Origin of the sequence: Pseudomonas sp. GM17 (assembly GCF_000282175.2) — a bacterium.
Taxonomy (GTDB): Bacteria; Pseudomonadota; Gammaproteobacteria; order Pseudomonadales; family Pseudomonadaceae; genus Aquipseudomonas; species Aquipseudomonas chlororaphis.
Genome location: NZ_CP124732.1, coordinates 1,252,523 through 2,172,465, shown reverse-complemented (window position 1 = coordinate 2,172,465; position 919,943 = coordinate 1,252,523). Strand labels below are relative to the sequence as shown.

805 protein-coding genes, 9 tRNA genes, 3 rRNA genes, 1 other RNA gene, 15 pseudogenes and 1 riboswitch (2 of these 834 running past the window's edge) are annotated in these 919,943 nt (G+C 63.0%); of the genes and pseudogenes, 366 read left to right on the top strand and 467 right to left on the bottom strand.

Going from position 1 to position 919,943, the window contains the following annotated elements:
• Positions 1–975 carry the 3' portion of an NAD(P)/FAD-dependent oxidoreductase gene (locus tag PMI20_RS09775; protein WP_007923351.1) on the top strand. 639 nt of this gene lie to the left of the window's left edge, so only the last 975 of its 1,614 coding nucleotides appear in the window; its start codon lies off the left edge, out of view; it ends in the stop codon at positions 973–975.
• Between the two features lie 141 nt (positions 976–1,116).
• Here PMI20_RS09775 and PMI20_RS09770 read toward each other — a convergent pair whose 3' ends face one another.
• Positions 1,117–2,214, bottom strand: a complete 1,098-nt coding sequence (locus PMI20_RS09770; protein ID WP_177323782.1) for a PLP-dependent cysteine synthase family protein — start codon at positions 2,212–2,214, stop codon at positions 1,117–1,119.
• Positions 2,215–2,535: 321 nt separating this feature from the next.
• On the opposite strand from PMI20_RS09770, the gene nhaA reads away from it, so the two are divergent.
• Positions 2,536–3,723, top strand: coding sequence for a Na+/H+ antiporter NhaA (gene nhaA, locus PMI20_RS09765; protein WP_007923356.1), 1,188 nt, complete (start codon positions 2,536–2,538; stop codon positions 3,721–3,723).
• A gap of 79 nt (positions 3,724–3,802) precedes the next feature.
• On the opposite strand, the gene PMI20_RS09760 is transcribed toward nhaA, so the two are convergent.
• The gene (locus PMI20_RS09760; protein ID WP_007923357.1) at positions 3,803–4,267 is read right to left on the bottom strand and encodes an outer membrane lipoprotein; all 465 of its coding nucleotides are present in this window, start codon (positions 4,265–4,267) and stop codon (positions 3,803–3,805) included.
• 173 nt (positions 4,268–4,440) lie between these two features.
• On the opposite strand from PMI20_RS09760, the gene PMI20_RS09755 reads away from it, so the two are divergent.
• The gene (locus PMI20_RS09755) at positions 4,441–4,677 is read left to right on the top strand and encodes a hypothetical protein (RefSeq protein WP_009047374.1); all 237 of its coding nucleotides are present in this window, start codon (positions 4,441–4,443) and stop codon (positions 4,675–4,677) included.
• A 13-nt stretch (positions 4,678–4,690) separates the two neighbouring features.
• Here PMI20_RS09755 and pdxH read toward each other — a convergent pair whose 3' ends face one another.
• The 5 genes from pdxH to dinG form a co-directional block, all read right to left on the bottom strand.
• Entirely contained in the window at positions 4,691–5,338 is a 648-nt protein-coding gene (gene pdxH, locus PMI20_RS09750) for a pyridoxamine 5'-phosphate oxidase (RefSeq protein ID WP_007923081.1), read from the bottom strand.
• A 31-nt stretch (positions 5,339–5,369) separates the two neighbouring features.
• Positions 5,370–6,542, bottom strand: a complete 1,173-nt coding sequence (locus tag PMI20_RS09745) for an OmpA family protein (RefSeq protein WP_007923079.1) — start codon at positions 6,540–6,542, stop codon at positions 5,370–5,372.
• 140 nt (positions 6,543–6,682) lie between these two features.
• Positions 6,683–7,828 carry an EstA family serine hydrolase gene (locus PMI20_RS09740; protein WP_007923077.1) on the bottom strand — a complete coding sequence of 382 codons (1,146 nt, stop codon included), beginning with the start codon at positions 7,826–7,828 and terminating at the stop codon, positions 6,683–6,685.
• A gap of 220 nt (positions 7,829–8,048) precedes the next feature.
• Positions 8,049–10,472 (bottom strand): beta-galactosidase, encoded by a 2,424-nt coding sequence (locus PMI20_RS09735; protein WP_007923075.1) that lies wholly within the window; start codon positions 10,470–10,472, stop codon positions 8,049–8,051.
• Positions 10,473–10,567: 95 nt separating this feature from the next.
• On the bottom strand, positions 10,568–12,712 hold the full coding sequence (gene dinG / locus PMI20_RS09730; protein ID WP_007923064.1) for an ATP-dependent DNA helicase DinG: 2,145 nt from the start codon (positions 12,710–12,712) through the stop codon (positions 10,568–10,570).
• Between the two features lie 99 nt (positions 12,713–12,811).
• Between dinG and PMI20_RS09725 the strand changes: the two genes are divergently transcribed.
• On the top strand, positions 12,812–13,276 hold the full coding sequence (locus tag PMI20_RS09725; protein WP_007923061.1) for a CopD family protein: 465 nt from the start codon (positions 12,812–12,814) through the stop codon (positions 13,274–13,276).
• Between the two features lie 118 nt (positions 13,277–13,394).
• On the opposite strand, the gene PMI20_RS09720 is transcribed toward PMI20_RS09725, so the two are convergent.
• From PMI20_RS09720 to PMI20_RS09705, 4 genes are all read right to left on the bottom strand, one after another.
• Complete coding sequence (locus PMI20_RS09720) at positions 13,395–14,153, bottom strand: hypothetical protein (RefSeq protein WP_007923059.1); 759 nt, start codon at positions 14,151–14,153, stop codon at positions 13,395–13,397.
• On the bottom strand, positions 14,146–14,424 hold the full coding sequence (locus PMI20_RS09715; RefSeq protein WP_007923058.1) for a DUF1145 domain-containing protein: 279 nt from the start codon (positions 14,422–14,424) through the stop codon (positions 14,146–14,148). Before PMI20_RS09715 ends, PMI20_RS09720 begins: the two co-directional genes overlap by 8 nt.
• Positions 14,425–14,542: 118 nt before the next feature.
• Positions 14,543–15,262: a PA1041 family peptidoglycan-binding anchor lipoprotein gene (locus tag PMI20_RS09710; protein ID WP_037034042.1), complete on the bottom strand. Its 720-nt coding sequence runs from the start codon at positions 15,260–15,262 to the stop codon at positions 14,543–14,545.
• A 102-nt stretch (positions 15,263–15,364) separates the two neighbouring features.
• Entirely contained in the window at positions 15,365–16,057 is a 693-nt protein-coding gene (locus PMI20_RS09705) for a PA1041 family peptidoglycan-binding anchor lipoprotein (protein WP_007923054.1), read from the bottom strand.
• 195 nt (positions 16,058–16,252) lie between these two features.
• On the opposite strand from PMI20_RS09705, the gene PMI20_RS09700 reads away from it, so the two are divergent.
• The 4 genes from PMI20_RS09700 to PMI20_RS09685 all read left to right on the top strand — a co-directional run bounded on the left by PMI20_RS09700 (position 16,253) and on the right by PMI20_RS09685 (position 17,995).
• Entirely contained in the window at positions 16,253–16,750 is a 498-nt protein-coding gene (locus PMI20_RS09700) for a DUF6231 family protein (protein ID WP_007923053.1), read from the top strand.
• Between the two features lie 4 nt (positions 16,751–16,754).
• Positions 16,755–17,231, top strand: coding sequence for a YchJ family protein (locus PMI20_RS09695; RefSeq protein ID WP_007923051.1), 477 nt, complete (start codon positions 16,755–16,757; stop codon positions 17,229–17,231).
• Between the two features lie 72 nt (positions 17,232–17,303).
• Positions 17,304–17,798, top strand: a complete 495-nt coding sequence (locus PMI20_RS09690; protein WP_007923049.1) for an LEA/WHy family protein — start codon at positions 17,304–17,306, stop codon at positions 17,796–17,798.
• The gene (locus PMI20_RS09685) at positions 17,795–17,995 is read left to right on the top strand and encodes an SEC-C metal-binding domain-containing protein (RefSeq protein WP_007923047.1); all 201 of its coding nucleotides are present in this window, start codon (positions 17,795–17,797) and stop codon (positions 17,993–17,995) included. Before PMI20_RS09690 ends, PMI20_RS09685 begins: the two co-directional genes overlap by 4 nt.
• A gap of 107 nt (positions 17,996–18,102) precedes the next feature.
• On the opposite strand, the gene PMI20_RS09680 is transcribed toward PMI20_RS09685, so the two are convergent.
• On the bottom strand, positions 18,103–18,663 hold the full coding sequence (locus PMI20_RS09680) for a cysteine hydrolase family protein (RefSeq protein ID WP_007923043.1): 561 nt from the start codon (positions 18,661–18,663) through the stop codon (positions 18,103–18,105).
• Positions 18,664–18,810: 147 nt separating this feature from the next.
• Here PMI20_RS09680 and PMI20_RS09675 point away from each other — a divergent pair, with 147 nt between their 5' ends.
• From PMI20_RS09675 to PMI20_RS09645, 7 genes are all read left to right on the top strand, one after another.
• Positions 18,811–19,455, top strand: a complete 645-nt coding sequence (locus PMI20_RS09675) for a glutathione binding-like protein (RefSeq protein WP_007923035.1) — start codon at positions 18,811–18,813, stop codon at positions 19,453–19,455.
• Positions 19,456–19,639: 184 nt separating this feature from the next.
• Positions 19,640–22,063: a penicillin acylase family protein gene (locus tag PMI20_RS09670; RefSeq protein WP_284172343.1), complete on the top strand. Its 2,424-nt coding sequence runs from the start codon at positions 19,640–19,642 to the stop codon at positions 22,061–22,063.
• A gap of 319 nt (positions 22,064–22,382) precedes the next feature.
• A complete protein-coding gene (locus tag PMI20_RS09665) occupies positions 22,383–23,165 on the top strand; it encodes a transporter substrate-binding domain-containing protein (protein WP_007923900.1) in 783 nt (260 codons plus the stop codon).
• A 56-nt stretch (positions 23,166–23,221) separates the two neighbouring features.
• Entirely contained in the window at positions 23,222–23,950 is a 729-nt protein-coding gene (locus tag PMI20_RS09660) for an ABC transporter permease (protein WP_007923901.1), read from the top strand.
• Positions 23,947–24,657 (top strand): ABC transporter permease, encoded by a 711-nt coding sequence (locus PMI20_RS09655; RefSeq protein WP_007923902.1) that lies wholly within the window; start codon positions 23,947–23,949, stop codon positions 24,655–24,657. The genes PMI20_RS09660 and PMI20_RS09655 overlap by 4 nt, the downstream gene beginning before the upstream one ends.
• A 20-nt stretch (positions 24,658–24,677) precedes the next feature.
• The gene (locus PMI20_RS09650; protein ID WP_007923903.1) at positions 24,678–25,796 is read left to right on the top strand and encodes a succinylglutamate desuccinylase/aspartoacylase family protein; all 1,119 of its coding nucleotides are present in this window, start codon (positions 24,678–24,680) and stop codon (positions 25,794–25,796) included.
• A gap of 13 nt (positions 25,797–25,809) precedes the next feature.
• Complete coding sequence (locus tag PMI20_RS09645; protein ID WP_007923904.1) at positions 25,810–26,574, top strand: ABC transporter ATP-binding protein; 765 nt, start codon at positions 25,810–25,812, stop codon at positions 26,572–26,574.
• Positions 26,575–26,651: 77 nt separating this feature from the next.
• On the opposite strand, the gene PMI20_RS09640 is transcribed toward PMI20_RS09645, so the two are convergent.
• Complete coding sequence (locus tag PMI20_RS09640) at positions 26,652–26,858, bottom strand: hypothetical protein (protein WP_007923905.1); 207 nt, start codon at positions 26,856–26,858, stop codon at positions 26,652–26,654.
• Positions 26,859–26,963: 105 nt separating this feature from the next.
• A complete protein-coding gene (gene dcd / locus PMI20_RS09635) occupies positions 26,964–27,530 on the bottom strand; it encodes a dCTP deaminase (RefSeq protein WP_007923906.1) in 567 nt (188 codons plus the stop codon).
• A gap of 352 nt (positions 27,531–27,882) precedes the next feature.
• Between dcd and PMI20_RS09630 the strand changes: the two genes are divergently transcribed.
• Positions 27,883–28,092: a cold-shock protein gene (locus PMI20_RS09630; protein WP_002554837.1), complete on the top strand. Its 210-nt coding sequence runs from the start codon at positions 27,883–27,885 to the stop codon at positions 28,090–28,092.
• 161 nt (positions 28,093–28,253) lie between these two features.
• Positions 28,254–29,636, top strand: a complete 1,383-nt coding sequence (locus PMI20_RS09625) for a toxin-antitoxin system YwqK family antitoxin (RefSeq protein WP_238543414.1) — start codon at positions 28,254–28,256, stop codon at positions 29,634–29,636.
• 104 nt (positions 29,637–29,740) lie between these two features.
• Here PMI20_RS09625 and PMI20_RS09620 read toward each other — a convergent pair whose 3' ends face one another.
• Positions 29,741–30,748, bottom strand: a complete 1,008-nt coding sequence (locus tag PMI20_RS09620; protein ID WP_007923908.1) for a DUF481 domain-containing protein — start codon at positions 30,746–30,748, stop codon at positions 29,741–29,743.
• A gap of 164 nt (positions 30,749–30,912) precedes the next feature.
• Between PMI20_RS09620 and PMI20_RS09615 the strand changes: the two genes are divergently transcribed.
• From PMI20_RS09615 to PMI20_RS09600, 4 genes are all read left to right on the top strand, one after another.
• Positions 30,913–31,266, top strand: a complete 354-nt coding sequence (locus PMI20_RS09615; RefSeq protein WP_007923910.1) for an MGMT family protein — start codon at positions 30,913–30,915, stop codon at positions 31,264–31,266.
• A 44-nt stretch (positions 31,267–31,310) separates the two neighbouring features.
• Positions 31,311–32,888 (top strand): AmpG family muropeptide MFS transporter, encoded by a 1,578-nt coding sequence (locus PMI20_RS09610; RefSeq protein WP_007923912.1) that lies wholly within the window; start codon positions 31,311–31,313, stop codon positions 32,886–32,888.
• Positions 32,889–33,017: 129 nt separating this feature from the next.
• Entirely contained in the window at positions 33,018–34,733 is a 1,716-nt protein-coding gene (locus tag PMI20_RS09605; RefSeq protein ID WP_007923915.1) for a proline--tRNA ligase, read from the top strand.
• 17 nt (positions 34,734–34,750) lie between these two features.
• Positions 34,751–35,704, top strand: a complete 954-nt coding sequence (locus PMI20_RS09600) for a hypothetical protein (protein WP_007923917.1) — start codon at positions 34,751–34,753, stop codon at positions 35,702–35,704.
• 65 nt (positions 35,705–35,769) lie between these two features.
• On the opposite strand, the gene dinB is transcribed toward PMI20_RS09600, so the two are convergent.
• Positions 35,770–36,831 carry a DNA polymerase IV gene (gene dinB, locus PMI20_RS09595; protein WP_007923918.1) on the bottom strand — a complete coding sequence of 354 codons (1,062 nt, stop codon included), beginning with the start codon at positions 36,829–36,831 and terminating at the stop codon, positions 35,770–35,772.
• 299 nt (positions 36,832–37,130) lie between these two features.
• Between dinB and PMI20_RS09590 the strand changes: the two genes are divergently transcribed.
• From PMI20_RS09590 to PMI20_RS09575, 4 genes are all read left to right on the top strand, one after another.
• A tRNA-Met gene (locus PMI20_RS09590) sits at positions 37,131–37,207 on the top strand.
• Between the two features lie 187 nt (positions 37,208–37,394).
• Positions 37,395–37,471: transfer RNA gene (locus PMI20_RS09585), tRNA-Met, on the top strand.
• 279 nt (positions 37,472–37,750) lie between these two features.
• Complete coding sequence (gene mprF / locus PMI20_RS09580; RefSeq protein ID WP_007923920.1) at positions 37,751–40,399, top strand: bifunctional lysylphosphatidylglycerol flippase/synthetase MprF; 2,649 nt, start codon at positions 37,751–37,753, stop codon at positions 40,397–40,399.
• Positions 40,399–41,694, top strand: coding sequence for a virulence factor family protein (locus PMI20_RS09575; protein WP_007923922.1), 1,296 nt, complete (start codon positions 40,399–40,401; stop codon positions 41,692–41,694). The genes mprF and PMI20_RS09575 overlap by 1 nt, the downstream gene beginning before the upstream one ends.
• 203 nt (positions 41,695–41,897) lie before the next feature.
• Here the strand turns inward: PMI20_RS09575 and PMI20_RS09570 are convergent, their stop codons facing one another.
• Complete coding sequence (locus tag PMI20_RS09570) at positions 41,898–43,799, bottom strand: potassium transporter Kup (RefSeq protein ID WP_007923923.1); 1,902 nt, start codon at positions 43,797–43,799, stop codon at positions 41,898–41,900.
• Positions 43,800–44,130: 331 nt separating this feature from the next.
• On the opposite strand from PMI20_RS09570, the gene rimO reads away from it, so the two are divergent.
• From rimO to tsaA, 5 genes are all read left to right on the top strand, one after another.
• Positions 44,131–45,468 carry a 30S ribosomal protein S12 methylthiotransferase RimO gene (rimO, locus tag PMI20_RS09565; protein WP_007923924.1) on the top strand — a complete coding sequence of 446 codons (1,338 nt, stop codon included), beginning with the start codon at positions 44,131–44,133 and terminating at the stop codon, positions 45,466–45,468.
• 106 nt (positions 45,469–45,574) lie between these two features.
• Positions 45,575–46,048, top strand: coding sequence for a GNAT family N-acetyltransferase (locus PMI20_RS09560; protein WP_007923925.1), 474 nt, complete (start codon positions 45,575–45,577; stop codon positions 46,046–46,048).
• A gap of 82 nt (positions 46,049–46,130) precedes the next feature.
• Positions 46,131–46,841 (top strand): rRNA pseudouridine synthase, encoded by a 711-nt coding sequence (locus PMI20_RS09555; RefSeq protein ID WP_007923926.1) that lies wholly within the window; start codon positions 46,131–46,133, stop codon positions 46,839–46,841.
• Between the two features lie 66 nt (positions 46,842–46,907).
• Positions 46,908–47,369, top strand: coding sequence for a YehS family protein (locus PMI20_RS09550; protein ID WP_007923927.1), 462 nt, complete (start codon positions 46,908–46,910; stop codon positions 47,367–47,369).
• A gap of 62 nt (positions 47,370–47,431) precedes the next feature.
• A complete protein-coding gene (gene tsaA, locus PMI20_RS09545; protein ID WP_007923928.1) occupies positions 47,432–48,127 on the top strand; it encodes a tRNA (N6-threonylcarbamoyladenosine(37)-N6)-methyltransferase TrmO in 696 nt (231 codons plus the stop codon).
• 72 nt (positions 48,128–48,199) lie between these two features.
• Here tsaA and fpr read toward each other — a convergent pair whose 3' ends face one another.
• Positions 48,200–48,979 carry a ferredoxin-NADP reductase gene (fpr, locus tag PMI20_RS09540; RefSeq protein ID WP_007923929.1) on the bottom strand — a complete coding sequence of 260 codons (780 nt, stop codon included), beginning with the start codon at positions 48,977–48,979 and terminating at the stop codon, positions 48,200–48,202.
• Between the two features lie 135 nt (positions 48,980–49,114).
• Between fpr and PMI20_RS09535 the strand changes: the two genes are divergently transcribed.
• Positions 49,115–50,041 carry a LysR family transcriptional regulator gene (locus PMI20_RS09535; protein WP_007923931.1) on the top strand — a complete coding sequence of 309 codons (927 nt, stop codon included), beginning with the start codon at positions 49,115–49,117 and terminating at the stop codon, positions 50,039–50,041.
• 152 nt (positions 50,042–50,193) lie between these two features.
• Here the strand turns inward: PMI20_RS09535 and PMI20_RS09530 are convergent, their stop codons facing one another.
• The 3 genes from PMI20_RS09530 to PMI20_RS09520 all read right to left on the bottom strand — a co-directional run bounded on the left by PMI20_RS09530 (position 50,194) and on the right by PMI20_RS09520 (position 52,326).
• Entirely contained in the window at positions 50,194–50,556 is a 363-nt protein-coding gene (locus PMI20_RS09530) for a diacylglycerol kinase (RefSeq protein WP_007923932.1), read from the bottom strand.
• A 75-nt stretch (positions 50,557–50,631) separates the two neighbouring features.
• The gene (gene erdR, locus PMI20_RS09525) at positions 50,632–51,282 is read right to left on the bottom strand and encodes a response regulator transcription factor ErdR (protein WP_007923933.1); all 651 of its coding nucleotides are present in this window, start codon (positions 51,280–51,282) and stop codon (positions 50,632–50,634) included.
• A gap of 333 nt (positions 51,283–51,615) precedes the next feature.
• Positions 51,616–52,326 carry a tRNA-uridine aminocarboxypropyltransferase gene (locus PMI20_RS09520; RefSeq protein WP_007923935.1) on the bottom strand — a complete coding sequence of 237 codons (711 nt, stop codon included), beginning with the start codon at positions 52,324–52,326 and terminating at the stop codon, positions 51,616–51,618.
• A 189-nt stretch (positions 52,327–52,515) separates the two neighbouring features.
• Between PMI20_RS09520 and PMI20_RS09515 the strand changes: the two genes are divergently transcribed.
• A complete protein-coding gene (locus tag PMI20_RS09515; RefSeq protein WP_007923938.1) occupies positions 52,516–52,938 on the top strand; it encodes a PA3611 family quorum-sensing-regulated virulence factor in 423 nt (140 codons plus the stop codon).
• A gap of 1 nt (position 52,939) precedes the next feature.
• Here the strand turns inward: PMI20_RS09515 and PMI20_RS09510 are convergent, their stop codons facing one another.
• On the bottom strand, positions 52,940–53,134 hold the full coding sequence (locus PMI20_RS09510; RefSeq protein WP_007923939.1) for a hypothetical protein: 195 nt from the start codon (positions 53,132–53,134) through the stop codon (positions 52,940–52,942).
• 481 nt (positions 53,135–53,615) lie between these two features.
• On the opposite strand from PMI20_RS09510, the gene PMI20_RS09505 reads away from it, so the two are divergent.
• A complete protein-coding gene (locus PMI20_RS09505) occupies positions 53,616–54,731 on the top strand; it encodes an LOG family protein (protein ID WP_007923940.1) in 1,116 nt (371 codons plus the stop codon).
• 45 nt (positions 54,732–54,776) lie between these two features.
• On the opposite strand, the gene recX is transcribed toward PMI20_RS09505, so the two are convergent.
• The 43 genes from recX to PMI20_RS09285 form a co-directional block, all read right to left on the bottom strand.
• Positions 54,777–55,244 carry a recombination regulator RecX gene (recX, locus tag PMI20_RS09500; RefSeq protein WP_007923941.1) on the bottom strand — a complete coding sequence of 156 codons (468 nt, stop codon included), beginning with the start codon at positions 55,242–55,244 and terminating at the stop codon, positions 54,777–54,779.
• A gap of 8 nt (positions 55,245–55,252) precedes the next feature.
• Positions 55,253–56,305 carry a recombinase RecA gene (recA, locus tag PMI20_RS09495; RefSeq protein ID WP_007923942.1) on the bottom strand — a complete coding sequence of 351 codons (1,053 nt, stop codon included), beginning with the start codon at positions 56,303–56,305 and terminating at the stop codon, positions 55,253–55,255.
• An 83-nt stretch (positions 56,306–56,388) separates the two neighbouring features.
• The gene (locus PMI20_RS09490; RefSeq protein ID WP_007923943.1) at positions 56,389–56,889 is read right to left on the bottom strand and encodes a CinA family protein; all 501 of its coding nucleotides are present in this window, start codon (positions 56,887–56,889) and stop codon (positions 56,389–56,391) included.
• Positions 56,890–56,971: 82 nt separating this feature from the next.
• The gene (locus PMI20_RS09485) at positions 56,972–57,508 is read right to left on the bottom strand and encodes a lysis system spanin subunit (RefSeq protein WP_007923944.1); all 537 of its coding nucleotides are present in this window, start codon (positions 57,506–57,508) and stop codon (positions 56,972–56,974) included.
• Entirely contained in the window at positions 57,490–58,053 is a 564-nt protein-coding gene (locus tag PMI20_RS09480) for a glycoside hydrolase family 19 protein (RefSeq protein WP_007923947.1), read from the bottom strand. Before PMI20_RS09480 ends, PMI20_RS09485 begins: the two co-directional genes overlap by 19 nt.
• 45 nt (positions 58,054–58,098) lie before the next feature.
• Positions 58,099–58,749 carry a phage tail assembly chaperone gene (locus tag PMI20_RS30930; protein WP_007923951.1) on the bottom strand — a complete coding sequence of 217 codons (651 nt, stop codon included), beginning with the start codon at positions 58,747–58,749 and terminating at the stop codon, positions 58,099–58,101.
• Between the two features lie 12 nt (positions 58,750–58,761).
• A complete protein-coding gene (locus PMI20_RS09465) occupies positions 58,762–59,973 on the bottom strand; it encodes a hypothetical protein (protein WP_007923953.1) in 1,212 nt (403 codons plus the stop codon).
• A 70-nt stretch (positions 59,974–60,043) separates the two neighbouring features.
• Entirely contained in the window at positions 60,044–60,529 is a 486-nt protein-coding gene (locus PMI20_RS09460) for a tail fiber assembly protein (protein ID WP_157173144.1), read from the bottom strand.
• Positions 60,530–60,531: 2 nt separating this feature from the next.
• Positions 60,532–61,452, bottom strand: coding sequence for a gp53-like domain-containing protein (locus PMI20_RS09455; protein ID WP_007923954.1), 921 nt, complete (start codon positions 61,450–61,452; stop codon positions 60,532–60,534).
• 166 nt (positions 61,453–61,618) lie between these two features.
• On the bottom strand, positions 61,619–62,101 hold the full coding sequence (locus PMI20_RS09450) for a tail fiber assembly protein (protein WP_007923955.1): 483 nt from the start codon (positions 62,099–62,101) through the stop codon (positions 61,619–61,621).
• Positions 62,101–63,021, bottom strand: a complete 921-nt coding sequence (locus PMI20_RS09445; RefSeq protein WP_007923956.1) for a glycine-rich domain-containing protein — start codon at positions 63,019–63,021, stop codon at positions 62,101–62,103. The genes PMI20_RS09450 and PMI20_RS09445 overlap by 1 nt, the downstream gene beginning before the upstream one ends.
• Positions 63,022–63,130: 109 nt before the next feature.
• Positions 63,131–63,772 (bottom strand): hypothetical protein, encoded by a 642-nt coding sequence (locus PMI20_RS09440; protein WP_007923957.1) that lies wholly within the window; start codon positions 63,770–63,772, stop codon positions 63,131–63,133.
• A gap of 4 nt (positions 63,773–63,776) precedes the next feature.
• On the bottom strand, positions 63,777–64,634 hold the full coding sequence (locus tag PMI20_RS09435) for a glycine-rich domain-containing protein (protein ID WP_007923958.1): 858 nt from the start codon (positions 64,632–64,634) through the stop codon (positions 63,777–63,779).
• A gap of 11 nt (positions 64,635–64,645) precedes the next feature.
• Positions 64,646–65,245 carry a YmfQ family protein gene (locus tag PMI20_RS09430; protein ID WP_007923959.1) on the bottom strand — a complete coding sequence of 200 codons (600 nt, stop codon included), beginning with the start codon at positions 65,243–65,245 and terminating at the stop codon, positions 64,646–64,648.
• Positions 65,233–66,273: a baseplate J/gp47 family protein gene (locus PMI20_RS09425; protein ID WP_007923960.1), complete on the bottom strand. Its 1,041-nt coding sequence runs from the start codon at positions 66,271–66,273 to the stop codon at positions 65,233–65,235. Before PMI20_RS09425 ends, PMI20_RS09430 begins: the two co-directional genes overlap by 13 nt.
• A complete protein-coding gene (locus PMI20_RS09420) occupies positions 66,263–66,661 on the bottom strand; it encodes a phage GP46 family protein (RefSeq protein ID WP_007923962.1) in 399 nt (132 codons plus the stop codon). The genes PMI20_RS09425 and PMI20_RS09420 overlap by 11 nt, the downstream gene beginning before the upstream one ends.
• Positions 66,661–67,170 carry a phage baseplate assembly protein V gene (locus tag PMI20_RS09415; protein ID WP_007923965.1) on the bottom strand — a complete coding sequence of 170 codons (510 nt, stop codon included), beginning with the start codon at positions 67,168–67,170 and terminating at the stop codon, positions 66,661–66,663. Before PMI20_RS09415 ends, PMI20_RS09420 begins: the two co-directional genes overlap by 1 nt.
• A gap of 112 nt (positions 67,171–67,282) precedes the next feature.
• Entirely contained in the window at positions 67,283–68,323 is a 1,041-nt protein-coding gene (locus PMI20_RS09410; protein ID WP_007923967.1) for a phage baseplate assembly protein, read from the bottom strand.
• Between the two features lie 3 nt (positions 68,324–68,326).
• Positions 68,327–69,565 (bottom strand): DNA circularization protein, encoded by a 1,239-nt coding sequence (locus tag PMI20_RS09405; RefSeq protein ID WP_007923969.1) that lies wholly within the window; start codon positions 69,563–69,565, stop codon positions 68,327–68,329.
• Positions 69,552–71,504 (bottom strand): phage tail tape measure protein, encoded by a 1,953-nt coding sequence (locus PMI20_RS09400; RefSeq protein ID WP_284172318.1) that lies wholly within the window; start codon positions 71,502–71,504, stop codon positions 69,552–69,554. The genes PMI20_RS09405 and PMI20_RS09400 overlap by 14 nt, the downstream gene beginning before the upstream one ends.
• Positions 71,505–71,634: 130 nt before the next feature.
• The gene (locus PMI20_RS09395; RefSeq protein WP_007923972.1) at positions 71,635–71,931 is read right to left on the bottom strand and encodes a phage tail assembly protein; all 297 of its coding nucleotides are present in this window, start codon (positions 71,929–71,931) and stop codon (positions 71,635–71,637) included.
• Entirely contained in the window at positions 71,928–72,275 is a 348-nt protein-coding gene (locus PMI20_RS09390) for a phage tail tube protein (protein WP_007923973.1), read from the bottom strand. Before PMI20_RS09390 ends, PMI20_RS09395 begins: the two co-directional genes overlap by 4 nt.
• A gap of 66 nt (positions 72,276–72,341) precedes the next feature.
• Positions 72,342–73,838 carry a phage tail sheath subtilisin-like domain-containing protein gene (locus PMI20_RS09385; protein WP_007923974.1) on the bottom strand — a complete coding sequence of 499 codons (1,497 nt, stop codon included), beginning with the start codon at positions 73,836–73,838 and terminating at the stop codon, positions 72,342–72,344.
• Positions 73,838–74,020, bottom strand: a complete 183-nt coding sequence (locus PMI20_RS09380) for a DUF2635 domain-containing protein (protein WP_007923975.1) — start codon at positions 74,018–74,020, stop codon at positions 73,838–73,840. The genes PMI20_RS09385 and PMI20_RS09380 overlap by 1 nt, the downstream gene beginning before the upstream one ends.
• Positions 74,017–74,601, bottom strand: a complete 585-nt coding sequence (locus tag PMI20_RS09375; protein WP_007923983.1) for a phage tail terminator protein — start codon at positions 74,599–74,601, stop codon at positions 74,017–74,019. Before PMI20_RS09375 ends, PMI20_RS09380 begins: the two co-directional genes overlap by 4 nt.
• A gap of 177 nt (positions 74,602–74,778) precedes the next feature.
• On the bottom strand, positions 74,779–75,798 hold the full coding sequence (locus PMI20_RS09370; protein WP_007923985.1) for a contractile injection system protein, VgrG/Pvc8 family: 1,020 nt from the start codon (positions 75,796–75,798) through the stop codon (positions 74,779–74,781).
• Between the two features lie 10 nt (positions 75,799–75,808).
• Positions 75,809–76,021 carry a tail protein X gene (locus tag PMI20_RS09365; protein WP_007923987.1) on the bottom strand — a complete coding sequence of 71 codons (213 nt, stop codon included), beginning with the start codon at positions 76,019–76,021 and terminating at the stop codon, positions 75,809–75,811.
• Positions 76,014–76,397: a phage tail protein gene (locus tag PMI20_RS09360; RefSeq protein WP_007923988.1), complete on the bottom strand. Its 384-nt coding sequence runs from the start codon at positions 76,395–76,397 to the stop codon at positions 76,014–76,016. Before PMI20_RS09360 ends, PMI20_RS09365 begins: the two co-directional genes overlap by 8 nt.
• Entirely contained in the window at positions 76,397–78,667 is a 2,271-nt protein-coding gene (locus PMI20_RS09355; protein ID WP_007923989.1) for a phage tail tape measure protein, read from the bottom strand. Before PMI20_RS09355 ends, PMI20_RS09360 begins: the two co-directional genes overlap by 1 nt.
• A 128-nt stretch (positions 78,668–78,795) precedes the next feature.
• Positions 78,796–79,377 carry a phage tail assembly protein gene (locus PMI20_RS09350; RefSeq protein WP_007924000.1) on the bottom strand — a complete coding sequence of 194 codons (582 nt, stop codon included), beginning with the start codon at positions 79,375–79,377 and terminating at the stop codon, positions 78,796–78,798.
• Between the two features lie 127 nt (positions 79,378–79,504).
• Positions 79,505–80,011 carry a phage major tail tube protein gene (locus tag PMI20_RS09345; protein ID WP_007924002.1) on the bottom strand — a complete coding sequence of 169 codons (507 nt, stop codon included), beginning with the start codon at positions 80,009–80,011 and terminating at the stop codon, positions 79,505–79,507.
• Positions 80,011–81,177, bottom strand: coding sequence for a phage tail sheath protein (locus PMI20_RS09340; RefSeq protein WP_007924004.1), 1,167 nt, complete (start codon positions 81,175–81,177; stop codon positions 80,011–80,013). The genes PMI20_RS09345 and PMI20_RS09340 overlap by 1 nt, the downstream gene beginning before the upstream one ends.
• Positions 81,178–81,179: 2 nt before the next feature.
• Entirely contained in the window at positions 81,180–81,401 is a 222-nt protein-coding gene (locus PMI20_RS09335; RefSeq protein WP_007924006.1) for a hypothetical protein, read from the bottom strand.
• Between the two features lie 100 nt (positions 81,402–81,501).
• Positions 81,502–81,927: a tail fiber assembly protein gene (locus PMI20_RS09330; RefSeq protein WP_081502430.1), complete on the bottom strand. Its 426-nt coding sequence runs from the start codon at positions 81,925–81,927 to the stop codon at positions 81,502–81,504.
• Between the two features lie 10 nt (positions 81,928–81,937).
• A complete protein-coding gene (locus PMI20_RS09325) occupies positions 81,938–83,500 on the bottom strand; it encodes a phage tail protein (protein ID WP_007924008.1) in 1,563 nt (520 codons plus the stop codon).
• The gene (locus tag PMI20_RS09320; RefSeq protein ID WP_007924010.1) at positions 83,501–84,136 is read right to left on the bottom strand and encodes a phage tail protein I; all 636 of its coding nucleotides are present in this window, start codon (positions 84,134–84,136) and stop codon (positions 83,501–83,503) included.
• The gene (locus PMI20_RS09315) at positions 84,133–85,128 is read right to left on the bottom strand and encodes a baseplate J/gp47 family protein (protein ID WP_007924011.1); all 996 of its coding nucleotides are present in this window, start codon (positions 85,126–85,128) and stop codon (positions 84,133–84,135) included. The genes PMI20_RS09320 and PMI20_RS09315 overlap by 4 nt, the downstream gene beginning before the upstream one ends.
• Complete coding sequence (locus tag PMI20_RS09310) at positions 85,125–85,457, bottom strand: phage baseplate protein (protein WP_007924012.1); 333 nt, start codon at positions 85,455–85,457, stop codon at positions 85,125–85,127. The genes PMI20_RS09315 and PMI20_RS09310 overlap by 4 nt, the downstream gene beginning before the upstream one ends.
• Before the next feature lie 14 nt (positions 85,458–85,471).
• A complete protein-coding gene (locus tag PMI20_RS09305) occupies positions 85,472–86,080 on the bottom strand; it encodes a phage baseplate assembly protein V (RefSeq protein ID WP_007924013.1) in 609 nt (202 codons plus the stop codon).
• A 3-nt stretch (positions 86,081–86,083) separates the two neighbouring features.
• Positions 86,084–86,608 carry a hypothetical protein gene (locus PMI20_RS09300; RefSeq protein WP_007924014.1) on the bottom strand — a complete coding sequence of 175 codons (525 nt, stop codon included), beginning with the start codon at positions 86,606–86,608 and terminating at the stop codon, positions 86,084–86,086.
• 234 nt (positions 86,609–86,842) lie between these two features.
• Positions 86,843–87,607, bottom strand: coding sequence for an N-acetylmuramoyl-L-alanine amidase (locus tag PMI20_RS09295; RefSeq protein WP_007924015.1), 765 nt, complete (start codon positions 87,605–87,607; stop codon positions 86,843–86,845).
• 184 nt (positions 87,608–87,791) lie between these two features.
• Positions 87,792–88,139, bottom strand: coding sequence for a phage holin family protein (locus tag PMI20_RS09290; RefSeq protein ID WP_007924020.1), 348 nt, complete (start codon positions 88,137–88,139; stop codon positions 87,792–87,794).
• Positions 88,140–88,690: 551 nt separating this feature from the next.
• A complete protein-coding gene (locus PMI20_RS09285) occupies positions 88,691–89,425 on the bottom strand; it encodes a LexA family transcriptional regulator (protein ID WP_164486162.1) in 735 nt (244 codons plus the stop codon).
• A 187-nt stretch (positions 89,426–89,612) separates the two neighbouring features.
• Between PMI20_RS09285 and mutS the strand changes: the two genes are divergently transcribed.
• Together mutS and fdxA are read left to right on the top strand one after the other, a co-directional pair.
• Entirely contained in the window at positions 89,613–92,192 is a 2,580-nt protein-coding gene (mutS, locus tag PMI20_RS09280) for a DNA mismatch repair protein MutS (protein ID WP_007924024.1), read from the top strand.
• Between the two features lie 142 nt (positions 92,193–92,334).
• Positions 92,335–92,658 carry a ferredoxin FdxA gene (gene fdxA / locus PMI20_RS09275; protein ID WP_007924025.1) on the top strand — a complete coding sequence of 108 codons (324 nt, stop codon included), beginning with the start codon at positions 92,335–92,337 and terminating at the stop codon, positions 92,656–92,658.
• Positions 92,659–93,158: 500 nt separating this feature from the next.
• Here fdxA and rpoS read toward each other — a convergent pair whose 3' ends face one another.
• The 8 genes from rpoS to PMI20_RS09235 all read right to left on the bottom strand — a co-directional run bounded on the left by rpoS (position 93,159) and on the right by PMI20_RS09235 (position 100,355).
• Positions 93,159–94,163, bottom strand: coding sequence for an RNA polymerase sigma factor RpoS (rpoS, locus tag PMI20_RS09270; RefSeq protein ID WP_007924026.1), 1,005 nt, complete (start codon positions 94,161–94,163; stop codon positions 93,159–93,161).
• A 106-nt stretch (positions 94,164–94,269) separates the two neighbouring features.
• A complete protein-coding gene (locus tag PMI20_RS09265) occupies positions 94,270–95,103 on the bottom strand; it encodes a peptidoglycan DD-metalloendopeptidase family protein (RefSeq protein ID WP_007924027.1) in 834 nt (277 codons plus the stop codon).
• 209 nt (positions 95,104–95,312) lie between these two features.
• Positions 95,313–95,948, bottom strand: a complete 636-nt coding sequence (locus tag PMI20_RS09260; protein ID WP_172963011.1) for a protein-L-isoaspartate(D-aspartate) O-methyltransferase — start codon at positions 95,946–95,948, stop codon at positions 95,313–95,315.
• 41 nt (positions 95,949–95,989) lie between these two features.
• Positions 95,990–96,739 (bottom strand): 5'/3'-nucleotidase SurE, encoded by a 750-nt coding sequence (gene surE, locus PMI20_RS09255; RefSeq protein WP_007924030.1) that lies wholly within the window; start codon positions 96,737–96,739, stop codon positions 95,990–95,992.
• Complete coding sequence (gene truD / locus PMI20_RS09250; RefSeq protein ID WP_007924031.1) at positions 96,727–97,785, bottom strand: tRNA pseudouridine(13) synthase TruD; 1,059 nt, start codon at positions 97,783–97,785, stop codon at positions 96,727–96,729. The genes surE and truD overlap by 13 nt, the downstream gene beginning before the upstream one ends.
• The gene (gene ispF / locus PMI20_RS09245; RefSeq protein WP_007924033.1) at positions 97,782–98,255 is read right to left on the bottom strand and encodes a 2-C-methyl-D-erythritol 2,4-cyclodiphosphate synthase; all 474 of its coding nucleotides are present in this window, start codon (positions 98,253–98,255) and stop codon (positions 97,782–97,784) included. Before ispF ends, truD begins: the two co-directional genes overlap by 4 nt.
• A gap of 52 nt (positions 98,256–98,307) precedes the next feature.
• Positions 98,308–99,159 (bottom strand): S-formylglutathione hydrolase, encoded by an 852-nt coding sequence (fghA, locus tag PMI20_RS09240; protein ID WP_162094495.1) that lies wholly within the window; start codon positions 99,157–99,159, stop codon positions 98,308–98,310.
• An 83-nt stretch (positions 99,160–99,242) separates the two neighbouring features.
• Positions 99,243–100,355, bottom strand: a complete 1,113-nt coding sequence (locus tag PMI20_RS09235; RefSeq protein ID WP_007924035.1) for an S-(hydroxymethyl)glutathione dehydrogenase/class III alcohol dehydrogenase — start codon at positions 100,353–100,355, stop codon at positions 99,243–99,245.
• A 106-nt stretch (positions 100,356–100,461) separates the two neighbouring features.
• Here PMI20_RS09235 and PMI20_RS09230 point away from each other — a divergent pair, with 106 nt between their 5' ends.
• On the top strand, positions 100,462–101,358 hold the full coding sequence (locus PMI20_RS09230; RefSeq protein WP_007924036.1) for a LysR substrate-binding domain-containing protein: 897 nt from the start codon (positions 100,462–100,464) through the stop codon (positions 101,356–101,358).
• 162 nt (positions 101,359–101,520) lie between these two features.
• On the opposite strand, the gene ispD is transcribed toward PMI20_RS09230, so the two are convergent.
• The 23 genes from ispD to rpsB form a co-directional block, all read right to left on the bottom strand.
• Positions 101,521–102,228 (bottom strand): 2-C-methyl-D-erythritol 4-phosphate cytidylyltransferase, encoded by a 708-nt coding sequence (gene ispD / locus PMI20_RS09225; RefSeq protein ID WP_007924037.1) that lies wholly within the window; start codon positions 102,226–102,228, stop codon positions 101,521–101,523.
• Complete coding sequence (gene ftsB / locus PMI20_RS09220) at positions 102,225–102,503, bottom strand: cell division protein FtsB (protein ID WP_007924039.1); 279 nt, start codon at positions 102,501–102,503, stop codon at positions 102,225–102,227. Before ftsB ends, ispD begins: the two co-directional genes overlap by 4 nt.
• Positions 102,504–102,675: 172 nt before the next feature.
• Positions 102,676–103,965, bottom strand: a complete 1,290-nt coding sequence (gene eno / locus PMI20_RS09215; RefSeq protein WP_007924041.1) for a phosphopyruvate hydratase — start codon at positions 103,963–103,965, stop codon at positions 102,676–102,678.
• Positions 103,966–104,122: 157 nt separating this feature from the next.
• Positions 104,123–104,968, bottom strand: a complete 846-nt coding sequence (gene kdsA, locus PMI20_RS09210; protein ID WP_007924043.1) for a 3-deoxy-8-phosphooctulonate synthase — start codon at positions 104,966–104,968, stop codon at positions 104,123–104,125.
• A 5-nt stretch (positions 104,969–104,973) separates the two neighbouring features.
• Positions 104,974–106,605: a CTP synthase gene (pyrG, locus tag PMI20_RS09205; RefSeq protein ID WP_007924045.1), complete on the bottom strand. Its 1,632-nt coding sequence runs from the start codon at positions 106,603–106,605 to the stop codon at positions 104,974–104,976.
• Positions 106,606–106,879: 274 nt separating this feature from the next.
• Positions 106,880–108,208 (bottom strand): tRNA lysidine(34) synthetase TilS, encoded by a 1,329-nt coding sequence (tilS, locus tag PMI20_RS09200; RefSeq protein ID WP_007924047.1) that lies wholly within the window; start codon positions 108,206–108,208, stop codon positions 106,880–106,882.
• Positions 108,209–108,327: 119 nt separating this feature from the next.
• On the bottom strand, positions 108,328–109,275 hold the full coding sequence (locus tag PMI20_RS09195; RefSeq protein WP_007924049.1) for an acetyl-CoA carboxylase carboxyltransferase subunit alpha: 948 nt from the start codon (positions 109,273–109,275) through the stop codon (positions 108,328–108,330).
• Positions 109,276–109,415: 140 nt separating this feature from the next.
• Positions 109,416–112,940 (bottom strand): DNA polymerase III subunit alpha, encoded by a 3,525-nt coding sequence (gene dnaE, locus PMI20_RS09190; RefSeq protein WP_007924051.1) that lies wholly within the window; start codon positions 112,938–112,940, stop codon positions 109,416–109,418.
• Positions 112,941–113,009: 69 nt separating this feature from the next.
• Positions 113,010–113,642, bottom strand: coding sequence for a ribonuclease HII (gene rnhB, locus PMI20_RS09185; RefSeq protein ID WP_007924054.1), 633 nt, complete (start codon positions 113,640–113,642; stop codon positions 113,010–113,012).
• 11 nt (positions 113,643–113,653) lie between these two features.
• On the bottom strand, positions 113,654–114,784 hold the full coding sequence (gene lpxB, locus PMI20_RS09180; RefSeq protein WP_007924055.1) for a lipid-A-disaccharide synthase: 1,131 nt from the start codon (positions 114,782–114,784) through the stop codon (positions 113,654–113,656).
• Positions 114,785–114,786: 2 nt separating this feature from the next.
• Positions 114,787–115,563, bottom strand: coding sequence for an acyl-ACP--UDP-N-acetylglucosamine O-acyltransferase (gene lpxA, locus PMI20_RS09175; protein WP_007924057.1), 777 nt, complete (start codon positions 115,561–115,563; stop codon positions 114,787–114,789).
• On the bottom strand, positions 115,560–116,000 hold the full coding sequence (gene fabZ, locus PMI20_RS09170) for a 3-hydroxyacyl-ACP dehydratase FabZ (RefSeq protein ID WP_007924058.1): 441 nt from the start codon (positions 115,998–116,000) through the stop codon (positions 115,560–115,562). Before fabZ ends, lpxA begins: the two co-directional genes overlap by 4 nt.
• A 108-nt stretch (positions 116,001–116,108) precedes the next feature.
• Entirely contained in the window at positions 116,109–117,164 is a 1,056-nt protein-coding gene (gene lpxD, locus PMI20_RS09165; protein WP_007924061.1) for a UDP-3-O-(3-hydroxymyristoyl)glucosamine N-acyltransferase, read from the bottom strand.
• Between the two features lie 3 nt (positions 117,165–117,167).
• Positions 117,168–117,671 carry an OmpH/Skp family outer membrane protein gene (locus tag PMI20_RS09160; RefSeq protein ID WP_007924063.1) on the bottom strand — a complete coding sequence of 168 codons (504 nt, stop codon included), beginning with the start codon at positions 117,669–117,671 and terminating at the stop codon, positions 117,168–117,170.
• A gap of 45 nt (positions 117,672–117,716) precedes the next feature.
• Positions 117,717–120,104, bottom strand: a complete 2,388-nt coding sequence (gene bamA, locus PMI20_RS09155; RefSeq protein ID WP_007924064.1) for an outer membrane protein assembly factor BamA — start codon at positions 120,102–120,104, stop codon at positions 117,717–117,719.
• Between the two features lie 74 nt (positions 120,105–120,178).
• Positions 120,179–121,531 (bottom strand): sigma E protease regulator RseP, encoded by a 1,353-nt coding sequence (gene rseP / locus PMI20_RS09150; protein ID WP_007924067.1) that lies wholly within the window; start codon positions 121,529–121,531, stop codon positions 120,179–120,181.
• A 54-nt stretch (positions 121,532–121,585) separates the two neighbouring features.
• Positions 121,586–122,776, bottom strand: a complete 1,191-nt coding sequence (ispC, locus tag PMI20_RS09145) for a 1-deoxy-D-xylulose-5-phosphate reductoisomerase (RefSeq protein ID WP_007924068.1) — start codon at positions 122,774–122,776, stop codon at positions 121,586–121,588.
• Positions 122,773–123,579: a phosphatidate cytidylyltransferase gene (locus tag PMI20_RS09140; RefSeq protein ID WP_007924070.1), complete on the bottom strand. Its 807-nt coding sequence runs from the start codon at positions 123,577–123,579 to the stop codon at positions 122,773–122,775. Before PMI20_RS09140 ends, ispC begins: the two co-directional genes overlap by 4 nt.
• Positions 123,579–124,334 carry a polyprenyl diphosphate synthase gene (uppS, locus tag PMI20_RS09135; RefSeq protein WP_007924072.1) on the bottom strand — a complete coding sequence of 252 codons (756 nt, stop codon included), beginning with the start codon at positions 124,332–124,334 and terminating at the stop codon, positions 123,579–123,581. Before uppS ends, PMI20_RS09140 begins: the two co-directional genes overlap by 1 nt.
• Positions 124,335–124,348: 14 nt before the next feature.
• Positions 124,349–124,906, bottom strand: a complete 558-nt coding sequence (frr, locus tag PMI20_RS09130) for a ribosome recycling factor (protein ID WP_007924074.1) — start codon at positions 124,904–124,906, stop codon at positions 124,349–124,351.
• Positions 124,903–125,646, bottom strand: a complete 744-nt coding sequence (gene pyrH, locus PMI20_RS09125) for a UMP kinase (RefSeq protein ID WP_007924076.1) — start codon at positions 125,644–125,646, stop codon at positions 124,903–124,905. Before pyrH ends, frr begins: the two co-directional genes overlap by 4 nt.
• Before the next feature lie 208 nt (positions 125,647–125,854).
• Positions 125,855–126,721, bottom strand: coding sequence for a translation elongation factor Ts (gene tsf, locus PMI20_RS09120; RefSeq protein WP_007924077.1), 867 nt, complete (start codon positions 126,719–126,721; stop codon positions 125,855–125,857).
• Between the two features lie 204 nt (positions 126,722–126,925).
• The gene (gene rpsB / locus PMI20_RS09115; protein WP_007924078.1) at positions 126,926–127,666 is read right to left on the bottom strand and encodes a 30S ribosomal protein S2; all 741 of its coding nucleotides are present in this window, start codon (positions 127,664–127,666) and stop codon (positions 126,926–126,928) included.
• 407 nt (positions 127,667–128,073) lie between these two features.
• On the opposite strand from rpsB, the gene map reads away from it, so the two are divergent.
• The 3 genes from map to dapC are packed head-to-tail and all read left to right on the top strand — an operon-like array spanning position 128,074 to position 132,845.
• Positions 128,074–128,856 (top strand): type I methionyl aminopeptidase, encoded by a 783-nt coding sequence (map, locus tag PMI20_RS09110; protein ID WP_007924079.1) that lies wholly within the window; start codon positions 128,074–128,076, stop codon positions 128,854–128,856.
• Positions 128,857–128,903: 47 nt separating this feature from the next.
• Entirely contained in the window at positions 128,904–131,606 is a 2,703-nt protein-coding gene (locus PMI20_RS09105; RefSeq protein WP_007924080.1) for a [protein-PII] uridylyltransferase, read from the top strand.
• A gap of 39 nt (positions 131,607–131,645) precedes the next feature.
• A complete protein-coding gene (dapC, locus tag PMI20_RS09100) occupies positions 131,646–132,845 on the top strand; it encodes a succinyldiaminopimelate transaminase (protein ID WP_007924081.1) in 1,200 nt (399 codons plus the stop codon).
• Positions 132,846–132,956: 111 nt separating this feature from the next.
• On the opposite strand, the gene PMI20_RS09095 is transcribed toward dapC, so the two are convergent.
• Positions 132,957–134,603: a Na+/H+ antiporter gene (locus PMI20_RS09095; protein WP_007924082.1), complete on the bottom strand. Its 1,647-nt coding sequence runs from the start codon at positions 134,601–134,603 to the stop codon at positions 132,957–132,959.
• A 280-nt stretch (positions 134,604–134,883) separates the two neighbouring features.
• On the opposite strand from PMI20_RS09095, the gene PMI20_RS09090 reads away from it, so the two are divergent.
• The 4 genes from PMI20_RS09090 to PMI20_RS09075 all read left to right on the top strand — a co-directional run bounded on the left by PMI20_RS09090 (position 134,884) and on the right by PMI20_RS09075 (position 138,014).
• On the top strand, positions 134,884–135,192 hold the full coding sequence (locus PMI20_RS09090) for an arsenate reductase (protein WP_238437447.1): 309 nt from the start codon (positions 134,884–134,886) through the stop codon (positions 135,190–135,192).
• Positions 135,193–135,226: 34 nt separating this feature from the next.
• Positions 135,227–136,261: a 2,3,4,5-tetrahydropyridine-2,6-dicarboxylate N-succinyltransferase gene (gene dapD / locus PMI20_RS09085; RefSeq protein ID WP_007924084.1), complete on the top strand. Its 1,035-nt coding sequence runs from the start codon at positions 135,227–135,229 to the stop codon at positions 136,259–136,261.
• 140 nt (positions 136,262–136,401) lie between these two features.
• Complete coding sequence (locus PMI20_RS09080; protein WP_007924085.1) at positions 136,402–137,607, top strand: aminotransferase class V-fold PLP-dependent enzyme; 1,206 nt, start codon at positions 136,402–136,404, stop codon at positions 137,605–137,607.
• Positions 137,604–138,014: a SufE family protein gene (locus tag PMI20_RS09075; protein WP_007924086.1), complete on the top strand. Its 411-nt coding sequence runs from the start codon at positions 137,604–137,606 to the stop codon at positions 138,012–138,014. The genes PMI20_RS09080 and PMI20_RS09075 overlap by 4 nt, the downstream gene beginning before the upstream one ends.
• Positions 138,015–138,159: 145 nt before the next feature.
• On the opposite strand, the gene tcdA is transcribed toward PMI20_RS09075, so the two are convergent.
• Positions 138,160–138,969: a tRNA cyclic N6-threonylcarbamoyladenosine(37) synthase TcdA gene (gene tcdA / locus PMI20_RS09070; RefSeq protein WP_009042375.1), complete on the bottom strand. Its 810-nt coding sequence runs from the start codon at positions 138,967–138,969 to the stop codon at positions 138,160–138,162.
• A 263-nt stretch (positions 138,970–139,232) separates the two neighbouring features.
• Between tcdA and PMI20_RS09065 the strand changes: the two genes are divergently transcribed.
• The 4 genes from PMI20_RS09065 to PMI20_RS09050 all read left to right on the top strand — a co-directional run bounded on the left by PMI20_RS09065 (position 139,233) and on the right by PMI20_RS09050 (position 144,448).
• Positions 139,233–141,827, top strand: a complete 2,595-nt coding sequence (locus PMI20_RS09065) for a glycosyltransferase (protein WP_007927916.1) — start codon at positions 139,233–139,235, stop codon at positions 141,825–141,827.
• A 199-nt stretch (positions 141,828–142,026) separates the two neighbouring features.
• Positions 142,027–143,178: a succinyl-diaminopimelate desuccinylase gene (dapE, locus tag PMI20_RS09060; protein ID WP_007927917.1), complete on the top strand. Its 1,152-nt coding sequence runs from the start codon at positions 142,027–142,029 to the stop codon at positions 143,176–143,178.
• Positions 143,178–143,987, top strand: coding sequence for a putative RNA methyltransferase (locus PMI20_RS09055; protein WP_007927919.1), 810 nt, complete (start codon positions 143,178–143,180; stop codon positions 143,985–143,987). Before dapE ends, PMI20_RS09055 begins: the two co-directional genes overlap by 1 nt.
• An 83-nt stretch (positions 143,988–144,070) precedes the next feature.
• Positions 144,071–144,448, top strand: a complete 378-nt coding sequence (locus tag PMI20_RS09050; protein ID WP_007927921.1) for a hypothetical protein — start codon at positions 144,071–144,073, stop codon at positions 144,446–144,448.
• A 77-nt stretch (positions 144,449–144,525) separates the two neighbouring features.
• Here the strand turns inward: PMI20_RS09050 and PMI20_RS09045 are convergent, their stop codons facing one another.
• Complete coding sequence (locus tag PMI20_RS09045; protein WP_007927922.1) at positions 144,526–144,735, bottom strand: cold-shock protein; 210 nt, start codon at positions 144,733–144,735, stop codon at positions 144,526–144,528.
• Between the two features lie 244 nt (positions 144,736–144,979).
• On the opposite strand from PMI20_RS09045, the gene plsB reads away from it, so the two are divergent.
• Genes plsB through PMI20_RS09030 form a run of 3 tightly spaced genes read left to right on the top strand, consistent with a single transcriptional unit; the run spans position 144,980 to position 148,652 of the window.
• A complete protein-coding gene (gene plsB, locus PMI20_RS09040; protein ID WP_007927924.1) occupies positions 144,980–147,484 on the top strand; it encodes a glycerol-3-phosphate 1-O-acyltransferase PlsB in 2,505 nt (834 codons plus the stop codon).
• Positions 147,485–147,536: 52 nt separating this feature from the next.
• Positions 147,537–147,935 carry a YbaY family lipoprotein gene (locus PMI20_RS09035; RefSeq protein WP_007927926.1) on the top strand — a complete coding sequence of 133 codons (399 nt, stop codon included), beginning with the start codon at positions 147,537–147,539 and terminating at the stop codon, positions 147,933–147,935.
• Positions 147,936–147,962: 27 nt separating this feature from the next.
• Positions 147,963–148,652: a DUF4197 domain-containing protein gene (locus PMI20_RS09030; RefSeq protein WP_007927927.1), complete on the top strand. Its 690-nt coding sequence runs from the start codon at positions 147,963–147,965 to the stop codon at positions 148,650–148,652.
• Positions 148,653–148,767: 115 nt separating this feature from the next.
• Here the strand turns inward: PMI20_RS09030 and PMI20_RS09025 are convergent, their stop codons facing one another.
• Entirely contained in the window at positions 148,768–151,833 is a 3,066-nt protein-coding gene (locus PMI20_RS09025; protein WP_007927929.1) for an efflux RND transporter permease subunit, read from the bottom strand.
• 6 nt (positions 151,834–151,839) lie between these two features.
• Positions 151,840–152,940 carry an efflux RND transporter periplasmic adaptor subunit gene (locus PMI20_RS09020; protein WP_007927931.1) on the bottom strand — a complete coding sequence of 367 codons (1,101 nt, stop codon included), beginning with the start codon at positions 152,938–152,940 and terminating at the stop codon, positions 151,840–151,842.
• 93 nt (positions 152,941–153,033) lie between these two features.
• Between PMI20_RS09020 and PMI20_RS09015 the strand changes: the two genes are divergently transcribed.
• The gene (locus PMI20_RS09015) at positions 153,034–153,669 is read left to right on the top strand and encodes a TetR/AcrR family transcriptional regulator (RefSeq protein WP_007927932.1); all 636 of its coding nucleotides are present in this window, start codon (positions 153,034–153,036) and stop codon (positions 153,667–153,669) included.
• A gap of 85 nt (positions 153,670–153,754) precedes the next feature.
• Here the strand turns inward: PMI20_RS09015 and PMI20_RS09010 are convergent, their stop codons facing one another.
• Positions 153,755–154,537, bottom strand: coding sequence for a class I SAM-dependent methyltransferase (locus PMI20_RS09010; RefSeq protein ID WP_007927935.1), 783 nt, complete (start codon positions 154,535–154,537; stop codon positions 153,755–153,757).
• A 94-nt stretch (positions 154,538–154,631) separates the two neighbouring features.
• On the opposite strand from PMI20_RS09010, the gene PMI20_RS09005 reads away from it, so the two are divergent.
• Positions 154,632–155,252 (top strand): hypothetical protein, encoded by a 621-nt coding sequence (locus PMI20_RS09005; RefSeq protein WP_007927936.1) that lies wholly within the window; start codon positions 154,632–154,634, stop codon positions 155,250–155,252.
• 63 nt (positions 155,253–155,315) lie between these two features.
• Here the strand turns inward: PMI20_RS09005 and PMI20_RS09000 are convergent, their stop codons facing one another.
• From PMI20_RS09000 to ppc, 6 genes are all read right to left on the bottom strand, one after another.
• On the bottom strand, positions 155,316–156,143 hold the full coding sequence (locus PMI20_RS09000; protein WP_007927946.1) for an isocitrate lyase/PEP mutase family protein: 828 nt from the start codon (positions 156,141–156,143) through the stop codon (positions 155,316–155,318).
• Positions 156,144–156,175: 32 nt separating this feature from the next.
• Positions 156,176–157,036, bottom strand: a complete 861-nt coding sequence (locus PMI20_RS08995; RefSeq protein ID WP_007927948.1) for a DUF72 domain-containing protein — start codon at positions 157,034–157,036, stop codon at positions 156,176–156,178.
• Positions 157,036–157,338, bottom strand: a complete 303-nt coding sequence (locus PMI20_RS08990; protein WP_007927950.1) for a hypothetical protein — start codon at positions 157,336–157,338, stop codon at positions 157,036–157,038. Before PMI20_RS08990 ends, PMI20_RS08995 begins: the two co-directional genes overlap by 1 nt.
• Before the next feature lie 186 nt (positions 157,339–157,524).
• A complete protein-coding gene (gene tsaB / locus PMI20_RS08985; RefSeq protein WP_007927952.1) occupies positions 157,525–158,199 on the bottom strand; it encodes a tRNA (adenosine(37)-N6)-threonylcarbamoyltransferase complex dimerization subunit type 1 TsaB in 675 nt (224 codons plus the stop codon).
• Positions 158,200–158,297: 98 nt separating this feature from the next.
• Positions 158,298–158,945 carry an adenylate kinase gene (adk, locus tag PMI20_RS08980; protein WP_007927955.1) on the bottom strand — a complete coding sequence of 216 codons (648 nt, stop codon included), beginning with the start codon at positions 158,943–158,945 and terminating at the stop codon, positions 158,298–158,300.
• A 289-nt stretch (positions 158,946–159,234) separates the two neighbouring features.
• The gene (gene ppc / locus PMI20_RS08975; RefSeq protein WP_007927957.1) at positions 159,235–161,865 is read right to left on the bottom strand and encodes a phosphoenolpyruvate carboxylase; all 2,631 of its coding nucleotides are present in this window, start codon (positions 161,863–161,865) and stop codon (positions 159,235–159,237) included.
• Between the two features lie 240 nt (positions 161,866–162,105).
• Between ppc and PMI20_RS08970 the strand changes: the two genes are divergently transcribed.
• The 3 genes from PMI20_RS08970 to lptF (PMI20_RS08960) all read left to right on the top strand — a co-directional run bounded on the left by PMI20_RS08970 (position 162,106) and on the right by lptF (PMI20_RS08960) (position 163,992).
• Positions 162,106–162,450 carry a hypothetical protein gene (locus tag PMI20_RS08970; RefSeq protein ID WP_007927959.1) on the top strand — a complete coding sequence of 115 codons (345 nt, stop codon included), beginning with the start codon at positions 162,106–162,108 and terminating at the stop codon, positions 162,448–162,450.
• 286 nt (positions 162,451–162,736) lie between these two features.
• The gene (locus PMI20_RS08965; RefSeq protein ID WP_007927961.1) at positions 162,737–163,150 is read left to right on the top strand and encodes a DUF4398 domain-containing protein; all 414 of its coding nucleotides are present in this window, start codon (positions 162,737–162,739) and stop codon (positions 163,148–163,150) included.
• A 53-nt stretch (positions 163,151–163,203) separates the two neighbouring features.
• On the top strand, positions 163,204–163,992 hold the full coding sequence (gene lptF, locus PMI20_RS08960; RefSeq protein ID WP_007927963.1) for a lipotoxin F family OmpA-related lipoprotein LptF: 789 nt from the start codon (positions 163,204–163,206) through the stop codon (positions 163,990–163,992).
• A gap of 108 nt (positions 163,993–164,100) precedes the next feature.
• Here lptF (PMI20_RS08960) and PMI20_RS08955 read toward each other — a convergent pair whose 3' ends face one another.
• From PMI20_RS08955 to PMI20_RS08885, 15 genes are all read right to left on the bottom strand, one after another.
• A complete protein-coding gene (locus PMI20_RS08955; RefSeq protein ID WP_007927965.1) occupies positions 164,101–164,427 on the bottom strand; it encodes a PA3694 family proteiin in 327 nt (108 codons plus the stop codon).
• Complete coding sequence (locus PMI20_RS08950) at positions 164,424–165,341, bottom strand: alpha/beta hydrolase (RefSeq protein ID WP_007927967.1); 918 nt, start codon at positions 165,339–165,341, stop codon at positions 164,424–164,426. Before PMI20_RS08950 ends, PMI20_RS08955 begins: the two co-directional genes overlap by 4 nt.
• 118 nt (positions 165,342–165,459) lie before the next feature.
• On the bottom strand, positions 165,460–166,737 hold the full coding sequence (locus PMI20_RS08945; RefSeq protein WP_007927969.1) for a flavohemoglobin expression-modulating QEGLA motif protein: 1,278 nt from the start codon (positions 166,735–166,737) through the stop codon (positions 165,460–165,462).
• Between the two features lie 33 nt (positions 166,738–166,770).
• A complete protein-coding gene (locus PMI20_RS08940) occupies positions 166,771–167,316 on the bottom strand; it encodes a hypothetical protein (protein ID WP_007927972.1) in 546 nt (181 codons plus the stop codon).
• A 63-nt stretch (positions 167,317–167,379) separates the two neighbouring features.
• Positions 167,380–168,096: a TetR/AcrR family transcriptional regulator gene (locus PMI20_RS08935; RefSeq protein ID WP_007927974.1), complete on the bottom strand. Its 717-nt coding sequence runs from the start codon at positions 168,094–168,096 to the stop codon at positions 167,380–167,382.
• Positions 168,097–168,197: 101 nt separating this feature from the next.
• Positions 168,198–169,697, bottom strand: coding sequence for a lysine--tRNA ligase (gene lysS / locus PMI20_RS08930; RefSeq protein WP_007927975.1), 1,500 nt, complete (start codon positions 169,695–169,697; stop codon positions 168,198–168,200).
• 110 nt (positions 169,698–169,807) lie between these two features.
• Positions 169,808–170,903 (bottom strand): peptide chain release factor 2 gene (gene prfB, locus PMI20_RS08925; protein ID WP_097136878.1). Its coding sequence is split into 2 segments (ribosomal slippage): positions 169,808–170,830 and positions 170,832–170,903, totalling 1,095 coding nucleotides; the frame shifts between segments, so codons are not numbered across the junction.
• Between the two features lie 108 nt (positions 170,904–171,011).
• Positions 171,012–172,013, bottom strand: coding sequence for a response regulator (locus tag PMI20_RS08920; RefSeq protein ID WP_007927977.1), 1,002 nt, complete (start codon positions 172,011–172,013; stop codon positions 171,012–171,014).
• A 48-nt stretch (positions 172,014–172,061) separates the two neighbouring features.
• On the bottom strand, positions 172,062–173,075 hold the full coding sequence (locus tag PMI20_RS08915; protein ID WP_007927978.1) for a chemotaxis response regulator protein-glutamate methylesterase: 1,014 nt from the start codon (positions 173,073–173,075) through the stop codon (positions 172,062–172,064).
• Positions 173,072–175,408, bottom strand: coding sequence for a hybrid sensor histidine kinase/response regulator (locus tag PMI20_RS08910; RefSeq protein WP_007927980.1), 2,337 nt, complete (start codon positions 175,406–175,408; stop codon positions 173,072–173,074). Before PMI20_RS08910 ends, PMI20_RS08915 begins: the two co-directional genes overlap by 4 nt.
• Positions 175,405–176,085, bottom strand: coding sequence for a chemotaxis protein CheW (locus PMI20_RS08905; RefSeq protein WP_007927982.1), 681 nt, complete (start codon positions 176,083–176,085; stop codon positions 175,405–175,407). Before PMI20_RS08905 ends, PMI20_RS08910 begins: the two co-directional genes overlap by 4 nt.
• On the bottom strand, positions 176,082–177,353 hold the full coding sequence (locus PMI20_RS08900) for a CheR family methyltransferase (protein WP_007927983.1): 1,272 nt from the start codon (positions 177,351–177,353) through the stop codon (positions 176,082–176,084). The genes PMI20_RS08905 and PMI20_RS08900 overlap by 4 nt, the downstream gene beginning before the upstream one ends.
• Positions 177,350–177,886 (bottom strand): chemotaxis protein CheW, encoded by a 537-nt coding sequence (locus PMI20_RS08895; protein ID WP_007927986.1) that lies wholly within the window; start codon positions 177,884–177,886, stop codon positions 177,350–177,352. Before PMI20_RS08895 ends, PMI20_RS08900 begins: the two co-directional genes overlap by 4 nt.
• On the bottom strand, positions 177,886–179,508 hold the full coding sequence (locus tag PMI20_RS08890) for a methyl-accepting chemotaxis protein (protein ID WP_007927988.1): 1,623 nt from the start codon (positions 179,506–179,508) through the stop codon (positions 177,886–177,888). The genes PMI20_RS08895 and PMI20_RS08890 overlap by 1 nt, the downstream gene beginning before the upstream one ends.
• A gap of 232 nt (positions 179,509–179,740) precedes the next feature.
• Positions 179,741–180,466, bottom strand: coding sequence for a tellurite resistance TerB family protein (locus PMI20_RS08885; RefSeq protein WP_007927990.1), 726 nt, complete (start codon positions 180,464–180,466; stop codon positions 179,741–179,743).
• Between the two features lie 189 nt (positions 180,467–180,655).
• On the opposite strand from PMI20_RS08885, the gene PMI20_RS08880 reads away from it, so the two are divergent.
• From PMI20_RS08880 to PMI20_RS08850, 7 genes are all read left to right on the top strand, one after another.
• Positions 180,656–181,570, top strand: coding sequence for a LysR family transcriptional regulator (locus PMI20_RS08880; protein WP_037035125.1), 915 nt, complete (start codon positions 180,656–180,658; stop codon positions 181,568–181,570).
• A 104-nt stretch (positions 181,571–181,674) separates the two neighbouring features.
• A complete protein-coding gene (locus PMI20_RS08875; RefSeq protein ID WP_007927993.1) occupies positions 181,675–183,165 on the top strand; it encodes a gamma-aminobutyraldehyde dehydrogenase in 1,491 nt (496 codons plus the stop codon).
• An 87-nt stretch (positions 183,166–183,252) separates the two neighbouring features.
• Positions 183,253–184,404: a putative ABC transporter substrate-binding protein YdcS gene (gene ydcS / locus PMI20_RS08870; protein ID WP_007927994.1), complete on the top strand. Its 1,152-nt coding sequence runs from the start codon at positions 183,253–183,255 to the stop codon at positions 184,402–184,404.
• A 161-nt stretch (positions 184,405–184,565) separates the two neighbouring features.
• Positions 184,566–185,603 carry an ABC transporter ATP-binding protein gene (locus PMI20_RS08865; RefSeq protein ID WP_007927995.1) on the top strand — a complete coding sequence of 346 codons (1,038 nt, stop codon included), beginning with the start codon at positions 184,566–184,568 and terminating at the stop codon, positions 185,601–185,603.
• 1 nt (position 185,604) lies between these two features.
• Entirely contained in the window at positions 185,605–186,552 is a 948-nt protein-coding gene (locus PMI20_RS08860; protein WP_007927996.1) for an ABC transporter permease, read from the top strand.
• Positions 186,542–187,369 (top strand): ABC transporter permease, encoded by an 828-nt coding sequence (locus PMI20_RS08855; protein ID WP_007928000.1) that lies wholly within the window; start codon positions 186,542–186,544, stop codon positions 187,367–187,369. The genes PMI20_RS08860 and PMI20_RS08855 overlap by 11 nt, the downstream gene beginning before the upstream one ends.
• Positions 187,370–187,529: 160 nt before the next feature.
• The gene (locus PMI20_RS08850; protein WP_007928002.1) at positions 187,530–188,954 is read left to right on the top strand and encodes a gamma-aminobutyraldehyde dehydrogenase; all 1,425 of its coding nucleotides are present in this window, start codon (positions 187,530–187,532) and stop codon (positions 188,952–188,954) included.
• 116 nt (positions 188,955–189,070) lie between these two features.
• Here the strand turns inward: PMI20_RS08850 and PMI20_RS08845 are convergent, their stop codons facing one another.
• A complete protein-coding gene (locus PMI20_RS08845) occupies positions 189,071–189,499 on the bottom strand; it encodes a hypothetical protein (RefSeq protein ID WP_007928004.1) in 429 nt (142 codons plus the stop codon).
• Positions 189,500–189,665: 166 nt separating this feature from the next.
• Here PMI20_RS08845 and PMI20_RS08840 point away from each other — a divergent pair, with 166 nt between their 5' ends.
• From PMI20_RS08840 to PMI20_RS08830, 3 genes are all read left to right on the top strand, one after another.
• A complete protein-coding gene (locus PMI20_RS08840; protein ID WP_007928006.1) occupies positions 189,666–189,971 on the top strand; it encodes a hypothetical protein in 306 nt (101 codons plus the stop codon).
• A gap of 167 nt (positions 189,972–190,138) precedes the next feature.
• Positions 190,139–190,735: a TetR/AcrR family transcriptional regulator gene (locus PMI20_RS08835; RefSeq protein ID WP_007928007.1), complete on the top strand. Its 597-nt coding sequence runs from the start codon at positions 190,139–190,141 to the stop codon at positions 190,733–190,735.
• Between the two features lie 5 nt (positions 190,736–190,740).
• Positions 190,741–191,946, top strand: a complete 1,206-nt coding sequence (locus PMI20_RS08830) for a DUF418 domain-containing protein (protein ID WP_007928009.1) — start codon at positions 190,741–190,743, stop codon at positions 191,944–191,946.
• Positions 191,947–191,949: 3 nt separating this feature from the next.
• On the opposite strand, the gene PMI20_RS08825 is transcribed toward PMI20_RS08830, so the two are convergent.
• Positions 191,950–192,483: a GNAT family N-acetyltransferase gene (locus tag PMI20_RS08825; RefSeq protein WP_007928012.1), complete on the bottom strand. Its 534-nt coding sequence runs from the start codon at positions 192,481–192,483 to the stop codon at positions 191,950–191,952.
• Positions 192,484–192,674: 191 nt separating this feature from the next.
• Here PMI20_RS08825 and PMI20_RS08820 point away from each other — a divergent pair, with 191 nt between their 5' ends.
• Complete coding sequence (locus tag PMI20_RS08820) at positions 192,675–194,294, top strand: glucan biosynthesis protein D (RefSeq protein WP_007928017.1); 1,620 nt, start codon at positions 192,675–192,677, stop codon at positions 194,292–194,294.
• 193 nt (positions 194,295–194,487) lie between these two features.
• Here PMI20_RS08820 and PMI20_RS08815 read toward each other — a convergent pair whose 3' ends face one another.
• The 3 genes from PMI20_RS08815 to PMI20_RS08805 form a co-directional block, all read right to left on the bottom strand.
• Positions 194,488–195,594: an NADH:flavin oxidoreductase/NADH oxidase gene (locus PMI20_RS08815; RefSeq protein ID WP_007923021.1), complete on the bottom strand. Its 1,107-nt coding sequence runs from the start codon at positions 195,592–195,594 to the stop codon at positions 194,488–194,490.
• Between the two features lie 294 nt (positions 195,595–195,888).
• A complete protein-coding gene (gene recJ, locus PMI20_RS08810) occupies positions 195,889–197,598 on the bottom strand; it encodes a single-stranded-DNA-specific exonuclease RecJ (protein WP_007923022.1) in 1,710 nt (569 codons plus the stop codon).
• 61 nt (positions 197,599–197,659) lie between these two features.
• On the bottom strand, positions 197,660–198,199 hold the full coding sequence (locus PMI20_RS08805) for a YaeQ family protein (RefSeq protein WP_007923023.1): 540 nt from the start codon (positions 198,197–198,199) through the stop codon (positions 197,660–197,662).
• Between the two features lie 149 nt (positions 198,200–198,348).
• On the opposite strand from PMI20_RS08805, the gene PMI20_RS08800 reads away from it, so the two are divergent.
• Together PMI20_RS08800 and PMI20_RS08795 are read left to right on the top strand one after the other, a co-directional pair.
• The gene (locus tag PMI20_RS08800) at positions 198,349–199,548 is read left to right on the top strand and encodes a CaiB/BaiF CoA transferase family protein (protein ID WP_007923024.1); all 1,200 of its coding nucleotides are present in this window, start codon (positions 198,349–198,351) and stop codon (positions 199,546–199,548) included.
• A gap of 66 nt (positions 199,549–199,614) precedes the next feature.
• Positions 199,615–200,484: a TIGR02285 family protein gene (locus PMI20_RS08795; protein WP_502945115.1), complete on the top strand. Its 870-nt coding sequence runs from the start codon at positions 199,615–199,617 to the stop codon at positions 200,482–200,484.
• A 166-nt stretch (positions 200,485–200,650) separates the two neighbouring features.
• On the opposite strand, the gene PMI20_RS08790 is transcribed toward PMI20_RS08795, so the two are convergent.
• Together PMI20_RS08790 and PMI20_RS08785 are read right to left on the bottom strand one after the other, a co-directional pair.
• On the bottom strand, positions 200,651–200,935 hold the full coding sequence (locus PMI20_RS08790; protein ID WP_007923026.1) for a DUF3509 domain-containing protein: 285 nt from the start codon (positions 200,933–200,935) through the stop codon (positions 200,651–200,653).
• Positions 200,936–201,123: 188 nt separating this feature from the next.
• On the bottom strand, positions 201,124–201,306 hold the full coding sequence (locus PMI20_RS08785; protein WP_157173140.1) for a hypothetical protein: 183 nt from the start codon (positions 201,304–201,306) through the stop codon (positions 201,124–201,126).
• A 103-nt stretch (positions 201,307–201,409) separates the two neighbouring features.
• On the opposite strand from PMI20_RS08785, the gene PMI20_RS08780 reads away from it, so the two are divergent.
• On the top strand, positions 201,410–202,072 hold the full coding sequence (locus PMI20_RS08780) for a response regulator (RefSeq protein WP_007923029.1): 663 nt from the start codon (positions 201,410–201,412) through the stop codon (positions 202,070–202,072).
• 8 nt (positions 202,073–202,080) lie between these two features.
• Here the strand turns inward: PMI20_RS08780 and PMI20_RS08775 are convergent, their stop codons facing one another.
• The 6 genes and pseudogenes from PMI20_RS08775 to xerD form a co-directional block, all read right to left on the bottom strand.
• Entirely contained in the window at positions 202,081–203,325 is a 1,245-nt protein-coding gene (locus tag PMI20_RS08775; protein WP_007923030.1) for an EAL domain-containing response regulator, read from the bottom strand.
• 90 nt (positions 203,326–203,415) lie between these two features.
• Positions 203,416–206,990 (bottom strand): annotated as a pseudogene (locus tag PMI20_RS08770) (ATP-binding protein).
• Between the two features lie 167 nt (positions 206,991–207,157).
• Positions 207,158–208,566: pseudogene (gene thrC / locus PMI20_RS08765) on the bottom strand (threonine synthase).
• 62 nt (positions 208,567–208,628) lie between these two features.
• A complete protein-coding gene (locus PMI20_RS08760) occupies positions 208,629–209,933 on the bottom strand; it encodes a homoserine dehydrogenase (protein ID WP_007927672.1) in 1,305 nt (434 codons plus the stop codon).
• A 131-nt stretch (positions 209,934–210,064) separates the two neighbouring features.
• Entirely contained in the window at positions 210,065–210,796 is a 732-nt protein-coding gene (locus PMI20_RS08755; RefSeq protein ID WP_007927673.1) for a thioredoxin fold domain-containing protein, read from the bottom strand.
• Between the two features lie 207 nt (positions 210,797–211,003).
• Complete coding sequence (xerD, locus tag PMI20_RS08750; RefSeq protein ID WP_007927674.1) at positions 211,004–211,900, bottom strand: site-specific tyrosine recombinase XerD; 897 nt, start codon at positions 211,898–211,900, stop codon at positions 211,004–211,006.
• A gap of 107 nt (positions 211,901–212,007) precedes the next feature.
• On the opposite strand from xerD, the gene PMI20_RS08745 reads away from it, so the two are divergent.
• Complete coding sequence (locus PMI20_RS08745) at positions 212,008–213,813, top strand: cation:proton antiporter (RefSeq protein WP_007927675.1); 1,806 nt, start codon at positions 212,008–212,010, stop codon at positions 213,811–213,813.
• Between the two features lie 69 nt (positions 213,814–213,882).
• Here the strand turns inward: PMI20_RS08745 and PMI20_RS08740 are convergent, their stop codons facing one another.
• From PMI20_RS08740 to ffh, 6 genes are all read right to left on the bottom strand, one after another.
• A complete protein-coding gene (locus PMI20_RS08740) occupies positions 213,883–214,296 on the bottom strand; it encodes an acyl-CoA thioesterase (protein WP_007927676.1) in 414 nt (137 codons plus the stop codon).
• Positions 214,297–214,387: 91 nt separating this feature from the next.
• The gene (gene rplS / locus PMI20_RS08735; RefSeq protein WP_007927677.1) at positions 214,388–214,738 is read right to left on the bottom strand and encodes a 50S ribosomal protein L19; all 351 of its coding nucleotides are present in this window, start codon (positions 214,736–214,738) and stop codon (positions 214,388–214,390) included.
• A gap of 45 nt (positions 214,739–214,783) precedes the next feature.
• Complete coding sequence (gene trmD, locus PMI20_RS08730) at positions 214,784–215,536, bottom strand: tRNA (guanosine(37)-N1)-methyltransferase TrmD (RefSeq protein WP_007927678.1); 753 nt, start codon at positions 215,534–215,536, stop codon at positions 214,784–214,786.
• A gap of 2 nt (positions 215,537–215,538) precedes the next feature.
• The gene (gene rimM / locus PMI20_RS08725) at positions 215,539–216,075 is read right to left on the bottom strand and encodes a ribosome maturation factor RimM (RefSeq protein ID WP_007927679.1); all 537 of its coding nucleotides are present in this window, start codon (positions 216,073–216,075) and stop codon (positions 215,539–215,541) included.
• A gap of 5 nt (positions 216,076–216,080) precedes the next feature.
• Positions 216,081–216,332: a 30S ribosomal protein S16 gene (gene rpsP, locus PMI20_RS08720; protein WP_007927680.1), complete on the bottom strand. Its 252-nt coding sequence runs from the start codon at positions 216,330–216,332 to the stop codon at positions 216,081–216,083.
• A 248-nt stretch (positions 216,333–216,580) separates the two neighbouring features.
• Positions 216,581–217,957: a signal recognition particle protein gene (ffh, locus tag PMI20_RS08715; protein WP_007927681.1), complete on the bottom strand. Its 1,377-nt coding sequence runs from the start codon at positions 217,955–217,957 to the stop codon at positions 216,581–216,583.
• Between the two features lie 198 nt (positions 217,958–218,155).
• Here ffh and PMI20_RS08710 point away from each other — a divergent pair, with 198 nt between their 5' ends.
• The 3 genes from PMI20_RS08710 (at position 218,156) to PMI20_RS08700 (ending at position 221,900) form a co-directional block, all read left to right on the top strand.
• Positions 218,156–218,968, top strand: coding sequence for a cytochrome C assembly family protein (locus tag PMI20_RS08710; RefSeq protein WP_007927682.1), 813 nt, complete (start codon positions 218,156–218,158; stop codon positions 218,966–218,968).
• Positions 218,969–218,980: 12 nt separating this feature from the next.
• On the top strand, positions 218,981–220,219 hold the full coding sequence (locus tag PMI20_RS08705; protein WP_007927684.1) for a transporter associated domain-containing protein: 1,239 nt from the start codon (positions 218,981–218,983) through the stop codon (positions 220,217–220,219).
• Positions 220,220–220,592: 373 nt separating this feature from the next.
• Positions 220,593–221,900: an MFS transporter gene (locus PMI20_RS08700; protein ID WP_037035074.1), complete on the top strand. Its 1,308-nt coding sequence runs from the start codon at positions 220,593–220,595 to the stop codon at positions 221,898–221,900.
• Between the two features lie 96 nt (positions 221,901–221,996).
• On the opposite strand, the gene purT is transcribed toward PMI20_RS08700, so the two are convergent.
• The 5 genes from purT to PMI20_RS08675 form a co-directional block, all read right to left on the bottom strand.
• Positions 221,997–223,178, bottom strand: coding sequence for a formate-dependent phosphoribosylglycinamide formyltransferase (gene purT, locus PMI20_RS08695; protein ID WP_007927694.1), 1,182 nt, complete (start codon positions 223,176–223,178; stop codon positions 221,997–221,999).
• Positions 223,179–223,281: 103 nt separating this feature from the next.
• The gene (locus tag PMI20_RS08690) at positions 223,282–223,749 is read right to left on the bottom strand and encodes a VUT family protein (protein ID WP_007927702.1); all 468 of its coding nucleotides are present in this window, start codon (positions 223,747–223,749) and stop codon (positions 223,282–223,284) included.
• An 86-nt stretch (positions 223,750–223,835) separates the two neighbouring features.
• On the bottom strand, positions 223,836–224,048 hold the full coding sequence (locus PMI20_RS08685; RefSeq protein ID WP_007927703.1) for a DUF1289 domain-containing protein: 213 nt from the start codon (positions 224,046–224,048) through the stop codon (positions 223,836–223,838).
• Positions 224,045–224,569 (bottom strand): gamma carbonic anhydrase family protein, encoded by a 525-nt coding sequence (locus tag PMI20_RS08680; protein WP_007927713.1) that lies wholly within the window; start codon positions 224,567–224,569, stop codon positions 224,045–224,047. Before PMI20_RS08680 ends, PMI20_RS08685 begins: the two co-directional genes overlap by 4 nt.
• Positions 224,570–224,635: 66 nt before the next feature.
• Positions 224,636–225,235, bottom strand: a complete 600-nt coding sequence (locus PMI20_RS08675; protein ID WP_007927715.1) for a CoA pyrophosphatase — start codon at positions 225,233–225,235, stop codon at positions 224,636–224,638.
• A gap of 147 nt (positions 225,236–225,382) precedes the next feature.
• Here PMI20_RS08675 and PMI20_RS08670 point away from each other — a divergent pair, with 147 nt between their 5' ends.
• The 7 genes from PMI20_RS08670 to nagE all read left to right on the top strand — a co-directional run bounded on the left by PMI20_RS08670 (position 225,383) and on the right by nagE (position 233,967).
• On the top strand, positions 225,383–225,934 hold the full coding sequence (locus PMI20_RS08670) for an NUDIX hydrolase (RefSeq protein WP_007927716.1): 552 nt from the start codon (positions 225,383–225,385) through the stop codon (positions 225,932–225,934).
• Positions 225,935–225,981: 47 nt separating this feature from the next.
• A complete protein-coding gene (locus tag PMI20_RS08665; RefSeq protein ID WP_007927719.1) occupies positions 225,982–226,485 on the top strand; it encodes a L,D-transpeptidase family protein in 504 nt (167 codons plus the stop codon).
• 295 nt (positions 226,486–226,780) lie between these two features.
• Complete coding sequence (locus PMI20_RS08660) at positions 226,781–227,512, top strand: GntR family transcriptional regulator (RefSeq protein WP_007927721.1); 732 nt, start codon at positions 226,781–226,783, stop codon at positions 227,510–227,512.
• 44 nt (positions 227,513–227,556) lie between these two features.
• Complete coding sequence (nagA, locus tag PMI20_RS08655; RefSeq protein ID WP_007927723.1) at positions 227,557–228,663, top strand: N-acetylglucosamine-6-phosphate deacetylase; 1,107 nt, start codon at positions 227,557–227,559, stop codon at positions 228,661–228,663.
• Complete coding sequence (locus PMI20_RS08650; RefSeq protein WP_007927725.1) at positions 228,644–229,666, top strand: SIS domain-containing protein; 1,023 nt, start codon at positions 228,644–228,646, stop codon at positions 229,664–229,666. Before nagA ends, PMI20_RS08650 begins: the two co-directional genes overlap by 20 nt.
• Positions 229,667–229,696: 30 nt before the next feature.
• Positions 229,697–232,219: a phosphoenolpyruvate--protein phosphotransferase gene (gene ptsP, locus PMI20_RS08645; RefSeq protein ID WP_007927727.1), complete on the top strand. Its 2,523-nt coding sequence runs from the start codon at positions 229,697–229,699 to the stop codon at positions 232,217–232,219.
• A 26-nt stretch (positions 232,220–232,245) separates the two neighbouring features.
• The gene (nagE, locus tag PMI20_RS08640) at positions 232,246–233,967 is read left to right on the top strand and encodes an N-acetylglucosamine-specific PTS transporter subunit IIBC (RefSeq protein ID WP_007927729.1); all 1,722 of its coding nucleotides are present in this window, start codon (positions 232,246–232,248) and stop codon (positions 233,965–233,967) included.
• Between the two features lie 78 nt (positions 233,968–234,045).
• Here the strand turns inward: nagE and PMI20_RS08635 are convergent, their stop codons facing one another.
• Positions 234,046–234,357 (bottom strand): YqfO family protein, encoded by a 312-nt coding sequence (locus PMI20_RS08635; protein ID WP_007927731.1) that lies wholly within the window; start codon positions 234,355–234,357, stop codon positions 234,046–234,048.
• 5 nt (positions 234,358–234,362) lie between these two features.
• Positions 234,363–238,259, bottom strand: a complete 3,897-nt coding sequence (gene purL / locus PMI20_RS08630; protein ID WP_007927733.1) for a phosphoribosylformylglycinamidine synthase — start codon at positions 238,257–238,259, stop codon at positions 234,363–234,365.
• 275 nt (positions 238,260–238,534) lie between these two features.
• Here purL and mltF point away from each other — a divergent pair, with 275 nt between their 5' ends.
• A complete protein-coding gene (gene mltF / locus PMI20_RS08625) occupies positions 238,535–239,995 on the top strand; it encodes a membrane-bound lytic murein transglycosylase MltF (RefSeq protein ID WP_037035078.1) in 1,461 nt (486 codons plus the stop codon).
• 118 nt (positions 239,996–240,113) lie between these two features.
• On the opposite strand, the gene pdxJ is transcribed toward mltF, so the two are convergent.
• From pdxJ to lptF (PMI20_RS08585), 8 genes are all read right to left on the bottom strand, one after another.
• Positions 240,114–240,857, bottom strand: coding sequence for a pyridoxine 5'-phosphate synthase (pdxJ, locus tag PMI20_RS08620; RefSeq protein WP_007932164.1), 744 nt, complete (start codon positions 240,855–240,857; stop codon positions 240,114–240,116).
• Between the two features lie 127 nt (positions 240,858–240,984).
• Complete coding sequence (recO, locus tag PMI20_RS08615) at positions 240,985–241,674, bottom strand: DNA repair protein RecO (protein ID WP_007932161.1); 690 nt, start codon at positions 241,672–241,674, stop codon at positions 240,985–240,987.
• Positions 241,675–241,798: 124 nt separating this feature from the next.
• Positions 241,799–242,701, bottom strand: a complete 903-nt coding sequence (gene era / locus PMI20_RS08610; protein ID WP_007932155.1) for a GTPase Era — start codon at positions 242,699–242,701, stop codon at positions 241,799–241,801.
• Entirely contained in the window at positions 242,694–243,383 is a 690-nt protein-coding gene (rnc, locus tag PMI20_RS08605) for a ribonuclease III (RefSeq protein WP_009042306.1), read from the bottom strand. Before rnc ends, era begins: the two co-directional genes overlap by 8 nt.
• A gap of 213 nt (positions 243,384–243,596) precedes the next feature.
• The gene (lepB, locus tag PMI20_RS08600) at positions 243,597–244,451 is read right to left on the bottom strand and encodes a signal peptidase I (protein WP_007932153.1); all 855 of its coding nucleotides are present in this window, start codon (positions 244,449–244,451) and stop codon (positions 243,597–243,599) included.
• Between the two features lie 5 nt (positions 244,452–244,456).
• Entirely contained in the window at positions 244,457–246,256 is a 1,800-nt protein-coding gene (gene lepA / locus PMI20_RS08595; RefSeq protein WP_007932152.1) for a translation elongation factor 4, read from the bottom strand.
• 168 nt (positions 246,257–246,424) lie between these two features.
• Entirely contained in the window at positions 246,425–247,486 is a 1,062-nt protein-coding gene (lptG, locus tag PMI20_RS08590) for an LPS export ABC transporter permease LptG (RefSeq protein WP_007932151.1), read from the bottom strand.
• A complete protein-coding gene (gene lptF / locus PMI20_RS08585) occupies positions 247,479–248,597 on the bottom strand; it encodes an LPS export ABC transporter permease LptF (protein ID WP_007932149.1) in 1,119 nt (372 codons plus the stop codon). Before lptF (PMI20_RS08585) ends, lptG begins: the two co-directional genes overlap by 8 nt.
• Positions 248,598–248,908: 311 nt before the next feature.
• Between lptF (PMI20_RS08585) and PMI20_RS08580 the strand changes: the two genes are divergently transcribed.
• From PMI20_RS08580 to rlmF, 5 genes are all read left to right on the top strand, one after another.
• Complete coding sequence (locus tag PMI20_RS08580; protein WP_007932148.1) at positions 248,909–250,399, top strand: leucyl aminopeptidase; 1,491 nt, start codon at positions 248,909–248,911, stop codon at positions 250,397–250,399.
• Positions 250,400–250,456: 57 nt separating this feature from the next.
• Positions 250,457–250,885 carry a DNA polymerase III subunit chi gene (locus tag PMI20_RS08575; protein WP_007932146.1) on the top strand — a complete coding sequence of 143 codons (429 nt, stop codon included), beginning with the start codon at positions 250,457–250,459 and terminating at the stop codon, positions 250,883–250,885.
• Between the two features lie 7 nt (positions 250,886–250,892).
• On the top strand, positions 250,893–251,366 hold the full coding sequence (locus tag PMI20_RS08570; RefSeq protein ID WP_007932145.1) for a hypothetical protein: 474 nt from the start codon (positions 250,893–250,895) through the stop codon (positions 251,364–251,366).
• 124 nt (positions 251,367–251,490) lie between these two features.
• A complete protein-coding gene (locus PMI20_RS08565) occupies positions 251,491–254,337 on the top strand; it encodes a valine--tRNA ligase (RefSeq protein WP_007932143.1) in 2,847 nt (948 codons plus the stop codon).
• 216 nt (positions 254,338–254,553) lie between these two features.
• Positions 254,554–255,579 (top strand): 23S rRNA (adenine(1618)-N(6))-methyltransferase RlmF, encoded by a 1,026-nt coding sequence (gene rlmF, locus PMI20_RS08560; protein ID WP_007932141.1) that lies wholly within the window; start codon positions 254,554–254,556, stop codon positions 255,577–255,579.
• A gap of 102 nt (positions 255,580–255,681) precedes the next feature.
• Here the strand turns inward: rlmF and PMI20_RS08555 are convergent, their stop codons facing one another.
• Positions 255,682–255,963, bottom strand: coding sequence for an HU family DNA-binding protein (locus PMI20_RS08555; RefSeq protein WP_007932138.1), 282 nt, complete (start codon positions 255,961–255,963; stop codon positions 255,682–255,684).
• A gap of 395 nt (positions 255,964–256,358) precedes the next feature.
• Here PMI20_RS08555 and yejK point away from each other — a divergent pair, with 395 nt between their 5' ends.
• Together yejK and PMI20_RS08545 are read left to right on the top strand one after the other, a co-directional pair.
• The gene (gene yejK, locus PMI20_RS08550; protein ID WP_007932136.1) at positions 256,359–257,363 is read left to right on the top strand and encodes a nucleoid-associated protein YejK; all 1,005 of its coding nucleotides are present in this window, start codon (positions 256,359–256,361) and stop codon (positions 257,361–257,363) included.
• A complete protein-coding gene (locus PMI20_RS08545) occupies positions 257,363–257,716 on the top strand; it encodes a glutaredoxin family protein (protein ID WP_007932134.1) in 354 nt (117 codons plus the stop codon). The genes yejK and PMI20_RS08545 overlap by 1 nt, the downstream gene beginning before the upstream one ends.
• A gap of 80 nt (positions 257,717–257,796) precedes the next feature.
• Here the strand turns inward: PMI20_RS08545 and PMI20_RS08540 are convergent, their stop codons facing one another.
• The gene (locus PMI20_RS08540; protein WP_007932132.1) at positions 257,797–258,732 is read right to left on the bottom strand and encodes a glutathione S-transferase family protein; all 936 of its coding nucleotides are present in this window, start codon (positions 258,730–258,732) and stop codon (positions 257,797–257,799) included.
• 152 nt (positions 258,733–258,884) lie between these two features.
• Between PMI20_RS08540 and PMI20_RS08535 the strand changes: the two genes are divergently transcribed.
• Positions 258,885–259,769, top strand: coding sequence for a hypothetical protein (locus PMI20_RS08535; protein WP_284172218.1), 885 nt, complete (start codon positions 258,885–258,887; stop codon positions 259,767–259,769).
• Complete coding sequence (locus PMI20_RS08530) at positions 259,766–260,305, top strand: hypothetical protein (protein ID WP_284172216.1); 540 nt, start codon at positions 259,766–259,768, stop codon at positions 260,303–260,305. Before PMI20_RS08535 ends, PMI20_RS08530 begins: the two co-directional genes overlap by 4 nt.
• A 19-nt stretch (positions 260,306–260,324) precedes the next feature.
• On the opposite strand, the gene PMI20_RS08525 is transcribed toward PMI20_RS08530, so the two are convergent.
• The 4 genes from PMI20_RS08525 to PMI20_RS08510 form a co-directional block, all read right to left on the bottom strand.
• Positions 260,325–260,639: a GIY-YIG nuclease family protein gene (locus tag PMI20_RS08525; protein ID WP_007932129.1), complete on the bottom strand. Its 315-nt coding sequence runs from the start codon at positions 260,637–260,639 to the stop codon at positions 260,325–260,327.
• A 51-nt stretch (positions 260,640–260,690) separates the two neighbouring features.
• A complete protein-coding gene (locus PMI20_RS08520; protein WP_007932127.1) occupies positions 260,691–261,161 on the bottom strand; it encodes a nuclear transport factor 2 family protein in 471 nt (156 codons plus the stop codon).
• A gap of 98 nt (positions 261,162–261,259) precedes the next feature.
• A complete protein-coding gene (locus tag PMI20_RS08515; RefSeq protein WP_007932124.1) occupies positions 261,260–262,579 on the bottom strand; it encodes a CynX/NimT family MFS transporter in 1,320 nt (439 codons plus the stop codon).
• A complete protein-coding gene (locus tag PMI20_RS08510) occupies positions 262,569–263,228 on the bottom strand; it encodes a FadR/GntR family transcriptional regulator (protein WP_007932122.1) in 660 nt (219 codons plus the stop codon). The genes PMI20_RS08515 and PMI20_RS08510 overlap by 11 nt, the downstream gene beginning before the upstream one ends.
• Positions 263,229–263,392: 164 nt before the next feature.
• Between PMI20_RS08510 and PMI20_RS08505 the strand changes: the two genes are divergently transcribed.
• Together PMI20_RS08505 and PMI20_RS08500 are read left to right on the top strand one after the other, a co-directional pair.
• Positions 263,393–263,704 (top strand): type II toxin-antitoxin system MqsR family toxin, encoded by a 312-nt coding sequence (locus tag PMI20_RS08505; RefSeq protein ID WP_007932120.1) that lies wholly within the window; start codon positions 263,393–263,395, stop codon positions 263,702–263,704.
• Positions 263,701–264,174: a type II toxin-antitoxin system MqsA family antitoxin gene (locus PMI20_RS08500; RefSeq protein ID WP_007932118.1), complete on the top strand. Its 474-nt coding sequence runs from the start codon at positions 263,701–263,703 to the stop codon at positions 264,172–264,174. Before PMI20_RS08505 ends, PMI20_RS08500 begins: the two co-directional genes overlap by 4 nt.
• Positions 264,175–264,234: 60 nt before the next feature.
• Here PMI20_RS08500 and PMI20_RS08495 read toward each other — a convergent pair whose 3' ends face one another.
• The 4 genes from PMI20_RS08495 to PMI20_RS08480 form a co-directional block, all read right to left on the bottom strand.
• Complete coding sequence (locus PMI20_RS08495; protein WP_007932116.1) at positions 264,235–264,999, bottom strand: amino acid ABC transporter ATP-binding protein; 765 nt, start codon at positions 264,997–264,999, stop codon at positions 264,235–264,237.
• A 10-nt stretch (positions 265,000–265,009) separates the two neighbouring features.
• On the bottom strand, positions 265,010–266,107 hold the full coding sequence (locus PMI20_RS08490) for an amino acid ABC transporter permease (protein ID WP_007932114.1): 1,098 nt from the start codon (positions 266,105–266,107) through the stop codon (positions 265,010–265,012).
• Positions 266,108–266,117: 10 nt separating this feature from the next.
• Complete coding sequence (locus PMI20_RS08485) at positions 266,118–267,299, bottom strand: amino acid ABC transporter permease (protein WP_007932112.1); 1,182 nt, start codon at positions 267,297–267,299, stop codon at positions 266,118–266,120.
• A gap of 66 nt (positions 267,300–267,365) precedes the next feature.
• The gene (locus PMI20_RS08480) at positions 267,366–268,397 is read right to left on the bottom strand and encodes an amino acid ABC transporter substrate-binding protein (RefSeq protein ID WP_007932108.1); all 1,032 of its coding nucleotides are present in this window, start codon (positions 268,395–268,397) and stop codon (positions 267,366–267,368) included.
• A gap of 467 nt (positions 268,398–268,864) precedes the next feature.
• Here PMI20_RS08480 and PMI20_RS08475 point away from each other — a divergent pair, with 467 nt between their 5' ends.
• The 5 genes from PMI20_RS08475 to PMI20_RS08455 all read left to right on the top strand — a co-directional run bounded on the left by PMI20_RS08475 (position 268,865) and on the right by PMI20_RS08455 (position 274,233).
• Entirely contained in the window at positions 268,865–269,521 is a 657-nt protein-coding gene (locus PMI20_RS08475) for an alpha/beta hydrolase (RefSeq protein ID WP_007932106.1), read from the top strand.
• 95 nt (positions 269,522–269,616) lie between these two features.
• Positions 269,617–271,095, top strand: coding sequence for an ATP-dependent RNA helicase RhlB (gene rhlB / locus PMI20_RS08470; RefSeq protein ID WP_007932105.1), 1,479 nt, complete (start codon positions 269,617–269,619; stop codon positions 271,093–271,095).
• Positions 271,096–271,311: 216 nt separating this feature from the next.
• A complete protein-coding gene (locus PMI20_RS08465) occupies positions 271,312–272,265 on the top strand; it encodes an ornithine cyclodeaminase family protein (RefSeq protein ID WP_007932104.1) in 954 nt (317 codons plus the stop codon).
• A gap of 127 nt (positions 272,266–272,392) precedes the next feature.
• Entirely contained in the window at positions 272,393–273,520 is a 1,128-nt protein-coding gene (locus PMI20_RS08460) for an NAD(P)/FAD-dependent oxidoreductase (protein WP_007932102.1), read from the top strand.
• An 86-nt stretch (positions 273,521–273,606) separates the two neighbouring features.
• A complete protein-coding gene (locus tag PMI20_RS08455) occupies positions 273,607–274,233 on the top strand; it encodes a helix-turn-helix transcriptional regulator (protein ID WP_007932101.1) in 627 nt (208 codons plus the stop codon).
• A gap of 94 nt (positions 274,234–274,327) precedes the next feature.
• Here PMI20_RS08455 and aotJ read toward each other — a convergent pair whose 3' ends face one another.
• From aotJ to PMI20_RS08420, 7 genes are all read right to left on the bottom strand, one after another.
• Positions 274,328–275,104: an L-arginine-binding protein AotJ gene (aotJ, locus tag PMI20_RS08450; RefSeq protein ID WP_007932099.1), complete on the bottom strand. Its 777-nt coding sequence runs from the start codon at positions 275,102–275,104 to the stop codon at positions 274,328–274,330.
• 311 nt (positions 275,105–275,415) lie between these two features.
• Positions 275,416–275,868: a molybdopterin synthase catalytic subunit MoaE gene (gene moaE, locus PMI20_RS08445; protein WP_007932098.1), complete on the bottom strand. Its 453-nt coding sequence runs from the start codon at positions 275,866–275,868 to the stop codon at positions 275,416–275,418.
• Position 275,869: 1 nt separating this feature from the next.
• On the bottom strand, positions 275,870–276,112 hold the full coding sequence (moaD, locus tag PMI20_RS08440; protein WP_007932097.1) for a molybdopterin converting factor subunit 1: 243 nt from the start codon (positions 276,110–276,112) through the stop codon (positions 275,870–275,872).
• On the bottom strand, positions 276,109–276,582 hold the full coding sequence (moaC, locus tag PMI20_RS08435; protein WP_007932096.1) for a cyclic pyranopterin monophosphate synthase MoaC: 474 nt from the start codon (positions 276,580–276,582) through the stop codon (positions 276,109–276,111). The genes moaD and moaC overlap by 4 nt, the downstream gene beginning before the upstream one ends.
• A 132-nt stretch (positions 276,583–276,714) precedes the next feature.
• Positions 276,715–277,850, bottom strand: a protein-coding gene (locus tag PMI20_RS08430) for an IS3 family transposase (RefSeq protein ID WP_238543459.1) whose coding sequence is annotated in 2 segments (ribosomal slippage) — positions 276,715–277,601 and positions 277,601–277,850 — 1,137 coding nt in all. Because the reading frame shifts where the segments join, the coding sequence is not laid out codon by codon here.
• Between the two features lie 212 nt (positions 277,851–278,062).
• Complete coding sequence (locus tag PMI20_RS08425; RefSeq protein WP_007929389.1) at positions 278,063–279,457, bottom strand: PhoH family protein; 1,395 nt, start codon at positions 279,455–279,457, stop codon at positions 278,063–278,065.
• Between the two features lie 348 nt (positions 279,458–279,805).
• Positions 279,806–280,930: a polysaccharide deacetylase family protein gene (locus PMI20_RS08420; protein WP_007929390.1), complete on the bottom strand. Its 1,125-nt coding sequence runs from the start codon at positions 280,928–280,930 to the stop codon at positions 279,806–279,808.
• A gap of 226 nt (positions 280,931–281,156) precedes the next feature.
• Here PMI20_RS08420 and yaaA point away from each other — a divergent pair, with 226 nt between their 5' ends.
• The 13 genes from yaaA to PMI20_RS08355 all read left to right on the top strand — a co-directional run bounded on the left by yaaA (position 281,157) and on the right by PMI20_RS08355 (position 299,505).
• A complete protein-coding gene (gene yaaA, locus PMI20_RS08415) occupies positions 281,157–281,936 on the top strand; it encodes a peroxide stress protein YaaA (protein WP_007929391.1) in 780 nt (259 codons plus the stop codon).
• Between the two features lie 813 nt (positions 281,937–282,749).
• Positions 282,750–284,066 (top strand): nucleotide sugar dehydrogenase, encoded by a 1,317-nt coding sequence (locus tag PMI20_RS08410; protein WP_007929392.1) that lies wholly within the window; start codon positions 282,750–282,752, stop codon positions 284,064–284,066.
• 204 nt (positions 284,067–284,270) lie between these two features.
• On the top strand, positions 284,271–285,752 hold the full coding sequence (gene alg8 / locus PMI20_RS08405; RefSeq protein ID WP_009042274.1) for a mannuronan synthase: 1,482 nt from the start codon (positions 284,271–284,273) through the stop codon (positions 285,750–285,752).
• Positions 285,753–285,787: 35 nt separating this feature from the next.
• Complete coding sequence (locus PMI20_RS08400; protein ID WP_007929395.1) at positions 285,788–286,957, top strand: alginate biosynthesis protein Alg44; 1,170 nt, start codon at positions 285,788–285,790, stop codon at positions 286,955–286,957.
• Between the two features lie 26 nt (positions 286,958–286,983).
• Positions 286,984–288,516: an alginate biosynthesis TPR repeat lipoprotein AlgK gene (algK, locus tag PMI20_RS08395; RefSeq protein ID WP_284173361.1), complete on the top strand. Its 1,533-nt coding sequence runs from the start codon at positions 286,984–286,986 to the stop codon at positions 288,514–288,516.
• A complete protein-coding gene (locus PMI20_RS08390) occupies positions 288,513–290,000 on the top strand; it encodes an alginate export family protein (protein WP_007932832.1) in 1,488 nt (495 codons plus the stop codon). The genes algK and PMI20_RS08390 overlap by 4 nt, the downstream gene beginning before the upstream one ends.
• A 26-nt stretch (positions 290,001–290,026) precedes the next feature.
• Entirely contained in the window at positions 290,027–291,631 is a 1,605-nt protein-coding gene (algG, locus tag PMI20_RS08385) for a mannuronan 5-epimerase AlgG (protein WP_007932830.1), read from the top strand.
• Positions 291,632–291,642: 11 nt separating this feature from the next.
• Positions 291,643–293,091 carry an alginate O-acetyltransferase gene (locus tag PMI20_RS08380; protein WP_007932828.1) on the top strand — a complete coding sequence of 483 codons (1,449 nt, stop codon included), beginning with the start codon at positions 291,643–291,645 and terminating at the stop codon, positions 293,089–293,091.
• A gap of 7 nt (positions 293,092–293,098) precedes the next feature.
• Positions 293,099–294,223 (top strand): mannuronate-specific alginate lyase, encoded by a 1,125-nt coding sequence (locus PMI20_RS08375; protein ID WP_007932826.1) that lies wholly within the window; start codon positions 293,099–293,101, stop codon positions 294,221–294,223.
• 212 nt (positions 294,224–294,435) lie between these two features.
• Complete coding sequence (locus PMI20_RS08370; protein ID WP_007930046.1) at positions 294,436–296,001, top strand: MBOAT family O-acyltransferase; 1,566 nt, start codon at positions 294,436–294,438, stop codon at positions 295,999–296,001.
• A gap of 11 nt (positions 296,002–296,012) precedes the next feature.
• A complete protein-coding gene (locus PMI20_RS08365) occupies positions 296,013–297,188 on the top strand; it encodes an alginate O-acetyltransferase (protein WP_007930047.1) in 1,176 nt (391 codons plus the stop codon).
• 14 nt (positions 297,189–297,202) lie between these two features.
• Positions 297,203–297,859 carry an alginate O-acetyltransferase AlgF gene (locus PMI20_RS08360; protein WP_007930048.1) on the top strand — a complete coding sequence of 219 codons (657 nt, stop codon included), beginning with the start codon at positions 297,203–297,205 and terminating at the stop codon, positions 297,857–297,859.
• Between the two features lie 194 nt (positions 297,860–298,053).
• Positions 298,054–299,505 (top strand): mannose-1-phosphate guanylyltransferase/mannose-6-phosphate isomerase, encoded by a 1,452-nt coding sequence (locus PMI20_RS08355; RefSeq protein ID WP_007930049.1) that lies wholly within the window; start codon positions 298,054–298,056, stop codon positions 299,503–299,505.
• A 96-nt stretch (positions 299,506–299,601) separates the two neighbouring features.
• On the opposite strand, the gene PMI20_RS08350 is transcribed toward PMI20_RS08355, so the two are convergent.
• From PMI20_RS08350 to PMI20_RS08330, 5 genes are all read right to left on the bottom strand, one after another.
• A complete protein-coding gene (locus PMI20_RS08350; protein ID WP_007930050.1) occupies positions 299,602–300,315 on the bottom strand; it encodes an Imm52 family immunity protein in 714 nt (237 codons plus the stop codon).
• Positions 300,316–300,329: 14 nt separating this feature from the next.
• Positions 300,330–300,785, bottom strand: coding sequence for a Tox-REase-5 domain-containing protein (locus tag PMI20_RS08345; RefSeq protein WP_007930051.1), 456 nt, complete (start codon positions 300,783–300,785; stop codon positions 300,330–300,332).
• Positions 300,786–301,150: 365 nt separating this feature from the next.
• On the bottom strand, positions 301,151–301,537 hold the full coding sequence (locus PMI20_RS08340; protein WP_007930053.1) for a hypothetical protein: 387 nt from the start codon (positions 301,535–301,537) through the stop codon (positions 301,151–301,153).
• Positions 301,525–302,067, bottom strand: coding sequence for a DUF4123 domain-containing protein (locus PMI20_RS08335; RefSeq protein WP_007930056.1), 543 nt, complete (start codon positions 302,065–302,067; stop codon positions 301,525–301,527). Before PMI20_RS08335 ends, PMI20_RS08340 begins: the two co-directional genes overlap by 13 nt.
• On the bottom strand, positions 302,064–302,471 hold the full coding sequence (locus PMI20_RS08330; RefSeq protein ID WP_081502472.1) for a PAAR domain-containing protein: 408 nt from the start codon (positions 302,469–302,471) through the stop codon (positions 302,064–302,066). Before PMI20_RS08330 ends, PMI20_RS08335 begins: the two co-directional genes overlap by 4 nt.
• 193 nt (positions 302,472–302,664) lie before the next feature.
• Here PMI20_RS08330 and PMI20_RS08325 point away from each other — a divergent pair, with 193 nt between their 5' ends.
• The 4 genes from PMI20_RS08325 (at position 302,665) to PMI20_RS08310 (ending at position 306,544) form a co-directional block, all read left to right on the top strand.
• Positions 302,665–303,129, top strand: coding sequence for a hypothetical protein (locus tag PMI20_RS08325; RefSeq protein WP_007930058.1), 465 nt, complete (start codon positions 302,665–302,667; stop codon positions 303,127–303,129).
• Between the two features lie 36 nt (positions 303,130–303,165).
• On the top strand, positions 303,166–303,990 hold the full coding sequence (locus PMI20_RS08320; protein WP_007930059.1) for an SDR family oxidoreductase: 825 nt from the start codon (positions 303,166–303,168) through the stop codon (positions 303,988–303,990).
• 218 nt (positions 303,991–304,208) lie between these two features.
• Positions 304,209–305,204, top strand: coding sequence for an SEL1-like repeat protein (locus PMI20_RS08315; RefSeq protein ID WP_238543452.1), 996 nt, complete (start codon positions 304,209–304,211; stop codon positions 305,202–305,204).
• Positions 305,205–305,518: 314 nt separating this feature from the next.
• The gene (locus PMI20_RS08310; protein WP_238543453.1) at positions 305,519–306,544 is read left to right on the top strand and encodes an SEL1-like repeat protein; all 1,026 of its coding nucleotides are present in this window, start codon (positions 305,519–305,521) and stop codon (positions 306,542–306,544) included.
• A 108-nt stretch (positions 306,545–306,652) separates the two neighbouring features.
• On the opposite strand, the gene PMI20_RS08305 is transcribed toward PMI20_RS08310, so the two are convergent.
• The 4 genes from PMI20_RS08305 to PMI20_RS08290 are packed head-to-tail and all read right to left on the bottom strand — an operon-like array spanning position 306,653 to position 311,488.
• Positions 306,653–307,519, bottom strand: a complete 867-nt coding sequence (locus tag PMI20_RS08305; protein WP_007930062.1) for an efflux RND transporter periplasmic adaptor subunit — start codon at positions 307,517–307,519, stop codon at positions 306,653–306,655.
• A gap of 10 nt (positions 307,520–307,529) precedes the next feature.
• On the bottom strand, positions 307,530–307,730 hold the full coding sequence (locus PMI20_RS08300) for a DUF1656 domain-containing protein (RefSeq protein WP_007930063.1): 201 nt from the start codon (positions 307,728–307,730) through the stop codon (positions 307,530–307,532).
• Positions 307,720–309,924 carry an FUSC family protein gene (locus tag PMI20_RS08295; RefSeq protein ID WP_007930064.1) on the bottom strand — a complete coding sequence of 735 codons (2,205 nt, stop codon included), beginning with the start codon at positions 309,922–309,924 and terminating at the stop codon, positions 307,720–307,722. Before PMI20_RS08295 ends, PMI20_RS08300 begins: the two co-directional genes overlap by 11 nt.
• Positions 309,925–309,976: 52 nt before the next feature.
• Positions 309,977–311,488 carry an efflux transporter outer membrane subunit gene (locus tag PMI20_RS08290; RefSeq protein WP_037035583.1) on the bottom strand — a complete coding sequence of 504 codons (1,512 nt, stop codon included), beginning with the start codon at positions 311,486–311,488 and terminating at the stop codon, positions 309,977–309,979.
• Between the two features lie 262 nt (positions 311,489–311,750).
• Between PMI20_RS08290 and PMI20_RS08285 the strand changes: the two genes are divergently transcribed.
• Complete coding sequence (locus PMI20_RS08285) at positions 311,751–312,719, top strand: LysR family transcriptional regulator (protein ID WP_007930066.1); 969 nt, start codon at positions 311,751–311,753, stop codon at positions 312,717–312,719.
• A 243-nt stretch (positions 312,720–312,962) separates the two neighbouring features.
• On the top strand, positions 312,963–313,937 hold the full coding sequence (locus tag PMI20_RS08280) for a 2-hydroxyacid dehydrogenase (protein ID WP_007930993.1): 975 nt from the start codon (positions 312,963–312,965) through the stop codon (positions 313,935–313,937).
• A gap of 200 nt (positions 313,938–314,137) precedes the next feature.
• Here PMI20_RS08280 and PMI20_RS08275 read toward each other — a convergent pair whose 3' ends face one another.
• On the bottom strand, positions 314,138–315,109 hold the full coding sequence (locus PMI20_RS08275; RefSeq protein ID WP_284172168.1) for a DMT family transporter: 972 nt from the start codon (positions 315,107–315,109) through the stop codon (positions 314,138–314,140).
• Between the two features lie 258 nt (positions 315,110–315,367).
• Here PMI20_RS08275 and PMI20_RS08270 point away from each other — a divergent pair, with 258 nt between their 5' ends.
• On the top strand, positions 315,368–316,243 hold the full coding sequence (locus tag PMI20_RS08270; RefSeq protein WP_007929376.1) for a helix-turn-helix domain-containing protein: 876 nt from the start codon (positions 315,368–315,370) through the stop codon (positions 316,241–316,243).
• Positions 316,244–316,376: 133 nt separating this feature from the next.
• Here the strand turns inward: PMI20_RS08270 and dacB are convergent, their stop codons facing one another.
• The 4 genes from dacB to PMI20_RS08250 all read right to left on the bottom strand — a co-directional run bounded on the left by dacB (position 316,377) and on the right by PMI20_RS08250 (position 320,163).
• Positions 316,377–317,825 (bottom strand): D-alanyl-D-alanine carboxypeptidase/D-alanyl-D-alanine endopeptidase, encoded by a 1,449-nt coding sequence (dacB, locus tag PMI20_RS08265; protein WP_007929379.1) that lies wholly within the window; start codon positions 317,823–317,825, stop codon positions 316,377–316,379.
• A gap of 140 nt (positions 317,826–317,965) precedes the next feature.
• The gene (locus PMI20_RS08260) at positions 317,966–318,289 is read right to left on the bottom strand and encodes a DUF3325 domain-containing protein (RefSeq protein WP_007929380.1); all 324 of its coding nucleotides are present in this window, start codon (positions 318,287–318,289) and stop codon (positions 317,966–317,968) included.
• Positions 318,290–319,861 carry a PepSY-associated TM helix domain-containing protein gene (locus PMI20_RS08255; RefSeq protein WP_007929382.1) on the bottom strand — a complete coding sequence of 524 codons (1,572 nt, stop codon included), beginning with the start codon at positions 319,859–319,861 and terminating at the stop codon, positions 318,290–318,292.
• A complete protein-coding gene (locus tag PMI20_RS08250; RefSeq protein ID WP_007929383.1) occupies positions 319,858–320,163 on the bottom strand; it encodes a DUF3649 domain-containing protein in 306 nt (101 codons plus the stop codon). Before PMI20_RS08250 ends, PMI20_RS08255 begins: the two co-directional genes overlap by 4 nt.
• A gap of 220 nt (positions 320,164–320,383) precedes the next feature.
• Here PMI20_RS08250 and PMI20_RS08245 point away from each other — a divergent pair, with 220 nt between their 5' ends.
• From PMI20_RS08245 to PMI20_RS08230, 4 genes are all read left to right on the top strand, one after another.
• On the top strand, positions 320,384–320,872 hold the full coding sequence (locus tag PMI20_RS08245) for a sigma-70 family RNA polymerase sigma factor (protein ID WP_007929384.1): 489 nt from the start codon (positions 320,384–320,386) through the stop codon (positions 320,870–320,872).
• On the top strand, positions 320,869–321,834 hold the full coding sequence (locus tag PMI20_RS08240; RefSeq protein WP_007929386.1) for a FecR domain-containing protein: 966 nt from the start codon (positions 320,869–320,871) through the stop codon (positions 321,832–321,834). Before PMI20_RS08245 ends, PMI20_RS08240 begins: the two co-directional genes overlap by 4 nt.
• Positions 321,835–322,067: 233 nt before the next feature.
• On the top strand, positions 322,068–324,428 hold the full coding sequence (gene fecA, locus PMI20_RS08235; protein WP_007932412.1) for a TonB-dependent Fe(3+) dicitrate receptor FecA: 2,361 nt from the start codon (positions 322,068–322,070) through the stop codon (positions 324,426–324,428).
• A gap of 290 nt (positions 324,429–324,718) precedes the next feature.
• Complete coding sequence (locus tag PMI20_RS08230; protein WP_007932410.1) at positions 324,719–326,059, top strand: ATP-binding cassette domain-containing protein; 1,341 nt, start codon at positions 324,719–324,721, stop codon at positions 326,057–326,059.
• A gap of 238 nt (positions 326,060–326,297) precedes the next feature.
• On the opposite strand, the gene PMI20_RS08225 is transcribed toward PMI20_RS08230, so the two are convergent.
• Together PMI20_RS08225 and PMI20_RS08220 are read right to left on the bottom strand one after the other, a co-directional pair.
• Positions 326,298–326,705, bottom strand: a complete 408-nt coding sequence (locus PMI20_RS08225; protein WP_007932409.1) for an HPF/RaiA family ribosome-associated protein — start codon at positions 326,703–326,705, stop codon at positions 326,298–326,300.
• A gap of 212 nt (positions 326,706–326,917) precedes the next feature.
• On the bottom strand, positions 326,918–327,865 hold the full coding sequence (locus tag PMI20_RS08220) for a LysR substrate-binding domain-containing protein (RefSeq protein ID WP_007932401.1): 948 nt from the start codon (positions 327,863–327,865) through the stop codon (positions 326,918–326,920).
• 135 nt (positions 327,866–328,000) lie between these two features.
• On the opposite strand from PMI20_RS08220, the gene PMI20_RS08215 reads away from it, so the two are divergent.
• From PMI20_RS08215 to PMI20_RS08205, 3 genes are all read left to right on the top strand, one after another.
• Complete coding sequence (locus PMI20_RS08215; protein ID WP_007932397.1) at positions 328,001–329,377, top strand: L-serine ammonia-lyase; 1,377 nt, start codon at positions 328,001–328,003, stop codon at positions 329,375–329,377.
• Between the two features lie 201 nt (positions 329,378–329,578).
• Complete coding sequence (locus PMI20_RS08210) at positions 329,579–330,880, top strand: serine/threonine transporter (protein ID WP_007932395.1); 1,302 nt, start codon at positions 329,579–329,581, stop codon at positions 330,878–330,880.
• 219 nt (positions 330,881–331,099) lie between these two features.
• Positions 331,100–331,417: a DUF3509 domain-containing protein gene (locus tag PMI20_RS08205; RefSeq protein ID WP_007932393.1), complete on the top strand. Its 318-nt coding sequence runs from the start codon at positions 331,100–331,102 to the stop codon at positions 331,415–331,417.
• Here the strand turns inward: PMI20_RS08205 and PMI20_RS08200 are convergent.
• Entirely contained in the window at positions 331,414–331,914 is a 501-nt protein-coding gene (locus PMI20_RS08200; protein WP_007932391.1) for a phosphate-starvation-inducible protein PsiE, read from the bottom strand. The genes PMI20_RS08205 and PMI20_RS08200 overlap by 4 nt on opposite strands.
• A 365-nt stretch (positions 331,915–332,279) precedes the next feature.
• Between PMI20_RS08200 and PMI20_RS08195 the strand changes: the two are divergent.
• Positions 332,280–332,537 (top strand): annotated as a pseudogene (locus tag PMI20_RS08195) (YebG family protein); the annotation flags it as partial.
• A 155-nt stretch (positions 332,538–332,692) separates the two neighbouring features.
• Here PMI20_RS08195 and PMI20_RS08190 read toward each other — a convergent pair.
• From PMI20_RS08190 to PMI20_RS08175, 4 genes are all read right to left on the bottom strand, one after another.
• Complete coding sequence (locus PMI20_RS08190; protein WP_007932388.1) at positions 332,693–333,802, bottom strand: dihydrolipoamide acetyltransferase family protein; 1,110 nt, start codon at positions 333,800–333,802, stop codon at positions 332,693–332,695.
• A 10-nt stretch (positions 333,803–333,812) separates the two neighbouring features.
• Positions 333,813–334,799, bottom strand: coding sequence for an alpha-ketoacid dehydrogenase subunit beta (locus tag PMI20_RS08185; RefSeq protein WP_007932386.1), 987 nt, complete (start codon positions 334,797–334,799; stop codon positions 333,813–333,815).
• A complete protein-coding gene (gene pdhA / locus PMI20_RS08180; RefSeq protein WP_007932384.1) occupies positions 334,792–335,886 on the bottom strand; it encodes a pyruvate dehydrogenase (acetyl-transferring) E1 component subunit alpha in 1,095 nt (364 codons plus the stop codon). Before pdhA ends, PMI20_RS08185 begins: the two co-directional genes overlap by 8 nt.
• Before the next feature lie 100 nt (positions 335,887–335,986).
• A complete protein-coding gene (locus PMI20_RS08175; RefSeq protein ID WP_007932382.1) occupies positions 335,987–337,006 on the bottom strand; it encodes a Leu/Phe/Val dehydrogenase in 1,020 nt (339 codons plus the stop codon).
• 183 nt (positions 337,007–337,189) lie between these two features.
• On the opposite strand from PMI20_RS08175, the gene PMI20_RS08170 reads away from it, so the two are divergent.
• From PMI20_RS08170 to PMI20_RS08160, 3 genes are all read left to right on the top strand, one after another.
• Positions 337,190–337,993, top strand: a complete 804-nt coding sequence (locus tag PMI20_RS08170; protein WP_007932379.1) for a SirB1 family protein — start codon at positions 337,190–337,192, stop codon at positions 337,991–337,993.
• Positions 337,994–338,061: 68 nt separating this feature from the next.
• On the top strand, positions 338,062–338,874 hold the full coding sequence (locus tag PMI20_RS08165) for a class I SAM-dependent methyltransferase (protein ID WP_007932377.1): 813 nt from the start codon (positions 338,062–338,064) through the stop codon (positions 338,872–338,874).
• A gap of 56 nt (positions 338,875–338,930) precedes the next feature.
• Positions 338,931–339,398 carry a GNAT family N-acetyltransferase gene (locus PMI20_RS08160; protein ID WP_007932374.1) on the top strand — a complete coding sequence of 156 codons (468 nt, stop codon included), beginning with the start codon at positions 338,931–338,933 and terminating at the stop codon, positions 339,396–339,398.
• 12 nt (positions 339,399–339,410) lie between these two features.
• Here the strand turns inward: PMI20_RS08160 and PMI20_RS08155 are convergent, their stop codons facing one another.
• From PMI20_RS08155 to hmgA, 4 genes are all read right to left on the bottom strand, one after another.
• Positions 339,411–340,781 (bottom strand): MFS transporter, encoded by a 1,371-nt coding sequence (locus tag PMI20_RS08155; RefSeq protein ID WP_007932371.1) that lies wholly within the window; start codon positions 340,779–340,781, stop codon positions 339,411–339,413.
• A 230-nt stretch (positions 340,782–341,011) separates the two neighbouring features.
• Positions 341,012–341,650, bottom strand: a complete 639-nt coding sequence (gene maiA, locus PMI20_RS08150; RefSeq protein ID WP_007930809.1) for a maleylacetoacetate isomerase — start codon at positions 341,648–341,650, stop codon at positions 341,012–341,014.
• A 15-nt stretch (positions 341,651–341,665) separates the two neighbouring features.
• Positions 341,666–342,970 carry a fumarylacetoacetase gene (gene fahA / locus PMI20_RS08145; protein WP_007930808.1) on the bottom strand — a complete coding sequence of 435 codons (1,305 nt, stop codon included), beginning with the start codon at positions 342,968–342,970 and terminating at the stop codon, positions 341,666–341,668.
• 3 nt (positions 342,971–342,973) lie between these two features.
• The gene (hmgA, locus tag PMI20_RS08140) at positions 342,974–344,278 is read right to left on the bottom strand and encodes a homogentisate 1,2-dioxygenase (protein ID WP_007930807.1); all 1,305 of its coding nucleotides are present in this window, start codon (positions 344,276–344,278) and stop codon (positions 342,974–342,976) included.
• Positions 344,279–344,444: 166 nt separating this feature from the next.
• Here hmgA and PMI20_RS08135 point away from each other — a divergent pair, with 166 nt between their 5' ends.
• The gene (locus tag PMI20_RS08135) at positions 344,445–345,236 is read left to right on the top strand and encodes an IclR family transcriptional regulator (protein WP_007930806.1); all 792 of its coding nucleotides are present in this window, start codon (positions 344,445–344,447) and stop codon (positions 345,234–345,236) included.
• 196 nt (positions 345,237–345,432) lie between these two features.
• Here PMI20_RS08135 and PMI20_RS08130 read toward each other — a convergent pair.
• The 8 genes and pseudogenes from PMI20_RS08130 to PMI20_RS08095 form a co-directional block, all read right to left on the bottom strand.
• Positions 345,433–347,975, bottom strand: a pseudogene (locus tag PMI20_RS08130) (LuxR C-terminal-related transcriptional regulator).
• 148 nt (positions 347,976–348,123) lie between these two features.
• Positions 348,124–349,491 (bottom strand): DUF1329 domain-containing protein, encoded by a 1,368-nt coding sequence (locus PMI20_RS08125; protein WP_007929800.1) that lies wholly within the window; start codon positions 349,489–349,491, stop codon positions 348,124–348,126.
• 25 nt (positions 349,492–349,516) lie between these two features.
• Positions 349,517–351,310 carry a DUF1302 domain-containing protein gene (locus PMI20_RS08120; protein WP_007929801.1) on the bottom strand — a complete coding sequence of 598 codons (1,794 nt, stop codon included), beginning with the start codon at positions 351,308–351,310 and terminating at the stop codon, positions 349,517–349,519.
• A gap of 633 nt (positions 351,311–351,943) precedes the next feature.
• Positions 351,944–352,855, bottom strand: coding sequence for an SDR family oxidoreductase (locus tag PMI20_RS08115; protein ID WP_007929802.1), 912 nt, complete (start codon positions 352,853–352,855; stop codon positions 351,944–351,946).
• Positions 352,856–353,069: 214 nt separating this feature from the next.
• The gene (locus PMI20_RS08110) at positions 353,070–353,972 is read right to left on the bottom strand and encodes an alpha/beta fold hydrolase (protein ID WP_007929803.1); all 903 of its coding nucleotides are present in this window, start codon (positions 353,970–353,972) and stop codon (positions 353,070–353,072) included.
• Positions 353,972–354,754, bottom strand: coding sequence for a class II aldolase/adducin family protein (locus tag PMI20_RS08105; protein WP_007929804.1), 783 nt, complete (start codon positions 354,752–354,754; stop codon positions 353,972–353,974). Before PMI20_RS08105 ends, PMI20_RS08110 begins: the two co-directional genes overlap by 1 nt.
• A 154-nt stretch (positions 354,755–354,908) precedes the next feature.
• Positions 354,909–355,595 (bottom strand): LrgB family protein, encoded by a 687-nt coding sequence (locus PMI20_RS08100; RefSeq protein WP_007929805.1) that lies wholly within the window; start codon positions 355,593–355,595, stop codon positions 354,909–354,911.
• The gene (locus tag PMI20_RS08095; RefSeq protein WP_007929806.1) at positions 355,585–355,971 is read right to left on the bottom strand and encodes a CidA/LrgA family protein; all 387 of its coding nucleotides are present in this window, start codon (positions 355,969–355,971) and stop codon (positions 355,585–355,587) included. Before PMI20_RS08095 ends, PMI20_RS08100 begins: the two co-directional genes overlap by 11 nt.
• Before the next feature lie 110 nt (positions 355,972–356,081).
• Between PMI20_RS08095 and PMI20_RS08090 the strand changes: the two genes are divergently transcribed.
• Complete coding sequence (locus PMI20_RS08090) at positions 356,082–356,978, top strand: LysR family transcriptional regulator (protein WP_007929807.1); 897 nt, start codon at positions 356,082–356,084, stop codon at positions 356,976–356,978.
• On the opposite strand, the gene PMI20_RS08085 is transcribed toward PMI20_RS08090, so the two are convergent.
• Complete coding sequence (locus PMI20_RS08085; protein ID WP_007929809.1) at positions 356,959–357,414, bottom strand: flavodoxin; 456 nt, start codon at positions 357,412–357,414, stop codon at positions 356,959–356,961. The genes PMI20_RS08090 and PMI20_RS08085 overlap by 20 nt on opposite strands.
• 156 nt (positions 357,415–357,570) lie before the next feature.
• Here PMI20_RS08085 and PMI20_RS08080 point away from each other — a divergent pair, with 156 nt between their 5' ends.
• Positions 357,571–358,044, top strand: coding sequence for a PAS domain-containing protein (locus tag PMI20_RS08080; RefSeq protein ID WP_007929819.1), 474 nt, complete (start codon positions 357,571–357,573; stop codon positions 358,042–358,044).
• A gap of 55 nt (positions 358,045–358,099) precedes the next feature.
• Complete coding sequence (locus tag PMI20_RS08075) at positions 358,100–358,705, top strand: hypothetical protein (RefSeq protein WP_007929821.1); 606 nt, start codon at positions 358,100–358,102, stop codon at positions 358,703–358,705.
• A 31-nt stretch (positions 358,706–358,736) separates the two neighbouring features.
• Here PMI20_RS08075 and PMI20_RS08070 read toward each other — a convergent pair whose 3' ends face one another.
• Positions 358,737–359,696: a MerR family transcriptional regulator gene (locus tag PMI20_RS08070; protein ID WP_007929823.1), complete on the bottom strand. Its 960-nt coding sequence runs from the start codon at positions 359,694–359,696 to the stop codon at positions 358,737–358,739.
• A 213-nt stretch (positions 359,697–359,909) separates the two neighbouring features.
• Here PMI20_RS08070 and PMI20_RS08065 point away from each other — a divergent pair, with 213 nt between their 5' ends.
• The 6 genes from PMI20_RS08065 to PMI20_RS08040 all read left to right on the top strand — a co-directional run bounded on the left by PMI20_RS08065 (position 359,910) and on the right by PMI20_RS08040 (position 362,976).
• Positions 359,910–360,482, top strand: a complete 573-nt coding sequence (locus PMI20_RS08065) for an antibiotic biosynthesis monooxygenase (protein WP_007929825.1) — start codon at positions 359,910–359,912, stop codon at positions 360,480–360,482.
• Between the two features lie 162 nt (positions 360,483–360,644).
• Positions 360,645–361,355 (top strand): dihydromonapterin reductase, encoded by a 711-nt coding sequence (folM, locus tag PMI20_RS08060; protein WP_007929827.1) that lies wholly within the window; start codon positions 360,645–360,647, stop codon positions 361,353–361,355.
• Between the two features lie 21 nt (positions 361,356–361,376).
• Positions 361,377–361,937: a GTP cyclohydrolase I FolE gene (folE, locus tag PMI20_RS08055; RefSeq protein WP_007929828.1), complete on the top strand. Its 561-nt coding sequence runs from the start codon at positions 361,377–361,379 to the stop codon at positions 361,935–361,937.
• Between the two features lie 2 nt (positions 361,938–361,939).
• A complete protein-coding gene (gene folX / locus PMI20_RS08050) occupies positions 361,940–362,311 on the top strand; it encodes a dihydroneopterin triphosphate 2'-epimerase (protein WP_007929829.1) in 372 nt (123 codons plus the stop codon).
• A gap of 37 nt (positions 362,312–362,348) precedes the next feature.
• Positions 362,349–362,645: a DUF1244 domain-containing protein gene (locus PMI20_RS08045; protein ID WP_007929830.1), complete on the top strand. Its 297-nt coding sequence runs from the start codon at positions 362,349–362,351 to the stop codon at positions 362,643–362,645.
• The gene (locus PMI20_RS08040) at positions 362,638–362,976 is read left to right on the top strand and encodes a HopJ type III effector protein (protein WP_007929831.1); all 339 of its coding nucleotides are present in this window, start codon (positions 362,638–362,640) and stop codon (positions 362,974–362,976) included. The genes PMI20_RS08045 and PMI20_RS08040 overlap by 8 nt, the downstream gene beginning before the upstream one ends.
• A 165-nt stretch (positions 362,977–363,141) precedes the next feature.
• On the opposite strand, the gene trxB is transcribed toward PMI20_RS08040, so the two are convergent.
• Complete coding sequence (gene trxB / locus PMI20_RS08035; RefSeq protein WP_007929833.1) at positions 363,142–364,098, bottom strand: thioredoxin-disulfide reductase; 957 nt, start codon at positions 364,096–364,098, stop codon at positions 363,142–363,144.
• Between the two features lie 312 nt (positions 364,099–364,410).
• Between trxB and cysZ the strand changes: the two genes are divergently transcribed.
• Both cysZ and PMI20_RS08025 read left to right on the top strand, forming a co-directional pair.
• Complete coding sequence (cysZ, locus tag PMI20_RS08030; RefSeq protein ID WP_007929836.1) at positions 364,411–365,166, top strand: sulfate transporter CysZ; 756 nt, start codon at positions 364,411–364,413, stop codon at positions 365,164–365,166.
• A 40-nt stretch (positions 365,167–365,206) separates the two neighbouring features.
• Positions 365,207–366,406, top strand: a complete 1,200-nt coding sequence (locus tag PMI20_RS08025) for a glycosyltransferase family 4 protein (RefSeq protein WP_007929842.1) — start codon at positions 365,207–365,209, stop codon at positions 366,404–366,406.
• A gap of 84 nt (positions 366,407–366,490) precedes the next feature.
• On the opposite strand, the gene PMI20_RS08020 is transcribed toward PMI20_RS08025, so the two are convergent.
• The 3 genes from PMI20_RS08020 to PMI20_RS08010 all read right to left on the bottom strand — a co-directional run bounded on the left by PMI20_RS08020 (position 366,491) and on the right by PMI20_RS08010 (position 368,904).
• On the bottom strand, positions 366,491–367,594 hold the full coding sequence (locus PMI20_RS08020; RefSeq protein WP_007929843.1) for an NADH:flavin oxidoreductase: 1,104 nt from the start codon (positions 367,592–367,594) through the stop codon (positions 366,491–366,493).
• Between the two features lie 206 nt (positions 367,595–367,800).
• On the bottom strand, positions 367,801–368,283 hold the full coding sequence (locus PMI20_RS08015; RefSeq protein ID WP_007929844.1) for a glutathione peroxidase: 483 nt from the start codon (positions 368,281–368,283) through the stop codon (positions 367,801–367,803).
• 135 nt (positions 368,284–368,418) lie between these two features.
• Entirely contained in the window at positions 368,419–368,904 is a 486-nt protein-coding gene (locus PMI20_RS08010) for an FKBP-type peptidyl-prolyl cis-trans isomerase (protein WP_007929845.1), read from the bottom strand.
• Between PMI20_RS08010 and PMI20_RS08005 the strand changes: the two genes are divergently transcribed.
• The 3 genes from PMI20_RS08005 to yihG all read left to right on the top strand — a co-directional run bounded on the left by PMI20_RS08005 (position 368,873) and on the right by yihG (position 372,277).
• Positions 368,873–369,211 carry a DUF3565 domain-containing protein gene (locus tag PMI20_RS08005; protein ID WP_081502469.1) on the top strand — a complete coding sequence of 113 codons (339 nt, stop codon included), beginning with the start codon at positions 368,873–368,875 and terminating at the stop codon, positions 369,209–369,211. The genes PMI20_RS08010 and PMI20_RS08005 overlap by 32 nt on opposite strands.
• Positions 369,212–369,273: 62 nt before the next feature.
• Positions 369,274–371,373: a phosphate acetyltransferase gene (gene pta / locus PMI20_RS08000; RefSeq protein WP_007929846.1), complete on the top strand. Its 2,100-nt coding sequence runs from the start codon at positions 369,274–369,276 to the stop codon at positions 371,371–371,373.
• On the top strand, positions 371,366–372,277 hold the full coding sequence (gene yihG / locus PMI20_RS07995; RefSeq protein ID WP_007929847.1) for a 1-acylglycerol-3-phosphate O-acyltransferase, YihG family: 912 nt from the start codon (positions 371,366–371,368) through the stop codon (positions 372,275–372,277). Before pta ends, yihG begins: the two co-directional genes overlap by 8 nt.
• 164 nt (positions 372,278–372,441) lie before the next feature.
• Here yihG and cysN read toward each other — a convergent pair whose 3' ends face one another.
• The 3 genes from cysN to PMI20_RS07980 all read right to left on the bottom strand — a co-directional run bounded on the left by cysN (position 372,442) and on the right by PMI20_RS07980 (position 376,278).
• Positions 372,442–374,340 carry a sulfate adenylyltransferase subunit CysN gene (gene cysN / locus PMI20_RS07990; protein WP_007929848.1) on the bottom strand — a complete coding sequence of 633 codons (1,899 nt, stop codon included), beginning with the start codon at positions 374,338–374,340 and terminating at the stop codon, positions 372,442–372,444.
• A gap of 12 nt (positions 374,341–374,352) precedes the next feature.
• Positions 374,353–375,270, bottom strand: a complete 918-nt coding sequence (cysD, locus tag PMI20_RS07985; protein WP_007929849.1) for a sulfate adenylyltransferase subunit CysD — start codon at positions 375,268–375,270, stop codon at positions 374,353–374,355.
• Between the two features lie 249 nt (positions 375,271–375,519).
• Entirely contained in the window at positions 375,520–376,278 is a 759-nt protein-coding gene (locus PMI20_RS07980) for a Nif3-like dinuclear metal center hexameric protein (protein ID WP_007929854.1), read from the bottom strand.
• Positions 376,279–376,380: 102 nt separating this feature from the next.
• Here PMI20_RS07980 and algW point away from each other — a divergent pair, with 102 nt between their 5' ends.
• The gene (algW, locus tag PMI20_RS07975) at positions 376,381–377,535 is read left to right on the top strand and encodes a Do family serine endopeptidase AlgW (RefSeq protein ID WP_007929855.1); all 1,155 of its coding nucleotides are present in this window, start codon (positions 376,381–376,383) and stop codon (positions 377,533–377,535) included.
• 53 nt (positions 377,536–377,588) lie between these two features.
• On the opposite strand, the gene hisC is transcribed toward algW, so the two are convergent.
• The 10 genes from hisC to PMI20_RS07925 all read right to left on the bottom strand — a co-directional run bounded on the left by hisC (position 377,589) and on the right by PMI20_RS07925 (position 385,553).
• On the bottom strand, positions 377,589–378,641 hold the full coding sequence (gene hisC / locus PMI20_RS07970) for a histidinol-phosphate transaminase (RefSeq protein WP_007929856.1): 1,053 nt from the start codon (positions 378,639–378,641) through the stop codon (positions 377,589–377,591).
• A gap of 2 nt (positions 378,642–378,643) precedes the next feature.
• The gene (hisD, locus tag PMI20_RS07965; protein WP_007929857.1) at positions 378,644–379,972 is read right to left on the bottom strand and encodes a histidinol dehydrogenase; all 1,329 of its coding nucleotides are present in this window, start codon (positions 379,970–379,972) and stop codon (positions 378,644–378,646) included.
• A gap of 123 nt (positions 379,973–380,095) precedes the next feature.
• Complete coding sequence (hisG, locus tag PMI20_RS07960) at positions 380,096–380,731, bottom strand: ATP phosphoribosyltransferase (RefSeq protein WP_007929858.1); 636 nt, start codon at positions 380,729–380,731, stop codon at positions 380,096–380,098.
• 127 nt (positions 380,732–380,858) lie between these two features.
• The gene (murA, locus tag PMI20_RS07955; RefSeq protein ID WP_007929859.1) at positions 380,859–382,124 is read right to left on the bottom strand and encodes a UDP-N-acetylglucosamine 1-carboxyvinyltransferase; all 1,266 of its coding nucleotides are present in this window, start codon (positions 382,122–382,124) and stop codon (positions 380,859–380,861) included.
• Positions 382,125–382,146: 22 nt separating this feature from the next.
• The gene (locus PMI20_RS07950; RefSeq protein WP_007929860.1) at positions 382,147–382,398 is read right to left on the bottom strand and encodes a BolA family protein; all 252 of its coding nucleotides are present in this window, start codon (positions 382,396–382,398) and stop codon (positions 382,147–382,149) included.
• A gap of 115 nt (positions 382,399–382,513) precedes the next feature.
• On the bottom strand, positions 382,514–382,819 hold the full coding sequence (locus tag PMI20_RS07945; protein WP_007929861.1) for an STAS domain-containing protein: 306 nt from the start codon (positions 382,817–382,819) through the stop codon (positions 382,514–382,516).
• The gene (locus PMI20_RS07940; RefSeq protein ID WP_007929862.1) at positions 382,816–383,469 is read right to left on the bottom strand and encodes an MlaC/ttg2D family ABC transporter substrate-binding protein; all 654 of its coding nucleotides are present in this window, start codon (positions 383,467–383,469) and stop codon (positions 382,816–382,818) included. Before PMI20_RS07940 ends, PMI20_RS07945 begins: the two co-directional genes overlap by 4 nt.
• Positions 383,470–383,479: 10 nt before the next feature.
• The gene (mlaD, locus tag PMI20_RS07935; protein WP_007929863.1) at positions 383,480–383,947 is read right to left on the bottom strand and encodes an outer membrane lipid asymmetry maintenance protein MlaD; all 468 of its coding nucleotides are present in this window, start codon (positions 383,945–383,947) and stop codon (positions 383,480–383,482) included.
• Complete coding sequence (gene mlaE, locus PMI20_RS07930) at positions 383,947–384,744, bottom strand: lipid asymmetry maintenance ABC transporter permease subunit MlaE (RefSeq protein WP_007929864.1); 798 nt, start codon at positions 384,742–384,744, stop codon at positions 383,947–383,949. The genes mlaD and mlaE overlap by 1 nt, the downstream gene beginning before the upstream one ends.
• Positions 384,744–385,553, bottom strand: coding sequence for an ATP-binding cassette domain-containing protein (locus PMI20_RS07925; RefSeq protein ID WP_007929865.1), 810 nt, complete (start codon positions 385,551–385,553; stop codon positions 384,744–384,746). The genes mlaE and PMI20_RS07925 overlap by 1 nt, the downstream gene beginning before the upstream one ends.
• Positions 385,554–385,828: 275 nt before the next feature.
• Here PMI20_RS07925 and PMI20_RS07920 point away from each other — a divergent pair, with 275 nt between their 5' ends.
• The 10 genes from PMI20_RS07920 to PMI20_RS07875 all read left to right on the top strand — a co-directional run bounded on the left by PMI20_RS07920 (position 385,829) and on the right by PMI20_RS07875 (position 392,852).
• Entirely contained in the window at positions 385,829–386,803 is a 975-nt protein-coding gene (locus tag PMI20_RS07920; RefSeq protein ID WP_007929866.1) for a KpsF/GutQ family sugar-phosphate isomerase, read from the top strand.
• Positions 386,803–387,327, top strand: a complete 525-nt coding sequence (locus PMI20_RS07915) for a KdsC family phosphatase (RefSeq protein WP_007929867.1) — start codon at positions 386,803–386,805, stop codon at positions 387,325–387,327. Before PMI20_RS07920 ends, PMI20_RS07915 begins: the two co-directional genes overlap by 1 nt.
• 8 nt (positions 387,328–387,335) lie before the next feature.
• Positions 387,336–387,908 carry an LPS export ABC transporter periplasmic protein LptC gene (gene lptC, locus PMI20_RS07910; RefSeq protein ID WP_007929868.1) on the top strand — a complete coding sequence of 191 codons (573 nt, stop codon included), beginning with the start codon at positions 387,336–387,338 and terminating at the stop codon, positions 387,906–387,908.
• Entirely contained in the window at positions 387,895–388,440 is a 546-nt protein-coding gene (lptA, locus tag PMI20_RS07905) for a lipopolysaccharide transport periplasmic protein LptA (RefSeq protein WP_007929869.1), read from the top strand. The genes lptC and lptA overlap by 14 nt, the downstream gene beginning before the upstream one ends.
• On the top strand, positions 388,440–389,165 hold the full coding sequence (lptB, locus tag PMI20_RS07900; protein WP_007929870.1) for an LPS export ABC transporter ATP-binding protein: 726 nt from the start codon (positions 388,440–388,442) through the stop codon (positions 389,163–389,165). Before lptA ends, lptB begins: the two co-directional genes overlap by 1 nt.
• A 182-nt stretch (positions 389,166–389,347) precedes the next feature.
• On the top strand, positions 389,348–390,841 hold the full coding sequence (locus tag PMI20_RS07895) for an RNA polymerase factor sigma-54 (protein ID WP_009042194.1): 1,494 nt from the start codon (positions 389,348–389,350) through the stop codon (positions 390,839–390,841).
• A gap of 79 nt (positions 390,842–390,920) precedes the next feature.
• Entirely contained in the window at positions 390,921–391,226 is a 306-nt protein-coding gene (gene hpf / locus PMI20_RS07890) for a ribosome hibernation-promoting factor, HPF/YfiA family (RefSeq protein ID WP_007929872.1), read from the top strand.
• A 12-nt stretch (positions 391,227–391,238) separates the two neighbouring features.
• Complete coding sequence (ptsN, locus tag PMI20_RS07885; protein WP_007929873.1) at positions 391,239–391,703, top strand: PTS IIA-like nitrogen regulatory protein PtsN; 465 nt, start codon at positions 391,239–391,241, stop codon at positions 391,701–391,703.
• Positions 391,704–391,705: 2 nt separating this feature from the next.
• A complete protein-coding gene (gene rapZ, locus PMI20_RS07880; RefSeq protein ID WP_007929875.1) occupies positions 391,706–392,563 on the top strand; it encodes an RNase adapter RapZ in 858 nt (285 codons plus the stop codon).
• 16 nt (positions 392,564–392,579) lie between these two features.
• The gene (locus PMI20_RS07875) at positions 392,580–392,852 is read left to right on the top strand and encodes an HPr family phosphocarrier protein (protein WP_007929877.1); all 273 of its coding nucleotides are present in this window, start codon (positions 392,580–392,582) and stop codon (positions 392,850–392,852) included.
• A 31-nt stretch (positions 392,853–392,883) separates the two neighbouring features.
• On the opposite strand, the gene PMI20_RS07870 is transcribed toward PMI20_RS07875, so the two are convergent.
• From PMI20_RS07870 to pmbA, 6 genes are all read right to left on the bottom strand, one after another.
• Positions 392,884–393,777 (bottom strand): ZIP family metal transporter, encoded by an 894-nt coding sequence (locus PMI20_RS07870; protein ID WP_007929884.1) that lies wholly within the window; start codon positions 393,775–393,777, stop codon positions 392,884–392,886.
• Positions 393,778–393,809: 32 nt separating this feature from the next.
• Positions 393,810–394,421: a superoxide dismutase gene (locus PMI20_RS07865; protein ID WP_007929885.1), complete on the bottom strand. Its 612-nt coding sequence runs from the start codon at positions 394,419–394,421 to the stop codon at positions 393,810–393,812.
• Between the two features lies 1 nt (position 394,422).
• Positions 394,423–394,872, bottom strand: coding sequence for a DUF2753 family protein (locus PMI20_RS07860; RefSeq protein ID WP_007929886.1), 450 nt, complete (start codon positions 394,870–394,872; stop codon positions 394,423–394,425).
• Positions 394,873–394,899: 27 nt separating this feature from the next.
• Positions 394,900–396,276 (bottom strand): class II fumarate hydratase, encoded by a 1,377-nt coding sequence (locus tag PMI20_RS07855; protein ID WP_007929894.1) that lies wholly within the window; start codon positions 396,274–396,276, stop codon positions 394,900–394,902.
• On the bottom strand, positions 396,269–396,664 hold the full coding sequence (locus PMI20_RS07850) for a hypothetical protein (protein ID WP_007929895.1): 396 nt from the start codon (positions 396,662–396,664) through the stop codon (positions 396,269–396,271). Before PMI20_RS07850 ends, PMI20_RS07855 begins: the two co-directional genes overlap by 8 nt.
• Positions 396,665–396,911: 247 nt before the next feature.
• Complete coding sequence (gene pmbA / locus PMI20_RS07845) at positions 396,912–398,258, bottom strand: metalloprotease PmbA (RefSeq protein ID WP_007929896.1); 1,347 nt, start codon at positions 398,256–398,258, stop codon at positions 396,912–396,914.
• 108 nt (positions 398,259–398,366) lie between these two features.
• Here pmbA and yjgA point away from each other — a divergent pair, with 108 nt between their 5' ends.
• On the top strand, positions 398,367–398,888 hold the full coding sequence (gene yjgA / locus PMI20_RS07840; RefSeq protein WP_007929901.1) for a ribosome biogenesis factor YjgA: 522 nt from the start codon (positions 398,367–398,369) through the stop codon (positions 398,886–398,888).
• Between the two features lie 48 nt (positions 398,889–398,936).
• Here the strand turns inward: yjgA and tldD are convergent, their stop codons facing one another.
• The 8 genes from tldD to mreB form a co-directional block, all read right to left on the bottom strand.
• Positions 398,937–400,379, bottom strand: coding sequence for a metalloprotease TldD (gene tldD / locus PMI20_RS07835; protein WP_007929903.1), 1,443 nt, complete (start codon positions 400,377–400,379; stop codon positions 398,937–398,939).
• A gap of 27 nt (positions 400,380–400,406) precedes the next feature.
• Positions 400,407–401,246: a carbon-nitrogen hydrolase family protein gene (locus PMI20_RS07830; RefSeq protein WP_007929905.1), complete on the bottom strand. Its 840-nt coding sequence runs from the start codon at positions 401,244–401,246 to the stop codon at positions 400,407–400,409.
• Positions 401,247–401,304: 58 nt separating this feature from the next.
• A complete protein-coding gene (locus PMI20_RS07825) occupies positions 401,305–405,108 on the bottom strand; it encodes a YhdP family protein (RefSeq protein ID WP_037035544.1) in 3,804 nt (1,267 codons plus the stop codon).
• Positions 405,109–405,183: 75 nt separating this feature from the next.
• Positions 405,184–406,641 (bottom strand): ribonuclease G, encoded by a 1,458-nt coding sequence (gene rng, locus PMI20_RS07820; protein ID WP_007929907.1) that lies wholly within the window; start codon positions 406,639–406,641, stop codon positions 405,184–405,186.
• 57 nt (positions 406,642–406,698) lie between these two features.
• Positions 406,699–407,298, bottom strand: a complete 600-nt coding sequence (locus PMI20_RS07815) for a Maf family protein (protein WP_007929908.1) — start codon at positions 407,296–407,298, stop codon at positions 406,699–406,701.
• A 43-nt stretch (positions 407,299–407,341) separates the two neighbouring features.
• Entirely contained in the window at positions 407,342–407,818 is a 477-nt protein-coding gene (gene mreD, locus PMI20_RS07810; RefSeq protein WP_007929909.1) for a rod shape-determining protein MreD, read from the bottom strand.
• Positions 407,818–408,927, bottom strand: coding sequence for a rod shape-determining protein MreC (mreC, locus tag PMI20_RS07805; protein WP_081502468.1), 1,110 nt, complete (start codon positions 408,925–408,927; stop codon positions 407,818–407,820). The genes mreD and mreC overlap by 1 nt, the downstream gene beginning before the upstream one ends.
• A gap of 141 nt (positions 408,928–409,068) precedes the next feature.
• Positions 409,069–410,106: a rod shape-determining protein MreB gene (gene mreB, locus PMI20_RS07800; protein ID WP_002555108.1), complete on the bottom strand. Its 1,038-nt coding sequence runs from the start codon at positions 410,104–410,106 to the stop codon at positions 409,069–409,071.
• Between the two features lie 210 nt (positions 410,107–410,316).
• Here mreB and gatC point away from each other — a divergent pair, with 210 nt between their 5' ends.
• The 6 genes from gatC (at position 410,317) to PMI20_RS07770 (ending at position 415,523) form a co-directional block, all read left to right on the top strand.
• Entirely contained in the window at positions 410,317–410,604 is a 288-nt protein-coding gene (gatC, locus tag PMI20_RS07795; protein ID WP_007929913.1) for an Asp-tRNA(Asn)/Glu-tRNA(Gln) amidotransferase subunit GatC, read from the top strand.
• A 16-nt stretch (positions 410,605–410,620) separates the two neighbouring features.
• Positions 410,621–412,072, top strand: coding sequence for an Asp-tRNA(Asn)/Glu-tRNA(Gln) amidotransferase subunit GatA (gene gatA / locus PMI20_RS07790; protein WP_007929915.1), 1,452 nt, complete (start codon positions 410,621–410,623; stop codon positions 412,070–412,072).
• Between the two features lie 10 nt (positions 412,073–412,082).
• The gene (gene gatB / locus PMI20_RS07785) at positions 412,083–413,528 is read left to right on the top strand and encodes an Asp-tRNA(Asn)/Glu-tRNA(Gln) amidotransferase subunit GatB (RefSeq protein ID WP_007929917.1); all 1,446 of its coding nucleotides are present in this window, start codon (positions 412,083–412,085) and stop codon (positions 413,526–413,528) included.
• A gap of 131 nt (positions 413,529–413,659) precedes the next feature.
• A complete protein-coding gene (locus tag PMI20_RS07780; protein WP_037035547.1) occupies positions 413,660–414,031 on the top strand; it encodes a septal ring lytic transglycosylase RlpA family protein in 372 nt (123 codons plus the stop codon).
• Positions 414,032–414,072: 41 nt separating this feature from the next.
• Positions 414,073–415,146: a calcium/sodium antiporter gene (locus PMI20_RS07775; RefSeq protein ID WP_274517826.1), complete on the top strand. Its 1,074-nt coding sequence runs from the start codon at positions 414,073–414,075 to the stop codon at positions 415,144–415,146.
• Entirely contained in the window at positions 415,143–415,523 is a 381-nt protein-coding gene (locus PMI20_RS07770) for a carboxymuconolactone decarboxylase family protein (protein WP_007929927.1), read from the top strand. Before PMI20_RS07775 ends, PMI20_RS07770 begins: the two co-directional genes overlap by 4 nt.
• 114 nt (positions 415,524–415,637) lie before the next feature.
• Here PMI20_RS07770 and PMI20_RS07765 read toward each other — a convergent pair whose 3' ends face one another.
• From PMI20_RS07765 to kdgD, 5 genes are all read right to left on the bottom strand, one after another.
• Positions 415,638–416,579, bottom strand: a complete 942-nt coding sequence (locus PMI20_RS07765; RefSeq protein WP_007929928.1) for an AEC family transporter — start codon at positions 416,577–416,579, stop codon at positions 415,638–415,640.
• Between the two features lie 170 nt (positions 416,580–416,749).
• A complete protein-coding gene (garD, locus tag PMI20_RS07760) occupies positions 416,750–418,303 on the bottom strand; it encodes a galactarate dehydratase (protein ID WP_007929930.1) in 1,554 nt (517 codons plus the stop codon).
• A gap of 12 nt (positions 418,304–418,315) precedes the next feature.
• The gene (locus PMI20_RS07755) at positions 418,316–419,677 is read right to left on the bottom strand and encodes an MFS transporter (RefSeq protein ID WP_007929934.1); all 1,362 of its coding nucleotides are present in this window, start codon (positions 419,675–419,677) and stop codon (positions 418,316–418,318) included.
• A 97-nt stretch (positions 419,678–419,774) separates the two neighbouring features.
• Entirely contained in the window at positions 419,775–421,220 is a 1,446-nt protein-coding gene (locus PMI20_RS07750) for an aldehyde dehydrogenase family protein (protein ID WP_007929935.1), read from the bottom strand.
• A 67-nt stretch (positions 421,221–421,287) separates the two neighbouring features.
• On the bottom strand, positions 421,288–422,199 hold the full coding sequence (kdgD, locus tag PMI20_RS07745) for a 5-dehydro-4-deoxyglucarate dehydratase (protein ID WP_007929937.1): 912 nt from the start codon (positions 422,197–422,199) through the stop codon (positions 421,288–421,290).
• Between the two features lie 235 nt (positions 422,200–422,434).
• Here kdgD and PMI20_RS07740 point away from each other — a divergent pair, with 235 nt between their 5' ends.
• The 3 genes from PMI20_RS07740 to PMI20_RS07730 all read left to right on the top strand — a co-directional run bounded on the left by PMI20_RS07740 (position 422,435) and on the right by PMI20_RS07730 (position 425,540).
• Positions 422,435–424,069, top strand: coding sequence for a hypothetical protein (locus PMI20_RS07740; protein WP_007929938.1), 1,635 nt, complete (start codon positions 422,435–422,437; stop codon positions 424,067–424,069).
• 13 nt (positions 424,070–424,082) lie between these two features.
• On the top strand, positions 424,083–424,274 hold the full coding sequence (locus PMI20_RS07735; protein WP_007929939.1) for a hypothetical protein: 192 nt from the start codon (positions 424,083–424,085) through the stop codon (positions 424,272–424,274).
• A 130-nt stretch (positions 424,275–424,404) separates the two neighbouring features.
• A protein-coding gene (locus tag PMI20_RS07730) for an IS3 family transposase (RefSeq protein WP_238543459.1) occupies positions 424,405–425,540 on the top strand; the annotation gives its coding sequence in 2 pieces (ribosomal slippage) (positions 424,405–424,654 and positions 424,654–425,540; 1,137 coding nt in all).
• An 87-nt stretch (positions 425,541–425,627) separates the two neighbouring features.
• On the opposite strand, the gene PMI20_RS07725 is transcribed toward PMI20_RS07730, so the two are convergent.
• From PMI20_RS07725 to PMI20_RS07710, 4 genes are all read right to left on the bottom strand, one after another.
• On the bottom strand, positions 425,628–426,377 hold the full coding sequence (locus tag PMI20_RS07725; protein WP_007927044.1) for a FadR/GntR family transcriptional regulator: 750 nt from the start codon (positions 426,375–426,377) through the stop codon (positions 425,628–425,630).
• Positions 426,378–426,444: 67 nt separating this feature from the next.
• A complete protein-coding gene (locus tag PMI20_RS07720; RefSeq protein ID WP_037034922.1) occupies positions 426,445–428,172 on the bottom strand; it encodes an ABC transporter ATP-binding protein/permease in 1,728 nt (575 codons plus the stop codon).
• A gap of 97 nt (positions 428,173–428,269) precedes the next feature.
• Complete coding sequence (locus tag PMI20_RS07715; protein WP_007927041.1) at positions 428,270–428,830, bottom strand: response regulator transcription factor; 561 nt, start codon at positions 428,828–428,830, stop codon at positions 428,270–428,272.
• On the bottom strand, positions 428,823–430,085 hold the full coding sequence (locus PMI20_RS07710) for an ATP-binding protein (protein WP_007927040.1): 1,263 nt from the start codon (positions 430,083–430,085) through the stop codon (positions 428,823–428,825). Before PMI20_RS07710 ends, PMI20_RS07715 begins: the two co-directional genes overlap by 8 nt.
• Positions 430,086–430,462: 377 nt before the next feature.
• On the opposite strand from PMI20_RS07710, the gene PMI20_RS07705 reads away from it, so the two are divergent.
• From PMI20_RS07705 to PMI20_RS07655, 11 genes are all read left to right on the top strand, one after another.
• A complete protein-coding gene (locus PMI20_RS07705; RefSeq protein WP_007927039.1) occupies positions 430,463–431,179 on the top strand; it encodes an SIMPL domain-containing protein in 717 nt (238 codons plus the stop codon).
• 238 nt (positions 431,180–431,417) lie between these two features.
• Entirely contained in the window at positions 431,418–431,981 is a 564-nt protein-coding gene (locus PMI20_RS07700) for a cupin domain-containing protein (RefSeq protein ID WP_007927037.1), read from the top strand.
• A gap of 262 nt (positions 431,982–432,243) precedes the next feature.
• Positions 432,244–432,681 carry a hypothetical protein gene (locus PMI20_RS07695; protein WP_007927036.1) on the top strand — a complete coding sequence of 146 codons (438 nt, stop codon included), beginning with the start codon at positions 432,244–432,246 and terminating at the stop codon, positions 432,679–432,681.
• A gap of 113 nt (positions 432,682–432,794) precedes the next feature.
• A complete protein-coding gene (locus tag PMI20_RS07690; protein WP_007927035.1) occupies positions 432,795–434,420 on the top strand; it encodes an ABC transporter substrate-binding protein in 1,626 nt (541 codons plus the stop codon).
• 305 nt (positions 434,421–434,725) lie between these two features.
• A complete protein-coding gene (locus PMI20_RS07685) occupies positions 434,726–436,327 on the top strand; it encodes an ABC transporter substrate-binding protein (RefSeq protein ID WP_007927033.1) in 1,602 nt (533 codons plus the stop codon).
• Positions 436,328–436,499: 172 nt separating this feature from the next.
• Complete coding sequence (locus tag PMI20_RS07680; protein WP_007927031.1) at positions 436,500–437,900, top strand: OprD family porin; 1,401 nt, start codon at positions 436,500–436,502, stop codon at positions 437,898–437,900.
• Positions 437,901–437,982: 82 nt separating this feature from the next.
• Positions 437,983–439,578 (top strand): ABC transporter substrate-binding protein, encoded by a 1,596-nt coding sequence (locus PMI20_RS07675; protein WP_007927029.1) that lies wholly within the window; start codon positions 437,983–437,985, stop codon positions 439,576–439,578.
• A 73-nt stretch (positions 439,579–439,651) separates the two neighbouring features.
• On the top strand, positions 439,652–440,662 hold the full coding sequence (locus tag PMI20_RS07670; RefSeq protein ID WP_007927028.1) for an ABC transporter permease subunit: 1,011 nt from the start codon (positions 439,652–439,654) through the stop codon (positions 440,660–440,662).
• Between the two features lie 11 nt (positions 440,663–440,673).
• Positions 440,674–441,600 (top strand): ABC transporter permease subunit, encoded by a 927-nt coding sequence (locus tag PMI20_RS07665; RefSeq protein ID WP_007927027.1) that lies wholly within the window; start codon positions 440,674–440,676, stop codon positions 441,598–441,600.
• Positions 441,601–441,610: 10 nt separating this feature from the next.
• A complete protein-coding gene (locus tag PMI20_RS07660) occupies positions 441,611–442,579 on the top strand; it encodes an ABC transporter ATP-binding protein (RefSeq protein WP_007927026.1) in 969 nt (322 codons plus the stop codon).
• A complete protein-coding gene (locus PMI20_RS07655; protein WP_007927025.1) occupies positions 442,579–443,550 on the top strand; it encodes a peptide ABC transporter ATP-binding protein in 972 nt (323 codons plus the stop codon). Before PMI20_RS07660 ends, PMI20_RS07655 begins: the two co-directional genes overlap by 1 nt.
• Positions 443,551–443,667: 117 nt before the next feature.
• Here the strand turns inward: PMI20_RS07655 and PMI20_RS07650 are convergent, their stop codons facing one another.
• The 4 genes from PMI20_RS07650 to PMI20_RS07635 form a co-directional block, all read right to left on the bottom strand.
• Positions 443,668–443,928 (bottom strand): hypothetical protein, encoded by a 261-nt coding sequence (locus PMI20_RS07650; protein ID WP_007927024.1) that lies wholly within the window; start codon positions 443,926–443,928, stop codon positions 443,668–443,670.
• Between the two features lie 438 nt (positions 443,929–444,366).
• The gene (locus tag PMI20_RS07645) at positions 444,367–445,203 is read right to left on the bottom strand and encodes an IS3 family transposase (RefSeq protein ID WP_007927360.1); all 837 of its coding nucleotides are present in this window, start codon (positions 445,201–445,203) and stop codon (positions 444,367–444,369) included.
• Positions 445,200–445,505: an IS3 family transposase gene (locus PMI20_RS07640; protein WP_007927361.1), complete on the bottom strand. Its 306-nt coding sequence runs from the start codon at positions 445,503–445,505 to the stop codon at positions 445,200–445,202. The genes PMI20_RS07645 and PMI20_RS07640 overlap by 4 nt, the downstream gene beginning before the upstream one ends.
• A 155-nt stretch (positions 445,506–445,660) precedes the next feature.
• Entirely contained in the window at positions 445,661–447,244 is a 1,584-nt protein-coding gene (locus PMI20_RS07635) for a peptide chain release factor 3 (RefSeq protein WP_007923830.1), read from the bottom strand.
• Between the two features lie 520 nt (positions 447,245–447,764).
• On the opposite strand from PMI20_RS07635, the gene PMI20_RS07630 reads away from it, so the two are divergent.
• The 5 genes from PMI20_RS07630 (at position 447,765) to PMI20_RS07610 (ending at position 453,092) form a co-directional block, all read left to right on the top strand.
• Entirely contained in the window at positions 447,765–448,481 is a 717-nt protein-coding gene (locus PMI20_RS07630; RefSeq protein ID WP_007923831.1) for an ABC transporter permease, read from the top strand.
• Between the two features lie 20 nt (positions 448,482–448,501).
• A complete protein-coding gene (locus tag PMI20_RS07625; protein WP_007923832.1) occupies positions 448,502–449,395 on the top strand; it encodes a glycine betaine ABC transporter substrate-binding protein in 894 nt (297 codons plus the stop codon).
• A 14-nt stretch (positions 449,396–449,409) separates the two neighbouring features.
• Entirely contained in the window at positions 449,410–450,063 is a 654-nt protein-coding gene (locus tag PMI20_RS07620) for an ABC transporter permease (RefSeq protein ID WP_007923833.1), read from the top strand.
• Entirely contained in the window at positions 450,060–451,217 is a 1,158-nt protein-coding gene (locus PMI20_RS07615) for an osmoprotectant ABC transporter ATP-binding protein OsmV (protein ID WP_007923834.1), read from the top strand. Before PMI20_RS07620 ends, PMI20_RS07615 begins: the two co-directional genes overlap by 4 nt.
• 711 nt (positions 451,218–451,928) lie before the next feature.
• A complete protein-coding gene (locus PMI20_RS07610) occupies positions 451,929–453,092 on the top strand; it encodes a type III PLP-dependent enzyme (RefSeq protein WP_007923836.1) in 1,164 nt (387 codons plus the stop codon).
• 167 nt (positions 453,093–453,259) lie between these two features.
• Here PMI20_RS07610 and PMI20_RS07605 read toward each other — a convergent pair whose 3' ends face one another.
• Both PMI20_RS07605 and PMI20_RS07600 read right to left on the bottom strand, forming a co-directional pair.
• Positions 453,260–454,042, bottom strand: coding sequence for a tetratricopeptide repeat protein (locus PMI20_RS07605; protein ID WP_007923837.1), 783 nt, complete (start codon positions 454,040–454,042; stop codon positions 453,260–453,262).
• 3 nt (positions 454,043–454,045) lie between these two features.
• Complete coding sequence (locus tag PMI20_RS07600; protein ID WP_007923838.1) at positions 454,046–454,726, bottom strand: Fe2+-dependent dioxygenase; 681 nt, start codon at positions 454,724–454,726, stop codon at positions 454,046–454,048.
• 206 nt (positions 454,727–454,932) lie between these two features.
• On the opposite strand from PMI20_RS07600, the gene PMI20_RS07595 reads away from it, so the two are divergent.
• Both PMI20_RS07595 and PMI20_RS07590 read left to right on the top strand, forming a co-directional pair.
• Entirely contained in the window at positions 454,933–457,206 is a 2,274-nt protein-coding gene (locus PMI20_RS07595) for a TonB-dependent receptor (RefSeq protein ID WP_007923840.1), read from the top strand.
• Positions 457,207–457,574: 368 nt separating this feature from the next.
• A complete protein-coding gene (locus tag PMI20_RS07590; protein WP_007923842.1) occupies positions 457,575–460,100 on the top strand; it encodes a PepSY domain-containing protein in 2,526 nt (841 codons plus the stop codon).
• Positions 460,101–460,201: 101 nt separating this feature from the next.
• On the opposite strand, the gene PMI20_RS07585 is transcribed toward PMI20_RS07590, so the two are convergent.
• The 5 genes from PMI20_RS07585 to ptsP (PMI20_RS07565) form a co-directional block, all read right to left on the bottom strand.
• Positions 460,202–461,743 (bottom strand): alkaline phosphatase D family protein, encoded by a 1,542-nt coding sequence (locus PMI20_RS07585; RefSeq protein ID WP_007923844.1) that lies wholly within the window; start codon positions 461,741–461,743, stop codon positions 460,202–460,204.
• A 199-nt stretch (positions 461,744–461,942) separates the two neighbouring features.
• Positions 461,943–462,326, bottom strand: a complete 384-nt coding sequence (locus tag PMI20_RS07580; RefSeq protein ID WP_007923846.1) for a DUF6124 family protein — start codon at positions 462,324–462,326, stop codon at positions 461,943–461,945.
• 879 nt (positions 462,327–463,205) lie between these two features.
• Positions 463,206–464,954 carry a PTS fructose-like transporter subunit IIB gene (locus tag PMI20_RS07575; protein WP_007922292.1) on the bottom strand — a complete coding sequence of 583 codons (1,749 nt, stop codon included), beginning with the start codon at positions 464,952–464,954 and terminating at the stop codon, positions 463,206–463,208.
• An 11-nt stretch (positions 464,955–464,965) separates the two neighbouring features.
• Positions 464,966–465,907: a 1-phosphofructokinase gene (gene pfkB, locus PMI20_RS07570; RefSeq protein WP_007922290.1), complete on the bottom strand. Its 942-nt coding sequence runs from the start codon at positions 465,905–465,907 to the stop codon at positions 464,966–464,968.
• Entirely contained in the window at positions 465,907–468,768 is a 2,862-nt protein-coding gene (ptsP, locus tag PMI20_RS07565; protein ID WP_007922284.1) for a phosphoenolpyruvate--protein phosphotransferase, read from the bottom strand. Before ptsP (PMI20_RS07565) ends, pfkB begins: the two co-directional genes overlap by 1 nt.
• A 296-nt stretch (positions 468,769–469,064) precedes the next feature.
• On the opposite strand from ptsP (PMI20_RS07565), the gene cra reads away from it, so the two are divergent.
• Both cra and PMI20_RS07555 read left to right on the top strand, forming a co-directional pair.
• Positions 469,065–470,060 (top strand): catabolite repressor/activator, encoded by a 996-nt coding sequence (cra, locus tag PMI20_RS07560; protein ID WP_007922282.1) that lies wholly within the window; start codon positions 469,065–469,067, stop codon positions 470,058–470,060.
• Between the two features lie 2 nt (positions 470,061–470,062).
• Positions 470,063–470,851: a TatD family hydrolase gene (locus tag PMI20_RS07555; RefSeq protein ID WP_007922280.1), complete on the top strand. Its 789-nt coding sequence runs from the start codon at positions 470,063–470,065 to the stop codon at positions 470,849–470,851.
• A 1-nt stretch (position 470,852) separates the two neighbouring features.
• Here PMI20_RS07555 and PMI20_RS30925 read toward each other — a convergent pair whose 3' ends face one another.
• The 4 genes from PMI20_RS30925 to PMI20_RS07535 all read right to left on the bottom strand — a co-directional run bounded on the left by PMI20_RS30925 (position 470,853) and on the right by PMI20_RS07535 (position 476,746).
• On the bottom strand, positions 470,853–471,557 hold the full coding sequence (locus PMI20_RS30925; RefSeq protein WP_370686828.1) for a methyl-accepting chemotaxis protein: 705 nt from the start codon (positions 471,555–471,557) through the stop codon (positions 470,853–470,855).
• 1,528 nt (positions 471,558–473,085) lie between these two features.
• Complete coding sequence (gene ampE, locus PMI20_RS07545; RefSeq protein ID WP_007922276.1) at positions 473,086–473,922, bottom strand: regulatory signaling modulator protein AmpE; 837 nt, start codon at positions 473,920–473,922, stop codon at positions 473,086–473,088.
• Positions 473,919–474,479, bottom strand: coding sequence for a 1,6-anhydro-N-acetylmuramyl-L-alanine amidase AmpD (gene ampD / locus PMI20_RS07540; protein ID WP_007922273.1), 561 nt, complete (start codon positions 474,477–474,479; stop codon positions 473,919–473,921). Before ampD ends, ampE begins: the two co-directional genes overlap by 4 nt.
• Before the next feature lie 62 nt (positions 474,480–474,541).
• Positions 474,542–476,746, bottom strand: coding sequence for a DUF1631 domain-containing protein (locus PMI20_RS07535; RefSeq protein WP_007922271.1), 2,205 nt, complete (start codon positions 476,744–476,746; stop codon positions 474,542–474,544).
• Positions 476,747–477,087: 341 nt separating this feature from the next.
• Between PMI20_RS07535 and nadC the strand changes: the two genes are divergently transcribed.
• Positions 477,088–477,936 carry a carboxylating nicotinate-nucleotide diphosphorylase gene (nadC, locus tag PMI20_RS07530; RefSeq protein ID WP_007922269.1) on the top strand — a complete coding sequence of 283 codons (849 nt, stop codon included), beginning with the start codon at positions 477,088–477,090 and terminating at the stop codon, positions 477,934–477,936.
• Positions 477,937–478,002: 66 nt separating this feature from the next.
• Here the strand turns inward: nadC and PMI20_RS07525 are convergent, their stop codons facing one another.
• The gene (locus tag PMI20_RS07525) at positions 478,003–478,299 is read right to left on the bottom strand and encodes a DUF6388 family protein (protein WP_007922267.1); all 297 of its coding nucleotides are present in this window, start codon (positions 478,297–478,299) and stop codon (positions 478,003–478,005) included.
• Between the two features lie 338 nt (positions 478,300–478,637).
• On the opposite strand from PMI20_RS07525, the gene PMI20_RS07520 reads away from it, so the two are divergent.
• A complete protein-coding gene (locus PMI20_RS07520; protein WP_007922265.1) occupies positions 478,638–479,405 on the top strand; it encodes a hypothetical protein in 768 nt (255 codons plus the stop codon).
• 103 nt (positions 479,406–479,508) lie between these two features.
• Here PMI20_RS07520 and PMI20_RS07515 read toward each other — a convergent pair whose 3' ends face one another.
• From PMI20_RS07515 to PMI20_RS07500, 4 genes are all read right to left on the bottom strand, one after another.
• Positions 479,509–480,633, bottom strand: coding sequence for an agmatine deiminase family protein (locus PMI20_RS07515; RefSeq protein ID WP_007922263.1), 1,125 nt, complete (start codon positions 480,631–480,633; stop codon positions 479,509–479,511).
• Between the two features lie 82 nt (positions 480,634–480,715).
• On the bottom strand, positions 480,716–481,819 hold the full coding sequence (locus PMI20_RS07510; protein WP_007922262.1) for an extracellular solute-binding protein: 1,104 nt from the start codon (positions 481,817–481,819) through the stop codon (positions 480,716–480,718).
• Between the two features lie 2 nt (positions 481,820–481,821).
• Complete coding sequence (gene aguB, locus PMI20_RS07505) at positions 481,822–482,730, bottom strand: N-carbamoylputrescine amidase (protein ID WP_007922261.1); 909 nt, start codon at positions 482,728–482,730, stop codon at positions 481,822–481,824.
• Between the two features lie 4 nt (positions 482,731–482,734).
• Positions 482,735–483,784 carry an agmatine deiminase family protein gene (locus PMI20_RS07500; RefSeq protein WP_007922259.1) on the bottom strand — a complete coding sequence of 350 codons (1,050 nt, stop codon included), beginning with the start codon at positions 483,782–483,784 and terminating at the stop codon, positions 482,735–482,737.
• A 133-nt stretch (positions 483,785–483,917) separates the two neighbouring features.
• On the opposite strand from PMI20_RS07500, the gene PMI20_RS07495 reads away from it, so the two are divergent.
• Complete coding sequence (locus PMI20_RS07495; RefSeq protein WP_087091214.1) at positions 483,918–484,778, top strand: LysR substrate-binding domain-containing protein; 861 nt, start codon at positions 483,918–483,920, stop codon at positions 484,776–484,778.
• Positions 484,779–484,914: 136 nt separating this feature from the next.
• On the opposite strand, the gene PMI20_RS07490 is transcribed toward PMI20_RS07495, so the two are convergent.
• From PMI20_RS07490 to rlmE, 16 genes are all read right to left on the bottom strand, one after another.
• Positions 484,915–484,990: transfer RNA gene (locus PMI20_RS07490), tRNA-Thr, on the bottom strand.
• Between the two features lie 137 nt (positions 484,991–485,127).
• Complete coding sequence (pnp, locus tag PMI20_RS07485) at positions 485,128–487,233, bottom strand: polyribonucleotide nucleotidyltransferase (protein ID WP_007920885.1); 2,106 nt, start codon at positions 487,231–487,233, stop codon at positions 485,128–485,130.
• Positions 487,234–487,428: 195 nt separating this feature from the next.
• Positions 487,429–487,698, bottom strand: a complete 270-nt coding sequence (gene rpsO, locus PMI20_RS07480) for a 30S ribosomal protein S15 (protein WP_009042128.1) — start codon at positions 487,696–487,698, stop codon at positions 487,429–487,431.
• 140 nt (positions 487,699–487,838) lie between these two features.
• Positions 487,839–488,756, bottom strand: coding sequence for a tRNA pseudouridine(55) synthase TruB (gene truB / locus PMI20_RS07475; RefSeq protein WP_007920884.1), 918 nt, complete (start codon positions 488,754–488,756; stop codon positions 487,839–487,841).
• A gap of 3 nt (positions 488,757–488,759) precedes the next feature.
• A complete protein-coding gene (gene rbfA, locus PMI20_RS07470; protein ID WP_007920881.1) occupies positions 488,760–489,155 on the bottom strand; it encodes a 30S ribosome-binding factor RbfA in 396 nt (131 codons plus the stop codon).
• Positions 489,156–489,314: 159 nt separating this feature from the next.
• On the bottom strand, positions 489,315–491,828 hold the full coding sequence (gene infB, locus PMI20_RS07465) for a translation initiation factor IF-2 (protein WP_007920879.1): 2,514 nt from the start codon (positions 491,826–491,828) through the stop codon (positions 489,315–489,317).
• A gap of 26 nt (positions 491,829–491,854) precedes the next feature.
• A complete protein-coding gene (nusA, locus tag PMI20_RS07460; RefSeq protein ID WP_007920878.1) occupies positions 491,855–493,336 on the bottom strand; it encodes a transcription termination factor NusA in 1,482 nt (493 codons plus the stop codon).
• A 47-nt stretch (positions 493,337–493,383) separates the two neighbouring features.
• Positions 493,384–493,842, bottom strand: coding sequence for a ribosome maturation factor RimP (rimP, locus tag PMI20_RS07455; protein ID WP_007920877.1), 459 nt, complete (start codon positions 493,840–493,842; stop codon positions 493,384–493,386).
• A 130-nt stretch (positions 493,843–493,972) separates the two neighbouring features.
• Positions 493,973–494,049, bottom strand: a tRNA-Met gene (locus PMI20_RS07450).
• 96 nt (positions 494,050–494,145) lie between these two features.
• Positions 494,146–494,231: transfer RNA gene (locus tag PMI20_RS07445), tRNA-Leu, on the bottom strand.
• 29 nt (positions 494,232–494,260) lie between these two features.
• Positions 494,261–494,644 (bottom strand): preprotein translocase subunit SecG, encoded by a 384-nt coding sequence (gene secG / locus PMI20_RS07440; protein ID WP_009042126.1) that lies wholly within the window; start codon positions 494,642–494,644, stop codon positions 494,261–494,263.
• A 4-nt stretch (positions 494,645–494,648) separates the two neighbouring features.
• Positions 494,649–495,404 carry a triose-phosphate isomerase gene (gene tpiA, locus PMI20_RS07435; protein ID WP_007920876.1) on the bottom strand — a complete coding sequence of 252 codons (756 nt, stop codon included), beginning with the start codon at positions 495,402–495,404 and terminating at the stop codon, positions 494,649–494,651.
• A gap of 66 nt (positions 495,405–495,470) precedes the next feature.
• Positions 495,471–496,808, bottom strand: coding sequence for a phosphoglucosamine mutase (gene glmM / locus PMI20_RS07430; RefSeq protein WP_007920875.1), 1,338 nt, complete (start codon positions 496,806–496,808; stop codon positions 495,471–495,473).
• Between the two features lie 16 nt (positions 496,809–496,824).
• Positions 496,825–497,676 carry a dihydropteroate synthase gene (gene folP, locus PMI20_RS07425; RefSeq protein ID WP_037033625.1) on the bottom strand — a complete coding sequence of 284 codons (852 nt, stop codon included), beginning with the start codon at positions 497,674–497,676 and terminating at the stop codon, positions 496,825–496,827.
• Positions 497,677–497,684: 8 nt separating this feature from the next.
• Positions 497,685–499,589, bottom strand: coding sequence for an ATP-dependent zinc metalloprotease FtsH (ftsH, locus tag PMI20_RS07420; protein ID WP_009046930.1), 1,905 nt, complete (start codon positions 499,587–499,589; stop codon positions 497,685–497,687).
• 201 nt (positions 499,590–499,790) lie between these two features.
• Positions 499,791–500,420 carry a 23S rRNA (uridine(2552)-2'-O)-methyltransferase RlmE gene (gene rlmE, locus PMI20_RS07415; protein ID WP_007920869.1) on the bottom strand — a complete coding sequence of 210 codons (630 nt, stop codon included), beginning with the start codon at positions 500,418–500,420 and terminating at the stop codon, positions 499,791–499,793.
• A 106-nt stretch (positions 500,421–500,526) separates the two neighbouring features.
• Between rlmE and PMI20_RS07410 the strand changes: the two genes are divergently transcribed.
• Positions 500,527–500,835: a YhbY family RNA-binding protein gene (locus PMI20_RS07410; protein ID WP_007920867.1), complete on the top strand. Its 309-nt coding sequence runs from the start codon at positions 500,527–500,529 to the stop codon at positions 500,833–500,835.
• Positions 500,836–500,847: 12 nt separating this feature from the next.
• Here PMI20_RS07410 and PMI20_RS07405 read toward each other — a convergent pair whose 3' ends face one another.
• The 8 genes from PMI20_RS07405 to grpE all read right to left on the bottom strand — a co-directional run bounded on the left by PMI20_RS07405 (position 500,848) and on the right by grpE (position 511,326).
• Positions 500,848–501,252, bottom strand: coding sequence for a hypothetical protein (locus PMI20_RS07405; protein WP_007920864.1), 405 nt, complete (start codon positions 501,250–501,252; stop codon positions 500,848–500,850).
• 28 nt (positions 501,253–501,280) lie between these two features.
• Positions 501,281–501,757: a transcription elongation factor GreA gene (gene greA, locus PMI20_RS07400; protein WP_007920862.1), complete on the bottom strand. Its 477-nt coding sequence runs from the start codon at positions 501,755–501,757 to the stop codon at positions 501,281–501,283.
• Positions 501,754–504,975, bottom strand: coding sequence for a carbamoyl-phosphate synthase large subunit (gene carB / locus PMI20_RS07395; RefSeq protein WP_007920860.1), 3,222 nt, complete (start codon positions 504,973–504,975; stop codon positions 501,754–501,756). Before carB ends, greA begins: the two co-directional genes overlap by 4 nt.
• Before the next feature lie 104 nt (positions 504,976–505,079).
• Positions 505,080–506,216, bottom strand: a complete 1,137-nt coding sequence (gene carA / locus PMI20_RS07390; protein WP_007920857.1) for a glutamine-hydrolyzing carbamoyl-phosphate synthase small subunit — start codon at positions 506,214–506,216, stop codon at positions 505,080–505,082.
• A 258-nt stretch (positions 506,217–506,474) separates the two neighbouring features.
• Positions 506,475–507,281 carry a 4-hydroxy-tetrahydrodipicolinate reductase gene (gene dapB, locus PMI20_RS07385; protein ID WP_007920855.1) on the bottom strand — a complete coding sequence of 269 codons (807 nt, stop codon included), beginning with the start codon at positions 507,279–507,281 and terminating at the stop codon, positions 506,475–506,477.
• Between the two features lie 10 nt (positions 507,282–507,291).
• Positions 507,292–508,416 (bottom strand): molecular chaperone DnaJ, encoded by a 1,125-nt coding sequence (dnaJ, locus tag PMI20_RS07380; protein ID WP_007920853.1) that lies wholly within the window; start codon positions 508,414–508,416, stop codon positions 507,292–507,294.
• A 324-nt stretch (positions 508,417–508,740) separates the two neighbouring features.
• Complete coding sequence (gene dnaK / locus PMI20_RS07375) at positions 508,741–510,657, bottom strand: molecular chaperone DnaK (protein WP_007920851.1); 1,917 nt, start codon at positions 510,655–510,657, stop codon at positions 508,741–508,743.
• 102 nt (positions 510,658–510,759) lie between these two features.
• The gene (grpE, locus tag PMI20_RS07370; RefSeq protein ID WP_007920848.1) at positions 510,760–511,326 is read right to left on the bottom strand and encodes a nucleotide exchange factor GrpE; all 567 of its coding nucleotides are present in this window, start codon (positions 511,324–511,326) and stop codon (positions 510,760–510,762) included.
• A 252-nt stretch (positions 511,327–511,578) separates the two neighbouring features.
• On the opposite strand from grpE, the gene recN reads away from it, so the two are divergent.
• Positions 511,579–513,252 (top strand): DNA repair protein RecN, encoded by a 1,674-nt coding sequence (gene recN / locus PMI20_RS07365; RefSeq protein ID WP_007920841.1) that lies wholly within the window; start codon positions 511,579–511,581, stop codon positions 513,250–513,252.
• Positions 513,253–513,342: 90 nt separating this feature from the next.
• On the opposite strand, the gene fur is transcribed toward recN, so the two are convergent.
• A complete protein-coding gene (gene fur, locus PMI20_RS07360; RefSeq protein WP_007920840.1) occupies positions 513,343–513,747 on the bottom strand; it encodes a ferric iron uptake transcriptional regulator in 405 nt (134 codons plus the stop codon).
• 98 nt (positions 513,748–513,845) lie between these two features.
• Between fur and PMI20_RS07355 the strand changes: the two genes are divergently transcribed.
• The gene (locus PMI20_RS07355) at positions 513,846–514,373 is read left to right on the top strand and encodes an outer membrane protein assembly factor BamE (protein WP_007920839.1); all 528 of its coding nucleotides are present in this window, start codon (positions 513,846–513,848) and stop codon (positions 514,371–514,373) included.
• A 58-nt stretch (positions 514,374–514,431) separates the two neighbouring features.
• Here the strand turns inward: PMI20_RS07355 and PMI20_RS07350 are convergent, their stop codons facing one another.
• From PMI20_RS07350 to PMI20_RS07340, 3 genes are read right to left on the bottom strand one after another with little or no spacing between them, the layout of a single operon-like run.
• Positions 514,432–514,740: an RnfH family protein gene (locus PMI20_RS07350; RefSeq protein WP_037033617.1), complete on the bottom strand. Its 309-nt coding sequence runs from the start codon at positions 514,738–514,740 to the stop codon at positions 514,432–514,434.
• Positions 514,741–514,744: 4 nt separating this feature from the next.
• Complete coding sequence (locus PMI20_RS07345) at positions 514,745–515,179, bottom strand: type II toxin-antitoxin system RatA family toxin (RefSeq protein ID WP_007920838.1); 435 nt, start codon at positions 515,177–515,179, stop codon at positions 514,745–514,747.
• A 7-nt stretch (positions 515,180–515,186) separates the two neighbouring features.
• Positions 515,187–516,590, bottom strand: coding sequence for a sodium-dependent transporter (locus PMI20_RS07340; protein WP_037033615.1), 1,404 nt, complete (start codon positions 516,588–516,590; stop codon positions 515,187–515,189).
• Between the two features lie 117 nt (positions 516,591–516,707).
• Here PMI20_RS07340 and smpB point away from each other — a divergent pair, with 117 nt between their 5' ends.
• A complete protein-coding gene (smpB, locus tag PMI20_RS07335; RefSeq protein WP_009042112.1) occupies positions 516,708–517,190 on the top strand; it encodes an SsrA-binding protein SmpB in 483 nt (160 codons plus the stop codon).
• Positions 517,191–517,263: 73 nt separating this feature from the next.
• Here smpB and PMI20_RS07330 read toward each other — a convergent pair whose 3' ends face one another.
• The gene (locus PMI20_RS07330) at positions 517,264–518,031 is read right to left on the bottom strand and encodes an FCD domain-containing protein (protein WP_007920835.1); all 768 of its coding nucleotides are present in this window, start codon (positions 518,029–518,031) and stop codon (positions 517,264–517,266) included.
• Between the two features lie 261 nt (positions 518,032–518,292).
• Here PMI20_RS07330 and PMI20_RS07325 point away from each other — a divergent pair, with 261 nt between their 5' ends.
• From PMI20_RS07325 to PMI20_RS07285, 9 genes are all read left to right on the top strand, one after another.
• Positions 518,293–519,978, top strand: coding sequence for a lactate permease LctP family transporter (locus PMI20_RS07325; protein ID WP_007920833.1), 1,686 nt, complete (start codon positions 518,293–518,295; stop codon positions 519,976–519,978).
• A gap of 144 nt (positions 519,979–520,122) precedes the next feature.
• Positions 520,123–520,947 carry a (Fe-S)-binding protein gene (locus tag PMI20_RS07320; RefSeq protein ID WP_007920831.1) on the top strand — a complete coding sequence of 275 codons (825 nt, stop codon included), beginning with the start codon at positions 520,123–520,125 and terminating at the stop codon, positions 520,945–520,947.
• Positions 520,944–522,401 carry a LutB/LldF family L-lactate oxidation iron-sulfur protein gene (locus tag PMI20_RS07315; protein WP_007920830.1) on the top strand — a complete coding sequence of 486 codons (1,458 nt, stop codon included), beginning with the start codon at positions 520,944–520,946 and terminating at the stop codon, positions 522,399–522,401. Before PMI20_RS07320 ends, PMI20_RS07315 begins: the two co-directional genes overlap by 4 nt.
• On the top strand, positions 522,398–523,069 hold the full coding sequence (locus PMI20_RS07310; protein WP_007920829.1) for a LutC/YkgG family protein: 672 nt from the start codon (positions 522,398–522,400) through the stop codon (positions 523,067–523,069). Before PMI20_RS07315 ends, PMI20_RS07310 begins: the two co-directional genes overlap by 4 nt.
• Positions 523,066–525,876: an FAD-binding and (Fe-S)-binding domain-containing protein gene (locus PMI20_RS07305; protein WP_007920828.1), complete on the top strand. Its 2,811-nt coding sequence runs from the start codon at positions 523,066–523,068 to the stop codon at positions 525,874–525,876. Before PMI20_RS07310 ends, PMI20_RS07305 begins: the two co-directional genes overlap by 4 nt.
• Before the next feature lie 277 nt (positions 525,877–526,153).
• A complete protein-coding gene (locus PMI20_RS07300; RefSeq protein ID WP_007920821.1) occupies positions 526,154–526,441 on the top strand; it encodes a PA2433 domain-containing protein in 288 nt (95 codons plus the stop codon).
• A gap of 79 nt (positions 526,442–526,520) precedes the next feature.
• Positions 526,521–526,911, top strand: a transfer-messenger RNA (tmRNA) gene (gene ssrA / locus PMI20_RS07295).
• A gap of 886 nt (positions 526,912–527,797) precedes the next feature.
• Complete coding sequence (locus PMI20_RS07290; protein ID WP_007920820.1) at positions 527,798–529,471, top strand: DUF262 domain-containing protein; 1,674 nt, start codon at positions 527,798–527,800, stop codon at positions 529,469–529,471.
• Positions 529,472–529,971: 500 nt separating this feature from the next.
• Positions 529,972–530,358, top strand: a complete 387-nt coding sequence (locus tag PMI20_RS07285) for a DUF6124 family protein (RefSeq protein WP_007920819.1) — start codon at positions 529,972–529,974, stop codon at positions 530,356–530,358.
• 141 nt (positions 530,359–530,499) lie between these two features.
• On the opposite strand, the gene PMI20_RS07280 is transcribed toward PMI20_RS07285, so the two are convergent.
• A complete protein-coding gene (locus PMI20_RS07280; protein WP_007920818.1) occupies positions 530,500–531,738 on the bottom strand; it encodes an SGNH/GDSL hydrolase family protein in 1,239 nt (412 codons plus the stop codon).
• A gap of 109 nt (positions 531,739–531,847) precedes the next feature.
• On the opposite strand from PMI20_RS07280, the gene PMI20_RS07275 reads away from it, so the two are divergent.
• The gene (locus PMI20_RS07275; RefSeq protein WP_007920814.1) at positions 531,848–532,753 is read left to right on the top strand and encodes a LysR family transcriptional regulator; all 906 of its coding nucleotides are present in this window, start codon (positions 531,848–531,850) and stop codon (positions 532,751–532,753) included.
• A gap of 123 nt (positions 532,754–532,876) precedes the next feature.
• Here PMI20_RS07275 and PMI20_RS30920 read toward each other — a convergent pair whose 3' ends face one another.
• Positions 532,877–533,455 carry a methyl-accepting chemotaxis protein gene (locus PMI20_RS30920; protein ID WP_493185556.1) on the bottom strand — a complete coding sequence of 193 codons (579 nt, stop codon included), beginning with the start codon at positions 533,453–533,455 and terminating at the stop codon, positions 532,877–532,879.
• Between the two features lie 1,797 nt (positions 533,456–535,252).
• Between PMI20_RS30920 and PMI20_RS07265 the strand changes: the two genes are divergently transcribed.
• Positions 535,253–536,353, top strand: a complete 1,101-nt coding sequence (locus PMI20_RS07265; protein ID WP_007920812.1) for a polyamine ABC transporter substrate-binding protein — start codon at positions 535,253–535,255, stop codon at positions 536,351–536,353.
• Between the two features lie 39 nt (positions 536,354–536,392).
• Here PMI20_RS07265 and PMI20_RS07260 read toward each other — a convergent pair whose 3' ends face one another.
• The 3 genes from PMI20_RS07260 to PMI20_RS07250 all read right to left on the bottom strand — a co-directional run bounded on the left by PMI20_RS07260 (position 536,393) and on the right by PMI20_RS07250 (position 540,168).
• Positions 536,393–538,030 (bottom strand): ArnT family glycosyltransferase, encoded by a 1,638-nt coding sequence (locus PMI20_RS07260; protein WP_007920811.1) that lies wholly within the window; start codon positions 538,028–538,030, stop codon positions 536,393–536,395.
• Between the two features lie 177 nt (positions 538,031–538,207).
• The gene (locus PMI20_RS07255) at positions 538,208–539,089 is read right to left on the bottom strand and encodes an alpha/beta fold hydrolase (RefSeq protein ID WP_007920810.1); all 882 of its coding nucleotides are present in this window, start codon (positions 539,087–539,089) and stop codon (positions 538,208–538,210) included.
• Positions 539,090–539,091: 2 nt separating this feature from the next.
• Complete coding sequence (locus tag PMI20_RS07250) at positions 539,092–540,168, bottom strand: sugar phosphate isomerase/epimerase family protein (RefSeq protein WP_007920809.1); 1,077 nt, start codon at positions 540,166–540,168, stop codon at positions 539,092–539,094.
• A 130-nt stretch (positions 540,169–540,298) separates the two neighbouring features.
• Here PMI20_RS07250 and PMI20_RS07245 point away from each other — a divergent pair, with 130 nt between their 5' ends.
• The gene (locus PMI20_RS07245; protein ID WP_007920808.1) at positions 540,299–540,904 is read left to right on the top strand and encodes a TetR/AcrR family transcriptional regulator; all 606 of its coding nucleotides are present in this window, start codon (positions 540,299–540,301) and stop codon (positions 540,902–540,904) included.
• A gap of 79 nt (positions 540,905–540,983) precedes the next feature.
• Here the strand turns inward: PMI20_RS07245 and PMI20_RS07240 are convergent, their stop codons facing one another.
• The gene (locus PMI20_RS07240; RefSeq protein WP_009046893.1) at positions 540,984–541,301 is read right to left on the bottom strand and encodes a hypothetical protein; all 318 of its coding nucleotides are present in this window, start codon (positions 541,299–541,301) and stop codon (positions 540,984–540,986) included.
• A gap of 344 nt (positions 541,302–541,645) precedes the next feature.
• Here PMI20_RS07240 and PMI20_RS07235 point away from each other — a divergent pair, with 344 nt between their 5' ends.
• Positions 541,646–542,200: a GNAT family N-acetyltransferase gene (locus tag PMI20_RS07235; protein ID WP_007920800.1), complete on the top strand. Its 555-nt coding sequence runs from the start codon at positions 541,646–541,648 to the stop codon at positions 542,198–542,200.
• Positions 542,201–542,256: 56 nt separating this feature from the next.
• Here PMI20_RS07235 and PMI20_RS07230 read toward each other — a convergent pair whose 3' ends face one another.
• The gene (locus PMI20_RS07230; protein WP_007920799.1) at positions 542,257–544,017 is read right to left on the bottom strand and encodes a putative phage tail protein; all 1,761 of its coding nucleotides are present in this window, start codon (positions 544,015–544,017) and stop codon (positions 542,257–542,259) included.
• Between the two features lie 259 nt (positions 544,018–544,276).
• Here PMI20_RS07230 and PMI20_RS07225 point away from each other — a divergent pair.
• Positions 544,277–544,369, top strand: a pseudogene (locus PMI20_RS07225) (30S ribosomal protein S5 alanine N-acetyltransferase); the annotation flags it as partial.
• Positions 544,370–544,375: 6 nt separating this feature from the next.
• Here PMI20_RS07225 and PMI20_RS07220 read toward each other — a convergent pair.
• Positions 544,376–544,720: a hypothetical protein gene (locus PMI20_RS07220; protein ID WP_007920795.1), complete on the bottom strand. Its 345-nt coding sequence runs from the start codon at positions 544,718–544,720 to the stop codon at positions 544,376–544,378.
• A 270-nt stretch (positions 544,721–544,990) separates the two neighbouring features.
• Here PMI20_RS07220 and PMI20_RS07215 point away from each other — a divergent pair, with 270 nt between their 5' ends.
• Positions 544,991–546,445 carry an ArnT family glycosyltransferase gene (locus tag PMI20_RS07215; RefSeq protein WP_007920793.1) on the top strand — a complete coding sequence of 485 codons (1,455 nt, stop codon included), beginning with the start codon at positions 544,991–544,993 and terminating at the stop codon, positions 546,443–546,445.
• A gap of 89 nt (positions 546,446–546,534) precedes the next feature.
• Here the strand turns inward: PMI20_RS07215 and PMI20_RS07210 are convergent, their stop codons facing one another.
• From PMI20_RS07210 to pmrG, 3 genes are all read right to left on the bottom strand, one after another.
• Positions 546,535–546,870 (bottom strand): hypothetical protein, encoded by a 336-nt coding sequence (locus PMI20_RS07210; RefSeq protein ID WP_007920784.1) that lies wholly within the window; start codon positions 546,868–546,870, stop codon positions 546,535–546,537.
• A gap of 163 nt (positions 546,871–547,033) precedes the next feature.
• Positions 547,034–547,891, bottom strand: coding sequence for a phosphatase PAP2 family protein (locus PMI20_RS07205; RefSeq protein ID WP_007920782.1), 858 nt, complete (start codon positions 547,889–547,891; stop codon positions 547,034–547,036).
• A 25-nt stretch (positions 547,892–547,916) separates the two neighbouring features.
• Positions 547,917–548,573, bottom strand: coding sequence for a lipopolysaccharide core heptose(II)-phosphate phosphatase PmrG (gene pmrG / locus PMI20_RS07200; RefSeq protein WP_007920780.1), 657 nt, complete (start codon positions 548,571–548,573; stop codon positions 547,917–547,919).
• 250 nt (positions 548,574–548,823) lie between these two features.
• On the opposite strand from pmrG, the pseudogene PMI20_RS30915 reads away from it, so the two are divergent.
• Both PMI20_RS30915 and PMI20_RS30910 read left to right on the top strand, forming a co-directional pair.
• Positions 548,824–549,969, top strand: a pseudogene (locus PMI20_RS30915) (methyl-accepting chemotaxis protein); the annotation flags it as partial.
• Between the two features lie 42 nt (positions 549,970–550,011).
• On the top strand, positions 550,012–550,875 hold the full coding sequence (locus PMI20_RS30910; protein ID WP_370686826.1) for a methyl-accepting chemotaxis protein: 864 nt from the start codon (positions 550,012–550,014) through the stop codon (positions 550,873–550,875).
• Positions 550,876–551,117: 242 nt separating this feature from the next.
• Here PMI20_RS30910 and PMI20_RS07190 read toward each other — a convergent pair whose 3' ends face one another.
• The 8 genes from PMI20_RS07190 to PMI20_RS07155 form a co-directional block, all read right to left on the bottom strand.
• On the bottom strand, positions 551,118–551,501 hold the full coding sequence (locus tag PMI20_RS07190) for a hypothetical protein (protein ID WP_007931007.1): 384 nt from the start codon (positions 551,499–551,501) through the stop codon (positions 551,118–551,120).
• 1,170 nt (positions 551,502–552,671) lie between these two features.
• Complete coding sequence (locus PMI20_RS07185) at positions 552,672–553,229, bottom strand: hypothetical protein (protein WP_007932492.1); 558 nt, start codon at positions 553,227–553,229, stop codon at positions 552,672–552,674.
• Positions 553,230–553,374: 145 nt separating this feature from the next.
• Entirely contained in the window at positions 553,375–554,745 is a 1,371-nt protein-coding gene (locus tag PMI20_RS07180) for a DUF1329 domain-containing protein (protein ID WP_007932490.1), read from the bottom strand.
• Between the two features lie 44 nt (positions 554,746–554,789).
• On the bottom strand, positions 554,790–556,775 hold the full coding sequence (locus PMI20_RS07175) for a DUF1302 domain-containing protein (RefSeq protein WP_007932488.1): 1,986 nt from the start codon (positions 556,773–556,775) through the stop codon (positions 554,790–554,792).
• Positions 556,776–556,828: 53 nt separating this feature from the next.
• On the bottom strand, positions 556,829–558,154 hold the full coding sequence (locus tag PMI20_RS07170; RefSeq protein WP_007932486.1) for a phospholipase C/P1 nuclease family protein: 1,326 nt from the start codon (positions 558,152–558,154) through the stop codon (positions 556,829–556,831).
• A gap of 191 nt (positions 558,155–558,345) precedes the next feature.
• Positions 558,346–559,908: an FGGY-family carbohydrate kinase gene (locus PMI20_RS07165; RefSeq protein ID WP_007932474.1), complete on the bottom strand. Its 1,563-nt coding sequence runs from the start codon at positions 559,906–559,908 to the stop codon at positions 558,346–558,348.
• Positions 559,905–561,518, bottom strand: coding sequence for a glycerol-3-phosphate dehydrogenase/oxidase (locus PMI20_RS07160; protein ID WP_007932471.1), 1,614 nt, complete (start codon positions 561,516–561,518; stop codon positions 559,905–559,907). The genes PMI20_RS07165 and PMI20_RS07160 overlap by 4 nt, the downstream gene beginning before the upstream one ends.
• Positions 561,519–561,523: 5 nt before the next feature.
• On the bottom strand, positions 561,524–563,119 hold the full coding sequence (locus PMI20_RS07155) for an FAD-binding oxidoreductase (protein WP_007932470.1): 1,596 nt from the start codon (positions 563,117–563,119) through the stop codon (positions 561,524–561,526).
• A gap of 250 nt (positions 563,120–563,369) precedes the next feature.
• Here PMI20_RS07155 and gliR point away from each other — a divergent pair, with 250 nt between their 5' ends.
• Positions 563,370–564,389 carry an AraC family transcriptional regulator GliR gene (gliR, locus tag PMI20_RS07150; RefSeq protein WP_007932468.1) on the top strand — a complete coding sequence of 340 codons (1,020 nt, stop codon included), beginning with the start codon at positions 563,370–563,372 and terminating at the stop codon, positions 564,387–564,389.
• A 125-nt stretch (positions 564,390–564,514) separates the two neighbouring features.
• On the opposite strand, the gene PMI20_RS07145 is transcribed toward gliR, so the two are convergent.
• The 7 genes from PMI20_RS07145 to mdaB form a co-directional block, all read right to left on the bottom strand.
• Entirely contained in the window at positions 564,515–564,883 is a 369-nt protein-coding gene (locus PMI20_RS07145; protein WP_007932466.1) for a glyoxalase superfamily protein, read from the bottom strand.
• Between the two features lie 131 nt (positions 564,884–565,014).
• On the bottom strand, positions 565,015–566,475 hold the full coding sequence (locus PMI20_RS07140; protein ID WP_007932465.1) for an N-acyl-D-amino-acid deacylase family protein: 1,461 nt from the start codon (positions 566,473–566,475) through the stop codon (positions 565,015–565,017).
• Between the two features lies 1 nt (position 566,476).
• Positions 566,477–567,337, bottom strand: coding sequence for a MurR/RpiR family transcriptional regulator (locus tag PMI20_RS07135; protein ID WP_007932463.1), 861 nt, complete (start codon positions 567,335–567,337; stop codon positions 566,477–566,479).
• Positions 567,338–567,352: 15 nt separating this feature from the next.
• Positions 567,353–568,702, bottom strand: a complete 1,350-nt coding sequence (locus PMI20_RS07130) for a GntT/GntP/DsdX family permease (RefSeq protein WP_007932461.1) — start codon at positions 568,700–568,702, stop codon at positions 567,353–567,355.
• Between the two features lie 314 nt (positions 568,703–569,016).
• Positions 569,017–570,684, bottom strand: a complete 1,668-nt coding sequence (ggt, locus tag PMI20_RS07125; protein WP_007932459.1) for a gamma-glutamyltransferase — start codon at positions 570,682–570,684, stop codon at positions 569,017–569,019.
• Positions 570,685–570,855: 171 nt separating this feature from the next.
• Entirely contained in the window at positions 570,856–571,767 is a 912-nt protein-coding gene (locus PMI20_RS07120; protein WP_007932451.1) for a LysR family transcriptional regulator, read from the bottom strand.
• A gap of 170 nt (positions 571,768–571,937) precedes the next feature.
• On the bottom strand, positions 571,938–572,528 hold the full coding sequence (gene mdaB, locus PMI20_RS07115; RefSeq protein WP_007927414.1) for an NADPH:quinone oxidoreductase MdaB: 591 nt from the start codon (positions 572,526–572,528) through the stop codon (positions 571,938–571,940).
• A gap of 204 nt (positions 572,529–572,732) precedes the next feature.
• On the opposite strand from mdaB, the gene PMI20_RS07110 reads away from it, so the two are divergent.
• Complete coding sequence (locus PMI20_RS07110; RefSeq protein WP_007927412.1) at positions 572,733–573,047, top strand: putative quinol monooxygenase; 315 nt, start codon at positions 572,733–572,735, stop codon at positions 573,045–573,047.
• Here the strand turns inward: PMI20_RS07110 and PMI20_RS07105 are convergent.
• Positions 573,037–573,801, bottom strand: a complete 765-nt coding sequence (locus tag PMI20_RS07105; RefSeq protein ID WP_007927411.1) for a sulfite exporter TauE/SafE family protein — start codon at positions 573,799–573,801, stop codon at positions 573,037–573,039. The two genes, PMI20_RS07110 and PMI20_RS07105, sit on opposite strands and share 11 nt — an antisense overlap.
• A gap of 130 nt (positions 573,802–573,931) precedes the next feature.
• Here PMI20_RS07105 and PMI20_RS07100 point away from each other — a divergent pair, with 130 nt between their 5' ends.
• The gene (locus PMI20_RS07100; RefSeq protein ID WP_007927409.1) at positions 573,932–574,816 is read left to right on the top strand and encodes a LysR family transcriptional regulator; all 885 of its coding nucleotides are present in this window, start codon (positions 573,932–573,934) and stop codon (positions 574,814–574,816) included.
• Positions 574,817–574,909: 93 nt separating this feature from the next.
• Here the strand turns inward: PMI20_RS07100 and PMI20_RS07095 are convergent.
• Positions 574,910–576,333: pseudogene (locus tag PMI20_RS07095) on the bottom strand (amino acid permease).
• Between the two features lie 204 nt (positions 576,334–576,537).
• A complete protein-coding gene (kynU, locus tag PMI20_RS07090) occupies positions 576,538–577,788 on the bottom strand; it encodes a kynureninase (RefSeq protein WP_007927405.1) in 1,251 nt (416 codons plus the stop codon).
• Positions 577,789–577,974: 186 nt separating this feature from the next.
• Between kynU and PMI20_RS07085 the strand changes: the two genes are divergently transcribed.
• The gene (locus PMI20_RS07085; RefSeq protein ID WP_007927404.1) at positions 577,975–578,448 is read left to right on the top strand and encodes an Lrp/AsnC family transcriptional regulator; all 474 of its coding nucleotides are present in this window, start codon (positions 577,975–577,977) and stop codon (positions 578,446–578,448) included.
• A gap of 3 nt (positions 578,449–578,451) precedes the next feature.
• Here PMI20_RS07085 and PMI20_RS07080 read toward each other — a convergent pair whose 3' ends face one another.
• A complete protein-coding gene (locus tag PMI20_RS07080; protein WP_007927400.1) occupies positions 578,452–579,465 on the bottom strand; it encodes an AraC family transcriptional regulator in 1,014 nt (337 codons plus the stop codon).
• A 496-nt stretch (positions 579,466–579,961) separates the two neighbouring features.
• Here PMI20_RS07080 and antA point away from each other — a divergent pair, with 496 nt between their 5' ends.
• The 4 genes from antA to PMI20_RS07060 all read left to right on the top strand — a co-directional run bounded on the left by antA (position 579,962) and on the right by PMI20_RS07060 (position 584,344).
• A complete protein-coding gene (antA, locus tag PMI20_RS07075; protein ID WP_007927397.1) occupies positions 579,962–581,347 on the top strand; it encodes an anthranilate 1,2-dioxygenase large subunit in 1,386 nt (461 codons plus the stop codon).
• A gap of 2 nt (positions 581,348–581,349) precedes the next feature.
• Positions 581,350–581,841, top strand: a complete 492-nt coding sequence (gene antB, locus PMI20_RS07070; protein WP_007927395.1) for an anthranilate 1,2-dioxygenase small subunit — start codon at positions 581,350–581,352, stop codon at positions 581,839–581,841.
• Positions 581,842–581,853: 12 nt separating this feature from the next.
• Entirely contained in the window at positions 581,854–582,873 is a 1,020-nt protein-coding gene (antC, locus tag PMI20_RS07065) for an anthranilate 1,2-dioxygenase electron transfer component AntC (protein ID WP_007927393.1), read from the top strand.
• A gap of 73 nt (positions 582,874–582,946) precedes the next feature.
• A complete protein-coding gene (locus tag PMI20_RS07060; RefSeq protein ID WP_007927390.1) occupies positions 582,947–584,344 on the top strand; it encodes an amino acid permease in 1,398 nt (465 codons plus the stop codon).
• A gap of 185 nt (positions 584,345–584,529) precedes the next feature.
• Here the strand turns inward: PMI20_RS07060 and kynA are convergent, their stop codons facing one another.
• Together kynA and kynB are read right to left on the bottom strand one after the other, a co-directional pair.
• A complete protein-coding gene (kynA, locus tag PMI20_RS07055; RefSeq protein WP_007922167.1) occupies positions 584,530–585,384 on the bottom strand; it encodes a tryptophan 2,3-dioxygenase in 855 nt (284 codons plus the stop codon).
• A gap of 107 nt (positions 585,385–585,491) precedes the next feature.
• The gene (gene kynB / locus PMI20_RS07050; protein WP_037033901.1) at positions 585,492–586,133 is read right to left on the bottom strand and encodes an arylformamidase; all 642 of its coding nucleotides are present in this window, start codon (positions 586,131–586,133) and stop codon (positions 585,492–585,494) included.
• 266 nt (positions 586,134–586,399) lie between these two features.
• Between kynB and PMI20_RS07045 the strand changes: the two genes are divergently transcribed.
• Positions 586,400–586,750: a cupin domain-containing protein gene (locus PMI20_RS07045; RefSeq protein ID WP_007922165.1), complete on the top strand. Its 351-nt coding sequence runs from the start codon at positions 586,400–586,402 to the stop codon at positions 586,748–586,750.
• 256 nt (positions 586,751–587,006) lie between these two features.
• On the opposite strand, the gene mmsB is transcribed toward PMI20_RS07045, so the two are convergent.
• The gene (gene mmsB / locus PMI20_RS07040) at positions 587,007–587,894 is read right to left on the bottom strand and encodes a 3-hydroxyisobutyrate dehydrogenase (protein ID WP_007922164.1); all 888 of its coding nucleotides are present in this window, start codon (positions 587,892–587,894) and stop codon (positions 587,007–587,009) included.
• Between the two features lie 11 nt (positions 587,895–587,905).
• Positions 587,906–589,432, bottom strand: coding sequence for a CoA-acylating methylmalonate-semialdehyde dehydrogenase (locus PMI20_RS07035; RefSeq protein ID WP_007922163.1), 1,527 nt, complete (start codon positions 589,430–589,432; stop codon positions 587,906–587,908).
• Between the two features lie 153 nt (positions 589,433–589,585).
• On the opposite strand from PMI20_RS07035, the gene PMI20_RS07030 reads away from it, so the two are divergent.
• From PMI20_RS07030 to PMI20_RS07020, 3 genes are all read left to right on the top strand, one after another.
• Entirely contained in the window at positions 589,586–590,536 is a 951-nt protein-coding gene (locus PMI20_RS07030) for a LysR family transcriptional regulator (RefSeq protein ID WP_007922162.1), read from the top strand.
• Between the two features lie 181 nt (positions 590,537–590,717).
• The gene (locus PMI20_RS07025; protein ID WP_007922160.1) at positions 590,718–591,869 is read left to right on the top strand and encodes a polymorphic toxin type 44 domain-containing protein; all 1,152 of its coding nucleotides are present in this window, start codon (positions 590,718–590,720) and stop codon (positions 591,867–591,869) included.
• Positions 591,856–592,278, top strand: a complete 423-nt coding sequence (locus PMI20_RS07020) for a hypothetical protein (RefSeq protein WP_037033898.1) — start codon at positions 591,856–591,858, stop codon at positions 592,276–592,278. The genes PMI20_RS07025 and PMI20_RS07020 overlap by 14 nt, the downstream gene beginning before the upstream one ends.
• A 122-nt stretch (positions 592,279–592,400) precedes the next feature.
• Here the strand turns inward: PMI20_RS07020 and yfiB are convergent, their stop codons facing one another.
• From yfiB to yfiR, 3 genes and pseudogenes are all read right to left on the bottom strand, one after another.
• The gene (gene yfiB, locus PMI20_RS30905) at positions 592,401–592,880 is read right to left on the bottom strand and encodes an outer membrane lipoprotein YfiB (protein WP_502945114.1); all 480 of its coding nucleotides are present in this window, start codon (positions 592,878–592,880) and stop codon (positions 592,401–592,403) included.
• Between the two features lie 28 nt (positions 592,881–592,908).
• Positions 592,909–594,176: pseudogene (gene dgcN / locus PMI20_RS07010) on the bottom strand (diguanylate cyclase DgcN/YfiN).
• Positions 594,173–594,751: a regulatory sequestration protein YfiR gene (yfiR, locus tag PMI20_RS07005; RefSeq protein WP_007922153.1), complete on the bottom strand. Its 579-nt coding sequence runs from the start codon at positions 594,749–594,751 to the stop codon at positions 594,173–594,175. Before yfiR ends, dgcN begins: the two are co-directional and overlap by 4 nt.
• 322 nt (positions 594,752–595,073) lie before the next feature.
• Between yfiR and PMI20_RS07000 the strand changes: the two genes are divergently transcribed.
• The 4 genes from PMI20_RS07000 to PMI20_RS06985 all read left to right on the top strand — a co-directional run bounded on the left by PMI20_RS07000 (position 595,074) and on the right by PMI20_RS06985 (position 599,477).
• Positions 595,074–595,925, top strand: coding sequence for a sugar phosphate isomerase/epimerase family protein (locus PMI20_RS07000; protein ID WP_007922151.1), 852 nt, complete (start codon positions 595,074–595,076; stop codon positions 595,923–595,925).
• Positions 595,926–595,937: 12 nt separating this feature from the next.
• Positions 595,938–596,996 (top strand): isopenicillin N synthase family dioxygenase, encoded by a 1,059-nt coding sequence (locus PMI20_RS06995; protein ID WP_007922150.1) that lies wholly within the window; start codon positions 595,938–595,940, stop codon positions 596,994–596,996.
• A gap of 43 nt (positions 596,997–597,039) precedes the next feature.
• On the top strand, positions 597,040–597,837 hold the full coding sequence (locus PMI20_RS06990; protein ID WP_007922149.1) for an ABC transporter substrate-binding protein: 798 nt from the start codon (positions 597,040–597,042) through the stop codon (positions 597,835–597,837).
• A gap of 98 nt (positions 597,838–597,935) precedes the next feature.
• Positions 597,936–599,477 carry an amino acid ABC transporter permease/ATP-binding protein gene (locus PMI20_RS06985; protein WP_007922148.1) on the top strand — a complete coding sequence of 514 codons (1,542 nt, stop codon included), beginning with the start codon at positions 597,936–597,938 and terminating at the stop codon, positions 599,475–599,477.
• A gap of 29 nt (positions 599,478–599,506) precedes the next feature.
• Here the strand turns inward: PMI20_RS06985 and recD are convergent, their stop codons facing one another.
• The 10 genes from recD to aptA all read right to left on the bottom strand — a co-directional run bounded on the left by recD (position 599,507) and on the right by aptA (position 617,657).
• Positions 599,507–601,576 carry an exodeoxyribonuclease V subunit alpha gene (gene recD, locus PMI20_RS06980; RefSeq protein WP_007922147.1) on the bottom strand — a complete coding sequence of 690 codons (2,070 nt, stop codon included), beginning with the start codon at positions 601,574–601,576 and terminating at the stop codon, positions 599,507–599,509.
• Entirely contained in the window at positions 601,573–605,265 is a 3,693-nt protein-coding gene (recB, locus tag PMI20_RS06975) for an exodeoxyribonuclease V subunit beta (protein ID WP_007922146.1), read from the bottom strand. Before recB ends, recD begins: the two co-directional genes overlap by 4 nt.
• Positions 605,262–608,714 (bottom strand): exodeoxyribonuclease V subunit gamma, encoded by a 3,453-nt coding sequence (recC, locus tag PMI20_RS06970; protein WP_007922145.1) that lies wholly within the window; start codon positions 608,712–608,714, stop codon positions 605,262–605,264. Before recC ends, recB begins: the two co-directional genes overlap by 4 nt.
• Positions 608,715–608,877: 163 nt before the next feature.
• Positions 608,878–608,993 (bottom strand): 5S ribosomal RNA (gene rrf, locus PMI20_RS06965).
• Positions 608,994–609,132: 139 nt separating this feature from the next.
• Positions 609,133–612,024: ribosomal RNA gene (locus PMI20_RS06960) — 23S ribosomal RNA — on the bottom strand.
• Positions 612,025–612,263: 239 nt separating this feature from the next.
• Positions 612,264–612,339, bottom strand: a tRNA-Ala gene (locus tag PMI20_RS06955).
• Between the two features lie 26 nt (positions 612,340–612,365).
• Positions 612,366–612,442, bottom strand: a tRNA-Ile gene (locus tag PMI20_RS06950).
• A 65-nt stretch (positions 612,443–612,507) separates the two neighbouring features.
• Positions 612,508–614,044 (bottom strand): 16S ribosomal RNA (locus PMI20_RS06945).
• Together the 16S, 23S and 5S rRNA genes with 2 tRNA genes alongside form the textbook arrangement of a ribosomal RNA operon.
• Positions 614,045–614,673: 629 nt before the next feature.
• A complete protein-coding gene (locus tag PMI20_RS06940; protein ID WP_007930704.1) occupies positions 614,674–616,167 on the bottom strand; it encodes a CoA-acylating methylmalonate-semialdehyde dehydrogenase in 1,494 nt (497 codons plus the stop codon).
• Between the two features lie 140 nt (positions 616,168–616,307).
• Positions 616,308–617,657, bottom strand: coding sequence for an omega-aminotransferase AptA (gene aptA, locus PMI20_RS06935; RefSeq protein WP_007930703.1), 1,350 nt, complete (start codon positions 617,655–617,657; stop codon positions 616,308–616,310).
• Between the two features lie 126 nt (positions 617,658–617,783).
• Here aptA and PMI20_RS06930 point away from each other — a divergent pair, with 126 nt between their 5' ends.
• The 7 genes from PMI20_RS06930 (at position 617,784) to PMI20_RS06900 (ending at position 625,741) form a co-directional block, all read left to right on the top strand.
• Positions 617,784–618,704, top strand: a complete 921-nt coding sequence (locus PMI20_RS06930; protein WP_007930700.1) for a LysR family transcriptional regulator — start codon at positions 617,784–617,786, stop codon at positions 618,702–618,704.
• A 132-nt stretch (positions 618,705–618,836) separates the two neighbouring features.
• Positions 618,837–620,231 carry a uracil-xanthine permease family protein gene (locus PMI20_RS06925; protein ID WP_007930698.1) on the top strand — a complete coding sequence of 465 codons (1,395 nt, stop codon included), beginning with the start codon at positions 618,837–618,839 and terminating at the stop codon, positions 620,229–620,231.
• A gap of 88 nt (positions 620,232–620,319) precedes the next feature.
• Positions 620,320–620,982: a TetR/AcrR family transcriptional regulator gene (locus PMI20_RS06920; protein WP_007930696.1), complete on the top strand. Its 663-nt coding sequence runs from the start codon at positions 620,320–620,322 to the stop codon at positions 620,980–620,982.
• A 12-nt stretch (positions 620,983–620,994) separates the two neighbouring features.
• Positions 620,995–621,576: an IMPACT family protein gene (locus PMI20_RS06915; RefSeq protein ID WP_007930693.1), complete on the top strand. Its 582-nt coding sequence runs from the start codon at positions 620,995–620,997 to the stop codon at positions 621,574–621,576.
• A 551-nt stretch (positions 621,577–622,127) separates the two neighbouring features.
• On the top strand, positions 622,128–623,693 hold the full coding sequence (locus PMI20_RS06910; protein WP_007930691.1) for an ABC transporter ATP-binding protein: 1,566 nt from the start codon (positions 622,128–622,130) through the stop codon (positions 623,691–623,693).
• A gap of 15 nt (positions 623,694–623,708) precedes the next feature.
• On the top strand, positions 623,709–624,815 hold the full coding sequence (locus PMI20_RS06905) for an ABC transporter permease (RefSeq protein WP_007930690.1): 1,107 nt from the start codon (positions 623,709–623,711) through the stop codon (positions 624,813–624,815).
• On the top strand, positions 624,815–625,741 hold the full coding sequence (locus PMI20_RS06900; protein WP_007930689.1) for an ABC transporter permease: 927 nt from the start codon (positions 624,815–624,817) through the stop codon (positions 625,739–625,741). Before PMI20_RS06905 ends, PMI20_RS06900 begins: the two co-directional genes overlap by 1 nt.
• 40 nt (positions 625,742–625,781) lie before the next feature.
• Here the strand turns inward: PMI20_RS06900 and PMI20_RS06895 are convergent, their stop codons facing one another.
• Positions 625,782–626,213, bottom strand: coding sequence for a hypothetical protein (locus PMI20_RS06895; RefSeq protein ID WP_007930687.1), 432 nt, complete (start codon positions 626,211–626,213; stop codon positions 625,782–625,784).
• Positions 626,214–626,296: 83 nt separating this feature from the next.
• Here PMI20_RS06895 and PMI20_RS06890 point away from each other — a divergent pair, with 83 nt between their 5' ends.
• The 3 genes from PMI20_RS06890 to PMI20_RS06880 all read left to right on the top strand — a co-directional run bounded on the left by PMI20_RS06890 (position 626,297) and on the right by PMI20_RS06880 (position 628,958).
• Complete coding sequence (locus tag PMI20_RS06890; RefSeq protein ID WP_007930685.1) at positions 626,297–626,647, top strand: MerR family transcriptional regulator; 351 nt, start codon at positions 626,297–626,299, stop codon at positions 626,645–626,647.
• Between the two features lie 25 nt (positions 626,648–626,672).
• Entirely contained in the window at positions 626,673–627,356 is a 684-nt protein-coding gene (locus tag PMI20_RS06885) for an SDR family oxidoreductase (protein ID WP_007930683.1), read from the top strand.
• 243 nt (positions 627,357–627,599) lie between these two features.
• Positions 627,600–628,958, top strand: a complete 1,359-nt coding sequence (locus PMI20_RS06880; protein ID WP_007930682.1) for an 8-oxoguanine deaminase — start codon at positions 627,600–627,602, stop codon at positions 628,956–628,958.
• Between the two features lie 103 nt (positions 628,959–629,061).
• Here PMI20_RS06880 and PMI20_RS06875 read toward each other — a convergent pair whose 3' ends face one another.
• Complete coding sequence (locus PMI20_RS06875; RefSeq protein WP_007930681.1) at positions 629,062–630,153, bottom strand: calcium:cation antiporter; 1,092 nt, start codon at positions 630,151–630,153, stop codon at positions 629,062–629,064.
• A 349-nt stretch (positions 630,154–630,502) separates the two neighbouring features.
• Here PMI20_RS06875 and PMI20_RS06870 point away from each other — a divergent pair, with 349 nt between their 5' ends.
• From PMI20_RS06870 to PMI20_RS06860, 3 genes are all read left to right on the top strand, one after another.
• Complete coding sequence (locus PMI20_RS06870) at positions 630,503–631,585, top strand: BMP family ABC transporter substrate-binding protein (protein WP_007930680.1); 1,083 nt, start codon at positions 630,503–630,505, stop codon at positions 631,583–631,585.
• A gap of 150 nt (positions 631,586–631,735) precedes the next feature.
• Entirely contained in the window at positions 631,736–632,701 is a 966-nt protein-coding gene (locus tag PMI20_RS06865; RefSeq protein ID WP_007923277.1) for a 2-oxoglutarate and iron-dependent oxygenase domain-containing protein, read from the top strand.
• A 213-nt stretch (positions 632,702–632,914) separates the two neighbouring features.
• Complete coding sequence (locus PMI20_RS06860; RefSeq protein WP_007923280.1) at positions 632,915–633,868, top strand: adenosine deaminase; 954 nt, start codon at positions 632,915–632,917, stop codon at positions 633,866–633,868.
• 137 nt (positions 633,869–634,005) lie between these two features.
• Here the strand turns inward: PMI20_RS06860 and PMI20_RS06855 are convergent, their stop codons facing one another.
• Together PMI20_RS06855 and vimR are read right to left on the bottom strand one after the other, a co-directional pair.
• Entirely contained in the window at positions 634,006–635,382 is a 1,377-nt protein-coding gene (locus PMI20_RS06855; RefSeq protein ID WP_007923281.1) for an MFS transporter, read from the bottom strand.
• A gap of 109 nt (positions 635,383–635,491) precedes the next feature.
• Entirely contained in the window at positions 635,492–636,421 is a 930-nt protein-coding gene (gene vimR / locus PMI20_RS06850) for a transcription regulator VimR (protein WP_007923282.1), read from the bottom strand.
• 134 nt (positions 636,422–636,555) lie between these two features.
• Here vimR and PMI20_RS06845 point away from each other — a divergent pair, with 134 nt between their 5' ends.
• The 3 genes from PMI20_RS06845 (at position 636,556) to PMI20_RS06835 (ending at position 638,216) form a co-directional block, all read left to right on the top strand.
• The gene (locus tag PMI20_RS06845; RefSeq protein WP_007923283.1) at positions 636,556–636,846 is read left to right on the top strand and encodes a putative quinol monooxygenase; all 291 of its coding nucleotides are present in this window, start codon (positions 636,556–636,558) and stop codon (positions 636,844–636,846) included.
• A gap of 32 nt (positions 636,847–636,878) precedes the next feature.
• Positions 636,879–637,892 carry a zinc-binding alcohol dehydrogenase family protein gene (locus PMI20_RS06840; protein WP_007923285.1) on the top strand — a complete coding sequence of 338 codons (1,014 nt, stop codon included), beginning with the start codon at positions 636,879–636,881 and terminating at the stop codon, positions 637,890–637,892.
• Between the two features lie 144 nt (positions 637,893–638,036).
• Positions 638,037–638,216 (top strand): hypothetical protein, encoded by a 180-nt coding sequence (locus PMI20_RS06835; protein WP_007923286.1) that lies wholly within the window; start codon positions 638,037–638,039, stop codon positions 638,214–638,216.
• On the opposite strand, the gene PMI20_RS06830 is transcribed toward PMI20_RS06835, so the two are convergent.
• Both PMI20_RS06830 and PMI20_RS06825 read right to left on the bottom strand, forming a co-directional pair.
• Entirely contained in the window at positions 638,217–639,413 is a 1,197-nt protein-coding gene (locus PMI20_RS06830) for a multidrug effflux MFS transporter (protein WP_007923287.1), read from the bottom strand. It abuts the gene before it with no gap.
• A gap of 107 nt (positions 639,414–639,520) precedes the next feature.
• Positions 639,521–639,718, bottom strand: a complete 198-nt coding sequence (locus tag PMI20_RS06825) for a heavy-metal-associated domain-containing protein (protein ID WP_007923288.1) — start codon at positions 639,716–639,718, stop codon at positions 639,521–639,523.
• 148 nt (positions 639,719–639,866) lie between these two features.
• Here PMI20_RS06825 and PMI20_RS06820 point away from each other — a divergent pair, with 148 nt between their 5' ends.
• From PMI20_RS06820 to cueR, 3 genes are all read left to right on the top strand, one after another.
• Positions 639,867–640,250: a hypothetical protein gene (locus PMI20_RS06820; RefSeq protein WP_007923289.1), complete on the top strand. Its 384-nt coding sequence runs from the start codon at positions 639,867–639,869 to the stop codon at positions 640,248–640,250.
• A gap of 164 nt (positions 640,251–640,414) precedes the next feature.
• Complete coding sequence (locus PMI20_RS06815; protein ID WP_007923290.1) at positions 640,415–642,811, top strand: heavy metal translocating P-type ATPase; 2,397 nt, start codon at positions 640,415–640,417, stop codon at positions 642,809–642,811.
• Entirely contained in the window at positions 642,808–643,215 is a 408-nt protein-coding gene (cueR, locus tag PMI20_RS06810) for a Cu(I)-responsive transcriptional regulator (RefSeq protein WP_053259511.1), read from the top strand. Before PMI20_RS06815 ends, cueR begins: the two co-directional genes overlap by 4 nt.
• Positions 643,216–643,374: 159 nt before the next feature.
• On the opposite strand, the gene PMI20_RS06805 is transcribed toward cueR, so the two are convergent.
• Positions 643,375–644,271: a PA4780 family RIO1-like protein kinase gene (locus PMI20_RS06805; RefSeq protein ID WP_007928734.1), complete on the bottom strand. Its 897-nt coding sequence runs from the start codon at positions 644,269–644,271 to the stop codon at positions 643,375–643,377.
• A gap of 292 nt (positions 644,272–644,563) precedes the next feature.
• Positions 644,564–645,841: an acetyl-CoA C-acetyltransferase gene (locus tag PMI20_RS06800; protein WP_007928733.1), complete on the bottom strand. Its 1,278-nt coding sequence runs from the start codon at positions 645,839–645,841 to the stop codon at positions 644,564–644,566.
• 119 nt (positions 645,842–645,960) lie between these two features.
• Between PMI20_RS06800 and PMI20_RS06795 the strand changes: the two genes are divergently transcribed.
• Together PMI20_RS06795 and PMI20_RS06790 are read left to right on the top strand one after the other, a co-directional pair.
• Complete coding sequence (locus tag PMI20_RS06795) at positions 645,961–647,313, top strand: 3-oxoacyl-ACP reductase (protein ID WP_007928732.1); 1,353 nt, start codon at positions 645,961–645,963, stop codon at positions 647,311–647,313.
• A gap of 2 nt (positions 647,314–647,315) precedes the next feature.
• A complete protein-coding gene (locus PMI20_RS06790; RefSeq protein WP_007928730.1) occupies positions 647,316–648,170 on the top strand; it encodes a MaoC family dehydratase in 855 nt (284 codons plus the stop codon).
• Positions 648,171–648,177: 7 nt separating this feature from the next.
• On the opposite strand, the gene PMI20_RS06785 is transcribed toward PMI20_RS06790, so the two are convergent.
• Entirely contained in the window at positions 648,178–648,627 is a 450-nt protein-coding gene (locus tag PMI20_RS06785) for a DMT family transporter (protein WP_007928728.1), read from the bottom strand.
• A gap of 374 nt (positions 648,628–649,001) precedes the next feature.
• Here PMI20_RS06785 and PMI20_RS06780 point away from each other — a divergent pair, with 374 nt between their 5' ends.
• Positions 649,002–650,612 (top strand): collagen-like triple helix repeat-containing protein, encoded by a 1,611-nt coding sequence (locus PMI20_RS06780; RefSeq protein WP_007928719.1) that lies wholly within the window; start codon positions 649,002–649,004, stop codon positions 650,610–650,612.
• Between the two features lie 198 nt (positions 650,613–650,810).
• A complete protein-coding gene (locus PMI20_RS06775) occupies positions 650,811–652,481 on the top strand; it encodes a ShlB/FhaC/HecB family hemolysin secretion/activation protein (RefSeq protein ID WP_007928718.1) in 1,671 nt (556 codons plus the stop codon).
• A gap of 63 nt (positions 652,482–652,544) precedes the next feature.
• Here PMI20_RS06775 and PMI20_RS06770 read toward each other — a convergent pair whose 3' ends face one another.
• The 3 genes from PMI20_RS06770 to PMI20_RS06760 all read right to left on the bottom strand — a co-directional run bounded on the left by PMI20_RS06770 (position 652,545) and on the right by PMI20_RS06760 (position 655,814).
• The gene (locus tag PMI20_RS06770) at positions 652,545–654,917 is read right to left on the bottom strand and encodes an autotransporter family protein (RefSeq protein ID WP_007928716.1); all 2,373 of its coding nucleotides are present in this window, start codon (positions 654,915–654,917) and stop codon (positions 652,545–652,547) included.
• Positions 654,918–655,108: 191 nt separating this feature from the next.
• Positions 655,109–655,522, bottom strand: coding sequence for a response regulator (locus tag PMI20_RS06765; RefSeq protein ID WP_007928714.1), 414 nt, complete (start codon positions 655,520–655,522; stop codon positions 655,109–655,111).
• Between the two features lie 73 nt (positions 655,523–655,595).
• The gene (locus PMI20_RS06760) at positions 655,596–655,814 is read right to left on the bottom strand and encodes a Flp family type IVb pilin (protein WP_007928712.1); all 219 of its coding nucleotides are present in this window, start codon (positions 655,812–655,814) and stop codon (positions 655,596–655,598) included.
• Positions 655,815–656,137: 323 nt separating this feature from the next.
• On the opposite strand from PMI20_RS06760, the gene cpaB reads away from it, so the two are divergent.
• From cpaB to PMI20_RS06730, 6 genes are read left to right on the top strand one after another with little or no spacing between them, the layout of a single operon-like run.
• Entirely contained in the window at positions 656,138–657,076 is a 939-nt protein-coding gene (cpaB, locus tag PMI20_RS06755) for a Flp pilus assembly protein CpaB (RefSeq protein ID WP_007928707.1), read from the top strand.
• 20 nt (positions 657,077–657,096) lie between these two features.
• Positions 657,097–657,255: a hypothetical protein gene (locus PMI20_RS06750; RefSeq protein ID WP_007928705.1), complete on the top strand. Its 159-nt coding sequence runs from the start codon at positions 657,097–657,099 to the stop codon at positions 657,253–657,255.
• Positions 657,252–658,442 carry a CpaE/TadZ family protein gene (locus tag PMI20_RS06745; protein WP_007928703.1) on the top strand — a complete coding sequence of 397 codons (1,191 nt, stop codon included), beginning with the start codon at positions 657,252–657,254 and terminating at the stop codon, positions 658,440–658,442. The genes PMI20_RS06750 and PMI20_RS06745 overlap by 4 nt, the downstream gene beginning before the upstream one ends.
• Entirely contained in the window at positions 658,439–659,713 is a 1,275-nt protein-coding gene (locus PMI20_RS06740; RefSeq protein ID WP_007928701.1) for a TadA family conjugal transfer-associated ATPase, read from the top strand. The genes PMI20_RS06745 and PMI20_RS06740 overlap by 4 nt, the downstream gene beginning before the upstream one ends.
• A gap of 18 nt (positions 659,714–659,731) precedes the next feature.
• Positions 659,732–660,616, top strand: a complete 885-nt coding sequence (locus PMI20_RS06735; RefSeq protein ID WP_007928699.1) for a type II secretion system F family protein — start codon at positions 659,732–659,734, stop codon at positions 660,614–660,616.
• A gap of 1 nt (position 660,617) precedes the next feature.
• Positions 660,618–661,508: a type II secretion system F family protein gene (locus PMI20_RS06730; RefSeq protein WP_007928696.1), complete on the top strand. Its 891-nt coding sequence runs from the start codon at positions 660,618–660,620 to the stop codon at positions 661,506–661,508.
• A 69-nt stretch (positions 661,509–661,577) separates the two neighbouring features.
• Here PMI20_RS06730 and PMI20_RS06725 read toward each other — a convergent pair whose 3' ends face one another.
• Both PMI20_RS06725 and PMI20_RS06720 read right to left on the bottom strand, forming a co-directional pair.
• Positions 661,578–662,369: a response regulator transcription factor gene (locus tag PMI20_RS06725; protein ID WP_037035308.1), complete on the bottom strand. Its 792-nt coding sequence runs from the start codon at positions 662,367–662,369 to the stop codon at positions 661,578–661,580.
• Between the two features lie 121 nt (positions 662,370–662,490).
• Positions 662,491–662,961, bottom strand: coding sequence for a prepilin peptidase (locus tag PMI20_RS06720; RefSeq protein WP_007928692.1), 471 nt, complete (start codon positions 662,959–662,961; stop codon positions 662,491–662,493).
• Between the two features lie 75 nt (positions 662,962–663,036).
• Here PMI20_RS06720 and PMI20_RS06715 point away from each other — a divergent pair, with 75 nt between their 5' ends.
• Together PMI20_RS06715 and PMI20_RS06710 are read left to right on the top strand one after the other, a co-directional pair.
• Positions 663,037–663,483, top strand: coding sequence for a TadE/TadG family type IV pilus assembly protein (locus PMI20_RS06715; RefSeq protein WP_007928690.1), 447 nt, complete (start codon positions 663,037–663,039; stop codon positions 663,481–663,483).
• The gene (locus tag PMI20_RS06710; RefSeq protein ID WP_007928688.1) at positions 663,480–666,248 is read left to right on the top strand and encodes a PAS domain-containing sensor histidine kinase; all 2,769 of its coding nucleotides are present in this window, start codon (positions 663,480–663,482) and stop codon (positions 666,246–666,248) included. Before PMI20_RS06715 ends, PMI20_RS06710 begins: the two co-directional genes overlap by 4 nt.
• Here the strand turns inward: PMI20_RS06710 and PMI20_RS06705 are convergent.
• From PMI20_RS06705 to pbpC, 6 genes are all read right to left on the bottom strand, one after another.
• Positions 666,233–668,158, bottom strand: a complete 1,926-nt coding sequence (locus PMI20_RS06705) for a TadG family pilus assembly protein (protein ID WP_007928686.1) — start codon at positions 668,156–668,158, stop codon at positions 666,233–666,235. The genes PMI20_RS06710 and PMI20_RS06705 overlap by 16 nt on opposite strands.
• A 157-nt stretch (positions 668,159–668,315) precedes the next feature.
• The gene (locus tag PMI20_RS06700; protein WP_007928685.1) at positions 668,316–668,873 is read right to left on the bottom strand and encodes a DUF4136 domain-containing protein; all 558 of its coding nucleotides are present in this window, start codon (positions 668,871–668,873) and stop codon (positions 668,316–668,318) included.
• Positions 668,874–668,995: 122 nt separating this feature from the next.
• Entirely contained in the window at positions 668,996–669,607 is a 612-nt protein-coding gene (locus PMI20_RS06695) for a DUF4136 domain-containing protein (RefSeq protein WP_007928684.1), read from the bottom strand.
• 12 nt (positions 669,608–669,619) lie between these two features.
• Entirely contained in the window at positions 669,620–670,369 is a 750-nt protein-coding gene (locus PMI20_RS06690; RefSeq protein ID WP_007928683.1) for a methyltransferase, read from the bottom strand.
• The gene (locus PMI20_RS06685; protein WP_007928682.1) at positions 670,369–670,671 is read right to left on the bottom strand and encodes a MazG-like family protein; all 303 of its coding nucleotides are present in this window, start codon (positions 670,669–670,671) and stop codon (positions 670,369–670,371) included. Before PMI20_RS06685 ends, PMI20_RS06690 begins: the two co-directional genes overlap by 1 nt.
• 66 nt (positions 670,672–670,737) lie before the next feature.
• Positions 670,738–673,050, bottom strand: coding sequence for a peptidoglycan glycosyltransferase PbpC (gene pbpC, locus PMI20_RS06680; RefSeq protein ID WP_284173343.1), 2,313 nt, complete (start codon positions 673,048–673,050; stop codon positions 670,738–670,740).
• Positions 673,051–673,267: 217 nt separating this feature from the next.
• Here pbpC and PMI20_RS06675 point away from each other — a divergent pair, with 217 nt between their 5' ends.
• Positions 673,268–673,561 (top strand): hypothetical protein, encoded by a 294-nt coding sequence (locus PMI20_RS06675; protein ID WP_007921634.1) that lies wholly within the window; start codon positions 673,268–673,270, stop codon positions 673,559–673,561.
• Positions 673,562–673,641: 80 nt separating this feature from the next.
• Here PMI20_RS06675 and PMI20_RS06670 read toward each other — a convergent pair whose 3' ends face one another.
• Positions 673,642–678,546: an alpha-2-macroglobulin family protein gene (locus tag PMI20_RS06670; protein WP_007921635.1), complete on the bottom strand. Its 4,905-nt coding sequence runs from the start codon at positions 678,544–678,546 to the stop codon at positions 673,642–673,644.
• Positions 678,547–678,735: 189 nt separating this feature from the next.
• Here PMI20_RS06670 and PMI20_RS06665 point away from each other — a divergent pair, with 189 nt between their 5' ends.
• Complete coding sequence (locus PMI20_RS06665) at positions 678,736–680,082, top strand: MATE family efflux transporter (RefSeq protein WP_007921636.1); 1,347 nt, start codon at positions 678,736–678,738, stop codon at positions 680,080–680,082.
• Between the two features lie 61 nt (positions 680,083–680,143).
• On the opposite strand, the pseudogene speA reads toward PMI20_RS06665, so the two are convergent.
• The 4 genes and pseudogenes from speA to PMI20_RS06645 form a co-directional block, all read right to left on the bottom strand.
• Positions 680,144–682,056, bottom strand: a pseudogene (gene speA / locus PMI20_RS06660) (arginine decarboxylase).
• Positions 682,057–682,279: 223 nt separating this feature from the next.
• A complete protein-coding gene (locus tag PMI20_RS06655; protein WP_007921638.1) occupies positions 682,280–682,651 on the bottom strand; it encodes a translation initiation factor Sui1 in 372 nt (123 codons plus the stop codon).
• Positions 682,652–682,947: 296 nt separating this feature from the next.
• Positions 682,948–683,484, bottom strand: coding sequence for an NUDIX hydrolase (locus tag PMI20_RS06650; RefSeq protein WP_007921639.1), 537 nt, complete (start codon positions 683,482–683,484; stop codon positions 682,948–682,950).
• A 3-nt stretch (positions 683,485–683,487) separates the two neighbouring features.
• A complete protein-coding gene (locus tag PMI20_RS06645) occupies positions 683,488–684,555 on the bottom strand; it encodes a DUF2333 family protein (RefSeq protein ID WP_007921640.1) in 1,068 nt (355 codons plus the stop codon).
• Positions 684,556–684,847: 292 nt separating this feature from the next.
• On the opposite strand from PMI20_RS06645, the gene PMI20_RS06640 reads away from it, so the two are divergent.
• From PMI20_RS06640 to tspR, 14 genes and pseudogenes are all read left to right on the top strand, one after another.
• Positions 684,848–686,512, top strand: coding sequence for a response regulator (locus PMI20_RS06640; protein WP_007921641.1), 1,665 nt, complete (start codon positions 684,848–684,850; stop codon positions 686,510–686,512).
• Positions 686,513–688,022: 1,510 nt separating this feature from the next.
• Positions 688,023–688,529: pseudogene (locus PMI20_RS30900) on the top strand (methyl-accepting chemotaxis protein); the annotation flags it as partial.
• A 177-nt stretch (positions 688,530–688,706) separates the two neighbouring features.
• Complete coding sequence (locus PMI20_RS06630) at positions 688,707–690,500, top strand: protein-disulfide reductase DsbD (protein ID WP_007921643.1); 1,794 nt, start codon at positions 688,707–688,709, stop codon at positions 690,498–690,500.
• Between the two features lie 144 nt (positions 690,501–690,644).
• Complete coding sequence (aroQ, locus tag PMI20_RS06625) at positions 690,645–691,100, top strand: type II 3-dehydroquinate dehydratase (RefSeq protein ID WP_007921644.1); 456 nt, start codon at positions 690,645–690,647, stop codon at positions 691,098–691,100.
• Positions 691,101–691,124: 24 nt separating this feature from the next.
• Positions 691,125–691,586: an acetyl-CoA carboxylase biotin carboxyl carrier protein gene (accB, locus tag PMI20_RS06620; RefSeq protein ID WP_007921645.1), complete on the top strand. Its 462-nt coding sequence runs from the start codon at positions 691,125–691,127 to the stop codon at positions 691,584–691,586.
• Between the two features lie 17 nt (positions 691,587–691,603).
• Positions 691,604–692,959 (top strand): acetyl-CoA carboxylase biotin carboxylase subunit, encoded by a 1,356-nt coding sequence (accC, locus tag PMI20_RS06615; RefSeq protein WP_007921646.1) that lies wholly within the window; start codon positions 691,604–691,606, stop codon positions 692,957–692,959.
• A 286-nt stretch (positions 692,960–693,245) separates the two neighbouring features.
• Positions 693,246–694,124: a 50S ribosomal protein L11 methyltransferase gene (gene prmA / locus PMI20_RS06610; protein WP_007921647.1), complete on the top strand. Its 879-nt coding sequence runs from the start codon at positions 693,246–693,248 to the stop codon at positions 694,122–694,124.
• A 30-nt stretch (positions 694,125–694,154) separates the two neighbouring features.
• On the top strand, positions 694,155–695,393 hold the full coding sequence (locus PMI20_RS06605; protein WP_007921648.1) for a DUF3426 domain-containing protein: 1,239 nt from the start codon (positions 694,155–694,157) through the stop codon (positions 695,391–695,393).
• A gap of 196 nt (positions 695,394–695,589) precedes the next feature.
• A complete protein-coding gene (dusB, locus tag PMI20_RS06600) occupies positions 695,590–696,603 on the top strand; it encodes a tRNA dihydrouridine synthase DusB (RefSeq protein WP_007921649.1) in 1,014 nt (337 codons plus the stop codon).
• Positions 696,600–696,920: a DNA-binding transcriptional regulator Fis gene (fis, locus tag PMI20_RS06595; protein ID WP_007921650.1), complete on the top strand. Its 321-nt coding sequence runs from the start codon at positions 696,600–696,602 to the stop codon at positions 696,918–696,920. Before dusB ends, fis begins: the two co-directional genes overlap by 4 nt.
• An 81-nt stretch (positions 696,921–697,001) precedes the next feature.
• Positions 697,002–698,609 carry a bifunctional phosphoribosylaminoimidazolecarboxamide formyltransferase/IMP cyclohydrolase gene (purH, locus tag PMI20_RS06590; RefSeq protein ID WP_007921651.1) on the top strand — a complete coding sequence of 536 codons (1,608 nt, stop codon included), beginning with the start codon at positions 697,002–697,004 and terminating at the stop codon, positions 698,607–698,609.
• A 177-nt stretch (positions 698,610–698,786) separates the two neighbouring features.
• On the top strand, positions 698,787–700,082 hold the full coding sequence (purD, locus tag PMI20_RS06585; RefSeq protein ID WP_007921652.1) for a phosphoribosylamine--glycine ligase: 1,296 nt from the start codon (positions 698,787–698,789) through the stop codon (positions 700,080–700,082).
• A 99-nt stretch (positions 700,083–700,181) separates the two neighbouring features.
• Complete coding sequence (locus tag PMI20_RS06580) at positions 700,182–702,965, top strand: hybrid sensor histidine kinase/response regulator (protein WP_284172022.1); 2,784 nt, start codon at positions 700,182–700,184, stop codon at positions 702,963–702,965.
• Positions 702,966–703,027: 62 nt separating this feature from the next.
• Positions 703,028–703,621 (top strand): type III secretion system genes modulator TspR, encoded by a 594-nt coding sequence (tspR, locus tag PMI20_RS06575; RefSeq protein ID WP_007923493.1) that lies wholly within the window; start codon positions 703,028–703,030, stop codon positions 703,619–703,621.
• An 81-nt stretch (positions 703,622–703,702) separates the two neighbouring features.
• On the opposite strand, the gene PMI20_RS06570 is transcribed toward tspR, so the two are convergent.
• The 5 genes from PMI20_RS06570 to cobG form a co-directional block, all read right to left on the bottom strand.
• Complete coding sequence (locus PMI20_RS06570) at positions 703,703–703,963, bottom strand: hypothetical protein (RefSeq protein ID WP_007923491.1); 261 nt, start codon at positions 703,961–703,963, stop codon at positions 703,703–703,705.
• 675 nt (positions 703,964–704,638) lie between these two features.
• Positions 704,639–706,360: a precorrin-3B C(17)-methyltransferase gene (gene cobJ / locus PMI20_RS06565; protein WP_007932944.1), complete on the bottom strand. Its 1,722-nt coding sequence runs from the start codon at positions 706,358–706,360 to the stop codon at positions 704,639–704,641.
• Positions 706,360–707,091: a precorrin-2 C(20)-methyltransferase gene (locus PMI20_RS06560; protein ID WP_037036340.1), complete on the bottom strand. Its 732-nt coding sequence runs from the start codon at positions 707,089–707,091 to the stop codon at positions 706,360–706,362. The genes cobJ and PMI20_RS06560 overlap by 1 nt, the downstream gene beginning before the upstream one ends.
• Positions 707,091–707,717, bottom strand: a complete 627-nt coding sequence (locus PMI20_RS06555) for a precorrin-8X methylmutase (RefSeq protein ID WP_007932940.1) — start codon at positions 707,715–707,717, stop codon at positions 707,091–707,093. The genes PMI20_RS06560 and PMI20_RS06555 overlap by 1 nt, the downstream gene beginning before the upstream one ends.
• Positions 707,710–709,023 carry a precorrin-3B synthase gene (gene cobG / locus PMI20_RS06550; protein ID WP_037036337.1) on the bottom strand — a complete coding sequence of 438 codons (1,314 nt, stop codon included), beginning with the start codon at positions 709,021–709,023 and terminating at the stop codon, positions 707,710–707,712. Before cobG ends, PMI20_RS06555 begins: the two co-directional genes overlap by 8 nt.
• Before the next feature lie 138 nt (positions 709,024–709,161).
• Between cobG and cbiE the strand changes: the two genes are divergently transcribed.
• The 26 genes and pseudogenes from cbiE (at position 709,162) to PMI20_RS06415 (ending at position 735,612) form a co-directional block, all read left to right on the top strand.
• Entirely contained in the window at positions 709,162–710,367 is a 1,206-nt protein-coding gene (gene cbiE, locus PMI20_RS06545) for a precorrin-6y C5,15-methyltransferase (decarboxylating) subunit CbiE (RefSeq protein ID WP_284172017.1), read from the top strand.
• Between the two features lie 108 nt (positions 710,368–710,475).
• On the top strand, positions 710,476–711,573 hold the full coding sequence (locus PMI20_RS06540) for a cobalt-precorrin-5B (C(1))-methyltransferase (RefSeq protein WP_007932869.1): 1,098 nt from the start codon (positions 710,476–710,478) through the stop codon (positions 711,571–711,573).
• Positions 711,570–712,283 carry a cobalt-precorrin-6A reductase gene (locus tag PMI20_RS06535; protein WP_007932870.1) on the top strand — a complete coding sequence of 238 codons (714 nt, stop codon included), beginning with the start codon at positions 711,570–711,572 and terminating at the stop codon, positions 712,281–712,283. Before PMI20_RS06540 ends, PMI20_RS06535 begins: the two co-directional genes overlap by 4 nt.
• Before the next feature lie 205 nt (positions 712,284–712,488).
• Positions 712,489–712,823, top strand: a pseudogene (locus PMI20_RS06530) (type II toxin-antitoxin system RelE/ParE family toxin).
• Positions 712,824–712,828: 5 nt separating this feature from the next.
• Positions 712,829–713,152, top strand: coding sequence for a helix-turn-helix domain-containing transcriptional regulator (locus tag PMI20_RS06525; RefSeq protein WP_007932872.1), 324 nt, complete (start codon positions 712,829–712,831; stop codon positions 713,150–713,152).
• 113 nt (positions 713,153–713,265) lie between these two features.
• Positions 713,266–713,664 carry a DUF2946 domain-containing protein gene (locus tag PMI20_RS06520; RefSeq protein WP_007932873.1) on the top strand — a complete coding sequence of 133 codons (399 nt, stop codon included), beginning with the start codon at positions 713,266–713,268 and terminating at the stop codon, positions 713,662–713,664.
• Between the two features lie 48 nt (positions 713,665–713,712).
• Entirely contained in the window at positions 713,713–714,207 is a 495-nt protein-coding gene (locus PMI20_RS06515; RefSeq protein WP_007932875.1) for a copper chaperone PCu(A)C, read from the top strand.
• Positions 714,208–714,312: 105 nt separating this feature from the next.
• Positions 714,313–714,666 carry a DUF2946 domain-containing protein gene (locus tag PMI20_RS06510; protein ID WP_052034508.1) on the top strand — a complete coding sequence of 118 codons (354 nt, stop codon included), beginning with the start codon at positions 714,313–714,315 and terminating at the stop codon, positions 714,664–714,666.
• Between the two features lie 91 nt (positions 714,667–714,757).
• Positions 714,758–716,893: a TonB-dependent copper receptor gene (locus PMI20_RS06505; protein WP_007932880.1), complete on the top strand. Its 2,136-nt coding sequence runs from the start codon at positions 714,758–714,760 to the stop codon at positions 716,891–716,893.
• Between the two features lie 146 nt (positions 716,894–717,039).
• Complete coding sequence (locus tag PMI20_RS06500) at positions 717,040–718,422, top strand: PepSY-associated TM helix domain-containing protein (protein ID WP_007930931.1); 1,383 nt, start codon at positions 717,040–717,042, stop codon at positions 718,420–718,422.
• Between the two features lie 158 nt (positions 718,423–718,580).
• Positions 718,581–720,719, top strand: coding sequence for a TonB-dependent receptor (locus PMI20_RS06495; RefSeq protein WP_007930929.1), 2,139 nt, complete (start codon positions 718,581–718,583; stop codon positions 720,717–720,719).
• Between the two features lie 144 nt (positions 720,720–720,863).
• Positions 720,864–721,652 (top strand): ABC transporter ATP-binding protein, encoded by a 789-nt coding sequence (locus PMI20_RS06490; RefSeq protein ID WP_007930927.1) that lies wholly within the window; start codon positions 720,864–720,866, stop codon positions 721,650–721,652.
• Complete coding sequence (locus tag PMI20_RS06485) at positions 721,649–722,614, top strand: ABC transporter substrate-binding protein (protein WP_007930925.1); 966 nt, start codon at positions 721,649–721,651, stop codon at positions 722,612–722,614. Before PMI20_RS06490 ends, PMI20_RS06485 begins: the two co-directional genes overlap by 4 nt.
• Positions 722,611–723,621: a FecCD family ABC transporter permease gene (locus tag PMI20_RS06480; RefSeq protein ID WP_007930924.1), complete on the top strand. Its 1,011-nt coding sequence runs from the start codon at positions 722,611–722,613 to the stop codon at positions 723,619–723,621. Before PMI20_RS06485 ends, PMI20_RS06480 begins: the two co-directional genes overlap by 4 nt.
• A gap of 343 nt (positions 723,622–723,964) precedes the next feature.
• Positions 723,965–725,230 (top strand): urea ABC transporter substrate-binding protein, encoded by a 1,266-nt coding sequence (urtA, locus tag PMI20_RS06475; RefSeq protein WP_007930955.1) that lies wholly within the window; start codon positions 723,965–723,967, stop codon positions 725,228–725,230.
• Positions 725,231–725,405: 175 nt separating this feature from the next.
• Positions 725,406–726,908, top strand: coding sequence for an urea ABC transporter permease subunit UrtB (gene urtB / locus PMI20_RS06470; protein ID WP_037036347.1), 1,503 nt, complete (start codon positions 725,406–725,408; stop codon positions 726,906–726,908).
• Positions 726,908–727,987 (top strand): urea ABC transporter permease subunit UrtC, encoded by a 1,080-nt coding sequence (gene urtC / locus PMI20_RS06465; RefSeq protein WP_062823804.1) that lies wholly within the window; start codon positions 726,908–726,910, stop codon positions 727,985–727,987. Before urtB ends, urtC begins: the two co-directional genes overlap by 1 nt.
• Complete coding sequence (gene urtD / locus PMI20_RS06460) at positions 727,984–728,844, top strand: urea ABC transporter ATP-binding protein UrtD (protein ID WP_007932912.1); 861 nt, start codon at positions 727,984–727,986, stop codon at positions 728,842–728,844. Before urtC ends, urtD begins: the two co-directional genes overlap by 4 nt.
• 133 nt (positions 728,845–728,977) lie before the next feature.
• Positions 728,978–729,676, top strand: a complete 699-nt coding sequence (gene urtE, locus PMI20_RS06450; protein WP_007932913.1) for an urea ABC transporter ATP-binding subunit UrtE — start codon at positions 728,978–728,980, stop codon at positions 729,674–729,676.
• A 42-nt stretch (positions 729,677–729,718) separates the two neighbouring features.
• Positions 729,719–730,570, top strand: coding sequence for an urease accessory protein UreD (locus PMI20_RS06445; protein WP_007932915.1), 852 nt, complete (start codon positions 729,719–729,721; stop codon positions 730,568–730,570).
• 202 nt (positions 730,571–730,772) lie between these two features.
• The gene (gene ureA, locus PMI20_RS06440; protein ID WP_007927275.1) at positions 730,773–731,075 is read left to right on the top strand and encodes an urease subunit gamma; all 303 of its coding nucleotides are present in this window, start codon (positions 730,773–730,775) and stop codon (positions 731,073–731,075) included.
• Between the two features lie 8 nt (positions 731,076–731,083).
• On the top strand, positions 731,084–731,617 hold the full coding sequence (locus PMI20_RS06435; protein WP_007927274.1) for a GNAT family N-acetyltransferase: 534 nt from the start codon (positions 731,084–731,086) through the stop codon (positions 731,615–731,617).
• A gap of 6 nt (positions 731,618–731,623) precedes the next feature.
• A complete protein-coding gene (locus tag PMI20_RS06430) occupies positions 731,624–732,157 on the top strand; it encodes a GNAT family N-acetyltransferase (protein ID WP_007927271.1) in 534 nt (177 codons plus the stop codon).
• A complete protein-coding gene (locus PMI20_RS06425; protein WP_007927269.1) occupies positions 732,154–732,462 on the top strand; it encodes an urease subunit beta in 309 nt (102 codons plus the stop codon). The genes PMI20_RS06430 and PMI20_RS06425 overlap by 4 nt, the downstream gene beginning before the upstream one ends.
• 141 nt (positions 732,463–732,603) lie before the next feature.
• Entirely contained in the window at positions 732,604–734,304 is a 1,701-nt protein-coding gene (ureC, locus tag PMI20_RS06420; RefSeq protein WP_284172003.1) for an urease subunit alpha, read from the top strand.
• Between the two features lie 171 nt (positions 734,305–734,475).
• On the top strand, positions 734,476–735,612 hold the full coding sequence (locus tag PMI20_RS06415; protein ID WP_007930998.1) for a sensor histidine kinase: 1,137 nt from the start codon (positions 734,476–734,478) through the stop codon (positions 735,610–735,612).
• Positions 735,613–735,793: 181 nt separating this feature from the next.
• On the opposite strand, the gene PMI20_RS06410 is transcribed toward PMI20_RS06415, so the two are convergent.
• On the bottom strand, positions 735,794–736,096 hold the full coding sequence (locus PMI20_RS06410; RefSeq protein ID WP_007923674.1) for a chaperone modulator CbpM: 303 nt from the start codon (positions 736,094–736,096) through the stop codon (positions 735,794–735,796).
• 40 nt (positions 736,097–736,136) lie between these two features.
• Positions 736,137–737,075, bottom strand: a complete 939-nt coding sequence (locus PMI20_RS06405) for a DnaJ C-terminal domain-containing protein (protein ID WP_007923673.1) — start codon at positions 737,073–737,075, stop codon at positions 736,137–736,139.
• A gap of 299 nt (positions 737,076–737,374) precedes the next feature.
• On the opposite strand from PMI20_RS06405, the gene PMI20_RS06400 reads away from it, so the two are divergent.
• On the top strand, positions 737,375–738,640 hold the full coding sequence (locus PMI20_RS06400) for an Hsp70 family protein (protein WP_007923668.1): 1,266 nt from the start codon (positions 737,375–737,377) through the stop codon (positions 738,638–738,640).
• 126 nt (positions 738,641–738,766) lie between these two features.
• Here PMI20_RS06400 and PMI20_RS06395 read toward each other — a convergent pair whose 3' ends face one another.
• The 3 genes from PMI20_RS06395 to PMI20_RS06385 form a co-directional block, all read right to left on the bottom strand.
• Positions 738,767–739,777 carry an AI-2E family transporter gene (locus PMI20_RS06395; protein WP_007932772.1) on the bottom strand — a complete coding sequence of 337 codons (1,011 nt, stop codon included), beginning with the start codon at positions 739,775–739,777 and terminating at the stop codon, positions 738,767–738,769.
• Positions 739,778–739,940: 163 nt separating this feature from the next.
• A complete protein-coding gene (locus PMI20_RS06390) occupies positions 739,941–740,231 on the bottom strand; it encodes a PsiF family protein (protein WP_007932771.1) in 291 nt (96 codons plus the stop codon).
• A 71-nt stretch (positions 740,232–740,302) separates the two neighbouring features.
• Positions 740,303–741,091, bottom strand: coding sequence for an AraC family transcriptional regulator (locus PMI20_RS06385; RefSeq protein ID WP_007932770.1), 789 nt, complete (start codon positions 741,089–741,091; stop codon positions 740,303–740,305).
• A gap of 97 nt (positions 741,092–741,188) precedes the next feature.
• Here PMI20_RS06385 and PMI20_RS06380 point away from each other — a divergent pair, with 97 nt between their 5' ends.
• Positions 741,189–742,076: a DMT family transporter gene (locus PMI20_RS06380; protein ID WP_007932769.1), complete on the top strand. Its 888-nt coding sequence runs from the start codon at positions 741,189–741,191 to the stop codon at positions 742,074–742,076.
• A gap of 103 nt (positions 742,077–742,179) precedes the next feature.
• On the opposite strand, the gene PMI20_RS06375 is transcribed toward PMI20_RS06380, so the two are convergent.
• The 3 genes from PMI20_RS06375 to PMI20_RS06365 all read right to left on the bottom strand — a co-directional run bounded on the left by PMI20_RS06375 (position 742,180) and on the right by PMI20_RS06365 (position 744,332).
• Positions 742,180–743,070 (bottom strand): esterase/lipase family protein, encoded by an 891-nt coding sequence (locus PMI20_RS06375; RefSeq protein WP_007932768.1) that lies wholly within the window; start codon positions 743,068–743,070, stop codon positions 742,180–742,182.
• Between the two features lie 308 nt (positions 743,071–743,378).
• Complete coding sequence (locus tag PMI20_RS06370) at positions 743,379–743,684, bottom strand: DMT family transporter (RefSeq protein ID WP_007932767.1); 306 nt, start codon at positions 743,682–743,684, stop codon at positions 743,379–743,381.
• A gap of 9 nt (positions 743,685–743,693) precedes the next feature.
• On the bottom strand, positions 743,694–744,332 hold the full coding sequence (locus PMI20_RS06365; protein ID WP_007932766.1) for an FMN-dependent NADH-azoreductase: 639 nt from the start codon (positions 744,330–744,332) through the stop codon (positions 743,694–743,696).
• A gap of 142 nt (positions 744,333–744,474) precedes the next feature.
• Here PMI20_RS06365 and PMI20_RS06360 point away from each other — a divergent pair, with 142 nt between their 5' ends.
• Positions 744,475–745,386, top strand: a complete 912-nt coding sequence (locus tag PMI20_RS06360; protein WP_007932758.1) for a LysR substrate-binding domain-containing protein — start codon at positions 744,475–744,477, stop codon at positions 745,384–745,386.
• Positions 745,387–745,507: 121 nt separating this feature from the next.
• Here PMI20_RS06360 and PMI20_RS06355 read toward each other — a convergent pair whose 3' ends face one another.
• Entirely contained in the window at positions 745,508–747,583 is a 2,076-nt protein-coding gene (locus PMI20_RS06355; protein WP_284171993.1) for an AsmA family protein, read from the bottom strand.
• Between the two features lie 390 nt (positions 747,584–747,973).
• On the opposite strand from PMI20_RS06355, the gene PMI20_RS06350 reads away from it, so the two are divergent.
• The 7 genes from PMI20_RS06350 to PMI20_RS06320 all read left to right on the top strand — a co-directional run bounded on the left by PMI20_RS06350 (position 747,974) and on the right by PMI20_RS06320 (position 753,222).
• Positions 747,974–748,312, top strand: a complete 339-nt coding sequence (locus PMI20_RS06350) for a hypothetical protein (RefSeq protein WP_007925241.1) — start codon at positions 747,974–747,976, stop codon at positions 748,310–748,312.
• A gap of 239 nt (positions 748,313–748,551) precedes the next feature.
• A complete protein-coding gene (locus PMI20_RS06345; RefSeq protein WP_007925240.1) occupies positions 748,552–749,184 on the top strand; it encodes a TetR family transcriptional regulator in 633 nt (210 codons plus the stop codon).
• Between the two features lie 268 nt (positions 749,185–749,452).
• A complete protein-coding gene (gene ureE, locus PMI20_RS06340) occupies positions 749,453–749,953 on the top strand; it encodes an urease accessory protein UreE (protein ID WP_007925239.1) in 501 nt (166 codons plus the stop codon).
• Positions 749,950–750,624, top strand: a complete 675-nt coding sequence (locus PMI20_RS06335) for an urease accessory protein UreF (RefSeq protein ID WP_007925237.1) — start codon at positions 749,950–749,952, stop codon at positions 750,622–750,624. Before ureE ends, PMI20_RS06335 begins: the two co-directional genes overlap by 4 nt.
• A gap of 52 nt (positions 750,625–750,676) precedes the next feature.
• Positions 750,677–751,291, top strand: coding sequence for an urease accessory protein UreG (ureG, locus tag PMI20_RS06330; protein WP_007925234.1), 615 nt, complete (start codon positions 750,677–750,679; stop codon positions 751,289–751,291).
• A 38-nt stretch (positions 751,292–751,329) separates the two neighbouring features.
• Positions 751,330–751,902 (top strand): HupE/UreJ family protein, encoded by a 573-nt coding sequence (locus PMI20_RS06325; RefSeq protein WP_007925225.1) that lies wholly within the window; start codon positions 751,330–751,332, stop codon positions 751,900–751,902.
• 186 nt (positions 751,903–752,088) lie between these two features.
• Entirely contained in the window at positions 752,089–753,222 is a 1,134-nt protein-coding gene (locus tag PMI20_RS06320) for an AGE family epimerase/isomerase (RefSeq protein WP_007925224.1), read from the top strand.
• A gap of 105 nt (positions 753,223–753,327) precedes the next feature.
• On the opposite strand, the gene PMI20_RS06315 is transcribed toward PMI20_RS06320, so the two are convergent.
• The 9 genes from PMI20_RS06315 to amaB form a co-directional block, all read right to left on the bottom strand.
• On the bottom strand, positions 753,328–754,233 hold the full coding sequence (locus PMI20_RS06315) for a cation diffusion facilitator family transporter (protein WP_007925223.1): 906 nt from the start codon (positions 754,231–754,233) through the stop codon (positions 753,328–753,330).
• A gap of 246 nt (positions 754,234–754,479) precedes the next feature.
• Complete coding sequence (locus PMI20_RS06310; protein ID WP_007925222.1) at positions 754,480–755,247, bottom strand: SDR family oxidoreductase; 768 nt, start codon at positions 755,245–755,247, stop codon at positions 754,480–754,482.
• Positions 755,248–756,253: 1,006 nt separating this feature from the next.
• Entirely contained in the window at positions 756,254–756,973 is a 720-nt protein-coding gene (locus tag PMI20_RS06305; protein ID WP_007925221.1) for an ABC transporter ATP-binding protein, read from the bottom strand.
• The gene (locus PMI20_RS06300) at positions 756,970–757,845 is read right to left on the bottom strand and encodes an ATP-binding cassette domain-containing protein (protein ID WP_007925220.1); all 876 of its coding nucleotides are present in this window, start codon (positions 757,843–757,845) and stop codon (positions 756,970–756,972) included. The genes PMI20_RS06305 and PMI20_RS06300 overlap by 4 nt, the downstream gene beginning before the upstream one ends.
• Positions 757,842–759,137, bottom strand: coding sequence for a high-affinity branched-chain amino acid ABC transporter permease LivM (gene livM / locus PMI20_RS06295; RefSeq protein ID WP_007925219.1), 1,296 nt, complete (start codon positions 759,135–759,137; stop codon positions 757,842–757,844). The genes PMI20_RS06300 and livM overlap by 4 nt, the downstream gene beginning before the upstream one ends.
• A gap of 2 nt (positions 759,138–759,139) precedes the next feature.
• Positions 759,140–760,054: an ABC transporter permease subunit gene (locus PMI20_RS06290; protein ID WP_007925218.1), complete on the bottom strand. Its 915-nt coding sequence runs from the start codon at positions 760,052–760,054 to the stop codon at positions 759,140–759,142.
• A gap of 179 nt (positions 760,055–760,233) precedes the next feature.
• Entirely contained in the window at positions 760,234–761,370 is a 1,137-nt protein-coding gene (locus tag PMI20_RS06285; RefSeq protein WP_007925216.1) for a branched-chain amino acid ABC transporter substrate-binding protein, read from the bottom strand.
• 362 nt (positions 761,371–761,732) lie between these two features.
• Positions 761,733–763,016 carry an L-pipecolate oxidase gene (gene amaA / locus PMI20_RS06280; protein ID WP_007925214.1) on the bottom strand — a complete coding sequence of 428 codons (1,284 nt, stop codon included), beginning with the start codon at positions 763,014–763,016 and terminating at the stop codon, positions 761,733–761,735.
• A gap of 207 nt (positions 763,017–763,223) precedes the next feature.
• The gene (gene amaB / locus PMI20_RS06275; RefSeq protein ID WP_007925211.1) at positions 763,224–764,714 is read right to left on the bottom strand and encodes an L-piperidine-6-carboxylate dehydrogenase; all 1,491 of its coding nucleotides are present in this window, start codon (positions 764,712–764,714) and stop codon (positions 763,224–763,226) included.
• A 163-nt stretch (positions 764,715–764,877) separates the two neighbouring features.
• Between amaB and PMI20_RS06270 the strand changes: the two genes are divergently transcribed.
• The 3 genes from PMI20_RS06270 to nadE all read left to right on the top strand — a co-directional run bounded on the left by PMI20_RS06270 (position 764,878) and on the right by nadE (position 768,000).
• Positions 764,878–765,783, top strand: a complete 906-nt coding sequence (locus tag PMI20_RS06270; RefSeq protein WP_025808040.1) for a LysR family transcriptional regulator — start codon at positions 764,878–764,880, stop codon at positions 765,781–765,783.
• Between the two features lie 159 nt (positions 765,784–765,942).
• Positions 765,943–767,169, top strand: coding sequence for a nicotinate phosphoribosyltransferase (gene pncB / locus PMI20_RS06265; RefSeq protein ID WP_007925207.1), 1,227 nt, complete (start codon positions 765,943–765,945; stop codon positions 767,167–767,169).
• Positions 767,170–767,172: 3 nt separating this feature from the next.
• A complete protein-coding gene (gene nadE / locus PMI20_RS06260) occupies positions 767,173–768,000 on the top strand; it encodes an NAD(+) synthase (protein ID WP_007925206.1) in 828 nt (275 codons plus the stop codon).
• A 226-nt stretch (positions 768,001–768,226) separates the two neighbouring features.
• Here the strand turns inward: nadE and azu are convergent, their stop codons facing one another.
• Positions 768,227–768,673 carry an azurin gene (gene azu, locus PMI20_RS06255; protein ID WP_007921507.1) on the bottom strand — a complete coding sequence of 149 codons (447 nt, stop codon included), beginning with the start codon at positions 768,671–768,673 and terminating at the stop codon, positions 768,227–768,229.
• 349 nt (positions 768,674–769,022) lie between these two features.
• Between azu and PMI20_RS06250 the strand changes: the two genes are divergently transcribed.
• On the top strand, positions 769,023–769,610 hold the full coding sequence (locus tag PMI20_RS06250) for a cytokinin riboside 5'-monophosphate phosphoribohydrolase (RefSeq protein ID WP_007921505.1): 588 nt from the start codon (positions 769,023–769,025) through the stop codon (positions 769,608–769,610).
• Between the two features lie 69 nt (positions 769,611–769,679).
• A complete protein-coding gene (locus tag PMI20_RS06245; RefSeq protein WP_007921504.1) occupies positions 769,680–769,865 on the top strand; it encodes a hypothetical protein in 186 nt (61 codons plus the stop codon).
• Between the two features lie 24 nt (positions 769,866–769,889).
• On the opposite strand, the gene PMI20_RS06240 is transcribed toward PMI20_RS06245, so the two are convergent.
• The 13 genes from PMI20_RS06240 to rnr all read right to left on the bottom strand — a co-directional run bounded on the left by PMI20_RS06240 (position 769,890) and on the right by rnr (position 787,792).
• The gene (locus tag PMI20_RS06240) at positions 769,890–770,309 is read right to left on the bottom strand and encodes an NUDIX hydrolase (protein WP_007921503.1); all 420 of its coding nucleotides are present in this window, start codon (positions 770,307–770,309) and stop codon (positions 769,890–769,892) included.
• Positions 770,310–770,426: 117 nt separating this feature from the next.
• Positions 770,427–771,332: a transglutaminase family protein gene (locus PMI20_RS06235; protein WP_007921501.1), complete on the bottom strand. Its 906-nt coding sequence runs from the start codon at positions 771,330–771,332 to the stop codon at positions 770,427–770,429.
• Positions 771,332–773,818 (bottom strand): circularly permuted type 2 ATP-grasp protein, encoded by a 2,487-nt coding sequence (locus PMI20_RS06230; RefSeq protein WP_007921497.1) that lies wholly within the window; start codon positions 773,816–773,818, stop codon positions 771,332–771,334. Before PMI20_RS06230 ends, PMI20_RS06235 begins: the two co-directional genes overlap by 1 nt.
• Positions 773,819–773,905: 87 nt before the next feature.
• Complete coding sequence (locus PMI20_RS06225) at positions 773,906–777,181, bottom strand: transglutaminase family protein (protein WP_007921496.1); 3,276 nt, start codon at positions 777,179–777,181, stop codon at positions 773,906–773,908.
• 173 nt (positions 777,182–777,354) lie between these two features.
• The gene (locus tag PMI20_RS06220) at positions 777,355–777,873 is read right to left on the bottom strand and encodes a hypothetical protein (protein ID WP_007921494.1); all 519 of its coding nucleotides are present in this window, start codon (positions 777,871–777,873) and stop codon (positions 777,355–777,357) included.
• Between the two features lie 126 nt (positions 777,874–777,999).
• On the bottom strand, positions 778,000–780,300 hold the full coding sequence (locus PMI20_RS06215; protein WP_007921487.1) for a YgiQ family radical SAM protein: 2,301 nt from the start codon (positions 780,298–780,300) through the stop codon (positions 778,000–778,002).
• Positions 780,301–780,526: 226 nt separating this feature from the next.
• Complete coding sequence (dnaB, locus tag PMI20_RS06210; protein ID WP_007921486.1) at positions 780,527–781,924, bottom strand: replicative DNA helicase; 1,398 nt, start codon at positions 781,922–781,924, stop codon at positions 780,527–780,529.
• A 133-nt stretch (positions 781,925–782,057) separates the two neighbouring features.
• Complete coding sequence (gene rplI, locus PMI20_RS06205) at positions 782,058–782,504, bottom strand: 50S ribosomal protein L9 (protein WP_007921484.1); 447 nt, start codon at positions 782,502–782,504, stop codon at positions 782,058–782,060.
• A gap of 21 nt (positions 782,505–782,525) precedes the next feature.
• Positions 782,526–783,425, bottom strand: a complete 900-nt coding sequence (locus tag PMI20_RS06200; protein WP_007921482.1) for a hypothetical protein — start codon at positions 783,423–783,425, stop codon at positions 782,526–782,528.
• 36 nt (positions 783,426–783,461) lie between these two features.
• Positions 783,462–783,692, bottom strand: a complete 231-nt coding sequence (rpsR, locus tag PMI20_RS06195; RefSeq protein WP_002551829.1) for a 30S ribosomal protein S18 — start codon at positions 783,690–783,692, stop codon at positions 783,462–783,464.
• A gap of 28 nt (positions 783,693–783,720) precedes the next feature.
• Positions 783,721–784,146 (bottom strand): 30S ribosomal protein S6, encoded by a 426-nt coding sequence (gene rpsF, locus PMI20_RS06190; protein WP_007921481.1) that lies wholly within the window; start codon positions 784,144–784,146, stop codon positions 783,721–783,723.
• 275 nt (positions 784,147–784,421) lie between these two features.
• On the bottom strand, positions 784,422–785,189 hold the full coding sequence (gene rlmB, locus PMI20_RS06185; RefSeq protein WP_007921480.1) for a 23S rRNA (guanosine(2251)-2'-O)-methyltransferase RlmB: 768 nt from the start codon (positions 785,187–785,189) through the stop codon (positions 784,422–784,424).
• Positions 785,186–787,792, bottom strand: a complete 2,607-nt coding sequence (gene rnr / locus PMI20_RS06180) for a ribonuclease R (protein WP_007921477.1) — start codon at positions 787,790–787,792, stop codon at positions 785,186–785,188. Before rnr ends, rlmB begins: the two co-directional genes overlap by 4 nt.
• A gap of 224 nt (positions 787,793–788,016) precedes the next feature.
• Here rnr and PMI20_RS06175 point away from each other — a divergent pair.
• From PMI20_RS06175 to PMI20_RS06160, 4 genes are all read left to right on the top strand, one after another.
• Positions 788,017–788,103: transfer RNA gene (locus tag PMI20_RS06175), tRNA-Leu, on the top strand.
• 170 nt (positions 788,104–788,273) lie between these two features.
• Positions 788,274–788,360, top strand: a tRNA-Leu gene (locus tag PMI20_RS06170).
• A gap of 201 nt (positions 788,361–788,561) precedes the next feature.
• Positions 788,562–789,587 (top strand): extracellular solute-binding protein, encoded by a 1,026-nt coding sequence (locus tag PMI20_RS06165; RefSeq protein WP_007921475.1) that lies wholly within the window; start codon positions 788,562–788,564, stop codon positions 789,585–789,587.
• Positions 789,587–791,152 (top strand): ABC transporter permease, encoded by a 1,566-nt coding sequence (locus PMI20_RS06160; RefSeq protein WP_007921471.1) that lies wholly within the window; start codon positions 789,587–789,589, stop codon positions 791,150–791,152. Before PMI20_RS06165 ends, PMI20_RS06160 begins: the two co-directional genes overlap by 1 nt.
• A gap of 63 nt (positions 791,153–791,215) precedes the next feature.
• Here the strand turns inward: PMI20_RS06160 and PMI20_RS06155 are convergent, their stop codons facing one another.
• The 12 genes from PMI20_RS06155 to PMI20_RS06100 all read right to left on the bottom strand — a co-directional run bounded on the left by PMI20_RS06155 (position 791,216) and on the right by PMI20_RS06100 (position 805,569).
• Positions 791,216–793,150, bottom strand: a complete 1,935-nt coding sequence (locus tag PMI20_RS06155; RefSeq protein ID WP_007921469.1) for a methyl-accepting chemotaxis protein — start codon at positions 793,148–793,150, stop codon at positions 791,216–791,218.
• A 138-nt stretch (positions 793,151–793,288) separates the two neighbouring features.
• Entirely contained in the window at positions 793,289–794,581 is a 1,293-nt protein-coding gene (locus PMI20_RS06150) for an adenylosuccinate synthase (RefSeq protein WP_009041907.1), read from the bottom strand.
• Between the two features lie 54 nt (positions 794,582–794,635).
• Positions 794,636–795,823, bottom strand: a complete 1,188-nt coding sequence (locus PMI20_RS06145; RefSeq protein WP_007921364.1) for an ATP phosphoribosyltransferase regulatory subunit — start codon at positions 795,821–795,823, stop codon at positions 794,636–794,638.
• 315 nt (positions 795,824–796,138) lie between these two features.
• The gene (gene hflC / locus PMI20_RS06140; protein ID WP_007921367.1) at positions 796,139–797,008 is read right to left on the bottom strand and encodes a protease modulator HflC; all 870 of its coding nucleotides are present in this window, start codon (positions 797,006–797,008) and stop codon (positions 796,139–796,141) included.
• Positions 797,008–798,177 (bottom strand): FtsH protease activity modulator HflK, encoded by a 1,170-nt coding sequence (gene hflK, locus PMI20_RS06135; protein WP_007921369.1) that lies wholly within the window; start codon positions 798,175–798,177, stop codon positions 797,008–797,010. Before hflK ends, hflC begins: the two co-directional genes overlap by 1 nt.
• Positions 798,178–798,273: 96 nt before the next feature.
• A complete protein-coding gene (gene hflX, locus PMI20_RS06130) occupies positions 798,274–799,575 on the bottom strand; it encodes a ribosome rescue GTPase HflX (protein WP_007921372.1) in 1,302 nt (433 codons plus the stop codon).
• Between the two features lie 12 nt (positions 799,576–799,587).
• Positions 799,588–799,848: an RNA chaperone Hfq gene (gene hfq, locus PMI20_RS06125; RefSeq protein ID WP_007921378.1), complete on the bottom strand. Its 261-nt coding sequence runs from the start codon at positions 799,846–799,848 to the stop codon at positions 799,588–799,590.
• Positions 799,849–799,941: 93 nt separating this feature from the next.
• Positions 799,942–800,913 (bottom strand): tRNA (adenosine(37)-N6)-dimethylallyltransferase MiaA, encoded by a 972-nt coding sequence (gene miaA / locus PMI20_RS06120; protein ID WP_007921382.1) that lies wholly within the window; start codon positions 800,911–800,913, stop codon positions 799,942–799,944.
• Positions 800,913–802,823 carry a DNA mismatch repair endonuclease MutL gene (mutL, locus tag PMI20_RS06115; RefSeq protein ID WP_007921383.1) on the bottom strand — a complete coding sequence of 637 codons (1,911 nt, stop codon included), beginning with the start codon at positions 802,821–802,823 and terminating at the stop codon, positions 800,913–800,915. The genes miaA and mutL overlap by 1 nt, the downstream gene beginning before the upstream one ends.
• Positions 802,820–804,247, bottom strand: a complete 1,428-nt coding sequence (locus PMI20_RS06110; RefSeq protein ID WP_202949036.1) for an N-acetylmuramoyl-L-alanine amidase — start codon at positions 804,245–804,247, stop codon at positions 802,820–802,822. Before PMI20_RS06110 ends, mutL begins: the two co-directional genes overlap by 4 nt.
• A 3-nt stretch (positions 804,248–804,250) precedes the next feature.
• The gene (gene tsaE / locus PMI20_RS06105; protein WP_007921389.1) at positions 804,251–804,721 is read right to left on the bottom strand and encodes a tRNA (adenosine(37)-N6)-threonylcarbamoyltransferase complex ATPase subunit type 1 TsaE; all 471 of its coding nucleotides are present in this window, start codon (positions 804,719–804,721) and stop codon (positions 804,251–804,253) included.
• The gene (locus PMI20_RS06100; protein ID WP_007921393.1) at positions 804,709–805,569 is read right to left on the bottom strand and encodes an NAD(P)H-hydrate dehydratase; all 861 of its coding nucleotides are present in this window, start codon (positions 805,567–805,569) and stop codon (positions 804,709–804,711) included. The genes tsaE and PMI20_RS06100 overlap by 13 nt, the downstream gene beginning before the upstream one ends.
• 63 nt (positions 805,570–805,632) lie before the next feature.
• Here PMI20_RS06100 and queG point away from each other — a divergent pair, with 63 nt between their 5' ends.
• On the top strand, positions 805,633–806,712 hold the full coding sequence (gene queG, locus PMI20_RS06095) for a tRNA epoxyqueuosine(34) reductase QueG (protein WP_007921396.1): 1,080 nt from the start codon (positions 805,633–805,635) through the stop codon (positions 806,710–806,712).
• Here queG and PMI20_RS06090 read toward each other — a convergent pair.
• Positions 806,694–807,308 carry a trimeric intracellular cation channel family protein gene (locus PMI20_RS06090; RefSeq protein ID WP_169915460.1) on the bottom strand — a complete coding sequence of 205 codons (615 nt, stop codon included), beginning with the start codon at positions 807,306–807,308 and terminating at the stop codon, positions 806,694–806,696. The genes queG and PMI20_RS06090 overlap by 19 nt on opposite strands.
• Before the next feature lie 171 nt (positions 807,309–807,479).
• Entirely contained in the window at positions 807,480–808,022 is a 543-nt protein-coding gene (orn, locus tag PMI20_RS06085; RefSeq protein WP_007921399.1) for an oligoribonuclease, read from the bottom strand.
• A 107-nt stretch (positions 808,023–808,129) separates the two neighbouring features.
• On the opposite strand from orn, the gene rsgA reads away from it, so the two are divergent.
• Complete coding sequence (gene rsgA / locus PMI20_RS06080; protein ID WP_007921400.1) at positions 808,130–809,161, top strand: small ribosomal subunit biogenesis GTPase RsgA; 1,032 nt, start codon at positions 808,130–808,132, stop codon at positions 809,159–809,161.
• A gap of 88 nt (positions 809,162–809,249) precedes the next feature.
• Here rsgA and motB read toward each other — a convergent pair whose 3' ends face one another.
• Together motB and motA are read right to left on the bottom strand one after the other, a co-directional pair.
• The gene (gene motB, locus PMI20_RS06075) at positions 809,250–810,290 is read right to left on the bottom strand and encodes a flagellar motor protein MotB (RefSeq protein WP_007921401.1); all 1,041 of its coding nucleotides are present in this window, start codon (positions 810,288–810,290) and stop codon (positions 809,250–809,252) included.
• A gap of 3 nt (positions 810,291–810,293) precedes the next feature.
• Complete coding sequence (motA, locus tag PMI20_RS06070) at positions 810,294–811,145, bottom strand: flagellar motor stator protein MotA (protein ID WP_007921402.1); 852 nt, start codon at positions 811,143–811,145, stop codon at positions 810,294–810,296.
• Between the two features lie 166 nt (positions 811,146–811,311).
• On the opposite strand from motA, the gene PMI20_RS06065 reads away from it, so the two are divergent.
• Genes PMI20_RS06065 through asd form a run of 3 tightly spaced genes read left to right on the top strand, consistent with a single transcriptional unit; the run spans position 811,312 to position 814,587 of the window.
• Entirely contained in the window at positions 811,312–812,850 is a 1,539-nt protein-coding gene (locus PMI20_RS06065) for an HDOD domain-containing protein (protein ID WP_007921403.1), read from the top strand.
• A 43-nt stretch (positions 812,851–812,893) separates the two neighbouring features.
• On the top strand, positions 812,894–813,709 hold the full coding sequence (gene rhdA / locus PMI20_RS06060) for a thiosulfate sulfurtransferase (protein WP_007921404.1): 816 nt from the start codon (positions 812,894–812,896) through the stop codon (positions 813,707–813,709).
• Positions 813,710–813,726: 17 nt separating this feature from the next.
• Complete coding sequence (asd, locus tag PMI20_RS06055) at positions 813,727–814,587, top strand: archaetidylserine decarboxylase (RefSeq protein WP_007921406.1); 861 nt, start codon at positions 813,727–813,729, stop codon at positions 814,585–814,587.
• Positions 814,588–814,737: 150 nt separating this feature from the next.
• On the opposite strand, the gene PMI20_RS06050 is transcribed toward asd, so the two are convergent.
• The gene (locus PMI20_RS06050; RefSeq protein ID WP_007921408.1) at positions 814,738–815,691 is read right to left on the bottom strand and encodes a LysR family transcriptional regulator; all 954 of its coding nucleotides are present in this window, start codon (positions 815,689–815,691) and stop codon (positions 814,738–814,740) included.
• 126 nt (positions 815,692–815,817) lie between these two features.
• On the opposite strand from PMI20_RS06050, the gene PMI20_RS06045 reads away from it, so the two are divergent.
• Complete coding sequence (locus PMI20_RS06045; RefSeq protein WP_007921409.1) at positions 815,818–816,993, top strand: M20 aminoacylase family protein; 1,176 nt, start codon at positions 815,818–815,820, stop codon at positions 816,991–816,993.
• Positions 816,994–817,010: 17 nt separating this feature from the next.
• Positions 817,011–818,321 carry an MFS transporter gene (locus PMI20_RS06040; RefSeq protein WP_007921410.1) on the top strand — a complete coding sequence of 437 codons (1,311 nt, stop codon included), beginning with the start codon at positions 817,011–817,013 and terminating at the stop codon, positions 818,319–818,321.
• Positions 818,322–818,411: 90 nt separating this feature from the next.
• Here the strand turns inward: PMI20_RS06040 and serB are convergent, their stop codons facing one another.
• Entirely contained in the window at positions 818,412–819,626 is a 1,215-nt protein-coding gene (serB, locus tag PMI20_RS06035) for a phosphoserine phosphatase SerB (protein ID WP_007921412.1), read from the bottom strand.
• Positions 819,627–819,760: 134 nt separating this feature from the next.
• On the opposite strand from serB, the gene PMI20_RS06030 reads away from it, so the two are divergent.
• Positions 819,761–821,305, top strand: a complete 1,545-nt coding sequence (locus PMI20_RS06030; protein ID WP_007921413.1) for an AhpA/YtjB family protein — start codon at positions 819,761–819,763, stop codon at positions 821,303–821,305.
• 207 nt (positions 821,306–821,512) lie between these two features.
• Here PMI20_RS06030 and PMI20_RS06025 read toward each other — a convergent pair whose 3' ends face one another.
• From PMI20_RS06025 to PMI20_RS05985, 9 genes and pseudogenes are all read right to left on the bottom strand, one after another.
• The gene (locus PMI20_RS06025; RefSeq protein WP_007921414.1) at positions 821,513–822,226 is read right to left on the bottom strand and encodes a PqiC family protein; all 714 of its coding nucleotides are present in this window, start codon (positions 822,224–822,226) and stop codon (positions 821,513–821,515) included.
• A gap of 179 nt (positions 822,227–822,405) precedes the next feature.
• Positions 822,406–824,664: a DNA topoisomerase IV subunit A gene (gene parC / locus PMI20_RS06020; RefSeq protein ID WP_007921416.1), complete on the bottom strand. Its 2,259-nt coding sequence runs from the start codon at positions 824,662–824,664 to the stop codon at positions 822,406–822,408.
• A 10-nt stretch (positions 824,665–824,674) separates the two neighbouring features.
• Entirely contained in the window at positions 824,675–825,196 is a 522-nt protein-coding gene (locus PMI20_RS06015; RefSeq protein ID WP_007921420.1) for a retropepsin-like aspartic protease family protein, read from the bottom strand.
• The gene (locus tag PMI20_RS06010; protein ID WP_007921421.1) at positions 825,193–826,176 is read right to left on the bottom strand and encodes an esterase-like activity of phytase family protein; all 984 of its coding nucleotides are present in this window, start codon (positions 826,174–826,176) and stop codon (positions 825,193–825,195) included. Before PMI20_RS06010 ends, PMI20_RS06015 begins: the two co-directional genes overlap by 4 nt.
• The gene (gene parE / locus PMI20_RS06005) at positions 826,176–828,083 is read right to left on the bottom strand and encodes a DNA topoisomerase IV subunit B (RefSeq protein WP_007921422.1); all 1,908 of its coding nucleotides are present in this window, start codon (positions 828,081–828,083) and stop codon (positions 826,176–826,178) included. The genes PMI20_RS06010 and parE overlap by 1 nt, the downstream gene beginning before the upstream one ends.
• Positions 828,084–828,125: 42 nt before the next feature.
• A complete protein-coding gene (locus PMI20_RS06000) occupies positions 828,126–828,734 on the bottom strand; it encodes a YqiA/YcfP family alpha/beta fold hydrolase (protein WP_007921424.1) in 609 nt (202 codons plus the stop codon).
• A 116-nt stretch (positions 828,735–828,850) separates the two neighbouring features.
• Positions 828,851–829,666 (bottom strand): 3',5'-cyclic-AMP phosphodiesterase, encoded by an 816-nt coding sequence (gene cpdA / locus PMI20_RS05995; protein WP_007921425.1) that lies wholly within the window; start codon positions 829,664–829,666, stop codon positions 828,851–828,853.
• Between the two features lie 99 nt (positions 829,667–829,765).
• Positions 829,766–830,218 carry a DUF1249 domain-containing protein gene (locus tag PMI20_RS05990; RefSeq protein ID WP_007921426.1) on the bottom strand — a complete coding sequence of 151 codons (453 nt, stop codon included), beginning with the start codon at positions 830,216–830,218 and terminating at the stop codon, positions 829,766–829,768.
• A gap of 1 nt (position 830,219) precedes the next feature.
• Positions 830,220–830,825: pseudogene (locus tag PMI20_RS05985) on the bottom strand (NUDIX domain-containing protein); the annotation flags it as partial.
• A gap of 223 nt (positions 830,826–831,048) precedes the next feature.
• Between PMI20_RS05985 and PMI20_RS05980 the strand changes: the two are divergent.
• Positions 831,049–831,795 (top strand): RsiV family protein, encoded by a 747-nt coding sequence (locus PMI20_RS05980; protein WP_007921428.1) that lies wholly within the window; start codon positions 831,049–831,051, stop codon positions 831,793–831,795.
• On the opposite strand, the gene cytX is transcribed toward PMI20_RS05980, so the two are convergent.
• Both cytX and thiC read right to left on the bottom strand, forming a co-directional pair.
• Positions 831,764–833,053: a putative hydroxymethylpyrimidine transporter CytX gene (gene cytX, locus PMI20_RS05975; RefSeq protein WP_037033752.1), complete on the bottom strand. Its 1,290-nt coding sequence runs from the start codon at positions 833,051–833,053 to the stop codon at positions 831,764–831,766. The genes PMI20_RS05980 and cytX overlap by 32 nt on opposite strands.
• Positions 833,054–833,149: 96 nt before the next feature.
• The gene (thiC, locus tag PMI20_RS05970; protein WP_007921432.1) at positions 833,150–835,039 is read right to left on the bottom strand and encodes a phosphomethylpyrimidine synthase ThiC; all 1,890 of its coding nucleotides are present in this window, start codon (positions 835,037–835,039) and stop codon (positions 833,150–833,152) included.
• A 175-nt stretch (positions 835,040–835,214) separates the two neighbouring features.
• A riboswitch (TPP riboswitch) is annotated at positions 835,215–835,319 on the bottom strand.
• A 196-nt stretch (positions 835,320–835,515) separates the two neighbouring features.
• Between thiC and PMI20_RS05965 the strand changes: the two genes are divergently transcribed.
• Positions 835,516–836,955 (top strand): TolC family outer membrane protein, encoded by a 1,440-nt coding sequence (locus PMI20_RS05965; protein ID WP_007921438.1) that lies wholly within the window; start codon positions 835,516–835,518, stop codon positions 836,953–836,955.
• A gap of 124 nt (positions 836,956–837,079) precedes the next feature.
• Here the strand turns inward: PMI20_RS05965 and waaA are convergent, their stop codons facing one another.
• Positions 837,080–838,351 carry a lipid IV(A) 3-deoxy-D-manno-octulosonic acid transferase gene (gene waaA / locus PMI20_RS05960; protein ID WP_007921440.1) on the bottom strand — a complete coding sequence of 424 codons (1,272 nt, stop codon included), beginning with the start codon at positions 838,349–838,351 and terminating at the stop codon, positions 837,080–837,082.
• A 23-nt stretch (positions 838,352–838,374) separates the two neighbouring features.
• Entirely contained in the window at positions 838,375–839,259 is an 885-nt protein-coding gene (locus PMI20_RS05955) for a LysR family transcriptional regulator (RefSeq protein WP_162136162.1), read from the bottom strand.
• Positions 839,260–839,369: 110 nt separating this feature from the next.
• On the opposite strand from PMI20_RS05955, the gene PMI20_RS05950 reads away from it, so the two are divergent.
• From PMI20_RS05950 to PMI20_RS05935, 4 genes are all read left to right on the top strand, one after another.
• On the top strand, positions 839,370–839,702 hold the full coding sequence (locus PMI20_RS05950) for a DMT family transporter (RefSeq protein WP_007921448.1): 333 nt from the start codon (positions 839,370–839,372) through the stop codon (positions 839,700–839,702).
• A 180-nt stretch (positions 839,703–839,882) separates the two neighbouring features.
• Entirely contained in the window at positions 839,883–841,058 is a 1,176-nt protein-coding gene (locus PMI20_RS05945; RefSeq protein WP_007921450.1) for an NAD(P)/FAD-dependent oxidoreductase, read from the top strand.
• The gene (locus PMI20_RS05940; protein ID WP_007921452.1) at positions 841,055–841,867 is read left to right on the top strand and encodes an aldo/keto reductase; all 813 of its coding nucleotides are present in this window, start codon (positions 841,055–841,057) and stop codon (positions 841,865–841,867) included. The genes PMI20_RS05945 and PMI20_RS05940 overlap by 4 nt, the downstream gene beginning before the upstream one ends.
• Positions 841,868–841,908: 41 nt before the next feature.
• Positions 841,909–842,880 carry a hypothetical protein gene (locus tag PMI20_RS05935; RefSeq protein ID WP_007921453.1) on the top strand — a complete coding sequence of 324 codons (972 nt, stop codon included), beginning with the start codon at positions 841,909–841,911 and terminating at the stop codon, positions 842,878–842,880.
• Between the two features lie 53 nt (positions 842,881–842,933).
• Here the strand turns inward: PMI20_RS05935 and hldE are convergent, their stop codons facing one another.
• From hldE to PMI20_RS05910, 5 genes are all read right to left on the bottom strand, one after another.
• A complete protein-coding gene (gene hldE, locus PMI20_RS05930) occupies positions 842,934–844,358 on the bottom strand; it encodes a bifunctional D-glycero-beta-D-manno-heptose-7-phosphate kinase/D-glycero-beta-D-manno-heptose 1-phosphate adenylyltransferase HldE (protein ID WP_007921454.1) in 1,425 nt (474 codons plus the stop codon).
• Between the two features lie 102 nt (positions 844,359–844,460).
• Positions 844,461–845,072, bottom strand: coding sequence for an adenylyl-sulfate kinase (cysC, locus tag PMI20_RS05925; protein WP_007921456.1), 612 nt, complete (start codon positions 845,070–845,072; stop codon positions 844,461–844,463).
• Positions 845,065–845,769, bottom strand: a complete 705-nt coding sequence (locus PMI20_RS05920) for a sulfotransferase family 2 domain-containing protein (protein ID WP_101336659.1) — start codon at positions 845,767–845,769, stop codon at positions 845,065–845,067. Before PMI20_RS05920 ends, cysC begins: the two co-directional genes overlap by 8 nt.
• 186 nt (positions 845,770–845,955) lie before the next feature.
• Complete coding sequence (gene msbA, locus PMI20_RS05915) at positions 845,956–847,764, bottom strand: lipid A export permease/ATP-binding protein MsbA (protein WP_007922170.1); 1,809 nt, start codon at positions 847,762–847,764, stop codon at positions 845,956–845,958.
• A 15-nt stretch (positions 847,765–847,779) separates the two neighbouring features.
• A complete protein-coding gene (locus tag PMI20_RS05910) occupies positions 847,780–848,952 on the bottom strand; it encodes an O-antigen ligase family protein (RefSeq protein ID WP_007922171.1) in 1,173 nt (390 codons plus the stop codon).
• Between the two features lie 107 nt (positions 848,953–849,059).
• Here PMI20_RS05910 and PMI20_RS05905 point away from each other — a divergent pair, with 107 nt between their 5' ends.
• Positions 849,060–849,665 carry a BUD32 family EKC/KEOPS complex subunit gene (locus PMI20_RS05905; protein WP_007922172.1) on the top strand — a complete coding sequence of 202 codons (606 nt, stop codon included), beginning with the start codon at positions 849,060–849,062 and terminating at the stop codon, positions 849,663–849,665.
• Here the strand turns inward: PMI20_RS05905 and PMI20_RS05900 are convergent.
• The 15 genes and pseudogenes from PMI20_RS05900 to glnE form a co-directional block, all read right to left on the bottom strand.
• Positions 849,651–850,754, bottom strand: coding sequence for a glycosyltransferase (locus tag PMI20_RS05900; RefSeq protein WP_007922173.1), 1,104 nt, complete (start codon positions 850,752–850,754; stop codon positions 849,651–849,653). The two genes, PMI20_RS05905 and PMI20_RS05900, sit on opposite strands and share 15 nt — an antisense overlap.
• Positions 850,755–850,802: 48 nt before the next feature.
• Positions 850,803–851,564 carry a glycosyltransferase family protein gene (locus PMI20_RS05895; RefSeq protein WP_007922174.1) on the bottom strand — a complete coding sequence of 254 codons (762 nt, stop codon included), beginning with the start codon at positions 851,562–851,564 and terminating at the stop codon, positions 850,803–850,805.
• A gap of 54 nt (positions 851,565–851,618) precedes the next feature.
• On the bottom strand, positions 851,619–852,575 hold the full coding sequence (locus tag PMI20_RS05890; RefSeq protein WP_007922175.1) for a glycosyltransferase family protein: 957 nt from the start codon (positions 852,573–852,575) through the stop codon (positions 851,619–851,621).
• Positions 852,576–852,659: 84 nt separating this feature from the next.
• Positions 852,660–854,066, bottom strand: a complete 1,407-nt coding sequence (locus tag PMI20_RS05885) for a PIG-L deacetylase family protein (protein ID WP_284171954.1) — start codon at positions 854,064–854,066, stop codon at positions 852,660–852,662.
• Positions 854,063–854,959, bottom strand: a complete 897-nt coding sequence (locus tag PMI20_RS05880; protein WP_007922188.1) for an antimicrobial resistance protein Mig-14 — start codon at positions 854,957–854,959, stop codon at positions 854,063–854,065. The genes PMI20_RS05885 and PMI20_RS05880 overlap by 4 nt, the downstream gene beginning before the upstream one ends.
• A complete protein-coding gene (locus tag PMI20_RS05875; RefSeq protein WP_007922189.1) occupies positions 854,959–856,089 on the bottom strand; it encodes a glycosyltransferase in 1,131 nt (376 codons plus the stop codon). Before PMI20_RS05875 ends, PMI20_RS05880 begins: the two co-directional genes overlap by 1 nt.
• Positions 856,073–857,830, bottom strand: a complete 1,758-nt coding sequence (locus PMI20_RS05870) for a carbamoyltransferase family protein (RefSeq protein WP_007922192.1) — start codon at positions 857,828–857,830, stop codon at positions 856,073–856,075. The genes PMI20_RS05875 and PMI20_RS05870 overlap by 17 nt, the downstream gene beginning before the upstream one ends.
• Positions 857,831–858,112: 282 nt before the next feature.
• Positions 858,113–859,567, bottom strand: a complete 1,455-nt coding sequence (locus tag PMI20_RS05865) for a lipopolysaccharide kinase InaA family protein (protein WP_007926793.1) — start codon at positions 859,565–859,567, stop codon at positions 858,113–858,115.
• A pseudogene (locus tag PMI20_RS05860) lies at positions 859,567–860,318 on the bottom strand (lipopolysaccharide kinase InaA family protein). Before PMI20_RS05860 ends, PMI20_RS05865 begins: the two are co-directional and overlap by 1 nt.
• Positions 860,315–861,048, bottom strand: a pseudogene (locus tag PMI20_RS05855) (lipopolysaccharide kinase InaA family protein). The pseudogenes PMI20_RS05860 and PMI20_RS05855 overlap by 4 nt, the downstream one beginning before the upstream one ends.
• Positions 861,048–861,854: a lipopolysaccharide core heptose(I) kinase RfaP gene (gene rfaP / locus PMI20_RS05850; protein WP_007926796.1), complete on the bottom strand. Its 807-nt coding sequence runs from the start codon at positions 861,852–861,854 to the stop codon at positions 861,048–861,050. Before rfaP ends, PMI20_RS05855 begins: the two are co-directional and overlap by 1 nt.
• Entirely contained in the window at positions 861,854–862,975 is a 1,122-nt protein-coding gene (locus PMI20_RS05845; protein ID WP_007926797.1) for a glycosyltransferase family 4 protein, read from the bottom strand. The genes rfaP and PMI20_RS05845 overlap by 1 nt, the downstream gene beginning before the upstream one ends.
• Positions 862,975–864,036 (bottom strand): lipopolysaccharide heptosyltransferase I, encoded by a 1,062-nt coding sequence (waaC, locus tag PMI20_RS05840; RefSeq protein WP_007926798.1) that lies wholly within the window; start codon positions 864,034–864,036, stop codon positions 862,975–862,977. Before waaC ends, PMI20_RS05845 begins: the two co-directional genes overlap by 1 nt.
• On the bottom strand, positions 864,037–865,071 hold the full coding sequence (gene waaF / locus PMI20_RS05835; protein ID WP_007926799.1) for a lipopolysaccharide heptosyltransferase II: 1,035 nt from the start codon (positions 865,069–865,071) through the stop codon (positions 864,037–864,039). It lies immediately after the preceding gene.
• 140 nt (positions 865,072–865,211) lie between these two features.
• The gene (gene glnE / locus PMI20_RS05830; RefSeq protein WP_007926800.1) at positions 865,212–868,151 is read right to left on the bottom strand and encodes a bifunctional [glutamate--ammonia ligase]-adenylyl-L-tyrosine phosphorylase/[glutamate--ammonia-ligase] adenylyltransferase; all 2,940 of its coding nucleotides are present in this window, start codon (positions 868,149–868,151) and stop codon (positions 865,212–865,214) included.
• A 381-nt stretch (positions 868,152–868,532) separates the two neighbouring features.
• Between glnE and aceE the strand changes: the two genes are divergently transcribed.
• From aceE to msrA, 4 genes are all read left to right on the top strand, one after another.
• Positions 868,533–871,178: a pyruvate dehydrogenase (acetyl-transferring), homodimeric type gene (gene aceE, locus PMI20_RS05825; protein ID WP_007926801.1), complete on the top strand. Its 2,646-nt coding sequence runs from the start codon at positions 868,533–868,535 to the stop codon at positions 871,176–871,178.
• An 11-nt stretch (positions 871,179–871,189) separates the two neighbouring features.
• The gene (gene aceF / locus PMI20_RS05820; protein ID WP_007926802.1) at positions 871,190–873,127 is read left to right on the top strand and encodes a dihydrolipoyllysine-residue acetyltransferase; all 1,938 of its coding nucleotides are present in this window, start codon (positions 871,190–871,192) and stop codon (positions 873,125–873,127) included.
• A 310-nt stretch (positions 873,128–873,437) separates the two neighbouring features.
• On the top strand, positions 873,438–876,131 hold the full coding sequence (locus tag PMI20_RS05815) for a putative bifunctional diguanylate cyclase/phosphodiesterase (protein WP_007926803.1): 2,694 nt from the start codon (positions 873,438–873,440) through the stop codon (positions 876,129–876,131).
• Between the two features lie 73 nt (positions 876,132–876,204).
• On the top strand, positions 876,205–876,852 hold the full coding sequence (gene msrA / locus PMI20_RS05810; protein WP_007926804.1) for a peptide-methionine (S)-S-oxide reductase MsrA: 648 nt from the start codon (positions 876,205–876,207) through the stop codon (positions 876,850–876,852).
• Between the two features lie 111 nt (positions 876,853–876,963).
• On the opposite strand, the gene PMI20_RS05805 is transcribed toward msrA, so the two are convergent.
• Complete coding sequence (locus tag PMI20_RS05805; protein WP_007926805.1) at positions 876,964–877,800, bottom strand: 23S rRNA (adenine(2030)-N(6))-methyltransferase RlmJ; 837 nt, start codon at positions 877,798–877,800, stop codon at positions 876,964–876,966.
• A gap of 160 nt (positions 877,801–877,960) precedes the next feature.
• Positions 877,961–879,445: a sodium/proline symporter PutP gene (gene putP / locus PMI20_RS05800; RefSeq protein WP_007926806.1), complete on the bottom strand. Its 1,485-nt coding sequence runs from the start codon at positions 879,443–879,445 to the stop codon at positions 877,961–877,963.
• A 461-nt stretch (positions 879,446–879,906) separates the two neighbouring features.
• Here putP and putA point away from each other — a divergent pair, with 461 nt between their 5' ends.
• The gene (gene putA / locus PMI20_RS05795; protein WP_007926807.1) at positions 879,907–883,860 is read left to right on the top strand and encodes a trifunctional transcriptional regulator/proline dehydrogenase/L-glutamate gamma-semialdehyde dehydrogenase; all 3,954 of its coding nucleotides are present in this window, start codon (positions 879,907–879,909) and stop codon (positions 883,858–883,860) included.
• 318 nt (positions 883,861–884,178) lie between these two features.
• On the top strand, positions 884,179–885,981 hold the full coding sequence (locus PMI20_RS05790) for an acyl-CoA dehydrogenase (protein ID WP_007926808.1): 1,803 nt from the start codon (positions 884,179–884,181) through the stop codon (positions 885,979–885,981).
• A gap of 101 nt (positions 885,982–886,082) precedes the next feature.
• On the opposite strand, the gene PMI20_RS05785 is transcribed toward PMI20_RS05790, so the two are convergent.
• Both PMI20_RS05785 and PMI20_RS05780 read right to left on the bottom strand, forming a co-directional pair.
• Positions 886,083–886,385: a cell division protein ZapA gene (locus PMI20_RS05785; protein ID WP_007926809.1), complete on the bottom strand. Its 303-nt coding sequence runs from the start codon at positions 886,383–886,385 to the stop codon at positions 886,083–886,085.
• Positions 886,382–886,612, bottom strand: a complete 231-nt coding sequence (locus tag PMI20_RS05780; protein ID WP_007926810.1) for a hypothetical protein — start codon at positions 886,610–886,612, stop codon at positions 886,382–886,384. Before PMI20_RS05780 ends, PMI20_RS05785 begins: the two co-directional genes overlap by 4 nt.
• Before the next feature lie 280 nt (positions 886,613–886,892).
• On the opposite strand from PMI20_RS05780, the pseudogene PMI20_RS30895 reads away from it, so the two are divergent.
• The 5 genes and pseudogenes from PMI20_RS30895 to selO all read left to right on the top strand — a co-directional run.
• Positions 886,893–887,663 (top strand): annotated as a pseudogene (locus PMI20_RS30895) (MCP four helix bundle domain-containing protein); the annotation flags it as partial.
• A complete protein-coding gene (locus tag PMI20_RS30890; RefSeq protein ID WP_502945118.1) occupies positions 887,646–888,518 on the top strand; it encodes a methyl-accepting chemotaxis protein in 873 nt (290 codons plus the stop codon). The pseudogene PMI20_RS30895 and the gene PMI20_RS30890, both read left to right, overlap by 18 nt.
• A 211-nt stretch (positions 888,519–888,729) precedes the next feature.
• Positions 888,730–890,472, top strand: a complete 1,743-nt coding sequence (locus PMI20_RS05770) for a potassium/proton antiporter (protein ID WP_007926822.1) — start codon at positions 888,730–888,732, stop codon at positions 890,470–890,472.
• A gap of 35 nt (positions 890,473–890,507) precedes the next feature.
• Positions 890,508–893,855 carry a mechanosensitive channel MscK gene (mscK, locus tag PMI20_RS05765; protein WP_007926823.1) on the top strand — a complete coding sequence of 1,116 codons (3,348 nt, stop codon included), beginning with the start codon at positions 890,508–890,510 and terminating at the stop codon, positions 893,853–893,855.
• 48 nt (positions 893,856–893,903) lie between these two features.
• Positions 893,904–895,367, top strand: coding sequence for a protein adenylyltransferase SelO (gene selO, locus PMI20_RS05760; protein ID WP_007926824.1), 1,464 nt, complete (start codon positions 893,904–893,906; stop codon positions 895,365–895,367).
• Positions 895,368–895,371: 4 nt separating this feature from the next.
• On the opposite strand, the gene PMI20_RS05755 is transcribed toward selO, so the two are convergent.
• Together PMI20_RS05755 and PMI20_RS05750 are read right to left on the bottom strand one after the other, a co-directional pair.
• Positions 895,372–895,773: a helix-turn-helix domain-containing protein gene (locus tag PMI20_RS05755; protein ID WP_007926825.1), complete on the bottom strand. Its 402-nt coding sequence runs from the start codon at positions 895,771–895,773 to the stop codon at positions 895,372–895,374.
• Positions 895,770–896,066: a type II toxin-antitoxin system HigB family toxin gene (locus PMI20_RS05750; protein ID WP_007926826.1), complete on the bottom strand. Its 297-nt coding sequence runs from the start codon at positions 896,064–896,066 to the stop codon at positions 895,770–895,772. The genes PMI20_RS05755 and PMI20_RS05750 overlap by 4 nt, the downstream gene beginning before the upstream one ends.
• 225 nt (positions 896,067–896,291) lie before the next feature.
• Here PMI20_RS05750 and trxC point away from each other — a divergent pair, with 225 nt between their 5' ends.
• A complete protein-coding gene (gene trxC / locus PMI20_RS05745; protein WP_007926827.1) occupies positions 896,292–896,726 on the top strand; it encodes a thioredoxin TrxC in 435 nt (144 codons plus the stop codon).
• Positions 896,727–896,849: 123 nt separating this feature from the next.
• Here trxC and PMI20_RS05740 read toward each other — a convergent pair whose 3' ends face one another.
• Positions 896,850–897,620, bottom strand: a complete 771-nt coding sequence (locus PMI20_RS05740) for a ParA family protein (protein ID WP_007926828.1) — start codon at positions 897,618–897,620, stop codon at positions 896,850–896,852.
• A gap of 334 nt (positions 897,621–897,954) precedes the next feature.
• Between PMI20_RS05740 and PMI20_RS05735 the strand changes: the two genes are divergently transcribed.
• The 22 genes from PMI20_RS05735 (at position 897,955) to PMI20_RS05630 (ending at position 917,185) form a co-directional block, all read left to right on the top strand.
• Positions 897,955–898,686 (top strand): beta-ketoacyl synthase chain length factor, encoded by a 732-nt coding sequence (locus PMI20_RS05735; RefSeq protein ID WP_007926830.1) that lies wholly within the window; start codon positions 897,955–897,957, stop codon positions 898,684–898,686.
• Complete coding sequence (locus PMI20_RS05730) at positions 898,662–899,477, top strand: lysophospholipid acyltransferase family protein (protein ID WP_007926832.1); 816 nt, start codon at positions 898,662–898,664, stop codon at positions 899,475–899,477. Before PMI20_RS05735 ends, PMI20_RS05730 begins: the two co-directional genes overlap by 25 nt.
• Positions 899,452–899,712, top strand: coding sequence for a phosphopantetheine-binding protein (locus PMI20_RS05725; RefSeq protein ID WP_007926834.1), 261 nt, complete (start codon positions 899,452–899,454; stop codon positions 899,710–899,712). The genes PMI20_RS05730 and PMI20_RS05725 overlap by 26 nt, the downstream gene beginning before the upstream one ends.
• A gap of 9 nt (positions 899,713–899,721) precedes the next feature.
• Positions 899,722–899,976 (top strand): acyl carrier protein, encoded by a 255-nt coding sequence (locus tag PMI20_RS05720; protein WP_007926835.1) that lies wholly within the window; start codon positions 899,722–899,724, stop codon positions 899,974–899,976.
• Positions 899,973–900,518 (top strand): COG4648 family protein, encoded by a 546-nt coding sequence (locus PMI20_RS05715; protein ID WP_007926837.1) that lies wholly within the window; start codon positions 899,973–899,975, stop codon positions 900,516–900,518. Before PMI20_RS05720 ends, PMI20_RS05715 begins: the two co-directional genes overlap by 4 nt.
• Positions 900,515–902,194 carry an acyl-CoA synthetase family protein gene (locus PMI20_RS05710; protein ID WP_007926839.1) on the top strand — a complete coding sequence of 560 codons (1,680 nt, stop codon included), beginning with the start codon at positions 900,515–900,517 and terminating at the stop codon, positions 902,192–902,194. The genes PMI20_RS05715 and PMI20_RS05710 overlap by 4 nt, the downstream gene beginning before the upstream one ends.
• A 98-nt stretch (positions 902,195–902,292) precedes the next feature.
• Positions 902,293–903,027, top strand: a complete 735-nt coding sequence (locus PMI20_RS05705) for a glycosyltransferase family 2 protein (protein ID WP_007926843.1) — start codon at positions 902,293–902,295, stop codon at positions 903,025–903,027.
• On the top strand, positions 903,024–903,977 hold the full coding sequence (locus PMI20_RS05700) for a lysophospholipid acyltransferase family protein (RefSeq protein WP_007926845.1): 954 nt from the start codon (positions 903,024–903,026) through the stop codon (positions 903,975–903,977). The genes PMI20_RS05705 and PMI20_RS05700 overlap by 4 nt, the downstream gene beginning before the upstream one ends.
• Positions 903,958–905,502: an HAL/PAL/TAL family ammonia-lyase gene (locus PMI20_RS05695; RefSeq protein ID WP_007926847.1), complete on the top strand. Its 1,545-nt coding sequence runs from the start codon at positions 903,958–903,960 to the stop codon at positions 905,500–905,502. The genes PMI20_RS05700 and PMI20_RS05695 overlap by 20 nt, the downstream gene beginning before the upstream one ends.
• Positions 905,495–905,920 carry an acyl-CoA thioesterase gene (locus PMI20_RS05690; protein ID WP_007926848.1) on the top strand — a complete coding sequence of 142 codons (426 nt, stop codon included), beginning with the start codon at positions 905,495–905,497 and terminating at the stop codon, positions 905,918–905,920. Before PMI20_RS05695 ends, PMI20_RS05690 begins: the two co-directional genes overlap by 8 nt.
• Entirely contained in the window at positions 905,917–906,657 is a 741-nt protein-coding gene (locus PMI20_RS05685; protein ID WP_223815812.1) for an outer membrane lipoprotein carrier protein LolA, read from the top strand. Before PMI20_RS05690 ends, PMI20_RS05685 begins: the two co-directional genes overlap by 4 nt.
• The gene (locus tag PMI20_RS05680; protein ID WP_007925811.1) at positions 906,641–908,980 is read left to right on the top strand and encodes an MMPL family transporter; all 2,340 of its coding nucleotides are present in this window, start codon (positions 906,641–906,643) and stop codon (positions 908,978–908,980) included. Before PMI20_RS05685 ends, PMI20_RS05680 begins: the two co-directional genes overlap by 17 nt.
• Positions 908,977–910,152: a cation:proton antiporter gene (locus PMI20_RS05675; protein WP_037034698.1), complete on the top strand. Its 1,176-nt coding sequence runs from the start codon at positions 908,977–908,979 to the stop codon at positions 910,150–910,152. The genes PMI20_RS05680 and PMI20_RS05675 overlap by 4 nt, the downstream gene beginning before the upstream one ends.
• Positions 910,139–911,386: an NAD(P)/FAD-dependent oxidoreductase gene (locus PMI20_RS05670; protein WP_007925815.1), complete on the top strand. Its 1,248-nt coding sequence runs from the start codon at positions 910,139–910,141 to the stop codon at positions 911,384–911,386. The genes PMI20_RS05675 and PMI20_RS05670 overlap by 14 nt, the downstream gene beginning before the upstream one ends.
• The gene (locus tag PMI20_RS05665; protein WP_007925818.1) at positions 911,383–912,129 is read left to right on the top strand and encodes a class I SAM-dependent methyltransferase; all 747 of its coding nucleotides are present in this window, start codon (positions 911,383–911,385) and stop codon (positions 912,127–912,129) included. Before PMI20_RS05670 ends, PMI20_RS05665 begins: the two co-directional genes overlap by 4 nt.
• Positions 912,126–912,611 (top strand): DUF3261 domain-containing protein, encoded by a 486-nt coding sequence (locus PMI20_RS05660; RefSeq protein WP_007925820.1) that lies wholly within the window; start codon positions 912,126–912,128, stop codon positions 912,609–912,611. The genes PMI20_RS05665 and PMI20_RS05660 overlap by 4 nt, the downstream gene beginning before the upstream one ends.
• Entirely contained in the window at positions 912,608–913,804 is a 1,197-nt protein-coding gene (locus PMI20_RS05655; RefSeq protein WP_007925822.1) for a beta-ketoacyl-[acyl-carrier-protein] synthase family protein, read from the top strand. The genes PMI20_RS05660 and PMI20_RS05655 overlap by 4 nt, the downstream gene beginning before the upstream one ends.
• On the top strand, positions 913,801–914,274 hold the full coding sequence (locus PMI20_RS05650; protein WP_007925823.1) for a hotdog family protein: 474 nt from the start codon (positions 913,801–913,803) through the stop codon (positions 914,272–914,274). The genes PMI20_RS05655 and PMI20_RS05650 overlap by 4 nt, the downstream gene beginning before the upstream one ends.
• The gene (gene fabG, locus PMI20_RS05645) at positions 914,271–914,999 is read left to right on the top strand and encodes a 3-oxoacyl-ACP reductase FabG (protein ID WP_007925825.1); all 729 of its coding nucleotides are present in this window, start codon (positions 914,271–914,273) and stop codon (positions 914,997–914,999) included. The genes PMI20_RS05650 and fabG overlap by 4 nt, the downstream gene beginning before the upstream one ends.
• A complete protein-coding gene (locus PMI20_RS05640; protein ID WP_007925827.1) occupies positions 914,999–916,228 on the top strand; it encodes a beta-ketoacyl-ACP synthase in 1,230 nt (409 codons plus the stop codon). The genes fabG and PMI20_RS05640 overlap by 1 nt, the downstream gene beginning before the upstream one ends.
• A 22-nt stretch (positions 916,229–916,250) precedes the next feature.
• Positions 916,251–916,697: a hypothetical protein gene (locus PMI20_RS05635; RefSeq protein ID WP_007925828.1), complete on the top strand. Its 447-nt coding sequence runs from the start codon at positions 916,251–916,253 to the stop codon at positions 916,695–916,697.
• Between the two features lie 41 nt (positions 916,698–916,738).
• Positions 916,739–917,185 carry a hypothetical protein gene (locus PMI20_RS05630; RefSeq protein WP_007925830.1) on the top strand — a complete coding sequence of 149 codons (447 nt, stop codon included), beginning with the start codon at positions 916,739–916,741 and terminating at the stop codon, positions 917,183–917,185.
• A gap of 227 nt (positions 917,186–917,412) precedes the next feature.
• Here PMI20_RS05630 and PMI20_RS05625 read toward each other — a convergent pair whose 3' ends face one another.
• A complete protein-coding gene (locus tag PMI20_RS05625) occupies positions 917,413–917,796 on the bottom strand; it encodes a type II toxin-antitoxin system PemK/MazF family toxin (RefSeq protein ID WP_007925831.1) in 384 nt (127 codons plus the stop codon).
• A gap of 114 nt (positions 917,797–917,910) precedes the next feature.
• The gene (locus tag PMI20_RS05620; protein WP_007925832.1) at positions 917,911–918,804 is read right to left on the bottom strand and encodes a LysR family transcriptional regulator; all 894 of its coding nucleotides are present in this window, start codon (positions 918,802–918,804) and stop codon (positions 917,911–917,913) included.
• Between the two features lie 178 nt (positions 918,805–918,982).
• Between PMI20_RS05620 and PMI20_RS05615 the strand changes: the two genes are divergently transcribed.
• Positions 918,983–919,943: the 5' portion of an MFS transporter gene (locus PMI20_RS05615; RefSeq protein ID WP_492571467.1), read on the top strand. Its footprint extends 251 nt past the window's final position; the window shows 961 of its 1,212 coding nt (coding positions 1–961); it begins with the start codon at positions 918,983–918,985; the stop codon falls past the right edge of the window.

The window sequence follows — 919,943 nt, the reverse complement described above, 5'->3', positions numbered from 1 at the left end:
GAGAACATGCGCCAGCAGATCATCGCCCTGGGCGGTGAAGTGCGCTTCGAGCAACGGGTGACCGACGTGCTGATCGAAGACGGCCAGCTGGTCGGCGTCGAGCTCAACAGCGGCGAACAGATTCACTCGAAACACGTGATCCTGGCCCTCGGCCACAGCGCCCGCGACACCTTCCGCATGCTCCACGGCCGTGGCGTGTACATGGAGGCCAAGCCGTTCTCCGTGGGTTTCCGCATCGAACACCCGCAGTCGTTGATCGACAGCGCACGCCTGGGCAAGTACGCCGGTCACCCGAAGCTCGGCGCCGCCGACTACAAACTGGTGCACCACGCGAAGAACGGCCGTTCGGTCTACAGCTTCTGCATGTGCCCGGGCGGCACCGTGGTGGCGGCGACCTCCGAGCCAAACCGCGTGGTCACCAACGGCATGAGCCAGTACTCGCGCAACGAGCGCAACGCCAACTCCGGCATCGTGGTCGGCATCACCCCGGAAGTGGACTACCCGGGCGGCCCGCTGGCCGGTATCGAGCTGCAGGAACGCCTGGAATCCCACGCCTTCGTGCTCGGTGGCAGCAACTACGAAGCCCCGGCGCAACTGGTCGGCGACTTCATTGCCGGCAAGCCGTCCACCGCCCTGGGCAGCGTCGAGCCGTCCTACAAGCCGGGCGTCGCCCTGGGTGACCTGGCCCTGGCCCTGCCGGACTTCGCCATCGAGGCGATCCGCGAAGCGCTGCCGGCCTTCGAGCGGCAGATCAAGGGTTACTCCCTGCACGACGCGGTGCTGACCGGGATCGAGACCCGCACCTCGTCGCCGCTGCGCATTACCCGCGACGAATCGATGCAGAGCCTGAACGTGAAAGGCCTGTACCCGGCCGGTGAAGGCGCCGGTTATGCCGGCGGCATTCTGTCGGCCGGTGTCGACGGGATCCGCATCGCCGAAGCGGTGGCGCGCAATATCCTCGGGATCGAGGCGTAAAAAAGCCTCCAGGGGTAGCCCCCTTGTAGGAGCGAGCTTGCTCGCGATGGAGGCCAACGATAACGCGGAGCGTCTGAAACACTGCGTTGTCTTGACGTTTTTCGCGAGCAAGCTCGCTCCTGCAAGGGCGGGCTTGCGACCTCAGATGCCGGCGCGCAATACGCTGGCCGGCAACGCCTCGCCACGTTCCACACTCGCCGCCACCGCCTCGATCAAGGCCGCCAGCTGGTAACCCTGAGCGGTTAGCCAGTCCTGATCGTAATAGGTGGTCGCATAACGCTCGCCACCGTCACACAGGATGGCGACGATCGAGCCACTCTCCCCGGCCTGTTTCATCTGCTGCGCCGCCATCAGCGCGCCGATCAGGTTGGTACCGCTGGAACCGCCCACCCGCCGCCCCAGGCGCTGCGCCAGGTAATGCATGGCCGCCAGCGACAGGGCATCCGGCACCTTGACCATCGCATCGATCACCTTGGGCAGGAACGACGCCTCGACCCGTGGCCGGCCGATCCCTTCGATGCGCGAACCGCAATCCAGGCGCAGGCTGGCATCACCGCTCTGGTAGTAATCGAAGAACACCGAACGCTCGGCGTCGGCGCACAGCACCCGGGTGCAATGCTGGCGATACCGCACATAACGCCCCAGGGTGGCGGTGGTGCCGCCGGTGCCTGGGCTGGAGATCAGCCATTTGGGCTCCGGGTAACGCTCGAAGCGCAGCTGCTGGAAGAGCGACTCGGCGATGTTGTTGTTCGCCCGCCAGTCGGTGGCGCGCTCGGCGTAGGTGAACTGGTCCATGAAATGCCCGCCGCCCTCCCGGGCCAGGCGCTCCGACTCGGCGTAGATCTGCGTCGGGTCCTGCACCAGGTGGCTCTTGCCGCCGTAGAAGGCGATCTGCGCGATCTTTTCCTGGGACGTGGTGGCCGGCATCACCGCAATGAACGGCAAGCCCAGCAGGCGCGCGAAATAGGCCTCGGAAATCGCCGTCGAACCACTGGACGCCTCGATCACCGGCGCCCCGGGCTTGAGCCAGCCGTTACACAGCGCATAGAGGAACAACGAACGCGCCAGGCGATGCTTGAGGCTGCCGGTGGGATGGCTGGACTCGTCCTTGAAATACAGCTCGATGCCCGGCAGGCCCGGCAGGGGCAAGGGGATCAGGTGGGTGTCGGCGCTGCGCTGGAAGTCGGCTTCGATGATCCGGATGGCCTCGCGGGCCCACTGACGGTTGTCGCTCATGATGTTTTCTCGTTGGCTCGAACGCCACACAGGACGCAGAAAGATGAAGTGCACCCAGCATAGGCGATCCAGGCACAAGGAAAATCGGGCGCTGCAACAGGCAAAAGTCCCCGGCCCGTCGGGCTGGGGCCGGACATGTTAGGAAACATCCCCGGTCTCTCACAGGTACAGTTTTGAATCAATTGGATACACAACTGCTAGGCTGGTTTTCCAGCAGGCCGCTGCCGCGCTGCATATAACAAAAAAGAATATAACTTTTGTTTTAACAACTAACAGTACGGGTTAGGGTGTGCCACCTTTTTAGTTTTCTGATGGAGAGCGACCTTGCCTCTGCGTAGCACTTTCACGCGTTTCTTTCAGTTGGAAGCTGCCAGCGGTCTGTTATTGATTGCCGCTGCCGTGCTTGCCCTGATCATCAACAACTCACCGCTGTCCTGGCTGTACAACGGCCTGCTGGACACTCCCGTGGTCGCCCAGATCGGCGCCCTGAAAATCGCCAAGCCCTTGCTGCTGTGGATCAACGACGGCCTGATGGCCATGTTCTTCCTGCTGATCGGCCTGGAGGTCAAGCGCGAGCTCCTCGACGGCCACCTGTCCAAGCCTTCGCAGATCGTCCTGCCGGGCGCCGCCGCCATCGGCGGCATGGTGGTGCCGGCGCTGATCTACTGGTTCCTCAACAAGGACAACCCGCCGGCGCTCAGCGGCTGGGCGATCCCCATGGCCACCGACATCGCCTTCGCCCTCGGCGTGCTGGCCCTGCTGGGCAAGCGGGTTCCGGTGTCGCTGAAGCTGTTCCTGATGACGCTGGCGATCATCGACGACCTGGGGGCCATCATCGTCATCGCGATTTTCTACTCCGGCGCCCTGTCGACCCTGTCGCTGGTACTCGCGGCTGCCTGCCTGGTGGCGCTGGTGGCGATGAACCGTCTGGGGGTGGTCAAGCTCGGGCCGTACATGATCATCGGCCTGATCCTCTGGGTCTGCGTGCTCAAGAGTGGCGTCCACGCGACCCTGGCCGGCGTGACCCTGGCGTTCTGCATCCCGCTGCGCACCCGCAATGCCGAGCCTTCGCCGCTGCTGAGCCTGGAACATGCGCTGCATCCGTGGGTCGCCTACGGCATCCTGCCGCTGTTCGCCTTCGCCAATGCCGGCCTGTCGCTGCAGGGCATCACCGTGGAAAGCTTCACCCACTATGTGCCCATGGGCATCGCCATCGGCCTGCTGCTGGGCAAGACCGTCGGCGTGTTCGGCCTGACCTGGCTGGCGGTGAAGATGGGGCTGGCCGCCCTTCCCGGCGGCGCCAACTGGGGCCAGGTGCTGGGCGTGGCGATCCTCTGCGGGATCGGCTTCACCATGAGCCTGTTCGTGGGTTCCCTGGCCTTTGTGCCCGGCAGCAGCGAATACGCCGGCATGGACCGCATGGGCATCCTCACCGGCTCGCTCTTCGCCGCCCTGATCGGCTACGCGGTGACGGCCGCGGCCAGCCGCAAGAACCCACAACTGCCGGCATAACCGCCGGCGTTGCCAGGGCTGAAAACACAAAACCCCGACCAGTTGCCTGGCCGGGGTTTTGTTTTGTCGCGGTTAACGCTTAGTGCGCAACACGGCTGGTGCCGTTGACGCTCATGATGCGTACGCGCTCGCCAACGCGGAACACTTCGTTTTGCTCAACTTGTTGTACATAGGCACGCATGCTGCCGTCGTCTTCACGCACGGTGATTTCCACGCCCTGGGTACGGGTCAGGCCTTCCTCGGTGGCGGAACCGATCAGGCCGCCCGCCACCGCACCGATGACCGCCGCCACGATGCTGCCTTTGCCACCGCCGATGGCGCTGCCGCCAACGCCGCCGACCGCTGCGCCAGCGAGGCCACCGATCGGGGTCTTGGTGCCTTCGATTTTCACCGGGCGCAGGGATTCGATGGTGCCCATGCGAACGGTCTGTACGCGACGCGCCTCGTCACGGGAGTAAGAGTCACCGGACAGATTGGATTGGCAACCGGTGAGCAACATGGCCATCGTGGAAAAGGAAGCAACCAGCAAAACAGACTTACGCATAGGATCAACTCCAAAGGACAGATAATCATTAAACTCCGCAGCTTGACGCCTGTCACGGCGTCGCCCGGATAAAATGTGTTCCATTCAGCAGCAGTACAGACTGCTTGTATATAAAAACTCTTCACACGGTAGCGCTTATTTCCCGAGTTGCGCCACCGGCCAAAGGATTTTCCATGGATTACTTCATCATCGTCGTGACCACCGTTGCCGGTCTGTACTTCCATTGGTGGCTGTATGTACGGATCAAGCGCTGGATGGACCGGGACCTGGCGCTGTCGCTGGCCGGCGGGGACGAGAAGAAGAAATCCTTCATGCTGCAACAGCTGGCGAATGCTCATCGCCAGAAAGTAAAACGCCGGGACCTGCCACAGTGGCTAGAAGCCGCCGCGGCCGGTTATCCCGGCGAATGACCTGATTCCTGGTTCAGGGGGCCAGGCGCTCACGCACCCAGTCGGCACCTTGCAGGCGGTAGTTCAAGCGATCGTGCAAACGGCTCGCGCGCCCTTGCCAGAACTCGATGCGCTCCGGTAACAGGCGATAACCACCCCAGTGCTCGGGGCAATGGGGCTGGGTATCGCTGAAGCGCTCCTCGGTGTTCTTGAGCAAGGCTTCCAGCTCCTGGCGATCGGCGATCACCTGGCTCTGCGGCGATGCCCAGGCGCCCAGGCGGCTGCCCAGCGGGCGGACCTGGAAGTAGGCATCGGACTCCTCGGCGGTGACCTTGACCACCCGCCCTTCGATACGCACCTGACGCTCCAGGGCCGGCCAGAAGAAGGTCATGGCGGCAAAAGGCCGTGCGGCCAGTTGCTGCCCCTTGGCGCTGTCGTAGTTGGTGAAAAAGGTGAACCCCTGCGCATCCAGCCCCTTGAGCAGCAGGATGCGGCAATGGGGGCGCCCCTCTTCGTCAACGGTCGCCAGGGTCATGGCATTGGCCTCGACCGGCGGCTGCTCGGTTTTCACCGCCTCCGCGAACCACCGGTGAAACAGCGTGAAGGGCTCGACCGGAGCCTGGGCTTCGGTCAGTCCGTCACGGGTGTAGTCGCGGCGCATGTCCGCCAGTCCCTGGGTCATTGCAGGTTCCTTTTGCCCGATGCCTGATGAATCAGTTCTTCGCCTGTTCGGTCGCTGCCTTGGCTGGAGCCTTGGCAGTGGTGGTTTTCTTGGCGGTTTCTTTCTTCGCCACAGGCTTCTTGGCTGGGGCTTTTTTCGCCGGAGCGGCTTTCTTCGCGGCGACGGCTTTCTTCGAGGAAGCAGCAGGAACGACTGGTTTAACATCCTGCACGGCAACCAGTTCAGCCTCGGATGGAATCGGCTGGTTGTACTTGCTCAGCAGGGCCAGCATGGTGCTGCGCTGGGTGACGATGATTTCCACCCGACGGTTCAGCGCACGCCCTTCGGCGCTGTCGTTGGCCGCACGAGGCATCACCGAACCCATGCCACGCAGCATCAGGCGATCGCGCTTCAGGCCAGTGAGGCTGAAAATCGCGGCGACGGACTGCGCACGGTCACGGCTCAGCTTCTGGTTGGCCGCCGCGGCACCGGTGGTGTCGGCATGGCCCAGTACCAGCACGGAAGTCTTGGCGTCGGTACCCACGGCCTTGGCCACGCGGGTGAACGGGCTCAGGGTGACCGGCAGCAACATGGCCGGGCGATCCGGGTTGAACGAGCCGTCGACCGGGGCGGTCACCACCAGGGTGTTCTCGCGACGCTCCAGTTGCAGGCGGCTGTCCTTGATGGCTTCACGCAGGCGCGGCTCGTAGTCGTCCAGCCAGGCCTGAGTGATTTTTGGATCCGGCATCGGGATGTCTTTAACATCTGCCTTGGTCGGAGACGTGGGCTGCTGATTGAAAGGCCACCACCAGTTGCCGGTCTCGGTCTTGGCGACCTTCGGAGTCGCGGTCGCGGCGTCCGCCTTGGCCTTGGCGTCGGCTACTGGCTCTTTGACTGCGTCTTTGCTCGTGTCCTTGGAAGGGAACGGCCACCACCAGTTGCTGGTCTCGGCCTTGGCGGCCGGAGCAGCGGCGGAAGCGGTTGCGTTTTCGACCTTGGCCGCTGCAGGAGCGGTCGCGGACTTGGCGGTGGATGTGGCGGCGGACTTGGCCGCGGAAACCTCGTTGGCAGCTGCTTTTGCTACCGGTTGCACCGCTTCCTTGCTGGCGGCCTTATCGGAACCGAAAGACCACCAGTGCCCTCCTTCTGCGTCATTTTGTGGAGTTTGTGCACAACCGGTGACAGTGAGGCAAAGAGCCAAGGCTAAAGACTTGTTCGACGACATGGGATATCCACAAAATGAGATCAAAAATTACGGTCTCTACGAACCGTACAAACAGACGCTTTGAAAGTATAAAAGCCACAGGGTTCCTTTCTGATGCCTTTACTCATGTTTAGGCAAAAAAAATCCTGACAGCAACTTTTTTACAGACAATCCGACAGAACCCTCACCAACTTCTGCGCTCTTGGATCCATCAGCACGTATGGCCCCAGGGTATTGGTGACAAAACCGAAGGCCACATCGTACTCAGGATCGGCAAAACCGATGGAGCCACCCGCTCCCGGATGGCCGAAGGCGCGTGGGCCGAGACCGAAGGTCGCGTTGGCCACCTGCGGCTGGTCAAGCATGCAACCCAGGCCGAAACGGGTCTGGGTCAACAGGGTCTTGTCCATGCCGACGCTGTGTTCGCGCGTCAGCTCTTCGAGCATGTCCGCTTCCAGCAGGCTGCCATCGAGCAGGCCGCTGTAGAACCCGGCCAGGCTGCGGGCATTGCCATGGCCATTGGCCGCTGGCTGTTGCATGCGCCGCCATTCCGGCTTGTTGGTACTGGTCATGATCGACGGCGGGTTGGTGAACGCCCGGGTGGTCATGGCCGTGGGTTCGCGCATGGTCACTTGCAGCAGGCGCTGCGCGGCCGCATCGCCGACATTGCCCTTGCCCCGGGCGATGTGCGCCACGCGGTAAAACTCCTCGTCCGCCAGGCCGACATGGAAGTCCAGCCCCAGCGGCCTGGCGACCCGTGCCACGATGGACTCGCCGGGACCGCGCCCGTCAGCCCGACGCAGCAGCTCACCCACCAGCCAGCCGTAGGTAATGGCCGCATAACCATGACCTTCACCCGGTGTCCACCAAGGAGCCTCCGCCGCGAGGGCATCGACCATGGTTTGCCAGTCGTAGAGCGCCTCCGGCGCCAGCAGCTCACGCAAGGCCGGCAGCCCGGCCTGATGGCAGAGCAACTGCCGCAGGGTGATCGCTTCCTTGCCGGCCGCGGCGAACTCAGGCCAATACCGGGCAACTGGCGCGTCCAGCTGCAACTTGCCTTCGGCCACCAGTTGCAGGGCGGTGACCGCAGTAAAGGTCTTGGTGCAGGAAAACAGGTTGGCGATGGTATCGCTGTGCCAGGCCTCGCTGCCGTCCTTGTCGGCGGTGCCGGCCCAGAGGTCGAGCACGGTTTCCCCGCCGATCTGAATGCACAACGCCGCGCCGCGCTCCTGGGGATCATCGAAGAGTGCCGCGAAGGCTTCGCGCACCGCCTCGAATTTAAGCTCGTAATGACCCTGAATCTGCACCCGTGACTCCCCCAGACCATGCTCTACAAAGTGGTGCGCATTGTTCCAGCCCTTGAGGGTTTTGGGAACAGAAGCGAGCCCGGTGGCGATCCACCGGAAGAATTGTTCAGAAAATCGACGGACATTGAACGCAGCGCGGGCTGGCCAGCCCCTACGGGTGACAGCAGAGGCGGACCGGCCCGCGCGAGGGAAGCCGTACCCTAAAGGCCTGGCTCAGCGATCAATGGCCATTCGCCGAATGACCACCCGCATGGCCGCCGCCCTGCCCTGCGCCCTTGCCATCATGGCCCGGCTTGCCACCATCGGCATGACCAGCGGTCTTGTCGGCCTCTGCCTTGGCCTTCCCGGCTTCCTTGCCCAACTGCTCAAGGGCCTGCAGGTTGCTCTTGCGCACGCTGTCGACAAAACCCTGGAATGGCACATCGGTAATGCCCACCAGGCCGAAATGGCCGTTCTCGCCGTCCAGCAGACGGCCGGTGACCGGTTGATCAAGGTACTGGAACCAGTGCACACCGACAATCGACGGCTCGTTCAGCGCCTGCTTGAGGAATTGGGTATAGGCCGGGCCGCGATCCTCCTCCCGCACCAGCTCGGTCACACCCCCCCAGAATGGGCCGCGATCCCGGGAGCCGAAGTTGAACTCGGTGATCAGGACCGGCTTGTCCAGCGTGTTCAGCCGGGCAAAGTCGTAACCGTCCTGTGGCTTGAGGGTGTACATGTTGAAACTCAACACATCGCAATACTGGGCGCAGGACGCCACAGCCTCGGGGGTGCTGATGGCGAAGCGTCCACCCAGCAACAGGTGGTTCGGCGCGTGCCACTTCAGCGAATCGGAAATGGTCTTGAAGTAGGTGTCGGCAAAGACCTTCTGGAAGTATTTGAAGTCGGCTTCGATCTCCGGATGTTCCGGGCTAGGCAAAGGCGGCTCGAACCCCGGGTCTTCCATCAGCTCCCAGGCGGTCAGGTTGATGCCCCAGGCCTTCGACAGGCCCTCCTGGTTACGGTACTTGTCGCGCAGTTGCTTGAGGAACGCACGCTTGGCCGGCACGTCGGTGGTCATGCGCAACGTGCCGTATGCCAGGGCATAACGCGACTTGGGGTCGTCGCCGGGGCCGGCCCAGGCCAGTTCGTTGTCGGCGAAGTAGCCGATCAGCCAGGGATCGTCGCGGTGATCGCGGGCGGCAATGGCCACGGCGCGCTCGGTGGCCATGGCGAAACGCGGATCGAACGGATCGGGCATGCCGCCCCACCAGTCGGTGCCGGTGCTGATGCTTGCATAGTCGCCGACGATCGACAGCGGCAAGGTGTAGGGCACGCGATCGTTCAGGCCCAGCGCCGGCGCGCTCCAGTTGCCGATGGTGTTGAAACCCCAGGCTTGCAGGCGATCCAGGGTGTGGCTGGCCCAGCGTTTCTGGTCCAGGGCTGCGGCAGGGCAAGCTGGCGCGGCTGGCGGCTCGGTGCCCGGCCCGGCCTGTGCCTCCTGGGCGTCGGCCTTGGCGGCATCTGCCACACCGGCCTTGGTTTCGCTGCCCGGGGTGCAAGGCACACCGTAGGTGCGTTGCAGGTTGGCGCCATAGAAGTCGTACCAGCGACCGGCGTTGTAGGCACGGCCCTGGTCGGCGCCATTGCCGCCGCGGTTGTCGCCTTCGCCGTAATAACCGGCCAGCGGCTCGCCGACGTTGGGCAGTGTCGCGAACATCCACTCACGACCGGCAACGTAGGTCTGGCTATTGTCCGCCGCGACCGCATTGACCCCCAGGGAATAGAACGGATGCCCCTGGGGCGTCACCAGATACCAGCGGCCATCGCGCTTCTCGGTACGGAAGAAACCACTGGCCTTGAAGGCCGGTCCGTTGCTCCAGCCACCGAAGGTGTCCAGGGAGGCGCGCTCACGTTCGGCCAGCCAGGTTTTCAGTTGCTGTTGCTCCTTGCTCGCGGCGGCCTTGAGCTGCTCGTCGCTGGCGATCTTTTCCGGCCACTTGGCCCGGGTCGACTGGCCATAGGCATCCACCAGACCACCGTAGGCCGCCTTGGCCACCGCCTCGCCGTCCTGCACGCCGAAACGTTCGAGCAGGATGCTCTGGGCGACTTTCGGTTGATCCATGGACAAGGTCACCGAGACCACCTGGCTGCGGTCCAGCTCGCCTTCGCTGCTGGCCAGCAGTACGCGCTGGCCTTCGAAGGTCATCGGCATCGGCGGACCGGCCTTCATGCCCTGGCTCAGCGGCGAACTGGCAACCAGCGGCACCAGCAGGGTCTGCGCCGGGCCGGCCGGCAGGTCGATGCGACTGACCAGGGTCTTGCCGTCATTGCTCTGGATCTTCACGTACAGGGTCAGGGCCCAATTCATCGCGCTCTGGATCCGCAGGCTCATGACCCCGGACTGCGACCAGTCCCAGGCACCGGTCTGCGGGGTCAGGCGCAGGCTGGGTTGAATCGCCGGATTGAAGGTCACCCGGCGCAGCACTTCACCCTCGGCTGTCTGCTCCGCGTTGGCTTGCGGCAGGCTGGTATCCACTGTCGCCACCTGCACCACATCGGCAGGCCGGACAAAGTTGAACAGCGTCTGTTGCCCCGCGGGCGCGGCGAGCAGCGGCGTGGCGAACAGCAGAGCAAAGACAGCGGGTAACGAACGGCGAATCATAGGGACCTGGTGCTCCTTAACGGCCGATGAGCGGCCTGTGTGCAATCAGAGGGATATGCAATAGACAACGCGACCGGCCCACAGGCCGGCCGCGCTCAGGAAATTTCCCGGCGGAACGGCGGCAACGCATTGAGAATAGCCTTGCCATAACGCTGGGTGACCAGGCGCCGGTCCAGCAGGGTGATGGTGCCGCGGTCCTGTTCGGTACGCAGCAGGCGACCGCAGGCCTGGACCAGCTTGAGCGAGGCGTCCGGCACCGAGATCTCCATGAACGGATTGCCGCCCCTGGCTTCGATCCACTCGGCCAGCGCGGCCTCCACCGGATCGTCCGGCACCGAGAACGGGATCTTGGCGATCACCACGTGCTCGCAGTAAGCGCCGGGCAGGTCCACACCCTCGGCAAAGCTGGCCAGGCCGAACAGCACGCTGGAATCGCCGCCATCGACCCGCGCCTTGTGCTTGTTCAAAGTTTCCTGTTTCGACAGGTTGCCTTGAATGAACACCTGCTTGCGCCAGTCGCGGTCGAGGCCGTCGAACACGTCTTGCATCTGCTTGCGCGACGAGAACAGCACCAGGGTGCCCCGCGAGCCTTCCACCAGCTCCGGCAGGTCGCGAATGATCGCCGCGGTGTGGGCCGGCGCATCCCGTGGGTCGGCGCGCAGGTCGGGGACGCGCAGCACCCCGGCGTCGGCGTGATGGAACGGGCTGGGCACCACCGCCGTCACGGCCTTTTTCGGCAGCCCGGCACGCATGCGGAAACGATCGAAGGAGCCCAGGGCAGTCAGGGTGGCGGAGGTCACGAGCGCGCCATAGGCCACGTTCCACAGGTTGCGACGGAGCATTTCCGCGGCGAGGATCGGGCTGGCGTTGACCTCGATGTCGAACAGCGAGCCGCTTTCCGCCAGGGTCAGCCAGCGTGCCATCGGCGGATTGTCTTCCGGGTCTTCGGTGGTGAAGGCGGTCCACAGCTCCCAGTTGCCCGAAGCGCGGGACAGCAGGCTGCCGAACAGCGGGTACCACTCTTCGGCCTGGTTGCTGGCGATGCCGATATTGACCTCGCCATCCATGCCTTCCTTGAGCAGGTCGGTCAGGCGGGTGAACAGGTCGGTCAGGCGCGAGAAGCCTTTTTTCAGCTCGATGCCCATTTCGCGCATATGGTCGGGGATCAGCCCGCCGACAAAACGATGGCGCGGCCGCTCGCGGCCTTCCATGTCTTCGCCGGTCTTGAAGTCGGCCAGTTGTTCGCAGGCGGTGAACATGAACTGCTGCTGGGTCTTGATCTCCCGCGCCAGCTCAGGCACCTGTTCGATCAGCTTGCCCAGGTCGCCCGGCAACGGGTGCTGGGCCAGCAGTTTGGTGAGGTTCTTGGCGGTCTGCTCCAGCCAGTCGGCGGTGGAGCGCAGGCGAGTGTAATGGGCGAAGTGGCCAATGGCCTTGTCCGGCAGGTGGTGGCCTTCGTCGAACACATAGAGGGTGTCGCGCGGGTCCGGCAACACCGCGCCGCCGCCCAGGGCCAGGTCGGCCAGGACCATGTCGTGGTTGGTAACGATCACGTCGACCTTGCCCATGCCTTCGCGGGCCTTGTAGAAGGCGCACTGGCCGAAGTTCGGGCAATGGCGGTTGGTGCACTGGCTGTGATCGGTGGTCAGGCGCGCCCAGTCAGAGTCCTCCAGGGCGGTGGGCCAGCTGTCGCGGTCACCGTCCCATTTATTGCCGGCGAGCTTCTCGATCATGCTGGTGAACAGCTTCTGACTGGCCTCGTCGACCTCGATCTTGAAGCCCTCCTCTTCGAACAGCTGGGCGGTGGCGGTTTGCGCGTGGCCTTCCTGCAACAGCATGTCGAGCTTGGACAGGCACATGTAGCGGCCACGGCCCTTGGCCAGGGAGAAGGTGAAGTTCAGCCCGCTGTTGCGCATCAGGTCGGGCAGGTCCTTGTAGACGATCTGCTCCTGCAGGGCGACGGTGGCGGTGGCGATCACCAGGCGCTTGCCGGCGGCCTTGGCGGTCGGGATCGCGGCCAGGCTGTAGGCCACGGTCTTGCCGGTACCGGTGCCGGCTTCCACAGCCACCACGGCCGGGTCGCCGGAGCGCCGGCCTTCGTCATCGGTGTCGACATCGCCCAGGACCTTGGCCACTTCGGCGATCATCAGGCGCTGGCCGTAACGCGGTTTCAGGCTCTTGGCTTCGAGAAAACGCGAGTAGGCGCCCTGGATCGTGGTTTTGAGTTCGTTGCTGATCATGGTTCTTCGGGCGCGAGAAACGCTGGATAAATTTTCAGTGGTTCGGATCGGCCGCTATCATACCCCGCTAATTCATCCCGCGCAGAACGGAGTACCCGAATGACAGCCTTTGCCCTTGCCTACACCCTGCATGTCCTGGCCGCCTTGGTCTGGGTCGGCGGCATGTTTTTCGCCTGGATGGTGCTGCGCCCCGCGGCGGTGGTGGCCCTTGAGGGGCCGGCGCGGTTGAAGCTGTGGGCAGAAGTGTTCCCACGGTTTTTCGTCTGGGTCTGGGTCGCGGTGGTGCTGTTGCCGATCAGCGGCGTCGGCCTGATCCACCTGCGTTTCAGCGGCTTCGAGACCGCACCGCGTTATGTGCAGGTGATGATGGGCCTGTATGTGGTGATGACCGCGCTGTTTATCCGGATCCAGTCGTTGCAGCTGCCAGCGCTGCGTCAGGCGGTGGCGGCCGAGGACTGGCCGACGGGGGCCACGACCTTGGGCAATATTCGGAAATTGGTGGGGATCAATCTGATCATCGGCCTGTTGCTGGTGGCGGTGGCGGCGGCCCGGCCGATGTTCTAAAAGCGGGTACCGGAAAAAGCATCGCGGGCAAGCCTCGCGCCTACAGACAGCACAATCGTGTAGGAGCGAGGCTTGCCCGCGATAGCGTCAGAGTCAGCAGCACCTGTTCGAAGGCCGCCTACAGGCGTTGCACGGTTACCGAACCCGCGGGGCCTGCCGGCCCTGCATGGCCTTCGGCACCAGGACGGCCGCTCTTGCCACCGTCGGCGCGATAGACGAAGCAGCCTTTGGACTTGCCACCGGCCCCGGGTTTGCCGCCCGCACCGGCCACACCGCCGGCCCCACCATCGACTAAGACCTTGATCTGCTCCGCCGGATAATCCCGCGGCAGTTCGACCCGCACCTGGGCACCCCCCGCCCCCGGCTGGCCATCACCGCCGTTGTCACCATCGGCGCCACGCCCGGCCTGACCCCAGGTGCAGCCCGGCTCCTCGCCGTTGGCACCATCGAGGCCGACATAACCCGGCGCGCCGGTGCCACCGCGCGCATCCACCGAAAGCTCCCCGGCCTGCAGCGAGGTAATGCGCAGCGTCAGGTTACGTCCGGGCTTGGCCGCCTTCTCATAGGTCCCCGGAGCCCCGCGGGAGGTGATCTGGCTGCCGGCCTCCAGATCGGCATGGTCGACGTCCAGTTGCAGGCTTTGTTCAGCTGGAACGATAGCGATCCGCGCTTCGCGCCCCAGGCGCAACTCGCCGACCTTGACCTCGGTGACCGTGGACGGAATCAGCAAGGTGCCGTAGTCGGCCACCTCCAGGCGTTCCAGTCGCAGGCTGCTGGTGGTGTTGGGCAGGCGCATCAGGGAGTGGGTCTCGACTGTCACCACCTGGGCCAAAACCTGCGGGCTGCACAGTACCGCGAGCAGGCAGAGCTTACGCATGGCCGGCCTCCGCGGGCTTCGCCGCCTTGAAGGTCTGCAGGTGGAAAATGCCGGTCAGGAGAATCTGCAGGCGATCTCGCCAAGGGTGGGCACGGCCTTTGAGGCTGCCGTTGAACAGCAGCAACTCCATCAGATGAGTCAGCAGCAACAGGCTGCCTGCCAGATTGAGCAACAGATGAATCGGATTGATCAGCGGGCTGACCAGATTAAATAGCACCAGCAACCAGAACAGCAGCGTCAACAGCTTGCCCAGCCCCCAAAACACCTTCATATGCCCCCCTTTGCGAGTTTTTCTTTGCGCGCACAGTAACGACTTCGGCGAGGCATAAGCCAGAGGGCGGCGAAAATTCTCCCGCCGCCGCCTGCCAAGCCGCCCTGGCGCCTGGTGATCAACGCTGAATATGCAGCTCCACCCGACGGTTCTGCGCCCGCCCTTCTTCGGTGGCGTTGTCGGCGACCGGCTCGCTCTCACCCTTGCCCTGGCTGGTCAGTTTGTCCGGTGCCAGGCCCTGGCTCAGGAGGAATGCGACGACGCTGCTGGCGCGGCGTTCGGAGAGTTTCTGGTTGTATTCATCCGTCCCCTGGCTGTCGGTGTGACCGATGACCTTGATGCTCTGCACGTCAGCACCCTGCAGCTTGGCCAGCAGCCCCAGCAGCTGGTTTTGGGCTTCGGGGGTCAGCTGCGCCGAGTCGAAGGCAAACAGCACATCGCCCTGATCGCTGAGGGTGATCACCTCGGATTGCGCCGCCGGCTCGGCTGCCGGTGCGGCCGGGTATTGCGGCAGCGGGCAGCCGCGGTTGTCGACCGGGGTATTGGCCGGGGTATCCGGGCAACGGTCACGGCGGTCGAACACGCCGTCATCGTCCTTGTCACCATCCTGGGCGTAGCAGATCAAGCCGCCGGTCACCAGGCCGAGTGCCGCGCCACCCGCGGCCCAGCCACCGCTTTCAATGGCGCCCAGGCCGCCGCCCACCAGGCCGCCGAGCAGGCTGCAGACCGGCCACGTACGCTGGTTGAGGGGGGCAGTGCCGTCGCTGTGGGTAGCACAGCCTGTGAGCAGGCTGCCGAGCAGTAGAACCGGCAAGGCGGCTCGCGAGAGAAGACTCATCATGAATGCTCCTGTGTCACCGGCCCATACCGGTCACACAGGAGTAAAGACCCGCATGGGCGGCTGCACAAGCCGCCCATGCCAGGCAATCACGCCGGGCAATCAGCGGTTGATTTTGATTTCCGTGCGACGGTTCATCGCCCGGCCATCGGCGGTCTTGTTATCCGCGACCGGTTGGCTTTCTCCAGCACCGACGACCGAAACGAAACTGCTGCGGGGTACGCCCGCGCTGATCAGGTACTCGGTCACCGAGCGCGCGCGCTTTTCCGAGAGGCGCTGGTTGTAGGCATCGCTGCCCACGCTGTCGGTGTGCCCGGTCACCCGCAGTTGCGCACTTGGCGCTTCCTGCTTCAGGCGCGTGGCGATGGTGTCGAGCTTGGCCTTGTCGGCAGCGGTCAGCCTGGCCGAATCGAATTCGAAGTGCACATCACGGATAACAATGGTCTCTTCCTTGACCACCACCGCTTCCTCGACCACCGCCACAGGCTCTGGCGGGCAACCGTTGGCGTCCACCTGCACGCCTTTAGGCGTGCCTGGGCACTTGTCGCGACTGTCCGGCACGCCATCGCCGTCTTCGTCGCCATCACCGTGCACCCAGCAATAACCGGCCGCGACACCGGCCCCCAGCAAGGCGCCGTAGCCTGCCCAGGACGAGCTTTCAATCGCGCCCAACGCGGCCCCACCGACGCCCCCGACAGCGGCGCAGGTCGGCCAATCGGTTTTCTGCAAACCTGCGCAACCAGTCAACACACTGGTTAGCAGAACCAAGGGTAATGCTGTCCGAACTATGCTCATCTAGTTATCTCCTGAGGGAATCGGCTTGGAACCGATTGGGGGAGTAAAGACCTGGCTTTAAATCTCCGCCAGCATCAGGCCGGCGGGCTTTGCCCCTGGATTTGCCCCGGATCGGCTGTCATTTCAGACAAAACGGCTCTAGGCCCGCGGATCCAGGCAGGCTAGTCTTTGCCACTCAAAGAGTGAGGAACTTCGATGACCGCAGGTATTTCTTCGCGCACGCCCCAGCAGGCCCTGGCCGCCCTGCTCGATCGCTACGCCCCGCAACAGCTGCTGCTGATCGGTGCCAGCGGATTTCCGGCCCTGGAGGCGTTTCGCCAGGCACACCCCGAAACCGTCATTGCCCAGACAGCACCCGGCCCCTTGCCGGCGGAACTGGCGGCGCGCCGTTTCGACCTGGCGCTGGCGGTCGATTGCCTGGAGCATCTGCCCAAGCGCGACGGCCTGAACCTGCTCGGCGGGATCCGCAACCTCAACGCCAGCCGCATCGCGGTCTTGGCCGACCTGAACGCCTGCGGCTGGCAGGAGACCGACTTTTTCTCCCTGGCCCTGCAGGCCAGCGAACGTTTCCAGCGCGACGAACAGGTCCTGACCCTGTTCACCTACGATCTGCTTGAATACAAACAAGTGCCCGACTGGCTCAATTCCAGGTTCTGGGCGAATCCGGAAAACTTCGGAAAGTACTGGTGGTAATGCAATGAGTACCTCTATTTGTCCCTGCGGCAGCGGCAACCTGCTGGATGCCTGCTGCGGCCACTACCACGCCGGCCACCCCGCGCCCTGCGCCGAGGCCCTGATGCGCTCGCGCTACAGCGCCTACGTGCTGGGCCTGGTGGATTATCTGGTGGCCACCACGCTGCCGGCGCAACAGGGCGGCCTGGATCGCCAGTCCATCGGCGACTGGAGCGCGCAAAGCACCTGGCTGGGCCTGGAAGTCGAAAGCTCGGAAGTCTTCGGCGGCCAGCCGGAACACGCCTTCGTCACTTTCACCGCGCGCTGGCACGACAGCCACGGCGAACACAGCCATCGCGAACGCTCATCCTTCGTGCAGAACAGCGGGCACTGGTATTTCATCGACCCGACCGTGCAACTCAAGGCCGGCCGCAACGACGCCTGCCCCTGCGCCAGCGGGCAGAAATTCAAGAAGTGCTGCGCCGGCTACTTCACCAGCTGAATACCCGCCCCTGAGCCTGTCCTCGCGTGCGCTCCATGGTTGCTAGACTGGGAGTTCAAACGGAGTAACGCCATGGTCGTTCAGCTGCGCGCACTACGGACCCTCGGACTGCTCACGGTGCTGGTGCTTTCGGGCTGCGCCTCGTGGTTCGTCGACGACACCCTCGACCCGCAGGTGCACCTGGTCAAGGTCGAGGTGATCAAGGCGAATTTGCTGGAGCAGCGCCTGCTCCTGCACTTTCGGGTCGACAACCCCAACGATGCCGACCTGACCGTCCGCGCCCTGGAATACCGGGTTCATCTCGGCGACGTGTTGCTGGCGGAGGGTGAGCATGAACACTGGTTCACCATCGGCCCCAAACACAGCGCCTACTTCCAGGTCCCCGTGCGCACCAACCTGTGGCCGCAGATTCGCCAGGTGGTGAAATGGCTGAAGGAACCGCAGCAACCGATCCCCTATCGTCTGGACGGTTTGCTGGAAACCGGATTATTCATCGGCCATGACGTGCACCTGACGCGCAAAGGCGAGATAATTCCCGCCGATTTTATTCCGGAGCAACCTCGATGACCCAGCAACCCCATGTCCATGGCCCTGACTGCAACCACGATCATGACCACCACGATCACGACCACGGCCATGTTCACGGTCCGCACTGCAACCACGCTCACCAGGAGCCAGTGCGCAACGCCTTGAAAGATGTCGGCCGCAATGACCCTTGCCCATGTGGCAGCAGCAAGAAATTCAAGAAGTGCCACGGCGCCTGATGGCGTAACGCCCGGCCTTTATCTTCGGTAGGAGCGAAGCTTGCTCGCGATGCAGGCGCCTCGGACCTTGCGGTGCCAAGACGTTCTGATCGCGAGCAAGCTCGCTCCTACAAGGGCGAGTGAAGGATCTGCTGGGTCGTGGTCACCGTCGCGTACTCGCCATGCAGATTGCCCAGCGACATGGCATGCACCTCCTCTGCACTGTTGGCCTGGCCGAAAAAGTCGGCCTTGTCGAAGGTGTAGCAGGCGTCTTCCACCACCCAGGTATCGAACCCCAGGTTGCCGGCGGTCCGCGCTGTCGACTCCACCGAGTTGTGGGTCGCCACGCCGACGATCACCAGTTGGCCGATCCCGGCCTTGCGTAAATCGGCCTCCAGGGTCGTGGCGCAGAAGGCATCCGGCACTTGCTTCTGGATCACCGTCTCAGCGCCCAGCGGCATGAACCGCTGCTGAAACTCCACTCCCGACTGCCCCGGCCAGAACACCGACTGCTCGCTGCGGGACAGGTGCTGCACATGGATCAACGGCCGCGCCGTCTGGCGCCAGTAAGCCAGCAACTCGGCGATGCGTTCCTCGGCCTCGGCGTTGTTACGCCGCCCGAGCCGGGGATGCAGGATGCCCTGTTGCTGATCGATCAGGATCAGCGCCGCATTGGTCTGAAGCTCCATGCTGACTTTTCTCACCTTGGGTCATTGAATTCCACGCACTTCAACATCACCTCTTCCGACAGGCAAGCCGTCGAACGTAGACCGGACCACCGAATACCGCTGTTTGCTGTCCGTAGCAGAATGTCCTTCGTTTACCTGGAGAGTTCCATGATCGATCTGTATTACTGGACCACCCCCAACGGCCACAAGATTTCCCTGTTCCTCGAGGAAACCGGTCTGCCCTACAGCGTGCACCCGGTCAACATTGGCCAGGGCGAACAGTTCAAGCCCGAGTTCCTGAAGATCGCGCCGAACAACCGGATCCCCGCCATCGTCGACCATCAGCCGGCCGACGGCGGCGCCCCGCTGTCGCTGTTCGAGTCCGGGGCGATTCTGCTGTACCTGGCGGAAAAGACCGGGCAGTTCCTGCCCAAGGACCTGCGTGGCCGCCAGGAAGCCCTGCAGTGGCTGTTCTGGCAGATGGGCGGCCTGGGGCCGATGGCCGGGCAGAACCACCATTTCAGCCAGTTCGCCCCGGAGAAAATCCCCTACGCGATCAAACGCTACGTCGATGAAACCGCGCGGTTGTACGGGGTGCTGGACCGACGCCTGGCCGACCGGGATTTCGTCGCTGGCAGCGAATACAGCATTGCCGACATGGCGATCTATCCATGGGTCGTTTCCCACAAGTGGCAAAGCCAGAACCTTGAAGACTTCCCCAACCTGCACCGCTGGTTCAACCGCATCCTCGATCGCCCGGCGACCGCGCGCGCCTACGCCATCGCCGCACGGATCAACCCACCCAAATCCTGAGGCCCGATAGTCCATAGCCGGCCCGCCAGCTGCGGTGACTGCTCCGTTTCGAGCAGCCACCGGGCGGGCGGCGCGGGCTATTTATCCGGCAACGCAGAAATACTCTCGGCCCCCGCTTGCGCGGCACTCGCCTGCTCACTAACGTAGCGCCTTTATCGACGCTACCCCCCGCAGGAGCTTTGCCATGGCCTCGCCAGCCCTCTCACATTTTCTTCCCCGGTTCGGCGTTGCCGCGGCAGTGGCCGGCGTTCTCAGCCTGGCCGGTTGCCAGTCATGGAACACCCAGGACAGCCTGCCGCCGACCTCCGGCGTGCAACCGCTCAAGGGCCTGGCCCAGAACGTTTCGGTGCAGCGCAATGCCATGGGCATGCCGCTGATCGAAAGCAACACCTTCCACGATGCGTTGTTCGCCCTGGGTTACGTGCACGCCAGCGACCGGATCAACCAGATGGTGACCCTGCGCCTGCTGGCCCAGGGCCGGCTGGCCGAGATGTCCGGCGCCGATGCTCTGGACGTCGACCGCTACATGCGCGCGGTCAACCTGAAGAACAGTGCCGGCGAGCTGTACAAAGCCTCGTCCCCGCGGATCAAGCGCTTCTTCGAGGTTTACGCCCGCGGGGTCAACGCCTACCTGTTCCGCTATCGCGACAAGCTGCCGCCGGACCTGGCCGCCACCGGCTACAAGCCCGAATACTGGAAGCCGGAAGATTCAGCGCTGATTTTCTGCCTGTTGAACTTCAGCCAGTCGGCCAACCTGCCGGAAGAAATCAACGCCCTGGTGCTGGCGCAGAAAGTCGGTGCCGACAAGCTCGCCTGGCTGACCCCAAGCTACCCGGACGAAGCGCTGCCGCTGGCCGAGAGCGACAAGCTCAAGGGTCTCAACCTGAATGTCCCGGGCCTGAGCGAAATCAGCAGCGCCGCCGGCAAGCTCGGCGAACTCAACCCGCTGAGCGTGGCCGGCGCCAGCAACTGGGCCATCGCGCCACAGCGCAGCCGCAGCGGCAGAAGCCTGCTGGCCGCCGACAGCCACTCGTCGGCGTGGAACCTGGTGCAGATCCGCGCGCCCAAGTACCAGGCCGCAGGCGCTTCGATCGCCGGCCTGCCGATGATCGTCCAGGGCTTCAACGGCCAGGTGGCCTGGAGCATGACCTCGGTCGCCGGCGACAACCAGGACCTGTTCCTGGAGAAACTCAAGCGCCAGGGCAATGCCCTGTATTACGAAGCCAACGGCAAATGGCTGCCGGCCGTGGTGCGCAACGAAACCTACTTCGTCAAAGGCCAGCGGCCGATTCGCGAGGCGGTCTATGAAACCCGTCACGGCGCCCTGCTCAACAGCTCGAGCAACCTCAACGCCGGCTACGGCCTGGCCCTGCAACAGCCGGACCTTGCGGACGACAGGAGCCTGGATGCGTTCTTCGACCTGACGCGGGCGCAAAACGTGGAACGGGCCTCCGACGCCAGCCGCGAGATCCGCGCCATCGGCCTGAATATGCTGTTCGCCGATGCCAGCCATATCGGCTGGCAGGTCACCGGCCGTTTCCCCAATCGCCGTGAAGGCGAAGGCCTGTTGCCATCGCCGGGCTGGGAAGGTCGTTACGACTGGGACGGTTATGCCGACCCGATGCTCCACCCCTATGACCAGGACCCGGCACAAGGCTGGCTGGGCACCGCCAACCAGCGGATCATCCCCCACGGCTACGGCATGCAACTGTCCAACTCCTGGTACTACCCCGAGCGTGGCGAACGCCTGGCCGAGCTGGCCGGCAGCGGCAAGCACGACGGGCGCAGCATGATCGCCATGCAGTACGACCAGACCACCACCTTCGCCGCCAAGCTGAAGAAAATGTTCGAAGCCCCCGGCATGGCGCAGCCCCTGAAGAAAGCCATCGACGCCATGCCCGAAGCAGACCGCAGCAAGGCCCGCGAGGCCTACAGCCGCCTGATGGCGTTCGACGGCAAACTCAGCCCTGTGTCGGCCGATGCGGCGATCTATGAGCTGTTCCTGCAGGAAAGCGCCCGGCAGATCTTCCTCGACAAACTGGGCCCGGAGTCCAGCCCCGCCTGGAAAGCCCTGGTGGCCAACGGCGCGCTGTCCTACTCGGCCCAGGCCGACCACCTGCTGGGCCAGGAAGACAGCCCGTTCTGGGATGACAGCCGCACCCCGCAGAAAGAAGACAAGCCAGCGATCCTCGCCCGCAGCCTGGCCGCCGCCATCAGCGCCGGTGAAAGCCAGCTGGGTGGCGACCGCCGGGCCTGGCAATGGGGCAAGCTACACAGCTACAACTGGAAGAACGCCAGTGGCCAGGTGATTCGCGGGCCGCTGCAGGCCGGTGGCGATCACAGCACCCTGAACAGTTCGCCGTACCGCTGGGGCCAGGACTTCAATGTGACCCAGGCTCCGGCACTACGGCTGGTCGTCGATTTCGGCCAGAGCGAACCGCTGAGCGTGATGAACAGCAGCGGCCAGTCCGGCAACCCGGCCAGCCCGAACTACCTGAACGGCATCGACGCCTGGCTCAAGGGCCAGTACCTGAGCCTGCCGCTGCAACCGCAGAACTTCGACCGCCTCTACGGCAAGACCCGCCTGACCCTGGCGCCAGGCAAGTAACACCGGCCAGCCCGTCCCTCTGCACAAGGGGCGGGCTGGCACCCTGTAACGCTTCAATCCCCTCACCGATCCGGCCCTGCCACGCTCTCGGCAGCCGCGCCCTTTCCTGCGCGAAATCTCCCACGCGCCCTATTGATGCAAGGCCTTGCGCACGCTCTTTTTTGGGGCGCTGCCAACCCACGACAGGCTCTCGCACCACCTTTTAAAACACTTGTTCGGGACTCTGGTTCGGAAATTGCTACTTTCATTAAGTCTGACGCTTTGCAGTAACAGTACTAATGCGCCACAAGCGCTCATATTGGTTTTTAGGGATTTAATAATGAAAAAAGCATTGCTGACCCTTTCTGCACTGGCTCTCTGCATGGCCGCCGGCTCCGCGCTGGCCAAGGAATACAAGGAACTGCGCTTCGGCGTTGACCCGTCCTACGCACCTTTTGAATCCAAGGCCGCCGATGGCAGCCTGGTCGGCTTCGACATCGATCTGGGCAATGCCATCTGTGCCGAACTGAAGGTCAAGTGCAAATGGGTCGAAAGCGACTTCGACGGCATGATCCCGGGCCTTAAAGCCAATAAATTCGACGGCGTGATCTCATCCATGACCGTCACCCCGGCCCGCGAGAAAGTCATCGACTTCTCCAACGAACTGTTCTCCGGCCCGACTTCCTTCGTGTTCAAGAAAGGTTCCGGCCTGACCGAAGACACCGCCTCGCTCAAGGGCAAGACTGTCGGCTACGAGCAGGGCACCATCCAGGAAGCCTACGCCAAGGCCGTGCTGGACAAGGCTGGGGTGAAAACCCAGGCCTACCAGAACCAGGACCAGGTGTATGCCGACCTGATTTCCGGGCGCCTCGATGCCTCGATCCAGGACATGCTGCAAGCCGAGCTGGGCTTCCTGAAGTCGCCACAAGGCGCCGACTACGAGGTGAGCAAGCCAGTGGACAGCCCGCTGCTGCCGGCCAAGACAGCTATCGGTATCTCCAAAGGTAACAAAGAGCTCAAGGCGCTTCTGGATAAAGGTATCAAAGCGTTACACGACGATGGCACCTACGCCACCATTCAGAAAAAGCACTTTGGCGATCTGAATCTCTACAGCGGTAAATAAGGTCCTGGCGCCCATCCTCGATGGGCGCCTTTTTTATCGCCACAGGTCTCTGATTTATGTTCGAAGAACTTCTGCAAACCCTTGGGCTTTCCGCCTTCAGCCTCAAGGGGTTCGGTCCGTTGTTGCTGGAAGGCACCTGGATGACCATCAAACTCTCGGTATTGTCGCTGTTACTCAGTGTCCTGCTCGGTCTGCTCGGCGCCAGCGCCAAACTCTCGCGGCTGGGCCTGCTGCGCCTGCCCGCCCAGCTCTACACCACGCTGATCCGCGGCGTACCGGACCTGGTGCTGATGCTGCTGATTTTCTACAGCCTGCAAACCTGGCTGACCACCTTCACCAACTTCATGGAATGGGAATACATCGAGATCGACCCATTCAGCGCCGGGGTCATCACCCTGGGCTTCATTTATGGAGCGTACTTCACCGAAACCTTCCGTGGCGCCATCCTCGCCGTGCCGCGCGGGCAGATAGAAGCCGCCACCGCCTACGGCCTCAAGCGCGGCCAGCGTTTTCGCTTCGTGGTGTTTCCGCAGATGATGCGTTTTGCCCTGCCAGGTATCGGCAATAACTGGATGGTGATGCTCAAGGCCACCGCGCTGGTGTCGATCATCGGCCTGGCCGACCTGGTCAAGGCGGCCCAGGATGCCGGCAAGAGCACCTATCAGCTGTTCTACTTCCTGGTGCTAGCGGCGTTGATCTACCTGGTCATCACCAGCGCCTCCAACGTCGTCCTGCGCTGGCTCGAACGCCGCTATGCCGCGGGTTCGCGGGAGGCGGTGCGATGATCGAGCTCCTGCAGGAATACTGGAAACCCTTCCTTTACAGCGACGGCTACAACGTCACCGGCCTGGCGATGACGATGTGGCTGCTCAGCGCCTCGATCTTCATCGGTTTCCTGGTGTCGATCCCGCTGTCCATCGCCCGGGTCTCGCCCAAGCTCTACCTACGCTGGCCGGTGCAGTTCTACACCTACCTGTTTCGCGGCACGCCGCTCTATATCCAGCTGTTGATCTGCTACACCGGGATCTACAGCATCGCCGCGATCCGCGCCCAGCCCGTGCTCGACGCGTTCTTTCGCGACGCGATGAACTGCACCATCCTGGCCTTCGCCCTGAACACCTGCGCCTACACCACGGAGATTTTCGCCGGGGCGATCCGCAGCATGGCCCACGGCGAGGTCGAGGCGGCCAAGGCCTACGGCCTCAGCGGCTGGAAGCTGTACGCCTACGTGATCATGCCGTCGGCCCTGCGCCGCTCGCTGCCCTACTACAGCAACGAAGTGATCCTGATGCTGCACTCGACCACCGTGGCCTTCACCGCGACCATCCCGGATGTGCTGAAAGTCGCCCGCGACGCCAACTCGGCCACCTTCATGACCTTCGAGTCCTTCGGCATCGCCGCGCTGATCTACCTCACCGTGACCTTCGCCCTGGTCGGCCTGTTCCGCCTCGCCGAACGCCGCTGGCTGGCCTTCCTCGGGCCGACCCACTAGAACAAGGCAAATCATCATCCATGCGCCAACAGACTCATGATCTGCTCGCCCCGCTACCGGGGACCTCGCGCCAGATCCACAGCTTTCACTTCGGCCCCGAGCGGGCCGAAGGCAAGGTCTACATCCAGTCGTCGCTGCACGCCGATGAACTGCCGGGCATGCTCGTGGCCTGGCACCTCAAGGCACGCCTGGCGGAACTGGAGGCCCAGGGCCGCCTGCGCAGCGAAATCGTCCTGGTGCCGGTGGCCAACCCGGCCGGCCTGGAACAAGTGTTGATGGACGTGCCGCTGGGCCGCTACGAGCTGGAAAGCGGGCAGAACTTCAATCGCTGGTTCCTCGACCTTGGCGAGGAGGTCGGCAACGACATCGAAGGCCAACTGGGCGACGATCCGCGGCATAACCGTGAAATCATCCGCGCCAGCCTGCGCAACGCCCTGGCGCGGCAGACCGCCGGCACCCAGTTGCAGTCCCAGCGCCTGGCCCTGCAGCGCCTGGCCTGCGACGCGGACATGGTGCTGGACCTGCACTGCGATTTCGAAGCCGTGGCCCATCTGTACACCACACCCGAGGCCTGGCCGCAGGTCGAACCGCTGGCCTGTTATATCGGCTCGCAAGCTTGCCTGCTGGCCACCGATTCCGGCGGCCAGTCGTTCGACGAGTGCTTCACCCTGCTCTGGTGGCAATTGCAGCAGCGTTTCGGCGAGCGCTTCGCCATTCCCCACGGCAGCTTCTCGGTCACCGTCGAGCTGCGCGGCCAGGGCGACGTCAACCACGACCTAGCCAGCCGGGATTGCCAAGCCATACTGGATTATCTGAGCCATTTCGGCGCCATCGCCGGCGAGGCTCCGCCCATGCCCGAGTTGCCCTACCCGGCCACCCCGCTGGCCGGTGTGGAACCTGTGGCCACGCCCGTGGGCGGCCTGCTGGTGTTCACCGCGCTGCCGGGGGAGTACCTGGAAGCCGGGCAACAGGTGGCCGAAGTCATCGACCCGATCAACGATCGCGTCACCCCCATTCATTGCAGCTGCGCCGGCCTGCTCTACGCCCGCTCGCTGCGCCGCATGGCCACGGCCGGCATGGTGATCGCCCATGTCGCCGGCCGCGAAGCCTATCGCAGCGGCTACCTACTTTCGCCTTGAGGATGCATGCCCCATGTACAAACTGACCATTGAAGGCCTGCATAAATGCTACGGCGACAATGAAGTGCTCAAAGGTGTTTCGCTCAAGGCGAAGACCGGCGACGTCATCAGCCTGATCGGCGCCAGCGGCTCGGGCAAAAGTACCTTTCTGCGCTGTATCAACTTCCTGGAAATCCCGGACGACGGCGCCATGAGCCTGGACGGCCAGCCGATCCGCATGGTCAAGGACCGCCATGGCATGCACGTGGCCGACGCCGACGAGCTGCAACGGATTCGCACCCGTCTGGCCATGGTGTTCCAGCATTTCAACCTGTGGAGCCACATGACGGTACTGGAGAACATCACCATGGCGCCGCGCCGGGTGCTGGGGATCAGCAAGAAGGACGCCGAAGACCGCGCCCGGCGCTACCTGGACAAGGTCGGCCTGCCTGCCCGCGTGGCTGGCCAGTACCCGGCCTTTCTCTCCGGTGGCCAGCAACAGCGGGTGGCAATTGCCCGGGCGTTGGCGATGGAGCCGGAAGTGATGCTGTTCGACGAACCCACCTCGGCCCTCGACCCGGAGCTGGTGGGCGAAGTGCTCAAGGTGATCCAGGGCCTGGCCGAGGAAGGCCGGACCATGATCATGGTCACCCATGAAATGAGTTTCGCCCGCAAGGTGTCGAGCCAGGTGCTGTTCCTGCACAAGGGCCTGGTGGAAGAGGAAGGCGCGCCGGAAGAGGTGCTGGGCAACCCGAAGAGCGAGCGCTTGCAGCAGTTCCTCAGCGGTAACCTGAAGTAAGCCAGGCGCCGCTATGGACAAAGGCCAGCCCGCCGGTGGAGTCCGGCGGGCTGGCCTTTTTTATGAGTTGGCGTCAATCAGGCGACAGGAGCGGGAGGCGGTTCGTCCGGCAAGGTCGGTTCGCCAGGTTCGGTCGGCTCGGCGGGTTGCGGGGTGTCCGGGTCGGGTTGACCGGGAATGCCGCCTGCCGCGCTGGGGTGCGCCAGCAATGACCAGGCCAGGACGCCGACCTGATTGGGCTCAAGTCTGGCAAGTGTGGCGCTTATAAGCGGATCGATCTTCATGAGGCACTCCTGAGCTAAGCACGGTCCGCTGTGCGCAAACCGGGGCAGTCTCTGGTTAGAGTATCTGCCCGCTGAGGAATTCCCGCTATTTGTCAGATGAACGACTCAGGTACGCGGCAGGGTCACGCCACGCTGGCCCTGGTATTTGCCGCCACGGTCCTTGTAGGACACTTCGCACTCTTCGTCGGACTCCAGGAACAGCATCTGCGCCACGCCTTCGTTGGCGTAGATCTTCGCCGGCAAGGTGGTGGTGTTAGAGAATTCCAGGGTCACGTGACCTTCCCACTCAGGCTCGAGGGGGGTGACGTTGACGATGATGCCGCAACGGGCGTAGGTGCTTTTACCCAGGCAGATGGTCAGCACGTTGCGCGGAATACGGAAGTACTCGACGGTGCGGGCCAGGGCGAAGGAGTTCGGCGGAATGATGCATACGTCGCTCTTGATGTCGACGAAGCTGCCGGCGTCGAAGTTTTTCGGATCGACGGTGGCCGAATTGATATTGGTGAACACCTTGAACTCATCGGCGCAACGCACATCGTAGCCGTAGCTCGACACGCCGAAGGAAATCAGCCGCTCCGCGCCTTCGCCGCGCATCTGGCGCTCCACGAAAGGCTCGATCATGCCGTGCTCTTGCGCCATGCGGCGAATCCACTTGTCCGATTTGATGCTCATGGCGGGTGTCCTGAAATAGCGAGGTGGAAAAATTCTGTCCGGCATCTTACCGGGGTGCGCCTGCGGGTTCAAAGTCTGGGCCGCTTTTCTCGCTGAAAGCCGCAATACTTGCGGGCTGGAAGGTATGTACGGCACCGCCAGTCACTAAAAGCGCGAATCCTTGGCAAAGAACATTGGCAGGTTCCGGAAAAAGGGTTAAGGTGGCGCCACTGTGCTGCTTGTGTCACTGAGAATCTCTACACGATGTTGAATTTCGATCCAACCATCTCCAAGAATTTTTCCTGCTCTTTGCACTCAGTCTCGGCCAGGGCTTTTCCTGAGTCGCAGTTAACTTTGTCCAAGGAGATACACCATGTCTAATCGCCAAACCGGTACCGTTAAGTGGTTCAACGATGAAAAAGGCTTCGGCTTCATCACTCCACAATCCGGTGACGACCTGTTCGTACACTTCAAAGCTATCCAATCCGACGGCTTCAAAAGCCTGAAAGAAGGCCAACAGGTTTCTTTCATCGCTACCCGCGGTCAGAAAGGCATGCAAGCTGAAGAAGTTCAAGTTATCTAACTTGTACTGAAACAGTAAAAAAGCCCCGCCCTCAAAGCGGGGCTTTTTTGTGCCCGGATGTTTTTGCTTAATGGCACCCAGGCTATATGATCCGCCCCCTCGGACAATCATATGGAAACTGCAGGATGCCGTTCAGACACCGGAAGTTGTTGAGCGCAGCGGTGCTCACACTCGCCCTCCCTCTCGCACTCAACGCCACACCTCGCCCCGACCCTCCAACGATCATCGTCGGCATGGACAGCGGCGCCAGCTACATTGCCAAGGACTCGCAACAACAACCCGAGTTGCGACGCGCGGTACTGCTGGAGCTTTCCAGCGCCCATCGTTGCGGCAGCAACGAGGTTTACCTCACCCCTGAATCCTCAGGCATCCCCGCGGAGTCGTTCGGCCAGGCCCTGGAAGAAATCCAGCAACTGATCGATGACCAGACCCCACTCCTGCTGACCCTCTCAGACTGCGACGGAAAACGAGCCTTTTTCGAAAAGGTCCGGCCCTGCACCGCCCAGGAATGCCGCGAACTGACCGCATCCCTGGTCGACGGCAAGCTCTACCTCGACGAGCGTTATGCGCCGACGGGCCAAGGCCAGGCCTCGTACTTCCTGACGATGCCGATGAGCTATGACAAGCGGCAAAAAGCCTGGAACGCGAAAATCTTCTATGTCGAATCAGGCACCCTGCGCCGGGACTGTTTCGTCAGCGCCGAAGACTTCGTTTCGGGCAAGGCCGTTCATGCCTCGAAAACCTACTATCCGGACGGCCAGGTCCGCCACAGCGCTGGCTATGACCTCAATGGCAAACGCCAGGGAGAAGCGCTGACCTACTCCGAGAGCGGTGTCGTGGTTAAACGCTCGAACTATAGGGACGGCCTCCTCGAGGGCTGGCAGAGCACCTACCACGACAATGGAAAAGTCGCCGAGTCCTACAACTGGCGCCAGGGCAAACGCGTCGACGGCGAATACCTGGAATACGACGAGAACGGCAAGCGGGTCGGGCGCATCACCTACCGGGCGAATCTGCCGGACGGCCCGATCACCAGCTATTACCCGGATGGCAAGATCAAAGACAGCGGGCAGTTCGTTGCCGGCAAGAAAGTCGGCCCCAGCCCGTCCTATTACCCTGACGGCACACTGGAAAGCACAGTCGACTTCGTTGACAACCAGCCCGTGGGTTGGCAAATCCAGTACCACCCCAACGGCAAGGTAAAGCAGAAGCAATTCAACGACGAACACGGCACCCAGCGCAGTTATGCCCTCTGGAACGAACAGGGCGTGCAAACCCTCCAGTGGCAATGGGATGAACAGCACCGCGAGCAGGGCGACTTCAAGGCCTGGTACGACAACGGCCAGCTCAAGGAGCACAAGGTCTACAAGGACGCGAAACTCGAAGGCCCCGCCGTCACCTGGTACGACAGCGGTCAGATGGAATCATCTACCGATTACCTGGATGGCAAAGAGCATGACTGGATGCGCCTCTGGAACGAGGACGGCAGCCTGCAGAGCGAATGCCAGTACCAGACGGGCACCCGTCAAGGTGCATGCAGTTGAGGCTGACATAACGCAGCGCTATTGAGACAGCACTCTTGCGCTGCCAAACAAAAAAGTCCCGCGGGTGCAAACCGCGGGACTTTTTCATTTCCAGGCCTGCGAGCTTACCAGGCGACGCCAAACCCCGCGGTGTAGCGGGTCTTGTTGAGATCGCTGTCCTTGGTGCCACTGATGATGTCCCGTTCGGCCTTGAGGTTGAGCGACGCCCATTCCGTGACCTTGTAGCGCAGGCCGATCTCGGCATCCAGGGCGTAATCGGCAATATTGGACAGCGGCCGCCCCACCTCGCCATTGGTAAACAACTCGACCCGCTTGCCAATCAGGTAACGGTTGTAGTCCCACTTCATGGCCAGGGAATAGAAGTTGTCTTTGCCGCCATCCTTGTACTCGTAGTCGGTGCGGTTGAGCAGCGAACCCAGGGAGAACGCACCCAATTCGTTATCCCAGAACTGGTAACCCGGACCGGTACCCACCACGCGCTGGCGCGCCAGCTCCTCGACCTTGTCACGCTTGTAATTCAACCGCCCTTGCCAGAACCATTTATCGGTGAGGAAGCGGTCCAGTGCGTATTCGCCGCGCCAGTTGTCGGTGGTGACCACATCGTTCTGGAATTCGCGGTTGTACTCACCTTCCGCCGTGTGCCGCCATTTGCCGTGGCGCGCCGAGGTCTTGAAGTCGATGTCGTAGTCGTCGGTGTCCTTTTCCGCCCGCTGATAATCCAGCGCCATGTCGACATTGCCCTTCCATACCAGGTCCTCGACCACCGGCTTGGGCTTCATGATCTGCTGGATGCTCGCCAGCTCGACAGTCTTCGGCGCCTCGCCATTGGCCAAGGTGACCTTGCCGTCTTCCGCCGCGTGCAGGGACTTGGCCTTCTCGCCGGTGTAGGCATCCTGCTTGACCAGCAGTTCCTGATCGCTCTCCAGCGTCTTGACCTGCTTCCAGTCGATCGGGATGGCCCCGGCATACTCGGTCTGGATCAATAACTTGCCACCGTCGAACAGCTTGATCTTGCCACTCAGACGGTCACCGTTCTTCAACCAGACGGTATCGGCGAGCAAAGGCGTGGCGGTACTGAAAACGGCAAGGCACAGCAGGGTTCTGGACAACATAAACAGATACAAGGCTCGAGTTCGCGAAAAAAACCGGCATTATCCACATGAATAAAACCTCAGGTAGGGACTGACTCGACTATCTATAGTGAGTTCAATTCTCAACGGTTAATAACCTCTTTGTCCTACAGACGGTTTACAGGCCTGCATCAGGAAACCCGAACGTGATCGAACCGCTCGACGCCGACCAAAGCCCTGCCGAAATCCGACGCACGGCGCTCTACCTGACCCTGGCCCAGGTCCCGGAAGGCAAGGTAATCAGCTATGGGCAACTGGCGGAAATGGCGGGCCTGGGTCGCGCGGCGCGCTGGGTGGGACGCACCCTCAGCCAGTTGCCCACCGACACCACCCTGCCCTGGCACCGCGTACTGGGCGCGGGCGGGCGCATCAGCCTGCCCGTGGGCAGCGCTTCGGGCGACGAACAGCGCGCGCGACTGCGTATGGAAGGTGTCTCGATCCTGAACAATCGTGTGGATATTCGGCGCCATGGCTGGCGTCCGGTAGAGCACAGCGGTTAGAGTGCGCGCTTTGTTTCCGTAATTCTTGAGGCAGACTCCAGCCCATGCCCCGTAAAACCTGGCGCGCCGCGCTCGCCGCCTATGCCAGCCCCTCGACGCTCGTGCTGTTGCTGCTTGGTTTCGCCGCCGGCCTGCCTTACATGCTGGTGTTTTCGACACTTTCAGTCTGGTTGCGCGAAGCCGGTGTGGCTCGCGAAACCATTGGCTACGCCAGCCTGATCGGTCTGGCCTACGCCTTCAAATGGGTCTGGTCGCCCTTGCTCGACCAATGGCGCCTACCCTTGCTGGGCAAACTCGGACGCCGCCGCTCCTGGCTGGTCCTGTCGCAATCGCTGGTGCTGCTCGGGCTGATCGGCATGGGGTTCTGCGATCCGCAAAAGCACCTGTCCTGGCTGATCGCCATTGCGGTTATCGTCGCCTTCGCCTCTGCCACCCAGGACATCGCGGTGGACGCCTACCGCCTGGAAATCGCCGAAGACAGCCGCCAGGCCGCCCTGGCTGCCGCCTATATGTCCGGCTACCGCGTCGCCGCCCTGCTGGCCACCGCTGGCGCCCTGTTCTTCGCCGAAGGTTTCGGCTCCACCGGTTTCAGCTATAAACACGCGGCCTGGACCGGCACCTACGTGCTGTTCGGCGTGCTGATGATCCCGGCCCTGCTGACCACCCTGTTCATGCGCGAACCGCCGGTGCCGCTGCGCACCCAGCTGTCGGCCGGGCGCTACAGTTTCGTGCACCAGCTGGTGTCGGTATTCGTGCTGATCGTGCTGCTGGTGTCCGTGCCGGCGATGTTCACCCAGCTCTACAACACCGACTTCGCCAGCGTGCTGTTCGAAGGCGCCAGCCTGCTGGACCTGCTACTGGAAGACCGAGCGTTCCTGCGCGCCATTCTCTATATCATCCTGACCTCGCTGTGCCTGTCGGCCATGGGTCGCCGCGGCCTGGCTCCGGTGCTGACGCCGGTCAATGACTTCATCCTGCGCTACCGCTGGCAAGCCCTGCTGCTGCTGGGCCTGATCGCCACCTATCGGATGTCGGACACGGTGATGGGCGTGATGGCCAACGTGTTCTACATCGACCAGGGCTTCACCAAGGACCAGATCGCCAGCGTCAGCAAGATTTTCGGCCTGATCATGACCCTGGTCGGCGCCGGCATGGGCGGCCTGCTGATCGTGCGCTTCGGCATCCTGCCGATCCTGTTCATCGGCGGCGCCGCCTCGGCCGCGACCAACCTGCTGTTCCTGATGCTGGCCGACATGGGCCCCAACCTGCAGATGCTGGTGGTGACCATTTCCCTGGACAACTTCAGCTCGGGCCTGGCCACCTCGGCCTTCGTCGCCTACCTGTCGAGCCTGACCAACCTGAAGTTCTCGGCGACCCAGTACGCCCTGCTCAGCTCGATCATGCTGCTGTTGCCGCGCCTGATCGGCGGTTATTCGGGGGTCATGGTGGAGAAGTTCGGCTATCACGACTTCTTCCTGATCACTGCCCTGCTCGGCGTGCCGACCCTGGTCCTGATCGCCCTGCACTGGTTCCAGGAAAACCGTCGCGCCGAACCGCCGCAAGCGCCCGAAGCCACACCGCCGGCCACGCCACCCGCTACAGCTGTCAGCGAAGAACCCTAGGAAACCCCGGGGCATACCGGCATTCATCCGGCGCCCCGACCTCCCCCGGCCGCAATCCTGTACGCCAACGGTTCTCGCCCGTACAATGCTTCGTCATTTCTAGTCTTCAGCAACCGACAACGGCCTACCATGCGCACCAGTCAATTTTTGCTCGCCACACAGAAAGAAACGCCTTCCGATGCGGTCGTGATCAGCCATCAGCTGATGCTGCGCGCCGGCATGATCCGCAAACTGGCCTCGGGCCTGTACACCTGGCTCCCGATGGGCCTGCGGGTGATGCGCAAGGTCGAAGCCATCGTTCGTGAAGAAATGAACGCCGCCGGCTCGCTTGAAGTGTTGATGCCGAGCACGCAGCCGGCTGAACTGTGGCAGGAATCCGGGCGCTGGGAGGAGTACGGCCCTGAACTGCTGCGCTTCAAGGATCGCCACGGTCGCGACTTCTGCGCCGGTCCGACCCACGAAGAAGTGATCACCGATCTGGCCCGCAACGAACTGAGCAGCTACAAGCAGTTGCCGATCAACCTGTACCAGATCCAGACCAAATTCCGCGATGAAATCCGCCCACGCTTCGGCCTGATGCGCGGTCGCGAGTTCATCATGAAGGACGCCTATTCCTTCCACGCCGACCAGGCATCGCTGCAGGTCACCTATGACCGCATGCACCAGGCCTACTGCAACGTGTTCACCCGCCTGGGCCTGAAGTTCCGTCCGGTCGAAGCCGACAACGGCTCCATCGGCGGCGCCGGCTCCCACGAATTCCACGTACTGGCCGAGTCCGGCGAAGACGACATCGTTTTCAGCAACGGCTCCGACTACGCGGCGAACATCGAGAAAGCCGAAGCCGTGCCACGGGAAACCTCGCGCCCGGCGCCGAGCGAAGAACTGCGCCTGGTCGACACCCCTGACGCGAAAACCATCGCGCAACTGGTGGAAGGCTACAACCTGCCGATCGAAAAGACCGTCAAGACCCTGGTGGTGCACGCCGAGGAAGCCGGCAAGCTGATCGCCCTGATCATCCGTGGCGACCACGAGCTGAACGAAATCAAGGCCGCCAACCAGCCTGGCGTCGCCAGCCCGCTGGTGATGGCTTCGGAAACCGAACTGCGTGACGCCATCGGCGCCGGCGCCGGCTCCCTGGGCCCGCTGAACCTGCCGCTGCCAATCATCGTCGACCGCTCGGTGGCCCTGATGAGCGACTTCGGTATCGGCGCGAACGTCGACGACAAGCACTATTTCGGCTTCAACTGGGAACGCGACATGCCGGTCCCGACCGTGGCCGACCTGCGCAATGTCGTCAGCGGTGACCCAAGCCCGGACGGCAAGGGCACCCTGGAAATCAAGCGCGGCATTGAAGTCGGGCACATCTTCCAGCTGGGCAACAAGTACAGCAAGGCGATGAAGTGCGAAGTGCTGGGCGAGAACGGCAAGCCGGTCACCCTGGAAATGGGCTGCTACGGCATCGGCGTGTCCCGCGTGGTGGCCGCGGCCATCGAGCAGAACAACGACGAGAACGGCATCATCTGGAGCGACACCCTGGCCCCGTTCCAGATCGCCCTGGTACCGCTGCGCTATGAAACCGAGCAGGTTCGCGAAGCCACAGACAAGCTGTACGCACAACTCACCGCCGCCGGCTTCGAAGTGCTGCTGGACGACCGCGACAAGAAGACCAGCCCGGGCATCAAGTTCGCGGACATGGAGCTGATCGGCATTCCACACCGGATCGTGGTCAGCGACCGCGGCCTCGCCGAAGGCAACCTGGAATACAAGAGCCGTACCGAAGCCGAGGCGCAAGCGCTGCCGGTGGCTGACGTGCTGTCCTTCCTCCAAGCCCGTATCCGTCGCTGAAACCAGATAGAGAAGTCATGTTCAAGCGAAACACCTTAAGCCTCGGTGGCGCCGCCTTGTGCGGCGCCCTGTTGCTCAGCGGCTGTGCCAACCAGATGTCGCAACGCAGCGAGCACGAGGAACGTGTCGAGCGCAAATTGCTCGATCACAGCCTGCAGATCGATGTCGGTGAGCCTAAGGTGCTTGAGCTGCCGCAACGCCGGGTACGCATCCACGAGCAGAAGACCTTCGAAGTCACCGAGTTCGAAGTCACGCGTCGCTACGATCGCTACACGCCCTATCAACCCTGGCGGGAGCTCTACGAGATCCCACTGGGTGCGGTAGCCGTGGTCGCGGGTGTCGGCGCCAACGTGGTCAATGTGTTTGCCCTGGGCAACCTGCCGGACAGCGTCACCAAGGACTGGATCAGCTACGGCGTGGCCGGGCTCAACCCGTTCATGAACGTGCAGTCCCACGGTCGGGCGCAGCAGAACCTGGCGGGGATCGATGAAGTCCAGCGCGACAAGCGCGTGGAGTATTCGAGCCTGCCCTGGAGCGAGCGCCCGGTGCAGGTCAAGGCCGGCAAGGAAACCCATGAGCTGAGCACCGACCGCAACGGCGTACTGCGCCTGAACCTGTTGGACAGCCCGTTTTCCGAGCAGGACCTGAACCACATCGGCAAGCTGCAGATCAGTGTCGCGGACGCCCAGGACGACGTGCATTCCGACTCGTCGCTGGCCATCAGCAACACCCTGCGCGGCAAGCTGCTGGAAGCGCACAACCTGATCTACGACGACCTCGAAGATGACGAAGTGAGCCAGTGGGTGCACCGGGTCAAGCGTCTCTCCGAACTGGGCCTGGAAGAAGAAGCCAGCGAACTGGAGCAGAGCCTGATCGAGCTGACCCGCAACGATCCGGAGCTGCAAAGCGAATTTCTCAAGTCGCTGACCAAGAACGCCGGCCGCCTGGTCGCCGATCCCGGCGCCCATTGATCAGATAACCATCGCGAGCCAGCCTGTTTCCGCACTGCGGGGGTGGGCTGGCTCGCGATGCTGTTTCAACGGCTGAACAACTCCAGCTGCTCATGCCCGCCACGCAGATCCTGCAAACGCACACCAATCCCCAATAGCCGCACCGGCCTGTCCCCGCGCTTGAACGCCTGGGTCAAAAGCTGCCGGTAACTCTCCAGGTCCCGCCCTGCCCCCGCCTGTTCGAGCGTGGTCTGGGTGAAATCGTGAAACTTCACTTTGACGAATGGCTTGCCCGGACGATAGCTGCTGTCGATGCGCTCGATCCGACCGGCCAGGGTCTGCATCAACTCCGGGAGTTTATCCAGGCAGCTCTGCAGATCGGGCAGATCGACGTCGTAGGTGTTTTCCACGCTGATGGACTGCCGGCGACTGTCGTTCTGCACCGGTCGCTCATCGATGCCCCGGGCGAGGTTCCACAACCGCTCGCCAAAACTGCCGAACTCGCGCACCAGCGCCAGCTTGCTCCATTCGCGCAATGCCTCGCAGCTGACAATGCCCAGGCGTCCCAGCTTGTCGGCCGTGACCTTGCCCACGCCATGCAGCTTGTTGACCGGCAAGGCCGAAACGAAGTCCTCGACCTGGTCCGGGGTGATCACGAACAGGCCATTGGGCTTTTTCCAGTCGCTGGCGATCTTGGCCAGGAACTTGTTTGGCGCCACCCCGGCCGACACCGTGATATGCAGCTGGTTGGAGACCCGGCGACGAATGTCCTGGGCGATGCGCGTGGCGCTGCCGGCGAAGTTGGGGCTGTCGGAAACGTCCAGATAGGCCTCATCCAGGGATAAAGGCTCGATCAGGTCGGTGTAGTCGCGAAAGATCGTATGAATCTCTTTCGACGCTTCCCGGTAGGCTTCCATGCGCGGCTTGACGATCAGCAGGTCGGGGCACAGCGTCAGCGCATGCCGCGAGGACATGGCCGAACGCACGCCAAAAGCGCGGGCCTCATAGTTGCAAGTGGCGATCACCCCGCGTCGCTCCGCCGAGCCGCCCACCGCCATCGGCCTGCCGGCCAATTGCGGGTCGTCGCGCATTTCGATGGCGGCGTAGAAGCAATCGCAGTCGATGTGGATGATTTTGCGCTGCGTCATATAAAGGCAGAGTTCATGGAAGCAAGAGGTCGATCACAAGACAGGGCGACAGTATCTCACCGAGAACTGTATATAGCACCAGTAGTTTGATTTCTCCTGCCTGCCACCAGAAAAATCGGAAGATGAATTTGTTTTCTCAATCGGTCAAAGCCCCTCAATAGAGCTGAAAGCCTTGTGCAGCATGCCCTCAGGGTCGATCCAGGGGCGGTATTTTCAAGCTAAGCAGTTGAACGAGAACAGTTTTTTTCGGCCAATCGGTTGACAGGCCGGCGATCCTCTGTAGAATGCCGCCACACAGACGCGGGATGGAGCAGTCTGGTAGCTCGTCGGGCTCATAACCCGAAGGTCGTCGGTTCAAATCCGGCTCCCGCAACCAAACATCAAAAAAGGCTACTCGAAAGAGTGGCCTTTTTTGTGCGCGCTCGTTTTGTTGTCGCGCAAAACAAAACCCTTTGCAGTACCGGGACTTAGCCCGCCTTGCGAGTCATTCAACACTTATTTGACTCAATGGACCATTAACGGTTGACACTCCGGCGTTCGTCTGTAGAATGCCGCCACACAGACGCGGGATGGAGCAGCCTGGTAGCTCGTCGGGCTCATAACCCGAAGGTCGTCGGTTCAAATCCGGCTCCCGCAACCAAACAACAAAAAAGGCTACTCGAAAGAGTGGCCTTTTTTGTATCTGTCGAAAAAATCTTTTCGCAACAATGACCTGGCAACCTCCTGTGAACCGTCAGTCACCTCCCCCACCCTTTCCAACCCGCTATGCTCATTGCCAGGCAGCCGCTTGAAAACGCTGGCCGTCCGGGCTCGCAGGGCCATGGTGAGACGCGTTAATATTTGAAACTATTTTTTCTGCAGGGATTGGTAACTTGGCTGGATACCCCCATCCTGTCGCGCACAATCCACGAGGTGATTGATGCGCGCCAACTCGTCTGACTCACAAGACACCGATACCGTTACAGCGAACCAACCGGTTGCTGCCACCCGCTTGCGCTGGCTGGAGCTACTGAGCAAATACCGCCAGCCCATCGGCATGGTCGTGACCCTGCTGCTGTTCGGCATCGCCCTGATTGCCTGTCGTCACCTGCTCAGCGAGCTGGATCTGTATGCCCTGCATGATTCGATCCTCGACGTGCCCAAGCCGGCCCTGCTCGGTGCCCTGGCCGCGACCGTGGTCGGTTTCGTCATCCTGCTCGGCTACGAATGGTCCGCCAGCCGCTACGCCGGGGTGAACCTGCCGCCGCGCACCCTGGCCCTCGGGGGCTTCACCGCCTTTGCCATCGGCAACGCCATCGGTCTGTCGCTGCTCTCCGGTGGTTCGGTGCGTTACCGCCTCTATGCCCGGCATGGCGTGGGTGCCGGCGACGTCGCCCATATGACGCTATTCGCCAGCCTGTCCCTGGGTTGCGCCCTGCCACCGCTCGCCGCCCTGGCGACCCTGAGCAACCTGCCCGCCGCCTCCGCCGCCCTGCGCCTCTCCGAAGGCCTGCTGGCCAGCATTGCCGGCGCCGTACTGCTGCTCTGCGCGATTCTGGTCATCGGTATCTACCGGCGCCGCCTGCCTGAACAGCCACTGCCGGACAACCTGTTGGTCAAGGCCGGGCGCCGCACCCTGCGCCTGCCTGGACGCCGCCTGACGCTCCTGCAACTGCTGATCACCGCCCTCGACGTCGCCGCCGCAGCCACTGTGCTCTATCTGCTGCTGCCCGAGGCACCGCCCTTCGGCGCCTTCCTGCTGGTCTACCTGCTGGCCCTGGCGGCCGGCGTGCTCAGCCATGTACCCGGCGGCGTTGGGGTGTTCGAAGCGATTCTGCTGGCCGCCTTCGCCGACAAGCTCGGCGCGGCGCCACTGGCCGCCGCCCTGCTGCTGTACCGGCTGATCTACGTGATCCTGCCGATGCTGGTGGCCTGCGTCCTGCTGCTGATCAATGAGGCCCAGCGCCTGTTCCAGACCCGTCAATCGCTGCGGGTGGCCTCGGGCCTGGCCGCACCGATCCTCGCGGTGCTGGTGTTCCTGTCCGGCGTGGTGCTGCTGTTTTCCGGCGTGACCCCGGAAATCGACACCCGCCTGCAACACATCGGTTTTCTGATCCCGCACCGCCTGGTGGATGCCTCGCACTTCGGCGCCAGCCTGGTCGGGGTGCTTTGCCTGCTGCTGGCCCAGGGCCTGCGCCGGCGCCTGTCCGCGGCCTGGATATTGACCACTATCCTGCTGCTGGTCGGTGCCGTGCTCTCGCTACTCAAGGGTTTCGACTGGGAAGAAGCCAGCCTGATGACCCTGACCGCCAGCCTGCTGGCGGTCTTCCGGCGCTCCTTCTACCGGCCGAGCCGCCTCACCGAACTGCCATTCTCGCCGCTGTACCTGGTGGCCAGCGTCTGTGTGCTGGGCGCATCGATCTGGCTGCTGCTGTTCGCCTATCAGGACGTGCCCTACAGCCATCAGCTGTGGTGGCAGTTCACCCTCGACGCCGATGCCCCACGGGGCCTGCGCTCGCTGCTGGGGGCCGCGGTGCTGCTGGTGGTGGTGTCCCTGACCTGGTTGCTGCGCACCGCGCGCCCGGTGATTCACCTGCCCAATGGCGAGGAGCTGGACCGCGCGGCGAAGATCCTCATGGCCTCTTCACAGCCCGACGGCGGCCTGTCCCTGACCGGTGACAAGGCCCTGCTGTTCCATCCCAACGACGACGCCTTCCTCATGTACGCCCGGCGCGGCCGCAGCCTGGTGGCGCTGTATGACCCGATCGGGCCGACCCAGCAACGGGCCGAGATGATCTGGCAGTTCCGCGACCTGTGCGACGTCCACCATGCGCGTCCGGTGTTCTACCAGGTGCGCGCGGAAAACCTGCCGTACTACATGGACATCGGCCTGACCGCGATCAAGCTTGGCGAAGAAGCCCGGGTCGACCTGAACCGCTTTGACCTCGAAGCCAAGGGCAAGGAGATGAAGGACCTGCGCTACACCTGGAACCGCGGTACCCGCGACGGTCTGTCGCTGGAAATCCATGAGGCCGGGCAGGCGCCGATGGACGAGCTGAAAGTCATTTCCGATGCCTGGCTGACCGGCAAGAATGTCCGCGAGAAAGGTTTCTCCCTCGGACGCTTCAGCGAGGACTACCTCAAGCATTTCCGTATCGCGATCATCCGTTTTGAAGGACGTCCGGTGGCCTTCGCCAACCTGCTCGAGACCTACAGCCATGACCTGGCCAGCCTCGACCTGATGCGCGCCCACCCGGAGGCTCCCAAGCTGACCATGGAATTCATGATGGTCGGCCTGATCCAGCATTATAAAAACCATGGGTATGCCCGCTTCAGTCTGGGCATGGTGCCGTTGTCGGGTCTGCAACCCCGGCGTGGCGCGCCACTGACCCAGCGCCTTGGATCGATGGTTTTCCGTCGGGGTGAGCAGTTGTACAACTTCCAAGGGTTGCGCCGTTTCAAAGACAAATTCCAGCCTGACTGGGAACCTCGTTACATGGCCGTGCCCGCCGGACTGGATCCGCTGGTGGCACTGGCCGATACCGCCGCCCTGATTGCGGGCGGCCTGACTGGATTGGTGAAACGCTGATGATTCAACGCTCCTGGCGGTATGTATTAGCCACTCTGGTGGTGCTTGCCCTGATAGCAGGAGGCGGCTACTGGTACTGGAATCGTCCGGCACCACAACCGACCCTGGAACACCTGGCCCAGACCGATGGCTCGACCCTGACCCGTGTCACCCCGGCCGCCCAGACCAAGGCCCGGGTCGCCGTGGCCGTCCTCGCCGACGAAGCCCTGACCGATACCCAACTCCTGGCCCTGAGCCGCGGCGGCGCGGCGCAGATCGTCCAGGTGATCCTGCCCAAGGACGACTGCAAGCTGCAGGAACAAGCCCTGCAGACCGCCCTTGGCCAACTCGCGGGCCCGGCGACCCTGGTCAGCGGCATCGGCCCTGGTGCCGCCCTGGCCTGGCGCTGGATCGCCACCCAGAACGACGACAAGGCCCAGGCCGTGTCGGTGGGCTTTACCATCAACCCGGCCCCGGGCTGCACCGATCCATTGCCCAAGACCCTGGCCCACGGCCACTGGCTGGTGGCCTGGAACGACAACCCGGATGACGAAAGCGCCGGCTTCGTGCGTGACACCCCAAATGCCAGCACCAGCATCAGCGACTACGACATTCACCTGCCCCAGGTGCTGAACAACGAGCTGCGCAAGCTGCTGGTGGGTTCGGACAACGGCGGCCTGAACATTCCGGTGGTCGAAGTACCGGCCGGCCAGGCCAAGGACACCGTGACCCTGTTCCTCTCCGGTGACGGCGGCTGGCGTGACCTGGACCGTGACGTGGCCGGCGAGATGGCCAAGATCGGCTACCCGGTGGTCGGCATCGACACCCTGCGCTACTACTGGCAGCACAAGACCCCGGAACAGAGCGCCACCGACCTGACCGAACTGATGCAGCACTACCGGCAGAAATGGGGCACCAAGCGCTTCGTGCTGACCGGCTACTCGTTCGGCGCCGACGTGTTGCCAGCCATCTACAACCGCCTGCCGGAAGCTGAGCAGCAGCGAGTCGACGCCATTATCCTGCTGGCCTTCGCCCGCACCGGCAGCTTCGAGATCGAAGTCGAAGGCTGGCTGGGCAACGCCGGCAAGGAAGCCGCCACCGGCCCGGAAATGGCCAAGCTGCCAGCAGCCAAGGTGGTGTGCATCTACGGTGAGGAAGAAGTCGACGAAAGCGGTTGCACCGACAAGACCGCCGTCGGCGAAGCCATGAAACTGCCGGGCGGCCACCACTTCGACGAGAACTACCCGGCCCTGGCCCAGCGCCTGGTCAACGTCATCGAGAAACGCCAGGGCAAGGACAAGGTCGTCGAAGAGTGATCTGAGCGGCCCAGACAAGGCCCCCGCTGCCCACCGGCACCGGGGGCTTTTTCATCCATGAAATCCCCCCCTTTGCGGGAGCGGAGCTAGCTCGCGATCAGCGCGGGCTGTCAGGTAGAGCGCCATCGCGAGCAAGCGCCCTCCTCCAACAAAAAAGCCCCCGTCACCGCTAAGGTGACGAGGGCTTCTGCTGTCGCGCCAGCTTACATCTCGATCTGCGTACCCAGCTCGATCACGCGGTTCACCGGCAGCTTGAAGAAGCGCAGGTTGCCGTTGGCGTTCTTGAGCATGAAGGCGAACAGCGTCTCGCGCCAGCGTGCCATGCCGACGATCTTGGAGGTGATGACCGTCTCGCGGCTGAGGAAGTAGGTAGTGCGCATCGGGCTGAAGTCCAGCTCGTCGAGATGGCACAGTTTCAGCGCTTCAGGCACGTCCGGCTCGTCGGTGAAACCGAAGTGCAGGATCACCCGGAAGAAGCCTTCGCCATAGGAATCCACCTCGAAGCGCCGTTGCGTCGGCACCCGTGGAATATCTTCATAGACCACGGTCAGCAGCACCACTTGCTCGTGCAGCACCTGGTTATGCAGCAGGTTGTGCAACAGCGCATGGGGCACGGCGTCGGAGCGCGCAGTGAGGAACACCGCGGTGCCCTGGACCCGATGCGGTGGCTGCACACGGATGCTGTTGATAAAGATCGGCAGCGGCAACGCGCCCTCGCCGAGGCGGTCCATCAACAGTTCCTTGCCGCGTTTCCAGGTGGTCATCAGGGCGAACAGCACAATCCCCGCCAACACCGGGAAAGCACCGCCCTGGAAGATCTTCGGTACGTTGGCGGCGAAGAACAGCCCGTCCACCAGCAGGAAACCCAGCAGGATCGGCACCGTCAGCACCGGCGACCATTTCCACAGCAACAGCATCACCGCCGACACCAGGATGCTGGTGATCAGCATGGTCCCGGTCACCGCCACGCCGTAGGCCGAAGCCAGTGCGCCGGAAGACTCGAAGCCCAGCACCAGGAGGATCACCCCGACCATCAGCGCCCAGTTCACCGCGCCAATGTAGATCTGCCCCTGCTCCGCGCTGGAGGTGTGCTGGATGTACATGCGCGGGATATAACCCAGCTGGATCGCCTGGCGGGTCAGGGAGAACGCGCCGGAGATCACCGCCTGGGAGGCGATCACGGTAGCCAGGGTCGCCAGGACCACCAGCGGGATCAGGGCCCAGCTCGGCGCCAGCAGATAGAACGGGTTACGTGCCGCTTCCGGGCTCTCCAGGAGCAAGGCGCCCTGGCCGAAATAGTTGAGCACCAGCGCCGGCAGCACCAGGGCGAACCAGGCGCGAGCGATCGGCTTGCGCCCGAAGTGGCCCATGTCGGCGTACAGCGCTTCGGCACCAGTCAATGCCAGCACTACCGCGCCGAGAATGGCCACGCCCATGCCCGGATGCACGATGAAGAACCGCACGCCCCAGACCGGGTTCAGCGCCTGCAGCACTTCCGGATGCTGGGCGATGCCGTAGATCCCCAGCCCGCCCAGGGTCACGAACCACAGGACCATCACCGGCCCGAACAGCTTGCCGATGCGATCGGTACCGTGTTTCTGGATCAGAAACAGCGCCACCAGCACGATCAGCGCCATAGGTACGACCCAGTGCTCGAGCCCGTCGAAGGCAATCTCCAGCCCCTCCACCGCCGACAATACGGAAATCGCCGGGGTGATCATGCTGTCGCCGTAGAACAAGGCCGCGCCGATCAGGCCCAGGATGACCAGGACCACCCGCAGCCTCGGATAGGGCGTCGACGCCCGCCGGGCCAGGGCGGTCAAGGCCATGATGCCGCCCTCGCCCTGGTTGTCGGCCCGCAGGATGAACAACACGTATTTGATCGAGACCACCCAGACCAGCGACCAGAAGATCAATGCAAGAATGCCGAATACACCGTCGTGGTTGACCGGGACCCCGTAATGCCCCGCGAATACCTCCTTCAAGGTATAAAGCGGGCTGGTCCCGATGTCGCCATAAACCACCCCGACCGCCGCCACCAGCATCCCCAGGGGCCTGGCCCTGGAATGCTCGCCGCCTACCGCCTGACTACTTGCCTGACCCATCCACCACTCCTACTACCCAGATCGGGGCTTCTTATAAAAGGCATGACATTCAAGACAACGCCAAGCTTGCAAGACTCTCGTGAATGCCAATGCAGCATGCGCCCTTTTACTTACAGTTACAGACGTTCTGTTGACTATAAGAATTCACCTGGGCGCAACGGCGCGAAGCATAGCGCAGCACTCGTCGTATTTCCCTGCATAAAGCTGGTCAAGTGCGTCGGCCATCGCTAGAATTGCGCACTTTTTGATCAGAGGCGCCCCTAGCGCCCGTTCGTCGCCAGCGGTTTTATCCAGATCGCCGAGCGGCCCGACACCTATACCGAGGTTAGACATGTCCACCCCTACCGCGCCAGCCAACCCCAAGGTCGGCTTCGTTTCCCTGGGTTGCCCGAAAGCGCTGGTCGATTCCGAGCGCATCCTCACGCAACTGCGTATGGAAGGTTATGACGTGGTGTCCACCTACCAGGACGCCGACGTCGTGGTGGTCAACACCTGCGGTTTCATCGACTCGGCCAAGGCCGAATCCCTGGAAGTGATCGGCGAAGCCATCAAGGAAAACGGCAAGGTCATCGTCACCGGCTGCATGGGCGTGGAAGAAGGCAATATCCGCGACGTGCATCCGAGCGTGCTGGCCGTGACCGGCCCGCAGCAGTACGAGCAAGTGGTCAGCGCGGTGCACGAAGTGGTGCCGCCGAAACAGGATCACAACCCGCTGATCGACCTGGTGCCGCCACAAGGCATCAAGCTGACGCCGCGCCACTACGCGTACCTGAAGATTTCCGAAGGCTGCAACCACAGCTGCAGCTTCTGCATCATCCCGTCGATGCGCGGCAAGCTGGTCAGCCGCCCGGTGGGCGATGTGCTGGACGAGGCCCAGCGCCTGGTCAAGTCCGGGGTCAAGGAACTGCTGGTGATCTCGCAGGACACCAGCGCCTACGGCGTCGACGTCAAGTACCGCACCGGTTTCTGGAACGGCGCGCCGGTGAAAACCCGCATGACCGAGCTGTGCGAAGCCCTCAGCACCCTGGGCGTCTGGGTCCGTCTGCACTACGTCTACCCGTACCCGCACGTGGACGAGCTGATCCCGCTGATGGCCGCCGGCAAGATCCTGCCGTACCTGGACATCCCGTTCCAGCACGCCAGCCCGAAAGTGCTCAAGGCCATGAAACGCCCGGCCTTCGAAGACAAGACCCTGGCCCGGATCAAGAACTGGCGCCAGATCTGCCCCGAGCTGATCATCCGCTCGACCTTCATCGTCGGCTTCCCCGGCGAAACCGAAGAAGACTTCCAATACCTGCTCGACTGGCTGACCGAAGCCCAGCTCGACCGCGTCGGCTGCTTCCAGTACTCGCCGGTGGAAGGCGCGCCGGCCAACGACCTGGACCTGGAAGTGGTCCCGGACGAGGTCAAGCAGGACCGTTGGGAGCGCTTCATGGCGCACCAGCAGGCAATCAGCTCGGCGCGCCTGCAACAGCGCATCGGCAAGGAAATCGAAGTGCTGATCGATGAAGTCGACGAACAGGGCGCCGTGGGCCGCTGCTTCTTCGACGCCCCGGAAATCGACGGCAACGTGTTCATCGACGGTGCCGGCGACCTCAAACCAGGCGACAAGGTCTGGTGCCGGGTGACCGACGCCGACGAATACGACCTCTGGGCCGAAGTCCTGTAAGGCGTAAAAAACCGCACAGCCCCGCTCTCTTCGCGAGATGCGGGGCTTTTTTACGTCTATCGTTTGCTCAGGACCACGGATGCGTCACCACAAAGGAGCAGGCGGCATGCGCCATCATTCGGTCATCCACACCCCGAAACACAGCGACTACCCGGAACTGGCCCGGGTCTGGGAAGACTCGGTGCGCGCCACCCACGACTTCCTGCCGGACAGCTACATCGAACTGCTGAGAAACCTGGTGCTGAACCGTTATCTGGATGCGGTGATGCTGATCTGCACCCGGGACCAGCGCCAGCACATCACCGGCTTCGCCGGGGTCGCCGCCGGCAAGATCGAGATGCTCTTCATCGATCCCGCCCATCGCGGCCAGGGCCTGGGCAAGCAATTGCTCAGGTACGCCATCGAACACCTGAACGCCGACGAACTCGACGTCAACGAGCAGAATCCGCAAGCCCTGGGCTTCTACTTCAAGCAGGGCTTCGAGGTCATCGGTCGCTCCGAGCACGACGGCATGGGCCAGCCCTATCCGCTGCTGCACATGCGTTTGAAACAGCCCCAGCAGCAAGCGCTGCGCGGCTAAAAGCCACAGCGGGCAAATGGACCCGCGATTAACCGGCGCCGGGCAGGTACAATGCCTGCCCCCTTTTGCTACGGCCCCTGTCATGACTGACCCGATTCGTCTCTCCAAACGCCTCATCGAACTCGTCGGCTGCTCCCGCCGGGAGGCTGAGCTGTTCATCGAGGGCGGCTGGGTCACCGTGGATGGCGAGGTCATCGACGAGCCGCAGTTCAAGGTCGACACCCAGAAAGTCGAGCTCGACCCGCAGGCCAAGGCCACCGCGCCGGAGCCGGTGACCCTGCTGCTGAACGTACCGGCCGGCCAGGACGTCGACAGCGCCATGCAGTCGCTGAGCGCCGCCAGCCTGTCCGAGGAACACCGCTTCGGCAAACGGCCGCTCAAGGGCCACTTCCTGCGCCTGACCGCCAGCGCCGATCTGCAAGCCAATGCCAGCGGCCTGCTGGTGTTCACCCAGGACTGGAAGATCCTGCGCAAGCTGACCGCCGATGCGGCCAAGATCGAGCAGGAGTACGTGGTCGAGGTGGAAGGCGAGATGGTCGCCCACGGCCTCAATCGCCTGAACCACGGCCTGACTTACAAGGGCCGGGAACTGCCGCCGGTCAAGGCCAGCTGGCAGAACGAAAACCGCCTGCGCTTCGCCATGAAGAACCCGCAACCGGGCGTAATCGCCCAGCTCTGCGAAGCGGTAGGCCTGAAGGTGATCGCCATTCGCCGCATCCGTATCGGTGGGGTTTCCATCGGCAAGGTGCCGGTCGGGCAATGGCGCTACCTGTCCGCCAAAGAGAAATTCTAGGCCGACACCCATTCAGACGCCGCGCGTGCATGCGGCGCTCAACGTGAACAGACCAGGACTGTAGACATGATTCATAACGATGTACTGCGCAGCGTGCGCTACATGCTCGACATCAGCGACAAGAAGGTCGTCGAGATCATCAAGCTCACCGGCTTTGACGTGAGCCTGGACGACATAGTCGGCTACCTGAAAAAGGACGAGGAAGAAGGTTTCGTGCATTGCCCGGACGAGGTCATGGCGCACTTTCTCGACGGCCTGGTGATCTTCAAGCGAGGCAAGGACGAAAGCCGTCCGCCGCTGCCGATCGAACTGCCAGTGACCAACAACATCATCCTGAAGAAGCTGCGGGTCGCCTTCGAGCTGAAGGAAGACGACATGCACGCCATCCTCAAGGCCGCCGATTTCCCGGTGTCCAAGCCCGAGCTGAGCGCGCTGTTCCGCAAGTTCGGCCACACCAACTACCGCCCGTGCGGCGACCAGTTGCTGCGCAACTTCCTCAAGGGCCTGACCCTGCGCGTCAGGGCTTAAGACAGCTACAAGCTGCAAGTTCAAAGCTTGTAGCTCGAAGCTTGCAACTTGAGGCTTGCAAAATGACCTACAGCGTTTCCCCCATCGGCTTCGTGCGCTCCTGCTTCAAGGAAAAGTTCGCCATCCCGCGCCAGCCGCAACTGGCCCCGGCGGCCCGTGGCGTGCTGGAGCTGGTGGCGCCCTTCGACCAGGGCGACGCGGTGCAGGGCCTGGAACAGGTCAGCCACGTCTGGCTGCTGTTCCTGTTTCACCAGGCGCTGGAAGACAAACCGCGGCTCAAGGTCCGCCCGCCGCGCCTGGGTGGCAACAAGTCCATAGGCGTCTTCGCCACCCGCGCCACCCACCGCCCCAATGGCATTGGCCAGTCGGTGGTCAAGCTGGACAAGGTCGAGGCCAATCGCCTGTGGATCTCCGGCATCGACCTGCTGGACGGCACGCCGATTCTCGATATCAAGCCCTACGTGCCTTACGCCGACATCATCGACAGCGCAAGCAACAGCATCGCCAGCGCGGCGCCGCAGCTGATCCCGGTGCAGTGGAGCGACAACGCCCTGCAACAGGCTCATACGCACGCTCAACGCCTGCAGGAGCCGCTGGTGGAGCTGATCGAGCAATGTTTGGCCCAGGACCCACGCCCGGCCTACCAGACGCCCCCCCCGGAACGCGAATACGGCGCGCAGTTCTGGGATCTGGACGTGCGCTGGCACTACCCGCAGCCGGGCCTGATCCAGGTCCTGGAAGTGGTCCCCGCACGCTGACCGGCAACCGGAAACGAAAAAGCCCGCGCTGCCTTCTCAGGCAACGCGGGCTTTTTCTGTGCTGCGAGTCGCTTACTTCTCGACGAAAGCGCGCTCGATCAGGTAGTCACCCGGCTCGCGCATGCGTGGCGAAACGGTCAGGCCGAAGCTGTTGAGCACTTCGCTGGTCTCGTCGAGCATGCTCGGGCTGCCGCACAGCATGGCGCGGTCGTCCTGCGGGTTGATCGGCGGCAGGCCGATGTCGCTGAACAGCTTGCCGCTGCGCATCAGGTCGGTCAGGCGGCCTTCGTTCTCAAATGGCTCACGGGTCACGGTCGGGTAGTAGATCAGTTTTTCACGCAGCGCTTCGCCGAAGAACTCGTTCTGCGGCAGGTGCTCGGTGATGAACTCGCGGTAGGCGACTTCGTTGACGTAACGCACGCCGTGGCACAGGATCACTTTCTCGAAACGCTCGTAGGTTTCCGGATCCTGGATGACGCTCATGAACGGCGCCAGGCCGGTGCCGGTGCTGAGCAGGTACAGGTGCTTGCCAGGCTTCAGGTCGTCCAGTACCAGGGTACCGGTAGGCTTCTTGCTGATGATGATCTCGTCGCCTTCCTTCAAATGCTGCAGCTGGGAAGTCAGCGGGCCATCGGGAACCTTGATGCTGAAGAACTCGAGATGCTCTTCCCAGTTCGGGCTGGCAATCGAGTAAGCGCGCATAAGCGGGCGGCCATTGGGCTGTTGCAGGCCGATCATCACGAACTGACCGTTCTCGAAGCGCAGGCCCGGATCGCGGGTGCACTTGAAGCTGAACAGAGTGTCGTTCCAGTGATGAACACTGAGGACACGCTCGTGGTTCATGTTGCTCATGTACGGGGGACTCCTGGAAAGTTGTCGGCGCCTGCTCTGCGACAAGCGAGCCGAGCGCAATTGCACAGCATTCTAATGGCGGCGACAATATCTGTTAACTGGATTATTAAGATAAGGGTTATCGGTTATATCGATATGCGATTTACTCTCCGTCAACTGCAAGTATTCGTCGCCGTCGCCCAGCAAGAGAGCGTTTCTCGTGCTGCCGGCCTGCTGGCCCTTTCCCAATCCGCAGCAAGCACTTCAATCACCGAACTGGAACGGCAATCCAGTTGCCAGTTGTTCGATCGCGCCGGCAAGCGCCTGAGCCTCAACGCCCTGGGCAAACAGCTGCTGCCCCAGGCAGTGGCGTTGCTGGACCAGGCCAAGGAAATCGAAGACCTGCTCAACGGCAAATCCGGCTTCGGCTCGTTGTCGGTGGGCGCGACCCTGACCATCGGCAACTACCTGGCGACCCTGTTGATCGGCAGCTTCATGCAGGTCCACCCGGAGAGCCAGGTCAAACTGCACGTGCAGAACACTGCGCATATCGTGCAACAGGTCGCCCACTACGAAATTGACCTGGGTCTAATCGAAGGCGACTGCAGCCATCCGGACATCGAAGTACAAACCTGGGTCGAGGATGAGCTGGTGGTGTTCTGCGCCCCGCAGCACCCCTTGGCCAAACGCGGCCATGCGAGCATGGAGGAGCTGACCCACGAAGCCTGGATTCTGCGGGAACAGGGCTCGGGCACGCGCCTGACCTTCGATCAGGCCATGCGTCATCACCGCAGCGCGCTGAATATCCGGCTCGAACTGGAACACACCGAAGCGATCAAGCGCGCGGTGGAGTCGGGGTTGGGGATTGGCTGCATTTCCAGGCTGGCGCTGCGCGACGCCTTCCGGCGTGGCAGCCTGGTGCCGGTAGAGACGCCGGACCTGGACCTGGCCCGGCAGTTCTATTTCATCTGGCATAAACAGAAATATCAGACCTCGGCGATGCGCGAGTTCCTCGAACTCTGCCGCGCCTTTACCGCCGGGGTGCAGCGCAGCGACGAGATCGTGCTGCCGAGCATTCCCTAGGGTCTTGTGCGAAAAGTCGGCGAGCGAAGGTCAGGCAAGGCAAAAACAGGCGAGGAACGGCCAGGGTCGCGTTCGACTTTAGGGGCCTACATGAGCATTGCGAGCCTGTTTTTAACGCAGCATGGCCGAGTGCAGCCACTTTTCGTACAGACCTAGATCAGGATGACTGCCCAGACCACAGTGATCATGCTCAAGGCTACGAGTTGCGCGGCGCTGCCCATGTCCTTGGCATTTTTCGACAGTGGATGGCGATCCAGGGAGATGCGGTCGATCGCCGCCTCGACCGCCGAATTGAGCAGTTCGACAATCAGCGCCAGCAGGCAGACAGCAATCAGCAACGCCCGCTCGACCCGGCTGACATTCAGCAGGAAAGACACCGGGATCAGAATCGCGTTGAGCAGCACCAGCTGACGAAACGCAGCTTCGCCGGTGAAGGCGGCCCGCAGGCCATCGAAGGAGTATCCCGAGGCATTGAGGATGCGTTTAAGACCGGTTTGACCTTTGAAAGGCGACATAAATAGGCAACTAGAACAATAAGGAATGGGCAAGCTAGTTCAACAAAAGTCAAAAAAGCGTGAAGAAAGAGCCAGTTACTGGCTGGAAATTGACTCAAGTTGTTGCAGGAGCAGCGCCGCCTGGGTGCGGGTCCGCACCCCCAGCTTACGGAAGATTGCCGTCACATGGGCCTTGATGGTGGCTTCCGAAACGCTCAGTTCATAAGCGATCTGCTTATTCAGCAAACCCTCGCAGACCATGGTCAGCACACGGAACTGTTGTGGCGTCAGGCTCGCCAGGCCTTCGCTGGCCGCCTTGGCCTCGGCGGAGACGCTGACCTCTTCGAAGGCCTGTGGCGGCCACCAGACATCGCCGTCAAGCACGCTGCGTACGGCCTGTTGAATGACTTCGAGAGAACTGGACTTGGGAATAAAACCGCTGGCGCCAAATTCGCGTGAACGCACCATCACCGATGCTTCTTCCTGTGCTGACACCATCACCACCGGAATCTGCGGGTACTGACCGCGCAACAGCACCAGGCCGGAAAAGCCGTAAGCGCCAGGCATGTTCAGGTCCAGTAGCACCAGGTCCCAATCGGCCTTTTCGGTCAGGCGGGCTTCCAGTTCGGCAATGCTCGCCACTTCCACCAGACGGACATCCGGGCCGAGGCCCAGGGTCACCGCTTGATGCAGTGCGCTACGAAAGAGGGGGTGGTCATCGGCAATCAGGATTTCGTATGTGGCCATTTTTCAAATGATCCTGTTTTTTATGGGAGCACCGATGCATTCGGTCCTCGCCAAGGCAACACAGGTGCCAGCCAGAATGCTGCACCCAAAGAGCACGATCAACGCCAAGAGCCCGGAAATGCAGCGTTTCAAAGATCGGTCGCGCCCTAATCGGCGCCAAGCATGCCCAGCGAAGCCGGGGTGGTCAAGCTTCGGGCTGTGCGGCATCTTAGCTTGCTAACTAATAACAGTGCCATCATGCAAAGCCACGCCCGCGCGGCTGCGCCTCGATGCTGAGCGGGATGCTGGTGGCGCAGCTCTGGCCGAAAAAACTCCAGTCCCTTGCCTCAGGTATTACAGAAAAGGCTTGAGGCGCGTGTGCGTCTCATCATCGGGATCGATCTCAAGCTGGAACTTGGCCGACAGATAATGGGTGCTGAACACATCCAGATAAGCATCCAGCACTTCGCCGGCCTGCCGGTCCGCGGCCAACTCCAGGCACAGCGCCGCAACCTCCGCGGTACAGAAATGGTCATCGCGCTTGGAACGCCGCAGCTTGTAGCGCGACAACTGCTCGGGCTCCAGGCTCAATACCGGCAAGTGTTCAAGATAAGGACTCTTGCGAAACATCTTGCGCGCTTCGCTCCAGGTCGCATCCAGCAGGATAAACAGCGGGCGCTTGCCCGCCTCCAGGCGGACTTCGTTCACCACCCGCTGTGGCGCGACAAACTCTCCGGGGAACACCACATAAGGCTGCCACTGGGGATCGGCCAGCAAGGCCAGCAATTGTGGGTCGACTTCTGTTCGCGACCAGGGGAACGCCATGGTGTCTTCTATGACATCGGCGATCAGCCAGCCGGTATTGCTCGGCTTCATGGGTTCGACGTCATGCATGATCAGGCACATCGCCGACTGCGCGGAAACCTTGGGGCGCCAGGCGCACATGCAGTGGCTGGGAATCACCCGACAGCCCGCACAGCGTTCCGCCCGGGAACCTCGTGCAGCAAAAGGTCTGACGGCACGCGCAAGACGTTGGGCACGCAGCCGGGATACGGCATGACTCATTAGAAGCCGCCCTGGCAGAAAGAAGGAATCGACACGAAAAGAACTCGGAAAGCTGAAAATTCGCACAAGTTTATCAGAGCTCTCTGCTCAAACCTGTACCACCTACCCTCGCTCCCCTATAATTCGCCGCCACTGAACGCACAGTCGCGTGACTGGTCGAAGCATCAGTCACTGAACCAGGAGAGTTTCATGTTGCGCTTTATCGTTCCCACCGCCGCCCTTCTGCTGGCCTTGCCGTTCAGTGCCCAGGCTGCATCGCTGCAAGACTTCGAACTGAACAAGACCCTGCAGAAAACCGCCGAGGAAAGTAACGTCGGCACGCCTCGGGAAGTCAACGAGAACATCCTCGACCAGGGTTATACCGTTGAAGGCAAGGAGCTGATCAACCACCTCAGCGTCCAGGCCGAACACGCCGAAAAAATGCGCGCCAACCCCAAGGCGGTCTACCTGCAACTGGGCGCCAGCGTTTGTCGTGACCCGAACTACCGCAAGCTGATGGCCAAGGGCGCGATCATGCGCTACGAATTCACCGAGAACCGCACCAACCGCCCGGTCGCCTCGGCGCGCTTCCAGGAGTCGGACTGCCCGGCCCCGGCGAAGAAGAAAAAGTAATTCAGTGCCCCGCTGCGTGCCGCTGTTGATCATCGGCCCGCAGCTCCGCCAACAGGGCCTGCAAATAGCTCGAACGGCGTTCCCCACCTTCAAGCCGGCGTCGGCATTCCTCTTCAAGAGTCAGATGATTGGCGTCTGCCGCTGACTTCAGCAGTTGATACAGCTGCGCATCTATTTCCAGTACGACTTTGTGCATGACCAGCCTCCGTGCCCACTCGCCATTACCTGCGCGACAACCCCGACCTGTGCATCCTGCCCTTTGACGCCAAGCTGTCTTGCTAGCGCTGTAACTTAGTAAATCAGAACCTCCACCGGTCGGCATGCGTTCAGACAGGCGGTGAAAACGCTGCACGCCACCGCTAATAAGTGATTGCCAGCCCCGACTTTCAAGGCCCATGATCAAGTCAGCGCGAATCATCATGAAGGTCTAGATTTCAAAGTGTTCATGCTGAATTTTCCTGGGTGGATCCGGAGGCCGCCCAAGCGCGTCTTGCAGTGCACATGCTTTCTAAATCAAGGAATAGCAGAACCTGTATGGATGGCCTGCTGGCCACGTCAGGGTTTTTCCACCCTGGCGAATCAGCCGCCAAAGCCGGGCTGACAGCGACACATGCAGTGTCGTGATACCAACGAATGCTTCGTTCGTGTCAAAGGTTCTGTGCAGAAGGAGAAGTTGAATGCCTTACGAACCGAATGACCTCCTCAGTCGTCATTTTCAGAGCAACGGTATCGACCTCAGCAAGGTCGAAGAACAACTCAACCTGATCGCCCCCAACAGCCCCAACATTCCTCTTTATCGCGACATGATTCTCACCGTCCTGCGCATGGCCCAGGACGATCTCAACCGCTGGAACGCGAAAATCACCCTGCAGGCCCTGCGCGAACTGGAACATGCTTTTCGCGTGCTGGAACAGTTCAAGGGGCGACGCAAGGTGACGGTATTCGGCTCCGCGCGCACGCCGATCGAGCATCCGCTGTATGGCCTGGCGCGAGAACTCGGCGCGGCCCTGGCTCGCTCCGACCTGATGGTCATCACGGGCGCCGGTGGCGGCATCATGGCCGCGGCCCACGAAGGTGCCGGTCGCGATCACAGCCTGGGGTTCAATATCACCCTGCCCTTCGAGCAGCATGCGAACCCAACGGTGGACGGCACCGAGAACCTGCTGTCCTTCCACTTCTTCTTTACCCGCAAGCTGTTCTTCGTCAAGGAAGCCGATGCCCTGGTGTTATGCCCGGGTGGCTTTGGCACGCTTGATGAGGCGCTGGAAGTACTGACCCTGATCCAGACCGGCAAGAGCCCGCTGGTACCGGTGGTGCTGCTGGATGTTCCGGGAGGAACCTTCTGGCAAGGGGCGCTGGACTTTATCCACAACCAGCTCGAGAACAACCGCTACATCCTGCCAACCGACATGAAGCTGATGCGCCTGGCGCATAACACCGAGGAGGCGGTGGAGGAAATCAACCAGTTCTACAGCAACTTCCACTCCAGTCGCTGGCTGAAACATCAGTTTGTCATTCGCATGAATCACAAGCTCAGCGAACCGGCGCTCGAGCAGATGCAGACGGCTTTCGCCGACCTGTGCCTGAGCGATCGCTTCCATCAACATGCTTACAACGTGGAAGAGCACAACGAACCGGAGTTCAGCCATCTGGCACGCCTGTCGTTCACCTTCAACGCCCGCGACAATGGTCGCCTGCGCGAACTGATCGACTTCATCAACCTGCCGGAAAACTGGGCGATGAATCAGGCCAGGACGCCACAACGCAATAGAGAACCGATCAAGGTCACTTGAGCGGAGAAGCAGCGGCCCGCGCATTCGACTCGCGGGCCCTACAGGTCAATCGTCCACCCTTCGGCCGCTCAACAAGCGGCCGATCATGTCCATCGAATATCCCCGATACCCCAGAAAGCGGCCTTGTTTGGCACGCTCCTTGGCATCTATCGGGAAATGCCCGGCAAACTTGCGCCGCCAGACATCCTCCAGTTGTGCTTGCCAGTCGATGCCGCTCTCACGCAAGGCGAGTTCGATATCGGCACGCTGCAAACCGCGCTGGCTGAGTTCTTCGCGAATACGCATGGGGCCGTAGCCGGAACGGGCACGATAAGAAACGAAACTTTCGAGATAGCGGGATTCGGATAGCAGTCCCTCTTCCGTCAAACGGTCAAGGGCTGTTTCGATCATCTCGGGAGAGGCACCGCGCTGACGCAGTTTACGCGTCAGCTCGACTCGACCGTGCTCGCGTCGCGCGAGCAGGTCCATTGCGGTTCGCCGCACCGCGACGAGGGTATCGAGTACGGCGGTCATCGGATCGATCAGATATCCGCGTCGGCCATGTCATCGATGGTCTCGTTGACCGGCGAAGCTTTGACATCTGCGGTCGGAGCCAGCAGCTTGTCGCGAATCTGCTTCTCGAGGGCGTTACCGATTTCCGGGTTGTCCTGCAGGAACTTGGCCGAGTTGGCCTTGCCCTGACCAATCTTGTTGCCCTGGTAGCTGTACCAGGCACCGGACTTCTCGAGGAAACCGTGCAGCACGCCCAGATCGATGATCTCGCCGTTCAGGTAGATACCCTTGCCGTACAGGATCTGGAATTCAGCCTGGCGGAACGGTGGAGCCACCTTGTTCTTGACGATCTTGACCCGGGTTTCGCTACCGACGACTTCGTCACCTTCCTTCACCGCACCAGTACGACGGATATCCAGACGAACCGAAGCGTAGAACTTCAGTGCGTTACCACCGGTGGTGGTTTCCGGGCTGCCGAACATCACGCCGATTTTCATACGGATCTGGTTGATGAAGATCACCAGGCAGTTGGCGTTCTTGATGTTGCCGGTGATCTTGCGCAGCGCCTGGGACATCAGGCGGGCCTGCAGGCCCACGTGCATGTCGCCCATCTCGCCTTCGATCTCGGCCTTGGGCACCAGTGCCGCCACGGAGTCGATCACGATCACGTCGATGGCATTGGAGCGCACCAGCATGTCGGTGATTTCCAGCGCCTGTTCACCGGTATCCGGCTGAGAAACCAGCAGGTCGTCAACGTTGACCCCCAGCTTGCCGGCATATTCCGGGTCCAGTGCGTGCTCGGCGTCGACGAAGGCGCAAGTGGCGCCCATCTTCTGTGCCTGGGCAATCACGGACAGGGTCAGGGTGGTTTTACCGGACGATTCCGGACCGTAGATTTCAACAATACGGCCCTTTGGCAGGCCGCCGATGCCGAGTGCGATGTCCAGACCCAGAGAGCCAGTGGAAATGGCCGGGATCGCCTGGCGGTCGTGATCGCCCATACGCATTACGGCACCCTTGCCGAATTGACGTTCGATCTGACCCAGGGCCGCAGCCAAGGCTTTCTTCTTGTTGTCGTCCATTAAAGTCCTCACGTAATCAATAAGGCCTGACGGCCAACACCTGTATAAGTAGCCAGTATTATTCCACAGCGTTCGTGGATCGCCTACCCCTGTTTTGAGATTTCTGCCGCGGCATGTTGCAGCAAGCCCTCTAGCGCGGCCTTCACCGTTTGTCGGCGGACGTCGTCCCGATTCCCGGCAAAGTGTCGGCACTCGGCCGTTACCGCCTCTCCCACGCCCCAGGCCAGCCATACGGTGCCCACCGGTTTCTGCGGCGAGCCGCCGTCCGGGCCGGCCACGCCGCTGACCGCCACGGCAAAACGCGCCCTGCTTTTGCCCTGCGCACCCCGCACCATCGCCTCGACCACCTCGCGGCTGACCGCGCCGACGGAAGCGAACAGCGCTTCCGGCACCGCCAGCTGTTGGGTCTTCTGCCGATTGGAGTAGGTCACATAACCCGCTTCGAACCAGGCCGAACTCCCGGGAATGCGGGTGATGGCCTCGGCAATCCCGCCCCCGGTACAGGATTCGGCGGTGGTGACGTGGGTATTCAGAATCTGCAGGCGCCTGCCAAGTTCAGCGGCAAGCTGGGTGATTTCGTTCACGGTCCTCTCCTGATCGGGTTGGCGGAGGTCTTACCGTACACGAGCGATACGCGCTTGCAAGGCACGGAGCGGATCAAAATGTTTAGCGGTTCAAAGCCCTGACGTAGGCCTGGCACGCCTGCAGGGCGATCAGTCCCTGGTCGCCGGCATCGGTGATACCGATAATTCGTTGAGCATGCGCCGGGTCAAGTCGGGCTCGCGGGGCTCCATGAACCACGCAGCCGGTGGCGGGGGTGGCAGGCACCGGGCAGCCGTCGGCGCTGTCATCGGCGGCGAGGAGGACTGACAGGCGCAGATCAGCAGTGGCAAGACGGTCGCGCAGGCGACCTTGATCACGTTGTGCATCGTTCAAGGCTCGGTAATGGGTTTGGTCGCTGGCTTGCAACTGTTGCTCCAGGGCCAGGCGTTTGTCCTGCTCGTCCCGCTGCCGGGCAGCGGCCGCCAGGTTCAGCTGACTCAGCGCTTCGCCGTGCAGCCTGGCCTGCTCCGCCAGTTGCCGGCCAAAACGCCACTCCTGAACCTGCCAGGCCAACGCCCCCGCGACGCCGGCCACCACGGCCAGCAGCACGACAACAGCCATTGCCCGGGAAGACAGGGGCATCAGGCCGAAGGCTGGCATAACACCTCCCGCGCCCGCGCCCAGAGCTGCAGACGATCCTCCAGGCCGTTCAAGCCGCCGTTGATACGACGGGTGATGCTGTTGAACTGGTCGCGGTCGGCCAGTTCGTTAAGACCGTTCTGCTGCCAGAACCAGGCGGCCGACTCGGCGGCCCACTGCGGCTGTTCCAACAATTCGGGCAACGCCAGCAAACGCTCGTCACCGAACAGCCCAAGGCTGCATTGCCGGTAGTTGTTGCGACCGGTGACCTGGATCAGACCGCGGCCACGGTATTTCTGGCCGTCGCCATCGGCCTCCGGGGTATTGCCCAGACGGGCCGCCAGGCTGCCGGTGTCGTATTTGCTCAGGTACTGGTCATTACCCAGCTCCCGCACATAACGCAACTGCCCCGACTCATGACCGACCTGCGCGAGGAAGGCGGCCATGCGTTTGGGCGTGTTGATATGGCGGTTCAGCATGGCGGTGTTAAGCGCAGAAACAAAAACGCCCGCTTGGGAGCGGGCGTTGGGCATGATGCGTTGAATCATTTCAAGGGTGACGGGCATTTCACTCCACCTCCTCTGTATCGAAGACGCTCAGAACAGACAGGGTCATTTATGCTCCTGCAGAACAGGTTCAAGCCAACCCGGCTCGATAGGCCGATACTCGGCGTTCGGAAAGTCGGCGGCCGAAGGCCAATCCCGCAATCCCTGTCGATAGGCCAGCAGCTCCTTGAACTGCTCGGCACTCAGCGTCGTACCTTCGCCCATGTCCATTTCTTCGTTATCACGAATAACCAGCCACTGAGTGGACTCCAGCATCTTGCTGCGCCAGGCCCTTTCAATCGCCTCGGCTTTCCGCGCAGAAGCGTCTGCAGTCGATACAGCAAGAGCAGAAATCAAACCGATGCTGAGGGACGGTCTTGCGACAATAGAAGGAAAACTCGAGGACTCCGGCCAGCTACGCAAAGCCCGACGGTAGGCTTGTAAGTTCTCATAGTCAGCAATTGATATCGTTGTATCGATCCCAGCCTCCAGCTCATCGCGATGCCTTGCGACGATGCCATCGGTTTGTAGCAGCTGCGAATCACGCCAGACACGCTCAGCCCCATCCGACTCAGTATTAATCGTGATCGGTTGTGGCTCTCCGCCATAACTCAGCCATTGCAAGTAGGCAGCCCAATCGCGATTGGCCAAGTCTTCTGGAATAAAAACTGAATCGGCAAGGCGATAGACCCCATTAGCGGTCAGTTGATAACTCATATGGTTTCCCCCCTATAGTTCGGCATCAGCCGTTGCGTGGATGTAATAGGTCTGAGGTGCCACTGCCACATCCGAGTTGTACACCCAGGCTCCTCGGGTAGAGACTGAATAGGGACGCGCATTGCCGGACGAAACTGCATCGGTGCCAGAGCGCCACTGACCAACAGTTCCGGTCTGCGAGGTCCTGTACAGGGTAATACTGGGAGTCGTTCTTTTTTCTACCTTGAAAGACCACTGTGCCAAGGGTTGGGAAGCCGAGCCCACCTGTCCCTCGATGACGATTGATATGAGAGCCCCCGTAAGAGAGCTTGATGTATCGCCTGGCTGAATGTCCTGCCTGAGTGTTTTCTCGTAATAACGTTGACACAGTATCAACTCATCGGCGGGAGTTCTAAACTCAAAAGGCGTTGAAACTGCGCCTTCTTCAAGTTGAATTTGCGCCAGGTCGATTGTTTGCAAGACATTCAACGGCAAATCGAAGGCCAACCTAAGAGAGTCGTTCTCCGCGCCACCCAGGACTTTGCCTGCAATCGATGGAATCTTCACAGTCGCTGTATAACGCGCCCATGTACTGGTTAACTTGAACGTCCCCACAGTCGTGACCACAGACTCCGAACCACCGCCAAAAGACTGAGTCACCGTCACCGTTATGTTTCTCTCCGCATCCGCTTTTGCCCAGAAAGTCACAGTTGCCAGCTTTCCGGCCAGGGTTCTAACAGACTCAACATACTGTGAAATCTTATGTGTATTTGCCCCAGCACCGGCTGTGACTTGCTGCCAACGTAGAAAAAATCGTGGCTCATTGGGAACTTCTGTTTGTCCCAAAGTAAAGCTCTGACGCGAAATATTGACTCCAGCATTGCCATTCCAGTCACAACGAAACCGGTCTGCAACATACCCTCCAATATTGGTCCCCTGGTTAGCAGGCCCGCGCTGCCAGATATCGAAGTTCCCATTAATCACATGGTTCTTTCGATAGACCTGAACCGGAAATGCTTGCAACGGATCCAGCTTGGCAAGCTCTTTGATGGCCAGCGTCAGTTGATTGTTCTGATCCTCCACAGGAGAAATTCCTGCCGCATCGATTGCATTAACAATCTCTTGGGTGACCGCATTCCCCCAACTCGCTGGGATTAGAGACCCTGGCGTTCCAGCGATCGGGTTTTCATCGACAAACTTTCCATTTACCAAGCCAGCACTCGGCACACTCTTTGGGTAGTCCACTGTCTAGCCCTCACATATAAAGAATAAAAAACTTCAACATTCAGAAACTGTCCAATACCGAACGACAAGCTCAATCAGAATCGGACACTTTCACCGTTTTTCTGACTCGTGTCCTTTTCGCTGCAACACCCGTAGCACCGGAAGTCATTCTCAGCACTGGTCGATTCGCGGCGGCAGGAAACTTTCGAGACTTTGGCCAACTGCGCAAATCACAGCGATAGGCTTGCAAGGCGTTGTAATCGGCATCGGACAAGGTGGTGGCGGTTTGCGACTCCAGTTCATCGCGGTGCCGGGCGACCAGCCCGTCGCTCTTGAGCAACTCCGAGTCACGCCAGACGCGTTCAATTGAAATCAATTGTTCAGGCGAGGGACCGGCAGGGTCGACAAGAATAGGCGCGCCGTTGTCATTGGCCACAATCCGCTTGCCCACGCCCTGTCCGGCAAAGAGTTCGGCATATTCAGCCTGGCTGATTTCAACCGCACCTTCTGGCGGAACCTCGTTCGCAGAGGTGACAACATCGAAACCGAGGGTTTTCGCAAAGAAATAAATCTTCATGGTTATCGCCCCCACACAACTATGCGCCCGGTTATACCCGCGGCCACTCTAATGGTCCCAACTTCGACCGATCTGACACGGGCAACAGCGGTTGAAGTATTTGATGCACTCAAATCAAACGACCAGACCGTAACGTTCGCACCGCCCCAACCTGCGGGATAGCCTTCGTCAGCAATACCTCCCAATATTGCATTGGGAAACTTTATGGGTAATGACAGGGACATAACGCCATTGGCGTCAGACCCACCTAACACCCACTGTTCAATCAAACCGCTCGGATATTTTTGATAACCCGCTGTCGAAAGCTGAGCCCCATACAGTGCTGAGTATTTAAGACTGGCCGTACCATAAAGGGTCCAAACACCTGATTCCCGAACCAGATTCGCACTTTCACCACTACTCATCACAATGGAGTTCAGAAAATTCCCTTGTGGACTGATTTGCGCCCCACTCTTGCTGGCAATGGTAACCACTGCACTACTACGGCAATGCAAGCTGATTGTCGCACCACTTGGAACAGTCGAAACATCCGGCAGTGTGACGGTATAACCGGTGGTCCCACCCAGGCCGATCGAACAACCGACATCGGCAATGGTCAGTTGCGTGCTTTCCGATATTCCTCGAGCGTTGGAGTAATTACCCAGCGCGCGCTGTACAAACTCTGGAGTAGCAACCGAGCGACTCACGTCAAAACGAGGAGGTGTAGAAAAGAGCGTTGGACTGCGTAATGCACCCAGCAGTTGATCATTCGCCCCCTCGTCCGGCGTCATACCCGCCGCCTGAACTACGCCGAGAATTTCCTGGGTAACGCTATTCCCCCAACTTGCTGGAATAAGCGAACCAGGCGTGCCGGCCAGCGGGTCTTCATCAACAAACCTTCCATTCACCAGCCCTACACTGGGCACACTCTTTGGATAATCCAATGTCGTACTCCTGATAATAAATTCTGTTGGCCCACCTGCGGACCAGAGCCATACAGCGGCCAACTGCGCGCAAAAAAAAACGCCCGCTTGAAGCGGACGTTTTTATTGATGAGCGCGATGCAGATAAATACGGCGCTGATCTATTTGAAATAAACGCAGCACTCGATCAATCAGCTATCTGAAAAAAACTCACTGACCACTCTGGAATCGGCGGACGGGCGGTCATCTCGGGAAAGCTATCGGAGGCGGGCCAATCGCGCAGTGCCTGGCGATACTCGAGCAACTCCAGATACTGGTTCGCCGTCAGCGTCGTGCCCCGTCCCAGCTCCTGTTCATCACGATGGCGGGTTACCAGCCATTGGCTGTCCGTCAACACGGACTGGCGCCATTTGCGCGCCTGGTCCGGAGCATCCTCGTCAGTCGCCTTGCCCCGTACTTCGGAAGCAAACGCCACTGCTGCCACCACGGGGGAAAGCGGCGCAACCTGTTCGGGAAGGTGGATCGGCTTCCCCAGCTCAACCTCGACACCCTCAGGGACAGCGACCATCGAACTGAGAAAATCCGCGGCAAACAGCTGGGAAATCATGAAGCCACCGGTCTCGATCAGCTCGACGACAACGTCGTCTTCAACTCGTGCATAGAGGGCCATTATTCGTACTCCCAGATTTCACAAAAGGCATTGCCGCCAGAGCCGCTCACATACGAAGTAGATGGATTGCTCGAGCAGCTGCCGCTGCCGCCGGAACCTCGCTGTCCCGCATTGCCATTGCCATTCACCCCGTTGAAGGGCCCGCCGCCATCGAATGGACTGGCAGCCCCCCATCCGGAAAGCAGGCCCCAATTGGGATTACTCATCGCATAACCACCCGTTGCACCACGCGCATTGGCAAGGTTGCCACCCGTTACGACTTGGCCACCCATGCCGCCCTGGACAAATCCAGGGGTGTTCGACACGAAGGTCAGAATCTGCCCCCCTCCTCCCCCTGCAGCGCTCATGAGGTTGCCAAACGACGCTGCGCCTCCCGCGGCCCCAGCACTGGTTCGAGCGGCCCCACCAGCGCCCAATGTGACGGGTACACCCGCCAACATTTCCGGAGTCACGTCGTAGAGGCTTTCCGCATAGGCACCAGCCCCTCCGCCACCGCCCAGGCTTTGATAAGTAGCCGCTACCGGCGGACAACCGGCACCTGAGCCTCCCGCGCCGACCAGGCGGACCCGAATCCGCCTGGCCTTGGGGTTGGGGCGATAGACCGTGACGCCAACGGTGTCGAACTGCTTCACCGCCAACAGGCGTCCGCTAGCATCTGTGATGCCATATCCACTCAAGGTGGTTGGAGTGTTCTTCAGTTTGGTGAAGTCGACCAGTGCGGCAATCGCCAGCGCCAACTGATCGTTTTTCGCTTCCTCCGGCGCCAGGCCGGCAGCCTTGATGACATTGAGGATTTCTTGCGTCACCCCGTTGCCCCAGGCAGCGGGAATCAGCGATCCCGGTGTGCCCGACAGAGGATTCTCATCAACAAACCAGCCGTTGACCAAGCCAACGCTGGGTACACTTTTCGGATAATCCATATCATTGCCCTGCGATCTCCCTTGCTCAGGGAGCTCTGTGCGAAAAGCCGCCCACTTTGCAGTGAGCGCCATAGCATGTTCACGAAAGACAGGCCCGACAGAGACCTGATCAGTCGCTGGCAACCTTGCGAATCGCCTCGATCGCTGCCTCACATAGGTCTTTCGCAGCCTCCTGCTTATCCTTGCTGGCCTGAGCCCGGATGCGCTCTTTTGCCTGCAATCGCAGCGTGCGAAGTGCGAGCAGCTTGCTGCTGAGCTCGGCCGCCTTGTCGAGAATCTGGTCGGCCGCTTCCCTGGCGGTACGGCCTTTCACCACCCAGGCGCTTACCGCGAGAGGCACTGCTTTTTTCGGGTAGCCGGCCTCCTTGAACGCCTGGGCGTCGCTGGCGGCCTGGGCATACTCCATGGCACGCAGCGGGTCACCGCCGAGCATCTGCCGGGCAGTGTCAGCCTCTGCGTCCACTCGCCGGCAAAGTTGCTCCGCCTCCTGTTCGGCGATGATCGCGGCCTTCAGGGAGTCCAGCGACCACTGGCTACCGTCCCAGTAATGAGCAGCGGAGGGTGGAGGTCCATCGACCCGAGTCAGTTCGCCATCCAGTACGAAATGCAGTGCCTCCTTCTGCTTCCATTGCTCGGCCGTCACCGGCAGGACGCTGTTGCCCTCGTCTGTCGCCGCGTAGGCCAGTACTTCAGTGTCCTGCCACTCGATGACCACCCCGGACGCAAGGCAGTAAAGAACTTGCTTACTCATATGCTCACCACTCAATGATCATCAGACCAGGAGCACCGCGCCCCCCCGAGACGGCCAAGGCACCAGACACATACCAACCTCCCGCGCCGCTGCCGCCAGCGCCGAAGCCGTAGGCATCCCGTGCCGCGTACCCTCCCGATGTTCCATATCGACAGGCACTGCCACCGCCACCGAATGGCCCGCTTGCGCCAGCCCCCGACAATCCCGCCGTCACCTGGGCCTGAGAGTCAGTAGCATCGCCACCGGCAGGAAATCCCTCTCCCCCTCTTGGACCAGCCACACGGTCCACGGGAAGATTTGCCCCCGAATTGCCTGCGCCTCCGCCACTCAGCACCAGCAAAGCGCCTCCAACCCCCACAAGCGTGTTTCCTCCGCTTGTCGGGTTGCTGACTCCGCTGACGCCACCCACACCCGCCGCTCCAATCGTGATAGGGATCACTTGGCCAGGAGCGACGGTGACGGGTACCTTGATGGCCGGCTGGCCTGCCCCGCCGCCGCTGCCACCGGATGCGGATCCGGTGGTTCCAGCTGGACATGAACCTCCCCCGCCCCCACCCGCACACCCACTCAGCCAGATCTTCGTCACGCCCTCTGGCACGGTGAAGCTGCCATTGGCGGTGAAGCGCTGAATGCCGAGCCCTGCGCTCTTGCGGCTGATGCTGCGGATCGCGCTCAGCAGTTGCGTCAGGTTCGCCTCGCTGGGCGTCAGGTCGGCCGCCGTGATCACGGCCAGCAGTTCCTGGGTCACCCCATTGCCCCAGTCCGCCGGAATCAGCGATCCGGGAGTGCCGGTCAGCGGGTTCTCATCGACGAACCTGCCGTTGACCAACCCGGCACTGGGCACACTCTTCGGATAATCCATCGGTCTATCCCCTAGTCATAATTGATATGCACCCGCGTATGGGCCGGCGCGCTGCGGTGGATCTGGCATTCCAGGGCCGAGCCCGGGTTCATGCCGAAACGTTCGCCCCAGTAACTCGCGCCAAAGCGGCGGCCCAGGAGCAGTCGTCCACCGGTATTGAGCGTCCACATGAATTGCGCCTGCCAGGTGCCGAAATGCGCTTCACCAAACCGCGCGCGGCCCATGCGGGGGGCTTCGTGCTCGGTGATGGTGGCGTTCGGATAACCCTGGCTGCGGGCGATCTCGACGTAGTAGGCGAGCGCCTGGCTGCCGACAGCCAGCAGCCGCCGGCGCACGGCCAGGCGGCGGTCGTCGAACAGTGGGGTCGCACCCAGGCAGGGGTCGGGCAGGTTCATCACCCGCTCCCAATCCGGTACCAGCTCGCTGGCGCCCGCCGGGTCCATTTCGTTGAGCAGGTCGGCGGCGCGGGCGTCGAGGCGGGCCAGTTCCTGGGACACGCCTTCCAGCACCTCCTCAAGCTCCGGCACCCGCTCCGGGTCCCAGGCCGGGCCGCTGGGCAGCAGGCTGCGCAGCTGGCTCTGGTATTGCGCGGCGGTTCTTACTCCAGCCATACGCAACCTCCGAACGTCAGCAACTGGTTACTGGCGGCGGGAACATCCGCGGCCGGCGCGCTGAGCCGGTGATCGTTCTCGCCGGCGGCACTGCTGATGGCCTCGCGGATATGGCTGATCAACAAGGTGTCGCCCAGGCCGGCCTCGCGGTTGTGCAGGTCGCGCAACTGGGCCTCGACCGCCGCGCGCACCGCGCTGGTGTCCGGCGACAAGCGCAGGCTGTAGGTCACGGGCGACTGCTGCGGCGCCAGCACATGCAACTCGGCCGTCACCGGACGCAAGGGTTCGATGTAGGTCTTTACCTCCGCCAGTTGCTCGGCATTCGGGATCGGTTGCGCATCGTCGTCGCGCATCACGAACAGGCCCACGGTGCCTGGCCCCAGGTAGCTGCCACGACACCACGCCCGGGTAATCCCCGGGCACTCCAGCGCCCAGGTCTCATAGTCCTGGGCCGAGCCGCCGTGGGGGATGATGCGGTAGGAGCGGATCACCCGGGCACGCAGCGATTCCAGGCTTTCCGCGGCGACGCCGCCGCTCAGGCCGGGAGCGAGCACGGTGAAGCTGTTGCCGATGCCCTGGATCGGTTGCACCGGGATCAGGTTCAGGCCGGCCTCGGCATTGCCCAGGGTGCCGGCGTCGAGGGCCTGGACGGTAGTGCTGTTGCTGCCGGCGCTGGTGGTGCGGGCGGCGGTGACTTTATAGGTGCGGCCGTCACTGGCCTGCAGCAAGGTATCGACGTCCAGCACCGCGCCTGCCGCCGCCGTGAAGCTCACCGAACCGCTGGCCGCCTGGGCGGCCTTGCGCGGCTGGTTGAGGCGCAGCGCGGCGATGCGTTCCAGGGTCGACTCGTCGGCCTTGTCCGGCAGGATCTGATCGGCGATCCAGTCCAGGTAGCCGTAAAGGCCATAGGCGGCGCCACCGAGGGCGCGGGCCAGCACTTGCGCATCGGACTGGCGCAGCGCATCGCTGGCCAGGTCGCTTTGGGTGCGCTTGATCAGCACCGGCAGCGAAGGGGTATCAAAGGGCATAGGTCACCTGCCAACTGTTATCGGGGTTGATGTCCAGGCGTTCACCGTTGGCCAGGACCAGCGTCGTGCGCAGGTTCAGGCGCTGGTCGTCGAGACGTTCGCTGATGATCTCGACCGCGCTGCAATGGCCATCGTCGATCAGCCATTGCAGGGCTTCGCGGGCATAGAACTCGGCGTCGAGCTGGGTCTGGCGGGTCAGCTTGACCCGCCGCAGCAGCCACAGACGCGAGCCGATGCGGTCGTCGGCCACGGTGGGAAAGCTGTCGCCCCACCAGCCGAAACGCTCCTCGTCGTCCAGCGGGTCGTCGTCCGCCGCGCGACGCCAGGTGAACAGGCTGATCAGCACGGAACGGGTCAGTGCGCGGTGCAGGTCTTGGCTGATAAACATCATTGGCCTCCCGCCGGCGCGCCGGTCTGCCCGCTACCCGACTGCACGCCGCCATGCACGTGCTTGATCTGGCTGATGCCGCCAGCGACCTGGTCGCCCTGGGAGACGATCTTGCCGGTCTGGGTCAGGGTCGGGGTGTCGATATGCACCGCGCTGCTGGCGCGGATATTGAGGGTGGCGGTCTCGATGTCGATGATCCGCCCACGCTTGAAATGAATCTTGTCGCCCTCGTCGGTGTAGATCGCCACTTCGCCGGGGGCCAGGGCCTTGAGGCGAAAACGGCGGTCGGCGACCACCAGCACGATGGCATGGGAGCGATCGCCGCCGAGAAAGGTGGCGATGCCTTCGGCGCCGGCCAGCGGGTTGCTGGTGAAGCCGTAGGGTTCGAAGTGCTCCATGTCGTCGTTCACTTCGCCGGCGGTCAGGCGCATTTGCAGCGATTGCAGTTTGTTGGCCGAGTTGGCGAGCACGACGGTGCCGCGCGCCAACAGGCGTGTCAGTAGGCTCATGGTTTTTTCCTTGCCCCTTGTGCAGGAGCGAGCTTGCTCGCGATAGCGGCCTTACAGGCACACCGTGTCGCCCCCATCGCGAGCAAGCTCGCTCCTACACTACCGGGGGGTTTTAGGCTTTCGGCGGCATCGGACTGGCGTCGAAGGTATGGGGCGGCGCCACCTGCAGGGTGGTGATCGAGCCCTGCTCGGAGAGCGAGTAGGTGACCTTGGAAATCAGCAGGTCCTGGTCGAAACCCAGCACCGGGTCGATCACCCGGACCAGGGTGTTGTGGCGCCACAGCTCGCCGTTGCTCTGGCGCCAGCCCTGCACCTTGTAGGTGCTGGTCAGGGCCTTGCCGGTGCGAATGGCGCTTTCCCAGTCGGCCCTTTGCTGGGCCAGCTCCTGGGTCAGCTGGGCCGGTTCGTTGATCACCGTGACCCGCTTGCGCTTGGCCGTGCCGTCGCTGGCCACGCCCGACACTTCGCTGACCGCGGCGCCGCTTTTCTGGTCGTTGCCCTTGTGCTGGCCGATCACCCGGTACTCGGAAAACACTTGGCTGAAGTCCATCGGCGCGCTGGCCGAGAGAATGTTCTTGCCCAACTCCAGCACATCCACCGCGCGCCCGCCGCTGCCCGGCCGGGCCAACAGCACCCGGCCTTCGGCATCGTCGGTGGAGAACACCCGGAACAAGGTCAGCAGGCGGTCGATGGACTGGAACACGGTTTCCCCAGGCACGATGCTGTGGCTGCTCAGCCGCGTGGTTTCCGCGATCTCGCTGACCACCCCGACGCCGTAGGACGCGGCCAGGGCCTGGACGATTTTCAGCAGGCTCTGCTCGCGCCATTGGCCGGGCTGGTTGATCGCCGCGCAATCCACCAGGTCCTGGGTCAGGGAACTGCCCTCGATGCTCAAGCCGATCTGCCGACCGTCATAGCTGATCGGCGCCTTGAACACATGGCCGCTGAGCAACAGCTCGGCGCCGATCCGCACCTGGCACTTGGCGCCGGGACGGATGCGCTGGTCCAGGGTCTGCCCCGGCCATTGCCAGGTCACGTCGAGCTTGAAGGTGCGAAACTGCCGCTCCAGGTCGGCGCTGATTTCCACGCTTTTCCAGCCGCCGTAATCCTGGCCGTCCACCGTCAACAGCACCCGGTTATCGAAGTTGCCCATGGCTCACTCCCCCGCCACTTTGACGTTGGTCGGCGGCAGGAAGCCGGGATGGGCCACGCCGTTGCGCTGCTGCACTTCGGCCGCCCGGGTGGCATCGCCAAACAGCCGATAGGCAAGCACCACCGTCGGCAGGCTCTGCATCGGGTTCTTGACCACCAGCCGCACGCCGGACGAAGCCACCGCGGTGAGGTGGCCGTAGACCAGCTGGCGCAGGCCGTTGAGCACCTCGTAATGCAGGGCGTCGGCTTTTTCCGCGGCCTGCCAGATCGCCTCGTTGATCGCGTTGCGCAGCGCCAGCACCTCATCGGCCACTGGCACTTCCGCACGGGTCACCGGCTGGATCGCCTGCTTGGCCAAAGGCGGCGTGCCGCTCAGCTTGACCGCCGGGGTTGCCACCGGCAGCGAGGCCACGGCCTGGGCAATCCGCACCAGCACGGCGTCCTGCACCAGGTCCGCCATGGCTTGCGCCGCGGCGGTGGTGTCCTTGCCGGTGGTGAGTTTCGGCGTGTCGATCTTCTTCACCGCCTCGACCTGCTGCGAGACATTGGCCAGCACGCCGCGGTAACCGTTGCGCGCATAGTCCTTGAGGTCCTTGATGTCCCCCAGCAAGCCCTTGAACTCGGCGCTCACTTCCTTGGGCAGGTCCTTGATCGCCCGCACCAGCAGGTTGAGATCGCGGTAGGTGTCGATCAGCGGCTTGAGCTCCTGCTCGATGGTCTGGTAGACCTCCTTGAGGCTGTTGCGCAGGTCGGCGATGCCGATGCGCGCGGCCTTGACCAGGGTCATGGCCTCCTCGAAGCGGCGTACCGCCGAGCCGATAAGGCTGTCGGCCGACACCAGCAACAGCTGGCGGGTGTTGACCGTGGCGCTGGGGAACTGCAACGGCTGGTCGGGGTAGAACTTCAGGGTGAAGGTCACCAGGCCGCCGTCCTGGCGGCTCTGGGTCATCTCGCATTCGCCGACCTTGACCTGCAGGCGCCCCAGCCACGGGTGCACCAGTTCACCGCTGCCCTCCTCCAGCGCCTTGAGCAGCTTGTCGCGCTGCTCCAGGCAATCGGCGCCGACGATGAACGCCGTCAGGTCGTGGGTCCGCGCCTGCTGCCCCAGGCTCTCGTAGAACGGCAAGTCACGCTGCGGGTACTCGTGCAACTGGCCCTTATGGCCGACCGGGGTTTTCGCCTGGTCGACCCAGAACCCGACGCCACGAAACGACGCCGGCAACAAACGATCACGCCAGCTCATTGGAACCTCCTAGCGAAAGTGAGCGGTAGCCGACACGCGACGACAACGCCACGCCGGGTTGGTTGATTTGCGGCGCACTGGTACGCAGGCCCGCCGGGGCGTTTTCGAAGCTCACCGTCAGCCCGCCCTGCAATTGTGTGCGGTTGTTGGCCGCGCTCTGCTGCAGCAGCGAGGTGGAGCTTTGCGGCAGGCCGGCGGAAAGCGCCGAAGAACCCGGCGCCGGCTGGCCGCCACCGAAGAACGTCGGCGCCAGCGCGCCTTTGCCTTCGGCATTGGTTTGCCGCTGCGCCTCGGTGAGGTTTTCCACCTTGCCGGTGACGCGGGCGACGAAACCGGCGAAACCACCGTCGAACAGCTCCCTGATCGGTGCGATCACCGCCTGCAGCCGTTGCCACAGGCCACTGAACCACTCGGTGATCGGCTCCCAGTTCTTGATGATCTGCCCCAGGGGCGACCACTCGAACAGGCCACGCATGAATTCGATGGCCGACGCCGCCAGGGCTTTCAACACCTCCCAGAGGGCCGCGAACACATCGCTGATGGGCTGCCAGTTGGCAATGATCTGCCCCACGGGCGACCACTCGAACAGGCTGACAAAAAAGTCCTTGATGACCTGCGCCGCGCTTTTCAGGGTTGCCCAGATGGCGTCGAAGTAGGTGCCGATCGTGCCCCAGTTATTGATCACCAGCCCCAGTGGCGAGCTGTCGAACAGCCCGATGAAGAAGGCCTTGACCCGCTGCGCCGGACCTTGCAGGCCGGCCCAGAGCGAGGCGAAGAAACCGCTGATTGCTCCCCAGTTGTTGATCACCATCCCCAGCGGCGAGCTGTCGAACAGCCCGATGAAGAAGGCCTTGACCCGCTGCGCCGGACCTTGCAGGCCGGCCCAGAGCGAGGCGAAGAAACCGCTGATTGCTCCCCAGTTGTTGATCACCATCCCCAGCGGCGTCCAGGCGAACAGGCCTTTGAGGAAGTCCATCGCCGGAACGGACAACGCCTTGAGCAACGCCCACAACGCGGAAAACAGGCCGCTCAGGGGCGTCCAGTTTTCAATCACCAGCCCCAGCGGCGTCCAGGAAAACACCTGCTTGAAGAAATCGACCACGGACGCGGCCATCGCCTTGAGCTGTTCCCAGAGGCCGGCAAAAAAGCCGGTGATCGATCCCCAATTGGCGATCACCATCCCCAGCGGGGTCCAGCCGAAGACCGTCTTCAACCCCGCCATCAGTTGCACGGCGGCGTCCTTGATGCCCGCCCAGAGGGTGACAAAAAACGCCGACAGCGGCTCCCAGTTGGCCACGATCAGGCCCGCCGCCACCGCGATCCCCAGGGCGATCAGGCCGATGGGCGAGGCCAGCAGGCCGCTGCTGAACAGGGTCACGGCGGACGAGGCCAGGGTCATGGCGCCGCGGATCGCGGTGAAAGCCAAGGCGCCGGCGGCGAGGCCCTGGACCAGCTGCGGGTTGCTTTCAATGACCTTGGCCACAAAGCCCAGCAGCGGTTGCACGGCGGTCACTACCGAGTTGACCGCCGGCAGCAGCGCGCTGCCGAACTTTTGCGAGATGTCGTCGACGCTGTCGCTGAACGCCTTCAGGTTAGTGCCCGTCTCGCCCAGCACATCCTTGGGCGGTTCGATGCCCTGCGCCACCAGCTTGGCTCGCGCCGCCTGGTTCTCGAATTCGATGGCGGAATTGACCCCCGCCACGAAAGGCGCGGCCAGGCCACCGCCCTTGATCAGGCCGGAAAAATCCAGCCCGCCCAGGCCGCTGTCTTCGATGCTTTTCTTGAAGCGGCTGACTTTCGAACGCACCTCGCCCAGTTCGGCGTCCAGTTTCTGCATGCCTTGCATGACCACCAGCATGTTCACCGTGGTCTGCACATTGGTCACGCTCAGGCGCTGTTTGATGCTCGTCTGATTCAAGCTTTGATTGATGTTCGCCATCACTGCACCTGCTGCATCGCATTGATCCGTTGCGCGTGCTCCAGGGACTCCCGGAGCACATCCAGTGGCCTGGCCATCATCTGTTCGGGGTCAACCTTCCAGAACCAGGCCAGGTCATAGGCAACCGCGATCAGGTCGCTGATGGCTCCGATGCCGCACTCATGAAAAAACTCGCGACCGCCCAGCTCAGGGCGTTGAGGTCGGCCAGGTCGAGCTGGTTGACCGAGGACGGAGGGATGCCGGCACAGACCGCGATGTACTTGGCCGCGACATCCATGTCGAGGCTGACTTCTTCGCTCTTGTCGATCTTGTACGGCAGCGCCTTGATCGCCCGCACTTCCTGCACCGTCGGGCGGCGCAGGGTCAGTTCGGTCAGCGGTTCGCCGTGGGCTTCGATGGCCACACGCAGCTTTACGCTATCGCTCATTGCCAGGTCCCCTTGATGCCTTCGAACTTCAGTTCGATGCTCGCGTCGTCACCCTTGGAGACCGGCTCTTCCACCAGGTAGGCGCCGGCCAGGACATAGACCTTGCCGTTGCTGAACTCGCAAGTGACGGTCATGTCGGAACCGGCCACCAGCTGCTTGAGCGGGAAGTCCGGGGTGTGCAGCGCCGTGACCTTGAAGGACGGGGCAATGTCGGTTTCCTTGTAGAAGCCCGGCACGATGGTTTCCCGTTTCACGGACATCAGCGGCGCTTCGCAGCCGCCGTTGATGGTCAGTTGAGCGCCGTCCACTTTGACGTAGCAGGTGCCCGCAATCAGTTGACCCATGGTGTTTCTCCCAAAAAATGAGCCCGCACTAGGCGGGCTGGAAAAGCGCAGTGAAAGAGGCTCGGCTTAAGCCGCCGCGTCGTACTGCAGACGGAATTGGTTGAGCAGCGCGAACACTCGCAGGCCGTTGATGTAGTCCGGCGGGAACAGCACGTTGACCCGGCTCGGGTCCTGGCTGTCGCGCTCGACGATCAGGTGCTCGGCGAACAGCTCGGCGTTCTCCACGTGGCCTTCCAGTTCGAGCTTGGCGTACTGGGCGATCAGCTCGCCGCGAATGGTGCTCGGGGTCACGATCGGCTGGCCGGCGCCGAAGCGGGTACCGTCGGCGGCCAGTTTGTGGCGCCCGTACTTGCTGGTGATCACGCTTTGCAGGCGGCGCACGATAAAGGCCGACTGGTGCATGGTTTCGCTGTCCAGGTAGGAGTTGTCGGCCTGGCCGTAGGCGTTCTTCTGGTAGGTGGTGATCGAGCGCTGGATGCGTACATAGCCGCCTTCGTAGTAGGCGGTGGCGATGCCGTAGCTGAGCAGCGATTGACGCTCGGTCAGGGTGAAACGCTCGCTGGCCGGCGCCGGATCGACACCCGGCAGGCTGCCGCTCTGGGTCGGACGGCTGGCATCGGCGGAGATGAACACCGAGGTGCGCGCGGCCAGTGCCGCGGCCTGCACCCAGAACGGCTGCGGTACGCCCGGCTCCAGGGCCTGGATGGTGATGTGCTGGTCGTTGCGTGCTTGCCCTGCCGCCACCAGGGTGCCGACGGTGCCGCGCTTGGCGCTGTAGACGTGACCGAACAGTTGCTTGGCCCAGGACCAGCGACCGGTGCTGTCATCCATGACGGCTTGCCAGGCGTTGAGGGTCGCGGTGTCGGTCCACGGCATGCAGATGAACTCGAAAGGTTCATCGCCCAGGGCCGCCAGTGCGGCAACCTGATCCGGCACGCCGGCGCCGCCGGCCATTTTTCCGACCGTCACGCTCAAGCCAGCCGGGGTTTCTTCGCCATTGCTCTTGCCCAGGCGGTTGAGCTGCAGGCTGATGTCGTTCGCGCTGTCGCCAGTCCATTTGGCGGTCAGGGTCAGGGTGCCCTCGACCGCCGCGGCGCTCACCGGCAGGTCGGCGGCGGCATTGATTTTCAGCGCCAGCGCGCTGGCGGCCTGAGCCGCGGTGGCGGCATTGACGATGGCGGCCTGAACCCGCACACCACCGACATACAGGTTGAGCACGCCGCTGGCGCTGGCGGTGCCGGTGAACTTCAGCTCGGCCTTGGCCACGCTGCCTTCGACGTTGTGCAGCGGCAGGCACCAGATCTCACCGACCGGGTCGGTCTTGCGCCAGGTCTCGTACATGGAAGCGAGCATCGAGCCCTGACCGCCGATGCTCTTGGCCAGCGCGGCGCTGGACACCAGCACCAGCTTGCCGGTTTCGGCCGGCGCGACGCTGTCGTTGACCTGGGCCACGATCAGTCGGCGCATCGCCGAAGAAGCGCTATTGGCCGCCGAATTGTCCATCTCGGCGTAGAACAGCGGCACACGAATGTCCGCCGGAATATTGCTGAATCCGATCGCCATTATTTGGCTCCTTGTGGTTTGGCCGCCTTCGCGGCCTTGAGGGTGATATCGCCATCGGCCAGACGCCGGCGCCACCAGGCGTTGTCGTCGACTTCACGGCCTTCCAGCGGCAGCAGGTCGCCGGCTTCGGGGTCCGGCACGGCGCGGCCCGCGGCCGGCAGCACAGTGATGCGTTTGCTCATTGCGTTACGTCTCCAGAGAAAGTCAGTTCCAGGCGCCCGTCGGGCCCCGGGTGTTGCAGGTTGGGGTCCGCCGGATCGATGGCATCGACCCGCACCGTGACCCCGGTAAAGGACGGCAGGCCGTCCAGTTCACGCTCGCGCCAGGTTTCCGCCGGCTGGCTGGCCAGGTTGCGTCCCAGCTGGAACTCGGCGAAAAAGCGCAGCTGATAGAACAACCGCGTGGCGCTGAGCGAAACCAGCTCGCCCCCGTCGTATTCGATCGGGTTGTAGTCCGCACCCGGCTTGAACCCCACCAGCGCCCGCCACAACTCGGCACGCAGGCTTTCGAGTTGCTCCAGGGCCTGCCGGCCGTCGCTGGCGTCCAGCACCAGGGTGATCGCCAAGCGGTCGCGGATGGCCTGGCGGGTAACGTTCTGCCCGGTGCTCGGGCTGGCCAGATCGGCGATCGGCGTCACATGGGCACTGGGGGTGGGCAACGCGGTATTGCTTTGCAGCAGCGCGAGATCGACGCCGACAGCCACCTGATTGGCCAGGCCGGGGCAGTGATCGCGCAGTTGCGTGAGGATCGGAGTGATCTTCATCAAGAAGCTCCAGAATCGAATGAGATAAGAAACCTGGGGGCCACCCGACAGCCATTGGCGGATGCGCAAAAGGCGAACGCTCCCCTCCCCCACATAGGCTTGAGCTTTATCAGGGGCTGACAGAGGGAAAGGTTGCGGACGGCCAGGGAGATCAGGCCGCCGTTGGGCCGGGCATACTCAGTCCGGCTGGGGCTCCAGGCATTTGGCCGAGAGGGTGCAGCGATAGCCCTTGGTGCGGGCGCCGCTGGAGGTCACCTTCTTGATCGACCAGCGTCCCCGCATGAAGCCGGGCCAGGTATCGTCGAGCAGGACCAGCCCCTCGGCCGACAACGCCGGGTTGCCAGGGCATTCGATCTGGATATTGCGCGCCTCACGCTCCTGCCTGCGCATCTCGCTGATGGCCGCGGCCTGGGCTTCCTGCTCGCTGGCCCGACGCTGGCTCAACTTCTTGAAGGGTGCGCTACCAACCTGCACCACTCGCTCCTTGGCGGCGGCGCTGTCCCACCAGGTGCTTTGACAACCCTGGAATTTCGAGCGGCTTTCCTCATCGACCTTGGCCGAGATGAAGGCCGAATCCCCCGGGCGGTTATCCCGGGTCACCGACAAGCGCACATCCGGCAGCGTTTGTCCCGACAGGGACTTGACTTGACCGCTGCGAGCCAGCACATACAGGCCGTTCACCGGCTTGGTCACCGCGCCGTAGGCCCTGGCCAGACGCGTCAGAAAACTCATGTCGGTTTCGTTGGACTGATCGACATGAGCGATTTGTACCCCATCGAGCTCCGGCGCCACCCGCGGCGAAAACCCGTGGCGGGTGACCAGTTGACGAAACAGCGCGCCGAGGGTGATCGGCCCGTAGCTGGCGGATCGGCGGCGCCTGAAACCCGTCTCGTCGCTCTCCTTGAACGGCGCGGCGGTGGCCACCAGCACCAGGCGCATGGGGTACAGGAAGGGGGTGCGCCGGGCAATGATGAATTGCCCCTTGTCCACCATGCCCGACTCCAGGTAACCGACCCGCAAGCCGATGCGGCCGCCCAAGCTGGGCAACCCGTCGAGCCCTTCGGTATCGAGGGTCAGGGTCAGTTGATCGGATTCGATTCCGGCCGCGTCGATGTGCTGCCATTGCACCAGACGCTCATTGAGCAGCGCCGCGTTGGCGCCGTAGATCTCTACCGACGGCGTAAATCCAAGTGCCATGTCGCCCTCCTTAATCCCAGGCCGATACCGGCGTAGCGAGTACCGGCCGGGTCTCCAGCTCGGGTAGTTTCACCCAGAGCCCCGCCGGCAGCACCGGCCCATGCTCGGCCAGCCCTGGGTTGAGACGCCAGAGCGCTTCCTCGGCGGCATCATCGCTGCGTCCGAACTCACGGTAGAGCAACAGGTTCACCGAATCGCCGGCAATGCTTCTGACCTTACGCATTGATGAACTCCGTCAGTTCTATGACCCAGTCGTTGACCATCGCCGTGCCGTCATCGATCACGTAGCTTTGGCTCTCGGACACACTGTCGATTCGCCACAGGCCCCAGTTACGGCCGATGCCATCGACCAGCGGCAGCGGCACCCGCAACGCCTGCAAGGCACGCAACTCATCGAGCCGCGTCATGGCGATCGCACGCATGGACTTGCCACTGATTGTCAGCCCTTGCAGGCCCTGACCGGTCTGGCTGGATTTAGGCTTGCTGGTGAGAATCTCCAGGCTCACCCAACCACCACCCGACTTGCGCACCAGGGAGCTGTAAGCGAACCCCCGCGACTGGCCGAAAATAAAACTGCCCAGCACCATTTGCTGTCGCATCAAACACCTCCATCGCTCAGGGCGGCACCGCGTCTTACCGCGAGTGGGTCGGTCATCATCAAGGGTATGAACTGCGCCCTGAGCTGTTGCAGCACGAGGTCGGCAATATGCTGGGAGCTGGCTTGATCGGGCCCGCTGATCTGAATGACCGGAGCGAAGGTGATCGGCGGGTTGACTGCCTGACCGGCACCCGCCGGGTTCGCCAGCTGGCCGCCCACCAGGTCGTTCTTGACCTGCTCCGGCGAGCTGAGGCGATCGACCAGGGCACCGAGCTTGTCGCCCAGGCTGGCGCCGTAGTCACCGCCATAATAGCCGCCGAACAGTCCACCGACGGCCGCACCGAGAGCCGTTCCGATGATGGGCACGACACTGCCGATCGCCCCGCCGAGGGCAGCCCCTGCGGAAGCCCCCGCCCAGCCGCCACCGGCGGTTCCCAGGCCAGAAGCGAGCATCTGGGTATCGCCGGTCACTAGGCCTTCGGCGACATCCACCGCGGCGCCGAGGTACTTCGCCGGCCCTGGAGCCCTGCGGCTCAAGGAACGAACCGAGGCCTGCGACCCGGACAGACCAAAAGCAAAGGACGAACCTGCACCTGGAACAGCAGCCGTGGCGTTCAGCGCTTTCTGGGCAGCCTTTTTAGCGGCCCTCTTTGCGGCCTTGCCTTTGGAACGTTGTTCCTGGGGAACATCTATGCTCGGACCGCTCGGGGAACTCGGAGCACTGGGACCGCCCGAAGAACCTGGAGCGCCGGGCTGGCGAGCGCCTGCACCGTCAAGGATGCGTTTGGCGCCGCGGTTGAACACCTCGTCCACCACCGCCTTGGCCTGCTTGCCGATCAATGGCGCCAGCGCCGCGCCGAGCAGCACGATGGCGGCTGTGACCTTGGGAAAGGTTTCGGCCAGTTCGCTGAGGCCATCCACCAACTCGCCAAGAGGAGTAAGCGTACTGTCGACTACCGGTGCCAACGCGTTGCCCGCGGCAGTGGACAGTCGCTCGGTGCGTGCCTCGAAGGTGTCCCAGGTGGTTTTCTGGGTCTTTGACTGCGCCAGCGCCGACTCCCGTGCCGAGCCGTGGTAATTCGACTCCGAGGGGACATCTGGATCCGAGCCGGCTACCCGGGAGAAGGTTTGCTTAACGTCATCGAGATTCTGTGCCAGACGCAGCACCGCCTGATCGCCCTCGGCAAACAATGCCGTGGCCAGCGTCGACCGCTTCTCGGCGGGCTGCCTGTTCAGAGCCTGCAGCACCGATGCCACAGTTCCCCCGGCATCCTCGCGCAAGCCCCCGGCCACTTTCGCCGGGTCCAGTCCCAGCGCCTTCCAGGCCGCTTGCTGAGTCGCCGTTGCCTGATCGCCCTTACCCAGGGTCGTGACGATATTCTTGAGCACACCGCCGGCATCGGTCTTGGACGTATCGCTGTTGAGCAATGCCGCCGTGAGCGCCGCGGCCTGCACCGGCGCCAGGCCAACCGAGGTCGCCGCACCACCATGACGCTGGAGGATGGCCCCGATATCAGCCGCCTCGGCGTCACCGGGGGCTTTACCCAGGTGATTGGTCGCATCCGCCAGATCCATGGCCTGGCCGGCGTTGAGCTTCATCGATGTGCGCCAGCCGGCCATCATCTCCCCGGCATCCGTGCCCGATATCTTGAATGCCGTCGCGGTGATTGCGGCAGCATCGGCAAAGGCCAGCAACGCCTTTTGCCTGGCTTCGCCCGAGCCTTGATCGCTACCGATCCCCGCCTTGGCCGCCGTGTATTCGATCCTTACCAGATCGACCGCCTTGGTTCCCCCGGCGGCAATCTGTGGAAGCGCAGCCATCCGCTGGTTTTCCACGGCCATTGTTTCGCGATCGCGCCCCTGGAAATCGACCAGGCGCCCCAGGTCGGCCATCGCCGAGTCCATGCTGATCGCAGGCTTGAGCAGGTCCGGCGGCTCGATGCCGCCGCCTGCCTTGCCCGTACTTTTTTGCTGGCCTGCCTCGCCCTTGGCACCGCCAGCCTGGGTAGCCGTAATCGCCTGCCGCAGACGTTGCGACGACAGCGTCAGGTTCAGGGCGTCGAGGCTAGTCACCAGCAACCCGATATCGGCGCTGAGGGTATCCAGTGCCCGGTCAAGACCGGGTAGCCGATCCTTGGGCTGGGCTGCCAATCCACCCGACGGCGCGATGCTCGCGACGGGCGTGTTCAGGTCGACCGACCTGATGTCACCGAACGTCAACCAGCCTTCCTTGACGGCGGTGTACTTGAGCGAAAACTTATCGTCCGCCATCCCGCTCTACTCCTGTTTCACGCCAAGGCGAGTGATCGCGATGTCGTAGCGGCGCAATGCCTTGCCGGCGTCCCACTCCAGGATTTCCGCTTCACTCACCGAGTAAATGAGCGGCACCACATCGAGTATCACTTCGATGTCGCGCTCCGAAAGAAGGCCGCCGGTTTGTTTAAAAAATCGTCGATGCGTACCTGCAGCTGGGTCCAGTCAGGCACCGTCAGCTGGGCAAGATCGGGAATCATCAGGCCGGTGCAGTGGGCGGTGATGAACTCGGCGCGTTCCTTGGCCGTCTTGAGTTTTTTCATCGCTTTGGTCGCCCGCAGCGCCGGCATTTCCAGGGTCAGCAAGGTCACGTCCTGGCCTGCCACGGCCAGCGGCAACAGCAGTTGCACCTGGTCCGGGTTGTCCTCGTTGATCTCGCCCTCGGCCTGTTTGAGAAAGTGGGCGGTCGGACGGGTCGACATCTCGTGAACGTACTGCGCAATGCTCACGTAATCCGGTCGCTTGAGCTGATCCAACTCTTTCACCGACAGGCCGGTGGCCAGTTTCGCCAGCTCGAAGAACTGATCGTCCTCATCGTCGCCGGCGCGGGCCAGCGCTTCTTTCTGCACGGCGTAGAACAATGGCTTGAGCTGAATCTGCGCGATCTGCGACTCATCGTCGGCGGTGATCGGGCACAGCAGGACATGGATCGGAGGCGTCCAGGACATGAATGAATTCCTATGTGAAAGGTAGGAGCGAGCGGGCTCGCGACAGGAGATGAACAGCGCTTGCGATGCGGGCTGTCAGGCCGTCATCGCGAGCCGGCTCGCGCCTACAAAGGGGAAGTGTCGCGGGTTACGGCATCAACACAGCGCGGCGCGCATCACCGAGGATGTCGACACCATTGAGCATGAACTTCTGGGTACGCACGTCGATATCGATCACCGGCACGCCGTTTTCCAGGCGGTTGTAGGTACGGCAGCTGAGTTCCAGATTGGTCTTGGGCTTTTCACCCATTTTCAGCATCGTCTCTTCCAGGGATTTCAACTTGCCGCCGACCGTGTGGTAGGTGAAGTAAGTATTGCCGTCCTGGTCCTGGCCGGCTTCACGCACATTCAACAGAATGTCGTCGCCCACGCTCACGCCGAGGGCGAGCATGATTTCCGGGCCTACGCCCTGGAGGGTCAGCTTGGCGTTAAGCGCCTTACCGCCCTTGGCCATTTCTTCGCCGATGAAGCGCCCGCCGCGCATCTCTTCCATGTCGAATTCGATCTTCGGCGGGGTGAACTCTTCCACGGTCGCCGACAACGGCAGGCCTTGCAGGGTGGCCGCGATGGCCTGTCTTACGCGGTTGGTAAACATTAGAGAACATCCTCCAGGAACTGCTCGATGATTTCATCGCGGGCGTTGAGCTGATACACCATGTGCTCGTTCGGCGCGTAGCGGCCGTAGTCGATGACCACGTACCAGGTACCGTTCTTGTACTTCTCGACGCTGTTCAGCTCGGGGTGCAGGTACACGCTGCCGCCCGGGATGGTTTCGTCGGCGACCAGGGTCTGCAGCCAGTCGTTGATGCGCTTGACCTCCTGGTCCATGAAGGACTTGGTCAGGTTCTTGGCCATGGCTTTCTGCCCGGCCTTGACCAGCTTGCGGCTGATGGCGTCTTCCAGGCCGACATAGCTGATGAACTTGCCGGTGATGGAGCGGTTACCCAGCAGCGAGAAGCCGCCGAGCACGGTGCGGGCGTAGTAGCTGACGCCGTAGCGGTTGAGCAGGTCGCCCTCGGTCGAGGTGTCGAGGATGTTGTATTCCACGGTCCGCGATACGTCTTCGGCGAAGGTCACCTGGTTGCCCGGGCTCTCCCACTGCTTGACCTTGGCCAGCGCGGCGATGGCCAGGCTCGACGGCGCCAGGAACACGTTTTTCTTCGCCGCCTTGGAGTACACGGCTGGCATGTTGTGCACCACCAGGCAGCGATCGAAACCCAGGTCCGCGCCGCCCAGCTCCTTGCTGTAAGTCACCTGGTCGGCGACCGAGGCGTCCTTGCCGTCGAGCACCACACGGGCCTTGATGCGCTTGCCGAAGGCAGCGAACTCACCGGCCACCGCCTTGGTACCGGTGAAGCCCGGCGCGCCGATGATGGTCAGGTCTTCCGGGACACTGCCCAGGGCAGCCAGGCCGAGCTTGCGGCCGGTGGTGGCATCGACGCCGCCGATCACGTTGTTGACGGTGTCGGCCGGGGTCGCGCCCTCTTCGACGATCACCACATAGACCGGGACCTTGACCACTTTGAGGATCTGGTACACCGCCTGGAACAGGGTGCCCGACTCAGCGCCGGTCGGGTCCAGCAGGGCCTGGGTGGTGAAGCTGTTGATGCGGAACGGCGCATTGCGCGGAATCAGCGGGTCGGCCTTCGGCGCGGTGCCGACCAGACCGATGACGTTGTCACCCAGGCCACCCATGGCCTCGGGGGATTCGGTGGCATTGACGGTAATGCCGTTGTGCTCGAAGTTCAGAACCTCAGCCATGGTTATTCAGCCTTCTTGGCAGCGGCCTTTTTGGCCGCGGTGGATGGGGTGGCCGGTTCGGCCGGTTGGCGCGCCGCGAGGGCGCTGGTCAGTTCCAGGCGACCGGCGGCACGCAAGGCACTGGCCTCGACGTCGAGCAGGTCGAGCTGTTGATCGACCTTCGACCAGTGGCCGCCGCCGGTGGGGAACGGCACGAGGACGGTGTAGGTTTGGCGGTTAGCCATTTCAGTCTCTCCAGATACGAAAAAGCCCCAGGTGGAGTGGGGCTGTTGGGTGTTGTGTGTTGCTTTGCGGATAAGAAAACGCCCCGTCGATGCGGGGCGTTTATTGGAGCTGTTCAGCCAGCCAATCGGGCGCAGCAGGACGTCGATCAATCAGTGGAAACTCATCAGCTTCTGGCCAATTGCGAAGCGCACGGCGGTACGCCTGAAGCTCAGCGTACTGCGCAGGAGTCAAGGTAGTAGGCCCCTCCTCCAGCTCGTCACGGTGACGCGAAATAACACCATCAGTAGCCGTAAGCTGCCCGCCACGCCATGCCCGCTCGACTCCTGCAAAAAACTCAGGAGATTGCGGAGCCGGATCAAGCAGAACCGGATGGCCACCTTCTCCCGATGAAATTTTCTTGCCAGTATTCTGTCCGTCGAGCAACTCCTCATATTGCTTATCCGTTATTTCAATAGAGTCATCCGGAATATGATCACCATGAGTTTCCCGACTATAAAAACCATTATTATTTGCTGAATAAAACATGCCCCCTCCTTTAAAAACCAATAGCCATATAAGTGCAATCCTCTACCGCGTACCCACCTGCCTGCGTAGTTGATCCAGGGAAATTAGAATTATAAGACCTAAGTGCGGAAAACCCTGTTTTTGAAAGATTCGACACAGTTAATGTATACGGAGCATTCTGCTGGCCAACATTAAGAACCGCACTTGAAATAGCAACACATGCGTTAGGAAAGGAAACAGGGAAAGTCATAGCAATCACTTGGGCATTACCACTAACCCTTCCCCATTGAAGAATCATCCCAGTCGGTAACTTTTGGTAGCCGCTTGTCACCAGCGAAGCAGCAAAGAGCGCAGACGTTCGCAGAGTTTCACTGCCGGAGTGGCAGCGCCACACATTCGCCTCTCGTATCGCAATGAAGTCCCCACCAGGCGACAGCGTGTAAGGAACTGTCACAGCCAGGTTGTTCATTGCCAGTTGATCCCCCGCGGCAACAGTCACCCTTGAGCTTGTGGACTGCGGCCCTGCCGATATCAACATAGCAGCCCCATCAGGTACGGACGAAGTTGCAGGCAATGCCACCGTGACACCGGCGGCCAGCTCCAAACGCTTACCGAGATCATCGCCAGTCAATGTCCGGCTTGCTGAAATACCAGTACCGCCTCTGAAGCTTCCGAGCGCACGCGCAACGAATTCCGTAGTGGCGAGTGCCTTTGAATTGTCGAACTGCGGCGCGGTATTCGCCGTTGGGTTGGTCAGCACCGGTGAGTTGAGCGGCGCAAATCCTTTGGTGATGTTCTGGAAGGTCAGGGCCGTGGTGTCCAGAACGATGGAGCCGTCTGTAACCAGTTGCCAGATAGTGTCCGCCAACAAGGTTCCTTCCTCGACGGAAACGATTAGCCCAGACGTAACCTTGACGCTTGCATCAGCGTCCTTCGAACGAGTCCAGGCACCGTTGGCAACAACATAAATGCCATTGTCCTTGGCTAGCGATTGCGCCTTCACCAGCACACGGTCCCCGGCAACCACGGCTACGCCATCGATCGCTTGAGCACCGCTTAACACGATATTGGCCGCAGTAGCTGCCCGCACCGATTGTTTACTGTCGAGCTTGGCCAACTCATCGGCGACATAACCCGCCACCCAGGCGCGCGTGGCTTTTACCACCGTATCGTCGATCAGCAGCGTGACCAACGACGCATTACTGGTCTCGAAAATCGAGCGGATATAGAACTCTTTCCCCGAACCCGAAGTCGCCAGCACCGGTTTGAACGACTCCGGATACTTGACGATGGCGTAAAGGATTCCTGTATCGGTCCACAGCCCGGCCTCGCGTACATACCAGCCGCCGACCTCAGGCGGGATAGTCACTTCGGCCAGCAGCCAGCTGGGGTTTTTCTCGTCCTGGAACAGGGCATTGAGCGGACCGCGCCAGACTTCGCGCTTGAGTGCGGTGGCGGTCGCCGCCGGGTTGTAAACCGCGCCACCGCCGTCACCGACGGAAATCTGCGACAGATTGATCGGTACGCCTGCTGCCTTGCAGGCAGTTTCGTAGGCGATCCCCGCATTGGTAAGCAGGGTGTAATAGTCGGCCATTTAGGACCCCTGAGGATAAATAGTGGATGTTTCGACGCTGTACAGCCCGGCGGCCATAAAGGCCTGGCCCGAGGCTTCGAGCCCCTCGACGACGATCGGATAGATGGTGGTCAACTCGCCGCAGACGGTCGCCGCCGCGATGGAGTGGGAACCGAATGCGCTCAGGCCCACGGATACCGCCAAGGTGTCGCGTTCACTTTTGGCATCCGCCAGGCGCCGATCGAGGCGCGCGTCGATCTCTTCGCTGTAGGGCTGCTCGGTGAAGGCCCTGACCGAAAAGCTGTAAGGCGCCCCCGCTGGGGTCTGCTCATACCAGGCGCGAACCTCGGGTATCAGTTGCAAACCCTTGGCGGCATTTTCCAGCGCCTTGCGTGTACCGGCCTGGCGCGCGGTGGGCCAGGCCAGTTCGACCGTCAAGCGTTTTTCGGCCTCGGGCGCTTCGGAGCGCCACTCGCCGACACCCCGATCAGCCGCGAGATAGGGCAAGAACTCCACCGGCGTTTCGGCGGGACTCATCAGCTCCGGAAACGGCGGCGCGACACGTTCGAGCAAGCGGGCAAACCCGAGGTCGAGCGCTCGCTCCAGAGGCGAGCTGTTGACCGGCAGGAGACTCGGGTGAACGGCTTCGTCCTTCATAGCGTGAGCACCTCAACCTCGACATCCGTGCAGTACGGCGCCTGGAAGGCCGTCGTGACGATCGGCGCCAAGGGTTCGAGAATCTCCAACTGCACCGCACCCGCGGCATGCAGCGTGTAATCGATCCAGCTCGGATCCACCCGCCCTTCCAGGCGATGGCAGCTGTCGGCGTACGCCTGCAATTGCTGCTGCGTGGCGAGCTGGGTCAGTCCGGAATCGGGCCCCGGGTTGATCTTGGCCACCACGCGGATCTTGTAGGGTTTGATCTGTGCCGCCTGCACCGTCACCCGATCCGTTTCCGGCTTCACGTCCGGTCGCGCAAAGTGTTTGCGCACGCCTTCGAGCAGGTCCTCGGACGGGGTGCCGTCGCCTTCCCGCGAGAGCACGGTGACCTGGACTTCGCCCGGTGCGGTACGGCGCCCGTTGCCATCCTTGACCTGAGCGGCGAAACCGTCCGGGTCGAAGGTGTAGGTGACGGTCACCACGCCCGCCTCGGTGGAGTCCACCTTCACTGTCGGCCGCTCGCCGAGGGTGAAGACTTCGCGGCGGTACTGCATGCGCGAACCGGCGGCCGGCGCGTGGGGCGCCAGGTAGTAGCGCAGGCGCGCATCCTGGTCGCTTTCATAGACCGCGGGGACCGGCGGAAAGGCCGCCGGATCGCCCGGGTCGAGCAACTGCCGCTCCAGGCCCATGTCCGCCAGCCGTGCATCGAGATTGCTACCGGTGGCCCACCAGGCCAGCATCTGCTTGATGCGGGCGTTGTACTTACGCTCATGGGTTTGCAGGCGCAGACAGAAGGCCTCCAGTGCCAGGGTCAGCAGCTCGCTTTCGTTGGCCAGGCTGGCCTGCAGTTTCTGCGCATTGGCGGGGGAACGCTGGGCCACGTAATCGACGACGAAGGTCTTGAACTCGGCGAGCAGTGGCTCGAACTCTTCGACTGTGACAATGGCCGGCTCGGCCAACTGGTGTTCACCGGGTATCAGCATGCTCATGTCACGACCTCGAACGTCTGTTGGCGGTTTTTCCAGGTGCCGGCGAAACGCAACAGCAACCCGGCGCCGCGCCGGCTGGCGACTATGACCTGCGGCTCGAAATCGCCGATACCGTTCTGCTCGTTGTAGAACGCCTGCGCCGCATGGCTCTGGGCGAGGATCAGCAAGTCATCGCCGAGGTTCTGGCCCAGCAGGTCGGGAATCAGCGAGCCGTACAACGGGCGCTTCTGCCGCGTGCCCAGCGGCGTGGTCAGGGCGCGGGTCGCGCGCTGCACGAACTGCAGCCAGTCATCGACCGCGGCGCCGGTGTTTCTATCGACTCCAATCATGGGAAGCCTCTTAATCAAGGGCTGATAACGCGGCCCTGGTGTTCCACCAGGGGGCCGCTGAAGTGGATGCCGGCGCTGTCGAGCAAGATGCCGACCGCGCCCAGCCGCAGCTCGATCGCCTCGGGCCTCATCGCCAGCCGGGCGGGCCCGATGCTCAACTCGACCGCCTCGCGGGAAGCGGTGAGCGCGGTCGGGCCATTGCTCCAGCTCAAGACATGGCCGGCATCGTCATAACTGCTTTGGGTGCCATCGGCGTATTGGCGGCGGGTCAGCGCGGCCAGGGTCGACACCGGTGGAAAGCGGTCGCAGTTGAGGCCGAACAGCGCCACCGACTGCGCGCCGCCGTCGCCGCCACCGTAGTTGAACAGCAGGCACTGCTCGCCCACGGAGGGAATGCGCGATTCGCTTTGCGCGCCGGCGCTGGGGTTGAAGAAGCGGATCGCCGGGGTCAGCAGCTCTCCGTGGCTGACCCGGCAGGTGTTGCTGGCCGCATCGACCGCCTGGCACACACCGATACGGCAGTGGTTTTCCGCCCGCCGGTGCAAGTCATCGAGTTCGGTTTCCATCTCGGCCAGCCGCTCGATGATCGGGCCCAGCTGCATGCGCAGCAGCTCGTCAAACATGGCTCAGCCCTCCAGTGCTTGGTATTGGTCGGGGTCGTCGATGTTCGAGACTTCCCAGGTGCGGGCGAACTTCGGTATGCCGGTCGGGTCGTCCAGCAAGGGCTGCCCGAGGTACAGCGTCTGGGTGAACGACAGCGTCCAGGCCGCGTGCTGCTGCTCGCCGCGAATCAGGGTCGAAGGCAGGCCCTCGAGGTTCATCGGCAGGTCGCACTGCGCTGCCGGTAATCCCCAGCGGTTATCCGTGGCCAGATCCTTCAGCGCGCTGGCCAGATCACAGGGCTCGAACCCGGACCGCTCGGCCCCCACGGCCGCCACAACTTGCAGCGAGACTGTCAGGGCATGGGCGATACGCCCTTCCTGGCTGCGCATGCCCGGGGCATCGCGCTCGATCGCAATCAGCACCCAGGCCGGGTCGAGCAGACCATCGAAGTCCTGGTGACTGCCAACCTTGAGGCCAAGGCCCGCCCCTCGCAGGGTCTCGGCAATGGCGAAAAACAGCTGCGACGGCTTGTCGATGACTACAGGCATAGAGAGGCCTTCTGTTCAGATATCAGGGGTTGAAGTTGCGCAGGAGCGCTGCGGATGTCGCGCGAGATAGAGGAACAGCGAATGCCGGTTTGGGCAGGATTCTTGATCGCCAGGTCGACGAGCGACGTCAGGAACGGAATGGGTGATGCAACGGATGGCTCACGAGACTTCGCTGAGGTCCGGCATCACCTTCGATGGAGCCCCCTGCCCTGCGAGCGGTTCACCCTGATCGAATCAGGCGTACTTCTCGTTCAGCGCATACAGGATCGCGCAGGTTTCCACGTCCAGTTTCCCGGTGTAGTTCTTCGGCCTGAAGTGCATCTGGAACGCCCGCACCAGCGACTGGAAGAAGTCGTCCGTTGCCTGAGCCGGCACGCCATAGCCATAGGTGGCGAAGGCCTTGAGCACTTCGGCACGCTCGGGCAGTCCCGCGGCGCGGAATTGCTGGACATATTTCTTCTTGGTCGGCTCGTCGTACCAGGCGCCAATGCCGGCTTTGTAGAGCTCTTTCCAGGGCAGCTTGGGGCCCGGATCGGATTTGCGGCCCACCGCGATATCGGAGTGGCCCACCACGTTTTTCGGCGACAGGTCCGGATAACGCTGGAGAATATTCAGGGCCAGTTGCTTGAGCGCCTCGACCTGGGAGCGTTCGTAATCCGGGAAGGTGAAGACGCCATTGACGTCGGTGGCCTCGTTGACGATCTCGATGCCGATGGAAGTGTCGTTCAAGCCGCTGCGACCGGCCCAGTCACTGACACCGGCATGCCAGGCGCGGTCTTCTTCGGCCACCAGGTTGAAAATTCGTTGCTCCTGGAAACCCGCGGCCTGATACGTCGGATCCTGCAGCGCCGGGATCAGGTAATGGGCACTCGCCGCACCGGTGGTCAACGCCTTGACCGACGCCTCGAAGTTCAGGGCCGTGTAATGCAGCACCAGGAAACGCACCCGCTTGTTGTAGGGCGCGAGGGTGCGGTAGCTGTTGTAGTCGATTGGGATCATGGTTTTGCCTCTCTTTGAAACGGATGGGTGTAAGGCGCTGGACCGTATCGGGCACCTCCCGGCCGGGAGGGTTGATTGAGCGCCGCTCAATACGAGTACGCGTCCTGCGTCAGGCGGGTAGATACCCACGTGGATAAGGTGGCGGGGTCGACTTAATGAATGAACGAATGTTTGCGGCGGTTGTTCAGGCGTCCGAGCGGGGATCCTTGGGCGGCACCTCACACACACCGAGCCGCTTGGCCGCCCAGCGCTCGTAGAGCCCGATGGCCACATCGGCGCCTGCCATGGCGGTCAGGCAACCGAAGGCGCCGGCGGTCCAGATCGATACGCCGGCGGCGTACAGCAGCATGATGGTCGAGACCCCGCAGATCACGCAGGCCCCGGAGCGCAGGGCCAGGCGCCGCAGCAGCAACCAGCCGCGGGCGCCCTCCTTGTCGGCGCGCCACATTTCGCCGGACACCCCACCCACCAGGGCAAGGACGATGACAAGCCAGATGGGCATGTCCAGCAACGCTTGTTGCTCGTTTGTCATGTCACTCCTCCTGAGTGGAAAAGGCCAATGCGCTGGCCCGGTAATCAATTGGCTTGTGTATCAACGGTGCATATCCCGGCATGGCCCACGGTAGGTAGGCATTCCAAAAAGCCCGGTCGCCCGGGCTTTTCAGTAATGCGGTCCTTCGCTTTCCTTTAAGTGGCTAAACGAAAAGGAAACTGACTTTTCGGCGCTACTGGCGCGGTACGAGTCCATTCAAATTGTTCCTCCGACCGCGGTCCCTGCCCGCCGGATAACTGTTCACGGTGCTTTACGCTGCACACCCGGGTCAGTTGCCAACCCTCTGAACCGTCGAGGCCGGTTCATCGCTGCCTTTGCTTTTGCCACTAAAGAGCGGTGTTGCTCACCGCTGTCGGGCGGCTTGGAACGAATAATATGCATGCATGCATATACAGTCAATGCATAAATGCATTTATTTATGCACAACAAATGCACCTACGCATGATCGCCGCATAAATAAAGGCGTGGAGGGTTTTCCTCGGGCACAAAAAAGCCCGCTCGATGGCGGGCTTTGGCGTTATGGGCTGCGGTTAACGGGCGTACATGCCCCACCAGAAGACGTGGCCGAGGATGACGATCTGCTCTTCCTGCATTTCCTGGAAGCTGTAGTCCTCATCCGGGTGTTCGTCGCGGTTGAAGCTACGCAGGCGAATACCGGAAGGCAGGCGATAGAGCTGCTTCACCCGCAGTTGGCCGTTGTGGTTGATGGCATACAGGTCGCCGTCGATGATGTCGCCGATACCGCACTTGCCGGCATTGACCCCCACCGTGGCGCCGTCGCGCAGCACCGGCAGCATGCTGTTGCCGCGGACCGTCACGCATTTGGCCTGGTCGAACTGCACGCCATTGTGCCGCAGGCTGCGCTTGCCGAAGCGCAGGCTGGAGCGCTCGCTTTCCTCAATGACGAATCTTCCTGATCCCGCAGCCAATTCAACCTCGCGAAGAAAGGGGACCGACACCTCGTCGTCATCGACGGGGGTATCGTCGTCCCACAGACTTATGTCCTTGAGTTCCGAATGCGGATCGGCCGACCGGGCAGGAGCGACAGCCGCGCGTCCGCGCAGTTGATCAGTGCTCACCTGGAAGTACTCGGCGATCCGCGAGATGTGTTTGTCCGAAGGATCGACAATCTTGCCGCTGAGGATCCGCGAAAGGGTGGATTGAGGCACACCGGTACGCCGATGGAGTTCCGTGGGGGAAATGCCATCGCGATCGAGCAGCTCTCTTAAGACGGTAGAAACGTTGCGCTTTTGCATAATGCGCATATTGCGGGTTATTTTCGCCGACGGCAAATGCTAAAATGCATATTCATGCATAAAACACCCGAAATCCTGCTGGGTTCATCCCTGCGAAGGTCGGACCGCCCATGGTAACCTTGCGCCCATCGCGAAAAAGCCGGGCCCATGCCCTCTGCTTTTGCCCACCCTTTCAACGAATCAACCTGACGACCCGATGAATAAAGCGCTCACCGATCTGTCCTCCCACACGCCGATGATGCAGCAGTACTGGCGCCTCAAGAACCAGCACCCTGACCAGCTGATGTTCTATCGCATGGGTGACTTCTACGAAATCTTCTATGAAGACGCGAAGAAGGCTGCCAAGTTGCTGGACATCACTCTGACCGCGCGCGGGCAGTCGGCTGGCCAGGCGATTCCGATGTGCGGGATTCCTTATCACGCCGCCGAAGGTTACCTGGCCAAGCTGGTAAAGCTCGGCGAGTCGGTGGTGATCTGCGAACAAGTCGGCGACCCGGCCACCAGCAAGGGCCCGGTGGAGCGCCAGGTGGTGCGGATCATCACCCCGGGGACCGTCAGCGACGAGGCCCTGCTCGACGAACGCCGGGATAACCTGATCGCGGCGGTGCTGGGCGACGAGCGCCTGTTCGGCCTTGCGGTGCTGGACATCACCAGCGGCAATTTCACGGTCCTGGAAATCAAGGGCTGGGAAAACCTGCTGGCCGAGCTGGAACGCATCAACCCGGTGGAACTGCTGATCCCGGACGACTGGCCGCAAGGCCTGCCGGCGGAAAAACGCCGTGGCGTGCGCCGTCGCGCGCCCTGGGACTTCGAACGCGACTCGGCCCACAAGAGCCTGTGCCAGCAGTTCTCCACCCAGGACCTCAAGGGTTTCGGCTGCGAGAACCTGACCCTGGCCATCGGCGCCGCCGGCTGCCTGCTGAGCTATGCCAAGGAAACCCAGCGCACCGCCCTGCCCCACCTGCGCAGCCTGCGTCACGAGCGCCTGGACGACACTGTGGTGCTCGACGGCGCCAGCCGGCGCAACCTGGAGCTGGACACCAACCTCGCCGGCGGCCGCGACAACACCCTGCAATCGGTGGTCGACCGTTGCCAGACCGCCATGGGCAGCCGCCTGCTGACCCGCTGGCTGAACCGCCCGCTGCGTGACTTGAAAGTCTTGCAGGCGCGACAGACTTCGATTGGCTGCCTGCTGGACGGTTACCGTTTCGAAAGGCTGCAACCGCAGCTCAAGGAGATCGGCGACATCGAGCGGATCCTCGCCCGTATCGGCCTGCGCAACGCCCGCCCCCGCGACCTGGCGCGCCTGCGCGATGCCCTGGCGGTGCTGCCGGAACTGCAAGTGGCGATGACCGAACTCGAGGCCGAGCACCTGAGCCAACTGGCTGTGACCACCAGCACTTACCCGGAACTGGCCGCGCTGCTGGAGAAAGCCATCATCGACAACCCGCCGGCGGTGATCCGCGATGGCGGCGTGCTGAAGACCGGTTACGACGCCGAGCTGGACGAGCTGCAATCGCTGAGCGAAAACGCCGGCCAGTTCCTTATCGACCTGGAAGCCCGGGAAAAGGCCCGTACCGGCCTGGCCAACCTGAAAGTCGGCTACAACCGGATTCACGGCTACTTCATCGAATTGCCAAGCAAACAGGCGGAACAGGCCCCGGCGGACTACATCCGGCGCCAGACCCTCAAGGGCGCCGAACGCTTCATCACTCCGGAGCTCAAGGCCTTCGAGGATAAGGCGCTATCCGCCAAGAGCCGCGCCCTGGCCCGCGAGAAGATGCTCTACGAAGCCTTGCTGGAGACCCTGATCGGTCACCTGCCGCCGTTGCAGGACACCGCGGGGGCGCTGGCTGAGCTGGACGTGCTGAGCAACCTGGCCGAGCGAGCGCTGAATCTCGACCTCAATTGCCCGCGCTTCGTCAGCGAGCCGTGCATGCGCATCACCCAGGGTCGCCACCCGGTGGTCGAGCAGGTCCTGACCACGCCGTTCGTGGCCAACGACCTGAGCCTCGACGATCAGACCCGGATGTTGGTGATCACCGGCCCGAACATGGGTGGTAAGTCCACTTATATGCGGCAAACCGCGCTGATCGTGCTGCTGGCCCACATCGGCAGCTTCGTGCCGGCAGCGAGCTGCGAGCTGTCCCTGGTGGACCGGATCTTTACCCGGATCGGCTCCAGCGATGACCTGGCCGGCGGCCGTTCCACCTTCATGGTGGAAATGAGCGAAACCGCCAACATCCTGCATAACGCTACCGAGCGCAGCCTGGTGCTGATGGACGAAGTGGGTCGCGGCACCAGTACCTTCGATGGTCTGTCCCTCGCCTGGGCTGCGGCAGAACGTCTCGCCCAGCTGCGGGCGTACACCCTGTTCGCCACCCACTACTTCGAGCTCACTGTCCTGCCGGAAAATGAACCGCTGGTGGCCAACGTGCACCTCAATGCCACCGAGCACAACGAACGCATCGTGTTCCTGCACCACGTGCTGCCAGGTCCTGCCAGCCAGAGCTATGGCCTGGCCGTGGCCCAGCTGGCGGGGGTTCCGAGCGATGTCATCGTCCGTGCCCGCGAGCACCTGAGTCGCCTGGAGACCACCAGCCTGCCCCATGAAGCGCCGTCTCCGGTAGCGGGCAAGCCTTCAGTCCCGCAGCAAAGCGACATGTTCGCCAGCCTGCCGCACCCGGTACTCGATGACTTGGCCAAGCTCGATCTGGACGACATGACCCCGCGCAAGGCACTGGAAATGCTCTATACATTGAAGACACGCATCTAACGCTGATGCTTTCAAGCTGTTAGAATCTCGCGCGGTTTGGGATGCTGCGGACTATTAGCCTGGTCCGCAGACTATCGCTCCCGAACCTGGCGACCCCGTCCTGAAGGGGCTCCGCTGCCGCCGCCTGAGGAGAGAATTAGAAATGACCTTCGTCGTCACCGACAACTGCATCAAGTGCAAGTACACCGACTGCGTAGAAGTCTGTCCGGTGGACTGCTTTTACGAAGGCCCGAACTTCCTGGTGATTCACCCGGATGAGTGCATTGATTGCGCGCTGTGCGAGCCTGAATGCCCCGCTGTAGCGATCTTCTCCGAGGACGAAGTTCCAGAAGAGATGCAGGAATTCATTCAGTTGAACGTTGAGCTGGCCGAGATCTGGCCCAACATCACTGAAAAGAAAGATTCCCTGCCCGATGCCGAAGAGTGGGATGGCGTCAAAGGCAAGATCAAAGATCTCGAACGCTGATTACCTCGCGTTCCCCAAAAAGGCCCGTTGCGGGCCTTTTTGCTGTTCCGGATTCACTTTTGCGCAGGCAAAAAAAGGGGCGGTATGACCCGCCCACCTTTTTTCCCTAGTCCCTGTGTTCCTTTTCATCGTCCTGATGAATCGCGTCCTGCGATGTCCTGACCATCATCCTTGATGGCTGTGTCTATCCGTCGACACAGGGCTGATATTAGAGAGTTTCCATGACAGAGCAATGGCACTGACAGGTAGAAAACGTGTCGAACACCGCTCTAATAATTAAAATAAATTGTTATTAATCAACAAGATAACTAAAAACCTCAGATCAAACAGACAACTTTCATACCGCATAAAAACCGAACACTTACGAAAGAGTCAGCCTTTACTTACATGCTCGTTCAGCTATTGAACATGCGCCTGCATATTTCATCTGACTCCTATCGATTACCCAATAAAAAGCCCCGAACGTGTCGGGGCTTTTCACGGCAGGATTGCTCGTGCCGTTACTGGAACAGCGACTCGCTGGAGAGGCCGTTCTTCTCGAGGATCTCACGCAGACGCTTGAGACCTTCGACCTGGATCTGGCGTACCCGCTCTCGGGTAAGCCCGATCTCCAGGCCCACATCTTCCAGGGTGCTGCTCTCGTGGCCGCGCAAGCCGAAGCGGCGAACTACCACTTCACGCTGCTTGTCGGTCAATTCGGAAAGCCACTGATCGATGCTTTGCGACAGGTCGTCATCCTGCAGCAGCTCGCACGGATCGGTAGGACGATCGTCGGTGAGGGTGTCCAGCAGGGTTTTATCCGAATCCGGACCCAGCGAGACGTCGACTGAAGAAACCCGCTCGTTCAAGCCCAGCATGCGCTTGACCTCACCTACCGGTTTCTCCAGCAGGTTGGCGATTTCTTCAGGGGAGGGTTCATGGTCGAGTTTCTGTGTCAGCTCCCGTGCTGCCCGCAGGTAGACGTTGAGCTCTTTGACCACATGAATCGGCAGCCGGATAGTCCGGGTCTGGTTCATGATTGCCCGTTCGATGGTTTGACGGATCCACCAGGTGGCATAGGTCGAGAAGCGGAAACCGCGCTCCGGATCGAACTTCTCCACCGCCCGGATCAGACCGAGGTTGCCCTCTTCGATCAGGTCCAGCAGCGAAAGCCCACGATTGACATAACGCCGGGCGATTTTCACCACCAGACGCAGGTTGCTTTCAATCATGCGCTTGCGCCCGGCCGGATCGCCACTTTGCGACAGACGCGCAAAATGAACTTCTTCTTCCGGAGAGAGCAATGGGGAAAAGCCGATTTCATTGAGATACAGCTGCGTCGCGTCGAGCGCTCGCGTGTAATCAATGTATTTGTGTTGTTTCAATGAAGCGGAGTGTTTGGATTTGGCACGAACTGAAGGTACAGCAGATCCCTCATTCGACATCGAATCAGTGGCGATATCCGTCTCCATAAGGAGAACTTCATCGTCGATGTCAAACTCCGGCACTTCTTTACTGAGAGCCATTGTTATAGTCCTTTGGTGAGTTCGACCTCAGGCTCAAGCGACGCCTTTATCCTTGGCAACGCTGGAACCTGTTCCCTCTACGTGACGGAACAGGCTTGGTAACGGATCAACGACGTGGCAGGAATTGCAGCGGATCTACAGGTTTACCTTGTCGGCGAATCTCAAAGTGCAGTTTCACCCGGTCTGTACCAGTTGATCCCATTTCGGCAATTGTCTGTCCGACTTTGACCTGCTGCCCCTCCCGAACCAACAGCCTACGGCTGTGGCCGTAAGCACTGACGTAGGTATCGCTGTGTTTGATGATGACCAGTTCGCCGTAGCCCCTTAAGCCACTCCCGGCGTAAACCACCGTCCCATCAGACGCAGCTAAAACAGGCTGTCCCAAATCCCCGGCGATATCAATGCCTTTATTCAAACTACCGTTTGAAGAGAATTTTCCAATCAGAATACCGTTCGCAGGCCAGCCCCAGCCCTTTGGCGCGGGGCCTGCAGGCGGTAATGGAGCCGGCGCGGGCTGGCTCGCAATCGTTGGCGCGGCCCCTGCCGGACGACGAATTACCGTGGTTTTACTTGAAGAAGATGCACTGGAAGCCGACTTTGTAACCACGGCTGTCGGGGCCGAACCCGAGCGGCCGTCGAAGCGGATGGTCTGCCCCGGGTGAATGGTATACGGCTCGGCAATATTGTTGCGCGCGGCCAGGGCCTTGTAGTCCCAGCCATAACGGAAGGCGATGGAGAACAGGGTGTCGCCGCGACGAACCGTGTATTGCCCCGTGGTCACCGTCGGGCGCTGCGGTACCGCGCTGGTGCGATCGACGACCCGGGCGCTGCTCGACTTATTGCTCGAACAGCCGACCAACAGAGAACTCAAGACAAGGCCAATCACCAGTCGCTGAAAGCTTGTTGTACCCATACGCTGCGCAATGACTGTGAGACTCACCCGCCGCTCCCTTTGTGGTGGTTGAAGATAATTAGTGCCTGGCTCAGGCATGAAGTGTCGCAAGTATAACCGGCCACCCACGCTTTATTCCCGGCAAAGCGAAATCGGCAGGCACCAGCATATCGATCAGGGTTCAAGGTTACTTAACCGATTGATCAAGCTGTAAGACCAAGCCGATCAAGCAGAATTCACCCGTTCCAAACAAATGCTCAGGCCAATGGCCCGTTGAGCAAGGGAACGAAGCGAACCGAGCCGAGAACCTGCCGTGAAAACCCCTGCTCCTCACGAATGACCAGCATCAGTTGCTGCACTTCCCCGGCACCGACTGGAATCACCATCCGGCCACCGGGCGCCAATTGGTCCAGCAGGGCCTGGGGGATGTCGGTGGCGACCGCCGTCACGATGATCCCGTTGTACGGCGCCAGCGCCGGCCAGCCTTCCCAGCCGTCGCCCCAGCGGAATACCACGTTGCGCAGGTTCAGCTCGACCAGACGCTCCTTGGCCCGATCCTGCAACACCTTGATGCGCTCGACCGAGAACACCCGCTCCACCAGTTGCGACAATACCGCTGTCTGGTAACCCGACCCGGTGCCGATCTCCAGCACCTTGTCCAACGGGCCAGCCGCCAGCAGCAGCTCGCTCATGCGCGCCACCATATAAGGCTGCGAGATCGTCTGGTTGTGCCCGATCGGCAGGGCCGTGTCTTCATAGGCGCGATGCGCCAGGGCCTCGTCGACGAACAGATGCCGCGGTGTACGCCGAATGACTTCCAGTACCTGGGCGTTGGACAGGCCTTCATCGTAAAGACGCTGGATCAGGCGTTCGCGGGTACGCTGGGAAGTCATCCCGATACCGCGACGCAACAAATCGTCTTGTTCGCGAGCCATTAGCGCAGCCCCTCCAGCCAGCCATCAAGACTTCTGAAGGCATCATTGAAGGTGCGATCGAGCTGCAACGGCGTGATCGAGACATAGCCCTGCATGATGGCGTGGAAGTCCGTACCCGGGCCACCGTCCTCGGCGTCCCCCGCCGCGGCGATCCAATAACCGGCCTTGCCGCGCGGGTCGACCGTCTTCATCGGCGCCGCCGCCCGGGCGCGATGGCCCAGGCGGGTCAGCTGAATGCCGCGAATATGATCAAGAGGCAGATTGGGAATGTTCACGTTCAGCACGGTACGTGGTGGCAGATCCAGCTGCCCGTGGGCCTCGACCAGTTTGCGGGCGAAATAGGCAGCCGTCGGCAGGTTATCCACCTGACGCGAAACAAACGAAAAGGCAAACGCCGGCAGGTTCAGGAAACGCCCTTCCAGGGCTGCGGCGACGGTGCCGGAATACAGCACGTCGTCACCCAGGTTCGCCCCGAGGTTGATTCCGGACACGACCATGTCCGGATCGCGCTCCAGCAGCCCGTTGAGGCCCAGGTGCACGCAATCGGTGGGGGTGCCATTGATACTGATGAAACCGTTACTCAAGGTGTGCGGGTGCAACGGCCTGTCCAGCGTCAGCGAGCTGCTGGCGCCGCTTTTGTCCTGGTCCGGGGCAATCACCACGCACTCGGCGTAATCCGCCAGCGCAGCATGAAGCGCGGCGAGACCGGGTGCTGTTACACCATCGTCGTTAGAAATCAGAATACGCATGGGCTGTCCGTCTGCCCCACCGGCACCAGATCGACGAGTTCACGCACCAATACGGTGGCGAAGCATCCGGCCGGCAGGACGAATTCCAGTTGCAGAATGTCAGGCTCGGGATAATGCCACGTCAACCCGCCAATGGGCAGCCGCAGGATGCGACGTTCGTGGCTCATTCCGGCTTTAATCAACCAATCGCGCAGATCCGCTTCGTCGGCAGCCACCTGCTGTTCCAGCAGCTGGGTCGCCCCGGCGGCAGGCGATTCGCCTTCGCCCCACTGCGGACCGGTCGGGTGCAAGTCGAGGATGGCCAGGCGCGGATCGCTGCATTCGGCTTCGCCGGCCGGGAAAAAACTGCGGCTGTCGGTGAAGGCCAGCAGGTCGCCGACCTGGGCCCGTTGCCAGCTGCCATCGGCCACGCGCGCCGCCAGCACCCGGTTGAACAGATAGCTGCGCGCGGTGGAAAGCAGCCGCGAACGTACATTGCGCTGCTCCGGCAAGGCCTTGCGGGCGGCCCAATCGCGGGCATCGACCAGGTTACCGCCGTTATGACCAAAACGCTGGGCGCCGAAATAATTGGGGATGCCGTGTTTGACGATCGATTGCAGGCGCTCCTCGATCCCCGCCTTGTCTGCCTTCAATTCGGTCAGGCGCAGGGTAAAGCCGTTGGCCGCATGGGCGCCGCGTTGCAGCTTGCGCTTGTGGCGGGTCAGCTTGAGGATCTTCAGCGTGTCGTTTTCAGCCGCCGACAGATCGGGATCCGCCTTGCCAGGCAGTTGGATGCTGAACCACTGCCGGGTCAGCGCCTGGCGATCCTTCAAGCCGGCATAGCTGACGGTGCGCAACGGCACACCCGCGGCCTTGGCAATCCGCCGCGCCGCTTCTTCGGTGTTCAGGCCGCGCTTTTCCACCCACAACCACAGGTGTTCGCCTTCGCCGGTCAGGGGAATGTCCAGGACTTCGTCGACCTGGAAGTCTTCGGCGGTGGCCTTCAGTACCGCGCTACCCAGGGCTTCGCCATAGGCCCGCGGGCCCAACAGTTGCAGTTCGTTCATGCGCGCAGCAACAAGGCAACGGAATGCACGGCGATGCCTTCTTCGCGCCCGACGAAGCCGAGCTTTTCGGTGGTGGTGGCCTTGACGTTCACTTGATCCAACTCGACTTGCAGATCCGCGGCAATCAGCGCGCGCATCGTTTCAATATGGGGAGCCATCTTCGGCGCCTGGGCCACGATGGTGTTATCGACGTTGCCGACCTTCCAGCCCTTGGCATGGATCAGTGCGACGACATGACGCAACAGCGCACGGCTGTCGGCGCCCTTGAACTGCGGATCGGTGTCCGGGAAATGTTTGCCGATGTCGCCCAGTGCGGCGGCACCCAGCAAGGCATCGCTCAGAGCATGCAACAGCACGTCGCCGTCGGAGTGGGCGAGCAGCCCGAAGCTGTGTGCAATACGCACGCCGCCCAGAGTGATGAAATCGCCTTCAGCGAAACGGTGCACATCGTAGCCGTGGCCAATACGCATAAAAAAACGCCCTGATTGAGTCAGGGCGTGATTCTACCTGCTTTGGCGGACATTAGCCGCTCAGAGCGCGCGCATGATGCTGCAGGTGGTCGCCGATGAAGCTGGCGATGAAGAAATAGCTGTGGTCGTAGCCGGGTTGCAGGCGCAACGTCAGTGGATGACCGGCGGCTTTCGCCGCCTGTTGCAGCACTTCGGGCTTGAGCTGATTGGCCAGGAAATCGTCACGATCGCCCTGGTCCACCAGCAACGGCAGCTTTTCGCTGGCTTCCTGGATCAGCACGCTGGCATCCCATTCGCGCCAACGGGAGCGCTCTTCGCCCAGGTAACGGGAAAAGGCTTTCTGCCCCCATGGGCAATCCATCGGGTTGCTGATCGGTGCGAAGGCCGACACCGACTGGTAGCGCCCCGGATTGCGCAACGCGCAGACCAGAGCACCGTGGCCGCCCATGGAGTGCCCGCTGATGCCGCGCTTGTCCGAGGCCGGGAAATGCGCCTCGACCAATGCCGGCAGCTCCTGCACCACATAGTCATGCATGCGGTAATGCTCGGCCCAGGGCTGCTGGGTGGCATTCAGATAGAATCCGGCCCCCAGGCCGAAGTCCCAGGCGCCATCCGGGTCGCCCGGCACGCCAGGGCCACGCGGGCTGGTATCCGGCGCGACAATGATCAACCCCAGCTCGGCGGCCAGACGCTGGGCACCGGCCTTTTGCATAAAGTTCTCGTCGGTGCAGGTCAGGCCGGACAACCAGTACAGCACCGGCAGCTTGCCGCCCTGCTCCGCCTGCGGCGGCAGGTACACGGCGAACACCATGTCGCAGCCCAGCACCTCGGAATGATGCTTGTAGCGTTTGTGCCAGCCACCGAAGCTTTTCTGGCAGGACAGGTTTTCCAGACTCATGGGCATTTCAGCCGCAGGCTTCAAGCTTCAAGCTGCAAGTTGGCGGTGATCGCTCTTGCAGCTTCCGGCTTGCAGCTTGCCACTGCTCCTTAGAAATGAATGACGGTACGGATGCTCTTGCCTTCATGCATCAGGTCGAAGGCCTTGTTGATGTCCTCCAGCCCCATGGTGTGGGTGATGAAGGTATCCAACGGGATTTCGCCGCTCTGGGCCATTTCCACATAGCTTGGCAACTCGGAGCGGCCACGCACGCCACCGAACGCCGAACCGCGCCAGACGCGACCGGTAACCAGCTGGAACGGACGGGTGGAGATTTCCTGGCCGGCACCGGCCACGCCGATGATCACCGACTCGCCCCAACCCTTATGGCAGCACTCCAGTGCGGCACGCATCAGTTGCACGTTGCCGATGCATTCGAAGGAGAAGTCCACGCCGCCGTCGGTCATGTCGACGATGACCTCCTGGATCGGCCGGTCGAAGTCTTTCGGGTTCACGCAATCGGTGGCGCCCAACTGCTTGGCGATCTCGAACTTGGCCGGGTTGATGTCGATGGCGATGATCCGGCCAGCCTTGGCTTTTACGGCACCGATCACCGCCGACAGGCCGATGCCGCCCAGGCCGAAGATTGCCACGGTGTCGCCGGCCTTGACCTTGGCGGTATTGATCACCGCACCGATCCCGGTGGTGACGCCGCAACCCAGCAGGCAGACTTTTTCCAGAGGCGCTTCTTTAGGGATCTTGGCCACCGAGATTTCCGGCAACACGGTGTACTCGGAAAAGGTCGAGGTGCCCATGTAGTGGAAAATCGGCTGGCCTTTATAGGAGAAACGGGTGGTGCCGTCCGGCATCAGGCCCTTGCCCTGGGTGGCGCGGATCGCCTGGCACAGGTTGGTCTTGCCCGACAGGCAGAATTTGCACTTGCCGCATTCCGGGGTGTACAGCGGGATCACATGATCGCCCACGGCCACCGAGGTCACGCCCTCGCCGATGGCCTCGACCACGGCGCCGCCTTCGTGACCGAGGATCGACGGGAAGATACCTTCCGGGTCGGCCCCGGACAGGGTGTAGGCGTCGGTGTGGCACACGCCGGAAGCGACGACCCGCAACAACACTTCGCCGGCCTTGGGCATGGCGACATCGACTTCAACGATCTCAAGGGGTTTCTTGGCCTCGAAGGCAACGGCAGCGCGCGACTTGATCATCCTGGGTCTCCAGCGAATAAAAACGAGACAGGGAGTGTAAAACAGCGCCTGACGATGAATAATCCGAACAAAAGCAAAACATTATTGCTGTACAGGGATAATCACCATGAACGAGAACCGCTGGGAAGGCATCGACGAATTCGTCGCCGTGGCCGAGTGCAGCCAGTTCACTGCCGCCGCGGAGCGCCTCGGGGTGTCGTCTTCCCATATCAGCCGGCAGATCGTCCGCCTGGAAGAACGGCTGCAGACCCGCCTGCTGTATCGCAGTACCCGCCGAGTGACCCTGACCGAGGCCGGGCAAACTTTCTTACAGCATTGCCAGCGCCTGCAGGACGGGCGCGAAGAGGCATTGCGCGCCGTCGGCGACCTGACCAGCGAACCCAAGGGCATGCTGCGCATGACCTGCGCGGTGGCCTACGGCGAGCGGTTTATCGTGCCGCTGGTCACCAGTTTCATGGGGCTTTATCCGCAACTGCGGGTGGATATCGAACTGAGCAACCGGCCCCTGGACCTGGTGCACGAGGGCCTGGACCTGGCGATTCGCCTCGGTCGCCTGCAGGACTCACGACTGGTGGCGACCCGCCTGGCGCCACGCCGCATGTACCTCTGCGCCTCGCCGTCCTACCTGGAACGCTACGGCCGCCCCCACAGCCTGTCGGAATTGAGTCGCCACAACTGCCTGATCGGCAGCTCGGACATCTGGCAGCTGGAGCAGGACGGCCGCGAGTTCTCCCAGCGGGTGCAAGGCAACTGGCGCTGCAACAGCGGGCAGGCCGTGCTGGATGCAGCGCTACAGGGGGTTGGCCTCTGCCAGCTACCGGATTATTACGTGCTGGAGCATTTGCATCAGGGCAGCCTGATTTCCCTGCTCGAGGCGCATCAGCCGCCGAATACCGCGGTGTGGGCGCTGTATCCGCAACAACGGCATCTGTCGCCCAAGGTGCGCAAGCTGGTGGACTATCTCAAGGAGGGGTTGGCCAAACGGCCGGAGTACAAGGATTGATCCGTAGCCGCTGCGGCAGGCTGCGATCGGCTACGCAATACCCGTCATAGCGGACAACGCGGTCGATCGGCTTGAAGTACATGACGACTACAAAAAACGCGTCCCGTTCCGGGCCGTTCGCAGCCTGCGGCAGCGGCTACAGGGGCCCGCGAAAAGCGACGCTCAGCGGCGATTGGCCCAACGCTGGCGCAGCCACTCCAGGTCTTCCGGACGGGTCACCTTGAGGTTGTCCGAACGCCCTTCGATCAGGCGTGGCGCCTGGCCGGCCCATTCCATCGCCGACGCTTCATCGGTAATCGCCACATCCGCCACCAGGCTGTCGGCCAAGGCGCGATGCAAGGCGCCAAGACGGAACATCTGCGGCGTATAGGCTTGCCAGATCAGGCTGCGGTCCACGGTTTCCTGCACTCGTCCGTGCTTGTCGATCCGCTTCAGGGTGTCACGGGCCGGCACCGCGAGCAGGCCGCCCACCGGGTCATCCGCCAGTTCGCTCAGCAGCTTGTCCAGGTCATCACGGGACAGGTTCGGCCGTGCGGCATCGTGAACCAGCACCCAGTCTTCATCCGCAGCGCCCTGGGCATGCAGATGGAGCAAAGCATTGAGGACCGATCCGGAACGCTCCGCACCACCTTCGACCCGCTGGATCCTTGGGTCGTGGGCACAGGCCAGGGTCGGCCAGTAAGGATCATCAAGCGCCAGGCTGACCACCAGCCCCTTCAGGCAAGGATGGTCGAGGAAACAGCCGAGGCTGTGTTCGAGAATAGTGCGCCCGCCCAGTTGCAAGTATTGCTTGGGACGGTCCGCGGCCATGCGGGCACCGACGCCCGCGGCAGGAATCACGGCCCAGAAGGCCGGTAACGACTGGATCATTGGGCCAACTGGTAGAGGGTTTCGCCCTCCTTGACCATGCCCAGTTCATGACGAGCCCGCTCTTCCACGGTCTCCATGCCTTTCTTCAATTCCATGACTTCCGCGTCGAGTACACGATTGCGCTCCAGCAAGCGCTCGTTTTCAGCGCGCTGATCGGCAATTTGCTGAGTCAGGTCGGTTACCTGCGCCAAGCTGCCATTCCCCACCCAGAGGCGGTACTGCAGGCCAGCCAGCAGCAAGAGCAAGACGAGGAACAACCAATTGGGACTGCGCATCGAATATCGGGTATCCAGTGAAAAAAGACAGCCATGCCAACAACTTCGAACCTACTGACAGCACGAAGCCTGGAAGAACCAGGCTTGTGCTCTTAAGGCATCAGATTAGTGGCAAAAATCTCGCTGATGCGATTTTTCTGACCCAATCCGGTGTCTTTGTACCATCTACCGCTTAACCGCGAAACTCGCTGCGGCCGTTGTACTTGGCTTTGCCATTCAATTGCTCTTCGATACGCAGCAATTGGTTGTACTTGGACACGCGGTCGGAACGGCACAACGAACCGGTCTTGATCTGGCCAGCCGAGGTGCCCACGGCCAGGTCGGCAATGGTCGAGTCTTCGGTTTCGCCGGAACGGTGCGAAATCACTGCGGTGTAACCGGCAGCCTTGGCCATCTGGATGGCTTCCAGGGTTTCGGTCAGGGTGCCGATCTGGTTGAACTTGATCAGGATCGAGTTGGCGATCTTCTTGTCGATGCCTTCTTTCAGGATCTTGGTGTTGGTCACGAACAGGTCGTCGCCCACCAGTTGGGTCTTCTCGCCGATCTTGTCGGTGAGGATCTTCCAGCCAGCCCAGTCGGACTCGTCCAGACCGTCTTCGATGGAGATGATCGGGTAACGCTCGGTCAGGCCTTTCAGGTAGTCGGCGAAACCTTCAGCGGTGAACACCTGGCCTTCGCCGGACAGGTTGTACTTGCCGTCTTCGAAGAACTCGCTGGCTGCGCAGTCCAGAGCCAGGGTCACGTCGGTGCCCAGCTTGTAACCGGCGTTGGCCACGGCTTCGGAGATCACTTTCAGAGCGTCTTCGTTGGAAGCCAGGTTCGGCGCGAAACCACCTTCATCACCCACGGCGGTGCTCAGGCCACGGGCTTTCAGCACAGCCTTGAGGTGATGGAAAATCTCGGTGCCCATGCGCAGGCCTTCGGAGAAGGACTTGGCGCCAACCGGCTGCACCATGAATTCCTGGATGTCGACGTTGTTATCGGCGTGCTCGCCACCGTTGATGATGTTCATCATCGGCACCGGCATCGAGTAGACACCCGGGGTACCGTTCAGGTTGGCGATGTGCGCATACAGCGGCAGGTCCTGGTCCTGTGCTGCTGCCTTGGCCGCGGCCAGGGAAACGGCGAGGATCGCGTTGGCGCCCAGGGTGGCCTTGTTGTCGGTACCGTCCAGCTTGATCATCGCCTGATCGAGGGATTTCTGGTCGCTTGGGTCTTTACCCAGCAGCAGGTCACGGATCGGACCATTGATGTTGGCTACGGCCTTCAGTACGCCCTTGCCCAGGTAACGGCTCTTGTCGCCATCACGCAGCTCCAGCGCTTCACGCGAGCCGGTGGAGGCACCGGACGGCGCGCAGGCGCTGCCGATGATGCCGTTATCGAGAAGCACGTCCGCTTCGACGGTGGGGTTGCCACGGGAGTCGAGAACTTCACGACCTTTGATGTCGACGATTTTTGCCATTGTTGTAAACACTCCAAAGTTGACGAAAACGACGCAGCTGAAGGGAATCTCTTTACCGTCGGCAAGCAGGGAACAGGGGGCAGACTTGCGGACGATAAGGCTCAGGCCCGTGGGCCTGAGCAATTAATCGTGCGGTACTTTACCGGAGAAATCGGTTTTACGCGGTCTCTACCGTCGGAAAACTCTTAACCAGTTCGTCCAGGGCCTTGAGCTGGGCCAGGAAAGGTTCGAGCTTGTCCAGGCGCAGGGCGCATGGACCGTCGCATTTGGCGTTGTCCGGGTCCGGGTGGGCTTCCAGGAACAGGCCGGCCAGGGACTGGCTCATGCCGGCCTTGGCCAGGTCGGTGACCTGGGCGCGGCGGCCGCCAGCCGAGTCGGCACGACCGCCGGGCATTTGCAGCGCGTGGGTCACATCGAAGAACACCGGGTATTCGAACTGCTTCATGATGCCGAAGCCGAGCATGTCCACCACCAGGTTGTTGTAGCCGAAGCTCGAACCACGCTCGCAGAGGATCAACTGATCGTTACCCGCTTCCTCGCATTTGCTCAGGATGTGTTTCATTTCCTGGGGCGCAAGGAACTGGGCTTTCTTGATGTTGATCACCGCACCGGTCTTGGCCATCGCGACCACCAGGTCGGTCTGGCGCGACAGGAAGGCCGGCAGCTGAATGATGTCGCAGACCTCGGCGACGACCGCGGCCTGGTGCGGCTCGTGGACGTCGGTGATGATCGGCACGCCGAAGGCTTGCTTGATGTCCTGGAAGATGCGCATGCCCTCTTCCAGGCCAGGACCACGATAAGAGGTCACAGAAGACCGGTTGGCCTTGTCGAAACTGGCCTTGAACACGTAAGGGATACCGAGCTTTTCGGTGACCTTCACGTACTCTTCGCAGACCTGCATGGCCATGTCACGGCTTTCCAGCACGTTCATGCCGCCGAACAGCACCATGGGCTTGTCGTTGGCAATCTCGATGTCGCCGACGCGGATGATCTTCTGTGCCATCGGGGTTACGCCTTCTTCTGGTGTTGAGCCAAAGCCGCCTTGACGAAGCCACTGAACAGCGGATGGCCGTCACGTGGGGTCGAGGTGAACTCAGGGTGGAACTGGCAGGCGACGAACCATGGATGATCCTGCGCCTCGACCACTTCAACCAGCGCGCCATCGCCGGAACGACCGGAAATCTTCAGACCGGCGTCGATCAGCTGCGGCAGCAGGTTGTTGTTCACTTCGTAGCGATGACGGTGACGCTCGACGATCACGTCCTTGGCGTAGCAATCGTGCACCTTGGAGCCAGCTTCGAGCAGGCATTCCTGAGCGCCGAGACGCATGGTGCCGCCCAGGTCGGAGGCTTCGGTACGGGTTTCGACGGCACCGGTGGCATCAGCCCACTCGGTGATCAGGCCGACGACCGGGTGACCGCTGGCGCGATCGAACTCGGTGGAGTTGGCGTCTTTCCAGCCCATGACATTACGAGCGAACTCGATCACGGCCACTTGCATGCCCAGGCAGATACCCAGGTACGGCACTTTGTTTTCGCGAGCGTACTGGACGGCGGTGATCTTGCCTTCCACGCCACGCAGACCGAAGCCGCCTGGCACCAGGATCGCATCGACGCCTTCAAGCAGCGCGGTGCCCTGGTTCTCGATGTCTTCGGAATCGATATAACGCAGGTTGACCTTGGTGCGGTTGGTGATGCCGGCGTGACTCATCGCTTCGATCAGCGACTTGTAGGCGTCCAGCAGCTCCATGTACTTGCCGACCATGGCGATGGTGACTTCGTGCTCGGGGTTGAGCTTGGCGTCGACCACCTTTTCCCACTCGGACAGATCGGCACCGTTGCATTGCAGGCCGAAACGCTCGACGACGAAATCGTCCAGACCCTGGGCGTGCAGCACAGCCGGGATCTTGTAGATGGTGTCGACGTCTTCCAGGGAGATTACCGCGCGCTCTTCAACGTTGGTGAACAGCGCGATCTTGCGACGCGAGGACACATCCACCGGATGGTCGGAGCGGCAGATCAGCACGTCAGGCTGCAGGCCGATGGAACGCAGCTCTTTCACCGAGTGTTGGGTTGGCTTGGTCTTGGTCTCGCCAGCGGTGGCGATGTACGGAACCAGGGTCAGGTGCATCAGCATCGCGCGCTTGGAACCGACTTCGACACGCAGCTGGCGGATGGCCTCGAGGAACGGTTGCGACTCGATGTCGCCCACGGTGCCGCCGATCTCTACCAGGGCCACGTCGGCATCGCCGGCGCCCTTGATGATGCGGCGCTTGATCTCGTCGGTGATGTGCGGAATCACCTGGATGGTGGCGCCCAGATAGTCACCACGGCGCTCTTTGCGCAGCACGTGCTCGTAGACGCGACCGGTGGTGAAGTTGTTGTTCTGGGTCATGGTCGTGCGGATGAACCGCTCGTAGTGGCCCAGGTCGAGGTCGGTCTCGGCGCCGTCGTGGGTGACGAACACTTCACCGTGCTGGAACGGGCTCATGGTGCCCGGGTCGACGTTGATGTACGGGTCCAGCTTGAGCATGGTGACCTTAAGTCCCCGCGCCTCCAGGATGGCCGCCAATGAAGCCGAGGCAATGCCTTTCCCCAATGAAGAAACAACACCGCCCGTGACGAATATGTAGCGCGTCATGAAAAACCCTAGAAGTCTGCGTTAAAGCGGTCCGAGCCGCCGGGGAAAGCGAAGGAAGGCCGAAGCCCCCGATCACCTGCATTAATCACAGTGCACCTTTCAAAAAAACCGCCGCGTTGGGACAGACCGGAAGAGAAAACACCGGTACGTTGCTCGCTACACATTTTTTGGAATCGCCCAGCAAAGACTGCTTGGTAATCGGCAACTCCTGCAATTCAGGCGAATCCACAGAAGTTGTATCAAGAAGGGAGCGTAGTCTACCGGAAAGGGACTTTCAGCTCAAACCTTGATCGCTCGAAGGCGGTTGCCAATGCAATTGCCAACCTTCATGGGCATTTGCGTCAAGACCTGGCAGGTTCGCCACCGCGAGCAATTCTTCGCCTCGATACAGCAGCGGCAATCTGCCACGGACGAAGGCTGGCAGACCTGCCTCGTTGAGCAGGCGCTTGAGGTCGCGGTGGCCGCGTCCTGGCAATTGCATCACCTCGCCCCCCTGACGGTAACGCACTTGCAAAGGTCCTTGCGGCGCGCCACCGATGAGTTGCAGTTGACCATTACCCGGCAACGACAGAGGCGCAGCGGTATCGACCCAACTCGGTGCAGACAGTACCGGTTGCAGCCAGCTATCCGACAACCACCAGACGCGCCCTGCCGCCCGCTGCAACTCGCCCTGCCCCAGCCGCCATACCGGACGGCTGTCGCCCGCGGCATCGCGCAGCGTCTGCCAGCCCGCCCAGTGATCGCTGTCCGGCAGTGGCGTGAAGCGGCTCAGCCAGTGACTCAGGGCATTGCGTTGACGCGCCTGCGACAAGCCGAGCAAAGGCGCCAGCGCCAGGGACGGCAACCTCAGCCATTCGAACTCAACGCCCTTGACCGCCTCTTGCAGATCGATAATGGCCAGCTCATCCAGCAACTCCCGCGTCTCGCGCAAATGCGCCGCGCTACGTGCCATGCTGCTGGCAGCTTGTGGCCAGCGGGCGGTCAGCAACGGGAATACCTGATGGCGCAGGTAATTGCGGGAGAACTGCCGGTCCTGGTTGGAGGGGTCGTCGATCCAGTGCAACTGGTGATCCCGAGCGTAGCGCTCCAGTTCGTCGCGGGAGACGTCGAGCAAAGGCCGCAGCAAATGCCCCTTCCCCAACGCACGCGACGCCGGCATGGCCGACAGCCCCCTGACTCCGGCCCCACGCAGCAGTCGGAACAACAGGGTTTCCGCCTGATCGTCGCGGTGCTGGGCCGTCAGCAGCAACTCATTGCTGCCGGTTATCTCTTCGAACACGGCATAACGCGCTTCCCGCGCCGCGCGCTCGAGACTGGCTCCTGGTTGCACCTGCACCGCCACTACCTGCAACGGCACAGCCAATGCCTCGCACTGGGCCCGGCAATGCTCCGGCCAGGCGTCAGCCGCAGTCTGGAGGCCGTGATGCACGTGTATGGCGGTCAAAGGGGGAAGACTGTGTCGCTGCCTGAGTTGGGCCAGCAGGTGCAGCAGGACGGTGGAATCGAGGCCACCAGAGAATGCGATGCGCCAGGCCGATCGATCCAGCCAGGGCAGGAGGCGTTGCAACAGTTTTTGCGTGAGGGCTGCATCGAATGGGCTCATGAATGGAGCGGATCCTGAGTAGAGACCGAGCGTGCTCGCAGTGCCTGAAAAGCCTCGACCTGAATGGCCGAGGCGCCCATTTCGCGAGCAAGCCCGCCCCTACAAGGAGCGTCGATCTATCAGAGACCGTAGCTCATCAGGCGATCGTAACGACGCGCCAGCAGGGTGTCGTTATCCATCTTCTTGAGCATCGCCAGCTGGGAAGTCAGCTCGGTGCGGATCAGCGCGGCAGCGGCGGCCGGATCACGGTGCGCGCCACCCAGTGGCTCGCCAATGACCTTGTCGACAATGCCCAGGCCTTTCAGGCGCTCGGCGGTGATGCCCATGGCTTCGGCGGCATCCGGCGCTTTCTCGGCGGTTTTCCACAGGATCGAGGCGCAGCCTTCCGGCGAGATCACCGCGTAAGTGGAGTACTGCAGCATATTCAGCTGATCGCAGACACCAATGGCCAGCGCACCGCCAGAACCACCTTCACCGATCACGGTGGCGATGATGGGGGTTTTCAGGCGCGCCATGACCCGCAGGTTCCAGGCAATGGCCTCGCTCTGGTTGCGCTCTTCGGCGTCGATGCCCGGGTAGGCGCCCGGGGTGTCGATGAAGGTCAGGATCGGCATCTTGAAGCGCTCGGCCATTTCCATCAGGCGGCAGGCCTTGCGATAGCCTTCAGGACGCGGCATACCGAAGTTGCGACGGACCTTCTCGCGCACTTCACGGCCTTTCTGGTGACCGATGATCATGACCGGCTGGTCGTCCAGACGGGCAACGCCGCCGACGATCGCAGCGTCGTCGGAGAAGTGGCGATCGCCATGCAGTTCGTCGAACTCGGTGAAGATGTGCTCGATGTAGTCCAGGGTGTACGGACGACGCGGGTGACGCGCCAGGCGTGCGATCTGCCAGCTGGTCAGCTTGCCGAAGATGTCCTCGGTCAGTGTGCTGCTCTTGTCTTGCAGGCGGGAGATCTCATCGCCGATATTCAGCGAATTGTCATTACCGACCAAGCGCAACTCTTCGATCTTGGCTTGCAGGTCGGCGATCGGCTGTTCGAAATCAAGAAAATTCGGGTTCATAGGCGTCCGTCTTGGGTCGACGTCCAAGAGAGCTTGGGCCGGCCGGTTGTCTATTCGCACCCTACCTTAAGGGAGAGGCGCGTTCAGGTCGAGATTAAAAATTCGGGTCGAGATCGGCGCACTTTTATGGCGCCAGACCGTCAACGGTATTGGAGGAAGACGTTGTCTCGCCCGAACTGGTCACGCAGGGCTTGAATCAAGGCATCCGCCGGATCGATCCGCCAGGCTTCGCCGAACTGCAGCAAGGCCTTGGCGTCCTCCTTGGTGTACTCCATGGAGATCGGGCAAGCGCCGCGATGGCGTTTGCACAACTCCCCCAGCCAGCGTAGCTGATCGCCCTTGAGGGCTTCGGTGTGCACCTTCAGGCGCAGGCTTTCCGCCAAATTGGTGCGCGCATCTTCCATGCTCATCACCCGCTTGACCCGCAGGCGCAGGCCGCCGGAGAAGTCGTCGTTGCTGACCTCGCCCTCGACCACCACCATCGCGTCGGTCTGCAGCAGGGACTGGGCCGAATGGAAGGCCTCGGCGAACAGCGAAGCCTCGATCCGCCCCGAACGATCGTCAAGGGTAATGAACCCCATCTTGTCGCCCTTCTTGTTCTTCATGACCCGCAGGGCAATGATCATGCCCGCGACGGTCTGGGTATCGCGCGCCGGCTTCAGGTCGACGATGCGCTGGCGGGCGAAACGGCGGATCTCACCTTCGTATTCGTCGATCGGGTGCCCGGTCAGGTACAGGCCAAGGGTATCTTTCTCCCCTTTCAGGCGCTCCTTGAGGGTCAGTTCCTTGGCCTTGCGATGATTGGCGTAGACGTCCGCATCTTCTTCGACGAAGACCCCGCCGAACAGGTCGGCGTGGCCACTGTCGGCGGTACGCGCGGTCTGCTCGGCCGCCTTGACTGCTTCCTCCAGGGCCGACAACAGCACCGCGCGGTTGCGGTCGATGTTGGCCTGGTAGGCCTTGATTTCGTCGTGGAAGTAGGGCCCCAGGCGGTCCAGGGCACCACTGCGGATCAACGCATCGAGGGTACGCTTGTTGATGCGCTTGAGGTCGACCCGGCTGCAGAAGTCGAACAGATCCTTGAACGGACCACCTTCGGCACGAGCCTCGACGATCGCCTCCACCGGCCCCTCGCCCACGCCCTTGATCGCTCCCAGGCCATAGACGATGCGGCCGTCGTTATTAACGGTGAACTTGAAGTCGGAACTGTTCACATCCGGAGCATCGAGGCGCAGCTTCATGCTGCGCACTTCTTCGATCAGCACCACCACCTTGTCGGTGTTGTGCATATCCGCGGACAGTACCGCGGCCATGAAAGGCGCCGGGTGATGCGTCTTGAGCCACGCAGTCTGGTAGGACACCAGGCCGTAGGCGGCCGAGTGGGACTTGTTGAAACCGTAGCCGGCGAACTTTTCCACCAGGTCGAAGATGTTGCCCGCCAGGTCGGCATCGATATTGTTGTTGGCGCAACCTTCGATGAAGCCGCCGCGTTGCTTGGCCATCTCCTCGGGTTTTTTCTTACCCATGGCACGACGCAGCATGTCGGCCCCGCCAAGGGTGTAGCCCGCCATCACCTGGGCAATCTGCATCACCTGTTCCTGATACAGGATGATGCCGTAGGTCGGCGCCAGTACCGGCCGCAGGCCCTCGTACTGGTAGTCCGGATGCGGATAGGCCAGTTCGGCGCGACCGTGCTTACGGTTGATGAAGTCGTCCACCATGCCCGATTGCAACGGACCAGGACGGAACAGCGCTACCAGTGCGATCAGGTCTTCCAGACAGTCGGGCTTGAGCTTTTTGATCAGCTCTTTCATGCCTCGGGATTCGAGCTGGAACACCGCAGTGGTCTCGGCCTTCTGCAACAGCTCGTAAGTCTTCTTGTCGTCCAGCGGGATGAAGTCGATGTTGACATCGGGCAGGTTCTTTTTGACCTGCTCGCGGTTGATGGTCTCCATCGCCCACTTGATGATGGTCAGGGTCCGCAGGCCGAGGAAGTCGAACTTCACCAGGCCGGCGGCCTCAACGTCGTCCTTGTCGAACTGGGTTACCAGGCCATCACCGGCTTCGTCGCAGTAGATCGGCGAGAAGTCGGTCAGCTTGGTCGGCGCAATAACCACACCACCGGCGTGCTTGCCGACGTTACGCACCACGCCCTCGAGCTTGCGCGCCATTTCCCAGATTTCCGCCGCTTCTTCATCGACCTTGATGAAGTCACGCAGGATTTCTTCCTGTTCGTAGGCTTTTTCCAGGGTCATGCCGACTTCGAAGGGAATCATCTTCGACAAACGATCAGCCAGGCCGTAAGACTTGCCCTGCACCCGCGCCACGTCCCGCACCACCGCCTTGGCGGCCATGGAACCGAAGGTGATGATCTGGCTTACCGCGTTGCGGCCATATTTCTCGGCCACATAGTCGATGACCCGGTCACGACCGTCCATGCAGAAGTCGACGTCGAAGTCGGGCATGGAAACCCGTTCCGGGTTGAGGAAGCGTTCGAACAGCAGGTCGTAGGCCAGCGGGTCGAGGTCGGTGATCTTCTGCACGTAGGCCACCAGGGAACCGGCACCCGACCCCCGGCCGGGACCTACCGGCACACCGTTGCTCTTGGCCCACTGGATAAAGTCCATAACGATCAGGAAGTAACCGGGGAACCCCATCTGGATGATGATATTCAGCTCGAAATTCAGCCGGTCGACATACACCTGGCGCTTGGCTTCATAGTCTTCGGTGGTGTCCTTGGGCAGCAGCACGCTGAGGCGCTCTTCCAGCCCGTCGAACGACACCTTGCGGAAATACTCATCGATGGTCATGCCATCGGGAATCGGATAGTCAGGCAAGAAGTGCTTGCCCAGCTTCACTTCGATATTGCAGCGCTTGGCGATCTCGACCGTATTTTCCAGGGCCTCGGGCAGGTCGCTGAACAGCTCGGCCATTTCCTCGGCGCTTTTCAGGTACTGTTGGTCGCTGTAGTTCTTCGAACGGCGCGGGTCGTCGAGGGCGCGGCCTTCACCGATGCAGACCCGGGTTTCATGGGCCTCGAAGTCTTCGCGCTTGATGAACCGCACATCGTTGGTTGCCACCAGCGGCGCGCCGATCTTGTCCGCCAGGGCCACCGCCGCGTGCAACTGCTCTTCGTCGTTGGGACGGTTGGTACGCTGCACTTCCAGATAGAAACGATCCGGGAACACCGCCATCCACTCGCGCGCCAGGGTTTGCGCTTCTTGCAGGTCACCAGCGAGCAGGGCAATACCGATCTCACCCTCTTTCGCGGCCGAGAGCATGATCAGACCTTCGGCGGCCTCGGCCACCCACTCGCGCTCGATGATGATCTGGCCATTACGCTGGCCATCGATGAAGCCGCGGGAAATCAGCTCGGTCAGGTTGCGATAGCCCACGGCATTCATCACCAGCAGGCTGATGCGGCTCAGTGGATTCTCGGGATCCTTGTTCGACAGCCACAAGTCGGCGCCACAGATCGGCTTGATCCCGGTGCCCATGGCCGCCTTGTAGAACTTGACCAGGGAACACATGTTGTTCTGGTCGGTAACCGCCACGGCGGGCATGCCCATGCCGGCCAACGTCTTGACCAGCGGTTTGATCCGCACCAGACCGTCAACCAGGGAATATTCAGTGTGCAGGCGTAGATGAACGAATGAAGCCGGCATAGTGATCCTGTAATGAGCGCAAAAACAACAAGGCCCGGATTGTACCGGGCCTTCGCTAAAACATCAGCCTCAGGACTGAATCTCGCCCACGTTCTCACGGGCTTCGTAGGCTTGGCGTACCGGCGCGAACGAGCGCCGGTGAATCGGCGTCGGCCCCAGGCGGGCCAGCGCTTCCAGATGAACGGGCGTCGGATAGCCCTTGTGTCCGCCGATGCCATAACCGGGGTAGATCAGCTCGAACGCCGCCATCTCGCGATCCCGGCTGACCTTGGCCAGAATCGACGCCGCGGCGATCGCAGGCACCTTGCTATCGCCCTGGACCACGGCTTCGGCAGGCATCGACAGTTTCGGGCAACGGTTACCGTCGATCATCGCCAGTTTCGGGGTCACGCTCAGCCCTTCTACCGCGCGCTGCATGGCCAGCATGGTGGCATGCAGGATATTCAACTCGTCGATTTCCTCGACTTCGGCGCGGGCAATGCACCAGCTCAGGGCTTTCTCACAAATTTCGTCGTAAAGCTTTTCGCGACGGGCCTCGGTGAGTTTCTTCGAGTCGTTCAGGCCGAGAATCGGCCGACTCGGATCGAGGATGACCGCAGCCGTGACCACCGCGCCGCACAAGGGGCCGCGCCCTACTTCGTCGACACCGGCCACCAGGTCTTCGGCATCGGCCACCAGCGAGAAATCCAGTCCCATCTGCATCTTTTCGTTACTCATGCCGGTTTGCCAATCAGGTTCAACACCGCGTCAGCCGCCTGGTTGGAGGCATCCCGGCGCAAGGTACGATGGATCTCGTCAAACCCGCGGGTCTGCTCCTGGCCGTCTTCGATCAAGGGCGACAGGGTCTGGGCCAGGGCCTCTGCAGTGGCGTCGTCCTGCAGCAGCTCGGGAACCAGCAGGCGCTGGGCCAGCAGGTTCGGCAGGGAAATATAAGGGCTCTTGACCATACGCTTGAGAATCCAGAAGGTCAGCGGCGCCAGGCGATAGGCAACGACCATCGGGCGCTTGTACAGCAGCGCCTCAAGGGTCGCGGTGCCAGAAGCGATCAATACCGCGTCGCAAGCCGCCAGCGCCTGATGCGACTGGCCGTTGAGCAGGGTCAGCGGCAGGTCGCGACCGGCCAGCAGCTCTTCCAACTGCGTGCGTCGCTCGGGGCTCGCGCAAGGCATGACGAAACGCACCCCAGGACGCAAGGCGCGCAGGCGCTGTGCCGCGTCGAGGAACAAGGCTCCCAGGCGCCCGACTTCGCCGCCACGACTGCCCGGCATCAGGGCCACCAGCGGGCCCTCGGGCAAGCCCAGTTCAGCGCGAGCCGCAGCCCGGTCAGCCTCCAGCGGAATGGCGTCAGCCAGGGAGTGCCCGACGAACCGCACCGGCACGCCCTTCTCTTCATAGAATCTGGCTTCGAACGGGAACAGCGTCAGCATCAGGTCGCAACCTTCGCGGATCTTCAGCACGCGTTTTTGCCGCCAGGCCCAGACCGAGGGGCTGACGTAGTGCACGGTCTTGATGCCGGCCTGACGCAACTGGAGTTCGATGTTGAGGTTGAAGTCGGGGGCATCGATGCCGATAAACACGTCCGGCTTCTCGGCGATCAGGGTCTGAACCAGCTTCTTGCGCCGGGCCAGCAGTTCGCGCAAGCGCCCCAGGACTTCCACCAGCCCCATGACCGCCAGGCGCTCCATCGGGAAGTAAGAGGTCAGCCCTTCGGCCTGCATCAGCGGGCCACCGACACCGATGAATTCAACGGCAGGATGCTGGGCCTTGAGCGCGCGCATCAAACCGGCGCCAAGAATGTCGCCGGAAGCTTCGCCAGCCACCAGCGCAATACGCAGTTTGCTCATGATTAACGGGTGATGCCGCGAGTCGAAGACTGGATCGAGTCACGAAATACCGCGACTTCGGGAAATTGTGCAGCAGCTTCTGCCAACTCGACGAGCGCCTGATCGACAGTCAAGCCCTGGCGATACACCACTTTATAGGCTCGACGCAGGGCGTGAATCGCGTCTTCGCTGAAACCACGACGACGCATGCCCTCGAAGTTCATGCTGCGTGCTTCTGCCGGGTTGCCGAACACTGTGACAAAGGCCGGAACATCCTTGCCGATCGCCGTACCCATGCCGGAAAAGCTGTGGGCGCCGATATGGCAGTATTGGTGAACCAGGGTGAAGCCGGACAGGATCGCCCAGTCGTCCACATGCACATGGCCAGCCAACGCCGTATTGTTGACCAGGATGCAATGGTTGCCGATCACGCTGTCGTGACCGATATGGGCGTACGCCATGACCAGGTTGTGATCGCCGAGAGTAGTCTCGGAACGATCCTGGACAGTGCCGCGATGAATGGTCACGCCTTCACGAATGACGTTGTGGTCACCAATCACCAGGCGGGTTTCCTCGCCTTTGTACTTCAGATCGGGAGTGTCTTCGCCTACCGAGGAGAACTGGTAGATACGATTGTGCTTACCGATCCGGGTCGGGCCTTTGAGAACTACATGAGGCCCGATCACCGTACCCTCGCCGATTTCCACACCGGCGCCAACGATCGACCACGGGCCAACCTCAACGTCGTCGGCCAGAATGGCCGTCGGATCGATGATTGCGCGAGGGTCAATCAAACTCATAGTTTGCGTTCCGCACAGATGATTTCAGCGGAGCAGACTGGCTTGCCGTCGACCGAAGCCTGGCATTCGAATTTCCAGATCTGGCGCTTGCAACTGATGAACTTGGCTTCCAGGATCAACTGGTCACCCGGCAGCACCGGCTGGCGGAAGCGCAGCTTGTCGGAACCGACGAAGTAATAGAGGGTGCCATCGGCCGGCTTCACGTCCAGCATCTTGAAACCAAGAATGCCCGCAGCCTGAGCCATGGCTTCGATGATCAGCACGCCCGGCATGATTGGATGCGCGGGGAAGTGACCATTGAAGAAAGGTTCGTTGATGCTGACATTCTTGTAGGCACGAATGCACTTGCCCTCAACATCCAGATCCACTACCCGGTCCACCAACAGGAACGGGTAACGGTGAGGCAGGTATTCGCGAATCTCGTTGATGTCCATCATTTCGGGGGAAGCCTGTAGTAAAGATTGGGAGCGTGCGACTAACGCACACTCCTCTAGCAAATCAAGGAGGCAGTCTAACGGCTGTGCACACTTGATATGGAAATGGTATCAGCCATCTGATGAAGCTTTACCGTCGGGGGTCACTTCCCCAACGCGCTTTTCCAGTTGCCGCAGGCGTCGCGCGAGATCATCGAGCTGACGGATGCGTGCCGCGCTTTTGCGCCACTCGGCAGCAGGCTGCATGGCTGTACCGGAAGAGTAGGCACCCGGCTCGGTAATCGAGTGGGTCACCATGGTCATCCCGGTCAGGAAAACGTTGTCGCAAATATCGATGTGGCCAACCAGCCCGACACCGCCGGCGAGCATGCAGTGCTTACCGATCCGGGTGCTACCGGAAATACCGACACAGGCTGCCATGGCGGTGTGATCACCGACCTGGACGTTATGGGCGATCTGAATCTGGTTATCCAGCTTCACGCCATTACCAATGACGGTATCGGCCAGCGCTCCGCGATCGATAGCGGTATTCACGCCGATCTCGACATCATCGCCAATGGTGACACCGCCAATCTGCGCGATCTTCTGCCAGATGCCCTTCTCGTTGGCGAAACCGAAACCTTCGCCGCCCAGTACCGCACCAGACTGAATGACCACACGCTTGCCGATACGCACATCGTGATAAAGCGTCACGCGCGGAGCCAGCCAGCCGCCCTCGCCGATCTGGCAACGAGCACCGATAAAACAATGAGCACCGATCGTGACACCCGCAGCGATTTGCGCACCGCTCTCGACGACCGCAAACGCGCCAACACTAGCCGTTGCGTCAACCACAGCATCCTCGGCAATGACCGCAGTCGGATGAATACCGACCGGCGCCTTGGGCTTGGGATCGAACAAGTGGGAAATGCGTGCGTACGACAGGTAGGGATCGGCCACGACCAGGGCATCACCGGCATAACCTTCGGCATCCGCCGCCTTCAGCAGCACGGCGCCCGCCTGGCTGTCAGCCAGATACTTACGGTATTGGGGATTTGCCAAAAAGCTCAACTGAGCTGGGCCAGCCTCCTGCAAGGTGGCTAGCCCAGTGATTTCTTTCTCTGCGGAGCCACGCAGGGTGGCTCCGAGGAACTCGGCCAGCTGGCCGAGCTTTATAGTCGCTGTCATGGGTTACTTCAGCTGATTCATGCGCTCGATAACCTGGCGAGTGATGTCGTACTGAGGTTTGACATCAATCACTGCGCCACGCTCGAACACCAGGTCAAAACCACCTTTCTTGATGACTTCTTCCACGGCGCTGTCGAGTTTCGGCTTCAGTTGCTTGAGCATTTCACGATCGGCAACGGCCTTGGCTTCGTTCAGTTCCTTGGACTGGAACTGGAAGTCACGGGCTTTCTGCTTGAATTCGAGCTCCAGACGCTCACGCTCGCCTTGCTGCATCTTGTCGCCACCGGCAACCAGACGATCCTGAATACCCTTGGCACTGCTTTCCAGGGTTTTCAGCTTGTTCAACTGCGGGCCGAACTTCTTCTCAGCATCCACTGCGTATTTCTTCGCAGCATCGGATTCCAGCAGTGCCATCTGATAGTTCAGCACGGCGATTTTCATGTCGGCGAAGGCCGGGCCTGCTACCAGGACAGTCGCCAGGAGAACCAATTGAGTCAACTTACGCACGATGCACTCCTACAAAATCCATTGTCGTTATCTTGGGTCGGACTCTTAGAAAGTCTGACCGAGGGAGAATTGGAACACCTGGGTTTCAGCGTCGTCAGGTTTCTTGATCGGCATCGCCAGAGCGAAACTCAGCGGGCCCAGAGCGGTTACCCATGTCACGCCGACACCCACGGAACTGGCCAGATTGCTCAGGCTGATGTCGTTACACTGTGTATTGGACGGTGTGCCGTTGGTGTTGGTGGTCTTCTCGCACTTGGAGTCGAATACGTTACCCACATCCCAGAACACGGAAGTCCGCAGCGAACGCTGATCCTTGACGAACGGCATCGGGAACAACACCTCGACACCGCCCTGAATCAGCACGTTGCCACCGAATGGCAGCGGATCCTGATCGGGATCACGCGAAGTACCAGAGTTGCCGGTCTCAAGCGCACCACGACTCGGAGTACTGCGAGGACCCAAGGTGCTGTCCTTGAAACCACGAACCGAGTTGAAACCACCAGCATAGTAGTTTTCATAGAACGGCAAGCCGTCGGTCGAACCATAACCGTCGCCATAACCCAGCTCGGTGTGCAGACGCATGGTGTAGGTGTCGGTCAGCGGCTGGAACAACTGGCCGCGGTAGTCGAGCTTGAAGAACGACAGGTCGCTACCTGGGGTGGTGGCTTCCAGCACCAGGCTTTGGGAATGACCACGGGTCGCCAGGACACCTTTGTTCAGGGTCGATTCGGACCAGCCGGCCGAAGCCTTGAAGTTCAGGTAGTTGTCGCCTTCACGGTTCACGAAGTCGAAGATTTCGTCGACGGTATAGCGACCGGTCTTGATCTTGTCTTGTTGCGCGGTCAGGCCGAAGGTCAGACGCGAAGTCTCGCTGATCGGGTAGCCAACGCTTACGCCGGCCCCCAGGCTGTCTACCGCATAGCTCGCCACGTCGACATCGAGGTCGTCGTAGTCAGTGGTGCGATAGAACGCGTTATAACCCAGGCTCACACCATCGGCAGTCCAGTAGGGGTCGACATAACCGAAGTTGTAACGGCTCTGGTATTCGCTGCGAGTCAGGCCGATGCTGACCTTGTTACCGGTACCCAGGAAGTTGTTCTGGGTGATCGAACCACCGAGGATCAGACCGGCGCTCTGGGCGAAACCGACGCTGGCAGTGATCGAACCGGAAGCCTGCTCTTCTACTGCGTAGTTGACGTCTACCTGGTCGTCGACACCTGGCACGGCCGGGGTTTCGACGTTGACTTCCTTGAAGAAGCCCAGACGCTCCAGACGGGTCTTGGACTGGTCGATCAGGTAAGTCGAAGCCCAGCCACCTTCCATCTGACGCATTTCGCGACGCAGCACTTCGTCCTCGGACTTGGTGTTGCCGCGGAAGTTGATGCGGTTCACATAGGCACGCTTGCCCGGATCGACCACGAACGTGATATCGACCGTGTGATCTTCGTCGTGAGGCTGCGGAACACCGTTGACGTTAGCGAAGGTATAACCCTCGTTGCCCAGGCGGCGGGTGATCAGCTCGGAAGTGGTGGTCATCAACTTGCGCGAGAACACCTGGCCCTTCTCGACCAGCAGCAGCGACTTGACCTGGTCTTCAGGCACTTTCAGGTCACCGCTGAGCTTCACGTCACGAACGCTGTACTTCTCGCCTTCGTTGACGTTCACAGTGATGTAGACATGCTTCTTGTCCGGGGTGATCGAAACCTGGGTCGAAGCGATATCCATGTTGATATAGCCACGATCCAGATAATAGGAACGCAGGCGCTCCAGGTCACCGGAGAGTTTTTCACGCGCATACTTGTCGTCGTTCTTGAAGAACGACAGCCAGTTGGTGGTTTTGAGTTCGAACAGTTCGACCAGGTCTTCGTCCGGGAACACGGTGTTGCCCACGACGTTGATGTGCTGGATGGCAGCGACGGTGCCTTCGTTGATGTTGACCTTCAACGCTACACGGTTGCGCGGCTGCGGAACCACTTCGGTATCTACGGTGGCCGAGTAGCGGCCCTGGGCTACATACTGGCGCTGCAGTTCGTTACGCACACCTTCAAGGGTCGCACGCTGGAAGATTTCTCCTTCCGCGAGACCGGATTGCTTGAGGCCTTTCATCAAGTCTTCAGTGGAAATCGCCTTGTTACCTTCGATTTCGATACTGGCGACGGATGGACGCTCGACTACCGTGATGACCAGGACATTGCCATCGCGGCCCAGCTGGATATCTTGAAAGAAGCCGGTTTTGAACAGCGCACGAGTGGATTCCACCAGACGACGATCGTCCGCCTGCTCACCGACGTTCAGCGGCAAGGCCCCAAAGACGCTACCCGCGGAGACCCGCTGGAGGCCGTTGACGCGGATATCGGAGATAGTGAAGGACTCGGCGTGAACTTCGGCGATCATCAATACGGAGAGAACCGCAGTTAGCAGCAGACGTTTCATGAAGTCCTTTCTTATTCCAACTGGCAATAAAGAAACTGCCGCAAAATGCGGCAGATTCGCAATTCAGCGAAGCGTTACAGACGACCCAGATCGTTGACCAGGGCAAGCAACATCACCCCGACCACCAAGCTGATACCGATCTGTATCCCCCAACCTTGCACCCGATCCGACAAGGGACGACCACGCGCCCACTCGATCAGATAAAACAACAGATGCCCCCCATCCAGTACAGGAATGGGCAGCAAGTTCAGAACCCCTAGGCTAATACTCAGATAAGCAAGGAAATTCAAGAAATCAGCAACGCCCGACTGGGCAGAAGCGCCCGCCACTTTAGCAATGGTTATCGGTCCACTCAAGTTTTTTACCGAGAGCTCGCCGAACAACATTTTCTTCAGTGAGTCGAGGGTCAGCACGCTCATGGTCCAAGTACGCCGGGCACCTTCGCCAATCGCAGCCAGCGGGCCATAACTGACCTCGCGAAGCATTTCCGGCGGCCAATCGACTGCCTTCACCCCAGCACCCAGATAACCACTGGCAACTTTCTCTTTACCGCGCGCGGCCAACGTCACCGGGACGTCGATTTGAGCACCATCACGCTCGACGCGCAGCACAATCTTGGTATCAGGACGTACACGCACCCAGTCGACGACCTGCTGCCAATCGGTCAGCGGCTGACCATCCAGCGCCAGCAAACGATCGCCGGTTTTCAGGCCAGCTGCCTGGGCCGGGCCTTTCGGGTCGAGCTCGGCCAGAACGGGGGCGAGCTCCGGACGCCAGGGGCGAATCCCCAGGGAACGAATAGGATCCGGCTCATCGGTCCCCTTGAGCCAATTGTCGAGCACCAGCTCGCGGGGCGAATCGGCAGTCGAACCCTGCTCGCGAACCAACAACTGCAAGGTGCCGCTTTCGCCCAGACGCCGAACCAGCTGCAAGTTGACCGCCGACCACCCCAAGGTGGGTTCGCCATCGATTGCAACAATTTCCTGACCGGAACTCAGGCCGGCCTTGGCGGCAATGCTTCCAGCCTCGACGCTGCCGATGACCGGACGCACCTGCTCGCTACCGAGCATCGCCAGCCCCCAGAAGAACACCAGCGCCAGCAGGAAGTTGGCGACAGGACCGGCGGCAACGATGGCGATACGCTGGCGCACCGACTTGCGATTGAACGACTGATCAAGCTGATCGACAGGCACTTCACCTTCGCGCTCGTCGAGCATCTTTACGTAGCCGCCCAGCGGGATGGCGGCAATCACGAACTCGGTACCCTGCCGGTCATGCCAACGCAGCAGCGGCATGCCGAAGCCCACGGAGAAACGCAGAACCTTGACGCCGCAACGACGCGCCACCCAGAAGTGACCGAATTCATGGAAGGTGACCAGCACACCCAGGGCGATCAGGGTGCCGACAATCATATAGAGCGCGCTCATCTACTTTCTCCGCAATCCTATCCAGTGCCGATACGCTCAGGCTTGTCGCAATCCTTACCGGCCGTTGCGACCCAGCCACTGCTCAGCCAGGGCACGGGCTTTGGCGTCCGCCGCGAACACGGCGCTCAGTTCATCGACTGCAACAACCGGCTCGAGGCTTAAAACTTCTTCGATGATACTCGCGATCTCGGGGTAGCGGATGCGCCGTTCGAGAAACGCGGCAACAGCCACCTCGTTGGCCGCGTTCAACATGGCCGGAGCGCTGTTGCCAGCTTCCGCGGCCTGGCGCGCCAAACGCAAGCAAGGGAACCGCTGTTCATCAGGTGCCTGGAAATCCAGGCGCGCCACGGCGAACAGATCCAGAGGCGGCACGCCGGAGTCGATCCGCTCCGGCCAAGCCAGGGCGTTGGCGATCGGCGTGCGCATATCCGGGTTGCCCAACTGGGCCAACACCGAACCGTCCACGTAGTCGACCAGCGAATGAATCACGCTTTGTGGATGAATCACCACCTCGACCTGGGCTGGCTTGGCATCAAACAACCAGCACGCCTCGATCAACTCGAGGCCTTTGTTCATCATGCTGGCCGAATCGACGGAAATCTTGCGCCCCATGGACCAGTTAGGGTGGGCACACGCCTGCTCGGGCGTTACCTGCTCCAGTTCGGCCAGCGGAGTTTGGCGGAACGGGCCACCGGATGCGGTCAGCAAAATACGCCGCACCCCCACATTGCTCAACCCACGGGAAAAGTCCGCGGGCATGCACTGGAAGATGGCGTTGTGCTCACTGTCGATAGGCAGCAATACCGAACCGCTCTTGCCCACCGCCTGCATAAACAGCGCGCCGGACATGACCAGTGCTTCTTTATTGGCCAGGAGAATTTTCTTGCCGGCCTCGACGGCAGCCAGGGTCGGACGCAAGCCCGCAGCACCGACGATAGCCGCCATGACCGCGTCGACTTCAGGATCGGACGCCACCTCACACAACCCCTCTTCGCCCACCAGTACATGGGTGCGCGAACCGGCATTGCGCAAGTCCTCCTGCAAGCTGCGCGCGGCAGCGATATGCGGGACGACGGCAAAACGGGGAGCGTGACGGATGCACAGCGCCAGCAACTCAGCCAGACGACTGAAACCGCTCAAGGCGAAGACCTGATAACGCTCGGGATGACGGGCAATGACATCCAGCGTACTGAGGCCGATAGAGCCGGTGGCTCCGAGAACCGTAATCTGCTGTGGGCGACTCACAATGCAGCCATCCACAACAGCACGGCGAATACCGGAATGGCCGCGGTCAGGCTGTCGATACGATCAAGCACGCCGCCATGCCCAGGCAGCAGGTTACTGCTGTCCTTGATCCCGGCCTGGCGCTTGAACATGCTTTCGGTCAGGTCGCCGACCACCGAGATGAACACCACGATAGCCGCTCCGAGCAAGCCTAGAATGATCTGCCCGACGGACCAGTCCGCAACCAGACCGACCACCGCAGTGATCACCAGGCTCAGCAGCAGGCCGCCGTACACCCCCTCCCAGCTCTTGCCCGGGCTGACCTGCGGCGCCAGCTTGCGCTTGCCGAACGCCTTGCCGGAGAAGTAGGCACCGATATCAGCGCCCCAGACCAGCACCATCACCGCCATGATCAACCAGTTGCCCAAAGGCTGCTGCTTGATGAAGACCAGGCCTTGCCAGGCCGGCAGCAGAATCAGCAGACCGATCACCAGCTTGGCCGCGGCACCAGCCCAATGCTCACGGGTACGCGGATAGGTGAGCACCAGGAAAGTCGCCAGCCCCCACCAGAGCACCGCAGCCCCCAGCACCCAAGGCGCGATACCTGGCAACAGCTGCATCAGGAACAACAGCGCAGCGACCACTACTGCATAGGCAATACGGGTCGACTGAGCCTCGAAACCCGCCAGGCGCGCCCACTCCCAAGCCCCGAGGGTCACCACCAGCCCAATAAACAGGGCGAAGGCAGAACCTTCGAGCAAGAAAAAACCGCACAAGGCGATCGGCAGCAGGATCAGCGCAGTAATGATTCGTTGTTTGAGCATTAAACCCGGGCTCCAGCTTCGACCTGCTCGCTCGTTTTACCGAAGCGGCGCTGGCGAGAAGCGTAATCGGCCAGCGCAGCGCGCATGGCATCGTGTTTGAAGTCCGGCCAGAACAGGTCGGAGAAGTACAGCTCGGCATAAGCCAGCTGCCAGAGCAGGAAATTGCTGATGCGGTGCTCGCCCCCCGTACGAATGCACAGGTCCGGCAATGGCAGGTCGCCAGTCGCCAGGCAGGTTTGCAACAACTCAGGGGTAATGTCCTCAGGACGCAGGTGCCCCGCCTGAACTTCCCGCGCCAGGCGCTGAGCGGCCTGGGCGATATCCCACTGACCGCCATAGTTGGCAGCGATCTGCAGAATGAAGCGGTCACTACCCGCAGTCATCGCCTCCGCCTCGCGCATTGCCGCCTGCAACTCAGGATGGAAACGCGAACGATCGCCAATGATGCGCAGGCTGATGTTGTTTTCGTTGAGGCGTTTGGCCTCGCGGCGCAATGCCTTGAAGAACAGATCCATCAAGGCGCTGACTTCATCGGCCGGCCGCTGCCAGTTCTCACTGGAGAAGGCAAACAGGGTCAGCACCTCGACCTTGGCCTCGGCGCACACCTCGATCACCGCGCGAACAGCATCGACACCCGCCTTGTGCCCGGCGACGCCGGGCATGAAGCGTTTTTTTGCCCAGCGATTGTTGCCATCCATGATGATCGCGACATGGCGCGGCACCGAGGACGGCGCACTCTGCTTGGTCTTGTCCATTTAAAGCCCGACCCTTATACGGCCATCAGGTCCTTTTCTTTTTCGTCAGTTGCCTTAGCAATCTGAGCCTCGAACTCTTTGATCAGCTTGTCGATCTCAGCACCGGCGCGACGCTCTTCGTCTTCACTGATTTCCTTGTCCTTGGACAGCTTCTTCAGATCGCCCAAGGCATCGCGACGAATATTGCGCACGGCAACACGGGCATCTTCAGCAGCAGCACGCGCCTGCTTGGTGAAGCCTTTGCGGGTTTCCTCAGTCAGCGGCGCCATTTTGATCAGCAGCAGCTCACCAAGATTGGTCGGATTGAGGTTCAGGCCGGCACTGCCGATGGCCTTGTCGATTGCCCCAAGCATGTTGCGCTCGAATGGCACTACCTGCAGGGTCTGAGAGTCTTTCACAGTAACGTTGGCCACACCGCTCAATGGGGTGTCAGTGCCATAGTAAGGCACCATCACGCTACCCAGGATGCTCGGGTGCGCCTTGCCGGTGCGGATCTGGCCAAACGCGTGAGCCAGCGACTCCAGGGACTTCTTCATGCGCTCTTGAGCGTCTTTCTTGATTTCGTTGATCATTGTTCGCCTTCCTCGATCAGGGTTCCTTCAGCGCCGCCATGCACGATGTTCAGCAGGGCGCCGGGCTTGTTCATGTTGAATACGCGCAATGGCATCTTGTGGTCGCGGCACAGGCAGATCGCCGTCAGATCCATGACACCCAGCTTGCGATCCAGCACTTCATCGTAGGTCAGATGATCGAACTTCTCGGCATGCGGGTCTTTGAATGGGTCTGCGGTGTACACACCGTCAACCTTGGTTGCCTTGAGCACTACGTCGGCATCGATCTCGATCGCCCGCAAGCATGCTGCGGAGTCGGTCGTGAAGAACGGGTTGCCGGTACCGGCAGCGAAGATCACCACTTCCTTGGAGTTCAGATGGCGCATCGCCTTGCGACGGTCATAGTGATCGGTCACACCCACCATGGAAATGGCCGACATGACGATCGCCGAGATATTCGCACGTTCCAGCGCGTCGCGCATGGCCAGGCCGTTCATCACAGTGGCCAGCATGCCCATGTGGTCGCCTGTTACCCGATCCATGCCTGCCGCACTGAGCGCCGCGCCACGGAACAGGTTGCCACCACCGATGACCAGGCCAACCTGAACACCGATGCCCACCAGCTGGCCGACTTCCAGCGCCATGCGATCGAGCACCTTAGGGTCGATCCCGAACTCTTCCGAGCCCATCAGGGCCTCGCCGCTAAGCTTGAGTAGAATGCGTTTATAGCGAGCTTGATAACCACTGCCCTGCTGAGCCATTGCGAATCTCTCCTGCGGCGTATTTTAAAAATTCTCTGCAAGCTGTTTGCAGCCTGCGTTCACTCTAGCTTGACGCTGTCACAGCGCCATCAGAACACGACTTTGTAAACCGGTTCCGAAGGCAACCCAATAAATTGGTTACCCCATTTGAAAAGAGGCTGCGCGCGTGAGCGGGCAGCCTCTTTCGGGCGACAGTTGAAAAACCGTCTTACTGTTGCTTGGCAGCAGCCAGTTGTGCGGCAACTTCTTCAGCGAAGTTGTCTTCTTTCTTCTCGATGCCTTCACCTACCGCGAAGCGGGTGAACGAAACGATTTCTGCGCCGCCTTTCTTGGCCAGGGCACCTACGGTGACTTCTGGATCCTTGACGAAAGCTTGCTCAACCAGGCTGGCTTCGGCCAGGAACTTGCTGATACGGCCACCGATCATTTTTTCAACGATTTCGGCTGGCTTGCCTTTCATCTTGTCTTCGTTCAGCTGCAGGAACACGGCTTTTTCGCGCTCGATGGCTTCAGCGGAAACTTGCGATGGCAGCAGGAACTCAGGGTTGCTTGCAGCCACGTGCATGGCGATGTCCTTGGCCAGTTCCACGGAACCGCCTTTCAGGACAACCGCAACACCGATCTTGTTACCGTGCAGGTAAGTACCGACCACGTCACCTTCAACGCGAGCCAGACGACGGATGTTGACGTTCTCGCCAGTCTTGCCAACCAGGACCAGACGATCGGCTTCTTGAGCTTCGATCAGCGGAGCGGCATCGGTCAGCTTGTCAGCGAAAGCTTTTTCGACGCTGGCAGCAACGAATGCCTTGAAATCGTCCTGCAGAGCCAGGAAGTCGGTCTGCGAGTTGACTTCCAGCAGAACGGCGGCTTTACCGTCGTCCTTGATGGCGATGGCGCCTTCAGCAGCGATGTTGCCTGCTTTCTTGGCAGCCTTGATGGCGCCCGAAGCGCGCATGTCATCAATGGCTTTCTCGATGTCGCCGCCAGCCTTGGTCAAGGCTTTCTTGCAGTCCATCATGCCTTCGCCGGTACGCTCGCGCAGTTCTTTAACCAACGCTGCAGTAATCTCTGCCATTTTCAAATTCCTCTTGGATAGGTTTTCAACCATTCCACCCGACTCAACGGGCGATCAATTCTTGAGCTGCGCTCTCGAAAACCCTTGATAGCCGCCACACATGACAAGAACTGCAGGGGCGCCATCGGTAAATGATTTCCGAGGTGGCAAAAAGGGGGCCTAGCCCCCTTTTTGCGTACTGAGTAAACGCTAAGCGTCAGTTACTCAGGCTTCAGCTGCCGGCGCTGGAGCGTCTTCAGCGAATACTTCGGTGCCGCCAGCAACGTTGTTGCGGCCACGGATCACGGCATCAGCCATCGAACCCATGTACAGCTGGATGGCGCGAATGGCGTCATCGTTGCCTGGGATGATGTAGTCAACGCCTTCCGGGCTGCTGTTGGTATCGACAACGCCGATGACCGGGATGCCCAGCTTGTTGGCTTCGGTGATCGCGATGCGCTCGTGGTCAACGTCGATCACGAACAGTGCGTCAGGCAGACCGCCCATGTCCTTGATACCACCCAGGCTACGATCCAGCTTTTCCAGATCGCGAGTGCGCATCAGCGCCTCTTTCTTGGTCAGCTTGGCAAAGGTGCCGTCTTCCGACTGAACTTCCAGGTCACGCAGACGCTTGATGGAAGCACGGATGGTCTTGTAGTTGGTCAGCATGCCGCCCAACCAGCGGTGATCGACGTACGGCGAACCGCAACGTGCTGCTTCTTCAGCAACGATCTTGCCAGCGGAACGCTTGGTGCCGACGAACAGAATCTTGTTTTTGCCCTGGGCCAGACGCTCTACGAAAGTCAGAGCTTCGTTGAACATTGGCAGGGTTTTTTCAAGGTTGATGATGTGAATCTTGTTACGCGCGCCGAAAATGTACTTGCCCATTTTCGGATTCCAGTAACGGGTTTGGTGACCGAAGTGCACACCGGCCTTCAGCATATCGCGCATGTTGACTTGGGACATGATAGTTCCTTAATAAGTCGGGTTAGGCCTCCACGTATCCCAATGACCAACCAACAGCTTGTGCTGAGGGCACCCAGGTCATCGTGTCGACACGTGTGTGGGTTTAGGCTTTTCAGGGCATCCCCGGAAAGCGGCGCATTTTATACCACAAGAAGGGTAAAAACGGAACCCGGATTCTCATTTCCCCCGGAGGGCTTTTTTGCTCCCCCCTTGGAATCGGGCCAGAATGCTCCACTGTTATAGAAAGAAGCGACGCACAGAGCCTCAGATTTGCCCCGGGGCTCTGTTAGAATCGCACCTTTGAGGCTTTTGAAAGCGCGGCGACCCCACAGCGGGTTCAGCCTTCGATGCACCGTTTTCAAGCCATTCCGTGTTTATCCGCGCCACTGAGCGTCAAGAGAGCCTGTATGACCGTCACCCTCAAAACTCCCGAGGACATCGCAAAAATGCGTGTCGCCGGCAAACTGGCCGCCGAAGTGCTGGAAATGATTGCCGAGCATGTCAAACCCGGCGTGACCACCGAAGAGCTGGACCGCATCTGCCACGACTACATCGTCAATGTGCAGCATGCGATTCCCGCGCCGTTGAATTACAAGGGTTTCCCCAAGTCCATCTGCACCTCGATCAACCACGTGGTGTGCCACGGCATCCCGAACGAGAAGCCGCTGAAGGATGGCGACACCCTGAACATCGATGTCACCGTCATCAAGGATGGCTACCACGGCGATACCAGCCGCATGTTCCACGTCGGCACCGTGCCGGTCTGGGCCGAGCGCCTGTCGCAGATCACCCAGGAATGCATGTACAAGGCCATCGAACTGGTCAGGCCGGGCTGCCGCCTGGGCGACATCGGCGAAGTCATCCAGAAACACGCTGAAAAGAACGGTTTCTCGGTGGTGCGCGAGTTCTGCGGCCACGGTATCGGCAAGGTGTTCCACGAAGAGCCGCAGATCCTGCACTACGGCCGCGCCGGCACCGGCATGGAACTGAAAGCCGGCATGACCTTCACCATCGAGCCGATGATCAACCAGGGCAAGGCCGACACCAAGGTGCTGGGCGACGGCTGGACCGCGATCACCAAGGACCGCAAGCTCTCCGCGCAGTGGGAGCACACCCTGCTGGTGACCGAGACCGGCTACGAGATCTTCACCCTGCGCAGCGATGACACCATCGCGCGCGTCTCGGCCTGATCCACGCAGTCGCGCCCTGACCTATAGATAGAAAGGAAAGCCAATCAATGCCGCAGGTGGATCCCGAATTGTTCGACCGCGGCCAGTTCCAGGCGGAACTGGCCCTGAAGGCAAGCCCTATCGCTGCCTTCAAGAAAGCCATTCGTCAGGCACGTGAAGTGCTCGACGAGCGCTTTCGCAGCGGACGGGATATCCGCCGGCTCATCGAGGACCGCGCCTGGTTCGTCGATAACATCCTGCAAAAGGCCTGGGACCAGTTCGACTGGAGCGACGACGCCGACATCGCCCTGGTGGCGGTCGGCGGCTACGGTCGCGGCGAGCTGCACCCCTACTCCGACATCGACCTGCTGATCCTGCTGGACAGCGCCGACCACGAAATTTTCCGCGACTCCATCGAACGCTTCCTGACCCTGCTCTGGGACATCGGCCTGGAAGTCGGGCAAAGCGTGCGCTCGGTGGAAGAATGCGCCGAAGAGGCCCGCGCCGACCTGACGGTGGTTACCAACCTGATGGAAAGCCGCACCATCTGCGGCCCCGAACGCCTGCGCCAGCGCATGCTCGACGTCACCAGCACGGCGCATATGTGGCCGAGCAAGGACTTCTTCCTGGCCAAGCGCGCCGAACAGAAAGCCCGGCACCACAAGTACAACGACACCGAATACAACCTGGAACCCAACGTCAAAGGCTCGCCCGGCGGCCTGCGGGACATCCAGACCATCCTCTGGGTCGCCCGTCGCCAGTACGGCACGCTGAACCTGCGGGCCCTGGCCGGCGAAGGTTTCCTGGTGGAAAGCGAGAACGCGCTGCTGGCTTCGTCCCAGGAGTTCCTGTGGAAAGTCCGCTACGCCCTGCACATGCTCGCCGGGCGTGCCGAAGACCGCCTGCTGTTCGACCACCAGCGCTCGATCGCCAAGCTGCTGGGGTTCGAGGGCAACGATGCCAAGCAGGCCATCGAAAGCTTCATGCAGCAGTACTACCGGGTGGTGATGAGCATCGCCCAGCTCAGCGACCTGATCATCCAGCATTTCGAGGAAGTCATCCTCGCCCCGGAAGACGAAGCGCCGCCGCAGCCGATCAACTCGCGCTTCCAGCTGCACGACGGCTACATCGAGGCGATCAACGCCAATGTGTTCCGCCGTACGCCGTTCGCCATGCTGGAAATCTTCGTGCTCATGGCCCAGCACCCGGAGATCAAGGGCGTACGTGCCGACACCATTCGCCTGCTGCGCGAAAATCGCCACCTGATCGACGACGATTTCCGCCACGACATTCGCAATACCAGCCTGTTCATCGAGCTGTTCAAGTGCGAGATCGGCATCCACCGCAACCTGCGGCGGATGAATCGCTACGGCATTCTCGGGCGTTATCTGCCGGAGTTCGGCCATATCGTCGGGCAGATGCAGCATGACCTGTTCCACATCTATACGGTCGACGCCCACACCCTGAACCTGATCAAACACCTGCGCAAACTGCAGTACACCCAGGTTTCGGAGAAATTCCCGCTGGCCAGCAAGCTCATGGCCAAGCTGCCCAAGCCCGAACTGATCTACCTCGCCGGGCTCTACCATGACATTGGCAAGGGCCGGCACGGTGACCATTCGGATATCGGCGCCGTGGACGCGGAAGCCTTCTGCATCCGCCACCAGTTGCCACTGTGGGACACGCGCCTGATTGTCTGGCTGGTGCAGAACCATCTGGTGATGTCGACCACCGCCCAGCGCAAGGACCTGTCCGACCCGCAGGTCATCCATGACTTCGCCCAGGTCGTGGTCGACCAGACCCGCCTGGACTATCTCTACGTGCTGACGGTTTCCGACATCAACGCGACCAACCCGACGCTTTGGAACTCATGGCGCGCCAGCCTGTTGCGCCAGCTCTACACCGAGACCAAGCGCGCCCTGCGCCGTGGCCTGGAAAACCCGGTGGACCGCGAAGAGCAGATCCGCCAGACGCAAAGCGCCGCCCTGGACATTCTGGTCCGCGCCGGCACCGACCCGGACGACGTCGAGCAGCTCTGGGCGCAACTGGGTGACGACTACTTCCTGCGCCACACCGCCGGCGATGTGGCCTGGCACAGCGATGCGATCCTCCAGCAGCCGGCCGACGGCGGCCCGCTGGTGCTGATCAAGGAAACCACCCAGCGCGAATTCGAGGGTGGCACGCAGATCTTCATCTACGCCCCGGACCAGCACGATTTCTTCGCCGTGACCGTGGCCGCGATGGACCAGTTGAACCTGAACATCCATGACGCCCGGATCATCACCTCGAGCAGCCAGTTCACCCTCGACACCTATATCGTGCTCGACAATGACGGCGGCTCGATCGGCAACAACCCGCAACGCGTCAAACAGATCCGCGACGGCCTTACCGAGGCCCTGCGCAATCCTGACGACTACCCGACCATCATCCAGCGTCGAGTACCGCGTCAGCTCAAGCACTTCGCCTTCCCGCCGCAAGTGACTATCCACAACGATGCCCAGCGCCCGGTCACCGTGCTCGAACTGAGCGCTCCCGATCGCCCCGGCCTGCTGGCGCGCATCGGCAAGATCTTCCTGGAGTTCGACCTGTCGCTGCAAAACGCTAAGATCGCCACCCTGGGCGAGCGCGTGGAAGACGTGTTCTTCATTACCGACGCGCATAACCAGCAACTGTCCGATCCCCAGCTGTGCAGCCGACTGCAGGACGCCATCGTCGAACAGCTGAGCGTCAGCCAAGAACCGCCTACCGCCTTGACGCGCCTGAGCTTCTGACCACGCGCCACGACCCGCTTTGAGTGAGACACCGCCCCGATGAACAACGCTCTGAACCAGCTGCAGCCCTACCCGTTCGAGAAACTCCGCGCCCTGCTCGGCGGCGTCCAGCCCAACCCCGACAAGCGCCCTATCGCGCTGTCCATCGGCGAACCCAAGCACCGCTCGCCGAGCTTTGTCGCCGAGGCCCTGGCCAATAACCTCGACCAGATGGCCGTGTATCCGACGACCCTGGGTCTTCCAGCCCTGCGCGAAGCCATCGCCAGCTGGTGCGAACGGCGTTTTGGCGTGCCCGACGGCTGGATCGACCCGGCGCGCAATGTGCTGCCGGTCAACGGCACCCGCGAGGCGCTGTTCGCCTTCACCCAGACTGTGGTCAACCGTGGCGACGACGCGCTGGTGGTCAGCCCGAACCCCTTCTATCAGATCTACGAAGGCGCGGCCTTCCTCGCCGGCGCCAAGCCGCACTACCTGCCGTGCCTGGATGAAAACGGCTTCAATCCGGACTTCGACGCGGTACCGGCCGAGATCTGGCAGCGTTGCCAGATCCTGTTCCTGTGCTCGCCGGGCAACCCGACCGGCGCACTGATCCCGATCGAAACCCTGAAGAAACTCATCGCCCTGGCCGACCAGTACGATTTCGTGATCGCCGCCGACGAGTGCTACAGCGAGCTGTACTTCGACGAGCAAACGCCGCCACCCGGCCTGCTCAGCGCCTGCGCCGAGCTGGGACGCCAGGACTTCAAGCGTTGCGTGGTGTTCCACAGCCTGTCCAAGCGCTCCAACCTGCCGGGCCTGCGCTCCGGCTTCGTCGCCGGCGACGCCGAGATCCTCAAGGGCTTTCTGCTGTACCGCACCTACCATGGCTGCGCCATGCCGGTTCAGACCCAGCTGGCCAGCATCGCCGCCTGGAACGACGAAGTGCATGTGCGCGCCAACCGCGCGCTGTATCGCGAGAAGTTCGATGCGGTGCTGGAGATCCTGGCGCCGGTACTCGACGTGCAGCGCCCGGACGGCAGCTTCTACCTGTGGCCGAACGTGGCGGGCGACGACACGGCGTTCTGCCGCGACCTGTACGAACAGGAACATGTGACCGTAGTGCCGGGCTCCTACCTGTCGCGCGACGTCGACGGCAGCAACCCGGGAGCCGGTCGGGTGCGTATGGCCCTGGTGGCGCCATTGGCCGAATGCGTGGAAGCCGCCGAGCGGATCCGCGATTTCGTGTTGCGCCGTCAATAACTCCCCCCCTGTAGGAGCGAGGCTTGCCCGCGATAGAAACGACGCCGTACAACTGATACACCGCGTTATCGTTCATCGCGAGCAAGCTTCGCTCCTACAAGCAGACCGACGTTATTTCACCTGCCCCAGATTGGCCTCGCTGAGGTCCAGCTCGCCCAATACCTCGCGCAATACGTCGTCGCCGATCTGGTGCTGGCGGCTCAACCGATACAACTCCAGCCGCTGCGCCCGCAGCGCCTTCAAACGCAATTTGCGCTCCAGCAAGTCCATCTGAAACGCCAGCGCCTGGGCTTCGGCGGAATCGTTGAACACCTCCAGTTGATGGCGATACTCCGACATCAGCCGCCCCTTGAGTTCGGTGGCCAGCGCCGCCTGGGCCGCATCCGGCGAGCTGGCCCCATCGGCCACTTCCTCGGCCTCCAGGGCATGGATCGCCGCCTCGGCGGTTTTGCGCCAGGCGTCACGCACTTCGGCATGCCGCTTCTCGTCAGGACTCTTCTGGATGCCCCGCAGTAACAGCGGCAAGGCGATACAGGCGGCCACCAGCGACAGCAGGATCACCCCGGCGGCAATGAAGATCAGCAGGTCGCGCTCGGGAAAAGCCTCGCCCGCTCCCAGCAACAGCGGCACCGACATGACGCCCGCCAGGGTCACCGCCCCGCGTACCCCGCCCACCGTCAGCAACCAGCAGGAGCGCGCGGTCGGCACCAGGGTCAGCTCACCCTTGCCGCGCCAGCGGCGCAACAGGCCGGACAGGCGCCAGATGCTTTGCACCCAGATGAACCGCAGCACCAGCAATACCAGGAAGATCGCTCCCACATCCAGGCAGCGATAGAACAGGGTCGGCCACAAGGTGGTTTCGTGGCTGACCACGGCCTTGATGATGTCCGGCAGTTGCAGGCCCAACAGCAGAAAGATCAGGCCGTTGAAGGCGAACTCCAGCAGCGACCAGACGCTGCGGTTGAGCAAGCGCGTGCTGGTCTGCCGGGGCAACAGATCGAGCCAGCTCTGCATCATCCCCGCCGCCACCGCCGAGAGGATGCCCGAGGCTCCCAGGCGCTCGGCCAGCACGTAGGCGGCGAACGGCAGCAACAGCATGAACACCACATGGGTCGCCGGGTCGTCCCAGCCGCGGGCGATCATCCAGGCTCGCAAGCGCCCCACCAGCCAGCTCAGGGCCACGCCAACCGCCAGGCCGCCGACGGCCACCAGGACAAAAGTCAGGCTGGCATTGGCCAGGGAAAACACCCCGGTCACGGCCGCCGCCAGGGCGAACTTGAAGGTCACCAGGCCGGAGGCGTCGTTCATCAGCGCCTCCCCCTGCAGCATGTGCATCAAGGGCGTCGGCAGGCGGTTCTGGGAAATCGCCGAGACCGCCACGGCGTCGGTCGGCGACAAGACAGCCGCGAGGGCGAAGGCGACCGGCAAGGGAATGCTCGGCAGCAACCAGTGAATGAAATAACCGGCCCCCACCACGGTGAACAGCACCAGGCCCACGGCCAGGGTCAGGATCGGCCCGCGCAGGCGCCACAGCTCGCGCTTGGGCATGCGCCAGCCATCGGAGAACAGCAGCGGCGGCAGGAACAGAAACAGAAACAATTCCGGGTCCAGGGCCACGTGCAGCCCCAGGGTGGGCCAGGCCAGCAAAGCCCCGGCGGCGATCTGCAGCAGCGGCAACGGCAACGGAATCACCCGTCCGACCAGCCGCGAGAGACTCACCAGCATCAGCAGGATAAGGACGGTATAAGCGGTTTGCATAAAGCGGTTTTCCCAATCGATCAGCAGCGGACTTCAGGCAACAGGTTACCGTCGAAGTGCCATATTAGCCGCTTAAGCTGGGGCCTCGCCGCTGCACAAAAGTCGCAAGCGGCCCATGCCGCTGTCACACAAAGCTACAAAGCCGGGCCTTCGCCGACGCCGAACCGGCGCGGGCATGGCATAATCCGTGACCTTTAACTCCAGCATCTCAAAAGGGGGCAATTCCTTGACCGCTTCAAGCAAAACGTTGCACCTTTTCGGCATCAAAGCCTGCGACACCATGAAAAAGGCGCGCACCTGGCTCGATGAACACGCTGTCAGCTATGACTTCCATGACTACAAAGCGGCCGGAATCGACCGCGAACACCTGGCCCAGTGGTGCAACGAGCACGGCTGGCAGGTGGTGCTGAACCGTGCGGGCACGACCTTTCGCAAACTCGACGACGAACGCAAAGCCGATCTCGACCAGGCGAAAGCGATCGAACTGATGCTCGCGCAACCCTCGATGATCAAGCGCCCGGTGCTCGATCTCGGCGACCGAACCCTGATTGGCTTCAAGCCCGATATCTACGCGGCAGAAATCAAATAACGCCTGCCCGCTCAATTTTGTAAGAGGTAACAGCATGTCCACTACCCTGTTCAGCCTGGCCTTTGGTGTCGGCACTCAAAACCGTCAAGGCGCGTGGCTGGAAGTGTTTTACGCCGCGCCCCTGCTCAAGCCGTCCGCGGAAATCGTTGCCGCCATCGCCCCGGTGCTGGGTTACAGCGAAGGCAACCAGGCCATCACCTTCACCACCACCCAGGCTGCAGAACTGGCCGACGCCCTGAAAAGCATCGACGCCACCCAGGCCGCGCTGCTGACCCGCCTGGCCGAGAGCCACAAGCCGCTGGTCGCCACCCTGCTGGCCGAAGATGCCCAGTTGACCTCCACCCCGGAGGCCTACCTGAAGCTGCACCTGCTGTCCCACCGCCTGGTCAAGCCGCACGGCCTGAACCTGGCCGGGATCTTCCCTCTGCTGCCGAACGTGGCCTGGACCAACCAGGGCGCGGTGGACCTCGGCGAGCTGGCCGAGCGTCAACTGGAAGCCCGCCTGCGTGGCGAGCTGCTGGAAGTGTTCTCGGTGGACAAGTTCCCGAAAATGACCGACTACGTGGTACCGGCCGGCGTGCGCATCGCTGACGCCGCGCGTATCCGCCTGGGCGCCTACGTGGGCGAAGGCACCACCGTGATGCACGAAGGTTTCGTCAACTTCAACGCCGGTACCGAAGGCCCGGGCATGATCGAAGGCCGGGTGTCCGCTGGTGTATTCGTCGGCAAGGGTTCGGACTTGGGCGGCGGTTGCTCGACCATGGGCACCCTGTCGGGCGGCGGCAATATCGTGATCAAGGTCGGCGAAGGCTGCCTGATCGGCGCCAACGCCGGTATCGGTATCCCGCTGGGCGACCGCAATACCGTGGAATCGGGCCTGTACGTGACCGCCGGGACCAAGGTGGCGCTGCTGGACGAGAACAACCAGCTGGTCAAGGTGGTCAAGGCCCGTGAGCTGGCCGGCCAGCCTGACCTGCTGTTCCGTCGCAATTCGGAGACCGGTGCCGTGGAGTGCAAGACCCACAAATCGGCCATCGAACTGAACGCAGCGCTGCACGCTCACAACTAAGCGTCACGCACCTCTACCTGCAGGAGCGAGGCTGGCCCGCAAAGCTTTGGGCTGCCTCGAGGCCCCCTTGGCGGGCAGCCTCGCTCCTACCGGTTACAGGTCCGGCGTATACCCGCCCATGTTCACCAGGGCCCGATAGCATGATGATTCCTTCTCCCTGGCGTGCCGACTTCCCGGCCATCGCCGCCCTGCAACGGCAGGACCAGACCTACCTGGACAACGCCGCCACCACGCAAAAACCCCAAGCCCTGCTGGACGCCCTGGCGCACTACTACGCCAATGGCGCGGCCAATGTGCATCGCGCGCAGCACCTGCCCGGCGCTCACGCCACCCAGGCGTTCGAGAACAGCCGACACAAAGTGGCGCAGTGGCTGAATGCCGGTGACAGCGGGCAGATCATCTTTACCCACGGCGCGACCTCCGCGCTGAACCTCCTGGCCTATGGCCTGGAACATCAATTCAACCCGGGCGACGAAATCGTCATCAGCGCCCTGGAACATCACGCCAACCTGCTGCCCTGGCAGCAACTGGCGCACCGTCGCGGCCTCAACCTGGTGGTTCTGCCGCTGGACGACGACGGCCTGATCGATCTCGACGCCGCGGCACGCCTGATCGGCCCGCGCACCCGGCTGCTGGCCGTCAGCCAGCTGTCCAACGTGCTCGGTGCCTGGCAGCCCCTGCCGCAGTTGCTGGCCCTGGCCAAGGCGCACGCCGCCCTGACCGTGGTCGACGGCGCCCAGGGCGTGGTCCACGGCCGCCACGATGTGCAGGCGCTGGGCTGCGATTTCTATGTGTTCTCCAGCCACAAGCTCTACGGCCCGGACGGCGTCGGCGTGCTGTACGGGCGCACCGAGGCGCTGCAAGGCCTGCGTCACTGGCAGTTTGGTGGCGAGATGGTCCAGCAGGCCGAATACCAGCACGCCAGCTTCCGCCCCGCCCCGCTGGGTTTCGAAGCCGGTACGCCGCCGATCGCCAGCGTGATCGGCCTGGGCGCGACCCTGGATTACCTCAGCGGTCTCGACCAGGACGCCGTCAGCGCCCATGAAGCCGCGCTGCACGACTACCTGCTGCACGGCCTGCTGGCCCGCAAAGGCCTGCGCCTGCTGGGCAAGCCGCAACTGGCGCTGGTCAGCTTCGTGGTCGATGGCGTGCACAACGCCGACCTGGCTCACCTGCTGACCGAACAGGGCATCGCCGTGCGCGCCGGGCATCACTGCGCCATGCCACTGCTGAAAAGCTTCGGCCTGGCCGGTGCGACCCGCGTATCCCTGGCGCTGTACAACGACTCCGAGGACCTGGAACGCTTCTTCGAGGCCCTCGATCAGGCGCTGGAGCTGTTGCGATGAGCCTGCCCGCCGAGGCCCTGGCCGCCCTCGACAGCTTTCAGGGCGCTCCCGGTTGGGAACAGCGCGCACGCTTGCTGATGCAATGGGGCGAACGCCTGGCACCGCTGAGCGACGCCGACAAGGTCGAGGCCAATCGGGTGCATGGCTGTGAAAGTCAGGTCTGGCTGGTGGGCACCTTGCAGGACGGTCACTGGCAGTTCGCCGCCAGCAGCGATGCACGCCTGATCCGTGGCCTGGTGGCCCTGCTGCTGGCGCGGGTCAACGGCTTGTCCGCCGAGGAACTGCAACGGGTGGACTTGCCGGACTGGTTCAATCAACTGGGCCTGTCGCGCCAGTTGTCGCCGTCGCGCAGCAATGGGCTGAACGCGGTATTGCAGCGGATGCGCGAGCTGGCTGGCAACTACTGATCCAATCGCGATCTACCCGACCCGAATCTCTGTAGCCGCTGCCGCAGGCTGCGATCGGCTCCGCAGGAGACGTGCTCTTGAGGCCCCCGGAAGCCCCTTCGGGCCTTATCGCAGCCTGCGGCAGCGGCTACAGGAATCTATTGCGTCAGATGGGTTTGACTCTGTCCGCCGGGCGCCGCACGCCAGCCACCAGCTTGTCCACCGCCTTGGTCGCCGCGACCATGCCGAAGGTCGCGGTGACCATCATCACCGCGCCAAAACCGCCGGCGCAGTCGAGTTTCACGCCATCGCCGACAAAGCTCTTCTGCAGGCAGATGCTGCCGTCCGGTTTCGGGTAGCGCAGCTGCTCGGTGGAAAACACGCAAGGCACGCTGTAGTGACGGGTCACGGTGCGGGAAAACCCATAGTCGCGCCGCAGGGTCGAACGCACTTTCGAGGCCAGCGGGTCGTTGAAGGTACGGTTCAGGTCGCAGACCTGGATCAGCGTCGGGTCGATCTGCCCGCCCGCGCCGCCGGTGGTGATGATCTGGATCTTGCGCCGTTTGCACCAGGCGATCAGCGCCGCCTTGGCGTTGACGCTGTCGATGCAGTCGATCACGCAATCGATGTTCGGCGTGATGTATTCGGCCATGGTCTCGCGGGTGACGAAGTCCGCCACCGCATGCACGGTGCAGGCCGGATTGATCCCGCGCAGGCGCTCGGCCATGACCTCGACCTTGGCCTTGCCGACCGTGCTGTCGAGGGCGTGCAGCTGCCGATTGCTGTTGCTGACGCAGACGTCGTCCAGGTCGAACAGCGAGATCTCGCCCACGCCACAACGGGCTATGGCTTCCGCCGCCCAGGAGCCGACCCCGCCGACCCCGACGATCGCCACATGGGCGGCGCGCAAGCGTTCCAGCCCCTCGATGCCATACAACCGGGCGACGCCAGCAAACCGCGGATCTTCTGTACTCATGACCATTACCCCAAAAACCGGCGCGCATTATAGGGCCGATGTCCGCCAAGAGCATCTTTGCCCTATGAATGGCAGTCGGGGCTGCTTTAATGAGGGAACAATCTGAAAATTTCGTCGCCGAGAACTTAAATCGAGTTGGATTGCCCAACCTGCGGCTTTCCCCTGTGCGCTGTACGCTCAGTCGAAGGCCAGTGTAGGATGCGCGCCGCTTGGCGCATGCCGACCGTTCCCCCGTTCCACACCCTTTGGAACCCGAAATAGCTATGTCATCGCGTAAATTTGGACTCAACCTGGTGGTGGTTCTGGCAATCGCCGCCCTGTTCACCGGCTTCTGGGCACTGGTCAACCGCCCGGTTTCCGCCCCCAATTGGCCTGCACAAATCTCCGGCTTTTCCTACTCGCCTTTCCAGCTGGGTCAGTTCCCGCAGAAAGACCAGTTCCCGACCGACGACGAGATGCGTCGCGACCTGGAGATCATGAGCAAGCTGACCGACAACATTCGGACCTACTCGGTCGACGGCACGCTGGAGAACATCCCCAAGCTGGCGGAAGAGTTCGGCCTGCGCGTGACCCTCGGGATCTGGATCAGCCCGGACCTGGAGCGCAACGAGCGTGAAATCACCCGCGCCATCGACATCGCCAACACCTCGCGCAGTGTGGTGCGCGTGGTGGTCGGTAACGAAGCGATCTTCCGCAAGGAAATCACCGCCGACCAGTTGAGCGTCCTGCTCGATCGTGTACGGGCCGCGGTCAAGGTGCCGGTCACCACCTCCGAACAGTGGCACGTCTGGAAAGAACACCCGGAACTGGCCCAGCACGTCGACCTGATCGCCGCGCACGTCCTGCCCTACTGGGAATTCGTCCCGATGGACAAGGCCGGGCAGTTCGTCCTCGACCGCGCCCGCGACCTGAAACAAATGTTCCCGAAAAAACCGCTGCTGCTGTCCGAGGTGGGCTGGCCGAGCAACGGCCGCATGCGTGGCGGCGCCGACGCCAGCCCGGCGGACCAGGCGATCTACCTGCGTAACCTGGTCAACAAGCTCAACCGCCAGGGCTACAACTACTTCGTGATCGAAGCCTTCGACCAGCCGTGGAAGGCCAGCGACGAAGGCTCGGTGGGCGCCTACTGGGGCGTGTTCAACGCCGCGCGCCAGCAGAAATTCAACTTCGAAGGCCCGGTGGTGGCGATCCCGCAATGGCGCGTGCTGGCCATCGGCTCGGTGGTCCTGGCGCTGCTGTCCCTGACCCTGCTGATGATCGACGGCTCGGCCCTGCGCCAGCGCGGGCGGACCTTCCTGACCTTCATCGCCTTCCTCTGCGGCTCGGTGCTGGTGTGGATCGGCTACGACTACAGCCAGCAATACAGCACCTGGTTCAGCCTGACGGTGGGCTTCCTGCTCGCCCTGGGTGCGCTCGGGGTGTTCATCGTGTTGCTCACCGAGGCCCATGAACTGGCCGAGGCGGTCTGGGTGCACAAGCGCCGGCGCGAGTTCCTGCCGGTCGAAGGCGACTCCAACTACCGGCCGAAAGTCTCGATCCATGTGCCGTGCTACAACGAGCCGCCGGAAATGGTCAAACAGACCCTCAATGCCCTGGCCAACCTCGACTATCCGGACTTCGAAGTCCTGATCATCGACAACAACACCAAGGACCCGGCGGTCTGGGAACCGGTGCAGGCCTATTGCGAAACCCTCGGCCCGCGCTTCAAGTTCTTCCACGTCGCGCCCCTGGCCGGTTTCAAGGGCGGCGCGCTGAACTACCTGATCCCGCACACCGCCAAGGACGCCGAAGTGATCGCGGTGATCGACTCGGACTACTGCGTCGATCGCAACTGGCTCAAGCACATGGTGCCGCACTTCGCCGACCCGAAGATCGCCGTGGTGCAATCGCCGCAGGATTACCGCGATCAGAACGAAAGCACCTTCAAGAAGCTCTGCTACGCGGAATACAAAGGCTTCTTCCATATCGGCATGGTCACCCGCAACGACCGTGACGCGATCATCCAGCACGGCACCATGACCATGACCCGCCGTTCGGTCCTGGAAGAACTGGGCTGGGCCGACTGGTGCATCTGCGAAGATGCCGAGCTGGGCCTGCGGGTGTTCGAGAAAGGCCTGTCGGCGGCGTACTACCACACCAGCTACGGCAAGGGCCTGATGCCGGATACCTTCATCGACTTCAAGAAACAGCGTTTCCGCTGGGCCTATGGGGCGATCCAGATCATCAAGCGCCATACCGCCAGCCTGCTGTGCGGCAAGGACACCGAGCTGACCCGTGGCCAGCGCTACCACTTCCTCGCGGGCTGGCTGCCGTGGGTGGCGGACGGCATGAATATCTTCTTCACCCTCGGCGCCCTGCTCTGGTCGGCGGCGATGATCATCGTGCCGCAGCGCGTCGATCCGCCGTTGCTGATCTTCGCGATCCCGCCCCTGGCACTGTTCGTGTTCAAGGTCGGCAAGATCATCTTCCTCTACCGCCGGGCGGTCGGGGTCAACCTCAAGGACGCGTTCTGCGCGGCCGTGGCAGGCCTGGCGTTGTCCCACACCATCGCCAAGGCGGTGCTGTACGGCTTCTTCACCAGCAGCATTCCGTTCTTCCGCACGCCGAAGAATGCCGACAACCACGGTTTCTGGGTAGCGATCTCGGAAGCCCGGGAAGAGCTGTTCATCATGCTGCTGTTGTGGGGCGCGGCGCTGGGCATCTACCTGGTGCAGGGCGGCCTGCCGAGCAACGACATGCGCTTCTGGGTGACCATGCTGCTGGTGCAGTCGCTGCCGTATGTGGCAGCACTGGTCATGGCCTTCCTGTCGTCGCTGCCAAAACCGCTTGCCGAAAGCGCACAGGTGGCGGCTGCATAAATCGCGGCAAAGCACTAAACGGCGGCCTCTGGCCGCCGTTTTGCTTTAAGATATCCGCCATTTTGCGCGCCGTGCCCCATTACCGTAGGAGCGAGGCTTGCCCGCGATAGCCACGACGCGGTTTGCCTGAGACACCTCAGGTTTTCCATCGCGGGCAAGCCTCGCGCCTACACATAACGCCTTGCACCGGAGTTTCCCCATGACGGCCCACGCCGACCTTTCGCCGACCCTGCAACTCGCCTGTGACCTGATCCGCCGCCCGTCGGTGACGCCGGTCGACGCCGACTGCCAGAAGCTGATGATGCAGCGCCTGGGCGATGCCGGCTTCAAGCTGGAGCCGATGCACATCGAGGATGTGGATAACTTCTGGGCCAGCCACGGCAAGCACGAAGGCCCGGTGCTGTGTTTCGCCGGCCATACCGATGTGGTGCCCACCGGCCCGGTCCAGGCCTGGCAAAACGACCCGTTCGACGCGTTGATCGACGAGCACGGCATGCTCTGCGGGCGCGGCGCGGCGGACATGAAAGGCAGCCTCGCGGCGATGCTGGTGGCGGCCGAGCGTTTTGTCGCCGACTACCCGAACCACAAAGGCTCGGTGGCCTTCCTGATCACCAGCGACGAAGAAGGCCCGGCCCACCACGGCACCAAGGCGGTGGTCGAGCGCTTGGCGGCGCGCAAGGAGCGCCTGGACTGGTGCATCGTCGGCGAGCCGTCGAGCACTAGCCTGGTCGGTGACGTGGTCAAGAACGGCCGTCGCGGCTCCCTCGGCGCCAAACTCACGGTGCGCGGCGTGCAGGGCCACGTGGCCTACCCGCACCTGGCCAAGAACCCGATCCACCTGGCCGCCCCGGCCCTGGCCGAACTGGCCGCGGAACATTGGGACGACGGCAATGCCTTCTTCCCGCCCACCAGCTTCCAGATTTCCAACCTGAATTCCGGTACCGGCGCGACCAACGTGATCCCCGGCGAGCTGGTGGCGGTGTTCAACTTCCGCTTCTCCACCGAATCCACAGTCGAAGGCCTGCAACAGCGCGTGGCCACCATCCTCGACAAGCACGGCCTGGACTGGCATGTGGAGTGGGCGCTGTCGGGCCTGCCGTTCCTCACCGAGCCGGGCGCCCTGCTCGACGCGGTGTCGGCCAGCATCAAGGACGTCACCGGCCGCGAGACCAAGGCCTCCACCAGCGGCGGCACCTCCGACGGGCGTTTCATCGCCACCCTCGGCACCCAGGTGGTCGAGCTGGGCCCGGTCAACGCCACCATCCACCAGGTCAACGAGCGCGTGCTGGCCAGCGACCTCGACGTGCTGACCGAAATCTACTACCAGACCCTGATCAAGTTGCTCGCCTGATGCTTGCCTGCCCTATCTGCGCGGCGCCCCTGAGCGCCGTCGACAACGGTGTCGTGTGCCCAGCCGGGCACCGCTTCGACCGCGCCCGCCAGGGTTACCTGAACCTGCTGCCGGTGCAGCACAAGAACAGCCGCGACCCGGGCGACAACCAGGCCATGGTCGAAGCCCGCCGCGACTTTCTCAATGCCGGCCATTACGCCCCGGTGGCCAGGCGCCTGGCCGAACTGGCCGCCGAGCGCGCCCCGCAGCGCTGGGTCGATATCGGTTGCGGCGAGGGTTACTACACCGCACAGATCGCCGAAGCCCTGCCCCAGGCGGACGGTTATGCCCTGGACATCTCCCGGGAAGCGGTCAAGCGCGCCTGCCGCCGTGCCCCGCAGTTGACCTGGTTGATCGCCAGCATGGCCCGGGTGCCCCTGGCCGATGCCAGTTGCCAGTTCCTCGCCAGTGTCTTCAGCCCGCTGGACTGGCAGGAAGCCAAGCGCCTGCTCAGCCCTGGCGGCGGACTGATGAAGGTCGGACCGACCAGCGGCCACCTGATGGAATTGCGCGAGCGCCTGTACGACGAGGTCCGCGAATACACCGACGACAAACACCTGGCGCTGGTGCCCGCGGGCATGGCGCTGCAACACAGTGAAACCCTGGACTTCAAGCTGACGCTGAGCAATCCGCAGGATCGCGCCAACCTGCTGGCCATGACGCCCCACGGCTGGCGCGCCAGTGCCGAACGCCGGGCCAGCGTGATCGAGCAGGCCGAGCCCTTCGAGGTCAGCGTGTCGATGCGCTACGATTACTTCGTGCTGCAATAACCCATTAATCCACGGCCTCGAGCAGCGACTCGAGGCCGAATAAATCCGCGAATGGATTTTTCAGACCCGCAGTGAGGACATCCATGCGCCAACCGGATATCGAGATTTACCTGAAAGACGCCGACGTCGACCACAAGGCCATCGCCGCCTGGCTCGGCGCGGCCCTGGGCCCGTGCAGCGACTGGGTGCAGAAAGGCCAGACCTACAAATGCAAGGCGGGCAGCGTGCCAGTGACCTGGCTGCCGAAAGCCGTGGGCAAATGGAACAGCCTATACCTGGAAAGCGACCAGACGCCGTGGGACGACGACATCGCCTGTGCCCGCGCCGCCTTCGCCGCGCTGAACGTCGAAGTGCGCTGCGCACCGGGCAGCTGGGTCGAGGAAGAAGGTGAGGAATCGGCCGACCGCTGGATTCGCATCAGCGCCGACGGGGAAGAAGAGATTACCTGGCGTACCGCCTGATTCTGCTTACTGTAGAAGCGAAGCTTGCTCGCGATAGCGTTATCGCGAGCACGCTTCGCTCCTACAAGGCACAGCGCTTACAAACCGACTACATCCTCAGCCTGCAAACCCTTCTGCCCCTCTACCACGGCGTATTCAACCTGCTGCCCTTCGGTCAGCGAGCGGTGGCCTTCACCACGAATAGCACGGTAGTGGACAAATACATCGGCACCACCCTCACGCTGAATGAAGCCGTAACCCTTGGCGTCGTTGAACCACTTCACGCTGCCGGTCTCGCGAGTTGCCATCAATCCATCCTCCGTCTTTTTATTATCAGTCGGCTTACTGAAACGAAGCCGTGAGAACTTTCGCCTGGACCTGGGTTTCTATTGATGGGCCCCGCATGCCCAGGCGTCAGTCGGGCGAGTATATGACAGGCAGAAAAACTCTCAACTCAATCTTGTTTGCCGCTTTTTTGCCGATTTTCGGTGAATCCGGCACACTAGCCGCCCCGAGCAACTGCTCGGTTTTTTCCACTAAAGCAGAAGCCGTATGACCCGCTCCCCGTTCCGTCGTCTTGTGTTTGGCACCTTGCGCCGACTGTTGTACCTCTGGGTTCGCTCGGAGACGATCAACCAGTCGTCCTTCACCCTCAACCTCGACCGCAGTCGTCCGGTGTTCTACGTCCTGCAAAACCCTTCGCTCACCGACCTTGCCGTGGTCGATGCCGAGTGCACCAAGGCCGGGTTGCCGCGCCCGGTGCTGCCGGTCTCGGTGGGTAACCTGCTGGAACCCGCCGCGTTCTTCTACCTGACCCCGGCCCCGGACTGGCTCGGCCGCCAGGACAAGCGCGGCGCGCCACCAACCCTGACCCGCCTGGTCAGCGCCCTGAGCCAGAATGCCGCCGAAGACGCGCAGATCATTCCGGTCAGCGTGTTCTGGGGTCAATCGCCCGACAGCGAATCGAGCCCGTGGAAACTGCTGTTCGCCGACAGCTGGGCAGTCACCGGGCGTCTGCGCCGGCTGCTGAGCATCATGATCCTGGGCCGCAAGACCCGGGTGCAATTCTCCGCGCCGATCCACCTGCGCGAACTGATCGAGCACAACAAGGGCCACGAGCGCACCGTGCGCATGGCCCAGCGCATCCTGCGGGTGCACTTTCGCAACCTGAAGGCCGCGGTGATCGGCCCGGACATTTCCCACCGGCGCAACCTGGTCAAGGGCCTGCTGAACCAGCCGCTGGTCAAGCAGGCGATCCTCGACGAAGCCGAACGGGAAAAGATCTCCCCGGAAAAAGCCAAGGCCGTGGCCTTGCGTTATGGCAACGAGATCGCCTCGGACTACACCTTCACCGCGATCCGCTTCCTCGAAGTGGTGCTGAGCTGGTTCTGGAACAAGATCTACGACGGGATCAAGGTCAACCACATCGAAAGCGTGCAGAAAGTCGCCCCGGGCCACGAAGTGATCTACGTGCCCTGCCACCGCAGCCACATCGACTACCTGCTGCTGTCCTACCTGCTGTTCCGCAACGGCCTGACCCCGCCGCACATCGCCGCCGGGATCAACCTGAACATGCCGGTGATCGGAAGCCTGCTGCGCAGGGGTGGAGCGTTCTTCATGCGCCGCACCTTCAAGGGCAACCCGCTCTACACCTCGGTGTTCAACGAATACCTGCACACCCTGTTCACCAAGGGTTTCCCGGTGGAGTACTTCGTCGAGGGCGGGCGTTCGCGCACCGGGCGCATGCTGCAACCGAAAACCGGGATGCTGGCCATCACCCTGCGCAGCTTCCTGCGCTCCTCGCGCATGCCGATCGTCTTCGTCCCGGTGTACATCGGCTACGAGCGCGTGCTAGAAGGCCGCACCTACCTGGGCGAGCTGCGCGGCGCGAGCAAGAAGAAAGAGTCGATCTTCGACATCTTCAAGGTCATCGGCGCCCTCAAGCAGCGTTTCGGCCAGGTGGCGGTGAACTTCGGCGAGCCGATCAAGCTGGCCGAGTTCCTCGACCAGGAACAGCCGGGCTGGCGCGCCCAGGAGCTGGGCCCGCAGTTCAAGCCGGCCTGGCTCAACGAAACCACCAACCGCCTGGGTGAAAAAGTCGCCCAGCACTTGAACGAGGCGGCGGCGATCAATCCGGTCAACCTGGTGGCCCTGGCGCTGCTGTCCACCAGCCGCCTGGCCCTCGACGACCGCGCCATGGCCCGGGTCCTGGACCTGTACCTGGCGCTGCTGCGCAAAGTCCCCTACTCGCCCCACACCACCCTGCCGGAAGGCGATGGCCGGGCCTTGATCGAGCATGTGAAGGACATGGACCTGCTGTCCGAGCAGAGCGATGCCCTGGGCAAGATCCTCTACCTGGACGAGCAGAACGCCGTCCTGATGACCTACTACCGCAACAACGTGCTGCACATCTTCGCCCTGCCGGCGTTGCTGGCGAGCTTCTTCCAGAGCTCGTCGCGCATGAGCCGCGAACAGATCCTGCGCTACACCCGGGCGCTGTACCCCTACCTGCAGTCGGAGCTGTTCATCCGTTGGTCCCTGGACGAGCTGGACGGGGTGATCGACCAATGGCTGGAGGCCTTCGTCGAGCAAGGCCTGCTGCGCTTCGAGAAGGAGCTGTACCTGCGTCCGGCCCCAAGCTCGCGGCATTTCGTGCTGCTGACCCTGCTGTCCAAGAGCATCGCCCAGACCCTGCAGCGCTTCTACATGGCCATCTCGCTGCTGCTCAACAGTGGCCAGCGCAGCATCAGCGCCGAAGAGCTGGAAGACCTGTGCACGGTCATGGCCCAGCGCCTGTCGATCCTGCATGGCCTGAATGCCCCGGAGTTCTTCGACAAGAGCCTGTTCCGCCACTTCATCCAGACCTTGCTGGAGCAGGACGTGCTGCGCCGCGACGAGGCCGGCAAGCTGAGCTACCACGAACTGCTCGGCGAACTGGCCGAGGGCGCGGCCAAGCGCGTGCTGCCGGCGGAGATTCGCCTGTCGATCCGCCAGGTGGCCCTGCATCGCAGCGAAGATGCCGCCGAGCAGGTCGCCGCCCCGCAGCAAAGCGACTAGATTCTTATCGGCGCCAGGCGGTTTCTGGCGCCCCCCGATACGGAGATCCATCATGAAAAAGCTCACCCTGCTCGCCCTTGCCACCCTGCTCGGGGCCTGTAACAGCATGCAACCTGCCAGCAAAGCCAGCCTCGATGGCGAAGTCTTCTACCTGCAACGCATCGCCCTGCCGCCAGCCGCCACCCTGAGCGTCAGCCTGCAGGACGTGTCGCTGGCCGACGCCCCCGCGGTGCTGCTGGCCGAACAGAAAGGCCCGGTCAAAGGCCAGGTGCCGCTGCCCTTCCACCTCAGCTACGACCCGGCCCAGGTCAAACCCGGGCACCGTTATTCGGTCAGCGCGCGGATCGAAGTGGCTGGCAAACTGCTGTTCGTCACCACCGAGCACAACGGGGTGAAACTCGACGGCAGCGATCCGCAACCGCTGAAAATCCGCGTCGACGCGGTTCGCTAATCCCTTCTCTCGAACAAGGAAGCTGCCATGCTCCGTTCTTCCCTTCGCTTCACCAGCCTGTGCGCCGGCCTGCTGATCTGTGCCAGTGCCCTGGCGCTGTCCCTCGGCGACCTGTCGCAGCAAGACGCCACCGGCGGCCTCAAGGATGCCCTGACCCAGGGAGCCCAGGTCGCGGTCAAACAACTGGGCACCGCCGGCGGTTTCAGCAACAACCCGGACGTGCGTATCGAACTGCCGGGCAACCTCGGCAAAGTGGCGAAGAAAATGAAGCAGTTCGGCATGGGCGCCCAGGTCGAGGAACTCGAGACCAGCATGAACAAGGCCGCCGAGGCCGCCGTGCCGCAGGCCCAGGCGCTGCTGGTGGATGCCGTGAAGAAGATGAGCGTGGAGGACGCCAAGGGCATTCTCAGCGGTGGCAAGGATTCCGCCACCCAATACCTGAGCAAGACCAGCCGCGAACAGATCCGCGTGAAGTTCCTGCCGATCGTCAAACAGGCCACCGACCAGGTGGGCCTGGCCAAGCAGTACAACGCCTTCGCCGGCCAGGCCGCCACCTTCGGCGTGCTGGATGCGAAGAACGCGAATATCGAAAGCTACGTGACCGAACAGGCGCTCAACGGCCTGTTCGAGATGATCGGCAAACAGGAAGCGACCATTCGCGAGAACCCGGCGGCAGCGGCCACCAGCCTGGCGAAGAAGGTATTCGGTAGCCTGTAACCCCTACCTGTAGGAGCGGCCGGTCGACGCTCGATTGCTCGCGATCTAGACGCCGCGGTGTGTCAGGCACACCGCGGCGTCTAAATCGCGGGCAAGCCTCGCTCCTACAGGCGAATCAGGTTTTCCTGACCCGGAACCACGCCGCGTACAACGCCGGCAAGAACAGCAGGGTCAGCGCCGTCGCTACAATCAGCCCGCCCATGATCGCCACCGCCATCGGCCCGAAGAACACGCTGCGTGACAGCGGGATCATCGCCAGCACCGCCGCCAGCGCGGTCAGCACGATCGGCCGGAAACGCCTGACCGTCGCCTCGATGATCGCCTGCCACGGCGTGAGCCCGGCGGCGATGTCCTGCTCGATCTGATCCACCAGGATCACCGAATTGCGCATGATCATCCCCGACAGCGCGATGGTCCCGAGCATGGCCACAAAGCCGAACGGCTGGCGAAACACCATCAGGAACAGGGTCACGCCGATCAACCCCAGCGGCGCGGTGAGGAACACCATCGCCGTGCGCGAGAAGCTGCGCAGTTGCAGCATCAGCAGGGTCAGCACCACCACGATGAACAGCGGCACGCCGGCCTTCACCGAGTTCTGCCCGCGCGCCGAGTCTTCCACGGTGCCGCCGACGTCCAGCAGGTAACCGTCCGGCAGTTCGGCGCGGATCGGTTCCAGGGTCGGCAGGATCTGCTGCACCAGGGTCGCCGGCTGTTCCTTGCCATAGATATCGGCGCGCACGGTGACGTTCGGCAGGCGGTTGCGGTGCCAGATGATGCCTTCCTCGAAGCCGTACTCCAGGGTCGCGACCTGCGACAGCGCCACGCTCTTGCCGTTGTCGGTGGGCACCGCCAGGCTCGACAGCAGCGACAGCTCGGTGCGTTCACGCAAGGTCCCACGCAGCAGGATCTCGATCAACTCGTTGTCTTCGCGGTACTGGCTGACGCTGGAGCCGGTCAGCGAGCTTTGCAGGAACTTCGCCAGGTTGGCCGTGCTCACGCCCAGGGCCCGCGCACGGTCCTGATCGATATTGAGGTAGACCACCTTGCTCGGTTCTTCCCAATCCAGGTGCACGTTGGTCACATGGGGGTTCTCGCGCACCTTGGCCGCCACCTTGCGCGCCAGGGCCCGCACCTCTTCGATGTGCTCGCCGGTGACGCGGAACTGCACCGGATAGCCCACGGGCGGGCCGTTTTCCAAGCGGGTAACTCGCGAGCGCAGGGCCGGGAACTGCTCGTCGAGGGTTTCGATCAGCCAGCTGCGCAGGCTTTCACGTTCCTCTATGGTCTTGGCCAACACCACGAACTGGGCAAAGCTCGCCGCCGGCAGTTGCTGGTCCAGGGGCAGGTAGAAACGCGGCGAACCGATACCGACGTAGGCCACGTAGTTATCGATGCCGGCATGATCCTTGAGCATGGCCTCCAGGCGCTTGACCTGATCGGCGGTGTTGCTCAGGGACGCGCCCTCGGCCAGTTTCAGGTCGACCATCAGTTCCAGGCGCCCGGAAGCCGGGAAGAACTGCTGCGGCACGAAGCGGAACAGCATCACCGAGGCGATGAACAACAGCACGGTCAGGGCGATCACGGTCTTGCGCCGGCGCACGCACCACTCCACCATCCGCCGCACCCGCTGATAGAACGGTGTGCCGTACGGATCGGGCTGGCCGTCGGCGCCGCCGTGCTTGGCCCCATGCAGCTTGGCCAGGTCCGGCAGCAGCTTCTCGCCCAGGTAGGGCACGAACACCACCGCGGCGATCCATGAGGCCAGCAGGGCGATGGTCACCACCTGGAAGATGGAGCGGGTGTATTCGCCGGTGCCGGACTGCGCCGTGGCGATCGGCAGGAAGCCGGCGGCGGTGATCAGGGTACCGGTGAGCATCGGGAACGCGGTACTGGTCCAGGCGTAGCTGGCAGCCTTGAGCCGGTCATAGCCCTGCTCCATCTTGATCGCCATCATCTCCACCGCGATGATCGCGTCGTCCACCAGCAAGCCCAGGGCCAGCACCAACGCGCCGAGGGAGATCTTGTGCAGGCCGATCCCCAGGTAATACATGGTGGCGAAGGTCATCGCCAGCACCAGCGGGATCGACAGGGCCACCACCATGCCGGTGCGCACACCCAGGGAAAAGAAACTCACCAGCAGCACGATCGCCAGGGCTTCCACCAGCACCCGGACGAACTCGCCGACGCCGGTCTTCACCGCGGCCGGCTGGTCAGAGACCTTGCGCAGCTCCATGCCGGCGGGAAGGTTTTTCTGAATCCGGGCGAACTCCAGTTCCAGCGCCTTGCCCAGCACCAGGATGTCGCCGCCGTCCTTCATCGCCACCGCCAGGCCGATCGCATCCTGCCCCATGAAGCGCATGCGCGGTGCCGGTGGATCGTTGAATCCGCGACGCACGTCCGCCACATCGCCGATGCGGAAGGTACGGTCGGCCACCCGGATCGGGAAACTGCTGATCTGCTCGACGCTCTGGAAATTACCGGACACCCGCAATTGCAGGCGTTCGCTGCTGGTCTCGAAGAAACCGGCGGTGGACACCGCGTTCTGTTCTTCCAGAGCCTGCTGCACCGCCGCCAGGGGCAGACCCAAGGTCGCCAGCTTGACGTTCGACAGCTCGATCCAGACCTTCTCGTCCTGCAGGCCCAGCAGCTCGACCTTGCCCACGTCCTTGACCCGCTGCAGCTGGATCTGGATGCGATCGGAGTAATCCTTGAGCACCGCGTAGTCGAAACCGTCGCCGGTCAGTGCATAGATATTGCCGAAGGTGTCACCAAACTCGTCGTTGAAGAAGGGGCCCTGGATACCTGGCGGCAAGGTATACCGGATATCGCTGATCTTCTTGCGCACCTGATACCAGAGCTCGGGGATCTGCGCCGAGTGCATCGAGTCGCGCGCCATGAAGGTCACCTGGGATTCACCCGGGCGGGAAAACGAGACGATACGCTCGTACTCGCCGGTTTCCATCAGCTTCTTTTCGATGCGTTCGGTGACCTGCCGGGAAACCTCCTGGGCCGTGGCGCCCGGCCAGCTGGTGCGGATCACCATGGCCTTGAAGGTGAAGGGCGGATCTTCGCTCTGGCCCAGCTTGGTGTAGGACAACGCCCCGACTATGGCCAGCAACAGCATCAGGAACAGCACGATCTGGCGGTTGCGCAACGCCCATTCGGAAAGATTGAAACCCATCGGGGATTACTCCTTGGCCGCCAGATTGACTACGCGGTTGGAGCGATCCACCGGGCGCACCTGCTGCCCCTCATGGAGCACATGCACACCCGCCGCCACCACCCAGTCGCTGACTCCGAGGCCTTCGAGTACCGGTACGCTCTTCTCGCCAAAGGCGCCGAGACGCACCGGGGTCTTTTTCAGGGTGTTGTTGGCGTCTACCCGCCAGACATAGGCGGCACCGTTTTCCGCGGTCACCGCCGACAGCGGCACCGACAGCGGCACACTGCCCGCTGTCTGAATGAACACTCGGGCACTCTGCCCCAGTTCGGCCGGGACCTTGCCGGCGGTAAAGGCAATGCGGGCGGCGAAGGTACGGGATCGTGGGTCGGCGGCCGGCGACAGCTCGCGGATCTGCCCGGCGAAGCGCTGGTCGGGCTGGCTCCACAGCTCCACCGACACCGGCTGGCCGATGCGGAAACGGCCGAAACCCTGCTCCGGCAGGCTGATCAGCACTTCCCGCTCGCCGTCGGTGGCCAGGGTAAAAACGGTCTGGCCTGCGGCAACCACCTGGCCGACCTCGACCGTACGCCGGGCCACGACGCCGTCCTGGGGCGCGCGCAGCACGGCGTAACCGGCCTGGTTGCTGGCCACGTCGAACTCGGCCTTGATCTGCTTGAGCCGGGCCAGGCCGGAGCGATATAGATTCTCGGCGTTGTCGTACTGGGAACGGCTGACCAGTTGCCGATCCATCAGGGTCTTGTAGCGGTCACGCTCGGAGCGCACCAGGTTCAGGTTGGCTTCGGCCGCCGCCACCTGGGCCCGAGTGGCTTCCAGTTGCAGCCGCACATCCTGCGGATCGAGCTCGGCCAATGGCTGATCGGCCTTTACCCGCTGCCCCTCATCGACCAGTCGTCGGCTGACCTTGCCCCCGATCCGGAACGCCAGGTCCGGTTCGTAACGCGCCCGGACCTCGCCAGGGTAGCTGTCCATGGCCTGCGCCGCGGGCTCTGGCTGCACCACCATGGCCGGGCGGACGGTGGTTTGCGCGGTTTCTTCATGGCCGCACGCGGACAGCAGAACGGCCAGGCTGACTGGCAACGCGAGGGATAAGGCATAGCGGAACATGGTGAGGGACCTTTCGCTAAGGGTGCTTCGAATAATTATACTGGTGGGTATGTTATTAATAGCAAACTCACCAGTCCAGTATTAAAGCGAAGAATGTCCGACAATCTTTCTACCTCAAACGGCCCCGGCCGCCCCAAGGACCTGGCAAAACGCCAGGCCATTCTCGAAGCCGCGAAAACGCTGTTTCTGAGCAACGGCTACGCCAATACCAGCATGGACGCGGTGGCTGGCGAAGCGGGTGTTTCCAAACTGACGGTGTACAGCCATTTCAACGACAAGGAGACCCTGTTTTCCGCCGCGGTGATGGCCAAGTGCGAGGAGCAGTTGCCAACGCTGTTCTTCGAATTGCCCGCCGGCATGCCGATCGAAAACGTGCTGCTGAATATCGCCCGGGGCTTTCACCTGCTGATCAACAGCGAAGAATCCTTGAACCTGCATCGCCTGATCATGGCCCTGGGCAGCCAGGACCCGAAGCTCTCGCAGATCTTCTTCGAGGCCGGACCGCAGCGCATGCTGCAAGGCATGGAACGGCTGTTGACCAGGATCGACCAGAGCGGCGCCCTGCGCATCGACAAACCGCGTAACGCCGCCGAGCATTTCTTCTGCCTGCTCAAGGGCGCGGCGAACTTTCGCCTGCTCTACGGCTGCGGCGCGCCGCTGAGCGACGAAGCCGCCGAGGAGCATGTGCGGGAAGTGGTGGGGTTGTTCATGCGGGCGTATCGAGCCTGAAGACCCTATCGCGAGCAAGCTCGGTCCTACAGGTCATGCGCAGTCCCTGTAGGAGCGAGCTCGCTGGCGAAAAAACCGATGAAGATCAGGCCTTGAGCGCCTTCTTCGGATAGATATCGTAACGGCTGGATTTGCCATCCAGCGCATGGCTCGGCTTGGGGCCTGCGATGCACGGCGCCTTGCGCGGGCGCTTGACCACCACCCGGTGGCTGGCCAAGGCCAGGGCGGCCTCCAGCAGCGCCGGGGCGTCCGGGTCGTCCCCGACCAGTGGGCGGAACAGGCGCATTTCCTTTTTCACCAGCGCGGTCTTTTCCCGATGCGGGAACATCGGGTCCAGGTAGATCACCTGGGGCGGCTCGCCCTCCCAGTTGCGCATCACCTCGATCGAGTTGCCCTTGAGCAGGCGCATGCGGGCCACGATCGGCGCCACCTCGAAATCCTCTCCCGCCCGGGCCAGGCCATCTTCCAGCAAGGCGCCGATCAAGGGCTGGCGTTCGATCAGGCTCATCTCGCAACCGAGGCTGGCCAGGACGAACGCATCCTTGCCCAGCCCCGCCGTGGCATCCAGGATCCGCGGACGCACACCCTGGGCGATGCCCACCGCCTTGGCGATCATCTGCCCACTACCGCCGCCATACAGCCGTCGGTGAGCCGCGCCACCCTCGACAAAGTCCACCCGCACCGGCCCTGGCGCATCGGCGCCGAGCTGCTGCAGTTGCAAGCCCTGCTCGCCGACCTGCAGGGCGAATTCCGCCTCGTCGATCTGCAATGGCAGCCCCAGTCGCTCGGCCCAATGCGCGGCCTGCGGCTGGAATGCCTCGGCCAAGGCCTCGACTTTGATGCGGCAGGCCGCTGGTTGCTCACTCATCTGAAAACACGCTCAAAAAATTAATGATCGGCAAAAACTGCCGATAAAAGAACTATCCGGCATTTTGCCAGAGCTGAGCGTCGACCCGAGAGAAATGTCAGACATTCGAAGCCTATCCATTGGCGTCATATCGCCCCACGGCGATTACGGCCTCAAAAATTCCCAGGCACTGAGCGGCGTCAGCCATCTGTGGCAGGATTTTTTTGCCCAGGCGCTGGCCGAGCAACGCGGCGATGGCGCGAAGGTCACTGACGACAATTCTCCGGTGGCCGTGGACGGCCCGACCGAACCCCATGGCGGCAGCGACCTGCTGGCGCAAATTGTTACCCAGCGTCATTGCGACGTCCAGGACACCGAGATCCGCCCGCCGGAACCGTTGTTCCTACCGATCGCCGAGTTCGAGACCGAGCTGCTGGACAAACCGTTTCCGCCGTTCCCGCCGGAAGAAATCGCCGCCCAGCAACACCAGCAAGACTTCGAAAGCGGCTGGGTACGCCCCATTGTCCTCAATGCCGGCCAGCCCCTGCCCGAGCCGAGCCCGGCGCCGCAACCGCGGCCGTTGCACCTGCCGATCGCCGAACTCGAACTGGAGCTGCTGGACAAACCCTTCCCGCCCTTCCCGCCGCAAGAACTCATCGAGCAGCAGAAACAGTTCGATTTCGATACCGGCTGGGCGCGTCCGCTGATCCTGCAGAACCTGCGGATCGCCGCCTGACCTCAAGCCGGGTTCACCGACAGATCCACTACCGGCAATGGCACCTAGCGACACCCCGGCCGCTCAGTCCTTGAACAACCGATTGATCTGCCCGAACGGCAAAGCCTGGTCGGCAAAGTCGAAGCTGCCGTGGTCGCGGATTTCCTGCGCAGCCTGATAGAAGGCGCCATAGGCGGCCCGCGCCAGGGCCGAACCGACGCTGATCCGCTTCACCCCCAGCTCGCTCAACTGCGCCAGGGTCAATTTCAGGCCGCCCGACATCAGCACGTTGACCGGTTTGGGCGCCACCGCGCGGACCACGGCGATGATTTCCTCGGTCGAGCGCAACCCAGGCGCATACAGCACATCGGCGCCGGCCTCGGCATAGGCTTGCAGGCGGCGAAGGGTGTCCGGCAGGTCCTGCCGGCCATGCAGCAGGTTTTCCGCCCGTGCCGTGAGCACAAAGGGAAAAGGCAATTGCCGCACTGCGGCGACCGACGCCTCGATACGCTCGACCGCCAGCTTGAAGTCATAGATCGGATCATCGGCCCGGCCTGTGGCGTCTTCGATGGAGCCGCCCACCGCCCCGCAGGCGGCCGCTTGGCGCAGGGTCCGGGCACAGCCTTCGGGGCTGTCGGAAAAACCGTTCTCCAGGTCCACCGCCACCGGCAGGCTGCTGGCGCCGACTATGGCGCGAACGTTGCCCAGGGTGTCCTCCAGGGACAAGGCACCTTCGGCGTCGGGGCGCCCCAGGGAAAAAGCGAAACCGGCGCTGGTGGTCGCCAGGGCCTCGAAGCCGAGGCTGGCCAGCATCTTGGCGGAGCCCGCGTCCCAGGGGTTGGGAATCACGAAAGCCCGATCACGCTCATGCAGGGCCTTGAAGGTTTGGGCACGAAGGGTTTGCGCATCCATTGGCGGACTCCTGGACAGGGAAATGATCCCGTTCAGAGCAAGCCGAGTTGCTCCGCGGCGGGCTCTCTGTATAGCTCAGGCAAGGCCGGCAATCCAGGCAGGCGCTCCATCAGGCGCGCATGGAAACGTCGCGCCAGCTCGGCGGCCAGGCGGTTATCGGCGGTGTGCAGGAAGATGTAGGGGGTTCGCCCTTCCTCGATCCAGCCGGCGACCTTGTCGATCCAGGGCACCAGGAACGGATCGTTGGCCTCAAGCTCCGGATGACCGATAAAGCGCACCTGGGGAAACTGGGTGAAGTCGGCCGGGCGCGGCGGTACCTTGGGTTTCTTCGATTGCGCATGGAGCACCGACGGCTCGCTGGAAGTGCAACTGAACAAGGCGCGCGGGTCGAGGCAGATGCGCTCTACCCCACGATCCAGCAGCAGGCGGTTGAGCATGCGCTCGGCATCGCCCTTGGCGAAAAAATCCCGATGCCGGACTTCCACCGCCAACGGCCGCTCCAGGCCGTCGATAAAGCCCGCCAGTTCCGCCAGGCGCTGCGGTGTGAAGCTCGCGGGCAGTTGCAGCCACAGCGGCGAAACACGTTCGCCCAGCGGGCTGAGCAACTGCAGGAAGCTCTCGGCCGCGCCCAATTGTTCGCGCAGGTCGCCGCCATGGCTGATGTCGCCGGGAAATTTGGCGGTGAAGCGGAAATGTTCGGGCATGGTCTGCGCCCAGCGCTGCACCGTGGCCTCGGCGGGGCGCGCATAGAAGGTGGTATTGCCTTCCACGGCATTGAAGACCTGGCAATACAGGCCGAGAAAATCCGTCGGCCGCGCGCTTTCCGGGTACAGGTACTCACGCCAGGCGTTTTCGCTCCAGGAAGGACAACCGAGGTAATAAGGCAGCAACATCAGATGTGCAGGTCGAGACCCACCACTTCCATATCCCAATCGACGAAACCGGCGGTGGTCAGGTAGCTGGCCAGAGCGTTGGCGACGCTTCTTTTCATGGCGCGCTGGAAGATCATGTCCTGTGGACGGGCGGGAAGATTGCTGGTGCGCTCGGCAGAAGCCTGGGAGCGCGCCTGGGCAGGAGTCTCGGGTTGGACTTCGACGGCATCTGCGTCCTCGAGGGAGTCGTCCAGCAGCACGCTGCCTTTGCGAGGCTTGCGCTTGATGGGGTAGGACTGAGAGGAAATGCCGTCTATGCGCATAATCACATGCTCGATATCGATGATGGCAATTTAGCGGCACCTAGCCGACTACGCAAATGCCCGAGTGATAACTAGAACACAGAAAATGCAAAAGGTTTAAAAGCCACCGAAAACTGGCACGAAAACCTGACGATTGACACGCTCGCCACGCGGACTCGTGATGGCGAACAGCTCTGCAGCGGCCTGTCAGCGCGCTTTTGGCGTCGCCACCTTGTCCCGTAGGTACACCGGTTGCGCCTCGTCCGCCGGGATCGCCTCGCCGCGTTCCCAGGCAAAGCGCGCCAGGGTCAGCAAATCTTCGGCGTGGGGCAGCATGCCCGCGTCCTGGCCACTGAGATTGACCCCGATACGCTCGGCGTAGCCCCAGCCGGTGCCCGCGCCGAACCAGTCGCCGCTGGCGTCCGCCGGCAACGCAGCGGCTTCCGGCGGCAACACCGCTTCGGCCCCTGCCAGGCGCATCTCGCCCGCCACTTCGCGGTAGCAGCCCCAGTAGACCTCATCCATTCGCGCATCGATGGCGGCGGCCACCTGGGTCGCGCCGTGTTCGCGCAATGCGCGCTGCGCCAGCACTGCCAGGTTCGACACCGGCAGCACCGGGCGCTCCAGGGCGAAGGCCAGGCCCTGGACCACGCCGATGGCGATCCGCACACCGGTAAAGGCCCCAGGCCCGCGACCGAAGGCAATGGCATCGACGGCCTGCAGGCTGGTGCCGGCATCGGCCAGCAGTTTCTGGATCATCGGCAGCAGCTTCTGTGCATGCAGGCGCGGGATCACCTCGTAGTGGCTCGTCACCTTGCCGTCGTGCAGCAAGGCGACCGAGCAGGCTTCAGTCGCGGTGTCCAGGGCCAGCAAGGTGCTCATCGATGTTTCCATAAGGCAGAGGGAGTTGAAAAAAGTGACGCATTATAAACAGCAACGGCCCGCAAGCGGGCCGTTGAAGATCAAGCCGGTACGACTGATCAGCTCAGCGCTTCGAGCACCTTGCCGGTGATCGACTCGACCGAACCGACGCCCGCGATGTGGCTGTACTTCGGCTTGCCCTGACTGGCGGCCAGGCTCTGGTAGAACTCCACCAGCGGCTTGGTCTGGGAGTGGTAGACCGACAGGCGATGACGCACGGTTTCTTCGGTGTCGTCTTTACGCTGGACCAGGTCTTCACCGGTGATGTCGTCTTTACCGGCGATTTTCGGCGGATTGTAGACGGTGTGGTAAACGCGGCCCGAGGCTTCGTGCACACGGCGGCCAGCGATACGCTGGACGATCTCTTCGTCGTCGACGGCGATCTCGACCACGTTGTCCAGCTCGACGCCGGCTTTGACCAGCGCTTCGGCCTGAGGAATGGTGCGTGGGAAGCCGTCGAACAGGAAACCCTTGGCGCAATCGGCCTGGCTGATGCGTTCCTTGACCAGGTTGATGATCAGGTCATCGGAGACCAGACCACCGGCGTCCATCACGCTCTTGGCTTTCAGGCCCAGCTCGGTGCCGGCCTTGACCGCTGCGCGCAGCATGTCGCCGGTGGAGATTTGCGGAATGCCGAACTTTTCGGTGATGAACTTTGCCTGAGTACCTTTACCGGCCCCGGGAGCTCCCAGCAGAATTACGCGCATCGATGTGCTCCTCAATTTTTTATTTAGAAACGCTCGGATTCGCCTCGTGGGGCCAATCTCGGAAATGGGATAGTGGCCGCCCAAACGGCCAAAGGCTGATCAAGATACACAGCCGACACAGCGCACACAAGCAGCCGAAAGTCGGAGCAACCCGCTGCCTTTATGCCCTGGCGACAGGGTATTGCTGGTCGCAACCCCATAACAAAGTGTCGCCTGGCGACGGTCGCCAGCCCTCTCGGGCCAGCGCTCGAAGTACCGTGCCAAGCCACTGAAAACCCCGGCAATTACCTTAGCCGGTATTGCGCAAACCGGCGGCAATCCCCGCCACAGACACCAGCAGCGCCTGTTCCACCGGGCTGTCCTGGGCGCCGTCCTGGCGCCGCGAACGGGCCAGCAGTTCGGCCTGCAATAGATGCAGCGGGTCCAGGTAGGTATTGCGCAGGCGAATGAACTCCAGGGTGTCGGGGCTATGTGCCAGTAACTGCGACTGACCGGTCAACCCCAAGACCACCGAACACGCCTGCGACAATAAGTCGCGTAAATGCGCACCCAATGGCAGCAGTGCCGGTTCGACCAATCGCTCATCGTAGGAACGGGCGATATCCGCGTCGGCCTTGGCCAGCACCATCTCCAGCATGTCGATACGCGTGCGGAAAAACGGCCACTGTTCGCGCATCTGCCCCAGCAACTCGCCCTCCCCGCGCTCCAGGGCCTTGCTCAAAGCGGTTTCCCAGCCCAGCCAGGCCGGCAGCATCAGGCGGGTCTGGGTCCAGCCGAAAATCCACGGGATGGCCCGCAGGCTTTCGATGCCGCCGGCACGCCGCTTGGCCGGCCGGCTGCCCAGTGGCAGGCGCCCCAGTTCCTGCTCCGGCGTGGACTGGCGGAAATACTCGACGAACTGCGGGTTCTCCCGCACCACCGCGCGATAGGCCTTCACCCCATCGTCGGCCAGTTCGTCCATCAGGTCGCGCCATGCCGGCTGCGGCAGGGGCGGCGGCAGCAAGGTCGCTTCCAGCACCGCCGCCAGGTAGAGATTGAGGTTCTGCTCGGCGATGTCCGGCAGGCCGAATTTGAAACGAATCATTTCCCCTTGCTCGGTGGTACGGAAGCGCCCCGCCACCGAACCCGGCGGCTGCGACAGGATCGCCGCGTGGGCCGGGCCGCCGCCACGCCCCACGGTGCCACCGCGACCATGGAACAGCAGCAGCTCGACCTGCTGCTCCCGGCAGATATCCACCAGTTTTTCCTGGGCCCGGTACTGCGCCCAAGCGGCAGCGGTAGTGCCGGCATCCTTGGCCGAGTCGGAATAACCGATCATCACTTCCTGCGGGCCCTGCAGGCGCGAACGATAGCCTGGCAGAAGCAGCAACTGCTCGATCACCGGGCCGGCGTTGTCCAGGTCGGCCAGGGTTTCGAACAGCGGCACCACGCGCATCGGCCGCAGCACGCCCGCTTCCTTGAGCAGCAGTTGCACGGCGAGCACATCGGATGCCGCGCCGGCCATGGAGATCACATAGGAACCCAGCGAAGCCGCCGGGGCCGCGGCGATTTCCCGGCAGGTCGCCAGCACTTCGGCGGTGTCGGCCGAGGGCTTGAAATAACCGGGCAACAGCGGACGACGGCTGCCCAGTTCGCGCATCAGGAAATCGATGCGCTCTTGCTCGCTCCAGTCGCCGTAGCGGCCCAGGCCCAGGTAGTCGGTGATTTCGGTCATGGCCGCGGTGTGCCGCGAGGAGTCCTGGCGCACGTCCAGGCGCACCAGGAACAGGCCGAAGGTCACCGCGCGGCGCAGACAGTCGAGCAACGGACCGTCGGCGATCACGCCCATGCCGCATTCGTGCAGGGACTCGTAGCAGAGCTCCAGCGGGTCCAGCAGCTCGCGGTTGTTCTGCAGCACCTGGGCAGTCGCCGGCACGCTACCGCTCAACGAGGCCTGGGCCCAGTTACGGGTGGCCCGCAGGCGCTCGCGCAATTGCTTGAGCACCGCGCGATACGGCTCGGCGCTGTCGCCGGCCAGTGCCCGCAATGTCGCGTTGGCTTGCTGCATGGACAGGTCGGCAGCCAGTTGATCGACATCGCGCAGGTACAGATCGGCGGCCATCCAGCGCGCCAGCAACAGCACCTCGCGGGTCACCGCCGCGGTGACATTGGGGTTGCCGTCACGGTCGCCGCCCATCCACGAAGCGAAGCGGATCGGCGCCGCCTCCAGCGGCAAATGCATGCCGGTGGCCGCGTGCAAAGCCTGGTCGGCCTTGCGCAAATAGTTGGGGATGGCCTGCCACAGCGAATGCTCGATCACCGCGAAGCCCCACTTGGCTTCGTCCACCGGGGTCGGCCGGGTACGGCGGATTTCTTCGGTATGCCAGGCCTCGGCGATCAGCCGCTGCAAGCGTGTCTGGATCTGCGCGCGCTCGGCCGAGGTCAGGTCGCGATGGTCCTGGGCAGCCAACTGCGCGGCGATAGCATCGTATTTCTGGATCAGCGTGCGGCGGGCGACTTCGGTGGGGTGGGCGGTCAGCACCAGCTCGATCTCCAGCCGTCCCAACTGCCGGGCCAGCGCCTCGGCGCCATGGCCTTCGGCCCGCAGGCGCGCCAGCAGCTCCGGCAGCACCCGCGACTCGAACGGTGCCGGCTGCGACTCCTCGCGACGGTGAATCAACTGGTACTGCTCGGCGATGTTGGCCAGGTTGAGGAACTGGTTGAACGCCCGCGCCACCGGCAGCAGCTCTTCCTCGCTGAGCTGGTTGAGGCTGGCGCTGAGTTCGGCATCCAGCGAACCGCGTCGGTCGGCCTTGGCACCCTTGCGAATCTGTTCGATCTTGTCGAGGAAACCCTCGCCATACTGTTCACGAATGGTGTTGCCCAACAGCTCACCCAGCAGGTGAACATCTTCGCGCAAGCGCGCATCAATATCGGTCATCTACCTGTTCTCCAGCGGACTCGGGGCTCCTGGTAAGCCCCAAGAGTGCCGCCAGCACATGGCTATTAGCAAGGGCGGTCTTGACGCGAACGGCTGCGGGCAACGCCGGTGCACGACGAAGCGCCTTTAAACCTTGCACGATGGAGCTAGTCTCAAGAGTAAGCCGCACAACGGCTTAGCGCCGGCACAGGCCGGTCACTCACCAAGCCCTGCCACAAGCAGGTGTTCATTGAGGTTGCCATGAAAATCCGTGAGCTCGCGCAACACTGGGAAGAAAACGCCAAGGGTCGCCTGACCCAGACTGGCTACACGATCTATCTGGATGTCGAAGCCGCCGCACGCCTGGCGGCAATTTCCGAGATGTACCCCAAACGCCGGACCGAGGAACTGCTCGGCGAGCTGATCGGGGCCGCCCTGGAGGAACTCGAAACCAGCTTCCCTTATGTCCAAGGCCAGCATGTGGTCGCCACCGACGAAGAAGGCGATCCACTCTACGAAGACATCGGCCCTACCCCGCGTTTTCTCGCCCTGTCGCGGCGTTATCTGCACGATCTGTCGGCTCAGGCAGACGAGCAGAAACACTGATCCACGCCTGCATTTCTCACCGATAAGAGCGTTATTCCTGACCCCGGATCGGGTCAGGAGTACCCCTGCGCACGGCAAAAGTTCCTTATTTAGAGCCTTGTCCACAGAGTCAGGAAACTTCCGGGCGATAGGCCATCTTCTCTGAACTATTCAAAAAAGCCTCGGGTCACAGCCAATAACCATCACTGGAACGGCCGTTTCATTTTCAACGCCCCCAGCCTTGTCGTCACTCAGCGTTACGGCGTCGGAACCGGGATGGATTTTGATGTTTTTCAGGAGTTATCCAATGGAGTTGAAGACCATGAAGATCAGCACTGCCAAATCCTCGTCAACCTCTCTGCGCGGGCTGAAACTGGCCGCGCTGGCTCTCGGTAGCAGCCTGGTCCTGGCCGGTTGCGCCGGTAATCCGCCAAGCGAGCAATACGCGGTGACGCAATCTGCGGTCAACAGCGCAGTCAGCGCAGGCGGTACCGAATTTGCCGCGGTGGAAATGAAATCGGCTCAGGACAAGCTCAAGCAAGCCGAGCTCGCCATGCACGACAAGAACTACGACGAAGCCCGGCGTCTGGCCGAGCAGGCCGAATGGGACGCCCGCGTCGCCGAGCGCAAGGCTCAGGCAGCCAAGGCCGAACAGGCATTGAAGGACTCTCAGAAAGGCGTTCAGGAACTACGTCAGGAAGGCATGCGCAGCGTGCAATGAGCCGCGGGCGCCGATTCCCACGTATTCGCAATCGATAAAAGGACGAAACCATTATGCGTAAACAACTGATGATCCCTGCCCTGTTGGCCCTGAGCGTAGCGCTGGCGGCATGCTCCACCCCGCCTAACGCCAACCTGGAAAACGCCCGGACCAACTACTCGGCCCTGCAGGCCAACCCGCAGGCCACCAAGGTGGCGGCCCTGGAGACCAAGGACGCCAGCGAATGGCTGGACAAGGCCGACAAGGCCTACCTGAACAAGGAGGACGAAAAGAAGGTCGACCAACTGGCCTACCTGACCAACCAGCGGATTGAAGTGGCCAAGCAGACCATCGCCCTGCGCACCGCGGAAACCCAGCTCAAGGACGCCGGCGACCAGCGCGCCAAGGCGCTTCTGGATGCCCGTGACGCGCAGATCAAGCAACTGCAATCGAGCCTCAACGCCAAGCAGACCGACCGCGGTACGCTGGTGACCTTCGGTGACGTGCTGTTCGCCACCAACAAGGCCGACCTGAAGTCCAGCGGCCTGGTCAACATCAACAAGCTGGCGCAGTTCCTGCGCGACAACCCTGACCGCAAAGTGATAGTCGAAGGCTACACCGACAGCACCGGTAGCGCGGCCTACAACCAGTCGCTGTCCGAGCGTCGCGCCACTTCGGTACAGGTCGCCCTGATCAAGATGGGTGTCGATCCGGCACGCATCGTCACCCAGGGTTATGGCAAGGAATATCCGGTTGCCGACAACGGCAGTGTTTCCGGACGTGCCATGAACCGTCGCGTGGAAGTGACCATTTCCAACGACAACCAGCCGGTCGCGCCACGTTCGGCCATCAGCGCCAACTAAGCCCGGCCTCGCGCGATAAACCGTGCACCCAATAAAAAGCCCCGCCTTGATCGGCGGGGCTTTTTTATCCGGCAACCGGATCGCGGCTTGCGCTGGCATGCCGAGCGGTCACTGCTCCAGCTTCGGGGTTTCCTGGCCCATGCAGCGCACGGCGCGTTTCTTGTTGTTGATCAGCACGCCCGTCAGCCCCTTCTGCTCGGTGTCGAACAGCACCAGCACGCCATCGATGCATTGCGCCACCTCGGCCGCCGGCTCCAGGGACACCTTGTAGTCTTCGCCGGGCACGGTCTTGAGCATGGTGAAATCGTTGAGCAGCAACGCATCCTCCGGCTTGGCGAAATGCAGGTAGCCGTAGTACCACAGGCACGCCACGGTGCCGATGATGCTGCAGATACCGGTGATGATCAGGGGGATGGCGTTACGTTCTTCGCTCATTGCGGACTCTCTGGAGGTTCTACGACTGGATTCAAAGGTGTGGGGTAATTGGGGATTTCGCCCAGGCGGCGCAGGCCGTTGAAGTGCTGCGGGTCCTCAAGGTAACGCAACATCACCTGGCGCCAGACCGGGTCGGCGAAGGTCTGCACATGACCGCCTCGGGTCAGTTGCAGCACCCTGGGCGGGGGCGCAGCTTGATACAGACGGATGCCGTTGGAAAGCGGTACGAGGGAATCGTCGATGCTGTGGTAGATCAGCTTGGGCACGCCATCCAGGCGCGCCATGGCCTTGATCGCACTGTCGCCATCGGGCACCAGCCACGACAGCGGCACCTGGAACGGCCAGGTCATCCAGGACGTGCTCAGGGCAAAACGGCCCACCTCGCGGTAACTGGCCGGTACCCCGTCGAAGACAATGGCCTTGAGCTGGCGCTGGCGTTCCGGATGCTGCTCCACCAGATAATGGATGGCCAGGGCGCCGCCCAGGCTCTGGCCCAGGACGATCAGCGGCTTGCCCTGGACCTCGGGCGCCCGGTCCAGCCACTGGAAGGCTGCGTCGACATCCTGGTAGATCGCCGGCAGGCTCGGTTTGCCTTGCGACACCCCGTAGCCACGGTAGTCCACCAGCAGCACCTGGTAGCCCTGCTCCGGCAACCACCAGCTGCCGCCAAGGTGCCCAGACAGGTTGCCGCCATTGCCGTGCAGGTGCAGCACCGTACCCTTGACCGGCACCCCGGCCTTGGCCGGCAGCCACCAGCCGTGCAAACGCGTACCGTCGGCGGCGGTCAGGGTGACGTCGCGGTAGTCGAGCCGGGCCTTGTCCGGGGTGAACGGCAGGCCCCGCTCGGGATAGAACAGCAGCGAGCTGCAACCGCTCAGGGTCAGCAGCAGGCAGACAATGCTGAGGACTCGCATCCGTTTGAAGCCTTATGCCGAGGGTGAAAAACGCCCCCTGTAGGAGCGAGCTTGCTCGCGATACGTGGTGTCAGGCACACCGCCATCGCGAGCAAGCTCGCTCCTACACAGGGGGTGGTTACAGGATGTTCGAGTAATCCGCCTCGATCCGGTCCAGGCTCAGGTGATTGAGGAAGTTGGAGAAGCACATCCAGGCCGACAGCGCATTCATGTCGCGGAACTGGTCCGGCAGGTACTTGGGCGGCACCACCAGGCCTTCGTCGACCAACTGGCGCAGGGTCCGCATGTCTTCCAGGGTGGTCTTGCCGCAGAACAGCAAAGGTATCTGCTCGAGCTTGCCCTTGCGCACGGCCAACTGAATGTAGTTGTAAACCATGATGAAGCCCTTGAGATAGGACAAGTCTTTGGTGAATGGCAGGCCCGTCGGCACAGAACCGCGGAACACCCGGCTGGCATTGCCATAACTTTCGGCCATTTCGAAACCCTGCTCGCGAAAGAACTCGAACACCTGCAGGAAGTCCGCGCCCTCCTCCACCATGTGAATGGCGCGAGTGCGGTTGGTCAGCTTGCGCAGACGGCTCGGGTAGGAGGCGAAGGTAATGATCTCCATCAGGATCGCCAGGCCTTCCTGGGTCACGGTCGACGAGGGCGGGCCCTTGGACAGGAAGGTGCAGATCGGCTGGTTCAGGCCGTTGAGGGTGGTGCCCACGTGGACCAGGCCTTCGTGGACTTCCAGGGCGCGCACATCGCGATCGTTGAACAGCGCGTCGGCGCGGATCTTGATGTAGTCGGCGCCGGCCGCCGCGTCCGCGACTATGCCATCGGACTCGAAGACCCGGATGGTTTCCTCGGCCTCGCCGAACACCTTGTTCAGCCGGCTTTGCAGCAGGTTCACCGCTTCCTTGGCGCTCAGGGTCTTGGGTTCGTCCTTGAGATCGCCACGGCCGTCGATGTTGTTCAGGTAATCCGAGAGCATCAGGCCCAGGTCGGCCAGGGTCGGGTCGCCGGCATGAAAGGCGTCGGAGGCCGCGCCGTAGAGTTCCTGGGAAATCAGCCCGAAGTCCTCGGTGCCACGGGCCTCGAGCATCCGCACCACCATGCGGTACTCCTTGCACATGCGCCGCATGATCTGCCCCACCGGGTTGAACTGGCCCAGTTGCCGGGTGATGTCACGTTCGATGTTCTGGAACTCCAGTTTCACCGCGCTGGAGTCGAAAGACAGCGGCCGGCCTTCGTAATAGGCGCGGTCCACCGCCGGCATTTCCTTGCCATTGGCCTTGAGGAAACCTTTGCGGATGTTGTCATCCCACTTCACCGCATCCAGTACGCGGATCGGCGTCTGTGCCAGCACAATGCGATCGGACAAGGTGCGTATCGTCTGCTGGTAATCGTCCACCCCAAAACTCCCGTTAAAACGTCTGTACTGCGTTTACTTGCCTGCCCGCTGGAAGCGCGCCGCCTCGACGAACACGTCGGAGTTGGCGGGATCGTCCAGATAGGCGAAAACCTGTGGCAGCGCGCTGTCGATCAGCACGCCCTCGCCGTCCTTGGTGTCGAACGGTTCGCCCCGCAGGGCGTTCTGCCCGCGGGCCTGATTGATCTGCTCGAGATCGAGCTGGTAGAGCACCAGCTCGTGTTCGTCGGTCAACTCGAAACCGGCGATGGTGAAGTGCCCACCGAACGCCTGGGGCACCGCCGCCGAGAGATACCAGCGACTGCCGTGGCGGGAAACGGTGAACTCGTAAGTATCGTGCTGCTGCGGCTTGGCCTTGACGGAAGTGACGGCCTTGTAGCGGTTGTTGCCGATGCGGCTCATCTGCAGGGTGAGCGGTTCGCCCCAGGCATTCTTGCTGGTCCATTTGCCGAGCAACGCCGCGGGCGCAGCCTGGTCGGCCGGCAAGGGTTCCTTGAAGGACACCAGGCAGCCGCTGAGCAGCAGGAACGACAAGGCGATCACAACGCGCCAGGCTTTCATTCAACACTCCCTATCAGCAGTCGACCCGTAGCCGCTAGCGCAGCCTGCGTTCGGGCGGGCGGATCACACCGAGGCCAATACCAGGTGCATGTACCGGGTCAGAATGCCCAGCATGTCCTCGTCGGCCAGAGGCTCTGCCCCGTTGAGCAGGCCCTGATATTCCATCCGTCCGATTATAGACGTCAACACTTTGGCATCCTGTTGCGGCTCGCGGGAACCTAATACCTGGAAAAACTGGCAGGTGCCCTGCAGCAGGATCTGCTGGTGGGAACGCACCAGCAGCGCCAGGCGCGGGTTGAGCAGCGCTTCCTGGCGAAACGCCTGCTCGGCCATCAGATGCTCGCGGCGGTTGTGCAGTTGGCGCTGCACGTAATCGGCGGTCAGGCGCGCAATGTCATCGGCCAGTTGCGCGCGGGACTGCGGGCTGCCGTCGCCATAGGCGACCATCTCCCGCAGCAAGCCCTCGTTGTTGGCCCACAGCTTGGCCATGAAGGCGGCGCTGCGCTCGACGTATTGGGCAAAGGTATCGGTGAGCAGGTCATCGATATCCTTGAAGTAGTAGGTAGTGGCCGACAGCGGCACACCGGCTTCGGCGGCGACCGCGCGATGGCGCACGGCGCGCACGCCATCGCGCACGACGATGCGCATGGCCGCGTCGAGAATATCCTGGCGACGTTGCTCACTGCCCTGTCGGCTGGCCTTGCGACCCTGGTACTGAACACTTTCAGCGACCGCAGTGGCGATGCCAGCTGCACCTTCTTGAGCAATTGCACGGTTCACGACAGGTATTCCTCTCACATAAAAAATGAAAAAAGCAGTACGTCAGTGCCACACAGACAATAAAAAGCCGCCTGTTAGCGGCGGCTTTTTATTCAACATATTTACGCTTGCGGCCGCATGTGCGGGAACAGGATCACGTCGCGGATCGACGGGGAGTTGGTCAGCAGCATCACCAGGCGGTCGATGCCGATACCTTCACCGGCGGTCGGCGGCATGCCGTACTCCAGGGCGCGAACGAAGTCGGCATCGTAGTGCATGGCTTCGTCGTCACCGGCGTCCTTGTCGGCCACCTGGGCCATGAAACGCTCGGCCTGGTCTTCCGCGTCGTTCAACTCGGAGTAGGCGTTGGCGATTTCGCGGCCACCGATGAACAGCTCGAAACGGTCGGTCACGTTCGGGTTCTCGTCGTTGCGACGGGCCAGCGGCGAGACTTCGAACGGGTACTGGGTGATGAAGTGCGGCTGCTCCAGCTTGTGCTCGACCAGTTCTTCGAAAATCATCACCTGCAGCTTGCCCAGGCCTTCGAAGCCGAGCACCTTGGCACCGGCCTTCTTGGCGATAGCGCGAGCCTTGTCGATGTCGTTCAGGTCCTCAAAGGTCAGCTCGGGGTTGTACTTGAGGATCGAGTCGAACACCGACAGGCGGGCGAACGGCTCGCCGAAGTGGAACACCTTGTCGCCGTACGGCACGTCGGTGCTGCCCAGGACCAGTTGCGCCAGTTCGCGGAACAGTTCTTCGGTCAGGTCCATGTTGTCTTCGTAGTCGGCGTAGGCCTGGTAGAACTCCAACATGGTGAATTCAGGGTTGTGCCGGGTCGAAACGCCTTCGTTACGGAAGTTGCGGTTGATCTCGAACACTTTCTCGAAGCCACCGACCACCAAGCGCTTGAGATACAGCTCCGGGGCGATACGCAGGAACATTTCCATGTCCAGGGCGTTGTGGTGGGTCTCGAACGGCTTGGCCGCCGCACCGCCGGGAATGGTCTGCAGCATCGGCGTTTCCACTTCCAGGAAATCACGCTTCATCAGGAAGCTGCGGATATGGGCGATGACTTGCGAACGCACGCGGAAGGTTTCGCGTACGTCTTCGTTGACGATCAGGTCGACGTAGCGCTGGCGATAGCGCTGCTCGGTGTCGGTCAGGCCGTGGTGCTTGTCCGGCAGCGGACGCAGCGACTTGGTCAGCAGGCGTACCTGGGTCATCTCGACGTACAGGTCGCCCTTGCCGGAACGAGCCAGGGTGCCTTCGGCGGCGATGATGTCGCCCAGGTCCCAGGTCTTGACCGCGTCCAGGGTTTCTTCCGGCAGGGTCTTGCGGTTGACGTAGACCTGGATCCGCCCGGTCATGTCCTGGATCACCATGAACGAGCCACGGTTGAGCATGATGCGACCGGCAACCTTGACCGGGATTGCAGCCTCGGCCAGCTCTTCCTTGGTCTTGTCCGCGTATTGCTTCTGCAGGTCGTTGCAGTAGTTGTCGCGGCGGAAGTCGTTCGGGAAGGCATTGCCCTTGGCGCGCTCGGCAGCAAGCTTTTCCTTGCGCAGGGCGATCAGGGTGTTTTCTTCCTGTTGCAGGGCCTGGTCGAGTTGTAGGTCGCTCATGTCTTTAAATTTTCCATCACAGGTACGTTGCCCCTTGCCTGTGGCAAGGGATCGCGGGCCAGCCTCGCTCCTACAGAAGCGCGCCGTGCCCGCGGCATGGGTGTCGCGGCTTACAGCCCCGATTTCAGGCTGGCCACCAGGTATTCGTCGATGTCGCCGTCGAGCACCTTGTCGCAGTCACTGCGTTCGATGTTGGTACGCAGATCCTTGATCCGCGAGGCATCGAGCACGTAGGAGCGGATCTGGTGACCCCAGCCGATGTCGGACTTGGTGTCTTCCAGCGCCTGGGAAGCGGCGTTGCGCTTCTGCATTTCCTGCTCGTACAACTTGGCCCGCAGCATCTTCATGGCGGTGTCCTTGTTGGCGTGCTGGGAACGTTCGTTCTGGCAGCTGACCACGGTGTTGGTCGGTACGTGGGTGATACGCACGGCCGAGTCGGTGGTGTTTACGTGCTGGCCACCGGCACCGGAGGAACGATAGGTGTCGATGCGCAGGTCCGCCGGGTTGATCTCGATTTCCACCTTGTCGTCGATTTCGGGCGAGACGAATACGGCCGAGAACGAGGTGTGGCGGCGAGCGCCGGAGTCGAACGGGCTCTTGCGTACCAGGCGGTGCACGCCGATCTCGGTGCGCAGCCAGCCAAAGGCGTACTCGCCCTTGATGTGCACGGTGGCGCCCTTGATCCCGGCGACTTCGCCTTCGGACAGTTCCATGATGGTGGCGTCGAAGCCACGCTTGGAGGCCCAGCGCAGGTACATGCGCAGCAGGATGTTGGCCCAGTCCTGGGCTTCGGTGCCGCCGGAGCCGGCCTGGATATCCAGGTAGGCGTTGTTCATGTCCATTTCGCCGCTGAACATGCGACGGAATTCCAGCTTGGCCAGGGCCTCGTCGAGACGGGTCAGTTCGGCGACCACATCGCCTACCGCGCCTTCGTCGTTCTCTTCGACGGCCATCTCCAGCAGATCGCGGCAATCGGCCAGGCCACCGGACAACTCGTCCAGGGTCTCGACGATCTGTGCCAGCGCGGAGCGCTCGCGGCCCAGTTCCTGGGCGTATTCAGGCTTGTTCCAGACGTTCGGATCTTCAAGCTCGCGGTTGACCTCGGTCAGACGCTCATGCTTTTGATCGTAGTCAAAGATACCCCCGAATAGTTTCGGAGCGCTCGGACAGGTCCTTGATAGTGTTAAGGATCGGGTTGATTTCCATGGCAGGCAGCACTCGTTGGCGAACTTTTGAAAGCCGGCGAGTATAACGTAATCAAGCTGGTGCGGCAGCCCGCCTGGCGGCTTTAGGCCCCCGCGGTGGCGGTTTTTTTCACTCGATCCCCACCTGATTGCGACCATTGTGCTTGGCCAGATACAGGCCTTTGTCGGCGGCCGAGATCAATTGCCGGCAACTGGTGCTCGGCTGCGGCGTCATGGTGGACAGACCGATGCTGATGGTCAGGCTCGCCCCTTCGGTCGGCGCGATATGCGGAATCTTCAGCGCGGCCACGGTCTGGCGCAGTTTCTCGGCCACCAGCCGCGCCCCGCCGGGCGAGGTGTTCGGCAGCACCAGGGCAAACTCCTCCCCGCCGTAACGCGCCGGTAAATCCGACGGTCGGCTGCTGGCTTCGCGGATTGCCGTCGCCACCTTGCGCAGGGCTTCATCGCCTTCCAGATGACCGAAGTTATCGTTGTAGGACTTGAAGTAATCGACATCGATCATCAGCAGCGACAACTGGGTCTGGTCGCGCATTGCCCGGCGCCACTCCAGTTCCAGGTACTCGTCGAAATGCCGGCGGTTGGACAGGCCGGTCAGGCCATCGGAGTTCATCAGGCGCTGCAGCACCAGGTTGGTATCGAGCAGCTGCTGCTGGCTGACCCGCAGTGCGCGATAGGCCGCGTCCCGCTGCAACAGGGTCATGTAGGAGCGCGAGTGGTAACGGATGCGCGCCACCAGTTCGATATTGTCCGGCAGCTTGACCAGGTAATCGTTGGCCCCGGCGGCGAAGGCCGCACTCTTGATCAGCGGGTCTTCCTTGGTCGAAAGCACGATGATCGGAATGTTCTGGGTCGCCGGGTGGTTGCGGTACTCGCGCACCAACGTCAGCCCGTCCAGGCCGGGCATCACCAGGTCCTGCAGGATCACCGTCGGCTTGATGCGGATCGCCTGGGCAATGGCCTGGTGCGGGTCGGCACAAAAGTGGAAGTCGATGTTTTCTTCATTCGCCAACCCACGCCGCACAGCCTCACCGATCATTGCCTGGTCGTCGACCAGCAGCACCATCGCAGCATTTTCATCGGTCTTAAAATCGTCGAGCTGTAAATCATTCATGGGTTGTCACCTGAGTTGCTACCTGGCCAGGACAGCTGCGTTTGTCGGTCATTTGGCAAATATCTCCAGCAATCGTGGAGCGATCTTGTCCAGTGGGCGAATCTCTACGGCAGCGTCGATGGCAGCGGCCGCCTTGGGCATGCCATACACCGCACTACTCTCCTGGTCCTGGGCGATGGTCAGATAACCCTGGTCGCGCATCAGTTTCAGGCCCTGGGCGCCATCGCGGCCCATGCCGGTCAGCAGTACGCCGACCGCATCGCCATTCCAGTAACTGGCGACACTTTCAAAAAACACATCGATCGATGGCCGATAGATCTCGTTTACCGGCTCGGCGGTGTAGGCCAGGGTGCCGTTCTTCAACAGCCGGATATGGTGATTGGTCCCGGCCAGCAGTACCGTACCGCTCTGCGGTGGCTCACCTTCGCGGGCCAGGCGCACCTTGAGCCTGGAGGCGCTGCTCAGCCATTCGGCCATGCCCGCGGCAAACACCTGGTCGACGTGCTGCACCAGCACGATGGCGGCCGGAAAATGGGCGGGCAGCCCCTTGAGCAACACTTCCAGCGCCGCCGGGCCACCGGCGGACGAGCCGATCGCCACCAGGCCCTGGCGTTGCGCCATGGTGCGCATCGGCACCGGTGCCGAACGCACGTGGTTGCCGCGCTGCTGGCCGATCAGCCAGCCGATATTGAGGATCTTGCGCAGTAAAGGCGCCGCCGCTTCCTGCGCATTGCCGGCCCCCAGGGCCGGTGTATCGACCACGTCCAGCGCGCCATGTCCCATGGCCTCGAACACCCGATGCACGTTCTGCTGGCGATCCACCGTGACGATCACGATAGCGCAAGGGGTTTCAGCCATGATCCGGCGGGTCGCCTCCACGCCGTCCATCACCGGCATGATCAGGTCCATCAGGATCAGGTCGGGCGTCAGCTGCGCGCAGTACTCAACCGCCTCGGCGCCATTGGTCGCGACCCACACCACTTCATGCGCGGGTTCGAAGGCCAGGGCCCGGCGCAGGGCCTCCACGGCCATGGGCATGTCATTGACGATCGCGATTTTCATGCCCGCGCTCCTCCAATCAGCTCCACCACCGCATCCAGCAGGGCGTCATCATGGAAACTGGCTTTGGCTAGATAATAGTCGGCCCCGGCATCCAGTCCACGGCGCCGGTCCTCTTCGCGATCCTTGTAGGAAACCACCATCACCGGCAACGACTGCAGGCGATTGTCACGGCGCAGGAGTGTGACCAATTCAATCCCATCCATTCGGGGCATATCGATGTCGGTGATCAGCAGGTCGAAGTCTTCCGAACGCAAGGCGTTCCAGCCATCCATGCCGTCGACGGCGACCGCTACGTCATAACCACGGTTGAGCAAAAGCTTGCGTTGCAGCTCACGCACGGTGAGCGAGTCGTCGACCACCAGGATGCGCTTGCGCGCCGTCTCGGCCTGATGGCGGTTGTGCCGGGCGATGCGTTCCAGGCGGCCGGTATTGAGCAGCTTGTCCACCGAACGCAGCATGTCCTCGACGTCGACGATCAGCACCACCGAGCCGTCATCGAGCAAGGCTCCGGCGGAAATGTCCTGGACCTTGCCCAGGCGGTCGTCCAGCGGCAGCACCACCAGGGTCCGCTCGCCGATGAAACGCTCGACCGCCACGCCGTAGACCGCGTCGCGCTCGCGAATCACCACGACCTTGAGCGTGGATTCATTGTTCTGCCCCGCCGGGCGTTGCAGCAACTGGCTGGCCGCGACCAGGCCGACGTGGCGGCCTTCGTGCCAGAAATGCTGGCGTCCTTCCAGCTGGACAATGTCGTCGGGCTCCAGATCGCACATGCGTTCGATATGCGCCAGCGGGAAGGCATAGGCCTCTTCGCCGACCTCCACCACCAGGCTGCGCACCACCGACAGGGTCAGCGGCACTTCGAGGTGGAAACGACTGCCCTGCCCCGCCACCTGCTCCAACTGCACCGCGCCGCGCAGTTGGCGCACCATGTGCTGCACCGCGTCCAGGCCGACACCGCGCCCAGAGACCTCGGTGACCTTGTCCCGCAGGCTGAAGCCCGGCAGGAACAGGAAAGTCAGCAGTTCTTCTTCGCTCAGCTGGGCGGCGGTCTCGGCCGGGGACAGCTGGCGCTCGACAATGCTCTGGCGCACCCGTTCCAGGTCGACGCCATTACCGTCATCGCTCAGTTCCAGCACCAGCAGCCCGGCCTGGTGGGAAGCGCGCAGGCGAATCAGGCCCTCGGCCGGCTTGCCCGCCAGCAGCCGCTGTTCGGGCGTTTCGATGCCGTGATCGACCGCGTTGCGCAGCAGGTGGGTCAGCGGCGCCTCGAGTTTTTCCAGCACGTCGCGATCGACCTGGGTCTTCTCGCCCTCGACCTCCAGGCGAACCTGTTTGCCCAGGCTGCGCCCGAGGTCGCGAACCATCCGCACCTGGCCCACCAGCACATCGGCGAACGGCCGCATGCGACAGGCCAGCGCGGTGTCGTAGAGCACCTGGGCGCGCTGGCTGGCCTGCCAGCCGAATTCATCCAGCTCGGCGGTTTTCTCTGTCAGCACCTGCTGGGATTCCGCCAGCAGGCGTCGCGCATCTTCCAGGGCTTCGAGGGCCTCCAGGCCCAGCACCTGCTCCTTGAGATGTCCATTGAGGTTTTCCAAAGCGCGCAGGCCGTTGCTCTGCAGGCGCTTGAGGCGCTGCAGGGCCGCCAGGTAGGGCTTCAGGCGCTGGGTTTCCACCAGCGACTTGCTCGACAGGTCGAGCAGGCTGTTCAGGCGTTCGGCCGTGACCCGCAACACCCGTTCGCCCCCCTCGGCGAGCTTCTTGCCCTTGTGCGTAATCGCCGCGGCTGTCTCTTGCAGCGTTTCCTGCAATACCTCCTGCGGCATCTCGAACGGCGGGACCTGTGGTTCGGGTTCGACCCGCGGAGCCTGCATTTGCAGCTCGGCCATGGGCGGCAGGTGCGGCTCGATCCGGGGCAGGACAACGCCCGCAGGCGCCGCGCCCGGCGAGCTGACCAACTGCTCCATGAGCGCCACGTAGGCGGCAATGTCCTGTTCACTGACCTCGCTGCCCGGCGTGGCGATGCGCATCAGGAAATCGGTGCCCTGCAGCAGCGCATCGATATGTTCGGGACGCAGGTACAGCCGCCCTTCCTGGGCGCTGACCAGGCAATCTTCCATCACATGGGCCACGCTGACCCCGGCGTCGACCCCGACGATCCGCGCCGCGCCCTTGAGCGAGTGGGCGGCGCGCATGCAGGCTTCCAGCTGGTCGGCCTGGGTCGGATTGCGCTCCAGCGCCAGCAGGCCGGCACTGAGCACCTGGGTCTGGGCTTCGGCTTCCAGGCTGAAGAGTTCGAGTAGCGAGGCGTCGCGCATTTGATCGGGGGTCATGTCAGGCTCCGGGTCACGGCGGACAGCAACTGCTCTTCATCCAGCCAACGCAGGCTGCGGCCCTTCCATTGCAGGACGCCACGGGTGTACTTGGCACTGGCCTGCTGGCCGGAAACCGCGGCGGCGTCCAGGGTACGCTCGTCGATGGCATGGATGCCCTCCACCTCGTCCACCGGCACCACCACCGGGCCGCCCTGGGCGGCGATGATCAGCATCCGCGGAATCACCCGCGCCCCCGACACGACCGTGCTGGTGGAGTCCAGCCCCAGCAGCTCCACCAACGACAGGCACGCCACCAGCGCACCACGCACATTCGCCACGCCCAGCAAGGCTCGCGAGCGCTGGTGCGGCAAGGAATGGATCGGCTCCAGCGGCGCCACTTCCACCAGGCAACGGGTGGCAATGCCCAGCCATTCCTCGCCCAGGCGGAACATCAATAACGAACGGGTGACGACATCCGTATCGGCCTCGACCGCTTGCTCATGGCGCTCCTGCTGCAACGCATAGCGGTCGAGCAAGCGGGTGGCCGCGGCGGAATACACCGAGCAATTGCGGCAATGCACATGCCCGGCCAGCAACGGGCAACTCTTGTCGCCGTGGATACCGATACGGTTCCAGCAATCGTCGATAGCCTGCGCATCTTCGTGGGTCACGTTCAACGAAACAGAGCCGCTCATGATTTACGCTCACTGTCTGCTGCACGGCCGCTGCGGGCCGCGCGCTCCTGCAATCGACGGGCACCGGCGACGTCTCCCTGGGAAGCCAGCAAGGCGGCCAGGTGCGCCAGCGCTTCGGCGTGCTGCGGATCCAGGTACAGGGCCTTGCGATAGAAACCCTGGGCTTCCAGGGCGCTGCCCGCCACGTCGCTGAGCAGCCCCAGCCAATAGAACACTTGCGCCACCGGCTCGTGGGTGTCCAGGTAATGCTCGCAAGCCACCCGGGCCTCGGCGCTTTTGCCTTCGTTGGCCAGGGCCGCGATGCTCGCCAGCAACGTCGTGGCATCGCTGGCCGGCCTGGTCGGCGCGGGGCGCTGGCTCGCCACCACACTGGAAAACGGCCGGCTGCGCACGGGCGGCGCGATGCCGCGCACCGGCTGGCGCGCCGGCAATGCGCTCGGCACGAAGGCCGGTGCCGGCGTGGGCTCGGGTTCGTTATGCCGGCTGAAGGCAAAGGACTGGGCAATGCCGATCGAGCGCATACCCAGGCGGCCCAACAGGCTGCCTTCGGCCGGGCCGATGAACAGCACGCCGTCGACATGCGTCAGGCGCTTGAGCACTTCGAACACCTGACGCTGGGTCGGCTGATCGAAATAGATCAGCAGGTTGCGACAGAAGACAAAATCGTAGGGCGGCTCATTGGCCAGCAAGGTCGGGTCCAGCAGATTGCCGACCTGCAGGCGCACCTGCTCGCGCACCCGCTCGCTGAGGCTGTAGCGCTCATCTTCGGCGGTGAAATGCCGTTCGCGAAAATCGCTGTGCTGGCCGCGAAAGGAGTTCTTGCCATACACCGCCTGCCTGGCTCGCTCGACCGATAGCGGGCTGACATCGAACCCTTCGACCTTGAATTGATGAGGGGCCAGCCCGGCATCGAACAGGGCCATGGCAATCGAGTACGGCTCCTCGCCGGTGGAACACGGCAGGCTGAGGATGCGCAAGGCGCGCATGCCTTTGAGTTCGGCAAGCCGCGAGCGCGCGAGTTTGGCCAGGGTCGCAAAGGATTCCGGGTAACGGAAAAACCAGGTTTCTGGAACGATCACCGCTTCGATCAGGGCCTGTTGTTCATCCCGCGAGCCTTGCAGGGTCTGCCAGTAATGGTCGGCGCTGGGCGCCTGCTGGGCGATGCTGCGCTGGCGCACCGCGCGCTCGATGATCGCCGGGCCCACCGAGGCCACATCGAGGCCAATGCGCTCCTTGAGAAAATCGAAAAATCGCTGGTCGCTGCTCATGACGACTCCCCGAGCAACGCCGGATCCAGCGGCGGCGAGGGAAACAGCAGCGCACGCACCTCGGCATCCAGCAGATCGTCGACACGCACCCATTGCAGCAGGCCCTGGGCGTCTTCGTAGACCGGGCCCAGGTACGGCGCATTGCGGTTATCCAGGCCGTAGGCCTTGAAGTCCTGCGGGTTGCAACGCAGGGTGTCAGTGGCCTGCTCGAGGATCAGCCCCAGCAACTGCGCGGGCTGTGCCGTCTGCGGGCGGTAATGCACCAGCACCAGGCGGGTGCTGGTGCGCTCCTGCGCCGGCTCGCCAAAGGTCAGGGCACTCAGGTCGAGCACCGGCACCACCGCGCCGCGATGGGCGAAGACCCCGGCCACCCAGGACGGCGCCCGGGGAATCGGCTTGAGTTGCAGGCGCGGCAATACCTCGACCACCTCGATGGCCTGCAAGGCGTAACGTTCGGTACCGATGCGGAACACCAGGAACAGCGCGTCTTTCGTCGCCGTCCCTGCGCCGCCTTTCGCTGCGAGCTCGTTCATCAGACTTTGAAACGCGAGACGCCGCTGCGCAGCCCCACCGCCACCTGGCTCAGTTCATCGATGGCGAAACTGGCCTGGCGCAGCGACTCGACGGTCTGGCTGCTGGCATCGCCCAGTTGCACCAGGGCGTGGTTGATCTGCTCGGCACCGGTGGCCTGGGCCTGCATACCCTCGTTGACCATCAACACCCGCGGCGCCAGGGCCTGGACCTGATGGATGATCTGCGACAGCTGCTCGCCGACCTGCTGCACCTCGGCCATGCCGCGGCGCACTTCTTCGGAGAACTTGTCCATGCCCATGACCCCGGCCGATACCGCCGACTGGATCTCCCGGACCATTTGCTCGATATCGTAGGTGGCGACCGCGGTCTGGTCCGCCAGGCGCCGCACTTCAGTGGCCACCACGGAAAAGCCGCGCCCGTACTCGCCGGCTTTCTCGGCTTCGATCGCGGCGTTGAGCGACAGCAGGTTGGTCTGGTCGGCGACCTTGACGATGGTCACCACCACCTGGTTGATGTTGCCGGCCTTCTCATTGAGGATCGCCAGCTTGGCGTTGACCAGGTCGGCCGCGCCCATCACCGAATGCATGGTTTCTTCCATGCGCGCCAGGCCTTGCTGGCCGGAACCGGCCAGCACCGACGCCTGGTCGGCGGCGGTGGAGACTTCGGTCATGGTGCGCACCAAGTCCCGGGAAGTCGCGGCGATCTCTCGGGAAGTAGCACCGATCTCGGTGGTGGTCGCCGCGGTCTCGGTGGCGGTCGCCTGTTGCTGCTTGGAGGTGGCGGCGATCTCGGTGACCGAGGTGGTGACCTGGACCGAGGAGCGCTGCGCCTGGGACACCAGGGAGTTGAGCTCGGTCATCATGTCGTTGAAGCCGGTTTCCACGGCGCCGAATTCGTCCTTGCGCTCCAGGTTCAGGCGGCTGGTCAGATCGCCCGTGCGCATGACGTCGAGGATTTTCACGATACGGTTCATCGGCGCCATGATCGCGCGCATCAGCAACAGGCCGCACAGGCCCGCCGCCAGCACCGCCACCAGCAGGGAAACGCCCATGGTGACTTTGGCCGCGGCCACCGCATCGTCGATCTGCGAGGCGGCCGAATCGGCGACTCCTTTGTTCTCGTCGATGATGTCGTTGAGCTTTATCCGGCCAGCCACCCAGGTCGGGGTCAGCTGTTCATTGAACAGGCGCACCGCCTCGTCTTCCTTGTTTTGCACATGCAGGTCGAGGACGGCGGCCTGGATCTTGATGAATTCCTGGTGCTGTTTCTCGAACGCCTCGAATTCGCTCTGGTCCTGGCGGGTGGTGATGGTGTTTTTATAGCTGCTCAGGTGTTGCTGCAGGCGCTGCTCGAAGTTCTTGAAGTCCGCCGCATCCTGGGAACTGATGCCCTGGCCTTCCTTCAAGCCGATGATTTCCTGGGTGTGCAGGTAGCTGTCGACCCAGGCACCGCGGACCATCGAACTGAAATAGACCCCGGGAATGGCATCGGAGCGCATGCGGTCTTCGCCGGCCTCGATCTTCAACAAACGGGAGTACGAGGCTATGACCATCAGCAGCATGATGGTGATAATCACCGCAAAGCTCGCCAAAATGCGTTGGCGCAACGTCCAGTTCTTCACAGTCAGTCCTCGGGGCCATTCAAATGGTGGGGAGTATAGCCGAGGGCGTGCCATCATTTATCAGCGTATTGCGCACCACGTCTCACTCAGAGCGAAAGGCAGGGTCCGCTCTGGAGGGCTACTTTCCGCCAGATGACTCGAGCGCCGCCAGTGATGATCCGGCATAAGCAGAGGGCATTTCTGCCATCAAAGAGGGCGTGCGAAGCTTTCTCCAGCGCACGCCCGACTGGCGTCAAAGATTGGCCTGGCGCACCTGTTTTTCCAGTTCGAGTTTCAACCCCGGCTCCAGCTTGAGTTGACGCGCCAACTCATCCAGATAGGCCTTTTCCATGAAGTTTTCCTCGTCCACCAGCATCACGCTGGCGACGTACATTTCGGCGGCCATTTCCGGGCTGCCGGCGGCACGCGCCACATCCGCCGGGTCCAGGGGTTTGTTGAGTTCGGCGTGCAGCCAGTGCTGCAGCTCCTGATCGTTGTCCAGCCGGGTGAACTCACCTTCGATCAGGGCGCGCTCGCGCTCGTCGATATGGCCATCGGCCTTGGCCGCGGCCACCAGCGCCTTGAGGATCGCCTGGCTGTGTTGTTCGACCTGTTGCGCGGGCAGGCGGTCGAGGGTCTGCGGCTCGCTTTTCGGCGCGCCGGCCTGCTGCGCCTGCCAGTTGCCGTAGGCCTTGTAGGCGATCACACCCAGCGCCGCCAGGCCGCCATAGGTCAGCGCCTTACCGCCGAATTTGCGGGCTTTTTTATTGCCCAGCAGCAGGCCCATGGCGCCGGCCGCCAACGCCCCGCCGCCAGCACCGGACAACAGGCTGCCGAGCCCGCCGGAACCGCCACCGAGTAACCCGCCCAGCGCGCCCTTGTCGGCAGCGGATGCCTTGTTCTGCTGCGCCCCGGTCTTGTTCTGCAACAGGTCCTGGCCAGACTTGAGCAGTTGATCGAGCAATCCACGGGTGTTCATCCAAACCTCCAGCAACTTGAGTTGATCGAATCAATAAGGCCACCAGCCTAGATCGAAGTGCCCCGATCCTGGGCTCGAGTGTGCTTCCAGATGTTGCTTCGCCAGGCTCGGTCGTATGCCTGGGCAGCCCTTCGATTAAAAAGATATACACTCGAAAAAATCGATAAAACCGCCTGACCGGTGATGCCCATGATGACCTTGCGCCAGATCCGTCACTTCATCGCCGTGGCCGAGACCGGCTCGATCTCGTCTGCCGCCCAGGCGGTGTTCATTTCCCAGTCGACCCTGACCCTGGCGATCCAGCAGCTCGAACAGGAAATCGGCGTCAACCTGTTCAACCGCCATGCCAAGGGCATGACCCTGACTCACCAGGGCCACCAGTTCCTGCGCCAGGCGCACCTGATCCTGGCCACGGTCGACAATGCCAAGCGCAGCCTGCAACAGAGCACCGACCAGGTGGCCGGCCAGTTGATCGTCGGCGTGACCAGCCTGGTCGCCGGTTACTACCTGGCGGACTTGCTCACGCGTTTCCAGCGCGCCTACCCCAATGTGGAAATCCGCGTGATGGAGGATGAGCGCCCCTACATCGAGCACTTGCTGGTCAGCGGCGAAATCGACGTCGGGGTGTTGATCCTCTCCAATCTCGAAGACCGCCACGCCCTGCAGACCGAAGTGCTGACCCACTCCCCCCACCGCCTGTGGCTGCCCGCCCAGCACCCGCTGCTGGAACACGACAGCATCAGCCTGGCGGATGTCGCTCGCGAGCCGCTGATCCAGCTCAACGTCGATGAAATGGACCGCAATGCCCAGCGCCTGTGGTCCGGCGCCGGCCTGCAACCGCGCATCACCTTGCGCACCGCCTCCACGGAAGCGGTGCGCAGCCTGGTGGCGGCCGGGCTTGGGGTGTCGATCCAGCCGGACATGACCTATCGCCCCTGGTCGCTGGAGGGCGACATCATCGAGGCCCGGCCCATCGCCGACCTCAGCCAGACCCTCGATGTCGGCCTGGCATGGCGCCGGGGCACGGCGCGCCCGGCGCTGGTCGACCCGTTCCTGACCGTGGCTCGTGAACAGCCCCACGGCGGGCGCAAGCCATCTATTTAATCGAACGCTGCATTCAGTATTTGGTATTTGTCGAGTACCGGCCCCGCCACTAGTCTCTGATCATCCGTCCAGAGAGGGCCGGGCCTCCGTCACTGGAGAGCACCATGGCCATACAAGAAAAGAGAACCCGGAAAATGGCTGGCGCGCAGACTCCGTTGTCCACCGCTTTGTTGATCGATGGCGAATTGGTCGCCGGCCAGGGGCTTGTCGAACCTATCCTCAACCCGGCCACCGGCGAAGTGCTGACCCGGATCGCCGAGGCCAGCAGCGAACAGGTGGAAGGCGCGATCCTCGCCGCCCACCGCGCCTTTACCGACTGGTCGCGCACCACGCCCCAGCAACGCTCGAACATCCTCCTGGCGATTGCCGATGCCGTGGAAAAGCAGGCCGACCACCTGGCCCGCCTGGAATCGCTGAACTGCGGCAAGCCGCTGCACCTGGCGCGCCAGGACGATCTGGGCGCCACCGTCGACGTGTTCCGTTTTTTTGCCGGCGCCGTGCGCTGCCAGACCGGCCAGCTCGCCGGCGAGTACCTGCCGGGCTACACCAGCATGGTGCGGCGCGACCCTATCGGCGTGGTGGCGTCGATCGCGCCGTGGAACTACCCGATCATGATGGCCGCCTGGAAGATCGCTCCGGCCCTGGCCGCCGGTAATACCCTGGTGTTCAAGCCGTCGGAGCATACCCCGCTGTCGATCCTGGCCCTGGCGCCGACCCTGGCCGAACTGCTGCCGCGCGGCGTGCTGAACATTGTCTGCGGCGGTGGCGAAGGCGTGGGCAGCCACCTGGTCAGCCACCCCAAGGTACGCATGGTGTCGCTGACCGGCGATATCGTCACCGGGCAGAAGATCCTCCAGGCCGCCTCGAAAACCCTGAAACGCACGCACCTGGAACTGGGCGGCAAGGCCCCGGTGATCGTCTGCAACGACGCCGACCTGCAGGCCGTGGTCGAGGGTGTGCGCAACTACGGCTATTACAACGCCGGGCAGGACTGCACCGCGGCCTGCCGGATCTATGCCCAGGGCGGGATCCATGACCGTCTGGTGGCCGAACTGGGCGCCGCCGTGAGCAGCCTGCGGTTCGCCGGCAAGCGCGATACCGACAACGAGATCGGCCCGCTGATCAGCACTCGCCAGCGCGACCGCGTGGCCAGCTTCGTCGAACGCGCCCTGGGCCAACCGCATATCGAACGGGTGACCGGCGCGGCGGTGCATTCGGGCGCCGGCTTCTATTACCAGCCGACCCTGCTGGCCGGCTGTCGGCAGCAGGATGAAATCGTCCAGCGCGAAGTGTTCGGCCCGGTGGTCACCGTCACCCGTTTTGACGAGCTGGCGCAGGCAGTGGACTGGGCCAACGACTCGGAATACGGCCTGGCCTCGTCGATCTGGACCCAGAACCTGGACAAGGCCATGCAGGTGGCAGCCCGCCTGCAATACGGCTGCACCTGGATCAACAGCCATTTCATGCTGGCCAGCGAAATGCCCCACGGCGGCTTGAAACGCTCCGGCTACGGCAAGGACCTGTCCAGCGATTCGCTGCAGGACTACAGCGTGGTGCGCCACATCATGGCCCGCCACGGCAATGACCTGGAATAACGGCACTAAGCTAATAACAAGCCCTTAGGGCGCGCTCCACCACGTTCACAACTGCCCCGACCATAATTTGAAGAAGAGGGTTTCCCCATGTTCGTGCACAAGACCGCACTGCTCAGTGCAATCACCACCGCCCTGCTGGCCAGCGCCAGCCTCCAGGCCGCCGAACCGCTCAAGGCCGTCGGTGCCGGCGAAGGCCAGCTGGATATCGTGGCCTGGCCCGGCTACATCGAACGTGGCGAGAGCGACAAGAACTACGACTGGGTCACCGGCTTCGAGAAGGAGACCGGTTGCAAGGTCAACGTCAAGACCGCGGGCACCTCCGACGAGATGGTCAGCCTGATGGCCAAGGGCGGCTACGACCTGGTCACCGCGTCCGGCGACGCCTCCCTGCGGCTGATCGTCGGCAAGCGCGTGCAGCCGATCAACACCGCGCTGATTCCCAACTGGAAAAACCTCGACCCGCGCCTCAAGGACGCGCCCTGGTACGTGGTCGACAAGCAGACCTACGGCACGCCCTACCAGTGGGGCCCGAACGTGCTGATGTACAACACCACCGTCTTCAAGCAGGCACCGACCAGCTGGAGCGTGCTGTTCGATGCGCAGAACCTGCCGGACGGCAAGCCCAACAAGGGCCGCGTGCAGGCCTATGACGGGCCGATCTACATCGCCGATGCCGCGTTGTACCTCAAGAGCACGAAACCGGAACTGGGGATCCAGAATCCCTACGAACTGACCGAGGCCCAGTACAAGGCGGTGCTCGACCTGCTGCGCGCCCAGCAACCGCTGATCCACCGCTACTGGCACGACACCACGGTACAGATGAGCGACTTCAAGAACGAAGGCGTGGTCGCCGCCAGCTCCTGGCCGTATCAGGTCAACGGCCTGATCAACGAGAAACAGCCGATCGCCTCGACCATTCCCAAGGAAGGGGCCACCGGCTGGGCCGACACCACCATGCTGCACAGCGAGGCCAAGCACCCCAACTGTGCCTACAAGTGGATGGACTGGTCGCTCACGCCGAAGGTCCAGGGCGATGTCGCTGCCTGGTTCGGCTCGCTGCCAGCCGTGCCGGCGGCCTGCCAGGAAAGCCAACTGCTGGGCGCCGAGGGCTGCAAGACCAACGGCTTCGACCAGTTCGACAAGATCGCCTTCTGGAAAACCCCGCAGGCCGAGGGCGGCAAGTTCGTGCCGTACAGCCGCTGGACCCAGGATTACATCGCAATCATGGGCGGCAGGTGAGTTCCCTGTAGCCGCTGCCGCAGGCTGCGATAAGGCCGAAGGCCTTCAGCGATCTCAAGATCCTGCGCCCCCTTCGGGGTCGATCGCAGCCTTCGGCAGCGGCTACAGGTTCCTGCGCTCTTCGCCAAACCTGATTCCGCGCTTTCCCGGAGCACCGCACCATGACGCTTGCAGTCCAGTTCACCAACGTTTCCCGGCAGTTTGGCGAGGTGAAGGCCGTTGACCGGGTGTCCATCGATATCCAGGACGGCGAGTTCTTTTCCATGCTCGGCCCTTCCGGCTCGGGCAAGACCACCTGCCTGCGCCTGATCGCCGGTTTCGAACAGCCGAGCGCCGGCTCGATCCACATCCACGGGGCCGAAGCCACCGGGTTGCCGCCCTATCAGCGCGACGTCAACACCGTGTTCCAGGATTACGCGCTGTTTCCCCATATGAACGTGCGCGACAACGTGGCCTACGGCCTGAAAGTCAAAGGCGTCGCCAAGGCCGAACGCCTCAAGCGCGCCGAAGAGGCCCTGGCCATGGTCGCCCTGCAAGGCTACGGCGAGCGCAAGCCGGTGCAGCTGTCCGGCGGCCAGCGCCAGCGCGTGGCCCTGGCCCGGGCGCTGGTCAATCGGCCGCGGGTCCTGCTGCTGGACGAACCCCTGGGGGCGCTGGACCTGAAGCTGCGCGAACAGATGCAGGGCGAACTGAAGAAGCTGCAGCGCCAGCTCGGCATCACCTTCATCTTCGTCACCCACGACCAGACCGAAGCCCTGTCGATGTCCGACCGCGTGGCGGTGTTCAACAAGGGCCGCATCGAGCAGGTCGACAGCCCGCGCAACCTGTACATGAAACCGGCCACCACCTTCGTCGCCGAGTTCGTCGGCACCTCCAACGTGATTCGCGGCGAGCTGGCCGAACGCCTGAGCGGCAGCCAGCGGCCCTTCTCGATCCGCCCGGAACATGTGCGTTTCGCCGAAGGTCCGCTGCCCAGCCACGAGATCGAAGTCAGCGGCCTGCTGCACGATATCCAGTACCAGGGCAGCGCCACCCGCTACGAGCTGCAACTGGACAACGGCCAGACCCTCAGCATCAGCCGGGCCAACGACCAATGGCTGGACAGCGGCGCCCAGCACCAGACCGGGCAACGCCTCAGCGCGCGCTGGGCTCGCGAGGCGATGATCCCGCTGGCCGATACCCTGGCGAGCGGGGTGTGACATGAACACCCTGGCGATCACTTCCCAAAGCCCCGGCGGCTCGCCGCTGCGGCGCTTTTCCAACCTGCTGTACCGACGGCCGAACCTGTACCTGGCGCTGCTGCTGGTGCCGCCGCTGCTCTGGTTCGGCGCGATTTACCTGGGCTCCTTGCTGATCCTGCTCTGGCAGGGCTTCTACACCTTCGATGACTTCACCATGGCGGTCACCCCGGACCTGACCCTGGCCAACTTCGCCGCGCTGTTCCAGCCGTCGAACTTCGACATCATCCTGCGCACCCTGAGCATGGCCATCGCCGTATCGCTCGCCAGCGCCGTGGTCGCCTTCCCCATCGCCTACTACATGGCGCGCTACACCAGCGGCAAGACCAAGGCGTTCTTCTACATCGCGGTGATGCTGCCGATGTGGGCCAGCTACATCGTCAAGGCCTACGCCTGGACCCTGCTGCTGGCCAAGGGCGGCGTGGCCCAGTGGTTCGTCCAGCACCTGGGGCTGGAGCCGCTGTTGCAGTTCATCCTGGGGATTCCCGGGGTCGGCGGCAGCACCCTGTCGACCTCGCACCTGGGGCGCTTCATGGTGTTCGTCTACATCTGGCTGCCGTTCATGATCCTGCCGATCCAGGCCTCTCTGGAACGCCTGCCGCCGTCCTTGCTGCAAGCCTCCGCCGACCTCGGCGCCAAGCCGCGCCAGACCTTCATGCAGGTGATCCTGCCGCTGTCGGTGCCGGGCATCGCCGCCGGCTCGATCTTCACCTTCTCCCTGACCCTGGGCGACTTTATCGTGCCGCAGCTGGTGGGCCCGCCCGGCTACTTCGTCGGCAGCATGGTCTACGCCCAGCAAGGGGCGATCGGCAACATGCCGATGGCCGCCGCCTTCACCCTGGTGCCGATCGTGCTGATCGCCATTTACCTGTCCATCGTCAAACGCCTGGGGGCCTTCGATGCGCTCTGACTCAGCCAAGCACGGAGAACCAGCCTCGTTGGGCCTGCGCCTTGCCGCGTGGGGCGGGCTGCTGTTCCTGCATTTCCCGATCCTGATCATCTTCCTCTACGCCTTCAATACCGAAGACGCAGCCTTCAGCTTTCCGCCCCAGGGCTTCACCCTGAAATGGTTCAGCGTGGCCTTCGCCCGCCCCGACGTGCTCGAGGCCATCAAGCTGTCGTTGCAGATCGCCGCCATCGCCACCCTGATCGCCATGGTCCTCGGCACCCTGGCCTCGGCGGCGTTGTACCGGCGGGACTTCTTCGGCAAACAGGGGATTTCGCTGATGCTGATCCTGCCCATCGCCCTGCCCGGGATCATCACCGGCATCGCCCTGCTGGCGACCTTCAAGACATTGGGGATCGAACCGGGGATGTTCACCATCATCGTCGGCCACGCGACCTTCTGCGTGGTGATTGTCTACAACAACGTGATCGCCCGCCTGCGCCGTACCTCCCACAGCCTGATCGAAGCCTCGATGGACCTGGGCGCCGACGGCTGGCAGACCTTCCGCTACATCATCTTGCCGAACCTCGGCTCGGCGTTGCTGGCCGGCGGCATGCTGGCGTTCGCCCTGTCGTTCGACGAAATCATCGTCACCACCTTCACCGCCGGCCATGAACGCACCCTGCCGCTGTGGCTGCTCAACCAGCTCAGCCGGCCGCGGGACGTACCGGTGACCAACGTCGTCGCCATGCTGGTGATGCTGGTGACCATGCTGCCGATCCTCGGCGCCTATTACCTGACCCGCGGCGGCGAAAGCGTGGCGGGCAGCGGCGGCAAATAAAACCGGCTTGGAACCCGGGTCTGTAGGAGCGAGGCTTGCCCGCGAAGAGGCCGTCACCTTCAACATTGACGTTGGCAGACACCACGAATTCGCGGGCAAGCCTCGCTCCTACGGAGGCTCGTTTCCATAGAAAAACAATAGATTCGAAGAGGACATGACCATGCAAACCAAACTCTTGATCAACGGCCAACTGGTCAGCGGCGAAGGCCCTGCCCAGGCGGTATTCAACCCTGCGCTGGGCAAGGTGCTGGTGGAAATCAACGAGGCCAGCGAAGCCCAGGTCGATGCCGCGGTGCGTGCCGCCGACGCAGCGTTCCAGAGCTGGTCGCAAACCGTGCCGAAAGAACGTTCGCTGCTGTTGCTCAAGCTGGCCGACAGCATCGAAGCCCATGGCGAGGAGCTGGCCCGGCTGGAGTCGGACAACTGCGGCAAGCCGCTGAGCGCGGCCTTGAACGACGAGATCCCGGCGATTGCCGACGTGTTCCGTTTCTTCGCTGGCGCCAGCCGTTGCCTCAGCGGTTCGGCCGGCGGCGAATACCTGCCGGGGCACACCTCGATGATCCGTCGCGACCCGGTGGGAGTGATCGCCTCCATCGCGCCGTGGAACTACCCGCTGATGATGGTCGCCTGGAAAATCGCCCCGGCCCTGGCCGCCGGTAACACCGTGGTGCTCAAGCCCTCGGAGCAGACCCCGCTGACCGCCCTGCGCCTGGCCGAACTGGCGGCGGCGATCTTTCCCGCTGGCGTGCTCAACCTGGTCTTCGGCCGCGGCGCCACCGTGGGCCAACCGCTGGTGACCCATCCGAAGGTGCGCATGGTGTCGCTCACCGGCTCCATCGCCACCGGCTCGAACATCATTTCCAGCACCGCCGACAGCGTCAAACGCCTGCACATGGAACTGGGCGGCAAGGCACCGGTGATCATCTTCGACGACGCCGACATCGACGCCGCCGTGGAAGGCATCCGCACCTTCGGTTTCTACAACGCCGGCCAGGATTGCACCGCTGCCTGCCGCATCTATGCCCAGGAGGGTATCTATGAGCGCTTCGTCGAGAAGCTCGGCGCGGCGGTCGCCAGCATCAAATACGGCCTGCAGGGCGACCCGGATACCGAACTGGGTCCACTGATCAGCGCCCAGCACCGCGACCGCGTGGCCGGGTTCGTCGAGCGCGCCATCGCCCAGCCGCATATCCGCCTGGTCACCGGCGGCAAGGCGGTGGACGGCAACGGCTTCTTCTTCGAACCGACGGTGCTGGCCGACGCCCGGCAAGACGACGAAATCGTCCGCCGCGAAGTGTTCGGGCCGGTGGTCTCGGTCACCCGCTTCGCTGACGAGGCCCAGGTCCTGGGCTGGGCCAACGACTCGGAGTACGGCCTGGCATCCTCGGTATGGACCGCCGATGTCGGCCGCGCCCACCGCCTCTCGGCACGCCTGCAATACGGCTGCACCTGGGTCAACACCCACTTCATGCTGGTCAGCGAAATGCCCCACGGCGGGCAGAAGCTCTCCGGCTACGGCAAGGACATGTCCCTGTACGGGCTGGAGGACTACAGCGTCGTGCGCCATGTGATGTTCAAGCACTGACCGGCATCGCGGGCAAGCCTCGCTCCTACGAACCTGTACAACCCGTAGGAGCGAGGCTTGCCCGCGATGGTCACGACACTCATGAAAGAACGATGTGGCCAGGCCCGGCGGCCCGGCTAATAGCAATTACCGTCGGTTTCAGCACAGAACTCGTAGGGCGTGTTGCTGATGAACCCATCGAGCCAGTGGTGCTCCCAGTCCGGCCACTGAATGATGTAGGTCTTGCTGGCCTTGATGAACTCCAGGCCAAAGATGCGGATGCTGTTGTCGTCCTCGTACATCCGCAGGTCCAGCGACCAGTCTTCGATCAAGGGCGTGCGATAGACCCGTTGCGGCTCCTTGAGGTCGATGATTTGCAAGTAGCCCAGGCCGCCGAAGGGCACCAGCAGGCCACCGGCCGAGGCATGCTGCAGCAGGTAACGGCCGGAGGGGCTGGTGCTCGAATAGGGCTTGCGCTCAAGCACGGTGTTCAAGGCGCAGACGAACACCAGCGCGCAGGCGAACAGCAGTAAAACCAGCACCGTCAGCGTCTTCCTGTACTTCATCGCGCGCCCGCCAAAAAACTGCAATTCATTTGCCCGATCTCCTTGAAAGGCGGCTATTGAACGAGGTCTGGCCAAGCCGATCAAGTTGCGGCACCATCCGCCGCCACACAGCGCCAGGCTCCGCAGCCCGCGGCGCTGAAACCTCTCCGGCAGCCAGGATGCGCCCATGCCCTCGCGAATCGTCAGCCTGATGCTGCAAGTGGCCGTCTGGCTGGTGCTACCATTCGCCGCCCTGCAACTCGGCCTGGTACTGACCGGCGCCGTCGCCGCGCCTTTTATTTCGGCCCTGGCGATCCCCACCGGGGTCCTGTCCCTGGTGCTGATCCAGATCAGCCTGGTGTATGCCGCCGCCAAAGGCTGGCACGCCTGCCGCATGCCGGCCCACTATCGCTGGCTGGGCCTGTGGCTGGGCTGCGTGCTGGTGCTGTGTGCCGTGCCGTGGTTCATGCCGTTGGCGGGGAGCGGCATATGAATCCCTGGACTCACGGGTGCCCCGTCGATCCTCCTGCTCGGCCAGCGATAGACCGGGGAGCGCGTGGCGGAAGTCATCCCGTCGACTGATTTTTTGCAGACAAGGCTTGCCAAGCATTCAGGCTCACCCTTTAATTGAGTGATCAGTCAATTAACTAATGAGCCCACATGCGCCCCGCCAATCCCCTGCAACGCGAAGCCAAGCGAACCGCCCTACTGGATGCCGCTGCCCAGTGTTTTGCCGAAGCCGGTTTTGTCGCCACCCGCACCGCTGACATTTGCAGCACCGCGGGCATGAGCTCCGGCAATCTGTTCCATTACTTCAGCAGCAAGCACGAACTGCTGTTGGCGCTGATCGCCCGGGAAGGTGAAGAGACCGCCGCCGCGATGGCTGCACTGGTCGCGGCTGAAGACCCGATGGCGGCCCTGTCAGGCTTCCTCGAGCACGTCTGCCAACTGGCCAGCGACCGCCATTACGCCGGCCTGGCCCTGGAGATTTCCGCCCTCGGCCACCGCGACGAAGCCGTGGCACACCTGGTCAAGGCCAACGATCTGGTGTTGCGCGAAGGGCTCGCCGCTCTGGTGGACGCCGCAGGCCGAGCCGGGCAATTGCACACCAAACTGAGCCCCGAACAGGCCGCCACCTGGCTGGCCGCGCTGGTCGACGGCCTGTTCGCCCGGGTCGCCGCCGACCCGCTGTTCAACCCGCAAGACCAATCCCAGGTGCTGCAACAACTGGTGGCCCACCTGCTGCAAGGACGCTGACCCAGATGAACAGCCCCGCTCGCCCCGGCCTCGAGAAAATCACGTCCGCCACTCGCCTGCTGCACATCGATGCCCTGCGCGGGTTCGCCTTGCTGGGCATCCTGGCGGTGAACATCTGGGTGTTCACCGACCCTTACTACGGCGCCTCAGTGAGCAATCCGGCCTACCCCGCCGCCATCGATCACGCCATCCGCTTCCTGATCTCGACCTTGTTCGAAACCAAGTTCTACCTGCTGTTCTCCTTTCTCTTCGGCTACAGCTTCACCCTGCAACTGGCTTCGGCGCAGCGCTCGCAGAGCGCGTTCGTACCGCGCATGGTACGCAGGCAACTGGCGCTGCTGGCGATCGGACTGATCCACGGCGCCGTGCTGTTCTACGGTGAGATTCTGTCTCTCTACGCAGTGCTCGGCCTGGTATTGCTGGGGCTGCGCAACCTTTGCCCGCGACGCGCGCTCAAGCTGGCGGTGGGACTGCTGGTGTGCTCGGCGCTGATTTTCATGGCGCTGGGCCTGCTGCAACTAGCCGAAAGCAATTACGTCGGCAGCATGGAATGGGAACCCGTGGACAAGGCCTTCCTGCTCGGCTCGAGCGTCTTGGGCACCTTGAGCTTCAACCTCAGTCACCTGCCAGAGACCATCCTCGCGTTATGGCTGTTGCAGGGCCCCAGTACCTTGGCAATGTTCCTGTTCGGCTATGTAGCCGGACGCCGCGGCTGGCTGGTGGCGCCCTACGTCTTCGACGCCTGGAAGGACAGGTTATTGAGCCTGATGCTGCCCATCGGCCTCGGCGGCGCGCTCATCTATGGCTATACCGCCGCCTATGCCCCCGGCGCTGGCCTGGAAGCCCTGGGATACGGCATAGGCCAGTTGACCGCGCCCCTGCTCACCGCCAGCTACGTGCTGCTGTTCCTTGGCGCGTTCAACTCGCCCCTGGGCGAACGAGTGTGCAGGTTGCTGGCCCCCATGGGACGCATGTCGCTGAGCAACTACCTACTGCAATCCTTGCTCCTGAGCCTGATATTCACCGGCTACGGCCTGGGCCTGATCAACCAGCTGGGCTCGGCCTGGATCCTGCTGATCGTGATCGCTCTCTACGCGCTGCAACTGTGGCTCAGCACCCTGTGGATGCGCGGCCATCAATATGGCCCTTGCGAATGGCTGCTGCGGGCCGTAACCCTCCTCGCCTGGCCGGCCTGGCGCAAAGCCCGCTGAAGATCAGGCCAGCCTGAGGTACAGATGGATGTCCTCGGGTTCCAGGCGATACAGCTCTGGATCGGGGGCCGCCAACAGCTCGCAGCCCAGGCGGCGATAGAAATCCACGGTATTGCGCGACGGCGTGGCCGAGACATACAGCCCCTCGCCGCCCATGCGCCGCGCCTGCTCGGCGGCCAGGCCGAACAAGCGCTGGCCCAGGCCGCGCCCGCGATACGCCTGGCTGACATGCAGGAACTTCAACTGCCGCAGCTGCAGGCCGGCGTTGTGGATCACCAGGCAATCGACCACCGCGGCGGCCACCAGCCGGTGCTCGTCGAACACCCCGTACAGCCAGCCGCCGCGCTGTTCACACGCCTGCAAGACCTGCGCGTCATGCTCGGCTTCGCCGGGCGGCCAGCCGGTCACCACCTCGCGCTGGGGATAACCCAGCAGTTGCCCGTCCTGCAGGCGGTAGAACTCTTCGATCAGTTCCGCGCGGTCAATCAGTTTGAACAGCGGGATGTCTTGCGGGGTCAAAGGGCGTTCATTGAGCATCTTGGTTTTCCTGAAGCCATCCGTGGTTTTACGTATCGATACACGCGGGGCATTTTTTGCCTCGGGCGAACCGATTATTCTATCCGCCCGCTGTTAAAAGTCCGTTGTGTTTGGCCGAAGGCATGACCGAACCTCCATTTCCGATCCAGCGCAGCCAGGAAGGGCTCGGGATCTCCTGACAAGGTTCACTTATGCATCGCAGGCATCTTCTGAAAGCATCCATGGCGCTGGCCGCCTACACCGGCCTGTCGGCCACGGGTCTGCTGGCCACCCGGGCCTGGGCGGGCGCCGCCGACGGCGAAGCGCAAGCCTTCGATTTCGAGATTCTCAAGGCCCGGGCCAAGCAGTTGGCCGGCAAGCCCTATGTGGACACCAAGCAGGTGCTGCCACCGACCCTGGCGACCATGACCCCGCAGAACTTCAACGCGATCCGGTACGACGGCAACCACTCGCTGTGGAAGGAGCTGAACGGCCAGCTGGACGTGCAGTTCTTCCACGTCGGCATGGGCTTCAAGCAGCCGGTGCGCATGCACAGCGTCGACGCCAAGACCCGGCAGGCGCGGGAAGTGCATTTCCGCCCGTCGCTGTTCAACTACCAGAACACCAGCGTCGACACCGCGCAGCTCAAGGGCGACCTGGGTTTTGCCGGCTTCAAGCTGTTCAAGGCCCCGGAGCTGGACAGGCACGATGTGGTGTCCTTCCTCGGCGCCAGTTATTTCCGCGCCGTGGACAAGACCGGCCAGTACGGCCTCTCGGCCCGCGGCCTGGCGATCGACACCTACGCCAAGAAACGCGAAGAATTCCCCGACTTCACCCAGTTCTGGTTCGAGACCCCGGACAAGGACAGCACCCGTTTCGTGGTCTATGCCCTGCTCGATTCGCCCAGCGCCACCGGCGCCTACCGCTTCGACATCGACTGCCAGGCCGAGCGCGTGGTGATGGACGTCGATGCGCACGTCAACGCCCGCACCGCCATCGAACAACTGGGCATCGCGCCGATGACCAGCATGTTCAGCTGCGGCACCCATGAACGGCGCATGTGCGACACCATCCATCCGCAGATCCACGACTCGGACCGCCTGGCCATGTGGCGCGGCAACGGCGAGTGGATCTGCCGTCCGCTGAACAACCCGGCGACCCTGCAGTTCAACGCCTTCGCCGACAAGGACCCGAAGGGTTTCGGCCTGGTGCAGACTGACCATGAGTTCGCCAACTACCAGGACACCGTGGACTGGTACAGCCGGCGCCCGAGCCTGTGGGTCGAGCCGACCACCGCCTGGGGCGAAGGCTCGGTCGACCTGCTGGAGATCCCCACCACCGGCGAGACCCTGGACAATATCGTGGCCTTCTGGACCCCGAAAACACCGCTGGCCGCCGGGGATTCGCTGAACTACGGCTACAAGCTGTACTGGAGCGCCCTGCCACCGGTGGGCACGCCGCTGGCGCGGGTCAACGCCACCCGTTCGGGCATGGGCGGCTTCGTCGAGGGCTGGGCGCCGGGCGAGCATTATCCGCCGGTCTGGGCCCGGCGCTTCGCCGTGGACTTCAACGGCGGCGGGCTGGAGCGGCTGCCGGAGGGCACCGGCATCGAGCCCGTGGTCACTGCGTCGAACGGTCAGGTCAAGGATTTCCACGTGCTGAAGCTGGACGAGATCCAGGGTTATCGCGTGCTCTTCGACTGGTACCCGACCAACGATAGCGTCGATCCGGTGGAGCTGCGGCTGTTCATCCGCAGCAACGATCGCACCCTGAGCGAAACCTGGCTGTACCAGTACTTCCCGCCGGCACCGGACAAGCGCAAGTACAGCTGATGCAGCACTATCTGTAGCCGCTGCCGCAGGCTGCGATGGGCCGCGCAGCGGACCCAGGCTCTTCAGTCGATCCGCGTCGCCCGATTTGCGACCGGTTCCCGGTCGATCGCAGCCTGCGGCAGCGGCTACAGGTTGCCCGCCAGCACAAAAAAACCGGCCCTCACAGGCCGGTTTTTTTATGCCTCCGCGCAGCTCACTCGCGCAGATCCGACTCGTGAATCGGCTGGTCGCGATGGGTCGCGCGCTGGTACTGCGCCGGCCAGATCGCCTTGTGCCCGCTCAGGTCGTCGTCGGCGTGCAGCGGCCAGTACGGGTCGCGCAGCAGCTCCCGGGCGAGGAAGATGATGTCGGCCTGGCAGGTGCGCAGAATATGCTCGGCCTGGGCCGGCTCGGTGATCATGCCCACGGTGCCGGTGGCGATCCCCGACTCCTTGCGCACCCGTTCGGCGAAGCGGGTCTGGTAGCCCGGGCCGGTGGGGATTTCGGCATTGACCGCGGTGCCGCCCGACGAGACATCGATCAGGTCCACCCCCAATGCTTTCAGGCGGCATGCCAGCTCGACGGTTTCGTCCGGATTCCAGCCGTCCTCCACCCAGTCGGTGGCCGACACCCGGACGAACAGCGGCAATTCTTCCGGCCAGACCGCCCGCACCGCCTCACACACCTGCAGGACCAGGCGAATGCGGTTATCGAAGGAGCCACCGTACTGGTCGCGACGCTGATTGCTCAGGGGCGAGAGGAATTGATGCAGCAGGTAGCCATGGGCAGCATGCACTTCGACCACCTTGAAACCGGCGACCAGGGCGCGTTTGGCCGAATCGACGAAGGCCTGGACGATCGCGGCGATCTGCCCTTCGTCGAGCTGGGTCGGCGGCGTGTGTTGCGGGTCGAAGGCAATCGGCGAAGGGCCAACCGGGACCCAGCCGCCCTCCTCGGGCTTGACGCTGCCGTGCGTGCCCAGCCAGGGCCGATGGGTGCTGGCCTTGCGTCCGGCGTGGGCCAGCTGGATGCCGGCAACCGCGCCCTGGGCGGTGATGAACCGGGTGATGCGTTGCAAGGGTGCAATCTGTTCGTCGTTCCACAGGCCGAGGTCCTGGGCGGTGATGCGCCCGTCGGCGGTGACCGCCGTGGCCTCGGTGAAAATCAGTCCGGCGCCGCCCACGGCACGACTGCCGAGGTGCACCAGGTGCCAGTCATTGGCCAGTCCATCTACGCTGGAGTACTGGCACATGGGCGATACCGCGATGCGGTTGAGTAAGGTCAATTGACGAAGGGTATAGGGCTCAAGCAGCAGACTCATGGGGCACCTCTCGATCAGTGGTCAGGCTCCAGGGTTCTGTTTGAAAAGTCGACGAGTGACTGGAAAGGAACAGCGCCCGCCCCCGCGGGAGAAAAAGGACAAAACGTCACAAGGCCAATCAAGCAGTGTTTAGAGCCTAGTCGACAACGGCGCGACCAGCAGGGTTCCGATGCACTTTGTCAGTGCCCGGCCTGGTACACCGCAGCGTCCTCTTCGCCGGCAAGCCTGGCTCCTACAGAAGCAGCGCCCACCGTTCGTAGGAGCGAGGCTTGCCCGCGAAAGCGTCCGCGCGGGTCAGCGCGGTTCGATATGGGCGATCATCAGTTGCACCGTTTCCTGGCCGCGGAACTCGTTGAGGTCCAGCTTGTAGGCCAGTTCCACCCAGCGGATGGTCGGGTTCGGCCAGATATCGCGGTCGATGCCGAAGGCGATGCCGTCGAGTTTCACCGAACCGCATTCGCTGCGCAGCACCACCTTGAGGTGGCGCTCGCCGACGACGCGCTGCTCCACCAGTTGGAACACGCCATGGAACAGCGGCTCGGGAAAGTGCTGGCCCCAGGGCCCGGCATGGCGCAGGGCACGGGCCAGTTCGAGGTGGAACTCTTCCACCGCCAGGGTGCCGTCCGACAGCAGGCGCCCGGTCAGGTCTTCCTCGCGCAGCTGGCGGCGCACCTCGGCATCGAAGGCCTCGGCGAAGGCCGGGAAATTCTGCTCCGGCAGCGACAGACCGGCGGCCATGGCGTGACCGCCGAACTTGCTGATCAGGTCCGGATGTTTGGCCGCCACCGCGTCCAGGGCGTCGCGGATATGAAAGCCCGGCACCGAACGCGCCGACCCCTTGAGCATGCCTTCGCCGGCGTCGGCAAAGGCGATGGTCGGCCGGTGGTAACGCTCCTTCAGCCGCGAAGCGAGAATCCCGATCACTCCCTGGTGCCAGTCGGGCTCGAACAGACACAGGCCGAACGGCATTGATTCCACCGGCAAGTCCTTGAGCTGGGCCAGGGCTTCGCGCTGCATGCCCTGCTCGATGGATTTGCGGTCCTGGTTCAACTCGTCCAGCTGGCTGGCCATTTCCCGCGCCAGGGCCATGTCATGGCTGAGCAGGCATTCGATGCCCAGGCTCATATCGTCCAGGCGACCGGCGGCATTCAACCGTGGGCCAAGGATGAAGCCCAGGTCGGTGGAGGTGATGCGCGACGCCTCGCGCTTGGCCACTTCGAGGATCGCCTTGATCCCCGGCCGCGCGCGCCCGGCGCGAATCCGCTCCAGCCCCTGGTGCACCAGGATGCGGTTGTTGGCGTCCAGCGGCACCACGTCGGCCACGCTGCCCAGCGCCACCAGATCCAGCAGCTCGCCGATATTCGGTTGCGGCTTGGCTTCGTACCAGCCAAGGCTGCGCAGGCGGGTGCGCAGCGCCATCAGCACATAGAAGATCACCCCGACCCCGGCCAGCGCCTTGCTCGGGAACTCGCAGCCGGGCTGGTTCGGGTTGACGATGGCGTCGGCCGCCGGCAACTCGTGGCCCGGCAAGTGGTGGTCGGTGACCAGCACTTTCAGCCCGGCCGCCTTGGCCGCCGCCACGCCCTCGACACTGGAGATGCCGTTGTCCACGGTGATCAGCAGCTGGGGCTTGCGCTCCAGGGCCACCGCGACGATTTCCGGGGTCAGGCCGTAGCCATATTCGAAACGGTTCGGCACCAGGTAATCGACATGGGCCGCGCCCAGCAGGCGCAGGCCGAGCAGCCCCACGGTACTGGCGGTAGCGCCGTCGGCGTCGAAGTCGCCGACGATCAGGATGCGTTCGCGCTGCTCCAGCGCCGTCACCAGCAAGTCGACTGCCGCCTCGATGCCCTTGAGCTGCTGGAACGGGATCAGCCGCGCCAGGCTCTTGTCCAGCTCGGCCTCGGACTGCACGCCACGGGCGGCGTACAGGCGGGTCAGCAACGGCGGCAGATCACCGAGAAATGGCAGGGTGGCGGGCAACTCACGAGGTTCGATACGCATGGGGTGACAGAAGCTTCTCTTCGATACGGGGGATACGGCGAAACAACGCGGCGTGGCGAACTCAGCGTTCGCCCAACAACCATTCCAGCTGGACTTCGTGCTGGCCGCGATCGTCGGTGACGAAGATCGTGCCTTCGCTGATCATCACGTCCCACTTGATAACGCGCGGCATGTCCTTGGCCAGGACTTCCAGGACGTCCTGGGGCACGCCGGCGATATTGAGGTTCTTCAGGTTCTTCACCGCGTCCACTACGCGGGTCTGCCACACACGCAGGCTGCCGTAGGCCAGCAAGCTGGTGCGCTCGGTACGGCGCGAACACCAGGTCAGGCGCTCGGCGTCCGGCTGGCCGACTTCGATCCAGTGCAGCACGCGGTCGTCCAGGCTTTTTTCCCACAGGGCCGGCTCATCCACTTCCGACAGGCCACGACCGAACGACAGGTGTTCGTTGTACCAAAGGGCGTAGGCCAGCAGACGCACGGTCATGCGCTCTTCGGTTTCCGACGGATGGCGGGCGATGGTTTGCTTGACGCTTTCGTACACCCCGCGATCGAGGTCAGTCAGGTTCAATTCAAACTTGTAGGTGGTAGACGGCTGGGCCATGGACGGGGCTTCTTGATACGAGGAAAGGCGGCAAGTCTAACCGATGCACGCGCCAATCCACGAATCGCGCACCATCATCCTTTGGCGAGGGAGCGCCGGGCTATGTTAAAACGCTCTACCGTCCAATCTTTGTCCTACAAGGATCTTCCATGCCGCTTACCGCCAAACCCCTTGCCGGCCTGAAAGTCGTCGAACTCGGCACCCTGATCGCCGGCCCGTTCGCCTCGCGCATCTGCGCCGAATTCGGCGCCGAGGTGATCAAGGTCGAATCGCCGGACGGCGGCGACCCGCTGCGCAAGTGGCGCAAGCTGTATGAAGGCACGTCCCTGTGGTGGTTCGTCCAGGCGCGCAACAAAAAGTCCCTGACCCTGAACCTCAAGCACCCGGACGGCCTGGAGGTGCTGAAGAAGCTGTTGGCCGAGGCCGACATCCTGATCGAGAACTTTCGCCCCGGGGTCCTGGAAAAGCTCGGCCTGGGCTGGGACACCCTGCATGCGCTCAATCCCAAGCTGGTGATGGTGCGCCTGTCCGGCTTCGGCCAGACCGGGCCGATGAAGGACCAGCCCGGTTTCGGCGCGGTCGGCGAGTCCATGGGCGGGCTGCGCTACATCACCGGTTTCGAGGACCGTCCGCCGGTGCGCACCGGCATTTCCATCGGCGACTCGATTGCCGCCCTGTGGGGCGTGATCGGCGCGCTGATGGCCCTGCGGCACCGTGAGGTCAACGGCGGCCAGGGCCAGGTGGTGGACGTGGCGTTGTACGAAGCGATCTTCGCCATGATGGAAAGTATGGTCCCGGAGTTCGATGTCTTCGGCTTCATCCGCGAACGCACCGGCAACATCATGCCCGGCATCACGCCCTCCTCCATTCATACCAGCGCCGATGGCAAGCATGTGCAGATCGGCGCCAACGGCGATGCGATCTTCAAGCGCTTCATGCTGCTGATCGGCCGCGACGACCTGGCCAACGACCCGGCCCTGGCCAGCAACGACGGCCGCGACAGCCGGCGCGACGAGCTGTACGGGGTCATCGATCGCTGGGTCAACTCGCTGCCGCTGGAGCGCGTGCTCGAATTGCTGAACCAGGCACAAGTCCCTGCCAGCCGCATCTTCAGCGCCGAGGACATGTTCAGCGATCCGCAGTTTCTCGCCCGGGAAATGTTCCTCCAGGCCAAGCTGCCGGACGGCAAGGCATTCAAGATGCCCGGCATCGTGCCGAAACTCTCGGACACCCCAGGCTCGTCCGAATGGGTCGGCCCCGCGCTCGGCGAACACAATGCCCAGGTACTGGGCGCCCTGGGCTACGACGAGCAGCAGATCAAAAGCCTGCGTGACAACGGCGCGATCTAGTTTGAAAAGCAATGCCTTTTACCGACAAGGATCAGCAGCCTGATGACCCCATGCCGTAGCAGGCGAATGATTCGTGGCATACGCCTGTTGTCGATGCTGCTGGCGCTCGGCGCCTGGTCACCGGCCAGCCAGGCCCGGGACACGCTGATCTGGGTGTTGCGCGACCTGCCGCCGATGACGATTTTCGAAGGTCCGCAAAAAGGCCTGGGCGTGATCGATCAGGCCCTGCCCGCGCTGATGGCCAGCCTGCCGGAGTACGACCATCAGTTCGTGCACGTCAACCGCGCCCGGGCCATGCAGATGCTCCGGGAACTGCCCTTCGTCTGCGATCCGGCGCTGCTGTTCACCCCGCAGCGGGCGCAATGGCTGGCGTTTTGCATCACCACTTTTCGCATGTTCAGCAACGGCCTGGCGGTACGGCGCCAGGACCGTCCCGACCTGCTGCCGTTTATCCATGACGGCCAGATCGACCTGGGCGCACTGCTGGTCAGCCCCCTGCACAATGTGGGCGTGGTGGCCGAGCGCAGCTATGGCGAACCGATCGACAGCCTGCTCAAACAGGCTCCGCTCGGCGCGCTGATGGCCCACTACGGCAACAGCGCCATCGGCAACCTGCTGCAGATGCAACGCCACGGGCGCCTGAAAGCCTTGATCGGTTACCAGACAGAAATCCGTTTCCAGGCGCAACAGCAAGGGATCGATCCCGATGAGCTGGAGTTCTACCCGATCCAGGGCATGCCCAGATACCAGTCAGTGAACGTCGGCTGCTCGAACACAGCGCAGGGCAGGCAGGCGGTGGAGCGCATCAACCGGGCGCTGCTCGAACTGCGCCCGCACACCTTGCTGGAGCTTTATGCCCAGTGGCTGGAACCGTCACGGCGCGAGCAATACCGCAGCGATGCCCTGGCGTTTTTCCGCGACACGCCGCTGCGATAAAAAATCCGGGCAAAAAGAAACCCCGAGCAGTGGGGAGACGACTCGGGGTTAAACGTGGCCTGAAACCAGACCCGCGCAACAGGCGACAAGCACCGGAGCACAATGCTCGATCCTGTTGCCAAGGGTCTGACTGATGGCTTGCTGCGAAGGTTCCCGAAAATTCCAGTCAGCGTGCGCTGTCGAACGCCTTCTCCCGGGCCACATTGCGCAAGGCCGCGATGACACAGGGTTCCAGACGGCCTTCGGCGATCAATACGTCGCGATGCAGACCGTCGACGACATCGGTCAACTGGCGCTTGTCGGTCAACTGGGCCTGGCTGAACTCGCGCTCGACCACGATGGCCCCCAAGGCATTCTTCAGGGTCACCAGGCATTCCCCCTGCGCGCGCGGGGTCAGAGTTACCTGATACGGGCTCAAAGCTTCACCCAACAATAGGCTGATACTTTCCATCTCGATCACCACTCAATAGCTGGAATTAAGGCTCGAATACACCAATGCCGGTAGCTTTCTGGCATTCAAGTGACCATCGCCCAGAGAAGAAAGTTCGCAACCGCTGGCGGTTGCCGACCTGAGTCGATCCAGCATGCCCGCAAAACATGACAGATAAAAAACAGCCCGGATCAGACTAGAATCGGCACTCAAACCAGAAACGAACGCGACGGAGCCGGCTGATCGATCAGCGCCTCGACCTTCTTGTAGCGCAATACCGCCTGTTGGCAGGAATAGCGCCGAGGGTCGATCCGAACCGGCATCGCGACCTGCTCCCGAGTCGGATTTTCAGGCCTGGCGCAGGTCTTTCTGGCAGGTGGGGGTGTGGCCATGGGGGCCCTCTCCTCGAGCGGTTGGCAAAGCCCGGCGGCGCAGCGATGACGGTGCCCGGTTGCAGGGCCTGTCCGAAATGCTGCCTTCTCACCGGAGCGAGTCTTGAATCAAACGTCCAATAAAAAACTGCGGATCGTCCTGGCCGACGATCACCCGATTTTCCTCATCGGTCTGCGGGCCGTCCTGGAGCGCGACGACAACCTGGAGATCGTCGGCGAAGCCAGCTCCCCGACCGCCCTCGGCGAACTGCTGCAAAGCTGTCCCTGCGACGTACTGGTCACCGACTTCATGATGCCGGGCGAACAGCAGAACGATGGCCTGCGCCTGATCGAGCAACTGCGCCGGCATCATCCCCAGCTGCCGATCGTGGTGGTGACCATGCTCAACAATGCCGGGCTGTTCCGTTCGATTCTCGACCTGGGCGTCTCGGGGCTGCTGAGCAAGGCCAGCCTGGCCGACGAGCTGCCGGCGGCGATCAGCCATGTGCGCCGCGACAAGGTGTTTGTCGCCCAGGCCATCCAGCAACTTCTCAGCCTGGCGGGCGAGGTCGGGCCGGATCGCTTGTTGTCCGGGGAACAGCTGTCGCCCCGCGAGCTCGAGGTCATCCGCCTGCTGGCGGCCGGGCTGACGGTCGGGGAAATCGCCGCCAAGCTCAGCCGCAGCAAAAAGACCGTCAGCACCCAGAAGGTCAGCGCCATGCGCAAGCTCGGCCTGTCCAGCGCCGCGGCGCTGTACATCTACGTGCAGGAACACGGGCTCGCCTGAGCCCCGGCTCAGCCGGCCTGTTCGTCGAGCTCGTCATGCAAGCGCCGGGCGATCCACTGGCGCACGGCGACGGCGCTCATGGGCTCGGCGATGAAACAGCCTTGCAAGCGCGCCTGCCCCAGCTTCTTGGCCGCCTGATAGTCGGCGGCGCTCTCGATACCCGCCAGCACCACGCCCAGCGACATGCGCCGGGCCATGCTCATGGCGCCGGCCACCACGGCCGCCTTGCGCTCATCGCCAGCCAGCCCGCAGACGAAGGCCGGCGGGATCTTCAGCTCGGTGAACGGCAATTCCAACAGGCGCTGCAGGCTGGTGCCGCCGGTGCCGAAGTCGCCAATCGACAGCTTGCAGCCGATCATGCGCAGGCGCAGCAGGGCCTCCACATGGGCGATATCGGTTTCCAGTTCGGTGGTCTCGACGATTTCCAGGGTCAGCAGGCGTGCCGGCACTTCAAAACGCCGTAGCAGGGTTTCCAGCTGGCGCGCGAAGTTCGGCAGTTCCAGCATGCCCACCGGGATATTCACCGAGATCGCCAGCGAACGGCCCATGACCAGGCGCACCCCGGCCGACAATTGCAGGGCCTGCTCCAGCATGAGCCAGGTGAAGGCTTCCTCCAGGCCGGCGAATTCGATCACTGGCAGGAACTCGGCGGGCAGCATCAAGCCGTGTTCCGGGTGCTGCCAGCGCGCCAACGCCTCGACGCCCAGGACCTCGCCGTCCTGGCTGACCACCGGCTGGAAGTGCGCGACCCCATGACGCTGTACCGCCGCCAGCCCTTCCTCGGCGGTCGGCACCTCCGGCTGGAACACATCCAGGGCCAGGGTTTCGCGCACCTGGGCCAGCGACAAGTCTTGCGGCCCAGGCTCGAAGCATTGCTGGTACAGGCCCAGCAGTTCATTGAGCAGGGTGACCGAGGCCGGCTTGGGCAGACAGCCCAGCACATTCAGGCCCTGCTGCCGGGCCATGGCCGCGGCGCCTTCGCGGACATCCGCTTGCGCGTCGCTGAGAATGATCAGCGCCTTCGCCCGTTGCTGCTCTGCCAGGTAACGAATCAGCTCCAGCCCGTCGGCCTGCTCCAGGTACAGATCGCAGATGGCGATATCCACCGGCCCCTTGTTGTCCAGGGATTGTCGGGCGGCGGCAACGCTTTCGGCATTCAACACGTTGAACACGCCATTGGCGTTGAGCATCTGGTGCAGGGCCATCAACTGGAACGAATTGTCTTCAAGAACGAGCACTTTCAACCTGTGCATGGAACGACCTCCGATACGGCGAGAGCGGCGAGAATCCGCAGCGGGCCGGTACGTTAATCGCAGCGGGCAGGCCGCCCCATAAGACAAGTCTTAATCGCTACCCAGATGCGGCTCGATATCGCTGCGCAAGCAACCGATGGCCTCCTTCAGGCGCAGCCAGTGCTCCGCCAGCACCGCCGTCGAGCGGGCCCGGGCAACGGCCTCCAGGTCGATGCAGACCTGGGCCAGCGGCAGCGCATCGATCAGGCAGCACACCCCTTTGAGGCGGTGCGTGGACGCGCCGATACGCGCCCAGTCCTGCTCCAGCACCGCCGATTCCAGGGCCGCCTGCTCCTGCCCCAGGTTGCTCCACAGCTCGCGCAGCATGCGTTGCAGGATCGGCTCGTCGGCCTGGGTCATGGTGCGCAGGGTCTGGATGTCGAAGGACGGCGGCGGCAAGAAGCGCGCAAGCATCTGCGCCAGCCGGTCCAGGGTCACCGGCTTGACCAGCAGTTCATCCATGCCGGCCTGCTCGCAGCGCTGCTGCTCATCCTCGAAGGCATTGGCCGTGCAACCGATCAGCGGGCAGGCGTCACGCCCTTCCCGGGCCTCGATCTGCCGTATCGCTTCGCTCAGCTGATAACCGCTCATGCCCGGCATGTGGCAGTCGGTCATCACCAGGTCGAACGCCTCGCCCTGCCAGCGCGCCAGCGCCGCCTCGGCGCTGTCGAGCGCCACCACCTTGTGCCCGAGGAACATCAGTTGCTGGCTGAGCACCATGCGATTGGCGCGTACGTCGTCGACCACCAGCACCGACATGCGACGGCTCTGCGGGCGCTCGCGGGTCACCTGGGGCGACTGGCTGAAATCCTCGACCACCTGTTCCGGGTAAAGCTCAAGGGTCACGGTGGTTCCCGCGCCAGGTTGGCTTTGCAGCAGAATGCGCCCGCCCATCAGCTCCACCAATTGCTTGCAGATACTCAGGCCCAGGCCGGTGCCGCCCTGCTCCGGCGTCGTCTGCAGATGGGCCTGGATGAACGGATCGAACAGGCTCGCCTGCTTCTCGGGGCTGATGCCCGACCCAGTGTCGGCCACGCTGATGCACAAACGGTCGGCGCCATGTTCATCGGCCTGGCGCTCCACGGACACCCGCACCTCACCGGCCTGGGTGAACTTCAGGGCATTGCTCAGCAGGTTGTGCAGCACCTGGCGCAGGCGCAGCGGGTCGAGCCAGTAGAAGCCGTCCGCCGCCTTGTCGAAGGCCAGCGTCAGGTGCAGCCCCTTGTTGCGCGCGGTGACCTCGAACAATTGCTGTATGTCTTCGAAGAAGCCTCGCAGGGCCACGGTCTGCGGCGCCAGCTGCATGTGCCCGGCCTCGATCTTGGCCAGATCGAGGTTGTCGCCCATCAGGCCGACCAGCTCCTGTGCCGATTGGTAGGCCACGCGCAGCGCATCGGAAAACGGCATGCCGCGCAGGCGCGCCTGTTCCTTTTCCAGTTCCAGCAAACCGATGATCGCGTTCATCGGCGTGCGTATCTCGTGGCTCATGGTCGAGAGAAAGGCGCTCTTGGCGTAGTTCGCCTGATCCGCCGCGCGACGCGCTTGCAGCAGCTCTTCCTCCAGGCGTTTGCGCTCGGTGATATCGATCCAGCCCCCCAGCAACCCCTGCAATTCACCCTGGGCGCTGTAGAACGGCACCGTCCATTGATAGACATGCACCGGGCCCCTTCTGGACTCGATCTGACGGTCGACGAACACCGACTCCTGGGACTTCAGCTGCTCCAGGAACTCGCGGTGCAACTGCCGGGCCGTGGCCTCGGGCAACACATCCAGCTCGGTCAGGCACAGCCCCTTGATCTGTTCCAGGCGCATGCCGGTCTGGGTTTCGTAGCTTTTGTTGCAGGTGATCAGGCGCCCGGCCAGGTCGCGGACGAAGATCGGGTTGGGAATACCGTCGAGCAAGGCGCGCTTGAACGCCACCTGGTCGTTGAGGCGTTGCTCGGCTTGCAGGCGCTGGCGGATCTGCCCTTGAGCCGGGTGTTCCAGGCCAGGGACAGCAGGCCGAACAGGATGGCGGTGAAGGTGACCCAGTAGATCCACACCGGCACCCGCTGCCACATGGGCACCGGCACCGGGGTCACCCCGAGCCATTTCAGGCGGATGGCGCTGAGCTCGGCCACCGGGAAGGCTTCCAGGGCCTTGTTCAGAATGCTCAGCAGCTCGGGCTGGTCCCGGCGCACCGACAACTCGTCGGCCGACCACTTGCCTTCGACGCTGCGGCCGATGCGCAGCCCGTTCGCCGGATACCCCTGCACCTCGACTTCATTCTGGATGGTCGCGTCGGCCTCGCCATTGGCCACCAGGGCCCGCGCCTCCTGGTAGGTAGCGACCGAACGCAGGCGGACTTTCGGGTAGTTCTGCCGGACGTAGCTTTCCAGCGCATGCTTGGCCGGCAGCGCCAGCACCCGGCCCGCCAACTGGCTGAAGGTGTTGAGCTGGATGTCCTCGGCGCGGACCACGAACACCCAGGCCGAACCGCCAAAGGGATGGGTGAAGTCGAGGAAGCCGCAGCGCTCGTCATTGGCCGACAAGGTGGTGTTCATCTGGGCCCGGCCCTTGAGCAGCAGGTCCAGGGTATGGGTCGTGGAAAAGCTTTCCTCCTGGATGAACTGCAGGCCGGTCATTCTCGAGATGCGGTTGAGCAGGTCGATGTTCAGCCCGGTCCACTGGCCGTCCTTGTCCTTGAACACATAGGGTGGGTACTGCTGGGAAGCCACCACCACATGCTGATGTTCGAGCAGCCAGGCACGCTCCGCCTTGCTCAACTTGATCCGCTCGTCGCCGGTGCTGGCGCCCAGCCCAGTGGTCCAGCGGGCCAGGATTTCCCGGTCCGTGGAATCGTCGATGCTCTCCAGCGCTCGCTCGATCAGGCGGCTCAACAACGGGTCGCTCTGGCGCGTGGCGAAGGCAAAGCCGATCGGCGGCAGCCGGCTGCCGGTGCGGACCTGCAACCCCAGGTAAGGACGCAGCGCCTTATAGGCACGGACGATCACTTCATTGCCGATAAAGGCATCGACATCCCCCTGATTCAGCGCTTCCAGGCCGCTGTACAGATTGGGCGAGAGAATGATCTGGCTGTGGGGATAAGCCGCGTGGGCGACCTTCGCGTCCGCATAGCCTTCCAGCAGCACCACTTTCTTGCCGGCCAGGTCCTCGGGGATCTGGGCCTCGTCCCGGCGTACGACCACCACCGCCCGGTCGGGCATGTAGTCGCTGGAAAAGTGCAGCCCGGCGACCCCGCGCTCGTAACCGTTGGCGCTGGTGAGGATGTCGATCGTGCCATTGCGCAGCGCCTCGACCGCTTGCTCGCGCTCGGAGAACCCTAACACCTCCATGGGCATGCCCAGGCGTTCGCCGACCAGGCTCAGATAGTCGGCGCTGATGCCCTGGTAACGATTGCGGTCGCGCGTGATGTCGATCGGCTGGTAGTCATCGATCGAAATGCCCACCTTCAAGGTGCCACGGCCCGCCAGCCATTGCCGTTCGACCGGGGCCAGGGTGAGCGGCTCCAGTTCGACGAAGGCCGGCACCAGCTTGAAGGGCAGGTTCTGCGCCGCCATCAGGCACGGGGCCAGGGCCAGCGTCGCCAAAACCATCAATGTGCACAAAACCGGGCGCAGCAACATAAGCATCCTGTGGGTGATCCTCGACGCGTCGCCGCCCTATTCTAGATGCTCTGTCCTTGAGCTCTGGCCTTAAGTTCTGTCCTTGGAAGACGCGCCGCGATAAACAACCTGTATAAAAAGACAAAGCCCGTCAGAGACGGGCCTTGTTGACGATCGATGTCAGTCGATCAGAGCGGTTTGCCGCGATTGCCGTGCTGGCTGACGAAGGCCTGGACGGCCTTCAGGTCGTTGGCCAGGACGGTGCAACGCTCTTCGCGCTCGAACAGATCGGACAGGTGCGCTGGCAATTCCAGGGCCTTGCCGATCCCGGCCTTTTCCACCGCTTCCGGGAATTTCACCGGGTGCGCGGTGCCCAGCACCACCATCGGGATGTCCAGGCTGCGACGGCACTCACGGCGGCCTTGACGCCGATCGCGGTGTGCGGGTCGAGCACTTCGCCAGTCTGGGCGAAGACTTCGGCGATGGTCTCGCAGGTCTGGGCGTCGTCCACGGCCAGGGAGTCGAACAGCTTGCGCGCTTCGGTCCAGCGCTCCTGCTCGACGCTGAAACCGCCACCCTGCTTGAAGGAGTCCATCAGCCCGGCCAGCGCGGCACCGTTGCGACCGTGCAGGTCGAACAGCAGGCGCTCGAAGTTCGACGAGACCATGATGTCCATCGACGGCGACAGGGTGGCGTGCAGGGTTTCCTTGACGTACTGATTGCCGCTCATGAAGCGGTGCAGGATGTCGTTGCGGTTGGTGGCGACGATCAACTGGTTGATCGGCAGGCCCATGTTGCGGGCCAGGTAACCGGCGAAGATATCGCCGAAGTTGCCGGTCGGCACCGAGAACGCCACCGAACGCGCCGGGCCGCCCAGCTGCAGGGCCGCGTGGAAGTAGTAGACGATCTGGGCCATGATCCGCGCCCAGTTGATCGAGTTCACCGCCACCAGGCGGGTGCCCTTGAGGAAGCCCTGGTCGGCGAAGCTGGCCTTGACCATTTCCTGGCAGTCATCGAAGTTGCCTTCGATGGCGATGTTGTGGATGTTCTCACCGAAAATGGTGGTCATCTGCCGGCGCTGCACTTCGGACACACGGTTGTGCGGGTGCAGGATGAAGATATCGACGTTGTCGCAACGCTTGCAGCCTTCGATGGCGGCCGAACCGGTATCGCCGGAAGTGGCGCCGATGATCACCACGCGCTCGCCGCGCTTCTCCAGCACGTAGTCCAGCAGGCGACCCAGCAGCTGCAGGGCGAAGTCCTTGAACGCCAGGGTCGGGCCGTGGAACAGCTCCAGAACCCACTCGTTGCCGTTGAGCTGGCGCAGTGGGGCGATGGCGTTATGGGAAAACGCACCGTAGGTTTCTTCGAGGATTTTCTTGAAGTCGGCATCCGGGATGCTGCCGGTGACGAACGGGCGCATCACCCGGAACGCCAGCTCGTGATACGGCAGGCCGGCCCAGGAAGCGATTTCCTCCTGGGTGAAACGTGGCAGGTTTTCCGGTACGTACAGGCCGCCATCGCTCGCCAGGCCGGCCAGCAGGACGTCTTCGAAATTCAGGGCCGGTGCCTGGCCGCGGGTGCTGATATAACGCATGACTGGCTCCTCTAAAAAGAGTTCTCAAGCGGGAGCCGCCGGGGCTCCCGCAACGAAGCGGATTAGTTCAGGTGCTCGACGCGGATCCGTACGACCGGACCGACCACGCCCTGCAGGGCTTCCAGCGCGGTGATCGCATCGTTGATGCGCTGCTCCACCACACGGTGGGTCAGCAGGATCATCGGCACCAGGCCGTCGTGTTCTTCGACCTCTTTCTGCATGATCGACTCGATGTTGATGCCGCGCTCGGACAGGATGCTCGCCACCTGGGCCAGTACGCCTGGGTGATCCTTGGCCTGGATCCGCAGATAGTAGGCACTTTCGCAGGCCTCGATCGGCAGGATCGGGTGCGCCGACAGCGAGTCCGGCTGGAAGGCCAGGTGCGGCACACGGTTTTCCGGGTCGCTGGTCATCGCGCGAACCACGTCCACCAGGTCGGCGATCACCGACGAAGCGGTCGGCTCCATACCGGCGCCGGCGCCGTAGTACAGGGTGGAGCCGACGGCGTCGCCGTTGACCATCACCGCGTTGAACACGCCATTGACGTTGGCGATCAGGCGATCGGCCGGGATCAGCGTCGGGTGCACGCGCAGCTCGATGCCGGCATCGGTGCGGCGGGCCACGCCCAGGTGCTTGATGCGATAGCCCAGGGCCTCGGCGTAGTTCACATCGGCGGTGGTCAGCTTGGTGATGCCTTCGGTATAGGCCTTGTCGAACTGCAGCGGGATACCAAAGGCGATGGACGCCAGGATGGTCAGCTTGTGCGCGGCGTCGATGCCTTCGACGTCGAAGGTCGGGTCGGCTTCGGCATAACCCAGGGCCTGGGCCTCGACCAGCACGTCTTCGAAGGTGCGACCCTTCTCGCGCATTTCGGTGAGGATGAAGTTGCCAGTGCCGTTGATGATCCCGGCCACCCAGTTGATACGGTTGGCCGACAGGCCTTCGCGGATCGCCTTGATGACTGGAATACCACCCGCCACGGCGGCCTCGAACGCTACGATCACACCCTTCTCACGGGCCTTGGCGAAAATTTCGTTACCGTGTACGGCGATAAGCGCCTTGTTGGCGGTGACCACATGTTTACCATGCTCGATGGCCTTGAGTACCAGCTCGCGGGCAACGGTATAGCCGCCCATCAGCTCTATGACGATGTCGATCTCAGGGTTCGTGGCCACTTCGAACACATCGTTGGTAATCGCAATACCGGTCGTTTGGAACTGAGGCTTTGGCGTGCGCATGGCAATTTGTGCCACTTCGATTCCACGCCCGGCACGACGAGCAATTTCCTCGGCGTTACGCTGAAGTACATTGAAGGTACCGCCACCGACGGTACCCAGCCCACAGATGCCCACTTTGACCGGATTCACTCTGAACTCCCCATGAAACGGCCGACACTAGGTCGGCCGTGGAAAACAGCCGCAAACCACACGGCTCTCTATTAATGACGCGTCGGCCACAACCGCCGCGTCATGATCGTCAAAGGCTCGACGACGCAGGATTATTTCGCGCCCAGCGCCAGTTTGGCGACTTGTGGCGCAGGCTGGTAGCCCGGAATCACTTGGCCGTCGGCCAAAACGATGGCCGGCGTGCCGTTCACCCCGATCGACTGGCCCAGGGCGAATTGCTTGGAAACCGGGTTGGCGCACTTGGCGGCCTTGATTTCCTTGCCATCGACCATCTTGTCCATGGCCGCTTTCTTGTCGGCCGAGCACCAGACCGCCTGCAACTGCTCGTCGCCCGGCGAACCCAGGCCCTGGCGCGGGAAGGCGACATAACGCACTTCCACGCCCATCTTGTTCAGCTCAGGCACTTCGGCGTGCAGCTTGTGGCAGTACGGGCAGGTGGTGTCGGTGAAGACGGTGATGTGGGTCTTGGTTTCGCCGATGGCCGGGTAGACCACGGTTTCAGCGACCGGAATGGCGTTGATCAGCTTGGCCACGCCCAGGCGCTCGGTCTTTTCGGTCAGGTTGACCGGCTTGCCGTCCTTGAGCTGGAACAGGTAGCCCTGCATCACGAACTGGCCGTCGGCGCTGGCGTACAGCACGCGGCTGCCCTTGAGCTTGACTTCATAGACACCGGGCAGCGGGCTGGCGCTGATGCTTTCTACCGGGACTTCGAGCTGCAGGCCCTGGAGGCTTTTACGAATCGCTTTTTCGGCGGCGTCATCGGCCATAACAAAGGTACTGGCCAACGCAATGGCTGCGGCGGCGATTATCTGGGTCACGCGCATTGGGAACTCCTGAAGGCGGACAAATGGGACGGTCAGAACGCCCGTACTGGAACACCGGGTCATAACGGCCCACTTTGTAAACCGGCAAAGCCTACCACATAAGGCCCGCCTGGCGGGCTCCCGCTGAGCCAAGCCGGTCATTTGCCGATCAGCGCAGAACCGCTCCCGGGTCGCCGCAGCCGGTGTTCGCGGCGACCGACACCTCACTCAACCGCGGGGATGGTGCTTGGCATGCAGCTCCTGCAAACGGGCCCGGGCGACATGGGTGTAGATCTGGGTGGTCGACAGGTCGCTGTGGCCAAGCAGCATCTGCACCACCCGCAGATCGGCGCCATGGTTGAGCAGATGGGTGGCGAAGGCATGTCGCAAGGTATGCGGCGACAGCGACTTGCCGATCCCGGCGACCTTGGCCTGATGCTTGATCCGGTGCCAGAAAGTCTGCCGGGTCATCTGCTCGCCGCGCTGGCTGGGGAACAGCACATCGCTGGGCCGCCCGCCGAGCAGCTCGCCACGGGCATCGCGCATGTAGCGCTCGACCCAGACAATCGCTTCCTCGCCCATCGGCACCAGGCGCTCCTTGCTGCCCTTGCCCATCACCCGCAACACGCCCTGGCGCAGGTTGACCTGCTCCAGGGTCAGGCTGATCAGCTCGGTGACCCGCAGGCCGCAGGCATACAGGACTTCAAGCATGGCGCGATCGCGCTGGCCGATGGCCTCGCTGAGGTCGGGAGCGGCCAGCAGGGCCTCGACATCGGCCTCCGACAAAGACTTGGGCAACGGCCGCCCCAACTGCGGCATGTCAACTTGCAGCGTGGGATCCACGGCAATCAGCTTTTCCCGCAGCAGGTAACGATAGAAGCCGCGCACCCCGGAGAGAAAACGCGCGGTCGAGCGTGGCTTGTAGGCCTGCTCCACCCGCCAGGCGAGGTGGTCGAGAATCAGCTCGCGGCCGGCATTTACTAGCTCCAGCCCCTTTTCCTGTAGCCAGCCGTTGAACAACGCCAGATCACTGCGATAAGCCTCGCGGGTGTTGTCCGAAAGACCCTTTTCCAGCCATAGCGCATCGAGGAAACGGTCTATCAGGGGATGGTCGATGGCAGGCATAAATACTCGAAAGGCGCGGCCTTGAGACCGGGCGCAAATAAATAGTGAACTGTGCAGAGGGTCGCTAGTCTTTCATAGCCCGCTATTTCAAGGAACAGGGAGCTTCAATGAACGAACAACAGATTCTGTTGGCCTTTGGCGGCATAGGCGTGGCGGCAGTGGGCTGCCAATGGCTGGCCTGGCGCCTGAAACTGCCGGCCATTCTGTTCCTGCTGTTGAGCGGCATTCTCGCCGGCCCGGTCCTCGGTTGGCTCGACCCGCAGGAACTGTTCGGACCGCTGCTGATGCCACTGGTGTCGCTGGCGGTGGCCTTGATCCTGTTTGAAGGCAGCCTGACCCTGCACCTGTCGGAGTGGCGCGAGATCGGCAAGGTGGTGCACCGGCTGGTGACCATCGGCGCCCTTTCGACCTGGGCGGTGATCACCCTGGCCACGCACTGGCTGCTGGGCTTCGACTGGTTGCTGGCGCTGCTGTTCGGCACCCTGACCCTGGTCACCGGGCCCACCGTGATCGTGCCCATGCTGCGGGTGGTGCGGCCCAAGGCGTCGATCGCCAACATCCTGCGCTGGGAAGGCATCGTCATCGACCCGATCGGTGCCCTGCTGGCGGTGGTGGTCTACAGCTTCATCATCGCCAGCGCCGAGGGCCAGGGCCTGCAGCACAGCCTGATGACCTTCGGCGGGGTGATCCTCTGCGGCAGCCTGTTCGGCATCGTCGGCGGCTGGGTGCTGGGCAGCATCATGCGCCGCCAGTGGCTGCCGGAATACCTGCACAACCTGGCCACGCTGGCGGCGGTGCTGGGCATCTTCATCGGCGCCAACCAGGTGATGCATGAGTCCGGCCTGCTGGCCGTGACCCTGATGGGCATGTGGATGGCCAACATGAAGGACGTCGACGTCCGGCACATCCTGCACTTCAAGGAAAACCTCAGCGTGCTGCTGATTTCCGGGCTGTTCATCCTGCTGGCGGCGCGCCTGGACCTCAACGCCCTGATCGCCCTGGGGCCGCTGGTGTTGATTCTGCTGCTGGTGATCCAGTTCATCGCCCGGCCCTTGAACGTGCTGCTGTCCACCGCTGGTTCGAACCTGAGCTGGCGCGAGCGGGCCCTGCTGGCCTGGATCGCGCCCCGAGGCATCGTTGCCGCGGCGGTCTCGGCGATCTTCGCCATTCGCCTGGACCAGGCCGGTCACGAAGGGGCGCTGCTGCTCGTGCCGCTGACCTTTGCCGTGATCATCGGCACCGTGGTGCTGCAGAGCGCCACCGCGCGGCCGCTGGCCCGCCTATTGAAGGTCGCGGAACCAGCGCCGAGCGGTTTCCTGATCGTCGGGGCGAACGCTCCGGCACGAACCATCGGCAAGGCCCTGCAACAATTGGGCAGCCGCGTGCTGCTGACCGATTCGAGCTGGGAGAACATCCGGGCCGCGCGCATGGACGGCCTGCCGACCTACTTCGGCAACCCGGCATCGCAACACGCCGATGCCCATCTGGACCTGGTGGGGCTTGGCCATCTGCTGGCGCTGTCGCCCTCCGGCGAATTGAACACCCTGGCCTCCATGCGTTTTCGCCACGACTTCGGCCATCAGCGCCTGTTCGGCCTGGCCAACAGCCAGGAAAGCCGGCGCACCGACAAGCACCGGGCCAGCCATGAACATCGCGGGCACCTACTGGGTAACGAGACGCTGTCCTACAGCAAACTGGCCAGCCTGCTGGGACAGGGTGCGGAGCTGTACAGCACCAACCTGACCGAAGGTTTTGGCTGGGAGGATTACCAGGCGCTGCATGGTGAGCGGGCGACCCTGCTGTTCGCTCGCGACAACAGCGGCTGGGTGCATGTGCTGACGCCAGGCAGCGCCCTCAAGCCCTCCGCGGGCTGGACCCTGGTGGCGTTGATTCAGAAGGATACGGCGGCCTGATAGCCCATCGCGGGCAAGCCTCGCTCCTACAGAACGGTGAAATCCCACAAGAGCGAGGCTTGCTCGCGATCAGTCGACAAACCCCGGCAACACCGGTACCGGGCGCTTGTCGTCATCGATGGCGACAAAGCTGAACAGGCCATGGATGGCCTTCTCTCGCCCATCGCAGCTCATGCTCTCGACGAACACTTCAACCTCGACCTTGAGGCTGGTATTGCCGACCTTCACCACCCGTCCCACCAGCTCGACGATAGAGCCGGCGGCAATCGGGTGATTGAAGTCGATACGGTCGGTGGACACGGTGACCAGCGGCAACCGGCAGAAACGGGTCGCGGCGATGAACGACACTTCGTCCATCCAGGCCAGCGCCGTGCCGCCGAACAGGGTGTTGTGGTGGTTGGTGGTCGACGGGAATACCGCCTTGGTCACGCGGGTCACCGACAGCTCGGTCCGGCGTTGGATTTCTTGCTCGCGGGGGCTCATGGTTCTACTGCCTGAAACACAATTCGGGGATAAATGACGGGCAACAAAAAAGCAGCCCGTAGGCTGCTTTTTTCTGCATCGGAAGCTGGACTTAAACCAGTTTTTCCTTGATGCGAGCTGCTTTACCCGACAGGTCGCGCAGGTAGTACAGCTTGGCTTTACGTACGTCACCGCGACGCTTGACAGCCATGCTGTCGATTTGCGGGCTGTAGGTCTGGAAAGTACGCTCTACGCCAACACCGTTGGAGATTTTACGAACGGTGAATGCACTGTTCACGCCGCGGTTACGCTTGGCGATTACAACGCCTTCGAACGCTTGCAGACGGGAACGATCGCCTTCCTTCACTTTCACCTGAACGACAATGGTGTCGCCCGGGGCAAAGGCTGGGATCTCTTTGGTCATCTGCTCTGCTTCGAGTGCAAGGATGATTTTGTTGGTCATGCTGTGCTCCTAAGGTAAATCGTCGGATCTACCATCGATACGTTGTTAACTATCGTCCCGCTCGCGGATGTATTCCTCGAGCAGCTTCTTCTCTTCTCCAGAAAGCGAGCGGCTTTCCAGAAGATCGGCGCGTCGTTCATAGGTCCGACCAAGGGACTGCTGTAAACGCCAACGCCGGATGTGTGCGTGGTTGCCACTTAGCAACACGTCGGGAACACGCTGATCCGCATACACCTCCGGTCGGGTGTAGTGCGGGCAATCCAGCAGACCATCCGTGAAGGAATCCTCCTCCGCGGAATCCGCATGCCCTAAAGCTCCGGGCAGCAGTCGCGTAACCGCATCAATCAGGACCATCGCCGGCAGCTCGCCACCGGAGAGTACATAGTCGCCAATCGACCACTCTTCATCGACATGAGCTTCAATAAAACGCTCGTCAATGCCTTCATAACGACCGGCAATCAGGATCAATGCGTCCTCATTCGCCAACTCGCGTACCGCCGACTGAGTCAGTTTGCGGCCTTGGGGCGACAGGTAAATCACCTTCGCGCCCTCCCCGGCTGCCTGCCTGGCCTGAACCAGAGCATCTTCCAGGGGCTTGATCTTCATCACCATGCCCGGGCCACCGCCAAATGGGCGATCGTCCACAGTGTGATGTCGATCCGTGGTGTAGTCTCGCGGATTCCAACAGGTCAGCTGCAAGAGCCCCTGTTTCACCGCGCGGCTGGTTATGCCGTAGTCGCTGATGGCGGAAAACATCTCGGGAAACAAACTGATCACTTCTACGCGCAGGCTAGCCACGTTCAGAAGTCCGCGTCCCAATCCACCTTCATCTCGCCCGCTGCCAGGTCGACGGCCAACACGCATTGCTCGGTATAGGGCAACAGGCGTTCGCGATCATCCAGGCTGCCAGCGCAAGGCTTGACCACCATTACATCGTTCGAGCCGGTCTCCAGCAGGTGATCGATCTTCCCGAACAGTTGTCCGTGAGTGTCGATGACCTTGAGACCTTGCAGCTGGTACCAGTAGTACTCGCCGTCGGTCAGTTCAGGGAACAGGTTGCGCGGCACGCAGATCTCATAACCGGCCAGAAGACGCGCTTCTTCACGATCATCGAGACCCTTGAGCTTTGCGACCAGGAATTTTTCATTCCCGCGTCCGCTGACCAGCTCAACCTGTTTCACGCTACCTTCGCGCTTGAGCGTCCAGGTTTTGTAATCCAACAGGTTTTTAATCGGATCGGTAAAGGAATAAACCTTCACTTCGCCGCGAACGCCGTGAACAGAGTAGATTTTGCCGATAACGATCAAATCATCAGCAGGAGCAGGCGTCGCGTTCATAGGGTTCAGGCTGCAGCCTTAGCCGATTCCTTCAACAGCTGAGCAACGCGCTCAGACGGTTGTGCACCAACGCTCAGCCAGTAGGCTACGCGCTCTTGGTTCACGGACAGGCGGACTTCTTGACCACGAGCGATCGGGTTGAAGAAGCCAACTTGTTCTTTGTGCGAACCGTCGCGTGGGTTGCGGCTGTCGGTCACGGTCAAGTGGTAAAACGGGCGCTTTTTGGAGCCGCCAAGGGCAAGACGGATTGTTAGCATGTGAACATCGTTCCTGTAGTCGGTGCTGCAAATCTAAATGCACAGCGGGCATGGGTGCCCGAAAGGCCGCATATTCTAAGGAATATCCGGACTTTTGCAAATGACTTTTTCCGGCGCCTACCGGCTGCCATCCAGATTTGCTATAGGGCCGTTGGCAACAACGGCGAGTCAGCTCCCGCCAAACGCGGGTTTGCTGGAGGTCCCGCGTCCCCGCGGGAAACGCCGGCATGGCTGCCGGCGCGGATTCTTCAGATCTTCGGCATGCCGCCGCCGGGCAACATTCCGCCCATGCCGCGCATCATTTTCGCCATTCCGCCCTTGGCGGAGAATTTCTTCATCATCTTCTGCATCTGCTTGTGCTGCTTGATCAAGCGACCGATGTCCTGCACCTGGGTGCCGGAGCCCATGGCGATCCGACGCTTGCGCGAACCGCTGATCAGCTCGGGGTCGCGGCGCTCGGCCGGGGTCATGGAGTTGATGATGGCTTCCATCTGCTTGAACTGCTTCTCGGCCGCGCCCTGGGCATTGCCCATTTGCGCCAGGTTCACGCCACCGATATTCGGCAACTTGTCCATCAGGCCACCGAGGCCGCCCATGTTCTTCATCTGTTGCAGCTGGTCGCGGAAGTCTTCGAGGTCGAAGCCTTTGCCTTTTTTCAGCTTTTTCGCCAGCTTGTCGGCTTTTTCCTTGTCGAGGGTCTGTTCGGCCTGCTCGATCAGGCTGAGCACGTCGCCCATGCCGAGGATGCGCGAAGCGATACGCTCAGGGTGGAACGGTTCGAGCGCTTCGCTCTTCTCGCCCATACCGATGAACTTGATCGGCTTGCCGGTGATCGCACGCACCGACAGCGCGGCACCGCCACGGGCATCGCCGTCGACCTTGGTCAGGATCACGCCGGTCAGCGGCAGTGCGTCGCCAAAGGCCTTGGCCGTGTTGGCAGCGTCCTGGCCGGTCATGGCGTCGACCACGAACAGGGTTTCCACCGGCTTGACCGCCGCGTGCAACGCCTGGATCTCGTCCATCATGTCGGCGTCGATGTGCAGACGACCGGCGGTGTCGACGATGACCACGTCAATGAACTTGAGCTTGGCTTCTTTAATAGCCGCTTCGGCAATCGCGACCGGCTTCTGGCTCAGGTCGGACGGGAAGAAGGTCACGCCAATGTCGTTGGCCAGGGTTTCGAGCTGCTTGATCGCCGCCGGACGGTAAACGTCGGCGGATACCACCATCACGCTCTTCTTCTTGCGCTCTTTAAGGAAGCGCGCGAGCTTGCCGGCGGTGGTGGTCTTACCGGCGCCCTGCAAACCGGCCATCAGCACGACGGCAGGCGGCACGGCGCTCAGGTTCAAATCTTCGTTGGCCGCGCCCATCAGGCTTTCGAGTTCGGCCTGGACGATCTTCACGAATGCCTGGCCCGGGGTCAGGCTGCGCGACACTTCAGTGCCGACCGCACGTTCCTTCACCGAGTTGACGAAGTCCTTGACCACCGGCAGGGCGACGTCGGCTTCGAGCAACGCCATGCGCACTTCGCGCAGGGTGTCTTTAATGTTGTCCTCGGTCAGCTTGGCCTTGCCGGTGACATGGCGCAGCGTCTGCGAGAGACGGTCGGTTAGGTTTTCAAACATGCGCGATCCTTTCAGGCCCTAAGTAGACCGAGGTAATGGCGGCTCGGGGCCCCTATATAAAGAGGTGCTCCGTGGGCAGGTCGCGGATTATAGCGAAGACTGCGTGCGACGCACAGCCGCCGTCTGGTTGCACGGTCTTTCGTGTGATGGCGGTTCTATGCCAAACTCAACGACTTTCGGGCTTGCCTAACAGGATTTATGCTCCCCTTGTCACCCAGCTTGCTAACCACCCTCGCCGCCGCCTGCCTCTATGCCGCTGCGACCCTCTATCAAGGCACTCGTCTGGCTCAAGCCGCCAAGACGAACAAGCGCCTGCTGGTCTCGCTCGGCATCCTTGCCCTGCTCGCCCACAGCGCCAGCCTCCTGACCCACCTGATGACGCCCGTGGGCCTGGGCCTGGACTTCTTCAGCGCCGCCAGCCTGATCGCCGCCGCGGTGATTGCCCTGACCCTGCTGGCCTGCTCGCGCATTCCGGTGGAGAACCTGCTGGTCCTGCTGTTTCCGCTGGGGGCGCTGACCGTGCTGCTGGCGCAGTTCGTGCCCACCGGCACGGTGCCGGTGATCGACGAAGAGCCAGGCATCCTCGCCCATATCCTGCTGTCGATCCTCGCCTACGGCATGTTCACCATCGCCGTGTTCCAGGCCCTGTTGCTGCTGGTGCAGGACCACCAACTCAAGCACAAGCACCCGTCCGGGCTGATCAAGAACTTTCCGCCGCTGCAGACCATGGAAAGCCTGCTGTTCGGCTTCCTCTGGGCCGGCTGGACCCTGCTTTCGCTGTCGCTGATCTCCGGCTGGCTGTTCGTCGAGAACCTGTTCGCCCAGCACCTGGTGCACAAGACCCTGCTGGCCTGCCTGGCCTGGGTGGTGTTCAGCGTGCTGCTGTGGGGCCGCAACCGCCTCGGCTGGCGCGGACACAAGGCGATTCGCTGGACCCTGGCCGGCTTCTGCCTGCTGATGCTGGCGTACTTCGGCAGCAAGCTGGTCCGTGAATACATCCTGCATATCTGACGAGCGGCGATAATGGACAACCTGCCCATAGAGCCAATGCTCGTGGTCCTGGCCTTGCTGGTGCTGTGGTCGGGGCTGTTCACCGCCATCGAAGCAGCCCAGCAACACCTGCTGACCCTGCGCACCGCTTCGCGCTCCGGCGACAAACCGCTGGCGCGCCTGAGCTTCCCGCGCGACAGCCTGATTCTCTGCAACACCCTGTGCCGGGTGCTGGCGGTCATCATCAGTACCTTGCTGGCGCTCCTGCAGTGGGCGGAAAACGGCCCCTGGCTGGCCTGCCTGATCGCCACTAGCGTGCTGCTGGTACTCGCCGACTACCTCCCGCGCACCCTGGCCACCCGTTATCCGGATGCGATCCTCAGCCTGGGCAATACCCTGCTGGGCGTGCCGCTGAAGATCATCTACCCGGCGGCCTGGCTGCTCCACAGCATCAGCCAGCTGTTGCTGCGCCCCTTCACCCGCAAGGCCGGCGCCGTCAAGCAGAGCGAAGACGAGCAGGCTGTCGACCCGGACGACGCCGAAGAACATGCCAACGGCCGGCCGCATCCGGTGTCGGGCATCCATGCCTTGGACAACATCACCGTCAATGACATTCTGGTGCCGCGCAGCGAGATCGACGGGATCAACCTCGACGACCCCATCGCCGACATCATCGAACAGCTGCGCCTGTCCAAGCGCACCCGCCTGCCGGTGTTCCACAGCGATATCAACCAGGTCGAGGCGGTCCTCAACACCCGCCAGATCCGTCACCTGCTGCCGGATGCCAGCCTGACCCAGGAGGCGCTGCTGGCGGCCTGCCACGAACCTTACTTCGTGCCGGAAAGCACCCCGCTGCAGTTGCAACTGCTGAACTTCCACAAGCAGCAGCGCCGCCTGGGCATGGTGGTGGACGAGTACGGCGAAGTGCTGGGCATCGTCACCCTGGAAGACATCCTCGAAGAAATCGTCGGCGAATTCGAAAGCGAGCACAGCCTCGACAACCCGCATATCCATCCCCAGGCCGACGGACGTTTCGTGATCGAAGGCGCGGCCTCGATTCGCGAGCTGAACAAGAGCCTGGGCTGGCACCTGCCCTGCGACGGCCCGAAAACCCTCAACGGCCTGGTCACCGAAGCGCTGGAGACTATCCCCGACAGCGCCGTTTGCCTGAAGATCGGCCGCTACCGCCTGGAAATCCTCGAAACCGAGGACAACCGGGTCAGTCGCGTGCTGATCTGGCACACCAAGCCGCTCACCGCGCCCGCCCTGTAATCGTGACCCTGTAGCCGCTGCCGAGCCCGCGAGGCTGCGATCGACCGCAACGCGGTTGCAAACCCTGTATCCATATTCCGCCTGATGCACCGCTTACGCCGGCTACGCCGTCGAACGCAGGCTGCGCCAGCGGCTACAGGGCTACGGCAAGTCGCGCTTGTTTGATCGTTAGGGGCCTTCCTATAATCGATCCGCTTACCCAAGCCCCGCAGCACCCGCGTGCTACCCGCACCCAGCGGCTTCTGCCCTGCTCCGCCCGCTTCTGGCAGGCTTCGCTCCCACCCCGAGCCGCGCCCGCGCCAAACCCACATCCCTGGGTGTTCGACCATAATAATTCGCTCCCATGGAGCACATGACTGTCAGGGATAACCGCATGACGACCAGCACCACTTACAGCGCCTCCGTGCCTGCCCAGCCGACCAACTCCGCCAGCCGCGTGGCCACCGCCAGCTTTATCGGCACCGCCATCGAGTTCTACGACTTCTACGTGTACGCCACTGCCGCCGCGCTGGTGATCGGCCCGGTATTCTTTCCGCAGACGTCCGGCACCGCCCAGATGCTCTCGGCCTTCCTGACCTTCGGCATCGCTTTTCTCGCCCGCCCCCTGGGCTCGGCGCTGTTCGGCCACTTCGGCGACCGGATCGGCCGTAAGTCGACCCTGGTGGCATCGCTGCTGCTGATGGGTGTGTGCACCACGCTGATCGGCGTGCTGCCCGGCTATGACAGCATTGGCGCCTGGGCCCCGATCCTGCTGTGCCTGCTGCGCTTCGGCCAGGGCCTGGGGCTGGGCGGCGAATGGGGCGGCGCAGCGCTGCTCGCCACGGAAAATGCGCCCAAAGGCAAACGCGCCTGGTTCGGCATGTTCCCGCAGTTGGGACCATCAATCGGTTTTCTCGCGGCCAACGGTCTGTTCCTGACCCTGGCCATGAGCCTGAGCGACGAACAGTTCCGCTCCTGGGGCTGGCGGATTCCGTTCCTGCTCAGCGCCGCGCTGGTGCTGGTCGGCCTGTATGTGCGCCTGAAACTGCATGAAACCCCGGTCTTCGCCAACGCCATCGCCCGCCAGGAACGGGTCAAGATGCCGCTGGTCGAGCTGTTCAGCCAGTACTGGCTGCCAGTGCTGCTGGGCGCCGCGGCAATGGTGGTGTGCTATGCGCTGTTTTACATCTCGACGGTGTTCTCGTTGAGCTACGGCGTCGCGACCCTCGGCTACAGCCGCGAAACCTTCCTCGGCCTGCTGTGCTTCGCGGTGCTGTTCATGGCCGCGGCCACGCCGCTGTCGGCCTGGGCCAGCGACCGCTATGGACGCAAGCCGGTGCTGATCATCGGCGGCCTGCTGGCGATTCTCTCCGGCTTCACCATGGAACCGCTGCTGACCCAGGGCTCGACCTGGGGCGTGGCACTGTTCCTGTGCATCGAGCTGTTCCTGATGGGCGTGACCTTCGCCCCGATGGGCGCCCTGCTACCCGAGCTATTCCCGACCCACGTGCGTTATACCGGCGCATCGGCGGCCTATAACCTGGGCGGCATTGTCGGCGCCTCGGCGGCACCGTTCTTCGCCCAGAAGCTGGTAGCAATGGGGGGATTGAGCTGGGTTGGCGGCTATGTGTCGGCGGCAGCGGTGCTCAGCCTGATCGCTGTGCTGTGCCTGAAGGAAACGCGCAATAACGACCTGAACTAGGTCGGCTGAGAGATTGTTATCGCGGGCAAGCCTCGCTCCTACCTACAGAAGAGCGCGATCTTCTGTAGGTAGGAGCGAGGCTTGCCCGCGATGCTTTTACAGCTCTACAACGACCGCCTGGGAAGCGCGGGTCGCCTTGGCCCGCGCGGCCTCGATCGACTCGTCGCGCGCCAGGGCCACGCCCATGCGGCGCTGGCCGTTGACTTCGGGCTTGCCGAACAGGCGCAGGGCCGTATCCGGCTCGCTCAGGGCCGCGCCCAGGTTGGCGAAAGCGGTCTGGGTCGACTGGCCTTCCACCAGGATCACCGCCGAAGCCGACGGGCCGAACTGACGGATCAACGGGATCGGCAGGCCGAGAATCGCCCGCGCATGCAGGGCGAACTGCGACAGGTCCTGGGAAATCAGGGTCACCAGGCCGGTGTCATGGGGACGCGGCGACACTTCGCTGAACCAGACCTGGTCGCCCTTGATGAACAGCTCGACGCCGAACAGGCCACGGCCACCCAGGGCCTCGGTCACGGCCTTGGCCACGCGCTCGGACTCGGCCAGGGCTTTCGGGCTCATGGCCTGAGGCTGCCAGGACTCCTGATAATCGCCCTTCTCCTGACGGTGGCCGACCGGCGCGCAGAAGGTGGTGCCGCCAACGTGGCGCACGGTCAGCAGAGTGATTTCGTAATCGAAATCGATGAAACCTTCGATGATCACCCGGCCCTTGCCGGCACGCCCGCCTTCCTGGGCGTAGTCCCAGGCTTTCTGCACGTCGTCGACGCTGCGCAGCAGGCTCTGGCCCTTGCCCGAGGAACTCATCACCGGCTTGACCACGCAAGGGAAGCCCAGGTCGTCCACCGCCTTGCGGTAGTCTTCGAAGGTGTCGGCGAAGTGGTAAGGCGAGGTCGGCAGGTCCAGTTCTTCGGCGGCCAGGCGACGGATGCCTTCACGGTTCATGGTCAACTGGGCGGCCCGGGCGGTCGGGATCACGGTGAACCCTTCGGACTCCAGCTCCACCAGGGTGGCGGTGGCGATGGCTTCGATCTCCGGCACGATGAAGTGCGGCTTCTCCGCCTCGATCACTGCACGCAGCGCGGCACCGTCGAGCATGTTGATCACATGGCTGCGATGGGCGACCTGCATCGCCGGCGCATTGGCGTAGCGATCCACGGCAATCACCTCAACGCCCAGGCGTTGCAGCTCGATCACCACTTCCTTGCCCAACTCACCACAGCCACACAGCAAAACGCGGGTCGCGGTTGGCGACAATGGAGTTCCGATACGGGTCATCTGAAAGTCCTCAAAAAGGAGCGGATCATCGAGGGTCGCGCACCAGGCGGGCGGCCCATGGGGAAGAAAGCGCGGCATTTTACATGAACCGCGCGCTTTGGCCTCAGCTGGCGCACGCCGCCTTGCGCAAACGCCAGGCCATGGCCAGCCAGACCACGGTCACGCCGGCGAACTTCGACCCCAGCGCGGTGAGGATCACGCCCGGGGTCAACGCATCGATCAGGCCGAAAAAGATAAAGGTGTCCAGGGGAATGCTCAACGCCGAACTTATCCACAGGCGGTCGTGCAGTGGGCGCTTGGTGATACTGAACACCAGCCAGTCGATGCACTCGGAGACCGCGAACGCCGTGGCGCTGGCCAGGGCAATGGCCGGCTCGGAGGTCACGTAGGACAGTACCAGCGCCACCAGCATGGCGACGAGCGCGCCATGACCGAAGCGGGTTTGCACCATGTCCCGCAGGACGAACACCAGCCCGCCCCAGGCCGACCAGATGATGTCCAGGTGCGGAGCGGTAGAAAAAGCGTAGTTGATCAGTACGACACTGCCGATATAGGCGATCAGGAAGAGCATGGGGCGAAAAGTACCTGTCAGTAAGGCGCACAGGGTACTTCAGGCGGATGGGATGGGCCAGACGGGGGCTGGCCCGAGATAGCCGTCTAGCCGGACTGGGTGCCGATCATCCACAGCACCCCGCTGGACTTGGCGCGCTCATGACACAGCGCCAGCACCTCACGGCGCTCGGCGTTGTCCATGCGGCTCCAACGGGTGATCTCGCTCACCGTGCGCTGGCAACCGGTGCAGATATCGTCATCGTCCAGCGCGCAAATGCTCACGCAGGGCGAACGGACGGGTTTTTCGGGTTCGGTCATTGTTCTTGCTCGGCCAGATCGCGGGCGTAACGCTGGGAATTATGCACATAGTGCGCGGCGCTGGCTTCGAGCATCTTCTTCTGCTGCTCGGTCAGTTCACGGACCACCTTGCCCGGCGAGCCCATCACCAGCGAACCGTCGGGGATCTCCTTGCCTTCGCCGATCAGCGAGTTGGCGCCGATGATGCAGTTCTTGCCGATCTTCGCGCCGTTGAGAATCACCGCATTGATGCCGATCAGGCTGTAGTCGCCGACGGTGCAGCCATGCAGCATGGCGTTGTGGCCAATGGTCACGCCGGTGCCGATGGTCAGCGGAAAGCCCATGTCGGTATGCATCACCGTGCCATCCTGCACGTTGCTGTTCCTGCCGATCAGGATCAGCTCGTTGTCGCCACGCAGCACCGCATTGAACCAGACGTTGGCCCCCTCCTCCAGCTTGACCTTGCCCACCAGCGTGGCATTGGGTGCGACCCAGCTTTGCGGGTGGGTTTCGACACGGGCGTCGCCCAGGCGGTATTTCATATTGTTGTCCTCAAGGCCAGGCAGGTTCATATACACAGTGGGGTTCAGGCCATACGAGCGATGGCTTCAAATATTGATAAAGCTTTTGGGCGGCTGGTGCAGGCTGATCTGGGCGTCATACAGCAGGTTGATCAGCTCGACGATCATGATCGCCGTCAGGCCCCAGATCTTGTACTCGCCGAAGCGGTAGCTCGGCACGTACCAGCTGCGGCCCTGATAATCGATGCGGTGGGTGTGCTCGCGCGGGTCCTGGCGGAAAAACTCCAGCGGCACGCTGAACACCGCGGCGATCTCGGCGTCATTGGCCAGGTATTCGACGTAATCGGGAATCACCCCGACATAGGGCGTGACCTTGATCCCGTGCAGGGAAATCAGCGGGCTCAGGGGGCCGATCACTTCCACCAGCCCCGGGGGCAGGCCGATTTCCTCTTCGGCTTCGCGCAGGGCGGTAAAGACCAGGTCGGGGTCTTCCGGGTCGCGGCGGCCGCCGGGGAACGCCACTTCGCCGCCGTGGGTGGACAATCCTTTGGCGCGCAGGGTCAGCACCAGCTCAGGCTCGTCACTGCGGGTAATGGGGACCAGCACGGCGGCCTCGGGGAAACGTCGATCCGTCTCCAGCGGTCGCGGCGTATGGTTGCTTACCCGGTGCAGTAGCTCGTCCAGCATGAGTCTTCTCGATCTGTCGACTACCTTGCATCATGCACCAAACAAACCGACCGCCCAAGCCCCGATCCACGCCATGTCGCGTAACGACAACTTGCCGACAAAGCCCCGTGCACGCCAAGATAGGCGCAGCCTTTTCGGATACCCAGCATGAAATTCTGCAGCCAGTGCGGTCACCCGGTCACCCAGCGCATTCCCGAAGGCGATTCACGCCTGCGTTTTGTCTGCGACAACTGCCAGACCATCCATTACCAGAACCCGAACATAGTCGCCGGCTGCCTGCCTACCTGGGGTACCCAGGTGCTGCTGTGCCGACGCGCGATCGAGCCGCGTCGTGGCTACTGGACGCTGCCGGCCGGTTTCATGGAGAACGGCGAGACCGTCGAACAGGCGGCGATTCGCGAGACGTTCGAGGAGGCCTGCGCCCGGGTCCGCAACCTGAGCATCTATACCCTGATCGACGTCCCGCACATCAGCCAGGTGCATGTCTTCTTCCGCGCCGAGCTGGCGGACCTGGATTTCGCCGCTGGCGCAGAGAGCCTGGAAGTTCGGCTTTTCGAAGAAGCCGACATTCCCTGGTCCGAGCTGGCTTTTCGCACGGTCGGGCGTACCTTAGAATGTTTCTTCGCTGACCGGCGGAACGAGGACTACCCCGTGCGTTCCGAGTCCATTCCGCCCCTGGCTCAGCCTGCCCTCACTTAAACAACAAAACGTACGCGGCACCTGTGTACTCTTAGGGATATCGTTTCATGCGCTGGTTGCTCGCTCTTTTCTGCTACTCGGTTATCGCGGTCTCCCACGCCTCCGCGACGGATACCCTGAACGGCAAGGTCATCGAAAAAGTCCTGGTCCTCAAGTCGGCCCATCAGTTGCAACTGATCAACGACGGCAAACCCATCAAGACCTACCGCATTTCCCTGGGTAAACGACCCAAGGGGCCGAAGCTCATGGAAGGCGACAAGCGCACTCCGGAAGGCTTCTACTGGCTGGACTGGCGCAAGACCAGCGACCGCTTCAACCTGGCCATGCATATCTCCTACCCGAACATCAGCGATTCCGCCCGCTCGCGTCGCGAGGGCGTGGAGCCCGGCGGCATGATCATGATCCACGGCACTCCGGACAGCGAAGACTACCCGGAGCAGTACTTCCATACCCTGGACTGGACCGACGGCTGCATCGCCATGCGCAACGTCGACATGCGCGAAGTCTGGGGCCTGGTCCCGGACGGCACGATGATCGAAATCCGCCCCTGATTCCTCGCTGAAACGCCTCTAAAACACCTCCGTTACAAAAAAAATCGCAGGCTGCGCCGGCTTCGAAAGGTGAATACCAATTCCCGTTCGAAAAACCGCCGCCCCTGCGATTTTCGCATTCGTGGCCAGACCGCCCTAATACCACTTCCCCAAACCATCCCCGCCAACGCCCATAAAGCGCCTGTTGTCGTGCGCCATCGCCACAGCACTGGCGTTGACATGGTATTTAAGTGGTATTAGTTTTTGCCGTATTACCGGGCGACAACAAATCAATAACGCATCGGAACCTCGACAGATGAACCACATCCTGGCCCTGCGCCCTGACGATACCCAGCCGACCCCGCTGTACCTGCAACTGGCGCGCAACCTTGAAGCCGCGATCCATGCCGGACAGTGGAAAGCCGAACAGGCCTTGCCCTCGGAACGCAACCTGAGCGAGATGCTCAATATCTCCCGCGTCACCGCGCGCAAGGCCCTGGAAGTGCTGTTCGAACAAGGCCTGATCCGCCGCAGCCAGGGCTCCGGCACCTTCATTACCCCGCGCCTGGAACAACCGCTGTCGCGGCTGTCGGGCTTCAGCGAAATGCTCCGCCTCAAGGGCTTCGTGCCCGGCTCCCAATGGCTGGAGCGGGAAATCACCACGCCGACCCACGAAGAACTGATCCGCCTCGGCCTGTCGCCGAACGACAAGGTGGCGCGCCTCAAGCGCCTGCGCAAAGCCGACGACACGGTGATGGCGATCGAAATGAGCACCCTGCCGGCCACGATCATTACCCAGCCGGATGCCGTGGGCGACTCGCTCTACGCCTACCTCGATGGCATCGGCCGCCCGGTGGTCCGTGCCCTGCAGCACATCCAGGCGATCAACGCCAGCGCCGAGTTCGCCGCCCTGGTGGGCATCGCCCCCGGCACCGCGATGCTGCTGATGACCCGTGTCGGCTACCTCGAGGACAACACCCCGATCGAAGTCACCGACACCTATTGCCGCAACGACTATTACGACTTTGTCGCCGAGCTGCGTCGCTGAGCCTGGCCGCCGAGTCGCCAAGAATCCGTCCCAGAGAGCTGCCCATGTCCGAACACAACATCCTCACCCCACAAGGCTGGATTCGCGGCCGCCTGAACCACCGGGACGGCAAGGTCACCGGCATCGAAGGCAGCCCCTGCGACCCGGCGGACAACGACCTGCCCTACCTGCTGCCGGGCTTCATCGACCTGCATGTGCACGGCGGCGGCGGCAAGGACATCATGGAAGGCGCCCCGGCGTTCGAGACCATCACCCGCACCCACGTGCGTTTTGGCACCACCTCGCTGCTGGCCACCACCATGACCGCGCCGACCGAGGAAATCACCCGGGTCCTGGGCGCCATGGGCGAATACTGCAAACAGCGCCCCAGCGGCAGCGCCCGGGTACTCGGTGTGCACCTGGAAGGCCCGTACATCAACCCGGGCAAGCTCGGTGCCCAGCCCAATTTCGCCCACACCGCACTGATGGCCGAAGTCGAGGCATACCTGCGCCTGGCGCCGATCCGGGTGATCACCATCGCCCCGGAAATCGCCGGCCATGACGCCTTGATCCGCGCTCTCAGCGCCCGCGGCATCCGCATGCAGATCGGCCACACCCTGGGCAGCTATGAGGAAGGCGTGGCCGCACTCGACGCCGGGGCCACCAGCTTCACCCACCTGTACAACGCCATGAGCCCGCTGCATCACCGCGAGCCCGGCATAGTCGGTGCCGCCCTGGCCCACGCCCAGTACGCGGAACTGATCCCCGACCTGCTGCACGTGCACCCCGGCGCCATGCGCGTGGCCTTGCGCTCGATCCCCTGCCTGTACTGCGTCACCGACTCCACCGCGGCAGCCGGCATGCCGGACGGCGAATACAAGCTCGGCAGCCACACCGTGACCAAATGCCTGGGTGGCGTGCGCCTGCCGGACGGCACCCTGGCCGGCAGCACCCTGACCATGGACCAGGCCTTGCGCAACCTGGTGAAGATCGGCCTGCCCCTGGCCGAGGCTTCGCAACGCTTGTCACAGTTTCCCGCCGATTATCTCGGCCTGGCCGAACGCGGGCGCTTGCAGGTCGGCAGCTGGGCCGACTGCGTGTGCCTGGACCGCTCACTCACACTGACCGCCGTGATGGTCGAAGGAGAAGACATTGACTTCAAAAATGCTTGAAGAGGCGCTGTCCGCCGCCGCGGCCGTCGAAGGCCAGTTGCAGCACCTGGACCCGCAACTGATCGAGGTGGCCGGGCGCCTGAACCGCCAGCCGCCGCAAGTGGTGATGACCGTCGCCCGCGGCAGCTCCGACCATGCCGCCAGCTACTTCGCCTACCTGACCATGCAGCAGCTGGGTTTCCCGGTCGCGTCCCTGCCGATGTCGGTGGTGACCATGCAACAGGCGCCGCTGCGGGTCAGCGGCCAGGCGGCATTCGCCTTTTCCCAGTCCGGGCAGAGCCCCGACCTGGTCAACAGCATGCGCCTGCTGCGCAAACGCGGGGCCTTGAGCGTGGCCATGGTCAACGCCCAGGACACCCCGCTGGAAGCCGCCAGCGAATTCTGCCTACCGCTGCACGCCGGCGCCGAACGCAGCGTGGCCGCGACCAAGAGCTTTATCGCCACCCTCAGCGCCAGCGCCCGCCTGATCGCCCACTGGAAACTGGACGCGCAGTTGCTGGAAGCCGGCCTCGCCCTGCCCCAGGGGCTGCGCGAAGCCGCGACCCAGGACTGGAGCCCAGCCGTCGAGGCCTTGCGCGATAGCCAACGGTTGATGGTGATCGGCCGTGGCGCCGGTTTCGCCATCGCCCAGGAAGCGGCGCTGAAACTCAAGGAAACCTCGGCGATCCAGGCCGAAGCCTTCAGCAGCGCGGAAGTTCGCCACGGCCCGATGGCGCTGATCGGCGACAACTACCCGCTGCTGGTGTTCGCCCCACGGGGAGCGGAGCAGGCCGGCCTGATCAGCCTTGCCGCCGACATGCGCCAGCGTGGCGCCCGGGTGCTGCTGGCGGCGCCGGACGACATCGTCGAACGCGACCTGCCCCTGGGCCGGGCCGAACACCCGGCCCTCGATCCGATCCTGGCGATCCAGAGTTTCTACGGCATGGCCGCAAGCCTTGCCGAGGCCCGGGGCATGGACCCGGACCAGCCACGGCACCTGAGCAAAGTGACCCGCACCCACTGAGCCTTTCCTTCAACGGATGAGTACTGCGCCATGTACAACAACAATAAAGACCTGACGCTCGGCGCTCCCTTGAGCGGCCCGGTGCTCACCCTCGCCAGAGTGCCCGACCTGGTGTTTTCCAGCGGCGCCATGGGCGACGGGATCGCCATCGACCCGCTGAACAACACCCTGCACGCCCCCTGCGCCGGCGTGGTGGTGCATGCCGCCCGCACCGGCCACGCGGTGACCCTGCGCGCCGACAATGGCGCGGAACTGCTGCTGCACCTGGGCCTGGACACGGTCCAGCTGCAAGGCGAGGGTTTCTCCATGCTGGTGCAGGAAGGCGCCCGGGTCAGCAGCGGCCAGGCCCTGCTGCGCTTCGATCTCGACCAGGTCGCGCGCAACAGCAAAAGCCTGATCAGCCTGATGATCCTGACCAACGGCGAACACTTCCAGACCCTGCCCATCACCCTGAAATCGGTGAAAGTCGGCGAACCGCTGCTGCACATCGTTCCACGCGCGGCCAACACGGCTCAGGCGGAAGCGGGTGACACCTCGACCGACGAGGTGGAAGGCCAGACCCGGGTCAATCATCGTGGCGGCCTGCATGCCCGGCCGGCCGCGCTGATACGCCAGACCGCCCAGGGCTTCAGCAGCAAGGCGCACCTGCATTTCAACGGCAAGTCGGCGTCCTGCGACAGCCTGGTCAGCCTGATGGGGCTGGGGGTCGGCGAGCAGGACGAGGTGCGGGTCAGTTGCCAGGGCAAGGACTGCAAGGCCGCCCTGCTGGCGCTGCTGGACGCCCTCGCCACCCCGCTGGCCGAAGACACCCATGCCGCGGCGCCAGCGGTGAAGGCCGTCGCGCCCCAGCGCCCCGCCGAAGCCGGGGTGATCCAGGGCGTCTGCGCCGCCCCCGGGCTGGTCTGCGGGCCACTGTTTCACCTGACCGCCATGACCCTGCCCGAAGACAGCGGCGGTCACCCGCCACAGGAGCAACTGCAGGCGCTGGACCTGGCGCTGGACAAGGTTCGCAGCGACATTCGCGGCACCCTGGAGCACGCCCGGCAACGCAAGGACAACCAGGAAGAAGCGATCTTCGCCGCCCATCTGGCCCTGCTCGAAGACCCGGCGCTGCTGGACGCCGCCCGCCAGAGCATCAGCCAGGGACGCGCCGCCACCCACGCCTGGAGCGACGCCATCGGCGAACAGTGCGAGATCCTGCTGCAACTGGGCAATGCCCTGCTCGCCGAACGCGCCAACGACCTGCGCGACCTGCAACAGCGGGTCCTGCGCGCCCTGCTCGGCGAGGCCTGGCATTACCAGTTGCCGGCCGGCGCCATAGTCGCGGCCCACGAACTGACCCCGTCCGACCTGCTGCAACTGAGCGAGCAAGGCGCTGCCGGCCTGTGCATGGCGGCCGGCGGCGCCACCTCCCACGTGGCGATCCTGGCACGCGGCAAGGGCCTGCCCTGCCTGGTGGCCCTGGGCTCGGAGCTTCTCGATGTGCCGCAAGGCCAGCAAGTGGTGCTCAATGCCGACCACGGTCGCCTGGAACTGACGCCGGACAGCACGCGTATCGAACAGGTCCGGCAGAGCCATCTGCTCCGTCAGCAGCGGCGCGAGCAACAACAGCAACAGGCCCAGCTGCCGGCCAGGACCCTCGACGGCCAGGCGATCGAGGTCGCCGCCAATGTCGCCTCCAGCCAGGAAGCCCAGGCCGCCCATGCCAACGGTGCCGATGGCGTCGGCCTGCTGCGTACCGAGTTTCTGTTTGTCGACCGGCATACCGCCCCCGACGAACAGGAGCAACGTCTGGCTTATCAGGCCGTGCTCGACGCCATGGGCGACAAGTCGGTGATCATCCGCACCATAGACGTCGGCGGCGACAAGCAACTGGACTACCTGCCGCTGCCGGTGGAAGCCAACCCGGTGCTGGGCCTGCGCGGCATTCGCCTGGCACAGGCCCGCCCGGAACTGCTCGACCAGCAACTGCGGGCCCTGCTGCAGGTCAGCCCGCTGCAACGCTGCCGCATCCTGCTGCCGATGGTCAGCGAGCTCGACGAACTGCTGCATATCCGCGAACGCATCGATTGCCTGTGCGCCGAGCTGGGGATCAGCCAGCGCCCGGAGCTGGGGGTGATGATCGAAGTCCCGGCCGCCGCCCTGCTCGCCGAGCAACTGGCCGAATACGCCGACTTCCTCTCCATCGGCACCAACGATCTGTCGCAATACACCCTGGCCATGGACCGTGACCATGCCGGCCTGGCCGCCCGGGTCGATGCGCTGCACCCGGCGCTGCTGCGGCTGATCGCCCAGACCTGCGCCGGCGCGGCCAGGTATGGGCGCTGGGTCGGCGTGTGCGGTGCACTGGCCTCCGACCCGCTGGCGACGCCGGTGCTGATCGGCCTGGGGGTCAGCGAGCTGTCGGTGAGCCCACCGCAAGTGGGCGAAATCAAGGAGCGGGTCCGCCAACTGGACGCTGCGCAATGCCGACGCCTCAGCCATGAGCTGCTGAACCTGAGCAGTGCCTCGGCGGTGCGTCATGCCTGCCACCAACACTGGCCCCTGAGCTGAATAACAAGAACACCGGGAGACACGCCATGTACCAATTATTCATCGAAGGCCTGCAGCGCCTGGGCCGTGCCCTGATGCTGCCGATCGCGATCCTGCCGATCGCCGGCCTGCTGCTGCGCCTGGGCGACACCGACCTGCTGAACATCGCGATCATCCACGATGCCGGCCAGACCATCTTCGCCAACCTGGCGCTGATCTTCGCCATTGGCATCGCCGTGGGCTTCGCCAAGGACAACAACGGCACCGCCGGCCTGGCCGGGGCCATCGGCTACCTGGTGATGGTGGCGACCCTCAAGGTGCTCGATGCCAGCATCAACATGGGCATGCTCGCCGGGATCATCAGCGGCCTGCTGGCCGGTGCCCTGTACAACCGCTTCAAGGACATCAAGCTGCCGGAATACCTGGCGTTCTTCGGCGGGCGGCGCTTCGTGCCGATCGTCACCGGTTTCAGCGCCGTCGGCCTGGGGGTGGTGTTCGGCCTGATCTGGCCGCCGATCCAGCACGGCATCAACAGCTTCGGCCAGTTGCTGATGGAAAGCGGCAGCCTCGGCGCCTTCGTGTTCGGTGTGTTCAACCGCCTGCTGATCATCACCGGCCTGCATCACATCCTGAACAACATGGCCTGGTTCATTTTCGGCAGTTTCACCGACCCGGCCACCGGCGCCGTGGTCACCGGCGACCTGACCCGCTACTTCACCGGAGACCCCAAGGGCGGCCAGTTCATGACCGGCATGTTCCCGATGATGCTGTTCGGCCTGCCGGCGGCGTGCCTGGCCATGTACCGCAATGCACTGCCGGAGCGGCGCAAGGTGATGGGCGGGATTTTCCTGTCGATGGCCCTGACCTCGTTCCTGACCGGCGTCACCGAGCCGATCGAATTCGCCTTCATGTTCCTCGCCCCCATGCTGTACCTGGTGCATGCCCTGCTGACCGGCCTGTCCATGGCCCTGACCAACCTGTTGAACATCCACCTGGGCTTCACCTTTTCCGGCGGCGCCATCGACATGGCCCTCGGCTGGGGCCGCTCCACCAACGGCTGGCTGGTGTTCCCGGTGGGCCTGCTGTACGCGGTGATCTACTACCTGGTGTTCGACTTCTGCATCAAACGCTTCAACCTGAAAACCCCGGGCCGCGAAGACACCCCGGGCAGCGAAAAAGCCGCCATGACCAACAATCAGCGCGCCGGTGCCTATATCCAGGCCCTGGGCGGCGCGGACAACCTGATAACCGTCGGCGCCTGCACCACCCGCCTGCGCCTGGAACTGGCCGACCGCAGCAAGGCATCGGACAACGACCTCAAGGCCCTGGGCGCCATGGCCGTGGTGCGTCCCGGCAAGGGCGGCAGCCTGCAGGTGGTGGTCGGCCCGCTGGCCGACAGCATCGCCGATGAAATCCGCCTGGCCATGCCCAGCGGCGGCAAGCCACTGGAACAGCCTGGCCCTGCCGCCGCGGCCTTCGAAACACCGCCAGCGGTGAGCATTGCGCCCCAGGAAGCCGTGAAATGGCTGGACGCCTTCGGTGGCAGCGACAATGTGCTGCAACTGGACTGCGTGGCCATGACCCGCCTGCGGGTGCAACTGGGCGACAACAAGGCGCTGTCGGAATGCCAGCTGAAGAACCTCGGCTGCCAGGGTTCCAGCCAGCTCGACGATGGTGTCTGGCACCTGCTGATCGGGGAAAAGGCCGCGAGCCTGAGCCAAGCCCTGGATAGCCTGATCAACCGCAGCGAGGTCAGCGCCAAGGTCTGACCCTCTCCTGCCGGAGAGCAGGCACAAAAAAGCCCGCTGACCGTTACCGGTTCAGCGGGCTTTTTCATGGGCGGGACCTTAGAAGTCTTCCAGACGCCAGACTTCATAAGCCGGTGTCTCGTAGGGATGGCTCTGCTTGAGGGCCATCACCACGCTACGGATCAACTCGTCGGCCACCACCAGCTCGACTTTCCATTCCTGCACCTGCTCGACCAGGCCGGTCTGCCCGAGAAACGGCTGGCTGCCGTCCAACGGGCGAAACTGGCCCTGGCCCAGCACCTGCCACGCGCACTGGTCGTAAGCACCGATCCGTCCGCCACCGGCGGCGAATACGGCGTTCTTGACCACATCCACGTGGCTGGGCGGGACGAAAAAGCTGAGCTTGTACACGGGCCTTAGTTCACCCACACGCGAGCGTTACGGAACATGCGCATCCACGCCGCATCTTCGTTCCACTCTTCCGGACGCCAGGAGTTCTGCACGGCACGGAACACCCGCTCAGGGTGCGGCATCATGATGGTGACGCGGCCGTCGCGGCTGGTCAGGCCGGTAATCCCGCGCGGCGAGCCGTTCGGGTTGGCCGGGTAGCTTTCGGTGACCTTGCCGTGGTTGTCGACGAAACGCAGGGCCACGCAACCGGACAGGTCGGCTTCAAGCAGCGCTTCTGCGCTTTCGAATTCCGCATGGCCTTCGCCGTGGGCGATGGCGATCGGCATACGCGAACCGGCCATGCCCTGCAGGAAGATCGAGTTCGACTCCTGGACCTGGACCATCGCCACACGGGCCTCGAACTGCTCGGACCGGTTGCGCACGAAGTGCGGCCAGAACTCGCTGCCCGGGATCAGCTCGTGCAGGTTGGACATCATCTGGCAACCGTTGCACACGCCGAGGGTGAAAGTGTCGCTGCGCTCGAAGAAGCCCTGGAAGGCGTCGCGGGCACGGCTGTTGAACAGTGCCGACTTGGCCCAGCCTTCGCCGGCGCCGAGTACGTCGCCGTAGGAGAAGCCGCCGCAGGCGACCATGCCCTTGAAGTCGTTCAGATCGACGCGACCGGCGAGGATGTCGCTCATGTGCACGTCGATCGCGTTGAAGCCGGCACGGTCGAACGCCGCGGCCATTTCCACCTGGCCGTTGACGCCCTGCTCGCGCAGCACGGCAACCTGGGGACGCACACCTTTCTTGATGTAAGGCGCGGCGATGTCCTGGTTGACGTCGAAGCTCAGCTTGACGCTCAGGCCCGGGTTGTCTTCTTCCAGCAGGACGTCGAATTCCTGCTCGGCGCAGTCGGCGTTGTCCCGCAGGCGCTGGATCTGGTAGCTGGTTTCAGCCCACTGGCGCTGCAACAGGCGACGCTCGCCGGCGAAGATATTCTCGCCGTTGAAGGTGATGTTGATATGGCCGTTGTTGACCGGCTGGCCGATCACCGCCACGCAGTCGCCCAGGCCGGCGGCGCTGAACTGCGCCAGCACATCCGGGGTTGCGTCCTGGCGCACCTGGATCACCGCACCCAGTTCTTCGTTGAACAGGATGGCGGCGATCTCGGCCGAGCTCTCGGCCAGGGCGTCGAGGTTCAGGTTCAGGCCGCAGTGACCGGCGAAGGCCATTTCCACCACGCTGGTCAGCAGGCCACCGTCGGAACGGTCGTGGTAAGCCAGCAGGTGACCGTCGGCGTTGAGGCCCTGGATCACCGCGAAGAAGGCTTTCAGGTCTTCGGCGTCATCGACGTCCGGGGCCTGCTTGCCGAGCTTGCCGTGCACCTGGGCGAGGATCGAGGCGCCCATGCGGTTCTGGCCACGACCGAGGTCGATCAGGACCAGATCGGTGGTGCCCTTGTCCATGCGCAGTTGCGGGGTCAGGGTCTGGCGGATGTCCGCCACAGGCGCGAAACCAGTCACGATCAGCGACATCGGCGAGGTCACGGTTTTTTCTTCACCGTTGTCGTTCCAGCGCGTGGCCATGGACATCGAGTCCTTGCCCACTGGAATGGTGATGCCCAGCTCAGGGCACAGTTCCATGCCGACCGCTTTCACGGTGTCGTACAGCCGTGCGTCTTCGCCCGGGTGGCCGGCGGCGGACATCCAGTTCGCCGACAGCTTGATGTCGGAGATCTTGTTGATGCGCGACGCGGCAATGTTGGTCAGGGTTTCGCCGATGGCCATGCGGCCCGACGCCGGGGCGTCCAGCAGCGCCAGCGGAGTACGCTCGCCCATGGCCATGGCTTCACCGGTGTAGACGTCGAAACTGGTGGCGGTGACGGCCACGTCGGCCACCGGAACCTGCCATGGGCCGACCATTTGGTCACGGGCCACCAGGCCGGTGATGGTGCGGTCGCCGATGGTGATCAGGAAGCTTTTGCTCGCGACGGCCGGGTGATGCAGGACGCGCTCGATGCTTTCGCCGATGTCGAGGTTCGACGGGTCGAAATCGTCGCCCAGCTCGGCTTCACGAACCACCGAACGGTGCATGCGCGGCGCCTTGCCCAGCAGCACTTCCAGTGGCATGTCCACCGGGCTGTTGCCGAAGTGGCTGTCCGTGACCGTCAGATGCGGTTCGGCGGTGGCTTCACCGACGACGGCAAACGGGCAACGCTCACGTTCGCAGATGGCCTGGAAGCGCTCGAAGTCGGCCGGGCCGACGGCCAGAACGTAGCGTTCCTGGGATTCGTTGCTCCAGATTTCGTGCGGGGCCATGCCCGGCTCGTCGTTTGGAATGTTGCGCAGTTCGAAACGGCCACCGCGGTCGCCGTCGTTGACCAGTTCCGGGAAGGCGTTGGACAGACCGCCCGCGCCGACGTCGTGGATGAAGCTGATCGGGTTCTTGTCGCCCAGCTGCCAGCAACGGTCGATGACTTCCTGGCAACGGCGCTCCATTTCCGGGTTTTCACGCTGAACGGAAGCGAAGTCCAGATCCGCCGAGCTGGTGCCGGTGGCCATGGAGGAAGCGGCGCCGCCACCCAGGCCGATGAGCATCGCCGGGCCGCCGAGGACGATCAGCTTGGAGCCGACGACGATCTCGCCTTTCTTGACGTGCTCTTCGCGAATGTTGCCCATGCCGCCGGCCAGCATGATCGGCTTGTGGTAACCACGCACTTCATCACCGTGCGGGGTGGCGATCGACTGTTCGAAGGTACGGAAGTAGCCGGTCAGGGCCGGACGACCGAATTCGTTGTTGAACGCGGCGCCGCCCAGCGGGCCTTCGATCATGATGTCCAGCGCGGTGACAATGCGCTCAGGCTTGCCGTACGGCACTTCCCACGGCTGTTCGAAGCCCGGGATCTGCAGGTTGGATACGGTGAAACCGGTCAGGCCGGCCTTTGGCTTGGCGCCACGCCCGGTTGCGCCTTCATCGCGGATCTCGCCACCGGAACCGGTGGATGCGCCCGGGAACGGGGCGATGGCGGTCGGGTGGTTGTGAGTCTCGACCTTCATCAGGATGTGCACCGGCTCCTGCACCGCGCCGTATTGGCGGGTTTCAGGGTTCGGGAAGAAACGGCCGGCGACATTGCCGACGATCACCGAGGCGTTGTCCTTGTAAGCCGACAGCACACCTTCGTTGTGCATCTGATAGGTGTTCTTGATCATGCCGAACAGGCTTTTTTCCTGGCTCTGGCCGTCGATGTCCCAACTGGCGTTGAAGATCTTGTGACGGCAGTGCTCGGAGTTGGCCTGGGCGAACATCATCAGTTCGATGTCATGCGGGTTGCGCTTGAGGCCCTGGAAGGCGTTGACCAGGTAATCGATTTCGTCTTCGGCCAGGGCCAGGCCCAGTTCGGTGTTGGCCTGTTCCAGCGCGGCGCGGCCACCACCGAGGATATCGATGGCGGTCAGCGGCTTCGGCGTGGCATGGCTGAACAGGCCGGCAGCCTGCTCCAGGTTGCCCAGCACAATCTGGGTCATGCGGTCGTGCAGGGTGTCGGCGATCAACTGCGCTTGCACGTCGCTGAATTCACCGGCCACGTAGAAGGCAATGCCGCGCTCCAGGCGCTGGATCTTGCTCAGGCCACAGTTGCGGGCGATATCGCTGGCCTTGCTCGACCAGGGCGAGATGGTGCCGAAACGCGGCAGCACCAGGAACAGACGACCGGTAGGTTCTTGCACCGGTACGCTTGGGCCGTACTTCAGAAGGCGCGCAAGCACCTGCTGTTCGTCGCCGGTCAGGACGCCGGTAACTTCGGCGAAGTGAGCGAATTCAGCATACAGGCCACTGACAGCTGGAACCTTCTGGCTCAGTTGCTCAAGGAGTTTGCTGTGGCGAAAGGCAGAAAGGGCAGGAGCGCCGCGCAGGATCAACATCTTCGGGACAGCCTCGGGAAGGGGGTGTGCTTTGAGGCCGTGCATTCTAGCCTAAACCGCCCGCGACGGCACCCGAAACGGCACGCCCGAGCGCGGCCAGACGTCGGCCTGCGCGCAGCACCCTGTGACAAAGGCTCGTCAGGACCAATTTCACCCCTCTCCACGGGCCCCGAAGGCCCATTCCCGAGGGCTCTGGCCGGGGGCTGGAACCTCTAGCAGACAAGCCCTTCGCTGTCGAGATATGGCGGTTGTTGTCCTTTGCGTATACTGCGCAGATGTTTTCCCCTATGGCTTTACGTCCGCGCTGTGCCCGATGGCTCATCGCAACCGGACTCTTCCTGATGCTCAGTGCCTGCGTTGAGAAACCCAGCACGCTCGAGCGAGTAAAGGAGGATGGCGTGCTGCGGGTGGTCACCCGTAACAGCCCGGCCACCTACTTTCAGGATCGCAACGGTGAAACCGGCTTCGAATACGAGCTGGTGAAACGTTTCGCCGACGACCTGGGGGTGACGCTGAAGATCGAAACCGCGGACAACCTCGACGACCTCTTCGACCAGCTGGGTAAACCTAACGGCCCGGTGCTGGCTGCTGCCGGTCTGGTCAGCAGCGAGAAACGCAAGCAGCAAGTCCGGTTTTCCCACACTTATCTGGAAGTCACCCCGCAGATCATCTACCGCAACGGCCAGTCCCGCCCCACCGATGCGGGCGACCTGGTCGGCAAGAAGATCATGGTGCTCAAGGGCAGCACCCACGCCGAGCAACTGGCCGAACTCAAGCTGAAATACCCCGGCATTCAATACGAAGAGTCCGACGAGGTTGAAGTGGTCGACCTGCTGCGCATGGTCGACGAGGGGCAGATCGACCTGACCCTGGTGGATTCCAACGAAGTGGCGATGAACCAGGTGTATTTCGCCAATATCCGCGTGGCCTTCGACCTTGGCGATGCCAGCAACCAGAGCTGGGCCGTGGCCGCCGGCGAAGACAACAGCCTGCTCAACGAAATCAACGCCTTCCTCGACAAGGTGCAGAAGAACGGCACCCTGCAGCGCCTGAAGGATCGTTATTACGGGCATGTGGACGTCCTGGGTTATGTCGGCGCTTACACCTTTGCCCAGCACCTGCAGCAGCGCCTGCCCAAATACGAGAAGCACTTCAAGGCCTCGGCCAAGGAAGAAAAGGTCGACTGGCGCCTGCTGGCGGCCATCGGCTACCAGGAATCCTTGTGGCAACCGAGCGTCACCTCCAAGACCGGCGTGCGCGGCCTGATGATGCTGACCCAGAACACCGCCCAGGCCATGGGCGTGTCCAACCGCCTGGACGCCAAGCAAAGCATCCAGGGCGGCGCCAAGTACCTGGCGTACATGAAGGATCAGCTGGACGACAAGATCGAAGAGCCGGACCGCACCTGGTTCGCCCTCGCCGCCTATAACGTCGGCAGCGGCCATTTGGACGACGCCCGCAAGCTGGCGCAAAAGGAAGGGCTGAACCCGAACAAGTGGCTGGACGTGAAGAAGATGCTGCCGCGTCTCTCGCAGAAGCAGTGGTACAGCAAGACCCGCTATGGCTACGCCCGGGGCGGCGAGCCGGTGCATTTCGTCGCCAACATCCGTCGCTACTACGACATCCTGACCTGGGTCACGCAGCCGCAGCTGGAAGGCGACCAGGTGGCCGAGGGCAACCTGCACGTGCCGGGCGTGGACAAGACCAAGCCGACCCAGGAAACCCCGCCGCTTTAAACCCTCTGTCGTAACCGCTACCGAAGGCTGCGATAGGCCCACAGGGCCTGGACAACCGTAAAATCGCCACGACCGTTCCGGTCGATCGCAGCCTGCGGCAGCGGCTACAGAGTTTCCGTCAGGCCTTGGCCGCCGCCAGGATCAGCGCCTTCATCTCCGCCACTGCACCTTTGAAACCGACGAACAGCGCATGGGCCACCAGCGCATGGCCAATGTTCAACTCGTTGATGCCCTTGATCGCCGCGACCGCCTCGACGTTGTGGTAATGCAGGCCGTGGCCGGCATTGACGATCAGGCCCTGGCCCAGGCCGAAAGCCACGCCGTCGGCCACGCGCCGCAGTTCCTCAGCCACCTCGCTCGGCGTTTCGGCATCGGCATAACGCCCGGTGTGCAGCTCGATGGCTGGCGCGCCCACGCGGCGGGAGGCAGCGATCTGCCGCTCATCGGCGTCGATGAACAGCGACACTTCGGCGCCGATCTTCGACAGCCGCTCTACCGCCGCCTTGATCCGCGCTTCCTGCCCGGCGACATCCAGGCCGCCCTCGGTGGTCAGCTCCTGGCGGGTTTCCGGAACCAGGCAGATGTGCGCCGGACGGATGCGCTCGGCGAACGCCATCATTTCCTCGGTGACGCCCATCTCGAAGTTCATGCGGGTTTGCAGCACGTCCTTGAGCAGCAGCACGTCGCGCTCCTGGATATGCCGGCGGTCCTCGCGCAGGTGCACGGTGATGCCGTCGGCCCCCGCCTCTTCCGCGTCCAGCGCCGCCTTGACCGGGTCAGGGTAACGGGTGCCCCGGGCCTGACGCAGGGTGGCTACGTGGTCGATGTTCACGCCAAGAAGAATGCGATTGCTGGTGGTCACGGAAGCGCTCCTGAGGAGTTAGAGATTCGGTGCACAGCATATAGTGTCCGCTGGCGAAAATAACTGCCGGCTTTCGGTCGCACGAGCAAGCCAGGCAGGATTCGAGCGTATTGGCGTAATGGGACGACTAGGGCTTGCGAAACAATTCGCGACTGACCAAGGGCCGACCGCCCAGGTGCACCGCCAGTGCCTGGCGCATCAGGCGCTTGGCCGCCGCCAGCGCGCCGGGGGCGCTCCAGTCGGCTTGCGCCATGGCCAGCAGCTCGGTGCCGTTGAACAGGCCTGGTTGCAACAGGTGAACCTGCTCCAGACCGGCATCCACCTGCAGGCGGTACATGCCCTGCGCCTCAATCGGCGCGCCGTGGATATCCATGTCCAGGGCGAAGCCATAGCCCAGGTCGTCCAGCAGGCGCCATTCGAACGCACGCAGCAAGGGTTCGAGGGCCCTGCCCTCGGCCAAAGCCAGCAAGGTTGCCGCATAGTGCTCGAAGATCGCCGGATGCGGGTCTTCGGCGGGCAGCAGGCGGATCAGCAGCTCATTGAGGTAGAGGCCGCTGAACAGTGCCTCGCCGTTGAGCCAGGTGGAGGTTCCCGCGCTTTCCATGCGCCCGACGTTTTTCAGCTCGCCGCGCCCACGAAATTCGACTTCCAGCGGCACGAACGGCCGCGCCAGGGTCCCGGCCTTGCCCCGCGCGCCACGCAACACCGCGCGCAGCCGCCCCTGGGGCGTGAGGAAGTCCACCAATGCACTGCTCTCGCGATAGGCGCGACTGTGCAGGACATAAGCGGGCTGGCCGATGGGAGCGTTACTGGACATAGGTGTCGAGGGAATCTCAAGGCTTGAGAAAGTGACAGGTCCACGGGGAGGTTCGTTGAACCTTTATCGCCAGCGGCTCGCCCCCTGCACGTTGCAGGAACGAGGCGCCGGCGACGGGGCAGGATTACAGGTCGCCGTAGCCCAGCGAACGCAGGGCACGCTCGTCGTCGGACCAACCGCCTTTGACCTTGACCCACAGGTTGAGCATGACCTTGGAGTCGAACAGCAGCTCCATGTCCTTGCGCGCTTCCATGCCGATGCGCTTGATGCGCTCACCCTTGTCGCCAATGATGATTTTCTTCTGGCCGTCGCGTTCGACGAGGATCAAGGCATGAATGTGCAGGGTCTTGCCCTGCTGCTTGAACTCTTCGATTTCCACGGTGATCTGGTACGGCAGCTCGGCACCCAGCTGGCGCATGATCTTCTCGCGCACCAGTTCGGCGGCGAGGAAACGGCTGCTGCGGTCGGTGATCTGGTCTTCCGGGAAGAAGTGATCGTTTTCCGGCAGGTGCTTGGCGATCAGGCCTTCCAGGGCTTCCAGGTTGTGGCCTTGCTGGGCCGATACCGGGACGATCTCGGCATTCGGCAACTGCTCCTGCAACCAGGTCAGGTGCGGCATCAGCTCGGCCTTGTCCTCGATACGGTCGGTCTTGTTGATCGCCAGGATCACCGGGCCCTGCACGTACTGCACACGCTCCAGCACCAGCTGGTCTTCGTCGGTCCACTTGGTGCGGTCAACGACGAAGATCACCACGTCGACGTCTTTCAAGGCCGCCGAGGCGGTCTTGTTCATGTAGCGGTTCAGCGCCTTCTCGTTGCTCTTATGCATGCCCGGGGTGTCGACGTAGATCGCCTGGATGGCGCCTTCGGTCTTGATGCCTAGCATGTTGTGCCGAGTGGTCTGCGGCTTGCGCGAGGTAATGGCCAGCTTCTGCCCCAGGATATGGTTCAGCAGCGTGGACTTGCCCACGTTCGGACGGCCGACGATGGCGACATAGCCACAGCGTGTTGCGGTTGTATCAGTCATGGCCATTCTCCACGCCCAGGGCAATCAGTGCTGCGGCGGCCGCTACCTGTTCGGCAATGCGACGGCTTACACCCTGACCTCGGCTTTTTTCGTTCAGTAGGGTGATTTCACATTCGACGAAGAACGTCCGGCAATGGGGCTCACCCTGGATATCCACCACTTCGTAGCGGGGCAGTTCACAGGCACGCGACTGCAGGAATTCCTGCAGGCGGGTCTTGGGGTCCTTGTTGGTGTCGACCAGCGTCAGGCTGTCGAACTCGGACGTCAGCCAGGACAGCACGCGCTCACGCGCGACCTCCATGCCGGCATCCAGGTAGATCGCACCAATCAGCGCTTCCAGGGCATCGGCGAGGATCGACTCACGACGAAAGCCGCCGCTTTTCAACTCACCGGAGCCCAGGCGCAGGTATTCACCCAGATCGAAACCACGGGCCAGTACGGCCAGGGTTTCACCCTTCACCAGGCGCGCGCGCAGACGCGACAGCTGGCCTTCGCGAGCCTGGGGAAAACGCTCGAACAGCGCTTCGCCGGCGACGAAGTTGAGAATGGCATCACCGAGGAACTCCAGGCGTTCGTTGTTGCGCCCGGCAAAACTGCGGTGAGTGAGGGCCAGGACCATCAGTTCCTGGTCCTTGAAGGTGTAACCGAGCTGACGCTCGAGACGGCTCAAAGAAACGCTCACGGTTTACCCACGCTGAGTTCGTGGTTGAATTTCACCACCTTGGAGACAAGGCACGAGGTGCCTGTGGCAATTAACGCTGTGTTCAAATCCACATCCTGAATATCGTTGACTGCTGCTTCTGGTGACGCCTGGGAGGCTGCCGAGCCTGGCGGGCCGGTGTTCTACAAGATCCAGAAAAGCATTCGGCGCTGTGTTCAACAGCGCCGTGTTTGATTACTTGATCAGGCCAACCCGCGAGAAATTCGGCAGGTGGCTGAGTTTCGGTTCGGGCCAGCTCATCCAGACTGCGAAGGCCTTGCCGACGATATTCTTGTCGGGAACCATGCCCAGCAGGTCCTTGGGAATGCTTGGGTCATCCCAGTAGCGGCTGTCGTTCGAGTTGTCGCGGTTGTCGCCCATCATGAAGTAGTGCCCGGCAGGCACGGTCCATTGACGATCCGGGGTGGCCCGGTAGCGGCTCATTTCCTTGCGGATCAGGTGCTCGGCGGCGCCGAGTTTTTCCTTGTAGAGCTCCGCGCTGCCCAGGGTACCCGGCTCGGAGCCGACCAGTTGCTCGGCGACCGACTGGCCGTTGACCAGCAGGCGCTTGTCGCTGGTGTAGCGCACTTCGTCGCCCGGCAGGCCGACCACACGCTTGATGTAGTTGACGTTCGGATCGCTCGGGTAGCGGAACACCATCACATCGCCGCGCTGCGGATCACCGACCTCGATGATTTTCTTGTCGATCACCGGCAGGCGGATCCCGTAAGAAAACTTGTTCACCAGGATGAAGTCGCCCACATCCAGGGTCGGTTTCATCGATCCCGAAGGAATCTGAAACGGTTCCACCAGGAACGAACGCAGCACCAGCACGATGAACAGCACCGGAAAGAACGATTTACCGTACTCGACCAGCATCGGCTCCTTGTTCAGTTTCTCGATGACCAGTCCATCCGGCTGGCTGACGCTGCCCTGATAGTTGGTAATGGCGGCACGCCGACGCGGCGCCAGAAAGACCAGATCGAGCAACGCCAACAGACCGCAGACGGCGACGGCGATGACCAGCAACAGCGGGAAATTTAGCGACATAGGACCTAACTATCCAACCTGAGCACAGCAAGGAAGGCTTCTTGTGGAATCTCCACGTTACCCACTTGCTTCATGCGTTTCTTACCGGCCTTCTGCTTTTCCAACAGCTTGCGCTTACGGCTAACGTCACCACCGTAGCATTTGGCCAGCACGTTCTTTCTGAGCGCCTTGACGGTTGTCCGCGCCACAATCTGCCCACCAATGGCGGCCTGGATTGCCACGTCGAACATCTGCCGAGGAATCAGTTCCTTCATCTTTTCGGTCAACGCACGCCCTTTGTAGTGCGCGTTGTCACGGTGCACGATCAATGCCAGGGCGTCGACTTTCTCACCGTTGATCAGCACATCCAGCTTGACCAGATTAGCCGATTGGTAGCGATCGAAATGATAATCCAGCGAAGCATAGCCACGACTGGTGGATTTGAGGCGGTCGAAGAAATCCAGGACCACTTCGTTCATCGGCAGGTCGTAGGTCACCTGGACCTGGCTGCCGAGGAACAGCATGTCGTGCTGTATGCCGCGCTTCTCGATACACAGGGTAATGACGTTACCCAGGTGCTCTTGCGGCACCAGGATATTGGCCCGCACGATCGGCTCGCGCATGTCTTCGATGGACGATAGATCCGGCAACTTCGATGGGTTATCGACGTAGATCGTCTCACCATTCTTCAGTTGCAGTTCGAAAATCACCGTCGGCGCCGTGGTGATCAGGTCCAGGTCGTATTCGCGCTCCAGGCGCTCCTGGATGATTTCCATGTGCAGCATGCCGAGGAAGCCGCAACGGAAGCCAAAGCCCAGTGCGTCGGAGCTTTCCGGGGTGTATTGCAGCGACGAGTCGTTCAGCGTGAGCTTTTGCAGGGCTTCGCGGAAGTCTTCGAAGTCGTCGGAGCTGACCGGGAACAGGCCGGCGTAGACCTGCGGCTGAATGCGCTTGAAGCCAGGCAGCACTTCGACGTCGGGGGTCGAGCTCAGGGTCAGGGTGTCACCTACCGGCGCACCGTGAATGTCCTTGATACCGGCGATGATGAAGCCTACTTCACCAGCCTTCAGGTCGGTGGTGGCGGTGTGTTTCGGGTTGAATACACCGACGCTGTCCACCAGGTGGATCTTGCCGGTGGATTTCACCAGGATCTTGTCGCCCTTCTTCACGCGGCCATGGCGCACGCGAACCAGGGACACGACGCCCAGGTAGTTGTCGAACCAGGAGTCGATGATCAACGCTTGCAGCGGGTCCTCGATGTTGCCGGTCGGCGCGGGAATGGTGGTGACCAGGCGCTCCAGCACCTCGTCGACACCCAGGCCGGTCTTGGCGCTGCAGGTCACGGCGTCGGTGGCATCGATACCGATGATCTTCTCGATCTCTTCCTTGACCCGGTCCGGATCGGCCTGTGGCAGATCGATCTTGTTCAGCACCGGCATGACCTCCAGGCCCTGCTCGATGGCGGTGTAGCAGTTGGCGACCGACTGCGCTTCCACGCCCTGGCCGGCGTCAACCACCAGCAAGGCGCCTTCACAGGCGGCCAGCGACCGGCTGACTTCATAGGTGAAGTCCACGTGGCCAGGGGTGTCGATGAAGTTCAGCTGGTAGGTGATGCCGTCGCGGGCTTTGTAATAGAGGGTAACGCTGTGGGCCTTGATGGTGATCCCGCGTTCCCGCTCAAGGTCCATGGAGTCCAGGACCTGGGCTTCCATTTCACGCTCGGCCAGGCCGCCGCACATCTGGATGAAGCGATCGGCCAGAGTCGACTTGCCATGGTCAATGTGGGCGATGATGGAGAAATTGCGGATATGACTCAAATCACTCACGGATCAACACTCAAAAAGGCTGCAGGCATAGCCCGCCGAAAAATAGCCGGGAATTGTACCTGATAGACGACGCAAGCGTCACGTTCGCCTGTCAGGGGCGCGCAAACGCAAAACGCCCCGGTCTTTCGACAGGGGCGTTTTGCGTAAGACTGGCGGCATTGGCGCCGGTCAGCCGGCCCGGCGCAACAGCCAGACCCCGGCCAGGGCACAGATCCCGGCGGGAACCAGCACCGCGAACAGCGGCGAGAAACCGAATACCAGGCTCGACGGCCCCAGCAGGTCCTGGGCGATGCGGAAGGTGAATCCCACCAGCACGCCGGTGAACACCCGCTGGCCGAGCGTCACGGAACGCAGCGGACCGAAAATGAACGAGATCGCCATCAATACCAGGGCCGCGGTGACCAGCGGTTGCAGCACCTTGACCCAGAACGCCAGCCAGTAGCGACCGTTGTTCAGGCCCTGGTCGGCCAGGTAATGGATATACCCCCACAGACCGCTGATCGACAGCGACTCCGGCGCCATCACCACAGTACTCAGCAATTGCGGGCTCAAGGCCACGTCCCAACGTTCCTGCGGGACGTTGATGACTTCGGTGCTGCCCTCGCGGAAATAGGTGGTGGTGACGTCGCTCAGTTGCCAGTAGTTTTCTTCGAAACGGGCCTGGCGAGCGAAGCTCGAGGACAGCATGTGCCGCTGATCGTCGAAGTGATAACGGGTCACGCCATACAGCAGGCCGTTGGGTTGCACGGCGTTGATGTGGATGAACTCCTCACCCTGGCGGTGCCACAGGCCGCGCTTGGAACTTTGCGCATCGCCCGAACCCTGGGCCAGCGCACGACTGGCCTGCGCCTGGCTTTCCGTGGCAGGAGCGACGTACTCGCCGATCAGCACACCCGCCACCATCAGGAACAGCATCGGCTTCATCACCGCCCAGACGATCCGCCCGATGGACACCCCAGCGGCCCGCATGATGGTCAGCTCACTGTTGCTGGCCAGGCTGCCCAGGCCAATCAGGCAGCCGATCAGGGCCGCCATCGGCAGCATTTCGTAGAGCCGGCGAGGCGCCGTCATGACCACGAAACTCAACACATCCATCACGGTGTAGTTGTCACTGACGCTGCCCATCTCGTCGATGAAGGCGAACAGCGACGCCAGGCCGAGAATGATCCCCAGTACCGCCAGGATGGCCAGCAGGACACTGTTACCGATGTAGCGATCGAGCTTAACCACGAGCCACCTCCTTCATGCTGCGGCGGCTCGCCAGTTTCAGGCGCAAGGGTTCCCAGTACAGCAACCCGAGGCCAATCAATAGAAACAGTCCGTGTACCCACCACAGGCCCAGCGCCTGCGGCAGCTTGCCTTTTTCCAGCGAGCCACGGGCCGCGATCAGGATGGTCAGGTAAGCCATATAAAGAAGAATCGCCGGCAACAGCTTGAGGAAACGCCCCTGGCGCGGGTTGACCCGGGACAGCGGCACCGCCATCAGGGTCACGACAAACACCAGAAGCGGCAGGGAAATACGCCATTGCAGCTCGGCATGGGCGCGCAGGTCCGGGTTGCCGATCAGATCGCGGGTCGGCATGGCGTCACGGTCGGTAACTTCTTCACTGACATCCGGCTTGGCCAGCAACACGCCGTAGGTGTCGTACTTGATGATCCGGTAATCAGCCTGGCCCGGATTACCGTCGTAGCGATAACCGTTTTCCAGAATCAGGTAGCGGTTGCCGTCCGGACGAACGTCCTGGTGCCCCTTCTCCGCCACCAGCACCGAGATGCCCTGGTCCTTCTTGTCCTGGCTCAGGCGTTTTTCCGAAATGAACACGCCACCGAGGTTGGTCCGGTCATCGGACAACTGTTCGGTGTAGGTCACCCGCGTGCCGTCGTTGAGGGCCTGGAAACGGCCTGGCACCAAGGTATCGAATTCGGTCAGAGCATCCTGCTTGTTGAGGATCAGCTGGAACTGGTTGGCGCCCTGAGGCGCCAGGCTCAGGCTCAGCCAGGCCACGATCAAGGCAACCAGGGTCGCCGGAATCATGGTCATGCCCAGCAGGCGCTGCTGGCTCATGCCGGTGGCCGAAAGCACAGTCATTTCGCTTTCGAGGTACAGCCGGCCATAGGCCAGCAGAATGCCGAGGAACAGCCCCAGGGGCAGGATCAATTGCAGGAAGCCCGGCATGCGGACCCCCATGATCAGGAACAGCGAGCCCGGGTCCAGTGCGCCCGAGGCCGCTTGCGCGAGGTATTTGACGAAACGTCCGCTCATGATGATGACCAGCAGTACAGCGCTCACGGCGCTCAGGGTCAGCAACACTTCGCGGGATAGATAACGGAAGACGATCAAACCAGACACTCCAGGGTTGTCAGGCTAAGGCGGCCAAACAAGCAAACACGGCCCGTGAAGCCGAGCCGCCGAAAAAGATGGCGCATTATCCTGTGATTGCATGCGCCTGTCACTGCGCATGCTCACGCAGGCCTCTAAAGCGGCGAAGTTCGCTCATGGGAGGGTTGTCAGCCTCGACCGCCGGGGTTCAAACTGGCGGCCCTGTCGTTGGCCGCTGCCGACGCCTCTTCCTTATAAAAGCTGCATACATGACAAGCCCGGCGCACGGCATTGGCCCTGCGCTCTTTGACCATTAATTCAGGGACCCGGACATGGAACTGGTTGTAAAAAGCGTTAGCCCGGAAACGTTGAAGACCGCCACCCTGGTGGTCGCCGTCGGCGAAGGCCGCAAGCTCGGCAGCGTTGCCAAACAACTCGACGAGCTCAGTGGCGGCGCCATCGGCGCGGTACTCAAGCGCGGCGACCTGGACGGCAAGATCGGCCAGAGCCTGCTGCTGCACGCCCTGCCGAACCTGAAGGCCGAACGCGTCCTGCTGGTCGGCACCGGCAAGGACGCCGAACTGGGCGACCGCCCGTTCCGCAAGATCGTCAGTGGCATCCTCAATACCCTCAAAGGCCTGGGTGGCAGCGATGCCGTACTGGCGCTGGACGAAGTGGTGGTCAAGGGCCGCGACAGCTACGGCAAGACCCGCCTGCTGGCGGAAACCCTGGTGGACGGCGAATACAGCTTCGACCAGTTCAAGAGCCAGAAAGCCGAACCGCGCGCCCTGAAGAAAATCACCCTGCTGACCATCAAGGCCGCGCAGGCCGAAGTCGAGCGCGCCGTGGCCCACGCCAAGGCGATCGCCAACGGCATGGCATTCACCCGCAACCTGGGCAACCTGCCGCCGAATATCTGCCACCCGACCTTCCTCGGCGAACAGGCCAAGGCCCTGGGCAAGGAATTCAAGGCCCTGAAAGTCGAAGTCCTCGACGAGAAGAAGATCAAGGAACTGGGCATGGGCTCGTTCTATGCCGTGGGCCAGGGCAGCGCCCAGCCGCCGCGCCTGATCGTCATGCAATACAACGGCGGCAAGAAGTCCGAGAAGCCGTACACCCTGGTCGGCAAGGGCATCACCTTCGACACCGGCGGCATCAGCCTCAAGCCTGGCGCCGGCATGGATGAAATGAAGTACGACATGGGTGGCGCCGCCAGCGTGTTCGGCACCCTGCGCGCCGTACTGGAACTCAAGCTGCCGATCAACCTGGTGTGCATCCTGGCCTGCGCCGAGAACATGCCGAGCGGCACCGCTTCGCGTCCGGGCGACATCGTCACCACCATGAGCGGCCAGACCGTGGAAATCCTCAACACCGACGCCGAAGGCCGCCTGGTGCTGTGCGATGCCCTGACCTACGCCGAGCGCTTCAAGCCACAGGCGGTGATCGATATCGCCACCCTGACCGGCGCCTGCGTGGTCGCCCTCGGTTCCCACACCTCGGGCCTCCTGGGCAACAACGACGAATTGATCGGCCAGTTGCTGAGCGCCGGCGTCCAGGCTGACGACCGTGCCTGGCAACTGCCTCTGTTCGACGAGTACCAGGAACAGCTGGACAGCCCGTTCGCCGACATCGCCAACATCGGCGGGCCGAAAGCCGGCACCATTACCGCTGCCTGCTTCCTGTCGCGTTTCACCAAGCAGTACAACTGGGCGCACCTGGATATCGCCGGTACCGCCTGGACCAGCGGCGGCAAGGACAAGGGCGCCACTGGCCGTCCGGTTCCCCTGCTGACCCAGTACCTGCTGGACCGCGCCAAAGCCTGAAACCTATGACCTCGGGGTGCGCCCACACACGGCGCACTCCCGGGTTCAGGAACCGCAATGACCAAAGTCGACTTCTATATCCTTCCCAGCGCGGATCCTTCGGCGCGCCTGGATTTCGCCTGCAAGCTCACCGACAAAGCCTGGCGCATGGGGCACCGCATCTACCTGCATTGCAGCGACGCGGCCCAGCGCGATGAGCTCGATGCCCGGTTGTGGCGCTTCAAGGGCGAAACCTTCGTGCCCCACGGCCCCGCCGAAAGCGAACCGGATGGCCTGATCGTTCTCGGCCTGGGCGATGACCCCGGCGAGCACCATGACCTGCTGGTCAACCTGGACCTGAAAGTCCCGGCATTTGCCCAGCGTTTCGCCCGCATCGCCGAAGTGGTGGTGGAAGACCCGACTATCCGCCAGGCCGCTCGCGAGAGTTTCCGTTTCTACCGCGAACAGGGCTATCCTCTGCAAGATCACCGTTTACAGCGACTCTGAGCCATCGATGGACACTCCCAAACCGCTGCAAAAGTCCGCGCACCTGCTGGATGACCTCGAGTCCATCCGCCAACTGCTCGGCGATGACGACCTGCAACCTCCGCTGCTGACCGAGACCGTCGACGGCGAAGTGCAGATTCCGCTGCTGTTCGACATGGTCGGCGGCAAGCCTGCCGTCGAAACCCACGAACAGGCGCCGGCAGAACCACAACCGGCTCCCGCTCCGGTGGTCGAACCACAACCCGCCCCCGTAGTTGCCGCGCCAGCCCCTACACTGGCACCGACACCAAAACCCGCACCAGCACCACCCAAGAGCCAGGATGCCCTGCTGCACCTGGACAGCGAACTGCGCGCCGCCGCGCAACTGATCATGCAAGACGTGATCGACGACTTCGCCCCGCACATCGAAACCGAGATCAAGCGCCGCCTCGATGCGCGGATGGAACGGCTGCTCGCCGCAGCTTCAAGCGGCAAGCTATAAGCAGCAAGTAAAAGCCAGGAAGGACGCCCACCTCTTGCAGCTTGCGGCTTGTAGCTTGCAACTGCCCCCCTCCGCTATACTTCCCGGCTTTTCCTGAATAAATGCCAATAGGGTCCCGCCGCGCATGGATAAGACCTACCAGCCGCACGCCATTGAAACTTCCTGGTACCAGACCTGGGAGTCAGAGAATTACTTCGCCCCGCAAGGCGCGGGCGACTCGTACACCATCATGATTCCGCCACCGAACGTCACTGGCAGCCTGCACATGGGCCATGGCTTCAACAACGCGATCATGGATGCCTTGATCCGCTTCCGCCGCATGCAGGGCCGCAACACCCTGTGGCAGCCGGGTACCGACCACGCCGGTATCGCCACCCAGATGCTGGTGGAGCGTCAGATCGAAGCCCAGGGCCAGAATCGTCACGATCTGGGTCGGGAAAAATTCCTCGAGAAAGTCTGGGAGTGGAAGGATCAGTCCGGCGGCAACATCAGCCGTCAGATCCGCCGCCTGGGCTCGTCCGTCGACTGGAGCCGCGAGCGCTTCACCATGGACGACGGTCTTTCCGAAGCCGTCAAGGAAGCCTTCGTGCGCCTGCACGAAGACGGCCTGATCTACCGCGGCAAGCGTCTGGTCAACTGGGACACCAAGCTGCACACCGCGATCTCCGACCTCGAAGTGGAAAACCACGACGAGAAAGGCTCGCTGTGGAACCTGCGCTACCCGCTGGCCGACGGCGCCAAGACCGCTGAAGGCCTGGACTACCTGATCGTTGCCACCACCCGTCCGGAAACCATGCTCGGCGACTCCGCCGTGGCCGTTAACCCGAACGATGAACGCTACAAGGCGCTGATCGGCAAGTTCGTCGAGCTGCCGCTGGTGGGTCGTCGCATCCCGATCATCGGCGACGATTACTGCGACCCTGAATTCGGCACCGGCTGCGTGAAGATCACCCCGGCCCACGATTTCAACGACTATGAAGTCGGCAAGCGCCACAACCTGCCGCTGCTGAACATCTTCGACAAGAACGCCGAAGTACTGCCAGCCGCCCAGGTGTTCAACCTGGACGGCACGCTGAACGAAAGCATCGACGGCAAGATCCCGGCCGAGTTCGCCGGCCTCAACCGCTTCCAGGCGCGCAAGGAAATCGTCGCTGCGTTCGACGCCGCCGGCCTGCTGGTCAGCGTCGACGACCACGCCCTGAAAGTGCCGAAAGGCGACCGCTCCGGCACCATCATCGAGCCGTGGCTGACCGACCAGTGGTACGTCTCCACCAAGCCGCTGGCCGAGCCGGCCATTGCCGCCGTGGAAGACGGCCGCATCGCCTTCGTGCCAAAACAATACGAAAACATGTACTTCTCCTGGATGCGCGACATCCAGGACTGGTGCATCAGCCGCCAGCTGTGGTGGGGCCACCGCATCCCGGCCTGGTACGACGAGTCGGGCAAGGTCTATGTAGGCCGCGACGAAGCCGAGGTGCGCGCCAAGCACAACCTCGGGCCTGAGGTTGCACTGCAACAGGATAACGACGTCCTCGACACCTGGTTCAGTTCGGGCCTGTGGACCTTCTCCACCCTGGGCTGGCCGGAGCAGACCGAGTTCCTCAAGACCTTCCACCCGACCGACGTGCTGGTGACCGGTTTCGACATCATTTTCTTCTGGGTCGCCCGGATGATCATGCTCACCATGCACCTGGTGAAGAACGAAGACGGCACGCCGCAGGTTCCGTTCAAGACCGTGTACGTACACGGCCTGGTACGCGACGGCCAGGGCCAGAAGATGTCCAAGTCCAAGGGCAACGTCCTTGACCCGCTGGACATCATCGACGGCATCGAGCTCGAAGCCCTGGTGCAGAAACGCACCACCGGCATGATGCAGCCGCAACTGGCGAAGAAGATCGAGAAGCAGACCCGCCAGGAGTTCGCCGACGGCATCGCCAGCTACGGCACCGACGCCCTGCGTTTCACCTTCTGTTCGCTGGCGTCCACCGGCCGCGACATCAAGTTCGACATGGGCCGCGTCGAAGGCTATCGCAACTTCTGCAACAAGATCTGGAACGCCGCGCGCTACGTGCTGGACAAGGGCGAAGACTGCGGTCAGAACGGCGAAGCCTACGAGCTGTCGCTGGCCGACCGCTGGATCATCTCCCAGTTGCAGCGCACCGAAGCCGAAGTGACCCGCCAGTTGGACCAGTTCCGCTTCGACCTGGCGGCCCAGGCGCTGTACGAGTTCATCTGGAACCAGTACTGCGACTGGTACCTGGAATTGTCCAAGCCGGTACTGTGGGACGAAAACGCGCCGGTCGAGCGCCAGCGCGGCACCCGCCGCACCCTGGTGCGCGTACTGGAAGTGGCGCTGCGCCTGGCCCACCCGTTCATGCCGTTCATCACCGAAGAAATCTGGCAGCGCCTGGCGCCGCTGGCGGGCATCCAGGGCAAGACCATCATGCTGCAACCCTGGCCGGTGGCCGTTGAGGCGCGCATCGACCAGGCCGCCGAAGACGACATCGAATGGCTCAAGGGCCTGATGCTCGGCACCCGTAACATCCGTGCCGAAATGAACATCGGCCCGGGCAAGCCACTGGCGTTGTTCCTGAAGAACGTCACCCCCGAAGACCAGCGTCGCCTGAGCGAAAACGAGACCCTGCTGAAGAAGCTGGCCAAACTCGAATCGATCACCGTGCTGAAGGCCGGCGACGAAGCACCGCTGTCCGCCACCGCCCTGGTCGGCGAGATGGAAGTGCTGGTGCCGATGGCCGGGCTGATCGACAAGGGTGCCGAACTGGCGCGCCTGGACAAGGAAATCCAGCGTCTGCAGGGTGAAGTCCAGCGGGTCGGCGGCAAACTATCCAACGCCGCCTTCGTCGACAAGGCCCCGGCCGAAGTCATCGACAAGGAACGCGCCAAACTGGCCGAGGCCGAACGGGCCCTGGGCAAGCTGGCCGAGCAACACGCACGGATCTCCAGCCTGTAACGGCGATCCGAGCGGTAAAAAAGGGAGCCCTGCAAAGGGGCTCCCTTTTTTGTGCCCGGCCGAAAAGCTAATGCCTCTGTAGGAGCGAGGCTTGCCCGCGAAGCGTTATTCCTGGCACACCGCGTTATCCTCGGCGGCTCCTACAGAGGCTACGTCGCCCGGGCAGATATGGGACAATGCGCGCCACTTTGAGCCATACCCGAACCGATTTCGCCCATGACTGCCCCCCGCCCTCCCAAAGCTTCGCGCACCAAGCCTCAACCTGCAGCTCCGGCCAAGGCCGTCGCGCCACGGGAAAAGGCCAGCCTGCACCCGCGCAATCGTCATCAAGGCCGCTATGACTTTCCCCAGTTGATCAAGAGCACCCCGGAGCTGGGGGCTTTCGTGATCATCAATCCCTATGGCAAGGAGAGCATCGACTTCGCCAACCCGGCGGCGGTGCGGGTGTTCAACCGGGCATTGCTCAAGGCGTTCTATGGCATCGCCCATTGGGATATTCCGGCCGACTTCCTCTGCCCTCCAGTCCCCGGTCGTGCCGACTATGTGCATTTCCTGGCCGACCTGCTGGCCGAGCGTAACGAAGGCGTAATTCCCCGCGGCGCGGCGGTGCGGGTGCTGGACATCGGGGTCGGCGCCAACTGCATCTACCCGCTGATCGGCCACTGCGATTACCGCTGGCAGTTCCTCGGTTCCGACATCGACACCACCGCTCTCGCCGCCGCCAAGGCAATCGTCCAGGCCAACGGCCTGAACAAGGCCATCGGCCTGCGCCAGCAGAGCAACCGCAAGCAGATCCTGCTGGGGCTGCTGGAAAGCGACGAACGCTTCGACCTGACCCTGTGCAACCCGCCCTTCCATGCCTCCCTGGAGGAAGCCACGCGCGGCAGCCAGCGCAAATGGCGAGCGCTGGGCAAGGCCGATCCCAAGCGCAAGCTGCCGGTACTGAACTTTGGCGGCCAGGCGGCGGAGTTGTGGTGCGAAGGTGGCGAAGCGCGCTTCGTGACCCAGCTGATCGGCGAAAGCGCCCAGGTGGCGCAACAGGTGTTGTGGTTCAGCACCCTGGTGTCGAAAGCCTCGAACCTGCCGGCGATTCAGGCCGCGCTGAAAAAGGCCGGAGCCCTGGAGAGCCAGGTGGTGGAGATGTCACAGGGACAGAAACAGAGCCGCTTCGTCGCCTGGACCTTCAAGGACAAGGCACAGCAACAGGCCTGGCGCCAGGAGCGCTGGGTTCGGATGGGATAGATACGAGGGGCAAAACGGCGATTTACCTTGCGTAAATCGTTGCGGCCTTAGAGCCTGAAAACCGTGCCCGGAAGCGTTCCGAGGCACGGTCTTACTGCAGTCTTACTTGTTGATCGAGTCAGTCAGGCCTTTAGCCACAACCAGCTTGATAACTTTCTTGGCAGCGATTTCGATGGCAGCACCAGTCGATGGGTTACGGCCAGTACGGGCAGGACGCTCGGTCACTTTCAGTTTGCCGATACCTGGCAGAGTGATTTCGCCGCCATTTTCCAATTGATCAGCAACGATCTGGGCCAGTTGGTCCAGAGCGTTACGCGCGGTGGTTTTCGGCGCGTCGATAGCTTCAGCGATATCAGCGATCAGTTGGTCTTTAGTAATAGCCATTGTGGTGTTCCTTCCCTATCAAATTCATTTGGATTGCAGAGTGCAGTGTCAGCCATCGAGCCAGATCTTGTGGATCTGGCACCCCGGTCACAACCACGAAAGATCGGGGTTATAGATACCGAAATCAGGGTTTGGTTCGACCTGACAAATGCTGAATGCACGCTTAACGCCGAGACATCGCGTAAGACGGGGCAAAACTAGCACAGAGACGGGGAAATATCCGCCTCTACCTAGCCATTTGGTCAGCTTTATCGCTCTAAATCCGTAAAAAAATGCATAAGCTTGACCCAGGCCGCCTTCCGCCCCCTTCAAACAGCGCCAAAACCAGCGGGTGCGGTACACTGGGCACTTTTTCGGGGAGTCACGCCCTCTCCCGCCAACCAGCCGAGAAGCCCATGCCGATCCGCCATTGCATCGTCCACCTGATCGACAAAAAACCCGACGGCACACCCGCAGTTCTGCACGCCCGCGATTCCGAACTGGCTGAATCCGCGGCCATCGAGAACATGCTCGCCGATCTCAACGAAAGCTATAACGCCAAACAGGGCAAAGCCTGGGGTCTGTTCCACCCGGAGTCCGGCGCGTTTCCCTTCAGCGGCTGGCTGAAGGAATACCTCGATGGCGGCCAGGACTTCACCGCCTTCAGCCGCGTCGCGGTCGAGCACCTGCAAAAGCTGATGGAAGAATCCAATCTGTCGGTCGGCGGCCACGTGCTGTTCGCCCACTACCAGCAAGGCATGACCGACTACCTGGCCATCGCCCTGCTGCACCACAGCGAAGGCGTGGCGGTGACCGACGAGCTGGACGTGACCCCGTCGCGCCACCTGGACCTGGGCCAGCTGCACCTGGCTGCGCGGATCAACGTCTCCGAATGGCAGAACAACAAACAGTCGAAACAATACATCTCGTTCATCAAGGGCAAGAACGGCAAGAAAGTCTCGGAGTACTTCCGCGACTTCATCGGCTGCCAGGAAGGCGTCGATGGCCCGGGCGAGACCCGTACCCTGCTCAAGGCGTTCAGCGACTTCGTCGAAAGCGAAGACCTGCCGGAAGAGTCCGCCCGGGAAAAGACCAAGGCCCTGGTGGACTACGCCAGCAGCCAGGCCAAGCTCGGCGAACCCGTGGGCCTGGAAGAACTCTCGGAGCTGATCGACGAGGACCGCCCCAAGGCGTTCTACGATCACATCCGCAACAAGGACTACGGCCTGTCGCCGGAAATCCCGGCGGATAAACGCACCCTCAACCAGTTCCGCCGCTTCACCGGCCGCGCCGAAGGCCTGTCCATCAGCTTCGAGGCGCACCTGCTGGGCTCGAAGATCGAGTATGACGAAGAAGCCGGGACCCTGATCATCAAGGGCCTGCCGACCCAACTGACCGATCAGCTCAAGCGCCGCAACTGATGCTGCAGGGCGTGCTGAAGAAGTTCCTGCTGATCCTGCTGGTGGTCGTGGCGTACCAGAACTGGGGCAAGATCGAGCACCTGTTCAACCCCTCGCAGGCCGCCTCCGAGCAGGTCCGGGCCAATGCCCGGGTGGTGCTCTACGCCACCGACTGGTGCGGCTACTGCAAGGCCACCCGGCGCTTTCTCGATCAGAAGGGCATTGCCTTTCGCGAGTTCGATATCGAGAAGGATGCCGAGGCGCGCAAGGCCTATACCGAGCTGGGCGGCGCCGGAATTCCGATCCTGGACGTCAATGGCACCTTGATCCGTACCTATGACCCCGACGGGATCATGGCGGCGTTGCAACGCTAAACGCATCGCGAGCAAGCTCGCTCCTACAAGGGCCGAACAACCTCTGTCGGAACGAGCTTGCTTGCAATAGACCTGCCGCCTTATAGCGCCTCGATACGGAACCCGAAACGCGGGAAATGCACATGCACCAATCCGCCACGTGGGTCTTCGCGGCGCAGGATCAACTCCTCGCGCCCGGCAAACAGTAACTCCCCCTCCACCGGATCGACGCCATAGTCGGTCGCCGCAATCCGCACCTGCTGGCCAGCCTGGAAGCCGTTCGGGTCAATGAAGGCTTCATCCGGCAAGGCTGCCGGTGTAGCCCTGCGCGCCACTTCGAGTGCCTCTTCGGAAGTCATGGCACTCGAAGCACCATGACCGAACCCCAGTACCCGGGCCAGCCACGCCGACACCGCCGGATAGGCGTCCACCAGCGGCGCAGTCACCGGCGTGCCCTTGAGGAACCACAGGGGGTGGGCCATGGCGAAGTCGGCAATCGACGGCTCACCGAACAGGAAGTCGCCCTCCTCACGCTGCAACTGCAACTCCAGGCGCGCCATGAGCGTCGGCCATTGATGCTTGGCCAACTCCAGCGGTACACGGGTAGAACTGCCGCCGCTGAACAGCCCGGCGCGATCGGTCATGAAGGCCTTGACCGCTTCCGGCGGCAAATGGCCGAAACGCACGGCCGCCGACTCAGGCTGGAACACCAGGCTCACCGTATGCTGGAACACCACCGAATCGGCCCAGGCCGCGAAGGTCGCGCTGACCATTTCCCAGCCTTCGGGAAACAGTGCCGGCGAGGCCTTTTCCTGCTCCAGCCGCCGGGCGATCAGCGCCGTGTCGCAATAGATATCGGCACCGACCTGCAACACCGGGGTCTTGCGATAACCACCAGTGAGGGCCGTGAGATCGGGTTTGGGCATCACCGGCGAGATCTTCACCGAGCGCCAGGACAAGCCCTTGAAGCCTAGCAACAGGCGGGCTTTTTCCGCGAAAGGCGAGGTCGGGTAATGATGCAGAATCAACTCTGACATGCTGGGGTCCACCGGATAAGTAGGAAGAACCAGCTTAGCGTGCAAAGACCGGGCAGCCTATATACCCTGTCCGATCACCATCCATCACCGACACTGATCGGGCACCGCACTTCACCAGACCAGCCGCCTGAGCATGATAGGGAATCCAGCCTTTGGCCATTAAGCACCTGAACCCCGTACGGGCCTATTACACCCATTTTTTATATTTTTGCGTTTACAAGTTCCCGAAACTCTTTACCTATAAGTTCAAGAACCATTTCTTCTTTTACTCGGCGCAGCTGTATAACCCAAAGGAAAGTACAGCTGTCTATCAGCAGGCAAGCCTTCTGGAAGGGCCGGGACAATGGCGATCGGTCAGTATCATCACCCCCATCACGCCCACCGAGTTGATGTCTCTTCGCGGATGGTTTCATAGAAAAGAACCTCCGTACCACGAAGACGGCCCTGAAAGTTCGACCCCGCACACCGAGGCGGCGATCTTTCCAGTCAAGGGGCTTGGCTATATCCCATTCAATGACACCAACCCTTATGACCCAAGCCGGGTATCGGTAAAAACCGACGCCTTCAGGACCTGCACTATCACCACCATCGAGTTGACCAACAGTGTCACTTACCTGGCGCTCGATTTCTCCCTGCAAGACAGCTCGCAGACAGAACTGTTCAACCTGAATACTTCCCATATCCACGATTACCATGCCTTCAAGACGATAAATCCCTTCTCGAAGAACTTTCGCATCGTTCATTCCAGTTACTACGTAGAGGAACTATTGACTCAGGGCGTCAACAGGATTGTCGGCGACGCTCACCAGGTCGCGGAAAAGCTGTTCAAACTTTGGGGTATCCGTGCACAAGCCCACTCCCGTATCACCACCGGACGCCTCAAAAGCGAACTGAGCGCCCCATACATCAACCTCTACGCCAGCAGTGACCATAACCATTACTCCCTGATCAGCCGCTACCCGGCAGACATTACGACTATTACCACAACGAATCGGGCAACTTCAGCTACCTATACAACTTCGAATCGAGCTCATTGAACCTGGATGCATTCTTCATCGATAACCTCAATGACCCTCACGACATAAACGACTGCTTGGCCAACTACCTCAACCTGTCGTTGATCAAGGAACTCTGGCATCAGTACAACCAATGCCGGGACGACGTGAATCCGGTGCTCTCGACCATAAGCCAGAACACTTCCGAGAGCCTGCAAACCCTGTTGGAAACAAACATAGGGATTGAACGTATCGAGGAAAAGATAGAGGCCCTGACACAGTTCAGCGATCAGTCCTATTGCCCGAGCTTTCGAACCGAGGCAGAAGACGAACTGAAAAGGCTGGTGGAGAAAATCGAGTTACTGAAAAAACGCATCGCCCAACGAAAGTCCCTCAGCAACGATCAGGTGCAATTCGAGAACCTCAAGTTCAATCGTTTCTACTCCTGGATAGTCGGCGGCCTGGCCTTTCTTCAGGTTTTCCTGGCCGCTATCGTCATCGACTGGAGCCAGGCGCTGCAAAGCAACAATCCAGTATTGAACAATCTGAAAGCCCTGCTGCGCTGGCTTCAGGGGTGAGAACCCGGCTCCGGCAGGATCAGATGGCCAGGCCCGAACTGGCCACCAGGCACTCCTTGGCGCTTTTCCTAAGCTTCTTGATCAGCCGTTCCTGGCGCAGGGCTTCGCTCTTGTCGCGGCAGGCTTCGGTATAGACCAGCGCGACGGCGGGGCTGGAGAGGAAGAAGCGTGCGCCCTTGCCGCTCTGGTGCTTGGCGAAACGCTTGACCGGGTCGTCGCTGATGCCGCAGTACAGGGCGCCGTTGGCGGCACGTACCAGGTAGACAAACCAGGGTTTGCTCACCACGGGTACAGATTCTGCGTCGTTGACGGGGGATTGGCTGGGGCGGGTCACGGTGATCGCGGCGTGTGGATAACAAGCCGCGATCTTACCAGAGGCGAAGATTCAGCGGCCGGCCTGGAAGGCTTTCAGGCCTTTGCGGGCCTGGGCGCGCACGGCGTTTTTCAGCAGCGGGGTCCAGCCGAGGATCAGGCCCTTGGTCCCCAGGGCCTGGCGGGCCCAGCGCCACATATTGAAATGATCGTGGTGCTCGCAGATCTTGCCGTCACGGAACACGAAACGCGCCTGGATATCGTTGACCACAGTATTACCGGTCTGGCTGAACAGGTAAGTCGCCACACAGTGGGCTTCGCCGCTGCGCTCGTCGGCGCGGACCTTGTCGAAGACCAGGGAGAAGTCCTTGGCCCGGGTGGTGAGCATGCGCCACATGTCAGCGGCATCGCGGCCGCGCAGTTCGCCGAACGCCGGATCACTGAACAGCACATCCTCGGTGTAGCAGGCGGCCATGGCCTCGGCATCCAGGCGCTGGAAGGCGCTATAGAACTCAGTGATCAAGGCGCGGTGGGCATCACTCATGAACAGGCTCCGACTCGGGGAAAGATGCCTGCACGATAGTCTGCAAACCCGGGAAACACTATCGGCATTCGCCGCGCAAATACCGACAGTGGGTTGGCTCAGATTTTTTCGCTTTCGACCTGCACATAGAGCGAGCGCCCGGCCCCCAGGCCGGCGACTATGGCCCCCAGGCCGATCACCGCGAAAATCCAGCCCAGGGCCGTCCAGCCACCGGTCCAGTCGTGCACCAGGCCGACCGCGAACGGCCCCATGGAGGCCAGGGTGTAGCCAAAGCCCTGGGCCATGCTCGACAGATTGGCCGCCACATGGGCGTCCTTCGAACGCAAAACGATCAGGGTCAGCGCCAGGCTGAAGGTGCCGCCCTGCCCCACGCCCAGCAGGATCGCCCAGCCCCACAGGCCATCGAGCGGGGCATACAGGCAGCCGAACAGGCCGCCGAGGGTGAGCAGCATCACGACTACGATCGCCAGGCGCTGATCCTTGCCCCGCGTTGCCAGCCAGGGCGCGGCCAGCGAACTGGCGAGCTGGACGATCACCGAGCCGGACAGCACCAGCCCCGCCTGGGTCGGGCTCAGGCCGCGACCGATAAGGATCGACGGCAGCCAGCCGAATACGATGTAGGCCAACGAGGATTGCAGGCCCATGTACAGTGTCACTTGCCAGGCCAGCGGGTCGCGCAGCAAACCGCGCACCCGATAGGCCACATGGTGCGCGCCCTGCCGCTTGCCGACCTGGGGCAGCCAGAACAGCGCCGCTACCAGCGCCGGCAGCACCCAGAAGCCGAGGCCCAGCGCCCAGCTGTTATCGAAGTGCTGGCTCAAGGGCACGGTCGCCCCCGCGGCCATCGCCGCGCCCAGGCACAGGGCCATGGTGTAGACGCCGGTCATGGTGCCCGCGTGTTTGGCGAAATCGCGCTTGACGATGCCCGGCAGCAACACCCCGATCACGCCGATGCTGGCGCCACCGAGGATGCTGCCGGCGAACAGTCCGACGTCTCCCAGGGAACTGCGCAGGATGATCCCGCCTGCCAGCGTCAGCAGGATGCCAAGCACCACGCGCTCGGCGCCGAAGCGCCGCGCCAGTACCGGGGCCAGGGGGGCGAACAGGCCCAGGCACAGCACCGGCAAGGTGGTCAGCAGGCCGGCCTGGGCCGCCGACAGCCCGAGGCTGTGCGACACCTCGCTGAGCAGCGGTGCCATGCTCGACAGCGCCGGGCGCAGGTTCAGCGCCACCAGGATCAGCCCCAGCAGCAACAGCCACGGGCGACTCGGCGCCGGGTGGCTCTGCTGGACCTCGGCATCGTCGGCTTCGGCGTCGATCAACAACTCTTCGAGCTCGGCCTCGCGTCGAGGGACAGCAATAGGTGGTGGGTTATTGGCCTGGTGGCTGGACATGGTGCTCTCGGTCTCAAGGTTCATTGATCAGCTGCCTGGAAATGGCCTTGGCCCGCTCCGGGTCGCGCTGCTCGACGGCGTCCAGCAGGTCGATGTGCAGATCGAACACCGCCTGGCGCCGGGGATGGATGTTCAGGGTCTGGCGCAGTTGCGCGCCGACCACACTGGAGAAATAGCGGTACAGCTCGCTGAGGGTGGGATTATGCGCGGCGTCCACCAGGCGCCCGTGAAACACCAGGTCGCAGGCGATATAGCTCTCCAGATCGCCGTGATAGTGATCGCCACTGAGAGCCAGGGCTTCGCGCAACGCCAGCAGGTCCTGGTCGGTACGCCGCAGGGCCGCCAGGCCGATGGCCTCCGTCTCGATGATCTGCCGGGTTTCGCGCGCCTGCTCCAGGGAGCACTGGGACAGGGCCTTGAGGGTATCCAGCGGATCGACCACCGCACGCAGGTAACTACCGTCGCCCTGGCGAATCTCCACCAGGCCGGAAAACGCCAGGACTCGCATGGCTTCGCGCACGGTATTGCGGCTGATGCCCAGCTCCGCCGCCAGCTCCGGCTCGGTCGGCAGGCGCTGGCCGATGCTCCATACACCGTCATTGATGCGCTGGCGCAGCTGTTCCAGGGCCTGATCGACCAGGGAACGTTTAATCAAAGGAGAATTTTCTGTCATGTGCTGTCGCCTTTTCATCCAATCATCGGATGAATTTTTTTGGCATATTAGTCAGCTTCGCGTGGGTGAACAACAAAGCCGATGCATGCATGTAGCAAGCGGAAAGGAAATCCGATTGCTAAAAAACCCTTTAAGGGTAATTTCATCTCGACTCCAGGTGTCTTATGGAAAAGCACACACCTCATTACGACCTGTCGGTGATCAAGGCAGATGTCGCCCGGCTGGGGGCAGCCGCCTTTACCCGAACCGCCCTGGTCAGCGGCCGGCACCTCGGCCTGACCTGCCGGGACATGCAGCAGGTGATTGCCGGGCTGCAGGGAAAAATGCTCTACAAGTCGATGACCAGCTATCTCGATCATCGAATCTGGCAGGACGTGTATTACACGCACATCGACTCCGTGGAGCTGTACATCAACGTCACTTACCGCCCCGGCGGCGGTCCCCCAGTGATCTCCTTCAAGGAGAAACATCCATGAAACAAAGACAATGCGTCAGCTGCGGTGCCCCGGCCGGCATGCAGCCGTTCAACAATCGCAGCGAGCTGATCGATTACAAGCACCTGCTGCGGCAAATCGACGGCCTGGATGGCTGGGAGTGCCAGGCCTGTGGGGAAGTCGAATTCGACCCGGCCAGCGCCGAACGCTACGCCAGCGCCGGCGACCAATTGCTGGAAGATTGCCGGCAGTTCATGGCCAGCGAGATGAAACGCATCCGCCGCAAGCTGCACCTCTCGCAGAAGGATGCGGTAAAGCTGCTCTCCGGCGGCGGGCACAACGCCTTCTCCCGCTACGAACGCGGCGAGGTCGCCCCGCCCCAGCCGCTGTTCATGTTGATGCGCCTGCTCGATCGTCATCCGCAGCTGATGGCCGACGTGCAGGCACTCAGCGAACAACAAGCCCCCGCGGCCGACAACGATCCGCACCAGGCACGCGGCGCGACGTCGTGAAATCCCAGGCAAAAATAAACCCGACGCCAGGCCGGGTTCATTTTCAAGACGGTACCTGGATCAGTGCAGGATCTGGCTCAGGAACAGCTTGGTCCGCTCGTTCTGCGGGTTGTCGAAGAAGTCGTTAGGCGCGGCCTGTTCGACGATTTCACCCTTGTCCATGAAGATCACCCGGTTGGCCACGGTGCGCGCAAAGCCCATTTCGTGGGTCACGCAGAGCATGGTCATGCCGTCTTCGGCCAGGCCGATCATGGTGTCCAGAACCTCTTTCACCATTTCCGGGTCGAGGGCCGACGTCGGCTCGTCGAACAGCATGATCTTCGGCTTCATGCACAGCGCCCGGGCAATTGCCACGCGCTGCTGCTGACCGCCGGAGAGCTGGCCCGGGTACTTGTTCGCCTGCTCCGGAATGCGTACGCGCTCCAGGTAATGCATGGCGATTTCCTCGGCCTTGCGCTTGGGCATCTTGCGTACCCACATCGGCGCCAGGGTGCAGTTCTGCAGGATGGTCAGGTGCGGGAACAGGTTGAAGTGCTGGAACACCATGCCGACTTCACGACGGATCGCCTCGATCTGCTTGAGGTCGTTGGTCAGCTCCACGCCATCGACCACGATGCGGCCCTGCTGGTGTTCTTCCAGGCGGTTCAGGCAGCGGATGGTGGTGGACTTGCCCGAGCCCGAAGGCCCGCACAGGACGATGCGCTCGCCCTGCTTGACGTTGAGGTTGATGTCCTTGAGCACGTGGAACTGGCCGTACCACTTGTTCACGCCCTGCATCTGAATAATGCCTTCAGGGCTCACAGGCTTTTTGATCGCTTCACTCATGGAGATACTCCTAACGCTTGTGGCCTGTGTCCAACTTACGCTCCAGATGCATGGAGTAGCGGGACATACCAAAACAGAAAATCCAGAACACCAGGGCCGCGAAGACATAGCCTTCGGTGGCCATGCCAAGCCATTTCGGGTCGGCGGCAGCTTGCTTCACGCTGTTGAGCAGGTCGAACAGGCCGATGATGATCACCAGGCTAGTGTCCTTGAACAGGGCGATGAAGGTGTTGACGATGCCGGGGATCACCAGCTTCAGGGCTTGCGGCAGGATCACCAGGCCCATGCTGCGCCAGTAGCCCAGGCCCATGGCCGCAGCCGCTTCGTACTGCCCCTTGGGAATCGCCTGCAGGCCGCCGCGCACCACTTCGGCGATATACGCCGACTGGAACAGGATCACCCCGATCAGCGCCCGCAGCAGCTTGTCGAAGTTCATGCCTTCGGGCAGGAACAGCGGCAGCATCACCGAGGACATGAACAGCACGGTGATCAACGGCACGCCACGCCAGAACTCGATGAAGGTCACGCAGACCACACGAATCGCCGGCATGTTCGAGCGTCGCCCCAAGGCCAGCACGATGCCCAGGGGCAAGGCGCCGGCGATGCCGACGGTGGCGATCACCAGGGTCAGCATCAGGCCGCCCCACTGGCTGGTGGCGACGTTGGCCATGCCAAACAGGCCGCCATGCAGCAGGAAGTAGGCAATGATCGGGTACAGCACCAGGAAGCTCAGGCCATAAATGGCCTTGTGCGGAACCCGGGCGATGAACAAGGGCGCCACGCCAATCACCGCCAGCCACACGGTCAGGTCCACGCGCCAGCGCAGGTCCGCCGGGTAGTAGCCGTACATGAACTGGCCGAAGCGCTGCTGGATGAACACCCAGCAGGCGCCCTCCTTGGTGCAGTCGGCGCGGGTGGTGCCCACCCAGTTGGCGTCGAAAATCGCCCAGCTGAGGATCGGCGGCACCACCAGGTAGATCAGGTAGAAGGCAAACAGGGTCAGCAGGGTGTTGATCCAGCTGGAGAACATGTGTGCCCGCATCCACGCCACGATCCCGATGCTGCTGCTCGGCGGTGGCATGTCGGGTTTGAAAGTATGAGTGCTCATGCGCGTTTCCTCACCGCTCGATCAGCGCAATGCGCTTGTTGTACCAGTTCATCAGCAGGGAAATGCTGATGCTGATCGCCAGGTACACGCTCATGGTGATGGCAATGACTTCGATGGCCTGGCCGGTCTGGTTGAGCACGGTACCGGCGAATAGCGAAACCATTTCCGGATAACCGATACCCGCCGCCAGGGACGAGTTCTTCGCCAGGTTCAGGTATTGGCTGGTCAGCGGCGGAATGATCACCCGCAGGGCTTGCGGGATGATCACCTTGCGCAGGGTCGGACCGTTGCGCAGGCCGAGGGAACGGGCCGCTTCGGTCTGGCCATGGCTCACCGACTTGATCCCCGAACGCACGATCTCGGCGATGAACGCCGCGGTGTAGACGGTCAGGGCCAGGGTCAGGGCCAGCAGTTCCGGGATCAGCACCCAGCCGCCGACGAAGTTGAAGCCCTTGAGCTCCGGCATTTCCCAATGCACCGGGGCGCCGAAAAGCAGCGTGCACAGCGCCGGGATCGCCAGGAACAGCGCCAGGCCGGTCCAGAACTTGTGGAACGGCACGCCGGTGTCTTCGAAGCGCTTGTTGGCCCAGCGGCACATCAGCACGATGGCGACAATCGCCACCACCAGGCTGATCACGAACGGCCAGAAGCCGTCGGCCACCAGGGCCGCCGGCATGTTCAGGCCACGGCTGCTGACGAAGAAGGTGTCGCCGAAGTTGTGGCTGTTACGCGGCCCCGGCATGGTCAGGAACACCGCGAAATACCAGAACAGGATTTGCAGCAGCGGCGGAATGTTGCGGAACACTTCCACATACACGGTCGCCAGTTTGCTGATGATCCAGTTCTGCGACAGGCGCGCCACACCGACGATGAAACCGAGAATGGTCGCCAGGATCACGCCGATGAATGTCACCAGCAGGGTGTTGAGCAGGCCGATCACGAACACCCGGGCATAGCTGTCCGCTTCGGTGTAGGAGATCAGGTGCTGAGCGATGCCGAAGCCGGCGCTGCGCTCGAGAAAGTCGAAGCCGGAGGTAATCCCCCGGTGCTGAAGGTTGGTTTGCGTGTTATCGAACAAGTACCAGCCAAGCGAGATCACGGCCACGACGGTGATGATCTGGAATAGCCACGCACGCACTCGTGGATCGCTGAGACTGAGCCTCTGCTTAGGTGCGCCGATTGAGTTTTGCATGAAGTGCCCCGGAAATAATGGAACAAGAACATCACCCGGCGGTTGGCCCGCCGGGCGATAGAACCATCAGCGCACTGGTGGTGCGTATTGAATGCCGCCGTTGTTCCATAGCGCGTTCAGGCCGCGATCGATCTCTAGCGGAGTGCTCTTGCCGAGGTTCTTCTCGAACACTTCGCCGTAGTTGCCGACTTGCTTGACGATCTGTACCACCCAGTCCTTGCGCAGCTTCAGGTCCTTGCCGTATTCGCCGTCGGCACCCAGCAGACGCGCAACGTCAGGGTTCTTGGTGGACTTGGCTTCGGCTTCGACGTTCTTCGACGTGATGCCGGCCTCTTCGGCGTTGAGCATGGCGTAGCCCGTCCAGCGGATGATGGCCAGCCACTCGTCGTCGCCGTTACGCACGACCGGGCCCAGCGGTTCCTTGGAAATGGTTTCCGGCAGAACCACATAGTCCTTCGGCGAAGCCAGCTTGCTGCGCTGGGCGAACAGCTGGGACTTGTCGGAGGTCAGCACGTCGCAACGCCCGGACTCCAGCGACTTGGCGCTTTCATCGGAGGTGTCGAAGGTGATCGGGGTGTATTTCAGGCCGTTGCCGCGGAAGTAGTCGGACACGTTCAGCTCGGTGGTGGTGCCGGCCTGGATGCAGATGGTCGCGCCGTCCAGTTCCTTGGCGCTCTTGACGCCCAGCTTGTTGTTCACCAGGAAACCGATGCCGTCGTAGTAGGTGATGAAGCCCGGGAATTTCAGGCCCATGCCCGCGTCGCGGGAACTGGTCATGGTGGTGTTGCGCGACAGGATGTCGATTTCGCCCGATTGCAGCGCGGTGAAACGCTCCTTGGCGTTCAACTGGCTGAATTTCACTTTGGTCGCGTCGCCGAATACCGCGGCGGCCACGGCGCGGCAGATATCGGCGTCGATGCCGAGGATCTTGCCGGTGGCGTCCGGTACCGAGAAGCCCGGCAGACCGTCGCTCACACCGCACTGCACAAAGCCTTTCTTCTGCACCGCATCCAGGGTCGCACCCGCCTGCGCGAAGCCGCTCATACCCAGTACCGCGGCGGCCGTGACCACAGCCAGGGTGGATTTCAACATCTTCATTCAAACCTCCAGTTTTGCTCTTGTTGTGTCGGAGCTTGAGTCCTGCCGCACCTTTATGAGGCACTGTTGACCCGTGTTGGCTTTTTATAGGGTCAAGCGGCGTAGGACTTTAGCTATGAGTCTAGTAGGAGAAAATCCATTTAAGAGAAAACCCATACTCACCAAGCGACCGAACGGGCTGTAGCCCTTGCATGTTCGCGAAGCCCGTAGCGGCCACTGGCGAACGTCCATCATCGGATCTTTGCTATCCCACACCCGCCAGTAGCCTGATAGTGTTACCGGCAGGGTGAACGCAATCACTTCACGCAACGGCTATAGCAAAGCCCATACCAGAGTGCCGGTTAAAGCGGTTCAGCCCGGGGTCAAGAGCAAAACTTGCAGCCTTGCGACATCTTCTTCACTGATCAACCGACCGCGCACCTCGATCACGCCCCGCTTGGGCGCGTGCGCACATATTTGGAGCAACCATGACCGAGCCCTTGATTCTTCAGCCCAGCAAGCCCGTCGACGCCTGTGTGATCTGGCTCCATGGCCTGGGCGCCGACCGCTACGACTTCCTGCCGGTGGCCGAAGCGCTGCAGGAAAGCCTGTTGACCACCCGCTTCGTCCTGCCCCAGGCACCGACCCGCGCCGTGACCATCAATGGCGGTTATGCCATGCCCAGCTGGTACGACATTCTGGCCATGAGCCCGGCGCGCGCGATCAACCGCGAACAGCTGGACGAGTCGGCCAAACGCCTGACCGACCTGATCGAAGAACAGCGCGCCAGCGGAATAGACCCTTCGCGGATTTTCCTCGCCGGCTTTTCCCAGGGTGGCGCGGTCGTCCTGCACACCGCCTTCCTTAAATGGCAGGGCCCGCTGGGTGGCGTGCTTGCCCTGTCCACCTATGCCCCGACCTTCAGCGATGAACTGGAACTGTCGGCCAGCCAGCAGCGGATTCCAACCCTGTGCCTGCACGGCCAGTACGACGAAGTGGTGCAGAACGCCATGGGCCGCACCGCCTACGAGTACCTGAAACACCATGGTGTCACCGTGACATGGCAGGAATACCCAATGGGCCACGAAGTGTTACCCGAAGAAATTCGCGATATCGGCGCCTGGCTCGGCGAGCGTTTGCGCTGAATCGATAAGTTAGGTAGCCCGTTGAGCAATCCACTACGCCGCGCCCGATTCTTGCATTACACTGCCCGGCGTACATTCCTTAACCAATTGATGAGATGACCGTGCTCAAAGCACTCAAGAAAATCTTCGGTAAAAGCGAGGCTGAGCAGCTCGCGCCAGGCTCCAGCCCCTCTTCCTCCAGCCCCAGCAGCCGTACCGACGGCCATCAGCCGGAACGGACCGCGCCCGCCTCCGTGGCCAGGCAAGAGCCGGTGGCCCCAGCCGCCCCGACGGCCCAGACCGCGCCGCGCAGCGACAAGCCCAAGGCCGAGCAGCCGCGCCGCCCACGCGCGCCGAAACCACCGGTGAGCACCTGGAAACTGGAAGACTTCGTCGTCGAACCGCAGGAAGGCAAGACCCGCTTCCACGACTTCAAACTCGCGCCGGAACTGATGCACGCGATCCACGACCTGGGTTTCCCCTACTGCACGCCGATCCAGGCGCAGGTACTGGGGTTCACCCTGGCCGGCAAAGACGCCATCGGCCGCGCCCAGACCGGTACCGGCAAGACCGCCGCGTTCCTGATCTCGATCATCACCCAGCTGCTGCAGACCCCACCACCGAAAGAGCGCTACATGGGCGAGCCGCGGGCGCTGATCATCGCGCCGACCCGCGAACTGGTGGTACAGATCGCCAAGGATGCGGCCAGCCTGACCAAATACACCGGTCTCAACGTGATGACCTTTGTCGGCGGCATGGACTTCGACAAACAGCTCAAGCACCTCGAAGCCCGGCATTGCGACATTCTGGTGGCCACCCCGGGCCGCCTGCTGGACTTCAACCAGCGCGGCGACGTGCACCTGGACATGGTCGAAGTGATGGTGCTGGACGAAGCCGACCGCATGCTCGACATGGGCTTCATCCCCCAGGTACGCCAGATCATTCGCCAGACCCCGCCGAAAAGCGAACGCCAGACCCTGCTGTTCTCCGCCACCTTCACCGACGACGTGATGAACCTCGCCAAGCAGTGGACCACCGACCCGGCGATCGTCGAGATCGAAGCCGAGAACGTGGCCAACGCCAACGTCGAACAGCACATCTACGCGGTGGCCGGCGCCGACAAGTACAAGCTGCTGTACAACCTGGTCAACGACAACGGCTGGGAACGGGTCATGGTCTTCGCCAACCGCAAGGATGAAGTGCGGCGCATCGAGGAACGCCTAGTACGCGACGGCGTGAATGCCGCCCAGCTGTCCGGCGACGTGCCGCAGCACAAGCGCATCAAGACCCTGGAAGGCTTCCGCGAAGGCAAGATCCGCGTGCTGGTGGCCACCGATGTCGCCGGGCGTGGCATCCACATCGACGGCATCAGCCACGTGATCAACTTCACCCTGCCGGAAGTGCCGGACGACTACGTGCACCGTATCGGCCGCACTGGCCGGGCGGGCGCCGACGGCGTGTCCATCAGCTTCGCCGGCGAGGACGACTCCTATCAGCTGCCGTCGATCGAAGCGCTGCTGGGTCGCAAGATCAGCTGCGAAATGCCGCCGACCGAGCTGCTGCGCCCCGTGGAGCGCAAACGCCCGAAAGCCTGAGCAGCATCGTTGTAGGAGCGAAGCTTGCTCGCGATGAACGATAACGCGCAGTGTCAGCAATGACGCCTCGCGGGCAAGCCTCGCTCCTACAGATACAAGCCTGCCCGCAAAAAAACGCAGCCCGACCATAGGCTGCGTTTTTTTTCGCCTGGATATTGCCCGACAAAACTAAAAGTCCATAATGGACAAATTAGTTTACTTCTTGGGAGCACCCGCATGTCCAGCACGCCCTGCGTGATTACCCAGCCTCAAGCCCGCCAGTTGCTGGCGCAGGTCGACGTGCCGCAGGTCCTGCGCAAGCTGTTCCACGACCTGGCCGCCGGGCTTGCCGTGCAGCCGGCGCAGCAACTGGTGGAGTTTCCCCAGGGCGCCGGGGACTTTATCAATTACCTGGGCGTGCTGGCCGAAGAGCGGGTCTACGGGGTCAAGACCTCGCCCTATATCGTCCGCACCGAAGGCCCGCTGGTCACCGCCTGGACCCTGCTGATGTCCATGGACAGCGGCCAGCCGCTGCTGCTCTGTGACGCTGGCGAACTGACCACCGCGCGCACCGCGGCCACCACCGCCGTGGCCGTCGACGCCCTGGCGCCGGCCGACGCCAGGCACCTGGCGATCATTGGCAGCGGCCCCGTGGCCCAGGCCCACCTGCATTACGTGAAAGCCCTGCGCGAGTGGCAATCCATCCGCCTGTACTCCCCTGGCCTGGCCGGAAAATCCGCCGAGGACATCGCGCGCCTGAAGGCCCTCGACCCGCGCCTGCAGGTCGCCAGCCAGCTCGATGACGCCCTACAGGACGCCGACGTCATCATGCTCTGCACCTCCTCCGCCGGCCCGGTGATCGACCCGCGCACCTTGCGCAAGCCGGCGCTGATCACCTCCATCAGCACCAACGCGCCACGGGCCCATGAAGTGCCGCCCGCCGCGCTGAAGGACATGCAGGTGTATTGCGACTATCGTCAGACCACCCCCGGCTCGGCCGGCGAGATGCTGATCGCCGGCGAACGGCATGGCTGGGACAAGGCGGCGATTCTCGGCGACCTGCCCGAACTGCTCAGCGACCTGGCACAACGACCGGAGCCGGGGCGCCACGTGTTCTTCCGCTCCATCGGCCTGGGCCTGGAAGACATCGCCCTGGCCAATGCGCTGTACCGCTTGCAGTGCACTCACTAAATACCAATGGAACACCAGCCGGCTCGTGATCGACGGCCCCGAGCGAACCACGGTGACAGGCTCAGGATCGATCGCGGGCAAGCCTCGCTCCTACAGACGCGCGTTATCCCCTTTTTTGGAGGCTCGAATGACCCAGGCAGACTTCATCATCATCGGCGGCGGCATTGCCGGTGCCTCCACCGGCTACTGGCTGTCGCGCCATGGCCGGGTGCTGGTGCTGGAACGCGAATCGCATCCGGCCTACCACTCCACCGGGCGCTCCGCGGCGCTCTATACCGCCGCCTATGGCACGCCCCAGGTACGCGCCCTGACCCTGGCCAGCCGGGACTTTTTCGATGCCCCGCCGCAAGGGTTCTGCGAGCACCCGCTGCTGACCCCGCGCGGCGAAATGACCGTGGACTTCACCGGCAACCCCAGCGAGCTGAACAACCAGTACCTGAGCGCCAAGGCCACGGTGCCGGAAATGCAGCTGCTGAGCGCCGACGAAGCCTGCGCGCGCCTGCCGATCCTGCGTCGCGAGAAGGTCCACGGCGCCCTCTACGACCCAAGCGCCAGCGACATCGACACCGACGCCCTGCACCAGGGTTACCTGCGCGGCATCCGGCGCAACCAGGGCGAGGTGCGTACCGACTGTGAAGTGCTGGGGCTGAGCCGCGACGAACAAGGCCAATGGCAGGTACAGACTGCCGGCCAGACCTTCAGCGCGCCCATCCTGATCAACGCCGCCGGCGCCTGGGCCGACCAGGTCGGCGCCATGGCCGGCGCCCGGCCCCTGGGCCTGCAGCCAAAACGCCGCGCAGCCTTTATCTTCGCCGGCCCCGAAGGCGTCGATATCCACCATTGGCCGATGCTGGTGAGCCTCGACGAATCCTTCTACATGAAGCCCGACGCCGGCATGTTCCTCGGCTCGCCGGCCAACGCCGACCCGGTGGAGCCCCACGACGTACAGCCGGAAGAGCTGGACATCGCCATGGGCATCTACCAGATCGAAGAGGCCACCACCCTGACCATTCGCCGCCCGACCCGCACCTGGGCCGGCCTGCGCAGCTTCGTCAGCGACGGCGACCTGCTGGCCGGCTTCGACACCCAGGTACCGGGCCTGTTCTGGGTCGCCGCGCAAGGCGGCTACGGCATCCAGACCTCGCCAGCCATGGGCCAGGCCAGCGCTGCCCTGGTGCGTGGCGAAGCCTTGCCGGAGCAACTGGCGCGCTTTGGCCTGGACGCCGCCATGCTCTCCCCCGCCCGCCTCGGCTGACCCCGCTCAGTGACGCGCCCCAACGATTGCGGCACACTCGCAGCGCCCTGCCTCGCAGGGCGCTGACACCGCCTGGAGAACCACCCATGACCTCACCCGCGCAGGACCCTGTCCTGGATAACTTCCGGGCGATCGCCGATGCCATCGCCACGCTGTTCTTCCCCCATGCCGAGGTGGTCATCCACGATCTGCGCACGCAGAAGATCGACTACATCGCCAACAACATCTCCAAGCGCGAAGTGGGCGACGACTCCGCCCTCGAAGACATGCTCGGCGAGGATGCCAATGAGCGGAATATCGGCCCCTACGAAAAGCTCAACTGGGACGGCCAGAAGATCCGCAGCCTCAGCAGCGTGCTGCGCGACGGCAGCGGCCAGCCGACGGCGGTGCTGTGCATCAACCTGAATATTTCGCTGTTCGAGAATGCCAAGGCGGCGCTGGACCTGTTCCTCTCGCCGAGCAAACTGATCCCGCAACCGGACTCGCTGTTTCGCGATGACTGGCAGGAGCGCATCAACACCTTCCTGCACAACTGGCTGCGCGAACGGCAGCTGGGCCTGAACCTGCTGACCCGCGAACACAAGCGCGAACTGGTGCTGGCGCTGCACGCCGAAGGTGCGTTCAAGGGCAAAAGCGCCGCCAACTATGTGGCCAACGTGCTGAACATGGGGCGGGCGACAGTGTACAAGCACCTGAAGGAATTGAAGGGCTGACAGTCTCTAAAAGCATCGCGGGCAAGCCTCGCTCCTACAAAACCGCAGGAGCGAGGCTTGCCCGCGATGGCGTCCTCACGAACGCCACACGACATCAGTCGCCGTAGATGTCGGACTTGAAGTACTTCTCGGAAATCTTCTGATATTCGCCACTGGCGCGAATGCCATCGATGGCGCTATTCAACTGGCCGACCAGCTCGGCATTGCCCTTGCGCACCGCGATCCCCGCGCCCTCACCCACGTATTTCGGGTCCTTCAGTTCTGGCCCGACAAACGCATAGCCCTTGCCGCGCGGCATCGACAGGAAATCATTCAGCGGGATGGTGTCCGCGAAAATAGCATCGAGGCGCCCGGCCGCCAGGTCCATGTAGATCTCTTCGTTGTTGCTGTAGCGCTTGACGTTGATGCCCTTGGGCTCGAACACCTCGCTGGCGTAGCGGTCAGTGGTGGTCGCCCGTTGCACACCGACGTTCTTGCCCTTGAGGCTGGCGTATTGGTCATCGACCGTGGCGCCTTCCTTCATCACCAGCCGCGAGGAAGTGAAGTAGTACTTGTGGGTGAAGTCGACCGACTTCTTGCGGTCTTCGTTGATGGTCATCGACGACAGCGCCATGTCGATTTTTTTCACTTTCAAGGAGGGAATCAGGCCGTCGAATTCACCCTCGACCCATAGGCACTTGACCTGCATCTGCGCGCACAGGGCATTGCCGATGTCGTAGTCGAAACCGACGATCTCGCCCTTGTCGGTTTTCGAGGCGAACGGCGGATAAGCCGCCTCGATGCCGATGCGCAGGGTTTTCTCGGCGGCGAACAGGCTGCTGCACGCCAACAGGCTCAGGGCCAGGCCACTGATGAGGGGGAGTTTCTTCATATTCGTTCTCTCGCGGGTTGTTGTTGGTTTGGCAAGACAGAAGAAAGGAGTGAAACAGTGGAGCCTTGTTTGTACTTGTAAATCCATACTGGACTTTTACGTATATCTCGTCAACGCAGCGGACGCGGTTCAACTGGCCTTTGGTCGAGAGACAGAAATGGAAAAAAGCAGAGAAATAGGGGCGTAGTCGAGGGCGCCATCGCGGGCAATCGAGCGTCGACCGGCTGCTCCTACAGAAGCCATGCAACCCTCTGTAGGAGCGAGGCTTGCCCGCTATGAGGACTTGCGGTCAATACGGATGAATCAGGCCGTCATTCTTTCCAACGATCCGCCGCCGCATGATCGCTGTCGCGACCTTCCACCCAGCGCGGGCCATCGGCGGTGGTTTCCTTTTTCCAGAACGGTGCGCGGGTTTTCAGGTAGTCCATGACAAAGGCACAGGCGTCGAACGCCGCCTGGCGGTGGGCGCTGGCGGCGCCGACGAAGACGATCGGCTCGCCCGGCTCCAGCGCGCCGATGCGATGCAGCACTTCCAGCTTGAGCAGCGGCCAGCGCTGTTCGGCCTCGGCGGCGATCTTGCCGAGGGCCTTTTCGGTCATGCCCGGGTAATGCTCGAGAAACATCCCGGCCACATCCAGGCCATCGTTGAAATCACGCACGTAGCCGACAAAGCTCACCACCGCGCCGACACCGACATTCGCCGCATGCATGGCGTTGACTTCCGCCCCCGGATCGAAGGCGCCCGATTGCACACGAATCGCCATGTCAGCCCCCGGTCACAGTAGGAAAAAACGCCACTTCGTCGCCGTCGCTCACTGGCTCGTCGAGCTGGCACAGGTCTTCGTTGCGGGCGCACATCAGGTTCTGCTCGCTGAGCACCTCGGCGCCCTCGCGTTGGGCCAGCAGGGCGCGCACATCGTCGACCGTGGCGAAATCGCCGGCGACCCGCAGCGAATCCACACCCAGCGCCTCGCGATAGCGGGCGAAAAACTTCACGGTCAGGTTCATTGCTCACCCGCCTGGTAATGACCGCTCTTGCCGCCCAGCTTCTCCAGCAAGCGCACGCCTTCGATGGTCATGCCGCGGTCCACGGCCTTGCACATGTCATAGATGGTCAGCGCGGCGACGCTGGCGGCGGTCAGGGCTTCCATTTCCACCCCGGTCTGCCCGGCCAGCTTGCAGCGGGCAACGATGCGCACGCTGTCCTCGCCTTCGGCGCTGAGCTCGACCTTGACGCTGGTAAGCATCAGCGGATGGCACAGGGGGATCAGATCGCTGGTCTTTTTCGCCGCCTGGATGCCGGCGATGCGCGCCACGGCGAACACATCACCCTTGGGGTGACCGCCGCTGACGATCATTTGCAGGGTTTGCGGGAGCATGCGCACCCGGGCTTCGGCCGTGGCTTCGCGGGACGTCACGGCTTTGTCGGTGACGTCGACCATATTGGCGCGACCTTGGGAATCGAGATGAGTCAGCACAGCCTTACTCCTGATCAGGAAAGGCGATTGTAAACCCGAGGGTCAAATTTCCGCACGTTTGATTATCCACGCACTCCGCCCCTGTAGGAGCGAGGCTGAACTGGTCAAGTAATCCTGGACACCATTTAAGGTTTACGCAGCCAGTCTTTCTGCTGCGACGGGTGATCGATATTCGTTGTAACTGTGAGGCCGAGTGGTGTTGTAGCGTGTGATGTAGCGCTGCACGTCCATTCGGGCCTCATGTTCCGAGCCGTAGCCGCCCTTAGGCACCCACTCCGACTTCAGGCTTCCAAAAAAACGCTCCATCGGGGCGTTGTCCCAACATTCGCCTTTACGGCTCATGCTCTGGCGATAGCCTTGTTCATTCAATTCATGCCTGAATTTGTGACTGGTGTACTGGCAGCCCTGGTCAGAGTGAAACAGCACGCCCTTTGGGTGTCCTCTCAGTTCAGTCGCCATCCGCAGTGCCTCACAGGTCAGCGTCGCATCAGAAATCGACGAGAACGACCAGCCCACGATACGGCGGGCAAACAGATCCAAAACAGCCGCCAAATACAACCAGCGCTTGCCAGCCTTGATGTAAGTAACGTCCCCACACCACACCTCGTTGGGTGCCTTCACATCAAACTGACGCTTGAGTTCATGCGGTGCCGTCAAAGCCTCCACACCCGATGACCGGTATTTGTGACGCCTGCGCTGCCGGCAGGTTATCCCGGCCTCTCGCATCAGGCTTTGAGCCTTGAATCGACCTATCTGGTGCCCAGCGGCCTGCAGCATTTTGGCCAGGGTACGAGAGCCTGCTGAGGCCCTCGACGCCTTGTGATGCTTGACCAGCTCCGCCTTGAGCCTTTCTCGCTCAGGGCATTGCTGGCCTTGGCGCTGACGCCAGCTGTAGAAGCTGCTGCGGCTGATCTCAAGCACACGACAGCACTCATTTACGCCGTACTGCTCGCCCAACTCATCGATCAGCGCGAGTGATCTTTGGCGTCCAAAAGCAGGAGAGCACTGGCCTTTTTTAGGATTTCGATATCCCGGTCTTTCTGCTTGAGCAGGGCCTGGAGCCGCTGAATTTCCCGCTGATCAGCAGTGATGGCTTTGGCCCCTATCGGAGTTAAACCTTCTCTTTCCTTGCGCAGTTGATCGACCCAGCGCCGCAAGGCCGTAGGACCAATATTTATGCTGGCGCAGACCTCGGGAACCGACTGTCCTTCGTCCAGCACCATGCTGGCTGCTTTGAGCTTGAACTCATTTGAATAAGAGTTGCGCATGTCCAAACACCTCAGATTTGGGCGCCATCATAGCGCCCGATTGAGGTGTCCAGAATTATTAGGCCAGTTCAGGCTTGCCCGCGAAGGCATCACCGCGCCTGACCTGCTGCACCGCGTTGCCTGGATCGCGGGCAAGCCTCGCTCCCACGGAAGATAGGTTTGCTTCGGGCATAAAAAAACGGGCGGCCTCGCGGCCGCCCGTCTGGCGAGGGTTACAGATGGGATTCGGCGTATTCGGCCAGAATCGAGCGTGGCACCCCTTGCAGGGTGATGTGCACCCCGTTGGGGAAGTCCTTGAAGCGTTCAGTGAGGTAGGTCAGCCCGGAGCTGGTCGCGGACAGGTAAGGGGTATCGATCTGCGCCAGGTTGCCCAGGCACACCACTTTGGAACCGGCGCCGGCACGGGTGATGATGGTTTTCATCTGGTGCGGGGTGAGGTTCTGGCATTCGTCGATCAGGATCAGGCTCTGCTGGAAGCTGCGGCCACGAATGTAGTTGAGGGATTTGAACTGCAGCGGCACCTTGCTGAGGATGTAGTCGACGCTGCCATGGGTGCTTTCGTCATCCATGTGCAGAGCTTCGAGGTTGTCGGTGATGGCGCCGAGCCAGGGCTCCATCTTTTCCGCTTCGGTGCCCGGCAGGAAGCCGATCTCCTGGTCCAGCCCCTGCACGCTGCGGGTGGCGATGATGCGCCGATAACGCTTGCTGACCATGGTCTGCTCGATGGCTGCGGCCAGGGCCAGGATGGTCTTGCCTGAACCGGCAGCCCCGGACAGGTTGACCAGATGGATGTCCGGATCGAGCAGGGCGAACAGCGCTAGGCCTTGATAGATGTCGCGCGGTTTCAGGCCCCAGGCTTCCTGGTGCAACAGGGGTTCCTGATGCAGGTCGAGAATCAGCAGCACATCGGCGCGAATCTCCTTGATCCAGCCGACGAAACCCTGCTCGTCGATGATGAACTCGTTGATGTGCACCGCCGGCAGGTTGTCGGTGAGTTGCACCTGGTGCCAGGTGCGGCCGTGATCCTGGCGGGTTTCCACCTTGCTCACACGGTCCCAGAAGGAACCGGTCATGTTGTGGAAGCCGTTGGGCAGCAAAGCCACGTCGTCGACCAACTGGTCGGTGCTGTAGTCCTCGGCGGCGATCCCACAGGCGCGCGCCTTGAGGCGCATGTTGATGTCTTTGGTCACCAGCACCACGCGCAGCTCCTTGTCGCGCGCGTGCAGGTCGATCAACTGGTTGATGATGATGTTGTCGTTGAGGTTTTCCGGCAGCAGGCTGTTGGGCTCGGAGCGCTTGCTCATGAGGATCGACAGCAGGCCTTTGGGGCCGCTCTTGCCACGCTGGATAGGCACACCCAGCTCGACGTCTTCAGGCGAGGCCTCACCCAGGGTCTTGTCGATCAGGCGAATGGCCTGGCGGCATTCCGCTGCAACGCTGTGATGGCCGCTCTTGAGCTTGTCGAGTTCCTCCAGGACGATCATCGGGATCGCCACATGGTGTTCTTCGAAGTTCAGCAGGGCGTTTGGATCGTGAATCAATACATTGGTATCGAGTACATAAAGGATTGGCTGGTTGGAGGAAGGGCTACGTCCGTGGTCATCCATACTCGGTCACCTTATGTGGGGGCCAGTCGACGCAATACCATGGCGGTGCTGCGCCTCGAATTGACCGTCGAATTCACCCGCAGGGGTTCGAGTGAAGTGCACACAAAAGGAGTCTTGGGAGACGCCACCTGTGTTGCAGGTTTCGGCGGTCTGACTTCGTAATACTCCAAAACCTGTGACAGGAAAAAGCACTTTGACGCTTTTTTTAAGTTTATTTTGCAGAGTGACGAATAGCCCTTGGCGCGCTGCCCCGGCACCGTTAAAGTCGGAAGTCCGCCTGCCTCGAAATCCTGGCCAAAATCGGCAAAAACCTCCTCTCCCCCCGTAAATACGGACCTTTCGTCGTTTCTAGCGAAACGCGTCCTGACAATCCTCCCAACCGATTCCGCTCTGCGCCGTCTGCGTCAGCAACCAGGGCAATGCCGTCTTCACCGCGTCCTGCCGGGCGTTGAAATTGATCACCCCGTGCCGCCACAACAGCATCAGGGTCAACACCCGCTGGCCGCTCTGTTCGCCCTTGAGCTTGCCGGCGCCGTCCTGCGGGTCGATGTCCCACAGCGCCACCTGCAAACCCTGTGCATTAAAGAAGGCCTGCGCATCCGCCCGGCGCTGGCCGTAGGGCGGGCGAAACAGCGGCACGTAGTTTTCCGGCAGCTTGCCCTTGGCCAGCTCGACGCTGCGCTCGATCGAGTCCTGCCAGCCCTGCCAATGGCTGTGGGAACGATACTCCCAGCCCAGCACACCCACGCACTGCTGCGAATACAGGGCCTGCAGGCTGGCCACCGAACGCTGCTCCAGGCGGCTCTGCAACTCGCTGCCAAGCACGAAGAAGGTGCCGTTCATGTTCGACTTGCGCAGGTATTCGGTCAGCCACGGGGTGTTGTCCGGGGCGAGATTGGCAGCGCTGTCGAAGGTCAGCAAGAACAGCCGGTCATTGAGCTCGTCGCCATTGCGCTCGTAGTTGCCAAAACGCTCGATCTCGCTGGCGCTCTGGGGAAACAGCGCGGCCTTGCGCAGCAGTTCGTCCAGATACTGTTCATGGAAGGTCCGGCTCGGTTCGGCCCAGCGGGCGTAATAGGAGTCGTCGCCCAACTGGAACTTGCCGGCCTGCTCGCGCAGGGTGTCCATGTCTTCCACCAGGAAACAGAAGGAAGCGTCCTGGTCGCAGCTCTGCTGGGCGAAGTTGTAGTTGGTCAGCAATTGCCGCCAGAGCCGCTGGCGGACGGCATCGATCGACGCCATGTTGATAATCCGCAGGCCCAGGCGCTGCTTCAACGAAGCTTCATCCCAGGCCTCGCTGTCCAGCAGGGCGCGGGCGAAGGTGAGGATCTCCGCCCGCGACGCCACGTCGAACAGGGTCGGGTTGCCGAGCTGTTCCGGCCAGGTGCTGCGATCCAGGGTCGCCACATCGTTCGGCGCCGCCAGGGCGCCGAAACTCAACAGCCAGATCGAAAGAAAAAACGCGCTGCGCAAAGGGATGTCTCCATAACAAAACCCGCGCGGCACTATAGCCGATGCCGGCCTCTCGGCCCTATTGCCTAGACCGCTCCCCTTCCCTTTATAGAGAGCGGACACGCGCCTCCCAGCAGCAGACCATCGCCGACCAACGGACGACCGGCGGCATGCCCTATTGCCTTCATAGGTGGAGTCAAAGCGCCCAAGCCCCTAGAATCCCCCGACGCTTACAGGAGACGACTTCATGCTGATGGTGATTTCACCCGCCAAGACCCTCGATTTCGAGACCCCGCCCGTCACTCAACGCTTCACCCAGCCGCAGTACCTCGATCACTCCCAGGAACTGATCCTGCAATTGCGCGAACTGAGCCCGGCGCAAATCAGCGAACTGATGCACGTCTCCGACAAGATCGGCGGCCTCAACGCCGCGCGCTTCGGCAGTTGGACCCCGGCCTTCACTCCGGCCAACGCCAAGCAGGCGCTGCTGGCGTTCAAGGGCGACGTGTACACCGGCCTGAATGCCGAAACCCTGAGCGAAGCCGATTTCGATTACGCCCAGCAGCATCTGCGCATGCTCTCCGGCCTGTACGGCCTGCTGCGCCCGCTGGACCTGATGCAGCCCTATCGCCTGGAAATGGGCACCAAGCTGGCCAACGCCCGCGGCAAGGACCTGTACGCCTTCTGGGGCACGCGCATCAGCGAATGGCTCAACGAGGCCCTGGCCGAACAGGGCGACGACCTGCTGCTCAACCTGGCTTCCAACGAATACTTCTCGGCGGTCAAGCGCACGGCCCTGAACGCCCGGATCATCAATACCGAGTTCAAGGACCTGAAGAACGGCCAGTACAAGATCATCAGTTTCTACGCCAAGAAGGCCCGGGGCATGATGAGCCGCTTCGTCATAGAAGAACGCATCAACGACCCAGCGACCCTCAAGCAATTCGATGTCCAGGGTTACCGCTACAGCGCCGAACAGTCGAAACCCGACAATCTGGTTTTCCTGCGCGATCACGCACCGGAATAACGCACTCGGTCGATGCACTGGTTTCGCGCAAACGAGTGCGTCGACGAGCGGTCACTTTCCTCTTTGACTCCCGCCAAAACGCCAAACAATTGGCGCCAAAATATTTTCTTCTGAATTTATAACTTTTGTTTCACTCGACAGAGGTCATTTTTTTCAGTAGTGGCACACAAATTTTTTATCGGTAGTGGCATAAAAATATCCCCGCGCTTTAACTCCCCATAACTAAAGGCTGAAATGGTAAGTGCTATCAATATGAAAGCAGTGCCATCTTTTGCAATATTTCAAGAAATTTCAGAAAACAGGATCAGCGGTCTGGAACTATGTCCTGAACCACCGCTCATACCACCGGTAACGATTCTCAGCGAGTTTGTAGGAGATGACTTACATGGGATCCAACGACAGTAGCGAAGTTGTCATATTGTCCTGACCTACTGCTCAGGAACTCGAACTCAGGGTCAATACACAGGAGATAATGCACCATTACTATCCCCTACAAGGCCATGGCATAGCCCGCCTTAAAGCGCTTCCGGGAGCGTGTAACTACCTGATTATCATGGGCCTGTTCCTATAAATCAGGATTATCGCCAACCTCGGAGCAGCCTTCCAACAGGAAGGACGGCAACATTTAAGGGCAGCCCCTACAACAAGGCCAAGTTGCGCACAACTTGAGTGCACTTATTTAGACACTCGGAACTTAGTCTGCCTGCACTGGATATCTCAACGCCTGTTCGTTGAACTTCCGAGTGCGTAATTACAGCTGGCAAACATTAACTCCGGCCATCTAATGGCGTGAATAACACAGAGGTAAATGCGATGCGCATCAGCATATTTGGTTTGGGTTACGTCGGCGCGGTATGTGCCGGTTGCCTGTCTGCACGGGGCCATGAGGTCGTTGGCGTCGATGTTGCCAAGGACAAGATCGACATGATCAACGCAGGCCGTTCGCCGATCGTTGAACCGGGTCTGGGTGAACTTCTGGCGCAAGGTATTCAAACCGGTCGTCTGCGCGGAACCACCAACTTCGCCGAGGCGATTCGCGACACCGACTTGTCGATGATCTGTGTCGGCACGCCCAGCAAGAAGAACGGCGACCTGGAACTCAACTACATCGAAGCGGTATGCCGCGAGATCGGTTTTGTCCTGCGTGACAAGACCTCCCGCCACACCATCGTGGTGCGCAGTACCGTACTGCCGGGCACTGTCGCCAACGTGGTGATCCCGATTCTCGAAGACTGCTCCGGCAAGAAGGCCGGCGTCGACTTCGGCGTCGCGGTCAACCCTGAGTTCCTGCGTGAAAGCACCGCGATCAAGGACTACGACTTCCCACCGATGACCGTGATCGGCGAATTCGACAAGGCCTCGGGCGACGTCCTGCAATCGCTGTACGAAGAACTCGACGCACCGATCATCCGCAAGGACATCGCTGTCGCCGAGATGATCAAGTACACCTGCAACGTGTGGCACGCCACCAAGGTCACCTTCGCCAACGAGATCGGCAACATCGCCAAGGCCGTCGGCGTCGATGGTCGTGAAGTGATGGACGTGGTCTGCCAGGACAAGACCCTCAACCTGTCCCAGTACTACATGCGCCCGGGCTTCGCCTTCGGCGGCTCCTGCCTGCCCAAGGACGTGCGCGCCCTGACCTTCCGCGCCGGTTCCCTGGACGTCGAAGCACCGCTGCTCAACTCGCTGATGCGCAGTAACGAGTCCCAGGTGCAGAACGCCTTCGACATCGTCTCCAGCCACGACAAGCGCAAAGTCGCCCTGCTCGGCCTGAGCTTCAAGGCCGGCACGGACGATCTGCGCGAAAGCCCGCTGGTGGAGCTGGCGGAAATGCTGATCGGCAAGGGCTTCGACCTGAGCATCTACGACAGCAACGTCGAGTACGCCCGCGTCCACGGTGCCAACAAGGACTACATCGAGTCCAAGATCCCCCACGTCTCGTCCCTGCTCAACGCGGACTTCGACTCGGTGATCGACAACTCTGACGTGATCATCCTCGGCAACCGCGACGAGAAGTTCCGCGCCCTGGCCGAAGAAGTGCCGCATGGCAAACAGGTCATCGACCTGGTCGGGTTCATGTCCAAGGCCACCAGCGCGAGCGGCCGGACCGAAGGTATCTGCTGGTAAGCCGGCAGATTCGGGAAGCACGGCAACCGCTTCGCGGTTGATCGCGAGCAAGCTCGCTCCTGCAAGGATCGCATCGCACCTGTAGGAGCCAGCTTGCTGGCGATGGCGTCCGCCAGGGCGCCAACGCCATCCCGGCTTTTTCGCCTGCCTTAACCCCATCGGGCCACCCCACAGGCTCGCCCGAGATAGAGACGGATGCAGATTATGCACAGGCTAAAGCACGGCCTACTTCAGGCCGCAGGTTGGCTGTTTTTCTTGAGTTTACTGATGGGTCTCGCCCTGGCGTTGCCCGCATCCACATTCGACTCCGAATCGAAGGACTTCATCTTCCTGATTGGCGCCGTGGGTATCTGGCGCTACTCGATGGGTGCCACGCATTTCGTGCGCGGCATGCTGTTTCTCTACGTGGTCTACCCGCACCTGCGCCGCAAGGTCCGCAAGCTGGGCAAGGCCGCCGATCCGTCCCACGTGTACCTGATGGTCACCAGCTTCCGGATCGACGCCCTGACCACCGCCCAGGTCTATGGCTCGGTGATCCGTGAAGCCATCGACTGCGGCTTCCCTACCACCGTGGTCTGCTCGATCGTGGAGATGTCCGACGAGCTGCTGGTGAAAAGCCTCTGGGCCCGCATGAACCCGCCTGCCCACGTCAAGCTCGACTTCGTGCGCATCCCCGGCACCGGCAAGCGCGACGGCCTGGCCTTCGGTTTCCGCGCCATCTCCCGCCACCTGCCGGACGACCGCGCCGTGGTAGCGGTGATCGACGGCGACACCGTGCTCGGCGAAGGCGTAGTGCGCAAGACCGTGCCCTGGTTCCAGCTGTTCGGCAACGTCGGCGGCCTGACCACCAACGAGTTCTGCGAAGTGCGCGGCGGCTACATCATGAGCGAATGGCACAAGCTGCGCTTCGCCCAGCGCCACATCAACATGTGCTCCATGGCCCTGTCCAAGCGCGTGCTGACCATGACCGGACGCATGTCGGTGTTCCGCGCCAGCGTGGTCACCAACCCGGACTTCATCGCCGACGTGGAAAGCGACTCGCTGCAACACTGGCGCCTGGGCCGCTTCAAGTTCCTCACCGGCGACGACAAGTCCAGCTGGTTCAGCCTGATGCGCCTGGGCTACGACACCTTCTACGTGCCCGACGCGGCGATCAACACCGTGGAACACCCGCCGGAGAAGAGTTTCATCAAGGCCAGCCGCAAGCTGATGTTCCGCTGGTACGGCAACAACCTGCGGCAGAACTCCCGGGCCCTGGGGCTGGGTCTCAAGCGCCTGGGGCTGTTCACCAGCGTGGTGCTGTTCGACCAGCGCGTGTCGATGTGGACCTCCCTGCTCGGCCTGACCGTGGCCCTGATCGCCAGCTTCAAGTACGGCACCGCCTTCATCCTGGTGTACCTGCTGTGGATCGGTATCACCCGCCTGCTGCTGACCCTGCTGCTGTCCTGCTCGGGGCACCGGATCGGCCCGGCCTACCCTTTGATCCTCTATTACAACCAGATCGTCGGGGCCCTGGTGAAGATCTACGTGTTCTTCCGCCTCGACCAACAGTCCTGGACCCGCCAACCGACTGCTCTGTCCCGTGACCTCGCCAGCTTTCAACGTTGGTTCAACACCTGGTCGTCTCGGACCATGACCTTCTCCGCCGGCAGCATTTTCGTCGCCGCGCTGCTGCTGATGGTCTGACCCGCCTTGCCTGAATTAACTAGGAAATCGCCCTTATGAACACCGCCGTGAACGTCAATGTAGTGCATGAATCCGAAGCCCAACGCCAACACGCCCGGGTCAAGATCCCGGCCAAGCTGCGCTTCTTCGGCCCCGACCGGACCCCGGTCGAGGCGCGGGTCATCGACCTCTCCGCCGGCGGCCTGAGCTTCAACTGCGGGCAGTTGCCGATCAAGGTCGGCGACGTGCACAAGGGCCGCCTGCAGTTCGTCATCGACAACCTCGGGCTGGCCATGGACGTGGAGTTGCAGGTGCGCTCCGTGGATCGCCAGAGCGGCCGGGTCGGCTGCCAGTTCCAGAACCTCGAGCCCCAGGACATCTCGACCCTGCGCCAGCTGATCACCTCGCACCTGGCCGGCGACATCGTGACCATGGGCGACGTGCTCGCCACCCTGCAGCGCGACAACTTCACCAAGGCGCGCAAGAGCAAGGACGCCGGCCACGGCATGAGCGCCCTGGGCCGCCTGCGCGCGGTGACCTTCAGCGCCGGGATCTTCGTCGTTGGCCTGGCGGCCTTCGGGTTCATCCTCAAGTCGGTGTACGGCATGTACTTCGTCAGCCACGCCCAGGCCGGCCTGGTCAGCGCGCCGGGGATGAACGTCACCATGCCGCGCGACGGCACCGTGCAGAGCCTGATCCAGGCCGACGGCGTGGCCGCCAAGGGCGCCCCGCTGGCAACCTTCAGCACCAGCATGCTCGACGTGCTCAAGGGCCACCTGAACGAAGACCAGCTGCAACCGGCCAAGGTCGAGGAACTGTTCGGCAAGCAGATGACCGGCACCCTGACCTCGCCCTGCGACTGCACCGTGGCCCAGCAAATGGTTGCCGACGGCCAGTACGCCAGCAAGGGCGACGTGATCTTCCAGCTGGTCCCGCGTAACAGCCAGGCCAACGTCGAAGCGCGCTTCTCCTACCGCCAGTTCGCCGACGTGCGTCCGGGGACCAAGGTCAGCTTCCAGATCGCCGGCGAAGACGACGTACGCACCGGCACCATCGTCAGCAGCACCAGCCTCAACAGCAACGACCTGTCCTCGGACATTCGCGTGCAGATCAAGCCCGACGCCCCGCTGAGCAGCGCCTTCTCCGGCCGCCCGGTGGAAGTCAGCAGCGACCGCGGCCCGTCCGTGAACTGGCTGATCGACAAAGCCATGGCTGCCGGTCTCTAACCATGAATATTCATACCCCACTCCCGATGACGAAAACGGCCCCTGTAGCCGCTGCCGCAGGCTGCGATCGAGTGCAACGCACTCGTGAAGGGGATGAATGCGGTCTGGCGAACACAGCGCGCCGTCCGGACCCCGTCCGCTACGCGGCCGATCGCAGCCTGCGGCAGCGGCTACAGGGTTCGGCATTGCTGTTGCCTCTGGTGACCGCCATGGCCCTGGCCGGTTGCGCCGGCCTGCCCGACCAGCGCCTGGCCAACGAAGCCCTGAAGCGCGGCGACACTGTGCTCGCGGAGCAGAACTACCGGCAGCTGGCGGACCTGGGTTACAGCGACGCCCAGGTCGGCCTGGCCGATATCCAGATGGAAACCCGCGACCCGGCGAAGATCAAGCAAGCCGAGGCAACCTACCGCGCCGCGGCCGACACCTCGCCGCGGGCCCAGGCGCGCCTGGGTCGCCTGCTGGTGGCCAAGCCCGGCTCCACCGAAGCCGAGCACCACGAAGCCGAAGGCCTGTTGAAAAAGGCCTTCGCCAATGGTGAAGGCAACACCCTGATCCCGCTGGCGATGCTCTACCTGCAATATCCGCAGAGCTTCCCCAAGGTCAACGCCCAGCAGCAGATCAGCCAATGGCGCAGCGCCGGCTACCCGGAAGCCGGCCTGGCCCAGGTGCTGCTGTACCGCACCCAGGGCACCTACGACCAGCACCTGGCCGAGGTGGAAACTATCTGCAAGGCGGCGCTGAACGTCACCGATATCTGCTACGTCGAACTGGCCACCGTCTACCAGAAACGCGGCCAGCCGGAGCAACAGGCCGAGCTGCTCAAACAGCTGCAGGCCGGCCACGCCCGCGGCGTCATCAGCGCGCAACGGGTCGACAGCGTGGCCCGGGTGCTGGGCGATGCGAGCCTGGGCAAGACCGACGAGAAAACCGCGCAGGCGCTGCTGGAGCCGATCGCTCCCGGCTACCCGGCCTCCTGGGTCACCCTGGCGCAACTGCTCTACGACTTCCCCGAACTCGGCGACGTCGACAAGATGATGCAGTACCTGGACAACGGTCGCGCCGCCGACCAGCCCCGCGCCGAACTGCTGCTGGGCAAGCTCTACTACGAAGGCAAGATGGTCCCGGCCGACGCCAAGGTCGCCGAAGAGCACTTCAAGAAGGCCCAGGGCAAGGAAGTCGCCGCCGACTACTACCTCGGCCAGATCTACCGCCGCGGCTACCTGGGCCAGGTCTATCCGCAAAAAGCCCTGGACCACCTGCTGACCGCTGCGCGCAACGGCCAGAACAGCGCCGACTTCGCCATCGCCCAGCTGTTCTCCCAGGGCAAGGGCACCAAGCCCGACCCGCTCAACGCCTATGTCTTCAGCCAACTGGCCAAGACCCAGGACACCCCGCAAGCCAACGAGCTTGCGCAACAACTCGAAGCCCAACTGCCGCCAGGCCAACGCGCCGAGGCCCAACGCCTGCTGCAACAGGAGCAGGCCGTGCGTGGCGCCTTGAGCCAGAACACGTTGGAACTGCACGCGCTGCAGGAAGAAGACGGTGAGGAATCCCTATGAAGTTGAATCCATTCGTGAAGGCCGGTATCGGCCTGAGCTTCGCCCTGATCTGGTCCTGCCCGACGCTCGCGGCCATCACCGAGAGCAAGAACTTCGGCCTGGAAGTGAAAATCACCGGCCAGTCCGAAGACGACCGTGACCTCGGCACCCTGGGCGGCGGCGACGTCAATGGCGTCGGCCTCGACCTGCGGCCCTGGGTCTACGGCGAAAGCGGCAACTGGAGCGCCTACGCCATGGGCCAGGCGGTGACCTCGACCGATATCATCGAGACCGACACCCTGCAGCAGTCCGACGGCGCCAGCACCGAAAGCAGCAACAACAGCGACCGCAAGAGCAAGAAGAACTACCTGGCGATGCGCGAGTTCTGGATCGGCTACAGCGGCCTTACCCCCTACCCGGGCGAGCAGTTGAAGTTCGGTCGCCAGCGCCTGCGCAACGACGACGGCCAATGGCGCGACACCAACATCGAAGCCCTGAACTGGACCTTCGACACCACCCTGCTGCGCGCCAACGTAGGCATCGCCGAGCGCTTCAGCGAGTACCGCACCGACCTCAAGGAGCTGGCGCCGGAAGACAAGGATCGCCTGCACGTCTACGGCGATGTGGCCTACCAGTGGACCCCGGGGCATTGGGCTGGCGTGCGCGCGCACCACAGCCACGATGACGGCAAGCTCGACTACCCAGTCCCGGGCGAAGCCACCGACTCCCTGGACAAGCGCCAGAACGGCGACCTGACCTGGCTCGGCCTGGAAGCCAACAGCGACGCCTATAACTGGCGCAACACCAACACCGTCAACTACTGGGCGAGCATCACCGGCATGAGCGGCGACCGCGACAAGGTCAACGCGCTGAACGCCGACGGCACCCGCCCGGCCCAGGCCAAGAGCGGCGAGAGCCTCGACGGCTGGGCCACCGACCTCGGCGTGCGCCTGCGCCTGGACCCGAAATGGCAGGTCGGCGCAGCCTACGCCCGCGCCAGCGGCGACTACGAACAGAACGGCCTGGAAAGCAACCGCTCGAACTACACCGGGACCCGTTCGCGGGTGCACCGTTTCGGCGAAGCCTTCCGCGGCGAAATGAACAACATGCAGACCGCCACCCTGTTCGGTTCCTGGATGCTCGCCGACGAATACGACGCCAGCCTGATCTACCACAAGTTCTGGCGCGTGGACGGCAACAAGCCGGTGGGCAGCAACGGTATCAACGCCGTGGAAAACAACTACGACGACGCCACCGGCGCCCTGCTCTCCAGCTCGTCCCTGCCGCTGCGCGATGGCGAGAAAGACCTTGGCCAGGAAGTGGACCTGGTAGTCACCAAGTACTTCAAGCAAGGCCTGCTGCCGGCCGCGCTCAGCCAGTCGATCGACGAGCCTTCGGCGCTGGTGCGCTTTCGTGGCGGCGTGTTCAAGCCGGGCGATGCCTATGGCAAGAACGTCGACTCGTACATGCACCGCGCCTTTGTCGACGTGATCTGGCGCTTCTGATGCGAGCCGCCAAGGGAGTGCCTGAGATGAACAGCCCGATGAACAGCCCAGCGATCAGAGGCTCGATCAGCCTGTTGGCCGGCGCCATGCTGCTGGCCAGCAGCGCCGCCTTCGCCAACGTCGAACCGGCCCCGGCCGCTACGTCCGGCAAGCAGCCGACCGTGGCCAAGGAGCTGCAACAGGCCAAGACCTACACCGTCAGCAGCGCGCCCACCGCGCCGCTGAACCTGGCCAAGCCGGCCCTGCCCGACCTCTCCGGCTACACCGCCGAAGCGGCGGCGGCGAAGATCGTGCGCAGCAAGCCCGGCAAGATCAGCGTGCGCCGCATGATGCAGGAAGATGCGCTGAAGGACTTTATCGGCGGTGACAACAAGATGGCCGAATGGGTGGTGCGCCAACACGGCATCCCCCAGGCGATCTTCATCGACGACGGTTACGTCAACCTCAAGGAACTGGCGAAGAAGCTGCCCAAGCAGTACATCAGCGAAACCTCGCCGGGCGTGTACCTGGCGCGGCTGCCGATCGTGGTCGGGCGCAAGGGCATCCTGGAAATCGACCAGCAGACCCAGGAACTGCGCCTGTCCCAGGAAGGCGGTTCGTTCCTGGTCAACGACGGCCAGTTGTTCGTGCGCGACACCAAGGTCACCGGCTGGCGCGAGAAGGACAACGGCCCGGCGACGTTCAACTCGCCCAAGGAATTCCGTCCGTTCCTGCTGGCCTGGGGCGGCACCGAGACCTACATCGTCAACAGCAAGATGGCCAGCTTCGGCTACGCCAACAGTAAGTCCTACGGCGTGAGTATTTCCCAGTACACGCCGAACATGGCCAAGGTGCTCAAGCGCCCCGAACCCACCGGCTGGATCATCGGCTCTGAGTTCTCGGACATGTGGTACGGCTTCTATTGCTACGAGACCCGCGACTTCGTGGTCAAGGGCAACACCTACAAGGACAACATCGTCTACGGCATCGACCCCCACGACCGTTCGCACCGGCTGATCATCGCCGACAACACCGTCTACGGGACCAAGAAGAAGCACGGGATCATCATTTCCCGGGAAGTGAACGACAGCTTCATCTTCAAAAACCGCAGCTACGAGAACAAACTTTCGGGCCTGGTGATCGACCGTAACAGCGTGAACAACCTGATCGCCGACAACGAGATCTACCGCAACCACACCGACGGCATCACCCTCTACGAGAGTGCCGACAACCTGCTGTGGGGCAACAAGGTGATCAGCAACCGGCGCCACGGCATCCGCATTCGCAACAGCGTGAACATCCGCCTGTACGAGAACGTCGCCATGGCCAACGGCCTGACCGGCGTCTACGGCCACATCAAGGACCTCTCCGACACCGACCGCGACATCAAGCTCGACCCGTTCGACGCCCAGGTGTCGCTGATCGTGGTCGGCGGCGAGCTGGCCGCCAATGGCAGTGGCCCGATGTCCATCGACTCGCCGTTGAGCGTCGAGCTGTACCGCGTGTCCATGCTCGCCCCGACCAAGAGCAGCGGCATCAGCTTCTCGGGGATCCTCGGCGAGCGCCAGGACGAAATTCTTGACCTGCTGGTGCGCCAGCAGAAAGCCGTGCTGATCGACCCTGTCGAACGCCAGACCGAAATGCGCGATTGAGGATGACTGTCATGCGCCCACACCTGATCAAACTCTTGAGCCTCTCGGCATTGACCGCGGGCATTCTCGCCGCCAGTAACAGCGCTCGCGCCGACGAAACCCAGGCACCGAAGTTCACCGCCGAGCCCTGCTGCAACCTGTGCCCGGCGGCCCATGACGCGAAGAACTACACCACCCGCTACCAGCAGAACTTCACCACCCTGGTGCAAGCCCAGGGCGACTGGCTGTTCCGCACCCAGGAAGACCTGCGCACCGAATTCAACACCACGCCGGAAGGTTATCGCCGCCTGCAACAGCTGCACGACGCCTTCAAGAGCAAGGGCGTGGAGCTGGTGCTGGTGTACCAGCCGACCCGCGGCCTGGTGAACCGCAACAAGCTCAACCCGCAGGAGAAGGCCAGCTTCGACTACGACAAGGCACTGAAAAACTACCAGGGCATGCTCGGCCGTTTCGCCCAGATGGGCTACGTGGTACCGGACCTGTCGCCGCTGACCAACGAGCAACTGCCGGAGACACTGCCGGCCCACGACTTCTACTTCCGCGGCGACCAGCACTGGACCCCGTACGGCGCCCAGCGCACGGCGAAGATCGTGGCGCAGAAGGTCAAGCAGTTGCCGGCCTTCGCCGACATTCCCAAGCGTGAGTTCGAGACCCACAAGTCCGGGCGCATGGGCAAGACCGGCACCCTGCACAACATGGCCGGCCAGCTCTGCGGCACCAGCTACGCGATCCAGTACATGGACCAGTTCACCACCGAACCCAAGGGCGAAGCCGGCGACGGCGACCTGTTCGGCGATTCCGGCAACCCGGAGATCACCCTGGTGGGCACCAGCCACAGCGGCAAGAACTACAACTTCGCCGGCTTCCTGCAGGAAGAGATCGGCGCCGACATTCTCAACGTCGCCTTCCCCGGCGGTGGCTTCGAAGGCTCCATGCTGCAGTACCTGGGCAGCGAGGAATTCCAGACCAAGCCACCGAAGATCCTGATCTGGGAATTCTCGCCGCTGTACCGCCTGGACCAGGAAACCATCTACCGGCAGATGATGGCCCTGCTCGACAACGGCTGCGAAGGCAAGCCGGCGCAAATGAGCGCCAGCGCCACCCTCAAGCCCGGCAAGAACGAGCTGATGGTCAACAGCAAGAACATGGACCTGCGCAACAGCAGCCACCAGGTCGATATCCGCTTCGCCGACACCTCGGTGAAAACCCTGCAAGCCACCCTCTGGTACATGAACGGGCGCCACGAGGACATCAAGATCGACAAACCGGAAACATCCGACACCGACGGGCGTTTCGCCTTTGAACTGCGCACCGACGAAGACTGGGCCTCGCAGAACCTGCTGGCGGTCGAAGTCCAGGGTCCGGAAGCCGGCGCCGCGGCACAGAAAGTCGAAGCGAAAATTTGCAAACGCAACGTATTCCCGGATGCCGGTCAACGCACCGCGCAAATCGGGCAATGAGGTTCCTATGCAAAGCAAAACGCTGAAACAGTTACTGGCACCGAGCCTGTTGAGCCTGGCGATGTTCGCAGGCGCAACCCAGGCCGCGGCCCCACTGCGCCCGCCCCAGGGTTATTACGCACCGGTGGATAAATTCAAGAGCGGCGACCACAGCGAAGGCTGCGACGCCATGCCCGCGCCTTACACCGGCTCGCTGCAATTTCGCAGCAAGTACGAAGGGTCGGACAAGGCTCGCGCGACCCTCAACGTGCAATCGGAAAAGGCCTTTCGCGACAGCACCGCCGACATCACCAAGATCGAGCGCGGCACCAGCAAGCGGGTGATGCAGTTCATGCGCGACGGCCGTCCGGAACAATTGGACTGCACCCTGAGCTGGCTGAGCGCCTGGGCCCAGGCCGATGCGTTGATGTCCAAGGACTTCAACCACACCGGCAAGTCCATGCGCAAATGGGCCCTGGGCAGCATGGCTTCGGCCTACCTGCGCCTGAAGTTCTCCGACTCCCATCCGCTGGACACCCACCAGCAGCAGGCGCAGCAGATCGAGGCCTGGTTCAGCAAGATGGCCGACCAGGTGGTCAGCGACTGGGACAACCTGCCGCTGGAGCAGACCAACAACCACTCGTACTGGGCCGCCTGGTCGGTGATGGCCACCGCCGTGGCGACCAACCGCCGCGACCTGTTCGACTGGGCGGTGAAGGAATACAAGGTCGGCGCCAATCAGGTCGACGCCAACGGCTTCCTGCCCAACGAACTCAAGCGCCAGCAACGCGCCCTGGCCTATCACAACTACGCCCTGCCGCCGCTGGCGATGATCGCCAGCTTCGCCCAGGTCAACGGCGTCGACCTGCGCCAGGAAAACAACGGCGCCCTGAAACGCCTGGGCGAGCGGGTGCTGGCCGGGGTGAAAGACCCGGACGAGTTCGAGGAAAAGAACGGTAAGGAACAGGACATGACCGACCTCAAGGTCGACTCGAAATTCGCCTGGCTCGAACCCTTCTGCAGCCTCTACACCTGCGCCCCGGATGTACTGGAACGCAAGCACAAGATGCAACCGTTCAAGACCTTCCGCCTGGGTGGCGACCTGACCAAGGTCTACGACCCCTCGCATGAGAAGGGCAACAAAGGCTCGTAAGCGACACCTGTAGCCGCTGCCGAGGCACGAGGCTGCGACAAGGCTCGAAGAGCCTTCCGAGGTCCTCAAGAGCACGACCGCTTCGCGGCCGATCGCAGCCTCGTACCTCGGCAGCGGCTACGGACGAATGCAATACGCCGCCCCCGGTTTTTCACGGGGGGGTTTGGGGGGGCTCTGGCCCTTTACTGTTGGTCAAACATGGAGAGATCGGGATGGTTTTCTCATCCAATGTGTTCCTGTTCCTGTTCTTGCCGATCTTTCTCGGCTTGTACTACCTGAGCGGGCAACGCTATCGCAACCTGCTGCTGCTGATCGCCAGCTACGTGTTCTATGCCTGGTGGCGGGTGGACTTCCTGGCGCTGTTCGCCGGCGTCACCCTGTGGAACTACTGGATCGGCCTGAAAGTCGGCGCCGCCGGTGTACGCACCAAGCCGGCCCAGCGCTGGCTGCTGCTCGGCGTGGCGGTCGACCTGTGCATCCTCGGCTACTTCAAGTACGCCAACTTCGGCGTGGACAGCATCAACGCGATCATGACCTCGTTCGGTCTTGAGCCGTTCATCCTGACCCACGTGCTGTTGCCAATCGGTATCTCGTTCTACATCTTCGAGTCCATCAGCTACATCATCGACGTCTACCGCGGCGACACCCCGGCGACCCGCAACCTGATCGACTTCGCGGCGTTCGTGGCGATCTTCCCGCACCTGATCGCCGGCCCCGTGCTGCGTTTTCGCGACCTGGCCGACCAGTTCAACAACCGCACCCACACCCTGGACAAGTTCTCCGAAGGCTGCACGCGCTTCATGCAGGGCTTCATCAAGAAAGTGTTCATCGCCGACACCCTGGCGGTGGTCGCCGACCATTGCTTCGCCCTGCAGAACCCGACCACGGGCGACGCCTGGCTGGGCGCCCTGGCCTACACCGCGCAGCTGTACTTCGACTTCTCCGGCTACAGCGACATGGCCATCGGCCTGGGCTTGATGATGGGTTTTCGCTTCATGGAAAACTTCAAGCAGCCCTACATCAGCCAGTCGATCACCGAGTTCTGGCGGCGCTGGCACATCAGCCTGTCCACCTGGCTGCGCGACTACCTGTACATCACCCTGGGCGGCAACCGCAAAGGCACGCTGATGACCTATCGCAACCTGTTCCTGACCATGCTGCTCGGTGGCCTGTGGCACGGCGCGAACATCACCTACGTGGTCTGGGGCGCCTGGCACGGCATGTGGCTGGCGATCGAGAAGATGCTCGGCATCAACACTTCGCCACGCAGCCTGAACCCGATCCGCTGGGCGCTAACCTTCCTGCTGGTGGTAATGGGCTGGGTGATCTTCCGCGCCGAGAACCTGCACGTCGCCGGTCGCATGTACGGCGCCATGTTCAGCTTCGGCGACTGGTCGCTGTCGGAACTCAACCGCGCCAGCCTCACCGGCCTGCAAGTGGCAACCCTGGTCGTGGCCTACGCCACCCTGGCGTTCTTCGGCCTGCGTGACCTGTATCGCAACCCGACGCCGGTCAAGAGCAAACCCGAAATCAACACCGAGGCCGACGGCCCGGCCACCGCCCAGCCGGGCCTGATCAAGGCCGTACCGGGGGACAAGCCGGACAGCATCCACCAGCCGGGCTACACCGTGGGCGTCGAAGCCCAGGTCCAGCCGGCCTACTGGGTCGCCGACTGGCCACGTTACGTGATGCGCACCCTGGTGCTGCTGCTGTTCATCGCTTCGATTCTCAAACTCTCGGCGCAAAGCTTCTCGCCGTTCCTTTACTTCCAGTTCTGAGGGATCTGACCATGACCCGCTCATTACGCGTCTTCTATATCGCCCTGTTCCTGGTGACCCTGATGGTCCTGGGCCTGTGGTCGGTGCGCAGCTTCTTCGGCTTCAGCACCAACAACGACGCCACCGTGCTCAACGGTCGCTGGGCCAAGGCCGTGGAAACCCACTACGACGACGAGTTCCCGATCAAGCGCCTGGGCACCAACCTGTGGGCGGCCCTGGACTTCAAGCTGTTCAACGAAGGTCGTCCGGGCGTGGTGCTCGGCCGCGACCAGTGGCTGTACAGCGATGAAGAGTTCCACCCGATCGTCAACGAAGAACTCAACCTGCAAGGCAACTACGCGCTGGTCGAAGGCGTGCGCCAGGCCCTGAAAGAGAAAGGCGTGAAACTGGTGATGGCGATCGTGCCGGCCAAGGTGCGCCTGTACCCGGAACACCTGGGCGACGTCCAGCCGGCCAGCATCCACGCCAACCTCTACCAGGACTTCCACGCCCGGGTGGCGGCCGACAAGATCCTCGCCCCCGACCTGCTGGGCCCGTTGCAACAGGCCAAGCAGAACGGCCAGCAAGTGTTCCTGCGCACCGACACCCACTGGACCCCGGCCGGCGCCGAAGTCGCCGCCAACCAGTTGGCCAAGGCGATCGCCGACAAGGCGCCGCTGATGGGCCAGCCGCAACGCTTCGTCACCGAAGCCGAGCAGACAGTGGTGCACAAGGGCGACCTGCGCCTGTTCCTGCCCCTGGACCCGCTGTTCGAGAACCTGATGCCGGCCAAGGAGCCGCTGCAGAAACGCGTGACCCGTGCCGCCGACGATCAGCCGGCCGCCGACGACGCACTGTTCGCCGACAACGAGGTGCCGGTGGCCCTGGTGGGCACCAGCTACAGCGCCAACCCGAACTGGAACTTCGTCGGCGCGCTCAAGCAGGCCCTGCACAGCGACGTGGTCAGCTACGCCGAGGACGGCCACGGCCCGGTGTTGCCGATGCTCAGTTACCTGAAAAGCGATGCCTTCAAGAACAGCCCTCCCCAGGTGCTGATCTGGGAGTTCCCCGAACGATATCTGCCGGTCAATAACGAAATCGGCGACGCCGACCCGCAGTGGGTCGCAGAGCTCAAACAAGCCGGCGCCCGCCAACAGAACGTAGCTGCACTCAACAAATCCGAGACGCCCGATCGGGCGCAAAACTGAAAGAGAGGTACACCATGACTTTCACTCCAACTCCTCGTCGTCTCGCCAAGTCTCTTGCACTGGTAGCCGGTGTGAGCCTGCTGTCGATGCAGGCCTTCGCCGGTGGCGACGCCGCGCTGTACGGCCCGACCGCGCCCAAAGGCTCGTCCTTCGTGCGTATCTACAACGCCAGCAACCAGGAAGTCAGCGCCACCGTCGGCAGCACCAACCTCAGCGACGTCGCGCCGCTGGCCAGCAGTGACTTCAGCTTCATGCCCGGCGGCGACTACACCGCCAAGGTCGGCAGCCAGAGCGTGCCGGTGAAACTCGCCGCCGACCACTATTACACCCTGGTCAACAACGCCAGCGGCCAGCCACAACTGATCGAAGAACCGCCGTTCAAGAACAAGCAGAAGTCCCTGGTCCGGGTGCAGAACCTGAGCGACAAGGCCCTGACCCTGAAGACCGCCGACGGCAAGACCGACGTGGTCCAGTCGGTGGCCGCCAAGGGCCGTGGCGAACGTGAAATCAACCCGGTGAAAGTCAGCTTCGCGCTGTACGAGGGCGAGAAAAAAGTCAGCGACCTCAAGCCGGTCGCCCTGGAGCGCGGCGAAGCCGCGGTGCTCTACGTCACCGGCAACGGCAGCAGCCTGTCGCCAGTCTGGGTCAAGCGCCCGGTCTCGACGCGCTGATATGAATTTTCCGGATTGACGCTCCCCTGTAGGAGCCAGGCTCGCCGGCGATGAGGCCCTTGAGAACGCCATCGCCGGCAAGCCTGGCTCCTACGGAGAATCGATTGACCAATCCGGACAGGAACAAAAACAAGAGAGTGAAACGACAGAACTTTCGTGGCTCTAACCCAAACGGTATTTGAAGGAGTAACAACATGATTCCGGTGATCTTGTCAGGTGGTAGTGGCTCACGTCTTTGGCCGCTTTCGCGTAAGCAATTCCCTAAACAGTTCCTCGCCCTGACCGGCGAACACACCCTGTTCCAGCAAACCCTCGAGCGCCTGGTGTTCGAAGGCATGGACACACCGATCGTGGTCTGCAACAAGGACCACCGCTTCATCGTCAACGAGCAGCTGGCGGCGCGCAAACTCGAAGCGCAGCGCATCCTGATGGAGCCGTTCGGCCGCAACACCGCGCCGGCCGTGGCCCTGACCGCGATGATGCTGGTCAACGAAGGTCGCGACGAGCTGATGCTGGTGCTGCCGGCCGACCATGTGCTGGAAGACCAGAAAGCCCTGCAACGCGCCCTGGCCCTGGCCACCGTGGCCGCCGAGCGTGGCGAGATGGTGCTGTTCGGCGTGCCGGCGACCAAGCCGGAAACCGGTTATGGCTACATCAAGTCGACCAACGATGCGCTGCTGCCGGAAGGCGTGAGCCGCGTCTCGCACTTCGTCGAGAAACCCGACGTCAAGCGCGCCGCCGAGTTCGTCGAGGCCGGCGGCTACTTCTGGAACAGCGGCATGTTCCTGTTCCGCGCCAGCCGCTTCCTCGAAGAGCTGAAAAAGCACGACCCGGACATCTACGACACCTGCCTGCTGACCCTGGAACGCAGTGCCCAGGACGCCGACACCGTGGACGTCGACCCGGCCACCTTCGCCTGCTGCCCGGACAATTCCATCGACTACGCGGTGATGGAAAAGACCCAGCGCGCCTGCGTAGTGCCGCTGAGCGCCGGCTGGAGCGACGTGGGTTGCTGGTCGTCGCTGTGGGACGTGCACGAAAAGGACGTCAACGGCAACGTCAGCAAGGGCGACGTGGTGATCCAGGACAGCCGCAACTGCATGATCCACGGCAACGGCAAGCTGGTGTCGGTGATCGGCCTGGAAAACATCGTGGTCGTGGAAACCAAGGACGCCATGATGATCGCCCACAAGGACAAGGTCCAAGGCGTCAAACAGATGGTCAACACCCTCAACGAACAGGGCCGCAGCGAAACCCAGAACCACTGCGAGGTCTACCGTCCGTGGGGCTCCTACGACTCGGTGGACATGGGCGGGCGCTTCCAGGTCAAGCACATCTCGGTCAAGCCGGGCGCGTGCCTGTCCCTGCAGATGCACCACCACCGCGCCGAACACTGGATCGTGGTCAGCGGCACCGCCGAAGTCACCTGCGACGAGAACGTGTTCCTGCTCACCGAAAACCAGTCCACCTACATCCCGATCGCCTCGGTGCACCGCCTGCGCAACCCGGGCAAGATCCCGCTGGAGATCATCGAAGTGCAATCGGGCAGCTACCTGGGCGAAGACGACATCGAACGCTTCGAAGACATCTACGGCCGCTCCACCCCGGTGGAACGCGGTATCTCGGTGAAAACCATCGCCCAGTAATCAGCCAGAACAAGAAGCCCCCGTCCAGCCGACTGCGTCCCCTATCCGCAGCCGGTTGGGTGGGGGCTTTTTTATGCCCGGGCGAGGCCCACCGAGCTAGTTCATGAACAGCGGTAAATACCCCAGCTCCACCAACTTGATATCGATCTCCGCAACTCGCTGGACATCAGCCCGTTTGCCCTCATCCATCACCTGTGGACAACTCACGATCAGCGTGCCGCGTTTTGGAATGTCGATGAGCTGGTCGGCGCTCGGAAAATCCCCAGCCCGCAACACGTGTGGACAAAACCCGACCCAGCCGACGGTCTGCCGGTCCTTGAACACCTTGGTGCGCAAATAGTGGTCTTTTGGCGCCAGCACACACCAGTCAAGTTCAGGCCACAGTTCAACAGCCAGCTGAATCACCCTGATCACTACCGGTTTCACATCGGGAATGGCTGCCACAAGCGCCCCGCCATCTTCGAAGCGCATGCTGGCGACTGAATCCAGGTCGTGTGCGTTGTAATGAAAGGCCAACCCGCCCTTCAGGGGATCATCCAGGCCATTCCACACGGAAAACTGCAATTTCGTGGGGAAGTCGTCGTTATGGTTGCTCCGGGCCTCTTCACGCAGAGACTCGAAATCGTCATTGATCCGCTTGCGCAGCGACTCCTCCCTGGAACCGCCCTGCAGATACCAGTCCCGCAGCAGAGGATGAATCTCGCCAAGGCCTTTGAGAAAGCGCTCGGCCCTTTCCAACTGCGCCTCATGCGAGACCGCTGAGATCTTCTGTTTGTCGAAACGCAGAACGAATGAAAATTTTCTGAACAAGCGCTCATCCTCAGTCAGGCTTCAAAAACACGGTCGGGATTTTCACGGCGGTACTCATCCCACTCTTTCTGCTCTTTTGCACGTTGCTTGATGTACTCATCATGATCCTTGGTGCCCGGCATCGGGTTCCAATAGGCGGTCAGGTTGGCGAGCCCCTTCTCCGCATACTGTTCGGCACAATACTCATAGACCACCCTTTGCAGGAAATGCCATTCAACCGAAACCGGCGGGCTGGGCCGGGCTTTCAGGGAATGTATCTCGGCAGGAGTAATCAGGGTTTTCTCCACATTGGCCCAAGGGCGCGGCAGCCCGATAAGCGGAATGAACATGAACGCGTAATTGGCCTTGGCTTCCAGCAAGGTGCAACGCGGTTTGTCGAAACCATCCCACCAGGTATTGCTCCACCACCACTCGTAAGGCATCGGGAAAGCAGTCACCCACGCCTGATAGAGCGCGGACTGGGCGGACATACTATGACCTTTGCCGTTATTGGGTATCGTCATGGTTCCCTGTTCAGGTGGGCATTTCACACAGTCCTTGTCCCGCTTGACCTTACAGTCGCGCTCGGCTTCCCGAGTCCGCTCAGCGGTCGTCGGAGGCGCATCCACCCTGGGTTTTGCCTGGGGTTGCGTCTGCGGCAAAGGGACGGGCTGCGGGATTGGCCTGGGCGCAGGCAGTGGCTGAGTGGGCCTGGGCGCCGGCATCGGCATTGGCCGAGGAGCGGGCATCGGCAGCCTGGGAGGCGGGGCTGGAATCTCGAACGGTAAACGTGGCCCCAAGCGAGGCGCCACGCGAATAACCATGGGCCCTGTACTTGGCAGAATCCCCAGTCCACTCATGGTCGAATCTCCCCGGCGGCTTGCATATCCCGCCAGTGCTGCATGTTCATCCTGAACGCCACGATATCCTCGTAATCCTCGAATCGCCGTTCGGGGCTATCCGCTACAGGCCTGTTCATGAACTCGATAAAGGCCGGCTGCTTGTCAAAGTCGGTAAAGGTCAATCCATGCCGCAAAAAATGCTCGACGGACTCGGGCTCCCTGATGCCAAAACTCCACGCACGCTCACGCAGGTCTTTCAACATCTGTAGAGCCGGCATCAGGCCCTTTCTGGACAACCACTCAGGGTTCTCCTGCTGTACTTCCAGTAACAACCGCTCAAACACTTCGTTCTGACGAATGTCATCCAGTTGTGAAAGCTGCTCGGCACTCAACTCAAACATGCTTGCTCCCCTACCTGCTCGACACCGTAGCTGAGATAGCAACCTTGCAGGGGTTGCCAGACCAGCCAGTCCTGGACATGACGCATGATCTGCTGGATCTGGGAGGGTGATATCACCTTGTCCAGCGCACGCCTGACCTCGGGACTGTAGTAACGAAACAGTGCTCGGCGCCCATCCGGCATTTGGCTGAACAACAAGCCCTGGTGATAATCGCGCAGGATGTCGAAAGGCTGATCACTCCAAAGCCAGGAGACCATCGGCGTCTGCTGGTCCCGCGTAATCAGCCAGTTGCCGAATGCCCCGTGCAAACCGCTCCTGGAGTCTGGAAACTCAACCAGTACCGGGCCGGCATGGCGAATTTCATCCAGTGCGCCAGCGCTCAGGAGCCAGTGAAAACGGATGCTGTCGCCCGCCTCTTCAAGGCGTTTGTTCAACGTCAGATAGCGGGCGCCATCGATAAGGGCAAGCAGTCTGGACGACGGCCCGGAGGGTTCCGAGAGCTGCCAGAATAAAGAGCCGACACGCCTCATGCGCTGCTCCCCAGTGCTTCCAGCGGGACAAAGGTCTGATTGCGCTGAGCGGCCAGCAGCAGGCACTTCAAACATAATCCGGGTACGGAGGGGAGTGCGGCTACTGCGGAGGACACCGCACCGCCGCCACTGTTGCCGATGATGATCGTCCCCGAACCACCCATAACCACATTGCCGTGACTGCCCAGGGAACCCAGGACAGCGACTGGCTTTCCGTTGATCAGTACGTTGGGAATGACATTGGCGTTCAATGCTGAACCGCAAGCGGTCGGGTCACCCTCCCGTGCGGCGGGCAGGTGGTCAAAGAGGACATCAGGCGAGCCACTGGTTATCGGATTGGTACCGTGACCAGGCAAAGGGCAGGCGGTTGGATCGCCAACGCGCGCGGCAGGTTTCCCAGACATTTCAACTTCCCTATCGAAACTGGCGAGAAAACCGACTCTGCCGAATGCTCGAAAAACAGACAATCCCCAATCCTTTTCAAAATCTTTCCGAAATGCCGCGCCACTGCGCCCTCTCCGTCCTGGGATCAGGGTTGGCCAATCCCACCTACGCTTAGGTAGGATGACTGCTCTATTTCCCCCCGAGGTTCACCTCATGTTCATCGGCGTTCTGCTGGTTATCACCTGGCTGGTGCTGCTGGTCCGTTACCCCGCCAAGGCCTTGCCGGTGTCCATGGCCGCCGCTGTCGGGCTGGGTCTGGTGGCGGTCTGGGTGGTCTGGCTGGACAACCGCGAAGCCCAGCAACTGGCGCGCCTGGAATTGCGCATCAGCTATGCCCCCGAGCATTGCCCGGCGGATCGCCCGCTGCTGCTGAAGATGAACAACGGCAACGATGTGCCGCTGACCGAACTGCGCTGGCGCGTCGCCGCCTACGCCCCGGGTGACACCGTGAACCTGGCCGACAACCAGTACAGCGCCCCGCGTTATCGCGGCCCCGGCGAGTTGCAGGCCGGCGCCAACTGGGAAGACTGCCTGCCCCTGCCCCCGCTGCGCCCCGGCTACCGCCCGCAAACCCTGGAGTTTCGCGCCGAGCGCTTGCAGGGCAGTTTCTCCGACTGATTCCCCCCTTCCCTCTTTTTGCACAAGGACCGCGCCATGCCCGTTGCGCTGATCACCGGTTGTTCCAGCGGCATCGGCCGCGCCCTGGCGGATGTTTTCAAGGCCGCCGGTTTCACCGTCCTGCCCACCGCCCGCAGGGCCGAGGACGTGGCCATGCTGCAAGCCGCGGGTTTTGACACGGTGCAACTGGACGTCAACGACGGCCCGGCGCTCACCGCCCTGGGCGAACGCATCAACCAGCAATATGGCGGCCTCGACCTGCTGATCAACAACGCCGGTTATGGCGCCATGGGCCCGCTGCTCGATGGCGGTGTCGAGGCCATGCAGCGGCAGTTCGAAACCAATGTGTTTGCCCTGGTCGGCGTGACCCGGGCCATGTTCCCGGCGCTGCGCCGCAGCCGCGGGCTGGTGGTGAATGTCGGCAGTGTGTCGGGCGTCCTGGTGACGCCTTTTGCCGGTGCCTACTGCGCCTCCAAGGCAGCGGTGCATGCCTTGAGCGATGCGCTGCGCATGGAGCTGGCGCCGTTCGGCATCCGGGTGATGGAGGTCCAGCCCGGGGCTATCGCTTCGAGCTTTGCCAAGAATGCCGGGCACGAAGCCGAACAGCTGTTGACCGAACGATCGCCCTGGTGGCCGTTGCGCGAAGGCATCCGCGCACGGGCCAGGGCCTCCCAGGACCACCCGACGCCCACCAGCGAATTTGCCGCCAGGCTGCTCAAAGCCGTGCAGCAGGACAAACCGCCACGCCTGGTTCGGATCGGTAATGGCAGCCGGGCGTTGCCCTTGATGGCCAGCCTGTTGCCCAAGGGTTTGCTGGAGAAGGCGCTGATGAAGCGTTTTGGCCTGGGCGCAAAACTGTAACGGCCGATCACCGGCAGCGGAACGTCGCCCGGCTGTTCCCACGGGTTCCAGAAAACGTCTTTTAGTCGCCTAGGTTGTACCCCCTCCCAATCCCAGTAGAATGCGCGCACTCGAGGCTCCCAGGGCCTCGATCAGGCCGCATGGATCGCTGGCGAACCGCTGAAACTCCCCCCTCTTCCATGCTCGCCGTCACTCAATCGTCGATCAGGGAATATCCATTGAAACCTCAACACTTGCTGCCGCTGGTACTGGCCACCGCGCTTATCGGCTGCGCGCCATCGCCAGACGAGGAGCTGAACGCCACCCTGCCCCAGCTCAGCCTCAAGGAGCTGTTGCCGCCAGCCGTCGCCAACGAGTACTGCAACCCCAAGCTGGACAGCGATCTGCTGTATGGCATCGGCTACCAGCTGTACAACGACGACAAACCCGAGCAGGCGCGCAGTTGCCTGATCATGGCCGCCCCCACCCACGACCGGGCCCTGTGCTACCTGGCGAGCATCGCGGAACAGGACAGCAGCAAGGACAGCGCCGAGCGCGACCGCGAAGCCTTCGGCTACATGGCCTATTCCGCAGTGAAGAACGACTCCTGCGCCGAGTTCGGCATGTTCCAGAACTTCACCTACGGCATGCGCGGGCAGACCCCGGACAGCGACCTCGGCCTGCGCTGGCTGGAGCGCTCCGCGCGCCATGGCGATGCGGACGCGCAACAGACCCTGGTGCGCCTGCACAGCAACAAGAACAATCTGCCGCTGGCCTACAGCTGGGCCAGGGTCCTGGATGACAGCGCACAGATCGACGCCTTGAAACAACGGATGAACCCGCAGCAAATCAGCGAAGGCGAACAAGGTTTCGAGCAACTGGGCAAGCACGTCACCAGCAAGGACGCGGTGCGCAAGGAAGCCCGCGAGGAGAACATCGCGGTGTACTCGGCGAACATCCATATGGAATACCCCGAGACCTTCAAGGGCCTCTCGGTGGCCGAGCGTCATGCCCTCATGGAGCAGGCCGTGGCCACGGTGAGCACCCGTCCCGAGTTCAGCACCCGTGGCCAGCTGTACGCTTATGTGATCATCGCGCGGCAGGCGCAATTGAAGCAGGCCGGCGTCGATGTGCTGCAGAACCCGCAGATCGTGGAACTGCTCAGCGATAAAGAGCTGGAAGTGGCGGATGCCGTGAAGAAAGCCGACGTGATCCTCGGCCAGGCAGCCCTGTAACCGCGCCTTCGTCGGCACATGGAACGCCGCCCGGCCGCGCCTACCTATAGGGGCCTATGTATGCCACTGTTTTTAGGCGCCGGCTTGCCGACGAAGGGCCCCGGCCGCTCCTCCAGCAATCTAGCTTCATGCTGAGGTTGTGCCCCCTCGCAATCCCAGTAGAATGCGCGCCTCTTGAGCGCTTGCGCTCAACACAGCATGGAATCGCTGGCGTCGACACTGAAGCACGGAACTGCTCAAGCTCCCCCTCTCCCGTCCTGCCCCTGCTGCACTCCATGCGCCTCTTCATTCAATCGCAGATCAGGGAATATCCATTGAAATTGTTCAACGTGCTGCCACTGGCATTGGCTGTCTTGCTGGCGGCTTGCGCCACCACGGCTCCAGAAAAAACCGAGCCGAAAGTCCCCGAACTGAATGACACCCTGCCCAAGCTGACGCTGGAAAGCGTCTTGCCCAAGGTCAGCGCCAACGAGTACTGCAACCCGGCCATGGACGCCGATGTGCTGTACGGCGCCGGTTACAAACTCTACGAGGCCGAGGACTACACGAACGCCAAGAGCTGCTTCGCCATGGCCGCGCCGAACTACACCCGGGCGTTCTGCTACCTGTCCACCAGCACCGATCAGGAAACGGACAGACCCAAGGCCGAGCGCGACCGCGAGTCCTTCAACTACATCGCCTACTCGGCGTCGCAGAACGATTGGTGCGCCGAGTACGGCATGTACGCCACCTACTGGTTCGGCGACAAGGACATCCCCCAGGACCGGCAGCTGGCGGTGCGCTGGCTGGAGCGCTCGGCGCTGCACGGCAACCCGGAGCCGCAGCAGAGCCTGGCCGACGCAGCCGAAGAGTCTGGCAACCTGGTGAAGGCCTATGCCTGGCTGAAGGTCATCGATAACACCGAAGACACCAGCCAGCTGGATGCCTTGAAAGGCAAGATGAGCCCGGAGCAACTGGCCGAAGGCGAACAACGCTTCAGCGAGCTGAAGGCGCGCGTGACCAGCAAGCAGGTGATGTACGACGAGGCGCGAGCTGAGGAGGTGGCCATTTTCTCGGCCGAGATCCATTTCGATATCCCCGACCTGTTCAAGGGCATGACGACGGCCGAGCGCCAGGCCTTTGTCAAAGCGGCCATCGCCAAGGCCCGGGACAGCGGCAAGTTCAAACTGCATTACGCGGTGACCCAGTACATCATCGTCTCGCGACTGGCCCAGCAGCGTTACCCCGGTGTCGACGTGCTGCAGAACCCGAAGCTGGTGGTCGCCATCAACCACGTTGACGACGGTTTGGAGGCTACGGCGAAGAAGTCCCTGGCGATCATGCAGAAAAGCTACAAGTAACCCTCGCTCTCCAGCTCGATAGCGCCTGGTCGCCCACCGGCTCCCGCAATATGTCGCGGGAGCCGGCTCGCCAGAGATGCCGCCCAGGCACGCCCGGCAGCGGCCCGATCACTGCGCATCCCCACCCTCCTTCACCACCACCGTGCAGGTAATCCCCGCCGCCAGCAGCACGCCTTCCGGTACCTCGTCGATATGGATGCGCACCGGCACGCGCTGAGCCAAGCGCACCCAGTTGAAGGTCGGGTTGACGTCGGCGATCAGCTCGCGGCTTTCCGGGTTGTCGCGGTCGTAGATGCCGCGGGAAATACTCTCCACATGGCCCTTGAGCACCTCGCCGCTCATCAGTTGCATCTCGGCCTTATCGCCGACGCGCACATGGGGCAGCTTGGTTTCCTCGAAGAAGCCGTAGACCCAGAACGAATGCCTGTCGACCACCGCCATCTTCGGTTCGCCGATGCGCGCGTAATCGCCGCGGTGCACGTTGAGGTTGGTCACGTAGCCATCGACCGCGGCGCGTACCTGGGTGCGCTTGAGGTTGAGCTCGGCGGCCTCCAGTTGCGCCTGGGCCTGCTGGTAGTCGGCCAGGGCCGAGTCGGCGATGTTGCTGGCGTCGTCGCGGTTCTCCTTGGAGATCACCAGATTGTCCAGGTCGGCGCGGCGGTGGGCGTTGACCTTGCGCATCTCCCAGGTGGCCTTTCTCGAAGCCACCAGCGACTGCGCCTGCTTGACCGCGATCCGGTAGTGCTCGGGGTCGATCTGCATCAGCAGGTCGCCCTTTTGCACCAGCTGGTTGTCGCGCACCGGCACGTCCACCACTTCCCCGGTGACGTCGGCGGCGACGTTGATGATGTCGGCGCGCACCCGGCCGTCGCGGGTCCACGGCGTGTTCATGTAATGCACCCACAGGGTGCGGCCGATCCACAGGGCCAGGGCCAGCACCAGCAGGGTCGCGAGCAGGCTGAAAAACTTTTTCATCAAAGGACTCTCAACGGTAGACAGTCAGCGCCATGGCGCCGAACAGACAGCAGAACAGGCTCAGGCGCAGCAGCGCCGGGTGCCAGAAAAAACGGTACAGGTCATAACCCGAGATGAAGCGGTCCAGGGCCCAGGCCAGGGCCGCGGCAATGAAGAACATCAGGGTCATGGTCGGCATGTACACGCCGTGGAAGGCGATTTCACGAGGCATGTTCAAGTCCTTGGGTCGGGGCCTGTACGGGCTGTGCGGCGTAGGCGGCCAGCGGCGATTGCGGGTCGAGCAATGAGCTGCGGATGAAGTGCAGGTAGCTCTTCACCCGGCGCAAGACCGAGGTATCGAAGTGCGGGGCGAAGGGTTCGTCGCTGGCCTGGACCCGGCCGATCGCGTGATCGACCGCGACCAGCGCGCGCGCAAGGTTGCTCTGGCCCGGTTGCAGGAACAGCCGTACCAGCGAACGGCCCATGACCCGGATCGCCTGGCGCCACGGCTGGGGTTCGGCATAGGCCGGGTGCACCGGGAGGATCGCCTGCTCCTTGCGCAGTTCGATGATCGCGTGGCCCACCTCCAGCACCACGAACATCCAGCGCAGCAGCTCGCGCTGCACCTGCGGCTGCCCCGCCGCCAGGCCATAGGCCTGGTGCAGCAGGTCGCGGGTGCGGCTTTCGAAGCTCGACGCCAGGCCCTTGAGCTTGCCGCTGATGGCGTACACCACCTGGCCACGCAGGTCCTGCTCCAGACGGCGCCATAGCCAGCGGCTGTTGGGCGGCAGGATGATCGCCCCGGCGGCGGCGCAGACCAGCATGCCCATGACCATGGCGATGTAGTCGTTGATGAAGGCGTAGGGGTTGTAGACGGTCAGGTTGTCCGGCACCGAACCGGTGCTGAAGAAGATCAGCAGCCCCAGGCCGACCCCAGCGTACTGCGGGCGGGAAGCGAGGAACGAACCGAGCACGATCACCGGCGCCAGCATCACGCACAGCAGTGGAAAACCGTCGATCCAGGGGAACACGAAGAACATCTCGACGAAGCCGACCACGGCCCCGATCAAGGTGCCGCAGGCCATCTGGAAGGCCATGCGTTTCGGGTTCGGCGTGGCGGCCGAGAGGCCGACGGTAGCCGCCGCGATCAAGGTCATGGTGGCGCCGCTGGGCCAGGCGGTGGCGACCCAGTAGCTGCCGAGCACAATCAGGATGAACGAGGCGCGGATGCCCGAGGCGGCCGAGGCCAGCCAGTTGGTCTGCGGGGTGAAGGGCTCGTCCCAGCGCTCGCGTTCATGGCTGTGTTCGGCCAGGGACGCGTGGGTCTGGGCATAGCTGTGCAGTTCGTCGACAAAGCGATAGAGCAGTTCATAGGCAGTGTGGAAATCCAGCTGCTCGGCATCACTCGGCTCATGTTCCTGGAACAGCGCGCGCATGCCGCGCACCCGCGCCGGCAGCTCGGCCTTGTAGCTCGCCAACTGCTCGGCCAGGCGCGCGGCATCGGGGCTGGTCAGGGCACGGCCGGAGAAGCCGTCCAGCAGTTCGGCGAGGTCCTGCAACCCCGGTTTGGTCGCCGCCAGCACATACTCGGCGGCGCTGCCGCGCAAGCGTTCGAGCAATTGGTGCAGGGCGTTGAAACGGGTGGTGATGCCCATGAACTCGCTGTTCAAACGGCTCAGGCGACCGTTGCGCCGACGCATGTGCGGGTCTTCGAAGACGGTGACGCTGCGCAGGCCTTCCAGGCCCACCGCTTCGGCGATGAAACGCACGTTGCCGCTCTCGAACGCGTCGCGCTGGCTGCGGCCGCGCAAACCGTCGGTGACGAACAGGGCGAACACCCCGAAGCGCTGGTACAAGGCGTTGCGCATCGCCGCGCTGGCGGTCTGCGGCAGGATCGCGGCGCTGACCAGGGTCGAGCAGAGAATCCCCAGGGAGATTTCCAGCACCCGCCATACCGCCGCCATAAAGGCCCCGTCCGGATGGGCCAGGGCCGGCAAGCCGACCATCGCCGCGGTGTAGCCGGCCAGCACGAAACCGTAGGCGCGGAAGTTGCGATAACGCGCGGCGCCGGCCGAGCAGATGCCGACCCAGATCGCCAGCGAACCGAGGAACAGTTCGGTGTTCTGGGCGAACAGGGCGATCAGCGCCACCATCACCGCCGACCCGGCCAGGGTGCCGAGAAACCGATAGAAGCTCTTGGCGAACACCTGGCCGCTCTGCGGCTGCATGACGATGAACACGGTGATCATCGCCGTGCGCGGTTGCGGCAGCTCCAGGCGCATGGCCAGCCACAGGGTGAGGAACGCGGCGGCCAGGACCTTGAAGATATAGACCCAGGTCACGCCGTCGCTGCGTGCCCAGTCGAAGAAACCCCGGCGCCATTCAAGGGAGTACAGCCAGCGCAAGGGAGCAGGCAAGGGAGTCATGGGGGCTTACTCGGTGATCAGCACTTGGTGGTCGGCTTTTAATGGTCAGCTTTTAATGGTCAAAGATGGCCAGCGCCACCGGAGTCTTGCTCGGTTGGGTCCGGCTGTCCTCGGGCACATCGCGCCCCGCCTCCAGGCCGCCGCCCAGGGCCGTCACCAGCTCGGCATGGGCGCTCAGGCGAGCGGCCTGGACCTGCTGCTGGATCTGCTGCTGGCGGAACAGCATGCCCTGGGCATTGAGCACATTGAGGTAGTCGGTGAGGCCACGCTGGAAGGCGACCATGGCGATGTCGTAGGTCTTCTGCGCCGACGCCACCGACTCGGCGGCGAACTCGGCCTGCTTGTCCATGGACTCGCGGCGGATCATCTGGTCGGAGATGTTCTTCAGGGCGTTGACCAGGGTCTGGTTGTAGTGGGCCACGGCGATGTCATAACCGGCCGCGGCCTCGCCCAGTTCGGCGCGCAGGCGGCCGCCGTCGAAGATCGGCAGGCTGATGGCCGGACCGACGTTGTAGTTGAGCTTCTTGCCGGTGAGGAACTCCAGCGCCCCGCCACCGGTGGCCATGTAGCCGAGGCTGCCCACCAGGTCGACGTTGGGGTAGAAGCCGGCGTGGGCGACATCGATGCCGCGGGCCTGGGCCGCCACCTGCCAACGGCTGGCGACCACGTCCGGGCGCTGGCCGAGCAGTTCGGCGGGCAGGGCCGACGGCAGTTTCAGTGGCGCAGCCAGGGACAGGCTCGGCCGTTGCAACTGCGCGCCCGCCCCCGGTCCCTTGCCGGCCAGGGCGGCGATCTGGTTGCGGCCCAGGGCGATTTCTTCGTCCAGGGCGTCCAGCTGGCGATGGGTTTCCGGCAGCGGAGTCTGCGCCTGGCTGACTTCGAAGTGGGTGCCGATGCCACCGGCCAGGCGCTTTTGCGCCAGTTCGAGGATCTGTTCCTGCTGCTTCAGGGTGGCCAGGACGATGTCGCGCTGGGCGTATTGCAGCGACAGCTGGATATAGGCGCGCACGACATTGTTCTGCAGTTCCAGCTGGGCCAGGCGCGCCTCGGCGGCGCTCATGTGCGCCAGGTCCACGGCACGCTCGCTGGCATTGCTTTCCCGGCCCCAGAGGTCGAGGGCGTAGCTGAAGCCGAGCGCGGCGTTGTTGTCCCAGGTGGTGCTGTTGGCCAGTTCGCCCGGGCCGTAGAACTGATCGGTGGGCCAGTTGTGGCGCTTGAGGGTGGCGTCGCCCTTGATCTGCAGCGACTCGGCCGACTCGGCGATGCCGGCCATGGCACGCGCCTGGCGCACCCGGGCGGCGGCCATGGCCATGCTCGGGCTGCCCTGCACGGCCAGGCTCACCCAGTGGTTCAACTGCGCATCGCCATAGGCCTGCCACCATTGGGCGGCGGGCCAGCGGGCGTCGCGCGCGGCGCTCTGGATCGCCTCGTCGGTGGCCAGTGTATTGGCCGGTAGTGACTTGCCCTGTGGGGCAATGCCCCCGGTTCCGATGCAGCCGCTGATTGCTAACGATAAAGCCCAAACACTGAGAGTCTTCAGCTCTCTGCTGATGCGACGCGGCACTGCTGCGAATTCCTGAAATAGGGAGAAGGCGGATCCCTGTAGGAGCGAGCTTGCTCGCGAGACGATGTCACTGACCCACCGCATTGCACGGGCTCCGGCAGCCGGCCCCTACAGATCGGCGCAATTCTAGGCGGCGGGCTTTACGGCGATAAGCTGGGATTCCTGTGAATCTTTATTACCGTTCGCGCGATAATCCCTTGGTGCAATAGCCAACAATCTGTTACTTCGTGTCACAATTTGCCATCTCCCCAGAGAGCACCCCATGGACACTTTGCAAAACATGCGTGCCTTCAGCTGTGTCGCCGAAGCCGGCAGCTTCACCGCCGCCGCCGTCCAGCTCGACACCACCACGGCGAATGTCTCGCGCGCGGTCTCCAATCTGGAGGCCCATCTGCAAACCCGCTTGCTCAACCGCACCACTCGCCGCATCGCGCTCACGGAGGCCGGCAAGCGCTACCTGCTGCGCTGCGAACAGATCCTGGCCTATGTCGAAGAAGCCGAGGCCGAGGCCAGCGATGCCCACGCGCGGCCGTCCGGGCAGTTGAAAGTGCACACCATGACCGGCATCGGCCAGCACTATGTGATCGACGCCATCGCCCGGTACCGCAAGTCGCACCCGGACGTGACCTTCGACCTGACCCTGGCCAACCGCGTGCCGGACCTGCTGGACGAGGGTTACGACGTGTCCATCGTGCTGGCCAGCGAGCTGCCGGACTCGGGTTTCGTCTCCCAACGCCTGGGCATCACCTACAGCATCGTCTGCGCCTCGCCGGCCTACGTGAAAGCCAATGGCTGCCCGAGCAGCCCCAGCGACCTGTCGAACCATGCCTGCCTGCGCCTGGTGAGCCCGGTGATCGCCCTGGACAAATGGCTGTTCGACGGCCCCGAGGGCCAGGAAGGGGTCACCCTCAACGGCTCGCCGTTCCTGGTGAACTCCGCCGACGCGCTGAAAACCGCGATCACCAGCGGCATGGGCCTGGGCGTGCTGCCGGTGTACGCGGCCATCGAGGGCCTGCGCAACGGTACCCTGGTGCGGGTCATGCCCAAGTACCGCTCCCAGGAGCTGAACCTGTACGCCATCTATCCGTCGCGCCAGTACCTGGACGCCAAGATCAAGACCTGGGTCGAGTACCTGCGCAACACCCTGCCGGAGATTCTCGCCGCCCATCAGGCGGAGCTGACGGCCTATGAACTGAGCGGCGGACTCAGCGGCGTGCGCCTGGCCCCATGAGCCAAGCCCTTCGGGGCTTTGTCATGCTTCCCCCATCCCTGTAGCCGCTGCCGCAGGCTGCGATAAGGCCGAAGGCCTTCGGCGATCTCAAAAGCACGTCTCCTGCGGAGCCGATCGCAGCCTGCGGCAGCGGCTACATTCGCAGAATCATCCGGCCCTGACCGCCTGCGCAGCTGCTACAAAAAGCCCGTGGGGAATGTTAGCTTGCTTGGCATTCTCCTCTGCCTGACGAGCTTTCCCGCGATGAAAAAGACCGTACTTGCCTTCAGCCGCATCACCCCGGACATGATCGAGCGCCTGCGCCAGGACTTCGAGGTGATAGTGCCCAACCCCAAGCAGGGCGATATCGGCGCGCAATTCAACGAAGCCCTGCCCCACGCCCACGGCCTGATCGGCGTCGGTCGCAAGCTGGGCCGCGCGCAGCTGGAAAACGCCAGCCGGCTGGAAGTGGTCTCCAGCGTCTCGGTGGGCTATGACAACTATGACCTGGCCTACTTCAACGAACGCGGGATCATGCTCACCAACACCCCGGACGTGCTCACCGAAAGCACCGCCGACCTGGCCTTCGCCCTGCTGATGAGCAGCGCCCGGCGCGTCGCCGAACTGGACGCCTGGACCAAGGCCGGGCAATGGCAGGCCAGCGTCGGCGCACCGCTGTTCGGTTGCGATGTGCATGGCAAGACCCTGGGGATTGTCGGCATGGGCAACATCGGCGCGGCCATCGCCCGACGCGGTCGCCTGGGCTTCAACATGCCGGTGATCTACAGCGGCAACAGCCGCAAGCCCGCGCTGGAACAGGAGCTGGGCGCGCAGTTGCGTAGCCTCGAGCAATTGCTGGCCGAAGCGGATTTCGTCTGCCTGGTGGTGCCGTTGAGTGAAAAGACCAAGCACCTGATCAGCCACCGCGAACTGGCGCTGATGAAGCCGGGCGCGATCCTGGTGAACATCTCCCGCGGCCCGGTGGTGGACGAGCCGGCGCTGATCGAAGCCCTGCAGAACGGCACGATTCGCGGCGCCGGCCTGGACGTCTACGAGAAGGAACCGCTGGCCGAGTCGCCGCTGTTCCAGCTGAAAAACGCCGTGACCCTGCCGCACATCGGCTCGGCCACCCATGAAACCCGCGACGCCATGGCCAACCGCGCCCTGGCCAACCTGCGCAGCGCCCTGCTCGGCGAGCGTCCGCAAGACCTGGTCAACCCGCAGGTGTGGAAAGGCTGAAACCCGCGCTGTCCTCTGTAGGAGCGGCCGGCCGACGCTCGCTTGCCCGCTCCAGGAACCACGCGCTGTGCCTGAGGTGCCGCCATCGCGAGCAAGCTTCGCTTCTACAGAAGCCCTGCCGCCCACACGCCCTGTAGCCGCTGCCGAGCTTGCGAGGCTGCGAAAAGGTCCGCAGGACCTTCAGCGATAGACCTGCAGAATCAGGTCGCCTGGTTTTGCGACGGCTGCGCCGCCGTTCGCAGCCTCGCAGGCTCGGCAGCGGCTACAGATTCAGATTCAAATCCGGATGCAGATGCAGGCACAAGTCTGGGCTTGCGGAACACCAGCACGTTGCCCAGCATCACCAGGACCAGCCCGGCCAGCGCCGGGGCGGTCCACTGGTAACCTTCGGCGAAGGCCGAGACATTCAGCGCCACCACCGGGAACAGCACGGTGCAGTAGGCCGCCCGCTCCGGGCCCATGCGGCCGACCAGGGTCAGATAGGCGGTGAAGCCGATCACCGATCCCGGGATCACCAGATACAGCAAGGAGCCGATGTAGCGCGCGTTCCACTCCATATCGAAAGGGATGCCCTTGACCAGGCAATAGCCCGCCAGCATCGCCGCGCCATAGGCCATGCCCCAGGCGTTGGTGGTCAGCGGCCTGAGGCCGGCTTTCTGCTGCAGGCTGGACAGCATGTTGCCCGCCGAGAAACACAAGGTGCCCAACAGCGCCAGGCCCAGGCCGAGCAGGGTTTGCGGGCTGGCGCTATGCCCCGCCAGTTCCGTCCAGAACAGCAGGCCCAGCCCCAGCAGCCCCAACGCCCCGCCCAGCAGTACGTTGCGGGCGATCTTCTGGGCGAAGAACACCCGGGCATTCAGGGCGTTCCACAGGGTCGCCGTGGAAAACACCACCGCCACCAGGCCGCTGGGAATCCACTGGCTGGCGTGCAGGAAGCACATGAAGTTGATACAGAACAGGCACAGCCCCTGGGCCAGGCAGATCAGGTGCCCGCGGCGGTTCATCACCTGCAGCTTGCGGCTGAGCAGCAGCATGACGAACAGCACCAGGGCCGCCAGGGCGAAGCGATAGACGATGGACACCGGAATCGCCACCACCCCCAACTGCCACTTGAGGGCAATCCAGGTGGTGCCCCAGATCAGGACGGTGAGCAGATAAAGCGTGAGGTTCATGGCGCGAGACTCCTGTGCAGGGCAACCCAGTCTCAGGCCATTGCCTGCCCGGGCGCTTGCATAAACTTGCGCTTTTGTCGGTTGCCGGGCTGGCAGCGCGCCGCCCACGGAGTAGGATGCAGAGCCATGTAGCCGCTGCCGACAGGCTGCGATCGGCTCCGCAGGAGACGTGCCCTTGAGATCGCTGAAGGCCTTCGGCCTTATCGCAGCCTATCGGCAGCGGCTACAGAATGCCGTTCAATTTCAGACCTGACCGCCATGCCCGCACTGGAAACCCTGCAAGTCTTTCAAGCCCTGAACCGCTCGCCCAATGCTCGCCTGGAGCACAGCGCCGAGCTCGGTGACGGCCTGGCCGCAGCCTTGTGGAGCAACCATCACGACGCCCAGGACTACGAAGCGCCGAGCCATCACACCCTGTCGTGCTACATCGCCGGCGGCACCGGGACCTTTCGCCGCGGCCAGCCGGGGACCAAGGGCGGCCCGGACAAGCTGTGCATCCTGCCCGCCGAGCACCAGTCTGCCTGGGTGATCAATGGCGGGATCCGCCTGGCCCACCTGTATTTCAGCCCGGAACAATTTGCCCTGGGCTGCGTGACCCTGCTGGACCGCGAACCCCGCGAGCTGCAATTGCAGGAAACCACCTTCCTCGACGACCCACAGCAGGCCAGGCGCTTTCGGCAACTGATCCAGCTGAACTGGGACGAGCCCGGCGAGCGCCTGCTGACCAGCAGCCTGGCCCACGAGATGCTCAGCCACGCCCTGCTGACCCAGGTCGGCCAGCGCCAGGGCCTGCGCCTCAAGGGCGGGCTGGCGGCGCACCAGCGCCGGCAACTGGTGGAATACATCGACAGCCAGCTGGCCGAGCCGATCAGCCTCGGGCAACTGGCCGCGCGCTGCGCCTTGTCGGAATACCACTTCGCGCGGATGTTCCGCGCAAGCTTCGGCCTGCCGCCCCATCAATACCTGCTGGCGCGACGCCTGAAACATGCCCGCGACCTGCTGCGCGGCACCTGCCTGCCCCTGGGCGAGATTGCCCTGGCCTGCGGCTTCGCCAGCGCCAGCCACTTCACCAACCGCTTTCGCCAGGCCCTGGGCGGCACGCCCGGGGAATATCGCCAGGCGTTTCTCGGCTGACGGCGAGTGATCGGCAGGCGTACAGCGTCGCACCTTTTCGCGGGCAAGCCTCGCTCCTACGAACGCAGCGCCTGTAGGAGCGAGGCTTGCCCGCGAAGACGGTGTATCGATTACCCTCCGTCGTTCCAGGCTTTTACTGCAACAACACCCGCGTCACCCGGTCTTCCAGGGCCTTGATCTGCGCGCCGTCGGCACGGTAGTTGTTCGACAGCATCACCAGCACCAACCGGCGACCATCGGCCGCGCGCAGATACCCGGACAGCGACGACACGCCCTGCATCGAGCCGGTCTTGGCGTGCAGGTTATCCACAGCCCCGGTGCCTTGCAGGCGATAACGCAGGGTGCCGCCGGTCATGCGCTGGGCATCGCCAGCCACCGGCAGCGCCGCGTACCAGGTGGCGAACCAAGGCTGCTTGCGCGCCACCAGCAACAGGTCGCTGAGGCTCTGGCTGGAAATCTGGTTGCGCCGCGACAGCCCGGAACCGTCCACCTGCACCAACCCTTGCGGGCTCAGGCCCTGGCGCCGCAGGAAGCCTTCGATGGCCGCCACCCCGGCAGCGGCGGTGCCGGCATTGGCGGTCTTGCGGCCCATGGCCTTGAGCAGCACCTCGGACATGTTGTTGTTCGACAGCTTGAGCAAGGGCGTGATCAGGCCCGCCAGCGGCATCGACGAGTGGCTGGCCAGCACCCGGGCGGCGGGCGCCGTGGGCTGGCCGAGGCGCACCTGGCCCAGCACCGTCACGCCCTGCTCGGCCAGCGCTTGTTGGAACACGTCCGCCACCAGGCGGGTCGGTTCCCACACGCTGACCCAATTGCGCCGCGACTGCCCCGGCGGCAAGGCGCCACTGACCAGCAGCAGATTGCTGCCATGCTCACGGCCGACCTGCAGGCTGTCCGCCGTCCCGACCCGGCCCTGATTGCGCAAGCTCATCAGCCGGTTTTCCGGGCTGACGCGAACCGCCAGCGGCGCTCCCGGCACCGTCGGTGCGGTTACCGCAACCAGTACGCTGCCGGCGTCGAAGTCGTCGTTGGGAGAAATATTGAGCGCGGAAATCTGCGCCGCGTAATACAGGCTTTCATCGTCGCTGGCCCAATCGACACCGAGTCGTTGATCGTCGAAGGCGGTGTCGTCGAGCACCAGGTCACCCGCGACCTGACGAATGCCGGTACGCGCCACCGCCGCCGCCAACTCCTGATAATCCTTGGCCTGCATGCTCGGGTCGCCGGAGCCGCGCAGGTAAAGATTGCCGTGCAGCCGCTCGCCCTGTTGCGCACCGTCGCCCAGCACCGCGGTGGCGAAACGGTAGTCGGGGCCGAGGATGTCCAGCGCGGCGGCGGTGGTCAGCAGCTTGAGGCTCGAAGCCGGGATCAGGCGGCTGTCGGGGTTGTGCTGATACAAGGCCGCACCGCTCTCGGCATCGCGCACCGTCAGCGATACCGTGGCGCCCTGGAGCGCCGGGTCGGCGAGGACCTGATCCAGGTTGGCAGCGTACCGGGCGCCGGGATGGCTGGCGCAAGCCGCCAGCGACAAGGCCAGGAACAACCCCAGCCCGCGAGTGTAAAAACGATGTACTGAACCCATGAGAAAGGTATTTCCTTGATGACCTCGAACCCACCGCCGACAGCCTTGCGGCTGCGGCGGGCGCCCAGATAACGATTGGCGAGGGGCCCGTGTCAACGAACAATCGCAGCCGGCGCCTCAGGCTGGGCGTTGCGCAGCGCTCATTGCGCCAACGCGGCCAGCGGACTGACCAGCAACCCCAGCCCGGCCGCCAGCAGCGCCAGGCGCGGCTGATAGGGCAACAACAGCACCAGCGACAAGGCGCTGAGCATCAGGGCCGCGCACCACTGCACCAGGCCGAAAGCCCAGCCAGCCGCCGCGATCGCCGCCCACAGCGAACCCGCCAGCAGCAACCAGCCGCCGAGGCGCAGGCCACTGCGGCGCCGGGCCGTGGGTTTGTAGCCCAGGAGTTCGGCGTGGTGACGGTCCATCGACAGGCACAACCCGGCAAAACCGGGGTAACACAACAGCAGCGCCAGGAGCATTCAATTCACCTCGGTTTCAAGGGCGGCCCGTCGCGAGCGGGCGGCTGCGGTGGGATAGGCAGGACGCGACATCTTCCAGGCCGCCCAGGCCAGGAACAGCCCCGCCGCCAGGCAGGTCAGGTCGAACCCGGCCCGGACCCAGTCGCCGTGTACCAGAAAACCATCCAGCACATCGGGCACCGTCAGCGCATCAAGCAGCGGCACACTGGCCAGCAGCAACGCCGCCAGGCCCAACTGCTCGACCCAGGCCTTGCGCCCGCGACGCAGCGCGGCGTGCAGCAGGCTCAGACCCCAGACGATAAAGAAGCTGTTCACTTCCCAGTCCGCCCGCCCGGCGAGGCTCACCGGCAACAGGCGGTTGGCCCAGAAGAAGGCGGCGACGGCCAGCACCAGGCCGGACATGCTGGCGATGTTCAGCACTTCCACCAGCCGCAACTCGAAGGGCGTCACGCCGCTCTTGGCATGCTTGAGCTGGCGCTTGCCGAGCCAGATCACCAGCCCGGTACCGATCATCGCGGTGGCGGCCAGGCCGCAGATAAAGTACAGCCAGCGCAACAGCGGCCCGGCGAAGAGGCCCATGTGCAGCCCGTAGAAACCGCCTCGGATAGCGACGATCGGCGACTGCGGCGGGGCAACCTGCAGCAGCTTGCCACTGACGCCGTCGAACGAAACCGCACTGCCAAAATCGCGAACCACCTGGTCGCCACCGTGGCGCATGACATTCACCGAGGCATTGGCATCCCCTGGATTGTTCACCGTGATACGCCCCACGCGGCCGCCCGGCCACTGCTCGCGGGCCTGCTGCAACAGCGGTTCGAGCTGCACCAGCGGCGCCGTCCGGCCCGCGGCCGGTGCGTTGTTGGTGGCGGGAAACGCCTCATTGAACAGTGCCCGGCTGTCTTCGCCGTAGGTGGCCAGGATGCTCGCCGGCATGACCATCGACATGAAGATCACCAGGCTGCTGTAGGTGATCATCAGGTGGAACGGCAATACCAGCACACCCACCGCGTTGTGCCCGTCGAGCCAGGAGCGCTGGCCCTTGCGAGGGCGGAAGGTGAAGAAGTCCTTGAAGATTTTCTTATGGATGATGATGCCGCTGATCAAGGCAACGAACATCAGCATGGCCGCCGCGGTGGACAGCCAGCGGCCCCAGGGATAGGGCATCTGCAACTGGAAATGGAAACGGTAGAAGAATTCGCCGCCGCGGGTATCGCGGGCCTGCAGCTCGGCGCCGGTGGCCGGGTCCAGCAGTTTCTGGGTAAAGGCGCCGCGCTCGCCGGGCTTGCCCGGAAATTGCCACATCACCGACAACACCGGCTCGCGGGCATCGGGCAGGTTGATGAACCAGCGCGAGGCACCCTGGGCGTGCTGCTGCAAGTAGCTCTGGGCGAGGATCAGGCTGGTCTCGTTGCTGACCGAGCGCGACGGCACTTCGGGCTGCATCCAATGGCTGATTTCATCCTTGAAGTAGGCCAGGGTGCCGGTCAGGAAAATCGCCAGCAGCAGCCAGCCGAATACCAGTCCGACCCAAGTGTGCAACCAGGCCATGGACTGGCGAAATCCCTCCTTCATGAGAGATTCATCCAATACGCCAACGCAGAAATCGCCGCCAACACCAGCGCCGGCAGCAGCAACCCGAACCAGGCCTGCCAGGCCGTGCGGCAGGCGAAGCACCAGAGCACCGCCACCAGGTAGAACAGGAAGGACGCCATCATGCCGCCGAATACCGCATCGGCGCGGGACACAGGGAGCAGCAGGGTCATGCAAATGCTGGACAACGCCGCCAGCAGGTACCCGCCGAACACCGCGGCCAGCACCCGTGAAGTCACGGCCAGACGATAGGAAAAAGGGATCGCAGCAACTTTGCTTTTCATGTTTCGACCTTGAAACCAGGACAGCCCGGCATTGGCAAATACCTCACGCGGGCTCAAGTCGGCGCAATATTAATGATAAATATTCTCATGCGCAAAAAATCCACAACCCACCGAGGGCTCTTCCGTCGGTCCGGGTTGATTGCCCAATGCCATGCCCGGCCACTACAATGCGAACAATTCTTGTTCTCTTAAGCATTTTCATGCTGCCGGAGCGTTCGGCTTGGCTCACTCCTCTACCGTCGAAGTCCTCTATCACGCCCATCACAGCTGGCTGAACTGCTGGTTGCGGCGTCGGCTCGGCTGCCCCGACAGCGCCGCCGACCTGGCCCAGGACACCTTCATGCGGGTGCTCAGCGCCCGGGAAACGCCGTCGATCGTCGAGCCGCGGGCGTTCCTCACCACCATCGCCAAACGGGTGCTGTGCAACCACTACCGGCGCCAGGACCTGGAACGGGCCTACCTCGACACGCTGGCGCAGATGCCGGAACTGCTGGCGCCGTCCGAGGAGGACAAGGCGATCATCCTGCAGACCCTGATGGAGCTGGACCAGTTGCTCGACGGTTTGCCGCGCCTGGTGAAACGCGCGTTCCTGCTGGCCCAGGTCGATGGCCTGAAACACGGCGAGATCGCCCGCGAACTGGGGATTTCCATCGCCACGGTCAAGCGCCACCTGCACAAGGCAGCCCTGCGCTGTTACTTCGCCCTGTGAACGCTGCACTCCCCCGTCCGCCGGACATCGGCGCCCAGGTCGCCGAACAGGCCGTGCACTGGCTGCTCGAAATGCAGGCGGGGCCGCTCAGCCCGCGCCAGCAACTGGCCTGGCAGCAGTGGCACGACGCCCACAGCGAACATCAACGGGCCTGGGAACATATCCAGCGGGTCAACCAGCGGCTGCGCGGCCTGTCTTCGCCCCTGGCCCATGCCGCGCTCAACGCGCCGAAGTCCTCCAGCCGGCGCCAGGCGCTGAAACTGCTGCTGATCCTCGGCGCCGGTTCCGCCGCGGCCTGGGGCTTGCGCGAACACAATCCGCTGACCCCGCTGATGGCCGACTACCGCAGCCCGGTGGGCCAGCGGCGCACGCTGCAACTGAGCGATGGCAGCCAGCTGCAGCTCAATACCGACAGCGCGGTGGACGTGAGTTTCGATGGCCAGCAACGGCTGATCCGGCTGTTGGCCGGGGAGATCCTGCTGACCGCAGCGGCCGACCGCCGGCCGCTGCTGATCCAGAGCACCCACGGCCTGCTGCGCCCGCAAGGCGCACGTTTGAACCTGCGCCAGTTCAGCCAGCGCACCCAACTGGCGGTGTTCGAGGGCAACGTCAGCCTAAGCCCGTCGGATTACTCGGCAGCACCATTGCAGGTAAGCAAGGGGCAACAATTGAGCTTCACCCGCAGCGCCTGGGACAACCCGCGGCCGCTGGACGCCGGCAGCGGCGCCTGGAGCAAGGGCATGCTGGTGGCTGCCCATATGCGCCTGGCGGACTTCCTCGACGAGTTGGGCCGCTACCGTCGCGGCCAGCTCAACTGCGATCCACGGGTCGCCGACCTGCTGATCTCCGGCAGTTACCCACTGGACGACAGCGAACGGATCCTCGACCTGCTGGAAATCAGCCTGCCGGTGAAGGTCCGGCGCTTCACCCGTTATTGGGTCACGGTCGAAGCCCGCGCCTGAACCTGTAGCCGCTGCCGCAGGCTGCGATAAGGCCCGAAGGACCTTCGAGGGCCTCAAGAGCACGTCCCCTTCGGGGTCGATCGCAGCCTTCGGCAGCGGCTACCAATCAGTGCCGATTCAATGTTTTTTTCCGACGTGCGAATTATTTTCATTTTGTGTGAGCCGTTTTCCAGCACTCGCGTGACAGAGAAGGAAAGCCCCCTTTGACTGCAACCTTCTCAGGATCGATGTCCATGCCCCAGCACCCCACTCGCCTTACGCCCCTTGCCCGTACCCTGCGCCAGTTGCTGCTGGGCGCTAGCCTGAGCTTTTCCGCCCTGCCGCTGGCCATGGCCGCCGACGGCCCGACGCGCGATTACCACATCGCGGCGGCGTCGCTGGAAAACGCCCTGAACCAGTTCGGCCGTGAAGCCGGGGTGCTGATTTCCTTCGGCTCCCAGGTCACCAGCGGCGTGCAGAGCCAGGGCCTGGAAGGCAGCTACACCACCGAAGAAGGTCTGAATGCCCTGCTCAAGGGCACCGGCCTGCAAGCCCGCGCCGAAGGCACCAATGCCTTCAGCCTGCAACCAGTGAGCGCCGAGGGCGCACCGGCGGCCCTGGAGCTGGGCGCCTCCAGCGTGGTCGGCGACTGGCTGGGCGACGCGGCGCAGACCAACGTCTTCGAGCATCCAGGTGCGCGGGATGTGATCCGCCGCGAAGAATTCGAACGCCAGGGCGCGACCCAGGCCCGCGACGTGCTCAACCGCATCCCCGGGGTCAACGCCCCGGAAAACAACGGCACCGGCAGCCACGACATGGCGCTGAACTTCGGCATTCGCGGGCTCAACCCGCGCCTGGCCTCGCGCTCCACGGTACTGATGGACGGCATTCCGGTGCCCTTCGCGCCCTATGGCCAGCCGCAGCTGTCCTTCGCCCCGGTCAGCATGGGCAACATGGACGCCGTGGATGTGGTGCGTGGCGGTGGCGCGGTGCGTTACGGGCCGCAGAACGTCGGCGGCATCGTCAACTTCGTGACCCGTGCCATCCCCGATGCACCCACGGTCAAGGGCGGCTTCCAGACCGAGACCAGCCCGTCCTCCAGCCACGACGGCTTCAAGACCACCGGCAACCTGCTGGCCGGCGGCACCGCCGACAACGGCCTGGGCGGCGCCCTGCTGTACTCCGGCACCCGTGGCGGCGACTGGCGCGAACACAGCGACACGCAAATCGACGACCTGATCCTCAAGGGCCATTACCAGCTCGACGACGCCAACAGCTTCAACGCCATGGCCCAGTACTACGAGGGCGAGGCCGACATGCCCGGCGGCCTGAACGTCGCCGACTACAAGGCCGATCCCTATCAGTCGACCCGTCCGTACGACAAGTTCTGGGGCCGTCGCACGCTGATCAACTTCGGTTATCGCTACCAGGAAGATCGTCGCGAATTCACCGTCAACAGTTTCTTCACCAAGACCCTGCGCAGCGGCTACCTGGACCAGGGCAGCTTCCTCTCGCTGTCGCCGCGCGAATACTGGGTGCGCGGCATCGAAACCCGCTTCGCCCAGGGCTTCGACCTGGGGCCGACCAGCCACGAGCTGGGCATCGGCTACCGCTACATCAACGAGGCCGGCCACGAGTTGCGCTACCGCACGCCGATCAGCGCCAACCAACAACTGCCGAGCACCAGCAGCCGCAACGACCGCGATACCCGCGGCGGCACCGAGGCCAATGCGTTCTTCGTCGACGACCGCATCGACATCGGCAAGTGGACCCTCACCCCGGGCATCCGCTACGAGATGATCGAGTCCCAGCAGACCAACAACCTGACCAACGTCAAATACAAGGGCGACTACAACACCGCGCTGCCGGCGCTGAATGTGATGTACCACCTGACCGACAGCTGGAACCTCTACGCCAACACCGAGGGTTCGTTCGGCAGCGTGCAGTACAGCCAGATGCCCAACCGTGTGAGCAGCGGCGAAGTGAAACCGGAGAAGGCCCGCACCTGGGAACTGGGCACCCGCTATGACGACGGCGCCCTGCGGGCGGAGATCGGCGCGTTCCTGATCAACTTCGACAACCAGTACGACAGCAACCAGACCAACGACTCGGTGATCGCCCGTGGCGAAACCCGTCACCAGGGCATCGAGACCAGCGTCAATTATGCGCTGGACGGCCTGAGCCCGGCGCTGGCCGGTTTCGATCTGTACGCCACCTACGCCTACGTCGACGCCACCATCCGTGAGGACGGGCCGAACAAGGGCAACCGCGTGCCGTTCTCGTCCAAGCACAAGGGCACCCTCGGCATTGGCTACACCGAAGGCCCGTGGAAGCTGAACTTCGACAGCAGCTACCAGAGCAGCCAGTTCGCCGACAACGCCAACACCTCCGCCGAAAGCGCCGACGGCAGCACCGGGCGGATTCCCGGCTACATGCTGTTCAGCAGCCGCGCCGCCTACGACTTCGGCCCGCAACTGTCGGACCTGAGCGTGGCGGTCGGGGTGAAGAACATCTTCAACCACCAGTACTTCACCCGTTCGTTCGACGACAACAACAAAGGCAAGTACGTGGGCGAACCGCGGACCCTGTACGTACAGACCTCCGTGGCGTTCTGATCCACGGCCACCGCCTGCCAGTAGGAGCGAAGCTTGCTCGCGATAGCGTCCGGCCTGACACACCGCGCCGCCTTCATCGCCGGCAAGCCTGGCTCCTACAGAACAGCAAATCATTCCGCTCTGCAGGCACGCACTTGCTGGCGATGGCATCGAGGCTGACAAAACAGCTCGACATGTTTATTCCGACTTGCGCCCTGTCATTCAGAAATAACCATATAACAAAACAAGCCTATAAAAACCTGATGTTGGTTGCACACAGCAACTGACAGTGGTTTTTAAAGAGGCACCGCATGTTTACCTCCAATAGGTATTTCATTTCAGGCATTGTGCTGATCATCTCTCAGCAAGTTTCCCTGGGCATATCAACCTATTATATTGCCATGGCTGGCGCGGCTCTTTCGCTGCAAGACTACCAACTGCTAAAGACTCGGATAATACTTTTCTTCTCATTTGCCTTGCTGGGATACCTGATCAGTTCCGCAGTAGAGTTCATTTCTGCAAAGCTCAAGATTGATTTATGGGAGAAATACATCTTCTCCGTTTACGAGCATCTTCGCCACAATCAACCTCTTTCGTCTGAAGCAAACCGCAAGAATGTCCAGAGCTGGCTGGGCAGTGAAGTACCGACAACGCTGGATGGCACAGTCAATCTCTATTTCGGCATGACTTCCGTGTATAGCAATATCATAGTCACCCTCTATGTATTTTATTGGGTGCTCGGGACCCACATCGCCATACTAATGGCAAGCTCCATTCTGATTTCATACTTCCTGGTAAAGGCCATGAAAAGCAGAATAAGTGTCTCCGCCACAGAAATACAACAGAAGAGGCTCAACGTAGTCAAGCGTGCAAGTTCGCTTTGGGATTACTACCTGAATGCAAACTCATCCATGATTGGCTACTCGGAGGCTTCTTCCAGATCATTGATCGCGGACTTCCTTAAATCCTCCCTGTACTACACCAGGCTTGAGCAATTGGCCGCGTGCTTGCCGATATGTATAGCCGTCGCAATAATTCTGATATACCTGCAAGGACTGCCTCTGAGCCAGTCTGTCCCTTGGGGGATGATCATTGCGGTTTTACCGCGGTCCCTGCAGGTATTCGGAAATGTTCACTCAATGAGTTTGTATAACAGCAAGTACGTATACTTTTGCAAAAGAATCAGCAATCTGTTGAATTTCACCGATACATTGGAGCCACTGAACCTCAACAAACAAGTCGTTCGCGAAGATATATCGATTTGCAATACCGTGAATGGAAAGACCATCCCCATTGATCAATTGCTCGATGACATTCGCACAATCGCCAGTCTTAAAGGAAGATTTCTCGTGTCAGGCAAGAATGGTTCTGGAAAGTCGTCTTTTTTAAAACTGATCAAGTCAGAGTTTGCCGAGTCCATTTTGCTGCCAAACCACGTAAGCTTTCATGAAACCGACGCTCCACTTTCCACTGGAGAAAGTCAGGTTCAAAAGCTCCTTCATGTACTGAATCAAAAGGCCCGGATAATCCTGCTCGATGAGTGGGATGCAAATCTGGACAGCCAGAACAAGCTACGAATCGGCAACATCCTGAGCCAGAAAGCCGAGGAAATATTGATTATTGAAGTGCGGCATATTCAAGAGGCGATCTGAAATCGACTCCAAATGCCTACTGTCGAGCCCCTTGCCACGCAGGTATCCGCATTTGCCCGATCAGCCAACGACCTTTCGCGAACACAGCAGGATGAGCCTGGGTTGAGCTACAAAAAAAGGCCATCGCAGCGATGGCCTTTATGTGTCTCCCCCAATAATGAGGGCCTGCATTGGATGTCCAGCACCTACAAACATCAGCTGCGCAGCAGGCGCATGTTTTTGAACAGTAACTCAGCCGTCAGCTATTGAGCGCGGCCTGTTCGTTTTCCAGGAATTCCTCTTCAAGCAAGGCGTCGGCCTGGCCTTCGCGGGCGCTTGGCGCTGCCGCGGCGCGCTTGTTGCGCAACCGGCCGAACAGGTGTTCCAGGGAATTCTCCAGCTTGGTGGCCGCTCCTTCGATGGCCAGTTCCAGGGATTCGGCTTTGTGGGTCACGGAAATCGGTTGATGGCCTTTTGGCCGCGCCTCCAGTTGGCAGCGCAAATCGTGGGGACCGGGCTTGTCGCCGTTCTCGTCCCGCAGGTGAACCTCGACTCGGGTCAGGTCCTCCTCGTAGCGTTCGAGCGTGCTCTCAATGGTAGTACGTACCCACTCCTCCAGTCGGATGCTGCTTTGAATATGGTTATCGCTATTGACCTGGATTTGCATAGTTCTTCCCTTATTTCAGCTAGCTCGCGAGAGGAACCGCGTGCCCCTGAGGGCGTACTTTTTGCGGCCTCTTGCTTACAGAGTTGGGCAGAGCGCAGAACAATTCAACCCCTTAAAAAAGATAAATATCTATTCGCAAATAAAGCCGGACAAAGCGCAAAAGCGCTGTTAATGTCGGGAGTTGGGTCGCCTCGCTCCCCTGTCCTTTCTGCTTACCCGTGTCCCCCTCCCAGCGGGTGCAAACCGCGAAATATCTCCGCCTCTTCCACCAGCCAGTCGTGCACCGCGCGCACGCCCGGATGGCTCAGCGCGCCCGGCGCATACAGCAGCACATAACGCTTGTGATTGGGTACCGCGAGGCCAAACGGCACAATCAGGGTGCCGCGCTCCAGTTCATCGTTGAGCAGTGTACGTCGGGCAATCGCCACCCCCATCCCGGCAGTCGCCGCCTCGATGGTCAGGTGGTTGCGGTTGAAGGTGTGCCCACGCCGCACATCCGCGCCCTCGAAGCCTATGGCGTTGAGATAGAACTCCCACTCCGCGTACTCATAGCTGCCGCGCCAGGCGGTGATGTCGTGCAGCAACGGGAAATGCACCAGGTCCGCCGGACCGTGCAGCGGCGGCCGCCCGCGCAACAGGCCCGGGGCACAGACCGGAAAGATCTGCTCGTCCAGCAAGGCTGTGGATAACAACCCCGGATAACTGCCGTCGTTAAGGTCGATGGCCAGGTCGAAATCGCCCTCATGCAGGGCCACGCTGCTGTCCTCGGCCACCAGCCGCAGCTGAATGTCCGGAAAACGCTGCTGTAGCCGGGGCAAACGCGGAGTCAGCCATTTGCCGAGAAACGACGGGATCGAGCGCAGGCGCAAGGTGCCGCTGATCATTCCGGCATCCAGCCGGCGCAATTCGGCGTCGATGCTGCCATAGGCCTCGTTCACCGTGATCGCCAGCCGCTGCCCCTCGGCGCTCAGTTCCACCCCACGGGCGCGCCGGTGAAACAGGCGAAAGCCGAGCCGCTCTTCCAGCAGGCGGATCTGCTGGCTGACCGCCCCCGGGGTGATGTGCAGTTCTTCCGCGCAACGGGTGAACGACAAGTGCCGCGCGGCACAGGAAAACACATGCAGCCAGACGTAGGTCTGGGCATGAAACTGACGACTCATCGTTTAGTCCTGCTAAAGGCTGTCTTAGGAAAATTCGTTGGTCAGTCTTGACCGAGCTAGGCAGTATCGCCGACCTGACGCTCGGCCTACAAAAAATGGCAGCGATTTCTCTTCCATTGCTTGTAAGGCTTTAGCATGGCTATCAGTGTTTTCGATCTCTTCAAAGTTGGTATCGGCCCGTCCAGTTCCCACACCGTCGGCCCGATGCGCGCCGCCGCGACCTTCGCCCAGGGGCTGTTCGAGCAAGGGTTGCAGGAGCAGGTGCAGCGGGTGGAAATCCGTCTGTACGGCTCCTTGTCCGCCACCGGCGTCGGCCACGCCACCGACCGCGCCTGCGTCATGGGCCTGATGGGCGAATGGCCCGACAGCATCGACCCGAGCAGCATCGGCCCACGCATCCAGCAACTGCGCGAAAGCAGCGAGCTGAGCCTCGGCGGCCGCTCGCGCATCGCCTTCGACTGGCACCGCGACCTGCTGCTGCTCGACGAGAGCCTGCCCTACCACCCCAATGCCATGTCGCTGTCAGCCTTCGCTGCGGACGGCCTGCTGTGGCGGCAGACCTACTACTCCGTGGGCGGCGGTTTTATCGTCGAGGAAGCCGAAGTGGCCGAAGGCGCCCCGGTGGCCAACGGCGTCGAACTGCCCTACGACTTCAACAGCGCGGTGGAACTCCTGGCCTTGTGCCAACGGCACCAGCTGCGGGTCTCGGAACTGATGATGGCCAACGAACGGGCCTGGCGCAGTGACGCCGAAATCCGCAGCGGCCTGCTGCACATCTGGGCGGTGATGCGCGAATGCGTCGAGCAGGGCCTGCACCACGAAGGCACCCTGCCCGGCGGCCTGGATGTGCCGCGCCGCGCGGCCAAGCTGCATCGCAACCTGCTGGAAATCGGCAAGCCCAACGTCATCAGCTCGACCCTGTCGGCCATGGAGTGGGTCAACCTGTTCGCCCTGGCGGTGAACGAGGAAAACGCCGCCGGCGGGCGCATGGTGACGGCGCCGACCAACGGTGCGGCGGGGATCATCCCGGCGGTGCTGCATTACTACATGAAGTTCAACCCCGAAGCGTCGGACGACGACGTGGTCGACTTCTTCCTCGGCGCCGCCGCGGTGGGCATCCTCTGCAAGAAAAACGCCTCGATCTCCGGCGCCGAAGTCGGCTGCCAGGGCGAGGTGGGTTCCGCCTGCGCGATGGCCGCCGCCGGCCTGGCCGAGGTGCTTGGGGCCACCCCGGAGCAGCTGGAAAACGCCGCCGAGATCGGCCTGGAACATAACCTCGGCCTGACCTGCGACCCGGTCGGCGGCCTGGTGCAGGTGCCCTGCATCGAGCGCAACGCGATCGCCGCGGTGAAGGCAATCAACGCCACCCAGATGGCCCTGCGCGGCGACGGTAAACACTTCATTTCCCTGGACCGGGTGATCCGCACCATGCGCGATACCGGCGCCGACATGCATGACAAATACAAAGAAACTTCACGGGGCGGCCTGGCCGTGAGCTGGGTGGAGTGCTGAGGAGCATTCCCCCAGGCCGTATGAAAACGACTGCGCTCGGCAATACTGCGTTAAAAACAGGCTCGGAATGCTCATGTAGGTCCCTACACTCCGCTTCCTCGCCTGTTTTTGCCTTGTCTTGCCTTCGCTCGCTACGTTTTCAAACGGCCTGACCGTCCGCCCCACGTGAGCCCGAGCAAAAATAATAACGAGGCAATACCGATGACCGATGTACGAACACCCGCTGCCGAAAACCCTGCCGTAGAGACCGCCCGCGACACCACGACCGCCAGCCAGGGCTGGAGCAAACACGACACCACCTGGATGCTCGGCCTGTACGGCACCGCCATCGGCGCCGGTACCCTGTTCCTGCCGATCAACGCCGGGGTCGGTGGCTTCTGGCCGCTGATCGTGCTGGCGCTGCTGGCCTTCCCGATGACCTTCTTCGCCCACCGCGGGCTGACCCGCTTCGTGCTGTCCGGGCGTTCCGGCGACATCACCGAGGTGGTGGAAGAGCACTTCGGCATCGGCGCCGGCAAGCTGATCACCCTGCTCTACTTCTTCGCCATCTTCCCGATCCTGCTGGTGTACAGCGTGGCGCTGACCAACACCCTGGGCAGCTTCATGGAGCACCAGCTGCACATGACGCCGCCGCCACGGGCGATCCTGTCGCTGGTGCTGATCCTCGGCCTGATGGCCATCGTGCGCTGCGGCCAGGGCGTGATCGTGCGGGCCATGAGCGTGCTGGTCTATCCCTTTGTCGCCGCGCTGTTGCTGCTGGCCCTCAGCCTGATCCCGAACTGGAACGGCGCCTTCTTCGCCTCGGCCAATGACGGCATGTCCGCGCCGCTGTTCCTCAAGACCCTGTGGCTGGCGATCCCGGTGATGGTGTTCTCGTTCAACCATTCGCCGATCATCTCCGCCTTCGCCGTCGACCAGAAGCGCCACTACGGCGCCCAGGCCGAAGGCAAGAGCAGCGGCATCCTCGCCGTGGCCCACGGCATGATGGTGCTGACGGTGATGTTCTTCTGCTTCAGCTGTGTGCTGGCCCTGTCGCCGGCCGACCTGGCCGCGGCCAAGGCGCAGAACATCTCGATCCTGTCGTACCTGGCCAACCACTTCCAGACGCCGGTGATCGCCTATGCGGCGCCGCTGATCGCGCTGGTGGCCATCACCAAATCCTTCCTCGGCCACTACATCGGCGCCAGCGAAGGTTTCCAGGGGCTGATCGTGAAAAGCCTGCGCAGCCGCGGCCGGACCCTGTCGTCGCGCTGGCTGGAGCGTTGCACCGCACTGTTCATGGTCCTGACCTGCTGGGCCGTGGCCACCTTCAACCCGAGCATCCTCGGCATGATCGAAACCCTGGGCGGACCGGTGATCGCCTGCTTGCTGTTCCTGATGCCGATGTACGCGATCCGGCGAGTGCCCTCGCTGCGCCAATATTCGGGCCAGCTGTCGAATCTGTTCGTGGTGCTGATCGGCCTGATCGCACTGTCAGCGATCATTTATTCGTTCATGCCCTGAAACGGGTAGCCAAAGAAAAACGGACCTATTGGTCCGTTTTTTTTTCGCCCCCGGGTTTATTGGTCGACGGCTTTCCCGGCATGCCCTTTGCTTTGCAAGACCCGAGGAATACGGACGTTATCAAACCTCGGCGAACGGCCTGCCAGTGGTCTGGAAATGCGAACTAATCCCGATCCCGGCCGGTCAATGACTGCACGATACAATCAGGCGGTGACGCACATGGACAACCCCTTTCAGCTGATTACCGATGCCTTCGCCCCGGAATACCGGGTCAACCTGAGCATCCAGGGCCTGGACGGCAGCATCATGCTGACCCTGTCCAAGGCCGGCCGGGTCGTGGCCAAACGCATGATCAGCGCCGAGCAGCGCAACGATCCGCAGCGGCTCAAGCGCCTGGTGCAAAGCATTCAGTTCGGCATCGCCATCGAGCAGGGCCACAGCGCCGTGGCCATCCTCGAAGCCATGACCAACAGCGACAGCTTCAAGCTGCCGCTGCCGGCCGCCAAGGGCCGGCCGCCCCTGAGCGTGGCGATTTAAAGCTCGCCCTTCTCGACTTCCGGGTGCTCGCTGGAACCCGCGCCGACTTTGCGTTGCGGGTGTTCGATTTTCACCGAGGGGAACTGCGACGAGGCGTAGCGCACCACCAGGATCGAGAACGCCAGCAGCAGGATGCCGCCGCACAGGTAGATGATCCCCAGGTCCGGCGGGTTGTGGTGCGACACGTTGGAGATCAGCAGGCGGGTCAGCGCGGTGATCGCCACGTAGATCAGGAAGCGCACCGGCATGTGGTTGGTCTTGAAGTAGATGCCGACCATGGCGCCCAGTTCGAGGTAGATGAACAGCAGGAGAATGTCATCGATCTTGATATGACCTTCTTCGAGCATCCCGAGAAACTCTATCACCGCCGCCCAGGCCGTCACCGCGCCGATGGCGAACAGCGCCAGGTAGTGAAAGGTCTCCACGAACAGGTTGCCCAGGGACTCGGCCAGCTGATGGACGTTCTGCCGCAGTTTCTCGGCCCAATTGATTTTCACGATGGTTTTTCCTTAGGTCGACTCGACCGGATGATGCGGGTTGGACGTGACGGTTGCTCTGCATGCAGAAAAAAGGCCAGCGTCTGGGGTGAGATGGTGGCTGATGCAGACAAGGCACGTTCAGGCCGGCGGCAATCTGTAGGAGCGAGCATGCTGGCGATAGCGTCTGTTCAGACAAGGTACTGAATGGCCGCTGCGCGGATCGCGAGCAAGCTCACTCCTACAGGGGAAAGCTGACAAACCCTGAAACCCGTCTAGATTAAAAAGCCACTATTCAAAGCATAAGGATTCGCTTATTCTTCTCGCCTGTATATAAATACAGTAGTAGCAAATACCCATTATCGTGAAGGCATGTGAGGTGGTGAATGGCCGTCGAAGTGGTATACCGCAGCAGCCGAGATCTGGAGCGCTTGTTCATGGATAAAGCCGAAGCTGACCGTCATGACAAAATGCTCGAACTGGCTGAATTGCTGGCGCAAGTGTTGCAAAAAGCGGTGCCGTCCCTGAGCGAGCAGCAGGTGGAAGAAGCCGGGATCTACATGGCGAAGAACCGCGATGTGTTCGCCAAGGCCTTCAAGAGCCAGCCGGACGCCCTGTCCGAACTGCTCAGCGCGCCGGTTGCGGCGGCCGAGCCAGAAGCTCCGCTGGCAGCCCCCGAAGCCGCGGAACCCGCAGCACCGGCCAAGCCCGCCAAGGCAAGCAAAGCCGCCAAGTAAGCAGGCTCGAATTGAACAGGCCCTGGGTTTGCGCCCAGGGCCTTTTTCATGCCTGTGGAAGACTAAAGCTCAGGTTGTTCCAGCGCTTCGACCAGCTCCTTGAAAAACCGCGCCGCCTCGCCGCCGGTGACCACCCGATGATCGAAGGTCAGGGACAGCGGCAGCAGCGGATGCACCACCACCGCGCCGTTCAGGGCCACCGGTTCGTCGCGGATCACCCCGGCGGCGAGGATCGCCACTTGCGGCGGCACCACCACCGGGTTGGCGTAACGGCCGAACAGGGTGCCGAAGTTGGACAGGGTCAGGGTCGCACCCATCATCTCCTGGGGCGGAATCGAGCGTGCCTGCACGTCGGCGCGCAGGCGCGTCACCCCGGCCTTGAGGTCCGCCGCGTCGCGCTGGCCGACATTGCGCAGCACCGGCACGAACAGGCCATCGGGGGTGTCCACGGCAATGCCCAGGTCGAGGTGCTGGTGCTGCTTGATCGACAGGCTCTTGCCATCGAACGCGCTGTTGAGCACCGGCTCCACCGCGCAGGCCGCCGCCAGCGCCTTGGCCAGGCGGATCAGCGGATCGCGGGCCTGGCCCCAGCGGTGCAGGTCGGCATCGCCGTAAATCGTCACCGGCACCACCTCGGCATGGGAGCGGGCCATGTTCAGCGCCATGCTCCGGCGTACCCCGCGCAGCCGGTCACCGCCGAACCGCTCCCGTTCCTGCTGCGCGGCGTTTTCCACATCGCTGCGGCTGATCAGCCCATCCTTGGCCGAACCGCTCAAGGCATTCACGTCCACGCCCAGTTGCCGGGCCAGTTGGCGCACCGCTGGCGTAGCGCGGACTGCCATATGCTCGCGGGTCGAGGGCGCGGCGCCGACAAAAAACCGGTCTTCCTGGCTGGCCCCGCCACCTTCGAGGCGCCCGACCACGGTGCCGGCATCCGCCTCGCCTTCGTAGCCGAGCAAGGGTTCGCCGACATGCAGGATGTCGCCCGGCGCGCCGTAGGTTTTCGCCACCACCCCGTCATAGGGCGCGGGAATGTCCACCAGGGCCTTGGCGGTTTCCACCGACACCAGCAACTGATCGGCCTTGACCGCATCGCCGGCCCTGACGTGCCATTCGACAATCTCCGCTTCCTGCAGGCCTTCGCCCAGATCGGGCAGTTTGAAATATTTCATCGCAGCCTCCTCAGGCGAAGTTCAGGGTGCTGTCGCAGGCGTGAAGAATGTCTTCGACGTCGGGGATGTACAGCGACTCCAGGCGATACAGCGGCGGTGGAATGTCCGGCGCGGTGACCCGCAGGATCGGCGCCTGCAATTCCAGCAATACCCGCTCGTAGAGGCTGGCGGCGATTTCCGCGCCGACGCCGCAGGTGCGCGGCGCCTCGTGCACGATCACGCAGCGCCCGGTCTTGCGCACCGAGGCTTCCAGGGTGTCGAGGTCCAGCGGCTTGATGCTGGCGACGTCGATCACCTCCGCCGACACGCCCTGCTCGGCCAGCGCGTTGGCGGCCTGCAAGGTCTCGACGATGCTCGCGCCCCAGCTGACCAGGGTGATGTCGCTGCCTTCGCGCAGGGTGAAACAACTGTCCAGCGGCAGGCGCTTGCCGTCGTCCACCAGCGGTTGCGGGTTCATGCGGTAGAGCCGGGTCGGCTCGAGGAACAGCACCGGGTCGGGATCGTCGATGGCTGCCAGCAGCAGGCCGTAGGCCCGCGCCGGCGAGGACGGCACCAGCACCCGCAGCCCCGGGATATGGGCGAACAGCGCCTCGGTGCTTTCGCTGTGGTGCTCCGGCGCGCGAATGCCCGCGCCCATGGGCGTGCGCAGCACCATCGGGCAGGTGATGCGCCCGCGGGTGCGGTTGCGCATGCGGCTGGCATGGGACACCAGGTGCTCCATGGTCGCGTAGATAAAGCCCATGAACTGGATTTCCACCACCGGCTTCAGGCCCTGGGCGGCCATGCCCACTACCAGCCCGCCGAGCATGGTTTCCGCCAGCGGCGAATCGATCACCCGCTTGAAGCCAAAACTGTCGCGCAGCCCCAGGGTGGCGCGGAATACCCCACCGTTCACGCCGACGTCCTCACCCAGGACAATCACGTTCTCGTCCTCGGCCATGGCCCGGTGCAACGCCAGGTTCACCGCTTCCAGCAAGCTGAATGTGCCGTTACTCATGGTCCGCACCTCCCGCACGCCGCGCCAGCCGTTCGAGGAACACCTCGCGCTGTTCGGCCAGGGCCGCCGGCCACTGTGCATAGACGTAGTCCAGTACCGACTCGGGGGCCTGGGTGCCCGCCGCCTCGAAGTTATCCACAGCACGCTGCACCAGCGCCTGGCATTCCACCATCAGCGCCTGCTCGCGGTTTCCGTCCCAGACGCCCTGCCCGACCATGAAGCGTTGCAGGCGTTTGACCGGTTCTTCCAGCCAGGCCTGCTTGACCTCATCCGCGGCCCGATAGCGCGTGGCATCGTCGGCGGTGGTGTGGTCGCCCAGGCGATAGCTCAGGCACTCCAGCAGCACCGGTCCCTTGCCATGCCGGGCACGTTCCAGGGCGGCCTGCACCCGGTCGTACACCGCGAGCATGTCGTTGCCATCGACCTGCTCGCCGTGGAAGCCGGCGCCGATGGCCTTCTGTGCCAGGGTTGGCGCGCCGCACTGGATGCGCCGTGGCACCGAGATCGCCCACTGGTTGTTGTTGACCACGAACACCACCGGCAACTGCCAGGTGCCCGCCACATTGAGGGCCTCGAGGAAGTCGCCCTTGCTGGTGGCGCCGTCGCCACAGGTGGTCACCACCACCCGGTGCTCGCCACGGATCTTGAATGCGCTGGCCACGCCGCAGGCATGCAGGGCCTGGGTGGCGATCGGCACACAGATGGGAAAGTCCTCGGCCACCGCCGGGTCGGCGAAATCACTGCCGCGCTCGTCGCCGCCCCAGTACAGCAGGATCTCCTCCATGCGCACCCCGCGCATCAATTGCACGGCAGTGTCGCGGTAATAGGGCACCAGCACATCTTCGGGCCGCATCAGGCTGCCGATGGCCACGCCAATGGCTTCCTGGCCGAGGGTCGGCGCATAGGTGCCGATGCGTCCTGTACGTTGCAGGGCCACGGCTTTCTGGTCGAACAGGCGGGTCAGGACCATCTGCCGGTAGAGCCGGGTCAGCAGATTGAAGTCGTCGGCCCAGGCCGGCAGGTCGCCGAGCAACTGGCCGTCCGGGGACAAATAGCGGGTATAGGGAAGTGCAACCTTGTGCGGCATCACATGGCTCCTGGCACGCCGGGTCCAGCGTGCAGTCATTGCGCCTCGCGCTTGTGGCGCAGGGCCTACAGGGCGAAATGGCCGGGTAAGGCCTTCGCCCCTAGCGGTACAGCACGCGCTCCGCCAAGTCGTCGGCCACCCGCGCCGGGGAGCGCTTTTCAGCCTGGGCGTGGGCGAAGACTTCGGTGAGCCGCTGGCTGATCTTCGACAGATGGGCGGTGATGGTCGCCAGGTCTTCACCGCGATGCTTGAGCGAAACGTAGATCAGCCCGCCGGCATTGATCACATAATCCGGCGCGTAGAGGATGCCGCGGTTTTCCAGCTGGTCGGCGACCTGCAGATTGGTCAACTGGTTGTTGGCCGAGCCGGCCACCGCCGAGCAGCGCAGTTGCGCCACGCTGTGGCTGTTGAGCACGCCGCCCAGCCCGCAGGGCGCGAGGATGTCGCACGGGGTGCTGAGCAAGGCTTCGTTGGCGATCGGATGGGCACCCAGTTGCTCCATGGCCAGTTGCACCTTGCCGGAATCGATATCGCTGACCAGCAGTTCGGCGCCCGCGGCATGCAACTGCTCGGCGAGGGCGAAGCCGACATTGCCCAGGCCCTGGATCGCCACCCGCAAGCCTTCGAGGTTGTCGCTGCCCAGGCGCGCCATGGCGGTGGCGCGGATGCCGGCGAACACCCCCATGGCGGCATGCGGTGCCGGATCGCCGGAGGCGGTGGTGCTGGTGACGTGTTGGGTGGTTTGGGCGATGCAGTCCATGTCGGCGACCGAGGTGCCGCTGTCGATGGCGGTGATGTAGCGGCCATCGAGTTGCTCGACGCAGCGACCGAAGGCTTCGAACAGCGCGGCACGGCTTTCGACGTGTGGCGGACGGATGATGACCGCCTTGCCGCCGCCGTGGGGCAAGCCGGCCAGGGCGGCCTTGTAGCTCATGCCTTGGGCCAGGCGCACGGCATCGACCACGGCACTTTCGTCGTCGGGGTAGGCAAGGTAACGACAGCCTCCCAAGGCAGGCCCCAGGCGGCTGCTATGAATGGCAATCACCGCCTTCAACCCGGTGGCCGGGTCGACGCTCAGGTGCAGCGATTCAAGGCGAGTGCTTTGCATGAGAGCGAACATCGTCGGGCTCCCGAATCACTTCTTGTAGTCGCCAGTATAGGCTTGTGCATGAAAATTGCTGGAGCGCGCGGGAATAAGCCCGGTGCCTTACCGGGCTTTAGGAAATAACCTGCTACGGCATGTGTGCGGCACTGGACGAACGCCCGCGACGGGGCTAAAACGAGGCATTCGCCGGAGATTTCGATGAACCCGCGTCAAGCTTTTTTCGCCTGCCTGCAGCAGTCCCCGCCCGCCCTTTTCGAGGCGGCGCTGTGGATCGCCGCCGAGCACGACAAAGAGGTATCGCCCGAGCAGTTGCTGCAAGACTTCAAGGAACTGCAACAGCGGGTCAGCGCAGGCTTGCCGCTGCTGCCGGTCAGCGAACTGGGCCAGCCGCTGCTGCGGCGCATGAACGACCTGGGGTTCCAGCAGGACGAGTTCCTGCCGCTGCGCCCGCAGGCGGCGCTGCTGGACAAGGTGCTGCACACCCGGCGCGGTCAACCGCTGGCGCTGGGGCTGATCGCCCTGGAGCTGGCGCGGCGCCTGGAAATCCCCATGGTCGGGGTCAACTTCCCCGGGCACTTTCTATTGCGCGTGCCCGGTGCCGATCACCTGCTCGACCCTTGCGGCGGGCGCCGCCTGTACCCCAACGACTGCCGTGAGCTGCTGGAGCGCCAGTACGGGCCGAACATCAAGCTGGCCGCCGAGCACCTGGCCACGGCCAGCCCGCAGCAGATGCTCCAGCGCCTGTCGCGCAACCTGCGCCAGTTGCACCTGAGCCACGACGACCACCTCAATGCGCTGATCGATGCCGAGCGGGTCCTGGAACTGGGCAATGGCAGCGCCTCCGACTACCTGGCCCGCGCCAGCCTCTACCAGCACCTGGACTGCCCCAACGCCGAACGCTTCGACCTGGAGCACGCCCTGCTGCTCAGCGAAGACCCGATCCAGCGCCTGCGCCTGACCGAACGCCTGGGGCACTTGCCACCCAATACCATCGTGCACTGATGGGGCGCTCTGCCTCCCATGCCACAATGCCCGGCGACAACTCTCCGTTTGCTTCAAGGATGAACAGCATGAACAGCGCCGAACGCTTTCTTCAGGACTTTCACCAACGTCGCCCCGGCACCACGCCGCCGGCTTTTTCCGGGCTGAGCCTGCCGGGGCGCGGTTCATCCTACGAGATGCTGGCAGCCACGCTCGCCACCACTCAGCCTCGCGCACGGGTGCTGGACCTGGGCTGCGGCGACGGTTTCCTGCTGGATCTGCTGGCCAGGAAGTATCCCGACGCCCGGTTGACCGGCGTGGACATGAGCGCAACCGAACTGCAGGCGGCCCGCACCCGCCTCGCGAACCGCAGCGTGCTGCTCAATGAGCGGGCCCAGTGCCTGTCGATTGCCACCGGCAGCATCGATGCCGTGGTCTCGCACCTGGCCCTGATGCTAATGAGCGATATCGAACAGGTGCTGGGGGAAATCCATCGGGTTCTGGCCAAGGGCGGGCAACTCTCGGCCATCGTCGGCCGGGCCTTTCTGTTGGGCGAGCCGGGCCAGCACTACTTGCAGGCCTTTCGCACCGCCGCCCGACGCGACCAGCTCCGTCCCTTGCCCCTGGTGGATCCCCGTACTCAGTCACAGCGTGGATGGCGGGAGCTGTTGGGCCACAGCTTCACCTCGCTGCACTTCGAGGAACTGGACCTTGAGTGGACGCCCACCTTCGAGGAGCTCTGGGATTCGTTGGCAGAAACCTACGACCTGGATCGCCTGACACCCGCCAATCGCGCATTGATGAAGAGCGAACTGCGCACGGCCACACAACCCTTGCTCCGAGCGGACGGCACGCTGCTGACCGGCTGGGGGCTGCTGCTGATCCAGGCCAGGGCGGCATGACAGCCCCGCCCGGGCTCTGGCAGGATGCTCGGCTCACACCAGGGAATGGGCACAGCATGCTGATCAGAAAAGCTCATGGCGACGACGCGCAACGCGTCTTCGTCATTCGCAACCAAGCCATCAACCACCAGTGCAGCGGCCATTACCCCGCCGCCGACCTGCAGGTCTGGACCGCCGGCAGCCTGGGGGACTACTTCGTCGAAGTCCTGAAGAAGACCGGGCACGTAGCCGTCATCGACGACCAGATCGCCGCCAGCGGCATGCTCGATCCGGAGTCGGGGCAGGTCGATGCGGTGTTTGTCGATCCGGCGTACATGGGCCGCGGGATCGGCCGGCAGATGATGGACTACCTCGAACAGCTGGCACTGCAGGCCGGCCTACCGCACCTGATCCTGGACTCGACCCTGAACGCCGCAGACTTCTATCGCCACTGCGGCTTCGTCGGCGAGCAGGTTGCCCAGTACCATTCGCCCCGGGGCCTGACCCTGGCCTGCGTGCCGATGATCAAGCATCTGGCACGCTGAGCCCGCGCGCCTTCAGGGTTTGAGCGGCGCCTGCAGTTCTGGTGCAGGCCCCGCGCCTGCCGAAGGCGCCTCGGACGGCGAGCGCACCTGGATGATCAGCAGCGCCGCAATCACCGCCGGAATCGCGCAGAAGAAAAAGATCTGCTGCACCGGGATGTGCATTGCCAGCAGCAGGCTGCCGAACAGCGGGCCGAGGATCGAGCCGAAGCGACCGACGCCCAGGGCCCAGCCGGTGCCGGTGGCGCGGACATGGGCCGGGTAGAAGTTGCTGGCGAAGGCGTTGAGGGTCAGTTGGCCGCCGATGATGCAGAAGCCGGCGGCGAAAACGAAGGCCACCAGGTAACGCGGATTATCGTGGTTCAGCCCCAACAGCAGGGTGCACAGCGCCGCCCCGGCCAGCACCGCCGAGAGCAGCCGGACCTTGCGTTGCAGGCGGTCGGCGAACCAGGCCATGCAGATCGCCCCCAGGGTGCCGGCGAACAGAAACATCGAGGTCACCAGGTTCGCTTCGTTCAGGCCAAGGCCACTTTCCAGCAGCAGCGACGGCAACCAACTGATCATGAAATACAGCAGGATCAGGCTGACAAAAAAGGTCGACCAGATCAGCAGCGTCGGGCGCGCATAACCGTGGCGGAACAGCTCGATCACCGTGAGCTTGCTGCCCTGCTCGGCTTGGTTCTGCGCGGCCGAGGCGACCGGTGGTTGCCAGTCCGGCAGCATGCGCGCGGTGACCTTGCGCAGGCGGGCATAAGGCGGCTGATCGCGCAGCAGGCGCGGCAACGATTCGGGGAGGAACCAGGCCAGGAAGGGAAACAGCAGCAACGGCGTGACGCCGCCGGCGAGGAACACCGCCTGCCAGCCGAAGCGGTCGATGAAACCCGCGGCGACAAAACCGCCGGCCGCGCCGCCGAAAGAGAAACCGCAGGCGGCCAGGGTCACCATCAGGGTACGCAGGCGCGGCGGCGAATATTCCGACATCAGCGCCATGGCGCTGGGCATCGCCCCGCCCATGCCGATGCCACAGATAAAACGCGCGACCATCAGGCTGTTCAGCGAATCGGCGAACACCATCATCACCGTGAGGCTGGCGTAGATCAGCACGCAGGCCAGCAGAATCCGCCGCACGCCAAACCGGTCCGCCAGCGGCGTCACCGCCAGCGAGCCCAGGGTCAGGCCCAGCAGGTTGGCACTGAACACCGGACCGAACGCGGCCTTTTCCAGGCCCCAATCCTGGGCCAGGGCCGGCACCACATAACCCAGCACCTGGGCGTCGTAGCCGTCGGTGACCAGCAACAGGGCCAGGAGCAGAAGAAGCAACCACTGATAACGCGACACCGGACGGGCGTCGAGGGCCGCCCGGAAGCTGGCAATCTGATTGTGCATCGCAAGGTACCTGCTGTTTTTTATGGTTATGGAAGCCGGCAGACCGTCATTGCTCTTGGGCGACAAGGATCGGTCTTGTGTACATCTTCAGGCGCGGGAACACGCTGCTGCCGCAGGCCTGTCTCCTGTAGCCGCTGCCGCAGGCTGCGATAAGGCCGAAGGCCTTCAGCGATCCAGAGATCTTCGCGACCGTTCCGGTCGATCGCAGCCTGCGGCAGCGGCTACACAGGTCAGGCGGGCGTATCGGGTTGGTTGGCCGGATGGGCCTTCTGGAACGCCGGATGTTCGGCGGCCAGGGCGGCGACCCGGCGAATCCGTGGGTAGGCGTCCAATGGCACCTTGAAGCGCTCGGCCGCGTACAACTGGGGAATCAGGAAGGTGTCGGCCAGCCCCGGTTGCTCGCCGAAGCAATACCCCTGCTCACCGATCAACTGCTCGACCGCCGCCAGGCCGGTGCTGATCCAGTGGCCGATCCACTCCAGCACCCGCGCCTCATCGTAGCCCCACTGGCGCAGCAGGTTCTGCGTGCTGGAGTTGTGCAGCGGATGGATATCGCAGCCGATCAGCAACGCCACCGCCCGTTCGTGGGCGCGGGCCGCCAGCTCCTTGGAGAGCAGCGGCACCTGTGGATAACGTTCTTCCAGGTATTCGACGATGGCCAGCGACTGGATCAGCAGCTCGCCGTCGTCGGTACGCAAGGCCGGCACACGGCCTTGCGGGTTGATCTGCAGGTATTGCGGCTGGCGGTTCGCACCGCCGCCGGCCGCCAGCAGGTTGACCGGCAGCGCCTGGTAGTCCAGGCCCTTGAGCGCCAGCGCGATGCGCACCCGGTAGGACGCGGTCGAACGGTAGTAGGTATAGAGCTCCATAACGCGCACCTCTTCTTAACGGGCAGGCAGGATTTTGCCGCGGCATTCGCCGAAACCGATGGAGGCGAAACCCTCGCGGCGGCAGCGGCCGCGCAGGATGATTTCGTCGCCGTCCTCAAGAAACTTACGCACTTCGCCGGACGCCAGTTCGATCGGTTTCTTACCGCCTTCGGTGATTTCCAGCAGGCTGCCGAACTGGTTGCTTTGCGGGCCCGACAGGGTGCCCGAACCGAACAGGTCGCCGGCCTGCAACTGGCAGCCGTTGACGCTGTGGTGAGCGACCATCTGCGCCACGGTCCAGTACATGTACTGGGTGTTGCTCAGGGTCAGGCGGTGGGCCGGCAGGCCTTGCTCGCGCATCGCTTCGGTGAGCAGCAGCACTTCCAGCTCGATGTCGAAACCACCGGCGGCCTGGTCGCGCTTGTCCAGCAGGTACGGCAGCGGCTGCGGGTCGCCTTCGGGACGTGGCGTCTGGGCACGGCGGAACGGCTCTAGGGCTTCGGCCGTCACCACCCAGGGCGAGATGCTGGTGATGAAGCTTTTCGACAGGAACGGGCCCAGCGGCTGGTATTCCCAGGCCTGGATATCCCGCGCCGACCAGTCGTTGAGCAGGCAGAAGCCGGCGATGTGCTCGGCAGCGTCGCCAATGGCGATCGGCTCGCCCAGTTCATTGCCCTGGCCGATCCAGATGCCCAGCTCCAGTTCGTAGTCCAGCCGCGCGCATGGGCCGAAGGTCGGCTCGCTCTGGCCGGCGGGCAGGGTCTGGCCCTTGGGCCGGCGTACGTCGGCACCGGAAGTACGGATGGTGGAAGCGCGGCCGTGGTAACCGATCGGCACGTATTTGTAGTTCGGCAGCAACGGGTTGTCCGGGCGGAACAGCTTGCCGACGTTCTGCGCGTGCTCGATGCCGACATAGAAGTCGGTGTAGTCATTGATCCTTGCCGGCAAGTGCATCTGGCAATCGGCGGCCAGGGGCAGCAGTTTCGCGCCCTGGGCCTCGACCTTGCCGCGCAGGCTGCTGCCCTCGCCGAGCAATTCCAGCAGGCGCTCGCGCAGGGCCACGCGGGCCGGGCGGCCCAGTTCGAAAAAGGCATTCAACTGGCCGCCACGGGTGGCATCCACCGCAGCCTTGGCCGGGCCCTCGAACAGCCCGGCGTCGAGCGCCGCTTCCAGGTCGAAGATGTGCTCGCCGATGGCCACGCCGCTGCGCGGCGCCGAACCCTTGTGGCTGAACACCCCCAGCGGCAGGTTCTGCAGCGGGAAGTCGGCATGGTCGTTGGCGGAGGCAACCCAGCTGCGGGTGATGGTTGGCTGATTCATGGGTTATTTCCGATTCGGGTTGAAGGTGGCGGGCAGCGAGGCCCAGCAAGCATCGTAGTCGTTCTGCAATTGCGGGCACTCCAGGGCGAACTGGCTCGGACGCAGCACCTGGCTGGTCTCGAACATGAAGGCCATGGTGTTGTCGATCTTGGCTGGTTGCAGCTCGGCGTTGATGGCCTTGGTGCAGCTTTCGCCATCCGGGCCGTGGGCGCTCATGCAGCTGTGCAGCGAAGCGCCGCCGGGCACGAAGCCTTCGGCCTTGGCATCGTAGGCGCCCTGGATCAGGCCCATGTATTCGTTCATCAGGTTGCGGTGGAACCACGGCGGCCGGAAGGTGTTCTCGGCCACCATCCAGCGCGGCGGGAAGATCACGAAGTCCAGGTTGGCCAGGCCGTGCACGCTGGTGGGCGAGGTCAGCACGGTAAAAATCGACGGGTCCGGGTGATCGAAGCTGACGGTGCCGATGGTATTGAAACGGCGCAGGTCATATTTGTACGGCACGTTGTTGCCGTGCCAGGCCACCACGTTCAGGGGCGAATGATCCAGCTCGCAGCCCCACAGCTCGCCGAGGAATTTCTGCACCAGGGTCGTCGGCTGCTTGAGGTCTTCGTAGTGGGCGACCGGGGTCAGGAAGTCCCGCGGGTTGGCCAGGCCGTTGCTGCCGATCGGCCCCAGGTCGGGCAGGCGCAGGGGCGCGCCGTGGTTTTCGGCTATATAGCCGCGCGCCTGCGGGTCCAGCAGTTCGACGCGGAACTTCAGGCCGCGGGGCAATACCGCGATCTCCAGCGGTTCGACTTCCAGCACCCCAAGCTCGGTGGCGATGCGCAGGCGGCCCTGTTCGGGCACCAGCAGCAACTCGCCGTCGGCGTTGAAGAACACCCGCTCCATGGAGCGGTTGGCGCGGTAGGTGTAGATGCTGATCCCGGCCGGTTTCTGCGCTGCCGAGTTGGCGACCATGTTCACCAGGCCGTCGATGAAATCGGTCGGCTCACTCGGAATATCCAGCGGGTTCCAGCGCAACCGGTTGGGCGTGATCTCGCCCAGCGGCCCGCCTGCCAGCTGGCGATCCAGCTTGGCGAAGGCCGGGTGGTTGGCCGATGGCTGGATACGGTACATCCAGGTGCGCCGCGCTTCGCTGCGGGCCATGGTGAAGGCCGTGCCGGAGAAGAGTTCGGTGTAGAGGCCGTAAGGGGCTTTTTGCGGGGAGTTCTGGCCGACGGGCAAGGCGCCTGGCAGGGCCTCGCTGGAAAACTGGTTGCCGAAGCCCGACTGGTACGCCAGCCCGGACGCCGTGGAATCGAGGTTCATGGAGCCTCCTGGAAGTGGAGTTGGCAGCGGCCTGCGACTCCATGGGGAGAGCTCTCGGCACGCCAGCGTTATTTTTATCGTAATCCAATTACGGATAACGTAATTTGATTGGTATTGACCGTCAAGCTATAAAGACGCCCATTCGTCCCGGGATCACACCGCCTCCATGGAAAAGCCGCGCAGCACCAGCGACAGCAACGGTAAACAGAAAGTCCGCTCGGCCGAGGTCGGCACCGACATCCTCAAGGCTCTGGCCGAGCTGTCGCCGGCCACCTCGCTGTCGCGCCTGGCCGAACATGTGCAGATGCCGGCGAGCAAGGTCCACCGTTACCTGCAGGCGCTGATCGCCAGTGGCTTCGCCGAACAGAACACCGCCACCAACCACTATGGCCTGGGCCGCGAGGCCTTGCGGGTCGGCATGGCCGCGCTGGGCAGCATGGATGTACTGAAGGTCGCCGCCCTGCCCCTGGCCGAGCTGCGCGATGAATTGAACGAGACCTGCTTCCTCGCGGTATGGGGCAACCAGGGCGCGACCGTGGTGCATATCGAACCGGCCGTGCGCGCGGTGACGGTGGTGACCCAACTGGGTTCGGTGCTGCCCTTGCTCAGCTCGTCCACCGGGCTGGTGTTCGGCGCCTACCTGCCGAATCGCGAAACCGTCGATTTGCGCGAGCAGGAACTCAAGGCCCACGCGCCCCATGCGCTGGCGGACGAGCAGGCCTATGCCGCCCTGTGCGAGCAGATCCGCCAGCGCGGCCTGCACCATGTGCACGGCCTGCTGATGCCCGGCGTGGATGCCTTGTCGGCACCGGTGTTCGACGCCACCGGCAAGGTCGCCGCCGTGCTGACGGTGGTAGGCCCGACCTCGCTGTTCCACGCCGACGAAAACGGCCCGGCGGCGCAACGCCTGCTGGCCGCGTCCCAGGCGGTGAGCTGGCGCATGGGTTACCAACCCTAGACGCGGATCCATCCAATCGTCAGCTTTGCGGCCGCTGCGCGGCCGATCGCAGGCTGCGCCAGCGGCTACAACAACCCCGACCTCTGTAGCCGCTGCCGAAGGCTGCGATCGGCGGCGTAGCCGTCGTCAAAGCGGGCCGCGCGGTTTGGCGGGAGGCCGCGTTGTCAGAGTGGCGGCCCTGATATCTGTCCGACCACTACATCAATCCCAACGTCTTGGCCTTGGCCACGGCCTGGGTGCGGCGCTCCACCCCGAGCTTGCTGTGAATGCGCCGCGCATGGGTCTTCACCGTGTGCAGGGAAATGAACAATTGCTCGGCGATCTGCTGGTTGGAGCTTCCCAGGGCGATCAGTTGCAGCACCTCCAGCTCCCGCTGGCTCAGCGGGCTCTCCCCTGCCACCGGCAGCGGCATGGGCGCTTCGGGTTCGGCCACCGGCTGGACATCAAACATCCGCGGCTGACGCAGACGCAATTCATGCAGCGCCTGGTGCAGGTTGCACCGGGCACCGAGTTCCAACCCCTCCTGCAAGGCACGGGCGGACAACACCCGATCCCCAGCAGGAAAGCGACCTCGGCCAGGGCCAGGTACAACTCGGTCTGCAGGCACAGCATGCCCCGTTGCCGGGCCTGTTCGAGCAGGCGCTGCAAGTTTGCCACCGGTGCCTCGGCACGCTGCAGGTACACCTCGGCCAGCACCAGCAGGTACTCGATACGCGGAATCAGCTCGAGGGTGGCCGGTGGCGCCTGGCGCGCCTGGGGCCCGCGGTAGTGACGCAGCACCCGGCTCAAGGCCTCCTGGGCCAGTTCTGGCCGCCCCTGTTGCAACCAGAACACGCTGCTGACCTGCAGCAGCACGGCGCGGTACACCGTGTCCGGGATCTGCCGTTGCTGCATCAGCCGCTCGGCATCGCGCAGGCGCACAAACGCGTGGGCATAGTCGCCCTGGTTGGCGGCCAGGAACGCCTGGCCGAGAAACCCGTACAGGGCGCGCTTGTCGTGACTGAGCAGACAGCGTTCGAGCCCGCTCTGGAAGTGCCCGGCGGCCTGTTCCGCCTGCCCCTGGCGCAAGGCCAGGCGCCCTTGGCGCAAGGCGATACGACCCAGCAGCGGGCCGACCCGATAAGCCTGGCGACTCAACAATTGCTGCACATCGTCCAGCAGGCTCTGCGCCCTGTGGGGCGCCCCACGCTGCTCCAGCAGTTGGGCATGGTCCAGCTCCAGCAGCGCTTCGAACAGCAATGAACCCTGGGCCCTGGCCAGGCACAGCGCCTCGCGGTTGAGCATCTGCGCCACGTCCAGTTCGCCCCTGAGCAAGGCCTGCTGGGTCAGGCCCGAAAGGCACAGCAGGCGGGTCGGCCAGGCATGGGCCGGCAGTTCGGTCAGCGCCTCGAGAAAATGCATCCGCGCCGGTTCCATCAACCCTTGCAGATGCAGCAGCCAACCCTGCTGCGCCTGCCAGCGCGCCACCAGTTGCCGCTGCCCGGAGGCCGTCGGCTGCGGCGTGAAACGCGCCATCTGCGCCACGCAGTGTTGCGCCTGGTCGAAACGCCCGGCGAACAGCAAGGCCGCCGTCAACAGCCCGACCAACTGCGGGCTGCCGAGCAGCAGTTCCTCACCCTGCTGCTCATGCAGGCGCAACAGCAACACCACATTCTGCTGCTCGAACAGGTGCTCGAAACTGAAGTGCTGCAACAGGCTGACCGCCACTTCGTATTCCTGCGCCAGCAACGCCTGCTCGAACGCCGCCTGCCAGTCCTCCTGCGCGGCGAACCACTGGCAGGCACGGCGATGCCAGGAGCGTCCCGCCGGCCAGGGCTCGTCGCGCATCAGCCGGGCCAGGGGCGCGAACACTTGCAGCCACTCCGGCGCAGCCTCCCAGGGTTCGATGAAGCAGCCCAGATCCTGCAATGTCCGCAGGTACTGGGCACCCTCCCCGGCGCCGAACAGGTGCTCGCACAACGGCGCATTGAAGCGCGGCAGGTGCGCCAGCACATGCCAGACCTCGGACAGCTCCGCCGGCAACACGCTGAACAGTTCGTGCTCCAGGTATTCCAGCAGGGTATTGGGCCGCCCTTGCCGGCACGGCGTGGCCACCAGCTCGCTGCCTTCGAGCAGGGCGATGCGCACCCCGGCGCACCAGCCGGCACTGCGCTGGAAAATCCGGCTGGCGGTGTGGATCGACAAAGGCTGCGGCAATTGTTGCAGCAGTCGCTCGATGTCCTCCTGGGTGAACGCCAGCTCGGGCCCCGTGCATTCGTAGAGCTGGTCGTCGAGCAGCAGCCGCGGCCAGTTGCATTGCGGCCGGCGGCGGCCGCCCAGCCACCAGGTCAGCGCCGGGTTGCTGATCGCCAGCAGGCGGTCGAGCAGCAGGTCCAGCGGCGGCGCGGCGACCCGGCAATAGTCGTCGAGGAACAGCCAGGTCGGGCTCTGCACCTGCGCCAGATGGTCCAGCACGGCGGCCTCGTCCGATACGGCCAGGCCCAACGCCCGCGCCAGCTCGCCGCACAATTGCAGCGGTGTCTGCGCCGCCCCGGCCTGGGGCAACCAGCACACCCGGCACCCAGGCGGCGCCTGCAACAGGCATTCGGCGAGCAGGGCCGTCTTGCCGCTGCCAGCCGGCGCACAAAGCAATTTCACCCGGGCGGGCGATGCCAGGAGCGGGGCACTCAGACGGCTGCGGGACAGGTGATGGGAGGACAAACGGGGCAGGAATCCAGGACAGGGAGTCATGGCGGTCATTGCGGCGTGCCTTTTTATAGTTTTAGCCTGCGTGCCCCCACCCTAGCCTTGTCGCCGGTGCTTGTTGAGAAGTATTCAGCGCGCTGATCCGCGCCCATAAAAAAGGCGACCGATCGGTCGCCTTTTGCCATCGTTTGTATCCCGGGCCTTACCGAACGCCGGTTGCGCGCAGGGCGGCCGGAGTGTAGTCGGCGGCCTTGGCGGCGAAACCGAACTCGAAGCTGTGCTTCTCTTCGTTCTTCATCCCCAGAGCGAGGTAGCGTCCGGCGATGATGTCGTACAGCGCTTCGAGGGTGTAGGCCGGCACCTGGGCGTTGTAATAGAACTGCGCATGCCCTTCGGCCACCCGCCACAGCTGGCCACGCCCGTCGTAGTGGTCCACCAGCGCCACCTGCCAGCTGTCCTCGTCGATGTACATGTGGCGCTTGGCATAGATATGCCGCTCGCTCGGCTTGACCGTGCCGACCACTTCCCAGACCCGGTGCAGCTCGTAGCGGGTCAGGTCCTGGTTGATATGCCCGGCCTTGATGATGTCGTCGTACTTGAGGCTCGGCGAATCCAGCTTGTAGCTGTTGTAGGGGATGTACATCTCCTTCTTGCCCACCAGCTTCCAGTCGTAGCGGTCCGGCGCGCCGGAGAACATGTCGAAGTTGTCCGAGGTGCGCAGGCCGTCGGCGGCGGTGCCCGGCCCGTCGTAGGCCACTTGCGGGGCGCGGCGCACACGGCGCTGGCCGGCGTTGTAGATCCACGCCAGGCGCGGCTCCTTCACCTGGTCGAGGGTTTCGTGCACCAGCAGCACGTTACCGGCCAGGCGCGCCGGAGCGGTCACCGCCTGCTTGAAGAAGGTCAGCACGTTGGCGCCTTTCTCCGGGTCCAGGTCGGGGATCTGCTGCGGCACCGCCACCTCTTCCTCGAAGCGGATCGGCGTGTAGCTGCCGTTGGTCTGCGGCGTGGCCTGGGTGATGATCCGGCGCAGGTTGCCGCCGCGATAACGGGTGGTGTGGTTCCATAGCACTTCCACGCCGGTCTTCGGAATCGGGAAGGTGTAGTAGCGGTTGCCGGTGAAATTGGCCAGGCCGTTGCCTTCGTTGATCGAGGTGACGTTCAGCGCGCTGCGCTTGGCCGACTCGTAGATGTCCGCCGGCAGGCCGACCGTGCGGTGGGTCGGGTAGACCGGGATCTTGTAAGTTTCCGGGTAGCGCTTGAACATCGCCACCTGGCCGTCGGACAGCTTGTCCTTGTACTTGTCGACAGTGGCCGCGGTGATGGTGAACAGCGGCTTCTCGTTGGCGAACGGGTCGGCGAGGAAGCCCTTGGCGTCCACCGCCCCGGCGTTCTTGCCGATACCACCGGTCCAGGCCGGGATCGAGCCGTCGGCATTGCCGGCCTTTTCCGCGCCGAGCGGGGTCAGGCTGGTGCCGAGCTTGTCCGCTTCCTGCGGGGTGACCGCCGCCATCACGTTGGCCGCCAGCAGGGTCAAGGCCAGGGCGCCGCATTGCAAAATCGTCTTGCGCATAAAGTTGTCCTTCTTTAGGGCCGGATCAGAAGTTCACGCCGAAGCTCAACGCGAGGAAGTCGCGGTCTTTGAGGGTGTTGTAGTCACCGCCGAAAAAGTCGGTGTAACTGAGGCTGGCGGTGTAGGTGTTGCGGTAGTCGGCATCGACCCCGAGGCTCACCGCCTTGGCGCCTTCGTTGAACAGGCCATTGGGGCCGTAGCCGTTGACGTCGTGGGACCAGGACAGGTTGGGCTTGAGGTTGATCCCGGCGATCAGGTTGTTGTAATCGAGGATCGCCCGGGCGCGATAACCCCAGGACGTGGCGGTGACGAAACCGTCGGTATCGCCACCGAAACCGTACTGGCCGTAGACCGAATCGCGGCCGTAGCGCAGCTCGCTTTTCGACTCCAGGCCACCGACATGCACGATCGCCGCCTCGCCCACCAGGGTCAGGCGGTCGGCGCCCAGCACCTGGTCGAAGAACTGGGTCAGGGTGCTCTGGACCTGGGTGATTTCCTTGCGCCGGTAACCGGTGTTGTCGGCGCCCGCCGAGGTCCGCACCGGCGACGCCAGGCCACCGGCGATGGGGTTGACCAGGGCCAGGGTCAGGTCGTTGGTGTTGATCTGCACCGGGGCGTTGGGCCGGTAGCTGATCTCGCCGGTCCAGGCGGTGCCGGTGGGCAGCGTGGTGGAGAAGCTGGCGCCGTACAGGCGGATGTCTTCCGGGTATTCGAGGTAGTACTGGCCGCGACCGAGCATCACGCTCTGGGCCAGGGCCGAACCGGTGCCCGGGGCGATGCGGTTGGCGGTGCTGACGATCCCCGGGATGCTCGCCAGGGTGCTGCTTCCGGCGGTGATGGTGCCAACCGTCGGGGTGCGCGCGTGGTAGTTCATGAAGTACAGCCCGTACTCGGTGTCATCGCCCAGCCAGCGCAAGGCGGTGCCCCACTGCCCGGAGTCGCGGGCATCGCGGTCGCCGGCGCGGCCGATCACCACGCCTTCGGGGGCCACGGTGAAGCCCTGGCCGAACGCTGCGGCAATCGGTTGCAGCGGGCGGATCGCCGGGCTGCCGACGGTGTAGCCAGTGGTGCAGCCGTCCGCCACCACGTCGTTGCCGAAGAAGGTGCCGCAGTTGTCGACCACGGTCTGGTCCCACTCCAGCTGATAGAAACCTTCCACGGTCAGCTGGTCGGTCAGGCCCTGGGAAGCGAACAGCATGTTCACCGGGATCAGGCCTTCCTTGATCTCCGCGCCAGGACGACGGAATGCAGACACGTCGATCGGGTTGATGCTGTTGATCGAGTTGCCGATGAAGGTGCTTTCGCCCCAGCTGACCACCTGCTTGCCGGCGCGCACGGTGCCCGGAAGGTCGGCGATGGAGTAGTTGTGATAGATGAAGGCATCGAGGATCTGCCCGCCGGACGACTTGGCGCCCTCCTTGCGGTTGTGGTCGCTGATGGGCTTGAACTCGCGGTCCTCGTCCTTGAGTTCGAAGTCGTACCAGTATTTGCCACGGACGAAGACGCCGGTGTCGCCGTACTTCAGTTCAAGGTCATGGATGCCCTTGAAGATCTTCGAAAAGGTCTCGCCCTTCTTGAAATTCAGGCGCCCGTCGTCGCCGGTGGAAGACTGCCCGCGACCGCCGTTGGACACACCCACCAGGTCCTTGTCGGCATCGCGCATGCCCCAGCTGGCGCCGATGGACAGCGAAGAATCGAACTGCCCCTCGATCTCCCCGATGTTGAATGAAACGGCCTGCGCCTGGGCGCAGCCCCCCAAGGCCACCGCGACGGCCAGCGCCCGCGGTGTGAAGATGGCGCGCATTGTTGTTTTTGTCATGCGTCTTCCCCGGTGAGTGACAGAAGGCCTCACCCTACTGCCGGCGCACAGGAGCGATAAGCGCACCAAGGAGGTATTCGCGTTGTCGTTCGAAAGGATGAATGCCCTCGCCAGCCGGGCCTTTGCGCGGTGCATCGACGGGCTGGATGGATGGGTATCAGGTGGATGGATTGCGCCCTTGCAGGGCATGTCCGCGCAACGTGCACTACTATTGCCCAGGCTGTAACAGTCCTTGTCCACAATCGCTATTTTTCATTGCACAGCCAGCCCTTATTCTGGCCTCGCTCTCACGGCAAACAGCCACGCAGAGTCGCCCAGAGGTGTGATCACGCCACCTTGGGGGCAAGAGGATTCAGAAGGTTTGAAGCAACGATATTCAGATCTTCACCGGGTGTTCACTGACGTTGATTTGTTGCTCCTTGATCTAACGTCTTCCTTCGGCCGCTGCCTTGCAGCGGCCTTTTTTATGCCCGGTAGAAAGCCAGGTCGATGCTCAAGGTCTGCTCGCCGTGGCAATGGAAACGCTGCAACAGGCGATGGACTGACAGCGCCAGGGTCAGGCCGAAGGCAGTGATGAAGGCATAAGGCGAACAGCCGCGCAGGCCGCGGCTGTTCGGGTTGGCGGGCGCTGCTTCAGATCGCGTATTTCTGCAGGTTCTGCATCATCTCTTTCAAGGCTTCGATGTTGTCCTTGGGATGCGCCGCGCCCTCGAAGTCGCAGATCTGCTGCCAGTGGGCGGCGACATCTTCCGGGGAAAAACCTTCACGCGGATCGAAGCCCAGGCCCAGGCTGCGCTCCCAGCGCACCTTGCCCATCCAGCCGCCGCCGACCTCGAACAGGCCGGAGGTCTCCTGGCAGTTCTCGCTGCCCAGGTACACCACCAGCGGGCTGACCAGCTCGGGCTTGAGTTGCTCGAACACCTGCGGCGGGATCAGCCCTTCGGTCATCCGCGTGCCGCCGGTTGGCGCGATGGCGTTGACCAGGATGTTGTTCTTGCGGCCTTCGATGGCCAGGGTGCGGGTCAGGCCGTAGAGGCCAAGCTTGGCCATGCCGTAGTTGGACTGGCCGAAGTTGCCGTAGATACCGGAGGTGGACGCGGTGAAGATCACCCGGCCATAACCCTGCTCGCGCATGTGCGGCCAGGCGGCGCGGGTCACCTTGTAGGCGCCTTCGACATGGACGCGGTACACCAGGTCCCAATCGGCGTCTTCCATCTTGTGGAAGGTCTTGTCGCGCAGGATGCCGGCGTTGTTCACCACCACATCCACCCGGCCGAAGGCATCCAGGGCGTTCTGCACGATCTTGTCGCCGTCGGTCACCGAATCGTGGTTGGCCTCGGCGATGCCGCCGGCTTCGCGAATCTGCGCCACCACCCGGTCGGCCGCCGAGGCATTGGCGCCCTCGCCCTGGGTCGAACCGCCCAGGTCGTTGACCAGGACCTTCGCCCCGTGCCGGGCGAACAGCAATGCATGAGCCTGCCCCAGACCGCCGCCGGCACCGGTGACAATCACGACTTTATTCTCGAAGCGCACAGACTCACTCATACCGAACTCCCACAGGCCAGATGGACAACAGACGGATAATGGCTTCGAGTGTCAGGCACGCGGCTGGCGGTCACAATAAACACGGCTGAAGCTGAATGGTGCGCAATAAGGCAGGGGGATGATCGAGGGGGAACCACGGCGTGGGCCGCATCGGCGTCTGGCATGCACAGGCCAAGGCCGCAGAACCGCGGTAGCTACGGACAGCGCGGGGCGCTCAGGAGCAGGCCAGTTTTCGCGGTGGAAACTCCAGGCTGTCGCGAAAGGCCAGATAGTGCTTGAGCACCTGGACCGGGGCCTCGGTCTGCGGGTAGTGACCGATCCCGGCCAGCAGCACGGTATCCGGGGCGGGGATCAGTTGGCAGTAGCGCTCGACCATGTGCGCCCCGGAAATCGGATCCACCGCGCCGTCGATCACCCGTAGCGGCACCTCGCCGCGCTGCATCGCACTCACCCAGCGGTCGCGCTGCACCCGGCGCTCGGGAATGTAGCCGATCAATTTATGCAGGATCCGCGGGCCGTTATTGGCCTCCACCAGGCTCCAGAAGTCATCCAGCACGCTTTCGCTGGGCCGGGTCTGCGGGCCGAAAATCTGGCTGAAACTCTTGGCCAGGCCCTCACGGCTGAAGGCGCGGCCGAGCATCCAGCCCAGCGGGCTGAGCAGCAGCTTCTGCGTCAGCACCGGGCGATGGGTTTCCGGGAACAGGCCGCCGTTGAGGAACACACAGCTGGCCATGTTGCAACGCTCTTCGTAGTGCCGGGCGAGCATTTCCTGGGCGACGCTGTCGCCATAGTCGTGGGCCAGCAGATGCACGGGGCTATCGACCCCCAGATGCTCGAGCAAGGCCTGCTGCAGGTCCGCCTGTTCCAGCAGGCTGTACTCGTGGTCCCGCGGCTTGGCCGAATCGCCAAACCCCAACATGTCGCAGGCGATCACCCGATAGCGCTGCGCCAGGGGCTGCCACAGGTAATGCCAGTCCCAGGCGGCGGTGGGAAAACCATGGATCAGCAGCAGCGGCTCGCCCTGCCCCGCGGTCCAGTAGCGAATGGCATGGCCGCGAAACGCGAAGCTATGTCCGCGCTTGCGCCACACGCACAGAGGAATCTCGGCCATAGGCATCAGAGTTTATAACCCGCGTCTTGTTTATCGAGTTTGCGCAGCAGTGCCGGCCATGCCAGCGCGCCGCCCATGCCTTGAGCGCTTCTGGTGACCCCGGCGATCATCGCCTTGGCCCCGGCCAGAATCTGCGGCTCGATGGCGATCAGTTGCGCCGCACCGTTCTGCGCCAGCACCTGGATCTCGCAGGCGCGCTGGAAGGTGAACATCATCAGGAAGGTGTCGGCGATGGTGCCGCCACAGGTCAGCAGACCGTGGTTGTGCAGCATCAGGAAATTGCTGTCGCCGAGGTCAGCCTGCAGCCGGGCCTTTTCCTCGTGGTTCAGGGCCACGCCCTCATAGGCGTGATAGGCCAGGCTCGACAGCACGAACAGCGATTGCTGGCTGATGGGCAACACCCCCTGCTGCTGCGCGGACACCGCGACCCCGGCCGCGGTGTGGGTATGCAGCACACAGGCCACATCGTGCCGCACTTCGTGCACGGCGCTGTGGATGGTGTAGCCGGCGGGGTTGATCTCGTAGGGGCTGTCCATCAGCTTGTTGCCGGCCTGGTCGACCTTCACCAGGCTGGAGGCGGTGATCTCATGGAACATCAGGCCGAACGGGTTGATCAGGAAATCTTCGGTGCCAGGGACCTTGGCGGAGATGTGGGTGAAGATCAGATCGTCCCAGCCATGCATCGCCACCAGGCGGTAGCAGGCGGCCAGGTCGACGCGGGTTTGCCATTCGGCGGTGCTGACCTGGTCTTTCACACTCGATGTCGATTGAACGGAGGATAGGCTCACGGCAAGGACCTCAGTGACGGCAGTTTTTTATTATTTTTTCGGACGTGGGGATCAGTCTAGTCAGCCACCCGGGTTCGGGTAGTTGCCTTTGCAGCCAGCTTACTGACCGAGCGGGTCAGTGGTTATTTTAGTTGCAATCGGCACAGGTCAAACGTCAAAGCAACGACGCCAATAAAGGGGCGGCGAACAGGTTCAGCAGGCCCGTGAGGACCATCACCAACCCAGCCACCGAGCCCTCTTCGCCGCCGACTTCATGGGCGCGGCTGACCCCCGCGCCGTGGGCGCCGACCCCGAACAAAGCACCGCGAGCCAGGGCACTGCGCAGCGGCAGCCACTTGAGCAGGACACCGCCGAGCATGGCGCCGAACACCCCGGTGAACATCACGAACACCGCCGTCAGTTCGGGCACACCGCCCAGGTCATGGGCCAGCGGCATGGCGAAGGGCGTGGTGATCGAACGCGGCACCAGCGACAGGGTCACCGAGCTGTCCAGGGCCAGCACCCGCGCCAGGCCGAAGGAGCTGGCGATGGACGCCGCGCTGCCCGCCAGCATGCCCAGGAGCAAGGCCGACCAATGCCGCGCCAACAGCTGCCGCTGCTGCCAGATCGGCACTGCGAAAGCCACGGTGACCGGCCCCAGCACCAGCATCAGCCAATGGGTATTGGCGGCGTATTCGGCATAGGCGGTGTGCAGCGGCACGGCGATCGCCAACAGCAGGGCCGGCACCAGGATCAGCGGCGACAGCAGGTAGCGCCCGGTGCGCCGGTAGATCCAGCGGCTGAACAGATAGGCCGCGAGCGTCAGCAGCAGCCAGAACATCGGCATGGGCTCAAGCGTCATGGCGCATTCTCCAGCGGCACACCCATTCCACCGTGAACGCGGTGACCAGCATCACCATCAGCGTACTGACGCCAATCACCAGCAGGATCCGCCATCCGTCCTGGCGCAGCAGGCCGCCGTAGTCCAGCAGGCTCATCAGCGCCGGAATGAAGAACAGCAGCATCTCGGCCATCAGCAGGCCCGCGCCCATTTGCAGCGCCGCCGGCTTGACCCAGCCCAGGGCGAACGCCAGCAACAGCAGGGCCAGGCCGATCACCCCGCCAGGAATCGGCCACGCCAGCCACCCGGCCAGCTGGCAGCCGAACAGATAAATAGCCAGCAACACCGCCAGTTCGGATAACAGGCGACCCAGGTGTTTCAAGGTGGAAGCGTTCATGGAATTCGGTCCTCGCAGGCCTGCATTTTAGGCAAGCGCCTGCCATCACCGAAGCGAATTGTTAGACTAGAAGCCATTCCAGAATGGAATTAAGAGCACGGACCCAAAACATGGACTTCAAACAGCTGCGCAGTTTTGTCGAAGTGATTCACCAGGGCGGTTTCACCCAGGCCGCCAAGACCCTGCATATCAGCCAGTCGGCGGTGAGCAAGCAAATCGCCCAGCTGGAACAGAGCCTGGGCACGCCATTGCTGGATCGCCAGGGCTCGCACATTCATCTCACCGCCGCTGGCAGCGTGGTGCTGCAACGCGCCGAAGGCATGCTGCGCCTGCGCAATGAGTTGCTCAGCGAGCTGGACGACCTGAGCTTGTTGGCCCGCGGGGAATTGCGTCTGGGCCTGCCCCTGCTGGGCAGCGACGCACTGTTCGCCGGCCTGTTCGCCGAGTACCGCAGGCGCTACCCGAACATCAGCGTGCAGTTGCTTGAAGGCGGCAGCCTGAATATCGAGCAGGCGGTGCTCAACGGGGAACTGGAGATCGGCGGCAGCCTGACGCCCAAGGACCCGACCTTCGCCTACCAGCCTTTCTGCGATGAACCTCTGGATGCCTTGCTACCGGCCGATCATCCACTGGCGATCAAGGCCCAGGTGCGCCTGGAGGAACTGGCGGACACGCCGTTCCTGCTTTATCAGCGCAGTTTCGTGCTCAACGACCGGCTGCTGCAGGCCTGTCAGCAGGTGGGGTTCACCCCGAAGGAAGGTGGCCGCAGCGGCCAGGCGGACTTTCTCGCCGCCCTGGTGGCCGCCGGGCAAGGTGTAGTGCTGTTGCCCAGCGTGGTGGCGCGCGGCCTGGTGCGGCCCGGCGTGGTACGCCTGACGCTGCAAGCGCCCGACTACCTGCGCTGGGACATCGCCTTCATCTGGCGCCAGGGCGCCTATCTGTCCAAGGCCGCACAAGCCTGGCTGGCGCTTTTGCGCGAGCGGCCGGTCAGCCGCGCAGAGCGCTGATCAACTCGGCCAGCCAAGGCTCGGCGTCGGTTTCCGGGGTCACGCTTTCGCTGGCGTCCAGGCGCAGCATTGCCAGCACTTCACGCACGCCCAGCTCGGCGAACAGTTCGCGCATCTGCTCGCCACCGCCACAGAAGGTGTCGCCATAGCTCGAATCGCCCAGGCCGATCACTGCGCCGGGCAAACCGCGCCAGGCCGCCGGCAGTTGATCGCGAATGGCCGAATACAGCGGCAGCAGGTTGTCCGGCAGCTCGCCCATGCCGGTGGTCGAGGTCACGGCCAGGAACGCCTCGGGGCCGAACGCCTGGACATCCGCCAGGGTCGCGCGCGGGTTGTGCCAGGCCTCGAAACCTGCGGCATTGAGGAGTTTGGCGGCATGCTGGGCGACTTCTTCAGCCGTGCCGTACACCGAGCCGGAAAGGATGGCGACTTTCATCAATCTGATCCTGAAGCTGAGTAAAAGACTGGGATATTAACAGTTGCGCAAAAAAATCCAGCCTTGTAGCGTGATTTACCCATAATGGCCAGTGGACAGCTTCGCGCCATGTCTTAGAATTGCCGCCACCTGCCGATCGACTGCGGAAAGCCTCCGATGATCAACGCCCATCTGCTGCAACTGGTGATCAACGCCTCCAACGACGGGATCGTCGTTGCCGAACAGGAAGGCGAAGACAACATCATCATCTACGTCAACCCGGCGTTCGAACGGCTCACCGGCTACAGCGCCGACGAGGTGCTGTACCAGGATTGCCGCTTTCTCCAGTCGGGCGACCGGGACCAGCCGGCAATCCCGCTGATTCGCCAGGCCTTGGATAGCGGCCAGCCCTGCCGCCAGGTGCTGCGCAACTACCGCAAGGACGGCAGTCACTTCTGGAACGAACTGTCGATCACCCCGGTGTTCAACGAAAGCGACCAGTTGACCTATTTTGTCGGGGTGCAGAAAGATGTGACGGTCCAGGTCAAGGCCCAGCAACGGCTGGCGCAGGTGGAAAAGGAGCTGGCCGAAACCCGCGCGGAACTCGCCGCTTTCCAGGCGACGAGCGGCTCTAACAAGATGTCGAATTAGTTGTCAGTACGCTTAATCACCAATGATTTTGTCACCTTCTCCTTCGAGCAACATCATGCGCCGTGACGCTCTCCTCACTCAGGATGAACTGGACTTCATTCAGACCATGCAGCACAACCCGCAACTCAACATGCGGGATGCGAACTCGAGCCTGCTGGTGAATGGGGGCTCACAGATCCGCGACCTGCTCACCCGCCTGGCGGCCAATGAGCAAGTGACCATTCAGGCGCACTTTGAAAACCAGCAGATGACCTTTCCCCTGCACTTGGTGGAAGACGAGTTCCACGCGCTGCATCTGCGCCTGGGCGTGCCGAGCATCTTCGAGGATGGGCCGAGGGTCCGCCCCTGGCGCCTGACGCTGGCGGAGCCGGTGGCCTTGGAAAACGCCAAGGGGCAGCCCACTGCGCTGTGGGTGCATGAGGTGTCGTTCAACAGCGTGTTGCTGGAAATCCACAACCGGGCCAAAGCGCCAAAGCAGTTCGCCCAGTGGTTCAGTCCGTCGGGCTACGAGCGCATCGCCCTGCGCGGCCGCCTCGAACGCCAGACCGACGTCGGCTTCTATGCCTATCGGTTGAACCAGAGCGACACGGATGAAACCGAGCGCCTGCGCCAGTTCATCCTGCAACAGCACCGCCTGGCACACCCCAACCTGCACATCTGAAATCGCAGCTTTTGACTGCCTGGGTATGAGCTCAGGTATCGAGCGTACCGCTGAGAAACTGCCGCAGGCGCTGCATCATCAAACGCCCGTCACTCCCCAGACAGCCCACCGGCGAAGCGCTCAGGCTGTCCTGGGCCAGCTCGGCGACATCTCCCGCCAGCATCAGCGGACACTCCAGGGTCAGCGCCATGCGGTTCAAGCGTCGAGGCAGCTCCGGCGCCGGCGCGTGATTGGAAAACAGCACCAGCGCCTGGGGCTTGATCTTCTCGCAGACCAGGGTCAGCTCGTCGAACGGCTGCCCCAGCGCCAACACCCGGATTTCCAACTCGGCACTGCCCAGCATCAGCGCCGCCACCAGCAATTCCAGTTCCCGGCATTGCCCGGCAAGCGCCGCCAGCAGCACCGGGCGCAGCGCTTGGCCGCGCTGTAACAGCAGGCGCTGGGAGACCCGCGAACGCAGGAAGTGATCGAAGAACAGCCATTCGCTGGTGTGGCCGTAAGGTTCCTGGTGCTGCGCCAGCTGCCGCCAGAACGGCATGAGGATGTCCTGGAACACCACCGACAGCGAATAGCTGGAGAAGATCTGGCCGTACAGCCGCTCCAGGTGCGGCTCGTCGAAGCCGCCGACCGCCCGCTTGAGTTGCCCCTGCCACTGCAGGTAATCGCCCGATGCGCTGTCGCCCGGCATGGCCTGCGGCGCCTCGCGGGCGGCCCGGGTCTTGGCGAGGATCTTGCCGACCTTGCTGACCGCGACACCCCGATCGATCCAGCCGAGGATCTCGCGGACCGTCTCGACATCGTGCATCGAATACAATCGGTGCCCACTTTCGGTGCGCGTCGGCTGGATCAATCCATAACGACGCTCCCAGGCCCGCAGGGTCACCGGGTTGATCCCCGTCAACCGTGAAACTTCCCGGATTGGAAACAGATCGTCCTGCGAGGGTTGGTCGAGGGGCTGTGTCGGGCGGGAAAGTTCAGTAATAACGGGCATCTGGGCAGAAAACACCGATGGATAAAGTGACGGCCATTCTACTCCCCATCGGTGACAGTTCTTCAACACAGGGCGAATCGACCGCTGCCTCTGGTGTATTTGTCACAATCAGGAATAATCCTTGCCTGCTTTCACGACGCAGCCCAACACCCCGGTGCTGCGTCCGGCGTACGGCCTTACCCAGGCAGCGCATTGGTTTTACGGAGATACATAATGTCTACCTCACCCGTCACCCTGATGGTCGCCCGGCGTGTCGCCGATGGCCGTTACCAGGACCTGATCGCCTGGCTGCGCGAAGGCGAACAATTGGCCACCGACTTCCCCGGTTATCTCGGCTCCGGCGTGCTCGCTCCGCCGCCCGACGATGACGAATTCCAGATCATCTTCCGCTTCGCCGACGAGCAGACCCTGCACGTCTGGGAGCACTCCGCCTCGCGCACCGCCTGGCTGGCCCGCGGCAGCGACCTGTTCGCCCATCCCCATGAACACCGGGTCAGCGGCATCGACGGCTGGTTCGGCGCAACCGGCCAGCGCCCTCCGCGCTGGAAGCAGGCGGTGGCGATCTGGCTGGCGTTCTTCCCGGTGTCGCTGATCTTCAACTTCATCCTCAGCCCGTTGCTGGGCGAACTCAGCCTGGCGCCGCGGGTGCTCGTCAGCACCCTGGCCCTGACGCCGCTGATGGTCTACTGGTTCATTCCACTGTCCACCCGCCTGTTGTCCGGGTGGCTGAATAGCACGCCGCCCCGTCCGCTGCCGGCAGCACCTTCCCCACAGAGCCACATCTAGCAGCCGGCTCGCCGGCGATGAGCGATAACGCGGTCTGCCAGACAGACCGCGGCGCCATCATCGCGGGCAAGTCGGATCGCCGCCCGCTCGCTCCTGCAGCGGCTTGGGCGAACCCCGCCCCGCGCTGGTATAGTTTTGCTCTACCTGCGACGCGAGCCGTTCATGACTACTTCCCCTGCCCCGATCCTGATCACCGGCGCCGGCCAGCGTGTCGGCCTGCATTGCGCATTGCGCCTGCTGGAAGACGGTCACCGGGTGATCATCAGCTATCGCACCGAACGCCCCGGCGTGCAGGCCTTGCGCGAGCGTGGCGCGATAGCCCTGTTCGCTGACTTTTCCAGCGAAGCCGGGATCCAGGCCTTCATCAGCCAATTGCACGAGCACACCGACAGCCTGCGGGCGATCGTGCACAACGCCTCGCAATGGCTGGAGGAAACGCCCGGCCAGGAAAGCGCGGCCTTCGCCGACATGTTCAGCGTGCACATGCTCGCGCCCTACCTGATCAACCTGCATTGCGCCGACCTGCTGCGGCGCTCCAGCCCCGCCGACATCGTGCACATCGGCGACGACGTCACGCGCCGCGGCAGCAGCAAGCACATCGCCTATTGCGCCACCAAGGCCGGCCTCGACAGCCTGACCCTGTCCTTCGCGGCGAAATATGCCCCGACGATCAAGGTCAACGGCATCGCCCCGGCTCTGTTAATGTTCAATCCCGACGACGACGCGGCGTACCGCGCCAAGGCCCTGGCCAAGTCCGCCCTGGGCATCGAACCCGGTTGCGAGGTGGTCTACCAGAGCCTGCGTTATCTGCTCGATAACCCTTATGTCACCGGCACGACCCTGACCGTCAACGGCGGGCGGCACCTCAAGTAAGGCTTCCCGCGAGGACGTTGCATGACGCTTTCCCTGCCCCAGCACTACCGCGAGATCCTCAAGGGTCTCGGCGAAGACCCCGAGCGCGAAGGTCTGCTCGATACTCCACAACGCGCGGCCAAGGCCATGCAGTACCTGTGTCATGGCTACAGCCAGTCGGTGGATGAGGTGGTCAATGGCGCGCTGTTCGCCTCCGACAACGATGAAATGGTCATAGTCGCCGACATCGAACTCTATTCCCTGTGCGAACATCACCTGCTGCCCTTCATCGGCAAGGCCCATGTGGCTTATATTCCCACCGGCAAGGTGCTGGGCCTGTCGAAGATCGCCCGGATCGTCGACATGTTCGCCCGCCGCCTGCAGATCCAGGAAAACCTCACGCGGGAAATCGCCGACGCGGTGCAGCGGGTAACCCAGGCCGCCGGCGTCGCGGTGGTCGTCGAAGCGCAGCACATGTGCATGATGATGCGCGGAGTCGAGAAGCAGAACTCGACCATGCACACTTCGGTGATGCTCGGCGCCTTTCGCGATTCGAGCACCACGCGCCAGGAATTCCTGCAATTGATCGGACGGAGCAAGTAGCAATGCCACAACTTCAGCCAGGAATGGCTCGCATCCGGGTCAAGGACCTGTGCCTGCGGACCTTCATCGGAATCAACGAGGACGAGATCCTCAACAAGCAGGATGTGCTGATCAACCTGACCATCCTGTATGCCGCGCAGGAAGCCGTGCGCGACAACGACATCGACCATGCGCTGAACTACCGCACCATCACCAAGGCGATCATCGCCCACGTGGAGGGCAACCGCTTTGCCCTGCTCGAGCGCCTGACCCAGGAAATCCTCGATCTGATCATGGCCAACGAATCGGTGCTGTACGCCGAGGTCGAAGTCGACAAACCCCACGCCCTGCGTTTCGCCGAGTCGGTGTCGATCACCCTCGCGGCCAGCCGCTGATATCATCCGCGCCACATTTGATCGCACAGAGCCGAACATGACCGAGCAACAACGCCTGGAACTCGAAGCCGCCGCCTTCCGCCGCCTGGTCGCGCACCTGGACAGCCGCAAGGACGTGCAGAACATAGACCTGATGAACCTCGCCGGCTTCTGCCGCAACTGCCTGTCCAAGTGGTACAAGGCCGAGGCCGACGAGCGCCAGATCGAGGTCAGCCTCGATGACGCCCGTGAAGTGGTGTATGGCATGCCCTACGCCGAGTGGAAGAACCTCTACCAGAAAGAAGCCAGCGCCGAGCAGCAAGCGGCGTTCGCCAAAGGAAAACCCCATGACTGACCTGAACACCCTGCGCGCCAGCCTCAAGAGCGGCGAGCATGTCTTCGCCGACACCCTGGCCTTTATCGCCGCGGGCTACGATTACCAGCCACAAGCCTTCAACAACGGTGGCGTGGAAAACGCCACCGGGCAGAACGAAGGTTCGTGCAAGACCCTGGGCCTGGCCCTGCTGGAAGGCTTGAGCGACGAAGAAGCGCTGTTGGCGTTCGGTGAGCATTACCGCTCGGTGCTGGCCACCCCTGAAGGCAGCGACCACGGCAATATCCGCGCGCTGATCGCCCATGGCCTGGCGGGTGTGAAGTTTGCCCAGCAGCCACTCAAGCGCCGCTGACCTGTAGGAGCGAGGCTTGCCCGCGATGGGCACCATCCGATCTATCTGAAGCACCGCGTTGCCTGGATCGCGGGCAAGTCGGATCGCCGCCCGCTCGCTCCTACGGAAACAACAGACACAAAAAAACCGGCCTGGGCCGTTTTTTTCATTGCAACGGTCTGAGAATCAAGCGTTCTGCAGGTCGTCCAGGTAACGCTCGGTGTCCAGGGCGGCCATGCAGCCGGCGCCGGCCGAGGTAATGGCCTGGCGGTACACGTGGTCGGCCACGTCGCCGGCGGCGAAGATGCCTGCGATGCTGGTGGCGGTGGCATTGCCTTCACGGCCGCCCTGCACGACCAGGTAGCCGTCCTTCAGCTCCAGCTGGCCTTCGAACAGCGAAGTGTTCGGAGTGTGGCCAATCGCGATGAACACACCGTCGACCTTGATTTCGTCGAAGCTGCCGTCGTTGTTCTTCAGGCGCGCGCCGGTGACACCCATGTTGTCGCCCAGCACTTCGTCCAGGTTGGCGTTCAGCTTGAGTTCGATCTTGCCTTCGGCAACCCGGGCATTGAGCTTGTCGATCAGGATCTTCTCGGCGCGGAAGGTATCGCGACGATGGATCAGGGTGACCTTGCTGGCGATATTGGCCAGGTACAGGGCTTCTTCGACAGCGGTGTTGCCGCCACCGACCACGGCCACTGGCTTGTTGCGATAGAAGAAACCGTCGCAGGTCGCGCAGGCCGACACGCCTTTGCCCATGAACGCTTCTTCCGAAGGCAGGCCCAGGTAACGGGCGCTGGCGCCGGTGGCGATGATCAAGGCGTCGCAGGTGTAGGTCGCGCTGTCGCCGGTCAGGGTGTAAGGCTTGGCGGCGAAGTCCACGGCATTGATGTGATCGAAGACGATTTCGGTCTCGAAACGCTCGGCGTGTTCACGCATGCGCTCCATCAGCGCCGGGCCGGTCAGGCCGTGGACGTCGCCCGGCCAGTTGTCGACTTCGGTGGTGGTGGTCAGCTGACCGCCGGCCTGCATGCCGGTAATCAGCAGCGGCTTCAGGTTGGCGCGGGCGGCATAGACCGCGGCGCTGTAACCGGCAGGGCCGGAACCGAGAATAATCACACGCGAATGACGTACATCAGACATGACTCACTCCTATCGACCGGCCCGGATCACTGGCGCGGAACGCCGGATTGCCGGCTGGAATAAAAAAGGACGGCGAAAGCACTTGGGGAAGGCTTCAGGTTCGCCCGTCCGAAAAATAATGGGTGCAGCGTATAGAGGGGGCGAAGATTAAGGAAATACGGTTTAACAATCCAGCTCATAGGAGGTCTCTATCCTGTATCGGCGTATTTACCGGCGCCTTTGTTACAGTTGATGTCGACCTAACGACCGCGCTTTCGCCGGTGGGGCAAAGCCGGTAAGGTCGGCGCGTTTTCCCCCTGCACGGAGCTCCCTATGCCCGCCCCCGTTCTGTCCGGCCCGCAATACCTGCGCGAAGGCCTCAAGCTGGTGCTCAGCCCCGGCCTGCGTCTGTTCGTCCTTTTGCCCCTGGCCATCAACCTGGTGCTGTTCGTCGGATTGATCTATTTCGCCGGCCATCAGTTCAGCCTGTGGGTCGACACCCTGATGCCGTCCCTGCCGGACTGGCTGAGCTTTCTCAGCTACATCCTCTGGCCGCTGTTCGTGGTGCTGGTGCTGCTGATGGTGTTTTTCACCTTCACCATGCTGGCCAACGTGATTGCCGCGCCCTTCAACGGGTTTCTCGCGGAGAAAGTCGAAGTGGTGGTCCGTGGCACCGACGATTTCCCGCCCTTCAGCTGGGCCGAACTGCTGGCCATGATCCCACGCACCCTGGCCCGGGAAATGCGCAAGCTGGGCTATTTCCTGCCGCGGGCCATCGGCCTGTTCATCCTGTCCTTCATTCCGGTGGTGAACCTGGTGGCCGCGCCGCTGTGGCTGCTGTTCGGCGTGTGGATGATGGCGATCCAGTACATCGACTACCCGGCGGACAACCACAAGCTGGGCTGGAACGAGATGCTCGCCTGGCTACGGGAAAAGCGCTGGCAGAGCATGAGCTTTGGCGGGATCGTCTATCTGGTGCTGCTGATCCCGGTGGTCAACATCCTGATGATGCCCGCGGCGGTGGCCGGGGCGACGCTGTTCTGGGTGCGTGAGCGCGGCGCGGAGAGCCTGGTGGCCCAGCAACGCTGAGCGGGTCATAAATCCATCATCGCAACGTCACAATGACGACATGGCCTCGGTTGACACTGAGGCCATGACGACAGCTCTGCATATCACTCTGATCACCGAAACCTTCCCACCGGAAATCAATGGCGTGGCCAATACCCTTGGCCGCCTGTGCGATGGATTGCGCGCCCGTGGACACCAGGTGGAACTGATCCGCCCACGTCAGGGCGCCGATCAGAGCCGGATCAGCGACGAAGGTCTACTGCTGTGCCGTGGCTGGCCGCTGCCGGGTTATCCGGGGCTGCAATGGGGCCAGTCGTCGATGCACAAGCTGTTGCGGCGCTGGAAACGTCATCGCCCGGATGTGCTGTACATCGCCACCGAGGGTCCGCTGGGCCTGTCCGCGCTGCGGGCGGCGCGGCGCCTGGGGATTTCCGTGGTCAGCGGTTTCCACACCAACTTCCAGCAGTACTCCAGCCAGTACGGCCTGGGTTTGCTGACCCGCCTGCTGACCCACTACCTGCGCTGGTTCCACAACCGTTCCAAGCTGACCCTGGTGCCCAGCGCCAGCCAGCGCCTGGAGCTGGAGCGGCGCAACTTCGAACGCCTGGCGCTGCTGTCGCGCGGGGTCGACAGCCAGCTGTTCCACCCGGTCAAGCGCCTCAACGAACTGCGCCAAGGCTGGGGTCTGGGCAATGACGATATCGCGGTGATTCACGTTGGCCGCCTGGCGCCGGAGAAGAACCTGGGCCTGCTCAAACGCTGCTTCGCTCAGCTGCAGGACACTTATCCACAGCAGTCCATGAAATTGATCGTGGTGGGCGATGGCCCGCAACGCGCGGTCCTGCAGAGGGAGTTGCCGGACGCGGTGTTCTGCGGCTCGCAACGCGGCGAAGCGCTGGCCAGTCACTACGCGTCGGGGGATCTGTTCCTGTTCCCGAGCCTGACCGAAACCTTCGGCAACGTGGTGCTGGAGGCCCTGGCCTCGGGGCTGGCCGTGGTGGCCTACGACCAGGCCGCGGCGGCCCAGCATATTCGCCATGGCTACAACGGTGTGCTGGCGATGCCCGGGGACGAATGCGCGTTCTGCGATGCCGCCAGCTGGCTGCTGGAAGATCCCGAGACCTTGCGCCGGGTGCGCCTCAATGCCCGCCAGCACGCCAGCCGCCAGGGCTGGGCGGCGATCATCGAGCAGTTTGAAACCCAGCTGCGCGGCGCTTGCACGGAAGAAGTGGTGGTGTCTGAGGGGCGCTTGTTGCCCTGAAAACATCGCGAGCAAGCTCGCCCCTACATAGACAGTGCCTGTTGTAGGAGCGAGCTTGCTCGCGATAACGTTTCCCGGCTGCACTCAGACCAGCGTCATCAACGCCTCACGGCTGAACGGCAGGATGTCCTGCTCGCGACCGTCCCGCACCTTCTGCGCCCAGTCCGGGTCCACCAGCAACGCGCGCCCTACCGCTACCAGATCGAATTCGTCGTTGTTCAGACGCTCCAGGAGCTTTTCCAGGCTCGCCGGCTGCGCCACCTTGTCGGTGTTGACCATGAACTGCAGGAACTCGCCGTCGAGGCCGACGCTGCCCACGGTAATGGTCGGCTTGCCGGTGAGCTGACGGGTCCAGCCGGCCAGGTTCAGCTCGGAACCCTCGAACTCCGGCTCCCAGAAACGCCGGGTGGAGCAGTGGAAGATGTCCACACCAGCGTCCGCCAGCGGCTTGAGGAACTCGCCCAGAGCCTCGGGGGTTTGGACCAGGCGGGCGCTGTAGTCCTGCTGCTTCCACTGCGAAAAACGGAAGATGATCGGGAAGCCTGGGCCCACCGCGGCGCGCACGGCCTGGATCAGCTCGATGGCAAACCGCGAACGCTGGGCCAGGTCGCCACCGTACTCGTCGGTACGCTGGTTGCTGCCCTCCCAGAAGAACTGGTCGACCAGGTAACCGTGGGCACCGTGGATCTCCACGCCGTCCATGCCGATGTCCTGGGCATCCTTGGCGGCCTGGGCGAAGGCGGCGATCACTTCGCCGATGTCGTCCCGGGTCATGCCGTGGACCACCACCTGGCCATCCTTGAGTTTTTCCGACGGGCCGTAACCCGGCACACTGGCGTCCGGCTCGGTGCCCAGGCGGCGCACATTGCCCACATGCCACAGCTGCGGAACGATCTTGCCGCCTTCGGCGTGCACCGCGTCCACCACCTTCTTCCAGCCGGCCAGGGCCGCTTCGCCATAAAAGCGCGGAACGTTCGGATAGCCGTTGGAGGCCTTGTGCCCGACCGTAGTGCCTTCGGTGATGATCAGGCCGACCCCGGCCGCGGCGCGACGACGGTAGTACTCGATGACTTTCGAGTTCGGCACGCCACCCGGGGAAAACGAGCGGGTCATCGGCGCCATCACCACCCGGCTCGACAGCTCCAGGGCACCCAGCTGAAAGGGTTTGAACAAGGTTTGAACGGGCATGCGGTACTCCAGGGTTGACGGTCTTAATCGCGGGAAATGGCAAGTCGGGCGGGTACATCGACGGCCTTATGATGGCGATAATATTCCGTACTCCAGGCAACGCCCAGCACTATTGATCGGGGTGATTAAGGTGCCAAAGCGGAGGAAAGCGAAGGTGCGCGAACGCGCGGTAAAACCGGCCGGGCAGCGGGGCCCGGCGTGCAGATTCAGCTCAAGGCTTTTTCGATGGCCTGGATGACCGTCGAATCGTCGGGCGCGGTGCGTGGGGAGAAACGTGCCAGGACGCGGCCGTCCTTGCCCAGCAGGAATTTCTCGAAATTCCAGGTGATGTCGCCCGGGAACTCCGCCCCTTCGCCCGCCAGCAGACGGTACAACTGATGGCGCTCCGGGCCGTTGACTTCCAGCTTGCTGCTCAACGGAAAGGTCACCCCGTAATTGAGGCTGCAGAATTCCTGGATCTCCTGCTCGGAGCCTGGCTCCTGCCCGGCGAACTGATTACACGGCAGGCCCAGCACACTGAACCCCTGGCCTTTGTATTGCTGGTAGAGGTTCTCCAGCGCCGCGTATTGTGGTGTCAGACCACACTTGGAGGCGACGTTGACCACCAGCACGACGTGCCCCTTGAAAGGCGCGAGCGGTAGCTCCTGACCATCCAGGGCTTTCAATTTAAGGTCGTGAAAAGCACTCATGACGAACTCCAAATTCCCGTGTTCTTGCAGAAAACAGCCACTCGACAGTACCGCCTGTTGCCCGGCGATAAAAGCCGCCGACTAAAAAGGCGCCCTCGGGCGCCTCTCCAGTCAGACTTGAGCTTAGCGCAGAAATCAGTGGTGATGGCCACCTTCGCCATGGACGTGGCCATGGGCGATTTCTTCCTGGCTGGCGTCACGGATGTCGACAACCTTGACCTTGAAGTTCAGGCGCTGGCCGGCCAGCGGGTGGTTGCCGTCGACAGTCACGTCGTCGCCGTCCAGGTCGCGGATGGTGACGATCTGCATCTGGCCGTCCGGAGCGGAAGCGTGGAACTGCATGCCCACTTCCAGTTCGTCGACGCCTTCGAACATGCTGCGGCTCAGGGTGCTGACCAGTTCGGCGGCGTATTCGCCGTAGGCATCTTCCGGCTCAACGGCAACGCTCAGCTCGTCGCCGACGTTCTTGCCTTCCAGGGCCTTTTCCAGGCCTGGAATGATGTTTCCTGCGCCATGCAGGTAGACCAGCGGTGCGCCGCCGGCGGAGCTGTCGATGACCTCACCAGCGTCGTTGGTGAGGGTATAGTCGATGGAGACAGCCTTGTTGGCGGCGATCAGCATGGGGCGAGACCTTTTGCATAAGAATGAAGAACGTCCAAGTTTAGCGAAGCAATCGCCCGAAAGCGAACGGAACCCGGACAAACGGAACCTGACGCCAAGCTCGACGATCGTCGGCTTTCATCAGGATGAAGACGGCCACTGGGTCGTCGAGCTGTCCTGTGGCCATACCCAGCACCTGCGCCACCAGCCGCCCTGGCAATCCCGGGCGTGGATCCTGGATCCGCTCAAGCGTGCGGAAAAAATAGGCCAGCCCTTTGCCTGCGGTTGGTGCGCACAAGGCTCGGTTAGCGCTAACCTTGGCGCCTGAATTTCCGGTAGAGCAGTAAACATAAGCGACTCACCGTTGCCATGCACCCGTCGAGAATCCGCATGCAAACTTTTTTTATCGCGCCCACCGATTTTGGTGTGGGTCTGACCTCCATCAGCCTCGGGCTGGTGCGTACCCTGGAACGGGCCGGCCTCAAGGTCGGCTTCTTCAAACCCATTGCCCAGCCTCACCCAGGCGATACCGGCCCTGAACGCTCGACCGAGCTGGTGGCCCGCACCCATGGCCTGAAACCGCCGCAGCCGCTAGGCCTGGCCCATGTCGAACGGATGCTCGGCGACGGCCAGCTGGACGAACTGCTGGAAGAAATCATCACCCTGTACCAGCAGGCGGCCGTCGGCAAGGACGTGCTGGTGGTCGAAGGCATGGTGCCGACCCGCAGCGCCAGCTATGCCGCGCGGGTCAACCTGCACCTGGCGAAAAGCCTGGATGCCGAGGTGATCCTGGTATCGGCCCCGGAAAACGAAGTGCTCACCGAGCTGTCCGGTCGCGTGGAGTTGCAGGCGCAGCTGTTCGGCGGCCCGCGCGATCCGAAAGTGCTGGGGGTGATCCTCAACAAGGTGCGGACCGACGAAAGCATGGAGGCCTTTTCCGCCCGCCTGAAAGAGCACTCGCCCCTGCTGCGCAGCGGCGACTTCCGCCTGCTCGGCTGCATCCCCTTCCAGCCGGAACTGAACGCACCGCGCACCCGCGACGTCGCCGACCTGATGGGCGCCCAGGTGCTCAACGCCGGCGACTACGAAAGCCGGCGCATGACCAAGATCATCATCTGCGCGCGCACCATGCGTAACACCGTGGAGCTGCTCAAGCCCGGCGTATTGGTAGTGACGCCCGGCGATCGCGACGACATCATCCTCGCCGTGAGCCTGGCGGCGATCAACGGCGTGCCCCTGGCCGGGCTGCTGCTGACCAGCGACACCCTGCCCGATCCACGGATCATGGAGCTGTGTCGCGGCGCCTTGAATGCCGGCCTGCCGGTGCTGTCGGTGAGCACCGGCTCCTACGACACCGCCAACCAGCTGAACGGCCTGAACAAGGAAATCCCCATCGATGACCGCGAGCGCGCGGAGATCATCACCGACTTCGTCGCCAGCCACCTGGACGCCAAGTGGCTGCACCAGCGCTGCGGCACGCCGCGGGAAATACGCCTGTCGCCGGCGGTGTTCCGCTACCAGTTGATCCAGCGCGCCCAGGAAGCCAACAAGCGCATCGTCCTGCCCGAAGGCAGCGAGCCGCTGACCGTGCAGGCCGCAGCGATCTGCCAGGCGCGCGGCATTGCCCGTTGCGTGCTGCTGGCCAAGCCGGCGGATGTCGAGGCGGTTGCCCGGGCCCAGGGCATCGAGCTGCCGCCTGGCCTGGAAGTCATCGACCCGGACCAGATCCGCGAGCGTTACGTCGAGCCGATGGTGGCGCTGCGCAAGAGCAAGAGCCTCAACGCGCCGATGGCCGAACAGCAGCTGGAAGACCCGGTGGTGATCGGCACCATGATGCTGGCCCTGGACGAAGTCGATGGCCTGGTGTCCGGCCTGATCCACTCCACCGCCAATACCATCCGTCCGGCCCTGCAGCTGATCAAGACCGCGCCGGGCTGCACCCTGGTGTCGTCGGTGTTTTTCATGCTGTTTCCCGAGCAGGTGCTGGTCTACGGCGACTGCGTGATGAACCCGCACCCGAGCGCCAGCGAGCTGGCCGAGATCGCCCTGCAAAGCGCCGACTCGGCGGCCGCGTTCGGCATCACCCCGCGGGTGGCGATGATCAGCTACTCCAGCGGCGAATCGGCCAGTGGCGAAGAAGTGGAGAAGGTCCGCGAAGCCACCTTGCTGGCCCATGAAGCCCAGAGCTCGCTGCTGATCGACGGCCCGTTGCAATACGATGCCGCGGCCAACGAGGCCGTGGCCCAGCAACTGGCGCCCAACAGCCTGGTCGCGGGCAAGGCCACGGTGTTCGTGTTTCCCGACCTGAACACCGGCAACACCACCCACAAGGCCGTGCAGCGCAGCGCCGACTGCGTCAGCCTCGGGCCGATGCTGCAAGGCCTGCGCAAGCCGGTGAACGACCTGCCGCGCGGCGCCCAGGTCGACGACATCGTCTACACCATCGCCCTGACCGCGATTCAAGCCGCCAACCGACCCCTGGATGTGTAAATTGGATTTTCTACCTGCACCGCTGCGAGGCGTGATCGCCTCGCTGTTGTTGGCGCTCAACACCATCGTCTGCTGCACCCCGCTGTTCGTGGTGGCGATCTTCAAGTTGCTGCTGCCCTTCCCGGCGGCCCAGCGCTTCACCGACTGGCTGATGAGCCACATCCATGAAGCCTGGATCAGCAACAACAAGGCCTGGATGAGCCTGCTCGGGCACACCCGCTGGCACCTCAGCGGGCTCGACAGCCTGGACTACCGGCACTCGTACCTGATCACCAGCAACCACCAGAGCTGGGTCGACATCATGGTCCTGCAGTACGTGCTCAACCGGCGTATCCGCCCGCTGAAGTTCTTCCTCAAGCAGGAGCTGATCTGGGTGCCGGTGATCGGCCTGGCCTGGTGGGCCCTGGGCTTCCCGTTCATGAAGCGCTACTCCAAGGCCTACCTGGAAAAACACCCGGAGAAAAAGGGCAAGGACCTGGAGACCACCCGCAAGACCTGCGCGAAATTCCGCGACAACCCGGTGGGCATCTTCAACTTTGTCGAAGGCACACGCTTCACCCAGGCCAAGCACGCGCAACAGGCCTCACCGTTCCGCTACCTGCTCAAGCCCAAGGCCGGCGGCATCGCCTTCGTGCTGGACGCCATGGGCGAGCAGCTGGAATCCATCGTCAACGTCACCATTCATTATCCGGCGGGCCAGCCGGGTTATTGGGACCTGCTGTGCGGCAAGGTCAACGAGGTGGTGGTGCATTTCGAGGAGCTGCCGATCCCGCCGCAGTTCATCGGCAAGAACTACGACCAGGATGGTGTGTACCGCCTGGAGTTCCAGGGCTGGATCAACCAGCTGTGGCAGAACAAGGATGCGCTGCTGGAACAGATGCATCGGGAGTATCCAGGCAAATAACGAGGCGCCTGCAAGGGCCTCATCGCGGGCAAGCCTCGCTCCTACACAGAAGCAACACGCTTGCGTCTGTAGGAGCGAGGCTTGCCCGCGATAGCTTTCTCAAAGCCACAAAAAAGCCCGCCGTCGATCACTCGACGGCGGGCTTTTTTATCGGCCGCTAAAGCTTAGATCGCGCCACGCTTGCGCAGCAGTTCCAGCACTTGCTTGACGCCCTCTTCCAGCGACACGGACTGGGTATCGATCACCAGATCGGCATCCAGCGGCACGTCGTACGGGAAGGACTCGCCCGGGATGTTATCCCCGCCTGCGGCGTACAAGCCCTGCGGATCACGCTCGGCGCAAGCCGCCGGCGAGGCCTGGACGTAGACCGTCAGCAGACGTTCCTTGCCGATCAGGTCCCTGGCCTGTTCGCGACCTTCCGCACTCGGCGCAACGAACGCCGCCAGGGTCAGCAGGCCGGCTTCGTTGAACTGGCGTGCCACGTGCGCGGCACGCCGCCAGTTCTCGGTACGCCCGGCGCGATCCTGAGGCAGGCCCTTGTTCAGGTCGTGACGCAGGTTCTGGCCGTCGAGGACGAACACCGCGCGGCCCAGGTCGAACAGCTTGCGCTCTACCGCGTAGGCCAGGGTGCTCTTGCCGGCGCCGGACAGGCCGCTGAACAGTACGGTGGCCGGTTGTTGGCCGAAGCGCTGGGCGCGCTCCTCGGTGGCGACATGGGCCAGCTTGCCATGGTGCGTGGCGCTGCCATGCACCACAGGCTGGGCGACGATCATGCCGGCGCCGACGGTGCCGTTGGTCAAGCGGTCGATGACGATGAAGGCACCGGTGGTGCGGTTGCTGTCGTAACCGTCGAGGGCGATCGGCGCGTCGAGGGCGATCTTGACCTTGCCGATCTCGTTCAGCTGCAGAGCGCTGGCCGGGCCTTCTTCAAGGGTGTTCACGTCGACCCTGTTGACGATGCTGGCGATGGAGCCCGGCACGTAGCTGGTGGCGCGCTTGATGTCGTATTTCTTGCCCGGCAGCATCGGCTCTTCGGCCATCCAGACCAGCATGGCTTCGAAGCTGTCGGTCACCGGCGGTACGTTGTCGGCATGCACCAGCAGGTCGCCACGGGAGATGTCGATCTCGTCTTCCATGGTCAGGGTCACGGCCTGGCCCGGGCCGGCATGCTCCAGCTCGCCTTCGAAGGTGACGATGGATTTCACCCGGCTGCTCTTGCCCGACGGCAGCACCACGACTTCGTCGCCCTTGTGCACGATGCCGCTGGCCAGGGTCCCGGCGAAACCACGGAAGTTCAGGTTCGGACGGTTCACGTACTGCACCGGGAAGCGCAGGTCGCTGAAGTTGCGGTCACCCGCCACTTCCACGGTCTCGAGGATTTCCATCAGCGACTGGCCGGTGTACCACGGCGAACGCTCGGACTTGTTCACCACGTTGTCGCCCTTGAGGGCCGACATCGGCACGAAGTGCAGGCTGGTGGGCTTCATCTTCAGGCCTTCGGCGAACTTCAGGTAGTCGGCCTTGATCGACTCGAACACGCCCTGGTCAAAGTCCTTGAGGTCCATCTTGTTGATGGCCACGACTATGTGCTTGATGCCCAGCAGGGAGGCGATGAAGCTGTGGCGACGGGTCTGGGTCTGCACGCCGTAGCGGGCATCCACCAGGATGATCGCCAGGTCACAGGTGGAAGCACCGGTGGCCATGTTGCGGGTGTACTGCTCATGGCCGGGGGTGTCGGCGATGATGAATTTGCGCTTGGCGGTGGAGAAGTAGCGGTAGGCGACATCGATGGTGATGCCCTGCTCGCGCTCGGCCTGCAGGCCGTCGACCAGCAACGCCAGGTCGATGTCGTCACCGGTGGTACCGACTTTTTTCGAGTCGCGGGTAATGGCTTCCAGATGGTCTTCGTAGATCATCTTCGAGTCGTGCAGCAGGCGCCCGATCAGGGTGCTCTTGCCGTCGTCGACGTTACCGCAGGTCAAGAAGCGCAGCAGTTCTTTGCGTTCGTGCTGGGCCAGGTAGGCGAGGATGTCCTCGCTGATCAATTCGGATTGATGCGACATGTTAGACCCTACTTAGAAATAGCCCTGACGTTTCTTGTCTTCCATGGAACCGGCGCCATCGTGATCGATGACCCGGCCCTGGCGCTCGGAAGTTCGCGTCAGGAGCATTTCCTGAATGATGTCCGTCAGGCTTTCGGCCTCGGACTCCACCGCGCCCGTCAACGGGTAGCAGCCAAGGGTACGGAAACGCACCTTCTTCTTGACGATGCGGGCCTTCTCCTCGTCGGAGAGGTGCTCGAGGATGCGCTCGTCGTCGATCATGATCAGGGTGCCGTTCTTCTCGATCACTTCGCGCTCGGCGGCGAAGTACAGCGGCACGATCGGGATGCCTTCCAGATAGATGTATTGCCAGATGTCCAGCTCGGTCCAGTTCGACAGCGGGAAGACGCGGATCGACTCGCCCTTGTTGACCTTGCCGTTGTAGACGTTCCACAGCTCAGGGCGCTGGTTCTTCGGGTCCCAGCGATGCTTGCTGTCGCGGAACGAGTACACGCGCTCCTTGGCGCGGGATTTCTCTTCGTCACGCCGGGCACCGCCGAACGCCGCATCGAAACCGTACTTGTCCAGCGCCTGCTTGAGGCCCTCGGTTTTCATGATGTCGGTGTGCTTGGCACTGCCGTGGGTGAAGGGGTTGATGCCCTGCGCAACGCCTTCCGGGTTGACGTGGGTGATCAGTTCCAGGCCCAGCTCTTCGACCATGCGATCGCGGAACTTGTACATCTCCTGGAATTTCCACTGGGTGTCGACGTGCATCACCGGAAACGGCAGCTTGCCCGGGAAGAACGCCTTGCGCGCCAGGTGCAGCATCACGGCGGAGTCTTTACCGATGGAGTACAGCATCACCGGGTTGTCGAACTCGGCGGCCACCTCGCGGATGATGTGGATGCTTTCCGCCTCCAGCTGTTTCAGATGCGTCAGTTTGTCGACCATGGCTACTCACGAAAGCTTTCTTATGGACGGCCTGCGGGCCGTGTTCGAGCGGGGCATGCTAGCACAGCGACCTCTTCTAATCAGGACGCCAGCTAGATCGAAACGGTATATGAATATACCCGCCTGTTTGCTGTGTTTACGCCTCTCTGTAGCCGCTGCCGCAGGCTGCGATCGACTGCGCAGCAGGCGTGCTCTTGAAGGCCCTGCGGGCCTTGGTGCAGCCTGCGGCAGCGGCTACAGGACAAGGCTTTATATAGGGTTCGGGCAGTCGATGAACAAGTGTTCGAGGGCGAAGCGGCGGGCCAGGTAATCCCCTAGCGCCTGCACGCCGTAACGCTCGGTGGCGTGATGGCCGGCGGCGATGAAACTGATGTCGTTTTCCCGGGCGCTGTGGAAGGTCTGCTCCGAGGCCTCACCGCTCAGGTACAGATCGACCCCGGCCAGCACCGCCTGGTCGATGTAGCCCTGGCCGCCACCGGTGCACCAGCCGACACGCCGGATCATCTTGCTGCCTTCGACCACCAGCAGCTCGCGCCCCATCACCTCCTGGACCTTGCGCGCGAAGTCCCGCGCGGTCATGGGCTCGGCAAGGGAGCCGACCAGCCCGACGATCTTCAGGTTGTCCGGGTCCAGCGGGCCTTCCACGGTGATATCCAGCTGCCGCGCCAGCTGCACGTTATTGCCGACATCCGGGTGCAGGTCCAGCGGCAGGTGATAGGCCAGCAGGCTGATATCGTGCTTGAGCAGGGTTTTCAGCCGACGCTGCTTCATGCCGGTGATACAGGGGTTCTCGCCTTTCCAGAAATAGCCGTGATGCACCAGCACCAGATCGGCATTGGCCTCCACCGCGGCATCGAGCAATGCCTGGCTGGCCGTGACGCCGCTGACGATGCGCATCACCTGTGGCCGGCCTTCGACCTGCAGGCCATTGGGGCAGTAATCAGCGATTCGCGAACTGCCCAGGTAGCGGTCCGCTTCCTCTACCAGAGTGCTCAGGGCAACGGCCATAAAAGACTCCTAAATATCCCGTTCAGAGGCGCGCGCGGCCTCGTATAATGCGCGACATTATGGGCCGTCCCGGGCGGCCTGCAACCTCTCAGGACTTGCTCAATGCTCAAGGCTCTGCGTTTTTTTGGCTGGCCACTGTTGGCCGGCGTGCTTATCGCGTTGCTGATAATTCAGCGCTACCCGCAATGGGTCGGCCTGCCCAGCCTGGACGTCAACCTGCAGCAAGCCCCACAAACCAAGGCGCTTCGACAAGGCCCGGTGTCCTATGCCGATGCCGTGGCAATCGCCGCGCCGGCGGTGGTCAACCTGTACACCACCAAGGTCATCAACAAACCGGCGCACCCGTTGTTCGAGGACCCGCAGTTCCGCCGCTTCTTCGGCGACAACCTGCCCAAGCAGCAGCGCATGGAATCGAGCCTGGGTTCCGGGGTGATCATGAGTCCCGAAGGTTATCTGCTGACCAACAACCACGTGACCGCCGGCGCCGAACAGATTGTGGTGGCGCTCAAGGACGGTCGTGAAACCCTGGCCCATGTGATCGGCAGCGATCCGGAAACCGACCTGGCGGTCCTCAAGATCGACCTGAAGAACCTGCCTTCGATCACCGTCGGGCGCTCCGACAGCATCCGCATCGGCGACGTGACCCTGGCCATCGGCAACCCGTTCGGGGTCGGCCAGACCGTGACCATGGGCATCATCAGCGCCACCGGGCGCAATCAGCTGGGCCTGAACAACTACGAAGACTTCATCCAGACCGACGCGGCGATCAACCCGGGCAACTCCGGCGGCGCACTGGTGGATGCCAACGGCAACCTGACCGGGATCAACACGGCGATCTTCTCCAAGTCCGGCGGTTCCCAGGGCATTGGCTTCGCCATCCCGATCAAGCTGGCCATGGAGGTGATGAAGTCGATCATCGAGCACGGCCAGGTGATTCGTGGCTGGCTGGGTATCGAGGTGCAGCCGCTGACCCAGGAACTGGCCGAATCGTTCGGCTTGTCCGGGCGCCCGGGCATCGTGGTGGCGGGGATTTTCCGCGACGGTCCGGCGCAAAAGGCCGGCATGCAGTTGGGTGACGTGATTCTCAGCATCGATGGCGAACCGGCCGGCGATGGCCGTCGCTCGATGAACCAGGTGGCGCGGATCAAACCCAGCGACAAGGTCAGCATCCAGGTGATGCGCAACGGCAAGGAGCTCAAGCTCACCGCCGAAATCGGCCTGCGCCCGCCACCGGCGCCGGTCAAGGAAAAAGAATAAAAGCATCGCCAGCCAGCTCTCTCCTATTGGAGCGAGCTGGCTGGCGATAGGGCTTACAGCTCGCCCAGGCCGTCGATCAGGGCCTGGTTCTGCTCCGGCGTACCGATGCTGATCCGCAGGAACTGGGCAATCCGCTCCTGCTTGAAGTGCCGGACAATCACCCCCTGCTCCCGCAGCTTGGCCGCCAGGCCCGCCGCATCGTGTTGTGGATGACGGGCAAAGATGAAGTTGGCGGCCGACGGCAGCACCTCAAAGCCCTTGCCGCGCAACTGCGCCACCACCTGCTCGCGACTGTCGATCACCAGCTGGCAGGTCTTGGCGAAGTACTCGCGATCGTCGAACGCCGCCGCGGCGCCAACAATCGCCAGGCGATCCAGCGGGTAGGAGTTGAAGCTGTTCTTGATCCGCTCCAGCGCTTCGATCAGGTCCGGATGCCCCACCGCCAGGCCGACCCGCAGGCCAGCCAGCGAACGGGACTTGGACAGGGTCTGGGTCACCAGCAGGTTGGGATAGCGGTCCACCAGGCTGATGGCGGTTTCACCGCCGAAGTCGATGTACGCCTCGTCCACCACCACGACCGAATCCGGGCTGGCCTTGAGGATCTGCTCGACGGCCTCCAGGGCCAGCAGGCAACCGGTCGGCGCGTTCGGGTTGGGGAAGATGATCCCGCCGTTCGGCCTGGCGTAATCGGCTGGGCGGATCTGGAACTGCTCATCCAGCGGCAGCGCCTCGAAGTCGATGCCGTACAGGCCGCAATACACCGGATAGAAGCTGTAGCTGATATCCGGGAACAGCAGCGGCCGGTCGTGCTGCAGCAAGCCGTGGAAGATGTGCGCCAGCACTTCGTCGGAACCGTTGCCGAGGAACACCTGGTTGCTCTGTACCCCGTAATAGCGGGCCACCGCCTGCTTGAGCAGGTCGCTGTTGGGGTCCGGGTACAGGCGCAGGTTGTCGTTCAGTTCGCCCTGCATCGCGGCCAGCGCCTTGGGCGACGGGCCGTAAGGGTTTTCGTTGGTGTTGAGCTTGACCAGTTTGGTCAGCTTCGGCTGTTCGCCCGGCACGTAGGGCACCAAGTCCTTGACGAACGGACTCCAGAATTTACTCATGCTTATTGCCCCTGTTCCTGGTCAGCGATGATCCGGTATTCCGCACTGCGGGCGTGGGCGCTCAGCGACTCGCCACGGGCCAGCACCGAGGCAGTCTTGCCCAGTTCGGAGGCGCCCTGCTCCGAGCAGAAAATGATCGACGAACGTTTCTGGAAGTCGTACACCCCCAGCGGCGAGGAAAAACGCGCCGTGCCGGAAGTCGGCAACACGTGGTTCGGGCCCGCGCAGTAGTCGCCCAGGGCCTCGGAAGTGTGACGGCCCATGAAGATCGCGCCAGCGTGGCGGATCTGCGGCAGCCAGGCCTGCGGATCGGCGACGGACAGCTCGAGGTGCTCCGGAGCGATGCGGTTGGCCACGTCGATGGCCTGCTGCATGTCGCGCACCTGGATCAGCGCGCCACGGCCGTTGATCGAGGTATTGATGATTTGTGCGCGCTCCATGGTCGGCAGCAGCTTGGCGATGCTGGCGGCGACCTGGTCGAGGAACGCGGCGTCCGGGCTGACCAGGATCGCCTGGGCGTCTTCGTCGTGCTCGGCCTGGGAGAACAGGTCCATGGCGATCCAGTCTGGGTCGGTCTGGCCGTCGCATACCACCAGGATCTCCGAAGGGCCGGCGATCATGTCGATACCCACCTGGCCGAACACGTGACGCTTGGCGGTGGCCACATAGATGTTGCCCGGGCCGACCACCTTGTCCACCTGCGGCACGCTCTCGGTACCGTAGGCCAGGGCGGCAACGGCCTGGGCGCCACCGATGGTGAACACCCGGTCGACGCCGGCGATGCAGGCCGCGGCCAGCACCAGTTCATTGACCTCGCCACGCGGGGTCGGCACCACCATCACCACCTCGGTGACGCCCGCCACCTTGGCCGGGATGGCATTCATCAACACCGAGGAGGGATAAGACGCCTTGCCACCCGGCACATACAGGCCGGCGCGGTCCAGCGGCGTGACCTTCTGGCCCAGCACCGTGCCGTCGGCCTCGGTGTAGCTCCAGGAGTCCTGCTTCTGTTTTTCGTGGTAGCTGCGCACCCGCGCTGCGGCTTTTTCCAGGGCTTCGCGCTGGGCCAGGGTGATCCGGGTCAGGGCCAGTTCCAGGCGCTCGCGCGGCAGGATCAGGTCGGCCATGGATGCCACTTGCAGGCCGTCGAAACGCTGGGTGAATTCCACCAGCGCCGCGTCGCCGCGCTCGCGCACCGCCTTGATGATGTCCAGCACCCGCTGATTGACCGAGTCGTCAGACACACTTTCCCAGCTCAGCAGATGATCCAGATGATGCGCGAAATCCGGGTCAGCAGCGTTGAGTCGGCGAATTGCAGTGGGAGCGGTCATAGCGAGGGCCTCATTGAATGGCTAATGCTCAGGCACCCTAAGCTACCAGTCCATTCGCGCGGGCACCTGAGAAAATTGGCTATGACACGGATAGACGGGCGCGGCTAGCGCCGCGCGAGTGAATCAACCGCGGTGTCGCGACTCCACTGCTTTGCGCAGGGTGTCGATCAGTGCCTGGATGCGGGCGTGCTGCATTTTCATGGAGGCCTTGTTGACCACCAGACGGGAACTGATCATGGAAATCAGCTCCTGGGGCTCCAGGCCGTTGGCCCGCAGGGTGTTGCCGGTGTCGACCACGTCGATGATCTTGTCCGCCAGACCGATCAGCGGCGCCAGCTCCATCGAGCCGTACAGCTTGATGATGTCGACCTGGCGGCCCTGCTCGGCGTAGTAGCGCTTGGCAACGTTGACGAACTTGGTGGCGACGCGCAGGCGGCCCTTGGGCTCGACAGCGCCGATGGCACCGGCGGTCATCAGCTTGCACTGGGCGATCTGCAGGTCCAGTGGCTCGTACAGGCCCTGGCCGCCGTATTCCATCAGCACATCTTTGCCGGCAACGCCGAGGTCGGCGGCACCATGTTCGACATAGGTCGGCACGTCGGTGGCGCGCACGATCAGCAAGCGCACGTCGGCCTGGGTCGTGGGGATGATCAGCTTGCGGCTCTTGTCCGGATTCTCGGTGGGCACGATGCCGGCTTCAGCCAGAAGCGGCAAGGTGTCATCAAGGATGCGGCCCTTGGACAGTGCGATGGTCAACATGGGAAACGTAAGTCCTTATCAGGATACTCATGCCCGGTCGCAAATGGAGCCAGACACGCATCGAGCCTGAACACAGGCTCGACTTGGAACGAAACCTTGGGGCACGTCCCTGTGCCCATCACGCAAACTAGCCCGGTACGCGGCGGATCTTGGCGCCGAGCATCTGCAGCTTCTCTTCGATGCACTCGTAACCACGGTCGATGTGGTAGATGCGATCGATCAGGGTGTCGCCTTCGGCCATCAGGGCCGAGATCACCAGGCTGGCCGAAGCCCGCAGGTCGGTGGCCATGACAGGGGCGCCCTTGAGGATTTCGGTACCGGTGACGATGGCGGTGTTGCCTTCGACCTGGATCTTCGCGCCCATGCGGTGCAGTTCGTAAACGTGCATGAAGCGATTTTCGAAGATGGTCTCGATCACCGCGCCAGTGCCTTCGGCAATGGCGTTGAGGGAAATGAACTGGGCCTGCATGTCGGTCGGGAACGCCGGGTACGGCGCGGTACGCACGTTGACCGCCTTCGGACGCTTGCCGTGCATGTTCAGCTCGATCCAGTCCTCGCCGGTGGTGACTTCGGCGCCGGATTCCTTGAGTTTTTCCAGGACGGCCTCGAGGATGGTCGGATCGGTGTCCTTGACCTTCACGCGGCCACCGGTCACGGCAGCGGCGACCAGGTAGGTGCCGGTCTCGATACGGTCCGGCATGACCTTGTAGGTCGCCGAGTGCAGGCGCTCGACACCGTCGATGGTGATGGTGTCGGTACCGGCGCCGGAAACCTTGGCGCCCATGGCATTGAGGAAGTTTGCCAGGTCGACCACTTCCGGTTCGCGGGCGGCGTTCTGCAGCACGCTGCGCCCCTTGGCCAGGGCCGCTGCCATCATGATGTTCTCGGTACCGGTCACACTCACGGTATCGAAGAAGAAATGCGCGCCGCGCAGGCCGCCTTCAGGCGCCTTGGCCTTGATGTAGCCACCTTCGACGTCGATCACCGCGCCCATGGCTTCCAGGCCGCGGATGTGCAGGTCGACCGGACGCGAACCGATGGCGCAACCGCCAGGCAGCGCGACTTCGGCTTCGCCGAAACGGGCAACCATCGGGCCCAGCACCAGGATCGAGGCACGCATGGTCTTGACCAGCTCATACGGCGCGACCAGGGTCTTGATGGTGCGTGGATCGATTTCGACGCTGAGTTTCTCGTCGATCACAGGCTCGATGCCCATGCGACCGAACAGCTCGATCATGGTGGTGATGTCGTGCAGGTGCGGCAGGTTGGCGACCGTGACCGGGCCATCGCACAGCAGGGTTGCAGCCAGAATCGGCAGGGCAGAGTTCTTTGCCCCGGAAATGCGGATTTCGCCATCAAGACGAACGCCGCCGGTAATAATCAATTTATCCATAATAATCTCGACGCCCTTGGGCTCAGGTGCGCTCGGCCCAAGCCGCGCTGCTGAAAAATTTCATAGTGACCGCATGGATGCTGCCATCGGCGATCCACGGGTTCAAATGGGCATAGATGCTCTGCTGACGCTTGACCGGACTCAAGGCCACCAGTTCGTCACTGATCACGTTCAGCTGAAAGTTGCAGCCTTCGCCCTCAACTTCTACCTGAACGGATGAAAGAGTCTCGGACAGCTTTCCTTCAAGGAAGCTCTTCACTTCGTTGGCCTGCATGCTCAACCTCAATCGGCGCCCTGTGCGCGCGGGTCGGACATCATACAAAAAAGCCCCGCGCCTGCGAACCCCGCATAGCAGGACTCTGACGGGGGGCTTGCTTGTCGATGGGTTGCTAAGGCTGCGCCAGCAGCTCGGTCAAACCGGAAACCTCGGCGATTTCGCGCATGTCTTCAGGTAACGCACGGATGCTGACGGCCTTGCCGGCTGCCGCGGCATCGCGCATGAAGGCCAGCAGCAACGACAAGCCGACGCTGCTGGACTTCTCCACCGCAGAACAGTCGAGCACCAGCGCCGCCGCGGTGCTGGAGGCGATCAGGGCCTGCCCCTGCTTGCGCAGGCCCGGGCCGGAACGATAGTCCAGCACACCGCTGATCAGCAGTTCGCCGGCTTCACCCAGACGGACGGCCGACTCACTCATTTCACGACCTTCTCTGGAGAGTTTTCGGTCGATTCCTTGGCCTTGGCCACTTCGCCAGCCCAGTTGTTGATGGTCTTGTCCAGGTCATTGCCGTTGCGCTGCATGGCATCGGCGAACTGATCGCGGAACAGCTTGCCGATATTGATGCCGTTGATGATCACGTTGCGCAGCTTCCACTCACCATTGATCTTCTCCAGCGTGTACGACACGGGATAGATCGCGCCATTGCTGCCCTTGACCGTCATGCCGACGCTGGTACGGTCACCCGACTCGTCCCTGGCAGGGTCAACGACGATGCCCTGGTTGTTGTACTCCAGCAAGGCGTTGCCGTAGAACTGGAACAGGCCCTTCTTGAAGTTCTCTTCAAAGGTGCGCATCTGTTCCGGCGTGGCTTTACGCGAGTACTTGACCGTCATGATGCTCTTGGAAATACCTTCGGCATCCACGACCGGACCCACGATGCTGTTCAGCGCCGTATAAAAGTCCTGCGGGTCCTGTTTGTACTTTTCTTTGTTGGCGGCCAGGTCGGCCAGCAGACGGTTGGTGGTGTCCTGTACCAGATCATGCGCGGAAGGCGCCGCCACGGCGTGAGCCATCAACGGCAACGCCGCCAGTAATACCAACAGGCTACGTCGCAAGGTAGAGATCATGAAAAAATCCTCATTTGGCGTCTTTGCTAACGGTATTGAGCAGGAATTTACCGATCAGGTCCTCAAGCACCAGTGAAGACTGGGTGTCGTGGATGGTCCCGCCATCCTTGAGCAACGTGTCTTCGCCGCCGACGCTGATACCAATGTATTTCTCGCCGAGCAACCCAGCGGTCAGGATAGATGCAGTGGAGTCGGTCGGCAGGTTATCTACGCGTTTTTCCAACTGCAGCGTGACCCGACCGGTGAAACTGTCGCGGTCCAGATCGATAGCCGTGACCTTGCCGATGGTCACACCGGCCATGGTCACTTTAGCTCTGACCGTCAAACCGGCGATATTGTCGAAATATGCGTAAAGTTTATAAGTATCGGTGCTCGAGGTCGGGGACAAGCCACTGACCCGCAAGGCAAGCAACAACAAAGCCAGGATGCCAGCCAGCAGGAAAAGGCCGACACCGATTTCCAGGGTGCGGTTTTGCATCAGAAATCTCCAAACATCAAGGCGGTCAGAATAAAGTCCAGGCCGAGTACGGCCAACGAGGCGTACACAACGGTCTTGGTAGTGGCACGACTGATCCCCTCTGAAGTGGGCTCGCAGTCATAGCCTTGGAATACGGCGATCCAGGTCACGACAAAGGCGAAAACGATGCTCTTGATGATGCCATTGAGCACGTCATCGCTGAACGTCACGCTGTTTTGCATGTTCGACCAGTAGGAACCTTCATAGACTCCCAGCCAGTCGACGGCCACCCACGAACCGCCCCAGATGCCCACCACGCTGAAAATGATCGCCAGCAACGGCAGGGAAATGAAACCGGCCCACAACCGTGGCGCGATAATGTATTTGAGCGGGTCGACACCGATCATCTCCAGACTGGAGAGCTGCTCGGTGGCTTTCATGTTGCCGATTTCCGCGGTCAGCGCCGAACCGGCCCGGCCGGCGAAGAGCAATGCCGTGACCACCGGCCCCAACTCACGCAACAAGGTCAGGGCCACCATCTGCCCCACCGCTTGCTCCGAACCGTAGCTGGACAGGATATTGAAGCCCTGCAGCGCCAGTACCATGCCGATGAATATCCCGGAGACCACGATGATCACCAGGGACATTACGCCCACCGAATGCAACTGCTTGACCAGCAAGCCGAAGCCGCCGCCGATACTGCCGCGGCCGAACAACACATGAAACAGCATCAGGCTCGAACGCCCGAGCACCGCGAGAACGTCGATGCCCGAGTGGCCGAACAGACGAATTCGCTCCAATAAAGATACTTTGCGCATCAGCGCTTCCCCAGAAGATCTGCGCGGTAGTCCGGCGCTGGAAAGTGAAAGGGTACCGGACCGTCGGGGTCGCCTTTCATGAACTGGCGGATCCGCGGGTTATCGGAATCCATCAGCTCGTCGGGCGTGCCCTGCCCCAGCACCTGGCCATCGCCCACCACATAGATGTAGTCGGCGATGCTCGCGGTTTCCGCCAGGTCATGGGAAACCACGATGCTGGTGATACCCAGCGCGTCGTTGAGCAGACGGATCAGACGCACCAGCACGCCCATGGCAATGGGGTCCTGGCCTACGAATGGCTCGTCGTACATGAGGATCTGCGGGTCCAGGGCGATGGCCCGGGCCAGGGCCACGCGACGCTTCATGCCACCGGACAGCTCGTCGGGCATCAAGTCGATGGCACCGCGCAACCCGACCGCCTGCAACTTGAGCAGGACGATATCGCGGATCATTTCATCCGGCAGCTGGGTATGAACGCGCAGCGGAAAGGCGACGTTCTCGAACACATCGAGATCGGTGAACAGCGCACCGCTCTGGAACAGCACGCCCATCTGCTTGCGGGCGTCGAACAGATCACCGCGCGACAATTTGGGCAGGTTCTGGCCATTGACCCAGACTTCACCGTTGCTGGGACGCAATTGCGCGCCCATCAACCGCAGGAGCGTGGTCTTGCCGCAACCGGAAGGCCCCATGATGCCGGTGACCTTGCCCCGCGGAATACGGATATCGACATTATTGAAGATGCTGCGCGCACCGCGCTTGAAGGACAGTCCCTTCAGCTCGACCGCGTAGGCGTTATCGGCACTCATCTAAACTCCTTGCGATGCAGCCTCTCACTCGGACGCTTGGCTCCCTGCCGGGAGTACATGCACCCAGGGCAGGCCGAACTGGCGGCGAACTATATCACTGCTGATACGGAGCCCCCAAGGCCGAAGCCATCCGCGTTCAGGATCACGACAGCCTAAAACAGGCTTTACAGGACAATTCCTACCTATAGAAGGACAAAGGCTGACGAACTTGCGTGAGGGAATCGATCATTACCGCTATAATCGCCGCCTTTTCATCAGGCTATACGATTTCTGACATGAGCCAATCCAGCGACCTGATTCAATCGGCACAACGCACCATCCGCCTCGAGATAGAAGCCGTACAAGGCTTGCTGCCACATATCGACGCAGATTTCGTACGCGCTTGCGAGATGATTCTGGCCAGCAAAGGCCGCGTAGTAGTGGTCGGCATGGGCAAGTCCGGGCACATCGGCAACAAGATCGCCGCCACCCTGGCCAGCACCGGCACCACCGCGTTTTTTGTCCATCCGGCCGAAGCCAGCCATGGCGACATGGGCATGATTACCCGGGACGATGTGATCCTGGCCCTGTCCAACTCCGGCTCGACCAATGAAATCGTGACCCTGTTGCCGCTGATCAAGCGCCTGGGCATCCAGTTGATCAGCATCACCGGCAACCCTGATTCGCCACTGGCCAAGGCCGCCGAGGTCAACCTCAACGTCCAGGTCGAGCAAGAGGCCTGCCCGCTGAACCTGGCTCCGACCTCCTCGACCACCGCCGCCCTGGTCATGGGCGATGCCCTGGCCGTGGCGCTGCTGGAAGCCCGCGGCTTTACCGCCGAAGACTTCGCCTTCTCCCATCCGGGCGGCGCGCTGGGTCGGCGCCTGCTGCTGAAAGTCGAGAACGTCATGCATGCCGGCGAGCAACTGCCGCAGGTCCAGCGTGGCACGCTGCTCAAGGACGCCTTGATGGAAATGACCCGCAAGGGCCTGGGCATGACCGTCATTGTCGAGGCCGACGGGCGCCTGGCGGGGGTTTTCACTGATGGCGACCTGCGCCGCACCCTGGACCGCACCATCGACATCCACCACACCACCATCGATGAAGTCATGACCGTTCACGGCAAGACCGCCCGCGCCGAAATGCTCGCGGCCGAAGCCCTGAAGATCATGGAGGACAATCGAATCAACGCACTGGTCGTGGTGGACAAGGACGATCGCCCGATCGGCGCCTTCAACCTGTCCGACCTGCTGCGCGCGGGAGTCATGTAATGAGCACGGATCTGCTGCAACGCGGCAAGAACATCAAGCTGGCGGTATTCGACGTCGACGGTGTACTGACCGACGGTCGCCTGTACTTCCTCGAAGACGGCAGCGAATTCAAGACCTTCAACACCCTCGACGGCCAGGGCATCAAGATGCTGATGGCCACGGGCGTGCAGACGGCGATCATCAGCGGCCGCAAAACCCCGGTGGTCGAGCGTCGGGCGAAAAACCTGGGGATCCCCCACCTGTTTCAGGGTCGCGAAGACAAACTGGTGGTGCTGGACGGGCTTCTTGCCCAACTGGGCCTAAGCTATGAACAGGTCGCCTACCTGGGCGACGACCTGCCCGACCTGCCAGTGATCCGCCGGGTCGGCCTGGGCATGGCTGTCGCCAATGCCGCCAGTTTTGTCCGTGAACACGCCCATGGCGTCACCCAGGCCCGTGGCGGCGAAGGCGCCGCCCGCGAGTTCTGCGAGTTGATCCTGCGCGCCCAAGGCAGCCTTGAAGCAGCCCACGCCGCCTACTTATAGAGCCTCCCATGCTGAGCAAAAAGATTCGCAACATACTGATCTTCGGCATCATCACCGTGCTGTTCCTGGCGGTGGGGTACTGGAACATCAGCCCGGAACGCTTCCTCGACAAGCCGGTCGCGCAGGTCGACGAAAGCGCCATCGACTACTACGCCATCAACGCCCGTAGCGTGCAGTACCTGCCCGACGGCAAGCTGCAGTACGAAATGACTTCCGACAAGGTCGAGCACCTCAAGGCCACCGAGGTGACCCTGCTGACCAAGCCGGACCTGCAGATGTATCGCGGCACCGCCTTCCCTTGGCATGTCCAGAGCGAGCGCGGCGAAGTCAACCCGGACGGCACCGAGGTCGAGTTGATCGATTCGGTACGGGTTTCGCGCACCGACGAGAAAAATCGCAACCTGCTGATCACCACGACCCGCATGACAGTATTCCCGCAGAAGCAATATGCGCAGACCGATCAAGACGTTAGAATCGACGGCGCCGGCGGCGTGACGACTGGCAAGGGAATGAAAGCGTATTTGAAAGACGGCAGGATGAACCTGCTATCGAACGTAAGAGGACAGTATGAGGCTCGTTAAAACCCTCCCTATTTTGCTCGGTCTGGGCGCAGCACTGGGAAGCGTGAGCGCCTGGGCTCTGCCGAACGATAGCCAGCAACCGATCCGCATCCAGGCCGACGACGCTCAACTGGACGACAAGAATGGCGTAGCCACCTACAGAGGCGACGTGATCATCACCCAGGGCTCGATGAAGGTGACCGGCAATACCGTGACCATCACCCGCACCCAGACCGGTGATATCGACGTGGTGACCTCGGTGGGCAACCTGGCCTACTTCGAGCAGATTCAAACCCAGGGCGACACCAAGCCGGTCCAGGGCTACGGTGTGACCATCCAGTACCACGCCGCGCAGAACCGCGTCGTACTGATCGACCGCGCCAAAGTCGTCGACAAGGACGGCAACATCACCCAGGGCGAGAAAATCGTCTACGACACCAACAAGAAGCTGGCCAGCGCCGGTCGCGCTACCGGCAGCAAGGTCACCGAGTCGCGCCCACGGATCGACATGGTCATCCAGCCGAAAAAGAAAACTGACGAAAAGGCCCAGTAATGGCAACTCTGAAAGCTCAGCACCTGGCCAAGAGCTACAAGAGCCGCCAGGTCGTGCGTGACGTCAGCCTGTCCATCGACAGCGGCCAGATCGTCGGCCTGCTCGGCCCTAACGGCGCCGGCAAGACCACCTGCTTCTACATGATCGTCGGCCTGGTCCAGGCCGATCAGGGTCGCATCCTGATCGACGACCTGGATGTCAGCCACCAGCCGATGCACGGCCGCGCCCGTGCCGGGATCGGCTACCTGCCGCAGGAAGCCTCGATCTTCCGCAAGCTTTCGGTGGCCGACAACATCATGGCCATCCTCGAGACCCGCAAGGAGCTCGACAAGGCCGGCCGTCGCCAGGAGCTGGAAAGCCTGCTGCAGGAGTTCCACATCAACCACATTCGCGACAACCTGGGCATGAGCCTTTCCGGTGGTGAACGTCGCCGCGTGGAAATCGCTCGCGCCCTGGCCACCGCCCCCAAGTTCATCCTGCTCGACGAACCTTTCGCCGGCGTGGACCCGATCTCGGTAGGCGACATCAAGCAGATCATTCATCACCTGAAGGCCAAGGGTATCGGCGTGCTCATCACCGACCACAACGTCCGTGAAACCCTGGATATCTGCGAAACCGCCTACATCGTCAACGACGGTCAACTGATCGCCGAAGGCGACGCCGAAACCATCCTCGCCAACGAGCTGGTCAAGGAAGTTTACCTGGGCCATGAGTTCCGCCTGTAAGCCCTGAGGTGTTTGGCTGGTCGCCAGAGCGCCCGCCCCAATAAAACCCTGCTGTTTTTATTGTTACAGCGCTCTAGGCAAACACTTCAGTTTCAGGCATATAATTTGCTTATGTTTGGCGCTCACGCGCCCTGTAGTGGATGGCGCATGTGCGCCGGCGAATAAGGTGTTAAGCCCCTGCCATGAAACCATCGCTAGTCCTCAGAATGGGCCAGCAGCTGACGATGACACCGCAGCTGCAACAGGCCATCCGCCTGCTCCAATTGTCGACCCTGGACCTGCAACAGGAAATCCAGGAGGCCCTGGAGTCCAACCCGATGCTCGAGCGCCAGGAAGAAGGCGACGACTTCGATAACACCGATCCGCTGGCCGACAACGCCGAGCAGAAACCCAATACCGATATCCAGGAACCCTCCTACCAGGAAACCGCCCCGACGGTGGACAACCTCGAGGACGGCGAATGGAACGAACGCATTCCCAACGACCTGCCGGTCGACACCGCCTGGGAAGACGTCTACCAGACCAGCGCCAGCAGCCTGCCCAGCAACGATGACGACGAGTGGGATTTCACCACCCGCACCTCGGCCGGCGAAAGCCTGCAGAGCCATCTGCTCTGGCAGTTGAACCTGGCGCCCATGTCCGACACCGATCGCCTGATCGCCGTGACCCTGATCGACTGCATCAACAATCAAGGCTATCTGGACGAAACCCTCGAGGAAATTCTCGAAGCCTTCGATCCGGAACTGGACATCGAACTCGACGAAATCGAGGCTGTCCTGCATCGTATCCAGCAATTCGAACCCGCCGGCATCGGCGCCCGCAACCTGGGCGAATGCCTGCTGCTGCAACTGCGCCAGCTGCCTGCCAAGACCCCTTGGCTGACTGAAGCCAAGCGCCTGGTCAGCGACTTCATCGACCTGCTCGGCAGCCGCGACTACAGCCAGCTGATGCGGCGCATGAAGCTCAAGGAAGACGAGCTGCGCCAAGTCATCGAACTGGTACAGAGCCTCAACCCACGGCCGGGCTCGCAAATCGAATCCACCGAAGCCGAATACGTGGTCCCCGACGTCATAGTGCGCAAGGACAACGAACGCTGGTTGGTGGAGTTGAACCAGGAGTCCGTGCCGCGCCTGCGTGTCAACCCACAGTACGCCGGCTTCGTGCGGCGCGCCGACACCAGCGCCGACAACACCTTCATGCGCAACCAGTTGCAGGAAGCCCGCTGGTTCATCAAGAGCCTGCAGAGCCGTAACGAAACCCTGATGAAAGTCGCCACCCAGATCGTCGAGCATCAGCGCGGCTTCCTCGAGTACGGCGATGAGGCGATGAAACCGTTGGTCCTGCATGACATCGCCGAAGCAGTCGGCATGCACGAGTCGACGATTTCACGGGTGACCACGCAAAAATTCATGCATACCCCACGGGGCATTTATGAACTGAAATACTTTTTCTCCAGCCACGTAAGTACCTCCGAAGGCGGTGAATGCTCGTCCACGGCGATCCGCGCGATCATCAAAAAACTGGTCGCCGCGGAAAATCAGAAAAAGCCGTTGAGTGACAGCAAGATCGCTGGTTTACTGGAGGCACAAGGCATTCAGGTAGCCCGTCGTACCGTCGCCAAGTACCGTGAATCCCTGGGGATCGCGCCTTCCAGCGAACGGAAGCGGTTGATGTAGCCGCCGGGCTCGCCACAGCGTTCCAGTGGCAGGTCAATCGACCTGCCGCTTTATGCACTGGCAACGAAGGAGAAGCTGTATGCAAGTCAACATCAGTGGACACCAACTGGAAGTGACCGAACCTCTGCGCGCTTACATCGGCGAAAAACTCGACCGACTTGAGCGGCACTTTGACAAGATTACCAATGTGCAGGTAACGCTGGCCGTCGAAAAACTGAAGCAGAAAATCGAGGCCACGCTGCACATCCATGGTGGGGAAGTCGTCGCCAATGCAGAGCATGACGACATGTATGCCGCAATCGACTTGCTCACGGACAAGCTTGACCGCCAACTGAAAAAGCATAAGGAAAAGCAACTCCACCTTCTCCAAGGCACGGGTCGCTAACACTCCCCTCCCATGATCCGACTTGAAAGCATCCTGACCCCCGGCCGTTCCCTAGTGAACGTGCCGGGCGGCAGTAAAAAACGCGCCCTCGAACAAATTGCCAACCTGATCAGCCGCGAAGTGCCTGATCTGGAGATGCAAGATGTCTTCGAAAGCCTGATTGCCCGTGAAAAACTGGGCTCTACCGGTTTTGGCAACGGCATCGCCATTCCACACTGCCGCCTCAAAGGCTGTGAGTCGCCCATCAGTGCCCTGATGCACCTGGACGCTCCCATCGATTTCGACGCCATCGACGGCGCACCGGTCGACCTGCTGTTCGTACTGCTGGTCCCGGAAGCCGCCACCGATGCGCACCTGGAACTGCTCCGGCAGATTGCCAGCATGCTGGACCGCAAAGAAGTGCGCGACAAACTGCGCAGCGCCACCAGCAACGAAGCCTTGTACAAGGTTGTCCTGGACGAACAGAACGGTCAGTAATCATGCGCTTGATCATCGTCAGCGGCCGGTCCGGCTCAGGTAAAAGCACCGCCCTCGATGTACTCGAGGACAATGGCTATTACTGCATCGACAACCTGCCGGCCGGGCTGTTGCCCGAGCTGGCCGAACGGGCGTTGATCCACACCGAACTGACACAGCCCCTGGTCGCCGTGTCGATCGACGCCCGCAACCTGCCCAGCCACCTGTCACGCTTCCCCGAACTGCTCGAGGAAGTCCGCAGCCGGCATATCCAGTGCGATGTGCTGTACCTGGATGCTGACGAAGAAACCCTGCTCAAGCGCTTTTCCGAAACCCGCCGCCGCCACCCCTTGAGCAGCAACAATCGCTCGCTGGCCGAGGCGATCCAGGACGAAAGCCACCTGCTGGGACCGATCGCCGACCTGGCCGATCTCAAGGTCAACACCACCAACCTGAACCTGTATCAACTGCGCGATACCATCAAGTTGCGCCTGTTGAACCAACCGGAGCCGGGCACCGCCTTTCTGGTGGAGTCTTTCGGATTCAAGCGTGGCATGCCGGTCGATGCCGACCTGGTGTTCGATGTGCGCTGCCTGCCCAACCCGTACTGGAAACCCGAGTTGCGTGCCCAGTCCGGGCTCGACCAGCCGGTTGCCGAATACCTGGCCGCCCAGCCGGACGTCGAGGAAATGTTCCAGGACATCTCCAGCTACCTGCTGAAATGGTTGCCCCGTTTCGCCGCCAGCAACCGCGCCTACGTCACTATTGCCATTGGCTGCACGGGCGGCCACCATCGCTCGGTCTACCTGACCGAACGCTTGGGCCAAGTCCTGCAAAAGTCCCTGAAGAACGTCCAGGTTCGCCACCGCGACCTTAGCTGAAAGGATCTACCCCGCGATGCCTGCTCTGGAAATTGAAATCATCAACAAACTGGGCCTGCATGCCCGTGCCTCGGCAAAGTTCGTCGGCGTGGCCGGTCAGTTTCCTTGCCAGATCCGCGCAGGGAGAACGCCGGAGTCGATGGTCGACGGCAAGAGCATCATGGCAATGATGATGCTGGCCGCCGGCAAGGGCACCAGGATTCACCTGAAGACCGAAGGCGAACAGGAGCAGGAGGCGCTGGAAGCGCTGGTGGCACTGATCAACAACTTCTTCGACGAAGGCGAGTAAGGTCGGCAAGGCAAACCTGCCGCAAAAGCACTCAAGCGAGTGCCGTATCCATGACCATCATCAGGCAAAAGCCGACACACAAGCCCAGGCTGGCCAGCTTCTCATGACCGTTGCGTCGGGATTCGGGAATCACTTCATGGGTCACCACCAGCAGCATCGCCCCCGCCGCCAACGCCAGCCCGAGCGGCAACAGCATCTCGGCCAAGCTCACCAGCCACGCACAAAGCAACGCGAACACGGGCTCCACCAGGCCTGAAGCGGCGCCGATCAGGAATGCCTTGACCCTGGACATGCCGGCGCCAGCCAACACCAAAGCAATCACCAGGCCTTCCGGCACATCCTGCAAGGCGATGCCCATGGCCAGGCTGTCCGCCTCCGGCATTCCGCCACCCGCGGAAACACCTACGGCCATTCCTTCGGGAATGTTGTGGGCGATGATGGCAAACACAAACAGCCAGATTCGCGGCGGGATGACCGGATGCTCAAGGGTGCCCACCAGTTTCTCCGGGTTGCCTCCCGAGACTTTGCGGTCCACCAGAAACAACCCCAAAGCACCGAGCATGATGCCGAAGCTGATCAGGCCACTCGAAGCCCAGAGCGACAGTCCGAGTTTTTCCGCCGCGGCGATCCCGGGCACGATCAACGAAAAGGCCGTAGCCGCCAGCATCACCCCGGCGCCGAATCCCAACAGGGTGTCACTCAGCGCCAGCGGCATCTTGCGAATGACCAACACTGGTACTGCCCCCAGCGCGGTTCCCAGGGCACAGACCGCCCCACCCTGCAATGCACGCAACAAGCGCGGCTCCAGGTCCAGCCAGGACAAGCCCTGGGCAACCAGCAATGCAGTACCCGCCAACAGCAACAGCGAACCGAATGCGTAACGAAACATCCGCCCGCTGCTGATCGTCAGTGTTTCAGTGCCCATAGTCAGCCTTAGGTCTTTTTACAGGAGGGGGCTCAAACCAGTGCGGCCTGATAGCGCTGGGCTACTTCAGGCCAATTGATCACGTTGTAGAACGCATTGATGTATTCCGGCCGCCGGTTCTGGTAACGCAGGTAATAGGCGTGCTCCCACACGTCCAGACCGAGAATCGGGGTATTGCCGTTCATCAACGGGCTGTCCTGGTTGCCGCTGCTCTCGACGACCAGGGTCTTTTGCGGGGTCACGCTGAGCCAGGCCCAACCGCTGCCAAAACGCGTGAGCGCGGCCTTGGTGAAGGCCTCCTTGAAACTCTCGAAACCGCCCAGCTGCTCGTCGATCGCCTGGCCCAGCGCACCGCTTGGCTTGCCTCCGCCGCTCGGCGCCATCACCGCCCAGAACAGCGAATGGTTGGCGTGACCACCGCCCTGGTTGATCACCGCTGCACGCAGCTTCTCCGGCAATTGCTGGACCCCGGCCACCAGTTTTTCCACCGACCAGTCGGCCCATTCGGTGCCTTCCACGGCCGCGTTGAGGTTGTTGATGTAGGTCTGGTGATGCTTGGTGTAGTGAATTTCCATGGTCTGCGCATCGATGTGCGGTTCCAGGGCGTCGTAGGCGTAGGGCAATGCAGGCAAGGTAAAGGACATATCAATGTGCTCCGTAATGAGGGGCATTCGGGGTCGCGGTGCCGGCAGTCGATTGCGCGACATTGCTCTCCAGCAGGCGATGCGTACGGGGGTATTCACCGTGCTCACTGATGAAGTTGAGTAACTCGACGTAAGTCTTGCTGCTCTGGCGCAGCGCGGCTTCCCGCAGCGCCGGCGCCAGGCGGCTGTCCTGCATGGTCTGCAACAACCGCTGATGGATGGCGCAGAGGTACTCCGCGCTCTCCTCCGGCTGGTTCAGGCGCAGGTGCAGGTCCGCCAGGTTGTGATGGGAGATGACACAGGCCGCCACCGCTTCGTCGGCATCGCTCCAGCGCTCGAACAACACCTGCGCCAGGGCCAGGGCCTGCAAGTAATACTCGCGGGCATCCACCAGGTCGCCCTGCATGAAGAAACGATTTGCCCTTTCGATCGTGCGTTTCCAGTGCTCCATGGTGAACCTCCAAAGCAATGTCGGGATTTACACGCCGCCCGCGGTGAGTTTTTCCGGGTCGAGCAGGATCTCCAGCTGGCTGCGTGACAGATCAGTGTGTTCAAGGGCGACATCGATCACCGGGCGCCCCTGCTTGTAGGCGGTCTTGGCGATTTCAGCGGCCTTCTGGTAGCCGATGATCGGGTTGAGCGCCGTGACCAGGATCGGGTTGCGCGACAGCGCCTCCTTGAGCTTGGGCTCGTTGACCTTGAAGCTGGCAATCGCCTTGTCCGCCAGCAGGCGGCTGGAATTGGCCAGCAACTCGATGCTGCTCAACAGGTTCTGGGCGATGATCGGCAGCATGACGTTCAGCTCGAAGTTGCCCGACTGCCCCGCCACCGTGATCGTGGTGTCGTTGCCGATCACCTGGGCCGCCACCATCGCCGTGGCCTCCGGAATCACCGGGTTGACCTTGCCAGGCATGATCGAAGACCCCGGTTGCAGCCCTTCCAGCTCGATTTCGCCGAGGCCGGCCAACGGCCCGGAGTTCATCCAGCGCAGGTCGTTGGCGATCTTCATCAAGGTGACCGCGATAGCCTTGAGCTGGCCCGAGACCGCCACCGCGGTGTCCTGGGAGCCGATCAGGGCGAACAGGTTCTTGCCTGGGGTGAACTGCACCTGGGTCAGGCTGCTCAACTGCCGGCTGAAACCCGCGGCGAACTGCGGGTGAGCGTTGATCCCGGTGCCCACGGCCGTGCCACCCTGCGCCAGGGATTGCAGGCTCGGCAGCAGATCCTGCAGGTGACCGATATTGGCCTTGAGCTGCTGCGCCCAGCCTTCCAGCACCTGGCTCATACGCACTGGCATCGCGTCCATCAGGTGGGTGCGGCCGGTCTTGATGAAGGGATGGACCTCGACCGCCTTGCGCTCGATGACTTGCACCAGGTGCACCAGCGCCGGCAGCAGTTGTTCGTGCAAGCCCAGCGCGGCGCTGACGTGGATGGTGGTCGGAATGATGTCGTTGCTGCTCTGCCCGCAGTTCACATGGTCGTTGGGGTTGACCGGTTCGCCGAGCAAACGGCTGGCCAGGGTGGCAATGACTTCGTTGGCGTTCATGTTGGAACTGGTGCCGGACCCGGTCTGGAAGATATCCACCGGGAAATGCTGCATGAAGTCGCCTTCCAGCAAGCCCTGGGCAGCATCGACTATGGCCTTGCCCTGGGATTCGCTCAGTTGCTTGAGTTCAACGTTGGCCTTGGCCGCGGCCGCCTTGGCCAGGATCAGCGCGCGGATGAACTGCGCCGGCATGCGCTGGTGGCTGATGGGAAAGTTATCCACCGCGCGCTGGGTCTGTGCGCCATACAGCGCCTGCTCCGGAACATGCAGTTCGCCCATGCTGTCGCGTTCGATACGGGTATTACTCATCGGGAAATCCTTGCACCAGTTCGATAAGGGGAATGGATGGCAGCAACGAGCAAGTCGCCAGTTGCCAGGCATGGCTTTGCCAGCGTTTGAGCCGGCATTTGCAGAAAGACAGGCGTTCCAGGTCACGCAACGGGCGCCAGGCCTGGTCCAGGCACTGGCTGCGCCAATGCCAGGGCAGCGCGGTATCGGTGGCGGTATCGAGCAGCAGGCGGAATGAAGTTTCGGCGATCAGCCAGGGCGAGGTGGCGGTGCAACACGCCAGATAGCGCCCTTCGGCCAGGTAATGCTCGATCAGGCGCGGCTCGTCCGGATCGAGGGCACAACGGATCTGGCGACTCATCCAACGCCAGCTTTCGAGGTAAGGCTGCTCGTGCAAGGCAGAACTCATGACCTGGGCTCATTCGATAATGAGATTTATTATTATATGATATTGAGAATCAAAACAAGCTCGCCCCCCCTCCCTGTAGGAGCGAGCTTGCTCGCGATAGCGTTTTTTCAGACAAGGATGCGGCGCCAAGCAATGCGCTTCGCGAGCAAGCTCGCTCCTACCTGGATCGTCAACGTTCAAAAAAACCGGGCAATAAAAAAGCGCGCGCCCCGGACGGGACGCGCGCTTTCGCTGACGCCGTTACGACTTAGCTGCCAGCGACCGTCATGCGTTCGATCAATACCGAACCGGTGCGGATGTTGCTGCGCAACTCCAAATCGTTACCGACGGCGATGATCTGCTTGAACATGTCACGCATGTTGCCGGCAATGGTCACCTCCTGGACAGCGAACTGGATTTCGCCATTTTCCACCCAGAAACCGGCCGCGCCCCGGGAATAATCGCCGGTGACCATGTTCAGCCCGTGGCCCATCAGTTCGGTGACCAGCAGGCCCCGGCCCATGCGGCGCAGCAAGGCCGCCTGGTCTTCCTCGCCATGGGTGACGAACAGGTTGTGCACGCCACCGGCGTTGGCGGTGCTGGGCAGGCCGAGCTTGCGCCCGGAATAAGTCCCCAGCACGTAGGACACCAGTTCGCCGTTCTCGACGAAAGGCTTGGCGTAAGTGGCCAGGCCATCGCCGTCGAACGCCGAACTACCCAGGGCGCGCATCAAGTGCGGACGCTCATCGATGGTCAGCCACTCGGGGAACAGTCGCTGCCCCAGCGCACCCTCGAGGAAGGACGATTTGCGGTACAGGTTGCCGCCTGAAATCGCCCCCAGGAAGCTGCCGAACAGACCGCCGGCCAGTTCCGCGGAAAACAGCACCGGCACTTCGCAGGTCGGCACCGGGCGGGCGCCCAGGCGGCTCGCAGCACGTTGCGCGGCGCGCTGGCCGATAGTCACCGGGTCCGTCAACAGATGGCCCTGGCGATTGACGTCATACCAATAGTCACGCTGCATCTGGCCGTCGGCCTCGGCGATCATCACGCAACTCAAGCTGTGCCGAGTCGAAGCATAACCGCCGATAAAACCGTGGCTGTTGCCGTACACACGGCAGCCCTGGTGGGTGCTCAGGGTAGTGCCGTCAGCGTTCTTGATCCGGCTGTCGGCGGCAAAAGCCGCGGCCTCACAGGCCAGCGCCTGCTCGATGGCTTGCTCCGGGGTAATGTCCCAGGCGTGGAACAGGTCGAAGTCCGGCACGTCCCGGGCCATCAGGGCGGCATCGGCCAACCCCGAGCTTTCGTCTTCCGAGGTGTGTTTGGCGATGGCCAGGGCCGCGGCGACGGTTTCGCGAATCGCCTCGGGACCACTGGCCGAGGTACTGGCCGAGCCCTTGCGCTGGCCGACATAGAGCGTGATGCCAAAGCCCTGGTCGCGATTGAACTCGACGGTTTCCACTTCCCGCTGGCGAACCGAAGTCGACAGGCCCTGCTCCAGAGAAACCGCCACTTCGCAGGCACTGGCACCCTGGCGCTTGGCCTCGGCGATGATCTGCTCGACTTGTTCCTGCAGTGCCGGCAAAGCCTGCGGGCCGACGCTTTGTGCTGCACTCATGGTTTTCTCCACTCAAATTCTGCTTTCGGTTAAGGCCTTCGAGCGACCGGGCCGGACAAGCGGCCCCCGACTGGTTATCATGGCGGCGTTTCTTTGCGGACTGCCACCATGGTTGATTCTTACGACGACTCCCTCGATGGGGAGAAAAGCAAATCCCAGGTCAAACGCGAGCTGCATGCTCTGGTTGATCTCGGCGAGCGCCTTACAACACTCAAGCCCGACTTGCTGAACAAACTGCCGTTGACCGACGCTCTGCGCCGGGCCCTGGCGGATGCGCCCAAGCATGTCGCCCATATCGCGCGCAAACGCCACCTGCAATTCATCGGCAAGCTGATGCGCGATCAGGACACCAGCGCGATCCTGGTGCTGCTGGACCAACTCGACGCCTCGACTCGCCAGTACAACGAACGTTTCCATGGCCTGGAGCGCTGGCGCGATCGCTTGATCGCGGGCGATGACGCAGTCCTGGAAAAGTTCGTCACCGACTATCCGCAAGCGGATCGTCAGCAGCTGCGCTCCCTGATCCGTCAGGCCCAGCATGAGGTGGCCCATAACAAGCCGCCTGCCTCCAGCCGTAAAATCTTCAAATACATCCGCGAGCTGGACGAGACTCAACGCGGCCTGCGCTGAGCCTCGACTCGGGTGGGTTGCCCGGCAACTCACCCGCCGCTTCACGTCTTAAGCGCCCGTGCCACCCACGGTGATCGCATCGATCTTCAAGGTCGGCTGGCCAACACCCACCGGCACCGACTGCCCATCCTTGCCACAGGTCCCCACACCGCTGTCCAGCGCCAGGTCGTTACCGACCATCGACACCCGGCTCATGGCTTCCGGCCCGTTGCCGATCAGGGTCGCGCCCTTGACCGGGGCGGTGATCTTGCCGTCTTCGATCAGATACGCCTCGCTGGTGGAGAACACGAACTTGCCACTGGTGATGTCCACCTGACCGCCACCCAGATTGGCGCAATAGATACCCTTTTTCACCGAAGCAATGATTTCCGCCGGATCGCTTTCGCCACCCAGCATGTAGGTGTTGGTCATGCGCGGCATCGGCAGGTGCGCATAGGATTCGCGACGACCGTTGCCGGTGCGGGCCACGCCCATCAGGCGGGCATTGAGTTTGTCCTGCATGTAGCCCTTGAGCACACCGTTCTCGATCAGGGTGGTGCATTCGGTCGGGGTGCCTTCGTCGTCGATGCTCAGCGAGCCGCGCCGCCCGGCCAGGGTGCCGTCGTCGACGATGGTGCAGAGTTTCGAGGCCACCATTTCGCCCATGCGGCCACTGTAGGCCGAGCTGCCCTTGCGGTTGAAATCGCCTTCCAGGCCATGCCCCACTGCTTCGTGCAACAGCACGCCGGACCAGCCCGAACCCAGTACCACCGGCAAGGTGCCGGCTGGCGCGGGGATGGCTTCCAGGTTGACCAGGGCCTGGCGCAATGCCTCACGGGCGTACCCCATGGCGCGGTCTTCACTGAGGAAATAACGGTAGTCGGTACGCCCGCCGCCGCCATGACCGCCACGTTCGCGGCGACCGTTCTGCTCGACGATCACGCTGACGTTGAAGCGCACCAGCGGCCGCACATCCGCCGCCAGGCCACCATCGGTGGAGGCCACCAGGATGCGCTCCCAGACCCCGGCCATGCTGACGCTGACCTGCTGGATACGTGGATCGAGAGCACGGGTCGCGGCGTCGACACGCTTGAGCAGCTCGACCTTTTCCGCGCGGCTGATGACTTCCAGGGGGTTGTCCGGCGCATACAGCTGGGCCACGTCCTGGGTGGTAAAGGCCTGCACGGTACCGTTCTGCCCGGCGCGGGAAATCGAGCGCGCGGCCCGGGCAGCCAGGCCGAGCGCTTCGAGGGTGATGGCATTGCTGTAGGCAAAACCGGTTTTCTCACCCGATTGCGCCCGCACGCCAACGCCCTGGTCCAGATTGAAGCTGCCTTCCTTGACGATGCCGTCTTCCAGCGACCAGGACTCGGAAATCTGCCCCTGGAAATACAGGTCGGCGGCATCGATACCCGGGCCGGCCAGATCGCCGAGCACGCCCTGCAGGCTTTCCAGGGTCACGCCACCGGGCGCCAGAAGGTGTTCACTGACTGAAGATAACAACCCGCTCATATGCTTTACGCCTTAAATTCGTCGTTCTTAAGCAAGTCGCTGCGCGCCTTGCGAGAAAAAGCGCCGGTGACTGGCCACCGGCATGCGCGCCCGGATGGACGCCTGTTCGCTGCTGTCGCGCTCGGCCAGCAGCACGGCCTCGCCTTGATCCTGCTGCGCCAGCACCCGGCCCCAGGGGTCGACGATGGCCGCATGGCCGAAGGTCTCCCGGGGTCCCGGATGAATGCCGCCTTGCGCCGCCGCCAGCAGGTAGCACTGGGTTTCGATGGCCCGGGCGCGGATCAATACGTCCCAATGCGCCGCACCGGTCACGGCGGTGAACGCCGAAGGAGCGCTGATCAGCTCCGCCCCGGCGGCTCGCAATTCGCTGTACAGCTCCGGAAAACGCAGGTCGTAGCACACGGTCAGGCCAACCCGGCCCACCGGCGTATCCGCCACCACCACCTGCTCTCCATGAGCATAGTCATCCGACTCCCGGTAACGGCCGCGATTGTCGGCCACGTCGACGTCGAACAGATGCAGCTTGTCGTAACGCGCCACTTGCTCGCCGTGCTCGTCGATCAGCAGCGAGCAGGCACGGGCCTTGGTCTCCGGCTGGTCCACCGGAGGCAGTGGCAAGGTGCCGGCGACTATCCATAACTTGAGGTCGCGTGCGGCCTGTTTCAACCAGGGCAGGATCGGGCCTTCGCCCCGGGCCTCGGCCCGACCGATGGCCGCCGCGTCGTGGCGGCCCATGGCGGCGAAGTTCTCCGGCAGCACGGCCAGGCGCGCACCGCCGGCAGCAGCCTGCTCCAGCAGGTTTCGCGCCTGCTGCAAATTGGCCAGAACGTCGCTCTGGCTGACCATTTGAATCACCGCAAGGGACATGGCGCACTCCAGGTTGGATATGTGGCCATGCTACTCCATAGGCCCGGGCCGCGGTTTTTCAAAAAGGTTTGTCGAAGGTGATTTTCGGGTCCTTCCAGGGCCCCTTGACGCTGTACTGGACGCTGGCGAAGCGCGACACCCGGTCGCCGATCAGCTTGTCGATCAGGAACAGCGCCCCGCCGACCGCCGGCGCACCGACGATCAGCGCGGCGATCGGCAGGTTGTTGGTCACCGGCAGCGTCACCAGCAGCTTCGAATCCACCTGGTCGGCCACCAGATCCAGGGTGCCATTGAGTTCCAGGTTGCTCGACGGCCCGGTCAGGGTGATGGGTTCGCGGGTCACGTAGACACCATTGCTGGCCACCAACAAGCCCTTGACCCGGTCGTAGCTCAGGCCCTTGCCGAACAGGTCGGAGAAGTCCAGGCGCAGGCGCCGGCCGATGGAATTGAAGTTCAGCAGGCCGAATACCCGCAAGGCCTGCGCCCCGCCTTCGACTTCCACGAACTGGCCTTTGCGCAGGGTCGCATCCAGGCTGCCCGAGAACCGCTTGGGCCCGACCCAGGCCGGCGAGCCAGGCCAGCGCCCGTCCACATCCAGGTGGAACTCTTCGCTGGTCACGGTCGGCGCAAAGCCCCAGCCCTTGAGCACGTCCGCCAGGTTCTTGCCACCCAGGCGGCCTTTGTACCAGCTGGTGGCCGCGCCGGGTTCGCCTTCCCAGCCGCCGGAGCCTTGCAGGACCATGCCCTTGAGGCCCAGGTCGAGGCTGTTGAAAGCCATGCCCTTGGCGGTCGGGCGCACTTTCAGCGACCAGGCGCCGATCAGGTCGTTGCCCTGGTACAGCTGATTGATCGAGAGATCCAGCGCCGGGACTTTCTTCGGGTCGACCGAGGCCAGCGGGTCCGGTGCATTCTCGTCGGCCTGCACCGTCGGATCGGCGGCCGGCAGGCGCACATACTGCAGATTGATCGCCATCGGCGCCGCCTTGGCATCGGGAATCGCCACGTTGCCCTTGGCTTGCTGGCTGTCGAGCTGCAGGGCCCAGGAGGACGGTTTGCGCGTCAACTGCACGCGGGCCTCGTCCAGGGTCGTGCCGAAACCGCGGAGCTTGCCGACCCGGAAGTCGGCGCCGCTGAGCAGTTGCTTGGCGCTACCGCCCGCGTCCTGCCCGGCATACCGATCGACCAGCGCCTTCCACGGCTCCACGTCCAGTTCCGACAGTACGCCGCGTACCCGCAGGCCCTTGGCCCCCGGCAGCACGGCATCGCCCTCGCCGAGGAACAACTCGCCACGGCCATCGGCAAAATTGCCGCTCGGCGCGGCGAAGGTAAAGTTGGCCAGATCGCCGTAATCGAACCAGTAACGCCGCTCGGCGCCCTGCAAGGTCATGCGCAATACGCTGTCACGTCCCTGGCTGGCCGTCATGCCGAAAGGCGCTGGCAAGTCGACGGCAACCCCCTTGAGGCTGGAGCTGACCATCAGTTGGCTGTCCGCGCCATCGAGGTTGAGCTGCAACTGGTAGGGAATGTCACCGGAAACCGGCAGTGGCTGGTTGTATTTCAGCCACTCCGTGAGCTTATTGACCGACACCTGGCCCTTGGCGACGACCCGGGTATCGAGCTTGCCGGGGCGACCGTCGGCAAAAATCTGCGCGGTCACCGGGCGCTCGAAGGCCTGGGCGCTGATGCCCTGGCCGCTCAACCCTTTGCTGCTGTCGAAGCGGAAATCGCCCTTAAGCTGGCTCAACTCCAGCTCCGGCTCACTCAACTTGAGCCGTGCCTTGCTGGTCTTGAAGTCCACCAGCACCTTCGGTTCTTCGCCCTTGACCAGCGGGATATCCAGTTTCAGCTTGCCCTGCAGGTCGCCATCGCCCTGCCAGCCGGCAAAGGTCGGGCCCGTGCCGATCGGCGCTTCCTGAAGGATCTTCAAGCCATCGCCCAGGCCGCCGGCGAACTCGCCGTCGATAAACATGTGGGGGCTTTGTCCCGCGGACACATGGGGAATATTGACGTAGACATCCTTCACCTGGGTGTCGAGCAACTGACCCTGGCTGGCCAGGATGCGCACACCGCTGTCTTCGATGAACACATCGCCGCTGACCTTGCCGATGTGCGGCCAGCCCGGCTGGAAGGCCAGCTCGGCATCGTGCACCTTGAAGAACAGGCTGATGCTGCGCGCGGTGTCGGCTGCACCATGGTTCAGCGAACCCTGGTACTGGAAGAAACCTTCATCCACCGCGCCCTTGAGGATTGCCGTGCGCAGCCATTCGTCCAGGGCCGGGCTGAGCACCTCGGGCAGGTACTTGGCGGTATAACGACCGTCGCCATCGACCAGACCGACCCGCAGGTCCATATAGTCTTCCTGGGTGTGGTCGAAATGCAGGCGGATCAGGAAGTCGCCGGCGATCTTGCCCTCCTCGCCCAGGACCTTGAGGTACGGCGCGATCAGGGTGAACCCCTGCTGATCGAGCTTCCAGGTCAGCCGGGCATTGGCCTGCAGGTATTGCCAGGGCTTGGCGAAGATCGGGTCCAGGTGCAAGGCAAAGTCCTTGCTGTCCATGCGCAGCTCGCCCTGCCCCAGGTCGCCGCTGATGCTGCCGCTGACGTTACGGGCCGCCGGCGCGCCGCGATAGGCGTTGAACCCGACCTGCTCCAGGTTGGCGGCAAAACTCAGGCGCTGATCGCCGCTGACCTGCGGCCGGAAGTCGAACAGGATGTTGCGCAGCGCGCCCGTGACCTTGAGGCTGTCGATGAGGGTCGCGACCTTTTCCGGCAACGGCGCCCAGGCATCCAGGACCGGCGTGATCGGCGTCAGGTCGAGGCGGTCGGCCTGCAAGTGCCAGAGCTCTTCGGCACTGTTGACGGTACCGGTCTGTTGCAGGTGCAGGCGTGACTCCCAGCGCGTCTCGCCGATGCTCATGGCCAGCGAGTCGAAGGCGACGCTGAGGCCCTGCTCGTTGCGCTGGAAATAGGCATTGAGCGCCAGGTTCTTCACGGTGACCGGTTTGCGCTCGTCATAGGCCCCGCTGACCTGCGGCGCGTTCAGACGCGCGACCATGCTCTGCAGCAGGCCATCGCCCCAACTGAGCCAGAACTCGCCACCGGCCTTGAGTTCGGAGAACGTCCACTGTTGGGTCACGCGCGGCGGCAGCCATTTCGCCCAGTCGCTTTGTGGCAGGCTCAGGTAAGCGTCGGCCTGCCCTTCGCGCCAGGCGCTGGCGCGGATTCGCGTGCGCAAGCTGACAGCCAGGGGCTGACCGTCCGGCAGGGTCAGGCGCGCATCCAGGCGTTGACGGCCGGGGCCGACACGCAGATTGAGGCCGACGTAGGTCAAGGCAATCGCGGGATGATCGAGCGGTTGCAGGGTCACCTGGCTGTCGAGCACCGACAGCTCACTGACCATCTGCATGCGGTTGAGCAACTGCTCGGGGTCGAGAGGCTGGTTATCCTGCACCGGCAGGCCTTCGAGCGCCCAGCGCCCATCCGGACCTTCCTTCAGGCTCAGGTTGAGGCCGCTGAACTCAAGGTGTTTGACCCGCAGTTGGCGCGCAAGGGCGCTGCCAGGCAGGTCGGGCGCCACCCGCACCTGATCCAGGCGCAAGGCGTTGGCGCCCTCGCCGACTGTCACATCGTGGGCCAGCAGGATGGGCGAGAAACCGCTCCAGCTGCCTTCCAGCCGACCGATCTGCACCGGCATGCCCAAGGCTTCCTGAGCCTTGGCCTGGACCTCGGCCCGATATTCGGCCACCAGCGGGGTCAGCTCCCGACCCAGGCTGACGTACAAGGCCGTCAGCACCAGCAGTAACGCACAAAGCCCCAGCCCCCAGCGGGTCAGAGCAGCAAGAAAGCGCATCAGACGCTCCATGTCAGTTGGCCCCCGTGGCAAGAGTCATGTGAAAACCGGGGCCAGCTGTATCCGGTAAATGTAGGGTACGCGGACTCAGAGCAGCACCACGTCGTATTGTTCCTGGGAATACATGGTTTCGACCTGAAAACGGATGGTCCGGCCGATAAAGGCCTCCAGCTCCGCGACGTTGCCCGACTCTTCGTCGAGCAGCCGGTCGACCACTTTCTGGTTCGCCAGGACGCGATAACCTTCGGCCTGATAGGCCCGCGCCTCACGCAGGATTTCCCGGAAGATTTCGTAGCAGATGGTCTCCGGGGTTTTCAGCTTGCCGCGGCCCTGGCAGCTGCTGCAGGGCTCACAGAGCACCTGCTCAAGACTCTCCCGGGTACGCTTGCGGGTCATCTGCACCAGGCCCAACTCGGTAATGCCGATGATATTGGTCTTGGCGTGATCGCGCTCCAGCTGTTTCTCCAGGGTGCGCAGCACCTGGCGCTGGTGTTCTTCATCTTCCATGTCGATGAAGTCGATGATGATGATCCCGCCCAGGTTGCGCAGGCGCAGCTGGCGGGCAATGGCGGTCGCCGCTTCGAGATTGGTCTTGAAGATGGTCTCTTCGAGGTTGCGGTGACCGACGAAAGCCCCGGTGTTGACGTCGATGGTGCTCATGGCTTCCGCCGGGTCGACCACCAGGTAACCGCCGGACTTGAGCGGCACCTTGCGCTCCAGGGCTTTCTGGATTTCGTCTTCGACGCCATACAGGTCGAAGATCGGCCGCTCGCCCGGATAGTGTTCCAGGCGATCGGCGATTTCCGGCATCAGTTCGGCGACGAACTGCGTGGTTTTCTGGAAGGTCTCCCGGGAATCGATGCGGATCTTCTCGATCTTCGGACTGACCAGGTCACGCAGGGTACGCAGGGCCAGGCCCAGGTCTTCGTAAATGACACTGGGGGCGCCGATGGTTTTGATCTGCGCGCCGATCTGGTCCCACAAGCGGCGCAGGTAACGGATGTCCATCATGATTTCGTCGGCGCCCGCGCCCTCGGCGGCGGTACGCAGGATGAAACCACCGGCTTCCTTGATGCCTTCCTGGGCCACGCAATCGCTGACCACCTGTTTCAGGCGCTCGCGCTCGGCTTCGTCCTCGATCTTCAAAGAGATGCCGACATGGGCGGTGCGCGGCATGTACACCAGGTAGCGCGAAGGGATCGACAGCTGGGTGGTCAGGCGCGCGCCCTTGGAGCCGATCGGGTCCTTGGTCACCTGCACCACCAGGCTCTGCCCTTCATGGACCAGGGCGCCGATGCTTTCCACCGCCGGCCCTTCGCGCAGGGAGATTTCCGAGGCATGAATGAACGCCGCGCGATCCAAGCCGATATCGACGAACGCCGCCTGCATGCCGGGCAGAACCCGGACCACCTTGCCTTTATAGATATTGCCGACAATCCCGCGACGCTGGGTCCGCTCGACATGGACTTCTTGCAGCACACCGTTTTCGACCACCGCCACGCGCGACTCCATCGGCGTGATGTTGATCAGAATCTCTTCACTCATGGCAGGGTCTCGTTCAGGCATATTCACTATGGATGGCCGCATCGGTAGGTACGGCGCTTAGCGCACTGCAAGGTTTTGCCAACAGGGTATGCCGAAATGGCCAAGTAGTTCTGCGGTTTCGCATACCGGCAAGCCGACGACAGCGGAATAACTGCCATTGAGCCCTGCCACGAATACCGCCGCAAGCCCCTGGATGCCATAGCCGCCAGCCTTGTCGCGGGGCTCGCCGCTGGCCCAGTAGCGGGCCGCCTCGTCATCGCCGATCGCCCGGAAGCGCACCAGGCTGCGGACCACCCGCGACTCGCAGCGCTGGCCATCGAGCACGGCAATGGCGGTCAGCACTTCATGTTCGCGATCCGACAGGGCCATGAGCATCGACTGCGCATCGGCCTGGTCCAGCGGTTTGCCCAGGATCTGCCCATCAAGGACCACCGCGGTGTCGGCGCCCAGGACACAGGCCGCAGACTGGCCATCGGCGATCAGCGCATACCCGGCCGCCGCCTTGTCGCGCGCCAGGCGCTCGACATAGGCCGCTGGGTTTTCATCGGGGAGAGGGGTTTCATCGATATCCGCGCTGATGGCGGCAAAAGGCACACCGATCTGCGTGAGCAGTTCCCGTCGACGCGGCGAGCCTGAGGCGAGGTAAAGCGATTTCATCAAGACATCTCCCTGTCGAGGTACGGGCAAATGCCTGACCGAATCAGTTGATTTTGAAACGTCGGCGCAACCCGCGCAAACCGAAGCTGACCCAAGGCCAGAGCAAGGCACTGACCAATGCCGGCAGCACCAGTGCAAGGGTCGGTTGACGGTTGCCGGTCAAAGCGCTGAGCCACAGCTGGACCAGTTGCGCCAGGCCGAAGATCACCAGGATCACCAGGCTTTGCTGCCACATCGGGAACATGCGCAAGCGCTGTTGCAACGACAGCACCAGGAAGGTGATCAGGGTCAGGATCAGCGCGTTCTGCCCCAGCAACGTGCCGTACAGCACATCCTCGGCCAGCCCCAGGCACCAGGCCGTGACCATGCCGACCTTGTGCGGCAGGGCCAGGGCCCAGAACGCCAGCAGCAAGGCCAGCCAGAGCGGGCGCAGGATTTCCATGAATTGTGGCAAAGGCGACACGCTGAGCAGCATGCCGATGGCGAAGGTCAGCCAGACTATCCAGCCGTTTCGGGACATTATTCTCTTCCTCCCGTGGGGGCCGGGGCCGCTGCAGGCGGCTTGGGCGCGGCGGGTCTGGTGGCCGCGGGCTTGACCGGAGCCGGATGGGCCACGGGTTTGACCGGTGTCGTGGCGGCTGGCGTCGCGGGTGCAGCGGCTGGTGCGGCAGGAGCGGTCGCAGTGGCCGGCGTTGCGGGCACGACAGGCTTGGGCACGGTCGCCGGGACCACTGGCGTGGCGGTGCCGCCCTGCTGGTCCTGCGCTTCCTGAGCCTGGGCGGCATCGTTGGCACGCTCTTCGGCGGTGCGGTTATCGCTGAACACCAGCAACAGGTAACGGCTGCGGTTCAAGGCGGCCGTCGGCACAGCGCGTACTATGGCAAATGGCTGACCGGAGTCATGGATCACTTCCTTGACCGTCGCCACCGGGTAACCCGCCGGGAAACGCTGGCCCAGGCCGGAACTGACCAGCAAGTCGCCTTCCTTGATGTCCGCGGTGTCGGCCACATGACGCAGCTCAAGGCGTTCCGGATTGCCGGTACCGCTGGCAATCGCCCGCAGACCGTTGCGGTTCACCTGGACAGGAATGCTGTGGGTGGTGTCGGTGAGCAGCAGCACACGGGAGGTATAAGGCATCAGCTCGACCACCTGCCCCATCAGGCCACGGGCATCGAGCACCGGTTGCCCGAGCACCACGCCGTCGCGCTCACCCTTGTTGATGATGATGCGATGGGTGAAGGGATTGGGGTCCATGCCGATCAGCTCGGCCACTTCGACCTTCTCGTTGACCAGCGCGGAGGAGTTGAGCAACTCGCGCAGGCGAACGTTCTGCTCGGTCAAGGCGGCAAGCTTTTGCATGCGGCCCTGGAGCAACAGGTTTTCGGTCTTGAGTTTTTCGTTTTCGGCGACCAGTTCGGTGCGGCTGCCAAACTGGCTGGCCACACCCTGCCATAGCCGTTGTGGCAGGTCGGTGATCCAGTAGGACTGCATCAGCACCAGCGACATTTGGCTACGCACTGGCTTGAGCAGTGTGAAGCGGGCATCGACCACCATCAGCGCGACCGATAGCACGACCAGCACCAACAGGCGTACGCCCAATGAGGGGCCTTTGGCGAAAAGCGGTTTAATAAGCCGCTCCTCCCAGGCAAATGTTCTCTTTATTCATACGGCTTCAAACCGGCCTGGAGCAGAATGACAGAAGATAAACGCCAACAGGCAGCACTGCAAAGTGCTGCCTGCGAGCGGAACACATGGATGCACCCGGCGCGATTATTCGCTGGAGAGCAGGTCCATGGTGTGTTTGTCCATCATTTCCAATGCACGGCCACCGCCGCGGGCTACGCAGGTCAGCGGGTCTTCGGCGACGATCACCGGCAGACCGGTTTCCTGGGCCAGCAACTTGTCCAGGTCACGCAGCAGGGCGCCACCACCGGTCAGCACCAGACCGCGCTCGGCGATGTCCGAAGCCAGTTCCGGAGGCGATTGCTCCAGCGCGCTTTTCACCGCCTGAACGATGGTTGCCAGGGACTCTTGCAGAGCTTCCAGCACTTCATTGGAGTTCAGGGTGAATGCGCGTGGCACGCCTTCGGCCAGGTTACGGCCACGAACGTCGACTTCACGGACTTCGCCGCCCGGGTAGGCAGTACCGATTTCCTGCTTGATGCGCTCGGCGGTGGATTCGCCGATCAGGCTGCCGTAGTTGCGACGCACGTAGGTGATGATCGCTTCGTCGAAACGGTCGCCGCCGACACGTACGGATTCGGCGTAAACCACACCGTTCAGGGAGATCAGGGCAATCTCGGTGGTACCGCCACCGATATCCACGACCATCGAACCGCGGGCTTCTTCGACCGGCAGGCCGGCACCGATCGCGGCCGCCATCGGCTCTTCGATCAGGAACACTTCACGGGCACCGGCACCGAGGGCCGATTCACGGATGGCACGACGCTCGACCTGGGTGGACTTGCATGGAACGCAGATCAGCACACGAGGGCTGGGCTGCAGAAAACTGTTTTCGTGAACCTTGTTGATAAAGTATTGCAGCATCTTTTCGCAGACACTGAAGTCGGCGATCACGCCGTCCTTCATCGGACGAATGGCAGCAATGTTGCCCGGAGTACGACCGAGCATGCGCTTGGCTTCGGTACCGACAGCCACGACACTTTTCTGATTACCGTGGGTCCGAATGGCCACAACCGATGGTTCATTCAGGACAATACCGCGCTCGCGCACGTAAATAAGGGTGTTGGCAGTGCCCAGGTCAATGGAAAGATCGCTGGAAAACATGCCACGCAGTTTCTTGAACATGGGAAAGGGACCCTAGGCAACGCGTGGGTAAAAAAGTGCGGCAAACTCTAACAACGACAGGGATTTTGGGCAAGGCGCCAATATGTTAAATTGACCGCTTTTCTGTGCACCAACCCCCACAATCGCGGCCTTATGACCGTAGAAATGCGGTAGTGTTCCGACAATCTAACACACGGACGAGATCCGTTCTGTTTTCCACTGGAGAATCCCATGGCGCTTGAACGCTCCGACGTGGAAAAAATCGCTCATCTGGCCAGCCTTGGCCTCAATGAAGCCGATCTTCCACATATCACCTGCGACCTGAACAGCATTCTCGGGCTGGTGGATGCAATGCAGGCAGTCGATACCGACGGTATCGAGCCCCTGGCCCACCCGCTGGAAGCCAGCCAGCGCCTGCGCGCAGACGTTGTGACCGAGTCCAATCATCGCGAGGCCTATCAGTCCATCGCACCAGCGGTCGAAAACGGCCTGTACCTGGTTCCGAAAGTCATCGACTAAAGGGAAAGAGCCTGCAATGCATCACATGACCCTGGCCGAGATCGCCCGCGGACTCGCCGACAAGAAGTTTTCCTCCGAAGAGCTGACCAAGACCCTGCTGGCGCGCATCACCCAGCTCGACCCGCAGCTCAACAGCTTCATCAGCCTCACCGAAGATCTCGCGCTGCAGCAGGCCAAGGCCGCTGACGCCCGTCGCGCGAACGGTGAGAGCGGCGCCCTGCTCGGCGCGCCGATCGCCCACAAGGACCTGTTCTGCACCCAGGGCATCCGCACCAGCTGCGGCTCGAAGATGCTCGACAATTTCAAGGCGCCCTACGACGCCACCGTGGTCGCCAAGCTGGCCGCCGCCGGGACCGTGACCCTGGGCAAGACCAACATGGACGAATTCGCCATGGGCTCGGGCAACGAGACCAGCTATTACGGCGCGGCGAAAAACCCGTGGAACCTGGAACGCGTTCCGGGCGGCTCGTCCGGCGGTTCGGCGGCCGCGGTCGCTGCGCGCCTGCTGCCTGCCGCCACCGGCACCGACACCGGCGGCTCGATCCGCCAGCCGGCTGCATTGACCAACCTCACCGGCCTGAAACCGACCTACGGTCGCGTTTCGCGCTGGGGCATGATCGCCTACGCCTCCAGCCTCGATCAGGGCGGCCCGCTGGCGCGCACCGCCGAGGACTGCGCGATCCTGCTGCAAGGCATGGCCGGCTTCGACCCGCAGGATTCCACCAGCATCGACGAACCGGTGCCGGACTACAGCGCCAGCCTCAACGGCTCGCTGCAGGGCCTGCGCATCGGCGTACCCAAGGAATACTTCAGCGCCGGCCTCGACCCGCGCATCGCCGAGCTGATCCACAACAGCGTCAAGGAGCTGGAAAAGCTCGGCGCCGTGATCAAGGAAATCAGCCTGCCGAACATGCAGCACGCCATCCCGGCGTACTACGTGATCGCTCCGGCGGAAGCCTCCTCCAACCTGTCGCGTTTCGACGGCGTGCGCTTCGGCTACCGCTGCGAGAACCCGGCAAACCTGGAAGACCTGTACAAGCGCTCCCGTGGCGAAGGTTTCGGCAGCGAAGTGCAGCGCCGGATCATGGTCGGTGCCTACGCCCTGTCGGCCGGTTACTACGACGCCTACTACCTGAAGGCGCAGAAGATCCGTCGCCTGATCAAGAACGACTTCATGGCTGCCTTTAATGAAGTCGACATCATCCTTGGCCCGACCACGCCGAACCCGGCCTGGAAAATCGGCGACAAGAGCAGCGACCCGGTCGCTGCGTATCTGGAAGACGTTTACACCATCACCGCCAACCTCGCGGGTCTGCCGGGCTTGTCCATGCCCGCCGGCTTCGTCGACGGCTTGCCGGTCGGCGTGCAACTGCTCGCCCCGTATTTCCAGGAAGGCCGTCTGTTGAACGTTGCCCACCAGTATCAGTTGAACACTGACTGGCACACCCGCACACCAACCGGCTTCTGAGGAGAAACACATGCAATGGGAAGTCGTGATCGGGCTGGAGATTCACACCCAGCTCACCACCAAATCGAAGATTTTCTCCGGTAGCTCCACCGCCTTCGGTGCCGAGCCCAACACCCAGGCCAGCCTGGTGGACCTGGGCATGCCCGGCGTACTGCCGGTGCTGAACCAGGAAGCGGTGCGCATGGCGGTCATGTTCGGCCTGGCCATCGACGCCGAGATCGGCCAGCACAACGTGTTCGCCCGCAAGAACTACTTCTACCCCGACCTGCCCAAGGGCTACCAGATCAGCCAGATGGAACTGCCGATCGTCGGCAAGGGCCACCTGGACATCCCGCTGGAAGACGGCACGGTCAAACGCGTCGGCATCACCCGCGCGCACCTGGAAGAAGATGCCGGCAAGAGCCTGCACGAAGAGTTCAATGGCGCCAGCGGCATCGACCTGAACCGCGCCGGCACCCCGCTGCTGGAAATCGTTTCCGAGCCGGACATGCGCAGCGCCAAGGAAGCCGTGGCCTACGTCAAGTCGATCCACGCCCTGGTGCGTTACCTGGGGATCTGCGACGGCAACATGGCCGAAGGCTCCCTGCGTTGCGACTGCAACGTCTCGGTACGCCCCAAAGGCCAGGCCGAGTTCGGCACTCGCTGCGAGATCAAGAACGTCAACTCGTTCCGCTTCATCGAGAAAGCCATCAATTCGGAAGTCCAGCGTCAGATCGAACTGATCGAGGACGGCGGCAAGGTGATCCAGCAGACCCGCCTGTACGACCCGAACAAGGACGAGACCCGTCCGATGCGCAGCAAGGAAGAAGCCAACGACTACCGTTACTTCCCCGACCCGGACCTGCTGCCAGTGGTCATCGAGGACTCGTTCCTCGACCAGGTACGCGCCACCCTGCCCGAGCTGCCACCGCAGAAACGCGAGCGCTTCCAGGCGCAGTTCGGCCTCTCGGCCTACGACGCCAGCGTACTGGCCACCAGCCGCGAACAGGCGGACTACTTCGAGAAGGTCGCCAGCATCGCCGGTGATGCCAAGCTCGCCGCCAACTGGGTCATGGTCGAGTTGGGCAGCCTGCTGAACAAGCAGGGCCTGGAAATCGACGAGGCGCCAGTCTCGGCCGAGCAACTGGGCGGCATGCTGCTGCGCATCAAGGACAACACCATCTCCGGCAAGATCGCCAAGACCGTGTTCGAAGCCATGGCCAATGGCGAAGGCAGCGCCGACGAAATCATCGACAAGCGCGGCCTCAAGCAGGTCACCGATACCGGCGCCATCTCCGCCGTGCTGGACGAAATGCTGGCGGCCAACGCCGAGCAGGTCGAACAGTATCGCGCCGCCGATGAAGCCAAGCGCGGCAAGATGTTCGGCTTCTTCGTCGGCCAGGCGATGAAGGCTTCCAAAGGCAAGGCCAACCCGCAGCAAGTGAACGAATTGCTGAAAAGCAAACTCGAAGGCTGACTGCAGTGTTGATGGCGGAGTTCGAAAATTCCGCCCCTGTAGGAGCGAGCGTGCTCGCGATTGCGTTGTCTCAGACAGGACGCTATCGCGAGCAAGCTCGCTCCTACTCTTGTATCTGGGGTCCCGTATTGATGAAACGCTTGCTGGGCTGCCTGGCCCTTTTCTCACTCCTGGCCGGCTGCGCCAGTCATGTCATCGACCCGCGGGGTTACGACAAGACCGGCGTCGCTTCCTATTACGGCGCCAAGCACCATGGCAAACGCACCGCCAGCGGCGAACCCTTCAACCAGCACGGCATGACCGCCGCGCACCGCGAGCTGCCATTCGGCACCCGGGTCAAAGTCACCAACCTCAATAACGACAAGAGCGTCGTGGTCCGGATCAACGACCGCGGCCCGCATACCCGTGGCCGCCTGATCGATTTGTCGCGTGCCGCCGCGCAACAGTTGGGTATGATCAGAAGCGGCACCGCCAAGGTGCGCGTGCAAGCCATCAGCGACTGACCCACGGAGCCCTGATCATTTTCGGATTAACCGATTTACCGCTGCTCAGCGTTCTCCAGTTGTTCAGTGGCCTGGTCCTGCTGGTCGCCGGCGCCGAATTGCTGGTACGCGGCGCGGTCCGCCTCGCCGCCCGCCTGCGCGTACGAGCGCTGATCATTGGCCTGAGCATCGTCGCCTTCGGCAGCAGCGCCCCGCAGATGGCCGTCAGCCTGCAAGCTACCCTGGCGGAAAACACCGATATCGCCGTCGGCAGCGTGATCGGCAGCGGCATCTTCAACATCCTGGTGACCCTCGGCCTGTCCGCCCTGATCATTCCACTGCGGGTATCCCGCCAGCTGGTGCGGCTGGACATCCCGTTGATGATCCTCGCCAGCCTGCTGGTGTTCGCCCTGGCCTACAACGAAGAACTGACGCCCCTCGACGGCCTGATCCTGCTGGCGACCCTGATCCTCTACCTGGGGTTGCTGCTGCGCCAGTCGCGGCACTCGGCGCGCCCACAGTCCCAGCAAGGTTCCGACGCACCCCGCGCGCACTGGCTGAGCAGCCTGCTGTGGATGATCGGCGGCCTGCTCCTGCTGGTGTTCGCCGGCCATCTGCTGGTCGAGGCGGCGGTGGAAGTCGCCACCGACCTGGGGCTGTCCGAGCGCATCATCGGCCTGACCATAGTCGCCGTCGGCACCTCCCTGCCGGCCCTGGCCACCTCGCTGATCGCCGCCTTGCGTGGCCAGCGCGACATTGCCGTGGGCAACGTCATCGGCAGCAACCTGTTCAACCTGCTGGGGGTCCTGGGTTTCACCGCCCTGGTGGCGCCGACGCCCTTGTCGGTATCGCCCAATGCCGTGGACTTCGACCTGCCGGTAATGCTCGGCGTCGCGGTGCTGTGCCTGCCAGTGTTCTATTCGGGTTATCGGGTCACCCGCGCCGAAGGCCTGCTGTTTCTCGGCCTGTACCTGGCCTACGGGCTGCACGTGGTGTCCTTCACCACCGGCATGCCACTGGCTGGCAAGCTGGAAGACCTGATGTTGTTTTTCGTCCTGCCAGTGCTGGTGGCGTTCCTGCTGTTCAGTTCGCTGCGGGCCTGGCGCCGCCAACATAAAAAAGGGGAAGCGCAATGACCGAGAATAAAAAGCCGGGCGTGGAAATGCGCCGCCAGGTGATGGGCGACGCCTTTGTCGATCGCGCCCTGGGCAACGCCACCGAGTTCAGCCAGCCGCTGCAGGACTTCGTCAACGAACATGCCTGGGGCAGCGTCTGGAACCGCGAAGGCCTGCCGCTGAAAACCCGCAGTCTGATCACCCTCGCCGCCCTGACCGCGCTCAAGTGCCCGCAGGAACTCAAGGGTCATGTCCGCGGCGCCCTGAATAACGGCTGCACGGTGGAAGAGATTCGCGAGGCGCTGCTGCATTGTGCGGTGTATGCCGGCGTACCGGCGGCGATCGACGCGTTCCGCGCCGCCCAGGAAGTGATCGACACTTACCAGAAAGCGGAATGATTCCCTTGCAGGAGCGGCCGGTCGACGCTCGATTGCCCGCGATGGCGGTGTGTCAGGCAGGTCGCTATCGCGGGCAAGTCGGATCGCCGCCCGCTCGCTCCTACAGAACCCCGATCAGATCCACCCGCCCCACTGCAGCAGAAAGATCCCGATATTGGTGGTCACCGCCGCCATCAACGTGGTGATGACGATGATTGCCGCCGCCAGCTCATGGTTGCCATTGGCCGCCCGGGCCATGACAAAACTCGCCGCCGCGGTCGGGCTGCCGAAATACAGGAACAGAATCCCCAGTTCCGCCCCGCGGAATCCACAGAGCCAGGCCCCCAGGGTGGCGAGGATCGGCAGGCCGACCATTTTCACCAGGCTCGAACTCAAGGCCAGGTCGCCGCTCTCGCGCAGCGCCGCCAGGGACAAGGTGCCGCCGATGCAGATCAAGGCCAGCGGCAGGGTCATCTGCGCCAGGTACTGGCCAGACGTCTCCAGCCAGGTCGGCAGGCCGATCTGGAACACGGCGAAAGGCGCTGCCGCCAGAACGCTGATGATCAACGGGTTGCTGACCACGCTTTTGCAGATGCTCCACGGATCGGACTTGATCACCGGGCTGTACACCGCCAGGACGATGGTCGACAGGGTGTTGTAGAACAGGATCACCAGCGCCGCGAGAATCGCCCCGAGGGAGATACCGTAGTCACCATACATGCTGGCCGCGAGCGCCAGGCCGATGACCCCGTTGTTGCCGCGAAAGGCGCCCTGGGTGTAGATGCCGCGGTCTTCCCGCGGGCAGCGCCAGATCGCCCAGCCCCAGGCGAAGGCAAAGCTGGCCAGGGTGGCCACGGCGAAATAGATCAGCAGCCCGGGCTTGAGCGCCGAATGCAGGTCGGCGTGAAGAATCCCGAGAAACAGCAGCGCCGGCATGGTGACGTTGAACACCAGGGCCGACGCTGTGTGGATAAAACCGTCGTTGATCCAGCCGATGCGCTTGAGCAGCACACCGAGAAACAACATGGCGAATACCGGCGCGGTGATATTCAGCGTTTCGAGAAAAATGGCCAGCATGCCGGGTCAACCTTGAACCTGTCGTTAGGCGGCTAATGATAAGCCAGCCCGCGCGCTTAAGCCCGATGGATTTGTCTCTCGGCAACTTCAAAATCCGCGCCCGCTGCGCGGTCGTTCGCAGCCTGCGGCAGCGGCTACAGGGATTGCGGGGGCCGTCAGCTGTGGACTTGTCAGGTAATCGGCGCCGGATTGAACAAGGTGATGTCGTTATGCAGCTTGTGCCGTTCGGCCCAGGTCTGCTGCTTGCCACTGGCCACGTCCAGGTAGAAGTGGAACAGCTCCCAGCCCAGCTCTTCGATACTCGCCCGCCCGGTGGCGATGCGCCCGGCATCGATGTCGATCAGGTCCGGCCAGCGCTGGGCCAGTTCGGAACGGGTCGAGACCTTGACCACCGGCGCCATCGCCAGCCCGTAAGGTGTGCCACGCCCGGTGGTGAACACATGCAGGTTCATCCCCGCCGCCAGCTGCAAGGTGCCGCAGACAAAGTCGCTGGCCGGCGTCGCGCAGAAGATCAGGCCCTTGCGGGTAAAGCGCTCGCCCGGCCCCAGCACGCCATTGATCGCGCTGCTGCCGGACTTGACGATGGACCCCAGGGACTTCTCGACGATGTTCGACAACCCGCCCTTCTTGTTGCCCGGCGTGGTATTGGCGCTGCGGTCGGCCTCGCCCTTGGCCAGGTAGCGGTCGTACCAGTCCATCTCGCGCACCAGCTCCCGGGCCACTTCTGTGGATTCGGCGCGGGAAGTCAGCAGGTAGATGGCATCGCGCACCTCGGTGACTTCGGAAAACATCACCGTCGCGCCGGCCCGCAGCAACAGGTCCGAGGCATAGCCCAGGGCCGGGTTCGCGGTGATTCCGGAAAAGGCATCACTGCCACCACATTGCATACCGAGGACCAGCTCCGAGGCCGGCACGGTTTCCCGGCGCCGCTGATCGAGCTTCTGCAAACGCACTTCGGCCAGCTGCATGATCTGCTCGATCATCTCGGTAAAACCCTGGCTGGCGTCCTGCAGGCGGTACAGCCAGGGCTCGCTGAGGTCCACCGAGCTGTCGCCTTCGTGCATCACCTGCCCGGCCTGCAACTTCTCGCAGCCCAGGCTGATCACCAGGGCTTCGCCCCCCAGGTTCGGGTTACGCGCCAGGTTGCGCACGGTGCGGATCGGGATATAGGCATCGGTGGCGGTGATCGCCACCCCGCAGCCATAGCTGTGGGTCAGCGCCACCACATCGTCGACATGGGGATACCTGGGCAGCAGTTCGTCCTTGATGCGCTTGACCGCATGATCGAGCACCCCGGCCACACATTGCACGGTGGTGGTGATCCCCAGAATGTTGCGCGTACCGACCGTGCCGTCGGCATTGCGATAACCCTCGAAGGTAAAGCCGTCCAGGGGCGCCTGGGCCGCCGGCACTTCGGTAGCCAGCGGCAAGCTGTCCAGCGGCGGCGCGCTGGGCATGCGCAACTGCTCTTCCCTGACCCAGCTGCCGCGCTGGATCGGCTGCAAGGCATAACCGATGGTCTGGCCATAGCGGATCACCGGGCCACCTTCGGCTATATCCTCCAGCGCCACCTTGTGGCTCTGGGGGACGAAGTCCAGGGTCACCAGGCCGTCGGCGAACGCCGTGCCTGCCGGTACGCCCTGGTCATTGACCACAACCACCACGTTGTCCCGCTCGTGCAGGCGGATGTAGCGCGGCGAATCGGAATGTTCAATCAACTGCATGACGCCGCCCCTTCAGGAATGCGCTTGGGAAAGTTGGGTCAGCTCGGGGCCGTTGCTCGGTGGATCCTTGAGCACCACGCGCTTGATCGGACCGACGATCACCAGGTAGCTGAACACTGCCAGCAGCGCGTTGCAGCCGACGAACACCAACGCCCATTTGAACGAGCCGGTGGAACTGATGATGTAGCCGATGACGATCGGCGTGGTGATCGACGCCAGGTTGCCGAAGGTGTTGAACAGGCCGCCGCTCAAGCCGGCGATCTGCTTCGGAGAAGTGTCGGACACCACCGCCCAGCCGAGCGCGCCCACGCCTTTGCCGAAGAACGCCAGGGCCATGAAGCCCACCACCATCCATTCGATGTCCACATAGTTGCAGGCCACGATGCTGCTGGAGACCAGCAGACCGGCGATGATCGGCGCCTTGCGGGCGAAGGTCAGGGAATGCCCTTTGCGTAGCAGGTAGTCGGAAATCACCCCGCCAAGCACCCCACCGATAAAGCCGCAGATGGCCGGCAAGGAGGCGATGAAACCAGCCTTGAGAATGGTCATGCCACGCTCTTGCACCAGGTACACCGGGAACCAGGTCAGGAAGAAGTAAGTGATGCCGTTGATGCAGTACTGGCCCAGGTACACGCCAAGCATCATGCGATTGGTCAGTAACTGGCGCAGGTAGTCCCATTTCGGGCCGTCGCTGCGTTTGCCTTTGCCGTCCTGGTCCATGTCGACCATGCCGCCGTTGTCGGCGATGTGCTTGAACTCGGCCTCGTTGATCAGCGGGTGCTGGCGCGGGCTGTAGATCACCTTGAGCCAGACCAGCGAGAAGACGATGCCGATCACCCCCATCACGATGAACACGTGCTGCCAGCCGAAGTGATAGACGATCCAGCCCATCAGCGGGGCGAACAGCACCGTGGCGAAGTACTGCGCCGAGTTGAAGATCGCCGAAGCCGTACCGCGCTCGGCGGTGGGGAACCAGGCCGCGACAATCCGCGCGTTGCCGGGGAAGGACGGCGCCTCGGCCAGTCCCACCAGGAAGCGCAGCATGAACAGCGCCACCACCGCGGTGGAGACACCGAACTCACCGACATAACCCTGCAGCACGGTGAACAGCGACCAGGTGAAGATGCTCAGGGCATAGATTTTTTTCGAGCCGAAGCGGTCGAGCAGCCAGCCGCCGGGGATCTGCCCCGCTACATAAGCCCAACCGAATGCGGAGAAGATATAACCGAGGGTGACGGCGTCGATGCCGAGGTCTTTTTGCAGGCTGGAACCCGCGATGGCGATGGTGGCGCGGTCGGCATAGTTGATCGTGGTCACCAAAAACAGCATGAACAGGATCAGGTAGCGGACGCGAGTCGGCTTGGTCGCTTGCATATGGATGTACTCCCACTAGTTATTTTTATGCGGGTAAACATGCGTTTCATCGACCCCGCCGGGCCTCAGGCAACGGCCGGCGGGGGTACGGAGGGGCTTAGGATCCGATGTAGGAAGTCTTCACCACGGTGTAGAACTCCTGCGCGTAGCGACCTTGCTCGCGGGAACCATAGGATGAACCTTTGCGGCCACCAAAAGGTACGTGGTAATCGACGCCGGCCGTCGGCAGGTTGACCATGACCATCCCGGCCTGGGAATGGCGCTTGAAGTGGTTGGCGTATTTCAGCGACGTGGTGGCGATGCCCGCCGACAGGCCGAACTCGGTGTCGTTGGCCATGGCCAGCGCCGCCTCGTAATCAGCCACCCGTACCACGTTGGCCACTGGGCCGAAGATCTCTTCGCGACTGATGCGCATCGAGGCCTGGCTGTCGGCAAACAGGGTCGGCGCGAGGAAATAACCTTCGGTATCGCAGGTCACCAGGCCACCACCGCTGACCAGCCGCGCCCCTTCGGACTGGCCGATATCGATGTACTTCAAGTCCTGTTCGAGCTGCGCCTGGGACACCACCGGACCGATATCGGTGCCGGCCCGCAGCGCATGGCCGACCTTGATCGAACCCATGCGCTCGGCCATCGCCGCGACGAACCGGTCGTGGATGCCCGCGGTGACGATCAGCCGGCTGGAAGCGGTGCAACGCTGCCCGGTGGAATAGAAGGCACTCTGTACCGCCAGCTCCACCGCCTGCTTGAGGTCGGCATCGTCGAGGATGATCTGCGGGTTCTTGCCGCCCATCTCCAGTTGCACCTTGGCTTGGCGCGAGACGCAGCTGACGGCGATCTGCCGGCCCACGCCCACGGAACCGGTGAAGCTGATGCCGTCGACTTTCGGGCTGTTGACCAGGGCATCGCCGACCAGCCGGCCGCTGCCCATCACCAGGTTGAACACCCCGGCCGGGAAGCCGGCGCGGGAGATGATTTCCGCCAGGGCCCAGGCACAGCCCGGCACCAGCTCGGCGGGCTTGAGCACCACGCAGTTGCCGTAGGCCAGGGCCGGGGCGATCTTCCATGCCGGGATGGCGATCGGGAAGTTCCACGGGGTGATCAGGCCGACCACGCCCAGGGCTTCGCGGGTCACTTCGACGTTGACCCCCGGACGCACCGACGGCAGGTAATCCCCCGACAGGCGCAGGCATTCGCCGGCAAAGAACTTGAAGATGTTGCCGGCGCGGGTCACCTCGCCGATGGCCTCGGGCAGGGTCTTGCCCTCCTCCCGGGCCAACAGGGTGCCGAGCTCTTCGCGACGGGCGAGGATCTCGCTGCCGACCTTGTCCAGGGCATCGCTGCGCGCCTGGATACCGGAAGTCGACCAGGTCGGGAATGCATCGCGCGCCACATCGATCGCGGCATGCACCTGAGCCAGGTCGGCCTTGGCGTATTCGCCAATGACATCGGACAACTCGGACGGGTTGATATTGGTCGAGTAGTCGGCACCGGCAAGCCATTGGCCACCGATGTAATTATCGAAGCGTTTTACCTCTGCCACGCGCCCTCTCCTTACACAAAAGCCTTACGCAAAAGGCCGCTGATTGCTCAGCGGCCCCGGGGATGGATTACTGCGCGCCCTGGGCGTCGATCAACGCCGCCAGCGCTGCATATTCTTCCGGCAACAGGTCGGTCAACGGCGCCCGCACCGGGCCTGCGTCATGGCCGACGATGCGGGCTCCGGCCTTGACGATGCTCACCGCATAACCGGCCTTGCGGTTGCGGATATCCAGGTAAGGCAGGAAGAAGTCATCGATGATCTTGCCGACCGTGGCGTGATCTTCCCGGGCAATCGCGTGGTAGAAATCCATCGCGGTTTTCGGGATGAAGTTGAACACCGCCGAGGAATACACCGGCACGCCCAGGGCCTTGTAGGCCGCGGCGTAGACTTCGGCGGTCGGCAGGCCGCCCAGGTAGCTGAAGCGATCGCCCAGACGGCGACGGATCGACACCATCAGCTCGATATCGCCCAGGCCGTCCTTGTAGCCGATCAGGTTCGGGCAGCGCTCGGCCAGGCGCTCCAGCAGCGGCGCGGTCAGGCGGCAGACGTTACGGTTGTAGACCACCACACCGATCTTCACCGATTTGCACACCGCTTCCACATGAGCGGCGACCCCATCCTGACTGGCTTCGGTCAGGTAGTGCGGCAGCAGCAACAGGCCCTTGGCACCCAGGCGCTCGGCCTCCTGGGCGTACTCGATGGCCTGGCGGGTCGAGCCGCCGACGCCGGCCAGGATCGGCACGCTGGTGGCGCAGGTGTCGACCGCAGTCTTGATGATTTCCGAATATTCGCTGGCCGCCAGGGAGAAAAACTCACCGGTGCCGCCTGCCGCGAACAGCGCCGAGGCGCCGTATGGGGCCAGCCATTCCAGGCGCTTGATATAGCCCGCGCGATGGAAATCGCCCTGGGCGTTGAAATCGGTCACCGGGAAAGACAGCAGGCCGGAGGAGAGGATGGACTTCAGTTCTTGTGGATTCATTATTCGAACACCCTGGGACGCACATTGTGATGAAAAACACATCAGCCTTGGCTGAAGTTGTAAGTCATCGTACAACTTAAAAAGCAATCGTCAACAGCAATTCGTCAGCCATCGCCAAAATACACGGCAAAAAATACCTGCTTGACGAGTCAGGATTTTGCTTTATGCTCGCAAACAACTGTATATACATACAGTTAATTTCTTGAAATACCTACGACATATCAAGGAGCTAGAAATGTCAGGTCTACACACTCAGCAGCGGGAACAGCTGCAGCACAAAAGCCAGGTCGTTGCCGATCTGGACAGCCTTTTCAGCGAACGCGGCATTGCCATTTCCGGTGATGGCGACCACCTGGTGCTGATCGCCGACGGTCATCACACCATCAAGTATCACCAGCCCGGGCTCCTCCCCGCGGCCCCTGGCAAAAACCTCAAGGCCCTGCCCCAGCTGCGTTTCGAGGGTGGCGAGCACACCGCCATCGGCGATGCCACCCTGCTGCGTTTCGTCAAGGACGCCCCCGGCACTCCAGCCTGGCAGGTCGAATTGCACCTGCCCAATGGCCTGGCCCTGACCTACGGCCAGGTGGTGGCGCTGGGTGGCGATTTCTATGGCATCCCCGACCAGCCGATCTGCGAAGGCGCGACGCCGGTGGATCGTTTGCAGCGTTTTACCGCCGCGTTCAACTCCCTCGCCGTGTTGCCAGCGGCCAAGGACGAGGCGAAACAGATTCTCGCGGTAATGCAGAAGGAAATCGCCGCCGCCAACCAAGCGCTCAAGGACGGCAGGCAACCTCACGAGGCCTATGACGCCCTGGGAGATACGTTGTCCGAAGAGTGGAACAAGATCACCGGCGGCGGCAGCTTCGCCTCGGCGCTGTTCCCCCTGGGTCGCTACCTGAAGCTGGCGGCCAACAATGCCGACCATTTCGGCGAGTGGGCGCTGCTGGCCTATATCGCCGGGCACACCGCGGCCCTGCAGCAGGCGGTACTGGCGCACAAGAACGCCGACGAGAAGCAGCTGGAACTGGCCTACGCCATGAACGCCTTCGCCGATCACTTCCTCACCGACCTGTTCTCCGCCGGCCATGTACGGGTACCGCGCAAGCAACTGGCGGCGGTGGTCACGCCGAGCGACCTGGGTTCGCTGATCACCCGCTTCATGCACGACGAGGACAGCAAGTTCGGCCTCAACGTCAGCAACGCCCAGGGCGACCGCTGGCATGCCTATGGCGACAAGCGTTATTTCGACACCCTCGACAGCAACAACCGCAAGCAGGTCAAGTTGGCAGTCCAGCGCTCGGCGGACGAGATTTTCGAAAGCTACCTCAGCGGCGCGGCCCCAACGCCCGGCAACTTCACGGCGCTGAAACTGTTGCCGGACCTGAACGCGGCGAAGAGCGGCAACTTTTCACCACTGTTCGTGATGCAGGGCGACAAGGTGCTGCGACGCAGCGACGTGAACAACCTCAACGACACCAAGACCATCGACAACTGGTGGGGCTGGAGCACCTACCTGCTGCTCAAGGACTACAAGCCCAACAAGCCGGCGGGCTACCTGGAAGCGCCGACGCTTGCTCCGAGCATCCAGGCCGATGGCTGGCAGACCCAGACACCCAGCGAACCCAACTGGCTGCCCGGCAATGCCGTGCGTTATGCCTTCAGCTACACCAACGGTTTGAACGAGTCGTACATCGGCCCATGGTCCGCCTACGCCGAACTGAGCGAGCGCTTCCAGCCGACCCTGAATGTGCCGGTGGATACCGGCGGCTCCAGCGGACGCAACATTTTCCGCCAGTTCCGCGGTGGCTCGCCGGAGCTGATCGCCTCGATCGACAAGGCCGCCACCACCTACATCGACCGCAATGCCTGATAAGGACATCGACATGGCTATCAATCTGACTCTAGAACTGGCCTCGGGCCAATCCCTGCAGGGCGCGCCCCTGGAACTGCTGGTCAACGGCGCTCCCGTCGCGCGGGCAACCGTCGACCAGCAAGGGCGCGTGACCTTCGATGCCAAACCCGCAGCCGGGCAACTGGCTGTGAGGGTGGATCGCTCGATTCTCAAAGGCCGCTAAAAGCATCGCGAGCAAGCTCGCTCCTACAGGGTCACCTCCCCTCCCTGTAGGAGCGAGCTTGAACTGGCCTAATAATTCTGGACACCTCAATCGGGCGCTATGATGGCGCCCAAATCTGAGGTGTTTGGACATGCGCAACTCTTATTCAAATGAGTTCAAGCTCAAAGCAGCCAGCATGGTGCTGGACGAAGGACAGTCGGTTCCCGAGGTCTGCGCCAGCATAAATATTGGTCCTACGGCCTTGCGGCGCTGGGTCGATCAACTGCGCAAGGAAAGAGAAGGTTTAACTCCGATAGGGGCCAAAGCCATCACTGCTGATCAGCGGGAAATTCAGCGGCTCCAGGCCCTGCTCAAGCAGAAAGACCGGGATATCGAAATCCTAAAAAAGGCCAGTGCTCTCCTGCTTTTGGACGCCAAAGATCACTCGCGCTGATCGATGAGTTGGGCGAGCAGTACGGCGTAAATGAGTGCTGTCGTGTGCTTGAGATCAGCCGCAGCAGCTTCTACAGCTGGCGTCAGCGCCAAGGCCAGCAATGCCCTGAGCGAGAAAGGCTCAAGGCGGAGCTGGTCAAGCATCACAAGGCGTCGAGGGCCTCAGCAGGCTCTCGTACCCTGGCCAAAATGCTGCAGGCCGCTGGGCACCAGATAGGTCGATTCAAGGCTCAAAGCCTGATGCGAGAGGCCGGGATAACCTGCCGGCAGCGCAGGCGTCACAAATACCGGTCATCGGGTGTGGAGGCTTTGACGGCACCGCATGAACTCAAGCGTCAGTTTGATGTGAAGGCACCCAACGAGGTGTGGTGTGGGGACGTTACTTACATCAAGGCTGGCAAGCGCTGGTTGTATTTGGCGGCTGTTTTGGATCTGTTTGCCCGCCGTATCGTGGGCTGGTCGTTCTCGTCGATTTCTGATGCGACGCTGACCTGTGAGGCACTGCGGATGGCGACTGAACTGAGAGGACACCCAAAGGGCGTGCTGTTTCACTCTGACCAGGGCTGCCAGTACACCAGTCACAAATTCAGGCATGAATTGAATGAACAAGGCTATCGCCAGAGCATGAGCCGTAAAGGCGAATGTTGGGACAACGCCCCGATGGAGCGTTTTTTTGGAAGCCTGAAGTCGGAGTGGGTGCCTAAGGGCGGCTACGGCTCGGAACATGAGGCCCGAATGGACGTGCAGCGCTACATCACACGCTACAACACCACTCGGCCTCACAGTTACAACGAATATCGATCACCCGTCGCAGCAGAAAGACTGGCTGCGTAAACCTTAAATGGTGTCCAGGATTACTTGACCAGTTCAGCTTGCTCGCGATAAGAACCCAAGGGCGACGCAATAACCGCCCCAACCGCATTACCCGCGCTGCGCCTCTGCCTCTTCATGGGCATGGCGCAGCCGTTCGCGGCTGTTGGTCAGGTGCAGACGCATGGCCGCCCGGGCCGCGTCCGAATCCTGGCGGGCAATGGCTTCATAGATTTCTTCATGCTCGCGGCTCAGGCGGCTCATGTAGTGCTGCTGATCGTCGTGAGCCAGGCGTGCCGAATTCAGGCGGGTGCGCGGAATGATGCTGGTTCCCAGGTGGGTCATGATGTCGGTGAAATAGCGGTTACCCGTGGCCAGGGCAATCTGCAGGTGGAACTGGAAATCCGAGGCCACCGCATCGCTGTCGTGGGCCGCGCTCTCATTGAGGGCATCCAGCGCCGCCCGCATCGCCGCCAGTTGCTCGCTGCTGCGCCGCTGCGCGGCCAGCCCGGCCGACTCCACTTCCAGGCTGATGCGCAGTTCCAGGATCGCCAGCACATCGCGCAAGGTCACCACGGTCGCCGGATCGATCCTGAAGCCGCTCGGGCTCGGCGTGTCGAGCACAAAGGTGCCGATGCCGTGGCGGGTTTCCACCTGGCCGGCGGCCTGCAAGCGGGAAATGGCCTCGCGCACCACGGTCCGGCTGACGCCATGGGCCTCCATGATCGCCGACTCGGTGGGCAACTTGTCACCGCGCTTGAGCTGACCGTCGCGAATCTGCTCCGACAGCACGGTCACCAGCTCCTGGGCGAGGCTACGGCGCTTGCGTGGAAGGCGGGGCGCCGTGTTCTGGTTGTCCATGGTGAAGTTCTTTCTCCGAAAACTGATGACGCATCATAGCTCAGCCGGGTTGTACGATCACTGTTGACTACACCGTCACCGCCTGGTCGACCAGATGCCCGCGCTCGATGCGGATGTGCCGCGGGTGGAAACGCTTGAGGCTGCTGCGATGCCCGACGCTGACAATGCTCAGCCCCGGCAACTGGTCGATCAGCGCCTGGTACAGGGTCGCCTCGTCTTCTTCGTCCATGGCCGAGGTGGCCTCATCCATGTACAGCCATTGCGGTGCGTAGAGCAACGCACGGGCAAAGGCCAGACGCTGTTGCTCGCCCGGGGACAGCATGCGCTGCCAGTGATTGCTCTCGTCCAGGCGAGACACCAGGTGCGGCAGTCGGCAGGTTTCCAGCACCTGCACGTAACGCTCCTGCGGGTAGGTGTCGCCCGACTGTGGATAACTCAAGGCTTCGCGCAGACTGCCAATCGGCAGGTAAGGCTTTTGCGGCAGGAACAGATAACGCTTGGCGGGCATGCGAATGCTGCCGTGACCGGCCGGCCAGAGCCGCCCCATCGCCCGCAGCAGGGTACTTTTGCCACTGCCGGAACGGCCGCTGAGCATCAGGCGCTCACCGGGGGTCACGGTCATCTCGGCACCGGCCAGCAGGTGCCGGCCGTCCGCCAAGTCCAGGCCAAGGTTATGCACCTGCAGGGTTTCACCCTGGCTCTGCACGTCGATGGCTGGCGCGCGCTCTTCGTTTTCGCTCATGGCCTGACGGAAGCTCAGCAGCCGGTCGCAGGTGGCGCGCCATGCCGCAAGCTCGGAATAGGCGGTGATGAACCAGCTGAAGTTCTCCTGGACGTTGCCGAATGCCGAGTTGATCTGCATCAGCTCGCCCAGTTCGATCTTGCCCGTCAGGTAACGCGGGGCCGCGACGATGAAGGGGAAAATGATCGCGATCTGGCCGTAGCCCGAGGTGAAGAAGGTCAGACGCTTGGACACTTTCATGATGTCCCAGAAGTTGTGCCAGACCATGCCGAAGCGAGCGCTGAGGCGTTTGTTCTCATTCGGCTCGCCGTCATACAGGGCAATGCTCTCGGCGTTCTCCCGCACCCGCACCATGGAAAAACGCAGGTCTGCCTCGAAACGTTGCTGGTTGTTGTTCAAGCCGATCAGGCGTCGACCGATCAAGTGGGTCAGCCAGCTGCCGACGGCGGCGTACACCAGGGCGCACCAGAACATGTAGCCGGGAATGGTGTAGCCGAAGACTTCGATACTGCCCGACACGCCCCACAGGATGATCGAGAACGACACCAGGCTGACCACGGTACGCAGCAGGCCCAGGGCGAGCCCCAGGGTATTGCTGGTGAAGCTGTTGAGGTCTTCGGAAATCCGCTGGTCCGGGTTATCGGTGTAGCCGCCCTGCTCCAGCTGGTAGTAATTCTTGTGGCCCAGCCAGCGGGCGAAGTGTTTTTCCGTGAGCCAGGCGCGCCAGCGGATGGTCAGCATCTGGGTCAGGTAGAGCCGGTAGACCGCGGCCAGGATGGCCACCGCGGCAATTCCGCAGAAATACAGGATCAGCTGCCAGAACGCCACCTCGTCCTTCTTTTGCAGGGCGTTGTAGAAATCCTTGTACCAGCTGTTGATCCACACCGAGATCGCCACGCTGAATAGGGTCAGGGCCACCACCGCGAACAGCAGCAACCAGGCCTTGCCCTTCTCTTCACTGCGCCAGTAAGGCGTAGTCATTTCCCAGACACGACGGAAAAACTGCCCGCGCACAGCATCGTTGACCGCGGAATACTCAGCGTTCTGATTCATCATCAAGGCTCGATTGGGATAGGGACAAGCATCGAGCCGATCATAGAGGATCGGCTCGTTTTTTCACTTGTCCTGAGGACATTCGTTCAGTCGCGGTTCAGCGACGAACCGGGCGCTTCTGCAACTTGCGTTGCAGCGTTCGACGGTGCATGCCCAGGGCGCGGGCAGTGGCGGAGATGTTGCCTTCGTGTTCGGTCAGCACCCGCTGGATGTGCTCCCATTGCAGGCGGTCCACCGACATCGGGTTTTCCGGCACCAGGGTGTCGAGGTCGGCGTGCTCGGAGAGCAGCGCGGCCAGCACGTCGTCGGCGTCCGCCGGTTTGCACAGGTAGTTGCAGGCGCCGCGCTTGATCGCTTCGACTGCGGTGGCGATGCTCGAATAACCAGTGAGGATCACCACGCGCATTTCCGGATCGAGCTCAAGCAGCTTGGGCAGCAGCACCAGGCCGGAGTCGCCATCCATCTTCAGGTCCAGCGCGGCGAAGTCCGGCAAGTCCTGCTGGGAGAGGGCCAGGCCTTCCTCGGCGGAACCCGCGGTGCTGACGCGGAAGCCGCGACGGCTCATGGCTCGCGCCATCACCCGGGTGAAGGTGGCGTCGTCATCCACCAGCAACAGATGCGGCAGTTCTTCGCCTTCGACTTGGATTTCGTCACTCATGTTGGTCTCCTCGGGCGCCGTGGGGCAGGCGCAGCTCGGTGAGCGTGCCGCCTTCCTCATGACTGTAGAGTTTCACTGAGCCGCCGGCGCGTGTCACGCTGGCTTTGCTCAAAAACAGGCCCAGGCCGAAACCTTTGCCCTTGGTGGTAAAAAACGGTTTGCCGATCTGCTCGGCGATGGCCAGCGGCACACCGGCGCCGTGGTCACGAATACTGATGGTCAGGTTCTCGGCGTCCCAATCCAGCTGGACTTCCAGCCCTTCCGGACAAGCATCGGCTGCATTGTTCAGCAGGTTGAGCAACGCCTGGGTCAGGTCCGGCGGCGGCGCCAGCCGCGGCATCGTGCCCTTGCCCAGCAATTGGAAGCGGTAGCTGGCTTCGGGGCGCATCAGGTGCCAGCGGTTCAGCGCTTCGTCGAGCCAGACGGTGACATCCTGCATCTCCACCGCCAGCCGGCGGTTGGCCTCGGCGGCGCGCACCAACTGTTGCAGGGTTTCCTTGCACAGTTTGACCTGGTCCTGGAGCACGCCCAGGTCATCTTGCAGCATTGGGTCGAGGTGGTCCTGGCGCATTTCCTTGAGCAGCACGCTCATGGTCGCCAGGGGCGTTCCCAACTCGTGGGCGGCGCCAGCGGCCTGGGTCGCGACAGCCAGCAACTGCTGGTCGCGCAGGCCCTCTTCGCGGCGGATCGCCCGCAGCTCCTCCTGCCGCCGCAGCTCCTCGGCCATTCTCGCGGCGAAGAAGGTGATCACCGCCGCGGCCAGGGCGAAGCTCAGCCACATCCCGTAGATCTGCAGGTTCTCCCGGGCGATGGGGAAAGTCTGCAGCGGGTAGAACTGCGCCAGCAGCAAGGTGTACATGGTCAGCGCGATACCGGAAAGGACCACCGAATAGCGCCATGGCAAGGTCACGGCGGCGATGGTCAGCGGCACCAGGTAATAGGAGACGAAGGGATTGGTCGAGCCGCCGGAGAAATACAACAGGGCGCTGTGGATAAACAAATCACAAGCCAGTTGCACGGCATATTCCAGCTCGGTGACCGGCCACGAGGTGCGCAGGCGAATGGCGGTGAAGGCGCAGAGGATCAGCGACAGGCCCAGGGTGACGGCCAGTTGCAGCCAGGGCAGCGGCAACAGGTCGAACCAGTAGGCGAGCCCCACCGAGCCGGCCTGAGCGGCCAGAACCAGGATGCGGATGAAAGTCAGACGCCAGAGGTTCTGGCGAGTGGCGGAAAGCAGTTGTACGGGGGCGAGCATGAGCTCTCCTGATGAGCGCTCCAGGCGGATCGCGACGAGTATAACCAAGCAGCGGCCCGGACAGGCAAAACTGCGGCAAACCGCCACAGTCTTGGGCAATGGCCAATCGCGGGCAAGCCTTGCCTGCAAAAACACCACCTGCCTGTAGGAACGAGGCTTGCCCGCGATAGAGCGCAAAGCGCTCGCCATCCCCATCTCAGAGTCCGTGCGCAGTCGAGCGCAGGCTTCGCCAGCGGCTACAAAAACCTCCGTAGTTGGCGTTGGGTAATAGATGTATAGAAGTTGTTAACGGGCCGAACCAGACAATAAAAGCTAGAGTCTGATGGTTTCACGCAGGCTGGGACCCAATACCTGCGGACCGCACTCAAGGAGTTTTCATGCATACATTCAGTCGCAGCGCCGCCCTTCTCGCCCTCAGCGCCGGCACCCTCGCCAGCCTGCCGGCCCTGGCCGCCGATGAGCTTCATTACAACCAGATCTCCCTGCGCGCCGAAGTCAGTCAGGAAGTGGCCCGCGACCTGATGATCGTCACCCTCTACAGCGAATCGCAGAACGCCGACCCGGCCAAGCTCGCCGCGGAAATCACCACCACCATGAACAAGGCCCTGGGCCAGGCACGCCAGGTCAAGGACATCACCTTGCGCCAGGGCAGCCGCAACAGCTACCCGATCTACGACACCAAGGGCCAGAAGATCACCGGCTGGCGCGAACGCGCCGAACTGCGCCTGGAAAGCTCGGACTTCGCCGCGCTGTCCAAGCTCACCGGCGAACTGCTGACCGACCTGAAGATGGGCGGGATGGATTTCGCCATCGCCGACCCGACCCGCAAGGCCAGCGAAGACAAGCTGCTCAAGGAAGCGGTCGATGCCTTCAAGGCTCGTGCGCAGCTGACCACCGAAGCGCTGGGCGGCAAGGGCTACAAGATCGTCAACCTGAACCTCAACAGCAACGGTTATCCACAACCGTATCTGCGCGGGCCGGTGATGATGAAAGCCGCGGGCATGGATGCGGCGCCGGTCACTCCGGAAGTCGAGGCCGGTACCAGCCAGGTCAGCATGACCGCCGATGGCTCGATCGAAGTCCTGATGCCGTAACGTTTTCCCTGCCCGTCCCCAAAAAAAACGGCGGTGACCTCCAGCACCAATGAGGTTACCGCGTTTTTTTTGCTACCCACTGTTTCAACCCAGCCTGAGGGACTCGCCCTTTTTTGGAATAGAGGGGGTGAACTCGGCCACATCGGTGATGCTAAAGTTACGGCCCCCGGTATGGCGCCTATCAGACGTCATTGACGTCCACCGGGTATACTGCGCCTTTCCTATAAGAGTCTCTCCAATGACCGCAGACCGCATCGGCGAACGCCTGCGTCGCTATCGCCGCGCCGCCAAGAAAACCCTGCGCCAGATCGCCAGCGAATCCGGCCTGACCGCCAGTTTCCTCTCCCAGGCGGAACGCAATCTCACCGGCGTCTCGATCTCCTCCCTGGTCAACATTGCCAAGTCTCTGAACGTTCCGCTGAACGCCCTATTCGACCAGCCGACCCAGGCACAACCCGACTCCCACGACGGCAAGCGGGTGCGCTACACCATCGAAGGCCAGCCCCTGGCCTACGAGCGGCTGTCCAGTTCCTTTCCCGGCAACCTGATCAACGCGGTGAAGATGAACATACCCGTGGGCTACCAGTCGGAACTGATTTCCCATGATGGCGCCGAGTTCTCCTACGTTCTTTCGGGGCAAATTGTCTACACCATCGAGGGGCAGCAGTATCCCCTCGGCGCCGGCGACTCGGTGCACTTCGACTCGACCAAACCTCACTACCTGGCTAACGCCGGCAACGGCCCGGCAGAAGTATTGACCGTCACGACCATGGGCCTGTTCGACGACCATTCAGCGGCCTGAACCCGCCCCGTGGCCGCCTGCGCAACCTCACAGACACCCCGCGCACAAGAGAAATGTTAGTCACGCTTAATTTTCGTTGACCACGATTTCAGCATGACTTAATTTCGGCATCGGCGAATCGTCAATCACCCCCACAACAAAGCGATCGCCGTCGCCGCACAGGGTCCATGGGGCTGCATCCACTCCCCATAGAAGGCGAGTTGCCCCGGCCCACAAGGCCAATCCTCAGATATGCCCTAGAAAAAGAAAAAATGAGGTTTGCATGCGTAAGACCTTTCCGCTCCAGGTTTGGCAGACAGCGAGGCTGATCCTCGGCACCCCACTGTCGCACGCCACCCGCAACCTCCACAGTGACAACTTCACTGCGAGCCACAATGTCAACGCCGCCGACGATGTGCTGTGCACCCGCCATCGCTTGCAAGGTCCCGGGCATCCGTTCTCCACGGCCTCCCTCACCAAACCGTCCTACTTCATCCGGTCAACCCAATGCGCCAAACACTTGCGCCAGGCAGGCAAGGCCAGGCGGTTCAACCAGAAGCCGGTCGACACCTGCTCCAGCGACGCACCAAGCGGAGGCACGACTCGCTCCGGATGCCCCGCAAGAAGGCAACCCATGCACCAGAAAAAACCAGCGCATAGGGCCAAATTCGTCAATATTTATACAAATGCGTCATTCCTGTACGTTCGTTCCACTCCTTGATACTTGTGACGGCCCCGCATCTTGCATTGGGTATGGGGCCTGCATAAGTATCGGCGGGTCGACTCATAAGGTCGCCCTCTACACCAAAAATGACAACAAATCATGAGGCAACCATGTTCAAACAAGCAGTCATTCCGCTTTTAGTCAGCGCCGGCTTGCTCGCCAGCGCACCCTTCGCCCAGGCGGCGACTAACCTGGTGTTCTGCTCCGAAGGGAGCCCGGCCGGCTTCGACCCAGGCCAGTACACCACCGGAACCGACTTCGACGCCTCAGCAGAGACCCTGTTCAACCGCCTCAGCCAGTTTGAGCGTGGCGGCACCGCCGTCATTCCTGGCCTGGCGACCAGTTGGGACATTTCCGACGATGGCCTGACCTACACCTTCCATCTGCGCGATGGGGTGAAGTTCCACACCACGCCGTATTTCAAGCCGACTCGTGATTTCAACGCCGACGACGTGCTCTTCACGTTCAACCGCATGCTCGACAAGGACATGCCGTTCCGCAAGGCGTACCCCACCGAATTCCCTTACTTCACCGACATGGGAATGGACACCAACATCACCAAGGTCGAGAAAGTCGACGACAAGACCGTCAAGTTCACCCTGAAAACCGTAGACGCCGCGTTCATCCAGAACCTGGCGATGAGCTTCGCCTCCATCCAGTCCGCCGAGTACGCCGACCAGTTGCTCAAGGAAGGCAAGCCGGGCGACATAAACCAGAAGCCGATCGGCACCGGGCCGTTCGTGTTCAAGAGCTACCAGAAAGACTCCAACATCCGTTACACCGGCAACAAGGATTACTGGAAGCCTGAAGACGTGAAGATCGACAACCTGATCTTCGCCATCACCACCGACCCGTCGGTACGCATCCAGAAGCTGAAAAAGAACGAATGCCAGGTCACCCTGTTCCCGCGCCCGGCCGACCTCAAGGCCCTGGGCGAGGACAAGACCCTCAAACTGCCGCAGCAAGCCGGCTTCAACCTCGGCTACATCGCCTACAACGTGATGCCTGTGCTCAAGGGCCGCACCGACGCCAACCCGCTGGCCGACCTCAAGGTCCGCCAGGCGCTGGACATGGCGGTGAACAAGCAGCAGATCATCGACTCGGTCTACCAGGGTGCGGGCCAGCTGGCGGTCAACGCCATGCCACCGACCCAGTGGTCCTATGACGACACCATCAAGGATGCCAAGTACGACCCCGAGAAAGCCAAGGCGCTGCTCAAGGAAGCCGGCATCAAGGAAGGCACCCAGATCACCCTGTGGGCCATGCCGGTGCAGCGTCCGTACAACCCGAACGCCAAGCTGATGGCTGAAATGCTGCAGTCCGACTGGGCGAAGATCGGCCTGAAGGTCAACATCGTCAGCTACGAATGGGGCGAGTACATCAAGCGTTCCAAGGGTGGCGAGAACCAGGCGATGATCATCGGCTGGAGCGGCGACAATGGTGACCCGGACAACTGGCTCGGCACCCTGTTCGGCTGCGACGCCATGAACGGCAACAACTTCTCCAAATGGTGCGACAAGCCGTACGACGCACTGATCAAGCAAGCCAAGGCCACCCCGGACGTGGCCAAACGCACCGAGCTGTACAAGCAGGCGCAACACCTCCTCAAAGACCAGGTCCCGATGACACCTATCGCCCACTCGACGGTGTTCCAACCCATGCGCGCCAACGTGCAGGACTTCAAGATCAGCCCCTTTGGCCTGAACTCGTTCTACGGCGTCAGCATCAGCAAATAAGGGTCTGCAACGGCGACGTCAGCTGACGTCGCCGTTGCCTTACCTGCCAGGACTGCCGGAACTCGAACGCTCTTCCTCTTGCTGCGCCCCATCGTGGTGAGTACGGGCATTTCGGAAGTTCCTTACATGTCTTTCAGGCTCTTTGGCATTTACTACCCATGCGGCGACCCCTACCGTCAAAGCATGGAGTGGTGCATCCATTGCCCGGCATTTGCTGCAAGCGAGACTTGGGATCAATGACATGACCGCCTCCGGATGGGGCGACTGCTCATCGATCAAAACAATAAAAAGGGAGAGGGATCGTCATGCGTCATTCCCTGGTTTTATCCGCCCTGCTGGGCACCGGTCTGTTGACCGCAACCTCCGCCAGCCTGGCGGCCGGCAACAGCCTGGTGTTCTGCTCCGAAGGCAGCCCGGCTGGCTTCGACACCGCGCAATACACCACCGCCACCGACAACGACGCGGCAGAGCCGCTGTACAACCGCCTGGCGGAGTTCGAAAAAGGCGCGACCAATGTGGTGCCGGGCCTGGCCACCCGCTGGGATATTTCCGCGGACGGCCTGCAGTACACCTTCCATCTGCGCGAAGGGGTGAAGTTCCATACCACGCCGTACTTCAAGCCGACACGTGATTTCAACGCCGACGACGTGCTCTTCACCTTCAACCGCATGCTCGATCCCGAGCAGCCCTTCCGCAAGGCCTACCCCACCGAGTTTCCCTACTTCAACGGGATGAGCCTGAACAAGAACATCGCCAAGGTCGAGAAGACCGGGCCGTTGACCGTGGTGATGACCCTGAACTCGGTCGATGCGGCGTTCATCCAGAACATCGCCATGAGCTTCGCCGCGATTCTCTCGGCCGAATATGCCGACCAGTTGCTCAAGGCCGGCAAACCCAGCGGCATCAACCAGAAGCCGATCGGCACCGGGCCGTTCGTGTTCAAGAGCTACCAGAAAGACTCGAACATCCGCTACACCGCCAACAAGCAGTACTGGGACCCGAGCCGGGTCAAGCTCGACCAGCTGATTTTCGCCATCAACACCGATGCCTCGGTGCGCGTGCAGAAGCTCAAGGCCGGCGAATGCCAGATCACCCTGCATCCGCGGCCGGCCGATGTCGAAGCGCTGAAAAACGACCCGAAACTGCAACTGATCGAAAAGCCCGGCTTCAACCTCGGCTACATCGCCTACAACGTTCGCCACAAGCCCTTCGACCAGCTCGAAGTGCGCCAGGCGCTGGACATGGCGGTGAACAAGCAAGGCATCCTCAACGCCGTGTACCAGGGCGCCGGCCAGCTGGCGGTCAACGCCATGCCGCCGACCCAGTGGTCCTACGACACCAGCATCAAGGACGCCGCCTACAACCCGCAAAAGGCACGTGAGCTGCTCAAGGCCGCCGGGGTCAAGGAAGGCACGGAAATCACCCTCTGGGCCATGCCCGTGCAGCGTCCCTACAACCCCAACGCCAAGCTGATGGCCGAAATGCTCCAGTCCGACTGGGGCAAGATCGGCCTGAAAGTGAAAATCGTCAGCTACGAGTGGGGCGAGTACATCAAGCGCACCAAGAATGGCGAGCACGACATCAGCCTGATCGGCTGGACCGGCGACAACGGTGACCCGGACAACTGGCTCGGCACCCTGTACAGCTGCGACGCCATTGGCGGCAACAACTACTCCATGTGGTGCGACCCGCAGTACGACAAGCTGATCAAGCAGGCCAAGATCGTCACCGATCGCGAACAGCGCACGGTGCTCTACCAACAGGCCCAGCAGTTGCTCAAGCAGCAGGTACCGATCACCCCGGTCGCCCACTCGACGGTCAACCAGCCGTTGAGCGCCAAAGTCGAAGGATTCAAGGTCAGCCCCTTCGGCCGCAACGTGTTCTCGGGCGTCAGCATCGACCAATAAATGATTAGCCAGGCCGCTGGGGGCGATATTCGCCCCCACGCAAATCTGTTGCCTGAATTCGGCGATCAAGCCTCATGCAAACGTTTGCGATGCCTTGAATGAGTTGTAAAGCAAAAGCCGGTCAACCCAAAAAGACCGGCATAAAAATAAAGAAAGCAAAGGAGCTTCACCCATGAAACCGAGCAACACCGCGTTACTGGCCCTGGCCATCAGCAGCATCACGGCCATGGCCCATGCGGAAAGCGTGAGTCAGGAATTCGTTCCGACCGAACTGAACGGCACCAGCGCCCAGGCGGAGGCCAAGGGCTTCGTCGAAGGCCAGAGCCTGTCGGGCACGACCCGCAACTGGTACGCCAACGAGCTGAAGCGTCGTGACGACCGCTTCTCCTACAACCACAACGGCCAGCCGACTTCGACCCCACGCCGGATCAACTGGGTCCAGGGCACCATCCTCAACTACAGCTCGGGCTTCACCGAAGGTACTGTCGGGGTCAGCACCGAGGTGGCCGCCTACAACGCCATCGCGTTGGATCGTGACCGCAAGGACATCGCCGGCAAGAACAACCGTACCCTGACCCACTCCGACGGCGACGCTGTCGGCCAGTGGAGCAAACTGGGCCTGGCCAACGTCAAGTTCCGCGTCTCCAACACCACCCTGACCGCCGGTCGCCAGAACTTCAGCACGCCGATCGTCGACGTCATCGGCAACCGTGCCCTGCCTTCGAGTTTCGAAGGTGTGAGTCTGCACAGCGAAGAGTTCAACAACCTGTCGTTCGATCTGGCCGGTTTCGATCGCGTTTCGCCGCGTACCGAACAGAGCCTGTCGAAATTCCGCACCGAGTACTCCGCCACCGGCGTGGAAACCGACAAGGTCTACACCGCAGGTGTGAACTACCAGCCGTTCAATAGCCTGAAAACCAGCCTGTATGGCGCCAACGTCAAAGACTTCTGGAACCAGTACTACTTCGGCGCCACCCACGAGCTGGGTGACAGCCAGGTACTGAGCCTGACCACCGGCCTGAACTACTACAAGACCGTCGACGAAGGTAAGAAGTTGATGGGCGAGATCGACAACGACACCTACTCGCTGTCGCTCGGCCTGACTCACCAGGCCCACAGCCTGACCTTCTCCTACCAGCAAGTGAACGGTAACGAGTACTTCGACTACCTGCATGAAACCAACGGTATCTACCTGGCCAACTCCCTGCTCTCGGACTTCAACGGCCCGAACGAGAAGTCCTTCCAGATCGCCTACGGCCTGAACATGGCCGAATACGGCGTGCCAGGCCTGAAGTTCAACATCTACTCGGCACGCGGCTGGGGCATCGACGGTACCCATTACCGCGGCACCGCCTACACCGATCCAGGCGCCCAGCGCGGTGACCTGAGCCTGATGGATGGCGAAACCCACTACGAATACGGTATTGGCGCGTCTTATGCAGTCCAGAGCGGTCCGCTGAAGGCAACCGCGATCCGGGCGACCTACACTACCCACCGCGCCAGCGAAAACCAGGCCGACGGCAACATCAACGAGTTCCGCCTGGTCACCACCATCCCGTTCAAGATTCTCTAAAAAACACATCGGCTGGTTGGCGAATTCATGACGAATTCGCCACTCCAGCTACTCTGGTTCAACCGATTGCAGAGGGTTCTAGATGAAAATGCTTCCCCTGAAAGCGGCCATCGCTGCCGCACTGCTGAGCGTCGCCGCAGGCGTCTCGGCCAAGCCCTTGGTGGTCTGTACCGAAGCCAGCCCGGAAGGCTTCGATATGGTCCAGTACACGACTGCAGTCACTGCCGACGCGGTGGCGGAAACCATCTTCAACCGCCTGGTGGACTTCAAGCCCGGCACCACGGACATCGAGCCGGCCCTGGCCGAGTCCTGGGAGATCAGCCCGGACGGCCTGATCTACACCTTCCACCTGCGCAAAGGCGTCAAGTTCCACAGCACCGATTACTTCAAGCCGACCCGCGAGATGAACGCCGACGACGTGCTCTGGAGCTTCCAGCGTCAGCTGGACCCGAAACACCCGTGGCATGACAAGTCCAGCGTGGGCTTCCCCTATTTCGAAAGCATGGGTTTCAAGGAACTGCTCAAAAGCGTCGAGAAAACCGACGACCACACCGTGGTCTTCACCCTGACCCGTCGCGAAGCACCGTTCCTGGCCGACGTGGCCATGGCCTTCGCCTCGATCTTCCCGGCCGAATACGCCGACCAGTTGCTCAAGGCCGGCAAGGCCGGCGAACTGAACAGCAAGCCGATCGGCACCGGCCCGTTCGTCTTCCAGCGCTACGCCAAGGACGCCCAGGTGCGGTTCAAGGCCAACCCGGACTACTTCCGTGGCAAGCCGCCGGCCGACGCGCTGATCCTGGCGATCACCACCGACAACAACGTGCGCCTGCAGAAGCTCAAGGCCAATGAGTGCCAGGTCGCCCTGTATCCGAAGCCGGACGACATCCCGAGCATCAAGGCCGACACCAACCTGAAGGTCGACGACCTGGCCGCCATGACCGTGGGCTACGTGGCCCTGAACACCACCAAGAAGTACATGAGCGACCCGCGTGTCCGTCAGGCCATCAACATCGCCTTCGACAAGGAAGCCTACGTCAACAGCCTGTACGGCAAGGGCAACGCGGTGGTCGGCACCGGCCCCTACCCGCCGACCCTGCTGGGCTTCAACACCAGCCTGGGCAACCCGGCCCGCGACCTGGACAAGGCCCGCGCCCTGATCAAGGAAGCCGGCGTGCCGGAAGGCACGGTCTTCACCCTGTTCACCCGCAACGGCGGTGGCCCGACCAACCCCAACCCGCTGCTCGGCGCACAGATGATGCAGTCCGACCTGGCGAAGATCGGCCTCAAGATCGATATCCGCGTCATGGAATGGGGCGAGATGCTCAAGCGCGCCAAGAACGGCGAGCACGACATGGTTTCCGCCGGCTGGGCGGGGGATAACGGGGACCCGGACAACTTCCTGACCCCCAACCTCAGTTGCGAGGCCGCCAAAAACGGCGAAAACTACGCTCGCTGGTGCAATAAAGCGTTCCAGAGCCTGATCGATCAGGCCCGCGCCGAATCCGAGCCGGCCAAACGGACCGCACTCTATGAACAGGCCCAGGATATTTTCGACAAGGAACAACCCTGGATCCCCATGGCCTATCCGAAAATGTTCACGGCAATGCGCAAGAACGTCGAGGGCTACCACCAGAGTCCCCTGACCACCAACAACTTCGCTACCACCCAGGTGAAGTAGATAAGAAACGCCCGGCATCCCTGACCCCAGGGATGCCGGACACGCCTAACCGGCTGATGAGGTACACCAGAAGATGTTTAGTTTTATTGCCCGCCGTGTGGGGTTGTTGATTCCCACATTCTTCGGCATCACCTTGCTGACGTTCGCATTGATTCGCATGATTCCCGGCGATCCCGTGGAAGTCATGATGGGCGAGCGCCGGGTCGACCCTGAGATGCATGCCCAGGCAATGGAACGCCTTGGTCTGAACAAACCGCTGTATGCCCAGTACCTGGACTACATCGGCAAACTCGCCCAGGGCGACCTGGGTGAATCCCTGCGTACTCGCGAGAGTGTGTGGAGCGAGTTCACCTCCCTGTTCCCGGCAACCCTGGAACTGGCCTCGGCCGCGATGCTGTTCGCTGCCGTGATCGGCCTGCTGGCCGGGGTGATCGCCGCGCTGAAACGAGGATCCCTGTTCGACCACGGGGTGATGGGCATCTCCCTTGCCGGCTATTCGATGCCGATCTTCTGGTGGGGCCTGATCCTGATCATGTTCTTCTCCGTGAGCCTGGGCTGGACCCCGGTTTCCGGGCGGCTCGACCTGCTCTACGACATCGAGCCGAAAACCGGCTTCATGCTCATCGACACCCTGCTGGCCGATGACACCGGCGCCTTCTTCGATGCCCTGCACCACCTGATCCTGCCGGCCATCGTGCTTGGCACCATTCCGCTGGCGGTGATCGCGCGGATGACCCGTTCCTCGATGCTCGAAGTGCTGCGCGAAGACTACATCCGCACCGCCAAGGCCAAGGGCCTGTCGCCCGCCCGCGTGGTGTTCGTGCACGGCCTGCGCAACGCGCTGATCCCGGTGCTGACCGTGGTCGGCCTGCAAGTCGGCACCCTGCTGGCCGGCGCGGTCCTGACCGAAACCATCTTCTCCTGGCCCGGCATCGGCAAATGGCTGATCGAAGCCATCGGCGCCCGGGACTACCCCGTGGTGCAGAACGGCATCCTGTTGATCGCCTGCCTGGTGATCCTGGTCAACTTCGTGGTGGACATCCTCTACGGCTTTGCCAACCCACGCATTCGTCACCAGCGCTGAGGACAATACTCATGAGCACTCCAACCTCCTCAGTAGCCGTATCCGCCGTGGCCGTGGATCAAAGCCTGCTGTACCCGTCGCCGTACAAGGAATTCTGGCAGGCCTTCTCGCGCAACAAGGGCGCGGTGGCCGGCCTGCTGTTCATGCTGCTGGTGATTTTCTGCGCGATCTTCGCGCCCTGGGTCGCCCCGCATAACCCGAGCGAGCAATACCGCGACTTCCTGCTGACCCCGCCGGTCTGGCTCGAAGGCGGCCAATGGCAGTTCATCCTCGGCACCGACGAACTGGGCCGCGACCTGCTGTCGCGCCTGATCACCGGTTCGCGCCTGTCGCTGCTGATCGGCCTGTCGTCGGTGGTCATGTCGCTGATCCCGGGCATCCTCCTGGGCCTGTTCGCCGGCTTCTTCCCGCGCCTGCTCGGCCCGACCATCATGCGCCTGATGGACATCATGCTGGCCCTGCCGTCTCTACTGCTGGCCGTGGCGATCGTCGCCATCCTCGGCCCAGGCCTGATCAACACCGTGATCGCCATCGCCGTGGTATCCCTGCCGTCCTACGTGCGCCTGACCCGCGCCGCGGTGATGGGCGAGCTCAACCGCGACTACGTGACCGCCGCGCGCCTGGCCGGTGCCGGCCTGCCGCGCCTGATGTTCATCACCGTGCTGCCCAACTGCATGGCGCCGCTGATCGTCCAGGCGACCCTGAGCTTCTCCTCGGCGATTCTCGATGCCGCGGCCCTGGGCTTCCTCGGCCTTGGCGTCCAGCCGCCCACCCCTGAGTGGGGCACCATGCTGGCCTCGGCCCGCGACTACATCGAACGCGCCTGGTGGGTGGTGAGCCTGCCCGGCCTGACCATTTTGCTCAGCGTGCTGGCAATCAACCTGATGGGCGACGGCCTGCGCGACGCGCTGGACCCGAAACTCAAGAACGCCGCCTGAGGAGATTCCCATGTCACTGCTAGAAATCAAGAATCTCAACGTGCGCTTCGGCGACGCCCAGGCCGTTCCCGTGGTGGATGGCCTGGACCTGAACGTGGACAAGGGCGAAGTCCTGGCCATCGTCGGCGAATCCGGCTCCGGCAAGTCCGTGACCATGATGGCGCTGATGGGGCTGATCGAGCATCCCGGCATCGTCACCGCCGACGCCCTCAGCTTCGACGGCAAGGACATGCTCAAGCTCAGCGCCCGGCAACGCCGGCAGATCGTCGGCAAGGACCTGGCCATGGTGTTCCAGGACCCGATGACCGCGCTGAACCCGAGCTACACCGTGGGCTTCCAGATCGAGGAAGTGCTGCGCCTGCACCTGAAGATGTCCGGCAAGGCGGCCCGCAAGCGCGCCATCGAACTGCTGGAAAAAGTCGAGATCCCGGGCGCCGCCAGCCGCATGGACGCCTACCCGCACCAACTGTCCGGCGGCATGAGCCAGCGCGTGGCGATTGCCATGGCGATTGCCGGCGAGCCGAAGCTGCTGATCGCCGACGAACCGACCACCGCCCTGGACGTGACCATCCAGGCGCAGATCATGGATCTGCTGCTCAACCTGCAACGCGAGCAGAACATGGGCCTGGTGCTGATCACCCACGACCTGGCGGTGGTCGCCGAGACCGCCCAGCGCGTGTGCGTGATGTACGCCGGGCAAGCGGTGGAAGTGGGCCAGGTGCCGGAGTTGTTCGACATCCCCGCCCATCCCTACACCGAAGCGCTGCTGGCAGCGATTCCCGAGCACAGCATGGGCGCCGCGCGCCTGTCGACGTTGCCGGGCATCGTTCCCGGTCGCTACGACCGTCCGCAAGGTTGCCTGCTCTCGCCGCGCTGCCCGTACGTGCAGGAAAACTGCCGCCAGCAGCGCCCAAACCTCGATCCGAAAGCCGCCAGCCTCGCCCGCTGCTTCTACCCGCTGAATCAGGAGGTGGCGTAATGGCCGTCGTTCTTACCGCCCGCAACCTGACCCGTCACTACGAAGTGTCCCGCGGCCTGTTCAAGGGCCACGCCACCGTGCGCGCCCTCAACGGCGTGTCGTTCGAGCTGGAAGCCGGCAAGACCCTTGCCGTGGTCGGCGAGTCCGGCTGCGGCAAATCCACCCTGGCCCGGGCCCTGACCCTGATCGAAGAACCGTCTTCCGGCTCCTTGAAAATCGCCGGCCAGGAAGTCGCCGGCGCCGACAAGGCCCAGCGCAAGCAACTGCGCAAAGACGTGCAGATGGTGTTCCAGAGCCCCTACGCCTCGCTCAACCCACGGCAGAAGATCGGCGATCAACTGGCCGAGCCGCTGCTGATCAACACCCGGCTGTCGGCCAGCGAGCGACGGGAAAAGGTCCAGGCGATGATGAAGCAGGTGGGCCTGCGCCCCGAGCATTATCAGCGCTACCCGCACATGTTCTCCGGCGGCCAGCGCCAGCGTATCGCCCTGGCGCGGGCGATGATGCTGCAACCGAAAGTGCTGGTGGCGGACGAACCGACCTCGGCCCTCGACGTGTCGATCCAGGCCCAGGTGCTGAACCTGTTCATGGACCTGCAGCAGGAGTTCAACACCGCCTATGTGTTCATCTCCCACAACCTGGCGGTGGTGCGTCACGTCGCCGACCACGTGATGGTGATGTACCTCGGCCGGCCGGTGGAAATGGGCCCGAAAGAGGACATCTACACCCGTCCGCTGCACCCTTACACCCAGGCGTTGTTGTCGGCCACGCCGACCATTCACCCGGACCCGGACAAACCGAAGATCAAGATCGTCGGCGAATTGCCCAACCCGCTGAACCCGCCATCCGGCTGTGCGTTCCACAAGCGCTGCCCATACGCCACCGAGCGTTGCAGCAGCGAAGAGCCGGCCCTGCGCCTGCTCGACACCCGCCAGGTGGCCTGCCACTACGCCGAACAGTTCCTCGGCTGAGCCGGCCAAAAAAGGCGCCGCGGTGACCCGCGGCGCCTCATCTGTGTTGACCAAACCCCTCCTGCCAGATTGCGCATCAGTCCGGCAGGAGGGGTTTCTTTTTTCCGCCAGCCTGGCTCAGCCCTGGCTAGCCTCGTCGTCGCTGTCGGGGTCCGGCTCGTCGGTGGTCGAATCGTCATCGCCCTCGCTACCACCCTGTCCCTGATCGCCCGGCTCGGATTCCGACTTGGCGATCATCTGCACCCCGTTCTGCAAATGCCCCGGCCCCCAGAAACCCGGCACCCGTGCGGCCTGGTCGCCGGCCCAGGCCGCGGACATGCCCAGCGACAACAGCACCAGCACCTTGAGTAACAGCACACCCCGTTGGAAGACATTCATGTTGATTCCGTCCCTTTATGTAGGTGAATCAATGATGGCCACAGCCGGATTTGCAAGGCACGGCCTCGTATGAACCTAGCCCCGAAGCCGACGCTTTTCCAGATAACAAGCCCGCGATTCGCCCACTGGCTAGACGGCTTTCGACTAGCCCCTAAAACCTGCGGTTATGCATCTTCCTCCCACACCTGATCTCGCGTTCTGTCGGGAGAGAATCGTTGCCCGAACCGACGCTTTCGCGGGCCAGTCTCGCTCCTACGACAGCATGGAGATTCCACGAACACCACCAATACCGTAGGAGCGAAGCTTGCTCGCGATGGGCTGCGTAGCAGCCCCAAAACCTGCCACCGCGGTTCTGCCGGGAGAAGTTCATTGGCCGGGCGGACGCTATCGCGGGCAAGCCTGAACTGGTCAAGTAATCCTGGACACCGTTTACGGTGCTTATGCCGCTTTTTGCTCCATAGCTATTGGCGACAAGTAGTTGTTGTAGCTATGGAGCCTGGTGCGGTTGTAGTACATGAAGAAGCGCACGATGTCGGTTTTTGCTTCCTCGACCATACTGTAGCCGCCACGGGGTACCCACTCTGACTTCAGCGTGCCGAAAAAACGCTCTGTCGGCGCATTGTCCCAGCACTGCCCGCGATGACTCATGCTTTGCAAAATGCCGTGGTGCATCAGCTCTTCTTGAAACTTGCGGCTGGTGTACTGACATCCCTGATCTGAGTGAAATATCAGCCCAGGAGGACATGTCCGTACCTCTGTTGCCATGCATAGCGCTTTGCTAACCAAGTGGGCGTCATTGACCAGGGAAAACGCCCAGCCAATGACCCGGCGAGCATACAAATCGATCACGATGGCCAGATGAAACCAGCGTTTGCCCACCATCAGGCTGGTCACATCACCACACCAAACCTGATCGACTGCAGTCGCGTTGAAATTGCGCTTGAGCCGATTGGGTGCGACAAATGCTTCCACTCCTTTGGATCTGAATGGATGAGGTTGGCGTTGTTTACTGACAATGTTGGCCTCCCTCATCAGCGCTCTGACAAGACCCCTTCCAGCTGCAATGTTTTGGGATTTCAGGCTTTTGCTGATCATTCTGGAACCCATGGCTTCGCGGCTTTCACTGTGCAGCTCAACCACTTTCAGCTTGAGCTCTTCGCGTCTGATCCGCGGCTTGGCTCGCCGCTGAATCCACTCATAAAAGCTGCTGCGCTTCACACCGAAAACATGACACACCACGGCAGTCGGAAATGACTCTCTTAGTTCTGCGATCATCGAAAACGATCGGGATCCGACATCAAGAGAGCGGTAGCCTTTTTTAAGATCTCAGCCTCCATCTCCATGCGCTTGATCTTGGCTTTTAGCTCCTGGATCTGGCGCTGATCTTCGGTAATTGCCTTGGTGCCTTTGACTGGCTGCCCCTCGCGTTCCTTGCGAACCTGATCGACCCAGCGACGTAACGCGGTGGGCCCAATGTCCAGCGATGCACAAACGTCTGCAACCGGGCAGTTATCATCAAGCACCATGCTGGCAGCCTGTAGCTTGAACTCGCGGGTATAGACCTTTCTTTCGTTCATGGAACCTCCAAGTTGGCGAAATCATATCGCCCTTAAGAGGTGTCCGGAATTATTAGGCCAGTTCAGCCTCGCTCCTACGGGAATGGATAGGTTCTGGGCATAAAAAAACCCGCGGTTTGGGCCGCGGGGCTTTTGCTTGGGGCGTCGCTCAGACCTTAGTGATGCTCGCGGGTCGCGCGGAATTTCACGTCGGGCCAGCGCTCTTCCATCAGCGCCAGGTTGACCCGGGTCGGGGCCAGGTAGGTCAGGTGACCGCCACCGTCCAGCGCCAGGTTTTCCACAGCCTTGTTGGAGAATTCCTCGAGTTTCTTCTTGTCGCTGCAATCGATCCAGCGCGCGGACCACACGGTGATCGGCTCGTAGGAGCACTCGACCTTGTATTCCTCTTTCAGGCGGCTGGCGACCACATCGAACTGCAGCACACCGACGGCGCCGAGGATGATGTCGTTGCTGCGTTCGGGGAAGAACACCTGGGTCGCGCCTTCTTCGGCCAGCTGTTGCAGGCCCTGGCGCAGTTGCTTGGACTTCAGCGGATCCTTCAGGCGCACGCGGCGGAACAGTTCCGGGGCGAAGTGCGGGATACCGGTGAAGCCCAGGGCCTCGCCTTCGGTGAAGGTGTCGCCGATCTGGATGGTGCCGTGGTTGTGCAAGCCGATGATGTCGCCGGCGTAGGCTTCTTCGAGCTGTTCACGCTCGGAGGAGAAGAAGGTCAGCGCATCGCCGATGCGCACGTCCTTGCCGGTGCGCACGTGGCGCATTTTCATGCCTTTCTCGTACTTGCCCGAGCAGATGCGCATGAAGGCGATACGGTCGCGGTGCTTGGGGTCCATGTTCGCCTGGATCTTGAACACGAAGCCTGTGAACTTCTCTTCCTGCGGCTCCACGGTGCGCTCGTTGGCCACGCGCGCCAGCGGCAGCGGCGCCCAGTCGACAACCGCGTCGAGCACGTGGTCCACACCGAAGTTGCCCAGGGCGGTACCGAAAAACACCGGGGTCAGCTGGCCGTCCATGAACGCCTGCTGGTCGAACTCATGGCAAGCGCCCTGCACCAGCTCCAGTTGCTCGATGAAGCGTTCGTACTCGTCGCCCAGGTGGGCGCGGGCTTCATCGGAATCGAGCTTCTCGATGATCTTGGTTTCGGTGCGCTCGTGGCCGTGGCCGGGGGTGTAGACGATGATGTAGTCGCCCGCCAGGTGGTACACACCCTTGAAATCGCGGTAGCAACCGATCGGCCAGGTGATGGGCGCCGCCTTGATTTTCAGGACCGCTTCGATTTCGTCGAGCAGTTCGATCGGGTCGCGGATGTCACGGTCGAGTTTGTTGATGAAGCTGACGATCGGCGTGTCGCGCAGACGGCAGACGTCCATCAGGGCAATGGTCCGTGGCTCTACGCCCTTACCGCCGTCGAGCACCATCAGCGCCGAGTCCACCGCGGTCAGGGTGCGGTAGGTGTCTTCCGAGAAGTCTTCGTGGCCCGGGGTGTCGAGCAGGTTGATCATGTGTTCGCGATAAGGGAACTGCATGACCGACGTGGTAATGGAAATACCGCGCTGCTTCTCCATCTCCATCCAGTCGGAAGTGGCATGGCGGTCGGACTTGCGGGACTTCACCGTACCGGCAACGGCAATCGCCTTGCCCATCAGCAAGAGCTTCTCGGTGATGGTGGTTTTACCCGCATCCGGGTGGGAAATAATGGCGAAAGTGCGGCGTTTCGCGACTTCGGCGGCCTGTTTGGTCATGGGAAATCGCCTGGCAGGTGATTCAAAAAAAGGGCGGCGAGTATAGCGCAAAGCAAGCACCACGGACCACCGTTCGGCCCTCGCCCCTGCAACCCTTGCCCTGTAGCCGCTGCCGAGCAGCGCGAGGCTGCGATTGGCCCGGGCGGCATTGCGATGCGCTCTGTCAGGTATACCGAGGGGGCAGGTTTTGCGACGGCTGCGCCGCCGATCGCAGCCTCGCTGCGCTCGGCAGCGGCTACAGATGCCAGGCATCAGAGATATCGGAGTTATGGGATGGAGGGTGGCCAAACGCGGCCAAATATGGAACCTTTTAAAAGGTGGAGGCGTCCACTCCCCTGTTACGAGCTTTCGTCAGGGGTAGAAAAATCAGCAAGTTAGCCTGACGAGGCTATGCGTATGGCTCGATCCCGCGCTGTTTCCAGCGCATCGACGAGCTGCTTCTCGCGACCGTTCTTTTGGCAGCCAGGTATGGCCTTGCCACACGAAAGAATGCTCGCCGACATGAAAAAGGAGTCCGCCTGTGGCTATTCGCTATGGCAAAGGGCTGATAGGAGGCGCGGCGGTCATCGCTCTCCTGGCCCTGCTGATCCACTGGATCGGCATCAGTACGATCGAACACTACCGCGACGATCTGTTGTTTTACCTGCAAGCCCATCTGTACCTGGTACTCGCTTCAATGTTCGCCGCCCTCGTGGTGGGGATACCCGCCGGCATCTTCCTCAGCCGACCGCAGATGGTCGGGCGTGCCGAGCGCTTCATGCAGCTGTTCAACATCGGCAACACCGTCCCTCCCCTGGCCGTCCTGGCCATCGCCCTGGGGATCCTCGGCATCGGCAGCGGGCCGGCCATCTTCGCTTTGTTCCTCGCCTCCTTGCTGCCCATCGTGCGCAACACCTACGAAGGCCTGAAAAACGTCCAGGGTTCCCTCAAGGAGGCCGCCGTCGGCATCGGCATGACGCCGCGCCAGGTGCTGTGGAAAGTCGAGCTGCCCAACGCCGTGCCGATCATCGTCGGTGGCGTGCGCGTGGCCCTGGCGATCAACGTCGGTACCGCGCCGCTGGCCTTCCTGATCGGCGCCAACAGCCTTGGCAGCCTGATCTTCCCCGGCATCGCCCTGAACAACCAGCCGCAACTGCTGCTCGGCGCGGCCTGCACCGCCTTGCTGGCGCTGCTGCTCGACGGCCTGGTGACACTGGCCAGCCGCCTCTGGCTGGAACGCGGCCTGCGCCCGTCTTAAGCCTGCGCGAAGGAATTCACATGAAAAAAATAGCTTTGATCATAGGCTGCGTCCTGCTGTGCGCGGGAATTGCCCAGGCCGCGCAAAAACCCGTGATCCGCATCGGCGCCCGGGTCTTCACCGAGCAGACGCTGCTGGCGGAAATCACCTCGCAGTACCTGCGCGGCAAGGGCTACGACACCCGGGTCACCGGTGGCCTGGGCAGCAACCTGGCGCGCAGCGCTCATGAAAGCGGGCAGCTGGACATGCTCTGGGAATACACCGGGGTGTCCCTGGTGGCGTACAACCACGTGACGGAAAAACTCGACAGCCAACAGTCCTATGACCGGGTCAAGGAACTCGACGGGAAAAAAGGCCTGGTCTGGCTGCCCCCGTCGAAATTCAGCAATACCTACGCCCTGGCCCTGCCGAAAAACGTCGCGGACGCATACCCGCAGATCAATAGCGTCAGCGACCTGAAACACGTCCTCGACGCCGAACGCCAGGACCACCACCTGATCGCCCTGGACACCGAGTTCGCCAACCGCTCCGACGGCCTGCAAGGCATGGTCAAGCTGTACGGCATGGACCTGACCCGCAAGAACATCCGGCAGATGGACGCCGGGCTGGTCTACACCGCCCTGCGCAACGGCCAGGTGTTCGCCGGCCTGGTCTACACCACCGACGGCCGGCTCAACGCCTTCAACCTGAAATTGCTCAACGACGACCTGCATTACTTCCCCGACTACACCGCGGCCCCCGTGGTACGCCAAGCCTACCTCGACGCCCACCCGCAACTGGCCGCCGACCTCAAGCCGCTGGCCGAACTGTTCGACGACGAAACCATGCGCCAGCTCAACGCCCGGGTCGACGTCGACCATGAAAGCCCATCCGCCGTTGCCGCAGATTTCCTGCGCCAGCATCCACTGAATTGAGGGAGGAAAGAGCCATGGAATTTCTCAACGCCTTTTCCCATCTCGACTGGCAGCAAGTCATCCAGCTGACCTGGCAGCACATCACCCTGGTGGGCATCGCCGTGACCCTGGCGATCCTCTTCGGCGTGCCCCTGGGCATCCTGATGACCCGCTTCCCGAGCCTGGCCGGCCCGCTGCAAGCCAGCGCCACCGTGCTGCTGACCATCCCGTCGATCGCCCTGTTCGGCCTGCTGCTGCCGTTCTACTCCAAATTCGGTCAGGGCCTGGGGCCGCTGCCGGCGATCACCGCGGTGTTCCTCTACTCCCTGCTGCCGATCATGCGTAACACCTACCTGGCGCTGACCGGCGTCGAGCCGGGGATTCGCGAAGCCGCCCGTGGCATCGGCATGACCTTCGGCCAGCGCCTGCGTATGGTCGAGTTGCCGATCGCCGTGCCGGTGATCCTCGCCGGCGTACGCACCGCGGTGGTGATGAACATCGGCGTCATGACCATCGCCGCCACCATCGGCGCCGGCGGCCTGGGTGTGCTCATTCTTGCTTCCATCAGCCGCAGCGACATGTCGATGCTGATCGTCGGCGCGGTGCTGGTCAGCCTCCTGGCCATCTTCGCCGACCTGCTTCTGCAATGGCTGCAACGCTCCTTGACTCCAAAAGGACTGCTCAAATGATCGAACTTCAAAACCTGACCAAGACCTTCCAAAGCAACGGCAAGACCATCACCGCCGTCGACTCCGTAAGCCTGACCGTCAATGAAGGCGAAATCTGTGTGTTCCTTGGGCCATCGGGCTGCGGCAAAAGCACCACGCTGAAGATGATCAACCGCCTGATCATGCCGACCTCGGGCAAGGTGCTGATCAATGGCGAAGACACCACCGGCCTGGACGAAGTGACCCTGCGCCGCAACATCGGCTACGTGATCCAGCAGATCGGCCTGTTCCCCAACATGACCATCGAGGAAAACATTGTGGTGGTGCCCAAGCTGCTGGGTTGGGACAAGCAGAAATGCCATGACCGCGCCCGCGAGCTGATGAGCATGATCAAGCTCGAACCCAAGCAATATCTGCATCGCTACCCACGGGAACTGTCCGGCGGCCAGCAACAGCGGATCGGCGTGATCCGCGCGCTGGCGGCCGATGCGCCATTGCTGCTGATGGACGAACCTTTCGGCGCGGTCGACCCGATCAACCGCGAGATGATCCAGAACGAGTTCTTCGAAATGCAGCGGGCGCTGAACAAGACCGTGATCATGGTCAGCCACGACATCGACGAAGCCATCAAGCTCGGCGACAAGATCGCCATCTTCCGCGCCGGCAAGCTGTTGCAGATCGACCATCCGGACACCCTGCTGGCCCATCCGGCGGACGAGTTCGTCAGCAACTTCGTCGGCCAGGACAGCACCCTCAAGCGCCTGCTGCTGGTGAAGGCCGAGGACGCCGCCGACAACGCGCCGTCGGTGAGCCCGGAAACGCCGGTGGCCGACGCCCTGGAACTGATGGACGAACACGACCGCCGCTACCTGGTGGTGACCTGCGCCGACAACAAGGCCCTGGGGTATGTACGCCGCCGCGACCTGCACCGCCAGGCCGGCACCTGCGCCCAGTACCTGCGCGAATTCAACGCCACCGCGGCCTACGATGAACACCTGCGGATCCTGCTGTCGCGGATGTACGAGTTCAACCGTTCGTGGCTGCCGGTGCTGGATGCCGAGCGGGTGTTCCTCGGCGAAGTGACCCAGGAATCGATTGCCGCCTACCTCAGCTCCGGCCGCTCGCGCGGCATGAAGACCAACATCGTCTCGCCGGCCGAGACAGCACTGGCCTGACCTGCCGCATCGGCCCGGTCGTGTAGCCGCTGCCGAAGAATGAGGCTGCGATAGGCCGCGAAGCGGCCGTGCCCCCTGCCCTCGGTGCCCTGATATACCGAGGTGCCGGGTCTGCGCCTGCTTCGCAGTCGATCGCAGCCTCGTGCCTCGGCAGCGGCTACAGTGCCTCGCGACACCAGCCCGCACTCGACCGGGAACCGGGCCCCTCACGCCACGGATTCCCCACCCTGGGGAACATCAGCCTGTCATCTGGGTCGGTTACATAAATGACTGGCTCGGACCACGCGACGAACGCGTGCAAAAACGCGACATTTTTTGTTGATCTCAGGCCCCTCACGCCCTAAAGTTCGCGCCGAACGTCCATGCTGGAAACGATCCATCCGGCTCAAGTACTGACGACGAGACAGCAAGGCCATAGGGAAACCTTTTGCAGATCGTTTGAGAGCGTAGCGAGCGCAGGCAAGACAAGGCGGGAAGAGGCGAGGAAGCGGAGTTTACTGGTTGTAAATGAGCATTCCGAGCTTCTTCCCAACGCAGTATTGCTCGCGTAGCGCCGAAGGCGCACAGCACGCAGTAGCTCTCAAACGATCCGGGTGGCCTTTTTGCTTTCGGCGGCAATGCCTTGGGAAGTAGGCGAACCAAAGTGGGGATACGGAGGACGTTCATTTGCACCCATTGTTTTTACCCGTTTGCCATTAGGAGCTCCCAGGTATGTCGATTCAGGTCGAAGACTATTTCGCGCGCGAAACCTTTCAGAAAATGAAGGCGTTCGCCGACAAGCAAGAAACCCCGTTCGTGGTGATCGACACCCAGATGATCGCCCAGGCCTACGATGACCTGCGGGCCGGTTTCGAGTTTGCCAAGGTCTACTACGCGGTAAAGGCCAACCCGGCCGTCGAAATCATCGACCTGCTGCGGGAAAAAGGTTCGAACTTCGACATCGCCTCGATCTACGAGCTGGACAAGGTGCTGGGCCGCGGCGTCAGCCCGGACCAGATCAGCTACGGCAACACCATCAAGAAATCCAAGGACATCCGCTACTTCTACGAGAAGGGCGTGCGCCTGTATGCCACCGACTCCGAAGCCGACCTGCGCAACATCGCCAAGGCCGCGCCGGGCTCGAAAGTCTATGTGCGCATCCTCACCGAAGGCTCGACCACTGCTGACTGGCCGCTGTCGCGCAAGTTCGGCTGCCAGACCGACATGGCCATGGACTTGCTGATCCTGGCTCGCGACCTGGGCCTGGTGCCTTACGGCGTGTCGTTCCACGTGGGTTCGCAACAGCGCGACATCAGCGTCTGGGACGCAGCGATCGCCAAGGTCAAGGTGATCTTCGAACGCCTGAAGGAAGAAGACGGCATCCACCTCAAGCTGATCAACATGGGTGGCGGCTTCCCGGCCAACTACATCACCCGCACCAATAGCCTGGAAACCTACGCCGAGGAAATCATCCGCTTCCTCAAGGAAGACTTCGGCGACGAGCTGCCGGAAATCATCCTCGAGCCAGGCCGTTCGCTGATCGCCAACGCCGGTATCCTGGTCAGCGAAGTGGTGCTGGTGGCGCGTAAATCCCGGACCGCCGTGGAACGCTGGATCTACACCGACGTGGGCAAGTTCTCCGGCCTGATCGAAACCATGGACGAAGCCATCAAGTTCCCGATCTGGACCGAGAAGAAAGGCGAGACGGAAGAAGTGGTAATCGCCGGCCCGACCTGCGACAGCGCCGACATCATGTACGAGAACTACAAGTACGGCCTGCCGCTGAACCTGGCCATCGGCGACCGCCTGTACTGGCTGTCCACCGGTGCCTACACCACCAGCTACAGCGCTGTGGAATTCAACGGCTTCCCGCCCCTGAAATCCTTCTACGTGTAAGCGATACGCCGCAACGAAAAAGCCCATGACCAGTCATGGGCTTTTTTGTGCCTGCGCGATAAACGCTGAAAAAATGCCTCCGTAGGAGCGAAGCTTGCTCGCGATAGGCCGAAGGCCGGTGGTGGCCTTGATGCCGCCTTCGCGGGCAAGCCTCGCTCCTACAGAAGCTACAGCCGGGCTAATGCCTCGCGGTCGGTTTCATTCCCTAATTGCGCCGCGCGCTGGTGATACGCCAGGGCCAGGCCACGGATCTGTGGATGGGCAGCCTGCAACAAGGCGCCGCGGGCGACCCGCAGGAAATTCAGGTTGCCGCCAGCCAACGCCTGGTCCAGCCAGCCCAGCGCCTCGTCGATACGCCCGGCATCGGCCAGCACCGCGGCGTGGCTGAACTGCCCACGAAAATCCCCGCCCTCGGCGGAACGGCGATACCAGTCACAGGCCGCCGCGACATCCCTGGGGCAGTGATGCCCCTCCTCCAGATAACGGCCCAACAGGTTCATGGATTTGGCGTGGCCCATGGCGGCCGCCCGCTGGTAGCAGCTCAAGGCCAGGGCCTGGTTTTCAGCGACCCCGCGACCGGTGGCCAGCAGGTTGGCGTAGTTGTACAGCGCCCAGTCCAGCCCGGCTTCGGCGGCCTGGCGATAATGCCCGGCGGCGACCTGGGCATCGGCCTCGCAGCCCCAGCCATGCTCATGGCAACGCCCCAGCATGTTGCGCGCCATCAGTTGCCCGCCCTTGGCGGCGATCGCAAACCAGCGCAGCGCCAGCGCCTGGTCGCGCTCGATGCCCAGACCGTCGAGCAGGATCTGCCCGAGCAGCGCCTGGGCATCCGGCACGCCCTGCCCGGCCGCCAGCAGGATCGCCTGGGCGGCCCGGGCCGGGCTCTGTTCGAGCATGGCGCGCAGTTGCTCGCCGTCGAGGACTTCCTCGCGGCGTAACTGGAAACTCACGGCTTACACCTCGACCCAGCGACGCAACAGGTTGTGGTAGGTGCCGGTCAGGCGGATCAGCGACGGATGCTCCGGCATGTCGCGGGTCAGTTGCTGGATCGCCTCGTCCATCTCGAACAGCAGGGCGCGCTGGCTGTCTTCGCGCACCAGGCTCTGGGTCCAGAAGAACGACGCGTAACGGGTGCCGCGGGTGACCGCGCTGACCTTGTGCAGGCTGGTGCCCGGGTACAGCACCATGTCGCCGGCCGGCAGCTTCACCCGCTGGGTGCCGAAGGTGTCCTGGATTTCCAGCTCGCCGCCGTCGTAGTCCTCCGGGTCGCTGAAAAACAGGGTCGACGACAGGTCGGTCCGCACCCGCTCGACGCTGCCCTTGGGCTGGCGCACAGCGTTGTCGATATGAAAGTCGAAACTGCCACCGGCGGTGTAGCAGTTGAGCAGCGGCGGGAAAACCTTGTGCGGCAACGCCGCCGACATGAAGCGCGGGTGCTGCCACAGGCGCTCGAGCATCGCCGCGCCAATCTCCTGGGCCAGCGGGTGGCCTTCGGGCAGTTGCAGGTTGTGCTTGGCCTTGGCCGACTGGTAACCGGCGGTGATCTTGCCGTCGGCCCAGTCCGCCTGCTCCAGGGCCTCACGGATACGCAGCACTTCTTCACGGGAGAACAGGCCGGGAATATGCAGGAGCATGAGGCAATACCTGAAAGCAAAGGGGGTGCAAATGATATTGATTCTTATTGCAAATGTAAAATGCGCAGACGAATGAAAGCGTAAAAACCGTAAAGCGAAATTGTAAAGAATGTAAATTCCGTGCGAATAGCAATATTTCGCAATTGATACATAGACTTGTTCGCCTTATATTCCGCCGCCTCAAATCCTTGGGGAGGGGAATCACCATGTCGCGCCAACCACCACAATTACCGCTCGGTTCACCACGCCTGCTGGCGTCTGCGATTGGCGTGGCAATCACCGCCGGCTCCGCAGCCCATATGGCTTTTGCCGCGGAAAACACCGAGAAGAAAGCCGCCGGCAATGCCATTTCCCTGGACGCCACCAGCATCACCGGTGAAGCTCAGGACCAGACGTCCTACCAGGTCGAAAAAGCCTCGTCGCAAAAGTACACCGCGCCGCTGGTCAACACGCCGCGCTCGGTCACCGTGGTGCCTCAACAAGTGCTCAAGGACACCGCCGCCACCTCGCTGCAGGATGCGCTGCGCACCGTGCCGGGCATTACTTTCGGCGCCGGCGAAGGCGGCAACCCGCAAGGCGACCGTCCGTTCATCCGTGGCTTCGATGCCCAGGGCGACACCTACCTCGATGGCGTGCGCGATACCGGCGGCCAGAGCCGCGAGATCTTCGACATCGAATCGATCGAAGTCAGCAAGGGGCCCAACTCCTCCTTCGGCGGTCGCGGCTCGGCCGGTGGCAGCCTCAACCTGGTGAGCAAGACGCCCAAGCAGCAAGACTTCCTCAACGGCGGCTTCACCTACGGTTCCGACCAGACCCGCCGTTATGTGCTGGACGTCAACCGCCAGTTCCTCGACAGCGCCGCCTTCCGCCTGAACCTGATGAGCCACGAGCAGAACGTGGCCGGTCGCGACGCCGTCAACTACGACCGCTGGGGCGTGGCACCGTCCCTGACCTTCGGCCTGGGCACCCCGACCCGCGTCAACTTCAGCTACTACCACATGGAAAGCGACGACCTGCCGGATTCGGGCATTCCCTACGGCTACAGCTCGGCCAGCGCCACCGCCCACAAGCACGACAAACCCACCGACGGCGGCGACAGCGACAACTTCTATGGCTTGAAGGATCGGGACTTCCGCAAGACCCGTGCGGACATCAGCACCGTCTCCATCGAGCACGACCTGAACGACAACATGACGCTGAAAAACACCCTGCGTCATGGCAACACCGGCCAGGACTACATCCTCACCCAGCCGGACGACAGCAAGTTCAACGTCAACAAGTACGGCACCGTGTGGCGTCGCGCCAACTCGCGGGTGTCCACCACCGAAACCACCACCAACCAGACCGACCTGTTCGGCGAATTCCAGGCCCTGGGCTTCAAGCACAACTACTCCACGGGCCTGGAGTTCACTGGCGAAGAGACTCGCGTCAGCAGCTACAACATCGCCGGCAACACCGCCAAGGTCTGTAATCCGGGCAGCATCCCCAGCTGCACCTCGCTGAGCAATCCGAACCCGGACGATGCCTGGACCGGCGCGATCAGCCGCAACTACTACGGCACCAACACCAAAGCCACCAGCCGCGCGGCCTATGTGTTCGACACCATCGAACTCGATCCGCAATGGCTGCTCAACGTCGGCCTGCGCTACGACACCTTCGACACCGTGGCCAATACCGACACCGCCACCGGGCGCACCAAGATCAAGGACGACAGCCAGTTCTGGAACTGGCAGGCCGGCCTGGTGTGGAAACCTGCGGACAACGGCAGCGTCTACGCCTCCTACGCCACCTCGGCCTCGCCAGCGGGCGGCCTGGTGGGTGAAGGCGCGGACGGCAACCCGCTGTCCGCCGGCGCCAGCGTCAGCGATTTGCAACCGGAAGAAACCGTCAACTACGAGCTGGGCACCAAGTGGGACGTGTTCAACGACCGCCTGTCCCTGACCGCCGCGGTGTTCCGTACCGAGAAGAAAAACACCCGCATCCTGGTGGACGCCCTGACCTATCAGAACGCCGGTGAATCCCGCGTCGACGGCCTGGAGCTGTCGGCCAGCGGCAAGATCACCGACAAGTGGCAAGTCTTCGCCGGCTACAGCTACCTGAAAAGCGAGCTGGTGGATGCCGGCCTCAACGGGCGTAACGGGGTCGTCAGCGCCGGTTCGAACAAAGGCAATGAAATGCCGAATACGCCGAAAAACAGCTTCAGCCTGTGGACCACTTATGAAGTGCTGCCGAAGCTGACCGTCGGCGGCGGTGCGTTCTATGTCGACGAGGTGTATGGCGATGCCGGCAACACCGTGTATGTGCCGTCCTACACCCGCTACGACGCCATGGCCAGCTACAAGCTGAGCAAGAACGTCGACCTGCAGTTGAACGTGCAGAACCTGACCGACAAGACCTACTACGACAAAGCCTACTCGGCGCACTTTGCCAACCAGGCAGCCGGCCGTACCGCCTTGTTCACCACCAACTTCCACTTCTGACGGGTTTCACCTGTAGCCGCTGCCGCAGGCTGCGATCGGGGCGCAGCCCCGCAAAGCTGGCGCTGCGGTATGCCTGACCTGTACGGGCGTCGGGTTTGGCGACTGCTGCGTCGGAATGCCGCCCAAGCCGATCGCAGCCTCGCCAGGGCTCGGCAGCGGCTACACGGTGGACCTGTAGCCGCTGCCGCAGGAGGCGCAGGATCTCAAGATCGCTGGATCCTATCGCAGCCTTCGGCAGCGGCTACAAACGCATGAGCCCCACCTGTTTCGGCAAGTGGGGCTTTTGTGCGTAAGAAAGAATGTTTCTCGACAACTCACGGCATAATGCGCGCCGTGGCACAGACTTAAGAACCAACGAGGCGGTCGATGTGTTGAAGAAAACCCTGTTCCAGTTGCACTGGTTTTTCGGCATCAGCGCCGGCCTGGTCCTGGCCTTGATGGGCATTACCGGAGCGACGGTGTCGTTCCAGGATGAAATCCTGCGTGCCCTCAACCCCTCCACACTGCAGGTGGAAAAGCAGCCGGCCGGGGTCCTGCCGCCCGCCGAGCTGGTGGAAAAGATCCAGGCGGCCTCGGGCAAGACCGTGTCGATGCTCACGGTGGAGGCCGACAGCGGCAACGCCGCACGCGTGTGGTTCACCCCGCCACCGGGCCAGCGCCGTGGCGAGATGCGCTATTTCGACCCCTACACCGGCGAATTCATGGGCACCGCCCTGGGCCAGGACTTCTTCGGCCTGATGCTGCAACTGCACCGTTTCCTGGCCATGGGCGACAGCGGCCGGCAGATCACCGGTGCCTGCACCCTGATCCTGATTTTCTTCTGCCTGTCCGGCCTCTACCTGCGCTGGCCGCGCCAGGTGGCGAGCTGGCGCGCCTGGCTGACCCTGGACTGGGCGAAAAAAGGTCGTGGCTTCAACTGGGACCTGCACGCCGTGGCCGGGACCTGGTGCCTGCTGTTCTATCTATTGGCAGCGTTGACCGGTTTGTCCTGGTCCTACGAGTGGTACAACAAGGGCCTGAACAAACTGCTGGCCGACTCGCCACAGAGCCAACGCATGAAGAACCGAGGCGCGCCGCCCCAGGGTCCGGCGCCGACCGCCGACTACAACGCCATGTGGCTGGGTATCTACAGCACCGCCGGCAAGGACCTGAGCTCCTACAACATCCGCATGCCGGCGATGGCCGGCCAGCCGGCGACCGTGTTCTATCTGCTGAAGAATTCGCCCCACGACCGGGCGCTGAACCAGATCACCATCGACCCGAACAGCGGCGTGGTCAGCCGCCACGACCGCTACAGCGACAAGAGCCTTAAGGCCCAGCTGCTGACCAGCATCTATGCCCTGCACGTGGGCAGCTACTTCGGCATTGTCGGGCGGATCCTGGTGACCATTGCTTCGCTGACCATGCCGCTGTTCTTTATCACCGGCTGGCTGCTGTACCTGGATCGCCGGCGCAAGAAACGCCAGATCAAGGACGCGCGCCAGGGCCTGAGCACCGACACCGGCGATGCCTCGGCCTGGCTGATCGGTTTCGCCAGCCAGAGCGGTTTCGCCGAACAACTGGCCTGGCAGACCGCCGGGCAACTGCAGGCCGCCGGCGTACCGACCAAGGTCCAGCCGCTGGCCAGCGTCAGCGAGCAGGACCTGCTCAATACCCAGAACGCATTGTTCGTGGTCAGCACCTTCGGCGACGGCGAAGCGCCGGACAGCGCCCGGGGCTTCGAGCGCAAGGTGCTGGGCCGCGCCCTGTCCCTGGACAACCTCAAGTACGCCGTACTGGGCCTGGGCGACCGGCAATACCCGCACTTCTGCGGTTTTGCCAAGCGCCTGCATGGCTGGCTGGCCGAACATGGCGGCAACACCCTGTTCGCCCCGGTGGAAGTCGACAGCGGCGACAGCTACGCCCTGCGCCACTGGCAGCAGCAACTGGGCCAGTTGATCGGCCAGGCGCCGGTGGACCTGTGGCAGGCGCCCGCCTACGACAACTGGACCCTGAACCAACGCGAGCTGTTAAACCCGGACAGCAGCGGTTCGGGCGTCTACCTGCTGGGCCTCACCCCACCGCAGCCGAGCAGCTGGCTGGCCGGCGACCTGGTAGAAGTGCTGCCGCGCAATTGCGCATGGGCCATCGAGTTCTTCCTCGACGGCCTCGGCCTGGACGGCAGCGCCACGGTACAGCTCGACGGCCTGACGGAAACCCTGACCCAGGCCCTGGCCAGCCGCCAGCTCCCGGAAAACCGTGCCCATCTGGTGGGCCTGCATGCCCAGGCGCTGGTGGATGCCCTGGTGCCGCTGGCCATGCGCGAATACTCCATCGCCTCGATTGCCAGCGACGGCCAGTTGGAACTGCTGGTGCGCCAGGAACGCCACCCCGACGGCAGCCTGGGCATCGGCTCCGGCTGGCTCACCGAGCATGCGCCGGTCGGTTCGGCCATCAGCCTGCGGGTGCGGCGCAACAGCGGCTTCCATCTGCCGGCCGAGCCTTGCCCGCTGATCCTGCTGGGCAACGGCACAGGCCTGGCCGGCTTGCGCAGCCTGCTCAAGGCGCGCATCGCCGAGGGCCAGCAAGACAACTGGCTGATCTTCGGCGAGCGCAACGCCGAGCATGACTTCTACTGCAAGGACGAGCTGCAGGAATGGCTGACCGCCGGCGATCTGCGCCGCCTGGACCTGGCGTTCTCCCGCGATCAGGCCGAGAAAATCTACGTCCAGGATCGCCTGCGCCAACAGGCCGAACGCCTCAAGCAGTGGCTGGCCGACGGCGCCGCGATCTACATCTGCGGCAGCCTGCAAGGCATGGCCTCGGGCGTGGATCAGGCGCTCAACGAAGTGCTGGGCGCCGAGGTCATCGAACAGCTGATCGAGCAAGGCCGCTATCGCCGCGACGTCTACTGACCCACTCCACGCTTCTGTAGGAGCGAAGCTTGCTCGCGATAGGCCAAAGGCCGGTAGCGGCCTTGATACCGCCATCGCGGGCAAGCCTCGCTCCTACATGACTACACCGGCTGCAACTTGCGCTCGAACACCGCCACCCCGTCCAGGTCCCGCAGCGTCACCTTCAACTCCCCACTCTGCCCTTCGATCTGCACCTCGCCGAAGAACTGGAACCCGGCGAACGGCGAGGTGTTCTGCGCCGGCGGCGCCTTCTGGAACACCACCTCCGGGCCGAAGGTCTGGTCCAGCGCGTTGGGCCCGAAACTGCCGGCATTCAAAGGCCCGGCGACGAATTCCCAGAACGGTTCGAAATCCTGGAACGCCGCGCGGTCCGGGTGGTAATGGTGCGCCGCGCAGTAATGCACATCCGCCGTCAGCCACACATGGTTGCGCACCTTGTGCTTGCGCAGGAACGCCAGCAACTCGGCGATCTCCAGCTCGCGGCCCTGGGCCGGGCCCGGATCGCCGTTGGCGATCGCCTCCCAGCGCGGCACGCCGGGGCTGACCTCGCCGTCCGGCACGCCAAGGCCGATGGGCATGTCGGCCGCCACCACCTTCCACTGCGCCTTGGAGTGCTTGAGCCCCTGCTTGAGCCAGTCCAGCTGTTCGCGGCCAAGAAACGGCTTGGCCGCGCCAAGGTTGTCGTCGTTGCCACCGCGATAGCTGCGCATGTCCAGCACGAACACATCCAGCAGCGGCCCGTAGCTCAACTTGCGATAGATCCGCCCGCCCTGGTCGGCGCTCTGCAAGCGCATCGGCGCGTACTCCAGCCAGGCCTGCCGCGCGCGCCCTACCAGGGTGTGGATATCTTTGCTGGTGTAGCGCTCATCCAGCACCTTGCTCGGCGACCAGTTGTTGACCACCTCATGGTCGTCCCACTGCCAGATCTGCGGCACCTCGGCGTTGAAGCGCCGCACGTTCTCGTCCAGCAGGTTATAGCGGTAGTTGCCGCGGTATTCGTCGAGGGTCTCGGCGACCTTGCTTTTGGCCTCGGTGGTGATATTGCGCCATACCCGGCCGTTCTCGGTGGTCAGCTGCGCCGGCACCGGGCCGTCGGCGTAAATGGTGTCGCCGCTGTGGATAAAAAAGTCCGGCAGGCGCCGGCGCATGGCCTCGTAGATACGCATGCCGCCAATGTCCGGGTTGATGCCAAAACCCTGGCCGACGGTGTCGCCGCTCCACACAAAGCGAATATCGCGGCGCGTCTGCGGCACGCTGCGCAAATGGCCGAACCAGGGCTTGCTGCGCACGCCGGTCTGCGCATCCTCGAAATACACCCGATAAAAAATCGCCTGATCAGTGGGTAAACCGCCCAGCTCGACCCGCGCGGTGAAGTCGGTGCGGGCATCGGCCAGCGGCGAGACAAACCGCCGCGGATTGCTGAACAGGCTGCGGGTATCCCACTCCACCACCATCCGCGCCGGCCGGTCGGTACGGCTCCAGACCATCGCCCGATCGCCAAGCAAGTCCCCGGACTGCACGCCATCGACCATCTTCGGCCGGTCCTTGGGCGACGCGATCACCGCCGGCGCCAGCCCCGGCAGCAACAACCCCGCACCCGCCACCTGAATCAAACGCCGCCGCCCGAGAGTGAAATCGCCCATCGTGGATCCCTCCGACCCAAAGTGAAAAGGCAACTTTAGTCAGCGGCGATGAACTCCGTATGACACGGCCCAAAGACGGCACGCCCTGTAGCCGCTGCCGCAGGCTGCGATAGGACCGAAGGTCCTCCAGCGGGCTCAAAATCCTGCGTCCGCTTCGCGGCCGATCGCAGCCTCGCGGGCTCGGCAGCGGCTACAGGGTTCAGGGCTGCGTTGGTGGACGGCTGCCGTCGAGCAACGCATCCACCACACCTCGCGCCATCTCGACGCTATGAATCATCGACCAGATCAGGCCACGCTCGATACCGCTGGCGTGTTCGGTGATCTCGTCGGAAACCTCCTCGGCGGATTTAAGCAGCATGGACACGTGAAGCAACGCCTCTTCGGCGCTGATGCCGGGACGGACGATGAAGAGCGAATCGTTACCCGCAGGCCCCGCCGCGGTGGGTTTCAAGGCTGCGAGCAACGAACCTTCCACCGGATGGTTGGCCAACGCCTGACGGACCTGCTCATTGGCCTGGTCGTGGTCTGGATTGCGGCGTGAGAACGGCAGGGAAACGGGTGGATCGGGGACGAGTTTTTTCATGGTGTAACTCCCGAGCAATGGAGCTTTCACCCGTCGCTGCTAAACGGTTGAGGGTGGCAGCTGGACGCGGGTTAGCAGACCAGGGCTCAGGAACCCGGCGCACCCGAAGGTGCCCCACGTACAGCCGCCATAACAGACCAGCCAGAATAAAATCCGACCGGGAAGACATGGTGTCTTATACGCCTGAGACTTACCGAGCTGCTAAACCCGGCCACTGAAAAACCAGTGACAAACCCGAGGCTAGACAGCGCCCTTCCCAGACGCAAGCGGCCCGGAGTTTCTCGGAAAAGCCTTACAAAGGAAAGCGAAGCGCCTCACTTTCAGACAGCGTCTTACACGACAAACCTGTCAGCCGCGGGACCTGATCGCGAGCAAGCTCGCACCTACAAAAGGCTCCGATATAACCGCGACCCCTGTAGCCGCTGCCGCAGGCTGCGATAGGACCGAAGGTCCTCCAGCGGTCTCAAGATCCTGCGCCTGCTGCGCAGTCGATCGCAGCCTCGCAAGCTCGGCAGCGGCTACAGGGGTTAGCGCCGACCGGTAGGTCGCGCCAGGCTTTAGCTTTTGATCTTGATCCACCCGCCCCATCGGGACGCCGGAGCGAGGGAACCTGAGCGCAGCGAAGGCCGTACGCCAGGGGCGAGACCTTTTGGTTACTTTTGGCTGGGCCGGCATTCCGGGCGTTTGCCAAAAGTGACCCGCCGTAAGGGCGGAACCCTAAGCCGCCGTTACCGCAGGAATGGATATGTACCCCGTCCAAAAAAATGCAGCGCCAGGACGGACGCTATCGCGGGCAAGCCTCGCTCCTACAAGATCAGCGATCATCAGAAACAACAATGGCGCCACCCGGGCGCCATCGAAGTCAACGCAGAACAACCGTCAGGCCTTGACCGGCTCCAGCGCCAGCTCGGTCGCCTCCGGCCGCTTCACCAGCGCATACACCACCGCCGTCAACAAACTCCCCGCCACAATCGCCAGCAAATACAACAACGCATGGTTGATCGCATTCGGAATCAGCATCACAAACAACCCACCATGGGGCGCCATCAGTTTGCAGCCGAAATACATCGACAGCGCCCCGGTCAGCGCGCCGCCGGCGATGCTGGCCGGGATCACCCGCAACGGGTCCTTGGCGGCGAACGGAATCGCCCCTTCGGAGATAAAGCACAGCCCCAGCACCAGCGCCGCCTTACCGGCTTCCCGCTCGCTCTGGGCGAACTTGCGCCGGGCGATAAAGGTCGCGATGCCCAGGCCGATCGGCGGCACCATGCCGGCGGCCATGGTCGCCGCCATCGGTGCATAACTCTGCGACGCCAGCAGTCCCACGGAGAAGGCGTAGGCCGCCTTGTTGATCGGCCCGCCAAGGTCGACGCACATCATGCCGCCGAGCAATACCCCCAGCAGGATCGCGTTGGTGGTGCCCATGCTGTCGAGGAAGTGGGTCAGGCCGGCGAGCATTCCCGCCACCGGCTTGCCCACCACATAGATCATCACCAGGCCGGTGAACAGGCTGGCCAGCAACGGGATGATCAGGATCGGCTTCAAGGCCTCCAGGCTCTGGGGCAAGCGCGCGTATTTGCTGATGGCCTTGGCCGCGTAGCCGGCGATGAAGCCGGCAATGATCCCGCCGATAAAGCCCGCGCCCAGGGTGCTGGCGAGCATGCCGCCGATCATCCCCGGCGCCAGGCCCGGGCGGTCGGCGATGGAATAGGCGATGTAACCGGCCAGCAGCGGCACCATCAGCTTGAACGCGGTGTCGCCGCCGATTTGCATCAGCGCCGCGGCCAGGGTCCCCTCCTCCTTGAACGCGGTGATGCCGAAGACGAAGGACAAGGCGATCATCAAGCCCCCCGCCACCACCATCGGCAGCATGAACGACACACCGGTCAGCAGGTGCTTGTAGACCCCGGTTTTCTCTTGCTTGGCCGGGGCCGCGCCAGCACCCGCTGCTGCCGACTCCACTTGCCCTTCGGCCAGGGCCTTGTTCAGGGTCGCCTCGGCTTGCTTGAGGGCGATGCCGGTGCCGCAGCGGTAGATCTTCTTGCCGGCGAAGCGCTCGGTGGGCACTTCGATGTCCGCGGCCAACAGCACCACGTCCGCCGCGGCGATGGCTTCGGCGCTCAACGGATTGCGCGCGCCCACCGAGCCCTGGGTTTCCACTTGCAGCTCGTACCCCAAGCGCTTGGCGGTCTGCTGCAAGGCCTCGGCCGCCATAAAAGTGTGGGCCACGCCGGTCGGGCAAGCGGTGACCGCCACCAGCCGTGGCGCATTCTTGCTGGCCGGCGCCGGCGCCGGCTCGGCCACGGCTTCGGCCGCGGCATACACCTGGGCCTCCTCGACGCCACGGCGCAGCACGCCGTCGACGTCCTGCAGGGCCACGGAGGGCGAGCTCTGGAACACCCGCTTGCCGACGAAACGCGACATGTCCAAAGGCCCGGTGCTGACCACCAGCACCCACTCGGCCACTTCGAGGGTGGCGGCCGACAATTGCCGTTCCGGGTGCGCCTCGTCATGCACTTCGACGCTGGTGCTCCAGCCCTGGCGCTGGGCCGCGGCATCCAGCAACCGGGCGCACAGCACACTGGTGACCATGCCGTTCGGGCAGGCGGTAACAATGGCTAACTTCATGACCAACCCTCTTATTGTTCTATGAGGGGATGAACGCGCACCCCCTGTTCAAGCTGTGCCAACTGCGCGGCATCGGTGATGCCGAAACCGATCTGGGTCACGGCCATGGCGGCGATGGCCGTAGCGGTGCGCAGGGTCTGTTCAAAAGCGTGGGCACTGAGCAGGCCGTGGAGCATGCCGGCCAGCAACGAGTCGCCGGCGCCGACGGTGCTGGCCACGCTGACCTTGGGCGGCAGCGCCTGCAAGGCCGGCGCGGCGCTGAACCAGTTCACGCCTTCGGCGCCATGGGAAATCACCACATGCTCGACGCCTTGGGCGTGCAGGCGCCTGGCGGCTGCGGCCTGGGTCGCCAGCGACAGCAGCGGGCTGCCCAGGGCCTCGGCCAGTTCCTCGGTGTTCGGCTTGACCAGCCAGGGCCCGGCGGCCAGGCCGGCGCGCAGGGCTTCGCCGCTGGTGTCCAGCGCCACTTTCAGCCCCAGTGCCTTGAGACGGGTCAGCAAGGCGTGCAGCCATTGCGGGCTGACGCCGCGCGGCAGGCTGCCGGCCACCACCACCGCGTCATGCCCCGGGGCGATCTGTTCCAGGCGTTCGAGCAGCGCCTGTTGCGCCGCCGCGTCGACCTCCGGGCCGGGGCCGTTGAGATCGGTGATGCGCCCATCCTGTTCGGCCAGCTTGATGTTGCTGCGGGTTTCCCCCAGCACGCGAATAAAGGCGTCGACAAAACCGCGCCGGGCGAACAACGCCTCGAAGGCCTGGGGATTGTCTGCACCAAGAAAGCCGCTGACGGTCAGCTGATGGCCAAGGTCGGCCAGCACCTGGGCCACGTTCACGCCCTTGCCTGCGGCGTGAGTGTGCATGGCTTCGCTGCGGTTGACCTGCCCCGGTTCCAGGCGCGTCAGCTGGACGGTGAGGTCCAGCGCCGGGTTCAGGGTCAGGGTAAGAATCTTTGCCATTAGATGGCCTCCACAAGGGCGCGCACATCGTTTGCGCTGCCGACGGCCAGGGCCTGTTCAGCAAGGGTTTGCGCCTGGGTCAGGCTGAGTTCGCGAATGCGTGCCTTGACCTCGGCGATGCTGCGTCCGGAGACGCTCAGTTCGTCCACACCCAGGCCGACCAGCACCGGCACCGCCAGCGGATCGGCCGCCAGCTCGCCGCACACGCCGACCCACTTGCCGTGGGCATGGGCCGCGCGCACGGTGATGTCGATCAGTTGCAGCACCGCCGGGTGCAGGCCGTCGGCCTGGGCCGACAGGGTCGGGTGACCACGGTCGATGGCCAGGGTGTATTGGGTCAGGTCGTTGGTGCCGACGCTGAAGAAGTCCACTTCCTTGGCCAGTACCGGCGCCAGCAAGGCGGCGGACGGCACTTCGATCATGATCCCCAGTTGCAGGTCGGCCACCGGGATTTCCTGGCGCAGGCGCTCGGTCATGTCACGGGCGGCGCGCCATTCATCGACGCTGCCGACCATGGGGAACATGATCCGCAGCGGGCGATTGTCCGCCGAGCGCAGCAGCGCGCGCAGCTGGGCTTCCATGATCTGCGGACGTTGCAGGGTCAGGCGGATGCCGCGCACGCCGAGGAAGGGGTTTTCTTCCTTGGCGATCGGCCAGTACGGCAGCGGTTTGTCGCCGCCGACATCCAGGGTGCGCACCACCAGCGGCCGCCCGGCCAGGCCATCGAGCACGCGGCGGTATTCGGCTTCCTGGGTGGCTTCGTCCGGCGCTTGTGGGTGGGCCATGAAAATCAGCTCGGTGCGCAGCAGGCCAATGCCTTCGGCGCCGTTGTCCACGGCGCTGGTCACGCCCGCGCTTTCACCGATATTGGCGAAGACCTCGACGTGATGGCCATCAGTGGTGTGCGCCAGTTGATGGCGCTGTTCGGCGGCGACCTTGAGCCGTTGCTCGCGGGTATCACGCTCTTCGGTGGCCCGTTGCAGGGTGCCGGCATCGGCGTCCACATGCAGGTGACCGCGCTGGCCATCGAGCAGCAGCGGCGTGCCCGGCTTGAGCAGCAGCACGCCAGCCCCGGCGCCGACCAGCGCCGGAATCCCCAGGGCGCGGGCGACGATCGCGCTGTGGGCGGTGGCGCCGCCACGGGCGGTAAGAATGCCGGCCACCCGCGCCGGATCGAGGCGCGCCACGTCCGACGGGCCAACCTCATCCATCACCAGGATGTAGGGTTCGTCCGGCTCGACCGGGGTCTGCACTCCGCACAGCTGGGCCAGCACCCGGCGGCCGATGTCCCGCAGGTCGGCGGCGCGTTCGGCCAGCAGCGCATCGTGCAAGGCTTCCTGTTGCCGGGCGGCGGCTTCGATCACCGTCATCCAGGCCGCTGCGGCGCTTTCGCCCTGCTTGAGGCGGGTGTCGACTTCGTCGGTCAGTTCCGGGTCGTCGAGCATTTCCTGGTGGGTCACGAAAATCTCGCGAATCGCCTTGGCCTTGCTGCGCTGGATCAGGCCGTCGATGTCATGACGGACCTCGGCCAGGGCCTGTTGCAGACGCTCGCGCTCGCTGGCGGTGGATTCGCCGCGCAACGGGTAGTCAAAAGGCTGGATCACCTGGATATGCGCCGGGCCAATGGCGATGCCGGGGGCCGCCGGGATGGCCTGGACCAGGCTGCCGGAAGCCGGCGCGCTGATGGGCACCTCGATTTCTTCCGGCACGTCCTGGGGCGCGCTGGCTTGCGCCACCGGCTCGACTTCTTCCCCCAGCCCTTCGGCGATGGCCGCCAGCAAGGCTGGCAGGGCGTCGGCGGCGATGTTCGGTTCGGCGATCAGCTCCAGGGTCTGGCCACGGCGGGCGCCGAGGCTCAGCAGCTTGCTCAGGCTCTTCACCGAGACGGCGGAGCCCGGTGTGTCGACGATGCGCACGCGGATCTCGCCCTCGAAGCTTTTCGCCAACTGCGCCAGGATCTTCGCCGGGCGCGCATGCAAGCCGTGGGCGTTGGCCAGCACGATGCGCGCGCTCGGCCAGTCGGCCGGCAGTTCGCCACCCAGTACTTCCAGCACCGCACGGCTGCTGGTGGCCCGGCCCAGTTCATGGCCACGACCTTCGATCAGCAGCGCGCACAGGCGCTCAAGCAGGGCCTGGTGGGCCTCGCCCAGGCTGGCCAGGCAGAACAGCCCGGCCAGGGGTTGGCCGAGGTAACGAATCGGTTTGTCCGGGGTGACGAAGGCCAGGCCCGGGCGCTTGACGGTCTGCTCGCTGTGCAGCCACCACAGGCCATCGCCCAGGGGCAGCGCCTCGACCTGTTGCAGCACGGCGGCAAAACCGTTGCTGACGCAGTCGGCCTGGCGCAGCAGACGGGCGCCGCGCCATACCAGTTCTTCGAAATCTTCGGCGGCCACGCCCAGGCCGATCATCTGCGCATCCAGCGCCAGCTCCTGCGGCGCGCCTTGCAGCAGTTTCAGCAGGGCTTCGGGCGAGCTGGCGCGACGCAGGGCCTGGCCCAGGTCGGTTTCGCCAAGGGCGCGGGTCAAGAGTTGCAGCAGGCGCAGGTGTTCGTCGGATTTGGCGGCGATGCCGATCGCCAGATAGACGATCTGGCCATCGCCCCAGTCCACGCCCTCGGGAAATTGCAGCAGGCGCACGCCAGTGGCGAACACCTGGTCGCGGGTTTCCGGAGTGCCGTGGGGAATGGCAATACCTTGACCGAGAAAGGTCGAGCCCTGGGCTTCGCGGGCCTGCAGGCCAGCCAGGTAACCTTCGGCGACCAGGCCGTCGGCCACCAGTTTATCGGCGAGCAGGTGCAGTGCGGCGGACTTATCCACGGCCGACTGGCCCATGGATATCTGCTCAATAGTGAGCTCGAGCATGCTTTCTCCTATTTAGCGCTGGGGCGCTAGGTATTGTTTTGAGTGAATCAGTCAGGCGGCGTTAATGCCACAAACGGGACCGTCGGCTTGGCAAGGCCCTGTTTCCGTTTGCTCATATTCCTAGAAAATACGCGTGCTGAAACGTTTAATCTACAATGACGGGCACGTTACTCGATAATCAATCATCCTTGAAGTCCTACCTGTCGGCTGCACGTTCCGACATTGGTCGCCTGCCCATATCGGTTAGGATTGGCGAAAATGTCGGGGCAAGCTCCAGAAAACAAGGAAAACCCGGGTTGAAACTCAGCGATATCGCCAGACTGGCCGGTGTGTCCGTCACCACCGCCAGCTACGTCATCAACGGCAAGGCCGAACAGCAACGCATCAGCAACGCGACCGTCGAACGGGTCCGGGCGGTGGTCGAGGAACATGGCTTCACGCCCAACCCTCAAGCCGCCGGGCTACGCAGTCGGCGGACCCGGACCCTGGGTTTCATCCTGCCAGACCTGGAAAACCCCAGTTACGCGCGTATTGCCAAGTTGCTCGAGCAAGGTGCCCGCGCCCGTGGCTACCAGCTGCTGATCGCCAGCTCCGACGATGCCCCGGACAGCGAGCGGCAGTTGCTGCAACTGTTCCGCGCGCGCCGCTGCGATGCGCTGTTCGTCGCCAGCTGCCTGCCGCCGGAGGATGACACTTATCGCCTGTTGCAGGCCCAGGGCCTGCCGATCATCGCCATCGACCGGGTGATGGAACCGGAGTTTTTCTGCTCGGTGATCAGCGACGACCAGCAAGCCAGCCTGCAATTGACCCGCAGCCTGCTGCAGCCCCAGCCGCGGCAGATCGCCCTGATCGGCGCCCGCCCCGAGCTGGGCATCAGCCGCGAACGCGCCGCCGGCTTCAAGCAGGCGCTGGAAGGTTTCGACGGCCAGGTGCTGATCGAACAGGGCGAAGCCTTCAGCCGCGACTGCGGGCGCCAGTTGATGGAAGCGCTGCTGGAGCGCCTGGGCCATCTGCCAGATGCCCTGCTGACCACCTCCTATGTGTTGCTGCAAGGGGTGTTCGACGCGCTGCATGACTTTCCGCTCAAGTCGCGGCCGCTGCGCCTGGGCACCTTCGGCGATACCCAGCTGCTGGACTTTTTGCCGCTGCCGGTCAATGCCATGGCCCAGCAGCACCAGCTGATTGCCGACAAGGCCCTGCAACTGGCCCTGGCCGCCATTGAAGAAGCCCATTACCAACCCGGCGTGAACGCCATCGCCCGGACCTTCAAGCAGCGCATTCACGAGGCTTGAACGTGGAACTGATCGACAGCCACACCCATCTGGATTTTCCGGATTTCGATGCGGATCGTCAGGCGCTGCTGGCTGCCAGCCGCGCCCTCGGCGTGCGGCGGATGGTGGTGCTGGGGGTTTATCAGCGCAATTGGCAGCGGCTCTGGGAGCTGGTGCAGAGCGATGCCGACCTGCACGCCGCCTTCGGCCTGCACCCGGTTTATCTCGACGAGCACCAACCGGCCGACCTGGTTGAGCTGGGCGACTGGCTGACCCGCCTGGCGGGCCACCCGCAGCTGTGCGCGGTGGGCGAGATCGGCCTGGATTATTTTCTCGAGCAGCTGGATCGCCAGCGCCAGCAGCAACTGTTCGAAGCACAACTGCAACTGGCCGCGGACTTCCAGCTACCGGCCCTGCTCCACGTACGACGCAGCCATGCCGCGGTGATTGCCAGCCTCAAGCGCTTCAAGCTCAAGCGCGCCGGCATCATCCACGCCTTCGCCGGCAGCCGCGAGGAGGCCCGCGAGTACCTCAAGCTGGGGTTCAAACTGGGCCTGGGGGGCGCCGCGACCTGGCCGCAGGCCCTGCGCCTGCGCAAGGTCATCGCCGACTTGCCGCTGGACGCAGTGGTGCTGGAAACCGACTCGCCGGACATGGCGCCGGCCATGTACCCCGGCCAGCGCAACAGCCCGCAGCACCTGCCCGACATCTGCGCGGCCCTGGCCGAGCTCATGGCCGTCAGCCCCGAACAGTTGGCGGCGGCCAGTACCGCCAACGCTTGCGCGCTGTTCGGCTGGCCCCACAGCGCCTGAATCAGACCCGGAACGCGCTGATCAACTGCTTCAACTGCACCACCTGCGCGGACAACTGGCGGCTGGCGTTTTCAGTCTGGTACGCGCCTTCGGCGGTGCGCTCGCCGGCGCGGTTGATCTCGACGATGTTCTGATCGATGTCGTGGGCCACCGCGGTCTGCTGCTCCACCGCCGCGGCGATCTGCTGGTTCTGGTCGACGATCATGCCCACCGCGCCGAGGATGTTCTCCAGCGCCTGCTGGACCTTTTCCGACTGCCCGACCGTGCCATTGGCCATCTGGTGGCTGATGCCCATGGCCTTGACCGCAGCCCCCACGCCGCCGTGGAGCTTGACGATCATCTGCTCGATTTCCTCGGTCGATTGCTGGGTGCGCTTGGCCAGGGTCCGCACTTCGTCGGCCACCACCGCAAAGCCTCGGCCCTGCTCGCCAGCGCGGGCCGCTTCGATGGCGGCGTTGAGGGCCAGCAGGTTGGTCTGCTCGGCGATGCTCTTGATCACCTCCAGCACCCGGCTGATGGCCTGGCTGTCGCTGGCCAGTTGATTGATCACCAGCACCGACTGGTCGATCTCGCTGGCCAACTGGGCAATGCTGCCTTGCTGGGATTCCACCAGCCCGCGCCCGCTGATGGTCTCGTCGTTGACGCTGTGGGCGCTGCTGACCGCGGCCGCGGCGCTGCGCGCGACTTCCTGGGAAGTGGCGGACATCTGGTTCATCGCCGTCGCCACCTGCTCGATCTGACTGCGCTGCCCGGCCACCGCCTGGTTGCTCTGGGCCGACACGGCTTCCACCTGCCCGGCCTGGTGCTCGACTTCACCGACGGTCTTGCCCACTAGCTCGATCAGGTCGTGGATCTTCGCCACGGTGCCGTTGAACACGGTGCCCAGTTCCCCCAGTTCATCGCGGCTCTGGGCATCGAAGGTGACGGTCATGTCCCCGGCCGCCACCTTGTCCATCATCGCACCCAGGCGTTTGAGGGTGGTGCGGGTCGAGACATAGAACGCGCCGTAGAGATAGAAGATCAGCAGGAACACCGCCGCCAGCGCCACCACCAGCAGCACCATGTGCGTGCGGTTCTGCCCCAGCCGTTGTTGCAGTTCCTCGCCGAGGAACTTCAGGGTCGCCTCGTTGAGCTGGTAGGTCTGCGCCATCAACCCGCTGACCTGGTCGTAAAAGCCCTGCCAGGGCGCATCCAGGGTATCGGCCATCACCACCTGCTCTTCGAACAGCTCGCTGGCTTGCTTGAGGCTGCCTTTACTGGCGCTGGCCTGGGCATTCAGCGCGCCCTGGGCGGCCTTGCTCGAGCCCAGCGCATCCTGCAGTTTCAGGCCGTATTCGGCCTGGAGCTTTTCGATCTGCACCAGCAACTCGTCGAAACGGGTGCTGGCGGATGAGTTGAGAAAGCCCTGGCCCAGGGAATACGCGCCCATCGCCCGCCCATCGCCGAGGACCTGGGTCACCTGGGGCGTGACGCTGGTCAGCAGTTCGCTCAACTGCCGCACATCGCTCTGGGTGTCGCGGCTCAGGCCCGACTGGCTGGCGATGATCTGGCTGAAAATCTGCGCACTGCCCAGGAGCTTGCCGATCAGCGCGCTTTTGCTTTGCAGCGAGCTTTCCGCCTGTTGCGCCTTGAAGGCGGCGATCATTTCATCGCGCTTGCCGTCGAACACGCCGATCTGCTCGGGGTCCACGGTGACCGCAGCCAAGCCCTGCAAGCGCTCAAGCACGGACTTTTCCAGGGTGCCTATCTTGTTCTCGATATCCCCGGCCTTGCCGGACTGCCCCAGGGTCGCGTTGATCTGCACCATGTTGTTCAGGGTTTCCAGGTCGCGGCGCAAGGTCAGGCTGCTGCCCAACAGGTCCAGGCTTTGCAGCTCGACCTGGGTGCCCTGAAATTCACGGTAGGAATCGCGCACCAGATAAAAGTTGGTGACCAGCATCGGCAGGAAAAACAGCACGCTGATCAGGCTGAACTTCATGCCGAAGCTCAGGCGGTTCATCAGGGCAATAGCGGGATAGAGCAAGCTCTTCACAAGAAGTCTCCCTTTTTGCTTTTATTTTTATTGGCAGGTACGCGAAGACGGCAGATAGCCACTATTTGGCGCTGATTCTGTATAGCTCAAATCGGCAAAAGGGTTTGTAACTTAAGGTTAACCGCGGGGACGGCGGACGGATGGAAGGCTTCAGTTGCGCTGGCGAGACCGGGGCTCGCCAGCGCTCACTCGCTGCTCGTCGTCAGGGCAGCACGGTCCACAGGGCGAAACCGGCGTACCAGAGCACCGCGGCCCGCAGCAACAGTTCCCAGATCCGGTCCAGGCTGAGAATGCCGTCCGGCCCGGTGATCGGCGCAGGGATTTCCGCGGCGACCAGGCCGACCTTTTCCACCAGCTGCGCGGCGCTGATGTTCCAGTTCAGCAGTTCGTGGAGCATCACGCGGCTGACCGCGACGAAGTTACCCACCAGGGCGAAGCTGGCCGCCAGCAGGCGTACCGGCAACCAGTCGAAGGCATGCCGCAGCTGCCCGGCGCGCTCGGCGACCGCCGGGTTCTTGCTGTGCTCGGCGGCCAGCGCCAGCAGGCGATAGCTCAATGCGGCCACCGGGCCCAGCAGGAAGTACCAGAAGATCACCGCGAAAAAGCTCTGGTAGGCCTGCCACAGCAGGTGCCCCTGAACCCGCTCGAGCAACTGCTCGCCACTGTCGGCGCAGATATCCAGGTCGCGCTTGGCGACATGCGCCGCGGCTTGCAGGTCTTCACGGCGCCAGGCATCGCGGAACGGTCCGAGTTCGCCCAGCAGGTCGCCCCGCCCCAGGCTGTAGATCACCACCAGCAGATGCACCGGCAACGCCAGCAGGCCGTAAGCCAGCGGCTCCAGTACCAGCAACAGCAACCCCAGCAGCACTGCCGGCAGCAGCACCAGCAGCGCCAGCACCCACCAGGGACGCTTGGCCAGACGCGGACTGGCCTCCTGCCCAAGCAATTGACGCAACCACGGCTCGTCATGCTGAACGCGCTGGCGCAAGGCCGAGAACTTCTCGATCCAGACCGCCAGCAACAACACCAGAAAACTCATTGTCCTTCCCCTTCGTTCAGGGCCGCGCGATAGCGTACCCAGTCGAATCCGGGCCCCGGATCGGTCTTGCGCCCCGGAGCGATATCGCTGTGCCCACAAATCCTCTGTGGGGTGATGGCCTTGAAGGCCTGCTGCAACTGCCGGGTCAAGGCAATCAGCGCGTCGTACTGGGCATCGGTGAACGGCAGCTCGTCGGTGCCTTCCAGTTCGATCCCCAGGGAAAAATCATTGCAGCTTTCGCGCCCGTCGAACCACGACACGCCAGCGTGCCAGGCGCGGTCCAGACAGGAGACAAACTGAGTCACGGTTCCGTCACGTTCGATCAGGAAATGCGCGGACACGCGCAGGTCGGCGATCCCGGCAAAATAGGGATGCTCTGTGACATCAAGACGGTTCTGGAAGAATTCCTGCACTTTGCCCGTCGCGAACTGGGCCGGCGGCAGGCTGATGTTGTGGATCACCAGCAGGGAAATTTCATCCGCGGGGCGTGCGTTGAAATTGGGTGACGGGCAATGGCGAACGCCGTGACACCAGCCGCTTGCGGGGTCCAACTGCATACCGATTCCTTCAACGAAGCCTGTGACGGCTCAGTATGCCGCGTTCCACGCCCAGGTTGCGATCACTTGCCACGATTGAGTCGCTGCAAATTGCCGATCACCGACTCCAACGCCCGATCGAACAGCAAGGTGTCGTCCAGCTCTCGCACGGCCCCGCGCTGAAACTCCAGGGCCAGGCCGACCCGGGTGCGCTCCAGGACCTTCATGCCGGTGCGGTTGACGAAGATGTACTTATCGCCGGGTTGCACGATGGCCGCCAGCTTGCAGCGCACGCTGTTGTCCTCGTCCTCGAGGAATTCGACCCAGGCCCCCAGCCGCAGTTGTTCGACCCGCAGCAACCCGGGATCGTTGGCCGCCAGCGCCAGGGGCGCGGCCTCCAGCGGGCCCTCTTCGGCGCAGGGCAGGATGATGTGCTCCTCGACCGCGACCATCGCCGGCTGCTCGTCCGCCACACCTGGCCGATGCGGCCCGGCGTCCTGAGCAAAGTGCTCGAACGCCTGCAGGTGCAAGGCTTCCAGCTGGCTGAAGAACTCGCTGGTGGCGAACGGATCGAACGCTGCGCTGTTCAAGCCGTCGCGCAGTGCCTTGAGCAGGTCGGGCACCAGCGCCAGCAGCTGCATGGCGGCATCCGGATCGGTGTGACGCTGCACGCTCCAGATCAGTTGCTCCATGGTCTGCAGCCCCTGGCGCCATTCGCTGGACTGCTCGCCATGCTTGAGACAGGTCAACAGCAAGACCTTGCTCCAGGCCTGTTGCACGAACTCGACGACCATCAGCGGCAGGACCTTGCCCAGCAACCCCTCGTTCAACGCCTGCTCGACGCGACGGCGCGCCAGTTCGGCCTTGGCCCGCCCCTCTTCGGCGTCACGGGTGCGCTGTTCCAGCAGCTCGCTGCGGCGCCGCTCGTCACTGGTGAAGGCGAGAAACTCGGCGAGCAGCTCGGAAAAGATCGCCGGGTCGTCGACGAAGTCGCTCAACAGCCGCTGCACCACCTGCTCGATGCGCAGGTACAGGCTATCGCGCTGATAATCGTCGCAACTGCCCCAGCCCATGGCCGCGGCGGCGATTTCATTGAGCAAGCGGCGTGCGGGATGGCTGCTGCGGCTGAAAAAACTCTTGTCCAGCACCGCGACCTTGAGCATGGGGATCTGCAAGCGGCCGATCAGGGTCTTCAAGGATTCCGGCAGGTTGCGATCGGCCAGGATGAATTCGAAGAGCATGGCCACCAGGTTGATCACGTCCTCGTCGGCCACCCCGACCACCCGCGACTTGCCGCTTTTCACGCTGACCCGGGTCAGCAGCTGTTCCAAGTGGTTGCGCAGGTCGAAATCGTCCTGGGTGCCCGCCGGCACGTAGTGCTGCAGGTGAGACAGCAGGCGCAGCAGGTCACGGGTGGAAATGGGCTGGGTTTCGGCGCTCGCCTCGAGGGTCGGCACCACGCTGCCGCGGACATGCGACAGCAGCTCCTGCAAGGCGGCGAACACTTGCTGAACGCTTTCGTCCATTTGCGCCTCGCCGGGCTCCGGCGTGGCCTGGATACTCGCGGCCGCCTGATCGATAGACCGGCGCGCCGGCGCGGGCTTGAGCTCCGGCAACACGCCCGTGGCGGCCAACAGCTGATTGGCTTCGGCGTACAGCTGGTCGGCTTCGCTGAGCACATAACGTTCGAACAGCTTGAGAATGATCAGCTTGACCTTGATCTCCACCCCCAGGCTGCGCCCAGACTCGAGGAAATACTCGCAGAGCATGGCCGGGCCCAAGGGGTTGCTGCGGTCATCCAGGCGCTTGCCCAGCAGCGCGTTCAGGCGCGCGGTGAGCTGGCCAAGGGCAAAGCCGTCACGGTTGCCGGCCTTGGCGACCATCGCCTCGAGGGCCACGGTGCGCTCCAGGTCATCCTGGCAGGTGTCAGCGGATGGGACGTAGGCGACGGCCTGGGCGATCGCCGGCGCAGGGTCGTACTGGACCAGGCCGACAAAGGCCTCGAAGAGTTTTTCCAGGAAGCCGCGCTCAATGCTTTTGCGTTTCAGGCGCAGGTCGCGCATGGCTTCGAAAAAGGTGTTCTGGTCGACATTGTTCTGGGCCCGGTCGGCCATCTCGAACAAGGTGTCGTCGGCGTTATCGAACAGTTCCTGCAGGCCATGGCGCAGTTGCTGGGCGGCCTTGTCACGGACCTGAAGCAGAATCACAGGCAGGCGGGCGAGCGGCGAAGGGTTCGCCTGATCCGTAGCCACCTTGTGCAAAGGCACTACATTCCCGTCGTTGTGCATCCAAGCCTCCTGAAAGGTTTTCTCTGCCGCGCAATAAAAGGTCGGTCGACGCTCACAGTCGAGTCCCAGCAGGCATCGATACGCACCGCTGCATTTCAAATATTGGGGAGCCAAGCAAACGTCAAAGCTATGACGTCAATTAGAAGTCGGATTATCTGGCAAAAGCCCCTTCTTGTGCCAGCAGACTCTGCGCGGGCTTTGAAATAGTGCTCATATAGCGACCGCCCTTTCTCGCAAACGGCTCATGCCAGGCGACCAAATGCAGGTACTGGAGGGGCGCCGCCTTGGGTTCGCTTGCGCCATGGCCCTATAATCGGGCCACTTTGTTTGTGGAGCCTGCTATGCCGAATCTACGCCTCGCCGACCTGACCGCCGAAATCGAAGCCAACGTGCGCCGTGCGTTGCTGGAAGACATCGGCAGCGGCGATATCACCGCGCAACTGATCCCGGCCGAACGCCTGGCCAAAGCCACCATCATTACCCGCGAAGCGGCGATCGTCAGTGGCACGGCCTGGGTTGACGCGGTGTTCCGCCAGCTCGATCCGCGGGTCGCCGTGCATTGGCAGGTGCGTGACGGCGAGCGCGTCAGCCCCAACCAGGCGCTGTTCCACCTCGAAGGTCCGGCCCGTTCGCTGCTCAGCGGCGAACGCTGCGCCCTGAACTTCCTGCAGCTGCTGTCCGGCGTGGCCACCCGCGCGCAGTATTACGCCGACTTCGTCGCCGATACCCAGGTCAAGTTGCTGGATACCCGCAAGACCCTGCCGGGGCTGCGCCTGGCGCAGAAGTACGCGGTGACCTGCGGTGGCTGCCACAACCACCGCATCGGCCTGTACGACGCCTTCCTGATCAAGGAAAACCATATTGCCGCGTGCGGCGGTATCGCCCAGGCGATCAGCGCCGCCCACAGGATCGCCCCGGGCAAGCCGGTGGAAGTCGAAGTGGAAAGCCTGGAAGAACTCAAGGAAGCCCTGGCGGCGGGCGCGGACATCATCATGCTCGACGAGCTGAGCCTGGACGACATGCGTGAAGCGGTTCGCCTGAATGCCGGCAAGGCCAAGCTGGAAGCCAGCGGCGGGATCAATGAAAGCACCTTGCGCCCGATCGCCGAGACCGGCGTCGATTACATTTCGATCGGGGCGATGACCAAGGATGTGAAGGCGGTCGACCTGTCGATGCGCTTGAGCCTCTGACTTTCAAAAGCCTGCGCGATACCCCCAAAGAAAAACGCCAGCCCCTGAAAGGCTGGCGTTTTTGCATCAGTCGTCGATTTCGTTGAGTTCCAGGTAGTCCTGAAGGTCCATGCCCAGGGCCTCGGCCACCTCCTGATGGACCTCCAGGCGCATGGCCTTGAGCTCCTCAGGCGACTCGGCCACCAACTCCAGCACAAGCTCCCACGGCTCGATGCCGCGCGACTCCGCTTCGTCCTCGAACGCCCACTGGGCCTGCTGCTTCTGCTCCTGCGGACTCAGGGCGCTGATTTCTTCCTGCAAGGAAGGCGTGGCAGCCAGGTACTTTTCAAGGGCTACGTCAATTCTGGCTTCTTTAGGAATCATCTCGTTCTCTCTGATCATGGGAATGGAAGATGGATCTGGATCGTTGGGATCTCTTTGCCGCAAAAAAGCGCTGTGAAAGCCGATTTATCTGGCCGTGAACCATTCGGGATCATCTGAAAACCATTCAGACAGGCTGCGAATATAGGACCTTTGTCTGCGGATGCATACGAATCGTTACAGCGCACCGACAAAAAACCTGTCCGTTCGCTCAAGGCACTTTCACGAAAAATACGTTGTTACATTCCACTCCCCGAGCCACCTTCTTGCCCCTGGAACAAGAAGGCAAGGACGCAGTCATAGCGATGTGCCATATCGGCACTTCACAAGGAAACCCAGTGATGTTCAGCCGCACTCAGCGTTCGTCCGCCTTCCTCGCCACCCTGATCCTCAGCAGCCTGTCACTCTCCGCCCAGGCCGTCGAATTCAACTCCAGCAGCGCCTCGTACTCGGACAGGATCTCGGCCCTGCACCAGGAAGTAGACCTCAAGTACACCGTCCGCCCCAGCGGCTTCACCGTGGACGACCTGCAAAAGCTGCAGGACGGCCTCAAGAGCAGCAGCGCCGAACTGGAAAAGCTCAAGGACATCGTCAACAGCCAGGCACGCCTGATCGAAGAGTTCAAACGCAACACCGGCAGCAGCTCCAGCTCCACTGCCAGTGAGGTGAGCAACCTCAAGAAAACCACCGGCGAGCAAGCCAACCAGCTGAAAAAGCTGGAAACCCAGCTTGAAGAGTTCAAGCGCAACAGCGGCACAAGCTCCAGTTCGAGCACCAGTGAAGTGAACAGCCTCAAGCGCGTTACCAGCGACCAGGCCAGCGAACTGGACAAGCTCGGCAAACAGATCGAGGAGCTCAAGCGTGGCAACAGCTCAAGCTCCAGTTCGAGCTCCAGCGAGCTGTCCAGCCTCAAGAGCACAGTCAGCACTCAAGCCAGCACCCTGGATAAGCTGGCGAGTCAGATCGATGACCTCAAACGCGGCAGCAGCTCAAGTTCCAGTTCTAGTTCCAGCGAGCTGTCCAGCCTCAAGAGCGAGGTCAGCAATCAGGGCCAGAACCTGGACCAACTCAAACGCAGCCTCGAGGACCTGAGAAGCAAGGTGAAGTGATTCAAAGCCAGTAAACACGACAAAGCCCGCTCGACGCGGGCTTTGTTGTATAGAAGAATCGAGTCAGATCCGCTCCCCAGGTCTTACGCCCCCCAAAGCCACCTCACACCCGTGGCAAATGCTTGCTCACGCAATGAATGCCGCCGCCCCCCGCGGCGATCGGGTCGATATTGACCTGTTCCACCACCCGCCCCGGATAAAGCCTGGCCAGCAGGTCCTTGCAGTACTGGTCCGCCGCCGCGTCACCAAACTGCGGAGCGATCACCGCGCCGTTGATCGGCAGGAAGTTGATGTAACCCGGCGCGAAATCCGGGTTGTCGCGGGTATACAGGTTACTGCGCATCCTGGTCGGCGGCGGCAGGGTGTGGACCACCAGCTTGCGGCCATCGGCGTCGGTGGCGGCATTGAGGATTTCCAGGTGCCTGCGCGTCACGGCGTAGTCATAGGACCCGGGGTCATTGTCCAGGTTGGCGATGACCACGCCGGGCTTGACGAAGCGCGCATAAAAATCGACATGGGCATCGGTGATGTCCTTGTCCTTGATACCCGGCAACCAGATGATCTTGCGCAGGCCGAGGTTGGCCTTCAGCTCGGCTTCGATCTGCGCCTTGCCCAGCCCCGGGTTGCGGTTGTCGTTGATCCAGCAGCTCTCGGTGATGATCGCGGTGCCATGCCCGTCCACCTCGATGCCACCACCCTCGCCCACTAGCGCGCTACGAACGTAGTCGGCCTCCATCTCCTCGCTCAGGGTATCGGCCACGCGGGTGTCGTTGGCCGAGGTCTGCTTGTCGCCCCAGCCGTTGAAGTTGAAATCCACCAGGCCCAGGCCGCCCGCGCCGTCGACCACGAAGCAGCCGCCGTAGTCGCGCACCCAGACGTCGTCCAGCGACAAGGTCAGGAAGTCGATATTGCTGGTGCCACACTTGCTCTTGGCCAATGACAGCTGGCTGGCGCGACACAGCACGGTCACCGGTTGATACTTGGCGATGGTCCTGGCCAGCAGGGCGATGGTGTCGTTCACCGCGCCCGCCCAGTCCTCCCAGACCCGGGACGACGCGCCGAAGGCCAGGATCACCCGCTCCTGCGGGCCGTGCTCGTCGGGCATGTACCAGTTGCCGGCCGAGGCGGCGAAAATGCGCGGGGCGCCAAAGCCGAGGCCAAGGGAGGCGGCGGCACCGACTCCGCTGGCCGCCATCAGTTGCTTGATGAAGTCACGACGTGTAGGCATGAGGTGTTCTCTGTTGAGTGAATCTCGAAGGGCGTGGCCACCCGGCTGCCGGGTGCCCGCCCTGCTCTGGCGGTTGCTGGCTTCAGTCGTGAAGGCTGGTCTTGAAGGTGGTCCAGGCGCGCATTCGCGCCCGCATGTCGCGCTGCGCAATGTCCTTGCCGGGGATCAGCCGCCCATAGGTGGCCGCGTCCACATAGATATCCGGATTATTGCGCATGTCGGCCGCCACCATCGGCCTGGCCTTGGCGCTGGAGGTGGGATAGCCGGTGGCGTTGCTGATCGCCGCCATGTTCTGCGGGCGCATGATGAAGTTGATCAGCGCATAGGCGTATTCCGGGTGGCGGGCATCGGCCGGGATGGCCATGGTGTCCATCCACACCGTGGTGCCCTCCCGCGGAATACGGTATTGGAAGCGCGTCCCCTTGCCGGCCTCGTCGGCGGTACGCTGGGCCTGGGTCATGTCGCCGCTGTAGCCGAGGGACAGGCAGATGTCGCCATTGACCAGCTGGGTCACCGGCTGCGACTGGAACTTGCGGATGTACGGCTTGATGCCCTTGAGCAGCGCCACCGCCTCGGCCAGTTCGTCCGGCTTGCTGCTGCGCGGGTCGTGGCCCAGGTAGTTGAGCACCACGGCCAGCACTTCGTCGGGCGAGTCGATCATGGAGATACCGCAGTCGGCGAACTTCGCCGCGACCTCGGGCTTGAAGATCATATCCAGGCTGTTCACTGGCGCATTATTCAGACGCTTGTCGATCATCGCCTGGTTCCAGGTCAGGCCGATGGTGCCCCAGGTGTAGGGCACGGTGGCATTCCGCGAGTGTGGATACCGGGCCTGCAACGTGCGCAAGCCGGGCTCGATGTCATCCAGGTGCTCGAGCTTGCCCTGGTCGAGCTTCTGCAGGGCACTGGCGCGCATCAGGCGTTCGGCCACGGTGTCGCCGGGAAAGATCAGGTCATAACCACTGTGGCCGGACATCATCTTGGCTTCCAGCGTCTCGCTGCTGTCCATCACGTCGTAGATGACCTGGATACCGGTCTCGTGAGTGAAGGCAGCCAGGGTCTGCGGGGCGAAGTAGTCCGCCCAGTTGTACAGGCGCAGGACCTTGTCCTCGGCCTGGACGGCGAACTGCGAACAACCCAGGCCAAGGCCCAATGCCAACATCGACAGTTTCTTGATGAGATTCATCTTCAGGCTCCCTGGCGCGACCAGTGTTCATGGGTTCGGCAACCGTCCAGGCCCAGCAGCGGGCCGTACATTTCCGGGCGGCGATCCCGGTAGATGCCCCAGCTCAGGCGTTCCTCGGCCATGGCCGCAAGATCCAGCCGCTGTACCAGCACGCCCGTAGTGTCACGGTCAGCCTCGGCCAGCAGCTTGCCCTTGTGATCAGTGATGAAGGACGAGCCGTAGAAACTCATCCGCAACTGCGGATCGGTGGTTGCCGTCTCTTGCCCGACACGGTTGGCCGCTATCACCGGCAGGATGTTGGCGGCCGCGTGGCCACGCTGGGTCAGTTGCCAGTGGTCGCGCGAGTCCAGCCCGGCGGCGCCCGGCTCGGAGCCGATGGCGGTGGGATAGAGCAGCACCTGCGCGCCCATCAAGGCCAGGCAGCGGGCGGTCTCGGGGAACCACTGGTCCCAGCAGATGCCCACGCCTATGCGGCCGAAAGCGGTGTCCCAGACACGGAAGCCGGTATCGCCGGGGCTGAAGTACTCCTTCTCCTGGTAGCCGATGGCGTTGGGGATGTGGGTCTTGCGGTAGACGCCAAGCAGGCGGCCGTCGGCATCGGCCACCGCCAGCGAGTTGAAGAAGGCGTTGCCGGCACGCTCAAACCAGCTCAGCGGCAGCACCACGCCCAGTTCCCGGGCGAGGTCGGCGAAGCGCCGGAGTACGGCGCTTTTGCCATATTCCTGCGCCAGGGCCAGGTGCTTGTGGTCCTGCTCGATGCAGAAGTACGGGGTGGCGAACAGCTCCTGCAGGAGGATCAATTGCGCGCCCTTGGCGGCGGCTTCCCGCACCAGTTGCTCGGCCTGGTCGAGGTTGTCCTCCAGGTTCCAGCTGCAGGCGAACTGGGTGGTGGCGACGGTCAAATGAGTCATGGCATTACCCCTTCAGCGGCCAGGCCGGTTGCTGCTGGGTGATGCAATGCACGCCACCGCCGCCGTGGGCCAGCTGGTTGATCCGTACCGGCACCACCTCACGCCCGGGGAAAGCCAGGCGCAGGGTCGCCGCCGCCTCGTCATCGGCACCGATACCGTAGGCCGGCATGATGATCGCGCCATTGGCGATGTAGAAATTGGTGTAAGACGCGCAGAACACCTCGGCCTCCTGATCCACGGCATCGCTGGCTTCGAAGAGTTCGAGCATTTCGAAGCGGCGTCCCTGGGCATCGGTGGCCAGTTCCAGCGCGCGGCGGTTCTCGCGCACGACCTCGGCGTACACCGAAGATGAATCCCGGGTCGCGTCCACCAGCAGCACACCGGGCCGGGCGAAGGCGCAGACGCCGTCGACGTGACCGTCGGTCATGTCGCCGGTCACGTAGTCGGGATCGCCGGGCAGCCAGATGGTTTTCTTCACGCCCAGCAGGCGCGCGAAGATCTCCTCCATCTCGGCCTTGCTCATGGCGGGATTGCGGTTGCCGTTGAGCAGTACCGATTCGGTGGTGATCAGGGTGCCCTGCCCGTCCACATGAATCGCGCCGCCTTCGTTGGTCAGCAATGTGTTGAAGCATTGCAGGCCGAGGTTGTCGAGGATGCGCCGCGCCAGGCTTTGATCCAGGTCGCAGGCGGACTTGCCGCCCCAGGCGTTGAAGCGCCAGTTGACTCCAGCCGTGCCCAGACGCGGATGGCAGACGAAACTCGGACCGGAGTCGCGGCACCAGCTGTCGTTGATCGCCAGCTCGACCAGCTCGATATTCGCTCCACACAACTCACGGGCTCGCGCCACTGCGCAGGGGTCAACCACCATCTTCACCGGTTCGAAACGGGCGATAGCGTTGGCCACACGGGCAAAGTCGACCTGCACCTCGGCCAGGGTCACGCCCCAGCTGTTTTCCCACAGGGCCTGGTTATGGGGAAAAGCCATCCAGGTGGCGGCGTGCTGTACCCATTCGGCGGGCATGAACCAGCCGTTCTGCGCATCGTTGAATTGCATACAAGTACCTTCAGTTAAGATTTTGTTATCACTGAAAACCGCGACCGCGGCCATGACTTGTATGCTAGGCCTGTAAAAACGACCGAACAAACGATAGATTTTGTCGAATTCTGATTAGCTGGGCTTATCAATCATGCTTAAACACTGGCCACCCCTGAATGCCCTGCGCGGCTTCGAGGCCGCCGCCCGCCTGGGCAGCTTCCACAAGGCCGCCGAAGAGCTGCACCTCACCCAGTCGGCCATCAGCCAGCAGATTCGCAGCCTGGAAAGTTTCCTCGAACAGCCGCTGTTCTTCCGCAACGGCCGCAGCGTGGCCTTGACCGATGCCGGCTTCGACCTGCTCAGCACCACCCAGTCGCTGTTGCAACAACTGGCCGTGGGCATCCGCCGCCTGGACCAGTACCGCAAACCCAATCAACTGGTGGTCAACACCACCCCGGCCTTTGCCCGCCACTGGCTGGTGCCGCGCCTGGCGGACTTTCATCGGCTTCATCCGCAGGTTGACCTGTGGCTGCTGACCACCGACGAAACACCCGACATGGCCACCCAGACCATCGACATCGCCGTGCGCGACGACCTCAGCGCCCAGGCCGAATGCAGCTTTCGCGTGTTGCTGGAAGACCGCCTGTACCCGGCCTGCCATCCCGCCTTGCTGGAACAGGCAGCGGACGCGCGCACCACCCTGCACGGCGAGCGCGAGATGGACTGGAGCCATTGGCAGGTACAGGGCGGCATCGACGTCGGCCAGCACAGCCAGGGGCTGAACTTCTCCGACCCCGGCCTGTTGCTGGACGCCGCCAGCCAAGGTTTGGGGATAGCCCTGGTCAGCCAGCTGCTGGCCGGCCGCGCCCGAGATCAGGGGCTGCTGGTGGCGCTGGCGGAGCAGACCGTACGCGGCCCGAACTGGAGCTGGCTGGTGCACCGCGACAGCGAAGGCGATGCCCTCACCCGCAGCTTCTGCGACTGGCTGGCCGGGGCCCTTGGCAAGGCTTGAGCAGGTTTCCTGGCGGAGCCGGGACATCCATCAATCGCCCGGGCACACATCACGAACACCAGAAACGACAAAGCCCGCACTGGGCGGGCTTTGTAGGTATCTGACAGGCATTCATGGATTGTTTGAAACGGCTGACTGGTGCCCGAGACAGGAATCGAACCTGCGACCTTCGCGTTACGAGTGCGCTGCTCTACCGGCTGAGCTACACGGGCGCTGGGCTAAACCTAGCACCGGGACCGGGGTTTTGCCATGTCACCCGCCCGGCAGGGAGCAAGGCACAAACGCCACATAGCAAAACGCCCCGAACCAGTCGGGGCGTCTGCTTGTTCAGCTTACAGCGTCAGGGGTCTTAAACGCCCGAAGCCTTGGCTGCTGCCACGTCTTTGATGGACAGCTTGATACGGCCGCGGTTGTCCACGTCCAGCACCAGCACTTCCACTTCCTGACCTTCTTTCAGGATGTCGGTCACTTTCTCGACGCGAGCATCGCTCAACATGGAGATGTGAACCAGACCGTCCTTGCCAGGCAGGATGTTGACGAATGCGCCGAAGTCGACGATGCGCTCAACCTTGCCAACGTAGATCTTGCCGATCTCGGCTTCCGCGGTGATACCCAGAACGCGCTGACGCGCAGCTTCTGCGGCTTCCTTGGTTTCGCCGAAGATCTTGATCGAGCCGTCGTCTTCGATGTCGATCGAAGCCTTGGTCTCTTCGCAGATCGCACGGATGGTCGCGCCGCCTTTACCGATGACATCACGGATTTTGTCGGTGTCGATCTTCATCGCGATCATGGTCGGAGCGTTGGCCGACAGTTCGGTACGCGACTGGCCAATGATCTGGTTCATCTGGCCGAGGATGTTCAGGCGAGCTTCCAGGGCCTGGCCCAGGGCGATCTCCATGATTTCTTCGGTGATGCCCTTGATCTTGATGTCCATCTGCAGCGCGGTGACGCCTTTGGCGGTACCGGCTACCTTGAAGTCCATGTCGCCCAGGTGGTCTTCGTCACCCAAGATGTCGGTCAGGACGGCGAATTTCTCGCCTTCCTTGACCAGGCCCATGGCGATACCGGCAACCGGTGCCTTCATCGGCACGCCAGCATCCATCAGTGCCAGGGAAGCACCGCACACGGAAGCCATGGAGCTGGAACCGTTGGACTCGGTGATTTCCGATACCACGCGGATGGTGTAGGGGAACACGTCGGCGGCTGGCAGCATGGCCTGAACCGAACGACGGGCCAGACGGCCGTGACCGATTTCACGACGACCAGCGCCACCCATGCGACCACACTCGCCCACCGAGAACGGAGGGAAGTTGTAGTGCAGCATGAAGGGGTCTTTCTTCTCGCCTTCCAGGGTGTCCAGCAGCTGTGCGTCACGGGCAGTACCCAGGGTCGCGACGACCAGGGCCTGAGTCTCGCCACGGGTGAACAGGGCCGAACCGTGGGTCTTCGGCAGAACGCCGACTTCGATGTTCAGCGGACGTACGGTGCGGGTGTCGCGGCCGTCGATACGTGGCTTGCCGTTGACGATGTTTTCGCGAACGGTGCGGTATTCGATTTCACCGAAAGCGGCTTTGACGTCGCCGGCGGAAGGCTGGCCTTCTTCGCCGGACAGCTTGGCGACGACCTGGTCTTTCAGCTCGCCCAGGCGTGCATAACGGTCGGCCTTGACGGTGATGGTGTAAGCCTGGGAGATCGCTTCGCCGAACTCGGAGCGGATAGCGCCCAGCAGGTCGGTGGCTTCTGGAGCCGGAGCCCAGTCCCAAGTTGGCTTGGCGGCTTCGGCAGCCAGCTCTTTGACGGCCTGGATAACGGCCTGGAATTCATCGTGGGCGAACAGTACGGCGCCCAGCATCTGGTCTTCGGTCAGCTCTTTGGCTTCCGATTCAACCATCAGTACCGCTTCTTCGGTACCGGCTACGACCATGTCCAGACTAGATGCCTGAAGCTGCTCGTAAGTCGGGTTCAGCAGGTAGCCGGTGCTTTCATGGAAAGCAACGCGGGCAGCACCGATCGGACCATCGAAAGGAATGCCGGAAATCGCCAGCGCAGCCGAGGTACCGATCATCGCAGCGATATCCGGATCGGTCTTCTTGCTGGTGGAAACCACGGTGCAGACAACCTGCACTTCGTTCATGAAGCCTTCTGGGAACAGAGGGCGGATCGGGCGGTCGATCAGACGCGAGGTCAGGGTTTCTTTCTCGGAAGGACGGCCTTCACGCTTGAAGAAACCGCCAGGGATCTTACCGGCAGCGTAAGTCTTTTCCTGGTAGTGAACAGACAGAGGGAAGAAACCCTTGCCTGGATCGGCTTGTTTGGCGCCAACCACGGTCACCAATACGCTGACGTCGTCGTCAACGGTGACCAATACTGCGCCGGAGGCCTGACGGGCGATACGGCCAGTCTCGAGGGTAACGGTCGACTGACCGAACTGGAATTTTTTGATTACCGGGTTCACGGTGTCCTACCTTCTTTGTGGCTCTTGGGGGAACTGGTTTCTTGCGAAATTCTTGGGCAACTCCGGGAATCGGCCCGGCCTGATTGTCCAGGTAAAACTACGGTCCAGATAAAACTTGAGGCTGGGAGCCTGCCATGCGCCTGCGGGAAACCCACTGACGCACGGCAAACAACCAACCTCTAGCGCAATCGCTGATTAGCGACGCAGACCCAGGCGACCGATCAGAGCGCTGTAACGGCTCAGGTCTTTGCCTTTCAGGTAGTCCAGCAGCTTACGACGCTGGTTAACCATGCGGATCAGACCACGACGGGAGTGGTGGTCTTTACCGTTGGCCTTGAAGTGACCTTGCAGTTTGTTGATGTTGGCGGTCAGCAGTGCAACTTGCACTTCTGGCGAACCAGTGTCACCAACAGCTTGCTGGTAGTCGGTTACGATTTGAGCTTTTTCTTCAACGCTGAGTGCCATTTGGCTTTCCTCTCAAAAGGCAGCGTTTCGAGAAACGCCACCAACAGGCCAGGGACAAATCCCCGTATCTATAAATGAGCTGTGACCGTGCCTGTTAACAGCCACCCTCTCCAGCCTGCTGTTACACAGGCTGGTTCCGGTCATTCCGACCGAATCAGTCGACGCGGCGCGATGCGCCCGTCTTCGCTCACTTCACCGATACCGATAAAGCGACCGTTATGATCCTGTACCCGCACCATACCGAACTTCGGTGCATCGGGAGCCCGTACCGGCTGGCCGTTGAGCCAGTAGAACGCGCTGTGTTCGGAGAACTGCAGCAGCGGCCAATCCAGCAGGCCGCTGTCCGATGGCATCAGGAAGCGATCCACCGCTTCGTTGCCGCCTTCGGCATGTACCGCTTCAAGCTCTTCCAGCGTGACGGTCTGGGCCAGACTGAAAGGGCCGGCCTGGGTGCGACGCAGTTCCGCGACGTATGCACCACAACCCAGCTTCTCACCGATATCCTCCACCAGGGTGCGGATATAGGTGCCTTTGCTGCAGTCCACCGCTAGCCGCGCAGTATCGCCTTCAAAGGCCAGTAATTCCAAGCGCGCAATAGTAACAGAACGCGCTTCGCGCTCCACCACTTCGCCTGCACGGGCCAGCTTGTAAAGTGGCTGGCCATCACGCTTGAGGGCCGAGTACATCGGCGGTATCTGGCTGATTTGCCCACGAAATTCCGGCAGCACCGCTTCAATATCGGCGCGACCAACGGTCACTTCGCGAGTCTGCAGGACTTCACCCTCGGCATCGGCCGTGGTGGTGGTCTTGCCCAACTGCATCAGGGTTTCGTAACCCTTGTCGGAATCGAGCAGGTATTGCGAGAACTTGGTCGCCTCGCCAAAGCACAACGGCAACACGCCGGTGGCCAGAGGATCGAGGCTGCCGGTATGCCCGGCCTTCTCGGCGTTGAGCAACCAGCGGACTTTCTGCAGCGCCGCGTTGGAGGTGAACCCCAGCGGCTTGTCGAGCAGGATGATACCGCTGACGTTACGACGGATACGCTTGACCTGAGCCACCGCTTACTCCTTGGCGTCTTCGGGTGTAGCGGCGTGCTGGCTGTCTTCGGCCACGGCGCGCTCGATCAGGGCCGACAGATGCGCACCCCGCACGACGCTTTCGTCGTAGTGGAAGTGCAGCTGTGGAACGCTGCGCAACTTCATCTCGCGAGCCAGCTGCATACGCAGGAAGCCGGCGGCCGAATTGAGCACCTTGATGCTCTGAGCGATATCGTCAGCGTTGTCCTGGCCCATCACGGTGATGAAGATCTTGGCGTGACCGACATCACGGCTGACTTCAACGGCGGTGATGGTGACCAGGCCGACGCGCGGATCTTTGACTTCACGACGGATCAGCTGAGCGAGCTCACGCTGCATCTGGTCGCCGATACGTTGGGTGCGGCTGTATTCTTTTGCCATGTCTTGTTACCTGTTGCTGCCTCGCGGTGAAACCCGCAAGGTCTGAAAGCGGCAAACGCCCGGCCTGACAGAAGCCAGACCGGGCGTTGCGTTTAGAGTCCGGACGATGCGCCGTGCATTTGCATGCAACTGGCCACCATGGCTCTTGAAGTGCGCGAGTTAGAGGCTGCGAGCAACCTGAACCTTCTCGAAGACTTCGATCTTGTCGCCGACTTTGACGTCGTTGTAGCTCTTCACGCCGATACCGCATTCCATGCCGGCACGCACTTCGGAAGCGTCATCCTTGAAGCGGCGCAGGGATTCCAGCTCGCCTTCGAAGATAACGATGTCTTCACGCAGTACACGGATTGGACGGTTACGGTGAACGACACCCTCGATCACCATGCAACCGGCGATCGCGCCGAACTTCGGCGAACGGAACACGTCACGAACCTCGGCAACACCCAGGATGTTCTCCCGAACGTCGCTGCCCAGCATACCGGTCAGGGCTTTCTTGACGTCTTCGATGATGTCGTAGATCACGTTGTAATAACGCATATCCAGACCTTCCTGCTCGACGATCTTGCGAGCACCGGCATCGGCACGCACGTTGAAGCCGAACAGTACAGCGTTGGAAGCCAGGGCCAGGTTGGCGTCGCTTTCGGTGATACCACCGACGCCGCCGCCGACTACGCGCACTTGCACTTCGTCGTTACCCAGGCCGTTCAGAGCGCCTTGCAGGGCTTCCAGCGAACCACGGACGTCGGATTTGAGGACGATGTTGAGCGTCTTCTTCTCTTCCTGGCCCATGCTTTCGAAGATGTTTTCCAGCTTGCCGGCGTGAGCGCGAGCCAGTTTGACTTCGCGGAACTTGCCTTGACGGAACAGAGCCACTTCACGGGCTTTCTTCTCGTCGGCAACCACGCTCATCTCGTCGCCAGCGTCCGGGGTACCGTCCAGGCCGAGGATCTCGACCGGAATGGCCGGACCTGCTTCCTTGATCGGCTTGCCGTTCTCGTCGAGCATGGCGCGCACGCGGCCATAGTTCGAGCCGACCAGCACCATGTCGCCTTGACGCAGGGTACCGTCCTGAACCAGTACGGTCGCCACCGGGCCACGACCCTTGTCGAGACGCGATTCAACCACGACACCACGGCCAGGAGCCGAAGGAGTGGCGGTCAGTTCGAGCACTTCGGCCTGCAGCAGTACGGCTTCGAGCAATTCGTCGACGCCGGTACCCATCTTCGCGGAAACCGGAACGAATGGGGTATCGCCACCCCAGTCTTCGGAAGTCACGCCGTGAACCGACAATTCGCTACGGATGCGATCAAGGTCGGCACCCGGCTTGTCGATCTTGTTCACTGCAACCACCAGAGGTACGCCAGCCGCCTGAGCGTGCTGAACGGCTTCAACGGTCTGCGGCATCACGCCATCGTCCGCTGCAACCACCAGGATCACGATGTCGGTCGCCTTGGCACCACGAGCACGCATGGCGGTAAACGCGGCGTGACCAGGGGTATCGAGGAAGGTAACCATGCCGCGTTCGGTTTCAACGTGGTACGCACCGATGTGCTGGGTGATGCCGCCGGCTTCGCCAGCCGCTACCTTGGCACGACGGATGTAGTCGAGCAGCGAGGTCTTACCGTGGTCAACGTGACCCATTACGGTCACTACTGGCGCACGAGGAACCGCTTCACCTTCGAACTTCAGGGACTCGGCCAGGGAATCTTCCAGGGCGGTGTCGCTGATCAGGGTCACTTTGTGGCCCAGTTCTTCAGCAACCAGCTGGGCAGTTTCCTGGTCCAGTACCTGGTTGATGGTGGCCGGGGTGCCCAGCTTGAACATGAACTTGATGATTTCGGCAGCCTTGACCGACATCTGCTGGGCGAGATCGCCAACAGTGATGGTTTCGCCGATCTTCACTTCACGCACGACCGGGCCGGTTGGGCTCTGGAAACCGTGAGCATTGCGTTTCTTCAGCTTGGCCTTGCCGCGACCACCACGACGGAAGCCATCGCTTTCTTCGTCGGTGGTACGTGGGGCAACGCGTGGAGCCGGAGCTTTTTCCTTGACGGAAGCACGATGCGGAGCGTTTTTACGCTCGCCATCGCCACCACGACGGTTGTCGTCGTTACGGCTCTTGTCCGGGCGACGCTGCTCGTCCTTCTTGCGCACTTCAGCGACCGGCGCTGGAGCGACAACAGGAACATCTTCAACAATCGGCTCGGCAACCACCGCAGGTGCGGCAACCGCTTCAACGGCAGCAGGTTGCGCAGCAGCAGGCTGGCGACGCGCTTCTTCTTCGGCGCGACGCTTGGCTTCTTCTTCAGCCTTCTGACGTGCAGCATTTTCTACTGCGCGACGTTCTTCCAGTTCACGCTGGCGCTCGGCTTCGATTTCTTCCGGGCTGCGCTGTACGAAGACTTTCTTCTTGCGTACTTCAACGCTGATGCTTTTGCTGCCGGCCACACGCAGGGTGCTGGTGGTTTTACGCTGCAACGTGATCTTGCGCGGTTCTTCCACTTTCGCCTTGTGGCTGCTCTTCAAGTGAGTCAGCAACGATTGCTTCTCACTGTCGGTCACATGTTCCTCGGCGGCGGTGTGCGGCAGACCTGCCTCACGCATCTGCTGCAACAGGCGCTCTACCGGTGTTTTGACCTCATCGGCCAGTTGTTTCACCGTGACTTGCGTCATGCACTTCTCTCCTCAGGCCGCGCCTATTACTCGAACCAATGGGCTCGGGCGGCCATGATCAACTTGCCGGCACGATCATCGTCAATGCCGTCGATGTCGAGCAGGTCGTCAATAGACTGCTCGGCCAGGTCTTCGCGGGTAATTACGCCGCGCACCGCCAGTTCCATCGCCAAATCCTTGTCCATACCCTCAAGCGAGAGCAGGTCTTCGGCCGGATGGGCGTCTGCCAGCTTTTCCTCAGTAGCGATGGCTTTAGTCAACAAGCGATCCTTGGCACGAGCGCGGAGCTCGTTGACGATGTCTTCGTCAAAGCCGTCGATGTTGAGCATTTCTTCCAACGGTACGTAGGCAATCTCTTCCAGGCTGGTGAAGCCTTCATCAACCAGCACCTGTGCCAGCTCTTCGTCGACTTCCAGCTCGTCGATAAAGTTGCGCAGGATGTCGCCGGTTTCAGCTTGCTGCTTAGCCTGGATGTCCGATTCGGTCATCACGTTCAGGGTCCAGCCAGTCAACTGGCTGGCCAGACGCACGTTCTGACCACCGCGACCGATGGCCTGAGCCAGATTGTCTGCGCCAACGGCGATGTCCATGGCATGGGCATCTTCGTCGACGATAATTGCCGCGACTTCAGCCGGCGACATGGCGTTGATCACGAACTGCGCCGGGTTGTCGTCCCACAGGACGATATCCACACGCTCACCGCCCAACTCACCGGAAACGGCCTGGACACGCGAACCGCGCATGCCAATGCACGCGCCCTGAGGGTCAATGCGCTTGTCTTTGGAACGGACCGCAATCTTGGCGCGCGAACCCGGATCACGGGAGGCAGCCATGACTTCGATCAGGCCTTCGGCGATTTCCGGCACTTCGATGCGGAACAGCTCGATCAGCATTTCCGGCGCGGTGCGCGACAGGATCAGCTGCGGGCCACGGTTCTCGGTGCGGATTTCCTTGAGCAGCGCACGAAGACGCACGCCAACACGGAAAGTCTCGCGGGAAATGATGTCTTCACGGGCCAACAGCGCTTCAGCGTTGTTACCCAGGTCGACGATCACGTTGTCGCGGGTCACTTTTTTCACGGTGCCGGAGATGATTTCACCCAAGCGCTCGCGGTAAGCGTCAACGACTTGAGCACGCTCGGCTTCGCGGACTTTCTGCACGATGACCTGTTTGGCGGTCTGCGCAGCAATGCGGCCGAATTCGATCGACTCGATCTTTTCCTCGACGACATCACCGACTTTCGCGCCCGGATGGGTTTCCTGGACCTTGCTCGGCCAGGTTTCCACAGCCGGATCGTCCAGATCGGCTTCCTCGACTACCGTCCAGCGACGGAAAGTCTCGTAAGCACCGGTGTGGCGATTGATTTCCACACGCAGATCGACTTCGTCCTCGAAACGCTTTTTGGTAGCAGTGGCCAGAGCCAGCTCCAGCGCTTCAAAAATTACGCTTGCCGGTACACCCTTTTCATTGGATACCGACTCAACAACCAGCAGTACTTCTTTGCTCATCGTACGCCTCGCCTTTCGCAAGCCATTGGATCCGCGGGATCCGCGTCTCAGTCAAAACTGGGAATTATGTGGGCCTTGTCGATCATGTCGATCGGCAACAGGAACTCGTGGTCTTCCACCTGCACCACGACGTCCTGCTCCTCCACCCCGCGGAGAAGGCCCTGAAAATTACGCCGGCCTTCAAAAGGCGAGCGCAGCTTGATCTTCACTTGTTCACCGACATACTTGGCAAACTGTTCAAGGGTGAACAGCGGGCGTTCCATGCCAGGAGAGGAAACTTCAAGGGTGTATTCAACGGAAATCGGATCTTCGACATCCAGAACGCCGCTGATCTGACGGCTGACGATGGCACAGTCGTCCACCAACACACCGCCTTCTTTATCGATATAAACGCGCAACAGTGAGTGGCGACCTTGAGCCGAAAACTCGATACCCCAGCATTCATAGCCAAGGGCCACGACCACCGGGGCCAACAAGGCCTGCAACTGTTCTAGCTTGCTCGACACCTGAACCCCCTCGTGCATGCTTGTGCAAATAAAAAATGGGCGAAGCGCCCATCCCGGAAACGCCGTTGAATAGCGGCGTTATAAAGTGTCCAGCTAACAAAAAGCCCCTGAAAAGGGGCTCCGCTAAAACTGGTTGCGGGGGCCGGATTTGAACCGACGACCTTCGGGTTATGAGCCCGACGAGCTACCAGACTGCTCCACCCCGCGACAAAGCTGGGGCGGAAGTATACGACCGATCCCTTTTTGGGTCAATGCAACCTTCCACCTACAAGAAAGCCCGCAACAGCGGGCTCTCCTGATAATTGGTACCGAGAAGGGGACTCGAACCCCTACACCCTATGGGCACAACCACCTCAAGGTTGCGTGTCTACCAATTCCACCACCTCGGCATAGACTACGTTACTGCGTGAAACTCTTCTTACTTCTGCTCTTGAGCTGGAGGTACGTCAGTCGCATTGGTTGCCGACTTTTGCTCTTGGAGCACCGGGACATCATCAGAAGCCGGTTTTTGCTTTGGCGCTTCAAGCACCGCTGGATCTGGCAAACCTACTTGAGTCAGCTCATGAGCTTTCTCTTTAGCAAAGTAACCTAACCCTAAGCTGGTTATGAAAAAACCTGCGGCAAGTATAGCAGTAAACTTACTAAGAAAGGTAGAGGAACCTTGGCTTCCGAACACAGTATTTGAAGCACCTGCTCCGAAAGACGCGCCAGCGTCCGCACCTTTACCCTGCTGCAGCAATACCAGAGCTACTACGCCCAGCGCACCCAGCAGATGAAAAACGACTACGACTGTTTCCAGCATTTTTTCAGTTTCCCGCGGCGCGACAAATCGCACCGAACTCATCTGCATTCAGGGAAGCTCCACCAATGAGCCCCCCATCGATATCCGGCATGCCGAACAGTTCGACCGCATTGGCCGCCTTCACGCTGCCGCCGTATAGAAGCCGCACACCTCGTGCCACTTCAGAATTCTCTGCCGCCAACTGCGCCCGAATGGCTGCGTGCACATCCTGGGCCTGTTGCGGCGAAGCAGTCAGCCCGGTACCAATGGCCCAGACCGGCTCGTAAGCGATAACGGCATTGGCAAACGCGCCAACACCCAACTCTTCGATGATGCTGCCCAGCTGACGCCCGACAACTTCAAGAGTCTTCCCGGCTTCGCGCTGCTCGAGGGTTTCCCCTACACACAAGACCGGCTTCAAGCCACAAGCCTGTGCTGCTGCGAATTTGCGATTCAGCGTACCGTCACGCTCACCCATCATCAGGCGACGCTCGGAATGCCCAACCAACACCAGGGAACAACCTGCATCCACCAGCTGACTCGGAGCAATCTCCCCTGTCAGCGCACCTTGCATGGGCTCCACCGCAGAATTCTGCGCGCCGACCGAAATCGACTTGCCTTTCAAGCCATCAATCACTTGATTGATATACAAGCAAGGCGGGAATACCGCGACATCAACACCGCTAGGCAAGGCCAGATGACGCAGGCCATTGATCAGCTCAGCGACGCTGGCGCGGGTACCGTGCATTTTCCAGTTACCAGCTACCATAGGGCGACGCATGCTGTACCTCGTCGGTCAAAGTGGGCGCAGATGTTACCCAACCGCATCAACACTGGCAAGCCGAAATCAGGCAGAAACTTCCGCAACCAGTTTTGCCAGTTCGTCAGCATAGCCACGGACCTGGGCTTCATCATCGCCCTCGACCATGACGCGAACCAAAGGCTCGGTGCCCGACTTGCGCAGTAACACCCGCCCACGCCCAGCCATCGCGGTAGTGACGCGCGCGCAGGCCTCTTTCACAGCCGGATGCTCGACAGGATTGGCACCACCGCCAAAACGGACATTGATCAGAATCTGCGGACATTTGCGCAGCGCCTGACGCGACTGTGCCAAGCCTTCATCACGCCGCTTCAGTGCCATCAGCACCTGCAGGGCGGCAATGATCGCATCACCCGTAGTGGTGTGCTGGAAGCACACGATATGGCCGGAGTTTTCACCGCCTACCAGCCATTGGCGCTCAAGCAGCTCGGCAATGACATAACGGTCACCGACATTGGCGCGCACGAATGGAATACCCAGATCAGCCAAGGCCAGCTCGAGACCTAGATTGCTCATCAAGGTACCAACCACACCGCCCTGCAGTTTGTTACGCGCATGCAGGTCTCGGGCAATGATGAACAGAAGTTCGTCGCCGTCGACGATGGCGCCTGTATGGTCGACCATCAACACCCGGTCGCCATCGCCATCGAAGGCGATACCCAGATCGGCGTGCTCGGCCAATATCGCCGCCTGTAACTGCCCCATGTGGGTCGAGCCGCAATTGTCGTTGATGTTCAGACCGTTAGGCTGTGCGGAGAGCACCACTACTTCAGCGCCCAACTCACGGAAAACACTTGGCGCTACCTTGTAGGTCGCACCATGGGCACAATCGACAACAATCTTCAGACCCGCAAAGCTGGTACTGGAAGGAACGCTGCTCTTACAGAATTCAATGTAACGGCCCGAGGCGTCATTGATGCGCGATACCTTACCCAGCTTGCTGGACTCCACCACAGTCATCGGCGCATCCAGCAACTCTTCGATCATCAACTCGACTTCATCCGGGAGCTTGGTGCCTTCACCCGAGAAGAACTTGATTCCGTTGTCATCGTGAGGATTATGCGACGCACTGATCACGATCCCCGCTTCGGCATGGAAAGTGCGGGTCAGGTAGGCGATAGCAGGAGTGGGCATCGGCCCCAGCAGCATCACATCCGCACCGGCAGCGGACAGGCCCGCTTCAAGCGCGGACTCGAACATGTAACCGGAAATACGCGTGTCTTTGCCCACCAACACGCGGCAGGCGCCCATGCTACGGAAAGCCATACCCGCGGCCCAACCCAGCTTGAGCATGAAATCAGGGGTAATAGGGTACACACCCACACGACCGCGAATGCCGTCGGTGCCAAAGTATTTCTTGCTCATAAGTGCTCCATCATTCTTATTCGGCTGATTCCACAGCTGTAATCATCCGCACGACATCCAGCGTCTCGGCCACATCATGGACCCGCAGGATCTTTGCGCCTTTGGACATTGCCAGAGCAGCAAGAGCCAGCCCGCCATACAGGCGCTCTCCGACAGGACGGTTCAATGCCTGACCTATCATGCTCTTTCGTGAAACTCCGACCAGCAGAGGTCGACCAAGGGCATGCAGGGCGTCCATATGCTTGAACAGGGTCAAGTTGTGCTGCAGGGTCTTCGCGAAACCAAAACCTGGATCCAGAATGATCCGTTCCGGCCCAATACCCACTGCAACGCACTGAGCCATACGCTCAGCCAGGAACTCACCCACCTCCTTGGTTACATCCCGATACTGCGGATTGTCCTGCATATCGCCTGGCTCACCGAGCATATGCATAAGGCAAACCGGTAAGCCTGTAGCCGCCGCCGCATCCAGCGCACCATCCCGTCGCAACGAACGGACATCATTGATCAACCCCGCACCCAGGCGCGCAGTTTCGCGCATGACAGCAGGCGTGGATGTATCGACCGAAATAATGACATCCAGTTCACGATGGATGCGTTCGACGATAGGCGCTACCCGCTCAAGCTCTTCAAGCGGCGATACCGCCCGCGCACCAGGACGAGTGGACTCGCCCCCCACATCGATGAGCGTCGCGCCCGCCAGCACCATACCTTCGGCATGGCGCAAGGCAGCATCAAGCTGACTGAAACGGCCACCATCGGAGAAGGAGTCGGGAGTTACATTAAGAATGCCCATGACATGCGTATGGGCCAAATCAAGAACCCGGTTGCCGCAAGGCAACCGGGTCGAGGACGACATAGAAGTCATTTCAAACCTTAGTGGTCAGCAGCCGGGCCGCCGATCGGTGTCTCTGGACGTTCGTTCTGCACCACCGGAGGCGTGGTACCCGAGCCGCCCTCCCAATCGCGAGGCTCGCGAGGGGTACGACCAGCCATGATGTCGTCGATCTGCTCGGCATCGATGGTTTCATACTTCATCAAGGCATCGGCCATCGCATCCAGCTTGTCGCGGTTATCCGTGAGGATCTGCTTGGCGGTGCCATAACACTGGTCGATGATGCTACGAACTTCGGAGTCGATCAGCTTGGCGGTTTCCGCAGACAGGCTTGCATGCTGGCTACCAGCACTGCGCCCCAGAAAGACCTCGCCCTCTTCTTCGGCGTACATCAACGGACCCAGTTTTTCGGAAAGCCCCCACTTGGTCACCATGTTCCGCGCAATCTGACTGGCGCGCATGATGTCGTTGGAAGCTCCGGTAGTTACACCGTCAAAGCCCAACGTCATTTCTTCCGCGATACGACCGCCGTACAGCGAACAGATCTGACTGATCAGCGCACGCTTGGACAGACTGTAGCGATCCTCTTCCGGCAGGAACATGGTTACACCCAGAGCCCGACCACGCGGGATGATCGAAACCTTGTAGACCGGATCATGCTCAGGCACTACGCGACCGACAATGGCGTGACCTGCCTCGTGATAAGCCGTGTTCTGCTTTTCCTTCTCGGACATGACCATGGATTTGCGCTCCGCACCCATCATGATCTTGTCTTTTGCCAGCTCGAACTCTTTCATTTCGACGATGCGCTTGCCGCTACGGGCAGCGAAAAGCGACGCCTCGTTCACCAGGTTGGCCAGGTCGGCGCCAGAGAAGCCGGGCGTACCACGGGCAATCACGGCCGGCGCGACATCTTCACCCATCGGTACTTTACGCATGTGAACTTTCAGAATCTGCTCGCGGCCACGGATATCCGGCAAACCAACCACAACTTGACGGTCAAAGCGGCCTGGACGCAGCAGCGCCGGGTCAAGCACATCAGGACGGTTGGTGGCGGCAATAACAATGATGCCGTCGTTCATTTCAAAGCCATCCATCTCTACCAGCAGCTGGTTGAGAGTCTGTTCGCGCTCATCATGACCACCACCCATGCCGGCACCACGATGGCGACCAACGGCATCGATCTCGTCGATAAAGATGATGCACGGGGCATGTTTCTTGGCCTGCTCGAACATATCGCGAACGCGACTGGCACCCACCCCAACGAACATTTCGACGAAGTCGGAACCGGAGATGGTGAAGAACGGAACCTTGGCTTCACCAGCAATGGCCTTGGCCAGCAAAGTCTTACCGGTACCCGGCGGGCCAACCATCAACACACCGCGAGGAATACGACCGCCCAGGCGCTGGAACTTGCCCGGATCGCGGAGAAACTCAACCAGTTCACCCACTTCTTCCTTGGCCTCGTCGCAACCCGCGACATCCGCCAATGTGGTTTTCACTTGATCTTCGGACAACAGGCGCGCCTTGCTCTTGCCGAAGCTCATCGGCCCGCCCTTGCCACCAGCACCACCCTGCATCTGCCGCATGAAGAACATGAAGACGGCGATGATCACCAGGATCGGGAAGCTGGCGACCAGCAGTTGGGTCCAGATGCTTTGCTGCTCAGGCTGCTTGCCTTCGACGACCACGTGGTTATCCACCAGATCACCGATCAGGCCGTTGTCCTGAATCGCAGGACGAATGGTCTTGAAGCTATCGCCATCGTTGCGCTTGCCGGTAATCACATAACCATCAACGGCTACGCGCTCGACCTTGCCATCCTTAACTTGCTGGATAAAGTCGGAATAGTTGAGGGTCTGCGGCTCGTTAGGGCTGGAGAAGTTGTTCATCACCGTCACCAGGACAGCCGCGATGATCAACCACAGGATCAGATTCTTTGCCATATCGTTCAATTAACTACCCTCTGAAGCAAGCTCCGCTGCTGGCGCGCGCTTCGCATGATATTCACCGACCTAACTTACTACATTACCTACAGCTCTGGCAGGCGCTGTCTGTAACCCTTTGTGAAACCCAGATTACACAATATTCGCTTAAGCCCCCGGGGCGAAATACGAAAAAACTATCAACCCGGTCAAAAACAACCTTTACTCGATACGCCCGCGAAAGCCACGTCCCAGCAGATACTGCTCGCGAGAACGATCACGGGAAGAACTCGGTTTACGCATCACCACCTTGTCGAACATCTTGCGAACGTTCTTGTGGTATTCGTCGAAACCTTCTCCCTGGAAAATCTTTATCAGGAAGTCGCCACCGGGACGCAGAACCCGCCCCGCCAAATCAAGTGCCAACTCGCACAGAAACATCGCCCGCGGCATATCTACGGCGGGCGTACCACTCATATTGGGGGCCATATCGGAAATCACAAGGTCAACCTGGGAATTTCCGACCGCCTCGAGGATTTGAGCCAACACTGCATCTTCGGTGAAGTCTCCCTGAATGAAGGTGACATCAGGGATGCTATCCATTTCCAGAATGTCGGAAGCGATCAGTCGCCCCTGCCCGCCGATCAGACGACTGGTCACCTGCGACCAACCCCCTGGTGCCGCGCCCAGATCGATAACACTCATTCCAGGACGGATCAGGCGATCCTTTTCCTGGATTTCCAGCAGCTTGTAGCTGGCACGCGAACGGTACCCATCTTTTTGCGCCATTTTGACGAATGGGTCGTTGAAGTGCTCTTTCAGCCAGTTATGGCTTGTCTTGGAACGGGCCACGGGCCACCTCAAAAAATAAAACGGGTCGTGATTAACTGGGCGGTCCCGGACGCGCTCGGGTAAACTGGCCGCCGCTTTTTACAAGATCAGACGCAGGGGTCAGATTATGCCGCTCACTCAAGAGCAGAAGAAACAGTACAAATCCATTGGCCACCATCTGAAACCAGTATTGACTGTGGCTGACAACGGTTTGACCGAAGGTGTGTTGGCCGAACTTGAACGCGCCTTGAGCGATCATGAGCTGATCAAGATCAAGCTCAACATCCTCGAACGCGAATCCCGCCTGGAAGCCATTGCAGAACTGTGCAAGGCCGGCAAAGCGGATCTGGTGCAGGTCATCGGCAAAATGGCGTTGATTTATCGCAAGAACGCCAAGGTAAACAAGCAACTGTCCAACGTCCATCGCTTCCACTGACGTCGACAGGGGTCAAGGGCGTGCTTCGCGCGCCCTGCCACTCCACCCAGGCACCGGCTGCAATACCAGCACCAGACCGGAAAAAGCCAAGACAAGATAGCTGAACAGCTGCCAGCGCTCGACATCCGACAGCCCGAAGCGCACCACGAAATACATCGTGCACGCACATAACGCCACCAACAGCAGCTGCCCTCGCATATCCCGCCACAGGCTCGCCAGCCCTTCAGCACGTACCAATACCAGCACCTGAAGAACGATGCATACCGCTGAAAAACCAACCAGCAGCGCATTCAGCACATTACCGATCTCTTCGATCAGCAGCGGTGCCAGGCCAATCTGGCCCAGCACCGGCAACAAGCCGACATGCAACAACCACACACCACCGACCCACAACATCTGAGTCAGTTGCCAAAGCATGGCGCCTGCATTCAGCAGGCGCCCTCGTTCAGACGTGGCGGACTTCGACAATCTCATACTCGATCACGCCGCTAGGCGTTTTAACGGCAACCACATCACCCTCTTCCTTGGCGATCAAGGCACGGGCAATGGGCGAACCTACAGAGATCTTTCCGAGCTTGATATCAGCCTCATCCTCACCAACGATCTGGTAAGTGACGCTCTCATCGGTTTCGACGTTGGCGATTTCGACGGTAGTGCCGAAAATCACCTTGCCTGTATGAGGAATGCTCGTCACATCGATGACAACTGAGTTTTGCAGGCGACCTTCAATATCACGGATGCGCGCTTCAACCATTCCCTGCTCCTCGCGGGCAGCATGGTATTCAGCGTTTTCCTTGAGGTCACCGAGTTCTCGAGCCTCACCGATGGCCTGACTCAAGCGTGGCCGCTCGACCTTGCTTAGGAACGTCAACTCTTCTTCCAGGGCCTTGGAACCCTGGACGGTCATTGGGTATTTATTCATGCCTTCAATCCTGCATGTAGATCCTGCAAGCGACGCACGGTCTTTTCCGGACCGAACTTGAGCGCCTCACAGATGGCCTCGCCCGCAGCAATGGTGGTGGTGCAGTAGATCTTGTGCTGCAAGGCGTTACGACGAATGGAATAAGAGTCAGCGATCGACTGACGACCTTCGGTGGTGTTGATGATCAGCGTGACTTCGTCATTCTTGATCATGTCGACCACGTGCGGACGACCTTCAGTCACCTTGTTCACACGGCGCACCTTCAGGCCTGCCGCCTCGATCAGCTTGGCAGTACCGGCAGTAGCGACCACTTCGAAGCCCAAGTTGATCAGATCACGAGCCACACCCGCAACCAGCGGCTTGTCGTCGTCACGCACGCTGATGAACGCGGTACCACCAGTCGGCAGCACTTCGCTAGCGCCCATCTGGGCCTTGGCGAAGGCTTCGCCGAAGGTGTCACCGACACCCATCACTTCGCCGGTCGACTTCATCTCTGGGCCGAGGATCGGATCGACACCCGGGAATTTGGCGAACGGGAACACCGCTTCCTTGACGCTGTAGAAGTTAGGAATGATTTCCTTGGTGAAGCCCAGCTCTTTCAGGGTCTTACCCGCCATGACGCGCGCGGCGATCATCGCCAGGGAGACACCGATGCACTTGGAAACGAACGGCACGGTACGGGAAGCACGCGGGTTCACTTCGATAACGTAGATCTGCTCACCCTGCAGGGCCAGCTGCACGTTCATCAGGCCGACCACACCCAGCTCCAGGGCCATCTTCTTGACCTGTTCGCGCATCTCGTCCTGGATGTGCGCAGGCAGCGAGTACGGCGGCAGCGAGCAAGCGGAGTCACCGGAGTGCACGCCAGCCTGTTCGATGTGCTGCATGATCGCGCCGATCACCACATCCTTGCCGTCGCAGACCGCATCCACGTCCATCTCGATGGCGCAGTTGAGGAAGTGGTCCAGCAGCACTGGACTGTCGTTGGATACTTGCACCGCTTCACGCAGGTAGCGCTTGAGCTCTTCTTCTTCGTAAACGATTTCCATCGCCCGGCCGCCCAGCACATAGGACGGACGCACCACCAGCGGGTAGCCGATCTTGGCCGCGGCACGAATCGCTTCGTCTTCGCTGCGCACGGTGGCGTTTGGCGGCTGACGCAGGTTCAGGCGCTCGACCATCTGCTGGAAACGTTCGCGGTCTTCGGCACGGTCGATGGCGTCAGGGCTGGTACCGATGATCGGCACGCCGGCCGCTTCCAGGGCACGCGCCAGTTTCAGCGGAGTCTGGCCGCCGTACTGGACAATCACACCTTTTGGCTTCTCGACGCGGACGATTTCCAGTACGTCTTCCAGGGTCACTGGCTCGAAGTACAGGCGATCGGAGGTGTCGTAGTCAGTGGAAACGGTTTCCGGGTTGCAGTTGACCATGATGGTTTCGTAACCATCGTCACGCAGCGCCAGTGCCGCGTGCACGCAGCAGTAGTCGAACTCGATGCCCTGGCCGATACGGTTCGGACCGCCACCCAGGATCATGATCTTGTCGCGCCCCGAAGGTGCAGCCTCGCACTCTTCCTCATAGGTCGAGTACAGGTAGGCGGTATCGGTGGCGAACTCGGCTGCGCAGGTGTCGACGCGCTTGTAGACCGGGAACACTTCCAGCTTGTGGCGGTGGGTACGCAGGTTCTTCTCGGTCACGCCCAGCAGCTTGGCCAGACGCTGGTCGGAGAAACCTTTGCGCTTGAGGCGGAACATCAGGTCGCGGTCGATGGCCGACAGGCCCAGAGTCTTGACCTTCTCCTCTTCCTTGATCAGATCTTCGATCTGCACCAGGAACCAAGGGTCGATCATGTTCATGCCGAAGATCTGCTCGACGGTCATGCCGGCACGGAACGCATCAGCCACGTACCAGATACGCTCGGCGCCCGGCACGGTCAGCTCGCGCTTGAGCACGTTCATGCTTTCCGGGTTGCTCAGGTCGAGCTTCGGATCCAGACCGCAGACACCCACTTCCAGGCCACGCAGTGCTTTCTGCAGGGATTCCTGGAAGGTCCGGCCGATGGCCATCACCTCACCCACCGACTTCATCTGAGTGGTCAGGCGGGCATCGGCCTTGGCGAATTTTTCGAAGGCGAAGCGTGGCAGCTTGGTCACGACGTAGTCGATGGACGGCTCGAAGGACGCTGGGGTCTTGCCACCGGTGATGTCGTTCGACAGCTCGTCCAGGGTGTAACCCACGGCCAGCTTGGCGGCGACCTTGGCGATCGGGAAGCCGGTGGCTTTCGAAGCCAGGGCCGAAGAACGGGATACCCGCGGGTTCATCTCGATCACCACCATACGGCCAGTGTTCGGGCAGATGCCGAACTGGACGTTGGAGCCACCGGTTTCCACGCCGATCTCACGCAGTACCGCCAGGGAGGCGTTACGCAGTATCTGGTATTCCTTATCGGTCAGGGTTTGCGCAGGAGCCACGGTGATCGAGTCACCGGTGTGCACGCCCATCGGGTCGAAGTTTTCGATCGAGCAAACGATGATGCAGTTGTCCTTCTTATCGCGGACCACCTCCATCTCGTATTCTTTCCAGCCGATCAGCGATTCGTCGATCAGCAGTTCCTTGGTCGGCGACAGGTCCAGACCACGGGCGCAGATTTCTTCGAACTCTTCACGGTTGTAAGCAATGCCACCACCGGTGCCACCCATGGTGAAGGACGGGCGGATGATGCACGGGAAGCCCAGCTTCTCGAGGACCGCATTGGCCTCGTCCATGCTGTGGGCGATACCGGAGCGCGGGCACTCCAGGCCGATCGCCTTCATCGCGGTGTCGAAGCGCGAACGGTCTTCGGCCTTGTCGATGGTGTCGGCATTGGCGCCGATCATTTCCACGCCGAACTTCTCCAGAACGCCTTCACGCTCCAGGTCCAGGGCGCAGTTCAACGCAGTCTGGCCACCCATGGTCGGCAGCAGAGCGTCCGGACGCTCTTTCTCGATGATCTTGGCAACGGTCTGCCACTTGATCGGCTCGATGTAGGTGGCGTCGGCCATGGCCGGGTCGGTCATGATGGTCGCCGGGTTCGAGTTCACCAGGATGACCCGGTAACCCTCTTCGCGCAGGGCCTTGCAGGCCTGGGCGCCGGAGTAGTCAAATTCGCAAGCCTGGCCGATCACGATCGGGCCAGCGCCGAGAATCAGGATGCTTTTAATGTCTGTACGTTTTGGCATGGGTTGTCACTCAAATCCGCAGGTCAGTCGGCAAGCCGTCTTGATCAAATCTCTGAAGCGCTGAAGGGGCCGCCGAGACCGGGGCCACCTTCAGGGGCGAGCACTCAGCGTCGCTTGGCCATCTCGTTGATGAAACGATCGAACAGCGGCGCCACATCGTTCGGGCCCGGGCTCGCTTCAGGGTGGCCCTGGAAGCTGAATGCGCTCTTGTCGGTACGTTCGATGCCTTGCAAGGTACCGTCGAACAGCGATTTGTGGATCGCCCGCACGTTGCCTGGCAGGGTGGCTTCGTCCACCGCAAAACCGTGGTTCTGGCTGGTGATCATCACTACACCGCTGTCCAGGTCCTGGACCGGGTGGTTGGCACCGTGGTGGCCGTGCCCCATCTTCACCGTCTTGGCGCCGGAGGCCAGTGCCAGCAGTTGGTGGCCCAGGCAGATACCGAAGACCGGGATCTCGGTTTCCAGCACGTCCTTGATCGCCTGGATGGCGTAATCGCAAGGCTCGGGGTCGCCAGGGCCGTTGGACAGGAACACGCCGTCAGGCTTGAGTGCCAGGACGTCGCTGGCCGGAGTTTGCGCAGGCACTACGGTCACGCGGCAACCGCGCTCGACCAGCATGCGCAGGATGTTCAGCTTGACGCCGTAGTCGTAGGCAACCACGTGGTACGGCAGCTCGGAAGCCTCGATGGTCGGATGACTGTCGGTCTTCAGGCTCCAGACACTGGAGCGCCACTCGTAGCTTTCCTTGGTGCTGACGACCTTCGCCAGATCCATGCCTTTCAGGCCAGGGAAGCCGCGCGCTGCGGCAATCGCCGCTTCGTCGGAGATGTTGTCGCCAGCCATGATGCAGCCGTTCTGCGCGCCTTTCTCGCGCAGGATGCGCGTCAGGCGACGGGTGTCGATACCAGCGATCGCCACAACGTTGTTGGCTTTCAGGTAGTCGGACAGGGACAGGGTGTTACGCCAGTTGCTCGCAACCAGTGGCAGGTCGCGAATCACCAGACCGGCCGACCAGACACGATCGGACTCGGCGTCTTCCGGCGTGGTGCCGGTATTGCCGATATGCGGGTAAGTCAGGGTAACGATCTGTTGGGCGTAGGAAGGATCGGTAAGGATTTCCTGATAGCCGGTCATTGCGGTGTTAAACACCACCTCACCAACGGTTTGACCGTCGGCTCCAATGGCTTCGCCGCGAAAAATGCTGCCATCAGCAAGGGCGAGTATGGCTGGCTTAGTCAAGAAGACCTCCCGTAAATAAAGCCTGAAAGGGCGATCGCAGGTTGTAAAAAAGCGGAGTGACGTATGGACACGTCACCCCGCTTCTTCACCGAATTATTCTGCGCGCTTTTAGTGGACACACTAAAGCTGTAGCTTACAGAAAAAGGCTTTTTCGGTCCACCGCTAAAGAGCCTTAAAGGCAGAGGAATGCGACAGAACATCGCTTAGCGGGGTAAAACAGGGCTCAAGCGCGAAGCCTGGCCCTGTTTTGGATGCATCTCAACGCAGATCCAGCACATCCTGCATGTCATAAAGACCCGCCGGACGACCATCCAGCCACAACGCAGCACGTACTGCACCCTTGGCGAAAGTCATGCGACTGGAGGCCTTGTGGGTGATCTCCAGACGCTCGCCCTCAGCAGCGAACAACACCGTGTGATCGCCCACCACATCACCACCCCGGACCGTGGCGAAACCAATGGTTTCACGCTCACGAGCGCCGGTATGGCCTTCACGGCCATACACCGCGACCTTCTGCAGATCACGCCCCAGCGCATCGGCAATCACCTCGCCCATGCGCAGAGCGGTTCCCGAAGGCGCGTCGATCTTGTGCCGGTGATGCGCCTCGATGATTTCGATGTCTGCATCATCGCCCAGCACACGGGCTGCCATGTCGAGCAGCTTCAGCGACAGATTGACGCCAACGCTGAAGTTGGCGGCGAACACGATCGGAATATCCTTGCCCGCCTCGGCCAGCACCTGCTTTTCCTTGGCGCCCAAGCCCGTGGTACCGATCACCATGGCCTTGCCTGCCTTGCGGCAGAACGCCAGGTTCTTCAGCATCACTTCCGGCAGTGTGAAATCGATCAACACATCGAACTCATCGGCAACCTTTTCCAGGCTGTCGGACATCGGCACACCGATGCGCCCCAGCGATGCCAGCTCGCCAGCATCGGCACCGACCAACGAACTGCCAGGCCGCACGATCGCCGCGGTAAGCCCGGAGAGCGGCGAGCGCTGTTGCACGGCCTCCACCAGGTTCTTACCCATGCGCCCTGCGGCGCCCATTACAGCTATACGTCGCATGCTTCGCTCCTTACAGGTCGCCGAAGAAGCGCTTCACGCCTTCGAACCAGCCAGTGGTTTTCGGCGAGTGGGTATTGTCGTCCGCCAGGGAACCACGCAACTCTTCGAGCAATTCACGCTGACGACGACTCAGGTTCACCGGCGTTTCCACCGCAACCCGGCACATCAAGTCGCCAGCACCGCCACCACGCACCGGAGCCACACCCTTGCCGCGCACACGGAACTGCTTGCCGGTCTGGGTGCCCTCAGGGATCTTCAGCTTGACCCGGCCATCCAGCGTCGGGATTTCCAGCTCGCCGCCCAGCGCCGCGTCAACGAAGCTGATAGGCACTTCACAGAACAGATGCTTGCCGTCGCGCTGGAAGATCGAGTGCTCACGCACATTGATCACCACATACAGGTCGCCCGTAGGGCCGCCCTGGGTCCCCGCCTCTCCTTCGCCGGACAGACGAATGCGGTCGCCGGTATCGACACCCGCCGGCACCTTCACCGACAGCGTCTTGTACTCTTCGACGCGACCTTCGCCATGACAGGAATCGCACGGATCGGAAATGATCTTGCCCTGGCCATGGCAACGCGGGCAGGTCTGCTGCACCGAGAAGAAGCCCTGCTGCATGCGCACCTGGCCGATACCGCCACAGGTCGGACAGGTCACAGGCGAGGAGCCTTTCTTGGCGCCCGAGCCGTCGCAAGGCTTGCAGTTGACCAGCGTCGGAACGCGGATATTCACGGTGGTGCCGCGCACCGCCTCTTCCAGGTTCAGCTCCAGGGTGTAGCGCAAGTCGCTGCCACGCTGAGCCCCGCCACGGGAGCCGCCGCGACCGCCACCAAAGAAATCACTGAAGACATCGCCAAAGATGTCGGAGAAATTCTGGCCACCGAAACCGGCGCCACCGCCACCCATGCTCGGATCGACACCGGCATGACCATATTGGTCATAAGCCGCGCGCTTGCTCGAGTCAGACAATACTTCGTAGGCCTCGTTGGCCTCCTTGAACATATCTTCCGACGCTTTGTCGCCGGGATTACGGTCCGGGTGGTGCTTCATCGCCAGGCGGCGGTAAGCCTTTTTCAGGTCGGCTTCGCTCGAGCCTCGCTCCACACCCAATACTTCGTAATAGTCACGCTTTGCCATAAGTCTTCGCACTCTTAAGGACGTTCGACAACGCTCTCCTGAGCCTCGTCAAACTCGTTGAGCCCCAATACAGGCCCGGACCCAACTCACGTCAATTCAACGATCCTGGTCTTGGATAGACGACCAACAGACTGGCCGACAACTGCGGTAATCCCGAACGGAAAGCAGGAGCATTTCCGACCGTACCGCCAGCGCGCGAAAAGAGCCGCACGCCGTAAAAAATTCGCTTGCTCCAGACACGCCAACGCGGGAGCAAGCTCCCGCGCGGCGACATCCTACCAGTCACCGCACAAAGGCAGTCAACCGGCCGACCAACAAGCAGTCTTACTTGTGGTCTTTTACTTCTTCGAACTCAGCGTCGACGACGTCGTCGGCTTTCTCGGCCGATTCACCCTGCGAAGCTGCGCCTTCTGCCGGCTGAGCCTGCTCGGCGTACATCTTCTGAGCGACCGGAGCGGACACTTTCGACAGCTCTTCGACCTTCGCGTCGATAGCAGCCTTGTCGTCGCCTTTGATAGCAGCTTCAAGGGCAACCACGGCAGCTTCGATCGCAGCCTTCTCTTCAGCAGTCACTTTGTCGCCCGCATCAGCGATCATCTTGCGAGTCGAGTGAACCAGGGCATCGCCTTGGTTGCGCGCGCTGGCCAGCTCTTCGAACTTGCGGTCTTCTTCGGCGTTGACTTCAGCATCACGAACCATCTGCTGAATTTCTTCCTCGGACAGACCGGAGTTGGCCTTGATCACGATCGACTGGGTCTTGCCGGTCGCCTTGTCTTTCGCACCTACGTGCAGGATGCCGTTGGCGTCGATGTCGAAGGTCACTTCGATTTGCGGCACGCCACGTGGAGCTGGTGGAATCTCGGCCAGGTCGAACTTGCCCAGGGACTTGTTCTGCGCGGCTTGCTTACGCTCGCCCTGCAGCACGTGAATGGTCACTGCGCCCTGGTTGTCGTCGGCAGTCGAGAACACTTGCGATTTCTTGGTAGGAATCGTGGTGTTTTTCTCGATCAGCGCGGTCATCACGCCACCCATGGTTTCGATACCCAGGGTCAGCGGGCTGACGTCCAGCAGCAGTACGTCTTTCACGTCACCGGCCAGTACCGCGCCCTGGATGGCAGCACCCATGGCAACGGCTTCGTCCGGGTTCACGTCCTTGCGTGCTTCTTTACCGAAGAAATCGGTCACCAGCTTCTGCACCAGCGGCATGCGGGTCTGACCGCCAACCAGGATCACGTCGTCGATCTTGCTGACGTCGATACCAGCGTCTTTCATGGCGATGCGGCAAGGTTCGATGGTGCGCTGAACCAGGTCTTCGACCAGCGATTCCAGCTTGGCGCGGGAGATCTTCACGTTCAGGTGCTTAGGACCGGTGGCATCTGCAGTGATGTACGGCAGGTTGACGTCGGTCTGCTGGCTCGAGGACAGCTCGATCTTGGCTTTTTCAGCGGCTTCTTTCAGGCGCTGCATGGCCAGCGGGTCACCCTTGAGGTTCATGCCGCTTTCTTTCTTGAACTCGTCCACGAGGTAGTCGATCAGACGGATGTCGAAGTCTTCACCACCGAGGAAGGTGTCACCGTTGGTTGCCAGTACTTCGAACTGGTGCTCGCCATCGACTTCAGCGATTTCGATCACGGATACGTCGAAGGTACCGCCACCCAGGTCATAAACGATCACGGTGTGATCGCCCTTGGCCTTGTCCATGCCGTAAGCCAGAGCGGCCGCGGTAGGTTCGTTGATGATACGTTTTACATCCAGGCCCGCGATGCGGCCGGCGTCTTTGGTCGCCTGGCGCTGGCTGTCGTTGAAGTAGGCCGGAACGGTGATCACCGCTTCGGTCACGGCCTCGCCGAGGTAGTCTTCGGCGGTCTTCTTCATTTTCTTAAGGATTTCAGCCGAGATCTGTGGCGGAGCCATTTTCTGGCCGTTCACTTCAACCCAGGCGTCGTTGTTGTCAGCCTTGACGATCTTGTAAGGGACCATCTGGATGTCTTTCTGTACAACTTCTTCGTCGAAACGGCGACCGATCAGACGCTTCACCGCGTACAGGGTGTTGTGCGGGTTGGTCACGGCCTGACGCTTGGCCGACTGGCCAACCAGGATTTCGCCATCGTTGGCGTAAGCGATGATGGACGGCGTGGTACGCGCGCCTTCAGCGTTTTCGATAACTTTTACGTTGCCGTTTTCAAGAATGGAGACGCAGGAGTTGGTAGTCCCCAAGTCGATACCGATAATTTTGCCCATGTTAACTCTCCCGAAACTTTAGATTTTGTTGCCGCAGCAGTGGTGGCCGACTGCGGTAGCACTTAAACGCTTGACCTATAAATGGGGGCCCTGCGCGCGATTTCAAGCCTTCTCGTCAATCGAAGGCGAAACCGGTGCGGGTGCCTTGCTGACCACGACCATGGCCGGGCGCAGCAGGCGACCGTTGAGCTGATAGCCCTTCTGGAACACCTTGAGAACGCTGTTCGGCTCGACGTCAGCACTTTCCTGCATGGCCATCGCCTGGTGCTGTTCAGCGTTGAACGGTTCGCCATGCGGATCGATCGCTTCCAGCTGATAACGCTTCAGGGTGTCCTGGAACATCTTCAGGGTCAGTTCGATACCTTCACGCATCGGGCGAATGCTTTCGTCGTCCGGGCTGGACAACTCAAGACCGCGCTCGAGACTGTCGATCACTGGCAGCAGGTCGCCAGCAAAACGCTCAAGGGCGAATTTGTGAGCTTTTTCTACATCCTGCTCGGCACGGCGGCGGACGTTCTGCAGATCGGCTGCGACACGCAATGCCTGATCCTGAGCGCCAGCCAACTGCTCTTCGAGCACTTGCACACGAGCCGCCAGATCTTCGCCCGAGGCCTCGGGGGCCTGATTGGCGTCGAGATTTTGCGTATCTAGCGTCTGTTCGTCAGCCATAAAATTCTCCTTTCAATATCGTCCGCGAGCTCAACTCACGCTTCTGCCCCGGTATATGGGGTCGCATTTTCCAGGTTCAAGGGCCGCGCCCTCGGCAAAAATCATTGGGCGCTCCCTAACGCCGGCCACCAATCATTCCCGCGCGCGATAAAAAAATCCGCCAAGCAAGCGAATCAAGCTAAGGACGGGCATTGTCAGTCGAAAACAAAACACTGTATAAATAACCAGACCTAAAGCCTGGGAGCGGCCTTTATGCTGGTGCACCTGTCCGTACACAACTACGCCATCGTTGAACATCTCGATCTGGAACTGGATCGCGGGATGAGCGTCATCACGGGTGAAACCGGCGCCGGCAAATCGATCATGCTCGACGCCCTGGGGCTGACCCTGGGTGATCGCGCCGACAGTGGCGTAGTACGCCCAGGTGCCGACAAGGCCGACATTCTCGCCACCTTCGACCTGGAAGATATTCCCGAGGCCCGCGCCTGGCTCGCCGAACGCGACCTGGACAACGACAGCCCATGCATCCTGCGCCGGGTCATCACCGCCGAAGGCCGTTCCCGTGGCTACATCAATGGCTCCCCCTGCCCGCTAGGCGACCTCAAGGCTCTCGGCGAACTGCTGATCGACATCCACAGCCAGCATGAACACCAGTCGCTGCTGAAAACCGATACCCACCGCCGCCTGCTCGACGAATACGCCGGCGCCACCGACCTGGCCCGCCAGGTATCGCTGGCAGCCCAGCGCTGGCGCCAGACCCGTCAGGAACTGGAGCGCCTGTCCAATTCCGGGGACGAGCAGCGGGCTCGCCACCAGCTCCTCAGCTATCAGCTGGAGGAACTGGAGAACCTCGCCCTGGGCGAAAACGAACTCGAGCAACTGGAACTCGAACACAAGAACCTGACCAATGCCGAAAGCCTGCTGGGCATCTGCCGGCAGGTCGTCGAGCATTGCAGCGAAAGTGATTCGGGCAACGTCCTCAGCGCCCTGACAGCGAGCCTCAATCGCCTGTCGAGCATCGGCAACACCTCCGGCGCCCTGGCGGAAGCCACCAACCTGCTGGCCAGCGCGCAGATCCAGGTCGAAGAAGCCGTCGGCGAACTGAACCGCTTCGTCGACCACTTCGACGCGGACCCGGCGCGCCTGCAACAGTTGGAGGAGCGGCTGGATGCCATCTATACCCTGGCCCGCAAACACCGGATCCAGCCCACCGAGGTGGCGGCCATGCAGCAGAAGCTGCTGGAGGAAATCGAAACCCTGGATGCCAATGACGAATCCATTGAGCGCCTGGGCGATGAGCTGAAATCCTTTGCCCGGCACTATCACGAAAAAGCCAGGGAGCTGAGCGAGCTGCGCCAGCAGGCCGCAACCAGCCTGGCCAGTGCCGTCGAACAGGAAATCCAGCGCCTGGGCATGCCTGGCGGCCGCTTCACCATCGAACTGCACGCCAACAGCGGCGATGAACTGCAGCCCAACGGCCTCGAGCAGGTCGAGCTGCTGGTCAGCGCCAACCCCGGCCAGCCGCTCAAGGCCCTGGCTAAAGTCGCATCCGGGGGCGAACTGTCGCGGATCAGCCTGGCAATCCAGGTGATTACCGCGCAGACCTCTCGTGTCCCGACCCTGGTATTCGACGAAGTGGACGTCGGCATCGGCGGCCCGACCGCGGAGATCGTCGGCCAACTGCTACGTCGCCTCGGCGAGCGCGGCCAGGTATTGACGGTCACCCACCTGCCGCAGGTGGCAGCCCAGGGCCATCAACATCTTTTTGTGCACAAGGTGCGCGGCAGCGATGCGACTCACACCGCGGTTTCCAAACTGGGCAAGACCGAGCGGATCGAAGAGGTAGCACGGATGCTGGGCGGCATCGACCTGACCAAGGAGTCGCTGGCCCACGCGAAAAAAATGGTGGTTACCGCCAAGGCTTGAGTCCCTGCCACTTTAATAAAGAGCAGAAAGCACGAAGGCGACCCTTGGGTCGCCTTCGATCGTTTCGCGGACTATGTCCGCGCGACATGCTTATTTCTTCGTGCGTACGTACAGCACCAAGTTGTGATCCACCAACTCGAAGCCATGCTTCTCGACAATCGCCTTCTGAAGCTTCTCGATTTCTTCGTCGAAGAATTCGATCACCTCACCGGAATCCACGTTGACCATGTGGTCATGGTGACCGCCGTCAGCCAGTTCGAATACAGCATGACCGCCATCAAAGTTGTGGCGTACCACAAGGCCTGCTGCTTCAAACTGGGTCAGAACACGGTAAACCGTGGCCAGACCGACATCCTCGCCAGCTTCCATCAGCGCCTTGTAAACATCCTCGGCGCTCATGTGTCGCTGCTCGGCGGAATCGAGCATTTGTAGAATTTTGACCCGTGGCAGAGTCACTTTAAGGCCGGCTTTACGTAGTTCGCTATTTTCAACCATGGTCAGCTTTCTCGCGGATGCTGCTTCGCAGCTTCTCTTAATGCGGGTATGATCGGGGTTTACGTTGTCCCAGCCAAGATAGTGGAAGTCGCCCACCGATGCAAAACACCAAGCTCTTGCTAACCAGTTTCACCTTCGTGGGACTGCTCGCACTCGCCGGTTGTTCATTCCCCGGGGTTTACAAAATCGACATCCAGCAGGGCAATGTCGTCACGCAGGACATGATAGACCAGTTACGCCCGGGAATGACCCGCCGGCAAGTACGGTTTATCATGGGCAACCCTCTGTTGACCGACACGTTCCACGCCGATCGCTGGGATTATCTGTACAGCCTGCAACCAGGTGGCGGTGAACGCCAGCAGGAGCGCGTCAGCGTTATCTTCAACGGTAACGACCAACTGGTCAGCCTTTCCGGTGACTTCATGCCTGGCGTAAGCCGTGACGAAGCCATCCTGGGCAAGGACAGTGGCACCACCGTGACCGCCCCTACTGAAAACGCCGAGCAGCCAAAACCGGAAAAACCGGCCAAGCCTGGCTCTCTGCTCGATCAGATCCAGAAGGACGTCGACAACGTCGAGACCGTTCCGGTGCCAACGCCAGAACCTCTGGACACCTCGCCGCAATAATTTGTGGCGGAATAAAAAAGCCCGGCGAGTCCGGGCTTTTTGTTGCCTGTCGATTTGCTCAGGACTCTGAAGTACGAGCCCGGGCCTGCGCCGCCTTTGCCGCGCGCAGACGTCGGACCTCTTTAGGGTCAGCCAGCAGCGGGCGGTAGATTTCAATGCGGTCGTCCGCCCGAACCGGCTGCTTCCCTGGGTCCGCAACCGCTTTGCCAAAGATCCCCAGCGGACAATTGTCCAGATCCAATTCTGGAAATTGCGCGCCTATCCCACAGCCTTTCACTGCCGCACGAACAGTAGTCCCCGCTGGCACCGCAACACTGAGCAATACCTGCCGGTCGACCGCGGCATACACCACCTCGACTTCAATCATTGGCTCAAGCATGCAACTGCTTGGCCCGCTGACAAAACGCATCGACCAGGGTGTTGGCCGCCTGGTTGAACAAAGGCCCCAAGGTCGCGCGAACCAGTGGACCGGCGTAGTCGAACGACAAATCCAGGCTGATCTTGCAGGCCTTCTCACCCAGCGGTTTGAAAATCCACACGCCGTGCAACTGGTTGAACGGCCCTTCCTCCAGGTTCATCTCGATCGACTGGCCCGGCACCAAGGTATTGCGCGTCACGAAATGCTGGCTGAGCCCGCCCTTGGCAACGGCCAGGCTGGCGCGCATCTGCACCTCACTGCTCTCCAGCACCTCGGCCGACGAGCACCAGGGTAAAAACTCCGGGTAGCGCGCCACGTCGTTGACCAGGTCGTACAAAAACTGTGCCGGATAAGGCAACAGGGCCGAGCGTTGAATATGTGTCGTCATGTCAGCGTCATTTCCACAACTGGGCGGCAAACACTATAAGAATGCCGATGGGCGCCACATAGCGCATCAAAAACAGGGTCAGGGCAAAAAGCAGCGGACTGCGGATCGACAGCTCATCACGAACCGCCTCGCGCCCCATTACCCAACCCGCGAACACCACAAAGCAGAGGCCACCCAAGGGCAACATGATCCGCGAGGTGAAGAAATCGATCCCCCCGAAGAAATCCAGACCACCCGCCGCCCCCCATTGGTAGAGGTGGAAAGCCCCGCCTTCGTTCACGAAAAACTTGGCCTGCTGCCAGATATTGAAGGAGAACACCGTTCCCAATCCGACGAACCAGCAGGTAAACGCCAGCCAGAATGTCACCCAGCCGCGACGGATTCGAGTCCGCTCCACCAGGTAAGCCACCATCGGCTCCAGCAGCGAGATCGCCGAGCTCCAGGCGGCAATGGCCACCAGGACAAAAAACACCACGCCCATCAGCTGGCCGAACGCCACATTACCAAAGGCAAAAGGCAAACTGACAAACATCAGCCCCGGACCTTCACTCGGGTTCAACCCCGCGGCAAACACGATCGGGAACAGCGCCAGCCCCGCCAGCAGCGAAACGAAGGTGTCCAGCAGCGCCACGCCGACAATAGTGCCGGAAATGGACGAATGCTTCGGCATGTAAGCGCCGTAGATCATGATGGAACCGACGCCGACGCTCAGGGAAAAGAACGCATGCCCCATGGCCGGCAACAGGCCGTCGAGCAGCTTGTCGGTGCTGAAGTCGAACATGAAATGCACGCCTTCCATGAAATGCCCGGTGGTCAGGCTGTAACCCAGCAGGATCAGCAGCATCACGAACAACAGCGGCATCATGATCCGCAGGCTGCGCTCAAGCCCGGCCACCACGCCCTTGGCGATGACCGCCGCCGACAACAGCATGAACAGCGTGTGCCACAGCGTCAGCCGCCAGGGGTCGGCAATCACCGTGCCGAAATAGGCGCCGACCTGATCCGCCGTCACGCCCTGGAAATCACCACGGCCCATATCGATGATGTAGTCCAGCGACCAACCACCCACGACGCTGTAGAAGGAAAGAATCAACAAGGCCGTGATCATCCCGGCGAACGCGCCCCAGGACCACTTGGCCGAATGCCCGGCCTCCAGGGCCAGCGCCTTCAAGGCATTGGCCGGGCTTTGCCGGGCGCGACGGCCGATCAGGGTTTCCGCCAGCATCACCGGCACACCGATCAGCGCGATGCAGGCGAGAAATACCAGGACAAAGGCGCCGCCACCATAGACGCCGACCATATATGGGAATTTCCAGATACTTCCCAGGCCCACGGCAGAACCAGTCGCAGCGAGTATGAAAACCCAGCGACTGGCCCAGCCGCCGTGGACAGAAACCTTGTCCGTCGACATCAAAAACGCGCCCAACCGAGAAAAAAGAGGGCGCATTGTCCGGGATTCACTCAACCTGCTCAAGCACGCAGCTTCACCGTAGCCGACACGCGTGCAACTGCCTATAATGCCGCCCCTATGGCTAAACAGAAGAAACACCCAACAGGGACCATCGCGCAAAATAAAAAGGCGCGTCACGATTACTTCATCGAACATCGGTTCGAGGCTGGCATGGTCCTGGCCGGCTGGGAAGTAAAGAGTCTGCGTGCGGGCAAGGCACAACTGGTCGACAGTTACGTGCTGCTCAAGGACGGCGAAGCCTGGCTGCTGGGCAGCCACTTCACGCCACTGACCACCGCCAGCACCCATGTGATCGCCGACCCCGTGCGCTCGCGCAAACTGCTGCTCAACAAGCGCGAGCTGGAGAAGCTGTTCGCTGCCGTGCAGCAGAAGGGTTATGCCTGCGTGTGCCTGTCGCTCTACTGGAGCAAGCACATGGTCAAATGCGAGATCGCACTCGGCAAGGGCAAGAAGGAATACGACAAGCGTCATACCGAACGCGAGCGCGACTCCGATCGTGAGCTGCATCGCGCGGTGCGCAACAAGGGCAAGGAAGAGTAACGCCCTTCTGCCTTGATGCCATGATCGCGAGCAAGCCTGCCCTTTGTAGGAGCGAGCTTGCTCGCGATAAGACTTAGATCCCCTTGCGCCGCTCCGCCCGGGCCACGCGCTGCACTTCCTGACGCACCTCTTCCAGCACTTCCTGCACATACAGAATGTGCCGGCTGGAGACTTCGCGCGCCTGCTCGGCACGTCCTTCGATAATCGCCTGGTACAGATCGCGGTGCTGGCTGATCAGCATGTCGCGGGTTTCGGTGCGCTGCTTGTACATGCCGCCAATGTTGGTCACCACGTTGCGCTTGAGCAGATCGAACAGCCCGCGAATGGTATGCAGCAAGACAGCGTTGTGACTGGCCTCGGCAATCGCCAGGTGAAATTGCGCGTCTGCCGCACCCTCTTCCGCACGACTCACATCCCCGGCCCGGGAATAGCAATCCTGCAGCTCCTCGAAAGCCGCGGTGAGCCGTTCACGATCCACCTCGGTGGCACGCAATGCTGCGTAATAGGCGCATGAGGCTTCCAGGGTGTGACGAAACTCCAGCAAGTCACGCTGGGCTTCAGGGTTGCTTTCCAACAACTGCAGCAGCGGATCGCTGAAGGTCGAGCCCAGCGACTCCACCACATAGTTGCCGCCACCCTGGCGACTGACCAGCAAGCCCTTGGCCGTGAGTTTCTGGATCGCCTCGCGCAACGACGGTCGCGAGACACCGAACTGTTCCGCCAACGCACGCTCCGCCGGCAGGCGCTCACCGGACTTCAGCGTGCCCTCGAGGATCATCCCCTCGAGCCGCTCGACAATATCGTCAGACAAACGGCGCTGACGAATCTGATCAAACCCCATAACTCACTCTCCACGATCCCGACCGCGCGCCGGGCTCTCTATTCTGGCCTATCGGGGCTGCGCCAGCACCTATCAGAACGTATGTCGGCGAGCGGATCAGATGCCATCTGCACCACACCTTCGACAAAAGTTTTAGGGCGGCAAATTGACACACCGCTCACAAGGCTTTTACCCTAGCCAACAGCGATTGTAAATTGGTCTTACCAATTAACCAAATACGCTGACCAGTGCCTGACCAACAACAATTAGGGGCCACCCCATATGCAAACCTGGCAACAGCTTTACAGCCCGCTCGGCAGCCTCGGCCTGTCCGCCCTCGCCGCCGTCATCCCGATCGTCTTCTTCTTCCTGGCTCTGGCCGTGTTCCGCCTCAAAGGACACGTCGCCGGCAGCATCACCCTGGCGCTATCGATTCTGGTGGCGATCTTCGCCTTCCAGATGCCCGCCGACATGGCGCTTGCCGCCGCTGGCTATGGATTTGCCTACGGTCTGTGGCCCATCGCCTGGATCATCGTCGCCGCCGTGTTCCTCTACAAACTGACGGTCAAGAGCGGCCAGTTCGAGGTCATCCGCAGCTCCGTGCTGTCGATCACCGACGACCAGCGCCTGCAGGTGCTGCTGATCGGTTTCTGCTTCGGGGCCTTCCTCGAAGGTGCAGCCGGTTTCGGCGCGCCGGTCGCCATTACCGCCGCGCTGCTGGTGGGCCTGGGATTCAATCCGCTGTACGCCGCCGGCCTGTGCCTGATCGCCAACACTGCCCCGGTGGCCTTTGGCGCCCTGGGCATCCCGATCATCGTGGCTGGCCAGGTAACCGGCATCGACGCGTTCAAGATCGGCGCCATGACCGGCCGCCAGCTGCCGCTGCTGTCGCTGTTCGTGCCGTTCTGGCTGGTGTTCATGATGGACGGCCTGCGTGGCGTCAAAGAGACCTGGCCCGCGGCGCTGGTGGCCGGCCTGAGCTTTGCCGTGACCCAGTACTTCACCTCGAACTTCATCGGCCCGGAGCTGCCGGACATCACCTCGGCCCTGGCCAGCCTGGTTTCCCTGACGCTGTTCCTCAAGGTCTGGCAACCCAAGCGTTCGTTCGCCGCGGCCACCGCCAGCGTCGGCGCCGCGGCCGTGCGCAACGGCGGTTTCGGCCAGCCGCGCACCACTCAGCCTTCGCCCTACAGCTTCGGTGAAATCTTCAAGGCCTGGTCGCCATTCCTGATTCTCACCGTGCTGGTCACTATCTGGACGCTCAAGCCGTTCAAGGCGATGTTCGCCGCCGGCGGCTCGATGTACAGCTGGGTATTCAACTTCGCGATTCCGCACCTGGATCAGCTGGTGATCAAGAGCGCGCCGATCGTCGCCACCCCAACGGCGATTCCGGCGGTGTTCAAGCTCGACCCGATTTCCGCCACCGGCACAGCGATTTTCTTCTCCGCGCTGATCTCGATGCTGGTACTGAAGATCAATTTCAAAACTGGTCTGACCACTTTGAAAGAGACCTTCTACGAACTGCGCTGGCCAATCCTGTCCATCGGCATGGTGCTGGCCTTCGCCTTTGTCACCAACTACTCCGGCATGTCCTCGACCATGGCCCTGGTGCTGGCCGGCACCGGCGCGGCGTTCCCGTTCTTCTCGCCGTTCCTCGGCTGGTTGGGGGTGTTCCTGACCGGTTCGGACACTTCGTCCAACGCCCTGTTCAGCTCGCTGCAAGCCACCACCGCGCACCAGATCGGCGTCAACGACACCCTGCTGGTAGCGGCCAACACCAGCGGCGGCGTGACCGGCAAGATGATCTCGCCACAATCGATCGCCGTGGCCTGCGCCGCCACCGGCCTGGTAGGCAAGGAATCGGACCTGTTCCGCTTCACCCTCAAGCACAGCCTATTCTTTGCCACCATCGTCGGCCTGATCACCCTGGCCCAGGCCTACTGGTTCACCGGCATGCTGGTGCACTGATCGCGACACCGAAAGAACCGGCGCCGGAGCACCCACCCGGCGCCTGCAACTCACAACCCGGTCTGCAAGGCTGCTGAAAGCTTGTCTCTCTATATTCAGCAGCCGCCGCAGACGGATAACCGGGACCACCCGGAGACACGCCTGATGAGCGAGCTTTTTTACAACGCCGTGCCTAACGCGACCCGTGTCGCACCGCCCTTGGCCGAACCGCGCCAGTACCCCAGCGAGAAACCGTCGCGGGTCTACCTGTTCGGCACCTGTGTGGTCGACCTGTTCTATCCCGAAGCCGGGATGGATGCGATTCACTTGCTCGAACGCGAAGGCATTCGCGTGGAGTACCCGCAAGGGCAAAGCTGCTGCGGACAACCGGCCTACACCTCGGGTTACACCGAGCAGGCGCGCACCGTGGCCCGCTCGCAACTGGCGCTGTTCGCCGGCGACTATCCGGTGGTGGTGCCGTCGGGTTCCTGCGCGGGCATGCTGCGCGAGCACTACGCGGACTTGTTCAAGGACGAGCCGCAAACCTTGAAGCAGGTGCAGGCCCTGGCCGAACGCACCTACGAGCTGGCGGAGTTCCTGTTGCACGTATGCAAGGTGCAGTTCAAGGACAGTGGCGAGCCGATCAAGGTGGCGCTGCACACTTCCTGCTCGGCACGGCGCGAGATGAACACCCACCTGCACGGTCGTGAGCTGCTGGCACAACTGGGCAACGTGGAACGGGTAGAGCACGACCACGAAAGCGAATGCTGTGGCTTTGGCGGGACTTTCAGCGTCCGAATGCCGGACATCTCCGGCGCGATGGTCGCGGACAAGACCCGCGCGCTGAAGGAATCCGGCGCCCACCAGGTGCTGAGCGCCGACTGCGGCTGCTTGATGAACATCAACGGTTCGCTGGAGAAACAACGGGAAGCGCTGCGTGGCCAACACCTGGCCAGCTTCCTCTGGCAGCGTACCGGAGGTGCCGCATGAACGCCCCGGAGCTTATTCCGACCCTGACCGTGTCGGACGATTTTCGCACCCGGGCCCACCAGGCCCTGGGTGACCGACAACTGCGAAACAACTTTCGCAGCGCCATGGATTCCCTCATGGCCAAACGTGCGGCGTCGTTCAGCGATGCCCACGAGCGCGAACACCTGCGGGCCCTGGGCAATGCGATCAAGGCCCGTGCGTTATCCAAGCTGCCCGACCTGCTCGAGCAGCTTGAACAGAACCTGACCCGCAACGGTGTGACAGTGCACTGGGCGGAAACGGTGGACGAGGCCAATGGCATCGTCCTCTCGATCATCCGGGCTCACGAGGCGCGGCAAGTGATCAAGGGCAAATCGATGGTCAGCGAAGAGATGGAGATGAACCATGTCCTCGCTGAACAAGGCATTGAATGCCTTGAGTCGGACATGGGCGAGTTCATCGTCCAGCTCGACCACGAGAAGCCTTCACACATAATCATGCCGGCGATCCACAAGAACGCCGGTCAGGTCGCGTCCTTGTTCCACGACAAACTTGGCGTGGAGTACACCAAGGACGTTGACCAACTCATTCAGATCGGTCGCAGGGTCCTGCGGCAGAAATTCTTCGAAGCGGACATCGGCGTCTCCGGCGTCAACTTCGCCGTGGCCGAGACCGGCACCCTGCTGCTGGTGGAAAACGAAGGCAACGGCCGCATGTCGACCACGGTGCCGCCCGTGCACATCGCCGTCACCGGCATCGAGAAAGTCGTCGAGAACCTGCGCGACGTGGTGCCACTGCTGTCGCTGCTGACCCGCTCGGCGCTGGGCCAGCCGATCACCACCTACGTCAACATGATCTCCGGCCCGCGCAAGGAGCATGAGCTGGACGGCCCGCAGCAAGTGCACCTGGTGCTGCTCGACAACGGTCGCAGCCAGGCCTTCGCCGACAGCGAACTGCGCCAAACCCTGAACTGCATCCGCTGCGGCGCCTGCATGAACCATTGCCCGGTCTACACCCGCATCGGCGGCCACGCCTACGGCGAGGTCTACCCCGGCCCCATCGGCAAGATCATCACCCCGCACATGGTCGGCCTGGCCAAGGTGCCGGACCATCCGAGCGCGTCTTCGCTGTGTGGCGCCTGCGGTGAAGTGTGTCCGGTGAAGATCCCGATCCCGAGCCTGTTGCGTCGCCTGCGCGAAGAGAACGTCAAGGCTCCGGACAGCCCCCACCAGGTGATGCGCGGCCAGGGCAGCAAGTACTCGCGCAAGGAACGTTTTATCTGGAACGCCTGGGCCAGGCTCAACAGTTCGCCGACCCTGTATCGCCTGTTCAGCCTGGCGGCCACCCGCCTGCGCGCGCTGACCCCGAGCAACGTCGGCCCCTGGACGCAAAACCACAGCGCACCGAAACCCGCCGCCCGGTCCTTGCACGACCTGGCCCGCGAGCATCTGGCCAAACAGGGAGAACGTCGATGAGCGCCAAACAGAACATCCTCGGCAAGCTGCGCAGCAGCCTGACCGGCACCACGCCGATTGTGGATAACTTCGATGAGGCACTGGTCACCGAGCCTTATACCTACACACCGGAACAACGCATCCCGCAGCTGCGCAAGCAGATGGAAGCGGTGCACACCGAGATTCATCAGACCACCGCCCAGGACTGGCCGGCGCTGCTTGCCCGCCTGCTGGGCGAACGCCAGTTGCCGAGCCTGCTGATCGCACCGACCACGCCCCACGGCCAGCGCGTCAGCCAATACTGGGCCGAGCATCCCGGGCTGCCGACGTTGAAGGCCTATGATCGGCCGGTCGAGGAATGGAAAGCCGAGCTGTTCAACGACACCCCGGCCAGCCTCACCACCACCCTCGGCGCTATCGCCGCCACCGGCAGCCTGATCCTCTGGCCGACCCGCGAAGAACCGCGGCTGATGAGCCTAGTGCCACCGGTGCATTTCGCCCTGCTCAAGGCCAGCGAGATCCGCGACAACTTCTATCAGGTCCAGCAGGAATACGCCTGGGCCCAGGGCATGCCGACCAACGCGCTGCTGGTGTCCGGCCCGTCGAAGACCGCCGATATCGAGCAGGTCCTGGCCTACGGCGCCCACGGCCCGAAAGACCTGGTGGTGCTGATTCTGGAGGACCAATGAGTCTACCGGCGGCTTTTCTACGTGATGCCCAACAACTGATCCCCCAGGAGCGGCGTTTCGACGATCCGCTCTCCACCCTGGCCTTCGGCACCGATGCGAGTTTTTATCGGCTGATTCCGCAACTGGTGATCCGCGTCGAGTCCGAAGACGAAGTGGTGGCCCTGCTCAAGCTGGCCCAGCGCGACCGCGTACCGGTGACCTTCCGCGCCGCCGGCACCAGCCTGTCGGGGCAGGCCATCAGCGATTCGGTGCTGCTGGTGCTCGGCGATAACTGGAATGGCCGCGAGATCCGCGACCAGGGCCAGCAGATCCGCCTGCAACCGGGGGTGATCGGCGCCCAGGCCAACGCCTGGCTGGCGCCGTTCGGACGCAAGATCGGCCCCGATCCGGCCTCGATCAACGCCTGCAAGATCGGCGGCATCGTCGCCAACAATGCCAGTGGCATGTGCTGCGGCACCGCGCAAAACACCTACCACACCCTGGCCGGCCTGCGCCTGGTGCTGGCCGACGGCACTCGCCTGGACACCGAAGACGCCGCCAGCGTCGCGGCGTTTCGCAGCAGCCACGGCGAGCTGCTGGAACGCCTGGCCAGCCTCGGCCGCGAGACCCGCGCCAACAGTGAACTGGCGGCGAAGATCCGCCACAAGTACCGGCTGAAAAACACCACCGGCCTGTCCCTCAATGCCCTGGTGGATTTCGATGAGCCGCTGGACATCCTCAGCCACCTGCTGGTGGGCTCCGAAGGCACCCTGGGTTTTATCAGCGCGGTGACCTACGACACGGTGATCGACCACCCGCACAAAGCCTCGGCGCTGATCGTCTTCCCGGATGTGGAAACCTGCTGCAACGCGGTAACCGTACTGAAAAACCAACCGGTGTCCGCCGTGGAACTGCTGGACCGCCGCAGCCTGCGCTCGGTGCAGGACAAACCCGGGATGCCGGCCTTCGTCCAGCAACTGTCCGCCAATGCCTGCGCGCTGCTGATCGAGTCCCGCGCCGCGTCTTCCGCGCTGCTGCAGGAACAACTGGCGCAGATCATGGCGTCCCTCGCCTCCTTCCCGGTGGAGAAGCAGATCAACTTCACCGAAGACCCGAAGGAAAACGCCAAGCTCTGGGCGATCCGCAAGGACACCTTTCCCGCCGTCGGCGCGGTGCGCAAGACCGGCACCACGGTAATCATCGAAGACGTGACCTTTCCGGTGGAACAGCTGGCCATCGGCGTCAATCGCCTGATCGCGCTGTTCGACAAACACCGCTACGACGAGGCGATCCTGTTCGGCCATGCGCTGGAGGGCAACCTGCATTTCGTCTTCACCCAGGGCTTCAACAGCGCCGAGGAGGTGGCGCGCTACCAGGCCTTCATGGATGACGTGGCGCAACTGGTGGCGGTGGAATTCAGCGGCTCGCTCAAGGCCGAACACGGCACCGGGCGCAATATGGCGCCCTTCGTCGAGCTGGAATGGGGCAGCGATGCCTACCAGTTGATGTGGCAACTCAAGCGCCTGCTCGACCCCAACGGCATCCTCAACCCGGACGTGGTGCTCAGCGAAGACCCGCAGATCCACCTCAAGCACCTCAAGCCGCTGCCGGCGGCCGACGAGATTGTGGATAAGTGCATCGAGTGTGGTTTCTGCGAACCGGTGTGCCCGTCCAAGGGGCTGACCCTGAGCCCGCGCCAGCGCATTGTGATCTGGCGTGATATCCAGGCCCGCAAGCGCGCCGGCGTCGACACCACGGAACTGGAAGCGGCCTATCAGTACCAGGGCATCGACACCTGCGCCGCCACCGGCCTGTGCGCCCAGCGCTGCCCGGTGGGCATCAACACCGGCGAGCTGGTGAAGAAGCTGCGCAGCCAGCACGCCACTCACGCCAAGGCGGCCGATTGGCTCGGCTCGCACTTCGCCACCACCTTGCAAGGCGCGCGGTTCACCCTGCACGTGGCCAACGGCGCGCGGATGCTGCTGGGGGCGCCACGCCTGGCCAGGGTTTCCGCGGCGCTGACCAAACTGTCCAAGGGCCAGGTGCCGCAATGGACCAGCGCCATGCCGCAGCCAGAACGGGCCATTCGCTTCAGCCCGGCCGTCAGCGACCAGCGGCCACGGGTGGTCTACCTGGCGGCCTGTGTGTCGCGGGTCATGGGCCCGGCGGCCGGGGACAAGGAGCAAAGCTCGCTCTACGACAAGACCCGCGGCCTGCTGGAAAAAGCCGGTTACCAGGTGGTGATCCCGGACAACGTCGAAAGCCTGTGCTGCGGCCAGCCGTTCGCCTCCAAGGGCTATGCGGAACAGGCCGAGCACAAGCGCCAGGAACTGATCGGCGCCCTGCTCCACGCCAGCCGCGGCGGCCTCGACCCGATCTACTGCGACACCAGCCCCTGCACCCTGCGCCTGGTACAAGACCTGGGCGATGTGCGCCTGGACCTCTACGACCCGGTGCGCTTCATCCGTACTCACTTGATGGACAAACTCGAGTTCACCCCGCAGGAAGCGCCGGTCGCCGTGCATGTCACCTGCAGCACCCAGCACCTGGGCGAGAGCCAGGCGCTGATCGACCTGGCGCGGCGTTGCAGCAACAACGTGGTGATCCCGGAAGGCATCCATTGCTGCGGCTTCGCCGGCGATAAAGGGTTCACCACACCAGAGCTCAACGCTCATTCCCTGCGCAGCCTCAAGGACGCGGTGCAGTACTGCAGCGAGGGCATCTCCACCAGCCGCACCTGTGAAATCGGCCTGAGCCAGCATGGCGGGATCGATTATCACGGCCTGGTGTACCTTGTGGACCGGGTGACCCAGGCCAGGCAAGCCTGATCGGTATGCGCCCACTGTAGGAGCGAAGCTTGCTCGCGATGAACTGGAGAGCACTGCGGTTAGCCAGTGAGTGTGCGATACCGTTAACGACCATGGCGAGCGCCTACAGGTTTCTTGCACCTGCAGACTCAGTAGTCGCGACCCTGGGCAGAAAATAGAACCCTGGCGAACCACCGCAGTCCACCGATCAAGCTCCCGAAAACGGGAGCTTCCTGAAATCTCGGCAGTTCGTACTGATGGCCAGCAGCGCCTGGCCCTTCAGTTCAAGGAGACGCCCATGAAACGCTCTGTACTGTTAGGCCTGTTCGTCACCGCTTCGGTCCTGGCTTCCCCCAGCTTCGCCGGGAACCAGGAAGACCTGTGCCAGGTGAACCTGCAAACCATCCGTGATGCACGGACCACCATCCAGGCCGCGGACCTGCAGGCCAACATCGACGCCACCGTGCAACAAGCCCAGGCGGCTCAGGCGAAAAACACCGAGGAAGGCACCAAGGAATGCATCGCGCTGACCACCCGCGCGATCCAGAGCATCCAGAACAGCGCCAAGGGTGAAGGCGGCGGCTAACAGGCCCCGCCTTCGGGATGGCCTTGCGGGCCATTTTGGCGTAGACTGTACAAACCTGCTGGTAATGCACAGCAGGTTCGGGGCCGTTTAGGATTCGACGCCGGTTGCGAAACTTTAGGTGCATGCCGAGTTGGTAACAGAACTCGTAAATCCACTGTTGCAACTTCCTATAGTTGCCAATGACGAAACCTACGGGGAATACGCTCTCGCTGCGTAAGCGGCGCTAGCCTTCCTTCTGGTACCTTCGGGTCCAGCAATCATCAGGGGATGTCTGTAAACCCGAAATGATTGTCATACAGAACAGAATCGCCGTGCAGTACGTTGTGGACGAAGCGGCTAAAACTTACACAACTCGCCCAAAGCACCCTGCCCGTCGGGTCGCTGAGGGTTAACTCAATAGACACGGCTACGCATGTAGTACCGACAGCGGAGTACTGGCGGACGGGGGTTCAAATCCCCCGGCTCCACCAAACAAGCAGTACAAATCAGGCACTTAGCGATTATCGCAAGTGCCTTTTTTGTGTCTGATAGGGCTGTTTTGCTCGCTTAAGCCAGCTTAAGGACGGTATTTGTAGTGACTTGTGATCACTGGCAGCCAGACATCGAGGCGACAAGAACCCGCTCGTAGCCGTCGCTCCGGCAGCAGAGCCCTCACCTTCAGTTCCAGATTATCGATCCTCTTGAAGCTCTCGGTAGAACCGTCGGTAGCCTGCACGGCATTTGTGCAGGCGCATCTACCCGAACAGTCTGTGCTTCAGACTCGCAGGTGCGCTCGCCCCCTTCAACAGAAAGGTCACCATTAGCACCTGCCCGTTTATCCAAGACCCGCACTTTTTCGCAAGTCCTGCAAACCGCCCTAGCTTGCCACTCTAAGAGGTCGACAATAAGACGCTAGCACTATCCCAAGCTGTCTTCGCTCGTCGACGAGACAGACGAGGGGTTGATCGAGGTAAACCCGTTTGTGGACTGAAACTACTCGTTCAAGGCCCCCCAACCAAGGAGCATTACATCGGTCCATTCAACCCCAAAACCAGCAGGCAATGTTGGACAGCTGACGGGCCGATCAGGAAAACGATGTGGGTGCTGCTGAGGAAGAAAGCTGGTGCAAAGAACCGGCGCCCGTACCAAACACGGCACATCCATGCCTCAATTCTTCTACCCGCTGGCGAACACTCGATATGGGTGGCCAAGTAAATGGGTCGTACGGATTGAACCATGATTGCACGAAAATATGGCAAATGGACACCATATACGGATAAGCTAGCTTGGACTAAGGCGAAGCCCGTCTTCACCGCTAGCCCATGACAACAGCTCGTTGCGAAGGGCTTCCGAATGACAGAATCATGGATTGAAAACATGTCAACTGTGCAAGAAATCAGCATCCATCTCGACGGTACCAGCAATGCGCTAAAAACCAAACGCTTCAGAGTTCCAGCATATCAACGCTCGTACGCTTGGGAAGTTGAGCATGTTGAAGCGCTAGTAATGGATGTTAATGACGCAATCAAATCCAAAGAGCGAGAATATTTTCTCGGCTCGATTGTTGCTACAGGGCCAATAAACAGAAGATTTGAAGTTGTAGATGGCCAGCAACGGCTTACTACCGTTAGCCTCCTGATAGCCGCAATTAGAGATAGATTTCGCTCTGACGGCGATTTAGAGGCTGAAACTTCAATTCGCAATGACTTCCTGGCAAGCGTAGATAGAAAGACAAAAGAACGCGAGCCCCGCTTGATCTTAAACGAAGTCGACGATGAGCTCTACCAAGAGTTGATCGATGACCGTAGTACTATCGATCTGAAAAAATATCAAAGACAGTCGCATAAAAGACTACTAAAAGCATCAAACTATTTAACAGACTTCGTTGATAAGCTGTGCCAAGAGGCTCATGACTCAGAAGAAACCTTACATGAATGGCTGGACTATTTAGAAACAAACTTAAAAATTATTCTCGTGCAAGCCCCAGATGATAGTAATGCGTTCGTGATTTTTGAGACGCTCAACGACCGTGGCTTAGAGCTAGCAATCTCCGACCTATTGAAAAACTATTTATTCCACCGATCTGGCGATAAAATCTCCGACACCAAAGACCGATGGTTAACTATGGTCGCCACATTGGAAAGTGCTTCGGATGACCCTCTCGTCGTAACTTACCTACGACACTTTGCCATGTCAAAATATGGACTGATTCGGGAAAAAGAACTATTCGGAGTAATTAAAAGAAAAATCACAAGTAAGAAACTCGCCCTTAGCTTTTCAACCGAACTTTGCAATGCAGCCCGAAACTATGCTGCACTTTTAAATACAGATCATGAACTTTGGCGAGCTCAGCAGAACACTAAGGAATCTGTAGCAGCATTCAATATTCTTGGAATGACACAGGTTCGCCCACTCCTTTTAGCAGTAATGGAAAAATTTTCCATGCAGAAGATTGGGGAAGCTTTCAAGAAACTTGTTGCTGTTGCAGTACGGTACCAAATTGTTGGGGGTACCGGCAGCGGCACCCTCGAACGAGTTTACGGCGATGCAGCTAAGGGAGTGACTGAAGGAAAGCTCACAACCATCAAGGAGATCATCGCAGCTTTTTCTAACTTGCCTTCCGACGCGACCTTTGAGCAGGCCTTCTCAATAGCATCAATCTCGAAGCCCACACTAGCAAGGTATTACCTTAGAACGCTGGAGTTAGGCCTGCCAGGCTCAACTGGAGAGTTGGTGCCAAATGAGGATGTCCAAAAGGTGAACCTTGAACATATTCTGCCCCAGACGCCTTCATCGGAATGGCTAGCTGATTGGGACTCTGAAGATGCGCGGGCGTATCAGAAACGACTTGGAAACCTAGCCATAATGTCCTCTAAAGCCAATAGCACTTTCGGCAATGACGGTTTCGATGAAAAGCGAGAGGTTTTCCGTGGCTCGCCCTTCAAGCTCACCAGCCAAGTCGCCGATATTGATCAATGGGATATGGGCGCGGTTGAGCATCGCCAGCGAAACATGGCGAAAATTGCAGTCAAGGTTTGGACACTTAAATGACTGCTCTATGACAGTTTCTTGCCTAAAACTTTTGTAAACAGGGCATTAGACGGGAGTTCAAATCCCCCGCCCCACCAAACGAAACCCGCCTTGTGCGGGCTTTGTTGTTTCTGCCCTCAGGGCTCCGCCACCATTACCAACCTCCCCCTTCCCGCAATCACAGACCGAGCGTTCGTTCCCCTGGAGCTGCGTTAAGTCTCTTTCTATTGTGCGAACTTTCCTAGAAACTCCTAGCCGCTTGCGCCTGGCGTACCCGCTGGCTAGCCTCGTTCTGTCACTGCACATTCAGTGACCGGGTTTAGCAGCTCGCAATCGATTAGGCGCACAGCGCCGTCATCTACGTGGCGTTTTTTTGGGCTCCGTTTTATGGCGGCCGTGCGCAGGGCATCTTCGGGTGCGCCGGGTTCCTAATCGACCGGTACTGCTAACCTGCGAACGGCCGCCACCCTATCGTTTAGCAGCGACGGTGAAGGCTCCTACCCTCGATTAGGAGTTACGCCATGAAAAAGCTCGTCCCCGATCCTCCCCGTAGTGCTACCCACCGCGTCAGAAACCTCGAACACGATCTGGCCAATCAGCACATCCGGCAGAAGCTTTCAGTTCAGCCTGCTGATGTGTCTCTGATTCAGTCGCTCAAAAAAACCGTCAGTATCCCGGTGAGTCGCGACTCCTTGTTCTCGGTTCGGGAAGGCATCAACGCCGAAGAAGCACTGCTCCATGTCTCCCTGCTGCTGAAAAGCGCCGAGGAGGTTTCCGATGAAATCACTGAGCGGGGCAGTGGCATCGAGCGCGGTTTGATCTGGTCTATGGTGCATTCGGTGGAGATGGCGCGGGCCGTGGTGGATGCCTTGCTCGATGGCAGTCGCCACACGCCATCGCTGAAATAGAACGCCCCGCGAACGCACGGCGCGGCAGCATGACCTGCCGCGCTGTTCCTTAATGACAAACCTGCGCATGTGGAAAACAGACACGGCCTGAACGGGCCTGGAATGCTGGCCGCATTCGAATTCAACGCCCCCGCCAAACACTCAAAACAGCACCTCCAACTCCACCCCCTCCGCCATCGCCCTATTCCCCGCATCCCCCGGATGCAAGTGATCGCCCGAATCGATCAACGGCAACAACCGGGTCGGATGCTGCGGATCACGAGTCATCCGATCAAAATCAATCACCGCATCGAATGCCTGGCTGCTGCGAATCCATTGGTTGAGCGCCTGGCGCAGTTGTTCCTTTTGCGGGCTGTGGTAGTGCTCGATGATGCTGCCTTCCAGGGCGCCTTCGAAGGGCAGCAGTGTGGTGCCGATGATGCGCAGGTTGTGGCGGTGCGCCTGGTCGATCAGTTGTCGATAACCGGCGATCAGCTTGTCCAGTGCAGGCAAGGATGCGTTGGGCGCGAAGGCGGTGCCGGGCCAGCTGATGTCGTTGATCCCCAGCATCAGCACCACGCTTTTCACCCCGGGTTTGCTCAGCACGTCGCGCTCGAAACGTGCCCGTGCGCTGGCGCCCATGCCATCTTCGAGCAGGCGCGCGCCGGATATGCCGCCGTTGAGCACGGCGATGTTTTTGGCGGCCAGGCGCTGGGCGAGGAAGTCCGGCCAGCGGCGGTTGCTGTCCAGGGTCGAGCCGTTGCCGTCGGTAATGGAGTCGCCGAGCACCACCAGCGCCCGGCTGTCGAGCGGGGCGTCCACCAGGATGTCACTGAGGAACAGCCGCGCCTCCACCTGTTCCTTGCCTTCCAGCCGCTGCGCATTGACCTGGTTGCCCGGGGCGATAAACGCGGTTTGCTTGCCGTCCCAGTGGAAGGTGGTCAACGGCGTGGGCTGTGGCAGGTACAGCGAGACCCGCAGCTCACCGAGGGCCGGCACCGCCAGCGCCACCGGGTCGCTGGTGCGGGTTGCGCCCGGCGCGATGCTGACCTGTTCCTTGCCACCAAACGTCAGGATGTGCCCGGAACCTGCACGAACAGACTCGCCCTCCTCCACAGCCGCGACCCGCGCCGCACCGATCAGCAGCGGCTGCTGGCCGTATTCGTTGGAAACCACTACCCGTACCCGGCTGCCACCGACGCTGACGCGCAGCTTCTGCTGGACGGTGCTGTCGGCCAGGGTTGCGGGAATCCGCGTGGGCAGCGGCAGCTCGTTGCCCCAGGTCGGTTGTGGGCTGGCCATCCAGGTGGTGAGCCAGTTGTCCTGGGCCAGGGCAGGACCTGCGGCAAGCAGGGCCGTGACTATCAGCGGCAGGGAAAATCTTGAGTGCAGGGCTTTCATCCGGGTAGCTCCTTGAGGCCATAAGGCTGAGGCGAGCCAGATTGCTCCATTCGAAATAACCATGGTAGAAGGCATAACTTCATACAGCCCATTCCGATATCGAATACCCATGGACAGCCTCAAAGCCATGCACTGCTTCGTCCGCGCCGCCGAGCTGGGCAGCCTGTCGTCGGCCGCCCGGGAGCTGGGCAGCACTCAGCCCACTATCAGCAAGCTGGTGGCGGCCCTGGAACAGCAGTTAGGCACCCGCCTGCTCATCCGCGGCACCAGCGGGCTGACGCCCACCGAACAGGGCAAGCGCTTCTACGAACGGGCGAAAGCCGTGCTGGAGGAATACAGCGAAGCGGTGGCCGAGGTGCGCGGCCTGACCGAGCGCCCCGAAGGCGTGCTGCGGGTTAACGTGCCAGTGAGCCTGGGGGTGTTGCACCTCAATGCCTTGCTGCTGGCGTTCATGGCGCAATACCCGGACATCGAGGTGGAGCTGATCTTCAATGATCGCTTCGTCGACCTCACCGAGGAAAACATCGACCTGGCCCTGCGCCTGGGCGGTGACCTGCCGCCCAACGCCATCGCCCGGCGCATCGCCACGTCGCCGCGCTACCTGGTGGCGGCACCCGAGTACCTGCGCCAGCATGCACCCTTGAACAGCCCGGCCGACCTCAGCGGCCACAACTTCCTACGCTTCGCCTGGCTGGCCGCAGGCGACCGCTTGGAGCTGAGCAGCCCCCACGGCGAGAAGGTCAGTGTCATCACCCAAGGGCGCTATAGAACCAACAGCTCGCTGGCCATTCGCGACGGCGTGCTGCAAGGCGCCGGTCTTTGCATCACTCCGGCCTGGCTGGTCAGCGACCTGCTGGACAGCGGACAGTTGGTGCGGGTCCTGCCCGACTGGAGCGGCCCGCCGAACGAGGCGTTCCTGATCTACCCCGAGCGCCGCTACCGGCCCCTGCGGGTGCGCTTGCTCATGGAGTACCTCGCCGAGCACATCGCACAGCTGCCCGGGTTCATACCCTGACCGCGGTAGAAGAACTACTCGGGCAAAGCCCGCCGAAACCACTCGTTTTTCCTGGAAGCAAAAACGCCCCGATTGAACGGCCATGACCATTCAACCGGGGCGTTTTCGATCCGCCATCGACCACTACAGGCGGAAGCTGCCCATCTGTTGCGTCAACTCATCGCTCACCCGACGCAAGGTCTGGCAGTCCTGCTGGCAACGCAAGGTTTCACTGGAGGTGGAGTGCGCCAAGTCGGCGATCCCCTGAACGTTGCGGTTGATTTCCTCAGTCACCGAAGACTGCTCCTCGGTCGCCGTGGCCACCTGGCTGTTCATGTCGCTGATCTGCTCGATCTGGGCAGCGATCGCCTCCAGCGACTGGTTGGTTCGCTGGCTGGCCTGCACCCCGGTCTGCGTCGCCGCCTGGCCGGCACGCATCGAGTTCACGGCCGTTTCCGCCCCTTGCTTGAGCCCCAGAATCATCTGCTGGATTTCATCGGTCGAATTCTGGGTGCGCCCCGCCAGGGTCCGGACTTCATCGGCCACCACGGCAAACCCTCTGCCCAACTCACCGGCCCGCGCCGCCTCGATGGCGGCGTTCAGGGCCAGCAGATTGGTCTGTTCGGAAATGCCACGAATCACCGCCAACACCTGATCGATGGACGCTACGTGATCGGCCAGTTCCCCCACCGAATGGTCCGCGGTACCAATTTCCAGCGCCATACGCTCGATATGCGCGGTGGATTCGCCGACGATGCCGCTGGCCTGGTGCGCTTCCTGCCGCGCCGCATGCGACGCCTGGGCCGCCCCGTTGGCATTGCGGGCAATTTCCTGGACAGTCAGGCCCATTTCATGGACCGCCGTGGCCACCAGATCGGTCATCTCGTGTTGTTGAGTGGCCCGGGCCGCGGTGTCTTCCACCACCTGGGCCACCTGGGCGACCGCGACACGCAACTGCTCGCTGGTTCCGGTCGCCGCGCCGATCAGCCCTCGCAGTTTATCGGTCATCACTCGCACGCTACCCAGGGCGCTTTTTTGTGGCGCATCGGGAATCGACACCCCCAGATTGCCGGCCGCGATCTCGTTCAACACCCGATCGAGCTCGGTGGGAGCGCCTCCCAGTTGCTCCAGAATCTGCCTGCGTCCCAGGTAGATGAGCAGGCCGATCTCGCCGATCAGCATCAGCAGGACTACCACGAACAGGTTCTGCGCGACATCCAACTCATGGTTCGCTCGGGTCACTTCGGCCAGGGTCCGACTTTCCATCAACCCGAAAAAGTCGTCCACCGGTTTCATGATCTGTGCCTTGAAGGCATGGTATTGCGGGCTGTGCACCAGCGTGCGGGCCAGGGCGAGATCGGGTTCGCCGGCCACTGTGTAATTGCCCTGGGCATCGGCGAACTTGCCCTTGACCGCGTTCATCGCCTTGACTTCAAGTTGTACCAGGCTGTCGGAATTGTTCTGTGCCTCCTGGAGCTTGGCGAACTCTTCCTCGGTGAACCCTTCTTGCTTCATCAACGTTTGCAACGCCACCGTTTCTCCATCAGGGCGAGGCTGGGTATTGCCCGCGGCGACAAAGTCCCAGTAGATGCGGTGATAGTCTTTCGGACGTGGTGCCTTGCCATTGCGAATGTCCAGGATCTTCAGATATTCGCGCTCGTATTCCGGGTTCGCCGTTACCACATAAGTACGCCCCAGGCGTGTCAGGTCATCGGAGCTCTGACGCATTTCATCGGCCAATAGGTAGGACCGATAACGTTTTTCGCTAACCTCGCGAGCATCGCTCGCCGATTGCTTGAGGGCCATGAAGGTATATAGCAGGCCTGCAAAAGTTGCGACTATCACAACTAACGTGTACTGGATCGCTCTCGAACTACTGGCTGTTTTCATTTTTATTATTCCTGATACTGCAGATTTTTATGCAAGAACGGCAAAAGCTAAAAGTACGTTTTTTGACAGCGCTTAATACTTGGCGAGGTAACCGCTACGCTCCTTTCAATACTTTTAACCTTCCCTGAAAACCTCCCCTTCATCGTGGTGCATGATGCTCCCGACGCTGCCACTCTACGCCGAATCCTGATACCGGAAGCAGAATCGAACAAAAATCTCACACAGGTATTTCCTTATGGAAAAAACCAGAAAAACCCGTAGCGCTAGTTGGATCCAATTTTCTTCAAGCGATATAAACGACATGCACAGGCATGCTGTTTTTCACCTGAAAAACAAAGTCCGTATTGTTCTCTCCAAGATAATCGTCGTGGCGCCGCTTATCTTTAACCGCATTGCATCCCGCTCGTCCGGACACTGATCAATGGCCATCCCGATCCCCTTTTGGCCAACCCCGTGCTGTGAATCACAAGCACCCTCGGCAAGAATCGAACCCGGACCACCGACTCGAGTGACCTACGCTGTCACCAGAACCGCCCTTGTGAACCTTGACCCTCTTTAGTCCTTTGCCTTTCAAGGACCGCCTGCCGCGTACAGAACATAAAAACCATCGCCACGCTGGGGAAACCATTCATGGCCACTATGAAACGCATACTGAGTGCCACCGTTTGTGGGCTGTCGCTGCTGGCCGGCGCGGCACAGGCCGAGCAGCGCGAGCTGCGGGTGTACAACTGGGCCGACTACATCCTGCCGTCGGTGCCCAAGGACTTCGCCAAGAACAGCGGCATCAAAGTGACCTGGGACACCTTCGATACCAACGAATCCCTCGAAGCCAAGCTGCTGACCGGCAACTCGGGCTACGACCTGGTGGTGCCGTCGAACCAGTTCCTCGACACCCAGATCAAGGCCGGGGTGTTCCAGAAGCTCGACAAGTCCAAGCTGCCCAACTGGAAGCACCAGGACCCCGAGCTGCTCAAGCTGCTGGACCGCAACGACCCAGGCAACCAGTACGGCGTGCCCTACATGTACGGCACGGTGCTGATCGGCTTCAACCCTGCCAAGGTCAAGGCCGCGCTGGGCGACAACGCGCCGGTGGACAGCTGGGACCTGGTGTTCAAGCCGGAGAACATGGAGAAGCTCAAATCCTGCGGCGTGGCCATGCTCGACTCGCCGTCGGAAATCCTGCCGCTGGCCCTGCATTACCTGGGGCTGGACCCCAACAGCCAGAACCCGCAGGACTATGAAAAAGCCAAGGAGCTGATGCTGAAGATCCGCCCCTACGTCACCTACTTCAACTCGGCCAAATACATGACCGATATCGCCAATGGCGACATCTGCGTGGCCATCGGTTACTCCGGCAGCTTCTACCAGTTCGGCAATCGCGCCAAAGAGGCCGGCAACGGCGTGGTGGTGGACTGGCGCCTGCCCAAGGAAGGCGCGCCGATCTGGTTCGACACTTTCGCCATTCCCAAGAGCGCGAAGAATGTCGCCGAGGCCCATGAGTTCCTCAACACCCTGCTGGACCCGAAAGTCATCGCGCCCATCAGTGATTTCCTCGGTTACCCCAACGCCAACAAGGATTCGATTGCCCTGATCAACAAGGAGATCACCGGCAATACCGACCTGACGCCAACCCCCGAAGCCCTGAAGAAGCTCTATGTGGTGCAGCCGCTGCCGCAAAAGCTGGAGCGCGTGCGGACTCGGGTCTGGACCAGCATCAAGTCGGATAAATAATCCGCCCTCAGGCAGCACCGCCCTGGGGCTGCCTGGCCTTCACTTCAGCTCGAACACCAGGCAGGGATTGTCATTCAAGCGCCCCTCGAACACCGGGGTCGCCTGTTCCAGCGCAGTTCCCGTCAACAATGCCCGATCCTTGCGCGCCAGGATCACCCAGGCCGGACGCGGCAACGACGCCAGCGGCGACAGATCGTCCTTGCCGATAAACCGCGGCTGCTCATCGTGGTCCAGGTTCATCATGTAGCGCACCGCCCAGGTGTCTTTGCCCAGGTTGAGAAACACCAGGGTGCCGCGGTCCTCCCCACGCAGTTGCTCGACCTGCCCGACAAAACCCCGGGTGGCGAATTGCAGGTCCTTGGCCGGCTCGATCACCTTCACCAGCAGCCACCACTGCGCCGCCAGGGCCAACAGGCTGAGCAGCACCAGGCGCCGCCCGGGCGCATTGCGAGTGGTTTGCCAGCCATGCAGCGCCAGCACCTGCAGGCCGAAAAACACCGCCATCATCAGCGGCAATGACAGCGCCGGCCAATAACCGTGTTTCTGCCAACTGTGCCGACAGACCAGCAGCACCACGGCGCACAAGCCCGGCAACAGCACCACCAGGCCGAGATAAAACCAGCGCACCCTGAGCAGCCAGCGCTGCGGATGGAGCAGGCCGTAAGCCGCGACCGCCGCGAACATCGGCACCATGGGCAGGATGTAATAGGCACGCTTGAAGTGCGGCACCGACAAGCCGAGCAGGATCATCAATCCACAGGCGCCCAGGCGTGCCAGCAGTTGCAGCTTGTCGTCCGTGTGCCGCATGGACCATTGCCGACGCAGCACGAACAGCGTCGCCAGCGCCAGCGGCACCACCGGGAAGTACCGGTAGAGGCTGAGCTGAAAGTAGAAATACAGCGGCTCGCCGCTTTCATCGAGGCGCCCGCCGACCTGCATCTGGTAGACCTGTCGGGCGAAGGCTTCGCCGCCACTGAACTGCGCCAGTTGCATCAACGCCCACCAGCAGGCAGCCAGCAGGATCAGGCCGATCAGCCCATGGGCGAGTACCTTGCTCAGCAACCGCCAGCCGTCACCCGGTGCCCGGCAAATACTCAATGCCCAGTAGCTGCAGGCCACGCCGCAGACCTCGATCAGCCCCAAGGGGCCGCGGATAGCGAAGGCGATGACGAACAGCGGAAAAATCGCGTACTGGCGCCATTTGGAACCCAGCTGCTCGCCGCTGTGCAGCAGGTAAAAACAGCCCAGGCACAGCAGCGAGACCATCTGGTCCAGGCATACCGAGCGCGACTTCTCCAGCCACTGGGTGGTCAGCGCCGTGAGCAGCACCGCCAGCAGCGCCCAGGTGCGGTCGAACGGCGCCAGCAGGCGGTACAGCAACGCCAGCACCCCGGCCGAGGCCAGCGCCGTGGGCAGGATATTGGCCAATTCGTTAGGGGCGCCGAACAGCTGGGCAAAGCCATAGCTGAACAAGGTGGCGGTGCCCGGATAGTCCGGGTAAGGCTCGCCGTAGGTGGTGGGGAACAGGCTCGCGCCGTGGCGGAACATCTCCTGCAGGAACAACCACCAGCGCCCGTCGAAGCCTTGCGCTGGCTGGTCCCAGATGCCGAAAGTGAACAGGAACAAAGCGAGCAGAAAGACGCCCAACATCTCGATGCGAATGCGGTGGTGGTCCATGGATGATCCGTCAGAGGGTGCGTTGCCCGAAGGCTTGGGCATGCCGGCTGCCATGTTGCAGCCGCAGGCCCTGAACCATCCCTGAACAGGCCGCAAAAAATCCCGGCCCGTCCATCAGCCCTACTCGCAAAGACAGGCTGGCGTCCCACTCCCTCCTGATCGCTCAGCCTGGCGTACTCAGTCCTCCTGCCGCAGAAATGGCAGCAGATGAGCAATAAAGGCCTCGGGCGCCTCCTCGGTAATGAAGTGACCACACCCCGGCACTATCGCCCCCTGAAGTCTCAGGGCATTGCCCTTCATCGTCAGCAACGGCGCATCGTTAGTGGCATGTTCGGCGCCAATCGCCAGGACCGGCATTGCCAGTGGGCGGCTGGCACGCTCGCGGTTCTGCCGGATGCTCTCGGGGATGGCCCGGTAATAGGCGAACCCGCCCCGCAGCCCACCGGGCACCGAGTAGGCTTTGACATAGGTCTGGACCGCGACCCGCTCCTGATGCACCGACCACTTTTCGAACATGTAGGCCAGGTACTGCGCCTCTCGCCCGGCGATCAGCATCTCCGGCAAGTCCTGCAACTGGTTGAACATGAAGTGCCAGAGAAAGATGTTCTGCCCCGCAGGCGCGAAGATCGTCGGCGCCTCGGCCAGGCCGGGAATCACCGCCTCCGTCAGGGCCAGTTTCTCCACCGCCTGCGGATAGTCGCAGGCCAGCGCGTAGGCCACCCACATGCCGACATCGTGCCCCACCACCGAGTACTGGCTGTAACCCAGTTCCAGCATCAAAGCCTGCAGACGAGATGCCGTGGTGCCGGTGTCGTAGCCCTGCTCGGGGCGATCGGACAAGCCCATGCCGGGCAGGTCGACCGCGATCGCCCGGTAACCCTGCCCGGCCAGCGCCTGCATGACATGGCGCCAGGTGAACCAGGTCTGCGGCCACCCGGGGATCAACAGCACAGGCTTGCCCTGGCCCTCACTGACATAGTGAATGCGCCCGCCGTCCACCTGTACGTAGCCATGGCGGTAATCACGCCCGGCAAAAGCCTGCTGCTCGAAAAGATCCATGCTCAGCGTCCTGGATGGGAGGGCTGGGCAATGCCCAGCAGTCGGTTGATCTGGGCCTGGTCCAGCGGCGCGCCGGCGAAGTCGTCGAAGACTTTGTCCGTCACCTGGATGATGTGCTCATTGATAAAGGCCACGCCTTCGCGCGCGCCCTGCTCCTGGTCTTTCAGGCAGCACTCCCATTCCAGGGTCGCCCAGCCGGCATAGTCATAAAGCGCCAGCTTGGAAAAGACCCCTTTGAAATCCACCTGCCCGTCGCCCAGCGACCGGAACCGCCCGGCCCGCTCGGCCCAGGGCTGATAACCGCCGTAAATGCCCTGGCGGCCGGTGGGATTGAACTCGGCGTCCTTCACATGAAACATGCGAATGAACTCGTGGTAGATATCCAGGTAGTCCAGGTAATTGAGTTGCTGCAGGACGAAATGGCTGGGGTCGAAGAGCATCTTGCAGCGCGGGTGGTTGCCGACCCGCTGCAGGAACATCTCGAAGCTCACGCCGTCATGCAGGTCCTCGCCTGGGTGGATCTCGTAGCACAGGTTCACCCCCAGCTCGTCACAGGCGTCGAGAATCGGCAGCCAGCGCTTGGCCAGCTCATTGAACGCCGAGTCGACCAGGCCTTCCGGGCGTTGTGGAAAGGGAAAGAAATAGGGCCAGGCGAACGAGCCGGAAAAGCTCCCCATATCGCTGAGCCCCAACCGGCGCGAAGCCTTGGCGGACAGTTTCAGCTGTTCGAGGGCCCACTGGGTCCTGGCGCCACTGTCGCCCCGCAGAGCCGCCGGGGCGAAGCCATCGCACAGGCTGTCGTAGGCGGGATGCACGGCCACCAACTGGCCGAACAGGTGGGTGGTCAGTTCGCTGATCACCAGCCCGTGTTCGGCCAGGGTGCCGCTGACCTCATCGCAATAATCCTGGCTGCTGGCCGCCAGGCGGACATCGAACAGGCGCTCATCCCAGGCCGGTACTTGCAGCGCCTTGAACCCCAGCCCCGCCGCCCAGGCGGCAATGGCGGGCAGGGTATTGAATGGCGGTGCCGCATCACTGAATTGAGCCAGGTGCAGGCTCGGCCCCTTGAGGGTTTTCATGGTTAACGCCCTATTGTTTGTCGGTCGACAAACAATAGGGCTCCCCTCGACACCCCGTCAATACGATGGCTTGATTTTTTTGTCGATCGACCAATAATTGGCAGCACTCCCTTTGCATCGAGAACTGGACATGGCTGGCAGACCCCGCGAATTCGACCGAAAGCAGGCCCTGTACAAGGCGCGTGATGTGTTCTGGCAGCGCGGCTTCGAGGCCACGTCCATGTCCGACCTGGTGGACGCGCTGGGCATTGCCTCGGCGCGCATCTATGCGGCCTTTGGTTCCAAGGAAGCGTTGTTTCGCGAAGCCATCGAAGTCTACGAATCAGGCGACGGCGCCTTTGCCGATGCGGCCCTGGGCGACGACATCAGTGCCCGCGATGCCATCGAGCGCATGCTCAGGGAAGCCGTCGAACTCTATACCCAGCCCGACCGGCCACTGGGCTGCATGGTGGTGTCCTCCGCCACCAATTGCTCGGCGGACAACGACGGCATCAGAGAATGGTTGGCCGAACACCGTCGCGACAGGACCCGCTCTATCATCGAGCGCCTGGAGCAGGCCGTGCGCGCTGGCGAGCTGCCCAAGCGCACCGACGTGATGTCCCTCGGGGACTGCTATGCCACGGTGCTGCATGGGCTGTCGGTGCAGGCCCGGGATGGCATCGGCAGGTCGCGCCTATTGGCGATGATTCCCATGGCCATGGCGGCCTTCGATGCGCAAACCGAAGCGGCCACTTAACACTTGCGAGCAGCCAATCGCGGACAAAAAAACGGCCCGGCGGGGTCGCCGCCAGGCCGTATTCGAGTCATTGCGCGAGTTACAGAAAGACCGCCGAGAGCATGCCCAGCGCGCCCAGGCAACAGCCGATCAGCGTGCCGCGCCCCGGCAACTCACGGAACACCGACCAGATCACCAGCGGTTCGAGCAGCAACAGCGAGGTCACCGACACCACCGTGATCATCCAGATATCGCCGACCGCCAAATAGCCCAGCCAATAGGCGCCAATCAGGCAGATACCGGCGAAACACATGATCAGTACGGGCAACGCCAGGTCCGGCCATGACGTGTTGCCCGTATGCGCCAGGCGGGCGGCGACCACTTCGCTGTAGATCGCGCAGAACTCGCCCAGCACCATCAGCCCTACAGCAGAAACTCCGAGTAATTCTTTGGACATATGACAAACCCCTTGGTATTGAGAGCCAGATTTTTCAGCTCCCAGGCAGCAATGGCTCCGCTGACGGAGCCGCCATGACGATGCCGAGGGGTTTGCTCTAATTCAGTGACCGTGAGGAACCTGAACATGTCCATCTCCTGCGTGGTGGGTGGTACGGGCGCCCGCGAACGCCATGGGCGATTGCGGGCCGCTCTCTGTATAGGGTATTTCCGGGGTGGTCGACACGCGTTTTTTGTAGAGTTTGTGTGTGTGTTGTCGCGATGACACCCCGGCAAGCCTTTGTCCTCCTTATTCGAGATGCATCCATGGCCCTCCTTGAACTCCACAGCGCCCGCCTCGACCTGGTGGTGCTGGCCCCGGCCCAGGCCGAACTCGAAAGCGCCTACCACCTGGACAACCAGCAGCACCTGGCGCCCTGGTCGCCGTTACGACCTGCCCACTACTACAACCCCGAACAGGTACGCCTGCGCCTGGAACAGCAGGCGGTCGCCTATGGTTTTGGCAATGCCGTGCATTTCGCCCTGCTGGAAAAGGCCAGCGGCCAGATGATCGGCACGTGCAATTTCACCGGGATCATGCGCGGGGCGTTCCAGGCCTGTTACCTGGGTTATTCCCTTGCCGCGGCCCATCAGGGCCGGGGATTGATGCACGAGGCGCTGCAGACCGCCATCGGCCATATGTTCGACGAGTTAAAGCTGCACCGGATCATGGCCAACTACATCCCCGACAACCAGCGCAGTGCTGCATTGCTGGAACGCCTGGGGTTCGAGCGCGAAGGTTATGTCAGGGCCTACCTGCAAATCGCCGGGCGCTGGCAGGATCATGTGCTCACCGCGCGGGTCAACGACGCCCTGGTGTGACTGGCGCTACTCGGCCCGGAAGTTCCAGACGATTTCCACCACCCGCACCGCCAATATCAGGCCACGTAGCTGGCATCCGTGATGTTGTTCACTGTCTGCGCAACAGTAGTAGGGTCCGCACCTGCCACACTGAAACCGACCGTAGCAATGTTCCCTAGCAAAGAGCATTGCTTCGCACTACCAACCGTAGCGATGGACGCCCCCGATGCAGACGGAATATTGAATGAGTTCATGGCGAAACGTGTGGAACTTGGATTGTTGACCAACAATGAACCATTGGCTCTTGCAGTTGGGTTGTTCACGCTATTGTCGAAGAACTCAGAGAAACCAAGACCTGCGATCGTTCCAAAGTAGAATGACCACTCCGTGACATTCAACGTATTGCCCCTGGCTCTCAATCCCTTCCACGAAGCAGTGCCGACACCCACTACAGCAGAAGTGGCAGTTATATCGTTATTGAGCAGATCGATATTTGTAACGGCCGCGCCTATCTGAACCCCGGTATTGATAGAGGTAATGTTATTGCCAATAAATCTGCCACGTGAGGTTTGCCAGTCGATGCCAATGGATCCACCTGTGAGACTGTTACCCTCAATCAAGGGTGGCTGTTTTGGCGTATTGAGCTGGGACCTGATGCCGATGGCATTTGTGGAAAACATCTTCAAGATGTTTTTCGAAATGATGATCTGACCGTCGTGTGCAAAACCAGTTACCGAACCGATGCTTATCGCAACGGTAAAGGAGCCTTGCAGATTATTGGAGGTCGCTATGAGCCTTTCAGTATGGCTGTTGAAGAAAATTCCCAGTTGCTGTATCCCTGTTACGTTATTCCCGTAAATCAGACAGTCACTACTCGCAACGATGCTGGAGTCCGTAACCAACGGTCCCCCATTCAGGTTTATGTTCGACGATTCAACCTTGCAGAAGTGCAGGACATTACTACCGGTATTGTTGTTGATGACTCCTCCACGAGAACCCTGAGAGAAGTCTATGCAGAAGCCACCAGCACAGGACTCAAAGTTGTTGCTCGTGGCCCTGGGTCGATAACAGTTGGTAGCGACCATACCGTGAACGGTGATACTCCGAAGATCGCAGTTCTCCATCCAGATATTGGAGCAGTACTTGGACCCTTCAGGATCCAGGGCATATTGTCGACCACCGAGAAAACCGATCAACTGGCCGTCCAGAATGCAGTTTTGCAGCCCGACATTATCAACCGATCCATCAGCAACCGGATCGACAATGACCGCGGAATACCCCCCCGTGAATTTGACGCCTGAGATCACAATATTCCTGGCGTTGACCACCCTCGAAAACGCCTGCTTGGTCGTGCTACCCCAGATCAGTTCCGAGCTCTCACCTTCTCCCGTTATGTTCTGACCACTGCTCAGTGTCAGACCGGACGTCCGGTTCGGCTCGTTGCCTCCTGGATAGGAAGTGGTCGACCCGATAGGCGCCACCTTGTATCGCCCAGCCGGAATATGCACCGGCAGCCCAGTGCTGAAACAAGCCAGATATCCAGCAGTATCGTCCGTGACGGCGTCACCCTTGCAGCCAAACTGCTTCAGGGTATAGGGCGTGGTCTGGCAGAGCTTCCAGCGAAGCGTGAGGTCATCACCAATGATCACACTGCCTTTGTTGTCCGGCGTAGTGGTGTCGTTCGGGTCCTGGCGATAGGTACCTCCGCCACCATCCCCTGCGGTGTAGTACCCCAATACAAACACCACTTCACTCCCCGCTGCGGGAAGTGCTTTCAGGGCTGAAATATTGTCGACAACCCAGCTCGTACCACCCACATCGTTAATGTTTTGCAGCATGTCCTTTGCTCCTTCTTAATGAGATTCTGCTTGTTTGCGAAGGGCAAAACCAAGCATAAATACTGTGCTTATATACAGTAATCGTATCCATTAAAAATAAGCAACCCCACAATCGATACAAAAAGATCGGCATCACAATTCGGTGATAAAAAACAAAATAAATCCTTTATTTATCAAAAAGTTAAATACATAAAGTCACGTCTTGAATGCCAAGACTCAATTGAATAACCAGCCCCACATTACTGAGGTGTCTGAACTCGAGCGCGAAGGTTATGCCAGGGCCTACCTGCAAATCGCCGGGCGCTGGCAGGATCATGTGCTCACCGCACGGGTCAACGACGCCCTGGTGTGACTGGCGCTACTCGGCCCGGAAGTTCCAGACGATCTCCACCACCCGCACCGCCAATACCAGGTACACCAGGAACAGCGCGACCTGCAGCAGCCGGTGATAGGGCAGCCTGGCCAGCCGGCGCAGGCCGTCGCTGACATTGAGCAGCATCAGCAGCGCCGACACCCCGATCAGCCCCCAGCCGGTCAGGCCGGAGCCGAACAGACCCAGGAACAGGTGGTGGTCGCTGTGCAGCGCATTGGTCCCGGCGGCGAACAGCAAGGCGCAGACCAGCAGGTTCTTGACGTTGTCGAAGACCCGCGTGTTCAGGTCACCGTCCAGCAGATCCAGATACTTTCGCCATAGTTTGCGCATGTTCAAGGCACCTGTTGAGCCGCAGGAAAGAAAGACGCCCAGGGCGTTTTCAAAGATCAATCACCCGCAGGGCGCACCTCCCAGCGTAGTGACGATTGCCACAACCTGCTTGCGGTCGTTCAACCCCATGCGGTGCACCCCGTTCAACAAGGAAAACAGGCAGGAGCCTGCTGTTACCCAATCCTCCCTCGTTCACGATTTGTTAAGAATCACCTCCGTATACTCGGAGCGCCTGATCCTCCCCGGCGCAACCTCTTCGGCAGTCCCCTCATGTCGCGACCCGCACCGCTGTTGCTTCTGCTTGCCGCCCTGCTGTTCTTCTTCGCCCTGGGCAACCACCAGTTGCAGGGCTCCACCGAAGCCCGGGTCGCCGGGATCGCCATGCAGATGCACCTGGACGATGACTGGGTGACGCCGCGCCTGTTCGGCCAGCCCTTCCTGGAAAAACCGCCGCTGAGCCTGTGGCTCGATGCCAGCGCCATCCGCGTATTCGGTGGCACGCCGTGGGCGGTGCGCCTGGCCTCGGCCTTCGCCGGGCTGTTCAGCGTGATGCTGCTGTACGCCATGCTGCGCCGCTTCGGCCGCCCGCCAGCGGTGGCCTGGGTGGCCGGCGCTATGCTGGCGACCATGGCCAGTTACTGGGGCAATGTGCGCGGGGTCGGTGAAGACGCCCTGCTCAGCCTCGGCGTGACCCTGGCGCTGCTGGCGTTTTTCCAGACGCAACGGCGCCAGGCCGAACGCCAGCCGGCCACCCTGGGCTGGCTGCTGTTCGCCCTCGGCATCGCCATCGCCACTCTGAGCAAGGGCGTGCTGGGCCTAGCGATGCCGGGCGTGGTGATCTTCGCCTGGCTGCTGGCCGACAGCCTGATCGAAAAGCGCTTCGCCCTCGGCCACTGGCTCAAACCCGCCCTGCTGACCCTGCTCGGCCTGGTGCCGCTGCTGATCTGGCTGTATTTCCTGTACCAGCGCGGGGGCCTGCAAGCCCTGGGCGAAGTGCTGTGGACCAACAGCGTCGGGCGCTTCGATGGCTCCTTTGTCGAGGCCGGGCACTACGAGCCCTTCTATTACTACCTGGCCAAGCTGCCGCAAGCCTTCCTGCCGTGGAACATCCTGGTCTACCTGGGCCTGTGGCACTTTCGCAAAAGCCTGGTGAAAAACCGCTACCTGCTGTTTTTCAGCCTGTGGCTCGTGGCCCAGTTCACCCTGCTGTGCCTGGCGTCGAGCAAGCGCACCGTGTACCTGATGTCGCTGACCCCGGCCGCGGCGGTGCTGGCGGCCGAATACGCGGCAGTGCTGTACGAACGCCTGCGCCAGCGCGCCGCGGGCGATGGGTTCTGGAGCGTCGTGGGGCGTCGGCGCCGCGGCCTGGCCATAGGCGTGCTGACGCTGGTGGTGTGCAGTTACCTGGTGGCCGCGCAGTGGGCCGCGCCACGCGCCGATCGCCAGCTGTCCTTTGTGCCGCTGATCAGCGAGATCCAGACGCTACAGGCCGCCGGGAAACAGGTGGCGCTGTATCAGGCCAACGAACGCGCGGCCGGCGCCAGCGTGTTCTACACCCAGAGCCTGCTCAAGGACGTGCAGACCGAGGCCCAGCTGAATGAATTTCTCGGCACCTCGCCGAACAACGTGGCGGTCATGGCCCTGCAGGAAGACCCCAAGCCACCGCTCAAGGTACTGAAGAAGGTCACGGTCAGTCGCCAGGCCTACTACTTTGTCGGCCACTGACCGGCACAGTGAGCGCCCATAAAAAAGGCACCCTCATGGGTGCCTTTTTTTATCTCGTCGCCAGGCTTTCGCACCGGCGCCAGCATGGCTCACTGAACGGTTTTCAGCTTGACCACATCGCCGGAGACCTTGGTGGTGTAACCGCTCAATACCCAGGCCCAGAACCAGTTTTCCTGGATCTGGGTGTTGATCATTGCGTCACCGCCCTTGGCCTGGATGGCCGCGGTCTGGGCGCGAACGAAGCGGTTGTTCTGCCGGATCGGGATGACCCCGAACAGCATGATGCCGGTAGCCGTTGCTTCGCTGTGACCGACCACGGTGTACTGGCTACTATCCAGTTGCTGAGTTTTCATCGCGGTGCCGGTGCAGCCAGCCAGGGCCAGGACAACCAGCGCAGAGGCGACGATTTTGCTCAAGTGTTTCATGCATGACTCCATAAACCAGGAACCCGGGAACTCTTTTCTCCGGGGCGCGCACCCTAACAGTTCTGGTCACCCAAAAAACATCGGCAAGCGCCAAAAATTGCGCCGGGGGCCCTCTCCCGCCAGGCGCCTGGCACTGACGATTCAGTCAGCTACTGAAGCACCGTTATCGGTCCGCCGCCGCGATCGGCGCCGCGGACTGCCCGGCCCCCGGCTCGCTGTGCGCCAGCACCGGCTGCTCCAGGCGCGCGCGGCCATAAAACAGCAGCGCCGTCAGCAGGCAGGTAAGCCACACCACGATTCCCGCCCAGAAGGTATGGGACATGTAATGCCAGCCCTGCAGCACCCGGGTGGTGCCATAGACGAAACCCAGCAGCAACGAGCCGTACAGCAGCGCCTTGGCGTGGCGCCAGCGATAACGCCGGGCCACGAAGTACAGCGCCAGCATGGTGAAACCGCCCGAGGCATGGCCGCCCGGCCAGCAGCGGCCGTCACCGGCGGTCTTCAACAGCTCGAAGTTCTCATACCACTCCTTGTGCTCGATCTTGCCGGCGTACTGGGTGGTTTCCACCGGGCAGTACACGCTGGTGTGGCCCTTGAGGTAGTGAATCGCCCCGGTGCAGAGGGCGAAGGCCACCACCACGAACAGCAGGTCCCGGCGATGGCGCGCGGTAAAACGCAACACCGGCGCCACGCGGAGCTTCTCCAGCAAGGCCTTGCCGCGGCCAAACCTTGCGCTCTTGAACAGCGGCCAGACAAACGACAGCAGCAGCCCGATCAGCGCCAGCTCTCCGGTCCAGTTGGGGATGATCCGCGCCCACTTGTGGGTGATCTTCTCGAACAGATGGGAGTGATCCAGCGGGAAGGTCTGGCTCAGCGGATCGAAGAACAGGTCGCTGAAGGCGATGTCGATCCGGGTCATGTCGAACATCAGGAACACCAGCGCCGCGCACAGCAGCGGCAGGCCGAGGTTCCATTTATAAAAGCTCCAGGCCGTAAAGCGGGGACGGGAAAACGCCGGCATAGTCAGAGTCTCGGACAAGGGACGGTCAGGGGCGGTTGAAGGCGACGGAACGCCAGTCGCTGGCTTCGATGAAGCCGAGCATGTGCGGACGCCCGTCGAGGGTATCGGTGGAGACGAACAACGAGGCGCCGTAGCCCAGGGTCGAAGACGGCAGCTTCAGCGCCTTCTCCAGCGCGGCCATGCATTCGCTGTGGGTCACCAGCACCAGGTTGCGCCCGGCCACCTTGTGCGCCAGGGCATCGCGCAACATGCTGCGTTTGCAGTCGAACAGCCAGTCTTCGCCACTGCCGGCCTTGCTGAACATATAACCCGAGGTCTGTACCGCGCGGGTCAGCGGGCTGTGGTAAATGTCGGCCTTGTCCAGCCCCAGGTGCTCGAACTGCGCGCCGACCCCCACCGCCACGTCACGGGCACGGTCGGTGATGCCGTCGGGCACGTTCAGGCAGGCGGCCCTGGAATGGTCGCAACGCTCGACGTGACGAATCAGCACAATCATCTGGCCCTTGGCCCAGCCGGCGCTCAAGGCCCTGGCGCCGGCCAGGTTGCCGTGGGCCAGGTCCGGCACCGCCGCGGGCTTGAGCAGAAAGAACACCAGCGGCAGCACCAGCAAGGCCACCAGAGCGATCACCAGGCTATTGCGATAACGGGCAAAACGGCTCGCGACGAGCGCGGGCTTTGCCACCGGAAGACTGAGTCCTGACGCCACGTGCGAGCCGCCCCTATATGACCACCAGACATTGAGTTGAGCAGCGCAGCAGACGCTAACCGCCGCTCATGACAAATCGAGTGCGTGGCACCCGATCGAGGGTCGGACTTTAGGCAGCGAGGCGTGGCCGCCCAGTGAAACGGATGTGAAAAAAAGCTCAATCGGCCAGGCGGTTTCTGGAGCGAAATCAGGCCCTTGGAAAGCCCCAAAATGGTGCAAAAAACTAATGCGACGAAATCGTTTCAGCTATTGCCCTTGCCGCCGATACACACCTGCGAACAAATCCTTGCTGGCCACCAATAACAACAATCTTCCAGCGATACATGATCAAGCAGCACAACGTTCCTGGAGGAATTGCATGAATAGCTGGTTCGGCAACATCAGCGTCAACCTCAAGTTAGGCCTGGGCTTCGGCCTGGTCCTGGCCCTGACTACCATCCTCGCCATCACGGGCTGGACCAGCCTGGGCGGTCTGATCGACCGCAGCAACTGGATGAGCGACATCACCCAACTGAACGCCGGGCTGACCAAGCTGCGCGTGACCCGCCTGCAATACATGCTGACCAACGGCGACGAAACCGCCGCGCAGAATGTGCAGGCCTCCCTGGACGACTTCTCGGCCCAGCAACAGAAGCTGCAGAACAGCTTCAAGAACCCGGCCAACATCAAGCTGCTCAAGGAACAGGGCACCACCATCAGCGCCTACCAGGCGTCCCTGAACAAGATGCGCAACGCCTACCGCAACGCCAATGCTGCCCGCGCGGTGATGAACGGCAACTCGGAAACGGCGCGCAACCTGATCAACAGCATCACCACGCGCGTTCAGCAAATGCCCCTGAGCGACCAGCGCTTCGAACAGTTCCAGGCCATCACCAAGGCCCGTGAGGAGTTCCTGCTGGCGCGCTTCGAAGTCCGTGAATACATCTACAACAGCACCGCGGAAGCCGAACGCAATGCCGCCGCCCAGATCAACGCGGCGATTGCCGCGCTGGGTGGCCTGGACAGCCATTTCAGCAGCACCCAGGGCGATGCCCTGCGCCAGTTGAAAACCGCGCTGGATGACTACCGCACCTCCCTGCTGACCTTCAAGGCCGCGGTCAGCGAAGCCGGCCAGGCGCGCAAGGAAATGACCGAACAGGGCGCCCTGATCGTCAGCCAGAGCGAAGAGCTGTACCAGTTCCAGCTCGACCGCCGCGACGAAGAAAGCGTCCAGGCCCGCAGCCTGCAACTGATCAGCACCCTGCTGGCGCTGCTGGTGGGCATCCTGGCCGCGGTGATCATCACCCGCCAGATCACCCGTCCACTGCGTGAAACCATGACCGTGGTCGAGCGCATCGCGTCCGGCGACCTGACCCAGGACGTGCGCGTCACCCGCCGCGACGAACTCGGCGTGCTGCAACAAGGCATCGGCCGCATGGGCGTGACCCTGCGCGAACTGATCGGTGGCATCCGCGACGGCGTGACCCAGATCGCCAGCGCCGCCGAGGAACTGTCGGCGGTGACCGAGGAAACCAGCGCCGGGGTCAACAGCCAGAAGGTCGAGACCGACCAGGTGGCCACCGCCATGCACGAGATGACCGCCACCGTGCAGGAAGTCGCGCGCAACGCCGAAGAAGCCTCGCAAGCCGCGGCCGCCGCCGACGGCGAAGCCCGCGAAGGCGACAAGGTGGTGGCCGAAGCCATCGCCCAGATCGAACGCCTGGCCAGCGAAGTGGTGCGTTCCACCGACGCCATGAGCGTGCTGCAACAGGAAAGCCAGAAGATCGGCAGCGTCATGGACGTGATCAAGGCCGTGGCCGAACAGACCAACCTGCTGGCGCTGAACGCCGCCATCGAAGCCGCCCGCGCCGGTGAAGCCGGTCGCGGTTTCGCCGTGGTCGCCGACGAAGTCCGCGCCCTGGCGCAACGCACGCAGAAATCCACCGAGGAAATCGAAGGCCTGGTGGCCGGCCTGCAGAACGGCACCCAGCAAGTGGCCAACGTGATGAACAACAGCCGCAGCCTGACCGACAGCAGCGTCGACCTGACCCGCAAGGCCGGCGTCTCCCTGGAGAACATCACCCGCACGGTGTCGAACATCCAGTCGATGAACCAGCAGATCGCCGCCGCCGCCGAACAGCAGAGCGCCGTGGCCGAGGAAATCAGCCGCAGCATCATCAACGTGCGCGACGTCTCGGAACAGACCGCCGCCGCCAGCGATGAAACCGCCGCCTCCAGCGTCGAACTGGCGCGCCTGGGCAACCAGCTGCAAATGATGGTCAGCCACTTCCGCGTCTGACCCTCAAGGCCCTATCGCGAGCAACCTCGCTCGCGATAGGCCGCCCACCCTCCCCAATCCCTGTAGCCGCTGCCGCAGGCTGCGATAAGGCCGAAGGCCTTCGGCGGTCTCAGGACCTTTGCGTCCGCTTCGTCGGAATGCCGCCCAGGCCGATCGCAGCCTCGCGGGCTCGGCAGCGGCTACAGGGTTCGGGTTCGGGTTCCAGGTTCCAGGTTCCAGATTCCAAGGTTCGGGGTTCGGGTTCAGGCTTGCGTGGGCCGGCGGCCGCCGTCGAGCAGCACATCCACCACACCCCGTGCCATCTCCACGTTATGGATCAGCGACCAGATCAGGCCACGCTCCACACCGCTGGCCCGCTCGGTGATCTCATCGGACACCTCTTCGGCCGCCTTGAGCAGGATCGAAACGTGAAGCAACGCCTCCTCGGCGCTGATGCCTTCACGTACACAAAACAACGAATCCTGGCCAACGACAGTGCCCACGGTTGGCTTGAGCGCATCCATCGGCGAACCATCACCACGATGCCGGCACAGCGCCTGAAGAATGCTTTCGTTGGCACGATCATGCTCAGGATTTCTACGTGAGCACGGAAGGGAAACGGGTGGATCGGGGACGAGCTTTTTCATGGCGTAACTCCGGAGTAGTGGAGCCATCACCCGTCGCTGCTAAACGAAAATAGGGTGGCAGCTATACGCGGGTTAGCAGACCAGGACTCCAGAGACCCAGCGCACCCAAGGGTGCCCCGCGCACAGCTGCCATAACAAACAAGTCAACAAGAAATGCCAACGAGTTAGATAGGGAGCTTGTACGTCTGGATTTTCCTCGAGCTGCTAAACCCGATCACCGAAAAACCGGTGACAAACCCGAGGCTAGACAGCGCCCTTCCCAGACGCAAGCGCCCCGGAGTTTCTCGGAAAAGCCTTACAAGATAAAGCGAAGAGCCTCACTTTCAGACAGCGTCCTACACGACAAAACACGTCATCCGCAGGACCTGATCGCGAGCAAGCTCGCTCCTACAAAAAGCGCCGATATAGCCGCGATCTCTGTAGCCGCTGCCGCAGGCTGCGATAGGACCGAAGGTCCTCCAGCGGTTTCAAAATCCCTGCGCCCCCTTCGGGGTCGATCGCAGCCTCGCAAGCTCGGCAGCGGCTACAGGGTTAGCGCCGACCGGTAGGTCGCGCATGGCGCAGCTTTTGATCTTGATCCAGCCGCCCTATCGGGAAGAACCTCACTCTCAGACAGCTCCATACACGAACTAACGCTCACAACCCCTGTAGCCGCTGCCGCAGGCTGCGATAGGACCGAAGGTCCTCCAGCGGTCTCAAGACCCTGCGTCCGCTGCGCGGCCGATCGCAGCCTCGCGGGCTCGGCAGCGGCTACAAGGGTTAGCGCCGACCGGTAGGTCGCGCATGGCGCAGCTTTGGCTTTGGCTTTTGATCTTGATCTACCCGCCCCATCGGGAGGCCGAGTGGAGGTGTTCATCAGGGGGATGGCGCGCAGCGCCCCTCGACGCAGTCGAGGACATCGTATGGAGGTCGAAGCGAAGCCGACCGGAGTCGATGCCCCCTGATGGACGCCGGAGCGAGGGAACCTGAGCGCAGCGAAGGCCGTACGCAGGGGCAAGCGTTTTTGCTTACTTTTTTGGCGTCTGAAAAAAGTGAGTCGCCGTAAGGGCGAAACCGCCAGCAGCCGTTACCGCAGAAACGGATATGTACCCCGTCTAAAACAAGCAGCGAAACCACCACCGCCATCGCGGCCAATCAAACGTCGACCGACCGCTCCTACAGACGCCTACGCTACTCGATCCGCCAAATCCGCACCGTGGCATTCTTCAACTCCAACGACCACTCCTCTTGCGACAAACGAAGCCGCCGCAGCGTCTCCCCCATCTGCGTCTCCGCCACATAATCCTTGGCAATCACCAGAACCAGAAACTTATTCCGACCCCCCTCCATCCGTCGCAACCGATGCAGATCCGCAAACACCGACCAGACCACAGACTCACCCCGGTCAACCTGCGGAAACCAGAGTCGCCCATCGCCATCCTCTCGCAGCACGGACCGGGTCTCGGCCATCCCCTTGCCCATCAGGCACTTGGGAAATGACACATCCCCCAGGCATTTCACCTCGGCCGCCATGTCGAGATCTTCCGTGTACAGGTCGACTTTCGTACGTCCTCCGGCCTTACCGCTGGTCCAGATATCCGGATAACCCTGCTGCCAGGCATACAGGCTGAGCTCGGCCTGAATCCAGTGCTCCCGGCAATCGCTCAGCTCCAGCACCTGCGCCATGCGCTCGCTGATCGCATCAAACGCCCCGAGAAAAACCTCCGGCCATGCAATGGCTGTGTTCATTTTTTTGGACTCCGTTCCTGAAAGGGTCAGGGGGAGCTTTCGCGCTCCCCCAAGCGTGCCTGCCTCTTGCGTATCGGCACCCGCGGCAGCGTCTTGAACCCTGCGCCGCCGCGCCAGCCAGCCCGAGGCAAGACGAAGCCGCCCCTTACCGGGTCCCGCGCAAGCGCAACGCCGACGGCATGAAGTAAGCGTCTTCCGGCACCGGCTGGGCAAAGTCCACGGTCTGCGCTTCCTCGTTATCCAGGTTCTGCACGTAGTAACGACGCGCCTGCAGATCATGGAACACGTCCAGCGCGCTCCAGGTCGTCGGCAGGTCGTAGAAGTTCTTCAGATAGGCCATCGACACCCGCCACAGATCCCCGCGGCCATCGTATTGGTCCACCACCGCCGCGCCCCAGCTGTCCTCGTCGAGAAACAGCACTCGCTTGGAATAGATGTGCCGGGCATTGGGCTTCAAGGTGCCTTCCACCACCCATACCCGATGCAACTCATAACGGCTGTACTGCGGGTTGAGATGCCCGGCCTTGAGCAAATCGGCGTACTTCACCGCCGGGCTGGACACCTTGTAGTTGTTGTACGGAATGTAGATTTCCCGCTTGCCCAGCAGCTTCCAGTCGTAGCGGTCGGGCGAGCCGTTGAACATGTCGGTGTCGTCGGCCGTGCGCAACCCGTCGGACGCCGCGATCGGCGTGTCGTACGCCAGGTTCGGCGCGCGCCGCACCCGGCGCTGGCCGGCGTCGTAGATCCAGGCCTGGCGGGCCTCCTTGATCTGGTCCAGGGTCTCATGCACCAGGGCGGCGCCACCGGCCAGGCGCGCCGGGCTTTTCACGAAGGCCAGGTAATAGAACAGGACGTTCTTCAAACCGGCGAATTGCCCGTCCTTGCGGTAGTAGTTGAACAGCCCTTCCTGCTGCGAGGTCACCAGCGCGAAGCTGCCATTGCGCTGCACCGGCGCCTCGGAAGCGCGGCGTACCACATAGGTGCCGCGGTAGCGTGTGATGTGGTTCCACAACGCCTCGACCCCGCTTTTCGGGATCGGGAACGGCACCCCGCCGTAGGCATCGGCAAAGCCGTTGCCACCGTCGAGCAGCTTGGCGCTGGTGGCGTTCCTGTAGGTGTTGTCATACACCCATTGCGGCGCCGAGCCGGAGCGGCGGCTCTTGTACACCGGCATCTGGAAGGTGTCCGGGTAGTTGTTGAACAGGGCGATTTCACCGGCGGTGAGGTTGGCCTTGTACTGCTCCAGGTTGGCCTTGGTGATGGTGAACAACGGCGTGTCGCCGGCGAACGGGTCGACATGGTGCTTGCCGGATTGATAGCCCTGGGGCGCCTGGGTGATGCCGCCGTCCCAGGCTGGAATGGTGCCGGCCGCGTTGCCGGCACGCTCGGCGCCCAGCGGTGTCAGGCTGCCCTTGAGTGTTTGCGCCTCATCGCCGTTCGCCGCCAGGGCGCTGGCGGCGGCCATGCCCAGGGCCAGCGCCAGGCCGGCGTGGATCAATCGGTGCTTGTGCAACATGGATGCTCTCCGAAGCGGCTCGACAGGTGCCGCAGGCTGATGGCTCACAGGAAGTACTTGAGGTTGAAACCGATGTTGTCGCGGTCACGCACGCCGTTGTTCTGGCCACCGCCGAAAAACTCGGTGTACTGCAACTCGGCTTCCAGCTTGTTCTGGTAGTTGGCCTTGACCCCCAGGGTGTAGGCCTTGCGTCCCTCGATGAAGTTGCCGGCCTGGTAGGAGTTGCCCTCGAAGTCGTCCTTGTAGACCACGTAGGGCGACACGTTGACCCCGGCGTACACGTCGTTCCAGGTGCCGTTGAACATCAGCGTGTAGCTGTAGGCGTTGCGGTTGACCTGATCGTCGCGCTCGCCCCCGGAGACGTAGGAAAAGTTGCCGGTGCCGGCGTAATAGCGGGTGCTGCCGTCATGGGCCGTGTATTTCAGGCTGCTGCCGCGCAGGTGTTCGGAGGCCAGTTCGAACACCCCGAACAACGAGTCGAACGACAGGCTTGGGCCGAAGTTGTAGATGCTGCCCAGGGAGGCGTTGAAGGCTTCGATCCGTTCGGCGTTATTGATCTCGCTGTCGAGCCGGACCATTTGCCCGCCGACATTCACGGTCCGGCCGGCCGCCGCGGCCGCCGCGCCATTGGCCAGGTCGCCGACCAGGTCGTTGGTGGCCGCGATGCCGATCGGCAGGTTCGGCCGGTAAGCCAGTTCGCCGAACACCGACGCCGGCCCCAGGGTGGTGTTGAAACTGAAGCCATACATGCGGATGTCTTCGGCGTACCGGCGGTGAGCCTGGATATTGCCCATCACGTCGGCCGTGGCCAGGCCGTTGGCCAGCGCCTCGGCCTGGCTGCCGGCCACCGGGCGCAGCAGATTGGCCAGGGCATCCATGTCGACACCTTGGTACCCGCCCAGGTCGGCGGCAATGGTGGGCTCCTTGGCGTGATAGTTGACCAGATACAGGCCGAACTCGGTGCTGTTGAGCGACTCGGCCATGTAGCGAAAGGCGAAGCCGTATTGGCCGTCGTTGCGCGCGTTGATGTCCTTGCCCACCGAGGCCACCTTGAGGGTGTTGCCGAATGCCGGGGTGATGCCGTTGGCGTACAGGCCGGTGCTGCGCAGCACGTTGCCCAGCACCGGGTTGTTGCCCAGGGACTCATACAGCCCGATGACGTTGCCGAAGCCCGGCACCGGGGTGTCCAGCGCGGTGCCGCTGAAGTTGTTGTAGGCCGTGCGGCCGCCGTCGGCGAACAGATCGGTCTGCGAATAGAAGGTGCCGACCGGGTCGATGCGCGTCTCCTTCCAGTTCCACTGGTAGAAGCTTTCCAGGGTCAGGTTGTCGCTCAGGCCGATGTTGAAACTGATGGCCTCCACCGGCATCAGCACTTCCTTGACCTCGGCGCCAGGCAGACGGTACTTGGCGGCGTCCACCGGGTTGGTGGTGTTGACCCCGCCGCGATAGAAAATCCCCTCGCCCCAGTTGAACACCTGGCGCCCGAGCCGCACCGACAGCGGCATCTGCGCCACATCCCAGTTGCCGTAGACATAGGCATCGAGCATCTCCACGCGGCTGCCGGCGATGTCGCGGGTCTGGCTGCTGAAGTGATCGTCCCGGGGGTTGCTCTGGCTCGGCTGCGAGGGCTGGTTGTTTTTGTAGTAGTCGTTGCGCTTGTCCATGATCTGGGTGTCATAGAACGCCGTGCCGCGCACGAACATGCCGTAGTTCTGGTAGTTGGCCTCCAGCTCCGAAGTGATCTTGTAGACCTCCGAAGCCAGCCCGGTGTCGAAATTGCGATTGCCGTCGTTGGTGTTGACGTCATCGTTGCTCTTGTCCCGCCCCTGGACCCGCCACAGGCGGCCGTAGGACAAGGTGCTGTCGAACGAGCCGGTGACCTGGTTGTCCAGCACGCTGAACTCCATGGCCTGCACCGCATCGACCGCGCACCATTGCAACACGCCCAGCAGCCCGACCCCGGCATAGCTGGGTGCCGCGTACCATTTGCCCGGTGCTCCCGGGTGCCGACTCCACACGCTGATCGCCATCGCTTGCATCCCCCTGACTGACTCTTGTTATTTTTCTGTCCGCTTGCGCTGCACTACTCGGTGCCTGGCCCGGCATCTGCCTCGATCCCGGCGCGCACAAAATTGCGGCTGTGGGCGCCCAGGTTCCGGATCAGTTGCAACAGTTGCCCGTTCAGCGCCGCATGCTCATGAGGTTCCCGGGCCAGCGCGTTGCCGGCGCTGAAGCTCTGGTTGGCCGCCGGGGTCTGCAGCCACTGGCCGATGGCCTCGTCGAAGGCCACGGCCTGGGCGCTGGATTCGGCGCTGATCACCTCGCGCGGGTAGTCCACCGAATAGGGCGGGTAGCTCGCGTCCCGCTCGGTGTCGGCATAGGCCGCCAGCATCGGGTGCGGCTGCCCGGCCAGCAGCAGGCCGTGCAGCCAGTTGAACTGGTATTTCTCCACTTCCGTGTGGCGGGTGGCCGCGCGTTCGATCGCGGCCTTCTTGTCCGCGTCGTAGCCGGCCAGGGCCTTGCTCTCCATCAGCAGCATGTCGGCCAGGTCGAAGCCCGGCAGCGCCGTGGCGTGATAGGGCTGGGTCAGGTCCTGGATGTAATGCAGGCCCCAGCCGAGAAAGCGGTAACCCCAATAGGGATGCCCCTTGGCGAAGGCGAAGCGCGCCAGGTCGAGAAACTGATAGGCCCGCCAGTGCGGCCAGTTGCGTTGCAGGAACGGCGCGGCGGCATACACCACCGGGTTTTCGTGGAAAAACCCCATGTGGAACGGCGCCTGGGAGCTGTACTGGAACCGCGCATCGCCGAAGGGCTGCTGGCCGAAGCCATAGCGCGCGCCGACATCGCCGGGGTTGTCGCTGAACAGGTTGATGTCGTGGCCGTAGTCCGGCTCGTCGGCGGCACTGGCCAGCACCGCCAGCGGCGCGACGCGCTCGGCGGGACCCAGGGCAATGAAGCGCTGGATGTTCCAGGGCGAAAGGGTCTGCTCGACCATCACCTGGTCCGCCGCCAGGTGCTGGCGCCGGGGCTGGTCTTGCCCGACCATCGGCTGGATCGCCAGCGCCAGGTGGATCTTCGGGTTGAGCCGCAGCGCCTGGAGGAATGCCTGGCGCGGATTGTCCCCCGGCTGCTCGCCCAGCTTCAGCCCGTCCGGGCGCGGCGGATAGTGCGCGAAGTGTTCACGGGCAAACTGCTCCTGCCGCTCGAGCAGGACCACCAGCCCCGCATGCTCCTGCACGAGGAACGGCTCCAGGGCTTCGACCTCGACTTCGGGCGCGTCACGCAACTGCGGCAACGCCTGCAAGGCCAGGTAGCTGCCCACGGTGTGGTTGGACCAGGCCTGGGCATCGGGCGCCATCGCGCAGGTTCCCCACGCCAGCCCCCACCACAGCGCTACAGACAACTTCATCGGCTTTTCGCTCTTATTGGATCAATCGGCAGTGGGGATCGAGCCTAACAACCGACCCCGGGCCTGACACTGTCCAATCTGGCCAAAAAAACTCTCCGATAGCGCCACGCCGTTGCCCGCGAACCCACGCAGCCGCCAACGCCGCGCGCCGGCAAAACCCGGGCGCGACAACCGCTGGCATGCGGCCGGGTTCAGGCCGGGTAACCGGTGATCTCGCGAATGCTGCGGTACAGCGGGCTGAGCTGGCGGTACATGCGCACGTACACCTCACGGTACAGCCGTTGATAGAGCTGCTGCGCCTGGGGTTGCGGCTGGAAGACCTCGGCGACGCGGGTCATACCGGCGATGGCCGTGGGAAAATCCGGGTACAGGCCCAGCCCGACCGCACAGGCAATCGCCGCGCCGAGCCCGGAGGCTTCGTACACATGCGGACGCTCGGCGGGCAGGCCGAAAATGTCCGCCGTCAATTGCATGGCCGCGTCGCTCTGGGAACCGCCGCCGGCCACCCGCAAGCAAGTAATCGGGGTGCGGGTGCGCTGCTCGATGCGTTCCTTGCCCTGGCGCAGGGCGTAGGCCAGGCCCTCGAGAATCGCCCGGTAGATATGCGCCCGGGTGTGCACGTCGCCAAAGCCGATCATCGCGCCCTTGGCCTCGACGCCCGGCTCGCGGATTCCGGGCGACCAGTAAGGTTGCAGCATCAGCCCCATGGAGCCGGGCGGCACCGCGTTGACCAACGCATCGAACAACACCTCCGGCTCCAGCCCCTGCTCGCGGGCCTGCTGCATTTCCCGCAGGCCGAACTCCTGCTTGAACCAGCTGACCATCCAGTAGCCGCGATAGATCATCACTTCGCAGTTGTAATGGTCGGGCATCGCCGAGGGGTAAGGCGGGATCAGCGGGATGATTTCCCGGTAGCGGGACCGGGTGGTGGTGATGGTCGCCGTGGTGCCGTAGGACAGGCAGGCAGTGCTGCTGTCCTGCACCCCCGACCCCAGCACTTCACAGGCCTTGTCGGCCCCCGCGGCAATCAGCGGCAGACCTTCGGGAATCCCGGTCAACTGGCTGGCCGCGGCGCTGATATGCCCCAGGACCTCGCCCGGTTTGCGCAGGCTCGGCAGTTGCTCGGGGCGCACCGCCAGGGCCTGCCATTTCCAGTCACGGGGCGCGGCCCAGCGCAGGCGCTTGTAGTCGAAGGGCAAAAAGGCCACGCAACAGCCGACCGAGTCGACAAAGTTCCCGGTCAGCCGATGGGTGAGAAAGCCCGACAGCAGCAACAGCTTGTCGGTGGCCGCCCAGACGTCGGGCTGGTGCCGGGCGATCCAGTTGACCTCGGCCTGGGCGCGAAAGTAGTCCACCGTGGCCTGGGCCCCGATCAGCTTGAACAGCCAGCTCCAGGGGCCCTTGATGTCGCCCTCGACTTCGGTCTGGCGCTGGTCGAGCCAGAGGATCGCCGGACGCAAGGGCTTGCCGTCGGCATCGACGTTGATCAGGGTGCCGCGCTGGGTCGTCAGCGACACGCCGCGGATCTGCCGGCGATCGATGCCGGTCTGCTGCCACAACTGCTGGCAGGCCTCGCCGAGTTTGCGCCAGTAGTAATCGGGGTCCTGCTCGGCCCAGCCGGGTTGGCTGGAATAGTAGGCCTGCAACTCGACCTTGCCCTTGCCCAGCAGGTTGCCTTGCAGGTCGAACAACAGGGCCCGCACGCTCTGGGTGCCATTGTCGATCGCCAGCAGATAGGGCTTGTCGTTGTTCATGGATGGCTCTTGGGTAGGCTTCTATAGGCAACCTCGGGCAGGCTGTGATAACGCAGCCACAGGTCGTGATAACGCTGTTGTTCCTGTTCCCAGCGCGCGTCGTCCCAACCGAGCAGGGGCTGGCACAGGGCGCGGATCGCCGGCAGTTCGGCCGCCGCGCCGTTGGCCAGCAACAGGCCCAGGCGGGTGCGGCGCAGCAGCAGGTCGTCCAGGTGCAGGACCATCTCGCTTTGGGCGGCAAACGCCAGCTCGGCCCACAAGGTGTCGCTGCTGCCGACGCAGCCGCATCCCAGCTGCGCCAGCCATTGCGCCAGTCGCGGCAGGTCGCGCCCATGGCGCCCGGCCAGGCGGCGCAGCTGGCCACTGCTCAGGCCCGCGACCTCCACCGCCGGCACGGCCGCGAACACCGCCGCGTCGGCATCGTCCAGGGTCCGCCCGAGCATCGCCGCACAGGCCTGCAACACCTCGAGGGCCTGGGTACGAAAGGTGGTCAGCTTGCCGCCGGCCAGGGTCACGCAGCCCGGCTCGCACCACAGCGCATGCTCGCGGGTTTCACTGGAAGGCTTGCCCGCCGCGGCGGCGCTGCCCACCACCGGGCGCACCCCGGACCAGGTCGACAGCACATCGGCGGCGCCGATGCGCGCCTCGGGAAATTGCTGCTCGCAGGCCGCCAGCAGATAGGCCAGCTCCTCGGCACTGATGCGCGCGCTCTGGTCGAGGTCTTCGCGGTGATCGAGGTCGGTGGTGCCGACCACGGTGGCGCCTTCCCAGGGAAACACGAACACCGGGCGCCGATCGCTGTCATGCAGGAAGCTGAATGCCTGGGCCACCGGCAGGCGCCAGCCGGGCAGCAACAGGTGGCTGCCGCGCAAGGGTCGCAAGTGGCGGTTCTCGCCAGGCGGCGCGAAACGCCCGGCCCAGGCCCCGCTCGCCACCGCCAGCACCGCGCAACGCAGGGTCAGCGCCTGGCCGCTTTCCACGTCCTCGACCGACACCCCGCACACTCGCCCCCGTTCGCGCAGCACCTGCTGCACGCGCAGGCCATTGAACGCCTGGGCGCCATCGGCTCGCGCCTCGGCCAGCACCCGCATCACCAGCCGGGCATCGTCGGTCAGGGCATCGAGAAAACACGAGCCGCCCAGCAAGCCTTCGGCCTTGATGCCGGGCGCCAGGTAACGCATCTGCTCGACGTCGTGGAAACGATGGTTGCGCCGCCCGGCCAGGGCGTCGTACACCGCCAGCAGGCCACCGAACACCCGCGGCCCGGGAAACACACCGCGATAGTGCGGCATCAGAAAGCTCATGGGCTCCACCAGCCCGGGCGCTTCGTCGAGCAGGCGCTGGCGTTCGCGCACCGAATCGCGGGTCAGGCGCCATTGGCCCTTGGCGATGTAACGCAGGCCGCCATGGACCATTTTCGAGGAGCGGCTGGAAGTGCCCCAGGCAAAATCGCGCTGTTCCAGCAGCAGGCAGCGCCAGCCGCGCCGCGCCGCCTCACGCAGGATCCCGGCCCCGCTGATGCCGCCGCCAATCACGATCAGGTCCCAGCTCTGGCCCGCCAGGGTCGGCAGCTGTGCCTGGCGCCATTGGGCATTCCAATCCGAGCTCATGGGCCTTACTCCTCCAGCAGGGTGCCGGGGTTGAGACGCCCGGCAGGGTCGAAGTGCCGGCTGAGGCTGCGCAGGGCGGCGATCGCCAGTTCGCCTTTTTCGTGCGGCAGGTAGGGTGCGTGGTCCTTGCCCACGCCGTGCTGGTGGCTGATGGTGCCGCCGTGCTCGACGATGGTCTGGCTGGCCGCATGCTTGAGCGCCTTCCAGCGGGCCAGGGTGGCCGGATAATCCGCGGCCGGACGGAACACGTAGCTGGTGTAGATGCTCGAGCCTTCGCCGTAGACATGCGACAGGTGGGTGAAGACATGGACCTGTTCGCCTTCGGCCGCCAGGCAATCGCGCAGGCTGGCCTCGATGCGCTGCAACAGGTTGTCGACATTGCTCCAGTCGGTGGCGGTCTCCAGGGTGTCGACCACATAGCCGGCATGCCAGAGGCTCTCGCGCAGGTAGGGAAAACGAAAGCGGTTATGCGCCCACTTGTTGCCCAGCAAGGTGCCGGTGAACACCCCGCCGAAGGCTTTCAGGTGCTGCCTGGCCTGGCGCAGGGACAGGGCGTTCTGCTGGCGGTTGCCGGTCACGCCGAAGGTCAGCAGGCACTTGCCCTGCCCCGCCCCGCGCAGCTTCAGGTATTTCTCCAGCCAGGCGATCTGCCGCGGATGGCCGGCCAGGGCCAGCTGGGTCTCGGTTTCCACCGCGTTCGACAGCCGCAGCATGGACAGCGGCACCCGGGCCTGGGCCAGTTGGCGGATGGCCTGCAGCGCCTTGGGCCAGTCCGGCAGGAACACGCCATAGAAGCGCTCGTCCTCGACCAGCGCGCTGACCCGCACCTTGACCGAGGAAATGATCCCGAAGCGCCCCTCGCAGCCCAGCACCACCTCGCGCAGGTCCGGCCCCGCGGCCGACGCCGGGAATGCGGGAATCTGCAAGGGGCCGGCGAAGGTTTCCAGGGTGCCGCCGGCGAACAACTGCTCGATGCGCCCGTAGCGCAGGGACTGCTGGCCGCTGGAGCGGCTGGCGACCCAGCCGCCCAGGGTCGACAGCTCCCAGGACTGCGGGAAGTGCCCCAGGGTATAGCCGCGGGCGCGCAACTGGCTTTCCACCTGCGGGCCGCTGGCGCCGGGGCCGAAGGTGGCGATCAGGCTGCTTTCGTCCAGCTCCAGCAGGCGATTCATCCGCGCCATGGACACGGTCAGTACCGGCCGCGTCGAAACGGGTGGGTTGATGTGGCCGGCCACCGAGGTGCCGCCGCCGTAGGGGATCAGGCACAGGTCCTGCTGTTCGGCCAGGGCCATCAACTGGCGAACCTGCTCGGCGCTATCGGGAAAGGCCACGCCGTCCGGGTAGCGCTCCAGCGTGCCTTCGCGCAGGGCCAGCCAGTCCGGCAGGCTCTGGCCGCGGGCATGCAGCAGCCGGTCATGGGCCTCGATGCTGTACAGCGCATGGGGCATCAGGCGCGACGGCGGCACCCGGGCCAACGCGGTTTCCAGCGAAGCATCCGCCAGTCGGCTCCCCGCGCCGATACGCTGCGCAAGAAACCCCGCGCCCTGGGCGGGCAATTCGACCACCGTGCTTTGTTCGCCCCAGCCGTTCCAGCGTCGCATGCCTGTGCCCCTTGTGTCGTGCTTGTAAGTATTGGTTTTCAAGGCCCCCATACTAGTTCGCGGCGCACGGGTGTCACGGTCGCATCAGGCCAGTTCGAGTAGCCAATTGGGTCAGCCGGGGACAAGGGGCCGAAGCATTTACTTTAGTCCCGCTTTCAAATTACCTTTCAGGGCGCCGACGCCTGCTGGAACAGCCTCCCACTCGGTTCCCGCGCGCGTCCATCCACGTCCCGGCGCCAGGAAACCCACCATGCACAGCCTTGGCTACACCTCGGTCCCACCGCTGCTCAAGTACCTGCGCTATGCCGAGCAGCTGGGTATCGCCATTGAACCTGCGCTGGCGGCCGCGGGCTTGCAGGCCGGGCAATTGAGCGACAACAGCCTGCGCCTGCCCGGCGAGGCCCATGAGCGTTTGCTGGACTATTTCTGCGAGCATTCGGCAGACCCGTTGTTCGGGCTCAACTCGGCGCGGTTCGTGCTGCCCAACTCGTGGAACGTGCTGGGCTACATCACCATGAACTGCGCGACCCTGGGCGACGCGATGAACCGGATCATGCCGTTCGAGAAGCTGGTGGGCGACATGGGCGTCAGCCGCGCCGAGCAGGTCGACGGGCAAATACACTTGACCTGGAGCTGCCGCCACCAGCGCCCCACCTCGCGCCGGCACATGGTGGAGAACGTGCTGGCGTCGTGGCTGCTGTACGCACAGTGGATCGCCGATACCCGGTTGAGCCCCATCGCCGTGTGGTTCGAGCATTCGCTGCCGGCGGGGGCCGAGCTGGCCCAGTACGAGGCATTTTTCGGCAGCCCGGTGCTGTTCGACCAAGCCTATTCGGCGCTGATCGCGCCTGCGCAATACATGCAGTTGCCCCTGCGCCAGGCCGACGCCCAGTTGCTGCGTACCCTGGAGGAACATGCCCTGGGCCTGATGGCCTCGCTAAGCGATGCGCCGCTGCCGCAGCAGGTGAAAAACGTCCTGCGCCAGTTGCTCAAGGAAGGCCTGCCACGCAAGGAGCAGGTGGCGAAACAACTGGCCACCTCCGTGCGCACCCTGCAGCGCCAGCTGCAACAGGCCGGCACCGGCTACCAGCAGATTCTCGATGACCTGCGCCAGGAGCTCGCCGAGCATTACCTGCTGCACAGCGATCTGGCGATTCACGATATTTCCCAATACCTGGGCTTTACCGAACAGCGCTCCTTTCACCGGACCTTCAAAAGCCGCACCGGCATGACCCCGGGAGAATTCCGCCACACCCAGCGAACCCGCTAGCCACGCCATCCCTGTAGGAGCCAGCTTGCTGGCGATCCAGGCGGCGTGGTGCATCAGGCAGGACGCCATCGCGAGCAAGCTCGCTCCTACACAGGGACGTGGTGCATCAGATGCACCGATCGGGCTCAGACGCAAATGGCGTTGGTAAACACCAGCCGATTGCCGAACGGATCGAGCACCGTCAGGTCCTGGCTACCCCAGGGCATGGCCTGGATCTGTGGGTGGGCGAAGCGGTAATCCTTGGCCAGCAACTGCTGCTGGAAGGCTTCCAGCTCGTCGGTCTCGATGCGCAACGCAGAGCCCGGCGTGCTGTCGCCATGGTGCTCCGACAGGTGCAGCACGCACTCCCCACGCGACACCTGCATATACAGCGGGAAGTTGTCTTCGAAGCGGTGCTGCCAGTCGAGCGTGAAGCCCAGGAAGTCGATATAAAACTCCCGCGCCTTGGCCTCGTCGAAAATCCGCAGGATGGGGGTGGTTTTGCCAAAGCTCATTGCGCGACTCCCTGATGAAAGATGTCCACGGTATAGCAGGTGGATGTCAGCACTTCGGCTAGGCCAAGGCTTTCTTTAATATCATCAGGCCATCATTGTGACGGCGTTCACCTATTCGGCACCGCACGCCTTCAGCCGTTGAACCCTTCACGCAAATCCCCTTGCCGCGCCAGGAAGCGCCCATGCCGGCGGCCATTGGCCTGGCCTTCGGCATAGCTGCGCACGCCGTTGACCCACACGCCGTCGATCCCCTCGGCCGCCTGTTGCGGGCTTTTGAAGTCGGCCACATCGCGGACCCGCGCCGGGTCGAACAGCACCAGGTCGGCCCAGTGCCCTTCGCGGATTTCGCCACGCTGCTTGAGGCCGAAACGCGCCGCCGACAGGCCGGTCATCTTGTGCACGGCGGTGTGCAGCGGGAACAGGCCGAGGTCGCGGCTGAAGTGCCCGAGCACCCGCGGGAAAGCGCCCCACAGCCGTGGATGGGGGAACGGGTCTTCCGGCAAGCCGTCGGAACCGATCATCGACAGCGGATGGGCAAGAATGCGCCGCACATCGGCTTCGTCCATGCCGTAGTACACCGCGCCGGCCGGTTGCAGGCGCCGCGCGGCCTCCAGCAGAGTCGTGCCCCACTCGGCGGCGATGTCCATCAGGTCGCGGCCGCCCAGTTCCGGGTGCGGGGTGGACCAGGTGATGGTGATGCGAAAGGCGTCGGTGACCTGCTTGAGGTCGAGGGTCGAGGAACTGGCCGCGTAGGGGTAGCAGTCGCAGCCTACCGGATGGTCTTTCGCCGCCTGCTCCAGGGACGCCAGCAATTGCGGACTGCGGCCCCAATTGCCCGCGCCCGCGCATTTGAGATGGGAAATGATCACCGGCGCCTTGGCCTGGCGGCCGATCAGGAAGGCCTCGTCCATGGCCTCCAGCACCGGCTCGAATTCGCTGCGCAGGTGGGTGGTGTACACCGCGCCGAAGGCGCTCAGTTCCGCGGCCAGTTGCAGCACCTCGTCGGTCTCGGCCGAGAAGGCGCTGGCGTAGGCCAGGCCTGTGGATAAGCCGAGGGCACCGTCTTCCAGGCTGGCCCGCAACTGCTCGCGCATGGCGGCGATTTCCTCGGCCGTGGCGGTGCGATACAGATCGTCCAGGTGGTTGCTGCGCAGCGCCGTGTGGCCGATCAGCGCCGCCACATTGACCGCCGGCTGCGCGGCGTCCACCGCCGCGCGGTAGTCGCGAAAACGCGGGTAGACGAAGGCCGCCTGGTTGCCCAGCAGGTTCATCGGGTCCGGTGGCTCGCCGCGCAGACTCACCGGCGAGGCACTGATACCGCAGTTGCCGACGATCACCGTGGTCACGCCCTGGCTGAGCTTGGGCAGCATCTGCGGCTGGCGGATCACCACGGTGTCGTCGTGGGTGTGCACGTCGATAAAACCGGGGGCCAGCACCCGCCCGGCGGCGTCGATTTCTTCGCTGGCGCGGGCGCCTTGCAGGTCGCCGATGCGGGCGATGCGGCCCTCGAGCAGGGCGACATCGGCGGGGTAAGCCGGGCGGTCGCTGCCGTCGATCACCAGGGCGTTGCGGATCAGGGTGTCGTAAAGCATGTCAGTCTCCCAGCGGCAGGCAATCGTCGCCGCCGCGGTAATCGTCCAGGGCCAGCTTGATGCGGCGCAGGCGTTCCTGGTTGTCTTCGGGCAGGGCCAGCGCCAGCTCGGTGGCCAGCACATCGATGGCCAACAGCATGCCGTAGCGCGCGGCCGTGGGTTTGTAGATGAAGGAGGTCTCGGCGCTCTGCAGCGGCAGCAGCACATCCGCCAGCTCCGCCAGCGGCGAGTCGGCCAGGGTGATGGCGAGCACGCTGGCGCCGTAGCTGCGGGCCAGCTCGACGGTCTCCAGCAATTCGGGGGTGATGCCGGTCAGGGAGCAGGCGATCAGCGCGTGTTGCGGGCCCAGGGCCGCGGCGGTCACCCGCATCATCACCGGGTCGTGGCAGGCGGCGATGGGGTAACCGAGGCGCACCAGGCGCACCTGCAATTCGTCGCTGCACAAGGTGGAACAGCCGCCCATGCCGAAGGCGTGAATCATCTGCGCCTTGCCCAGCAAGCGCACCGCATCGCGAAAGCGCGACTCGTCGAACCCCGCCAGGTGCTGGTGCAGGGTCGACTCGATATCGCCGACGATCTGCCGGTAGAAACCCGACTGCTCCGGGGTGCCCGCCGGGTCGAGAAAGCGGCTGCCGACGCCGCTGGCCTGGGCCAGTTGCAGGCGCAGGTCGCGCAGGTCGCGACAGCCCACGCTGCGGGCAAACCGCGACAGGGTGGCGGCGCTGACTTCCGCCTGCTGCGCCAGCTGTTCCAGGCTGGCCGAGGCGGCGAAGCCGACGTCATCCAGCATCAAGCGGGCGATGCGGCCTTCGCCGGCGCTGAAGGAATCCTGGCGGGAACGGATCTGGTAGAGGATGTCCATGGACGGCACCTGGGCTCAAAGCAATTGGGCAAGACCGGCGGTCAGGGCGAAGGCGACCACCGAGATCAGGGTCTCCAGCACCGTCCAGGTCTTGAAGGTCTGGGTCACGGTCATATTGAAGTATTCCTTGATCAGCCAAAAGCCACCGTCGTTGACGTGGGAGAAGATCACCGAGCCGGCGCCGGTGGCCAGCACCAGCAGTTCCGGGTGCGGATACCCCAGGCCGATGGCCACCGGCGCCACCACGCCCGAGGCGGTGGTCATGGCCACGGTGGCCGAGCCGGTGGCGATGCGCATCAGCGCGGCGAACAGCCAGCCCATCAGCAGCGGCGACAGCTGGAATTCATGGGCCAGGCCGACGATCTGGTCGGTGACCCCGGCGTCCACCAGGATCCGGTTCAGGCCGCCGCCGGCGCCCACCAGCAGGGTGATGCTGGCGGTCGGCGCCAGGCATTCGTTGGTGAACCTGAGGATCGATTCGCGGTTGAAGCCCTGGGCCAGGCCGAGGGTCCAGAAGCTCAGCAGGGTCGCCAGCAACAGGGCGATCACCGAGTTGCCGATAAACAGCAGGAACTGGTTGAGGCCGCTGCCCGGGGTGGAGATCAGGTTGGCCCAGCCGCCGATCAGCATCAGCACCACCGGCAACAGGATGGTGGCCATGGTGATCGAAAAACTGGGCAGGCGGGTGCGCGGCTCACGCTCGATGAACTGGCGCGCCAGCGGGTTTTCCGCCGGCAGTTGGATGCGCGGCACGATGAACTTGGCGTACAGGGGACCGGCGATGATCGCCGTGGGAATGCCGATCAGGATCGCGTACAGCAGGGTCTGCCCCACCGACGCCTGATAGGCCTGCACCGCCAGCATCGCCGCCGGGTGCGGCGGCACCAGGGCATGCACCACCGACAGGCCGGCGACCATCGGCAGGCCGACCATCAGGATCGACACACCGACACGCTTCGCCACGGTGAAGGCGATCGGCACCAGCAACACGAAACCGACCTCGAAGAACAGCGGCAGGCCCACCAGGAAGGCGATGCAGACCATCGCCCAGTGCGCGTTGCGCTCGCCGAAACGGTCGATCAGGGTCCGCGCCACCTGCTCCGCGCCACCGGACTCGGCCATCATCTTGCCGAGCATGGTGCCCAGGGCCACCACCAGGGCGATGTGCCCGAGGGTCTTGCCGACACCCGCCTCGTAGGCCCCGACCACGCCGGACGGCGGCATCCCGGCCATCAACGCCAGGCCCACCGAGACCAGGGTGATGACAATGAACGGATTGATCCGGTAACGCGCGATCAGGACGATCAGCGCGATGATGGCGATGGCGGCATAGCCCAGCAGCCAGTAGCCCGATGCAGGTGTCATGCGGTACTCCTCGAAAAAGGGTCACGTCGAATGCTTGTGAAACTCATAAATCATTTCGTGACCGCATTTTCAAACCGCATGAAACTAACTTTCGCACAGAGACATGCTTTGTCGCGAACAGACAGGTCATGTCGCGAATAATGAAAATTGGCGAGGGGGATTTTCATCCGCTGTAGCGCAAGGAGCAGAACCCCGCGGCCAGTGGCCACGGGGAGGAATGGCTTTCTGTAGGAGCGAAGCTTGCTCGCGATCAAGACCACGCGGTGGGTCAGGCAGGACGCCATCGCGAGCAAGCTCGCTCCTACAGGTGCAGGTTATTTGACGACTTTGCCCACGCCGCGTCCGCGCGGGTCGGAGGCCGTTTCCAGCTGGCGGCCGGTGACCCGGATTGCCTGGATATCGCCCATCTCCCAGCCCTGGTCTTCCAGGGTGTAGCCCAGGGCTTTCAGCTCGTCGGCGACCTTGCCGGTGAGCGGTGCGTAGGTGTCGTAGTAAATAGTGTCCTTGGGCAGCAACTGGTGATGCACGCGCTGCGCGGCCACGGCTTTTTCCAGCGGCAGGTCGAAGTCGTAGAGGTTGTTCAGCACCTGGAAGATCGAGGTGAAGATCCGCGACCCGCCCGGCGTGCCCAGCACCAGGGTGACCTTGCCGTCGCGGGTCACCAGGCTCGGGCTCATGGACGACAGCATGCGCTTGCCCGGCGCGATGGCGTTGGCGTCGCCGCCGACCACGCCAAAGGCGTTGGCCACCCCGGGCTTGGCGCTGAAGTCGTCCATTTCGTCGTTGAGCAGGAAGCCCGCGCCCTTGACCACCACGCCGCTGCCGTAGTCCCAGTTGAGGGTGTAGGTATTGCTCACCGCGTTGCCGTCGGCATCAACGATGGAGAAGTGCGTGGTCTGGTGCCGCTCCAGGCCCGGGCGGACTTTTTCAGTGGGCGAGATGGCCGTCGGGTTGATCTCGGCGGCGCGTTTTTTCAGGTAGGCCGGGTCGGTCAGCTGCTTGACCGGCACCTCGGAGAACGCCGGGTCGCCAAGGTAATCGGCGCGGTCGGCGAACACGCGTTTTTCGATTTCCGCCAGCAGGTGGATGTACTTGGCCGAGTTCAGCTCGACGCCCTTGAAGTCCGCCGTGCGTTCTTCCTTGATGGTCATCAGTTGCGCCAGGGCGACGCCGCCAGAGCTGGGCGGCGGCGCGGTGTACAGGGTGTTGCCGCGCCAGTTGACCTGCAGCGGCTCACGCCAGGCGACCTTGTAGTCCTGCAGGTCCTGCTTGGTGATCAGGCCTTTGTCGGCCTGCATCTGCGCCACCAGCAGGTCGGCGGTCTTGCCCTCGTAGAACTCCTTGGCGCCCTGGTCGGCGATGCGTTCCAGGGTCGCGGCCAGCTCCGGCTGGCGGAAGGTTTCGCCGACTTTCATGCTGCCGAAATAGTCGCCGAAGTTGGTGCTGTCCTTGAACAGCTTCAGCGCGTCCTCGCGGTACTGGTACTGCTTGTCGGCGACCTTGAAACCGTTTTTCGCATAGCCCACCGCCGGGGTGATCAGTTCGCTCCAGGGCAACTTGCCGAACTTCTTGTGCGCCTCCCACAGGCCCATCACCGTGCCCGGCACCCCGGCGGCGCGCGCGCCGACCAGGCTGAGGTTCTCGATGACCTCGCCTTTGTCATTCAGGTACATGTCGCGGGTCGCGGCCTTGGGCGCGGTTTCGCGGTAGTCGAGGAAGTAGGGTTTGCCGTCGATGAACAGGGTCATGAAACCGCCGCCGCCAATGTTGCCGGCCTCGGGGTAGGTCACCGCCAGGGTGAAGGCGGTGGCGACCGCGGCGTCCACCGCGTTGCCGCCCTTCTTCAGAACCTGCGCCGCAACATCGGCGCCATACTGGTTCGGCGCGGCGACCGCACCGCCCTCCAGCAACGCGGCGAAGGTCGGCGAGCTGGCGGCGATTGCCACGCTCAGGGCCAGGGTTTTGCACAGCAGGATACGCATGGAGTCCGTCCTTTTTAGTTGTTATCAGGCCAGACGAACCTTAGGCGCATTGGTGCGATTCGAGCAAACGGCAAGCGCAAAACGGCCGCCCGCAGGCAGCCGTTTGTCGTGGATGGATCAGTCAGGTCGCAACCGCGATGGCGCACCGGCAGGCGGCGACAGGAGCCCGGTTCAGCCTTCGAACTGCGGGTTGGCGTACTCGGCCAGCTTGCCCTGGATAAAGTCGAGGAAGCACTGGATGCGCAGGGCCAGCTGCGAGTTGCGGTAGTACACGGCGTTGATCGGCTGGCGATAGCCGCTGTTGAACTGGGCGAGGAGCGGCGTGAGGCGTCCGGCGCGGATGTCGTCGATGGTCATGAAGTGCGACAGGCAAGCGATGCCCTGCCCTGCCAGCGCCAGGTGGCGCACCGTCTCGCCACTGGAGGCGCTGATGCCCGGTTGGATCGGCCAGCGGTCGCCGTGCACATGGCGCAGCGGCCAGTGGTTGAGGGTTTCGGTCTGGGTGAAGCCCAGCAGGGTATGGTCGCTCAGCTCGGCCACGCTGGCGGGTGTGCCGTGCCGCTTCAGGTAGTCGGGGCTGGCGAGGATGTGCAGCGGGCTGCAACCGAGCGCGCGCGCATGCAGGGTCGAGTCCGCCAGGGTGCCGATGCGGATCGCGATATCGGTGCTCTGCTCCAGCAGGTCGATGATCAGGTCGTTGCTGTTGAGCTCCAGCTGGATGTCCGGGTACAGGCTACGGAATTCGGCGATGTAGGGCACGATGGCATGCAGCATGAACGGCGAGGCGGCGTTGATGCGCAGGCGCCCGGACGGCGTCTGCTGGCGGGACGACAGACGCTCTTCGAGTTCGTCCATCTGGTCGAGGATCAGCTTGGCCTGCTCGAAGAAATACTTGCCCTCTTCGGTCAGGTCCATGCGCCGCGTGGTGCGGTTGATCAGCGTGGTGTCGAGCTTGGTTTCCAGGCGCGACAGGGTGCGGCTGACCGCCGACGGCGTCTGCCCGACCTGCTCGGCCGCCGCGGAAATCGAACCGCACTCGATGACGCAGACGAAGATCTGGAGTTCGTCGGATCTGGCTTTCACGTAAGTCCTCTATCTCGGTTGGGCGCCTGTAGCCGCTGCCGCAGGCTGCGATAAGGCCGAAGGCCTTCAGCGATCTCACGACCTTGCGCCCCCTTCGGTGGCGATCGCAGCCTGCGGCAGCGGCTACATCCTGTGTCAGGCTTGTGGCACGCCACCGATAGTAGCCGGATTTACGCGGGGAGGTTGAACACCGCCTTGAGGTGTTCTTCGTAGCGCTGCACGTCGGCCTCGATGTTCGGGCGCTTCATCACGTCGACGCAGAGAAAGGTCGGCAGGCCGCGCATGCCGAGGAACTGGTTGGCCTTGTGGAACGGGAAGTACACCGCGTCCACGCCCTTGGCTTCGAAGAAGTCGGTCGGGTCGTCGAAGGCTTGCTGCGGAGCGTTCCAGGTCAGCGACAGCATGTACTGCTTGTCGTGGATCAGGCCGCCGCTGCCGTACTTCTGCGAGGCATCGGAACGGGTGCGGCCATCGCTGGCGTAGAGGCTGCCGTGGCCCTCGGTGAAGACTTCGTCGATGTACTTTTTCACGATCCACGGCGCGCCCATCCACCAACCCGGCATCTGGTAGACGATCACGTCGGCCCAGAGGAACTTGGCCACTTCTTCCTGGATGTCGTAGCCCTCGTCGATGTGGGTGACTTTGACGTCCACGCCGCCACGGTCCAGCACCGCCACCGCAGCTTCATGCAAGGTCGCATTGTAGCGGCCGTCGGAGTGGGCGAACTTCTTGCCACCGTTGAGCAACAGTACTTTTTTCATGATCCAGCCTCATCAGGAACAACCCTTTGGCGCTGCGCTGCAGGGCCGGGTCGAGAAGATTAAAAAACGATGGGGCGGAGAATATCGTTGAAAGACGATATGAATAAGCGCGATCCAGGCAAAAAGCATTTGACCAATACGCACGAATAAGCGGCGGATTCGTGTCGTAGAATTTTTAAAACTCCCTTTACTCAGGAACGCAGCATGTCCGAACAGCACGGTTTTATCCTTCACGCCAAGACCCGCCCGGAAATGTCCGAGGCCTTCGAGGTGCTGTTTCGCGCCTATGTCGAGCCGAGCCGGGCCGAACCCGGCTGCATCGAATACCACATGCTGCGCGACCAGCAGGAGCCGAGCCTGTTCATCTTCTATGAGATCTGGGAATCCCAGGCGCACCTGGACGTGCACTCCAACCTGCCGCACATGAAGGCGTTCTTCGACAAGCGCATGGATTACCTGGAGCGCGACTTCGATATCCGCCGCATCGACATGCTCAGCCCGTCGTCCGCTAGCCGCTGATTAGTAGATGGGCACCCAGCAGCACCAGGCCGCTGAAAAACACCCGCTTGAACAGCACGGCGCTGATGCGCTGGCGCAGTGCCTGGCCCAGCCACATGCCGAGCAGGGCGGGGATCAGGGCCAGCAGCGAGGCGCTGAGTTCGCCGCCGCCCAGGGCGCCGCGCCAGTACAGGCCGGCCGCCAGGGCCAGGGTCGAGACGGTGAACGACAGCCCCAGGGCCTGCACCAGTTCGTCCTTGTGCAGCCCCAACGCCTGTAGATAAGGCACCGCCGGAATCACGAACACCCCGGTGGCCGAGGTGATGACGCCCGTCACCAGGCCACAGGCCGGGCCCAGCCAGGCTTCCATTCGCGGCCGCAGCCGCAGGGTCGGCAGCAGCAATCCGCTCAGGGCATAGAGCAATAACGCCGCCCCCAGCGCCCGCACTACCCAATGCCCACCGTCGATGCCCAGCCACAGGCTGCCCAGGCCGGTGCCGATGAATATCGCCAGCAGCAGCGGCCACAAGCGCTTGAGCAAACCTCGCAAATGCCCGCCAAAGGCCAGTTGCCAGACATTGGTCAGGGTCGCCGGGATGATCAACAGCGCCGCAGCCTGCGTTGGCGCCATAGCCAGGCCGAGCAGGCCCATGGCAATGGTCGGCAGGCCGAGGCCGATCACGCCCTTGATCATGCCGGCCAGGACAAAGGTGCCGATTACCAGCAAGGACAGGAGCAAACCGAGGTTCTGGTAAAACGCGAGGGAAGTGTTCATGGCGCTATCCTGCGCCCGCGGCGGTGGGCTGAAAATCTGCCATATACTGAGGCAGCCTCTTGTTTGGCGAGAGGCTGTAGATTTTCAGTGGCTGTGATGGCCGCACAGCGGCGTTATCAAGGACACCCCCATGCACTTCGACCTGACCGACCTGCGCCTGCACTTGAACATCCTCGACGCCGGCAATATCACCGCCGGCGCCAGCCGCAGCCATTTGTCCCTGGCCGCGGCCAGCGCACGAATCCGCGCCATGGAGGCGTCCCTGGGCACCGAGTTCCTGCAGCGCGGCCGCCGTGGCGTGAGCCCGACGCCCGCCGGCAAGGCCCTGGCCCAGCACGCGCGCGGCCTGCTGCAACAGGCCGAGCACCTGCGCCAGGACCTGGCCGAATATGCCCGGGGCGTCAAAGGCCAGGTGCGCCTGTTGTGCAACACCACGGCGATCACCGAATACCTGCCGGAGCCGCTGGCGGACTTTCTCTGCGCCCACCCCAACCTCGACATCGACCTGCAGGAACTGCCCAGCCAGCGCATCACCCACGCCCTGCGCCAGGGCGCGGCGGACCTGGGGATAGTCTCCGACGCGGTGGATACCCAGGACCTGCAGACCCTGGCGTTTCGCGACGACCCGCTGGTGCTGGTCCTGCCCGCCCACCACCCGCTGGCGGACGGTCGGGCGGTGAGTTTCAGCGACAGCCTGCACCACGACTATGTCGGCCTCGCCGCCCACAGCGCCCTGGCCGTATACCTGGAAGAACAGGCCTTGCACCTGGGGCTGCGGATGGCGATCCGCATCCGCGCCGACGGCTTCGACGGGGTGATGCGCATGGTCGCCCGGGGCGCCGGATTGGCGGTGGTGCCCCGCGCCGCCATCGAACGCCGGGGGTCGGATGCGTCGCTCAAGGTGCTGCCGCTGGTGGAGGCCTGGGCGCAACGCAAGTTGCTGCTCTGCGCCCGCGACTTCAACGCCCTGCCGCCCTACGCCAAGGCCCTCCTGGAAACCCTGGGCCACCTGTAGGAGCAGCCGGTCGACGCTCGATTGCTCGCGAAGAGCGTTCGTCGCGACGCTGCGGTAAATGGCCGCTGCGCGGATCGCGAGCAAGCTTCGCTCCTACAGGTTTGGGGTCAGACCTTGGACGGGTTCAGCTCGGCGGCGGCCCGGTTTTTTCTGAAGCAGGCGAAGTAGACCGCCGTCAGGATCAGCAGGAACGGCACGCCGAACACCAGGGTCATCTTGAAGGCCTCGGTGAAGTAGGTGGTGATCATCACCGCGCCCATCAGCACCAGGCCCAGCAACGTGCTCCAGGGGAACAGGCGCATGCGGAACGACAACTGCTGCTCGCCATGGCGCTGGTGGTAGCGGCGGAAGCAGTAGTGCGTGAGGAAGATCATGAACCAGGTGAAGATCGCGCCGAACATCGAGATCGCCATCATCAGGGTGAACGAGCTTTCCGGGTACAGCACGTTGATCAGGGTCGCCAGGCCGATGCCCGAGCTGGACAGCAGCAAGGCGTTCAACGGGATGCCGCTCTTGCTCAGGGCGCCCATGGACTTGGGCGCATAACCGCCGCGGGACAGGCTGAACATCATGCGCGTGGTGATGTACAGCTGGCTGTTCATCGCCGACAGCGCAGCGATCAGGATCACGAAGTTCATCACCCCGGTGGCGCCGGGAATGCCGATGGTCTGCATCACCGTGACGAACGGGCTCTGCGCCTTGCCGGCCTGGACCCAGGGCACGATGGCCAGCATCAGCGCCAGGGTCAGCAGGTAGAACACCACCAGCCGCACCATGGTCGCGCGAAAGGCCTTTTTCACCGCCCGCTGCGGATCCTCGGCTTCGCCGGCGGCCACCGCGATCATCTCCACGCTCAGGTAGCTGAAGATCGAGACGATCACCGCGATCCACATGCCCTGCACACCGTGGGGGAAAAAGCCGCCGTGGGCGGTGTAATTGTGCAGGCCGTAGTCGGCATTGCCGGAGCCGAACACCACGTACACCGCGAGGATGATGAAGCCGACGATGGCGGCGATCTTGATGGTGGAGAACCAGTACTCGAAATTGCCGAAGGTTTTCACGCTGATGGCGTTGAGCAGGATCAGCACGCTGGAGAACGAGACGATCCACACCCATTCCGGCACGTGGGCGAACCAGTATTTCATGTACATGGCGATGGCCGTGACCTCGGCGCCGACCGCCAGCACGATGGCCGCCCAATAGGCGTAGCGCACCAGGAACCCGGCCAGCGGGCTGATGTAGAACTCGGCGTAGGCGCCGAAGGAGCCGGAGGTGGAATGGGCCACGGTCATTTCCGCCAGGCAGCCCATCAGCAGCAGGGTGATCAGCGCGCCGATGGCGTAGCTGAGCAGCACGCTGGGCCCGGCGTAACCGATGGCGTAGGCGCTGCCCATGAACAGGCCGGTGCCAATCGCCCCGCCGATGGCGATCATGCTCATCTGCCCGGCTGTGAGCTGGCGGCGCAAGCCCTGTTCACGATTGGAAATCGCTGCAAAACCCTTGTTGGTCGTGGTCACGTTTGTGAGCCTCTTTTATTGTTATTTGCACACGGAATGGCTTGGCTTGTAGCCGCTGGCGCAGCCTGCGATCGGCGACGAAGTCGTCGTGAAACCGGGCAACGCGGTGTTTCGGTTACACCGCGTGCACCGGTCTTACGCCTGCTGCGCCCGAACGCGGACCGAGCCGATCGCAGCCTGCGGCAGCGGCCACAGGGGGGTGTTTCAGGTCACGCTGTGGCGGATCTGGAACTGCGGCTGGGCCCAGGTTTTTTCATCTAGGATTTCACCGAGGATCTGCACCGCGTCCCAGACTTCGCTGAAGCGGGTGTACAGCGGCGTGAAGCCGAAGCGCATGATCCGCGGTTCGCGGTAGTCGCCGATCACGCCCCGGGCGATCAGGGCCTGGATCACCGCATAACCTTCGGGGTGTTCGAAGCTGACATGGCTGCCGCGCTTGTCGTGTTCGCGCGGGGTGACCAGCTTCAGGCCATGGGCCGCGCAGCGCTGCTCCACCCGTTCGATGAACAGGTCGGTCAGGGCCAGGGACTTGCGCCGCAGGCTGGCCATGTCGGTCTGCTCGAAGATCTCCAGGCCGCACTCGACCATGGCCAGCGACGTGATCGGCTGGGTGCCGCACAGGTAGCGGGCGATGCCGCTGCTCGGCTGATATTGCACGTCCATGTCGAACTGCCGCGCATGGCCGAACCAGCCGGACAGCGGCTGCCTGACCAGATCGCAGACGGCCGGCGAGACCCAGGCGAAGGCTTGCGAGCCCGGGCCGCCGTTGAGGTATTTGTAAGTGCAGCCGATGGCGTAGTCGGCGCCGGCCTGCTTCAGGTCCACCGGCACCGCGCCAGCGGAGTGGGCCAGGTCCCACAGGCTCAGCGCGCCGCATTCGTGGGTCAGCGCGGTCACCGCCTGCATGTCGTGCATGTAGCCGGTCTTGTAGTTGACGTGGGTCAGCATGACCACCGCGGTGTCTTCGCCAATGGCCTGGGGCAGCGCCTCGGGGCTGTCCACCAGGCGCAGGGAATAACCCTGCTGCAGCATCTCGGTCAGGCCTTCGGCGATGTACAGGTCGCTGGGAAAGTTGCTGCTCTCGCTGACGATCACCCGCCGCTGCGGTGCCTTGAGCGCCTGCACCCGCAAAGCGGCGCTGAGCACCTTGAACAGGTTGATCGAGGTGGTGTCGGTGATCACCACTTCGTTGGCATCGGCGCCGATCAGTTTGGCCAGGCGGTCGCCCAGGCGCTGCGACAGGTCGCGCCAGCCGGCAGTGTTCCAGCTGCGGATCAGGCCATTGCCCCATTCCTCGGCAATCACCTGTTGCGCCCGTTGCAGGGCCGCGACCGGGCGGGCGCCGAGGGAGTTGCCGTCGAGATAGATCACCCCGTCGGGCAGCGCGAACTGGTTGCGCAGCGGTGCCAGCGGGTCCTGTGCGTCGAGGGCCAGGCAGTGGTTTCTTGTTGTCATGGGAAGTCCTGTTTTCACTAAGGCATGCGGCGGCACACGCCATGCCAGGGGCGACATCGGCGGCTGCGCGGTGAAGAAATAATGAACGAAGCCCTGGAGAATTTTCGTGCAAAATGCGCTATGAGAGCGGCACAGTCTCGAAGATTATTCGACTACAACTTAAAAAAACGCGGATAAATGCCAACCATGATTCTCGACTCGACAGACCTGCGAATCCTGCACTTCCTGCAACAGGACGGCCGTATCAGCAACCAGGAGCTGGCGGAGAAAGTCGCCCTCTCGCCCTCGGCCTGTCTGCGTCGCCTGCGCCTGCTGGAGGGCGAAGGCATCATCAGCGGCTATCGCGCGGTGCTGAATGCCGAGCGTTTGGGGATCGAGCTGGAGGCCATCGTTCATGTGTCGCTGCGCCAGGACGTGGCGGACTGGCACGAGACCTTTATCAAGAAGGTCCAGCAGTGGCCGGAAGTGGTGACCGCCTATGTGGTCACCGGCGCCAGCAACTATGTGCTGCGGGTCCAGGCGCGCAACCTCAAGCACTTCTCGGATTTCATCGTCAATCACCTGAACCGCACGTCCGGGGTCACCGACATCCGCTCGGAAATCGTCCTGCAGAAAATCAAGGAGCAGGACGGCCTGCTGGACCTGGTGTTGCGCAAGTAACCGCTAGAAACCACCCAGGCGCCGCGCGTCGTGGCGCTGCAGGGTGATGCTGGGCGACTCGCCGAACAGCTTGCGGTATTCGGCGGAGAACCGCCCCAGATGGCTGAACCCCCAGCCCAGGGCGATTTCGGAAATGGTCCGCGCCGAGCCGTGTTCGAGGATCTCCTGGCGCACCGCGTTGAGCCGGTACTTCTTCAGGTAGACCATCGGCGACAGGGCGAAATACTTCTTGAAGGCCTCGAACAGCTTGAAGCGCGAAACCCCGGCGGCGGCTTCCAGGTCTTCCAGGCCCAGCGGTTCGCGGGCGTTGGCGTGAATGTACTGGCGGGCGCGGACCAGGTAGTGGGGCAACTTGACCTCCAGCACCTCGCGCAGCTGCGCCGAGTAGTTGTTCGGCTGGGCCAGGATCAGGCCCTTGATCAAGGAGCTTTCCAGGTCCCGGGTGAAGGCCAGCTGTTCGTACAGCTCGCTGCTGCGCTCCAGCTCGGCGATAAAATACCGTGCCATGCGCCACCAGGACGCCGACGCCCCCTCCACCGCATCCATCACCGCCTCGAAGCGCAGCGGCGCTTGCGGCGGGCGTTGCAGCAAGGCTTCGAGGGCCTCGCTCATGGCCGCCCGGGTAATCACCACCTGGACTTTGCGGCAGTCGCCGGAGATCGCCAGCATCTGGCTTTCATTGGGCGCGATGATCACCCCCTGGTCGCGGTTGGAACGCAGCAGCCGGCCGTCCTTGCTCAGTTCCTGATCGCCGCTCAGCGGCAGGCTCAGGCTGTAGCTGCTGAAGCGCTCGGCGTCTTCGATATCGATGGTGACGTCGGTGCCGTATTCGATGGTGCCCAGGGTCGTGGCCCGCGACTTGAACACGTTGGCGCTGTGGTGAAAGCGGATGCGTTCGGGGGTCGCGGTCTCGAGCCGATGCGGCCCGCAAATGCCGGACATCCAGCTTCTCGCCCCCTCGAGGTCGTAGCGATCGATACGAATATCGCGAAACTGCGAATCAGCCTTGCTATTCATCACGGCGCACCCACGGCAATATTTTTTTTGCGCGCTCTGACGGCGCGTCTGGCTTGAAGTACTGGCTTGCTTGCAACAGCCGACAGCAAGTTTTGCGCCACCGCCCGGCACTGCCAACCGACTGGATAGCAATCGCCGACTAAGTGGATAGAACCCGTCCACCCGGTGCGCAAAACCCACGCAAGACTGCGCCAAACAGTAGCTCATCGCGACATCGCGGTGCAGCCGTTGATCGCCTGGGGCGCAGGCCCTGGGTATTCAGCCCCCAGGTGTTACCCCGGCGCCCGTAGGAGCGAGGCTTGCCCGCGATGGGTACGGCGCGTTTTGGCAGATGCACCGCGTGATCGTTTATCGCGAGCAAGCTTCGCTCCTACAGAAGCGCTCTGGAGCGTTCAATTTTGTGGATGGCCTTGGCCGACTAAGCGGATAGCCACCCCTGCCCCGCACTCTCTCTAATGCATGCACCGATTGGCCTGAACAAGAAAGGTACTCACTCATGAGTGGTGCAAGAAACACAGAACAATGGAAAAGTTTCATCGACGGCTGCCTGGACTTTCGTCCGGACGACGGCGTGTTCCGCATCGCCCGGGACATGTTCACCGAGCCCGAGCTGTTCGACCTGGAGATGGAACTGATCTTCGAGAAGAACTGGATCTACGCCTGCCACGAAAGCGAGCTGGCCAACAACCACGACTTCGTCACCATGCGCGCCGGGCGCCAGCCGATGATCATCACCCGCGACGGCGAAGGCCGGCTCAACGCGCTGATCAACGCCTGCCAGCACCGCGGCACCACCCTGACCCGGGTCGGCAAAGGCAACCAGTCCACCTTCACCTGCCCGTTCCATGCCTGGTGCTACAAGAGCGACGGGCGCCTGGTGAAGGTCAAGGCGCCGGGGGAATACCCCGAAGGCTTCGACAAGGCCACCCGCGGCCTGAAGAAAGCCCGCATCGACAGCTACAAGGGCTTCGTCTTCATCAGCCTCGATGTCCACGCCGACAACTCCCTGGAGGACTTCCTCGGCGACGCCAAGGTGTTCTTCGACATGATGGTCGCCCAGTCGCCCACCGGTGAGCTGGAAGTCCTGCCCGGCAAGTCCGCCTACACCTACGACGGCAACTGGAAACTGCAGAACGAGAACGGCCTCGACGGTTATCACGTGAGCACCGTGCACTACAACTACGTGGCCACGGTGCAACACCGCCAGCAGGTCAACAGCGAGAACGGCGGCGCCAGCGCCACCCTCGACTACAGCAAGCTCGGCGCCGGCGACGCCAACACCGACGACGGCTGGTTCGCCTTCAACAACGGCCACAGCGTGCTGTTCAGCGACATGCCCAACCCTGCAGTGCGCTCCGGCTACGCCACTATCATGCCGCGGCTGGTGGAGGAGTACGGCCAGGAAAAAGCCGAATGGATGATGCACCGCCTGCGCAACCTCAACGTCTACCCGAGCCTGTTCTTCCTCGACCAGATCAGCTCGCAGCTGCGGATCATCCGCCCGCTGGCCTGGAACAAGACCGAGATCATCAGCCAGTGCATCGGGGTCAAGGGCGAGTCCGACGCCGACCGGGAAAACCGTATCCGCCAGTTCGAGGACTTCTTCAACGTCTCGGGCATGGGCACCCCCGACGACCTGGTGGAATTCCGCGAAGCCCAGCGCGGTTTCCAGGGCCGCCTGGAACGCTGGAGCGATATCTCCCGCGGCAGCCACCGCTGGGAAACCGGGCCGACCCGCAACAGCGAGGCCATCGGCATCCAGCCGGCCATGACCGGTACTGAGTTCACCCACGAAGGGCTGTACGTCAACCAGCACCGCAACTGGCAGAGATTCCTCCTCGACGGGCTGGCCCGGCAATCCCTGAAACTGCGTGAGGTGTGAATATGAGTGCGCAACTGCAATACCGTATCGAGCAGTTTTTCTACCGCAAGTCCGAGCTGTGCGACGCCCAGGACTGGGATGCCTACCTCGAACTCTTCGACCCGCAGAGCGAGTTCCACCTGCCGCAGTGGGACTCCGAGCATGTCTACACCACCGACCCCAAACGCGGCATGTCGCTGATCTACTACGCCAACCGCTCGGGCCTGGAAGATCGGGTGTTCCGTATCCGCACCGGCAAGGCCGCCTCGACCATTCCGATGCCGCGCACCCTGCACAACATCAGCAACGTGCGGATCGCCGAGCAGGCCGACGGCAGCCTGCAAGTGCGCCTGAACTGGCACACGCTGTTCTATCGCCTGGCCACCGCCGAGCAATTCTTCGGCCATGCCACCTACAGCCTCAAGGCCCACGGCGACAGCTGGCTGATCACTCGCAAGCATGTGCTGCTGCTCAACGACACCATCAATTCGGTGCTCGATTTCTACCACCTCTGACGGAGACCGGGCATGAACCACAAGGTCGCGTTCAGCTTTGCCGACGGCAAGACGCTGTTCTTCCCTGTAAACGCCAACGAAATACTGCTCGACGCCGCCCTGCGCAACGGCATCAAGATTCCCCTCGACTGCCGCGAGGGTGTCTGCGGCACCTGCCAGGGCCGCTGCGAATCGGGCACCTACAGCCAGGACTACGTGGACGAGGAAGCGCTCTCCAGCGCCGACCTGGAGCAACGCAAGATGCTCAGTTGCCAGACCCGGGTGCAGTCCGATGCCACCTTCTACTTCGACTTCGATTCCAGCCTGTGCAGCGCCGCGGGGCCCGCGCAACTGGGCGGCACGGTTAGCGAGGTACGTCAGGTCTCCGACAGCACGGCGATCCTGCAACTGCAGCTCGACGAGGGTCAGGCGGCGCTGGACTTCCTGCCGGGGCAATACGCTCGGCTGTCGGTCCCCGGTACGTCGAGCAAACGCTCCTACTCGTTCGCCAACCGCTCGGGCAGCCAGCAGCTGCAATTCCTCCTGCGCCTGCTGCCCGACGGGGCAATGAGCAATTACCTCCGCGAACGCTGCCAGGTCGGCGACCGCATCGAGCTGGAGGCGCCGCTGGGCGCCTTCTACCTGCGCCATATCGTCCGGCCGCTGGTGCTGGTGGCCGGCGGCACCGGGCTCTCGGCGCTGCTGGCCATGCTCGAGCAACTGGTCGCCGACGGCTGCACCCAGCCGGTGCACCTGTACTACGGGGTGCGCAACGTCGCCGATCTGTGCGAAACCGCGCGTATCGAGGCTTATGCCGGCCAACTGCCGGGCTTTCGCTACACTCCGGTGATCAGCGAGCCGACAGCGGACTGGCCGGGCAAGCGCGGTTATATCGCCGAGCATTTCGATTGCAGCGAACTGCGCGATGCTCCGGTGGACATGTACGTCTGCGGACCGCCACCGATGGTCGAGTCGATCAAGAACTGGTTGCAAGATCAGCAACTTGAGAGCGTTCAGCTGTATTACGAGAAGTTCACCGAGAGTAATATCTGATCCGTCCGCCGTCAGCCGCGATCTGGCCGCGAATACGGACAGATCCGATAACAATGAGAAGAGAGCGTGATTAGTGGATGAAATCCTGAAACCCGGCGAACTCAAGCGTGGCTTGAAGAACCGCCATATTCAGCTGATTGCCCTGGGCGGGGCGATCGGCACCGGACTGTTCCTGGGCTCCGCCGGCGTGCTCAAGTCCGCCGGCCCTTCGATGATCCTCGGTTATGCAATAGCCGGGTTCATCGCCTTCCTGATCATGCGCCAGCTCGGCGAAATGATCGTCGAGGAACCGGTGGCCGGGTCCTTCAGCCACTTCGCGCACAAATACTGGGGCGGTTACTTCGGCTTTCTCGCCGGCTGGAATTACTGGGTGCTGTACGTGCTGGTGGGCATGGCCGAACTCACGGCCGTGGGCAAGTACGTGCAGTTCTGGTGGCCGGAAATCCCGTCCTGGGTCAGCGCAGCGGTGTTCTTCGTACTGGTCAACCTGATCAACATGATGAACGTGAAGTTCTTCGGCGAAGCCGAGTTCTGGTTCGCCATCATCAAGGTGGTGGCCATCATCGGCATGATCGCCCTGGGCTGCTATATGCTGGCCAGCGGCAGCGGCGGCCCGCAGGCGGCGGTGAGCAACCTGTGGAGCCACGGCGGGTTCTTCCCCAATGGCGGCACCGGCCTGCTGATGGCCATGGCCTTCATCATGTTTTCCTTCGGCGGCCTGGAACTGGTGGGCATCACCGCCGCCGAGGCCAGCGAGCCACGCAAGGTAATCCCCAAGGCGATCAACCAGGTGGTGTACCGGGTGCTGATCTTCTACGTCGGCGCCCTCACCGTGCTGCTGTCGCTGTACCCCTGGGACCAGTTGCTGCAGACCCTCAACGCTTCCGGCGACTCCTACAGCGGCAGCCCGTTCGTGCAGATCTTTGCCCTGATCGGCAGCGACACCGCCGCGCACATCCTCAACTTCGTGGTCCTGACCGCGGCGCTGTCGGTGTACAACAGCGGCGTGTACTGCAACAGCCGCATGCTCTACGGCCTGGCCGAACAGGGCGACGCGCCCAAGGCGATGATGAAGCTGAACAAACAGGGCGTGCCGCTGCTGGCCCTGGGCGTTTCGGCGCTGATCACCTTGCTTTGCGTGGTGGTCAACTACCTGGCGCCGCAAGAAGCCCTGGAGTTGCTGATGGCGCTGGTCGTTGCCTCGCTGATGATCAACTGGGCGCTGATCAGCCTGACCCACCTGAAGTTCCGCAAGTCCATGGGCCAGCAAGGCATAGTGCCGTCGTTCAAGACCTTCTGGTTTCCGTTCAGCAACTACCTGTGCCTGGCTTTCATGCTGATGATCGTCAGCGTGATGCTGATGATTCCCGGCATACGGGTGTCGGTCTACGCCATCCCGGTGTGGGTTGCGCTGATCTGGGTGTTCTACCGTCTGCGGGTGGCCAGGTCCGGCGCTCGCGCGGTGGCCTGACAACGGCGGCACATGACCCTGTAGCCGCTGCCGCAGGCTGCGATCGACCGGTACGGTCGCAGCGATCTTGAGGACGCCGGAGGTCCTGCGGACCTATCGCAGCCTGCGGCAGCGGCTACAGGGATTGGCATAAACAAAAAGGCCCGGCATTCGATGAATGCCGGGCCTTTTTGTTGGCCTGCCGCTTACAGCGTCGAACGTACGCGCCACAGCTCGGGGAACAATACGGTGTCGAGCATCTTGCGCAAATAGCCGACGCCTTCGGTGCCGCCGGTGCCGGGCTGGAAGCCGATGATGCGTTCCACCGTGGTCACATGGCGGAAGCGCCACTGGCGGAAGGAGTCTTCCAGGTCGATAAACTTCTCCGCCAACTGGTACAGGTCCCAGTAGCGCGACGGGTCGGTGTAGACCTCGCGCCAGGCGGCTTCCACCGACGGGTCATGCTGGGTCGGCGCCTGGCTGTTCAGGGCCAGGCGCTCGGGGGCGATGGCCAGCCCGGCCTTGGCCATCAGGCCGATGGCTTCGTCGTACAGCGACGGCGTGGCGATCGCCAGCTCCAGCTCCTTGAGCAGTTCCGGCCGATGGGCATGGGGGCGCAGCAGGGTCGCGCTCTTGTTGCCGAGGATGAACTCGATCTCGCGGTACTGGAACGACTGGAAGCCCGACGAGTGCCCCAGATACGGGCGGATCGACTTGTACTCGGACGGGGTCATGGTCGCCAGCACCGCCCAGGCGTGCACCAGCTGGTCGAAGATCCGCGACACCCGCGCCAGCATCTTGAATGCCGGTGGCAGCTGCCCCTGATGCACGTGCTCGCGAGCCGCCTTGAGCTCGTGCAGCATCAGTTTCATCCACAGCTCCGAAGTCTGGTGCTGGATGATGAAGAGCATTTCGTTGTGGTCCGGCGACAAGGGGTGCTGGGCATTGAGGATGCGCCCCAGGTCCAGGTAGTCGCCGTAGCTCATGGAGTCGGAAAAATTCAGCTCGGCGTTATGCCAGTTGTCGGGCGGTGGGTTGTTCGAATAGGGACATTGACTCATCGCGTGGGCTCCTCATGTCAGGTCGCGGCCGGTCGATCACCCGGCGCCGACCTTGATCGAGGGCGCGCGGGGTCGAAGCTTCGTTGTTGTAAATACTATTGTAGAAATTATCGCGGCAAAGGCCGCAGGATGGCGCGCACCGGGCTCGCATCCAGATGAGCGAAACGCAGGGGCAGCGCGATCAGTTCGTAGTCGCCTTCGGCCACCTCGTCGAGCACGATGCCTTCGAGAATCGCCAGGCCATGGCGGGCCACGGCGTTATGGGCCTCCATGGTTTTCGATTGCTGCGGGTCGAGGGACGGGGTGTCGATGCCGATCAGGCGCACACCGTGGCTGGCCAGCAGTTCGACAGTCTCCTTGGCCACGGCGCTGAAATCCGGGTCCCAGGTGCTCAACGGCGCCTGTCGATAGGTACGCAACAGCACCCGCTCGGGCAGGTTGTCCAGGTGCCCCTCCAGGTGCCGGGGCAAGACCAGCGGGCCGCAACCCAGGCAATGCACGACCCGGCACGGGCCGAGGTAGACATCCAGCGGCACCTCGCCGATCGGCGCGCCATCGGCGCTGTAGTGCAGCGGCGCGTCGACATGGGCACCGGTGTGCGGCGACAGAGTGATGCGCCCGACGTTCACCGGGCATTCGGGCCCGTATTGCCACACCCGCTCTTCCTGGAACGGCGTATCGCCGGGCCAGGTCGGGGTCGCGGTACTCAGGGGCGGGCTGATGTCCCACCAGCTTGGGGTTGTGCTCATAGCGCTGCTCTCGGCCATTTCGACCTGAATCATACGAGCGATGCCCGTGAAGATTCTTGCGAAATGCTCCAGCGACCGCGGAATCTTTCGCATGAACTGCCAGGAAATCACTGATTCACGCTCGGAAATTTCAATGCAAACCGCGGCAACACTTCACGGGCGGGTACTGCGTTTCTGGGCACCCCGATGTCGAGTACAGACAACTGACCGGGCGCCGGGCGCTATAGGGTGCGACTTCAGTTCTCAGCCAAGACCCCGGAGTCCTCATGACCGCGACTGCCCCCATCACCGTTCTGCGCGACACTCACCCGCTGCCGGTGCTCGATGCCTGCAAATGGGAAAAACTCGAAGGCGACCCGCACACCGTCAACCTCAACGCCTACACCAGCGAAGACGGCAGCAAGATCATGGGCACCTGGATCTGCACGCCCGGCAAATGGCGCGTGGACTATGTGAAATGGGAGTACTGCCATTTCCAGGAAGGCTACTGCGTGATCACCCCGGACGGCATGGACCCGATCCACCTGCGCGCCGGCGATATCTTCGTGGTCGAGCCGGGGATGAAAGGCACCTGGGAAGTGGTCGAGACCGTGCGCAAGTATTTCGTGTTCGCCTGATCCACCGCGCCACACCACTCTGCCTCTGTAGGAGTAGGGGGACGCCTAGTCCTTGCTCGCGATAGCGGTATGTCAGACGCAGCGCATTGCCTGCATCGCGGGCAAGCCTTGCTCCTACGAGTTATTTCTGCGGCTGATACTCCGACGCCGCAAACAAAAAACCGGGAACCCACCCGACGTGAGTCCCGGAAAGCTTGCAGCGTTCACAGCGGTTGGCGAAACCTGCGCTCTTTGAAGGACGCAGGTTTCGTTGTTTCTAGGTCGGCTTGCGATAGCTGTTGACGATAGCCGAGAAGTCCATGCCCCCTTCCCCGCGCTGGCTCATGGCCTGGTACAGCTGCTGCGCCACGGCGCCCAGCACCACGGGCTGGTGCGCCTGGCGGGCGGCCTCGGTGGCCAGGCCCAGGTCCTTGAGCATCAGCTCGGCGCCGAAGCCGCCGGTGTAGCCGCGGGCGGCCGGCGCGGTTTCGATCACGCCGGGCCAGGGGTTGTAGGTGTCGGAACTCCAGCAACGCCCGGTGGAGCTGTTGATGATGCCCGCCAGCACCTTGGTGTCGATCCCCAGGGCATCACCCAGGGCCATGGCCTCGCTGACACCGATCATCGAAATGCCCAGCAGCAGGTTGTTGCAGATCTTGGCGATCTGCCCGGTGCCCACTTCACCGCAGTGCACGATATTGCGGCCCATCTGCGCCAACACCGGCTGCAGGGTGGCGAACAGTTCGGCGCTGGCGCCGACCATGAAGGTCAGGGTGCCCGCCGCCGCGCCGCCGGTACCGCCGGATACCGGCGCATCGGCCACGGCCACACCTTGCTTGGCAGCCGCCGCGGCCACGTCGCGGGCGGTCTGCGGATCGATGGTGCTGCAATCCACCGCCGGCGTGCCACGGGCGATACCGGCCAGCACCCCGTCGTCACCCAGCCAGACGCTGCGCACATGGGGCGCGGCCGGCAGCATGGTGATCACCAGCTCGCTGTCTGCGGCGGCGGCGCGCGGCGAGGTACTGATGCTGCCACCCAGTTCGGCCAGTTCCTTGAGCACGGCCTGGTTCAGGTCGAACAGGTTCAACTGATGCCCGGCCTTGAGCAGGTTGCGCGCCATGGGTGCGCCCATGTTGCCCAGACCGATGAATGCGATTTTCATAAGCGGACTCCTCAACGCAAATGGATGGTGGTGTTCACGCCATCGTTGACGCTGTCATCGTCGAACCAGCGACTGGTGACGGTCTTGGTCTGGGTATAGAACTGCACCACTTGTTTGCCATAGGGCCCCAGATCGCCCAGTTTGGAACCACGGGAACCGGTGAAGCTGAAGAACGGTACAGGCACCGGAATCGGGATGTTGATCCCGACCTGGCCGACATCGATTTCAGTCTGGAACTTGCGCGCCGCCGCGCCGCTCTGGGTGAACAGGCCGGTGCCGTTGCCGAAGGGGTTGCTGTTGACCAGGGCGATGGCCTGGTCGAGGGTGTCCACTTCCAGCACCACCAGCACCGGGCCGAAGATTTCCTGGGTGTAGATCTGCATGTCGGTGGTCACCCCGGAGAACAGGGTCGGGCCGACGAAGTTGCCCTGCTCGAAACCTGGCACCTTGACGTCGCGGCCGTCCAGCTCCAGCTTGGCGCCTTCCTTGATGCCGCTTTCGATCAGGCTCAGCACACGCTCCTTGGCGCGCTTGGAAATCAGCGGCCCGACATCGGTGCCCGGCTCGCTGCCGGCATTCACCTTGAGTTTCTGCGCCAGCGCCTTGAGGTCCGGCAGCCATTGTTTCGCCGCGCCCACCAGGACCACCACCGAGGTGGCCATGCAACGCTGGCCGGCCGCGCCGAACCCGGCACCGACCAGGGCATTGAGCGCCTGTTCGCGGTTGGCGTCGGGCAGCACCACCGCATGGTTCTTCGCGCCCATCATCGACTGCACGCGCTTGCCGTGTTTGCCCGCCAGGTCATAGACGTGGGTGCCCACCGCGGTGGAGCCGACGAACGACACCGCCTTGATGTGTGGGTGGGTGCACAGCTTGTCCACCACGTCCTTGCCGCCATGCACCACGTTGAGCACGCCAGGCGGAACCCCGGCTTCCAGCGCCAGCTCCACCAGCAGCATGGTCGACAGCGGGTCCTGTTCCGAAGGTTTGAGGACGAAGGTGTTGCCGCAGGCGATGGCCATCGGGAACATCCACAGCGGAATCATCGCCGGGAAGTTGAACGGGGTGATCCCGGCGCAGACACCGATCGGCTGGCGCAGGGTGTAGGTATCGACGCCACCGGCGACGTTCTCGGCGAACTCGCCCATCTGCAGGCTGCCGATCGAACAGGCATGCTCGACCACTTCCAGACCGCGGAAGATGTCGCCTTCGGCATCGGCGATGGTCTTGCCCTGTTCGGCGCTGAGCACCTGGGCAATGCGCTTGGAGTGTTCGCGGATCAGCGCCTGCAGCTTGAGCATGATGCGCATCCGCGCGCCGATCGGGGTCAGTTTCCAGGTCTGGAAGGCGCGATGCGCGGCTTCGATGGCGGCGTCGACTTCATCCGCCGTGGCGAAAGGTACCTTGGCCAGCACCTGCTGGGTGGCCGGGTTGGTGATGTCGTGCCACTCGCGGGTCTGGGATTCGACCCACTGGCCGTCGATCAGCAGCTTGACCTGCTGCAAGGTAGTGCCGTCGGACTTGAGGGATGCGTTCATACGGGTCTCCTGACTTCTTGAGGTTCTTATGCAGGGAGCCAAGGCGTGGGACCGCCTTGAAATGAGGCGTGCGTCGCGAGTTGGTTGTCGGACTGTTTTTGGAGTATAGATGTGCAAACTTCTAATAAGAACGCACATAAAAGCCGGTCCATCATGCAAAAAAACATCACCTCCCTCGGCTCGCTGAACTGGGACGACCTGAAGTTTTTCCTCGAAGTGGCGCGCACCCGCAAGGCCAGCAGCGCGGCCAAGCGCCTGGCGGTGGACTACACCACGGTGTCGCGGCGCATCGGTTCGCTGGAGGGCGCGCTAGGTACCCTGCTGTTCGAAAAGTCCCGGACCAATGGCTTTGTCCTGACCGCCGAGGGCCAGCGCCTGCTGGGTTATGCCGAGTCGATCGAAAGCACTCTGCACATGGCCTGCGAACAGGTCTCGGGCTCGGGCGTGGCCCTGTCCGGGCATGTGCGCATGGGCTGTACCGAAGGTTTCGGCAGCTTTTTCATCACCCCGCAGCTGAGCCATTTCGTCGACGCCTACCCGGCGATCTCGGTGGATATCCTGCCGCTGCCGCACTTCATCAGCCTGTCCAAGCGCGAGGCCGATATTGTCATCGCCCTGGAACGCCCGGAGCATGGCCCCTACGTCTGCTGCAAGCTCTGCGACTACCGCCTGCAGCTCTATGCGACCCAGGAATACCTCGACCAGCACCCACCGATCCGCCGCCCGACGGACTTGAGCGAGCATCAATTCATCAGCTACGTGGACGACCTGGCGTTCAGCTCGGAGCTGCTGTACCTGGCCAACGTGCTGCCCGGCGCCAGCGCCAACCTGCGCAGCACCAGCGTCATCGCCCAATACGTGGCGGCCCAGCAAGGACGCTCGCTGGCGATCCTGCCCTGCTTCCTCGCAGCCCAGGACCCGCGCCTGCTGCCAGTGCTGCCGGAGGAAATAGACATCACCCGGCAGTTCTGGATGTACTGCCGCGAGGACCTGCGCAAGCTCAAGCGGATCACCCTGTTGTGGGACTACATCCGCAGCGTGACCGAACAGAATCAGGGCCTGCTGATGGGGCAGAGCCGGGAGATGGTGTTTGCCGACTCATAGTCCTGCAGGAAGATCAGCAGGCCCTGCCAAGGCTTTGTGGCAGGGATTGTTCGTAATTGCCGGAGCCCGACAGACTCTCCATCCAAGTTCAGAATCGTCCTAAAGCCTTAGCCATCGCCACTTGCTAGGTTCGCGAAGCTCGACAAAGAGCCTCACGGATCAGCTAATGCAAGGACGATAAATGCTTTCTTCTGCTCGCCTGGGCGACAAACACCTCTGCCCTCTTCCCGGTCACGGCACGACACCTATTGCTTGCGCTTCTGGTGACATCAACATCAACTTCATGGGAGCAGCCCGAGTCGGTGACACTTGCGGTTGTGGCGCGGTCATCACCACGGGGTTTCCAACGATCATCCTGAATGGTCGTCCTATGGCCCACTTGGGGAGCCCCACCAGTCACGGCGGGACAATCATCACCGGGTCAGGCGATACCTTCGGCGGCTTTGTCATTGGGCCCACTCCTGGCGCGGCAATCATCAACTTCGCGGCGCTCGGAGTGTTCCGCCCAGACGGCTCGGTAGACGATGAAAAGATGGCGACCTTGCTGGCCGACCCGAAGCTGATGGAGAAGGCGACTGCTGCAAAGGCTTTGGTTGATCCCAATGCGGCCTCTAAGGCGCCCGAAGAGAATCCAGAAGAAAAGGTCTGTAATGACCCTGACCAGATGGAAGAACTGGCGAGCTACATTGCCGACGAGATGAACCGCAACATCAACAGCCCGTCTGTGCGACAAATGAAAGACCTCAACAGCTTTAGCCCAATAGATGAAACAAAGAAGTATAAGGAGCTTCCTTTCTATCTTCGTCTTGGCCAAAGCCCTGACTTCTATAGCTTAGCGCTGGGAAAGAAAGCGAAAGCTTTGGCTATCTGGACAGAGCGAGTCGGCCAGGGTCGCCCATGGGACCACAAGCCAATACTCTCAAGGAAGTACAACGGCGTCGTTTACCACAAACAGGGTGATTACGATTACTTCTACGATATCTGGTCGAACGTCCACTATGGCTATGTGGGGATGGCCGGAGGTCTCTCCGAAAGAGTCCTACTTGATGGCGCAGGCATAGAGCAAATAGGGTCCGATACGTATCGGAAGGCTGAAGAAGTAGTGTTCAAACCCAAAGAACAATGGAAACTACCAGGCCCACACCGCTCAGCAGATATCGACGGTATGCGAGCATGGGATGATGCCCCGGATCGAATTTCCATTGGCATTGGCATCAAGCTCTATCGGCAATACCCAAACGGGGGCGTCACGGCGAAGCTGATAATGGATGAAGTACTTGCGGTCACACCGCAAGAGTGGGGGAAGGGAATCAAAGTACATGAATGTAAATAAACCTAAATTCAGATATGGCCGGTGGATATTTCTACTCCTTGTGGTCTCCCCTATTGCGTTTTGGTATTTCGCATCTCCAGTCGTAGCAGTCAACTTCTCACATGATGGGCAGGAGGAGTTTCGCTATATCTGGAACACACAGCACCGAATTTATAAAGGGGACATGCCCCCTGGGGGTGGCTCCGCAGTCGAGGTTAGCCACATCTTCCCTGATGAAGACTTCTTCATGATGTTCTTTTGGTGGACTGACAAGGGTTTTCAGCGGTGCATCGACATCACCCCCAAATGGGGGCGGATGATAGACATCTACCTTGATGCAGCAGGCAGGATCGACACCACTAAAACCGCCGCTGACGTGATCGCTCGCTTGAAAAAATGCGAGGGCGAGCCTGATCCATTCCGGCCCTAGGCTTCCTGCCAACAGCGCTGCAAAGACCAGCGCAAACTCTAGCGGATCATCCTGCTGCGCAGAATGACGGGAACATAATCAGGGCCTGCTGATGGAGTAAAACCGGTGATGGTCTTCGCCCATCAGTCGGCGATGACCACAATCGAGACGCGACGGTTTTCGGTACGTCCGGCCACCGTGCTGTTGGAGGCCACCGGCTCGCTGCTGCCCAGGCCGCGCAGCTGGATGTTTTCTTCGCGCATGCCCGTGGCCACCAGTACCTTGCTCACGCTTTTCGCCCGGCGCAGGGACAGTTGCTGGTTGTAGCTTTCCCTGCCGGAGCCATCGGTGTGGCCATCGACCCGGACCTTGTCGATGTGCACGCTGACCAACGCCTTGCCGATATGCTCAACGATGCCGGTGCTCGCAGCATTTAACCTATCGATGTCGCTGCCGAACAGCACCTTGCCGGACAGGCCGAAGGCCCAGCCCTCGTCCGTCAGCTCAAAGCCCTCCTGCTTGAGCACCGCCACTTGCTGCGGAGTCAGCCCCTTGGGCGGCACGCTCTGGCAACCGGTCAATGAAAGCAGCGCCAGCAACAGGCCGGTGGTGAAAAGTCGCAAGAAAGGTCGAGTCAGTGAAAACAAAGAATTAGCTCCTGGATTGAACGTGAACGACAGGGGGCTCCGACCCCGCGGTGTGCTGCCCCCTCGAGAGACACGCTTGGCCTGATACATCGCCGCATCGGCGGCATTGAGCAGAGCACCCGGGGTGGTGCCATGATCAGGGTAGACGGCAATACCGATACTGAGTGAAGTCAGTACCGAAGTACTGCCTGGCAAGGCAATCGGCATCTCCATGCTGGCGATGATTTTTTCGGCGATACGCTCGGCATCCTCGATGCGGTGCAGCGGGGTCAGCAGAATGGCGAACTCGTCGCCCCCGAGGCGCGCCACCAGGTCTTCCTCGCGCAACTGCGCGCGCACCCGCGACGCCACTGCCATCAGCACCGCGTCGCCGGCGGCGTGACCGAAGTTGTCGTTGATGCCCTTGAAACGGTCACTGTCGAGAAACAGCACCGCCACCCGTTCGTTGAGCTTGCTGGCGCTGCGCAGCGCGCGGATCAGCCGGCCCTCGAAAAACGCCCGGTTCGGCAACCCGGTCAAGCTGTCATGGCTGGCCTGGTGGGCCAGGGTTTCGTTTTCACTCTGCAAGTGGGTTTGCCAGGCTTCCAGCTCATCGAGCAGGGCATTGAAGTCGTTACCCAGGTTGTCCAGCTCGGCAATTTCCGCCGGCGGCACCCGTACGTCGAATGCCCGCTCGCGGCGCGCGGCATGGGCCACATCGGCCAGGCTGCGCAGCGGCCCGGTAATACCGCGCAACTGCCGGCGCGCCAGGTACAGCGCCACCCAGGCGCTCACCGCGATACACAGGATAATCCCCACCAGCCCACTGAGCAGGAAGCGCAGCAGGCTGCCGCCGTGCCCGGTCAGGGCGATGCTGCCGATTTCCTGGCCCTGATGGATGATCGGCACGGTGATGGGCTTCTCGAGAAAGGCCCGGGCGATCTGCATTTCCAGATCGGTCAGCAAACCGATTTCCGGCCGCTCCCAATGGGCCAGCACACGCCCCCGGGCATCGAGTACCTGGGCATCGGCCACCTCTTCGGTGGAGGCAATCAGGGCCAGGGCTTCGGTCGCCGCGGCGCTGTCGTTGAACACCACCGCCGCTTCGACCGTGTAATTGATCGAACGCGCGATCAGATGCAGGTTGTGATCGGCATACACCCGCAACGCCAGCACCCCGAGCAATGTCAGGGACAGGCTGGCCATGGAAATGGCCAGCAGGGCGACAATCAGATTCCCGCGGCCAATGACCGAACGCAATGTAGGGCGAGCAGAGGATTTGAAGAAGCTCATGGCGCCGCCGGTCGACGACGGGAGAGTTGCAGCACGCTCGGATGAATGCGCACGCCGCTGCGGGCCACCGAATCCAGGTTGACCTCGAATGACACCTGATTGTCACTGACGCGCAGGCAGAACAAGCTACCGACCGTGCACTGGTCGCCGCCCTCGCTGATGCTCAATACCGGATGACCGACCAGGGAAGTGAACAGGCGGGCGCGCTGGTCGTCGGTCAGCTTGCCGATGTACACCGCATCGCACTCGCTGACGATGGCCGGGTTGTCGGCCAGCAAGCGCCGCACCAGAACCGTGCGGCCCGTGGCCTGGGTCGTGCCCTTGACCAGGTCGTCGGTGTATTCGGTCGGCCCCACCACGCACAGACGCAATTGCGCCGGCTCCACCGGCCAGCGCGCATAACTAAGAATCCCCAGCACCACTTGAGTCACCGCCTTGGCGCGCTGGTCTGCCAGGCTGGTGGCGGCAGGCTCGGGTTGCGCGACGGCAAAAGTGCTCAGCAGACAGACCAGGGCGGACAGCAGTATCTGCCTCCAGCCCGAAAAGCGCTCTGTCGCCGAGACAGCCACGTTCATGCAGGGATTCTCTTTGATCTTCATACAATGATGCCGCAACGATAGCACAGCCGGTGAAACCGCCGCGAGGTTCCCAGGTATGGGTAGCAGGCTATTGGTTTAGAAAAAAATGAAGTAACGATTTGAGCCTTCCTATTCTTCATGCCTGCATCGCCTGCTTAAGATCGGCGCCAGAGAGCGAGCCGTCCAGACCGCCCTCGGTGAGACCGGATCCGCAGAGACCCGGCTCAAGGAATGTCTTTTGCTACTGCCCAGTATCGCCGCTTCGGCCCAGTGCCTTTGCGGTGCCATGAGTAGCCCAAGACATCTTTGAGGTTAGCCGATGCAACTGGAAATATTCCGCACACTCTGGGGCTATACCGCCAGCCCGGCCCAGGCCCGCGACGAGCTGCTGGCCGCCGGCTTCGACGGTATGGAAGCCCGCCTGCCTTTGCAAGCCCGCGAACGCGGCGAATTCGGCACTTTCCTGCGGGACAATCGCCTCGCCTACATCTGCACGGTTTTCACCGCCTACGACGTCCTGCCAAAACAGTCGGCCGTGTTCCAGGAACACCTGCTGGACCTGGAGCGCAAGCTCGCCTGGGCCGCCGAACTGGCGCCGCGCTTCGTCAATGTGCTGGCCGGCAACGACCGCTGGCCCCTGGCCCAGCAAGTCGAGTTCTTCGGCCAGGCCATGGAGCTGGCGCGCAAGCATGGCCAGTTCTGCAGCTTCGAGACCCACCGCGCCCGTTCGCTGTTCAATCCCTGGGTCACCCTGGAGCTGATCCGGCAATTGCCCGACCTGCGTTTCACCAGCGACATCAGCCACTGGGTCGTCACCTGCGAACGCCTGCTGGATGACCCCTTCGATGACCTGAGCGCCTTCGTCCAGCGCGTTCACCATATCCAGGCCCGGGTCGGCTATGACCAGGGGCCGCAAGTCCCACACCCCGCCGCCCCGGAATATGCCCGTGAACTGGCGTTCCACCAGCAGCACTGGGAAGCCATCTGGCATTCGCAAAAGGCCCGTGGCTACCAGGTCAGCACCCTGACCCCGGAGTTCGGCGCCGACGGCTACCTGCATCACCTGCCCTTCACCAACGTGCCGGTGGCCGACCTCTGGTCGCTGAACCAGTGGATGGCCAGGGCCGAGCGCGAACACTTCGACCGCTTCACCCACTCAACCCGTCCGTGAGGTTCTTGCGTCATGCCCGATAAAATCGATAACCCCCCGGCCAAGGCCAACTTCAAGCACATTCCGGTGGTGGACATCGCCGGCCTGTTCAGCATCGAGCTGGAGCACCGGCTGGCCGTCGCCGAGCAGCTGGGAACGGCCGCCAGCGAAGTGGGCTTTCTCTACATCACCAGCCATGGCATCGACCCGCAGTTGATCGCCGGCCTGCGCCAGGCCGCCAGGGACTATTTCGCCCAGCCCCTGGACAGCAAGATGCAGCACTACATCGGCACCTCGAAAAGCCACAAGGGTTTCGTCCCCGAGGGCGAGGAGGTGTATTCCAAGGGCAAGCCGGATCACAAGGAAGCCTTCGACATCGGCTTCGAAGTCGCGGCCAACGATCCCCTGGTCCTGGCCAACACGCCGCTGCTGGGGCCGAACGAGTGGCCAGAACTGCCCGGCTTCAAGGAGGCGGTGCAAGCCTATTACGCGGCTGTCTTTGCCCTCGGCAGGCGCCTGTTCGGCGGGTTCGCCCTGGCCCTGGGCCTGGAGGAAAACTATTTTGACGCCCTGGTCACCCGCCCGCCTTCCAAGCTGCGCCTGATCCACTACCCGTTCGACGACGCGGCCCAGGATGCGCCAGGCATCGGCGCCCACACCGACTACGAGTGCTTCACCATCCTGCTGGCCGACAAGCCGGGCCTGGAAGTGATGAACAACCTGGGCCAGTGGATCGATGCCCCGCCGCTGGCCGACGCCTTTGTGGTGAACATCGGCGACATGCTGGAGGTGATGACCGCCGGCGCCTTTGTCGCCACCGCCCACCGGGTACGCAGCGTCAGCGAGGAGCGCTACTCGTTCCCGCTGTTCTACGCCTGCGACTTCCATACCCAGATCAAGCCTTTGCCGCAGTTCGCCAAGGCCTCGGACGACTACGAGCAGATCACCATCGGCGAGCACATGTATGGCCAGGCCCTGCAGACCTACCAGTACCTGCGCAAGCGCGTGGAGAACGGCGAGATCCGCCTGCCGGAAAAGGCCCGCAAGCCTTCGAGCTTCGGCCACCTGAAACACCAGTCGCAAGCGTCCTGACCACCCTTTTGCCCTTTGCTTCCATCCCCTGGAGAGACCCACGATGCTTAACAAAAACAACGTTGCTCGCCTGACCCTACTCACCGCCGGCCTGTTGTGCGCCACCGCCGGCCTGGCCTCGACCGCGACACCCGGACAGCTGAAGATCGGCATGGAAATCACCTACCCACCGTTCGAGTCCTATGACAGCGAGAAGAACGTGGTCGGCTCCGACCCGGAACTGGCCCACGCCCTGGCCAGGCACCTGAACGCCAAGGCCGAGTTCGTCGACACCAAGTTCCCCAGCCTGATCCTCGGCCTCAACGCCGGTCGCTACGACGCGATCATTTCCGGCATGTACATCACTCCGGAACGGCAGACCCAAGCCATGACCATCGCCTATGCGAAAACCGGCGCGGCGATCATGACGTCCAAGGACAGCGGCCTGAACCCGCAAACCCCTGAAGACCTGTGCGGCCTGAAGGTCGGGCTGGAACAGGGCACCACCTGGGTCAGCCAGTTGCAGAAGCTCTCCAGCGACTACTGCGTGCCGAACAACAAGGGCGCGATCAGTGTCAGCGAATACCCCTCGGCACCTGAGGTGACCCAGGCCCTGCTGTCGAAGAACATCCAGGCCCAGGTGGAAATCGCCGGCGCGGCGAAGATGATCGCCGAACGCACCCAGGGTCGGGTGGTGGTCACCAGCCAGCACCTGATCTATCAGCAAACCCTCGGCATCTTCGTCAAGAAAGGCAACGACGCCACCTACAAGGCGCTGCAGGAAGCCTTCGCCGAGAGCCGCAAGAACGGCGAGTACGCCGCGATCCTCGGCAAATACAACCTGGAACCGGTGACTGACTGACAAGCCACTGCGGCGCAGGGATGCGCCCGTGACCGGCCCCCGATCGAGCGCGCAGCGCCCGTCCTGATGCCTGCGATCCGAAGCCGCCCGAGGTGTTTATGCAATTCGACTGGTTCTACTTCATCTCCCTGTTTTCCCTGCCCAGCTTCTGGCACGCCTGCGTCACCGTGGTCCAGCTCAGCGCCCTGGCCTGGTTCATCGGCATGCTGCTGGGCTTTTTCCTGGCCTCGGCCAAACTCTCCACGGCCGCCTGGATCAGAACCCCGGCAGCGCTGTACATCTGGTTCTTTCGCAGCATTCCGCTGCTGGTGCTGGTGGTCTTCGTCTATAACCTGCCCCAGCTGTTTCCGGCCACCGGTTCGGTGCTGTCCAACCCCTTCTACTCGGGGCTGCTCGCCCTGGTGGTGACCGAAGCGGCGTACATGGCGGAAATCCATCGCGGCGGGCTGATCTCGGTGGCCAAGGGGCAGAAGGAAGCCGGCCGCGCGCTGGGCATCGGCCTGATCGGTCTGCAACGGCTGATCGTCATCCCCCAGGCCTTCCGCATTTCCCTGCCGACCCTGATCAACGAGTACATCACCGTGGTCAAGCTGACTTCGCTGATCTCGGTGATCTCCCTGACCGAACTGCTCACCGTCGGCCAGCGCCTGTATGCGCAGAACTTCCTGGTGATGGAGACCCTGGCCGCGGTGGCGGTGTACTACGTGCTGATCGTCACCCTGTTCGCCTGGCTGCTGCAGCGCCTGGAGCGCCACCTGGACCTGAACCTGCGCACCCCGCAAACCCTGGATGACGCCGGCACCGAGCGGCTCCGGCAACAGGCACAACCGCAGCACAGCCGACCTCGCCCACGACCGGTAGCCGGCAGCGCCCCAGCCCTGCAACTGCAAAACATCCACAAGCGCTACGGCGATCATCAGGTGCTCAAGGGCGTCGACCTGAACGTCGCCAGTGGCCAGGTGATTTCCATCATCGGTCCGTCCGGCTCGGGCAAGACCTCGCTGATCCGCACCATCAACGGCCTGGAGCGCATCGACCAGGGCGAGATCGTGCTGTTCGGCAACAGCTTCATCAGCGCTGGCGACAACCTCAACAGCCCGCAGGTGCGCGAGGGGGTGCGGCACATCGGCATGGTCTTTCAGAACTTCAACCTGTTCCCCCATCGCAGCATCCTCGACAACATCTGCCTGGCGCCGCGTTACCACGGCAGCAGCAAGGCCTTGAGCGAGCAGCAGGCCTACGCCTTGCTGGACAAAGTCGGCCTGCTGGCCCACGCCCACAAGTACCCGCACCAGCTGTCCGGCGGCCAGCAGCAGCGCGTGGCGATTGCCCGGGCCCTGGCGATGGAGCCGCAGATCATGCTTTTCGACGAGCCGACTTCGGCCCTCGATCCCGAGCTGGTGGGTGATGTGTTGAACGTGATCCGCGACCTGGCCCGAGAGGGCATGACCATGTTGATCGTCACCCACGAGATGGACTTCGCCCTGTCGATTTCCGATCGGGTGATCTTCATGGAGGGCGGCAATATCCAGCTGGACGCCAGCCCGCAAGCGATCCGCGAAGAAGCGGCGGGGGAACGGGTCAGACGCTTCATGGGGCTGGAGCAGCCAAGCGCAACGGCGCTGGCCGCGGCGCTCTGATCGAGTGCCGAACGCCAGTGACCCGGCGTTCAACCCAGGTCGAGCATCAACCCGCTCAGGCGCTTGACCTTGCGCCGCACCGCCTCTTCGAACACCCCGGCCCGCGGCTCGATCAGGCTGAACCAGTCCTTGGCCCGGGTGATACCGGTGTAGATCAGCTCCTTGGTCAGCACCGGGTTCAACGCCTCGGGCAGGATCAGCGCAGTGTGGGCGAACTCCGAGCCCTGGGATTTGTGCACGGTCATGGCGTACACGGTTTCCACATCGTTGAGCCGGCTCGGCAGCACGAAACGCACGCCACCCTGGCCGTCGTTGCGCGGGAAGGCCACCCGCAGCACCAGGCGTCCGTCTTGCGTGCCTTCGTGCTCGGGAAGTTTCAAGGCAATGCCGATATCGCCGTTCATCAGGCCCAGGCCGTAATCGTTGCGGGTCATCAGCACCGGACGACCTTCGTACCACTGCTGATCGCTTTCGATCAGCCGCGCCTTGAACAGGGCAGCGGTGATCCGCTGGTTCAACCCCTCGACACCCCAAGGCCCCTTGCGCACCGCGCAGAGCAACTGGAACTGGTCGAAGGCCAGCAGCACATCGCGGGCCCAGGCGGTCCAGCGCGGATCTTCCAGCGCTGTATCGGCAGGCGGGCGCTGGCCGCGCAACAGGCTCAGGTAATGCCGGTAACCCTGCGGCCCGTCGCCGTGGCCTTCCAGCAGCAAGCGCTCCAGGGCGCGGTCCTGCTCGCCCTTGAGGCTCAGGCCATACAGGTCGGCGTGGCTGCGGGCAGCCAGCAGCCGGCGCGCTTCCTCGGCCTGCTGCTGGTTGACCCAGCGCGCCAGCTGGCCGATACCGCTGCCTTCGCCGAAGCGCCGGGAGTGGCGCAGCATCACCACCTGCTGGGCCAGCGGGTGAGTGCCGGCGTTGTCTTCCTGCAGTCCGCTGTCCGCCAGTTGTTCGCCGCTGACGGCCTCGAGCCAGCTGCGGGTCTGCGGGCTGTACCAGCCGGCCTCAGCATCGCGGCACAGGTCGCCAAGCACCGCACCGGCTTCCACCGAGGCCAGTTGATCCTTGTCCCCGAGTAACACCAGGCGCGCGTGCACCGGCAGCGCATCGAGCAGATTGGCCATCATCTCCAGGTCGATCATCGAGGCTTCGTCGACCACCAGCACATCCAGGGGCAAGCGGTTGCCGGCGTGATGGCGAAAGTGCCGGGTTCCCGGACGATTGCCCAGCAGGCGGTGCACCGTGGTCACGTCGCTGGGGATCTTCTCGCGCACACTGTCGTCGACCGACAGGGAGCGCACTTGCAGGCTGATGGATTCGGTCAGGCGCGCCGCCGCCTTGCCCGTAGGCGCGGCGAGGCGGATGCGCAAAGGCTTTCCGGCTTCGACAGCCGGGGCCTGGAGCAAGGCCAGCAGGCGCACCACGGTGGTGGTCTTACCGGTTCCCGGCCCGCCGGTAATGATGCTGAAGGCGCCTCGGGTGGCCAGCGCACAGGCAAGCTTCTGCCAGTCCACCGGCCCCGCTGCCTTGGCCGCACCGAACAGACCGCCGAGGCGCTCGGCCAAATCCGCGGGAGTTTCCTCCTGCACCGCCAGGCGCTGGCGCAAGGCATTGTCAATGCGCCGCTCATAGGCCCAGTAACGGCGCAGATACAGGCGCTTGCCCGACAACACCAGCGGCCGCTGGCGGGCCTGCTCGCTCTGGTCGGCCGCCAACGCCACCAGGCGACTGGCCGCCAGGGCCTTGCACCAGTGTGCGCCGTCCAGCGTCGCCAGCACCTGCGACGGCAGTACCGCCGCCGTGCTTTGCAGGTCGCCTTCCGGCGGCAGGGACAGGGCGAAGTCCGGCTCCTTGAGGGTTTCGAACAGGTCCAGGCAAACATGCCCGTGGCCCAGTTGATGGCTGGTCAACGCCGCGGCCATCAGCACCAGTGGATCGCCTTGTGGCTCCAGTTCATGGAGGAAGCCTACGAAAGCCTTGTCCAGGGCGCGCAACCATCCGCGCTCGACCCAACGATCGAGCAACAGCAGCAAATCGCCGGCCCGAACCAGGGGCGCCAGGTCGGGCTGGGGTTCCAGCGGCGTCAGCAGATCCTCGATCACAGCAATACTCCCTGTTCCCACGCCGGCTCTGCCCTGGGCTGCTCGGGTTTGCCCTGGAACAAGCGGTCCAGGCGCTCGATCAGCTCACGGGGTGGCCGGGTGAAAAACACGCCGCGGCTGGCCGAGCCCGTGCCGCGCAAGAACAGATACAGGGCACCGCCCATGTGCCGGTCGTAATCGTAGTCCGCCAGGCGCGCCCGCAACTGGCGATGCAGGGCCAGCAGGTACAGCACGTATTGCAGGTCGTAACGGTTGTCGAGAATCGATTGTTCCATGGCCTGCTCGGTATAGGCAGCGTCATCCACGCCCAGCCAGTTGGATTTGTAGTCGGCCACGTAATAGCGCCCTTGATGCTCGAAGGTCAGGTCGATGAAGCCCTTGAACATGCCATTGAGCAGGACAGGTTCGGCGGTCACCCGAGGCACGCCTTGATGGGTGTACTGGCGCACCAGCTCGTCGAGCTTGAGCACATCGACCTTGTGGCTGGCGAACCAGAACTCCATCTCGACCCGGTATTGGCTCAACTGTGCGAGCACCACCGGCAGTCGCCCCGTCCCGGCTGGCAAAGGCAGTTGCAACAGATGCCGCAACCAGTCGCTCAGGGTCTTGATCCAGCCTTGCCAACCGCGGCGATTGCAGCGCCGAGCGATGGCGTCCTCGATGGCGACGGGGTCGGCGGCGAACCCCTCGCCACCGGCCCACTCCAGCAGGCCGTGGAGGAAGGTCCCCGGGTTCGGCCCACGGGGGAAGCGATGGATGTCCGCGCCGCTGGCCACGACTTCACGCGGAGCATCGGGGTCGAGGCGTTCATCGTCGAAGAGTTTCTGCGCCTGCGGGCTTTCCGGCGCCTCGGTATTGCCGGCCCCCAGGCTGTCGCTGATGCGCAGAGCACTATAGGACGCGATCCACCAGTTCTCCGCGGCGCGCCGCTTGGGAGCCAGGGGCGCCAGCAGGGTGGCGTCGTTGCGCGGCGGATGGAAGCGGCTGTCGGAGGCGCCGGGCATTTCGCTGACACTCATGGCCTCGCAGCCTTGTTGCAGGTCTTGCAGCCAGCGCGCCAGGCCACTGGACTCGTTCAACAACGCACCGCCGCCCAACAGGTAGCCCAGGGCCGAGAGGTGCAGCACCGAGCTGTTGTGGTTGCCGCGCTTGAGGTCGGCGACACCCAGCCAGCAGGCATGCTGCGCGCGGGTCAGCGCCACGTAGAGCAGGCGCAGGTCTTCGGCCAGGCGTTCGTCGTCGGCCTGGGCAATCAGCTCCGGGGTCGGCCGCAGCGTCACCTGGGCCTTGCCCGACTCGTCGTGGTAGTGCAGCGGCAGACGACTGCCATCCACCGGCTTGGCCGAACAGATGAACGGCAGGAACACCAGCGGGTACTCCAGGCCCTTGGATTTGTGGATGGTCACCACCTTGACCAGTTGTTCGTCGCTTTCCAGGCGCAGGATCTGCTCTTCGCCAGCCTGCCCGGACAAGGCCAGGTGCTCGGCCAGATGGCGGATCAACGCTTGTTCGCCGTCCAGCTCGGCGGCCGCCTGCTGCAACAGTTCGGACAGGTGCAACAGGTTGGTCAGGACCCGTTCGCCATCGCTGCGGGCGATCAGGGCCTGGGGCAACTGGAAGTCATGCAGCAGGCGTCGCAACATCGGCAGCACACCCTGGGTACGCCAGATCAGGCGATAACCGCGGAACTGCATGACCCGGCTCTCCCAGGCCAACTCGTCCTGGTTCAGGCGCTCCAGCTCAACCAGCGGCAGGTTCAGGGTGATGGAGGCCAGCGCGGCGCGTAGTGGACGCTCGATATCCGGCTCGGCACAGGCCTTGAGCCAGGCCAGCAGGTCGTGGGCTTCCTGGGCGGCGAACACCGAGTCCTTGTCCGACAGGTACACGCTGCGCACCCCGCGCGCGGCCAGTTCGCCGCGCACGGCCTGGGCCTCCTTGCCATCGCGCACCAGGATGGCGATGTCCGCCGGCAGCAGCCCCTTGAAGGGCTGGCCGTCGCGGGCGAAGCCGGTGCTGGCCTGCTGTCCGCCGTTGAGCAAGGCGACGATTTCGCTGGCGCAGGCCGCCGCCAGTTGCTGCCGATACAGCGCACCGGAAATGGCTTGCTCCGTGGACAGGTGCCAGACATTCAGCGCCGGCACCACCTGCCCTTCTCTGTGTAGCTGCTCCTTGCGCCCCTGGGAGGCCACCGACACGAACGGCACCGGGTTCTCTCCGCTCTTTTCCCGGAACAGGAACGCGCCGCGTCCCTGTTCACGGGACTCGGCACGCTCGAATACATGGTTCACCGCCTTGACCATGGCGTGGCTGGAACGGAAGTTGGTACCCAGGGTATGCAAGCGGCCGCTGGTGGCCTGGCGAGCGCGCAGGTAGGTGTAAATGTCCGCCCCACGGAAAGCGTAGATCGCCTGCTTGGGGTCGCCGATCAGGAACAGCCCGGTCTCGGGGTTGTTGTCCTCGATGCGGTAGATGCTTTCGAAGATCCGGTACTGCACCGGGTCGGTGTCCTGGAACTCGTCGATCAGGGCCACCGGGAACTGCTCGCGAATCAGCGTCGCCAGACTCTCGCCACCCTCGGCCTGCAACGCGGCGTCGAGGCGCAGCAGCATGTCGTCGAAGCCCATCTCGGCACGGCGGCGCTTCTCCTCCTCGAAGCGCGCGCCGACCCAACGCGCGGCGTGTTGCAACACCGCAGCGTCGGGGCTCGGCAGGGCATCGAGCGCGACCTTGAGCCCGGCCATGGCGTCCAGCGCGGGATGATCCGGCGCATCGCCTTTCCAGGCCTCGGCCATGCCTTCGGGGGTCAGGCGGCTGAAGCCGGTACCGATATCCAGTTGTTCTATGGACTCGTCTTCGGCCCAGGCGGTGATCTTTTCGAACCAGGGCTCGAAGTAGCGCGCCTGCATCTTGCGGCCATCGACGGCCTTGCTGGCGACGCCTTGCAAGCAGATCTCCCGCAGTTGCTCAGCCCATTGCCGCCAAGGCGCCTTGAGCTGCACCAACGCCGCGCGACGCTCCAGCAAACAGGCTTCGATCAACTGCGCCGGCGTCTGCTCCGCGTCCACTTCTCGCTCGCTGCCAAACAGCGCGCGCACCCTGGGTAGCAAAGCCGCGGGCCCACCCCAGTTGGCCCGTACCCAGTTCAGCGCATCGCCCTGCATCGGGTAGCAAAACAGCCGCCAGTAGTCGCGCAGCACTTCGCCCAGCAGATCGCTGTGGTCGGTTTCCAGGGTCTGGGTAAACAGGCTGCCACTGTCGAACGCATGCTCGCGCAGCATGCGCTGGCACCAACTGTGGATAGTCGAGACCGCGGCCTCGTCCATCCATTGCGCGGCGATGTCCAGGCGGCTGGCACAGCCCGGCCATTGTTCGGCGGCGAACTGATCGCGCAACTCGGCGATCAGCGCGTCGGGCGCGGCGGTTTCATCGCGGAAGAAGCGTGCGGCTTCAGCCAGGCGGGTGCGGATCCGCTCACGCAGTTCCTTGGTCGCCGCGTCGGTGAAGGTCACCACCAGAATCTGCGGCGGCAACAACTCGCGACCGAACCCGGCCGGCTCGCCGCCGTGCCCCAGCACCAGGCGCAGGTAAAGCGCCGAAATGGTAAAGGTCTTGCCCGTACCGGCGCTGGCTTCGATCAGTTGGCTGCCTCGTAGCGGGAACGCCAGGGCCAAAGGTGCTTGCCGGGTCATGCGTCAGCCTCCCCATTGGCCGCGGAGCGCCAAGGCGCCTGTAAGAGTGGGCGATACAACGCATCAACCCAGCCGCTGAAGGTTTCGTCGGCGATCAACGCGTTGTAGTCCGGGTACTGGCGCGCCAGGGCCGGGCTTTCCCGACGCTCACCATCGCTGGTCTGGCCATCGCCTTCATAAGCTTTGCGCGCCGCCGCTTCGGCCTTGCCCGGATCGCTCTGGCCCAGCCAGGCAAAGGCGGTTTTCACGGCTACCGGCAACGGCTGGCACATGCCCGCCTGCCAGGCCAACAACAGATCACCCAGGCTTTGCAGCGCCGATTCGCGGTCCAAAGGCGGCAGCAACAAGGTGTCGTCGCTGGCCACCAGCGCGGTGGTCAAGGTATAGCCGCTGGCACAGGCCACCAGATGATTGACCCAGGGCCGGGTCAGGCGGTGCCATTTGCGGGTCTTGGGCGAGCCGATGCTATTGGGGATGGTGGTGACCGACAGCAACCCGCCGTCGCTACGTTGGTGCAGGCCGCTCAGCCAGCCTTCGAGTTTCACTTCCTTGAGTTCAAGGGTAATCGGCAAGGCGCTGGTGACCGGCGTTGGCCATAACTCCAGCAATTGCCGATAGCGCATCAACAGATCTGGCAAGGGCTCGATCAGCTCTCGTTGCAGGCTCTCGCCAAAACCGGCCATGGGCAACAAGCCGCTGGCCTGTAGCCGCTGTGCCTGGGCCTGCAGGGCCTGGTCCGAATCATCGGCGCAGTTCAACGCCGCCTCCAGCAGGCTGTCGCTCAGGCTGTAGCGTTGCAGCGCGTCGAGTACAAAGGGTTCCTCGTCGGCCAATGGCGCGTCGGCCGCCTCGAAGAACACCTTGAGGCGCTGACTGAAGAAATGCCGTACCGGGTTACGCAGGAAGTCCTGCAACTGCCCCAGGCTCAACGGCTCCTCCTGGGCATAGGGCGCCAGAGGCTCAAGCGCTTGAGTGGCCGCTTGGGTCTGGTGCAACAGCTGCCACTCACGGGCATAGCTGAACAGCCCATGGCCTTCATGGAAATAGCGGGCACTGAAAGGTTGCAGTGGATGCTCCTGGGTCATGGCGTCGAGCAGATCGTCCTGGTCATTCGCCAGATTCCAGCCACTGGCCAGGTGATCGCGCAACTGGCCGATCAGCACCGAGGCCGGGCGTTCGCTGTTGTCGCGAATGCTGCGACCGACCCAACTGACGTACAGCTGATCCCGCGCCGAAAGCAGCGCCTCCAGCAGCAGGTAACGGTCGTCTTCGCGCCGCGAGCGGTCGCCGGGCCGGTAGTCGCTGCCCATCAGGTCGAAATCCAGCGGCGGCTGCGCCCGCGGGTAGTCGCCGTCGTTCATCCCCAGCAGGCATACCAGCTTGAAGGGAATCGCGCGCATCGGCATCAGCGTGCAGAAGTTCACCGCACCGGCCAGGAAACGCTGGGACAAGCGGCCCTGGTCCAGGCCAGCCAGCCAGGCTTCGCGGACCACGGTCAGCGGCAGCTCATCATGCAGGCCAACCGATTCGCAGGTTTCCAGCCAGGTTTCGCGCAAGTCTTCGAGTTGGCTCAGCAGGTAGTCGTCATGCTCGGTACTGGCCAGGAAGAATTGCTGCGTGAGTGCTTGCAGGCGTTCGCCCCACTGTGGCGGCGAAGCCGGTAAAGTGAGGTTCTGATACGCCATCTCCAGGGCATCGAGCAGAGCCACCAGCGGCCCGATCAGTGCCGCATCCAGCCCACCAATCTCGTCGTAAGGCTCGATCCCCTCGCAGGCATCGGAGCGTCCCACGGCGTAACCCAGCAACATGCGGCGCAGGCCGAAACGCCAGCTGTTCTGCTCCAGCTCCTCCGGCAATCCCAGGTCGGCCCGTTGTTCGGCGTTCATGCCCCAGCGGATGCCGGCGCCTTCGATCCAGCGATGCAAGGTCGGCAGATCAGCCTCATCAACGCCAAAACGTGCGCGTAATGCCGGAACATCCAGCAGGTCGAGGATTTCGCTGACGGGGAACCGGCTGTCCGGCAGCTTGAGCAGATGCTCCACGGCAATCAGCAGTGGGTCGCGGCCACGTTGGCCCTGGTCCGTCAGGGTGAACGGAATGAAACGTCGATCGTCACGCTCCAACTGGCCGAAGACCGAGCGAATATGCGGCGCGTAACTATCGATATCCGGGACCATCACGATCACATCCCGCGGACGTAATTCGGGGTCCTCACTAAAGCGCGCAAGCAGCTGGTCATGGAGAATTTCCACTTCGCGCTGGGCACTGTGGGCAATGTGAAAACGGATCGACTTGTCCTGTTGCAGATCGACCGCCGGCCACAACTGTCGGGTCTCCTCCAGCGGGCGCAATTCGAGGATATCGTCCTGCAGCTGATTCAGCAGGGTCTGCGGCTGACTCTCGCTGAACAGGTCGATACGGCCGTCGCGAAAGGCCGAGCGATAGCTGTTGGGATCGTCGTAGCTGTCGAGCAGGTTGATGTAGTCACGGCCCTGCTTACCCCAGGCGGCAAGCAGCGGGTGGGCATGTTGATGCAGGGTCTGCGGATCGAGCACCGCGGGCATTCCCGTCTTGCGCGCCTGACGTTTGTATTGATGGCGCAGCAGGTCCTTGTCGGCGACGATATCCGCCCAATGGTGACGACAAGGGTTGTGTACACACAGCAGGACCTGGCTGAAGCGGGCCAGTCCGGCCAGGGCTTCCAGGGCTTGCGCCGGCAGGGAGGAAATCCCGAAAACGATCACTCGCGAGGGCAACCCTTGTGGCGCCGTTTCCAGGTTGAGGATTCGTTCGATGAAACGTTGATGAACGCCGGCGCGACTTTGCGCCATGCCCGCCTCTCCCACATCCAGCAACAACGCCCGCCACAGTTCGGCCTGCCAGCAGTTGGCGGGGGTCAGGGCCTTGGCTTCGCCTCGAGCACTGCGTAGTTGATGCCTGCCTGCGGCCCAGTCTTCCAGCCAATCGGCGCGATAGACCTGATATTGGTCGAACAGGTCAGCCAGGCGTTCGGCCAATTGATAGCGCTTGCGCAGATCCGTGTCGTGAGTAAGGAAACGGCGTAGGGGCTCGAAATGCGGCTGATCGATCAGTTCGGGCAAAAGCCGCATCAGGCGCCAGGTCAGCGGCGCTTTATCCAGCAGGGATTTGGGCGGGATCTCATCGCGTCCCAGCACCATGCGATAAAGCTGCCACATGAAACTGCCGGGGAGCTGCACATCGATGGCAGCAGCGATGCCACAGCCGCCCATGTCGTCATCCTCGGAGTCCTCAGCCAGGGCCAGCTTCAGCCATTGGGCAATGCCATTGCTCTGGACCAGGGCGATCTCATTCTCCAGCGGCTCCAAGGGGTAACGCCGCATCCAGCTGACCACCAGGCTGCGCAACTCGTCCAGGCGGTTACCGTGAACCACCATAAAACCAGCGCTGAGGGACGTGGCGTCCGGCATAAGGGCTTCCTTGGAAAATGCAAAAGCTAGGGCCGAACCTTAGCACTGTCACGCAGCGGTGACAGCTAAGAGGACCAACGTGAGTGTTGCGAGGAATGAGGCATTTTTTGTCGCACAAAAACAAAACCCCAACTGCTTTCGCAATTGGGGTTTCGGAATTTAATCTTGACGATGACCTACTCTCACATGGGGAAACCCCACACTACCATCGGCGATGCATCGTTTCACTGCTGAGTTCGGGATGGGATCAGGTGGTTCCAATGCTCTATGGTCGTCAAGAAATTCGGTGTGCCGACTCGTCTTTCGACGCTTCAGCAAATTGGGTATGCGATAGTTTGTGTGTTTTCTCGAACTTTCGGTTCGTTTCGTCTTCACACACCGCAATCTGGCTGTTAAGCGCAAATTGCTTGGGTGTTATATGGTCAAGCCTCACGGGCAATTAGTATTGGTTAGCTCAACGCCTCACAGCGCTTACACACCCAACCTATCAACGTCGTAGTCTTCGACGGCCCTTCAGGGAACTCAAGGTTCCAGTGAGATCTCATCTTGAGGCAAGTTTCCCGCTTAGATGCTTTCAGCGGTTATCTTTTCCGAACATAGCTACCCGGCAATGCCACTGGCGTGACAACCGGAACACCAGAGGTTCGTCCACTCCGGTCCTCTCGTACTAGGAGCAGCCCCTCTCAAATCTCAAACGTCCACGGCAGATAGGGACCGAACTGTCTCACGACGTTCTAAACCCAGCTCGCGTACCACTTTAAATGGCGAACAGCCATACCCTTGGGACCGGCTTCAGCCCCAGGATGTGATGAGCCGACATCGAGGTGCCAAACACCGCCGTCGATATGAACTCTTGGGCGGTATCAGCCTGTTATCCCCGGAGTACCTTTTATCCGTTGAGCGATGGCCCTTCCATACAGAACCACCGGATCACTAAGACCTACTTTCGTACCTGCTCGACGTGTCTGTCTCGCAGTCAAGCGCGCTTTTGCCTTTATACTCTACGACCGATTTCCGACCGGTCTGAGCGCACCTTCGTACTCCTCCGTTACTCTTTAGGAGGAGACCGCCCCAGTCAAACTACCCACCATACACTGTCCTCGATCCGGATAACGGACCTGAGTTAGAACCTCAAAGTTGCCAGGGTGGTATTTCAAGGATGGCTCCACGCGAACTGGCGTCCACGCTTCAAAGCCTCCCACCTATCCTACACAAGCAAATTCAAAGTCCAGTGCAAAGCTATAGTAAAGGTTCACGGGGTCTTTCCGTCTAGCCGCGGATACACTGCATCTTCACAGCGATTTCAATTTCACTGAGTCTCGGGTGGAGACAGCGCCGCCATCGTTACGCCATTCGTGCAGGTCGGAACTTACCCGACAAGGAATTTCGCTACCTTAGGACCGTTATAGTTACGGCCGCCGTTTACCGGGGCTTCGATCAAGAGCTTCGCGTTAGCTAACCCCATCAATTAACCTTCCGGCACCGGGCAGGCGTCACACCCTATACGTCCACTTTCGTGTTTGCAGAGTGCTGTGTTTTTAATAAACAGTCGCAGCGGCCTGGTATCTTCGACCGGCATGGGCTTACGGAGCAAGTCCTTCACCCTCACCGGCGCACCTTCTCCCGAAGTTACGGTGCCATTTTGCCTAGTTCCTTCACCCGAGTTCTCTCAAGCGCCTTGGTATTCTCTACCCAACCACCTGTGTCGGTTTGGGGTACGGTTCCTAGTTATCTGAAGCTTAGAAGCTTTTCTTGGAAGCATGGCATCAACCACTTCGTCACCTGAAAGGTAACTCGTCATCAGCTCTCGGCCTTAGAACCCCGGATTTACCTAAGATTCCAGCCTACCACCTTAAACTTGGACAACCAACGCCAAGCTGGCCTAGCCTTCTCCGTCCCTCCATCGCAATAACTAGAAGTACAGGAATATTAACCTGTTTTCCATCGACTACGCTTTTCAGCCTCGCCTTAGGGACCGACTAACCCTGCGTCGATTAACGTTGCGCAGGAAACCTTGGTCTTTCGGCGTGGGTGTTTTTCACACCCATTGTCGTTACTCATGTCAGCATTCGCACTTCTGATACCTCCAGCAAGCTTCTCAACTCACCTTCACAGGCTTACAGAACGCTCCTCTACCGCATCACTTACGTGATACCCGTAGCTTCGGTGTATGGTTTGAGCCCCGTTACATCTTCCGCGCAGGCCGACTCGACTAGTGAGCTATTACGCTTTCTTTAAAGGGTGGCTGCTTCTAAGCCAACCTCCTAGCTGTCTAAGCCTTCCCACATCGTTTCCCACTTAACCATAACTTTGGGACCTTAGCTGACGGTCTGGGTTGTTTCCCTTTTCACGACGGACGTTAGCACCCGCCGTGTGTCTCCCATGCTCGGCACTTGTAGGTATTCGGAGTTTGCATCGGTTTGGTAAGTCGGGATGACCCCCTAGCCGAAACAGTGCTCTACCCCCTACAGTGATACATGAGGCGCTACCTAAATAGCTTTCGAGGAGAACCAGCTATCTCCGAGCTTGATTAGCCTTTCACTCCGATCCACAGGTCATCCGCTAACTTTTCAACGGTAGTCGGTTCGGTCCTCCAGTCAGTGTTACCTAACCTTCAACCTGCCCATGGATAGATCGCCCGGTTTCGGGTCTATACCCAGCGACTAAACGCCCTATTAAGACTCGCTTTCGCTACGCCTCCCCTATTCGGTTAAGCTCGCCACTGAATATAAGTCGCTGACCCATTATACAAAAGGTACGCAGTCACAGAACAAAGTCTGCTCCCACTGCTTGTACGCATACGGTTTCAGGATCTATTTCACTCCCCTCTCCGGGGTTCTTTTCGCCTTTCCCTCACGGTACTAGTTCACTATCGGTCAGTCAGTAGTATTTAGCCTTGGAGGATGGTCCCCCCATATTCAGACAAAGTTTCTCGTGCTCCGTCCTACTCGATTTCATGACTAAGAGATTTTCGCGTACAGGGCTATCACCCACTATGGCCGCACTTTCCAGAGCGTTCCGCTAATCTCAAAGCCACTTAAGGGCTAGTCCCCGTTCGCTCGCCACTACTAAGGGAATCTCGGTTGATTTCTTTTCCTCAGGGTACTTAGATGTTTCAGTTCCCCTGGTTCGCCTCTTGCACCTATGTATTCAGTACAAGATAACCATCTTATGATGGCTGGGTTCCCCCATTCAGACATCTCCGGATCAAAGTCTGTTTGCCGACTCCCCGAAGCTTTTCGCAGGCTACCACGTCTTTCATCGCCTCTGACTGCCAAGGCATCCACCGTATGCGCTTCTTCACTTGACCATATAACCCCAAGCAATCTGGTTATACTGTGAAGACGACATTCGCCGAAAATTCGCGATTAAACTCACAAATTTTACCTTAGCCTGAACAACACCAGTGAAAGTGCTATCCAGTCTATCTTTCTATCACATACCCAAATTTTTAAAGAACGATTCTGATAAAGATCAGAAATCAACATTCACCATCAACTTGATGGAATGCTCATTTCTAAGCTTTAAACGATGGACACCAATCTGTAATGGTGGAGCCAAGCGGGATCGAACCGCTGACCTCCTGCGTGCAAGGCAGGCGCTCTCCCAGCTGAGCTATGGCCCCGTATCGCTACAGGGTGCACCAGTAATTGGTGGGTCTGGGCAGATTCGAACTGCCGACCTCACCCTTATCAGGGGTGCGCTCTAACCAACTGAGCTACAGACCCAATCGTCTTCTTCAATGAATCAAGCAATTCGTGTGGGAGCTTATGAAGCAGCTGATGTCGTCGATTAAGGAGGTGATCCAGCCGCAGGTTCCCCTACGGCTACCTTGTTACGACTTCACCCCAGTCATGAATCACACCGTGGTAACCGTCCTCCCGAAGGTTAGACTAGCTACTTCTGGTGCAACCCACTCCCATGGTGTGACGGGCGGTGTGTACAAGGCCCGGGAACGTATTCACCGCGACATTCTGATTCGCGATTACTAGCGATTCCGACTTCACGCAGTCGAGTTGCAGACTGCGATCCGGACTACGATCGGTTTTGTGGGATTAGCTCCACCTCGCGGCTTGGCAACCCTCTGTACCGACCATTGTAGCACGTGTGTAGCCCAGGCCGTAAGGGCCATGATGACTTGACGTCATCCCCACCTTCCTCCGGTTTGTCACCGGCAGTCTCCTTAGAGTGCCCACCATGACGTGCTGGTAACTAAGGACAAGGGTTGCGCTCGTTACGGGACTTAACCCAACATCTCACGACACGAGCTGACGACAGCCATGCAGCACCTGTCTCAATGCTCCCGAAGGCACCAATCCATCTCTGGAAAGTTCATTGGATGTCAAGGCCTGGTAAGGTTCTTCGCGTTGCTTCGAATTAAACCACATGCTCCACCGCTTGTGCGGGCCCCCGTCAATTCATTTGAGTTTTAACCTTGCGGCCGTACTCCCCAGGCGGTCAACTTAATGCGTTAGCTGCGCCACTAAGAGCTCAAGGCTCCCAACGGCTAGTTGACATCGTTTACGGCGTGGACTACCAGGGTATCTAATCCTGTTTGCTCCCCACGCTTTCGCACCTCAGTGTCAGTATCAGTCCAGGTGGTCGCCTTCGCCACTGGTGTTCCTTCCTATATCTACGCATTTCACCGCTACACAGGAAATTCCACCACCCTCTACCATACTCTAGCTCGCCAGTTTTGGATGCAGTTCCCAGGTTGAGCCCGGGGATTTCACATCCAACTTAACGAACCACCTACGCGCGCTTTACGCCCAGTAATTCCGATTAACGCTTGCACCCTCTGTATTACCGCGGCTGCTGGCACAGAGTTAGCCGGTGCTTATTCTGTCGGTAACGTCAAAATACTCACGTATTAGGTAAGTACCCTTCCTCCCAACTTAAAGTGCTTTACAATCCGAAGACCTTCTTCACACACGCGGCATGGCTGGATCAGGCTTTCGCCCATTGTCCAATATTCCCCACTGCTGCCTCCCGTAGGAGTCTGGACCGTGTCTCAGTTCCAGTGTGACTGATCATCCTCTCAGACCAGTTACGGATCGTCGCCTTGGTGAGCCATTACCTCACCAACTAGCTAATCCGACCTAGGCTCATCTGATAGCGCAAGGCCCGAAGGTCCCCTGCTTTCTCCCGTAGGACGTATGCGGTATTAGCGTCCGTTTCCGAACGTTATCCCCCACTACCAGGCAGATTCCTAGGCATTACTCACCCGTCCGCCGCTCTCAAGAGGTGCAAGCACCCCTCTACCGCTCGACTTGCATGTGTTAGGCCTGCCGCCAGCGTTCAATCTGAGCCATGATCAAACTCTTCAGTTCAAACATCTTTGGGTTTTGAGAAAACCCTAAACTTGGCTCAGCAATCGTTGGTTACATCTTTGATTTCTCGCGGAGTAACTTGTGATGCTGATAATCTTTCTGACTATCAGTCTGACTCCACAAGCACCCACACGAATTGCTTGATTCAGCTGTTAAAGAGCGGTTGGTTAAGTCTTTCGTCTCAACCGAGGCGCGCATTCTACAGCAGCCTCTGTATCTGTCAAGCGGTTATTTTAAGAAGTTTTCAAAGCTTCCTTTGCAACTTCAACCACTTGCGCTTCCGATCTCTCGTCAGCGGGAGGCGAATTCTACAGCGTTACACGCTGCTGTCAACACCTCTTTTTCTCCGCTTTCGACCGAGAAGATCGAATCGTTAACTCGGCGAAAACTTACTGCCGAATCAACTCCTTCGGGCTTCGATGAACTGAAGCGTAACCACTGTCGAAAATCGCGTAACTCGTTGAATCTCAAGGAGTTTTCCGTTTCGACTGCGCCGGAAGTGGGGCGAATTATAGACTTCCAGAATCTGCCGTCAACACTTATTTTCACAAATCTGTCATATCGGTCAAAACCGCCCCTAAAAGCAAAGGCCGCCCCCAAGGGGGCGGCCTTTAATACCCTTCTACTTATTACAAGCTAGGGAAGGCGAACTGCGAGGCTTCATGGCTGGCACGCTGTGGCCAACGCTGAGTGATCGCCTTGCGACGGGTATAGAAGCGCACGCCGTCCGGACCGTAGGCATGCAGGTCGCCAAACAGCGAACGCTTCCAGCCGCCGAAGCTGTGGTACGCCACCGGTACCGGCAGCGGTACGTTGACGCCTACCATCCCGACTTCAATCTCGTCACAGAACAGACGCGCCGCTTCACCGTCACGGGTAAAGATGCAGGTGCCGTTGCCATATTCGTGATCGTTGATCAGTTGCATGGCCTCTTCCAGGCTGTTCACCCGCACGACGCACAGCACCGGCCCGAAGATCTCTTCTTTATAGATGCGCATTTCCGGGGTGACGTTGTCGAACAGGCAGCCACCAAGGAAGAAGCCTTCTTCATGGCCCGGCACGCTCAGGCCACGGCCGTCGACCACCAGTTTCGCGCCTGCCTTCACGCCATCCTCGACATAACCGCTGACCTTGTCCCGCGCCTGACCTGTGACCAGCGGCCCCATGTCCAGGCCACAGGAAGTGCCGGCACCGATTTTCAGCGCCTTGATCTGCGGTACCAGCTTGGCCACCAACGCATCGGCCACCTGGTCGCCGACACACACGGCAACCGAGATCGCCATGCAACGCTCGCCGCAGGAACCATAGGCCGCGCCCATCAAGGCACTGACCGCGTTGTCCAGGTCGGCATCCGGCATCAGCACGGCGTGGTTCTTCGCGCCGCCCAGTGCCTGCACGCGTTTGCCGCGCTTGGTGCCTTCGGCGTAGATGTATTCGGCAATCGGCGTCGAACCAACGAAGCTCAGTGCCTTGACTTCCGGCGCTTCGATCAGCGCGTCCACCGCGGCCTTGTCGCCGTGCACCACACTCAGCACGCCTTTCGGCAGGCCGGCTTCCAGCAACAGCTGGGCAATCAGCAGGGTCGAACTCGGGTCACGCTCGGATGGTTTGAGGATGAAGCAGTTGCCGCAGACGATCGCCAGCGGATACATCCACAGTGGCACCATCGCCGGGAAGTTGAACGGGGTGATACCGGCAACCACGCCCAGCGGCTGGAAGTCGGACCAAGCATCAATGTTCGGGCCGACGTTGCGGCTGTACTCGCCCTTGAGGATTTCCGGAGCGGCACAGGCGAACTCGACGTTTTCGATACCACGCTTGAGCTCACCGGCGGCGTCTTCCAGGGTCTTGCCGTGTTCTTCGCTGATCAACTGGGCGATGCGCGATTCGTTCTGCTCCAGCAATTGCTTGAAGCGGAACATCACCTGGGCACGCTTGGCCGGCGGCGTGTTGCGCCAGGCCGGGAAGGCAGCCTTGGCGGCATCGATGGCGCTCTGGATGGTTTCGCGGCTGGCCAGCGGCAGCTTGTGGATCGCCTGACCGGTGGACGGATTGAACACATCGACCGCGCGACCGCTCTCGGTCACCAGTTCACCATTGATCAAATGCGGGATAACGCTCATCGGGGAACTCCTGAAGTTGTCCACAGGCGCCCGCCAAGGGGCGCCTGCTTTATAAAGATGACTTTGAATATGAGCCGAACCACGATGGCGCCCATGAGTACGCCATCGCGAGCAAGCTCGGCTCCTACAGTTTTTGGAAATCAGTCGAGCTTGTTCAGCACTTCGCCGACGGCATCGAACAGACGGTCCAGATCCTGCGGCTTGCTGTTGAAGGTCGGCCCGAACTGCAGGGTGTCGCCGCCGAAGCGTACGTAGAAACCGGCTTTCCACAGGGCCATGCCCGCTTCGAACGGACGCACGATGGCATCGCCATCGCGCGGGGCAATCTGGATGGCACCGGCCAGGCCGTAGTTACGGATGTCGATGACATTCTTCGTACCCTTGATGCCGTGCAGTACCTTCTCGAAATGCGGTGCCACGTCAGCGACGCTCTGCACCAGGTTTTCTTTCTGCAACAGATCCAGTGCCGCCAGACCGGCCGCGCAAGCCACTGGGTGCGCCGAGTAGGTATAGCCGTGGGGGAATTCCACCGCATACTCGGGGGTCGGCTGGTTCATGAAGGTCTGGTAGATCTCGGAGCTGGCAATCACCGCGCCCATCGGAATCGCGCCGTTGGTGACTTGCTTGGCGATGCACATCAGGTCCGGAGTCACGCCAAAGCTGTCGGCACCAAACATCTTGCCGGTACGGCCGAAACCGGTGATCACTTCGTCGAACACCAGCAGGATATTGTGCTGGTCGCAGATTTCCCGCAGGCGCTTGAGGTAACCCTGTGGCGGCACCAGCACGCCAGCGGAACCGGCCAGAGGCTCGACGAACACCGCGGCGATGTTGGAGGCGTCATGCAGTTCGATCAGCTTGAGCAGTTCGTCGGCCAGCGCGATACCGCCCTGCTCCGGAATGCCACGGGAGAACGCGTTGCTTGCCAGCAGGGTGTGCGGCAGGTGGTCGACATCCATCATCGCCTGGCCGAACAGTTTACGGTTGCCGTTGACCCCGCCGAGGCTGGTACCGGCAATGTTCACGCCGTGATAGCCACGGGCACGGCCGATCATCTTGGTCTTGGTCGACTGGCCTTTCAGGCGCCAGTAGGCGCGCACCATTTTCACCGCGGTATCGGCGCATTCGGAACCGGAGTCGGTGAAGAACACATGGTTCAGATTGCCCGGGGTCAGCGCGGTGATTTTCTCGGCCAGCTGGAACGACAGCGGGTGACCGTACTGGAAGCCTGGCGAGTAATCGAGGGTGCCCAGTTGCTTGGCCACCGCTTCCTGGATTTCCTTGCGGGTGTGGCCGGCGCCACAGGTCCACAGGCCGGACAGCGAGTCATAGACCTTGCGCCCCTTGTCGTCGACCAGCCAGCTGCCTTCGGCGGCGACGATCAGGCGCGGATCGCGCTGGAAGTTGCGGTTGGCGGTGTAGGGCATCCAGTGAGCATCGAGCTTGAGCTGGCTGGCCAGGGAAGCTGGAGCGTTTTCATGCATGTTCATGGGGCAAAACCTCGCAGGGCAATAAGCGGCGCAGGGATCGGAAAGCGTTGTTGCAGCTAAGTTGCCACGGCTATAAAGTCGGTGAAATCCAACTTTTATAACCTTCAGTCAGTGGCCCACTAAACTATGAGCAGCCGTCGCGCCGACCCGCTGGCGCAAGTCAGCGACTTTGATATCCGCCTGCTGCGGATCTTTCGCAGCGTGGTCGAGTGCGGTGGCTTCTCCGCCGCGGAAACTGTGCTCGGCATCGGTCGCTCAGCCATCAGCCAGCAGATGAGCGACCTCGAGCAGCGTCTCGGCCTGCGCCTGTGCCAACGTGGACGCGCCGGTTTCTCGCTGACCGAAGAGGGTCGCGAGGTGTATCAATCGGCCCTGCAGCTGTTGAGCGCCCTGGAAAGCTTTCGCACCGAGGTCAACGGCCTGCACCGCCACCTGCGTGGCGAACTGATCATCGGCCTGACCGACAACCTGGTCACCCTGCCCCACATGCGCATCACCCATGCCCTGGCGCAACTGAAGGAGCGCGGGCCGGACGTGCAGATCCAGATCCGCATGATCGCCCCCAACGAAGTCGAACAAGGCGTGCTCGACGGGCGCCTGCATGTCGGCGTAGTGCCCCAGGCCAGTGCCTTGTCCGGGCTGGAATACCAACCGCTGTACAGCGAACGCTCGCTGCTTTATTGCGCCGTCGGCCACCCGCTGTTTTATGTCGACGACAAGCAACTGGACGACCGGCGCCTCAACGAGCAGGACGCCATCGCCCCGACCTTCCGCCTGCCCGCCGAGATCCAGGCCCATTACCAGGCGCTCAATTGCACCGCCAGCGCTTCGGACCGCGAAGGCATGGCGTTCCTGATTCTCACCGGACGCTACATTGGCTACCTGCCGGACCACTACGCCAGCCTCTGGGTCCAGCAGGGACGACTGCGCGCGCTCAAACCCGGTTCACGTTTTTATGACCTGAGCCTGGCATCGGTCACACGCAAGGGCCGTCGCCCTCATTTGGTGCTGGAGAGCTTCCTGGACAGCCTGGCGGCCACCCGCTGAAAAAACCTACGACACTATAAAAGCCCCGCCCCCATTGCCCCATAACGGCAAACACAGGCAATAACCTGAGCACTTGGACAGCTTTTTGCAGGGCACGATGACCTTGAACCATCAGCCCTGAGTTCCCCGTCCATGCAGCCAGACACCTTGCGCCAAAGCGACCTGATCTACGGTCTCGACGATCGCCCGAAACCACTCGCCGCGATCCTCGCCGCCCTGCAGCATGTGCTGGCGAGTTTCGTCGGCATCATCACCCCGCCGCTGGTGATCGGCTCGACCCTGGGCCTGGGCGCCCACCTGCCCTACCTGATCAGCATGGCGCTGATGGTTTCCGGCGTCGGCACCTTCATTCAGGCGCGTCGGCCGTTCGGAATCGGCGCGGGGATGATCTGCCTGCAAGGCACCAGCTTTGCCTTCCTCGGCGCGGTGCTGTCCGCAGGTTTTCTGGTCAAGCAACGGGGCGGCAGCCCGGAAGACGTCCTAGCGATGATTTTTGGCGTGTGCTTTTTCGGCGCGGCGGTGCAGATCGTCCTGAGCCGCTTCATCGGCCAATTGCGCCGGGTCATCACGCCGCTGGTCACCGGCATCGTGATTACCCTGATCGGTGTCAGCCTGATCAAGGTCGGCATCACCGACCTGGGCGGCGGCTTCAATGCCGCGGATTTCGGCGCGCCGGGCAACCTGGCGCTGGGCCTGTTGGTGCTATTGACCATCATCCTGCTGAACCGCTCGAACACGCCCTGGGTACGACTGTCGGCGATCATCATCGGCCTGGCCCTGGGCAGCCTCGCCGCCTGGTTCAGCGGCAAGCTGGTGCCCCAGGCGTTGCCCGACCTGCCGCTGATCAGCCTGCCGGCACCCTTCCGCTTCGGTTTCAGCTTCGACTGGACGGCATTCCTGCCCGTGGCGCTGATCTACCTGATCAGCACCCTCGAAACCGTCGGCGACCTGACCGCCAACTGCATGCTCGCCCGCCAGCCCATCAGCGGCCCTTCTTATATAAGCCGGCTCAAGAGCGGCATTCTCGGCGACGGCGTCAGCTGCATGATCGCCGCGACCTTCAGCGCCTTCCCCAACACCACCTTCGCCCAGAACAACGGGGTGATTCAGCTGACCGGCGTGGCCAGCCGCCATGTCGGGCTGTACATCGGCCTGTTACTGTTTTGCCTGGGCCTGTTTCCACTGATCGGCGCGGTGCTGCAGCAAATCCCCAAGCCAGTGCTCGGCGGCGCCACCCTGGTGATGTTCGGCAGCGTCGCTGCGGCCGGTGTGCGCATCCTCGCCCAGGCACCGCTGGACCGGCGCAGCATGCTGATCATCGCCACCTCCTTCGGCGTCGGCCTGGGGATCGCGGCGCAACCGAACCTGCTGCACCTGTTGCCCAAGGTGGTGCAGAACCTGTTCGATTCGGCGATCACCAGCGGCGGCCTGACCGCAATCCTCATGTGCCTGTTGCTGCCGGAAGACCGGGCCGCGCTGCGTGACGCAAATCCGGCCGGTGAAAGCGACACCCTGGAACCGCTTTAAGGGTTTTCTGCCCATTAAGGCTTGTCTGAGGCCTGTGGGTGCGCTATCAACGCACTGGTTGCACCCACAGAACAGCTCGGAAACGCCTATGACCCTTGAAGTCCCAGCCCACGCCGGCCCTCAAACCGCCAAGCCCGCCAGCCGTATTCGTCAGAAAAACGAAGAAGCGATCATCAAGGCCGCCGAAGACGAGTTCGCCCGTCACGGTTTCAAAGGCACCAGCATGAACACCATCGCGCAGAATGCCGGCCTGCCCAAGGCCAACCTGCATTACTACTTCACCAACAAGCTTGGGCTGTATGTCGCGGTGCTGAGCAACATCCTCGAGCTGTGGGACAGCACCTTCAACACCCTGACCGCCGAGGACGACCCGGCCGAAGCGCTGACCCGCTACATCCGCGCCAAGATGGAGTTCTCCCGGCGCCAGCCGCAGGCCTCGCGAATCTTCGCCATGGAGATCATCAGCGGCGGCGAATGCCTCAGCGAATACTTCAGCCAGGACTACCGCGCCTGGTTCCAGGGGCGCGCCGCGGTGTTCCAGGCCTGGATCGACGCCGGCAAGATGGACCCCGTGGACCCGGTGCACCTGATCTTCCTGCTGTGGGGCAGCACCCAGCATTACGCCGACTTCGCCACCCAGATCTGCCGCGTCACCGGTCGCAGCAAGCTGACCAAGCAGGACATGGAAGACGCCGGCAACAACCTGATCCGCATCATCCTCAAGGGTTGCGGCCTCAAGCCTGCCTTATAAAGAACACAACGCATGCCCTTTACCCTCGCCGGCCTTTGCGAATACCGCGAAGAGATTCGCAAAAGCCGCTTTATCGCCCTCGCCGCGCCAATCAGCAGCGCGACCGAGGCCCAAGCCTTTATCGAACGGCACAGCGATCCCAATGCCTCCCACAACTGCTGGGCCTGGAAACTCGCCGAGCAATACCGCAGCAGTGATGACGGCGAGCCCGGCGGCACCGCCGGCCGCCCGATCCTCGCGGCCATCGAAGCCCAGGACTGCGACCAAGTCGCGGTGCTGGTGATTCGCTGGTACGGCGGCATTCAGTTGGGCACCGGCGGCCTGGCCCGCGCCTATGGCGGCAGCGCCAACAAATGCCTGCAAGGCGCCGAACGCATCGAACTGATCAGCCGCGTAGCCCTGCGTTGCGCCTGCAGCTTCAGCGAGCTGGCACTGGTCAAGCTGCGGGTCGCCGAACTCGGCGGGCTGCTGGTCGAGGAACACTTCACGGCCAACGGCGTAGAACTGCAACTGGCCCTGGGCGAAAGCCAGATCGCCACCTTGCAAAGCCAGCTGGCCGACCTGAGTCGTGGGCGCATCCTCTTGCAGCGCTGAGCGCACCAATACGCACCAACGCCTCGAAATCATCCTGTGCACAACGGCCCGGTGGATAGCCGACTTGCCCACACCTGCTGTGCACCCGACTGTGGATAACCTGAGCACACTTGCCTGTAACCCTTCTGTCACGTGGCTTTGCAGCGATTGCTCACTTTTCAGCCAATCACCCGCCAAAAACAGATTTTTCAAACTAAAACAGTAAGTTAGCGTTGTTTATCGCTTTTAGAAGAAAGCCACACAGTACTTATGCCCGGCCTTCGGGCTTGCACACAAATACTGTGGAACAAGCTGTGGATAACCCGTGCAAGGCTGCGCCAGCCGCATAGAGCGCAAGGCTTGCAGGCACCTGATCATTTTTCGACCAGACCGTTCGGGCAAAACCGCCGCCGTTTCAAGCACCTTGCCCTGAACTGGTGCCGAACAGCGGTGCAGGTAACGAGCAAAGGGGGCACGAGGCCGCAGTTCATCGGGGTCTCGGCAGTTTCCTGACTCACTGGCCAGGAAATTGCTTTATCCACCGGCATAACGTTCAGCACCCCGAGTCCGTCATGCCCAACCCTGCTCCCATCCCCGCTGCAACACCCCGCCTGCAACTGCGCGGAATCACCAAGCGTTATCCCGGTTGCCTGGCCAACGACGGGATCGACCTGAGTATCCAGCCGGGGGAAATCCACGCCCTGCTCGGTGAAAACGGCGCCGGCAAAAGCACCCTGATGAAAATCATCTACGGGGTGACCCAGGCCGACTCGGGCGAGGTGATCTGGCAGGGGCAGCATCACCTCATGCGCAATCCGGCCCAAGCGCGCAGCCTGGGGATCGGCATGGTGTTCCAGCATTTCTCGCTGTTCGAGACCCTGACCGTGGCGCAGAACATCGCCCTGGCCATGGGCGCCGCGGCCGGTACGCCGAAGCAGCTGGAGCCGAAGATCCGCCAGGTCTCGCAGCGCTACGGCATGGCCCTGGAGCCGGAGCGCCTGGTGCACAGCCTGTCCATCGGCGAACGCCAGCGGGTGGAGATCATTCGCTGCCTGATGCAGGACATCCGCCTGCTGATCCTCGACGAGCCGACCTCGGTGCTGACGCCCCAGGAAGCCGACGAACTGTTCGTCACCCTGCGCCGCCTGGCCAGCGAGGGCTGCAGCATTCTGTTCATCAGCCACAAGCTCGGCGAAGTCCGCGCCCTGTGCCACAGCGCCACGGTGCTGCGCGGTGGACGGGTGGCCGGGCACTGCATACCCGCCGAATGCTCGGACCAGGAATTGGCGCGGCTGATGGTCGGCGAAGCCGCGAGCCTGATCACCGATTACCCGAAGGCCAAGGGCGGCGAGGCCTTCCTGCAGGTACAGAAACTGTCCTGGCCCAATCCGGACCCGTTCGGCTGCTCGCTCCAGAACATCGACCTGGACGTGCGCAGCGGTGAAATCGTCGGCATCGCCGGGGTCGCCGGCAATGGCCAGGACGAACTGCTGGCCCTGCTCAGCGGCGAACAGCGTCTTGGCCGTGCCGCCGCTTCCACCCTGCGCTTCGCCGGCCAGTACGTTGCCCATTTGCATCCCGATGCCCGCCGCCGACTGGGCCTGGCGTTCGTCCCGGCCGAGCGCCTGGGCCATGGCGCCGTGCCGGAACTGAGCCTGGCGGACAACACCCTGCTGACCGCCTTCCAGCAAGGGCTGGTGAGCAACGGCCTGATTCAGCGCGGCAAGGTGCTGGCCCTGGCCGAGGACATCATTCGCCGCTTCGCGGTGAAAACGCCGGACAGCCAGACCGCCGCCCGCAGCCTGTCCGGCGGCAATCTGCAGAAATTCATCCTCGGCCGGGAAATCCTCCAGCAACCCCGGCTGCTGATCGCCGCGCACCCGACCTGGGGCGTCGACGTCGGCGCCGCCGCGACTATCCACCGGGCCCTGGTGGCCCTGCGCGATGCGGGCGCGGCGATCCTGGTGATCTCCGAAGACCTCGATGAACTGTTCCAGATCAGCGATCGCCTGGCGGCCCTGTGCAGCGGTCGCCTGTCGGCGCTCAAGGCCACCGCGGACACCAGCCTGGTCGAAGTCGGCGGCTGGATGGCCGGCCAGTTCGATACCCCCGCCCACTTATCCGCTCAGCCAGCGTAACGGAGCTGTTTATTTATGCTGCTTTCTCTCGAACCCCGCGGCCAGCAATCGCGCCTGATGCTCTGGTGCTCACCGCTGTTGGCCGCGGCCCTGACCCTGGGCTGTGGCTCATTGCTGTTCGTCGCCCTGGGCCACGACCCGCTGGAAACCCTGCACACCTTGCTGATCGCCCCGATCAGCGACCTGTATGGCGTCTCCGAACTGCTGGTCAAGGCCCTGCCGATCCAGCTCTGCGCCCTCGGCCTGGCCGTGGCGTATCAGGCGCGGATCTGGAACATCGGCGCCGAAGGCCAGCTGCTGCTCGGCGCCCTGGCCGGCAGCGCCCTGGCGGTAAATATCATCGACCTGCAAAGCCGCTGGGCGCTGGTGCTGATCCTGCTCACCGGCACCCTGGCCGGCGCCGCCTGGGCCGGCCTCACCGCCTGGTTGCGCACGCACTTCAACGCCAATGAAATCCTCACCAGCATCATGCTCAACTACATCGCCCTGAACCTGCTGCTGTATTGCGTGCACGGGCCGCTGAAAGACCCGGCCGGGTTCAACTTCCCCGAGTCGGCGATGTTCGGCGATGCCAGCCGCCTGCCGCTGCTCCTGGAAGACGGCCGGGTGCATGCCGGGGTGTATTTCGCCCTGCTGGCCCTGGTGGCGGTGTGGGTGCTGCTGCAAAAAAGCTTCGTCGGTTTCCAGATCAAAGTGCTGGGGCTGGACAAGCGCGCCGCCGGCTTCGTCGGTTTTCGCGAGAAGCGCCTGATCTGGCTGGCGCTGCTGATCAGCGGTGGGCTGGCCGGCCTGGCCGGGGTGTGCGAAGTCACCGGCCCCATCGGCCAGCTGGTGCCCCAGGTATCGCCCGGCTATGGCTATGCGGCGATCACCGTGGCCTTTCTCGGCCGCCTGCACCCCATCGGCATTCTGTTCTCCAGCCTGCTGATGGCGCTGCTGTACATCGGCGGCGAGAACGCGCAGATGAGCCTCAACCTGCCGCAAGCCATCACCCAGTTGTTCCAGGGCATGATGCTGTTCTTCCTGCTAGCCAGTGACGTGCTGATTCTCTATCGGCCGCGCCTGAACCTGCGCTGGGCACGTCGCGCCGCCAACCCTTGCGTGCAGGCAGGAGCGCTGTGATGGATATCGATCTGTTGAGCAATATTTTCTACGCCATGATCCGCTGCGGTACACCGCTGCTGCTGGTGGCCCTGGGCGAACTGATCTGCGAGAAGAGCGGCGTCCTCAACCTCGGCCAGGAAGGCATGATGCTGTTTGGCGCGGTGATCGGTTTTATCGTCGCCCTGAACAGCGGCAACCTGTGGCTCGGCGTACTGCTGGCGATGCTCGCCGGCATGCTGCTGTCATCGCTGTTCGCCCTGGTGGCACTGGTGTTCAACGCCAATCAGGTGGCCACCGGCCTGGCCCTGACCATCTTTGGGGTCGGGCTGTCGAGCTTCGTTGGCGCCAGTTGGGTCGGCAAACCGCTGGCCGGGTTTGAACCCATGGCGATTCCGCTGCTGAGCGAAATCCCCTTGATCGGGCGCATGCTGTTTGCCCAGGACCTGCTGGTCTACCTGTCCTTCGCCCTGTTCGCCCTGGTGGCCTGGGTGATCCTGAAAAGCCGGGTCGGCCTGATCATCCAGGCGGTCGGCGAAAACCCCGACGCGGCCAGCGCCATGGGCCTGCCGGTGCTGCGGGTACGCACCCTGGCGGTGCTGTTCGGCGGCGCCATGGCCGGCCTGGCCGGGGCATACCTGTCCCTGGCCTACACACCGATGTGGGCGGAAAACATGAGCGCCGGGCGCGGCTGGATCGCCCTGGCGCTGGTGGTGTTCGCCAGCTGGCGGGTGTGGCGCCTGCTGCTCGGCGCCTACCTGTTCGGTCTCGCCAGCATCCTGCATCTGGTGGCGCAAGGCCTGGGCCTGGCGGTCCCTTCGAACCTGCTGGCGATGCTGCCGTATGCCGCGACCATCCTGGTGCTGGTGCTACTGTCCCGGGATGCGCTGCGCACCCGCCTGTATGCGCCGGTGTCGCTGGGGCAGCCGTGGCAGGCGGGGCGATAGATAGCGTTCGGGCGGGCGTTATCGCGGGCAAGCCTCGCTCCTACGGAATCCCTGGCAAGGGCTCGAGGCGTCTGTCCTGCTCGCGAACCGGCCACAACTGCGCCACCGCCCAGGCCAGTTCGAAAAGCAGGATCACGCCGATCAAGGCCGTGCCGCCCTGGGCCAGGGCGTAGATCTGCCAGGTGGCGAACAGCAGCCGGCCGGCGGCGTCGTAGCGTCCGAAGGCCAGCTGCGGATCGCGGATGCGCAGCACCGACCACACGCAGACGATCGAGCCCATCAGGTTGACCATCAGCATGTGCATGGGCTCGAACGGCGGCAGTGCGCCGGGCAGGTCGAGGGCCCGGCTCCACTGCTGCATCAGGCCGTGCAGGGCGAGAAAGCTCCAGGGGGTGACAAAGGCGGCGGTGACGATCAGGTCGTACCAACCGCTGGCCCGCACCAATTGACGGTATTGCGTTGTGCTCCACATAAAGGATCGCTCCGGATATTCAAGGAGCACACAAGCTAAAGCCTGGAGTATGCTCCAGGGTCAAGCCCTTCCGAGACTCCAGCATGCGCATCGGTGAACTTGCCCAGGCCTGCGCCGTCAGCCGCGATACCCTGCGCTTCTACGAGCAGCGCGGGTTGATCGCGGCGCAACGCAGCGCCAACGGCTATCGTGAATACCCCAGCGACACGGTGCAGCTGGTGCTCTACATCAAGACCGCGCAGCGCCTGGGCTTCAGCCTCGGCGAGATCGGCAGCAGCGTTGCCGCGATCTGGCATGCCAGCGATCCGGACAGCGCCGTGACGCAACTGCTGCAAGACAAACTGACCCTGATCGAGACCCGCATCAGCGAACTGGGCGAGTTGCGCCAGGAGCTGCAACAACGGCTCGGCCAGCGTTGCCCATTAAATCCATGATCTTCACTCATCAAGGAATCCCCGCATGTCTACGCCAAAAACCGCACTGATCATCGGCGCCTCCAGAGGCCTGGGCCTGGGCCTGGTGCAACGTCTGCTGGACGCTGACTGGCAGGTCACCGCCACCGTGCGCAACCCGCAAAAAGCCGAGGCGCTCAAGGCCCTGGGCCCGGTCCGTATCGAGCAACTGGACATGGACGACCAGCAGGCGGTGATCGCCCTGAACCAGAAGCTCAAAGGCGAAGTGTTCGACCTGCTGTTCGTCAACGCCGGGGTCAAGGGGCCGGACGACCAGACGCCAGGCAAGGCGACCCTCGCGGAAGTCGGCCAATTGTTTTTCACCAACGCCGTGGCGCCGATCAACCTGGCCCAGCGTTTCCTCCCACAGATCCGTCCGGACAGCGGCGTGCTGGCGTTCATGAGTTCGGTACTGGGCAGCGTGACCATGCCCGACGCGCCGGAGCTGGCGCTGTACAAGGCCAGCAAGGCGGCACTGAACTCCATGACCAACAGCTTCGTCACCCAGCTCGAGCAGAAGCTCACCGTGCTGTCGCTGCACCCGGGCTGGGTGAAGACCGACATGGGCGGCGAGGGCGCGGACATCGACGTCGAGACCAGCACCCGTGGCCTGATCGAGCAGATCAATGCCTATACCGGCAAGGGCGGGCACCATTTCGTCAACTACAAGGGCGAGACCATTCCCTGGTAAGCCTGCACCTGTAGCCGCGGCCGACATCGCAGCGCCCAGTTCTTGGTCGAGCGCCGGACGCCATCGCGGGCAAGCCTCGCTCCTACAGTCACCGCCGTGTGTAGGAGCGAGGCTTGCCCGCGATAGACCGCGCAGCGGTCTCCCCGTAAACTGCGCACCTCGCCCCCGTGGCGACCCTGGATCAGCAGACAGGGCAACACTGAGCTGGCTAACCTGAACCCACTTTCAGAGGAGCCGGCCACCATGCCTGCGACCCGTACCTGGTTAAAGAATCCCCTCGCCATTTTCACCGGCAATGCCCTCGACGCCCGTGGCGGCCTGGTGCTGCAAGACGGCCTGATCGTCGAAGTGCTCGGCGCCGGCCAGCAACCCGCCCAGCCCTGTGGACAGGTCTTCGATGCCCGCGAGCATGTGCTGCTGCCGGGGCTGATCAACACCCATCACCACTTCTATCAGACCCTGACCCGCGCCTGGGCGCCGGTGGTCAACCAGCCGCTGTTCCCCTGGCTGAAAACCCTGTACCCGGTCTGGGCCCGGCTGACCCCGGAGAAACTCGCCCTGGCCAGTAAAGTGGCGCTGGCCGAACTGCTGCTGTCCGGCTGCACCACCGCCGCCGACCACCACTACCTGTTCCCCGAAGGCCTGGAAAACGCCATCGACGTGCAGGTGGCCAGCGTGCGCGAACTGGGCATGCGCGCCATGCTCACCCGCGGCTCCATGAGCCTCGGCGAAGCGGATGGCGGCCTGCCGCCGCAACAGACCGTGCAACAGGGCGAGGTGATTCTCGCCGACAGCCAACGGCTGATCGCCGAGTACCACGAACGCGGCGCCGGCGCGCAGATCCAGATCGCCCTGGCGCCCTGCTCGCCGTTCTCGGTAACCCCAGAGATCATGGCGGCCAGCGCCGAGCTGGCGGCAAAACTCGACGTGCGCCTGCACACCCACCTGGCGGAGACCCTCGACGAGGAAGACTTCTGCCTGCAACGTTTCGGCCTGCGCACCGTGGACTACCTGGACAGCGTCGGCTGGCTCGGCCCACGGACCTGGCTGGCCCACGGCATCCATTTCAACCCCGATGAAATCGCCCGCCTCGGTGCCGCCGGGACCGGCATCTGCCATTGCCCGAGCTCCAACATGCGCCTGGCCTCGGGTATCTGCCCGACCCTGGAACTGACCGACGCCGGCGCGCCCGTCGGCCTGGGCGTGGATGGCTCGGCCTCGAACGACGCCTCGAACATGATTCTCGAAACCCGTCAGGCCCTGTACCTGCAACGCCTGCGCTACGGCGCCGAAAAGATCACCCCGGAGTTGGTGCTGGGTTGGGCCACCCAGGGTTCGGCACGGCTGCTGGGGCGCAGCGATATCGGCGAGCTGGCCGTGGGCAAGCAGGCCGACCTGGCGCTGTTCAAGCTCAATGAGCTGCGCTTCTCCGGCAGCCATGATCCGTTGTCGGCGTTGCTGCTGTGCGGCGCGGATCGGGCGGACCGGGTGATGGTCGGCGGCCAGTGGCGGGTGATCGACGGGCAGGTCGAGGGCCTGGATGTGCGGGGCCTGATTGCCGATCACCGGCAAGCGGCGCGGGAGTTGATCGGCGGCGTCTGATCCGGCGTTATCGCGAGCAAGCTCGCTCCTACAGGGAACCGGTTCCGATCATTTCCAGAATGAATCACGCCGGATGTAGGAGCGAGGCTTGCCCGCGAAGCTTTTACAGCCCCAACAGCGACAACATGATGAAGGTCGCGAACAGCACGAAGTGGGTCATGCCTTCGATGGCATTGGTCTCACCGTCATTGAGGTTGATCGCGCTGACGATCAGGGTGATGAAGATCATCACCGTCTGCACCGGGGTCATCGCCATCTGGAACGGCTGGCCGGTGTAGAGCGCCATCGCCTCCATCACCGGCACCGTCAGGATCACCGTCGACAACGACGCGCCCAACGCAATGTTGACCACCGACTGCATGCGATTGGCTAACGCCGCACGCAGGGCCGTGAGGATTTCCGGTGCCGCGGAAATCGCCGCCACCAGGATCGCCGTGATCACCGGCGGCGCGCCCGTGCCTTCCAGCCCCAGGTCGAGGGTCTTGGACATCACCTCCGCCAACGCGCCGATCAGTACCACGCCGAACACCAGGGTGGCGATGGAAAACGCCAGGCTGACAGGCGCCGGCTGATCTTCTGTCGGTTCTTTCTTGCGGCGTTTTTCCGGGTAGCTGTAGCTGAAGAAGTAGCTGTGGGCGCCGACCTGCATGCGCAGGAACAGGGTGTACAACAGCACCATGGCGCCAATGGTGAAGGCCGAGTAGAGCTTCCACTTCGACTCGGGAATGAACTCCGGCACCACCATCGACACGCCCATGGCGGTGAGGATCATCACACTGTAGGAACGCGCCGAGTCGTCGTTGTAGGCCTGCTCGCCATGCTTGATCCCGCCCATCAGCGCGGCCAGGCCGAGGATGCCGTTGATGTCGAGCATCACCGCCGAATAGATGGTGTCGCGCACCAGGGTCGGCGAGGCCTCGTTGCTCATCATGATCGCCAGGATCACCACCTCCACCAGGACCGCGGCCAGGGTCAGGATCATGGTGCCGTAGGGGTCGCCGACCTTCTCCGCCAGCAGCTCGGCGTGATGGGCGACGCGCATCGAGGCCGCGACGATAAAACCGATCAGCACCAACCCCGAGATCAGTGCCACGCCCTGGCCGCTGTTGAGCAGCGCATGCTCCAACGGATAGGCAACCAGCGCCGCGAGCAGCGCCAGCAACAGAAAACTTTCTTGCTTGAGTGAAGTGAACATTGCAGTCCTTTGACCGGATAAATCGAGCAGAAAGAGATGAGCTAAAGACTGCCTGAAGTCACTAACGTTTCGTTACACCTTAGTGCACCAGGGGTTGGCATGAAGTGGGCGTGGCGCACCGGGTTAGCTCTTGGGCGGCCTTGAGATTGATCGCGGGCAAGCCTCGCTCCTACAGGTTTTACGCCATGCCGGATCCCATGATCGCCGCGACTCTGTAGGCGCGAGGCTTGCCCGCGAAGGCTTCACCCTGGTCCCGAAGATTTTGTTGTCCTGTTGGTCAGCTATTTGCATTGAGCCATTCAAGCCTTAGGGCCCAGCCACGCCCCACAACAAAATGGAGTCCGGATTCATGCATAAACGTGCGTTGCAAAAACTGCTGTGCGCCCTCACCGCGGCCATCGGCCTGAGCGTCTCGCTGGGCGCCAGCGCCGCCGATCCGTTGAAGGTCGGCTTCGTCTATATCGGCCCGATCGGCGACCACGGCTGGACCTATCAGCATGAACAGGGGCGCCTGGCGCTGGTGGAGAAGTTCGGCGACCGGATCAAGACCAACTATGTGGAGAACGTCGCCGAAGGCGCCGACGCCGAACGGGTGATCCGCAACATGGCCAAGGATAAGTACGACCTGATTTTCACCACCTCCTTCGGCTACATGAACCCGACCCTGAAAGTCGCCAGGCAGTTTCCCAAGACCACCTTCGAACACGCCACCGGCTACAAGCAGGACAAGAACCTTGGCACCTACCTGGCCCGCACCTATGAAGGTCGCTACGTCGGCGGTTTCCTCGCGGCGAAGATGACCAAGAGCAAGAAGGTCGGCTACATCGCCTCCTTCCCGATCCCGGAAGTGATCCGCGACATCAACGCCATCCAGCTGGCCCTGAACAAATACAACCCGGGCACCGAGATCAAGGTGGTGTGGGTCAACTCCTGGTTCGACCCGGGCAAGGAAGCCGACGCCGCCAACGCCCTGATCGACCAGGGCGCCGACGTGATCTTCCAGCACACCGACAGCCCGGCGCCGATCCAGGCCGCCGAACGCCGTGGCGTGTACGCCGTGGGCTACGCCTCGGACATGGCCCACTTCGGACCGAAAGCGGTGCTGACCTCCATCGTCAACAACTGGGGCCCGCACTACATCCAGGCCACCCAGGGCGTGCTCGACCACAGCTGGAAATCCCAGGACTACTGGGGCGGCCTGAAGGAAGGCACGGTCCAATTGCCGATCAGCGACCTGGTACCGGCCGACGTCAAGCGTGAGGCCGAGCAGATCATCGCCGACATCAAGAGCGGCGCCTTCCACCCGTTCACCGGGCCGATCAAGGACCAGGCCGGCGTGGAAAAACTCGCCGCCGGGGTCAGCGCCAGCAATGCAGAGCTCGCGTCGATGAACTATTACGTGGAAGGCATGAAGGCCGACATTCCGAAATGACTCGCCGGTAGCCGCTGCCGCGGGTTGCACCAAGTTCCGAAGGTCCTTTGCTCGATACCCAGAGCACGCCCCCTTCGTCGGAGTGCCGCCCAGATCGATCGCAGCCTGCGGCAGCGGCTACAGGGCAGTGAGTACCTTGAGAGCATTTATATGAACCAGCTGCCAATCATCGACATCAGCCCGCTCTACGGCGACGACGCCCAAGGCTGGAACAGCGTCGCCCAGCAGATCGACCGTGCCTGCCGCGAGTGGGGGTTCTTCTATATCAAGGGCCACCCGATCACCTCCGGGCGCATCGGCCAGTTGCTCGACGCCGCCCGGTATTTCTTCGCCCTGCCGGCCGCCGAGAAACTCAAGATCGATATCACCCAGACCCGCCACCATCGCGGCTATGGCGCGATCGCCACCGAGCAACTGGACCCGGACAAGCCAAGCGACCTCAAGGAAACCTTCGACATGGGCCTGCACCTGCCGGCCGACCATCCCGAGGTGCTCGCGGAAAAACCGTTGCGCGGCAGCAACCGGCACCCGGATATCGCCGGCTGGGAAACCCTGATGGAGCAGCACTACCTGGACATGCAGGCCCTGGCCCAGACCCTGCTGCGAGCCATGACCCTGGCCCTGGGCATCGAGCGCGATTTTTTCGACAGCCGCTTCAAGGAGCCAGTCAGCGTCCTGCGCCTGATCCATTACCCGCCGCGGCATACCGCCAGCAGCGACGAACAGCAAGGCGCCGGCGCCCACACCGATTACGGCTGCATCACCCTGCTCTACCAGGACAGCGCCGGCGGCCTGCAGGTGCGCAACGTCCAGGGCCAGTGGATCGACGCCCCACCCATCGAGGGCACCTTCGTGGTCAACCTCGGCGACATGATGGCGCGCTGGAGCAACGACCGTTACCGGTCGACGCCGCACCGGGTGATCAGCCCGCTGGGGGTGGACCGCTACTCGATGCCGTTCTTCGCCGAACCCCATCCGGATACCCGCATCGAATGCCTGCCCGGCTGCCAGGATGCCGGGCATCCGCCGAAGTACCCGGTCACCACCTGCGCCGAATTCCTCTTGTCGCGGTTCGCCGATACCTATGCCTATCGCCGGGAACCGCAAGCGTCCTGATCGCCCGGCGGGTCAGGTTTTGCCGAATAGTCCGCGTGCGCCTGTAGAATGCCTGCCCTTATGGGCGCGATTGGAACCTGACGCGCCCGCGCAGCCCTGGGAAAACCCGGGGCCGGCGCCTGTCATCGAACCTTGCGGTGGGCTTTTCGCCGCAGGATGATGGAGCGCAATACGTTCACGCAGCGCTCGACTGCACCTGATGAGATCACACCCATGTACGACTGGCTGAACGCCTTGCCCAAGGCCGAACTGCACCTGCACCTCGAAGGATCCCTGGAGCCCGAGCTGCTGTTCGCCCTGGCCGAACGCAACAAGATCGCCCTGCCCTGGAGCGATGTGGAAACCCTGCGCAAGGCTTATGCCTTCAACAACCTGCAAGAGTTCCTCGACCTGTACTACCAGGGCGCGGACGTACTGCGCACCTCCCAGGATTTCTATGACCTGACCTGGGCCTACCTGCTGCGCTGCAAAGAGCAGAACGTCATCCACACCGAACCCTTCTTCGATCCGCAGACCCACACCGATCGCGGCATTCCTTTCGAAGTGGTGCTCAACGGCATCGCCAGCGCGCTCAAGGATGGCGAGCAGCAACTGGGCATCACCAGCGGCCTGATCCTCAGTTTCCTGCGCCATCTGAGCGAAGATGAAGCGCAGAAAACCCTCGACCAGGCGCTGCCGTTCCGCGAAGCCTTTGTCGCGGTCGGCCTGGACAGTTCGGAAATGGGTCACCCGCCGAGCAAGTTCCAGCGGGTGTTCGATCGTGCCCGCAGCGAAGGTTTCCTCACTGTCGCCCACGCCGGTGAAGAAGGCCCGCCCGAGTACATCTGGGAAGCCCTCGACCTGCTGAAGATCCAGCGCATCGACCATGGCGTGCGCGCCTTCGAGGACGAGCGACTGATGCAGCGCATCATCGACGAGCAGATCCCGCTGACCGTCTGCCCGCTGTCGAACACCAAGCTCTGCGTGTTCGATCACATGTCGCAGCACAACATCCTCGAGATGCTCGAGCGTGGGGTGAAGGTCACCGTGAACTCCGATGACCCGGCCTACTTCGGCGGCTACGTCACCGAGAACTTCCACGCCCTGTACACCCACCTGGGCATGACCCAGGACCAGGCCAAACGCCTGGCGCAGAACAGCCTGGATGCGCGGCTGGTCAAGCCGTAAACCGCCATCGCGGGCAACCTGCCCGCGATCCCCCTGTAGCCGCTGCCGCAGGCTGCGCTCGACCGCGAAGCGGGCGCCGCTTGAGGGCCTCGAAAGGTTCTTCGGACCTTATCGCAGCCTGCGGCAGCGGCTACAGATCAAACGCCGACTTCGCTCAACTCCTCCAGCGTCTTGCCCCGGGTCTCCATCCCGAACAGCCAGACCACCGCCGCGGCGACCGCGAAACACAACGCGCCCAGGGCGAACACCCCGCCCTGCCCGGTCATCGGGAACACCACGCCGGTCACCAACGGCCCGAGCAGCGACCCGATGCGCCCCACCGCCGAGGCGAACCCGGAGCCGGTAGCCCGCGCCGAGGTGGGATATAACTCGGGCGTGTAGGTGTAGAGCACCGCCCACATGCCGAACAGGAAGAACTGCATCAACAGGCCGGAGCTGATCAGCAGCGCCACGTTGCCGCCGAACACCGCGCTCTGCCCGTAGAAGAACGCCATGACTCCACCGCCCAGCAAGGTGATCACGCACACCGGCTTGCGCCCCCAGCGCTCCACCAGCCAGGCGGCCATGAGGAAGCCGGGAATCCCGCCGAGGGAAATCAGCACCGTGTAGTACACCGACTGAGTCACGGCGAAACCCGATTGCTGCAACAAGGCACTGAGCCACGAGGTCAGGCCATAAAAACCCAGCAGGGCAAAGAACCACACACTCCAGATCATCATCGTGCGCTGGCGATAGAGCGGCGACCAGATCTCGCGCAAGGCCGAAAAGAAGTGCCCCGGCACGCTCTCCACCCGCGGCAGGCGCACCGGCTCGGGCAGGTCCGCGCGCTGCAGCGAGGCGCGGACCTTATCCTCGATCCGCCGCAGCACCTGGTCGGCATCGGCGTGCCGCCCGGCCTGCTCCAGCCAGCGCGGCGACTCGGGGATGAAGAAACGGATCGCCAGCACGAACACCGCCGGGATCGCCAGGACCAGGAAGATGTCGCGCCAGCCGATCAGTGGCAGCAGGAAGTACGAGAGCACGCCCGCCGCGACGAAACCCAGCGGCCAGAAGCCATCCATCAAGGCGATATAGCGCCCGCGCCGCTTGGCCGGGATCATCTCCGAGAGCATCGACTGGGCGATGGGAAACTCCATGCCCATGCCGATCCCCAGCAGCACCCGGAACAGGGTCAGGCTGTCCACCGTCTGCGCCGTGGAGCACAGGTAACTGGCGATGCCCCAGAGCACGATGCTCCACTGGAACACCGGCTTGCGCCCGAAGCGGTCGGCGAGCATGCCCGACAGCGACGCGCCGACCACCATGCCGAAGAAGCTCGAACTGGCCAGCAGGCCGGCCTGGGCGGTGCTCAGGCCGAACTCGGCTTTGATCGAGCCGAGCAGGAACGTCATCATCGCCAGGTCCATGGAGTCGAAGAAAAACGCCAGGGCGATGATGATGAAAATGACCCGGTGATAACCGCTGATGGGCAAGCGTTCCAGACGCTCTGCCGCACTGTACCCCTGACTTGCCATGCCCCGCCCCCCCGATTGAATGGTCTGCAATCGAGTGTGCAAGATCGACGCCGCCGCTCAGTGCTGGATGCGACCTGCCCGCACCCGGCAACGACGCCGCCGGCCTGGGTCAGTGATCGGCGTGGGTTGGCTTGGGGTAACGCGCGGAAACTTCAGCGCAGCGCGCCTGCAACATGTCCCGCAGCAACTTCACCGGCTTGCTCAACTGCGCCCGATGCGCGCACAACAGGTTCAGCGGTGCCCGTTCGCAGCGCAGCTCCGGCAGCAGCACCTTGAGCCGCCCGGCCAGCACATCGGCCGCCACGTCGAGCCAGGACTTGTAGGCGATGCCCCGCCCCGCCACCGCCCACAGGCGCACCACATCGGCGTCGTCGCTGAAGCGATCACCGCTGACCGTCAGGCCGACCTCGCGCTTGCCGTCATGGAAACTCCAATGGTCATGCACCCGGCTGCCAAGCATGTAGAGCAGGCAATTGTGCTGGGCCAGTTGCTCCAGCTGACGCGGCTCGCCGTGGCGGGCCAGGTACTCGGGGGCGGCCACCAGCACCCGGCGGTTCTGCGGCGCGACAGGCAAGGCCACCAGGCTGGAATCTTCCGGTTCGCCGTAACGCAGGGCAATGTCCACCGGCTGGCGAAACAGGTCGGCGATACGGTCGCCCAGCAGCAGGCGCAGCGTGAGCTTGGGGTGCTCCAGCTGGAACTGGTCGAGCCAGGGCAGCAACAGATTGCGGCCGAAATCCGAGGGCGCGGACAGCTGGAGAACGCCGCTGACCTGATCCTGCCCGCTGGCCAGCAGGCGCCGGCCTTCCTCCAGGTTGCTCAGGGCCGCGCGGGCATACTCGAGAAACCCTTCGCCCTCGGCGGTCAGGCGCAGGCTGCGGGTCGAACGCGCCAGCAGCCGGGCGCCGAGCTGCTGCTCGATACGCTTGAGCGCAGCGCTGGCCACCGCCGCCGACAGGTCCATGACCCGCGCCGCGGCGGACAGGCTGCCGAGGTCGGCGGCGCGCACGAACAATTGCAGGTCATCGAATCGCAACATCTGGCTCACCGGGCATTATCAAAAAAATGTTGAAAGAGACTGCTGTTTTAGCCGGTTTTATCTTCAGGGGAAATGGCCAATGATCGGCCTACCGTCATATCAGCTCGTCACGCCAGCCTTTGAAGGAACTCCCTATGTCGCAAGCCTTTACCGCCATCGCCACCCTTGTCGCCAAGAGCGGCCAGCAGGCCGTGCTCAAGCGCGAACTCAGCGCCCTGGTGCAACCGAGCCGTGAAGAAGCCGGCTGCCAGTTTTACAACCTGCATCAGGACGCCGAAGCCCCAGGCACCTTTTATGTACTGGAGCGCTGGGACGACGAGGCGGCCCTGGAATTTCACAACGCCACGGCGCACTTCCAGCATTTTCTCAGCCAGACCCGCGAGGCGATCGAGCATTTCGAGCTCAAGCGCCTGCTGCTCCTCTGACCCAACCTTCATCTTCATCAGGAAAACCCACCATGAAAGCCATCGCCTACTACGCCTCCCTGCCGATCGACGATCCGCTATCCCTGCAAGACATCGAACTGCCGGAGCCGCTCGCCGGCCCCCGCGACCTGCTGGTGGAAGTCAAAGCCATCTCGGTCAACCCGGTGGACACCAAGGTCCGCCAGAACGTCCAGCCTGAAGGTGGTGCCGCCAAGGTGCTGGGCTGGGACGTGGCCGGGGTGGTCAAGGCGGTGGGCAGCGACGTCAGCCTGTTCAAGGCCGGCGACAAGGTGTTCTACGCCGGCTCGATCGCCCGCGCCGGTGGCAACAGCGAATTGCACGTGGTCGACGAACGCATCGTCGGCCATATGCCCAAGAGCCTGGGCTTCGCCGAAGCCGCCGCCCTGCCGCTGACCGCGATCACCGCCTGGGAACTATTGTTCGAACGCCTGCAGATCGCCGAAGGCCAGACCGATCGGCAGCAGAGCCTGTTGATCGTCGGCGCGGCCGGCGGCGTCGGTTCAATCCTCACCCAACTGGCCAGCCAGCTCACCGGGCTCAAGGTCATCGGCAGCGCCTCGCGCGCCGAAACCCAGGGTTGGGTACGCGAGCTGGGCGCCGACCTGGTGATCGACCATAGCCAGCCGTTGAGCCAGGAACTGAAAAAAGCCGGCCAGGCCAGCGTCACCCATGTCGCCAGCCTGACCCAGACCGATACGCACCTGGACGAGTTGGTCGAGGCCCTCGCGCCCCAGGGCCGGCTGGCGCTGATCGACGATCCGAAAACCCTCGACGTGACCAAGCTCAAGCGCAAGAGCCTGTCGCTGCACTGGGAGTTCATGTACACCCGCTCGCTGTTCGAAACCGCGGACATGCAGGAGCAGCACAAGCTGCTCAATCGCGTCGCCGAGCTGATCGACGCCGGCACCTTGAAGACCACCCTGGGCGAGCACTTCGGCACGATCAACGCGACCAACCTGCGGCGCGCTCACGCGTTGCTGGAAAGCGGCAAGGCCAAGGGCAAGATCGTGCTCGAAGGCTTCTGAGGCCGGAGCGGACGGCGTCCTGCCTGCGCTAAAAAGGGGCAGGATGCCGTCAGTCCGACAGTTGATCCTTGTCATACTTGTGACCGTATTCGGGTCTACACTGGGGGCCTTTGCAATGCAGTCTTTTACGCTAGGAGGTCAGCAATGAAGATCCTGATAAAAGAATTGGCAAAATCCAAAGGCACCCAATGGCAGGTTCAACTCGACCAGCATGCGGTGACTTTCCGCAGCGAGGCCGAAGCCCGAGCCTTCGCCAATACGCTGGAAACGCGTCTGCAAGCCCCCCACCGATTCCCCGAAAGCCAACAGCGCGCCGCCGGCTGATTACAGCTGGGCGGCTTGCAGCGCCCTGGCGTTCTGCAATTTGCGGGTGACCATCGCCAGCGTCACCACCAGAATCCCACACAGGCTGATGACCGTTGCCATCGGCACGGCGCTGCCATCGTGCAGCACGCCCACCAACGCCGCGGCGCCGGCCGCCACACTGAACTGCAGGCAGCCGAGCATCGCCGAGGCACTGCCGGCCCGCGCGCCCTGACCGTTCATGGCGCAGGCCGAGGCATTGGGAAGGATGCAGCCCAGGCTGGCGATACAAATGAACAGCGGCGCCAGCAGCGGCCAGAGTTGTGCCGGGTGCAGCGAACTGACGGCGAGCAAGGCCAGGCCACCCAACAGGTAGATCCACACTGTGCGTGCCAGCAGGAACGCCGGGCCACGCTTGGCCAGCAACCGCGCATTGATCTGCGCCACCAGGATAAAGCCGCCGGCGTTGATCCCGAAGAACCAGCCGAAATGCTCGGCCGGCACGCCATAGAGCTTGATGAAGACAAAAGGCGAACCGGCGATGTAGGCGAACATCCCGGCGATGGCGATGCCCCCGGTCAGGGCATGGCCGAGGAACACCCGGTCAGCCAGCAACCGACCGTATTGGCGCAAGGCCCCGGACAACGGCTGGCGCGGCACATGGGCCGGCAGGCTTTCCGGCAAGCCCAGGGCTACCGCCAGGCCGGCCAGGGCGCTGAACAGGGTCAGCATGATGAAGATCGACTGCCAGCCGTAGAGATTCACCAGCAGGCCGCCGAGCATCGGCGCCAGGATCGGCGCCAGGCCCATGACCAGCATCAGCTGGGAAAACACCTTGGCCGACCCCACCGCGTCGCACTTGTCGCTGACCACCGCCCGGGAAATCACCATGCCCGCGCAGCCGCCCAGGGCCTGGACGAACCGCGCGCCGATCAGCCATTCCAGGTTCGGCGCGTAGGCACAGGCCAGGGACGCCAGGGTGAACAGCCCCACCCCGACCAGCAACGGGATGCGCCGGCCGAAGCGGTCGGCCACCGGGCCGTAGGCCAGCTGGCCGATGGACAGGCCGAGGAAGTAGGCCGCCAGGGTCAGCTGAACGTGTTTTTCATCGGTGCCAAAGGCCAGCGCCATCGCCGGGAACGCCGGCAGATAGAAATCGATGGCCAGAGGACCGAAGGCGCTCAGGGCGCCGAGAATCAGGATTGTGCGAAGGTTCATCAGGCATCCAGGTGCGGGTCGGTCGGCAGCCCGACAGTTTATCCGCGCTTGGAGGCCTTGAACATTCCGATAGGTCGCTAACTATTAAAAAGACCGGCTAAATCCACTCAGGCCAGCTTGACCGCATAGCCTTCTTCGCTGATCAGGCTGATCACCTCGTCGGCGGACAAGCGACTTTCCACACCCACTTCCCTGGCCCCGAGATCGACCTTGACGCTGGCCGCCGGATCCTTGCTCTGCACTGCCTGGGTGATGGCCCGGACGCAGTGACCGCAGGACATTCCTTCGACATTGAACACTTGCATGACGCTTCTCCTGTAGTGAGGGTTGTCGCCAGTCTCGACCTTGCCATCATGGCAAGGTCAAGTTCCGGATGCATCTGCCGGGCTGGCAATCGGCGACGCGCTCGGCCAAGCTTCACCCCTCAACGACACGACACTAGGAGATTCAGCCATGCGCTGGTCGGTTATCAGCCTGTTCAGCCTCCTCGGCCTGATCGCGGCATCCCCTTCGGTCAACGCCGCCGGTGAGGACTACGGCGTCCTGATCATTTCCCGGGAACGCCTGGAAGTCGCCACGTCCTGCGAAATCGGCCTGTACATCGAGGACCAGTTGGCGGGCCGGCTGTTCCAGGAACAGGCCACGTCCTTCAACCTGCCGCCGGGCAAAGTCTCGCTGCGCCTGAAACTGCTGCCGGGGCAGATGCCGGGCTGCAACCCGGGCATGCTCGCGCCAGGCTCCCAGGACATCAGCCTCAAGGCCGGCGACGTACTGAAGTTCCGCATCGCCATGAGCCCGTCGGGCCTGCTCCTCCAGCGCACCGGCCTGGGATACTGAGGCCGCGGGTCGTCGCCTGCGCCCTGTTCCTCCCCGGAACCGGCACGGGCGACGATCCGGGCGCTACCCCCGAGACAGATTGAAGCACCCCACACCATGGCGCTTGACCTTGCCAACATGGCAAGGTTGATCCTGTAGACCACCGTTTACAGGGAGTGTCAGTGATGTCCGAATCAACCACTTTTGACCTGCCGATTGCCGGCATGACCTGCGCCAGCTGCGCCGGACGCGTGGAACGCGCCTTGAGCAAGGTCGCGGGCGCCGCGGCCGTCAGCGTCAACCTCGCCACCGAACAGGCCCGTGTCCAGGCGCCCAGCGACAGCCTGCCGGCGTTGATGGCCGCGGTGCAGGATGCCGGCTACAGCGTGCCGGCCCACAGCCTGGAGCTGAACATCGGCGGCATGACCTGCGCCTCCTGCGTCGGTCGCGTGGAACGCGCGCTGGCCAAGGTGGCCGGGGTCACCCGGGTCAGCGTCAACCTGGCCAACGAACGCGCGCACATCGATCTGCTGGGCCAGGTCGATAGCGCCGACTTGATCGCCGCCGTCAGCAAGGCCGGCTACTCCGCCACCCTGTGGCAGGCCGAACACCCCGAGCGCGACGATCAGGAACAACGCCTGCGGCACGAACGCTGGTCCCTGGTGCTGGCGATCCTGCTGGCCCTGCCGCTGGTACTGCCCATGGTGGTGCAACCCTTTGGCCTGCACTGGATGCTCCCGGCCTGGGCGCAGTTCGTCCTGGCCACGCCGGTGCAATTCATCTTCGGTGCGCGTTTTTATGTCGCCGCCTGGAAAGCCGTGCGCGCCGGCGCCGGCAACATGGACCTGCTGGTGGCCCTGGGCACCAGCGCCGGTTACGGCTTGAGCCTCTACCAATGGGCCATCACCCCCGCCGGCGGCATGCCGCACCTGTACTTCGAGGCCTCGGCCGTGGTCATCGCCCTGGTGCTGCTGGGCAAGTACCTGGAAAGCCGCGCCAAGCGCCAGACCGCCAGCGCCATCCGCGCCCTCGAAGCCTTGCGCCCGGAACGGGCGATCCAGGTCGTCGATGGCCGTGAGCAGGAAGTGGCGATCAGCGCCCTGCGCCTGAACGACCTGGTGCTGGTCAAGCCCGGCGAGCGCTTCCCGGTGGACGGCGAAGTGGTCGAAGGCCAGAGCCATGCCGACGAAGCCCTGATCAGCGGTGAAAGCCTGCCGGTGCCGAAACAGCCCGGCGACCCGGTCACCGGCGGCGCCATCAACGGCGAAGGCCGGCTGCTGGTGCGGACCCTGGCCCTCGGCGCGGAAACCGTGCTGGCGCGCATCATCCGCCTGGTGGAGGACGCCCAGGCCGGCAAGGCACCGATCCAGAAACTGGTGGACCGGGTCAGCCAGGTGTTCGTGCCGGCGGTGCTGGTGCTGGCCCTGGCGACGCTGGTCGGCTGGTGGCTGTATGGCGCGCCGCTGGAAACCGCGCTGATCAATGCGGTCGCGGTGCTGGTCATCGCCTGCCCCTGCGCGCTGGGGCTGGCCACGCCGACCGCGATCATGGCCGGCACCGGCGTCGCCGCCCGCCACGGAATCCTGATCAAGGACGCCGAAGCCCTGGAGCGCGCCCATGAAGTCAGCACGGTGGTCTTCGACAAGACCGGCACCCTGACCTCCGGCACGCCACGCATCGCCCACCTGGACGCGGTCGACGGCGACGGAGACCGCCTGCTGCAACTGGCCGGCGCCCTGCAACGCGGCAGCGAACACCCGCTGGCCAAGGCGGTTCTCGACCTGTGCGCCGAACGCCAGCTGGCGGTAGCCGACGTCAGCGCCAGCCAGTCCCTGACCGGCCGCGGCATCGCCGGCACCCTGGACGGCCGCCAACTGGCCCTGGGCAACCGGCGCCTGCTGGAAGAAAGCGGCCTGCAGGCCGGCGACCTGGCGGCCTCGGCCCAGGCCTGGGAAACCGAAGGCCGCACCCTGTCCTGGCTGATCGAACAACAGCCGCAACCACGGGTACTGGGCCTGTTCGCCTTTGGCGACACCCTCAAGCCCGGCGCCCTGCAAGCGGTGCAGCAACTGAGTGCACGTCATATCGGCAGCCACCTGCTGACCGGCGACAACCGCGGCAGCGCCAAGGTGGTCGCCGAGGCCCTGGGCATTACCGACGTGCACGCCGAAGTGCTGCCCGCCGACAAGGCCGCCACGGTCGCCGAACTGAAAAAGACCGGCGTGGTGGCGATGGTCGGCGACGGCATCAACGACGCTCCGGCCCTGGCCGCCGCCGATATCGGCATCGCCATGGGCGGCGGTACCGATGTGGCGATGCACGCGGCGGGGATCACCCTGATGCGCGGCGACCCGCGCCTGGTGCCGGCGGCCCTGGAGATCAGCCGCAAGACCTATGCGAAGATCCGCCAGAACCTGTTCTGGGCCTTCGTCTACAACCTCATCGGTATTCCGTTGGCGGCGTTCGGCCTGCTCAACCCGGTGCTGGCCGGGGCGGCCATGGCGCTGTCCAGCGTCAGCGTGGTGAGCAATGCGCTGCTGTTGAAAACCTGGAAACCCAACGACCTGGAGGACGCCCGATGAACATCGGCCAAGCAGCCCGCAAGAGCGGCCTGAGCGCCAAGATGATCCGCTACTACGAGTCCATCGGCCTGCTCCGGCCGGCCCATCGCAGCGACAGCGGCTACCGCCTGTACGGTGACGACGACCTGCACAGCCTGGCCTTTATCAAGCGCTCGCGGGACCTGGGGTTTTCCCTGGAGGAAGTGGGCAAGCTGCTGACCCTGTGGCAGGACCGCCAGCGCGCCAGCGCCGATGTCAAAGCCCTGGCCCGCCAGCATATCGACGAGCTCAACCGGAAAATCGCCGAGCTGGCCGGGCTGCGCGACACCCTGCAGGACCTGGTGCAGCACTGCCACGGCGACCATCGCCCGGATTGCCCGATTCTCAAGGACCTGGCCTCCGGCGGATGCTGCACGCCCCCATGACCTGTAGCCGCTGCCGCAGGCTGCGACAAGGGCCGAAGGCCCTTCTGGCGGTTTCAAGAGCAGCGCCTGCTTCGCAGTCGATCGCAGCCTATCGGCAGCGGCTACGTGATTCACGGGCACAAAAAATCCGGCTATTGCCGGATTTTTTGTGCCCGTGAATCACTGCATCCAGGGCGGGGGCGGTGGTTCCTCGGACTTGGCCGGTGGCGCGTCGTCGGCCATGCGCATGGCCTGGCGCCGTTCCTCGTCCAGGCGCGCCGCCTCGATCTCCCGCAGCACGCCGCCGACATCCGCCAGTTCTTCCGGATCGTCGAACTCGCCGGTCAGGACGCTGGCCGGGTGCAGGGTGCCGGCTTCGTACAGGGCCCACATCTCCTTGGCGTAGCGGGTACGCTTGAGCTCCGGGGCGAAACGCCCGAAGTAGGACGCCATGTTGCCGACATCCCGCTCCAGCATGCTGAAGGCGTGGTTGTTGCCCGCCGCATCCACCGCCTGGGGCAGGTCGATGATCACCGGGCCGTCGGGGGTCAGCAGCACGTTGAACTCGGACAGGTCACCGTGCACCAGGCCGGTACACAGCATCAGCACGATCTGGGAAATCAGGAAGGCGTGATATTCGCGGGCCTGATCCGGCTCCAGCACCACGTCGTTCAGGCGTGGCGCAGCATCGCCGTATTCATCCGCCACCAGCTCCATCAGCAGCACGCCTTCGAGGAAGTCGAACGGCTTGGGCACCCGCACCCCGGCGTTGGCCAGGCGGAACAGGGCCGCCACTTCGGCGTTCTGCCAGGCGTCCTCGGTCTCCTTGCGCCCGAACTTGGACCCCTTGGCCATCGCGCGAGCCTGACGGCTGTTGCGCACCTTGCGGCCTTCCTGATACTCGGCCGCCTGACGAAAACTTCGTTTGTTCGCCTCCTTGTAAACCTTGGCGCAACGTAATTCGTTGCCGCAGCGCACCACATAAACAGCTGCTTCTTTACCACTCATGAGTGGGCGCAGCACCTCGTCGACCAGACCGTCCTCGATCAGGGGTTCAATGCGTTTTGGAGTCTTCATCAGCTTTTATCAGGGGTCCTTTATTACCAAACACGCGAATGTCACTCGTTATACGGCAATCCTCGCACCACGGGGAGAGGTTACCGACCTACGACAGTGCCAATGCACTCAATGTGCCAGGTCAACCCGTCATGTCGACAGGCTCGACCGACCAGGATCATAGCCCAGTGCTCGGCGGCTGCCCGTTACTACAGGCCGGGGTAGATGTGACAGAAGCTGGCGAGCGCTTCGCGCTCGATCGCGAGCAAGCTCGCTCCTACAGGGGGCCGCCACTGCGCAAACACCTGGCCCCTCAGCGCTCGACAATCGCCGTCACGCCCTGGCCACCGGCGGCGCAGATCGAAATCAGGCCACGCCCCTGCCCCGCCACCTCCAGCAGCTTCGCCAGGTTGGCGACAATGCGCCCGCCGGTGGCGGCGAACGGATGCCCGGCGGCCAGCGAGCTGCCTTTGACATTCAGCCGGCTGCGGTCGATGGAACCCAAGGGCGCATCCAGCCCCAGGCGGGTCTTGCAGTAGTCTGCGTCCTCCCAGGCCTTGAGCGTGCACAGCACCTGCGCGGCAAAGGCCTCATGGATTTCGTAGTAATCGAAGTCCTGCAGCCTCAGGCCATTACGGGCCAGCAAGCGCGGCACCGCATAGACCGGTGCCATCAGCAGCCCTTCCGCGCCGTGGACGAAATCCACCGCCGCCGCTTCGCCGTCGCGCAGATAGGCGAGGATCGGCAAGCCACGCTCCTTCGCCCATTCCTCACTGCCCAGCAGCACCAGGGACGCGCCATCGGTCAACGGCGTGGAGTTGCCCGCGGTCAGGGTGCCTTTGTCGCTGCGTTCGAACACCGGCTTCAAGGACGCCAGCTTTTCCAGGGTCAGGTCCGGGCGCAGGTTGTTGTCGCGGGTCAGACCGAGGAAGGGGGTCATCAGGTCGTCGTGCCAACCCTCGGCATAGGCGGCGGCCATTTTCTGATGGCTCTCCAACGCCAACTGATCCTGCTCGTCGCGGGGAATGTTCCAGGTTTGCGCCATCCGCTCGCAGTGCTGGCCCATGGACAAGCCGGTCCGCGGTTCGCCATTGCGCGGCAGTTCCGGCTTGAGGTGCCGGGGGCGCAGTTGCAGGAAGGTCAGGAGCTTGTCGCCCAGGGTCTTGCCGCGGTTGGCTTGCAGCAGGATCTTGCGCAGCCCCTCGTTGACCCCGATCGGCGCGTCCGAGGTGGTATCGACGCCGCCGGCGATGCCGCATTCGATCTGCCCCAGGGCGATCTTGTTGGCCACCAGCAACGCCGCTTCCAGGCCGGTGCCGCAGGCTTGCTGGATATCGTAGGCCGGGGTGGTCGGCGACAGCCGCGAGCCGAGCACGCATTCGCGGGTCAGGTTGAAATCCCGGGAATGCTTGAGCACCGCGCCAGCGGCCACTTCGCCCAAGCGCAGGCCGTGCAGGCGGTAGCGCTCGATCAGGCCTTCCAGGGCCGCGGTAAGCATGGCCTGGTTGCTCGCGGTGGCGTAAGGCCCGTTGGAACGGGCAAAGGGGATACGGTTGCCGCCGATAATCGCAACACGACGCAGCTGAGTCATGGAAAGATCCCTATTCTGTGAGTGGCACAACCGACAAGCGTAGGTTGTTTGTCATGGACCGAACGACCAAAGGCCCCTCGTGGTCCACACTTTGAACCTCAGTTCCTGGAGCGTGTTCCATGTCAGATCGTTACATCGACTTCGCCAACTCGTCCATCGGCCACCGCCTGGTCGGGGCCCTTGGCCTGCCGTCGCCGGTACGTCTGGAGCGCTGGCAGGCCGGCCGCATGCGCCCGGTCGAGGGGGCGCTGCTGATCGGCGGCGGCCCGCTGACCCAGCAGATCGGCGCCATCGCCCCGCGGCTGACCGAGAGCATCTACAGCTACGGCACCGATCCGACCCTCGCCACCGCCTGGATTCCCGGCCACGGCCCCAAGCTCAAGGCCGTGGTGTTCGACGCCAGCGGCCTCCTGCAGACCGACCAGCTCAAGCAGTTGCGCGAATTTTTCCAGCCGCTGATGAAGAACCTCGAACCCAGCGCGCACCTAGTGATTCTCGGCCGCGCCCCGGAAACCCTCGGCGATCCGTTCGCCGCCAGCGCCCAACGCGCCCTGGAGGGTTTCAGCCGCTCGCTGGCCAAGGAGCTGCGCAGCGGTGCCACCCTGCAATTGCTGTACGTCGGTGAGGGTGCCGAAAGCCAGCTGGAAGGCGCGCTGCGCTTCTTCCTCTCGCCGAAAAGCGCTTACATCTCCGGCCAGGCGATCCGCCTGACCCCCTGCGCCACCCAGGTCCAGGACTGGACCCGGCCCTTGGCCGGCGCACGGGCCCTGGTCACCGGCGCGGCGCGCGGCATCGGCGCCTCGATCGCCGAGACCCTGGCCCGGGATGGCGCCCAGGTGGTGCTGCTGGACGTGCCCGCCGCCAAGACCGACCTCGAAGCCCTGGCCGCGCGCCTGGGCGGCCACGCGATCACCCTGGATATCTGCGCCGAAGACGCCGCGACCCGACTGGTGGAACAGTTGCCGGACGGCATCGACATCGTGGTGCACAACGCCGGCATCACCCGCGACAAGACCCTGGCCAACATGACCCCGGAATTCTGGGACGCGGTGCTGGCGGTCAACCTCAACGCGCCGCAGATGCTGACCAAGGCCCTGCTGGACAGCGGCTGCCTGCACGACAATGGTCGGCTGATCCTGCTGGCGTCCATCAGCGGTATCGCCGGCAATCGCGGGCAGACCAACTATGCGGCGAGCAAGGCCGGGCTGATCGGCCTGGCCCAGTCCTGGGCCCCGCTGTTGCAAGAGCGCGGCATCAGCATCAACGCCGTGGCCCCGGGCTTTATCGAAACCCAGATGACCGCGCACATTCCGTTCGCCCTGCGCGAGGCCGGGCGGCGCATGAGTTCGCTGGGGCAAGGCGGCCTGCCGCAGGACGTCGCCGAAGCCGTGGCCTGGCTCGCCCAGCCGGGCAGTGGCGCGGTCAGCGGGCAAGCGCTGCGAGTCTGTGGGCAAAGCGTATTGGGAGCGTGAACATGAGCCTGCAATGGCATGAGTTGGATACTCCGCCGGACCTGCCCGAGCTGTACTGGAAGGCCGCGATCCGCCGCAAGATCACCGGCACCGAGCTGCCTGAATATGGCCTGCGCCGCCAGGTGAGCGTGCAACCGGCGAAGCTTGCGGCCTATCGCCAGGTCTGCGGCTTTACCGAGAACGGCCTGCTGCCGCCGACCTACCCCCATGTGCTGGCGTTCGCCCTGCAGATGCAATTACTGACCGCCAGGGACTTCCCCTTTCCACTGCTGGGGCTGATCCATCTGGCCAACCGCATTCGCGTGCTACGCCCCATGGGTGGGGTCGGCAACTTGAGCATCGGGGTGCGTGCGGACAACGTGCAGCCCCATGCCAAAGGCGCGGTTTTCGATCTGTTGACCTACGTCGACGACGCCCTGGGACCGCTGTGGGAAGCACAAAGCCGGATGCTCTGTCGGGGTGTGCAACTGCCGGGCGAAGCACCGGCCGAAGAGCCGTCGGCCGAGGCCAGCCTCAGCGAGCTGACGCGCTGGCAAGCCCCCGCCGACATCGGCCGGCGTTACGCCCGGGTGTCCGGCGACTACAACCCGATTCACCTGAGCGCCATCAGCGCCCGAATATTCGGCTTCCCCCAGGCCATCGCCCACGGCCTGTGGAACAAGGCGCGGACTCTGGCTGCGTTGAGCGAGCATTTGCCGGCGGCCCCTATCGAGATTGCCGTGGACTTCCGAAAGCCGGTGCGCCTGCCCAGCGAGGTGTGCCTGCTGGCAAGCGCCGCGGGCTCGAGCGGTGACCTGCGCCTGACCGGCGCGGGCGACCTGGAACATATGAGCGGGCACTGGCAGCCGCTGGCCTGAGCCCGCCTCAACCGCGACGAATCAGGAACACTCCCGCCAGGATCAGCACCAGCCCGGCAATCTTGCCGAGGCTGATGGGTGCCTCGCGAAACCCCGCCCAGCCGAAATGGTCCAGCGCCAGGGCCATGCCCAACTGCCCGGCCAGCACCAGGGCCATGAACAGCATGGCGCCGATCCGTGGCCCGGCGAAGGCCGCGGTGGCAATGAAAAACGCCCCCAGCAGACCGCCGCACCAGTGCCACCAAGTCAGGCTTTTCAAGGCCGTCAGGCCGGGCACTTCGCGCTGGGCCATGGCCAGGACCAGCAAGGCCACGGTGCCGACAAAAAACGAGATCAGCGCCGCCGCCAGCACGCTGGAAACCTGCTTGGCCAATTGGCCGTTGATTCCCGCTTGCAGGGGTAAAAAAGCACCGGCAATCACCGGCAGGCAAAGCAGCCACCAGACAGGGGCAGGCATAAAGTTTCTCCAGAAAAAAAGCCAGGCCGCGGATTATAAGGCAAGTTGACGCCAAATCCGTGGCGGGGTCGACAGGCAATTAATTGTATATATATAACTTTCGTTAAAGCACCCTGATAATTTTCAATTCAAAATCACAACATACTGATTAATAACATCTTTTAAAAAATAAATTCGTTTGCCACACCTTTGGCATTAGTCCCTCCGCAGGAGCAAAAACAGCCGATATATAAGTTGTTAATACCAAGTTGAGAATGGTGAAAAAAAGCACTTGGACCTTTTATAGCGACTACGGACGAAAACATCTCCAGCAACAGAACTGGGGAGTTATCGAAAACAACAAAACGTTGTAACAGGTGCAAGGAATCTCACTCATGAAAACTCAAGTCTGGTTGAAAACAAGCACAGCACTGGCCCTGATCCTGGCCCTCGGCCTGACCGGTTGCAGCAGCGGCGGTGGCGGCCACAAGAGCAGCTCCGGCAGCTCCTCGCCCGACAGCGCGGCAGGTACCGACAGTGGCTCTGGCGGCTCCGGCGATGGTTCGGGCGGTGCCGGCGGCACCGGTGGCGGCACCGCAGGTACAGGCGGTACCGGCGGAATCGATGGCGGCACTGATGGTACAGGCGGAATCGGCGGCGGCACTGCAGGGACGGGAGGTACTGGCGGGACCGGAGGTACTGGTGGCGGGACCGGTGGCGGCACCGATCCGACCAACCCAACGGATCCGACCGACCCGACAACCCCCACCACTACCCCGTTGGTCACCTCGACCCTGGTGTCCGACCTCGGCAGCACCATCAGCGGCGTCGGCGACGGTGTCAGCACCCTCAGCAGCGCGCTGGCTCCGCTTCCGGTAGTCGGCGGGGTACTGCAAAGCGCGGTAAACACCTCCGGTAATGTGGTCGACACCGTAGGCGATGGCCTGACCAATGGCCTCGGCCAACTGGGCAGCGACCCACAGGCCTTGAGCAAGACCACGGCCATAGTCGGCAACGTGGTGTCGGACGTCGGCGATGGCGTCTCGGACATCAGCGGCAAGCTGGCCACCAGCACCAGCAGCATTCCCCTGGTGGGCGGCGTGGTCACCCGGGTGGCACCGGTACTCGACGGCGTCGGCGACAAGGTCAGCATGCTCGGCGACACACTCACCACCGTGACCAGTAGCGGCCCCCTGGGGACCGTGACAGACAAGGTGGGCAACAACCTGCTGGTGCCGGTCGTCACCCTGGCAGAAGGCCTGACCGGCAAGGTGGTCAGCTCCACGGGCCTGAGCGCTCCGGTCGGCGGCCTGATCGACAAGGTGGCAACGACCGTCGACGGCCTGGGCGACAAAGTCACCGCCACGGGCAGTGGCAACACGCTGACCAATACCCTGGGCGGCACCCTGAACAATGTCGCCACCACCATCGGCAACACCAGCAACCTGACGACCGCCCCGAGCACCGGCGGGGGAACCATTGGCGGCGCCGGCCTGCTGGAAACCGTCGGCGGTGCGGTGGTCAACCTGGGTACCGGCTTGAATGCCGGCAACACCAACACCCTGGTCAGCGCCACAGGGGTAAGCACAGCCTCGGTCGGCAACGTCGTAGCCTCGGTGGGCGGAGCCCTGGGCGGCACGGGTGTGGCCAATGTCGGCGCCACTGCGCCACTGGCCGGTGTCGGCGCCACGGTCGGCGCAGCGTTGAACCCGGTCACCACGACCGTCACCGGCCTGACCCAGCAAGTGGGCGCCACGACCGGCACCGGCACCCCCATCGCCGGCCTGCTCACCCAGGTAGGAGGCGCCGTCAGCACGGTAGGCACCACCCTCACCGCCAGCGCCCCCAACCCTGTGGTGAGCACCGTCGGCCAGACCGTGAACACCCTGGGGGCCACGGTCACCTCGGTCGGGACCCTGGTCGACGGTGGCACCACCGGCGGCACCACGGGCAGCCTCGGTGGCGTGCTCGGCGGGCTGACCGGAACCTTGAGCGGCACCCGATAAGCGTTTTGCACCTGGCCGATTCGACGGCCCTACCTACAGCGCCTACGCTTGGTTGGAGACGAGGGATTCGATTGAGTCTCTCGTCTTTTTCTTGCCTGGAGCATGACGGTTGCAGTCCTTGATCAAGGCCAAGACCCTGACAAGCGCCGCCGACTGAAGTACCTCTCGCGTTGCTGCGACTTGACCATGGAGTGTCCTATGCGCGCTTTGGCTCCCTTGCTGTTAGTCTCGCTTTGCTCATACGTCCACGCCGAAAACCTTCCCAGCTTTCTCAATAGCAACGAAACCATCCGCAACCTGCCGGTGCCCAACCTGCCGGCCGACGCCTACCGCCCCACGACCCCGGCGCCCAAACTGGCGCCCCCCACTGAACCCCAGGCCCAGCCCCTGATGATGGGCACCACAGTCAACGTCAGCACCGTGCAGATCGAGGGCGGCACCCTCTATCCGCTGAGCGAGCTGGCAGAGATCTACAAGCCGCTGATCGGCCATGCAAGCACCCTGGGGCAACTGATCGAAGCCACCCGGGAAATCACCCGCCGCTACCAGCAGGACGGCTATCTGTTGTCCTATGCGTTCCTGCCGCAACAGAGCTTCGACCAGGGCACCGTGCGCGTAGTCCTGGTGGAGGGCTACATCAAGGACTACCAGCTGCAGGGCGATATCGGCCCGGTCTCGGCCTACCTCGACAAACTGGTGGCAAAACTCAAGGCCGAACGGCCGCTGACCCGCAAGACCTTCGAGCACTACACCACCCTGATGAGCCGCATTCCCGGGGTCACCCTGCAAGCCCAGGTGCCGCCACCGGGAACCACCGACGGCGCGGCCTACCTGATTGCCCAGGCCAGCCGCAAACCGTTCACCAGCAGCCTCAGCACCACCGACGACAACCGCAATGGCCTGCAAGCCCTGCTGGCGGTCAGCAGCAACTCGCAGACCTCCATGGGCGAGCAGGTAACCCTCAGCGGTCTGTTCCCGCCGGGGGACGATCACGAGCACTACTACCGCCTGGACTACAACCAGTTTCTCAATGACGAAGGCACCCAGCTGAGCCTGTACGGCACGCGCTACCGCGCCGACCCGGGGACCAATGTTCGGCTCGACAACGGCCTCGAACTCAAGCCCCATCGGGAGAACGATCGCTACTCCATAGGCTTGAGCCACCCGGTCATCGCCGCGCCCAACGAGCTGCTGATCCTGGGTTCGCGCCTGTATGCGGTCAACGACAAGACCCGCTATCAAGTGGTGGGTTATCCGCAGAGCGTCGAACTGAAAACCGACATTCGCGCCCTGGCCTTCGAGGGCGACTGGCGCAAGGCCAATGCACGCCAACTAAGGATTCTCAGTGCCGGGGTGTACCAGGGGCTGGACGCCCTGGGCGCGAAGACCAACGACAACCTGTACGACCTGGACTTCTTCCGCGTGCGCCTGTCCGGCGTGCAGAGCGACAAGTTCTTCGACAACTGGCAAGGAGTGCTGTCGGCGGCCCTGTACTGGAGCCGCGACAACCTGCCCGACAGCGAGCGCGCGGTGTTCGGCGGGCAGAACTTCGGCCGTGGCTACCCCGACGACCAGGCGTCCGGCGACAAGGGCTGGGGCGCGGCCTACGAGGTGAACTACAGCTTCAATCGCGAAGACCGCTGGCTGCGAATCCTCCAGCCGTACGTGGTGCTGGATCGCTCGCGGACCTGGTTCAACGAACTGCCGGTCCAGGGCAACGACCTGTCATCGGCCGCCGTCGGCCTGCGCTTTGGCGACGCCAAGTACTACAACATCTCCCTCGAAGCGGCCAAGCCAATGTCCGATGAAGCCCTGGACACCCACAACCGGCGCCCGCGCTACACCCTGAGTTTCAGCTACCAGCTGTAAAAAGCCCCTCAAGCCAAACGAAAACGACCCGCTCCAAGGCGGGTCGTTGTGTTCAGGCGAGCATCAGAAGTCGTAGCGCACCTTGGCGGTGAAGGTGTCAGCAGAGAAGTCGGTCTTGGTCAGATAGTTGTACGAACCGCCCAGACTCCAGGCACCGACGCGATAGGTCGTGCCCAGGCTCGTTTCATAACTGTCGCGTACCGGCGATGCGCCGCTGGTGGTGAATGGCGTGCCCCCCAGGACAAAGGTCGAGGTGGTGTTGGCCTTGTCAGCGATGAAGTCGTGCCAGGCCATGACCCTGGCTTCCGGCTCCAGGCTGCCCCGGCCCAGATCGAACGCGGCGGCCAGGCGCGCGCCAATGCCCAGCTCGCCCACTTCATAACGCTGGCTGGCGACATTCAAGGCCGCCGAGCTGCCTTTTTCGCGGTACGAATCGATCATCACGTTGGCGTAACGGGCACCGACCTGCGGTTCGAGCAGCAGGTGCCGGTCAAGGCGCAGGCTGTAGCCGGCCAGGGCATTGACGCCGAAGATTTCACTGTCGTAATCGCCTTTGGCGCGGGTGCCGGCGACGTAGCGTTTGGACTCGTTGTCGTTCCAGCCGTACATCAACGAAGCGTCGACGAAGAAGTTGTCGTGGGTCCAGTCGCCATACAGGGTCAGGGCATGGCCGGTGACATCGGTCTTGTTGCCAGAGGAAGACTTCACGTCGCTGTCCAGGTAGCTGTAGGCCAGGCCCAGTGTGGTATCGGCGTTGAGCTGGCCGTCGGCACCCACGGCAATCCCGTGGCTGTTGGCGTCATAACCCTCGACACCCTTGCGGCTGTCCTGGTCGGCGTCACTGGACAGCGCCTGGAGCCACACGCCCTTCTCGGCCAACACGTCGCCCGAAGACAAACCATTGCGAGCGCTGCTGGAGCGGTTGGTGATCACGTTGCTGACCAGATTCTGGCCGCTGGTGGCGGCATGAATCACCCCACGGCTGACGTCCGGGCCCAGGGTCTCGGAGAGCCTGGCCAGCTCGGCATCCGAGGAGGCGCTGGCAAAGGCGCGAAACACCGGATCGTTTTCATCGAGCCGTGTCATCAGGCTGTTCGACAACGGCTTGATGGCGTTCGCGGCGTTTTGCGAGCCGTCCGCCTGGATGATGTTCTCCTCGACCACCGCAGGGTTCTTGGTGGTGACCAGCGCCTTCAGGTCATTGCCTTCGATGCCGAAGCTTTTGACTTCCAGTAACGCGGACGACGACACCACATTGGCGTTCTGCGGCTCTTCCCAAGTGCCGGTGTTGATCAGGGTGTAGCGTGTGCCATCGGCTCCGGTGCGAAAATTGCTGGAGCGCGCCGCCAGTTCAATGCGGCTGCCTTCGCCGAAATAAGTAGAGCCCGTGACCTTCAGGATCGGCGTCGTCGGGTTGGTATCGTTGTCCAGCAACAAGCGCAAGATGGCGGTCGAAGAGTCCAGGTCGAGCCCACCATCGATGGTGGTTTGCGGACGTAACAGGGTCAGGCGAGCGTCATCGATATCCACATACAAGGCCCGAATGGTCGAGCCATCGAAGCTCACCTCACCACCAGCCAGCACACCGAAAAGCCCGAGCAGATCGCCTTTGACCTGCCCCCCGTCCCAGTAGAAAAAAGTACGCTGGTGATCGTCCTGAATCGCTGCGGTACCGCCCTCGATAAGACCAGCGGTCTGGACGATGGAAAAAGAAGACGGGTTATTGGCCAGGCTGATTATATGGATGCCAATGCCATCAGCCGAAATCGTGCCACTGTTGTTGATATGGCTGCGGGCAAATCCAGAGAGGACAGCGTTTTCAATTTCGATGCCCTTGGCGTTCTGCCCACGGGCGCTGATCGTCCCACTGTTGTCGATATTGGACAGCCTGGAAAGTACCAGCAGGCCATGGGCGTCATCCCCCCTGACCGCAATCGTCCCCTTGTTGAGCACCTGGCCAGTGATATTCGACTGATAGAGATCCAGGCCCGCGGCCCCCGTGGCCGACACGGAAATATCGCCTTCGTTGATCAGGTTGCCACCGATGCGGCTGCCGGAATGCAGGATACCGCTCGGCAAGGCAGACGCATCAAGGCCGTCGATCCGGACCGAACCGCGGTTGATGAAGTCGCCGGTAAAGGTCGAAGCGGTCGACGCCTGAGAAGCGAAGAACAACCCGGCCTGGGTCGAGCCGCTGCTGAAATTGACCGCCCCGTCATTGATAAAACCGCCCTGGACCGTCAACCCCCTGAAATCGGCGCCAGTGTTCTGCGACGTCCCGCTCAACCGCACATTGTCGAAGGTCTGCAGCGTGCTGTTCAAGGCACCGCCACCGAGGTCGTAGTTCAGGTCCGCCGCCATCGACGATGGCGCATGGGGCACGGCGGCGGCCACAGACAGCGCCAGCAGCGAGCGGCGCAGGAATGAAGTATTCAATGGGGATATCCCTTCCAGAAACGCGGACGACAGGTTTCAGCAGGCGCGCCGGTGTCTTTCAGGCATCCCTACCGGCTTGTCGGCAAACGCCCGGACAAGCGGCGGCAAATGTACAGGAGCCATCATTATGACACCATCGAAAAATCACACCGACGGCGACGAAAACCGGGCATCGGGAGGAGCGCGAAGGTTCAGGGATTGACCAGATGGATACGTGGCAGCGGGAACAGGGTGTTCAGGGTTTCCAGCAGGCGCACGTGATAGATGGGTTTGCGGAACAGGTCCAGCACTTGCAGGCGCAGCAGGTCGCTGACGTCATCCATGTCGGCATGCCCCGAGGTGACGATCACCGGCAGGTGCTGGCGGGAGGTGTGATCGCGCAGGCGCCTGATCAGCGACAGGCCACTCTCCTCCGGCATGCGCAGGTCGGTGATGACCAGCGCGATGTCCGGGTGTTGAGTGAGATGGGCCAGGGCGAGCTTGACCGAGGTCGCGGTGAAGCAGCAGAAGCCTTCACCTTCGAGCAATTCGGCGAGCTCGAGCAGAGCGTCCTCTTCATCGTCCACGAGAAGAAGCTGCTGGCGTGGAAACGAAGAGGAGCTCATGGGCAATACCTGAAAGTGACTGCGTACTGAGGGTATCGACGCCTCGTAAAGCCTTGAGGGCCCGTATTACAACTTATTCAGCCGGAGGTTCGCCTTCTAACGCCAATTTCAGAGTCTCGAAGGTGCCAGTGATAGCGAGCGAAATATCAGGTACAAATGCCGCGATGGCCACGGCCACCATACCGGCGATAAGCGCGTACTCGATCCCTGACGCGCCCTCGTTATTCTTGAGGAAACGCAGGAGCCGGGAGGCCAGAAGGGTGATCCATTGGGTAGCGAGAATGAAGAACATCTAGTTTCTCCTCAATGCATCGGGTGTTGCAGCGTTGCAACATGATTCCCCTGTGCCACCACAGCATTGTCAACAAACTTCCAGCCAACAACTGTAAGAACGAATTAATCATTAAGTATTAGCTCGTCTCTTTGACGTCAAAAAAAAACGCGACATCGGACAGGGCACGGATGAGCCAAGTTATTTTCTCGACAGTAATGGCGTTTTGTTGCAGCTGTTCTACCTTCAAATAGCGAAATAGTTGCTTGTTCATAGCTGCCTGATTGCGAAATTGACTCATTGGATGTGCGAGTCGGTAATGCAGCGGGAAAGGGAGAGCCGTCATGAACAGTCGTATCACTATGGGGTTGGCTGGGGTGTTTCTGGTGGGGGCTCTCATTGCCGGTTACTGGGGCCTGGCATTGAGTCGCCGGCCCGCAGCGCAACCTGTAGCGCAGCCTTCCCCCGACGCCGTGCAAACCGTCACTGCTTCCGCCGAAGATGCGACTCGCCAGCCCGTCGCGGTGCTGGTACGCGACATACCTCCGTTCGTTCCCATCAAGGCCGGCGATGTCACGCTGGAGCGGCTGCGCACCGCGCCCGCCGGCAGCCTCAAAAGCCTCGATCAAGTCATCGGACGCACGCCATGGCGGGCGTTGCCGGCGGGGACCTGGCTGAGCGAGGAAAGCTTCGAAGCCGGGGGCAGCGTGGCCCGCATGATCCGTGCCGACGAGCGCGCCCTGGCCGTCGCGGTAGACGAAGTCATCGGCGCCAGCGGGCAACTGAGCCCTGGCGACTACGTCGATGTGCTGCTGTTCCTGCGCCAGGACAGCAACAACCTGCTGCCCTCGGCCCAGGTCGTGGTGCCGGCCCTGCGGGTGCTGGGCATTGGCGAGCAACTGGGCCTGACCAACGATGGCAAGCCGGGCTCGCCGCCCGCCAGTGCCGAGGAAAAACTCAAACAGGATCAGCGTCGCCTGAACGCGCGCAGCGTGTTGCTGGCTGTCCCGGAACCCTTGCTGAGCCGCTTGATGCTCGCGGCTCAAGCCGGCGTTCTGCGCCTGGCGGTACGCAGCGCCGACGAGAAGCGCCTGGCACATTACTGGGCCGGCGAAAAAAGCGCGTCGAAGCATCTGCAAAACGCCGACAGATCCTTGATCCAGTTCAACCAGTTGGCCCTGTCCACACCCTCCCCCTCCACCGTCAGAACGTTCGACGCCACATCGCGTCGCGCCCAGATAGAAGTCATACGCGGCATCGAAGCGAGCCAACAAACACCCTGATCATGCAAGGACACCTCTTCATGTCCAATGATTCCCAGCCCCTGTTCAAAGGCCTGATCCGACCCCTGATGTCGAGCGGTGTACCTGCCGGGGGCGACGCCCCGCTGCGTACGCACGACCCGAACGGGTACTCCCTGGAAAACCGCAACTTCAATCAACGCAGTGGGCTATCGCAATGAGTCAGAACCTGAGCCAGACCTTCCTCGCGATCACCCGCAACGGCACCGACCTGGAATGGCTGCAAGGCGCCCTGGCGCCACTCGGGCAGGTGGTCAGCGCTGGCAGCGGCAGCCTCGACGAATTGCTGGCGCTGGTGGATGTGACATTCGCCAGCCTGGTCTTCGTCGGTCTCGATCGCGAGCATGTGGTCACCCAGTCGGCGTTGATCGAGGGCGCGCTGGAGGCCAAGCCGATGCTGGCCATCGTCGCCCTGGGCGACGGCATGGACAACCAACTGGTACTCAACGCCATGCGCGCCGGGGCCCGCGACTTCGTGGCCTACGGCTCGCGCTCCAGCGAAGTGGCCGGCCTGGTACGGCGCCTGAGCAAACGCCTGCCCCAGGTCACGCCGAGCACCCAGCTCGGCGGCCTGACCGTGCTCTACGGCACCCAGAGCGATGCCGATGGCGCCCTGCTCGCCAGCCATCTGGCGCTGGTGGTGCAGAAGAGCGGCCAGCAGACGCTGTTGCTCGACCTCGGCCTGCCGCGCGGCGACAGCCTGGCGCTGCTGGGGCTGGAAAGCTCGTTCCACTTCGGCGATGCCTTGCGCCATCTGCGGCGCCTGGATGCGACCCTGATCGACAGTGCCTTCACCAGCACTGAAGCCGGGCTGCGGATCCTGGCCTATGCCGGCCATGACGAGCCGCTGGAGCGCACCAGCGCCGCCGAGTTGTACATGCTGCTCAGCGCCCTGCGCCAGCACTTCCAGCACATCGTGGTGAACCTCACCGGACAACCGGACAGCGAAGCCCTGCGCACCTTCGTCGGCCATTGCGACAAGTTGCTCTGGTACACCGACCAGAGCGTGCTCGACTGCCGCCGCAACCTAGCGGTGCTCAACCTCTGGCGCGAAAAAGGCATGAAGCTGGAACACGCCCGCCTGCTGGTCGACCGCTACCTGCGCGGGGTCGCTCCGGATGCGGAAACCCTGGGCAAGACCTTTGCCCTGGAAGTGATCGCGGTCCTGGCCTATAGCCCCGAGGTACGCCTCAACGCGAAAAACCAGGGCGTCACGCTGTTCGAACTGGCCCCCCGCGAAGGCCTGACCCAAGCCCTGAAGGTCCTCGGCGAGCGCCTGGCCAGACGCTCCCAAGGGCTGCCCACGGTGAAGCCCGGCTGGTTCGAGCGCCTCAGGGGAAGTCGATGAGCAGAGAAAAACTTTTCGGCGCCCAGCCCCACAGCCCGGTCGGCAACACCGATCACGAGGGTTTGAAACTGGTGCTGCATCGCTACGTCATCGACGCCATCGAAGAGTCGGGGAAAAACCTGTTGGAAGGTTCGCGCCAGGCTCTGGCGCACTTCATTACCGACAAGGTGGCCGAATACATCTCGCGCCTGCACCTGGCGATCTCCCGCTATGAAATGGAGCGCCTGGCCGAAGAACTGGTGGACGAGCTCACCGGTTTCGGCCCACTGGAAGTCTTGCTGCGCGATCCGGCGGTGACCGAGATCCTGGTCAACGGCCCGCACCGGGTGTTCGTCGAGCGCAATGGCGTGCTGCACCAGAGCGACCTGCGTTTCATCGACGCGCACCATGTGGAGCGGGTCATGCAACGCATCCTCGCGCCCCTGGGCCGACGCCTCGACGAGTCTTCGCCCATGGTCGATGCACGGATGCCCGACGGCAGCCGGGTCAACGCGATCATCCCGCCGATCGCCCTCGATGGCCCTTGCCTGTCGATCCGCAAGTTCCGCAAGGACATGCTCAAGAGCAGCGACCTGATGGCCATGCAGACCATCGACCAGGCAATCTTCGAATTCGTCCAGGAGGCCGTGGGCAAGCGTTGCAACATCCTGATCAGCGGCGGCACCGGCACCGGCAAGACCACCCTGCTGAATATCCTCAGCCAGTTGATCAACCCTCACGAACGGCTGGTGACCATCGAGGACGTGGCCGAACTGCAACTGGGCCATCCCCATGTGGTGCGCCTGGAAACCCGTCCGCCGAACGCCGAAGGCCATGGCGAGGTCAAGGCCAGCGACCTGATCCGCAACGCCCTGCGCATGCGCCCGGACCGGATCATCCTCGGCGAGATCCGTGGCGTCGAAGTGCTCGATGTGCTGACGGCGATGAACACCGGCCACGACGGTTCCATGAGCACCGTGCACGCCAACAATGCCCAGGATGCCCTGCTGCGCCTGGAAACCCTGGTGGGCCTGACCGGGCGCCAGGTGGCCGAACGCACCCTGCGGCAGATGATCTGCGCGGCCCTGGACGTGGTGATTCAACTGACGCGTCTGCCCGATGGCCGGCGCTGCGTCAGCGAAGTGGTGGAAGTGGTCGGCGTACGCGAAAACACCTACGTCACCAACACCCTGTTCCGTCTGAACCGACGTAGCGGTTTCGGCTTTCTGCGCGAAGCGGCCAACCCCGCTGGCGACAAGCTGCGACGCGACGCCGACCTGCCCGTCAACTGAGCCAGGGAGCGCCACCGCATGTTAGGTCCCGTGCTGCTTGCCCTCCTGTGCCTGACCCTGCTGGGGCTGTCGGGCTGGATGTTCTACAGCGGTCTGCGCCAGGCCCGCACCGCCCGGGTGCTCGACCGCCTGGCCCAGGGGCAACCGCAACCAAGCGAGGAAAAGACCTCGTGGAACCGGCTCGAAAGGGCCTTTCTGCGCGCGGGCCTCGGTCGTCCCACCGAACGCCTGGGGCTATGGCTGGTGGTCTGGGCCCTGGGCTGCATGCTCGGGTATGGGCTGGGCAAGTGGCCGGGGCTGCTCGCCCTGCTCGTCGCACCGCCTGTGCTGCTGCGCCTGTATATCAGCTGGCTGTACCGGCGGCGCCTCAAGCGCATGATCGAACAGCTGCCGCCATTGCTCGACCATGCCGTGCGCAGCCTCAAGTCGGGACGCACCCTGGCCGACGCGGTGCTGGGCGGCATCGAGGCCGCCGACAATCCGTTGCAGCACGCCATGGGCCGGGTCCAGCGCAATGTGCAGCTGGGGGTCAACCTGCCGGATGCGGTGGCGGACTTCGCCGAACTGTACGAGCGCGATGAACTGCGCCTGTTCGCCCTGGGGCTCAAGGTCAACCACCGCTATGGCGGCAATGCCAGCGAGCTGCTGGAAAACCTGATCAAGCTGATCCGCGAACGCGACCAGGCCGCCCGGCAACTGCGCGCGATGACCGGCGAAACCCGTATCACGGCGATGGTCCTCGCGGCCCTGCCGGTGTCATTGGCCGGCTATTTCCTGATAGCCAACCCGACCTACCTGATGAGCATGTGGAACCAGAGCGGCGGCCGGATGATGCTGCTGGCCGCCTTCGGTTTGCAGGTCATCGGCTGCGCGCTGCTGTGGCGCATGCTGCGGAGTGTTTGACATGACGGCCTTGCTGATCAGTGCACTGTTGTTTCTCGCGGCCATGCTGCTGGTGCTGGGCAGCTTGCTGGAACAGCGTCGGCGAACGCGCCAGGTGACCGAGCGCCTGCAGGGGCACCTGGCGCGCGACAACACTCTCGGCAACTGGCTGCACGTGCTGGGCGACAGCAAGGTTGGCCAGCACGCGGTCAGGCTCGACAATGAAACCCAGTTGCTGCTCAACCGCCTGGGCTGGCGCAGCGCGCGGCAACGCTCGCTGTTCGCCGCCTGCCAGATCGGCGCACCGATTCTCGCCCTGGGCCTGACCCTGGTGATCCAGGCAGTGTTTTTCCCGGCGGCGAAAAACCACTGGGTCGCCCCGCTGTTCGCCCTGAGCCTCGGTTACCTGTTGCCCAAGCGTCTGTTGGCCATGGCCGCCAGCAGGCGGCAGAAACAACTGGCGGTCGATATCTCCACCTTCATTCCCCTGGTGCGCATCCTGTTCGAGTCAGGCATGGCGGTGGAACAGGCCCTGCGGGTGTTGAGCAAGGACGCGCAGAAACTGCTGCCGGCCCTGACCCAGGAATTGCGCATGGTGCTGGCCCGGGTGGATTCCGGCCTGGAACTGGGGGACGAACTGAACAAGTCCGCGCGGCTGCTGGCCGTCGATGAGTTCACCGACACCTGCGTGATCCTGCAACAGCTGATTTACCAGGGCGGTGGGGCGATGAAGTCGTTGCAGTCGCTCAAGCTGCTGCTCGATGAGCGGCGCCTGACGCGCCTGCAGGAATACATCTCGAAGATGTCGGCGAAAATGTCCGTCGTGATGATGCTGTTTCTCTTTCCGGCGTTACTGATCGTCCTGGCCGGCCCTGGCGTCAGCGCCATTGCCCGGGCTTTCGCCCACCAATAGAAGGATGCAGCGGCCTGCATGCGCAGCACACCCTCGCGACCGTCGGGGGGTGCTGCACATGGGGAGTAATCAGTGGGCGGTCACGCGCTGGCGCAACCCCGAGTTGCTCGGTGCCAGCGCCAATGCCAGCTGGGTGCGGTTGTGCATATGGGTCAGGCGCAGCACCTGGGACACGTAGAGCTTCACGGTGTTTTCCGTGATCCCCAGTTCACAGGCGATCTGGTAGTTGGTCTGCCCCTTGCCTACCAGGCGGGCCACATCCAGTTGCCGGGGCGACAGCTGATTGAAGATCGCCGGGATTTCGATCTGCTCCGCCTCGCCGCCGCCTTGGTCCGACACCTGCGTCGTCGGTGGCGCGAGTGGCGCGCGACGTACTTTGTCCAGATCCTGGTAAAGATCGTCAATGGATTCGGAAAGGAACTGCAGCTTCTGGTTCAGGTGCCCCAGCTGCAGGTTTTTCTGCCGCTCCTGCAACGCTTCCTCCTGGCGTTGCAGACCGGCCAGCAGCTCATCGAGGTCGATCGGTTTCTGGTAGTAATCGGCGATGCCGGCGCGCAAGGCCTTGATCACATCCTGCTTGTCGGCCTGGCCGGTGAGCATGATGGCCTCGAAGACCCGATGCTTGCCGGCGATACGCTGCAGCTCCTGCACCAACTGGATGCCATCGAGATCGGGCATGTGCAGGTCGCACAGTACCAGGCCGATTTCGGCATCTTCATTGAACTGCTGGATCGCCTGGCGGCTGGACTCACAAGGGACGCAGCGATAACCGCTGCCTTCAAGAAACTCGCAAAGCTCTTCGACTATCAACGGCTGGTCGTCGACCACGAGTACTTTGATGCGGGATATAAGCTTGTTCACGCGCAACTCCATGCCTGGCAAGCCCAAGACGAATGTTCCTGCCCTGCCGCGTCTACTTCGGGCAGGTACAGAATAAACGTAGACTACTTTCCGACTATGTACATAGAGATAGGCGGCACGACTAGTGGGCCCACAGCAGGGTCAGGGCCATGCCGACCAGGACGAAAGGGGCAAAGGCGTACTTTTGCCCCTGCCGCGGATCGAGGTATCGCAAGGACCTTGCCAGCGGTTGGTCGGCCGCGGGCAACAGCCTGGGCGCGAGCAACCACCATAGGCCGCTGGCCAACGCGGCACCGATGAAGGTACCCAGCAGGTGCAGGGGGTCGGATGCCAGCCCCAGTGCCGCCAGGAGCTTCACGTCGCCGCCGCCCATCCGGCCCAGCACATAGCCCGGCACGGTCAGCAGCAACGCCAGCAACAGCGCCTTGCCCCCCTGCACCGCGTCGGCGCCCAGCCAGGTGTTGCCGGCCCACAGCAAGTACCCCAGCGCCAGCAGCGCGCCCCCCAGGGTCAAGCCGTTGGCGAGATGACGCTGGCGGATATCCTGCACCGCGCACAGCCCCAGCCAAGCCAATAGAATCCAATGCTGCATCGGTTAAAAAACATCCCTTCTGGCTGAATGATTCTATGCTGACATGACCTACTAGCAGTCAGGGTAGACGCCGCCGTGAAAGTCGACCTGCCAGAAAAACAAAAAGGTGCCGTGGCCATCGAGTTCGCCATGGTCTTCATCATTTTTTTCGCCGTGTTTTATGCCCTGGTCAGCTACAGCGTGCCGCTTCTGATGGTGCAGTCCTTCAATAAGGCCACTGCCGAAGCGGTGCGGCGCAGCGTCGCCCTGGACCCCGCCACGCCCGGCTATGACGCCGCCCTGATAGCACGCGCGAAGAACACCTTGCGCGAGCAACTGACCTGGATTCCACAGGCCTTCAACTTCAATGCCAACAACGCCAGCGATGCCACCGTGACTTATGCGGGTGGCCTGCTCACGGTCCGTGTCCACTACTCCACCGACAAGCTCAGACAGGTCATCCCCTTCCTGGTGCTGCCGGGCCTGGGCAGCGTGCCCGCACTGCCCGCGAACCTCAGCGCCCAGTCGAGTCTGCAATTTTGAGCTCGGGCGACAAACTCCTCGGGCGCTTTCTCGGCCGGACGACGCCCCAGGCGCTTCCTCTCGCGCCGCCCCTGGCCACGCCCGGGGTCGGCCTGCTGGTGCACCTGGACCACAACGCCCAGGTGCTGCAAATGACCGGCCCGCTGCGCCACGCCCTGGCCCAGCCGCCGGCCGCCGAAGGGCCGGCGCCGCTGCTGGGCTACCTGCTGGCGCACAGCGCGCTGAGTGTCGAAGGCAGCCCTGGCGACTGGCAAGGACAGGTGCTCGACCTGGACTTCCATGGCGCCGGCGGGCAAACCCTGCACCTGCGCGGCTGGGTGCAACCGTCCACCCAAGGCTGGCTCCTGCACCTGCTGGACATCGGCGACCTGTTGCTGGAACGCCAGCAGGCGCAGCAACGCCAGGACTGCCAGCAGTTCGCCGCACAGATCAGCGAACAGCTGCGCCTGTGCAGCCTCTTTCGCCTGCCCGAGGTGCTGCATGAGCAACTCCATGCCCTGGCCCAGCACTGGCATATCCCCTGCCTCGCCCTGGCGCTGCTCGACGACCTGGAACAGGGCTGGTACATCCATGGCCTGTATCAGGCCGCCGATGCACCGCAGCTGTGGCACAAGGGCCAGGTCCTGGGCACCGGGCTGGACAGCCTGAACGGCAATGCCCCGCAGTCGCTGATCTTCACTCAAGGCCTTGGCGAGCATCCGCGCCTGCAACGTGCGTTCGGCAGCAGCGAGGGCTTTGTCGTGCCCTTTCGCGACGATCACGGTGTCGCGGCCTGGCTGCTCTGCGGCTTCTACCCGGTACGCCAGCAGGCACCGCAGTTGAGCGAACGGGACTGGCTGCAATTGAGTGCCGCCCTGGCCGGGCCCTTGCTCGGACGCCTACGCGAACAACAGCACCATCACCAGTTGGAGCGCCTGGAGGCCTTGCAAGGTTTGCTCGGCACCGGTTGGTGGGAGTTGTTCGCGCAGGACAACGAGATCCAGCTGGCACCGCAGCTGGCCCTCAACCTGCTGCTGGAACCCCAGACCCGGCGCTTGTCGCTGCAGGCCTGGCTGGCCCTGATCCACCCCGCCGATCGCCAGGAACTGAGCAGCCGCCTGCAAGAGTTGCGACAGGGCAAACCGCTGTTGCTCTGCGTACGGTTGCAGCGGGCCGACCCGCAGTTGCCGGCCATCTGGTACCGCCTGCAGGGGCAAGCCCTGGGCATTGGCCAGAACCAGCGCTTCGTCGGTTTCATGCTGGACATCAGCGACATCAAGAATCAGGAGCAGCAGGCGGCCGCGGCCCACGCCCGGCTGGACAACCTGATCGCCCATTCGCCAGCAGTGATCTATGTCCAGCGCTATGTCGAGGGTGCGCTGCAGCCGACGTTTTTCAGCGACAGCCTGCAGCCGTTGCTCGGCTGGACCCTGAACGACTGCAACGACGGCGCCCTGGCGGAACGGGTGCATGCCGACGACCGCGACCGCTACTTCGAGCGCAACCGGCAACTGCTGCGCGAAGGCGCGGTGCGCAGCCGCTACCGCCTGCTCGACAGCCGTGGCGAATACCACTGGGTGCTCGACGAGGCCAGGCTGCTGCGCGACGACCTGGGCATGCCGGTCGAAGCCGTCGGCCTGTGGCTGGACGTCACCGACGCCACCCTGGCCGCCGAGCAGATACGACTCAGCGAGGAGCGTTACCGGATCCTGGTGGAAGACTCCCCGGCGATGATCTGCCGCTACCTGCCCGACCTGACCCTGACCTTCGGCAACCGGCCCCTGGCGACCTACCTGGAATGCCCGCCCGAACAGCTGGCCGGAGCCAACCTCGGCGACTGGCTGTCCGCCGAACAACACGCCGCCTTCGTGCAACGCATCCGCCAGCTGACCCCGGAATTCCCGGTCAGCACCGCGGAAATCAACCTGCAACTGCCGGGGCGCGAACATGCCTGGTGGGTCTGGTCCGACCGCGGGGTGTTCGACGAGCAAGGACGCCTGCGGGAGATCCAGGCCGTCGGCCGCGACAACACCGAAGTCCGGCGCTCCCAGCTGCAACTCATGCAAAGCGCGAAGATGGCCACCCTGGGCGAAATGGCCACCGGGCTGGCCCATGAAATCAACCAGCCGCTGAATGTGATGCGCATGGCCATCGTCAACGTGCTCAAGCGCCTGAACAACGGCGACGTGCAACTCGACTACCTGCAGGACAAGCTCAAGCGCATCGATGCCCAGGTCCAGCGGGCCGGTCGGGTGGTGGACCATATGCGGGTGTTTGGCCGCAGCTCGGAGATCGAGCAACAACCTTTCGATCCGGCCCAGGCGGTGGAAGGCTGCCTGTCGCTGCTGGCCGACGGCATGCGCGGCAAAGGCGTTGAATTGCGTGTCGCGCCAATCGACTTCAACGTGCAGGTGCGGGGCCATGTCGATCAGCTTGAGCAAGTCTTGATCAACCTGCTGGTCAATGCCCGGGATGCGCTGCTCGGCCGGCGCGAGCAGGATCCGGACTTGCGGCCCTGGATTGCCATACGCGCCGAATATGACCCGCAGCGGGTGCGGCTGCTGGTCGAAGACAATGCCGGCGGCATCGACCCGCGCCTGCTGGGGCGCATCTTCGAGCCGTTCTTTACCACCAAGCCGGTCGGCGTGGGCACCGGCCTGGGGCTCTCGGTGAGCTACGGCATAGTCGAGAACATGGGCGGGCGCCTGAGCGTGAGCAATACCGGCGAAGGCGCCTGCTTCTGCATCGACCTGCCGTTGGTACAGAGCGATCAGATCACCAGATAGGCCCGGCCGGTTTGGCCGCAGGTGAGGTTGGCGCCCACCTCGACCTTGCTCAGATCGATGCCCAACACCGCCAGGACATTGTTCAGCAATGGGTCCAGCAACGGGCCGAGCAAGGCGCCGATAGCCGTGGCCAGCAGGCCGACTGCGGTGTTCAACGCCGATAGCAAGGTATTGAGCACCACCCCGAGCAGGCTGCCGATGCTGGGCGGATGCTGAATCAGAGTGATGCCGGTCAGCGACGCGCGCAGGCTGCTGACCACATTGGAGGCGGTCACGCTGTGCCAATCGTCGTCCGCCAGTTCCTGCTTCATTTTCGGCGGATTGACGAAGGTGAAATTCGGCTCGTGGGTGCCGGCAATCGAGGTGTCAATCATCAACTCGCTGCCGCCGCCGGCAAACGAGACGCGCGCGCCACAGGGGCCAAGCAGCCCCTGGCAGGTCCTCGCGCCGATATCCACCAGCGGCAACGGGCTCACGCTGACTTGAGCGGTCGAAGACGCCCAGTTGCTGGCGTCCACTCGACCGACCTTGAGCTTGACCGCGGAGGTGGTGGTGTCGACGGAAAGACTGTTGTCGCTGTCGCTGACGCAGGTATAGCCGGTGACATGACTGTCGCCGGCCGCCACTTCGAGGCTGACATCCAGGTTCGCGCCGTTCGGCAGGATCAGCAGGTCAGTCTTTACACAGGGGCCACCGAGCACACAGCTGAGATTGGCACTGAGCACCGTATTGAGCGTGACCACCACCGGCGACAGCAGGGCATTCACCGCCTGCAGCACGCTGTTGATCAGCGAGAGATCCACCGTCAGCAACGCCCGCACCTGAGCGGTACGTACATAGATGCGATTGGGTCCCAGCGGGTCGACGGCGGCCAGTTCCGGGTTGCCAATGGCGAACTCGGGAGGTGAAACGATCTTGACCCGGGTGGTGACGCCCGCCAGCCCCAACACACTCACCGGCAGCTCGACGGCCGCGGCGCTCTGGCTGCTGGCCAGTTGCAGGAACGCCTCGACCAGGCTCAGCAATTGGACGCTGGCATCCAGCCCGGAGTCCGCGGTGCCGGTCTGCAACTTCAACAGGTCACCCAGTTTCACCGGGGCCGTATTGATGGCTGCAGCCTTGATGCTGCCCAGGGCCGTCAGGACCTCGGCGGTGGCGCCGTTCTTCTGGGCCACGCTGATGCTGGTCTGGAGCAGCTGGGTAATGTCGGTGTCAACGTCGAGCAGTTCGCTGTAGTTTCCGGCGCTCACATTCAGGTCGACGGCCAACTGCTTCAGGTAACCGAGCAGGCTGATGTCGGTATCGACCAGGCTCTGCCAACCGAGCAGGCTGACATTGATCGCGCTACCCGCGAGGCCGCTGAGGGTGCCGTTCAACAGATTGAGGTCGACCAGCGTGCTGCGAATCGTCAATTGCGCCAGCGGTGGCTTGGGTTGAGCCGCTACCGCCGTGGCACTTAACGAGGTCGTGGTGCTGACGGGATTGTCGGAAAACAGATTGGTTACGCCGAGGGCGATGCTGGTGGGCACCGCTTCACTGACCACCACTCGGATGGCGCTGGCCTGGCTGGCGTTGGGGCTGAAGGTGCGCAGGTTGTCGGCACCGGTCTGCAGCAAGCCACAGGTGGCTGTCAGCGGTCTGTCGTCTCCCACCGCAAAGCCGTTGCGCGCCGCGCTTTCTCTTGCAAATACCGCCGCGCTGCCCCCCGCCAGGCAATTGCCACCCCGCGCCACCGCCTCCAGCGCGGCGTTATCGGCCACCCGCTGCAACTCACGCTGATCCAGGTACAGGCGCCCGCTGTCGACCACCACCAGGGTGCACAACACCGCCGTGCTCAGCGCCAGCGCCCCTATCAGACCAATAGCGCCACGCTGCCGAGCCGGTCCGGAAAACTGCGTGCGGGAAAACATGGAGCACTCCTTTGCCGGCGCACCGCCGGGCGCAACCTCCGCTGGGTGAAAGGAGTGTAGTCAAGGCTGGAATACAACGCTGGCGACTTGCCAGCGCTGTGTTTGGGCATGGGGCAAGGGCCCGTGCAGCCCTCGCCCCGTGGTGGAATGCAGCAACTTACCTGGGCGGATAGTTCGCCAGGATCCGGCCGACGGTCTCCCTGATCGCCGTGCTGCGATCGGCGGGGTTCGGCGTGCTGCTGAGTATCTGCTCGTCGCTGCCGCGCCACACCAGCTTGCCGTCCTTGCCATCGAGCAGGTCGATCTGGATGGTGGCGACCTTGTAGGTGATGTTGCGGGTTTCGTTGTACATCGGCGCGCCCCAGTAGCCATTCCACGGGCCACCCCAGCCGCCGCCGTAATTGGTGGTGACCTGTTGCTGGCGGTTCTCGACGATCAGGTAGGTCTGGACGTTGAGATCGGCCTTTTTGCCCGCCGCGGCTGGACGCAGGCCGCGCTGGTCGAGCTGATCGCTGACGGCCTGGCGGATGCGCTGCTCGGTGAGGTCGCTCTTGATCCGCGGATCGTCTGGGCGGTATTGCAGGGCGGGTTCCTTGAAGCTCCAGCTGCGATAGGCCGCGAAGTCGCGGCTGGCGTCGAAGTCATGGTTGACCTGGTTGGCGGCGCAGGCGCTGAGCAGCGCGGCCAGGGCCAGTAAAGCAAGAGGGCGGAACATGATGTTTCTCCAGAAGAGCAAATGCACCTGAAGGGATGTCGCTAGGGTCTGTACGAAAGTCGGCGAGCGAAGGTCAGGCAAGCCTGCTTTAACCCAGCCCAGCGTGCAGCTTCGTACGGAGCCTAACTAGGAGGATACGCCGCCATGGCCTTTTCCACAGCCTCGCGCAGCGCATCGGCGCGCTCGCTCAGGCTGCCCTGGCTCGAGGTTTCCGCGCTGGCGCTCCACACCGGCTGGCCACTGCGACCGTCGAACAGGTTGACCCGTACCACCACGACTTCCACCTCGTAGGTACGCACCACCGGCACTGTGTTGTACATGCCATAACCAGGGCCGTAGCGGTTGTAGCCATAACCGCCGTAACCGTAGCCGTAGTCGTCCTGCACCTGGCGCAAGCGTTTTTCCAGGTGCAGGTCGGCGCTGACCCACAGGTCCGCCGGACGGTTGTCGTGCAGCGGGCGCAGGCCGCGCTGGTCGAGAGCGTTGCTGACCGCCTCGGCGACCTGCGCCGAATCGGCCCAGGCCGAGCCATTGGGCAGGCGCCCGTTGCGCCAGGCCCAACTGCGATAGCGCCCATAGTCGCGCTGGGGCGCGGGGTAGGCGCTGCGGTCGAAGGTCCCGGCCGCCTGTGGCGGCGCCGGCGGCAGTGGATTGGAACTGGCGACATAGGGGTTGGGGCTCTGGCAGGCCGCCAGCCCCAGGCACAGCACAAGCAAACCAGCGTGGCGTTTCATTTCGAGCTCCGCTCAGACCGGACGACAAATCCAGTGCAGGTAACGCCCAAGCCCGGCAAAGCTTGGGTGACGACGATGGGCCAATTCCATTTCCAACAGGTCCAGCAACTCGGCGCGGGCCTGGAATTCCACCGGCATGTAGTCATGGAAAACCCGCACCCCGCTCTGGGTTTCGACCCGCCACAAGCCGTCGAGTTGCGCCGCCAGTTCCCGCGGATCGAGGGGCTGTTGCGGGGTCAGGCTCTGCTTCTCGCCGGCCATGTCGTTCTTGCGCATCTTGCGAAAGTGGCCCTTGAGCAGGTTGCGATAGATCAGTGCATCGCGGTTATAGAACGCCAGCGACAGCCAGCCGTCCTGGGTGGTCAGTTGATGCAGCACCGGCAGGATCGCGTGGGGCTCGGCCAGCCATTCCAGCACCGCATGGCACAGCACCAGGTCATAGGGTTCGGTGAGCTGGCCCAGCAGGTCCTGCCAGGGCGCCTGGATAAAGGTCGCCTGTTGGCCGGCCTCGGCGAAGCGCTGGCGGGCGCCTTCGAGCATCGGTTCGGCCGGTTCGGCCAGGGTCACCTGATGGCCACGCTGGGCCAGCCACAGCGACATATGCCCCAGCCCGGCGCCGATATCCAGCACCCGCAGCGGGCGGTCCGGCAAGGCTTCGGCCAGGTCGGCCTGGAGCACCGCCAGGCGGATCGCGCCCTTGGCGCCGCCGTAGATCTTTTCGGCGAAGCGGGTCGCCAGCTGGTCGAAATGACGGTCGCTCATCAGCCGAACCGCCGTTCGCTGTCGGCCAGCTTGCTGCGCACCACCTGCTCCAGGTCCAGGCCCAGTTCGCTGCACAGCAGCAACAGGTAGAGCACGATGTCACCGACTTCCTGGCCGGCATGGGCCAGCTTGTCGGCCGGCAGTTGCCGCGACTGGTCTTCGCTCAGCCACTGGAAGATTTCCACCAGCTCGGCCATCTCCACACTGGCGGCCATGGCGAGGTTCTTCGGGCTGTGAAATGGCCGCCAGTCATTGCGGTCGCGAATGGCGTGCAGGCGTTGGGTCAGTTCGTCTAGGTTCATCGGGGTCTCCTGAAGGCGTATAGCTTCGGGGGGATGGCGGATGAAGGCAAGGCCCGCACCGCCCCCTCAATCGATAACGCTGAACTCGACCCGCGCCGTCTGCCCGCCTTCGTCCAGCACGCTGAGTTGATATGGCCCCAACCGTTCGAAGCTGGCGTTGATGCTGTCCTGGTTGGCACTCTCGCCCAGCGGCTCGCCGTTGACGAACCACCAGCGCCGGCCGCTGCCGCCCAGGGCCGACAGCTTGAGCCGCAGCAGTTCCTGGCTGGCCGCCGGGCGGCGCAAGCGATCGCCCTCGCGCACGCCGACGATGGACAACGGCGCCGCTGCCGCCAGGGCCGGCCCCGGGCACCCCGAGTCGTTGGCCGGCAGGCGCGCTTCACGCCGTTCGATGCGCGGCAGCCAGGGCTCCAGCGGCGCCGGCCACAGCGCGATATCCCGCACCTCGGCCCCCGGGCACTTGGCGTCGACCCGCAGGCCCTTGGCATTGACCCAGACTTTTTCCAGCAGGCCGACGCCCAAGGGTTGATCCGCCGCCTGCAAGGTCGGCGGCGTGGTGCCGTCCAGGGTCCAGGCGAAACGCTGGCGGCGGCAGTTCGGATCGCTGCGGCTCATGGGCTGGCCCAGCGGCCAACAGATCGCCGCCACCCCGACATTCATCGGCACCGGCTGCACCGGCGCGCTGATGCCGCGCTGGCTGTCGCGGTTGATCAGCACATCGTGCACTTGCAGCATCAACGGCGCTGCCGAAGCCAGGCCGAACTGGCCCGGCACCGGGGTGCCGTCCGGGCGGCCGATCCAGATGCCGATCAGGTAGCGCGGCCCGACGCCAATCGCCCAGGCGTCGCGAAAGCCGTAACTGGTGCCGGTCTTCCAGGCCAGCACCGGACGCTGTACCAGCTCGGCTCGCGGGTCGCGGTCCGGGCGCGCCTGGCCGCTGAGAATGCGCCGCACGATCCACGCCGAACCGGGTGACAGCAGCGGCCGCTCGCGCAACACATCGTCCGGTTGCAGGCGCAGGCTCGCGCTCTTGCCACCACGGGCGAAGGCGCTGTAGCCGCTGACCAGATCCTCCAGGCGGCTGCCGGCGCCGCCGAGAATCAGCGCCAGGTTCGGTTCCGCCAGCGCCGGCAGGGTCAGCGGCATGCCGCCGATGCGCATCTCGGCGGCAAACCGTTTCGGCCCGTAGGCTTCCAGCAGTTGCACCGCTGGCAGGTTCAGCGAGGTGGCCAGGGCGATGCTGGCCGACACCGCGCCGCTGAAGCCCATGGAGAAGTTGCCCGGCCGGTAGTCGCCATACCGCCGTGGCACGTCCTGCAGCAGCGATTCGGAATGGATCAGCCCGGCATCCAGCGCCATGCCATAAAGGAAGGGCTTGAGGGTCGAACCCGGCGAACGCATGGCGCTGATCATGTCCACATGGCCGAAGCGCCGGGCGTCGTTGATATCCACCGAGCCCAGGTAGGCGCGCACGGCCATGGTCTGCGCCTCGACCACCAGGATCGCCGCCGAGGTGTGTTCCGGCAGGCGCGCGCGCCAGCCCAAAAGCAGGTCTTCCAGGCGCCGTTGCAGGTTGGCGTCCAGGGTGGTGCGGATCAGCGGCGGGCTGTCCGGGCGATTCAGCCGGCGCGCCAGCAGGGGCGCCAGGCTCGGCTCCAGCCGCGGCGCCAGCAACAGGGGTTCCTGCAAGGCTTCGGCCACCGCCGATTGCGGCCAGACCTGGAACTGCGCCAGGCGCTGCAGCACCTTGTCCCGGGCCACTTGTGCCCGCGCGGCATGCCGGTCCGGGCGCAGCCGGCTCGGCGCCTGGGGCAGTACCGCCAGCAGCGCCGCTTCGGCGTGGGTCAGGTGCTGCGGCGACTTGCCCAGGTAAGCCCAACTGGCCGCGGCCACCCCTTGCAAGGTGCCGCCGAACGGCGCGCGGTTGAGGTAGAGCGTGAGGATCTGCTGCTTGCTCAGGTGCCATTCCAGCTGCGCGGTGCGCCACAGCTGGCGCAGCTTGCCGTGCCAGGTTCGCGAGTGGGGATCGAGCAGGCGCGCCACCTGCATCGACAGGGTGCTGCCGCCGGACAACACCCGCCCGCCCGTGAGGTTCTGCCAGGCGGCACGCGCCAGCGCCATCGGGTTGACCCCGGGATGGCTGTAGAACCAGCGGTCTTCGTAGGTCAGCAGCGCGTCCAGGTAATAGGGCGAGACTTCGTCGGTGCGCACCGGATAGCGCCAGACGCCATTGGCATCGGCAAAGCGCCACAGTGGCGTGCCATCCTCGGCCAGCACCACCCGCGCCAGGTCATCCTTGGGCAGCGGCAGCGGCCAGATGCGGTCGGCCAGCCAAAGCCCGGCCCACAGCAGCAACAGGCCGCCCAGCACGGTCCGCAGGATGCGCCAGCCTCGGCGACCGCTTGGTTGCGGCGATGGCAAGCCGGGCGACTGTGCCTGGCCAAATATTCGCCACCAAAAACTGCGCAGGCGCGATGCAACTAATCGAAAAATCAAACCCGCGAACCTCTATGCTTGGAACGGAACTCGCCAGCGCGATTGATGGCCAAAGGCTCAGGTCTGGCAAGCACGCCAACTTTTTCATCAGGATGCACGCATGCAGGTAGAAAGCTTTTTTGAATGGCTCGGCCAGGCGCTGGGCTCGGTCATACGGTTTATCGTCGATGGCCTCAGCGGTCTGTTCAACGCCCTGACCAACGCCGGCGGCAACTTTATCGACGGCTTGTCGCGGGCGCTGGGCATGGACACCTCGATCATCAGCATCATCACCCTGATCGTCGGGCTGATGCTGCTGTACTCGGCGGTCCGCGCCTTCATGCGCGCCTCGATCGTCATGGGCATCATCTGGCTGCTGCTGGGGTTGTGGCTGCTGAGCTGGGTGGTGCACTGACCGATAGACGACCGCTGCGCGGTCGTATCGCGAGCAAGCTCGCTCCTACATAAGGAACGCGCTTGCCGCGATCGCCCTTCTCAACGCCCCTTGATCACCATCTCCGGCAGGGTTTCACCCACGGCCTGCCAGTTCGGCCGGTACATCGACTCCACTTGCGGCGGCGGCACACGGTAAGTGCCGGGCGTGACTGCGCGTGCCAGGTACAGCAGGTGCGTGACGCTGTCGTAGCCGTCCAGGTTCAGCGCCGCCACATAGCGGTCATCGCGGAATTCCTGGTGCTTGAGGCTGGCGTTCTGCATCGACTCGCGCCATTCCTTGACCTGGCTGCTGGCGTTTTCCAGGCTGGCGGCGCTCTGCGCCAGGTTCTGGTTTTCCAGTTCCAGGCCGGCCGGCAGCAGGTCCACCACCAGGGCATCCGGCACCCGTTGCTTGGCGCTGACCGCCAGGTGCACCAGCACCAGGTCGCCGCTGCCCAGGGCCCGCAGGTTCAGTGGCTGGCCGTTCATCCCCAGGTATTCGCGCCGAATGCTCAGGTTCTCGCCACCGGCCAGCGGCGCATGCTGCGGATAACCGGAAATGGTCAGTTGCTGGTACACCGGCTCGCTGCCCTGATTGCTGATCGACAACGGCGACGCCAGCAACGCGCCTTCCAGCTTCAGGCCGGGCTGGCTGTTGTTCAGCTCGCGGCTTTCGGCGCCACTGCTCAGTTGCGCGGTCCAGTTGGCTTCCGGCTTGCCCAGCAGGCCACGACCGGCTAGGAACAGCGAGTTGCGCTCCTGGGTCGACAGGTACGGGCTGGCCGCCAGTTGGTCGGACAGCTCGAACAGCCGCTCCTCGCGCTTGCCCTTGGCCAGGTCGTGCTCTTCCAGCAGCGCCAGGATCAGCGCCTGATCCCGTAGCGGGCTGCCGTAGTCGGCCAGCCAGTCCTTGCTGTTGCGCGAAGCCGCCAGGCCCGCGGTCAAGGCCTGCTCGGCCCGTGGCTGGTCGCCCATTTTCTGCAAGGCGATGGCCAGCTGTACCAATGGCAGGCCGGAGCGCGCATCGGTACGCCGTTCGAACAGGCTGCGCAGCGCGCCCAGCGGCGCCTGCTGACTGCGCGCCAGCACCAACCCGGCGTAGGCCTGCACGGCAAAGCGCGTGTGCTCGGCATTTTCGCTGTAGTTGACCTCGATCAGGTTGCGCTCCTGCAGGTAACGCAGCAGGCGTTCGTTGGCCTTCTTCAGCGCCTCGGCCGGCACCGCGAAGCCCTGGTCGCGTGCCCGCAGCAGGAAGTCGGTGACGTAGGCGGTCAGCCAGTATTCCTCCTCGCCGTCCGCGCCCCACAGGCCGAAGCTGCCGTTGTAGCGCTGCATGCCCAGCAGGCGTTCGATGCCCAGCTCGATCTTGCGCTTGCGCTCGGCATCCGGCTCGCCTTCCAGGCCCAGGCGTTTCAGGCTGACGGCATCGGCGTACAGCGCCGGGTACAGGCCGCTGGTGGTCTGTTCCAGGCAGCCGTAGGGGTAGGCCTTGAGTGCGCGGATCTGCTCGCCGAGGTTCAGCGGCGGCCGGCTCGACAGGCTCAACAGTGCCTCACGCCCGGCCGGCTCGAATGCCGCCAGCTCGCCTTCCGGCAGGCTCCATGGCTGATCCTTGAGTACCGCGCGGTAATGCCTGAGCAACGCCGGGTAAGCCGGTCGTACCCCCAGGGTCCATTCGCGGCTGAACGGTGGCAGGCTCTCGCCCGGAAGGTCCAGGCCATTGACCAGCACCTTGACCTTGCCCTGGCCGAAGCCGCCCAGCGCCCGCACCGGAATCCGCAACGTGGTGCGCTGGCCCTGGGTCAGTTGCACGCTCTGACGGGTTTCGTTGACCAGCGCCAGCTGGCCTTCGGCGCTCAGTTGCACATCGAGTTTCTGCGCCTTGCCCGACAGGTTGGACAGGTCCAGCGCCAGGGTGGTCTGGTCGCCGCCGGCGAGGAAACGCGGCGCCGACAGTTCGGCGATCAGCGGCGCGGCGATCACCGTCTTGCCTTCGGCCATGCCGTAGCGCTCGTCGGTCCAGGCCTGGGCCATCAGGCGCAGTTCGCCGTTGAAGTCGGGGATGTCGACGCTGACTTCGCCTTCACCCTGCTCGTTCAGTGTCACCGGCGCGCTTTGCAAGGCGACGATGGTGACGCTGGTGTCCGGACGCTTGCCGCCCTTGGCCAGCGCCGCGTCGCCACCGAAGGCCAGGCTGGCCAGGCGGCCCTGGCCGGCTTCGATCAACTGGCCGTAGATATCCAGCTGGTCGGCGCCATAGGCCTTGCGCCCGAACAGGCTGGAGTACGGGTCCGGGGTCGGGTATTCGGTGATGTTGAGGATGCCCACGTCCACCGCCGCCAGCAGCACATGGGCCTGTTTCGGCACGCTGCCATCGGCGTTCCTGGCCTGGATCTTCACCTTGAGCGGCTGTTTGGGGCGCATTTTTTCCGGCGCCGTCAGGGTCAGGCCGAGCTTGCGCTGGGTACGATCCAGGGGCAGGTGCAACACGCCCACCGCGCGTTTCGGGGTGATGTTGGCCTTGCGCTCGCCGGGGCGGATCACCAGTGCACTGACGTACAGGTCGTGGCGCGCCCATTTCGGATCGAGCTTGATCGCATAGCTCTTGCCTTCGGCCGGTACGTCGATTTCCTGCCACCACAACGGACCGTCGCTGGACTCCACCAGCAGGTAGCCCTTGCCGGCGGCCGGCGGGGTCACCGTGACATTGGCGGTGTCGTCGTCGCCATACAGCGGTTTGTCCAGCGCCAGCTTGACCTGGTCGGGGCGCACCGCGCCGCCTTCGGCGTTGTCCTGGGAACGGTAGCCGGCCCAGAAACGCAGGCTGCTGACCAGCCCGGTCTGCGGGTCTTCGACCTCGACGCGATAAGGGCCCCACTCCACCGGGAAGCTGACCTTCGCGGTATCGCCAGCCTTGATGCTCAGGACCTGTTCGTCCTGGGTGAGGAATTTCTCGTTGAAGTGATAACTCCAGCCGTCGCTTTCCGAGTAGTTCCAGTAGTAGTCGCGGCGCTCGCGCACCAGGCGCACCTTGAGGTTGTCCGCCGCCAGCTTCTGGCCTTCATTGTTGGCCACCAGCAGTTCGAACTCGGCCGGGCCGTCGCCGTCGGTTTCCGCACCGTCGAACAGCGCGCGCAGCCCCGGCAACCTGTCCGCCGGCCATACCGGCAGCACCACCCGCCGGGTGATCGGGCGACCGCCCGACTCCTGCAGGCTGCCCTGGACGATCAGTTGCAGCGGCGAACGGGCCTCGGCCCATTTGCTTTCCAGGGTGATCAGTTCTTCGCCGTTTTCATCCAGCGTCGACTCCTCTATCTCCAGGTCCTGGCTCAGCTCTTCTTCGGTGACCGAGCCGAACTGGTAGCCCGGCAAGGCCTTGACCGCCTCGCGCAGCGGCCGCACATAGATCTGGCCGCTCAAGCGATTGCCGGCGGCCGGGGCGCCATACAGGTAACGGCCGTTGACACTGATCTCGACGGTCTCGTCCGGTTTGAGCGGTGTGTCGCTGCCCTTGAGTTCCAGCGCCAGGCGCTCGGGCAGAAAGTCTTCCACGAGGAATTCGTACAGTTGCGGCTTGCCGTCGCCGAGGTCGAACACCAGTTGCCAGCGCCCGGTCGGCGCTTCGCCGGCCAGTTGCAACTGGTACTGATAGAGCCCCGAGGCATCGGCGTCCCAGACGAACTTGCGGCTGACCTGCTCATCCGGCCGGCGCACTTCGACACTCACCGGCTGCGGCTTGACCGCATTGCCGTCCTTGTCCCGCAGCAGCGCGTTGAGCAGCACGGTTTCGCCCGGGCGATACAGGTCGCGGGGGCCGAACACGAAGAACTGCAACGGATGGGGCTGGGGGCCGCCGATATTGAATTCGGCCAGGTCCAGGGCGGCGCCGTTCAAGCGCAGCAGGCTGGTCTGCTCGCCCTGGTGGGCCAGCAGCACTTCAGCTTTCTTCGGCAGCGGCAACTCGGCATGGCCGCCCTTCTCGGTCTTGCCCTGGCCAAGCACGCGGCCATCGCCATCCAAGAGCTCCAGGCTGACGCCGTCCAGCGCCTTGCCGCCTTCCAGGGCCTGGGTGAAGACATCCAGGCGGTTCTGGTAACGGTGCACCGACAGGCCGATGTCGCTGAGGGTGAACAGGGTTGCCGGTTGCGAATAGTTGTAGGTGCCCGAGGCACGCATCACCGCCAGGTACACGCCCGGCTGTTGCAGCGGCTTGAGCCCGGCGATCGGCAGCAGCAGGGTTTCCCGGGTATTGCGCGCCGGATTGAGGTCGAAGCGGCCGCCATACACCAGGTCGGCCATCGGCAGCAGTTCCCGGGACTCGTAACTGTGCAGGCTGTTATTGCGCCCCCATTGGGCGAGGAACATCGGCAGCGATTCGGGCTTGATACGGAAGAACTCGACGTCGACCTTGTCGACGTTCAGCGCAATCACCGGCAGGCCTTCGGCGAGGCGGGTCGGCAACAGGGTGCCGCGGCTGGCGAACCCGACCGTGGCCTGCAGGTCGCGGGTTTCCAGGCGGCTGACGTATTCGGCGGCCAGGGTCGCGTCGTTCACCCCGCGCAGCCCGGCGTCGACGGTCAGCACCAGTTTGCGCTGCGGCTCGAGGTGGCGCAGGCGCAGCTCCATGAAGTTGTCCGACAGCTCCCAGGCGCCGTCGACCTTGCCGCTCTTGCTGTCCACCAGATGCAGCTTGTCGGCGAACTTCTGCTGCGGGTCCAGGGGCACCGAGAAACTCACCGACAGGGTGCTGGCCCCGTCGAGTTGCACCTCGGACACGTCCACCACGTTCAACTCGCGACCGGCGTAGCGTTGCTTGAGGACAGCGACATCCTGCACGGGCCGGGCCTTGGCCGCGGGCACTGCCGCTGTCGGAGCCGAAGGGGTCGCCGCCTTGTCGGAGGTCGAGGAATCGCAAGCGCTCAGCAAGGCCAGCGCACAGGCCAGGAACAATCCTTTGTTAAACATGGGGCACTCATTGGCAGGAGTATCGAAGGGTTGAACTATATCTCACCGCCGTCCGGCTGGCTGTGGCGCAGCGCACATTGATCGACAGAGGGCCTATCACCCGCAGCGTCTTTGTAGGATTCGGGCCGTGATCGGGATGGCATGGCCGGGCGGGCAAGCGGCTACAATGCCCGCTCTCAAGGAGCCTGCATGTCCAGCCTGATTTCTGCCTGGCGCCACCGTCCGACCCATGCTCGGGTGTGGGCGCTGGCCGCGCCGATGATTCTTTCCAATATTTCCGTGCCGCTGGTGGCGCTGGTCGACAGCACCGTCATCGGCCATTTGCCCCATGCCCACCAGCTCGGCGCGGTGGCGGTCGGCGCCAGCCTCTATACCTTCCTGGCCTGGGCCATGGGCTTTCTGCGCATGGGCGCCACCGGCTTTGCCGCCCAGGCCGCCGGGCGCGCCGACGGTGCGGCGCTGCGGCAGATCCTGGTGCAAGGCCTGCTGCTGGCCATGGGTCTGGCCCTGCTGCTGGGCGCCATAGGCGTGCCGCTGAGCGGCGCGGCCTTGCAGCTGATGCAGCCTTCGGCCGAGCTGGACGAAATGACCCGCACCTTCTTCCATACCCGCTTGCTCGGGCTGCCGGCGGCGCTGGCCAGCATGGCCCTGGTCGGCTGGTTCCTCGGCACCCAGAACGCCCGGGCGCCGCTGGCGATCCTGCTGAGCACCAACCTGATCAACATCGCCCTCAACCTGTGGTTCGTGCTGGGCCTGGACTGGGGCGTGGCCGGCTCGGCCAGGGCCTCGGTGATCGCCGAATGGACCGGTGCGCTGATCGGCCTGGCCATGACCCGCCCAGCCCTGCGCGCCTATCCAGGGCGGATTGCCTGGGCGGCGTTGCAGCGCTGGGCCAGTTGGCGGCCGTTGCTGGCGGTCAACCGCGACATCTTCATCCGCAGCCTGGCGCTGCAATCGGTGTTCTTCCTGATCACCGTGCAAGGCGCGCGCCTGGGGGACGCGACCGTGGCCGCCAACGCGCTGCTGCTCAACGGCCTGCTGCTGACCGCCCACGCCCTGGACGGCCTGGCCCATGCGGTGGAAGCCCTGTGCGGCCACGCCATCGGCGCCCGCGATCGCCTGGCGCTGCGCCGCTCGCTGGTGGTGGCCGGCGGCTGGTCGCTGCTGGCCAGCATCGGTTTTGCCGTGCTGTTCCTGTGCGCCGGGCACCTGTTCATCGAGATGCAGACCGACATCGCCGAAGTGCGGCAGACCGCCTTCACCTACCTGCCCTACCTCGCCGCCCTGCCGTTGATCGCGGTCTGGAGCTACCTGCTGGACGGCCTGTTCATCGGCGCCACCCGCGCCCGGGAAATGCGCAACGGCATGCTGCTCAGCGTGCTCATCACCCTGCCCTGCGCCTGGGCCTTGCAGGGCCTGGGCAACCACGGCCTGTGGCTGACCTTCCTGCTGTTCATGCTGGTGCGCAGCCTGACCCTGCTGGCCTTCGCCCTCGGGCTGCGCCGGCACGACGGCTGGTTCAGCCCGGCCCGCTGAGCTTTGCGGCGCGCATAAAAAAACCACCGCAAGCGGTGGTTTTTCTTGAGCCGTCGAAACCTCAGGAAGACAGGTACGACGAGCGGGTCAGGCCCAGACGCAGGGCGTCGAGGAACTGGGTACGCTCGCTGGCGCTGATCTTCGCGCTAGCCACCTTGTCGCGGTAATGAGTCATCAACTCCTCCGGCGACAAGTGCACGTAACGCAACATGTCTTCGATGGTGTCATGGGTCTCGATCCCGGCGTGGTACACGGTGCCGTTCGGGTTCTGGTAGATGTTCACCGAGTCGGTATCGCCGAACAGGTTGTGCATGTCGCCGAGGATCTCCTGGTAGGCACCGACCAGGAACACGCCCAGCAGATAGTCCTCACCCTCGTTCAGGCCATGCACCGGCAGGCTGGTCTCGATGCTCTGCTCGTCGACGTACTGGTTGATCTTGCCGTCGGAGTCACAGGTCAGGTCTTGCAGCACGGCGCGGCGCAGCGGCTCTTCGTCCAGGCGATGCAGGGGATGATCGGCAGGACCTGGTCGATGGCCCAGGTGTCCGGCAGGCTCTGGAACACCGAGAAGTTGCAGATGTACTTGTCGGCCAGCTTGTCGTTGAGTTCGTCCAGTACCTGGCGGTGCGAGCGCTGGCGCGCCTTCAGCGAGTTGTGCAGGCGCCGGCACACGGCGAAGTAGCACTGCTCGGCCAGGGCTTTCTCGGCCAGGGTCAGCTTGCCGTCGGCGTACTGGGCGGCCACGTCGCTCATGTAGTGGGTGGCGCGCCAGTAGGTTTCGGTGACCATCTCGATATCGGTCGGGCCCAGCAGATCCACCAGCCATTGCACGGTTTCCGGCAGGCTTTCCTTGTTCTCGATCAGCGGCACGTCGTCGTTGTGTTTCTCGACGTCGGTCACCTGCACCACCAGCATGGCGTGGTGCGCGGTCAGCGAACGGCCGCTTTCGGAGAAGATGTGCGGATGCGGCAGGCTCTGCGCGTCGCAGAACTCCTTGAGCATGCCGACCACGACACCGGCGTAGTCGTCCATGTCGTAGTTGATCGAACTGGCGTTGCGCGAGTGGGTACCGTCGTAGTCCACGCCCAGGCCGCCGCCGACGTCGATGTGATCCACCGGCAGGCCGAGGTTGCGCAGCTCGCCGTAGTAACGGATGGCTTCCTTGAAACCGTGCTGGTAGTCCGCCAGGTTGGCGATCTGCGAGCCCATGTGGAAGTGCAGCAGGCGGATGCCCTGGTCCAGGCCGGCGCCACGGAAACGCTCGACCACCGACAGCAGCTGCGCCGCCGACAAGCCGAACTTGGATTTCTCGCCACCGGTGTCGGCCCACTTGCTCGACGCCAGGGACGACAGGCGCACGCGCAGGCCAACCTGCGGCTTGACCTTGAGCGAGGCGGCCTCTTCGATCACCAGGCCCACTTCGGATTCTTTCTCGATCACGATGAACACGTTGTGGCCCAGCTTCTGGCCCATCAGCGCCAGGCGGATGAACTCACGGTCCTTGTAACCGTTGCAGACGATGGTGCCGCCTTTCGGCGCCAGCGCCAGCACCGCCAGCAGCTCGGGCTTGGAGCCGGCTTCCAGGCCGATGGAGACGTTCTGGGTGGCGATGATGTTCTCGATCACCGCTTCCTGCTGGTTGACCTTGATCGGGTACAGCGCGGTGTACTTGCTCTGGTATTCCAGGCGTTCGATGTTGGCGTCGAAGGCACCGGTCAGCTGGCGCACGCGGTCCTGCAGGATATCCGGGAAGCGCACCAGCAGCGGCAGGGACAAGCCGCTCTTGCGCAGCTCCTCGACTTGTTCGAACAGGTCGATGGGCGAGCTGTTCGGGCCGTTCGGACGAACTTCGACGCGACCGGCGTCATTGATCGCGAAATACCCGGCCCCCCAATGGCGAATCCCATAAACACTGCGGCTGTCCGCAACTGTCCATTGGCTGCCATCGTCTTTGCGTGTGCGTCGTACGGACATCGAAGTCCCCTATAAAGAAGTCATAGAGCGCCACCCCGGTCCGGGGCTGGCGCAGTCTAAAGAATGAAAATGACGATTAGCCTGCAACGAGGACATAGACCTCGGTTACAGCGCTGAGTTTAGAAACCGGTCATGAACAGGCTCTGTGAAAACCATGAAGACGACGGCAAGCCTGAATCGGATCAGGGCTGCATCAAGTCGGGGGTGGTTTTCACAGAGGCTGCTAGCCGCCGGACTTCTTCGCCTTGAAACCGTGCTTGATCAGCTCTGCCAAGAGTAGCTCGACATGATCGCCCTGGATCTCGATGACGCCGTCTTTCAGCGCGCCACCGGTGCCACAACGTTTCTTCAACGTGGTCGCCAGTTCCTTGAGCGCGTCTTCGGCCAACGGCACGCCGGTGATGGTGGTCACCGTCTTGCCGCCACGGCCCTTGCTTTCGCGACGCACGCGAGCGATGCCGTCGCCGGCAGGGATAACGGTTTGTTTGCAGATGCAGGCTGCCACCGGCTGGCTACAGTCCGGGCAATGTCGACCTGCGTCGGTGGAAAATACCAGGCCACCAAGGGCGGCGAAGGATGCGGCTTTTTTGGCCACCGGCAATCCTCTTGGGAGGACAAAGACTGGTCGAAGCACATGGCCTGTGCCATCGACCGCGAAGCCCCACTCAGGCAGGGGCAGCGCTACTGGGCCGGTACACCTTGTAGGAGCGAGCTTGCTCGCGATGGACGTCAGCGATAACGCGTGCTTTCAGATAGCACCCATCATCCTTGCGTTCTTCGCGAGCAAGCTCGCTCCTACAAAAGCAAGCCGGCTCAGCTTGAAAAAGGTCGCGCAGTGTAACGGCAAAAAGCCGACTTGCTAAGAGCCTAACCGCGCCAATTTATACAACTTTAACGACGCCGCGCCAGATAGCGCTGCAAGGCTGCCAGGGAGTCCGGGCAATAGGGCTTTTCGGTGATTTCCCGCATCACTTCGTCGATCGCAATGAAGCGCGCTTCCAGCACCTCTTCCGGCTGCAAGCGCAGGGGCCCGTCCCAGACCGCCGAAAAGGCCGAACACCAGAGACGATTGTCGGTGTCTTCGAAAAAGAAATGGTCATGGGCGGTCAATTCCACCCCGCTCACGCCCAATTCTTCCTCCAGCTCCCGGGCCGCCGACTCGGCGTAGCTTTCGACGGCCAGCACCATGCCGCCCGCGGCCACGTCCCAATAACCGGGATAAATGGCCTTGCTCAGGGTGCGCCGATGCACGCACAGCTCACCGGCGGAATTGAACAGCAGGATATAGGTGCCGCGCCCGATCAGGCCGCGCTCGCGCAACTCCGAGCGGGCCAGCGTGCCCAGCAATTGGTCTTCGCCATCGACCCAGGCGACTTGTTCGGCATCGGAGGCCGCGCGATGCGCGGCCTCATTGGAGGTAACCACCATGAATCAACCCTGATTGAGCAATTGACGCAAGTCGATGACAGCCGCGTTGGCGCGGGAAATATAGTTGGCCATGACCAGCGAGTGGTTGGCCAGCACGCCGAAGCCGCTGCCGTTGAGAATCATCGGGCTCCAGACCGGCTCCTGGGACGCTTCCAGTTCACGGATGATCTGGCGCACGCTGACGGTGGCGTTCTTCTTGGCCAGCACGTCAGCGAAGTCGACCTCGATGGCACGCAGCAGGTGCGACAGGGCCCAGGCCTGGCCGCGTGCTTCATAGAACACGTTGTCGATCTGCATCCAAGGGGTTTCCACCACCTCCTCGTCGACCTGCGGCGACTGGCCCGGCGCCGGGGTTTCGGTTTTCAGCGCAGTGTTGAGCTTGACCCGGCCGACGCTGGCCGACAGGCGCTGGGACAACGAACCCAGGCGGGTCCCGACATCACCCAGCCAGTTGTTCAGGTTGTCGGCACGGGCGTAGAACAGCGCGCTCTTCTGGTTCGGATCGGACAGGCGTGCCTGGTAGCGGCTCAGGGAGTTGATGCCTTCCTGGTACTCGGACTCGCTGGACGGCAGCACCCAGCTCTTGTTGTCGAAGTTGAAGCGTGGCTCGGCCTTGGCCAGGTCGGCGTCCTCGGCGGACTGCGACTGGGAACGGGCGAAGTCCTTGCGCAGGGCCCGGGTCAGGTCACGGACCTGCACCAGCACGCCGTATTCCCAGCTCGGCATGTTGTCCATCCACAGGCCCGGCGGGAAACGGTCGTTGGAGATATAGCCACCCGGCTTGTTCAGCAGGGTGCCGGCCACGGTCTTGAGGGTTTCCACCGTGGTGTAGCCCACGACCATCTGCTTGCCTTCCTTCTCGGCGGCAATTTGCGCGCCTTGCTGGACGGGGAACAGCGACGGTTCCTGGCTCCAGTACCAGCCCAGGGCACCGGCCACCAGCAGGTACAAGGCCACCAGGGTGCCCAGGGCGCGGCTGAACAGCAGGCCACCAAAGTAGCTGCGTGTCGCCGACGTGGGTTCGGCAGCACGATCCGGCGCGCTGCCCGCGCGGTTCTTCCAGTCCAGCATGGCTATATCCTTTCAATCACTTGGGTTCATCGGTTCGACCACAACCCTACTCCATCGTGCCTCGAACCGAACGGATTAAAAATCATCCGCCGCGCAAGGCGCCACATGCCGGGTGTACATCGAGCGGCCACTATAAATGAAGCACAGTTCAGAACCTATGCGACCAGTCGGTCGGGAACTGAATAAGGTCGCTTTGCAGATTGTTGACGTACGACACTCGTACAATCCATAAGAGGTGCTAGCATAGAGCCACCAGTCGATCTCAGCATGCACCCTAACTAGTAGTCAGGATATGACCGAGCCAGAAGACCCCAGCCGTGAGCGCCTCAAGCACCACTTTGCCCAGCGGGTCATTCACCAGGCTCGTCAGATCCTCGAGATATGGCAGCGCCTGCAGCGCAGCGAATGGTCGACCGCCGACATGTCCGAACTCAGCGAGGCCAACCTGCGCCTGCTGCGTTTCGCCGAACGTTTCGAACAACCCGAACATACCCAGCTGGCACGCAGCATCAGCGACTCGCTGGAAGCGGTGGACGCCAACCGCGGACGCCTGAGCAGCGGCCTGATCACCGACCTCAACCGCCTGATGCAACGCCTGTCGCGCACCGGCCTGCGCCATGGCGACCAGTTGGAGCAGACCTTCCTGCCGCCCCTGCGCAAGCCGATCTACGTGATGCTGCAAGACCACGATCGCGGCGAGCGCCTGGCCAAGCAGCTGGAATTCTTCGGCCTCAGCGCCCAGTCCCTGGACAGCATCGCCGCGTTTCGCTCCTCGATGGTCGAGCGCTTGCCGGCGGCGATCGTCATTGACGTCGACTTCTGCGGCAACGGCATGGGCCTGCAACTGGCCGCCGAAGCCCAGGAAGGCCTGGAGCAGAAGCTGCCCCTGCTGTTCTTCAGCCTCCACGAAACCGACACCCCGACCCGCCTGGCCGCCGTGCGCGCCGGCGGCCAGGAGTTCCTCACCGGCACCCTGGAAGCCTCGAGCCTGCTGGAGAAGATCGAGATCCTCACCTGCGTCGCCCAGTACGAACCTTATAAAGTGCTGATCATCGACGACTCCCGCGCCCAGGCCCTGCACACCGAGCGCCTGCTCAACAGCGCCGGGATCATCACCCGGACCCTGATCGAACCGATCCAGGCCATGGCCGAACTGGCCGACTTCCAGCCGGACCTGATCATCCTCGACATGTACATGCCGGCCTGTACCGGCACCGAGCTGGCCAAGGTAATCCGCCATAACGACCGTTATGTCAGCGTGCCGATCATCTACCTGTCGGCCGAAGACGACCTGGACAAGCAGCTGGACGCCATGAGCGAAGGCGGCGACGACTTCCTGACCAAGCCGATCAAGCCGCGCCACCTGATCACCACCGTGCGCAACCGCGCCGCCCGCGCGCGCAACCTCAAGGCGCGCATGGTCCGCGACAGCCTCACCGGGCTGTACAACCACACCCATATCCTGCAACTGCTCGAAGACTGCAGCTTCCGCGCGCGCCGCGAAAACAAGCCGCTGAGCTTCGCCATGCTGGATATCGACCACTTCAAGCGGGTCAACGACAGCCACGGCCACCCCATGGGCGACCGGGTGATCAAGAGCCTGGCGCTGTTTCTCAAGCAACGCCTGCGCAAGACCGACTTCATCGGCCGCTACGGTGGCGAAGAATTCGCCATCGTCATGCCCGACACCGACCTGGAAGCGGCCTGCAAGGTGCTGGATGAAATCCGCCAGCGCTTTGCCGAAATCCATTACCCGGCCCAGCCCCAGGACCTGTGGTGCACCTTCAGCGCCGGAGTGGTCGAACTGCGGGAAGACTCCGACAGCCTGATGATGGCCAGCCAGGCCGACGAAGCGCTCTACCGCGCCAAGGACAGCGGGCGCAACCGGGTCCAGGCAGCGCGCCATCAAAGCGCCACTTTTTCACCAGAATCCACTGATTCGGTCATAACCTTGTAATACAAACGCAATAAGTTCAGGCGCTTACCATTCAAGTCGTTGGTAGGACGCGATGCGCCTGAAGCTGCTGACCAATCTCAATACCCTGCTATTAGTTGCCGTTTGCCTGGCCCTGGGCGCAACGCTCTGGTGGTCGCAACGCGCCCTCGAGCGCCCCTACCTATTGATGGAGCGCTACCTGGGGCTGTCCCAGCAGTTCCAGAACCAGGTGGCGCGCAACATCGAGGACTACCTGGCCAGCGGCGACGCCCTGCGCCTGAGCAGCGCCAGCCAGGCCATCGAAACCCAGCAGGCCCAGCTCGACGAACTGCCCGCGGAACTGGCGCAAAGCCTGCGCCCGAGCCTGTCGGGCCTGGCCGAGTTCAGCAAGACCGACCTGCTGGCCGCCGGCAAACTGGCCGGCGATCCGCAAGCGCTGCTGCTGCAGGCCGAGCGCGAGCTGGGGGCCAGCCTCGAACAACTGAGCCAGTACGCGACCGGGGCGGCCAGCAATCCGAGCGCCGCGACCTACCTGCCGTTGCTGCTGACCGCCTCCCAGCACCTGGGCAAGCTGTCCCTGGCCCGCGACAAACTGGTGAGCAGCGGCCGCAGCGAACTGGCCGCCGATGTCGAGCGCGAAGTGAGCAACATGCGCGCCCAGGCCGAGCAGCTGGAAACCCTGCCGTTGCTCGGTGTCGCGGCCAGCAATGCGTCGAACACCGATGATTTCGCGGCCATGATGGGCCTGGAGAACACTGAGAAGGCCGCCGTCGAAGACGCCGGCATCGGCCTCAAGCGCGAACTCAACAGCCTGCTCGGCCGCTACCCCGCCGAGCTGAACCGCACCCGCGAACAGATCCAGAAACGCGCCGACCTCAGCGCCGCCACCCACCTGAAAATCACCGCCGTGCAGCAGGCCATCGCCGAACTGGAACCGGTCGTGCGCGCCCAGCACGGGCAGATTCAGGGCGAAGTGCGGCTGATGCAGGGCCTGATGATCGGCCTGATCCTGCTGATCGCCCTGCTGATCGACACCTTGCAGCGTCGGCTGGCACGGGTCCTGACCAATCTGGCGCCGGCCCTGTCGACCTGGGCCGAAGGCGACTTCAGCCGCGACATCCAGCTGGGCCGGACCAACCGCGAACTGCACGACATCGAAGAATCCCTGAACCGCCTTCGCGCCTACCTGGTGGACCTGGTGGGCACCATCCGGCAGAACGCCGAACAGGTCGCCGGCAGCAGCCGCGCCCTGGCGGAACTGAGCAGTGGCCTGCACGGCGGGGCCGAGCGCCAGGCCGGCGACACCGCGCAGATCCGCGACGCCCTGGGCGAGCTGGAAGCGACCATCCAGCAAGTCGCCGGCGATGCCAGCCAGGCCGCCGATGCCAGCCGCAGTGCCGGAATGGCGGTGGAACAGGGGCAGAAAGTGATCGGCCTGAGCCTGACCGGGTTGCATGCCCTGGTCGGCGAAGTGCAAGGCAACGCGCAGATGATCGAACAGCTGGCCGAGGAGTCGGCAACCATCGGCGGCGTGCTCACGGTGATCCGTTCCATTGCCGACCAGACCAACCTGCTGGCCCTGAACGCCGCCATCGAAGCCGCGCGAGCCGGGGAAATGGGCCGCGGTTTTGCCGTGGTCGCCGAAGAGGTGCGCTCCCTGGCCCAACGCACGGCGGGTGCCACCGCCGAGATCCAGACCCTGATCGCCGGCCTGCAGGCCGCTGCCCGGCAATCGGTGGAAGGCATGCGCGCCCAGGTCGAACATGCCGAAGCCACGGCCAGCCAGGCCCAGGCCGCCGACGGTGCACTGGATGAAATCGTCGGGGCGATCCAGACCATTTCCGATACCGCCATCCGCATCGCCGATGTCACAGCCCAGCAAAGCGGCGCCGTCAGCGAAATCCGCGACCACAGCGAGCGCATCCATCAATTGGGCGGGGATAACCTGCAACGCATCGGCGAAGGCCGCGAACAAGGCGAGAACCTGCTGGCCCTGGGCGGCCAGCTGCACACGGCGGTGCAGGCGTTCCGCGTCTAGCCCTGTAGCCGCTGCCGAGCCTGCGAGGCTGCGATCGAGGACGCAGTCCTCGCAAAACCGGCCTATGCAGGTTGCCTGAAAGAACGCGGTCGCAGGCTCGGCAGCGGCTACGGGGCGCATACGCATACCCCACCGCTCTCCGCTATCATGCGCACACCTTCGATTCGCGAGATTGCCATGCGTCGCCTGCTTTGCCTGATGCTGTTTGTGCTTGCCCTGCCGGCGACCGCCGCCGGGTTGCTGGACAGCCGCCCCAGCTCAACCCTGGGCTCGATCAATAACAGCGCCGACTTCCTGCCGGTGCGCGAAGCGTTCCAACTGAGCCTGCTGCAAAGCACGCCGCAGTCGATCAAGCTGCGTTTCGTCGCCACCGAGGGTTACTACCTCTATCGCCACCGCTTCCAGTTCCGCGCCGAGCCCGCCGATATCACCCTGGGTGCCGCCCAACTGCCCAAGGGCGAACAGAAACACGATGAGTTTTTCGGCGACGTCGAGGTCTACCACGGCATTGTCGATGTCGAACTGCCGCGCAGCGCCACGGACCAACGAGGCTTCACCCTGGCCGTGACCTACCAGGGCTGCGCCGACAAGGGCCTGTGTTATCCACCGGAAACCGAGCGTTTGCAGATCGATGCCGCGGCCTCTTCGGCAAATGCCTCAAGTGCCGGCGGCCCCGCTACCGATAATGGGAAAACCGCCTGGAGCTGGCGCGAACTGGCGCTGTTCTTCCTGGCCGGCATCGGCCTGACCTTCACCCCCTGCGTCCTGCCGATGCTGCCGATCCTGTCCGGTGTGGTCCTCAAGGGCCAGGTCGGCGGCTGGCGCGGCTTCAATCTGTCGCTCGCCTACGTGTTGCCGATGGCCGCCTGTTTCGCCCTGCTCGGCGCCTTGATGGGGCTGTTCGGCGCCCAGCTCAATTTGCAAGCACGCCTGCAATCGGCCTGGGTGCTGGTGCCCTTTGCGTTGTTCTTCGTCGTGTTCGCCCTGGCGATGTTCGATGTCTTCGAACTCAAGCTTCCGCGCTTTATCAGCCAGCGCCTGGAACGCATCGCCGGGCGCACCGAAGGTGGCTCGCTGTGGGGCGCGGCGATTCTCGGGGTGGTGTCCAGCCTGCTGGTATCGCCCTGCGTTTCGGCGCCGCTGGCAGGCGCCCTGCTGTATATCAGCGCCAGCGGCGACGCCCTGGGCGGTGCCCTGAAACTGTTCGCCCTGGGCCTGGGCATGGGCGCGCCGCTGTTGCTGGTGGCCACCGGCGGCGCGGCCTGGCTGCCGAAAAGCGGACCATGGCTGGTCTACGTGAAAAACGCCATTGGCGTGCTGTTGCTCGGCCTGGCGATCGGCCTGCTGAGCCGGGTCTTGCCGGGCCAGATCAGCCTGTTGCTGATTGGCGCGCTGGCGGCCGGCGCCGGCCTGTTTCTCGGTGCCCTGGAGTTTGTCTACAAGGCACCGCGCGCGCGCCTGGCGCAGCTGTGCGGGCTGTTCCTGCTGTTTTATGCCCTGGCCTGCTGGTACGGCGCGTTCAGCGGCCAGACCGATCCGTTCAGCCCACTCGCCCGCCCACCGGTCGCGGCCACCAGCAACAGCGCCGGGCAAACCAGCGCCGGCCAGTGGCAGACCGTCACCACCCCCGGTGAGCTGGAGCAGGCCCTGGCCGATGCCCGGAATGCCGGTACCCCGCTGCTCCTCGACTGGTACGCCGACTGGTGCATCAGTTGCAAAGTCATCGAACGCGAGGTGCTCAACGACCGCCAGGTCGTCGAACGCCTGCGGGACTACCGCCTGGTGCGCTTCGATATCACCGCCAGCAACCGCGAACAGCGCGCCCTGCTGGACCGCTACCAACTGTTCGGCCCGCCGGCGCTGATGTTCTTCGGCAAAGATGGCGTCGAACGTGCCGATGTGCGTGTGGTCGGCGAAATCAGCGCCGCAGACTTCGCTGAACGCATTGCTGCAGCAAATGACCGGATTTAGTCAGTTGGTCACATATTTTAGGTAAACATCGGTCATCGTGCTGCCTATTGCAGAGAACTGGACAGTCACAAAGGCTTTGCGGCATAGTCGCCGGGTTCTGATAACCGCACATTCCAATCACTGCGCAATAACAAGGAACGGCAGATGGCGACCCTACTGGTTCTTCACGGACCCAACCTGAACCTGCTCGGCACCCGTGAACCGGGGGTCTACGGTGCAGTCACCCTGGCTGAGATCAATCAGGACCTGGAACGCCGGGCCCGCGAGGCCGGCCACCATTTGCTCTACCTGCAAAGCAACGCCGAGTACGAATTGATCGACCGTATCCACGCCGCCCGCGATGAAGGCGTGGACTTCATTCTGATCAATCCAGCAGCTTTTACGCATACAAGCGTCGCATTACGTGACGCGCTGCTGGCGGTGAGCATCCCATTCATCGAAGTGCATTTGTCTAACGTGCACAAACGCGAACCTTTCCGCCATCACTCCTACTTCTCCGACGTTGCGGTGGGAGTGATCTGCGGCCTTGGCGCCAGCGGTTACCGACTGGCCCTGGAGGCCGCACTAGAGCAGCTTGAACAACAAGCTAAACGCCCCTGACCGACCCTTGGGAGTTGATGATTCATGGATATCCGTAAAGTTAAGAAACTGATCGAACTGCTGGAAGAGTCCGGCATCGACGAGCTCGAGATCAAGGAAGGCGAAGAGTCCGTACGCATCAGCCGCCACAGCAAGACTCCAGCCCAGCAGTACTACGCACCGGCACCGATGGCTGCTCCAGTTGCCGCGCCTGCCGCTGCCGCTCCGGCCGCCGCTGCCGCACCAGCAGCTCCAGCTGCCCCAGCGCTGAACGGCACCGTTGCCCGTTCGCCGATGGTCGGCACCTTCTACCGCAAATCCTCGCCAACCTCGCCAGCCTTCGTTGAAGTCGGCCAGAGCGTGAAGAAAGGCGACACCCTGTGCATCGTCGAAGCCATGAAGATGATGAACCACATCGAAGCTGAAACCAGCGGTGTGATCGAATCCATCCTCGTCGAAGACGGCCAGCCGGTTGAGTACGACCAACCGCTGTTCACCATCGTTTGAACCGCGGAGAGCCAACGATGTCTGCGAAGTTGGAAAAAGTTCTGATCGCCAACCGCGGTGAAATCGCCCTGCGGATTCTGCGTGCCTGCAAAGAGATGGGTATCAAGACCGTCGCCGTTTACTCCAAGGCCGACAAGGAACTGATGCACCTGGGTCTGGCGGACGAATCCGTCTGCATCGGCCCGGCCTCCGCCGCGCACTCCTACCTGCACATTCCGGCGATCATCGCGGCCGCCGAAGTGACCGGCGCCACCGCCATTCACCCAGGCTACGGCTTCCTCGCGGAAAACGCCGACTTCGCCGAGCAGGTCGAGAACTCCGGCTTCGCCTTCATCGGCCCGAAAGCCGAGACCATTCGCCTGATGGGCGACAAGGTATCGGCCAAGCACGCCATGATCGCTGCCGGCGTACCTACGGTTCCCGGTTCCGACGGCCCGCTGCCGGAAGACGAAGAAACCGCGTTGCGCATCGGCCGTGAAGTCGGCTACCCGGTGATCATCAAGGCCGCTGGCGGCGGCGGTGGTCGCGGCATGCGCGTGGTGCATAAAGAAGAAGACCTGATCTCCTCGGCCAAGCTGACCCGCTCCGAAGCGGGCGCGGCGTTCGGCAACCCGATGGTCTACCTGGAGAAGTTCCTGACCAACCCACGTCACGTGGAAGTCCAGGTGCTGTCCGACGGCCAGGGCAACGCGATCCACCTGGGCGACCGCGACTGCTCCCTGCAGCGTCGTCACCAGAAGGTGCTTGAAGAAGCGCCGGCTCCGGGCATCGACGAAACCGCGCGCCAGGAAGTCTTCGCCCGCTGCGTCAAGGCGTGCATCGACATCGGCTACCGCGGCGCCGGCACCTTCGAGTTCCTGTACGAGAACGGCCGTTTCTACTTCATCGAGATGAACACTCGCGTGCAGGTAGAGCACCCGGTATCGGAAATGGTCACTGGCGTCGACATCGTCAAGGAGATGCTGAGCATCGCCGCTGGCAACAAGCTGTCGATCTCCCAGAAGGACGTGGTCATTCGTGGCCATGCCCTGGAATGCCGGATCAACGCCGAAGACCCGAAAACCTTCATGCCAAGCCCAGGCACGGTCAAGCATTTCCATGCTCCGGGCGGCAATGGCGTGCGCGTCGACTCGCACCTGTACAGCGGTTACGCGGTTCCACCGAACTACGACTCGTTGATCGGCAAGCTGATCACTTACGGGGCAACCCGTGAAGAAGCCATGGCGCGCATGCGCAATGCGCTGGACGAAATCGTGGTCGACGGGATCAAGACCAACATCCCGCTGCACCGCGACCTGACCCGTGACGAAGGCTTCTGCAAAGGGGGCGTGAACATTCACTACCTGGAGCACAAGCTGGCCGGTCAACACTGATCGACACCGCACCAGAACGACAAGGCCGCTTTCGAGCGGCCTTGTCGTTTCTGCCCCCTTGTAGGAGCGAGCCTGCTCGCGATAGGGCCATCAGCGACAGCGCGCATTTTCCTGGTGTTATGCGGCGCCCTTGCAGGCATCGCGAGCAAGCTCGCTTCTACAGAGAGGCGGTGCGGGCAAGTGGAAATGGCGCCTGGCGTGTCGTCTTCTGCGCCTCGCTCGCGTAAACTTGCGCGCTTCTCGCAGCCCGCTAGGCTGCACATTACATATTTCAAAGGTGCCCGCCATGCCTTGGCTGCAAGTCCGTCTCGCCATCAGCCCAGAACAAGCCGAAACCTACGAAGACGCTTTTCTCGAAGTCGGCGCCGTTTCGGTGACCTTCATGGACGCCGAGGATCAGCCGATCTTCGAACCGGAACTCAACACCACCCCGCTGTGGAACCACACTCACCTGCTGGCCCTGTTCGAAGACGGCACCGAGGCCGCCAGCGTGCTGGCCCACCTTGAGCTGCTGACCGGCAGCCCGCTGCCCGAACATCACAGCGAAGTGATCGAAGACCAGGACTGGGAACGCAGCTGGATGGACAACTTTCAGCCGATGCGTTTCGGCCAGCGCCTGTGGATCGTCCCGAGCTGGCACGCCGCTCCCGAGCCGGACGCGGTCAACCTGTTGCTCGATCCGGGCCTGGCCTTCGGCACCGGCACGCACCCGACCACCGCCCTGTGCCTGGAATGGCTCGACGGTCAGGACCTGAAAGGCTGCAACGTGCTGGACTTCGGTTGCGGTTCCGGGATCCTGGCGATCGCCGCCCTGCTGCTGGGCGCCAAACAGGCGGTGGGCACGGACATCGACGTGCAGGCCCTGGAAGCCTCCCGCGACAACGCCGGGCGCAACAACATCGCCGAAGCGCTGTTCCCGCTCTATCTGCCGCAAGACCTGCCGCAGGTCCAAGCGGACGTGCTAGTCGCCAACATTCTCGCCGGCCCGCTGGTCGCCCTGGCGCCGCAACTGTCCAGCCTGGTCAAGAGCGGTGGACGCCTGGCGTTGTCGGGCATCCTCGCCGAACAGGGTGAGGAAGTCGCTGCCGCCTACGCCCGGGACTTCGACCTGGATCCGATCGCCAACCTCGATGGCTGGGTACGCATCACCGGCCGTCGGCGCTAGAATGGCCGCCTGTATAAACCGGATCGCCGCATGACCGACAGTTTCGTCACCCAGTGTCCGCATTGCCAAACCAGCTTCCGCGTCAGCCACGCCCAGTTGAGCGTGGCCCGTGGCGTGGTGCGCTGCGGCTCGTGCCTGCAGGTGTTCAACGCCGCACGGCAGTTGCTTGAGCAACGCGCTGGCAAGGACGCTGTCGTCACACCTCCCGCACCGACGGCCCCTGCTGAACCGCCGACCCCGCCGCCACCGCGCGCCATCAGCCAGAAGCAGTGGAGTGCCACCGAGCTCGACCTGGACAGCCTCGACCTGGACGAGGAACTGGCCAAGCTCGAACAACGGGAAATCCAGCCGACCAAGGCCTTCGGCCAGGAACGCGCCTCCAGGGAAGACGCCCTCAGCGCCCGCCGCGACCAGCCGGATGCCGAAGAGGAACACTGGCCCGACAGCCTGTTCAGCCAGCCACCAGGCACCAACGGCGACCTGGACGAAAAACCTGAGCAGCCGCCCGTCGACGCCGGCCGCTCCGGGCGTACCGAACCGTCGCTGTCCTTCAACCTGGACGATCTGGAAGACGAACCCAAGGCGCCCTCCCTGCTCCTGGACGACGACCTGGAGCCCACGCCAGCGCACGGTTCCCTGAAGGCCGACGAGCCCGATGAGATCGAGCCGCCAGCCAGCCCGGCGCCACGCAACAAGCGTCGGCGCGCCGAGCCCGAGGCGCCGGACGCCGTGCTGCTGGACCTGGAAGACGACCCGATCCAGCTGGACTGGCAAAAACGCCGCTCGCCCTGGGGCCGCCGCCTGCTCTGGAGCCTGTTGATCCTGCTGGCCGCCGCCGGCCTGGCGGGCCAGTACATCGCCTATCACTTCGACGAACTGGCGCGCCAGGACCAGTACCGCCCCTGGTTCCAGCAGTTTTGCCCGAAACTGGGCTGCACGGTGCCCTCGAAGGTCGATATCGGCCGCATCAAAAGCAGCAACCTGGTGGTGCGCAGCCACCCGGACTTCAGCGGCGCCCTGGTGGTGGATGCGATCATCTACAACCGCGCGCCGTTCTCCCAGCCCTTCCCGCTGCTGGAACTGCGTTTCGCCGACCTCAACGGCCATCTGATCGCCAGTCGTCGCTTCAAACCCGGCGAATACGTCAAGGGTGAGCTCGAAGGGGTGTCGGAGATGCCGCCGCAGACACCGATCCATATCGCGCTGGACATCCTCGATCCGGGCCCCAAGGCCGTCAACTACAGCCTAAGCTTTCACTCGCCCGAGTAAGGCGCGCCATCCGAGCAAAGGCCGCCCGGGATTGACGGCGGTTTTCTGACTGCTGCCCAGCGGACCAAACCGTTGGCAATAACAGAATAACTGTTCAGATTTTATCCAATTCAGCCTTTATCCAGTCATCGAGAGCGGGTATCATGCCAACCCTTTTTCGAACTCTCATGATCCGGCCCCACAACAGGGAAGTCCTATGTCGGCGGTACGCATCGGCCCATATACATTGCACAACGGCTTGATTCTCGCCCCCATGGCGGGCGTCACCGACCAGCCCTTTCGTCAGCTTTGCAAGCGGCTGGGTGCAGGCCTTGTAGTCTCGGAAATGGTCACCAGCGACATGAGTTTGTGGAACAGTCGCAAATCGCGCCTGCGCATGATCCACGAGGGCGATCCCGAGCCGCGCTCGGTACAGATCGCCGGTGGCGATGCACAGATGCTGGCGGATGCCGCCCGCGCCAACGTCGAGTTGGGCGCACAGATTATTGATATCAACATGGGTTGCCCGGCGAAGAAGGTCTGCAACAAGGCCGCCGGCTCCGCGTTACTGAAAGATGAAGATCTGGTGAACGAGATCCTGCAGGCCGTGGTGGCCGCAGTCGATGTGCCGGTCACCCTGAAGATCCGTACCGGCTGGGACCGGGCGAACAAGAACGGCCTGACGGTGGCGAAGATCGCCGAACAGGCAGGCATCACGGCATTGGCGGTCCATGGCCGGACCCGGGCCGACCTGTACACGGGCGTTGCCGAGTACGACACCATCGCTGCGATCAAGCAGGCGGTGTCGATCCCGGTCTTCGCCAACGGCGATATCGACTCGCCCGAGAAGGCCCGCTACGTCCTCGACGCTACCGGTGCCGACGGGCTGTTGATTGGCCGGGCCGCTCAGGGGCGGCCATGGATTTTTCGTGAGATCGAACATTTTCTGCGTACCGGTCAAACCCTGCCGGCACCTGAGCTGTTCGAGGTGGAACGTATTCTGCTTGAGCATCTGGCCGCGCTGCATGCCTTCTATGGCGATGTCATGGGCGTACGCATTGCTCGCAAGCATGTGGGCTGGTATCTCGCAACTCTGCCGGGCGCCAGGGAGTTTCGCGCCCACTTCAATCGTTTGGAAGATACGGAAGCACAGTGCGCCAACGTTCGTGAGTTCTTTGCCGAGCGTTACAAGAGCCTGGTGACAGGGGACGGAGAAGGGGTGGCCGCATGACGATGATGACCGAGACTTTAGTGAGTGGAACAGCACCCGTGAGCGACAACGTGAATTTGAAACAGCACCTCAATACGCCGAGCGAAGAAGGCCAGACCCTTCGCGGGAGTGTCGAGAAGGCGCTGCACAATTATTTCGCCCACCTTGAGGGCGCGGCCGTCACGGACGTGTACAACCTGGTGCTCTCCGAAGTCGAGGCTCCTTTGCTCGAAAGCGTGATGAACTACGTCAAGGGCAACCAGACCAAGGCCAGCGAGCTGCTCGGTCTGAACCGCGGCACCCTGCGCAAGAAACTCAAGCAGTACGATTTGCTGTAAGCATTCAATCAAACCAGAAAGGCGCCCGCGTAAAACCGGTCGCCTTTTTTGCTGACTCCTTTGCTTTTGATGGAAATTGAGATGACCGACCAGACTACCCGCCTGCCGATCCGCCGCGCCTTGATCAGTGTTTCCGACAAGACCGGGATCCTCGAATTCGCCAAGGAGCTGGAAGCCCTGGGCGTGGAGATCCTCTCCACCGGCGGGACCTTCAAACTGCTGCAGGACAACGGCGTGGCCGCAGTGGAAGTCGCGGATTACACCGGTTTCGCGGAAATGATGGACGGCCGGGTGAAGACCCTGCACCCGAAAATCCACGGCGGTATCCTCGGTCGTCGCGGTATCGACGACGCCATCATGAACGAGCACGGCATCAAGCCGATCGACCTGGTAGCGGTCAACCTCTACCCGTTCGAAGCCACCATCTCCAAGCCGGGCTGCGACCTGCCGACCGCCATCGAGAACATCGACATCGGCGGCCCGACCATGGTCCGTTCGGCGGCCAAGAACCACAAAGACGTGGCCATCGTGGTCAACGCCAGCGATTACGGCCAGGTGCTGGAAAGCCTCAAGGCCGGCGGCCTGACCTACGCCCAGCGTTTCGACCTGATGCTCAAGGCCTTCGAACACACCGCGGCCTATGACGGCATGATCGCCAACTACATGGGCACCGTGAACCAGGCGGCCGAAACCCTCTCGACCTCCGGCCGCAGCGAATTCCCGCGCACCTTCAACAGCCAGTTCATCAAGGCCCAGGAAATGCGCTACGGCGAGAACCCGCACCAGAGCGCGGCGTTCTACGTGGAAGCCAAGCCTGCCGAAGTCGGCATCGCCACCGCCACCCAGCTGCAAGGCAAGGAACTGTCGTACAACAACGTGGCCGACACCGACGCCGCACTGGAATGCGTGAAGAGCTTCGTCAAGCCGGCCTGCGTGATCGTCAAGCACGCCAACCCGTGCGGCGTGGCCGTGAGCCCGGACGCCGAAGGCGGTATCCGCCAGGCCTACGAACTGGCCTACGCCACCGACACCGAATCGGCCTTCGGCGGCATCATCGCCTTCAACCGCGAACTGGACGCCGAGACCGCCAAGGCCATCGTCGAGCGTCAGTTCGTTGAAGTGATCATTGCCCCAAGCGTCAGCGAAGAAGCTCGCGCCGTGGTGGCAGCCAAAGCCAACGTGCGCCTGCTGGCCTGCGGCGAGTGGTCGGCGGACCGCGTTCCGGCCTGGGACTACAAGCGCGTCAACGGTGGCCTGCTGGTGCAGAGCCGCGATATCGGCATGATCGGCGCCGACGACCTGAAAGTGGTGACCAAGCGCGCCCCGACCGAACAGGAAATCCACGACCTGATCTTCGCCTGGAAAGTGGCCAAGTTCGTCAAATCCAACGCCATCGTCTACGCCAAGAACCGTCAGACCATCGGCGTCGGCGCCGGCCAGATGAGCCGCGTGAACTCCGCCCGTATCGCCGCGATCAAGGCTGAACACGCCGGCCTGCAAGTGCAGGGCGCAGTCATGGCGTCCGATGCGTTCTTCCCGTTCCGCGACGGCATCGACAACGCGGCCAAGGTCGGCATCACCGCAGTGATCCAGCCAGGCGGCTCGATGCGCGACAACGAAGTGATCGCCGCCGCCGACGAAGCCGGAATCGCAATGGTATTCACCGGAATGCGCCACTTCCGCCACTAAGCATCAATGGGGCGCCACCCTCCCCTGTAGCCGCTGCCGAAGGCTGCGATAGACCCGAAGGGTCTTCAGCGATCTGAAATCCTGCAACCGCTTCGCGGTTGATCGCAGCCTGGCGGCAGCGGCTACAACGTCAGGCTTGCGCGCTTCCCCAAATTAGCGTCATCCGAGGTTTTTGAAATGAATGTACTGATCATTGGTAGCGGCGGTCGTGAACACGCCCTGGCCTGGAAAGTCGCTCAAGACCCACGGGTCGAGAAAGTCTTCGTGGCGCCGGGCAATGCCGGCACCGCCATCGAGGCCAAGTGCGAGAACGTGGCCATCGACGTATTGGCCCTCGAGCAGCTGGCCGACTTTGCCGAGAAGAACGTGTCCCTGACCATCGTCGGTCCGGAAGTACCGCTGGTGGCTGGCGTGGTCGACCTGTTCCGCTCCCGTGGCCTGGACTGCTTCGGTCCGACCGCTGGCGCGGCCCAGCTGGAAGGCTCGAAAGCCTTCACCAAGGATTTCCTGGCACGCCACAAGATCCCGACCGCCGACTACCAGAACTTCACCGAGATCGAGCCGGCCCTGGCCTATCTGCGGGAAAAAGGCGCGCCGATCGTGATCAAGGCCGACGGCCTGGCCGCCGGTAAAGGCGTGATCGTCGCCATGACCCTGAGCGAGGCCGAAGACGCCGTGCGCGACATGCTGGCCGGCAATGCCTTCGGCGACGCCGGTTCGCGCGTGGTGATCGAAGAGTTCCTCGACGGCGAGGAAGCCAGCTTCATCGTCATGGTCGACGGCAAGAACGTGCTGCCCATGGCCACCAGCCAGGACCACAAACGCGTCGGCGACGGCGACAGCGGCCCGAACACCGGCGGCATGGGGGCCTACTCCCCTGCCCCGGTGGTCACCGCCGACGTGCACCAGCGCGTGATGGACCAGGTGATCTGGCCGACCGTGCGCGGCATGGCCGACGAAGGCAACGTCTACACCGGTTTCCTGTACGCCGGCCTGATGATCGACAAGGCCGGCAACCCGAAAGTCATCGAGTTCAACTGCCGCTTCGGCGATCCGGAAACCCAACCGGTGATGCTGCGCCTGCAATCGAGCCTGGTGCTGCTGGTCGAGGCCGCCCTGGCCCAGGCGCTGGACAAGGTCGAAGCGCAATGGGATCCACGTCCGAGCCTGGGCATCGTCCTGGCCGCTGGCGGCTATCCTGGTGACTACGCCAAAGGCGCGGTGATCGAAGGCCTGGACGCGGCCGCCAAACTGGAAGGCAAAGTCTTCCACGCCGGCACCGCGCTCAAGGACGGTCAGGTGGTAACCTCCGGCGGCCGCGTGCTCTGCGCCACCGCCCTGGGCGAAAGCGTGGGTGCCGCGCAGCAGCAGGCCTACCAACTGGCAGCTAAGATCGATTGGCAAGGCTGCTTCTACCGCAAAGACATCGGTTACCGGGCCATTGCCCGCGAGCGTGGCGAAAGTCAGGAGTAATCCTGTCTTCCTGTCCGGCAAGGGCCCCAGGCCCTTGCCGGACGGCTCCAGCGCCGCGCATAGTTATAATCTGGCATCAACCTACGAAGGGATTTCGCCGTGCGCTGGCTCAGGACTGCCATAGGTTTCACCGTCACTCTGCTGACCCTGCTCTGCTTGATCCCGGCCCAGGCCGCACAAGGCAGTAACTGGGCCGTTTTGCTCGATGAACAGGCCGACCTGCAACTGAGCGATATCCGCTCCCCGCGCTACACCAATCAATTCAGCCCGATCGAACTGGAACGCATCACCGCCGCCGAACCCGGAGGCGCGTTATGGCTGCGTTTCAAACTGCAACCGGGCAAGCACGAACAACTGCTGCGGATCTTCGCGCCCGATCTGTCACGCCTGGACATGTATGTGCTGGACGGCGACAACCTGGTCGAGCAACTGACCTCCGGCACCCAGCAGCCCCAGGCCGAACGGCCTTTGCCCAGCAGCGACTTCATGCTGCCGCTGCCGCAGAACCAGAAGACCCTCGATGTCTACCTGCGCCTGGTCTCCGACCATCAGTTGCGCCCTTACATCACCCTGCAACCGGCGGTCATGACCGCGGCCAATCAAGGCCAGAGCGTGCTGTACGGCCTGCTGTTCGGCTGCATGGGCATGCTGATGCTGCACAACCTGGTGCGCTACGCCTACACCCGTTCGCGCAGCAGCCTGTGGCTGGCGTCCTGCGAAGCCCTGGTGATGCTCAGCCTGGCGCTGATGCTCAACCTGTTCGGCCCCTGGCTGCCGGACTGGCACGCGATACAGACCCCTGGCGCCTACCTGGCGCTGTTGCTGACCACCCCTTGCGGGCTGATGTTCGTCTATCGCTTTTTTGCCCCGCTGGGCCCGCACCCACTGAACAAGCTGCTGCTGGTCGACATCCTGATGGTCGGCCTGTGTAGCCTGTTGCTGCTGTTCGTCGATTCGCTCCCGCTGAACCTCATCACCTACGGCCTGGTGGCCCTGGTCGGCCTGAGCATGCTGTTCATCGCCGGTTATCACTGGCACAAAGGCTACCGCCCGGCGCGCTTCTTCGTGGCCGGCATGGGCATCTTCAACATCGGTGCGTTGATCGTGCTGCCAGCGTTGCTGGGGCTGACCATGGTCGCGCCCCAGGGCCTGATCATTACCTTGCTGGTAACCATGTGCCTGAGCGGGCTGGCGATGAGCATCGCCCTGGGCGAGCGCCAGCGCAGCATCACCGAGAACGAGTTCAGCGTCAGCCGCGACCTCGCCGCCAGTAACGCCGAGGTCAATGCCAAGGCCGAGTTCCTGGCCAAGATTAGCCACGAGATCCGCACACCGATGAATGGCGTGCTGGGTATGACCGAGCTGCTGCTGGGCACGCCACTGTCGGTCAAGCAACGCGACTACGTGCAGACCATCCACAGCGCCGGCAACGAGCTGCTGACCCTGATCAACGAGATCCTCGACATCTCCAAGCTCGAGTCCGGGCAGATCGAGCTGGACGACGTGCAGTTCGACCTCAATGCACTGATCGAGGACTGCCTGAGTATTTTCCGCGCCAAGGCCGAGCAGCAGAACGTCGAGCTGATCAGCTTCATCCAGCCGCAGGTGCCGCGCGTGATCAGCGGCGACCCGACGCGCTTGCGCCAGGCCATGCTCAGCCTGTTGGAAAACGCCCTGAAGAAGACCGACGAAGGCGAGGTCCTGGTGGTGGTCGCGCTGGACGAGCGCACCAGCAAACCGCGCCTGCGCATCGCCGTGCAGGACAGCGGCCAGCCGATGGAAGCCGAAGAGCGCGATGCCCTGCTGCATTCGGAACTGCACAGCAAGAACTTCCTCGCCAGCACCCGCCTGGGCGGCAATCTCGGCCTGGTCATCGCCCGCCAGCTGATCCTGCTGATGCATGGCGAGTTCGGGGTCAAGACCAGCGCCAACCAGGGCAGCACCCTGTGGCTGACCCTGCCGCTGGACCCTGAGCGCCTGGAGCACCCGACGTCCGACCTGGATGGCCCGCTGCAAGGCGCCCGGGTGCTGGTGGTGGACGACAACGACACCTGCCGCAAGGTCCTGGTGCAGCAATGCAGCGCCTGGGGCCTGAACGTCAGCGCCGTGCCTTCGGGCAAGGAAGCCCTGGCCCTGCTGCGCACCAAGGCGCACCTGCGCGACTACTTCGATGTGGTGCTGCTCGACCAGAACATGCCCGGCATGACCGGCATGCAACTGGCGGCCAAGATCAAGGAAGACCCGAGCCTGAACCACGACATCCTGCTGATCATGCTCACCGGCATCAGCAACGCGCCGAGCAAGGTCATCGCGCGCAACGCCGGGGTCAAGCGCATTCTCGCCAAACCGGTGGCCGGCTACACCCTCAAGACCACCCTGGCCGACGAGCTGACCCAGCGCAACAAGGGCCAACTGGTCCCCCATCAGCCCCATTCGCTGAGCGGGGTTGCGGTGCCGGTCAAGGTGCCGAGTGACTTCCGCATCCTGGTCGCCGAGGACAACAGCATCTCCACCAAGGTGATTCGCGGCATGCTCGGCAAGCTCAACCTGCAGCCCGATACCGCGAGCAACGGCGAAGAAGCCCTGCAAGCGATGAAGGCCCAGCGCTACGACCTGGTGCTGATGGACTGCGAAATGCCGATCCTCGACGGTTTCTCCGCCACCCAGCAACTGCGGGCCTGGGAAGTCGGCAACCAGCGCGTGCGCACGCCGGTGGTGGCGCTGACCGCGCACATCCTCACCGAGCACAAGGAGCGCGCGCGGCAGGCCGGCATGGACGGGCACATGGCCAAGCCTGTGGAGCTGTCGCAACTGCGCGAACTGATCGAACACTGGGTGGCGCAGCGCGATCAGCAGAACCGCACCACGGCGCAACCGTCCTGAGCCGACAGTCCGGCAAACGCCTGTTAAACTCCGCTCGCCCTCCCTCGCTGTGAGTTTGCGCCATGCTCCATGTGCTGTTCAGCGTGTACCTGAAGATGCTGGTGCTCTACAGCCCCTTCTTCGTCCTGTCCTGCTTCATCAGCCTGACTCGCGGCTACTCCAGCAAGGAGCGTCGGCGCCTGGCGTGGAACGTCGCCCTGGCGACCCTGGCCTCCAGCGTGCTGCTGTATCTGTTCGGACGGGTGATCTTCAATGTGTTCGGCATCACCGTGGACGCCTTCCGCATCGGCGCCGGTAGCGTGTTGTTCATCTCGGCACTGGGCATGGCCCAGGGCAAGTCGGCGATCCAGACCGACAACGTGCAGCAGGACGTGACCATAGTGCCCTTGACCATCCCCCTGACCGTCGGCCCCGGCACCATCGGCGCCCTGCTGGTAATGGGCGTCAGCCAGCCGCACTGGGACGACAAACTCACCGCGATCCTCAGCATCGCCCTGGCCAGCTTCACGGTCGGCGTGGTGCTCTACCTGTCCAACCGCATCGAACGCATCCTCGGCGAGCAAGGCTTGCAGATCGTCAGCCGACTGATGGGCCTGTTCGTCTGCGCCCTGGCGGCGCAGATCATCTTTACCGGGGTCAAGGGGTATCTAGGCTAGAGGCAGCTGCAAGCTACAAGCGGCAAGAACGAGCGGGCTCACTGGGGACAGTGAGCCCGTGTTTTTTCTGGAGTGGACTTTTTATGCCTGCAGTTGCCACTGCAAGGCATCCAGCGCGTCGCAGCCGTCTTGCAGCAACAGGTGGGCGGCGTTGACGAAGTGAATCAGATCCTGGTCGCCCACGCCTTTGACACTCAGGCAATTGAGGCTGTGCATCAGATCGCGCGAGGCCTTGATGCGCTGCACCGCGCCGCCATGCAGATCGGCTGCGGGTGCGTTGCGGTCGAGGTGGAAAATTGGGGTGGGGGTGAGATTGCTTTGTAGGGGGATGAACTCGGTCATTGGGAAGCTCCATGGTTAGCATTTCTGCATTCATAGGCTCGCTTTCCGACCGGCTAAGATCGGCCGCCGATGCGTCGGCGACCGGGCAACTATGGCTTCGCAAAAAAACTGCGACAACCCTCAATGTGTTGCCATTCTTTCCCTCTGACGGCCCCCACGCTTCCTGTAGCCGCTGCCGAGCCTGCGAGGCTGCGATAGGACCGAAGGTCCTCCAGCGGTTTCAAAATCCCTGCGCCCCCTGCGGGGTCGATCGCAGCCTCGCAGGCTCGGCAGCGGCTACAGGGTTTAGCGCCGACCGGTAGGTCGCGCCCGGCTTTTGATCTTGATCTACCCGCCCCATCGGGAGGCCGAGCGGAGGCGTTCATCAGGGGGATGGCGCGCAGCGCCCCTCGACGCAGTCGAGGACATCGTATGGAGGTCGAAGCGAAGCCGACCGGAGTCGATGCCCCCTGATGGACGCCGGAGCGAGGGAACCTGAGCGCAGCGAAGGCCGTACGCAGGGGCAAGCGTTTTTTGGTTACTTTTTTTGGCGTTTGAAAAAAAGTGACCCGCCGTAAGGGCGGAACCCTAAGTGGCCGTTACCGCAGCAACGGATATATACACCGTCCAAAAAATGCAGCGTCAGCACAGACGCCATCGCAGGCAAGCCTCGCCCCTACAGCGGTTCGAAGTTGCCTAAGGTTTCTGCCCGTACCACCTCGGCGTATACACCCACTCCCCCCCTCCAACCTTGGGAAACACACAGGTCGTGGATGACCCCACCAACACCATGGTCCGCATATCCACCTGCTCCGGCGTCAGCTCGCCCAGGGTGATAACCCGCAACGTCTGCCCCGGACGCCCGATATCCCGCCCCAGCACCACCGGCGTGTCCGCAGTGCGGTGCTGGCGCACGATCTCCAGCGCGCGCCCCAGTTGCCAAGGGCGCGAGCGCGAGATCGGGTTGTAGAACGCCAAGGCCAGGTCGGCCTGGGACGCCAGGTCCAGGCGCTTCTCGATGATTGCCCAGGGCTTGAGGTTGTCCGACAGCGACAGCACGCAGAAATCATGCCCCAGGGGCGCGCCAGCCTGTGCGGCGGTAGCCAGGGAAGCGGAAACCCCGGGAAGGACTTCCAGCTCGACCTGATGCCAGCTCGGCTCGCTGGACTCGTGCAACGCTTCCAGCACCGCCGCGGCCATGGCGAAAACCCCCGGGTCGCCGGAGGACACCACCACCACCGAACGGCCTTGGGCCGCGAGCTCGAAGGCGTGGCGGGCACGCTGCATTTCTTCGCGGTTGTCGGTGCAGTGCATGACCTGGTCGGCGCGGAACGGGCCGGCCATGCGCACATAGGTTTCGTAGCCGAGGATATCGTTGGCCCGCGCCAGTTCGGCTTTCACCGCCGGCACCATCAGTTCGGCGGCGCCAGGGCCCAGGCCGATCACCGCCAGGCGGCCACGGGGGCGGCCGATCCGCTGCGGGTCCAGCGGCTGGCTGGCCACGGCAATGGCGATGTCTTCACCCACGCTGAGCGGCGGCAACAGTTGCGGCACAGCCTGTTGCGCCAGTTCGGCCACGCTGCTGGCGGCCGGGGCGAAACGCAAAGATACGCCCAGCTCGGCGGCGGCTTCGCGCAAGGCCGGGCTGGCCATCTCGGTATCGGCGGCCAGCAGGCAAGCGACGGACTGCACGGCGATTTTGGCGGTGTGCAGGGCGGCTCGCAGATGCGCGGCGAGTTCGGGGCCGCTATCGCGAGCAAGCTCGCTCCTACAGGTGAGGGCGATGAGGACGCTGCGCGGATAGATCAGCAGCTCATTGGCGGATGGCTCGCACTCGGCGGAGCCGACGCGAATGGTCAGCCGGGCCTGTTGGTCTTCCGGCAACTTGGCTTCGGCCAGCCAGGGCGCGGCGCCTTCGATGCGCACGCTTTCACCGCCCAGCAGGTCGGAGACGAAACGCTTGCCCAGCTCCAGATCACCCAGGGCATAGCCGCTCGGTGGGTTGAGCAGGCAGGTGCCGAAGCGCAGCTCGCCGCTGGTGGTGATGGCCGCCGCCACACCCAGGCCGGCGGCGATTTCCCGGGCCATGACGTTCACTCCGCCCAGGCCACCGAGCAACGGCACCACGGCGCTGCCGTCTTCGGCCACGGCCAGCACCGGCGGCTCCGCGCCCTTCTCCAGCAGCAGCGGCGCCAGGGTGCGGATGACGATGCCCGCGGCGCACAGGGCGATGATCGGCGTGTCCTGTTGATACAGCTGACGCAGGGTCGCGCCGAACTCCTGGTACGGGCGGTCGGCGCCCTCGACCCGTTCGGCCAGGCCGTGGATCAGCGCGTCCGGGTACAGCTGTTGAAGTTTGCGCGCAGTCGCCAGGCTGCCTTGGCCAAGGATGACGATGGCCGGTGCGGGACGGGCCATCAACCTTGCCACCTTTCACCGGGCACGATGATCAACGAGAAATACGGCGAGGACATCGGCTGCACTTCATCCAGCGGCACGATCTTCTGGTTGGCCATGGTCGCGCGCTCGACGTACAGCGCGCGCTCGGCCAGGCCCAGCTCTTCGAGCACCTGGCGCACCTTGGGGAAGTTGCGCCCCAGCTTCATCACCACCGCCGCGTCGGCATCGGCCAGGCGGCGCTTGAGTTCGTCATGGGGCAACACGCCGGAGAGCACCGACAGGCTCTGGTTGCGATACACCAGCGGCGCACCCAGCACCGAGGCGCCACCGAGCATCGAGCACACCCCCGGCACCACTTCGGCCGGGTAACGCTCGGCCAGGCGGTCGTGCAGGTACATGTAGGAGCCGTAGAAGAACGGGTCGCCTTCACAGATCACCGCCACGTCGCGGCCGGCGTCCAGATGCTCGGCCAAGCCTTCGGCGGCGCTGTCATAGAAGTCGCTGATCACTTGCTCGTAGGACAGCGGCGCCGGCAGCACTTCGGTGGTCACCGGGTAGACCAGCGGCACCAGGGTCTGCGCGCCTTGCAGGTGCGCTTCGATGATGCCGAAGGCATTGCCCTTTTTACCCTTGGCGACGAAGTACGCCACCACCGGCGATTCGCGCAGCAGGCGCAGGGCCTTGACGGTAATCAGTTCCGGATCACCGGGGCCGACGCCCAGGCCGATCAAACGTCCAGGTTGCTGCATCATTCGATCTCCGTGGCCAGGGCGTTGACGGCGGCGGCGGCCATGGCGCTGCCGCCCAGGCGACCTTGCATGATCACAAAAGGCACGCCGCGGCTGTCGGCGGCGAGCATCGCCTTGGACTCGGCCGCGCCGACGAAACCTACCGGGAAACCGAGGATCAGCGCCGGTTTCGGCGCGCCGGCGTCGAGCATTTCCAGCAGGTAGAACAGCGCGGTCGGGGCGTTGCCGATCACCACCACGCTGCCCTCCAGGTACGGCCGCCACAGCTCCAGGGCCACCGCCGAGCGGGTGTTGCCCAGCTCGCGGGCCAGCTCCGGCACGCTTTCGTCGCGCAGGGTGCAGATCACCTGATTGTTCGCCGGCAGACGGGCGCGGGTGATGCCTTCGGCCACCATGCGCGCATCGCAGAGAATCGGCGCGCCGGCCGCCAGGGCAGCGCGCCCGGCCTGGCCCGCGCCTTCGGAGAACTGCAGGCCGTCGATGGCATCGACCATGCCGCAGGCATGGATCACCCGCACCGCGAGCTTTTCCAGGTCCGCGGGGATGCGATCGAGCCTGGCCTCCTCGCGAATGATCGCGAAGGAGTTGCGATAGATCTCCTGACCGTCGCGGATGTAATCAATCATGGGTGTTGCTCCGTGGGCGGGCATCGAGCAATGCGCCGGCCGCTTCAAGGGAAAGGTTGCGTGCGTGCAGCGTGCCGAAACCCGGCTGCGCGGCATCGCGAAAATAGAGGTCGTAACGACCGGGTGCGACGGCCAGCAAGGTAGCCGGTGCCACATGGGCGGCGGCGCAGGAACGCGAGCAGCCGGACAGGTGCACGTCCAGCTGATGGCCGTGGCGCTGGAGCAAGGCGGCCAGCTTCAGCGCGTCACCCTTGGTGTCGGCCAGGGCCTTGCCGCAGCCGCTGGAACCGGTGCAGGCAATCAGGTGGGCCAGGGGCTGCTCTGGCGAGCAGAGAAAACCCAGCTGCTGCAGGTGATGTGTGACTTCAACTGCGTCTTCGGCCCGCAGATTTGGCAGCAACAGGCTCTGCCAGGGGGTGAACCTCAGGCTGCCGTCGCCCCATTGCTCGGCCAGCTGCGCTGCGCCGCGCAGCATCGACGGGGCCAGCCGCCCCAGGGGCGTGACGGCACCGACATAGACCTGGCCCGGTTGCCGCTGTGGATAAGTGCCGATATGCAGCGGCTCGGAAGGGGCCACGCGCTGCCAATCGCCCACCCTGATTACCGGCCCCGACAAGCGCGCGGACACCTGCGCCAGCAGCGCGGCCGCCGAGTGCTCCGTCAACAGCTGGCGCATGCGGGTCTGTTCGGGGCGGGCCAGGTCGAGGAACAGCTCCAGCACCGCCACCACCAGGGCCAGCCCATCCTCCAGCGCCACGCTGGCCAGGGGCCGGTCCCCAGGGCAGCCGGCCAGACCGAAGGCCAGCCAGGGCTCGCCCGCGCCTTCGAACGCCGAGAGCCACAGGTCATGGGGATGCTCCAGCATGGCCAGGGCCTCGCCGCCGTCGAGTTGCACGGCGAACTTGGGCGACAACTCATGAAAGCGCGGATGGCTTTGCACAGTGGCGAGAATCTGCCCGGCCAGGGGACGGGTGTCGAGGATCATCGTGCGGTCGATCCCGGCCGTGGGGCTGAGCATCAGGTTGCGCACGTCATCACCGGCCGCGGTGGTCGGTCCCAGGCCGGCGGCCAGCAGATCGGCGATCAGCGCCTGATGCTCGGCGCCGATCCCGCGAATCTGCAGGTTGGCGCGGTTGGTCGCCTCGATCACCCCGCCGGCATAACGCTCGGCCGCAGCAGCCACCGCGCGGGCCTGGGCGGCGCTGATCGCCCCGCCGGCCAGCTTGATCCGGCAGATACCGCCGTCCAGCGCCGGGACGATACGCAGCAACCCCGGACAGGCCGAGGGGCGTAAGGCGGTGGACATCGGACGTTCGTTCAAGGGGGTGACCGGCTGTGTGGGAAAGGCGCTTCGCGGGCGAAGGCGCGGTATTATGCCTGCTTTGTCCGAAGGCATGAAAAGCCTGCCTGTCGGAAGAACAGGTTTTACCCTCGAGGAATAGCGATGTCGCCCTGGCTGACAGTAGTGGGAATCGGTGAAGACGGCTTCAAGGGCCTGGGCAAGAACGCCCGGCGGGCCCTGATGGGCGCTTCACGGATCGTCGGCGGCCAGCGGCAACTGGACCTGTTGCCGGTGTGCATCCGCGGCGAGCGGCAACTGTGGCCGAGCCCTTTCTCACTGGAGCCGGTGCTGGCCAAGCGCGGCGAGCCGGTGTGCGTGCTGGCCAGCGGCGACCCGATGCTGTTCGGCGTCGGCGCCAGCCTGGCGCGGCAGGTGGCTCAGGAAGAAATGCACGTCCTGCCCTCGCCTTCCTCTTATTCACTGGCGGCCGCGCGCCTGGGCTGGCCGCTGCAAGAGGTGGTGACGCTCTCGGTGGTCGCCCGCCCCGTGGCCGCCCTCAGCGCCCAGCTGTTCAGCGGCGTGCGCCTGCTGGTCCTGAGCAATGACGGCCTCAGCCCCTCGGCCATCGCCGCGCTGCTGCGCGAACGCGGCTTCGGCCCGAGCCGTCTCAGCGTGCTCGAGCACCTGGGCGGCGAGGCCGAACGACGGACCGACAGTACCGCCAACGACTGGAGCGACCCGGCCATCGCCGACCTCAACCTGGTAGCCATCGAATGCCTGGCCGAGCCCAATACGCCGCGCCTGTCGCGCCTGGCCGGCTTGCCCGACTCGGCCTTCCAGCATGACGGCCAGCTGACCAAGCGCGACGTCCGCGCCATTACCCTGGCTCGCCTGGCCCCTGTGCCTGGCGAACTGTTGTGGGATGTCGGCGCCGGCAGCGGCTCGATCGGCATCGAGTGGATGCGCGCGCACCCCAGCTGCCGGACCCTGGCCATCGAAGCCGACCCAGGCCGCCAGCAACTGATCGAACACAACCGCGACGCCCTCGGCGTGCCCGGCCTGCAACTGGTTCGCGGCAGCGCGCCCCAGGCGCTGGATGGCCTGGAAGCCCCGGACGCGATCTTCATCGGCGGCGGCGTGACCCGCCCCGGCGTGCTCGACGCCTGCTGGGCCCGGCTCAAGCCCGGTGGCCGGCTGGTGGCCAACGCCGTGACCCTGCAAAGCGAAACGACCCTGATGGCCTGGCGCGAACGGCATGGCGGCGAGCTGACCCGCATCCATGTCGCCCAGGCCCTGCCGCTGGGGGACTTCGACACCTGGCGCCAGGCCCTGCCCATTACCTTGCTCGACCTCGTCAAACCGCTATGAGCACCCTGCCCTCCCCTGTAGGAGCGAGCTTGCTCGCGATCCAGACCACGCGGTCCGTCTGGCGGACGCTATCGCGAGCAAGCTCGCGCCTGCACAAGGCCGCGCGGCATGCGTGAAGAAACGGCGGAACAACCGGCCCCGCTGCGCAGCGGCCTGACCACCGGCAGCTGCGCCACCGCCACCAGCCTGGCGGCGGCGCGCCTGTTGCTCGGCGGCGCCAGCAGCGACGCCGTGGAGATCGTCCTGCCCAAGGGCAAGCAGGTGCAGATGCGCCTGGAATTCTGCCGCCTCACCGACACCGGCGCCGAAGCCGGCACGATCAAGGATGCCGGCGACGACCCCGACGTGACCCACGGCGCCCTGCTCTATTCCCAGGTCCGCCTGAGCCCGGACAGCGGCATTCGCTTCATCGCCGGCCAAGGCGTGGGCACCGTGACCCGCCCGGGGCTGGTGCTGGGTGTGGGCGAGCCGGCGATCAATCCGGTGCCGCGCCGGATGATCAGCGAACACCTGGCAACCCTGGCCCGGGAACAGGGTTACCAGGGCGGCTTCGAGGTCACGGTCAACGTCGAGGATGGCGAAGCCCTGGCGCTGAAAACCATGAACCCGCGCCTGGGCATTCTCGGCGGCCTGTCGATCCTCGGCACCAGCGGCATCGTGCGGCCGTTTTCCTGCGCGGCCTATATCGCCTCGATCCACCAGGGCATCGATGTCGCCAAGACCAACGGCTACCTGCACATCGCCGCCTGTACCGGCAACGCCAGCGAAGACACCATGCGCCGCGTCTACGACCTGCCGGAAATCGCCCTGATCGAAATGGGCGACTTTGTCGGCGCCGTGCTCAAGCACCTGCGCAAAGTGCCGGTGGACAAGCTCAGCCTGTGTGGCGGTTTCGGCAAGATCAGCAAGCTCGCGGCCGGGCACATGGACCTGCACAGCCGCCACTCCAGCATCGACCTGCCGCAACTGGCCGAGTGGGCCGCGGCGGTCGGCGCCGACCAAACGCTGCAAAACGCCATCCGTGGCGCCAACACCAGCCAGCAGGCGCTGGCCATGGCCAGCGCCGCCGGCATCGCCCTGGGCGACGCGGTGTGCCAGCACGCCCTGGATTTCGCGCGCAGCGTGGTGCCGCCACAGGTCCAGGTCGAAGTCTTCGCCATCGATCGCCAGGGCGGCATCGTCGGCCATGCCGGAGCTTTTCGATGAAACCCATACTGCTGCTGGGCGGCGTGACCGAGGCCCTGGCCATCGCCCGGACCCTGGGGCCGGAGCACATCTATAGCCTGGCGGGCATCGGGCGCGTGCCCGCAGACCTGGACTGCCAGGTGCGGGTCGGCGGCTACGGCGGCGCCGAGGGCCTGGCCCGGTTCATCCGCGAGCAAGGCATCGAGCTGCTGCTGGACGCCACTCATCCCTATGCCGCCCAAATCAGCCAGAACGCCGCCACGGCCGCGCATCTGTGTGGCATCCCCTGCTGGGCCCTGCGCCGACCGGCCTGGCAGGCGCAGGCCGGCGACGACTGGCGCGAAGTCCGCGACTGGGCCGAACTGGTCCAGGCACTCGAACCCTTCAAGCGCCCGCTGTTCACCCTGGGCCGCGAGCCCTTGCAGCATCTGCATGAGATCCCCGCCGGGCAGTTCTGGACCCTGCGCGCCCTCGACCCGTACCCCGGCAATGACCGGTGCGAAGTGATAGGCGCACGCGGCCCCTTCCTGATCGACAGCGAACGCGAGCTGTTCGAACGCCGCCGTATCGACGTGCTGATCAGCAAGAACAGCGGCAGCAGCGCCACCGAACCCAAGCTGGAAGTGGCGCGCGAGCGTGGGGTACCGGTGCTGATCCTGCAGCGGCCGTCGTTGCCAGCCGTCGATCGGGAATTCCATGACCTGGGCGAGTTGCTCCAGGCCCTGCGCTGACCGCCTGGCCGCGCAAAACCCGGCCGATACATCGAGTTACCAAGTCCCCCGCTGAACGGTAGGACGCAGCCCTGGCCGCCGCGCCACGGGACCTTCGCGTATTGAAGACAGAGGAAACACTTGCAGCGTTGGCCACGGACAGGCTTTGCGGCACGATCAAAGGCCTACCCATATAGTAACTTATTTGTTACCTTTAAGGCCGGCGATGATCACAGTCGAGGAATACCAGCAAGAGAACCAGCGCAGCCCCTTCGGTCGCTGGTTCGAAACGCTGGATACCCAGGCAGCCGTCAAGGTTTCCACCGCGCTGCTGCGCCTGGAAATGGGCAACACATCCAACATCAAGTGGTTCGACGGGCTTGGCGAATACCGCATCGATTGGGCCCCGGCTACAGGATCTACCTGATCCAGGAAGGCCGGCACCTGGTAATCCTGTTTGGCGGTGGCGACAAGTCCACCCAGCAGGCCGACATCAGGCAGGCGAAGAAACTGATCGCCGAATTCCATCACCGCAAGAAGGCCGAACTGAAAACGAGGTGACACCCATGGCACTGACTCGAAGCTTCAAGCACAGCATTGCCGAACGCGCCGAGCGCGACCCGGCGTTTTCCCAGGCGCTGCTGGACGAGGCTGCTACGCTGTTTCTCAACGGCGAACCGGAGATGTCGCGGATCATTCTGCGCGACCTGGTCAACGCCACCGTCGGCTTCGAAGCCCTGGCCCGCGAGACCGCCAAGCCCAGCAAGAGCCTGCATCGCATGCTGTCCGCCAGCGGCAACCCGAGCATGGACAACCTGGCCGCGATCTTCGCCGCCATCCGCGCCAAGCTCGGCGTGGCCATCGAGGTCCGCGCGGTACCGGCTCACTGAGGAACGGCCAATCCAGGTGGCTCTGCGACACCACACCGCACGGCGCCTTTTTACTTATCCACAGCGATCAGGCTAAATACCCCCCTGTTCGCTCAACCTGACGGATCGTCACCATGTCCCGACAACGGCTCGCATTTGCCTGGATCGCCTGCTTCGCAGTGCTGTTCAACATGCTTGCCATGCCGCTTTCGGGAGCCATGCAGCAGACCGATCGAGCACCTGCCGAGCAACTGTTGTGGGGCAGCTTCTGTTCCTCCAGCGGCACCAAGCTGGTGGCGATCTCCCTGGGCAAGCTGGAACAGCAAGCCCCGCAGAACGACGATCACTCCACGATGCAGCACTGCTGGTGCTGTTCCGGCTCGGCGCCCCTGGTCGCCCTGCCAGGCCATGCGCCGCAGTTGTATTTCGCCCGTTTCGAGTCCAACCGCAGCGTCGCGCCACCCGCGCTGGTCATGCCCACGCCACGCCAGCAATGGCCGAGCCTCAATCCCCGCGCTTCACCTCTGGTCTGATTCCACCTCGCAATTGATCTGCGTGTCGAATCGTTCTGGAGAACTGCCATGTTGAAATCCGTACAGGCCCTGCAAGCCCTGCTGCTGGCCGCCCTGCTGTTGCCCGCTGGTTTTGCCACCGCCCATGAATACCAGGCTGGCGAGTTGCAGATTGCCCACCCCTGGTCACAGGAGCTGCCGCCCAACGCACCGACGGTGGCGGCCTATTTCGTCATTCACAACACCGGCAAGAATGCCGACCGCCTGCTCGGCGTCGACTCGCCGATCTCGGGCAAGGCCGAGCTGCATGAACACGTGCAGCAGGGCGACCTGATGAAAATGCAGCAGGTGCCCAACGTGGCGATCGCCCCAGGCGCGACCGTCACCTTCGCCCCCATGGCCTATCACGTGATGCTGCTGGAGCTCAAAGACCGCAGCCTGCTCAGCGACGGCAAGCGCTTCCCGCTGACCCTGCACTTCGAGAAATCCGGCGACATCACGGTCGAGGCGGCAGTGCAGAAGCAGGCGCCCGTGGGCAACCAGGAACACATGCACGCCCAATAAGCCCCGGCCATCGTTACCGTGAACGCCTTGCGCTCGCCTGGCACCCGGCGATCCGTGCGCACGCCCCTGAAAGTACGGCGCGGCAGCTGGATCAGCCTGTTCGCCATGCTGATGATCTTTATCGGTCCACTGATTTCCCAGTCGATGCCGATGGATCAGGCCATGCCGATGAACCTGTCCATGTCGACGGACATGAACATGGGCGAGCCCGGCTGCCACGGTGAAAACCCTCACGGCGCGGAGCACGGCAAGGTCCAGGGCGAACACCATGCGCTCTGGGAAAAATGCGGTTACTGCAGCCTGCTGTTCAACTGCCCGGCACTGCCTGGCAGCCTGTCGTTCACAGCGCTCGACAGTTCACCGTCCAGCCACTTCCTCACCCCCTCACCGCGCCTGGGCCATGCCCGGCAGACGGTGTTCCCCGGCGCCCGGACCCGCGCGCCACCTGTCATTGCGTAAACCCCTCAACCGCACTTCACCCGGCCGACTGTAGAAAAGACAGCCGCAGGCTGCTGGCCGTGTTGTTTACGAAATGATTGATGGAACCTTTATGTCCAGGTTTTCTGCTGACACTCGCCTGTGCTCCGCCCAGGCCCCCGCTACCTTTGCCCTGAACGAACCTCGCGTACGTTTCAACCACGCCATCGCCCTGCTCTGCGGCGCCCTGCTCACGCCGCTGGCCCTGGCGGCCGAACAACCGGTGGATCACAGCCAGCACGGCGAAGAACTGAGCCCGACGGTGATCACCGCTATCGCCCCCAGCTCACCGCTGACCGTGGTCACCAACCCCAAGGATCCGCGCCAGCCGGTCCCGGCCAGCGATGGCGGCGACTACCTCAAGACCATCCCCGGCTTCGCCCTGGTGCGCAACGGCGGCACCAACGGCGACCCGGTGCTGCGCGGCATGTTCGGCTCGCGCCTGAACATCCTCACCAACGGCGGCATGATGCTCGGCGCCTGCCCTGGCCGCATGGACGCGCCGACCTCCTATATCTCGCCGGAAACCTACGACAAGCTGACGGTGATCAAGGGTCCGCAAACCGTGCTCTGGGGGCCGGGCGCTTCGGCCGGGACCATCCTCTTCGACCGCGAGCCGGAAAACTTCGGCGAGCTGGGCTCCCGGGTCAACGCCAGCGTCCTGGCCGGCTCCAACGGCCGCTTCGACAAGGTGGTGGATGCCGCCGCCGGCGGACCGCTGGGTTACGTGCGGGTGATCGGCAACCAGGCCCATTCCGACGACTACAAGGACGGCAACAACGACACCGTGCCGTCGCGCTACGACAAGTGGAACGGTGACGTGGCCCTGGGCTGGACCCCGGACGCCGACACCCTGCTGGAGCTTACCGCCGGCAAGGGCGACGGCGAAGCGCGTTACGCCGGGCGCGGCATGGACGGTTCGCAGTTCAAGCGGGAAAGCCTGGGCCTGCGTTTCGAGCGCTCCAATATCGGCGAGGTGCTGGATAAGGTCGAGGCGCAGGTCTACTACAACTACGCCGACCACGTGATGGACAACTACAGCCTGCGCACGCCGTCCGGCACCGGGATGATGGCCGGCCCCATGGCCAGCAACGTCGACCGCCGCACCCTCGGCGCGCGGATCAAGGCCACCTGGCGCTGGGCCGATGTGCAGTTGATCAGCGGTATCGATGCGCAGACCAACGAGCATCGCCAACGCAGCGCCATGGGTATCGACACCTATAAGGACCAGCCGCGCACCAAGGACGCCGACTTCCATAACTACGGCGCGTTCGGCGAGCTGACCTGGTACGCCGCCGACCGCGACCGGCTGATCAGCGGCGCCCGAGTGGACCGCGCCTCGGCCAAGGACTACCGCCAGAGCATCGGTTCCGGAATGATGGCCCGGCCCAACCCGACCGCCGGCGATACCCGCGCCGACACCCTGCCCAGCGGTTTCATCCGCTACGAGCATGACCTGGCCGACAGCCCGACCACGGTCTACGCCGGCCTCGGCCACGCGCAACGCTTCCCGGATTACTGGGAGCTGTTCTCGCCGAAAATGGGCCCGGCCGGATCGGTCAACGCCTTCGATTCGATCAAGCCGGAAAAAACCACGCAGCTCGACTTCGGCCTGCAATACAAGACCGCGGAACTGGAAGCCTGGGCCTCGGGCTACATCGGCCAGGTACGCGACTACATCCTGTTCAACTACCGCCCGGGGATGATGGGCATGACCTCGCAAGCCGAGAACATCGACGCCCGCATCATGGGCGGCGAACTCGGCGCGGCCTACAAGCTGACCGACAACTGGAAGGCCGACGCCACCCTCGCCTACGCCTGGGGCAAGAACAGCAGCGACGGCTCGCCGCTACCGCAGATGCCGCCGCTGGACGCGCGTTTCGGCCTGACCTACAGCGCGGACAACTGGAGCGCAGGCGCCCTGTGGCGAGTGGTGGCGGCGCAGAACCGCATCGATGAAAACAAAGGCAACGTGGTCGGCAAGGACTTCGGCAAGAGCGGCGGCTTCGGCGTGTTCTCGCTCAACGGCGCCTATCGGATCAACAAGAACCTGAAGGTCAGCACCGGCGTCGACAACCTGTTCGGCAAGGCCTACGCCGAGCACCTGAACCTGGCCGGCAACGCCGGGTTCGGCTACCCGGCCAATGACCCGCAAGCCATCAACGAACCGGGGCGCACGCTCTGGACCAAGGTGGATCTGAGCTTCTAAACACAACAACAAATGGAACCGCTGCCGAAGGGCTGCGATAAGGCCGAAGGCCTTCAGCGCTATTGAGTACGTTGCGGCCGTTCCGGCCGATCGCAGCCTATCGGCAGCGGCTACAGAGAGTAATTGCCCATGCGGAGCGTTCCCTGATGAGCCAACCGAAAGTGTCTTTCTACAACCTGGCCTGGCGCTGGCATTTCTACGCCGGGCTGTTCGTGGCCCCTTTCATGGTGATGCTGTCCCTGACCGGGATCATCTACCTGTTCAAACCCCAGCTCGACCCGCTGATGTACGGCCATCTGCTGCAGGTGCCGGCGGGGCACCACATGCTCAGCGCCGATGAACAACTCCAGCGGGTCCGGGCCGCGTATCCCCAGGGCCATGTCAAACAGTACCTGCCGCCGCTCGAAGCCGGACGCAGCGCGCAGTTCGTGGTGCAGAAGGAAGGTGGCGAACTCAATGTGTTCGTCGACCCTTACCACGGCAATATCCTTGGCGAGCAAGACGCCAAGAACAATCTGCAAGCCATCGCCCGGGCCATTCATGGCGAGCTGATGATCGGCACCCTCGGCGACCGCCTGGTGGAACTGGCCGCGGGCTGGGGCATCGTCTTGGTGGTGTCCGGGCTGTACCTGTGGTGGCCGCGCGGCAAGTCTTCGGCCGGGGTGTTGTGGCCGCGGTTCAGCAGCCGCGGCCGTGTGCTGTGGCGCGACCTGCACGCCGTGGTCGGCTTCTGGGGCGCGGCGTTCCTGCTGGTGATGCTGCTCAGCGGGATGACCTGGACCGGCTTCTGGGGCAAGCAATACGCCGAGCTGTGGAATCGCTTCCCGGCGACGATGTGGAACGACGTGCCCAAGTCCGACCAGCAGGCCGGCGAGCTCAACACCGCCAGCCGCCAGACCGTGCCCTGGGCCATGGAGAACACACCGTTGCCGATGTCCGGCGACCATGCCGAACACATGGCCCACGGCGCCGCGCACGAAGGCCCGGCGGCGCCCACGGTCAGCCTGCAGCAGGTGCAGGACATCGCCACCCAGCGCCAGGTCGAAGCCGGCTACAGCATCACCTTGCCGACCAGCGCCAGCGGCGTGTTCACCATCGCCGTGTTCGCCGACGACCCGCGCAACGACGCCACCCTGCATGTCGACCAGTACACCGGCAAGGTCCTGGCCGATGTGCGCTGGCAGCAGTACAGCAACGTCGCCCGCGCCACCGAAGTCGGGGTGATGCTGCACGAAGGCAAGATGTTCGGCCCGTTCAACCAGATCGTGGTGCTGCTGATCTGCCTGATGATTCTGCTGAGCGCCGTCAGTGGCCTGGTGATCTGGTGGAAGCGTCGTCCTCAGGGGCGCCTCGGTGTACCGCCGCTGCGCCATGACCTGCCGAAATGGAAAACCGCGATGGCGATCATGCTGGCGCTGGCCGTGGCCTTTCCCCTGGTCGGGGCCTCGCTGGTGGCCGTGTGGCTGCTGGATCGCGTGCTGTTGTCGCGCTGGAACCGCTCGACTGAATCAGCCTCATCTTCATCATGAATCAGGCGAGATGCGCGGTTTAGAGGGATCTGTAGACTGCTGTCGGTTCAATTTACGACACACATAATGTTACTTTGTAACATTAAAGTGTAAGATCCCATACCCGCAGCCGCCCATGCTGCGGGTAACCCTCTCGAAGAAGCGACTCAGCCGCCCCGATGAACCGCCCGACAACTAAGCTCCTGGCGTCCAGCCTCTGCCTGCTGACCCTGAATCACTCCGCCCAGGCCGACGACGCCCCCCTGATACTGCCCACCGGCACCATCAGCGCGCCTGCCATCGATACGCAGGACATCAGCCTGCACACCCCGACCACCGCCGGTTCGCGCCTGGGCCTGAGCGCCCTGCAAACCCCGGCCAGCACCGAGAGCCTGAGCGGCGAGCGCATTCGCCAGCGCGGCGACCGCAGCGTGCAGGACGCGGTGTCGCGCAGCACCGGGATCAGCCGCACCGGCACGCCCGGCGACGGCGGCACTTCGTTGTCGGCGCGCGGCTTTACCGGCCAGGGTTCGGTGATGCAGCTGTACGACGGCAATCGCCTGTACAGCGGCATGGGCACCGTGACCTTCCCGGTGGACACCTGGTCGGTGGAGCGGGTGGATGTGCTGCGCGGCCCGGCCTCGGTGCTGTATGGCGAAGGCGCCACCGGTGCGGTGGTCAATGTGATCCCGAAGAAACCCTTCGCCGGCGAGATCGAAAACCACCTGCGCCTCGGCTACGGTTCCTACGACAGCCAGCAGCAAGCCCTCGACAGCGGCGGCTCGCTGAGCGACACCCTGAGCTATCGCCTGAACCTCAACCGCCTGCGCAGCAACGGCTGGATCGATCGCGGCGACAGCGCCAGCGACTTCATCAGCGCGGCGCTGCGCTGGCAGGCCACGGACGACCTGGCGTTCACCCTCGCCCACGACTACGGCGACCAGCAGCCGATGAATGATTTCGGCACCCCGCTGGTCAATGGCCGCTTCCATGAGGGCCTGCGGGACAAGAACTACAACATCGGCAACGACAAGCAGCACTACAACGATCAGTGGACGCGCCTGACCAGCGAGTGGCAGCTTTCCGACAGCGTCAGCGCCAGCAACGAGCTGTATTACCTCAAGGCCCAGCGCCGCTGGCAGAACGCCGAAAACTACAGCTGGGACACCGCCGGCCAGCAGCTTCTGCGCAGCGGCAATTTCGCCATCAAGCACCAGCAGGAGCAGGTCGGCGATCGCCAGACCTTCACCTTCAAGCACAGCCTGTTCGGCCTCGACAGCCAGACCCTGGCCGGAGTCGACTACAACCGCATCCGCTTCCAGCTCAACAGCAACTCGCCGTTCAAGGATGCGCTGCCGGATGGCCAGCCGCTGGATCTGCAACACCCGGACAAGGGCCGCTTCGACAGCGCCTCGGCCTATCGCCCGCAATTCCAGAGCACCACCAAACAGATGTCGGCCTTCGCCGAAAACCGTACCCAACTGAGCGAGCGCTGGTCGTTGGTGACCGGCGTGCGCCGCGACTACGTGCAGGTGGATCGCGACAACCTGGTGGACGGCAGCCAGAGCGACAAGACCCTGACCGGCAACAACTGGAAGGCCGGGCTGGTGTTCGCGCTGACGCCGGACACCTCGTTCTACGGCCAGTACGCCACCAGCACCGACGGCGTCGGCGGCCTGATTTCCCTGAGCCCGAGCCAGCAGCAATACGACCTGGCCCGCGCCCGGCAGAGCGAGATCGGCCTCAAGCAGATGTTCTGGGACCAGCGCGGCGAATGGACCCTGGCGGCCTATCACATCGTCAAGAAGAAGCTGCTGACCGACGACCCGGGCAACCCGACGCTCAAGCAGCAGGTCGGCCAGCAATCGTCCCGCGGCCTGGAGGCCAGCCTCGAGCTGCAACTGCCCCACGCCTGGCAACTGCAAGCCAATGCCGCCATCGTCAAGGCCGAGTACGACGACTTCCAAGAACAGGTCGGCAACCAGTTCGTCTCGCGCAGCGGCAATCGCCCGGTGGACGTGCCACGGCGCACCGCCAACCTGTGGCTGAACAAGGCGGTGACCGATAACCTGCGGGCCGGTGCCGGGGTGCGTTATGTCGATACCCGCTACGCCGACCTGGCCAACCGCAACGAGCTGCCCAGCTACACCGTGGTCGACGCAGTGTTGTCGTGGAAAGCCCTGCGCGATACCACCTTCGGTTTGCAGCTGAACAATCTGTTCGACCGGCAATACGCGCAAAGCCAATACAATGAGGGCCAGCAATGGATCCTCGGCGAACCACGGTCGTTTTTCGTGACCGCCGATTACGCCTTTTAACCAATACCTGTAGCCGCCACCGAAGGCTGCGATCGGTCTGCGCGGCATTCCGACGCAGCACACGCGCTCTTGAGGTCCTCGGAAGGTCCTGCGGACCTTTTCGCAGCCTTCGGCAGCGGCTACAGGGCATCACACGGACACCGCATGACCTCGCTGAACCTCACCAACCTGGCCTGGACACCCCTGGGCCAGGGCCACTGTCATCACCAGTTCCAGCTGCGTGAGGCCAGCCTGCGCGTGGCGCCGGGGGAGTTCGTCGGGCTGATCGGGCCCAACGGCAGCGGCAAGACCAGCCTGCTGCGCTGCAGCTATCGCTTCAGCCGGCCGGACCAGGGCGAAGTCCGGCTCGATCACTACAACGTCTGGAAGCAGACGCCGCGCTGGTGCGCGCAACGCATCGCCGTGGTGTTGCAGGAATTTCCCGATGCCTTCGGCCTGACCGTCGCAGAAGTGGTCGCCATGGGCCGCACCCCGCACAAGGGCCTGTTCGACGGCGACAGCGCCGCCGACCGCGCCATCGCCCGCCAGGCGCTGGAGTCGGTGGGCCTGCTGGGTTTCGAGGCGCATGCCTTCGCCACCTTGTCCGGCGGGGAAAAGCAGCGGGTGATCCTGGCCCGCGCCCTGGCCCAGCAACCGCAACTGCTGATCCTCGACGAGCCGACCAACCACCTCGACCCGCGCTACCAGCTGGAGCTGCTGCAACGGGTCAAGCGCCTGGGCATCGGCACCCTCGCCAGCATCCACGACCTGAACCTGGCCGCCGCCTTCTGCGATCGCCTGTATGTGATCGATCACGGACGCATCGTCGCCAGCGGCACGCCCGAGCAAGTGCTGACGGTCACGCTGCTGCGCGAGGTGTTCGGCGTCGACGCCCTGGTCGACCGACACCCGCTGTCCGGCTACCCACGAATCACTTGGATAACCCAACCATGACCCCGCGCGTCTCCCTCAACTGCCTGATCCCTGCCGGCCTGGCCCTGTCGCTGCTCGCCAGCCAGGCCTGCGCCGAAGCCACCCGTTACCCGCTGACCGTCCACAGTTGCAACCGCGAGGTGACCTTCAAGGAAGCACCGAAGCACGCCCTGAGCCACGACATCAACATGACCCAGATGATGCTCGCCCTGGGCCTCAAGTCGCACATGGTCGGCTACAGCGGCATCAGCGGCTGGAAGGCGGTGACGCCCGAGATGCAGGCCATCCTCGACGGCCTGCCGGAGCTGGCGGCCAAGTACCCGTCGGTGGAAACCCTGCTCGACGCCAATGTCGATTTCTTCTTCGCCGGCTGGGACTACGGCATGCGCGTCGGCGGCGACCTGACCCCACAGACCCTGACGCCGCTGGGCATCAATGTGCTGGAGCTGACCGAGTCCTGCGCCTTCGTGATGAAGCGCCCGGCCGCCAGCCTCGACGACACCTACAACGACCTGCGCAACCTCGGGCGGATCTTCGATGTGCAGGACCGTGCCAACCAGTTGATCGCCGGCATGCAGCAGCAGGTCGCCGCGATCCAGCAGGACCTGCCCACGGAAAAACCGCGGGTGTTCCTCTACGACAGCGGCGAAGACCGCGCCATGACCTCCGGCCGCCTGGGCATGCCCCAGGCGCTGATCGATGCCGCTGGCGGACGCAATATCCTCGACGATGTCGAGGCCAGCTGGACCCGGGTCAACTGGGAAACCGTGGTCGAACGCAACCCGCAGGTGATCGTGATCGTCGACTACAGCGAAGTCACTGCCGAGCAGAAACAGCAGTTCCTGCTCAACAACAAGGCCCTGCAATCGGTGGATGCGATCCGTAACCAGCGCTTCATCGTGATCCCTTACGTGCAGGCCACGCCGGGCATCGATAACGTCGAAGCGGTGCAAACCCTGGCCAAGGGTTTCCACGGCGCATGATCGATCGTCGTTATGCCTTTTTGCTGACTGCCCTCGGCGCGTTGCTGCTGGCGTCCTGCGTGCTGTCCCTGGGCTTCGGCTCGGCGCGGGTGCCGGTGGATGTGGTCTGGCGCATCCTGCTGCACAAGACCCTCGGCCTGGGCGAGGCGGACTGGAGTGCCGGGCAGGAGCATATCGTCTGGCTGATCCGCGTGCCGCGCATGCTGCTCGGGGTCCTGGTCGGCGCCGGGCTGGCCTTGATCGGCGCGGTGCTGCAAGCAGTGACGCGCAATCCGCTGGCCGACCCGCACCTGCTCGGCGTGACCTCCGGCGCCACCCTGGGCGCGGTGATCGTGGTGCTGCATGTGGGTGAAATCGTCGGCCTGCTGACCCTGCCCATCGCCGCCTTTATCGGCGCGTTGGCGAGCATGCTGCTGGTGCTCGGCATCGCCGCGCGCCACGGCCGGCTCGACAGCGACCGCCTGCTGCTGTGCGGGGTGGCGGTGTCCTTCGTGATGATGGCGGTGGCCAACCTGCTGCTGTTCATGGGCGACCATCGCGCCAGCTCGGCGGTGATGTTCTGGATGCTCGGCGGGCTGGGCCTGGCGCGCTGGGAACTGCTCGCGGTGCCGGCGGCCAGCGTGCTGCTCGGGCTGGTCCTGCTGCTGGGCATGGCACGGCCGTTGAACGCGCTGATGGCCGGCGAGCAGACCGCGGTGACCCTCGGCCTGAATGCCCGCAACGTGCGGCTGCGGGTGTTCCTGATCGCGTCCTTGATGACCGGGGTGCTGGTGTCCATCAGCGGCTCCATCGGCTTCGTCGGGCTGATGGTGCCGCACATTGCCCGGCGTCTGGTCGGCGCCGAGCATCGGCGGCTGTTGCCGGTGTGCGTGCTGCTGGGCAGCGTGTTCCTGGTCTGGGTCGATGTCGCCGCCCGCACCCTGATCGCCCCCGAAGACCTGCCCATTGGCGTGGCCACGGCGGCCATTGGCGGGCTGTTTTTCATCGGCCTGATGCGCCGCCGCTAAAACCCCAGACCCGTAGGCACGGTTTGACCAACGATGCCCTGTAGCCGCTGCCGCAGGCTGCGATAAGGCCGAAGGCCTTCGGCGATCTTGAAGCCGTGCGCGCCCTTCGGTCGCGATCGCAGCCTGCGGCAGCGGCTACAGGTCATCACTGGCACCAGCGCGGCGCATTCGTGCGCACCAAAGCCGCCTGGCGGCCCCGCATTGGTGCGCCAGCCCTCCCCTCCACGCCATGAAAGCGACGTTTTCATGCCCTGTGCCGACTAGGCACACCCCTTGCAAAACAGCCCTTCAGTAGTCCGCATCTGCCACCCAAGAAAACTCATAAGTTCATGGAGATCGCACAATGAAGCGTCGCAGCTTGATCAAGGCTTTCACACTCACGGCAAGCATTGCCGCGATGGGCATGACCTGGACCGTCCAGGCCGCCGAGACCATCAAGGTCGGCATCCTGCATTCGCTGTCGGGGACCATGGCGATCTCCGAAACCTCGCTCAAGGACATGGCGCTGATGACCATTGACGAGATCAACGCCAAGGGCGGCGTCAACGGCAAGCAGCTCGAGGCGGTGGTGGTCGACCCAGCGTCGAACTGGCCGCTGTTCGCCGAGAAAGGCCGCCAGCTGCTGACCCAGGACAAGGTCGCCGTGGTGTTCGGCTGCTGGACCTCGGTGTCGCGCAAGTCGGTGCTGCCGGTGTTCGAGGAGCTCAACGGCCTGCTGTTCTACCCGGTGCAATACGAAGGCGAAGAGATGTCGCCGAACGTGTTCTACACCGGCGCGGCGCCTAACCAGCAGGCGATCCCGGCGGTGGAATACCTGATGAGCGAAGACGGCGGCAGTGCCAAGCGCTTCTTCCTGCTCGGCACCGACTATGTCTACCCGCGCACCACCAACAAGATCCTGCGCTCGTTCCTGCATTCCAAGGGCGTGGCCGACAAGGACATCGAAGAGGTCTACACCCCGTTCGGCCACAGCGACTACCAGACCATCGTCGCCAACATCAAGAAGTTCTCCGCCGGCGGCAAGACCGCGGTCATCTCCACGGTCAACGGCGACTCCAACGTGCCGTTCTACAAAGAGCTGGCCAACCAGGGCCTGAAAGCCACCGACGTACCGGTGGTGGCCTTCTCCGTGGGCGAGGAAGAACTGCGCGGCATCGACACCAAGCCACTGGTGGGCAACCTCGCGGCCTGGAACTACTTCGAGTCCGTGGAGAACCCGGTGAACCAGAAGTTCGTCGCCGACTGGAAAGCCTACGCCAAGGCCAAGAAGCTGCCGGGCGCGGATAAAGCCGTGACCAACGACCCGATGGAAGCCACCTACGTCGGCATCCACATGTGGGCCCAGGCGGTGGAGAAAGCCAAGTCCACCGACGTCGACAAGGTCCGCGAAGCCCTGGCCGGCCAGACCTTCGCCGCGCCGTCGGGCTACACCCTGACCATGGACAAGACCAACCACCACCTGCACAAGCCGGTGATGATCGGCGAGATCCAGCCGGACGGTCAGTTCAACGTGGTCTGGCAGACCGAAGGCCCGATCCGCGCCCAACCGTGGAGCCCGTTCATCCCGGGCAACGACAAGAAGCCGGACTACGCGGTGAAGAGCAACTAAGCAACGGATGGATGCCGGCCGCCGCTCCCGCGTCCGGCACAACCTCTGTAGCCGCTGCCGCAGGCTGCGATAAGGTCCGCAGGACCTTCGAGGCCCTCAAGAGCACGTCCTCTGCGAGGCCGATCGCAGCCTGCGGCAGCGGCTACAGACCCACGCTCCGCGCAAGGCCATTGATATGCCCACTGCCCTCTACCGTTTCATTCTCGCCTGCCTGCTGTTGCTGCCATTGGCCGCCAGGGCCGGCGACGCCGAAGACTTCGTCGCGGCCAACGCCACGCAACAGGCCAGGCTGCTGGAAAGCTGGGCCGCGCAGCCCGACCCGGCGCGCCTCGAACTGCTTGGCGCCTTGCAACAAGGCCAGCTGACCGTCGATGGCCAAGCCAAGACCTTGCGCCTGAACAATCGCCTGCGGGGTCTGATCGACACCGCCATGGCCAGCCATCAACTGCTCGCCGCCGACGCAAAAGTCCGCCTGGCCGCCGCGCAGCAGTTGCAGAAAAGCGCCAAGCCGGCGCAGCTGAAATTCCTCGATGCCAGCCTGGCGGCCGAACAGGACCAGGGCGTACATGACGCCCTGAGCCTGGCCCTGGCCAACCTGCAACTGGTGGACGGCGACCCGGCCGTGCGCCTGGCCGCGGTGCGTCTGCTGGGTGAAACCGGCGACCCGCTGGCCCGCACCCGCCTCGAAGGCCTGCTCGAACCCGGCGTGGAAGCCGATGCCGGGGTGCGCACCGCCGCCGAAACCAGCCTGGCCCAGGTCAAGCGCAAACTGCTGGTGGGCGAAGTGCTCGGCCAGGCCTTCAGCGGCATGTCCCTGGGCTCGATCCTGCTGCTGGCGGCCCTGGGCCTGGCGATCACCTTCGGCCTGCTCGGGGTGATCAACATGGCCCACGGCGAGATGCTGATGCTCGGCGCCTACTCCACCTACATGGTGCAGTTACTGTTCCAACGCTACGCCCCGCAGGCCATCGAGTTCTACCCGCTGATCGCCCTGCCGGTGGCGTTCTTTGTCACCGCCGGCATCGGCATGGCCCTGGAACGCACGGTGATCCGCCATCTCTACGGCCGGCCGCTGGAAACCCTGCTCGCCACCTGGGGCATCAGCCTGATGCTGATCCAGCTGGTGCGCCTGGTATTCGGCGCGCAGAACGTCGAGGTGTCGAACCCGGCCTGGCTGTCCGGCGGGATCCAAGTGCTGCCCAACCTGGTGCTGCCCTACAACCGCATCGTTATCATCGCCTTCGCGCTGTTTGTCGTCGTACTCACTTGGCTGCTGCTGAACAAGACCCGCCTGGGCCTGAACGTGCGCGCGGTCACCCAGAACCGCAACATGGCCGCCTGCTGCGGCGTACCGACAGGACGGGTGGACATGCTCGCCTTCGGCCTCGGCTCCGGCATCGCCGGCCTCGGTGGCGTGGCCCTGAGCCAGATCGGCAACGTCGGCCCGGACCTGGGCCAGAGCTACATCATCGACTCGTTCCTGGTGGTGGTGCTCGGCGGCGTCGGCCAGCTGGCCGGTAGCGTGTTCGCCGCGTTCGGCCTGGGGGTAGCCAACAAGATTCTCGAACCCCAGATCGGCGCCGTGCTCGGCAAAATCCTGATCCTCGCGCTGATCATTCTGTTTATCCAGAAACGTCCGCAAGGCCTCTTCGCATTGAAAGGACGGGTGATCGACTGATGAATCAGCCTCTATTGGTTACCGCTACACAAAAGGCCGGGCCCAAGGTCTCGGTCGCCGTCGGTGCGCTGATCCTGGCGGTGCTGCTGGCCCTGCCGCTGCTCTCGCTGCTGGCGCCGGACAACCCGCTGCACGTCTCGGCCTACACCCTGACCCTGGTGGGCAAGATCCTCTGCTACGCCATCGTCGCCCTGGCCCTGGACCTGGTCTGGGGTTATGCCGGGCTGCTGTCCCTGGGCCATGGCCTGTTCTTCGCCCTCGGCGGCTACGCCATGGGCATGTACCTGATGCGCCAGGCCGCGGGGGACAGCCTGCCGGCGTTCATGACCTTCCTCTCGTGGACCGAGCTGCCGTGGTACTGGAGCGGCACCGGCAGCTTCCTCTGGGCCCTGTGCCTGGTGGTGCTGGCGCCGGGCTTGCTGGCGCTGGTGTTCGGTTTCTTCGCCTTCCGCTCGCGGATCAAGGGCGTGTATTTCTCGATCATGACCCAGGCCCTGACCTTCGCCGGCATGCTCCTGTTCTTTCGCAACGAGACCGGGTTTGGCGGCAACAACGGCTTCACCAACTTCCGCACCATCCTCGGCTTCGGCATCACCGAGCCTGGGACCCGCGCAGTGCTGTTCCTGGCCACCGTGCTGTTGCTGGTGGCCAGCCTGTATATCGGCTGGCGCCTGGCCCGGAGCAAGTTCGGCCGGGTGCTGACCGCGCTGCGGGACGCGGAAAACCGCCTGATGTTCTGCGGCTACGACCCACGCGGCTTCAAGCTGTTCGTCTGGGTGCTGAGCGCGGTGCTGTGCGGCCTGGCGGGGGCGTTGTACGTACCGCAAGTGGGCATCATCAACCCCAGCGAAATGTCGCCGACCAACTCCATCGAGGCTGCCGTGTGGGTCGCCCTGGGCGGTCGCGGCACGCTGATCGGCCCACTGCTCGGCGCCGGCGTGGTCAACGGCATGAAGAGCTGGTTCACCGTGGCCTTCCCGGAATACTGGCTGTTCTTCCTTGGGGCGCTCTTCATCATCGTCACCCTGTATTTGCCCAAAGGCATCATCGGCTTGCTGAAGAAAAGGGGCGAATCATGAGAATCACACCGACGGCCGAATTCATGCTCGAACCTATCCTCGATGCCAACAAGGATGCAGGCGCCAGCCGCGACGCCATCGGCCTCGGCCAGGCCGCCGGCAAGGGCCTGAACACCCGCCACGGCACCATCCTGACCCTGGAAGACATCAGCGTCAGCTTCGATGGTTTCAAGGCGCTCAACGACCTGAACCTGTACATCGGCGTCGGCGAGCTGCGTTGCATCATCGGCCCCAACGGCGCGGGCAAGACCACCCTGATGGACGTGATCACCGGCAAGACCCGGCCCACCCACGGCAAGGCCTGGTTCGGCGAAACCCTGGACCTGACGCAGATGAGCGAGGTGCAGATCGCCCAGGCCGGCATCGGCCGCAAGTTCCAGAAACCCACGGTGTTCGAAGCCCTGAGCGTGTTCGAAAACCTGGAGCTGGCGCAGAACACCGACAAGTCGGTATGGGCCAGCCTGCGGGCGAAACTCTCCGGCGAGCAGAAAGACCGCATCGACGAAGTGCTGGAAACCATTCGCCTGACCGCCTCGGTGGAACGCCAGGCCGGCCTGCTGTCCCACGGCCAGAAGCAGTTCCTGGAAATCGGCATGCTGCTGATGCAGGACCCGCAGTTGCTGCTGCTCGACGAGCCGGTGGCGGGCATGACCGATGCCGAGACCGAGTTCACCGCCGAGCTGTTCAAGCGCCTGGCGGGCAAGCATTCGCTGATGGTGGTGGAGCACGACATGGGCTTCGTCGGCTCAATCGCCGACCACGTCACCGTGCTGCACCAGGGCAGCGTGCTGGCCGAAGGGTCGCTGGAACAGGTGCAGGAAAACGAACGGGTGATCGAGGTCTATCTCGGCCGCTGACAGCTCCTTGTAGGAGCGAGCTTGCTCGCGATGGAGGTCAACGATAACGCGCGCTACCTGGATGAGCGCGCCGTTCTCAGGCTCTTCGCGAGCAAGCTCGCTCCTACAAAAAGAATTGAAGGAAAAACCAGACATGCTGCAAGTCGACAAGCTGCACCAGTACTACGGCGGTAGCCACATCCTGCGCGGCCTGAGCTTCGAGGCGAAGGTCGGTGAAGTCACCTGCCTGCTCGGGCGCAACGGGGTGGGCAAGACCACCCTGCTCAAATGCCTGATGGGCCTGCTGCCGGCCAAGGAAGGCACGGTGAACTGGGAAGGCCAGGCCATCACCGCCTACAAGCCCCATCAACGGGTGCATGCCGGCATCGCCTACGTGCCCCAGGGCCGGGAGATCTTCGGTCGCCTGACCGTGGAAGAAAACCTGTTGATGGGGCTTTCCCGTTTTGGCGCGAAAGAGGCCAAGGAAGTGCCGGCCTTCATCTACGAGCTGTTCCCGGTGCTGCTGCAAATGAAACAGCGGCGCGGCGGCGACCTGTCCGGCGGCCAGCAACAGCAGCTGGCCATCGGCCGGGCCCTGGCCAGCCGGCCGCGGCTGTTGATCCTCGACGAGCCCACCGAGGGCATCCAGCCATCGGTGATCAAGGAAATCGGCGCGGTGATCAAGAAGCTCGCGGCACGCGGCGACATGGCGATCCTGTTGGTGGAGCAGTTCTACGACTTCGCCGCCGAACTGGCCGACCAGTATCTGGTGATGTCCCGGGGCGAAATCGTCCAGCAGGGCCGCGGTGAAAATATGCAAGCCGAGGGTGTACGCGGCCTGGTTACCATCTAAGTTACGATCTAGCCTGTAACGTCCAGACATTAAGCACGAACCATGAACCTGCCAGCCCACACCGCCTTGTTCACCCCCAGCTGGCCTGCCGAGCTGGAACTCGGCTACGCCCGCTTTGGCGACAGCACGCGCCCGGTGCAGCGCCGACACAAGGGCCCGCTGCGGGTGCAGAAACACCTGTACGCCGAAGGCCCCGAGGTCTGCCAGCACATCATCGTGCATCCGCCCGGCGGGATTGCCGGCGGCGACCGCCTGCAGATCCGCGCCAGCGTCGACCGCGATGCCTGGGTGCAACTGACCAGCCCCGGCGCCGCCAAGTGGTATCGCGCCAACGGGCCCGCCTATCAGACCCTGGAATTGAACGTCGCCGCCGGCGCCACCCTGGAATGGCTGCCCCAGGAAACCATCGTGTTCAGCGCCGCCCAGGCCGAACTGAGCACCCGTATCGAGCTGCACGGCGACGCCCGGCTGTTCTACTGGGACGTGGTGGCCCTCGGTCGCCCGGCCAGCGACGAGCGCTTCGACCTCGGGCATTTCCAGTCGCACCTGGACATCCGCCGCGACGGCCAGTTGCTGTGGCACGAACGCCAGCGCATTGTCGGCGGCGACGGCTTGCTCGACTCACCGATCGGCCTGGACGGCCAGCCGGTCTTCGCCACCCTGTTGGCCACCGGCGAAATCGACAGCCAGCTGCTGGAGCGTTGCCGTTCGCTGCACCACTCCGAACATCGGTCAGTACGCGGCGACCTGACGCAACTGCCCGGCCTGCTGGTGGCCCGCTGCCTGGCCAGCGAAGCGTTGCTGGCCCGCGCCTGGCTGATCGACCTGTGGCGCCTGTTGCGCCCGGCCCTGTTGGGGCGCGAGGCGCTGCCGCCGAGGATCTGGAACACATGACACAGCGACACGACTTTCCTGTAGCCGCTGCCGCAGGCTGCGATCGTCCGCGTAGCGGGCGCCAAACCAGACGCCGCGGTGTATCAGGCAGATCGCGTCAACCAGGGTGCGTCTCCTGCGGAGCCGATCGCAGCCTGCGGCAGCGGCTACGGATGCATCGCGCCATGCCCTCTTTCAACGGCTCAACAACGGATTTTGAACGATGGACCTGACCCCACGCGAAAAAGACAAACTGCTGATCTTCACCGCCGGCCTGGTGGCCGAACGGCGCCTGGCCCGTGGCGTGAAGCTCAATTACCCGGAAGCCATGGCCTACATCTCCGCGGCGCTGCTCGAAGGCGCCCGCGACGGCCAGACCGTGGCCGAGCTGATGCACTACGGCACCACCCTGCTGACCCGCGAACAAGTAATGGAAGGCATCCCGGAGATGATTCCGGAAATCCAGGTGGAAGCAACTTTCCCCGACGGCACCAAGCTGGTCACCGTCCACCAACCGATCGCCTGAGGCCGCCCATGACGTATTCCATCCGCGATGCGGTGCATGCCGACCTGCCGGCGATCCGCGATATCTATAACGACGCCGTACTCAACACCACGGCGATCTGGAACGAACAGGCCGTGGACCTGGGCAATCGCCAGGCCTGGTTCAGCGCCCGCCAGGCCCAGGGTTATCCGATCCTGGTGGCGGTCGGCGCCGACGAAAGCGTGCTCGGTTATGCCTCGTTCGGCGACTGGCGGCCCTTCGACGGCTTCCGCCATACCGTCGAGCACTCGGTGTATATCCGCAACGACCAGCGCGGCAACGGCCTCGGCCCGCGCCTGATGCAAGCGCTGATCGAACGCGCCGGGGCCTGCGACAAACACGTGATGGTCGCGGCCATCGAAAGCGGCAATGCCGCCTCGATCCGCCTGCATGAACGCCTGGGCTTCGTCACCACCGGACAGATGCCGCAAGTGGGCACCAAGTTCGGGCGCTGGCTGGACCTGACGTTCATGCAGCTGACCCTCGATCCGGGGGCGCCACCGCCCACCGTCCACAAGGAGTGATACCCGATGAACGCCGCCCAACTGCGTCGAGTCCATGCGGAGAGCTTTGCCCACTATCGCCAGGGGTTGATTGATCTGTTGTTCGACGCCGTGGGCCACGGCGCCTCGGTCGGATTCATGGCCGACCTCGACGAGGAACAGGCCCGCGCCTACGTCAACAGCGTCCAGGCCAGCGTGACCGACGGCAGCCTGCTGCTGTGGGTGGTGGTGCAGGACGAGCGGGTCCTGGCCAGCGTGCAACTGGCGCTGTGCCAGAAGCCCAACGGCCTCAATCGCGCCGAGGTACAAAAACTCCAGGTGCGCCACGACGCCCGCCGCCGTGGCCTGGGCCAGCAGTTGATGCACGCCGTGGAACAGGCGGCGCGCCAGCACAAGCGCGGCCTGCTGTACCTGGACACCGAAGCCGGCTCGGACGCCGAAGCCTTCTACAGCGCCCTGGGCTACACCCGCGTCGGCGAACTGCCGAACTACTGCCAAAGCCCGGACGGCACCTACAGCCCGACCGCCATTTACTTCAAGACTCTGGGGCAACCCGTATGATTCCAGGCCAATACCAGATCCAGCCCGGCGACATCGAACTCAACGCCGGCCGCCGTACCCTCAGCCTGAGCGTCGCCAACAGCGGCGACCGGCCGATCCAGGTGGGCTCGCACTATCACTTTTTCGAAACCAACGACGCCCTGGCCTTCGACCGCGCCGCCAGTCGTGGCATGCGTCTGAACATCCCGGCCGGCACCGCCGTGCGCTTCGAGCCGGGGCAGACCCGCGAGGTGGAACTGGTGGACCTGGCCGGGCATCGCCGGGTGTTCGGGTTTGCCGGGCGGATCATGGGTGACCTGGACTGATGCAATCCCGGTAGCCGCTGCCGCAGGCTGCGATGGCTGCGAAGCGGCCCCTGCATTTCAAAGCGAACGAAGGTCCTTCGGCCCTTAGCGCAGCCTTCGGCAGCGGCTACAGGTGCCCGACTCAATTCTTAGGAAGGTGCAATGAAGATTTCCCGCCAAGCCTACGCCGACATGTTCGGCCCCACCGTCGGTGACAAGGTGCGCCTGGCCGACACCGAGCTGTGGATCGAAGTCGAGAAGGACTTCACCACCTACGGCGAAGAAGTGAAGTTCGGCGGCGGCAAGGTGATCCGTGACGGCATGGGCCAGGGCCAACTGCTGGCGGCCGAGGTGGTCGATACCCTGATCACCAACGCGCTGATCATCGATCACTGGGGCATCGTCAAGGCCGACGTCGGCCTCAAGGACGGGCGCATTGCCGCCATCGGCAAGGCCGGCAACCCGGACATCCAGCCCGACGTGACCATCGCCGTCGGCGCCAGCACCGAAGTCATCGCCGGCGAGGGCATGATCCTCACCGCCGGCGGCATCGACACCCATATCCACTTCATCTGCCCGCAGCAGATCGAAGAGGCGCTGATGAGCGGCGTCACCACCATGATCGGCGGCGGCACCGGGCCGGCCACCGGCACCAACGCCACCACCTGCACCTCGGGGCCGTGGCACATGGCGCGCATGCTCCAGGCGGCGGACGCGTTCCCGATGAACATCGGCTTCACCGGCAAGGGCAACGCCAGCCTGCCGGAACCCTTGATCGAACAGGTCAAGGCCGGAGCCATCGGCCTCAAGCTCCACGAGGACTGGGGCACCACCCCGGCCAGCATCGACAACTGCCTGAGCGTCGCCGACCAGTACGACGTGCAGGTGGCGATCCACACCGACACCCTCAACGAATCGGGCTTCGTCGAAACCACCCTCGGCGCGTTCAAGGGCCGCACCATCCACACCTATCACACCGAAGGCGCCGGCGGCGGCCATGCCCCGGACATCATCAAGGCCTGCGGTTTGCCCAACGTGCTGCCGAGCTCGACCAACCCGACCCGGCCGTTCACCCGCAACACCATCGACGAACACCTGGACATGTTGATGGTCTGCCACCACCTCGACCCGAGCATCGCCGAGGACGTGGCCTTCGCCGAAAGCCGCATCCGCCGCGAGACCATCGCCGCCGAAGACATCCTCCACGACCTGGGCGCCTTCTCGATGATCAGCTCCGACAGCCAGGCCATGGGCCGGGTCGGCGAGGTCATCACCCGCACCTGGCAGACCGCCGACAAGATGCACCGCCAGCGCGGCCCGCTGCCGGGCGACGGTGCCGGCAACAGCAACTTCCGGGTCAAGCGCTACATCGCCAAATACACGATCAACCCGGCGATCACCCACGGCATCAGCCACGAAGTGGGCTCCATCGAAATCGGCAAATGGGCCGACCTGGTGCTCTGGCGTCCGGCGTTCTTCGGGGTCAAGCCGACATTGATCCTCAAGGGCGGGGCCATCGCCGCCAGCCTGATGGGCGATGCCAACGCCTCGATCCCGACCCCGCAACCCGTGCATTACCGGCCGATGTTCGCAAGCTACGGCGGCAGCCGGCACGCCACCAGCCTGACCTTTATCAGCCAGGCCGCGCTGGCGGCCGGGGTGCCGCAACAATTGGGGCTGAAAAAGCAGATCGCGGTGGTCAAGGGCTGCCGCGACGTGCAAAAGAGCGACCTGATCCACAACGACTACCTGCCGGATATCGAGGTCGACCCGCAGACCTATCAAGTCAAGGCCGACGGCGTGCTGCTCTGGTGCGAACCGGTGGACGTGTTGCCGATGGCGCAGCGCTACTTCCTGTTCTAGAAAGCTGGCTGTTCTAGAAAGCTGGCTGTTCTAGAAACCTGGATCCAACGGGCGCCCATCCGGGCCGCCCAACGGTCAGCAAAGCCGGACGTCTTACCGTGTTGAACGGCTCAATCGCGACTAGAATTCGACACGCCGTCCTCACTCTGCTGCCTGACAAGGTTCCCGGCCATGCGTCTACCCGATTTCATCGTGCAACAGGTTGATCGCATCGTTGATGAGTGGGAGCGGTTCGCCCGATCCATTGCCCCCGATACCGACTCCCTGACCCGCCTGCAATTGCGCGACCACGCCAAGTCCATCCTGCTGGCCGCCGCTCGCGACATGCGCACTGCCCAGACCGCCAGCGAACAGGCCGCCAAGGCGCGGGGCGAAGGCCCGGAAAAGACCCCGAGCCTCGACGAAGCCGCCGCCAGCCATGGCGAATTGCGGCACAACGTGGGCTTCGACCTGGTGCAGATGACCTCGGAATTCCGCCACCTGCGCGCCTGCGTGATCCGCCTCTGGGTCGCCAGCCTGGAGTCGCCGGAACTGGCCTATTTCCAGGACATGATCCGTTTCAACGAAGCCATAGACGAAGCATTGGCCGAGTCCACCGCGGCCTATGCCGAACAGGTCAACCGTTCGCGGGATATCTTCCTGGCGATTCTCGGCCACGACCTGCGAACCCCCTTGCAGGCGGTGAGCATGTCCACCGAGATGCTGGCGCGCAAAGTCGCGCTGGACGCCGATGCGCTGGCCTACGTGTCGCGGATCAAGAGCAGCTCCCGGCACATGGCGACGATGGTCGGCGACCTGCTGGAGTTCGTCCGCAGCCGCCTGGGCAGCAGCCTGCCCATCGAGCCGGCGCCCATGGACATGGCCAGTGCCGCCAAGGCAGCCATGGACGAAGCCTGCGCCGGCTGGCCGGACTGCACGCCGGCGCTGAACTTCCATGGCGACAGCCATGGCATCTGGGATCGCGGGCGCATCGAGCAGATGCTGCAGAACCTGATCGGCAACGCCCTGCAGCATGGCAGCAATAACCACACCGTGACCGTCACCCTCACCGGCGCCGCCGAGCAGGTGCTGCTGACCATCCACAACTACGGCCCGCCGATCCCCAAGGAAGCCTTGAGTACCCTCTTCGATCCGCTGGTACGCAGCGCCAACGAAGAACTCGGCAGCTCCTCCACCAGCCTCGGCCTGGGCCTGTTCATCGTCAAGGAAGTGGTCACCGCCCACCAGGGCAGCATCGAGGTCAGCTCCAGCGAGGCCGATGGCACCACCTTCACCGTGACCCTGCCGCGGGTGTCCCACGCTGAATAGTCGTAGAGAGCAAACGGCCGACATCCCTGTAACCGCTGCCGAGCCTGCGAGGCTGCGCTCGACCGCGGAGCGGTCGTAAACCGGGCACTGCTTTCCTTCAGGTAAACCGCTAATGCAGGTTTTGCGAGGACTCCGTCCTCGAACGCAGCCTCGCAGGCTCGGCAGCGGCTACGGGCACTCGTCACTCGCTGAGCAGACGCCCCAGGCGCTGCTTGAGCATCTGGTTTTCCGTGCGCAATTCGCGGACTTCGTCGAGCAGTTCCAGCGCCAGCGCGACGCCTTCCCACTCCAGTTCCAGATCACGCCGCAACTTGGCGGCGCGCTTGGCGACCGCCAGTTCGTAATCGGTGAAACGCCAATCCCGTGGCGCCGAGCCATGGGGATCGAGGATCCCGTGCTCGACGATTTCCATCACATAGGCGGCCGGCAGATCGGCCACCTCGCAGAACTCTTCCATATCCAGCTGAACGATCAGGGTGCTCATGGTTAGCGACTCCTTGTTTCAGATCAGAATGGGTTGCAGATCAGAAATGCTCCCGCGGATTGAAGGCGGCCTTTTTCGCCAGCTCCTGCCACAGCGCCTTGACGTCGTCGCCGGAGGCCTTGGGCATCACGGCCTTGAGCTGCACGAACAGATAACCGCGATGCCCGGCCTTGTTCAGCAGGCCATGGCCCTTGGCGCGCAGGCGTTGGCCGTTCTGGCTGCCGGCCGGCACCTTGAGGTTGATCTTGCCGGTCAGGGTCGGCACCGCGACCTCGGTCCCCAGCGCCAGCTCCCAAGGGGCCAGCGGCAAGGTGATGATCAGATTCTCGCCCTCGATATCGAACTTCGGATGGGGCGCGAAACGAATGGTCAGGTACAGGTCGCCATTGGCCCCGCCACCGACACCCGGCGCGCCCTGGCCCTTGAGGCGGATACGCTCGCCGTCGGCGACGCCGGCCGGGATCTTCACGTTCAGGCTCTTGCTGGTGTTGCTGACGTGCTGGCCGGCAGCGTTGTACTGCGGCACCTTGAAGCTGACCTTCTTCGACTCGGCCGACAGGGTCTCTTCCAGGAAGATCGGTAATTCCATTTCCACGTCTTGCCCCCTGCGCCCGGCGCTGCGCGATTGTCCACCGCCGAAACCCGGCCCGCGGTTGCCGAAGATCGAACTGAAGAAGTCCGAAAAATCCCCGCCATCGCCGAAACCGCCGGCATCCGCGCGACCCTTCCAGCCCGGTGGGCCCTGGAACGGCTGGCCGTGCTGGCCGTAACGCCGCAGGTCGTCGTATTCGGCCCGCTTGTCCGCGCTTTTCAGCGCTTCGTAGGCTTCCGACGCGTCCTTGAACTTGGCTTCGGCGTCTTTTTCCTTGCTGACATCCGGGTGGTATTTGCGCGCCAGCTTGCGGTAGGCGGCCTTGATCGCCTTGTCGTCCGCCGTCGGCTCCACCCCGAGAATCTTGTAATAGTCTTTGAAGTCCATCTAAGGATCACCATCCGTTATCAATGTGGCGCGGCGGGACGTACAGCATGCACTCTTGAACAGCGTCAAGGCTGATCGATCTCAATACTGTGACTCACGCGGCGCAGCAAAAGTTTATCGGCAGCTGGCGGCGGTTCTTGCGACCGCCCGATGGCTGCCCGGCCCATGCCTGCAAGTTTGGGGTGAAGAATAGTCTTTCAAGGCTTGCGGGTTTCGATTTAGCGGATAGTCGGCCTTCGATTCTGCGAACGACTGGCATACACTGCGCGGCCGTTTTTTCCAACCGGAACTCGAAAGACATGAAAAACGCATCTGCGGCCCGTGCCTGCGGTATCGACTTCGGCACGTCCAACTCCACGGTCGGCTGGCTGCGCCCCGGCATGGAAACGCTGATTGCGCTGGAAGACGACAAGATCACCCTGCCGTCGGTGGTCTTCTTCAACATCGAAGAACGCCGTCCGGTGTATGGCCGCCTGGCGCTGAACGAATACCTGGAAGGCTACGAAGGCCGGCTGATGCGCTCGCTGAAGAGCCTGCTGGGTTCCAAGCTGATCAAGCACGACACCAGCGTGCTGGGCACGGCGATGCCGTTCAAGGACCTGCTGGGCCTGTTCATCGGCCAGCTCAAGAGCCGCGCCGAAGCCGCCGCCGGCCGGGAGTTCGAGGAAGTGGTGCTGGGTCGCCCGGTGTTTTTCGTCGATGACGATGCCGCCGCCGACCAGGAGGCCCAGGACACCCTGGTGGAAGTGGCGCGCAAGCTGGGCTTCAAGGAAGTCTCCTTCCAGTACGAGCCGATCGCCGCGGCCTTCGACTACGAGTCGACCATCGAGCGCGAAGAGCTGGTGCTGATCGTCGACATCGGCGGTGGTACCTCCGACTTCTCCCTGGTGCGCCTGTCGCCCGAGCGCCGTGGCCTGGACAACCGCCACGAGGACATCCTCGCCACCGGCGGCGTGCACATCGGCGGGACCGACTTCGACAAACAGCTTTCGCTGGCCGGCCTGATGCCGCTGTTCGGCTACGGCAGCCGGATGAAGAGCGGCGCCTACATGCCCACCAGCACCCACATGAACCTGGCGACCTGGCACACCATCAACTCGGTGTACTCGCAGAAGTCCCAGCTGGCCCTGGGCAGCATGCGCTACGACATCGAAGACACCGGCGGCATCGACCGCCTGTTCAAGCTGATCGAGCAGCGCGCCGGGCACTGGCTGGCCATGGAGGTGGAAGAGACCAAGATCCAGCTGACCCACGCCGACAACCGCGTGGTGCCCCTGGACCGTATCGAGGCTGGTCTGAGCGTGGACCTGAGCCGGGCGCTGTTCGAGTCGTCGATCGACAGCCTGCTGGAGCGCATCCGCGGCAGCGTCACGCAACTGCTGGGCGATGCCAATGTCGGCGTCGGCCAGGTCGATACGGTGTTCTTCACCGGCGGTTCCAGCGGCATCCCGGCCCTGCGCCAGAGCGTCGCGGACATGCTGCCCAACGCCCGCCACGTCGAAGGCAACATCTTCGGCAGCATCGGCAGCGGCCTGGCGATCGAAGCGAAGAAACGTTACGGCTAAAAAAGCATCGCCTGTAGCCGCTGCCGCAGGCTGCGATAAGGTCCGCAGGACCTTCAGCGATGTTGAGATCGCTACGGCCTTCGGCCGATCGCAGCCTTCGGCAGCGGCTACAGGGATAGCGTCAGGTCAAACCAACCCCGCCAGCTTCAATTCACTTTTCAGATAGGCGTAGTAAATCGGCCCGGCCACCACCCCCGGCAGGCCGAACGCCGCCTCGAACACCAGCATCGCCAACAGCAATTCCCAGGACTTGGCACTGATCTGCCCGCCGACGATCCGCGCGTTGAGGAAGTATTCCAGCTTGTGGATAAAGATCAGGTAGCCCAGCGCCGCCGCGGCCACCCAGATCGACAGCGACATGCCGACGATGGTGATCAGGGTGTTGGAGATCAGGTTGCCGATCACCGGCAACAGCCCCAGCAGGAAGGTCAGCACGATCAGGGTCTTGGTCAGCGGCAGCTTGACCCCGAACATCGGCAGGATCAGCGCGAGGAAGATCCCGGTGAAGAAGGTGTTGAGCAGGGAAATCTTGATCTGCGCGAAGACGATGTTGCGAAAGGCCTGGACCAGCAGGTGCAGGCGGTCGAACAGCGCGGCCGCCAATGGCTTGCGCTTGGTCAGGTCGGGCACGCGCTGCAAGGCGATGATCGCCCCCAGCACCATGCCGATCAGCAAGGTCACGAACATGTGCGCCGCGTCCTTGCCCACCAGTTGCAGCTCGCTCAGGTGCTTGCTGGCCCAGGCGCCGATGGCCACCTGGAACTCCGCCGCGCTGGCCGGCAGATAGGAGTCGAGGAACGGCGGCAGCTGGCCGCGCGCCTTGTCCACCACCGTCATGAACTTGTCCAGGGAAGCCCCCGGGTTCTCCGCTTCGTGCAGCAGGAAGCTGATGGCGCCGGCGAACAGCAGCGTCAGCACGCTGACCACCAGGGTGCCGAGCAGGGCCACCGCCAACCAGCGCGCCCGCCGACCTTCGATCAGCCGTTGCAGTTGCGGGGTGAGCATGTTGACCAGTTCGAACACCAGCAGGCCCGCCAGCAGGCTCGGTAATAGCCGCAACGGTATTACCAGCAACAGGCCGCCGAAGATAATCACCCAACTGAACAACAACAGATGACGCTGAGAAAACGTTGGCATACAGCCTCAAACAAACAGCGTGAAAGGATTGGCAGTCTGCCAGCGTTGCACTGACGATGCGAGGCCGACAGGCGCGGGTTTGCTGGCGATCAACGATACAGGGTGTGTCAGGCAAACCGCCGCGACCGGACCGTGAACAAGCTCGCGCCTGCGAGGGAGAAGGTTATTGCTTCTTCAGGCACGTGCTCATGAAGGTCTTGCGCTCATCGCCCTTGAGGGCTTTGGCAGTGGCGTCGGCGTTGCAGGTCTTCATCCGTTCCTGCGGGGTTGCCGCGGCAGCCGGGGTGGCTTTCAGGCAGGTGCTCATAAAGGCTTTGCGTTCATCGCCCTTGAGGGCTTTCGCGGTGGCGTCGGCGTTGCAAGTGGTCATCTTGTTCTGCTGGGCGGTGGCGGCAAAGCCTTGGGAACAGAGCAGCAGACCGACCATCAACAAAGGGATACGCAGCATCTTCATGGAGTTTTCTCCTTGTTACCGCACCGACGGGCGCGGCCTCCAGCGCAGTGTAGACAAACCCTGTTACAGGTTCACCTGTTCTGTAGGCTGGTGCGCCGGTACTGCTCGGGGGTGCAACCGGCCTGGCGCTGGAACATCGCGATAAATGCCGAGGCGCTGCTGTAGCCCATGTCGAACGCCACCTCCTGGACACTGCGCGCGCTGTCCAGCGCCTCGATGGACGCCAGGAAGCGCAGGCGCAGGCGCCACTCACCGAAACTCATGCCCAGCTCGCGCACGAATTGCCGGGCCAGGGTGCGTTCGCTGACGTGGATCTGCCGCGCCCAATCGGCCAGTGCGCGGTTATCCCCCGGGGCGGCCTGCAACGCTTCCAGCACACCGAGCAAGGCCGGGCTGCTGGCATAAGGCAGGTAACCATCATGCACCGGCGCCCGTTGCAACTGGTCGAGCATCACCTGGGCCAGGCGGCCGTCCGCTTCCTGCTCGGGGATCTGCACATCGCGCGCGGCGAAGTCCTTGAGGATCGCCTTGAGGATATCGCTGATGGCCAGGGTACAGGCCTGCTGCGGCAGCGCCTGGCACAACTGCGGGGCCAGGCACACGGCGCGGTACACGATCGGCTGCGGGCTGTAGAAACTATGCTCGGTGCCCGGCGGAATCCAGATGGCGTACTGTGGCGGCGACATAAAGCGCTGGCCGGCGATTTCCATGTGCATCACGCCATGGGCCGAATACTCCAGGCAACCCCAGGGGTGGCGATGTTCCAGCGCATGGCTGTGGGCGTCGAAATCGGCGTAGCGGAAGTACACCGGCGCCGGCAGACCGCTGAAGGGCAGCAGGTCGATGTGTTTTTTGCTCATGCTGTCCGGATTCAGGGGCGGGTTGTCTGGATCGAAGTATAGGCCTTGATCCAGACAGAGGGATAATCACCCTTCATCAACGTTCTGGTTTTTCCTCATGCAATACGCTTATCCGTTACTGGCCGTCTTTATCTGGGCCGGCAATACCGTCATCAATAAACTGGCGGTCGGGGCGATCTTCCCCGCGGAGATCGGTTTCTATCGCTGGCTGCTGGCCGGCCTGTTGTTCACGCCGTTCATGCTCAAGGCAGTGGTCGCCCATTGGGCGGTGATCCGCTCGAACCTGGGCAAGATCTTCATCCTCGGCGTGCTGGGCATGGCGGTGTATCAGAGCCTGGCCTACTTCGCCGCGACCCTGACCTCGGCCACTAACATGGGCATCATCCTCTCGCTGATGCCGCTGATGTCGCTGGCCATGGCCATCGCCAGCCTCGGCCAGCGCCTGACGGCCGGCGCCCTGGCCGGTGCCGTGTTGTCGTTTGCCGGGGTACTGGTGGTGGTGTCGTCCGGCAGCCTCGACGTGCTGCTGGAACAGGGGGTGAACCTGGGCGACGCGATGATGCTGATCGCCACCCTGGCCTACGCGATCTACAGCACCCTGCTGAAAAAATGGCAGCTGCGCCTGCCACCGCTGGTGCTGCTGTACCTGCAGGTGCTGGTGGCCGTGGTGGTGCTGTTTCCGCTGTTTTTGGCCTCGCCGAAAACCGGCCTGACCCTGCACAACATTCCCCTGGTGCTCTATGCCTGCCTGCTGGCCTCGATGCTCGCGCCGCTGGCGTGGATGCAGGCAGTGGTACGCCTGGGACCGAGCCGCACCACGCTGTTCTTCAACCTGCTGCCGCTGATCACCGCGCTGATTGCCGCCGTGGTGCTGCATGAACAGCTGGCGTTGTATCACCTGGTGGGTGGGGTGCTGACCCTGGGCGGGGTGATTCTGTCGGAACGCTGGACCACCGCGCTGGGGCGCAAGGCCAGCGTCGCCTGACAGATCGTCATCGCGAGCAAGCTCGCTCCTACCAGGGACCGCTCGATCCTGTAGGCGCGAGCGTGCTCGCGATACACCTCAAGACCGCCACATCCCTCTCTGGCTATACCCCCGCCGCCTTCAACCGCTGCGCATGCTCGACGAACAGTCGGATCGGCTCGGCGCCCTTGCCCACCAGCCCCAGCGACTGGTTGACGATATCGAAGTGGTCCAGGGGGTAATCGTCGCCAATCACCGTGCCCAGGTGCGAGCTGTAGCGGCCGACCATGCCATCGCACTGCCCGGCCTCGCGGACAAAGGTCCTGGCGAACAGCCGGCAAGTGCGGTTGGTGCCGTCGAACAGGTTGCGCCCGCGATTGGTCTTGCCCGGCTGCAAGGTGCCGGACCAGGAGTAGTAGCGCACCCCGTTGACCTCTTCCGACCCCTGCCCGCCCCAGGTGTCCGGCAGGCCCTGGGGATACTGGCGGTTGAACAGCGCCACGCCCTCGCTGGTCAGCGAGCGGTGCGAGGCATGGATATCCGCCGGCAGCTTCGGCCCGCGATAGCCGGTGTCGAGCCAGCTCATCAGCACGGCAATCACCCGCAGGATAAAACTCAGCACGCGCCCGCGCAGGGTGTCGATGGAATGGTGGCGCTCGATGTAGTCGGCCAGCTCCGAGCCATGATTGGGCCCGGCCACCGAGGTCACCGAGGCCACCCAGTCCGGCCGTTTGGCCGCGGCATAGCGGGCGGTGAGCGAGCCCTGGCTGTGACCGATCAGGTTGACCTTGTCCGCGCCGGTTTCGCGGCGGATCTCCTCGATCCGCGCCAGCAATTGCTCGCCGCGCACCTCCGTGGAGTGCAGCGGCGAGACCTGCACGGCAATCACCGTGGCCCCGCCGCGGCGCAACGCCGACTCGATGCCGAACCAGTAGGAGTACAGCACCAGCCGGATAAACCCCAGCATGCCGGGGACCAGGACCAGCGGGTAACGCGTGGCAAGCTCTTGGGACATGGGAACATCCTTGTGATCGGACTTGTATCAGGGACCGCGGCGCCCAAGGCTGGATGCAGGACAGCAGCCAAGAGCATCGACAGCCAAGATGACAGCTTCACGACCACTGTATGACATTCCCCCAAGGCTAACGCGAGCAAGCTCGCTACAGGGGATTGGCTATAAATGGATCGCCCCGGGTCTGCAGGAGCGAAGCTTGCTCGCGACAGCTCCGGTTCAGGCAATGGATTTCTTCCAGTAGAACCTGAGCGGGTTTGGGGCTGCTACGCAGCCCATCGCGAGCAAGCTTCGCTCCTACAAGGGCTACGCTATTTCAGCCCCACCACCCCGGCCACGATCAGCCCCACCGACAGCAGCTTGACCAGCGTCAGGCTCTCCCCCAGCAAGGCGAAACCGAGGAACACCGTGCCCAGGGAGCCGATGGCGGTCCAGATCGGGTAGGCGATGCTCACCGGCAGTTCACGCATCGCCAGGGTCAGGAAATAGATGCCGCCCAGCGCGGCCACCACCGTCAGCAGCGACGGCCACAACCGGGTGAACCCCTCGGCGTACTTCATGCCCATGGCGAAGGTGACTTCGAAGGCGGCGGCGATCAGCAAGAACAGCCAGGCCATGTCGCCTCCTCAGAAGGTCCGCGCCAGTGCCAGCAGGCGCTGCTCGGCTTCGGCGCAGGACACCTGGAACGTGCGCTCGGCCGATTCCTCGCCTTCGGCCGCGACCACCGTGACGTCGTTGATACCGATAAAGCCCAGCGCCGTGCGCAACCATGGGTCGGCATGGTTCATGGCCTCCAGCTCGCCGCCCGGGCCGAAGCCGAAGCCGCCGCGACTGGTGACGATCAGCGCTTTCTTGCCCCGCACCAGCGGCTCGTACTGGGCGACACCGTTGTCCTGGACGGTATTGAAGGTCAGGCCCAGGCGCACGATCTGGTCGACCCAAGCCTTGAGGCCGCTGGGCACGCTGAAGTTGTACATCGGCGCCGAGATCACCAGCAGTTCATGTTCCAGCAACTCCGTCACCAGCTCGTCGCTCAGGGCCAGGTCGGCCTGCATCGACAAGGGTCGTGCCTGGGGTTCGGGATAAAACGCCGCGGCGACAAAGGCTTCGCTGACGTGGGGCAGCGAAGCGCGACCGACTTCCCGGCGGGTCAACCGGCCCTGGGGATGGGCCTCGAGCCAGGCCTGGAGAAAACGCTCCGTCAGCCGCCGCGAATGGGAGCGTTCGCCACGGGGGCTGCCATGTACTGCTAGAATTCTGCTCATCTGTCATTCCTCATCCTGGATCATTCTGGAAGACCGTAAAAGCCTTCCTGGGCGAGGAATAAAGCTATTGATGCAGGCCCTATGGAACAAATGAGCAATAGTTGATCAGGATGAATCCATTTCACCCATAAGGTGACCCAGTATGTTTGCCAACCTGCCGCTGACCGCCCTGCGCGCCTTCGAATCGGCGTCCCGGCTCCTGAGTTTCAAGGCCGCCGCCGAGGAACTGTCGGTTACGCCCACGGCGATTTCCCACCAGATCCGCTCCCTGGAAAGCTGGCTGGGCGTGCCGCTGTTCCAGCGCCTGCCGCGCCAGGTGCGCCTGACCGAATGCGGCGAACGGCTGTTTCACAGCCTGCACGGCGCCTTGCTGGAAGTGGCGCAGAGCGTCGACAGCCTGCGCCCGCAACGCAGCGGCGCGAACCTGATGATCTCCACCACGCCGGCCTTCGCCGCGCTGTGGCTGGTGCCGCGCCTGGGGCGCTTTTATGCCCGGCACCCGAACATCAACCTGCGCCTGGACACCAACTGCGAGGTCATCGACCTGCAACAGGATGCGAGCGTCGACCTGGTGATCCGCTACAGCCTGGACGACTACCCCAATCTCTATGGGCTGTGCCTGTTCGACGAGTGCTTCGCGGTCTACGGCTCGCCGGAGCAGGTGGCCCTGGCCCGCCAACAGACGCCGACGCTGATCAGCGTGCGCTGGCACAATTCCAAGCTCTACGCCCATGGCTGGGAGGCCTGGTGCGACAAGGCGCAGGAAAGCTGGATGCAGGGCCGCCCGGTGATTCGCGAATACGACGAGGAACACTACGCCCTGCAGGCGGCCATTGCCGGCCAGGGCCTGGTGCTGGCCAGCAATATCCTGGTGTCGGAAAGCGTGGCCAGCGGCCTGTTGCTGCCGTATCGCCCGGAGATCCATGTCGACGGCGCGGGCTACAGCGCCTTGTGCGTACCCGGGCGCGAACGGCATCCGCCGGTGCGGGCGTTTTTCCAGTGGTTGCGCGAAGAGGCCCAGGCTGCCGGGCATCCGCTGCTCGCCGCCGGCTAATGCCCTTGAACGGGTAGGAGCGAGGCTTGCCCGCGAAAGACGCGCCGCGGTTATGCAGATGCACCGCGTCGGATTCTTCGCAAGCAAGCTTCGCTCCTACAGACGCGAAAGGCGCGTGAGCTCAATGCGTCGGCTTGACCGCCACCGGCGCCTTGCCCGAACGCATCTGCTCGAGTAGCGGCGCGCACTGGTTCGGCTCGCCGCCGCTCGGAGCCACCAGCGCCAGCAACCCGGCCGCCGGCCCGGCGATCACCCCCAGCGCCACCATGCCGGCGCCGCGCAACATCAGCGGTACGGCCTTGACCCCGGCCTCCGGCTTGATGAACTTGCCTTGCACATAGAGCGGCGAGCGCAGGGAGAACAGGCGCAAGCCCTTGGATTCCGGGGTGATGGTCAGGTCCAGTTGCTCGCTGGCCATGTTCGCGGTGCCGTCGATGTAGACGATCGCGTTCTCGGTATCGAACACGAACAGGCGGCTGGTGGCCAGGCCGGTCTTGATGCCGAAGTCGGCGGCGGCGCAATTGATCTTCACTTCCTTGTCGCCAAACATCTTGCCGATCACATAGTTGCCGACGTTGAGCCCGGCGATCTCCATCAGGCTGCGGCTGATGGCGCCGTCGTTGATCAGCATCTTCAGCTCGCCATTGGCACTGCCGAGCAAGGCCGCCACCGAATTGCCGCGCCCGGCGATATCGGCATCGCCATTGAGTTCGCCGAAACTGGTTTTCATCGGCTCGAAGGTCGGGAACAGCTGCTTGAGCTTGAAGTTGCGCGCGGTCAGCTTGGCCCGGCCTTCCAGCGGCGTGGCCTGGCCGTTGAGGCGAATCTGCGCATCCAGCTTGCCGCCGGCCACGCCGAAACGCAGCGGCTCCAGGCTCAGGCGCCCGTCGTCGAGCACCAGGTGGGTGTACAGGTCGGTGAAGGGCAAGTCGGCGCTATGGACGATGCGCTTGCCGGTGAACTCGACATCGGCGTCCATGTCGCGCCAGCGCTCGGTGCGGAACTCTTCCACCGGCAACACCTTGTCCGCTGGCTGCTTGCTGTCGCCGCCCCGGGCCTTCTGCTCGGCGTTGGAGTCGGCACCGATCAGCGGCGCCAGGTCGCTGAACAGCAACTGATTGGACACCAGCGTACCAGTCAGCTTGGGCCGCGGCTGGCTGGCGACGTAGGTCAGGTTGCCGTGGATGTCGCTGTCGCCGATCTTGCCGTTGAAATCCTGATACTGGAACTTCGCCCCGGCCGGGTCGCGCAACTGCGCGCTCAGATGGCCATCGGTGGCATAGGCCGGCGAGTCCGGCAGGGTCACGCCAGTCAGCGGGTACAGGTTGCCCAGGCTGGTGCCGGCGAGCTTCATGCGCAGATCCAGGGCGCCGAGGTTGAGCGGGTCGGTCAGGGTGCCGGCCAGTTCGACGCGGGTATCGCCGATCGTTGCCTGGACCTGTAGCGGAAACGGCTTGCTCGCGTCCTGCAGCGCCAGCAAGCCGCCGATCTTGCCGGAACCGGCGAGCGCCTGGCCGTGATATTGCCCCTTGGCCTTGAAGGCAAAGGCGTAGGACTGGGGAGCCGCGCCTTTCTCCTCGGCTTTCTTCGCCGCCTTGTCGCCGACGATGTCGCTGAACGGAATCGGCTTGCCCAACGGGTCGATCAGCAGGTCGAGGCGGGTTTTCAGGCTTTGGTCATTGAGGGTGACATGGCCTTTGTCGAAGCCGATGGCGCCGATGTCCACCACCCAGTTGGAGGGCTCGGCATTCGGGTCTTTCGGGTCGAACTGAAAGGTCCAGTTGGCGCGGCCGTCGGCCAGGCGTTCGAGGGCGGCGTTTGGCTCGGTGAGGTCGATACGCGGAATGCGCACGCGCTGCGCCAGCAATGCCAGGGGCGAAATGCGCAACTCGACGCGCTTGAGGCTGACCATCTGCGGCGCCTTGGACCAGTCGGGGTTGCCCAGGGTCAGGTCTTCGGCCACCACATGCGGCCACGGCACCCAGGCCCGCCAGCCGCCTTCGTCGAGTTCACGCTGCCAGATCACCGCCAGGTTGCCGTTGATGGCGAAGGGGCGATGCAGTTCTTCGGAGACTTTGGCATTGAGTGGCGGCTTGATCCGGTTCCAATCGAAGAACGCGATGATCAGTACCAGCACGGCCAGCAGCAGGAAAAGGCTACCGACTGTCCAGGCGAGAATTTTACGAGTGCGCGTCATTGCACGGGGCTCCTGACTACCTGACGGGCGCCTGGATGGCGACGCCCTTATGAACTGCCGGGGTTGAAATCCACCGGTCATGGAAACTAGGACTGACAAACGGCCCGCAGGTTTAACCCAAAGCCGCGAATCAGACACAAATGCACGGATTTTCCTGACCGAAGCGCCAGCTTGGCGTTACCGCCGCCGCACTTTTGCGAGGCACAGATGGGTCGAAAATACCCACCCCGGTGCAAAACCCTTCTTCGGAAACGCCCGTTCTAGAGCCCTCGGGCAGAACAATCAATTCTGTTGATTATTACCATTGTCTTTATGAACTTTTATATCGATTTTGCGCGCGTAACATTGGCTCCGTACCCACTTTATCGCCCTCCCAAGGAGCAACCCATCATGAAACGCCAATTACTGCTTAGCCTGACCCTCTCGATCCTGGCAGCCAACGCTTTCGCCCTGCCAGCCGCTGAACAGGCTACCCCACAAGTCAAAGCAAGCACCTCGGTATTCACCCAGACCCTGGCTTCCGACGGTAGCGACCGTACCCCACAAGGCCAGACCCTGGCGTCCGACGGCAGCGACCGCACCCCACAAGGCCAAACCCTGGCTTCCGATGGCGGCGACCGTACCCCACAAGGCCAGACCCTGGCTGAAGACGGCTTCGATCGCACTCCCCTGGGCCAGGCTGTAGCCGAAGGCGGCCGTGATCGCCTGGAAGAGAAAGGTCTGGTTTAAGACGGCAACGACCGTTTGGCCTAACGCAACCCAGCTGTGAGTCAAGCCTATGATGCCTCTACAGAAAAGCCCGGTCCCTGGATCGGGCTTTGTTTTTTCCTGAGCCGCGCCGTTTTTTTTCTGCGTCCACCGCTCCGATCCAGGTCTCGCCTTCAGCCTACCGCCCCCACCAGGTTCGACGCCGGCAAAGTTGATTTGCTAGAGTGCGCCGCTCTCTTGATCAGAAAACCAGCCCGCCGATGCTGCCCCGCGCCGAACAGAAACAACAGACTCGCAACGCTCTGATGGACGCTGCCCGCCACCTGATGGAATGCGGCCGCGGATTCGGCAGCCTGAGCCTGCGCGAAGTGGCGAAAACCGCCGGCATAGTGCCGACCGGTTTCTACCGGCATTTCGACGATATGGACCAACTCGGCCTGGTACTGGTCAGCGAAGTCGGCCAGACCTTCCGCGAAACCATCCGCCTGGTGCGCCATAACGAATTTGTCATGGGCGGCATCATCGATGCCTCGGTGCGGATCTTCCTCGATGTAGTGGCAGCCAACCGCTCGCAGTTCCTGTTCCTCGCCCGCGAGCAGTACGGCGGTTCGCTGCCGGTGCGCCAGGCGATCGCCAACCTGCGGGAAAACATCAGCGCCGACCTGGCGGCCGACCTGACCCTGATGCCCAAGCTGCAACACCTGAACATCGCCGACCTGACGGTGATGGCCGACCTGATCGTCAAAAGCGTGTTCGCCACCTTGCCGGACATCATCGATCCGCCTGCGCAAGCCCTGCCCGAGCACCTCACGCCCCAGGCGAAAATCACCCAGCAGCTGCGTTTCATCTTTATCGGCCTCAAGCATTGGCAAGGGCTGGGCAGCACCGAATAACCCCCGCCGCTGCGCTCAACCGCACAACCTCCTCCACCGCCTCATCTGCCCGCCATGGCTCGCGCCAGAGCGGCGCTTCGCCGCGCATCAAAAAACAGCACAACGCACCAAGTCAGTGCTATAAATCAGCGCACACCCTGAATTTGTAACAAAATAAAACAGAAGCCTGCCCCATTTTCAGGCGCTTTCCACCCGTTTCCAATCAGACCGGGCGATTGGCAAGGCACTTGCTCTACACCCTGCATCGCTCATAGCTGGAAGCCTTCCAATGCTGGTGATTCATCGCAGAATCGCGCCGCAACCCGACTGGTCTGCCGAGTTGCACCTGACCTTCGAAGCCCGCAGCAAAAGCCGCTTGCGCTGCTTTAGTGCCGACGGCGAAGACGTCGGGCTGTTTCTGGAGCGTGGCCAGCCGCCGCTGCACGACGGCGAATGCCTGCAAGCCGAGGATGGCCGGATCGTGCGGGTCTGCGCGCGTCCGGAAACCCTGTTGCATGTCACCTGCCGCAATGCCTTCGAACTGACCCGCGCCGCCTACCACCTGGGCAACCGCCACGTCGCCCTGCAAGTCGGCGATGGCTGGCTGCGCCTGCTCGACGACTATGTGCTCAAGGCCATGCTCGAACAGCTCGGCGCCAATACCAAAACCATCGAGGCGCCGTTCCAGCCGGAACACGGCGCCTACGGCGGCGGCCATCATCATTCCCGCCACGGCGACGAGGACTTCAACTACGCGCCGCGGTTGCACCAGTTCGGCGTCCGTCAATGAACCCAGCCTGGGCCCTGCTGCGCCTGGCCAGCCCACAGCTGCCGATTGGCGGCTACAGCTATTCCCAGGGCTTGGAAATGGCCGTGGAACAGGCCAGGGTCAACGACCCGCACAGCGCCCGACGCTGGATTGGCGACCAGTTGCTGCTCAACCTCGCACGCTTCGAAGCACCGCTGTTGCTGGCCCATTGTCAGGCGGCCACCGACGAGGACTGGGCGCAATTGCTGCAGCTGTGCCAGGAACATCGCGCCAGCCGCGAAACCCGCGAGCTGCATCAGGAAAGCCGGCAAATGGGCTATTCCCTGCAACAGCTGTTGAACGGCCTGCCGGAGCTGGATCCGCCGGCCCGCGACTTTCTCGCGCAGATCGCCGAGCCGCATCTGGCCCTGGGCTGGGCCCTGGCCGCGCGGGCCTGGCGGATCAGCCCGCAGGACGCCCTGGCCGCCTGGCTGTGGAGCTGGCTGGAAAACCAGCTGGCGGTGCTGATGAAAACCCTGCCCCTGGGCCAGCAGGCTGCTCAGCGCCTGACCAGCGAACTGTTGCCGCTGTTGCAAGAGGCCCAGCGCAATGCCTCGAACCTCGACCCCGAACATTACGGCAGCGCCGCCTTCGGCCTGTCCCTGGCGTGCATGGCCCATGAGCGCCAGTACAGCCGCCTGTTCCGTTCCTAGGTCCTTTTAGTCTGGCGCCTTTTACTGGGTGCCTTTTATTGTGGAGAGTCACATGAACGCACAACCTCTGCGCGTCGGCATCGGCGGCCCGGTGGGCTCCGGCAAGACCGCCCTGACCCTGGCCCTGTGCCTGGCCCTGCGCGAACGCTACAACCTGGCGGTGGTGACCAACGATATCTACACCCGCGAAGACGCCGATTTCCTGGTGCGCAATCAGGCCCTGGCGCCCGAACGCATCATCGGCGTGGAAACCGGCGGCTGCCCGCACACGGCGATTCGCGAAGACGCCTCGATCAACCTCGAGGCGGTGGATCAGCTGAACCGGCGTTTTCCCGGCCTCGACCTGATTCTGGTGGAGTCCGGCGGCGATAACCTGTCGGCGACCTTCAGCCCCGAGCTGTCCGACCTGACCATCTACGTGATCGACGTGTCGGCGGGCGACAAGCTGCCGCGCAAGGGTGGCCCGGGCATCTGCAAGTCCGACCTGCTGGTGATCAACAAGATCGACCTGGCGCCCCTGGTCGGCGCTTCGCTGGAGATGATGGACGGCGATACCCAGCGCATGCGCGGTGGCAAGCCGTTCGTCTTCAGTAATCAGAAGACCGGCCAGGGCCTGGAGGAAATCATCGCCTTTATCGAACGCCAGGGACTGCTGATCGCGGCCTGATCGCTCTTTTCAAAAAAGCTCAACAAGGAAGCCTGTCCATGACCCTCAAACGTATTCTCGGCACCCTCGCCCTGCTGCTGACTCCAGCTTTGGCCTTCGCCCACCCGGGCCACGGCGACAACGGCCTGATGGCCGGCATCAGCCACCCGATCGGTGGCCTCGACCACTTGCTGGCGATGGTTGCGGTCGGCCTGTGGGCCGCGCAGCAGCAAGGCGCGGCGCGCTGGGCACTGCCCTGCACCTTCGTCGGCACCATGCTGATCGGCGGCGTGCTGGGTTTTGCAGGGCTGAACCTGCCGGCCCTGGAAAGCGGGATCGCCGCCTCGGTCCTGGCCCTCGGCCTGGCCGTGGCCCTGGCGGTGCGGCCACCGTTGAGCCTGGCGGTGGCCGCCACCGCGCTGTTCGCCCTGTTCCACGGCGTGGCCCACGGCCTGGAACTGCCGGACATGTCCAGCCCCTGGACCTATGCCGCAGGCTTCGTCGCCGCCACTGCGGCACTGCACGCGGTCGGTTATGCCGTGGTCCGGCTCCTGCCACAGGCTGCTGCGCCGCTGGTGCGCCTGGCGGGCGCGGCGTCCGCCGCGACGGGCGTGTGGTTGCTGGCCGGCTGAGTCGCCCTATACCGGCGCTCCTGTAGGAGCGCCGGTCAAAACTCGATTGCTCGCGATGCGTTCTTGGCGACATACCCCGTCGCCTGGATCGCGAGCAAGCTTCGCTCCTACCCCGCACACCACGATCCCCGGGGCCTTCTCTGCTACCATGTCGCGCATTCCACCCTGCCGTGACGACGCCAGCCAATGCCCGATGTTTCCAGCCCCACTTCCCCGTCTGAATCGACCGCCCTGTTTACGGCCGTGCAACAGCATTTCCACAGCGTGATCGTGCCGCTCTGGCAGGGGCCGGGCTGGAATCCGGAACTGGCACTGCCCTTCGAGGCGCTGGACGCCGAACATGCCCCGCTGCCACCTCAGCGTTATCGGGCCATGGCCTGCGCCCGGCAGCTGTACCTGTTTTCCAGCCTGATCGGCGATGGTCGTACGCCGCTTGCCGAAGAGCGCGCCGCAGCGCTGTTCCGTTCCCTGCAACGGCACTTCCACGATGCCGAGCACGGTGGCTGGTTCTACAGCATCGATGCCCAGGGCGCGCCGCTGGACAGGCGCAAGGACCTCTACACCCACGCCTTCATCGTCTTTGCCTGCGCCCATTACTGGGCCAGGGTCCGCGAGCCGCTGGTAGAATCGGTGCTCAATGCCGCGCTGAAAGTGGTGGCCGAACGTTTTGCCAGCGGCGATGGCCTGTACGAAGCGGTCCTCGCCGAAGACTGGTCGCCCCTGGCCTCCGGCCCCTTGCAGAACCCGCTGATGCACCTGGCCGAAGCCTTCCTCGCCACCCTGGCCGTGCGTGACGACGCCGCCGTGCAAGGCGCACTGCTGGCCCTGTGCACGACCATGCAGCAGCGCTTCATCGAGCCACGGCATGGGCTGATGATGGAGAAACCGCTGGGGGCTGTGGATAACTGGTTCGAGCCGGGGCACCAGTTCGAATGGTTCTTCCTGCTGCAATCCTCGGCCTTGCTGCGCGGCTGCCCGCTGCACGCCTCGCTGGAGCGGGCCTTCGCCTATGCCGAGCAGGTTGGTGTGGATAACTCCAGCGGCGCGGTGAGTGGGATGCTGAGCATCGATGGCGATGTGCTCGACCCGACCCAACGCATCTGGGCCCAGGCCGAATACCTGCGCGCCCTGACCTTGCGCCAGGACCGCGCCGAACGCCTGCAGCACCAGTTGCGGGCGCTGCAACAACACTTCCTGCATGCCAAGGGCTGGAACGAATGCCTGGACGCCCATGGCGTACTCAGCCGTCGGGACATGCCGTCGACCACGCCTTATCACCTGGCGACCTGTTATCTCGGCCTGGCTGAATACTTCGGCTGATCTTTACATCGCTATCGCGAGCAAGCTTCGCTCCTACAGAAAAACGGGCATACCTGTGTAGGAGCGAAGCTTGCTCGCGATTGCGCGCCTGCGCTCAGAAAGGCCTCAGGCAATCCACTTGCGATCACCGGTAAAGCTGATGGTCAGCCAGCGCGCCGCATCCGCCTTGCCGAGCTGTGTGGATATCTCCTCGCGCAGCTTGTCCAGCGTCGCCACGCCCTGCAATGGATAGTCCTGCGGCAGCACGATGTGAATCTCGATGAACCGCGCCCGTCCGTGCTTCTGCACATACGAGACATAGTCGGCAAAGCCGTGCTCGACTTTCGCCTCGTCCATCACTTGGCGAACCTTGTCATCCAGTTGGTCCGGGACAATTCCCAGTACATCGCGTAACGCTGGCTTGAGAATATTGAAGGCCGGCGCGAGCATGCTCAGGGCCAGCAGGATCAGGATCGACGGGTCGACGTAAGCGGCCCACTGGCCATAACCCTGGGTCTTGAGCAGCAACGCGATGAGAAAGCTCACCAGCAAGCCGATCGAGAGCATCGCGTCCACCAGCCAGCTGACGTTGTCGAACTGGATCAACGAGGATTTCAACGTGCGATTGCGATAACGGACGTAGAAGAAATAGGCGAAACAGACGACGCTAAGCACCATCGCAAAAGGGATCACCAGGCCCAGTTCGATCTCGCGGCCACCGTTGATGATGCCGAACATACCGCTGAGAAAGGCGTAGATCGCAATCAGCAACAAAAAGCTGCCTTCGATCAGCAGCACCATCGGTTCCAGGTGCCAGAAGCCGAACTGAAAGCGCTGGTTGCTTTCCTTGGCGATCAGCTTGGCGGTGATCAGCATCAGGACCTTGATGACGGTCGCGATCAGCGAAAAAAAACCATCGAACAGAATCGATTGGGAACCGGAAAAAAAACCCGTGACGATAGCGGCGATCGCCACGGCGAACATCAGGACGGTCGATTGTTTGAGCAGTACCTGCTCACCTCGGTTACTCACATTTCCTCCTCGAGAACCTTTGACTTCGCGGCCTTGATGCAAGGCTGCGGTGGGTTGCGGAGCGGGAGTCTACCTTGTGCGGGCTGATTCAGGCCTGAACGGCTGTGTTGCCAAACGCATCGGCACATGAGGTGTGTAGCCGCTGCCGCAGGCTGCGATAAGGCCCGGAGGGCCTTCGGCGATCTTGAAGAGCACGCCCTCTTCGAGGTCGATCGCAGCCTTCGGCAGCGGCTACAGGGGGAGCACTCAGCCCTTGGCATTGCGCTCAATGGCGAAGCCGGCCCAGGTCTGGCTCACCGGCATCAGTTCCAGGCTGTTGATATTGACGTGGGCCGGGGTGTTGAGCACCCAGAAGATAGTGTCGGCGATGTCCTGCGGCTGGATCGGCTCGGCACCGGCGTAGGTGGCGTCGTAGCGCTCCTGGTCGCCTTTGAAACGCACCAGGGAGAACTCGCTTTCGCACAGGCCCGGCTCGATGTTGGTCACCCGCACACCGGTGCCTTGCAGGTCGCAACGCAGGTTCAGGGAGAACTGTTTGACGAACGCCTTGCTCGCGCCATACACGTGACTGCCCGGATACGGGTAGTTACCGGCGATGGAGCCGAGGTTGACGATGCCGGCGCCGCGGCCATGGGCGATCAGCCGTGGCAGCAGCAGGCGGGTGCTGTACATCAGGCCCTTGATGTTGGTGTCGACCATGGTGTCCCAGTCGTCCAGGTCGCACTTGGGCGCCGGGTCGACCCCCAGGGCCAGGCCGGCGTTGTTGATCAGCCCGCGCAGCTTGGCGAAGGACGGCGGCAGGTTGGCGATCGCTTCTTCCATGGCCTTGCGGTCCCGCACATCGAGCACCAGGCCGTGCACTTCGGTCTGCTTCGACAGCTCGGCGCACAGAGCGTCGAGACGCTCTTCGCGGCGCCCGGTCAGCACCAGCGACCAGCCGGCCTCGGCAAAACGACGGGCACAGGCTTCGCCAAAACCGGAGGTCGCGCCGGTAATAAACAGGGTGGAAGTCATGGTGTTCTCCTTGCTGGGCGTCGAACCGCCGTGGAAATGAAAAATCGTTTCGCAGCATGCCCGGCCTGAATCGCAGCGGCAACCGGAGGTTGTGCGAGCCCGGCTATCAGCCTCCCCTGTAGCCGCTGCCGAAGGCTGCGATCGGTCTGGGCGGCATTCCGTTCGAGGAGGGCGTGCTCTTCAAGATCGTTGAAAGGCCCTCCGGGCCTTATCGCAGCCTTCGGCAGCGGCTACAGAGACGCAACTGTACAAAAAACAACCAACCACCGCCAAGCCAGGCAGGTCGTGGCCCGCAGCCACATGCACGCACCTTATCCACAGGACGCTCCACAGTCTTTGGGGGCAAGTGCAAAAGTCCGCAAGCCGCTATCCACAGGGGCTGCAGGCGGTTTTAGAAAGTTTTTTGCTTGACCTGGGCATGGCGTCCATGCAGCCCCGACCGATACAGGCGACCGAACGGTCAGGCAAGGGATGGCTTCAAGCCAGTAACGACGCTGCCTCGACGAGTCTTTCCAGAGTTTAATCACAGACTTATCCACAGGCTTGCCCAGGGGGTTTCCGCCCTTTGCCTGCGACAATAAAAAGGTTGACAACGGCCGCTCAAGGTCCGGGAAAAACGCCTGATCAAAAAACGATCGCCAGCCTGCAGGCCACGCCATTCAAGGCGTCCAGCCAGCTACTCCCACGTTACCCACAGCCAGTTCCACAGCAAACGGGGACAAGTCAAAACCGTGGCAAAACAACTATTTGCAGCGTCTTTATGCCGCGCTTTGCCAGCTTGCGCAGAATGTTTTCCACAATTTGCGTTTTCTGCTGTGGACAAGGTCATCCAGCCTCTGTAGGAGCGAGCCTGCTCGCGAAGAACCCGAGAACGACGCGTACATCCAGACAGCCAGCGTCACCGTTGACGAGCATCGCGAGCAAGCTCGCTCCCACAAGATCAAGGGGATAAAAATGCCCCGGCGGCGTGAGCCGGCGGGGCAGGTCTTATCCACAGTACACAGGCTCAGTGCCCGCCCAGATACGCGTTACGCACCTCCTCGTTGACCAGCAGTTCCTGGCCGGTGCCGCTCAGGCGGATCTCGCCGTTGACCATCACATAGGCGCGGTCCGACAGCTTCAGCGCGTGGTTGGCGTTCTGCTCGACCAGGAAGATGGTCATGCCGGTGGAGGCCAGCTCGCGCAAGGTGGCGAAGATCTGCTTCACCACGATCGGCGCCAGCCCCAGGCTCGGTTCGTCCAGCAACAGCAGCTTGGGACGGCTCATCAGCGCGCGGGCGATGGCGAGCATCTGCTGCTCGCCGCCGGACATGGTCATGGCCCGCTGGGTCCGACGCTCCTTGAGCCGCGGGAACAGTTCGAACATGCGCTGCATGTCTTCGCTGGCGTACTTGTCGCCGATGGGGATGGTGCCCATCAGCAAGTTCTCTTCCACCGTCATGTCCGGAAACACCCGGCGCCCTTCCGGCGACTGGGCGATGCCGTTGGAGGCGATGTAGTGCGAGGACTTGTGGGTGATGTCCACACCGCGGTAGATGATCTGCCCGGACTCGGCCCGCGGCTGGCCGAAAATCGACATCAGCAGCGTGGACTTGCCGGCACCGTTGGAGCCGATCAGGCTCACGGTTTCACCTTCGTTGATGTGCAGCGAGACTTTCTTCAGGGCCTGGATCGGCCCGTAGTACACGTCCAGGTCCTTGAGTTCGAGGATAGGTGCAGTCGTCATACCAGTTCCTCTTCGTCCGCACCCAGGTAGGCGGCAATCACTTTCGGGTCGTTGCGGATCGCTTCGGGCCCGCCCTCGGCGATCACGTTGCCGTGGTCGAGCACCACGATATGGTCGGAAATACTCATCACCATGCCCATGTCATGTTCGATCAGCACCACGGTCAGGTCGTGCTCGTCGCGCAGCAGCCGGATCATCGCGCTGAGCGCTTCGGTTTCCTGGGGGTTGAGGCCGGCGGCCGGTTCGTCGAGGCAGATGATCTGCGGCCGGGTGCACATGGCGCGGGCGATTTCCAGGCGGCGTTGCTGGCCGTAGGACAACTCGCCGGCCAGGCGGTTGGCGCAGTCCACCAGGTCCACCACCTCCAGCCAGTAGAAGGCGTGGTCCAGGGCGTCGCTTTCAGCCTTCTGGTAACCCTTGGTGTTGAGGATGCCGGACAGCAGGTTGCGGTTGACCCACATGTGCTGGGCCACCAGCAGGTTCTCCAGCACCGACATTTCCCTGAACAGGCGAATGTTCTGGAAGGTCCGCGCCAGGCCCGCCCGGTTCACCAGGTGGGTACCGCCGAACATCTTGTAGAACAGTCGGCTGGCAAAGCGCTTGGGCGACACGAAGTCGGTCGCGCGAAACGGCTCGCCCAGCAGCTTGATGACGTTGGTCGGCTTGCCTCGGGTATTGAGGGCGATGTGCCCGCCCGTGGCCTTGTAGAAACCGGTCAGGCAGTTGAACACCGTGGTCTTGCCGGCGCCATTGGGGCCGATCAGGGCGAAGATGGAGTTGCGCTTGACCTCCAGGCTGACGTCGCTCAGGGCCTTGATGCCACCGAAGTGCATCATCAGGTTCTCTACCTTGAGAATGACTTCATCGCTCATGGCACGCTCCTCTCGACCAAGGCACCTTTACGCGGGGTCACCCCGGTACGGCTGATACGAATCAGGCCTCGCGGCCGCCAGATCATCATTAACACCATGAGAATGCCGAACAGCAGCACCCGGTACTCGGAGAAGCTGCGCAGCAGCTCCGGCGCCACGGTGAGCACGAACGCCGCGATCACCACGCCCACGGTCGACCCCATGCCGCCCAGGACCACGATGGCCAGGATCAGCGCCGACTCGAAGAAGGTGAAGGACGAGGGGTTCACGAAGCCCTGGTAGCTGGCGAAGAACACCCCGGCCAGGCCGGCGGTGGAAGCGCCGATGGTAAAGGCCGAGAGCTTCACCAACACGTGGTTCAGGCCCATGGCGCGGCAGGCGATCTCGTCTTCGCGCAAGGCTTCCCAGGCCCGGCCGACCGGCATGCGGGTCAGGCGGTGCTTGATGTAGAGCACCAGCAGCACCACGATGAACAGCACGATGTAGATGAACAGGAACTTCAGGTTGGGGTTGTATTCCAGGCCGAAGAACTCATGGAACGGCACCCCGCCATCCTTCGCCCGCCGAGTGAATTCCAGGCCGAAAATGCTCGGCGACGGAACCGGCATGCCGTTCGGACCGCCAGTGAAGGACAGCCAGTTGTTGAGGATCAGGCGGATGATCTCGCCGAAGCCCAGGGTCACGATGGCCAGGTAGTCACCGTGCATGCGCAACACCGGGAAGCCGAGTATGCACCCCGCCAGCGCCGCGGCGAGGGCCGCCAGGGGCAGCACGGTCCAGAAGCCCAGGCCCAGGTACTGGTAACCCAGCGCCAGGCCGTAGGCACCGATGGCGTAGAACGCCACGTACCCCAGGTCGAGCAGCCCGGCCAGGCCGACCACGATGTTCAGCCCAAGACCGAGCAGCACGTAGATCAGGCCGAGGATGACCACGGTCAGCAGGTACTTGTTGGCAAAGAACGGGAAGACGATGGCGATCACGATCAGCGCCGGGATGATCCAGCGCAGCCGCGACTTGTAGTCCGGCGCCCGCACATGCACGCCGGAGCCGGTGCTCTCGAAACCCTGGAGGATCTTCAGCCCCTTGGGCGTCTGCAGGAACAGGCTCAAGGCGAAACGGCCGATCATCACGATCGCCACCAGCCAGCCGACGCGGGCCGGTTGCAGGTTGAAGCTGTAGCCCTCGAGTACCACGCCCACGATAGGACCGAACACGATCAGCGAGATCAGCCCGGCCAGTACGGCGTCGATGAGGCTCTTTTTGATATCAATCGGTTTATTGGCAGCAGACATACTTATACCTTCGCCACGAGTGGGCGACCCAGCAGGCCTTGGGGACGGAAGATCAGAATCAGCACCAGCAGCGAGAAACTGAACACGTCTTTGTAGTCGGAGTTGATCAGACCGGAGAACAGCGACTCGGAGATCCCGAGGATGATCCCGCCGAGCATCGCGCCCGGCAGCGAGCCGATGCCGCCGAGTACCGCCGCGGTGAACGCCTTGATGCCGATGATGAAGCCAGCATAGAAGTCGAACGTGCCGTAGTTCATGGTGATCAGTACGCCCGCCAGCGCCGCCATGGCGGCGCCGATGATGAACACGTAGGAAATCACCCGGTCGGTGTTGATCCCGAGGATCGAGGCCATCTTGCGGTCTTGCTGGGTGGCGCGGCACATGCGGCCGAGCTTGGTGTACTTGATGATGTAGGTGAGCACGGCCATGCCGGCGAATGCCGCCACCAGGATGAAGATCTTGGTGTAGGTGAGCTGGACGAAACCGGTGCCAATGTCGACCTTCCAGGCGCCGGCCAGCAGCGTCGGTACACCTTGTTGCTTGGCGCCCTGGCTGATCTGCGCGTAGTTCTGCAGGATCAGCGAGATACCGATGGCGCTGATCAGCGGCGCCAGGCGGGTGGAGTTACGCAGGGGTTTGTAGGCGACGCGCTCGATGACCCAGCCGTAGATCCCCGTCACGACGACGGTGAAGACCAGGGTACCGAGAATGAGTAGCGGGAAGGATTCGATGCCGAAATAGGCCAGCAGAGCCAGACTGATTGCCGCGAGGTAAGCGGAAATCATGTAAACCTCGCCGTGGGCGAAGTTGATCATGCCGATGATGCCATAGACCATTGTGTAGCCGATGGCGATCAGACCATAGACGGACCCGAGGGTCAGTCCATTGATCAGTTGCTGCAGGAAAATACCATCCATAACGCAATCTCACGCATTTGAGAGACTGCACACAGCGGATACGACGGCCTGGGGTTCAACCACCCGCGCAACACGACAGTTGTGCAGCTCTACGAGAAAAGACAGGTACTGCACGGACACGCATGCAGCAGGCCTGCGCCCTCCCCTGGAGGAAGGGCCGGCCTGCCCAGACGCTCATGTCACTTCTGTTTTTCCAGCTGGTGGTATTTGCCGTCCTTGTCCCACTGGTAAACCACGTAGTCGGAGACTTTCAGGTCGCCCTTGGCATCCCAGGTCTTCTCGCCCATCACGGTTTTCACCGGGTTGGCCTTGAGCCACTTGGCGGCGTCCTCGCCCTTGTTGGACTTGGCCCCGCCGAAGCCGGCAGCCAGTGCCTGGACCGACGCGTAGGCGTACAGGGTGTAGCCTTCAGGCTCGGTGCCGGCCTTGCGGAAAGCGTCGACCACGGTCTTGCTGTCCGGCAGCAGGCGCGGGTCGGCGCCGAAGGTCATGTACACGCCATCGACGTATTGCGGACCGCCAGCGGTGGTCACCAGTTCGTCGGTGACGATACCGTCGTCGGACATGAACTTGACGTCTTTGAGGCCCTGCTCGCGCATCTGGCGTACCAGCGGACCGGCTTCCGGGTGCAGGCCGCCGAAGTAGACGACATCGGCACCGGCGGCGCGGATCTTGGTGACCACGGCGCTGAAGTCTTTTTCGCCACGAGTCAGGCCTTCGTACAGCACCGGCGTCACGCCGCGCTTGCTCAGCTGTGCCTTGGTGGCGTCCGCCAGGCCCTGGCCGTAGGTGTCCTTGTCGTGCAGGACCACAACTTTCTTGCCCTTGAGCACGTCGACGATGTAGTCGCCGGCGACGATGCCCTGCTGGTCGTCACGCCCGCACATGCGGAACATGGCGGAGAGGCCGCGCTCGGTGACCTGTGGGTTGGTGGAGCCCGGGGTGATGGCGATCACGCCCGCATCGCTGTAAACCTCGGAAGCCGGAATGGTCGACGACGAGCAGAAGTGACCGACCACACCGGCCACCTTGTCCTGGTCCACCAGGCGGTTGGCCACGGCCACGGCCTGTTTCGGTTCGCAGGCGTCGTCACCCTTGACCAGGACGATCTTCTCGCCGTTGACGCCGCCCTTGGCGTTGATCTCGTCAGCCGCTGCCTGTGCACCCTTCATGTACTGCTCGCCAAATGCCGCGTTGGCGCCTGTCATGGGACCCGCTACGCCGATCTTGAGGTCGGCCTGAGCAAACGCAGAAACACCCAACGCAGCTGCCACTGCGAGGGCCAGAAAGCCTTTCTTGTAAAACGTCTGGGACATGAGGTGGTGCTCCAAGGTTTTTTTAGTTGGCACTGCGACTTCACCGAATGCTCAGAGCAAGGGCCGTGCCATTGGTTTTTTATTCTGAAAAAAGTCGCTCTTTTATTGTTATTTCGACTGTTTCGAGCCCTTTTTTATTGGGCGTGCAACCGTCTAAACCGCGGAAGGTGAAACCTTACAAAACATCAGGCGCAACCCGCCTGCGCCATCATTGCAACCGCGGCGCAAATCAACGTGCAACCAGCCTGTAACAGCCTGCGTAACCGAACTGCACACTACTGGTGCAGGACTGCTACGCCCCGCACCACTACAGGCTAGTCGCTGCGCCGAAAAGCGCCGCACCCGGCAACATATTTCCTTTGTCAGATAACGATCCGCAGGCACTGGCCCGCGTGATACAGGGAGAACCCGGCCTCGTACAGGCAACTGCGCAAGCCCACGCCGGCCAGGGGCTGCATGGGGGCGAAGGGAATCGGCAACGCCTGAGGATTTCCGTTACACAGGTAATCGGCGAACGCCTTGCCGACCACGGTGCCGGTGGTCACGCCCCGGCCGTTGTAGCCGGTGACCGCCACCAGACCGGGCGCCGGCTCGAACAGACGCATCAGGTGATCGGGGGTAAAGGCGATGCAACCGGTCCAGGTGCACTCCCACTCCACCGCTTTCAGGTAGGGGAAATAGTGCTGTTGTACCCGGTCGGCCCAGGCCTTGAGGAACCAGGCCGGCTTCTGGTTGCCATTGCCCAGGCTGCCCAGCAGCAGGCGGCCGTCGGCGTCCCGGCGAATGCTGCTGAGCACCTGGCGGGTGTCCCAGGAGCCCTGGCCACCCGGCAGGATCCGCTGCGCAGCTTCCTCGGTCAGCGGCCTGGAGGCGACCTGATAGTAGTAACCGGGGAAAAAATTGCGCCGCAATTCGGTCCAGTCGCCCTCGGTGTAGGCATTGGAGGCAATCACCACCTGCTCCGCCAGCACCGAGCCCTGGGCGGTCTGCACCGACCAGCGCTGGCCCTGGCGTTCGAGACGGGTCACCGGCGAATGGTCGAACAGTTGGCCCCCCAGGTCGACCGCGGCCTTGGCCAGGCCACTGACATAGGCCATCGGATTGACCGTGCCGGCCCGGCGATCGAGCAAGGCCGCGGCGATCTTCTGGGTGCCGGTGGCGGTTTCACAAGCCGCGCCGGTCAACAGCTCGACCGGTGCGCCCCGGCGCTTCCACTGGGCTTCCCGGCTGCGCAGGTCGGCCTCGCCCCGGGCGTTGTGCGCCATGTGCAGGGTGCCTTCGCGGCGCAGCTGGCAATCGATGCGGTATTTGTCGATCAGGCTGAACACCAGGGCCGGCGCCGCCCCCAGCATGCGGTTGAGCTGGCTGCCGACCGCCTCGCCGAAACCGGCCTCGATCTCGTCCGGCGGGATCCACATCCCGGCATTCACCAGGCCCACGTTGCGTCCCGAACCACCGTGGCCGGTGCGGTGGGCTTCCAGTACACAGACCCTTTTGCCCTGCTCCAGCAGGTGCACGGCGGCCGACAGGCCGGTAAAACCCGCGCCGATCACGCAGACATCCACCCTGACCTCGCCCTTGAGCGAGGCATTGTCAGGCCTTTGCGGCGTCAGTTTTTCCCACAGGCATTCTTCGCGTAACGGCATTGCCAGACTCCGAAATCAACGAACCACAGACCATGAACCAGCACCTCCCCTGTAGTCGCTGCCGCAGGCTGCGATCGACCGGTACGGTCGCGGCGAACTGAAGGCCGCCGCAGGCTCGACAGGAGATCGGGAACCAAGCTCCTTCGGAGCTTATCGCAGCCTTCGGCAGCGGCTACAGCGCCCGGCAAGCGGGCGCGATCGGGTCGATCAATCGAAGGTAATACCCTGCGCCAATGGCAACTCCAGCGAGTAGTTCACGGTGTTGGTCTGCCGGCGCATATAGGCGCGCCAGGCATCGGAACCGGACTCGCGGCCGCCGCCGGTCTCTTTCTCGCCACCGAAGGCGCCGCCGATTTCCGCGCCGCTCGGGCCGATGTTGACGTTGGCGATGCCGCAGTCGCTGCCCACCGCCGACATGAACTGCTCGGCCTCACGCACATCGGTGGTGAAGATGCAGGACGACAGGCCTTGCGGCACGGCATTGTTCAGGCGCAGCGCTTCGGCGAAATCGCTGTAGCCCACCACGTAGAGAATCGGTGCGAAGGTCTCGCTGCACACCACGTCGCTCTGCTCCGGCATCTCGACGATCGCCGGCGACACGTAATAGGCGTTGGGGAACTGGTCTTCCAGCTGGCGCTTGCCGCCGAACACCCGGCCACCCTCGCTCAGGGCCTGCTCCAGCGCATCCTGCATGTTGTCGAAGCTGTGCTTGTCGATCAGCGGGCCGACCAGGTTGCCTTGCAGCGGATGGCCGATGCGCACCTTGGAATAGGCGGCCTTGAGGCGGGTGACGATTTCGTCCTTCACCGATTCATGGGCAATCAGCCGGCGCAATGTCGTGCAGCGCTGGCCAGCGGTGCCGACGGCGCTGAACAGGATGGCGCGCACCGCCATGTCCAGATCGGCGCTCGGCCCCAGGATCATCGCGTTGTTGCCGCCCAGCTCGAGGATGCTGCGGGCGAAACGCGCGGCGACTTTCGGCGCCACTTCGCGGCCCATGCGGGTGCTGCCGGTGGCGCTGATCAGGGCCACGCGCGGGTCGTCCACCAGCGCTTCGCCGGCGTCGCGCCCGCCGATGATCACCTGGCTCAGGTACTCGGGGGCATCGCTGAAGTTCTTCAGCACGCGCTCGAACAGTGCCTGGCAGGCCAGGGCGGTCAACGGGGTCTTTTCCGAGGGTTTCCAGATCACCGGGTTGCCGCAGACCAGCGCCAGGGTGGTGTTCCAGGCCCAGACCGCGACCGGGAAGTTGAACGCGCTGATCACCCCGACGATGCCCAGCGGGTGCCAGGTTTCGCGCATGTGGTGGCCCGGGCGCTCGGAGGCGATCGTCAGGCCGTACAGCTGGCGCGACAGGCCGACCGCGAAGTCGCAGATGTCGATCATTTCCTGCACTTCGCCCAGGCCTTCCTGAGTGATCTTGCCGGCTTCCCAGGACACCAGCTCACCGAGGTCGGCCTTGTATTCGCGCAGCACTTCGCCGAACTGGCGCACCAGCTCGCCGCGACGCGGCGCCGGCACCTTGCGCCACAACTCGAACGCATGCTCCGCGCGACTGACCTGCTGCTCCACCTCGGCCGCGCCCTGCCAGTTCACCGAGGCGATGCGGCTGCCGTCGATCGGAGAATGCACGGGCTGCTTGCCCGATTGATACAGGGCCGGGTTCACACCAAGACGATCAAGCAATGCGGCAACCATGGGTCACTCCTTACAAATGGAAAGCAAAAAGTCGTAGCCGTTGACACAGCCATTCAGGACTGTAGTTGTAGCCGGCCCGAGACTTGCCAACAAACGACGATTAGGCGAGATATCATTCCGTTTATTCATGCTGCGCAGCCGGGACAAGAACAAGGAACCCTCGATGCTGAACAAACGCTACCTGCCCTCGATCACCGCCCTGCAGTGTTTCGAGGCCGTCACCCGGCACCTGAGCTTCACCCGCGCCGCCGAGGAGCTGAACCTGACCCAGAGCGCGGTCAGCAAGCAGGTCGCGCAGCTGGAAGAGCTCCTGCAACACCTGCTGTTTCGCCGGGTACGCCGGCGCCTGCAACTGACTCCGGCCGGCGACCTGTACCTGGTGGAAGTGCGCAAGATCCTCTCGCAGATCGAGATGTCGACCCACTACCTGCGCTCCTACGGTGGCGAAACCGAAGTCCTGCGGGTGTCCACCCCATCGACCTTCGGCGCGCGCTGGCTGGTGCCGCGCCTCAAGGGCTGGCGCCTGCGCCACCCGCAGATCCACCTGGACCTGTGCAACGAGCAGGAAGCCGACGACCTGCTGCAGGGCCGCAGCGACATGGCGTTCTACTTCGGCCAGGGTTCGCGTCCCGGCACCGAGTGCCTGAAGCTGTTCGGTGAAGAGCTGGTGGCGGTCTGCGCCCCCGGCAGCCTGCCGGACAAGCCGTTCACCGACCCGACGCAGCTGGCCGAGCTGGTGCTGCTGCAACTGGCCTCGCGGCCGCAGGCCTGGCATGACTGGTTCGACAGCCAGGGTTACCACACCGAGCACAGCTATCACGGCCCGCGCTTCGAAACCTTCTACATGTGCATCCGGGCCGCCCAGGTCGGCTGCGGCGTGGCCCTGCTGCCGCGGTTCCTGGTAGAGGAAGAACTGGCCGAGGGCAAGCTGGTGCTGGCGTGGGACTACGCCATGCCCAGCCACGATGCCTATTACCTGGCCTACCCCGAACATGCGGCCGAAGTGCCCAAGGTACGGGACTTCGTACGCTGGATGCTGGAACAGATCGACAGCCCGACGCCGGCCTGATCCGGGATGAGTGCAGGCCGCGATGGGGCCATCAGCCTCGACATCGTCCCCAAGCAAAAAACACTGGCAAAACCCACGGCGGATATGCGCCACTACTGCCTTCATTGAACAAGCTGGAAAGCCGCGCCCTTGATCGCGGCCAGCATGGAGATTCCCGTTATGAGCGAGAGTGTGTTTGCCGATCGCATCGTGCAGAACCTGCTCGACACCGACTTCTACAAACTGACCATGATGCAGGCGGTGCTGCACAACTACCCCAATGTGGAAGTCGAATGGGAATTCCGCTGCCGCAACAGCGAGGACCTGCGCCCCTATCTGGCGGAGATCCGCTATCAGTTCGAGCGCCTGGCCGACCTGAGCCTGAGCGCCGACCAGTTGAGTTTTCTCGAGCGCATCAGCTTCCTGAAACCGGACTTCCTGCGTTTTCTCGGGCTGTTCCGCTTCAACCTGCGGTATGTGCATACCGGTATCGAGAACGGCGAGCTGTTCATCCGCCTGCGCGGGCCCTGGCTGCATGTGATCCTGTTCGAAGTGCCGATGCTGGCGATCGTCAGCGAGGTGCGTAACCGCTATCGCTACCGCGAAGTCGTCCTGGAACAGGCGCGCGAACAGCTGTATCGCAAGTTCGACTGGCTGAGCGCCAACGCCAGCGCCGATGAACTGTCGCACCTGCAGGTGGCCGACTTCGGCACCCGCCGGCGCTTCTCGTACCGGGTCCAGGAAGAAGTGGTGAACGTGCTCAAGCACGACTTCCCCGGACGTTTCGTCGGCACCAGCAACGTGCACCTGTCCCGCGAGCTGGACATGAAACCCCTGGGCACCATGGCCCACGAATGGATCATGGCCCACCAGCAACTGGGACCGCGGCTGATCGACAGCCAGATCGCCGCCCTCGACTGCTGGGTCCGCGAGTATCGCGGCCTGCTGGGGATCGCCCTGACCGACTGCATCACCACCGACGCCTTCCTCAACGATTTCGATCTGTACTTCGCCAAGCTGTTCGACGGTTTGCGCCACGACTCGGGCGACCCGATCGCCTGGGCGGAAAAAGCCATCGCCCATTACCTGAAACTGGGCATCGAGCCGATGAGCAAGACCCTGGTGTTCTCCGACAGCCTGACGCTGCCCAAGTCCCTGGAGATTTTTCGCGCGTTGCGCGGTCGGATCAATGTCAGCTTCGGTATCGGCACCAACCTGACGTGCGATATTCCCGGTGTCGAGCCGATGAGCATCGTGCTTAAAATGGCCGCCTGCAATGGCCAGCCCGTCGCCAAGATCTCCGACGAAGCGGGCAAGACCCATTGCAAGGATCCCAACTTCGTCGCTTATTTGCGCCACGTTTTCCAAGTACCTGCCGCCCTTTCTGGCACATCAAGCAAGGAGTGAATCATGCAAGCCGTACAGCGTGAGATTGCTGAACAGCTCAAGGTCCAACCCCCTTTCAAGGACCAGGCCGATCTCGAGGCAGAAGTCGCCCGGCGGGTCGCGTTCATCCAGCAATGCCTGCTCAATTCCGGGCTCAAGGCCCTGGTGCTGGGCATCAGCGGTGGCGTCGACTCCCTGACCGCGGGCCTGCTGGCCCAGCGGGCGATGCGCGAACTGCGCGCCAGCAGTGGCGACCAGGGCTATCGTTTCATCGCCGTGCGCCTGCCGTACGACGTGCAGTTCGACGAACACGATGCCCAGGCCTCGGTGGACTTCATCGAACCCGACGAGCGCCACACCGTGAACATCGGGCCGGCGGTCAAGTCCCTGGCCAATGAAGTGGCGGCCTTCGAAGGCCATCAGGCGGTAACCCGGGACTTCGTCCTTGGCAACACCAAGGCACGCATGCGCATGGTCGCGCAGTACACCATCGCCGGCGCCGCCCACGGCCTGGTGATCGGCACCGACCACGCCGCCGAAGCGGTGATGGGTTTCTTCACCAAGTTCGGTGACGGCGCCTGCGACCTGGCCCCGCTGAGCGGGTTGGTGAAGAATCAGGTGCGGGCCATTGCCCGGCATTTCGGCGCGCCGGAGTCGCTGGTGGAGAAGATCCCTACCGCCGACCTGGAAGACCTGTCTCCCGGCAAGCCGGACGAAGCGTCCCACGGCGTGACCTACGCCGAGATCGACGCCTTCCTCCATGGCCAGCCGGTGCGCGAGGAGGCGTTCAAGATCATCTGCAACACCTACAACAAGACCCATCACAAACGCGTGATGCCATTCGCGCCATAAACAGCCCGTAGCCGCTGCCGAGCCTGCGAGGCTGCGCACGGCCGCAGAGCGGTCGCCAAAACAGGCGCCACGTTATGTTCGATGGACCGCGTGGGCAGGTTTTGCGAGGACTGCGTCCTCGTACGCAGCCTCGCAGGCTCGGCAGCGGCTACAAGTCTGTATACGCAGTTCCAGGCACAAAAAAAGCGCCCCGCAGGGCGCTTTTTCATCACACCGAATCAACCGATCACTTCAGCACCACAGCGCCTTTCATCATCGAGTTGTGGCCCGGGAACGAGCAGAAGAACTCGTAGCTTTCGCCAGCGGTCAGCTTCGACACGTCGAAGGTCACCGAGTCTTTTTCGCCGGAGCCGATGATCTTGGTGTGGGCGATGACGCGGCTGTCGCCTTCTTTCAGGTAGTTCTTGTCGATGCCGGCGGCCATGCCGTCGGTAGCGATACCGGCCATGTCCGCGCTTTTGCTCAATACCCAGTTATGGCCCATGACGTTCTTCGGCAGGCTGCCGGAGTGGGTCAGGTTCACGGTGAAGGTCTTGCAGCTCTTGTCGATGGTGATTTCCTTCGTGTTGAAGGACATCTGGTCGGTGGAGTCGACATCGACCTTACATTCGGCGGCCATCAGCTGGCTGCTGGCCAGTGTCAGCAGGGATACCGCAACGAGTTTGGCAAACATGGTGAATCTCCAAGGCAGGGTTAACAAAATCCATCTGAATCCATGAAGGTGAAGACTGCCTGAATTTTTCACAAGTTCCTATGATTTACATCAAGAAATTGTATACAACTTTGCGCTATCGGCCTGATCGAGAGAATCAAACAGCCAGCCGCCAGCCGCGGGCCTATGCTCGGCGCACATCACTATCGGAGTGTCTGCCATGCACCTCAACAGTCTGTTCCGCAGCCTGCTCGCCGCCTATGCCTGTGGCGCCAGCGGCACCTATGAAAGCCCCCGCGGCGAGGATTGACCCTTGGAGCGCGGCCGGCCAGCCATTACTCTGTGGCCCTCACCGACCATGGAGTAAGGCATGTCTTTAGCGTCTGTATGCGTGTTCTGCGGTGCCAGCACTGGCACCAACCCGGCCTACCGCGAGGCCGCCGAAGCCCTCGGGCGCCAGCTGGCCGAGCGCAAGCTGACCCTGGTCTATGGCGGTGGCGCCGTCGGCCTGATGGGCATAGTCGCCGACGCGGCCCTGGCGGCTGGCGGCGAAGTCATCGGCATCATTCCCCAGAGCCTCAAGGACAAGGAAATCGGCCATCCGGGCCTGACGCGCCTGGAGGTGGTCGATGGCATGCACGCCCGCAAGGCACGCATGGCCGAGTTGAGCGACGCCTTTATCGCGCTGCCTGGCGGCCTGGGTACCCTGGAAGAATTGTTCGAAGTCTGGACCTGGGGCCAGTTGGGTTACCACGCCAAGCCCCTGGGGTTGCTGGAAGTGAATGGCTTCTACGAGAAGCTCACGGGTTTTCTCGATCACATCGTCGGCGAAGGCTTCGTTCGCGCCCCGCACCGTGACATGCTGCAGGTGAGCGAATCGCCGCGCAAACTGCTGCAAGCCCTGGAAACCTGGCAACCCACGGTAGTCCCCAAATGGGCCGAGCAGAAACCCGATTAACCGCCGAGCCCCGATACAAGGCAGAATACGCGCCGCTCAAACCTCACCTTCGACCCCAGAGGATCGCCCATGGCTAAACCCAATTACTCTTTCGCCAAACGTCAGCGAGACCTGGCAAAGGAGCAGAAGAAAGAGGAAAAGCTGCAACGCAAGAAAGCGGCCGCTGAAGAAGCCGGCGCACCAAGCCCGGATACAGAAGACGACGTGGCCGTCGACAACGCCGATGCAGTAGACGATCAGACCCCCAAGGCCTGAGACCCGCCAGGCCCGATACCTCTATCAGGCCCTCGGGATCTGGGGTCGGCCATCCGTTGCCGACCCTCGGATACCCAACGCTTTGACAATCGAATCGCGATAACCCTGTGGCAAGTTGGCCGGTAGTCGGTCCGGCGCGAACAGGCCGATTTCCTTGTGCTCGTGGCTGACGGTCGGCACAAAACCGCCCAGGAGCCGGCAGCGATAGGTCGAGATAAACACATGCTTGCCGGGGATGACTTCGAACAGGTACGAATCCAGCGGCTCGCCCACCGCCACCCGCACGTCCAGCTCCTCCTCGATCTCCCGCGCCAGGCATTGCGGCGCCGTCTCCCCCAGCTCGATCCGCCCGCCGGGCAGCTCCCACTCGTCACGCTCGTTGAGCATCAGCACCACCAGCCCCTCGGGTGATTGCAGCACGCCCTTGATCGATACCGGGAACATAAGTAACTCCTGTAAAGCCTGTAGCCGCTGCCGAAGGCTGCGCTCGGGCGCGTAGCAGCCGTGTTTTTTTAGACCGCTGGAAGGTTCTGCGAACCTTATCGCAGCCTGCGGCAGCGGCTACAGTGAGATCCGTTCATTCAGCGGCATCACCGTCACCCGCACTTCCGGGTCGTGGCTGCCGCCGCCGAGAATCACCCCGCGCAACGGCGACACATCGGAAAAATCCCGGCCCCAGGCCAGGGTGATGTGCTCCAGCGCCGGCTGCACGTTGTTGGTCGGGTCGAAATCCACCCAGCCGAGCACCGGGCAGAACACCGAAACCCAGGCATGGGAGGCATCCGCGCCGATCAGGCGTGGCTGCCCCGGTGGCGGCTGGGTCAGCAGGTAGCCGCTGACATAACGCGCTGCCAAGCCACGGGAACGTAAACACGCCAGCATCAGGTGGGCGAAGTCCTGGCAAACCCCGCGCCGCCGCTCCAGCACTTCCACGAGCGGCGTCGCCACCTGGGTGGCTTCGGCATCGAAGGTGAACTCGCTGAAGATCTTTTCCATCAACGCTTGCACCCCCAACAACAACGGACGCCCGGCGGGGAAACAGCTTTCGGAGAACTCGACGAAGCTTTTCTTCAAGTGCACATAAGGCGACTCGAAGCGGTAACGGCACGCCTCCATCAAGGCCGCGGATAACGGCCGGCTGCTGTAGGTCAGCGCACTGCGGGTGGCGTCCCAGGGCAATGAACGGGTGAAATCCAGCGCAGGCCGGGCCAGCACCTCCACCGTCAGCTGCGCATTGACCAGCAATTCGTCATGGGGGCGCTCGAACGCCAGCCGGGTCAGCGGATTGCCGAACACATCCAGCTCGTCGCGGCGGGTGGTGGGGTCGGGGCTGATCAGCAGTTCCTGCTGGCTGCAATGCTGCCAGGCGCAGGCGCGCGGCCACAGGTGCGCCAACTGCTGGGCCAGGGAAACCGGGCTGTCGTAGTGGTAATGGGTATCGTGGAAGATCTGGTAATGAGCGCTCATCAGACGGATACCGTTCGTTGGCTGACATCGTCGACATGGGCGAAATGCCGCAGCGCCAGGCGGTCGGAGACCTGCCCGCTGGCATCGGCGATTTCCTGCAACAGGTCGGCCAGGCCTTCGAGCGCCGCCCGCACGCTGGCCTCGCCGAACAGCGGGTTTTCCAGGCAGCCCAGGTCGAAGCGCCCCAGACGCCCCACCAGCTTGGGCAAACCGGCCTCGCGCGGTACGCCGAACTCGTCGTTCAAGCGATTGAGGGTCCGGGTCACCAGCTTCAGCTGGAACAGCACCGCATGAGGGTTCTGTTCGTCGAGCAGCAACAGGTCGAGCACCGGAATCAACTGCGCCACCGCCAGGTAGCGGGAACGGTAGGTGATGCTGCTGTTGCCCAGTTCCAGCAGCCACTCCAGCCCGGCCTGGTCGAACGCGGTGGCGCTGCGCAGGAAGGCCGCCAGGCTGCTGCTGAGAAACTGCAGGCGCTCGATGCGCCGGCCAATCATCAAAAAGCGCCAGCCTTCGTCGCGGGTCATGTCGTCCAGGGCGAAGCCCGACAGCGCCGCCAGGGACATCACCAGGCGGTTGAGGAAGTCCAGCAGCTCGCCGAAGTCCGGCTCGCGGGCTTCCAGCGCCAAGGCTTCGCGCTGCAATTCCACCAGCGCCTGCCAGTTTTCCCGCGAAAGCTTGCCGCGCACCTGGGACGCCGCCCACTGCAGGCGCTGCAGGTTGGAGCGCAGGCTGAAGGACCAGTCGTCCCCCAGCAGGGCCGCCAACAAACGCTCGGGCAGTTCGCCTTCGTCCGGCAGCAGCATCAGGCTTTCGCCCAGCTCGACCGCCGCCTGCAAGGCCTGCGGGTCATCGCCGTCGACATAGCGCGCCAGCATGATCCGCAACAGCCGCGCACTGCCATCGCAACGCTCGCAGTAACGGCCGAACCAGAACAGGTTTTCCACCACCCGCGACGGCAGGTACGGATCGCGCCGCACCAGTTCATGCACGCCGATGGTCCGCTGGCCTTTCCACTGTTCGCCGCTGGGCGCACGTTCGCCCAGCACCCAGGTGTCCTTGCTGGCGCCGCCGCGCTGCATCGATACCACCTCGGCATCGGCCTCGGCGGCCACCCGGGTCAAGCCGCCCGGCAGTACCCGGTAACCATCGTGGCTGGCCACGGCATACACCCGCATGCCGATGGCCCGCGGTTGCAACTGGCCGTCCTCGGCCTGCCAGACCGGCGCCTGGGACAGTTGCGCCAGCTCCTGGGCGACATAGGCATAAGGTCGCGCCCGCATGCGTTCGGCCAGGGCCTGGCGTTCTTTCTCGCAAAGGTCGCGACCGAACAATGGGGCAAAGCTCTGGGACGGGAACGCCGGCTTGATCAGCAGTTCCGGGAGTTTCTCCAGGGCCTGGGCCAGCACCGGTGCCTCGCCGCACCACCAGGTGGCGACAGAAGGCAGAATCAGTTTTTCGCCGAACAAGTGCTCGCTGATCTTCGGCAGGAAACCCAGCAGGCCTGGCGACTCCAGCACGCCGCTGCCCAGGGCATTGGCCACCAACACCCGCCCCTGCCGCACCGCCTCCAGCAGCCCCGGCACGCCGAGGGCCGAGTCGGTGCGCAGTTCCAGCGGGTCGCAGAAGTCGTCGTCGAGCCGGCGCATGATCGCGTGCACCCGCCGCAGGCCGCTCAGGGTCTTGAGGTAGACCGTGGCGTCGCGCACCGTCAGGTCGCCGCCTTCCACCAGCGGATAACCGAGCTGGCGCGCCAGGTACAGGTGCTCGAAATAGCTCTCGTTGAAACGTCCCGGGGTCAGCAGCACGATCAGTGGCACTTCGTCGTCCCGGGGCGCCTGGCGGGCCAGGGTTTCCTGCAGCGTGCGGAAGAACCCGGCCAGGTGCTGCACCTGCAGATCGCGGTACAGGTCCGGAAAGGCCCGGGACACGATCATGCGGTTTTCCAGGGCGTAGCCGGCACCGGACGGCGCCTGGGTACGGTCGGCGGTGACCCACCAGCGCCCGTCCGGGGTGCGCGCCAGGTCGACCGCGTACAGGTGCAGGAAGGCGCCATCCGGCGGCTGGATGCCCTGGCACGGCCAGAGAAAGTTGTTATGGCCAAAGACCAGTTCGGCCGGCAGCAGGCCCTCGCTGATCAGCCGCTGGGGCCCGTACAGGTCGGCCAGTACCGCATTGAGCAAACGTGCCCGCTGCGCGATCCCGGCGGACAGCTGCTGCCATTCATCGGCGGCGATCACATGGGGCAACAGGTCCAGTTCCCACGGCCGGTCGGCGCCCTTGGGGTCGGCATAGACGTTGTAGGTGACGCCGTTTTCCTGGATCTGCCGGGTCAGCAGCGCCTGGCGCTGCATCAACTGCGCTGGCGTGCTGCGCTGCAACTGGTCGAACAGCCGGCGCCAGTGCGGGCGCACCGCGCCGCTGGCGTCGAGCAGTTCGTGGTAGGTACCCGCCGTCAGCGGGTAGTGGTCAAGCAGGTCAGGCATGGAAAGCTCGGCAGACGGCAAGGTAAGTCAGATTAACGCAGACACATGACGCCCGGATATGCGAAACATCCGGGCGTCGCGTCTGCTTTAGAAACGTCGCAAATCGAGTGTCATCGGCAACTCGTCGTTGATCGTCAGGCTCGGCACCGACAAGGTGCCGGGGCTATGCCCCAGGCGGAAGAAGCGCGCCATGCGCCGGCTCTCGGCCTCGTTGGCATTCACCGGCAGGCTGTCGTAGTTGCGCCCGCCCGGGTGGGCCACATGGTATTGGCAACCGCCCAGGGAACGCTGCATCCAGGTGTCAAGCAGGTCGAACACCAACGGTGCGTGCACCGGGATGGTCGGTTGCAGGCAGTTGAACGGCTGCCAGGCCCGATAGCGCACGCCGGCGACGAACTCCCCGACCCGCCCGGTGGGCTGCAGCGGCACCGCGACACCGTTGCAGGTCAACAGGTAGCGCTGCGGCGCCAGCCCGGTGAGCTTGACCTGCAAGCGCTCCAGCGATGAGTCGACATAACGCACCGTGCCGCCAGCGGAGCCCTCCTCCCCCAACACGTGCCAAGGCTCCAGGGCCTGGCGCAGCTCCAGTTCGACACCGCCGACCGCATAATCGCCAACCTTGGGGAAACGGAACTCCAGGTGCGCGGCGAACCACTCGGCGCGCAGCGGGTAGCCGGCGGCGTTGAGCTCGACAATGACATCGGCGAAGTCCTGCTCGATGAAGTGCGGCAACAGGAAGCGGTCGTGCAGTTCGGTGCCCCAGCGCGCCAGCTTGGCCGGTGCGTAGGGCTCGCGCCAGAAGCGCGCCACCAAGGCCCGCAGCAACAATTGCTGGGCCAGGCTCATGCGCGCATGGGGCGGCATTTCAAAGGCGCGCAGTTCCAGCAGGCCCAGGCGGCCTGTCGCGCCATCCGGCGAGTACAGCTTGTCGATGCAGAACTCGGCGCGATGGGTGTTGCCGGTGACGTCGATCAACAGGTTGCGCAGCAGCCGGTCGACCAGCCAGGGCGGGCACTCCTCGCCCGGTTCGGGCATCTGCGCGAAGGCGATTTCCAGCTCGTACAACGCATCGTTGCGCGCCTCGTCGACCCGCGGTGCCTGGGAGGTGGGGCCGATGAACAGCCCGGAGAACAGATAGGACAACGACGGATGGTTGTGCCAGTAGCTGATCAGGCTGCGCAACAGGTCCGGCCGGCGCAGGAACGGCGAATCCGCCGGCGTCGCGCCACCCAATACGAAGTGGTTGCCGCCGCCGGTGCCGGTATGGCGCCCGTCGATCATGAATTTCTCGGTGGTCAGGCGGGTCTGCCGGGCTTCCTCGTAGAGGAATTCGGTGCGCTCCACCAGCTCGTCCCAACTGGCGGACGGCTGCACGTTGACCTCGATCACGCCCGGATCGGGGGTGACGCGGAAGTTGCTCAGGCGCGGATCGCTCGGCGGCTCGTAGCCCTCCAGCAGCACCGGGCAATGCAACTCCTCGGCGGTGGCCTCGATGGCGCTGACCAGCTCCAGGTAATCCTCCAGGCGCTCCAGGGGCGGCATGAACAGGTACAAGCGCCCGCCCCGCGCCTCGGCGCAGAACGCGGTGCGGGTCAGCCAGTCGGCGGACTGGTCGATCTGCGGCACCCGCTCATCGGCCTCGGCCGCTTCGCCGTGTTCACGCAGCTGCGCGCTGTCCGGCAGCTCGGGCAGGTCCTGGTTCGGGTCGGTGGGGTGCACATAGGGGTACTCCGCCGCCGTCACCCAGGGCTGGGACGCCAACGGTAGGCGATAACCCAGGGGCGAATCCCCCGGGATCAACCGGCAGTGGGTATCGCGCAGGTACCAGCGGCCGCTCTGCCACTGGTCGCCCCTGGCGGTACGGGCCAGCGGCAGGACCTGGCCGATGACCTTGTCCAGGCCCTGGCTGAACACCTTGCGCAGGCGCGCCCGCTCCAGTTCGTCCGCCAGCCGCGAATCCTCGGCGCTGACGTTCTGCGGCAAGGTGCCTTCGCGCCACAGGTAGTAGAAATTGTCTTCGTAGGCCGGGAATACAAAGCGCGCGGGCAGCTTCAAGCGTTCGGCGACGCTGGCGAGGAAACGCCCGGCCAGCTCGCTGTCGGCGCCATAGTCTTCATGCTCGTCGGCAATCAGCGCGGCGTTGTGCCAGATCGGCACGCCGTCGCGGCGCCAGTAGCAGTTCAGCGACCAGCGCGGCAACTGCTCGCCCGGGTACCACTTGCCCTGGCCGAAGTGCACCAGGCCCTTGGGCGCGTAGTGGTTGCGCAGGCGCTGGAACAGCTCGGCGGACAACCGGCGCTTGTTCGGCCCGAGAGCCGCGGTGTTCCATTCGGCGCCATCCGGGTCGTCGATCGAGACGAAGGTCGGCTCGCCGCCCATGGTCAGGCGCACGTCGCCTGCCAGCAGGTCGGCATCGATCTGCCGGCCCAGGGCCTGGATCGCCAGCCATTGCTCCTCGGTGTAGGGCTTGGTGACCCGCGGCGCTTCCCAGACCCGCTCCACCGACATCTCGTGGCCGAACTCGCATTCACAAGGCTCTACCAGGCCGCTGATCGGCGCCGCCGAGGACGGATCGGGGCTGCAGGCCAACGGGATATGCCCTTCCCCGGCAAACAGCCCGGAAGTGGCGTCCAGGCCAATCCAGCCGGCGCCGGGCAAGTACACCTCGCACCAGGCGTGCAGGTCGGTGAAGTCGACCTCGGTGCCGGACGGGCCGTCGAGGGATTTGACGTCGGCGGTCAGCTGGATCAGATAGCCGGAAACAAAGCGCGCGGCCAGCCCCAGGTTGCGCAGCAGTTGCACCAGCAGCCAGGCGGAGTCGCGGCAGGAGCCGGAAGCCTTGTCCAGGGTCTGCTCCGGCGTCTGCACGCCGGGCTCCATGCGGATCAGGTAGCCGATGTCTTCGCTCAGGCGCTGGTTCAGGGCCACCAGGAAATCCACCGCCGGTATCGGCGTGCGGTCGATGCCCTCGAGGTAGGCCTTGAACTTCGGCGTCAGCGGCAGGGTTTCCAGGTAAGGCGCCAGCTCGCGCTGCTCGTCGGCGGCATAGGCGAAGGGGATTTTCTCGGCGTAGGGCTCGAGGAAGAAATCGAACGGATTGAAGACTGCCATCTCCGCCAGCAGATCGACTTCGATCCGCAGCTCGTCGGTCTTCTCCGGGAAGACCAGGCGCGCCAGGTAGTTGCCCTGGGGGTCCTGCTGCCAGTTGATGAAGTGCTGCTCGGGCTGAACCTTCAGCGCATAGGAGAGAATCCGCGTACGGCTATGGGCCGCCGGACGCAGGCGAACGATCTGTGGGCCAAGTTCGACCGCGCGGTCGTAGCGGTAATGCGTGACATGGTGCAATGCGACATGGATCGACACGGCGTGCCTCCTGCGGGCCTGAACGTACACGAAAGCGCGCAAGACTTATGCCAGAGCACCAGTCCCGGGGCTTTCCCCAACGGCTGTGGGCAGTACAGCACCAAAAGCGAGCGGCGCGTGCTTCGGCGTGCGCAGGGTTGCACATAAATGTGGCGACAGGCTGTAACCGGCGGTCAGCGCACCCGCTTCAGACCGGCTTCGAGTCGCTGCAGGCGCCGGCGTTTGCGCGCCGCCACTTGCAGCACCTTGAGCCCGCGCTGGTAGCGCCGGGTGCTCATCAGGTACAGCCCGGCCAGGGGAATGCACAGGACAAAGGCCGGGAACAGTCGCTGGCGGGAGTCCAGCAGGACCAGCAGCGCGCATGCCAGGCAGAACACCAGCGCGCCGAACAAGGCCCAGGCGCCACGCGGGTAGCCGCGGATCACCAGCATGAAACACAGGCTCATCAGCAGGCCTGCGCCCAGCATGGCCATCGCGGCGTAGTTGGCGACCTGGAAGTCACGGGGGAAATACAGATGGGGCACCTGCGCGGCGGTCAGCGAGATGCTGAAGACCGTCGTCATCATCACCGCGATGTGAATCACCCCGAAACGCCGCACATAGGGCTGCCAGGCAAGCCATTCGGCGGTCTTGAGGCGTAGCAGCCGGTCTTCGACCTGCCGTTGTTGCGGGGGTTTCCGGCGACGTAACACGCGGCTCTTCCTTGAGTTGATGCCAATCCTGGGGGCGCACCTTAACAAACCCGAACGCCGAAATGCACAACGCCAACCCTGGGGTTGGCGTTGTGTCTGTGGCGTTGGGTCCGTACAGCAGTGGCCTTAGCGGGGCACGACCGGTTTGCGGGCCGGCTTCTTGCCTTTGCCCTTGGCCGCATCCGTGCGTTCCTTGGCGGCCTGCTTGTTGCGGGCCATCGCGGCGGCCTTGGCCTGTTCGCGCTTGTCCCACGGGTTGCTACCGTCGCTGCCGCGTGGAGGCAGGCCGGTGTGCTGGGTGAGAATTTTGGTGGTTTCCTTGGCCACTTTGTGGCTGCCAGCCGGCGTCGAGTTCTTGCGACGGGCGCTCTGGTAGCTGTCGGTCGACGGCTGATGCAAAGGAATCAACTGGTTCTTGCCCGGCCCGATCAGGTCGGCGCGACCCATGCGGGTCAGCGCTTCACGCAGCATCGGCCAGCCTTTCGGGTCGTGGTAACGCAGGAACGCCTTGTGCAGGCGACGCTGCTCCTCGCTCTTGACGATGGTCACCCCGTCACTCTTGTAGGTGACCTTGCGCAGCGGGTTCTTGCCCGAGTGGTACATCGCGGTGGCGGTGGCCATCGGCGACGGGTAGAACGCCTGCACCTGGTCGGCGCGGAAACCATTGCCCTTGAGCCACAGGGCCAGGTTCATCATGTCTTCGTCGGTGGTGCCCGGGTGCGCGGCGATGAAGTACGGAATCAGGTACTGCTCCTTGCCCGCTTCCTTGGAGTACTTCTCGAACATCCGCTTGAACCGGTCGTAGCTACCGATGCCCGGCTTCATCATCTGGTTGAGCGGACCTTCCTCGGTGTGTTCCGGGGCGATCTTCAGGTAGCCACCGACGTGGTGGGTCACCAGTTCCTTGACGTACTCCGGCGACTCGACCGCGAGGTCGTAGCGCAGGCCGGAAGCGATCAGGATCTTCTTCACCCCCGGCAAGGCGCGGGCGCTGCGATACAGCTGGATCAGCGACGAGTGGTCGGTATTCAGGTTCGGGCAGATGCCAGGGAACACGCAGGACGGCTTGCGGCACGCGGATTCGATTTCCGGGCTCTTGCAGGCGATGCGGTACATGTTCGCGGTCGGGCCGCCGAGGTCGGAAATGACCCCGGTAAAACCTGGAACCTTGTCGCGAATCTCTTCGATCTCGCGAATGATCGACTCTTCGGAACGGTTCTGGATGATCCGCCCTTCGTGCTCGGTGATTGAGCAGAAGGTGCAGCCACCGAAGCAGCCACGCATGATGTTCACCGAGAAACGGATCATGTCGTAGGCCGGGATCTTCTCCTTGCCGTACGCCGGGTGCGGGATGCGCTGATACGGCATGCCGAACACGTAGTCCATCTCTTCGGTGGTCATCGGGATGGGCGGCGGGTTGAACCAGACATCGATCTCGCCATGTTTCTGCACCAGCGCACGGGCGTTGCCCGGGTTGGTTTCCAGGTGCAGCACACGGTTGGCGTGGGCGTAGAGCACCGGATCGTTACGCACCTTTTCCATGGACGGCAGGCGGATCACGGTCTTGTCCCGGGTCATCTTCGGGCTGGCCAGGATCTGCACGACCTTGGCTTCCTGGGGATCTTCGACCGGGCCCTTTTCCTGCTCGATGGCACAGGCCTGGGTGTCCTGGGTGTTGACGTACGGGTTGATGATCTTGTCGATCTTGCCCGGACGGTCGATACGCGTGGAGTCGACTTCGTACCAGCCCTGCGGCGTGTCACGGCGGATGAACGCGGTGCCGCGCACGTCGGTGATGTCTTCGATCTTGTGCCCGTAGGACAGGCGCTGGGCGACTTCGACAATCGCCCGCTCGGCGTTGCCGTAGAGCAGGATGTCGGCGCTGGCGTCGATCAGGATCGAGTTGCGCACCCGGTCCTGCCAGTAGTCGTAGTGGGCGATGCGGCGCAGGGAGGCTTCGATGCCGCCCAGGACGATCGGCACGTGCTTGTAGGCTTCCTTGCAGCGCTGGCTGTAGACCAGGCTGGCGCGGTCCGGACGCTTGCCCGCCAGGCCACCCGGGGTGTAGGCGTCGTCGGAGCGGATTTTCTTGTCCGCGGTGTAGCGGTTGATCATCGAGTCCATGTTGCCGGCTGCGACGCCGAAGAACAGGTTCGGCTCGCCGAGCTTCATGAAGTCGTCTTTGGACTGCCAGTTCGGCTGGGCGATGATCCCGACGCGGAAGCCCTGGGACTCCAGCAGCCGGCCGATGATCGCCATGCCGAACGACGGGTGATCGACGTAGGCATCGCCGGTGACGATGATGATGTCGCAGGAATCCCAGCCGAGCTGATCCATTTCCGCCCTGCTCATCGGCAGGAACGGCGCCGGTCCGAAACATTCGGCCCAGTACTTGGGATAGTCAAATAACGGCTTGGCTGCTTGCATGTCGATGACCGGTATAGGTGTAGATGAGGGCGCGTTTATTTACAGAGAAATTCGCGGGCGCGGAATATAGCACAAAAAATAACCAATTCCGACGACTATGGTCGGAAATCGGTGGCCTGTGGCCGCTGTCGCAGACTGCGATCGGCTGCGCGGCAGACGCAACGCTCACCCATCGAACGAAGGCCCTGCGGCCTCTGTCGCAGCCTGCGGCAGCGGCTACGGCTGTTTATTCGTCGTCGTCGAAGTTGTAGCTGCCCGGCGCGAGGTTCTCGAAGCGGGTGTACTTGCCGATGAACGCCAGGCGGATAAAGCCGATGGGGCCGTTCCGCTGCTTGCCGATGATGATCTCGGCAATGCCCTTGTGCTCGGTCTCGGGGTGATACACCTCGTCCCGGTACACGAACATGATGACGTCGGCGTCCTGCTCGATCGCTCCGGATTCCCGCAAGTCGGAGTTCACCGGGCGCTTGTTCGGGCGCTGCTCGAGGGAGCGGTTGAGCTGGGACAAGGCCACTACCGGGCAGTTGAATTCCTTGGCCAGGGCCTTGAGGGAACGGGAGATCTCGGAAATCTCGTTGGTCCGGTTGTCGCCGCTGGAACCCGGGATCTGCATCAGTTGCAGGTAGTCGATCATGATCAGGGCGATGTCGCCGTGCTCACGCACCAGGCGGCGGGTCCGCGCGCGCATTTCCGAAGGGCTGATACCGGCGGTGTCGTCGATGAACAGCTTGCGGTCGTTGAGCAGGTTGACCGCCGAGGTCAGGCGCGGCCAGTCGTCGTCTTCCAGCTGGCCGGAACGCACCTTGGTCTGGTCGATACGGCCGAGGGACGACAGCATACGCATGATCAGCGATTCGCCTGGCATCTCGAGGGAGTACACCAGCACCGCCTTGTCGCTGCGCAGTACGGCGTTTTCCACCAGGTTCATGGCAAAGGTGGTCTTACCCATGGACGGACGACCGGCGACGATGATCAGGTCGGCGGGCTGCAGGCCGCTGGTCTTCTCATCGAGGTCGGTGTAGCCGGTGGACAGGCCGGTGATGGCGTTGTCGGTGTTGAACAGGGTGTCGATGCGGTCGATGGCCTTGGTCAGCAACTCGTTGACGCCCACCGGACCGCCGGTCTTCGGACGCGCTTCGGCGATCTGGAAGATCTGCCGTTCGGCTTCGTCGAGGATCTCTTCGGCGGTGCGGCCTTCGGGGTTGAAGGCGCTGTCGGCGATCTCGGTGCTGATGCCGATCAGCTGGCGCAGGGTGGCGCGCTGGCGAACGATCTGCGCATAGGCCTTGATGTTGGCCACCGACGGCGTGTTCTTCGCCAGTTCGCCCAGGTAACCCAGGCCGCCGACCTGGGACGTCTGGCCTTCCTTGTCCAACTGCTCGGACAGGGTCACGACGTCGATCGGCATGTTCTGATCGGCCAGCTTGGCGATCGCACGGAAGATCAGGCGGTGGTCATGTCGATAGAAATCGCCGTCGGAGACTTGATCGAGCACCCGCTCCCAGGCGTTGTTGTCCAGCATCAGACCACCGAGCACGGCCTGTTCGGCCTCGATGGAATGTGGCGGCACCTTCAGGGCAGCGGTTTGCAGATCGTATTGCTCGGGAGCGGAGATATCGTTCATGGCCACTTGGTTTTTTAGGAAAAGCAGGGGTTTGAAAACTGAGGGTACAGAAAGACAAAGGGCACGACCTGTAAACAGGATCGTGCCCGATGTTACCGGCTAGCTCCCGAGGGTGCCAGCCGACAAGTACTGCTTAAGCTGCTACCACGACAACGCGTACGGTGGCTTCAACTTCAGCGTGCAGGTGCACGGCTACGTCGAATTCACCTACGTTGCGGATGGTGCCGTTCGGCAGACGAACTTCGCTTTTTGCAACTTCAACGCCGGAGGCGGTCAGTGCATCAGCGATGTCGTGGGTGCCGATCGAACCGAACAGCTTGCCTTCGTCACCAGCGGTGGCAGTGATAGTCACTTCCAGCTCAGCCAGTTGGGCAGCGCGAGTTTCGGCAGAAGCCTTTTTCTCTGCAGCCAGTTTTTCCAGCTCGGCACGACGCGCTTCGAACGCAGCCAGGTTGGCAGCGGTAGCAGCGGTGGCTTTGCCGAAAGGCAGCAGGTAGTTACGGCCGTAACCAGCCTTAACGTTTACCTTATCGCCCAGGTTGCCCAGGTTGGCGATTTTTTCCAGCAGGATCAGTTCCATTTGGTAATAACCTCTTAACTTTTAACCTTCACCGTTCGCAGGACCGTTATCGGCGTCTTTCGGCGCCGAACGACCGCGAAAATCAATCAGGCTGTCGACTATGGCCAACACCACGAGCAACGGATAGATCAGCTGCATAAACAGCAACAGCGTTACGTACAACCCCACCAGCCAGAACCTGGCCAGTCGCCCTTGCGCCACCAGCCCGTGAATCAGGGCCAGCCCGGCGAACACCAGCGGTACGCTGCACAACGGCGTCAGCATCGCCATCTGTGGACCGAGGTTCGGTCCCAGCAGCATGCAGGCCAGCAGCAACATCGCCAGTCCCAGCGGGAGCTTGATAGCGCGAAACTCGCGCCCAAAACCACCCGGGTTGTACAACAACGCCTGCCAGTAGCGCCCGATAATCAGGCTCAGCACACTGACGACCTGCAACAAAGCCGCAATCAGGCCGGTCAGGACCGGTGCAATCAGTGAGGCGAGACGAGCCCGCTCTTCAACCGACAGTTGCTGGTAGAGATCACCAAGGGCCAACGGCAGGATTTTTACCAACTCCTGCGAGAGCATCTCGATCTGGGGGCGGTAAGCCACACCCAGCACTCCAGCAAACACCAGGCCCAGCGCTATGCTGACCAGCAGCACACGGTTCCAGGATTCGCTTGCGCGCAAAACCAACGCAAGGCCCGAAGACCCGAGCAACACCATGAGTGCGCGTGGATCGTCGGAATACAGCCACCAGAACAATGCTGGCAGCAATCCCAGGACGAGGACACCAAGGGCGTCGCTCAAACCGCGCCGCAGGAGCACCAGGCTTCCCGCAGCAGCACCCAACCAATACAACAACGGCAATGCCGCACATCCGGCCACTACCAGAGTGGCCTGCATACGGCCGCGCATGATGAACTCAGCTAAGGCGCGCATGCATTCAATCCCTTACTACTTGTCGACTGCCCGGTCTCAGCGGCCGTGGCTGTCGGTGTAGGCCAGCAGGGCCAGGAAGCGGGCGCGCTTGATAGCGGTGGCCAGCTGACGCTGATAACGAGCTTTGGTACCGGTGATACGGCTTGGAACGATTTTGCCGGTCTCGGATACGTAGGCTTTCAGAGTGTTGAGATCTTTGTAATCGATCTCTTTCACGTCTTCAGCGGTGAAGCGGCAGAATTTACGACGACGGAAGAAACGTGCCATGTAATTGGCTCCTCAAAAGGTCCGTGGATTACTCGTCAGCGTTATCGCTGGCGTCGCTGTTATCGCTGTCATCGCCATCGGCGCTGTCAGAATGCTCAGGACGGTCACGACGCTCACGGCGCTCACTGCGGTTCTCTTCAGCCTTGAGCATCTCGGATTGGCCAGTGATGGCTTCTTCGCGACGGATGACCAGGTTACGGATCACAGCATCGTTGTAACGGAAGTTGTCTTCCAGCTCAGCCAGGGCTTTACCGGTGCACTCAACGTTCAGCATCACGTAGTGAGCCTTGTGAACATTGTTGATTGCGTAGGCCAGTTGACGACGGCCCCAGTCTTCCAGACGGTGGATTTTGCCGCCGTCTTCTTCGATCAGCTTGGTGTAACGCTCAACCATGCCGCCGACTTGCTCGCTCTGGTCAGGGTGGACCAGAAAGATGATTTCGTAATGACGCATGAATGCTCCTTACGGGTTGTAGCCTGCCGCTCAAAAGCGGTCAGACAAGGAGTGAATGACACTTGTGTGTCTTGCCTCAGAGATAGGCACATATGCGCCTGCCGCAACGGCAAGGGGCGCAATTGTAGAGAAGGGGGAACAGCGGCGCAAGGCAATTGGTGATTATTTGAACAATCAGTGCCGACCCATAAACCTGTAGGAGCGAGCTTGCTCGCGATAGCGGCACATCTGACACACCGCATCGCGAGCAAGCTCGCTCCTACCGATAGATTGGATCAGGCTTTTTTGGCGGCAGCCTTGGCCTTGGCCGCACGCTGGCGCGTGGCTTCGAACAGGCATACGCCGGTAGCCACCGAAACGTTGAGACTGCTGACGCTACCGGCCATCGGCAGGCGCACCAGGAAATCGCAATGCTCGCGGGTGAGGCGACGCATACCCTTGCCTTCGGCGCCCATGATCAGGATGGTCGGCCCGGTCAGGTCCTGGTCATACAGTTCCTGCTCGGCTTCGCCAGCTGTGCCGACAACCCACAGGCCGCGCTGCTGGAGCTTTTCCAGGGTGCGCGCCAGGTTGGTCACGGCCACCAGCGGAATCACTTCCGCGGCGCCGCATGCCACTTTACGCACGGTCGGGGTCAGGGTCGCCGATTTATCTTTCGGCACCAACACCGCCAGTGCACCGGCCGCATCGGCAGTGCGCAGGCAGGCGCCAAGGTTATGCGGGTCGGTCACGCCGTCCAGCACGAGCAGCAGCGGCGCGCCCTCGGTACGGTCGAGCAACTCATCGAGCATCGCTTCGCCCCAGACCTGGCTTGGACTCACTTCAGCCACGACGCCCTGGTGAACGCCTTCGACCCAGGCGTCCATTTCGCGACGCTCGGCCTGACCGACCGCCACGCGATTCTGCCCGGCCAGGTCCACCAACACCTGTACACGCGGATCGCTACGGCCTTCGGCCAGCCAGATCTGCTTGACGCGCTTGGGGTGGTGACGCAGCAATGCTTCTACAGCGTGCACGCCGTAGATCTTTTCCAACTGACTCATGACTTGGCCTTGGGTTTACGCGCCCCGCCGCTTTTCGCCGCAGGACCTGCGCCCGCTTTCGGCGGACCTTTACGATGTTTGCTCGGCTTGCTGGACGCCGGCTTTCCGGACTTTCCCCCAGACGCCGCTTTACCGCCGCTTTTGGCTTCGGCCAGCAGCGCCTGCTTCATCTCACGACTCTTGCGCACTTCGGCGTTTTTCGCCGCCGCATCGCTGGAGCGGTAGGCCTCGACCGGCTTCTCCTTGGCCGGACCACGACGCCCGGCCTTGGCTGGGGCAGGCTCGGCAGCCGTCTTGGCCGGAGGCGCATCGACAGCGCCACGCTTTTTGCGACCGATCGGTGCGCTGATGGTTTTTTCCGCCATCTCGAAGTCGATCTTGCGCTCGTCCAGATCGACGCGCATGACCCGCACTTCCACGCTGTCACCCAGGCGGAAGCTGCGGCCGGTACGCTCACCGGCGAGGCGGTGATGCACGGGATCGAAGTGGTAGTAGTCGCCCGGCAGCGCCGTGACATGCACCAGACCTTCGACATAGATATCGGTCAGTTCGACGAACAGGCCAAAACCGGTCACAGCAGTGATCACGCCCGGGAACGCCTCGCCCACGCGGTCTTTCATGTATTCGCACTTGAGCCAGTTCACCACGTCGCGGGTCGCTTCGTCGGCACGCCGCTCGCTCATCGAGCACTGCTCGCCAAGCTGCTCGAGAATCGCCTCGTCGTAGGGATAGATGCGCGCCTTCGGAATGCTCATCGCACCGGCACGACGCACATGAGGCGTGTTCTGCTTGGAGTGGATGACACTGCGAATCGCCCGGTGCGTCAGCAGGTCCGGGTAACGGCGAATCGGCGAGGTGAAGTGGGTATAGGCTTCGTAGTTCAGGCCGAAGTGGCCCTGATTGTCAGCGCTGTACACCGCCTGACTCAAGGAGCGCAGCATCACGGTCTGGATCAGATGGAAGTCCGGACGATCCTTGATGCTTTCCAGCAGGGCCTGGTAGTCCTTCGGCGTCGGACCGTCCTTGCCTTTATGCAGGGACAGGCCTAGCTCGCCGAGGAAGGCGCGCAGTTTTTCCAGGCGCTCTGGCGGCGGACCGTCGTGAACGCGATAGAGCGCGGGGATTTCGTGCTTCTTGAGGAATTCGGCAGTGGCCACGTTGGCCGCCAGCATGCATTCCTCGATCAGCTTGTGCGCATCGTTACGGGTAGTCGGACGAATTTCGGCGATCTTGCGCTCGGAGCCGAAGATGATCCGGGTTTCCTGGGTCTCGAAGTCGATGGCGCCACGGGTATGACGGGCACCGAGCAGAACCTTGTACAGCGCATAAAGCTGCTTGAGGTGCGGCACGACATCGGCGTATTCGCCACGCAGCTGCTTAGCCTCACTGGTTTTCGGCTGCTCGAGGATAGTGCTGACCTTGTTGTAGGTCAGACGCGCCTTGGAATGGATCACCGCCTCGTAGAACTGATAGTCGGTCATCTCGCCGGATTTGGAGATGGTCATCTCGCACACCATGGCCAGACGATCGACTTTCGGGTTCAGCGAGCACAGGCCGTTGGACAGCTGTTCCGGCAGCATCGGCACCACGCGCTCGGGGAAATACACCGAGTTGCCGCGCACCTGAGCCTCGGCATCCAGCGCCGAACCGATCTTCACGTAACTGGAAACGTCGGCAATCGCCACGTACAGCTTCCAGCCACCGCCGAACAGGCGCAGCTTGCCAGGCTTGGCTTCGCAATAGACCGCATCGTCGAAGTCGCGAGCGTCTTCGCCGTCGATGGTGACGAACGGCAGATCACGCAGGTCGATGCGCTTCTCTTTGTCCTTCTCTTCGACTTCCGGCTTGAGCTTGCCGGCTTCCTTCAGCACCGCCTCGGGCCAGACGTGAGGAATATCGTAGGTGCGCAAGGCAACATCGATTTCCATGCCCGGGGCCATGTAGTTGCCCACGACCTCGACCACGTCGCCTTGCGGCTGGAAGCGCGGAGTCGGCCAGTGGGTGATCTTCACCTCGACGAACTGGCCGATCTTGGCGCCGGCATTGCGACCCGGGGTCACCAGCACTTCCTGCTGGATCTTCGGGTTGTCCGCCACCACAAAACCGATTCCGCCTTCTTCGAAATAACGGCCGACGATGCTCTCGTGGGCACGGGACACTACTTCGACGATCATGCCTTCGCGGCGACCGCGGCGATCCAGACCGGAAACCCGGGCCAGTGCACGGTCGCCATCGAACACCAGGCGCATCTGCGCCGGGCTCATGAACAGGTCGTCGCTGCCGTCATCGGGAACCAGGAAGCCGAAGCCGTCACGGTGACCGCTGATGCGGCCGAGGATCAGGTCGAGCTTGTCCACCGGCGCATAAGTGCCGCGACGGGTGTAGATCAGTTGGGCATCGCGCTCCATGGCGCGCAGGCGGCGGCGCAGGGCTTCGATCTGGTCTTCTGTGGTCAGACCAAACTCTTCGACCAACTGTTCGCGGTTAGCAGGCGAACCCCGATCAGCAAGGTGCTGAAGGATCAGTTCGCGGCTAGGGATAGGGTTTTCATATTTTTCCGCTTCACGAGCGGCCTCGGGATCGAGGGACTGCCAATCGGCCATTAGATAAATTTCACCTTGTCTATATGCGGGTTAGTTTGGCATACGCGTATTGAAACGGGAAATTTCAGGCTAAGACAGGCTCCGAAAAGTCCTTTAGAGGCTTCAGAACCATCCTGCAAAAGCCGTCGGCGAATTTTTTTCAATATTTTCAAGATCAGGGGTTTACAGCTCAAAAGGTGGTCCGTATAGTGCGCGCCATCGACGACGGAGACGTTGCCGATACTGCCCAGATGGTGAAATTGGTAGACACGCCAGCTTCAGGTGCTGGTGGCCGCAAGGCCGTGGAAGTTCGAGTCTTCTTCTGGGCACCAATTCAGAGCTGTAGATCGCTTGAATCTTCAGGCTCCTCCAAAAACCCGCGAAAGCGGGTTTTTGCATTCTAAGTGTTTGATTTATTGAATCTAAGTCAAAACAGGGCTTTACAGATTCAAAGGCGCTCCGTATAGTTCGCCCCATCAACAGCGGCAACGCTGCTGATACTGCCCAGATGGTGAAATTGGTAGACACGCCAGCTTCAGGTGCTGGTGGCCGCAAGGCCGTGGAAGTTCGAGTCTTCTTCTGGGCACCACATTCAAGTTTCACAGCATAGCTGTGAAGCCTCACAAAAACCCGCGAAAGCGGGTTTTTGCGTTTCTAGCCCACAACAATCATTTCCCCCGCCCAAGCGCCCCTCCTCCAGGACTATCCAGCCCGCCAAGCCGCACATGAGAAACAATATCGTTTATGATTGTTACAAGTTTTTGCGGCACCACAGTGAGGAACCCTGCGAATGATGTTTAGAAACATCCCCCTTCCAACATCCCTTCTGCGTGGCTTGACCATCACTTTGCTGGGCCTGGCCCTGGCATCTCCATTCACTCAAGCAGCCGATCCGGTTTCCCTGACGCTGTACAACGGCCAGCACAAGGAAGTCGGCGACGCCATCGCCAAGGCTTTCGAGGCCAAGACCGGCATTCACGTCAATGTACGCAAGGGCAGCAGCAACCAGCTCGCCAGCCAGATCGTGGAAGAAGGCGAGCGCTCCCCCGCCGACGTGATCTACACCGAAGAATCGCCGCCCCTGAACAAACTCGGCGAGCAAGGCCTGCTGGCCAAGACCGACGCTGCGACCCTTGAAGTCCTGCCCAAGGACTACGTCGCCGGTAACGGCACCTGGATCGGCATTACCGCCCGAGTTCGCGTGGTAGCGTTCAACCCGAAGCTGATCGACGAAAAAGACCTGCCTGCATCAGTGATGGAGTTCTCCCAGCCACAATGGCAAGGCAAGGTAGGCTTCGTCCCCACCAGCGGTGCATTTCAGGAACAGGCCGTGGCAATCATCAAGCTGCACGGGATGGACGCCGCCGAAGAATGGCTGACCGGCCTGCGCGCTTTCGGCAAGACCTACAGCAATAATATGGTGGCCTTGAAGGCCGTGGAAAACGGCGAAGTCGCCACCGTGCTGGTGAACAACTACTACTGGTTCGCCCTGCAACGGGAGAAAGGCCAGCTTGACTCGAAGCTGCACTATTTCACCGGCGGCGATGCCGGCGGATTAATCACCGTATCCAGCGCCGCGGTACTCAAGTCCAGCAAACACCCCAAAGAAGCCCAGCAATTCCTCGCTTATATGGCCAGCGAAGAAGGCCAGCGCGTAATCACCCAGACCACCGCAGAATATCCGCTGCGCAAAGGCCTGGAGTCGGATCGAGACCTCAAGCCGTTCAGTGAACTGCAAGCGCCGAAAGTCACCCCGGCCGACCTCGGCAACGCCGAAGAAGCCCTGGAACTGGAACGCGAAGTCGGCCTGAACTGATGAGCCGATCGCTGCCCGCCCCCGCCTCGCGCACGAACTGCATACCGAGGCGCAAGGGGCCATCGATCTGGCTGCTGCTACCGGTTCTGTTGCTGGTCGGGCTCAGCCTGCTGCCATTGCTCTATGTCGGGCTCAAGGCCTGGCAAGCTGGCTGGGCCGAAGCCCTGCACCTGCTGTGGCGCCCCTATGTATTCGGCCTGCTGCGCAACACCCTGCTACTGCTCATTGGCGTGACCGTTACCTGCGCTATCGTCGGCCTGTCCCTGGCCTGGCTGCTGGAACGCAGCGACTTGCCGGGGCGACGCCTCTGGGGCGTGATCTTGTGCCTGCCCTTTGCCGTACCGGCCTTTGTCAGCAGCTTCACCTGGGTCTCCCTCAGCGCCAGCTTCGAAGGCCTGGGCGGGGCCATCCTGGTCATGAGCCTGTCCAAGTACCCGCTGGTATTCCTGCCTGTGGCGGCTACCCTGCGCAATCTCGACCCCTCCCTGGAGGAATCGGCCCGCACCCTCGGGCAGAATCGCTGGGGCGTTTTCTTCCGGATCACCCTGCCCCTGCTCTGGCCCTCATTGCTGGCCGGCTCGCTACTGATCGCCCTGCACATGCTGGTGGAGTTCGGTGCACTGTCGATTATCGGCCTGCAAACCTTCACCACCGCGATCTACCAACAGTTCGAACTGGAGTTCAGCAATGCCAACGCGGCGATGCTTTCCGCCGTGCTGCTAGCGCTGTGCCTGGCCCTGCTGTGGCTGGAGTTGCGGGTTCGCGGCAAAGGCCGCCATGTACGAACCGGCCAGGGCGCGGCGCGACATGCCGAGCAGGTGCGCCTCGGCAAGTGGGCAATTGGCGGACAACTGTACTGCGCGCTGCTGACCCTGATCGGCAGCGGCATTCCGCTGGGCATGCTGGCGTACTGGCTGGCCATCGGCTCATCGGCCGCTTTCCCGGTGGCCGCCATCAGCGAAGCCCTACTCTCCTCCCTGGCGCTATCGTTGGGTGGCGCGGCGCTGTGCCTGGTGCTGGCGGTACCGGTCGGACTGCTGGTGGTGCGCCACAAGGGCCGCCTGGCACTCTGGGCCGAACGCCTGCCTTACCTGCTGCACGCCCTGCCAGGCTTGGTGATCGCCCTGACGCTGGTGTTCTTTGCCCTGCACTACGTGCCAGCGCTGTATCAGACCTCAGCCCTGTTGCTGATCGCCTACGCCCTGCTGTTCCTGCCCCTGGCGCAGGCACCGATCCGCACCGCCCTGAACAAGGCGGCGCCGCAACTCGAGGAAGCCGCCCGCACCCTGGGCGCCTCCTCATTCACGGCCTTCTGCCGCGTGACCCTGCCGATCATTTTTCCGGCTTTGGGCGCCGCCTTTGCCTTGGTATTCCTCGATGCCATGAAGGAGCTGACGGCCACCCTGCTACTCAGCCCGACCGGACTGAATACACTGGCAACGGAAGTCTGGGCGCACACGGCGAATGTGGAGTTTGCCGCCGCAGCGCCTTATGCGGCGCTGTTGATCTTGGTATCGGGACTACCGGTCTATCTGCTGACGACACGGATGTATCTGAGCCGCTGAGCCCACTCCTACAGAAAGCTTTCTGTAGGAGCCCCGCCCCGAGCATTCAAGCCTCGTGAACACTCAAGCCCGGAACTGCCCCAGGCTGGCCTTCAATTGGGCTGCCAGGCTATCCAGTACCTTGCCGCTAGCCGTGGTCTCCACCACAGCCTGAGCTGCCCGCTCAGCCTGGGCATGAATGGTCTCGACCCTACCGCGCACCGCTTGCGCGCCCTGAGCCTGATGGGCAGCCGCCTGGGTCGCCAGGCCAATCGCCGCGTGCACCTGCTCCACCGACGACTGCACCGTTTGTTGCAACCGCGCACTGTCGCGCAACACCAGCAACCCTTCGCTGGCCTGCCTTCCAGCCTGGCCGATCGCCGCCACCGCCTCGCGCGCGCCCTGCTGCAGCGCACCGATATGCGCCTGGATATCGCCGGTAGAGCTTTGCGTCTTGCTCGCCAGCGCCCTGACCTCATCGGCTACCACCGCAAAGCCGCGCCCGGTTTCCCCGGCCCGCGCCGCTTCAATGGCCGCATTCAAGGCCAGCAGGTTGGTCTGCTCGGCAATCCCATGAATCACCGTCAACACCACCTCGATCTGTTCGCTCTGCTGCGCCAGGCGTTCGATGACCTTGGCCCCCGTGTCGACCTGCCCCGCCAGTGCCTCGATCAGACCGCCCACCTGGGCCGAGGTCCGAGTGTTTTCGTCGGTCGCCTGACGGATCTCCACCACCTGCTGCAAGGCCGCCTGCATCGCCTGGCTTTCCGCCTGGGCTTCGTCAGCCATCTGCGACAGCGCCCGCAAACTCTCCGCCACCTCGTCACGCTGGGCCTCGGCCGCGGCGTCCGCCCCAGCATTACGCAGGCTCATCGCGCCGATTTCGACGCCAGTACGCTGCGCCACATCGCCGGCCTCACGCACGATCGGCTGCAACTTGTCGACAAAACGATTGACCGCCGAGGCCATGTCGCCGATCTCATCATTGCTGTTGAGCTGGACCCGCTTGGTCAGATCACCCTCACCGGCGGCCAGATCGTTTAGCGCGGCGATCAGCAGATGCAGCTTGCTGACCACTCGCCGCCCCAGCACCACCGCCAGCAACAGCAAGACCCCGCAGCCGACCAGCGCCAGGCCCATGCCGATGCGCCAGCGCAGGGTGGCCGCCGCGTCCTGCACGGTACCCGCGGTGTTGACCTGCATGTCCGAAGCGGTGGTCTGCGCCGACTGCAGGCGCGCACGCATGGTCGCCGAACTGTCCGCCGAAGCGCCCTTGAGGCTATCGCCGACCAGCTGATCGCTGCTGGCGATCAAGGCCTCGAAACGCTTGTCCAGCGCCGCCACATCCGCCTCGACCGACGCCGTGGAAACCCCCATCAGCACCTTGCCGATCTCCACGCCGTTAGGACTGATGGAGGCTTCCAGGTAGTAGACCGATGGATCGTTCTTGGCCGCGTCCAGCACCTTGTCCAGGGCACGCTCGCCCTTGCCCTTTTCCAGCAGCGCCTTGTTGATCGGGTTTTCCCGGTTCAGATAGCGGGTCAGGTGCTCGCCATTGGCATCGTCGTACACCACGAACAGCACGTTGGGATTGCGCTGGGCGCGCCGGGCGAACTCGGAGAGGGTCGGAACGTCGCTGTCCCACATGGCGCGCGGGGCCACCGAAGCGAGCAACTGGGCCATATCGTTGGCTGAATCCTTGAGATCCTTCTCCAGCGTCGCGCGCAATTGCGCCTGCTCCTCTTCCAGGCGCGAGGAGAGCCCGGCGGTCAAGCGTTGCCGGGTGTTGCTGGAAAGGCTTTCCAGGCTCGAGGTGACCTCACGAGCCGCCTGCTCCAGTTCGCCGGACAGCTTCTGGCTATCGACGCCCAGACGAGCGGCCAGATCCGCCTCCAGCGCCGTTACCGTGCTCCGGGTCAGGGCAACGGCAACCAGCACCTGCACCAAAAGGGCGATACCAAGGGTAACGAACACAGGCCGCAACAAACGGCTTTGTAACAGTGAGAGAACGGCCGACACAGGAAATCCCTCTACTTCAACGCCATCAAATTGATGGCACTCTGGAAGAGCAAATCACAGCAAGGGTCGTGCCGCTCGGCAGGCAGAAACGACAAAGGCCCCTATGAAGGGGCCTTTGTTTTTTACATCAACAGCTTATCAAGCAAACGGGTGACGCAGAACGATGGTCTCGTTGCGGTCCGGGCCTGTCGAAATAATGTCGATCGGCGCGCCGACCAGCTCTTCGATACGCTTGATGTAGGCACGGGCAGCGGCCGGCAGCTCTTCCAGGGTCTTGGCCCCCAGGGTCGACTCGCTCCAGCCTGGCATCTGCTCGTATACCGGCTCCAGGCCGATATAGCTGTCAGCGTCGGTTGGTGCGTCGATGACTGCGCCATCCTGGTTTTTGTAGCCCACGCAGATGTTGATGGTTTCCAGGCCGTCCAGTACGTCCAGCTTGGTCAGGCACAGGCCCGAGATGCTGTTGACGTCGATGGCGCGACGCAGGATGACGGCATCGAACCAGCCGCAACGGCGGGCACGGCCGGTGGTTGCACCGAACTCATGGCCACGCTTGGCCAGGAAAGCGCCCACGTCATCGAACAGTTCGGTCGGGAACGGCCCCGAACCTACACGAGTGGTGTAAGCCTTGGTGATACCGAGGATGTAATCCAGGTACATCGGGCCAACGCCCGAACCGGTGGCGATGCCGCCGGCAGTGGTGTTGGAGCTGGTGACGTACGGATAGGTACCGTGGTCGATGTCCAGCAGCGAGCCCTGGGCACCTTCGAACATGATGTCCTTGCCCGCGCGACGCAGTTGGTGCAGTTCAGCGGTCACGTCCAGCATCATCGGCTTGAGCAGCTCGGCGTATTCCATGCACTCGTCGAGCGTCTTCTGGAAGTCGATGGCCGGCTCTTTGTAGTAATTGACCAGTACGAAGTTGTGGTAGTCCAGCAACTCGCCCAGCTTCGCGGCGAAACGCTCGCGGTGGAACAGGTCGCCGATACGCAGGCCGCGACGAGCGACCTTGTCTTCGTAAGCCGGGCCGATGCCGCGACCGGTGGTACCGATCTTCTGCTCGCCGCGGGCCTTTTCACGCGCCTGGTCCAGCGCTACGTGGTAGGACAGGATCAGCGGGCAGGATGGGCTGATACGCAGGCGCTCACGCACCGGTACGCCTTTCTCTTCCAGCTTGACGATTTCACGCAGCAAGGCGTCCGGCGCAACCACCACGCCGTTGCCGATCAGGCACTGAACGCCTTCGCGCAGCACACCCGAAGGGATCAGGTGCAAGACGGTTTTCTCGCCGTCGATCACCAGGGTGTGGCCAGCGTTGTGGCCACCTTGGTAGCGCACTACGGCGGCAGCATGTTCGGTCAGCAGATCAACGATCTTGCCTTTGCCCTCATCACCCCACTGGGTGCCCAGGACTACGACATTCTTACCCATAACACTTGTCCTCATTCGCGCAAACTTGGTGCCGGCAACGGCCGGCGGGAAAACTCAAGAAGCCAGCGGCAATACTTGCCAAAGCCCGTTCTGCTGAATCAATTGCCGGTCGCAGTCCGCTTCACGGGCGGCGGCCAATGGTTGTCCAGGCAAGGCCTGAACCACGCGCTGACCCTCACTGCGCAACTGGCAAACCTGCTGCCAGAGGGCTGTATCCGTACTGTCCGGCATCCAGATACCGCCAGACGGTAGCTCGATCTCAGCACGCCCCAGGGTCACCAGGGTTTTCAAATCGGTAGAGAAGCCGGTTGCCGGACGGGCGCGACCGAAGTCGGCGCCGATGTCGTCGTAACGACCGCCCTGGGCAATGGACTGGCCAACGCCCGGCACGAACACCGCGAATACCACACCGGTGTGGTAGTGGTAGCCACGCAACTCGCCCAGGTCGAAGTACAGCGGCAATTCAGGGAAACGCACGGAAAGACGCTCGGCAATCGCCAACAAGTCGTCCAGGGCCGCCAGCACCGGCGCCGGCGCATTGGCCAGGCGTTCGCGGGCTGCAGCCAGTACTTCACGGCCGCCGCACAGGTCGACCAGCGCCCGCAGCATGCCGGACAGGTCGGCCGGCAGGCCTTCGGTCAAGGTAATGACTTCATCGATGGCCTTGCGTTGCAGGGCATCGAACAACTGCTGTTCCACTTCGCCGGAGAGACCGGCCGCGCGGGCCAGGCCACGGTAGATACCGACATGCCCCAGATCCATGTGCACATCCGGCACATCGGCCAGTTGCAGCATCGCCAGCATCAGGCTGATGACTTCCACGTCGCTGCTCGGGCTCGCATCGCCATACAACTCGGCACCCAGCTGGATCGGGCTGCGCGAGGACGACAAGGCACGCGGCTGCGCATGCAGCACACTACCGGCGTAACACAGGCGGCTCGGACCTTCGCGACGCAGGGTATGCGCATCGATACGAGCCACCTGCGGCGTAATGTCGGCGCGGAAACCCATCTGCCGGCCCGATTGCGGGTCGATGACCTTGAAGGTACGCAGATCGAGGTCCTGGCCCGCGCCAGTCAGCAAGGATTCCAGGTACTCGATATGAGGGGTCACGACGAACTCGTAACCCCAGCTCTGGAACAGATCCAACACCTGGCGACGCGCAACTTCAATGCGCGCCGCCTCAGGTGGCAGTACTTCTTCGATGCCATCTGGCAGCAGCCAGCGGTCTACCGTTGCCATTACGCCATTCCCCTGTGATCCAGGCGGCCAGCCTATGGGCGGGCCTTGAGTGAAGCAGAAAATGATCGGCCCATGTGCAAACCACGCGCATGGGCGACGGGGCGAAAAGCCTGAAACCGGCTTCGCCACTCACTTTCCTCGAAAAAAACTGTCGAGTCGTTCAACTCGCCGTCTTGCACCAACAACCACAATCAAACGTGCAGACGCAAAAAAGCCGGGAATTTCCCGGCTGCCGCATCATACACTCGTTTTCCCAAAGGATCACCCCGCCAGACACTTTAGCCGCCGGGCGGGGCGATTCAGGTCAACGTCGCATCAAGGCTTGGCCTTTTCCAGGTAACGGAAAAAGTCGCTGCTTGGGTCCAGGACCATGACGTCGGATTTGTTCGCGAAGCTTTCACGATAGGCACGCAGGCTACGGTAGAAACCGTAGAATTCCTGGTCCTGACCGTAGGCCTTGGAGTAAATGGCTGCAGCCTGGGCGTCACCATCACCGCGAATCTCTTCCGACTCACGATAGGCTTCGGCCAGCAGTACACGGCGCTGACGATCGGCGTCGGCACGAATACCTTCCGCCAGCTCGTTACCCTTGGCGCGATGCTCACGCGCTTCACGCTCACGCTCGGTGCTCATACGCTCGAAGACACTGCGGTTCACTTCCTTCGGCAAGTCGATGGTCTTGACCCGGACATCGACCACTTCGATGCCCAGTTCTTTCTCGGCCATCTTGTTGAGCGAAGCCGTAATGTCCGCCATCAGCGCATCACGCTCACCGGAAACCACTTCGTGCAGGGTGCGCTTGCCGAACTGGTCACGCAGGCCCGACTCCAGACGACGGGAAAGACGCTCGTCGGCGATCTGCTTGAGGCCGGAAGTCGCGGTATAGAAACGCTCCGCATCCTTCACGCGCCATTTGGCATAGGCATCGACCATCACGGCTTTCTTTTCCAGCGTCAGGAAACGCTGGGTCGGTGCATCCAGGGTCATCAGGCGAGCGTCGAACTTACGCACCTGGTTCACATAGGGCACTTTCACATGCAGGCCCGGCTGGACGTCAGCCTGGACCACACGACCGAACTGCAGCAACACCGCGCGCTCGGTCTGAGCGACGATGTAGAAGCAGTTCCAGGCAGCGATCGCCACGACGACGCCAACGATAAGGGCGATCAGCGATTTATTGCTCATCAGCGACTCTCCCTGGTACGCGCTTGCTGTTGCTGCAGATCAGCTGCCGCACGCGCATTCGCTTCGTTGCTGCTGGCTGCCGCGCCGGTCACCGGAGCACTGGTGCTGCGGCCACTTTCGACCATTTTGTCCAGCGGCAGGTACAGCAGATTGCTCTGGCCGTTCTTGTTGCCAGTCACGAGAACCTTGCTGGTATTGCTGAAGACTTCCTGCATGGTGTCCAGGTACAGACGCTCACGGGTCACTTCAGGTGCCTTGCGGTATTCGGCCACCAACTTGGTGAAGCGATCGGCCTCACCCTTGGCGCGGGAAACCACTTCGCCACGGTAACCGTTGGCATCCTCGATGATGCGCTGGGCCTGACCACGGGCTTCCGGCACGACGCCGTTGGCGTAGGTTTCAGCCTGGTTGCGCGAACGCTGCTCGTCTTCACGGGCGCGGATCACGTCATCGAAGGCTTCCTGCACTTCACGCGGTGCCGCTGCGCTCTGTACGTTCACCTGGGTAACGGTGATACCGGTGCGATAGGTATCGAGGAAGCGTTGCAGACGCTCCTTGATTTCGCTGGCCATCAACTCACGACCTTCGGTCAGCACCTGGTCCATCGCGGTGGAACCCACTACGTGGCGCAGCGCACTGTCGGTGGCGTGCTGCAGGCTGATTTCCGGCTGATCGACGTTCAGCACGAAGTCCTGCAGGTTGCTGATCTTGTACTGCACGGTCAGCGGCACTTCGACGATGTTCTCGTCTTCAGTCAGCATTTGACCCTGCTTGGTATAGGCACGCTCGCGCGTGACGTTTTCCATGTACTTGCGGTCGATCGGCGGGAAGTAGATGTTCAGGCCCGGGCCGACGGTTTCGTAGTACTTGCCGAAGCGCAGCACCACGGCCTGCTCCTGCTCGTCCACGACATACACCGCGCTGTACAGCCACACGGCCGCCAGCACGACCAGACCGATACCGAGCAGGCCGAGACCGCCGCCCTTGCCGGAACTGCCACCATCGTCACCACGTTTCTTGCCACCACCGAACAACCCATTCAGGCTTTCCTGCAGCTTGCGGAAGGCCTCGTCGAGATCCGGTGGCCCCTTGCGGTCGCCATTGTTGCGGCGCTTACCACCCCAAGGATCCTGATTATTCGAGTTGCCACCCGGCTCATTCCAAGCCATAGCGCTCTCCATCTGATAAAGCAAAGACGCACCCACGGCGCGCCGACCAATGCTACAGAATGCCTGCTACAGCGGCACAACCGCTTTCTCAGGCTTTTATTGCAAAGTGTGTTGCTCGATGAACTCCAGCGGCTGCATGCCTTCGCGGCTTACCAGTCGATTCAGCTCGACTCGCGGCAAGCGGACAGCCAGCAGGCTGACACCTTCCTCGTCGTGATCTTCTTTCTGCACTGCGCCCAACTCGAAGAACTGCGCTCGCAGTCGAGCAAAACGCTGCGGCAAGCGCAAGGTGCCTACAAACAAATCCTCGCCGAGCAACTCGGCAATGGCCTGCTTGAGCAGGTCCAGCCCTTGCCCTTCACGAGCCGACAACCAGACCCGCTGCGGCTTGCCGTCGGCATCACGCTGGATCTGCGGGTCTACCCCCTCGAGCAAATCGAGTTTGTTATAGACCTCCAGTATCGGCAAGTCCTGGGCCCCGATCTCGCCAAGCACCACCATGACCTGTTCGATCTGAGCCATACGCTCCGGCTCATGAGCATCGATCACATGCAACAACAGGTCGGAGTTGCTTGACTCTTCGAGCGTAGCCCGAAACGCCTCGACCAGTTTGTGTGGCAGATGACGAATGAACCCCACGGTGTCGGCCAACACGACCGGACCAAGATCGTCCAGTTCGAGCCGGCGCAAGGTCGGATCGAGGGTGGCGAACAGTTGGTTGGCCGCAAACACATCGGACTCGGTCACGGAGTTGAACAAGGTGGACTTGCCGGCGTTGGTGTAGCCCACCAACGATACCGAAGGAATGTCGGCACGCTTGCGCCCGCGACGAGCCTGCTCACGCTGGCTGCGGACCTTCTCCAGCCGGGCCTTGATCTGCCGCAGGCGAACCCGCAGAAGACGCCGGTCGGTCTCGAGCTGGGTTTCGCCCGGACCACGCAGGCCGATACCGCCCTTCTGCCGCTCAAGGTGAGTCCAGCCACGAACCAGACGGGTACTCATATATTCAAGCTGGGCCAGTTCTACCTGGAGCTTGCCTTCGTGAGTGCGGGCGCGCTGGGCGAAAATATCGAGAATCAGACCCGTGCGGTCAATCACGCGACACTCGAAAGCACGTTCGAGGTTACGTTCCTGACTGGGTGTGAGGATGTGATTGAAAATCACCAGGTCGACCTGTTCGGCTTTGACCAGGTCGCGTAATTCTTCGACCTTGCCGCTGCCAACCAGGTACTTGGCGGTTGGCCGATGACGCGGCACGTTAACAAACGCGACGGTCTCGGCGCCGGCCGATATTGCCAACTCCTGAAACTCCTGCGGATCTTCGCGCGCCTCAGGGTCCTGACCATCCAAGTGAACGAGAATTGCACGTTCACCACCACCGTGGCGCTCAAAGAACAAAGGAGACTCCTATCAGGCGTTACCTGGCTCAGCGTCACCCTGTTCGGATTCGGATGCGCTAGGCAGGCGAATTGGACGAACCGGCACCACTGTCGAGATAGCGTGCTTGTAAACCATTTGGCTGACGGTGTTCTTCAGCAGGATGACGAACTGGTCGAAAGACTCGATCGTACCTTGCAGCTTGATCCCGTTGACCAGATAGATGGAAACCCCAACTTTCTCTTTACGTAAAGTATTCAAGTAAGGGTCTTGTAGCGAATGCCCTTTTGACATGTGCCGCACTCCTTTAAGGATCAATAATAAAAAATCGGAAAACAGATGGCTAAAACCGCCCCACCCCCAAGGATAGACGGCAATTGCAAGGACTCAGCTCAATATGGAGACCGTTCCCAGGTATTTCAAGGCGCGTGGCAGATTGTCGCAATCCAGGCTGTCCAGCCAGTGTAAATCAGCCCAGCTGCGTAACCAGGTGAACTGGCGCTTCGCCAATTGGCGCGTGGCAATGATGCCGCGCTCCTGCATCTCGGCGAATGTCAGCTTGCCATCCAGATGATCCCAGACCTGTCGGTAGCCTACAGCACGTATAGACGGCAACCCGGCATGCAGGTCACTTCTAGAACGCAGAGCTACGACCTCGTCGACGAATCCCTGTTCCAACATAATTGTGAATCTTTGTGCAATACGCTCATGCAGTACCTGACGGTTTGCCGGGGCAATGGCCAAGTTCGCGACAGTATAGGGCAATTGTCCCCGTCCCGAAGCGGCTGCTTCAGTACTTTGCGCAGATTGTCGCAGTCTGTGGGCGGTCATGCTCAGGCCGCTGACCCGATAGACTTCCAGCGCCCGGGTCAGGCGCTGCGGATCATTGGGATGAATCCGCGCCGCCGATTCGGGGTCGATTATCGCCAGCTGGTCATGCAAGGCTTGCCAGCCAAGGCGTGCGGCCTCTTCTTCCAGCTCCGCACGAACCTGTGGGTCGGCCGGCGGCATGTCTGCCAGGCCTTCGAGCAAAGCCTTGTAATAGAGCATCGTGCCGCCCACCAGCAGCGGAATCTTGCCGCGCGCGGTGATATCGGCCATGGCGGCCAGCGCATCGGTGCGGAAATCCGCCGCCGAATAGCTCTCGGCCGGGTCGAGAATATCGATCAGACGGTGTGGAAACTCGGCCAGGACTTCCTTGGATGGCTTGGCGGTGCCTATGTCCATGCCACGGTAGACCAGCGCCGAATCGACGCTGATCAGTTCGCAAGGCAGAACCTTGGTGAGCTCGATGGCCAGGTCGGTCTTGCCAGCGGCAGTCGGGCCCATCAGGAAGATCGCTGGAGGAAGCTGACTCATCAACGACCGCGCAAGAAGAGTTTGTCCAGATCGTCCAGGCCCAACTGGGTCCAGGTCGGTCGGCCATGGTTGCATTGACCGCTGCGCTCGGTGTTTTCCATGTCGCGCAACAAGCCGTTCATTTCCGGCAGGGCCAGGCGGCGATTGGCACGGATCGCACCGTGGCAGGCCATGGTACCCAGCAACTCGTTGAGGTGCGCCTGGATACGGTCGCTGGTGCCGTACTCCATCAGGTCGGCCAGGACGTCATGCACCAGGCGATTGGCTTCCGCCTGCTTGAGCAAGGCTGGAATCTGCCGGATCGCCAGCGATTCCGGGCCCAGGCGCTGCAACTCGAAGCCCAGGCGCTGGAACCAGCTGACATGCTCCTCGGCACAATCCGCTTCGCGCTGGCTGACAGCGATCGACTCCGGCACCAGCAGCGGCTGGCCACTCAGGCCTTCGCTGGCCATCGCCACCTTCAGGCGCTCGTACATGATCCGCTCGTGGGCCGCGTGCATGTCCACCAGCACCAGGCCCTGGGCGTTTTCCGCGAGGATATAGATGCCTTTGAGCTGCGCCAGCGCATAGCCCAGCGGCGGGATATCGCCCTGGGCATCCGGCAAGGACGCTGCGCCGGATTCCGGCAGTGGCGCGAAGAACTCACGATAGGCGCTTTGCGCCTCGGCCGCCGGCAGCACTGGCTGCGGACGCGGCGTGTACTGATACTGATAACCCGCGCCCGAGCCAGTCCCCGGCGGATTGAACGCCGGCTGGGCCTGCGGCTGCTCCAGCGTCATGTTCGCCGCCAGGCGCATTTCGCCCTGGGGGCCGAACTCGCCGGCCTCGATCCCGCTCGGCCGCACAATACCGGCGACCGCGGCCGGCGCCGCCAGATGGTCTTCCGGCCGGACATCGCCCAAGGCGCGATGCAGGGTGCCATACAGGAAGTCGTGGACCATGCGTCCGTCGCGAAAGCGCACTTCGTGCTTGGTCGGGTGCACGTTGACGTCGACCACCGCCGGGTCGACCTCGAAGAACAGCACAAAGGTCGGATGCCGACCGTTGAACAGCACGTCGCGGTAAGCCTGGCGCACCGCATGGGCCACCAGCTTGTCGCGCACCGCGCGGCCGTTGACGTAGAAATACTGCAGGTCCGCCTGGCTGCGGGAAAAGGTCGGCAAGCCTACCCAGCCCCACAGATGCAGGCCATTACGTTCGACCTCGATCGGCAGCGCCTGCTCGAGAAAGCCCGAACCGCATACCGCCGCTACACGCCGCGCACGCGCCACATCATCGTTGGCTTCATGCAGGCTGAGAACGCTTTTACCGTTATGACGCAGGTGAAAAGCCACGTCGAAACGCGCCAGGGCCAGGCGCTTGATCACTTCCTGCAGGTGATCGAACTCGGTTTTCTCGGCCTTGAGAAACTTGCGCCGGGCCGGGGTATTGAAGAACAGGTCGCGGACTTCCACCGAGGTACCGACCGGATGGGCCGCCGGCTGCACGCGCGGGGCCATGTCGCGGCCTTCGGTTTCCACCTGCCAGGCCTGATCGGCGTCGCGGGTACGGGAAGTCAGGGTCAAGCGCGCGACCGAGCTGATGGAAGCCAGTGCCTCTCCACGAAAGCCCAGGCTCATGACCTGCTCCAGGTCCTCAAGGTTGCGAATCTTGCTGGTGGCGTGGCGCGCCAGGGCCAGCGGCAGATCGTCCGCGGAGATGCCGCTGCCGTCATCGCGTACCCGCAGCAGCTTGACACCCGCCTGCTCGACATCCACATCGATGCGCTTGGCCCCGGAGTCCAGGCTGTTCTCCAGCAATTCCTTGATCACCGAGGCAGGACGTTCGACCACCTCACCGGCGGCAATCTGGTTCGCCAGTCGCGGGCTGAGCAGCTCGATGCGGGCGCTGCTGATGACTGCGTCATTCATTCCTTGGCCGCCAGTTCTGTACCCGGGATGGTGAGGGTCTGACCGATTTTCAGCTCATCGCTGCTCAGGTTGTTGGCGCTGCGCAGGGTGGCGGCGGAAACCTGATAACGCACGGCGATCATCGCCAGGGTTTCCCCCGGGCTCACGCGGTGATCGCGAGGTCCCTGGGCAATCTTCCCGGAATCACGCAGCCAGGCGATGTAGGTGCCCGGCGGTGGATTCTGCTGGAAGAACTGCCGCACACCGCTGCTGATGGAGCGCGCCAATGCCTGCTGGTGACTGACAGTGGCCAGCTTGGACGCTTCGTTGGCATTGGAGATAAAGCCGGTTTCCACCAGGATCGACGGAATGTCCGGAGACTTGAGCACCATGAACCCGGCCTGTTCGACGCGCTGCTTGTGCAGCGGGGTGACCCGGCCGATGTTGCTGAGCACTTTCTGGCCGACGTTGAGACTGGAAGTCAGCGAGGCCGTCATGGACAAGTCCAGCAGTACGCCGGCGAGCATCCGGTCCTTGTCATCGAGGCTGACGTTGCCGGCCCCGCCGATCAGGTCGGAACGGTTTTCGCTGTCCGCCAGCCAGCGGGCCGTCTCGGACGTGGCGCCACGGTCGGAGAGCGCGAACACTGAGGCCCCGAAGGCCGCACGGGACGGTGCCGCGTCGGCGTGGATCGAGACGAACAGGTCGGCGCCTTTCTTGCGGGCGATCTCGGTGCGGCCGCGCAGCGGGATGAAGTAGTCGCCGGTACGGGTCAGCTCGGCGCGGAAGCCCTTGAGGCCGTTGATCTGGCGCTGCAGTTCGCGGGCGATGGCCAGCACCACGTCTTTCTCATGCTGGCCGCGCGAGCCGGAGGCACCCGGGTCCTCGCCACCGTGACCGGCATCGATGACCACGACGATATCGCGCTTGCCGGCCGGGGCCGGTGGCAGCTTGATCTCAGGCTTGGTCGGCGTTACCGGGACCGCCGGCACGGTCGCGACATTCGGCGCGGGTGGCGGAGTCGGCGCCGCGTCGGCCGGGTTGTCGAACAGGTCGACCACCAGGCGATTGCCGTACTGAGCATTGGGCGTCAGGGTAAAACTCTTGGGGGTGACGGCCTTTTTCAGGTCGATGACCACCCGCAGGTCGGTAGGCGTGCGCTGGGCCGAACGCATGGCGGTAATCGGCGTATTCGCCGTGGAGACATTCAGCGGCCCGCCGAGGGTCGCACCGTTAATATCGATCACCAGACGATCAGGGGCCGTCAGGGTGAAGACGCTGTGCTGGACCGGCCCGGACAGGTCAAATACCAGTCGAGTGTTATCCGGTGCCCGCCACAGGCGAACGCTGCGGACCTGTGTAGCGGCCAGAGCGTCGACGGCCAATGCCGTAAGCAACAGTCCTACGACAGCAACCAACGCGCGAATGCGCATACCTAACCCCATCAATTATTTGAATTCCAACGCCAAAGCGGCACACCAGGCCTCGCCACGCGAGCCTTGCGACAACAAATGCAGGGAACGCCCGCTGTTATGCGGGCTAATGGTAATGGTCAGGTCCGGCTTTGGCAAAAAGCCCGCACCACGCTGGGGCCACTCGATCAGACACAGTGCATCGCCCTCGAGATAATCGCGGATGCCGAGAAACTCCAGCTCTTCCGGATCGACCAGGCGATAAAGATCGAAGTGGAAGGCCCGCACATCGCCGACCTCGTAAGGCTCGACCAGGGTAAAGGTCGGGCTTTTCACCGCGCCGGCATGCCCCAGGCCACGGATAAGACCCCGGGACAATGTGGTTTTCCCCGCCCCCAGATCGCCTTCCAGAAAGACCACACCCACCCCTTGAGTGACCTGCGCCAGGCGCGCACCAAAGGCGATCATGGCGTCTTCGTCTGCCAGATACAGGGTTATTTCAGACACGATGATTGCTCCTCCAGCAACTGACGAATGACCGGGATCAGATCGCTGGCCGCCAGCCCCCGGCCCAATTTACCTTGATGCTCGCCCGCGACAGCATGCAACCAGACCGCCAGGCAAGCGCTATCGAACGCCGGCATCCCCTGGGCCAACAGCGCCCCGACCAGACCGGCCAGCACATCCCCCAGCCCCGCCGTGGCCATGGCCGGATGCCCCCGGTCGCAACGGGCCAGGTGGCCATCAGGGCTGGCCACCAGACTTCCGGCGCCCTTCAGGATGGCGACAGCTGTGTATTTTTTGCTCAGTGCCCGCGCGGCGGCCGGGCGATCCGCCTGCACCTGCGCGACGGAAATCCCCAGCAGCCGTGCGGCCTCCCCCGGGTGCGGGGTGATCACGCTGCCTGGCGGCAAGGTCAAACCGCCTTTGGCCAGCAGATTGAGCGCATCGGCATCCCAGACCTGGGGCCGCGGCGCATTGGCGGCGGCAGATAAAAGGCTGCGCCCCCAGGCCGCCTGCCCCAGCCCGGGTCCCGCCACGATAATCGAGACCTGCTCCAGCAAGCCCATCAACTGGTTGGCCGAGTCGGTGCCCAGGGCCATGACCTCCGGGACCCGCACCAGAGCGGCCGCAACGTGCTCGCTGCGGGTCGCCAGAGAAACCATCCCGGCACCGCTGCGCAGGGCGCTCTCGGCGCAGAGCAGCGCCGCGCCGCCAAAACCGCGATCGCCGCCGATCAGCAACAGGTGCCCGAACTGGCCTTTATGGGCGCTTGGCGAACGGGCAGCCAGCCGCGGCAGCGTGTCGGTCGTCAACGGCTGAATGTCGGGTAAAGGGTGTTTTGTCTGCGGCATGCGTCTTCGGGCTCCGATGTCTGGCAGAATTATACGCACCTCAGCCCCGGTTTCTCTCGCCTCATGCCTGCCATTACCACCGATCTGCCCGCCCTCGCCCAATCGATCAAGGATTGGGGCCGCGAGCTGGGCTTTCAGCAAGTCGGCATCAGCGGCCTGGACCTGGCCGAGCATGAGCAGCACCTGGAGCGCTGGCTCGAGGCGGGCTACCACGGCGAAATGGACTACATGGGCGCCCACGGCAGCAAACGCTCCCATCCGGATGAACTGGTGCCCGGCACCCTGCGCGTGGTGTCCCTGCGCATGGATTACCTGCCCGGCGACACCCAGATGGCGCAGCGCCTGGCCCAGCCGGAAAAGGCCTATGTCTCGCGCTACGCCCTGGGCCGCGACTATCACAAGCTGATCCGCAAGCGCGTGCAGCAATTGGCCGAGCGCATCCAGAAGGAAATCGGCCCGTTCGGCTATCGCGCCTTCGTCGACAGCGCCCCGGTGCTGGAAAAAGCCATCGCCGAACAAGCCGGGCTCGGCTGGATCGGCAAGAACACCCTGGTACTCAACCGCAAGGCCGGCAGCTATTTCTTCCTCAGCGAACTGTTCGTCGACCTGCCCTTGCCGGTGGACGAGCCACACGCCACCGAGCATTGCGGCCGCTGCACGGCATGCCTGGACATCTGCCCGACCAAGGCCTTCGTCGGCCCTTATGTACTGGACGCCCGGCGCTGCATTTCGTACCTGACCATCGAACTGAAAAACGCCATTCCCGAGGATCTGCGCCCGCTGATCGGCAACCGGGTGTTCGGCTGCGACGATTGCCAGATCGTCTGCCCGTGGAACCGCTTCGCCCGCCCTTCCGGTGAAGGCGACTTCAAGCCACGCCACAACCTCGACAATGCCGAGCTGGCCGAGCTGTTCATGTGGGACGAGGACAAGTTTCTCAGCAGCACCGAAGGCTCGCCGCTGCGCCGCGCCGGCTATGAGCGCTGGCTACGCAACCTGGCGGTGGGGCTGGGTAACGCGCCGTCGAGCATTCCGGTGCTGGAAGCCCTGAAAGCCCGGCGGGATTACCCATCAGAACTGGTGCGCGAACACGTGGAATGGGCGCTGAAGCAGCACGCCAGCCGTCATTGCTCGTCGTTGTAGACGAACTTGGGCATTTCCCAGTGGAAACGGATCGCCAGCAGGCGCAGTAGGAAACCGCCGAACAGGGTGATGAGGATCGACTGCTCGCCGGGCAATTGCAGATAGATGCAGAGCATGTAGCACCAGGCCGCGGCGAACGAGACGCTGGCATACAACTCACGCCGGAAGATCAGCGGAATATCGTTGCAGAAGATGTCCCGCAGGATGCCACCGAACACCCCGGTAATCACCCCGCTGACCGAAGCCACCACCATGCCATGGCCCATTTCCAGGGCGGTCATGCAACCGATCAGGGTGAACGCCACCAGCCCCACGGCGTCGAGCACCAGGAACAGCGAACGCAAGTGGCGCATCAAGGGCGCGATGAAGATCGTCACCAGGGCCGCGACCGAGGTCAACACCAGGTACTCCGGGTGCTTGACCCAGGTCAGCGGGTAATGCCCCAGCAGCACGTCACGCACCGAACCGCCACCCAGGGCCGTGACGCAGGCGATCAACACCACCCCGAACCAGTCCATGCCGCGACGACCGGCAGACAAGGCGCCAGTCATGGCTTCGGCGGTAATGGCAATCAGGTAAAGCATCAGCAGCATGATGGCGGTCCTTACAGGAAGGCGCGCAGTCTACTCAGTTGCTGCCGGCACCAAAAGGGGGCGCCGGCTGGAATTGCTGGAGCCCCTGGAGCGATCTATCGCGAGCAAGCCTTGCGCGAACCCGTAGGAGCGAGGCTTGCCCGCGATGACGTCAGAACAGACGCCACCGCACCATCAGAGCTTGATGAAATGCTTGCGGTAATGCTGCAGCTCGGCGATCGACTCGCGGATGTCGTCCAGGGCCAGGTGGGTGCTGCCTTTCTTGAAGCTGTCGCGCACGTCCGGCGCCCAGCGGGCGGCCAGTTCCTTGAGGGTGGAAACATCAAGGTTGCGGTAGTGGAAGTAGCTTTCCAGCGCCTTCATATGGCGATACAGGAAGCGGCGATCCTGGCAGATGCTGTTGCCACAAATCGGCGACTTGCCCTTGGGCACCCACTGCTCCAGGAAGGCGATGGTCTGCGCTTCCGCTTCAGCCATGCTGATGCGGCTTTCACGCACGCGCTGGGTCAGCCCCGAGCCGCCGTGCTGGCGGGTGTTCCACTCATCCATGCCGGCGAGAATTTCATCGCTCTGGTGGATGGCAATGACCGGACCTTCAGCCAAGGTATTGAGATTGCTATCGGTGACGATGGTCGCCATCTCGATGATGACGTCGGTATCAGGGTTCAGACCGGTCATTTCCAGATCGATCCAGATCAGATTCTGCGGGTTTTGCATGTGTGGGCTCCTCGGCGTAGTTGCGCAGTTTAGCCTAGAGGGACCTGCCGGCGTGCTAAACTCGCGGCCGTTTTACCTAACCGCCGCATTATCGACACGGAACACCAATGGCCAAACGCCAGCTCAATCGTCGCCAAAACTGGCGCATCGAAAAGATTCAAGGCGAACGCGCCGCCCGCGCCGCCAAACGTGAATCCTCTGCCGTGGAAGCACTGGAAGGCGGCGATCTCGGCCCCGAACAGACCGGCCTGGTGATCGCCCACTTCGGTGTGCAGGTCGAGGTCGAGGCGCGCGAGGGCGAACTGGCCGGCCAGGTGTTCCGCTGCCACTTGCGGGCCAACCTGCCGGCGCTGGTGACCGGCGATCAGGTGGTCTGGCGTCCGGGCAACCAGGGCATCGGTGTGATCGTCGCGCAACTGCCGCGCCACACCGAGCTGTGCCGTCCCGACAGCCGCGGCCAGCTCAAGCCGGTGGCCGCCAACGTCGACATGATCGTGATCGTCTTCGCCCCGCTGCCCGAGCCCCATGCCAACCTGATCGACCGCTACCTGGTCGCCGCCGAACATGCCGGCATCCGTCCGCTGCTGCTGCTCAACAAGTTCGACCTGATCGACGAGCAGAATGCCCCCGCCCTGAACGCCTTGCTGGCGGTCTATCGGCAACTGGGCTACCCAGTGCTGGAAGTCTCGGCGCACCACGGCGACGGCATGGAACAGCTGCAAGCGCAGCTGGACGGACGGATCAGCGTGTTCGTCGGCCAGTCGGGCGTGGGCAAGTCGTCTCTGGTGAACAGCCTGCTGCCGGAAGTCGAAACCCGTGTCGGGCCTTTGTCGGAGCTGTCCGGCCAGGGCACCCACACCACCACCACCGCGCGCCTGTTCCACTTCCCGGGCGGTGGCGAACTGATCGACTCCCCGGGGATTCGCGAATTCGGCCTGGGCCACGTCAGCCGCGCCGATGTCGAAGCAGGCTTCATCGAGTTCAACGACCTGCTGGGCACCTGCCGTTTCCGCGACTGCAAGCATGACCGCGAACCGGGCTGCGCCCTGCTCAAGGCCCTGGAAGACGGCCGGATCCAGCAGCAGCGGATGAACAGCTATCGCTCGATCATCGCCAGCCTGCCGGACAGCAGCTATTAATAGGTAGCACCACGCCGAAACAAAAAAGGCCGCGATGATCGCGGCCTTTTTTATCGAGCACTCTTTATACAGAGCCCACCGTTACCAATCACCGCGCGGCTGGAGGCGTAGCTGCGGGTGCAGCCGCGCCTTCGGTCTTCGGTGCGGCATCGTCGAAGATATTCAGGCGCTCGCGCAGCTCATGGGCCGGCAGTGGCTCCTGCTCCGGCGGCAACGCATTCGGGTCGACCGGCACTTCGCCCGGGGCACCCTGGCCCTGGGTTGGTGCCGAGGCCTCGGGAGCGACTTCACCTTCGATCGCGCGCTGGGCCTTCTTGGTCAGCACCACGATGTCGATACGCCGGTTGATCGGGTTGAACGGGTCCTTGCGATCGAACAGCGACGACGAGGCATACCCCACCACACGAGCCACCTGGCCGTCCGGATAGCTGCCCGCCACCAGCGCCCGACGCGCGGCGTTGGCACGGTTGGCCGAAAGCTCCCAGTTGCCGAAATCGCCGGTGCCCGAGTAAGGCTTGGCATCGGTGTGACCGCTGATGCTGATCTTGTTCGGCACCGCCTTGATGGTGTCGGCCATGGCCAGCAGGATGTCCTCGAAATACGGCTTCAGGCGCGCACTGCCGGAGTCGAACATCGGCCGGTTTTCCGAATCGATGATCTGGATACGCAGGCCGTCCGGAGTGATCTCGAACAGGATCTGGTCCTTGAACTTCTGCAATTGCGGGTTTTCTTCGACCTTGTTCTGCAGCTCTTGAAGCAACAGCTCCAGACGCTCTCTTTCCACCTGCTCGGCCATGCTCTCGACCTGATCAGTGTCGACCGTGACCTTGTCCGGTTGCGGCTGCGACTTGATCTCGGGGTTGAGCGTGTTTTCCGGCGCCAGCTCGGGAGAACCGCCCAGGTCGATGATGTAGGGCGTGCCGCTTTCCGAGAAGCCGATCGGGTCCTTGAAGTAACCGGCAATGGCGATCTTCTGTTCCGGGGTGGCGGTGGACAGCAGCCACAGCACCAGGAAGAACGCCATCATCGCCGTGGCGAAGTCGGCGAAGGCGATCTTCCATGCCCCGCCGTGATGCCCGCCGGCAAAGCGCTTGACGCGCTTGATGATAATCGGCTGATTGTTTTCCATGGCTTAGCGACCGCGAACCGCTTGTTCCAGCTCGGCGAAGCTCGGACGGTGCGCCGGGTACAGGACCTTGCGCCCGAACTCCACGGCCAGCGATGGCGGCATGCCGGAAGCCGAGGCCACCAGGGAGGCCTTGATGGCTTCATAGACGTTCAGCTCTTCCTTGGCGTCGTGGGCCAGGGAATGGGCCAGCGGGCCGAAGAAGCCGTAGGCCGCGAGAATACCGAAGAAGGTACCGACCAGTGCCGCACCTACGTGCAGGCCGATGGACTTCTGGTCGCCATCGCCCAGGGACGCCATGGTCACCACGATACCCAGTACCGCCGCGACGATACCGAAACCCGGCATGCCGTCGGCGATGCCGTTGACCGCATGGGAAGGATGCTCGAGGTCTTCCTTGAGGCTGAACAGCTCCATGTCGAACAGGCCTTCCAGTTCGTGGGGAGCCATGTTGCCGGAGGACATGATGCGCAGGTAGTCACAGATGAACGCGGTCATGCGCTCGTCTTTGAGCACGGATGGGTACTTGGCGAAAATCGGGCTGGCGGCAGCGTCTTCGATATCGCCCTCGATCGCCATCATGCCTTCGCGGCGGCTCTTGTTGAGGATCTCGTAGATCAGGCCCAGCACTTCCAGGTAGAAGGTCTGGGAAAAACGCGAACCGAACATCCCCAAGGACTTCTTGAGCACGTGCATGGTCATGTAGCCGGGGTTCGCCTGCAGGAACGCCCCCAGCGCGGCGCCGCCGATAATCAAGACCTCGAAAGGCTGAATCAGGGCGGCAATCTTGCCGTGAGAAAGCACGTATCCGCCGAGCACGCTCGCGAACACGACGATGATGCCGATAATTTTAGCCATAGGTAGGAAGGTACTTACTGAGTCGGGTTCAAGGTCATATTCGGAAGTTCTTAAAACTCTTCTTCTACTTATCGGCAAAACTGCGCCAGACTATAGGCCGTTAAGGCGAAAAGCCAGTTTGGCCCGCTCTGGGCGTGTTTACAGCAGACGATGATTGCGCCCAGCCATGTCTAATGAAACGACAGTCCCAACTACCGCCCCCCACTCCCTCGAATCCTGGATAAAGCTGCTTGACGCGGTCCGCCTGCCGGTGCCGCAGGCCAGCCATGACCGGGTCTGCAAAGCCATCAGGGACAATCGCAGCTCATTGCGCGACATTGCCGACCTGATGCAGGACAGCCCCGCGCTGGCCTTGAGCGTGATTCGCGAAGCCAATCGCCACACCCACGGCAGCATGGGCGAGCCGGCCGAGAACCTCGAGGTCGCCCTCAACCGCCTGGGCCTGGCGCGTACCGAAGAATTGCTCGCCCGCCTGCCCGCCCAGCCCGAGCAGGAGATCCCGGTTGGGCTGCGCCAGTTGCAACTGATCAGCCAGCACGCGACCCAACAGGCCAACGGCTTTTTCGCCGGGCGCCTGGCCAGGCTCTGGCAGGACATTCACTGGGGCAGCCTGCTGTTTCTCTCGCCGCTGTGGCCCTTGGCGCTGGCCTATCCAAAACTGCTCGAAGAGTGGGAGCTGCGTGTCGTCCATAAAGCCGAACCGGCCCAGGAGGTCGAGCAGGAACTGTTCGGCGTCGGCCTGCTTCAGTTGGGCCAGGCCCTGGTGGAGGCCTGGCACTTGCCGATCTGGGTACAGCAAGGCTACCGCCTGCTGATCGACGAGCAGGACCAATTGGTCAAGGCCCTGCATATCGCCCGGGACAACGCCCATCCGTTGCACCAGCGACAATGCCTGGATGCCGACCCGGCCCTGCAGCGCTGGCTGAACCAGCCGGCCAACAGTGTGTTGCTGGCCAACGCCCTGGCCCTCTCGGCGCAAGAATCCTGGACCGGCCCGCACTGCATGCGCTGGCAATACCTGACCAGCCTGTACCTGCAGATGTCGATGGACGAGCTGCAACAACAGCTGCACCAGCAAGCCGCGCAGAGTGCCCGGCATCACCACATGCCCGACCTGTGGCATCCGGCCGAGGCGCTGCTCTGGCCCTGGGAGGCCCGGCGCGTGCATCGCGGCGAGCTCCCGGCTCCCGCACCAACCGCAGAAGATCTGGCCAAGTGGCGCAAGCAATGCAGCGAATTGCTGGTGGAGCCCAGCCGCTTCAGCAATGCCATGCACCTGACCACCTTTGCCCGCGACGCCCTGGTGGCGTGCGGCATGCGCCGGGTAATGCTGCTGATGGTCGACCGCACGCGGACCCAGTTGCGCGTGCATCAGATCGCCGGACTGCCCGCCCCCGCCATGAACCTGGCATTGACGATCAACCAGAGCAGCGTATTGCAAAGGCTGCTGGATGCTCCGGCGCAAGTGCGCCTGACGCCGACCAACAACGCCCAGTTCTCCGCCCGCCTGCCCGCCAGCCTGCGCACGCTGTTTCGTGGCGAGCACCTGCTGATGCGCTCGGTGCCCAGCAATGGCCGGGTGATCATGCTGATCGTCGCCGACCAGGGCGGCCAACCCTTCTCGGAAGTCTCCGTGCAGGCGTTCGGCAAGACCGCGCAGTGCATCGAAAAGGCCCTGCACAGCTTTACCAACCGCAGCCGCTGACGCTTGCGCTACAATCCCTCCCTTTGTGCCCTGGAGACCTCACATGCCTGACTTCTCTGGCTTGCCGCTGGTGATCGAGCCGAGCGACCTGCTCCCTCGCCTCGACGCCCGCGAACTGATTCTGGTGGACCTGACCAGCGCCGCCCGCTATGCCGCGGGCCATATCCCCGGCGCGCACTTCGTCGACCCCAAGCGTACCCAGCTCGGTCAGGCACCGGCGCCAGGGCTGATGCCGCCACAGGCAGCCCTTGAAACCCTGTTCGGCGAACTGGGGCATAACCCGGACGCGGTCTACGTGGTCTATGACGACGAAGGCGGCGGCTGGGCCGGGCGCTTCATCTGGTTGCTGGATGTCATCGGCCACTCCCGTTACCACTACCTGGACGGCGGGCTGCTGGCCTGGCTGGCCGACGGCCTGCCGGTCTCGAACGAAGTCCCGGCGGCCGTCGACGGCCCTGTCGCCCTGACCCTGCACGACGAGCCGACCGCCACCCGCGAATACCTGCAAAGCCGTCTTGGCGCGGCCGACCTGGCGATCTGGGATGCCCGCGGCCCCCTGGAGTACTCGGGGGAGAAAGTCCTCGCCGCCAAGGGTGGGCACATTCCCGGCGCGATCAACTTCGAGTGGACGGCGGGCATGGACCCGGCGCGCAACCTGCGGATCCGCAGCGACATGCCGCAGATCCTCGAACAGCTCGGCATCAGCAAAGACAAAGAAGTGATCACCCACTGCCAGACTCACCATCGCTCTGGCTTCACCTATCTGGTGGCCAAGGCGCTCGGTTATCCGCGAGTCAAAGGCTATGCCGGTTCCTGGGGCGAATGGGGCAACCACCCTGACACGCCCGTAGAGATTTAAGGTTTTAAGGACAGTTAATGAAAAAGCGTTTGTTTATCCTCAGCCAGTACCTGCTGCCTCACCACCTGCTGTCGCGCCTGGCCGGCTGCATTGCCGAGTGCCGCGTGCGCTGGTTCAAGAATGCCTTCACCGCCTGGTTCGCCAAGCGTTATCAGGTGGACATGTCCCAAGCGCTGGTGGAAGACCTGACCGCCTATGAGCACTTCAACGCCTTCTTCACCCGCGCGTTGAAAGACGGTGCCCGCCCGCTGGACCAGACCCCGGGCGCGATCCTCAGCCCAGCCGACGGCGCGGTCAGCCAGCTTGGCCCGATCGAGCACGGTCGGGTATTCCAGGCCAAGGGCCACAGCTTCAGCGTGCTGGAACTGCTGGGTGGCGACTCGGCCCTGGCAGCCCCGTTCATGGGCGGCGATTTCGCCACCATCTACCTGTCGCCGAAGGACTACCACCGCGTGCACATGCCGCTGGCCGGCACCCTGCGGGAAATGGTCTACGTGCCGGGACGGATCTTCTCGGTCAACCAGACCACCGCAGAAAACGTGCCGGAGCTGTTCGCCCGCAACGAGCGCGTGGTATGCGTTTTCGATACCGAGCGCGGGCCGATGGCCGTGGTCCTGGTCGGCGCGATGATCGTGGCATCGATCGAAACCGTCTGGGCCGGCCTGGTGACTCCGCCTAAGCGCGAACTGAAGACCGTGCGCTACGACGAAGCCGCCCGCGCGCCGATCCACCTGGAAAAGGGCGCCGAATTGGGCCGCTTCAAGCTGGGTTCCACCGCGATCGTGCTGTTCGGGCCGGAGCAAGTGCAGTGGGCCGAAGAACTGGCGGCCGGCTCGCCGGTCCAGATGGGCCAGAGCCTGACGTCGGCAAACGCCTGAGGCGATTGACTGCGCAATGAAGAGCGAACAGCTCCAGGCGCGATGAAGCCCCCCCAGTTCAGGGGAGTGTCCGAAGAATGCCGCCGGTCTTTCGACAGGCGGCTTTTTTTTTGCCCGTCGCAGGCTTCCGACCCAGTACCACTGGGGCCACTAGAACAACAAGCTCAGCATCTCGCTCAGGGCACGATCCGTCGGGTGCGACGAACGGCTTTTCTGCTTCAGGCTCTGTTGCAGGCAGTCGATAAAACACATCGCGGCATAACTGTGGGTATGCCCCTGATGACTGATGATGCCCATGGCCTGCCTATCCATCTCCTCGCGCAGCGCCAAGGCTTGCACATGGGGCTGGAAGCCATGGCACAGCAACAATGGCTCCGGGCCGAAGCTCAACATGCCGGCTTGCAGCACCATGCTCGACAGCAGGGTCATCGAATGGGCACAGATCAATCGCTCGGGACCGATGCCCAATCCATGCCGACCGAACAACGAGTGCATCACCTGCTCATAAGTGACCGGGCTGTAGTTGACCACCCATTCCTGCTCCAGCAACTCCTCCAGGGAACTGGCCCGCAACGCCGGATGGCCATGGCGGGCGAAGACCCGACAAGGGTGGGTCAACAACGGCTGGCAATGGAACTCCTGGGCGGAAATGCTGCTGAACAGCGGGCCGATGGCGAAGTCCATTTGACCATCCCGTAGCAGCGGCAAGGCTACCGCCAGCAATCCCTCGAACAATTCCAGGCGAATCTCCGGCATGCGCTGGCGAAACAACCGCACCACATCCGGCAACAGCGTTTCAGCCAGCCAGGGCGTGACCCCGACGCAGAGGCGGGCCGCGTGCTGGCCGCGCAAAGCGGCCAGTTCATCCTCGGCTCGCTCCAGTTGCCTGAGCACCTGCCGGGCATGCTTGAGCAGTACCCGTCCGGCATCGTTCAGCCGCGTACCGCCGGCATGGCGTTGTAGCAAGGGCAACTGCTGTTCGGCCTCCAGTTCGCGCAAGGTCTTGCTGACCGCGGCTTGCGACAGGGCCAGCGCCTTGGCAGCGGCGCGGATGCTGCCGTGCTCCGCCATGGCGATCAATGCCTGCAACTGATGGATCTTCATTGTTCCTCTCCCACCATCAACCAGAAGTGCTACTGACAACTTTTTTGCGCCTTCCCGGTGTTCTGGGTTGCTTCTAGTATCCCCAGGCCTAGGTCATAACCCCAACAATAAAAAGGAGACATCGCCATGGGCGCGTCCACCATCTTGCCCGGTATCCGTGAAATCACCCCATCCATGATCGCCCTGCGCCACGAGATCCATGCCCATCCCGAATTGGGATTCGAAGAGTTCGAGACCCGCGCCCAGGTGATTCGCTGCCTGCAGAATTGGGGCTACGACCTTCACGAAGGGCTGGGGGAAACCGGCGTGGTCGGCACACTCCGCAATGGAGAAGGGCCCGCTATCGGCCTGCGCGCCGACATGGATGCCCTGCCGATCCAGGAAACCACCGGCCTGCCCTGGGCCAGCCGGGTCGAGGGCAAGATGCACGCCTGCGGCCACGACGGCCATACCGCCATGCTGCTGGCCGCGGCCTGGGACCTGGCCAAGCGCCGGCCTTTTCGTGGCACCCTGCACCTGTTCTTTCAGCCGGCCGAAGAAGGTCATGGCGGCTCCGGGGCCAAGCGCATGCTGGATGATGGCCTGTTCGATCTGTTCCCCTGCCAGGCGATTTTCGCCATGCACAATATGCCGGGGGTGCCCCTGGGCAAGCTGGGCTTCCTGCCTGGGCCATTCATGGCCTCCACCGATACCGCCACCATCCGCATCCAGGCCACCGGCGGCCACGGTGCGATGCCGCACAAGGCCGTGGACCCGATCGTGGTCTGTGCCTCTCTGGTGATGGCCCTGCAAAGCATTGTGTCGCGCAACGTGCCCCCACTGGAGACGGCCGTAATCACTGTGGGGGCGATCATGGCCGGCGAGGCCCCCAACGTGATTCCGGAAACCGCGCAAATGCGCCTGAGCATACGCGCCTTGTGCCCGGACATCCGCGAGCTGTTGCGTCAACGCATCGTGGCCCTGGCCGAGGCCCAGGCCGCGGGATTTGGCGCCCGTGCCGAGGTGGATTACGAGTATGGCTATCCGCTGCTGGTCAATGACGTCGCGGCGACCCGGCTGGCCGAGGCAGTGGCGCGAGACTGGCTCGGGGAGGAAGGGCTGGCGACGAACATGCAGCCGCTGACCGGCAGCGAGGACTTCGCCTTCTGGTTGGAGCAGGTACCAGGCTGCTACCTGATTATCGGCAATGGCGACGGCGAAGGCGGCTGCATGGTGCATAACCCAGGTTATGACTTCAACGACCAGGCCCTGCCGATCGGGGCAAGTTACTGGGTCAAGCTGGTGGAACGCTATCTGGCCTGACTCCGGGAGCACTTGCCATGACCACTTTACAGAAAGCGCCGGTGCTCAATGCGTCGGCTCCCAGTCGGCGCGCAATTATCGCCATCACACTGGGCAACGCCCTGGAGTTCTACGACTTCATCGTCTACAGCGCCCTGGCCACCTTGATGGGGCGCCTGTTCTTTCCATTTACCGATGAACCCTTGTTGCAATTGATGCTGTCGCTGGCGGTATTTGGCACCGGTTTTATCAGCCGGCCCATCGGCGGCATCCTGATTGGCCTGTATGCCGACCGTCGAGGCCGCAAACCGGCGTTGCGACTAAGCCTTTGGCTGATGGCCATTGGTTCGCTGCTGTTAGTGATCGCCCCCACTTACGCCCAGGCCGGCCTGCTGGGCCCGCTGCTGGTGCTGCTGGCGCGCCTGGTGCAAGGCTTTGCCGTGGGTGGCCAGGTCGGTGCGGCCACCTCCATGCTGATGGAGTACGCCAACGACCGAACACGCGGCTATTACTGTAGCTGGCAGCTGTTGAGCCAGGGCCTGGGGGTACTCTGCGGCACATTGGTGGTGGCGTTGCTGGGCGCAGTTCTGTCACCGGAAGCCATGGACAGTTGGGGCTGGCGGATGGTGTTCGCGGTCGGCGTGCTGACGATTCCGGTAGGTGAATACATTCGCCACCGGCTGGATGAAACTGCCGCCGTTAGCACCAGCTCGCCCCAAGGTGAGCCTGCGCCAGACCAGGAACCGGCGGGGCCGTTGCTGCGCCAGCACTCGCGGCAGATTATCGCCGGAGTGTTAGTGGCGGTGGGAGCAACGGCACCGACCTTTATCATTAGCCACTACCTGGCCAACCACGCCGTGACCTTGCTCGGCATGCCCCTGTCGGTGGCGATCTGGGCGGCCTCGGCGTCGGCACTGCTGACGGTGCTGCTGTCGGTCCCGGCGGGGCGATTGAGCGACCGGATCGGCCGGCGCCGATCGATCCTGCTGCCGCGGCTGGCGTTGCTGGCGCTGATCTACCCTGGCTTCCTGCTGCTGCATGCCATGCCCGGCTTGCCAATGCTGCTATTGGTAGTCAGCCTGCTGAGCGTGCCTTTGGTATATACCTCGGTACCCTCCCTTGCAGTGTTGCCGGAGCTGTTTCCACGCCGCATCCGTGCCAGCGGCATGTCCATCGTCTATTGCCTGGGAGTCATGGTGTTCGGCGGTTTTGCGCAGTTCTTCGCCTCTGGCCTGATCAAGCTCACGGGCGACCCCAGCTCGCCGGCCTGGTATGTGATGGTCTGCATTCTGTTGTCGCTGATCGGCCTAGCCATGGTGCCGGAAACCGCGGGCAAAGCCTTGGACTAGGCCTCCCGCTGCCGGCCTGGAGAGCATCGGACCGGCAGCGGACTCAGGTTCCGCGGTGCGCAGCCTGGCGACGGCGCACCTCCTACTGGATCAGCTTTGGCCGTCGCGATCGCGGAAGCCCAGCAGATACAGCACGCCATCCAGGCCCAGGGTGGAGATCGCCTGCTTGGCCGACTGCTTGACCAGCGGCTTGGCGCGGAAGGCCACGCCCAGGCCGGCGATAGCTAGCATCGGCAGGTCGTTGGCGCCGTCGCCGACCGCGATGGTCTGCTCCAGGCGCAAACCTTCCTTGGCGGCCAGCTCGCGCAGCAGATCGGCCTTGCGCTGGGCGTCGACAATCGGCTCGACCGCGACACCGGTCACCTTGCCGTCGACCACTTCCAGCTCGTTGGCGAATACGTAGTCGATCCCCAGCTTGGCCTGCAATTGCTTGGCGAAATAGGTGAAGCCACCCGAGAGGATCGCAGTCTTGTAGCCCAGGCGCTTGAGCTCGGCGAACAGGGTCTCGGCCCCTTCGGTCAGGCGCAGCGATGCGCCGATGGAGTCCAGCACCTTGATGTCCAGGCCCTGGAGCAAGGCCAGGCGCTCCTTGAAGCTGGCGCGAAAATCCAGCTCGCCAGCCATCGCCCGCTCGGTGATTTCCGCCACCCGGTCACCCACGCCGGCCGCCTTGGCCAGCTCGTCGATGACTTCCGCCTCGATCAGCGTCGAGTCCATGTCGAACACCGCCAGGCGGCGGTTGCGACGGAACAGCGAGTCTTCCTGGAAAGCGATATCGACGTTCAGCTCCTGGGCGACGCTGAGGAACTCGGCACGCAATGCCTGCGGATCGGCCGCTTCGCCCCGCACGGAGAACTCGATGCACCCCTTGCCCTTGTCGGCCGGGGTGTCCAGCGGCATGCGCCCGGAGAGGCGATCGATGTGGTCGATGTTCAAGCCGTACTTGGCGGTGATCGAACTGACGCGCTGCAACTGCTCGGCCGTGACCTTGCGGGTCAGCAAGGTGACGATATGGCGCTTCTTGCCCTGACCGCCGACCCACTGCTGGTAATCCTCTTCGGAAACCGGCGTGAAACGGACCTGCTGGTCCAGCTCATAGGCGGTGAACAGAATGTCCTTGAGCACCGACGAACTCTGCTCGTTGTCCGGAATTTCAACCAGGATGCCGAACGACAGAGTGTCGTGAATCACCGCCTGACCGATGTCGAGAATGTTCACACCACCCTGGGCCAGAACGCCGGTAATGGCCGCAGTGAGACCCGGACGGTCTTCACCAGTGATGTTTATCAGGACGATTTCGCGCAAGGCGCACCCCCGCAGGTGGAAAAAAACCGCATTCTACCCACTTTCAGTGACCATCGGGCACAGCCAGCGCTTTGCCGGTCTAGGGCCTGTCGCTATACTGCGCCTCAACTTCACGGACAAAAGAGCCGAGCTCAGTGAACCGGCCCACGCCAGTTAAAACCGATAACTTCTTCCTGCTGATCTTCCGTGCACTGCGTCACCGCCGTGTACCGATTGCATTGCGCATTGCCAGCCATAACGTGATCCTGGTCGCCCTGGCCCTGGTGATCTATGCCTGCGTGATGGGCCTGCAGTTCAAGCAGGCCATGCACGAACAAGCCGACGCCCTGGGTCAGAGCCTGACTACCCAGACCGCGACCTCGGCCACCGAGCTGTTGGTGTCCAACGACATCCTCAGCCTCAACGTGCTGCTGAATAACCTGACCAAGAACCCGCTGGTTGCCCATGCGGCGATCTACAGCGTGGACAACCGCATCCTCGCCGAAGCCGGTCAGCGCCCGAAAAGCAGCCTGCTGGGTGAAACCGAAGGCGTCTACCAGACCAAGATCACCTTCCAGGACGTGACCGCGGGCAACCTGCGCATCAGCCTGGACATGGAACAATTCCAGCAGCCGATGACCATCAGCCTGCAGAGCATGGGCATTCTCAGCGCGATCCTGCTGGCTTTGGCCCTGGCCTTGAGCCTGCGCCTGGGACGGCACATCTCCACACCGCTGATGCAACTGCGGGTCTGGCTGCGGGATATCGACGAAAACACCCCGGCCACCCAGCGCCAGGACGAGATTGGCGACCTGGCGCGCCAGCTGCACGCCAGCTTCGCCCCCGAGAAGGTCGAGCCGGAACCCGAACCGCAAGCCGAGATCGACGATACCGACTACGACGACAGCGAAGACGCGGAACCGACTTTCGAGGTGCGCAACCTGCGTGACCCGAGCTTCGATGAAAGCGCTCCCGTAGCCGGGCTCAAGCCCGCACCGCGGCACGTGATCAATGCCGAAGAGGACCTGGCCGACGATGAAGACCCGTTCGCCGACCTTCGCGACAGCTCGTCCACCGCGACCGCTGCCAAGCCGATCGTGAAACCCACGGTACCGGCACAGCCGCAGCACAGTGCGGTCCTGGCCGTGCAACTGGGCGCCCAGGAGCAACTGCGCCGCCTGCCCCGCGCCCGCCTGACGGAATTGCTGGAACGTTATCGCGACTGCCTCGACCAGGCCGCCTCGCTGTACCAGAGCGAACTGCACACCCTGAACGACGGCAGCACGCTGATGCTGTTCCACAGCGAAGACAGCGGCGACGACTACCTGACCAATGCCATCTGCTGTGGCGAGTTGCTGCGCGCCCTGGGCCACGCCCTGCAAATCGAAGTGGCCGACAGCGGCATCACCCTGCAGCTGCAACTGGGCCTGACCCTTGGCGAAGAGCTGTTCGGCCTGAGCCAGATCGACCTGCTGCTGACCGAGACCGCCCAGGACGCCCTGGCGCTGTCCCAGCACAGCCGCAACCTGCTGCTGGTCGAGCGCAAGATCAACGATGACGCCCTGATTCGTCAGCGCGCGCGCATCCGTCCGATCGCCAGCCCGGAAGGCGCCTGCTGCGTCGAACGCCTGATGGAGCCCTACCCATCTATGCTGGAACGGCAACTGGCGCGGATGCACGAAACCCGGGCCAAGCTCTAAGCCAGCCGCCCAACAAAAAGCCCGCAGCGATGCGGGCTTTTTTGTGGCTGCGGCACAATCGTCGCGAGCAAGCCGGTCGCCCCTCTGTAGGAGCGAGCTTGCTCGCGATACTCCATCAAGGGCGCACCATTACCTCTGGCTCAACCTGCCCCCCCCAGAAACGACAAAGCCCGCTGATCAGCGGGCTTTGTCCTGGAACCGCAACACTCAGAAGCGGAACACTTCCATATCCGTGCGGATAGGCGTGGCCATTGGAATCTTCGGCTGCTTCTCCTGCTCGGCCGGCTTTGCCGCCGGCGCAGGCGCCGCCTTGCGGGGTACCTCGGCTACCGTAGGCTGGTTGGCCAGCGGCTTGAGGGCACCCGACAGCTGCTCGGCCAAGCGTTGCAGCAATACGCCCTGGGCCTGGACCTGGGACGCGGTGGTACCCGCATGCTGCTCCTGCAGATGAACGATACGGTTGTCGCGAACCTGCCCACGACGATCAATCAGGCGCCATTGCGCATCGAGAACTGCCGGTTGCGAGGCGCCCGAATCCAGGCGAGTGATCGACAGCAGCACCTGCACATCCGGAGTGAAACCGGTGCTCGCCGGCGCCAGCACTACACGCTGGCTGTCCAGCTGGCCGGCGACCTGACGCAACAGCAACTGATCGATATCGGAAGACAGGCTGCCGGCCCAGCGACCGTCGGTCGAAGCCTGCAGGCTGCCGTCGTTCTGACGTTGCAGCAAGGTTTCACGTTGCAAGTAGTCGGCAACCAGTACCGGCCCCAGCAATACGGCCATGCCGGCGCTTTGTGCCGGTTGAGCTGGACTTCCGCTGTCCAGCTGATACAGCGACACCGGCTGGTGTACGCTGCAACCCGCCAGGCCAAGAACGCCAGCGAGCAAGAAAACAAGAGGAAGGCGCAGAGCAGTCATCATCCCATCCAGGTGGCGGCCACAAGGCTAGCCACAGTGTAAATACTCAAAATAACCCTGAATAACGCTCAGCCACGCCGGCGCTTGAAAGCGCATATCATCCGTGAATATGCGCCATGACTCCAGTGTTGTAGCGCCGATCTACCGGTTAAATCGCAGATCGGACGCTCTAACCCGCATCAATTGAGAGTTTCTACCAACAACGCATCCACTCGCTGGAAGCCCCGTGGCAGCTTGTTACCCCGGCGACCGCGCTCGCCCTTGTAATGTTCAAGGTCATCGGCCTTGAGCGACAGGGTACGTTTTCCGGCCTGCAGCACCAGTGTCGCGCCTTCCGGCAGTACCGCGATATCGGTCACGTACTCTTCGCGGCTGGCCACTCGCTCACCCGGAATCCCGATGATCTTGTTGCCCTTGCCTTTGCCCAACTGCGGCAGGTCGCTGATCTTGAACACCAGCAAACGCCCTTCGGTGGTCACCGAAGCCAGCCAGTTCTGTTCACGATCACTCACCGGCCGCGGCAACAGCACCTTGGCGTTGTTCGGCAGACTCAACAACGCCTTGCCGGCCTTGTTCTTGGCTTGCAGATCCTCGCCCTTGACCACGAAGCCGTAACCCGCGTCGGAGGCGATCACGTACAGCGCCTCGTCGTCCGGCAGCAGCACGCATTCGAAACTGGCCCCAGGCGGCGGCGTCAGGCGTCCGGTCAGCGGTTCACCCTGGCCACGGGCCGATGGCAACGTATGCGCCGCCACCGAATAACTGCGTCCAGTGGAGTCGATGAACACCGCGAACTGGTTGGAGCGCCCGATGGCCGAGGTCTTGAAGCCGTCGCCGGCCTTGTAGGACAGCCCCGTAGCGTCGATATCATGCCCTTTGGCGCAGCGTACCCAACCTTTTTCCGACAGAACAATGGTGACCGGCTCGGTCGGCATCAGCTCGTTTTCCGACAGGGCCTTGGCCTCGGCGCGCTCAATGATCGGCGAACGACGGTCGTCGCCGTAGGTTTCGGCGTCCTGCAGCAATTCGGTGCGCACCAGCTTCTTCAGCTTGGCTTCGCTGTTGAGCAGGGCTTGCAGCTTGGCTTGCTCCTTGAGCAGTTCGTCCTGCTCGGCGCGCAGCTTCATCTCTTCCAGCCGCGCCAACTGACGCAGGCGGGTATCGAGGATATAGTCGGCCTGCACTTCGCTCAGGGCGAAACGTTCGATCAGCTTGGCTCGCGGCTGGTCCTCGGTACGAATGATGTGGATCACTTCATCCAGGTTGAGGTAGGCGATCAGCAAGCCGTCCAACAGGTGCAGGCGGCGCTCGACCTTGTCCAGGCGGAACTGCAGGCGGCGGCGCACCGTCAGTACGCGGAACTCCAGCCACTCCACCAGCAAGGCACGCAAGTTCTTCAGTTGCGGCTTGCCGTCCAGACCGATGATGTTGACGTTGACCCGGTAGCTGGATTCCAGCTCGGTGGTCGCAAACAGATGCTGCATCAGTTCGTCGGGATCGACCCGGTTGGAACGCGGAATGATCACGATCCGGCATGGGTGCTCGTGGTCCGACTCGTCGCGCAGGTCGGCGACCATCGGCAGCTTCTTGGCCTGCATCTGCGCGGCGATCTGTTCCAGCACCTTGGCGCCGGACACCTGGTGTGGCAGCGCGGTGACGATGATGTCGCCATCCTCGATGCGATAGACGGCACGCATGCGCACCGAACCGCGACCGGTTTCATAGATTTTCAGCAGGTCGGCGCGCGGCGTGATGATTTCCGCCTCGGTCGGATAGTCCGGGCCCTGAATGTGCTCGCAGAGCTGTTCGACCGTGGCCTTGGGCTCATCCAGCAGGCGCACGCAAGCGGTGGCGACTTCACGCAAGTTGTGAGGCGGCACGTCAGTGGCCATGCCCACGGCGATACCAGTGGTGCCGTTGAGCAGGATATTCGGCAAACGTGCCGGCAATACCAGGGGTTCCTGCAGGGTACCGTCGAAGTTCGGCCCCCAGTCCGCGGTACCCTGGCCCAGCTCGCTGAGCAGCACTTCGGAGTAACGCGACAGGCGCGCTTCGGTGTAACGCATGGCGGCGAAGGACTTGGGATCGTCCGGCGCACCCCAGTTACCCTGACCGTCCACCAGCGTGTAGCGATAGCTGAAAGGCTGCGCCATCAGCACCATGGCTTCGTAGCAGGCCGAGTCGCCGTGGGGGTGGAACTTACCCAGCACGTCACCGACCGTACGGGCGGACTTCTTGTGCTTGGAATCGGCATCCAGCCCCAGCTCACTCATGGCGTAGACGATACGCCGCTGTACCGGTTTCAGGCCGTCGCCGATATGCGGCAAAGCACGGTCCATGATCACGTACATGGAGTAGTTGAGGTAGGCATTTTCGGTGAAGTCAGCCAGCGATCGGCGTTCTACGCCATCCAGGCTGAGATCCAGGGAGTCGCTCATGCGGGCCTCATCAGTTCGTTGTCTGGCGCAGCAGCAAAGTGCCGCCGCGCTGGGTAAATTCAAGTTTTTTCAAAGCGCTCATGCCCAGCAACACCTGCTCGCCACCCAGGCCCGGCGCGACCAGCGCACGGACATCGCGCAGGACGATATCGCCCAGTTGCAGGCGGTCGAGGCGGGTTCGATAACCCTCGCTACGACCGTTGGCGGTATTCAGGGTCACCGGTGCGCCCTTCTCCAGGCCAAGACGCTCGGCCAGCCCGGACGGGATCGACACATCGGTCGCTCCGGTATCGAGCATGAAATTCACCGGCTGGCCGTTGATCTGGCCGCTGGCGACGAAATGCCCCTGGCCGTTGCCGACCAGTTTCACTTCGATGTAACCCTCATGTTGTTGCGAAGTGACGACAGCATTGGGGTTCTCCTGACGCTGTTCCCACTCGCCAAAAAACCGTGTCGCCAGGAACAGGCCGGCGCCCCAGGCCAGCACCAGCAGCACGCGTCCGGCACGTTTGCCCGGTGGCTGCTGGCTCACGGCTTGGCACTCCAACCGCCCTCGGGCGCGGCGAAGCGCCAGACGATCGGGCGTTTTTCACCGTCGGCACGGGCTCCGGTGTTGTTATCCACACCGATCCAGGCGCCGTCGGCATCCACCACCAGGGCCTCGGTCAGGCCATAGGCCTGTGGATAACGCCGGTTTTCCTGCAACGCCTCGGCGGCAAACGACCAGCAACGCTCGACCTTGGCCGTCGACGCATCACGACGACAGACCTGGAACGCATTGCGCTCGAGGGTGAACAACTTGCCCTCGAACAGCGACAGGTCGGCGAAATCCCGGGACACCGCCTTGGCCTTGGGCATCTGTGGTGGCTGCATTTCCAACCCGGCCTCGCTGAGCAGCACACAGCCGCCGTCGCAATCCCAGACACTCTGCTGGCGCTTGATCAACAGCAGCCCGCGGCGCTCGCGCTCGGCGGCCAGCCAGATCCGGTCGCCGGCCGGGTTGACCGCCAGGCCTTCGAACAGGGCATTGAAGTGCAGCAACATACCGCTGGCCCGCGCCTCGCGCACCATGATCGGCGAAATCTTCAGCCAGGCGGCCGAACCCGTCGGCGGCAGCTGCAACACTGCCGCATGGGACTCGCTGACCACATACTTGTTGCCGGCGCTGTCGCAGGTAATGCCCTCGAAATCCAGGTCGCCGCCGCGCACGAACGACGCGACCCAGGTACGCGAGTTCAAACCCCAGGGCAAACCGCTGTCCGGCACCGGCGGCACATCGATGCGCACGGTCTCGGCCTGCCAGACCCGATCGCTGGTATCGAGCCGATAGATCTGGTCGTCGTCGCGGTCGGAGACCGTCCACAGCGCCTTGCCACACAACGCCAGCCCCGACAGGTTACCGCCACGCATGCCGTCCACCGGATGCTCGGCCAGCAGCCTCAACTCGGGCAAGGGGTCGGCCATCGCCGAGGTTGCCAATAGCAGTAACGCCAGGGCAAAGCCTCTGCACATCAGGCCAGAACCTCGGCCAGGTTGCCCTTGGACTCCAGCCAGCTCTTGCGATCGCCGGCGCGTTTCTTCGCCAGCAGCATGTCCATCATTTCCGAGGTCGCGGCGAAGTCTTCACCGAGGGTCAACTGCACCAGGCGCCGGGTGTTCGGGTCCATGGTGGTTTCGCGCAGTTGTGGCGGGTTCATTTCACCCAGGCCCTTGAATCGGGTGACCTGCGGCTTGCCACGCTTCTTCTCGGCCACCAGGCGATCGAGAATGCCATCGCGCTCGGCTTCGTCGAGGGCATAGTAGATCTCCTTGCCCAGGTCGATGCGGTATAGCGGCGGCATCGCCACGTAGACGTGACCGGCATCCACCAGCGGACGGAAATGCTGGACGAACAGCGCGCAGAGCAGCGTCGCGATGTGCAAGCCGTCGGAGTCGGCGTCGGCGAGGATGCAGATCTTGCCGTAGCGCAGCTGGCTCATGTCCTCGGCGCCCGGGTCGACCCCGATGGCCACGGCGATGTTGTGCACTTCCTGGCTGGCCAGGACTTCGCTGCCGTCGACTTCCCAGGTGTTGAGGATCTTGCCGCGCAGCGGCAGGATCGCCTGGAACTCCTTGTCCCGCGCCTGCTTGGCCGAACCACCGGCGGAATCACCTTCCACCAGGAACAGCTCGGAACGCATCGGGTCCTGGCCGGCGCAATCCGCCAGCTTGCCTGGCAATGCCGGGCCCTGGGTAATGCGCTTGCGCTCGACCTTCTTGCTGGCCTTGAGGCGACGGCCGGCGTTGCTGATGGCCAGCTCCGCCAGTTGCATGCCCAGTTCCGGGTTGGCGTTGAGCCACAGGCTGAACGCGTCCTTGACCACGCCCGAAACGAAGGCGGCCGCCTCGCGGGACGACAGGCGTTCCTTGGTCTGGCCGGAGAACTGCGCGTCCTGCATCTTCATCGACAGAACGAAGGCGATGCGCTCCCAGACGTCTTCCGGTGCCAGCTTCAGGCCACGCGGCAGCAGGTTGCGGAATTCGCAGAACTCGCGCATGGCGTCCAGCAGGCCCTGGCGCAACCCGTTGACGTGGGTACCGCCCTGGGCGGTCGGAATCAGGTTGACGTAGCTTTCCTGCACGCTGTCGCCGCCTTCCGGCAGCCACAACAGGGCCCAGTCCACCGCTTCCTTGTTACCGGCCAGGCTGCCGCAGAAAGGCTCGGCCGGCAGGCGTTCGAATTCGCTGACCGCGTCCACCAGATAGGAGCGCAGGCCGTCCTCGTAATGCCACTCGACCTTCTCGCCAGTGCCTTTGTCTTCGAAGCTGACCAGCAGCCCCGGGCACAACACGGCCTTGGCCTTGAGCACATGCTTGAGGCGGCTGACGGAGAATTTCGGCGAATCGAAGTATTTCGGATCCGGGGCGAAGTACACGCTGGTCCCGGTATTGCGCTTGCCGACGCTGCCGACTACTTCCAGCTCGGTGGCCTTGAAGCCGTCGGCGAAGGTCATCTGGTATTCGTTGCCATCACGCTTGACCCGCACCCGCACCTGGTTCGACAAGGCGTTGACCACGGAAATACCCACCCCGTGCAGACCGCCGGAGAACTGGTAGTTCTTGTTGGAAAACTTGCCGCCCGCATGGAGCTTGGTGAGGATCAGCTCGACACCGGACACGCCCTCTTCGGGGTGAATGTCCACTGGCATGCCGCGGCCGTCATCGGACACTTCCAGGGAATGGTCGGCATGCAGGATGACCTGGATCGACTTCGCGTGCCCCGCCAGGGCTTCGTCGACACTGTTGTCGATGACTTCCTGGGCGAGGTGGTTCGGCCGAGTGGTGTCGGTGTACATGCCCGGGCGTTTGCGCACCGGGTCGAGGCCCGAGAGGACTTCGATGGCGTCTGCGTTATAAGAGCTAGCGCTGGGAGTGGCCATGGGGTCTCGTCGTTAGTCGTTCAATGAAATAGAAGCGAGGGTTCACAGCGAGGTGAAATCGATCGCCTGGTACTGATCCGGGCCGATGCCGGCAAAATTCAACAACGCCGGCAATTGTCCGGCAAAACCCTGGAAACTATGGTCGCCGCCGGCCTGGATGCGCAAGGCACAGGCTCGGTAATACAGCTGGGCGCTGCGATAGTCCAGCGTCTCGTCACCTGTCTGCAGCCAGACCTGGAACCGCTGCGGGTCCTGGGGCGCCGGCACTTCCAGCTCGGCCAGGGCCGTCACGTGGTCGTGGGTCAGTTCCCAGGTTTCCCCGGTATAGAGGTTGGTCTGCGTGCCCAGAAAACCGTCGAACATCCGGTGCGGACTGACCGCGGGGTTGATCAGCAGGGCTTTCAGGCCGTGACGCTCGGCAAGGTGAGTCGCATAGTAGCCGCCGAGAGAGCTGCCGACCAGCAGCGGCCGTCCGAGTTCGGCAATCGCCTGTTCCAACTGGCCAATGGCCTCGCGTGGATGATGATGCAAGGCCGGCACCCGCAGCTGTTCACCGCGGCCGATCGCCTCCATGACAGCGATCAGCTGGCTGGCTTTCTTCGACGCCGGTGCGCTGTTGAAGCCGTGGATATACAGGATCGAACCGGACATGCGCACTCCCTTTGCATCGTGCAAAAAGGCGCAGTTTACAGGGTGTATCGCCGCTTGACTTGTGTTCAGGTGTATCCCTTTGTCCTGCCGCCACCAACTGCGGCTCCGGGCCGGAATCAGTAGCCGTCGCTGCCGTAATCGACCTCAAAATCGAAGCCGGCGACCCGCTCGACACCGGTTTCCAGGCGCCCGTCGGACAACAGGCGCAGCCAGCGATAACCCGGCGCGGTCTCGCCGACCTGGAAATCCTCGCTGCCCGGTTCGAACTGGATGCAGGTCGAGGGCGACGCCAGCAGGCGCAAAGGCCCTTGCTGGCGGTCGATTTCCTGATGCACATGGCCCCAGAGCACCGCGCGCGCCTGTGGAAAGCGCTCCAGCACGGCGAACAGCGCGTGCGGATTGCGCAGCCCGATGGGCTCCATCCAGGCGCACCCGATGGAGACTGGATGATGGTGCAGGCATACCAGGTGATGGCGTTCGGGGGCTTCGCTCAGGGCACTGGCGAGCAGCTGCAATTGATCGTCCTGCAGATAGCCCGGTACCGAACCGGGTACGGCCGAGTCGAGCAGGGTGATCCGCCAGTTGCCGATATCCACCACCGGCGCCAGCAACGAACTCTGGGTCGCCGCCTGCGCCATGATTTGCGGCTCGTCGTGGTTGCCGGGAATCCAGCGCGCCGGCGCCGGAATCTGCCGGGTCATGTCACGAAACAGCTGATAGGACTCCAGCGTACCGTCCTGGGACAAATCGCCCGTGGCCAGCATCAGGTCGATCCGCGGTTGCTGTTCCAGCACCAGATCGATCACCCGCTGCAGGCTGTCGCGGGTATTCATGCCCAACAGCGTGCCGTCCGCTTCGGCGAACAGATGGCTGTCGGACAACTGCACCAGCAACACGGGATCTTCGGTGGTCAGAGTGGATACGCTCGGCAAGGCGGCCTCCCAGGGCGTGTCACGGGAAGTGAGGAATGGGGGCAATTATGCTGGGGGAAATTCAAAAGAGGAAACCGGCGAACCGGACGCAGTTCACATCTACCGCACGGCCTCGAACTCATGACCGCAAGCCAGGCAGTGGCTCAGCCATTCACCAAGAAACACATTGAGCTGGGCCTTCTCGTCCGGCTGGTGCATGAAGGCATTCGGATACGGATAGATGCCACGAAAGCGCCGAGCATGCTCGGCACTGATGACCTCGGCCATGCGCGCGTCGTGGTAGACTTGGACCTCCAGCTGCGGCACCGGCAGCCAGGGCAGGCTGTGCTCCTGACGCACCTGCAGGGTGGTGGTGTAGGGACAGGCCAGCAGCACCTCCAGCGCCAGCACGCCCAGCATCTGGTCGCCCTGGGTCACCGCGATCCGCCGCGCCACCGGCTGGTTGCGCATGTCGGGCAACAGGCGCATCAGCCGGGCATAGTTGGCCTCGCAGGACGCTTGCAGCCCCACGAGATCGACCCGATAGCGATCGCGCACTTTGTTTACGACCATAACCCCTCACTTCAACGCGGTTCAAAGCCAGCCATTGCAAGGCAATAATGCTCGCCGCGTTGGAAATCCGCCCATCCCTTACCGCCTGCAGTGCGTCTTCGAAAGCCCAGACCGACACACGGATATCCTCCGCCTCTTCCTCCAGCCCGTGCAGACCACCGGCACCGCTGCTGTCGCAGCGCCCCAGGTACAGATGCACGAACTCGGTACTGCCCCCCGGCGACGGGAAATACTGGATCATCGGCCACAGCGCGGAGAATGTCAGCCCAGCTTCCTCCTGCGCCTCGCGGTGAGCAACTTCTTCCGGCTGCTCGTCCTTGTCGATCAGACCGGCGACCAGCTCGATCAACCAGGGGGTCGCGGTTTTCCCCATGGCGCCGACGCGAAACTGCTCGATCAACACCACTTCATCGCGTTGCGGATCGTATGGCAGGACGCAGACAGCATCGTGACGGACAAAGATTTCACGACTGATTTCGCGCCCCATGCCACCGGCGAACAGCTCGTGGCGCAGGTGCACACGGTCGAGCTGATAAAAACCCTGGAAGCATTTCTCGCGCCGAACGATATCGACAGTGGTCGGCGTGGTGTTGGCAAAGTCCGTCATAGCAATCCTCGTTTCCTGCAATTCGATCCGAGGCTCCCCCTCGACTTCGCGCCATCCTAACGCGCCGCTGACCGATGATGCAGCCCCTTTGCCATCAGCGGGATAGACGGCAAGGGGGCAAACCTAATCTAATTGCCTCTATTGAGCTTAGTGGCGAACTGATTGCCCCGCAGGCAGTCGAAGCCGGTAACTTTTGCCTACCTCTGGTTTATCAAGGACGCACATGTCGCTTCTTAAAATCGCCTCCGTGGCTTGCCTGGCCCTGACTCTGGGCGCCTGCCAAAGCCTGTTCCAACCCAGCTATCAAAAGCCCCTGCAAAGCACCAGCGACAAGTCGGAACAGATCAAGCCCGGCTGCAGCAATCAGGATTGCCCGCTGGTGAACATCGACACCGTGCACTTCGCCGACGAGCCGCAGCTGGATGCGCTGATTGAAAAGCGCCTGCTGCAGATGACCCGCACCACCGCGGACCAGGCCGTGCCAGCGACGCTGAGCGCCTATCGGGAGAAGTTCCTGCGCGAGGCCGACAGCCGCAACAGCATGTACCTGCAAGCCAAGGTACGCGAACAGCATGACGGCCTGGTGATCATCGAACTGGCCAGCTACCTGGACACCGGCGGCGCCCACGGCACGCCCGGTCGCGGCTTCATCAACTACTCCCGCGAGCTGCACAAGGAACTGACCCTGTCCGACATGCTGCGCCCGGGCCAGGAAGCCGCGTTCTGGAAAGCCGCCCAAGTGGCTCACAACAGCTGGCTGATCAGCACCAAGCTGGACCAGGAGCCGGAGTTCATCAAGAGCTGGCCGTTCCAGAAAACCCCGAACGTGGCGCTGACCTACGGCGGCGTGATCCTCAAGTACAACGTGTCGGTGATCGCGCCTTACGCGCTGGGCCACATCGAACTGAAGATCCCTTACAACCGCCTGAACGGCATTCTCAAGCCCGAGCTGTTTCCTGGCCGTGGCTGAAGGCCCATCCCAGCAGCCCCTGCAGCAGCCCTGCCAGCACCAGTGACGGCAGGGTTGCGCCAACATCCGGATAGAAGTTGGCCAGCAGGTGATAGGTGCTGACCCCGCCCAGCCAGGCCAGCAACGCCGGCCAGCACCACCCCACGGACAGTTCCTGTGCACTGCGCTTGCGCAGGATGAAGTGATCCACCAGCACCACGCCGAACAGCGGCGCGAACACCGAGCCGATCAGCAGCAGGAAGTTCTGATACTGGGCCAACGGCGCCAGGCAGGCGATCAGAGTGCAGAACACGCCAATGGCCAAAGCCAGGTGCTCGACTTTCAGACGCAACAGAATGCCGCAGGAAACCGCGGCCGAATGGATATCGGCAAAGGCGTTTTCCGACTCGTCCAGCAGGATCAGCAACAGCGGAATCCCCAGGCCCGCGCCGGCCAAAGCCAGCAGCAGCGCATTGACTTCGCCACTCGGCGCAAAGGCCAGGGTGTAGGCCACGCCCAGGCTCATCAGCCACAGATTGCCGATAAAGAACCCCAGCGCCGTACCACCAAAGACATGGCGCGCCCGCTTGCCGAACCTTGAATAGTCGGCGATCAGCGGCAACCACGACAGCGGCATGGCGATCGCGATATCGAAACCTACGCCGAGCGGCATGGAGCCGTCGCCGGCCTGGGCCCAGAGCGCGGCCAGATCGGCCTTGGCGAACAGGTTCCAGGTCAGCCACAGGCAGGCCGCCAACAGCAGCCAGATGCCCCACTTGCGCAGGATCTTGCGTACGAAGGTCAGCGGCCCGCTGACCGCGAGCAAAGTCGCCAGCGCGCCGAAAAACAGGGTCCAGAGCAAAGGACTGGTCAGCAGGCTGCCTTCGCTGAACGCACGAGTACCCAACAGGCTGGCGGCATCGCGCATGACGATGATCTCGAACGAGCCCCAGCCCACCAGTTGCAACAGGTTGAGCAACGCCGGCAGGCTCGCGCCGTAAGTACCGAGGCTGAGCTTGAGCGCCGCCATGGACGACAGGCCGGTATCACTGCCGATCACCCCGACCGCCGCGAGCAGCAAGACGCCGACCGCCGTACCGAGAAAGATCGCCAGCAAGGCGCCGGACAGGCCCAGGCCTGGCGCCAGCAGCGCGCCGGTCTGCAACACCATCAGGCCGATGCCGAGGGAAAACCACAGGGAAAACAGATCGCGCGCGCCGAATACGCGCCTGTCGGCGGGGACCGCGGTGTCTGGTGAATAAGTGTTCAAGACGGTTATCTCGGGGCAGGAAAAGGGCGCGTTAGCTGCAAGCCTCAAGCTGCAAGAAAAAGCAGGACCACTGTTGCCTTTAACTTGCAGCTTGCAACTTGTCGCTTAAACCTTCTTGTACAGCTGGCTGCCTTCCTGCTTGAAGCGCTCGGCCTGCTCCGCCAGCCCCTTGGCGACATCCACGTCCACCGCTTCGATGCGCTGGTTGGCCGCGTACTCACGGACCTCCTGGGTGATTTTCATCGAGCAGAACTTCGGCCCGCACATGGAGCAGAAGTGCGCGACCTTGGCCGAATCCTTGGGCAGGGTCTCGTCGTGGTAGGAGCGCGCGGTGTCCGGGTCGAGGCCGAGGTTGAACTGGTCTTCCCAACGGAATTCGAAACGCGCCTTGGACAGCGCGTTGTCACGGATCTGCGCGCCCGGGTGGCCTTTCGCGAGATCCGCAGCATGCGCGGCGATCTTGTAGGTGATGATCCCGGTCTTCACGTCATCCTTGTTCGGCAGGCCCAGGTGTTCCTTCGGCGTCACGTAGCAGAGCATGGCGCAGCCGAACCAGCCGATCATCGCCGCGCCGATACCGGAGGTGATGTGGTCGTAGCCCGGGGCGATGTCGGTGGTCAGCGGGCCGAGGGTGTAGAACGGTGCCTCGTCGCAGCACTCCAGCTGCTTGTCCATGTTCTCTTTGATCAGTTGCATCGGCACGTGGCCGGGGCCTTCGATCATGCACTGTACGTCATGCTTCCAGGCGATCTTGGTCAGCTCACCGAGGGTTTCCAACTCGCCGAACTGCGCTTCGTCGTTGGCGTCGGCGATCGAGCCAGGACGCAGGCCGTCGCCCAGCGAGAAGCTGACGTCGTAGGCCTTCATGATTTCGCAGATTTCGTCGAAATGGGTGTAGAGGAAGTTTTCCTTGTGATGCGCCAGGCACCACTTGGCCATGATCGAACCGCCGCGGGAGACGATGCCGGTCACGCGCTTGGCGGTCAGCGGCACATAGCGCAGCAGCACGCCGGCGTGGATGGTGAAGTAGTCGACACCCTGCTCCGCCTGCTCGATCAGAGTGTCGCGGAACAGCTCCCAGGTCAGGTCTTCGGCCACGCCGTTGACCTTCTCCAGCGCCTGGTAGATTGGCACGGTACCGATTGGCACCGGCGAGTTGCGGATGATCCACTCGCGGGTTTCGTGGATGTGCTTGCCGGTGGACAGGTCCATGACGGTGTCCGAACCCCAGCGGATGCCCCAGGTGAGCTTCGCCACTTCTTCTTCGATGGACGAACCCAGGGCGCTGTTGCCGATGTTGCCGTTGATCTTCACCAGGAAGTTGCGGCCGATGATCATCGGTTCCAGTTCGACGTGGTTGATGTTGGCCGGAATGATCGCGCGACCGCGGGCGATTTCCTCACGGACGAACTCGGGGGTGATTTCTTTCGGGATGCTGGCGCCGAAGCTGTGGCCGGCGTGCTGCTGATCGAGCAGACCCGCGGCGCGAGCCTCTTGCAGCTTCATGTTTTCGCGGATGGCGACGTATTCCATCTCGGCGGTGATGATGCCCTTGCGCGCGTAGTGCATCTGGCTGACGTTGGCCCCGGCCTTGGCCCGGCGCGGGTTGTTGACGTGGGCGAAGCGCAGCTTGGTCAGCTCGGGATCGGCGAGGCGTTCCTGGCCGAAGTTGGAACTCAGGCCCGGCAGGCGCTCGGTGTCGCCACGGTCGTCGATCCAGGCCGAGCGCACATCGCCCAGGCCTTTGCGCACGTCGATCACCACGTTGGGGTCGGTGTACGGGCCGGAGGTGTCATAGACGGTGACTGGCGCGTTAATCTCGCCGCCGAAGTCGGTCGGGGTCACGTCGAGGCTGATTTCGCGCATCGGCACGCGAATGTCCGGGCGCGAACCCTGGACATAGATTTTTTGCGAGCGAGTAAAGGGCTGAACCGACTGCTCATCGACCTTGGCCGATTCGCTAAGGTGGGTAGCGTTTTTTAATTTTGTAGTCATCACGGGCTCTCCAGACAGCATCCAGGCAGTGGATTTTTGTCGGAGCGAACCTGTAACGAACGGACGCAACCATGGCTGGAGCCAGAGGCGAAAACCAGCTGGTGCAGTGCTTGGTGCTCGAGGGGTGTTCGATTGTCGAACAACATCCCGGACGAAGCACAAGAGGACTCGCCGGGTGACGAGAAATCTTGTTCCCTACGCAGGCGCTAACCTGATCAGGTTCAACGGGATCCGGATTATCCGATCTCAGCCTCATAGCAAGGCACCCCGACAAGAACCCGGCCAGTCTAGACAAAGCCGGTGCAGAACGCCAACCCCACGGCAAACAGCATGATGAATGGCGTAAATGCAGGATTGTTGCCCTTCGCAGGCGCATCTACACTCGATGGGTTGCGTCGAACCTTGACGCTGCACAGGCCGAGACTTAGCCTTGGCGCCAGAATTATCCTCGTAATATCAACTCTAGGGATCGCCGAATGCTGCGCAAACTCTCACTGGCCATCGCCGTGTCTTGTGCGTCCAATGGAATGGCCTGGGCAGCAGAAGCGCCCCTGACCACCAAAACCGACCTGGTCAGCGTCTACCAGGAGGCGGTGGACAACAACGCCGACCTCGCCGCCGCCCGCGCCGATTACGACGCACGCAAAGAAGTGGTGCCACAGGCGCGCGCCGGTTTGCTGCCCAACCTCTCGGCCGGTGCCGACCTGAACAACACCCGGACCAAGTTCGACGAACCGTCGATGACCGCCACCCGCAGCGGCACCGTGTACCAGGCGACCCTCGCCCAGCCGATTTTCCGTGCCGACCGCTGGTTCCAGCTGCAGGCGGCCAAGGACGTCAACGAACAAGCCGCGCTGGAACTCTCGGCTACCGAGCAGAACCTGATCCTGCAAAGCGCCGAGAGCTATTTCTCAGTGCTGCGCGCCCAGGACAACCTGGCCTCGACCAAGGCCGAAGAGGCAGCCTTCAAGCGTCAGCTCGACCAGTCCAACGAGCGCTTCGACGTCGGCCTGTCGGACAAGACCGACGTCCTGCAATCCCAGGCCAGCTACGACACCGCGCGGGCCAACCGGATCCTCGCCCAGCGCCAGGTGGATGACGCCTTCGAAGCCCTGATCACCCTGACCAACCGTCAGTACAACTCGATCCAGGGCATCGTCCACAGCCTGCCGGTGCTGGCGCCGGCCCCGAATGACGCCAAGGCCTGGGTCGATACCGCGGCCAAGCAGAACCTCAACCTGCTGGCCAGCAACTACGCAGTCAGCGCCGCCGAGGAAACCCTCAAGCAGCGCAAGGCCGGCCACGCCCCGACCCTCGACGCCGTGGCGCAATACAAGAAAGGCGACAACGACGCCCTCGGCTTCAGCAACCCGGCCCCGCTGGGCCAGCGTTACGGCAGTGACGTCGAACAACGCACCATCGGCCTGCAACTGAGCATTCCGATCTACAGCGGCGGCCTGACCAGCTCCCAGGTCCGCGAGTCCTACTCGCGCCTGACCCAGAGCGAGCAGCGCCGTGAAGCCCTGCGGCGCCAGGTGGTGGAAAACACCCGCAACCTGCACCGCGCGGTGAACACCGATGTCGAGCAGGTCCAGGCCCGGCGCCAGTCGATCATCTCCAACCAGAGCGCCGTGGAAGCCACGGAAATCGGCTACCAGGTCGGCACGCGCAATATCGTCGACGTGCTCGACGCCCAGCGCCAGCTGTACACCTCGGTGCGCAACTACAACAACAGCCGCTACGACTACATCCTCGACAACCTGCGCCTCAAGCAAGCCGCCGGCACCCTCAATCCGGGCGATCTGCAGGACCTGTCGCGCTACCTGAAAGCCGACTACAACCCGGACCGCGACTTCCTGCCGCCGGACCTGGCCAAGGCCGCGGCGGAACAGCTCAAGGCCCGGCCGGGGCAGTAACCTGTAGCCGCTGCCGCAGGCTGTGATCCTGTCCGCAGGACACGCAAAAAGGCCACCGCGATTCAATTGAATGGCGGTGGCCTTTTTTACGACCGTTCCGGTCGATCGCAGCCTGCGGCAGCGGCTACAGCAAGCGATCCAACCCGTCGAGCAGGCGCTGCAGAGCGCCCTGGTTGCTGCGCATCACCCGCAGCCCGGCATCGGCCATCTTCTGCGCATCCCGAGGCAACTCGAACAGGCGCTGCACCGCCACCGCCAGGCCATGGGCATCGTCCACTTCCTGCAGGGCACCCGCCTCACGCAGCATTGTCGCGATCTCCAGGAAGTTGAACAGGTGCGGCCCGCTCAGCACCGGCTTGGAAAGGGCCGCCGGCTCCAGCAGATTGTGCCCGCCATTGGGTACCAGGCTACCGCCGACAAAGGCGCTGTCCGCCAGGGCATAGAGAAACAGCAGCTCGCCCATGGTGTCGCCCAGCAGCACCGAGGTGCTGGCGCTGACCGGCTCGGCGCTCGAGCGGCGAATGGTCTCAAAGCCCTGCTGCCGGCACAGCTCGAACACCGGATTGAAACGCTCCGGATGACGCGGCACCAGGATCAGCAAGGCATCCGGGTGGCTGGCCAGCAGTTGGCGATGAGCAGCCAGCACCACAGCGTCTTCGCCTTCATGGGTACTGGCGGCGATCCACACCGGGCGTTCGCCGGCTTGCCATTGCTCGCGCAGCTCGCTGGCGCGCACCAGCAGTTGCGGGTCGATGCTCAGGTCGAACTTGATCGAGCCCGTCACCTCGACTGTTTGCGGGCGCGCGCCCAGCTGGCGAAAACGCTCGGCCTCAGCCTCGGTCTGCACCGCGAACAGGCTCATTTCAGCGAGCATCGGTGCGGTCAGCTTGGCAAAGCGCCCATAACCCCGGGCCGAGCGCTCCGACAACCGCCCATTGGCCAGCGCCACCGGAATCCCGCGCTTGGCGCACTGGTGAATGTGATTGGGCCACAGCTCAGTTTCCATGATCACCGCCAGCTTCGGCCGGACCCGATCGAGAAAACGCGCGGCGGCGCAAGGCAGATCATAAGGCAGGTAGCAGTGCTGAATGCGCGGCTCGTTGGCGAACAGCGCCTGGATACGTTCCGAGCCCGTGGGGGTCATGCAGGTGACCGTGATCGGCAGCTGTGGATAACGCGCCAGCAAGGCACGGATCATCGGCGCGGCGGCGATGCTCTCGCCTACCGACACCGCGTGCACCCAGATCCCGCCCGGCTGCATTGCCGGCAGCCCCCAGGAAAAACGTTCGCCAATCCGCCGGGCATAGGCCGGCGCCTTGCGCGCCCGCAGCCACAGACGAATCGCCACCAATGGCAGCCCCAGGTAAAACAGCGCGGTGTAGAGAGTTCTATTCATGGCGGCGGAGTTTATCGGCTTTTTCAGCCAATCGCCCGCAAGTGCACGGCAAAACGCTCCGCCAGCCAATGCGCCGCCGGCCCCAGGGGTTCATCGCGGCGCCAGACCAGTTCCACCACCAGCGCCGGCGGGGTCCATTCGCTGGCCAACTCGACCATCTGGTTCTGATAGGCCGGATACTGCACCACATGCCGCGGCAGCCAGGCCCAGCCCAGGCCGCGCATCAGCAACTCGGCCATCGCGTAGAAGCTGTCGGCGCGCCAGACTTGCGGGCTGACCTGCTCGCCACTGGGGTAAGTGCTCAACTGCGGGGAAATCAACAACTGTCGATGCCGCCCCAGTTGCTGGCGATCCACCTGTTTTTCGCCGGCCAACGGGTGCCCGACCGCGCACACCGTGACCATCTCGACGCTGCCCAGGGCCCGTCGCTCAAGGGCCTCGGACATCTGTTCATGGTGAAACAGCAAACCGAGGTCGGCCCGACGGTCCAGCAGCTTGCGCGCCACATCACCCTGGGCGCTGCTGGCCAGTTGGACCTCAAGACTGGGGAAACGCTCGGACAACGCCTCAAGGCTATCGAGCACCGGCTGGAAAGGCATCGCCTCGTCCAGGGCCAGCCGCAAGCGCGCCTCCTCACCCCGCATCAACGCCAACGCCCGCCCGTTCAAGCGCTCGCATTGGCGCAGCACTTCCCGCGCCTCCGCAAGCAAGGCACGACCCGCCTCGGTGAGTTTCGGCTGGCGACCGCTGCTGCGCTCGAACAGGAGCACGCCGAGATCGGCCTCGAGCAGTGCAATCGCGCTGCTGACCGCCGATTGCGCCTTGTGCTGGTCACGGGCCACCGCGGAAAACGAACGTTGCTCGGCGACGCTGACGAACAGCCGTATCTGCTCCAGATTCCACTGCACATTCATAAGGCACCCCATCTTCAAAACAGATAGGTAATGACTTTACCCCATCTGAACAATCTCTAGAATGCCGACCTCATCAAGCAAGCCCAAACACGAGGAACTCTCCCATGAACGCTTACACCTACCTGGCCATCGCCATCTGCGCCGAAGTGATCGCCACTGTTTCGATGAAAGCGGTCAAAGGCCTGAGCACTCCACTGCCGCTGCTGCTGATCATCGTCGGTTACGGCGTGGCCTTCTGGATGCTGACCCTGGTGGTGCGTACCGTGCCGGTGGGCGTGGCTTACGCGGTCTGGGCCGGCATGGGCATTGTCATGGTCAGCGTGGCCGCGCTGTTCCTCTACGGGCAGAAGCTGGATATCCCGGCAATGCTTGGCATGGCCCTGATCGTCCTGGGCGTGGTGGTGATCCAGCTGTTTTCCAAGACCGCCGGGCACTAATCCATGACCACTGCCGCAGGCCCTTCAAGAGCGCGACCGCTTCGCGCTCGATCGCAGCCTTCGGCAGCGGCTACACAAAGCGCTTCGCCAAGCGCGCCCCTGCCAGTTTGATCGCCAACAAAGCCTGCGCGGCTCGAGCCTGTATACTGCGCCCCTAGTCTTGAACACTGAGGTCGCTGCATGCCATCCGTTATTTCCACCGACGTGCTGATTGTCGGCGCCGGAGTCGCCGGCCTCTGGCTGAACGCCCGCCTGCGTCGCCAGGGCTTTTCCACCGTGCTGGTGGAGAGCGCCAGCCTCGGCGGCGGACAAAGCGTCAAGTCTCAGGGAATCATTCACGGCGGCGCCAAGTACGCCCTGCACGGCGCCCTGACCGGCGCCTCGGAAGCCATCGCCGACATGCCGCGCCGCTGGCGCGAGGCCCTGGCCGGCAACGGCGAGCTGGACCTGTCCGGCGTGCGCCTGCTGTCCGAGGCCCATTACCTGTGGTCCCCCGGCACCCTGGCCGGCAACCTCACCAGCTTTTTCGCCAGCAAGGCCGTGCGCGGGCGTGTCGATCAGGTCAAGGGCGACCAGTTGCCGCCAGCCCTGCAGGACCGTCGCTTCAAGGGCAAGGTGTATCGCCTGGCCGAATTGGTGGTGGACGTGCCGAGCCTGATCGGACGCCTGGCCGAACTGGGCGGCGATAGCCTGCTGGCCGGGCAGAAGATCGAACCCCTGCGGGAAAACGGGCAATTGCTGGGCCTGCGGGTCGATGAGCGGGAAATCCGCGCGCAACGCATCGTGCTCAGCGCCGGCGCCGGCAATGCCGAGCTGCTGAGCAGCCTCGGCCTGAGCCAGCCGGCCATGCAACGCCGGCCGTTGCACATGGTGATCGTCAAGGGCCCGAGCCTGAAACCGCTGTACGCCCACTGCCTGGGCGGCGGGCCGAAGCCACGGATCACCGTGACCACCCACCCGGCGGCCGACGGCCAGTGGGTCTGGTACCTCGGCGGCGACATCGCCGAAGCCGAAGGCGTGGCACGCGAGCCGGCGGCACAGATCGCCGCCGCCCAGAAAGAACTCGGCAACCTGTTGCCATGGGTTGATCTCAGCCAGGCGCAATGGGCCACCCTGCGGGTGGACCGCGCCGAGCCCGCGCAGTCGGGCCTGACCCGTCCGGACAATGCCTTTCTCGCCGAACAGGACCGCCTGCTGGTCGGCTGGCCGACCAAGCTGGCCCTGGCCCCGGACTTCGCCGACCGGGTGTTCGCCGCCCTCGAGCGCGACGGTATCAAGCCGGGCCCCGCGACTGCGTTGCCGACGCTGCCCAAACCCGCCATCGCCCAACCGGCCTGGGAGCAACTGCTGCCATGAGCCAAGCGACCCTGCACGACCTGCATCGCCCCTTCGGCAGCACCGGGCTGCTGGTCTCCCCACTGGGCCTGGGCACCGTGAAGCTCGGGCGCGACCAAGGGGTGAAGTACCCCAACGGCTTCCAGATTCCGGATGACGCCGAAGCCCGCATGCTGCTCAAGCTGACCCGCGACCTGGGCATCAACCTGATCGACACCGCGCCGGCCTATGGCCGCAGCGAGGAGCGCCTGGGCCCGCTGCTGCGCGGGCAACGCCAGGACTGGGTGATTGTCAGCAAGGTCGGCGAAGAGTTCGAAAACGGCCTGTCGCGCCACGACTTCAGTGCCGCGCATACCCGCCTGTCGGTGGAGCGCAGCCTGCAGCGCCTGGAAACCGACTTCATCGACCTGGTGCTGGTGCATTCCGACGGCAATGACCTGCACATCCTTGAGCAGTGCGAGGTGTACCAGACGCTGGCCGAGCTCAAGCAGGAAGGCAAGATCCGTGGCTTCGGCCTCTCCGGGAAAACCGTCGAGGGCGGCCTCAAGGCCCTGGAACAAGGTGACTGTGCCATGGTCACCTACAATCTGAACGAACAGAACGAGCGAGCCGTCATCGATTACGCCACAGCCCACGGCAAGGGCATTCTGGTGAAAAAAGCCCTGGCCAGCGGCCATGTGTGCCTGAGCCCCGGTGTCGACCCGGTACGCGCCAGCTTCGAACTGCTGTTCGATCAACCGGGCGTCGCCAGTGCTATTGTCGGAACCATCAATCCGTTGCACCTGGCCCATAATGTCGCCACTGTCGCGCAGGTGTTGCGCAAGAACTGATGCCGCCCACGCGGCCGACCCCGACGCAAGAAGGAGCCGACATGCCGCGTACGCTCATAAGAAAGAACCCCAGCAACTTCAAGACCCTGCCGCTGTTCGTCGAAGCGACGCCCGAAGGCCTCAGCTACCAGAGCGTCGGCATGCCGCTGAACTTTGCGCAGACCCTGCAGCGCCGGCGCCCGGTTGCGGTGGCCGACGCCGAGCGCTTCGCCCTGGAGCTGGCCAACCTCGGCGTCTCGGTACGCCTGACCCTCCATTGGCAGAACCGCGACTATTGGGTGCTGGTGCGCCAGCGCCGGCAGGATCGCGGCGACGTGGTGCTCAAGCTGATTTCCGGCTACGTCCCGGCCCATGAGCTGAACCTGCCGCTGCATACCGCCATCCAGGAAATCGCCGAAGAATGCCTGCTGGAAACCCCGGAGGGCTGGCTCGGCGGGCGCTTCAACGACACCTGGCTGCCAGCGCCCTACTCGGCGGCCCTGCATTATCGCGAAGCCCTGCCCTTTCGCCTGACACCGCTGTCGGGCGCGGCACGCCCGGTACGTTGCGCCAATCTGCAGTTGCTGGAGCGGCCGCGAGCTTATGTGCATCTGCCCACCGCATCACTGCAGCTGATTTATGACCTGCGCCTGGACGTGCCGAAAGAGGCCAAGTCCCTGAGCCTGTTCCATGTCGACGAACGCCTGGAGGGCGACCAGTTGGTGGCGCGCCTGGATCGCAAGCGCCCGGACCTGTACCTGATGCCACTCAAGGACGGTCAGCCCTGCGCCGAGCTCTATACGTTGAAGAAGGATCAGTTGCACCCGGCGAGCACCCGCGGCCTGTATCTGGCCGAAAGCTTCGCCCGGCAGCAAGGCTGGCTGGTGCGTGACGAGCGGATTCGCTGGAAGGACTGGCTGAAGCAGCAGGGATTGAGCGCGCCGGAGAAGGACTCCAAACTCCAGCGTCTTACCGGCAAGGCACGGCAGATATTGCGCAAGATGGTACCGACCAAGACCAGCCGGCAACGTTGAGCGCCTCCCGCCCACTCCAGCTTTCGCGAGAGTGGGCGGATTGGCGGCAAGCCTTATTCGGTCTTGCGGATCTTCTCGACTATGGCCGTGGTGGAACTGTTCTCCACCAGCCCCAGCACCTTCACCACACCGCCATAAGCCTTGACGATATCGGCGCCGACCACCTGGTCGACCGAGTAATCCCCGCCTTTGACCAGCACGTCCGGCTTGACCTGGGCCAGCAGGTTTTCCGGCGTACCCTCGGGGAAACTGATGACCCAGTCCACCGCGCCCAGGCCGGCCAGTACCGCCATACGCCGGTCGACGCTGTTGATCGGACGGCCCGGCCCTTTCAGGCGGCTGACCGAGGCATCGTCGTTGATCGCCACGATCAGGCGATCGCCCTGGGCCCGCGCCTGCTCGAGGTAGGTCACATGGCCGGCGTGGAGGATGTCGAAACAGCCGTTGGTGAAGACGATCTTCTCTTTGTGCGCACGCGCATCGTCGATCGCCAGCAGCAGCTGGTCGAGGCTCAGCACACCGCGCTCGGAACCTTCTTCACGCTGGATCGCGCGACGCAGCTCCGGTGCGCTGATGGCCGCGGTACCCAGCTTGCCGACCACGATGCCGGCGGCCAGGTTGGCCAGGGCCACCGCGTGCGGCAGCTCTTCACCCGCCGCGATTGCCGCCGCCAGGGTGGAAATCACGGTATCGCCGGCACCGGTGACGTCGAACACTTCACGGGCCCGGGCCGGCAAGTGCAGCGCCGGGTGGTCGGGACGCAGCAGGGTCATGCCGTGTTCGCCACGGGTCACCAGCAAGGCGCCCAGTTCCAGGTCGTGCATCAGCTTGGCGCCTTTGCTGACCAGGTCGTGCTCGTCGATGCAACCGCCGACTATGGTTTCGAACTCGCTGAGGTTCGGGGTGATCAGGCTGGCGCCGCGGTAAATCGAAAAGTCCTTGCCTTTCGGGTCCGCCAGCACCGGGATGCCACGGGCACGCGCGGCCTGGATCAGCGCCTGATGATTCCTCAGGGCTCCCTTGCCGTAGTCGGACAACACCAGCACCTTGATGCCGTCCAGCAACCGGTCGACTTCAGCGCCCAACGCCAGGGCGTCGGTGGCGAAAGGTTCTTCGAAATCGATACGCAGCAGTTGCTGGTGCCGGCTCATGACCCGCAGCTTGACGATGGTCGGCTGGTGGGCAATGCGTTGGAACAAGGCGCGTACGCCCGCCCCCTCAAGACTGTTGGAGAGACTGTCGGCAGCCTCGTCGTCGCCGGTGACGCCAACCAGCGAGGCCGGTGCGCCGAGCGCGGCAATGTTCAAGGCAACGTTCGCGGCACCGCCCGGGCGGTCCTCGATTTGCTCGACCTTGACTACCGGTACCGGCGCCTCAGGGGAAATCCGTGAGGTACCACCATGCCAGTAACGGTCGAGCATGACATCGCCGACCACCAAGACAGGGGCTTGATCGAATCGCGGCATGGACAACTTCATGGAGCAACCCACATACAAAATGAACAGGGGCGCGATATTAACACAGGGTGAACGCTGCCTAGTTCTACCGCTGCACGAGTATTCGCGATCGCCCCAAACTGTTCATTTATTGAGCAAAAGCGCCATGAGCCGGTCTGTCGCGCAGGCCAGTCCAACCGTTTCGGTATCGATCTCGCAGTCAGGATCCAGTGGCGCTTCATAGGGGCTGTCGAGCCCGGTGAAGTCCCGGATACGCCCTTCGCTCGCCGCCTGATAGAGGCCTTTGGGATCGCGTCGGGCACAGACAGCGAACGTAGTGCTCACGTACACCTCGAGAAATTCGTCCGCCGCGAACAAGGCCCGGGCAGCGGCGCGCTCCGCGCGAAACGGTGATATCGCCGAAACGATCACGATCAACCCCGCCTCCACCATCAACCTCGCCACCTCGGCCAGGCGCCGGATATTTTCCTTGCGCGCCTCGGTGTCCATGCCCAGGTCACGACACAGGCCACCGCGCACGTTGTCGCCATCGAGGACAAAGGTATGCAGGCCCTGCCCGTTCAACCGCAACTCCAGCAGGTTGGCCAGGGTCGATTTGCCGGCGCCGGACAAACCGGTCAGCCAGATACAGCTCGGGCGTTGCTGCTTGAGCGCCGCCCGCTCGATCGCGGTCAGGGACAGGCTGCTGGGGCGGATGTCCGGTTGTGGGCAACGCGGTGGCAGGGGCTCATTCATAGCCGAGCATCTCGTAGTCGCGCTGGTAGGCCCGACGCACCAGTCGTCGGGTGCGCACCGTGCAGAAGTCCCGGGCAGGCGCCTCGCTCCGTTGCCGCGATTCATTGAGATGCGGCAGAGTCCTGCTCACGCCCAGATGCTCGCTGAGCAACTGATAGTCGCGCTGCAGGTGCTCCTGATAGCCGATGAAGTCCATGTCCAGGCGTCCCATGGAGTCCACCAGAAAATCGGTCTGCGGGGCGAAGTGCAGTTGCTTGTGGATATTTTCCGGGTGCAGCCAGCGACCGACAAAATCGTCGAAATCGCGATAGTGGCTGACCAGCCGCTGGGCGGCCTGGTCGCGACGACTGAGCTCGTTGCCACGCAGGAAGGCATAGGCCGAATAGGCCCGCTCCAGGGGATCGCGGACCACGGCGAACTTGAAACTGCTGGCGAATTGCTGGGGAAACTGTTGCTCGTACCAGTACAGGGGCAGATGGCCGGGCGTCCAGCCGTCGAACAATGCCGAACACAGGCTGCTCCCCGCGCACTTGGGCACATGGATGAACACACAACCGCGCTGACGGAATGGCGCCGGAAAACGGACGTTGGCGGACATGGCCTTGTTCACCACCTGCCGGTCCACCACCGACAGGCGCCCAAGCAAAAACGCCCGTTGCGACTTGGGCAATAACTTCCACAGATAACGTTGCAGCATTCCAGTACCCGCGCGACGGGGTTGGCCCCCTCGATTCAGTCGACGATTGAGGCTGGAACCATAACAAGCACGAGGCGCTGGATTATTTAGGCTTGGTCAAGACTGTAAGGGGCGGGATACAAAGACCGCCGGCGCATTGCACGCCGGGGCTGTTCCAGGGTGGGCAGTGCCCACCCGGGCGTTGGCTCAGGCAATGCCTTCGGAGGCAGGCTCGTCCAGGCCCATGGCATGCAGACGCGAGTAGTAGCCGTTCTGCGCCAGCAGGTCGACATGAGTACCGCGCTCGACGATCCGCCCCTGATCCATGACCAGAATCAGGTCGGCCTTCTCGATGGTCGACAGGCGGTGCGCGATCACCAGGGTGGTGCGTCCCTTCATCACCTTGTCCAGGGCCGCCTGGATATGCCGCTCGGATTCGGTATCCAGGGCCGAGGTAGCCTCGTCGAGAATCAGCAACGGCGCATTCTTCAACAGGGCCCGGGCAATCGCCAGACGCTGGCGCTGACCGCCGGAGAGCAGCACGCCGTTCTCGCCGACCTGGGTGTCCAGGCCTTCGGGCAACTGCGAAATGAAGTCCATGGCATAGGCATCCGTCGCCGCCTTCTCGATGTCTTCCCGCGGCGCCCCGGCCAGGTCGCCATAGGCAATGTTGGCGGCCACGCTGTCGTTGAACAGGGTCACATGCTGGGTCACCTGGGCCACATGCCGGCGCAGGTTGCGCAGGCGGTAATCCTCGATCTCCACGTCATCGAGGAGAATCTGCCCCGTTTCGTGGTGATAGAAGCGCGGAATCAGGCTGGCCAGGGTCGACTTGCCGCTGCCGGAGCGGCCGACCAGCGCGATCATCTGCCCGGGAGCCGCACAGAAGCTGATGTCCTTCAGCACTTCCCGGTCGGTGCCCGGATAGGTGAAGCTCAGGTTGCGCACGTCCAGGCGCCCCTCGATGCGCTCACGCTCGATCTGTCCCCGATCGACTTCAGGCTCGACGTCCAGTTGTTCGAAGATGCTTTCCGCGCCCGCCACGCCTTTCTGGATGGTCGAACTGACTTCCGAGAGCTGGCGAATCGGCTTGGGCAGCAGGCCCGCCGCGGTGATGTAGGCCACCAGGTCGCCCGCGGTGGCATCGCCACGCAGGAACAGCACCAGGAACATCAACACCGCCATGGCGGAGTAGATCACCAACTGCAGCATCGGCGTGTAGACCGCACCGGTCTTGGTCATGCGCAGCTGTTTATCGGTGTTGCTCTGGCTGGCGTCGACGAAACGCTGCTGCTCGTAGCTTTCGCCACCGAAGCTGCGAACCACGCGATAGCCTTGAATGGTCTCGGAGGCCACATGGGTCACATCGCCCATCGCCACCTGGATCTTCTTGCTCTGCTTGCGGAATTTCTTGCTGGTGCTGCCGACCATGATCGCAATCAACGGCAGGATCGCCAGCATCACCAGGGTCAGCTTCCAGTTCATCCACAACAGGTAGACGAACAGGAACACTACCGTCAGGCCTTCGCGAATCACCACCTTGATGGCGTCGGTGGCGGCACCGGTGACCATGGTGACGTTGAAGGTGATGCGGGAAATCAGATGCCCGGAGTTATGGGTATCGAAATAGCGGTTCGGCAGGACCAGCAGCTTGTTGAACAGCTCGACCCGCAGGTCATGCACCAGCCCCAGGGAAACCTTCGCCAGGTAATAGTTGCCGAGGAAAGAGCCGAGCCCCTGCCACGCCGCGATCAGGATGATCAGCAGCGGCACCGCCATCAATAGCTGCAAGTCGCGCAGATAGGGAACGTTGGGGAAGAGCACCGCTTCGGGATTGCTCAAGCCGTCGACGAAATATTTGAGAATGCCCGCCAGCATCGGCTGGGTGGATGCAAATATCACGAAGCCCACGATACTCAGCAGGAAAATGCCTATGTAGGGTTTTACATACCCCAACAGCCGAAAATAGATTTTCAGGCTGGAATCCTGTTCCGCTTTGAGCGGTGCATCACTCATCGTCGAGCTCACTGTTTAGGAGGAACGCGGGATTTTATCACAGCCTGTGTGACCGCCCCGTGCCCAGACCAAAACAGTGGCCAGACCGATCGGCAGCCAACTGATGAACCATTCGGCGCGAGGGGTCCCCGTCAGGCTCGCAGCATCGAACTGCATGGCCAGGAAAGAGAACAGCCAGATCCCGATGACGCCCCGACCATAAAGCGTTTCACGGGCGCGCCAGGCTTCGCGCAAGACGGCAAACCAGGCCACGATCCAGAGCAATAGTCCGGGGATACCCAGTTCAATGGCAATGTGGGTGAACAGGTTGTGAGCATGGTCGAATGTCAAACCGTCGACCAGCACGTCATAGCTCGAGCCCAGGCCGAGGCCTGTCCATGGATGTTCGGCGATCATCTGCAGGCTGGCCATCAGGATCTGCGGACGAAAGGAAACACCACGCGCCAGGACCAAAGGTTCGAGAAACCAGAATGCCGACATTGCCAGCAACAATGCCGCCGCCGCGAACATACGGCTGAGTCGGTCACGGCACCAGATCGGCATCGCCAGCACGGTCAGGAATAGCGCCAGGGCAGCACCGCGACTCTGGCACAGCACGACAAACCCACCAAGCAGCGCCAAAGCCACCAGCCATACGGCTTGAAGACCGCGAGTACGCGGCACCCAGTGTAGCAGCCAGATCGCGGCCAGGCCGATGACATAACCACCCAGGATCGGATGAGCCAGCTCCCCCAATCCTACAAGGCGTGCCCACCAGACATTTCCGTTGATCCAGTAGAACTGGATGATGGCCATCAGTGCCGTCACCGCCAGCCCCAGCCCGCCCCACTGCATGACAGTAATCACCCGCTCCGGGCGGGCATTGGCGAAAATCGGGAAGAACAGCAGGAACACCGCGATGTACAGCAAGCGCTTGGCCTCGCGCGACGGGTCCGCCGCTTGCGTCCATGTCAGGCTGATCAGCCCCCATATCGCCAGTCCCAGCAATGCCAGGCCAAGCCAGCGCTGGGCACGCCACCATTCGATCAGACGCTCACGTGCGGACCAGGCCAGAATCATTGCCGGCAACCACAGGAAGGCCACCAGCCCCTGCTGGTAGATCTTGTTGGTGGGCGCCAGTGCGATGGCCAGCAAAAACCATAGCAACCCGATTGTCATCCATACTTGCGCCCAACGTGTGGCCTGCATCTATTCGCTCCTAAATGGTTCACCAGCCAAACCGGCATGGTTAAAACAACAACTTTTCGGCATCATTGCCCGTCACTGTGCCCGCCACTTCGACAAGGCTTCCTACGATGCAATGCTCCCGGCTTCCCCAAGCCACTTTGAATCAGATGATTGAAGGCGCCAGGATTCTGGAGGCCGACAGTTACGGCCCGAAAGTCTACCTGTTGCAGGATGGGAATATTCTGAAACTGTTCCGGCGCAAGCGTCTTTTTTCATCCGCCCTGTTTCGGCCCTATTCGACGCGCTTCATCGACAACGCCGCACGCCTGGAACAACTCGGCGTTCCCACGCTGCAGGTTCTGGACTTCTACCGCCTGGAACAACCCGGCATGACCGCGGTGCTTTACCGACCGCTGCCAGGCGAAACCCTGCGCCAGGTCGCCAGCAAGGAAGGCTTCGACTGGCAGCAGACCTTGCCGGCCCTGGTCGAGCTGATTCGTAGCCTGCATACCTCGGGGATCTACTTTCGCTCGCTGCACCTGGGCAACATCGTCATCACCCCGGATAACCGCTTCGGCCTGATCGACGTGGCCGATATGCGCTTCTTCCGCGGGCCACTGCCGCGCCATCTGGTCAAACGCAACCTGCAACACTTCGCCCGCTATATTGCCCGGGAGAAGCTGAATGGGAGCTTTCCGATACAAGCATTGGAACAGGCCCTACTTTCGGCATGACAGCAGGCTGGTGGCGGCCTGGCTGAAGCGCTGCCAGGCCAGGTCGGGGGCCAGAGCAGCGTACTGATCCGCCGCGATGCTCTGGGCGGGCAGGCCGAGGGCCTGAAGAATCGCCTCTTGCCAGGCGTCGATATCATTCACCGGCGCATAACGCCCGGTTTCAGCCAACTGCTCACGGAACACTGGCAAATCGCTGGTCAATACCGGCACACCGGACATCACTGCTTCCTGCAGGATTAGCCCCAGGCCCTCGTCCAGCGACGGGATGGCCACCCAGTCGAATGCCTTGTAAAGCATCGCCGCATGCTTCAGATGCCCAGGCAGCGAAACCTTGTCTTGCAGGCCCAGCCGGTTGATGCGGGCCTCGAGCGCTGCGCGATTCGAACCCTCGCCGATAATCACCAGACGCATCTCCGGTCGGCTCGCCAGGGCCTTGGCGAAGGCCTCCAACAGGCAAGCAAAACCCTTATCGTCCACCAGACGCCCGACCGCGCCGAATACCGGAGCATCGCCCGCGGGCAGGCCGAGGGTGGCCCGGGCCTCGGCACGCGGTAGCAGCCTTGCGTTGAACTCGTGCGGATTGAACGCGCTGCGCAAGGCCGTCACCGGCATCTGAAAATCGTCTTCGAGGGATGAAGCCAGGGTCTGCGAAACAGCCGCGAGAGTCAGCTGCGAAGCGGGGAACTGCCGAAACAGCTGTTGATCCTTGCGGTGCAAGCGCGTGGAGCCGTGGATCACCACCACCGCACGCATGTGCGGCAATGACTTGAGGACCGGCAACAAGGTACGCGCCACCCCCAGGCCATCGAGCAACAACACCTGGGCATCGCTTTCCCGCAACGCCTTGCGAAAACTGGCCCGCAGCCAGGGTTCGAGCAAGCGCCAGAAATGCTTGCCCTTCAGCCGCGCCGACGACAGGTTCCACTCCCGGCATTCCCCCACTTCGGCAACGCATCCGGTGGACGAGCCTTGCAGCAGCCAGGTCTTGACCACAGTGCCTGGCTCGGCCTGAGAGAGGATCTGCTGGTGAACCTTGTGAACGGAGGCAAATGCACTGCCGCCTGCCCACATGATGTTGAGAATGCTCATTGGGCACATAGCCCTTTCGCGGTATTCGGGAAAGTGAAACCGGTAGAACTAATTGATAAACCAGCCAATACCGACTCCAACCAACAGGACTAAAACAAGCTTGATTTGCTCGCGACGACTGCGCCGAGCCTTACGCTGCCGCTCGGCGGCAGTCTCCACATGCAGACCGAAGCCTGTATGCAGCACCGCGTCGCCTTCCAGGCTGACAGCTGTCAGGTTCAGCTCAGCATAGCGCTTGGACAGCGCTTTCTCGCCTCCATGCCCGGCGAAAGGCGCGCACAGTCGATACTCTGCCATCCGGCGCAAGCCCGGGTTCAGGGAGAAGCTCTGCCACTCGGGTTTGTCGGAGATCAGCGGATAACAAGGCACACCACCGATCAACTCGCGGGCACCCAAGTGGATGTAGGGACTATGGACTCGCAGGTCGTGGGCATAACTGCGCAACCAGACCTGCAGGATGTCCTGGCGCTGCTCGAGAATCGCTTTCGAATCCTCGACAAAACCCGGGCGGTAAAACTCCCAATCGTCTTCGCAATGGAAGATGTAGGGGGTCTTGACCTGCTCGTAGGCCAGGTCGATCGACGCCAACTGCCCGAGCTTCGGCCGGTTGACGAAGAAGGTACAGTGATCTTTCCAATGGGCAGGCACCGCCGTGCGCACCCGCTCGTCGCCCGCATCTTCGGTGATGAAGACTTCGCGGATCGGCGCACTGTTGAAGCGATCGAAACTCTCCAGCGTGAGCTTGAGCAGGTCCAGGCGACCGCAACTGGTGACCACCAACGTGATGTCACTCTCTTGACTAAACTGCACTTGATTCTCACCTACGACAAAGTGCGATCACTATTAAGGGCTCGGTGACCGCTGTCAAACACCCAGTTTCGAGCGTACGCGCTCGATAAGGCTCAAGGGTGCACGAGGCCGCAATGCGGGCTGGAGTTCCTCGACAATACGCTGCCCGATACGGGCGAAGCTGAACTGAGAGACCGCCAGATCGCGGCCGTTTCGCGCGATGCACTGCGCCAGGGCCGGATCGGCGCGCAACATTGCGAGTTTTTCCTGCAATTGCGGGATGTTCTGATAAAAGACCACGTTGTGCAGGTCCTGCAAGCCCAGCGCGCGGTTTTCCGCCTCACCCTGGTCGAATGCCAGCAACACGCAGCCACAAGCCATGGCTTCGAAATTCTTGATCATGTATTCGCCCATGCCGACGTCGGCACTGACAAAAAAGCGGATGCGGTTGAGGGTGTCGCAATACTCTTCGCCCGACTTGGTCCGCGTCACCACCAAGGGCTCGACCTGACCAAGTTCGTCGAGCAGCGCCTTGCGTCCGCTGTAGGCCACGCTGTTGGTGCTGCCGACGAATGCCAGCTCGATATCCCGCTCGCGGCCCTGATCCTGCAGCAGGGTCTGATCGTAGCCCTTGGGCACGAATACCGCGTCGAAACCTTCCTCGCGCAAGCGCTCGCTGACCATGAACCCCGAACTGATCACCCGTGCCCACGGCAGGCGGCGGTAGTGCGCGCTGAACTTGCCGGTGTACTTGCAGGGGATGTAGTTCTGGTAGGCGTCGTGCTCGAGGATCACCAGGTTGGGAATGCTGCGGATGAAGCTCGCCTGGCGAATTTCCTGCTTGAAACGCAGGAAGAACACGATGCGGTCATAGCGCGATACATCCACCTCACGGCGGAAATAGCCACGCAGGTTGCGCTGCTCGTCACTGCTCAACCACCGCAGGTCGCATTCGCAATGGGCGGCAACGCCTTCGTACAGGCGGTCCAGAATGGCCCGCTGTTCTTTCTGCACCAGAAATAGAACCTTCATCATCTTCCTTGCAGCCGTGAGCAACCGGACAAAAGAGCGAAACTACCCTGGCCGACAGGCAAAAGGGTGTCATGCAATATCAATTTACAAACGCCAGAACAGCTCATGCCGGCGTACCGCCTTGCGGAAAAACTCGTTCTCGCCATAAGGCGAAGCGGCGCGGCCAGCCAGCACACGCTGCAGGGCCCGGCGCAGACGGCGCTTGAACGGCGCTCGCGGCTGCAGGTCGTGCATCATGCCCAGGGCCATCGCCTTGTCCCGTTGCTGTTCGACCGACAGCGGCAAGCAGCAGGGCCTGAGCACCTGGGCCGGGTCGAACACCGGCGGCAGGGCAATGCCCGCCCCTGAATCGCCCATCGGCCAGCGGTCGTTGTCATGCAAATGATTGGCATAACCGAGCAAGGTGGTCGGCTGCCATTCCAGCCCCTGCAACGCTTCCAGTACCGCCTGCTGGGCGCAGATGTGGTCCGGGTGCGGATCGAGGGTCGGATGCGGCAGCACGATCACCTCGGGGCGGGCCTTGAGCAGCAGCGCCCGCAGGTCGGCCAGGAGATTGTTCCAGGTCGGCGCGCCATCGGTATCCGCCGGCAGCGGGAACGGGTTGAACTGGCGGAACAGGCGGATATCCGACAGTTCGGCCTCGCGGGACGCCACAGGCCGGTTCGGCGCCGCCTGCATGGCCGGCAGTTGCAGGCAGAAATACCCCAGCTGCACACAACGTTCCTCGGCGACCCCGGCCCAACGCGGCACCGCAATGCTGTCCCAGGCCCGCAACCGACCCTTGATCCGCGCCGCATCTGCAGCGTTCATACCCATCTGCCGGTAATGCTCGGCTTCGATCTCGCCCGCGGTCAACGTGACGATCCAGGCTTCGTCAGCCTGGCTGTACAGACCGAAAGCAGCCAGTTCGGCATCGTCGGCGTGGGGGGCGATGACCATTACCCGCTGGTGGCGATAGTCCGGCTCACGGAACACCGACAACAGCGGCTCGCCGTACACCCGGCAGAAACGCCCGCGCAATTGCAGCTCGCCGCTGGCCAGAGGTCGTGCCAGCCCACTGAGATTGAGATAACGCAGGCCGTTCACACCACGCTCGAACGTCTGCCGATCCTGCCCCGCCAAGCAGACGCAAGGATCGAAAAAGCGCCCCAGCCAGCTGCTGCTGACCTTTACCGCGAGGATCAGGGTTTCATCCCCCGCCAGGTCGATCGCCTGGTCCAGCACCAGGCGCTGCTTGTCCAGGTGGACCTTGGGCTGCTCGGTGCCGAACGGAAAGCTGTACTGATAATCGTCCCGGGGCGAATAAAACAGGTGGTCGGCAAACCAGGCCTCATGGGCCACCCAGGCCAGCACCGCGAGCAGCAGCGGCAGCCACCAGGCCACCAGCACACCGATGGCTACCAGCACCAGCAGGCCGATCAGCAGGCCCAGGCGCTTCTGCCGGCGATGGCGTTTGAGCAACTGTTGCTTGCGACTCGACGGCTGATTCATACCGTGAACACCGGAACGGGGTTGCACCAGCGATCCTTGTATTCGCGATCGGCGCGACCGAAGGAGAAACGCAGCGGCTTGTCGATGGCCCGCGCCTGCTCCCAGGCGCTTTGCGTATTGAGGAAACTCAACACGCTGCCGGGGCTGAACTCGCGGGTTTCAGGATCGACGCCACCGTTGATGTATTCGACGCTGATCCACTCCGGCGCTTCGACCCGGTACACCAGCTGAATGGCGATCGGCGCATCGTTGAGGAAAATCACCGAGCCGATCAGCAGCTCGCGCAGCAACTCGATGACTTCGGCCATGCGCTCGGCACCGGTGGCCGGGAACCCCCAGCGCCGCTGGAACAGATCGCAGTAGATGGTCGCCAGCTCCTGGCTGGAGAACTCGCTGACCGGGCGCACCACGCCGCCCGCCTCTTCCAGCAGGCGCAGTTCGCGGCGCTGGTTGTAACGGAACTTCTTCGACAGCTCTTCAGGCGTGCGGGCCATGGCCAATTGCTCGGCCTGGAGCTTGAGGGTGCTGAACCGGCCCTGGTTCAAGGCCGACAGATAGCGACCGCGATGACGCAGCGGGGCTTGGGTCTCAGGCGCCGCCGGCAGGATCAGCTCGGCGTTGCCCAGGTCGAACAGGCCTTTCTTGCCACGGCGCTTGAGCACGTCCTTGGACAGCGCCAGGTCGCGCCCCCAGGTCGGAATCGCCGCCTGCAGTTCGCCGGCCTGTTCCCAGGCCAGGTAACGGACCGGGATGCCCGCCAGGTTCGCCAGGCGCTCCACCACCAGCGGATGGGTAGCAACGCTGCCGCCAAAACGCTGCCAGGCGGCGGCATAAGTCGAGGCGTCGACGACCGACCAGCCACGCTCGCGCCAGCCTTGGAATCGATTGAGCATCAGGGCCTCGCGGTCAGATCGGTAACTTGCGGCAGACGCCAGAAGGCGTCGCGTACAGCACGGTCGGAGAAGCGCTCGCGCAGGCGCTCGAACATCAGCTCGGCGCACAGCAAGCGCTGGTTCTCATCCATCCCGGCCAGGTGTTGCAGGCCCTGGGCCATATGCTCGGCATCGCCCAGCGGGAACAGGATGCCGACGCCTTCGACCACTTCCTTGGCCCCGCCACAGGCCGTCGCCAGCAAAGGCACGCCAGCGGCCATGGCCTCCAGCAGCACCATGCCGAATGGCTCGTGGTCGGAGCTCAGGGCAAAGGCATCGAAAGCACGGAAATAACGCCGGGCTTCTGTGACCTGGCCGAGGAACAGCACGCGGTCGGCGATGCCCAGCTCGCGAGAAAGGTCCTTGAGGTTCTGCTCCAGACGCCCGCTACCGAGAATCGCCAGCTGGCTTTCCCGAGGCAGCCCCGGCAATGCCGCGGCAAACCCATGCAGCAGGGTGGCCTGGTCCTTGTCCGGGTGCAGACGCCCGACATTGCCGACAATCCAGGCGGAAGGCGACAGCCCCAGCTCCTGGCGCGCTTCGGCCTTGGACAACTGGGTCGCCTGCAAGGCTTCGACGTCGATCCGGTTGTACAGCGTCTGAATCCGCGCCGCCGGCCATTGTGGCAGGCAACTGCGCATGTCATCGCGCACCGCGTCGGACACGCCGAGCAGGCTCAGGCGCTTGCGGAACAGCTTGGCGAACAGGCGGCGACTGCCGCGCTGGTAATCGCCAAACGCGTGATGCACACCGATCACCGGCAACGCGGTGCCCAGCAACGCGATGTAGATCGGCTTGAAACGGTGGGCGATGCAGAAACTGAAGTTGCGCGACGCGGCGATCTTGCGCAGGTCGCGTATCGCTCCCAGCTTCAGGCCACGAATGGCCTTGGAGCTGTATTCCATGAACAGCACTTCGTCGCTGGCACAGGCATCGGCCACCTCGACGTCGGCAACCCCGGTGAGGAACACCGTGGTCACGCGATAGCCGCTGCCCGCGAACAGGCTGGCGTATTGCCGGGCACAGTCCAGGAACGGCCCGTCATAGCCGTGGCAGAACTGCAGGACGTGGCGCTCAGCCGAGCGTGTCATAAGGATCCACGCCGTCTTTGACTACCAGGATGTCTTCCATGATCAGGTACTGCAGATCGGAGCCGAAGAACATGTTCAAGGCGTCGGTCGGCGAGCAGATCATCGGCTCGCCACGGCGGTTGAGCGAGGTGTTCAGCGACACGCCGTTGCCGGTCAGGACTTCCAGGGCCTTCATCATGTCGTAGTAGCGCGGGTTGTATTCGCGCTTGAGCACCTGGGCCCGGGAAGTGCCGTCTTCGTGGACCACTTCCGGCACGCGGGTCTTCCACTCTTCCGCCACTTCGAAGGTGAAGGTCATGAATGGCGCCGGGTGATCGACCTTGATCATCTGCGGACCGACGGTGTCGAGCATCGACGGGCAGAAAGGCCTCCAGCGCTCGCGGAACTTGATCTGCTCGTTGATGCGGTCGGCCACGCCGGTGGCGCTCGGGCAACCGATGATCGAACGACCGCCCAGGGCGCGCGGACCGAACTCCATGCGACCCTGGAACCAGGCCACCGGGTTGCCGTCGACCATGATCTTGGCGATACGCTCGGGGGTGTTGTCGATCTGGCGCCAGGCCGGCTTGTTCGGGTGGCGGGCACAGGCGGCGATCACGTCTTCGTTGCTGTAGGACGGGCCGAGATAGACGTGTTCCATCTTCTCCACCGGCACGCCGCGAGCGTGGGAAACATAGGCCGCGGCACCGACCGCGGTACCGGCATCGCCGGACGCCGGCTGCACGAACAGCTCTTTGACTTCCGGACGGGCGATGATCTTCTGGTTCAGCTTGACGTTCAGCGCACAGCCGCCGGCAAAGGCCAGCTTGCCGGTTTCCTTGAGGATGTCGCCCAGGTAGTGGTCGATCATCTGCAGCGCCAGCTTCTCGAACAGCGCCTGCATGCTAGCCGCGTAGTGGATGTACGGCTCGTCGGCGATGTCGCCTTCGCGCTTCGGACCCAGCCACTCGATCAGCTTCGGCGAGAAGTAGAAACCCTTGCCCTTTTCTTTGTAGCGGCGCAGGCCGATGACGTTGGCGTAATCGGTGTTGATCACCAGTTCGCCGTTTTCAAAGCTGGCCAGGCGGGAGAAATCGTACTTGCTGGCATCGCCGTACGGCGCCATGCCCATGACCTTGAACTCGCCGTCGAGCATTTCGAAGCCGAGGAACTCGGTGATCGCGCCATACAGGCCGCCGAGGGAGTCCGGATCGAAAAATTCCTTGATCTTGTGGATCTTGCCGTTTTCGCCGTAGCCGAAGAAAGTCGTGGCGTACTCGCCCTTGCCGTCGATCCCGAGGATCGCGGTTTTCTCCTTGAAGCCGGAACAGTGGTAGGCGCTGGAAGCGTGGGCCAGGTGGTGCTCGACCGGCTCGATCTTGATCTTCTTCGGATCGAAGCCCAGTTGCTCGAGGCACCAGACGATCTTGTTGCGATAACGCTTGTAGCGGCGGTTGCCCATCAGGATCGCGTCGAGGGCACGGTCCGGGGCGTACCAGTAACGCTTGGCGTAGTGCCAGCGGGCCTTGCCGAACAGGCTGATCGGGGCGAACGGGATCGCCACCACGTCAACGTCGGAAGGCTTGATGCCGGCCTGTTCCAGACAGAACTTCGCCGATTCGTAGGGCATGCGGTTCTTTGCATGTTTATCGCGTACGAAGCGCTCTTCTTCAGCCGCCGCCACCAGCTTGCCGTCGATGTACAGCGCTGCGGAAGGATCATGGCTAAGGGCGCCGGACAGGCCAAGAATCGTCAATGCCACAGGGGTCTAGCCTCTTAAGTCTGCATGCAGGCGACGTGCGCCTGGAATTAATGTGCTCCCCGCCACGGGCGAGAAACAGCTAAAGGGCGGGATTATAGCGTAAACCTGCCGCGGGATGATCCTTGACGTTTCAGCAGCGGGCACTGGCGCCCAATATGGCCTGCGAGGGATCTGTAGCCGCTGCCGCAGGCTGCGACAAGGCTCGAAGAGCCTTTCTGCGATCTCAAGAGCGCGACCGCTTCGCGCTCTTCAGATCGCAGCCTGCGGCAGCGGCTACAGGTGTCAGCCGGTGAAAGGTTCGGCGGTTTTAGGCAGGCGTTGGTCGATGACCTGATACAGCGCGCTGCTTTCTGGCCAGTTACGCATGAAGCGCGCACGGTCGCGGGCGTAGGCCGGGGCGAAGCTGCCGAGGCTGTGGTGCTGGCACATGGAATCCAGGTCGATCAGCGCCCAGCGGTCCTCTTGCCAGAACAGGTTGTGCCCCTTGAAGTCGCCATGGCTGATGCGTTCGCGGATCAACTCGGCAAACAGCCGGTCCAGCGCCTGCAACTCCGCTTCCGGAGCCGCGCCGCTGTCGATATAGGGCGCGAAGCGTTCGATGATGTCCGGCCCCGCCAGGTATTCGGTCACCAGATAGGCCCGACTGCGCAGCCAGAGAAAACGCTTCTCCAGCAAGGCCAGCGGCTTGGGCGTGGCAATGCCGAGGAACGCCAGGCGATTGCCCTCCTGCCACGAATGCCAGGCCCGGCTGGGGCGCCAGAAGCGCTTGAGCCAATGGGCAAAACCCTTGATGTTGTAGCGCTTGACCAACAGGGTGCGGCCCGCCACTTCGACTCGGCCGACGCTGGCGGCGCCACCGGTCTTGTACAGGTGCCCCTGGTCCAGCAGCGCGTCGGCCTGCTCCAGCACCGGCAGCATCGCCGCCTCTTCCTCGCGCCGAATCGCCCACAAGGCGAAGGGCCCGCGCAGCACGCTGAACAGGGTGCACTCGCGACCGACCTTGTTGAGGAAATCCTTCAAGCGCCAGCTGCGCACCTTGTCCACCTGCTTCTGCAAGGCTTCCAGCGGCAAGGCATGCTCGGCATTGTTCAGCAGGTAATGCACCAGCAGCTCTTCGGTGAAGGGCTCCAGGCTCTTGGGCAACTGGGCGAAAAACACCCCGAGGTTTTCCAGGACTTTCTGCCGGGACAGCGGTTTGCCCGCCTGTTCCACGCAGATCCCGGCGCCGTCGATCAGGTACAACTTGCCCTGATGACGCAGCAGGTTGTCCAGATGCAGGTCTTCCTGCCACAGGCCCTTGCCGTGCAATTCGGCGATGGCGGCCAGGGCTTCGGCGAGTACCGCCTGCTGCTCATCAGCCAACGCTGGCAACGACTCCACTTGTTTCCAGGCATCGCCCAGACTCTCGGAGCCTTCCAGGAACTCGAACAGCAGCCAGCCGCCCTCGCCTTCCTTCAGGCCGTCTGCCAACAGCAACGGCGTGGTCATGCCCTGCTCTTCAAGCAAGCGCACGCCTTGCAGCTCACGCTGGAAATGCCGCGCCGCCTTGGCCCCCACCAGTAACTTGGCCAGCACCGGACGCCCGCGCCATACACCGGCGCCGACATAGCGCTGCCCCGGTAGCACCCGCAGCAGGCTGAGCAACTGCAGCGTGGCCGGCCCGGCAGCGTCGGCCAGTTCCAGGCTCAACGGCAGGCTTGGCGCGCGGCCGGCCCGTTCAAGTTCGGACAGACGCATCAACGAGTCTCCTTGTGGCTGCGGCGCGCACTCAGGCGGTTCAGCCAGGCATCGACCAGCGAGCTGTCCCGCGGCTGATCCAGATAGGTCGCAAGCAAGGCGCGCACATCGCTCTCACTCCAGACCGGGCGCGACGCAACAACGGCTCCAGGTCCTTGACCCGGTCACGCTGGCCGAACAACAGCGGACGGGTCTTTTCCAGGTCGATCAATTGCGCCTGGTAACCATCGCCGGTGGCCCGCAGGAAAATATGCTTGGGATAAAAGCAGCCGTGCACCTGGCGCACCGCGTGCAACTGGCGCGCCAGCAGGCCGCAGGCCCGCAGGATCGCCGCGTGCTGGTCCGGGCTGAGCTGCGCCCATTGTTGCAGTAGCGAATCCAGATCGTTCCAGCCATCCAGTGCCCGGGTCAGCAGGATCGCCCGGGTTTCACCTGCCACCTTGCGCTCGCCAAAGAAGGCCGCCTGCAGCGCCGGAATACCCAGCTGCTGGTAGCGGCTGATATTGCGAAACTCGCGGGCGAAACTCGGCTCGCCGAACGGCCGGTGCAGGGTCCGCGTCAGGTAGTTGCTCTGGCGCTTGAGGTAGTAGCCGTGGCCTTCCAGATCAAGGCGATACACGCTGCTCCAGCCCCCACCATCGGTGTTGGGCTCGTCCACCGCCTCAAGTTGCTTGGCCCACAACGCGTCGAAGCTGTCGAGGCCGTGGCGCTCCAGCAACGCACGGTCCTGAGCCGCCAGGAAATCGGTCATTCGCGTCCCTCGAAAAATCTCAGCACATGCCGGATGCGGCACTTGTCCGCAGCATTCAGCCGGGTGCGCTGGCGGTACTGCAAATAGAAGCGCAGGCGCTGGGTGGCGGACAAATGATACTTGGCCACCTTGTCCAGGCACGCCAGGTCCTTGGTGATCCGGTACTTGAGCCAGAAACCGCGCCAGAAATCGCCATTGGGGCAATCGATCAGGTAAAGCCGGACCTCATCGTCGATCAGCAGGTTGCGCCACTTCAAGTCGTTATGGGTAAAGCGATGCTCATGCATGATCCGCGTGTAGCGCGCCAGCTGCTGGCTGACCCGGTCCACCCAGGCCCGATCGGCCAGCAGCGGGTCGTTGCGCTCGGCCAGGACCGACAGGTCTTCGGTGCGTGGCAGCTCGCGGGTGATCATCGCCCCCGGTCGTAAGCCAGGCCACGGCGCTCCAGGCCCCAGGCCACCACCTCCGCCGTGGGAATGCCCCACTTGGCGAAACGCTTGAGGTTCTGCCACTCGGACTTGACCCGCGGCTTGCCCAGATAGCGCCGCAGGTTCTTGCCGGCGCCGGTGTAGCGCTTGACGTAATAGTTGATGCCGTTGCGTTCGACCCGGATGACCTCCGACAACGGGTCGCGGGTCAGGTGTTCGCCCTCGAGGGCAAAGACCGCATCCAGACTGCCGAAGTCCTGCGCCAGCTCCCGATACCCAGGTTCAAGGTTCCAACCCGCCATCAGAGCGCATCTCCGTACCGCTGCTTGCGTGCGTACAGCTTGTTGGCCTTGCCCTCCAGCCAGGCCAGCAGAGGCGCTTCGTCGCTCAGGATCTGGCGCAATGGCTGTTGGAAATAACCCTTGAGGAAGCGCAGCTTGTCGCGCCGGGTCAGGCCGATATCCAGTGCCGAGAAATACAGCGCCGCCAGGTCCTTGTCGCGCCAGCGCCGGGTGATGGCCGGGCGGGTCTGGGCGCGGTGCAGGTCGATCACCGAGAGCTTGAAGTCATCCGGCGTCACCAGCTTGTCGGTGTGCAGCAGGAAGTGACAGATGTAGCAGTCGCGATGGTTGACCCCGGCGCGGTGCATCATGCCGGTCATGCGCGCCACTTCGGCGATCAGCGCGCGCTTGAGCCTGGGCTGCGGCGGCTGCTTGACCCAGTCGATGCTGAAGTCTTCGAGGCTGATGGTCGGCGCCAGCTCCTCGGTGACGATGAACGAATGCTGGTTGGCCGGGTTGCTGCCGCGTTCGCCATAGGCGACGGCGGTCATGGTCGGCACACCGGCTTCCTGCAGGCGTTGGATGGCCTGCCATTCCTGGCCCGCGCCGAGCACCGGCAGCTTGGCGGTGAGCAGGTTCTTGAAGATCTCGCCCCAACCGATACCGCGGTGAATCTTTACGAAGAACCCTTCGCCAGCCACCTCGGTACGCAAGGTACGGCGGGCTTCCAGTTCACGGTAGACCTGGCCGTCCAGACGCTCGACTTCGGCGAACGCATCGCGTCCGGCCCAAAGGGTCTTGAACGGTTCGGCAAGAATCAACTTCATCAGTGTTGCTCCGCCAGAATCACATCCGCAGCGTGCTGCGGCATGCTATAGAGGTCGGCCGTCTCGGCGAACGCCAGGCCGTTACGGCTCCAGGTCGCGCGTGCAGCGTCGTCGGTCAACATGGTGTTCAGGTATTGATTGAGCTGTCCCTGCTCCAGTGGCTCGTCCAGTACCAGGCCGCTGTCGGCCTCGGCGATGTAATGGGCATAACCGCAGACCGCGCTGACCAGCACCGGCAAGCCGGCCACCAGCGCTTCCAGCAACACGGTGCCGGTGTTTTCGTTGTACGCCGGGTGGATCAACAGATCGGCGCCCAACAGGAAACGCGGAATATCACTGCGCCCCTTGAGGAACTGCACATGCTCGCCCAGGCCCAATGCCGCGCTCTGTAATTGGAATACTTTGGGGTCGTCCTGGCCAATTACAAATAGCCGGGTGCGTTTCTTCAGCTCCGGCGGCAAGGCAGCCACGGCCTTGAGGCTGCGATCCACGCCCTTGGTCTTGAACCCGGAGCCGATCTGCACCAGCAGCAAATCATCGTCTTTCAGGGCGAACTCACGACGGAATTCGGCGCGGATCTCGGCCGCGTTGGCCGGCGCGCGACGGTCCTGGGCGATGCCTGGCGGCAGCAGGTGGAAACGCTCCACCGGGGTATCGTAATGCTTGATGAACAGCGGCTGCTGGACCTCGGAAATCATCAGCACTTCGGTCTTGGCGTCCCGGGCGAACACCGCCCGCTCGTATTCGGCGAAGTGCCGGTAGCGGCCCCAGCGGCGGTACAGCGAGTGGCGCAGGTTCTGCGCCTTGTCTTCGAAGCAGCCGTCGGCGGCGTAGTACACGTCCAGGCCGGGCATCTTGTTGAAGCCGATCAGGCGGTCCACCGGGCGCTTGGCCAGGTCGGCCTCCATCCAGGCGCTGAGCTTCTCGTTACGACGATGGTTGAAGAACGCCTTGACCGGCGCCACCAGCACCTCGAAACCCGGCGGCACATCGCCTTCCCAGATCAGCGTATAGACGCGAATCCGGTGCCCGCGCTTCTGGCACTCCAGGGCGATGCGCATGAAGTCCCGTTGCAAGCCGCCGAACGGGAAGTATTTATAAAGGACAAAAGCCAATTGCATCAGCGCAGCTCCTCAGCCAGTAACAACCTGCTCAGCCGGCTGGCGACACGCTCAGGATTCAGACGCGTGAAGCACAGCGGCCACTCGCGTTTCAGGTCGAACCGCCGCTGATCTTCAGCCGTCGGTTGATAGGTGCATTTTTTCTGCAGGCACGGCGCGCAGGGGAAGTCGCTGGCCATATGGATCTGCGCCTTGCCATAGGCACCGGTCAGGCCCGGGTTGGTCGGGCCGAACAGGGAAATGGTCGGCACATCCAGCGCCGCGGCGAGATGGCCAAGCCCGGTATCCACCGCGACGCAGGCCCGGGCTTGCGCCAGCACCTTGGCGACGCCCGCCAGGTTCAGCTTCGGCAGCACCGTGGCGTTGCTCAGGCCCTGGGCAATACGCTCGGCCCGGGCCTTCTCCGCCGGGTTGCCCCACGGCAACTTGACCTCGACGCCCAACTGGCCCATGCGTTCGGCCAGCTCGCGCCAATAGGCTTGCGGCCAGTGCTTGGTGTCCCAGGTGGTGCCGTGCAGGAACACCACGAACGGCTTGGGCCGCGGCAACTCCACCAGTTTCTCGACGTTCAGGCCGTAATCGCCCAGGCCCTGGGGCAAGTCATACCCCAGCGCCACGGCGAACAGCTGGCGCACACGCTCCACGGCATGCTGGCCGCGGGCGACGGCCAGGCGCCGCGAATAGAAACGCGCCGCCAGGGGTTCGCGTGCCGACTGCTTGTCCAGGCCGGCCACCGGCGCCTTGACGTAGCGCGTCAGCCAGGCGCTTTTCAGCAAGCCCTGGGCGTCGATCACCAGATCGTACTTGGTGGCACGCACGCTTTGCTTGAAGCGCCGCCACTCGCCACTCTTGATGGTCTGCCAGATGTTCTTGCGCCAGCGGCGAATCGCCACCGGGATCACTTTATCCACAGCCGGGTGCCAGGTCGGGATTTCCGCGAACCCCTCTTCCACCACCCAGTCGAACTTGACCCCCGGGATCGCCCGCGCCGCATCGGTCAGCGCCGGCAGCGCATGAATCACGTCGCCCAGGGAAGAGGTCTTGATCAACAGTACCCGCACTTACCGAACCTCGACCGCGGTGCCTTGCAACCGCTGCAAGGCCTGGTCCACCGAGTCGGGCAGCAGCTGGCGCAGGCAGTTGTAATGGCCAAAGCGGCAGGTGCGATCGAAGCACGGGCTGCACTCGATGCCCAGGCGCACGACTTCGACCTGGTCGGCCAAGGGCGGGGTGAACCCCGGAGACGTCGAACCGTACACCGCCACCAGCGGGCGATTCAGCGCCGCTGCCACGTGCATTAGCCCGGAGTCGTTGGACACCACGGAATCGGCGCAGGACAACAGGTCGATGGCCTCGGCCAGGGAGGTGCCGCCGCAGAGGTTGACCGACTCTTCGCGCAGCCCAGGAATCAGCCGGGCGCGAATGTCTTCGCCGACCACATGATCGTTCTTCGAACCGAACAGCCAGACCTGCCAGCCCTCGCGGATCTTCAGCTCGGCAACCTTGGCGTAATGCTCGGACGGCCAGCGCTTGGCTTCGCCGAACTCGGCACCCGGACATAGCGCCAGCACCGGGCGGTCCAGGGTCAGGCCGAACTTGGCCAGCGCCGCTTCGCGGCTGGCCGGATCGATCTGCAGGTCGGGACGCGGATACGGCTTGGGCAGCTCGGCGCCCGGCTCGTAAGCCAGGGCCATGAAGCGCTCGATCATCAGCGGATAACGTTCTTTGTCCAGCGTGCGCACGTCGTTGAGCAGGCCGTAGCGGAACTCGCCACGCCAGCCGGTGCGTTGCGCGATGCCGGCAAAAAACGGCACCAGCGCCGACTTCAGCGAGTTGGGCAGCAGGATGGCCTGGTCGTACTGGCCGACCAGGGATTTGCCGATGCGCCGACGAGTCGCCAGTTCCAGCACGCCGTGGCCGAGCGGGAAGCTCAAGGCCCGCCGCACTTGCGGCATGCGCTCCAGGATCGGCCGGCTCCACTCCGGGGCCAGCACGTCGATCTCGCATTGAGGATGGCGCTGTTTCAGACACTGGAAGAGTGTCTGCGCCATCACCATGTCACCGACCCAACTGGGCCCAACGATCAGAATATTCATGTGGTTTCCAAAAACGAACCGGGGAGGCTTACGCCTCCCCGCCTCGAGAATCCAGCCCTGCGGCATTCACCGCCAGCTCATTGTGGACGAGCCGCAACCTGGCTCGCCGGATACATTTGTGGCAACGCAGCGCACGCTGCCTAGCTTAGCCCCAGCTCGCGCCAAATCCGCAATACCTCCCGTCGCTCGCTGGCGAACTGGTCGCCGGCGATGACCCCGGCCTCGTTCTGCAAGGCCTGGCGGTGAGCCGCGGAGCGGTAGGCCTTATAGACCTCACGCAACAGACTGGCGTCGGTCGCGGGCATCAGCCCGACTTCCTCCAGACCTTCCAGAATGCGGATATTGTCGGTGTAGCGCAGCAATGACGGGTGCTCTTGCGACCACGCCAGGGCCGCGTATTGCACCATAAATTCGATGTCGACGATACCTCCGGCGTCCTGCTTGAGGTCGAACGGCGCCGTGGCCTCGAAGGCATTTGCCGCGGTTCCGGCAGCCGTCGCCCTGGTCCCCAGATTGTCGCGCATCTTGGCCCGCATCTCGCTGACCTCCTGCTGCAACTTGGGCAGGTCACGGGCACGACCCAACACCGCCGCCCGCACTTTCTCGAAGGCCTGGCCGACATCCTGGCTACCCACCAGCACCCGGGCGCGCACCAGCGCCTGATGCTCCCAGGTCCAGGCCTCGTTCTCCTGATAACGGGCGAAAGCCCCCAACGAACTCACCAGCAAGCCCGACGCCCCGGACGGCCGCAGACGCATGTCCACTTCGTACAGCTGGCCGGAGTTGGTCTGGGTGGTCAGCAGGTGAATGATCCGCTGGCCCAGGCGGGTGAAGAACTGCGCGCCGTCGATCGGTTTCGGCCCATCGGTTTCCGCCTGCGGATCGCCGTCATGGATAAACACCAGGTCCAGGTCGGAACCATGCCCGAGTTCCAGGCCGCCGACTTTCCCGTAACCGACAATAATGAAGCCGGGATCGCACAAGCTGCCATCGGTGCGCTGCGGAGCGCCGTATTTGGCCACGGTCTGGCGCCAGGCCAGGGCCAGCACCTGCTCGAGGATCGCCTCGGCCAGCCAGGTCAGGTAATCGCTGACCTTCATCAACGGCAGGCTGCCGGCGATTTCCGAGGCCGCCACCCGCAGGCGGTGAGCCAGCTTGAAGTGGCGCAGCGCCTCCATCTGCTGCTCCAGGTCGTCCTCGGGAATACGCGTCAGGCGTTCGCGCAACTCGGCGGCCAGTTCCGGCGCCAGTGGCGGCTTGAACAGCCGGCCTTCGTTGAGCAACTCATCGAGCAGCAGCGGGAAGCGAGTGATCTGCTCGGCGATCCACGGGCTGGCGGCACACAGGGTCAGCAGGCGGCGCAAGGCCCCGGGATTCTCGGTGAGCAGCACCAGGTAGGCAGAACGCCGCGCCACCGCCTCGACCAGCGGCAACACCCGCTCCAGCACCAGGTCCGGATTAGCATGTTCCACCGCCTGGGCCAGCAGGCGGGGAATAAAGGCATCGAGGCGTTCGCGCCCCAAACGCTGCATGGCTCGCAATTGCGGGCTGCCACGCAGGCCGGCCAGCGCCCTAAGTGCCTTGGGTGCGTCATTGAAACCACCCTCCTGCAACTGCCGGCAGGCGGCTTCTTCGTCTTGGGCTTCTTCCCAGAGCGGCAGCCATTCACCGCCAACCACCACTTCGCATTCGCTGCCTTCGTCTTCATCCGGATCGGCGATCACCTGACGGAAGTGCCATTCCACCCGACCGCGCCAATACATCAGCCGCTCATGGAACGCCGCCCAGTCGGCAAAACCCAGCATGAAGGCAATACGCGCCTGGTCCTGTGGATTGTCCGGCAGCATCTGCGTCTGCCGGTCGGCGATCGCCTGGATCGCATGTTCGGTGTAACGCAGGAATTCGTAACCTTCACGCAGCTCGGCGATCACCGCGGGCGGCAGGTAACCCTGCCCCTCCAGGGTGGTCAGCACCTTTAATAGAGGACGCTGCTGCAGGCTCAGGTCGCGCCCGCCGTGGATCAGCTGGAAAGCCTGGGCGATGAACTCGACTTCACGAATCCCGCCGGAGCCCAGCTTGATATTGTCGGCCATGCCCTTGCGCCGCACTTCCTGCTGGATCAGCTGCTTCATGGTGCGCAGCGCTTCGATCGCCGAGAAGTCCAGGTAACGCCGATAGACAAAGGGCCGCAGCATGTCGAGCAACTGCGCGCCGGCGATCTGGTCACCCGCCACCACCCGCGCCTTGATCATCGCGTAGCGCTCCCAGTCGCGGCCCTGATCCTGGTAGTACTGCTCCAGCGCATTGAAGCTCAGCACCAGGGCGCCCGCCGAACCGTAGGGCCGCAGGCGCATGTCGACGCGGAACACGAAACCGTCGACGGTCATCGGGTCCAGCGCCTTGATCAGGCGCTGCCCCAGGCGGATGAAAAACTCCTGGTTATCCAGCGCACGCTTCACGCCCACGGTCTCCCCGCCTTCGGGGTAGGCGAAGATCAGGTCGATGTCGGACGACAGGTTCAGCTCGACGGCGCCCAGCTTGCCCATGCCGAGGATGACCATCTGCTGCGGCTCGCCGCTGCGCCGGCCGGTGGGAACACCGAACTGCTCGCAGTGGCGCTGGTACAACCATTGATAGGCCTGGTCGATGCAGGCGTCGGCCATGTCCGAGAGGTCGCGACAGGTCTGCACCAGATCCGCCTGGCGTGTCAGGTCGCGCCAGATGATCCGCACCTGATGACGATTGCGCTGACGCCGCAGCACCCGCCCCAGCTCGTCTTCGCTGGTGGCCTGCTGCACCGCCGCGGCGATCTGCGCGCATAGCTCGCCCGGGCCGAAGCCGCGGTCGAGCTCACCGCCGCGCACCAGCTCCAGCAACATCAAAGGGTCACGAAGGCTCTGTTCAATGAAAAAGTCGCTGGCGGCGCTCACCCGGGCGAACTCGGCCCAGCGCTCGGGGGTCCAGGCGGCGAGCCCGTGATCGTCGTCCAGGGTCGACACGGCACTACGGAACGACTGCTCCGCACGGCTGACAAAAGGCAGGAGAGTCGCTGGGAGTTCGGCAAGCGCGGGCAGGCTCATGGGCTATCCTTGATCGGCGTAGAAAGGGGCGGTCGGGGCAAATTCTGCGGGCGCGGCCCTTGAAGGACTGTCGAACAAAAGTTAGAAATAGCTGTATTTTTTATTATTTTGGCAGCCAGCATCAAATTCTTACCCATTGGTGTTGGAAATCGACCAACAGTAACGATTATTCTCACAACGCAGCAGGAGGCCACAAGCCAATCTTCTGTAGTTTTACTACTCGTCTATACATTCGAAAGGCTGAAATGGCCGACGATTTGTAGTAAAACTACACGCCGCCGTATCAACCTCCGGCAATCCAAGAATTTTATCGTCTGCCCACAAGGCCAGTCGCAAACTCAGGCAACCGATTCTGGAAGCCTTTCCGCCCTGGAGCAAGCCATGCAAGACCTCGATCCCGTCGAAACCCAGGAATGGCTGGACGCCCTGGAATCGGTTCTCGACAAAGAAGGCGAAGACCGTGCTCACTACCTGATGACCCGTATGGGCGAACTCGCGACCCGCAGCGGCTCGCAACTGCCCTACGCCATCACCACGCCGTACCGCAACACGATTCCCGTCACCCACGAAGCACGCATGCCTGGCGACCTGTTCATGGAACGCCGCATTCGCTCGCTGGTACGTTGGAACGCGTTGGCCATGGTCATGCGTACGAACCTGAAAGATTCTGACCTGGGCGGTCACATCTCCAGCTTCGCTTCCAGTGCGACGCTGTATGACATCGGCTTCAACTACTTCTTCCAGGCGCCAACCGAAGAACATGGCGGCGACCTGATCTACTTCCAGGGCCACGCCTCCCCTGGCGTCTACGCTCGCGCTTTCATGGAAGGCCGCATCAGCGAAGACCAGATGAACAACTTCCGTCAGGAAGTGGATGGCAACGGCCTGTCCTCCTACCCGCACCCATGGCTGATGCCTGATTTCTGGCAGTTCCCGACCGTCTCCATGGGTCTGGGGCCGATCCAGGCGATCTACCAGGCGCGCTTCATGAAGTACCTGGAAGCCCGCGGTTTCATCCAGCCGGGCAAGCAGAAAGTCTGGTGCTTCATGGGCGACGGCGAGTGCGACGAGCCGGAATCCCTGGGCGCGATCTCCCTGGCCGGCCGCGAGAAGCTGGACAACCTGATCTTCGTCATCAACTGCAACCTGCAGCGCCTCGACGGCCCGGTTCGCGGCAACGGCAAGATCATCCAGGAACTCGAAGGCGTGTTCCGTGGCGCCCAGTGGAATGTGAACAAGGTCATCTGGGGCCGTTTCTGGGACCCACTGCTGGCCAAGGACACCGACGGCATCCTGCAACGCCGCATGGACGAAGTCATCGACGGCGAGTACCAGAACTACAAGGCCAAAGACGGCGCCTTCGTGCGTGAGCATTTCTTCAACACGCCAGAACTCAAGGCGATGGTCGAAGACCTGTCCGACGACGAAATCTGGAAACTCAACCGTGGCGGCCACGACCCGTACAAGGTCTATGCGGCCTACCACGAGGCGGTCAACCACAAAGAGCAACCGACCGTCATCCTGGCCAAGACCATCAAGGGTTATGGCACCGGCGCCGGCGAAGCGAAGAACACCGCGCACAACACCAAGAAAGTCGATGTCGACAGCCTGAAGTTGTTCCGCGACCGCTTCGACATTCCGGTCAAGGACGAAGAGATCGAAAACCTGCCGTTCTTCAAACCGGAAGAAGGCAGTGCCGAAGCCCGTTACCTGAGCGAGCGTCGTGCCGCGCTGGGCGGTTTCGTGCCTCAGCGTCGCGCCAAGAGCTTCAACATCCCGACCCCGCCACTGGATACCCTCAAGGCCATCCTCGACGGTTCGGGCGACCGCGAAATCTCCACCACCATGGCCTTCGTGCGGATCCTCGCGCAGCTGGTCAAGGACAAGGAAATCGGCCAGCGCATCGTGCCGATCATCCCCGACGAAGCCCGCACCTTCGGTATGGAAGGCATGTTCCGTCAATTGGGCATCTACTCGTCCGTCGGCCAGCTCTACGAGCCAGTCGATAAAGACCAGGTGATGTTCTACCGCGAAGACAAGAAGGGCCAGATCCTCGAGGAAGGCATCAACGAAGCGGGCGCCATGAGCTCCTTCATTGCAGCCGGTACCTCGTACTCCAGCCACAACCAGCCGATGCTGCCGTTCTACATCTTCTATTCGATGTTCGGCTTCCAGCGTATCGGCGACCTGGCCTGGGCCGCTGGCGACAGCCGTACCCGTGGCTTCCTGATCGGCGGTACCGCCGGCCGTACCACCCTCAACGGTGAAGGCCTGCAGCACGAAGACGGTCACAGCCACATGCTGGCGGGCACCATCCCGAACTGCCGCACCTTCGATCCGACCTATGGCTACGAGCTGGCGGTGATCATCCAGGACGGCATGAAGAAGATGACCGAAGAGCAACAGGACGTCTTCTACTACATCACCGTGATGAACGAGTCCTACCAGCAGCCAGCCATGCCGGCCGGTGTCGAGGAAGGCATCATCAAGGGCATGTACCTGCTCGAGGAAGACACCCGCGAAGCGGCGCACCACGTACAGCTGATGGGCTCCGGCACTATCCTGCGCGAAGTCCGTGAAGCGGCGAAGATCCTGCGTGAAGAATTCAACGTGGGCGCGGACGTCTGGAGCGTTACCAGCTTCAACGAACTGCGTCGCGATGGCCTGGCAGTCGAGCGCAGCAACCGTCTGCACCCGGGCCAGAAGCCTAAGCTGAGCTATGTCGAAGAGTGCTTGAGCGGCCGCAAGGGCCCGGTCATCGCCTCTACCGACTACATGAAGCTGTTCGCCGAACAGATTCGTCAGTGGGTCCCGTCCAAGGAATTCAAAGTCCTGGGCACCGACGGTTTCGGCCGCAGTGACAGCCGCAAGAAGCTGCGTCACTTCTTCGAAGTCGACCGTCATTTCGTGGTGTTGGCAGCCCTGGAAGCCTTGGCTGACCGTGGTGACATCGAACCTAAGGTCGTGGCCGAGGCCATCACCAAGTTCGGTATCAACCCGGAAAAACGCAACCCACTGGACTGCTGAGGAGATTTTTTGTGAGCGAACTCATTCGCGTACCTGACATCGGCAGCGGTGAAGGTGAAGTAATCGAACTGTTTGTGAAGGTCGGCGACCGTATCGAAGCCGACCAGAGCATCCTGACGCTGGAATCGGACAAGGCGAGCATGGAAGTTCCGGCACCCAAAGCCGGCGTCATCAAAAGCCTGAAAGTGAAGCTGGGCGATCGCCTGAAAGAAGGCGACGAGCTGCTGGAACTGGAAGTCGAGGGTGCCGCTGCCGTGGCGCCAGCGGCCGCCGCTCCGGCTGCCAAGGCCGCGGAAAAACCAGCTGCAGCGCCGGCGCCTGCCGCTCCTGCTGCGGCGCCTGCCGCCGCTTCGACCCAGCAAGTCCACGTGCCGGATATCGGCTCGTCGGGCAAGGCCCAGATCATCGAGATCCAGGTCAAGGTCGGCGACACCGTCGAAGCCGACCAGTCGCTGATCACCCTCGAATCCGACAAGGCCAGCATGGAAATCCCATCGCCAGCCGCTGGCGTGGTCGAGAGCATCAGCGTCAAGCTCAACGATGAAGTCGGCACTGGCGACCTGATCCTGGCCCTGAAAGTGGCGGGCGCTGCCCCTACCGCCGCTGCGCCTGCCCAGGCTGCCGCTCCGGCCGCTGCTGCTCCGGCACCAGCTGCTGCCGCACCTGCCGCCCCAGTGGCCGACAGCGTCCAGGACATCCACGTCCCGGATATCGGTTCGGCCGGCAAGGCCAAGATCATCGAAGTGCTGGTCAAGGCTGGCGACAGCGTTGAAGCCGACCAGTCGCTGATCACCCTCGAGTCCGACAAGGCCAGCATGGAAATCCCATCGCCTGCCGCCGGCATCGTGGAAAGCGTTGCGATCAAGCTGGACGACGAAGTCGGTACCGGCGACCTGATCCTCAAGCTGAAAGTCAAAGGCGCAGCACCTGCTGCTGCCGCGGCGGCGCCAAGCGCTCCGGCACCTGCCGCTGCTGCTCCGACTGCTGCTGCACCTGCTGCCGCCCCGGCCGCTGCACCTGCCAAGCCTGGCGCCAAAGTTCACGCAGGCCCTGCAGTGCGTCAACTGGCCCGTGAGTTCGGCGTCGAGCTGAGCGCTGTTGGCGCCAGCGGTCCGCACGGTCGCATCCTCAAGGAAGACGTGCAGGTTTACGTCAAAGCGATGATGCAAAAGGCCAAGGAAGCGCCAGCTGCTGGCGGCGCAACCGGTGGCGCAGGCATCCCACCGATTCCGGTGGTGGACTTCAGCCGCTTCGGCGAGATCGAAGAAGTGCCGATGACCCGCCTGATGCAGGCTGGCGCATCGAACCTGCATCGCAGCTGGCTGAACGTGCCCCACGTCACCCAGTTCGACTCGGCCGACATCACCGAGCTGGAAGCCTTCCGGATCGCCCAGAAAGCCGTTGCAGAGAAGGCCGGCGTCAAGCTGACCATCCTGCCGCTGCTGCTGAAATCCTGCGCGCACCTGCTCAAGGAACTGCCGGACTTCAACAGTTCGCTGGCGCCTAGCGGCAAAGCGATCATCCGCAAGAAGTACGTAAACATCGGCTTCGCGGTCGACACCCCGGATGGCCTGCTGGTACCGGTCATCAAGAACGTCGATCAGAAGAGCCTGCTGCAACTGGCTGCCGAAGCCGCTTCCCTGGCTGAAAAAGCCCGGACCAAGAAGCTCTCGGCGGACGACATGCAGGGCGCCTGCTTCACCATCTCCAGCCTCGGTCACATTGGCGGCACCGGCTTCACGCCGATCGTCAACGCACCGGAAGTGGCGATCCTCGGCGTTTCCAAGGCCACCATCCAGCCAGTCTGGGACGGCAAAGCCTTCCAGCCGAAGCTGATGCTGCCGCTGTCGCTGTCCTACGATCACCGCGTGATCAACGGCGCCGCTGCTGCACGCTTCACCAAGCGTCTGAGCGATCTGCTGGCGGATATCCGCACCATCCTGCTGTAAGACTCGGCCGGCTTCCCTGTCATGGGGAAGCCGGCCGTTGCACCCTTTTCGAGCGCCACGCTCGTACCTCAACCCCGTCGATTTGGCGGGGCTTTTTTTTGCCGAAAAATCGCTGTAACCAGCCGCCAAAGCCCGGTAAAACACTAGGAAAGATTAGCTTTCAGAAATCTTCCGTTCTGCCGATAGATTCTTATAGCACTTAGCCTTCATCTCACTTGTCAGTCAGTGCCGCATGATGCAACCTTGCCGCAGGCAACAGTAAAGAGGGCGCGAGCCCGGCGCGATCAGCATTTACCAAGCGAGTTTCCCCATGAAAAGCCAACCCGATGCCGCCAGCCGTATGGTGGCCGAGGTAGTGACGCAGTTGCCCGTGCCCTCGCGGCTCGGCATGCTGCGTTTCGAACGGCTGAATGAAGCGAGCTGGGCCCTGCTGTTTCTCGACCCGAACTGTGAACGCCAATTCGGCCTGCCCGCCGTCGAGCTCTGTGCCCTGGTCGGCTCGCCCTATGCCAGCCTGATGGAACCGGAAGCCCGTTATCAGCTGCACGATGCGATCCAGCAGCAACTGACCCACAGCCCGCATTACCTGATTCGCTACACCCTGCACACCGCCAAGGGCTCACTCAGCCTGCTGGAACTCGGCGAAGCCTACAAACAGCACAATCGACACCTGCTGCGTGGCTATTTCCTGGTGGTCGACGGCCTGCTCGAGAACGATCAGCCGCTCTCCGCGCCCGACCTGGAAACCCAGAACAGTCGCCTGCAAATCGCCCTGGAACTCAATCAGCGTGCCCAGCAGGAACAACTCCAGCACCTCGAACGGGTGCGCGCCCAGCAAGACCTGATCCTGCTCCTGGCCCGCCAGCGCTACAGCGCCAACAACTCCCTGCTGGAAGCCGCCGAGCTGATCACCCGCAGCGCCTGCGACATCTACGAAATCGACTGTGCCAGCATCTGGAACCTGGAAGGCCAGTCGCTGGTGCCCATCTGCGCCTATCACCGCGACCTGCAGGAATACATCCTGCCGGAGACGATCGACGCCAGCGACTTCCCCGACTACCTCGAAGCCCTGCACACCAGCCGGGCCATCGATGCGCACAATGCCATGCGTGACCCGCGCACCCGGGAAATGGCCGAGAGCCTGCGCCCGCGCAATATCAACGCCATGCTCGACGCCAGTATCCGCATCGACGGCCAGGTGGTCGGCGTGCTGTGCCTGGAACAAGTGGGCAACACCCGCGCCTGGCAATCCGATGAAATCGCCTTTGCCGGCGAGCTGGCCGACCAGTTCGCCCAGGTCATCAACAACCACAACCGCCGTACCGCCACTAGCGCCCTGCACCTGTTCCAACGTGCGGTCGAGCAAAGCGCCAATGCCTTTCTGCTGGTCAATTGCGACGGCGTGGTGGAGTACGTCAACCCGAGCTTCACTGCGATCACCCAGTACAGCACCGAGGAAGTCCACGGCCATCGGCTGGCGGAACTGCCGGCGCTGGAGAACCTCAGCGAACTGCTGTTCGACGCGCCCTCCAGCCTGGCCAAGAGCAACAGCTGGCAGGGCGAGTTCAAGAGCCGGCGCAAGAACCTGGAGCCGTACTGGGGCCAGCTGTCGATCTCCAAGGTCTATGGCGACAACCGCGAACTGACCCACTACATCGGCATCTACGAAGACATCACCCAGACCAAGCTGGCCCAGCAACGCATCGAGCGCCTGGCCTACACCGACAACCTGACCAACCTGGGCAACCGCCCCGCCTTCATCCGCAACCTCGACGAACGCTTCGCCCGCGACAGCGACAGCCCCATCAGCTTGCTGCTGGTGGACATCGACAATTTCAAGCGGATCAACGACAGCCTCGGCCACCAGACCGGCGACAAGCTGCTGATCAGCCTGGCCCGGCGCCTGCGCAACAGCCTGAGCCCGAGCGGCAGCCTGGCGCGCTTCGCCAGTAACGAGTTCGCCGTGCTGCTGGACGACACCGACCTGGAGGCCGGCCAACAGATCGCCAGCCAGTTGCTGATGACCCTCGACAAGCCGATGTTCGTCGACAACCAACTCATCAGCGTCACCGGCTCCGTGGGACTGGCCTGCGCACCGCTGCACGGCCGCGACCCGCAGACCCTGATGCGCAACGCCGGCCTGGCGCTGCACAAGGCCAAGGCCAACGGCAAACATCAGGTGCAGGTATTTACCGAGGCCCTGAACGCCGAAGCCAGCTACAAGCTGTTCGTGGAAAACAACCTGCGCCGCGCCCTGACCCAGAACGAGCTGGACGTGTTCTACCAGCCCAAGCTGTGCCTGCGCAGCGGACGCCTGCTGGGCCTGGAGGCGCTGCTGCGCTGGAACCATCCGGAAAAGGGCATGATCCGCCCGGACCAGTTCATCAGCGTCGCCGAAGAGACCGGCCTGATCATCCCGATCGGCAAATGGATCGCGCGCCAGGCCTGTCGCATGAGCAAGCAGCTCACCGCCGCTGGCCTGGGCAATCTGCAGGTAGCGATCAACCTGTCGCCCAAGCAGTTTTCCGACCCGGACCTGGTGGCCTCCATCGCCAGCATCCTCAAGGAAGAACAGCTGCCCGCCTCGCTGCTGGAGCTGGAACTGACCGAAGGTCTGCTGCTGGAAGCCACCGAAGACACCCACCAGCAACTCGACCAGCTGAAAAAGCTCGGCCTGACCCTGGCCATGGACGACTTCGGCACCGGCTATTCGTCGCTGAGCTACTTGAAGAAATTCCCGATCGACATCATCAAGATCGATCGCAGCTTCATCCATGAAATCCCCGCCAACCAGGACGACATGGAAATCACCTCGGCGGTGATCGCCATGGCCCACAACCTGAAGATCCAGGTGGTGGCCGAGGGCATCGAAACCGCGGAGCAGCTGTCCTTCCTGCGTCGCCACCGCTGCGATGTCGGCCAGGGCTACCTGTTCGACCGGCCGATCCCCGGCTCGGAGCTGATCGACAAGCTCAAACGTTATCCGCGCGGCCCAATCGCCTGACAGCGCTGTAACACTCGGGCAAACTGCGTGTCTGGTTAATTACTCAATCCCACCCTGACTGAGAGGACTGATCATGGTTCTGCGCTCGGAAATTCTGGTGAACAAAAACGTGCTACCTACCAAAGAACAAGCCCTGCCTGGCCGCGAAACCCCGATGACCGTGCCAGCCGAACACTTCGTCAACGGCAACCCGCTGCTGGGCCCGTTCCCGGGCAACGTGGAATTCGCCATCTTCGGCCTGGGTTGCTTCTGGGGCGCGGAACGCAAGTTCTGGCAGCGCGAGGGCGTGTTCAGCACGTCGGTGGGCTACGCCGGCGGCTTTACCCCGAACCCGACCTACGAAGAAGTCTGCTCGGGCCTGACCGGCCATAGCGAAGTGGTGCTGGTGGTCTACGAGCCGGAGAAAGTCAGCTATCAGGAACTGCTGGCGATGTTCTGGGAACTGCACAACCCGACCCAGGGCATGCGCCAGGGCAACGACATCGGCACCCAGTACCGCTCGGTGATCTATGCCACCAACCCGACCCAGCTGGAGCAGGCCAAGGCCAGCGAAAAAGTGTTCCAGGCCGAGCTGACCAAGGCCGGGCTGGGCGCCATCACCACGGAAATCGAAGAAGCCCCGACCTTCTACTACGCCGAGGCCTACCATCAGCAATACCTGGCGAAGAACCCGGAAGGCTACTGCGGGATCGGCGGCACAGGCGTGACCTGCCCGATCTGACCCGTAGCCGCTGACGAGGCACGAGGCTGCGATGCGGTCCGCAGGAGCGCCCTCGGGGGCCGCTTCGCTGCCCATCGCAGCCTCGGGCCTCGGCAGCGGCTACACCTCACATTATTCGGCGATCAGCCAATCCATCTGCCAGCCACCCTGGGTCTGGCCCAGTTTCTGCGCCAGCCACGGCAACAGCTCGCGCAACTCCTCTTCCAGCCCCCACGGCGGGTTGGCAATCGCCAGGCCCGAGCCGTTCAAGCTGTTGGGCGTATCCAGCGGATGCACCAGCAGTTCCACACGCAGCAGCTTCGGCGCGCCGGTACCGGCCAGGTCCTGGTAGAAGCGGCGCAGCGCCCGCTGATCCTTGACCGGGTACCAGATGGCCGCCACGGTCTGGCGCATCCGGCCGATGGCTTCTTTCAACGACGCGGCGCAACGCTGCATCTCGTCGAGCTGTTCGAACGGCGGGTCGATCAGCATCACCGCGCGCTTCTCGGCCACCGGCAGCAGCGCCCGCGCCACATGCCAGCCCTCGCCCAGGTGGACCGCCACCCGGCGATCGCCCTTCATGTTTTCCTTGAGCAGCAACCCGTCTTCCGGATGCTTCTCGTTGAGCAGCACCCGGTCCTGGGAACGGGTCAGGCGCCGCGCCAGCTCGGGCGAGCCCGGGTAATAACGCAGTTCGCCATCGGGGTTCATCTTGTGCAGCACCGCCATGTAGTCGGCGGTCAGCGCTGGCAGGTCCTGCTCGCCCCACAGGCGCGCGATGCCTTCCAGGTACTCGCCGGTGCGGTTGGCCTGATCGCCCTGGAGGTCGTACAGGCCGATGCCGGCATGACTGTCGAGGTAGGCGAACGGCTGCTCCTTGCGCGACATCAGGGCGATGAGGCGGGTCAGGGTCAGGTGTTTGAAGACGTCGGCGTGGTTGCCGGCGTGGAAGGCGTGACGATAGTTCATGGTTGCTCCTGCGCAGGGGGCGAAGTTTACCCTGTGCCACGGCCGGCGTCAGGTCGTGTCGGGAGCTTCCACGGCGCAGGCACGCCCATAAAAAAGCCCGCATCCCAGGGAATGCGGGCTTTTCGAATCACTGCAGGGTTAGCGCCTCAGCGGCTCCCGATCAGTGGTTGAGCTTGTAGTCTTTCTCGGCTGCCTCGAAACGCTGGACCATGCCGGCGCTCGGCGCGCTCATCTTGCTCACCAGCAGGATGGCCAGGCTGGCGAAGATGAAGCCCGGGATGATTTCGTACAGGCCCAGCACATTGAAGTGCTTCCACAGGATCACGGTCACGGCGCCGACGATGATGCCGGCCAGCGCGCCGTCGCGGGTCATGCCTTTCCACAGTACCGAGATCAGCACCACAGGACCGAAGGCTGCGCCGAAACCGGCCCAGGCGTAGCTGACCAGGCCCAGCACGCGGTTTTCCGGGTTGGCGGCCATGGCGATGGCGACCAGGGCAACCAGCAGCACCATGGCGCGACCGACCCATACCAGCTCCAGCTGGGAAGCATGTTTACGCAGGAAGGCCTTGTAGAAGTCTTCGGTCAGGGCACTGGAACACACCAGCAACTGACAGCTCAGGGTGCTCATCACCGCCGCCAGGATGGCCGACAGCAGCACACCGGCGATCCATGGGTTGAACAGGATCTTGGCCAACTCAATGAACACCCGCTCGTGGTTCTCGGTCACGGGACCGGCCACTTCCGGGTGCGCCGAGAAGTAGGCGATACCGAAGAAGCCCACGGCCACGGTGCCGCCCAGGCACAGGATCATCCAGGTCATGGAGATACGACGGGCGTTGGCGATCGACTTGACCGAATCCGCGGCCATGAAGCGTGCCAGGATGTGCGGCTGGCCGAAGTAGCCCAGGCCCCAGCCCATCAGCGAGATGATGCCAATGAAGGTGGTGTTTTTCAGCATGTCGAAGTTGCTTGGGTCCTGGGCTTCGATCGCCAGGAAGGTGGTGTCGACGCCACCGGTGGCCAGCAGCACGATGATCGGCGTCAGCAGCAGGGCGAAGATCATCAGGGTGGCTTGTACGGTGTCGGTCCAGCTCACTGCCAGGAAACCACCGACGAAGGTGTAGGCGATGGTCGCCGCGGCACCGGCCCACAGGGCGGTCTCGTAAGGCATGCCGAAGGTGCTTTCGAACAGACGGGCACCGGCAACGATGCCGGAAGCGCAGTAAATGGTGAAGAACACCAGGATCACGATCGCGGAGATGATCCGCAGCAGCCCGCTCTTGTCCTCGAAGCGGCTGGAGAAATAGTCCGGCAGCGTCAATGCATCGCCGTTGTGTTCGGTTTGTACTCGCAGACGACCGGCGACGAACAGCCAGTTCAGGTAGGCACCGACGATCAGGCCGATGGCGATCCAGCTCTCGGACAGGCCGGACATGTAAATGGCGCCCGGCAGGCCCATCAGCAACCAGCCGCTCATGTCGGAAGCACCGGCGGAAAGCGCGGTCACCACGCTACCCAGGCTGCGGCCACCGAGGATGTAGTCAGAAAGGTTGTTGGTAGAGCGATAGGCCATGAAGCCGATCAGCACCATAGCTGCGATGTAGATCACGAACGTGATCAAGGTTGGATTGCTTGCACTCATTGAGTTACGCCCTGGCTTTGTTTTTATGTAGCGGCGGTCAGCACCACCGCTCTCAAACGACTACGTTTGAGAGACGGTTGGCTACTCCGCGCATTTATGACTGATGTTTCCCCAGGAAAGCCACCAGCCGATGAACCGGCCTCGAGGGCCGGTTGCACCTTGGGCGCGAATGCTATTCAACAATTCAAAGAAGGTGCAACCTGTTTCGCGAGAATAAGTTGCACCCGAGCGATTTTTCCGGCGAACGCCCCGTTTTTGCTCCTTTTTGGAGCAAAAACCCATCGCGACAGAATTAAAAGCACCAAGCGGAAGCGCCGCCCAGGGACCAGAAATTAATTCCTGATGAGCTGCCTATTATTCCGATAAAAAACAGGTTGCACCCGGTTGCACCTCTCTCGGCTCACGGCTAATCTTGCCGCCAGCTGATGCCACGCAACCGTGGTAAACATGAGGATAAAAATATGGCTACCACCACCCTTGGGGTCAAACTCGACGACCCGACCCGCGAACGCCTGAAGGCTGCCGCAACCTCGATCGATCGCACGCCGCACTGGCTGATCAAGCAGGCAATTTTCAATTACCTGGAAAAACTCGAGGGTGGTGCAACCCTGACCGAGCTGAGCGGTTCGACCCGCACCGACGGCGATGACGCTGGCGAAGTGCAGACCGACCACGCTCACCAGTGCTTCCTCGAATTCGCCGAAAGCATCCTGCCGCAATCGGTGCTGCGCGCTTCGATCACCGCCGCCTACCGCCGCCCGGAACCGGAAGTGGTGCCGATGCTGCTGGAGCAGGCGCGCCTGCCGGCCACCATGGCCGAAGCCACCAACAAGCTGGCCGCGACCATCGCCGAAAAACTGCGCAACCAGAAGAGCGCCGGCGGCCGTGCCGGTATCGTCCAGGGCCTGCTGCAGGAATTCTCCCTGTCATCCCAGGAAGGCGTGGCCCTGATGTGCCTGGCCGAAGCCCTGCTGCGGATTCCGGACAAAGGCACCCGTGACGCGCTGATCCGCGACAAGATCAGCACCGGCAACTGGCAGCCGCACCTGGGCAACAGCCCGTCGCTGTTCGTCAACGCCGCCACCTGGGGCCTGCTGCTGACCGGCAAGCTGGTCGCCACCCATAACGAAGCCGGCCTGACCTCGTCCCTGAGCCGCATCATCGGCAAGAGCGGCGAGCCGATGATCCGCAAGGGCGTCGACATGGCCATGCGCCTGATGGGCGAGCAGTTCGTCACCGGCGAAACCATCGCCGAGGCCCTGGCCAATGCGAGCAAGTTCGAAGCCAAGGGCTTCCGCTACTCCTACGACATGCTCGGCGAAGCGGCACTCACCGAGCACGACGCGCAGAAATACCTGGCGTCCTACGAGCAAGCCATCCATTCGATCGGCAAGGCGTCCCACGGTCGTGGCATCTATGAAGGTCCGGGCATCTCGATCAAGCTCTCGGCCCTGCACCCGCGCTACAGCCGCGCCCAGTACGAGCGCGTGATGGACGAGCTGTACCCGCGCCTGCTGTCGCTGACCCTGCTGGCCAAGCAATACGACATCGGCCTGAACATCGACGCCGAAGAGGCCGACCGCCTGGAGCTGTCGCTGGATCTGCTCGAGCGCCTGTGCTTCGAACCGCAGCTGACCGGCTGGAACGGCATCGGCTTCGTGATCCAGGCCTACCAGAAGCGCTGCCCGTATGTGATCGACTATGTGATCGACCTGGCGCGCCGCAGCCGTCACCGCCTGATGATCCGCCTGGTGAAAGGCGCCTACTGGGACAGCGAGATCAAGCGTGCCCAGGTCGAAGGCCTGGAAGGCTATCCGGTGTACACCCGCAAGGTGTACACCGACGTGTCCTATATCGCTTGCGCCCGCAAGCTGCTGTCGGTACCGGAAGTCATCTACCCGCAGTTCGCTACCCACAACGCCCACACCCTGTCGGCCATCTACCACATCGCCGGTCAGAACTATTACCCGGGCCAGTACGAGTTCCAGTGCCTGCACGGCATGGGCGAACCGCTGTACGAACAGGTGGTAGGCAAGGTCGCCGATGGCAAGCTGAACCGTCCGTGCCGCGTGTACGCCCCGGTCGGCACCCATGAAACCCTGCTGGCCTACCTGGTCCGCCGCCTGCTGGAAAACGGCGCCAACACCTCGTTCGTCAACCGCATCGCCGACCAGTCGATCTCCATCCAGGAGCTGGTGGCCGACCCGGTCAGCCAGATCGAGCAGATGGCGACCCTGGAAGGCGGTTTCGGCCTGCCGCATCCGCGCATTCCATTGCCGCGTGATCTGTACGGCAGCGAGCGCGCCAACTCCGCCGGCATCGACATGGCCAACGAACACCGCCTGGCGTCCTTGTCCTGCGCCCTGCTGGCCACCGCCCACAACCACTGGAAAGCCGCGCCGATGCTCGGTTGCGCTTCCAGCAGCGAAACCCCGGCGCCGGTCTTGAACCCGTCCGATCACCGCGATGTGGTCGGCCATGTCCAGGAAGCCACGGTCGAAGACGTCGACAACGCCATCCAGTGCGCGCTGAACGCCGCGCCGATCTGGCAGGCCACGCCACCGGCCGAGCGCGCCGCGATCCTCGAACGCGCCGCCGACCTGATGGAAGGCGAGATCCAGCCGCTGATGGGCCTGCTGGCCCGCGAAGCCGGCAAGACCTTCGCCAACGCCATCGCCGAAGTGCGTGAAGCCGTGGACTTCCTGCGCTACTACGCGGTGCAGGCTCGCAACGATTTCAGCAACGACGCGCACCGCCCACTGGGCCCGGTGGTCTGCATCAGCCCGTGGAACTTCCCGCTGGCAATCTTCAGCGGCCAGGTCGCCGCCGCCCTGGCCGCTGGCAACCCGGTACTGGCCAAGCCGGCCGAACAGACGCCACTGGTCGCCGCGCAAGCGGTTCGCCTGATGCTCGAAGCCGGCATTCCGGAAGGCGTGCTGCAACTGCTGCCGGGCCGTGGCGAAACCGTCGGTGCCCGTCTGGTCGGCGACGATCGGGTCAAGGGTGTGATGTTCACTGGCTCCACCGAAGTCGCGCGCCTGCTGCAACGCAACGTCGCCGGCCGCCTGGACGCCCAGGGCCGACCAATCCCGCTGATCGCCGAAACCGGTGGCCAGAACGCGATGATCGTCGACTCCTCGGCCCTGACCGAACAAGTGGTGATCGACGTCGTCTCCTCGGCCTTCGACAGCGCCGGCCAGCGTTGCTCGGCCCTGCGCGTGCTGTGCCTGCAGGAAGACTCCGCCGACCGCGTGATCGAAATGCTCAAGGGCGCCATGGCGGAAAGTCGCCTGGGCAACCCCGAGCGCCTGTCCGTGGACATCGGCCCGGTGATCGACGCCGAAGCCAAGGCCGGCATCGAGAAACACATCCAGGCCATGCGCGACAAAGGCCGCAGCGTGTATCAGGTGGCGATCGCCGATGGTGAAGAGATCAAGCGCGGCACCTTCGTGATGCCAACTTTGATCGAGCTGGAAAGCTTCGACGAACTGCAACGGGAGATCTTCGGTCCGGTGCTGCACGTGGTGCGCTACAAGCGCAAGGACATCGACCAGCTGATCGCGCAGATCAACGCTTCCGGCTACGGCCTGACCCTGGGCGTGCACACCCGCATCGACGAGACCATCGCCAAGGTGATCGACAACGTCAACGCCGGTAACGTCTACGTCAACCGCAACATCGTCGGTGCCGTAGTCGGTGTGCAGCCATTTGGCGGCGAAGGCCTGTCGGGCACTGGCCCGAAAGCCGGCGGCCCGCTGTACCTGTACCGCCTGCTGTCGACCCGTCCGACCGACGCCATCGAGCAGTCGTTCGCCCGTGGCGATGCCCTGAACGCCCCGGACGTGCGCCTGCGCGATGCCATGAGCAAGCCGCTGAACGCCCTGCAAGCCTGGGCCGACAGCAACAAGCTGGCGGACCTCAGCGCCCTGTGCGTACAGTTCGCGGCGCAGTCGCAGAGCGGTGTCACCCGCGTCCTGGCGGGCCCGACCGGGGAACGCAACAGCTACGCCATCCTGCCGCGCGAACACGTGCTGTGCCTGGCGGAAGTCGAAGGCGACCTGCTGACTCAACTGGCTGCGGTCCTGGCCGTGGGTGGTTCGGCGGTCTGGCCGGAAGGCGAACCGGGCAAGGCGCTCTACGCCCGCCTGCCGAAGGACGTGCAAGCGCGCATCCAGCGCGTGGCCGACTGGACCAAGGACGACGTGGTGTTCGATGCGGTCCTGCATCACGGCGACTCCGACCAGCTGCGCGCGGTCTGCCAGCAAGTGGCCAAGCGTGCCGGCGCCATCGTCGGGGTTCACGGCCTGTCGCAAGGCGAAACCTCGATTGCCCTGGAACGCCTGGTGATCGAGCGCGCCTTGAGCGTCAACACCGCGGCGGCCGGCGGTAACGCCAGCCTGATGACCATCGGCTGAAGCCGATAGTCCGCGGCATGAAAAAGGGCGCCCTCACCGGCGCCCTTTTTTATGCCCGACGCAAATCCCCTGTAGCCGCTGCCGAGCCCGCGAGGCTGCGATCGGGGCGCAGCCCCGTAAAACCAGGCGACGCGGTATGCCTGATGGATGGGGTCCGCCTGCTGCGCAGGCGATCGCAGCCTCGCTGGCGCTCGACAGCGGCTACACCTGCCGTCCCCATCCCCTGTGTTTGGCACCTTTATCACCTTCATCAATCTTGCTATCCAGAGTTTATTCACCCACCTAGACTCGGCTGAGTCCAATCACAGGTAGGCCGCCATGTCCGAGACGTTGCTCAGTTCCCGCAATCTGGCTTTCGAGCTGTATGAGGTCCTCGATGCCGAGGGCCTGACCCAGCGCGAGCGATTCGCCGAGCACAACCGGGAAACCTTCGACGCCGCCCTCGGCACCGCGCGCAGCATCGCCGAGAAATTCTTTGCCCCGCACAACCGCAAGGGCGACGAAAACGAGCCGCGTTATGAAGACGGCAAGGCGATCCTGATTCCGGAAGTCAAACCCGCGGTCGATGCCTTTCTCGAAGCCGGCTTCCTCAATGCCGCGCGCAGCTTCGAGGCCGGTGGCATGCAGTTGCCGACGCTGTTGTCCCAGGCCTGCTTCGCGCACTTCCAGGCGGCCAACGCAGCCTCCACGTCCTACCCCTTCCTGACCATGGGCGCGGCCAACCTGATCGAAAGCTTCGGCACCGACGAGCAGAAACGGCGCTTCCTGCAGCCGATGATCGACGGGCGCTTCTTCGGCACCATGGCCCTGACCGAGCCCCATGCCGGCTCGTCGCTGGCGGATATCCGCACCCGCGCCGAACCGGCGGCGGACGACACCTACCGGCTCAAGGGCAACAAGATCTTCATCTCCGGCGGCGATCACCCGCTGTCGGAAAACATCGTGCATATGGTGCTGGCCAAGCTGCCGGACGCGCCGGCCGGGGTGAAAGGCATCTCACTGTTCATCGTGCCCAAGTTCCTGGTCAACGACGACGGCAGCCTGGGCCAGCGCAACGACGTGTTGCTGGCCGGGCTGTTCCACAAGATGGGCTGGCGCGGCACCACCTCCACGGCGCTGAACTTCGGCGATAACGGGGAGTGTGTCGGCTATCTGGTGGGCAAGCCGCACCACGGCCTGAGCTACATGTTCCAGATGATGAACGAGGCGCGGATCGGCGTCGGCATGGGCGCGGTGATGCTTGGCTACGCCGGCTACCTGTACTCCCTGGAATACGCCCGCGAACGCCCGCAAGGTCGCCTGCCGGACAGCAAGGACCCGACTACCGCGCCGGTGTCGATCGTCCAGCACGCCGACGTCAAGCGCATGCTGCTGACCCAGAAGGCCTATGTCGAAGGCGCTTTCGACCTCGGCCTGTACGCCGCGCGGCTGTTCGACGACACCACCACCCTGGCCAGCGAAGACCAGCGCAAGCAAGCCCACGAACTGCTGGACCTGCTGACGCCCATCGTCAAATCCTGGCCCTCGGAGTTCTGCCTGAAGGCCAACGAACTGGCGATCCAGATCCTCGGCGGCCACGGCTACACCCGCGAATACCCGGTGGAACAGTATTACCGCGATAACCGCCTGAACCCGATCCATGAAGGCACCCACGGCATCCAGTCACTGGACCTCCTGGGGCGCAAGCTGGCGCAGAACGGCGGTGCGGGCCTGAAACAACTGATCCGCCTGATCGCCGATACCAGCGAGCGGGCCCAGGCCCACGACGCCCTGACGGCGCTGCGCCAACCGCTGGAAAAACTGGTGGCGCGCCTGCAAAGCGTGACCCTGGGCCTGCTCAGCGACCTGGCCCAGGGCAAGGTCAACAGCAGCCTGGCCAACTCGGCGCTGTACCTGAAAGCCTTCGGTCATGCGGTGATCGGCTGGCGCTGGCTGGAACAGGCGATTCGCGCGCAGGAAGGCCTGGCCAAGGACAACCCGGCGGATGTGGGTTTCTACAAGGGCAAGCTGCAGGCGGCGCGTTACTTCCTGACCTGGGAAGTGCCGGCCTGTCATCACGAACTGGCCTTGCTGGAGGCGCGGGACGATACCTGCCTGGGCATGCAGGACGAGTGGTTCTGAAGCGCTAAAAGCATCGCGAGCAATCGAGCGCCGCCCGGCTGCTCGCGAAAACAATCAGTCCGACACAACCGCAACGGCGTTGCAGGTTGTGGGTAAACCCATCAGCTCTGGCTGATGGTCTTGGAGATCACTTCGACCGTGGCGCTGACTTGCTCTTGGTAACGGTCGAGCTCCTGCTGATGACGCTTTTGCATCTCGAGCTGCTGGGAGCACAGGTTCATCGCCGCCAGCACCAGCAAGCGGTCACCGATCAGCGTCGGGTATTTCTTCTTGGTCTCGGCCAGGGTGGCCTTCAACATCAACGCGGCGTCCAGCAGGGTCTGCTCTTCCCCGGCCGGCGCCTTGATCGAGTAGTCCTCGCCGAGAATCGAGACGACTTTTACCCCGTCGGCACCCTGCCTCATGCGCTGACAGGACCGGCACTGACGCGCTCGACCAGGGCCTGGATGCGGGCCGCGGTGGCGCCTTGTTTCTCTTCCTGTTCCATCAGGCTCAGTTGCAGGCTTTCGTTCTCATCCTTGGCCTGGGCCAGTTCTGCCTTGAGGGTTTCGTTCGTGCCCGACAGTTCCTGGTTCTGTTGCACCAGATCACTGACAAGCTGTTCCAATTGGCTTAGGGATGCTTCCAACATTTTGATTTTCCGAGCATTTTTCAAAGGGCGCGTACGATAAAGAAAAGTCACCCCGGATGCCAGATTTTCCCGGCGCAACGCCTTGATTTGCCTGGCGGGTGACCTTGCCTGCGAACTTTAAAGACTGTCATTCCCCCATCTGGTTCCTGACACTTCGTCGCTCATCAGATCTTTCTGAAACTCTTGCTCCTGCTTCAAGAATCCATTTTTCCGCGCGATAGGTCAGGGGAGCCCTATCAACCACCGCGGCATGGATTGCGCATTCTTGAGGTAGATCCCCATGTCTCTTCGCAACATGAACATTGCACCGAGGGCATTTCTCGGCTTTGCATTCATCGGCTGCCTGATGCTGTTCCTGGGCATCTTCGCCCTGAACCAGATGAGCAAGATTCGCGCGGCGACCGTCACCATTTCCACCGACAACATGCCCAGCATCCAGAGCATCGATGAGTTCACCCAGCAGATGCTGCGGCTGCAGGTGCTGTCCTATCGCCTGGTGATCAACCGCGGTCCCGAGGTCCAGGCCAAGACCCGCGAGTCGCTCGAACTCGGCAACCAGCAGATCGAAAAAATCCGCACCACCTATGAAAAGCTGGTCAGCAGCCCGGAGGAAAGCGAGGCCTACGACCACTACCTCAAGCTGCTGGCCGAATACCGCAAGCTCGAAGAGCGCATCAAAGAGCTGTCGCGCAATAACCAGCTGGGTGAGCTGCAAGAGATGCTGAACAACGAGTTGATGAAGAACTCGCAGCAGATCAACAAGGTTCTGAACCTGCTGGTACAGATCAACAGCCAGCGCTCCAAGGCCGCCAACGAGCAGGCCGCCGAGGAATACGCTTCGGCATTCAACCTGGTAGTCGCCCTGCTGATCCTGTCCACCACCCTGACCGTGGTGTTTGCCTGGTTGCTGACCCGCAGCATTACCCAACCCATCGCCAGCGCCTTGCATGCCGCGGAACACATCGCCGAAGGCGACCTCACCCAAAGCATCCGGGTCAACGGGCGCGATGAACCCGGGCGCCTGCTGCAGGCCATGGCGAGCATGCAGGAAAAACTGCGCCAGACCCTGTTGCATATTTCCGGCTCCGCCAGCCAGTTGGCTTCCGCCGCGGAAGAACTGAACAGCGTCACCGACGAAAGTGCCCGCGGCCTGACCCAGCAGAACAACGAAATCGAGCAGGCCGCCACCGCCGTGAACGAGATGACCTGCGCCGTCGAAGAAGTCGCGCGCAACGCCGTGAGCACCGCCGAGGCTTCGAACGACGCCACCCAGTCGGCCAGCGAAGGCCGCAACCTGGTGCGCGAGACCGTCAGCGCCATAGAGCTGATGAACAGCGAAGTGCAGAGTTCGGCCAACAGGATCAGCGAACTGGCCGAGGAATCGCGCGACATCGGCAAGGTGCTGGACGTGATCCGCGGCCTGGCCGACCAGACCAACCTGCTGGCCTTGAACGCCGCGATAGAAGCCGCCCGGGCCGGCGATGCCGGACGCGGGTTCGCCGTGGTCGCCGATGAAGTGCGTGCCCTGGCCCACCGTACCCAGCAGTCCACCAGCGAAATCGAACGCATGATCGGCAGCATCCAGAGCGGCACCGAGCATGCCGTCGAGTCGATGCGCACCAGCACCGAGCGCGCCGACTCGACCCTGAGCATCGCCCGTGGCGCCGGCGGTGCCCTGGACACCATCAACACCGCGGTCAACGAAATCAACGAGCGCAACCTGGTCATCGCCAGCGCCGCCGAGGAACAGGCCCTGGTGGCCCGCGAAGTGGACCGCAACCTGGTGAACATCCGCGACCTGTCGGTGCAATCGGCCACCGGCGCCAACCAGACCAGCAATGCCAGCCACGAGCTGTCACGCCTGGCCGTGGACCTGAACGGCATGGTGGCGCGATTCACCCTGTAATGCCCGGCCAATCGCGCTGATCGCCACCTGCGCCAGCCACTGCGGAACGCCATGAAGTCCGTCGGTGGCCGGCGCCAGGCGACGCTTTTCCGCCGCCTGTAAACAGGCGCAAAAGCTTTTTGACAGCATCGTATTTCAACAGGTTAGAATCGCTGGCACGCAGACTGCATGGTCAGTTTGTGCCCGCCTTTCTGCTTCTGGAGTACTGCCTTTGAATGCGACGACCATCAACAGCCTGTTCTTGATCGGCGCGTTGCTGGTAGGTGCGAGCATTCTGGTGAGTTCCCTTTCGTCCCGCCTCGGTATCCCGATCCTGGTGATCATCCTGGCCGTGGGCATGGCCGCCGGCGTCGACGGTGGCGGCATCATTTTCAACAACTACCCGACCGCCTACCTGGTGGGCAACCTCGCACTCGCGGTGATCCTCCTCGACGGTGGCTTGCGCACCCGGGTCTCGAGCTTCCGTGTGGCGTTGTGGCCCGCCTTGTCGCTGGCCACCGTCGGCGTGATGATCACCACCGGCCTGACCGGCATGGCGGCCGCCTGGCTGTTCGACCTGAACCTGATCCAGGGCCTGCTGATCGGCGCCATCGTCGGCTCCACCGACGCCGCGGCGGTGTTCTCGCTGCTGGGCGGCAAGGGCCTGAACGAACGGGTCACCGCCAGCCTGGAGATCGAGTCGGGCAGTAACGATCCGATGGCGGTGTTCCTCACCGTGACCCTGATCGACATGCTCGCCAGCGGCCAGACCGGCCTGCACTGGAGCCTGTTGGGGCATCTGCTGCGCGAGTTCGGCATCGGCGGCCTGATCGGCCTGAGCGGCGGCTGGCTGATGCTGCAACTGGTGAACCGCATCAACCTGGCCACCGGCCTGTACCCGATCCTGGTGATCGCCGGCGGCCTGGTGGTCTTCGCCCTGACCAACGCCCTGCACGGCAGCGGCTTCCTCGCGGTGTACCTGTGCGGCCTGGTGATCGGCAACCGCCCGGTGCGCAGCCGGCATGGCATCCTGCATATGCTCGACGGCATGGCCTGGCTGTCGCAGATCGGCATGTTCCTGGTGCTGGGCCTGCTGGTCACGCCCCACGACCTGCTGCCCATCGCCCTGCCGGCGCTGGGCCTGGCGCTGTGGATGATCCTGTTCGCCCGTCCGCTGTCGGTGATGGTCGGCCTGCTGCCGTTCAAGGCCTTCCACGGCCGCGAGAAAGCCTTTATTTCCTGGGTCGGCCTGCGCGGCGCGGTACCGATCATTCTCGCAGTGTTCCCGTTGATGGCCGGGCTGCCCGAAGCCCAGCTGTACTTCAACCTGGCCTTCTTTATCGTGCTGGTGTCCCTGCTGGTGCAAGGCACCAGCCTGCCGTGGGTCGCCAAGCTGCTGAAAGTCACGGTGCCACCGGAGCCGGCGCCGATCTCCCGCGCCGCCCTGGAGGTGCATGTCACCAGCGAATGGGAGTTGTTCGTCTACCGCCTCGGCGCGGAAAAATGGTGCATCGGCGCGGCGTTGCGCGAGCTGAAAATGCCCGAAGGCACCCGTATCGCCGCCCTGTTTCGTCACCAGCAACTGCTCCATCCGTCGGGTAGTACGGTGCTGGAAGCCGATGATTTGCTCTGCGTCATCGGCCATGAACACAACCTGCCGGCCCTTGGAAAACTCTTCAGCCAGGCACCGCAACGAGGCCTCGATCTGCGCTTCTTCGGCGACTTCGTTCTCGAAGGCGACGCCCAGCTGGGCGCGGTTTCGGCGCTGTACGGGCTGAAACTCGAAGGGCTCGATCCGGACATGCCGCTGAGCCGCTTCATCACCCAGAAAGTGGGGGGTGCTCCAGTGGTCGGCGACCAGGTGGAATGGAACAACACCATCTGGACGGTTGCCGTGATGGAGGGGAACAAGATCAGCAAAGTGGGCGTCAGATTCCCCGAAGGAAGTCGCCCGGGCCCCGGACTCTTCCTCTAAACTGCCTAACTTCTCATCCAGCTTGACCGGTCTCTATGCCAACCCTGCGTACCCTTTTCGCCATTGCCCTGCTGGGCCTGAGCCTTTCTGTCGGCACACTGCAAGCGGCCGAGCCGCCCAGTGCCGAGTCCGTCCAGCAGAGCCTGGATAAAATCGCCGAGCGCAAATTGCCGGAGGCCGATCAAAAGGCCCTGCAAGCGGTGCTGCAACAAACGCTGACCCAGCTGTCGAACAAGCAGGATTACGAGCAGCGCCTGAACGACCTCAAGCAGCAACTGAGCAATGCACCGCGCCAGACCAGCGAAAACCAGCGCGAGCTGACCCGCCTGAAAGCCACCAAGGTGGTGCCGGTGGCCCAGCGCTACGCCAACCTGCCGGTGTCGCAGCTCGAACAACTGCTGACCGAACGCACCACCCAGCAGGGCGACATGCAGAAAGCCCTGGCCGAGGCCAACAGCCTGGCCATTACCGCGCAGACCCGCCCCGAACGCGCCCAGGCCGAGATCAGCAGCAGCCAGACCCGCACCCAGCAGATCAATACGATCCTCAAGAACGGCAAGGACTCCGGCAAGCCGATCAACGCCGACCAGCGCAATCAGCTCAATGCCGAACTGGCGGCCATCAACGCGCTGATCCCGTTGCGCCGCCAGGAGCTGGCCGGCAACAGCCAGTTGCAGGACCTGGGCAACAGCCAGCATGACCTGCTGATGGAAAAGACCGCGCGCCTGGAGCAGGAAATCCAGGACCTGCAGACCCTGATCAACCAGAAGCGCCTGGCCCAGTCCCAGGAAACCGTCACCCAGCAATCGATCGAAGCGCAAAAGGCCGGCAGCAGCAGCCTCCTGGCCACCGAAAGCGCGGCCAACCTGAAGCTCTCCGACTACCTGCTCAAAAGCACCGACCGCCTCAATGAGCTGACCCAGCAGAACCTGCAGACCAAGCAGCAACTCGACAGCGTGACCCAGAGCGATGCCGCGCTGGACGAGCAGATCAGCGTGCTCAAGGGCAGCCTGCTGCTGTCGAAGATCCTCTATAAACAGAAGCAGGCGCTGCCGCACCTGCGGCTCGACCGCGACCTGGCGGACCAGATCGCCGACATCCGCCTGTATCAGTTCGAGGTCAACCAGCAACGCGAACTGATCAGCAGCCCCAGCAGCTATGTCAACAACCTGCTGGCGACCCAGCCGTCCGAGCAAATCACCCCGCAGCTGCGCAAAACCCTGCTGGACCTGGCCATCACCCGTGCCGACCTGCTGGAACGCCTGAGCCGCGAGCTAAGCGCCCTACTCAACGAATCCATCACCCTGCAGCTCAATCAGAAGCAGCTGCTGAGCACCTCGCAAAGCCTGCGCGCGACCCTCGACGAACAGATGTTCTGGATTCCCAGCAACAAGCCGCTGGACGGCGAATGGCTGCAAGCTGTGCCGCTGCGCCTGGAAAAACAGGTCACCACCCTGCCCTGGTCGTCCAGCCTGAGCGAGCTGGCCGACGGCCTGGCGCAACGGCCGCTGCTGTTCCTGCCATTGCTGCTCCTGATCGCGGCCCTGCTGTGGCGGCGCAAGAACCTGTACCAGCGCCTGACCAAGGTTCACAAGGACATCGGTCACTTCAAGCGCGACAGCCAATGGCACACGCCGCAGGCGATCCTGGTCAACATCCTGCTGGCGATGCCGGTCGCCCTCGGCCTGGCCCTGTGCGGCCTGGCCTTGCAGATCGACGCCCGCGGACAGAACGCCAACCTCGGCGCGGCGTTGTTGCAGATGGCCCAGGCCTGGCTGGTGTTCTATACCGCCTACCGGATCCTCGCCCCCGGCGGCGTGGCGGAACTGCACTTTCGCTGGGAAAAGCCCCAGGTCGAATTCCTCCAGGGCTGGATCCGCCGCCTCGGGCTGGTGGTCATGGCCCTGGTGGCCGTGGTCGCCGTGGCCGAACATCAACCGGCGGCACTGGCCGATGACGTGCTCGGCATCGCCGTGGTCCTGACCTGCTACGCCCTGATGGCCTGGCTGCTCAGCCGCCTGCTGCTGAGCAGCCCGACGCACCAGAACGCCTCGCTGTTCCGCAAGGCGGTGGCGGTGCTGTTCACCGCGCTGCCGATCGCCTTGTTCATCGCCGTGTGCTTCGGCTACTACTACACCGCGCTGAAGCTCAGCGACCGCCTGATCAATACCCTGTACCTGCTGATGTTCTGGCTGGTGATCGAAGCCACTTTTGTCCGCGGACTGGGCGTCGCCGCCCGGCGCCTGGCCTACCAGCGGGCCCTGGCCAAACGCCAGGCCGCCAAGGAAAGCGGCGACGGCGAAGCAGTCGAAGAGCCGACCCTGGACATCGAGAAGGTCAACGAACAATCCCTGCGCCTGATCCGCCTGGCCCTGCTCGGTGGTTTCATGGCCGGGCTGTACTGGGTCTGGTCGGACCTGATCAGCGTGTTCTCCTACCTGGACAACATCACCCTCTACGAATACACCAGCGGCACCGGCGCCAACATGAGCATGGTGCCCATCAGCATCGGCGACATGCTCGGCGCGCTGATCATCGTCGGCATCACCTTCGCCCTGGCGCGCAACCTGCCGGGGCTGCTGGAGGTGCTGGTGCTGTCCAGGCTGAACCTGGCCCAGGGCAGCGCCTACGCGACCACCACGCTGCTGTCCTATGTGATTGCCGGCGTCGGCTTCGTCTCGACCCTGTCGACCCTCGGCGTCAGCTGGGACAAGTTGCAGTGGCTGGTGGCTGCGCTGTCGGTGGGCCTGGGCTTCGGCATGCAGGCGATCTTCGCCAACTTCATCTCCGGCATCATCATCCTGTTCGAGCGGCCAGTGCGCATCGGCGACACCATCACCATCGGCAACCTGTCGGGCACGGTGAGCAGGATCCGCATCCGCGCCACCACCATCACCGACTTCGATCGCAAGGACATCATCGTCCCGAACCAGACCTTCATCACCGGGCAACTGATCAACTGGTCGCTGACCGACACCGTCACCCGGGTGACCCTCAAGCTCGGCGTCGACTACGGCTCGGACCTGGACCTGGTCAAGGAACTGCTGCTCAAGGCGGCCCGCGATAACCCGCGGGTATTGAAAGAGCCCGAGCCCCATGTGTACTTCCTCAACTTCGGCGAAAGCACCCTGGACCACGAATTGCGCATGCACGTGCGCGAGCTGGGGGACCGCAACCCGGTGCTCGACGAGGTCAACCGCTTCATCAACCGCGAGTTCAAGAAGCAGCACATCAACATCTCGTTCCGCCAGATGGAGGTCTACCTGAAGAACCTCCATGGCCAGGAATACAAGATGGTGCCCATCGAGCCGGAGACCAAGACCATTGTCCCGCTGCCCGACGGTAAACCACTGCAGGAACCGCCTCCCAGCAGGCTCGACTAAGGACGCTATCCCTAGCAGAATGCTCGGACATTCTGCTGGAGATGGCCGTTGAAAGCCCTCGACGAACTGACCTTCGACAATCGCTTCGCCCGCCTGGGCGATGCGTTCTCAACCCATGTGCTGCCCGAGCCGATCGACCGCCCACGCCTGGTGGTGGCCAGCCCGGCGGCCATGGCGCTGCTGGACCTGGACCCTGAGGCCGCGCAAAGCCCGGTGTTCGCCGAACTGTTTGGCGGGCACAAGCTGTGGGCTGAAGCCGAGCCCCGGGCGATGGTCTATTCCGGGCATCAGTTCGGCTCCTACAACCCTCAGTTGGGCGATGGTCGCGGCTTGCTGCTGGGCGAGGTGTACAACGCCGCCGGCGAGCACTGGGACCTGCACCTCAAGGGCGCCGGCCAGACCCCCTACTCGCGCATGGGCGATGGCCGCGCCGTACTGCGTTCGTCGATCCGCGAGTTCCTGGCTTCCGAGGCGCTGCACGCCCTGGGTATTCCGACCACCCGGGCGCTGTGCGTGATCGGCTCCGACACCCCGGTCTGGCGCGAGAAGCAGGAGCGCGCGGCGATGCTGCTACGCATGTCGCCCAGCCATGTCCGCTTCGGCCACTTCGAATACTTCTATTACACAAAACGCCCCGAGCAGCAGAAACAGCTGGGCGAGCACGTGCTGGCGATGCACTTTCCCGAGTGCCTGGAGCAGCCCGAACCCTACCTGGCGATGTTCCGCGAAGTGGTCGAGCGCAATGCCGAACTGATCGCCAAGTGGCAGGCCTACGGTTTCTGCCACGGGGTGATGAACACCGACAACATGTCGATTCTCGGCGTGACCTTCGACTTCGGGCCGTTCGCCTTCCTCGACGATTTCGATGCGCATCTCATCTGCAACCATTCCGATGACCAGGGGCGCTACTCGTTCAGCAACCAGGTGCCGATCGGCCAGTGGAACCTCAGCGCCCTGGCCCAGGCGCTGACGCCCTTCATCAGTGTCGAGGCCCTGCGGGAAACCCTCGGCCTGTTCCTGCCGTTGTTCCAGGCCCATTACCTGGACCTGATGCGCCGCCGCCTCGGCCTGACCAGCGCCGAAGACGAGGATCAGAAGCTGGTGGAACGGCTGCTGCAACTGATGCAGGGCAGCGGCGTGGACTACAGCCTGTTCTTCCGTCGCCTGGGGGATGAGCCGGCGGAACTGGCCGTGGCCCGGCTGCGCGACGACTTCGTCGACCGCCAGGGCTTCGATGCCTGGGCCGATCTGTACAAGGCCCGGGGCGCCCGTGATCCGATCCAGGGTCAGGAGTTGCGCCGGGAACGCATGCACGCGGTCAACCCGCTGTACATCCTGCGCAATTACCTGGCACAGAAGGCCATCGGCGCCGCCGAACAAGGGGACTACTCCGAGGTGCGCCGCCTGCACGCGGTACTGAGCAAGCCGTTCGAACAACAGGCCGGCATGGACAGCTACGCCGAACGACCGCCCGAATGGGGCAAGCACCTGGAAATCAGTTGCTCGTCCTGAGAGGTCAGATAAAGGTTTCCATCGAGACCTTGAAACGTTCGGCCAGCCAGCGGATCTGCCGCAGGTTGAGCTGACGCTTGCCGCTCAGGATCTCCGAGACTACCGACTGCGCGCCGACACCGGGCAGGTCGCTCTGGGTCAGGCCGTGTTCGCGCATCATGTAGCGCAACACATCTACTCCGCTGGCGACAGGCATCGGGCGATGTTCAAGATCGTAGGCTTCGATCCAGTCCCCGATGATGTCCACCAGGCTGTTGAGAGGATGGGCCTCGTCTTCCCCCGTCAGGTCCAGCAACTCGTCAAGGGCCTGAACCAGCCTGTCGTAGTCCGCCTCGGTTTTCGGCTTGCGCAGCAACGGCGCAACGAACTGCCAGTGTTCGGCCACTTGCTCGATCAACGCACTCATCCTCGATCCTCCTTCCACTTACCCCGGTCATATTCACGGTGGTCCAACACATGGCGGATATAGAGCTTTTGCGTCGTATAACGGACCAATGCAATCAGCCGTACCTTGTTGCCACCGATATCGAACACATGCAGCGGCCCGACCTTGTCCACCGCCGGAAACATCGCCTTCATCGCGGCAAAATCCGCAAGCCGATTGCGTTTAAGCGCGCGATACCAATCATCCAACGCCTTGGCCGAGTGTGGCCATTTTTCCTTGGCATCCCAAATTCGTTTAGCCGTGATTACACGCATGCAAAGTCCTTATCGCATACTGCTATGGCAGCCTAGAGGGTGAGACAACTTATCGCAAGTTGCTATAAATGCTCTCGGACCAATGGCACGGAGCATCGTCTCTCTCCAGCCTAGAACCGAGCCGACAGTTGCCGCGCAAAGATGTATGAGCGCATGCAACAGCTTGATAAACCGACCCACAGACTCCAGATCGGAGCTATTGGCCACTTATCCCGGAGCCCCCTCATGTCCGATCCACTGCTGATCCCCTGCCCCCATTGCAATGGGTTGAACCGCATCCCCGCCGAGCGCCTGGGCGATCAGCCCAAATGCGGGCGCTGCAAAGGCCAGGTGTTGCTGAACCAGCCTTTCGAGCTGAAACAAGGTGACTACGCCAGCCAGATCAAGGGCGACCTGCCGTTGCTGGTGGATGTCTGGGCGGATTGGTGCGGGCCGTGCAAATCCTTCGCGCCGGTGTTCGAGCAGGCGGCGGCGCAATTGGCAGGCAAGTGCCGGCTGGCCAAGCTCGACAGCGAGGCCAACCAGCAATTGTCGGCGCAGTTGGGAATTCGCTCGATTCCGAGCCTGATTCTGTTCAAGAACGGACGGGAAGTGGCACGCCAGAGTGGTGCCTTCCCGTTACCGCAACTGATGAGCTGGCTGCGCAGCCAGGGCATCTGACCGCTATCGAAATCGCCTTGAACTGTAGGAGCGAGGCTTGCCCGTGATAACGGTCTGACAGCCGACGACGATGTTGAATGTCAGGCACTCATCGCGGACAGGCCCCGCTCCTACGGAAGAAGGTCAGGCGCTTTCCAGCAGGTTGTGCAGGTCGACGAACTGCTGGGTCAGCTTGTGCCGGGGGTCGAGGTGGATCAGCGGCAGGCTGGCCTGGTGGGATTCGCGCATGCGCACCGAACTGGCCAGGTACACCGGCAATACCGGCAGGCCCTCGGCGATCAGTTCATCGAGCATTTGCTGGGGCAGGCTGGCGCGGGCCTGGAACTGGTTGACCACGATGCCTTCGACCTGCAAATCCTCGTTGTGGTCGTCCTTGAGCTCTTCGATTTCCGCCAGCAGGCCGTACAGCGCCTGGCGGGAAAAGCTGTCGCAGTCGAAGGGAATCAATACGCGATCGGCGGCAATCAGCGCCGAAACCGCATAGAAGTTCAAGGCCGGCGGGGTGTCCAGGTAGATCCGGTCGTAGTCCTCGGCCAACTCGTCCAGCAGTTTGCGCAGCTTGTTGATCTTGTGCTTCGCCTCAAGCTTGGGCTGCAGATCCGCCAACTCGGCGGTGGCCGTCACCACATGCAGGTTGTCGAACGGCGTTTCGTAGATATCGACCTGATTCTTCTTCGAGAACGGTCCGGAAGACAGGGTCTGCTTGAAGAAGTCGGCAATCCCCATGGGGATGTCGTCGCCGGTCAGGCCGGTGAGGTATTGAGTGGAGTTGGCCTGGGCATCCAGGTCCACCAGCAGCGTGCGATACCCCTCGCTGGCGCTCACGGCCGCCAGATTGCAGGCAATGCTCGACTTGCCGACTCCCCCTTTCTGATTGAACACCACGCGCCGCATGTCAGAACCTCCCTGCATCAAAGATCACCGAGTGTAGTAGCCAGTACCGCCGCTTCGCTACCTCGCTGACGGCGGACCGCCAAACCAGTTCCAGTGGCCAGAATCAGCCTAGACTTTCTTGTAAAGCCCCCGCGCTCCCGACCTGTACCATTCGATAATGGCCAAATGACACTTTTGTGCTGTCGAGCGGGTCATTTTCACTGAGCGAAACATAACCAATGTTTGCTACAAGCCAGTCACACCGGGATAATGCGCGCCACTCGGCTGTAGCTCCGTGGCAGGTGAGTCTGCGATCGAAACGCCTGACCACGTCAAGTAAGCCCGCAGGGGCGGGATGATTTTTCAAGTGATCAACTTCAACATCGCCCAATGGCGCGCGTGGGCCCCTGGGCTCGAAAGCGTGGACGATTGGCAGGCCTGGAGCCGACAACCGGTCGTGCTCCAGAGCAGTGATGCGGCCCCGGACGTGTCGTTTCTACCGGCCATGCAGCGCCGGCGCCTCAGCCGTCTGGCCCGCATGGCCTTCAGCGTGGGCTGGCCGCTGGCCGAAGGCCTGGAACAGCTACCGTTGGTCTTTATTTCCCGGCATGGCGAAACGCCGCGCACCTTCGACATCCTCAGCGACCTGGCGGCCGACCAGCCGTTGTCCCCGACCCAGTTCAGCCTCTCGGTGCACAACGCGGTGATCGGCCTGTGGTCGATCATGTGTGGCGAAACCAGCGAAATGACCGCCCTCGCCGCCGCCGGCGACGGCCTCGAACACGGCATGCTAGAGGCCGCGGCGCTGCTTGAGGAAGGCGCCCCGGCGGTGCTGCTGGTGGTCACCGAAGAGCAGCCGCCCGCCGCCTATGCCACCTGGATCGACGACGTGCCCTTCCCCTATGCGGTCGGCCTGTTGCTGACCCCCGGCCAACAGTGGCAACTGACGCTCGGCACCGCCACCGAGGGAGCGCCGCGCGCCGAGTGGCCCCATGCCCTGAATCTCTTGCGTACCCTGCTCGGCGAGCAGACCTCCTGCCAACATGCTTGGAAGAACCGTGTATGGAACTGGCAACGCAACCTGTAAATACAAAGCCCCGCGACGCCTACTACTGGCGCCTGGTCGCCACCGCAGCAAGCTTTGCCTTGTTCGGCCTGGGCGGCCTGTGCCTGCGCCTGGCGATTTTCCCGCTGCTCGCCTGCCTGCCCGGCAACGCCGAAGCGCATCGCCAGCGCGCGCGTCGCACCATCGGCCGGCTGTTCTGGCTGTTCATCCGTTTCATGGCCCGCAGCGGCGTGCTGACCTATGAAGTCGAAGGCGCACAAAAGCTCGGCCGCCCCGGACAAATGATCATTGCCAACCACCCATCGCTGATCGACGTGGTCTTTCTCATCGGCCTGGTGCGCAACGCCAACTGCGTGGTCAAGCAGAGCCTGTGGCAGAACCCCTTTACCCGCGGCCCGATACGCGAAGCCGAATACATCAGCAACGACGGCAGCATGGACATGCTCGACGCCGCCGGCGAAGCCCTGCGCAACGGCCAGACCCTGGTGATCTTCCCCGAGGGCACCCGAACCCCGCCGGGCCAGGCGCCGGCCTTTCATCGGGGGGGCGCGGCAATCGCCTTGCGGGGTGCGAGAATCATCACCCCGGTGGTGATCAAGGTCAGCCCGACCACCCTGACCAAGGCCGAACCCTGGTATCGCATCCCGATGCGCCGCGTGCACTTCAGTTTTCGCGTCGGAGCCGATATAGACCCGTATGCCTTTGCCGCCCAAGGCCCCGCACCGCAGGCCTCGCGCAAGCTCAACGATTATTTGCATCACTACTTCATTAAGGAGCTCGCCGAAGATGAGCGATCTGCACCAGGAAATTAAAATGCTGATCATCGACGCCCTGGGCCTCGAAGACATCAGCGTGCAAGACATCGGCAACGAGCAGACGCTCTTCGGTGAAGGCCTGGGCCTGGACTCGGTCGACGCCCTGGAGCTGGGCCTGGCGATCCAGAAACGCTACGGCATCAAGATCGACGCCGACGCCAAGGACACCCGCAATCACTTCACCAACGTGGCGAGCCTTGCGGCGTTCGTCACTGCAAAACAGGCAGCTTGAGACCGGACCATGCAAACTCGTGACGACATCTTCAACACCCTGCGTGATGCCCTGGTGGAACTCTTCGAACTGGAACCGGAACGCGTAAGCCTGGAATCCAACCTGTATCAAGACCTGGAAATCGACAGCATCGACGCCGTCGACCTGATCGATCACATCAAGCGCAAGACCGGCAAGAAAATCGCCGCCGAGGAATTCAAGTCGGTGCGTACCGTCAATGACGTGGTCGAGGCGGTATACCGTCTGGTCCAGCCGGCCGCATGAGCCGGCTGATCGGCCTTGGCCTGCTGCTGGCGGGCCTGTTGTATCCCTTTGCGGTGTATTTCGGCATGGAGCATTTCGCGCCATGGCAGTTCGGCCTGTTGCTCGGCGGCCTGTGGCTGGCCCGGGCCCTGACCGGCGAACGGCGTCCCGGCAGCCTGTGGATGGCGGGCGCCGCCCTGGCCTTCTGCCTGCTGCTGGCGCTGTTCGATAACCCGTTGTTACTGCGCTGGTACCCGGTGCTGATCAGCGGCTTCATGCTCACGCTGTTCGGCCTGAGCCTGAAATACGGCCCGCCGGTGGCTGAACGCCTGGCCCGCCTCAGCGAGCCTGCGCTGCCGGAAAAGGCGATTCGCTATACCCGCCAGGTGACTGTCGCCTGGAGTGTGTTTTTCCTCTGTAACGGATTGCTCGCCGCGGCCCTGACCCTATGGGCGCCGCTGAGCTGGTGGACGTTGTACAACGGCCTGATCTCCTACGGGTTGATGGGTTTGCTGTTTGCCATTGAATGGCTGTTACGACAACGCGTACGAGGCCGCGCATGAATTGGATAAAGCTTGAGCAGCTGCTGCTCAAGTCGTTGCCGGAACGGGCCGTCACGGTCGAACCGGCACTCGATCACAGCCACCTGCGGCACCAGGCCCTGAGCCTGGCCGCGGGCTTGCAGGCCAGGGGCGTACAGCGCCTGGCCCTGCACCTGGAAGATGCCGCCGAACTGGCCATCGCCCTGCTCGGCGCCTGGCGCGCCGGGGTCAGCGTGCTGCTGCCCGCCGACCTGCAACCACAGACCCGGCAACGCTGGTCGACCCAGGTCGATCTGTGGCTGACCGACCAGCCGGGCGATGCCCACTTGGCCGACTTCGACTCGCCACCATTGCCCGCCGCCGAACTCGATCTCGACGGCTGCCGCCTGAGCCTGTGCACCTCCGGCTCCAGCGGCGAACCCAAGCGCATCGACAAATCCCTGCGCCAGCTGGCCAACGAAGTCGAGGCCCTGGAGCAACTGTGGGGCGAGGGATTGGGCCAGGCCTGCATCATCGGCAGCGTCGCCACCCAGCATATCTACGGCCTGCTGTTCCGTGTGCTCTGGCCGCTCTGCGCCGGGCGCACCTTCGTGCGTCGGCAGTTGCCGTTCCCGGAAGACCTGCAGCGCGCCAGCCGCGAACACCCGGCCTTTGCCTGGGTCGCCAGCCCGGCCTTGCTCAAGCGCATGGGCGACAACCTCGACTGGCCGGCCCTGAGCCCGGTGCGCCGGGTGTTTTCCTCCGGTGGTGCGCTGCCTGCCGACGCCGCGCAAGGCCTGCAGCAGCGTCTTGGACAATGGCCAACGGAGATCCTCGGCAGCTCGGAAACCGGCGGCATCGCCTGGCGCCAGGGCGACAGCCTGTGGCAAGCCTTCGCCGGGGTCGAGCTGAGCCAGGACAGCGACGGCGCCTTGCTGATCGCTTCGCCCTACCTGCCGGCCGGGCATATCGAACACACCGCCGATGCCGCGCGCATCGCCGCCGATGGGCGTTTCGAGCTGCTCGGGCGCCTGGACCGGATCGTCAAGCTGGAAGAAAAACGCATTTCCCTGCCGATGCTGGAACAGGCCCTGGCCGGGCATGCCTGGGTCGCCGAAGCGCGCCTTGGGGTGGTCCGGGAAAACCGCGCTTCCCTCGGCGCGCTGCTGGTCCTCAGCGAACAAGGCCTACACGCCTTGCGCAATCAGGGTCGTCGGCCCCTCACGCAAGCGCTGCGCCAGCACCTGAGCCAGCATTGCGAGGCCCTGGCGCTGCCGCGCCGCTGGCGCCTGCTGCGCCAGTTGCCCCTGAACAGTCAGGGCAAGCTGCCCCAGGCCGACATCGAAGCCCTGCTGCTGGCCCCGCGCCCACGGGCGCCGGAAGTGCTGGAACAGCTCGAGGCCGACGGCGAATGGAGCCTGCAACTGGCGATCCCACCGGACCTGGCCTACTTCAGTGGCCACTTCCCCCAGACCCCGGTGCTGCCGGGCGTGGTCCAGGTGGACTGGGCATTGGCGCTGGGCCAGCAGTTGCTCGATCTGCCGGGGCGCTTTGCCGGCATGGAAGTGCTGAAGTTCCAGCAACTGGTGCGCCCCGGCGACCAGGTGCAATTGCACCTGCGCTTCGATCATGAGCGCGGCAAACTCTACTTCGCCTATCGCAATGACACCGCCGCCTGCTCCAGCGGCCGCATCCTGCTGGAGAACGCCTGTGGATAAGTTATTGACCCCAGGCAAGCGCAGCCCCCAGCGGCTTCTTGTAGCCGCTGCCGAAGGCTGCGATCGGCCGCGCAGCGGACGCCCGGGAGGCAACCCCCATGCATAACCCCTGCGCCGTGATCCCGGTCTACAACCATGAAGCCGCCGTGCCGACGGTGGTCGAGGCCCTGCTCGCCAGCGGCCTGCCCTGCGTGCTGGTGGACGACGCCAGCAGCCCGGCCTGCGCCGCCGTGCTGGAACAGCTGGCCGAGCGCGAACAGGTGTTCCTGGTCAAGCTCGCGGTCAACCAGGGCAAGGGCGGCGCGGTCATGGCCGGGCTGCGCGAAGCCTCGCGCCTGGGTTTCAGCCACGCCCTGCAAGTGGACGCCGACGGCCAGCACGACCTGCGCGATGTGGATAACTTTATCGCCACCTCCCGCACCCACCCCGAAGCGCTGGTCTGCGGTTATCCACAGTACGACGCCAGCGTGCCCAAGGGCCGTTTTTACGCGCGCTACCTGACCCACGTCTGGGTCTGGATCAATACCCTGTCGTTGCAGATCCCCGACTCCATGTGCGGCTTCCGGGTCTACCCCCTGCCGCCCATCCTGGCGCTGATCGACTCGGTGAAGATCGGCCAGCGCATGGATTTCGACACCGATATCCTGGTGCGCCTGTCCTGGCGCAACCAGCCGATGCGCTGGTTGCCGACCCAGGTCCGTTACCCGGCGGATGGCCTTTCGCACTTTCGCCTGTTCCACGACAACCTGCTGATCTCCAGCATGCACGCCCGGCTGTTCTTCGGCATGTTGCTGCGCGCGCCGCTGATCCTCTGGCGACGGTGGCAAGCATGACGGTGCTACACGACAAGCAGGACAAGCAACATTGGGCAGAGCACAAAGAGCGCGGCAGCTTCTGGCTGATGAAGCTCACCGCCTTCGGCGTGCGCGTGCTCGGGCGCCGGGTGTTGAGCCCGGTGCTGTACATCATCGTGTTCTATTTCTTCCTGTTCGGCCGCGGCGCCCGCCACAGCGCCTGGTTGTACCAGCAGCGCCTCGCCGACTGGAGCGGCAAGGCCGAGCTGCGCCCCAGCCACTGGCGGGTATTCGGCCAGTTCATGGCATTCGCCGACTCCCTGCTGGACAAGCTCGACGTGTGGAACGGCAAACTGCGCCTGGAACAGATCGAGATCGTCGACCCGGCCCGGCTGCGCGACCAGTTGCGCGGCACCCGCGGACAGATGCTGGTGGGCGCGCACCTGGGCAACCTGGAAGTCTGCCGCGCCCTGGCCGAGCTAGGCGAAAAGGTCACCATGAACGTGCTGGTGCACACCAAGCACGCTGAGCGTTTCAACCGCCTGCTGGGCGAGGCCGGGGCCACCAACCTGCGGCTGGTCCAGGTCAGCGAGCTGGATCCGGCGGTCATGCTGCAACTGAGCCAGCGCCTGGATCGTGGCGAATGGCTGGCGATTGCCGGCGACCGTGTACCGCTGCATGGCGGGCGCAACGTGCGGGTGGATTTCCTCGGCCATCCGGCCCCTTTCCCACAAGGGCCGTGGCTGCTGGCGGGCCTGCTGAAATGCCCGGTCAACCTGCTGCTATGCCTGAAAAACAATGGCCGCTATCGAGTATTCCTCGAACCCTTCACCGAGGCCGTGGCGTGGAAGCGCAGCGACCGCGAACAGGTCATCGCCCAGTGGACTGCCCGCTACGCCGAGCGCCTGGGCCAGTACTGCCTCGAAGCGCCCCAACAATGGTTCAACTTTTACCCTTTCTGGAAGACCGATGACGACGCATCCGCTTGAGCCGGTAACCTTCGGCGAACTCCCTTTGCGCATCGAAGACGTGCTGGCCCTGGCCAACCGTCAGGCGCCGACCCGACTGCAAGGCGACAGCGCATTCCGTCAGCGCATCGCCAAGGGCGCGCAATTCCTCGATTCGCTGCTGGACAAGGAAGGCGTGATCTACGGCGTGACCACCGGCTATGGCGACTCCTGCGTGGTCGCGGTGCCGCTGCAGCACGTCGAGGCGCTGCCCCGTCATCTGTACACCTTCCACGGCTGCGGCCTGGGCGAGCTGCTGGACGCGCAAGCCACCCGCGCGGTGCTGGCAGCGCGCTTGCAGTCGCTGTGCCATGGCGTGTCCGGGGTCCGCGTGGAGCTGCTGGAGCGCCTGCAGGCGTTCCTCGAACACGACATCCTGCCGCTGATCCCCGAAGAAGGCTCGGTGGGCGCCAGCGGCGACCTGACGCCGTTGTCCTACGTGGCCGCGACCCTGTCCGGCGAACGTGAGGTGATGTTCCGCGGCGAGCGCCGGACCTCGGCCGAGGTGCACCGCGAGCTGGGCTGGGAACCGCTGGTGCTGCGCCCGAAAGAAGCCCTGGCACTGATGAACGGCACCGCGGTGATGACCGGCCTGGCCTGCCTGGCCTTCGCCCGCGCCGACTACCTGCTGCAACTGGCCACGCGCATCACCGCACTGAACGTAGTCGCCCTGCAGGGCAACCCGGAGCACTTCGACGAGCGCCTGTTCGCCGCCAAGCCACACCCGGGGCAGATGCAGGTCGCCGCCTGGCTGCGCCAGGACCTGGCCATCGATGCGCCGACCGCACCGTTGCACCGCCTGCAGGACCGCTACTCGCTGCGTTGCGCGCCCCATGTGCTGGGCGTGCTGGCCGACAGCCTGGGCTGGCTGCGCGGTTTTATCGAGACCGAGCTGAACAGCGCCAACGACAACCCGATCATCGACGCCGAAGCCGAACGCGTGCTGCACGGCGGGCACTTCTACGGCGGGCATATCGCCTTCGCCATGGACAGCCTGAAGAACCTGGTGGCCAACGTCGCCGACCTGCTGGACCGCCAGCTCGCGCTGCTGGTGGACGAGCGCTACAACCACGGCCTGCCGAGCAACCTGTCCGGCGCCCCGGCGGACCGCGCCATGATCAACCACGGCTTCAAGGCGGTGCAGATCGGCACCAGCGCCTGGACCGCCGAAGCGCTGAAAAACACCATGCCGGCCAGCGTGTTCTCGCGCTCCACCGAATGCCACAACCAGGACAAGGTGAGCATGGGCACCATCGCCGCCCGCGATGCGATCCGCGTGCTGGAGCTGACCGAACAGGTCGCCGCCGCTACCCTGCTGGCCGCCAACCAGGGCGTCTGGCTGCGTGGCCGGGCCGAGGATGCACGGCCATTGCCGCCGGCCCTGGCCGCCATGCACCAAGAGCTGGCCAAGGACTTCCCGCCGGTGATCGAGGACCGCGCCCTGGAAGGCGAACTGCGCCTGTGCCTGCAACGCATTGCCGAGCAACACTGGAGGCTGCATGCGTAGTCGGGGCGTGCTGCACGCGGACACTGAGATCCAGGTGCCGTTTTTCGACGTCGACACCATGCATGTGGTCTGGCACGGGCATTACGTGAAGTACCTGGAAGTGGCGCGCTGCGCCCTGCTCGACAAGCTCGGCCACAACTACCAGCAGATGCGCGATTCCGGCTACGCCTGGCCGGTGATCGACCTACAACTGCGTTATGTGCGCGGCGCGGTGTTCGGGCAGAAGCTCAATGTCCGCGCCAGCCTGGTGGAGTGGGAAAACCGCCTGAAGATCAACTACCTGATCAGCGACCTGGAAACCGGCGAACGCCTGACCCGCGCCAGCTCGGTGCAGGTGGCGGTGGAGATCGCCAGCCGCGAGATGCAACTGGCCTCGCCCAAGGTGTTTGTGGACGCCGTTACGAAGGCTCTGTCATGAGCCCGATCTTGTGCCTTCGTAACCTCTGTAGCCGCTGGCGCAGCCTGCGATCGGCTGCGCAGCAGCCGCAAAATCTGAGCCCACGATGCCAGGCCGATAACGCCGGGCGCCCGCTGCACAATCGATCGCAGCCAGGCGGCAGCGGCTACAGGCTGTTGGGCCTGTTGTTGGCGCTCGGCTTCAGCTCGTTGGCCAATGCCTTCGACCTGCAACAGCTCAGCGACCAGCTGGCCAAGCCCGAGGTGATCCACGGCAGCTTCGTCCAGGAGAAACACCTGCGCGCCCTGCCCCAGCCGCTGACCAGCAAGGGCAGCTTCGTCCTGGCGAAAAACCATGGCCTGCTGTGGCTGCTGAAAACACCGCTGCAACAGGACTACCGCATCACCGGCCAAGGCATCGCCCGCCGGGACGGCAGCGGCTGGCAAATGCTGCCGAACAAGAGCGCCGGGGCCGAACAGAACCGCCTGTTCCTCGCCGTGCTGCAAGGCGACAGCAGCGGCCTGCAACGGGACTTCGAGCTGGCCCTGGCCGGCGACGCCAAGGCCTGGAAACTGACCCTGACCCCACGTTCGCTGCTGCTCAAGCAGGTGTTCAACCAGATCAACATCGACGGTGGCGAACTGGTGCAGCGCATCGAGCTGCTGGAAACCCAGGGCGACAGCACCGTGCTGAAGATGCACGACAGCATCAGCAACCAGCCTTTGAGCGACGCGGAGCAACATGACTTTGCCGAGTGAACGCTGGTGGCCGCGGCTGTTCCTGCTCCTGCTGGTGGCCGTGCTGGCCCTGGCCGGCTGGCAATGGCGTCATGGCGCGCCGCTGTCGGCCAACCTCATGGAGCTGGTGCCGGGCACCGACCCCGATGCCCTGGAGCTCAAGGCCGAGCAACGCATGCAGGAGCCGCTGAACCGCGAAATGCTGGTGCTGGTGGGTCACGCCGAGCGCCAGCAGGCCATCGCCATGGCCCAGCGCCTGGGTGAGCAGTGGCAGGCCAGCGGGCTGTTCGAGAAGGTCCAGTGGAACCTGCAGGCCGACCTGCCGGCGCTGCGCACGCAATTGCTGCAAGGGCGCCTGGCGATGCTTGGCGCCGCCGACCGCCAGCAGTTGATCGAGCACCCCAACGCCTTTATCCAGCAACGCGTCCAGGCGCTGTTCGACCCCTTCAACAGTTTCAGCCTGGTCCCGAGCCAGGACGACTGGCTGGGCCTGACCGGACGCATCCAGAACAGCCAGCCGCAACGTGGCGCGGTGCAACTGGACATCGGCAGCGGCACCCTGGTCGCCGATGCCGACGGTAAGAGCTGGGTGCTGCTGCGGGCGCGCACCACCGGCAACGCCTTCGACATGCAACTGCCGCTGCAAGTGGCGGCCCTGCTCCAGCACAGCCGCGAACAGGCCGCCGAGGCCGACGTCCAGCTGCTGGCCGCCAGCGGCCTGCTCTACGCCGCCAACGGCCAGCAACAGGCCTCCCGCGAGATCACCTGGGTCGGCGGCGGCGCCACCGTCGGCATCCTCCTGCTGCTGTTGCTGGCCTTCCGGCGCTGGCGGGTGTTGCTGGCGTTCGTGCCGGTGCTGGTGGGCATGCTGTTCGGCGCGGTGGCCTGCGTCGCCCTCTTCGGCCATATGCACGTGATGACCCTGGTGCTGGGTTCGAGCCTGATCGGCGTCGCCGTCGACTACCCGCTGCACTACCTGTCCAAGAGCTGGAGCCTGCGCCCCTGGCACAGCTGGCCGGCGCTGCGCCTGACCCTGCCGGGGCTGAGCCTGAGCCTGGCCACCAGTTGCATCGGCTACCTGGCATTGGCCTGGACGCCGTTCCCGGCCCTGACCCAGATTGCCGTGTTCTCCGCCGCCGGGCTGCTGGGTGCTTACCTGAGCGCGGTGTGCCTGTTGCCGGCGCTGCTGCGCGGCGTCGAGCTGCAACCGGCGCAATGGCCGCTACGGGTAGCCGAGTGGCTGCTGAACCTGCGCACCCAGTTGCTCAAGCGCGTGTCCAGCCCCTGGCTGCTGGCGCTGGTGATCGCCTTCTGCGCCGGCGGCCTGTGGCAACTCGAGAGCAAAAACGATATCCGCCAGTGGATCGGCGCGCCGCCACAACTGCAGAGCGAAGCCCAGGCCATCGCGCGGATCACCGGCTACCAGCCCACCAGCCAGTTCTTCCTGGTGCGCGGCGCCGATCAGCCACATCTGCTCGAACGCCTCGGCGCCCTGAGCGAGCGCCTGGAGCAACTGGTCAACCTGGAGAAACTCCAGGGCTACCTGTCGCTCAACCAGCTGGTGAGCCTGCCCAGCGAGCAACAGCGCCTGCGCCAGGCCCTGGACGCGCTGCCGCGGCACTGGCAGCCGCTGCTGGATCTCGGAGTCCCGGTCACGGCCCTGAACGCGGAACTCGCGCAATTGCGCGCGCTGCCCAACGAAGACATCGACAGCGCCCTGCAAGGCCCGCTGGCCGAGCCTTACCGCACCCTGTGGCTGGGCCCCACCGATAACGGTGTGGCGACGATGGTCAGCCTGCAGGGGCTGAACAACCCGCAGTTGCTGCGGATACAGGCGCAGGATCTGCCGGGGGTACAACTGGTAGACCGCCTGGGCGACCTGAACCAAGTGTTCGCCGCCACCCAGGTCAGCGCCGCCGAGCTCAAGCTCGCTTCCTGCGGGCTGATCGTCTTGCTGCTGATCCTGCCGTTCGGCCTCGGTGGCGCCCTGCGCCTTGTCGCCCTGCCGCTGCTGGCAGCCCTGTGCAGCCTCGCCAGCCTGGGCTGGCTGGGGCAACCGCTGACCCTGTTCAGCCTGTTCGGCCTGTTGCTGGTGACCGCCATCAGCGTCGACTACGCCATCCTCATGCGCGAACAGGTCGGCGGGGCCGCCGTGAGCCTGCTCGGCACCTTACTTGCAGCGCTGACCACCTGGCTGTCGTTCGGCCTGCTGGCGATTTCCAGCACCCCGGCGGTCAGCAACTTCGGCCTGTCGGTGAGCCTGGGCCTGGCCTTCAGTTTTATCCTGGCGCCCTGGGCCGGTCGCCAGCGCCATCGCCAGCCCGTTACGGAGCCCGTCCTGTGATGACCGCCCTGTTCTGGCTCATGGCGCTGCTGCTGTTCGCGCTCGCCACCCGTATCGGCAGCCGTTTCGGCCTGATCCCGATCGTCAGCCAGTTGCTGCTGGCGACCTTCGGCCTGCCGCTGCTGATGCTGTTCTGGATCGAACCACACTGGCAGCTGAGTGGCGCCCAACTGGTCTCGCCGACCTGGCTGAAGAACCTCTACGGCTTGAGTTTCGCCCTGCTGCTGGGGCATATCCTCAGCGATGTGATCGACCTGCGCCTGGACCGCCAGAGCCTGAAGATCGCCCTGCCGAGCTTCGCCATTCCCTTCGCCTGCGGCCTGGCCACGGCGATCTGGCTGTTGCCGGCGCAACCCTGGCTGAGTTCCCTGGCGGTCGGCCTGCTGTTCGCCATTACTGCGATTCCGGTGCTGTACCTGTACCTGCGGCACATCGACTACCCGCCGCTGGCCACCCGACGCCTGGTACAGACCGCGATCCTCATCGACCTCAGTTGCTGGACCCTGTTCGGCGTCGCCCAGGGCAGCCTGCACCTGAGCAGCCTGCTGCTACCGCTGGCCGGAGCCTGCCTGCCGCTGCTCCTGCGCGGCCTCGGCCTGCGCCAGCCGCTGCTGCACAGCCTGGGTTTCTTCGGCCTGCTGGTGGTGGCCGAGCACTACAAGCTCAACGCGCTGATTTTCGGCATCGGCTACCTGCTGTGCATGGCCGCCCTCAAGGTGCCGCTGGTGCTGCCGTTAAAGGCGGCCTGGATGAGCCGTTTGCAGACCTTTATCGCCATCCCGCTGATCCTTACGTTCGGCATCGTGCAGATCAACGTGCACAGCGCCATGGACAGCCTCGGCTGGGTGCAGCTGGGGGCCTTGCTGCTGTTGCCGATTGCCAGCAAGCTGCTCGGCAACTGGCTCGGCCTGGGCTGGGCCGGCGCCTCCTTCAAGGGCGCCAGCCGCTGGCGGGAAAGCCTGCTGCTGAACATTCGCGGGCTGAGCGAGATCGTCTTTCTCAACCTGCTGCTGCAACAACAGCTGATCAGCCCGGCGCTGTACTTCGCGCTGATGCTCATGGGCCTGATCGCCACTCTGATGCCGGCCCTGGCCGGGCTGCACCGAACACCTTTGGTCCCTTTGAACCCGAACATCGCCGAACCGGCAAGGAGCCCCAGTGCCAACAGTTGAAATGGAACGCCGCCAGATTGTGGTGATCGGCGCTGGCCCATCGGGCGCCATCGCCGCCGCGCTGCTCAAGGGCAAAGGCCACGACGTGCTGATCGTCGAGCGCCAGCATTTCCCACGGTTTTCGATCGGTGAAAGCCTGCTGTCCCACTGCCTGGATTTCGTCGAAGAGGCCGGCATGCTCGAGGCGGTCAACGCCGCGGGCTTCCAGCGCAAGAACGGCGCCGCTTTCGCCTGGGGCGAGCGCTACAGCGCTTTTGATTTCGGCGACACCTTCAGCGAGGGCAAGCCCACCACCTTTCAGGTGCAACGCGCCGACTTCGACAAGCTGCTGGCCGATCAGGCCGCCCTGCAAGGCGTTGAAGTGCGTTATGGCGAGGCCATCGTCAGCGCCGACTTCAACCTGGCCAGGCCGCAGTTGCAGGTGCTGCGCGAAGACGGCAGCGAATACCGCGTGGAAGCGGACTTCGTCCTCGACGCCAGCGGCTACGGCCGCGTGCTGCCACGCCTGCTGGACCTGGAGGCGCCCTCGAACTTCCCGGTCCGCCAGGCGGTGTTCACCCACATTGAAGACCGTATCGACAGCCCGGCTTTCGAACGGGAAAAGATCCTCATCACCACTCACCCCAGCAAACGCGATGTGTGGTTCTGGACCATCCCGTTCAGCAACGGCCGCTGCTCGGTCGGCGTGGTGGCGGCCAAGGAGCATTTCGACGGCCGTGGCGACGACCTGGACCAGTGCCTGCGTGGTTTCATCGAGGAAACCCCGAGCCTGGCCAAGGTCCTGCACAACGCCGTCTGGGACACCCCGGCGCGGGCCATCGGCGGCTACTCGGCCAACGTCAAGACCCTGCACGGCCCGGGCTTCGCACTGCTGGGCAACGCCGCGGAATTCCTCGACCCGGTGTTCTCCTCCGGCGTGACCATCGCCATGCGTTCGGCGAGCATGGCCGCCGCCGTGCTGCATCGGCAGTTGCAGGGCGAAAGCGTGGATTGGGAAAGCGAATTCGCCACCCCCCTCAAGCGCGGCGTCGACACCTTCCGCTGCTACGTCGAAGGCTGGTACGCCGGCACCTTCCAGGACGTGATCTACCACCCGGGCAGCTCACCGGAAATTCGCCGGATGATCAGTTCGATCCTCGCCGGTTATGCCTGGGACGAACGCAACCCGTTCGTCAGCGAACCCAAGCGCCGGCTGCGCATGCTCTCGGAAATCTGCGCCATGGAGGCTCCATGAGCGACGCCCAGCCGCAGTACCTGAGCGCCAGCTACGTCGAGGAAACCCGCTTCGGCTTCTGGTTCCTGCGCAGCCATACCTGGCAGCACCATGTGCTGCGGGTGGCGATCAACGACCTGCGCCGCCTGTTCGACAACCAGCCGCCGAGCAACCCGGTGCTGCTGGATGCCGGCTGCGGCCAGGGCAAATCGTTCCAGTACCTGCGCCAAGTGTTCGCCCCGCGGCGCCTGATCGGCCTGGACGCCGACCCGCACAGCCTCAGGCTCAGCAGTGAAGAAGCGGCGCGCCAGGGCTTGCAGGTCGAGCTGATCGGCAGCGACTGCGCGACCCTGGACGTGGCCGATGCCAGCGTCGACCTGCTGTTCTGCCACCAGACCTTTCACCACCTGGTGGAACAGGAAAAGGCCCTGGCCGAGTTCTTTCGCGTGCTCAAGCCGGGCGGTTACCTGCTGTTCGCCGAATCCACCGAGGCCTACATCGACACCTGGGTGATCCGCTGGCTGTTCCGCCACCCGATGCACGTGCAGAAAAGCGCCGCGCAGTACCTGGAAATGATCCGCCGACAGGGTTTTGAATTCACCCCGCGCAATGTGTCTTATCCCTATCTGTGGTGGAGCCGTGCCAAGGATTTCGGGCTGCTCGAACGCTTCGGCCTGCGCCGCCCGAAACCCTTTGGCCAACGGGAAGAAACCCTGGTCAATGTGGTCGCCCGCAAACCCCTGCACGAAGGTGCCGCTGGATGATCCGTGCCCTGCTCGTCGGCTGCCTGCTGTTGTTGAGCGCCTGCGCCAGCCAGCCGCCGCTGCCCGAGAAAACCCCGAGCCTGGCCCTGCCGCTGCAACTGCACGTCGAGCGGCAACAGGCCGGACAGCGCCAGGACTGGCTGCTGGTGATCCAGGCCGAAGGGCCGGGCATCCGTTGGTCGCTGATCGACCCGCTGGGCATTCCCCTGGCGCGCCAGCAACTGATCGCCGGTCGCTGGCAGGCCGACGGCCTGTTGCCGCCGAACCCGGAGGCCCGCGAACTGTTCGCCGCATTGCTGTTCGCCCTGACGCCCGCGGGCGAACTGCGAGATAATTATCCAGCCGCCCGGCAGCACGGCGCGCAGCGTGACCTCGTCCCGCACTGGCAGGTCCGCTATCGCCAGGCTCTGGATTTCCGTCTGGAGTTGCCTCGTGGCTTGCACTACCACATCAGCCCGCTGACCGCCGAGAACGCCTCATGACGGCCTACCTGAATGCCCTCGGGGTGATCTGTGCCCTTGGGCGCGACAAGCAGCAAGTGGCCCGCAGCCTGTTTGCCGGCGACTGCTCCGGCATGCGCGCCGAAGCCGGCTGGGTGCCGGAGCGCAGCGTGCCCGTCGCCGCCGTCCAGGGGCCGCTGGCGAGCATTCCGCCGCCGCTGAGGCAGCAGGGCAGCCGCAACAACCAGCTGCTGCTGGAGGCCGCCCAGCAGATCCGTGGCGACATCGACCGGGCCATCGCCCGCTACGGCCACAGCCGCATCGGCATCGTCCTCGGCACCAGCACCTCGGGCATCGACGAAGCCAGCCGCGGCATCGCCCATTACCTGCGCGACCGGCACTTCCCGGCCGATTACGACTACCGGCAGCAGGAACTCGGCGCGCCGGCGAATTTTCTCGCCGACTGGCTCGACCTCAGTGGCCCGGCCTATGTGATTTCCACCGCCTGCACCTCCAGCGCCCGGGCGCTGATGAGCGCCCGCCGCCTGCTCGACCTGGGCCTGTGCGACGCGGTGCTGTGCGGTGGCGTCGACAGCCTGTGCAAGCTGACCCTCAACGGTTTCTCGGCCCTGGAGGCGGTGTCCGCGCAGCGCTGCAATCCGTTCTCGGTCAACCGCGACGGCATCAATATCGGCGAAGCCGCCGTGCTGTTCCTGATGAGCAAGGAAACCCTCGGCGCGCAACCGATCGCCTTGCTCGGCGGCGGCGCCAGTTCCGACGCGCACCATATTTCCGCCCCCGAACCCAGTGGCCGCGGCGCCCTGCAAGCCATGCAGAAGGCCTTGCACAACGCCGGCCTGCACGCCGCACAGATCGGCTACCTGAACCTGCATGGCACGGCCACCCAGCACAACGACGCCATGGAAAGCCTGGCGGTCGACCAGTTGTTCCCGGCCGGTGTGCCTTGCTCGTCGACCAAACCCATGAGCGGCCATACCCTGGGCGCCGCCGGGGCCCTGGAAGCGGCGTTCTGCTGGCTGAGCCTGTCCAGCGACAACGCCGCACATGCCCTGCCGCCCCATGTCTGGGACGCCCAGGCCGACCCGCAACTGCCGCCGCTGCATTGGGTCACCGCCACTACACGTCTGGAGCAGAACGCTCCGCGCTGCCTGATGAGCAACTCCTTTGCCTTCGGCGGCAACAACGTCAGCCTGATTATCGGAGACGCCCCATGATTAACTGGCCGCTCGCCGAACTGCTGCCCCACGCGGGCGACATGATCCTGATCGATCAGGTCCTGGGGTTCGATGAAGAGCAGATCCGCACCCGCCTCACCGTCAAGCCCGATGGCCTGTTCAACCGTGCCGACGGCAGCCTGCCGGCCTGGGTCGGCATCGAACTGATGGCCCAGAGCGTCGCCGCCTACGCCGGTTGCCATGCGCGCCAGAAAGGCCAGGCTGTCGAGCTGGGGTTCCTGCTCGGCACGCGCAAGTTCGAATGCAATGTGGAACACTTCCCCGCCGGCAGCGAACTGCAGATTCACGCCTTGCGCTCCCTGCAAGACGACAACGGCATGGGCATATTCGAATGCCGCCTGAGTGCCCCCGGCATTCAGGCCGTCGCCCGCCTCAACGTGTTCTGTCCGCCACAGGCGGACAGCTACCTGAACGAATCACCCGCTTTATCAACAGGAGTCCAGCCATGACTGAATCCATATTGGTCACCGGCTCCAGCCGCGGTATCGGCCGTGCCATCGCCCTGCGCCTGGCCCAGGCCGGCTATGACCTGATCCTGCATTGCCGCAGTGGCCGCGGCGAAGCCGAGGCCGTGCAGGCCGAAGTCGAGGCCCTGGGGCGCCAGGCGCGCATCCTGCAATTCGATGTGACCGACCGCGCCAGCTGCAAGGCCGCTCTCGAAGCCGACGTGGAAGCCCATGGCGCCTACTACGGCGTGGTGCTCAACGCCGGCCTGACCCGCGACGGCGCGTTCCCGGCCCTGAGCGAAGACGACTGGGACACCGTGCTGCGTACCAACCTCGACGGTTTCTATAACGTGCTGCACCCGCTGATCATGCCGATGATCCGGCGCCGCGCGGCCGGGCGCATCGTCTGCATCGCCTCGGTGTCCGGGCAGGTCGGCAACCGTGGCCAGGTCAACTACAGCGCTTCCAAGGCCGGCCTGATCGGCGCGGCCAAGGCCCTGGCCATCGAGCTGGGCAAACGCAAGATCACCGTCAACTGCGTGGCGCCAGGCTTGATCGACACCGCCATGCTCGACGAGAACGTGCCGGTGGACGAGCTGCTGAAGATGATCCCGGCCCAGCGCATGGGCACCCCGGAGGAAGTCGCCGGCGCGGTGAACTTCCTGATGTCCGCCGAGGCCGCCTACATCACCCGCCAGGTGCTGGCGGTCAACGGAGGCCTGGTCTGATGAAACGTGTGGTCGTCACCGGCATGGCCGGCATCACTTCGCTGGGCAGCGACTGGGACACCATCGTCGCCAACTTCGGCGCCAACCGCAGCGGCATTCGCCGGATGGACGAATGGGATCGCTTCAGCGAGCTCAATACCCGCCTGGCCGGCCCCGTGGACGACTTCAAGGTACCGGCGCACTGGACCCGCAAGCAGCTGCGCAGCATGGGCCGGGTGTCGCGGCTCGCGGTGGGGGCCGCCGAGCAAGCCCTGGCCGATGCCGGCCTGCTGGGAGACGAGTCGATCAAGGACGGGCGCATGGGCGTGGCCTGTGGCTCGTCCACCGGCAGCACCGACGAGATCAAGGCGTTCGGCAACATGTTGCTGAACTCGGTGGCCGAAGGCCTCAACGCCAACTCCTACGTGCGCATGATGCCGCACACCACCGCGGCCAATATCAGCATCTTCTTCGGCCTCACCGGCCGCCTGATCCCGACGTCCAGCGCCTGCACCAGCGGCAGCCAGGGCATCGGCTACGCCTATGAGGCGATCAAGTTCGGCCGCCTGCCGCTGATGCTCGCCGGCGGCGCCGAAGAGCTGTGCCCGACCGAAGCCATGGTGTTCGACGCGCTTTACGCCACCAGCCTGAAAAACGATGCCCCGCACACCAGCCCACGGCCCTACGACAGCGACCGCGACGGCCTGGTGATCGGCGAGGGCGGCGGCATGCTGGTGCTCGAAGAGCTGGAGCACGCCCTGGCCCGTGGCGCGCATATCCATGCCGAGATCGTCGGCTTCGGCAGCAACGCCGATGGCCAGCACACCACCCGTCCGGAGCAGGCCACCATGCGCCGGGCCATGGAGCTGGCCCTGGAAGACGCCGGCCTCGAGCCTTCGGCCATCGGTTACGTCAACGGCCACGGCACCGCTACAGAACAGGGCGACATTGCCGAAACACTGGCCACCAGCAGCCTGTTCGGCAGCCGGATGCCCATCAGTTCGCAGAAGAGTTTCCTCGGCCACACCCTGGGAGCCTGTGGCGCGCTGGAGTCCTGGTTCAGCATCGAGATGCTCAACCGCGACCTCTATGTGCACACCCTCAACCTCGACACGGTGGACCCGCGTTGCGGCGAGCTGGATTACCTGCGCGGCGAATTCCGGCAGATGAGCTGCGAATACGTGATGAACAACAACTTTGCCTTTGGCGGCGTCAACACTTCGCTGATTTTCCGCCGCTGGCCTCAATGACGTTACCCCCGGAGAAAATGGAATGTCCTCCCTGCCTCGCGCCTGCCTGATCGTGCTGGCCCTGCTGACCTGTGTCTCGTGCACCAGCAAGCGCATGTACACCCCGGACCGGGTCCTGCCCGCCACCCTCAAGGCCGACCACGAGGAAATGAAACAGGCGATCCTGAAAAACCTGGTCGCCCGCAAGTGGACCGTGCAGCGCATCAGCCCGGAGCTGATCCAGGCCGAGATCACCGTGCGCGAGCAGTACCACGTGGAAATCGACATCCAGTACACACCGACCCACTACAAGATCCTCTACCGCGACAGCCGTGGCATGAACTACGCGGACGGCAAGATCCACAAGAACTACATCCGCTGGGTGCGGCTGCTGGACAAGGGCATCCTGCGCGAGCTGAAGGACAACCAGAACGAGCGGACCGCGCAACAGCTGTCCAGCTCGGCCCAGGCGATTGCCGCGCCTAATTGAGCGCCAGCCGCCGCCCCCCTTTCTATGTCAAGGAGACCACCATGCAACTGAAGACCCTGGCCGCTGCCGCCACCCTGCTGCTCTGCACCCTGCCCGGCGTCAGCCAGGCCCGTGATACCGCGCTGTACCTGCCGTTCGACAAGGTCGTCGCCGAAGCCATCAGCACCGGCAAGATCGACGGCAGCGTGAAGTTCTACCTGGCCGGCAACAAGCCAGCCGGCAAGGTCACGGTGGTCAGCGCCGGCGCGGTCACCAACAAGAAGACCAACGCCTTCAACAAGAGCGACGAAGTGGCCTGCGAATGGGTCCTGCAATCGGCGCTGATCACCCTGCACCAGGCAGCCAAGAAAGTCGGCGCCAATGCCGTGACCGACATCGCCAGCTTCTACAAGAGCAACGAGCGCAAGGATGCGAAAACCTACGAATGCCACGCGGGCGCCCTGATGGCAGGCGTCGCGCTGCGCGGTGACCTGGCGAAGGTGGAGTAAGGCGCCAACAGGTTTCCATCCCCCCGGAAACGACAAAGGGCGCCTTTCGGCGCCCTTTCACAAACAGGCTGGCTTGTCATCGCGCTCTGCCTGTCTGGCTCTGCGATGGCTGGTTGCCCAGGATCCTCAGAGTCTCACAAGTCCCTTTCGGGTACGTGCGCAGTGTCGCTCGAAGCCTGCCGCCCGGCAACCGTGGCCATTGGCCTTATTCCTGGGAAAGGTTGACCTTAGATCCCCAAAGCCTTGCGCACAGCGGCTTTGATGGCGGCGAACTCTTCGTCTGTAAGTTGCAAGACTTCGTAAATTCGCCGGCCATGGCGGTCTTTGCGCCTGATCCGATCGAGTCGCGACAAGCCGACCGTGGCAAGCATGTCGCATTTCGCCCAGCAGACGCACGGTCGCCCCTGCATGCGGTTGGCAAGTTGCAGATGGTGCCCCAACACCACGTCAGGCGCGGTGGTGCTCAAGGGAACGACCGTCACCAGATGCCGGTTGCTCCTGTGCCTGCGTATGACCACAACAGGCCTGACCTTGACCATCTCGGGGACTTCATAACCTCTGAAGTCACAAATCAGGACACTGCCCTCCCTGGGCTGATAGTGAAGTGACATCCGTGATACTCGCGCAAAGAACCCGAGTCTGCGCAATGGGCCGGCGGATGAGCAAACCCGATCCGTTACCCGAGATGTCCACCTTCGGAACCCCGCGGAATACTACCCAGCAGGTTACAACTCGGCCTTGCGGGTCAGCAGTTCGACAAAGGCCTTGGCCATTGGCGAGCGCTGGTCGGTGCGCTGCGCCAGCCACACCGCCGAGACCGCCTCGGGGTCCAGCAGCGGTCGGTAGACCACGCCGTCGATGCGCATGCGCTGGTAGGACGCCGGCAACACCGAGACACCCAGCCCCGCCGCCACCAGGCCGATGATGGTCATGGCCTCGCCCGCTTCCTGGGCAAAGTGCGGGGTGAAGCCGACATCCCGGGCCAGGGTCAGCAACTGCGCATACAGGCCGCTGCCGTAGCTGCGCGGGAAGAACACGAAGGGCTCGTGGGCCAGGGCCGATAGCGCCAGGCCGGCTTCGCTGCCGGCCACCAGCGGGTGCTTGGAGCCCAGCACCGCCACCAGCGGTTCGCGCAGCAACTCCACCACGCTCAGGGAATCCGGCAGCGGCAACGGCCGCATGATGCCGACCTGGATCGACTCGTCCAGCAGCGCCTCGGCCACCTGGGTGCTGCTCATTTCCCGCAGCTTCAGGTGCACGTCGGGAAAGCGCTGGCGAAAGGCGAAGATCGCCTGGGGGATGCTGGAGTTGAAGGGCGCCGACGAGGTGAAGCCGATCTTCAGTTCGCCCAGCTCCCCACGTTGCGCCCGGCGGGCCACATCCGCGGCCTTGTCGACCTGAGCCAGCACCTGTCGTGCCTCATCCAGGAACAGCCTGCCGGCCTCGCTGAGCTCGACCCGACGATTGGTACGCTCGAACAAACGCGCGCCGACCTCCTGCTCCAGCACCTGGATCTGCTGGCTCAAGGGCGGCTGGGAGATGCCCAGAACCTGGGCGGCGCGGCCGAAATGCAGCTCTTCGGCCACCGCGATGAAGTAACGCAGGTGACGCAATTCCATGATCGCCTCATTAGGTCGCAAAACATATCAATCAGGTCGAACAATATATTGGAAAGAAACATTAGCCAGCTATATGCTTTTTTCCATTGCCTGACCGGCCGCGCTCCCCCCGAGGTCCCCCGTGAAAACCGCTGTCGCTCCACTCGCCCACGAACTCCCTCCCACCGCCCTCGATGAGGTGGTCGCGCAACTGAACGAGGTCTACATCGAAAAAGGCACTCCAATGTTCATGCGCACGGTGCTGGCGCTGTTCTGCGGCGGATTCGCCACCTTCGCCCTGCTCTACTGCGTACAACCGATGATGCCGCTGCTGTCCCGGGATTTTTCCATCAACGCCGCACAAAGCAGCCTGATCCTCTCAGTCGCCACCGGCCTGCTGGCCATCGGTCTGCTGGTCACCGGGCCGATTTCCGACCGCATCGGCCGCAAACCGGTGATGGTGGCCGCCCTGTTCGCCGCCGCGCTGTGCACCCTCGCCAGCGCCCTGATGCCGAGCTGGCACGGGGTGCTGCTGATGCGCGCGCTGGTAGGGCTGTCCCTGAGCGGCCTGGCGGCGGTGGCGATGACTTACCTGAGCGAAGAGATCCACCCACAGCACATCGGCCTGGCCATGGGCCTGTACATCGGTGGCAACGCCATTGGCGGCATGAGCGGTCGCCTGATCACCGGGGTGCTGATCGACTTCGTCAGCTGGCACACGGCAATGCTGGTGATCGGCGGCCTGGCGCTGATCGCGGCGGCGGTGTTCTGGAGAATCCTCCCCGAATCGCGCAACTTCCGCGCCCGCTCGCTGCACCCGCGCAGCCTGCTGGACGGCTTCGTCATGCACTTTCGCGACGCCGGCCTGCCGCTGCTGTTCCTCGAAGCCTTCGTGCTGATGGGCGCGTTCGTCACGCTGTTCAACTACATCGGCTATCGCCTGCTGGCCGCGCCGTATCACATGGATCAGGCCTTCGTCGGCCTGCTGTCGGTGGTGTACCTGTCGGGGATCTACAGCTCGGCGAAAATCGGTGCCCTGGCCGACCGCCTGGGACGGCGCAAAATGCTCTGGGCCACCATCTCGCTGATGCTCGCCGGCCTCGCGCTGACCATGCTCAGCGCGTTGCCGGTGGTGATCATCGGCATGCTGATCTTCACGT

Excerpts from the sequence above, each read along its gene's own strand:
- PMI20_RS09760 (WP_007923357.1), bottom strand. The coding sequence starts at position 4,267 with ATGCGTAAGTCTGTTTTGCTGGTTGCTTCCTTTTCCACGATGGCCATG.
- PMI20_RS09755 (WP_009047374.1), top strand. The coding sequence starts at position 4,441 with ATGGATTACTTCATCATCGTCGTGACCACCGTTGCCGGTCTGTACTTC.
- pdxH (WP_007923081.1), bottom strand. The coding sequence starts at position 5,338 with ATGACCCAGGGACTGGCGGACATGCGCCGCGACTACACCCGTGACGGA.
- PMI20_RS09745 (WP_007923079.1), bottom strand. The coding sequence starts at position 6,542 with ATGTCGTCGAACAAGTCTTTAGCCTTGGCTCTTTGCCTCACTGTCACC.
- PMI20_RS09735 (WP_007923075.1), bottom strand. The coding sequence starts at position 10,472 with ATGATTCGCCGTTCGTTACCCGCTGTCTTTGCTCTGCTGTTCGCCACG.
- dinG (WP_007923064.1), bottom strand. The coding sequence starts at position 12,712 with ATGATCAGCAACGAACTCAAAACCACGATCCAGGGCGCCTACTCGCGT.
- PMI20_RS09725 (WP_007923061.1), top strand. The coding sequence starts at position 12,812 with ATGACAGCCTTTGCCCTTGCCTACACCCTGCATGTCCTGGCCGCCTTG.
- PMI20_RS09720 (WP_007923059.1), bottom strand. The coding sequence starts at position 14,153 with ATGCGTAAGCTCTGCCTGCTCGCGGTACTGTGCAGCCCGCAGGTTTTG.
- PMI20_RS09715 (WP_007923058.1), bottom strand. The coding sequence starts at position 14,424 with ATGAAGGTGTTTTGGGGGCTGGGCAAGCTGTTGACGCTGCTGTTCTGG.
- PMI20_RS09710 (WP_037034042.1), bottom strand. The coding sequence starts at position 15,262 with ATGAGTCTTCTCTCGCGAGCCGCCTTGCCGGTTCTACTGCTCGGCAGC.
- PMI20_RS09705 (WP_007923054.1), bottom strand. The coding sequence starts at position 16,057 with ATGAGCATAGTTCGGACAGCATTACCCTTGGTTCTGCTAACCAGTGTG.
- PMI20_RS09700 (WP_007923053.1), top strand. The coding sequence starts at position 16,253 with ATGACCGCAGGTATTTCTTCGCGCACGCCCCAGCAGGCCCTGGCCGCC.
- PMI20_RS09695 (WP_007923051.1), top strand. The coding sequence starts at position 16,755 with ATGAGTACCTCTATTTGTCCCTGCGGCAGCGGCAACCTGCTGGATGCC.
- PMI20_RS09690 (WP_007923049.1), top strand. The coding sequence starts at position 17,304 with ATGGTCGTTCAGCTGCGCGCACTACGGACCCTCGGACTGCTCACGGTG.
- PMI20_RS09685 (WP_007923047.1), top strand. The coding sequence starts at position 17,795 with ATGACCCAGCAACCCCATGTCCATGGCCCTGACTGCAACCACGATCAT.
- PMI20_RS09680 (WP_007923043.1), bottom strand. The coding sequence starts at position 18,663 with ATGGAGCTTCAGACCAATGCGGCGCTGATCCTGATCGATCAGCAACAG.
- PMI20_RS09675 (WP_007923035.1), top strand. The coding sequence starts at position 18,811 with ATGATCGATCTGTATTACTGGACCACCCCCAACGGCCACAAGATTTCC.
- PMI20_RS09670 (WP_284172343.1), top strand. The coding sequence starts at position 19,640 with ATGGCCTCGCCAGCCCTCTCACATTTTCTTCCCCGGTTCGGCGTTGCC.
- PMI20_RS09665 (WP_007923900.1), top strand. The coding sequence starts at position 22,383 with ATGAAAAAAGCATTGCTGACCCTTTCTGCACTGGCTCTCTGCATGGCC.
- PMI20_RS09660 (WP_007923901.1), top strand. The coding sequence starts at position 23,222 with ATGTTCGAAGAACTTCTGCAAACCCTTGGGCTTTCCGCCTTCAGCCTC.
- PMI20_RS09655 (WP_007923902.1), top strand. The coding sequence starts at position 23,947 with ATGATCGAGCTCCTGCAGGAATACTGGAAACCCTTCCTTTACAGCGAC.
- PMI20_RS09650 (WP_007923903.1), top strand. The coding sequence starts at position 24,678 with ATGCGCCAACAGACTCATGATCTGCTCGCCCCGCTACCGGGGACCTCG.
- PMI20_RS09645 (WP_007923904.1), top strand. The coding sequence starts at position 25,810 with ATGTACAAACTGACCATTGAAGGCCTGCATAAATGCTACGGCGACAAT.
- PMI20_RS09640 (WP_007923905.1), bottom strand. The coding sequence starts at position 26,858 with ATGAAGATCGATCCGCTTATAAGCGCCACACTTGCCAGACTTGAGCCC.
- dcd (WP_007923906.1), bottom strand. The coding sequence starts at position 27,530 with ATGAGCATCAAATCGGACAAGTGGATTCGCCGCATGGCGCAAGAGCAC.
- PMI20_RS09630 (WP_002554837.1), top strand. The coding sequence starts at position 27,883 with ATGTCTAATCGCCAAACCGGTACCGTTAAGTGGTTCAACGATGAAAAA.
- PMI20_RS09620 (WP_007923908.1), bottom strand. The coding sequence starts at position 30,748 with ATGTTGTCCAGAACCCTGCTGTGCCTTGCCGTTTTCAGTACCGCCACG.
- PMI20_RS09610 (WP_007923912.1), top strand. The coding sequence starts at position 31,311 with ATGCCCCGTAAAACCTGGCGCGCCGCGCTCGCCGCCTATGCCAGCCCC.
- PMI20_RS09605 (WP_007923915.1), top strand. The coding sequence starts at position 33,018 with ATGCGCACCAGTCAATTTTTGCTCGCCACACAGAAAGAAACGCCTTCC.
- PMI20_RS09600 (WP_007923917.1), top strand. The coding sequence starts at position 34,751 with ATGTTCAAGCGAAACACCTTAAGCCTCGGTGGCGCCGCCTTGTGCGGC.
- dinB (WP_007923918.1), bottom strand. The coding sequence starts at position 36,831 with ATGACGCAGCGCAAAATCATCCACATCGACTGCGATTGCTTCTACGCC.
- mprF (WP_007923920.1), top strand. The coding sequence starts at position 37,751 with ATGCGCGCCAACTCGTCTGACTCACAAGACACCGATACCGTTACAGCG.
- PMI20_RS09575 (WP_007923922.1), top strand. The coding sequence starts at position 40,399 with ATGATTCAACGCTCCTGGCGGTATGTATTAGCCACTCTGGTGGTGCTT.
- PMI20_RS09570 (WP_007923923.1), bottom strand. The coding sequence starts at position 43,799 with ATGGGTCAGGCAAGTAGTCAGGCGGTAGGCGGCGAGCATTCCAGGGCC.
- rimO (WP_007923924.1), top strand. The coding sequence starts at position 44,131 with ATGTCCACCCCTACCGCGCCAGCCAACCCCAAGGTCGGCTTCGTTTCC.
- PMI20_RS09560 (WP_007923925.1), top strand. The coding sequence starts at position 45,575 with ATGCGCCATCATTCGGTCATCCACACCCCGAAACACAGCGACTACCCG.
- PMI20_RS09555 (WP_007923926.1), top strand. The coding sequence starts at position 46,131 with ATGACTGACCCGATTCGTCTCTCCAAACGCCTCATCGAACTCGTCGGC.
- PMI20_RS09550 (WP_007923927.1), top strand. The coding sequence starts at position 46,908 with ATGATTCATAACGATGTACTGCGCAGCGTGCGCTACATGCTCGACATC.
- tsaA (WP_007923928.1), top strand. The coding sequence starts at position 47,432 with ATGACCTACAGCGTTTCCCCCATCGGCTTCGTGCGCTCCTGCTTCAAG.
- fpr (WP_007923929.1), bottom strand. The coding sequence starts at position 48,979 with ATGAGCAACATGAACCACGAGCGTGTCCTCAGTGTTCATCACTGGAAC.
- PMI20_RS09535 (WP_007923931.1), top strand. The coding sequence starts at position 49,115 with ATGCGATTTACTCTCCGTCAACTGCAAGTATTCGTCGCCGTCGCCCAG.
- PMI20_RS09530 (WP_007923932.1), bottom strand. The coding sequence starts at position 50,556 with ATGTCGCCTTTCAAAGGTCAAACCGGTCTTAAACGCATCCTCAATGCC.
- erdR (WP_007923933.1), bottom strand. The coding sequence starts at position 51,282 with ATGGCCACATACGAAATCCTGATTGCCGATGACCACCCCCTCTTTCGT.
- PMI20_RS09520 (WP_007923935.1), bottom strand. The coding sequence starts at position 52,326 with ATGAGTCATGCCGTATCCCGGCTGCGTGCCCAACGTCTTGCGCGTGCC.
- PMI20_RS09515 (WP_007923938.1), top strand. The coding sequence starts at position 52,516 with ATGTTGCGCTTTATCGTTCCCACCGCCGCCCTTCTGCTGGCCTTGCCG.
- PMI20_RS09510 (WP_007923939.1), bottom strand. The coding sequence starts at position 53,134 with ATGCACAAAGTCGTACTGGAAATAGATGCGCAGCTGTATCAACTGCTG.
- PMI20_RS09505 (WP_007923940.1), top strand. The coding sequence starts at position 53,616 with ATGCCTTACGAACCGAATGACCTCCTCAGTCGTCATTTTCAGAGCAAC.
- recX (WP_007923941.1), bottom strand. The coding sequence starts at position 55,244 with ATGACCGCCGTACTCGATACCCTCGTCGCGGTGCGGCGAACCGCAATG.
- recA (WP_007923942.1), bottom strand. The coding sequence starts at position 56,305 with ATGGACGACAACAAGAAGAAAGCCTTGGCTGCGGCCCTGGGTCAGATC.
- PMI20_RS09485 (WP_007923944.1), bottom strand. The coding sequence starts at position 57,508 with ATGCCAGCCTTCGGCCTGATGCCCCTGTCTTCCCGGGCAATGGCTGTT.
- PMI20_RS09480 (WP_007923947.1), bottom strand. The coding sequence starts at position 58,053 with ATGCCCGTCACCCTTGAAATGATTCAACGCATCATGCCCAACGCCCGC.
- PMI20_RS30930 (WP_007923951.1), bottom strand. The coding sequence starts at position 58,749 with ATGAGTTATCAACTGACCGCTAATGGGGTCTATCGCCTTGCCGATTCA.
- PMI20_RS09460 (WP_157173144.1), bottom strand. The coding sequence starts at position 60,529 with ATGAAGATTTATTTCTTTGCGAAAACCCTCGGTTTCGATGTTGTCACC.
- PMI20_RS09450 (WP_007923955.1), bottom strand. The coding sequence starts at position 62,101 with ATGGCCCTCTATGCACGAGTTGAAGACGACGTTGTCGTCGAGCTGATC.
- PMI20_RS09445 (WP_007923956.1), bottom strand. The coding sequence starts at position 63,021 with ATGGATTATCCGAAAAGTGTACCCAGCGTTGGCTTGGTCAACGGCTGG.
- PMI20_RS09440 (WP_007923957.1), bottom strand. The coding sequence starts at position 63,772 with ATGAGTAAGCAAGTTCTTTACTGCCTTGCGTCCGGGGTGGTCATCGAG.
- PMI20_RS09435 (WP_007923958.1), bottom strand. The coding sequence starts at position 64,634 with ATGGATTATCCGAAGAGTGTGCCCAGTGCCGGGTTGGTCAACGGCAGG.
- PMI20_RS09430 (WP_007923959.1), bottom strand. The coding sequence starts at position 65,245 with ATGGCTGGAGTAAGAACCGCCGCGCAATACCAGAGCCAGCTGCGCAGC.
- PMI20_RS09425 (WP_007923960.1), bottom strand. The coding sequence starts at position 66,273 with ATGCCCTTTGATACCCCTTCGCTGCCGGTGCTGATCAAGCGCACCCAA.
- PMI20_RS09420 (WP_007923962.1), bottom strand. The coding sequence starts at position 66,661 with ATGTTTATCAGCCAAGACCTGCACCGCGCACTGACCCGTTCCGTGCTG.
- PMI20_RS09415 (WP_007923965.1), bottom strand. The coding sequence starts at position 67,170 with ATGAGCCTACTGACACGCCTGTTGGCGCGCGGCACCGTCGTGCTCGCC.
- PMI20_RS09410 (WP_007923967.1), bottom strand. The coding sequence starts at position 68,323 with ATGGGCAACTTCGATAACCGGGTGCTGTTGACGGTGGACGGCCAGGAT.
- PMI20_RS09405 (WP_007923969.1), bottom strand. The coding sequence starts at position 69,565 with ATGAGCTGGCGTGATCGTTTGTTGCCGGCGTCGTTTCGTGGCGTCGGG.
- PMI20_RS09400 (WP_284172318.1), bottom strand. The coding sequence starts at position 71,504 with ATGGCGAACATCAATCAAAGCTTGAATCAGACGAGCATCAAACAGCGC.
- PMI20_RS09395 (WP_007923972.1), bottom strand. The coding sequence starts at position 71,931 with ATGAGCGATAGCGTAAAGCTGCGTGTGGCCATCGAAGCCCACGGCGAA.
- PMI20_RS09390 (WP_007923973.1), bottom strand. The coding sequence starts at position 72,275 with ATGGGTCAACTGATTGCGGGCACCTGCTACGTCAAAGTGGACGGCGCT.
- PMI20_RS09385 (WP_007923974.1), bottom strand. The coding sequence starts at position 73,838 with ATGGCGATCGGATTCAGCAATATTCCGGCGGACATTCGTGTGCCGCTG.
- PMI20_RS09380 (WP_007923975.1), bottom strand. The coding sequence starts at position 74,020 with ATGAGCAAACGCATCACTGTGCTGCCGGCCGCGGGCCGCGCCGTGCCG.
- PMI20_RS09375 (WP_007923983.1), bottom strand. The coding sequence starts at position 74,601 with ATGAAGATCACTCCGATCCTCACGCAACTGCGCGATCACTGCCCCGGC.
- PMI20_RS09370 (WP_007923985.1), bottom strand. The coding sequence starts at position 75,798 with ATGGCACTTGGATTTACGCCGTCGGTAGAGATCTACGGCGCCAACGCG.
- PMI20_RS09365 (WP_007923987.1), bottom strand. The coding sequence starts at position 76,021 with ATGCGTAAGGTCAGAAGCATTGCCGGCGATTCGGTGAACCTGTTGCTC.
- PMI20_RS09360 (WP_007923988.1), bottom strand. The coding sequence starts at position 76,397 with ATGCGACAGCAAATGGTGCTGGGCAGTTTTATTTTCGGCCAGTCGCGG.
- PMI20_RS09355 (WP_007923989.1), bottom strand. The coding sequence starts at position 78,667 with ATGGCGGACGATAAGTTTTCGCTCAAGTACACCGCCGTCAAGGAAGGC.
- PMI20_RS09350 (WP_007924000.1), bottom strand. The coding sequence starts at position 79,377 with ATGTCCTGGACGCCTCCGATCCATGTCCTGCTGTGCCCGATCACCGCC.
- PMI20_RS09345 (WP_007924002.1), bottom strand. The coding sequence starts at position 80,011 with ATGTTTACCAACCGCGTAAGACAGGCCATCGCGGCCACCCTGCAAGGC.
- PMI20_RS09340 (WP_007924004.1), bottom strand. The coding sequence starts at position 81,177 with ATGGCTGAGGTTCTGAACTTCGAGCACAACGGCATTACCGTCAATGCC.
- PMI20_RS09335 (WP_007924006.1), bottom strand. The coding sequence starts at position 81,401 with ATGGCTAACCGCCAAACCTACACCGTCCTCGTGCCGTTCCCCACCGGC.
- PMI20_RS09330 (WP_081502430.1), bottom strand. The coding sequence starts at position 81,927 with ATGTTTTATTCAGCAAATAATAATGGTTTTTATAGTCGGGAAACTCAT.
- PMI20_RS09325 (WP_007924008.1), bottom strand. The coding sequence starts at position 83,500 with ATGGCCGACTATTACACCCTGCTTACCAATGCGGGGATCGCCTACGAA.
- PMI20_RS09320 (WP_007924010.1), bottom strand. The coding sequence starts at position 84,136 with ATGAAGGACGAAGCCGTTCACCCGAGTCTCCTGCCGGTCAACAGCTCG.
- PMI20_RS09315 (WP_007924011.1), bottom strand. The coding sequence starts at position 85,128 with ATGAGCATGCTGATACCCGGTGAACACCAGTTGGCCGAGCCGGCCATT.
- PMI20_RS09310 (WP_007924012.1), bottom strand. The coding sequence starts at position 85,457 with ATGATTGGAGTCGATAGAAACACCGGCGCCGCGGTCGATGACTGGCTG.
- PMI20_RS09305 (WP_007924013.1), bottom strand. The coding sequence starts at position 86,080 with ATGTTTGACGAGCTGCTGCGCATGCAGCTGGGCCCGATCATCGAGCGG.
- PMI20_RS09300 (WP_007924014.1), bottom strand. The coding sequence starts at position 86,608 with ATGCCTGTAGTCATCGACAAGCCGTCGCAGCTGTTTTTCGCCATTGCC.
- PMI20_RS09295 (WP_007924015.1), bottom strand. The coding sequence starts at position 87,607 with ATGATCCCAATCGACTACAACAGCTACCGCACCCTCGCGCCCTACAAC.
- PMI20_RS09290 (WP_007924020.1), bottom strand. The coding sequence starts at position 88,139 with ATGACAAACGAGCAACAAGCGTTGCTGGACATGCCCATCTGGCTTGTC.
- PMI20_RS09285 (WP_164486162.1), bottom strand. The coding sequence starts at position 89,425 with ATGCGCATTATGCAAAAGCGCAACGTTTCTACCGTCTTAAGAGAGCTG.
- mutS (WP_007924024.1), top strand. The coding sequence starts at position 89,613 with ATGAATAAAGCGCTCACCGATCTGTCCTCCCACACGCCGATGATGCAG.
- fdxA (WP_007924025.1), top strand. The coding sequence starts at position 92,335 with ATGACCTTCGTCGTCACCGACAACTGCATCAAGTGCAAGTACACCGAC.
- rpoS (WP_007924026.1), bottom strand. The coding sequence starts at position 94,163 with ATGGCTCTCAGTAAAGAAGTGCCGGAGTTTGACATCGACGATGAAGTT.
- PMI20_RS09260 (WP_172963011.1), bottom strand. The coding sequence starts at position 95,948 with ATGACTTCCCAGCGTACCCGCGAACGCCTGATCCAGCGTCTTTACGAT.
- surE (WP_007924030.1), bottom strand. The coding sequence starts at position 96,739 with ATGCGTATTCTGATTTCTAACGACGATGGTGTAACAGCACCCGGTCTC.
- truD (WP_007924031.1), bottom strand. The coding sequence starts at position 97,785 with ATGAACGAACTGCAACTGTTGGGCCCGCGGGCCTATGGCGAAGCCCTG.
- ispF (WP_007924033.1), bottom strand. The coding sequence starts at position 98,255 with ATGCGTATTGGCCACGGCTACGATGTGCACCGTTTCGCTGAAGGCGAT.
- fghA (WP_162094495.1), bottom strand. The coding sequence starts at position 99,159 with ATGCCCATGAGTCTGGAAAACCTGTCCTGCCAGAAAAGCTTCGGTGGC.
- PMI20_RS09235 (WP_007924035.1), bottom strand. The coding sequence starts at position 100,355 with ATGATCAAGTCGCGCGCTGCCGTTGCCTTCGAGGCCAAGAAACCCCTT.
- PMI20_RS09230 (WP_007924036.1), top strand. The coding sequence starts at position 100,462 with ATGAACGAGAACCGCTGGGAAGGCATCGACGAATTCGTCGCCGTGGCC.
- ispD (WP_007924037.1), bottom strand. The coding sequence starts at position 102,228 with ATGATCCAGTCGTTACCGGCCTTCTGGGCCGTGATTCCTGCCGCGGGC.
- ftsB (WP_007924039.1), bottom strand. The coding sequence starts at position 102,503 with ATGCGCAGTCCCAATTGGTTGTTCCTCGTCTTGCTCTTGCTGCTGGCT.
- eno (WP_007924041.1), bottom strand. The coding sequence starts at position 103,965 with ATGGCAAAAATCGTCGACATCAAAGGTCGTGAAGTTCTCGACTCCCGT.
- kdsA (WP_007924043.1), bottom strand. The coding sequence starts at position 104,968 with ATGGCACAGAAGATCATCCGCGTCGGCGACATCGAGATTGCCAACGAC.
- pyrG (WP_007924045.1), bottom strand. The coding sequence starts at position 106,605 with ATGACGCGCTACATATTCGTCACGGGCGGTGTTGTTTCTTCATTGGGG.
- tilS (WP_007924047.1), bottom strand. The coding sequence starts at position 108,208 with ATGAGCCCATTCGATGCAGCCCTCACGCAAAAACTGTTGCAACGCCTC.
- PMI20_RS09195 (WP_007924049.1), bottom strand. The coding sequence starts at position 109,275 with ATGAACCCGAATTTTCTTGATTTCGAACAGCCGATCGCCGACCTGCAA.
- dnaE (WP_007924051.1), bottom strand. The coding sequence starts at position 112,940 with ATGCCGGCTTCATTCGTTCATCTACGCCTGCACACTGAATATTCCCTG.
- rnhB (WP_007924054.1), bottom strand. The coding sequence starts at position 113,642 with ATGCAGATGGGACTGGATTTCTCGCTGGTGGCCGATGCCGAAGACCTG.
- lpxB (WP_007924055.1), bottom strand. The coding sequence starts at position 114,784 with ATGAGCAAACTGCGTATTGCGCTGGTGGCTGGCGAAGCTTCCGGCGAC.
- lpxA (WP_007924057.1), bottom strand. The coding sequence starts at position 115,563 with ATGAGTTTGATTGACCCTCGCGCAATCATCGATCCGACGGCCATTCTG.
- fabZ (WP_007924058.1), bottom strand. The coding sequence starts at position 116,000 with ATGATGGACATCAACGAGATTCGCGAATACCTGCCTCACCGTTACCCG.
- lpxD (WP_007924061.1), bottom strand. The coding sequence starts at position 117,164 with ATGACAGCGACTATAAAGCTCGGCCAGCTGGCCGAGTTCCTCGGAGCC.
- bamA (WP_007924064.1), bottom strand. The coding sequence starts at position 120,104 with ATGAAACGTCTGCTGCTAACTGCGGTTCTCTCCGTATTGATGATCGCC.
- rseP (WP_007924067.1), bottom strand. The coding sequence starts at position 121,531 with ATGAGCGCGCTCTATATGATTGTCGGCACCCTGATCGCCCTGGGTGTG.
- PMI20_RS09140 (WP_007924070.1), bottom strand. The coding sequence starts at position 123,579 with ATGCTCAAACAACGAATCATTACTGCGCTGATCCTGCTGCCGATCGCC.
- uppS (WP_007924072.1), bottom strand. The coding sequence starts at position 124,334 with ATGGACAAGACCAAGCAGAGTGCGCCGTCCTCGGTGCCGCGCCATGTC.
- frr (WP_007924074.1), bottom strand. The coding sequence starts at position 124,906 with ATGATCAACGAAATCAAGAAAGACGCTCAAGAGCGCATGAAGAAGTCC.
- pyrH (WP_007924076.1), bottom strand. The coding sequence starts at position 125,646 with ATGGCTCAGCAGGGCAGTGGTTATCAAGCTCGCTATAAACGCATTCTA.
- tsf (WP_007924077.1), bottom strand. The coding sequence starts at position 126,721 with ATGGCAGAGATTACTGCAGCGTTGGTTAAAGAACTGCGCGAGCGTACC.
- rpsB (WP_007924078.1), bottom strand. The coding sequence starts at position 127,666 with ATGTCCCAAGTCAACATGCGCGATATGCTGAAGGCCGGTGTGCACTTC.
- map (WP_007924079.1), top strand. The coding sequence starts at position 128,074 with ATGACCGTCACCCTCAAAACTCCCGAGGACATCGCAAAAATGCGTGTC.
- PMI20_RS09105 (WP_007924080.1), top strand. The coding sequence starts at position 128,904 with ATGCCGCAGGTGGATCCCGAATTGTTCGACCGCGGCCAGTTCCAGGCG.
- dapC (WP_007924081.1), top strand. The coding sequence starts at position 131,646 with ATGAACAACGCTCTGAACCAGCTGCAGCCCTACCCGTTCGAGAAACTC.
- PMI20_RS09095 (WP_007924082.1), bottom strand. The coding sequence starts at position 134,603 with ATGCAAACCGCTTATACCGTCCTTATCCTGCTGATGCTGGTGAGTCTC.
- PMI20_RS09090 (WP_238437447.1), top strand. The coding sequence starts at position 134,884 with ATGAAAAAGGCGCGCACCTGGCTCGATGAACACGCTGTCAGCTATGAC.
- dapD (WP_007924084.1), top strand. The coding sequence starts at position 135,227 with ATGTCCACTACCCTGTTCAGCCTGGCCTTTGGTGTCGGCACTCAAAAC.
- PMI20_RS09080 (WP_007924085.1), top strand. The coding sequence starts at position 136,402 with ATGATGATTCCTTCTCCCTGGCGTGCCGACTTCCCGGCCATCGCCGCC.
- PMI20_RS09075 (WP_007924086.1), top strand. The coding sequence starts at position 137,604 with ATGAGCCTGCCCGCCGAGGCCCTGGCCGCCCTCGACAGCTTTCAGGGC.
- tcdA (WP_009042375.1), bottom strand. The coding sequence starts at position 138,969 with ATGAGTACAGAAGATCCGCGGTTTGCTGGCGTCGCCCGGTTGTATGGC.
- PMI20_RS09065 (WP_007927916.1), top strand. The coding sequence starts at position 139,233 with ATGTCATCGCGTAAATTTGGACTCAACCTGGTGGTGGTTCTGGCAATC.
- dapE (WP_007927917.1), top strand. The coding sequence starts at position 142,027 with ATGACGGCCCACGCCGACCTTTCGCCGACCCTGCAACTCGCCTGTGAC.
- PMI20_RS09055 (WP_007927919.1), top strand. The coding sequence starts at position 143,178 with ATGCTTGCCTGCCCTATCTGCGCGGCGCCCCTGAGCGCCGTCGACAAC.
- PMI20_RS09050 (WP_007927921.1), top strand. The coding sequence starts at position 144,071 with ATGCGCCAACCGGATATCGAGATTTACCTGAAAGACGCCGACGTCGAC.
- PMI20_RS09045 (WP_007927922.1), bottom strand. The coding sequence starts at position 144,735 with ATGGCAACTCGCGAGACCGGCAGCGTGAAGTGGTTCAACGACGCCAAG.
- plsB (WP_007927924.1), top strand. The coding sequence starts at position 144,980 with ATGACCCGCTCCCCGTTCCGTCGTCTTGTGTTTGGCACCTTGCGCCGA.
- PMI20_RS09035 (WP_007927926.1), top strand. The coding sequence starts at position 147,537 with ATGAAAAAGCTCACCCTGCTCGCCCTTGCCACCCTGCTCGGGGCCTGT.
- PMI20_RS09030 (WP_007927927.1), top strand. The coding sequence starts at position 147,963 with ATGCTCCGTTCTTCCCTTCGCTTCACCAGCCTGTGCGCCGGCCTGCTG.
- PMI20_RS09025 (WP_007927929.1), bottom strand. The coding sequence starts at position 151,833 with ATGGGTTTCAATCTTTCCGAATGGGCGTTGCGCAACCGCCAGATCGTG.
- PMI20_RS09020 (WP_007927931.1), bottom strand. The coding sequence starts at position 152,940 with ATGTTCCGCTATGCCTTATCCCTCGCGTTGCCAGTCAGCCTGGCCGTT.
- PMI20_RS09015 (WP_007927932.1), top strand. The coding sequence starts at position 153,034 with ATGTCCGACAATCTTTCTACCTCAAACGGCCCCGGCCGCCCCAAGGAC.
- PMI20_RS09010 (WP_007927935.1), bottom strand. The coding sequence starts at position 154,537 with ATGAGTGAGCAACCAGCGGCCTGCCGCATCAAAGTCGAGGCCTTGGCC.
- PMI20_RS09005 (WP_007927936.1), top strand. The coding sequence starts at position 154,632 with ATGTCAGACATTCGAAGCCTATCCATTGGCGTCATATCGCCCCACGGC.
- PMI20_RS09000 (WP_007927946.1), bottom strand. The coding sequence starts at position 156,143 with ATGGATGCGCAAACCCTTCGTGCCCAAACCTTCAAGGCCCTGCATGAG.
- PMI20_RS08995 (WP_007927948.1), bottom strand. The coding sequence starts at position 157,036 with ATGTTGCTGCCTTATTACCTCGGTTGTCCTTCCTGGAGCGAAAACGCC.
- PMI20_RS08990 (WP_007927950.1), bottom strand. The coding sequence starts at position 157,338 with ATGCGCATAGACGGCATTTCCTCTCAGTCCTACCCCATCAAGCGCAAG.
- tsaB (WP_007927952.1), bottom strand. The coding sequence starts at position 158,199 with ATGAGCACCTTGCTGGCCCTGGACACCGCGACTGAAGCCTGCTCGGTC.
- adk (WP_007927955.1), bottom strand. The coding sequence starts at position 158,945 with ATGCGCGTAATTCTGCTGGGAGCTCCCGGGGCCGGTAAAGGTACTCAG.
- ppc (WP_007927957.1), bottom strand. The coding sequence starts at position 161,865 with ATGACCGATATTGATGCGCGCTTGCGCGAAGATGTTCACCTGCTGGGT.
- PMI20_RS08970 (WP_007927959.1), top strand. The coding sequence starts at position 162,106 with ATGAAAATCCGTGAGCTCGCGCAACACTGGGAAGAAAACGCCAAGGGT.
- PMI20_RS08965 (WP_007927961.1), top strand. The coding sequence starts at position 162,737 with ATGGAGTTGAAGACCATGAAGATCAGCACTGCCAAATCCTCGTCAACC.
- lptF (WP_007927963.1), top strand. The coding sequence starts at position 163,204 with ATGCGTAAACAACTGATGATCCCTGCCCTGTTGGCCCTGAGCGTAGCG.
- PMI20_RS08955 (WP_007927965.1), bottom strand. The coding sequence starts at position 164,427 with ATGAGCGAAGAACGTAACGCCATCCCCCTGATCATCACCGGTATCTGC.
- PMI20_RS08950 (WP_007927967.1), bottom strand. The coding sequence starts at position 165,341 with ATGCGAGTCCTCAGCATTGTCTGCCTGCTGCTGACCCTGAGCGGTTGC.
- PMI20_RS08940 (WP_007927972.1), bottom strand. The coding sequence starts at position 167,316 with ATGAAAGCCTGGCGCGTTGTGATCGCCTTGTCGTTCCTGCTGCTCAGC.
- lysS (WP_007927975.1), bottom strand. The coding sequence starts at position 169,697 with ATGAGCGACCTACAACTCGACCAGGCCCTGCAACAGGAAGAAAACACC.
- PMI20_RS08920 (WP_007927977.1), bottom strand. The coding sequence starts at position 172,013 with ATGAATGATTTACAGCTCGACGATTTTAAGACCGATGAAAATGCTGCG.
- PMI20_RS08915 (WP_007927978.1), bottom strand. The coding sequence starts at position 173,075 with ATGAAAATCGCGATCGTCAATGACATGCCCATGGCCGTGGAGGCCCTG.
- PMI20_RS08910 (WP_007927980.1), bottom strand. The coding sequence starts at position 175,408 with ATGACCCCCGATCAAATGCGCGACGCCTCGCTACTCGAACTCTTCAGC.
- PMI20_RS08905 (WP_007927982.1), bottom strand. The coding sequence starts at position 176,085 with ATGAGCGGCTCTGTTTCGTTGAACGTGACCCACGAAGATGCGCAGGCT.
- PMI20_RS08900 (WP_007927983.1), bottom strand. The coding sequence starts at position 177,353 with ATGAGCAGCGACCAGCGATTTTTCGATTTTCTCAAGGAGCGCATTGGC.
- PMI20_RS08895 (WP_007927986.1), bottom strand. The coding sequence starts at position 177,886 with ATGAACGAGCTCGCAGCGAAAGGCGGCGCAGGGACGGCGACGAAAGAC.
- PMI20_RS08885 (WP_007927990.1), bottom strand. The coding sequence starts at position 180,466 with ATGAACACCCGTGGATTGCTCGATCAACTGCTCAAGTCTGGCCAGGAC.
- PMI20_RS08880 (WP_037035125.1), top strand. The coding sequence starts at position 180,656 with ATGATGACCTTGCGCCAGATCCGTCACTTCATCGCCGTGGCCGAGACC.
- PMI20_RS08875 (WP_007927993.1), top strand. The coding sequence starts at position 181,675 with ATGGCCATACAAGAAAAGAGAACCCGGAAAATGGCTGGCGCGCAGACT.
- ydcS (WP_007927994.1), top strand. The coding sequence starts at position 183,253 with ATGTTCGTGCACAAGACCGCACTGCTCAGTGCAATCACCACCGCCCTG.
- PMI20_RS08865 (WP_007927995.1), top strand. The coding sequence starts at position 184,566 with ATGACGCTTGCAGTCCAGTTCACCAACGTTTCCCGGCAGTTTGGCGAG.
- PMI20_RS08860 (WP_007927996.1), top strand. The coding sequence starts at position 185,605 with ATGAACACCCTGGCGATCACTTCCCAAAGCCCCGGCGGCTCGCCGCTG.
- PMI20_RS08855 (WP_007928000.1), top strand. The coding sequence starts at position 186,542 with ATGCGCTCTGACTCAGCCAAGCACGGAGAACCAGCCTCGTTGGGCCTG.
- PMI20_RS08850 (WP_007928002.1), top strand. The coding sequence starts at position 187,530 with ATGCAAACCAAACTCTTGATCAACGGCCAACTGGTCAGCGGCGAAGGC.
- PMI20_RS08845 (WP_007928004.1), bottom strand. The coding sequence starts at position 189,499 with ATGAAGTACAGGAAGACGCTGACGGTGCTGGTTTTACTGCTGTTCGCC.
- PMI20_RS08840 (WP_007928006.1), top strand. The coding sequence starts at position 189,666 with ATGCCCTCGCGAATCGTCAGCCTGATGCTGCAAGTGGCCGTCTGGCTG.
- PMI20_RS08835 (WP_007928007.1), top strand. The coding sequence starts at position 190,139 with ATGCGCCCCGCCAATCCCCTGCAACGCGAAGCCAAGCGAACCGCCCTA.
- PMI20_RS08830 (WP_007928009.1), top strand. The coding sequence starts at position 190,741 with ATGAACAGCCCCGCTCGCCCCGGCCTCGAGAAAATCACGTCCGCCACT.
- PMI20_RS08825 (WP_007928012.1), bottom strand. The coding sequence starts at position 192,483 with ATGCTCAATGAACGCCCTTTGACCCCGCAAGACATCCCGCTGTTCAAA.
- PMI20_RS08820 (WP_007928017.1), top strand. The coding sequence starts at position 192,675 with ATGCATCGCAGGCATCTTCTGAAAGCATCCATGGCGCTGGCCGCCTAC.
- PMI20_RS08815 (WP_007923021.1), bottom strand. The coding sequence starts at position 195,594 with ATGAGTCTGCTGCTTGAGCCCTATACCCTTCGTCAATTGACCTTACTC.
- recJ (WP_007923022.1), bottom strand. The coding sequence starts at position 197,598 with ATGCGTATCGAACCTCGTGAGTTGCCCGCCACCCTGCCATTTCTCGGT.
- PMI20_RS08805 (WP_007923023.1), bottom strand. The coding sequence starts at position 198,199 with ATGGCCCAGCCGTCTACCACCTACAAGTTTGAATTGAACCTGACTGAC.
- PMI20_RS08800 (WP_007923024.1), top strand. The coding sequence starts at position 198,349 with ATGCCGCTTACCGCCAAACCCCTTGCCGGCCTGAAAGTCGTCGAACTC.
- PMI20_RS08795 (WP_502945115.1), top strand. The coding sequence starts at position 199,615 with ATGATTCGTGGCATACGCCTGTTGTCGATGCTGCTGGCGCTCGGCGCC.
- PMI20_RS08790 (WP_007923026.1), bottom strand. The coding sequence starts at position 200,935 with ATGGAAAGTATCAGCCTATTGTTGGGTGAAGCTTTGAGCCCGTATCAG.
- PMI20_RS08785 (WP_157173140.1), bottom strand. The coding sequence starts at position 201,306 with ATGGCCACACCCCCACCTGCCAGAAAGACCTGCGCCAGGCCTGAAAAT.
- PMI20_RS08775 (WP_007923030.1), bottom strand. The coding sequence starts at position 203,325 with ATGCACAGGTTGAAAGTGCTCGTTCTTGAAGACAATTCGTTCCAGTTG.
- PMI20_RS08755 (WP_007927673.1), bottom strand. The coding sequence starts at position 210,796 with ATGCGCGTGACCCAGATAATCGCCGCCGCAGCCATTGCGTTGGCCAGT.
- xerD (WP_007927674.1), bottom strand. The coding sequence starts at position 211,900 with ATGCCTGCCATCGACCATCCCCTGATAGACCGTTTCCTCGATGCGCTA.
- PMI20_RS08745 (WP_007927675.1), top strand. The coding sequence starts at position 212,008 with ATGAACGAACAACAGATTCTGTTGGCCTTTGGCGGCATAGGCGTGGCG.
- PMI20_RS08740 (WP_007927676.1), bottom strand. The coding sequence starts at position 214,296 with ATGAGCCCCCGCGAGCAAGAAATCCAACGCCGGACCGAGCTGTCGGTG.
- rplS (WP_007927677.1), bottom strand. The coding sequence starts at position 214,738 with ATGACCAACAAAATCATCCTTGCACTCGAAGCAGAGCAGATGACCAAA.
- rimM (WP_007927679.1), bottom strand. The coding sequence starts at position 216,075 with ATGAACGCGACGCCTGCTCCTGCTGATGATTTGATCGTTATCGGCAAA.
- rpsP (WP_007927680.1), bottom strand. The coding sequence starts at position 216,332 with ATGCTAACAATCCGTCTTGCCCTTGGCGGCTCCAAAAAGCGCCCGTTT.
- ffh (WP_007927681.1), bottom strand. The coding sequence starts at position 217,957 with ATGTTTGAAAACCTAACCGACCGTCTCTCGCAGACGCTGCGCCATGTC.
- PMI20_RS08710 (WP_007927682.1), top strand. The coding sequence starts at position 218,156 with ATGCTCCCCTTGTCACCCAGCTTGCTAACCACCCTCGCCGCCGCCTGC.
- PMI20_RS08705 (WP_007927684.1), top strand. The coding sequence starts at position 218,981 with ATGGACAACCTGCCCATAGAGCCAATGCTCGTGGTCCTGGCCTTGCTG.
- PMI20_RS08700 (WP_037035074.1), top strand. The coding sequence starts at position 220,593 with ATGACGACCAGCACCACTTACAGCGCCTCCGTGCCTGCCCAGCCGACC.
- purT (WP_007927694.1), bottom strand. The coding sequence starts at position 223,178 with ATGACCCGTATCGGAACTCCATTGTCGCCAACCGCGACCCGCGTTTTG.
- PMI20_RS08690 (WP_007927702.1), bottom strand. The coding sequence starts at position 223,749 with ATGCTCTTCCTGATCGCCTATATCGGCAGTGTCGTACTGATCAACTAC.
- PMI20_RS08685 (WP_007927703.1), bottom strand. The coding sequence starts at position 224,048 with ATGACCGAACCCGAAAAACCCGTCCGTTCGCCCTGCGTGAGCATTTGC.
- PMI20_RS08680 (WP_007927713.1), bottom strand. The coding sequence starts at position 224,569 with ATGAAATACCGCCTGGGCGACGCCCGTGTCGAAACCCACCCGCAAAGC.
- PMI20_RS08675 (WP_007927715.1), bottom strand. The coding sequence starts at position 225,235 with ATGCTGGACGAGCTACTGCACCGGGTAAGCAACCATACGCCGCGACCG.
- PMI20_RS08670 (WP_007927716.1), top strand. The coding sequence starts at position 225,383 with ATGAAATTCTGCAGCCAGTGCGGTCACCCGGTCACCCAGCGCATTCCC.
- PMI20_RS08665 (WP_007927719.1), top strand. The coding sequence starts at position 225,982 with ATGCGCTGGTTGCTCGCTCTTTTCTGCTACTCGGTTATCGCGGTCTCC.
- PMI20_RS08660 (WP_007927721.1), top strand. The coding sequence starts at position 226,781 with ATGAACCACATCCTGGCCCTGCGCCCTGACGATACCCAGCCGACCCCG.
- nagA (WP_007927723.1), top strand. The coding sequence starts at position 227,557 with ATGTCCGAACACAACATCCTCACCCCACAAGGCTGGATTCGCGGCCGC.
- ptsP (WP_007927727.1), top strand. The coding sequence starts at position 229,697 with ATGTACAACAACAATAAAGACCTGACGCTCGGCGCTCCCTTGAGCGGC.
- nagE (WP_007927729.1), top strand. The coding sequence starts at position 232,246 with ATGTACCAATTATTCATCGAAGGCCTGCAGCGCCTGGGCCGTGCCCTG.
- purL (WP_007927733.1), bottom strand. The coding sequence starts at position 238,259 with ATGTTGATCCTGCGCGGCGCTCCTGCCCTTTCTGCCTTTCGCCACAGC.
- mltF (WP_037035078.1), top strand. The coding sequence starts at position 238,535 with ATGTTTTCCCCTATGGCTTTACGTCCGCGCTGTGCCCGATGGCTCATC.
- recO (WP_007932161.1), bottom strand. The coding sequence starts at position 241,674 with ATGTCCAGTAACGCTCCCATCGGCCAGCCCGCTTATGTCCTGCACAGT.
- era (WP_007932155.1), bottom strand. The coding sequence starts at position 242,701 with ATGACTGATACAACCGCAACACGCTGTGGCTATGTCGCCATCGTCGGC.
- lepB (WP_007932153.1), bottom strand. The coding sequence starts at position 244,451 with ATGTCGCTAAATTTCCCGCTGTTGCTGGTCATCGCCGTCGCCGTCTGC.
- PMI20_RS08580 (WP_007932148.1), top strand. The coding sequence starts at position 248,909 with ATGGAACTGGTTGTAAAAAGCGTTAGCCCGGAAACGTTGAAGACCGCC.
- PMI20_RS08575 (WP_007932146.1), top strand. The coding sequence starts at position 250,457 with ATGACCAAAGTCGACTTCTATATCCTTCCCAGCGCGGATCCTTCGGCG.
- PMI20_RS08570 (WP_007932145.1), top strand. The coding sequence starts at position 250,893 with ATGGACACTCCCAAACCGCTGCAAAAGTCCGCGCACCTGCTGGATGAC.
- PMI20_RS08565 (WP_007932143.1), top strand. The coding sequence starts at position 251,491 with ATGGATAAGACCTACCAGCCGCACGCCATTGAAACTTCCTGGTACCAG.
- rlmF (WP_007932141.1), top strand. The coding sequence starts at position 254,554 with ATGACTGCCCCCCGCCCTCCCAAAGCTTCGCGCACCAAGCCTCAACCT.
- PMI20_RS08555 (WP_007932138.1), bottom strand. The coding sequence starts at position 255,963 with ATGGCTATTACTAAAGACCAACTGATCGCTGATATCGCTGAAGCTATC.
- yejK (WP_007932136.1), top strand. The coding sequence starts at position 256,359 with ATGCCGATCCGCCATTGCATCGTCCACCTGATCGACAAAAAACCCGAC.
- PMI20_RS08545 (WP_007932134.1), top strand. The coding sequence starts at position 257,363 with ATGCTGCAGGGCGTGCTGAAGAAGTTCCTGCTGATCCTGCTGGTGGTC.
- PMI20_RS08540 (WP_007932132.1), bottom strand. The coding sequence starts at position 258,732 with ATGTCAGAGTTGATTCTGCATCATTACCCGACCTCGCCTTTCGCGGAA.
- PMI20_RS08520 (WP_007932127.1), bottom strand. The coding sequence starts at position 261,161 with ATGAGTGATGCCCACCGCGCCTTGATCACTGAGTTCTATAGCGCCTTC.
- PMI20_RS08515 (WP_007932124.1), bottom strand. The coding sequence starts at position 262,579 with ATGAACCTTGAGACCGAGAGCACCATGTCCAGCCACCAGGCCAATAAC.
- PMI20_RS08510 (WP_007932122.1), bottom strand. The coding sequence starts at position 263,228 with ATGACAGAAAATTCTCCTTTGATTAAACGTTCCCTGGTCGATCAGGCC.
- PMI20_RS08505 (WP_007932120.1), top strand. The coding sequence starts at position 263,393 with ATGGAAAAGCACACACCTCATTACGACCTGTCGGTGATCAAGGCAGAT.
- PMI20_RS08500 (WP_007932118.1), top strand. The coding sequence starts at position 263,701 with ATGAAACAAAGACAATGCGTCAGCTGCGGTGCCCCGGCCGGCATGCAG.
- PMI20_RS08495 (WP_007932116.1), bottom strand. The coding sequence starts at position 264,999 with ATGAGTGAAGCGATCAAAAAGCCTGTGAGCCCTGAAGGCATTATTCAG.
- PMI20_RS08490 (WP_007932114.1), bottom strand. The coding sequence starts at position 266,107 with ATGAGCACTCATACTTTCAAACCCGACATGCCACCGCCGAGCAGCAGC.
- PMI20_RS08485 (WP_007932112.1), bottom strand. The coding sequence starts at position 267,299 with ATGCAAAACTCAATCGGCGCACCTAAGCAGAGGCTCAGTCTCAGCGAT.
- PMI20_RS08480 (WP_007932108.1), bottom strand. The coding sequence starts at position 268,397 with ATGAAGATGTTGAAATCCACCCTGGCTGTGGTCACGGCCGCCGCGGTA.
- PMI20_RS08475 (WP_007932106.1), top strand. The coding sequence starts at position 268,865 with ATGACCGAGCCCTTGATTCTTCAGCCCAGCAAGCCCGTCGACGCCTGT.
- rhlB (WP_007932105.1), top strand. The coding sequence starts at position 269,617 with ATGACCGTGCTCAAAGCACTCAAGAAAATCTTCGGTAAAAGCGAGGCT.
- PMI20_RS08465 (WP_007932104.1), top strand. The coding sequence starts at position 271,312 with ATGTCCAGCACGCCCTGCGTGATTACCCAGCCTCAAGCCCGCCAGTTG.
- PMI20_RS08460 (WP_007932102.1), top strand. The coding sequence starts at position 272,393 with ATGACCCAGGCAGACTTCATCATCATCGGCGGCGGCATTGCCGGTGCC.
- PMI20_RS08455 (WP_007932101.1), top strand. The coding sequence starts at position 273,607 with ATGACCTCACCCGCGCAGGACCCTGTCCTGGATAACTTCCGGGCGATC.
- aotJ (WP_007932099.1), bottom strand. The coding sequence starts at position 275,104 with ATGAAGAAACTCCCCCTCATCAGTGGCCTGGCCCTGAGCCTGTTGGCG.
- moaE (WP_007932098.1), bottom strand. The coding sequence starts at position 275,868 with ATGGCGATTCGTGTGCAATCGGGCGCCTTCGATCCGGGGGCGGAAGTC.
- moaD (WP_007932097.1), bottom strand. The coding sequence starts at position 276,112 with ATGAACCTGACCGTGAAGTTTTTCGCCCGCTATCGCGAGGCGCTGGGT.
- PMI20_RS08425 (WP_007929389.1), bottom strand. The coding sequence starts at position 279,457 with ATGGATGACCACGGACGTAGCCCTTCCTCCAACCAGCCAATCCTTTAT.
- yaaA (WP_007929391.1), top strand. The coding sequence starts at position 281,157 with ATGCTGATGGTGATTTCACCCGCCAAGACCCTCGATTTCGAGACCCCG.
- PMI20_RS08410 (WP_007929392.1), top strand. The coding sequence starts at position 282,750 with ATGCGCATCAGCATATTTGGTTTGGGTTACGTCGGCGCGGTATGTGCC.
- alg8 (WP_009042274.1), top strand. The coding sequence starts at position 284,271 with ATGCACAGGCTAAAGCACGGCCTACTTCAGGCCGCAGGTTGGCTGTTT.
- PMI20_RS08400 (WP_007929395.1), top strand. The coding sequence starts at position 285,788 with ATGAACACCGCCGTGAACGTCAATGTAGTGCATGAATCCGAAGCCCAA.
- algK (WP_284173361.1), top strand. The coding sequence starts at position 286,984 with ATGACGAAAACGGCCCCTGTAGCCGCTGCCGCAGGCTGCGATCGAGTG.
- PMI20_RS08390 (WP_007932832.1), top strand. The coding sequence starts at position 288,513 with ATGAAGTTGAATCCATTCGTGAAGGCCGGTATCGGCCTGAGCTTCGCC.
- algG (WP_007932830.1), top strand. The coding sequence starts at position 290,027 with ATGAACAGCCCGATGAACAGCCCAGCGATCAGAGGCTCGATCAGCCTG.
- PMI20_RS08380 (WP_007932828.1), top strand. The coding sequence starts at position 291,643 with ATGCGCCCACACCTGATCAAACTCTTGAGCCTCTCGGCATTGACCGCG.
- PMI20_RS08375 (WP_007932826.1), top strand. The coding sequence starts at position 293,099 with ATGCAAAGCAAAACGCTGAAACAGTTACTGGCACCGAGCCTGTTGAGC.
- PMI20_RS08370 (WP_007930046.1), top strand. The coding sequence starts at position 294,436 with ATGGTTTTCTCATCCAATGTGTTCCTGTTCCTGTTCTTGCCGATCTTT.
- PMI20_RS08365 (WP_007930047.1), top strand. The coding sequence starts at position 296,013 with ATGACCCGCTCATTACGCGTCTTCTATATCGCCCTGTTCCTGGTGACC.
- PMI20_RS08360 (WP_007930048.1), top strand. The coding sequence starts at position 297,203 with ATGACTTTCACTCCAACTCCTCGTCGTCTCGCCAAGTCTCTTGCACTG.
- PMI20_RS08355 (WP_007930049.1), top strand. The coding sequence starts at position 298,054 with ATGATTCCGGTGATCTTGTCAGGTGGTAGTGGCTCACGTCTTTGGCCG.
- PMI20_RS08345 (WP_007930051.1), bottom strand. The coding sequence starts at position 300,785 with ATGTCCGCCCAGTCCGCGCTCTATCAGGCGTGGGTGACTGCTTTCCCG.
- PMI20_RS08340 (WP_007930053.1), bottom strand. The coding sequence starts at position 301,537 with ATGTTTGAGTTGAGTGCCGAGCAGCTTTCACAACTGGATGACATTCGT.
- PMI20_RS08335 (WP_007930056.1), bottom strand. The coding sequence starts at position 302,067 with ATGAGGCGTGTCGGCTCTTTATTCTGGCAGCTCTCGGAACCCTCCGGG.
- PMI20_RS08330 (WP_081502472.1), bottom strand. The coding sequence starts at position 302,471 with ATGTCTGGGAAACCTGCCGCGCGCGTTGGCGATCCAACCGCCTGCCCT.
- PMI20_RS08325 (WP_007930058.1), top strand. The coding sequence starts at position 302,665 with ATGTTCATCGGCGTTCTGCTGGTTATCACCTGGCTGGTGCTGCTGGTC.
- PMI20_RS08320 (WP_007930059.1), top strand. The coding sequence starts at position 303,166 with ATGCCCGTTGCGCTGATCACCGGTTGTTCCAGCGGCATCGGCCGCGCC.
- PMI20_RS08305 (WP_007930062.1), bottom strand. The coding sequence starts at position 307,519 with ATGAAAAAGTTTTTCAGCCTGCTCGCGACCCTGCTGGTGCTGGCCCTG.
- PMI20_RS08300 (WP_007930063.1), bottom strand. The coding sequence starts at position 307,730 with ATGCCTCGTGAAATCGCCTTCCACGGCGTGTACATGCCGACCATGACC.
- PMI20_RS08295 (WP_007930064.1), bottom strand. The coding sequence starts at position 309,924 with ATGACTCCCTTGCCTGCTCCCTTGCGCTGGCTGTACTCCCTTGAATGG.
- PMI20_RS08285 (WP_007930066.1), top strand. The coding sequence starts at position 311,751 with ATGGACACTTTGCAAAACATGCGTGCCTTCAGCTGTGTCGCCGAAGCC.
- PMI20_RS08280 (WP_007930993.1), top strand. The coding sequence starts at position 312,963 with ATGAAAAAGACCGTACTTGCCTTCAGCCGCATCACCCCGGACATGATC.
- PMI20_RS08275 (WP_284172168.1), bottom strand. The coding sequence starts at position 315,109 with ATGAACCTCACGCTTTATCTGCTCACCGTCCTGATCTGGGGCACCACC.
- PMI20_RS08270 (WP_007929376.1), top strand. The coding sequence starts at position 315,368 with ATGCCCGCACTGGAAACCCTGCAAGTCTTTCAAGCCCTGAACCGCTCG.
- dacB (WP_007929379.1), bottom strand. The coding sequence starts at position 317,825 with ATGGGTTCAGTACATCGTTTTTACACTCGCGGGCTGGGGTTGTTCCTG.
- PMI20_RS08260 (WP_007929380.1), bottom strand. The coding sequence starts at position 318,289 with ATGCTCCTGGCGCTGCTGTTGTGTTACCCCGGTTTTGCCGGGTTGTGC.
- PMI20_RS08255 (WP_007929382.1), bottom strand. The coding sequence starts at position 319,861 with ATGAAGGAGGGATTTCGCCAGTCCATGGCCTGGTTGCACACTTGGGTC.
- PMI20_RS08250 (WP_007929383.1), bottom strand. The coding sequence starts at position 320,163 with ATGAAAAGCAAAGTTGCTGCGATCCCTTTTTCCTATCGTCTGGCCGTG.
- fecA (WP_007932412.1), top strand. The coding sequence starts at position 322,068 with ATGCCCCAGCACCCCACTCGCCTTACGCCCCTTGCCCGTACCCTGCGC.
- PMI20_RS08230 (WP_007932410.1), top strand. The coding sequence starts at position 324,719 with ATGTTTACCTCCAATAGGTATTTCATTTCAGGCATTGTGCTGATCATC.
- PMI20_RS08225 (WP_007932409.1), bottom strand. The coding sequence starts at position 326,705 with ATGCAAATCCAGGTCAATAGCGATAACCATATTCAAAGCAGCATCCGA.
- PMI20_RS08220 (WP_007932401.1), bottom strand. The coding sequence starts at position 327,865 with ATGAGTCGTCAGTTTCATGCCCAGACCTACGTCTGGCTGCATGTGTTT.
- PMI20_RS08215 (WP_007932397.1), top strand. The coding sequence starts at position 328,001 with ATGGCTATCAGTGTTTTCGATCTCTTCAAAGTTGGTATCGGCCCGTCC.
- PMI20_RS08210 (WP_007932395.1), top strand. The coding sequence starts at position 329,579 with ATGACCGATGTACGAACACCCGCTGCCGAAAACCCTGCCGTAGAGACC.
- PMI20_RS08205 (WP_007932393.1), top strand. The coding sequence starts at position 331,100 with ATGGACAACCCCTTTCAGCTGATTACCGATGCCTTCGCCCCGGAATAC.
- PMI20_RS08190 (WP_007932388.1), bottom strand. The coding sequence starts at position 333,802 with ATGAAATATTTCAAACTGCCCGATCTGGGCGAAGGCCTGCAGGAAGCG.
- PMI20_RS08185 (WP_007932386.1), bottom strand. The coding sequence starts at position 334,799 with ATGAGTAACGGCACATTCAGCTTGCTGGAAGCGGTGAACCTGGCGTTG.
- pdhA (WP_007932384.1), bottom strand. The coding sequence starts at position 335,886 with ATGCCGCACAAGGTTGCACTTCCCTATACCCGCTATTTGTCCCCGGAC.
- PMI20_RS08175 (WP_007932382.1), bottom strand. The coding sequence starts at position 337,006 with ATGTTCGCTCTCATGCAAAGCACTCGCCTTGAATCGCTGCACCTGAGC.
- PMI20_RS08170 (WP_007932379.1), top strand. The coding sequence starts at position 337,190 with ATGAACCCGCGTCAAGCTTTTTTCGCCTGCCTGCAGCAGTCCCCGCCC.
- PMI20_RS08165 (WP_007932377.1), top strand. The coding sequence starts at position 338,062 with ATGAACAGCGCCGAACGCTTTCTTCAGGACTTTCACCAACGTCGCCCC.
- PMI20_RS08160 (WP_007932374.1), top strand. The coding sequence starts at position 338,931 with ATGCTGATCAGAAAAGCTCATGGCGACGACGCGCAACGCGTCTTCGTC.
- PMI20_RS08155 (WP_007932371.1), bottom strand. The coding sequence starts at position 340,781 with ATGCACAATCAGATTGCCAGCTTCCGGGCGGCCCTCGACGCCCGTCCG.
- maiA (WP_007930809.1), bottom strand. The coding sequence starts at position 341,650 with ATGGAGCTCTATACCTACTACCGTTCGACCGCGTCCTACCGGGTGCGC.
- fahA (WP_007930808.1), bottom strand. The coding sequence starts at position 342,970 with ATGAATCAGCCAACCATCACCCGCAGCTGGGTTGCCTCCGCCAACGAC.
- hmgA (WP_007930807.1), bottom strand. The coding sequence starts at position 344,278 with ATGAACCTCGATTCCACGGCGTCCGGGCTGGCGTACCAGTCGGGCTTC.
- PMI20_RS08135 (WP_007930806.1), top strand. The coding sequence starts at position 344,445 with ATGGAAAAGCCGCGCAGCACCAGCGACAGCAACGGTAAACAGAAAGTC.
- PMI20_RS08125 (WP_007929800.1), bottom strand. The coding sequence starts at position 349,491 with ATGCGCAAGACGATTTTGCAATGCGGCGCCCTGGCCTTGACCCTGCTG.
- PMI20_RS08120 (WP_007929801.1), bottom strand. The coding sequence starts at position 351,310 with ATGACAAAAACAACAATGCGCGCCATCTTCACACCGCGGGCGCTGGCC.
- PMI20_RS08115 (WP_007929802.1), bottom strand. The coding sequence starts at position 352,855 with ATGAGTGAGTCTGTGCGCTTCGAGAATAAAGTCGTGATTGTCACCGGT.
- PMI20_RS08110 (WP_007929803.1), bottom strand. The coding sequence starts at position 353,972 with ATGCCTATGGCCGAGATTCCTCTGTGCGTGTGGCGCAAGCGCGGACAT.
- PMI20_RS08100 (WP_007929805.1), bottom strand. The coding sequence starts at position 355,595 with ATGACGCTTGAGCCCATGCCGATGTTCTGGCTGCTGCTGACGCTCGCG.
- PMI20_RS08095 (WP_007929806.1), bottom strand. The coding sequence starts at position 355,971 with ATGAACGCTTCCACCTTGAAACACCTGGGTCGCCTGTTATCCGAACTG.
- PMI20_RS08090 (WP_007929807.1), top strand. The coding sequence starts at position 356,082 with ATGGACTTCAAACAGCTGCGCAGTTTTGTCGAAGTGATTCACCAGGGC.
- PMI20_RS08085 (WP_007929809.1), bottom strand. The coding sequence starts at position 357,414 with ATGAAAGTCGCCATCCTTTCCGGCTCGGTGTACGGCACGGCTGAAGAA.
- PMI20_RS08080 (WP_007929819.1), top strand. The coding sequence starts at position 357,571 with ATGATCAACGCCCATCTGCTGCAACTGGTGATCAACGCCTCCAACGAC.
- PMI20_RS08075 (WP_007929821.1), top strand. The coding sequence starts at position 358,100 with ATGCGCCGTGACGCTCTCCTCACTCAGGATGAACTGGACTTCATTCAG.
- PMI20_RS08070 (WP_007929823.1), bottom strand. The coding sequence starts at position 359,696 with ATGCCCGTTATTACTGAACTTTCCCGCCCGACACAGCCCCTCGACCAA.
- PMI20_RS08065 (WP_007929825.1), top strand. The coding sequence starts at position 359,910 with ATGTCTACCTCACCCGTCACCCTGATGGTCGCCCGGCGTGTCGCCGAT.
- folM (WP_007929827.1), top strand. The coding sequence starts at position 360,645 with ATGACTACTTCCCCTGCCCCGATCCTGATCACCGGCGCCGGCCAGCGT.
- folE (WP_007929828.1), top strand. The coding sequence starts at position 361,377 with ATGACGCTTTCCCTGCCCCAGCACTACCGCGAGATCCTCAAGGGTCTC.
- folX (WP_007929829.1), top strand. The coding sequence starts at position 361,940 with ATGCCACAACTTCAGCCAGGAATGGCTCGCATCCGGGTCAAGGACCTG.
- PMI20_RS08045 (WP_007929830.1), top strand. The coding sequence starts at position 362,349 with ATGACCGAGCAACAACGCCTGGAACTCGAAGCCGCCGCCTTCCGCCGC.
- PMI20_RS08040 (WP_007929831.1), top strand. The coding sequence starts at position 362,638 with ATGACTGACCTGAACACCCTGCGCGCCAGCCTCAAGAGCGGCGAGCAT.
- trxB (WP_007929833.1), bottom strand. The coding sequence starts at position 364,098 with ATGTCTGATGTACGTCATTCGCGTGTGATTATTCTCGGTTCCGGCCCT.
- cysZ (WP_007929836.1), top strand. The coding sequence starts at position 364,411 with ATGCCCGCCCCCGTTCTGTCCGGCCCGCAATACCTGCGCGAAGGCCTC.
- PMI20_RS08025 (WP_007929842.1), top strand. The coding sequence starts at position 365,207 with ATGGCCTCGGTTGACACTGAGGCCATGACGACAGCTCTGCATATCACT.
- PMI20_RS08020 (WP_007929843.1), bottom strand. The coding sequence starts at position 367,594 with ATGCCCGTTCAAACCTTGTTCAAACCCTTTCAGCTGGGTGCCCTGGAG.
- PMI20_RS08015 (WP_007929844.1), bottom strand. The coding sequence starts at position 368,283 with ATGAGTGCTTTTCACGACCTTAAATTGAAAGCCCTGGATGGTCAGGAG.
- PMI20_RS08005 (WP_081502469.1), top strand. The coding sequence starts at position 368,873 with ATGGAGACAGCCTTGTTGGCGGCGATCAGCATGGGGCGAGACCTTTTG.
- PMI20_RS08010 (WP_007929845.1), bottom strand. The coding sequence starts at position 368,904 with ATGCTGATCGCCGCCAACAAGGCTGTCTCCATCGACTATACCCTCACC.
- pta (WP_007929846.1), top strand. The coding sequence starts at position 369,274 with ATGCAAACTTTTTTTATCGCGCCCACCGATTTTGGTGTGGGTCTGACC.
- yihG (WP_007929847.1), top strand. The coding sequence starts at position 371,366 with ATGTGTAAATTGGATTTTCTACCTGCACCGCTGCGAGGCGTGATCGCC.
- cysN (WP_007929848.1), bottom strand. The coding sequence starts at position 374,340 with ATGTCGCATCAATCCGAATTGATCAGCGAGGACATCCTCGCCTACCTG.
- cysD (WP_007929849.1), bottom strand. The coding sequence starts at position 375,270 with ATGGTCGACAAACTGACGCATCTGAAACAGCTGGAGGCGGAAAGCATC.
- PMI20_RS07980 (WP_007929854.1), bottom strand. The coding sequence starts at position 376,278 with ATGGCCGTTGCCCTGAGCACTCTGGTAGAGGAAGCGGACCGCTACCTG.
- algW (WP_007929855.1), top strand. The coding sequence starts at position 376,381 with ATGCTCAAGGCTCTGCGTTTTTTTGGCTGGCCACTGTTGGCCGGCGTG.
- hisC (WP_007929856.1), bottom strand. The coding sequence starts at position 378,641 with ATGAGTAAATTCTGGAGTCCGTTCGTCAAGGACTTGGTGCCCTACGTG.
- hisD (WP_007929857.1), bottom strand. The coding sequence starts at position 379,972 with ATGACCGCTCCCACTGCAATTCGCCGACTCAACGCTGCTGACCCGGAT.
- hisG (WP_007929858.1), bottom strand. The coding sequence starts at position 380,731 with ATGTTGACCATCGCACTGTCCAAGGGCCGCATCCTTGATGACACCTTG.
- murA (WP_007929859.1), bottom strand. The coding sequence starts at position 382,124 with ATGGATAAATTGATTATTACCGGCGGCGTTCGTCTTGATGGCGAAATC.
- PMI20_RS07950 (WP_007929860.1), bottom strand. The coding sequence starts at position 382,398 with ATGCAGGCCAACGAAGTGAAGAGCTTCCTTGAAGGAAAGCTGTCCGAG.
- PMI20_RS07945 (WP_007929861.1), bottom strand. The coding sequence starts at position 382,819 with ATGAGTGAGTCGGCCGTCCGTCTGGGTGAAGCCGGCGAACTGCTGATC.
- PMI20_RS07940 (WP_007929862.1), bottom strand. The coding sequence starts at position 383,469 with ATGATCTCTACCTTGCGACGTAGCCTGTTGGTATTACTGGCGGCGTTG.
- mlaD (WP_007929863.1), bottom strand. The coding sequence starts at position 383,947 with ATGCAAAACCGCACCCTGGAAATCGGTGTCGGCCTTTTCCTGCTGGCT.
- mlaE (WP_007929864.1), bottom strand. The coding sequence starts at position 384,744 with ATGCGCAAAGTATCTTTATTGGAGCGAATTCGTCTGTTCGGCCACTCG.
- PMI20_RS07925 (WP_007929865.1), bottom strand. The coding sequence starts at position 385,553 with ATGAGTGCCGATAACGCCTACGCGGTCGAGCTGAAGGGACTGTCCTTC.
- PMI20_RS07920 (WP_007929866.1), top strand. The coding sequence starts at position 385,829 with ATGAGCCAATCCAGCGACCTGATTCAATCGGCACAACGCACCATCCGC.
- PMI20_RS07915 (WP_007929867.1), top strand. The coding sequence starts at position 386,803 with ATGAGCACGGATCTGCTGCAACGCGGCAAGAACATCAAGCTGGCGGTA.
- lptC (WP_007929868.1), top strand. The coding sequence starts at position 387,336 with ATGCTGAGCAAAAAGATTCGCAACATACTGATCTTCGGCATCATCACC.
- lptA (WP_007929869.1), top strand. The coding sequence starts at position 387,895 with ATGAGGCTCGTTAAAACCCTCCCTATTTTGCTCGGTCTGGGCGCAGCA.
- lptB (WP_007929870.1), top strand. The coding sequence starts at position 388,440 with ATGGCAACTCTGAAAGCTCAGCACCTGGCCAAGAGCTACAAGAGCCGC.
- PMI20_RS07895 (WP_009042194.1), top strand. The coding sequence starts at position 389,348 with ATGAAACCATCGCTAGTCCTCAGAATGGGCCAGCAGCTGACGATGACA.
- hpf (WP_007929872.1), top strand. The coding sequence starts at position 390,921 with ATGCAAGTCAACATCAGTGGACACCAACTGGAAGTGACCGAACCTCTG.
- ptsN (WP_007929873.1), top strand. The coding sequence starts at position 391,239 with ATGATCCGACTTGAAAGCATCCTGACCCCCGGCCGTTCCCTAGTGAAC.
- rapZ (WP_007929875.1), top strand. The coding sequence starts at position 391,706 with ATGCGCTTGATCATCGTCAGCGGCCGGTCCGGCTCAGGTAAAAGCACC.
- PMI20_RS07875 (WP_007929877.1), top strand. The coding sequence starts at position 392,580 with ATGCCTGCTCTGGAAATTGAAATCATCAACAAACTGGGCCTGCATGCC.
- PMI20_RS07870 (WP_007929884.1), bottom strand. The coding sequence starts at position 393,777 with ATGGGCACTGAAACACTGACGATCAGCAGCGGGCGGATGTTTCGTTAC.
- PMI20_RS07865 (WP_007929885.1), bottom strand. The coding sequence starts at position 394,421 with ATGTCCTTTACCTTGCCTGCATTGCCCTACGCCTACGACGCCCTGGAA.
- PMI20_RS07860 (WP_007929886.1), bottom strand. The coding sequence starts at position 394,872 with ATGGAGCACTGGAAACGCACGATCGAAAGGGCAAATCGTTTCTTCATG.
- PMI20_RS07855 (WP_007929894.1), bottom strand. The coding sequence starts at position 396,276 with ATGAGTAATACCCGTATCGAACGCGACAGCATGGGCGAACTGCATGTT.
- PMI20_RS07850 (WP_007929895.1), bottom strand. The coding sequence starts at position 396,664 with ATGAGTTCTGCCTTGCACGAGCAGCCTTACCTCGAAAGCTGGCGTTGG.
- pmbA (WP_007929896.1), bottom strand. The coding sequence starts at position 398,258 with ATGAGTGCAGCACAAAGCGTCGGCCCGCAGGCTTTGCCGGCACTGCAG.
- yjgA (WP_007929901.1), top strand. The coding sequence starts at position 398,367 with ATGGTTGATTCTTACGACGACTCCCTCGATGGGGAGAAAAGCAAATCC.
- tldD (WP_007929903.1), bottom strand. The coding sequence starts at position 400,379 with ATGAGCGGGTTGTTATCTTCAGTCAGTGAACACCTTCTGGCGCCCGGT.
- PMI20_RS07830 (WP_007929905.1), bottom strand. The coding sequence starts at position 401,246 with ATGTCCCTTGCGGTGATTCAAATGGTCAGCCAGAGCGACGTTCTGGCC.
- PMI20_RS07825 (WP_037035544.1), bottom strand. The coding sequence starts at position 405,108 with ATGGAGCGTCTGATGCGCTTTCTTGCTGCTCTGACCCGCTGGGGGCTG.
- rng (WP_007929907.1), bottom strand. The coding sequence starts at position 406,641 with ATGAGTGAAGAGATTCTGATCAACATCACGCCGATGGAGTCGCGCGTG.
- PMI20_RS07815 (WP_007929908.1), bottom strand. The coding sequence starts at position 407,298 with ATGAAATCGCTTTACCTCGCCTCAGGCTCGCCGCGTCGACGGGAACTG.
- mreD (WP_007929909.1), bottom strand. The coding sequence starts at position 407,818 with ATGTCCCGAAACGGCTGGATAGTCTGGCTGACCTTCGCCATCGGCATG.
- mreB (WP_002555108.1), bottom strand. The coding sequence starts at position 410,106 with ATGTTCAAGAAACTGCGTGGCATGTTTTCCAGCGATCTTTCCATTGAC.
- gatC (WP_007929913.1), top strand. The coding sequence starts at position 410,317 with ATGGCGCTTGAACGCTCCGACGTGGAAAAAATCGCTCATCTGGCCAGC.
- gatA (WP_007929915.1), top strand. The coding sequence starts at position 410,621 with ATGCATCACATGACCCTGGCCGAGATCGCCCGCGGACTCGCCGACAAG.
- gatB (WP_007929917.1), top strand. The coding sequence starts at position 412,083 with ATGCAATGGGAAGTCGTGATCGGGCTGGAGATTCACACCCAGCTCACC.
- PMI20_RS07780 (WP_037035547.1), top strand. The coding sequence starts at position 413,660 with ATGAAACGCTTGCTGGGCTGCCTGGCCCTTTTCTCACTCCTGGCCGGC.
- PMI20_RS07770 (WP_007929927.1), top strand. The coding sequence starts at position 415,143 with ATGACCGAGAATAAAAAGCCGGGCGTGGAAATGCGCCGCCAGGTGATG.
- PMI20_RS07765 (WP_007929928.1), bottom strand. The coding sequence starts at position 416,579 with ATGCTGGCCATTTTTCTCGAAACGCTGAATATCACCGCGCCGGTATTC.
- garD (WP_007929930.1), bottom strand. The coding sequence starts at position 418,303 with ATGCAGTTGATTGAACATTCCGATTCGCCGCGCTACATCCGCCTGCAC.
- PMI20_RS07755 (WP_007929934.1), bottom strand. The coding sequence starts at position 419,677 with ATGCAAGCGACCAAGCCGACTCGCGTCCGCTACCTGATCCTGTTCATG.
- kdgD (WP_007929937.1), bottom strand. The coding sequence starts at position 422,199 with ATGAATCCACAAGAACTGAAGTCCATCCTCTCCTCCGGCCTGCTGTCT.
- PMI20_RS07740 (WP_007929938.1), top strand. The coding sequence starts at position 422,435 with ATGTCAGGTCTACACACTCAGCAGCGGGAACAGCTGCAGCACAAAAGC.
- PMI20_RS07735 (WP_007929939.1), top strand. The coding sequence starts at position 424,083 with ATGGCTATCAATCTGACTCTAGAACTGGCCTCGGGCCAATCCCTGCAG.
- PMI20_RS07725 (WP_007927044.1), bottom strand. The coding sequence starts at position 426,377 with ATGGACAACCAGAACACGGCGCCCCGCCTTCCACGCAAGCGCCGTAGC.
- PMI20_RS07720 (WP_037034922.1), bottom strand. The coding sequence starts at position 428,172 with ATGAATCAGAACGCTGAGTATTCCGCGGTCAACGATGCTGTGCGCGGG.
- PMI20_RS07715 (WP_007927041.1), bottom strand. The coding sequence starts at position 428,830 with ATGAGTGACGAAATCCAAGTCGAAGGCGAAGAACTGCCGCATCTGTTG.
- PMI20_RS07710 (WP_007927040.1), bottom strand. The coding sequence starts at position 430,085 with ATGCTCGCCCCCGTACAACTGCTTTCCGCCACTCGCCAGAACCTCTGG.
- PMI20_RS07705 (WP_007927039.1), top strand. The coding sequence starts at position 430,463 with ATGCATACATTCAGTCGCAGCGCCGCCCTTCTCGCCCTCAGCGCCGGC.
- PMI20_RS07700 (WP_007927037.1), top strand. The coding sequence starts at position 431,418 with ATGACCGCAGACCGCATCGGCGAACGCCTGCGTCGCTATCGCCGCGCC.
- PMI20_RS07695 (WP_007927036.1), top strand. The coding sequence starts at position 432,244 with ATGCGTAAGACCTTTCCGCTCCAGGTTTGGCAGACAGCGAGGCTGATC.
- PMI20_RS07690 (WP_007927035.1), top strand. The coding sequence starts at position 432,795 with ATGTTCAAACAAGCAGTCATTCCGCTTTTAGTCAGCGCCGGCTTGCTC.
- PMI20_RS07685 (WP_007927033.1), top strand. The coding sequence starts at position 434,726 with ATGCGTCATTCCCTGGTTTTATCCGCCCTGCTGGGCACCGGTCTGTTG.
- PMI20_RS07680 (WP_007927031.1), top strand. The coding sequence starts at position 436,500 with ATGAAACCGAGCAACACCGCGTTACTGGCCCTGGCCATCAGCAGCATC.
- PMI20_RS07675 (WP_007927029.1), top strand. The coding sequence starts at position 437,983 with ATGAAAATGCTTCCCCTGAAAGCGGCCATCGCTGCCGCACTGCTGAGC.
- PMI20_RS07670 (WP_007927028.1), top strand. The coding sequence starts at position 439,652 with ATGTTTAGTTTTATTGCCCGCCGTGTGGGGTTGTTGATTCCCACATTC.
- PMI20_RS07665 (WP_007927027.1), top strand. The coding sequence starts at position 440,674 with ATGAGCACTCCAACCTCCTCAGTAGCCGTATCCGCCGTGGCCGTGGAT.
- PMI20_RS07660 (WP_007927026.1), top strand. The coding sequence starts at position 441,611 with ATGTCACTGCTAGAAATCAAGAATCTCAACGTGCGCTTCGGCGACGCC.
- PMI20_RS07655 (WP_007927025.1), top strand. The coding sequence starts at position 442,579 with ATGGCCGTCGTTCTTACCGCCCGCAACCTGACCCGTCACTACGAAGTG.
- PMI20_RS07650 (WP_007927024.1), bottom strand. The coding sequence starts at position 443,928 with ATGAATGTCTTCCAACGGGGTGTGCTGTTACTCAAGGTGCTGGTGCTG.
- PMI20_RS07645 (WP_007927360.1), bottom strand. The coding sequence starts at position 445,203 with ATGATCGCAGAACTAAGAGAGTCATTTCCGACTGCCGTGGTGTGTCAT.
- PMI20_RS07640 (WP_007927361.1), bottom strand. The coding sequence starts at position 445,505 with ATGAACGAAAGAAAGGTCTATACCCGCGAGTTCAAGCTACAGGCTGCC.
- PMI20_RS07635 (WP_007923830.1), bottom strand. The coding sequence starts at position 447,244 with ATGACCAAACAGGCCGCCGAAGTCGCGAAACGCCGCACTTTCGCCATT.
- PMI20_RS07625 (WP_007923832.1), top strand. The coding sequence starts at position 448,502 with ATGAAAAAAATAGCTTTGATCATAGGCTGCGTCCTGCTGTGCGCGGGA.
- PMI20_RS07620 (WP_007923833.1), top strand. The coding sequence starts at position 449,410 with ATGGAATTTCTCAACGCCTTTTCCCATCTCGACTGGCAGCAAGTCATC.
- PMI20_RS07615 (WP_007923834.1), top strand. The coding sequence starts at position 450,060 with ATGATCGAACTTCAAAACCTGACCAAGACCTTCCAAAGCAACGGCAAG.
- PMI20_RS07610 (WP_007923836.1), top strand. The coding sequence starts at position 451,929 with ATGTCGATTCAGGTCGAAGACTATTTCGCGCGCGAAACCTTTCAGAAA.
- PMI20_RS07600 (WP_007923838.1), bottom strand. The coding sequence starts at position 454,726 with ATGCTCCTGCATATTCCCGGCCTGTTCTCCCGTGAAGAAGTGCTGCGT.
- PMI20_RS07595 (WP_007923840.1), top strand. The coding sequence starts at position 454,933 with ATGTCGCGCCAACCACCACAATTACCGCTCGGTTCACCACGCCTGCTG.
- PMI20_RS07585 (WP_007923844.1), bottom strand. The coding sequence starts at position 461,743 with ATGGGCGATTTCACTCTCGGGCGGCGGCGTTTGATTCAGGTGGCGGGT.
- PMI20_RS07580 (WP_007923846.1), bottom strand. The coding sequence starts at position 462,326 with ATGAAAAAACTCGTCCCCGATCCACCCGTTTCCCTGCCGTTCTCACGC.
- PMI20_RS07575 (WP_007922292.1), bottom strand. The coding sequence starts at position 464,954 with ATGAAGTTAGCCATTGTTACCGCCTGCCCGAACGGCATGGTCACCAGT.
- pfkB (WP_007922290.1), bottom strand. The coding sequence starts at position 465,907 with ATGGCAAAGATTCTTACCCTGACCCTGAACCCGGCGCTGGACCTCACC.
- ptsP (WP_007922284.1), bottom strand. The coding sequence starts at position 468,768 with ATGCTCGAGCTCACTATTGAGCAGATATCCATGGGCCAGTCGGCCGTG.
- PMI20_RS30925 (WP_370686828.1), bottom strand. The coding sequence starts at position 471,557 with ATGTCCGCCACTTCCCAGGAAGTCGCGCGCAGCGCCGCGGCCGCGGTC.
- ampE (WP_007922276.1), bottom strand. The coding sequence starts at position 473,922 with ATGAGTTTTCTGGTGTTGTTGCTGGCGGTCTGGATCGAGAAGTTCTCG.
- ampD (WP_007922273.1), bottom strand. The coding sequence starts at position 474,479 with ATGCAGTTGGACCCCGCAAGCGGCTGGTGTCACGGCGTTCGCCATTGC.
- PMI20_RS07535 (WP_007922271.1), bottom strand. The coding sequence starts at position 476,746 with ATGCACAACGACGGGAATGTAGTGCCTTTGCACAAGGTGGCTACGGAT.
- nadC (WP_007922269.1), top strand. The coding sequence starts at position 477,088 with ATGCCGAATCTACGCCTCGCCGACCTGACCGCCGAAATCGAAGCCAAC.
- PMI20_RS07525 (WP_007922267.1), bottom strand. The coding sequence starts at position 478,299 with ATGATTCCTAAAGAAGCCAGAATTGACGTAGCCCTTGAAAAGTACCTG.
- PMI20_RS07520 (WP_007922265.1), top strand. The coding sequence starts at position 478,638 with ATGTTCAGCCGCACTCAGCGTTCGTCCGCCTTCCTCGCCACCCTGATC.
- PMI20_RS07515 (WP_007922263.1), bottom strand. The coding sequence starts at position 480,633 with ATGCCTACACGTCGTGACTTCATCAAGCAACTGATGGCGGCCAGCGGA.
- PMI20_RS07510 (WP_007922262.1), bottom strand. The coding sequence starts at position 481,819 with ATGAATCTCATCAAGAAACTGTCGATGTTGGCATTGGGCCTTGGCCTG.
- aguB (WP_007922261.1), bottom strand. The coding sequence starts at position 482,730 with ATGACTCATTTGACCGTCGCCACCACCCAGTTCGCCTGCAGCTGGAAC.
- PMI20_RS07500 (WP_007922259.1), bottom strand. The coding sequence starts at position 483,784 with ATGCAATTCAACGATGCGCAGAACGGCTGGTTCATGCCCGCCGAATGG.
- PMI20_RS07495 (WP_087091214.1), top strand. The coding sequence starts at position 483,918 with ATGCTTAAACACTGGCCACCCCTGAATGCCCTGCGCGGCTTCGAGGCC.
- rpsO (WP_009042128.1), bottom strand. The coding sequence starts at position 487,698 with ATGGCACTCAGCGTTGAAGAAAAAGCTCAAATCGTAACCGACTACCAG.
- rbfA (WP_007920881.1), bottom strand. The coding sequence starts at position 489,155 with ATGGCAAAAGAATACAGCCGCACCCAACGTATCGGCGACCAGATGCAG.
- infB (WP_007920879.1), bottom strand. The coding sequence starts at position 491,828 with ATGACGCAAGTCACGGTGAAACAACTGGCCGATGAGGTCAAAACACCG.
- nusA (WP_007920878.1), bottom strand. The coding sequence starts at position 493,336 with ATGAGCAAAGAAGTACTGCTGGTTGTTGAGTCGGTATCCAATGAAAAG.
- secG (WP_009042126.1), bottom strand. The coding sequence starts at position 494,644 with ATGCTGGAAACAGTCGTAGTCGTTTTTCATCTGCTGGGTGCGCTGGGC.
- tpiA (WP_007920876.1), bottom strand. The coding sequence starts at position 495,404 with ATGCGTCGCCCTATGGTAGCTGGTAACTGGAAAATGCACGGTACCCGC.
- glmM (WP_007920875.1), bottom strand. The coding sequence starts at position 496,808 with ATGAGCAAGAAATACTTTGGCACCGACGGCATTCGCGGTCGTGTGGGT.
- folP (WP_037033625.1), bottom strand. The coding sequence starts at position 497,676 with ATGACTTCTATGTCGTCCTCGACCCGGTTGCCTTGCGGCAACCGGGTT.
- ftsH (WP_009046930.1), bottom strand. The coding sequence starts at position 499,589 with ATGGCAAAGAATCTGATCCTGTGGTTGATCATCGCGGCTGTCCTGGTG.
- PMI20_RS07410 (WP_007920867.1), top strand. The coding sequence starts at position 500,527 with ATGCCGCTCACTCAAGAGCAGAAGAAACAGTACAAATCCATTGGCCAC.
- PMI20_RS07405 (WP_007920864.1), bottom strand. The coding sequence starts at position 501,252 with ATGCTTTGGCAACTGACTCAGATGTTGTGGGTCGGTGGTGTGTGGTTG.
- greA (WP_007920862.1), bottom strand. The coding sequence starts at position 501,757 with ATGAATAAATACCCAATGACCGTCCAGGGTTCCAAGGCCCTGGAAGAA.
- carB (WP_007920860.1), bottom strand. The coding sequence starts at position 504,975 with ATGCCAAAACGTACAGACATTAAAAGCATCCTGATTCTCGGCGCTGGC.
- dapB (WP_007920855.1), bottom strand. The coding sequence starts at position 507,281 with ATGCGACGTATAGCTGTAATGGGCGCCGCAGGGCGCATGGGTAAGAAC.
- dnaJ (WP_007920853.1), bottom strand. The coding sequence starts at position 508,416 with ATGGCAAAGCGTGACTATTACGAAGTATTGGGTGTGGAGCGAGGCTCG.
- dnaK (WP_007920851.1), bottom strand. The coding sequence starts at position 510,657 with ATGGGCAAAATTATCGGTATCGACTTGGGGACTACCAACTCCTGCGTC.
- grpE (WP_007920848.1), bottom strand. The coding sequence starts at position 511,326 with ATGGCTGACGAACAGACGCTAGATACGCAAAATCTCGACGCCAATCAG.
- recN (WP_007920841.1), top strand. The coding sequence starts at position 511,579 with ATGCTGGTGCACCTGTCCGTACACAACTACGCCATCGTTGAACATCTC.
- fur (WP_007920840.1), bottom strand. The coding sequence starts at position 513,747 with ATGGTTGAAAATAGCGAACTACGTAAAGCCGGCCTTAAAGTGACTCTG.
- PMI20_RS07355 (WP_007920839.1), top strand. The coding sequence starts at position 513,846 with ATGCAAAACACCAAGCTCTTGCTAACCAGTTTCACCTTCGTGGGACTG.
- PMI20_RS07350 (WP_037033617.1), bottom strand. The coding sequence starts at position 514,740 with ATGATTGAAGTCGAGGTGGTGTATGCCGCGGTCGACCGGCAGGTATTG.
- PMI20_RS07345 (WP_007920838.1), bottom strand. The coding sequence starts at position 515,179 with ATGACGACACATATTCAACGCTCGGCCCTGTTGCCTTATCCGGCACAG.
- PMI20_RS07340 (WP_037033615.1), bottom strand. The coding sequence starts at position 516,590 with ATGTCGACGGACAAGGTTTCTGTCCACGGCGGCTGGGCCAGTCGCTGG.
- smpB (WP_009042112.1), top strand. The coding sequence starts at position 516,708 with ATGGCTAAACAGAAGAAACACCCAACAGGGACCATCGCGCAAAATAAA.
- PMI20_RS07330 (WP_007920835.1), bottom strand. The coding sequence starts at position 518,031 with ATGGGGTTTGATCAGATTCGTCAGCGCCGTTTGTCTGACGATATTGTC.
- PMI20_RS07325 (WP_007920833.1), top strand. The coding sequence starts at position 518,293 with ATGCAAACCTGGCAACAGCTTTACAGCCCGCTCGGCAGCCTCGGCCTG.
- PMI20_RS07320 (WP_007920831.1), top strand. The coding sequence starts at position 520,123 with ATGAGCGAGCTTTTTTACAACGCCGTGCCTAACGCGACCCGTGTCGCA.
- PMI20_RS07315 (WP_007920830.1), top strand. The coding sequence starts at position 520,944 with ATGAACGCCCCGGAGCTTATTCCGACCCTGACCGTGTCGGACGATTTT.
- PMI20_RS07310 (WP_007920829.1), top strand. The coding sequence starts at position 522,398 with ATGAGCGCCAAACAGAACATCCTCGGCAAGCTGCGCAGCAGCCTGACC.
- PMI20_RS07305 (WP_007920828.1), top strand. The coding sequence starts at position 523,066 with ATGAGTCTACCGGCGGCTTTTCTACGTGATGCCCAACAACTGATCCCC.
- PMI20_RS07300 (WP_007920821.1), top strand. The coding sequence starts at position 526,154 with ATGAAACGCTCTGTACTGTTAGGCCTGTTCGTCACCGCTTCGGTCCTG.
- PMI20_RS07290 (WP_007920820.1), top strand. The coding sequence starts at position 527,798 with ATGTCAACTGTGCAAGAAATCAGCATCCATCTCGACGGTACCAGCAAT.
- PMI20_RS07285 (WP_007920819.1), top strand. The coding sequence starts at position 529,972 with ATGAAAAAGCTCGTCCCCGATCCTCCCCGTAGTGCTACCCACCGCGTC.
- PMI20_RS07280 (WP_007920818.1), bottom strand. The coding sequence starts at position 531,738 with ATGAAAGCCCTGCACTCAAGATTTTCCCTGCCGCTGATAGTCACGGCC.
- PMI20_RS07275 (WP_007920814.1), top strand. The coding sequence starts at position 531,848 with ATGGACAGCCTCAAAGCCATGCACTGCTTCGTCCGCGCCGCCGAGCTG.
- PMI20_RS30920 (WP_493185556.1), bottom strand. The coding sequence starts at position 533,455 with ATGGCGCTGGAAATTGGTACCGCGGACCATTCGGTGGGGGAACTGGCC.
- PMI20_RS07265 (WP_007920812.1), top strand. The coding sequence starts at position 535,253 with ATGGCCACTATGAAACGCATACTGAGTGCCACCGTTTGTGGGCTGTCG.
- PMI20_RS07260 (WP_007920811.1), bottom strand. The coding sequence starts at position 538,030 with ATGGACCACCACCGCATTCGCATCGAGATGTTGGGCGTCTTTCTGCTC.
- PMI20_RS07255 (WP_007920810.1), bottom strand. The coding sequence starts at position 539,089 with ATGGATCTTTTCGAGCAGCAGGCTTTTGCCGGGCGTGATTACCGCCAT.
- PMI20_RS07250 (WP_007920809.1), bottom strand. The coding sequence starts at position 540,168 with ATGAAAACCCTCAAGGGGCCGAGCCTGCACCTGGCTCAATTCAGTGAT.
- PMI20_RS07245 (WP_007920808.1), top strand. The coding sequence starts at position 540,299 with ATGGCTGGCAGACCCCGCGAATTCGACCGAAAGCAGGCCCTGTACAAG.
- PMI20_RS07240 (WP_009046893.1), bottom strand. The coding sequence starts at position 541,301 with ATGGTGCTGGGCGAGTTCTGCGCGATCTACAGCGAAGTGGTCGCCGCC.
- PMI20_RS07235 (WP_007920800.1), top strand. The coding sequence starts at position 541,646 with ATGGCCCTCCTTGAACTCCACAGCGCCCGCCTCGACCTGGTGGTGCTG.
- PMI20_RS07230 (WP_007920799.1), bottom strand. The coding sequence starts at position 544,017 with ATGCTGCAAAACATTAACGATGTGGGTGGTACGAGCTGGGTTGTCGAC.
- PMI20_RS07220 (WP_007920795.1), bottom strand. The coding sequence starts at position 544,720 with ATGCGCAAACTATGGCGAAAGTATCTGGATCTGCTGGACGGTGACCTG.
- PMI20_RS07215 (WP_007920793.1), top strand. The coding sequence starts at position 544,991 with ATGTCGCGACCCGCACCGCTGTTGCTTCTGCTTGCCGCCCTGCTGTTC.
- PMI20_RS07210 (WP_007920784.1), bottom strand. The coding sequence starts at position 546,870 with ATGAAACACTTGAGCAAAATCGTCGCCTCTGCGCTGGTTGTCCTGGCC.
- PMI20_RS07205 (WP_007920782.1), bottom strand. The coding sequence starts at position 547,891 with ATGCCGGCGTTTTCCCGTCCCCGCTTTACGGCCTGGAGCTTTTATAAA.
- PMI20_RS30910 (WP_370686826.1), top strand. The coding sequence starts at position 550,012 with ATGGGCGTGACCCTGCGCGAACTGATCGGTGGCATCCGCGACGGCGTG.
- PMI20_RS07190 (WP_007931007.1), bottom strand. The coding sequence starts at position 551,501 with ATGAAAAAGCTCGTCCCCGATCCACCCGTTTCCCTTCCGTGCTCACGT.
- PMI20_RS07185 (WP_007932492.1), bottom strand. The coding sequence starts at position 553,229 with ATGAACACAGCCATTGCATGGCCGGAGGTTTTTCTCGGGGCGTTTGAT.
- PMI20_RS07180 (WP_007932490.1), bottom strand. The coding sequence starts at position 554,745 with ATGTTGCACAAGCACCGATTGATCCACGCCGGCCTGGCGCTGGCCCTG.
- PMI20_RS07175 (WP_007932488.1), bottom strand. The coding sequence starts at position 556,775 with ATGGCGATCAGCGTGTGGAGTCGGCACCCGGGAGCACCGGGCAAATGG.
- PMI20_RS07170 (WP_007932486.1), bottom strand. The coding sequence starts at position 558,154 with ATGAAGTTGTCTGTAGCGCTGTGGTGGGGGCTGGCGTGGGGAACCTGC.
- PMI20_RS07165 (WP_007932474.1), bottom strand. The coding sequence starts at position 559,908 with ATGAACAACGACAAGCCCTATCTGCTGGCGATCGACAATGGCACCCAG.
- PMI20_RS07160 (WP_007932471.1), bottom strand. The coding sequence starts at position 561,518 with ATGAGCTCGGATTGGAATGCCCAATGGCGCCAGGCACAGCTGCCGACC.
- PMI20_RS07155 (WP_007932470.1), bottom strand. The coding sequence starts at position 563,119 with ATGCGACGCTGGAACGGCTGGGGCGAACAAAGCACGGTGGTCGAATTG.
- gliR (WP_007932468.1), top strand. The coding sequence starts at position 563,370 with ATGCACAGCCTTGGCTACACCTCGGTCCCACCGCTGCTCAAGTACCTG.
- PMI20_RS07145 (WP_007932466.1), bottom strand. The coding sequence starts at position 564,883 with ATGAGCTTTGGCAAAACCACCCCCATCCTGCGGATTTTCGACGAGGCC.
- PMI20_RS07140 (WP_007932465.1), bottom strand. The coding sequence starts at position 566,475 with ATGCTTTACGACACCCTGATCCGCAACGCCCTGGTGATCGACGGCAGC.
- PMI20_RS07135 (WP_007932463.1), bottom strand. The coding sequence starts at position 567,337 with ATGGACATCCTCTACCAGATCCGTTCCCGCCAGGATTCCTTCAGCGCC.
- PMI20_RS07130 (WP_007932461.1), bottom strand. The coding sequence starts at position 568,702 with ATGACACCTGCATCGGGCTACTGGCTGCTGGGCTATGCCGCCATCGCC.
- ggt (WP_007932459.1), bottom strand. The coding sequence starts at position 570,684 with ATGCGTATCCTGCTGTGCAAAACCCTGGCCCTGAGCGTGGCAATCGCC.
- mdaB (WP_007927414.1), bottom strand. The coding sequence starts at position 572,528 with ATGAAAAAAGTACTGTTGCTCAACGGTGGCAAGAAGTTCGCCCACTCC.
- PMI20_RS07110 (WP_007927412.1), top strand. The coding sequence starts at position 572,733 with ATGTCCGAACAGCACGGTTTTATCCTTCACGCCAAGACCCGCCCGGAA.
- PMI20_RS07105 (WP_007927411.1), bottom strand. The coding sequence starts at position 573,801 with ATGAACACTTCCCTCGCGTTTTACCAGAACCTCGGTTTGCTCCTGTCC.
- PMI20_RS07100 (WP_007927409.1), top strand. The coding sequence starts at position 573,932 with ATGCACTTCGACCTGACCGACCTGCGCCTGCACTTGAACATCCTCGAC.
- kynU (WP_007927405.1), bottom strand. The coding sequence starts at position 577,788 with ATGACAACAAGAAACCACTGCCTGGCCCTCGACGCACAGGACCCGCTG.
- PMI20_RS07085 (WP_007927404.1), top strand. The coding sequence starts at position 577,975 with ATGATTCTCGACTCGACAGACCTGCGAATCCTGCACTTCCTGCAACAG.
- PMI20_RS07080 (WP_007927400.1), bottom strand. The coding sequence starts at position 579,465 with ATGAATAGCAAGGCTGATTCGCAGTTTCGCGATATTCGTATCGATCGC.
- antA (WP_007927397.1), top strand. The coding sequence starts at position 579,962 with ATGAGTGGTGCAAGAAACACAGAACAATGGAAAAGTTTCATCGACGGC.
- antB (WP_007927395.1), top strand. The coding sequence starts at position 581,350 with ATGAGTGCGCAACTGCAATACCGTATCGAGCAGTTTTTCTACCGCAAG.
- antC (WP_007927393.1), top strand. The coding sequence starts at position 581,854 with ATGAACCACAAGGTCGCGTTCAGCTTTGCCGACGGCAAGACGCTGTTC.
- kynA (WP_007922167.1), bottom strand. The coding sequence starts at position 585,384 with ATGAGTCAATGTCCCTATTCGAACAACCCACCGCCCGACAACTGGCAT.
- kynB (WP_037033901.1), bottom strand. The coding sequence starts at position 586,133 with ATGAGCACAACCCCAAGCTGGTGGGACATCAGCCCGCCCCTGAGTACC.
- PMI20_RS07045 (WP_007922165.1), top strand. The coding sequence starts at position 586,400 with ATGACCGCGACTGCCCCCATCACCGTTCTGCGCGACACTCACCCGCTG.
- mmsB (WP_007922164.1), bottom strand. The coding sequence starts at position 587,894 with ATGAAAATCGCATTCATCGGTCTGGGCAACATGGGCGCACCCATGGCG.
- PMI20_RS07035 (WP_007922163.1), bottom strand. The coding sequence starts at position 589,432 with ATGAACGCATCCCTCAAGTCCGACGGCACTACCTTGCAGCAGGTCAAG.
- PMI20_RS07030 (WP_007922162.1), top strand. The coding sequence starts at position 589,586 with ATGCAAAAAAACATCACCTCCCTCGGCTCGCTGAACTGGGACGACCTG.
- PMI20_RS07025 (WP_007922160.1), top strand. The coding sequence starts at position 590,718 with ATGCTTTCTTCTGCTCGCCTGGGCGACAAACACCTCTGCCCTCTTCCC.
- PMI20_RS07020 (WP_037033898.1), top strand. The coding sequence starts at position 591,856 with ATGAATGTAAATAAACCTAAATTCAGATATGGCCGGTGGATATTTCTA.
- yfiR (WP_007922153.1), bottom strand. The coding sequence starts at position 594,751 with ATGAACGTGGCTGTCTCGGCGACAGAGCGCTTTTCGGGCTGGAGGCAG.
- PMI20_RS07000 (WP_007922151.1), top strand. The coding sequence starts at position 595,074 with ATGCAACTGGAAATATTCCGCACACTCTGGGGCTATACCGCCAGCCCG.
- PMI20_RS06995 (WP_007922150.1), top strand. The coding sequence starts at position 595,938 with ATGCCCGATAAAATCGATAACCCCCCGGCCAAGGCCAACTTCAAGCAC.
- PMI20_RS06990 (WP_007922149.1), top strand. The coding sequence starts at position 597,040 with ATGCTTAACAAAAACAACGTTGCTCGCCTGACCCTACTCACCGCCGGC.
- PMI20_RS06985 (WP_007922148.1), top strand. The coding sequence starts at position 597,936 with ATGCAATTCGACTGGTTCTACTTCATCTCCCTGTTTTCCCTGCCCAGC.
- recB (WP_007922146.1), bottom strand. The coding sequence starts at position 605,265 with ATGACCCGGCAAGCACCTTTGGCCCTGGCGTTCCCGCTACGAGGCAGC.
- recC (WP_007922145.1), bottom strand. The coding sequence starts at position 608,714 with ATGCCGGACGCCACGTCCCTCAGCGCTGGTTTTATGGTGGTTCACGGT.
- PMI20_RS06940 (WP_007930704.1), bottom strand. The coding sequence starts at position 616,167 with ATGAGCGTTATCCCGCATTTGATCAATGGTGAACTGGTGACCGAGAGC.
- aptA (WP_007930703.1), bottom strand. The coding sequence starts at position 617,657 with ATGAACATGCATGAAAACGCTCCAGCTTCCCTGGCCAGCCAGCTCAAG.
- PMI20_RS06930 (WP_007930700.1), top strand. The coding sequence starts at position 617,784 with ATGAGCAGCCGTCGCGCCGACCCGCTGGCGCAAGTCAGCGACTTTGAT.
- PMI20_RS06925 (WP_007930698.1), top strand. The coding sequence starts at position 618,837 with ATGCAGCCAGACACCTTGCGCCAAAGCGACCTGATCTACGGTCTCGAC.
- PMI20_RS06920 (WP_007930696.1), top strand. The coding sequence starts at position 620,320 with ATGACCCTTGAAGTCCCAGCCCACGCCGGCCCTCAAACCGCCAAGCCC.
- PMI20_RS06915 (WP_007930693.1), top strand. The coding sequence starts at position 620,995 with ATGCCCTTTACCCTCGCCGGCCTTTGCGAATACCGCGAAGAGATTCGC.
- PMI20_RS06910 (WP_007930691.1), top strand. The coding sequence starts at position 622,128 with ATGCCCAACCCTGCTCCCATCCCCGCTGCAACACCCCGCCTGCAACTG.
- PMI20_RS06905 (WP_007930690.1), top strand. The coding sequence starts at position 623,709 with ATGCTGCTTTCTCTCGAACCCCGCGGCCAGCAATCGCGCCTGATGCTC.
- PMI20_RS06900 (WP_007930689.1), top strand. The coding sequence starts at position 624,815 with ATGGATATCGATCTGTTGAGCAATATTTTCTACGCCATGATCCGCTGC.
- PMI20_RS06895 (WP_007930687.1), bottom strand. The coding sequence starts at position 626,213 with ATGTGGAGCACAACGCAATACCGTCAATTGGTGCGGGCCAGCGGTTGG.
- PMI20_RS06890 (WP_007930685.1), top strand. The coding sequence starts at position 626,297 with ATGCGCATCGGTGAACTTGCCCAGGCCTGCGCCGTCAGCCGCGATACC.
- PMI20_RS06885 (WP_007930683.1), top strand. The coding sequence starts at position 626,673 with ATGTCTACGCCAAAAACCGCACTGATCATCGGCGCCTCCAGAGGCCTG.
- PMI20_RS06880 (WP_007930682.1), top strand. The coding sequence starts at position 627,600 with ATGCCTGCGACCCGTACCTGGTTAAAGAATCCCCTCGCCATTTTCACC.
- PMI20_RS06875 (WP_007930681.1), bottom strand. The coding sequence starts at position 630,153 with ATGTTCACTTCACTCAAGCAAGAAAGTTTTCTGTTGCTGGCGCTGCTC.
- PMI20_RS06870 (WP_007930680.1), top strand. The coding sequence starts at position 630,503 with ATGCATAAACGTGCGTTGCAAAAACTGCTGTGCGCCCTCACCGCGGCC.
- PMI20_RS06865 (WP_007923277.1), top strand. The coding sequence starts at position 631,736 with ATGAACCAGCTGCCAATCATCGACATCAGCCCGCTCTACGGCGACGAC.
- PMI20_RS06860 (WP_007923280.1), top strand. The coding sequence starts at position 632,915 with ATGTACGACTGGCTGAACGCCTTGCCCAAGGCCGAACTGCACCTGCAC.
- PMI20_RS06855 (WP_007923281.1), bottom strand. The coding sequence starts at position 635,382 with ATGGCAAGTCAGGGGTACAGTGCGGCAGAGCGTCTGGAACGCTTGCCC.
- vimR (WP_007923282.1), bottom strand. The coding sequence starts at position 636,421 with ATGTTGCGATTCGATGACCTGCAATTGTTCGTGCGCGCCGCCGACCTC.
- PMI20_RS06845 (WP_007923283.1), top strand. The coding sequence starts at position 636,556 with ATGTCGCAAGCCTTTACCGCCATCGCCACCCTTGTCGCCAAGAGCGGC.
- PMI20_RS06840 (WP_007923285.1), top strand. The coding sequence starts at position 636,879 with ATGAAAGCCATCGCCTACTACGCCTCCCTGCCGATCGACGATCCGCTA.
- PMI20_RS06835 (WP_007923286.1), top strand. The coding sequence starts at position 638,037 with ATGAAGATCCTGATAAAAGAATTGGCAAAATCCAAAGGCACCCAATGG.
- PMI20_RS06830 (WP_007923287.1), bottom strand. The coding sequence starts at position 639,413 with ATGAACCTTCGCACAATCCTGATTCTCGGCGCCCTGAGCGCCTTCGGT.
- PMI20_RS06825 (WP_007923288.1), bottom strand. The coding sequence starts at position 639,718 with ATGCAAGTGTTCAATGTCGAAGGAATGTCCTGCGGTCACTGCGTCCGG.
- PMI20_RS06820 (WP_007923289.1), top strand. The coding sequence starts at position 639,867 with ATGCGCTGGTCGGTTATCAGCCTGTTCAGCCTCCTCGGCCTGATCGCG.
- PMI20_RS06815 (WP_007923290.1), top strand. The coding sequence starts at position 640,415 with ATGTCCGAATCAACCACTTTTGACCTGCCGATTGCCGGCATGACCTGC.
- cueR (WP_053259511.1), top strand. The coding sequence starts at position 642,808 with ATGAACATCGGCCAAGCAGCCCGCAAGAGCGGCCTGAGCGCCAAGATG.
- PMI20_RS06805 (WP_007928734.1), bottom strand. The coding sequence starts at position 644,271 with ATGAAGACTCCAAAACGCATTGAACCCCTGATCGAGGACGGTCTGGTC.
- PMI20_RS06800 (WP_007928733.1), bottom strand. The coding sequence starts at position 645,841 with ATGACTCAGCTGCGTCGTGTTGCGATTATCGGCGGCAACCGTATCCCC.
- PMI20_RS06795 (WP_007928732.1), top strand. The coding sequence starts at position 645,961 with ATGTCAGATCGTTACATCGACTTCGCCAACTCGTCCATCGGCCACCGC.
- PMI20_RS06790 (WP_007928730.1), top strand. The coding sequence starts at position 647,316 with ATGAGCCTGCAATGGCATGAGTTGGATACTCCGCCGGACCTGCCCGAG.
- PMI20_RS06785 (WP_007928728.1), bottom strand. The coding sequence starts at position 648,627 with ATGCCTGCCCCTGTCTGGTGGCTGCTTTGCCTGCCGGTGATTGCCGGT.
- PMI20_RS06780 (WP_007928719.1), top strand. The coding sequence starts at position 649,002 with ATGAAAACTCAAGTCTGGTTGAAAACAAGCACAGCACTGGCCCTGATC.
- PMI20_RS06775 (WP_007928718.1), top strand. The coding sequence starts at position 650,811 with ATGCGCGCTTTGGCTCCCTTGCTGTTAGTCTCGCTTTGCTCATACGTC.
- PMI20_RS06765 (WP_007928714.1), bottom strand. The coding sequence starts at position 655,522 with ATGAGCTCCTCTTCGTTTCCACGCCAGCAGCTTCTTCTCGTGGACGAT.
- PMI20_RS06760 (WP_007928712.1), bottom strand. The coding sequence starts at position 655,814 with ATGTTCTTCATTCTCGCTACCCAATGGATCACCCTTCTGGCCTCCCGG.
- cpaB (WP_007928707.1), top strand. The coding sequence starts at position 656,138 with ATGAACAGTCGTATCACTATGGGGTTGGCTGGGGTGTTTCTGGTGGGG.
- PMI20_RS06750 (WP_007928705.1), top strand. The coding sequence starts at position 657,097 with ATGTCCAATGATTCCCAGCCCCTGTTCAAAGGCCTGATCCGACCCCTG.
- PMI20_RS06745 (WP_007928703.1), top strand. The coding sequence starts at position 657,252 with ATGAGTCAGAACCTGAGCCAGACCTTCCTCGCGATCACCCGCAACGGC.
- PMI20_RS06740 (WP_007928701.1), top strand. The coding sequence starts at position 658,439 with ATGAGCAGAGAAAAACTTTTCGGCGCCCAGCCCCACAGCCCGGTCGGC.
- PMI20_RS06735 (WP_007928699.1), top strand. The coding sequence starts at position 659,732 with ATGTTAGGTCCCGTGCTGCTTGCCCTCCTGTGCCTGACCCTGCTGGGG.
- PMI20_RS06730 (WP_007928696.1), top strand. The coding sequence starts at position 660,618 with ATGACGGCCTTGCTGATCAGTGCACTGTTGTTTCTCGCGGCCATGCTG.
- PMI20_RS06720 (WP_007928692.1), bottom strand. The coding sequence starts at position 662,961 with ATGCAGCATTGGATTCTATTGGCTTGGCTGGGGCTGTGCGCGGTGCAG.
- PMI20_RS06705 (WP_007928686.1), bottom strand. The coding sequence starts at position 668,158 with ATGTTTTCCCGCACGCAGTTTTCCGGACCGGCTCGGCAGCGTGGCGCT.
- PMI20_RS06700 (WP_007928685.1), bottom strand. The coding sequence starts at position 668,873 with ATGTTCCGCCCTCTTGCTTTACTGGCCCTGGCCGCGCTGCTCAGCGCC.
- PMI20_RS06695 (WP_007928684.1), bottom strand. The coding sequence starts at position 669,607 with ATGAAACGCCACGCTGGTTTGCTTGTGCTGTGCCTGGGGCTGGCGGCC.
- PMI20_RS06690 (WP_007928683.1), bottom strand. The coding sequence starts at position 670,369 with ATGAGCGACCGTCATTTCGACCAGCTGGCGACCCGCTTCGCCGAAAAG.
- PMI20_RS06685 (WP_007928682.1), bottom strand. The coding sequence starts at position 670,671 with ATGAACCTAGACGAACTGACCCAACGCCTGCACGCCATTCGCGACCGC.
- PMI20_RS06675 (WP_007921634.1), top strand. The coding sequence starts at position 673,268 with ATGCAGGTAGAAAGCTTTTTTGAATGGCTCGGCCAGGCGCTGGGCTCG.
- PMI20_RS06670 (WP_007921635.1), bottom strand. The coding sequence starts at position 678,546 with ATGTTTAACAAAGGATTGTTCCTGGCCTGTGCGCTGGCCTTGCTGAGC.
- PMI20_RS06665 (WP_007921636.1), top strand. The coding sequence starts at position 678,736 with ATGTCCAGCCTGATTTCTGCCTGGCGCCACCGTCCGACCCATGCTCGG.
- PMI20_RS06650 (WP_007921639.1), bottom strand. The coding sequence starts at position 683,484 with ATGGTGGTTACCTCCAATGAGGCCGCGCATCGCGCGGCCTCCGATGCC.
- PMI20_RS06645 (WP_007921640.1), bottom strand. The coding sequence starts at position 684,555 with ATGCTGGACTGGAAGAACCGCGCGGGCAGCGCGCCGGATCGTGCTGCC.
- PMI20_RS06640 (WP_007921641.1), top strand. The coding sequence starts at position 684,848 with ATGACCGAGCCAGAAGACCCCAGCCGTGAGCGCCTCAAGCACCACTTT.
- PMI20_RS06630 (WP_007921643.1), top strand. The coding sequence starts at position 688,707 with ATGCGTCGCCTGCTTTGCCTGATGCTGTTTGTGCTTGCCCTGCCGGCG.
- aroQ (WP_007921644.1), top strand. The coding sequence starts at position 690,645 with ATGGCGACCCTACTGGTTCTTCACGGACCCAACCTGAACCTGCTCGGC.
- accB (WP_007921645.1), top strand. The coding sequence starts at position 691,125 with ATGGATATCCGTAAAGTTAAGAAACTGATCGAACTGCTGGAAGAGTCC.
- accC (WP_007921646.1), top strand. The coding sequence starts at position 691,604 with ATGTCTGCGAAGTTGGAAAAAGTTCTGATCGCCAACCGCGGTGAAATC.
- prmA (WP_007921647.1), top strand. The coding sequence starts at position 693,246 with ATGCCTTGGCTGCAAGTCCGTCTCGCCATCAGCCCAGAACAAGCCGAA.
- PMI20_RS06605 (WP_007921648.1), top strand. The coding sequence starts at position 694,155 with ATGACCGACAGTTTCGTCACCCAGTGTCCGCATTGCCAAACCAGCTTC.
- dusB (WP_007921649.1), top strand. The coding sequence starts at position 695,590 with ATGTCGGCGGTACGCATCGGCCCATATACATTGCACAACGGCTTGATT.
- fis (WP_007921650.1), top strand. The coding sequence starts at position 696,600 with ATGACGATGATGACCGAGACTTTAGTGAGTGGAACAGCACCCGTGAGC.
- purH (WP_007921651.1), top strand. The coding sequence starts at position 697,002 with ATGACCGACCAGACTACCCGCCTGCCGATCCGCCGCGCCTTGATCAGT.
- purD (WP_007921652.1), top strand. The coding sequence starts at position 698,787 with ATGAATGTACTGATCATTGGTAGCGGCGGTCGTGAACACGCCCTGGCC.
- tspR (WP_007923493.1), top strand. The coding sequence starts at position 703,028 with ATGCTCCATGTGCTGTTCAGCGTGTACCTGAAGATGCTGGTGCTCTAC.
- PMI20_RS06570 (WP_007923491.1), bottom strand. The coding sequence starts at position 703,963 with ATGACCGAGTTCATCCCCCTACAAAGCAATCTCACCCCCACCCCAATT.
- cobJ (WP_007932944.1), bottom strand. The coding sequence starts at position 706,360 with ATGGCCCGTCCCGCACCGGCCATCGTCATCCTTGGCCAAGGCAGCCTG.
- PMI20_RS06560 (WP_037036340.1), bottom strand. The coding sequence starts at position 707,091 with ATGCAGCAACCTGGACGTTTGATCGGCCTGGGCGTCGGCCCCGGTGAT.
- PMI20_RS06555 (WP_007932940.1), bottom strand. The coding sequence starts at position 707,717 with ATGATTGATTACATCCGCGACGGTCAGGAGATCTATCGCAACTCCTTC.
- cobG (WP_037036337.1), bottom strand. The coding sequence starts at position 709,023 with ATGTCCACCGCCTTACGCCCCTCGGCCTGTCCGGGGTTGCTGCGTATC.
- cbiE (WP_284172017.1), top strand. The coding sequence starts at position 709,162 with ATGTCGCCCTGGCTGACAGTAGTGGGAATCGGTGAAGACGGCTTCAAG.
- PMI20_RS06540 (WP_007932869.1), top strand. The coding sequence starts at position 710,476 with ATGCGTGAAGAAACGGCGGAACAACCGGCCCCGCTGCGCAGCGGCCTG.
- PMI20_RS06535 (WP_007932870.1), top strand. The coding sequence starts at position 711,570 with ATGAAACCCATACTGCTGCTGGGCGGCGTGACCGAGGCCCTGGCCATC.
- PMI20_RS06525 (WP_007932872.1), top strand. The coding sequence starts at position 712,829 with ATGGCACTGACTCGAAGCTTCAAGCACAGCATTGCCGAACGCGCCGAG.
- PMI20_RS06520 (WP_007932873.1), top strand. The coding sequence starts at position 713,266 with ATGTCCCGACAACGGCTCGCATTTGCCTGGATCGCCTGCTTCGCAGTG.
- PMI20_RS06515 (WP_007932875.1), top strand. The coding sequence starts at position 713,713 with ATGTTGAAATCCGTACAGGCCCTGCAAGCCCTGCTGCTGGCCGCCCTG.
- PMI20_RS06510 (WP_052034508.1), top strand. The coding sequence starts at position 714,313 with ATGCTGATGATCTTTATCGGTCCACTGATTTCCCAGTCGATGCCGATG.
- PMI20_RS06505 (WP_007932880.1), top strand. The coding sequence starts at position 714,758 with ATGTCCAGGTTTTCTGCTGACACTCGCCTGTGCTCCGCCCAGGCCCCC.
- PMI20_RS06500 (WP_007930931.1), top strand. The coding sequence starts at position 717,040 with ATGAGCCAACCGAAAGTGTCTTTCTACAACCTGGCCTGGCGCTGGCAT.
- PMI20_RS06495 (WP_007930929.1), top strand. The coding sequence starts at position 718,581 with ATGAACCGCCCGACAACTAAGCTCCTGGCGTCCAGCCTCTGCCTGCTG.
- PMI20_RS06490 (WP_007930927.1), top strand. The coding sequence starts at position 720,864 with ATGACCTCGCTGAACCTCACCAACCTGGCCTGGACACCCCTGGGCCAG.
- PMI20_RS06485 (WP_007930925.1), top strand. The coding sequence starts at position 721,649 with ATGACCCCGCGCGTCTCCCTCAACTGCCTGATCCCTGCCGGCCTGGCC.
- PMI20_RS06480 (WP_007930924.1), top strand. The coding sequence starts at position 722,611 with ATGATCGATCGTCGTTATGCCTTTTTGCTGACTGCCCTCGGCGCGTTG.
- urtA (WP_007930955.1), top strand. The coding sequence starts at position 723,965 with ATGAAGCGTCGCAGCTTGATCAAGGCTTTCACACTCACGGCAAGCATT.
- urtB (WP_037036347.1), top strand. The coding sequence starts at position 725,406 with ATGCCCACTGCCCTCTACCGTTTCATTCTCGCCTGCCTGCTGTTGCTG.
- urtC (WP_062823804.1), top strand. The coding sequence starts at position 726,908 with ATGAATCAGCCTCTATTGGTTACCGCTACACAAAAGGCCGGGCCCAAG.
- urtD (WP_007932912.1), top strand. The coding sequence starts at position 727,984 with ATGAGAATCACACCGACGGCCGAATTCATGCTCGAACCTATCCTCGAT.
- urtE (WP_007932913.1), top strand. The coding sequence starts at position 728,978 with ATGCTGCAAGTCGACAAGCTGCACCAGTACTACGGCGGTAGCCACATC.
- PMI20_RS06445 (WP_007932915.1), top strand. The coding sequence starts at position 729,719 with ATGAACCTGCCAGCCCACACCGCCTTGTTCACCCCCAGCTGGCCTGCC.
- ureA (WP_007927275.1), top strand. The coding sequence starts at position 730,773 with ATGGACCTGACCCCACGCGAAAAAGACAAACTGCTGATCTTCACCGCC.
- PMI20_RS06435 (WP_007927274.1), top strand. The coding sequence starts at position 731,084 with ATGACGTATTCCATCCGCGATGCGGTGCATGCCGACCTGCCGGCGATC.
- PMI20_RS06430 (WP_007927271.1), top strand. The coding sequence starts at position 731,624 with ATGAACGCCGCCCAACTGCGTCGAGTCCATGCGGAGAGCTTTGCCCAC.
- PMI20_RS06425 (WP_007927269.1), top strand. The coding sequence starts at position 732,154 with ATGATTCCAGGCCAATACCAGATCCAGCCCGGCGACATCGAACTCAAC.
- ureC (WP_284172003.1), top strand. The coding sequence starts at position 732,604 with ATGAAGATTTCCCGCCAAGCCTACGCCGACATGTTCGGCCCCACCGTC.
- PMI20_RS06415 (WP_007930998.1), top strand. The coding sequence starts at position 734,476 with ATGCGTCTACCCGATTTCATCGTGCAACAGGTTGATCGCATCGTTGAT.
- PMI20_RS06410 (WP_007923674.1), bottom strand. The coding sequence starts at position 736,096 with ATGAGCACCCTGATCGTTCAGCTGGATATGGAAGAGTTCTGCGAGGTG.
- PMI20_RS06405 (WP_007923673.1), bottom strand. The coding sequence starts at position 737,075 with ATGGACTTCAAAGACTATTACAAGATTCTCGGGGTGGAGCCGACGGCG.
- PMI20_RS06400 (WP_007923668.1), top strand. The coding sequence starts at position 737,375 with ATGAAAAACGCATCTGCGGCCCGTGCCTGCGGTATCGACTTCGGCACG.
- PMI20_RS06395 (WP_007932772.1), bottom strand. The coding sequence starts at position 739,777 with ATGCCAACGTTTTCTCAGCGTCATCTGTTGTTGTTCAGTTGGGTGATT.
- PMI20_RS06390 (WP_007932771.1), bottom strand. The coding sequence starts at position 740,231 with ATGAAGATGCTGCGTATCCCTTTGTTGATGGTCGGTCTGCTGCTCTGT.
- PMI20_RS06385 (WP_007932770.1), bottom strand. The coding sequence starts at position 741,091 with ATGAGCAAAAAACACATCGACCTGCTGCCCTTCAGCGGTCTGCCGGCG.
- PMI20_RS06380 (WP_007932769.1), top strand. The coding sequence starts at position 741,189 with ATGCAATACGCTTATCCGTTACTGGCCGTCTTTATCTGGGCCGGCAAT.
- PMI20_RS06375 (WP_007932768.1), bottom strand. The coding sequence starts at position 743,070 with ATGTCCCAAGAGCTTGCCACGCGTTACCCGCTGGTCCTGGTCCCCGGC.
- PMI20_RS06370 (WP_007932767.1), bottom strand. The coding sequence starts at position 743,684 with ATGGCCTGGCTGTTCTTGCTGATCGCCGCCGCCTTCGAAGTCACCTTC.
- PMI20_RS06365 (WP_007932766.1), bottom strand. The coding sequence starts at position 744,332 with ATGAGCAGAATTCTAGCAGTACATGGCAGCCCCCGTGGCGAACGCTCC.
- PMI20_RS06360 (WP_007932758.1), top strand. The coding sequence starts at position 744,475 with ATGTTTGCCAACCTGCCGCTGACCGCCCTGCGCGCCTTCGAATCGGCG.
- PMI20_RS06355 (WP_284171993.1), bottom strand. The coding sequence starts at position 747,583 with ATGACGCGCACTCGTAAAATTCTCGCCTGGACAGTCGGTAGCCTTTTC.
- PMI20_RS06350 (WP_007925241.1), top strand. The coding sequence starts at position 747,974 with ATGAAACGCCAATTACTGCTTAGCCTGACCCTCTCGATCCTGGCAGCC.
- PMI20_RS06345 (WP_007925240.1), top strand. The coding sequence starts at position 748,552 with ATGCTGCCCCGCGCCGAACAGAAACAACAGACTCGCAACGCTCTGATG.
- ureE (WP_007925239.1), top strand. The coding sequence starts at position 749,453 with ATGCTGGTGATTCATCGCAGAATCGCGCCGCAACCCGACTGGTCTGCC.
- PMI20_RS06335 (WP_007925237.1), top strand. The coding sequence starts at position 749,950 with ATGAACCCAGCCTGGGCCCTGCTGCGCCTGGCCAGCCCACAGCTGCCG.
- ureG (WP_007925234.1), top strand. The coding sequence starts at position 750,677 with ATGAACGCACAACCTCTGCGCGTCGGCATCGGCGGCCCGGTGGGCTCC.
- PMI20_RS06325 (WP_007925225.1), top strand. The coding sequence starts at position 751,330 with ATGACCCTCAAACGTATTCTCGGCACCCTCGCCCTGCTGCTGACTCCA.
- PMI20_RS06320 (WP_007925224.1), top strand. The coding sequence starts at position 752,089 with ATGCCCGATGTTTCCAGCCCCACTTCCCCGTCTGAATCGACCGCCCTG.
- PMI20_RS06310 (WP_007925222.1), bottom strand. The coding sequence starts at position 755,247 with ATGACTTCCACCCTGTTTATTACCGGCGCGACCTCCGGTTTTGGCGAA.
- PMI20_RS06305 (WP_007925221.1), bottom strand. The coding sequence starts at position 756,973 with ATGACGACTGCACCTATCCTCGAACTCAAGGACCTGGACGTGTACTAC.
- PMI20_RS06300 (WP_007925220.1), bottom strand. The coding sequence starts at position 757,845 with ATGAGCGATGAAGTCATTCTCAAGGTAGAGAACCTGATGATGCACTTC.
- livM (WP_007925219.1), bottom strand. The coding sequence starts at position 759,137 with ATGTCTGCTGCCAATAAACCGATTGATATCAAAAAGAGCCTCATCGAC.
- PMI20_RS06290 (WP_007925218.1), bottom strand. The coding sequence starts at position 760,054 with ATGGATGGTATTTTCCTGCAGCAACTGATCAATGGACTGACCCTCGGG.
- PMI20_RS06285 (WP_007925216.1), bottom strand. The coding sequence starts at position 761,370 with ATGTCCCAGACGTTTTACAAGAAAGGCTTTCTGGCCCTCGCAGTGGCA.
- amaA (WP_007925214.1), bottom strand. The coding sequence starts at position 763,016 with ATGCCGTTACGCGAAGAATGCCTGTGGGAAAAACTGACGCCGCAAAGG.
- amaB (WP_007925211.1), bottom strand. The coding sequence starts at position 764,714 with ATGGTTGCCGCATTGCTTGATCGTCTTGGTGTGAACCCGGCCCTGTAT.
- PMI20_RS06270 (WP_025808040.1), top strand. The coding sequence starts at position 764,878 with ATGCTGAACAAACGCTACCTGCCCTCGATCACCGCCCTGCAGTGTTTC.
- pncB (WP_007925207.1), top strand. The coding sequence starts at position 765,943 with ATGAGCGAGAGTGTGTTTGCCGATCGCATCGTGCAGAACCTGCTCGAC.
- nadE (WP_007925206.1), top strand. The coding sequence starts at position 767,173 with ATGCAAGCCGTACAGCGTGAGATTGCTGAACAGCTCAAGGTCCAACCC.
- azu (WP_007921507.1), bottom strand. The coding sequence starts at position 768,673 with ATGTTTGCCAAACTCGTTGCGGTATCCCTGCTGACACTGGCCAGCAGC.
- PMI20_RS06250 (WP_007921505.1), top strand. The coding sequence starts at position 769,023 with ATGTCTTTAGCGTCTGTATGCGTGTTCTGCGGTGCCAGCACTGGCACC.
- PMI20_RS06245 (WP_007921504.1), top strand. The coding sequence starts at position 769,680 with ATGGCTAAACCCAATTACTCTTTCGCCAAACGTCAGCGAGACCTGGCA.
- PMI20_RS06240 (WP_007921503.1), bottom strand. The coding sequence starts at position 770,309 with ATGTTCCCGGTATCGATCAAGGGCGTGCTGCAATCACCCGAGGGGCTG.
- PMI20_RS06235 (WP_007921501.1), bottom strand. The coding sequence starts at position 771,332 with ATGAGCGCTCATTACCAGATCTTCCACGATACCCATTACCACTACGAC.
- PMI20_RS06230 (WP_007921497.1), bottom strand. The coding sequence starts at position 773,818 with ATGCCTGACCTGCTTGACCACTACCCGCTGACGGCGGGTACCTACCAC.
- PMI20_RS06215 (WP_007921487.1), bottom strand. The coding sequence starts at position 780,300 with ATGCAAGCAGCCAAGCCGTTATTTGACTATCCCAAGTACTGGGCCGAA.
- dnaB (WP_007921486.1), bottom strand. The coding sequence starts at position 781,924 with ATGAACGATATCTCCGCTCCCGAGCAATACGATCTGCAAACCGCTGCC.
- rplI (WP_007921484.1), bottom strand. The coding sequence starts at position 782,504 with ATGGAACTGATCCTGCTGGAAAAAATCGCCAACCTGGGCAACCTGGGC.
- PMI20_RS06200 (WP_007921482.1), bottom strand. The coding sequence starts at position 783,425 with ATGCGCGCCTTAGCTGAGTTCATCATGCGCGGCCGTATGCAGGCCACT.
- rpsR (WP_002551829.1), bottom strand. The coding sequence starts at position 783,692 with ATGGCACGTTTCTTCCGTCGTCGTAAATTCTGCCGCTTCACCGCTGAA.
- rpsF (WP_007921481.1), bottom strand. The coding sequence starts at position 784,146 with ATGCGTCATTACGAAATCATCTTTCTGGTCCACCCTGACCAGAGCGAG.
- rlmB (WP_007921480.1), bottom strand. The coding sequence starts at position 785,189 with ATGAGTCAGTTGGAAAAGATCTACGGCGTGCACGCTGTAGAAGCATTG.
- rnr (WP_007921477.1), bottom strand. The coding sequence starts at position 787,792 with ATGGCCGATTGGCAGTCCCTCGATCCCGAGGCCGCTCGTGAAGCGGAA.
- PMI20_RS06165 (WP_007921475.1), top strand. The coding sequence starts at position 788,562 with ATGATGTTTAGAAACATCCCCCTTCCAACATCCCTTCTGCGTGGCTTG.
- PMI20_RS06160 (WP_007921471.1), top strand. The coding sequence starts at position 789,587 with ATGAGCCGATCGCTGCCCGCCCCCGCCTCGCGCACGAACTGCATACCG.
- PMI20_RS06150 (WP_009041907.1), bottom strand. The coding sequence starts at position 794,581 with ATGGGTAAGAATGTCGTAGTCCTGGGCACCCAGTGGGGTGATGAGGGC.
- PMI20_RS06145 (WP_007921364.1), bottom strand. The coding sequence starts at position 795,823 with ATGGCAACGGTAGACCGCTGGCTGCTGCCAGATGGCATCGAAGAAGTA.
- hflC (WP_007921367.1), bottom strand. The coding sequence starts at position 797,008 with ATGAGCAATAAATCGCTGATCGCCCTTATCGTTGGCGTCGTCGTGGCG.
- hflK (WP_007921369.1), bottom strand. The coding sequence starts at position 798,177 with ATGGCTTGGAATGAGCCGGGTGGCAACTCGAATAATCAGGATCCTTGG.
- hfq (WP_007921378.1), bottom strand. The coding sequence starts at position 799,848 with ATGTCAAAAGGGCATTCGCTACAAGACCCTTACTTGAATACTTTACGT.
- miaA (WP_007921382.1), bottom strand. The coding sequence starts at position 800,913 with ATGAGTCAGCTTCCTCCAGCGATCTTCCTGATGGGCCCGACTGCCGCT.
- mutL (WP_007921383.1), bottom strand. The coding sequence starts at position 802,823 with ATGAATGACGCAGTCATCAGCAGCGCCCGCATCGAGCTGCTCAGCCCG.
- PMI20_RS06110 (WP_202949036.1), bottom strand. The coding sequence starts at position 804,247 with ATGGGGTTAGGTATGCGCATTCGCGCGTTGGTTGCTGTCGTAGGACTG.
- PMI20_RS06100 (WP_007921393.1), bottom strand. The coding sequence starts at position 805,569 with ATGCCGCAGACAAAACACCCTTTACCCGACATTCAGCCGTTGACGACC.
- queG (WP_007921396.1), top strand. The coding sequence starts at position 805,633 with ATGCCTGCCATTACCACCGATCTGCCCGCCCTCGCCCAATCGATCAAG.
- orn (WP_007921399.1), bottom strand. The coding sequence starts at position 808,022 with ATGCAAAACCCGCAGAATCTGATCTGGATCGATCTGGAAATGACCGGT.
- rsgA (WP_007921400.1), top strand. The coding sequence starts at position 808,130 with ATGGCCAAACGCCAGCTCAATCGTCGCCAAAACTGGCGCATCGAAAAG.
- motB (WP_007921401.1), bottom strand. The coding sequence starts at position 810,290 with ATGGAAAACAATCAGCCGATTATCATCAAGCGCGTCAAGCGCTTTGCC.
- motA (WP_007921402.1), bottom strand. The coding sequence starts at position 811,145 with ATGGCTAAAATTATCGGCATCATCGTCGTGTTCGCGAGCGTGCTCGGC.
- PMI20_RS06065 (WP_007921403.1), top strand. The coding sequence starts at position 811,312 with ATGTCTAATGAAACGACAGTCCCAACTACCGCCCCCCACTCCCTCGAA.
- rhdA (WP_007921404.1), top strand. The coding sequence starts at position 812,894 with ATGCCTGACTTCTCTGGCTTGCCGCTGGTGATCGAGCCGAGCGACCTG.
- asd (WP_007921406.1), top strand. The coding sequence starts at position 813,727 with ATGAAAAAGCGTTTGTTTATCCTCAGCCAGTACCTGCTGCCTCACCAC.
- PMI20_RS06050 (WP_007921408.1), bottom strand. The coding sequence starts at position 815,691 with ATGAAGATCCATCAGTTGCAGGCATTGATCGCCATGGCGGAGCACGGC.
- PMI20_RS06045 (WP_007921409.1), top strand. The coding sequence starts at position 815,818 with ATGGGCGCGTCCACCATCTTGCCCGGTATCCGTGAAATCACCCCATCC.
- PMI20_RS06040 (WP_007921410.1), top strand. The coding sequence starts at position 817,011 with ATGACCACTTTACAGAAAGCGCCGGTGCTCAATGCGTCGGCTCCCAGT.
- PMI20_RS06025 (WP_007921414.1), bottom strand. The coding sequence starts at position 822,226 with ATGACTGCTCTGCGCCTTCCTCTTGTTTTCTTGCTCGCTGGCGTTCTT.
- parC (WP_007921416.1), bottom strand. The coding sequence starts at position 824,664 with ATGAGCGACTCCCTGGATCTCAGCCTGGATGGCGTAGAACGCCGATCG.
- PMI20_RS06010 (WP_007921421.1), bottom strand. The coding sequence starts at position 826,176 with ATGTGCAGAGGCTTTGCCCTGGCGTTACTGCTATTGGCAACCTCGGCG.
- parE (WP_007921422.1), bottom strand. The coding sequence starts at position 828,083 with ATGGCCACTCCCAGCGCTAGCTCTTATAACGCAGACGCCATCGAAGTC.
- PMI20_RS06000 (WP_007921424.1), bottom strand. The coding sequence starts at position 828,734 with ATGTCCGGTTCGATCCTGTATATCCACGGCTTCAACAGCGCACCGGCG.
- PMI20_RS05990 (WP_007921426.1), bottom strand. The coding sequence starts at position 830,218 with ATGGTCGTAAACAAAGTGCGCGATCGCTATCGGGTCGATCTCGTGGGG.
- PMI20_RS05980 (WP_007921428.1), top strand. The coding sequence starts at position 831,049 with ATGTCGCTTCTTAAAATCGCCTCCGTGGCTTGCCTGGCCCTGACTCTG.
- thiC (WP_007921432.1), bottom strand. The coding sequence starts at position 835,039 with ATGACTACAAAATTAAAAAACGCTACCCACCTTAGCGAATCGGCCAAG.
- PMI20_RS05965 (WP_007921438.1), top strand. The coding sequence starts at position 835,516 with ATGCTGCGCAAACTCTCACTGGCCATCGCCGTGTCTTGTGCGTCCAAT.
- waaA (WP_007921440.1), bottom strand. The coding sequence starts at position 838,351 with ATGAATAGAACTCTCTACACCGCGCTGTTTTACCTGGGGCTGCCATTG.
- PMI20_RS05950 (WP_007921448.1), top strand. The coding sequence starts at position 839,370 with ATGAACGCTTACACCTACCTGGCCATCGCCATCTGCGCCGAAGTGATC.
- PMI20_RS05945 (WP_007921450.1), top strand. The coding sequence starts at position 839,883 with ATGCCATCCGTTATTTCCACCGACGTGCTGATTGTCGGCGCCGGAGTC.
- PMI20_RS05940 (WP_007921452.1), top strand. The coding sequence starts at position 841,055 with ATGAGCCAAGCGACCCTGCACGACCTGCATCGCCCCTTCGGCAGCACC.
- PMI20_RS05935 (WP_007921453.1), top strand. The coding sequence starts at position 841,909 with ATGCCGCGTACGCTCATAAGAAAGAACCCCAGCAACTTCAAGACCCTG.
- hldE (WP_007921454.1), bottom strand. The coding sequence starts at position 844,358 with ATGAAGTTGTCCATGCCGCGATTCGATCAAGCCCCTGTCTTGGTGGTC.
- cysC (WP_007921456.1), bottom strand. The coding sequence starts at position 845,072 with ATGAATGAGCCCCTGCCACCGCGTTGCCCACAACCGGACATCCGCCCC.
- PMI20_RS05920 (WP_101336659.1), bottom strand. The coding sequence starts at position 845,769 with ATGCTGCAACGTTATCTGTGGAAGTTATTGCCCAAGTCGCAACGGGCG.
- msbA (WP_007922170.1), bottom strand. The coding sequence starts at position 847,764 with ATGAGTGATGCACCGCTCAAAGCGGAACAGGATTCCAGCCTGAAAATC.
- PMI20_RS05910 (WP_007922171.1), bottom strand. The coding sequence starts at position 848,952 with ATGCAGGCCACACGTTGGGCGCAAGTATGGATGACAATCGGGTTGCTA.
- PMI20_RS05905 (WP_007922172.1), top strand. The coding sequence starts at position 849,060 with ATGCAATGCTCCCGGCTTCCCCAAGCCACTTTGAATCAGATGATTGAA.
- PMI20_RS05900 (WP_007922173.1), bottom strand. The coding sequence starts at position 850,754 with ATGAGCATTCTCAACATCATGTGGGCAGGCGGCAGTGCATTTGCCTCC.
- PMI20_RS05890 (WP_007922175.1), bottom strand. The coding sequence starts at position 852,575 with ATGAAGGTTCTATTTCTGGTGCAGAAAGAACAGCGGGCCATTCTGGAC.
- PMI20_RS05885 (WP_284171954.1), bottom strand. The coding sequence starts at position 854,066 with ATGAATCAGCCGTCGAGTCGCAAGCAACAGTTGCTCAAACGCCATCGC.
- PMI20_RS05880 (WP_007922188.1), bottom strand. The coding sequence starts at position 854,959 with ATGCTCAATCGATTCCAAGGCTGGCGCGAGCGTGGCTGGTCGGTCGTC.
- PMI20_RS05875 (WP_007922189.1), bottom strand. The coding sequence starts at position 856,089 with ATGACACGCTCGGCTGAGCGCCACGTCCTGCAGTTCTGCCACGGCTAT.
- PMI20_RS05865 (WP_007926793.1), bottom strand. The coding sequence starts at position 859,567 with ATGCGTCTGTCCGAACTTGAACGGGCCGGCCGCGCGCCAAGCCTGCCG.
- rfaP (WP_007926796.1), bottom strand. The coding sequence starts at position 861,854 with ATGAAGTTGATTCTTGCCGAACCGTTCAAGACCCTTTGGGCCGGACGC.
- PMI20_RS05845 (WP_007926797.1), bottom strand. The coding sequence starts at position 862,975 with ATGCAATTGGCTTTTGTCCTTTATAAATACTTCCCGTTCGGCGGCTTG.
- waaF (WP_007926799.1), bottom strand. The coding sequence starts at position 865,071 with ATGAATATTCTGATCGTTGGGCCCAGTTGGGTCGGTGACATGGTGATG.
- glnE (WP_007926800.1), bottom strand. The coding sequence starts at position 868,151 with ATGAGCCTGCCCGCGCTTGCCGAACTCCCAGCGACTCTCCTGCCTTTT.
- aceE (WP_007926801.1), top strand. The coding sequence starts at position 868,533 with ATGCAAGACCTCGATCCCGTCGAAACCCAGGAATGGCTGGACGCCCTG.
- PMI20_RS05815 (WP_007926803.1), top strand. The coding sequence starts at position 873,438 with ATGAAAAGCCAACCCGATGCCGCCAGCCGTATGGTGGCCGAGGTAGTG.
- msrA (WP_007926804.1), top strand. The coding sequence starts at position 876,205 with ATGGTTCTGCGCTCGGAAATTCTGGTGAACAAAAACGTGCTACCTACC.
- PMI20_RS05805 (WP_007926805.1), bottom strand. The coding sequence starts at position 877,800 with ATGAACTATCGTCACGCCTTCCACGCCGGCAACCACGCCGACGTCTTC.
- putP (WP_007926806.1), bottom strand. The coding sequence starts at position 879,445 with ATGAGTGCAAGCAATCCAACCTTGATCACGTTCGTGATCTACATCGCA.
- putA (WP_007926807.1), top strand. The coding sequence starts at position 879,907 with ATGGCTACCACCACCCTTGGGGTCAAACTCGACGACCCGACCCGCGAA.
- PMI20_RS05790 (WP_007926808.1), top strand. The coding sequence starts at position 884,179 with ATGTCCGAGACGTTGCTCAGTTCCCGCAATCTGGCTTTCGAGCTGTAT.
- PMI20_RS05785 (WP_007926809.1), bottom strand. The coding sequence starts at position 886,385 with ATGAGGCAGGGTGCCGACGGGGTAAAAGTCGTCTCGATTCTCGGCGAG.
- PMI20_RS05780 (WP_007926810.1), bottom strand. The coding sequence starts at position 886,612 with ATGTTGGAAGCATCCCTAAGCCAATTGGAACAGCTTGTCAGTGATCTG.
- PMI20_RS30890 (WP_502945118.1), top strand. The coding sequence starts at position 887,646 with ATGGCGAGCATGCAGGAAAAACTGCGCCAGACCCTGTTGCATATTTCC.
- mscK (WP_007926823.1), top strand. The coding sequence starts at position 890,508 with ATGCCAACCCTGCGTACCCTTTTCGCCATTGCCCTGCTGGGCCTGAGC.
- PMI20_RS05755 (WP_007926825.1), bottom strand. The coding sequence starts at position 895,773 with ATGAGTGCGTTGATCGAGCAAGTGGCCGAACACTGGCAGTTCGTTGCG.
- PMI20_RS05750 (WP_007926826.1), bottom strand. The coding sequence starts at position 896,066 with ATGCGTGTAATCACGGCTAAACGAATTTGGGATGCCAAGGAAAAATGG.
- trxC (WP_007926827.1), top strand. The coding sequence starts at position 896,292 with ATGTCCGATCCACTGCTGATCCCCTGCCCCCATTGCAATGGGTTGAAC.
- PMI20_RS05740 (WP_007926828.1), bottom strand. The coding sequence starts at position 897,620 with ATGCGGCGCGTGGTGTTCAATCAGAAAGGGGGAGTCGGCAAGTCGAGC.
- PMI20_RS05735 (WP_007926830.1), top strand. The coding sequence starts at position 897,955 with ATGATTTTTCAAGTGATCAACTTCAACATCGCCCAATGGCGCGCGTGG.
- PMI20_RS05730 (WP_007926832.1), top strand. The coding sequence starts at position 898,662 with ATGGAACTGGCAACGCAACCTGTAAATACAAAGCCCCGCGACGCCTAC.
- PMI20_RS05725 (WP_007926834.1), top strand. The coding sequence starts at position 899,452 with ATGAGCGATCTGCACCAGGAAATTAAAATGCTGATCATCGACGCCCTG.
- PMI20_RS05720 (WP_007926835.1), top strand. The coding sequence starts at position 899,722 with ATGCAAACTCGTGACGACATCTTCAACACCCTGCGTGATGCCCTGGTG.
- PMI20_RS05715 (WP_007926837.1), top strand. The coding sequence starts at position 899,973 with ATGAGCCGGCTGATCGGCCTTGGCCTGCTGCTGGCGGGCCTGTTGTAT.
- PMI20_RS05710 (WP_007926839.1), top strand. The coding sequence starts at position 900,515 with ATGAATTGGATAAAGCTTGAGCAGCTGCTGCTCAAGTCGTTGCCGGAA.
- PMI20_RS05705 (WP_007926843.1), top strand. The coding sequence starts at position 902,293 with ATGCATAACCCCTGCGCCGTGATCCCGGTCTACAACCATGAAGCCGCC.
- PMI20_RS05700 (WP_007926845.1), top strand. The coding sequence starts at position 903,024 with ATGACGGTGCTACACGACAAGCAGGACAAGCAACATTGGGCAGAGCAC.
- PMI20_RS05695 (WP_007926847.1), top strand. The coding sequence starts at position 903,958 with ATGACGACGCATCCGCTTGAGCCGGTAACCTTCGGCGAACTCCCTTTG.
- PMI20_RS05690 (WP_007926848.1), top strand. The coding sequence starts at position 905,495 with ATGCGTAGTCGGGGCGTGCTGCACGCGGACACTGAGATCCAGGTGCCG.
- PMI20_RS05685 (WP_223815812.1), top strand. The coding sequence starts at position 905,917 with ATGAGCCCGATCTTGTGCCTTCGTAACCTCTGTAGCCGCTGGCGCAGC.
- PMI20_RS05680 (WP_007925811.1), top strand. The coding sequence starts at position 906,641 with ATGACTTTGCCGAGTGAACGCTGGTGGCCGCGGCTGTTCCTGCTCCTG.
- PMI20_RS05665 (WP_007925818.1), top strand. The coding sequence starts at position 911,383 with ATGAGCGACGCCCAGCCGCAGTACCTGAGCGCCAGCTACGTCGAGGAA.
- PMI20_RS05660 (WP_007925820.1), top strand. The coding sequence starts at position 912,126 with ATGATCCGTGCCCTGCTCGTCGGCTGCCTGCTGTTGTTGAGCGCCTGC.
- PMI20_RS05655 (WP_007925822.1), top strand. The coding sequence starts at position 912,608 with ATGACGGCCTACCTGAATGCCCTCGGGGTGATCTGTGCCCTTGGGCGC.
- PMI20_RS05650 (WP_007925823.1), top strand. The coding sequence starts at position 913,801 with ATGATTAACTGGCCGCTCGCCGAACTGCTGCCCCACGCGGGCGACATG.
- fabG (WP_007925825.1), top strand. The coding sequence starts at position 914,271 with ATGACTGAATCCATATTGGTCACCGGCTCCAGCCGCGGTATCGGCCGT.
- PMI20_RS05640 (WP_007925827.1), top strand. The coding sequence starts at position 914,999 with ATGAAACGTGTGGTCGTCACCGGCATGGCCGGCATCACTTCGCTGGGC.
- PMI20_RS05635 (WP_007925828.1), top strand. The coding sequence starts at position 916,251 with ATGTCCTCCCTGCCTCGCGCCTGCCTGATCGTGCTGGCCCTGCTGACC.
- PMI20_RS05630 (WP_007925830.1), top strand. The coding sequence starts at position 916,739 with ATGCAACTGAAGACCCTGGCCGCTGCCGCCACCCTGCTGCTCTGCACC.
- PMI20_RS05625 (WP_007925831.1), bottom strand. The coding sequence starts at position 917,796 with ATGTCACTTCACTATCAGCCCAGGGAGGGCAGTGTCCTGATTTGTGAC.
- PMI20_RS05620 (WP_007925832.1), bottom strand. The coding sequence starts at position 918,804 with ATGGAATTGCGTCACCTGCGTTACTTCATCGCGGTGGCCGAAGAGCTG.